Annotated in this window: 927 protein-coding genes, 1 tRNA gene, 1 other RNA gene, 6 pseudogenes, 4 riboswitches and 5 other annotated features (2 of these 944 only partly in view); of the genes and pseudogenes, 647 read left to right on the top strand and 288 right to left on the bottom strand. The window is 39.7% G+C overall.

Features of this window, described 5'->3' with window-relative positions; genetic code table 11:
• The 3 genes from FBF83_RS07185 to FBF83_RS07175 all read left to right on the top strand — a co-directional run.
• A protein-coding gene (locus FBF83_RS07185) for an MOSC domain-containing protein (protein ID WP_136946402.1) crosses the window boundary here: on the top strand, positions 1 to 73 show its 3' portion. The gene continues 650 nt to the left of window position 1, outside the view; the window shows 73 of its 723 coding nt (coding positions 651–723); its start codon lies beyond the left edge, outside the window; the stop codon is at positions 71 to 73.
• A gap of 32 nt (positions 74 to 105) precedes the next feature.
• Positions 106 to 1047 (top strand): DMT family transporter, encoded by a 942-nt coding sequence (locus FBF83_RS07180; protein WP_136946401.1) that lies wholly within the window; start codon positions 106 to 108, stop codon positions 1045 to 1047.
• A gap of 254 nt (positions 1048 to 1301) precedes the next feature.
• The gene (locus FBF83_RS07175) at positions 1302 to 2996 is read left to right on the top strand and encodes a M3 family oligoendopeptidase (protein WP_136946400.1); all 1695 of its coding nucleotides are present in this window, start codon (positions 1302 to 1304) and stop codon (positions 2994 to 2996) included.
• Between the two features lie 46 nt (positions 2997 to 3042).
• Here the strand turns inward: FBF83_RS07175 and FBF83_RS07170 are convergent, their stop codons facing one another.
• Positions 3043 to 3321, bottom strand: coding sequence for a hypothetical protein (locus tag FBF83_RS07170; protein WP_136946399.1), 279 nt, complete (start codon positions 3319 to 3321; stop codon positions 3043 to 3045).
• Positions 3322 to 3535: 214 nt separating this feature from the next.
• Between FBF83_RS07170 and FBF83_RS07165 the strand changes: the two genes are divergently transcribed.
• From FBF83_RS07165 to FBF83_RS07155, 3 genes are read left to right on the top strand one after another with little or no spacing between them, the layout of a single operon-like run.
• Positions 3536 to 4036, top strand: coding sequence for an NUDIX domain-containing protein (locus FBF83_RS07165; protein ID WP_420875121.1), 501 nt, complete (start codon positions 3536 to 3538; stop codon positions 4034 to 4036).
• A gap of 12 nt (positions 4037 to 4048) precedes the next feature.
• Positions 4049 to 4456, top strand: a complete 408-nt coding sequence (locus FBF83_RS07160; RefSeq protein WP_136946398.1) for a GNAT family N-acetyltransferase — start codon at positions 4049 to 4051, stop codon at positions 4454 to 4456.
• A gap of 15 nt (positions 4457 to 4471) precedes the next feature.
• Complete coding sequence (locus FBF83_RS07155) at positions 4472 to 4993, top strand: GNAT family N-acetyltransferase (RefSeq protein WP_136946397.1); 522 nt, start codon at positions 4472 to 4474, stop codon at positions 4991 to 4993.
• On the opposite strand, the gene FBF83_RS07150 is transcribed toward FBF83_RS07155, so the two are convergent.
• Positions 4990 to 5586: a DedA family protein gene (locus tag FBF83_RS07150; RefSeq protein WP_136946396.1), complete on the bottom strand. Its 597-nt coding sequence runs from the start codon at positions 5584 to 5586 to the stop codon at positions 4990 to 4992. The two genes, FBF83_RS07155 and FBF83_RS07150, sit on opposite strands and share 4 nt — an antisense overlap.
• A gap of 219 nt (positions 5587 to 5805) precedes the next feature.
• On the opposite strand from FBF83_RS07150, the gene FBF83_RS07145 reads away from it, so the two are divergent.
• The 3 genes from FBF83_RS07145 (at position 5806) to FBF83_RS20765 (ending at position 7423) form a co-directional block, all read left to right on the top strand.
• Positions 5806 to 6585, top strand: a complete 780-nt coding sequence (locus FBF83_RS07145; protein ID WP_136946395.1) for a hypothetical protein — start codon at positions 5806 to 5808, stop codon at positions 6583 to 6585.
• Positions 6586 to 6708: 123 nt separating this feature from the next.
• Positions 6709 to 7215, top strand: coding sequence for a GNAT family N-acetyltransferase (locus FBF83_RS07140; RefSeq protein ID WP_136946394.1), 507 nt, complete (start codon positions 6709 to 6711; stop codon positions 7213 to 7215).
• A gap of 52 nt (positions 7216 to 7267) precedes the next feature.
• Positions 7268 to 7423, top strand: coding sequence for a hypothetical protein (locus tag FBF83_RS20765; RefSeq protein ID WP_169525224.1), 156 nt, complete (start codon positions 7268 to 7270; stop codon positions 7421 to 7423).
• 25 nt (positions 7424 to 7448) lie between these two features.
• Here the strand turns inward: FBF83_RS20765 and FBF83_RS07135 are convergent, their stop codons facing one another.
• On the bottom strand, positions 7449 to 8084 hold the full coding sequence (locus FBF83_RS07135; protein ID WP_136946393.1) for an FMN-dependent NADH-azoreductase: 636 nt from the start codon (positions 8082 to 8084) through the stop codon (positions 7449 to 7451).
• 107 nt (positions 8085 to 8191) lie between these two features.
• Between FBF83_RS07135 and FBF83_RS07130 the strand changes: the two genes are divergently transcribed.
• The 4 genes from FBF83_RS07130 (at position 8192) to FBF83_RS07115 (ending at position 11046) form a co-directional block, all read left to right on the top strand.
• Positions 8192 to 8776: a DNA-3-methyladenine glycosylase I gene (locus FBF83_RS07130; protein WP_136946392.1), complete on the top strand. Its 585-nt coding sequence runs from the start codon at positions 8192 to 8194 to the stop codon at positions 8774 to 8776.
• Entirely contained in the window at positions 8766 to 9149 is a 384-nt protein-coding gene (locus FBF83_RS07125) for a YdbC family protein (protein WP_169525223.1), read from the top strand. The genes FBF83_RS07130 and FBF83_RS07125 overlap by 11 nt, the downstream gene beginning before the upstream one ends.
• A 1-nt stretch (position 9150) precedes the next feature.
• The gene (locus tag FBF83_RS07120; RefSeq protein ID WP_136946390.1) at positions 9151 to 9750 is read left to right on the top strand and encodes an SGNH/GDSL hydrolase family protein; all 600 of its coding nucleotides are present in this window, start codon (positions 9151 to 9153) and stop codon (positions 9748 to 9750) included.
• Between the two features lie 66 nt (positions 9751 to 9816).
• A complete protein-coding gene (locus FBF83_RS07115; protein ID WP_136946389.1) occupies positions 9817 to 11046 on the top strand; it encodes an MFS transporter in 1230 nt (409 codons plus the stop codon).
• Here FBF83_RS07115 and FBF83_RS21125 read toward each other — a convergent pair.
• The 3 genes from FBF83_RS21125 to FBF83_RS07100 all read right to left on the bottom strand — a co-directional run bounded on the left by FBF83_RS21125 (position 10990) and on the right by FBF83_RS07100 (position 12878).
• On the bottom strand, positions 10990 to 11784 hold the full coding sequence (locus FBF83_RS21125) for a helix-turn-helix transcriptional regulator (RefSeq protein ID WP_240688002.1): 795 nt from the start codon (positions 11782 to 11784) through the stop codon (positions 10990 to 10992). The two genes, FBF83_RS07115 and FBF83_RS21125, sit on opposite strands and share 57 nt — an antisense overlap.
• Before the next feature lie 25 nt (positions 11785 to 11809).
• Positions 11810 to 12427, bottom strand: coding sequence for an NUDIX hydrolase (locus tag FBF83_RS07105; protein WP_136946388.1), 618 nt, complete (start codon positions 12425 to 12427; stop codon positions 11810 to 11812).
• A 73-nt stretch (positions 12428 to 12500) separates the two neighbouring features.
• Positions 12501 to 12878 carry a thiol-disulfide oxidoreductase DCC family protein gene (locus FBF83_RS07100; RefSeq protein WP_136946387.1) on the bottom strand — a complete coding sequence of 126 codons (378 nt, stop codon included), beginning with the start codon at positions 12876 to 12878 and terminating at the stop codon, positions 12501 to 12503.
• A 150-nt stretch (positions 12879 to 13028) separates the two neighbouring features.
• Here FBF83_RS07100 and FBF83_RS07095 point away from each other — a divergent pair, with 150 nt between their 5' ends.
• From FBF83_RS07095 to FBF83_RS07085, 3 genes are all read left to right on the top strand, one after another.
• Complete coding sequence (locus FBF83_RS07095) at positions 13029 to 13790, top strand: SDR family oxidoreductase (protein ID WP_136946386.1); 762 nt, start codon at positions 13029 to 13031, stop codon at positions 13788 to 13790.
• 112 nt (positions 13791 to 13902) lie between these two features.
• Positions 13903 to 15624, top strand: coding sequence for a pyruvate oxidase (locus FBF83_RS07090; RefSeq protein ID WP_136946385.1), 1722 nt, complete (start codon positions 13903 to 13905; stop codon positions 15622 to 15624).
• Positions 15625 to 15710: 86 nt separating this feature from the next.
• Positions 15711 to 16097 carry a gamma-glutamylcyclotransferase family protein gene (locus tag FBF83_RS07085; RefSeq protein WP_169525222.1) on the top strand — a complete coding sequence of 129 codons (387 nt, stop codon included), beginning with the start codon at positions 15711 to 15713 and terminating at the stop codon, positions 16095 to 16097.
• 368 nt (positions 16098 to 16465) lie between these two features.
• On the opposite strand, the gene FBF83_RS07080 is transcribed toward FBF83_RS07085, so the two are convergent.
• On the bottom strand, positions 16466 to 17350 hold the full coding sequence (locus FBF83_RS07080; RefSeq protein WP_136946383.1) for a DMT family transporter: 885 nt from the start codon (positions 17348 to 17350) through the stop codon (positions 16466 to 16468).
• Between the two features lie 161 nt (positions 17351 to 17511).
• Here FBF83_RS07080 and FBF83_RS07075 point away from each other — a divergent pair, with 161 nt between their 5' ends.
• Together FBF83_RS07075 and FBF83_RS07070 are read left to right on the top strand one after the other, a co-directional pair.
• The gene (locus FBF83_RS07075) at positions 17512 to 17967 is read left to right on the top strand and encodes a GNAT family N-acetyltransferase (protein WP_136946382.1); all 456 of its coding nucleotides are present in this window, start codon (positions 17512 to 17514) and stop codon (positions 17965 to 17967) included.
• Positions 17968 to 18027: 60 nt separating this feature from the next.
• A complete protein-coding gene (locus FBF83_RS07070; RefSeq protein WP_136946381.1) occupies positions 18028 to 18861 on the top strand; it encodes a DUF368 domain-containing protein in 834 nt (277 codons plus the stop codon).
• 41 nt (positions 18862 to 18902) lie between these two features.
• On the opposite strand, the gene FBF83_RS07065 is transcribed toward FBF83_RS07070, so the two are convergent.
• From FBF83_RS07065 to FBF83_RS07055, 3 genes are read right to left on the bottom strand one after another with little or no spacing between them, the layout of a single operon-like run.
• Complete coding sequence (locus tag FBF83_RS07065) at positions 18903 to 19358, bottom strand: GtrA family protein (protein WP_136946380.1); 456 nt, start codon at positions 19356 to 19358, stop codon at positions 18903 to 18905.
• 16 nt (positions 19359 to 19374) lie between these two features.
• On the bottom strand, positions 19375 to 20517 hold the full coding sequence (locus tag FBF83_RS07060) for a glycosyltransferase family 4 protein (RefSeq protein ID WP_136946379.1): 1143 nt from the start codon (positions 20515 to 20517) through the stop codon (positions 19375 to 19377).
• Between the two features lie 30 nt (positions 20518 to 20547).
• Positions 20548 to 21696 (bottom strand): NAD-dependent epimerase/dehydratase family protein, encoded by a 1149-nt coding sequence (locus FBF83_RS07055; RefSeq protein ID WP_136946378.1) that lies wholly within the window; start codon positions 21694 to 21696, stop codon positions 20548 to 20550.
• A 456-nt stretch (positions 21697 to 22152) separates the two neighbouring features.
• Between FBF83_RS07055 and FBF83_RS07050 the strand changes: the two genes are divergently transcribed.
• On the top strand, positions 22153 to 23331 hold the full coding sequence (locus FBF83_RS07050; protein ID WP_169525221.1) for an MFS transporter: 1179 nt from the start codon (positions 22153 to 22155) through the stop codon (positions 23329 to 23331).
• A 51-nt stretch (positions 23332 to 23382) separates the two neighbouring features.
• Here the strand turns inward: FBF83_RS07050 and FBF83_RS07045 are convergent, their stop codons facing one another.
• Positions 23383 to 23589, bottom strand: a complete 207-nt coding sequence (locus FBF83_RS07045) for a hypothetical protein (protein ID WP_136946376.1) — start codon at positions 23587 to 23589, stop codon at positions 23383 to 23385.
• 181 nt (positions 23590 to 23770) lie between these two features.
• Between FBF83_RS07045 and FBF83_RS07040 the strand changes: the two genes are divergently transcribed.
• The 3 genes from FBF83_RS07040 to tyrS all read left to right on the top strand — a co-directional run bounded on the left by FBF83_RS07040 (position 23771) and on the right by tyrS (position 27085).
• A complete protein-coding gene (locus FBF83_RS07040) occupies positions 23771 to 24121 on the top strand; it encodes a hypothetical protein (RefSeq protein ID WP_136946375.1) in 351 nt (116 codons plus the stop codon).
• Positions 24122 to 24499: 378 nt separating this feature from the next.
• Positions 24500 to 25435: a ferrochelatase gene (hemH, locus tag FBF83_RS07035; RefSeq protein ID WP_136946374.1), complete on the top strand. Its 936-nt coding sequence runs from the start codon at positions 24500 to 24502 to the stop codon at positions 25433 to 25435.
• A 116-nt stretch (positions 25436 to 25551) separates the two neighbouring features.
• Positions 25552 to 25773, top strand: a binding site (T-box leader).
• A 64-nt stretch (positions 25774 to 25837) separates the two neighbouring features.
• The gene (gene tyrS, locus FBF83_RS07030) at positions 25838 to 27085 is read left to right on the top strand and encodes a tyrosine--tRNA ligase (protein ID WP_136946373.1); all 1248 of its coding nucleotides are present in this window, start codon (positions 25838 to 25840) and stop codon (positions 27083 to 27085) included.
• 40 nt (positions 27086 to 27125) lie between these two features.
• On the opposite strand, the gene FBF83_RS07025 is transcribed toward tyrS, so the two are convergent.
• A complete protein-coding gene (locus FBF83_RS07025; RefSeq protein ID WP_136946372.1) occupies positions 27126 to 27884 on the bottom strand; it encodes a FixH family protein in 759 nt (252 codons plus the stop codon).
• Positions 27885 to 28106: 222 nt separating this feature from the next.
• A complete protein-coding gene (locus tag FBF83_RS07020) occupies positions 28107 to 28913 on the bottom strand; it encodes a GNAT family N-acetyltransferase (protein ID WP_136946371.1) in 807 nt (268 codons plus the stop codon).
• A 176-nt stretch (positions 28914 to 29089) separates the two neighbouring features.
• Here FBF83_RS07020 and FBF83_RS07015 point away from each other — a divergent pair, with 176 nt between their 5' ends.
• Positions 29090 to 29773: an HAD family hydrolase gene (locus FBF83_RS07015; protein WP_136946370.1), complete on the top strand. Its 684-nt coding sequence runs from the start codon at positions 29090 to 29092 to the stop codon at positions 29771 to 29773.
• A 33-nt stretch (positions 29774 to 29806) separates the two neighbouring features.
• Here the strand turns inward: FBF83_RS07015 and FBF83_RS07010 are convergent, their stop codons facing one another.
• Positions 29807 to 30334, bottom strand: a complete 528-nt coding sequence (locus FBF83_RS07010) for a cysteine hydrolase family protein (protein ID WP_136946369.1) — start codon at positions 30332 to 30334, stop codon at positions 29807 to 29809.
• 180 nt (positions 30335 to 30514) lie between these two features.
• On the opposite strand from FBF83_RS07010, the gene FBF83_RS07005 reads away from it, so the two are divergent.
• On the top strand, positions 30515 to 30934 hold the full coding sequence (locus FBF83_RS07005) for an organic hydroperoxide resistance protein (protein ID WP_136946368.1): 420 nt from the start codon (positions 30515 to 30517) through the stop codon (positions 30932 to 30934).
• Between the two features lie 39 nt (positions 30935 to 30973).
• Here FBF83_RS07005 and FBF83_RS07000 read toward each other — a convergent pair whose 3' ends face one another.
• The gene (locus FBF83_RS07000; RefSeq protein WP_136946367.1) at positions 30974 to 31810 is read right to left on the bottom strand and encodes a transporter substrate-binding domain-containing protein; all 837 of its coding nucleotides are present in this window, start codon (positions 31808 to 31810) and stop codon (positions 30974 to 30976) included.
• A 238-nt stretch (positions 31811 to 32048) separates the two neighbouring features.
• Here FBF83_RS07000 and FBF83_RS06995 point away from each other — a divergent pair, with 238 nt between their 5' ends.
• The 3 genes from FBF83_RS06995 (at position 32049) to FBF83_RS06985 (ending at position 34612) form a co-directional block, all read left to right on the top strand.
• The gene (locus tag FBF83_RS06995) at positions 32049 to 32282 is read left to right on the top strand and encodes a hypothetical protein (RefSeq protein ID WP_136946366.1); all 234 of its coding nucleotides are present in this window, start codon (positions 32049 to 32051) and stop codon (positions 32280 to 32282) included.
• Positions 32283 to 32523: 241 nt separating this feature from the next.
• Complete coding sequence (locus FBF83_RS06990; protein ID WP_136946365.1) at positions 32524 to 34116, top strand: BCCT family transporter; 1593 nt, start codon at positions 32524 to 32526, stop codon at positions 34114 to 34116.
• A gap of 133 nt (positions 34117 to 34249) precedes the next feature.
• Entirely contained in the window at positions 34250 to 34612 is a 363-nt protein-coding gene (locus FBF83_RS06985) for a hypothetical protein (RefSeq protein WP_136946364.1), read from the top strand.
• A 158-nt stretch (positions 34613 to 34770) separates the two neighbouring features.
• Here FBF83_RS06985 and FBF83_RS06980 read toward each other — a convergent pair whose 3' ends face one another.
• Entirely contained in the window at positions 34771 to 35580 is an 810-nt protein-coding gene (locus FBF83_RS06980; protein ID WP_136946363.1) for a ZIP family metal transporter, read from the bottom strand.
• 188 nt (positions 35581 to 35768) lie between these two features.
• Positions 35769 to 36341, bottom strand: a complete 573-nt coding sequence (locus FBF83_RS06975; RefSeq protein ID WP_136946362.1) for a thioredoxin family protein — start codon at positions 36339 to 36341, stop codon at positions 35769 to 35771.
• A gap of 158 nt (positions 36342 to 36499) precedes the next feature.
• On the opposite strand from FBF83_RS06975, the gene FBF83_RS06970 reads away from it, so the two are divergent.
• The 16 genes from FBF83_RS06970 (at position 36500) to FBF83_RS06895 (ending at position 49676) form a co-directional block, all read left to right on the top strand.
• The gene (locus tag FBF83_RS06970) at positions 36500 to 37063 is read left to right on the top strand and encodes a tyrosine-type recombinase/integrase (RefSeq protein WP_169525220.1); all 564 of its coding nucleotides are present in this window, start codon (positions 36500 to 36502) and stop codon (positions 37061 to 37063) included.
• 14 nt (positions 37064 to 37077) lie between these two features.
• Entirely contained in the window at positions 37078 to 38550 is a 1473-nt protein-coding gene (locus tag FBF83_RS06965) for a potassium/proton antiporter (protein ID WP_136946360.1), read from the top strand.
• Between the two features lie 113 nt (positions 38551 to 38663).
• A complete protein-coding gene (nei, locus tag FBF83_RS06960) occupies positions 38664 to 39488 on the top strand; it encodes an endonuclease VIII (RefSeq protein ID WP_136946359.1) in 825 nt (274 codons plus the stop codon).
• Between the two features lie 75 nt (positions 39489 to 39563).
• On the top strand, positions 39564 to 40553 hold the full coding sequence (locus tag FBF83_RS06955) for a LacI family DNA-binding transcriptional regulator (protein ID WP_136946358.1): 990 nt from the start codon (positions 39564 to 39566) through the stop codon (positions 40551 to 40553).
• Complete coding sequence (rbsK, locus tag FBF83_RS06950; protein WP_136946357.1) at positions 40546 to 41433, top strand: ribokinase; 888 nt, start codon at positions 40546 to 40548, stop codon at positions 41431 to 41433. Before FBF83_RS06955 ends, rbsK begins: the two co-directional genes overlap by 8 nt.
• Complete coding sequence (rbsD, locus tag FBF83_RS06945) at positions 41430 to 41822, top strand: D-ribose pyranase (RefSeq protein WP_136946356.1); 393 nt, start codon at positions 41430 to 41432, stop codon at positions 41820 to 41822. Before rbsK ends, rbsD begins: the two co-directional genes overlap by 4 nt.
• Before the next feature lie 14 nt (positions 41823 to 41836).
• Positions 41837 to 43327: a sugar ABC transporter ATP-binding protein gene (locus FBF83_RS06940; RefSeq protein ID WP_136946355.1), complete on the top strand. Its 1491-nt coding sequence runs from the start codon at positions 41837 to 41839 to the stop codon at positions 43325 to 43327.
• Positions 43320 to 44270 carry a ribose ABC transporter permease RbsC gene (gene rbsC / locus FBF83_RS06935; RefSeq protein WP_136946354.1) on the top strand — a complete coding sequence of 317 codons (951 nt, stop codon included), beginning with the start codon at positions 43320 to 43322 and terminating at the stop codon, positions 44268 to 44270. The genes FBF83_RS06940 and rbsC overlap by 8 nt, the downstream gene beginning before the upstream one ends.
• Before the next feature lie 10 nt (positions 44271 to 44280).
• On the top strand, positions 44281 to 45204 hold the full coding sequence (rbsB, locus tag FBF83_RS06930; protein ID WP_136946353.1) for a ribose ABC transporter substrate-binding protein RbsB: 924 nt from the start codon (positions 44281 to 44283) through the stop codon (positions 45202 to 45204).
• A 101-nt stretch (positions 45205 to 45305) separates the two neighbouring features.
• Positions 45306 to 46328, top strand: coding sequence for a phosphotransferase enzyme family protein (locus FBF83_RS06925; protein ID WP_136946352.1), 1023 nt, complete (start codon positions 45306 to 45308; stop codon positions 46326 to 46328).
• A 229-nt stretch (positions 46329 to 46557) separates the two neighbouring features.
• Positions 46558 to 46749: a hypothetical protein gene (locus tag FBF83_RS06920; RefSeq protein ID WP_136946351.1), complete on the top strand. Its 192-nt coding sequence runs from the start codon at positions 46558 to 46560 to the stop codon at positions 46747 to 46749.
• 10 nt (positions 46750 to 46759) lie between these two features.
• Positions 46760 to 47191, top strand: coding sequence for an NUDIX hydrolase (locus FBF83_RS06915; RefSeq protein ID WP_240688023.1), 432 nt, complete (start codon positions 46760 to 46762; stop codon positions 47189 to 47191).
• Positions 47192 to 47341: 150 nt separating this feature from the next.
• Positions 47342 to 48031: a DUF2294 domain-containing protein gene (locus FBF83_RS06910; protein WP_136946349.1), complete on the top strand. Its 690-nt coding sequence runs from the start codon at positions 47342 to 47344 to the stop codon at positions 48029 to 48031.
• Positions 48032 to 48169: 138 nt separating this feature from the next.
• The gene (locus tag FBF83_RS06905) at positions 48170 to 48355 is read left to right on the top strand and encodes a hypothetical protein (RefSeq protein WP_136946348.1); all 186 of its coding nucleotides are present in this window, start codon (positions 48170 to 48172) and stop codon (positions 48353 to 48355) included.
• A 113-nt stretch (positions 48356 to 48468) separates the two neighbouring features.
• A complete protein-coding gene (locus FBF83_RS06900) occupies positions 48469 to 48885 on the top strand; it encodes an NUDIX hydrolase (protein ID WP_136946347.1) in 417 nt (138 codons plus the stop codon).
• Complete coding sequence (locus tag FBF83_RS06895) at positions 48882 to 49676, top strand: protein phosphatase 2C domain-containing protein (RefSeq protein WP_136946346.1); 795 nt, start codon at positions 48882 to 48884, stop codon at positions 49674 to 49676. Before FBF83_RS06900 ends, FBF83_RS06895 begins: the two co-directional genes overlap by 4 nt.
• Before the next feature lie 56 nt (positions 49677 to 49732).
• On the opposite strand, the gene chrA is transcribed toward FBF83_RS06895, so the two are convergent.
• A complete protein-coding gene (gene chrA, locus FBF83_RS06890; RefSeq protein ID WP_136946345.1) occupies positions 49733 to 50920 on the bottom strand; it encodes a chromate efflux transporter in 1188 nt (395 codons plus the stop codon).
• Between the two features lie 12 nt (positions 50921 to 50932).
• The gene (locus FBF83_RS06885) at positions 50933 to 51241 is read right to left on the bottom strand and encodes a PadR family transcriptional regulator (RefSeq protein WP_136946344.1); all 309 of its coding nucleotides are present in this window, start codon (positions 51239 to 51241) and stop codon (positions 50933 to 50935) included.
• A 318-nt stretch (positions 51242 to 51559) separates the two neighbouring features.
• On the opposite strand from FBF83_RS06885, the gene FBF83_RS06880 reads away from it, so the two are divergent.
• From FBF83_RS06880 to FBF83_RS21265, 5 genes are all read left to right on the top strand, one after another.
• Positions 51560 to 52984, top strand: coding sequence for an MDR family MFS transporter (locus FBF83_RS06880; RefSeq protein WP_420875120.1), 1425 nt, complete (start codon positions 51560 to 51562; stop codon positions 52982 to 52984).
• 627 nt (positions 52985 to 53611) lie between these two features.
• Positions 53612 to 55579, top strand: a complete 1968-nt coding sequence (locus tag FBF83_RS06875; protein WP_420875110.1) for an LTA synthase family protein — start codon at positions 53612 to 53614, stop codon at positions 55577 to 55579.
• 166 nt (positions 55580 to 55745) lie between these two features.
• Positions 55746 to 56570 (top strand): MBL fold metallo-hydrolase, encoded by an 825-nt coding sequence (locus FBF83_RS06870; RefSeq protein ID WP_136946341.1) that lies wholly within the window; start codon positions 55746 to 55748, stop codon positions 56568 to 56570.
• A 672-nt stretch (positions 56571 to 57242) separates the two neighbouring features.
• On the top strand, positions 57243 to 57608 hold the full coding sequence (locus tag FBF83_RS06865) for a cupin domain-containing protein (RefSeq protein ID WP_136946340.1): 366 nt from the start codon (positions 57243 to 57245) through the stop codon (positions 57606 to 57608).
• Positions 57609 to 57789: 181 nt separating this feature from the next.
• Entirely contained in the window at positions 57790 to 57915 is a 126-nt protein-coding gene (locus tag FBF83_RS21265; RefSeq protein WP_255435920.1) for a hypothetical protein, read from the top strand.
• A gap of 52 nt (positions 57916 to 57967) precedes the next feature.
• Here the strand turns inward: FBF83_RS21265 and FBF83_RS06860 are convergent, their stop codons facing one another.
• Complete coding sequence (locus tag FBF83_RS06860) at positions 57968 to 58168, bottom strand: cold-shock protein (protein WP_048310643.1); 201 nt, start codon at positions 58166 to 58168, stop codon at positions 57968 to 57970.
• Between the two features lie 369 nt (positions 58169 to 58537).
• Here FBF83_RS06860 and FBF83_RS06855 point away from each other — a divergent pair, with 369 nt between their 5' ends.
• The gene (locus tag FBF83_RS06855; RefSeq protein WP_240688000.1) at positions 58538 to 59350 is read left to right on the top strand and encodes an STAS domain-containing protein; all 813 of its coding nucleotides are present in this window, start codon (positions 58538 to 58540) and stop codon (positions 59348 to 59350) included.
• Between the two features lie 316 nt (positions 59351 to 59666).
• Positions 59667 to 60302 carry a YczE/YyaS/YitT family protein gene (locus FBF83_RS06850; protein WP_136946339.1) on the top strand — a complete coding sequence of 212 codons (636 nt, stop codon included), beginning with the start codon at positions 59667 to 59669 and terminating at the stop codon, positions 60300 to 60302.
• Between the two features lie 56 nt (positions 60303 to 60358).
• On the opposite strand, the gene FBF83_RS06845 is transcribed toward FBF83_RS06850, so the two are convergent.
• The 3 genes from FBF83_RS06845 to FBF83_RS06835 all read right to left on the bottom strand — a co-directional run bounded on the left by FBF83_RS06845 (position 60359) and on the right by FBF83_RS06835 (position 63767).
• Positions 60359 to 61459 carry a M24 family metallopeptidase gene (locus FBF83_RS06845; RefSeq protein WP_136946338.1) on the bottom strand — a complete coding sequence of 367 codons (1101 nt, stop codon included), beginning with the start codon at positions 61457 to 61459 and terminating at the stop codon, positions 60359 to 60361.
• 41 nt (positions 61460 to 61500) lie between these two features.
• Positions 61501 to 62895 (bottom strand): sodium:solute symporter family protein, encoded by a 1395-nt coding sequence (locus tag FBF83_RS06840; RefSeq protein ID WP_136946337.1) that lies wholly within the window; start codon positions 62893 to 62895, stop codon positions 61501 to 61503.
• 392 nt (positions 62896 to 63287) lie between these two features.
• Positions 63288 to 63767 carry a site-2 protease family protein gene (locus FBF83_RS06835; RefSeq protein ID WP_169525218.1) on the bottom strand — a complete coding sequence of 160 codons (480 nt, stop codon included), beginning with the start codon at positions 63765 to 63767 and terminating at the stop codon, positions 63288 to 63290.
• A 257-nt stretch (positions 63768 to 64024) separates the two neighbouring features.
• On the opposite strand from FBF83_RS06835, the gene FBF83_RS06830 reads away from it, so the two are divergent.
• From FBF83_RS06830 to lhgO, 4 genes are all read left to right on the top strand, one after another.
• Entirely contained in the window at positions 64025 to 65377 is a 1353-nt protein-coding gene (locus tag FBF83_RS06830) for a S8 family peptidase (protein WP_240687999.1), read from the top strand.
• Between the two features lie 232 nt (positions 65378 to 65609).
• Complete coding sequence (locus tag FBF83_RS06825) at positions 65610 to 67019, top strand: MBL fold metallo-hydrolase (protein ID WP_136946336.1); 1410 nt, start codon at positions 65610 to 65612, stop codon at positions 67017 to 67019.
• Between the two features lie 374 nt (positions 67020 to 67393).
• Positions 67394 to 68329, top strand: coding sequence for a glutarate dioxygenase GlaH (gene glaH, locus FBF83_RS06820; protein WP_136946335.1), 936 nt, complete (start codon positions 67394 to 67396; stop codon positions 68327 to 68329).
• A gap of 17 nt (positions 68330 to 68346) precedes the next feature.
• The gene (gene lhgO / locus FBF83_RS06815; protein ID WP_136946334.1) at positions 68347 to 69552 is read left to right on the top strand and encodes an L-2-hydroxyglutarate oxidase; all 1206 of its coding nucleotides are present in this window, start codon (positions 68347 to 68349) and stop codon (positions 69550 to 69552) included.
• Between the two features lie 33 nt (positions 69553 to 69585).
• Here the strand turns inward: lhgO and FBF83_RS06810 are convergent, their stop codons facing one another.
• Entirely contained in the window at positions 69586 to 69912 is a 327-nt protein-coding gene (locus FBF83_RS06810; protein WP_136946333.1) for a DUF3870 domain-containing protein, read from the bottom strand.
• A 12-nt stretch (positions 69913 to 69924) separates the two neighbouring features.
• Positions 69925 to 70983 carry a DctP family TRAP transporter solute-binding subunit gene (locus FBF83_RS06805; RefSeq protein ID WP_136946332.1) on the bottom strand — a complete coding sequence of 353 codons (1059 nt, stop codon included), beginning with the start codon at positions 70981 to 70983 and terminating at the stop codon, positions 69925 to 69927.
• Between the two features lie 111 nt (positions 70984 to 71094).
• Between FBF83_RS06805 and FBF83_RS06800 the strand changes: the two genes are divergently transcribed.
• The 9 genes from FBF83_RS06800 to pruA all read left to right on the top strand — a co-directional run bounded on the left by FBF83_RS06800 (position 71095) and on the right by pruA (position 83010).
• The gene (locus tag FBF83_RS06800; protein WP_136946331.1) at positions 71095 to 72717 is read left to right on the top strand and encodes an ATP-binding protein; all 1623 of its coding nucleotides are present in this window, start codon (positions 71095 to 71097) and stop codon (positions 72715 to 72717) included.
• Positions 72695 to 73393, top strand: coding sequence for a response regulator (locus FBF83_RS06795; RefSeq protein WP_136946521.1), 699 nt, complete (start codon positions 72695 to 72697; stop codon positions 73391 to 73393). Before FBF83_RS06800 ends, FBF83_RS06795 begins: the two co-directional genes overlap by 23 nt.
• Before the next feature lie 438 nt (positions 73394 to 73831).
• A complete protein-coding gene (locus FBF83_RS06785) occupies positions 73832 to 74824 on the top strand; it encodes a TAXI family TRAP transporter solute-binding subunit (RefSeq protein WP_136946329.1) in 993 nt (330 codons plus the stop codon).
• Positions 74817 to 75320, top strand: coding sequence for a DUF1850 domain-containing protein (locus tag FBF83_RS06780; RefSeq protein ID WP_205665308.1), 504 nt, complete (start codon positions 74817 to 74819; stop codon positions 75318 to 75320). Before FBF83_RS06785 ends, FBF83_RS06780 begins: the two co-directional genes overlap by 8 nt.
• 10 nt (positions 75321 to 75330) lie before the next feature.
• Positions 75331 to 77487 carry a TRAP transporter permease gene (locus tag FBF83_RS06775; protein WP_420875109.1) on the top strand — a complete coding sequence of 719 codons (2157 nt, stop codon included), beginning with the start codon at positions 75331 to 75333 and terminating at the stop codon, positions 77485 to 77487.
• A gap of 32 nt (positions 77488 to 77519) precedes the next feature.
• The gene (locus tag FBF83_RS06770) at positions 77520 to 78311 is read left to right on the top strand and encodes an SDR family oxidoreductase (RefSeq protein ID WP_136946327.1); all 792 of its coding nucleotides are present in this window, start codon (positions 77520 to 77522) and stop codon (positions 78309 to 78311) included.
• A 435-nt stretch (positions 78312 to 78746) separates the two neighbouring features.
• Positions 78747 to 80033, top strand: coding sequence for a PucR family transcriptional regulator (locus tag FBF83_RS06765; protein ID WP_240687997.1), 1287 nt, complete (start codon positions 78747 to 78749; stop codon positions 80031 to 80033).
• A 478-nt stretch (positions 80034 to 80511) separates the two neighbouring features.
• A complete protein-coding gene (locus tag FBF83_RS06760) occupies positions 80512 to 81429 on the top strand; it encodes a proline dehydrogenase family protein (RefSeq protein ID WP_136946326.1) in 918 nt (305 codons plus the stop codon).
• A 33-nt stretch (positions 81430 to 81462) separates the two neighbouring features.
• Entirely contained in the window at positions 81463 to 83010 is a 1548-nt protein-coding gene (gene pruA, locus FBF83_RS06755) for an L-glutamate gamma-semialdehyde dehydrogenase (RefSeq protein ID WP_136946325.1), read from the top strand.
• 102 nt (positions 83011 to 83112) lie between these two features.
• On the opposite strand, the gene FBF83_RS06750 is transcribed toward pruA, so the two are convergent.
• Positions 83113 to 84705, bottom strand: coding sequence for an ATP-binding protein (locus FBF83_RS06750; RefSeq protein ID WP_136946324.1), 1593 nt, complete (start codon positions 84703 to 84705; stop codon positions 83113 to 83115).
• A 227-nt stretch (positions 84706 to 84932) separates the two neighbouring features.
• On the opposite strand from FBF83_RS06750, the gene FBF83_RS06745 reads away from it, so the two are divergent.
• From FBF83_RS06745 to FBF83_RS06725, 5 genes are all read left to right on the top strand, one after another.
• Positions 84933 to 85253 carry a YnfA family protein gene (locus FBF83_RS06745; protein WP_136946323.1) on the top strand — a complete coding sequence of 107 codons (321 nt, stop codon included), beginning with the start codon at positions 84933 to 84935 and terminating at the stop codon, positions 85251 to 85253.
• A gap of 428 nt (positions 85254 to 85681) precedes the next feature.
• Complete coding sequence (locus FBF83_RS06740; RefSeq protein ID WP_136946322.1) at positions 85682 to 87532, top strand: GAF domain-containing sensor histidine kinase; 1851 nt, start codon at positions 85682 to 85684, stop codon at positions 87530 to 87532.
• Positions 87507 to 88145 (top strand): response regulator, encoded by a 639-nt coding sequence (locus tag FBF83_RS06735; RefSeq protein ID WP_136946321.1) that lies wholly within the window; start codon positions 87507 to 87509, stop codon positions 88143 to 88145. The genes FBF83_RS06740 and FBF83_RS06735 overlap by 26 nt, the downstream gene beginning before the upstream one ends.
• A 187-nt stretch (positions 88146 to 88332) precedes the next feature.
• Positions 88333 to 90789, top strand: coding sequence for a S8 family serine peptidase (locus FBF83_RS06730; RefSeq protein WP_136946320.1), 2457 nt, complete (start codon positions 88333 to 88335; stop codon positions 90787 to 90789).
• A gap of 349 nt (positions 90790 to 91138) precedes the next feature.
• Positions 91139 to 91510: a hypothetical protein gene (locus FBF83_RS06725; protein WP_136946319.1), complete on the top strand. Its 372-nt coding sequence runs from the start codon at positions 91139 to 91141 to the stop codon at positions 91508 to 91510.
• A 741-nt stretch (positions 91511 to 92251) separates the two neighbouring features.
• Here FBF83_RS06725 and FBF83_RS06720 read toward each other — a convergent pair.
• From FBF83_RS06720 to FBF83_RS06700, 5 genes are all read right to left on the bottom strand, one after another.
• Positions 92252 to 95467, bottom strand: a complete 3216-nt coding sequence (locus FBF83_RS06720; RefSeq protein WP_136946318.1) for a M36 family metallopeptidase — start codon at positions 95465 to 95467, stop codon at positions 92252 to 92254.
• A gap of 270 nt (positions 95468 to 95737) precedes the next feature.
• A complete protein-coding gene (locus FBF83_RS06715; protein WP_136946317.1) occupies positions 95738 to 96409 on the bottom strand; it encodes a DUF2642 domain-containing protein in 672 nt (223 codons plus the stop codon).
• A 251-nt stretch (positions 96410 to 96660) separates the two neighbouring features.
• Positions 96661 to 97125, bottom strand: coding sequence for a hypothetical protein (locus FBF83_RS06710; RefSeq protein ID WP_136946316.1), 465 nt, complete (start codon positions 97123 to 97125; stop codon positions 96661 to 96663).
• The gene (locus FBF83_RS06705) at positions 97112 to 97585 is read right to left on the bottom strand and encodes a spore coat protein (protein ID WP_136946315.1); all 474 of its coding nucleotides are present in this window, start codon (positions 97583 to 97585) and stop codon (positions 97112 to 97114) included. The genes FBF83_RS06710 and FBF83_RS06705 overlap by 14 nt, the downstream gene beginning before the upstream one ends.
• A gap of 2 nt (positions 97586 to 97587) precedes the next feature.
• On the bottom strand, positions 97588 to 98223 hold the full coding sequence (locus FBF83_RS06700) for a spore coat protein (RefSeq protein ID WP_136946314.1): 636 nt from the start codon (positions 98221 to 98223) through the stop codon (positions 97588 to 97590).
• A 429-nt stretch (positions 98224 to 98652) separates the two neighbouring features.
• On the opposite strand from FBF83_RS06700, the gene FBF83_RS06695 reads away from it, so the two are divergent.
• Entirely contained in the window at positions 98653 to 99384 is a 732-nt protein-coding gene (locus FBF83_RS06695; protein ID WP_136946313.1) for a class I SAM-dependent DNA methyltransferase, read from the top strand.
• Positions 99385 to 99898: 514 nt separating this feature from the next.
• Positions 99899 to 100696, top strand: a complete 798-nt coding sequence (locus FBF83_RS06690) for a TerC family protein (RefSeq protein WP_136946312.1) — start codon at positions 99899 to 99901, stop codon at positions 100694 to 100696.
• A gap of 117 nt (positions 100697 to 100813) precedes the next feature.
• On the opposite strand, the gene FBF83_RS06685 is transcribed toward FBF83_RS06690, so the two are convergent.
• The 5 genes from FBF83_RS06685 to spxA (FBF83_RS06665) all read right to left on the bottom strand — a co-directional run bounded on the left by FBF83_RS06685 (position 100814) and on the right by spxA (FBF83_RS06665) (position 105388).
• Positions 100814 to 102094, bottom strand: a complete 1281-nt coding sequence (locus tag FBF83_RS06685; RefSeq protein ID WP_136946311.1) for a histidine--tRNA ligase — start codon at positions 102092 to 102094, stop codon at positions 100814 to 100816.
• Positions 102095 to 102445: 351 nt separating this feature from the next.
• Positions 102446 to 103108: a DUF4396 domain-containing protein gene (locus FBF83_RS06680; RefSeq protein ID WP_136946310.1), complete on the bottom strand. Its 663-nt coding sequence runs from the start codon at positions 103106 to 103108 to the stop codon at positions 102446 to 102448.
• Between the two features lie 137 nt (positions 103109 to 103245).
• Positions 103246 to 104229 carry a zinc-binding dehydrogenase gene (locus tag FBF83_RS06675; protein WP_136946309.1) on the bottom strand — a complete coding sequence of 328 codons (984 nt, stop codon included), beginning with the start codon at positions 104227 to 104229 and terminating at the stop codon, positions 103246 to 103248.
• 197 nt (positions 104230 to 104426) lie between these two features.
• Positions 104427 to 104843 (bottom strand): universal stress protein, encoded by a 417-nt coding sequence (locus tag FBF83_RS06670; protein WP_136946308.1) that lies wholly within the window; start codon positions 104841 to 104843, stop codon positions 104427 to 104429.
• Positions 104844 to 104992: 149 nt separating this feature from the next.
• Complete coding sequence (gene spxA, locus FBF83_RS06665) at positions 104993 to 105388, bottom strand: transcriptional regulator SpxA (protein ID WP_136946307.1); 396 nt, start codon at positions 105386 to 105388, stop codon at positions 104993 to 104995.
• A 239-nt stretch (positions 105389 to 105627) separates the two neighbouring features.
• Here spxA (FBF83_RS06665) and FBF83_RS06660 point away from each other — a divergent pair, with 239 nt between their 5' ends.
• Both FBF83_RS06660 and FBF83_RS20755 read left to right on the top strand, forming a co-directional pair.
• Positions 105628 to 106830 carry an MFS transporter gene (locus tag FBF83_RS06660; protein ID WP_136946306.1) on the top strand — a complete coding sequence of 401 codons (1203 nt, stop codon included), beginning with the start codon at positions 105628 to 105630 and terminating at the stop codon, positions 106828 to 106830.
• Positions 106831 to 107086: 256 nt separating this feature from the next.
• Complete coding sequence (locus FBF83_RS20755) at positions 107087 to 107257, top strand: hypothetical protein (RefSeq protein WP_169525217.1); 171 nt, start codon at positions 107087 to 107089, stop codon at positions 107255 to 107257.
• 83 nt (positions 107258 to 107340) lie between these two features.
• On the opposite strand, the gene FBF83_RS06655 is transcribed toward FBF83_RS20755, so the two are convergent.
• Positions 107341 to 107640, bottom strand: coding sequence for an MTH1187 family thiamine-binding protein (locus FBF83_RS06655; RefSeq protein WP_136946305.1), 300 nt, complete (start codon positions 107638 to 107640; stop codon positions 107341 to 107343).
• Positions 107641 to 107796: 156 nt separating this feature from the next.
• Between FBF83_RS06655 and FBF83_RS06650 the strand changes: the two genes are divergently transcribed.
• A complete protein-coding gene (locus tag FBF83_RS06650; RefSeq protein WP_136946304.1) occupies positions 107797 to 108114 on the top strand; it encodes a hypothetical protein in 318 nt (105 codons plus the stop codon).
• A gap of 105 nt (positions 108115 to 108219) precedes the next feature.
• Complete coding sequence (locus FBF83_RS06645) at positions 108220 to 108507, top strand: putative quinol monooxygenase (protein WP_136946303.1); 288 nt, start codon at positions 108220 to 108222, stop codon at positions 108505 to 108507.
• Between the two features lie 215 nt (positions 108508 to 108722).
• Here FBF83_RS06645 and arsC read toward each other — a convergent pair whose 3' ends face one another.
• From arsC to FBF83_RS06630, 3 genes are read right to left on the bottom strand one after another with little or no spacing between them, the layout of a single operon-like run.
• Complete coding sequence (arsC, locus tag FBF83_RS06640) at positions 108723 to 109145, bottom strand: arsenate reductase (thioredoxin) (protein ID WP_136946302.1); 423 nt, start codon at positions 109143 to 109145, stop codon at positions 108723 to 108725.
• 23 nt (positions 109146 to 109168) lie between these two features.
• Positions 109169 to 110464 carry an arsenic transporter gene (locus tag FBF83_RS06635; RefSeq protein ID WP_136946301.1) on the bottom strand — a complete coding sequence of 432 codons (1296 nt, stop codon included), beginning with the start codon at positions 110462 to 110464 and terminating at the stop codon, positions 109169 to 109171.
• A gap of 13 nt (positions 110465 to 110477) precedes the next feature.
• Positions 110478 to 110822, bottom strand: a complete 345-nt coding sequence (locus FBF83_RS06630; RefSeq protein WP_136946300.1) for an ArsR/SmtB family transcription factor — start codon at positions 110820 to 110822, stop codon at positions 110478 to 110480.
• A gap of 194 nt (positions 110823 to 111016) precedes the next feature.
• Here FBF83_RS06630 and FBF83_RS06625 point away from each other — a divergent pair, with 194 nt between their 5' ends.
• Complete coding sequence (locus FBF83_RS06625) at positions 111017 to 111112, top strand: YjcZ family sporulation protein (RefSeq protein ID WP_136946299.1); 96 nt, start codon at positions 111017 to 111019, stop codon at positions 111110 to 111112.
• Between the two features lie 109 nt (positions 111113 to 111221).
• Here FBF83_RS06625 and FBF83_RS06620 read toward each other — a convergent pair whose 3' ends face one another.
• Positions 111222 to 112277, bottom strand: a complete 1056-nt coding sequence (locus FBF83_RS06620; protein WP_136946298.1) for a fatty acid desaturase family protein — start codon at positions 112275 to 112277, stop codon at positions 111222 to 111224.
• Positions 112278 to 112423: 146 nt separating this feature from the next.
• Positions 112424 to 112668: a binding site (T-box leader), on the top strand.
• Between the two features lie 44 nt (positions 112669 to 112712).
• Here FBF83_RS06620 and FBF83_RS06615 point away from each other — a divergent pair.
• The 3 genes from FBF83_RS06615 to FBF83_RS06605 all read left to right on the top strand — a co-directional run bounded on the left by FBF83_RS06615 (position 112713) and on the right by FBF83_RS06605 (position 116887).
• Positions 112713 to 113711 (top strand): tryptophan--tRNA ligase, encoded by a 999-nt coding sequence (locus FBF83_RS06615; protein WP_136946297.1) that lies wholly within the window; start codon positions 112713 to 112715, stop codon positions 113709 to 113711.
• Positions 113712 to 113796: 85 nt separating this feature from the next.
• Positions 113797 to 116223, top strand: a complete 2427-nt coding sequence (locus FBF83_RS06610) for an EAL domain-containing protein (RefSeq protein WP_136946296.1) — start codon at positions 113797 to 113799, stop codon at positions 116221 to 116223.
• Positions 116224 to 116449: 226 nt separating this feature from the next.
• Complete coding sequence (locus FBF83_RS06605) at positions 116450 to 116887, top strand: cell wall hydrolase (RefSeq protein ID WP_136946295.1); 438 nt, start codon at positions 116450 to 116452, stop codon at positions 116885 to 116887.
• A 236-nt stretch (positions 116888 to 117123) separates the two neighbouring features.
• Here the strand turns inward: FBF83_RS06605 and FBF83_RS06600 are convergent, their stop codons facing one another.
• Both FBF83_RS06600 and FBF83_RS06595 read right to left on the bottom strand, forming a co-directional pair.
• Positions 117124 to 117729: an STAS domain-containing protein gene (locus FBF83_RS06600; protein ID WP_255435937.1), complete on the bottom strand. Its 606-nt coding sequence runs from the start codon at positions 117727 to 117729 to the stop codon at positions 117124 to 117126.
• Between the two features lie 33 nt (positions 117730 to 117762).
• On the bottom strand, positions 117763 to 117966 hold the full coding sequence (locus tag FBF83_RS06595) for a hypothetical protein (RefSeq protein ID WP_240687996.1): 204 nt from the start codon (positions 117964 to 117966) through the stop codon (positions 117763 to 117765).
• A 356-nt stretch (positions 117967 to 118322) separates the two neighbouring features.
• Here FBF83_RS06595 and FBF83_RS06590 point away from each other — a divergent pair, with 356 nt between their 5' ends.
• Both FBF83_RS06590 and FBF83_RS06585 read left to right on the top strand, forming a co-directional pair.
• Positions 118323 to 119840, top strand: coding sequence for a BCCT family transporter (locus tag FBF83_RS06590; protein WP_136946292.1), 1518 nt, complete (start codon positions 118323 to 118325; stop codon positions 119838 to 119840).
• Between the two features lie 96 nt (positions 119841 to 119936).
• Positions 119937 to 120635, top strand: a complete 699-nt coding sequence (locus FBF83_RS06585; protein WP_136946291.1) for a peptidase E — start codon at positions 119937 to 119939, stop codon at positions 120633 to 120635.
• A 67-nt stretch (positions 120636 to 120702) separates the two neighbouring features.
• Here the strand turns inward: FBF83_RS06585 and FBF83_RS06580 are convergent, their stop codons facing one another.
• Positions 120703 to 121527: an STAS domain-containing protein gene (locus tag FBF83_RS06580; protein WP_136946290.1), complete on the bottom strand. Its 825-nt coding sequence runs from the start codon at positions 121525 to 121527 to the stop codon at positions 120703 to 120705.
• A gap of 113 nt (positions 121528 to 121640) precedes the next feature.
• Between FBF83_RS06580 and FBF83_RS06575 the strand changes: the two genes are divergently transcribed.
• Entirely contained in the window at positions 121641 to 121970 is a 330-nt protein-coding gene (locus tag FBF83_RS06575) for a winged helix-turn-helix transcriptional regulator (RefSeq protein WP_240687995.1), read from the top strand.
• Between the two features lie 45 nt (positions 121971 to 122015).
• Here the strand turns inward: FBF83_RS06575 and FBF83_RS06570 are convergent, their stop codons facing one another.
• Positions 122016 to 123590, bottom strand: coding sequence for a peptide chain release factor 3 (locus FBF83_RS06570; RefSeq protein WP_136946289.1), 1575 nt, complete (start codon positions 123588 to 123590; stop codon positions 122016 to 122018).
• A gap of 144 nt (positions 123591 to 123734) precedes the next feature.
• Here FBF83_RS06570 and FBF83_RS06565 point away from each other — a divergent pair, with 144 nt between their 5' ends.
• On the top strand, positions 123735 to 124163 hold the full coding sequence (locus tag FBF83_RS06565; protein WP_136946288.1) for a flavoprotein: 429 nt from the start codon (positions 123735 to 123737) through the stop codon (positions 124161 to 124163).
• A gap of 192 nt (positions 124164 to 124355) precedes the next feature.
• Here the strand turns inward: FBF83_RS06565 and FBF83_RS06560 are convergent, their stop codons facing one another.
• Both FBF83_RS06560 and FBF83_RS06555 read right to left on the bottom strand, forming a co-directional pair.
• The gene (locus FBF83_RS06560; RefSeq protein ID WP_136946287.1) at positions 124356 to 124637 is read right to left on the bottom strand and encodes a hypothetical protein; all 282 of its coding nucleotides are present in this window, start codon (positions 124635 to 124637) and stop codon (positions 124356 to 124358) included.
• A 290-nt stretch (positions 124638 to 124927) separates the two neighbouring features.
• On the bottom strand, positions 124928 to 125395 hold the full coding sequence (locus tag FBF83_RS06555) for a nucleoside deaminase (RefSeq protein ID WP_136946286.1): 468 nt from the start codon (positions 125393 to 125395) through the stop codon (positions 124928 to 124930).
• 188 nt (positions 125396 to 125583) lie between these two features.
• Here FBF83_RS06555 and FBF83_RS06550 point away from each other — a divergent pair, with 188 nt between their 5' ends.
• From FBF83_RS06550 to FBF83_RS06540, 3 genes and pseudogenes are all read left to right on the top strand, one after another.
• Positions 125584 to 125925 carry a potassium channel family protein gene (locus FBF83_RS06550; protein ID WP_136946285.1) on the top strand — a complete coding sequence of 114 codons (342 nt, stop codon included), beginning with the start codon at positions 125584 to 125586 and terminating at the stop codon, positions 125923 to 125925.
• Positions 125926 to 126371: 446 nt separating this feature from the next.
• Positions 126372 to 126467: pseudogene (locus FBF83_RS06545) on the top strand (30S ribosomal protein S14); the annotation flags it as partial.
• 18 nt (positions 126468 to 126485) lie between these two features.
• On the top strand, positions 126486 to 126824 hold the full coding sequence (locus FBF83_RS06540; RefSeq protein ID WP_136946283.1) for a hypothetical protein: 339 nt from the start codon (positions 126486 to 126488) through the stop codon (positions 126822 to 126824).
• Positions 126825 to 126881: 57 nt separating this feature from the next.
• Here the strand turns inward: FBF83_RS06540 and FBF83_RS06535 are convergent, their stop codons facing one another.
• A complete protein-coding gene (locus tag FBF83_RS06535; protein WP_136946282.1) occupies positions 126882 to 128234 on the bottom strand; it encodes a dipeptidase in 1353 nt (450 codons plus the stop codon).
• 287 nt (positions 128235 to 128521) lie between these two features.
• On the opposite strand from FBF83_RS06535, the gene FBF83_RS06530 reads away from it, so the two are divergent.
• From FBF83_RS06530 to FBF83_RS06505, 6 genes are all read left to right on the top strand, one after another.
• The gene (locus FBF83_RS06530) at positions 128522 to 130507 is read left to right on the top strand and encodes a hypothetical protein (RefSeq protein ID WP_136946281.1); all 1986 of its coding nucleotides are present in this window, start codon (positions 128522 to 128524) and stop codon (positions 130505 to 130507) included.
• 107 nt (positions 130508 to 130614) lie between these two features.
• Complete coding sequence (locus FBF83_RS06525) at positions 130615 to 131487, top strand: SMP-30/gluconolactonase/LRE family protein (protein WP_136946280.1); 873 nt, start codon at positions 130615 to 130617, stop codon at positions 131485 to 131487.
• 74 nt (positions 131488 to 131561) lie between these two features.
• The gene (locus tag FBF83_RS06520; protein WP_240687994.1) at positions 131562 to 133565 is read left to right on the top strand and encodes a penicillin-binding transpeptidase domain-containing protein; all 2004 of its coding nucleotides are present in this window, start codon (positions 131562 to 131564) and stop codon (positions 133563 to 133565) included.
• A gap of 253 nt (positions 133566 to 133818) precedes the next feature.
• A complete protein-coding gene (locus FBF83_RS06515; protein WP_136946278.1) occupies positions 133819 to 134346 on the top strand; it encodes a DinB family protein in 528 nt (175 codons plus the stop codon).
• Positions 134347 to 134387: 41 nt separating this feature from the next.
• The gene (locus FBF83_RS06510; RefSeq protein ID WP_136946277.1) at positions 134388 to 134948 is read left to right on the top strand and encodes a GNAT family N-acetyltransferase; all 561 of its coding nucleotides are present in this window, start codon (positions 134388 to 134390) and stop codon (positions 134946 to 134948) included.
• A complete protein-coding gene (locus FBF83_RS06505; RefSeq protein WP_136946276.1) occupies positions 134941 to 135813 on the top strand; it encodes an alpha/beta fold hydrolase in 873 nt (290 codons plus the stop codon). Before FBF83_RS06510 ends, FBF83_RS06505 begins: the two co-directional genes overlap by 8 nt.
• Before the next feature lie 14 nt (positions 135814 to 135827).
• Here the strand turns inward: FBF83_RS06505 and FBF83_RS06500 are convergent, their stop codons facing one another.
• A complete protein-coding gene (locus tag FBF83_RS06500; RefSeq protein ID WP_240687993.1) occupies positions 135828 to 135989 on the bottom strand; it encodes a Fur-regulated basic protein FbpA in 162 nt (53 codons plus the stop codon).
• Between the two features lie 138 nt (positions 135990 to 136127).
• On the opposite strand from FBF83_RS06500, the gene FBF83_RS06495 reads away from it, so the two are divergent.
• Together FBF83_RS06495 and FBF83_RS06490 are read left to right on the top strand one after the other, a co-directional pair.
• A complete protein-coding gene (locus FBF83_RS06495; RefSeq protein WP_136946275.1) occupies positions 136128 to 136868 on the top strand; it encodes an alpha/beta hydrolase in 741 nt (246 codons plus the stop codon).
• A 19-nt stretch (positions 136869 to 136887) separates the two neighbouring features.
• Positions 136888 to 137385, top strand: a complete 498-nt coding sequence (locus FBF83_RS06490; protein WP_136946274.1) for a GNAT family N-acetyltransferase — start codon at positions 136888 to 136890, stop codon at positions 137383 to 137385.
• Between the two features lie 11 nt (positions 137386 to 137396).
• Here the strand turns inward: FBF83_RS06490 and FBF83_RS06485 are convergent, their stop codons facing one another.
• Positions 137397 to 137723, bottom strand: coding sequence for a YciI family protein (locus tag FBF83_RS06485; protein WP_136946273.1), 327 nt, complete (start codon positions 137721 to 137723; stop codon positions 137397 to 137399).
• A 257-nt stretch (positions 137724 to 137980) separates the two neighbouring features.
• Between FBF83_RS06485 and FBF83_RS06480 the strand changes: the two genes are divergently transcribed.
• Both FBF83_RS06480 and FBF83_RS06475 read left to right on the top strand, forming a co-directional pair.
• Positions 137981 to 139570: a solute:sodium symporter family transporter gene (locus FBF83_RS06480; RefSeq protein ID WP_136946272.1), complete on the top strand. Its 1590-nt coding sequence runs from the start codon at positions 137981 to 137983 to the stop codon at positions 139568 to 139570.
• A 66-nt stretch (positions 139571 to 139636) separates the two neighbouring features.
• On the top strand, positions 139637 to 139888 hold the full coding sequence (locus FBF83_RS06475) for a hypothetical protein (RefSeq protein ID WP_136946271.1): 252 nt from the start codon (positions 139637 to 139639) through the stop codon (positions 139886 to 139888).
• 43 nt (positions 139889 to 139931) lie between these two features.
• Here the strand turns inward: FBF83_RS06475 and FBF83_RS06470 are convergent, their stop codons facing one another.
• Positions 139932 to 140807, bottom strand: a complete 876-nt coding sequence (locus FBF83_RS06470) for an AraC family transcriptional regulator (protein WP_136946270.1) — start codon at positions 140805 to 140807, stop codon at positions 139932 to 139934.
• Positions 140808 to 141038: 231 nt separating this feature from the next.
• Between FBF83_RS06470 and FBF83_RS06465 the strand changes: the two genes are divergently transcribed.
• The 15 genes from FBF83_RS06465 (at position 141039) to FBF83_RS06395 (ending at position 162482) form a co-directional block, all read left to right on the top strand.
• Complete coding sequence (locus FBF83_RS06465; RefSeq protein WP_136946269.1) at positions 141039 to 143294, top strand: alpha-galactosidase; 2256 nt, start codon at positions 141039 to 141041, stop codon at positions 143292 to 143294.
• Positions 143291 to 144451, top strand: coding sequence for a galactokinase (locus FBF83_RS06460; RefSeq protein WP_136946268.1), 1161 nt, complete (start codon positions 143291 to 143293; stop codon positions 144449 to 144451). The genes FBF83_RS06465 and FBF83_RS06460 overlap by 4 nt, the downstream gene beginning before the upstream one ends.
• A gap of 530 nt (positions 144452 to 144981) precedes the next feature.
• Positions 144982 to 146391 carry a sodium:solute symporter family protein gene (locus tag FBF83_RS06455; protein ID WP_169525216.1) on the top strand — a complete coding sequence of 470 codons (1410 nt, stop codon included), beginning with the start codon at positions 144982 to 144984 and terminating at the stop codon, positions 146389 to 146391.
• Complete coding sequence (locus FBF83_RS06450; RefSeq protein ID WP_136946266.1) at positions 146391 to 148073, top strand: sensor histidine kinase; 1683 nt, start codon at positions 146391 to 146393, stop codon at positions 148071 to 148073. Before FBF83_RS06455 ends, FBF83_RS06450 begins: the two co-directional genes overlap by 1 nt.
• A complete protein-coding gene (locus FBF83_RS06445) occupies positions 148074 to 149450 on the top strand; it encodes a sigma-54-dependent transcriptional regulator (RefSeq protein WP_136946265.1) in 1377 nt (458 codons plus the stop codon).
• A 138-nt stretch (positions 149451 to 149588) separates the two neighbouring features.
• Entirely contained in the window at positions 149589 to 150821 is a 1233-nt protein-coding gene (locus FBF83_RS06440; RefSeq protein ID WP_136946264.1) for an NRAMP family divalent metal transporter, read from the top strand.
• 112 nt (positions 150822 to 150933) lie between these two features.
• A complete protein-coding gene (gene pxpB, locus FBF83_RS06435; RefSeq protein ID WP_136946263.1) occupies positions 150934 to 151662 on the top strand; it encodes a 5-oxoprolinase subunit PxpB in 729 nt (242 codons plus the stop codon).
• 2 nt (positions 151663 to 151664) lie between these two features.
• Positions 151665 to 152438, top strand: coding sequence for a LamB/YcsF family protein (locus FBF83_RS06430; RefSeq protein ID WP_136946262.1), 774 nt, complete (start codon positions 151665 to 151667; stop codon positions 152436 to 152438).
• A complete protein-coding gene (locus FBF83_RS06425) occupies positions 152431 to 153384 on the top strand; it encodes a biotin-dependent carboxyltransferase family protein (protein ID WP_136946261.1) in 954 nt (317 codons plus the stop codon). Before FBF83_RS06430 ends, FBF83_RS06425 begins: the two co-directional genes overlap by 8 nt.
• A 16-nt stretch (positions 153385 to 153400) precedes the next feature.
• On the top strand, positions 153401 to 153874 hold the full coding sequence (gene accB, locus FBF83_RS06420) for an acetyl-CoA carboxylase biotin carboxyl carrier protein (protein ID WP_136946260.1): 474 nt from the start codon (positions 153401 to 153403) through the stop codon (positions 153872 to 153874).
• Positions 153875 to 153885: 11 nt separating this feature from the next.
• Entirely contained in the window at positions 153886 to 155229 is a 1344-nt protein-coding gene (gene accC / locus FBF83_RS06415) for an acetyl-CoA carboxylase biotin carboxylase subunit (RefSeq protein WP_136946259.1), read from the top strand.
• Between the two features lie 16 nt (positions 155230 to 155245).
• On the top strand, positions 155246 to 155998 hold the full coding sequence (locus tag FBF83_RS06410; protein WP_136946258.1) for a putative hydro-lyase: 753 nt from the start codon (positions 155246 to 155248) through the stop codon (positions 155996 to 155998).
• Between the two features lie 241 nt (positions 155999 to 156239).
• A complete protein-coding gene (locus FBF83_RS06405; protein ID WP_136946257.1) occupies positions 156240 to 159734 on the top strand; it encodes a beta strand repeat-containing protein in 3495 nt (1164 codons plus the stop codon).
• A 103-nt stretch (positions 159735 to 159837) separates the two neighbouring features.
• Entirely contained in the window at positions 159838 to 160938 is a 1101-nt protein-coding gene (locus tag FBF83_RS06400; protein ID WP_136946256.1) for a glycosyltransferase family 2 protein, read from the top strand.
• Positions 160935 to 162482, top strand: a complete 1548-nt coding sequence (locus FBF83_RS06395) for a glycosyltransferase family 2 protein (RefSeq protein ID WP_205665306.1) — start codon at positions 160935 to 160937, stop codon at positions 162480 to 162482. Before FBF83_RS06400 ends, FBF83_RS06395 begins: the two co-directional genes overlap by 4 nt.
• Before the next feature lie 98 nt (positions 162483 to 162580).
• Here FBF83_RS06395 and FBF83_RS06390 read toward each other — a convergent pair whose 3' ends face one another.
• The 6 genes from FBF83_RS06390 to guaC form a co-directional block, all read right to left on the bottom strand.
• Positions 162581 to 162826 (bottom strand): hypothetical protein, encoded by a 246-nt coding sequence (locus tag FBF83_RS06390; protein WP_136946255.1) that lies wholly within the window; start codon positions 162824 to 162826, stop codon positions 162581 to 162583.
• 28 nt (positions 162827 to 162854) lie between these two features.
• The gene (locus FBF83_RS06385) at positions 162855 to 163427 is read right to left on the bottom strand and encodes an HMA2 domain-containing protein (RefSeq protein ID WP_136946254.1); all 573 of its coding nucleotides are present in this window, start codon (positions 163425 to 163427) and stop codon (positions 162855 to 162857) included.
• Positions 163376 to 165505 (bottom strand): heavy metal translocating P-type ATPase, encoded by a 2130-nt coding sequence (locus FBF83_RS06380; RefSeq protein ID WP_136946253.1) that lies wholly within the window; start codon positions 165503 to 165505, stop codon positions 163376 to 163378. The genes FBF83_RS06385 and FBF83_RS06380 overlap by 52 nt, the downstream gene beginning before the upstream one ends.
• Positions 165502 to 166032, bottom strand: a complete 531-nt coding sequence (locus FBF83_RS06375) for an HMA2 domain-containing protein (protein ID WP_136946252.1) — start codon at positions 166030 to 166032, stop codon at positions 165502 to 165504. Before FBF83_RS06375 ends, FBF83_RS06380 begins: the two co-directional genes overlap by 4 nt.
• A complete protein-coding gene (locus FBF83_RS06370) occupies positions 166029 to 166358 on the bottom strand; it encodes an HMA2 domain-containing protein (protein ID WP_136946251.1) in 330 nt (109 codons plus the stop codon). Before FBF83_RS06370 ends, FBF83_RS06375 begins: the two co-directional genes overlap by 4 nt.
• Before the next feature lie 847 nt (positions 166359 to 167205).
• Entirely contained in the window at positions 167206 to 168189 is a 984-nt protein-coding gene (gene guaC / locus FBF83_RS06365) for a GMP reductase (protein WP_136946250.1), read from the bottom strand.
• 188 nt (positions 168190 to 168377) lie between these two features.
• Between guaC and FBF83_RS06360 the strand changes: the two genes are divergently transcribed.
• From FBF83_RS06360 to FBF83_RS06340, 5 genes are all read left to right on the top strand, one after another.
• Positions 168378 to 168803, top strand: coding sequence for a VOC family protein (locus tag FBF83_RS06360; RefSeq protein WP_136946249.1), 426 nt, complete (start codon positions 168378 to 168380; stop codon positions 168801 to 168803).
• Positions 168804 to 169066: 263 nt separating this feature from the next.
• A complete protein-coding gene (locus FBF83_RS06355) occupies positions 169067 to 169498 on the top strand; it encodes a VOC family protein (RefSeq protein WP_136946248.1) in 432 nt (143 codons plus the stop codon).
• A 46-nt stretch (positions 169499 to 169544) separates the two neighbouring features.
• On the top strand, positions 169545 to 169946 hold the full coding sequence (locus tag FBF83_RS06350) for a VOC family protein (protein WP_136946247.1): 402 nt from the start codon (positions 169545 to 169547) through the stop codon (positions 169944 to 169946).
• A gap of 145 nt (positions 169947 to 170091) precedes the next feature.
• Entirely contained in the window at positions 170092 to 170661 is a 570-nt protein-coding gene (locus FBF83_RS06345; protein ID WP_136946246.1) for a DUF4825 domain-containing protein, read from the top strand.
• A 57-nt stretch (positions 170662 to 170718) separates the two neighbouring features.
• On the top strand, positions 170719 to 171012 hold the full coding sequence (locus FBF83_RS06340; protein ID WP_136946245.1) for a TIGR04104 family putative zinc finger protein: 294 nt from the start codon (positions 170719 to 170721) through the stop codon (positions 171010 to 171012).
• Positions 171013 to 171584: 572 nt separating this feature from the next.
• Here FBF83_RS06340 and FBF83_RS06335 read toward each other — a convergent pair.
• Complete coding sequence (locus FBF83_RS06335) at positions 171585 to 172760, bottom strand: S8 family peptidase (protein ID WP_136946244.1); 1176 nt, start codon at positions 172758 to 172760, stop codon at positions 171585 to 171587.
• A 263-nt stretch (positions 172761 to 173023) separates the two neighbouring features.
• Positions 173024 to 173274: a binding site (T-box leader), on the top strand.
• A gap of 71 nt (positions 173275 to 173345) precedes the next feature.
• Between FBF83_RS06335 and FBF83_RS06330 the strand changes: the two genes are divergently transcribed.
• Positions 173346 to 174575, top strand: coding sequence for an MFS transporter (locus tag FBF83_RS06330; RefSeq protein ID WP_136946243.1), 1230 nt, complete (start codon positions 173346 to 173348; stop codon positions 174573 to 174575).
• A 46-nt stretch (positions 174576 to 174621) separates the two neighbouring features.
• Here FBF83_RS06330 and FBF83_RS06325 read toward each other — a convergent pair whose 3' ends face one another.
• Complete coding sequence (locus FBF83_RS06325) at positions 174622 to 176076, bottom strand: MDR family MFS transporter (RefSeq protein ID WP_240687992.1); 1455 nt, start codon at positions 176074 to 176076, stop codon at positions 174622 to 174624.
• Positions 176077 to 176504: 428 nt separating this feature from the next.
• On the opposite strand from FBF83_RS06325, the gene FBF83_RS06320 reads away from it, so the two are divergent.
• Positions 176505 to 177098, top strand: a complete 594-nt coding sequence (locus FBF83_RS06320; protein ID WP_338109120.1) for a GrpB family protein — start codon at positions 176505 to 176507, stop codon at positions 177096 to 177098.
• A 44-nt stretch (positions 177099 to 177142) separates the two neighbouring features.
• Here FBF83_RS06320 and FBF83_RS06315 read toward each other — a convergent pair whose 3' ends face one another.
• Complete coding sequence (locus tag FBF83_RS06315) at positions 177143 to 178654, bottom strand: esterase/lipase family protein (protein WP_136946242.1); 1512 nt, start codon at positions 178652 to 178654, stop codon at positions 177143 to 177145.
• A gap of 557 nt (positions 178655 to 179211) precedes the next feature.
• Here FBF83_RS06315 and FBF83_RS06310 point away from each other — a divergent pair.
• On the top strand, positions 179212 to 179634 hold the full coding sequence (locus tag FBF83_RS06310) for an SRPBCC family protein (protein WP_136946241.1): 423 nt from the start codon (positions 179212 to 179214) through the stop codon (positions 179632 to 179634).
• A gap of 95 nt (positions 179635 to 179729) precedes the next feature.
• Here FBF83_RS06310 and FBF83_RS06305 read toward each other — a convergent pair whose 3' ends face one another.
• Positions 179730 to 181532, bottom strand: a complete 1803-nt coding sequence (locus FBF83_RS06305; RefSeq protein WP_136946240.1) for an LTA synthase family protein — start codon at positions 181530 to 181532, stop codon at positions 179730 to 179732.
• A 180-nt stretch (positions 181533 to 181712) separates the two neighbouring features.
• On the opposite strand from FBF83_RS06305, the gene FBF83_RS06300 reads away from it, so the two are divergent.
• Both FBF83_RS06300 and FBF83_RS06295 read left to right on the top strand, forming a co-directional pair.
• Positions 181713 to 182159: a DUF4385 domain-containing protein gene (locus FBF83_RS06300; RefSeq protein ID WP_136946239.1), complete on the top strand. Its 447-nt coding sequence runs from the start codon at positions 181713 to 181715 to the stop codon at positions 182157 to 182159.
• Between the two features lie 101 nt (positions 182160 to 182260).
• Entirely contained in the window at positions 182261 to 182941 is a 681-nt protein-coding gene (locus tag FBF83_RS06295) for a RibD family protein (RefSeq protein ID WP_205665305.1), read from the top strand.
• 30 nt (positions 182942 to 182971) lie between these two features.
• On the opposite strand, the gene FBF83_RS06290 is transcribed toward FBF83_RS06295, so the two are convergent.
• A complete protein-coding gene (locus FBF83_RS06290) occupies positions 182972 to 183697 on the bottom strand; it encodes a Bax inhibitor-1/YccA family membrane protein (RefSeq protein WP_136946513.1) in 726 nt (241 codons plus the stop codon).
• A gap of 87 nt (positions 183698 to 183784) precedes the next feature.
• The gene (locus FBF83_RS06285) at positions 183785 to 184225 is read right to left on the bottom strand and encodes a GNAT family N-acetyltransferase (RefSeq protein ID WP_136946237.1); all 441 of its coding nucleotides are present in this window, start codon (positions 184223 to 184225) and stop codon (positions 183785 to 183787) included.
• 224 nt (positions 184226 to 184449) lie between these two features.
• On the opposite strand from FBF83_RS06285, the gene FBF83_RS06280 reads away from it, so the two are divergent.
• From FBF83_RS06280 to FBF83_RS06250, 7 genes are all read left to right on the top strand, one after another.
• Entirely contained in the window at positions 184450 to 184665 is a 216-nt protein-coding gene (locus FBF83_RS06280; protein ID WP_136946236.1) for a hypothetical protein, read from the top strand.
• Positions 184666 to 184806: 141 nt separating this feature from the next.
• A complete protein-coding gene (locus FBF83_RS06275) occupies positions 184807 to 185316 on the top strand; it encodes a GNAT family N-acetyltransferase (protein ID WP_136946235.1) in 510 nt (169 codons plus the stop codon).
• A gap of 227 nt (positions 185317 to 185543) precedes the next feature.
• On the top strand, positions 185544 to 186740 hold the full coding sequence (locus FBF83_RS06270) for an ATP-binding protein (protein ID WP_255435935.1): 1197 nt from the start codon (positions 185544 to 185546) through the stop codon (positions 186738 to 186740).
• Positions 186741 to 186821: 81 nt separating this feature from the next.
• On the top strand, positions 186822 to 187025 hold the full coding sequence (locus FBF83_RS06265; RefSeq protein WP_136946233.1) for a PspC domain-containing protein: 204 nt from the start codon (positions 186822 to 186824) through the stop codon (positions 187023 to 187025).
• Between the two features lie 600 nt (positions 187026 to 187625).
• A riboswitch (purine riboswitch) is annotated at positions 187626 to 187729 on the top strand.
• A 236-nt stretch (positions 187730 to 187965) separates the two neighbouring features.
• A complete protein-coding gene (locus FBF83_RS06260) occupies positions 187966 to 188805 on the top strand; it encodes a 5'-methylthioadenosine/S-adenosylhomocysteine nucleosidase (RefSeq protein WP_420875119.1) in 840 nt (279 codons plus the stop codon).
• Positions 188806 to 189176: 371 nt separating this feature from the next.
• Positions 189177 to 189593, top strand: a complete 417-nt coding sequence (locus FBF83_RS06255) for a VOC family protein (RefSeq protein ID WP_136946231.1) — start codon at positions 189177 to 189179, stop codon at positions 189591 to 189593.
• A gap of 154 nt (positions 189594 to 189747) precedes the next feature.
• Complete coding sequence (locus FBF83_RS06250; protein ID WP_136946230.1) at positions 189748 to 190167, top strand: carboxymuconolactone decarboxylase family protein; 420 nt, start codon at positions 189748 to 189750, stop codon at positions 190165 to 190167.
• Positions 190168 to 190344: 177 nt separating this feature from the next.
• On the opposite strand, the gene FBF83_RS06245 is transcribed toward FBF83_RS06250, so the two are convergent.
• Both FBF83_RS06245 and FBF83_RS06240 read right to left on the bottom strand, forming a co-directional pair.
• Positions 190345 to 191154, bottom strand: a complete 810-nt coding sequence (locus FBF83_RS06245; RefSeq protein ID WP_136946229.1) for an alpha/beta fold hydrolase — start codon at positions 191152 to 191154, stop codon at positions 190345 to 190347.
• Between the two features lie 183 nt (positions 191155 to 191337).
• Entirely contained in the window at positions 191338 to 192765 is a 1428-nt protein-coding gene (locus FBF83_RS06240; RefSeq protein ID WP_136946228.1) for an alanine/glycine:cation symporter family protein, read from the bottom strand.
• A 519-nt stretch (positions 192766 to 193284) separates the two neighbouring features.
• Between FBF83_RS06240 and FBF83_RS06235 the strand changes: the two genes are divergently transcribed.
• Positions 193285 to 193854 carry a nucleotidyltransferase family protein gene (locus tag FBF83_RS06235; protein WP_136946227.1) on the top strand — a complete coding sequence of 190 codons (570 nt, stop codon included), beginning with the start codon at positions 193285 to 193287 and terminating at the stop codon, positions 193852 to 193854.
• Between the two features lie 138 nt (positions 193855 to 193992).
• Here FBF83_RS06235 and FBF83_RS06230 read toward each other — a convergent pair whose 3' ends face one another.
• The 3 genes from FBF83_RS06230 to FBF83_RS06220 form a co-directional block, all read right to left on the bottom strand.
• Positions 193993 to 195792 carry a choice-of-anchor I family protein gene (locus tag FBF83_RS06230; RefSeq protein ID WP_136946226.1) on the bottom strand — a complete coding sequence of 600 codons (1800 nt, stop codon included), beginning with the start codon at positions 195790 to 195792 and terminating at the stop codon, positions 193993 to 193995.
• 239 nt (positions 195793 to 196031) lie between these two features.
• A complete protein-coding gene (locus FBF83_RS06225; protein WP_136946225.1) occupies positions 196032 to 196865 on the bottom strand; it encodes an STAS domain-containing protein in 834 nt (277 codons plus the stop codon).
• Positions 196866 to 197088: 223 nt separating this feature from the next.
• Positions 197089 to 197355 (bottom strand): hypothetical protein, encoded by a 267-nt coding sequence (locus FBF83_RS06220; protein WP_136946224.1) that lies wholly within the window; start codon positions 197353 to 197355, stop codon positions 197089 to 197091.
• Positions 197356 to 197760: 405 nt separating this feature from the next.
• Here FBF83_RS06220 and FBF83_RS06215 point away from each other — a divergent pair, with 405 nt between their 5' ends.
• On the top strand, positions 197761 to 198543 hold the full coding sequence (locus tag FBF83_RS06215) for an SDR family oxidoreductase (protein ID WP_136946223.1): 783 nt from the start codon (positions 197761 to 197763) through the stop codon (positions 198541 to 198543).
• A 57-nt stretch (positions 198544 to 198600) separates the two neighbouring features.
• Here FBF83_RS06215 and FBF83_RS06210 read toward each other — a convergent pair whose 3' ends face one another.
• On the bottom strand, positions 198601 to 199560 hold the full coding sequence (locus tag FBF83_RS06210; protein WP_136946222.1) for a sodium:calcium antiporter: 960 nt from the start codon (positions 199558 to 199560) through the stop codon (positions 198601 to 198603).
• Between the two features lie 371 nt (positions 199561 to 199931).
• A complete protein-coding gene (locus tag FBF83_RS06205) occupies positions 199932 to 200807 on the bottom strand; it encodes a LysR family transcriptional regulator (RefSeq protein ID WP_136946221.1) in 876 nt (291 codons plus the stop codon).
• A gap of 277 nt (positions 200808 to 201084) precedes the next feature.
• Between FBF83_RS06205 and FBF83_RS06200 the strand changes: the two genes are divergently transcribed.
• On the top strand, positions 201085 to 201633 hold the full coding sequence (locus tag FBF83_RS06200; protein WP_136946220.1) for a flavodoxin family protein: 549 nt from the start codon (positions 201085 to 201087) through the stop codon (positions 201631 to 201633).
• A 66-nt stretch (positions 201634 to 201699) separates the two neighbouring features.
• On the opposite strand, the gene FBF83_RS06195 is transcribed toward FBF83_RS06200, so the two are convergent.
• Both FBF83_RS06195 and FBF83_RS06190 read right to left on the bottom strand, forming a co-directional pair.
• Positions 201700 to 202080 (bottom strand): carbonic anhydrase, encoded by a 381-nt coding sequence (locus FBF83_RS06195; RefSeq protein WP_136946219.1) that lies wholly within the window; start codon positions 202078 to 202080, stop codon positions 201700 to 201702.
• 106 nt (positions 202081 to 202186) lie between these two features.
• Positions 202187 to 203479, bottom strand: coding sequence for an NCS2 family permease (locus FBF83_RS06190; RefSeq protein ID WP_136946218.1), 1293 nt, complete (start codon positions 203477 to 203479; stop codon positions 202187 to 202189).
• A 76-nt stretch (positions 203480 to 203555) separates the two neighbouring features.
• A riboswitch (purine riboswitch) is annotated at positions 203556 to 203656 on the bottom strand.
• Between the two features lie 436 nt (positions 203657 to 204092).
• Between FBF83_RS06190 and FBF83_RS06185 the strand changes: the two genes are divergently transcribed.
• Positions 204093 to 204275, top strand: coding sequence for an aspartyl-phosphate phosphatase Spo0E family protein (locus FBF83_RS06185; RefSeq protein WP_136946512.1), 183 nt, complete (start codon positions 204093 to 204095; stop codon positions 204273 to 204275).
• Between the two features lie 45 nt (positions 204276 to 204320).
• Here the strand turns inward: FBF83_RS06185 and glnA are convergent, their stop codons facing one another.
• Positions 204321 to 205643 (bottom strand): type I glutamate--ammonia ligase, encoded by a 1323-nt coding sequence (gene glnA, locus FBF83_RS06180; RefSeq protein ID WP_136946217.1) that lies wholly within the window; start codon positions 205641 to 205643, stop codon positions 204321 to 204323.
• Between the two features lie 327 nt (positions 205644 to 205970).
• Between glnA and FBF83_RS06175 the strand changes: the two genes are divergently transcribed.
• The 5 genes from FBF83_RS06175 (at position 205971) to FBF83_RS06155 (ending at position 209877) form a co-directional block, all read left to right on the top strand.
• A complete protein-coding gene (locus FBF83_RS06175) occupies positions 205971 to 206393 on the top strand; it encodes a GNAT family N-acetyltransferase (RefSeq protein ID WP_136946216.1) in 423 nt (140 codons plus the stop codon).
• 79 nt (positions 206394 to 206472) lie between these two features.
• On the top strand, positions 206473 to 207438 hold the full coding sequence (locus FBF83_RS06170; RefSeq protein ID WP_240687991.1) for an aldo/keto reductase: 966 nt from the start codon (positions 206473 to 206475) through the stop codon (positions 207436 to 207438).
• 113 nt (positions 207439 to 207551) lie between these two features.
• Complete coding sequence (locus FBF83_RS06165) at positions 207552 to 208049, top strand: DUF1648 domain-containing protein (RefSeq protein WP_169525213.1); 498 nt, start codon at positions 207552 to 207554, stop codon at positions 208047 to 208049.
• A 207-nt stretch (positions 208050 to 208256) separates the two neighbouring features.
• Positions 208257 to 209201 carry a ribose-phosphate diphosphokinase gene (locus FBF83_RS06160; protein WP_136946213.1) on the top strand — a complete coding sequence of 315 codons (945 nt, stop codon included), beginning with the start codon at positions 208257 to 208259 and terminating at the stop codon, positions 209199 to 209201.
• A 121-nt stretch (positions 209202 to 209322) separates the two neighbouring features.
• Positions 209323 to 209877, top strand: coding sequence for a FixH family protein (locus tag FBF83_RS06155; RefSeq protein ID WP_169525212.1), 555 nt, complete (start codon positions 209323 to 209325; stop codon positions 209875 to 209877).
• Positions 209878 to 210034: 157 nt separating this feature from the next.
• Here the strand turns inward: FBF83_RS06155 and FBF83_RS06150 are convergent, their stop codons facing one another.
• The 3 genes from FBF83_RS06150 to FBF83_RS06140 all read right to left on the bottom strand — a co-directional run bounded on the left by FBF83_RS06150 (position 210035) and on the right by FBF83_RS06140 (position 213943).
• Positions 210035 to 210793 (bottom strand): Cof-type HAD-IIB family hydrolase, encoded by a 759-nt coding sequence (locus FBF83_RS06150; protein ID WP_420875118.1) that lies wholly within the window; start codon positions 210791 to 210793, stop codon positions 210035 to 210037.
• Positions 210794 to 210957: 164 nt separating this feature from the next.
• Positions 210958 to 212721, bottom strand: a complete 1764-nt coding sequence (locus FBF83_RS06145) for a hypothetical protein (protein WP_136946210.1) — start codon at positions 212719 to 212721, stop codon at positions 210958 to 210960.
• Positions 212722 to 212902: 181 nt separating this feature from the next.
• Positions 212903 to 213943 carry a LacI family DNA-binding transcriptional regulator gene (locus FBF83_RS06140; RefSeq protein ID WP_136946209.1) on the bottom strand — a complete coding sequence of 347 codons (1041 nt, stop codon included), beginning with the start codon at positions 213941 to 213943 and terminating at the stop codon, positions 212903 to 212905.
• 364 nt (positions 213944 to 214307) lie between these two features.
• On the opposite strand from FBF83_RS06140, the gene FBF83_RS06135 reads away from it, so the two are divergent.
• The 7 genes from FBF83_RS06135 (at position 214308) to blaOXA (ending at position 221948) form a co-directional block, all read left to right on the top strand.
• Positions 214308 to 215372 carry a glycoside hydrolase family 130 protein gene (locus tag FBF83_RS06135; RefSeq protein ID WP_136946208.1) on the top strand — a complete coding sequence of 355 codons (1065 nt, stop codon included), beginning with the start codon at positions 214308 to 214310 and terminating at the stop codon, positions 215370 to 215372.
• A gap of 26 nt (positions 215373 to 215398) precedes the next feature.
• Positions 215399 to 216334 carry an MTP-1 family protein gene (locus FBF83_RS06130; RefSeq protein WP_136946207.1) on the top strand — a complete coding sequence of 312 codons (936 nt, stop codon included), beginning with the start codon at positions 215399 to 215401 and terminating at the stop codon, positions 216332 to 216334.
• Between the two features lie 15 nt (positions 216335 to 216349).
• Entirely contained in the window at positions 216350 to 217669 is a 1320-nt protein-coding gene (locus FBF83_RS06125) for an extracellular solute-binding protein (RefSeq protein ID WP_136946206.1), read from the top strand.
• Between the two features lies 1 nt (position 217670).
• Positions 217671 to 218549, top strand: a complete 879-nt coding sequence (locus tag FBF83_RS06120; RefSeq protein WP_136946205.1) for a carbohydrate ABC transporter permease — start codon at positions 217671 to 217673, stop codon at positions 218547 to 218549.
• A complete protein-coding gene (locus FBF83_RS06115; RefSeq protein ID WP_136946204.1) occupies positions 218536 to 219366 on the top strand; it encodes a carbohydrate ABC transporter permease in 831 nt (276 codons plus the stop codon). Before FBF83_RS06120 ends, FBF83_RS06115 begins: the two co-directional genes overlap by 14 nt.
• Before the next feature lie 196 nt (positions 219367 to 219562).
• The gene (locus tag FBF83_RS06110; RefSeq protein ID WP_136946203.1) at positions 219563 to 220987 is read left to right on the top strand and encodes a sodium/glutamate symporter; all 1425 of its coding nucleotides are present in this window, start codon (positions 219563 to 219565) and stop codon (positions 220985 to 220987) included.
• A gap of 151 nt (positions 220988 to 221138) precedes the next feature.
• Positions 221139 to 221948 (top strand): class D beta-lactamase, encoded by an 810-nt coding sequence (gene blaOXA, locus FBF83_RS06105; RefSeq protein ID WP_136946202.1) that lies wholly within the window; start codon positions 221139 to 221141, stop codon positions 221946 to 221948.
• 47 nt (positions 221949 to 221995) lie between these two features.
• Here blaOXA and FBF83_RS06100 read toward each other — a convergent pair whose 3' ends face one another.
• Positions 221996 to 222622 carry a class I SAM-dependent methyltransferase gene (locus tag FBF83_RS06100; RefSeq protein WP_136946201.1) on the bottom strand — a complete coding sequence of 209 codons (627 nt, stop codon included), beginning with the start codon at positions 222620 to 222622 and terminating at the stop codon, positions 221996 to 221998.
• Between the two features lie 56 nt (positions 222623 to 222678).
• Between FBF83_RS06100 and FBF83_RS06095 the strand changes: the two genes are divergently transcribed.
• Both FBF83_RS06095 and FBF83_RS06090 read left to right on the top strand, forming a co-directional pair.
• A complete protein-coding gene (locus FBF83_RS06095) occupies positions 222679 to 223650 on the top strand; it encodes a LysR family transcriptional regulator (RefSeq protein WP_169525211.1) in 972 nt (323 codons plus the stop codon).
• A 341-nt stretch (positions 223651 to 223991) separates the two neighbouring features.
• Positions 223992 to 224894, top strand: a complete 903-nt coding sequence (locus FBF83_RS06090) for a zinc-dependent metalloprotease (protein WP_136946199.1) — start codon at positions 223992 to 223994, stop codon at positions 224892 to 224894.
• Between the two features lie 54 nt (positions 224895 to 224948).
• Here FBF83_RS06090 and FBF83_RS06085 read toward each other — a convergent pair whose 3' ends face one another.
• Complete coding sequence (locus tag FBF83_RS06085; protein WP_240687990.1) at positions 224949 to 227384, bottom strand: EAL domain-containing protein; 2436 nt, start codon at positions 227382 to 227384, stop codon at positions 224949 to 224951.
• A gap of 326 nt (positions 227385 to 227710) precedes the next feature.
• Between FBF83_RS06085 and FBF83_RS06080 the strand changes: the two genes are divergently transcribed.
• Entirely contained in the window at positions 227711 to 227908 is a 198-nt protein-coding gene (locus tag FBF83_RS06080) for an IDEAL domain-containing protein (protein ID WP_169525210.1), read from the top strand.
• A 67-nt stretch (positions 227909 to 227975) separates the two neighbouring features.
• The gene (locus tag FBF83_RS20750; protein WP_169525209.1) at positions 227976 to 228137 is read left to right on the top strand and encodes a hypothetical protein; all 162 of its coding nucleotides are present in this window, start codon (positions 227976 to 227978) and stop codon (positions 228135 to 228137) included.
• A gap of 147 nt (positions 228138 to 228284) precedes the next feature.
• Here the strand turns inward: FBF83_RS20750 and FBF83_RS06075 are convergent, their stop codons facing one another.
• On the bottom strand, positions 228285 to 228980 hold the full coding sequence (locus tag FBF83_RS06075) for a DUF4352 domain-containing protein (protein WP_136946197.1): 696 nt from the start codon (positions 228978 to 228980) through the stop codon (positions 228285 to 228287).
• A 68-nt stretch (positions 228981 to 229048) separates the two neighbouring features.
• A complete protein-coding gene (locus FBF83_RS06070; protein WP_136946196.1) occupies positions 229049 to 230467 on the bottom strand; it encodes an alkaline phosphatase in 1419 nt (472 codons plus the stop codon).
• A 457-nt stretch (positions 230468 to 230924) separates the two neighbouring features.
• Between FBF83_RS06070 and FBF83_RS06065 the strand changes: the two genes are divergently transcribed.
• The 4 genes from FBF83_RS06065 to FBF83_RS06050 all read left to right on the top strand — a co-directional run bounded on the left by FBF83_RS06065 (position 230925) and on the right by FBF83_RS06050 (position 235205).
• Positions 230925 to 231821: an acetamidase/formamidase family protein gene (locus FBF83_RS06065; protein ID WP_136946195.1), complete on the top strand. Its 897-nt coding sequence runs from the start codon at positions 230925 to 230927 to the stop codon at positions 231819 to 231821.
• A 64-nt stretch (positions 231822 to 231885) separates the two neighbouring features.
• Entirely contained in the window at positions 231886 to 232473 is a 588-nt protein-coding gene (locus FBF83_RS06060; RefSeq protein WP_136946194.1) for a hypothetical protein, read from the top strand.
• Positions 232474 to 232754: 281 nt separating this feature from the next.
• Complete coding sequence (locus FBF83_RS06055; RefSeq protein WP_136946510.1) at positions 232755 to 233738, top strand: Gfo/Idh/MocA family protein; 984 nt, start codon at positions 232755 to 232757, stop codon at positions 233736 to 233738.
• Positions 233739 to 233825: 87 nt separating this feature from the next.
• Entirely contained in the window at positions 233826 to 235205 is a 1380-nt protein-coding gene (locus tag FBF83_RS06050) for a Glu/Leu/Phe/Val family dehydrogenase (RefSeq protein WP_240687989.1), read from the top strand.
• A gap of 55 nt (positions 235206 to 235260) precedes the next feature.
• On the opposite strand, the gene FBF83_RS06045 is transcribed toward FBF83_RS06050, so the two are convergent.
• The 4 genes from FBF83_RS06045 to FBF83_RS06030 form a co-directional block, all read right to left on the bottom strand.
• Positions 235261 to 235782, bottom strand: a complete 522-nt coding sequence (locus FBF83_RS06045) for a hypothetical protein (RefSeq protein ID WP_136946193.1) — start codon at positions 235780 to 235782, stop codon at positions 235261 to 235263.
• 91 nt (positions 235783 to 235873) lie between these two features.
• A complete protein-coding gene (locus FBF83_RS06040) occupies positions 235874 to 237268 on the bottom strand; it encodes an amino acid permease (RefSeq protein WP_136946192.1) in 1395 nt (464 codons plus the stop codon).
• Positions 237269 to 237394: 126 nt separating this feature from the next.
• Entirely contained in the window at positions 237395 to 237913 is a 519-nt protein-coding gene (locus FBF83_RS06035; RefSeq protein WP_136946191.1) for a hypothetical protein, read from the bottom strand.
• A 125-nt stretch (positions 237914 to 238038) separates the two neighbouring features.
• Positions 238039 to 238854: a glycerophosphodiester phosphodiesterase gene (locus FBF83_RS06030; protein ID WP_240687988.1), complete on the bottom strand. Its 816-nt coding sequence runs from the start codon at positions 238852 to 238854 to the stop codon at positions 238039 to 238041.
• A gap of 258 nt (positions 238855 to 239112) precedes the next feature.
• Here FBF83_RS06030 and FBF83_RS06025 point away from each other — a divergent pair, with 258 nt between their 5' ends.
• The 3 genes from FBF83_RS06025 (at position 239113) to FBF83_RS06015 (ending at position 241454) form a co-directional block, all read left to right on the top strand.
• On the top strand, positions 239113 to 239433 hold the full coding sequence (locus FBF83_RS06025) for a DUF4306 domain-containing protein (RefSeq protein ID WP_136946190.1): 321 nt from the start codon (positions 239113 to 239115) through the stop codon (positions 239431 to 239433).
• A 101-nt stretch (positions 239434 to 239534) separates the two neighbouring features.
• The gene (locus tag FBF83_RS06020) at positions 239535 to 239834 is read left to right on the top strand and encodes a hypothetical protein (protein WP_136946189.1); all 300 of its coding nucleotides are present in this window, start codon (positions 239535 to 239537) and stop codon (positions 239832 to 239834) included.
• Between the two features lie 330 nt (positions 239835 to 240164).
• The gene (locus tag FBF83_RS06015; RefSeq protein WP_169525208.1) at positions 240165 to 241454 is read left to right on the top strand and encodes a GntP family permease; all 1290 of its coding nucleotides are present in this window, start codon (positions 240165 to 240167) and stop codon (positions 241452 to 241454) included.
• 66 nt (positions 241455 to 241520) lie between these two features.
• On the opposite strand, the gene FBF83_RS06010 is transcribed toward FBF83_RS06015, so the two are convergent.
• The 4 genes and pseudogenes from FBF83_RS06010 to FBF83_RS21260 form a co-directional block, all read right to left on the bottom strand.
• The gene (locus FBF83_RS06010) at positions 241521 to 242297 is read right to left on the bottom strand and encodes a 3-hydroxybutyrate dehydrogenase (RefSeq protein ID WP_136946188.1); all 777 of its coding nucleotides are present in this window, start codon (positions 242295 to 242297) and stop codon (positions 241521 to 241523) included.
• 177 nt (positions 242298 to 242474) lie between these two features.
• Complete coding sequence (locus tag FBF83_RS06005) at positions 242475 to 244007, bottom strand: BCCT family transporter (RefSeq protein WP_136946187.1); 1533 nt, start codon at positions 244005 to 244007, stop codon at positions 242475 to 242477.
• Between the two features lie 276 nt (positions 244008 to 244283).
• Positions 244284 to 244730 (bottom strand): annotated as a pseudogene (locus FBF83_RS06000) (NUDIX hydrolase).
• Between the two features lie 33 nt (positions 244731 to 244763).
• Positions 244764 to 245003 (bottom strand): annotated as a pseudogene (locus tag FBF83_RS21260) (NIPSNAP family protein); the annotation flags it as partial.
• A 160-nt stretch (positions 245004 to 245163) separates the two neighbouring features.
• Between FBF83_RS21260 and FBF83_RS05990 the strand changes: the two are divergent.
• From FBF83_RS05990 to FBF83_RS05965, 6 genes are all read left to right on the top strand, one after another.
• Positions 245164 to 245910, top strand: coding sequence for an SDR family NAD(P)-dependent oxidoreductase (locus FBF83_RS05990; RefSeq protein ID WP_136946186.1), 747 nt, complete (start codon positions 245164 to 245166; stop codon positions 245908 to 245910).
• A 475-nt stretch (positions 245911 to 246385) separates the two neighbouring features.
• Positions 246386 to 246865, top strand: a complete 480-nt coding sequence (locus FBF83_RS05985) for a site-2 protease family protein (RefSeq protein ID WP_169525207.1) — start codon at positions 246386 to 246388, stop codon at positions 246863 to 246865.
• A 246-nt stretch (positions 246866 to 247111) separates the two neighbouring features.
• Positions 247112 to 248881 carry a sulfatase-like hydrolase/transferase gene (locus FBF83_RS05980; RefSeq protein WP_136946185.1) on the top strand — a complete coding sequence of 590 codons (1770 nt, stop codon included), beginning with the start codon at positions 247112 to 247114 and terminating at the stop codon, positions 248879 to 248881.
• 120 nt (positions 248882 to 249001) lie between these two features.
• Positions 249002 to 249220 carry a DUF1659 domain-containing protein gene (locus FBF83_RS05975; RefSeq protein WP_136946184.1) on the top strand — a complete coding sequence of 73 codons (219 nt, stop codon included), beginning with the start codon at positions 249002 to 249004 and terminating at the stop codon, positions 249218 to 249220.
• Positions 249221 to 249255: 35 nt separating this feature from the next.
• Entirely contained in the window at positions 249256 to 249474 is a 219-nt protein-coding gene (locus tag FBF83_RS05970) for a DUF2922 domain-containing protein (protein WP_136946183.1), read from the top strand.
• Positions 249475 to 249540: 66 nt separating this feature from the next.
• Positions 249541 to 249702, top strand: a complete 162-nt coding sequence (locus FBF83_RS05965; RefSeq protein ID WP_136946182.1) for a YvrJ family protein — start codon at positions 249541 to 249543, stop codon at positions 249700 to 249702.
• 861 nt (positions 249703 to 250563) lie between these two features.
• Here the strand turns inward: FBF83_RS05965 and FBF83_RS05960 are convergent.
• Complete coding sequence (locus FBF83_RS05960) at positions 250564 to 251124, bottom strand: potassium channel family protein (protein ID WP_338109119.1); 561 nt, start codon at positions 251122 to 251124, stop codon at positions 250564 to 250566.
• A gap of 146 nt (positions 251125 to 251270) precedes the next feature.
• On the opposite strand from FBF83_RS05960, the gene secD reads away from it, so the two are divergent.
• Entirely contained in the window at positions 251271 to 252521 is a 1251-nt protein-coding gene (secD, locus tag FBF83_RS05955; protein WP_136946181.1) for a protein translocase subunit SecD, read from the top strand.
• 75 nt (positions 252522 to 252596) lie between these two features.
• Here the strand turns inward: secD and FBF83_RS05950 are convergent, their stop codons facing one another.
• Positions 252597 to 253664, bottom strand: a complete 1068-nt coding sequence (locus tag FBF83_RS05950) for a phosphatidylglycerol lysyltransferase domain-containing protein (RefSeq protein WP_136946180.1) — start codon at positions 253662 to 253664, stop codon at positions 252597 to 252599.
• A 196-nt stretch (positions 253665 to 253860) separates the two neighbouring features.
• Between FBF83_RS05950 and FBF83_RS05945 the strand changes: the two genes are divergently transcribed.
• From FBF83_RS05945 to FBF83_RS05915, 7 genes are all read left to right on the top strand, one after another.
• Positions 253861 to 254451 (top strand): cysteine hydrolase family protein, encoded by a 591-nt coding sequence (locus FBF83_RS05945; protein WP_136946179.1) that lies wholly within the window; start codon positions 253861 to 253863, stop codon positions 254449 to 254451.
• A gap of 34 nt (positions 254452 to 254485) precedes the next feature.
• A complete protein-coding gene (locus tag FBF83_RS05940; protein WP_136946178.1) occupies positions 254486 to 254995 on the top strand; it encodes a DinB family protein in 510 nt (169 codons plus the stop codon).
• 140 nt (positions 254996 to 255135) lie between these two features.
• A complete protein-coding gene (locus FBF83_RS05935) occupies positions 255136 to 256227 on the top strand; it encodes an NADH:flavin oxidoreductase (RefSeq protein ID WP_136946177.1) in 1092 nt (363 codons plus the stop codon).
• A gap of 248 nt (positions 256228 to 256475) precedes the next feature.
• Positions 256476 to 257669, top strand: a complete 1194-nt coding sequence (locus FBF83_RS05930; protein ID WP_136946176.1) for a Bcr/CflA family efflux MFS transporter — start codon at positions 256476 to 256478, stop codon at positions 257667 to 257669.
• A 116-nt stretch (positions 257670 to 257785) separates the two neighbouring features.
• Positions 257786 to 258643 (top strand): ABC transporter permease subunit, encoded by an 858-nt coding sequence (locus tag FBF83_RS05925; protein WP_136946175.1) that lies wholly within the window; start codon positions 257786 to 257788, stop codon positions 258641 to 258643.
• Positions 258644 to 259672 (top strand): hypothetical protein, encoded by a 1029-nt coding sequence (locus FBF83_RS05920; RefSeq protein WP_136946174.1) that lies wholly within the window; start codon positions 258644 to 258646, stop codon positions 259670 to 259672. It begins immediately after the preceding gene.
• Between the two features lie 48 nt (positions 259673 to 259720).
• On the top strand, positions 259721 to 260086 hold the full coding sequence (locus FBF83_RS05915) for a cupin domain-containing protein (protein WP_136946173.1): 366 nt from the start codon (positions 259721 to 259723) through the stop codon (positions 260084 to 260086).
• Between the two features lie 45 nt (positions 260087 to 260131).
• On the opposite strand, the gene FBF83_RS05910 is transcribed toward FBF83_RS05915, so the two are convergent.
• Positions 260132 to 261472, bottom strand: coding sequence for an arsenic transporter (locus FBF83_RS05910; protein ID WP_136946172.1), 1341 nt, complete (start codon positions 261470 to 261472; stop codon positions 260132 to 260134).
• Between the two features lie 722 nt (positions 261473 to 262194).
• Here FBF83_RS05910 and FBF83_RS05905 point away from each other — a divergent pair.
• The 6 genes from FBF83_RS05905 to FBF83_RS05875 all read left to right on the top strand — a co-directional run bounded on the left by FBF83_RS05905 (position 262195) and on the right by FBF83_RS05875 (position 271571).
• On the top strand, positions 262195 to 264153 hold the full coding sequence (locus tag FBF83_RS05905; protein WP_136946171.1) for an IucA/IucC family protein: 1959 nt from the start codon (positions 262195 to 262197) through the stop codon (positions 264151 to 264153).
• A 3-nt stretch (positions 264154 to 264156) separates the two neighbouring features.
• Complete coding sequence (locus tag FBF83_RS05900; protein WP_240687987.1) at positions 264157 to 266181, top strand: IucA/IucC family protein; 2025 nt, start codon at positions 264157 to 264159, stop codon at positions 266179 to 266181.
• Positions 266174 to 267400, top strand: coding sequence for an MFS transporter (locus FBF83_RS05895; RefSeq protein WP_240687986.1), 1227 nt, complete (start codon positions 266174 to 266176; stop codon positions 267398 to 267400). Before FBF83_RS05900 ends, FBF83_RS05895 begins: the two co-directional genes overlap by 8 nt.
• A 15-nt stretch (positions 267401 to 267415) precedes the next feature.
• Positions 267416 to 268618, top strand: a complete 1203-nt coding sequence (locus FBF83_RS05890) for a type III PLP-dependent enzyme (protein ID WP_136946170.1) — start codon at positions 267416 to 267418, stop codon at positions 268616 to 268618.
• Positions 268619 to 269100: 482 nt separating this feature from the next.
• Positions 269101 to 271035 carry a fructose-1,6-bisphosphatase gene (gene fbp / locus FBF83_RS05880; protein WP_136946168.1) on the top strand — a complete coding sequence of 645 codons (1935 nt, stop codon included), beginning with the start codon at positions 269101 to 269103 and terminating at the stop codon, positions 271033 to 271035.
• 89 nt (positions 271036 to 271124) lie between these two features.
• On the top strand, positions 271125 to 271571 hold the full coding sequence (locus FBF83_RS05875; protein WP_136946167.1) for a hypothetical protein: 447 nt from the start codon (positions 271125 to 271127) through the stop codon (positions 271569 to 271571).
• Between the two features lie 118 nt (positions 271572 to 271689).
• Here the strand turns inward: FBF83_RS05875 and FBF83_RS05870 are convergent, their stop codons facing one another.
• Entirely contained in the window at positions 271690 to 272580 is an 891-nt protein-coding gene (locus FBF83_RS05870; protein ID WP_136946166.1) for a fructose bisphosphate aldolase, read from the bottom strand.
• Positions 272581 to 272773: 193 nt separating this feature from the next.
• Between FBF83_RS05870 and FBF83_RS05865 the strand changes: the two genes are divergently transcribed.
• The 9 genes from FBF83_RS05865 (at position 272774) to FBF83_RS05825 (ending at position 277861) form a co-directional block, all read left to right on the top strand.
• Positions 272774 to 273166 (top strand): DUF4030 domain-containing protein, encoded by a 393-nt coding sequence (locus FBF83_RS05865; RefSeq protein WP_136946165.1) that lies wholly within the window; start codon positions 272774 to 272776, stop codon positions 273164 to 273166.
• Between the two features lie 168 nt (positions 273167 to 273334).
• Positions 273335 to 273883 (top strand): sigma-70 family RNA polymerase sigma factor, encoded by a 549-nt coding sequence (locus FBF83_RS05860; protein ID WP_136946164.1) that lies wholly within the window; start codon positions 273335 to 273337, stop codon positions 273881 to 273883.
• Entirely contained in the window at positions 273873 to 274913 is a 1041-nt protein-coding gene (locus FBF83_RS05855) for a DUF4030 domain-containing protein (RefSeq protein WP_136946163.1), read from the top strand. The genes FBF83_RS05860 and FBF83_RS05855 overlap by 11 nt, the downstream gene beginning before the upstream one ends.
• A gap of 131 nt (positions 274914 to 275044) precedes the next feature.
• Entirely contained in the window at positions 275045 to 275560 is a 516-nt protein-coding gene (locus FBF83_RS05850) for a CBO0543 family protein (protein ID WP_136946162.1), read from the top strand.
• 121 nt (positions 275561 to 275681) lie between these two features.
• Positions 275682 to 276113, top strand: coding sequence for a hypothetical protein (locus FBF83_RS05845; protein ID WP_136946161.1), 432 nt, complete (start codon positions 275682 to 275684; stop codon positions 276111 to 276113).
• A gap of 520 nt (positions 276114 to 276633) precedes the next feature.
• Complete coding sequence (locus FBF83_RS05840; RefSeq protein ID WP_136946160.1) at positions 276634 to 276909, top strand: hypothetical protein; 276 nt, start codon at positions 276634 to 276636, stop codon at positions 276907 to 276909.
• Between the two features lie 27 nt (positions 276910 to 276936).
• Entirely contained in the window at positions 276937 to 277239 is a 303-nt protein-coding gene (locus FBF83_RS05835) for a hypothetical protein (RefSeq protein ID WP_136946159.1), read from the top strand.
• Between the two features lie 55 nt (positions 277240 to 277294).
• Positions 277295 to 277441: a DUF4083 family protein gene (locus tag FBF83_RS05830; RefSeq protein WP_136946502.1), complete on the top strand. Its 147-nt coding sequence runs from the start codon at positions 277295 to 277297 to the stop codon at positions 277439 to 277441.
• Positions 277442 to 277519: 78 nt separating this feature from the next.
• On the top strand, positions 277520 to 277861 hold the full coding sequence (locus FBF83_RS05825) for a hypothetical protein (protein WP_136946158.1): 342 nt from the start codon (positions 277520 to 277522) through the stop codon (positions 277859 to 277861).
• A gap of 86 nt (positions 277862 to 277947) precedes the next feature.
• Here FBF83_RS05825 and FBF83_RS05820 read toward each other — a convergent pair whose 3' ends face one another.
• The gene (locus FBF83_RS05820; RefSeq protein ID WP_136946157.1) at positions 277948 to 278508 is read right to left on the bottom strand and encodes an MEDS domain-containing protein; all 561 of its coding nucleotides are present in this window, start codon (positions 278506 to 278508) and stop codon (positions 277948 to 277950) included.
• Between the two features lie 105 nt (positions 278509 to 278613).
• Positions 278614 to 279078 carry a DinB family protein gene (locus tag FBF83_RS05815; RefSeq protein WP_136946156.1) on the bottom strand — a complete coding sequence of 155 codons (465 nt, stop codon included), beginning with the start codon at positions 279076 to 279078 and terminating at the stop codon, positions 278614 to 278616.
• A 160-nt stretch (positions 279079 to 279238) separates the two neighbouring features.
• Here FBF83_RS05815 and FBF83_RS05810 point away from each other — a divergent pair, with 160 nt between their 5' ends.
• From FBF83_RS05810 to FBF83_RS05760, 12 genes are all read left to right on the top strand, one after another.
• A complete protein-coding gene (locus FBF83_RS05810) occupies positions 279239 to 279652 on the top strand; it encodes a DoxX family protein (protein WP_136946155.1) in 414 nt (137 codons plus the stop codon).
• Positions 279653 to 280218: 566 nt separating this feature from the next.
• Entirely contained in the window at positions 280219 to 280434 is a 216-nt protein-coding gene (locus FBF83_RS05805; RefSeq protein WP_338109118.1) for a hypothetical protein, read from the top strand.
• A 181-nt stretch (positions 280435 to 280615) separates the two neighbouring features.
• Complete coding sequence (locus FBF83_RS05800; protein ID WP_136946153.1) at positions 280616 to 281068, top strand: hypothetical protein; 453 nt, start codon at positions 280616 to 280618, stop codon at positions 281066 to 281068.
• A gap of 374 nt (positions 281069 to 281442) precedes the next feature.
• The gene (locus FBF83_RS05795; protein ID WP_136946152.1) at positions 281443 to 281625 is read left to right on the top strand and encodes a hypothetical protein; all 183 of its coding nucleotides are present in this window, start codon (positions 281443 to 281445) and stop codon (positions 281623 to 281625) included.
• Between the two features lie 258 nt (positions 281626 to 281883).
• Positions 281884 to 282057 carry a hypothetical protein gene (locus tag FBF83_RS20745; RefSeq protein ID WP_169525206.1) on the top strand — a complete coding sequence of 58 codons (174 nt, stop codon included), beginning with the start codon at positions 281884 to 281886 and terminating at the stop codon, positions 282055 to 282057.
• 52 nt (positions 282058 to 282109) lie between these two features.
• Positions 282110 to 282649, top strand: a complete 540-nt coding sequence (locus FBF83_RS05790; RefSeq protein ID WP_240688020.1) for a GNAT family N-acetyltransferase — start codon at positions 282110 to 282112, stop codon at positions 282647 to 282649.
• Positions 282650 to 282735: 86 nt separating this feature from the next.
• Entirely contained in the window at positions 282736 to 283164 is a 429-nt protein-coding gene (locus tag FBF83_RS05785) for a bleomycin resistance protein (RefSeq protein ID WP_136946151.1), read from the top strand.
• Between the two features lie 216 nt (positions 283165 to 283380).
• Positions 283381 to 284643, top strand: a complete 1263-nt coding sequence (locus FBF83_RS05780; protein ID WP_169525205.1) for an MFS transporter — start codon at positions 283381 to 283383, stop codon at positions 284641 to 284643.
• Between the two features lie 26 nt (positions 284644 to 284669).
• Positions 284670 to 285119 (top strand): VOC family protein, encoded by a 450-nt coding sequence (locus FBF83_RS05775; RefSeq protein ID WP_136946500.1) that lies wholly within the window; start codon positions 284670 to 284672, stop codon positions 285117 to 285119.
• A gap of 19 nt (positions 285120 to 285138) precedes the next feature.
• A complete protein-coding gene (locus tag FBF83_RS05770; protein ID WP_136946149.1) occupies positions 285139 to 285861 on the top strand; it encodes a glyoxalase in 723 nt (240 codons plus the stop codon).
• A gap of 174 nt (positions 285862 to 286035) precedes the next feature.
• Positions 286036 to 287448 (top strand): LVIVD repeat-containing protein, encoded by a 1413-nt coding sequence (locus tag FBF83_RS05765; protein ID WP_136946148.1) that lies wholly within the window; start codon positions 286036 to 286038, stop codon positions 287446 to 287448.
• 407 nt (positions 287449 to 287855) lie between these two features.
• Positions 287856 to 288329, top strand: coding sequence for a DinB family protein (locus FBF83_RS05760; protein ID WP_136946147.1), 474 nt, complete (start codon positions 287856 to 287858; stop codon positions 288327 to 288329).
• Positions 288330 to 288371: 42 nt separating this feature from the next.
• On the opposite strand, the gene FBF83_RS05755 is transcribed toward FBF83_RS05760, so the two are convergent.
• The 3 genes from FBF83_RS05755 to FBF83_RS05745 form a co-directional block, all read right to left on the bottom strand.
• The gene (locus FBF83_RS05755; RefSeq protein ID WP_136946146.1) at positions 288372 to 288758 is read right to left on the bottom strand and encodes an SRPBCC domain-containing protein; all 387 of its coding nucleotides are present in this window, start codon (positions 288756 to 288758) and stop codon (positions 288372 to 288374) included.
• Positions 288759 to 288820: 62 nt separating this feature from the next.
• On the bottom strand, positions 288821 to 289399 hold the full coding sequence (locus FBF83_RS05750) for a DNA-3-methyladenine glycosylase (RefSeq protein ID WP_136946145.1): 579 nt from the start codon (positions 289397 to 289399) through the stop codon (positions 288821 to 288823).
• Between the two features lie 303 nt (positions 289400 to 289702).
• Entirely contained in the window at positions 289703 to 290767 is a 1065-nt protein-coding gene (locus FBF83_RS05745; RefSeq protein ID WP_169525204.1) for an AbrB family transcriptional regulator, read from the bottom strand.
• Positions 290768 to 290984: 217 nt separating this feature from the next.
• Here FBF83_RS05745 and FBF83_RS05740 point away from each other — a divergent pair, with 217 nt between their 5' ends.
• The 8 genes from FBF83_RS05740 (at position 290985) to FBF83_RS05705 (ending at position 298723) form a co-directional block, all read left to right on the top strand.
• The gene (locus tag FBF83_RS05740; RefSeq protein ID WP_136946143.1) at positions 290985 to 291974 is read left to right on the top strand and encodes a DUF6843 domain-containing protein; all 990 of its coding nucleotides are present in this window, start codon (positions 290985 to 290987) and stop codon (positions 291972 to 291974) included.
• A 79-nt stretch (positions 291975 to 292053) separates the two neighbouring features.
• The gene (locus tag FBF83_RS05735; protein WP_136946142.1) at positions 292054 to 292647 is read left to right on the top strand and encodes a superoxide dismutase family protein; all 594 of its coding nucleotides are present in this window, start codon (positions 292054 to 292056) and stop codon (positions 292645 to 292647) included.
• A 263-nt stretch (positions 292648 to 292910) separates the two neighbouring features.
• The gene (locus FBF83_RS05730) at positions 292911 to 293783 is read left to right on the top strand and encodes an ABC transporter permease subunit (protein WP_136946141.1); all 873 of its coding nucleotides are present in this window, start codon (positions 292911 to 292913) and stop codon (positions 293781 to 293783) included.
• Entirely contained in the window at positions 293783 to 294817 is a 1035-nt protein-coding gene (locus FBF83_RS05725; protein WP_136946140.1) for an ABC transporter permease subunit, read from the top strand. Before FBF83_RS05730 ends, FBF83_RS05725 begins: the two co-directional genes overlap by 1 nt.
• 236 nt (positions 294818 to 295053) lie before the next feature.
• The gene (locus FBF83_RS05720) at positions 295054 to 295506 is read left to right on the top strand and encodes a hypothetical protein (protein WP_136946139.1); all 453 of its coding nucleotides are present in this window, start codon (positions 295054 to 295056) and stop codon (positions 295504 to 295506) included.
• Positions 295507 to 295515: 9 nt separating this feature from the next.
• Positions 295516 to 297321, top strand: a complete 1806-nt coding sequence (locus tag FBF83_RS05715; RefSeq protein ID WP_136946138.1) for an ABC transporter ATP-binding protein — start codon at positions 295516 to 295518, stop codon at positions 297319 to 297321.
• Positions 297322 to 297885 (top strand): MauE/DoxX family redox-associated membrane protein, encoded by a 564-nt coding sequence (locus FBF83_RS05710; protein WP_136946137.1) that lies wholly within the window; start codon positions 297322 to 297324, stop codon positions 297883 to 297885.
• A 622-nt stretch (positions 297886 to 298507) separates the two neighbouring features.
• Positions 298508 to 298723 (top strand): hypothetical protein, encoded by a 216-nt coding sequence (locus FBF83_RS05705; RefSeq protein ID WP_136946136.1) that lies wholly within the window; start codon positions 298508 to 298510, stop codon positions 298721 to 298723.
• 350 nt (positions 298724 to 299073) lie between these two features.
• Here FBF83_RS05705 and FBF83_RS05700 read toward each other — a convergent pair whose 3' ends face one another.
• Positions 299074 to 300306 carry an SGNH/GDSL hydrolase family protein gene (locus FBF83_RS05700; protein ID WP_136946135.1) on the bottom strand — a complete coding sequence of 411 codons (1233 nt, stop codon included), beginning with the start codon at positions 300304 to 300306 and terminating at the stop codon, positions 299074 to 299076.
• A 740-nt stretch (positions 300307 to 301046) separates the two neighbouring features.
• Here FBF83_RS05700 and FBF83_RS05690 point away from each other — a divergent pair.
• The 14 genes from FBF83_RS05690 (at position 301047) to FBF83_RS05615 (ending at position 312141) form a co-directional block, all read left to right on the top strand.
• Positions 301047 to 301430 carry a VOC family protein gene (locus FBF83_RS05690; RefSeq protein ID WP_136946133.1) on the top strand — a complete coding sequence of 128 codons (384 nt, stop codon included), beginning with the start codon at positions 301047 to 301049 and terminating at the stop codon, positions 301428 to 301430.
• Positions 301431 to 301794: 364 nt separating this feature from the next.
• On the top strand, positions 301795 to 302454 hold the full coding sequence (locus FBF83_RS05685) for a hypothetical protein (protein WP_136946132.1): 660 nt from the start codon (positions 301795 to 301797) through the stop codon (positions 302452 to 302454).
• Entirely contained in the window at positions 302441 to 303199 is a 759-nt protein-coding gene (locus FBF83_RS05680) for a cytochrome c biogenesis CcdA family protein (RefSeq protein ID WP_136946131.1), read from the top strand. Before FBF83_RS05685 ends, FBF83_RS05680 begins: the two co-directional genes overlap by 14 nt.
• Before the next feature lie 13 nt (positions 303200 to 303212).
• Positions 303213 to 303803 (top strand): peroxiredoxin family protein, encoded by a 591-nt coding sequence (locus FBF83_RS05675; protein ID WP_136946130.1) that lies wholly within the window; start codon positions 303213 to 303215, stop codon positions 303801 to 303803.
• Positions 303804 to 303840: 37 nt separating this feature from the next.
• A complete protein-coding gene (locus tag FBF83_RS05670) occupies positions 303841 to 304524 on the top strand; it encodes a response regulator transcription factor (protein ID WP_136946129.1) in 684 nt (227 codons plus the stop codon).
• On the top strand, positions 304511 to 305602 hold the full coding sequence (locus FBF83_RS05665) for a sensor histidine kinase (RefSeq protein ID WP_136946128.1): 1092 nt from the start codon (positions 304511 to 304513) through the stop codon (positions 305600 to 305602). The genes FBF83_RS05670 and FBF83_RS05665 overlap by 14 nt, the downstream gene beginning before the upstream one ends.
• Positions 305603 to 306353: 751 nt before the next feature.
• Positions 306354 to 306653, top strand: coding sequence for a rhodanese-like domain-containing protein (locus tag FBF83_RS05660; RefSeq protein ID WP_136946127.1), 300 nt, complete (start codon positions 306354 to 306356; stop codon positions 306651 to 306653).
• Between the two features lie 13 nt (positions 306654 to 306666).
• Positions 306667 to 307239 (top strand): sulfurtransferase TusA family protein, encoded by a 573-nt coding sequence (locus FBF83_RS05655; protein ID WP_136946126.1) that lies wholly within the window; start codon positions 306667 to 306669, stop codon positions 307237 to 307239.
• Between the two features lie 23 nt (positions 307240 to 307262).
• Positions 307263 to 307661 (top strand): DsrE/DsrF/DrsH-like family protein, encoded by a 399-nt coding sequence (locus tag FBF83_RS05650; protein WP_136946125.1) that lies wholly within the window; start codon positions 307263 to 307265, stop codon positions 307659 to 307661.
• An 18-nt stretch (positions 307662 to 307679) separates the two neighbouring features.
• The gene (locus FBF83_RS05645) at positions 307680 to 308813 is read left to right on the top strand and encodes an MBL fold metallo-hydrolase (RefSeq protein ID WP_136946124.1); all 1134 of its coding nucleotides are present in this window, start codon (positions 307680 to 307682) and stop codon (positions 308811 to 308813) included.
• 14 nt (positions 308814 to 308827) lie between these two features.
• Positions 308828 to 309055 carry a sulfurtransferase TusA family protein gene (locus FBF83_RS05640; RefSeq protein WP_136946123.1) on the top strand — a complete coding sequence of 76 codons (228 nt, stop codon included), beginning with the start codon at positions 308828 to 308830 and terminating at the stop codon, positions 309053 to 309055.
• 57 nt (positions 309056 to 309112) lie between these two features.
• Positions 309113 to 309898 carry a sulfite exporter TauE/SafE family protein gene (locus FBF83_RS05635; protein WP_136946499.1) on the top strand — a complete coding sequence of 262 codons (786 nt, stop codon included), beginning with the start codon at positions 309113 to 309115 and terminating at the stop codon, positions 309896 to 309898.
• Between the two features lie 428 nt (positions 309899 to 310326).
• A complete protein-coding gene (locus FBF83_RS05625; RefSeq protein WP_136946121.1) occupies positions 310327 to 310677 on the top strand; it encodes a DUF2200 domain-containing protein in 351 nt (116 codons plus the stop codon).
• A gap of 672 nt (positions 310678 to 311349) precedes the next feature.
• Entirely contained in the window at positions 311350 to 312141 is a 792-nt protein-coding gene (locus FBF83_RS05615) for a phosphotransferase (RefSeq protein WP_136946119.1), read from the top strand.
• 150 nt (positions 312142 to 312291) lie between these two features.
• Here the strand turns inward: FBF83_RS05615 and FBF83_RS05610 are convergent, their stop codons facing one another.
• Positions 312292 to 313023 carry a hypothetical protein gene (locus tag FBF83_RS05610; RefSeq protein ID WP_136946118.1) on the bottom strand — a complete coding sequence of 244 codons (732 nt, stop codon included), beginning with the start codon at positions 313021 to 313023 and terminating at the stop codon, positions 312292 to 312294.
• A gap of 235 nt (positions 313024 to 313258) precedes the next feature.
• Here FBF83_RS05610 and FBF83_RS05605 point away from each other — a divergent pair, with 235 nt between their 5' ends.
• The 7 genes from FBF83_RS05605 (at position 313259) to FBF83_RS05575 (ending at position 319174) form a co-directional block, all read left to right on the top strand.
• Positions 313259 to 313603 (top strand): hypothetical protein, encoded by a 345-nt coding sequence (locus tag FBF83_RS05605; RefSeq protein ID WP_136946117.1) that lies wholly within the window; start codon positions 313259 to 313261, stop codon positions 313601 to 313603.
• Between the two features lie 117 nt (positions 313604 to 313720).
• Complete coding sequence (locus FBF83_RS05600; protein WP_136946116.1) at positions 313721 to 313963, top strand: hypothetical protein; 243 nt, start codon at positions 313721 to 313723, stop codon at positions 313961 to 313963.
• A gap of 161 nt (positions 313964 to 314124) precedes the next feature.
• Positions 314125 to 315321, top strand: a complete 1197-nt coding sequence (locus FBF83_RS05595) for an iron-containing alcohol dehydrogenase (RefSeq protein ID WP_136946115.1) — start codon at positions 314125 to 314127, stop codon at positions 315319 to 315321.
• A gap of 25 nt (positions 315322 to 315346) precedes the next feature.
• Entirely contained in the window at positions 315347 to 316804 is a 1458-nt protein-coding gene (locus tag FBF83_RS05590) for a CoA-acylating methylmalonate-semialdehyde dehydrogenase (protein ID WP_136946114.1), read from the top strand.
• 109 nt (positions 316805 to 316913) lie between these two features.
• A complete protein-coding gene (locus FBF83_RS05585; RefSeq protein ID WP_136946113.1) occupies positions 316914 to 317438 on the top strand; it encodes a DinB family protein in 525 nt (174 codons plus the stop codon).
• 318 nt (positions 317439 to 317756) lie between these two features.
• Positions 317757 to 318569 carry a cupin domain-containing protein gene (locus FBF83_RS05580; RefSeq protein ID WP_136946112.1) on the top strand — a complete coding sequence of 271 codons (813 nt, stop codon included), beginning with the start codon at positions 317757 to 317759 and terminating at the stop codon, positions 318567 to 318569.
• Between the two features lie 203 nt (positions 318570 to 318772).
• Positions 318773 to 319174, top strand: a complete 402-nt coding sequence (locus tag FBF83_RS05575; protein ID WP_136946111.1) for a hypothetical protein — start codon at positions 318773 to 318775, stop codon at positions 319172 to 319174.
• A gap of 27 nt (positions 319175 to 319201) precedes the next feature.
• Here the strand turns inward: FBF83_RS05575 and FBF83_RS05570 are convergent, their stop codons facing one another.
• The 6 genes from FBF83_RS05570 to FBF83_RS05545 form a co-directional block, all read right to left on the bottom strand.
• The gene (locus FBF83_RS05570) at positions 319202 to 320305 is read right to left on the bottom strand and encodes a GerAB/ArcD/ProY family transporter (RefSeq protein ID WP_136946110.1); all 1104 of its coding nucleotides are present in this window, start codon (positions 320303 to 320305) and stop codon (positions 319202 to 319204) included.
• An 18-nt stretch (positions 320306 to 320323) separates the two neighbouring features.
• Positions 320324 to 320563, bottom strand: coding sequence for a hypothetical protein (locus tag FBF83_RS05565; protein WP_136946109.1), 240 nt, complete (start codon positions 320561 to 320563; stop codon positions 320324 to 320326).
• An 11-nt stretch (positions 320564 to 320574) separates the two neighbouring features.
• Positions 320575 to 321729, bottom strand: coding sequence for a Ger(x)C family spore germination protein (locus FBF83_RS05560; protein ID WP_136946108.1), 1155 nt, complete (start codon positions 321727 to 321729; stop codon positions 320575 to 320577).
• A gap of 12 nt (positions 321730 to 321741) precedes the next feature.
• Entirely contained in the window at positions 321742 to 323265 is a 1524-nt protein-coding gene (locus tag FBF83_RS05555) for a spore germination protein (RefSeq protein WP_136946107.1), read from the bottom strand.
• 136 nt (positions 323266 to 323401) lie between these two features.
• Complete coding sequence (locus FBF83_RS05550) at positions 323402 to 323953, bottom strand: CBO0543 family protein (protein ID WP_136946106.1); 552 nt, start codon at positions 323951 to 323953, stop codon at positions 323402 to 323404.
• Between the two features lie 399 nt (positions 323954 to 324352).
• Positions 324353 to 324649 (bottom strand): hypothetical protein, encoded by a 297-nt coding sequence (locus FBF83_RS05545; protein WP_136946105.1) that lies wholly within the window; start codon positions 324647 to 324649, stop codon positions 324353 to 324355.
• Positions 324650 to 325171: 522 nt separating this feature from the next.
• Between FBF83_RS05545 and FBF83_RS05540 the strand changes: the two genes are divergently transcribed.
• From FBF83_RS05540 to FBF83_RS05520, 5 genes are all read left to right on the top strand, one after another.
• A complete protein-coding gene (locus FBF83_RS05540; protein ID WP_136946104.1) occupies positions 325172 to 326446 on the top strand; it encodes an ABC transporter substrate-binding protein in 1275 nt (424 codons plus the stop codon).
• Between the two features lie 123 nt (positions 326447 to 326569).
• On the top strand, positions 326570 to 327469 hold the full coding sequence (locus FBF83_RS05535) for a carbohydrate ABC transporter permease (RefSeq protein ID WP_169525236.1): 900 nt from the start codon (positions 326570 to 326572) through the stop codon (positions 327467 to 327469).
• Between the two features lie 3 nt (positions 327470 to 327472).
• Positions 327473 to 328312: a carbohydrate ABC transporter permease gene (locus tag FBF83_RS05530; protein ID WP_136946102.1), complete on the top strand. Its 840-nt coding sequence runs from the start codon at positions 327473 to 327475 to the stop codon at positions 328310 to 328312.
• A 75-nt stretch (positions 328313 to 328387) separates the two neighbouring features.
• Positions 328388 to 329401, top strand: coding sequence for a LacI family DNA-binding transcriptional regulator (locus FBF83_RS05525; protein WP_136946101.1), 1014 nt, complete (start codon positions 328388 to 328390; stop codon positions 329399 to 329401).
• 30 nt (positions 329402 to 329431) lie between these two features.
• Positions 329432 to 330775, top strand: coding sequence for a GH1 family beta-glucosidase (locus FBF83_RS05520; RefSeq protein ID WP_136946100.1), 1344 nt, complete (start codon positions 329432 to 329434; stop codon positions 330773 to 330775).
• A 203-nt stretch (positions 330776 to 330978) separates the two neighbouring features.
• Here the strand turns inward: FBF83_RS05520 and FBF83_RS05515 are convergent, their stop codons facing one another.
• Positions 330979 to 331575 carry a cupin domain-containing protein gene (locus tag FBF83_RS05515; RefSeq protein WP_136946099.1) on the bottom strand — a complete coding sequence of 199 codons (597 nt, stop codon included), beginning with the start codon at positions 331573 to 331575 and terminating at the stop codon, positions 330979 to 330981.
• Between the two features lie 209 nt (positions 331576 to 331784).
• On the opposite strand from FBF83_RS05515, the gene FBF83_RS05510 reads away from it, so the two are divergent.
• The 3 genes from FBF83_RS05510 to FBF83_RS05500 all read left to right on the top strand — a co-directional run bounded on the left by FBF83_RS05510 (position 331785) and on the right by FBF83_RS05500 (position 334712).
• Entirely contained in the window at positions 331785 to 333233 is a 1449-nt protein-coding gene (locus FBF83_RS05510; RefSeq protein ID WP_136946498.1) for a SulP family inorganic anion transporter, read from the top strand.
• A gap of 15 nt (positions 333234 to 333248) precedes the next feature.
• Positions 333249 to 333668, top strand: a complete 420-nt coding sequence (locus FBF83_RS05505; RefSeq protein WP_136946098.1) for a universal stress protein — start codon at positions 333249 to 333251, stop codon at positions 333666 to 333668.
• A 522-nt stretch (positions 333669 to 334190) separates the two neighbouring features.
• Positions 334191 to 334712, top strand: a complete 522-nt coding sequence (locus tag FBF83_RS05500; protein ID WP_136946097.1) for a GNAT family N-acetyltransferase — start codon at positions 334191 to 334193, stop codon at positions 334710 to 334712.
• 457 nt (positions 334713 to 335169) lie between these two features.
• On the opposite strand, the gene FBF83_RS05495 is transcribed toward FBF83_RS05500, so the two are convergent.
• Positions 335170 to 336162 (bottom strand): beta-propeller fold lactonase family protein, encoded by a 993-nt coding sequence (locus tag FBF83_RS05495; RefSeq protein ID WP_136946096.1) that lies wholly within the window; start codon positions 336160 to 336162, stop codon positions 335170 to 335172.
• Positions 336163 to 336721: 559 nt separating this feature from the next.
• Between FBF83_RS05495 and FBF83_RS05490 the strand changes: the two genes are divergently transcribed.
• Complete coding sequence (locus tag FBF83_RS05490; protein ID WP_240687984.1) at positions 336722 to 336952, top strand: YczI family protein; 231 nt, start codon at positions 336722 to 336724, stop codon at positions 336950 to 336952.
• Positions 336953 to 336999: 47 nt separating this feature from the next.
• Here the strand turns inward: FBF83_RS05490 and FBF83_RS05485 are convergent, their stop codons facing one another.
• On the bottom strand, positions 337000 to 337485 hold the full coding sequence (locus FBF83_RS05485; protein ID WP_136946095.1) for a GNAT family N-acetyltransferase: 486 nt from the start codon (positions 337483 to 337485) through the stop codon (positions 337000 to 337002).
• Positions 337486 to 337685: 200 nt separating this feature from the next.
• On the opposite strand from FBF83_RS05485, the gene FBF83_RS05480 reads away from it, so the two are divergent.
• The 3 genes from FBF83_RS05480 to FBF83_RS05470 all read left to right on the top strand — a co-directional run bounded on the left by FBF83_RS05480 (position 337686) and on the right by FBF83_RS05470 (position 339503).
• Positions 337686 to 338474 (top strand): hypothetical protein, encoded by a 789-nt coding sequence (locus tag FBF83_RS05480; RefSeq protein WP_136946094.1) that lies wholly within the window; start codon positions 337686 to 337688, stop codon positions 338472 to 338474.
• 2 nt (positions 338475 to 338476) lie between these two features.
• The gene (locus FBF83_RS05475; RefSeq protein WP_136946496.1) at positions 338477 to 338938 is read left to right on the top strand and encodes a hypothetical protein; all 462 of its coding nucleotides are present in this window, start codon (positions 338477 to 338479) and stop codon (positions 338936 to 338938) included.
• A gap of 334 nt (positions 338939 to 339272) precedes the next feature.
• A complete protein-coding gene (locus tag FBF83_RS05470) occupies positions 339273 to 339503 on the top strand; it encodes a YczI family protein (RefSeq protein WP_236690327.1) in 231 nt (76 codons plus the stop codon).
• Positions 339504 to 339555: 52 nt separating this feature from the next.
• On the opposite strand, the gene FBF83_RS05465 is transcribed toward FBF83_RS05470, so the two are convergent.
• Positions 339556 to 339969 (bottom strand): DUF3021 domain-containing protein, encoded by a 414-nt coding sequence (locus FBF83_RS05465; RefSeq protein WP_136946093.1) that lies wholly within the window; start codon positions 339967 to 339969, stop codon positions 339556 to 339558.
• Positions 339970 to 340428 carry a LytTR family DNA-binding domain-containing protein gene (locus FBF83_RS05460; RefSeq protein WP_136946092.1) on the bottom strand — a complete coding sequence of 153 codons (459 nt, stop codon included), beginning with the start codon at positions 340426 to 340428 and terminating at the stop codon, positions 339970 to 339972.
• Positions 340429 to 340594: 166 nt separating this feature from the next.
• Between FBF83_RS05460 and FBF83_RS05455 the strand changes: the two genes are divergently transcribed.
• A complete protein-coding gene (locus FBF83_RS05455; RefSeq protein WP_136946091.1) occupies positions 340595 to 340849 on the top strand; it encodes a hypothetical protein in 255 nt (84 codons plus the stop codon).
• Positions 340850 to 341018: 169 nt separating this feature from the next.
• On the opposite strand, the gene FBF83_RS05450 is transcribed toward FBF83_RS05455, so the two are convergent.
• On the bottom strand, positions 341019 to 341261 hold the full coding sequence (locus FBF83_RS05450; protein WP_136946090.1) for a hypothetical protein: 243 nt from the start codon (positions 341259 to 341261) through the stop codon (positions 341019 to 341021).
• Between the two features lie 341 nt (positions 341262 to 341602).
• On the opposite strand from FBF83_RS05450, the gene FBF83_RS05445 reads away from it, so the two are divergent.
• The gene (locus FBF83_RS05445) at positions 341603 to 341830 is read left to right on the top strand and encodes a hypothetical protein (RefSeq protein WP_136946089.1); all 228 of its coding nucleotides are present in this window, start codon (positions 341603 to 341605) and stop codon (positions 341828 to 341830) included.
• A 507-nt stretch (positions 341831 to 342337) separates the two neighbouring features.
• Here the strand turns inward: FBF83_RS05445 and FBF83_RS20740 are convergent.
• The 8 genes from FBF83_RS20740 to FBF83_RS05415 form a co-directional block, all read right to left on the bottom strand.
• A complete protein-coding gene (locus FBF83_RS20740; RefSeq protein WP_169525198.1) occupies positions 342338 to 342475 on the bottom strand; it encodes a hypothetical protein in 138 nt (45 codons plus the stop codon).
• 127 nt (positions 342476 to 342602) lie between these two features.
• Entirely contained in the window at positions 342603 to 342911 is a 309-nt protein-coding gene (locus tag FBF83_RS05440) for a hypothetical protein (protein WP_136946088.1), read from the bottom strand.
• 292 nt (positions 342912 to 343203) lie between these two features.
• Positions 343204 to 343533 (bottom strand): DUF1433 domain-containing protein, encoded by a 330-nt coding sequence (locus tag FBF83_RS05435; RefSeq protein ID WP_136946087.1) that lies wholly within the window; start codon positions 343531 to 343533, stop codon positions 343204 to 343206.
• A 109-nt stretch (positions 343534 to 343642) separates the two neighbouring features.
• Positions 343643 to 343813 (bottom strand): hypothetical protein, encoded by a 171-nt coding sequence (locus tag FBF83_RS20735; RefSeq protein WP_169525197.1) that lies wholly within the window; start codon positions 343811 to 343813, stop codon positions 343643 to 343645.
• Between the two features lie 144 nt (positions 343814 to 343957).
• A complete protein-coding gene (locus FBF83_RS05430) occupies positions 343958 to 344236 on the bottom strand; it encodes a hypothetical protein (RefSeq protein WP_136946086.1) in 279 nt (92 codons plus the stop codon).
• A 323-nt stretch (positions 344237 to 344559) separates the two neighbouring features.
• Positions 344560 to 344904 carry a DUF1433 domain-containing protein gene (locus tag FBF83_RS05425; protein WP_205665304.1) on the bottom strand — a complete coding sequence of 115 codons (345 nt, stop codon included), beginning with the start codon at positions 344902 to 344904 and terminating at the stop codon, positions 344560 to 344562.
• 72 nt (positions 344905 to 344976) lie between these two features.
• Entirely contained in the window at positions 344977 to 345258 is a 282-nt protein-coding gene (locus FBF83_RS05420) for a hypothetical protein (RefSeq protein ID WP_169525195.1), read from the bottom strand.
• A 320-nt stretch (positions 345259 to 345578) separates the two neighbouring features.
• Positions 345579 to 345860, bottom strand: coding sequence for a hypothetical protein (locus tag FBF83_RS05415; RefSeq protein WP_136946083.1), 282 nt, complete (start codon positions 345858 to 345860; stop codon positions 345579 to 345581).
• Positions 345861 to 345956: 96 nt separating this feature from the next.
• Here FBF83_RS05415 and FBF83_RS05410 point away from each other — a divergent pair, with 96 nt between their 5' ends.
• The 4 genes from FBF83_RS05410 to FBF83_RS05395 all read left to right on the top strand — a co-directional run bounded on the left by FBF83_RS05410 (position 345957) and on the right by FBF83_RS05395 (position 350269).
• Positions 345957 to 347363, top strand: a complete 1407-nt coding sequence (locus FBF83_RS05410) for an alpha/beta hydrolase (protein WP_136946082.1) — start codon at positions 345957 to 345959, stop codon at positions 347361 to 347363.
• A gap of 18 nt (positions 347364 to 347381) precedes the next feature.
• Positions 347382 to 347684 (top strand): hypothetical protein, encoded by a 303-nt coding sequence (locus FBF83_RS05405; protein WP_136946081.1) that lies wholly within the window; start codon positions 347382 to 347384, stop codon positions 347682 to 347684.
• Between the two features lie 161 nt (positions 347685 to 347845).
• A complete protein-coding gene (locus FBF83_RS05400; protein WP_136946080.1) occupies positions 347846 to 349027 on the top strand; it encodes a hypothetical protein in 1182 nt (393 codons plus the stop codon).
• Between the two features lie 138 nt (positions 349028 to 349165).
• Positions 349166 to 350269, top strand: coding sequence for a YheC/YheD family protein (locus FBF83_RS05395; protein WP_136946079.1), 1104 nt, complete (start codon positions 349166 to 349168; stop codon positions 350267 to 350269).
• Between the two features lie 60 nt (positions 350270 to 350329).
• On the opposite strand, the gene FBF83_RS05390 is transcribed toward FBF83_RS05395, so the two are convergent.
• A complete protein-coding gene (locus FBF83_RS05390; RefSeq protein WP_136946078.1) occupies positions 350330 to 351478 on the bottom strand; it encodes a S8 family peptidase in 1149 nt (382 codons plus the stop codon).
• Between the two features lie 848 nt (positions 351479 to 352326).
• On the opposite strand from FBF83_RS05390, the gene FBF83_RS05385 reads away from it, so the two are divergent.
• Complete coding sequence (locus FBF83_RS05385; protein WP_136946077.1) at positions 352327 to 352614, top strand: hypothetical protein; 288 nt, start codon at positions 352327 to 352329, stop codon at positions 352612 to 352614.
• A 269-nt stretch (positions 352615 to 352883) separates the two neighbouring features.
• Here the strand turns inward: FBF83_RS05385 and FBF83_RS05380 are convergent, their stop codons facing one another.
• The 3 genes from FBF83_RS05380 to FBF83_RS05370 all read right to left on the bottom strand — a co-directional run bounded on the left by FBF83_RS05380 (position 352884) and on the right by FBF83_RS05370 (position 355654).
• Positions 352884 to 353894, bottom strand: a complete 1011-nt coding sequence (locus FBF83_RS05380) for a DUF3231 family protein (RefSeq protein ID WP_136946076.1) — start codon at positions 353892 to 353894, stop codon at positions 352884 to 352886.
• A gap of 146 nt (positions 353895 to 354040) precedes the next feature.
• Positions 354041 to 355171: an ABC transporter substrate-binding protein gene (locus FBF83_RS05375; protein WP_136946075.1), complete on the bottom strand. Its 1131-nt coding sequence runs from the start codon at positions 355169 to 355171 to the stop codon at positions 354041 to 354043.
• A complete protein-coding gene (locus FBF83_RS05370) occupies positions 355172 to 355654 on the bottom strand; it encodes an ABC transporter substrate-binding protein (protein ID WP_240687983.1) in 483 nt (160 codons plus the stop codon).
• Between the two features lie 639 nt (positions 355655 to 356293).
• Between FBF83_RS05370 and FBF83_RS05365 the strand changes: the two genes are divergently transcribed.
• The 3 genes from FBF83_RS05365 to FBF83_RS05355 all read left to right on the top strand — a co-directional run bounded on the left by FBF83_RS05365 (position 356294) and on the right by FBF83_RS05355 (position 359438).
• Positions 356294 to 356842, top strand: coding sequence for a GNAT family N-acetyltransferase (locus FBF83_RS05365; protein ID WP_136946074.1), 549 nt, complete (start codon positions 356294 to 356296; stop codon positions 356840 to 356842).
• A 198-nt stretch (positions 356843 to 357040) separates the two neighbouring features.
• Positions 357041 to 357523 (top strand): VOC family protein, encoded by a 483-nt coding sequence (locus FBF83_RS05360; RefSeq protein WP_240687982.1) that lies wholly within the window; start codon positions 357041 to 357043, stop codon positions 357521 to 357523.
• A 997-nt stretch (positions 357524 to 358520) separates the two neighbouring features.
• Positions 358521 to 359438: a DMT family transporter gene (locus FBF83_RS05355; RefSeq protein ID WP_136946073.1), complete on the top strand. Its 918-nt coding sequence runs from the start codon at positions 358521 to 358523 to the stop codon at positions 359436 to 359438.
• Between the two features lie 296 nt (positions 359439 to 359734).
• Here the strand turns inward: FBF83_RS05355 and FBF83_RS05350 are convergent, their stop codons facing one another.
• On the bottom strand, positions 359735 to 361129 hold the full coding sequence (locus FBF83_RS05350) for a Mur ligase family protein (RefSeq protein WP_136946072.1): 1395 nt from the start codon (positions 361127 to 361129) through the stop codon (positions 359735 to 359737).
• A 194-nt stretch (positions 361130 to 361323) separates the two neighbouring features.
• Between FBF83_RS05350 and FBF83_RS05345 the strand changes: the two genes are divergently transcribed.
• The 4 genes from FBF83_RS05345 to FBF83_RS05330 all read left to right on the top strand — a co-directional run bounded on the left by FBF83_RS05345 (position 361324) and on the right by FBF83_RS05330 (position 368423).
• Complete coding sequence (locus FBF83_RS05345; RefSeq protein ID WP_136946071.1) at positions 361324 to 362661, top strand: YheC/YheD family protein; 1338 nt, start codon at positions 361324 to 361326, stop codon at positions 362659 to 362661.
• Between the two features lie 73 nt (positions 362662 to 362734).
• Positions 362735 to 363283 carry a CBO0543 family protein gene (locus tag FBF83_RS05340; protein ID WP_240687981.1) on the top strand — a complete coding sequence of 183 codons (549 nt, stop codon included), beginning with the start codon at positions 362735 to 362737 and terminating at the stop codon, positions 363281 to 363283.
• 433 nt (positions 363284 to 363716) lie between these two features.
• Entirely contained in the window at positions 363717 to 365543 is a 1827-nt protein-coding gene (locus FBF83_RS05335; RefSeq protein WP_136946070.1) for a solute:sodium symporter family transporter, read from the top strand.
• 975 nt (positions 365544 to 366518) lie between these two features.
• Positions 366519 to 368423, top strand: a complete 1905-nt coding sequence (locus tag FBF83_RS05330) for a 3'-5' exonuclease (protein ID WP_136946069.1) — start codon at positions 366519 to 366521, stop codon at positions 368421 to 368423.
• A 43-nt stretch (positions 368424 to 368466) separates the two neighbouring features.
• Here the strand turns inward: FBF83_RS05330 and FBF83_RS05325 are convergent, their stop codons facing one another.
• On the bottom strand, positions 368467 to 369378 hold the full coding sequence (locus FBF83_RS05325) for a DUF5655 domain-containing protein (protein WP_136946068.1): 912 nt from the start codon (positions 369376 to 369378) through the stop codon (positions 368467 to 368469).
• Between the two features lie 148 nt (positions 369379 to 369526).
• Here FBF83_RS05325 and FBF83_RS05320 point away from each other — a divergent pair, with 148 nt between their 5' ends.
• From FBF83_RS05320 to FBF83_RS05310, 3 genes are read left to right on the top strand one after another with little or no spacing between them, the layout of a single operon-like run.
• A complete protein-coding gene (locus FBF83_RS05320) occupies positions 369527 to 370405 on the top strand; it encodes a phosphorothioated DNA-binding restriction endonuclease (protein WP_136946067.1) in 879 nt (292 codons plus the stop codon).
• A 46-nt stretch (positions 370406 to 370451) separates the two neighbouring features.
• Entirely contained in the window at positions 370452 to 370769 is a 318-nt protein-coding gene (locus FBF83_RS05315) for a hypothetical protein (protein ID WP_136946066.1), read from the top strand.
• The gene (locus tag FBF83_RS05310) at positions 370766 to 371044 is read left to right on the top strand and encodes a hypothetical protein (RefSeq protein ID WP_136946065.1); all 279 of its coding nucleotides are present in this window, start codon (positions 370766 to 370768) and stop codon (positions 371042 to 371044) included. Before FBF83_RS05315 ends, FBF83_RS05310 begins: the two co-directional genes overlap by 4 nt.
• 74 nt (positions 371045 to 371118) lie before the next feature.
• Here FBF83_RS05310 and FBF83_RS05305 read toward each other — a convergent pair whose 3' ends face one another.
• Positions 371119 to 372960, bottom strand: coding sequence for a PD-(D/E)XK nuclease family protein (locus FBF83_RS05305; RefSeq protein ID WP_136946064.1), 1842 nt, complete (start codon positions 372958 to 372960; stop codon positions 371119 to 371121).
• A 287-nt stretch (positions 372961 to 373247) separates the two neighbouring features.
• Between FBF83_RS05305 and FBF83_RS05300 the strand changes: the two genes are divergently transcribed.
• From FBF83_RS05300 to FBF83_RS05275, 6 genes and pseudogenes are all read left to right on the top strand, one after another.
• The gene (locus tag FBF83_RS05300) at positions 373248 to 375344 is read left to right on the top strand and encodes an AAA family ATPase (RefSeq protein WP_136946063.1); all 2097 of its coding nucleotides are present in this window, start codon (positions 373248 to 373250) and stop codon (positions 375342 to 375344) included.
• Between the two features lie 5 nt (positions 375345 to 375349).
• Positions 375350 to 376411 carry a 5-methylcytosine-specific restriction endonuclease system specificity protein McrC gene (gene mcrC, locus FBF83_RS05295; RefSeq protein ID WP_136946062.1) on the top strand — a complete coding sequence of 354 codons (1062 nt, stop codon included), beginning with the start codon at positions 375350 to 375352 and terminating at the stop codon, positions 376409 to 376411.
• A gap of 91 nt (positions 376412 to 376502) precedes the next feature.
• The gene (locus FBF83_RS05290; RefSeq protein ID WP_136946491.1) at positions 376503 to 377294 is read left to right on the top strand and encodes an NERD domain-containing protein; all 792 of its coding nucleotides are present in this window, start codon (positions 376503 to 376505) and stop codon (positions 377292 to 377294) included.
• Positions 377295 to 377435: 141 nt separating this feature from the next.
• Entirely contained in the window at positions 377436 to 377987 is a 552-nt protein-coding gene (locus FBF83_RS05285) for a hypothetical protein (RefSeq protein ID WP_136946061.1), read from the top strand.
• A gap of 369 nt (positions 377988 to 378356) precedes the next feature.
• Positions 378357 to 378674: pseudogene (locus tag FBF83_RS05280) on the top strand (DUF4181 domain-containing protein); the annotation flags it as partial.
• Positions 378675 to 378732: 58 nt separating this feature from the next.
• The gene (locus FBF83_RS05275; protein ID WP_136946059.1) at positions 378733 to 379239 is read left to right on the top strand and encodes a hypothetical protein; all 507 of its coding nucleotides are present in this window, start codon (positions 378733 to 378735) and stop codon (positions 379237 to 379239) included.
• A 103-nt stretch (positions 379240 to 379342) separates the two neighbouring features.
• Here the strand turns inward: FBF83_RS05275 and FBF83_RS05270 are convergent, their stop codons facing one another.
• Positions 379343 to 381724 carry an immune inhibitor A domain-containing protein gene (locus FBF83_RS05270; RefSeq protein WP_136946058.1) on the bottom strand — a complete coding sequence of 794 codons (2382 nt, stop codon included), beginning with the start codon at positions 381722 to 381724 and terminating at the stop codon, positions 379343 to 379345.
• Between the two features lie 661 nt (positions 381725 to 382385).
• Between FBF83_RS05270 and FBF83_RS05265 the strand changes: the two genes are divergently transcribed.
• From FBF83_RS05265 to FBF83_RS05225, 9 genes are all read left to right on the top strand, one after another.
• A complete protein-coding gene (locus FBF83_RS05265; protein WP_169525192.1) occupies positions 382386 to 383192 on the top strand; it encodes a nicotianamine synthase family protein in 807 nt (268 codons plus the stop codon).
• Positions 383189 to 384433 (top strand): opine metallophore biosynthesis dehydrogenase, encoded by a 1245-nt coding sequence (locus tag FBF83_RS05260; protein WP_136946056.1) that lies wholly within the window; start codon positions 383189 to 383191, stop codon positions 384431 to 384433. Before FBF83_RS05265 ends, FBF83_RS05260 begins: the two co-directional genes overlap by 4 nt.
• Positions 384430 to 385308 (top strand): DMT family transporter, encoded by an 879-nt coding sequence (locus FBF83_RS05255; RefSeq protein WP_136946055.1) that lies wholly within the window; start codon positions 384430 to 384432, stop codon positions 385306 to 385308. The genes FBF83_RS05260 and FBF83_RS05255 overlap by 4 nt, the downstream gene beginning before the upstream one ends.
• Positions 385309 to 385527: 219 nt before the next feature.
• Positions 385528 to 387069 (top strand): nickel ABC transporter substrate-binding protein, encoded by a 1542-nt coding sequence (gene nikA, locus FBF83_RS05250; protein ID WP_136946054.1) that lies wholly within the window; start codon positions 385528 to 385530, stop codon positions 387067 to 387069.
• 66 nt (positions 387070 to 387135) lie between these two features.
• Positions 387136 to 388086: a nickel ABC transporter permease gene (nikB, locus tag FBF83_RS05245; RefSeq protein ID WP_136946053.1), complete on the top strand. Its 951-nt coding sequence runs from the start codon at positions 387136 to 387138 to the stop codon at positions 388084 to 388086.
• Positions 388086 to 388934 (top strand): nickel transporter permease, encoded by an 849-nt coding sequence (gene nikC, locus FBF83_RS05240; protein ID WP_136946052.1) that lies wholly within the window; start codon positions 388086 to 388088, stop codon positions 388932 to 388934. Before nikB ends, nikC begins: the two co-directional genes overlap by 1 nt.
• Positions 388931 to 389749, top strand: a complete 819-nt coding sequence (locus FBF83_RS05235) for an ABC transporter ATP-binding protein (RefSeq protein WP_240687980.1) — start codon at positions 388931 to 388933, stop codon at positions 389747 to 389749. Before nikC ends, FBF83_RS05235 begins: the two co-directional genes overlap by 4 nt.
• On the top strand, positions 389746 to 390516 hold the full coding sequence (locus FBF83_RS05230) for an ABC transporter ATP-binding protein (protein ID WP_136946051.1): 771 nt from the start codon (positions 389746 to 389748) through the stop codon (positions 390514 to 390516). Before FBF83_RS05235 ends, FBF83_RS05230 begins: the two co-directional genes overlap by 4 nt.
• Positions 390517 to 390714: 198 nt before the next feature.
• Positions 390715 to 391500 (top strand): SDR family oxidoreductase, encoded by a 786-nt coding sequence (locus tag FBF83_RS05225; protein WP_136946050.1) that lies wholly within the window; start codon positions 390715 to 390717, stop codon positions 391498 to 391500.
• 351 nt (positions 391501 to 391851) lie between these two features.
• Here the strand turns inward: FBF83_RS05225 and FBF83_RS05220 are convergent, their stop codons facing one another.
• Positions 391852 to 392601 (bottom strand): DeoR/GlpR family DNA-binding transcription regulator, encoded by a 750-nt coding sequence (locus tag FBF83_RS05220; protein WP_136946049.1) that lies wholly within the window; start codon positions 392599 to 392601, stop codon positions 391852 to 391854.
• A gap of 177 nt (positions 392602 to 392778) precedes the next feature.
• Between FBF83_RS05220 and FBF83_RS05215 the strand changes: the two genes are divergently transcribed.
• From FBF83_RS05215 to FBF83_RS05195, 5 genes are all read left to right on the top strand, one after another.
• Positions 392779 to 393489 (top strand): ribulose-phosphate 3-epimerase, encoded by a 711-nt coding sequence (locus FBF83_RS05215; RefSeq protein ID WP_136946048.1) that lies wholly within the window; start codon positions 392779 to 392781, stop codon positions 393487 to 393489.
• Positions 393482 to 394042, top strand: a complete 561-nt coding sequence (hxlB, locus tag FBF83_RS05210; protein WP_136946047.1) for a 6-phospho-3-hexuloisomerase — start codon at positions 393482 to 393484, stop codon at positions 394040 to 394042. The genes FBF83_RS05215 and hxlB overlap by 8 nt, the downstream gene beginning before the upstream one ends.
• Positions 394043 to 394262: 220 nt before the next feature.
• Positions 394263 to 395426, top strand: coding sequence for a mannitol-1-phosphate 5-dehydrogenase (locus FBF83_RS05205; RefSeq protein ID WP_136946046.1), 1164 nt, complete (start codon positions 394263 to 394265; stop codon positions 395424 to 395426).
• Between the two features lie 26 nt (positions 395427 to 395452).
• Complete coding sequence (locus tag FBF83_RS05200; protein WP_136946045.1) at positions 395453 to 395893, top strand: PTS sugar transporter subunit IIA; 441 nt, start codon at positions 395453 to 395455, stop codon at positions 395891 to 395893.
• A gap of 92 nt (positions 395894 to 395985) precedes the next feature.
• Positions 395986 to 397404: a PTS mannitol transporter subunit IICB gene (locus FBF83_RS05195; protein ID WP_169525235.1), complete on the top strand. Its 1419-nt coding sequence runs from the start codon at positions 395986 to 395988 to the stop codon at positions 397402 to 397404.
• A 116-nt stretch (positions 397405 to 397520) separates the two neighbouring features.
• Here FBF83_RS05195 and ppdK read toward each other — a convergent pair whose 3' ends face one another.
• Together ppdK and FBF83_RS05185 are read right to left on the bottom strand one after the other, a co-directional pair.
• Positions 397521 to 400196: a pyruvate, phosphate dikinase gene (gene ppdK / locus FBF83_RS05190; protein WP_136946043.1), complete on the bottom strand. Its 2676-nt coding sequence runs from the start codon at positions 400194 to 400196 to the stop codon at positions 397521 to 397523.
• On the bottom strand, positions 400196 to 401014 hold the full coding sequence (locus FBF83_RS05185; protein ID WP_136946042.1) for a pyruvate, water dikinase regulatory protein: 819 nt from the start codon (positions 401012 to 401014) through the stop codon (positions 400196 to 400198). The genes ppdK and FBF83_RS05185 overlap by 1 nt, the downstream gene beginning before the upstream one ends.
• A 612-nt stretch (positions 401015 to 401626) precedes the next feature.
• Here FBF83_RS05185 and FBF83_RS05180 point away from each other — a divergent pair.
• Both FBF83_RS05180 and FBF83_RS05175 read left to right on the top strand, forming a co-directional pair.
• Positions 401627 to 402259: an HNH endonuclease family protein gene (locus FBF83_RS05180; protein WP_136946041.1), complete on the top strand. Its 633-nt coding sequence runs from the start codon at positions 401627 to 401629 to the stop codon at positions 402257 to 402259.
• Between the two features lie 58 nt (positions 402260 to 402317).
• Positions 402318 to 402560 carry a hypothetical protein gene (locus FBF83_RS05175; protein WP_136946040.1) on the top strand — a complete coding sequence of 81 codons (243 nt, stop codon included), beginning with the start codon at positions 402318 to 402320 and terminating at the stop codon, positions 402558 to 402560.
• A gap of 189 nt (positions 402561 to 402749) precedes the next feature.
• On the opposite strand, the gene FBF83_RS05170 is transcribed toward FBF83_RS05175, so the two are convergent.
• Both FBF83_RS05170 and FBF83_RS05165 read right to left on the bottom strand, forming a co-directional pair.
• On the bottom strand, positions 402750 to 403277 hold the full coding sequence (locus FBF83_RS05170) for a GNAT family N-acetyltransferase (protein WP_136946039.1): 528 nt from the start codon (positions 403275 to 403277) through the stop codon (positions 402750 to 402752).
• Positions 403278 to 403473: 196 nt separating this feature from the next.
• Positions 403474 to 404205, bottom strand: a complete 732-nt coding sequence (locus FBF83_RS05165) for a potassium channel family protein (protein WP_136946038.1) — start codon at positions 404203 to 404205, stop codon at positions 403474 to 403476.
• A 308-nt stretch (positions 404206 to 404513) separates the two neighbouring features.
• Here FBF83_RS05165 and FBF83_RS05160 point away from each other — a divergent pair, with 308 nt between their 5' ends.
• The 4 genes from FBF83_RS05160 to FBF83_RS05145 all read left to right on the top strand — a co-directional run bounded on the left by FBF83_RS05160 (position 404514) and on the right by FBF83_RS05145 (position 407433).
• On the top strand, positions 404514 to 405206 hold the full coding sequence (locus tag FBF83_RS05160; protein WP_136946037.1) for a hypothetical protein: 693 nt from the start codon (positions 404514 to 404516) through the stop codon (positions 405204 to 405206).
• A 419-nt stretch (positions 405207 to 405625) separates the two neighbouring features.
• On the top strand, positions 405626 to 405892 hold the full coding sequence (locus FBF83_RS05155; RefSeq protein ID WP_136946036.1) for a hypothetical protein: 267 nt from the start codon (positions 405626 to 405628) through the stop codon (positions 405890 to 405892).
• A gap of 59 nt (positions 405893 to 405951) precedes the next feature.
• Positions 405952 to 406054: riboswitch (SAM riboswitch) on the top strand.
• A 99-nt stretch (positions 406055 to 406153) separates the two neighbouring features.
• Positions 406154 to 406414 carry a hypothetical protein gene (locus tag FBF83_RS05150; protein WP_136946035.1) on the top strand — a complete coding sequence of 87 codons (261 nt, stop codon included), beginning with the start codon at positions 406154 to 406156 and terminating at the stop codon, positions 406412 to 406414.
• A gap of 218 nt (positions 406415 to 406632) precedes the next feature.
• Positions 406633 to 407433, top strand: a complete 801-nt coding sequence (locus tag FBF83_RS05145) for a hypothetical protein (RefSeq protein WP_136946034.1) — start codon at positions 406633 to 406635, stop codon at positions 407431 to 407433.
• Positions 407434 to 407538: 105 nt separating this feature from the next.
• Here FBF83_RS05145 and FBF83_RS05140 read toward each other — a convergent pair whose 3' ends face one another.
• The 4 genes from FBF83_RS05140 to FBF83_RS05125 form a co-directional block, all read right to left on the bottom strand.
• Positions 407539 to 409485, bottom strand: a complete 1947-nt coding sequence (locus FBF83_RS05140; RefSeq protein ID WP_136946033.1) for an ABC transporter permease — start codon at positions 409483 to 409485, stop codon at positions 407539 to 407541.
• The gene (locus FBF83_RS05135; protein WP_136946032.1) at positions 409475 to 410236 is read right to left on the bottom strand and encodes an ABC transporter ATP-binding protein; all 762 of its coding nucleotides are present in this window, start codon (positions 410234 to 410236) and stop codon (positions 409475 to 409477) included. The genes FBF83_RS05140 and FBF83_RS05135 overlap by 11 nt, the downstream gene beginning before the upstream one ends.
• A gap of 102 nt (positions 410237 to 410338) precedes the next feature.
• A complete protein-coding gene (locus tag FBF83_RS05130; protein ID WP_136946031.1) occupies positions 410339 to 411343 on the bottom strand; it encodes a sensor histidine kinase in 1005 nt (334 codons plus the stop codon).
• Positions 411340 to 412023 (bottom strand): response regulator transcription factor, encoded by a 684-nt coding sequence (locus FBF83_RS05125; protein WP_136946030.1) that lies wholly within the window; start codon positions 412021 to 412023, stop codon positions 411340 to 411342. The genes FBF83_RS05130 and FBF83_RS05125 overlap by 4 nt, the downstream gene beginning before the upstream one ends.
• A gap of 800 nt (positions 412024 to 412823) precedes the next feature.
• Here FBF83_RS05125 and FBF83_RS05120 point away from each other — a divergent pair.
• Both FBF83_RS05120 and FBF83_RS05115 read left to right on the top strand, forming a co-directional pair.
• The gene (locus FBF83_RS05120) at positions 412824 to 413306 is read left to right on the top strand and encodes a competence protein ComK (RefSeq protein ID WP_169525191.1); all 483 of its coding nucleotides are present in this window, start codon (positions 412824 to 412826) and stop codon (positions 413304 to 413306) included.
• Positions 413307 to 413395: 89 nt separating this feature from the next.
• The gene (locus tag FBF83_RS05115) at positions 413396 to 414232 is read left to right on the top strand and encodes a DUF2785 domain-containing protein (protein ID WP_136946028.1); all 837 of its coding nucleotides are present in this window, start codon (positions 413396 to 413398) and stop codon (positions 414230 to 414232) included.
• 27 nt (positions 414233 to 414259) lie between these two features.
• Here FBF83_RS05115 and FBF83_RS05110 read toward each other — a convergent pair whose 3' ends face one another.
• From FBF83_RS05110 to FBF83_RS05100, 3 genes are all read right to left on the bottom strand, one after another.
• The gene (locus tag FBF83_RS05110) at positions 414260 to 414436 is read right to left on the bottom strand and encodes a DUF4021 domain-containing protein (RefSeq protein ID WP_236690322.1); all 177 of its coding nucleotides are present in this window, start codon (positions 414434 to 414436) and stop codon (positions 414260 to 414262) included.
• A 133-nt stretch (positions 414437 to 414569) separates the two neighbouring features.
• Positions 414570 to 415751 (bottom strand): NAD(P)/FAD-dependent oxidoreductase, encoded by a 1182-nt coding sequence (locus tag FBF83_RS05105; protein ID WP_136946027.1) that lies wholly within the window; start codon positions 415749 to 415751, stop codon positions 414570 to 414572.
• A 27-nt stretch (positions 415752 to 415778) separates the two neighbouring features.
• Positions 415779 to 416213 carry a DUF1641 domain-containing protein gene (locus tag FBF83_RS05100; protein ID WP_136946026.1) on the bottom strand — a complete coding sequence of 145 codons (435 nt, stop codon included), beginning with the start codon at positions 416211 to 416213 and terminating at the stop codon, positions 415779 to 415781.
• Between the two features lie 395 nt (positions 416214 to 416608).
• On the opposite strand from FBF83_RS05100, the gene FBF83_RS05095 reads away from it, so the two are divergent.
• The 3 genes from FBF83_RS05095 (at position 416609) to FBF83_RS05085 (ending at position 421615) form a co-directional block, all read left to right on the top strand.
• A complete protein-coding gene (locus FBF83_RS05095) occupies positions 416609 to 419008 on the top strand; it encodes a M14 family zinc carboxypeptidase (RefSeq protein WP_136946025.1) in 2400 nt (799 codons plus the stop codon).
• 190 nt (positions 419009 to 419198) lie between these two features.
• The gene (locus FBF83_RS05090; RefSeq protein WP_136946024.1) at positions 419199 to 419609 is read left to right on the top strand and encodes a DoxX family protein; all 411 of its coding nucleotides are present in this window, start codon (positions 419199 to 419201) and stop codon (positions 419607 to 419609) included.
• 131 nt (positions 419610 to 419740) lie between these two features.
• Positions 419741 to 421615 carry a prenyltransferase/squalene oxidase repeat-containing protein gene (locus tag FBF83_RS05085; protein WP_136946488.1) on the top strand — a complete coding sequence of 625 codons (1875 nt, stop codon included), beginning with the start codon at positions 419741 to 419743 and terminating at the stop codon, positions 421613 to 421615.
• 60 nt (positions 421616 to 421675) lie between these two features.
• Here the strand turns inward: FBF83_RS05085 and FBF83_RS05080 are convergent, their stop codons facing one another.
• On the bottom strand, positions 421676 to 422119 hold the full coding sequence (locus FBF83_RS05080) for an ASCH domain-containing protein (RefSeq protein WP_136946023.1): 444 nt from the start codon (positions 422117 to 422119) through the stop codon (positions 421676 to 421678).
• A gap of 305 nt (positions 422120 to 422424) precedes the next feature.
• On the opposite strand from FBF83_RS05080, the gene FBF83_RS05075 reads away from it, so the two are divergent.
• Both FBF83_RS05075 and FBF83_RS21255 read left to right on the top strand, forming a co-directional pair.
• Positions 422425 to 423198, top strand: a complete 774-nt coding sequence (locus tag FBF83_RS05075) for a PAS domain S-box protein (RefSeq protein ID WP_240687978.1) — start codon at positions 422425 to 422427, stop codon at positions 423196 to 423198.
• Between the two features lie 265 nt (positions 423199 to 423463).
• Positions 423464 to 423589 carry a hypothetical protein gene (locus tag FBF83_RS21255; protein WP_255435895.1) on the top strand — a complete coding sequence of 42 codons (126 nt, stop codon included), beginning with the start codon at positions 423464 to 423466 and terminating at the stop codon, positions 423587 to 423589.
• Between the two features lie 516 nt (positions 423590 to 424105).
• Here FBF83_RS21255 and FBF83_RS05070 read toward each other — a convergent pair.
• The 4 genes from FBF83_RS05070 to FBF83_RS05055 are packed head-to-tail and all read right to left on the bottom strand — an operon-like array spanning position 424106 to position 427144.
• On the bottom strand, positions 424106 to 424684 hold the full coding sequence (locus FBF83_RS05070) for a DUF3794 domain-containing protein (protein ID WP_169525190.1): 579 nt from the start codon (positions 424682 to 424684) through the stop codon (positions 424106 to 424108).
• On the bottom strand, positions 424684 to 425304 hold the full coding sequence (locus tag FBF83_RS05065; protein ID WP_169525189.1) for a DUF3794 domain-containing protein: 621 nt from the start codon (positions 425302 to 425304) through the stop codon (positions 424684 to 424686). Before FBF83_RS05065 ends, FBF83_RS05070 begins: the two co-directional genes overlap by 1 nt.
• Before the next feature lie 16 nt (positions 425305 to 425320).
• Positions 425321 to 425845 carry a DUF3794 domain-containing protein gene (locus tag FBF83_RS05060; protein ID WP_136946019.1) on the bottom strand — a complete coding sequence of 175 codons (525 nt, stop codon included), beginning with the start codon at positions 425843 to 425845 and terminating at the stop codon, positions 425321 to 425323.
• A gap of 18 nt (positions 425846 to 425863) precedes the next feature.
• Entirely contained in the window at positions 425864 to 427144 is a 1281-nt protein-coding gene (locus FBF83_RS05055; protein WP_136946018.1) for a collagen-like protein, read from the bottom strand.
• Positions 427145 to 427593: 449 nt separating this feature from the next.
• Here FBF83_RS05055 and FBF83_RS05050 point away from each other — a divergent pair, with 449 nt between their 5' ends.
• Complete coding sequence (locus tag FBF83_RS05050; RefSeq protein WP_136946017.1) at positions 427594 to 428502, top strand: DUF3794 domain-containing protein; 909 nt, start codon at positions 427594 to 427596, stop codon at positions 428500 to 428502.
• A gap of 352 nt (positions 428503 to 428854) precedes the next feature.
• Here the strand turns inward: FBF83_RS05050 and FBF83_RS05045 are convergent, their stop codons facing one another.
• A complete protein-coding gene (locus tag FBF83_RS05045; protein ID WP_136946487.1) occupies positions 428855 to 428941 on the bottom strand; it encodes a YjcZ family sporulation protein in 87 nt (28 codons plus the stop codon).
• A 282-nt stretch (positions 428942 to 429223) separates the two neighbouring features.
• On the opposite strand from FBF83_RS05045, the gene FBF83_RS05040 reads away from it, so the two are divergent.
• From FBF83_RS05040 to FBF83_RS05015, 6 genes are all read left to right on the top strand, one after another.
• Positions 429224 to 429790: a sigma-70 family RNA polymerase sigma factor gene (locus FBF83_RS05040; protein ID WP_136946016.1), complete on the top strand. Its 567-nt coding sequence runs from the start codon at positions 429224 to 429226 to the stop codon at positions 429788 to 429790.
• Entirely contained in the window at positions 429787 to 430215 is a 429-nt protein-coding gene (locus FBF83_RS05035) for a hypothetical protein (RefSeq protein ID WP_136946015.1), read from the top strand. Before FBF83_RS05040 ends, FBF83_RS05035 begins: the two co-directional genes overlap by 4 nt.
• A 15-nt stretch (positions 430216 to 430230) precedes the next feature.
• Entirely contained in the window at positions 430231 to 431295 is a 1065-nt protein-coding gene (locus FBF83_RS05030) for a DUF6677 family protein (RefSeq protein ID WP_136946014.1), read from the top strand.
• Between the two features lie 4 nt (positions 431296 to 431299).
• Positions 431300 to 432247, top strand: a complete 948-nt coding sequence (locus tag FBF83_RS05025; protein WP_136946013.1) for a LiaF transmembrane domain-containing protein — start codon at positions 431300 to 431302, stop codon at positions 432245 to 432247.
• Positions 432248 to 432536: 289 nt separating this feature from the next.
• On the top strand, positions 432537 to 433184 hold the full coding sequence (locus FBF83_RS05020) for a pentapeptide repeat-containing protein (RefSeq protein ID WP_136946012.1): 648 nt from the start codon (positions 432537 to 432539) through the stop codon (positions 433182 to 433184).
• 157 nt (positions 433185 to 433341) lie between these two features.
• Positions 433342 to 434376 carry a zinc-binding dehydrogenase gene (locus FBF83_RS05015; protein ID WP_136946486.1) on the top strand — a complete coding sequence of 345 codons (1035 nt, stop codon included), beginning with the start codon at positions 433342 to 433344 and terminating at the stop codon, positions 434374 to 434376.
• A gap of 131 nt (positions 434377 to 434507) precedes the next feature.
• Here FBF83_RS05015 and FBF83_RS05010 read toward each other — a convergent pair whose 3' ends face one another.
• Positions 434508 to 434855 (bottom strand): carboxymuconolactone decarboxylase family protein, encoded by a 348-nt coding sequence (locus tag FBF83_RS05010; RefSeq protein WP_169525187.1) that lies wholly within the window; start codon positions 434853 to 434855, stop codon positions 434508 to 434510.
• A gap of 298 nt (positions 434856 to 435153) precedes the next feature.
• Here FBF83_RS05010 and FBF83_RS05005 point away from each other — a divergent pair.
• The 4 genes and pseudogenes from FBF83_RS05005 (at position 435154) to FBF83_RS04985 (ending at position 438748) form a co-directional block, all read left to right on the top strand.
• Positions 435154 to 435627, top strand: a pseudogene (locus FBF83_RS05005) (GNAT family N-acetyltransferase).
• A 53-nt stretch (positions 435628 to 435680) separates the two neighbouring features.
• Positions 435681 to 436439 carry a phosphotransferase family protein gene (locus tag FBF83_RS05000; protein WP_136946010.1) on the top strand — a complete coding sequence of 253 codons (759 nt, stop codon included), beginning with the start codon at positions 435681 to 435683 and terminating at the stop codon, positions 436437 to 436439.
• 502 nt (positions 436440 to 436941) lie between these two features.
• On the top strand, positions 436942 to 437823 hold the full coding sequence (locus FBF83_RS04990; protein WP_136946009.1) for a vanadium-dependent haloperoxidase: 882 nt from the start codon (positions 436942 to 436944) through the stop codon (positions 437821 to 437823).
• Between the two features lie 148 nt (positions 437824 to 437971).
• Complete coding sequence (locus tag FBF83_RS04985; RefSeq protein WP_136946008.1) at positions 437972 to 438748, top strand: DUF2628 domain-containing protein; 777 nt, start codon at positions 437972 to 437974, stop codon at positions 438746 to 438748.
• A gap of 67 nt (positions 438749 to 438815) precedes the next feature.
• Here the strand turns inward: FBF83_RS04985 and FBF83_RS04980 are convergent, their stop codons facing one another.
• On the bottom strand, positions 438816 to 441875 hold the full coding sequence (locus tag FBF83_RS04980; RefSeq protein WP_136946007.1) for an efflux RND transporter permease subunit: 3060 nt from the start codon (positions 441873 to 441875) through the stop codon (positions 438816 to 438818).
• A 269-nt stretch (positions 441876 to 442144) separates the two neighbouring features.
• Between FBF83_RS04980 and FBF83_RS04975 the strand changes: the two genes are divergently transcribed.
• From FBF83_RS04975 to FBF83_RS04960, 4 genes are all read left to right on the top strand, one after another.
• The gene (locus FBF83_RS04975; protein WP_240687976.1) at positions 442145 to 443023 is read left to right on the top strand and encodes a TetR/AcrR family transcriptional regulator; all 879 of its coding nucleotides are present in this window, start codon (positions 442145 to 442147) and stop codon (positions 443021 to 443023) included.
• A gap of 95 nt (positions 443024 to 443118) precedes the next feature.
• Entirely contained in the window at positions 443119 to 443409 is a 291-nt protein-coding gene (locus tag FBF83_RS04970; RefSeq protein ID WP_136946005.1) for a hypothetical protein, read from the top strand.
• Positions 443410 to 443541: 132 nt separating this feature from the next.
• Positions 443542 to 443919: a hypothetical protein gene (locus FBF83_RS04965; protein WP_136946004.1), complete on the top strand. Its 378-nt coding sequence runs from the start codon at positions 443542 to 443544 to the stop codon at positions 443917 to 443919.
• Between the two features lie 268 nt (positions 443920 to 444187).
• Positions 444188 to 446575 carry an immune inhibitor A domain-containing protein gene (locus FBF83_RS04960; protein WP_240687975.1) on the top strand — a complete coding sequence of 796 codons (2388 nt, stop codon included), beginning with the start codon at positions 444188 to 444190 and terminating at the stop codon, positions 446573 to 446575.
• Positions 446576 to 446590: 15 nt separating this feature from the next.
• On the opposite strand, the gene mprF is transcribed toward FBF83_RS04960, so the two are convergent.
• Positions 446591 to 449179 (bottom strand): bifunctional lysylphosphatidylglycerol flippase/synthetase MprF, encoded by a 2589-nt coding sequence (gene mprF / locus FBF83_RS04955; protein ID WP_136946003.1) that lies wholly within the window; start codon positions 449177 to 449179, stop codon positions 446591 to 446593.
• 208 nt (positions 449180 to 449387) lie between these two features.
• Here mprF and FBF83_RS04950 point away from each other — a divergent pair, with 208 nt between their 5' ends.
• On the top strand, positions 449388 to 449732 hold the full coding sequence (locus tag FBF83_RS04950) for a hypothetical protein (RefSeq protein WP_136946002.1): 345 nt from the start codon (positions 449388 to 449390) through the stop codon (positions 449730 to 449732).
• A gap of 169 nt (positions 449733 to 449901) precedes the next feature.
• Positions 449902 to 450042 carry a hypothetical protein gene (locus FBF83_RS20720; protein ID WP_169525185.1) on the top strand — a complete coding sequence of 47 codons (141 nt, stop codon included), beginning with the start codon at positions 449902 to 449904 and terminating at the stop codon, positions 450040 to 450042.
• A gap of 114 nt (positions 450043 to 450156) precedes the next feature.
• Here the strand turns inward: FBF83_RS20720 and FBF83_RS04945 are convergent, their stop codons facing one another.
• Complete coding sequence (locus FBF83_RS04945) at positions 450157 to 451068, bottom strand: TetR/AcrR family transcriptional regulator (RefSeq protein WP_136946001.1); 912 nt, start codon at positions 451066 to 451068, stop codon at positions 450157 to 450159.
• Between the two features lie 199 nt (positions 451069 to 451267).
• On the opposite strand from FBF83_RS04945, the gene FBF83_RS04940 reads away from it, so the two are divergent.
• Together FBF83_RS04940 and FBF83_RS04935 are read left to right on the top strand one after the other, a co-directional pair.
• Positions 451268 to 452776 carry a DHA2 family efflux MFS transporter permease subunit gene (locus FBF83_RS04940; RefSeq protein ID WP_136946000.1) on the top strand — a complete coding sequence of 503 codons (1509 nt, stop codon included), beginning with the start codon at positions 451268 to 451270 and terminating at the stop codon, positions 452774 to 452776.
• A gap of 151 nt (positions 452777 to 452927) precedes the next feature.
• A complete protein-coding gene (locus FBF83_RS04935) occupies positions 452928 to 453713 on the top strand; it encodes a class I SAM-dependent methyltransferase (RefSeq protein ID WP_136945999.1) in 786 nt (261 codons plus the stop codon).
• Positions 453714 to 453755: 42 nt separating this feature from the next.
• Here FBF83_RS04935 and FBF83_RS04930 read toward each other — a convergent pair whose 3' ends face one another.
• Positions 453756 to 455489 (bottom strand): ABC transporter substrate-binding protein, encoded by a 1734-nt coding sequence (locus FBF83_RS04930; RefSeq protein ID WP_255435933.1) that lies wholly within the window; start codon positions 455487 to 455489, stop codon positions 453756 to 453758.
• Positions 455490 to 455583: 94 nt separating this feature from the next.
• On the opposite strand from FBF83_RS04930, the gene FBF83_RS04925 reads away from it, so the two are divergent.
• The 4 genes from FBF83_RS04925 (at position 455584) to FBF83_RS04910 (ending at position 459168) form a co-directional block, all read left to right on the top strand.
• A complete protein-coding gene (locus FBF83_RS04925) occupies positions 455584 to 456843 on the top strand; it encodes an MDR family MFS transporter (RefSeq protein WP_136945997.1) in 1260 nt (419 codons plus the stop codon).
• A gap of 57 nt (positions 456844 to 456900) precedes the next feature.
• Positions 456901 to 457455 (top strand): shikimate kinase, encoded by a 555-nt coding sequence (locus FBF83_RS04920; protein ID WP_136945996.1) that lies wholly within the window; start codon positions 456901 to 456903, stop codon positions 457453 to 457455.
• A 138-nt stretch (positions 457456 to 457593) separates the two neighbouring features.
• Positions 457594 to 458859, top strand: a complete 1266-nt coding sequence (locus FBF83_RS04915; RefSeq protein ID WP_136945995.1) for a S41 family peptidase — start codon at positions 457594 to 457596, stop codon at positions 458857 to 458859.
• A gap of 75 nt (positions 458860 to 458934) precedes the next feature.
• The gene (locus FBF83_RS04910) at positions 458935 to 459168 is read left to right on the top strand and encodes a hypothetical protein (protein WP_136945994.1); all 234 of its coding nucleotides are present in this window, start codon (positions 458935 to 458937) and stop codon (positions 459166 to 459168) included.
• A 297-nt stretch (positions 459169 to 459465) separates the two neighbouring features.
• On the opposite strand, the gene FBF83_RS04905 is transcribed toward FBF83_RS04910, so the two are convergent.
• The 5 genes from FBF83_RS04905 to FBF83_RS04885 form a co-directional block, all read right to left on the bottom strand.
• Positions 459466 to 460062 carry a hypothetical protein gene (locus FBF83_RS04905; RefSeq protein WP_136945993.1) on the bottom strand — a complete coding sequence of 199 codons (597 nt, stop codon included), beginning with the start codon at positions 460060 to 460062 and terminating at the stop codon, positions 459466 to 459468.
• Positions 460063 to 460230: 168 nt separating this feature from the next.
• The gene (locus FBF83_RS04900; RefSeq protein WP_136945992.1) at positions 460231 to 461379 is read right to left on the bottom strand and encodes a Ger(x)C family spore germination protein; all 1149 of its coding nucleotides are present in this window, start codon (positions 461377 to 461379) and stop codon (positions 460231 to 460233) included.
• The gene (locus FBF83_RS04895) at positions 461376 to 462464 is read right to left on the bottom strand and encodes a GerAB/ArcD/ProY family transporter (RefSeq protein WP_136945991.1); all 1089 of its coding nucleotides are present in this window, start codon (positions 462462 to 462464) and stop codon (positions 461376 to 461378) included. Before FBF83_RS04895 ends, FBF83_RS04900 begins: the two co-directional genes overlap by 4 nt.
• Entirely contained in the window at positions 462457 to 463905 is a 1449-nt protein-coding gene (locus tag FBF83_RS04890; protein ID WP_136945990.1) for a spore germination protein, read from the bottom strand. The genes FBF83_RS04895 and FBF83_RS04890 overlap by 8 nt, the downstream gene beginning before the upstream one ends.
• A 384-nt stretch (positions 463906 to 464289) precedes the next feature.
• A complete protein-coding gene (locus tag FBF83_RS04885; RefSeq protein ID WP_136945989.1) occupies positions 464290 to 464595 on the bottom strand; it encodes a DUF3243 domain-containing protein in 306 nt (101 codons plus the stop codon).
• Positions 464596 to 464829: 234 nt separating this feature from the next.
• On the opposite strand from FBF83_RS04885, the gene FBF83_RS04880 reads away from it, so the two are divergent.
• A complete protein-coding gene (locus FBF83_RS04880) occupies positions 464830 to 465579 on the top strand; it encodes a class I SAM-dependent methyltransferase (RefSeq protein WP_136945988.1) in 750 nt (249 codons plus the stop codon).
• A gap of 51 nt (positions 465580 to 465630) precedes the next feature.
• On the opposite strand, the gene FBF83_RS04875 is transcribed toward FBF83_RS04880, so the two are convergent.
• On the bottom strand, positions 465631 to 465972 hold the full coding sequence (locus tag FBF83_RS04875; RefSeq protein ID WP_136945987.1) for a DUF192 domain-containing protein: 342 nt from the start codon (positions 465970 to 465972) through the stop codon (positions 465631 to 465633).
• A gap of 431 nt (positions 465973 to 466403) precedes the next feature.
• Between FBF83_RS04875 and FBF83_RS04870 the strand changes: the two genes are divergently transcribed.
• The 12 genes from FBF83_RS04870 (at position 466404) to FBF83_RS04815 (ending at position 476373) form a co-directional block, all read left to right on the top strand.
• Complete coding sequence (locus FBF83_RS04870) at positions 466404 to 466565, top strand: Flp family type IVb pilin (protein ID WP_136945986.1); 162 nt, start codon at positions 466404 to 466406, stop codon at positions 466563 to 466565.
• Positions 466566 to 466640: 75 nt separating this feature from the next.
• Positions 466641 to 467135, top strand: a complete 495-nt coding sequence (locus FBF83_RS04865; RefSeq protein WP_136945985.1) for an A24 family peptidase — start codon at positions 466641 to 466643, stop codon at positions 467133 to 467135.
• On the top strand, positions 467132 to 467506 hold the full coding sequence (locus FBF83_RS04860; protein WP_169525183.1) for a TadE/TadG family type IV pilus assembly protein: 375 nt from the start codon (positions 467132 to 467134) through the stop codon (positions 467504 to 467506). Before FBF83_RS04865 ends, FBF83_RS04860 begins: the two co-directional genes overlap by 4 nt.
• Positions 467506 to 468405 (top strand): TadE/TadG family type IV pilus assembly protein, encoded by a 900-nt coding sequence (locus FBF83_RS04855; RefSeq protein ID WP_136945983.1) that lies wholly within the window; start codon positions 467506 to 467508, stop codon positions 468403 to 468405. The genes FBF83_RS04860 and FBF83_RS04855 overlap by 1 nt, the downstream gene beginning before the upstream one ends.
• Before the next feature lie 30 nt (positions 468406 to 468435).
• Positions 468436 to 469017, top strand: a complete 582-nt coding sequence (cpaB, locus tag FBF83_RS04850) for a Flp pilus assembly protein CpaB (protein ID WP_136945982.1) — start codon at positions 468436 to 468438, stop codon at positions 469015 to 469017.
• A 1-nt stretch (position 469018) separates the two neighbouring features.
• The gene (locus FBF83_RS04845; RefSeq protein WP_136945981.1) at positions 469019 to 470191 is read left to right on the top strand and encodes an AAA family ATPase; all 1173 of its coding nucleotides are present in this window, start codon (positions 469019 to 469021) and stop codon (positions 470189 to 470191) included.
• A gap of 13 nt (positions 470192 to 470204) precedes the next feature.
• Positions 470205 to 471539, top strand: coding sequence for a CpaF family protein (locus FBF83_RS04840; RefSeq protein WP_136945980.1), 1335 nt, complete (start codon positions 470205 to 470207; stop codon positions 471537 to 471539).
• Position 471540: 1 nt separating this feature from the next.
• Positions 471541 to 472500, top strand: coding sequence for a type II secretion system F family protein (locus tag FBF83_RS04835; RefSeq protein ID WP_169525182.1), 960 nt, complete (start codon positions 471541 to 471543; stop codon positions 472498 to 472500).
• A gap of 2 nt (positions 472501 to 472502) precedes the next feature.
• Complete coding sequence (locus FBF83_RS04830) at positions 472503 to 473426, top strand: type II secretion system F family protein (protein ID WP_136945978.1); 924 nt, start codon at positions 472503 to 472505, stop codon at positions 473424 to 473426.
• A 162-nt stretch (positions 473427 to 473588) separates the two neighbouring features.
• A complete protein-coding gene (locus FBF83_RS04825; protein ID WP_136945977.1) occupies positions 473589 to 474455 on the top strand; it encodes an MBL fold metallo-hydrolase in 867 nt (288 codons plus the stop codon).
• Positions 474456 to 474571: 116 nt separating this feature from the next.
• A complete protein-coding gene (locus FBF83_RS04820; RefSeq protein ID WP_136945976.1) occupies positions 474572 to 475798 on the top strand; it encodes a threonine synthase in 1227 nt (408 codons plus the stop codon).
• A 101-nt stretch (positions 475799 to 475899) separates the two neighbouring features.
• Complete coding sequence (locus tag FBF83_RS04815; RefSeq protein ID WP_136945975.1) at positions 475900 to 476373, top strand: divergent PAP2 family protein; 474 nt, start codon at positions 475900 to 475902, stop codon at positions 476371 to 476373.
• Between the two features lie 66 nt (positions 476374 to 476439).
• Here FBF83_RS04815 and FBF83_RS04810 read toward each other — a convergent pair whose 3' ends face one another.
• Positions 476440 to 476919, bottom strand: coding sequence for a site-2 protease family protein (locus FBF83_RS04810; RefSeq protein WP_136945974.1), 480 nt, complete (start codon positions 476917 to 476919; stop codon positions 476440 to 476442).
• 257 nt (positions 476920 to 477176) lie between these two features.
• On the opposite strand from FBF83_RS04810, the gene FBF83_RS04805 reads away from it, so the two are divergent.
• The 4 genes from FBF83_RS04805 (at position 477177) to FBF83_RS04790 (ending at position 482141) form a co-directional block, all read left to right on the top strand.
• Positions 477177 to 477614 carry a DUF1801 domain-containing protein gene (locus FBF83_RS04805; protein WP_136945973.1) on the top strand — a complete coding sequence of 146 codons (438 nt, stop codon included), beginning with the start codon at positions 477177 to 477179 and terminating at the stop codon, positions 477612 to 477614.
• Between the two features lie 94 nt (positions 477615 to 477708).
• Positions 477709 to 478410 carry a DUF421 domain-containing protein gene (locus tag FBF83_RS04800; RefSeq protein ID WP_136945972.1) on the top strand — a complete coding sequence of 234 codons (702 nt, stop codon included), beginning with the start codon at positions 477709 to 477711 and terminating at the stop codon, positions 478408 to 478410.
• A 189-nt stretch (positions 478411 to 478599) separates the two neighbouring features.
• The gene (locus FBF83_RS04795) at positions 478600 to 481677 is read left to right on the top strand and encodes a cell wall-binding repeat-containing protein (RefSeq protein WP_136945971.1); all 3078 of its coding nucleotides are present in this window, start codon (positions 478600 to 478602) and stop codon (positions 481675 to 481677) included.
• Between the two features lie 152 nt (positions 481678 to 481829).
• Positions 481830 to 482141 (top strand): hypothetical protein, encoded by a 312-nt coding sequence (locus FBF83_RS04790; RefSeq protein WP_240687974.1) that lies wholly within the window; start codon positions 481830 to 481832, stop codon positions 482139 to 482141.
• A gap of 159 nt (positions 482142 to 482300) precedes the next feature.
• Here FBF83_RS04790 and FBF83_RS04785 read toward each other — a convergent pair whose 3' ends face one another.
• Positions 482301 to 483560, bottom strand: a complete 1260-nt coding sequence (locus FBF83_RS04785) for a hypothetical protein (RefSeq protein ID WP_136945969.1) — start codon at positions 483558 to 483560, stop codon at positions 482301 to 482303.
• A 421-nt stretch (positions 483561 to 483981) separates the two neighbouring features.
• On the opposite strand from FBF83_RS04785, the gene FBF83_RS20710 reads away from it, so the two are divergent.
• The 4 genes from FBF83_RS20710 to FBF83_RS04770 all read left to right on the top strand — a co-directional run bounded on the left by FBF83_RS20710 (position 483982) and on the right by FBF83_RS04770 (position 486288).
• A complete protein-coding gene (locus tag FBF83_RS20710) occupies positions 483982 to 484176 on the top strand; it encodes a hypothetical protein (RefSeq protein ID WP_169525181.1) in 195 nt (64 codons plus the stop codon).
• On the top strand, positions 484134 to 484364 hold the full coding sequence (locus tag FBF83_RS04780; RefSeq protein ID WP_136945968.1) for an exonuclease V subunit gamma: 231 nt from the start codon (positions 484134 to 484136) through the stop codon (positions 484362 to 484364). Before FBF83_RS20710 ends, FBF83_RS04780 begins: the two co-directional genes overlap by 43 nt.
• Before the next feature lie 232 nt (positions 484365 to 484596).
• Positions 484597 to 484953: a DUF1878 domain-containing protein gene (locus FBF83_RS04775; RefSeq protein WP_136945967.1), complete on the top strand. Its 357-nt coding sequence runs from the start codon at positions 484597 to 484599 to the stop codon at positions 484951 to 484953.
• Between the two features lie 141 nt (positions 484954 to 485094).
• On the top strand, positions 485095 to 486288 hold the full coding sequence (locus FBF83_RS04770; protein WP_240687973.1) for an alanyl-tRNA editing protein: 1194 nt from the start codon (positions 485095 to 485097) through the stop codon (positions 486286 to 486288).
• 50 nt (positions 486289 to 486338) lie between these two features.
• On the opposite strand, the gene FBF83_RS04765 is transcribed toward FBF83_RS04770, so the two are convergent.
• Complete coding sequence (locus FBF83_RS04765; RefSeq protein ID WP_136945965.1) at positions 486339 to 487328, bottom strand: multidrug resistance efflux transporter family protein; 990 nt, start codon at positions 487326 to 487328, stop codon at positions 486339 to 486341.
• Positions 487329 to 487440: 112 nt separating this feature from the next.
• Here FBF83_RS04765 and FBF83_RS04760 point away from each other — a divergent pair, with 112 nt between their 5' ends.
• On the top strand, positions 487441 to 488025 hold the full coding sequence (locus tag FBF83_RS04760) for a helix-turn-helix domain-containing protein (RefSeq protein ID WP_136945964.1): 585 nt from the start codon (positions 487441 to 487443) through the stop codon (positions 488023 to 488025).
• A 292-nt stretch (positions 488026 to 488317) separates the two neighbouring features.
• Here FBF83_RS04760 and FBF83_RS04755 read toward each other — a convergent pair whose 3' ends face one another.
• On the bottom strand, positions 488318 to 489769 hold the full coding sequence (locus FBF83_RS04755; RefSeq protein ID WP_136945963.1) for a SulP family inorganic anion transporter: 1452 nt from the start codon (positions 489767 to 489769) through the stop codon (positions 488318 to 488320).
• Between the two features lie 355 nt (positions 489770 to 490124).
• On the opposite strand from FBF83_RS04755, the gene FBF83_RS04750 reads away from it, so the two are divergent.
• Entirely contained in the window at positions 490125 to 490316 is a 192-nt protein-coding gene (locus FBF83_RS04750; protein ID WP_136945962.1) for a helix-turn-helix domain-containing protein, read from the top strand.
• A 65-nt stretch (positions 490317 to 490381) separates the two neighbouring features.
• On the opposite strand, the gene FBF83_RS04745 is transcribed toward FBF83_RS04750, so the two are convergent.
• Entirely contained in the window at positions 490382 to 491722 is a 1341-nt protein-coding gene (locus tag FBF83_RS04745; RefSeq protein ID WP_136945961.1) for a sugar porter family MFS transporter, read from the bottom strand.
• Positions 491723 to 492153: 431 nt separating this feature from the next.
• Here FBF83_RS04745 and FBF83_RS04740 point away from each other — a divergent pair, with 431 nt between their 5' ends.
• From FBF83_RS04740 to FBF83_RS04725, 4 genes are all read left to right on the top strand, one after another.
• Entirely contained in the window at positions 492154 to 493056 is a 903-nt protein-coding gene (locus tag FBF83_RS04740; RefSeq protein WP_240687972.1) for an alpha/beta fold hydrolase, read from the top strand.
• Between the two features lie 175 nt (positions 493057 to 493231).
• Entirely contained in the window at positions 493232 to 493441 is a 210-nt protein-coding gene (locus tag FBF83_RS21410; RefSeq protein ID WP_420875117.1) for an RDD family protein, read from the top strand.
• A 369-nt stretch (positions 493442 to 493810) separates the two neighbouring features.
• A complete protein-coding gene (locus FBF83_RS04730) occupies positions 493811 to 494938 on the top strand; it encodes a sensor histidine kinase (RefSeq protein WP_136945959.1) in 1128 nt (375 codons plus the stop codon).
• 86 nt (positions 494939 to 495024) lie between these two features.
• Positions 495025 to 495225 carry a hypothetical protein gene (locus tag FBF83_RS04725; RefSeq protein WP_136945958.1) on the top strand — a complete coding sequence of 67 codons (201 nt, stop codon included), beginning with the start codon at positions 495025 to 495027 and terminating at the stop codon, positions 495223 to 495225.
• A 194-nt stretch (positions 495226 to 495419) separates the two neighbouring features.
• On the opposite strand, the gene FBF83_RS04720 is transcribed toward FBF83_RS04725, so the two are convergent.
• On the bottom strand, positions 495420 to 495602 hold the full coding sequence (locus tag FBF83_RS04720) for a hypothetical protein (RefSeq protein WP_136945957.1): 183 nt from the start codon (positions 495600 to 495602) through the stop codon (positions 495420 to 495422).
• Positions 495603 to 495854: 252 nt separating this feature from the next.
• Positions 495855 to 497186, bottom strand: coding sequence for a cytochrome P450 (locus FBF83_RS04715; protein ID WP_136945956.1), 1332 nt, complete (start codon positions 497184 to 497186; stop codon positions 495855 to 495857).
• Positions 497187 to 497347: 161 nt separating this feature from the next.
• Here FBF83_RS04715 and FBF83_RS21110 point away from each other — a divergent pair, with 161 nt between their 5' ends.
• From FBF83_RS21110 to asnB (FBF83_RS04700), 3 genes are all read left to right on the top strand, one after another.
• Complete coding sequence (locus FBF83_RS21110; RefSeq protein ID WP_136945955.1) at positions 497348 to 497953, top strand: peroxiredoxin; 606 nt, start codon at positions 497348 to 497350, stop codon at positions 497951 to 497953.
• A gap of 173 nt (positions 497954 to 498126) precedes the next feature.
• Positions 498127 to 498732 (top strand): class I SAM-dependent methyltransferase, encoded by a 606-nt coding sequence (locus FBF83_RS04705; RefSeq protein WP_136945954.1) that lies wholly within the window; start codon positions 498127 to 498129, stop codon positions 498730 to 498732.
• A 396-nt stretch (positions 498733 to 499128) separates the two neighbouring features.
• Positions 499129 to 501036, top strand: coding sequence for an asparagine synthase (glutamine-hydrolyzing) (gene asnB, locus FBF83_RS04700; protein ID WP_136945953.1), 1908 nt, complete (start codon positions 499129 to 499131; stop codon positions 501034 to 501036).
• A gap of 37 nt (positions 501037 to 501073) precedes the next feature.
• Here the strand turns inward: asnB (FBF83_RS04700) and FBF83_RS04695 are convergent, their stop codons facing one another.
• Positions 501074 to 502459, bottom strand: coding sequence for a DUF2254 domain-containing protein (locus FBF83_RS04695; RefSeq protein ID WP_136945952.1), 1386 nt, complete (start codon positions 502457 to 502459; stop codon positions 501074 to 501076).
• Between the two features lie 380 nt (positions 502460 to 502839).
• On the opposite strand from FBF83_RS04695, the gene FBF83_RS04690 reads away from it, so the two are divergent.
• The 5 genes from FBF83_RS04690 to ssrS all read left to right on the top strand — a co-directional run bounded on the left by FBF83_RS04690 (position 502840) and on the right by ssrS (position 505538).
• Positions 502840 to 503313, top strand: a complete 474-nt coding sequence (locus tag FBF83_RS04690; RefSeq protein ID WP_205665301.1) for a CBO0543 family protein — start codon at positions 502840 to 502842, stop codon at positions 503311 to 503313.
• Between the two features lie 68 nt (positions 503314 to 503381).
• Positions 503382 to 503708: a DUF3889 domain-containing protein gene (locus FBF83_RS04685; protein ID WP_169525178.1), complete on the top strand. Its 327-nt coding sequence runs from the start codon at positions 503382 to 503384 to the stop codon at positions 503706 to 503708.
• A gap of 143 nt (positions 503709 to 503851) precedes the next feature.
• Positions 503852 to 504148, top strand: coding sequence for a hypothetical protein (locus FBF83_RS04680; protein ID WP_136945950.1), 297 nt, complete (start codon positions 503852 to 503854; stop codon positions 504146 to 504148).
• Positions 504149 to 504325: 177 nt separating this feature from the next.
• Positions 504326 to 505240, top strand: a complete 915-nt coding sequence (locus FBF83_RS04675) for an AEC family transporter (protein ID WP_136945949.1) — start codon at positions 504326 to 504328, stop codon at positions 505238 to 505240.
• A gap of 114 nt (positions 505241 to 505354) precedes the next feature.
• Positions 505355 to 505538, top strand: a non-coding RNA gene (gene ssrS, locus FBF83_RS04670) — 6S RNA.
• 164 nt (positions 505539 to 505702) lie between these two features.
• Here ssrS and splB read toward each other — a convergent pair.
• The 5 genes from splB to FBF83_RS04645 all read right to left on the bottom strand — a co-directional run bounded on the left by splB (position 505703) and on the right by FBF83_RS04645 (position 510473).
• A complete protein-coding gene (gene splB / locus FBF83_RS04665; protein WP_136945948.1) occupies positions 505703 to 506731 on the bottom strand; it encodes a spore photoproduct lyase in 1029 nt (342 codons plus the stop codon).
• 12 nt (positions 506732 to 506743) lie between these two features.
• Positions 506744 to 507001 (bottom strand): transcriptional regulator SplA domain-containing protein, encoded by a 258-nt coding sequence (locus tag FBF83_RS04660; protein WP_136945947.1) that lies wholly within the window; start codon positions 506999 to 507001, stop codon positions 506744 to 506746.
• Positions 507002 to 507430: 429 nt separating this feature from the next.
• Complete coding sequence (locus tag FBF83_RS04655) at positions 507431 to 507664, bottom strand: hypothetical protein (protein ID WP_205665300.1); 234 nt, start codon at positions 507662 to 507664, stop codon at positions 507431 to 507433.
• 1 nt (position 507665) lies between these two features.
• Positions 507666 to 508856, bottom strand: a complete 1191-nt coding sequence (locus tag FBF83_RS04650; RefSeq protein ID WP_136945945.1) for a Ger(x)C family spore germination protein — start codon at positions 508854 to 508856, stop codon at positions 507666 to 507668.
• Between the two features lie 27 nt (positions 508857 to 508883).
• Positions 508884 to 510473: a spore germination protein gene (locus FBF83_RS04645; RefSeq protein WP_136945944.1), complete on the bottom strand. Its 1590-nt coding sequence runs from the start codon at positions 510471 to 510473 to the stop codon at positions 508884 to 508886.
• 188 nt (positions 510474 to 510661) lie between these two features.
• On the opposite strand from FBF83_RS04645, the gene FBF83_RS04640 reads away from it, so the two are divergent.
• The 7 genes from FBF83_RS04640 to FBF83_RS04610 all read left to right on the top strand — a co-directional run bounded on the left by FBF83_RS04640 (position 510662) and on the right by FBF83_RS04610 (position 517027).
• Entirely contained in the window at positions 510662 to 511663 is a 1002-nt protein-coding gene (locus FBF83_RS04640) for a DUF3231 family protein (RefSeq protein WP_136945943.1), read from the top strand.
• A gap of 67 nt (positions 511664 to 511730) precedes the next feature.
• Positions 511731 to 512228 (top strand): CBO0543 family protein, encoded by a 498-nt coding sequence (locus FBF83_RS04635; RefSeq protein WP_136945942.1) that lies wholly within the window; start codon positions 511731 to 511733, stop codon positions 512226 to 512228.
• Positions 512229 to 512284: 56 nt separating this feature from the next.
• Positions 512285 to 513370 carry a GerAB/ArcD/ProY family transporter gene (locus FBF83_RS04630; protein WP_169525177.1) on the top strand — a complete coding sequence of 362 codons (1086 nt, stop codon included), beginning with the start codon at positions 512285 to 512287 and terminating at the stop codon, positions 513368 to 513370.
• A 171-nt stretch (positions 513371 to 513541) separates the two neighbouring features.
• Entirely contained in the window at positions 513542 to 514105 is a 564-nt protein-coding gene (locus tag FBF83_RS04625) for an HD domain-containing protein (RefSeq protein WP_136945940.1), read from the top strand.
• Between the two features lie 252 nt (positions 514106 to 514357).
• Positions 514358 to 514603: a biotin/lipoyl-binding protein gene (locus FBF83_RS04620; RefSeq protein ID WP_136945939.1), complete on the top strand. Its 246-nt coding sequence runs from the start codon at positions 514358 to 514360 to the stop codon at positions 514601 to 514603.
• 225 nt (positions 514604 to 514828) lie between these two features.
• Complete coding sequence (locus tag FBF83_RS04615; protein WP_136945938.1) at positions 514829 to 516019, top strand: dicarboxylate/amino acid:cation symporter; 1191 nt, start codon at positions 514829 to 514831, stop codon at positions 516017 to 516019.
• A 255-nt stretch (positions 516020 to 516274) separates the two neighbouring features.
• Positions 516275 to 517027 (top strand): class I SAM-dependent methyltransferase, encoded by a 753-nt coding sequence (locus FBF83_RS04610; protein ID WP_136945937.1) that lies wholly within the window; start codon positions 516275 to 516277, stop codon positions 517025 to 517027.
• An 80-nt stretch (positions 517028 to 517107) separates the two neighbouring features.
• Here FBF83_RS04610 and FBF83_RS04605 read toward each other — a convergent pair whose 3' ends face one another.
• Positions 517108 to 517791: a bacteriorhodopsin gene (locus tag FBF83_RS04605; protein ID WP_169525176.1), complete on the bottom strand. Its 684-nt coding sequence runs from the start codon at positions 517789 to 517791 to the stop codon at positions 517108 to 517110.
• A 188-nt stretch (positions 517792 to 517979) separates the two neighbouring features.
• Between FBF83_RS04605 and FBF83_RS04600 the strand changes: the two genes are divergently transcribed.
• Both FBF83_RS04600 and FBF83_RS04595 read left to right on the top strand, forming a co-directional pair.
• The gene (locus FBF83_RS04600; protein WP_136945935.1) at positions 517980 to 519941 is read left to right on the top strand and encodes a phospholipase D-like domain-containing protein; all 1962 of its coding nucleotides are present in this window, start codon (positions 517980 to 517982) and stop codon (positions 519939 to 519941) included.
• A gap of 127 nt (positions 519942 to 520068) precedes the next feature.
• Positions 520069 to 520983 carry an exonuclease domain-containing protein gene (locus FBF83_RS04595; protein ID WP_136945934.1) on the top strand — a complete coding sequence of 305 codons (915 nt, stop codon included), beginning with the start codon at positions 520069 to 520071 and terminating at the stop codon, positions 520981 to 520983.
• A 105-nt stretch (positions 520984 to 521088) separates the two neighbouring features.
• Here the strand turns inward: FBF83_RS04595 and FBF83_RS04590 are convergent, their stop codons facing one another.
• Positions 521089 to 521718 carry a redox-sensing transcriptional repressor Rex gene (locus tag FBF83_RS04590; RefSeq protein WP_136945933.1) on the bottom strand — a complete coding sequence of 210 codons (630 nt, stop codon included), beginning with the start codon at positions 521716 to 521718 and terminating at the stop codon, positions 521089 to 521091.
• Positions 521719 to 522397: 679 nt separating this feature from the next.
• Between FBF83_RS04590 and FBF83_RS04585 the strand changes: the two genes are divergently transcribed.
• Together FBF83_RS04585 and FBF83_RS04580 are read left to right on the top strand one after the other, a co-directional pair.
• Positions 522398 to 522652 carry a hypothetical protein gene (locus FBF83_RS04585; RefSeq protein WP_136945932.1) on the top strand — a complete coding sequence of 85 codons (255 nt, stop codon included), beginning with the start codon at positions 522398 to 522400 and terminating at the stop codon, positions 522650 to 522652.
• Between the two features lie 345 nt (positions 522653 to 522997).
• Positions 522998 to 523213: a hypothetical protein gene (locus FBF83_RS04580; RefSeq protein ID WP_136945931.1), complete on the top strand. Its 216-nt coding sequence runs from the start codon at positions 522998 to 523000 to the stop codon at positions 523211 to 523213.
• A 54-nt stretch (positions 523214 to 523267) separates the two neighbouring features.
• On the opposite strand, the gene thiM is transcribed toward FBF83_RS04580, so the two are convergent.
• Complete coding sequence (thiM, locus tag FBF83_RS04575; RefSeq protein ID WP_136945930.1) at positions 523268 to 524062, bottom strand: hydroxyethylthiazole kinase; 795 nt, start codon at positions 524060 to 524062, stop codon at positions 523268 to 523270.
• Positions 524063 to 524287: 225 nt separating this feature from the next.
• Here thiM and FBF83_RS04570 point away from each other — a divergent pair, with 225 nt between their 5' ends.
• Positions 524288 to 525325: an STAS domain-containing protein gene (locus FBF83_RS04570; protein WP_136945929.1), complete on the top strand. Its 1038-nt coding sequence runs from the start codon at positions 524288 to 524290 to the stop codon at positions 525323 to 525325.
• A gap of 41 nt (positions 525326 to 525366) precedes the next feature.
• On the opposite strand, the gene FBF83_RS04565 is transcribed toward FBF83_RS04570, so the two are convergent.
• From FBF83_RS04565 to FBF83_RS04540, 6 genes are all read right to left on the bottom strand, one after another.
• A complete protein-coding gene (locus FBF83_RS04565; RefSeq protein ID WP_136945928.1) occupies positions 525367 to 525606 on the bottom strand; it encodes a hypothetical protein in 240 nt (79 codons plus the stop codon).
• Positions 525606 to 527246, bottom strand: a complete 1641-nt coding sequence (locus tag FBF83_RS04560) for an ABC1 kinase family protein (RefSeq protein ID WP_136945927.1) — start codon at positions 527244 to 527246, stop codon at positions 525606 to 525608. Before FBF83_RS04560 ends, FBF83_RS04565 begins: the two co-directional genes overlap by 1 nt.
• Before the next feature lie 152 nt (positions 527247 to 527398).
• A complete protein-coding gene (locus tag FBF83_RS04555) occupies positions 527399 to 529759 on the bottom strand; it encodes an FdhF/YdeP family oxidoreductase (RefSeq protein ID WP_136945926.1) in 2361 nt (786 codons plus the stop codon).
• A gap of 125 nt (positions 529760 to 529884) precedes the next feature.
• Positions 529885 to 530244 carry a DUF2294 domain-containing protein gene (locus FBF83_RS04550; RefSeq protein ID WP_136945925.1) on the bottom strand — a complete coding sequence of 120 codons (360 nt, stop codon included), beginning with the start codon at positions 530242 to 530244 and terminating at the stop codon, positions 529885 to 529887.
• Positions 530245 to 530313: 69 nt separating this feature from the next.
• On the bottom strand, positions 530314 to 531576 hold the full coding sequence (locus FBF83_RS04545) for an OFA family MFS transporter (protein WP_136945924.1): 1263 nt from the start codon (positions 531574 to 531576) through the stop codon (positions 530314 to 530316).
• A 328-nt stretch (positions 531577 to 531904) separates the two neighbouring features.
• Positions 531905 to 532132, bottom strand: coding sequence for a hypothetical protein (locus tag FBF83_RS04540; RefSeq protein ID WP_136945923.1), 228 nt, complete (start codon positions 532130 to 532132; stop codon positions 531905 to 531907).
• A 178-nt stretch (positions 532133 to 532310) separates the two neighbouring features.
• On the opposite strand from FBF83_RS04540, the gene FBF83_RS04535 reads away from it, so the two are divergent.
• The 4 genes from FBF83_RS04535 to FBF83_RS04520 all read left to right on the top strand — a co-directional run bounded on the left by FBF83_RS04535 (position 532311) and on the right by FBF83_RS04520 (position 536421).
• Positions 532311 to 533198, top strand: coding sequence for a diacylglycerol/lipid kinase family protein (locus tag FBF83_RS04535; protein ID WP_136945922.1), 888 nt, complete (start codon positions 532311 to 532313; stop codon positions 533196 to 533198).
• Between the two features lie 342 nt (positions 533199 to 533540).
• Positions 533541 to 534485 carry a nucleoside hydrolase gene (locus FBF83_RS04530; protein ID WP_136945921.1) on the top strand — a complete coding sequence of 315 codons (945 nt, stop codon included), beginning with the start codon at positions 533541 to 533543 and terminating at the stop codon, positions 534483 to 534485.
• A 222-nt stretch (positions 534486 to 534707) separates the two neighbouring features.
• Positions 534708 to 535316, top strand: a complete 609-nt coding sequence (locus FBF83_RS04525; protein WP_136945920.1) for a serine/threonine protein kinase — start codon at positions 534708 to 534710, stop codon at positions 535314 to 535316.
• 4 nt (positions 535317 to 535320) lie between these two features.
• Complete coding sequence (locus tag FBF83_RS04520; RefSeq protein WP_136945919.1) at positions 535321 to 536421, top strand: AI-2E family transporter; 1101 nt, start codon at positions 535321 to 535323, stop codon at positions 536419 to 536421.
• Positions 536422 to 536502: 81 nt separating this feature from the next.
• Here the strand turns inward: FBF83_RS04520 and FBF83_RS04515 are convergent, their stop codons facing one another.
• Positions 536503 to 537300: a peptidoglycan-binding protein gene (locus tag FBF83_RS04515; protein WP_136945918.1), complete on the bottom strand. Its 798-nt coding sequence runs from the start codon at positions 537298 to 537300 to the stop codon at positions 536503 to 536505.
• Between the two features lie 246 nt (positions 537301 to 537546).
• Between FBF83_RS04515 and FBF83_RS04510 the strand changes: the two genes are divergently transcribed.
• From FBF83_RS04510 to FBF83_RS04490, 5 genes are all read left to right on the top strand, one after another.
• Complete coding sequence (locus FBF83_RS04510; protein ID WP_136945917.1) at positions 537547 to 537810, top strand: hypothetical protein; 264 nt, start codon at positions 537547 to 537549, stop codon at positions 537808 to 537810.
• A 112-nt stretch (positions 537811 to 537922) separates the two neighbouring features.
• Positions 537923 to 538585 carry a type 1 glutamine amidotransferase domain-containing protein gene (locus FBF83_RS04505; RefSeq protein WP_169525174.1) on the top strand — a complete coding sequence of 221 codons (663 nt, stop codon included), beginning with the start codon at positions 537923 to 537925 and terminating at the stop codon, positions 538583 to 538585.
• Between the two features lie 115 nt (positions 538586 to 538700).
• Positions 538701 to 539654, top strand: coding sequence for an alpha/beta hydrolase (locus tag FBF83_RS04500; protein WP_136945916.1), 954 nt, complete (start codon positions 538701 to 538703; stop codon positions 539652 to 539654).
• A 626-nt stretch (positions 539655 to 540280) separates the two neighbouring features.
• Complete coding sequence (locus FBF83_RS04495; protein WP_136945915.1) at positions 540281 to 540562, top strand: hypothetical protein; 282 nt, start codon at positions 540281 to 540283, stop codon at positions 540560 to 540562.
• A gap of 47 nt (positions 540563 to 540609) precedes the next feature.
• Entirely contained in the window at positions 540610 to 541482 is an 873-nt protein-coding gene (locus tag FBF83_RS04490; RefSeq protein WP_420875116.1) for an aldo/keto reductase, read from the top strand.
• A gap of 32 nt (positions 541483 to 541514) precedes the next feature.
• Here the strand turns inward: FBF83_RS04490 and FBF83_RS04485 are convergent, their stop codons facing one another.
• Positions 541515 to 542021: a cupin domain-containing protein gene (locus FBF83_RS04485; RefSeq protein ID WP_136945913.1), complete on the bottom strand. Its 507-nt coding sequence runs from the start codon at positions 542019 to 542021 to the stop codon at positions 541515 to 541517.
• 253 nt (positions 542022 to 542274) lie between these two features.
• Here FBF83_RS04485 and FBF83_RS04480 point away from each other — a divergent pair, with 253 nt between their 5' ends.
• The 4 genes from FBF83_RS04480 to treR all read left to right on the top strand — a co-directional run bounded on the left by FBF83_RS04480 (position 542275) and on the right by treR (position 546998).
• Positions 542275 to 542772: a PTS sugar transporter subunit IIA gene (locus FBF83_RS04480; RefSeq protein WP_136945912.1), complete on the top strand. Its 498-nt coding sequence runs from the start codon at positions 542275 to 542277 to the stop codon at positions 542770 to 542772.
• Between the two features lie 85 nt (positions 542773 to 542857).
• Positions 542858 to 544261, top strand: coding sequence for a PTS system trehalose-specific EIIBC component (gene treP, locus FBF83_RS04475; RefSeq protein ID WP_136945911.1), 1404 nt, complete (start codon positions 542858 to 542860; stop codon positions 544259 to 544261).
• A gap of 321 nt (positions 544262 to 544582) precedes the next feature.
• The gene (gene treC, locus FBF83_RS04465; protein ID WP_136945910.1) at positions 544583 to 546274 is read left to right on the top strand and encodes an alpha,alpha-phosphotrehalase; all 1692 of its coding nucleotides are present in this window, start codon (positions 544583 to 544585) and stop codon (positions 546272 to 546274) included.
• A 4-nt stretch (positions 546275 to 546278) separates the two neighbouring features.
• The gene (gene treR / locus FBF83_RS04460) at positions 546279 to 546998 is read left to right on the top strand and encodes a trehalose operon repressor (RefSeq protein ID WP_136945909.1); all 720 of its coding nucleotides are present in this window, start codon (positions 546279 to 546281) and stop codon (positions 546996 to 546998) included.
• A gap of 55 nt (positions 546999 to 547053) precedes the next feature.
• Here the strand turns inward: treR and sinI are convergent, their stop codons facing one another.
• Positions 547054 to 547188, bottom strand: coding sequence for a DNA-binding anti-repressor SinI (gene sinI / locus FBF83_RS04455; protein ID WP_136945908.1), 135 nt, complete (start codon positions 547186 to 547188; stop codon positions 547054 to 547056).
• Between the two features lie 251 nt (positions 547189 to 547439).
• On the opposite strand from sinI, the gene FBF83_RS04450 reads away from it, so the two are divergent.
• Together FBF83_RS04450 and FBF83_RS04445 are read left to right on the top strand one after the other, a co-directional pair.
• Positions 547440 to 547958 (top strand): SRPBCC family protein, encoded by a 519-nt coding sequence (locus tag FBF83_RS04450; RefSeq protein WP_240687971.1) that lies wholly within the window; start codon positions 547440 to 547442, stop codon positions 547956 to 547958.
• A gap of 346 nt (positions 547959 to 548304) precedes the next feature.
• Positions 548305 to 549306, top strand: a complete 1002-nt coding sequence (locus FBF83_RS04445) for a zinc-dependent alcohol dehydrogenase family protein (protein ID WP_136945906.1) — start codon at positions 548305 to 548307, stop codon at positions 549304 to 549306.
• An 82-nt stretch (positions 549307 to 549388) separates the two neighbouring features.
• Here the strand turns inward: FBF83_RS04445 and FBF83_RS04440 are convergent, their stop codons facing one another.
• Entirely contained in the window at positions 549389 to 550252 is an 864-nt protein-coding gene (locus FBF83_RS04440) for a glycine betaine ABC transporter substrate-binding protein (protein ID WP_136945905.1), read from the bottom strand.
• A gap of 133 nt (positions 550253 to 550385) precedes the next feature.
• Between FBF83_RS04440 and FBF83_RS04435 the strand changes: the two genes are divergently transcribed.
• The gene (locus FBF83_RS04435) at positions 550386 to 550580 is read left to right on the top strand and encodes a hypothetical protein (protein WP_136945904.1); all 195 of its coding nucleotides are present in this window, start codon (positions 550386 to 550388) and stop codon (positions 550578 to 550580) included.
• Between the two features lie 52 nt (positions 550581 to 550632).
• On the opposite strand, the gene FBF83_RS04430 is transcribed toward FBF83_RS04435, so the two are convergent.
• Positions 550633 to 551271, bottom strand: a complete 639-nt coding sequence (locus tag FBF83_RS04430) for a LysE family translocator (protein ID WP_136945903.1) — start codon at positions 551269 to 551271, stop codon at positions 550633 to 550635.
• Between the two features lie 484 nt (positions 551272 to 551755).
• Here FBF83_RS04430 and FBF83_RS04425 point away from each other — a divergent pair, with 484 nt between their 5' ends.
• The 9 genes from FBF83_RS04425 to FBF83_RS04385 all read left to right on the top strand — a co-directional run bounded on the left by FBF83_RS04425 (position 551756) and on the right by FBF83_RS04385 (position 563913).
• Positions 551756 to 554995 (top strand): DEAD/DEAH box helicase, encoded by a 3240-nt coding sequence (locus FBF83_RS04425; protein ID WP_240687970.1) that lies wholly within the window; start codon positions 551756 to 551758, stop codon positions 554993 to 554995.
• 101 nt (positions 554996 to 555096) lie between these two features.
• Positions 555097 to 555384 carry an HNH endonuclease gene (locus FBF83_RS04420; RefSeq protein WP_136945902.1) on the top strand — a complete coding sequence of 96 codons (288 nt, stop codon included), beginning with the start codon at positions 555097 to 555099 and terminating at the stop codon, positions 555382 to 555384.
• A 229-nt stretch (positions 555385 to 555613) separates the two neighbouring features.
• Entirely contained in the window at positions 555614 to 557185 is a 1572-nt protein-coding gene (locus FBF83_RS04415; protein WP_136945901.1) for a glycine betaine uptake BCCT transporter, read from the top strand.
• A 190-nt stretch (positions 557186 to 557375) separates the two neighbouring features.
• Positions 557376 to 558089, top strand: coding sequence for an NAD-dependent deacylase (locus FBF83_RS04410; protein WP_136945900.1), 714 nt, complete (start codon positions 557376 to 557378; stop codon positions 558087 to 558089).
• A 146-nt stretch (positions 558090 to 558235) separates the two neighbouring features.
• Positions 558236 to 558712, top strand: a complete 477-nt coding sequence (locus tag FBF83_RS04405; protein ID WP_136945899.1) for a GNAT family N-acetyltransferase — start codon at positions 558236 to 558238, stop codon at positions 558710 to 558712.
• Positions 558713 to 558738: 26 nt separating this feature from the next.
• Positions 558739 to 559335 (top strand): TIGR00730 family Rossman fold protein, encoded by a 597-nt coding sequence (locus FBF83_RS04400; RefSeq protein ID WP_240687969.1) that lies wholly within the window; start codon positions 558739 to 558741, stop codon positions 559333 to 559335.
• Positions 559336 to 559613: 278 nt separating this feature from the next.
• Positions 559614 to 561170 (top strand): fatty acid--CoA ligase, encoded by a 1557-nt coding sequence (locus FBF83_RS04395; RefSeq protein ID WP_136945898.1) that lies wholly within the window; start codon positions 559614 to 559616, stop codon positions 561168 to 561170.
• Between the two features lie 163 nt (positions 561171 to 561333).
• Positions 561334 to 562578, top strand: a complete 1245-nt coding sequence (locus FBF83_RS04390; protein WP_136945897.1) for a DHH family phosphoesterase — start codon at positions 561334 to 561336, stop codon at positions 562576 to 562578.
• Between the two features lie 588 nt (positions 562579 to 563166).
• On the top strand, positions 563167 to 563913 hold the full coding sequence (locus FBF83_RS04385; protein ID WP_240688019.1) for a lipase family protein: 747 nt from the start codon (positions 563167 to 563169) through the stop codon (positions 563911 to 563913).
• 99 nt (positions 563914 to 564012) lie between these two features.
• Here the strand turns inward: FBF83_RS04385 and recQ are convergent, their stop codons facing one another.
• On the bottom strand, positions 564013 to 566106 hold the full coding sequence (recQ, locus tag FBF83_RS04380; protein ID WP_136945895.1) for a DNA helicase RecQ: 2094 nt from the start codon (positions 566104 to 566106) through the stop codon (positions 564013 to 564015).
• Positions 566107 to 566311: 205 nt separating this feature from the next.
• Between recQ and FBF83_RS04375 the strand changes: the two genes are divergently transcribed.
• The 3 genes from FBF83_RS04375 to FBF83_RS21405 all read left to right on the top strand — a co-directional run bounded on the left by FBF83_RS04375 (position 566312) and on the right by FBF83_RS21405 (position 567582).
• Positions 566312 to 567013, top strand: coding sequence for a DUF421 domain-containing protein (locus FBF83_RS04375; RefSeq protein ID WP_136945894.1), 702 nt, complete (start codon positions 566312 to 566314; stop codon positions 567011 to 567013).
• A 12-nt stretch (positions 567014 to 567025) separates the two neighbouring features.
• Positions 567026 to 567202 carry a Fur-regulated basic protein FbpA gene (fbpA, locus tag FBF83_RS04370; RefSeq protein WP_136945893.1) on the top strand — a complete coding sequence of 59 codons (177 nt, stop codon included), beginning with the start codon at positions 567026 to 567028 and terminating at the stop codon, positions 567200 to 567202.
• Between the two features lie 257 nt (positions 567203 to 567459).
• The gene (locus FBF83_RS21405) at positions 567460 to 567582 is read left to right on the top strand and encodes a Spo0E family sporulation regulatory protein-aspartic acid phosphatase (RefSeq protein ID WP_420875115.1); all 123 of its coding nucleotides are present in this window, start codon (positions 567460 to 567462) and stop codon (positions 567580 to 567582) included.
• Here the strand turns inward: FBF83_RS21405 and FBF83_RS20700 are convergent.
• Positions 567535 to 567702, bottom strand: coding sequence for a hypothetical protein (locus FBF83_RS20700; RefSeq protein WP_169525111.1), 168 nt, complete (start codon positions 567700 to 567702; stop codon positions 567535 to 567537). The two genes, FBF83_RS21405 and FBF83_RS20700, sit on opposite strands and share 48 nt — an antisense overlap.
• 336 nt (positions 567703 to 568038) lie before the next feature.
• On the opposite strand from FBF83_RS20700, the gene FBF83_RS04360 reads away from it, so the two are divergent.
• Entirely contained in the window at positions 568039 to 568281 is a 243-nt protein-coding gene (locus FBF83_RS04360; protein ID WP_048310190.1) for a type B 50S ribosomal protein L31, read from the top strand.
• Positions 568282 to 568396: 115 nt separating this feature from the next.
• Here the strand turns inward: FBF83_RS04360 and FBF83_RS04355 are convergent, their stop codons facing one another.
• Together FBF83_RS04355 and FBF83_RS04350 are read right to left on the bottom strand one after the other, a co-directional pair.
• Positions 568397 to 568873, bottom strand: a complete 477-nt coding sequence (locus FBF83_RS04355) for a sigma-70 family RNA polymerase sigma factor (protein ID WP_169525172.1) — start codon at positions 568871 to 568873, stop codon at positions 568397 to 568399.
• A 725-nt stretch (positions 568874 to 569598) separates the two neighbouring features.
• Positions 569599 to 570477: a TetR/AcrR family transcriptional regulator gene (locus tag FBF83_RS04350; protein ID WP_136945890.1), complete on the bottom strand. Its 879-nt coding sequence runs from the start codon at positions 570475 to 570477 to the stop codon at positions 569599 to 569601.
• Positions 570478 to 570703: 226 nt separating this feature from the next.
• On the opposite strand from FBF83_RS04350, the gene FBF83_RS04345 reads away from it, so the two are divergent.
• Together FBF83_RS04345 and FBF83_RS04340 are read left to right on the top strand one after the other, a co-directional pair.
• On the top strand, positions 570704 to 573862 hold the full coding sequence (locus tag FBF83_RS04345) for an efflux RND transporter permease subunit (protein ID WP_136945889.1): 3159 nt from the start codon (positions 570704 to 570706) through the stop codon (positions 573860 to 573862).
• 155 nt (positions 573863 to 574017) lie between these two features.
• Positions 574018 to 574851 (top strand): STAS domain-containing protein, encoded by an 834-nt coding sequence (locus tag FBF83_RS04340; protein WP_136945888.1) that lies wholly within the window; start codon positions 574018 to 574020, stop codon positions 574849 to 574851.
• Here FBF83_RS04340 and FBF83_RS04335 read toward each other — a convergent pair.
• Entirely contained in the window at positions 574846 to 575181 is a 336-nt protein-coding gene (locus tag FBF83_RS04335) for a hypothetical protein (protein ID WP_136945887.1), read from the bottom strand. The genes FBF83_RS04340 and FBF83_RS04335 overlap by 6 nt on opposite strands.
• Positions 575182 to 575421: 240 nt before the next feature.
• A complete protein-coding gene (locus tag FBF83_RS04330; protein WP_136945886.1) occupies positions 575422 to 576090 on the bottom strand; it encodes a haloacid dehalogenase type II in 669 nt (222 codons plus the stop codon).
• Between the two features lie 169 nt (positions 576091 to 576259).
• Here FBF83_RS04330 and lepB point away from each other — a divergent pair, with 169 nt between their 5' ends.
• Both lepB and FBF83_RS04320 read left to right on the top strand, forming a co-directional pair.
• Positions 576260 to 576814 carry a signal peptidase I gene (lepB, locus tag FBF83_RS04325; protein WP_136945885.1) on the top strand — a complete coding sequence of 185 codons (555 nt, stop codon included), beginning with the start codon at positions 576260 to 576262 and terminating at the stop codon, positions 576812 to 576814.
• A 306-nt stretch (positions 576815 to 577120) separates the two neighbouring features.
• Positions 577121 to 577906 (top strand): CAP domain-containing protein, encoded by a 786-nt coding sequence (locus FBF83_RS04320; RefSeq protein WP_136945884.1) that lies wholly within the window; start codon positions 577121 to 577123, stop codon positions 577904 to 577906.
• A 37-nt stretch (positions 577907 to 577943) separates the two neighbouring features.
• On the opposite strand, the gene FBF83_RS04315 is transcribed toward FBF83_RS04320, so the two are convergent.
• The 3 genes from FBF83_RS04315 to FBF83_RS04305 all read right to left on the bottom strand — a co-directional run bounded on the left by FBF83_RS04315 (position 577944) and on the right by FBF83_RS04305 (position 581732).
• The gene (locus tag FBF83_RS04315; RefSeq protein WP_136945883.1) at positions 577944 to 578612 is read right to left on the bottom strand and encodes a DNA alkylation repair protein; all 669 of its coding nucleotides are present in this window, start codon (positions 578610 to 578612) and stop codon (positions 577944 to 577946) included.
• A 306-nt stretch (positions 578613 to 578918) separates the two neighbouring features.
• Positions 578919 to 579956 carry a YecA family protein gene (locus FBF83_RS04310; RefSeq protein ID WP_169525171.1) on the bottom strand — a complete coding sequence of 346 codons (1038 nt, stop codon included), beginning with the start codon at positions 579954 to 579956 and terminating at the stop codon, positions 578919 to 578921.
• A 123-nt stretch (positions 579957 to 580079) separates the two neighbouring features.
• Positions 580080 to 581732: a PAS domain-containing sensor histidine kinase gene (locus FBF83_RS04305; RefSeq protein WP_136945881.1), complete on the bottom strand. Its 1653-nt coding sequence runs from the start codon at positions 581730 to 581732 to the stop codon at positions 580080 to 580082.
• Between the two features lie 261 nt (positions 581733 to 581993).
• Between FBF83_RS04305 and FBF83_RS04300 the strand changes: the two genes are divergently transcribed.
• Together FBF83_RS04300 and FBF83_RS04290 are read left to right on the top strand one after the other, a co-directional pair.
• A complete protein-coding gene (locus tag FBF83_RS04300; RefSeq protein ID WP_136945880.1) occupies positions 581994 to 583031 on the top strand; it encodes an LCP family protein in 1038 nt (345 codons plus the stop codon).
• Between the two features lie 336 nt (positions 583032 to 583367).
• The gene (locus tag FBF83_RS04290) at positions 583368 to 584216 is read left to right on the top strand and encodes a YihY/virulence factor BrkB family protein (RefSeq protein WP_420875108.1); all 849 of its coding nucleotides are present in this window, start codon (positions 583368 to 583370) and stop codon (positions 584214 to 584216) included.
• On the opposite strand, the gene FBF83_RS04285 is transcribed toward FBF83_RS04290, so the two are convergent.
• From FBF83_RS04285 to FBF83_RS04270, 5 genes are all read right to left on the bottom strand, one after another.
• Positions 584213 to 585019 (bottom strand): ATP-binding protein, encoded by an 807-nt coding sequence (locus FBF83_RS04285; RefSeq protein WP_136945877.1) that lies wholly within the window; start codon positions 585017 to 585019, stop codon positions 584213 to 584215. The two genes, FBF83_RS04290 and FBF83_RS04285, sit on opposite strands and share 4 nt — an antisense overlap.
• A 159-nt stretch (positions 585020 to 585178) precedes the next feature.
• Positions 585179 to 585385, bottom strand: a complete 207-nt coding sequence (locus tag FBF83_RS04280; RefSeq protein WP_136945876.1) for a heavy-metal-associated domain-containing protein — start codon at positions 585383 to 585385, stop codon at positions 585179 to 585181.
• Between the two features lie 67 nt (positions 585386 to 585452).
• The gene (locus FBF83_RS21105; RefSeq protein WP_240687968.1) at positions 585453 to 585578 is read right to left on the bottom strand and encodes a DUF6254 family protein; all 126 of its coding nucleotides are present in this window, start codon (positions 585576 to 585578) and stop codon (positions 585453 to 585455) included.
• Between the two features lie 58 nt (positions 585579 to 585636).
• Positions 585637 to 586479 (bottom strand): polysaccharide deacetylase family protein, encoded by an 843-nt coding sequence (locus FBF83_RS04275; protein ID WP_240687967.1) that lies wholly within the window; start codon positions 586477 to 586479, stop codon positions 585637 to 585639.
• A 454-nt stretch (positions 586480 to 586933) separates the two neighbouring features.
• Positions 586934 to 588208, bottom strand: a complete 1275-nt coding sequence (locus tag FBF83_RS04270) for an NCS2 family permease (RefSeq protein ID WP_136945874.1) — start codon at positions 588206 to 588208, stop codon at positions 586934 to 586936.
• Between the two features lie 187 nt (positions 588209 to 588395).
• Here FBF83_RS04270 and FBF83_RS04265 point away from each other — a divergent pair, with 187 nt between their 5' ends.
• Together FBF83_RS04265 and FBF83_RS04260 are read left to right on the top strand one after the other, a co-directional pair.
• Positions 588396 to 589694, top strand: a complete 1299-nt coding sequence (locus FBF83_RS04265; RefSeq protein ID WP_136945873.1) for a purine/pyrimidine permease — start codon at positions 588396 to 588398, stop codon at positions 589692 to 589694.
• A 66-nt stretch (positions 589695 to 589760) separates the two neighbouring features.
• Positions 589761 to 590195, top strand: coding sequence for a universal stress protein (locus FBF83_RS04260; protein WP_136945872.1), 435 nt, complete (start codon positions 589761 to 589763; stop codon positions 590193 to 590195).
• Between the two features lie 170 nt (positions 590196 to 590365).
• Here the strand turns inward: FBF83_RS04260 and rpiA are convergent, their stop codons facing one another.
• Positions 590366 to 591031, bottom strand: coding sequence for a ribose-5-phosphate isomerase RpiA (gene rpiA / locus FBF83_RS04255; protein WP_136945871.1), 666 nt, complete (start codon positions 591029 to 591031; stop codon positions 590366 to 590368).
• A 294-nt stretch (positions 591032 to 591325) separates the two neighbouring features.
• On the opposite strand from rpiA, the gene gndA reads away from it, so the two are divergent.
• Positions 591326 to 592738 (top strand): NADP-dependent phosphogluconate dehydrogenase, encoded by a 1413-nt coding sequence (gndA, locus tag FBF83_RS04250; RefSeq protein ID WP_136945870.1) that lies wholly within the window; start codon positions 591326 to 591328, stop codon positions 592736 to 592738.
• Positions 592739 to 592838: 100 nt separating this feature from the next.
• Here the strand turns inward: gndA and FBF83_RS04245 are convergent, their stop codons facing one another.
• Together FBF83_RS04245 and zwf are read right to left on the bottom strand one after the other, a co-directional pair.
• Positions 592839 to 593462, bottom strand: a complete 624-nt coding sequence (locus tag FBF83_RS04245; protein WP_136945869.1) for a cyclase family protein — start codon at positions 593460 to 593462, stop codon at positions 592839 to 592841.
• A gap of 90 nt (positions 593463 to 593552) precedes the next feature.
• Entirely contained in the window at positions 593553 to 595043 is a 1491-nt protein-coding gene (gene zwf / locus FBF83_RS04240) for a glucose-6-phosphate dehydrogenase (RefSeq protein WP_136945868.1), read from the bottom strand.
• A gap of 438 nt (positions 595044 to 595481) precedes the next feature.
• Between zwf and FBF83_RS04235 the strand changes: the two genes are divergently transcribed.
• From FBF83_RS04235 to FBF83_RS04210, 6 genes are all read left to right on the top strand, one after another.
• Positions 595482 to 596093 carry a hypothetical protein gene (locus tag FBF83_RS04235; protein ID WP_136945867.1) on the top strand — a complete coding sequence of 204 codons (612 nt, stop codon included), beginning with the start codon at positions 595482 to 595484 and terminating at the stop codon, positions 596091 to 596093.
• A gap of 125 nt (positions 596094 to 596218) precedes the next feature.
• A complete protein-coding gene (locus FBF83_RS04230) occupies positions 596219 to 596749 on the top strand; it encodes a DUF420 domain-containing protein (protein WP_136945866.1) in 531 nt (176 codons plus the stop codon).
• A gap of 455 nt (positions 596750 to 597204) precedes the next feature.
• Positions 597205 to 597915: a purine-nucleoside phosphorylase gene (gene deoD / locus FBF83_RS04225; protein ID WP_136945865.1), complete on the top strand. Its 711-nt coding sequence runs from the start codon at positions 597205 to 597207 to the stop codon at positions 597913 to 597915.
• A gap of 126 nt (positions 597916 to 598041) precedes the next feature.
• Positions 598042 to 599517 carry a spore germination protein gene (locus FBF83_RS04220; protein WP_136945864.1) on the top strand — a complete coding sequence of 492 codons (1476 nt, stop codon included), beginning with the start codon at positions 598042 to 598044 and terminating at the stop codon, positions 599515 to 599517.
• Positions 599518 to 599533: 16 nt separating this feature from the next.
• Positions 599534 to 600619, top strand: coding sequence for a GerAB/ArcD/ProY family transporter (locus FBF83_RS04215; protein ID WP_136945863.1), 1086 nt, complete (start codon positions 599534 to 599536; stop codon positions 600617 to 600619).
• Complete coding sequence (locus FBF83_RS04210; protein ID WP_169525169.1) at positions 600612 to 601718, top strand: Ger(x)C family spore germination protein; 1107 nt, start codon at positions 600612 to 600614, stop codon at positions 601716 to 601718. Before FBF83_RS04215 ends, FBF83_RS04210 begins: the two co-directional genes overlap by 8 nt.
• Here FBF83_RS04210 and FBF83_RS04205 read toward each other — a convergent pair whose 3' ends face one another.
• Positions 601719 to 602336 carry an NAD(P)-dependent oxidoreductase gene (locus FBF83_RS04205; RefSeq protein WP_136945861.1) on the bottom strand — a complete coding sequence of 206 codons (618 nt, stop codon included), beginning with the start codon at positions 602334 to 602336 and terminating at the stop codon, positions 601719 to 601721.
• Between the two features lie 238 nt (positions 602337 to 602574).
• Between FBF83_RS04205 and FBF83_RS04200 the strand changes: the two genes are divergently transcribed.
• Entirely contained in the window at positions 602575 to 603789 is a 1215-nt protein-coding gene (locus FBF83_RS04200) for an amidohydrolase (RefSeq protein ID WP_136945860.1), read from the top strand.
• Positions 603790 to 603810: 21 nt separating this feature from the next.
• A complete protein-coding gene (locus FBF83_RS04195) occupies positions 603811 to 605670 on the top strand; it encodes a helix-turn-helix domain-containing protein (protein ID WP_136945859.1) in 1860 nt (619 codons plus the stop codon).
• Here FBF83_RS04195 and FBF83_RS04190 read toward each other — a convergent pair whose 3' ends face one another.
• A complete protein-coding gene (locus tag FBF83_RS04190) occupies positions 605671 to 605955 on the bottom strand; it encodes a hypothetical protein (protein WP_136945858.1) in 285 nt (94 codons plus the stop codon). It lies immediately after the preceding gene.
• Between the two features lie 233 nt (positions 605956 to 606188).
• Between FBF83_RS04190 and FBF83_RS04185 the strand changes: the two genes are divergently transcribed.
• From FBF83_RS04185 to aceA, 10 genes are all read left to right on the top strand, one after another.
• Positions 606189 to 607979: an ATP-binding protein gene (locus FBF83_RS04185; protein WP_169525168.1), complete on the top strand. Its 1791-nt coding sequence runs from the start codon at positions 606189 to 606191 to the stop codon at positions 607977 to 607979.
• A 464-nt stretch (positions 607980 to 608443) separates the two neighbouring features.
• Positions 608444 to 609373 (top strand): metal ABC transporter solute-binding protein, Zn/Mn family, encoded by a 930-nt coding sequence (locus tag FBF83_RS04180; RefSeq protein ID WP_136945856.1) that lies wholly within the window; start codon positions 608444 to 608446, stop codon positions 609371 to 609373.
• A 19-nt stretch (positions 609374 to 609392) separates the two neighbouring features.
• Complete coding sequence (locus tag FBF83_RS04175; protein WP_136945855.1) at positions 609393 to 610148, top strand: metal ABC transporter ATP-binding protein; 756 nt, start codon at positions 609393 to 609395, stop codon at positions 610146 to 610148.
• Between the two features lie 12 nt (positions 610149 to 610160).
• Complete coding sequence (locus FBF83_RS04170; protein WP_136945854.1) at positions 610161 to 611528, top strand: metal ABC transporter permease; 1368 nt, start codon at positions 610161 to 610163, stop codon at positions 611526 to 611528.
• Positions 611525 to 612409, top strand: coding sequence for a metal ABC transporter permease (locus tag FBF83_RS04165; protein ID WP_136945853.1), 885 nt, complete (start codon positions 611525 to 611527; stop codon positions 612407 to 612409). The genes FBF83_RS04170 and FBF83_RS04165 overlap by 4 nt, the downstream gene beginning before the upstream one ends.
• Before the next feature lie 275 nt (positions 612410 to 612684).
• Positions 612685 to 613524, top strand: a complete 840-nt coding sequence (locus FBF83_RS04160; protein ID WP_136945852.1) for a DUF1206 domain-containing protein — start codon at positions 612685 to 612687, stop codon at positions 613522 to 613524.
• A 29-nt stretch (positions 613525 to 613553) separates the two neighbouring features.
• Positions 613554 to 613874 carry a thioredoxin family protein gene (locus FBF83_RS04155; RefSeq protein WP_240687966.1) on the top strand — a complete coding sequence of 107 codons (321 nt, stop codon included), beginning with the start codon at positions 613554 to 613556 and terminating at the stop codon, positions 613872 to 613874.
• Positions 613875 to 613983: 109 nt separating this feature from the next.
• Positions 613984 to 615366 carry a M48 family metallopeptidase gene (locus FBF83_RS04150; RefSeq protein WP_136945850.1) on the top strand — a complete coding sequence of 461 codons (1383 nt, stop codon included), beginning with the start codon at positions 613984 to 613986 and terminating at the stop codon, positions 615364 to 615366.
• A 399-nt stretch (positions 615367 to 615765) separates the two neighbouring features.
• Entirely contained in the window at positions 615766 to 616833 is a 1068-nt protein-coding gene (locus FBF83_RS04145) for a hypothetical protein (protein ID WP_136945849.1), read from the top strand.
• Between the two features lie 34 nt (positions 616834 to 616867).
• Positions 616868 to 618145, top strand: coding sequence for an isocitrate lyase (gene aceA, locus FBF83_RS04140; RefSeq protein WP_136945848.1), 1278 nt, complete (start codon positions 616868 to 616870; stop codon positions 618143 to 618145).
• Positions 618146 to 618874: 729 nt separating this feature from the next.
• Here aceA and FBF83_RS04135 read toward each other — a convergent pair.
• Entirely contained in the window at positions 618875 to 619063 is a 189-nt protein-coding gene (locus tag FBF83_RS04135; protein ID WP_136945847.1) for a hypothetical protein, read from the bottom strand.
• Between the two features lie 75 nt (positions 619064 to 619138).
• Positions 619139 to 619612 (bottom strand): glycine/sarcosine/betaine reductase selenoprotein B family protein, encoded by a 474-nt coding sequence (locus tag FBF83_RS04130; protein ID WP_136945846.1) that lies wholly within the window; start codon positions 619610 to 619612, stop codon positions 619139 to 619141.
• A 176-nt stretch (positions 619613 to 619788) separates the two neighbouring features.
• Between FBF83_RS04130 and FBF83_RS04125 the strand changes: the two genes are divergently transcribed.
• Positions 619789 to 619992 carry a hypothetical protein gene (locus tag FBF83_RS04125; protein WP_136945845.1) on the top strand — a complete coding sequence of 68 codons (204 nt, stop codon included), beginning with the start codon at positions 619789 to 619791 and terminating at the stop codon, positions 619990 to 619992.
• Positions 619993 to 620103: 111 nt separating this feature from the next.
• Complete coding sequence (locus FBF83_RS04120; protein WP_205665299.1) at positions 620104 to 620430, top strand: hypothetical protein; 327 nt, start codon at positions 620104 to 620106, stop codon at positions 620428 to 620430.
• A 63-nt stretch (positions 620431 to 620493) separates the two neighbouring features.
• Here the strand turns inward: FBF83_RS04120 and FBF83_RS04115 are convergent, their stop codons facing one another.
• Positions 620494 to 621339 carry a superoxide dismutase gene (locus FBF83_RS04115; protein ID WP_136945844.1) on the bottom strand — a complete coding sequence of 282 codons (846 nt, stop codon included), beginning with the start codon at positions 621337 to 621339 and terminating at the stop codon, positions 620494 to 620496.
• A 134-nt stretch (positions 621340 to 621473) separates the two neighbouring features.
• Here FBF83_RS04115 and FBF83_RS04110 point away from each other — a divergent pair, with 134 nt between their 5' ends.
• On the top strand, positions 621474 to 624278 hold the full coding sequence (locus tag FBF83_RS04110) for a PBP1A family penicillin-binding protein (protein WP_136945843.1): 2805 nt from the start codon (positions 621474 to 621476) through the stop codon (positions 624276 to 624278).
• Positions 624279 to 624353: 75 nt separating this feature from the next.
• On the opposite strand, the gene FBF83_RS04105 is transcribed toward FBF83_RS04110, so the two are convergent.
• From FBF83_RS04105 to FBF83_RS04080, 6 genes are all read right to left on the bottom strand, one after another.
• The gene (locus tag FBF83_RS04105) at positions 624354 to 624563 is read right to left on the bottom strand and encodes a spore germination protein GerPB (RefSeq protein ID WP_136945842.1); all 210 of its coding nucleotides are present in this window, start codon (positions 624561 to 624563) and stop codon (positions 624354 to 624356) included.
• A gap of 14 nt (positions 624564 to 624577) precedes the next feature.
• Positions 624578 to 624793, bottom strand: coding sequence for a spore germination protein (locus tag FBF83_RS04100; RefSeq protein ID WP_136945841.1), 216 nt, complete (start codon positions 624791 to 624793; stop codon positions 624578 to 624580).
• Between the two features lie 66 nt (positions 624794 to 624859).
• Positions 624860 to 625249, bottom strand: a complete 390-nt coding sequence (locus FBF83_RS04095; protein ID WP_136945840.1) for a spore germination protein GerPE — start codon at positions 625247 to 625249, stop codon at positions 624860 to 624862.
• 2 nt (positions 625250 to 625251) lie between these two features.
• A complete protein-coding gene (locus tag FBF83_RS04090; RefSeq protein ID WP_136945839.1) occupies positions 625252 to 625428 on the bottom strand; it encodes a spore gernimation protein GerPD in 177 nt (58 codons plus the stop codon).
• Complete coding sequence (gene gerPC, locus FBF83_RS04085) at positions 625425 to 626033, bottom strand: spore germination protein GerPC (protein WP_136945838.1); 609 nt, start codon at positions 626031 to 626033, stop codon at positions 625425 to 625427. Before gerPC ends, FBF83_RS04090 begins: the two co-directional genes overlap by 4 nt.
• A gap of 71 nt (positions 626034 to 626104) precedes the next feature.
• Complete coding sequence (locus FBF83_RS04080; RefSeq protein ID WP_136945837.1) at positions 626105 to 626326, bottom strand: spore germination protein; 222 nt, start codon at positions 626324 to 626326, stop codon at positions 626105 to 626107.
• Positions 626327 to 626490: 164 nt separating this feature from the next.
• Here FBF83_RS04080 and FBF83_RS04075 point away from each other — a divergent pair, with 164 nt between their 5' ends.
• The 20 genes from FBF83_RS04075 (at position 626491) to FBF83_RS20695 (ending at position 641532) form a co-directional block, all read left to right on the top strand.
• Entirely contained in the window at positions 626491 to 626688 is a 198-nt protein-coding gene (locus FBF83_RS04075; protein WP_136946479.1) for a DUF1871 family protein, read from the top strand.
• A gap of 126 nt (positions 626689 to 626814) precedes the next feature.
• Positions 626815 to 627483 carry a DUF4397 domain-containing protein gene (locus tag FBF83_RS04070; protein ID WP_136945836.1) on the top strand — a complete coding sequence of 223 codons (669 nt, stop codon included), beginning with the start codon at positions 626815 to 626817 and terminating at the stop codon, positions 627481 to 627483.
• Positions 627484 to 627565: 82 nt separating this feature from the next.
• Entirely contained in the window at positions 627566 to 627805 is a 240-nt protein-coding gene (locus FBF83_RS04065) for a hypothetical protein (RefSeq protein WP_136945835.1), read from the top strand.
• Between the two features lie 56 nt (positions 627806 to 627861).
• Positions 627862 to 628068 (top strand): DUF2188 domain-containing protein, encoded by a 207-nt coding sequence (locus FBF83_RS04060; protein ID WP_136945834.1) that lies wholly within the window; start codon positions 627862 to 627864, stop codon positions 628066 to 628068.
• 83 nt (positions 628069 to 628151) lie between these two features.
• Positions 628152 to 628634: a ribonuclease H-like YkuK family protein gene (locus FBF83_RS04055; protein WP_136945833.1), complete on the top strand. Its 483-nt coding sequence runs from the start codon at positions 628152 to 628154 to the stop codon at positions 628632 to 628634.
• A gap of 81 nt (positions 628635 to 628715) precedes the next feature.
• Positions 628716 to 629534, top strand: coding sequence for a DUF6612 family protein (locus FBF83_RS04050; protein ID WP_136945832.1), 819 nt, complete (start codon positions 628716 to 628718; stop codon positions 629532 to 629534).
• A 440-nt stretch (positions 629535 to 629974) separates the two neighbouring features.
• Positions 629975 to 630994: a GTP 3',8-cyclase MoaA gene (gene moaA, locus FBF83_RS04040; protein WP_136945831.1), complete on the top strand. Its 1020-nt coding sequence runs from the start codon at positions 629975 to 629977 to the stop codon at positions 630992 to 630994.
• Positions 630995 to 630996: 2 nt separating this feature from the next.
• Positions 630997 to 631794, top strand: a complete 798-nt coding sequence (fdhD, locus tag FBF83_RS04035) for a formate dehydrogenase accessory sulfurtransferase FdhD (RefSeq protein ID WP_136945830.1) — start codon at positions 630997 to 630999, stop codon at positions 631792 to 631794.
• A gap of 85 nt (positions 631795 to 631879) precedes the next feature.
• Positions 631880 to 632152, top strand: coding sequence for a hypothetical protein (locus FBF83_RS04030; RefSeq protein WP_136945829.1), 273 nt, complete (start codon positions 631880 to 631882; stop codon positions 632150 to 632152).
• Between the two features lie 140 nt (positions 632153 to 632292).
• Entirely contained in the window at positions 632293 to 634134 is a 1842-nt protein-coding gene (locus FBF83_RS04025; protein ID WP_136945828.1) for an LTA synthase family protein, read from the top strand.
• Positions 634135 to 634205: 71 nt separating this feature from the next.
• A complete protein-coding gene (locus FBF83_RS04020) occupies positions 634206 to 634451 on the top strand; it encodes a hypothetical protein (RefSeq protein ID WP_136945827.1) in 246 nt (81 codons plus the stop codon).
• 256 nt (positions 634452 to 634707) lie between these two features.
• Complete coding sequence (locus FBF83_RS04015; protein WP_420875107.1) at positions 634708 to 635568, top strand: transporter substrate-binding domain-containing protein; 861 nt, start codon at positions 634708 to 634710, stop codon at positions 635566 to 635568.
• Positions 635569 to 635573: 5 nt separating this feature from the next.
• Positions 635574 to 636251: an amino acid ABC transporter permease gene (locus tag FBF83_RS04010; protein WP_136945826.1), complete on the top strand. Its 678-nt coding sequence runs from the start codon at positions 635574 to 635576 to the stop codon at positions 636249 to 636251.
• A 399-nt stretch (positions 636252 to 636650) separates the two neighbouring features.
• Complete coding sequence (locus tag FBF83_RS04005) at positions 636651 to 637376, top strand: SurA N-terminal domain-containing protein (protein ID WP_136945825.1); 726 nt, start codon at positions 636651 to 636653, stop codon at positions 637374 to 637376.
• A 56-nt stretch (positions 637377 to 637432) separates the two neighbouring features.
• Complete coding sequence (locus FBF83_RS04000) at positions 637433 to 638068, top strand: HD domain-containing protein (protein ID WP_136945824.1); 636 nt, start codon at positions 637433 to 637435, stop codon at positions 638066 to 638068.
• A gap of 49 nt (positions 638069 to 638117) precedes the next feature.
• The gene (locus FBF83_RS03995) at positions 638118 to 638606 is read left to right on the top strand and encodes a GNAT family N-acetyltransferase (protein ID WP_240687965.1); all 489 of its coding nucleotides are present in this window, start codon (positions 638118 to 638120) and stop codon (positions 638604 to 638606) included.
• Positions 638607 to 638862: 256 nt separating this feature from the next.
• Complete coding sequence (locus FBF83_RS03990; RefSeq protein ID WP_136945823.1) at positions 638863 to 639018, top strand: aspartyl-phosphate phosphatase Spo0E family protein; 156 nt, start codon at positions 638863 to 638865, stop codon at positions 639016 to 639018.
• Positions 639019 to 639070: 52 nt separating this feature from the next.
• On the top strand, positions 639071 to 639310 hold the full coding sequence (locus FBF83_RS03985; protein ID WP_136945822.1) for a hypothetical protein: 240 nt from the start codon (positions 639071 to 639073) through the stop codon (positions 639308 to 639310).
• Between the two features lie 116 nt (positions 639311 to 639426).
• Positions 639427 to 641289 carry a PAS domain S-box protein gene (locus FBF83_RS03980; RefSeq protein ID WP_169525166.1) on the top strand — a complete coding sequence of 621 codons (1863 nt, stop codon included), beginning with the start codon at positions 639427 to 639429 and terminating at the stop codon, positions 641287 to 641289.
• A 102-nt stretch (positions 641290 to 641391) separates the two neighbouring features.
• Positions 641392 to 641532: a hypothetical protein gene (locus FBF83_RS20695; protein ID WP_169525165.1), complete on the top strand. Its 141-nt coding sequence runs from the start codon at positions 641392 to 641394 to the stop codon at positions 641530 to 641532.
• Positions 641533 to 641716: 184 nt separating this feature from the next.
• Here FBF83_RS20695 and FBF83_RS03975 read toward each other — a convergent pair whose 3' ends face one another.
• Complete coding sequence (locus FBF83_RS03975; protein WP_136946476.1) at positions 641717 to 643126, bottom strand: SulP family inorganic anion transporter; 1410 nt, start codon at positions 643124 to 643126, stop codon at positions 641717 to 641719.
• A gap of 321 nt (positions 643127 to 643447) precedes the next feature.
• Positions 643448 to 643900: a protease complex subunit PrcB family protein gene (locus FBF83_RS03970; RefSeq protein WP_136945820.1), complete on the bottom strand. Its 453-nt coding sequence runs from the start codon at positions 643898 to 643900 to the stop codon at positions 643448 to 643450.
• A gap of 167 nt (positions 643901 to 644067) precedes the next feature.
• Here FBF83_RS03970 and FBF83_RS03965 point away from each other — a divergent pair, with 167 nt between their 5' ends.
• From FBF83_RS03965 to FBF83_RS03950, 4 genes are all read left to right on the top strand, one after another.
• Positions 644068 to 644286 (top strand): FaeA/PapI family transcriptional regulator, encoded by a 219-nt coding sequence (locus FBF83_RS03965; protein ID WP_136945819.1) that lies wholly within the window; start codon positions 644068 to 644070, stop codon positions 644284 to 644286.
• A gap of 354 nt (positions 644287 to 644640) precedes the next feature.
• The gene (locus FBF83_RS03960; protein WP_136945818.1) at positions 644641 to 645156 is read left to right on the top strand and encodes a hypothetical protein; all 516 of its coding nucleotides are present in this window, start codon (positions 644641 to 644643) and stop codon (positions 645154 to 645156) included.
• 276 nt (positions 645157 to 645432) lie between these two features.
• On the top strand, positions 645433 to 645870 hold the full coding sequence (locus tag FBF83_RS03955) for a pyridoxamine 5'-phosphate oxidase family protein (protein ID WP_420875114.1): 438 nt from the start codon (positions 645433 to 645435) through the stop codon (positions 645868 to 645870).
• 102 nt (positions 645871 to 645972) lie between these two features.
• The gene (locus FBF83_RS03950) at positions 645973 to 646599 is read left to right on the top strand and encodes a TVP38/TMEM64 family protein (RefSeq protein WP_136945816.1); all 627 of its coding nucleotides are present in this window, start codon (positions 645973 to 645975) and stop codon (positions 646597 to 646599) included.
• Positions 646600 to 647325: 726 nt separating this feature from the next.
• Here the strand turns inward: FBF83_RS03950 and FBF83_RS03945 are convergent.
• From FBF83_RS03945 to FBF83_RS03930, 4 genes are all read right to left on the bottom strand, one after another.
• Complete coding sequence (locus FBF83_RS03945) at positions 647326 to 647895, bottom strand: manganese catalase family protein (protein WP_136945815.1); 570 nt, start codon at positions 647893 to 647895, stop codon at positions 647326 to 647328.
• A gap of 20 nt (positions 647896 to 647915) precedes the next feature.
• A complete protein-coding gene (locus tag FBF83_RS03940; RefSeq protein ID WP_136945814.1) occupies positions 647916 to 648182 on the bottom strand; it encodes a spore coat protein CotJB in 267 nt (88 codons plus the stop codon).
• Positions 648183 to 648184: 2 nt separating this feature from the next.
• Positions 648185 to 648394 carry a spore coat associated protein CotJA gene (locus FBF83_RS03935; protein ID WP_048310130.1) on the bottom strand — a complete coding sequence of 70 codons (210 nt, stop codon included), beginning with the start codon at positions 648392 to 648394 and terminating at the stop codon, positions 648185 to 648187.
• 129 nt (positions 648395 to 648523) lie between these two features.
• Entirely contained in the window at positions 648524 to 648718 is a 195-nt protein-coding gene (locus FBF83_RS03930) for a hypothetical protein (protein WP_136945813.1), read from the bottom strand.
• A 194-nt stretch (positions 648719 to 648912) separates the two neighbouring features.
• On the opposite strand from FBF83_RS03930, the gene addB reads away from it, so the two are divergent.
• From addB to FBF83_RS03890, 8 genes are all read left to right on the top strand, one after another.
• Complete coding sequence (addB, locus tag FBF83_RS03925) at positions 648913 to 652410, top strand: helicase-exonuclease AddAB subunit AddB (RefSeq protein WP_136945812.1); 3498 nt, start codon at positions 648913 to 648915, stop codon at positions 652408 to 652410.
• A complete protein-coding gene (gene addA / locus FBF83_RS03920; protein ID WP_136945811.1) occupies positions 652397 to 656119 on the top strand; it encodes a helicase-exonuclease AddAB subunit AddA in 3723 nt (1240 codons plus the stop codon). Before addB ends, addA begins: the two co-directional genes overlap by 14 nt.
• Before the next feature lie 86 nt (positions 656120 to 656205).
• Positions 656206 to 657357: an exonuclease SbcCD subunit D gene (locus FBF83_RS03915; protein ID WP_136945810.1), complete on the top strand. Its 1152-nt coding sequence runs from the start codon at positions 656206 to 656208 to the stop codon at positions 657355 to 657357.
• A gap of 18 nt (positions 657358 to 657375) precedes the next feature.
• The gene (locus tag FBF83_RS03910; protein ID WP_136945809.1) at positions 657376 to 660735 is read left to right on the top strand and encodes an AAA family ATPase; all 3360 of its coding nucleotides are present in this window, start codon (positions 657376 to 657378) and stop codon (positions 660733 to 660735) included.
• 121 nt (positions 660736 to 660856) lie between these two features.
• Complete coding sequence (locus FBF83_RS03905; protein WP_136945808.1) at positions 660857 to 661507, top strand: hypothetical protein; 651 nt, start codon at positions 660857 to 660859, stop codon at positions 661505 to 661507.
• A complete protein-coding gene (locus FBF83_RS03900) occupies positions 661507 to 662685 on the top strand; it encodes an efflux RND transporter periplasmic adaptor subunit (protein WP_136945807.1) in 1179 nt (392 codons plus the stop codon). Before FBF83_RS03905 ends, FBF83_RS03900 begins: the two co-directional genes overlap by 1 nt.
• 78 nt (positions 662686 to 662763) lie before the next feature.
• Complete coding sequence (locus FBF83_RS03895; protein WP_240687963.1) at positions 662764 to 663639, top strand: fumarylacetoacetate hydrolase family protein; 876 nt, start codon at positions 662764 to 662766, stop codon at positions 663637 to 663639.
• A 69-nt stretch (positions 663640 to 663708) separates the two neighbouring features.
• A complete protein-coding gene (locus FBF83_RS03890; RefSeq protein ID WP_136945806.1) occupies positions 663709 to 665133 on the top strand; it encodes an NAD-dependent succinate-semialdehyde dehydrogenase in 1425 nt (474 codons plus the stop codon).
• Between the two features lie 62 nt (positions 665134 to 665195).
• Here the strand turns inward: FBF83_RS03890 and FBF83_RS03885 are convergent, their stop codons facing one another.
• The gene (locus FBF83_RS03885; RefSeq protein ID WP_136945805.1) at positions 665196 to 666389 is read right to left on the bottom strand and encodes an ornithine--oxo-acid transaminase; all 1194 of its coding nucleotides are present in this window, start codon (positions 666387 to 666389) and stop codon (positions 665196 to 665198) included.
• Positions 666390 to 666562: 173 nt separating this feature from the next.
• Here FBF83_RS03885 and FBF83_RS03880 point away from each other — a divergent pair, with 173 nt between their 5' ends.
• From FBF83_RS03880 to asnB (FBF83_RS03860), 5 genes are all read left to right on the top strand, one after another.
• Positions 666563 to 666913: a DUF1516 family protein gene (locus FBF83_RS03880; protein WP_136945804.1), complete on the top strand. Its 351-nt coding sequence runs from the start codon at positions 666563 to 666565 to the stop codon at positions 666911 to 666913.
• Between the two features lie 187 nt (positions 666914 to 667100).
• Positions 667101 to 669953, top strand: a complete 2853-nt coding sequence (locus FBF83_RS03875; protein WP_136945803.1) for an EAL domain-containing protein — start codon at positions 667101 to 667103, stop codon at positions 669951 to 669953.
• Positions 669954 to 670157: 204 nt separating this feature from the next.
• Positions 670158 to 671489 carry an FAD-dependent oxidoreductase gene (locus tag FBF83_RS03870; protein ID WP_136945802.1) on the top strand — a complete coding sequence of 444 codons (1332 nt, stop codon included), beginning with the start codon at positions 670158 to 670160 and terminating at the stop codon, positions 671487 to 671489.
• 16 nt (positions 671490 to 671505) lie between these two features.
• Entirely contained in the window at positions 671506 to 672501 is a 996-nt protein-coding gene (locus tag FBF83_RS03865) for a class I SAM-dependent methyltransferase (protein WP_240687962.1), read from the top strand.
• Between the two features lie 124 nt (positions 672502 to 672625).
• Positions 672626 to 674467 carry an asparagine synthase (glutamine-hydrolyzing) gene (gene asnB, locus FBF83_RS03860; protein ID WP_136945800.1) on the top strand — a complete coding sequence of 614 codons (1842 nt, stop codon included), beginning with the start codon at positions 672626 to 672628 and terminating at the stop codon, positions 674465 to 674467.
• A gap of 768 nt (positions 674468 to 675235) precedes the next feature.
• On the opposite strand, the gene FBF83_RS03850 is transcribed toward asnB (FBF83_RS03860), so the two are convergent.
• From FBF83_RS03850 to FBF83_RS03840, 3 genes are all read right to left on the bottom strand, one after another.
• Positions 675236 to 676633 carry an ammonium transporter gene (locus tag FBF83_RS03850; RefSeq protein WP_136945799.1) on the bottom strand — a complete coding sequence of 466 codons (1398 nt, stop codon included), beginning with the start codon at positions 676631 to 676633 and terminating at the stop codon, positions 675236 to 675238.
• Between the two features lie 22 nt (positions 676634 to 676655).
• On the bottom strand, positions 676656 to 676997 hold the full coding sequence (locus tag FBF83_RS03845; RefSeq protein ID WP_136945798.1) for a P-II family nitrogen regulator: 342 nt from the start codon (positions 676995 to 676997) through the stop codon (positions 676656 to 676658).
• 247 nt (positions 676998 to 677244) lie between these two features.
• A complete protein-coding gene (locus FBF83_RS03840) occupies positions 677245 to 678978 on the bottom strand; it encodes an alpha-glycosidase (RefSeq protein WP_136946474.1) in 1734 nt (577 codons plus the stop codon).
• A 304-nt stretch (positions 678979 to 679282) separates the two neighbouring features.
• Between FBF83_RS03840 and FBF83_RS03835 the strand changes: the two genes are divergently transcribed.
• The 4 genes from FBF83_RS03835 (at position 679283) to FBF83_RS03820 (ending at position 684392) form a co-directional block, all read left to right on the top strand.
• The gene (locus FBF83_RS03835) at positions 679283 to 680566 is read left to right on the top strand and encodes an extracellular solute-binding protein (protein ID WP_136945797.1); all 1284 of its coding nucleotides are present in this window, start codon (positions 679283 to 679285) and stop codon (positions 680564 to 680566) included.
• 95 nt (positions 680567 to 680661) lie between these two features.
• Complete coding sequence (locus FBF83_RS03830) at positions 680662 to 681945, top strand: carbohydrate ABC transporter permease (RefSeq protein ID WP_136945796.1); 1284 nt, start codon at positions 680662 to 680664, stop codon at positions 681943 to 681945.
• A 1-nt stretch (position 681946) separates the two neighbouring features.
• Entirely contained in the window at positions 681947 to 682789 is an 843-nt protein-coding gene (locus FBF83_RS03825) for a sugar ABC transporter permease (RefSeq protein ID WP_136945795.1), read from the top strand.
• A gap of 556 nt (positions 682790 to 683345) precedes the next feature.
• Complete coding sequence (locus tag FBF83_RS03820; RefSeq protein ID WP_136945794.1) at positions 683346 to 684392, top strand: LacI family DNA-binding transcriptional regulator; 1047 nt, start codon at positions 683346 to 683348, stop codon at positions 684390 to 684392.
• Between the two features lie 24 nt (positions 684393 to 684416).
• Here the strand turns inward: FBF83_RS03820 and ligD are convergent, their stop codons facing one another.
• From ligD to FBF83_RS03800, 4 genes are all read right to left on the bottom strand, one after another.
• The gene (gene ligD, locus FBF83_RS03815) at positions 684417 to 685310 is read right to left on the bottom strand and encodes a non-homologous end-joining DNA ligase (RefSeq protein ID WP_169525164.1); all 894 of its coding nucleotides are present in this window, start codon (positions 685308 to 685310) and stop codon (positions 684417 to 684419) included.
• Positions 685277 to 686182: an RNA ligase family protein gene (locus tag FBF83_RS03810; protein ID WP_136945792.1), complete on the bottom strand. Its 906-nt coding sequence runs from the start codon at positions 686180 to 686182 to the stop codon at positions 685277 to 685279. The genes ligD and FBF83_RS03810 overlap by 34 nt, the downstream gene beginning before the upstream one ends.
• On the bottom strand, positions 686179 to 687006 hold the full coding sequence (locus FBF83_RS03805) for a Ku protein (RefSeq protein WP_136945791.1): 828 nt from the start codon (positions 687004 to 687006) through the stop codon (positions 686179 to 686181). Before FBF83_RS03805 ends, FBF83_RS03810 begins: the two co-directional genes overlap by 4 nt.
• 112 nt (positions 687007 to 687118) lie before the next feature.
• Positions 687119 to 687988 (bottom strand): SDR family oxidoreductase, encoded by an 870-nt coding sequence (locus FBF83_RS03800; RefSeq protein WP_136945790.1) that lies wholly within the window; start codon positions 687986 to 687988, stop codon positions 687119 to 687121.
• A 144-nt stretch (positions 687989 to 688132) separates the two neighbouring features.
• On the opposite strand from FBF83_RS03800, the gene FBF83_RS03795 reads away from it, so the two are divergent.
• The 5 genes from FBF83_RS03795 to FBF83_RS03775 all read left to right on the top strand — a co-directional run bounded on the left by FBF83_RS03795 (position 688133) and on the right by FBF83_RS03775 (position 693100).
• Positions 688133 to 689296, top strand: a complete 1164-nt coding sequence (locus FBF83_RS03795) for a histidine kinase N-terminal domain-containing protein (protein ID WP_136945789.1) — start codon at positions 688133 to 688135, stop codon at positions 689294 to 689296.
• A gap of 38 nt (positions 689297 to 689334) precedes the next feature.
• A riboswitch (TPP riboswitch) is annotated at positions 689335 to 689437 on the top strand.
• 160 nt (positions 689438 to 689597) lie between these two features.
• The gene (gene tenA / locus FBF83_RS03790) at positions 689598 to 690290 is read left to right on the top strand and encodes a thiaminase II (protein ID WP_136945788.1); all 693 of its coding nucleotides are present in this window, start codon (positions 689598 to 689600) and stop codon (positions 690288 to 690290) included.
• Positions 690287 to 690862 carry an ECF transporter S component gene (locus FBF83_RS03785; protein WP_136945787.1) on the top strand — a complete coding sequence of 192 codons (576 nt, stop codon included), beginning with the start codon at positions 690287 to 690289 and terminating at the stop codon, positions 690860 to 690862. The genes tenA and FBF83_RS03785 overlap by 4 nt, the downstream gene beginning before the upstream one ends.
• An 11-nt stretch (positions 690863 to 690873) precedes the next feature.
• Positions 690874 to 692319: an ABC transporter ATP-binding protein gene (locus tag FBF83_RS03780; protein WP_136945786.1), complete on the top strand. Its 1446-nt coding sequence runs from the start codon at positions 690874 to 690876 to the stop codon at positions 692317 to 692319.
• Positions 692303 to 693100: an energy-coupling factor transporter transmembrane component T family protein gene (locus tag FBF83_RS03775; protein ID WP_136945785.1), complete on the top strand. Its 798-nt coding sequence runs from the start codon at positions 692303 to 692305 to the stop codon at positions 693098 to 693100. The genes FBF83_RS03780 and FBF83_RS03775 overlap by 17 nt, the downstream gene beginning before the upstream one ends.
• A gap of 49 nt (positions 693101 to 693149) precedes the next feature.
• Here FBF83_RS03775 and FBF83_RS03770 read toward each other — a convergent pair whose 3' ends face one another.
• Together FBF83_RS03770 and FBF83_RS03765 are read right to left on the bottom strand one after the other, a co-directional pair.
• On the bottom strand, positions 693150 to 693281 hold the full coding sequence (locus FBF83_RS03770; RefSeq protein ID WP_136945784.1) for a DUF3941 domain-containing protein: 132 nt from the start codon (positions 693279 to 693281) through the stop codon (positions 693150 to 693152).
• A 73-nt stretch (positions 693282 to 693354) separates the two neighbouring features.
• On the bottom strand, positions 693355 to 694209 hold the full coding sequence (locus FBF83_RS03765) for a DegV family protein (RefSeq protein ID WP_136945783.1): 855 nt from the start codon (positions 694207 to 694209) through the stop codon (positions 693355 to 693357).
• Between the two features lie 272 nt (positions 694210 to 694481).
• Between FBF83_RS03765 and FBF83_RS03760 the strand changes: the two genes are divergently transcribed.
• Complete coding sequence (locus FBF83_RS03760) at positions 694482 to 695318, top strand: YitT family protein (RefSeq protein WP_420875106.1); 837 nt, start codon at positions 694482 to 694484, stop codon at positions 695316 to 695318.
• A gap of 75 nt (positions 695319 to 695393) precedes the next feature.
• On the opposite strand, the gene FBF83_RS03755 is transcribed toward FBF83_RS03760, so the two are convergent.
• On the bottom strand, positions 695394 to 695660 hold the full coding sequence (locus FBF83_RS03755) for a NifU N-terminal domain-containing protein (RefSeq protein ID WP_136945781.1): 267 nt from the start codon (positions 695658 to 695660) through the stop codon (positions 695394 to 695396).
• A gap of 65 nt (positions 695661 to 695725) precedes the next feature.
• The gene (locus FBF83_RS03750; protein WP_136945780.1) at positions 695726 to 696184 is read right to left on the bottom strand and encodes a GNAT family N-acetyltransferase; all 459 of its coding nucleotides are present in this window, start codon (positions 696182 to 696184) and stop codon (positions 695726 to 695728) included.
• Positions 696185 to 696330: 146 nt separating this feature from the next.
• Between FBF83_RS03750 and FBF83_RS03745 the strand changes: the two genes are divergently transcribed.
• Positions 696331 to 696990, top strand: a complete 660-nt coding sequence (locus tag FBF83_RS03745; protein ID WP_136945779.1) for a diphthine--ammonia ligase — start codon at positions 696331 to 696333, stop codon at positions 696988 to 696990.
• A gap of 41 nt (positions 696991 to 697031) precedes the next feature.
• Positions 697032 to 697613, top strand: coding sequence for an SGNH/GDSL hydrolase family protein (locus FBF83_RS03740; protein ID WP_136945778.1), 582 nt, complete (start codon positions 697032 to 697034; stop codon positions 697611 to 697613).
• A 43-nt stretch (positions 697614 to 697656) separates the two neighbouring features.
• Here the strand turns inward: FBF83_RS03740 and FBF83_RS03735 are convergent, their stop codons facing one another.
• The 3 genes from FBF83_RS03735 to FBF83_RS03730 form a co-directional block, all read right to left on the bottom strand.
• The gene (locus FBF83_RS03735; protein WP_136945777.1) at positions 697657 to 697875 is read right to left on the bottom strand and encodes a DUF3813 domain-containing protein; all 219 of its coding nucleotides are present in this window, start codon (positions 697873 to 697875) and stop codon (positions 697657 to 697659) included.
• 2 nt (positions 697876 to 697877) lie between these two features.
• Entirely contained in the window at positions 697878 to 698021 is a 144-nt protein-coding gene (locus FBF83_RS20690) for a hypothetical protein (RefSeq protein ID WP_169525163.1), read from the bottom strand.
• A 91-nt stretch (positions 698022 to 698112) separates the two neighbouring features.
• Complete coding sequence (locus FBF83_RS03730; RefSeq protein WP_136945776.1) at positions 698113 to 698952, bottom strand: Cof-type HAD-IIB family hydrolase; 840 nt, start codon at positions 698950 to 698952, stop codon at positions 698113 to 698115.
• A gap of 359 nt (positions 698953 to 699311) precedes the next feature.
• On the opposite strand from FBF83_RS03730, the gene FBF83_RS03725 reads away from it, so the two are divergent.
• The 3 genes from FBF83_RS03725 (at position 699312) to FBF83_RS03715 (ending at position 700929) form a co-directional block, all read left to right on the top strand.
• Positions 699312 to 699632, top strand: a complete 321-nt coding sequence (locus FBF83_RS03725; RefSeq protein ID WP_136945775.1) for a hypothetical protein — start codon at positions 699312 to 699314, stop codon at positions 699630 to 699632.
• A 126-nt stretch (positions 699633 to 699758) separates the two neighbouring features.
• Positions 699759 to 700526: a prolyl oligopeptidase family serine peptidase gene (locus FBF83_RS03720; protein WP_136945774.1), complete on the top strand. Its 768-nt coding sequence runs from the start codon at positions 699759 to 699761 to the stop codon at positions 700524 to 700526.
• An 82-nt stretch (positions 700527 to 700608) separates the two neighbouring features.
• Entirely contained in the window at positions 700609 to 700929 is a 321-nt protein-coding gene (locus FBF83_RS03715) for a metal-sulfur cluster assembly factor (RefSeq protein ID WP_048310083.1), read from the top strand.
• Between the two features lie 95 nt (positions 700930 to 701024).
• Here FBF83_RS03715 and FBF83_RS03710 read toward each other — a convergent pair whose 3' ends face one another.
• Positions 701025 to 702698 (bottom strand): LysM peptidoglycan-binding domain-containing protein, encoded by a 1674-nt coding sequence (locus tag FBF83_RS03710; protein WP_169525162.1) that lies wholly within the window; start codon positions 702696 to 702698, stop codon positions 701025 to 701027.
• A 132-nt stretch (positions 702699 to 702830) separates the two neighbouring features.
• Here FBF83_RS03710 and glp point away from each other — a divergent pair, with 132 nt between their 5' ends.
• Genes glp through FBF83_RS03690 form a run of 4 tightly spaced genes read left to right on the top strand, consistent with a single transcriptional unit; the run spans position 702831 to position 705280 of the window.
• Positions 702831 to 704090, top strand: coding sequence for a gephyrin-like molybdotransferase Glp (gene glp / locus FBF83_RS03705; RefSeq protein ID WP_136945772.1), 1260 nt, complete (start codon positions 702831 to 702833; stop codon positions 704088 to 704090).
• Entirely contained in the window at positions 704087 to 704602 is a 516-nt protein-coding gene (gene mobB, locus FBF83_RS03700; protein ID WP_136945771.1) for a molybdopterin-guanine dinucleotide biosynthesis protein B, read from the top strand. The genes glp and mobB overlap by 4 nt, the downstream gene beginning before the upstream one ends.
• Entirely contained in the window at positions 704589 to 705050 is a 462-nt protein-coding gene (locus FBF83_RS03695; RefSeq protein WP_136945770.1) for a molybdenum cofactor biosynthesis protein MoaE, read from the top strand. Before mobB ends, FBF83_RS03695 begins: the two co-directional genes overlap by 14 nt.
• Entirely contained in the window at positions 705047 to 705280 is a 234-nt protein-coding gene (locus tag FBF83_RS03690) for a MoaD/ThiS family protein (protein WP_136945769.1), read from the top strand. Before FBF83_RS03695 ends, FBF83_RS03690 begins: the two co-directional genes overlap by 4 nt.
• Before the next feature lie 46 nt (positions 705281 to 705326).
• Here FBF83_RS03690 and FBF83_RS03685 read toward each other — a convergent pair whose 3' ends face one another.
• The gene (locus tag FBF83_RS03685; protein WP_136945768.1) at positions 705327 to 706121 is read right to left on the bottom strand and encodes an undecaprenyl-diphosphate phosphatase; all 795 of its coding nucleotides are present in this window, start codon (positions 706119 to 706121) and stop codon (positions 705327 to 705329) included.
• 171 nt (positions 706122 to 706292) lie between these two features.
• Here FBF83_RS03685 and FBF83_RS03680 point away from each other — a divergent pair, with 171 nt between their 5' ends.
• A complete protein-coding gene (locus FBF83_RS03680) occupies positions 706293 to 706481 on the top strand; it encodes a YjzC family protein (RefSeq protein WP_136945767.1) in 189 nt (62 codons plus the stop codon).
• Between the two features lie 49 nt (positions 706482 to 706530).
• Here the strand turns inward: FBF83_RS03680 and FBF83_RS03675 are convergent, their stop codons facing one another.
• Positions 706531 to 706710, bottom strand: coding sequence for a YjzD family protein (locus FBF83_RS03675; RefSeq protein WP_136945766.1), 180 nt, complete (start codon positions 706708 to 706710; stop codon positions 706531 to 706533).
• Positions 706711 to 707010: 300 nt separating this feature from the next.
• Here FBF83_RS03675 and FBF83_RS03670 point away from each other — a divergent pair, with 300 nt between their 5' ends.
• On the top strand, positions 707011 to 707736 hold the full coding sequence (locus FBF83_RS03670; RefSeq protein WP_136945765.1) for a hypothetical protein: 726 nt from the start codon (positions 707011 to 707013) through the stop codon (positions 707734 to 707736).
• A 1-nt stretch (position 707737) separates the two neighbouring features.
• Here the strand turns inward: FBF83_RS03670 and FBF83_RS03665 are convergent, their stop codons facing one another.
• Positions 707738 to 708925: an NAD(P)/FAD-dependent oxidoreductase gene (locus tag FBF83_RS03665; RefSeq protein ID WP_136945764.1), complete on the bottom strand. Its 1188-nt coding sequence runs from the start codon at positions 708923 to 708925 to the stop codon at positions 707738 to 707740.
• An 81-nt stretch (positions 708926 to 709006) separates the two neighbouring features.
• Between FBF83_RS03665 and FBF83_RS03660 the strand changes: the two genes are divergently transcribed.
• From FBF83_RS03660 to FBF83_RS20685, 4 genes are read left to right on the top strand one after another with little or no spacing between them, the layout of a single operon-like run.
• Complete coding sequence (locus tag FBF83_RS03660) at positions 709007 to 709909, top strand: NAD-dependent epimerase/dehydratase family protein (protein ID WP_136945763.1); 903 nt, start codon at positions 709007 to 709009, stop codon at positions 709907 to 709909.
• A 5-nt stretch (positions 709910 to 709914) separates the two neighbouring features.
• A complete protein-coding gene (locus FBF83_RS03655) occupies positions 709915 to 710493 on the top strand; it encodes a DinB family protein (RefSeq protein ID WP_136945762.1) in 579 nt (192 codons plus the stop codon).
• A gap of 44 nt (positions 710494 to 710537) precedes the next feature.
• Positions 710538 to 710714, top strand: a complete 177-nt coding sequence (locus FBF83_RS03650; RefSeq protein ID WP_136945761.1) for a ComZ family protein — start codon at positions 710538 to 710540, stop codon at positions 710712 to 710714.
• 12 nt (positions 710715 to 710726) lie between these two features.
• Complete coding sequence (locus FBF83_RS20685) at positions 710727 to 710870, top strand: hypothetical protein (RefSeq protein ID WP_169525161.1); 144 nt, start codon at positions 710727 to 710729, stop codon at positions 710868 to 710870.
• A gap of 31 nt (positions 710871 to 710901) precedes the next feature.
• Here FBF83_RS20685 and FBF83_RS03645 read toward each other — a convergent pair whose 3' ends face one another.
• The gene (locus FBF83_RS03645; protein WP_136945760.1) at positions 710902 to 711246 is read right to left on the bottom strand and encodes a YppG family protein; all 345 of its coding nucleotides are present in this window, start codon (positions 711244 to 711246) and stop codon (positions 710902 to 710904) included.
• Between the two features lie 179 nt (positions 711247 to 711425).
• Between FBF83_RS03645 and FBF83_RS03640 the strand changes: the two genes are divergently transcribed.
• The 6 genes from FBF83_RS03640 (at position 711426) to FBF83_RS03615 (ending at position 716690) form a co-directional block, all read left to right on the top strand.
• On the top strand, positions 711426 to 712364 hold the full coding sequence (locus tag FBF83_RS03640; protein WP_136945759.1) for a beta-ketoacyl-ACP synthase III: 939 nt from the start codon (positions 711426 to 711428) through the stop codon (positions 712362 to 712364).
• 38 nt (positions 712365 to 712402) lie between these two features.
• A complete protein-coding gene (fabF, locus tag FBF83_RS03635) occupies positions 712403 to 713641 on the top strand; it encodes a beta-ketoacyl-ACP synthase II (RefSeq protein ID WP_136945758.1) in 1239 nt (412 codons plus the stop codon).
• A 91-nt stretch (positions 713642 to 713732) separates the two neighbouring features.
• Positions 713733 to 714029, top strand: a complete 297-nt coding sequence (locus tag FBF83_RS03630; RefSeq protein ID WP_136945757.1) for a transposase — start codon at positions 713733 to 713735, stop codon at positions 714027 to 714029.
• Between the two features lie 8 nt (positions 714030 to 714037).
• Entirely contained in the window at positions 714038 to 714673 is a 636-nt protein-coding gene (locus FBF83_RS03625; protein WP_136945756.1) for an IS3 family transposase, read from the top strand.
• A complete protein-coding gene (locus FBF83_RS21400; RefSeq protein ID WP_136945755.1) occupies positions 714627 to 714917 on the top strand; it encodes an IS3 family transposase in 291 nt (96 codons plus the stop codon). Before FBF83_RS03625 ends, FBF83_RS21400 begins: the two co-directional genes overlap by 47 nt.
• A 1026-nt stretch (positions 714918 to 715943) precedes the next feature.
• Positions 715944 to 716690: a YjbA family protein gene (locus FBF83_RS03615; protein ID WP_136945754.1), complete on the top strand. Its 747-nt coding sequence runs from the start codon at positions 715944 to 715946 to the stop codon at positions 716688 to 716690.
• A 37-nt stretch (positions 716691 to 716727) separates the two neighbouring features.
• On the opposite strand, the gene trpS is transcribed toward FBF83_RS03615, so the two are convergent.
• Positions 716728 to 717714 carry a tryptophan--tRNA ligase gene (gene trpS, locus FBF83_RS03610; RefSeq protein WP_136945753.1) on the bottom strand — a complete coding sequence of 329 codons (987 nt, stop codon included), beginning with the start codon at positions 717712 to 717714 and terminating at the stop codon, positions 716728 to 716730.
• A gap of 61 nt (positions 717715 to 717775) precedes the next feature.
• Positions 717776 to 718004, bottom strand: a binding site (T-box leader).
• 53 nt (positions 718005 to 718057) lie between these two features.
• Positions 718058 to 718429, bottom strand: a complete 372-nt coding sequence (locus tag FBF83_RS03605; protein WP_136945752.1) for a DUF3899 domain-containing protein — start codon at positions 718427 to 718429, stop codon at positions 718058 to 718060.
• Between the two features lie 449 nt (positions 718430 to 718878).
• Here FBF83_RS03605 and FBF83_RS03600 point away from each other — a divergent pair, with 449 nt between their 5' ends.
• From FBF83_RS03600 to FBF83_RS03575, 6 genes are all read left to right on the top strand, one after another.
• Entirely contained in the window at positions 718879 to 720570 is a 1692-nt protein-coding gene (locus FBF83_RS03600) for a peptide ABC transporter substrate-binding protein (RefSeq protein WP_136945751.1), read from the top strand.
• A gap of 176 nt (positions 720571 to 720746) precedes the next feature.
• The gene (opp3b, locus tag FBF83_RS03595; RefSeq protein WP_136945750.1) at positions 720747 to 721676 is read left to right on the top strand and encodes an oligopeptide ABC transporter permease; all 930 of its coding nucleotides are present in this window, start codon (positions 720747 to 720749) and stop codon (positions 721674 to 721676) included.
• 5 nt (positions 721677 to 721681) lie between these two features.
• Positions 721682 to 722701, top strand: a complete 1020-nt coding sequence (gene opp3C, locus FBF83_RS03590) for an oligopeptide ABC transporter permease (RefSeq protein ID WP_136946473.1) — start codon at positions 721682 to 721684, stop codon at positions 722699 to 722701.
• 12 nt (positions 722702 to 722713) lie between these two features.
• Entirely contained in the window at positions 722714 to 723784 is a 1071-nt protein-coding gene (locus tag FBF83_RS03585; protein WP_136945749.1) for an ABC transporter ATP-binding protein, read from the top strand.
• Complete coding sequence (locus FBF83_RS03580; RefSeq protein WP_136945748.1) at positions 723777 to 724709, top strand: ABC transporter ATP-binding protein; 933 nt, start codon at positions 723777 to 723779, stop codon at positions 724707 to 724709. The genes FBF83_RS03585 and FBF83_RS03580 overlap by 8 nt, the downstream gene beginning before the upstream one ends.
• Positions 724710 to 724961: 252 nt before the next feature.
• Positions 724962 to 725351 (top strand): hypothetical protein, encoded by a 390-nt coding sequence (locus tag FBF83_RS03575; RefSeq protein WP_136945747.1) that lies wholly within the window; start codon positions 724962 to 724964, stop codon positions 725349 to 725351.
• 2 nt (positions 725352 to 725353) lie between these two features.
• Here the strand turns inward: FBF83_RS03575 and FBF83_RS03570 are convergent, their stop codons facing one another.
• Complete coding sequence (locus FBF83_RS03570; RefSeq protein ID WP_136945746.1) at positions 725354 to 725890, bottom strand: HD domain-containing protein; 537 nt, start codon at positions 725888 to 725890, stop codon at positions 725354 to 725356.
• Positions 725891 to 726113: 223 nt separating this feature from the next.
• On the opposite strand from FBF83_RS03570, the gene FBF83_RS03565 reads away from it, so the two are divergent.
• The 3 genes from FBF83_RS03565 to FBF83_RS21250 all read left to right on the top strand — a co-directional run bounded on the left by FBF83_RS03565 (position 726114) and on the right by FBF83_RS21250 (position 728217).
• Positions 726114 to 727280 (top strand): putative glycoside hydrolase, encoded by a 1167-nt coding sequence (locus tag FBF83_RS03565; RefSeq protein WP_136946472.1) that lies wholly within the window; start codon positions 726114 to 726116, stop codon positions 727278 to 727280.
• A 211-nt stretch (positions 727281 to 727491) separates the two neighbouring features.
• Positions 727492 to 728055 (top strand): GNAT family N-acetyltransferase, encoded by a 564-nt coding sequence (locus FBF83_RS03560; protein ID WP_136945745.1) that lies wholly within the window; start codon positions 727492 to 727494, stop codon positions 728053 to 728055.
• Between the two features lie 33 nt (positions 728056 to 728088).
• On the top strand, positions 728089 to 728217 hold the full coding sequence (locus FBF83_RS21250; protein WP_255435862.1) for a hypothetical protein: 129 nt from the start codon (positions 728089 to 728091) through the stop codon (positions 728215 to 728217).
• Between the two features lie 30 nt (positions 728218 to 728247).
• On the opposite strand, the gene FBF83_RS03555 is transcribed toward FBF83_RS21250, so the two are convergent.
• Both FBF83_RS03555 and FBF83_RS03550 read right to left on the bottom strand, forming a co-directional pair.
• Positions 728248 to 731313 carry an efflux RND transporter permease subunit gene (locus tag FBF83_RS03555; RefSeq protein ID WP_136945744.1) on the bottom strand — a complete coding sequence of 1022 codons (3066 nt, stop codon included), beginning with the start codon at positions 731311 to 731313 and terminating at the stop codon, positions 728248 to 728250.
• 10 nt (positions 731314 to 731323) lie between these two features.
• The gene (locus FBF83_RS03550; RefSeq protein WP_136945743.1) at positions 731324 to 732526 is read right to left on the bottom strand and encodes an efflux RND transporter periplasmic adaptor subunit; all 1203 of its coding nucleotides are present in this window, start codon (positions 732524 to 732526) and stop codon (positions 731324 to 731326) included.
• 287 nt (positions 732527 to 732813) lie between these two features.
• Here FBF83_RS03550 and spxA (FBF83_RS03545) point away from each other — a divergent pair, with 287 nt between their 5' ends.
• Positions 732814 to 733209, top strand: a complete 396-nt coding sequence (spxA, locus tag FBF83_RS03545) for a transcriptional regulator SpxA (RefSeq protein WP_136945742.1) — start codon at positions 732814 to 732816, stop codon at positions 733207 to 733209.
• Positions 733210 to 733260: 51 nt separating this feature from the next.
• Here spxA (FBF83_RS03545) and FBF83_RS03540 read toward each other — a convergent pair whose 3' ends face one another.
• Positions 733261 to 733938 carry a TerC family protein gene (locus FBF83_RS03540; protein ID WP_136945741.1) on the bottom strand — a complete coding sequence of 226 codons (678 nt, stop codon included), beginning with the start codon at positions 733936 to 733938 and terminating at the stop codon, positions 733261 to 733263.
• Positions 733939 to 734206: 268 nt separating this feature from the next.
• Between FBF83_RS03540 and mecA the strand changes: the two genes are divergently transcribed.
• The 3 genes from mecA to pepF all read left to right on the top strand — a co-directional run bounded on the left by mecA (position 734207) and on the right by pepF (position 738260).
• Positions 734207 to 734890 carry an adaptor protein MecA gene (mecA, locus tag FBF83_RS03535; RefSeq protein WP_136945740.1) on the top strand — a complete coding sequence of 228 codons (684 nt, stop codon included), beginning with the start codon at positions 734207 to 734209 and terminating at the stop codon, positions 734888 to 734890.
• A 281-nt stretch (positions 734891 to 735171) separates the two neighbouring features.
• A complete protein-coding gene (locus tag FBF83_RS03530; protein ID WP_136945739.1) occupies positions 735172 to 736350 on the top strand; it encodes a competence protein CoiA in 1179 nt (392 codons plus the stop codon).
• Positions 736351 to 736445: 95 nt separating this feature from the next.
• Positions 736446 to 738260: an oligoendopeptidase F gene (pepF, locus tag FBF83_RS03525; RefSeq protein WP_136945738.1), complete on the top strand. Its 1815-nt coding sequence runs from the start codon at positions 736446 to 736448 to the stop codon at positions 738258 to 738260.
• Positions 738261 to 738298: 38 nt separating this feature from the next.
• On the opposite strand, the gene FBF83_RS03520 is transcribed toward pepF, so the two are convergent.
• The 4 genes from FBF83_RS03520 to FBF83_RS03505 form a co-directional block, all read right to left on the bottom strand.
• On the bottom strand, positions 738299 to 738478 hold the full coding sequence (locus FBF83_RS03520; protein WP_136945737.1) for a hypothetical protein: 180 nt from the start codon (positions 738476 to 738478) through the stop codon (positions 738299 to 738301).
• Positions 738479 to 738630: 152 nt separating this feature from the next.
• Positions 738631 to 739455, bottom strand: coding sequence for a ClpXP adapter SpxH family protein (locus FBF83_RS03515; protein WP_240688017.1), 825 nt, complete (start codon positions 739453 to 739455; stop codon positions 738631 to 738633).
• A gap of 92 nt (positions 739456 to 739547) precedes the next feature.
• Positions 739548 to 739946, bottom strand: coding sequence for a globin (locus FBF83_RS03510; protein ID WP_136945735.1), 399 nt, complete (start codon positions 739944 to 739946; stop codon positions 739548 to 739550).
• Between the two features lie 117 nt (positions 739947 to 740063).
• Positions 740064 to 740642, bottom strand: a complete 579-nt coding sequence (locus tag FBF83_RS03505; protein ID WP_136945734.1) for a CYTH domain-containing protein — start codon at positions 740640 to 740642, stop codon at positions 740064 to 740066.
• A 141-nt stretch (positions 740643 to 740783) separates the two neighbouring features.
• Between FBF83_RS03505 and FBF83_RS03500 the strand changes: the two genes are divergently transcribed.
• The 4 genes from FBF83_RS03500 (at position 740784) to FBF83_RS03485 (ending at position 743628) form a co-directional block, all read left to right on the top strand.
• Positions 740784 to 741164, top strand: coding sequence for a hypothetical protein (locus FBF83_RS03500; protein ID WP_136945733.1), 381 nt, complete (start codon positions 740784 to 740786; stop codon positions 741162 to 741164).
• 23 nt (positions 741165 to 741187) lie between these two features.
• Positions 741188 to 741832, top strand: a complete 645-nt coding sequence (locus FBF83_RS03495; RefSeq protein WP_136945732.1) for a GTP pyrophosphokinase — start codon at positions 741188 to 741190, stop codon at positions 741830 to 741832.
• A 19-nt stretch (positions 741833 to 741851) separates the two neighbouring features.
• On the top strand, positions 741852 to 742652 hold the full coding sequence (locus tag FBF83_RS03490) for an NAD kinase (protein ID WP_240687960.1): 801 nt from the start codon (positions 741852 to 741854) through the stop codon (positions 742650 to 742652).
• Positions 742653 to 742737: 85 nt separating this feature from the next.
• Positions 742738 to 743628, top strand: coding sequence for an RluA family pseudouridine synthase (locus tag FBF83_RS03485; RefSeq protein WP_136945730.1), 891 nt, complete (start codon positions 742738 to 742740; stop codon positions 743626 to 743628).
• Here the strand turns inward: FBF83_RS03485 and prpE are convergent.
• Entirely contained in the window at positions 743612 to 744370 is a 759-nt protein-coding gene (gene prpE, locus FBF83_RS03480; protein WP_136945729.1) for a bis(5'-nucleosyl)-tetraphosphatase PrpE, read from the bottom strand. The genes FBF83_RS03485 and prpE overlap by 17 nt on opposite strands.
• A gap of 102 nt (positions 744371 to 744472) precedes the next feature.
• Complete coding sequence (locus FBF83_RS03475; protein ID WP_136945728.1) at positions 744473 to 745657, bottom strand: FtsW/RodA/SpoVE family cell cycle protein; 1185 nt, start codon at positions 745655 to 745657, stop codon at positions 744473 to 744475.
• A 231-nt stretch (positions 745658 to 745888) separates the two neighbouring features.
• Between FBF83_RS03475 and mgtE the strand changes: the two genes are divergently transcribed.
• The 3 genes from mgtE to fabI all read left to right on the top strand — a co-directional run bounded on the left by mgtE (position 745889) and on the right by fabI (position 750315).
• Positions 745889 to 747289: a magnesium transporter gene (gene mgtE, locus FBF83_RS03470; RefSeq protein WP_136945727.1), complete on the top strand. Its 1401-nt coding sequence runs from the start codon at positions 745889 to 745891 to the stop codon at positions 747287 to 747289.
• 33 nt (positions 747290 to 747322) lie between these two features.
• Positions 747323 to 749170 (top strand): monovalent cation:proton antiporter family protein, encoded by a 1848-nt coding sequence (locus FBF83_RS03465; protein ID WP_136945726.1) that lies wholly within the window; start codon positions 747323 to 747325, stop codon positions 749168 to 749170.
• Positions 749171 to 749538: 368 nt separating this feature from the next.
• Positions 749539 to 750315, top strand: coding sequence for an enoyl-ACP reductase FabI (gene fabI, locus FBF83_RS03460; protein ID WP_136945725.1), 777 nt, complete (start codon positions 749539 to 749541; stop codon positions 750313 to 750315).
• Positions 750316 to 750606: 291 nt separating this feature from the next.
• Here fabI and FBF83_RS03455 read toward each other — a convergent pair whose 3' ends face one another.
• Positions 750607 to 751374, bottom strand: a complete 768-nt coding sequence (locus tag FBF83_RS03455; protein WP_136945724.1) for a sulfotransferase domain-containing protein — start codon at positions 751372 to 751374, stop codon at positions 750607 to 750609.
• A 112-nt stretch (positions 751375 to 751486) separates the two neighbouring features.
• On the bottom strand, positions 751487 to 751927 hold the full coding sequence (locus FBF83_RS03450; RefSeq protein ID WP_136945723.1) for a hypothetical protein: 441 nt from the start codon (positions 751925 to 751927) through the stop codon (positions 751487 to 751489).
• Positions 751928 to 752164: 237 nt separating this feature from the next.
• Between FBF83_RS03450 and FBF83_RS03445 the strand changes: the two genes are divergently transcribed.
• Positions 752165 to 752377, top strand: a complete 213-nt coding sequence (locus FBF83_RS03445) for a hypothetical protein (RefSeq protein WP_136945722.1) — start codon at positions 752165 to 752167, stop codon at positions 752375 to 752377.
• Between the two features lie 102 nt (positions 752378 to 752479).
• A complete protein-coding gene (locus tag FBF83_RS03440; protein WP_205665297.1) occupies positions 752480 to 753403 on the top strand; it encodes a glycosyltransferase in 924 nt (307 codons plus the stop codon).
• A 50-nt stretch (positions 753404 to 753453) separates the two neighbouring features.
• Here the strand turns inward: FBF83_RS03440 and FBF83_RS03435 are convergent, their stop codons facing one another.
• Positions 753454 to 753867: a hypothetical protein gene (locus FBF83_RS03435; protein WP_136945720.1), complete on the bottom strand. Its 414-nt coding sequence runs from the start codon at positions 753865 to 753867 to the stop codon at positions 753454 to 753456.
• Positions 753868 to 754047: 180 nt separating this feature from the next.
• Here FBF83_RS03435 and FBF83_RS03430 point away from each other — a divergent pair, with 180 nt between their 5' ends.
• The gene (locus tag FBF83_RS03430) at positions 754048 to 754845 is read left to right on the top strand and encodes a sulfotransferase domain-containing protein (RefSeq protein WP_169525157.1); all 798 of its coding nucleotides are present in this window, start codon (positions 754048 to 754050) and stop codon (positions 754843 to 754845) included.
• Between the two features lie 24 nt (positions 754846 to 754869).
• Here the strand turns inward: FBF83_RS03430 and FBF83_RS03425 are convergent, their stop codons facing one another.
• Positions 754870 to 755943, bottom strand: coding sequence for a glycosyltransferase family 4 protein (locus tag FBF83_RS03425; protein WP_136945718.1), 1074 nt, complete (start codon positions 755941 to 755943; stop codon positions 754870 to 754872).
• A gap of 179 nt (positions 755944 to 756122) precedes the next feature.
• Here FBF83_RS03425 and FBF83_RS03420 point away from each other — a divergent pair, with 179 nt between their 5' ends.
• The 8 genes from FBF83_RS03420 (at position 756123) to FBF83_RS03385 (ending at position 763394) form a co-directional block, all read left to right on the top strand.
• A complete protein-coding gene (locus FBF83_RS03420) occupies positions 756123 to 756902 on the top strand; it encodes a sulfotransferase domain-containing protein (RefSeq protein WP_136945717.1) in 780 nt (259 codons plus the stop codon).
• A gap of 19 nt (positions 756903 to 756921) precedes the next feature.
• Complete coding sequence (locus FBF83_RS03415) at positions 756922 to 757686, top strand: sulfotransferase domain-containing protein (RefSeq protein WP_240688016.1); 765 nt, start codon at positions 756922 to 756924, stop codon at positions 757684 to 757686.
• Between the two features lie 141 nt (positions 757687 to 757827).
• Complete coding sequence (gene wecB, locus FBF83_RS03410) at positions 757828 to 758925, top strand: non-hydrolyzing UDP-N-acetylglucosamine 2-epimerase (protein WP_136945715.1); 1098 nt, start codon at positions 757828 to 757830, stop codon at positions 758923 to 758925.
• A complete protein-coding gene (locus FBF83_RS03405; RefSeq protein WP_136945714.1) occupies positions 758912 to 759901 on the top strand; it encodes a polysaccharide biosynthesis protein in 990 nt (329 codons plus the stop codon). The genes wecB and FBF83_RS03405 overlap by 14 nt, the downstream gene beginning before the upstream one ends.
• Positions 759898 to 760725: a dTDP-4-dehydrorhamnose reductase family protein gene (locus FBF83_RS03400; RefSeq protein WP_136945713.1), complete on the top strand. Its 828-nt coding sequence runs from the start codon at positions 759898 to 759900 to the stop codon at positions 760723 to 760725. Before FBF83_RS03405 ends, FBF83_RS03400 begins: the two co-directional genes overlap by 4 nt.
• Positions 760722 to 761633: an NAD-dependent epimerase/dehydratase family protein gene (locus tag FBF83_RS03395; protein WP_136945712.1), complete on the top strand. Its 912-nt coding sequence runs from the start codon at positions 760722 to 760724 to the stop codon at positions 761631 to 761633. Before FBF83_RS03400 ends, FBF83_RS03395 begins: the two co-directional genes overlap by 4 nt.
• A 13-nt stretch (positions 761634 to 761646) precedes the next feature.
• Positions 761647 to 762360 (top strand): glycosyltransferase, encoded by a 714-nt coding sequence (locus FBF83_RS03390; protein WP_136945711.1) that lies wholly within the window; start codon positions 761647 to 761649, stop codon positions 762358 to 762360.
• Entirely contained in the window at positions 762357 to 763394 is a 1038-nt protein-coding gene (locus FBF83_RS03385) for a glycosyltransferase family 4 protein (RefSeq protein ID WP_136945710.1), read from the top strand. Before FBF83_RS03390 ends, FBF83_RS03385 begins: the two co-directional genes overlap by 4 nt.
• A 292-nt stretch (positions 763395 to 763686) precedes the next feature.
• On the opposite strand, the gene FBF83_RS03380 is transcribed toward FBF83_RS03385, so the two are convergent.
• Positions 763687 to 764499: a hypothetical protein gene (locus FBF83_RS03380; protein ID WP_136945709.1), complete on the bottom strand. Its 813-nt coding sequence runs from the start codon at positions 764497 to 764499 to the stop codon at positions 763687 to 763689.
• A 197-nt stretch (positions 764500 to 764696) separates the two neighbouring features.
• Here FBF83_RS03380 and FBF83_RS03375 point away from each other — a divergent pair, with 197 nt between their 5' ends.
• From FBF83_RS03375 to FBF83_RS03365, 3 genes are all read left to right on the top strand, one after another.
• A complete protein-coding gene (locus FBF83_RS03375) occupies positions 764697 to 765872 on the top strand; it encodes a hypothetical protein (RefSeq protein ID WP_136945708.1) in 1176 nt (391 codons plus the stop codon).
• Positions 765873 to 765980: 108 nt separating this feature from the next.
• Positions 765981 to 766898 carry a hypothetical protein gene (locus FBF83_RS03370; RefSeq protein WP_136945707.1) on the top strand — a complete coding sequence of 306 codons (918 nt, stop codon included), beginning with the start codon at positions 765981 to 765983 and terminating at the stop codon, positions 766896 to 766898.
• Positions 766899 to 767015: 117 nt separating this feature from the next.
• A complete protein-coding gene (locus tag FBF83_RS03365) occupies positions 767016 to 767267 on the top strand; it encodes a hypothetical protein (protein ID WP_136945706.1) in 252 nt (83 codons plus the stop codon).
• A gap of 34 nt (positions 767268 to 767301) precedes the next feature.
• Here the strand turns inward: FBF83_RS03365 and FBF83_RS03360 are convergent, their stop codons facing one another.
• The 4 genes from FBF83_RS03360 to FBF83_RS03345 form a co-directional block, all read right to left on the bottom strand.
• Positions 767302 to 767979: a DUF421 domain-containing protein gene (locus tag FBF83_RS03360; RefSeq protein WP_136945705.1), complete on the bottom strand. Its 678-nt coding sequence runs from the start codon at positions 767977 to 767979 to the stop codon at positions 767302 to 767304.
• 561 nt (positions 767980 to 768540) lie between these two features.
• Positions 768541 to 768963 (bottom strand): GNAT family N-acetyltransferase, encoded by a 423-nt coding sequence (locus FBF83_RS03355; protein ID WP_136945704.1) that lies wholly within the window; start codon positions 768961 to 768963, stop codon positions 768541 to 768543.
• Positions 768963 to 769478 (bottom strand): YjcG family protein, encoded by a 516-nt coding sequence (locus FBF83_RS03350; protein WP_136945703.1) that lies wholly within the window; start codon positions 769476 to 769478, stop codon positions 768963 to 768965. The genes FBF83_RS03355 and FBF83_RS03350 overlap by 1 nt, the downstream gene beginning before the upstream one ends.
• Before the next feature lie 109 nt (positions 769479 to 769587).
• Positions 769588 to 770310 (bottom strand): alpha/beta hydrolase, encoded by a 723-nt coding sequence (locus FBF83_RS03345; protein ID WP_136945702.1) that lies wholly within the window; start codon positions 770308 to 770310, stop codon positions 769588 to 769590.
• Between the two features lie 201 nt (positions 770311 to 770511).
• On the opposite strand from FBF83_RS03345, the gene FBF83_RS03340 reads away from it, so the two are divergent.
• From FBF83_RS03340 to FBF83_RS03315, 6 genes are all read left to right on the top strand, one after another.
• Positions 770512 to 771066, top strand: coding sequence for a phosphatidylglycerophosphatase A (locus FBF83_RS03340; RefSeq protein ID WP_136945701.1), 555 nt, complete (start codon positions 770512 to 770514; stop codon positions 771064 to 771066).
• 101 nt (positions 771067 to 771167) lie between these two features.
• A tRNA-Val gene (locus tag FBF83_RS03335) sits at positions 771168 to 771243 on the top strand.
• A gap of 208 nt (positions 771244 to 771451) precedes the next feature.
• Entirely contained in the window at positions 771452 to 771796 is a 345-nt protein-coding gene (locus tag FBF83_RS03330) for a DsrE family protein (protein ID WP_136945700.1), read from the top strand.
• A gap of 17 nt (positions 771797 to 771813) precedes the next feature.
• The gene (locus FBF83_RS03325; protein ID WP_169525154.1) at positions 771814 to 772578 is read left to right on the top strand and encodes an ABC transporter ATP-binding protein; all 765 of its coding nucleotides are present in this window, start codon (positions 771814 to 771816) and stop codon (positions 772576 to 772578) included.
• On the top strand, positions 772578 to 773567 hold the full coding sequence (locus tag FBF83_RS03320) for an ABC transporter substrate-binding protein (RefSeq protein ID WP_136945698.1): 990 nt from the start codon (positions 772578 to 772580) through the stop codon (positions 773565 to 773567). Before FBF83_RS03325 ends, FBF83_RS03320 begins: the two co-directional genes overlap by 1 nt.
• Positions 773560 to 774306: an ABC transporter permease gene (locus FBF83_RS03315; protein ID WP_136945697.1), complete on the top strand. Its 747-nt coding sequence runs from the start codon at positions 773560 to 773562 to the stop codon at positions 774304 to 774306. The genes FBF83_RS03320 and FBF83_RS03315 overlap by 8 nt, the downstream gene beginning before the upstream one ends.
• A gap of 95 nt (positions 774307 to 774401) precedes the next feature.
• On the opposite strand, the gene FBF83_RS03310 is transcribed toward FBF83_RS03315, so the two are convergent.
• Together FBF83_RS03310 and FBF83_RS03305 are read right to left on the bottom strand one after the other, a co-directional pair.
• On the bottom strand, positions 774402 to 774704 hold the full coding sequence (locus FBF83_RS03310; RefSeq protein WP_136945696.1) for a DUF3892 domain-containing protein: 303 nt from the start codon (positions 774702 to 774704) through the stop codon (positions 774402 to 774404).
• 12 nt (positions 774705 to 774716) lie between these two features.
• Positions 774717 to 775547 (bottom strand): hypothetical protein, encoded by an 831-nt coding sequence (locus FBF83_RS03305; RefSeq protein WP_136945695.1) that lies wholly within the window; start codon positions 775545 to 775547, stop codon positions 774717 to 774719.
• A gap of 175 nt (positions 775548 to 775722) precedes the next feature.
• Here FBF83_RS03305 and FBF83_RS03300 point away from each other — a divergent pair, with 175 nt between their 5' ends.
• On the top strand, positions 775723 to 777576 hold the full coding sequence (locus FBF83_RS03300; RefSeq protein ID WP_136945694.1) for a PAS domain-containing protein: 1854 nt from the start codon (positions 775723 to 775725) through the stop codon (positions 777574 to 777576).
• A gap of 7 nt (positions 777577 to 777583) precedes the next feature.
• Positions 777584 to 777958: a VOC family protein gene (locus FBF83_RS03295; protein ID WP_136946471.1), complete on the top strand. Its 375-nt coding sequence runs from the start codon at positions 777584 to 777586 to the stop codon at positions 777956 to 777958.
• A 45-nt stretch (positions 777959 to 778003) separates the two neighbouring features.
• On the opposite strand, the gene FBF83_RS20675 is transcribed toward FBF83_RS03295, so the two are convergent.
• A complete protein-coding gene (locus FBF83_RS20675) occupies positions 778004 to 778153 on the bottom strand; it encodes a hypothetical protein (RefSeq protein WP_169525153.1) in 150 nt (49 codons plus the stop codon).
• Positions 778154 to 778298: 145 nt separating this feature from the next.
• On the opposite strand from FBF83_RS20675, the gene FBF83_RS20670 reads away from it, so the two are divergent.
• From FBF83_RS20670 to FBF83_RS03275, 5 genes are all read left to right on the top strand, one after another.
• A complete protein-coding gene (locus tag FBF83_RS20670; protein WP_169525152.1) occupies positions 778299 to 778457 on the top strand; it encodes a hypothetical protein in 159 nt (52 codons plus the stop codon).
• Positions 778458 to 778849: 392 nt separating this feature from the next.
• Positions 778850 to 779923 (top strand): magnesium/cobalt transporter CorA, encoded by a 1074-nt coding sequence (gene corA / locus FBF83_RS03290; protein WP_136945693.1) that lies wholly within the window; start codon positions 778850 to 778852, stop codon positions 779921 to 779923.
• Between the two features lie 11 nt (positions 779924 to 779934).
• Entirely contained in the window at positions 779935 to 780666 is a 732-nt protein-coding gene (locus FBF83_RS03285) for an SDR family NAD(P)-dependent oxidoreductase (protein WP_136945692.1), read from the top strand.
• A gap of 102 nt (positions 780667 to 780768) precedes the next feature.
• Positions 780769 to 781224, top strand: coding sequence for a cyclic-di-AMP-binding protein CbpB (cbpB, locus tag FBF83_RS03280; RefSeq protein WP_240687958.1), 456 nt, complete (start codon positions 780769 to 780771; stop codon positions 781222 to 781224).
• Positions 781225 to 781276: 52 nt separating this feature from the next.
• Positions 781277 to 782803, top strand: a complete 1527-nt coding sequence (locus tag FBF83_RS03275; protein ID WP_136945691.1) for an MDR family MFS transporter — start codon at positions 781277 to 781279, stop codon at positions 782801 to 782803.
• A gap of 7 nt (positions 782804 to 782810) precedes the next feature.
• Here the strand turns inward: FBF83_RS03275 and FBF83_RS03270 are convergent, their stop codons facing one another.
• Complete coding sequence (locus FBF83_RS03270) at positions 782811 to 783179, bottom strand: VOC family protein (RefSeq protein ID WP_136945690.1); 369 nt, start codon at positions 783177 to 783179, stop codon at positions 782811 to 782813.
• Positions 783180 to 783191: 12 nt separating this feature from the next.
• Positions 783192 to 783932 carry a sulfite exporter TauE/SafE family protein gene (locus FBF83_RS03265; RefSeq protein WP_169525151.1) on the bottom strand — a complete coding sequence of 247 codons (741 nt, stop codon included), beginning with the start codon at positions 783930 to 783932 and terminating at the stop codon, positions 783192 to 783194.
• A gap of 131 nt (positions 783933 to 784063) precedes the next feature.
• Between FBF83_RS03265 and FBF83_RS03260 the strand changes: the two genes are divergently transcribed.
• The 4 genes from FBF83_RS03260 (at position 784064) to FBF83_RS03245 (ending at position 787431) form a co-directional block, all read left to right on the top strand.
• Entirely contained in the window at positions 784064 to 784921 is an 858-nt protein-coding gene (locus tag FBF83_RS03260) for a LysR family transcriptional regulator (protein WP_136945688.1), read from the top strand.
• A 104-nt stretch (positions 784922 to 785025) separates the two neighbouring features.
• Positions 785026 to 785745 carry a 2,3,4,5-tetrahydropyridine-2,6-dicarboxylate N-acetyltransferase gene (gene dapD, locus FBF83_RS03255; protein ID WP_136945687.1) on the top strand — a complete coding sequence of 240 codons (720 nt, stop codon included), beginning with the start codon at positions 785026 to 785028 and terminating at the stop codon, positions 785743 to 785745.
• Positions 785746 to 785750: 5 nt separating this feature from the next.
• The gene (locus tag FBF83_RS03250) at positions 785751 to 786866 is read left to right on the top strand and encodes an N-acetyldiaminopimelate deacetylase (protein WP_136945686.1); all 1116 of its coding nucleotides are present in this window, start codon (positions 785751 to 785753) and stop codon (positions 786864 to 786866) included.
• Positions 786867 to 787185: 319 nt separating this feature from the next.
• A complete protein-coding gene (locus tag FBF83_RS03245; protein WP_136945685.1) occupies positions 787186 to 787431 on the top strand; it encodes a YkuS family protein in 246 nt (81 codons plus the stop codon).
• Between the two features lie 42 nt (positions 787432 to 787473).
• On the opposite strand, the gene FBF83_RS03240 is transcribed toward FBF83_RS03245, so the two are convergent.
• Positions 787474 to 787677, bottom strand: a complete 204-nt coding sequence (locus FBF83_RS03240) for a ChaB family protein (RefSeq protein ID WP_136945684.1) — start codon at positions 787675 to 787677, stop codon at positions 787474 to 787476.
• Between the two features lie 63 nt (positions 787678 to 787740).
• On the bottom strand, positions 787741 to 788577 hold the full coding sequence (locus FBF83_RS03235) for a mechanosensitive ion channel family protein (protein WP_136945683.1): 837 nt from the start codon (positions 788575 to 788577) through the stop codon (positions 787741 to 787743).
• Positions 788578 to 788869: 292 nt separating this feature from the next.
• Between FBF83_RS03235 and FBF83_RS03230 the strand changes: the two genes are divergently transcribed.
• The 6 genes from FBF83_RS03230 to FBF83_RS03205 all read left to right on the top strand — a co-directional run bounded on the left by FBF83_RS03230 (position 788870) and on the right by FBF83_RS03205 (position 796944).
• Positions 788870 to 789415, top strand: coding sequence for a peroxiredoxin (locus tag FBF83_RS03230; protein WP_136945682.1), 546 nt, complete (start codon positions 788870 to 788872; stop codon positions 789413 to 789415).
• A 228-nt stretch (positions 789416 to 789643) separates the two neighbouring features.
• Positions 789644 to 791398 (top strand): ABC transporter ATP-binding protein, encoded by a 1755-nt coding sequence (locus FBF83_RS03225; protein WP_136945681.1) that lies wholly within the window; start codon positions 789644 to 789646, stop codon positions 791396 to 791398.
• Between the two features lie 14 nt (positions 791399 to 791412).
• A complete protein-coding gene (locus tag FBF83_RS03220; RefSeq protein WP_240687957.1) occupies positions 791413 to 793215 on the top strand; it encodes an ABC transporter ATP-binding protein in 1803 nt (600 codons plus the stop codon).
• Between the two features lie 577 nt (positions 793216 to 793792).
• Positions 793793 to 795127 carry a cytochrome ubiquinol oxidase subunit I gene (locus FBF83_RS03215; protein WP_169525234.1) on the top strand — a complete coding sequence of 445 codons (1335 nt, stop codon included), beginning with the start codon at positions 793793 to 793795 and terminating at the stop codon, positions 795125 to 795127.
• Between the two features lie 29 nt (positions 795128 to 795156).
• Positions 795157 to 796173: a cytochrome d ubiquinol oxidase subunit II gene (locus tag FBF83_RS03210; protein WP_136945679.1), complete on the top strand. Its 1017-nt coding sequence runs from the start codon at positions 795157 to 795159 to the stop codon at positions 796171 to 796173.
• Positions 796174 to 796278: 105 nt separating this feature from the next.
• On the top strand, positions 796279 to 796944 hold the full coding sequence (locus tag FBF83_RS03205; protein ID WP_048309976.1) for a potassium channel family protein: 666 nt from the start codon (positions 796279 to 796281) through the stop codon (positions 796942 to 796944).
• Positions 796945 to 797001: 57 nt separating this feature from the next.
• Here FBF83_RS03205 and rnjA read toward each other — a convergent pair whose 3' ends face one another.
• Positions 797002 to 798669 carry a ribonuclease J1 gene (rnjA, locus tag FBF83_RS03200; RefSeq protein ID WP_136945678.1) on the bottom strand — a complete coding sequence of 556 codons (1668 nt, stop codon included), beginning with the start codon at positions 798667 to 798669 and terminating at the stop codon, positions 797002 to 797004.
• 3 nt (positions 798670 to 798672) lie between these two features.
• The gene (locus FBF83_RS03195; protein ID WP_048309974.1) at positions 798673 to 798882 is read right to left on the bottom strand and encodes a DNA-dependent RNA polymerase subunit epsilon; all 210 of its coding nucleotides are present in this window, start codon (positions 798880 to 798882) and stop codon (positions 798673 to 798675) included.
• Between the two features lie 366 nt (positions 798883 to 799248).
• On the opposite strand from FBF83_RS03195, the gene FBF83_RS03190 reads away from it, so the two are divergent.
• Complete coding sequence (locus tag FBF83_RS03190; protein ID WP_136945677.1) at positions 799249 to 800154, top strand: DMT family transporter; 906 nt, start codon at positions 799249 to 799251, stop codon at positions 800152 to 800154.
• Positions 800155 to 800193: 39 nt separating this feature from the next.
• Positions 800194 to 800970: a Cof-type HAD-IIB family hydrolase gene (locus FBF83_RS03185; protein ID WP_136945676.1), complete on the top strand. Its 777-nt coding sequence runs from the start codon at positions 800194 to 800196 to the stop codon at positions 800968 to 800970.
• A 46-nt stretch (positions 800971 to 801016) separates the two neighbouring features.
• Here the strand turns inward: FBF83_RS03185 and def (FBF83_RS03180) are convergent, their stop codons facing one another.
• On the bottom strand, positions 801017 to 801559 hold the full coding sequence (def, locus tag FBF83_RS03180) for a peptide deformylase (RefSeq protein WP_136945675.1): 543 nt from the start codon (positions 801557 to 801559) through the stop codon (positions 801017 to 801019).
• A 514-nt stretch (positions 801560 to 802073) separates the two neighbouring features.
• Between def (FBF83_RS03180) and FBF83_RS03175 the strand changes: the two genes are divergently transcribed.
• From FBF83_RS03175 to FBF83_RS03150, 6 genes are all read left to right on the top strand, one after another.
• On the top strand, positions 802074 to 802775 hold the full coding sequence (locus tag FBF83_RS03175) for a YkyA family protein (protein WP_136945674.1): 702 nt from the start codon (positions 802074 to 802076) through the stop codon (positions 802773 to 802775).
• A gap of 467 nt (positions 802776 to 803242) precedes the next feature.
• Complete coding sequence (pdhA, locus tag FBF83_RS03170) at positions 803243 to 804325, top strand: pyruvate dehydrogenase (acetyl-transferring) E1 component subunit alpha (RefSeq protein ID WP_136945673.1); 1083 nt, start codon at positions 803243 to 803245, stop codon at positions 804323 to 804325.
• Between the two features lie 3 nt (positions 804326 to 804328).
• Positions 804329 to 805306, top strand: a complete 978-nt coding sequence (locus FBF83_RS03165) for an alpha-ketoacid dehydrogenase subunit beta (protein WP_136945672.1) — start codon at positions 804329 to 804331, stop codon at positions 805304 to 805306.
• A gap of 99 nt (positions 805307 to 805405) precedes the next feature.
• Positions 805406 to 806737: a dihydrolipoamide acetyltransferase family protein gene (locus FBF83_RS03160; protein WP_136945671.1), complete on the top strand. Its 1332-nt coding sequence runs from the start codon at positions 805406 to 805408 to the stop codon at positions 806735 to 806737.
• Positions 806738 to 806741: 4 nt separating this feature from the next.
• On the top strand, positions 806742 to 808151 hold the full coding sequence (gene lpdA / locus FBF83_RS03155; RefSeq protein WP_136945670.1) for a dihydrolipoyl dehydrogenase: 1410 nt from the start codon (positions 806742 to 806744) through the stop codon (positions 808149 to 808151).
• 342 nt (positions 808152 to 808493) lie between these two features.
• Positions 808494 to 808733 carry a hypothetical protein gene (locus FBF83_RS03150; RefSeq protein WP_136945669.1) on the top strand — a complete coding sequence of 80 codons (240 nt, stop codon included), beginning with the start codon at positions 808494 to 808496 and terminating at the stop codon, positions 808731 to 808733.
• A gap of 59 nt (positions 808734 to 808792) precedes the next feature.
• On the opposite strand, the gene FBF83_RS03145 is transcribed toward FBF83_RS03150, so the two are convergent.
• Positions 808793 to 810307: a glycine betaine uptake BCCT transporter gene (locus FBF83_RS03145; protein WP_136945668.1), complete on the bottom strand. Its 1515-nt coding sequence runs from the start codon at positions 810305 to 810307 to the stop codon at positions 808793 to 808795.
• 441 nt (positions 810308 to 810748) lie between these two features.
• Between FBF83_RS03145 and FBF83_RS03140 the strand changes: the two genes are divergently transcribed.
• On the top strand, positions 810749 to 811612 hold the full coding sequence (locus FBF83_RS03140) for a polysaccharide deacetylase family protein (RefSeq protein ID WP_136945667.1): 864 nt from the start codon (positions 810749 to 810751) through the stop codon (positions 811610 to 811612).
• A 17-nt stretch (positions 811613 to 811629) separates the two neighbouring features.
• Here the strand turns inward: FBF83_RS03140 and FBF83_RS03135 are convergent, their stop codons facing one another.
• Entirely contained in the window at positions 811630 to 812007 is a 378-nt protein-coding gene (locus tag FBF83_RS03135; RefSeq protein ID WP_136945666.1) for a DUF1885 family protein, read from the bottom strand.
• Between the two features lie 204 nt (positions 812008 to 812211).
• Here FBF83_RS03135 and FBF83_RS03130 point away from each other — a divergent pair, with 204 nt between their 5' ends.
• Positions 812212 to 812325, top strand: a complete 114-nt coding sequence (locus tag FBF83_RS03130; RefSeq protein WP_136945665.1) for a GapA-binding peptide SR1P — start codon at positions 812212 to 812214, stop codon at positions 812323 to 812325.
• Positions 812326 to 812359: 34 nt separating this feature from the next.
• Here the strand turns inward: FBF83_RS03130 and FBF83_RS03125 are convergent, their stop codons facing one another.
• Positions 812360 to 813835: an aminotransferase class I/II-fold pyridoxal phosphate-dependent enzyme gene (locus FBF83_RS03125; protein ID WP_136945664.1), complete on the bottom strand. Its 1476-nt coding sequence runs from the start codon at positions 813833 to 813835 to the stop codon at positions 812360 to 812362.
• Positions 813836 to 814097: 262 nt separating this feature from the next.
• On the opposite strand from FBF83_RS03125, the gene FBF83_RS03120 reads away from it, so the two are divergent.
• Together FBF83_RS03120 and FBF83_RS03115 are read left to right on the top strand one after the other, a co-directional pair.
• Positions 814098 to 815069, top strand: a complete 972-nt coding sequence (locus FBF83_RS03120) for an NAD(P)H-dependent flavin oxidoreductase (protein ID WP_136945663.1) — start codon at positions 814098 to 814100, stop codon at positions 815067 to 815069.
• 2 nt (positions 815070 to 815071) lie between these two features.
• Positions 815072 to 815344 carry a UPF0223 family protein gene (locus tag FBF83_RS03115; RefSeq protein ID WP_136945662.1) on the top strand — a complete coding sequence of 91 codons (273 nt, stop codon included), beginning with the start codon at positions 815072 to 815074 and terminating at the stop codon, positions 815342 to 815344.
• A 29-nt stretch (positions 815345 to 815373) separates the two neighbouring features.
• Here FBF83_RS03115 and FBF83_RS03110 read toward each other — a convergent pair whose 3' ends face one another.
• On the bottom strand, positions 815374 to 816003 hold the full coding sequence (locus FBF83_RS03110) for a YktB family protein (RefSeq protein ID WP_136945661.1): 630 nt from the start codon (positions 816001 to 816003) through the stop codon (positions 815374 to 815376).
• Positions 816004 to 816261: 258 nt separating this feature from the next.
• On the opposite strand from FBF83_RS03110, the gene FBF83_RS03105 reads away from it, so the two are divergent.
• The 3 genes from FBF83_RS03105 (at position 816262) to FBF83_RS03095 (ending at position 817838) form a co-directional block, all read left to right on the top strand.
• A complete protein-coding gene (locus tag FBF83_RS03105; protein WP_136945660.1) occupies positions 816262 to 816450 on the top strand; it encodes a hypothetical protein in 189 nt (62 codons plus the stop codon).
• Between the two features lie 90 nt (positions 816451 to 816540).
• The gene (locus FBF83_RS03100; protein WP_136945659.1) at positions 816541 to 817383 is read left to right on the top strand and encodes an inositol monophosphatase family protein; all 843 of its coding nucleotides are present in this window, start codon (positions 816541 to 816543) and stop codon (positions 817381 to 817383) included.
• The gene (locus tag FBF83_RS03095) at positions 817380 to 817838 is read left to right on the top strand and encodes a GNAT family N-acetyltransferase (protein WP_136945658.1); all 459 of its coding nucleotides are present in this window, start codon (positions 817380 to 817382) and stop codon (positions 817836 to 817838) included. The genes FBF83_RS03100 and FBF83_RS03095 overlap by 4 nt, the downstream gene beginning before the upstream one ends.
• Before the next feature lie 49 nt (positions 817839 to 817887).
• Here the strand turns inward: FBF83_RS03095 and FBF83_RS20665 are convergent, their stop codons facing one another.
• The gene (locus tag FBF83_RS20665) at positions 817888 to 818061 is read right to left on the bottom strand and encodes a DUF5325 family protein (protein WP_169525150.1); all 174 of its coding nucleotides are present in this window, start codon (positions 818059 to 818061) and stop codon (positions 817888 to 817890) included.
• A gap of 151 nt (positions 818062 to 818212) precedes the next feature.
• Between FBF83_RS20665 and typA the strand changes: the two genes are divergently transcribed.
• The 3 genes from typA (at position 818213) to FBF83_RS03080 (ending at position 820787) form a co-directional block, all read left to right on the top strand.
• Positions 818213 to 820045: a translational GTPase TypA gene (gene typA, locus FBF83_RS03090; RefSeq protein WP_136945657.1), complete on the top strand. Its 1833-nt coding sequence runs from the start codon at positions 818213 to 818215 to the stop codon at positions 820043 to 820045.
• Between the two features lie 197 nt (positions 820046 to 820242).
• Positions 820243 to 820491: a YlaH-like family protein gene (locus tag FBF83_RS03085; RefSeq protein ID WP_136946468.1), complete on the top strand. Its 249-nt coding sequence runs from the start codon at positions 820243 to 820245 to the stop codon at positions 820489 to 820491.
• Positions 820492 to 820514: 23 nt separating this feature from the next.
• Entirely contained in the window at positions 820515 to 820787 is a 273-nt protein-coding gene (locus FBF83_RS03080; protein WP_136945656.1) for a hypothetical protein, read from the top strand.
• A gap of 45 nt (positions 820788 to 820832) precedes the next feature.
• On the opposite strand, the gene FBF83_RS03075 is transcribed toward FBF83_RS03080, so the two are convergent.
• Positions 820833 to 821270: a hypothetical protein gene (locus tag FBF83_RS03075; protein WP_136945655.1), complete on the bottom strand. Its 438-nt coding sequence runs from the start codon at positions 821268 to 821270 to the stop codon at positions 820833 to 820835.
• Positions 821260 to 821460 carry a YlaI family protein gene (locus FBF83_RS03070; RefSeq protein ID WP_136945654.1) on the bottom strand — a complete coding sequence of 67 codons (201 nt, stop codon included), beginning with the start codon at positions 821458 to 821460 and terminating at the stop codon, positions 821260 to 821262. Before FBF83_RS03070 ends, FBF83_RS03075 begins: the two co-directional genes overlap by 11 nt.
• Before the next feature lie 100 nt (positions 821461 to 821560).
• Between FBF83_RS03070 and FBF83_RS03065 the strand changes: the two genes are divergently transcribed.
• The gene (locus FBF83_RS03065) at positions 821561 to 822028 is read left to right on the top strand and encodes a pyridoxamine 5'-phosphate oxidase family protein (RefSeq protein WP_136945653.1); all 468 of its coding nucleotides are present in this window, start codon (positions 821561 to 821563) and stop codon (positions 822026 to 822028) included.
• A gap of 27 nt (positions 822029 to 822055) precedes the next feature.
• Here FBF83_RS03065 and FBF83_RS03060 read toward each other — a convergent pair whose 3' ends face one another.
• Positions 822056 to 822649 carry a YhcN/YlaJ family sporulation lipoprotein gene (locus FBF83_RS03060; protein ID WP_169525149.1) on the bottom strand — a complete coding sequence of 198 codons (594 nt, stop codon included), beginning with the start codon at positions 822647 to 822649 and terminating at the stop codon, positions 822056 to 822058.
• Positions 822650 to 822822: 173 nt separating this feature from the next.
• On the opposite strand from FBF83_RS03060, the gene FBF83_RS03055 reads away from it, so the two are divergent.
• Positions 822823 to 824151 (top strand): PhoH family protein, encoded by a 1329-nt coding sequence (locus FBF83_RS03055; protein ID WP_136945652.1) that lies wholly within the window; start codon positions 822823 to 822825, stop codon positions 824149 to 824151.
• On the opposite strand, the gene FBF83_RS03050 is transcribed toward FBF83_RS03055, so the two are convergent.
• Positions 824148 to 824642, bottom strand: coding sequence for a peptidyl-prolyl cis-trans isomerase (locus FBF83_RS03050; RefSeq protein WP_136945651.1), 495 nt, complete (start codon positions 824640 to 824642; stop codon positions 824148 to 824150). The two genes, FBF83_RS03055 and FBF83_RS03050, sit on opposite strands and share 4 nt — an antisense overlap.
• Positions 824643 to 824759: 117 nt before the next feature.
• Between FBF83_RS03050 and glsA the strand changes: the two genes are divergently transcribed.
• From glsA to pyc, 5 genes are all read left to right on the top strand, one after another.
• Complete coding sequence (glsA, locus tag FBF83_RS03045) at positions 824760 to 825689, top strand: glutaminase A (RefSeq protein WP_136945650.1); 930 nt, start codon at positions 824760 to 824762, stop codon at positions 825687 to 825689.
• A 99-nt stretch (positions 825690 to 825788) separates the two neighbouring features.
• Entirely contained in the window at positions 825789 to 826058 is a 270-nt protein-coding gene (locus FBF83_RS03040) for a YlaN family protein (protein WP_369810606.1), read from the top strand.
• 125 nt (positions 826059 to 826183) lie between these two features.
• A complete protein-coding gene (locus FBF83_RS03035) occupies positions 826184 to 826618 on the top strand; it encodes a site-2 protease family protein (protein WP_136945648.1) in 435 nt (144 codons plus the stop codon).
• 393 nt (positions 826619 to 827011) lie between these two features.
• Positions 827012 to 828172: a putative lipid II flippase FtsW gene (gene ftsW / locus FBF83_RS03030; protein ID WP_136945647.1), complete on the top strand. Its 1161-nt coding sequence runs from the start codon at positions 827012 to 827014 to the stop codon at positions 828170 to 828172.
• Between the two features lie 22 nt (positions 828173 to 828194).
• The gene (gene pyc / locus FBF83_RS03025) at positions 828195 to 831635 is read left to right on the top strand and encodes a pyruvate carboxylase (RefSeq protein ID WP_136945646.1); all 3441 of its coding nucleotides are present in this window, start codon (positions 828195 to 828197) and stop codon (positions 831633 to 831635) included.
• A 30-nt stretch (positions 831636 to 831665) separates the two neighbouring features.
• Here the strand turns inward: pyc and FBF83_RS03020 are convergent, their stop codons facing one another.
• Positions 831666 to 832559, bottom strand: coding sequence for a heme A synthase (locus FBF83_RS03020; RefSeq protein ID WP_338109113.1), 894 nt, complete (start codon positions 832557 to 832559; stop codon positions 831666 to 831668).
• Positions 832560 to 832951: 392 nt separating this feature from the next.
• Here FBF83_RS03020 and cyoE point away from each other — a divergent pair, with 392 nt between their 5' ends.
• The 5 genes from cyoE to FBF83_RS02995 all read left to right on the top strand — a co-directional run bounded on the left by cyoE (position 832952) and on the right by FBF83_RS02995 (position 837850).
• Positions 832952 to 833893: a heme o synthase gene (gene cyoE / locus FBF83_RS03015; RefSeq protein ID WP_136945644.1), complete on the top strand. Its 942-nt coding sequence runs from the start codon at positions 832952 to 832954 to the stop codon at positions 833891 to 833893.
• A gap of 106 nt (positions 833894 to 833999) precedes the next feature.
• A complete protein-coding gene (gene coxB / locus FBF83_RS03010) occupies positions 834000 to 835025 on the top strand; it encodes a cytochrome c oxidase subunit II (protein ID WP_136946466.1) in 1026 nt (341 codons plus the stop codon).
• A gap of 26 nt (positions 835026 to 835051) precedes the next feature.
• Positions 835052 to 836890: a cytochrome c oxidase subunit I gene (gene ctaD / locus FBF83_RS03005; RefSeq protein ID WP_240687956.1), complete on the top strand. Its 1839-nt coding sequence runs from the start codon at positions 835052 to 835054 to the stop codon at positions 836888 to 836890.
• Positions 836887 to 837501, top strand: coding sequence for a cytochrome c oxidase subunit 3 (locus FBF83_RS03000; RefSeq protein ID WP_136945643.1), 615 nt, complete (start codon positions 836887 to 836889; stop codon positions 837499 to 837501). The genes ctaD and FBF83_RS03000 overlap by 4 nt, the downstream gene beginning before the upstream one ends.
• Positions 837502 to 837505: 4 nt before the next feature.
• Entirely contained in the window at positions 837506 to 837850 is a 345-nt protein-coding gene (locus FBF83_RS02995) for a cytochrome C oxidase subunit IV family protein (RefSeq protein ID WP_136945642.1), read from the top strand.
• Positions 837851 to 838062: 212 nt separating this feature from the next.
• Here FBF83_RS02995 and ytvI read toward each other — a convergent pair whose 3' ends face one another.
• Positions 838063 to 839121 carry a sporulation integral membrane protein YtvI gene (ytvI, locus tag FBF83_RS02990; RefSeq protein ID WP_136945641.1) on the bottom strand — a complete coding sequence of 353 codons (1059 nt, stop codon included), beginning with the start codon at positions 839119 to 839121 and terminating at the stop codon, positions 838063 to 838065.
• Positions 839122 to 839276: 155 nt separating this feature from the next.
• On the opposite strand from ytvI, the gene FBF83_RS02985 reads away from it, so the two are divergent.
• Positions 839277 to 839651 carry an Asp23/Gls24 family envelope stress response protein gene (locus FBF83_RS02985; protein WP_136945640.1) on the top strand — a complete coding sequence of 125 codons (375 nt, stop codon included), beginning with the start codon at positions 839277 to 839279 and terminating at the stop codon, positions 839649 to 839651.
• Between the two features lie 95 nt (positions 839652 to 839746).
• On the opposite strand, the gene safA is transcribed toward FBF83_RS02985, so the two are convergent.
• Positions 839747 to 840376 (bottom strand): SafA/ExsA family spore coat assembly protein, encoded by a 630-nt coding sequence (gene safA, locus FBF83_RS02980; RefSeq protein WP_136945639.1) that lies wholly within the window; start codon positions 840374 to 840376, stop codon positions 839747 to 839749.
• 210 nt (positions 840377 to 840586) lie between these two features.
• Here safA and FBF83_RS21100 point away from each other — a divergent pair.
• The 3 genes and pseudogenes from FBF83_RS21100 to FBF83_RS02970 all read left to right on the top strand — a co-directional run.
• Positions 840587 to 840928, top strand: a pseudogene (locus tag FBF83_RS21100) (YugN family protein); the annotation flags it as partial.
• Between the two features lie 21 nt (positions 840929 to 840949).
• Positions 840950 to 841321, top strand: coding sequence for a CBS domain-containing protein (locus FBF83_RS21095; protein ID WP_240688014.1), 372 nt, complete (start codon positions 840950 to 840952; stop codon positions 841319 to 841321).
• Between the two features lie 161 nt (positions 841322 to 841482).
• On the top strand, positions 841483 to 842553 hold the full coding sequence (locus FBF83_RS02970; RefSeq protein ID WP_136945637.1) for a CAP domain-containing protein: 1071 nt from the start codon (positions 841483 to 841485) through the stop codon (positions 842551 to 842553).
• Here the strand turns inward: FBF83_RS02970 and FBF83_RS02965 are convergent.
• Positions 842540 to 843034: a PaaI family thioesterase gene (locus FBF83_RS02965; protein WP_136945636.1), complete on the bottom strand. Its 495-nt coding sequence runs from the start codon at positions 843032 to 843034 to the stop codon at positions 842540 to 842542. The two genes, FBF83_RS02970 and FBF83_RS02965, sit on opposite strands and share 14 nt — an antisense overlap.
• Before the next feature lie 147 nt (positions 843035 to 843181).
• Between FBF83_RS02965 and ylbD the strand changes: the two genes are divergently transcribed.
• The 3 genes from ylbD (at position 843182) to FBF83_RS02950 (ending at position 844284) form a co-directional block, all read left to right on the top strand.
• Entirely contained in the window at positions 843182 to 843565 is a 384-nt protein-coding gene (gene ylbD, locus FBF83_RS02960; RefSeq protein WP_169525148.1) for a spore coat protein YlbD, read from the top strand.
• 11 nt (positions 843566 to 843576) lie between these two features.
• Complete coding sequence (locus FBF83_RS02955) at positions 843577 to 843810, top strand: YlbE-like family protein (RefSeq protein ID WP_136945634.1); 234 nt, start codon at positions 843577 to 843579, stop codon at positions 843808 to 843810.
• 69 nt (positions 843811 to 843879) lie between these two features.
• Positions 843880 to 844284: a hypothetical protein gene (locus FBF83_RS02950; protein ID WP_136945633.1), complete on the top strand. Its 405-nt coding sequence runs from the start codon at positions 843880 to 843882 to the stop codon at positions 844282 to 844284.
• Positions 844285 to 844307: 23 nt separating this feature from the next.
• Here FBF83_RS02950 and FBF83_RS02945 read toward each other — a convergent pair whose 3' ends face one another.
• The gene (locus FBF83_RS02945; protein ID WP_136945632.1) at positions 844308 to 845111 is read right to left on the bottom strand and encodes an ATP-grasp domain-containing protein; all 804 of its coding nucleotides are present in this window, start codon (positions 845109 to 845111) and stop codon (positions 844308 to 844310) included.
• A 167-nt stretch (positions 845112 to 845278) separates the two neighbouring features.
• Between FBF83_RS02945 and FBF83_RS02940 the strand changes: the two genes are divergently transcribed.
• Positions 845279 to 845719 carry a YlbF family regulator gene (locus tag FBF83_RS02940; protein WP_136945631.1) on the top strand — a complete coding sequence of 147 codons (441 nt, stop codon included), beginning with the start codon at positions 845279 to 845281 and terminating at the stop codon, positions 845717 to 845719.
• Positions 845720 to 845743: 24 nt separating this feature from the next.
• On the opposite strand, the gene FBF83_RS02935 is transcribed toward FBF83_RS02940, so the two are convergent.
• The gene (locus FBF83_RS02935; protein ID WP_136945630.1) at positions 845744 to 846064 is read right to left on the bottom strand and encodes a hypothetical protein; all 321 of its coding nucleotides are present in this window, start codon (positions 846062 to 846064) and stop codon (positions 845744 to 845746) included.
• Between the two features lie 146 nt (positions 846065 to 846210).
• Here FBF83_RS02935 and FBF83_RS02930 point away from each other — a divergent pair, with 146 nt between their 5' ends.
• On the top strand, positions 846211 to 846486 hold the full coding sequence (locus FBF83_RS02930; RefSeq protein WP_136945629.1) for a YlbG family protein: 276 nt from the start codon (positions 846211 to 846213) through the stop codon (positions 846484 to 846486).
• Between the two features lie 359 nt (positions 846487 to 846845).
• On the opposite strand, the gene FBF83_RS02925 is transcribed toward FBF83_RS02930, so the two are convergent.
• A complete protein-coding gene (locus tag FBF83_RS02925; RefSeq protein WP_136945628.1) occupies positions 846846 to 847232 on the bottom strand; it encodes a DUF7147 family protein in 387 nt (128 codons plus the stop codon).
• A gap of 113 nt (positions 847233 to 847345) precedes the next feature.
• On the opposite strand from FBF83_RS02925, the gene FBF83_RS02920 reads away from it, so the two are divergent.
• The 3 genes from FBF83_RS02920 (at position 847346) to coaD (ending at position 849171) form a co-directional block, all read left to right on the top strand.
• Positions 847346 to 847666 carry a hypothetical protein gene (locus FBF83_RS02920; RefSeq protein WP_136945627.1) on the top strand — a complete coding sequence of 107 codons (321 nt, stop codon included), beginning with the start codon at positions 847346 to 847348 and terminating at the stop codon, positions 847664 to 847666.
• 429 nt (positions 847667 to 848095) lie between these two features.
• Entirely contained in the window at positions 848096 to 848674 is a 579-nt protein-coding gene (gene rsmD, locus FBF83_RS02915; protein ID WP_136946464.1) for a 16S rRNA (guanine(966)-N(2))-methyltransferase RsmD, read from the top strand.
• Between the two features lie 2 nt (positions 848675 to 848676).
• The gene (coaD, locus tag FBF83_RS02910; RefSeq protein WP_136945626.1) at positions 848677 to 849171 is read left to right on the top strand and encodes a pantetheine-phosphate adenylyltransferase; all 495 of its coding nucleotides are present in this window, start codon (positions 848677 to 848679) and stop codon (positions 849169 to 849171) included.
• 26 nt (positions 849172 to 849197) lie between these two features.
• Here the strand turns inward: coaD and ylbJ are convergent, their stop codons facing one another.
• A complete protein-coding gene (gene ylbJ, locus FBF83_RS02905; RefSeq protein ID WP_136945625.1) occupies positions 849198 to 850409 on the bottom strand; it encodes a sporulation integral membrane protein YlbJ in 1212 nt (403 codons plus the stop codon).
• 120 nt (positions 850410 to 850529) lie between these two features.
• On the opposite strand from ylbJ, the gene FBF83_RS02900 reads away from it, so the two are divergent.
• Complete coding sequence (locus FBF83_RS02900) at positions 850530 to 851318, top strand: patatin-like phospholipase family protein (RefSeq protein WP_136945624.1); 789 nt, start codon at positions 850530 to 850532, stop codon at positions 851316 to 851318.
• Positions 851315 to 852343 (top strand): SepM family pheromone-processing serine protease, encoded by a 1029-nt coding sequence (locus tag FBF83_RS02895; protein WP_136945623.1) that lies wholly within the window; start codon positions 851315 to 851317, stop codon positions 852341 to 852343. Before FBF83_RS02900 ends, FBF83_RS02895 begins: the two co-directional genes overlap by 4 nt.
• Positions 852344 to 852455: 112 nt before the next feature.
• Here FBF83_RS02895 and FBF83_RS02890 read toward each other — a convergent pair whose 3' ends face one another.
• Positions 852456 to 853673 carry a nucleotidyltransferase gene (locus tag FBF83_RS02890; RefSeq protein WP_136945622.1) on the bottom strand — a complete coding sequence of 406 codons (1218 nt, stop codon included), beginning with the start codon at positions 853671 to 853673 and terminating at the stop codon, positions 852456 to 852458.
• Between the two features lie 227 nt (positions 853674 to 853900).
• On the opposite strand from FBF83_RS02890, the gene FBF83_RS02885 reads away from it, so the two are divergent.
• From FBF83_RS02885 to FBF83_RS02870, 4 genes are all read left to right on the top strand, one after another.
• Entirely contained in the window at positions 853901 to 854437 is a 537-nt protein-coding gene (locus FBF83_RS02885) for a YceD family protein (RefSeq protein ID WP_136945621.1), read from the top strand.
• Positions 854438 to 854490: 53 nt separating this feature from the next.
• Complete coding sequence (gene rpmF / locus FBF83_RS02880; RefSeq protein WP_048309912.1) at positions 854491 to 854664, top strand: 50S ribosomal protein L32; 174 nt, start codon at positions 854491 to 854493, stop codon at positions 854662 to 854664.
• Positions 854665 to 854728: 64 nt separating this feature from the next.
• Positions 854729 to 855502 carry an enoyl-CoA hydratase/isomerase family protein gene (locus tag FBF83_RS02875; RefSeq protein WP_136945620.1) on the top strand — a complete coding sequence of 258 codons (774 nt, stop codon included), beginning with the start codon at positions 854729 to 854731 and terminating at the stop codon, positions 855500 to 855502.
• Positions 855503 to 855589: 87 nt separating this feature from the next.
• The gene (locus FBF83_RS02870; protein WP_136945619.1) at positions 855590 to 856153 is read left to right on the top strand and encodes an RsfA family transcriptional regulator; all 564 of its coding nucleotides are present in this window, start codon (positions 855590 to 855592) and stop codon (positions 856151 to 856153) included.
• 37 nt (positions 856154 to 856190) lie between these two features.
• Here FBF83_RS02870 and FBF83_RS02865 read toward each other — a convergent pair whose 3' ends face one another.
• Positions 856191 to 856664 (bottom strand): N-acetyltransferase, encoded by a 474-nt coding sequence (locus tag FBF83_RS02865; RefSeq protein WP_136945618.1) that lies wholly within the window; start codon positions 856662 to 856664, stop codon positions 856191 to 856193.
• A gap of 220 nt (positions 856665 to 856884) precedes the next feature.
• On the opposite strand from FBF83_RS02865, the gene FBF83_RS02860 reads away from it, so the two are divergent.
• The 47 genes from FBF83_RS02860 to FBF83_RS02630 all read left to right on the top strand — a co-directional run bounded on the left by FBF83_RS02860 (position 856885) and on the right by FBF83_RS02630 (position 908463).
• Positions 856885 to 858225, top strand: coding sequence for an acetyl-CoA carboxylase biotin carboxylase subunit (locus FBF83_RS02860; protein ID WP_136945617.1), 1341 nt, complete (start codon positions 856885 to 856887; stop codon positions 858223 to 858225).
• A 22-nt stretch (positions 858226 to 858247) separates the two neighbouring features.
• Complete coding sequence (locus tag FBF83_RS02855; protein WP_136945616.1) at positions 858248 to 858460, top strand: biotin/lipoyl-binding carrier protein; 213 nt, start codon at positions 858248 to 858250, stop codon at positions 858458 to 858460.
• A 54-nt stretch (positions 858461 to 858514) separates the two neighbouring features.
• Positions 858515 to 860047: an acyl-CoA carboxylase subunit beta gene (locus tag FBF83_RS02850; RefSeq protein WP_136945615.1), complete on the top strand. Its 1533-nt coding sequence runs from the start codon at positions 858515 to 858517 to the stop codon at positions 860045 to 860047.
• 118 nt (positions 860048 to 860165) lie between these two features.
• Complete coding sequence (locus FBF83_RS02845) at positions 860166 to 861044, top strand: 2-dehydropantoate 2-reductase (RefSeq protein ID WP_169525147.1); 879 nt, start codon at positions 860166 to 860168, stop codon at positions 861042 to 861044.
• A gap of 18 nt (positions 861045 to 861062) precedes the next feature.
• Positions 861063 to 861446, top strand: coding sequence for a DUF3397 domain-containing protein (locus FBF83_RS02840; protein ID WP_136945613.1), 384 nt, complete (start codon positions 861063 to 861065; stop codon positions 861444 to 861446).
• Between the two features lie 101 nt (positions 861447 to 861547).
• Positions 861548 to 863170 (top strand): bacillithiol biosynthesis cysteine-adding enzyme BshC, encoded by a 1623-nt coding sequence (gene bshC, locus FBF83_RS02835; RefSeq protein ID WP_136945612.1) that lies wholly within the window; start codon positions 861548 to 861550, stop codon positions 863168 to 863170.
• A gap of 144 nt (positions 863171 to 863314) precedes the next feature.
• Positions 863315 to 863746 (top strand): division/cell wall cluster transcriptional repressor MraZ, encoded by a 432-nt coding sequence (mraZ, locus tag FBF83_RS02830; RefSeq protein WP_048309899.1) that lies wholly within the window; start codon positions 863315 to 863317, stop codon positions 863744 to 863746.
• A 34-nt stretch (positions 863747 to 863780) separates the two neighbouring features.
• On the top strand, positions 863781 to 864710 hold the full coding sequence (gene rsmH, locus FBF83_RS02825) for a 16S rRNA (cytosine(1402)-N(4))-methyltransferase RsmH (protein WP_136945611.1): 930 nt from the start codon (positions 863781 to 863783) through the stop codon (positions 864708 to 864710).
• Between the two features lie 35 nt (positions 864711 to 864745).
• Positions 864746 to 865114, top strand: coding sequence for a cell division protein FtsL (gene ftsL / locus FBF83_RS02820; protein ID WP_136945610.1), 369 nt, complete (start codon positions 864746 to 864748; stop codon positions 865112 to 865114).
• Between the two features lie 20 nt (positions 865115 to 865134).
• Complete coding sequence (locus FBF83_RS02815) at positions 865135 to 867333, top strand: penicillin-binding protein (protein WP_136945609.1); 2199 nt, start codon at positions 865135 to 865137, stop codon at positions 867331 to 867333.
• 62 nt (positions 867334 to 867395) lie between these two features.
• A complete protein-coding gene (locus tag FBF83_RS02810; RefSeq protein ID WP_136945608.1) occupies positions 867396 to 869315 on the top strand; it encodes a stage V sporulation protein D in 1920 nt (639 codons plus the stop codon).
• Positions 869316 to 869412: 97 nt separating this feature from the next.
• Positions 869413 to 870876 carry a UDP-N-acetylmuramoyl-L-alanyl-D-glutamate--2,6-diaminopimelate ligase gene (locus FBF83_RS02805; RefSeq protein WP_136945607.1) on the top strand — a complete coding sequence of 488 codons (1464 nt, stop codon included), beginning with the start codon at positions 869413 to 869415 and terminating at the stop codon, positions 870874 to 870876.
• Complete coding sequence (locus tag FBF83_RS02800; RefSeq protein WP_136945606.1) at positions 870873 to 872225, top strand: UDP-N-acetylmuramoyl-tripeptide--D-alanyl-D-alanine ligase; 1353 nt, start codon at positions 870873 to 870875, stop codon at positions 872223 to 872225. Before FBF83_RS02805 ends, FBF83_RS02800 begins: the two co-directional genes overlap by 4 nt.
• Before the next feature lie 18 nt (positions 872226 to 872243).
• Positions 872244 to 873218, top strand: a complete 975-nt coding sequence (mraY, locus tag FBF83_RS02795; protein ID WP_136945605.1) for a phospho-N-acetylmuramoyl-pentapeptide-transferase — start codon at positions 872244 to 872246, stop codon at positions 873216 to 873218.
• Complete coding sequence (gene murD, locus FBF83_RS02790) at positions 873218 to 874558, top strand: UDP-N-acetylmuramoyl-L-alanine--D-glutamate ligase (RefSeq protein ID WP_136945604.1); 1341 nt, start codon at positions 873218 to 873220, stop codon at positions 874556 to 874558. Before mraY ends, murD begins: the two co-directional genes overlap by 1 nt.
• A gap of 68 nt (positions 874559 to 874626) precedes the next feature.
• Complete coding sequence (spoVE, locus tag FBF83_RS02785; RefSeq protein ID WP_136945603.1) at positions 874627 to 875727, top strand: stage V sporulation protein E; 1101 nt, start codon at positions 874627 to 874629, stop codon at positions 875725 to 875727.
• A gap of 55 nt (positions 875728 to 875782) precedes the next feature.
• A complete protein-coding gene (gene murB, locus FBF83_RS02780; RefSeq protein WP_136945602.1) occupies positions 875783 to 876694 on the top strand; it encodes a UDP-N-acetylmuramate dehydrogenase in 912 nt (303 codons plus the stop codon).
• 541 nt (positions 876695 to 877235) lie between these two features.
• Complete coding sequence (locus FBF83_RS02775; RefSeq protein ID WP_136945601.1) at positions 877236 to 878012, top strand: cell division protein FtsQ/DivIB; 777 nt, start codon at positions 877236 to 877238, stop codon at positions 878010 to 878012.
• A gap of 471 nt (positions 878013 to 878483) precedes the next feature.
• On the top strand, positions 878484 to 879761 hold the full coding sequence (gene ftsA, locus FBF83_RS02770; protein WP_136945600.1) for a cell division protein FtsA: 1278 nt from the start codon (positions 878484 to 878486) through the stop codon (positions 879759 to 879761).
• Between the two features lie 30 nt (positions 879762 to 879791).
• Positions 879792 to 880934, top strand: a complete 1143-nt coding sequence (gene ftsZ, locus FBF83_RS02765; RefSeq protein ID WP_136945599.1) for a cell division protein FtsZ — start codon at positions 879792 to 879794, stop codon at positions 880932 to 880934.
• A gap of 317 nt (positions 880935 to 881251) precedes the next feature.
• Complete coding sequence (locus FBF83_RS02760; protein ID WP_136945598.1) at positions 881252 to 882544, top strand: homoserine dehydrogenase; 1293 nt, start codon at positions 881252 to 881254, stop codon at positions 882542 to 882544.
• Positions 882544 to 883602 carry a threonine synthase gene (gene thrC / locus FBF83_RS02755; protein ID WP_136945597.1) on the top strand — a complete coding sequence of 353 codons (1059 nt, stop codon included), beginning with the start codon at positions 882544 to 882546 and terminating at the stop codon, positions 883600 to 883602. The genes FBF83_RS02760 and thrC overlap by 1 nt, the downstream gene beginning before the upstream one ends.
• On the top strand, positions 883599 to 884516 hold the full coding sequence (gene thrB, locus FBF83_RS02750) for a homoserine kinase (protein ID WP_136945596.1): 918 nt from the start codon (positions 883599 to 883601) through the stop codon (positions 884514 to 884516). Before thrC ends, thrB begins: the two co-directional genes overlap by 4 nt.
• Positions 884517 to 884686: 170 nt before the next feature.
• Positions 884687 to 885604 (top strand): sigma-E processing peptidase SpoIIGA, encoded by a 918-nt coding sequence (gene spoIIGA / locus FBF83_RS02745; RefSeq protein WP_136945595.1) that lies wholly within the window; start codon positions 884687 to 884689, stop codon positions 885602 to 885604.
• A gap of 34 nt (positions 885605 to 885638) precedes the next feature.
• Entirely contained in the window at positions 885639 to 886358 is a 720-nt protein-coding gene (sigE, locus tag FBF83_RS02740) for an RNA polymerase sporulation sigma factor SigE (protein ID WP_136945594.1), read from the top strand.
• An 83-nt stretch (positions 886359 to 886441) separates the two neighbouring features.
• Positions 886442 to 887221, top strand: a complete 780-nt coding sequence (gene sigG / locus FBF83_RS02735) for an RNA polymerase sporulation sigma factor SigG (protein ID WP_048309880.1) — start codon at positions 886442 to 886444, stop codon at positions 887219 to 887221.
• A 70-nt stretch (positions 887222 to 887291) separates the two neighbouring features.
• Entirely contained in the window at positions 887292 to 887561 is a 270-nt protein-coding gene (locus tag FBF83_RS02730; protein ID WP_048309878.1) for a YlmC/YmxH family sporulation protein, read from the top strand.
• 92 nt (positions 887562 to 887653) lie between these two features.
• On the top strand, positions 887654 to 888484 hold the full coding sequence (gene pgeF, locus FBF83_RS02725; RefSeq protein WP_240687955.1) for a peptidoglycan editing factor PgeF: 831 nt from the start codon (positions 887654 to 887656) through the stop codon (positions 888482 to 888484).
• 1 nt (position 888485) lies between these two features.
• Positions 888486 to 889163, top strand: coding sequence for a YggS family pyridoxal phosphate-dependent enzyme (locus FBF83_RS02720; protein ID WP_136945593.1), 678 nt, complete (start codon positions 888486 to 888488; stop codon positions 889161 to 889163).
• A gap of 27 nt (positions 889164 to 889190) precedes the next feature.
• On the top strand, positions 889191 to 889625 hold the full coding sequence (locus FBF83_RS02715; protein ID WP_136945592.1) for a cell division protein SepF: 435 nt from the start codon (positions 889191 to 889193) through the stop codon (positions 889623 to 889625).
• Positions 889626 to 889634: 9 nt separating this feature from the next.
• Positions 889635 to 889910, top strand: a complete 276-nt coding sequence (locus tag FBF83_RS02710) for a YggT family protein (protein ID WP_136945591.1) — start codon at positions 889635 to 889637, stop codon at positions 889908 to 889910.
• Positions 889910 to 890683 carry an RNA-binding protein gene (locus tag FBF83_RS02705; protein WP_136945590.1) on the top strand — a complete coding sequence of 258 codons (774 nt, stop codon included), beginning with the start codon at positions 889910 to 889912 and terminating at the stop codon, positions 890681 to 890683. Before FBF83_RS02710 ends, FBF83_RS02705 begins: the two co-directional genes overlap by 1 nt.
• 88 nt (positions 890684 to 890771) lie before the next feature.
• Positions 890772 to 891284, top strand: coding sequence for a DivIVA domain-containing protein (locus tag FBF83_RS02700; protein ID WP_048309868.1), 513 nt, complete (start codon positions 890772 to 890774; stop codon positions 891282 to 891284).
• Between the two features lie 74 nt (positions 891285 to 891358).
• Positions 891359 to 891574: a binding site (T-box leader), on the top strand.
• Between the two features lie 78 nt (positions 891575 to 891652).
• A complete protein-coding gene (gene ileS / locus FBF83_RS02695) occupies positions 891653 to 894409 on the top strand; it encodes an isoleucine--tRNA ligase (protein ID WP_136945589.1) in 2757 nt (918 codons plus the stop codon).
• 167 nt (positions 894410 to 894576) lie between these two features.
• Positions 894577 to 895038, top strand: coding sequence for a signal peptidase II (lspA, locus tag FBF83_RS02690; protein ID WP_136945588.1), 462 nt, complete (start codon positions 894577 to 894579; stop codon positions 895036 to 895038).
• Complete coding sequence (locus FBF83_RS02685; RefSeq protein ID WP_136945587.1) at positions 895038 to 895952, top strand: RluA family pseudouridine synthase; 915 nt, start codon at positions 895038 to 895040, stop codon at positions 895950 to 895952. The genes lspA and FBF83_RS02685 overlap by 1 nt, the downstream gene beginning before the upstream one ends.
• A gap of 199 nt (positions 895953 to 896151) precedes the next feature.
• Positions 896152 to 896694: a bifunctional pyr operon transcriptional regulator/uracil phosphoribosyltransferase PyrR gene (gene pyrR / locus FBF83_RS02680; RefSeq protein ID WP_136945586.1), complete on the top strand. Its 543-nt coding sequence runs from the start codon at positions 896152 to 896154 to the stop codon at positions 896692 to 896694.
• Between the two features lie 103 nt (positions 896695 to 896797).
• Positions 896798 to 898147, top strand: coding sequence for a solute carrier family 23 protein (locus FBF83_RS02675; protein ID WP_420875105.1), 1350 nt, complete (start codon positions 896798 to 896800; stop codon positions 898145 to 898147).
• A gap of 148 nt (positions 898148 to 898295) precedes the next feature.
• Complete coding sequence (locus FBF83_RS02670) at positions 898296 to 899195, top strand: aspartate carbamoyltransferase catalytic subunit (protein ID WP_136945584.1); 900 nt, start codon at positions 898296 to 898298, stop codon at positions 899193 to 899195.
• Positions 899195 to 900475 carry a dihydroorotase gene (locus tag FBF83_RS02665; RefSeq protein ID WP_136945583.1) on the top strand — a complete coding sequence of 427 codons (1281 nt, stop codon included), beginning with the start codon at positions 899195 to 899197 and terminating at the stop codon, positions 900473 to 900475. The genes FBF83_RS02670 and FBF83_RS02665 overlap by 1 nt, the downstream gene beginning before the upstream one ends.
• Positions 900475 to 901563 carry a carbamoyl phosphate synthase small subunit gene (locus FBF83_RS02660; RefSeq protein ID WP_136945582.1) on the top strand — a complete coding sequence of 363 codons (1089 nt, stop codon included), beginning with the start codon at positions 900475 to 900477 and terminating at the stop codon, positions 901561 to 901563. The genes FBF83_RS02665 and FBF83_RS02660 overlap by 1 nt, the downstream gene beginning before the upstream one ends.
• Positions 901556 to 904765: a carbamoyl-phosphate synthase large subunit gene (gene carB / locus FBF83_RS02655; RefSeq protein WP_136945581.1), complete on the top strand. Its 3210-nt coding sequence runs from the start codon at positions 901556 to 901558 to the stop codon at positions 904763 to 904765. Before FBF83_RS02660 ends, carB begins: the two co-directional genes overlap by 8 nt.
• On the top strand, positions 904762 to 905529 hold the full coding sequence (locus FBF83_RS02650; protein ID WP_136945580.1) for a dihydroorotate dehydrogenase electron transfer subunit: 768 nt from the start codon (positions 904762 to 904764) through the stop codon (positions 905527 to 905529). Before carB ends, FBF83_RS02650 begins: the two co-directional genes overlap by 4 nt.
• A complete protein-coding gene (locus FBF83_RS02645) occupies positions 905526 to 906467 on the top strand; it encodes a dihydroorotate dehydrogenase (RefSeq protein WP_136945579.1) in 942 nt (313 codons plus the stop codon). Before FBF83_RS02650 ends, FBF83_RS02645 begins: the two co-directional genes overlap by 4 nt.
• On the top strand, positions 906440 to 907165 hold the full coding sequence (gene pyrF / locus FBF83_RS02640) for an orotidine-5'-phosphate decarboxylase (RefSeq protein WP_136945578.1): 726 nt from the start codon (positions 906440 to 906442) through the stop codon (positions 907163 to 907165). Before FBF83_RS02645 ends, pyrF begins: the two co-directional genes overlap by 28 nt.
• Positions 907149 to 907796: an orotate phosphoribosyltransferase gene (pyrE, locus tag FBF83_RS02635; protein WP_136945577.1), complete on the top strand. Its 648-nt coding sequence runs from the start codon at positions 907149 to 907151 to the stop codon at positions 907794 to 907796. Before pyrF ends, pyrE begins: the two co-directional genes overlap by 17 nt.
• Positions 907797 to 907806: 10 nt before the next feature.
• Complete coding sequence (locus FBF83_RS02630) at positions 907807 to 908463, top strand: class I SAM-dependent methyltransferase (RefSeq protein WP_136945576.1); 657 nt, start codon at positions 907807 to 907809, stop codon at positions 908461 to 908463.
• Positions 908464 to 908498: 35 nt separating this feature from the next.
• On the opposite strand, the gene FBF83_RS02625 is transcribed toward FBF83_RS02630, so the two are convergent.
• Entirely contained in the window at positions 908499 to 910199 is a 1701-nt protein-coding gene (locus FBF83_RS02625) for an Rqc2 family fibronectin-binding protein (RefSeq protein ID WP_136945575.1), read from the bottom strand.
• A 115-nt stretch (positions 910200 to 910314) separates the two neighbouring features.
• Here FBF83_RS02625 and FBF83_RS02620 point away from each other — a divergent pair, with 115 nt between their 5' ends.
• The 12 genes from FBF83_RS02620 to pknB form a co-directional block, all read left to right on the top strand.
• Positions 910315 to 913008, top strand: a complete 2694-nt coding sequence (locus tag FBF83_RS02620) for a calcium-translocating P-type ATPase, SERCA-type (RefSeq protein ID WP_136945574.1) — start codon at positions 910315 to 910317, stop codon at positions 913006 to 913008.
• 111 nt (positions 913009 to 913119) lie between these two features.
• Positions 913120 to 913998 (top strand): YicC/YloC family endoribonuclease, encoded by an 879-nt coding sequence (locus FBF83_RS02615; RefSeq protein ID WP_136945573.1) that lies wholly within the window; start codon positions 913120 to 913122, stop codon positions 913996 to 913998.
• Positions 913999 to 914067: 69 nt separating this feature from the next.
• The gene (gene remA, locus FBF83_RS02610) at positions 914068 to 914328 is read left to right on the top strand and encodes an extracellular matrix/biofilm regulator RemA (protein WP_048309851.1); all 261 of its coding nucleotides are present in this window, start codon (positions 914068 to 914070) and stop codon (positions 914326 to 914328) included.
• Positions 914329 to 914350: 22 nt separating this feature from the next.
• On the top strand, positions 914351 to 914962 hold the full coding sequence (gene gmk / locus FBF83_RS02605; RefSeq protein WP_136945572.1) for a guanylate kinase: 612 nt from the start codon (positions 914351 to 914353) through the stop codon (positions 914960 to 914962).
• 2 nt (positions 914963 to 914964) lie between these two features.
• Positions 914965 to 915171: a DNA-directed RNA polymerase subunit omega gene (gene rpoZ / locus FBF83_RS02600; protein ID WP_211201399.1), complete on the top strand. Its 207-nt coding sequence runs from the start codon at positions 914965 to 914967 to the stop codon at positions 915169 to 915171.
• Positions 915172 to 915338: 167 nt separating this feature from the next.
• The gene (gene coaBC / locus FBF83_RS02595; protein ID WP_136945571.1) at positions 915339 to 916547 is read left to right on the top strand and encodes a bifunctional phosphopantothenoylcysteine decarboxylase/phosphopantothenate--cysteine ligase CoaBC; all 1209 of its coding nucleotides are present in this window, start codon (positions 915339 to 915341) and stop codon (positions 916545 to 916547) included.
• Positions 916544 to 918943: a primosomal protein N' gene (gene priA, locus FBF83_RS02590; protein ID WP_136945570.1), complete on the top strand. Its 2400-nt coding sequence runs from the start codon at positions 916544 to 916546 to the stop codon at positions 918941 to 918943. The genes coaBC and priA overlap by 4 nt, the downstream gene beginning before the upstream one ends.
• Positions 918944 to 918967: 24 nt before the next feature.
• The gene (gene def, locus FBF83_RS02585; RefSeq protein WP_136945569.1) at positions 918968 to 919438 is read left to right on the top strand and encodes a peptide deformylase; all 471 of its coding nucleotides are present in this window, start codon (positions 918968 to 918970) and stop codon (positions 919436 to 919438) included.
• A 2-nt stretch (positions 919439 to 919440) separates the two neighbouring features.
• Complete coding sequence (gene fmt / locus FBF83_RS02580) at positions 919441 to 920379, top strand: methionyl-tRNA formyltransferase (protein ID WP_136945568.1); 939 nt, start codon at positions 919441 to 919443, stop codon at positions 920377 to 920379.
• Position 920380: 1 nt separating this feature from the next.
• Positions 920381 to 921715, top strand: a complete 1335-nt coding sequence (gene rsmB, locus FBF83_RS02575; RefSeq protein WP_136945567.1) for a 16S rRNA (cytosine(967)-C(5))-methyltransferase RsmB — start codon at positions 920381 to 920383, stop codon at positions 921713 to 921715.
• Between the two features lie 192 nt (positions 921716 to 921907).
• Positions 921908 to 922660, top strand: a complete 753-nt coding sequence (locus tag FBF83_RS02570; protein ID WP_136945566.1) for a Stp1/IreP family PP2C-type Ser/Thr phosphatase — start codon at positions 921908 to 921910, stop codon at positions 922658 to 922660.
• On the top strand, positions 922660 to 922746 hold the 5' portion of the coding sequence (gene pknB / locus FBF83_RS02565) for a Stk1 family PASTA domain-containing Ser/Thr kinase (RefSeq protein ID WP_136945565.1). The gene runs 1938 nt beyond the window's last position; only the first 87 of its 2025 coding nucleotides appear in the window; its start codon is at positions 922660 to 922662; its stop codon lies off the right edge, out of view. The genes FBF83_RS02570 and pknB overlap by 1 nt, the downstream gene beginning before the upstream one ends.

Below are 922746 nucleotides of genomic sequence, written 5' to 3'. Positions count from 1 at the left end.
TGGTATGTATGCACGAGTTAAACAAACTGGGGAAATCACTACGGGTGATCGTGTGTTTATTACGGAACAATGAGTATTTCGGAAGGAATGGAAAGAGGGACTCGGGTGAAGAAATTTGGACTTTATGGCGGACTATTTCTACTTATGGTGATTTGGGGATTTAATGTGATTGCAATTAAACTCCTTGTGACAGAATTTACACCGATTATGATCCAATCAATTCGTATCTTTTCAGCAAGTCTAGTTGTTTTTGCGGTGCTATTCATCGCTAAAGACCTTAGAAAACTAACACGTAAAGAAGCAACCTATACGATATTTGGTGCTGTAACAGGGGTGGTCGGCCATCACTCTTTTCTTGCGGTTGGCTTAACGAATACGTCTGCTTCAAATGCAGGTTTAATTCTGGGACTTGTTCCATTAATGACCGCTCTGTTTGCGGTTCTTTTCTTGAAAGATAAGATGACGCTATTAAAAGCGACTGGTATTCTTCTTGCACTAGTCGGAGTATCGTTCGTAGTATTAAGCGGAGGAGGGCGTTTGGGGTCTGCATCAAGTGGAGATATATTCGTTTTTTTATCTGTAATTGCACAAGCTGTAAGTTTCATATTCATTAAGAAGGGAACGGAAACGATGTCTTCCAGACTGATGACTGGCTGGATGCTTCTCGCGGGATCAAGTACTTTGTTTATTATTGGGCTTTTGATTGAGCCTCAAGGACCTGAAATACTTCGTGAGGGCGCGTTAGGCATATGGACAATTTTTGCCGTTTCTGCTGTATTCGCAACAGGACTTGGGCATATGTTCTACAACAAAGCAATCTACCGTATTGGACCTGGTGAGGCAGCGGTGTTTAATAATCTTACACCGTTTTTTGCTCTTCTAGGTGCTGCTATTTTTCTTGGAGAGCCAATAGGATGGAAGCAGTTAATTGGGTTTGTGCTCATTGTAGCTGGTGTCATGCTTGGGACTGGGACAGTTGACTATTTAATGAAGCGTAGAGAAAGGCGTTATGCTAGTCTTCAAAGCTATTCTCGCATGAAGGGATAATATTTCTAAATCGATTGTTAGAAATAAACGTTTATCGTTTCCCTTTTTTCGGGTACGAGCATGAATGAAGCCCCGTCTTTGGATGGGATGCTTCGTTTCCACACAGGAGGGGTCCCATCCACGGGGTGGGGTCCCATTTTTTATGCTGAAAAAGTGAATAGGCCCTTATTTGAACAAGCATATGCTGACAGAGCAATTGTGGTAAACTAATGTATAGTACATAACGCATCATAAGGAGAATAAGGGGGAAGCTGATGAGTACATTTTATGTGGAAAAGTTTGATTTTAAAAATCCAGGCAAATTAGAAGAAGAGTTTAAAACGCTCTTACATCAGTCGATCGAATCTACTGATGAACTCGAAAAATGGATAATGGATCTTTCTGATTTAATGGATGGTGTAGCTGAAGGACTTAACGGGCACTATATTGACTTTCAATGTCATAGCAGTAGTGAACAAGCGAAGAAAATGATTGAGCACGATCAGGAACATATTGAACCTATGGTTAAACGATATGAAGGACTTTTTGATAAGAAATTTCAAGAGTCACCTTATCGACTGCGACTTAACCAGGAGTACTATAAGCAATTTCTAATTAGAAAAGAAAATGCGATTGAGCTTTTCAATGAGAAGAATATTGAATTAGAAGTAGAAGAAGATCGGATTGTAAACAGCTACTTTGAACATACGGGTTCACTTTCGTTTAACTGGCAGGGAGAAGAAAAAACCCTCAGTGAAATGTTTCTATTGATGCAGGATGGTAACCGTGAGATCCGCAAAAGTGCCATGGAAGAAATTTTCACCACCCTTTTAACAAAGAAAGAAGATTTACAAACAATCATGGATCAGCTGATACAGCTTCGACAGCAGAAAGCTGAGAATGTTAATCTCGATAACTATAGAGATTATATGTTTAAAAAGTATGAGCGTTTTGATTACACGCCAGAGGATTGTAAGGCGCTTGCGGAAGCAGTCAGAAAGCATGTTGTTCCTCTCAAGGAAAAATTGCAGAAGAAACATCAGCAAGAGCTTGGTCTTTCAGACTATAAGCCATGGGACACGCGAGCAGTGCCTAAAGATAAGTTGCCGCTTCGACCTTTCAATCGTATAGAAGAACTGATCCAAGGAACGTCTGATATTTTCGATCAGCTTTCTCCTCGTTTCTCCTATCTTCTTAATGATATGAATGAGAAAGGCGCACTTGATCTTGAAAGCCGTAAAGGCAAAGCGCAGGGAGGGTTTTGTGAGTACCTACCTATTTCAGAGCTATCTTTTATTTTCATGAATAGCACGAAGTCACAAGATGATTTTATTACTCTTCTTCATGAAATGGGTCATTGCATCCATAACGATTTCAAGCGAAATCAACAATTGTCTGCGTATCAAGAAACTCCAATGGAATCTGCTGAGCTTGCGAGTATGACAATGGAACTTCTTACGATGGATTACTGGAACCTGATGTACAGTGATGAAAAGGAATTGTTACGGGCTAAGAAAGATCAGCTTGAAGGATTAATTCTCTTTCTTCCAAATGGCATTGTTGTTGATCAATTCCAGCACTGGATGTACGAAAATCCAAATCACACAAGTGAAGAGCGAAGCCAGAAATATATGGAGCTTTCTCGCACATATGACTCATCTTTTGTCGATTGGAACGGACAGGAAGAGTGGATTCAAAATAACTGGCAACTCATTCTCCACATTTTCGAAGTGCCGTTTTATTACATTGAATATGTTATCGCACAGCTTGGAGCAATTCAAATGTATCGCCAGTATAGAGAAAATCCAGAGCAAACGCTACAAAACTATAACCGCGCTCTTTCAATGGGTAGTTCTGTATCGCTAGCTGAAGTGTATGAAGCAGCAGGTATTCATTTTGACTTCTCTGAGACAATGATTAAAGGTTTAATGGATTTCATCTCACTAGAACTAGATGCTTTACCTGAATAATAAGAAAGGAAGCCCCTCTTAGAATTATAAGAGGGGCTTTTTTATGCTACTCATCGATCGTCCATATCTTACAGCTCGGACACTGGATAATTTCAAAGCGATCCTTCTTTAATTCATCCATCCAATCTTCCCATGAATTATGATCAGGCGTCACCTCGAGCGTTTTGACAGTTTTGAGCTCATCTCCATCGCTGTTGGTGCACGTGCATTCCACAATAGCGAGCTTCGTTTCGTTATAATCACTTTCCTTCGTTCGATCGACAGACCAGCTAACTAAACGCTGATCCATTGGTTTACGTTCTTTGTATTGAGAAGGATTAAGCATACTATATCACTCCTTTGTTAGTGGGTATTACTAGGAAAGGACGACATCCTTTACCTTGTTTCATTACATCCATTCATTCGTACTCACATCTGTTTAACCTCTGTTTCCTTCTCTAACGATGTTACCCGTTTTTAAACAAAAAAAATCCTCTTAACTCTATGGGTTCACTAGAAGTAATAGTATATACTGACAGCATACAAAACTATCAATCTCACTGGAGGAGAAAATGAAAACGATTAACGCGACACTACTATCGATGGTTATTCTACATAATGAAGAAACTGATGAGATTCTATTATTGAATCGGCCACCTGAAGCAGGGTTTCCAGGATACATTGGTCCAGGTGGAAAAATTGAGCTATCTGAAAGTTTTGCAGAAGGAGCGGCAAGGGAGCTTCGCGAAGAAACTGGGTTAACGGTAAATCCATCAGATCTTACGTTCAAAGGGGTGGATGAATTTATCATTCGTGATGAAATGTACCGTTATATTGTGTTCAATTACGTTGCCACTTCATTTTCCGGAGAGCTACTTTTAAATCCACCTGAAGGAAAATTATCGTGGGTGAAGCGTCATTCTGTTAATGAGCTTCCAATGCAAGACTGGTTTAAGCGAAGACTTCCGAAGTTCTTTGAAGAGGGGACTTTTGAAGTTTCTATTGAATATGAGAGAGGAAACGCCACTCCACTGAAAGAAACGACAAGGAAACTAGGTTGAGGAGGAATACATATGATTCAAAGACAGGATGAAGCGCGTGAGATGATTCGAAAGAAAGTTGTCGATTATAACGAAGAGCAACTTTCAGATCAGGTCAAAACACCACTTGAAAAAATTGCATATGTCATTCAAGAAGAGGGCGAATTAGTTGGAGGAGTCTCTGGAACAATGTTCTGGGAACACCTTCATCTAGATTTTCTTTGGGTAGCAGAAAGCAAGAGAGGCAATCAATATGGCAGGAAACTTCTTAAGCGGATCGAAAAGCTTGCAGAGGAGAAAGCATGTAGACTTATTCTTCTTGATTCATTTAGTTTCCAGGCGCCGGGCTTTTACTTACGTGAGGGGTATGAGATTTGTGGCAAAGTTGATAATCATCCAGAGGGGCACACCCAGTATTTCTTACAAAAGAGATTAAATTAAAGGAGCGTATGAGCGATGGAGAAAATACAACTGAGAGAAGTAAAAGAAGAAGACTGGAAATCTATTCATTCTTATGCTTCCATTGAGGAAGTTTGCAAGTACCAACCTTGGGGACCTAACACAGAGGATGAATCAAAAGCGTATGTAAACAACATTATCGAAGATGCTCTCGTTAAGCCACGTACTCGTTATGCGTACGCCATTGTTGAAGATGATTCCGTTATTGGAGTGTGCGAAGTAAACATACGAGACCGAGTAAATGAACAGGGGGAGCTTGCGTATATTCTTCATCCTGAGCGCTGGGGGCTCGGATACGCTTCAGAAGCAGCAAGAACACTTCTGACATTCTCATTCGTAGAGCTTGGTTTGCACAAAGTTAGTGCAACGTGTAACCCAGATAATATTGGATCAAAAAGAGTACTTGAAAGAATAGGAATGAAACAAGAAGGTGTATTACGCGACGACTTAAAGATGAGAGATGGCTGGCGCGATTCGCTGCTGTTCAGCATATTAGAAACAGAATGGAATAATCGTTAACGGGCTTTACGCTTCTTCATAAAGAGTAGCAGGCAATAACAAATGATGAAAAATCCGGCACCAATGCTTAAAGGTAGTGTATACATTCTTGCTACTGAATGAATGTGCTGCCAGTTATGACCGAGCTTAACACCGATATACAAAAAGAGGATCGACCAGGGAATCATAGCAAGCGCAGTATAGAAGGTAAATCGCACGAGCGACATTTTAGCAATGCCTGCGGGGAGTGATATAGCATGGCGAACAACTGGAATGAACCTAGCTGTAAAAATGATGCTTACACCATTTCGTTCGAACCATTCTTCAGCAAGGGTAAGGGATTTGTGTGATATGAGTATGTATTTGCCATATCGCTCCAAAAATGATCTTCCCCCATATCGACCAAGCCAATATAAAAAAAGCTGAGCAATTGTCCCACCGATTGTGCCTGCTATGACAGCTCCAGCGAAATGAATCGTTCCTTTTGAAACCATATAGCCACCATAAGCGAGAACAAGCTCGCTTGGAATAATTTCAACCATAAGTGCAAGAGAAATACCAGGATATCCTAGGCTTAGAAGCCAGTTCAAGCATTGCATAATAAAATGTTCCATATGACACGACTCCTTTCAAGGACAAACTTTTACGTGTTCTCATGTCTATTACAAAATGAGTTTCCTTAGACCTGAAAAAAAGAATGAGTGGTATACTCATAAAGTAACGTTTGTAATCGAAAAATATAGCACCCGGAATGTAAGTAATCCGGGTACTGTTCGTTCTCACTTGAGAATGGCATTAGATTAGAGAGGTGAAAGGTAAGGATGTTAACATCCATGAAGAAATTTCTAGCGACACTGGATCAACCCCTTCAAGCAAAATCGGGGAAAGAAAAAGCATTAACAGTTCTATCTGTCATTGGATTCATTCTATTATTATATCTTGTAGCTTTTTCGCCATTTATGTTCAGATTATTTATGACGTGCCTTGGTGTTGGTGTTTCGCTTTATGTGATTAAAAAAATTCAGGATTTTGATATATTGCTAAGGGGTGAGGAGATCAAGACGGATAGTTCTTCAAGAGTATCTAATGATGATCAATTATCGTTCTCACTCGCAAAGCCGATTGAAGAAGTAGAATCATCTGAAGAAGCTGAGAAGGAACGAGAACTTGAGCGAATCAATAGCGATAAAACGCTACTCTTTGAAGAACTCCTTTCCAAAGCGGATCTTGATGAATTAGAGAAAGAAACATACCGAAACCGAATGCAACAAAAGGAAACAGAAAGTAATCGCATTAAGCAGGACATTCTACAGTTTAAAAATAGAATTCAAAAAGCTGTTAGTGATAAGAAAAGCTTATTCATTAAAGAAACGCCAGACATGAAGCTTGTTGCTGAATTAATTGGGATTGAGTCTGTTGAATCAAGTTCATTTATTCAATTAAACGAAGAGCTCAAAATGGTTTACAATGATATTCCTGAAGCAAAGCGAGATACGCTACTCGAGTATGAAATGGTTAATGAAGATTTTGAATTAACTCGATTTGGCTATAAGGAGCTTATGAAAGAAGTAAGAAAGCTCGAGAAGAGAACGAAGCAAGTTGCAGAACAATAGTATATAACCCAAAACGTGTATGAGATCTCATACACGTTTTTCTTATGGAAATTCTTACTATTAGAAGTTTCACTTTGTGATAAACTAGCAAAAAACACTAGGATTAGAAATGAGGGGAAGCAAGTGGAACTGAGACATATAAACTCTGAGGATGCTGAAGCGTTTGTACAGTTGATAAAAGACGTTGAGAATGATGCACAATATATGCTGTATGAACCACAAGAACGGAAGCTGTTAGTAGAAGAACAGCGTGAACGGATTGATAAAATAGAACAAGATCAAGGGTCCACGATATTTGTAGCGGAGGATTCAGGTAGGCTCATTGGCTACTTGATTGCGATAGGTGGGCAAACAAAGCGAAACAGTCATTCTGCTTACATAATTGTAGGCATCAGGAAGGAACAGCGTGGTAAGGGAGTAGGAACAAAGCTATTTCAAGAATTAGAAGAATGGTCACTGATCAATGGAATTCACCGTTTAGAACTGACTGTTGTAACGCGGAATGAGGCTGGTTTGGCTCTATACAAAAAAGCCGGGTACGAAGTAGAAGGATTAAAGAGGCATTCCCTTCAGATTAATGATGAATTTGTGGATGAATACTATATGTCCAGGCTTTTAATAGATCGATAATCATATTTGCTGCCTCCTTCATCCATACTATTGATAGAAGGAGGCGAAATTGATGTTCGATCATACGAAACATATTCCGCTTGAAGGAATACCTGGAGAACTTAAGATAAGCAGTGATTTACCTGAAACTGAGGACAGAGCTGAAATGAGTTTTCCGTTCGACTACAGCATGATGATTCCTCTAGATCATGTTATAAAGGAAGAGTAAAAAAAGCGCAATTGCGCTTTTTTTGTTAGAAATCTAAGGCTACTTTATGTGCTTTGTCGATTGCCTTGCTTTTAATTTCTTCTGCTTTCTCTGGCATTTGAGCCATTCCCTCTGCGATTACAGATTCTACAGAAGGAATACCTAGAAAACCGAGAACAGCATGAAGGTATCGATCACCGAACTCCATTTCTTTAGCTGGCCCCTCCGAATAAACGCCACCTCTTGCCTGGATGTGAAGGGCTTTTTTGTCTGTTAACAACCCAACGGGGCCTTCCTCTGTGTACTTGAATGTTTTCCCTGCAATTGCGATCGTATCGATATACGCTTTTAGTTTAGGAGGAAAGCTGAAATTCCAGAAAGGTGTGACAAAGACATATTTATCAGCTTCAATAAATTGATCTGTCAGATCATTTATTTTACTAACTTTCATTTGTTCATCTGCAGATAAATGATGAAACTCATTGCCGTTTTGAAGTTTTCCCCATCCTTTGAAAACGTCCGTATCAATGTATGGAAGGTCAATGTTATAAAGATCTAGCTTCAGTATAGTATCGTTTGGATGCTCTTCTTGATACGTTTTCAGAAAGGCTTCTCCGATCGTCAGGCTAAAAGATTCATTCACAGGTTTAGGATTTACAGTAATATATAGTATTTTTGCCAACTTGATCATCTCCTTTTATGTCGCCACTTAGTATGGCTTGAGGAGATAAAACTATTCCAATAGAGAAAAGGCGCGTTAAAATAAAAGCAAAGACTAGGAGGAATAATGTGAAGCGATGTGCATGGGTAAACGATGAAGAGATTTTTAAGAATTATCATGATAACGAATGGGGAATCCCCGTTTATGATGATCAAAAACTATTTGAAATGTTAATTCTAGAAGGGGCTCAGGCAGGCTTGAGTTGGATCACGATTCTAAAGAGAAGAGAGAATTACCGTGAAGCTTTTGATGAATTTAACGTTGAGCAGGTTGCATCTTATGATGAAGATAAAATTCAGAAGCTGTTAAGTAATGAAGGTATTATTCGAAACAAACTTAAAGTGCGTGGAACAGTTAAAAATGCAAAAGCATTTATTGCTATTCGAAAAGAGTTTGGTAGTTTTTCGACTTACATATGGGCATTTACAGAAGGAAAACCGATCGTTAATCATTGGGAGTCGAGTGACGAAGTTCCAGCCGAGACAGACCTTAGCAAGAAAATTAGCAAAGATATGAAAAAAAGAAATTTCACATTCGTAGGTCCTGTTATTATTTATAGCTTTATGCAGGCGGTTGGTATGGTTAATGACCATACAACAGATTGCTTTCGACATCCTGAAATTCAAGGGGATTCAACAAGCGATGTTGATTAAGAATGTGATTTGTGAAGTTAAGGAAGGTCATGCTTCATCATTTTCGTCAGGTCAAGAACGATGGAAAGAGCTAAAGCATTGCAATGGATTTATTGCACAGTTTGGCGGGTGGTCTCAAAATAAGCGTACCGCAACCATTATTGGTTTCTGGCTAAATCGCTCATCCTATAACGAGTTTATGAAGAAGTACCATGATGTGATCTATGAAAAAACAGGACAAAGCGGAACTTTCGATTCGATCCACGTTGTGCTCGAAGAAAATGAAGTAGAGAAAATAAATAAGGTAACAAGCGAGTGGCTTCGTAACCAATTCAGTACTTTTTGCGAAAAGTGGACGATAACAAGGGATCAAAACGAAGGGAGAGTTCAATAGCATGAGTAAATGGTTATTCATTGGCGATAGTATTACAGACTCAGGCAGAAATCAGGATCCTGAGGGAATCGGTTCTGGGTATGTACGTATGATTAAGGATGAGTTAGAAAATGATGTTCAAGTTGTAAATAAAGGTGTAAGTGGTAATCGTATAACGGATCTAGAGAAGAGGTGGCAGAAGGATGTTATCGCAGACAAACCTGAAGTACTGTCTATTTCAATCGGAATAAATGATGTTTGGCGTCAGCTTGATCACCCTGAAATGAATCAGGTGTATCCAGAGAATTTCAAAGAAATATATGAGCGACTGCTTAATAAGACTAGAAATATCAATACGAAGCTAGTTTTAATGGAGCCTACAATTATAAATGAAGATGTACACTCTAAGGGGAATCAGATGCTTGTACCATACGTTGAGGTTGTTCGTCGTCTAGCATTGAACTATGATGCTGTTCTTGTTCCTACACATACTGCTTTTCTTAATGAGGTAAAACAAAGTGAGGTAAACCTGACAACAGATGGCGTACATATGACTGAAGCGGGTAATCGGTTAATGGCAAATACCTGGTTAAAAGCATGCGCTCCCCATTTGTTGCGCTAACATTCAACAAGATGTTAGAAGATCAATTACTTCTATCTTTTTACAATAGAGATAGAGGTGATTTTTGTGTATCGAATATTTTTTACAAATTCAACAATTCGCTATTATTTACTCGGTGGGGGTATTTCTAAGCTTGGGGATGTTCTATCGGGAATGGCATTTCTGTTTCTAGCTTATGAGCTAACAGGCTCGAAAATCATGACCACGGGAATGGCGATAACGCAAACAGTTCCATACCTCCTGTTTGGTTTATTAGGTGGCGTTGTTGCTGATTGGGTTCAGAAAAAAAGGCTTCTTATTTTACTTGATTTGATAAGAATACCACTTGTCGCTTCAATTGTTATTTTTTATTATGCGAATCAGTTGGAGTATGTGCACTTGGTAAGTGTTAGTTTACTCATTCAAACAATTGGGTGCTTTTTTAATCCTACCCATCGTGCAGTGTTACCACTAATTACAAATGAAGAAAGCAGGACAGTAGTCAATAGTTTGAATGATACGTTACAGAGAGGCGTGACGGTCGTTAGTCCGTTCATTTCAGTTTGGTTACTAACTACATATGGAGCCATTCATTTCTTTACTATTGATGCTTTCACGTACTTGATTAGTGCTTTATGTTTCTTGAAAGTGGATGTGACAGACAGCAGGTATACTGGAAAACGGTCTATTAAAGAAGCGTGGCTTTCAATTGTATCTTTTAGTAAGTGGGCGAATCAAAACGTAACGATACGAAATCTCTTCCTCTTCACATTCTTTATTGTTTTCCTTAATACATGGGTGTGGGAAGTGGGGTTGTTACTTGCTTTATCAGAGATGACAACAAAAAGTGAGGAAATGTATAGTTTCATTCAGGGGGTTTTTGGTGCGGTCGTTATTGGAACAAATCTAATCCTTCCTCTTGTTAAGAAAAGAATGAGTCTGGCTATTTATTTGGTTGGGGCGTTCATTTGGGGAGGAGGAGTTTTGTATTATGGATTGTGGTACGAACTGGAACACTTTTTCATAGGCACTGTATTTGTCGCCATTGGCATTCCTATAGCTGGTCTAGCAAGAGTTTATCTCTTGCAGACGCTTGTTCCGAATGATCAGCTTGGTAGAGGATTTAGTACGAATGCTGTTCTACTTTATCTTGCAAACACCCTTTCCCTTGCACTCTTCGGCCTTCTCTCATCGTTTATTAGCATTCAAACGCTTATGATTGTGAGCGGGGTTAGTATGACTACGGTGAGTGCAGGGTACTTAGTGATAACGAATACGAACTTGCGAAGGCGTCTTACCGTACAGTTTTTTAAATAAGTGGTTATATGAAGAAAGGTTTTTAAATCCAGATGAAAGAGCAATTGAGAGAATTGAATCATTGGTGTGAACAAGTTTCTCCTGACTTTTGATCATTCGGTACAATTGAAGAAAGGAGTATGGTGAGACTCCGAAAGATTCTTTAAAGGCATGAGCGAACTGATATTTTGATAGTCCAGTGAGAGCGGCGAGTTCATCAAGGGTCCAATCCTCTTGAAAGCTTTCCTTTATGGCATTAACAGCGAAGCTTAAAGGAGCTGATGTAGTAGGAATGGACAGCTCGCTTTGGTGAGAGCCAGGAGCGTGTTTCATCAGCAGTAAGACGAGTTGAGTCATGCTATGCTCAAGAAAAAATGAGCGCTCATTTGCATCCGTATGTATAATAAATTCTCTTACGAAAGAAGCCCATTGGATGAGCTGCGGATGACGGAAACTGATTGATGCGAAATCAGGCAACGTGTTTGAGATTCCAAGATCTACACAAACATTCTTCACGAGTGTTTCATTCAATTCTATTAAGAATTTCTCATCTGTCACATGAAGCTGACGATGAGGCTCACCAGGATTCATCATAAGGAACTTGCCCTCTTCAATTAAAATGTCACCTCGAGCCACCTCGTAAAGACCATTTCCTGTATGAGAAAATATAAATTTATAGCATTGGTCACTACGCCAGCTTCGTTCATGTAGGCGATCATTTCTCATAAGTAATAGTCCGTGCTTGTATGGTGTAATCATACGTTTAACTCCTTACTTTAACTCCTTAATCAAAAACGGTTGGTAATGATGGGTTATCATAGAGTGTGAAAAGCATAGTGATTTGTGATTCGGTTATTCGTCCATCAGAAAGTGGTGGAAGATTGTCTAAAGAGAAGAAACCACAATCACTAGTTTCGATACTATCTGTCGCGTTCCCACCTACTAGTTCACAACCGATGATCATTTTATAAATATGATAAGGGGATGGTGGATGAGGATGGTGTTTATGATCTAGAACAGCTAGTAAACGCTTTGCTTCTACAAGATAACCCGATTCCTCCTCTACTTCTTTAATAGCGACTTCTGACGGTGAGAAGCCAACATCCCCCCATCCTCCTGGAATCGACCATTTTCCATCAGCTTTTTCTTTAACAAGGAGGATTTTTCCATCCTTAATTACAGCGGCGCGAATATCCACTTTAGGTGTTTGATACCCTGTTTCATTCGTAAAGAGCTCTTGAATCGTTTTCATGTCATACTCGGTGTAAGTCTCTAGTATTTCTGCACTGAGCTGTCTAAGTTCTATGTATCGTTCATAATCGTAATCATCACGTGTATAGGTTAATCCTGCCTGGGCGATCGATTGGATTTGTTTTGCCCAGGCAAGCCACTTTTCTTCCATCATGAAGCATCCTTTCCAGTTCGTTCTCTATCATTATTATTCTAGAAAAGAATAGGAAAGCCTGCTTTTGCTTCTATTCAAATCTAGGTTCTGGATATCTTCCAAACCAGTCATAACGATTTTTAGAAAACCAAATATAGAATGGTGATCCAAGCTTATCGATAAAAGGTAAATAGAGCAGTAACGATAGCGGAATAGTGAGTGGAAGAGCCATTAGAAGTCTTCTTACCGAATAAAAGCCAGCGTGAAGATTTCCGGATTCCGTAAGCATATGAATCTCGTCATACATTCGTTTATGTCGAAATTGCATGTAAGGGTAATCATCCGGATTCTTCTCAACTTCTTGAACGGGTATCCAGTCTATCTTATTGAACCAGTCTAGTTTTCTTAAAGATTTTTTTACGTAAAAACAAAAAGGGCACTCAGCGTCATAGAATACAATGTGTTTCATAGTGTTAGCCTCCAATTCATATATATCATCTTTTTACCCTATTTCACTATTTTCTTTGAATTTAAACTAGGTGGTAATAGTTGACAGAAAATTTCAATATTATTATAGTCAAGTTATACTACAAAAGAAAACGATTACAGGAGTGATGAGATGAAGAGGCTGGATGGTAGAACAGCATACATAACCGGTGGTAGTAGAGGGATTGGTGCAAGTATTGCAGAGCGATTTGCTAGTGAAGGGGCAAGCGTTTATTTAGCTGATGTGAATGAAGAAGCACTTGAAAATACTAAGAAACAATTCGAAGAAAAAGGGTATTCTGTTATGACGGGTGTTGTTGATGTTACGAACCGAGCACAGGTTGAGCTTAGTATGAAAGAAGCTGCGAATGCTTTTGGTTCAATCGATATCTTAATTAATAATGCAGGTGTCATTCGTGATAATCTACTGTTTAAGATGACAGATGAGGATTGGATGACGGTTATGCAAGTCCACCTTACTGGCAGTTTCTATGCTTCAAGAGCAGCACAGAGCTACATGGTAGAGCAAGGATACGGAAGAATTATTAGTCTATCCTCAACTTCAGCACTCGGTAATCGTGGCCAAACGAATTATGCAGCGGCCAAAGCAGGAATTCAAGGTTTAACCAAAACGCTATCTCTCGAGCTAGGTAAATACGGAATTACCGCCAATGCTATTGCACCAGGATTTATTGAGTCGGATATGACAAAAGCAACAGCAGATCGATTAGGCGTCGAATTCGACCAATTTATTGATTACAATAAAAAACAGATTCCGGTTGGTAGAACTGGAAAGCCTGAAGACATTGCAAATGCTGCGCTCTTTTTTGCAGATGAGCAGTCATCTTTTGTGAGCGGACAAGTACTATATGTAGCAGGTGGTCCAAGAACATAATGAGCAATTCAAGCAGCCATTTGGCTGCTTGTTTATTTTGGCATACACGTTTCGTTGTACTTTTCTTAGGGTACTTTTTCTTTATGGAAAAGGACGCGAAGGAGGAGTCATGATGTTTGAAAAAAATGCTGGTGAAATATTGCTTGATACACTATCAGAATGGGGTGTAGACCATATTTATGGTTTACCTGGTGATTCGATTAATCACTTTGTCGAGAATTTACGAAATGCACAGGACCGTATGAAGTTTATTCAGGTTCGTCATGAGGAAGTTGGTGCTCTTGCAGCAGCATCGTATGCGAAGATTACTGGCAAAATCGGTGTGTGTCTATCAATTGCAGGACCAGGTGCTGTTCATTTATTAAATGGTCTATATGATGCAAAAGCGGATGGTGTACCAGTACTGGTCATTGCTGGACAGATTGCTAGTGACCAGCTTGGGACAGATCAGTTTCAGGAGGTTAACCTGGAGCGAATGTTCGATGATGTTTCTGTGTTTAATCGTAGAGTTGAAACGGCTGCTTCATTGCCAGATTTAACACATCAAGCCATTCGAACTGCTGTAGAGAAGAAGGGTGTGGCAATTCTAACTATTCCAGATGATCTTGCTGCTGAGAAAGTGAAACAAAAGGTCCAGAATACGTCACTTATCCATTCGAAAGCAGTTGTTCATCCTCATGACTCCAATTTAAATGAAGCAGTAGCTCTTTTAAATGAAGCGAAACGCCCTGTTATTCTTGCAGGTAAAGGGTCCAAGCATGCTAGGGAAGAACTTCTTGGATTTGCTGAAAAGGCAGGAGCTCCGGTTATTTTAAGTCTACCAGGTAAAGGTGCGATTCCGGATGTTCATCCATATAATCTGGGACAGCTTGGGCAGATTGGAACGAAACCAGCTTATGAAGCGATGGAGGAAACGGATCTACTGATTATGGTCGGGACATCTTTCCCTTATCGAGATTATTTACCTGATAAAGCGAAAGCCATTCAGATTGATATTGAACCAACGCAGATTGGAAAACGCTATCCCGTAACAGTGGGCCTAATTGGAGATGCGAAATGGACGCTTTCTTATTTAACTGATCATACAAGCTATCAAGAAGATCGAGAATTTGTTGAAAAGTGTCAGGAAAATATGAAGAACTGGTGGGCTCATCTTGAGAAAATCGAGTCAGAGGAGTCAACACCAATAAAACCACAGCAAATAATGCCACAGCTCCAAAAAGTAGTGGACGATAATGCGGTGCTTTCTGTTGATGTTGGTAATGTCACAGTTTGGGCGTCAAGGCATTTTCGGGTAACAAATCAGAAATTCATTATCTCCTCATGGATGGCGACAATGGGTTGCGGACTACCAGGTGCTATTGCTGGTAAAATCGCTCACCCTGATCGTCAGGCAGTTGCAATCTGTGGAGACGGCGGCTTTACAATGGTAATGCAGGATTTCTTAACAGCAGTAAAGTATAAGCTCCCAATGATGGTTGTTATTCTAAACAATGAGCGTCTCGGTATGATTAAATACGAACAGCAGGAAATTGGAAATATCGATTTTGAAACAGAATTAAAAGACTTTAATTTTGCTGCGTTTGCTGAAACGGCAGGCGGTGAAGGGTATCGTGTTGAGAAATACGAAGAACTATTGCCTGCTTTTGAGAGGGCAGCTAAATCTACAAAGCCTGCAATTGTTGATATCGTAATTGAAGAACAGCCGCCACTTCCTGGTAAAATTACGTACGAACAGGCTGCAAGTTATTCGAAGTATATGCTGAAAAAAGCATTTGAAGAGCAGGAAATTGATATGCCGCCATTGAAGAAGGCGTTAAAGCGAATTTTCTAATAAGAGTAGGAAGGCCCGCTTATAGCGGGCTTTTTTGTAGTTAAGATTGTCTGTTTCGTAATCTGTTGAGAGGTGGAGACATCAAGGTGAGACTTGTATTTTGTTATGGGACTTTAAGACATGGGGAGAGTAATCATTCAGTGATTAAGGGCGCAATCCTAAGAGAAACAACTAGTTGGACTAAAGGAACGCTCTACGATACTCGAAACGGCTATCCAGCATTAATTGAATCGGATGAAGGAAAGGTATATGGAGAAGTTTATGAAGTAAATGAGCAACATCTTGAACGAATTGATATCCTCGAAGGATTTCAAGAAGGACGTAATCATAATTTATATGATCGTATTGTACGAACGATTGAAAGCAAGAACGGAAACTACGAAGCGATTACGTATGTAATGCGAGAGCCTGAAGACCATTTTATTGAAATTGAAGGTGGGGATTGGGGCTTATATCGAAACAAATTATCTTAATTATTTGAAATTTAATGAAGTAGATTATGAGTTGAGTTAGAGTTTTAGATATATAATTAAAAAAAACGAGTGCTAAACTTAGTTAGAATTTAACACTCGTCTTTAGAGAAGGCTCTTTTTATTAAAGATTGTTGTATTTGAAAGAGATTATGAATAAAGAAATTCACACATCAAAGTTGATTGGAGCGGAAGGTGCTCGACTCCTGCGGGATTAGCGGGACAGGTGAGACCCCGCAGGCGCGCCTTAAGCGCGCCGAGGAGGCTCACCGCCCGCCCCGCGGAAAGCGAGCATCCTGAAGCGGGAATCAACCACTCCTCTTATAGCAACAATGTCTACGAAAACAGCCTTAAAGAACTCAGCAAATCATTTAATTAGATGGTTGTAGCTCTCTTTTCTCAATCTTTGCTTCACGGTTATTTCGCATAAACATATAAAATGATGCAGAGAAAATAATCACATATCCGAGAATGCTCCAAATATCTGGTATTTGTCCGAATAATACGATACTAATCAACGCTGAATACACAACGGTTGAATAGAAAAAGATTGAGATTTCGCGTGCCGGCGCAAATTTATAGGCAATCGTCAATCCGAATTGACCGAGGGTTGCGAATACACCTGCTAAGAGTAAGTAAATGAGCTGTCTCATTTCCATTGGCTCATAGAACATTATGACAAACGGTAAGAGAACAACAGTTGAGAAGAAAGAGAAATAGAAAACAACTGTATAGAACTTTTCGCGCTGTCCGAGTACTCTTAGAACTGTATAAGCACCAGCTGCAAAAATAGCGGATAGTAGTCCTGAAATATACGGAATCGTTTCTACTGAGAATTGCGGTTTAATAATTAATAATGTGCCTATAAATGCAATGATGATGGCGATTATTTGGAAGCGTTTGGCTTTTTCTTTTAAGAAAAGAGCAGAGAAAATAATCAATAAGAACGGACTGAGCTTGTTTAGCATATCGGCATCTGAGAGAACAAGATGGTCAATAGCGTAGAAATAGAAGATAATTCCTAGCGTACCAAGCGCAGACCGTAGGAGTAAGAACTTTTGATTTTCCTTTTTACCAAATAGCCGTTCTTTGTAATACATAACAAAACCGAACGAAATAATCGCTGATACGGCGTTTCGAAACATCGTTTTTTGAATGGTAGGCACATCACCCGAAAGTTTTACGAACGCTGCCATCATCGCGAAGCCGAAGGATGAAATTAGCAGCAGTATAATACCTTTATTACGATCACTCATTATATTCCTCCTGTAAACATAGACAAGTCACTTCTATCACTTTACTTTAAAGCTATCCTATATTTCAACTACATGGCTTAAAGTCCTAATCGTCACACATTGTTGCATTCGAGAAAAGGATGACGTTGTAGAAAGAAATATGAAGAAAAGAAGGTGCTCGCATGATTCAAACGTTACATCATCAAAACACAGAGACAGCTAAATTGATTTTAGATGTTCAACTTCCTGCTTACCGTAAAGAAGCAGAGATCATTAAATTTGATGGTATACCGCAGTTGAGCGATACGGTTGACTCAATTCAAATGAGTGAAGAAACATTTATAGGGTGTTATAGGGAAGGCGAAGTAGCGGGGGTTCTTTCCTTTAAGCAGACGAATGATAGCGTTAGAATCTGCAGACTAGTTGTACATCCAGATTATTTTCGGATGGGGGTCGCAAAAGAGATCATGGAATATCTACTTGCGGCAAGTGATAAGGAATTTGTTGTGAGTACAGGTGCTGATAACGTTCCTGCAGTGAAATTCTATGAGAGATTCGGATTTGAAGAGGTGGAGAGATCTGAACCAGTAGAAGGCATTTTTCTTACACACTTGAAGAAAGAAGCGAAGAGCGGTTAGTGACTTGCTTTGTTTGGGTAATGTATGTATTAGACACATAGGAAAAGGAGAAGTTCTTGCATGTTTGTGTGGCGAAATATATACAGAGGGTTATTAATGGGTGTTAGCGATTTAATTCCAGGCGTAAGCGGAGGCACGATTGCAATGGTCCTCGGGATTTACAGAAGATTAATAAGTGGAATTAATGGATTGATGAGCAAGAATTGGAAGAAAGAACTAGGTTTTTTCATTCCGCTTCTAATAGGTGTAGGGCTTGCTTTACTCCTTGTTAGTCAGTTAATGGAGAAGCTCCTAAAACATTATCCACAACCTACTTTCTTTTTCTTCATTGGTTTAATTGTTGGGGTTGTACCTTTTTTACTAAGAAAGGTAGAATACAAAAAGACGTTTGAACCTGTGCATTATGGATTGTTAATTCTAGCAGCGGTGCTTATTGCTTCAACCCTTTTCTTAAAAGGAGAAGGTACTGGAGAAATAATGAAATCGTTAAGCTTCACAGATTATGTTCTTCTTTTTCTTTCGGGATGGCTTGCAAGTACCGCTATGATTCTTCCAGGCGTAAGTGGATCATTTGTTTTGTTGCTTCTCGGATCTTATCATACAGTGATTCATGGTCTCTCGTCCTTCCAAATTCCTCTTCTCCTCACAGTTGGAGCGGGAATTATTATTGGCTTAAGTTTAACGGGTAAGCTAATCTCACTGCTATTAAAAAAGTATACGGTTTCTACCTATTCCGTTATGATCGGACTTGTCATCGGATCGGTTGTCGTACTGTATCCGGGGTTTAAGTCTGATATCACTCTTGCAGTAACAAGCATAGGAACGTTACTTCTTGGACTAGGAACAGCATTTATTCTAGGTAGAATCGAACATAAGCAAGGAATTACAGATTAACACACACGAAAAACCCCCAGTAATGTACTGGGGGTTTTTGGTTAGTTGGAATTCTGGTTCTTTTTAGTACGCGGAAAGACTAAATGTTTCATCATGAAAAAGCTTGAAGCAGAGGAGATTAGCATGGCGAGCCCCTTCGAAATGTTACGTTCGATGTAACGAGGGAATGTAATCCATTCAAAAATAAGAAGGGCACCATAGAAAACAAGGTTGCTAATACCTAGTGCGATAACAGCCTGAGCGAGGAACAGGAGGACCTGTTTTCGGTCATGGATTGCCTTTGAAGGAAACGTTAACTTTGCATTCCAAAAGTAGCTGTTCGTGATCGCGAGCGTATATGCAATTGTATTGTAGAAAATAAGCTGGATTCGATCATCGGTTGGAAACAAAAGCATGAGAAGATTCAATGCTCCGATGTCGACTAGTGCATTCATTACACCGATAGCACTGAAACTCATAACTTGTTTTGAACCCCTACCAATTCGCCATTGCTTCATATACTCAACCTTCTATCTATTGGATCGCCTGCTGTTCTTCATTTTGCTTCAGCTCAATGGCAGCCTCGTAGAACTCTAGAAGCTGTTGTGCTGGACCTCTCCATCCATAATCTTTTGAATGAACATAAGCTTCTTTCGACATTTTCTCTAACAATCCATCTTCATCTAGCCGATTAACCACTTCAGTTAGATTTCCATTAGGACCAGAGCGATAGAGAAGACCTGTCGATCCATCTTCGACTTGCTCGTTCGTAGGTCCAGACTCAGCAGCAATAACTGGAAGACCGCTTGCCATAGCTTCTAAAATAACGAGGCCTAATGTTTCAGTAGTTGATGGGAACATGAAAGCATCGGAGGAAGCGTAGGCTTGTGCTAATTCATCACCATGAAGAAAACCGGTAAACGTCACGTTCTCAAGATGAGCAAAATTCTTTTCGAGTTCTTCTCGGTAAGGACCATCTCCAACGATCGCAAGATGAGCATCTTGCTTTTGCTCAAGCATAGGGATTAGTGAATCGATTTCTTTCTCAAAGGCGAGCCTACCTACGAAAAGAAGCAGTGTTTTATCAGGATTCCTATTTGTAAGACGCTGGCGCATTTCTTCATCACCAAGATCGGGATTGAATCGCTCTGTATCAACGCCTCTTTTCCAAAGGTGCATGTTATAGAAGTTTTGTTCATTCAATTCTTCAAGAATAGCCTGAGATGTGCATAAATTAATATCCGCTTTGTTATGCATCCTTCTAAAATGCCACCAAAGTAAAGGCTCTGACCAAGAAGCGTTGTAATAATTTGCGTATTTGGGAGCGTGTGTATGATAAGAAGCAACCAATGGTACGCCGAGTCTTTTACCATATTTAATTCCTGAGTAGCCCATAAAAGCAGGATTAACGACGTGAACAAGATCTGGATCAAAATCTTCAAGGTACGTTTTAATTAAGCGTGTAGGCATACCAAATTTACGGTGTTTATATAAAAAGAAAGTACGAGGTTGTACGCCATCAAACCGAATATTCCGATAGCTACGCACTCCTAAATCTGGTGCAATCACTTGAATTTCGTGCCCTTGATCAAGTAAGTAATCGATCGAGGCTCGAAGGCGAGTAACGACACCATCAGTTGAAGGTAGGAATGTTTCTGTTACGATGGATATTTTCATACGAACACCTCTATTGGTTTTAGCGTCATTTTACTTCCACGTAACGTTTGGAAGGACATTTTCCTTAAGAACGCGGTCTTTATACTTCAATGCAGTATCAAGTGTTCTAGAGATATGATCGTCCGTCAATAAAGAAGGCTCTAGACCAAGATCGATTAAGCTTGTGTTAACTGCTTTGTAGTAATGTTCTTCCTTCTCAACACGTGGGTTTTCTATGTGATCAATCCCGATGTTAAGGCCTTTTGCTTTTGCTACTCGTTGAACTTTTTGGGCAAGTTCAAGTACTGAGAATTCCTCTGTAAACTGGTTAAAAACTCTAAATTCACCTTTGTCAGCAGGATTTTCAGCTGCGATCTCAACACATCGGATGGTATCTTTAATGTTCAGGAAGGCACGAGTTTGTTTACCAGATCCATAAACAGTAATATCGTGGCCAATTGCAGCCTGAATAATAAAGCGATTGAGGGCTGTCCCAAAGACACCGTCATAATCAAGACGGTTAATGAGACCTTCATCATATTCATCTTCTTCCGTATGCAGGCCGTATACAATTCCCTGATTTAAATCAGTTGCACGAATGCCCCAGATTTTACAAGCGAATTGAATGTTATGACTATCATGTACTTTAGATAAATGATAGAACGACCCCGGTTGTTTAGGGAAAGGAAGGACATCTTCGCGTCCTTTATGTTCTATTTTTATGTAACCTTCTTCGATATCTATGTTTGGTTGTCCATATTCACCCATTGTGCCCAATTTAATTAAGTGGCAGTCAGGTGTAACTTCTTTAATGGCATATAGTACGTTAAGGTTGCCTACAACGTTATTGGTTTGTGTGAAAACAGCGTGTTCACGATCAATCATAGAATAAGGAGCTGAGCGCTGTTCTGCAAAGTGAACGAATGCCTCAGGTTGGACTTGCTTGAAAATCTCTTTTAAGAAATCGTAATGCATCAGATCACAGTCATAGATGGCGATTTTTTTGCCTGTTTTCTCTTGCCATAACTTCACGCGCTCTTCAAGGGGTAAAATGGGCGTAAGGGAATTAGAGCGTAATTCATCATCCCATTTACGGCGAATCATATTATCAACGATCGTTACGTCATGGCCCTGTTTGGATAAATAGAGTGCGGTTGGCCACCCACAGAAACCATCTCCGCCTGCAACAATAATTCTCATAGATCTTACCTCCATCAAATGGTCGATTTAGTTGTGGAAATGCTTGCATTATCAAGTATTTACGATAGCATTCATCAAGATTTCATTCAACTTAGGACATTTAATTTACTAAATCTTTAAATGAATCTGTCTGCTTCATTCCCTAAATGAAATTTGTCTACACATTTAAGTTTGCCTGAAACTGGCGACAAAAACAATTTATAAATTTGGAAAATTCGAAATTAATCTCCGTTCAATATGTTAGACTGTATATGATTATTCGAAAAGAATACAGCTTGGTGAAAGTTTAAATAGATTTGGAACGTACTCTTCATAACTTCCCTTCCATTGAAAGTGATGATTACTAGAAACTGATGAAGAAAGTCTGTTGCGAAAAGAAGGAATAGGAGTGATTGACCATATGTAAAACGACTACCCTTTTACAAATGCAAGAATAAATAAAAAGGGGTAGTTATGATGAGGTTACGTTCGTTTCGTTTTCTGTGGATTGGTCAATCGTGTGCCAATACAGGGGACGTTCTTTATATTGTTGCGTTAATTGCTATACTTTATCAAACAACAGGATCCGCACTCTATTTATCACTGTTACCTTTCACGATCACCATAGCGCGATTTATAAGTGGAATGAGTGCACCGGTCATGTTGAGTTATTGTTCCTTAAAAGGAATATTGGTTTGGTCACAAGGGTGTAAAACGATCGTGTTAGGTATCCTTGGGTCTTTATTGGCTTATACACCAGGAATAGAAGTGGTATTAGGGCTTGCTTTTATCATTTCTTTTCTTGACGGATGGGCAGCGCCCGCTCGAAATGCCATGCTCCCAATGATTGTGCAAGATTCAGAACTTACACAAGCGAATAGTTTTGTATCGGTTGTTGATCAATCGATCCAATTTGGAGGCTGGGCTGCTGGAGGAATCATTGTTGCTTTCACTTCAGGCTCATTTGTTATCTGGCTTACCTTTGTTCTTTATTGTATTTCAACATTCATGATGGTAATGATTGAAAATGAGGGGAGTCAACGTAAAAACAAGTCTAGAATTCCGATTTCAAGCGGTTGGCAAACAATCTGGAAACATCCAATTTTACGAACGGTTCACGTGATGATTTTTCTGGAATCAATCGCAAATGTCGTCTGGATTGCTGCAATTCTTTATATCTTTGTGAATAACGTTCTTCAAAAATCAGAAGTTTGGTGGGGCTATTTAAATGCAAGTTTCTTTATTGGATTAATTGCTGGAGGACTCATTGTATCGAGGTATGCCCAACTGTTTGAGAAGCACATGAAGGCGATTCTACTTACCGCCTCATTCGTTGTAAGTGCAGTGACATTGTTATTCGGATATAATCAGATAGCAATACTTGCTGTGGTGCTAACTGTGGTCTCAGGTATAGTGGAGCAAGTGAAGTCTATTGCAATCGTGACGTTTATCCAAAAGTCCTGTCCTAAGGATGCTCTTCCGGAAGTATTTAGTGCGCAAAGTGCATTGATTTCAATAACATTCGGGTTTGGGTCGCTATTGTTTGGTTTCTTTGCAGAAGCTGTTAGTATTCAGTTTGTATTTTTAGTATCAGCGATTCTATTACTTGGTTCAGCTCTTTATATGTGGAAACAATTCCACCATTTTCATTTGTAATGCTAATTTACAAAAGCCCCAGCTATGCTTGAGGCTTTTGAATTTGTATACTTATCGGTCTCTGTCTTTATTCCCTGTTACATCAACGGCTGCCATATCATTTCCAAGATAGCTTGTAGGGGCAGAATCATTTTTTTGTTGCTTAGAATAGAAGGCGTCATTTACTTTTTCATCACTATTCTCATGTTCGTCCCCTTTGTAGAATTGATCATTGATGTTAAGATTTGCCTGTGTTCTTTCTTTACTTTTATAGTCCATATTTTCTCCTCCTTGAAATAGTAGTATTTGTATAGCATGTGCTCGGCGCTATCTTTTATAATTAAGACTTTCTAAGCTTGAAATGATCAATGACATAATACTAAATTTCTTAAGGATGATTAGAGTAAGACAGAATCGGGAAACCACTCTTTATGAAATCATCAAAAGGAGTTGGATTGAGATGAGTAAAACACTACAAGCTTATTTTACAACAGAGAACGATGCAGAAAGCGCAAAAGCTGATTTGCAGACTTACGAGGTAAGTCAATTGTCAGTTGAACATATTCCAGAAGATCAAAAACTTAGCCTGGATATTCCATATCCTGGTCAGGGTCCTGGAACACCTGCTGGAGCAAACAACGACCTGTTTTTCTCTAATGAAACGCCAACAGGTAAGCAGGAAGAAAACGCCGATCCTGCTGAACGAGCAGATAAAGAATTTCGCTATCTTCTAGCTTTTAAAACAGATAAAAGTGATGATACTGATCTACGAGAAATTGTCTCGAAGCATAACGGAGCAATGGAGAAATAAAACTCAAAGAAAACTGCGCAAACAGTGTTTGCGTAGTTTTTTTAGTGCAGTGGGGGTCAGGCTCGAGCCTGACCCCCACTGCACTACCTCATTACCATAAAACTGTATGAAAGCACTTATAGTAGGGGAGGATGAAACTGATCTAACATTGGAAGAAAGACATAACGATCATAGTTCGCTATACTGAGTAAGGAAGCGCATCAGAAGTGGCATTATACATAAAGATTTGGTTCAATAGGTGTGACACAAAACGTTGCGATTTTAAAGTCGGTTACCTTTGATTCCTTAGAGAAAAAAAGGTATACTGGCAACTAGATGATAATGATTATAAAAAGATATTCGATTTAATTTATTATGGTATGAGAGGGGAACACATTCATGGCTAAGAAAACTATGGGATTACTTGTGATGGCATATGGAACGCCTTATAAAGAAGAGGACATTGAACGTTATTATACACATATCCGTCGCGGTCGTAAGCCTTCAGAAGAGCAATTAACTGACCTTAAGGATCGTTACAAAGCGATCGGTGGCATTTCACCACTTGCGAAAATAACAGAGGATCAAGCAAAAGGTCTTGAAGCGCATCTTAATGAAGTGCAGGATGAAATTGAGTTTAAACTCTATATTGGATTAAAGCACATTGAGCCTTTCGTAGAAGATGCCGTTCAAGAAATGCACAATGATGGCATTGAGGAAGCGGTTAGCATTGTGCTAGCGCCTCATTTCTCTACGTTTAGTATTAAATCGTATAATGGCCGTGCAAAGCAAGAAGCTGAGAAAATTGGTGGACCAGTTATTCATTCTGTTGAAAGCTGGTATGATGAGCCGAAATTCATTTCATACTGGTCAAAACGCATCAAGGCAATTTTTGAAGGTATGTCTGATCAAGAACGTGAAAAAGCCGTTCTAATCGTTTCTGCACACAGCTTACCTGAGAAAATTATTGCGAACGGTGACCCATATCCAGATCAATTGAAGGAAACAGCCAATCTTATCGTTGAAGAATCTGGCGTTAAAAATGTTGCCATCGGTTGGCAAAGTGAAGGGAATACACCAGATCCATGGATCGGACCAGATGTTCAAGACCTAACAAGAGACCTCTATGAAAAGCATGGTTATACATCTTTTGTTTATGCGCCTGTTGGTTTCGTAGCCGATCATCTTGAAGTACTATTCGATAATGATTACGAGTGTAAAGTTGTAACTGATGAGATCGGTGCAAACTATTATCGTCCTGAAATGCCGAACGCACAGGATGAATTTATCGATGTTATCACTACAGTTGTTCTAAAAGAATTAAATATGCAGTAAGAGAAGGAGCAGCGGTCATTTATAATGACGGCTGCTTTTTACTTTGCAAGAAAAACAGATTGACATAGCGTGAAATTCAAGCTAAAGTTATTAGAAATTAAGGCAACGTAAATAATGTACAGGCAAAGAAGAGGATTCAGTAGCGCGTTATGGTGAGTAGTTTCAGAGAACCAGTGGCAGGTGAGAACTGGTACAGCCTAACCGTGAATTACCCCTCAGAGCCTTCCTGACGAACGTGATGAAGTAGTCAGGAACGGGAAAACCGTTAACGTATTCGAGCTGGAAGACGGAAGTGTCTTCAATCAGGGTGGTAACGCGTGTTAAGCCACGTCCCTACTAAAAAAGGGGACGTGGCTTTTTGTCGTTCATGAAAAAAACAAATTAAATGGGAGGTCGACAGGGATGAGTTCAATCATGGATCAATTATCAGATCAGCAAAGAAAGGAAATGGAAAGGCAATATGCTGTTTATACACACGGTACAAGTGAAGTCATTCCTGGAGACGAACTGAAGCATAAAATTGCAAAATCTCTTCTTACGAATGAACCACTAAAAGTTAAACTTGGACTCGATCCATCAGCACCTGACGTTCATATTGGGCACACTGTTGTTTTGAATAAGCTACGACAGTTCCAAGAGAATGGCCATATTATTCAGCTCATTATTGGAAACTTCACAGGTAAAATTGGTGACCCAACAGGTAAGTCTGCTGCAAGGGTTCAATTAACCGATGAGGAAGTAGAGCGTAATGCGAAGACATACCTTGAGCAGTTTGGGAAAGTTCTAGACCAAAGTAAAGTTGAACTACATTACAATGCCGAGTGGCTTTCTGAGTTAAGATTCGAAGATGTGATTCATCTAGCAGGAAAAATAACAGTTGCCCGTTTATTGGAACGAGACGATTTCGAGAAGCGAATGAATGCAAATAAACCGGTGTCACTTCACGAATTCTTTTACCCACTTATGCAAGGCTATGACTCGATTCACCTTGATAGTGATATCGAAATTGGAGGTAATGATCAATATTTTAATGTTCTCATGGGTAGACACCTTCAGGAGCAGTTCGGAAAGGAAAAGCAGGTGGTACTGATGATGCCATTGCTTGAAGGGGTAGACGGTGTTGAAAAAATGTCTAAATCAAAAGGGAACTACATCGGTATTACAGAAAAACCATCAGAGATGTACGGGAAAGTGATGTCGATTCCGGATGAATTAATCGTAAAGTACACAGAGCTCATAACTGATTTATCGCTAAATGAAAAGCGGACTGTTCGTCAAGAATTAGAAAGTGGAGTGACTCATCCGAGGACAGCGAAAATGCAACTGGCGAAAACGATTGTACGTATATTTCACGGACAAAAAATGGCTCAACAGGCAGAAGAACAATTTCAACAGGTGTTCCAACAAAACAAGATTCCGACTGATATCGATGAAGTAAACTGGGATGGAGCACGGAACATTACAGTTCCTAACCTTGTTACAACTTTGGGAATGATGCCATCTACAAGTGAAGCAAGGCGGATGATGAAAAATGGTGGTATCAAACTAAATCAAGTGAAAGTAACTGATATACACAAGGAAATAAAGATAGAAGATGGCCTAGTCGTTCAAGTAGGTAAGCGGAAATTCAAGAAACTAAAGCTAAATTAAAAACAAAATCCCCTATCTCATATGAGATAGGGGATTTTGTTTATTCGGTAACTGTTACACTTTCTTCTGTGTGCTCATGAAGTCCTTCGTCGTTCTCTACATGAATGGTCACTGTATAATCGCCAGCTTCTTTAAAAGAAGTGGTTCCTTCATATTCGCCATCCTTCATTTCTTCTGCATCAACCCATTCGGCGTTCTCTTCACCATCTTTGGAAATTTCGAAGCGAACGTTAGCGTTTGTTAACGCACCATCATTTTTCTGTAGGTGAGCCATTAAATCAACGTCAGCGCCAGCTTTTATTTCGTCAGGTATCATGAGATGAATCGAGACGTCACTTTCGTGTTTATGCTCATGGCCACTCTCTGATGTAGCTTTGTCTTCTGAACCGACGATTATTTCGTTTTTAGGCATCGTATGTAGGTCGCGTGCTGTAACATGGGATTGCACGAAATATTTGCCTTCATTTTTAATCGTTTTTTCTGCGGAGTATACCCCATTACCATCATCAGAAGCTTCGATCATCTCGCTATCGTCTTTAGCGCCTTCTTTCCACACTTCGAACATCACTTCATCTGCATCATCTACTTTTTCATCACCTTGAGTAACAGTTGCTGTAAAAGTTAGCGTTTCTCCAGCTTCAGCTTTTTTAGGTGTATCAAGTGCGACATCCAGTGTTTCAACTTGAGTTTCATCAGCAGTCGTTGCATGATTAGATTCGTTTGCGCTATCATCCTGACCGCAAGCAGCTAAAGCCATTGCTATGCTTACTATAGATATCCAAGATCCTATTTTTTTCATATTTCTCTTCCTTTCATTAGCGAAGCCTATTTCTAAGTTTACAGTATGGCCACTCGTTGTAACGGGCAAACATTATCTCATCTTAATAGTAGGAAAGTTATGTATCGATCTCAAGTGATAATTTCATTAACTTGTGACTACTTGTTGACAAACGATTACTAGAAAGGAACTTATATAAATGGTTAGAAACAAAAGAGGTCCTGGATTAGCAGGACCTCTCTGTTAAACTATGACTGATTGTGTTTCATAAGAAACCATCATCCACTTCTCGATATCACGAAATCCAATTCGCTTATAAATTGCACCTGCTTCTGGATTATCGTAGAACAAACAAAGGACTTTTCCTTCAGATAGAACGTCATAACAGAGCTTGCTGGTACATTGCGTCGCATAGCCCTTTCGTTTGTAGTCTGCAAGTGTGCATACACCTACGACCATAGCGGACTCTGAATTTTCTGCGGCGGTCGAAGCAGCTGATACGGGTTTGTCGTCCTGTTCAATGTAATAAGTTCTCGACACACCTTTTTCCTGATTGCGTCGTTTTTCTTCTACTGTTTCCCCGGATTCAAATTCATCAATTCCCTGATGGAGCGTATGAATCTTCTCAAGATCGTCTATGGTAGCGGTTTGAACTTTTTGTAGGTCATCGAGTGCGAGGGCTTCAACGCTGTCACATTTCGCATAAAACAATTCTCTGCTAGAACGAGATTGATGGGAAATGTATGGTTGGATTTGACTTGTTACTCGTTTGATTCCGGACATCATAAGGAATTCACTATCTTGCGAAATAACTTCAGCGAAGCCTTTAGCATTGAATTCACCGGGTGCATATGGAATATAGTTTTTTTCGTATTTAAGAAGAACTGCCCGCAATTCGCCATTCTCTCCGAAGTCACCCCATAGCTTTTGGAAAGGTTGATCATACCCGAAGGCTTCGATGTCACCTATGATAAATAAATTTTCTGCTGCATACGGCGTTAATAAAGAAAGGCACTCATTATGATCTTCTTCGGTCAATCTTCGTATCAACCTGATCTCCCCCTTCATGATTCTAAGAAACTATTTTACAGAAGCTATCTTAAAAGTAAATAGATTTAGAAAATTTATCCTAATTAAGATCGATAGACAATTAGAAGTCGACAACAGGAATTCACTGTATGAACAAGAAAAGTAAGAGATAGGGTTGGGCGAAAGGACTGAAGTTTATGATAAAAGCCGTACTATTTGATTTGGATGGGACGTTGTTAAACAGAAAAGCATCTGTGGAAAATTTCATACATGATCAGTATAAAAGGCTATTGAAGGAATTAGAAATGGTAGATGAATCTGATTATTGCGCTCGTTTTATTGAGCTAGATGACAATGGGTATAGATGGAAAGATGAGGTATATAAGCAACTTGTGGAAGAATACAAGTTAGCCATTACATCAGAGGAATTACTAGATGATTACCTTGAATTTTTCCAATTCCATTGTATTCCTTATGAAGGCTTGAGTGATCTTTTGTTTTCATTAAAAAATCTTAATTATTTAATGGGGCTTATTTCTAATGGAAGAACTGATTTTCAGTTGAGAAATTTCCAAGCTCTTGGAATCGAAGGTCATTTTGATTCAGTCCATATTTCAGAGGAAGAAGGTGTGAAGAAGCCGGATCCTCATATCTTTCGACAAGCTCTTAGGCGACTGAATGTTCAACCAGATGAAGCTGTCTATGTTGGGGATCATCATGAGAATGATATCATTGGCGCAAAGTCTGCAGGATTAAAAACAATCTGGAAAAAAGATGATCAGGTTAGTAAAGGGGAAGAGAATGCTTCTGTTCATTCTTTACTAGATATTCTTCTAGTTCTAGATGAGTGGACAACCGAAGGGAAAAAGATGCATTCGTAGAAACGAGATGCTAACATCATAAGTCAGCACTTATTACCTGGGTCTTTCTACAAATTCATCAGATGACAACGTGTTTGTAAGCCATTGTAGGGTGTTGTTATGATGTTGGATAACTTGTGTAGCTGTAAGCGTAGAAGTACTCCACGTACTATGTGCATCGAGAATGAGACTTATGGTATATCCTTTACTGAAGGCACTTCGGCACGTTGTATCAACGGATACTTCTGTTTGAACGCCTGAGATGACAAGATGCTGTATTTGTTTCGAGTGAAGCTTTTCTTCGAGATCGGTTTGATAAAACGAGTCAGGGGTTGTTTTATGAATCACCTCATCGTCTTTCTCAACATGAAAGAATGGATGGAGCTGCCACTCCGCGCTATGCCGATTCAGTTGTTTCCCTCTTGTTTCATGTTGTATATAGAAGATAGGCATACGCTCAGCTTTTGCAGAAGCAGTAATCTTTTTAAGGTTATAAAGCAGTTTGGCATCATTAAAGACCGATGATCCTCTTTGAAACATACCATTTTGCACATCGATAATAAGTAATGCAGAGCTAGTCATCAAATTCCCCCTCAACATGATAGAACAAACGTTCTCTTTTGTTCTATCATACGCTCTGCCTATAAGGAAATCAACCTTTTTATGGTATGAAAGAATAGATTTGTAAACATGCGATGTTTAAGTATAGATAAGGAACGGGTACAATTCAAATGTATGCAAATTAGAAGGAGATGGTATTCAATGAGTAACGTTTTATTTACTTCCCAGGCAACTGCAGAAGGCGGGCGTCAAGGTACAGTAAAATCTTCAGATGGTTTAATTGATTTCAATCTTGTAATGCCAACTGATAAAACTGATGAAACTGGTTCCAATCCCGAACAGTTATTTGCTGCAGCTTACTCCGCGTGCTATGATGGGGCATTAAATCTTGTGGCAAGTAAGAAGAAAAAAGATATCAACTCCAAAACAACTGCAGACGTTAGCTTGTTGAAAGACGAAGCAGACAATGGTTTCAAAATTGGTGTGACTCTTACAGTTGAAATAAACGGAGTTAGCCAGGAAGATGCCGAGATGCTTACTAAAGAAGCTCACCAAGTGTGCCCTTACTCAAAAGCGACTAGAGGGAACGTAGACGTAGAAATTAATGCAAAAGCTGTATAATGTCAGAAAGCCACACCTTAACAGGTGTGGCTTTACATATTATTGCTGAAATTCAATATCCTCGGGAAGCTCGGTTACATCAGCGCCGTTAAAGAATTCTTTAGATAGGTCACTGATTGTCCCGTCCTCAAGCATATTTTTAATTACTCCGTTTACTTTCTTAATTAATTGTTCATTCTCCTTATTCATCAGTAAACCACCTTCACTTGGCATGTACTGAATATCCGGATGAATTGTAAGGTTTAGTTCTGGAAAAGCAGCCAATGCTAATCGTTGCAAATACACATCATTTAAAATGACATCGGTGCGACCAGTTTCAACGTCTCTTAAATATTGCTCATTTGTAGCATTATCGTAAATAACTTCTTCTGCGCCTTTTTTCTTAGCAAGTTTCATAAAGTTAGTTGTTGCAGCACCAGCTGCTTTTTTTCCTTCTAAATCATTGATTGACTCAATGCCTGATAAATCATCTTTTCGAACAATTGCTGTACCATATGAGAATTTATAAGGTGTGGAAAGTGCGAATTTTTCTTTCCGTTCTTCTGTAATGCCAATATCGTTTGCAGCCATGTCGACTTTACCTGTTTGCACAGCTGTCAGCATGCCATCGAAGCCCATTTCAATGAAATCTACTTTAACGTCCAAACGCTTCGCTACTTCTTTTACAATCTCCACGTCAAAACCGGTTAGGTCATTTGTTTCTTGTTCATGGTAAGAAGTTGGGTACAGTGTACCAGAGGTGGCAACTTCAATTGTGCCTTCTTGTTGAATATTCCCCCAAGCTGTTGTTTTCTCTTCAGAGTTGTTTGAGTTACATGCTGCTAGTAATGTCATAACAGCTAGAATGAGTGCCATTCTTATTAAAGATTGTTTCATTTGAAATTTCCTCCTTTTTTCCGAACCTTACCATAGCAAGAAAAGTAGATAGGATGCAAATGATAGAAACTATATCATCTAAAGAGAATTCAATGTCTATTAGACCCATTCTAATGCACATTTCCCGTATGTTCCGACAGATTACCCAGTTTAGTTTATTGAAGAAGGGGAAACCAAACGGTAATCCTGTTAATTCGGACGAGTTCAGGTTAACCAATAGTGAAAGGGGAATGGAGCTGTGAAGCATTCCGTAGGATCTTTTACGCATCGTTACTCAGTGGTGCACTATCAAACACAATCGGCCGTACAGACGTCTAAACTTCTGTCTAAGAAAAAAGTAGACATCCGTCAAATTTCACAGATGACTGGATTTTCAGAAGAGCAAATTCTTGAATCGATGGAGTTTGGAGATCCAACTTTAAAATTGACTAGACCTACTCTTCCGAAACAAAACATTCATTTGGAAGTGTGATTGATAAGGGTTGTAAACTTTAATGATGCGAACAAATAGTGACTTTTAAAATCGGCTTAAGTAGTCGGTTTTTTTTTGCTTTAAAAGAGGTTTACACAATTTATAGATTAAAAATCACTTATAAAGGGAAAACCTGGTTAATTTAGAAAGAGGGAGGGTACTAGATATACGAATAAAATGTAGTAAGAAATGATCGAAATATGAATTTCATTCGTTATTTTCGATTGGAAAGGAGAGATTGATGAAAGAAAACAAAACTCAAAGTAGTAATCCTGTTTTCTGGATTTCAGCTATCATCATTTTGGTGCTTGTGATTTGGGGAGCTTTTGTTCCAAAATCGTTTGCATCTGTAGCAAATTCAGTATACACATTTACTACAAATGCTTTCGGATGGTTTTATTTATTAGCCGTTATCTTTTTTGTTCTTTTCTGTTTTTACCTTGCAGTTAGTAAGTACGGTAAAATACGCCTTGGTAAAGATGGAGAAAAGCCTGAATATCCATTTTTTACATGGATTGGTATGCTTTTTAGCGCAGGTTTCGGGGTAGGTCTTGTCTTCTGGGGTGTCGCAGAGCCGATGACACATTTCGCCAATCCACCTACTGGATTTGGCGTTGAAGGAGAAACAGAGCAGGCGGCTAAGCTTGCTATGCGTTATTCCTTTTTCCACTGGGGAGTTCATCAGTGGTCAGTCTTTACTGTTGTCGGTCTTGTGATGGCATATTTCCAATATCGGAAAGGTCGCAGAAGCTTGATCGGTGAAACTATTTCAACTAAAACAAACCAAAATAAAAGTGTTCCATGGAAAACAGTTATTAATATTCTAGCTGTTATTGCAACTGTAATGGGGGTTGCAACGTCTTTAGGTTTCGGAATACTTCAAATTAACGGTGGACTTGATTACATGTATGGACTACCACAGAATGCATGGGTTCAAATTGGCATTACGGCAATCTTATTTATTCTCTATATGTCATCATCAACGACTGGGTTAAATAAAGGAATTAAATACTTAAGTAATTTGAATTTAGCGCTGGCCCTTCTGTTAATGCTGTTTGTTCTCTTCCTTGGACCTACAGTATTTATTCTTGAGAGCTTTACATTAGCTATTGGTGGTTATATTCAAAAATTCATTGAGATGAGTTTCTATATGACGCCATATCAGGGCGGAACATGGGTTAAAGAATGGACGGTTTTCTATTGGGCATGGGTGATTGCGTGGTCACCATTTATAGGGGCATTCGTTGCCAGGGTGTCAAAAGGTCGCTCGATTCGGGAAATGATTTTTGGCGTTTTAATTGTTCCACCTTTTATTGCAATGGTATGGATTGCAGTATTCGGAGGGGCTGCCTTCCATCTTGACTTGTTTCAGGGAACAGCGATTGCAGACGCCGTGAATAATGATGTGACAAGCGCACTTTTCGTCACGTTGGAACAGTTTCCGTTAACAGGAATTCTTTCAACGCTATCGATTTTTCTTATCTGCGTCTTCCTCGTGACATCTGCTGATTCAGCTACATTTGTACTTGGAATGATGACGTCTGGTGGCGATTTAAACCCCTCACTTTTCTCAAAATTGGTATGGGGAACTCTTATTGCAGCGATTTCTGCTGTTCTTATCATTAGCAGTGGATTACAAGGACTTCAAACGGCATCGCTCGTTGCAGCTTTACCTTTCACTGTAATCTTACTTGTGATGTGTGTGAACCTTTTTAAATCCGTTCGTCAAGAAATGAAAGCTTATGAAGTGAAAAAGGAAAGAAAACTATTAAAGAAGTTAACCGATCCATCAAACAGACAGAAGGAAAGTTCTGATCAATCACATACCTCATAAACAAAGAGTGCATTTGTTGAGCTTGGTATATAGTGAATCATTGAGAAGTCATTCTCTTGTAAACTATTATATAGATGAATCGTTTTAGAAGATGTTAAGGTGTCGCTAATGAGATAAAGAAAGAGGATTGAGAATGTCTGATATCTTATGGATTGCGTATCTTGGCTTACTAGGTGCGCCGGCTATTGGTTTCTTATTAAAAGGTAAGTACAAAACAGTTGCGATGAAAATGGATTTCGTTGTTTCTATTATGACTTGGACTGGCTTGTTTGGATACGTAACTGGGATACCAATTGGAAGTGCCCTCGTCTGGAAGATTGTCTTTTTTGTAGGAATTCTGTGGGATTTAATTTTTGTTATGTTCATTGATCATAGCGACGAGAAAATTGAGGGGCTTAGTGAAAAAACGGTTAAAACTACGACGGTTGTTTTTTCGATCATTATGCTTATTCCGCTTTATTATGGGATTTATCGCTATGCGTTTCATATGATGTGATCGCCTTCTTATTTGAACGAACAGGATTAGGGAGCTCCTAGAGGATTTGGATTTCAGGACTCCTAATGGAAACAGGTTATGGGCAAAATAAATCATGAGTAGTGAATTTATCACATAAAAAGGCGTGAAAACCTAATTAGGTTTTCACGCCTTTTCATTTAACCAAGTGCCACATCGAGAAGCATCATAACAGAAAAACCAATCATTAGTGAGATAGCAGCAACCTGCACGTTCCCTTTTTCCTGTGAACCGGGAATGATCTCTTTCGCTACTACGAAAATCATAGCACCTGCTGCAAAGCTAAGCGCATATGGGAGCAATGGCTGAATATAAATGACGGCAAGTGCCCCAACAACTGCAGAAATCGGTTCGACGACTCCTGAAAGTTGTCCGTAAAAGAAACTTTTTCCTTTCGACATACCGTCTCCTCTTAGAGGTACGGATACAGCCGTTCCTTCAGGGATATTCTGAATACCAATACCAATGGCTAGTGCGATAGCACCTGCTAAAGTTGACGTTGAGAAATCTGCAGCAACTGCACCGAATGCAACGCCAATAGCAAGTCCTTCAGGAATATTATGCATCGTAATCGAGAATACAAGCATAGCAGTACGGTGCTTTGCTTTTTTATCTTTAATGTCTTTAAAATACAAATCTTCATTTATATGCGGAAGAATGCGATCCACAAGCAATAAGAAAAATCCTCCTAGTAGGAATCCTACGACTGCAGGTATATAACCTGGCACACCTTGCTGTTCAGCCATTTCGATACCAGGACTCAATAGTGACCAGAAGCTTGCTGCGATCATAACACCACCAGCGAAAGCGAGCATCCCATCAAATACTTTTTGGTTGACTGTCCTTGTGAAAAACACGAATGATGCCCCTAGAGCAGTCGCTCCCCATGTAAATAGTGTAAATATAAATGCCTGCCAAACAGGACTTAATCCTACGATCCAATCACCCACGGGTAACCTCTCCTTCTAATTATTAATCTATTATTTCCTACCATCATATTTTTTGCCTTAAGGAAAAATCTATACATTCAAGTGTAAATCGACTAGTTTCGACTGTCAAATCAGAGGTTCTTTAGGTGTAAAGGACAAAATAGGACATCAAAAAAAGCCCGGCAAATGCCGAGCTGAACAAGTACTATTTATTTTGTTACTGAGACTGATTGTTTCATCATCGTAATCATGTCTTCCTTAATGTGCGTCCACATGTCGATGTCTGTCGTAAATCGTTCCGTCGTGTTATTAATAAATGAAAGGAAAGCTTTTTTGAATTCTGGTTCACCTTTAGGTGGTAGTTCCTGTTTTGCTTTGTCAACGTATGACTGAACTTGAGGAGCTCTTGGTCCCCACTTACCAATTTCTGTTCCATTTTGATCAATTAGAATAATGATTGGAATCGATTTAGAAGTACCGTTTGTAAGGTAATGATTCATTAGCTCGAGGTTATCATCACGATTATAATACTTACTCTCGATCATTGCTTCATCAGCCATTCTCATAAAGATAGGAAGGTTCACCATAGCATCTCCGCACCAATCAGCAGTCAATACTAAGGCACGGATACGTTCTGATTGAAGAGAATGAAGAAATTCAAGATCGGATTCTTCGAGTTGAAAGTGATTGTAAATGGTTAATAAATCTTCTCGATGCTCATCCATTGTATGGACGTATTGATGCTTGGACAATCCCTGTTCAAACCAATCTGCTAGATTCATGAAGACCCCTCCTATTTTCGTTCGTTACTTATTATTATACTACGAAAGGGACGGAAAAACCTTTCTTGAATTGCGTCATTTCAGAAGACCGATCCACAATCTTAGTGACATATTCGTTGCTATGATACAATTGAGTCACATAAAGTGGAGGTGTAATTGTGAATTACGTTGGGCCAATACATAGTAAGACCAACATTTCTAAATTAAAAAAAGCGTTATTAAATAGGTCAGAGCGTGATTACTTGCTCATGGTAGTCAGTTTGAATACAGGACTGCGTCTGGCTTCCCTATTACGCCTTACTTATGCTGATGTAATGAAAGATGGACTTGTGAAAGATTATCTTGATTCCTCCATCACAGGAACGACAGGTATCTACCTAAACTCAAGCGTTAAGCGCGCATTGAAACTCTACATAAGTCATACATCTACATCTACTTCTACTAACTTCTTTATATTTCATACGAGAAAGAGTATCGAACGTCCAATAACTCGCCAGCAAGTGCATCGAATATTGTCTAGAGCTGCAAATGAAGCGCTACTTGATCAACCTATAAGTTATCATAGTTTGCGAAAAACGTTTGGATATCATGCGTATCAACAAGGAGTTGCGGTATCGTTAATACAGAAAATTTATGGCCATGCTACTCGTAATGAAACGCTTAAATATATAGGAATAAAATCGGAAGATATCCCAAAACTGAAGATTGATGTGAATTTATAGAAGGGGCAAGATAAATGGAGACAAATACAGTCATATTATTTAGTGCATTATTTTTAATTGGTGGCGTGATGATGGCGAAATTCTCTTCACGATTAGGGGTTCCTGCACTTGTTCTTTTTATTATCGTTGGTATGTTATTTGGCAGTGATGGGTTCGGGTTTATTTACTTCGATAATGCTTCGCTCACTCAATCGCTTGGTATCTTAGCACTGGTTCTTATTCTATTCGATGGTGGTTTACAAACGGAGTGGCGCAGGACGAAAGCTGTTCTTCCTATTTCATTATCGCTAGCAACTGTAGGGGTATTAATTACGGCAGGACTATTTGGCGTAGCAGCGAAACTGTTTCTTGATGTGACATGGAACGAAGCGCTTCTTGTCGGAGCTATCGTTGGTTCCACTGATGCTGCTGCCGTGTTTGCAGTGATGAAAGGTAAAAATATTAAGCGCAAACTGCAATCGACGCTTGAGGCAGAATCCGGATCAAATGATCCTATGGCGATGTTTTTAACGCTTTCTCTTCTTCAACTGGCTGTAGGAGAGGAAACCTTCGGAGCGTCAATCTTTCTATCCTTCTTTTGGCAAATGGGTGCAGGACTTCTCTTGGGGGTGCTTTTTGGCTTCGCTGCGTCCTGGGCAATGAAGAGTATTGACCTTGGTTCAAACGGTTTATATCCTGTTTTCTCAATTGGTATCGCTCTGTTCACATACAGCATGACAGATCTTGTTAATGCTAGCGGATTGCTTGCTGTTTATGCTGCAGCACTTGTGCTTGGGAATACGAAAAGTCTTCCATACGGTCAGACGATCTTTCGTTTTCATGATGGAATTGCTTGGATGATGCAGATCTTAATGTTCATCGTGCTAGGTCTTCTTGTATTTCCTTCAGAATTATTTTCTACATGGATTGTCTTAAAAGGGTTGGCCTTATCGTTTATTCTGATTTTCATCGCTCGACCAGTCGCTGTTTTGATTTCAAGTCTTCCATTTAAGTTTACGATGAAAGAAAAGGCGTTTCTATCATGGGCTGGTCTTAGGGGAGCGGTTCCGATTGTGCTTGCAACTTTTCCATTATTAGAGGGACTTGAAAATAGTCAGCTTTTCTTTAATTTAGTATTCTTTATCGTAATGACTTCTGCTTTATTTCAAGGTACTACTATTCCATATATAGCAAAACGCCTTGGCCTTACTGGTCCAGAAGTTCATATTCCATCTCATTCCCTCGAACTTGTTTCGTCAACGACGGTAAATGCAGAGATGATTCCGTACACAATAACATCTTCTTCAAAACTTATTGGAGAAGAACTGTCGGACATTTCTTTTCCTGACAAAGTTCTTGTGAGTGCCATAATTCGAAAAGATGAACTGATTGCACCATCAGGTGATACGAAAATCAAGGTAAACGATGTTCTTTACATTCTTGTGGAAAACCAGAAGAGATTAGAATTGGAAAAAGTGCTTGGTATTCGAAAAACAATTGGTGGCTAATTTTATAGGTGATGAGAAAAGGGGGCTCTGTAAAGAGCCCCCTTCGTTCGTTTAGCCTAAATGTCATTAGGGAAAGTGAAGTTATCATCTAAATGGAAAGAAGGTCATAAGCGATGCCAGAAGGTCCAGAAATTAGACGAGCAGCTGACCAGGTAGAAAAAGCGTTACAAAAAGGAAACGTGTTAGACGTGTATTTTGCATTTGATCAATTAAAAGGATATGAATCCATCCTAAAGGGAGCAAGTGTAATAAGGGTTGATACGAAAGGAAAAGCGATGTTAATTCGCTTTGACAATGGGTATACAATCTATTCTCATAACCAGCTTTACGGTAAGTGGTATGTTCGAAATGTGTATAATTACCCGAAAACCAACCGACAACTTCGTCTTGCTCTACATAATGAGAAGAAGTCTGCGCTTCTTTATAGTGCCTCTGATATTGAAGTGTTAAGAGATGAAGAAGTGCCGCTTCATCCTTTTATCGCTAAGGTAGGTCCTGATTTACTAAGTGAAGAAGTGACGGCAGAACAATTGAAGGAACGATTTCAATCAAAAGCATTTTCTAGAAAAAAATGGACTTCACTTTTACTTGATCAGTCTTTCATTGGTGGTATTGGCAACTATTTGCGAAGCGAAATTCTTTTCTTAGCTGGTATTCATCCAGATTTACGTCCGGTCGATTGCTCAGAAGAACAGTTGGATAGGGCAGCTGAGGCAACGGTAACTCTAGTGACACAATCTTATGAACATAATGGCATCACGAATGATTTGGATCTTGCTAATAAGCTTAAGAAGGAAGGACAAACTCGGCGTGAGTACAGACATTGGGTCTTTAATCGCGAAGCACAACCTTGTCGCATTGATGGAACTGAGATCGAGAAGGTTAAAGCAGGATCGAGGAGACTCTATTATTGTCCAACCTGTCAGGCGAAATTGTAATAAAACATTGCAAAATTATTTTGGTGTATGGTAGGCTTTGTGTAACCGGTTACATAAGAGGGAGGAGTGAACCTATTGGCTACTATAAGAGATGTAGCAAAAGAAGCAGGTGTATCAGTTGCTACTGTATCACGTGTTTTGAATGATAACGGGTACGTTGGAGTTGAAACGAGAAAACGTGTAACGGAAACTATTGAACGCTTGAATTACAGTCCAAATGAAGTAGCTCGTTCCCTCTATAAGCGAGAGTCCAGACTCATTGGCTTATTGCTACCTGATATTACAAATCCATTCTTTCCTCAGCTTGCACGAGGTGTAGAAGATGAAGTGCATCAGGCAGGCTTCCGGTTATTGCTCGGTAATAGTGATGAGGAAGCTAGCAAGGAGCTTGATTATATTCAAACATTTGTACAAAATCAAGTGGTCGGTATGATCTCCGCAACGAACAATACGGATCGTGAGAACTACGAAGATATTGATTTACCTGTCGTTTTCTTAGATCGGACCTCTAAGCATCATCCTTCTGTTTTTGCAGACGGAAGAGAAGGTGGGAGGCTGGCTGCTAGGGCGCTAATAGACAGGGGCTCAACGAAAATCACGCTTATTAAAGGCCCTGCACACGTTCAGCCTGCTCAGGACCGTTTTCAAGGAGCGCTTGCAGAACTAAGCAAAGCAGCTGTTGATTTCTCAGTACTCGGAACGACTTCTTATGCATTTGAAGAGGCGAAAACATGGGCAGAGGAGCTTTTCACTAAACATCCCGAAACAGATGGAGTCATTGCCAGTAATGATATCGTTGGTATTGCTATTCTACATGAAGCACTTCGACTCGGTAAAAGTATTCCAGACGAGCTTCAGATTATAGGTTTCGATGATATTCCACTTAGTAGTCTTTCTTATCCTTCGTTATCGACAATCAGGCAGCCTGCTTATGAGATGGGGAAAGAAGCCGCGAAGCTTCTTATCCGAATGATTAAGAAAGAACAAGAAATTGATCAAATGATTCAACTTCCTGTTTCATTAATTGAACGAAATACGACAAGAAAGGTTGATAAAGATGAGTAAAGCAAAAGTAGCAGTTATCGGTAGTTCATCAATGGATCTTGTGGTCACTTCCAAGAAACGTCCTAATGCAGGTGAAACCGTACTTGGTGAATCATTTAAAACCGTTCCAGGAGGCAAAGGAGCAAATCAAGCTGTTGCAGCAGCACGCCTTGGAGCAGATGTTTATATGATTGGCTGTGTAGGTGATGATGATTATGGGAAAGCGATCCTAGCAAATTTCACCGATAACGATGTAAATACCGATTATGTGGAACCGGTTACAGATATGAGCGGAACCGCTCATATTATTCTTGCCGAAGGTGACAACAGTATTGTGGTTGTCAAAGGAGCAAATGATCATGTAACGCCAACGTATATTGATAAAGCTTTAGAACTGATTAAAGAGTGTGAACTTGTCATGATTCAACAGGAAATTCCTGAAGAAACGGTCGAGTATGTAGCAGAGCTATGTAAGAAGATAAATGTACCACTTCTATTAAATCCGGCACCAGCTCGTGAAATTTCAAAAAAGGTTATAGAGAATGCTACGTACATTACCCCAAATGAGCATGAAGCAACTGTCCTTTTTCATGGTCAACCGATCAACCATGCATTAAGGGCATTCCCTGAGAAAGTATTTATTACAGAAGGGGCTGCGGGAGTTCGCTATTTTGATGGTGTGAAAGAAGTACTTGTTCCATCTTTTAAAGTAGAAGCTGTTGATACAACAGGAGCAGGAGATACGTTTAATGCAGCTTTTGGTACAGCCATTGCCGAAGGGAAAGGAATTGTGGAAAGCATAACATTTGGAAATCGTGCGGCTTCCCTTTCTGTAACCGGTTTTGGGGCACAAGGTGGTATGCCAACGCGTGAAGAGGTAGAAAGGGTGCTATCGGAATGAAAAGAAGAGGTATGCTCAATAGTCATATAGCAAAAGTCCTTGCAGATCTCGGTCATACAGATCAAATTGTGATAGCCGATGCAGGACTTCCAGTGCCAAATGGTGTCCCAAAAATAGATCTAGCGCTAAAGCCTGGCACACCATCATTCATTGAAGTGGTAACTGAACTTCTCAATGAAATGGTCGTTGAACAAGTCACGCTTGCTGAAGAAGTTGAAACAAATGTAGAGGTAAATAAAGAACTTAAGCATCGTCTCGGTAACGTTCATACAAGCTATCTTACACATGAAGCGTTTAAGGAACGCACAAAAGAAGCGAAGGTCGTCATTCGAACAGGAGAGACGACCCCATTTGCAAACTGCATTCTTCACGCAGGTGTAAACTTTTAAAAGAGGTGAATAACATGCAAATTAGCATGACCAATATTCATAAAGCATTTGGAAGTCATAAAGTGCTTGAAGGGGTTAACATTGAAATTCAAAATGGAGAGGTTCACGCTCTTATGGGTGAGAATGGAGCTGGCAAATCCACTTTGATGAATATTCTTACTGGTCTACACAAAAAAGACAGTGGAACAATCATAGTTGATGGGAAGGAAACGGTTTTTGATAATCCAAAGCAGGCAGAGAATAATGGTGTGGCATTTATTCATCAGGAACTGAATATCTGGCCTGACTTAACTGTTCTTGAAAACTTATTTATTAATAAGGAACCGGTTACACGTTTTGGTTTACTCAACACAAGAAAAATGAAAGCGGTTGCGAATGAGCAGTTTAAAAAGCTTGCTATATCCATCCCTCTTCACCAGGAAGCAGGTAAATGCTCTGTTGGACAGCAACAAATGATTGAAATCGCGAAAGCATTAATGACAGATGCCAAAGTGATTATTATGGATGAACCAACTGCAGCTCTAACTGAGAGAGAGATTCAAACGCTTTTTAAAGTAATCCAATCACTGAAAGAGCATGGCGTTTCAATTGTTTATATTTCTCACAGAATGGAAGAGATTTTTACAATCTGTGACAGCATTACGGTCATGCGAGATGGTAAAACCGTTGATACTAAACCAATACCAGATACAAGCTTTGATGAAGTGGTTCGGAAAATGGTAGGACGTGAATTAACAGACCGCTTTCCAGAACGATCCCCAAACCCTGGTGATACGATGCTTGAAGTTAAGGGACTTTCACGTAAAGGTGCCTTCGAAGATGTCAGCTTTTCGGTGCGATCAGGAGAAATCGTTGGTGTGTCAGGTTTAATGGGAGCTGGACGTACAGAAATCATGCGTACCATTTTTGGACTTGATGGAAGATACGGTGGGGAAATTCACCTTAATGGAAAACAAGTGACAATTAAAAGTCCACATCAAGCTGTATCACTGGGACTCGGTTTCATTACGGAAGACCGTAAAGAAGAAGGACTTGTACTAGATTTCTCGTTAAAAGACAACATTGCGCTCCCGAGTTTATATAGTTTTGCTCCTAAAGGACTAATCAATGAGAAAAGCGAGCAAGATTTCGTAGAATTATTGATTAAGAGACTGACGATCAAAACAGAATCTGCTAGAACGAGTGCCAAAAACCTATCAGGAGGCAATCAGCAAAAGGTAGTGATTGCGAAATGGATTGGAATTGGTCCTAAAGTCTTGATTCTCGATGAACCAACGCGCGGCGTCGATGTAGGCGCAAAACGTGAAATTTACCAGCTAATGAATGAGCTAACAGAACGTGGTGTCGCGATCATAATGGTGTCATCTGAGCTTCCTGAAGTTCTTGGAATGAGCGATCGTATCCTTGTTTTTCGTGAAGGCAAGCTGACGGGTGAAGTATCGAAAGAAGAAGCAACGCAAGAGAAAATAATGACACTGGCAACAGGAGGTCACGAAGATGAGTAAAATGAAAACAAATCACGTCGGGGATGTTATGCAAAAACTTGGACCACTACTAGGATTAATGGTTCTCGTTATTACCGTTTCAATTTTAAACCCTAGTTTCTTAGAACCCTTGAATCTACTTAACCTGCTTAGACAGGTGGCGATTAATGCCCTTATTGCATATGGTATGACTTTTGTAATTTTAACTGGTGGGATCGATCTATCAGTTGGATCGATTCTTGCCTTATCCAGTGCGCTAATGGCTGGCATGATGGTATCTGGTATTGATCCGATATTAGCTATACTAATTGGGTCACTCCTTGGTGCACTAATGGGAATGGTAAACGGATTATTGATTACAAAAGGTAAAATGGCGCCGTTCATTGCAACGCTCGCTACAATGACAATGTTTCGTGGACTAACTCTCGTATACACAGATGGAAATCCAATTACCGGTCTTGGTGAGAGTTACGCGTTTCAGCTTTTCGGTCGTGGTTATTTCCTTGGTATTCCAGTTCCAGCGATTACAATGCTTTTATCATTCGGTGTTCTGTGGGTCATCTTGCACAAAACCCCATTCGGTAGAAAAACGTACGCGATCGGTGGCAATGAGAAAGCAGCACTTATTTCAGGTATTAAAGTCTCACGTATTAAAGTAATGATCTATTCACTAGCAGGGTTGTTATCAGCGCTCGCAGGTGCAATCCTTACGTCACGCTTAAATTCAGCACAGCCAACAGCTGGTATATCCTATGAGCTTGATGCGATCGCAGCTGTTGTGCTGGGTGGAACAAGTCTTTCAGGTGGACGTGGATTAATTATTGGTACGTTAATTGGTGCACTCATTATTGGTACATTAAACAACGGTCTTAATTTACTCGGCGTATCTTCCTTCTTCCAGATGGTTGTGAAAGGTGTCGTTATCATCATTGCCGTACTAATTGATCGTAAAAAAGCAGCTTAGGAGGTTTACTATGAAAAAAATATTGCCATTACTGCTCAGTTTGTCACTGCTAATGCTAGGAGCTTGTTCGCTTCAGCCTCCTGAGTGGGCGAAGCCGAGTCAAGATACGAATCTAGAAGATATTAAAATTGGTTTATCTGTTTCTACATTAAATAATCCATTCTTCGTATCCATGAAAGACGGGGTAGAAGCAGAAGCGAAAGCAAATGGAATGGATGTCGTTGTTGTAGATGCACAGAATGATGCAGCCAAGCAAATTAACGACGTAGAAGATCTAATTCAGCAGGGGGTTGATGTATTACTGATTAACCCGACTGATTCTGCAGCAATTTCTACAGCTGTTCAATCTGCCAATAGCTTAGGGATTCCAGTTGTTACATTGGACCGTTCAGCTGAAAAAGGAGAAGTTGCAACGCTTGTCTCCTCAGATAATGAAAAAGGTGGAGAAATGGCTGCCAAGTATCTAGTCGATCAGCTTGGAGAAGGTGCAAAGATAGCTGAACTTGAAGGTGTGCCAGGTGCTTCTGCAACTCGCGAACGCGGTAAGGGGTTCCATAATATCGCAGATGAAAAGCTTGATGTTGTAGCAATGCAAACAGCAAACTTTGACCGAACAGAGGGTTTAAATACGATGGAGAACTTGCTTCAAGGTAATCCTGATATCAAAGCGGTTTTCGCTCATAATGATGAGATGGCGCTTGGTGCAATACAAGCAATTCAAAGCTCAGGCAAAGATGTCCTGGTAGTAGGATTTGACGGTAACGAAGATGCAATCAATAGTATCTATGATGGAAAGCTTTCAGCAACGGTTGCTCAGCAGCCTGAAGAAATCGGAGCACTTGCTGTACAAGCTGGTGTTGATGTTCTAAAAGGAAATGAAGTAAATGAAACGATTCCTGTTCCATTGAAGCTAGTGACGAAAGATACAGAATAACGATTAGCGTCCTCGACTATGGGGGCGTTTTTTCTTTAAAAAGGAAATTGATGAGAAAAGTCGAACTTTCTAGTTATTACAACAATTAGGGAGGTGCTGAGTTGGAAACGTGGATTGAGGCCTTATTCTCGGAGGCCATTCTTGAAGATGCAATCAAGCGGTTTGGTATACAGGCGGATGAGAAAAAAATGCTAGGTGATTTTGAAAACTATGTCTATGAAGTAAAGCAGGGTGAACAAGTTTGGATTCTACGACTAACACATAGCTCACATCGTTCGATGGAGGAAATACAAGCCGAACTAGACTGGGTTAATGAATTGCACAGGCAGGGTGTCAATGTCTCTCGCGCCGAGTCGGAACAAAGGATTGAGACGATTCCATTAGAAAAGGGTTCTTTCTATGCATGTCTATTTAACAAAGCACCAGGATACGTAGTGAAAACCGATGAACCCGACTTTGGTTCTGAATTGTTCGAAGCATGGGGCAGAGAAGTTGGAAAGATGCACAGAATTTCGATGAACTACCATCCCCCAAACGGGAGGAGTAGATGGGATCAGGGAGATTTACTGCGGTTTGATCACTATCTTACAAGTAGTGAGGACGAAAGTATTATCACTGCGGGGAATAGACTTGTTGAAGAAATTAAGTCCTTTCATGAAACGGGTAAAACATTTGGCCTTATTCACTCTGACGTTCATCAGGGTAACTTTTTATATGATAGTAAAGAAATTCATCTCTTTGATTTTGATGATAGTATATACCACTATTATATTAGTGATTTGGCAATTCCAATATACTATGCTGTTTGGGGTAAGTGTGGGGAGGAATCACTTCAGGTAAGATCTGCTTTTGCCACAGATTTTCTATATTCATTTTTGAAAGGTTATCGAAAAGAGGCGACGATATCGAACGAATGGCTTAGGACAATACCTTTTTTTCTCAGGTTAAGAGATTTTGAACTATATACGATTTTCCATAAGAAGTTTAACGTGGCATTAATGAAAAAGAAAGAGAAAAAGGCTTTGCAGGACATACGTCACCGTTTGATAAATAAGGAATTAATTGCCGACATTTCTTTCGACAATGTGATGATGAAGTTGGAAATGCATAACGATGTTTTCTAATTGGTTATTAGTGGTAATGTACTTTCTGAAGCGTCGAATAAAGATGAGATGAAGCCAGGGGAGAGCTCCTCTGGTTTTTAATGTTAATTTGTTCTATCCGCGAATTTCTGAGTATATCCGCGATTTTGAAGTTATATCCGCTAAAACAACAAGTTTATCCGCGAAATTTCAAATATATCCGCGAAAATGAAAGACCATCTTAGAATCACATATAGAAGGAGGCATCACTATGAAGAAAAATGTGCTATTTACGATAAGTTTATCAATTATCGTTATTGCAATTCTCTTGATCTTTCTTTTAGAAGAAGATCGGTCAGCACGTCCTGGAATGATTATGTCTCTAGGTGCTCTTATCGTAGTGATTCAGCGGGTTGCATGGTTATTTTTGAATAAAAAAGGGAAGCAAAAAAAGAGGAGGTAGTGAGTTGGGTGTGAAGGTGAAAGCACTGGGACTTCTAATAAGAGGAGATGACATCCTTGTGGAAGCTTACCATGGTCCTCATTCGAAGGGAATGGGCGATTACTATCGACCACTTGGTGGAACGATTGAAGTAGGTGAACGATCCCATGAAACCGTTGTGAGAGAATTTAAGGAAGAACTAGGGCTTGATATTACAATTGATACGTACATAACGTGTATAGAAAATATTTTTACAATCGATCACGAGCTAGGTCATGAGATTATTCAATTGTATGCTGTTTCATTCACAGACTCTTCCTTGTATAACAATGAAGAATATTATTTCATAGAAGGAATAGATGGTGTCGCAAAGTGGTTGCCGATCAAGGATGTGCTGTCTGGAGTAAGTACAGTCTATCCAGATGGTATAGAGTCAGTGTTGAAAACTTTTTTAGAGAAGTAAACAAGACTGTGAGAATCGTAAATCATTTCTTGTCATCTAATTGAAATATGAAATTCACGCTTTATCCTTTTAATAATAAGGAAAGACTACTATAATGACTACTGGATGGGGAATATAAAGTTCCCGTCTTAATATAAAGGGTGAACAACATTGGAGCCTAAATCAACAGAAGCAGAAATTGCGAGTTATGTTGGTAAATTGTTAAGAGATAATTTTGGGAAAGGTCCTTCGTCGGTTTATGTGTCGATTAAGGAGCCTTATATTTCAATATACTTCCGCGATTTTCTAGCGCCAATGGAGCGTGTACTCGTGGATCAAAAAGAAGATATGAGGGTGGAAGAGACCCGAGATCTCCTTATGCAGGGGTTGTTGCCAGAAATAAAAGCATCACTTCGTGTAATGGGAAATCTTGAAATAGAGTCGTTCTACCATGATTGGTCATTACAAAATCGTTCAGGAATGATCCTTGGCGTAATGAAAAATGGACAGAATGAAGAAGAAAATGGACTCTGTGAGTACCATGGGAAAGGTAGAGTTCACGAAGAAATCATACGGGTAAGTAAGCTTGCAGAGAAAGCACCTGAAAGCGTGGATTCATGTTTATTAAATGAACGAACGCTCGTTGTGCTTCGTGATGGTATACTTGTACGAATCGAAAAAGAGCTTATTCGTGGAGGCTTTGAAGAAGAGCTTAAACTAACGAAGAGGCGTCTTGAAAAAGGATTGCTTCATGAAAATCAATTCGAATCAATCCTATCGACTAAAGTACAGGATATTTTTGTAGATTGGGATTTCAATCTTGATAAAAGCTATATTACCATTATCATTAAACCAATTTAATATAAGGTGGAAATACACTGGGCGATAGAACCAGTTATAAGCCGAAGAAAACCTCTTATAGGTCTTCTTCGGCTTTTTTTTTATTTCCATATACTTCTTGCTTAAGGAGAGATAGAGAAAAAAATAAGGAGGAAGATCATGAAATATTTAATTGATCATTCAAAACGTGTTATTCATCGCACAACATTTGCTGGGGATTTATGTGAATTCCATACAACACCTGTTGATGAAAGGGAAGGCACACACGATAGCCTTTATCTTAAAAAGTTAGTAGATAAGGAATGTTATGAAGTATGTATTCATTGCAAAGGAAGCATAAAGTAATCGTTCGTTTTTAGTTATGATGGCTTTTTTCTTTTTTACGTTTAGTCACAAAGGATATGGATCACACGATTTCGAATCTAAGAAAGGGAGAGTGGAAGGAAGGGGTAAGATTCGTGGCTAGAAATCGAGCAGGTGTGGTTATTATAAAAGATAGAAATGTGGCCTTAATTAAACGAGTGAAAAACAATGAAACGTATTATGTACTACCTGGTGGCGGAATTGAGCATGGCGAAACATACGAACAAGCAGCTACAAGGGAAGCGTTTGAAGAGCTCGGAGTAACCGTGCAAGTAGGTCCTCTCTTTGCCACAATCGTAGACGGTGGGGAACAGTATTATTTTACTGCTAACATACTAAGTGGCGAGTTTGGCAGTGGAACTGGAGAAGAATTTGAAAACAGAAGTTCTGGAACCTATCAAGCAGTCTGGATTCCAATAACTGCTATAAATCAAGTAAACGTTTATCCTACTGCAATCGCTTCTCATCTTATTGAAAATGATAACTCAGAGAAGTCTAGGCGGGAACCATGAACAGTAGGATAAGCTGGGTTGGTAGTGACCGGTCATATGTTGATGAATTAAACTATTGCCAGGTTGGCAGAGTAGCTGTAGGAAGATTTGGTGGAAATTCATCAAGCGGTCAGGATAAGAATGAAGATGGCTGTCTAGTTTGGACAGATCATGATTGGGAACTTAGTATGGTGCTTGACGCTCACAAAACAGCAGAGAGTGCTGATCTTGTGATAAAGGAGATCAAGCAGCACCGCTCTATTCTTGAATGTATTCTTGAGAAACCCGTGGGTGAAGCGATTGGAGCATTGCAAGAAAGGATTCTATTCATTTTTCAACATGAAGACTTTAGACAGAGGTGCCAAGAGGTAACAGGCGAGACAGCCTGTTTAATCGTGGTACGCAAAGCGAAATATGTTTGGTGGTTCTCTGTAGGTGATTGTGTTCTTTATCTAATTCATCCAGATCTTGAAGTATTAGGCGAATACAAACAGAATCATCTTAGTTTCTATGAGTGGATTGGTAAAGTGAACACGTTTGATGCAGTCGTTCCATGCTATAGCACAGGGACGAAAGAGCTACGAAAAGGGAAAACGATTTTGCTCTTAACGACAGATGGTCTTATTGAATGTCCTAATACGAATTTTCATTCATCAGTTGAAGTTGCTAAGCGTATGAAGGGGAATACTGTTGGTGAAGGTGTCAGGCAGTTGTTAAGCGAAGTGAAAGAGAATGGAGTGAGAGATAGTACGACGATTCTGTCGTGGGAAATCGATATTGAAGAAAATGCGACGATGCCAAGCGATCGTTAACGTATTCTTTTCAACGACAAACAAAAACGAAGACACCTAGGTGTCTTCGTTTTTGTTTAACTAATCAATTGAATGAGGTATCCACCTATAACACCAATTCCAACAATCAACCATGCCGGTAACTTCCAGATAGAGAGAAGTGCGAATAGAATGGCGGCTAATGCGAAATCCTCTGGAGCGAGAATGGAGCTTTTAATAACAGGATCATAGAAAGCTGCTAACAGGAGTCCAACTACACTTGCGTTCACACCAATTAGTATTTTTTGAAAAGATGCACGTTCTCTTAGCTCATTTAGAAAAGGAAGGGCTGCGGTTATTAATAAGAAAGAAGGTAGAAAAATGGCGATTGTAACGACAATAGCTCCGGTAATGCCTTCTAACATGGTACCGATGTAGCTAGCAAACGTAAACAGTGGACCAGGGACGGCTTGAGCCATACCATAGCCAGCAAGAAATTGATCACCTGTTAGCATACCCTGAGGAACGATTTCACGTTCAATCATAGGGAGAACAACATGGCCACCACCGAATACGAGCGCACCAACTCGGAAGAACGTATCAAACAAATTGAGCAGGGCATGATCTGTGAAACGGTTGATAACTGGTAATATAATTAGAAGTGATCCTAAAATCAGGAGCGAAAAAACACCTGTCTTCTTTGATATAGATACGGGAAATGGTTTGACATTCGTTTCCGTTTTATTGCTAAACAGTCTTAATCCGAGCAGTCCAGCTCCAGCAATAATGATCAGCTGCATCCATGCAGAAGGGTATAGTAACATAATAAGTGCAGCTGAGAGTGCAATTGCTATCCTCGTTCTGTCAGGCGTTAATTTCTTCCCAAGTCCAATAATCGCATGAAGAACGACTGCAGCCGCAACGATTTTTAAACTATGTATAAACGTTCCATCTCCGAAAGAGAATGTTTGATACAGCATTGCGAAGATAACAAGAATTAGAATAGACGGCATCGTAAATCCGAACCAGGATACAATACCACCAAGCATACCTCCTCGCACCATCCCGATTGCAATGCCAACCTGGCTACTCGCTGGGCCAGGTAAGAACTGACACAAAGCAATAATATCGGCATACATTTTCTCATCAAGCCATTTTCTTCGATCGATGTATTCATCTTTAAAATAAGCAAGGTGTGCCACAGGTCCACCAAAGGATGTTAGACCTAGCCTAGAGGATACTAGGAAAATTTCTATTAACGTCTTTATGGAGTATTTACGAGACATTGGTTTTCTCCTTTAATTTGTTATTTCTTTAAAGAGCTCATAAGCCTTTGCTTTCGCTTCACTTAATACATGACTTCCTTTATCTGTCGTGCGATAGTACTTTCGTATTTTCCCGTTTACATTTGCTTCCTCTTTCGTAAGTAATTCATCCTTTTCCATCGTGTGTAGAATTGGATAAAGGGTACCTGCACTAATTTCATAACCATGCTCCATAAGTTCCTCAAGCATCCAAGCCCCGTAAATTGCTTCCTCCTTAGCATGGTGAAGAATATGGATTTGAATAAATCCTAGAAAAAGCTTGCGAAGTACTTTATTATCCAAATAACCATCCTCCTAATATCGGACATCAATATCGAATTCCGATATAATTGTAATGGGGTTTTAATTGCTGGTCAAGGAATGGCTAGGAAATTAACCAATCATTGAAATACATAGCCCATAAAGGTAAATTCTTTCAATAGGACATGATATATAGTAAGATACTTTTTGTTGTCTTGAGCATTAATAATTGTAAATCATAATATGCCCATCACTTCTAACGATTTAATCTATGAAAGGAAAAAGGGGCGCTTAAAGGTGGAAAATAAAAAGACATACGAATTTCTGGCAGAGGATCCGGAGTTTAATGTAAAGCCCGTAATGATTTCTCTTATTATAGGAGCGTTCTTTGCCATACTTAATGAGACGTTATTAAATATAGCTTTAACAACGTTAATGGAGAGATTCAGTGTTACACCTGCTACAGTGCAGTGGATGGCAACTGGATTTATGCTAGTGATGGGAATCTTAACACCAATCTCAGCACTATTACTTCAATCTTATACGACTCGACAAATGTTTCTAGGTACGATGACGATCTTTACGTTTGGAACGGTTATTTGTGCTATCGCTCCAACATTCAGCATTTTATTAGGTGGTAGACTGCTTCAAGCGGTTGGAACAGGGTTGCTGATTCCGATTATATTTAACACGTTTCTACTTGTATTCCCACCAGAACGACGCGGAACAGTAATGGGGACAATAGGACTTGTCATAATGTTTGCTCCTGCTATTGGTCCAACCCTTTCTGGCTTAATTGTGGAACATCTAGGATGGAGATACCTCTTTATTACCGTAATCCCTTTTGCGCTGTTCTCAATTGGATTTGGCTACAAGTTTCTTAAAAATGTGGGGGAGGTTACGAAACCAAAAGTAGATATTCCTTCCATTGTACTTTCTACACTCGGTTTTGGCGGAGTTGTACTTGGATTTAGTTTTGCAGGCGAGGGGGACGTCGGCTATCTCACTCCAAAAGTATTTTTACCACTGGTCATTGGGGTAATTGCACTTATCTATTTCGTGTTTAGACAGTTGAAATTAAAAGAACCATTACTTGATGTTCGGGTTTTCCAATACCCGATGTTCACGGTGGCTGCCGTCTTATTTATTATTATCATCATGGCGATGTTCTCATCTGAGATTATTTTGCCTATGTATATGCAGGGACCGCTTGGTTTAACCGCCGCAACAGCTGGGTTAATTCTATTGCCTGGAAGTCTATTGAACGGGCTAATGTCACCAGTGATGGGAAAGTTGTTCGATAAATTCGGTCCTCGTAAATTAATTATTCCCGCATCAGTTGTACTTACGGGAGTCATGTTCACGTTCAGTACAATTGGATTAACTACACCGATTTGGCTCATCATTGTCAGTTATGTTCTATTAATGGTGTCGATTTCAGCAATCATGATGCCTGCCCAGACGAATGGGTTAAATGGTCTGCCGAAACACCTGTATCCACATGGTACGGCGATCATGAACACGCTGCAGCCTGTTTCTGGTGCAATAGGTGTCTCCGTTTTCATCAGTATCATGACAAACCGGCAACAAGCTTATTTAGATCAAGCTAGTAATCCAACAAATGCTGAAACAATCAGTCAGTCTCTCGTTTCAGGTGTAGGCCTTGTCTACCTTGTTGCATTTGGGTTAACGATAGTTGGCTTAATAGTCGCACTGTTTATTCGTAAAGCTGTTCCAGAAGAAAGAAGGGACCAGAGCGAACAACCTGTGGTCAATGAATCATGAGAAAAGCGCCTTTAAATGAGGCGCTTTTTTTCATTGGGCTCTTTTCTAAAAGATTGTTGCTTTTGAAAAATTCTTATATAAAAGCCACACTTCGCTAATTGGAGCGGAAGGATGCTCGACTCCTGCGGGACAAGCGGGACAGGTGAGACCCCACAGGAGCGTTAGCGACGAGGAGGCTCACCGCCCGCCCCGCGGAAAGCGAGCATCCTGGAGCGGAAATTAACCCACGCTTATAGCATCAATGTATACGAAAAGAGCCTTTCATTAACATTGAAACGAATATTGTATTGGAACGTAAACGTAATATGCTTGTTAAATGAATGGATAACATTAACAACTTCCTTCAGTAACCTTGTGTTTTCACTCTGATTCTTCATAATAATGGCATCGTTTTTGTAAGTTATACGTTCCTTATTTTACTGTAGCGTTACATTCGTTGAAATTAACGTAATTGACGTTAAAATAACGTTTCCAACTTAAGTTATCATCAATTACATCCCTCGAGTGAAATTTGACATTAAACTAGATTGGGCGTATTATACTCGAGTATTAGCGTGTAAAAAAACAATAAATTTACATTTAATTAATAGATCACATATAAAGCGGGAATTTCCCGTAAGGAGGTTTATGACAGTCATGCGTGAACAATTAAAAGCTCAAATGAATAAGCCGTTGACATTGTTCTTTGGCGTCATTCTATTATTCTGGTTAAAAACCTACGCAGTCTATCAAACTGAATTTGAATTGGGTATTAAAAACGGTATTCAATCATTTCTACTTGTATTAAATCCAATTAGTTCGTTACTGTTATTCTTTGGTTTTGCTTTATTCTTTAAAGGACGTAAGCGAGCATGGGCAATCCTTATAATTGATTTCTTGCTATCATTTGTACTATATGCAAATATCGTTTACTATCGTTTCTTTAATGATTTTATTACCTTACCAACAGTTATGCACACAAATGATGCTGGAGAATTAAAAGACAGTGCATTTGCTTTAATGCATTTCACAGATGTTTTCTACTTTGTTGATACACTTCTTATTCTTGGATTGATTCTGTTTAAGGTTGTTAAACCGCAGGCACCAGTTAAAAGAAAGAAGATCGCGTTAATATTTGCTTCAGCAGCTGTCTTTTTTACAGTGAATCTTGGTCTTGCTGAGGCTGATCGTCCGGAACTTCTTACACGTGCATTTGATCGTACGTACCTTGTGAAATATCTTGGGCAATTTAACTATCAAATTTTCGATGCGATAACGACAATTAAATCGAATTCACAGAGTGCTTTTGCGAGCAGCGATGATCTTACAGATGTAAGAAACTTCGTTGAAGCAAATCGTACTGAACCAAACCCGGAGTATTTCGGTAAAGCGGAAGGAAAAAACGTGATTTATATTTCACTTGAATCATTCCAGACTTTTGTTATTGGGAAAGAAGTGAATGGTCAGGAAGTAACGCCTTTCTTAAATAGTCTTGTTGAAGACCAAAATACGTTCTATTTCGATAACATTTTTGGTCAAGTTGGACAGGGAAAAACGTCCGACGCTGAATTTATAATGGCAAACTCTTTGTACCCACTACCGAGTGGATCGGTGGCAATGGAAAAAGCACGTAACACGTATCAAGCTCAACCAGCGATCCTTGAACAAAAAGGATACACGACGTCATCTTTCCACGGAAATGGTAAGACATTCTGGAACCGTGATGAGATGTACAAATCATTTGGGATTCAGAAATTCTTTGATTCAAGCTACTATGATATGAACGAGGAAAATGTTCATAATTATGGTCTGAAAGATAAACCATTCTTTGAGGAATCCATGCCATATCTTGAAAGTCTTGAAGAACCGTTTCATGCGAAGATGCTAACGTTATCGAACCACTTCCCGTTTACTATGGATGAAGGTGATGTCGATTTCCCTACACCTGAAACAGAAGATTCAGTGGTAAATGGTTACTTCCAAACTGCAAAGTATATGGATGAATCGATTGAACAATTCTTTAATGATCTTAAAGAATCTGGTCTATATGAAGATACTGTGATCGTCATGTATGGTGATCATTATGGTATTTCAAACAACCACAACAAAGCCATGGAAAAAGTGATGGGGAAAGAAATGAACCCATATGAAAATGCTCAAATGCAGCGAATTCCAGTATTTATTACTGCACCTGGTGTAGAAGGAAAGCAAGTTCATAAATACGGTGGACAGATGGATATTAGAGATACAGTTCTTCATCTTCTAGGTGTTGAAACAGATAAGTTCATCTCATTTGGTTCAGATCTTCTCTCTGAGGATCATCGTGAGATTGTGCCATTCAGAAATGGAGACTTCGTAACACCTGAAGTAACATCGGTTAACGAAAAGTGTTATGCGAACCCGACTGGAGAAAAAGTTGATTCAGAAGCATGTGAAAATGCAGGTAAGTTCGTGAAAGAATCACTTGATCTATCTGATAAGGTTGTCTACGGTGATCTGCTTCGTTTCTATGAACCAGAAGGTTTTACACCTGTTAATCGAAATGATTACAACTATAATGTCAATCAAATTGACCCTGAACAAGAAGTACCTGAGCAACAAAAAGAACAAAAGTAAATTAAAAGCACCCTACCAATTTGGTAGGGTGCTTTTTCGAATTGAAAATCCTACGAAAGTTGTAGCTGAAAATAAGGCGATTGCTTGAGTCATGCAGAAGAAAATTAGGGTATAATTTCCATGAGGATTGAGTTGTTAAGTAATAAATGAAAAGGAGATGATACGCATGAAACGATCGATCTGTATCACCTGTGGTACGCAATATTCATTAATGGAGAATGAGCCAGAATCATGTCCAATCTGTAGCGAAGAGCGTCAATATGTTAATCCAGAGGGACAGGAATGGACAACGCTTGAGAAGATGCAAAAGGGAGAACAATTTCAGAATCAAGTAATTGAGGAGGAACAAGGACTATATAGTATTACGACTTCCCCTTCCTTTGCGATTGGTCAGACAGCTTACATTGTTCAACAAGGTAATTTTAATCTTTTATGGGATTGCATATCCTATCTTGATTCACAAACAATTAACCAGATCATCAAGCTTGGAGGAATAGATGCAATAGCTCTTTCGCATCCACACTATTATTCATCACAGGTAGAGTGGGCAGAGGCTTTCAATGTACCTATTTATATTCATGAAGACGATCGACAATGGGTAATGAGAGAAAGTGAGCATATACGTTTTTGGAGAGGTGAAGAGCTAGCGCTTGCATCTGGATTAACAATCTATCGTCTTGGAGGTCATTTCCAAGGTGGTGCAGTTCTTCATAATGAAACAGGAAATGAAGGTAAAGGTCTGCTTCTAACGGGCGACATTATTCAAGTCGTTGCCGATCAAGAATGGGTCAGTTTTATGTACAGCTACCCAAATCTAATTCCTCTCCCTGCTTTTAAAGTTAGAGAGATGGCAGACAAGATAAAGCCGCTCACTTTTAATAGGATCTATAATGCTTTCCATAAAATCGTTGAGAATGGAGCAGATCGTGCTGTACAGCATTCGGCAGACCGATATATCCAAGCACTAGAAGGTCAATTGTTTCATACATAAATTAAGCAGCCTCAAGAAGAGGCTGCTTTTTTGAGTCTACATACTATAAGTCCTATAGAGGTTGGCTTTTACTATAAATAGGAGGAATTGGATACAAAGAATGAGAATAGAGTACCTAGGTAGAAAGGATGGGTTTGTGGATAGTAGAACCCAAAGACAAATTTCACTTGAGTAGAGGATTGGCTTGATGAAGAACGTTATCTTGAAGCAAAAGCAATTGTAAAAGGAAACAACCTAAGAAGAGTTTTCGTTGATCAGGTATCGAATGGTTTGCAGGTTTTGGAAATTCAAAGTAGTGGAACGATACTATTGTAATTGCCTTTTTCAATGAAACACTCGCTTGTCATCGTCAAATCGTACTTCAATTCGGTAGTGAAACAATTAATGGAGAAAATAAACTCCCTCTATTAACAAGTACCAATTTATAGAACTAACAGCACTAACAGAAGAGATGTTCAGCTCTAATTTTCTCCGGAATGTTTTTAAAAAAAAGCTCTTTTCTAGAAGGTTATTGCTTTTGAAAGAATTTTTATATAAAAAACCACACTTAGCTAATTGGAGCGGAAATTAACCCACGCTTATAGATGTATATGAAAAGAGCCTTTTTAAAAAATCTTAGGTAATCCATTTTAATTGAACTAGTGTTTTAATGTGATCATAGGAGGTTTCAAGATGGAAATTTACAATTTTAAACGAACGACAGGGAAAGAGATTACGAAATTTGGGTCTCAATTTATCATGTCACGTATTACACAAACGGAATCAAGTGTACATATTGGAGCAATGTATTTAGATAAAGACAATATTATTGGCTATCACCAAGCTGTTACACCTCAGCTATTATTAATTCTGAGTGGAGAAGGATGGGTTAGGGGGGAAGAAGATGAACTAGTGAAAGTAAGTGCGGGCGATGCTGTGTTTTGGAATAAAGATGAATGGCATGAAACGACGACTGAAGAAGGGCTTACTGCTATTGCAATTGAAGGTGAACTAGATCCAGCTAAGTTCATGAGTATTAAAGAGGAGGTAACTTCGTAAGTTTTATTTAGAACTGAATTTCAGAAGAACAAATATAGAACGGATCATTCGGTTACAGTTGGATTTTGCCCACGTTTTGCTGCCTGTTTGGTTGATGTTGTTTTACCTGGTGTACCGTTGGAAAAAGGATAATAGGGGTGAGAATAGCTCACATGAATGGAGAGCCGCCGGAGGTCTAACGATGGGGCTCATGTTTGTGGTTGCTGCCATTGTCTATGCATTAACGCTAAGGATGCAGATCACCGTGCTCTTAATGAATTTGATTGCAGGCACATATGTAATTAAAGCATCGCCTGTACATGAATAGAAAACAAAATAAAAGGCTTTTCCCTTAAGGGAAAAGCCTTTTTATATGCTATTTACGCTTTAGTTACGTTAGTAGCTTGTGGTCCGCGGTTACCTTGTTCAGTGTCAAAAGTAACTGTTTGACCTTCTTCAAGAGTTTTGAAACCTTCGCCTTGGATAGCTGAGAAGTGAACGAATACGTCGTCTCCGCCTTCAACTTCGATGAAGCCAAAACCTTTTTCTGCGTTAAACCATTTTACTGTACCTTTATTCATGTGTGTATCCTCCAAGTGCATTTTGCACAAATATTACTATTACTGCTCTACATAATCATTTGAGATGTAAGTACTTTCTGAAGTAGCCTATTCTTTAATAATCAGTACCGAACAACAATAATTAACCTTAGTATAACACGTTCACCAAAAAAAGCAAACATCATCTGGAAAAAGGTTTGGAAAAGGAATGGAATATAACTTGGTAAAGTCAATTTTGAACGGGAGAGGTATTACGAAAATCTGGATAAAAGCTTTTATAACAAGGATTAAGCATATAAAAAAGAGAGGGGCGACGAAGTTTTTAATGTAAAATAAATTTCTTTCTTCTATAATGAATGAGAGATTCGATATAATATCGGAGGTTAGAGGATGAAAGCAAACCCTGTCATAGAAAAAGAAGTTCTAATGATTGGTAAGAAGATAGAGGAAAGTAAATTAGAAATAGCAAAAAATATTCTATCTAATGAGTTTGAATATGAGACTGAATTAAAGTTAAGTGAGGAAATAGTACAACTATGTGCTGATGCTATCCTCATTGGACAGATTGATGCGGAGAATCGCATAACCAAATGGGCACGTGAGACAGGGGAATATGCTGTTAACTATGGCTCAGAGCTAGATGTATTATTGAAGAACACATCACATTTTAGACAGGCTATATGGAATGTGATTGAAGAAGCTTCAATGGAGAACAATCTTTCCATAAAGACCGTATTTGAAGTTTCACGTATCATTGATCCTCTGATTGATCAGGCCGTGTATGCTTTTAGCACCGCCTATGTAGCCTCCTATAGAAGTTCACTTAGTCATGCACAGGAAGTTTTTCTAGAACTTTCTGTCCCAGTTGTTCCTATTCTTGAAGGTGTTGCTGTCTTACCAATAGTAGGAGATATCGACACACATCGAGCAAGTTTGTTGATGGAAACCGCTTTAAGGCAATCGACTGAGAAAAGTTTAACCCATTTGTATATTGACCTTTCTGGAGTAACGATTGTAGATACAATGGTAGCAAACAACATATTTAGTATCATTTATTCCCTTCAACTTCTTGGTGTTAAAGGCATTCTCTCAGGAATACGACCTGAAGTAGCCCAAACGATGATTCATCTAGGGATTGATTTTTCTTCTATCCAAACACACAGCACGCTAAAACAGGCGCTTGCAAAGCATATATTAAATTAATAAACAATCATGCTGTCCATTTGGGCAGCAGTTTTTCTATTCTAAAAAGAGTAGAACAGTTGAAAAAAATGGTATCTTTTTTTTGAGTAAAATCGATTGACGATTTTACCAATCGCTAATAAAATGAACTCGAAAAATCGTAGAAAGTATCCTCTCTTCCAAACGATGAGACAGGACCTCGGCTGACAGTAAAGCGTAATAAAAACGTCAAGTACAGCTAGGAAAGCCTCTAGTGTACTGATTGGTTAATCCAATCATAAGAGGGAGTTTCACTCTACCAGATTTTCTTTATTCTATAGGAAGGGAGGAGATCGTAATGCTTTATCGAGTTACGATTTACCTTCTAGGTATGTTTATTAATTTTTTCGGTGTAGCACTGATTATACATGCTACACTTGGCGCAGGTTTCTGGACGTCCTTTTTTATCGGGATTTCAGACTTAGTTGGTTTGACGGTTGGATTTTGGTATGGGGTGTTTCAGATCCTCGTAATTTTTATAAACAGTAGTCTTATGAAACAAAAGCCAGAATGGTTAGCTGTTTTGCCGATTGTACTTGAAAGTTTCATCCTTGATTTCTGGCTAGAAATTGTATTTGCATCTGTTAATTTAACTACTGCTCCAATAATGGCAAAAGTCTTTATCCTTATAGCGGGTATGGTGACCATTGGACTTGGAGTTGCAATCTATATTCTGCCACAGTTTCCACGAGCTCCATTTGATCAATTGTTCCTCGTTGTAAGCTCGCGTTTTAAACTTAGCTTGCAAATGGGACAAACGATCGTTGCTGTTATCATGGCAACACTTGCATTGATTATAGGTGGTCCAGTTGGAATAGGGACAGTTGCACTTGTGATTCTCCTAGGACCGATTATTCAGTTCTGGTATGAAAGGGCATATCCTATGTACTATATGTTATATCCAACACATGCACCGCATGAAGAATATTTATAATTAAAAACTACCCATAAAAAAAGGAACGACTCAATCCATGAGTCGTTCCTTTTTCATTATCTAATAATTTGCAGCTCTTTAGGATACTTGGTTAGCGTTTCATATCCTGAATGCGTAACAAGTACATCATCTTCAATTCGGACTCCACCAACCTCAGGAAGATAAATGCCAGGTTCAATTGTATAGGTCATACCTTCAACTAAGAGAGAGTCGTTATTTTCACTCATTGAAGGGTATTCATGGACATCAATTCCTATTCCGTGACCGATTCGGTGTGGGAAGTAGTCCCCGTAACCTGCTTCAGTAATAACTTCTCTAGCCGTTTTATCTAAATCGCCTAGTCTTGTTCCAGGTTTTGATATCTCAAGCGTTTGAAGCTGAGCGTTTAAGACAACATTATAAATTTCTTTTTGCTTTTCGTTAACTTCTTGGAAGGCAACGGTTCTTGTAATATCTGAGCAATAGCCGTCTAACACAACACCAAGATCGAATAGAACAAGGTCGCCTCTTTTTAGCTTACGATCTCCGGGATTACCATGTGGTTGTCCAGCTTTTTCACCAAAAAGCACCATTGTCGAAAAGGACATTTCTCGAATGCCTTTTTTCTTTAGTTCGTATTCAATCGTTGCAAGAACTTCCATTTCGGTACATCCCTCGCGAAGTGCTTTCACTCCTGTTTCAACGCCAAAATCAGCTAGTGCAGCAGCTTTCTTAAGAACCTCTAATTCTTTCGTATCTTTAATTAAGCGAAGCTCATTTAGTTTATCTTCAGCGCTTGTAAATGTAACGGAAGGATATCGATTCATCACTTCTTCAGCACGTCCATAAGAGAGAGTTTCTTTCTCGATAGCAACTTTAGTTGCTTCCATGATCCCTCTGTTCTTCAACGCTGTGTGAATCATGTCCCATGGATTATCTGCATCACCGTGACCGATGATTTCATGTTCCCAACCTGCGTCTCTAGCTTGATCTACTTCCATCCCAGGACAAACTAGAAACGGTTCATGATCAGGGAAAATAAATAGACCTAATAACCGTTCATGAGGTTCGCATTCGAAGTCGGAAAGATAGAATACATTAGAAGAAGAATGAACAAATGCAAATGTTTGTTCAGTTTCTTTTAGCCAGTTAGAGAATTTTTCTAATCGTTGATTCACGTTTATCCACAACCTATTCTATAGAAATTCTGATTAGTGTATTATGCAGTCTTTGTTTTGTTTGATGTCGCGAGCGTTACGATAATTAGTACAATAACAGCGACAGGTACAGCAAAGAGAACACTGTTTAAGTCAAATGGTTTTGATAGTGGAATTTCCCAAACAAGAGTTGTGACAACACCAGCAATCATAGATGAAATACCACCGTAAATGTTAACACGTTTCCAGAAGAAGACAGCTAGAACAGCTGGTGTGATTCCTGCTCCGTAAACGGTATAAGCATACATTTGAACAGAAAGAACAGTTGGGAAGAAACTAATGATAATGTAAGCAAGTACCCCCAGGATCACAATGAACCACTTTGTCATGACTAACAATTGTCTATCTGTTGCATCTTTATTGATGTATTTACCAAAAATATCGTATGTTACATTTGTTGCGGCGGATAGTAGGTAGGAGTTACCAGTTGTAATAATAAATGCAGTTGCTGCTGTTAAAAGAATACCTCCTACAAACGTTGGCATGACAACTGTTGTTGCCATTAAAGCCATTCCTGGATCAATGTTTGGAAAAAGTGACCGAGCTGCGAATGCAATTAAGCCGATTGTTGGTGAAATGAGTATCATGGCTACAAGCCAACCAATTTGTGCTTTCTTTGATGACTGATCGCCACTTGAAGACGCCAATCGTTGGTACATGTTTTGGTCAGCCAACAGTAGGAATAATGAAGGCAATAAATATCCTAGAAGTTGAATGTTTGATAATTGACCACTGAATGTTAAGTGATCTGCTGGCACATTCGCAACGATGTTATCCCACCCTCCAGCAATAACAAAGATTGTTGGTAAGGTGATGGCTAATCCTAGAACCATAAGGATAGCGCTGATTGCATCAGTAGGAGCAACTGAACGCAGACCTCCTATTGTTGCAAGGAAAATAATAAGAGCTGCCCCAATGATTGTTCCTGTTTCAACTGAAATACCGGTTGTCAGATTGAGTATGAATCCAAAACCCTTCATTTGATAAGAGACAATTCCAACATAAGCAAGAATGATGATAATACCGGCTAACATCCTCGCGAATGAACCATATTTTTCTTCTAGAATCGAAGAAACTGTATATTTACCGAAAGCTCGAATTCTAGGAGCTATAATATAAAGAACGAGTATCCCTATAATTGTCGGTATGGCCATAAGAAACGCTGGGATGATTCCGTAACTGTAAGCCATAGACGTTTCTCCACCGGAAATACTACCGCTTCCAGTCCATGTAGCTAGCAATGTTCCTGTCAATACAAGAGCACCGAGTCCCTTACCAGCAAGAATGAAGTCCTCACTATTTGAAACCTTCTTCGAGAAATAAATTCCCAGACCAACCATTAGAATGCCATATGCAATGACAAACCATAGAAGGTTTGGATTATGTGTAATTTCCATTATGCCACTTCCTTGTCTGTGTATTTTCTAAGGTGCGCACCGTAAAGTATGCTACCACATTACATTCATAAATAAAAAAAGCTTAAAATTTTACATTGGAATACTTTAGTAGTCAACCTTATTTTGCTCAAATTAAATCACTACTATTATCACCTATAGATGTATGATATTTCCTTTTATTAAGTTTTTTATACGCAGTAATAGTAATATAGTACTAATTTATAATTAAATCCCCGCTTTAAAAAAGCGCTATTATTTACAATTTTCTAGTAATTTAGACTCAGGATTCAAAAAGTAGGTAGTGAGCGACAGATATTCATTTGCTACTTCATAAAAAAAGGGTATCAGCAGCTTTCGCTCTGATACCCTTTTTTATGAAAGTTGGACCTTACTCAATCGATCGGATCTTCTGCTTTACCATAGCGTAGAACATCGAAGATCGCCATGCCATCGCTTGGTTTTCCAGCGTCATTTCGATAAGGCATGAGGGAGAAGAAAATAAAATAAATAGAGAAGTATGTGAATTGATAGAAGAACAAGTCGACTGGCAGAATATCAGCGTAGATTAGTGCGTTAATAATTAAAATCACGATGATATTAAATAGACTACCTGCTGCATATATCGCAACGTGTGCCCACGTTTTGTTGTAAGTTAGATCTTCGTACTGACACCATCCTTCCATGAAATACTTCTTTTTCACTTCGAGGGGGCCAATGTTAAAGATTGTTTTCCCTGTTCCTATACAGAATTTAATTTTACCGCCAAATATCCTTGCAATAAGAACGTGACCTGCTTCATGTATGAGTGTAATGATTGGTAATATAACAAAAAAGTTCACAAAGAACATTGGAATATCGCTTAACGTAAACATTAGAAAACCTCCGTCATCTGTCGTGTGATGTACACTATAAAGGAAGTTCCCGAATATCTCGTTTTATAACGATAATTTACTAATTTGATATGTTTTAGCGATTAGTAAATTTTAGGTTGTTGGGAAATGTACGATCATTTATTGCTAATAAGATGAAGAAATTAGCTTTCATTTCCCAATACAAAAAATTCTGAATGTTCTTTATACTGGAGAGGGACATGAGTACAACTCAATTATTCTAAAGACGGAGGGATTTAATGAAAATTCTAAGCAAACTTACATTAGTAGCAGTTCTAGTATTGGCTATGCTTATACCTGGTCATGCTAAAACAACTCAAGCGAGTAGCCTTGAGATTGACAGTACATTGAACAATATTCTTAACAAAGTAACGGGGTGGACAGAGGTTGAGGCAATTCTTACATATGATGCAAAACCTACTGTAGAGGAATTAGATCTTCTGAAATCGTTAGGTCTATCACTCAAAACATTTAGTGAGTTGCCGGTCGTTGGAATAACGGGAACAGCGTTAGAGATCGATTCTCTATTAAATAGTAATACAAATGCAGTATCTATTTATAAGAACAAGAAATTAGACTATTTCATGAAAGATAGCAGAAAATTAATCGGTGTGGAAAAAGTTTGGAATGATCTTGGCTATACTGGGAAGGATACTACGGTTGCCGTAATAGACAGTGGTATTGATGGAACACATCAAGACCTTCCATTTGGTTCTAAAGTTATTCAAAACGTAAAAATGCTAGTAGGCAGTAGTATCTTCGGTGGGCAGGACATTTATCTTGAGAATGTTCCAAACACAGATACAAGTTCAGGTCACGGTACACACGTTGCTGGGACTATTGCTGGACTTGGTGAAGCAAGCGAAGGCTTATACAAAGGTGTTGCACCTGACGCTAAATTAGTCGGTATTGGTGCTGGTGAAGGCCTAAATATTCTTTGGGCTCTTGAAGGTTTTAATTATCTAATTGAGCACCAAGAAGAGTACGGCATTGATATTATTAGTAATAGCTGGGGATCAAATGGAGAATATTCTCCGAATGACCCGATTAATGTGGCAAGCAAAATTGCCCATGATAAAGGGATGACAGTAACATTTGCTGCAGGAAATAGTGGACCAGATGATAACACGTTAAATCCATACTCTGCAGCACCATGGGTCATTTCAGTTGCTGCTGGAACAAAGGATAAACAGCTCGCTGACTTTTCTTCTAGAGGGGTAGCTGGTGATGAACTTCTTCACCCTGATATTACTGCACCTGGTGTTGATATTGTTGCAACGAAATCTTCTACTGGAGTTGTCATGAATACGTTGGGTACAACGAAAGATGTGAATTACATTGCACCTGAGTACCTTCCATATTACACAACTTCTAGTGGTACAAGCATGGCAACACCTCACATCTCTGGTGTCCTTGCTTTAATGGAAGAAGCTAACCCTAATCTACAACCTGATGCTGCTCTAAGTACGCTAGAGAATACGGCAGAAACAATGTCTGGTTATGAATATCACGAAGTTGGAGCTGGCTATGTAGATGCTTATAAGGCTGTACAGCAAGCTGGTCAAACTGCAGCTATTGCAGGTGTGAAATAATACGAGGCAACATAATTAACCCGAATAGTGATATCACTATTCGGGTTTTGCCATTACATAGTAGAAGAATTCATAGTTTAGAAAGGTTTCGGTTAGGTTATAAAGAATAAATAGAATGAACTACCTTATAGGGTATAAAAGCACAATGGTTGAAGAAAGCTCTAAAAGAGTTTATGATGGATTGAAATACCCCATAGGGTAACTAGTAATTTAAATTCAGGAGGCATAACGAATGTATTTACAAACGTTTTTTGACGAAAAGCTCGCACAATATTCTTATTTAATTGGATGTCAGCGAACAGGTGAAGCACTAGTTATCGATCCTGCTCGTGATGTTACACCATATTTAGAAGTAGCTAAAAAGGAAGGCTTTCATTTAGCTGCAGCAGCAGAAACGCACATTCATGCTGACTTTGTATCGGGTGCACGCCAGCTCGCAGAAAAGCACGATGTGAAATTATACTTGTCAGATGAAGGAGATCAAGATTCGAAATACGGGTATCTTGATGGATTGAATGTTGAGTTAGTGAATGATGGTTCAACGATCAATGTAGGTAACGTTGAACTTAGTGTTATGCATACCCCAGGGCATACCCCTGAAAGTATTTCATTCGTTCTAACTGATCGAGGCGGTGGTTCTGAAGTCCCAATGGGCATTTTCACAGGTGACTTTGTATTTGTAGGTGATATCGGTCGTCCAGACTTGCTTGAAAAAGCAGCTGGAGCAAAAGGAACGGCGGAAACAGGTGCAAAATCGATGTTCGGTTCCCTTCAAAAATTTAAGGAACTACCAGAATATCTCACAGTCTGGCCAGGTCATGGTGCAGGAAGTGCATGTGGTAAATCGTTAGGTGCAGTACCTCAATCTACCGTCGGTTACGAGCTCCGCAATAACTGGGCTTTAAAGGAAGAAAATGAAGGATCATTTGTAAAAGAACTTCTTAACGAACAGCCTGAAGCTCCAACTTATTTTGCCGTCATGAAGAAGGTAAATAAAGAAGGACCTAACGTATTAACTGGAGAAAAACTTGAAAAAATCACGAACATTGATGAGTTTAGTGCTCTTGCTTCAAAGGAAAATACAACTGTAGTTGATACGCGTCCTGCAACTGATTTTGCAGCTGGCCATATTGATGGTGCGATCAATCTTCCATTTAATAAAGCATTCACGAACTGGTCAGGTTGGGTACTTGATTATGACAATGACTTGCTTCTAATTGCAGAGGAAGACAAGAAAGATGAAATTGTTAAAGCATTGCATTCAATTGGAATTGATAACCTTAAAGCATTCGCAGGTCCTGAGCTACTTTCACAGTGGAATGATCTTGAAGGATATTCCTTTATTTCAGCAGAGGAGCTAAAGGATGTCTATGATAAAGACGACGTTTATGTTGTCGATATCAGAAAGCAAGATGAGTGGAACAACGGTCATATTCCTGGTGCGAATCACCATATGCTAGGGTATCTAGAAGATCAAGCCGAGGAAATTCCGGAAGACAAAACGGTTGTCGTTCACTGTCAGTCAGGTACACGTTCAGCCATCGGAACAAGCTTGCTTCAATCATTAGGATTTAAAGATATCTTAAACTTTAGCGGTGGTTTTGCTAAATGGGAAAAAGAATTTGATAAAATCGAGAAGTAATGAAGAGAGCGTAAAGCACATGTGCTTTACGCTCTTTTTAATATTTACTACAGACAAGCTTACTTAGATTAAACCGTAATTGGAAACGCAAATAACGATACAAATTATTGACAGAAAATTCTATTTATTGTAACCTTAATGTATCAGCTTAAGCGTTCATTTAGAAAGGTACTCCCTTTCAAATTCAGGACGACAGAGCCGAATGTCTAAACACAACAATTATATAAACTTACTGTTAAAGCTGTCGAAACTCTTCCAGGAGTAATCACGCAGTTTAAAGCCAGTATAATTCTTCCGCCGATGCGGGAGGAGTGTGCTGGCTTTTTATGTTGCTTCATCTACTTAAACTAAAAAATATAAAGGGAGAGAAGTGTATGTGTGCTATGTCTAGTACAGAACTAAATAACAGAGTTGTGACGTCAGGGAAAGGCTATCAAATTAAACCTAGTCCGCATCATGAGCGCCTATACGTAATTGAACTTGAAAAACAAGTGGTGGCAAGTTTCTTCGAAGACGTGGGTGAAATTAGTAGTCAGCAGTTGGAGTATATTCCGTACATGAGGTTTGTTATAACAGATAAACTTGCAAGTCTTTTAGACGAAGATTTTCAAAAGTCGGTTAGAGGGATAATCCATGATCGTAACACTGGTGGATTTACTGTTGGAGTGAACGAGCAAACGACTGATCCCGAAGACTACGTCAAATTCTCAACTGCATTCTCACACCTTGTAGGGATTCCAAATTTCGATGCGATGTCAGGAAACTATTATGCTCGTTTCTCTGTAAAGCACACGGATAATAGCGATTCTTATTTGCGTCAGGCTTATCGTCTCTTTACGCTCCATACAGATGGCACATATGTGGATGAAGCGACGGATTGGTTACTGATGATGAAATTTGATGAACAGAACGCGGTTGGTGGACGGTCTAGACTTCTTCATCTTGATGATTGGGATGAGTTAAATCGGTTTTATCATCATACAATGGCTTCGCAACGACTTGTCTATAAAGCACCACCTAGCAAAAATGTAGTAAAAGAAGTGTTTCGCACAACGTTCTATGAACAAAATAATGAACCGTGTATTTGTTTTATCGATCAATTCGTTCATCCAGAAAACATTGAACAGGCTAATTACTTGAAGGACTTATCTAGCTCCATGGAGAATGCTTCGGCAACTACAGGACTAGAGCTTCCAGCAGGAGAACTAATTATGTTAAACAATCATTTCTGGTTACATGGTAGGGAAGCATTTGAAGAGAATACAGGACTTCATCGTGAGCTTTTACGTCAGCGTGGCAGGTTTGCCTAATTAAGGAGAGTAGAGAAATGTATGATTATCTGATTATTGGTGGGGGCATTGTAGGTCTATCAACGGCTCTGTCTATTCATAAGCAATATCCGTATGCAAAGCTCGCTGTTGTAGAGAAAGAACAGAGCTGGGCGAGCCATCAAACAGGTCGTAATAGCGGAGTCATTCATTCTGGTATTTATTATAAACCTGGGAGTATGAAGGCAACTCTTGCCAAAAAGGGCAGTGAGTCTATGGTTCGTTTTTGCATGGAGAATAACATCGCTCATGACGTTTGTGGAAAAGTAATAGTAGCTGTAAATCAAAGTGAGAAGAACAATCTTAATCAGCTGTATGATCGTGGTCTTCAAAACGGTTTGGAAGTGGAAAGGCTTTCTAGAGAAGAGTTAATCGAAATTGAACCTCACGTGAACGGAGTAGAAGGAATCAGAGTTCCTTCAACAGGAATTGTTGATTATAAACAGGTAACAGAGAAGCTAGCAGAGCTTCTTTCAAAACGAGGCGTTAACCTCCTTTCAGGAACCAAGGTTAAAAATATTGAAGAGTATGCAGATGAAGCCATTGTGGATACCTCTCATGGTACCCTTAAAACACGCTTTCTAGTAAACTGTGCCGGTCTTCATAGTGACCGAATTGCAAGGTTAGCTGACATATATACAGATCTTAAAATAGTGCCATTCAGGGGTGAGTACTTTAAGTTAAAGGAAGAGAAAAGCTATCTTGTCCGGAACTTGATCTATCCAGTCCCTAATCCGGAGTTTCCTTTCCTTGGTGTCCACCTAACGCGAATGATGGATGGAACGATTCATGCTGGTCCAAATGCCGTTTTGAGTTTGAAGCGTGAAGGCTACAACAAACTTTCATTCAATGCCAAAGATGCTTTTGATGTCTTAACGTTTGATGGATTCTGGAAAATGGCGGGCAGTAATATGAAGGAAGGATTACTGGAAATTGTTCGTTCCTTTCACCGAAAGTCTTTTGTCAAAAGTCTTCAAAGGCTTGTTCCCCAGATTCAAGAAAAAGACGTTATTCCTACTCATTCTGGCGTGAGAGCTCAGGCGTTATTAAAAAATGGGCAATTAGTCGATGACTTTTTCGTCATTCCAGGTAAACGCTCAATCCATGTATGCAATGCACCGTCTCCTGCTGCGACGGCTTCGTTAGAAATTGGGAATGTCATTGCAGGGAAAGTACCGGATATTGCGAGTAAGATTAGCATATAAATGGAAAACCGCCTAATAAGGCGGTTTTCTTTTTTATTTCCGCATTTCACTTGGTTCTGGATGCATCTCATATTGTTTATGAGCATCCTTAAGTGCAGCAGCTAGAGCATTTCCTGCTTTGCCAAGATAGCCTTCCTTTAAGCGTTGAAGTGGCTCATCAAAGCCGTCTTTAAGACTAAATCCTTTCAGTAGCTGTCTGACGAATTGTTTACTATGCTCCGTAGCAAGTGTGCAGGAAGCATCGACGATAACACCGTATTTTTTATCCACTTCAAGCGTCAGGGTAAGGGTATCAGAAATGTTGTTTGCAGCTATTCCTGTTGGTAGTTTCGAGTGTCCTGCGACGAATAGAGTGTTCATATAGATGACCTCCTAATTATGGGATGAATAATGATTCTGAATCCGTTTCACTTCTCGTAAAAGTGATGGTGAAATGGATTTTTCTGCTTGTATGTATACTGGGAGAAACGCTTCTTTCCATTTCTTTCTTTGGGCATTTGTTAGGACATCAATCTGTATATCTGACGTTCGCTTTAATTCGCGAATTTGACTATCGTTGATTTCAATTGAATGCCGTCGAACCCAATCGGTTGTTTCCTCCATTGAAGAAACGATCGCTTCTTGATGTGATTTGGATAGCTTATTCCAGAATGATTTGTTCATGAGAATGGCATAGCCTAAATAAGCGTGGTTGCTGATCGTCATAAAGGACTGTTCTTTGTAAAACTTCTTCGAGTAAATGTTCGATACGGTGTTTTCCTGTCCATCAATAAAATCAACTTCTAAATTCCGATATGTTTTATTAAATGAAAGTTCACTGGTACTGGCATTAACTGCATCGAATTGCGCTGCTATAGTAGGCCCTGGCATTGTACGAAAATGAAGTTGATCCATATCTACTGGTTGAATAATAGGATGTTGATCATTGGTAAACTGTTTAAAACCGTTATACCAGAAACCAAGCCCTTTCGCGTTCGAACGCTTCAGATCGTTTAAAAGCTCCTCCCCAATCTTTCCTTCATACGCTTCTTGAACAGCTTGTTCCGTTTGAAATGCATATGGAAGGTCAAGTACTTGCCAGTCTGGAAATAGGGGCGATAACTTAGCCGTCGCAGGCGCAATCATCTCGACTTTGCCACTGGTCAGAGCCTCCCACTCATTTTGATCTTGATAGATTTCACCATTCGAGTAGATTTCAACAGTGACTTCATCATTTGTTTTCATTTGTACAGACTCTGCAAAGTAACGAGCTGCCAATCCTTTAGGTGTATTTTCAGCAGCTACGTGACTGAAACGAATAATCACCTGTTCACTAATTCCTTCCTGTTCGTCGTCGTAATCAATCGAGTTAGCTGTTTGATTGAAACCAAAGAAGAGAGCGGTGAGGACTCCTACTAGAATGAAAGCTGTAATTGTGATGAATGTTTTCATAGATTCACCTATTTCGAAAGCGTTTCCAATAGTTTATCATAGATCATAACTTGTAAAAGCAACCCAATTACAATTTGTTGGCAATCATACGTATGGAGGGATTTTCAAGCAATGACAGTAAGAATACCAATTAAAACAAAGATTATGATCCTATCATTTGGTGTGGTATTCTTTTCAATTATCATTGCTGGGATCATTGCTTCCGGTAAAATATATGAAGAAAATGAGAGTGATCTGGGAGATAGGGGCTTAATTACAGGGCGAATTGTTGCTAACTTGCCTGAAGTCCAACAGTATTTATTGGAAAGTGAAGGGTGGAATCGAATTAACCCCATTGTGAACCGAATTAGAACAATCAACGGAGCGGATTACATTGTTGTTCTTGATTTGAACCGGATTCGTTACTCTCATCCGGTGGAAGAGAAACTAGGTACTGTATCATCAGGTAAAGATGAAGGAGCGGCATTTGCAGAGCATAGCTATGTTTCAAAGGCACAGGGAGATATGGGTATGGCTATCAGATCTTTCGTTCCAATTATGAACGATCAACACGAACAAATTGGCGTTGTCCTTGTTGGTCATATGCTTCCGAGTTTGACGAGCGTCCTTCTAAGCATTGAATCTCAATTGATTTTGATTACTCTCCTTTCGCTTGGGTTTGGAATGATAGGTTCCTGGTTACTTGCTAGGCAAATCAAAAAAGAAACATTTCAACTTGAGCCTTATGAAATTTCAAGGTTGTTGGTTGAGAGAACAGCCACTTTCCAAGCGATGAATGAAGGGGTTATCGCAATTAATCTAAAAGGTGAAATCATGATTTTTAATGACAAAGCGAAATCCATTCTCGGTGTTGTTGATGATGCGGTCGGTCGGGCTATGCGTGATGTGTTAATTAGTCCTAAGTTACTATCGATTTTAACTTGCAAGGATGCGTTTGATCGAGAAGAAGTAACATCAGGAAACAAGGTTTTAGTCATTAGTAAAGTGCCTATATGTGTAGAAAATGAAACAGTAGGAGCTGTCGCTGTATTTCAAGATCGAACAGAGGTCGCCCGTATGGCAGAAGAATTAACGGGAGTTAAAAATTTCGTTGATGCTCTCAGAGTTCAAAATCATGAATCCATGAATCGACTGCATACGATTGCTGGGCTTATTCAGTTAGATGAGAAAGAGAAGGCATTGAACTACGTCTTCGATGTTTCTCAGAGAGATGAAGAGCTATCTGGATTTTTAAGTAAGCGCATTAAGGATTATCGTCTTTCCGGATTGCTAATTAGCAAAGTTAAAAGAGCGAAGGAATTGGGAATTAACCTTACAATTACTCAAAATAGTAGATTAGAAACTCTACCTTATTTTCTAGATAGCCATGATATCGTTCTAATTATTGGTAATTTAATCGAAAATGCGTTTCATTCTTTCGAGGAGATTGATCGTAATGAGAGAATAATTGAGGTTAGTTTACTACAGGATGACGATCTTTTTTTGATTACTGTCGAGGATAACGGATGTGGGGTACCTGAGAAGATGAAGGAAAAAATCATGACGAAAGGATTTACAACAAAAGGAGAAAAAGGAAGTGGGCTTGGGTTATACCTAGTAAAGCACACAATTGATAAAGGCAATGGGAAGATGAACTTTATTTCTCATGAAGGAGAAGGAACGAGTATCGAGTTAGACTTGCCAATGAAGAGGGAGGAGGCTGAGAGAAATGATGGTCGACGTTCTATTAATTGAAGACGATCCAATGGTTCAGGAAGTTAATCGTCAATTTATTGAGAGAGTTGATGGTTTTCGAGTAGTTGGAACGGCACATACAGGAGAAGAAGGAATGAAGTTTGCAAGAAAGTTACAGGCCGAATTAATTATACTCGATGTTTACATGCCAGCAAAAAATGGTGTTGAAACGTTAAAGATGCTAAGACAAGAAGGTATAAATGTAGAAGTGATCGCAGTGACAGCAGCCAATGATCGCCATACCATTCGCACGATGCTTCATCATGGGGCAAGGGATTATATTATTAAGCCGTTTAAATTCGAAAGGCTGCAACAAGCATTGAACAATTTTCTACTATACAAATCGAGCATAGATGGACAAGGGAAACTCACTCAGAAAGAGCTAGATCAATTGAAAGCTGTCCATATCCATAACGACAAAACAGTCGATGTAGATAGGATGCCAAAGGGTCTCAATTATCAAACGATGAAGCAAATCATTTCTTATCTGGGGGATCAACAGCAGCCACTCTCTGCTGAAGAAGCAGCAGATGGAATTGGTATCGCCAGGGTGACCGCAAGACGATATCTTGATTATCTACAGAAATCAGATAAAGTCCAACTTGATATTCAATATGGTGGCGTTGGTAGACCGCTCAATCGCTATTCACTTGTTAAGAGTTCTTCTAAATCATAGAAGAACTCTTTTTATTTAGGTTCATTTCTATAGGCTCTTTTCGTAGACAATGTTGCTCTAAAAGTAGGGGGGATTTCCGCTCCAGTATGCTCGCTTTCCGCGGGGCGGGCGGTGAGCCTCCTCGGCGCAAAAAACATTGCGCCTGTGGGGTCTCGCCTGTCCCGCTAATCCCGCAGGAGTAGAGCATCCTTCCGCTCCAATCAGCTAAGTGTGGTTCTTTATACAAAATTTCTTTCAAAAGCAACAATCTTTTAGAAAAGAGCCTTTCTATAACATTGTTGTTTTTGATAAAGTAGTTGAATCAAACACCACACTTCACGGAAATAACTTTTTATTTTGACCAAAAAGACCAAAACGTCCAATATGTTCTAAATATTCTAAAATAAATGTGTAAGCGTTACCATTAAACTAGGAAACGACGAAACGGAGGAATTGAAAATGAAGACAAAAGGACTTGCAGTACTTATGCTTGCGCTAGCTATAATCATTTCGGCATGTGGTGGCGGTAACTCAGCTGGCAGCGGTGAAGATTCGTCTGATTCATCGCAGTCACTCGTATTTGGAACTGGCGGAACCTCAGGAACTTATTATCCGATTGGCGGAGCACTGAAGCCGATCTTTGAACAAAGTGATTCAATAGGAAATATTACTGTTGAATCAACTGGTGCATCTGTAGCAAACATCCAGAATATCCAGGATGGGCTCAATCAGATGGCTGTTGTGATGAGTGATGTTGCTTATGATGCGATCGAAGGTAAGGGACAATTCGAAGGTAAGAAAGTTGATATTGAAGCCCTAGCAGGTATGTATCCTAATGTTGTGCAAATTGTAGCTACAAAAGATAGTGGAATTGAGTCGGTAGAAGATCTAAAAGGCAAGAAGGTAGGCGTTGGAAAAGTCGGTTCCGGTGTTGAACAAAGTGCCCAGAAAGTACTTGAGGCAGTTGGACTAACGTATGATGATCTTTCTAAAGTTACTCATACAGGCTATGCCGACAGTGTACAGGAAATGAAAAACGGAAACTTAGATGCAGCCTTCTTTACATCGGGTGTACCGAACAGCAATATTACAGATTTAATGCAACAGAATGAGATCGCGTTTGTTGAAATTAAAGGTGATACAGCTGAGGCCCTAAAGGAAAAGTATCCTTTCTATAAGGATTACAAAATTCCAGCAGGTGATGAAGCGAAATATAATCTCGAAAATGAAGTTGTGACTGTGGGGATTCAAAACATGATTGTTGTTTCTCCAGATTTAGATGAGGCCCTCGTTAAAGATTTAACGAAACGATATTATGACTACCTTGGATCAGATGAGGTAGCGGTCGGCGCTCTGAAGCAGCTTGACCGTGATGAAATTGCAAAAGGTTTAATTGTTCCATTACATCCGGGAGCAAAGGCATTTTATGAGGAGCAGGGAGTACTTGAATAGAAATAAACGGGGGCATCTAATCGGTGCTCTCTTTTTACGAAATTGGTTGATACTCATTTCACAATGCATTATTTTGTTCTTGTTTCCTTTACAGGTTCTCACACTAGAGGGAGAGGACAAAGTGGACGGCATCTACATAGGAGCTTCTGAAGTTTCACTACGGTGGCAGCATTCTGTTGAGAAAGAAGAATGGGAAGAGTTTTTTGTAATAGGTAATAGCGACATATTTCTCAAACAAACCAGGTTTAAAACATTTGGAGCAGGTGTCCCGAGTGATGCAGGAAAAGATACGTTTATTAAAGATGGCTGGGTGTATATGACGGGGATTAACCGTTCGATTGGTAATCATTTTTATTTTCGAACGGGGAAGACGACGGAACACCGAATAACGATAGATGGACAAAGCGACAAGCTTAAGGCAAACAGTTCCTACCATATGACTGTTAAGCAACTTAATCTAATACAAGCTTTGCTATATAAAATACGAGTCCTATGAGGTGATCAATTTGATTGAGAAGAAAAACATAGAAGCGACAGATTATGATCGGGAAAGTAACGTACGTTCACTCCACCTTTCTAAGATGAAATTCGTTGTAACACTTTTAGCTGCAGGACTTGCACTTTTCCACTTATATACTTCTTATGCAGGTTCACTTGTTGATATTCAGCAGCGAAGTATACATTTATACACGCTGATGGCGCTTGGATTCTTAATCTATCCTTTTATGAAAAAGAATGCTAGCAAACGAATCCCTATCTATGATTATATTCTATTCACACTTTCTCTAATTATCGGGATTTATATGCTTTTTACAGCTGAACGAATCATTCAGTCAGGCGGACAAATTAATTCCCTCGATTTTATCGTTGGGATTGTGATTGTTCTCTTATTGTTTGATATCACACGAAGAATCACAGGCTGGGGGCTAACCTTACTTGGAGCAGCTTTTCTCGTTTATGGATTCTATGTAAAGCTCTCTATTTATCCACAGTTAACGGAACCCGTTATTTTAAGTGTATCGAAACAAATCATATCACAGCTTGTCTTCATCACCGAAGGTATTCTAGGTACTGCAATTGGAGTATCTGCTAGTTATATCATTCTCTTCATTTTGTTTGGCGCATTTTTGAGCAGATCTGGAATGGGGCAGCTTTTTAATGATCTTGCACTTGCAGTTGCAGGCCATACAAAGGGAGGGCCAGCGAAAGTTGCGGTTATTGCAAGTGGTTTTCTAGGATCAATTAATGGTTCGGCTATCGCAAATGTGGTGACGACCGGTGCATTTACAATTCCTCTAATGAAGAAAATAGGTTATCACAAAAATTTCGCTGGTGCTGTAGAGTCCGCAGCTAGTGTAGGTGGACAAATTCTCCCACCGATTATGGGAGCAGCAGCCTTCATTATGGCAGAGAACTTGAATGTCCCTTATACGAAAATCATTCTAGCAGGGATTATTCCTGCCGTCTTATTTTATATAGGAATTCTTTTGCAGGTACATTTTCGAGCAGCAAAAAGAGGGTTGAAGGGGTTACCAAAGAGCGAACTACCTACAGTAAAGGCAGTACTTATCGAACGAGGACATCTGATTATTCCAATGTTGTTTCTTCTTTACCTTTTATTCTCAGGAAAAACGCCTTTCTTTGCAGCATTCTGGTCAATTATTGCTACGGTTATTATTTCAGCATCGAGAAAAATGCTTCCACTTATTATGCTATTAGGATTTTTCTTGATTTTCCAACCTCAAATTGTCTCTGTTCTATCCGGAAGTCCTTTACCTAACGTAAGAGGAGACTGGTGGGAACTTTTAATTATAGTGCTCCTTCCTTTCATCATTAATGTTTGGAGAAGAGTACTTAAACTTGAAGCAGAAGAAATTGGGGTAATGGACAGTATCCAGGCACTTGAAGAAGGCGCGAAAACAACGATTCCAGTTGCAATCGCATGTGGTGCAGTCGGTATAGTAGTAGGCATTGCTTCTCTAACAGGAGTAGCGCTTGAAATTGCGAATAGTATCGTAAGCATCGGTTCCATGGTGAATAGTCCATTGATTCAGTTGATCATTACACTCCTTCTAGCGATGATTACATCAATCATTCTTGGTATGGGGCTTCCAAGCATACCGACTTATATTATTACGAGTACGATGGCAGCGCCTATTTTGCTTCAGCTACCTTTATTCCGAGAGCTTGCAGGATCTCCGGAAACAGCGATCTTCGTAGCGCATATGTTTGTGTTCTATTTCGGTATTTTTGCGAATATCACCCCACCAGTCGCACTAGCAGCATTTGCAGGAGCAGGAATTAGCGGTGGTGATCCTAACAAAACAGGTTTTCAGGCAATGAAGCTTGCTATTGCAGGTTTTATCGTGCCATTTATGTTCGTTTTTTCTCACGAAATGCTAATGGTAGATGCAACGGTTATGAATGTCTTACTAATAGCAGTTACATCTCTAGTTGGCGTCTTTCTATTATCCGTTACGGCTGAAGGTTATTTCATTACGGCACTCCCAGTGTGGTTCAGACTACTAACCGGGATCGGTGCACTTCTATTAATCTATCCTGGTATCGTAACAGATATTATTGGAGGGCTGGTTTTTCTTCTCTTAATGGTTAGAAATTATCTAGTAAAAAGAAATGATAGTGAACAATCAATATCTACGTGATACTAACTTCATGAATCGAAAGGAATGACGAGATGGATCTGAATCTAAAAGGAAAATCAGTCGTTGTCACAGCAGCTAGCAAAGGACTTGGTAAAGCAACGGGACTTGCTTTCGCAGAAGAAGGAGCTTATGTTGTATTATCGAGTCGCAGTGCCGAAGAACTAAAGAAGTCATGTGAAGAAATCATTGAAGAAACTGGGAATACCCAGGTGACGTGGAAAGTTTGTGATGTAACGAACGGGGAGGAAATTAACGAGCTCATGATGTTCGCAGCAGATACGAATGGAACAGTTGACGTGCTTATCAATAATGCGGGAGGACCTCCAGCAGGTGGGTTTGAAAATTTCAGTGATGAAGAATGGCAGCATGCCTTTGAACTGAATTTATTAAGCTTCGTTCGTACTTCAAGAGCCGTTATTCCATATATGAGAAAACAGGGGAGCGGACGTATTGTAAATATCGCATCCTCATCTATTAAACAATCTTTAGATAACTTGATTCTATCAAATACTTTTCGTGCAGGGATTGTTGGCTTTGCGAAAAGCTTATCACAGGAATATGCAGAGCATAATATACTCGTTAATACGGTAGGACCTGGCCGAATTGCAACAGATCGTGTAGCGCAACTTGATCAAATAAGAGCAGATCAATTAGGGATGACGACGGATGAGTTAAAAAGTCAGGTTGAACAATCAATCCCTATTAAACGATATGGTGAGCCTGATGAATTTGCAAAGATGGTTGTATTTCTAGCTTCAGGTGCAAATACGTATGTGACAGGCCAGTCGCTCGTTGTAGACGGAGGACTTGTGAAGGCGCTTTAAGTACTGGGAAGGACGCAAAAGTTTAAGCGTCCTTTTTTGTTTATGAAAACGCCTTTATAAAAGGCTCTTTTCTAGAAGGTTGTTGCTTTTGAAAGTTTTTGTTTAAAGGACCACACTTCATCGATGATTGGAGCGGAAGGTGCTCGACTCCTGCGGGACTAGCGGGACAGGTGAGACCCCGCAGGAGCGTAAGCGACGAGGAGGCTCACCGCCCGCCCCGCGGAAAGCGAGCATCCTGTAGCGGAAATCAACCACTCCTCTTATAGCAACAAAGTTTACGAAAAGAGCCTTTTAAAATGATGTAAATGTTACCATAACGTTTTTCTTTTGTAGAGAAATCGCTATAATAAGAGTGGATGATCAAAGACGTAAACTAGTATTGTTAAACCCTTTAGTTTCAATGCTAATGGCGGTACAGGGATGGAGGGGTAGATATTGATAAATGCAAAAGAACAGATCTTAGAAGCGACTGATATTCATAAAGTAACAGAAGTAATCAGCATCGCTATAAACAAGCCGGTGATTATCGAAAACAAGAACTTCGAGCTCATCTCATATAGCACAGCATCTGAAAGTTTTGATCAAACACAACAGAAGACCATTCTATATAAAAAATGCCCTGTCTTTATTATTGACCGACTGAAAAAGGAAGGGATCGTACAACAGTTGGAGAGCAATGAAGCACCAATCAGAATTGCTCCAATTGAAGAGATCGGTTTTTATCAACGAATTGTTGTTAAAGCGATTTATGAAGAGCGGACAATGGGGTATGTGTGGGTTCAAGAAACAAATACGCTTCTATCGGATGAAGAGGTAACGTTTCTGACTGAAATCACTCCGCATATCGGGAAGCTTATTCATGAATCCTATCGTAAAGGTCAAGAACATGAAGGAAAGCAGGAAAAGCTTCTGTGGAATGTGCTTCTTCATGAATATGAAAGTGAAAATCAAATGCGGAGAAAGGCACAGGTAGCGAGTTTACCATTACCTGACCGTTTTTCTGTTCTCGTCATGTCGATTGCCGAGCCTGCTCAGGAGCCACTTCTTAATGAAGTCGTGGAACTTCTATCTAGATTTAAGCGCCATAAATTACAGGTGCTCAAAACGGATTTGCAAATTGTCGCTGTGATCTCAGGAAATAAAGAACGAAAAGGTTCCGCGATCGAAAATAGTCGTGAGCTCGTAGAATATGTGAAAAGCGCACTCACTCATGAAGAGTTCTATTCATTCTTGATTGGTATCGGAAAAGAGTATGTTGAGCTCATTGACATGAGAAAGAGTTTTCTAGAAGCACTTGAAGTGATCGAGACCGCTGACTTTATCGGACCAAGACCTGATGTGATGCCGCGCGAGTTCTCAAAACTTGGCGTATACAGGTATCTTGCAGCACTTTATGAGAAGAACAATACAGAACATTACTATAATCAGAACTTATTAAACCTAATGGAGAAAGATTCAGTGAGCCATTCGAGTTTGTTAAAAACACTTGAAGTGTATCTATCAAACAACGGAAAAGGTAAACATACGGCTGCAGAACTGTTTATCCATCCGAATACGTTAAATTATCGCATGAAGCAGATTCAGGATTTAACCGATATTGATTTTGAAGATTTTAATATGAAAAGTCACATTTATATTGAATTGTTGCTACTAAACAACATTCCATCTTACTACAATCGGTACCTGGCAGCTGTAGAGGAGCAAAAAGGCGCCTCGAAATAGGCGGGGGTCTGTAATATCGCTGGTTTATTGTCCGAAATTCGGATATATTGTCCAAACTCAAAATATATTGGCTAAAATCCATTTTTATTGTCCAAATCTCAAATATATTGTCCAAACTGAGAAGCTGCCGCTCGCAGCTTCTTTTTTTGTGGAGAGGCTCCAGTGCCTTTCGGGTCTAATCAGCCGCTTTCGCTTTTCTTGATCCAGCTACAGCGGCTAGTCCCTCGGTCACTTCACCATTAGTCCAGAACACAAAAAGCGTGTTCCGGTCTAATGGCTCCAGTAGCTGCCGGGTCTAATCAGCCGCTTTCGCTTTTCTATTGTGGTTAAACCACAAAAATCGGTGTGAACTATTGTGTTTCCAATACGTTGTCAGATGCACTATAAAATCGATATAATTTTCACAAGAAAGAAAATATTAATACGACTTACTGGTTGATGAATGATTGGAGATAAAGGTTAAAGGAGCGTGGTAGCGTTGGAAGCCCTCAACAAGAGTTTTTTCCTTTTTCTTGCCAGCAGGCCTTCACTCGATCGATTTGCAAAACGATGGGGTAGTAAATTTGGGGCTGATAAGATTGTTGGCGGGGAAACCTTTGAGCATGCGGTACCTCTAATTCAGAATTTGAATAGTCAGGGTTTACGTGTGACGGTTGACCATCTCGGGGAGTTTGTTGCTTCAGAAGCCGAGGCGAGAGAACGAACGCTCGAGTGTTTACAGTCGATTCGAATGATCAGCGCTCATGATTTGAATTCACAACTTTCTCTAAAAGTAACGTCACTTGGTCTGGATATTAATCCTGAGCTTGTATGGGAAAATATGATTCAGATTATGGATGAAGCCGTGAAGCATGATGTATTTGTGACAATTGATATGGAAGATTCGTCAAGGACGCAAGCAACGCTCGATCTCTACAAAGCATTAAAGAAGAAGTACAACAATATTGGAACTGTTATTCAATCTTATTTATATCGATCAGATCAGGACCTGGATGATTTAAACGAAGTAAAGCCGAATTTACGACTTGTTAAAGGGGCTTATAAGGAATCAGCGAAGGTTGCATTTCCTGACAAATCTGATGTTGATCATAACTTAAAACTACTAATTAAGAAGCATTTATTGAATGGGAATTACACTGCGATTGCAAGTCATGATGATGCAATAATTCAGTACACGAAAGAATTGGTTAGAGAACATGGCATTGCAAAAGATCAATTCGAATTCCAGATGCTGTATGGAATGCGCAGTGAAAGACAGCTAGAACTTTTAGCTGAAGGCTACACAGTGAGAGTCTATATGCCATACGGAAATGACTGGTATGGGTATTTCATGCGGCGGTTAGCGGAACGTCCTGCGAACATCGCCTTTGCATTAAATGGATTGTTTAAAAAATAACATTAATTTTAAATTCGAAAGGGGAATTTACTCATGGTAGTACCATACAAACACGAACCGTTTACTGATTTTACTGTTAAGGAAAACAAGAAGGCTTTCGAAGAAGCACTGAAACTAGTAAAAGAAGAGTTAGGAAAAGATCATGATTTGCTAATTAATGGTGAGCGTGTAAGTACAGAGGATAAAATTGTCTCCATAAATCCTGCAAACAAAGAGCAAGTTGTTGGACGCGTTTCGAAAGCGACGAAAGAGCATGCTGAGAGAGCGATTCAAGCTGCTGATGAAGCATTTGAAGGCTGGAGAAAATGGTCTGCACGCTCTCGTGCTGAACTTCTATTCCGCGCAGCTGCGATTGTTCGTCGCCGCAAGCACGAATTCTCTGCTTATCTTGTTTATGAAGCAGGAAAGCCATGGAAAGAAGCAGATGCTGATACTGCAGAAGCAATTGATTTCATGGAATATTATGCTCGTCAGATGATTGAGCTTGGTGAAGGAAAAGCAATCGAAAGTCGCCCAGGCGAACAAAACCGTTATGTTTACACTCCAAGTGGGGTAGCTCTTGTTATTCCACCGTGGAACTTTGCGTTTGCAATAATGGCTGGTACAGCAGTAGCACCGCTTGTTACTGGAAACACAGTACTTCTTAAGCCAGCAAGTGCAACACCGGTTGTAGCTGCGAAGTTCGTTGAAGTACTTGAAGAAGCTGGTCTTCCTAAAGGCGTATTGAACTTCGTACCAGGAAGTGGCGCAGAAGTAGGCGACTATCTTGTTGACCATCCGAAAACGTCTATCATTACGTTTACTGGATCACGTGAAGTTGGAACGCGCATCTACGAGCGTGCAGCGAAAGTACAGCCAGGTCAACAGCACCTTAAGCGTGTTATCGTTGAGATGGGTGGTAAAGATACAGTTGTTGTTGATAATGATGCAGACCTAGAGCTTGCTGCTCAGTCGATCGTTGTTTCGGCATTTGGCTTCTCTGGACAAAAATGTTCTGCAGGCTCACGTGCAGTTATTCATAAAGATGTGTACGATCAAGTACGTGACCGTGTCGTTGAACTGACAAATGAGCTGACAATGGGAGAAACAACAGGCCCAGAAGTATACATGGGTCCAGTTATTGATCAGGCTTCATTTGATAAAATCATGAGCTACATTGAAATTGGGAAAGAAGAAGGACGTCTTGTTGCTGGTGGAGAAGGAGATGATTCCAAAGGTTACTTCATCAAGCCAACAGTGTTTGCTGACCTTGCTCCGAAATCACGCATGCAGCAGGAAGAAATTTTCGGACCGGTTGTTTGCTTAACGAAAGCAGATAACTTCGATGAAGCAATTGAGATTGCAAATAATACAGAGTACGGCTTAACAGGTGCTGTTATCACGAATAACCGTGCACACATCGAACAAGCGAAAATGGACTTCCACGTAGGAAATCTATACTTCAACCGTAACTGTACAGGCGCAATTGTTGGGTACCATCCATTCGGTGGATTCAAAATGTCTGGAACAGATTCTAAAGCAGGTGGTCCGGATTACCTTGGACTTCACATGCAAGCGAAAACTGTTTCAGAAATGTTTTAAGTTGAATTGAAATGTGAACAATAACAAGCCTGCCACTTAAAGGATCTCCTCTAGGTGGCAGGCTTTAGTTCGTTTTAATCTAAGCATGAAAAAGAAGAGGTACTAAACCTCTCCTCTCTGATATGGTAGGGTAAGATGTACTTTTGTTCCTTTGCCTTCTTCTGATTCAACCGAAACTTTTCCTTCATGCGCCTTGATAATATCAAAACAAATTGAAAGTCCGATCCCAAGGCCACTTCTTTTAGAACTGAAGAAAGGCGTACCCAGTTGTTTAACTTCTTCCTTAGTCATACCCTGTCCGTTGTCTTCAACGGTAATAGTGACATTCTTGATGTTCTTTTGAAGACTAACCCAAATTTGTCCGCCCTCTAACATTGCTTCTATTGCATTTTTGATGAAATTGATTAGCACTTGCTTAATTTGTGAAGCATCCATACTTATGAATAAATCTTCCGCAGTATCGAAGTGGATTTCAACATTAAATAAATGGGCATTACTATTCATTAATTCGACCGTTTCTGATATAAGGGTCGTTAAATTACCTGTTCTACGTTGACTAATCGTTGGTTTACCCATCATGACAAATTGATTAACTAGGTTTTTCATTCGTTCTAATTCATCTTTAATAATATTCACATATTTAGTCTGCTGATCATCCACATCTAACATCTGTGTAAAACCGATAATTGCGGTGAGCGGGTTACGAATTTCATGAGCAAAGCCTGCTCCTAGCTTTCCAATAGCGGATAATTTCTCAGATTGAATCACCTGTTCCTGCAACTGATAATAAGGTGTCATATCTCTAAATTGTGCAAAAGCACCGATGAGTTGGTTGTTTGTGTCATCAAAAAGAGGCAAAATATCGAGGAAGCATTTTTTCTCTTCCAAAGCAGAGAGGGTTAACTCGATATTTTCAAGGCTCTTTTTTTTAGTGCATACGTGGTCGAAAAAAGGATCAAGTTCAGAAATAGCCGCGATAGTTTGTCCTATCATCTCTCGTTTATTTCTACCAGTGATCGTCTCGGCGCTCAAATTGTATTCACGGATTATTCCTTCTTGATCTGTGATGATAATCCCAAGTGGCGTGGCACTCATTAACATCTGATTATAGAGGTGCAGCTGATCATTCTGTTGATTCAATTTAATTTCTCGTTCAATCGTATCAATAGAAGATGAAAGCAATCCAAGGTGGAGCGGTGATGCATATTCTTTCGTTGTCATGAGAGAAATGGTTCCCATTAGTTGTCCATTCTCGTAAGTGTATGGAGCTGAGTAGCAGGCAACCTGTTCAAAGCAGTTGTGATAATGATCAAGACCAACTAAATGAACGGGTTCTTTATGCTCGAGTGCAAGCGAAATGGAATTCGTTCCTGCAGTAGATTCATCAAAGCGGACCCCCTTAGTGATTCCGAGTGAATCAGTCATGCTTTTAAAGCTATCATCACCATAAGAATCAAGTATGTATCCTTCATGATCTGTTGTGACAACAATAGTAGGAGTTTCGGTAAGGTAGCTCAGGAGCTTCTTCATGAATTTTCGTATGATAGATAGTGAGCTCTCATATTTTTGTAAACGTCGTTCTAATTCTTCTTCTGAGAGCAACACATGTAAAACAGGAATTGAGTTGGGATCCATTCCATAAACATGCTCGCAGGTGTTTTTTGATTTCTGTATGTATAAATCACGTTGCGTCATGGGTATCCTCTTCTCCTGAAATTAATAGTAGATGTCAGAGCGTTATGCGTTAAATAGAAGTCGTTCAATTTATTAAGCTATATATTGGTAATCATTTTTTAATAGAGTATCATACTTAGGTCATGATTAGGTAGATTTTTACTTAAAAAATGGATGCTGAGGGCACCTAGGTCGTTTAATATAATGAAAATACAATCATCTCAGCTTATAAAAGGAGTGAATTGGCAATGAAAGCTATTCTTCTATTCGTATTAGCAGGGCTAGCAGAAATTGGTGGAGGGTATCTCATATGGCTCTGGCTTCGAGAAGGCTATTCAGGTTTACTTGGACTAGCTGGTGGTATGGCATTAGTTCTATATGGCATCATTGCGACATGGCAAGTGTTTCCGTCATTCGGACGTGTGTATGCGGCGTACGGTGGTGTTTTTATTATCATGTCAGTTCTTTGGGGATGGGGGATTGATAAGAAAACGCCTGACTTATACGATGTTCTAGGTGCTGTTATTTGTTTAGTCGGAGTTACCATTATGTTAGTTCCAAGAAATTAAATATAATAAGCAATTGGAGGAGAGAGTCAGGAATAACAGATGGAAAATATTTGTTATACGACCAAAGTACTATAAATAGATATATCTTTAGGTGAATTGGTAAAAGGTAAGATGTTTGTCATAATGAAAGGTATCAAACCCTTACATCAAAGGGTTGGCCCCGGGATTGGTTAGTGGACCTCCATTTCGACTAGTTCCGGGTTTGTCTATAACTTCTCAAAGAATCCTCTTGTGCGAGGATTCTTTTTTTATAAAACTAACTTAGAATCGTGGATATAATTCTATTTTAGCGGATATATCGAAGAAATCGCGGATATATATTAATCTCAAAAACACTCGACAAATGATTTGTGTTCTTTATTAAAGATTAAAAGTCATGTAAACTAGTTGTAGAGGGAAAATTCAGATAATGTCGAACGGAGGCCGAAATGAAGGATAAAGCACCTATTCAGAAAAGAGAAAGACACGCAAAGTGGTTTTTAACGCTTGTATCCCTTATTGGTTGGTTATCTGTCGGTTGGATGTCTTTGCATATGCTACCACCAGAAAATTTTGGGGTATTCGTATTGTTAGTCGGTTTTTTATTTGTTACAGAATACTACCCCATTTCTGTTTGGAAAGGCTATACGTCACTAAGCTTTCCTTTGATTTATACGATTTACGCTGTCGAAGGGTTGCCACTAGCAATTGTGGCCTACGCATTAGTCGTACTGTTGGTGAATTTATTCCGAAGAAGGCCGCTTCGTATTGTACTATTTAATCCTTCTCAGCTCGTATTGAGCTTCATAGCTGCGGTATCAATTGCTCGTTTACTTGAACCATTTTATGGTCAATTAGAAAACAGTTCGCTTGTCTTCGTAATTCTATTAACATGCCTGTACTATATGATTAACAATCTATTGGTGGATCTTGTATTGATTATTCGACCACAGTCTTATCCCATGCACATCTGGAGAACAAAATTCATAACTGAGCTGATGAGTGCCGTAATTTCCATCATTTACATAGGAGTCATGTTCTACGTTTCCAATCAGAATAGAGGCGTTATTGATGTGTTCTCCTACTTTTTCTTCTTCTCTCCACTTGTTGGTTTTGCATTGCTCAGCGCCATTATTGTCAGGCTGCATACAGAACGGAATCGATTGAAAGCTTTGTTTGCGATCTCAACAGAATTAAATAGATGGTTACCTTCAAAAAATTGGGTAGACTCGATTGAAGCAAGTCTTAATGAATTCGTAGACGTTGATGCAAGTGTTCTGTGGGTTAAGGAAAATGAACGTTGGAGAGTCCGTTTCTCCCATGGTCAGGTCGTTAAAGAAGAATGTATGGCCCCACATGGAATAAAAGATTTTGATGATGTTACCGAGACTGCGGTTTATCAAGATCGAAAGAAAAATCCAGGGATTGTACCGTCATGCTTTGATAAAGCGTTAAAAGCATTTGTGTATGCACCAATTATTCTTGAAGGTAAATCCCTTGGTATGTTTGTTGTTGCGAGAAGCAGAACGCATAGTTTCAGACAGGAAGATATTCAATCTGTTGCAACGCTCGCAAATCAGCTAGCGGTGGTTATCAAAACAAGAATGTTAATTTCTGAGCAGGAGAAAAGAACTGTATTAGAAGAGCGTAATCGAATTGCAAGAGAGATCCATGATGGAGTGGCCCAGTCTCTTGCAGGAGCCGTACTAAAGCTTGAGACAGCTAACAGGAAGTTCTACCAAAAGCCTGCTGAAGCAAATGATATTCTTGTTGATAGCTTAAGCAAACTTAGGCATAGCTTGAAAGAGATAAGAGAGTCGATCTATGCTTTAAGACCGTATGAAACAGAACGCGTTGGTCTTAAACAAGCGATATTAAAAAGAATTGAAGTGATCAAGAAGGAATCTAAGCTGAATCTTTCATTCGAAGAACGCGGAAAGCCAATTGTGTTAAGTCCGATGGTAGAAAAAGTAATGTTTGATATCTTTCAGGAAAGTGTTCAAAATACGATCAAACATGCGAAGGCTACTAGTGTTACTATACTACTGAGCTACCAGAAAGAGCATGTTTTATTGAAAATGACAGATGATGGCGTTGGATTCTCATTGTTAGGGGCAATGGTGAAAGCCAAGAAAGATCCTCATTTTGGTATTTTAAGTATGAATGAACAAGCAGAGAAAATAGAGGCTACTCTACAAATTGATAGTAGAGAGGGCGAAGGTACAGAAATCAGTTTAGCGATACCAAAGCTTGGTCTTGAGGGGGGAATGGAACATGATCAACGTCATGCTAGTGGATGATCACGCTGTACTGCGTGATGGTCTAAAAAATATTCTAGAAATGGAAGATGACATTAAGGTAGTAGGAGAAGCCGTTAATGGAAATGAGGTTGTCAGTGTCGTCACAACGTGTCAACCTGATGTTGTTCTTATGGACATTAACATTCCAGATAAGAACGGAATTGAATTAACTGGGATGTTGAAAAGGGATTATCCTTCTGTAAAGGTACTAGTGTTAACGATGCACAGTCACGATGAATACTTCATGGCTGCAATCAGAGAAGGGGCTGACGGTTATCTACTTAAGGATCTTCCAACAGATCAGGTAGTGGAAGCGATTAGAACAGTTGCCAAAGGAGAGTCTATTATTGATCCGACTCTTACAAAAAGGTTACTAGGATTCTATAATCAGAAGCAGGAGGCGTCTAGTCCTTCAGAACTTACAGATCGTGAAAAGGAAGTCCTTATCTGTCTCGTTAGTGGGAAGAGTAACAAAGAGATTGGTGAAGAACTTTACATTAGCGATAAGACGGTAAAGATACATGTGAGCAAAATATACAAAAAACTGAATGTGAAAAGCCGTTCTCAAGCCATTATCTATGCGGTGCAACACCAGTTGGTACCATTACCTTAACCTTCAAACAAATTCGAGTCAGGAACCTTCATGTAAGGGACCTGGCTTTTTGTATCTACACCATTAGTACTAGTTGTTCTATAGTTCTTATAGCCCCAGATTTATATCTTAAGTGGAATAGCTAAGCCTGACTACATTAGGGATAATAAGTATAATAGTTAAAACATTCTGAACAGGGGGAGTAAGGATGAAATTAAAGTCTATTGTACTAGCACTTTTGTTAGTAGCAGCATCAGTTCTTAGTTCTTTACCACTACATAGTGTATCAGCTCAAAGTGGTGAGACAACGATCGGGGCTAAACTGCAGAATCTAATGAAATCACAAACGACAGGTTTAGAGGTAATTGTAACGTTCTATGGTGATGGCGCTCCAACCGCATCTCAACTAACGTTACTTGAAGACATTGGGATTACAAAAGGTCTTTCACTACAGAACCTTCCAATAACAGGTGTTATCGCAACTGCTGATCAAATTCAAGAGCTCGCTCAGCAGTCTGAAGTTCGATCGGTATATTACAACGACCAACTAGAATATGAGAATGCCGAATCTACTGCTTTAACGGGTGTAGATGCTGTTCGCGCAGACGATGAGATGAGAAAAGCAAATGGAGGACTACCGGTTTCAGGAAAAGGAATTGGTGTTGTTGTTAACGACAGCGGAGTAGATGGTACACATAGTGATATTAAATTCGGTGACCATCTTGTACAAAATGTTCTCGGTTCTACCAATCTTCATGCTCTAAATGAATTATTGCCAATTACGTATGTAGAGGATGTACCAAATACAGATAACAACTCAGGTCACGGTACACACGTTGCTGGTATTGTAGGTGCGAACGGTTCTAAATCTGCTGGAAAGCATGAAGGCGTAGCGCCTGGAGCAAACTTGATTGGTTATGGCTCTGGTGCAGGACTTGCTATTCTAGATACACTGGGTGGCTTTGATTACGCACTAACGCACCAGAATGATTACAATATCCGTGTCATCACGAACTCTTGGGGCGCGACAAGTGATGCAGGAACTGACTTTGACCCTGAAGATCCAATCAATATTGCTACTAAAAAGCTTTATGATCGTGGAATTGTAACAGTTTTCTCAGCGGGCAACTCAGGACCTGCAGAATCTACAATCTCAGGGAATTACAAAAAAGCGCCATGGGTTATTACTGTAGCAGCAGGGGACAAGCAAGGGAATCTCGCTGACTTTTCCTCAAGAGGTGTAAGTCAAAAAGGTGGCCAAGTTACTGTTGATGGAGAAACATTCGAGTGGATTGACCAACCGACGATTACGACGCCTGGTAAAGATATTGTTTCAACACGTGTTATTTCACCAACAACAGGTCTAAGTGCAGATAAAGATGTTGAATTAATTGAACCAGCTTATCTACCTTACTACACAACTATGAGTGGAACATCAATGGCAGCACCACATATGGCGGGTATTGTTGCTTTGATTCTAGATGCAAACCCTGAACTATCTCCACTAGAAGTGAAGCAAATTGTTCAGGATACTGCAACTAATATGCCAGGTTATGAAGCTTGGGAAGTCGGTGCAGGGTATGCTAATGCTTATGCTGCAGTTGATAAAGCGCTAGATATGGCGAAGAATTATGGCAAGACAGTGAACATGACAAATACGTTCAATTCTAATGTAGATATGCAAGTTAATCGCGAGGCTTTTACAATTGATTACAGTGCAGCAAATAATAATAAGAAGGAATTCCAAGTTGAAGAAGGTGTCACTGAGGTTGTTGCAAGGGTTAACGCAAAAGGATTGTTAGGTGAAACAGGAAATACGATTAATCTTGTTTTAACAGCACCTGATGGAAAGGAATACTCTTCAGGAATCTCCGTCCTATTCAGTTTATACACGAATCGTACTGTTCAAGTGTCTGCACCATTACCAGGAAAGTGGACAGTTGAACTAAGAGGACTAAACGGTTTAGCGCTTCCTGAAGCTATTAAAGGAGAACTGGCGTTTAAGAAAGCGAATGGCTTTAGTGGATTGAATGATATTGCTGGACATCCAGCAGAAGCAGCCATTCAAGCAGGTGTTTCTGAAAGATTGCTAGATAGCAAAAGTAATGGAGATTACCGTCCTAATGAATCACTCAAACGAATTGACCTAGCGAAGTTTCTAACGATGGGGTCAGGCGTGGTACAGTCGCTTCCGGATAACAAAACGTTCTCTGATGTTAATGCCACTGATCTTCCATATGTGGAAGCCGTTGTCGCGGAAGGCGCTGCATTAAAAGATATTGAACAGGATGACAATGGTGTAATGAAAGCAGTAAATGGTAAGTTCTCACCGAAGGGAAATGTTTCGAGAGCTGAATTAGCTTATTCTCTTGTACAGAGTCTTGGCTTGCAGGATGAAGCTGAAGCTATTAATGGAGAATTGACAGTTCAATATAAAGATGAGCGGATTAAGCTTTCAGATCGTGGTGAAGTTCCTGCAGAGCTTAAAGGATATGTTCAGCTTGCCCTCGATTTGAATATTCTTAATGCCTACTTTGATATTACACAAGGACCATATGATCTTGAGCCGAAAGTCACAGCACAGTTTAAGCCAACTGAAAAAGTAACAAGAGGAGATTTTGCAGTAGCGATTACACGTTACTATGCTACCTACCTTATGCCATAATAGAAACACGGTGCCATCTGATCGCTTTGAAAGAACTTACTGCTTCTTAACGATCAGGGAAAACCAATAAAGTGTATCATTTATAACACATAATTTCTCTTCAATGACTGCATCTTTGCAAAGATGCGGTTTTTTTTATTTCGGTAGGCACAATGAAATATACGGTAAAATACTTATAGACGATTGAAATTATTAAGGAGCTTAATATGAGAAGGAATAGAATCATCTTTACTATTACATTTGGAGTTATTCTTTTATTAACTGCATTTTCATTTAACCATACTTTTCCACGCACATATCATCACGTATTTACAAACACATCAGATTTAGCTCAGGAAACATCGATGGTGTGTTTCTAAATGAGGATTTTTATAGTGAAGAAATATCAAATAAGTATGAAAAGATGACAGAACAAAGTAGAGATGTATCAGATTATGCCTATTTTGAGTTAAAGAAAGGAATGGAAGTAGCGGTAAATAAAACAGGTGAGATGACGAGGTTAATTATTTACAACAGCAACCTGGAAACTGAAAAAGGAATAAAAATTGGTGATAAAAAGGAAGATGTTATAAATGCATATGGGAGTAATCAATATTTTCGCTCGGAACAAGGAGCAAATATTATTGGCTATGTAGATAAAAAGAGAGAGAAATCCATAGAATTCTGGTTAATTGATAACAAAGTAAATATGTATAGGTTTGACAATAAATCAATGAAGTAAAGCTAAGCAATTGTACTTAGCCTTACTTATAGGAGCCTTACTTGATGAAAAGGGTTATGCTCATAGACTGATAATTAAATAGGTCATCAATATAAAATCTTTCAGGAAAGATCCTTCTTTCAATACATTGTGAAAACCTTTTAACTTTATTATAAGCTCCTTTCTAAAGGTTCTTCTCTGAAAGATTGTTGCTTTTAAAAGATTATCTATAGAGATCACAACTTTATAGTTGATTGGAGCGGAAGGTGCTCGACTCCTGCGGGACTAGCGGGACAGGTGAGACCCCACAGGAGCGTTAGCGACGAGGAGGCTCACCGGCCCGCCCCGCGGAAAGCGAGCATCCTGGAGCGCAAATCAACCACTCCTCTTATAGCGCGACGATGTTTACGAAAATAGCCTTACTTACTAAAATAAGAGTTAGATAGTTTTAAAATGTGGTTCAGACAGGGTGATGTTTATTCCAAACAAATCCAAACATAAAGACACCATTCACAAGGAATCCTTTAATGATGCGGTTGATCATTTACCTAAAATTGAAGGATATCCAACCCAAAGAACTAGGTTTAATCAGCTGCCGAAGGGAATTCGCTATATAGGTTAATTTTTTATAGGGTATTTCGGATTAACATATTTTGCTGTTCTACTAAGTTGGCTAGTAAATTGAGCCATATAAGCAGAAATAAAACGACACAAAAGCGAGCTTGTCATGCAAGCTCGCTTTTGTGGTAGAGTCTACAATTATTAATATGGGCTGGTTGCTGTAAACGTAAACGGTACATTTGCTCCTGAGTACAATCCTACATACACATATTTTGTGCCTCCAGGAATGACTCCAGCTTCATTAGCACCAGCGGTTGCAACTCCACCAATTGGTTCAAAGTTCTTGTTGTAGAAATAAACATCGTAGTCGTATTCGGTATCGCTTAATCCTTCTAATGTGAAGTTATGGATGCCATCACCATATTGTGCAGGAAGAGTAACGACATAACCGTCAGCACCTTGAGAAGCTGGCTCTGGATTTTGAGTCGTTACGAATTCATTCTCCGTAACAGCGAGAGTGGCTGGCACGTCAGCAAGGTTTCCGATTCCAGTTCCGGCGTTTCCTGCTTGAACAGTACCCTCAGCGCTAAATGGCTCTTCTGGTTGGAGTGTAACTGGCTCAATTTGTGCTTTCTTAGATGTGAATGCCTGGACGTCTGCAACTTGAACGTATCCTTTAGAATTGTCTTGTGAATCGTGTGCAATAAATTTAAGGAATTTAGCTTTCACAGGCTGGTCTAAGTCAAATCCTTTGTAATGAAGATCTGCTACTGTCGGTCTAGGTTTTTGAGCAGAGAATTTTTCTCTTACGACAGTTGTCCAGTTCTTCCCGTCCATTGAAGTTTGTACGGTAAAGTTCTTAAGCGTTGCAAATCTAGCTTTTGAAATATCCTTCATTGCACTTACCTGGATGTGAGAGATATCGACTGCTTCGTCACCCGCTAAATCAACAACAAAGTCTGATCCTTTGAATCCATTTTCTTGCGTATCAGTAGCGTATACACTTGCTTCAGTATCATCAATCGCGAACTTTACTGGGTTGCTGTCAGATTCACCTGAAACATTCGCAATAGATGCACCGTTAAAGGATGAAGCAACGTTAGGTGATAGTTTAAATGAAAGGTTATTTTTCTTACCAGGTTTAATCGTAACGTCTTCAATTGTTCTAGAACCAAATCCTTTTGCTTGTATGGTGATGTTGTAAGTACCTTCCACCATATATGTTGCAAACTTTCCTTCTTCCGTTGTAACGGAGAGTGGACTTGTTCTAGCTTCAAATTCACCAATAATGATACGAGCATCTTTAATTGGCTTATTCGTTGCTGCATTAATAACAGTACCCGAAATCTGTCCATTGTGCTGTCCATCTGGATGGTTGAATGCTGGGATTGGATCTGTATCATTACCACCGTTAGAATAAGCATCAGAACCTAAGCCACGCTGTGCAAATGCTTTCCATAGGGCATCATAGTGCTCACCGCCATAACGCTCAAAGTCCGATGCGATAATCGCTGTTCTCATGTCTTCCATTGAAGGCTCAGGAACGGAAATCGGCATCGCATCCATAACAAGGTGTTCGGCAATGGATTCACCTTCTGTTTTACCGTATGTTTCAATTAATTCTTCCCTTACTTGCCATAGAATTGCTGCCCAGATATCACCATCAGAGTGAACTTCAGGCCCTCCTACATCATAACCAATATCTCCGTAGTTATATGGAGCGTCATCTAACGCATAGCTTCGAATCCCACTCTCCATATTTCCGGTTACATAGCCGCCAACGACTGGTTTATCTTGCAAGCCTTTTTTCAGCAGGTAGTGCATGCCGTACCAGTCACCCCAGCCTTCACCCATTGAACCAGATTGGTGACTTCCAAGTGCTTCGCCACCAGCTACTAGTCGAGTGGATAAGGCGTGTGAGTACTCATGATAGATGATTCCTGCGTCGAAGTCTCCATCTGCATAAGAGCCTTCAAATGCACCTGCAATAGGCTCCCATAAGAACATTCCGCTCCATGCCGGAATCCCATCTGGTAACGTCAGCATGTAGGCATTGTCACGGCCCGTGTAAGTTGGTGCGCCACCTGATGCTGCGCCTGCCTGTACAAGACCAAGAATTGCATCCCCATCCATACCGCCTTTGCCGAAGTTAGAAAGCTGTAAGTTACCAGCAGCTTCTACCCAACCAAGGTTATAGAAATAATCATGGAAAAGGTTATGGTGATAGAAAAGGTTTGTTGATGCACTATTTAGATCATCAGCGTAAGAAGGAGGAACTGTCTGTCCGTTTGTCTTTTTCCATGAATCTTTAAATGTAAAGCTGAATTCGCCAAGTGGTGCAACTGGCCTTACTGCTTGATCTGCAGGTGCGATAAAGTTGCTCCAGTTCGCAAACGTATTTGCATTGTTTCCGAATGTAGTAACACCAAGAGGAGTGCCGGGTAATAACCAGCCATTCGGTGATGCCTTAGGGTCACCATTAAATGACTTCACAGTTTGTGTTCCACCCTTTGGCGCACCAGGGAAGTTTTCAAAAATTAGTCCTTCTGGATCTGCTAGATAGTCAACAAGGGAGCGCTTGTACAATTGTTCGCCTGTAGCTGCATCGACCACAATCTCGTATCCTTCATTTAGCTTTTCAATGAATAAGACGCGGTAAGCAGGACGAACGCCGTCTTCCGTAATGAATGTTGCTTTTTTCACACGTTGCTTAGCAGGAAGAACGTCTGCACCGAATACGTCCCAGCCTTTTTCAGTATTGATTAGTTTAGGCGTGTAGGAAATCGAGGGGCTTTGTAGCTCAATTGCTTTGCTTAGCGCTTCAGTAGACGTAAGTTCGAAATTGTCTGCAAGAGAATTGGAGCGGCTCATGTTTCCTGTAACAGATAGTATTTTACCTTCTTTGTTAACAGCAACGATAACGCGTCCTCCATAAACCGATTCAATTCCATCAAACGTTTGTTGGAATGTAACAGGTTGAAGACCAGTACCCTTCATTGCATAGTTTCGAGTTACTTTTAAATTAGCAATCTCAGAAGCCTTCACTCCAAATAGTGCAGCGTTTTCTTCTAACCAGTTCCGCGCAATGGTTTCTGCATTTTTGTTTGAAGCTTCTGTAAGGTATCCCTGGTCTTTCATGATCATAGATGGTGTTCCGAAGAGGGAATTCCATTTGATTTTGACACCAGCGCCTGCCTGGCTAATTAGAGTATCGGCCGCATTTAACTGTGTTCCAGTTGGCAACACTTTATTTAGTACATTCCTCATATCCATCATTGCTGAATCAAGTTCAACGTGATCATGCAGACTTGTTTCAACAATTGGACCTGATACGTTAGCACTAGCTCCACCTGATACAAGTAATGAACCAGCGAGTAAACTTGCTCCTAAAGTCGAAAATAATTTTCCGTTTTTCATTATGGTTGAAGCCCCCTTAGATTTAGCATAAGTAGGGATTTCTTCAATGTATTTCGATCTCCTCTACAAAACACGTCAAATACTGACAACTACCTATCGGCTTTGTTTGTTAGAACTATAGTCGAATACAACTAAAGATATAGATAGGGTAGGTAATAGGGCAAAGAGGTGGAATGATAAGAGGGGAGTAGGTGAAAAAAGACAAAATGTCCGTTAGTGAATAACGGACGAACGTACCTATCGCAGAAGGATGGGGTAGATGATCGTAGGTTAAGGAAAGTGAACCGTTTTAATGTGATGGTAATTTAAGTAAACAGGCTGGTTTCGCGCTCTCGTTAACGTAATCTGATTACCTTGCATGCTCGTTAGTTTTCCTGCTTTATTGGGATTTTCATTAAGGTCAAAGATGACCACTTGATCAAGTAACTTTTTCAATTGTTCTTCTAATGTTCGAGCTAATGATAATCCGATCGGAACGACAGGGAATTCACTTTCTGTAAGCTCATAAGGTCGTACATTTTGAGGATAAGGTATCAGCCACTTCAAATGCTTGAGTGATATATACATGGTTTTATAGATAGGACTTTGAAAGACGATGTAATCATTCATGAGACTTGTTATATAACCGTGTATGCTTTGGTGACCAGAAACGAATACTTCAGTGAAAACTCCTCTAGATTCCTGTAAGGTTTTTCGAAATGAGATCGAGTTTAACGTCTCAGGTTCAGTAAATAAAGAACCTTTTGGTTTCGCGATTTTGTCACCTTCATTCGTGCAAACTTCGTAATAGTGGACATGGAATTGCGAGACATAGATAAATTTCTCACCATCATAAAGGACAAGTACATCGTTCCCTGAGTCGATGAGAACTCCTATCAAATCACTGTTTCCGTTAAGTTTCAATTTAATGGTTTCATCTATTAAGTCAGTTAAATTGCTCACGCTAGACCCCCTTTCTTTCAAACGTGTTTCCAAAAAATGATTCTAATAGTGAGGAGGAAAACGACTATCGTGAATATAATAGAAGTATGATGCAAGTCGATCCCTCTTCACGAAATGAATTAACTTTATCATAGCGATGGGCCCGATAATTGATCGCACAGCAAGTTTAATGAGTTGGTACATGAAATAGCCTGATGATGATATTGTTAGTGTTGCTATCATTGTTCTCCGCTCATCTCACAATATAATGATTATGCTCTGTTTAATTCTTCTTTCTCAGGTACTACTTTAATTTTGGTTTGAATTGTACTCAAACTCTTAATATGGAAAAATGATACACGAACTAGTTCACGGTCTTTTAATAGTACGAGGTGGTCACCTTCAGCAGAGGCAAGGACACCTTCCATATGCTCTGGTCCACCACGATTGATTGTAACCCATTTATGTTGCATAGCTTTAGCTACTTCTCCGAATGATTTCTCATTAATAGGATTTAGAAACATTTCTTCTGTTGTTTCAGAAGTTTCTGTTGTATCGATGGACACGCTCTTTACATGATTAAGATTGTAATAAACAATTTCATCTTCTGTTTGCAACATCAGGTGATCTTCCTCAGCATTAAGAAGTAACCCAGATTTTGCTTCTGGTCCTTTAAGATTGACCTGACATTGTTTTCCTTTCATATTAGCCATGTGCTCGCCGTTAAAATTTGTCATTATTCTTTCCTCCCGGTTCTTCGTTTTCTTCGATTTTTGGAGCCCCTAAAGTAACGTTACGAATGTGGAAAATCGGTACAGTAAGGAGTGTGTTCTGATGGATGAGTGTTAAGACATCGCCTTGAACGTTATCAATCACACCTTCCATTTTTGATGGACCTCCTCGGTTGATATTCACCCATTTGTGTCGCAACTCATTAAGAACATCCGTAAAAGTAATACTTTCTGATAACTCTTCCTCTAAGAGGACGTTAGTTAGTGCGAAACCGTCTTGAGTGTTCAACGAAATACTCTTTACATGAGCATGCTGGTAATAAAAAGTGGCTTCGTTTTCACCCTTTAGAATGAAGAAATCGTCTCGGTTAGCGAGTAATATTCCTGATTGGGACTCTGGTCCACCACGATCGACTTGAACAATACGGCCAATGCAATCATCTAAATATTTGAGGTTGCTTCCCATTGCTAGCACCCTTTCTTGCTTGAAGAAGACTTTCTTCTTTGTACTGGTTGCCAGTTGTTAGAGAAAAGGCTAGAGTTACGATTGTTGCTTGTTGTCCTCTTTTTTTGATTGCTTTTTTCTTTAGTGTCTTCATTATTGGACTGATTCTCATCCTTATTGTCATTGGAATCGTTGTTCTCGTTAGAATCTTCTTCCTGTTTGGTCGTAACCGGGTTGCTCACACTTTTAATATGGAACATGGAAATGTGCATTAACTCAGCATCGTTAGCAAGAATCACGTGATCTTCACTAATTGAAAGAAGTGCACCTTCTACTTTTTCTGGACCGCCGCGGTTAATTTGCACCCAGCTATATTGCAATGCCTGAAGAAGTTCATTGAAGCTATCAGCTTTAGCAAATGTGACTACCTTCTCTTCAGGGATAGGTGTCACTGTTACCTCAAGTTCCTCTTTCGTGTTAACTGTGACACTTTTTAAGTGGGCTGCGTGATAGTAGAATACAACATCGTTTTCCCCTTTAACCGTTAAGAAGTCCTTTTGAAGATCAAGCAGTTCACCAAATTGTTTTTCTGGACCTCCACGATTGATTTGTACATTGTGACCGATATAATCTTTCATATGAGAAAAGTTAGCCTGCAATTTAATACATCCTTTCAAGATTTTATATAAACACTTGTAATGGCATAGTACGTATCACGGAGGGACAAAGACACGTATATTTGTCCAATAAAGGTAAAATGTGTGTTTGTCCACGTGAATGATTGGAAGGAATTAGGATCGAAAATAGATAGGTTTTAAGTAGGGTCAGCATTAAAGATTTAAGTTAGTAGAGCAGGGCTGAATAACATAAAATAGAAAAGAGGAGAGAGGTAAACAGGGTACTGGAATGTCTATTAAAGTCTGTATTTTGGTAGTTCTTGTTTAAAAGATATAACTTAAAAAGGGAGCGCGGTAAGGATGGCTTGAGTTTTCGAGTCATCCTTACTTTTTTTTGAAAAAAATAAAAAGGAGATTGAGACCTACTATCGAATTGTATGCAGAATGCCCAGAATGAAGGAGGAAACAGATTTGGAATATAAAGGTTCGTCTGTTTATGACAATAAGGAATTCTACGATCACTATATGGTAAGAAGACATCGGGATGAGAGCCCGAACAAGCTAATTGAGAATCCAGCACTGTTCGACCTTCTAGGGGACATAACTGGCTTAAGCATTCTTGATCTTGGCTGTGGTGATGCCACGCTTGGTGAAGAGTTGTTGAAGCGTAACTGTTCGTCTTATCTAGGAATTGATGGATCTAAGAACATGTGCGAAAGAGCTGCTAGTAAGCTAGAGGGAACAAGTGGCCGCGTACAACATTCCTCATTAGAAGAATACGAGTATCCAGCGGACTCGTTTGACCGTGTGGTATCTCAATTAGTTCTACATTACATAGAAGATGTTGAGCAAGTTATGAAAAAGGTTTATCGCACATTGAAATCATGTGGGGAATTTGTTTTTAGTCTTCAACATCCTGTGGTAACAGCTTCGTTTAAAAGTATGCAAGGAGGAAAGCGTTCGAATTGGATTGTAGATGATTACTTTTCTTCTGGTAAAAGAATTGAACCCTGGATTGGTGAAGAAGTTGTGAAGTACCACCGATCGATCGAAGAGTATTTCCTTTCTTTGCAGCGTGCGGGTTTTGAAATTCAAGCGCTTCGCGAAGGTACGCCTCGAAGAGAAAACTTCGAAAGTGAAGAGGAGTATGAACGAAGAAAAAGAATCCCGTTGTTTTTACTTTTTTCTTGTAAGAAGCCTTAAATTAAAAGGCTGTTTTCGTAGACATTGTTGCTATAAGAGTAGAGGCAGATTTGCGCTTCAGGTGCTCGCTTTCCACGGGGCGGGCGGTGAACCTCTTCGTCGCTAACGCTGCGGCGTCTCACCTGTCCCGCTCCTCCCGCAGGAGTCGAGCATCCTTCCGCTACAATCAGCTAAGTGGAGTTCTCTATAAAAAATCTTTTAAAAGTAACAATCTTTTAGAAAAGAGCCTTTTAGAAAAAAGCCAATAAAAAAAGATCTTGACGGATAGCTAGTCCTTAATTTACTATAATCTTAACAATCTAATAATCGGACTCCTAAAGGGGAGTAGCTTTTACAACAAAGTCGTCATTCCAGAGTGTTCGCACTCTCGGCTTTGTTGGCAACTTAACTGTTGTTAGCAAGACCTTTACTTTTTGGTAAAGGTCTTTATTTTTTTAAACCTTTACCACTTGCGGGTAAAGGTTATTTTTGTGGTCAGAATTTCAACAAAAAGAAGAGAATAAGGGGGATGGAAATGGAGTTTTCTATATTGTTTGAGTACGGTTGGGTTCTACTGCTTCTAATTGGACTTGAGGGGCTACTAGCAGCAGACAATGCACTAGTATTAGCTATTATGGTTAAACATCTACCGGAGGAACAGCGCAAAAAAGCTTTATTTTACGGGTTAGCGGGTGCTTTTGTTTTTCGATTCGCATCACTTTTCGCCATTTCGTTTCTAGTGCATGTATGGCAGGTGCAAGCAATTGGAGCACTGTATCTGTTGTTTATTGCGATCAATCATATTGTTCGAAAAATCATTTTCAAAAAAGGCATAAAGCAAGATGTGGAAAATAAAGAAAAGAAAAAATCCAGCTTCTGGGGAACGGTCTTTAAAATTGAACTAGCAGACATTGCTTTTGCGGTTGATTCTATTCTTGCAGCAGTTGCATTAGCGGTGACACTCCCGAATACATCTCTTCCTCAAATTGGTGGTTTGGATGGAGGGAAATTCCTTGTTATTTTCGCTGGTGGGATTATTGGATTGATTATTATGCGATTTGCAGCTAATTACTTCGTTACATTACTGAAATCGAAGCCAGGTTTAGAGATTGCAGCGTTTATGATTGTAGGTTGGGTAGGTGTTAAATTATCAGTATATACATTGTCCCATCCTGAATTAAGCGTATTACCAGAAGCGTTTGCAAAATCTTTAGTATGGAAGGTGACGTTCTATACTGTACTGCTTCTCATTGCAGTTGGAGGTTGGTTCCTTTCAAAGGATAAAGAAAGTGATTCTTCACAAGTTGAAAAAACAAGTAACATGCCATTGTAATGAGATACTATTGAGATCCTAAAAATTAGATTAGTGTTTTTTCAAGGAAGTTATTTTGAAAGAGCGATAGATGCGGCTTACACTGTTATCTATCGCTCTTTTGTTAGAACTAGTGCATTAAAACTGAAATGAAAGTCGTTCCTCTGTTCCTTCATTCAATAATTTAAGTACGATTTCATTGCGTTCAACTTCCTGTTCTCCAACAAGTATGACTTGATTGATTCCTCTTTTATTGGCGCGGTCGAGTGACTTTCCAGTGCGTTTCCCACTCATATCAAGTTCTGTTCGATAGCCTTTATTTCGATAAGTGGAGGCTACAATAAGGGCCTCTCGTTTTGCCCCAATCGGGATAATAAGATAATCTGGTTTCTCGTCTTTAACAAGAGCGATTTCTTTACTTTTGATAGCTGTTAAGATTACATCAAGCCCAAATGAGATCCCTACAGTTGAGACGGGTTCATCTGTTCCAAGTAATCCACCAATCGCACTATCATAGCGTCCTCCGCTCCCGATGCTAGATGTAATGGATTGATCGGCTAAGAAAATTTCGTAGATAGTACCTGTGTAGATGTCGAGTCCTCTGGCTAGAAACGGGTTAAATTTACATCGGTTTTGCAAACCTAGTCCTTCAAGGTAGGAGGTTAGTTCTTCGAGTTCCAGTAAGCCTTTTTCAACTTTTTCGTTAACGGAAGAGAATTTCTTAAAGTAGCTAATGTCTTTGTCGATCCAATCCTGCGTTCCCTTTTCGACACGTCTTATTGATTGAGACGCTATCCCTTTTTTCTGGAGTTCTTTTTTTACACCCACCATCCCAATCTTCTCTAGCTTATCAAGCGTTAAGATAACGTCATTCAAGAGTGGATTTGGAATGGAAAGGGAGTCAAGCAATCCCGAGAGAAGTTTGCGATTGTTATATTGGATTGTAACGTCAAGATTAAGCTTGTCGAATATATCAAATGCCATCTCCATTAATTCAGCTTCCGCTAGTTGTGAGTCCACACCTGTAATATCAACATCACACTGTGTAAACTCTCTGAATCGGCCTGGTTTTACCGGCCCATCTCGAAAAACCTTACCGATTTCATATCGTTTAAAAGGCATTTGCAAATCTGGATTCATAGCAACCACTTTGGCAAACGGTATTGTTAAATCATACCGAAGAGCAAGCTCTCGTTCACCACGATCAGATAAGGAATACATTTCTTCTAAAATTTCTGCACCACCTGCATATTTAGACGCCATGAGCTCCTGTTTATTTAGGATAGGCGTTTCAAGTGGCAGACAGTTGTATTGAATGAATTTGTCTTCCAGTGTTCTTCTTATGTTTCGTCGTATCACTTCCTCCTCTGGTAAGTAGTCCATTGTTCCTTTGACGTTCTGATCCTTTAGCTTTTTCATTTAACTCATCCCTTCGTTTTGAATACAAAAAAACCGCATAGAATGAAGAATCATGCTCTTCAGGTTCATGCGGTTACGAGTAATAGCCTTCCTATACGCGATTTTTGAAGCAATCGGATAGCAAGGCTAACTGTGATGATGAAGTTGTACGACAAAATTCAAATTAACCATATCGTTCACCTCTTATTTCGAAATATCTTAGCATATCCGTTTAGTTGTGGCAATCTTTATTTTTTTTAGATATTTATGTAGAATTGTACTTTCGATACAAAGGTGGGGGAAGAGAATACTGGGAATTCAAAAAGGAAGTTCCTCTGTGATATAAAAAAAGCCGGGCTTAGACCCGACTTTCTACATTGCTTCTTTAATGCCTCTCTTCACTAGCCACCAATTCGCAGGGTAGCTTGTCGCAAAACCTAAGATCATCGCAATCTGCATCATAAACCAGTAGACGGCAGAATCAGGTTTGGGAGGTTCCGTGAACAGAACAAAATGAACAATAGCCATCCAACCGAACATACCGATTTCAAATGCGATAAGGGAGAGTGTATCAGCCTTCGCAGCTTCTTTAATGGCATTCCAGGCACCTTTCTCTTGGTTCATAGGATAAATGGCATAGAACTGAAATAGAATGCCAAAGCCGTATGCAAGAATGAACTCAACTAGATAATGCGTATAAAGGATGGAGCCCATAAGAGCAAAACCTGTTATAGCAACAATTGGTACACCAACTGCATCTCCTAGTGTACAACCAGCAGAGCAGTGACTAGTAGACATAAACACCTTGGCGGGGGTGCCGCGGTTATCATCATAGTCCAAATTCTTTGCTTTCAATCGGCCCCATTTATAATAAGACCAAATCGCAAATGGACCGAAAAACCAGCCATTTATTGGCCAGACGACGTTCATGATTGTCATCATTTGTGGATGACGAATGATATCGATCAAGATAATGAGCGACGAGAGAAGCCCAATCGAAAGAGCGATGATTGAAATTAGTTCTAGAGTAGTCATTGAAAGTCACCTCGTACAATGGAGTTATACATTCCATTACCCATTAGGTATATCTACAAAACGGAAGCAGTTAACAGAGTCTGTTTCATATACATAAAAAAATCGTCCTCATATTATGAGAACGATTAAGTATTCAGCTACTCCTTAACCCTTGCAACAATCTTTCCCGTTACATGACGTTCGGATAATTCAACTAGCGCCTGTGGAACATCTTCTAGGGAAACAATTTGCTGAATCATAGGATCTACATATCCACCAAGAAGAAGATTGATCATTTCATCCCCCATTGATGCAAGGTCCGCTTGTTCTGCAGTATTAGATGATTGATGAACGCCACCTAGTGCAATCTGATGAAAGGAAAGGGGACGAGCGAAAGATACCCCTTGAGTAAAGTCTGGAGCTCCAGCAATATAAGCAATTTGTCCGTTAAATGTTAACGTATCAAGTGACTTTGTCGCGTTATCTCCACTAACTGCATCGAGTACGGCGTTTACTCCAATACCATTCGTAATCTCAAGAACTCTTTCAACGAAATCCTCTTCTTTGTAATCAATCGCATAATCCGCACCCAGTTTTTTAACATAGTCGTGATTGCGTTTGGATGCAGTTGTGATAACAGTTAAGCCTAAGTATTTTGCCATCTGGATCGCAAATCCTCCAACGCCACCTGCTCCAGCGTGAATAAGGATCTTCTGACCTTTGTGAATATGAAGTTTGCGGAAGAGTGCTTGATAAGCTGTATAACCAGCAGTTGGTATGGCGGCTGCATCTTCAAACGAGATCGAATCGGGAAGAGCTGAGATCGTGTGGGCAGACGTAATCGCGTATTCAGCAAACGTTCCTTTCTTTGTTAGGTCTCCGTGATATACGACCCGATCACCAGGTTTCCATTCCGTTACATCTTCACCTACTTGTTCAATGATACCAGCACCATCTAATCCGAGAATGTGTGGGTACTCCCAAGTAGGGACGCCGTTTGTAGCTGTCTTATAATCAACGGGATTTAATCCTGCAGCGTGGATATTCACAAGAACCTCACCTGTTCTAGGTGTAGGTGTTTCAATTTCTTCAACTGCCATGTTATCCCATAACTCTTTATCTTTAAGTACTAGTGCTTTCATCGTATTTCCTCCTTTTATTAGAATGTCACTTCTGAATGGATATAGGCTCTATCATACTTGAGTATGTTTCTCCGGGTCACTCATTTGTAAACCTATTGTTCCGTTACATCTTTTGGTGGGCATAATCTTATCTTGATATATTAAACGAAAAGACTCCTTATTTCTAATAAGGAGTCTTTTCATATTCTAATCCCGGTTTATTTTACGATGAGAACCGGTGAATTTGATTTTTGGATGACCTGATGACTGACACTGCCGACTACCATTTCCTGTATTACGTTTAACCCTCTAGTCCCCATTACGATAAGGTCGGTATTTTTCTCTTCTGCATACTCAACAATTGTAGCTGAAGGATTGCCTCGTAGAATGGTGACATCATATGTTACGTTTGCTTCTACGGCTTTCTCTTCTGCAGCACGGAGTTTGTCCTTTCTTTCTTCATCCATACCGAGAGAGTCCACGTTTCGTAACACGTCATGCTTTGATGTTTCTCCGTCAACGACATAGACAATTTCTACTTTTGCATCTGTTAGCTTGGCTAATTTGAACGCTTGATCAGCTGCTTTGATTGAATCTGCTGAGCCGTCAGATGCGAGCATGATATTTTCATACATATCTAAAAACCTCCGAACTTTATAACTTAAAATAACTCTCCTTCTAGTTCTTACCCTGAAAACGTGTTACTCAATCAGAACCAATATTTAACCGAATAACAACGTTATATAAATAAAAAAAGCGAGAGAGACTCTCGCTTTTCTAATTTCTATTGTGCTTCCTGAAGAATTTGCTCGAGCTGAAATGCTCTTACTTTTCTTGGTAGAAAGCTTCTGATTTCATCTTCATGGAAACCAACCTGAAGACGTTTTGTATCAAGAAGGATAGGGCGTTTAAGAATGCCAGGATTTTCTTTAATTAAGCTGTAGAGCTCCTGTAACGTCAATTCATCAAGTTCTTTATCAAGAGCGTCAAAAGCTTTTGAACGAGTAGAGATAATTTCTTCTGTTCCTTTTTCGGTCATGCGAATAATTGCTTTGATTTCGTCTTCCGATAAGGGCTTTGAGAACATGTTACGTTGTTCGTAAGGAAGATTGTGTTCTTCAAGCCAGGCTTTTGCTTTTCTGCATGATGTGCAGCTCGGTGAAGTATAAAGTGTGATCATGTGTTTGACCTCCAAATGGAATGATACATGGCTCATCTCCATGTAGTATACAGTATGAGTTGACATTGTGACTGTAAGCTATGTTACACATTTTTGACGATTATCTATGTTTAAAGTTCATTTTGTGTAATGTTTTTTAGTGTAATTAAGTATAGAAATAGCCAGGTTTTACTAAGGTATACCCGAGAACAAGAGCAGGCAAACTACTTGAGAAGTGCAGTTTTTACTGGAGGAAGCTTATGGACGATAAAAAGAAGTGGGATCTTATTTCGCTTGCATCCATTCCACTTGTTATGACACTTGGTAATTCTATGCTTATACCTGTTCTACCGATTATTGAAAAGAAGCTTGGCATCACATCCTTTAAAGTATCGATGATCATTACGGTGTATTCAATTGCAGCCATTCTGTTGATTCCAGTTGCAGGCTATTTATCCGATCGGTTCGGTAGAAAGAAAATCATCATACCGAGTTTGTTTATTGCTGGAGTGGGTGGCCTTGTGACAGGGTGGGCAGCATGGTCTCTTGAAGATCCCTATGTCATGATTCTTGTAGGAAGAGTATTACAAGGAATTGGTTCTTCCGGTGCAGCACCGGTTGTGCTTCCTCTTGTTGGTGATTTGTTTAAAAGTGATAAAGATGTAAGTGCTGGTCTTGGTCTTATCGAAACTTCAAATACAGTTGGAAAAGTACTAAGTCCAATACTTGGTGCACTTCTTGCATCGTTTCTTTGGTACTTACCATTTTTATCAATTCCTGTTTTCTCACTTATTTCAATATTACTTGTGTTTTTCCTTGTTAAATCACCAGAAAAAAAAGAAGATCCCCAAACTTTTTCTTGCTTTCTAACCTGTTTAAAAGAAATCTTTCATAATGATGGCAAATGGCTTACGGCTATTTTTGCGATTGGTGGTATTATTATGTTCGTTCTTTTTGGAGTGCTTTTTTACCTTGCGGGCTTTCTTGAAAATGAATTCAAAATTATTGGGGTTAAGAAAGGTGCGATCATTGCTATTCCGCTTGTTGCATTGTCACTTACTTCTTTTATAACAGGTAAGCGAATTGGTGAAGAGAAAAAGACGATGAAGTGGTGTATATTTATCGGCTTATTACTCGTATCTGCATCTACGTTAATGGTTTCATTTACTGACAAGCTATGGTTAATGCTACTCATTCTATTTCTTGCTGGAATCGGGATTGGAGCGGCTCTCCCATGCCTTGATGCGCTCATAACAGAAGGTGTTAAAAAAGAAGAGAGAGGGACCATCACCTCACTTTATAGCTCAACACGATTCCTTGGCGTAGCAGCAGGTCCACCAGTTTATGCAATTCTTATGAATCAATCACATGAGTCAGTTTTCTATGTTTCAGCAGGAATAAGTGCCGTAGCAATGCTCCTCGCTTTCTTTGCGATTAAACCTGAAGCAGAGGGGGATGTTTAACTTTACTCCAGAAAGGGTAAATAATTATTCCCCCAAGATTTATAAAAGGGCTATTTTCTAAACGATTGTTGTTTTGTAAGAAGCTTTGTACAAAAAACACATATCATAGTTGATTGGAGCGGAAGGTGCTCGACTCCTGCGGGCTCGCCGCCCGCACCAAGAAAAGCGAGCATCCTGGACCGGAGATCAACCACTACACTAAAAGCAACAATGTTTACGAAAATAGCCATAAAAAAGAGAAAAGAGGTTATGTAGAATGTCATTTGATACGATATTACTATTTCTAATGTTAAGTATAGGGTTTATTGCAGTAGCTGCTTTATTTCTGAATTTCGATAAAAAACGTACGGAGAAGCGTTTGCAACTTGAACTTGCCGAATACGAACAAGGTCATCAATTAAATAATCATGATAATGAAGACAAATAGGATGGAAACTCTGGAGTGAGTTTTCATCTTTTTTTGTGCTCTAATTTTTGTGAAGAAAGAGGAGAATGGTTCTCCATCCTCCCTCATCCAATCGAACTTTTCACTTCATTCACTTGTCCATCAATCGTTAGTGCATTGTCCTCACGATCCTCAATTTTAATATTCGTTACAACACGATCTGACCCGTTCTTTAATGCTCCTGTGTGAATATCCCTTGCTAATTCGAATAACTCATCTACATCGCCTTCGAACACTGTTGAGGTTGGACCAATGTGATAAGTAAATCCTTCTTTCTCTGCCAATCTTATAGCATCCGTTACAAAATGATTCATGCTTGTTTGAGTTGTTCCGATAGGGGCCACGCTAATTTCTAGTAAAGCCATTATAATCTCCTCCTGTTTTAAGGTTCTAAATGTGTTATTTACCTTTTTGTAGAATTTAAAACACGGGACGAACATTCGGAATGTTCCATATAATTATAAATAGTTGAAACTATTTATAATTTTTGTTCGTATAACATAATAAAGGAGGTACAAAACATGTGGAGTGTTTTTATTGTAATTGGAGGTATCGTTCTTTCCTTAACCGGATTTAACTGGCTGATGGGATATCGTAAAAACCATATGCAAATTGATTTTGATGAGCGATATCTTGATTTTAATGAGTACATCCGTGCCATTAAAGCGGAGCTAGAGTCCCAGGGTAAGGAAGTTGAATACATAGGCCATCGTCGTTTTCTAATTGACGACAAACAGTATGCTTTTATTGAAAGGAACATATCCATGGGTGGGGTACCTCTTCAACGGACGATCTTAAAACCGATCTCAAAACAAAGTAGTAACCAGGAAAAGGAATAAGGAATTGCTATTCTCACTAGGTAGACTTAAGCACTTTTTTTGCTTTCATAAGTTGGACCTACTATGCTTATCCTAATCGTAAATGACAATTGGAGGTAAGGATCTATGGAACAACTTGCAGTAACAGCTATTTTGAAGCCAAAAGAAGGTCATGAAGATGACGTTAGGAAGGTACTTCAAGAAGTTCTCGATGGTTCGAGGAATGAAGAAGGATGCGTCCAATATGACGTTCATCAATCGATAGAAGATACAACGTTTGTGATTTATGAAGTATGGGAAAATCAAGGAGCAGTAGAGTCGCACATTAACTCAGCCCATTATGAGAAATATCGGAATGATATTGGAGACCTCATAATTAGCAGAGAAGTATATAAAATGAAAAAGCTCGATTAAATTGAAAAGAAGACTCTCCCACTAACGATGTGGAAGAGCCCTTTTTGAAGTCTGGCATTCAATATCGCGGATATATTTTCATTTCCGCGGAAATAACCAAAAAAACGCGGATAAAAATGATATTTCGCGGATATATCATAAATATCACGGGTATATTGAGTCATTACCAGTGAAAAGGCACTTCAACGTCCGTTGAAGTGCCTTTTTCTCTTATTTTATTTACCTTCTTTAGCAAAACGAGCGATACGTTCTTCAATTTCATCACGAACACGCTGGAAAAATGCCCATTTCTCTTCTTCTGATCCTTCTGCTTTTGCCGGATCGTCAAAACCCCAGTGCTCGCGTTTAACATTTGGCGGTGTTGTTGGACATTTGTCATTTGCATCTCCACATAGTGTAACAACTAGGTCAGCGTTGTTCAGAATTTCTTTATCAATCATATCAGAAGTCTGATTGGTGATATCAATCCCTGTTTCCTTCATCGCTTTCACAGCGTTTGGGTTTAACCCATGAGCTTCAATTCCAGCTGAATAAACGTTATAGTCATCGCTAAGGTGCTTCTTTCCAAATCCTTCAGCCATTTGGCTTCTGCAAGAGTTTCCAGTACATAGAAAGTAAATCGTTTTTTTGTTAGACATAATAATCTCCTTTTAAGTGCGATTTAGATGATAAGCAGCCAGAGGTATAGGCCGAATAATGTAATCAACAGCGTTGGAACCGTTAGGACGATCCCGATTTTAAAGTAGTAACCCCATGAAATCTTCACACCTTTTAACGATAGAACATGAAGCCATAAGAGCGTTGCGAGTGATCCGATTGGAGTAATTTTAGGTCCAAGATCTGATCCAATAATATTTGCATAGATTAAAGCTTCGCGTAATGTTCCGGATGTTGATGTTGCTTGGATTGCAAGGGCATCAATCATAACGGTTGGCATATTATTCATCACAGACGACAGAATTGCTGCGATAAAGCCCATTGATAATGTTGCAGCAAGTAAGCCCTGATCAGCAGTAGCTTGGATAACGCCTGCAAGCACATCTGTTAAGCCCTGATTTCTTAAACCATATACAACAACATACATCCCGATCGAGAAGAAGACAATAGCCCACGGAGCACCTTGAATCACCTTCTTTGTTTCAACAGCATTGCTTCGTCTTGCCATTTGCAGGAAGAAAATCGCAACAATACCAGCAATAATTGAAACCGGTACGCCAATGAACTCACTTGCGAAATACCCTACAAGAAGAACCGCGAGAACGAACCAGGATAGTTTGAACATCCTGTGGTCTTTAATGGCTTCATTCGGTAACCGTAGCTCATTCACATCATAATTTCCTGGAATATCTTTTCTAAAGAAAAGGTATAGCACAAGAATACTTGCACCGAGAGAAAAGAAGTTCGGTACAATCATACGAGATGCGTATTCGACGAATCCAATATTGAAAAAGTCAGCAGATACGATGTTCACAAGATTACTGACAACAAGAGGTAGGGACGTCGTATCCGCAATAAATCCACTCGCCATAATGAACGGCAGAATCATTTTTTCTTTGAAATTCAAGTTTCGAACCATCGCAAGAACGATAGGCGTTAGGATAAGTGCAGCTCCATCATTAGCAAAAAGTGCCGCAACAATTGCGCCAAGCAATGTAACATAAATGAACATGCGAAGCCCGTTCCCTTTAGCTGCACGAGCCATGTGTAGAGCAGCCCATTCGAAGAAGCCGATTTCATCAAGAATAAGTGAGATTAATATAATCGCAATAAATGCAAAGGTAGCATTCCAGACGATGCCCGTTACCGTTATAACATCTTGAAAATTAACAACTCCAACAAGCAGAGCGAGTATAGCGCCTCCACAGGCAGACCAGCCAATCCCAAGATTCTTGGGCTGCCAGATGACAAGCACGAGTGTAAGTACAAAAATTAGTATAGCTAGTAAGACAGAAGTCAATACAATTCCCCCATTAATCGCAGCAAATGCGTAATCCTTTATTCTCTAATTCTTTTAGCTTGTCCATTTGGTCAGGAATAAGCTCAAGTACGCTTTCTACAATTGAAAAAGCGTCATGTTCCTGATTCAATGAATAGAATATCCACTGGCCACGCCTTCTTTCCTTCACAAGACCAGTATCACGTAATTTCCTGAGGTGCTGGCTAACAGAGGGTTGACTCATTTGAAGAACTTCAACGAATTCACAAACACAACATTCGCCATCTTTAATTAAACCAATAATCGTTAAACGAGTTTTATCGCCGAGTACTTTAAGGACAGCAGCTGCTTTATCGATTTCAACCAATGTTTTCTCCATCCCTTCACCTCCGTTAATTAGTATATAAGTATATCCTTATATACACAATAGAAAAATGATCAACAGCGGAATAAGGAATATTGCTCCATCCATAGATCGAAAAAGTATAATTAAAAACTTGAGCGAACGCCCATCCATTACTTTGAGTCTTGCATAGTATGTAGTAATCCATGATGGAAAGGAGGTCATACTCCATGGGATACGGTTACGGCAATGGGTTTGCTCTAATTGTAGTGCTGTTTATTCTCCTTATCATCGTAGGTGCAGCTTTTGTTGGAGGAGGCTACTAATTCTCTGAAGATTGGCTGTATTAGGCAGAATATTTCTGTCGATAGAGCATGGGTTGAATAATAAACACGCAAGAAGGCTGATTTCATTTAATCAGCCTTTTCTTGTGCGCTATTTATCTGTCAGCTTTCTTGGAAGAATTGCTTTCGGGTTTAATTTGTTTCCTAGAGATCCATAAGCATTCTTGTTCATAGGATCGATTAGCTCATTGTGCTCGAAATAAACACGAGGTGTTTTCCATAATGCAATAAGAGCCTGCGACATAGGCATTTCGTGATACCGTTCTGGCCACATGTTTTTAATATGTTGCTTAACGAGTGGGTAATATTTTGGATTCATCCCAGGAAAAAGATGATGCTCCGTATGGTAGGAGAAATTGAAATGGATCGTATCCACCCACTTTGGAACTGTCACCGTCAAACTGTTGGCAAGTGGATCATTCACAGGGGTTAGTGGGTTAAGCCTGTGATTTGTTGATATATAAGCCATAACAATAAAGTTAGCGATCAGAAGTGGGATAAGAAAGGCAAATAGCCATTTTGTAAAGCCAATAATGAAAATAAGACCTAACCATGTCATCCAGGGAAGGATCGTTTGTAACCATACTTCCGGTTGCTTACGTGGTTTGAATTCCTTTACATACACTGTAAACATTTTGAGTGAATGAGCCGTAAATTGAACTGTAAGGGATGTAAAGGCGAAGAAAGCACGTACAAACAAAGGAAGTTGATAGATCCATCTAAATACTCTTAATTTCGAGATTCTCTCAAGGGTAGGCCAAGCATCTGGATCATTTTCATCGTGTTGTGTATGAACATGATGATTCAAGTTATGCCATTTTCTCCACAGCTGTGGTCCAGTACTTAGCGGCCAAAAGGCAATAGCCCCCAGAAGATCTCGAAGCCATGATTTCCGGACGACAGTCCCATGCAGAATTTCATGACCTAGAAAGCCAAGACCTGCAAAGCAAGCACCTATAATTAAGGAGAACATCAAGTTCACTAGTGGGTGTAATTCCAGTAGTCCTATCACAAGAAAACAGCTTATTGTTATTACTAAATATGTAAGTCCCCCAATTAATCTGCTCGGGACGGGTTTAAAAGCTTCTGTAGGCATGTGCTTCTTAATACGAGCAGCATACCAGCTGAATGAATGTAAGTCGTTCATTGTTGTCTCCTTTCATTTTGATATCCTGGTTTCATTTAGGATAGTCATATAATTCCATAATGTACGGAGGAGGTTTAAATTATTCAGTTATAAAATGGAAAAGTGTTGATCTTTTTTATGTGTAAAGTTAGAATAATAAAAAAAATAGTCTAGCAATGAAGAAGAAGAGTACTTTCGAATAGCACTTCAGAGAGCTGATGGTAGCTGAGAATCAGCGTGCGCGAAAAAGGAATGGGCTTCTGAGCTACCGAACTGAACACATAGTAGGCTTCGGCGGAGCGTCTTACCGATACAAAAGACACCTTATCGAAATGTCTTCGTTCCTGTAAGGTTAAGTGCGTTTACAAATGTAAGCGAATAAAGGTGGCACCACGGGTTTCTCGTCCTTTTTGGATGGGGAGCCCTTTTTGTGTTGTCTAAAATGGAGGAATAGAGATGAAGAAAACAGTTCTAACTGGGATTAAACCAACTGGTCAAGTTCATCTTGGTAATTATAGTGGGGCGATCAAGCCTGCCCTTAATCTTGCCAAGAATGAAGATCTTGAGCCGATTTATTTCGTTGCTGATTATCATGCATTAACGAGCGTACGAGACCCGAAACAGATGAAAGAATTTTCATATGGCATTGCAGCTACATGGCTTGCATTAGGACTTGATCCTGCGAAATCAATTTTCTATCGCCAATCTGATGTACCTGAAATTTTTGAACTATCCTGGATTCTTTCATGTTTTAGCTCAAAAGGTCTAATGAATAGGGCTCATGCCTACAAAGCGGCTGTTGAACGAAATAATGAAGCAGGACGAGAGCCAGATGATGGTGTAAACATAGGGTTATTCACTTATCCAATTTTAATGGCATCCGATATTCTTCTTTTCAAATCTAATCTTGTTCCAGTTGGAAAGGACCAGATTCAACATGTCGAGATTGCAAGTCGTCTTGCTGAAGGATTCAACAAGCAATTTGGTCAAACATTTTCAATACCGGACTATGTTGTGGAGGATTCAACTGCAATCATTCCAGGTCTAGATGGAAGGAAAATGAGTAAAAGCTATGATAACACTATTCCTTTATTTGAAGAATCTACAAAACTTCGTAAACTAATTAATCGTATTAAAACGGATTCTTCACTCCCAAATGAACCGAAAAATCCCGATGATTCAGTTGTATTTGCACTATATCAAGAGTTTGCGAGTGATAAGGATATAGAGGGAATGCGTGAACGATTTGAGCATGGAATTGGATGGGGCGATGCCAAAAGTGAACTTTTTCGAGCAATGGACTCTTTCCTTGAGGAACCTCGGAGAAAGTATAACTATTACATGTCGCATACAGACGAACTGGACTTAGTTCTTGAAGAAGGAGCAAGGAAAGCTAGAGAAAAGGCTCGTCCTTTTCTAAATGAGATTAAAAGAAAGCTTGGAATTCGTATGTAATGAAGTATTGTCTTAAGTTTTGTCAAATACTGTCCGATAAAAGATGAGAGTAGAACATCACAGATGATATCGGAGGAATAACTATATGATTCAAATGTCTGGACAGTATAATTTATGGATCATGATTCTTTCCATTTTCATAGCTATTATTGCATCTTATAGTGGACTTGATCTTGCAGGAAGAATAACCCATGCGAAAGGAATACGTAAGTGGACTTGGGTAATTGGAGGAGCAGGTGCAATGGGAATTGGCATCTGGTCTATGCATTTTATTGGCATGTTAGCATTTTCAATGTCAGTACCAGTAACGTATGATGTTTCATTGGTCTTCCTTTCCATTGGAGCATCTTTTATGGGGGCATTTATAGCTCTTCTGGCAGTAGGTAGTCAGAAACTGACGAATCGTAGACTTTTGATAGGTACTGTTTTTATGGCGAGTGCGATCATTGCAATGCACTATATCGGTATGGAAGCAATGGACATGGTAGTGATTACATACAATCGCTGGCTTCTATCTCTATCAATAATCATTGCAGTAGGAGCATCTTTTACAGCTCTTAAACTATCATTTGCGTTTTCGAAAGCTAATCCTACTAGACATGTGTTTTTGTGGAAAGTCATAAGCGCTAGCATTATGGGGCTTGCGATTGCAGGTATGCATTACGTAGGGCTTGAAGCTGCAACATTCGAGTTAACTTCAGAAGGAAATGATACGTACGGTGAAGGGCTAAACACAACGGCTCTTTCAATTGTTATTGCGATGTGTACGTTATGCATTCAAACCATTTTAATCTTTGGAATTGTGACAGAACGCAGATTTATTAAGCAGTCAATCGAGCTTAAAGGAAATGATTATCGCCTTCGCTCTCTCCTCTCCTATAGTATTGATGCGATTATGACCCTATCTGTTGAGGGCAGGATTCGCTCTCTCAATCCAGCGGGGGAGAAGTTATTTAGCGTTAAGAATGAACAATTGAGTAACATTAATCCGATGGATTTCTTTGAGAAAGATGATTATGAACAAATGCGTAATCATTTTCGTAAAGTGCATGAAACAAAGAAAGCAGTCAGCTTGAATACGAAAGTTTATACATTCCAAGGGGATGTGAATGAGTTAAATGTTACGTTTGTTCCAATCTATTTAAACAATAAGCTAGATCGTATTTATGCAATTACGAAAGACATCACGAATCAACGAAAAGCTGAGCGAGAAACGCAACAAATGGCCTATTACGATGCACTGACCCTTCTGCCAAACCGTCGATTCTTCGGTGAATATCTAGAGAAAGTCTTAACAGGAAAAGAAGACTGTTGTGACGTTGCTGTAATGATGCTTGATCTTGATCGGTTTAAGGTAATCAATGATGCACTCGGACATAACACGGGAGATGAGTTTCTTGTATCTGTTGCCGAGCGTCTCCAATCTTGCGTTGAACCCTATGGGTTTCTTTCGAGGCTTGGAGGAGATGAGTTTGTCGTCGTACTTAATGATTTTCAGAAGATATATCCTGACGAACTAGCCGATCAAATTGTAGCATGTTTTAAAGAACCTTTTCTTGTAGGTTCCCATGAGCTTTCAACATCAGTAAGCATTGGTATTGCGCTGACACCTGATGATGGAAAAAACGTGGAATCTCTAATGAAGCATGCTGATATCGCTATGTATTCAGCGAAAGGACGAAACAGACAAAAATACCAGTTCTACTCCACTTCAATGGGGAAAAAAAGCGAATTAAGATTAATCCAAGAAAGTTCGCTCAGGACAGCGTTGCAAGAGAAGGAGTTCGTTCTTCACTATCAGCCACAAGTTAAGTGTGAGGATGGTTCCCTATCTGGTGTCGAAGCGCTCGTTCGTTGGCAACCTAAGGAAGGGAAACTCAGATATCCGAATGATTTTATAACACTTGCTGAAGAGACTGGGTTAATCATTGAACTTGGAAGTCAGGTTCTTGATATGGCATGTGCGCAAGCAAAGAAATGGAGCGACATAGGAAATTCGATTCGCGTCTCAGTTAATTTATCAGCGAAACAGTTCCAGACAGAAGAGCTGATAACAACAGTGAAAGAAACGATTGAACGCTATCACCTTGATCCTTCCTTAATCGAGCTCGAAGTGACAGAGAGCATGACAATGGAGAATTCAACACGCTCGTCATGGATGATTACCTCATTACGAGATCTTGGTGTTAGCATCTCAATCGATGATTTTGGTACAGGTCATAGCTCGCTTAGCTATTTAAAAGACTTTTCCATTAATCAGGTAAAGATCGATAAATCATTTATCGATGAATTGACTCACAATGTGAAATCAGACCAAATTACAAGTGCGATCATTGCGATGAGTAAGCAATTAAAGCTTCACGTAATTGCTGAGGGTGTAGAGACGATAGAGCAAGCGCAATTTTTATCAGAAAAGGGTTGTGATAGCATACAGGGATATTTCTTTAGTAAGCCTGTTACGTCTGAAGAGATTGAATCAACCTACTTAACAATTGGTCAATCACTAACATAGTGAAATTTTGATAGTAGTTCAGCTTAAATGTCTGGAGTCTTTTATTGTTAGGCTCTTTTCGTATACTTTGTTGCTAGAAGAGTAGTAGTTGATTTGCTCTCCTGCCCGCTTTCCACGGAGTGATTTTACTGATCTGGAACCTCATGTAACTAAATTTAATGAAAAAGATGTAAAAGGAATGACATCAAAGTAGGCAACTTTCATACAATACTTTTGGGGTGAGAAAATGCCAAGAGTAAAATATACAAGTTCAGATGTTGATTTAATGGCAAGGATGATGAGAGCGGAAGCGGAAGGTGAAGGACAACAAGGGATGCTATATGTTGGAAATGTCATTGTTAATCGTGCTCAAGCTGATTGTTTAGACTTTGTAGATTTAAGGACAATTCCGCAAGTCATTTATCAAGTCCAAGGAGGAAATTATTCTTTTGAAGCTGTTCAAAAGGGTAATGTGTTTTACCATAGAGCGAGATCTGCTGAGAAAAGGTTAGCCAAAAGGAATTTGGATTATTGGAGACAGCAACCAGGGAAATATGCTCTTTGGTATTTCAATCCATATGCGCCATGTCCTCAAACATGGTACGGTCAACCTTTTGCCGGTCAATATAAAAATCATTGTTATTATGAACCAGCAGCTGGAACGTGCGCAAGTGTTTATAGATGAGCTTATTCTAATCGATTCACACATAATATCAAACACCTAGCCATTGCGCGCATAGCGCTGGTTGGGTGTTTATTTATTTCTGATTAGCTTAAGAAAATCTGACAGTTAAATCAACCTCTGAAGTAAAGAGATAGTAGAAGAAAAATTGGAATGGCATATGTGTGCTATAAAGAAAAAGGACTGCCGGTGGGGCAATCCCTTATTCATTCCTATAGTAATCGACAAACAGTCTTCATTTACTCTTTCACTAATTTGTAACCGATCCAATTTAAAGCTTGTTTAAGGTTTGATTCAACGATGATTTGATCAAAGTCACTATGTGATTGAACGGCTTTTAAAGCAAGGTCAGGCCGAATGCCTGTTACAATCATTTGCACACCGATTAGCTTTAGAGATTGACCAATTTTCAAAAGATTCATGGCACTGTTCGAATGAATGTTAACAAGACCTGATAAATCAAAGATAAGATAATCCAGGTTATTACTCGCACTTTCAGAAAGTGCGATTTCCATTATTCGTTCAGTCCTTCCTTCACTCACGTCACCTATAATTGGTAGAATGGCCACTTCATCCGAAATTGGTACGATCGGAACTGACAACGATTCGATTTCGCTGTTGGCTCTTTCTAACTCAAGCACATTTCCAAGTAGATTCGCCATTGCATTGAATAGATCCACATGATCCTCTGTGTACTTGAACGGCTTAAGATCAAGCCCACAAAGTGTGCCATAGTTGTCCCCATTTCGATAATAAATAGGGACACCGATTAATGAGCCGCCTCCAAGATTCTTTGTAACTTCCATGTCTTTCGTTGCTTCATGTGTATTGAGATCATTTATGATAAGGGGTTCACGACCGCCTTTAACGATGAATTGTCAGAAAGAATCACGATAAAGTGTTTCAAAATCAGAGTCAAGAATAACTTCATTCCGATTAAAAGACGAGACAATATCTACGTCCTTTTGATCATTTTTCGCTACAAAAAACGTATTTACCCCAACGAACTTACTGATCACTTCGAGAACATCACTTGAAGCTTCCTCAATCGATGCATAAGTAGGGAGAGTGGAATTGTTCAAATTGATCACCTCTTTCATAAGCTATTTCTTTTCTTAGTCTAACCCCATGTTAACGCATTACAGGACAGAATGAAAATGTAGTTAACTATCCTATATCATTCGCAAAGAGTATGAAGGGTAAAGATTGATACTCTTTGTCTTCTGTTTCTAATTCTTTGAAAATTAATTTCATATATATTGCAATTTAATGTCTTAAAACTTCTCGTTAAGGGTATGAGAAGAAAAGGAAAATGAGGACAATAATTTTTGGAGAACAACAAGTGGATTTAAACCCTTCACTCCGCGGGAAGAATCTGAAATTATCTTTCGAGAATTAAGCCTGTCCATTAAAGAAATTAGTACATAGAGGTGAGTTAATGAGAAATGCAACATCGGTTTTTTGGTATAGTTTTGTCATTTGTGCTCTTATTGTTTTATGGGGAGCTGTAGCACCAAGCCATTTACAGGAGGTTACAACTACTGTCACCACATTTATTTCTAGTCGCTTTGGGTGGTATTATTTACTGATTGTCATGGTGATTCTGGCTTTTTGTGTATACCTCATTTTTTCTAGGTTTAAAGATATTAAGCTTGGCAAAAAGGATGATCAGCCTGAGTTTAGTCTACCAACATGGTTTGCTATGCTGTTTAGTGCTGGAATGGGCATGGGACTAGTCTTTTGGACAACTGCAGAACCAATTTCACACGCTTTTAAAAATAGCCCAAGTGGGGAGCTTGGAACGCCTCGTGCCATTGAAGAAGCGCTTCAATACTCATTCTTTCATTGGGGAGTTCATGCATGGGCAGTATATGCACTTGTAGGTTTAGTACTAGCATATTTCAAATTCCATAAAGGGTATCCCGGATTAATAAGTGCTACACTCATTCCGTTGTTAGGTGAGAAAAGAATGCAGGGTCCACTAGGGTATTTAATTGATACGCTTGCAGTAGTGGCCACTGTAATTGGAGTAGCCGCCACACTTGGATTCGGCTCAGCTCAAATTAATGAAGGCCTCTCGTTTTTATTTAATACCCCAACAAACTTTAAAGTTCAACTCATTATTCTTGCAATATCTACATTCTTATTTATTGTGTCAGCATGGTCAGGACTTAATAAAGGTATTAAATATCTAAGCAATAGTAACATGATCTTAGGTTTCGTATTGATGATAATGCTATTAATTGTTGGGCCTACACTTTATATAATGAATATGTTCACTGGAACTCTAGGTGGATATATTGCGAATTTCTTTGATATGAGTTTCCATATTGAGCCTATGAATGCCGATAGCCGTTCTTGGGTTAATGGATGGACAATATTCTACTGGGCATGGTGGATCTCATGGTCACCATTTGTAGGTATCTTTATTGCTAGAATTTCTAGAGGACGTACAATCAAAGAATTTATGCTTGGTGTATTGTTTGTACCAGCGATTGTTTGCTTTATTTTCTTTGCAGTCTTTGGTGTTTCTGCACTTGATCTTCAACAGAGTGGAATTGCCACCATATCGGACTACTCAATTGAAACAGCTACATTTGCGGTCTTGCAAGAGTATCCACTTGGAACGCTTATGTCATTTATCACCATTATTGTTATTGCAATCTTTTTCATCACATCAGCTGATTCAGCGACATTTGTATTAGGGATGCTTACAACCTCAGGTTCATTAAATCCGGCAGCGCCAATCAAAATTGTATGGGGTTTATCATTATCTGGAATGGCTGCAGTCATTGTTTATTTTGGAGGAACACAGGGGCTGCAGAATATGCTAATTATCGCAGCATTTCCTTTTTCAATTGTCGTGCTAATGATGGGTTACTCATTCTATCGATCAGCAAGTAAAGAAGTAGTATCCAAAAGAAAAAGAGAGAGCGAACATCAAAAAGCTATGTAATAAAAAGAGGCTATTCAATTGAATAGCCTCTTTTTTGGCAGGAACAAACAGGGTACGAATGGAATGGTTTTTGAGTAATAAAAGGAGGAAGATGTGATGAAGCAAATTATTGCAATGGGTGGTGGGGGATTTTCAATGGAAGCTGATCACCCAGTATTAGATGAGTACATTTTAAAACAGTCTAAGAAATCATGTCCGAAAATATGTTTTATCCCAACTGCTAGCGGAGATGCTGAAGGATATATTGCAAGGTTTTATGCTTTTTTCGAGAAACAACAGTGTATCCCTACGCACTTATCTCTCTTCAAACCTCCAGTTCGAGACTTTGAGGCATTTCTATTAAATCAGGACATTATCTATGTCGGTGGAGGAAATACAAAGAATTTACTCGTCTTATGGAGAGAATGGGGACTTGATGTTGCTTTGAAAAAGGCTTGGGAAAAGGGGGTCATTCTAGCTGGAATAAGCGCCGGAGCGATTTGTTGGTTTGAAGAAGGGGTGACAGACTCTTATGGTGATGAACTTGAGTCGATCACTTGTCTAGGTTTTTTACATGGAAGTAGCTGCCCACACTATGATGGTGAAGTGGATCGAAAAAGAATGTACTTTCATCTAATGGAAACACAAAAGCTTCAAGGAGGTGTTGCATTGGATGATGGGGTGGCCATTCACTATGTGGGGCAGAACATAAAGAAGATCGTCAGTTCAAGACGTAATGCGTATGCATATAGTGTGAAAAATAAAGATGGGATAGAAGAGAAGAAGCTTGATACATATTTCCTGGGGGATGCTTGAGTGTTCAACCCTTATAGGGGAAAATAAAAAAGGACCATTTTGGTCCTTTTTGTCGTCGAAGAAATGATTACGAATCAATCATCCCGAGCTCCTGAAGAGCATCTGAAAGATTCTGTTTAATTGTTAATGCATTTAGATCAAGTCCAAGTGAGACGACTCCAATCGCTACTTCAGAGCTAACACCAGTCACAATAATTTCTACACCCATTAATTCAAGCGAATCAACAATCTTGAAAAGGTGCTGAGTCATCATTGTGTCGAGTGTTTCAATACCAGATAAGTCAAGGATGAGCGTGCGGATTTTCTTTGCACTAGACTCAGTTAGCGTACGTTCTAAGATCAGATTGCCGCGTCTTTCATCGATGTCACCAATAATAGGACAAATGGCTACGCGATTCGAAATTTTAATAATTGGTACAGATAGCTCATCAGATTGATAATACTCAGCTTGAAGACTTTGAGCTGCTTGCATCAAGTGATTCTCCGTATAGTAATGAAGATATTCATTAATAAGCGGGTCAATTAATTTAGTAATCGAAATAACTTCTGATACGGTTAAATCAATCTCTTTACTATATTCATCAATATAATTGAGAAGAGCTTGCTTGATGGAAGAGACACTCATTAGTATCGATTCAAGAAGGCCAGTCATTCTGCGTGCTTCTTCAAAGGAAGGCAAGTCATCATTCGTGTAAGACACTTCACCGGCTTCAATGGACTCTGCAAGAGAGGCAACGATATGGTCATAGAAGGTGTTTGGAACGACGTCTGGTAGCTTTTGTTCATTACTTGCAATTTCGCAGGTAGATCGGGCGTTTGCTGTAATTTGGTCCTTATGCTTTATAATAGACTGTCCTAGAATATGGACAGAGGTTGAGTAATGTACGGACATAGAAACTCCCTTCTAAATCAACGGTTAACTTGTGGTAATATAAACTTATCTTACTATATCTCACTTTTTTGTGAAGAAGTATATTGTTATATACCTGGAGGTGCTGAGACAATTTGAACAGCTCAGTAGAGAATATGAAGACAACCCTTGATGTTGTTTGTGGAAAATGGAAAGCTGTTATATTACTTGAATTAGTAAAGCAGCCTCTTCGATTTAGCGAGTTCAAAAGAGTAATTCCTCGTATTCCACATCAAACCTTAATAAAGCATCTGAAAGAACTTGAGGAAGATGGATTAGTCAATAAAGAAGTATCTGATGACATACCGCCCAAGGTGCAATACTCGCTGACCGAATATGGTCATTCTCTCAAAACACTCCTTCATACAATGGAAGAGTGGGGGAGAAATCACGGAGTTCGATGTGAAAAGTTGCTTACGAAATAAAACGAACGTGTACTCTCGAGTACACGTTCGTTTTGTTCTATCATATTACCTGGATTCTCTTAATGGAATATCAGGGTTTTTATCTTGGAACCAGCGAAGGGCAAAGTCGTTTTGGAATAGAAGAACAGGTCGCTTAAGCTGATCATAGACAAGCATGTTGCGGATGCTATCGACTTTATCTTCAGGGTTATCTGTTTCAATCCAACGTGCATGCTGGTGAGGCATTGTATCAAATTGAATATCGACATTGTATTCGCCTTTCATCCGGTATTCGAAGATCTCGAACTGTAGTCGACCTACAACACCGATTACGATTTCATCCCAATGCGCAGTTCGGTATACCTGAATGGCACCTTCTTCAGAAAGCTGCTGCACACCTTTATAGAAGTGCTTCTGTTTCATCGCCTTTTGCGCACGTACTTTAGCGAAATGCTCAGGTGGGAAAGTAGGTAGGGCACCGAAGGAATAAACATTCTTCGATCCAACGAGAGTGTCGCCTATTTGGTACGTGCCAGAATCGTAAAGACCTACGATATCACCAGGATAAGCTTTATCGACATTACCACGTGAAGAAGCGAAGAATAGCTGACCTTGAGATAACTTCATGCTTTTCCCTGTTCGCTCAAGCCATGCTTCCATCCCTTTTTCAAACGTACCGGAAACAATTCGTAAGAATGCTACACGGTCACGGTGAGCGGGGTTCATGTTCGCTTGGATTTTGAAGATAAAGCCTGAGAATGTTTCTTCATCCGGCTTTACTTCACCTTCAGAGCTTTCTCGAGGAGCTGGAGATGGTGCAAGGTCAAGGAAGTGATTCAGGAATGTAGGAACACCAAAGCTTGAGATGGCACTCCCGAAAAAGACAGGTGTTTGCTTACCAGATTGTAGCGCTTCTTCACTATAAGTCGCTCCTGCTTCATCAAGTAACATCACGTCTTCTTGTAGTTGATTAACGAGATCTTCTCCTGCTTTTTCTTTTAACACAGGATCTTCAAGATCTGAAATCTGCATCGCTTGCTTGTTGTCGCCTTCCGTATCATAGAATTCGACTGCTTTCTGATGACGATCATAAACTCCCTGGAAGGACTGCCCGATTCCAATTGGCCAGTTCATAGGGTATGATTCAATTCCAAGCACATCTTCAATTTCTTCAAGAAGCTCAAGTGGCTCACGACCCTGACGATCCATTTTGTTAATGAAAGTAAAGATTGGAATGCCGTGCTCACTTACAACTTTAAAAAGTTTCTTCGTTTGTGACTCGACCCCTTTAGCGGCATCAATAATCATTACAACACTGTCGACAGCAAGAAGTGTCCGGTACGTATCTTCACTGAAGTCTTCGTGTCCTGGTGTATCAAGAATGTTAATGGTATGTCCCTTGTAGTTAAAGTTCATTACACTGGACGTAACAGAGATTCCACGTTGTTTCTCAATTTCCATCCAGTCAGATGTTGCATACTTGGACGATTTCCTTGATTTAACGGTACCAGTTGAACGGATCTGTCCACCAAGGAATAGCAACTTTTCGGTTAATGTTGTTTTACCAGCATCGGGGTGAGAGATAATCGCAAATGTCCGTCTCTTCTTTATTTCTTCTTGTAATTCTTTATGGTTAGTCATTATGTCATTTAGTCCTTTCAATATCACTTCTTATGTAATATAACATATTCTTAAGGTTGTTCCTATTGCATGTAGGGAAGGGAAAGGATGAATGGATTGCGCCACTTCCTATAGAAATTAGTAATTGAAAGGGGATCGATTAAAATGAGTGGATTTCAAGAATTTCTTGATGAATTTCTATCAAGCTGGAGAAGATCATCCATTGACGAACTAAAGTCCTACATAAGTGAGAGTTATCAAGCTAGAGAAGTGACAAGTCAATCGGAGGTTTATGATTTTCATTATGAAGAATCGATTCAGGGCTGGGAGCAGGCATTCCATGCATTTGAAAAAGATGGGACTGTCTGGGTCCTCGAACAGGTTGCCGTTACGCCACTTCGTCGAAATGAGATGCTTGCGATCATTCATGCTTCGATTAAAGTGGATGGAGAACAAAGTGAGACGGGGAATGTGTTCTTCGATACATTTCGAAAAGGTGTACAAGGAAATTGGAAGCTTGTAAGAAGTTATATAGAAGCTGGTGTACCAATTAGGAATATGTCTCTGCTTCATAATAAGGCAGGAAATGACTAAGGTAGAAGCTACAATCTTATAAAAGCATTAATTCGGTACCCATATGGCGGTAAAGTGTGTATGGTAAAAGTTTCACATTATGAACGAGTACTAGCGATCTCTATGTAAGATGAAATTGAAGTAGGAATAGACCCTAATGAAAGCAAAGTGAAATAGCACCGGAGTTATTCCAGTGCTATTTCACTTTGTCCATTATTCTTTATCTTTCTTCTTTCCAAATAGTTTTTTAGAAGCTCCTTTAATTACATTTGATGCTGTATCAACTGATTTGCCGACCACTTTATTTCCTGTATTACTTACATTTTTTACGAAGTCTGTTGAGGCATCCGTGGCTTTGCCCACTAGACCGTCTTTTCCGCTAACAGATTTAACAATATCATTCGCTGTGTCAGCGGATTTATTTACAAGGTCACTTGCCTGTTTCGATGTCTTCTTGACGATATTTTCTTCTTTTGTTGCATCTTTCTTAGACATCATAATCCCTCCTTCGCGAATTTGATACATCACTATGCTTATGAAATGATTGCATGAAATATGAGTATATGAATTTAGGAGGTATAAATGAGAATGTAGGTTGATTTGAAGTGTTTTTGTCTCAGCGTATTAAGATAGAAATGATTTTTTTTGGAGGGATTGGGTGTTAAATAGGAGTGAAAAGAACTAACGATAATCCCGTATATCCAAATAGGGTTATCGTTAGTTGAAATTGAGGGTTTTGCGTGGAATGAGAATGTTTACCTCTCTCCACAGCAGTCCTTATGAGATTAATAATCGATTCTTCCCATCTGTTTTTGCCAATTCCTAAATGGTTCGTGCTTCTCCCTTATTTCTATATGGTGAAATGGAATCGTTCGTTGTGGCGGTTCTTTACCAATTTCTTGATAAATCATCGCATCATCAAAACCAGCATCAGCAGCTTCGTGTCTAGTTGCAGCGTAATAGACCCTCTCAAGTCGTGCCCAGTAAATCGCTCCAAGACACATTGGACAAGGTTCACAACTCGCGTATATGACACAGCCGTCAAGCTTATGTGTACCAAGTTTTTTACAAGCATTTCTAATTGCAACAACTTCAGCATGTGCGGTAGGATCATGCTTCTTCGTGACCTGATTCATCCCTTCACCAACCACGACACCATCTTTCATAACGATTGCACCAAAAGGTCCACCTTTCTTTTTTACACTTTTTGAAGCTAGTTGAATAGCAGCTTTCAGCCAATCTTGCTCATTCATCCTCACCACTCTCCAATCTTATAAGTAATTAGACATAACCCTCTGTATTCCCTACTTTAAGAAATAACTTTCAAGAATGGTAATGAATAAATGACCATGGCATTCTTCCTGTTATTGTTATGCTAAAATAACCTACTGTAGTTGTATAGGATTAAACTAGATTACATTATCTCTTAAAGGAGCCATTTATGATTTCATTTCTTCTCACATTAAAGAGAATGCTCACGGCGTTATGGAAAGCGATAAAAGATGAGGAATTCCAGGTTCTTTTCTTTTTAACGACAATTACGCTCATCTCAGGTACTATTTTCTATCACACAGTAGAGCATTGGTCGGTACTGAACTCACTCTATTTTAGTGTTGTTACGTTAACAACAGTAGGTTTTGGGGATTTTAGTCCACAAACTGATTTCGGTAAGATATTTACAATCATTTATTTGTTTACGGGAATTGGTCTTATTCTTGGGTTTATTAACAAACTCGCTTTACATATGGGGAGAAGTAGGACAAATAAAAAAGACAAAAGTTAATAAGAACAAACGTGAGCTCAATTGTCATCAGATCAGTTGAGCTCGTTTTATTAATAGGCTGATTTCGTAAACATTGTTGCTATAGCTGGTTAATTTCCGCTCCAGGATGCTCGCTTTCCGGGGCGGGCGGTGAGCCTCCTCGTCGCTTACGCTCCTGTGGGGTCTCACCTGTCCCGCTAGTCCCGCAGGAGTCGAGCATCCTTCCGCTCCAATCAGCTAAGTGTGGGTTTTATTCAATAATTGTTTCAAAAGCAACAATCTTTTAGAAAAGAGCCTATTAATAAAATGTATTGGAATAAAATAAGAGTTCAATCCTTTGCGTTATAGCGAATAGAGGATTATGATGCAAAACTAAACGTTTACGATTTATTATAATTTAAGGGTAACTTTTATTGTGGATAAGTTCCTAGTAGATGGCCAAAAGTGAAACATGTGGCATATATAATAAGGGATACTTAAGAGAATTTAGAATGTCTAGAATTGCGTTTCGTGAATATGCTCATAAGGGGCAGATCCCTGGAGTGAAGAAGTCAAGCTGGTAAAAGGGTAGGGGAAGATAGATGGATTGCAATGAACATTTAATGAAGATGCTCGTTCGTGAAATCGTGGCAAAGCTTCCTGAGAAGGAGAAAGCCCTCTATCAGTTCATAGATGAACTGGAAGTAAGGTTAATTGAATCAGCTGCTACACCAGATCAATACCTTAATCTTCTTAAGAAGTATTCTCCTTATCATGAAGCAGCGAATCGTTTTGATATCTCACCTTATAAAGCGAGAACAATGATGCATCGGATTGAATGGAAGATTGCCGCAAAATTAGAAGAAAAGCTTCAGCATCTCAAATGGTTGGAGCATCCTTCGAATGGAAAAAGAATAAAAAAAGGTTATCTCACATTCTAAACGAAGAGAGGAGGCTCGTCATCGAGCCTCCTCTCTTTTCTCTTTAGGAAGGAACTGTCATGACAGTGATTTGAAGTAAGTGCAAACTGTTTCAATCCCTTTTGTGAAATTCTCAATGTGAAAATGTTCATTTGGTGCATGTAAATTCTCTGAGGGTAATCCAAAGCCCATTAATACAACTGGTGCGTTAAGTACTCGTGCAAAGACTTCTACAATTGGAATTGATCCACCTTCTTTAGGGAAAAGGGCACGCACACCGTACACTTCTTCATAAGCGTCAGCAGCTTTTTGTATCATTGGATTTTGGGAGTCGAGGGAAACTGGCTTCGCCTTAATAAACTGTTTAACAGAAACGGATGCACCAGCAGGCTGTTGATCATGAAGGTGTTTTTCGATAAGTTCATAGATGTGCTGTGGATCCTGATGGCCTACAAGGCGACAGCTGATTTTGCCACTTGCTTCAGAAGGAATAATGGTTTTGATTCCATCCCCTTGATAGCCTCCTGAAATGCCGTTGATTTCAAGTGTTGGACGGATACCTGTTTGCTCCTTGAACGTGAAGCCTTTTTCGCCAAATAATGCTGTTAAACCAAGATGATTTTTCATTGCTTCTTCATCTGAAGGAATCTGAGCAATTTCTTCTCTTAGCTCATTCGTTACTTCAGGCACACCTTCATAAAACCCTTCAACAGCAATTGTGCCATCTTCATTATGAAGGCTATCAAGAATACGGAGAAGTGAGTGAACCGCATTCGGTACACCTCCACCGTAAACGCCCGAATGAAGATCTGTATTAGCCGTTTTCACGTTAACTTCCATTGCAAGTGCACCACGAAGAGATGTGCAGATAGCAGGTAGCCCCTCTTTAATAAAAGAAGTATCAGAAATAACAACTGCATCTGCAGCAAGTTTTTCTGTATGTTCCTGGATAAATGGAACAAGATGAGGGCTTGCGATTTCTTCTTCTCCTTCAATACAGAATTTCACGTTCACTGGAAGCTTACCGTTTTCTTTCATCAATAATTCTATTGCTTTGATATGGATGAACAGCTGCCCTTTATCGTCCGTAGCGCCTCTAGCATAAATTTTGTTGTCGCGGATGACAGGATCGAATGGCGGTGTTTCCCATAGATCAAGAGGATCAGCGGGTTGCACATCATAGTGTCCATAGATGAGAATAGTTGGTTGCCCTTCTGCATGAAGCCAGTCAGCATAAACGAGTGGGTGACCATCCGTTTCAATAACCTCTATATTCTCCATTCCAGTTTTCTCTAAAGCAGTTGCAACCCATTTAGATCCTTTATCAACATCAGATTTATGATCTGGTACAGCTGAGATGCTAGGAATTTGTAAGAATTCCTGAAGCTCTTCTAGAAATGATTCCTTATGTAATTCGATGCTCTCTTTCATTGGTATGCCCTCCTTATTTCTCGTTGTCCTTATTATAAGGGAGCGAGAGGACTTTGCCCATTATAAGACGTGAGCGAGAATGGTTCAGATTTAATGACATATCCGCGAATTCTTGAATATTTCCGCGAAAATATATTTTTATCCGCGAAAACGGTGATATCCGCGATAATCTCGATATATCCGCGATTTCCTCCATAATTGAAAATAAATAGGTCATTAGAATCGGTTTCTTTTCCTGGTATTGGGGTACAAATAGCTATCTTGAAAATATTGGGGGATGTATGGAAATGGAAACATCATTTTCAAATTCAGAACAGCAAAAGTTTGCGAGTACTCTTCAGTCATTTAAGGAAAATCGTCAAAATCCACTTGTGTTAGAAGAACTTTTATCAGACGCTGCCGTTCTCATTGATCAAAATAAATTAGAAGATCTTTACCAGTTGGCAGGGGAGTATGATCAAGCAGGGGTTTTTGAAGGTGGACCTTGGGAAAATCCGCGAAAACTACAGGCACCGCTTGTAGGTGGTTCATTCAAAGTTGAAGGAGATTATTCGATACTAGAAGTATTAAGCGAACTTCGTGTGCTTGCGATCGCTAAGGGTAATTACCAACACTCGAATCTTACGGCAGACGAAGCTCGAAGCTTTCTAAATAAAATTATGGCGCTTAATCTTAACATGATCTTTCCTCCAGAAACGGAGGAAGCACGAATTAATCAGACTCAGGAGCAAAAGAGGGGAATTCATCTTTTCCAATATCTAGCGGAACAATTGTCCCTTGGAGCTTTATCATCAACTTTAGTGAATGAAATTGATCGTTTGACAGCACAGCGTCCTATTATGGTGAAGCGGATTAAAGAAATGATTGGATTTGCGGAAAACCTTCTTTCCTCAGAGGATCTTGATCCACAGGGGCGTGAGAATATTCAACGCTATCTCGATAGCGTAACTACACCAACAGAATTAAGCAAAACTCATCCAGACTTTACACAATACAAAAATGAGTTTACTGTCTTATCCGACATGGAGAAGGAGCTAGAAGCGGAAAGGTTCGCTGATCTCATGCGAGACACAGGACTTGTAGCACCAATACACGCGAATCTTGTACGCTTCTTAGCCGAAGAAGATGCGAGCAATTTACTTGTTCTTACCCTTGGACTGACTGAAAAAGGGGAAGCAAACTTAAATGAGCACTTTACATTAGTGAAAGAGCTCATAACGTTAGCCATTTACCCTTCTACAGCTCAATCGCTCTATGGTCTGGCAAGAATGCTTGAGCGTGGTGTGCTATCATCACCACCTGTTATTCCAGGTCTTGAGAGGATTATCGAAATTGATATGTTACCTGAGGTAGAAAAAGATTTAATGGAGTCTCGAAATAATCCTGACGATTTGACGCCAGTTGGAATCCTGCTCTCAGGCATTCTTAGCGTTCTAGGCCAACCGCTCGGCATCGGTCAGGGAATGAATCCAACCTGTCAATCAGCAAGAGGAATTAGTCTTTGGTCTCAGCATGATCCAGGATTCCTTCTAGAACTAGTTGCGAGAGCGTGTCGTGATGGAGAAGTGGATATTTCGTTTGAAGGCGCAGAGATTAATTCTTCTCTAATCGCTGGTGGACTTGCGCCAGATCTTCATAAAGAGCTTGATGCGGTATCACTTATTCTCGTACCTCACCTTGATCGCGTTTATGATGAAATGATGAAGCGAAGTGCGTTCCGTGGGGAGGATGGCCATAAATTTGTTAACCCTGAATTCTATGGTCAGTGGATCTCGAAGGAATTTTCTTCGGTCATTAATCCGGTTACAGGAGGCGTTTCTGATTACGAGAATTTCGCCCGCTTGTTTTATGCAACGCATCATCCGGAATTCAATGAAGGTCACCAGCTGATCTATCCAAATCCGGTTGGAATATTTGTTACAACAGCTAACGCTGATCTACTTGGCTTACATGCGATCTCCATTCAGCGCATCGCACAAGATGCGTCTGGAGATGTTCGAGTTTATTTCTATAATCCGAACAATGATAGTGGCCAGGACTGGGGACAGGGCATTAAATCGACTGTTAGAAATAACGGTGAGGAGGAAGGGGAAGCATCGCTTCCGTTTGACCAATTCCTCTCGCGTGTTTATGCGTACCATTATAATCCGAATGAAATGGGAGATTTATCGGCTGTGCCGTCTGATGCGATTGAAAGAGTGACAACACTGGCAAAAGAGAGCTGGGGCCAAAAGTATCAGTGGACGAATCTAGCGAATCCTTTCCTAATTTAATGTCATAGTGGGTTCCCTTCTCGTACTGAGAAGGTGGACCCTTTTCTTATTAAAAGGTAAAGTATAGACAAACGAAGAGCACCTTACTGACTGAAGGAGGAATTAAAATGGAAGCGAAACTAGTAATTGATGCACGTGCAATACTCGGAGAGGGTCCATGTTGGGATGAGAACCGCCAGCTCCTCTATTGGGTTGATATTGAAGGGAAAAAGGTGCATGCCTATAACCCGATGACTGCAGGTAATATTGAGATGAAACAGGAGCAAATGGTAGGAACAATTGCACCTAGAGAGTCAGGTGGTTTAGTTATGGCAATGTCTGGCGGCTTCTATGCTATGAACCTCTCAACTGAACAAGTGGACGCAATCACAGATCCAGAAAGTCATTTGCCTGAGAATCGCTTCAATGATGGGAAGTGCGATCCAGCGGGCAGGTTTTGGGCAGGAACGACGCATTTAGAAGGTTTAAAAGAAAGAGGCGCTCTCTATTGTCTCGATGAAAACCTTAAAGTGACAAAGAAGGTTGATCATGTGAGTACATCGAATGGCATTGCCTGGTCACCAGACACACGTTATATGTATTTCATTGATACCCCTACTAAAAAAGTTGTTCGCTATGATTATGATTTCTCGACAGGGGATATACAAAATCCAGTAGAGGTGATTACAATTCCTGACGGAGAAGGAATGCCAGATGGAATGACAAGTGATGAAGAAGGGAATCTGTGGATTGCCCATTGGGGTGGTTCAAAGGTAACGAGGTGGAATCCTGATAATGGAGAACGTTTGCTTGAAGTGAGTGTACCTGCTGTAAATGTAACGTCTTGTACGTTCGGTGGGAAGGAGCGCAATGAACTTTATATTACAACGGCTAGAACAAATACGAGTGAAGATGAACTGAAGAAGTTCCCTTATGCAGGAGGCGTTTTTCGAGTGAAAACGGATGTGAAGGGAAGCCGCACTTACGCCTTCAAAGGGTAAGACTTAACTCTTTTTTCTCGTAGCAAGTTCTTTTATACTATAGGAAAATAAAGGAATAGAGGGGAATGCTCATTTTGAATTTTAGATCATTCTTAGTAACGGGGCTTTTCATCTTGCTTCTGGCTGGTTGTTCTAGTCCCCCATCAGCGATTGATGCGTTTGATACATATGTTAAGAACTGGAATAAACAGGAGTTTAGTAGTATGTATGATCAATTATCTCCTGCTACACAGAAGTCGATTTCGAAAGAAGAATTTGTTGAGCGGTACAAAACCATTTATAAAGATGTCGAGGCACGGGATTTAAAGGTAACGTTCAAGAAACCTGAAGAAGAGCCTGAACCAAATGAAGAAGGAGAAGTGAGTTTTCCATTCTCTGTATCTATGCAGACGCTAGCTGGAGAAGTCGCTTTTGAAAACGAGGCAACGCTTGTGCTTACTGAAGAAGAGGATTCAGAAACTTACGGTGTGAACTGGAATCCCTCTTTTATTTTTAAGGAATTAAAAGAAGGAGAAGAAGTGAGCATTAATTCTGCCGTTCCAACTCGTGGTGAGATAACGGATCGAAATAGTGCAGACCTCGCAGTTAATGGGGCTGTCAACGAGATCGGTGTGGTTCCAGAGAAAATCGAATCAGATAAGGACAAGATCCTTTCAGAGTTAAGTGAAGTACTGAAAGTTAGTGTCGAGGATTTGGAAAAAGATTTAAACCAGAGCTGGGTACAGACGGATCCTACACAATTTGTTCCCATTAAAAGTGTGATGAAATCAGAGAAAGAGCTTGTAAAGGAAGCAAAGAATATTACAGGCGTGATGGTTAGTGAAAAGACCGAGCGGATTTACCCATTCGGTGAGAGCGCCGCACACTTAACCGGCTATATTCGCAATCTACAGAAAGAGGATTTAGAAGAATATGCTGCAAAAGGGTACTCAAGTTACGAGAAAATTGGTGTAGCTGGGCTAGAACAAGTATACGAAGAGAAGCTACATGGGGAAACTGGCTGGACAATTGCAATAAAAGGAACAGATTCGGAATCAGATAAAGAGATTGCAAGTAAACCGAAAGTGGATGGCGAGAACATCCAGGTGACGATTGATTCGACCGTACAGGAGATGCTTTATAAACAACTTGACGGTGAACCTGGTACAGCTGTTGCTCTACATCCAACAACTGGTGAGACGCTTGCTTTAACAAGTTCTCCTTCTTATAACCCTAACGATTTTACTCTTGGATTTGATGAGGGGGAGTATGCAGCGCTCGCGGGTGATAAGAATCAACCTTTTGCTGCGAAGTTTAATAAGACGTATTCACCAGGTTCAACCGTTAAACCCCTAACGGCTGCAATTGCGCTGCAGGATGGCGATTTAGATCCGAAGGCGAAGGAAGAAATTGACGGGTTAAAATGGCAGAAGGACTCTAGCTGGGGCGGATATAGCGTTACACGAGTGAAGCCGGCTGATCCTGAAGTTACTCTTGAAGAAGCTCTGATTCACTCAGATAATATTTACTTTGCACGAAAAGCGCTTGATCTTGGTGCGGATAAGTTTCAAAAAGGACTTGAGTCATTTCTGATTGGTCAAGATGTTGACTTTCCATTCCCTACGGAGAACTCTTCAGTTTCGAACAAAGAGTTAGGTAGCGGAATTCTGTTAGCAGACTCTGGCTATGGTCAGGGACAGCTACAGATTTCTCCTTATCACCTGGCAATGACGTATACAACGTTTGCAAATGAAGGGAAAATGATTAAACCAACGCTCAAAATGGATGAAGATTCTCCTCAAACAGTGGAGGTAGTTTCTCCTGAGGTTGCATCAGTTGTGAATGATGCACTTTCAAAAGTAGTTTCGAGTCCTGAAGGAACCGCACATGACCCGGTTGTGAAAGGAATCTCGATTGCAGGGAAAACTGGAACTGCTGAGTTAAAAGGAGCGGGTGAAGAAACCGGACAGGAAAACGGTTTGTTCGTTGCGTATAACACGGATCGTAAAGACTTACTCATCGCAATGATGGTTGAAAACGCATCAAGTCACGATATTACAGGCAAAGTGAAGAAGGTTTTCAGAGATATGCAGCCATAAGCGGGTGTGATGAGCTTTGTTGTGGTGGTTATTGATGTGGAAATCAGGTTTATTGTCCAAAATGCGGATTTATTAGCCAAAAATCAATTATATTGTCCAAAATCGGATTTTATTGTCTAAATCCCGAGAAAGGTCCCTACTCATTCGTATTGACGATGTAGGGACCTTTTTTTGTAATCGAAGAGGAATTCATTAGTCAAAAAAAGAAAGTAGTAAAGGATGGATAAAAAAGGATAAGAAAGGCGGATGTTTCATGAAGAATGACCATAGCCTTTGTTTAATAGGTGAGAAAGAAGGATTCACACCTGAAATAGGCAGGCTAATTTCGATGATGGATTATGTGAGACATACAACAGAGGATGAGATAAAAGGATTAACGATTGAACAGCTTGATTTCAAACTTGACGACAAAGGTAATTCGATAGGGATGCTACTCCAGCATATGGCGGCAACTGAAAAGGCTTTTCAAATTATGACGTTCCAAGAGCGTGAGATGAACGATGCCGAATGGAACGAGCTTAGTGTTGGACTTAATCTTGATGAGAAGGCGAAGCGCGAAGTACATGGTCATGACCTCGATTATTATTGGAGTGAACTCAGTCTCGTTCGTGCTGAAACACGTGATGAATTTCGCAAGAAGGATGACGACTGGCTCGAAGGTGTTACGCCGTTTGGCTGGGATGAACGAGCAAATCATTATTTTAAATGGTTTCACGTGATGGAAGATGAAATTAGTCATCGAGGCCAAATTCGATTAATTAAAAGAAGGTTAACTACATAAGAAATTATTCAGTCATCAAAGGAAGAGAGAGGAACGGCCCCATGTTTAAATACCAAGTTAATGAAGATCTTTATTTACGAATGTACACAGTAGACGATGCAGCAGCACTCTATCATTTAATTGAAGAATCACGAGACCACTTGAAAGAGTGGCTAGCATGGGTGGATTACAATACGGACGTTGAAGCGTCCAAAGAATGGATTCAGGGCACATTTAAGGGTGTGGTCGAAACAGGTGGTTATCCAAAAACACTGGCGATCATTTATCAAGATGAGCTCGTAGGAACGGTCGGCTTTAATGAGGTGAATCGAACGCACAAGTATGCATCGATCGGATACTGGCTAAGTGAAAAAAATCAAAAAAAGGGAATCATAACAGAGGCTTGTCGGGCCATTGTTACGTATGGTTTTAGTGACATTGGGCTTAATCGAATAGAAATTCGTGCTGCATCTGGTAACAAAAAAAGCCGTGCTATCCCTGAGCGTCTAGGTTTTCATGAAGAAGGAATACTACGACAAATTGAGCTAGTAAATGAAGAGTTCTATGATCACGTTGTATACAGTATGCTTGCTGAGGATTGGAAAAGGAAGCACGATGGCTGAGGGAGAAATACTTCAATATGACTATTACGTTGAGCGAATAGGACAGGGAGATCCACTGATTTTTCTACCAGCTGGTGGTTTTCTAGGTAATGAGGGAATGAATATCGCACACCATTTAAAAGAAGACTATGAAACTCACATGCTTGACCTACCAGGTATGGGGAGAGGATCAGGTCTAGAAGAGCGAGTAACAGCGCTTGATATGGCAAATTGGGTTAAGGATTATCTTGATGCGAGAAAGATTAACCGAGCGGTAATGATAGGACATTCCCTTGGCGGTGCGATAGCTCTTAGTTTTGCAGCGCATTATCCCGATCGCGTAATTAAGTTAGTCCTTCTCGATCAAGGACATAAACCATTCCCTAGAGTTCCTCTATCTGAATTCGGACCGTTTGCATTTGCTTTTCCACTAATAAATGCAATGGCTCAGGCAATTGGGAAACCTTTTACTGAGAGAGTTGCGGGATTCTTTAGTATAAGTAAGAGAGGGCTTGAAGATAAGGTTGATGCGTTTTGTGGGGCAGTATCTATCGAGAAAACAGAGTATGTTCGGTTGGCAATAAGAGATCAGGTGAGCATGTCAGGCGATTCTCTTAATCTGATGTTCGGACTATATAATTTGAATCAGATGAAGCTATTGGAACAACTGAATGTACCAACCTATCTAGCCTATGCAACGTTTGAAGATATCGATCGTAAGGAAGAACGAAGAACTAGGAAGCATGTTCAAAAGTTAAAGAAAACAACCTTTCCTATCGCGTTCCGTTCTGTCGAGAGCGGTCACTATGTGCATTGGAGTGACCCTTTGCTTCTTGGTGACATCCAAACCTTCTTACTATCAAAAAAAACCCTCCAGAGGATGTAAGTCCTGTGGAGGTATTATTTCATATCGACTTGACCCATTAGTGCTTGTAGCTCTTCAATCGTGCATTCGTATAGCTGTTTGTCTTTTAATCTATAAATGCCACGGTCCAATAGACGGTGAATGAAAGATTGTTTCTGTTGGTTCGCCATTCTGTCAGTTGTTCTTAGATTTTCCATTGTAAAATTCCTCCTGTTAGTTATATCCAGGTAATATGTTCCACCGTTATGAGGGATGTAAACATCTATGAACACATTGGGTAAAAAAGGACTGTGTTGCTTTATATCTAATGTTATTTTGGGAATGGAGAGGTTTAGATGAGTAATCATATACATAAAGGCGCAGAACCGTTTCATATGGAGGGAAATCAGATTGGGGTACTAGTTCTTCATGGGTTTACTGGTTCAACACAGAGCATGCGGGGGCTTGGTGAGGAATTGGCATCTGAAGGATATACGGTGTGTGGACCTCGATTAAAAGGCCACGGTACGCATTATGAAGACATGGAACAAAGTACATACAAAGAATGGATTCAATCCGTGGAAGAAGGGTATCAGTGGCTAAATGAGCGATGTGAACAAATCTTTATCACTGGTCTTTCGATGGGGGGAACCCTGACGTTGTATTTAGCAGAGCAGCACCCTGAAGTGAAAGGAATTATGCCGATAAATGCTGCCATTGACTTGCCGGAGCTTGAACAAATGCGTGGGAAAGTAGAGCCTCGTTTTCTTGATGCGATTGGCTCAGATATAAAGGCAGAGGGTGTAGAGGAACTGGCTTACGAAAAAACGCCGATGAAATCAATCCAGGAAATCCTTCAGTTAATTGATTTAACTCAGAATGAACTCGGTTCAATTAAGATGCCAGCGTTACTTTTTAAATCACTAGAGGATCATGTTGTGCCACCAGAAAATACAGAGAGAATCTATGAAGGAATTTCATCTGAGGATAAAGAGATCATTGAACTGACTGATAGTTATCATGTGGCAACGCTTGATCATGATAAAGGAGAAATTGCTGAGAAGTGTAAAGCGTTTATAAAGAAATTAAGTAGATAGCGGAAAGAGGGAGAGAACGATGGAAATTAGACGACTGACTGCAGAGGATGCAGAAGCATATTATGAGCTAAGGTTAGAAGCATTAAAGAAGAATCCAGAAGCGTATGCAGCAAGCTACGAAGAGGCGATACAGAGGGATAATCCGGTTGAACAAACAGCTAGGAACATGAAGTCTGGATTCACGTTTGGTGCTTTTGTCGATAACACTCTCGTAGGAGTTGTGACGTTGGTAAGAGGGAGTGGCATGAAAGTTCGCCATAAAGCAGATCTTTTCGCTGTTTATGTAACGCCAGAGCAACGAGGTAAAGGGGTCGGACGTGATCTCCTATCTCACGTGCTAGATTATGCGAAAAGTTTGGATGGTTTATTGAAGTTGAGTGTGTCAGTTGTAACGACGAATGAACGAGCAAAATCGTTGTACAAAAGCTTCGGATTTAAAACGATTCTGATCGAAGAGAAATCATTATATGTTAAAGGGACATTTCTTGATGAAGAGCATATGGTGCAATTTTTTTAGTAAAGCAGACGTTATGACGTCTGCTTTACTGTGAAATCTTCGTTATAGAGGGCAACACGAAAAGGGAATAGCTCGGCTGTCATGATCCCATCACGTACGGCGGGGTCATTTCTCATGAGCTTTTGGGCTTCGTCTTCTGAAGATACCTGAATGACAACTATTCCAAAAGAAGACCGATCCTCATTCGTCGTTCTTCCCGCCATAATTAGGGTGTTGTTCTTTAACAGCTGCTGAAGTGAATGGAAATGCTCTGCAACAATGCTGTTTTCTTTCTCTGTCCAATTGCTTTCTTCCAAAAGCGCTGGTATTAATGATAGTTTATAAAGAAATTGTTTCATGAATAACCTCCAGAATATATGGGATATTACCTTTTTCTTGTTAACGCTTTGAATTCCTGCAATAAGCCGCTATTCCTCTAATGGGAAGCGGCTTTTTTGTTTTTCACAATAAAGAAAAGCAAAAAAGTGCAAGAATTCCTCATTTTTTTACCGTTGAAACGCTTACACATAGCGGTATAGAATGAAACACAGAAATAAAAACGCATACATAGCTTTGTACGAATCTTTGATTCCGCTTACAAAAAGGAGAGGCAGCGATGAATATATTTACAATCGGGTCATTTTTATTCTTTACAGGTATGGTGGCATTAATCTCCTATCTGTTTACGAGAAAAGAAAATTTAGAAACACAGGACGGTTATTTTCTTGGAGGAAGAAGTCTAGGTGCATGGGTCATTGCTGGTTCGCTGATGCTGACGAATCTATCAACAGAGCAGTTAGTTGGTTTAAATGCTCAAGGGTATTCCGATACGATCGCTGTTATGGGTTGGGAAGTTGGTTCAGCCATTTCGTTAGTAATTGTCGCTTTCTTCTTGCTTCCCCGTTATCTTAAGGGTGGAATTACAACGATTCCTGATTTTCTAGAAGAACGGTATGATTTTGGAACGAAGCAAATTGTTACCATTCTATTTCTTTTTGGGTACGTTTTCAACTTGCTTCCTCCAATTCTGTATTCTGGTGCGGTTGCCATGAATGGATTGTTCGATATCCCTGAAATGCTAGGGTTAGGTCGAATTGCTAGTTTGTATGTTACGGTGTTTGCAATTGGAATTATTGGAGCAATTTACGCGATTTTCGGTGGGCTGAAAGCTGTAGCCGTATCCGATACGATAAATGGAATTGGCTTGCTTATTGGTGGATTAATGATTCCGATTATCGGATTGTATGTTCTTGGTGATGGATCAATCTTCGGTGGATTCAATACGATCGTAGAAAACTCTCCTGAGAAGCTAAATTCGGTTGGAGATGAGAATAGCCCTGTGCCTTTTGGTACCATGTTCACAGGAATGCTTCTCGTTAACTTATTCTACTGGGGAACAGCGCAGCATATTATGCAGCGTGCTATTGCAGCTAAGAACTTAAAGGAAGGACAGAAGGGCGTACTGATTGCAGCGTTTTTGAAGTTGCTTGGACCAGTCTTCCTTATCCTGCCGGGGATTATCGCTTATAACATGTTTGGGCCGGGTCTTGAGCCAACAGATGCTTACCCAAGACTCGTGACGGAAGTATTGCCGAAGCCTCTTGTTGGGTTTTTCGCAGCAGTTCTGTTTGGTGCGATTCTTTCATCCTTTAATTCAGCGCTCAATTCATCTGTTACGTTGATTGCATTAAACATCTATAAGCCATATTTTAATCCGAAAGCACCTGATCGGGTGGTTGTTCGAAAAGGAAAGTTTGTAGGTATCATTCTTGCTCTATTCGCAATGTGTATCGCACCACTGATCGATAAGGTACCTCAAGGCTTCTTTCAATACTTGCAAATAGTAAATGGATTTTATAACGTTCCAATCTTTACAATTCTAATTGTTGGTTACTTAACAAAACGAGTTCCTTCAATTGCAGCGAAAATTGCGCTGTTTGTGTTTATCTCAACTTACGCTATGACACAGCTCGTTTGGGATACAGGGATCCACTTCCTACACATACTTGGAATCTTGTTTGTAGCCTGTACGATTCTGATGTTAGTGATTGGTAAAATTGCGCCTCGTGATACAGATTTTGTACTTGAACAAAATGCGAAGGTGGATATGTCACCATGGAAGCTCCTTTACCCAGTTGGAATAGCAGCTTCAGTAGCAATGATTGTTATTTATATCTTACTTTCACCAATTGGAATCATTTCGTAATGTCCCCTTGTACGTCCATTTGATATAATAGGAGCAATGTCAAATGGAATGAAGGAATGATGTGTGATGAGTAAGGCGAGTGAGCCAATCGAATCGCTATATCATAGCGTATACGAATCATTAGAAAAGCTACAGTCCCAAGTTAATGATCTAGACGAAAAGCTTGATCCAAAAGATCCAGCTGATATAGAGAAGCTTGAACGAACGCAGTTTGCACTTCAGCTTTCAAAAGACGTATTAGAGAACTTTGTAGCATCTGGGAAAAGCATGACAATCAATTATGATAAACGCACAATTACAATTGAAGTTTCCAAATGAAACAGGACCGCGAAAGCGGTCCTGTTTTGTTGTTCATAATGGGCTAGGTTGTATGGAGTGAAAGGTTTGTGCTTGATCGATATTTACCAGGTGACGTGCCGGTTACCTTTTTGAACACTTTGTTAAAATAATTCGCATTTTTATACCCAATCAGGGCTGCAATGTCTTCTGAGGAATATTTGGTATTTAACAAAAGCTCTTTAGCTTTTTTAATGCGAATATCCGTTAAATATTGAATTGGCGTCTGATTTGTATATTGCTTAAATTGTCTAGTGAAATGGTAGCGAGACATGCCGGATGAAGCCGCCATTTCATCAGGTCCAATTTCTTCTCCGTAATGGTTCATAGCAAACATAGACGCTTCAACAATAGCTTCTGGCCACTGCGAAAGTCTCTTCTCAAGATTTGAACAGTAATTGAAGAGCTTCATCGTAAACTGATACGCATAACCTGATGCCTGGTGAGCGTTCGCTATTTGCTGTGAAGCGGCCATTTCAATTAAATTTAATACGTATAGAACAGGCTCAGAATCAGGCTGGAAGTGAATAATATGTCCAATTTCCTCTTGAATGTCGTTCCAGTATTTCTTAACCACATCTCCGTATAAGGTGATGTAGATGAACTCCCAGCGTTCGCTATCATCTGGGAGATAGTAGCGGTAATCTCCTGGTATATTAACGATGAACCCCTGGCCTGGTGTGAGCTCATGCGTAAGGCCGTCGATTTCAATACAACCTTTTCCCGAAATCGTGTATTGAAAAATATACTTTCCGGTGTCTCTGCGATTTGTTCCATCCCAATCATAGAGAGAAGAAGTTTGCTCATCCCAACCGAGCGACCAGATTTGAGCAATGTTTTGAAGCATTGGATCTGAGAAACGATAGCCGTATGATCCGTATAATGTTGGCTTTTCTTCCATAGTAAATCTCCTTCATAAGCAAAATAGTGCAATTTATTCAAATAAATAAAGGACGAATATTACTTTCTTTTTACTAGTTTAGCTGATATGAACGCCTATGTCTAAGCAAGAAAAGGAAAAAATGCTATTTTTATTTACCATTGAATGAGTAGAACCGATTTTCTAAACTAAAGGTGGACAAGAAATCAATGAAATGGAAACGTTTTCGATTAAGATTCGGAGGTTATAACTATGCCAGTAATGATTAATGATGATCGTCTGCAGTTCCACCTGCATGGTCGGAATGTAAGCTATATTTTTCATGTTATGGAAAACGGACAACTCGGACAGCTTTATTTCGGAAAGAAGCTACGCAATCGAGCTGACTTTAGCCACTTATCGAAGAAAGAGGCACGTGTCGCATCCTCTTATATAGAAGACGACCCATCTTTTTCGCTCGATTTAATTAAGCAGGAATACCCTGGCTACGGAACCTCAGATTATCGAGAGCCTGCGTTTCAAATTGAGCAGCCAGATGGTAGTAGAATTTCGAATTTCACCTATCGTTCTTATGAACGAATGAAAGGTAAGCCAGAGCTTCCAGATCTTCCTGGAACGTACGTTGAGGACGAAGATGAGGCAGAGACGCTTGTAATTCATTTAGAAGATGCGTACACGAAATTATCACTAGCGCTAATGTATACGGTCTATCACGATCGCAATGTGATTGTTCGATCCGCTTATTTTAAGAATCACGGGGATTTAACTCAAGAGATCAAACGTGCGCATAGTACATCAGTCGATTTACCTGATGCTGATTATGAAATGCTCCAGCTATCTGGTTCGTGGTCACGTGAGAGGCATGTTCATGAGAGACGCCTTACGCCTGGGGTGCAAAGTATCCAGAGTACTCGAGGGACGAGTAGCAGTCAGCACAATCCGTTTCTTGCCCTGAAGAGACCGATGACAACAGAACATACAGGAGAAGTTTATGGATTTAGTCTCGTTTATAGCGGTAACTTCTCTGCGCAGGTAGAAGTGGATCATTATCATACGTCTCGAGTAACAATGGGAATTAACCCTTTTGATTTCTCGTGGAAACTAAACGGAGGAGAGCACTTCCAAACGCCTGAAGTTGTGATGGCGTATTCAAATGAAGGATTAAATGAATTAAGTAGAACCTATCACGAGCTTTATCGAAGTCGCTTAGCACGAGGCATGTGGCGAGATGCTGAACGTCCTGTACTAATCAATAACTGGGAAGCTACGTATTTTGATTTCGATGAAGAAAAGCTGTTGAACATAGCTGAGAAAGCAAAGGAAACAGGGGTAGAGCTGTTTGTTCTTGATGATGGCTGGTTTGGAAAGCGAAATGATGACAGAACGTCCTTAGGTGATTGGTTCGTTGATTCTGCAAAGCTTCCTAACGGATTGCCGAGTCTTGTCCGTCAGGTGAATGATCTAGGTATGATGTTCGGTCTCTGGTTCGAACCAGAGATGATTTCGAAAGAAAGTGAGTTATATCGAAAGCATCCAGAATGGGTGATTCAAGTGCCAGGACGTAGCCATTCTGTTGGAAGACATCAGCTTGTGCTAGATTTCTCTAATCCTGAAGTTGTGGATTATATTTATGAGCGTATGGCAGAGCTACTAAATGAATCGAACATTGAATATGTGAAATGGGATATGAATCGGTATATGACAGAAGTTGGTTCGCTTCAATTGAACTCTGAACAGCAGGCTGAAGTACCACACCGCTACATCCTTGGTGTTTACGACTTATATGAACGTCTGATTGCAGCGTTTCCACATGTTCTATTTGAATCGTGTGCAAGTGGAGGGGCTCGATTTGATCCAGGAATGCTTTACTATGCCCCTCAAGGTTGGACAAGTGATGACACAGATGCGATCGAGCGGCTAAGCATTCAATACGGAACGTCAATGGTGTATCCGTTAAGCAGTATGGGAGCGCACGTCTCGGCAGTACCAAACCATCAAGTGAAGCGTGTTACAACTCTTGATACACGAGCAAATGTCGCTTATTTCGGTGCATTTGGGTATGAGCTAGATGTAACAAAAATGAGCGATGAAGAATTACACCAAATGAAACAGCAAATTGACTGGTATAAAGAAAATCGTTCATTACTTCAATACGGAACATTCTACAGATTGCTCAGTCCTTTTCAAAATGGAGGGAATGAGACAAGCTGGATGGTTGTGTCAGAAGATCAAAAGAAAGCGATTGTCGGCTATTATCAGATTCTAGCTGAACCTAATCCAGGTTTTAAGCGACTTCTTTTACATGGACTGAATCCAGAGCAGGAGTACTGTGTGAGCGGTTATGAGGGAACTTATTTTGGGGATGAACTAATGAGTGCTGGTCTCCAGTTGTCTAGTGGTTACGATGGGTCACAAACTGGTGGATTAGAAGAATCAGGAGACTATTCTTCACAAGTATTTGTTCTAACAAAATCAGGTCAACTTACAGATAGAGGTGAAAAGTCATGAGAGAGCTTGAACAGACATATAGCGAACAATTCGGTTCAGATGGGAAGGCGACTTTCTTCGCACCGGGACGAGTTAATTTAATAGGAGAGCATACAGATTATAATGGCGGACATGTTTTTCCATGCGCATTAAGTGTTGGCACATATGCTGTTGCAAGAAAGAGGGAAGATGATGTGGTGCGGTTCTATTCAATGAATTTTCCAGAACAAGGCGTCATTGAGTCTTCTATTTCTAGCCTAGCGTATGTGGAGCAGCATGATTGGGCGAACTATCCGAAAGGTGTAATCGCAATGTTCCAACAAGCGGGTTACAACATCCCATCTGGCCTTGATGTCGCGTTCTATGGAAATATTCCGAACGGGGCAGGGCTATCTTCTTCAGCTTCGATCGAACTTGTAATGTCAGTTGTGTTAAAAGATCTCTTTGAACTCTCTATTGATATGGTTGAAATGGTTCAGCTTTCACAGAGAGCAGAGAATGAATTCGTTGGAGTAAACTGTGGCATCATGGATCAGTTCGCAATTGGAATGGGGAAGCGAGATCATGCACTTCTCCTTAATTGTGACACATTAGAATACAAGGAAACGCCGATTAAGTTAGCACATCAGTCCTTGATTATTGCAAATACAAATAAGCGACGTGGACTTGCGGATTCGAAATACAATGAGCGTAGAAATCAGTGTGAAGAAGCACTTATCGCATTACAGAAGAAACTCTCAATTGCATCACTCGGTGATTTGACGGAAAAAGAGTTTGAGGAGAATAAGCAGTTGATTCAGGACCCTCTGGCACTAAAGCGGGCTCGCCACGCTGTGTATGAGAATCGACGAACGATGAAAGCTGTTAACTATTTAAATGAAGGGGATATTGAAGCTTTCGGAAGACTAATGAATGAATCACATGTTTCATTAAGAGATGATTATGAAGTAACTGGACAAGAATTAGATGCAATGGTTGAAGCCGCATGGGAAGAAGGCGCCATCGGATCAAGGATGACAGGGGCTGGTTTTGGAGGATGTACAATCAGTATCGTGGATAATGAGAAAGTGGATAGATTTATCAAAAACGTGGGTGAAATATACAGAAACCAAACCAATCTTGAGGCGTCGTTTTATGTGGTAGAGATCGGTAATGGCGCAAGAAAATTGGGATGTTGATTATATTCGTAACGCGATGTATCATTTTTTTAATTAAAATGAAAAAGTCTTACCACCCCACAAGAGGAGCGACTTAATCGCGATGAAGCTGGACAAAAAGCATTTGGAAGGTTTCTTCACCAATTGTGGTAATTAGAAAGACTGCTATACAAACGTGTAGCGGTTTTTTTAGTGGCTTTTTCTAAAGCCTCTTTTCTGAAGGCTCTTTTCTAAAAGATTGTTGCTTTTGAAAGAATTTTTATTTTGAAAACCACACTTAGCTAATTGGAGCGGAAGGATCCTCGACTCCTGCGGGACAAGCGGGACAGGTGAGACCCCGCAGGAGCGTTAGCGACGAGGAGGCTCACCGCCCGCCCCGCGGAAAGCGAGGATCCTGGAGCGGAAATTAACCCACGCTAATAGCAACAATGTTTATGAAAACAGACCTTTTATCTAGCGTTCGCCATGCTTGTTCCGACCATACTTGGTGCAGGTCCATAGTTTTGTATATAATGAAACCTGAACTAATGAAGAGGGAAAGGAGGACGATTATGGATGAATTGCTGTATTTAGGTGTTTTTCTACTCTATACGATAGCGATCTTAATTCTTGGAAAACACGGATTTGATAAAACAGATGAGTTAAAAGGATACTTTCTTGCTGACCGAAACCTCTCGTTATTTCCTGGTATCGCCTCTTTTTGCGCAACGTGGTTTAGTGCTGCATCACTCCTTGGTTTACCAGGGTTAATCTACGCAGGAGGGGTGTCTGTTATTTGGACAACCGCTATTGCGTGGTTACTAGGGATTGTTGGTCTATTCTTTCTATCATCCAAACTATATACATATAACGTCGTTACCGTTCCCGAGTTTTTCCTAATTCGGTATGACTCCAAGCTACTTCAAGTGTGGATCGGCATTGTTCTTAGCGTAAGCTATCTTTTATATGTGGTCATTCAAATTCGTGGCTTCGGAATTGTTGTAAGCGAAATGTTAGAAGTGCCCTATACGGTTAGTGTGTTTTTAATTTATATTTTTGTCCTATACACAACATTTGGCGGTCTGCATTCGGTTGCTAGAACAGATATTTTTCATTTCTGTTTAATTCTATTTGGAACCATTCTTGGGGCTATTTTGATTGTAAATGAAATCGGTGGGGTATCAGATGTTGTCTCAAGTATTGCTTCATTTGGGAATAGAGGGACTGATGCTTATTTATCACTATTACCTGAAGGTCGTTTGCCGTTCTGGACCTTGTTAAGTGCTTTCTTCTCACTAGGACTAGGTGTAGCTGCTAATCCTCAGTATGCTGTACGTATTCTATCCTCTCGTTCGAAGAGTATTGCTTTGAAGATGATTGTTCTCAGTGCGTTCTTCCTCGTCTTAATCTATTTCTCGATCTTTGTAATTGGTATCGGATCAAGAATAATAGATCCGGACCTTCAATTTAATAGTACCGATGAAATTTATCCATACATTATTACATACTTACTTGAAACACCCTGGAAGGGAATTTTGTTAATAAGCGTTGTAGCTGCTGCGATTTCCACGGCTAACTCTCAGCTTTTGATCATGGCAAGTAGCTTTGTTTATGACATTACAATTCCACTACGTAAGCAACAAGTAGCGGATCACAAAATCATTTCTTGGACCCGTTGGGTGATTTTCGCTTTTGCTACATTTTCACTTCTTATCGCTTTTACACCTCCAAAAGGAATTGTACAGTTTAGTGGTCATGTATGGGGGATCATTGCTGTTTCATTGTTTTTTCCTTTATATGGGGGATTATTTACAAAGGCGTCTAGAAATAATGCTCTTCTTTCTACATTCGGTGGAAGTGTTACATACTTGCTCGCATTTCTCCTTATACCTGGGGAAATACAGCCTGTTTATCATCCAGTGTTACCTTCCATAGCTGTGGCTGGATTTCTCTTCTTAATGAAAGGAGGTCGTCCATCCTAATGCGTCATTCCATAGAACGTAAAATATTATTCCCCTTTCTTATTATTGTTCTGGTGCCAAGCTTTATTATCGGAGCTGTATCAATGTGGTCGAGTTACCAATCTGAGAAACAGCTAAAACAAGCAACGGCAAGTGAGCACCTTAAAAGCTTGGATCGGTATGCTGAGAATTTAGCTAGCCGAGTGCAAAACGGTACCATGAGTGAAGGAGATGCAAAAGCACTCATCAAGATGATGATTTATGAAACGAAAGGTTTATATGTAGAGGATGAGGAGAGGGAGCTTACTTCAAATGGCCAGGTTATAAGTTCTAGTGAACTGGATTGGTACAATGGTGAGGTTGAAAATAGCTGGTTTATTGAACGTAAAGTACTGACGGAACAGCTGGAGGACTGGAATTGGATGCTCTATTCTCCTATTGAGTTCTCTTTTTATTCTGGATCCCTTCCTGATATTCAGAAATATACGCTACTAATTAGTATTTTCACTGGTATCATTGCTGTTCAGTTCACGATCATTCTCTCTTATAATCTTTCAAAGCCAATTAAGAATCTAGCTGCTTTTTGTAGGCAGATTGCTCTAGGAGGTCAGGTTAAGGATCTTGACATAAAAGAAACGCGTAAAGATGAAATTGGCGTCCTATCAACCTCTTTAAAAGAAATGGTGCAAACACTTGATGAACGGAATATCCAAATTGAGAAAATCAAACAGCTAAATGAAACAATTCTAAATAGCGTGCATGTTGGCATGGTACTTATTACTGAAGGATTTGAATTCGTTTATAATGAAGCAGCTCATAAGATGATGAGTCAAGACTCGATTCTAAAAAGACGTGTAAAAGATTTCACGATTCATGAAACGAGCAAGAGAGAAGAAGTAATATGGGATCATAAGTTAAATGAAGAGAAAGTCTATTATGCGGTAAATTATATGGTAATAGGAGGATCTGGAAAGCGATCCATTATGACGTTCGAAGATATTACGCACCGTAGGAAACTGGAGCTACGTGTTGAGCGCATGTCTCGATTAGCTTCATTAGGCGAGATGGCTTCAGGTATAGCTCATGAAATACGCAATCCACTCGCGGGGATTAAAGCGACAACTGAACTACTCATTCGAAGGTTGAATTTAAGTAATGACCAGTTAACCTTAACGGAGAATATGCTGCTTGATATTGATCGATTAAATAAGATCATAACGAATACTCTTCAATTCTCTAGTCCAATGAATTCTAATCCAGCAGTCGTTAAAGTAGATGATACCGTTCGATCACTTGTGATAGTTATGGATAGAATGGCGAACGAGAAAAATGTTCGATTGCATCAGATTGAAAGCAATTATGAAGTAATGGTAGATCGTGATCATCTGCGTCAAATTCTCCTGAATTTAATGATAAACGGAATGAACGCGATGCCTGAAGGTGGAGATCTAACCATCGAGTGTCAAAGATCGGGGAATGATCGAACGATTACCGTATCAGACACCGGGATTGGTATGAGCGATGCTGTAATGGAGAAAATATTTGATCCATTCTATACAACTCGTGCTGAAGGTACTGGTCTTGGACTATCCATTGTTCACCAACTTGTCGTTCAGAATAACGGAGAAATTGATGTTAGAAGTACAGCAGGTAAAGGAACAACGTTCTTTATTACATTTCCATCAAGAAAGGAGGAGGAGTAAATGGCTGTAAGAGTAGGAATTGTTGATGATGAAACAACGTTACGTCTAACACTCCAAATGTTCTTAGAAGATGAAGGATACGACGTGCGGACGGGAGCTACACTTGAAGAAGGCTGGAAGTTAGTCGATGAATTCAGTCCACAGGTCCTCTTGTTAGATATTCGATTGCCAGACGGAAACGGTCTTGATTCGCTTCACGAATTGAAAGAACGGTATCCAGAAATGGCCGTCATGATGTTAACCGCCTTTGGTGATGCGAAAACGGCTGTAAGGGCGATTAAAGAAGGCGCGTTTGATTATTTAACAAAACCATTTGAGCTAGAAGAACTGAAAATTACACTTGAGAAGTGGATCAAGCAGCATCATCTTGAGAAAGAAGTTGAACGGTATAGAGAAGAAGAACGGCGGACAAAACTTGTTCAAATGATTGGTGAAAGCGTACAAATGAATGAATTAAAAGCGAAGATTTCACTCATAGCTGAAAGCAATGATACGACCGTCCTTGTTAGAGGCGAAACTGGGACAGGAAAAGAGCTTGTTGCAAGAAGTGTTCATCAACAAAGTAAACGGGCTGATGGACCGTTTGTAGCAGTAAACTGTGCAAGTATACCCTCAGACTTAATAGAGATTGAATTATTCGGTCGAGAGAAAAATGGAGTAACCGATCATTCGGATCCCAAGGTAGGCTTGATGGAGTGGGCAGATGGCGGCACGCTCTTTCTTGATGAAATTGGCGATCTATCGCTGGATATTCAAGTAAAGCTTCTGCGCTTTTTGGAAGATAAAAAGATTAAGCGCATTGGAAGTGTCCACGATATTGAAATGGATGTTCGTGTAATCGCTGCTACGAATCGTTCGCTTGAAGAAATGATTGAGAAGAAGGAATTTCGGTCAGATCTTTATTACCGGTTGAATGTTGTTCCGATTAGATTGTCTCCATTACGCGAAAGAGATCGTGATATCGTGATGCTAACGGAACATTTCCTTGATGAATTCTGTCAGCAGATGCGGAAAGAAACACCAATACTAAGAGCTGACGCGAAAAAGCGGTTATTAAATTACGGTTGGCCGGGAAACGTAAGAGAGCTGAAGAATACAATTGAACGAATTGCCATATTGCATCAGGAAAGTGAGTTAGCTGCTCATCACTTTGACTTTCTTAATCCTGTGGAGGGCAATGTTGAAGGGTCGAAGTCGATTGATGATGTTGTCTTTGACGAATCATTTTCTCTAGAAGATCATATCGAATCAATCGAAAAGAAGTATATTGAAAAAGCGATTCAAGAGTCAAAGTGGAACATCACACAGGCAGGGAAGCTGCTAGGAATTAGTCGGTATGCGTTACAACGCAGAATTGAAAAATATAATATAACGTGAGCGAAATCGCCCGATATGGGCGGTTTTTTTGTGCGGAATCTTGTATTATTTTCTGAAAATTACGTGATATCGTAGAGGTAAGAGATAGTTTGCATCGTTTCAGCTATAAGTTAAATGATAGTCATAAGGGGGTATTTGATGGGAATTGAAAATAAAAAACCAATTGAACCATTAGAGAACGGTCCAACGAAAAGTAAATGGGGTGTCATACTTGGCGCTGCATTCTTAATGGGATCATCTGCAATTGGTCCAGGATTTCTAACACAAACAGCTGTCTTTACAGAGCAGCTACTCGCAAGCTTTGGGTTTGTTATCTTAATGTCCATTATCCTGGACATTGGTGTACAAGCGAATATCTGGAGGATTATTGCGGTATCGAAAAAAAGAGGACAAGATATAGCGAACATGGTCGTACCTGGGCTTGGGTACTTCTTAGCATTTGCAGTAGCGCTCGGTGGTCTTGCTTTTAATATCGGTAACGTTGGTGGTGCTGGACTTGGTATGAACGTTTTGTTCGGCATTGATCCAAGAATTGGGGCAGCAATTACAGGCGTTATTACAATCGGAATTTTCCTATCGAAAGAAGCAGGCGTTGCGATGGATAAAATCGCTCGCATTCTTGGTGGGTTAATGATTCTACTCACACTTTATGTAGCATTCCAAAGTAATCCGCCAGTGGGTGACGCAATTGTTCATACATTCGCACCGGATAAAATCGATGTATTTGCCATTATTACGTTAGTTGGTGGTACAGTTGGCGGTTATATTACGTTTGCTGGAGGGCATCGATTGCTAGATGCTGGTATTTCAGGAAAAGAGAACCTTCATCAAGTAACAAAAAGCTCGGTATCAGGTATTTTAATTGCTTCTATTATGCGTGTCTTTCTATTTCTAGCAGTACTAGGTGTTGTGGCGACAGGATTCAAATTGGACCCGTCTAACCCACCTGCATCAGTTTTCCAACAGGCAGCAGGCGCAATTGGATATAAGATGTTTGGGATTGTGTTATGGGCAGCAGGAATAACATCAGTCGTTGGGGCAGCTTATACATCTGTATCTTTTCTACGTACATTATCGAAAAAGGTGGATCGCCATCATTCAGGCGTTACGATCGGATTTATCTTGGTATCGACAATTATCTTTGCCTTTATCGGTAAGCCAGTGCTATTACTGATTCTTGCAGGAGCGTTCAATGGATTAATTTTGCCGGTTGCGTTAGGAACACTCTTAATCGCTGCTTACAAGAAGTCAATTGTAGGTGACTATAAGCATCCGATGTGGTTAACGATTTTCGGTGGATTTGTCTTTATAATCACAGCTTATTTAGCGATTGTGACCCTAATTGACAAAGTACCAATGCTCTTTTCTTAAGGCTCTATTATGAAAAAATTGTTGTTTTTAAATGATTTTTATATAGAAAACCACACTTCTTATAGCAACAAACTATACAAAAAGCATTTCTTAAAGGTTAGGAGGAACATCTGTGAAACTTGATTATCATCCACTCGGAGATACAGGTATTCAACTTGTATTCGGATCCGAGATTTCAGAAGAAACAAATCAGAAGATAAGAATGTTTGCTGAAGATCTAAATAACCATCCTATTGACGGTGTTGTGGAATGGGTTCCAGCTTATACAACATTAACGATTTATTATCTTCCAAACAAAATATCGTACGGAGTATTACAAGAAAAGCTCGAAGCGATGAGTGAACAACAACATGGAAGAGAAGCAGCGTCTGCTTCTCTTGTTTATATCATCCCAACATATTATGGAGATGAAGGCTCAGATCTATCTTTTGTGGCCGAACACAACAGTATGAGTGAGGATGATGTGATTAACGTTCATGCTAATAAGGACTATCTTATCTATATGATGGGCTTTGTTCCTGGATTCCCTTATTTAGGAGGAATGCCAGAGGATATTGCAACTCCAAGACGCGTTGATCCCCGTGCGGAGATTCTTCCTGGATCAGTTGGAATTGCAGGTTCTCAAACAGGTATATATCCACTCGAATCTCCAGGTGGTTGGCAAATCATTGGTCGAACGCCAGTTAAACTATATGATCCATCAAGCGAAGAACCAATTCTATTGGAGTCAGGCCATTATTTACGATTTGTGTCGATTAACAAAGAGAAATATAAGGAAATTGAAGAAGCAATCAAACGTGGTGAATACGTTGTACAAACAGAGGAGAAAAAGGTGGGATAGAAATGAAGTCAGTTGATTTAAATAGTGATTTAGGAGAGAGCTTTGGCGCGTATACAATCGGTAACGATGAGAATGTACTTGAGTTTATTTCATCTGCTAATATCGCTTGCGGGTATCACGCAGGCGACCACAATGTCATGATGAACACAGTGAAGTTAGCACATTCACTTGGAGTAGGAATTGGTGCACATCCAGGATTTCCTGATCTCGGTGGCTTTGGTCGTCGTGATATGAACCTCTCTGCTGATGAGGTATTTAATCTAGTTGCTTATCAAGTTGGAGCTATTCAGGGTATCGCGAATGTTCACCAAGCACGTGTGCAACATGTAAAGCCACACGGTGCGCTTTACAATCGAGCAGCAAAAGACGCTACAATTGCAAAAGCGATTGCAAACGCTATCTATTCTGTGAATCCAGAACTTGTGTTATATGGTTTAGCTGGAAGTGAACTCGTTCGTGCAGGGAAAGAAATCGGCTTATCTGTTGCAGAAGAAGTATTCGCAGACCGTACATATCAGCCCGATGGTACGTTAACGCCTAGATCAGAACCGAATGCGATAATACATGATGCTGATACTGCAGTTGAACGGGTCATTCGAATGGTGAACGAACAGAAAGTAACGGCTGTTGATGGGCAGGATATCTCGATTCAGTCTGATACGATTTGTGTTCATGGAGACGAACCTGAAGCCCTTCGATTTGTGCAGCAGTTGAAGAACCGCTTAGAAGAAGAAGGAATTCAAATTCAACCTGTTGGAGTGAACGCCAATGTCTGATGCCATCTTCAAAGTCACTAAACCAGGACTTTTAACGACGATACAAGATCATGGACGAGTCGGATACCAGCAGTATGGCATTGTTGTTTCAGGTGCAATGGATTCTTTCGCCATGAACATTGCTAATTTTCTAGTAGGAAATAAGAGTAATGAAGCGGTTCTCGAAGTGACGGTAATGGGGCCAAAACTAGCAATTATGGGAAATGCCGTTATCGCGATTTGTGGAGGCAATCTCTCTCCAAAAGTGAACGGTGAGAAAGTGCAGATGTGGAAAAGCTTTGAAGTGAACGAGGGAGATACCCTTGAATTCGGACAGCCGCTTGAAGGCGCTCGCGCTTACATTAGCCTCGCAGGAGGATTCGATCTTCCATTTGTGATGGGAAGTAAATCTACCTATTTAAAAGCTGGTATAGGTGGATTAGAAGGACGTGCCCTTGAAAAAGGTGATGTTCTCTATGGTACAGGGACAATAAGCGGAAAGAGTGGACGAGCGTTACATCGAGACAAGGTTCCAACCTATTCGAAAGAAATGGAAATTCGTGTTGTGATGGGTCCACATCATCATACTTTCTCTGAAGAAGTCGTTCAGACGTTTCTATCATCAACTTATGAAGTAACACCTAAATCAGATCGAATGGGCTTTCGCGTAGAAGGACCAAAATTAGTACACGAAACGTCAGCTGATATTATTTCAGAAGCGATTCCGCTTGGTGGGATACAAGTTCCGGCAAATGGACAGCCGATTATTCTAATGGCTGATCGCCAGACGACGGGGGGATATACGAGAATCGCAACCGTTATTTCAGGAGACATTCCTTATCTTTCACAAGCGATGCCTGGTTGCAAAATTCGCTTCCGTGAAGTATCTGTGGAAGAAGCTCAAGAAAAATATGAAAACAACGATCGATTGATTCGCACATTAGAGAAGGTTTCTAGTCTTCGTTAGTAAAGGGGAATGTGAAGTGTTAAATTCAAAAGAAATTATTGAAATTATTACATATGTGAACGGATCTACAGTAGATGAAGTGCATTACGAGCATGAGAGTTTCGTAGTGAAAGTGAAAAATCAGAACCTTAATGGCGAGCGTAATAACCAAGACTCATCAACTGAACAGGTTCCAAGCATTGTGAAGGAGAGAGGGCAGGAGGACATTTCGCCTGAGCCTGTGAAAACAACACCAGATGAAGAAAGTAAGACCCATACGGTTACTTCACCAATGGTTGGTATGTTCTATGCTTCACCATCTCCTGATGATGCTGTATTCGTAAATGTTGGTGATCATGTGAGCGAAGAGACTGTTGTATGTGTTCTAGAAGCGATGAAAATGTTCAATGACGTTCAGGCAGATGTGAACGGAGAAATCATAGATATACTCGTTCAAAATGGAGATCTTGTTGAATTCGGTCAACCGCTATTCAAAGTGAAAGCAGAATAGGAGAGGGTCATATGGGAATCAATAGAGTGTTAGTCGCTAATCGTGGAGAAATAGCTGTTCGCATTATTCGCGCGTGCCATGAACTAGAGCTAGAGGCGGTTGCGATCTATTCAGAAGCCGATCGTGATGCTCTGCATGTGCAATTAGCGGATGAAAGCTATTGCGTTGGACCTACTTCTTCGAAAGACAGCTATTTAAACGTTTCAAATATAATGACAATAGCAGTTAATGCTAGTGTAGATGCGATTCATCCAGGGTACGGATTTCTTGCGGAAAATGCAGACTTTGCCGAGGTATGTGAAGACTCACAGATTATCTTCATTGGTCCAAGTAAGCATGCGATCAAACGAATGGGGATTAAGGATATTGCACGAAAGACGATGCAAGAAGCAGGCGTCCCAATTGTTCCCGGATCCAGTGGTATTATCGATAGCAAAGAAGAGGCTGTTGAACTTGCAAATGAGATGGGTTACCCAGTCATTATTAAAGCAACTGCTGGTGGCGGTGGTAAAGGGATACGAGTCGTCAAAGAGGAGCAGGAATTAATCAAAGCCATTAATGTTACTCAGCAGGAAGCAGCGAAAGCATTTGGCAATGCGGGAGTGTACATTGAGAAATTCATTGAGGATTTCCGACATATTGAAATTCAAATTTTAGCAGATCGCCACGGAAATGTGGTTCATTTAGGTGAACGGGACTGCTCTATCCAAAGAAGGATGCAAAAAATAGTTGAAGAGACTCCATCACCCGCGCTTAATGAATCTGTTCGCCTAGAAATGGGAGAAGCTGCCGTTCGAGCTGCAAAGGCAGTAAATTATACAGGTGCAGGAACTGTTGAGTTCATTTTTGACAAGGACGGGCATTTCTATTTTATGGAGATGAATACTCGTATTCAAGTTGAGCATCCTGTCACAGAGATGGTAACAGGTGTTGATTTAATTAAAGAGCAGATTACAGTAGCGGATAACAAACCACTATCTTTCTCACAAGGAGACGTAAACTTAACCGGGTGGGCGATGGAATGTCGTATTAACGCGGAAGATCCTGATAATGGATTCATGCCGTCTCCAGGAAAAGTAGAAAAGTATCTCCCTCCAGGAGGCTTCGGTGTTCGTGTGGATTCTGCAGTCTATCCAGGCTATGTGATCCCTCCATTTTATGATTCAATGGTAGCTAAGCTTATTACATATGGCGCGTCACGTGAAGAAGCTATGCTTCGTATGAAACGCTCACTCCGTGAATTCATGATTGAAGGAGTGAAAACAACGATTCCATTTCATCTGAAACTGTTAAATCATGAAAAGTTTGTTGAAGGTGTTTTTAATACAAAGTTCCTAGAGATTTACGAACTGTAAAAGAGGAGAGATGAGGATGCATCCTAAAGAACAGCGTCTTAAATACAGGGAAAACCTTGAGAATGGAACGACTTCAGGAATATGCGATGGTTATCTTCAAGCGAATATGATTTCACTCCCAGCAAAGTACGCATTTGAGTTTCTCTTATTTTGCCAGCGTAATCCGAAGCCTTGTCCAGTTGTTGATGTGCTTGAGGCAGGTCAAGTTGTCCCGAGGATTGCGGATGCAGATATTCGAACAGATCTCCCTAAATACCGAATTTACAAGTACGGAGATCTAGAGAGAGAAACGAATGATCTAAAAGACGTGTGGGAGAATGACTTTGTAACCTTTTTGCTAGGATGTAGCTTCACATTCGAGAAAGCATTAGCTGAAGCAGGGATTAGTTTACTTCATCAAGAGATGAAGAAAGTTGTTCCAATGTATCAAACATCTATATCGTGTGAGGAAGCTGGTAGCTTTAAAGGTGAAATGGTCGTGAGTATGCGAGCGATCAAGAAAGAGGAATTAGAAGATACCATTCGAATTACTTCGAAGTTTCCACATGCACATGGAGCACCAGTTCATATCGGCGATCCTACCGAAATTGGCATTCTTAACTTAGAACAACCAGACTACGGAGAATTCACACCTTTTGAAGAAGGTGAACGGATTCCTGTTTTCTGGGCATGCGGTGTAACGCCACAGTATGTAGGTTTGAATGCAAAGCCTGAAATCATGATTACGCATGCGCCGGGTCATATGTTGATAACGGATCAAGAAGAATAAAATAAGAGAAGTACTGGATGCAAAGAGGAGCCTACATCATATATATGATGTAGGCTTTTTTTATAGTTAATACGCGAATTAGTACGTAATTTAATATGTTAAACAGCTAAGCTGAATTAGCAGATGGAGAACTGCCAATTTCTAAGGTTCACAATGATTAATATATTTTATTATATAAGTATTCTATTATTTCACATTTTAAAAATTAAAGAATAAAAATAGATATAAAGAGGGTGAAATTATGCGATATAACGGTGGTAATAATTATACTTATTGTCCTTACTGTGGAAGCAACTGTTATAATCGCAAGCAAGTTAATTTTATCGATACGTCTTCCGGCGGTTGTTCATGTGGGTGTGGCAATTGTTATTTCCCTGTTGAACCAGGAGCAACAGGAGCAACAGGAGCAACAGGTGCAACAGGAGCAACAGGAGCAACAGGTGAAGGAGGAGCCGGATCAACCGGAGCAACAGGCGCAACCGGAGCAACCGGAGCAAGAGGGGCAGCGGGTGCAACAGGAGCGACAGGACCTACGGGGGCCACGGGAACTACTGGAGAAGCTGGAGCAAAAGGGAATACTGGTGCCACGGGAACGACAGGATCGACTGGAGAAAGAGGAGCACAAGGAGAAGCGGGACGAACAGGATCAACCGGTTCAACAGGAAGTACGGGAGAAACGGGAGCAACAGGTACTACCGGTGTAACAGGAGCGACGGGCTCAACGGGAGAAACCGGAGCAACAGGTGTTACGGGAGCCACGGGAGAAGTTGGAGCAAAAGGTACTACTGGTGTAACAGGAGCTACCGGAACAACCGGGGCAACTGGAGCCACTGGAACAAAAGGAGCAACGGGAACAGTCGGATCTACTGGGGCCACCGGGTCAACCGGAGTCACCGGAGAAACTGGAGCAACAGGTGTTACGGGAGCCACGGGAGAAGCTGGAGCAAAAGGTACTACCGGTGTAACAGGAGCGACGGGCTCAACGGGAGAAACCGGAGCAACAGGTGTTACGGGAGCCACGGGAGAAGTTGGAGCAAAAGGTACTACCGGTGTAACAGGAGCTACGGGCTCAACGGGAGAAACCGGAGCAACAGGTGTTACGGGAGCCACGGGAGAAACGGGAGCAAAAGGTACTACCGGTGTAGCAGGAGCCACGGGATCAACAGGAGTAGCAGGTTCGACTGGAGCTACAGGAACAACCGGAGTCACAGGAACAACTGGGCCAACTGGAGCAACAGGTGTTACGGGAGCCACAGGAGAAGTTGGAGCAACAGGTACTACCGGTGTAACAGGAGCGACGGGCTCAGCCGGAGCCACGGGATCAACGGGATCAGCGGGTTCGACCGGAGCAACTGGGCCAACCGGGCCAACCGGTTCAACAGGAAATACGGGAGCCACGGGAGAAGCTGGAGCAACAGGTACTACCGGTGTAACAGGAGCGACCGGCTCAACTGGAGCCACGGGATCAACAGGAGTAGCGGGTTCGACTGGAGCAACTGGAGCCACGGGATCAACAGGAGTAGCAGGTTCGACCGGAGCAACTGGGCCAACCGGTTCAACAGGAGTAGCAGGTTCGACTGGAGCAACTGGAGCTACAGGAACAACCGGAGTCACAGGAACAACTGGGCCAACCGGTTCAACAGGAAATACGGGAGCCACGGGAGAAGCTGGAGCAAAAGGTACTACCGGTGTAACAGGAGCGACCGGCTCAACGGGAGAAACCGGATCAACAGGAGTAGCAGGTTCGACAGGAGCCACGGGAGCTACAGGAACAACCGGAGTCACCGGAACAACTGGGCCAACCGGTTCAACAGGAAATACTGGAGCCACGGGAGAAGTTGGAGCAAAAGGTACTACCGGTGTAACAGGAGCTACGGGCTCAACCGGAGCCACGGGATCAACAGGAGTAGCAGGTTCGACTGGAGCCACGGGAGCTACAGGAACAACCGGAGTCACTGGAACAACTGGGCCAACCGGTTCAACAGGAAGTACGGGAGCCACGGGAGAAGCTGGAGCAAAAGGTACTACCGGTGTAACAGGAGCGACCGGCTCAACTGGAGCCACGGGATCAACAGGAGTAGCGGGTTCGACTGGAGCTACAGGAACAACCGGAGTCACCGGAACAACTGGGCCAACCGGAGCAACAGGTGTTACGGGAGCCACGGGAGAAGTTGGAGCAAAAGGTACTACTGGTGTAACAGGAGCCACCGGCTCAACCGGAGCCGCGGGATCAACGGGAGTAGCAGGTTCGACAGGAGCGACGGGATCAACAGGAGTAGCAGGTTCGACCGGAGCAACTGGAGCCACGGGATCAACAGGAGTAGCAGGTTCGACTGGAGCAACTGGAACTACAGGATCAACCGGGGCAACTGGAGCCACGGGATCAACAGGAGTAGCGGGTTCGACTGGAGCTACAGGAACAACCGGAGTCACAGGAACAACTGGGCCAACCGGAGCAACAGGTGTTACGGGAGCCACGGGAGAAGTTGGAGCAAAAGGTACTACTGGTGTAACAGGAGCCACCGGCTCAACCGGAGCCGCGGGATCAACGGGAGTAGCAGGTTCGACAGGAGCGACGGGATCAACAGGAGTAGCAGGTTCGACCGGAGCAACTGGAGCCACGGGATCAACAGGAGTAGCAGGTTCGACTGGAGCAACTGGAACTACAGGATCAACCGGGGCAACTGGATCCACTGGAACAAAAGGAGCAACGGGACCTACTGGAGCAACTGGATCTATCGGACCAACAGGAGCAACGGGAACAATCGGATCTACTGGGGCCACCGGCTCAACCGGAGCGACGGGATCAACAGGAGCAGCAGGTTCGACCGGGACAACCGGAGCAACCGGGGCAACTGGAGAGGGTAGAGCTGGAGCAACAGGACCTACCGGTTCTACGGGGGCAACCGGAGCAGCGGGAGTAACCGGACCGACAGGAGAAGCAGGATCAAAAGGGGCCACCGGTTCGACCGGAGCAACCGGGGCAACTGGAGAGGGTAGAGCTGGAGCAACAGGACCTACCGGTTCTACGGGGGCAACCGGAGCAGCGGGAGTAACCGGACCGACAGGAGAAGCAGGATCAAAAGGGGCCACCGGTTCGACCGGAGCAACCGGGGCAACTGGAGAGGGTAGAGCTGGAGCAACAGGACCTACCGGTTCTACGGGGGCAACCGGAGCAGCGGGAGCAACCGGAGCAACAGGAGCCACAGGCTCAACGGGAAGTACAGGAGGAATCGGACCAACCGGTTCAACGGGAGCAACAGGATCAGGGGCTACGGGAGCAACAGGTGCAACTGGAGCCACGGGAGCTTCTGGAGGTATATCCAACTTTTTATTCACGTATGAAACAAGTGATCAAACTGTAGCTTCAGGAAGTGCAGTGACATTTGGAACAAATGGTCCAATAAATGGAACTTCCATAACCCATGTTGCAGGGACGTCTTCCATTGTATTTACTGCAGCAGGAACTTATCGTGCAGTTTGGCGTCTTTCTGTTAAAGAAAGTAACCAATTCGAATTGCGTTTAAATGGAGTAGCTCTACCAGGTGGACGTTATGGAACATCCACTGGAAACGCTGTTAATACAGGGTCAACCGTCTTCACCGCTAGTACAGGAAATACACTAACCTTAGTAAATACTACTACAGGGGGATCGGGGACTGTTAACCTTGCAGCTAACCAAGGAGGGGCCACTGGTGCTAACTCAGCGGCTATGACGGTGATCAGGTTGATATAGATAAGCCGGTTGACTGTTGTCGATTGGCTTTTTTATTAGTAAGACATGTAGCTGTCTCATATACTTTTATGTGAACTTCATTTTCAGTGATGAGGTGAGTGAGTTGGTATCGATTAGCTTATGTATGATAGTAAGGAATGCGGAAGCGACATTAGGACGCTGTCTAAGTTCTATTTCGAACGTAGTTGATGAAATAAATATTATTGACACAGGTTCAATAGACGATACGATAAAAGTAGCTAGGCAGTACACAGATCGGATCTTTCATTTTAAATGGATTGATCATTTTGCGGAGGCTCGTAATTTTTCGTTTGAGAAAGCGACGAAGGATTATATTCTTTGGTTGGATGCAGATGATGTGATTATGGAAGAAGACCAGAAACAATTAATGGAACTTAAGAAGACACTGAGTTCAGAAGTAGATTCTGTATCAATGAATTATATTTTAGGATTCGATGACTATGGAAATGTGAGGTCAAGTATACGTCGAAACAGATTAGTGAAACGAGATAAACAATTCAAGTGGCATGGTGTTGTGCATGAATATTTAGCAGTATCAGGAGTCATCCTCAACAGCGATTTATCTGTTACGCATAAAAGTGAAAAGCGCGATGCGTCTCGCAATTTATTAATATATGAAAATCAATTGAGCCAAAATCATTCATTTATTCCCAGAGATTTATTCTACTTCGCAAATGAATTGAAGGACCATTACATGTATGAGCGAGCAATAAGCTATTATGAAGAATTTCTCTTAACAGGTGAAGGATGGATTGAGGACAATATTGCCTCATGCGGCAGATTGGCAGATTGTTATCACCACGTGGGAGAATCAGATAAAGAACTTGAATCTGTACTTCGTTCATTCAGGTATGATCAACCGAGACCAGAGTTCTGCTGTCGTCTTGGATTCTATTTTCTATCCAGAGAACAAATCAATTCGTCTATTTACTGGTATAAACAGGCACTTGAATATAAACAGGATGGACCTAATTGGGGATTTCAAGATCATGCTTTTACTACTTGGTTACCGCATCTTCAGCTGTGCGTTTGTTATGATCGTAAAGGAAATGATGGGTTGGCCTATCATCATAACGAGATCGCGTACCAATATCGACCTAAAGATTCAGCTGTTCTTCACAATAAGAAGTATCTAGAAGAAAAATTACTATCAATGAATCATGCAGAGGGTAAAAAGGAATGATGCAGAAGAAAAGAGTGTTAATTGGTTGTCCAGTCCATCAAAAACCACAGATTCTTAAATTATTTCTTGATTCTTTAAGAAGACTATCCACAGAAAACATAGAATTATCTTTTCTCTTCATAGATGATAATGTGGAGGTAGAATCAATTAACCAGTTATCCGAATTTAACCATCAAACTGGTGACGTTAGCATCATTTCATCTCATTCAAAGGATAACTACCATCGTAATGATATTACGCATCAATGGAGTGAACAGCTAGTTTGGAAAGTGGCAGATTTCAAGAATCAAATTATAGAAACTGCTAGGAAAGATAAATATGACTACTTATTTCTAATCGATTCAGATCTTTTAATACATCCTGAAACGATCCAAAATCTCGTTAAAGCAAATAAAAATATTATTTCTGAAGTTTTCTGGACAAAATGGCAACCTGAATCGTCTCCACAACCGCAAGTTTGGATGACAGATGAATACAACCAGTGGCATCAAGAACGTGGAGAAAACCTTTCTGATGAAGAAGTGCAGGAGCGCTATTCAGAGTTTATTAAGATGATGAAAGAACCTGGAATCTATCAAGTAGGTGGATTGGGTGCTTGTACGCTTATTAGCGCAGCCGCCCTTGAATCAGGAGTGAATTTCAATCCAATCTACAATCTTACCTTTTGGGGGGAAGATCGTCATTTCTGTATTCGGGCAGCTACTTTAGGATTCTCGCTTTATGTTGATACGCATACCCCAGCGTTTCATATCTATCGAGAATCGGACATAGAAGAAGGGATGAACTTTCTTCAAGAAACCAAACGTTCTCCAACAGTAGAGAAACAAGTTCAAATTGCAAAAAGGAATCTACCTTCGATTACGTTATCAATGATCGTTAGAAATGAAAGTGACAAATACCTTAGAAAAGTATTAAAGGAGCATTCCCATTATATCGATCAAGCAGTCATTATTGATGACGGAAGTACAGATGATACTGTACAGGTATGTCTTGATACGTTAAAAGATGTGAAGGTCCACATGATTGAGAACAAAACATCTAAGTTTCTTAATGAAATTGAGCTTCGTAAACAACAATGGAAAGAAACAATAAAAGTAGAACCTGATTGGATTTTAAACTTAGATGCGGATGAAATCTTCGAATCACGATTTAAGAATGAAATTCATAGTCTTTTAGAAAAAAATACTAGCGATGTCATCAGTTTTAGGCTATTTGATTTCTGGAATGAAACCCATTATCGTGAAGATTCCTATTGGAACGCCCACTTCACATACAGACCTTTCTTAATGAAATACCGTAAAGATATGAATGTAACCTGGAAAGAAACTGCGGTACACTGCGGCCGTTTCCCTGATAATATTTTCTCATTTCCTAATAGTATTTCAGACCTTAGGTTGAAGCATCTTGGATGGATGAAAGTCAAAGATCGAATCGAGAAATTCAATCGATACATGGAGCATGATCCGGAAGGAAAGTATGGATCTTTTGACCATTATTTATCTATTTTGGATGAACACCCTAATCTGGTGGAGTGGAAAGAATAGATGATGATGGTTAAGGAATCAAAAAAGGGTGCACTGCTTTGTAAGCAGTGCACCCTTTTTTGATAGAAAGATAGAAATTAGTACAAAGCCATAGGAGATTAATTATTGTTTACTTTCTTCTCAGCGATCATATCTTCAAGACGTTCTTTTTGTAGAATTAAATCCTCTACTGTAAGTTCTTGTTTTTGTGGAAAAGCCTGCTGTAGAGATTGCATTCCGTTCGAAACAGGGTTTTGAATTAATTGAGACAGTTGCCCCTGATTTTGTTCATAAATACGGTAACCCACAGCACCTACAACAGTACCTGATACAAAGCCCATAAGAAAATCTTTATTCATAACCATTTAAATTCCTCCTAGAAGTTATTATTTATTATAAAAGCGCTTTGCTTTTATTCATATCATTGAGTAATTCGATAATGTTCACTGCCCACGTTAATGTGGCAACGTGCAAGATGTTCCCTGTTCCTAGGGATAGCATGCTGACAATCCCAGTAATTACATCAGGGTGTCGTAGCTTATTCTGTCCATGAGAAAGTACGGTATAGGCGGTAGAGATGACGACAGCATAATCGAGAAATCCAGGTGTCGCAACGGACGATTTCCTTAAATAAGCTAGTAGCAATAGAAATCCTGTTACGAGAGACCGTAAAAAATTCTTTCTAAGTGCTGGAGTAATCGTCACCATGAAATCATCTAAGGGGTCAAACATCGTTTGTTTGAAGAACAGGCTAATAAAGCGCAGGATGATTTTCTTGTTCATGATACTCGTGTTGTATGAAATAACCATTGATTGTATTAGAGGTTCGATTCGTACCTCCTCAATTCCTTTGATCGAAGAAAACAATTGACTAATTTGCTCATGCTCTTGTTTATCAATTAATGCTGGGACAATTAGGCGGATTCGACCAGGGATGTCGTGGGCAATAGCGAAGGTTGCTTCCATTGCACTCGCTCCTCCTTCAACAATAATTTCGTGCTATTCAGTAGAACGCCTATGGTTGCTGCATTATGAATAGCAGCTCCAACAATAGGAGCAATCGCTCCAAATGCGCCTAGCATGATGGCGATACTATTAATGGCAATCGTAATCGTGAAATTCTGTTGAATCGTACTCATCGTCTTTTTAGAAAGCTGTACCATTTCTCCTAACAACAATGGATTGTCAGACGTGATAACCACGTCACTTGCTTCGACTGCAATGTCTGTTCGTTTACCGCCCATCGTGACACCAACGTCAGCATAAGCAAGTGCAGGAGCATCGTTAATGCCGTCTCCTACCATCATGACGGTATTACCAGCATTCTTGTAATCTCTTACATATCTTGCTTTTTCATGAGGCATAACTTCTGCATAGAATTGATCAAGTTGAAGTTCTTGATGAACTTCTTGTGCAACTTGATGTTTATCGCCAGTTATCATGACCACTTCATCTATGCCTTCACGTCGAAGTTGATTAATGGTTCTTTTCATTCCATCACGTATTGCATCTTCAATCACGATAATCCCAGCAACATGGCCATCAATGGCCACATAGACCGCATTGTTTCTATTTTCTAATTTACTAATGAACTTCAAACCAGCGGGCTCAACCTTTTCTTTTAATAGAAGTCGCCTGTTTCCAACTAGAATTTCTTTCTCAGCAATTACTGCTTTGACCCCGTGGCCAACAATTTGTTCAATTTGTTCGTGATTATGTTCAGGTAAATCGAGATTCCATTCTTTTGCTAAGTTAACCATAGCCTCTGCAATAGGATGAGAGGAATGTTCTTCTGCAGATGCTACATATCGAAGGATTTCACGTTCTGAGAAACCTGTGTATGGAATGATTTGTTTCACTACTGGCTTCCCTTTTGTAATCGTACCCGTTTTATCTAGAATAACGGTATCCAACTGAGCTAACTTCTCGACGAATTCGCCACCTTTAATTAAGGCGCCGGTTCTTGCTGCTTTCCCAATGGAAGCAGAAATTGCAGTTGCTGTAGATAATTTAATTCCACATACAAAGTCAATCACTAACATGTTTAAGACTCGATCCCAGCTTCTTGTGGTTAGAAAGATCGCGCTAGCAAGCAAAAAGGATAAGGGGACCAATCGTTCAGATAGCTGATCTGCATAAGATTGAATAGGGGCTTTTTTCTGCTGGGCGTCTTCAATCAATTTCACGATGCGAGATACGGCCGTTTGATTTCCAACGTGCTCAACAAGAATATGAAGATTACCTGATGTGACGATCGTTCCAGCGTATACCTCATGTTGCTGGTGGACATCTTTTGGAATGTATTCCCCAGTTATAGACGATTCGTCAACGCTTGCTGATCCCTTTGTAATCGTACCGTCCGCACAAATTTTCTCGCCTTCAAATACGACAATTTCATCACCAGGCTTAATTTCTTGTATGGAAACTTTCTTTTCAACCCCATTTCGATCGACTTTCCAAACAGTTGATATATCAAGATTCATTATATCTCTTACATAATTTTTCGTTTTGTTCGCGGTTAGCTCTGTAATCATTTCACTTAGTGTGGACATAAAAAGAATAACAAGCGCCGATCGTGGATTACCTTTCAGGAGAGAAGCGAGAATAGCTGCTGAGCTTAATGTATCAGCATTCGGTTTTTTAGCATGGAGAAGAGTTTCGGTTCCATTACGAAGAATGTTTCTAGATGCATAGAGACTTAGGATGGCACCGGGGCGTAGTAGCTGTTTAAAACCAAGTAAGTTTCGCGCAGGCAAGAGAAGGTCTACGACTAAAGCTGTCACACCAAAAAGTAATTCACGGTTGTAGCTGAAATCATTCGTTACTGGGGGACGAAATTGTTGAACATAACGTACGAGTTGTCTAGCATGAATTGAAGGTTCATGATGAATGAGTAATGAATTTGTTTCTGTGCTAAAGGTGGCAGAGAATACCCCTGGATAGGACCGAACGATAGATTCGATTGTACCTGGCTTCCATTCGTTCTTAAGATAAAGCCGGGTTCGACCTGGCAATTGGTGCCTTATCCTAATTAAGGTGCTCACGATCTGCCATCCTCCTTTGTCAGTAGCGTATATGCCCAATACAATAAACTACTTGCAAATGCAGGATTAGTAGCGAATCCAGTCGCCCCCTTATAAAGCAATCCAAGTACTAATAAGGATTCAATATCTGCATTTCCGCCTGTTTGTTTCTTTATCATCGTATCAACAGAATGGACGCCTTTTTTCATCGAATCCTTCATCTTAGAATCTATGTAGTGATAGCATTCAGTAGAAGTGGTAACAGCTAACTGAACAATTTCATCGAATTGTTCAGGAGTCAGGTGGTCGCTAGTGAACTCTAATAGTAGGCTGCCTGTAATTCCGGAGGCGCTTACATTTTTCACGAGTGGAATCGTTGAAAATTTGCTTTCGAGTGCACTTGCAATTTGTTCGTTTTTCCAATGATGACTTTGCAATCGAACGCGTCCTGGCATAGCATGAACAACTTGAACTTTCTGATCTTTTAACTTCTTCATTAGGCTCGGAGCGATTAGTGACGCACCTAAACCGATTAGTGTTTGCATCATAAATGAGTCACTTTTTTAGTGATTACGTTGTTATGGACTTTCTGAACGAGTTCGAACCATGCCTCTATTTGAGCTGATTGAACGTCGGGAGTGGCGTCATATTCCACTAAGAGCGTTCCCGTTTCTGGAGTATGTCGAACAGAAAGAATTTTATCTTCCATTTTGAGAATAGGCATTAATGTTTCGATGATCTTTGAGCTTCCTGTCCAGTAAGGTGAGGAAATTCTAATTCGACCTGGAATATAATGCATCACATTAATTTGATAGTTGGAAAGCATTTTCTCTAACCGTCTCATAAATATGGCCTGTTTCACTTTTGACAGCATAGGAGGCTCCTTTACAGAAAAAGTATAATAACTTAATAGTAAAACAATTCAGAATGAAATAACAAGTACATATTTTCCTGTTTTTGTTAAGGAACGTCGTTTTTATAAAAAGCTCTTTTCTTATACCCTGTTGCTATAAGTGTGGGATAATTTCCGCTCCAGGATGCTCGCTTTCCGCGGGGCGGGCGGTGAGCCTCCTCGGCGCACAAAAACGTTGCGCCTGTGGGGTCTCACCTGTCCCGCTAGTCCCGCAGGAGTCGAGCATCCTTCCGCTCCAATTAGCTAAGTGTGGCGAGTTTTTACTAAAATCCTTTCAAAAAACCTCTTCTAAAAAGACTCTTCTCGTCGACATTGTTGCTATAAGATTAGTGAATTAATTTCCGCTCCAGGATGCTCGCTTTCCGCGGGGCGGGCGGTGAGCCTCCTCGGCGCACAAAAACGTTGCGCCTGTGGGGTCTCACCTGTCCCGCTAGTCCCGCAGGAGTCGAGCATCCTTCCGCTCCAATTAGCTAAGTGTGGCGAGTTTTTACTAAAATCCTTTCAAAAAACCTCTTCTAAAAAGACTCTTCTCGTCGACATTGTTGCTATAAGATTAGTGAATTAATTTCCGCTCCAGGATGCTCGCTTACCGCGGGGCGGGACGTTTGAGCCTCCTCGGCGCACAAAAACGTTGCGCCTGTGGGGTCTCACCTGTCCCGCTAGTCCCGCAGGAGTCGAGCATCCTTCCGCTCCAATTAGCTAAGTGTGTTTTTTTATTACACATTTTTTTCAAAACAACAATCTTTTAGAAGAGAATCTATAAAAAAAGCAGTGCTACTATAGCAACTGCTTTTCTCGTTATAAAATTCTAGTAAACTTTATCGCCATTAAATATGGAATTCTTCACAACGACATAATCTACCGTTCGAATGGATTCTAATTTGTCTCCACCTGAGTAAGAGATTGCAGATTGAAGATCTTGTTCCATTTCAATCAATGTGTCTTTAAGGGAGCCTTTGTGCTCAACAAACATTTTCTTGCCTTCCACGTTCTTCTTTTCCCCTTTTTGGAATTCAGAAGCGGATCCGAAGTACTCTTTGAAAAGCTTGCCGTCCTTTTCAAACGTTTCACCTGGAGATTCTTCATGTCCTGCGAACAGGGAACCAATCATAACCATTGATGCACCAAATCGTACGGATTTAGCAATATCACCATGCGTACGAATGCCGCCATCCGCAATAATAGGCTTCGTTGCAGCCTTCGCACACCAGCGAAGTGCAGCAAGCTGCCATCCACCAGTTCCAAAGCCGGTTTTAATCTTCGTAATACAAACTTTACCTGGACCAATCCCTACTTTCGTAGCATCGGCACCAGCGTGTTCTAATTCTCTCACTGCTTCAGGAGTTCCAACATTTCCTGCGATCACAAAGCTCTCTGGTAAGTGCTCCTTAATGTGTCCGATCATGTCAATCACCGCATTCGAGTGCCCGTGAGCGATGTCAATTGTAATGTAGTCGGGTGTGAGATTCTGTTCAGCTAATTGTTCGATAAATGCGTATTCTTCCGATTTCACACCAACACTAATCGAGGTGATTAAGTTACGCGAGTTCATATCTCTCATAAAATCAATTCGTTTCTCTGGTTCAAAACGATGCATTACATAGAAATATCCGTTTTGGGCTAAAGAAACAGCGACTGTTTCATCAATGATGGTCTGCATATTAGCAGGAACAACTGGTAGATTAAATGTATGTTTGCCAAGCGTAACAGAAGTATCACATTCTGATCGACTGTTTACGACGCATTTCGCGGGAATTAATTGAATATCTTCATAATCAAATACGTTTTCCATGAGAATCACTCCTAAAAACGAATAATACGTTTTATTTTAATTTGAATGTTCGTCCATTTGATAATTTACAGTATTTTTCTTTAGATGTCAAAGCATTTCTAAACTCCTGTGTGATAGAGAGACATGGAAGGATTTTAGGTAATAAAGGTTGAACAGTAACAGAGGAATGAAATTCAGGAGGAGATGGAATAGTGGGTAAGCTACTTAGAATTGGTACGACTTATATCCCTGTATCAAATGTAGAGACTTCCTCTGAATGGTATATTACAAACTTAGAAGCTGAGATGAGCTATATGGACAGTAGTAAAGCGATTCTTAACATCGCTAATCAAAGTCTCTTTTTGGTGAAAGCAAAAGATGATCAAAGCTCTAATTTCTATGACAATGAAGGGAATGAATGCTTTTCAATGACGTTTGAGGTCGATGGGATACAGGCTCTAGAAAGCATTCGAAACGAGTTTATTAAGAAGAAGATAAGAGTAGGAGATATTGAGAATAGAGGACACATTGGGCGGAACTTTGTATTCTATGATCTTGATGGTAATAAGTTTGATGTATGGAGTGAAGTGAGTCCTGATTTTAAAGAGAAGTACTTAGCTCCGAATCTTAATTAAAGGCTCTTTTCGTATACTTTGTTGCTATAAGAGTGAGGCGGTGAGCCTCCTCGGCGCACAAAACATTGCGCCTGTGGGGTCTCACCTGTCCCGCTAGTCCCGCAGGAATCGAGCGCCGCTCCATTCAGCCAAATTTGATTTTTTATACAAAAATTCTTTCAAAAGCAACAATCTATGAGAAAAGAGCCTAATTAAATGGGAGTAACTTATTTTTCAAGGGCCTTATCAAATGTATCGTTAATTCATTTATGAGGAGAGTATATATGTTTCGAGTTGGAAGTGTTTTTATACCTGTAACGGATTTAGAGGAAGCAAGTTCATGGTATGAGAAAAATCTTGGTGTGAGAAAAATTCAAGAGTGGGGAGAGGGATCTGAGAAAGGAATTGGTTATTATTTCTCAGATGGTTCTACGCAGTTAGGTTTAGTACAGGTTGAGAAAGTAGCGTCTTCTGAGTTTAATGTTAATGAAAATAAAAGAAATGCGTACTTCAATTTCTTAGTAGACGATATCCACAGTGTATATACTCAATTTAATGAAAATGGCGTGAGGACCACAGCTCTTGAGGAATTTGGTGGGATGACGTGCTTTGATTTCTATGACCTTGATGGGAATCCATTTAGTGTCGTGAACGAAGTGAAAGATTCACCTTTTCATACAGACCAAGTGATGAAGCTTCAGCAGAGTAAGATTTGAGGCTTTTCGTATGTGAAAGTTTTCCATTTTGAGGAGGAGATTCAGAATGTTTTCTGGCCTATGGATTAACCTACCAGTGAAAGACCTTGAACAATCAAAAGCGTTTTTCACAGAGATTGGCTTTTCTGTTCAAGCTGTTGGCGATGGCGTACGGGTTGTAATCGGCGATAAGGAATCGACGGTCATGCTTTTTGAAGAAAGCAGGTTTCAGAGTTTTACTCATCATGAAGTGAGGGATGCTGAGAAAGCAACGGAAGTGCTTTTCTCGATTGGGGCTAAAAGTAAGGATGATGTTGATTCGTTAATTAACAAAGTGAAACAAGCTGGGGGTAAAATCTATGGTGAACCTGCTGAAAGTGAAGGCTGGCTTTATGGGGCTGGCTTCGTAGACTTAGATGGTCATCGGTGGAATATTTTATACATGGATATGGAACGTATGCCTCAATAGATGTAGCGCTAAGTTAGGTTAATAAGGTCGAAAAAGGTAACTCTCGTATTCACGGGAGTTACCTTTTCCTATGAGTATGAAACTTTATGGTTTCTTCCCTCGTAAATGAGATATACATACGATTTTAGTAAGGAGAGAGTTTCAAATGGTCACAGGACATAAAGGAGTCATCTATGTCATGCTAGCAATCCTACTTCTTTCAGGTTGTTCAGTTGCGTCTCAAGATAAGCCAGATATTAAAGCAATCGAAGACGTTAAGATCGATGCTATTCTAGCGTATAGCGGTACGTATGTTGGTGATAATTCAAATAACTCCGCTTTGCTTCGCGAGTTAGCAGGTGGTGAGACGGTAAACCACCTGGATTTAACAGGTGAGAAGATCAGTGTGACGTATGGAGTTGATGAAAGTATTTCGCAAGAATCGTTTGACTCTCATTGGTTTAACGGACAGAATTCCGAACGTAAGAACTTCTATTTTAATGCGATCTATTTAACGATTCTAGTACCGAATGCTAAAGAATATAGTTTCAGAATAGAAGGTTCAGATGTGAGCGTAACGAGAGAACGAATGGTAGAAGTGCTTTCAAAGAAGTTTAATAAATTCCCTGAAGAGGGCGAGATATGGGATGAAAAGGTAGTCGAGGAATTCGTAAAAAGCCATCAAGATGAAATAGAAGAGATGGGTAAAAATGATGAGAAATACTTTGTGGAATGAAATGAATTAATTCGTAAGTAACTGAGTAGAAGAGAAAAGGTTTTGGGAGGGAATAGCATGCCAGTATGCCAAAATTGTGGATACGAATGGCGGTGGAGTGAATCGCTGAAATTAACATTCAACTATAAGTCTACTTGCCCAAACTGCAATAAGAAACAATACTTAACGCCCAAAGCGAGGAAACGTTCAAGTCTAACATCGATGCTTGTCCTTATTCCTCTTGCCTGTTCAATAGTAATCAATATGTCGCTTTCTTTTTACCTTGTATTTAGCTTGGTAATTTTCAGTATTACAATCCTTTTATCACCTATTTACATTCAACTAAGCAACGAGGATGAACCACTCTGGTAGGTGATCTAAGCAAGTTATTTCTTTAAAGTAGTTGATTTGCGCTCCAGGATGCTCGCTTTCCTTGGTGCGGGCGGTGAGCATCCTTCCGCTTCAATCAGCTAAGTATGGTTTTTTCACAAAACTTCTTTCAAAGACAACAATGTATTAAAACCTTCTAAAAATAACAATGGAATTCTGAAAAGGGAAAAGTGGGATGTATTTCCTTCACATTTTAAAATTGAAGATGAAAAAATGAACTACAAAGTAATACAAGATAATAGCTTTGCTACTCATCGCTAATTTATTGAAGTAGAAGGTGATCATAAAAATGTTTAAATCAGAGTGTCTTAATAGCTCGCTAAGAATAATGAGTTTATGGTCCGTTTTTATATTTGTCGTGTATCAGAATAGAGATACTTCAATAGTATTTACCGCTGACGGAAAGCCTGCAAACATGCTCATCTTTATTATAATTTTTGTTCTAACTGTAACTATAATGGAAATAAAAAAAGGAATTAGAAACGAATAGGAGAGCAACTAAATTAGAAAGAGGATGCCGGTACTTCAGCATCCTCTTTTACTAGTTTATTTCCTTAATACTGAACAGCATTTGCTGCGTTCACACGCCCGTTTTGGAATAGTGTACCTGTTCCAGTAACGTTATCTGCCGTCTCTTCAAGAGCTGTGCGAATTTCTGAAGCACTTCGGCCTTGTGCAGCTAATAGTCCTGCAACACCTGCTACAACTGGTGATGCCATAGAAGTACCGGATAGGTTGTCATAGCTATTACCAGGCATAGTAGAGTAGACGCTTGAACCTGGTGCAGCAATATCAACCCATGTTCCGTAGTTCGAGTAGAAAGCGATTGTATCGTTCTGATCTGTAGCTGCTACTGCGATTGCATTAGAGTAGTAAGCTGGATAGCTTGGCTTTGGTGAGCTTTCGTTACCAGCTGCTGCGACAACAACTGATCCTTTGTTCCAAGCGTAGTTAACAGCATCCTTCAATGTCTGAGAACCAAGTATGCCACCAAGGCTTAAATTAATAACCTGTGCACCTTGATCTGCTGAATAACGAATGCCCTGTGCGACGTCATCCAATGAACCACTACCACTTTCATCGAGTACACGCACAGCTAGAATGGAAGCGTTCGGTGATAGACCAGCGATTCCAATTCCATTATTCGTTTTAGCTGCAGCAATACCGGATACGTGTGTACCGTGGTAATGTTCATCCATCGGATCGTTGTCATTGTCCGCGAAATCATAGCCTTTGATGACCTTACCAGCAAGATCAGGGTGATTGTAATCGACGCCAGTATCAATAACAGCAATTTTCACTGAGGAATTGCTCTGAGTTACGTCCCATGCTTGCTCAGCTTTTACTTTTTGCGGAGCATACTGCTTTGTTTTGTAGAAAGGATCGTTAGGAACATAGTTAACGTGGAACATTGAGTTCGGCTCTGCATATTCAACAAGGCTATTTCCTTCGAGACCTTTAATTGCTTCAGTAACGGAACCGTTAACTTTTACGACCATAAATTCGTCTGTGGTTTCAATTACGTTGCCGCCAACCTTAGCAACAAGTTCTTTAGCATATGTAGATTTGACTGAATCTTTAAAATGAACGATTAGTTCTTGTGGAGCAAGTTGTTGCTCACTGGAATAACTAGGCGCTTCATTTCCTTCCAAATTTGTAGCTGAAGCTGGTAGAGCCACTGACATAAGTAGAGTTGCAGATGTAGCAAATGCTGCGAGACGCTTAAACATTCTTTAATCACTCCTCTAGTATATTCCCGAACAGTGATTTCTCTTCGGGTTAAGGAGAGGATTCAACAACTTTCTACATTGTCCTTTTGCACATCCGACAAATACTCAAAAATAACTAGTGAATTCGCAAGTGGAATTAAAAGTTTGTAGTTCAAAGTAACTGTTACTAGTTCAAATGATCTAGCCTTTTTTTTGGTTAGGAAAACAATTGATTTCAGAAAAGTGTTTACATTCATTCTGTCATTCTGGTAATCTATAACAAATTAAATGCGATGAAGAGAAGAGTAAATATCGTGATTCTTTACAGAGAGCTCCGTTAGCTGAAAGGGGGCAAGAATGATGGGATTGAAACAAGCCTCTGAGCTGTACATTGGAACCGAATTTGGGGATGGTGTAACGGGTGCTCCCGTTATAGAGCTAAGGTATAAGCAGTTAATGCCGTACCTGATAAGAGCCATGTGGTGACACATGACTAAACTGGGGTGGCACCGCGATAAGTAATCTCGCCCCCAGGACTACACGTCCTGGGGGTGAGATTTTTTTAATTGGTTTCAAATTACTTATTGCGATTGGAGGGAGCTTTTTATGAAAACGGTATGGAGAAATCCTGTCATCCTTTTATTTGGAATTGGAATTTCGAATATAGGAGGCTGGATTTATCACATTGCACTTAATTTAATTATTCTTGATCGAACGGGATCGGCACTTGCGGTGATAGGACTGTACTTACTTAAACCTCTCGCCATTCTTTTTACGAATGGATGGTCAGGAACGTTAATTGATAGGATGAACAAAAGAAGATTAATGATTGGACTTACGATTTTTGAAGCAACTCTCATTACCTGTCTTCCTTTTATACAATCAATTTGGATTCTGTATGGTTTCGTATTCGTGATTAATATGGCGAGTTCGGTGTTCCATCCAACTTCAATGACGTATATCACGAAGCTAATTCCAGTAAACGAGCGTAAACGATTTAACTCAATAAGAAGTTTAGTTGATTCAGGCGCTTTTGTTATCGGGCCAGCAGTAGCGGGATTACTGTTTATGATCGGAACGCCTACCGACGCTATTTTCATCAATGCAGCTGCTGTTCTACTAGCAGGATTTCTATTTTTCTTGTTACCTGATGTAGAGAAAGAGTGGATAACAAGAGTGACTTCAACTCCACTTTCACTAGCAACACTTAAAGAAGATTGGCGCGTTGTGTATCACTTTAGCCGAAGATCAAGATATGTGATTCTCATCTATTCTCTTTTCAGCGCGGTTACTGTGATGACATGGGGAGTGGATTCACTTGAAGCAGCATTTGCGATAGAAGTGTTGTTGTTAACAAATACAGAATACGGCTTCCTAGTTAGTGTAGCGGGAGCGGGGATCCTGATTGGTGCCATCATCAATGCGTTAGTCGTAAAGAAGGTATCGGACTCCTGGCTAATTGGGATTGGAGCTACGATTCTTGCATGTGGTTATCTGGTGTTTACGTTCTCTTCTAGTTTCACGATAGCTTCAATTGGATGCTTCGTCCTTTCTTTTTCGCTTGCTTTTATGAATACAGGTTTTTACACATTCTATCAAAACAATATTCCAGTTGACGTTATGGGGAGAATTGGGAGTCTATATAGCTTTGTCGAAGCGCTGTTTACCATACTTGTGATGGTAGCATGCGGGGTACTTGCTGAGCTGATTTCCATAAGGTTTAGTGTCGTTTCAGGATCGGTGTTGATGCTCTTCTTTGCTATCGGCTTGCTGATATGTGCAAATTCACCTTTTAAAATGAAGGCAATTCAAATGGAAAGAGTGAAAGAATCTTAATTGAAAAAAACGCTCAGCGCATATTGGCTGAGCGTTTTTCTATAGGTTACATATTCACTGTCTTAGCAGAACCTTCTTCCTCGCCGTGTTGGATGTCGTTAGAAACATTTTCTTCACCAGGACCATTCTTTTTGATATAAAACGTAAGAATCAATCCGATAACTGTAAGGGCAAGGATGACAAGGAAAGCCACGTTCACTCCATAAATATTAGGGTTCGAAATAGAAGGTTCCTGCTGCGCCGTTTGTGCTGTTGTTGTCATCACAGTAACTAGAATTGCTGTACCAACAGATGCGGCAACCTGGCGCATTGTATTATTCATTGCTGCACCGTGCGGAATGAGGTGCCTTGGCATTTGATTCAAACCAGCTGTCGTAACAGGCATCATCACCATCGATAAGCCAAACATCCGAATCGCATACATGACTGTTAAGAACATAATCGTTGTTGTTGTATCAAGGAATAAGAAGCCAAATGTCGCTGCAGTTACAATCGTTAATCCAACGATCGCAAGCACGCGTGCTCCAAATTTATCAAATATGCGACCTGTTAGAGGAGACATGAAAGCAACAATGACAGCACCCGGTAATAGGACTAATCCTGATTCAAATGCAGTGAAATCCCTCATGTTCTGCATATAAAGTGGAATCAATGTCTCCGCACCAATTAATCCAAGAAACATAATCATACCGATGATCGTTGTGATCGTAAAAATCTTATCTTTGAATACCCTGAATTCGAGCATAGGGTGCGACATTTTAAGTTGTCTTAGTATAAAAATGGTTAGTGTAATCGTTCCGATAAGGAGAACAACGATGGTTCTCGCACTATCCCAACCATAATTCCCGGCGCTTGTGAACGCATAAAGCAGTCCGCCGAAGCCGATCGATGAAAGAATAATAGAGATAGGATCGACCTTCGGATACGTAAGCTCAGTGACATTTCTCATAACAAAGCGGGCAATGATGAGAATGAGTATGGCTAGCGGTAGAATTGCCCAGAAAAGCAATCGCCAGGAATAGTTCGCTGTGATCCAACCAGACAATGCAGGTCCGATCGCAGGCGCGAATGAGATAACAAGACCAATGTAACCCATTGCTGCGCCTCGTTTGTTTACTGGGAATATCATCAGAAACACCGTTTGCATCAGTGGTAGCATAACTCCAGCTCCAGCAGATTGAATGACTCTACCCATAAGCAAGACGCCAAAGTTAGGAGCAATGCCACCAACAATTGTTCCGACTGCAAAGATGCCCATCGCTGACATAAACAGCTGCCGAGATGTAAATCGTTCAAGTAAGAATGCACTAATCGGAATCATAATGCCATTAACGAGCATGAACACCGTTGTTAGCCACTGTGCCGTGTTGGCCGTAATATTCATTTCCTCCATAATAGGAGGAATCGCTGTAATCATAAGGGTTTGATTCAATATTGTAATAAAGGACCCTGCCAGCAATAACGCGGCAATGAGTACTTTATTATAAGGCTGAGTCGTCAACTCGCAACCTCCTCTCATTTTTTTCGATTGGATCATTTTATAGAAAGCTAAATTCATAGACATAAGTTTTAAAAAAGGGGTCATTTTTTTACAATCAATTATCAAATTATACTCCTAAACATCTCAGCTTACAAACCTCTTGTTTGGAGCGCGAAATAGTCAGACAACGGAGGAGAAGCTGTTGGTTCGTCAGTAATTAGACTAACTCTAGTTAGCTAATAAAATTGAATTTTGGCCAATATATTTCGAATTTGGACAATATAAGTCGATTTTGGCTAATAAAAAGAAAAAGTGGACAATAAAACGGCTGCAAGCTCTCATTTTGCCTTTTTGAAGAGGGTGACTAGGAGGTACAGGACTGTCAAATCTAGAAGTTTATCAGGAGCGGAGCCTGGAAGGTGGTCTAGGTTTCACGGTGGCACTAGGTGATGAGCAAGTATTTGGAGTGGCTGGTTTATAGACAGCGCTGTTCAGACTTCGAGATTAACTGTGAGGTGAAAGATATGAGGAAAGTCGAGGTTCACGACTATAAAGAAGTTTGGTTGGAAATGTTTCAACTTGAAGCACAGAAATTGGAGCGGATTCTAGGAGAGAATGTTATTGAGATTCACCATATCGGTAGTACAGCTGTAAGTGGAATGAAGGCAAAGCCGATCATCGATCTTATGCCAGTTGTAAAGGATCTAGCGCTTGTTGATTCGAAAAATGAGCAGATGAAAGAGATTGGATATGAATCGAGAGGTGAGAACGGAATAAAAGACCGTCGCTATTTTCAAAAAGGTGGCGATAATCGCTCGCATCACGTTCATGTATTCCAAACTGGGAATCCAGATATAGACCGTCATCTAGCGTTTCGAGATTACTTAAGCGAACACCCCGTAGATCACAAACGCTATAGTGAAAAGAAAGAGGAGCTTGCCAATATGTATCCTTTTGAAATGGAGTCATATATTGAAGGCAAAGATTTCTTAGTTAAAGAGATCGAAACGAAAGCGCTAGAGTGGTATCGAAAGAGGGAATAAAATAATAGAAATCCAGGCGTCTTGAGCCTGGATTTCTGTTTCATTTAAGGCTTATACATTTTTCCATTCTGATCGACGTACATCGTATAAAGGATGGTTCGCTCGAACTGTTCGCCTTTTTCTGTATCTCCCTTTACGTCCACCATAATGTGATACACGCCTTCTCCTGCATTTTTAATTGGAAATGATTCGAGAGAGTTGAATTTCTTTTCGGAAATCTTCTTTTGTTTTGTTTTTCCATTCTTGCTGTACTGAATGACAATGTCGCCGCTAATGGACTTACGATCAACTTTTGTTGGATCAACCTGAAGCTTAACCTCTTTCTTAGAGGTTGCTTCAAGAGTGAGATCATTATTTAGTTCACTTTCATAGGCTACCTGCATTAAGTAACTTTCTTTCTTAGGCTGGTTCACCGTTACTTTCCACGTTCCAGCATCAGGCGAAGGGACGCTCATTTGATGATGAGCAGCGCCTTGAAACATTCCTTTATCTTTTGTTTTTGCCATATTTGTATAGGTCTGATTGTTAGGTCCTTCAAGGGTAATGACGGAATCCATATTCTGACTCATCCAATCGAATGCAATGCTTTTCGTGTTCTCTTCCACTTCGAAAGTTTCCACCTTACTTCCAGTAAACTCGCCGCCACGGATAAGGACATTCGCTTCTTGATCGTCCTCTGGTGCAATGGCTTTAGGTTGAAGTGATGCAAATGCAGGAACGGCCTTTGTTAAATAAGGCTGGAATAAGTTGAAGGTAGTGCTTCCGTTTTTAATAGTAAAGTGATCCCATTTGCCGATGCGAATCTCATTTCCATAAGAAAGCCTAGAGCTAGTGACTGTCACAGCCCCATCGTTTGAGCCATATTGTCTAAGATATAGTCCACCCCAGTATAAAGAACCTCCGAAGCTACCCCAATCCGTTCCACCAAAAGTGTAATAAGGTGTAAGTGACGCTCTTGAATTGGAATCGGTAACTGAGCGAAAATAGCTCATATAACCGGTTTGAAGTGAGTAAGTTGCATCATTCCGATTGCCAATAATAGCCGCAAGCCACCCGGCCCAGTTGGTATAAGCTAAATCAGCTAGCTGTGAACCGTGGTGTGGAGTAGAAAGCGTAATAACTTTCTCCACATACTTCTCAGCATTGGAATGAACAATAGCAGCCTGGGTATCCACGCCTCCTTTACTATGGGTTACAAGGATCATTTTCTTTCCAAAGTACGCATACATTTCGGAAAGCTTATTAGCAAGGAGCTGTCCGTTATCCCACATGTTTTTCGTAGGATATAGGTCAATGAATGCTGTTTGATAGTTCTCGTTGTATGTGATCTCATCCATGTCGTTCTGATCAATCCAGATGTTTGAGGAACTGTTTAATCCATGAACAAATACAATTGGTAGTGAACCCGCTTTAACTGATACAGGTTGATCGCCGATATACCATTCTCCTGGCGTCCCAGTAGCATCCCCTTTGCCGAGAATTCCGGCGTGAGCTTCATTGAGCGACGGTGCAAATAAAAGAACCAAAACGAGCAAAGACATCAACCATTTTTTCATAAAACCCTCCCATAGTTTTGTTTAGTGTCTTGTCACCATAACTATAGGAATATTCTGACTTTTAAGCAAGGAACTATTTAGCTATATTTTCCATTTGGTAAATAGGTACATAGCATCGATTTAACTGTAGTTTCGACAGGATTCCAAGTTAGTAATGTTGAAAATAACGATAAAGTGAATAAGGACATGCTAGAAATGGTCTAGGACGACAAATGTGAATGGAAGAGAGGATGCAACGATGTTGGTTTTTTATTTCAAGAAGATCGTGTAGTGATTGTCGTTGGACTCGTGAAAACAGAAGACCCAATGGTGGGGTGGAATGAATTAGAGGAAACGTTGAAGGGAATTGGACAAACCTATATATTAAATGATATAAAAATCTGAATGTAATACGGTTACTGGAGGCACATTTCATAGTTGATTGGAGTGAATGGCACTCTACTTCTGCGGATTAGGACAGGTGAGACCCAACTGGAGTGGAGATCAACCACTGCTTTCACAGCAACAAGCTATACAAAAGAGCCTTCTATAAGAAGACGAAAGAGAGTTGAGTGCGTATGAATAACGTATCAAAAATGAAAATAACTAAGCCGGCTGATGAAATTTTTGAAGCCTTTGTTGATCCTGAAAAAATCGGTGGTTTTTGGTTCTCTTCTAGTTCTGAAAGATGGGAAGAAGGGAGAATTGTTACATTAAAATACGATGAATACAATGCTCAAGTAGATATTAAAATTAAAAAAATCGACGTAAATAAACGTATCGTCTACGCGTGGGGTGTGGATCATACTGTAACAATTACGTTATTAGAATCTGACCAAAACAGTACTATTGTTGAAGTGAACGAAGATGGATTTGAAGAAGATCATGACAATTTCATTAACGAATTAATTGATAACAAAGAAGGCTGGGTTTATATGTTAACGTGTTTAAAGGGATATATGGAACACGGTGTTGACCTAAGAGCGTCTTTAGTGAAATAACTTGGATTTCATATGTATTTCTAGCCAGATTATTACATGCTACTAATGAAAAAACGCATTGAACATTAAAGTCGTTCAATGCGTTTTATTTACGTTCATTCCTCTAAAGCATTTTTCTCAATTATTTGATCTGATAATCTAAGCTGGTCTCCGACTTCATCCACTTGCTTCTCACACTGTTCAATAGAAACTTCTTTTTCTGTGGAAACAGAATAGCATGTTCCTTCACCAATATCCTTCGTTAAATCAGGTTTATAATAAAGATCTTGATAGCGGAAGGATCCGTCACGAAAGACTGTAAGATTCGGTTTATCATTAAGTAATGAATCACCCATCATGTAAGGTGGTTTTATTTCTAAAATATCCAGAATCGTTGGGGCAATATCAATTTGACCGCCATTAGTATTGATAACTTTACCCCGCTCTGAATTGGGACGCTTAATAAAGAGAGGGACTTGTCGATCCAGTTCAAAATAGTCTACTGAACTTTCTGCGTTTGCTTTCTCTGCCATCTCTCTCCCGGGTTTCGTAAGTCCGCTGTCATGATCTCCGTAGAAAATGACAAGAGAATCGTCCCACATGTTTTTCTGTTTCAATTCGTCAATCATAACCCCTACGGATTGATCGACATAATGCACCGTTTGATAATAGCTTTTTAGTAGGGAATTATCATAGCCAGATAGATCTAATACTCGTTCATCTTCAGGTATTTCATATGGCGTGTGACTTGTAAGTGCGACCATGAATGCAAAGAACGGTTCGTTCATTTCTTCCATATGTTCTATGGACGAAGTGAAAAAACGCTCGTCATTCAATGCCATTCCTATTTTATTTCCATCGGGGTAGTCTTTATCACTGAAGAAGTGGTCGAAACCTATATTCTCGTAGACGCGATTTCTGTTCCAAAACTCTTCATGAAAGGCATGCATGGCTGCGGTTTCGTACCCAGCCTTCCCAAGTAGCTCAGGTAATGCTCCGAATTCATTCGTAGGGTACCGTGTATATACAGACCCTGATTTTAAAGGGTAGAGGGAAGTATTCGTTATGAATTCCGCGTCAGAAGTTCTTCCCTCATGAGTTTGATGATAAAACGATGAGAAGTAAAGCGACTCTTCCTTTAGTTTGTTCAAATTTGGTGTTAGCACTTGATCGTTAATTTTCTTTCCTATCACAGAATCTTGAAATGACTCAAGCTGAACAAGAATAATATTAGGTTTGTCAGAGCTTTCAATTCCAGGTTCTTGATTCAAAGGTTGATTGATTTGTGAATTCACCATAACGGTCTTGTCTTCATTAAAACTTCGATTAACGACTTTTAGAAGGTCAGCTCCATGATACCCCCAGAACCCTAGATGATAATACTCACGCATATTTGAAATAGATGGTTCTACTAACCATTTTTCTTTATCTAAATAGCTCATATACAAAGGAGTAACAAATAGAACAAGACCAGTAGCTAAAGTTATTCCTGCAAACCGTCGTTTTTTCTTTGAGGCTACCGTTCTTCCTTTCTTACGCATAAAGAAGATGATGAAACTAAAGATAACAAGATCCATGAAGAAGAGAAAATCTTTCGATTGGATCAACGTCATGAAACCACCTCCCACATCACTCATTTGAAGCATTTGAGAGAGTAATGAAAGGGATAACAAATCATTAAAATATCGGTAGTACCACAGATCAGATAAAAGCAAGGTGCTGTGTAGGAAGAGTAATGTGAACAGGATCCATGGTCTTTTTTTTACGTTAATTAATAAAGTCCAACTAGAAAGGACTAATATTCCGGCCAGGTTCAGGAAGATAAAACTAACGCCGAATGCAGTATTTGTATAGAAACTAAATAAGTAGATTTTCAAAATAGATAATAGAACGTAAATCCAATAATCAGTAGTAGGCATTATAAACCTCCATAAATCAATATATATATATAAATGCGATACCTTCTCCACTCTTTACCTCTGTAAAGAATGGAGAAAACCTATTGATGTGCTGTAGCTACTGAACAATCTAAGAGAGTTTATTGTGTGTTTACAAGTCTTGTCTGCTTGGGAATACTCCATGAAAAAGGAGTGTTCTAAATGGCTTTCAATTACGATCTTGATTTCGATAACATTAACTTCCGTGAACAACCTGAGAAATATCGTGTAGGCCGGGGTGAACAGGGTGTGTTAATGGTTGAGCCTTATAAAAGCGAGATCTTACCTCATTGGCGCTTTAAAACACCTGACATTGCAAAAGAATCTTCAGAGAAGATCTTCGAGATGTTCAAGGATTATCAGAAAAATGATGACTTCGTCGGAATGGATATGGCGAGAAAATTTATTCAAATGGGCTACACAAGAGCAAGGCGGTATGCGAACTATAAAGGTGGTAAAAAGTATGATAAAGATGGTGATGTAAACGAACGAGATATTGATGAGGAAAAGGCTGAATCTGCTAGGATTTTTGAGGAAAAGTGGAAAATCGTTCGAACAGATGAAGCGTATCTAGAGAAAAAGAAAGAGCATCAAAAGAAATACGGATAACAAAGGCGTAACTACGTCTTTTTTTTATTTTCCAAAAACACTGACATTCATTTTCTGGAAATTCTATAATGATAGGGAATCGAACAGAAAGGGTGATGAATGTGAAAAAAAGACCTGAAGTCGTACTCAATATTTTCTCATCAGTTGATGGACGAATAACCACTGCGCCAAATCATAATGTGATGGAATGGACAGAGAAGGAAGTAGATGGAGATGCAAATGATTTAACACACAGACTTTATGATGAATTGAATTGCGATAGCCTCGTATCCGGCAGTGAAAGTCTCATCGTCTGGAGTGGAGATTGGGTAGAATTAGAGAAGCCAATTACAGAACCCAAAAAGTCTAAGGCATACATTGTGTTTGATGGAAGAGGGCGTATGAATTGGGGACAAACGGAAGGTCTTGTAGTTGTAACGAGAGAGAATGTAGATACGAGATATATTGAGCAGTTAGAGAGTAAAAACATTACATATGTGCAGGCGGGTAGTGGGGAGCATATTAACCTAGGTAAGGCACTTGAAATGCTCTATGAATTTGGATTTAGGCGGCTTGGTCTTAGTGGTGGTGGTTCAATTAATGGTGCGTTTTTGCGAGAAGGACTCATTGATGAAGTGAGTATTGTTCTAGCTCCACTTGCAATTGGAGGAAAGAAAACGCCGACGGTTTTTGATTGTGAAGATCTATCTTCAATACTAGAAGCTACTAAACTCGAGTTAATTGAAACAAAACCACTAGGTGACAAAGGAGCCGTGTGGCTTTACTATCGCACTACAAAGTAAAGAAGAGGGCGCAAGTGTGCGCCCTCTTTGTTATCTCCGTATTTTCTGTAATAGATGGAGAATTTCAATATAAAGCCATACAAGGGTTACCATCAATCCGAAAGCGCCGTACCATTCGAGGTGTTTTGGTGCACCTCGGTTTGCACCGTTTTCGATAAAGTCAAAATCGAGTACAAGGTTAAGTGCTGCGATCGCTACGATAAAGAGACTAATGCCAATCCCTATTAAGCCATTCGAGTGAAGATACGGTACGTTCGCATTAAGAAAGAGGTTAAGACCAAGATCAATAATATAAACAACGAAAATCGCAAGCGTTGCAGATACAATCATGAGTCTGAAATTCTTCGTTACTTTAATAATTCTTGCCGCATACAGGAAGAGCAGTACGCCCATCACAGAGAAGGTGAGTGCAGCTGCTTGTATAACAATCCCAGGATAACGAGATTCAAGGATCGCGGATAGACCACCAATCGCAAACCCTTCAAGCGTTGCATAAATCGGACCAGTAATTGGTGCAGCACGATGGAAGAACACTGTAATTAAAGCGAAAATCAGTGCTCCAATTGCCCCGATGACCATCATCGTATAGATATCTTCACCTTGAGAATAACGGTACCAGGTGTAGATTGACGATCCAAGTAGAAAGAGGAACAGGAAGAACGTTTTGGCTACTGTTCCGCCAATCGTCATTGCCTCACCCTGATCGCGTGTTCGATTGAACGTATTATTTTTTAGAACGGGATTTCCGCTTCGCATCATGTCGTCTTCATCCTTTTCCTGAGTTAGAGTTTACTTAAATGGTGTTCCCATTATTCATACTCGTCTAACTTACGATTAATGTGTTCATTCGGTTTCAGGAAGTTTCTTCCTCATAAGCACGTGTGGAATACCATCTTCTATGAAAACTTCGGAATCAGTTCTATACCCAAGCTTTTGGTAGAATCCTTCTGCTTGTACTTGACCATGAAGCTTAACATGATCGATTCCTTTTAGAGCTGCGAGTTCTTCTAGTGTCCCTACAATCATGTTACCGATACCTAGCTTTCGATGGGAAGGTAGTATGCAAATACGCTCGAATTTTCCAATACCTTTAACGACACGCCATCTTGCTGTTCCGATAGCCTGATCCATGTCTAAAATAAGAATATGTTCAGCTGCGTCCAAAGAATCATAATGATCATATTCTTCTTCCTCAGGTGTACCCTGTTCTTCAATAAATACTTTTTTTCGAATATAAAACGCTTGTTTCAATTGTTCTTCTGTTTCAATCCTTACTACGTTCATGCTACTACGCCTCCTGTAGGTCCAGTGATTTAGACTTTAGTATAATCATAGATCCTTTGTCTGTAAATAAATGAAGGTTTGTTTAAAAGTGAGAAAATTCATATTAATTATTTATTAAATATCGTTATTTATATTGGAAGAAGAGAGGAATAATGATAGGTTTAAAGACAAGGGAGAGATGCTCCTCTCTTCTCATCTCCATGAGAGGAAGTGGCCGACGCTCAATGAGTCATCAGCTATTAAGCAAGTATACAAAGGTTTTGTATCAGGTAATGATAGCCATCCAATTCATTAAGCAGTACCAATCTAGGACGTGTGACATTAGACAAATCTCCATACTCACAGGCTTCTCAGAAGAAGCTATTTTGGAGGCGATTGAATTTGGTGAACATCGTCAGCAAGATCGGCACGAAGTAATTAACAGTAAACGATCGGAATGATGAAGAGATTGAGCGTCCCCCTTTTTACGAACAGAATGTTTTCACTGAAATGGTATATGCTAGATAGTAATGAAGCTAACGTCAGCATTTGATGTTAGCTTTTTCTAATGCCTTTAAAGCTATTATAAGGCGGGTCCCTCGATGACAAGAAGAGTAATAACAACAGATCGTCTGATAATACGTGAAATGGAAGAGAATGATTGTGAATGTCTTCTAGAAATCTTTAGCGACAGAGAAGCGATGAAGTATTATCCCTCGCTTAAGGACCGAAAAGAAACAATGAAATGGATTCAATGGACGATGGATCACTATATGAAGTATGGATTTGGTCTTTGGATCGTGGAAGAGAAAGAAAAAGAAAAATTTCTCGGGCAATGTGGACTCGTTCTACAGAAGATTCAAGGGTCTGTAGAAGTGGAAATTGGTTACCTTTTTGCACGGCAGCATTGGGGGATGGGATATGCTACGGAGGCTGCCAAAGCATGCAAAGCATATGGTTTTGAACATTTGGACCTGCCTAAGCTATTATCACTAATCGATCCATTAAATCAAGCTTCGATTAAGGTTGCCGAACGCATCGGAATGAAACGTGAAACACAGATCGTGAAGAGGGGAAAAGCGTTAGATGTCTATGCTTGTTATAGTGTTTAAAAATGGTTTTTTTATAGAATGAAATAGTTTGGTTACTGCTCAAAGAGTCGTGTTCGATGGTAAATCGGTCATGTTCTCTTTTTTCTTTTGCAATTAAATAGAGGAGTAAGACCTACAATAAAGAAGTTAATTGTATTACATAAAAAATAGAGGGGTGAAAATTAGTGCTTCTCACAGCAAAGTCTTTTCTTTTAAATCTTTTACTCGTATTCGCCCCTTTAAGTATTATGCAAATCCTCTACCTTCTAAAATATACGAACCTTTTGAAGAGATCTTCAGGATGGTTGCTGGCATTATTTCCATTGATATCGGTTATTCTCTGTATGATGTATCCAGTTGTCATTAACGATAACTTCATCCTGGATTTTAGAAGAATTCCTTTTATTTTAGGTGCTCTATATGGTGGGAAATGGGTTGGGTTAATTTACTTAATTGTTATGTTAAGCTATCGATTCTCACTCGGTGGTGATGGGTTTTATCCTACTCTTTTTTCGTTCTCTCTTGTGACGGTCGCAACCTCCATCGTTTCTGCTCATTTCCTTAATCTTGATTTAAAGAAAAAATTGCTTGTTGCTGCTGCGATGGATGGCTTAGTAGGGATAGTCTCAACATTTGTGTCTCTTACATTTTTTAATTCTCAAATCCCACTCTCAATGTGGATTTTGTTTAGTTGTATTAGTGTCATCGGTGTTGTTCTAGCCACTCTCATTTATGAAGTTTTTATCAACCAATTTAAGCTTCTTCATTCTGTCATGGAAGGACAGAAATTAAAGGTTGTTAGCCATCTTGCAGCTAGTATTTCTCATGAAGTAAGGAACCCATTAACGGTTAGTCGAGGATTTCTTCAATTAATTGATAGTGACCTTAAAGATAGGGAAAAAAAAGGGTACATGAAGCTTGCCATTAATGAACTTGATCGTGCCACTGAAATTATTAATGATTACTTAACCTTTGCAAAGCCTTACCCTGAAAGTGTCGATCGCATAGATATTATTAGTGAGATCAAACATAGCATTAGTGTGATTCAGCCACTTGCTTCAATGATGAATGTCTCTATTAACTCTAAGATAGACCTGCCTCCAACGTATATGCAATCTGAAAAACGGAAATTTCAGCAGTGTCTATTAAACATTTCTAAAAATGCGATAGAGGCTATGTCAGAAGGTGGCACGTTAACGATTCAAGTATCTAGAAATGAAAATGAATTAAGAATTAGCATTCAAGACACAGGAGTTGGAATGACTGAAGAGCAACTCTCGCGCATTGGTGAACCCTTTTTTACAACAAAAGAAAAAGGAACGGGACTAGGTATGATGGTTTCTCACAGTATTGTGAAGGCTATGGGTGGCGAACTGCTTTACGAAAGCAAATCCGGTCAGGGAACAACGGTACATCTTGCTTTTCAAGTCGAGGAAATGGGTTGAGTTGAAACTTTTATATGTTTGTAACGTACGAATAGAAGGAAACAATAGAAATAGAGATAAATATAGAAATGGAGGCAAACAATGAAGAAATTTTACAAATCAACTTCTAATAAAGTATTTTCTGGCGTACTAGGTGGTCTAAGTGAGGCGTTTAATATTAACTCTAGTCTCTTACGAATCATCTATGTTCTTTTGACTGTTTTTACATCTGGAGTATTTCTACTTGTCTATATTGCAGCAGCTTTCCTTCTGCCAAAAGATAGAGAAGTTAAAGTAGAGGACTAACATGAAGCGAAATGGATTTTATAGCTTAATATCGATGATAAGCTCTTTCTTTTTATTTTGCGCTGGCCTGATTTCCTTTTTCGGGTGGGTTGAGTTATTCTCTAGCACGATGTCTCTTATTCTCGCTATAACGGGCTTTGTAGGTGTAATTACTAATAGCTGGCAGTTAAAAAAGAGTATGGTGCGTGTTGAGAATAATTCTTCTCATTAGGCTATATTCTTAGGAATTTAAAAGAGTGTTGCTTTTGAAAAAGGTTTTGTATGGAAGTATTCACGCATCAAAGTTGATTGTAGCGGAAGGTGCTCGACTCCTGCGGGATTAGCGGGACAGGTGAGACCCCACAGGCGCGCCCAAAGCGCGCCGAGGAGGCTCACCGCCCGCCCCGCGGAAAGCGAGCATCCTGGAGCGGAAATCAACAACTACTCTTATAGCAACAGAAAAGAACCCATAAATGAAAAGGACCAGCTACCAACAGCTGGTCCTTTTCATTGTATCTAATTTGTAACAAAATGTTAAAAGCGAACATTTTTTATATTAATCAATTTAATATTCGTTTTTATGTTGATTCTATATAATGTGTTTGATATAGTGGCACAGTACTAATCATTAATAGAATCTCTCGTATATCCTCGGTAATATGGTCCGAGTGTCTCTACCTGGTTCCCATTATAAGAACTGGACTACGAGTTGAAGTATTCGGTTGTTCTTTAAGCTGCAACTTATTTTGATTGAGCAGAATCTTCTTTCAGTTTGATCATTCATACTTTAACTTTCGTAGGTCTAGAAGGTAGAAATCATACCTGTTCTAGTCCTTTTTCTTTTGGGGAAACTACGTGTAGAACAAGCAAGAAAAGAGAGGGAAGTAGAATTGATCAATTTCATTTTAAGGAGAGATGGTTTATGAAAAAGCAAGGATTAGTGAAATATAGTTCAATGGTGATGGGTATTTTCTTACTAATTGTCCTTGGTGCATGTCAATCGAATTCCCAGTCTTCAGCTGAGGCTGAAACTGCTCAAAGACCTATTATTGTTCAAGGTCCAATGCCGATTGAAGCTGAAGAATTCGCACAAAGGTTAGAGAATGTTGAGGAAGAAACATCAGGAACGTTCGTATTCTACAAAGGTACACTAGACGGTTATCCTGTTATTGTTACGAAAACAGGTAAAGGGATGGAAAATACTGCGGCTGCAACGGCTGTAGCAATTGAGAGGTATAATCCAATAGCCATTATCAATCAAGGGACTTCAGGTGGACATGATTCTAATTTAGACGTGTTTGATATTGTTCTAGGTAAACGCACTGTAAACATAGGCTCATTAAAAACCGCCAATAAGGGTGAAGGCGAAGGCATTGATCCAACAATATGGAAGCCAATGGATTTGATGGCTTCTGAAGGAAGTGCTGGAGAAGATCCTGAAGCTGAGAACATTCGCTACTATGATGGAGATCCAGAGTTACTCTCAAGCGCTAATGCGGTTAAAGATACTTATACAAAAGGGAAAGTAGTTGAGGGAACGATCGGATCTGCGGATGTTTGGAATAATGAAGTGGATCGGATTAACTGGTTCCATAAGAAATATGGGACTTCAGTAGAGGAAATGGAAGGCGCGGCTGGTGCTCAAATCGCTGCAGCCTATGATGTACCGTTCCTTGGAATTCGAGTACTTTCTAATAACAAAGTCAATGATGGTCAATATAACCCTGACACCGCAGCAGCTAATCAGGAATATGTGTATGAAGTGGTTAAGAACTATATTTCTTCAGATGCTGGTGAATGAGCAAGTTACCCAATAGATTCAGAAGAGCGCTTTAACTTAAAGCGCTCTTTTGGTGGTTTCTGATATTGAGTGAAACATTTTGATCTAGTTAACGTAAATATTAAGAGACTTGTATAGATCTGAGGGTGCTTTATGTCAGAAAGAAAATTTCTATTAATTAAATGATAGGAATCATTCGTTTCTTTTCTAAAATGGGGGTTGTATTATAAGCCACACTGAGCATCCTGGAGCGGAAATCAACCACTACTCATAAAGCAAAAGCAACAATGTTTACGAATACTACCTTTCAATTGTAACAAAAATAATGAAGGACTATTTCTCACTATAGAGAACCTTACTACTGTACAAAAAAATGGGCAAAGGGTGATAATATGGGTTTTCAATCAGATCAGCTGTTTGTTAATTTACCAGTTAAAAACCTGAAGGAAACTGTCGCTTTTTTTAATGAAATTGGGTTTGAATTTAATCCACAATTCACAGATGACAATGCCGCTTGTATGATTATTAACCAGAACACATTTGTGATGTTATTAGTTGAAGAGTATTTTAAAACATTTACGAAGAAAGAAATAACCGATGCTACAACGACTACTGAAGCGATTTTTGCTATATCAGCTACTAGCAGGGAACATGTCGATGAAATCGTGAAAAAAGCATTGGAAGCCGGGGGGAAAGAATCGAAAGAACCGGTTGATTATGGTTTCATGTATGGATGGAGCTTCCAGGATATCAATAATCATCTATGGGAAGTTATGTATATGGATGAAAATGAAGCTCAACAAGCTTGAATATTCCAGATAGATGATTTTTCTAACAAGCGCCTACCTCTCCAACGAGGGAGTGCGCTTTTTCTGTTTGATTGATCTTTAAGCTTATTGTTACATTTAGAAATATTTGGTAGAGTGATAGAAAGGTCCAAATAACGTATTGAAGGTGGAAACTATGACGATTATTAACCCATCAAATATTGGCGAAACGCCATTTCAAAAGCTACTAGGTCATAATCCAAAAGTGATGGAAGCCTGGTCATCATTAGGGAATGTACTAGAAGTAGATGATCTACTCTCTTCAGACCTCAAAGAACAAGTGAGAAGAGCATTGGCTCAAAGTAATGGATGTGAATATTGTAAAGCGAAAGGGAAACCTGACCCGAATGTATTTGATGAGAAGATATCTGTTGCTGTTGGATTTGCAGAAGTCTTCATAAAACAAAAAGGAAACATATCGCAATCGATCCTAGATGTAGTGAAGCATTCTTTTTCCGAAGCAGAGATGAGCGAACTTTTTGCATTTATTTGTTTTACTACGGCCCAACAGTATTTTGGCTCACTTATGAAACTAGAAGCGGTTGAAGAAAGGTAAATCAAATCAGATGAAAGGGGGGGGATAGGACAATGGGATTAATCATGGCAGTCTTAACGATTCTATCATCTGCTGGTTTTCTTTATTACATGGGGAAATCAGGTTATCGTTGGGATACGAAAAAACAAGACAATGAAAAATAGAGAAAGGGAACGTCCAGAGGACGTTCCCTTTCGATTACTTGGCGGCTGAGATTGGTATAACTGATGAACAGTTCTTTTGGATAAATTCGATGGAAGCATTGTTGAAATTCCTTGGCTTTTCAACGTTACATACGTGTCCACAGTTTTCTATAACAAGATGTTCTGCATTTTCATCGTTCTTTGTGTCTTTAAGTAATGGTTTAACAAACAGGTGATCTTCTTGCCCTGTTATATATAGTTTTGCGACATCAACGCTGTTCTTTTGAACGTTTTTATAAGTGGTTCTAACGTCGTGTGCAAGTTTATACCACGCAAGAAAATTACTTCTTTTCATTTTGGCTGCTTCTCGAATAAAGATTCTTCTTGAACCTGTATGATTGGATTTAGGCATCATAATATGAGCGAACAATTTATATAACCACATGTGTGGTACAAACCCCTTCATCATACTTCCTGTATGAAGTAAGAATAAGGAGAATGGCGTAAACCTAGTGATGCAACCACCTAGAACAGCGCTCTTCACACGCTCCGGTGCACGTTGTAACATGTGATGAAGCACAACGGACCCGAGGGAAATTCCTACAATATGAGCTTTTTCGATATTTAATTTGTTCATAGTCGTTAGAATTTCATTGACTACTAGATTAAAGCTAAACGGAGATTGGTAACTTGAGGTATCGGGTGACTTCCCGTGACCTGGTAAGTTGATTGCTAGGACATGAAAGTCCTTTTTGTAAGCTGCAATCTGTTTATTAAAGATACCGTAGTTGCCACCAAGCCCATGTAATAGAATAATGGGTTCTTTACAGCTCCCATTGCTTTGGTAATAATGGTAATCTAACATCTACTACTTCCTCTCAATAAAAAAACATAAGTTCATTATACGTCCTTTACGCATGAATGAAAGCCATTTCGTCGTTTTTCTTTAATTTGTCGTTTTGTTGTAACATGTCGATTTGTAGAACAGAACAAAAAGAGCCTGATTTAACAGACTCTTTACCGTATATAATAAACTTCTATTAACTTTTTAACCAGTTGCCTTTTCCTCATCTTCATCTTCATCATCCCATGCTTCAGTATCTTTAATACCAAGTTTAGAAGGATTGAAGACTGGATCTTTTCCTTCTTTACGTTGCTTCTCGTAGTCTCGTAAAACGCTCATTGCGATTTTACCTAATAATCCAATCGCAATTAAGTTAATGACAGTCATAAGTGCCATAAATAAATCTGCCATTTTCCATACAAGGCTTAAGCTTGAAATCGAACCAATTAAGACAAATGCCATTGTAGCAATTCGGAAGATAAACAATGCTAGTTTGCTTTCTTTAATGAACTCAATGTTCGTTTCACCATAGTAATAAGAACCAATAATGGAGCTAAATGCGAATAAGAAAATCGCGATTGAAATAAAGATACCAGCCCATCCACCAATATGAGCGTCAAGTGAGTTCTGAAGTAGTTCGATACCTGATACTTCACCTGTTTGAAATACAGGAGCAAGCAAGATGATAAACGCTGTTGCAGAACAAACTAAGATCGTGTCTACGAAGACCCCGAGTGATTGAATAAGACCCTGTTTCGCCGGATGTGAAGTTGTAGAAGTAGCTGCTGCGTTAGGCGCACTACCCATACCAGCTTCATTAGAGAAGAGTCCTCGTTTCACACCGTTCATAATCGCAGCACCAATTGCACCGCCAAATGCTTGTTCAAATCCAAACGCATGTCCAACAATTAATGCAATAACAGAAGGTAATTCTGTAATGTTCATCATTAATACAACAATCGCAATTAAGAGATATAGTGTTGCCATAACAGGTACAATAACGCTTGATAAGTTTGCGATACGTTGTACCCCACCAAAAATAACTAATCCAGTGATGGCTGTGATGACTAATCCCATTACGAGACGATTCATTCCAAATGCGTTTTCGAATGCTAAAGCAATTGTATTACTTTGAACAGAATTAAAGATTAATCCGAATGTCACAGCGATTAACACAGCAAAAATAATACCTAACCATCTAGCTTTAAGACCTTTCTGAATATAATAAGCAGGTCCGCCACGGAAGGAAGTTGTTCCTTTGATTTTGTAGACCTGTGCTAATGTACTTTCAATAAATGCAGTAGCTCCTCCAAGAAGTGCGACAATCCACATCCAGAATACTGCACCTGGACCACCTAATGTGATCGCTACGGCAACACCAGCTAGGTTACCAGTACCAATACGTGTTGCTGCACCAACACAAAAGGATTTAAACGGTGAAATATTCTTTGTACCATCTTTGAACTCTGGTTTTTCTGATAAGACTCGAATCATTTCACCAATAAAACGAAATTGTACAAAGCGTGAGGCGATGGTGAAGTAGATTCCAATTCCTAGTAGACCTGCAATTAAAACATATCCCCAAAGTATGCCGTTCCAGGTATCAATAACTCCTGATAGAAATGCTTCCATGTAAGCGACCCCTCTTTTTGTTTATTAAAATATTTCTGACTATTTATCAACAACTTTTATTATACAAGTATTCTGATTTTTTTCAACACATTTCGACAAATTACAACATTTATCCATTTTTGTGAAAATAATTATTGAAGGGAGGTCCTGGATAATTTTCTCTATCATTTAGGGTGTTTTCGTATTTGCTTTCGCTATAAGAGTCGTGGTTGATTTCCTCTCCAGGAGCTCGCTTTCCGCGGGGCGGGCGGTGAGCCTCCTCGGCGCGCTTGGGCGCGCCTGTGGGGTCTCACCTGTCCCGCTAATCCCGCAGGAGTCGAGCACCTTCCGCTACAATCAACATTGAAGTGTGGCTTTTTATACAAACCCCTTTTTAAAAACAACAAACTTTTAGAAAAGTGTATTCTTTTAAAAGCAAATCCTAAAAAAGCACAAAAATGTGTTACGATTCTTCAGAATGTAATTAAAATAGTTTGATGAAATATGGAGTGATAATTCTAAAGAGATGGGAGTGCTCTAATGATTCTGCATAATGAAGATGATATTGTGAAACTAATTTCTGAGGATAAGTGGATGATGGGAATTCTACTTGAGGTGAAACAGTTGCAACTACCTGATTGGTGGGTGTGTGCGGGATTTGTTCGCTCGAAGATCTGGGATACGCTTCATGAATTTGAACAGAGAACAACTATGGCGGATATAGACGTCATTTACCTTGATCGAAGCGTGATAAATGAATCTCATGAGAAAATCCTTGAGCAAAAGTTGATGAAACTATCACCTGGCATTCCATGGTCTGTTAAAAATCAAGCTAGGATGCATAGTATTAATGATTTAGAACCTTATGACTCTTGTATTGATGCGATGGCAAAGTTTCCAGAGACGGCAACTGCGCTCGGAGTGAAACTAGATTCGGAGAATAACATTATTTTAGCTGCACCTTGGGGAATAGAAGATGTTCTCCAAATGAAAGTGATGCCTACCCCGTTTTTTTCTCAGTCAGACAAGCTTTTGGAGATTTACAAAAAAAGAGTGAACGTAAAGAATTGGAGCGAAACTTGGGGGAAGGTAACTGTACTAGAGTACTAAATGAGAGGTATTATGTCCTTACCACAACAAAATCCCCTCCAATATTGAGAGGGGATTTGTTAAATGGCACCCTATTAATCTATACTTCTACTTATTAGTTTCTTCTACTTCATAACTCTCACCATAATTGCTGTTAAACTACTTAATTCCCAGTTTTTCATATACGTATTCAATCCATTCAGGTACGTTGTTTTCCCCTGCTTTAGAACTAACAGAAGTTGTTTCTTCTCGAACAGTACCTCCGAGTTTCTTTTCACCAGATAAGTTTTCAACCTCGTAAGCAGCAACCGTACCACTCACTTCATGAGCAGCAAGGAGCATCGCCTTACCCGTTGCACTGTCGTCTGCTGCTACGAATTTGAGTCCTTCGGGAGCACTATCTCCTTTTACAGATCCATCTTCAGATGAAAAGTCACGGCTAGTAAAATACGTCACGAACTGAGGCTCTTCTGGGTTATCGATATCATATACCATGATCCCACCCTGCCGTTCTAGTCCGATAAAGGCATACAGCTTTCCATTAATTTCGCCAACTTCAGCGGTCTCTGGCTCAGGTCCTTTGTCATCACTACGGTCTTTGAACGCATTATCATCATTACTTGAATTAAAGTTTTTCGGCAGTGCCTGAGTTGTAATTTGCTCAAACTCGTCACCGCTATCATAGAGCTGTTCGAAGTTCTCTGTTTCATAGACAGAGAAGGATCGACCTCCATAACTATAAAGAGCTTCGAATTCTCCATGTTCATTCAATCCATTTGCGGTTGTTACTTTCAAGCGCCCGAGCTGTTCTTCATTCCATAAGCCGTCTTTCACCATTTTATCAAGTTTTTCCTGAGTAAAGCCTTCATAATGATCTGCATCTAATTGAATGGCGTGACCTGTGTCAGCTTCGAGATCCGCTACGCGAGTTTCCTCAGAATAGCCAGTGTAATCTCTTGAATCGCCTTCGTTTGGCGTAATGATGTAATTTTTCCCCTCGACAGAATAAAGTACAATGCCATCTGGTTGATACATACCAAGTACAGGCATTTGCTTAATATCAACCTCATCTGATTTATTAGAAGCATCCAGTCCGTTCCCTACAATGGAATGATCCTTGAAGCCGAGGCTATTCACACTTGTGAAGGTTTGTGTTTCTAAATCAAGCTCTGCAATCGCATTATTTTCTTGCAGAGATATATAGGCTCTTTGATTGTCAGGGGTCACCTGTATGTATTCTGGTTCAAAATCCTGAGCAGGTGTAGCATCGGGACTGAACACACGAACATCCTCATCGATCATTTTTTCATCGAGAGAACTAAATCCGACTGTGTTCACATTAGCGTTCAGAGGCCCATTGCTTACGTCGATGATGGAAACACTCCCTTCAGGATCAACGGAGTAGTCATCTTTAGGTTCACCTTCGTTTGCAACAACAAGCTGTTTTCCATTAGGCGAAAACGTGACCATATCTGGTAATGAGCCTACTTCATATGCTTTAATGAAATCGCCATTTGCTTGGAATAGAGCGACCATTCCTTTATCTGATTTCTCTTCTGCAGGTATCGCAACAGCAACGTATTCTGATGTTGGATGGACAGCAACACTTGTCAAATCACCAGGGACAAACGAGCCTAAGTCAATGTCTTTTAGAAACACTTTCTTATAAAGCGGTATTTCGTTATTTCCAGTAGAAGAGGAAAGATCAAGAATATCTAAAGATTGATTAGCTCCGTTTACAACAAAAGCACGCTGATGCTTTTTATCGTAATCAACTATTTCTGCTCCACCTTCATCAAGAGCTGCTCCGCTTTTATATCTTCCAACGAGTGAGATGGCCAGTTCCTTTTGGTCTGAATAGGTATTTAGCTGTTCCTTCTCAGCGGATGAGGATGATGGATAACCTGTAACGAGTGATAGAGATACAATTGTTGCGAGTGCGAGTGGTGTTTTTTTCAATGTTCTTCCTCCCTGTCATTGTATATTTCATACAATGAAGGAAGATTGTTTAGAGAGTGATAGATTTTTCTTAACAAACTGTAAATTTTTATACAAAACTAATGGTATTCAAAACCTCGAACGCATTTGCTCTTGGTGAAGTTGGTATGTGGAGACTTATATAAGTGGATTTTAGAGAGGCAATGTATAAAAGTATCCGCTCTTCGGCGAAGAGCGGATACTGAATGTTTGTTGAACTATTAATTTGTTCCCATCGAAATTGCACTTGCGAGGTTTGAAGTAATGTTAATTTCTCCAAAATCGATGCCAAGCTGGACGGCAGTTTGGGCGATTTCTGGGCGAAGTCCTGAAAGTGTTGTGGTTACACCAATTAATTTTAGTCCAGTAATGAGCTGAAAGATTTGTTGTGCAACTCGTGTATCAACAAGATAAACACCAGATAGATCAATGAATAGATGATCAACACGCTTAGTTGTGCAGCCTTGTAACGTATTATCTAGAATGGCTGTTGCTCGATCAGAATCAATGTCCCCAACTAATGGTAGTAACGCTTTTCCTTCTGGAAGATCGATAAGCGGTGAGCTTAAATCATTGATCGTTTGCTGTTGCTCCTCAATGCGTTTGTTAAGGTGCTTGTTTTTCTCCTCAACCACGTTTGTCATGACAACATCAATTGCTTCAATAACAGCAAATTTCCAAATATCAATCAATTCTTGAGAGACAGGTGTTTTTAAAGAGTCAACAAAATCATTAATAAAGCCCAAATATTGTTCACGAACTCGCAAGAACTCTCTCATAATGAGATAGGTAGGTGTGTTCAGATGTTCTGGGTCTCTTCCGATCTCAATGACCCAATCATCAAACTCTTTAAAAAATGCTTCTTTTTCCATTATGAAAATTTTACATAAGTGTTGATGAAATTCAAAATTCTGAGCCTTAAGCTTACGGATGGCTTCGGGATCAGTTGAAGCGTATACGCCTGTGCCGCTTTTATCTAATGATTCATACCATTCTTCTGTAAGTTGTTCTGCTCTATTTAATAAGAATTTATGAAGTTCTTTGTTTCGTTGCATTCAAGAATATCCTCCTATTCAAAGCTTGTGCTGACGGCTCTATATGAATAAGTATACCATTTTTTACTGTTTCAAGTGTTGTCTAGAGAATATTTGCTTGAGGATGAACCAGTAAAATAAAGTTGTGATAATTCGGCTCGAACTCATCAGAAGGGGGCAGAGGGTGATCTTAAAGAGGCTAGCGAAATTCAACTGGTTCTGTTCGATAGAGTGTCTACCTCTTTCAACTAACACTAGTCAATTCTGCTTTTGTAAGAGTCAGACATAGTTTTGTAATGGCAACGGAGATGTGTTTCTCTTTGTTGAGGATCTCTGGGGATGACCAGATCGCAAGAAAAATTCGAGAGATTATTTTCTCATGATCTATAGGATCTAAGCCACTGTTTGAAATGATACGCTGAATGTGATGTATGTATTTGTCGTAAAGTTCATTCAAGCAATCTCTGTCTTTACAGACTAGTCGCTGAATGACTCCCTCCTTATTGTGCATAAAGTTATCTCCTCGAAGTAGAAGTAATACTAATGTAGTTCCACCGTAATGGTCGTTTCAAACTCATACTTCTCGAATTAAGAGTATTTAGTGGAGGAGAGTGTGCTTTGTGTAGGTAAACATGAATGTCTTGTTTCGATTGAAAGCGTTTGCTATAGTGGGTGGTGGAGATATATGGAAAGGGGATCATGAGTATGTGTGGACAAATCCTGTAATGGTGAATGAATTAGATAAATCTATACCTGCAAAGGGATAGGTCTGACGATTACTACCATGACAGGGAATGCCGCGTTCATGATTGATAAACGGTCAGGGCAGATACCTAATAGTGGTCTCTGCTCTTATTAGATAGTATCATCTCCTTTCATCGTGGTCAGCGAGTTCCTTCATTAGGAGGAAAAATAGATGAATAAATCAAGAAAGAATCTAATAGCAATCGTCACAGGGGCAAGTCGACCTAAAGGAATTGGAGCTGCGATCTGTCGTGAATTAGCTAACAATGGAATGAACATCTTTTTCACACATCTTTCTAGATATGATCAAGCAACTGGATATGAAGATGCAGATCAGAACTTTGCAGAGGACTTTAAACGTGAATTACGTAACCTTGGTGTTAGCGCTGCATCGGTGGAGCTTGATTTAAGTGATCAAGATGCGCCAAAGCGACTTCTAAACGAAGTGGCGAAGATGCCAGGAAAGCTGTCGGTCCTAGTAAATAATGCAACTTTTTGTGTTGAGGTTGGGCATGAAGAGGTAACAACTGAATTGTTTGATCGTCACTGTGCAGTTAATGTAAGGGGAACATGTATGTTAACAGTAGAATTTGCGAAACAGCTTAAGAAAGAACAATCTAGTGGTAGAATTGTTAATTTTGTATCGGGGCAGGACAAGAGTCCACAACCTGGAAACATTGCTTATATTACGACAAAAGGAGCAATCTCAGCTTTTACAAAGTCACTTGCTACTGAGCTTGCTTCGTCCCATATTACAGTGAATGCGATCGATCCTGGTCCAACTGACTCGGGGTGTATGGATAAGGAAACACAGGATTTCTTAAGACCGAAATTTCCAACCGGACGTATAGGCACTCCTGAAGATGCTGCTCGCCTTGTTGGCTTTCTCGTGAGCGATTCTGCGAGGTGGATAACAGGGCAAATCATTCATTCAGACGGCGGATTCGAGGATTGACTATTGAGGTATGAACGTAAAAAAGAAGCGTGCTGGCTAGCCAGCACGCTTCTTTTTTTAGAACAATACATATGAAGCAACAATGTACAACAAAGCCATCGCGAGAGACGGGGCAGCATAGCGCCACTGGTTGCGAATCACGGATGGTCGCAAAAGCAAATAGAGAATGACGATCGTCATCACAAGTCCTAGACTTGCAGTATAGATGTGTGACACACCCACGGCCTCAAAAATAGGACCTTTACGGTATAGCGCGTCTGTAAGAACTAGCAATTGAATGTTGAATAAGTTACTACCGAGAATAGAGCCAATTGCCATGTTATAGTTTGCTAGTTTAAAAGCAGCAAGTACTGTAACGAGCTCTGGTAGCGATGTGGAGGCCGCAATTAGAAAACTTCCAACGAAACTAGCATTCATACCTGTTGCTTCTGCAAGTCGATCACCTGATATCGATAAAATACTACCCGATACAAAGACAATTAGAGCAGCGACAACAAAACCGATGACAGCCGTACGAAGAGAGTAATCTTTGGTCGGAACATCTTCCGACTCACTGTCATCATTTGAAATGTATTTCATCGATAGTACATACAGTAGGACGATCACCATCATCTCAATGCCTACACCAAAAAGAGAGATCGTCCCTGGAATTAGAAGTGACACTATTAAGATGATGAGAAATAGAAAACCAACAAGTGCTGATGGAACATTTGCTTTCGTGTTGATCTTCTGAAATAATCTTCGCTTTCGATAGATTAAATCAATCACGGCTAGAATTAATAGGTTGAAAACGTTACTGCCAAGCATGTTTCCAACTGCAATATCAGGGTTATCGATATAAACAGCGGTTAGGCTTGTTGTTAATTCCGGCAGTGAAGTAGCACCTGCAATGAGGAAGGTACCAACAACAGCACCGCTTAAGGAAGATTTTTTGCTAATAACATCACCGAACTGATTAAGGTAAATAGCGGCACCTACAACAACGGCGGCTGCAAGTAGAAAGATAAGAATAATCATATGTTGCTCCTCTCCGCCAGCGCATACAAAAAGACCCTGGCACAATAAACTTGTACCAAGGTCTTGCGTACTAAAAACTTAGTCCAATGAACCAGGTATCGAAATACCGTATTGATGATTCATTAGCCGTTACCGGTCGCTACTCCCCTTGTTATGTTAACTATATATCGGTTCTGATATGTTGTCAAAGAAAAGGGCTAGGGTGAAATGTGAATCATAAAAGAGAAGGCAACCTGAACAGTCTCCTCCTATAGTAAGGTAAAATATTCTAGTGTAGCTATAGAGGTCAAAATTTAACGATATAGAGGGAGTGCTTTCGGTCTCCAGGTTAGTACTGGACACCATCTCTTCAATTAAAGAAATAATAGAGTCTATTCTTCCAATAGAGAAATGAATTGTTTTAAAGGTGGTGAAATCCATTTATTCTTTTGATACACAACCTGAGTATAGATCTTGATTTCATTTTGCTGAAAGGGGAGCGCAACAACCTTTCCACTTTGGACGTCTCGCTCAACAGCTATTCTTGGGAGAAGGGCGATACCGAGGTCATCAGCTACGCATTGTTTGATCGCTTCTAGACTGCTGAATGAAATGATGGATTTTGCTTGTACCTCTTCCTCTCGTAATAACTGTTCAAGGAGGACACGATAAGAGCAACCTTCTTCAGTTAAGATAAGCGTTTCTGTTTCAAGCTTTTTCAACGTGACTTCGTTAAGTTTTGTTAGCGGATGGTGGGGGGGGGCAATTAGCACCATTTCTTCCTGTCGTATCGGAATCGTCGTTAATCCAGGATGCTTTTGAAGACGATCAAGTAGAATAGCTATATCATAGGTACCATTCATTGTGCCTTCAATTAAGTTAGGACATAGCCCCGATTCAAATAGAATTCTCAATTCAGGATGCTTTTGCTTAAGCGATTTAATATAAGGTGTAATGAAATAAGCAGCTAAAGATTCAACTGTACCGATTCGAACAGTCCCCCTTAAATTCGAATCATTCCGTAGCTGTTCTTCAGCTTCGTCAGCTAGCTTAATGATGCCCTTAACATAGTCATAAAGCTGTTCTCCTGATTGTGTTAAACGCATATTCCTACCCACTCGCTCAAAGAGTTTAACCTGATAATGCTCTTCAAGTTTCTTGATTTGTGTTGTTACGCTCGATTGAGCATAGCCAAGCTCTTCTGCAGTTTGAGTGTAGCTCCCCGATCTAACCACTTCTTTAAATGTATAGAAATAATTTAAGTCCATTTCAATCCCCCCCCCATCAAAATTATTGATAGTATGTATCAGTAATTATAGATAACTCCAATGATACGTGCAATGGTATACTGCAAACAAACGAGAACATATATTGGAAGACACATTAACAAGATATGTATGGAGAAGTGCTTCTGTTAATTGTTACTAAAGGATAAAAAGTTACATGAACGGATTGCTAGAAAAAGCATTAAGATATATCGTACAGATGCCTTTTAGAACAAAAAACTGTTAAATCACTTGCAGGATTGTAAAGGAGAGATCATAGTTGAAAATCTTAGCACTATTAGGAAGTACACGACCAAACGGAAACTCCCAGTATCTAACTGAAAGGGTTCTAGAGGGAACGGACCACACGGTTGTGTCCCTATCTGATAAGCAAATAAATTCAATTATTGATGAAAGACATAATGAGGCTGGTTTCTCTCCAGTAGATGATGATTATGAAGAACTGCTTCACTTACTTTTGACACATGATACGCTTATTTTCGCGACACCTCTATACTGGTACGGGATGAGTGGTCCAATGAAGAATTTCTTTGATCGGTGGTCGCAATACTTACGAGATAAGAACCTTAACTTGAAAGAAGAGCTTACTAAGAAGAAAGCTTATGTTGTTGTAACAGGCGGAAGCAGTGCGAAAGTGAAGGGGCTCCCACTTATACAACAGTTTAACTACATTTTTGAGTTCGTGAATATGGAGTTTGTCGATTATATTATTGGAAGTGGAGTAAAGCCTGGTGAAGTGAAAGAAGATCTTATCGCGCTCGAGAAAGCAGAGCAATGGAGGAGAAATTTCGACTCCTTACAAAGATAAGCAATAGTTGAAAAGACAAGAGGGCTAAGTATAGCCCTCTCGTCAATTATTGATTTGGTAAAGCCGTTAAGAACAAATAACGTGTACAGTAGAGAATTCATCAACCCATAGACCTACAACTATAACAGGCAAGCACCATGTTCTTACCGTATGGACGGATGCTTCAATATCTCGAAAATGCTGACAGACACTTACTGGATTTGCAGCACAATCATGATGTCCTACAACCGCAATAACGTTTGAGTAATGAGCTTCTATCGAAATGATCGCATTCTTTCTTATTCTTTCGATTTCATAGCAAGGTCCGTGAGCTAACACCCGATCCATTCCAGGTTCTGTAATTAAATCTACATAATCCACGTTAAAATGTCTCTTTAACCATTTTGTGACTGGAATTTGCGTTCTACCATCAATGCAGTTTAAAGCTGTTCCAAATGTTTTTTTCATTAGGCACCTTCACTTGTTTTCAATTAAATTATGAAAGTGTATGGGTTTGAGTGAACACTTTTTTTGTATAACAAAGAAACAGCTCGCACAAGCGAGCTGTTTTCCTTTATAAATAGATGAAATAAAGAATAAAAAGAAAGCCAAGTGTGTACATAATCGGATGAACTTGTTTCCAATCCTTTTTTGCAATCATCGCGAACGGATAAAGAATGAAGCCAAGTGCAATTCCTGTCGCAACGCTAAACGTGAGTGGCATCATAATGATCGTCACAAATGCCGGAATGACGACTTCTAATCGGTTCCAGTTGATATGCTTCACTTCGGTAGCCATAAGGGCACCAACGATAATAAGCGCCGGTGCTGTAACTTCGGGTGTAATAACGCCAAGAATTGGTGAGAAGAAGAGAGCGATAAAGAAACAGATTGAAATCACTACGGAAGTGAAGCCCGTACGCCCACCAACTGCGACACCAGCTGATGATTCAACGAAAGAAGCAGTTGTCGATGTACCGAAAATAGCGCCAATGACACCTGAGGTAGAGTCAGCAAGGAGTGCTCGACCAGCATTCGGAATTTTATTGTCTTTCATTAGTCCAGCTTGACTGGCCACTGCAATGAGGGCACCAGCTGTATCGAAGAAAGCGACAAATAAAAAAGTGAAAATAACAGCAAGAATCTCAGGTGTGAAAATATCATCTAGGTGCTGAAATACAACACCGAACGTCGGCTCAAGACTCGGAACCTGGCCAACAATAGAAGTTGGGACCTGGACGAGTCCAATGATCATTCCAATTATCGTTGAAATGACAATCCCATAGAAGATTCCACCACGTATGCCTCTAATCAGCATCATTAATGTAATAATGAATCCTAAAGCGGAAAGAGCAGTGGTAGGAGTTGTTAGCTGTCCAATAGAAATGAATGTTGCTTCATTACTTACAACAATACCAGCATTTTTTAAACCAATGAATGCAATGAAAAAGCCGATCCCGCCTGCGATTGCATGCTTAAGATCCTGTGGAATGACATTGATTATTTTCTCGCGAATTTTGAGCAAACTAAGGATCATAAAAATGATACCTGCAATAAACACACCTGTTAACGCAACCTCCCAATCAATCCCCATACCAATGACAACTGAAAAGGTAAAGAATGAATTAAGTCCCATGCTCGGCGCAATGCCGACTGGGAAATTAGCGAGAAGTCCAATCAATAATGAACCAACGATGGCTGACAAGGCGGTGGCTGTAAAGAGCGCGCCCTTATCAATTCCTGCTTCACTCAGGATAATCGGATTGACGACTAGTATATAAGCCATAGAAAGAAACGTAGTAATACCGGCTAGTGTTTCTTTTCTATAGGTTGTTTCTCTCTCAGTAAACTGGAAGAAGTTCCTCATGTTGTGTACCCTCCTGATTTCAAACAAATAGAAAAAAGACTCTGGCTAGGAACCAGAGTCAAATCACAAGGAATATGAAGTATTCATGATTCCTTGTAGACAAGCCATTCTCGGTAGCTAGTAGAAACGTTCAGGCCATATTCCTGAACTTATACAAGGTGGAGCTTTTAGGATAAATTTATAACGAGAATCATAACAGTCAACAAAAAGATGGTCAATCATTTCAAATAATGTTCAAGTATTCAATGTTTTCAAATTTCCATTGGAAATGGATTGTATCTTTTTAAAGGCTCTTTTCTAAAAGATTGTTGCTTTTGAAACAATTGTTGAATAAAACCCTACAGCTCGCTGATTGGAGCGGAAGGATGCTCGACTGCTGCGGGACTAGCGGGACAGGTGAGACCCCACAGGAGCGTTAGCGACGAGGAGGCTCACCGCCCGCCCCGCGGAAAGCGAGCATCCTGTAGCGCAAATCAACCACAATTTTAATAGCAACAAAGCCCAAGAAAAGCTCCTTTCTAATGTAAAAAACTTTGTAAAATGTAAAAAAATGAAATTTGTTAGTGGGATTTATGTTACTCTAATGAAAAGACAGATAGTAAGGGAGAGCGCTATGTTATTGCAGCGGCTTGAACATGAAATCTATAATTTGCGAATGGTGCTTTATGATCTTGGGAAAGAAGTAGATGATTATTCAAGTGGGAAAATCCTTCTTCTAAGTAAACGATTAGATGAAAAGATCGTTCTTTATCAGAAGCTGAAAGATTGCAAACGAAAGCATCAAGCAACAATATAGAACAAAGAAACGAGCTGTCTCTCCATGAGACAGCTCGTTTTTTGATTACTTATTCATGTAGCGATCAACTTCCCATTGACTAACATTTAGGGAGTACTCGATCCATTCTTTTTCTTTCTCTTCAATGTAAACTTTTGAAGTGTGGTCGCCTAGTGCTTCCATCACAACTTTATCTTCGCGAAGAGCTTTAATTGCTTCTTTCAAGTTCGTTGGAAGTGTCGGAACATCGTCTGTTGCTACTTCATACAAGTTACGTGTTTCTGGAGCACCAGCATCAAGCTCATGACGAATTCCTTCAAGTCCTGCATGAATAACAGCAGCAAGTGTTAGGTAAGGGTTAGCTGTTGGATCCGGGTTACGGATTTCAAAGCGAGTGCCCATTCCGCGAGTTGTAGGAACGCGAATCATACAGCTACGGTTAGAGTGAGACCATGCTACGCTGACAGGTGCTTCATAACCTGGAACAAGACGCTTGTATGAGTTAATGTTCGGGTTCGTAATAGCAGCAAGTCCATTTGCATGAGAAAGGATACCAGCCATAAACTGTTTCATTGTAGTTGAAATGCCTTCTGGATCGTTTTCATCGAAAAATGCGCTTTTGCCATCTGTGAAGAGTGAAAGGTGACAGTGCATGCCTGATCCATTTTCTCCTGCGATTGGCTTCGGCATAAATGTTGCATGATAGTCGTGGTTAGTTGCAACATCTTTAACAACGTTTTTAAACGTCTGGATGTTATCAGCTGCTTTAATCACGCTGTCAAAACGGAAGTTAATTTCATGCTGTCCCTGTGCTACTTCGTGGTGGGAAGCTTCCATTTCAAATCCGAATTTCTTAAGTGTACGAACGATATCACGACGGACTTGATCACCTTTATCTTTTGGTGATGCGTCGAAATAACCAGCACGGTCATTCATTTTACGAATTGGGTATCCTTCTTTATCTAACTTAAACAGGAAGAATTCAGGTTCTGGACCGACGTTAACGGTATAGCCCATGTCTTCCGCTTCTTTCATTGCTCTCTTAAGAATGTAGCGTGGGTCACCTTCAAATGGCTCGCCATCGGGTGTATGAATGTCACAAACAAAGCGAGCGATACAATCCTGATCGACAGCATCTGGAAGAACTTTAAACGTTTCAAGATCAGGGAAAAGATACATGTCACTTTCCTGAATATCAGAGAAGCCTGCAATGGAAGAGCTGTCAAACATAGCTTCGTTGTTCATAACACTTTCCAATTCTTCAATTGGTAGTTCTACGTTTTTTGTTTCGCCAAGCATGTCAGTAAATTCAAGGCGAATAAATTCGACTTTCTTTTCTTTTGCTTCCTTCATGATGTCTTGTTGAATACTATTCTTCGTTAGAGTCATGGATTAAATAACCTCACCTTTAATTTTTTTGTTAGTGTTCATTTTAATGATATTTACAGATAATTGTGTTTTTATGTAAGGATACCTAACATAAAAGTTAATAAATATCGTATAAATGCGATCATGTCTTTAGTAATAACCTCTGTCGAATGAACGTAAACCACTTTTTATTTCCAACGCTATTTACAGTAATGAGGTAAGCGTTATCAATCTGGGCGTGGAAAGGATTTTTATTTAATTTGGAGAATTATTATGTTGAACGTTAGTTAGGTGAACAATCTAGCCTATAAACAAGATGATCATTGAAAAACCGCAGGAGGCAAATCAATGATTAAAGAAATGAAAACGGTGGATGACTGGCTTGAAGCTTTTCAAGTGATGAAAGAACTGAGACCTCATCTAGACGAAAAGAAGTTTCTAGAGCTAGTTAAAGAAGCTCGTGAAAAAGATATGTACCAGATCTATGCTCTTTATGAAGAGGAACGAATCGTTGCTGTAACAGGTTTTAAACCAATGATTACGTTATATAATGGACGATCTGTTTGGGTATGTGATCTTGTAACTAGTGAGAAGCATCGATCCAAAGGATACGGCAAGAAGCTTCTTTCCTTCATAGAAGAGTGGGCAAGTGATCGAGGGTATGAATCAGTTGCGCTTTCTTCAGGGCTTCAACGAAAAGATGCACATCGCTTCTATGAAGATAAGATGTCATATGAATGCGTTAGTTATTCCTTTAAAAAAGAGCTTTAGCATAAAGCTTAAAGATAGAAGGTAGACTTTATCGGGTGCTATACTTGGTTCAAGACAAACTAAAGGATGTGGCACGACTTTGAGAAAACTCGGTCAAACAGACTATTCAATATCACCAATTGGACTTGGTACCTGGCAATTTAGTCAGGGAAGTGGACTGATTGGAAGCTATTTCTCTACAATCTCTGAAAAGGACATGGACGCAATTGTCAAAATGAGTCTTGATGGTGGCATTAACTGGTTTGATACAGCGGAAGCATACGGAAAGGGAAAGTCTGAAGAAGCACTTGCTGGTGCACTAAATCGACTGAATATCCCTGAGGAGAAAGCGCTTATCGCAACCAAATGGTGGCCATTACTGAGAACAGCTTCTTCTATTACAGGAACGATTAAAACTAGGAAGAATGCATTAAAAGGAAGACGAATTGATCTTCATCAAGTGCATCAGCCTTTCTCGTTTTCTTCTCCTGAGAAAGAAATGAAAGAGATGGCATCACTTCTACATCAGGGGGAAATTGGTGCGATCGGCGTTAGTAATTTTAACCGTGATAAGATGGACCGCGCTATTAAAGAACTGAACAACCACGGCGCAAGTCTTGCTTCGAATCAAATGAAGTATAGCCTGTTGGATCGTCGAATTGAAACGAACGGCGTAATGGATCTTGCCAAGCAACATGGCGTTACCATTATTGCTTACTCTCCTCTTGAACAGGGGATTTTAACAGGGAAGTTCCACCAGAATCCTGACCTAATTGCGAATCTCTCGGGACCAAGGAAGCACATGTCTCAATTTAAGCCTCAAGGATTAGCAAAAACCCTACCACTTATTAATTTACTTAAGGAAATTGGTGCTTCTTATGGAGTTGGCCCAGGACAGATTGCACTTAACTGGCTTGTTCACTTCCACGGAGATACTGTTGTTGCGATTCCTGGCGCTTCAAAATTAAAGCATGCAGAAGATAATGTGAAAGTCTTAGGATTTAAGCTAACAGAAGAAGAAATGAAAAGAATCGATGAAGCTTCGCAGAAAGTTGCGAAGATGTGATGAGAAACCGCATCAATGAGGTGCGGTTTTTTTCGCGTTTTGGGATAGGGATATAAATGAAACATTTTATTATATTGGACGTATATATAATAACTAAAAAAGGAGTGAAGATAATGAGAAAGAGACTGAAGCTAGAGATTGAAAAAACTTTTCTACAGAAGTCATTTGATATAGCTGGCATTCTTTTTCTACTTTCTAGTTTTGTGTATGTCTTGTTGAAGTGGTCTATACTATCAGAACAAGTTCCTATTCACTTTGACACGTCAGGCAATCCAGATAATTGGGGACCAAAAATCATGCTTCTTGTACTCCCTTTTATCGGTACGTTCATATGGATCGGACTTTCGATTTTGGAGCGATATCCACAAGTGTATAACTATATAGTTGGAATTACGGAAGAAAACGCTGCAGTGCAGTATCGAAGTGCTGTCACTTTAATCCATTTTCTTAAGAATACGATTGCGATAATGTTTGCCTTTCTTACGAGAGAAAGTTTCCTGATTGGAAGTGGAGAACAGGAAGGTCTTTCGACTGGATTATTGCCATTGTTTCTAACCATCATTTTGGGCTCGGTTGTACTCTATATCATCCAATCGGTGCGGAGGAGATAGGTGGATTGATAATCTGATTGGGGATATAGAAACTAAAGCGCATACAGAAAAAGTACAAGACACAATTTGTAATGATTTGATCGAATTTGGGATAAATTCAGCAAGATCTGACCGTTTGTGTATGGTATAGTGGAGAGGAAGTTGAAACGAAATACATACGTATGAAACTCATACTAATCGATAAACGAACGATAAAGGAGCTACGCTATGCTACGCCATGAAGAAGATGTGAAAGTGTTCGCTTTGAATTCGAACCCAGAGTTGGCTCAGGAAATTGTTGAGGTACTTGGGATTAAAGCGGGGAATTGCTCCGTAAAACGTTTCAGTGACGGAGAAATCCACATGAACGTTGAGGAAAGCATCCGTGGTTGCGATACCTATCTTGTTCAGTCCATTGCGGGATCAGGGAACGACTACCTTATGGAACTGTTGATTATGATTGATGCGTTGAAACGAGCATCTGCTAAAACAATTAATGTTGTGTTACCGTATTATGGATACGCAAGACAAGATAGAAAAACTGGGCCGAGACAACCGATAACTGCTAAGCTTATTGCCAACATGCTTGAGCGTTCCGGTGCAACACGTGTTCTGACTGTCGATCTCCATGCGAATCAAATTGAAGGGTTTTTCAATATTCCAGTGGATCAAGTATCAGGTATTCCGATTCTTGCTGAATACTTCGAGAAAAAGAATCTAGAAGACATTATTGTTGTTGCACCAGATAACAGTAGTGCTCTACGTGCACGTAAACTTGGTTCTCTTCTTGATGTTCCGATTGCACTCATTGACCGTCGCTCATACGATACAGGGGAACCATCCACTGTTAATGTTATTGGTGATGTAAAAGGCAAAACGGCAATTATTATCGACGATATGATCGATACTAGCCGAAACGTAACCTTTACATCTCGTATATTAGAGGAGCATGGTGTTAAGGAAGTGTACGCAACATTCACGCATGCTGTTCTCTCGGGAAATGCTACAGAAGAAATAGCGGAATCTAACATCAAAGAAGTCGTTGTTACAAATACAATTGCCTTGCCAGAGTCAGATGATCTGGATAAAATTACAGTGTTATCCATTGCACCATTACTCGCTAAAGCGATTCAAGTTGTGCAAGAAAAGCTTTCAATTAGTAAAATTCGATAAGTTCGTTAGGAACCCCCTCTTATCTATAAGAGGGGGTTTTTTATCACTGATAAACTTTAATGATCCATTTTCAGACCTATTTCGTTAGCTAAGTATATAGAGAAAAGAGATGAGGGATAGGATGAAAAAAGTATCACTAATGATTGGGATTGTGTTTCTTCTAGCACTTGCTGCTTGTTCAGACACTGCCGAAAATTCATCAAGTAATGACACAATGGTCAATGAGACTAGTGGGGAACAGATGAATAATAATGCCAAGAACTCGACTGAGGCAGGTGATGCGATGGAAAGTAATGCTGAAGATGAAGAAACGTCTGAGCCCACATTAGATATCGCAATTACAGAAGATAGCTCAGATGATGAAGGGGATCATGGTGATCACCACGGAGCAGAGCTCGGAATCATGTTAGAAGCTGATGAGACGAGTTCGACACTTCTCACCACTACAATTACAGAAGGAGAGCAATCGCTCACAGAAGCTAACGTACGTTTTGAGTACTGGGGAGAAGGAGAAGAACAGCATACCTACACAGATGCGGAGGAGAAAGGTGAAGGTATGTATGAAGGAAAAGTAGAGATTTCTGAACCAGGAACGTACATGCTTAAAGTCCATGTGGAGAAAGGTGAAGAGCTTCATACTCACAAACCATTCCTCTTAAATGTGACAGAGCAATAAAAGAGAGAAGATTGGGGATCTAGGGAATATGGGGGCATCGATCGGTATAGAGAGAGCTCACTGGATAGTGAAAAGCATAAAAAAAAGCGACGCAGTGGAGAAACTCCATCGCGCCGCCTTTCGACATTTATCGAGCTTATTCGGGTGGTGCCAGGCACTACTTTTTCAATACACGATTAATTGCGTGGGCTACGCCGTGTTCTGTGTAGTCTTTTGTAATCCAGTTCGCTGCTTCTTTTACGCGCTCTTGAGCGTTACCCATCGCAACACCGAAGCCAGCTTCTCTAATCATGGCAATATCATTCATACTGTCACCAACAGCCATCACATTATCCATTGATAGATCGAGCCATTTACATACTTTCATCAACGCGGCAGCTTTGTTCACACCTGCCGGATTAATTTCAAGGTTCGTTGGACTAGAGTTCGTTACTTCTAGCGCTTCGTTTGCCATGACTTCATCAGTAATCACTTTCCGAACGTTATCGTCTTGAATATCAAAGCCGAATTTCAACCAGTTATAATCATCAATTTCTTTATCGAATGGTTTCTTCGTATTGAATACACCTTCTGTTGTGGACGACCAGAAGTACACATCATGCTTAACTTTAAGTTCCCAAAGTCGCTTCACTAGGTCATTTGTTAGGTGCGTGCTATCGACAAGGTTTAACTCCTTGTCAAAAATCTGCCCGCCATTCACTGTCACTAAGTAAGCCGAATGACCAAGCTGTTCAGCAATATCGCGGCAGAACGGCAGGGAGCGTCCTGTACTGAGTACCACATGGATCCCTTGCTCCTTCGCATGCTTAACTGCGTCTTCATTTTCTTTCGAAACATCCCCGTCATGATTGACGAGTGTTCCATCCATATCTAATGCAATTAGTTTAATTTCTTTATCCATTTCTACCACTCCTATTTTTCGCTCCCTCTATTCTAATACAAATAGATGAAAATCTGTAGTCGTAGAGTTTTATGAGACCTGGAGCAGTTAAGAAAAGGAGGTAATGACGATCGTTATACCTATTTTATTAAGAAATAGCCAAAGCCAACATAAAGGATCTTCAATTACTCATGTTGAGGTTAATATCTGTTCATTTCGATTGTTTCTTTTTGAAAATCTCGCTCCAAAATAATGGACTTGTTCTTTTTAACTGAGAATACCACTGACTCTTTTACAGGTTGTAGAACGATGTTGTCAATTACTGCTGTTTCACCCATCGCACTTAGCTTTAATGTATGTTTTCCCCTTTCAAGACTGGAGGTTTTTCCAACCTTAATGAGAGTGAGGTAATTATCGGCAGTGGAATTTGAAACGAGAACACGACCAACATTGACTCCATCAAGCTGTACGTTAAGAAAGCTTTCATGTTGGGGAGAATGCTTCTTTTCAATGGCCGCATATACAAGGTATTCGCCCTTCTCGAGACTAACTTCTTTCTTGATCGCTTCTTGGTCCTCTAATAGTACAATCTCATCACTATATAGAGCATCGCCAGTCCATGGACTAGTAGGTTTCATAATCTCAGGAGAACCTTTTGTCGTAGTAAAGGTTTCTGCTTCGATAATTGACTTTGTAAATCGATTGAGGGTACGAGCATTTAGGTATTTATTTGCTTTATTATTACTCGTTATGGCTTGCAACGCGAATAATGCTTCAATAGTAGATTCGGCACCAGAATTATAATTCACTTTGCCGGTGTCTCCGTTAATGCCGTCATAACCTCGACCTGTTTGAGGATCGTACATGGCATAATTAGCATCGTTATTCCCTGTAAACCAAGATGCTGCAAGTCCTGCATAGCGAGCGTATATGACGTCGTTAGTTGCTTTATAAGTTTCCATAAAACCTTGAACAATCATATTTACTCCGTAAGCGATTTGTTCATCTTTTGTTGGAGTAGGAGCCATTTCTTTTATCATACCTGTCACGAGAAGGTGTGTGAAAAGGTTGTCAGCCTCATTCTTTGCAGATTGAATCCATTCTGGCTTATTTAATACTTTTCCAGCCTTCGCAAGTGCAAAGGATTGGCTACTTCCCCATGCGTGCCATAGGGTAGGGGAACCGTCCCATCCTAGATGGGCGCTATATGGATATGTGTCAAAATCACCATACTGATACTCCGATAACCCTGTTCCTAGTTTAAGCATAGAGTCTTTTACATCTTCATTTGGCTTAGTCGAATAATATTCAGATAAACCGAGTAAAGCATTCGACATGGCATCAAAACCAGTAATCCACCTAGGTACTTGTACGCCATGAACCAAATCATACTCTCCGTAAGTATCGTTCATTTCATTTTGGAGTGCTTTGTTCCCCAATAAGAAATGATCTTCTAATTGTTGTGCGTAGTCGGAATCTACTTTCTCAAAGATCTTGTAGCCATAACCAAGAGCCCACATTCCTCTTGCTGCCCACCAGTCGAATGACTTCTTACTTGTAGAACCATTTTTGTTTATTGATAAATCTTCATATATAAAGTTATAAAACTCACCATCTTCAGCTTGCATGTACATGACGAAATTAAGTAGTTTTTTTGCTTTGTCTAGAGATGCTAGGTTTTTATTGTTTTCATAATCAGTTAAATAAACAATTGCAGCACGCGCAACATCATCTACAGCGGCAATTCCTTCACCTGAAGCATCTACCCAGTCATAATCGGGATACTCTGAATAAATGTGTGTAATTAGCATTTCAGTTCCATCAATTGTTATCTCTTCGTTCAAGGAATCAAGATGAGATAAATTAATCATCGATTCTTTTCCATTTGGCTGTTTAGCGAGAGTTGGAGCACTGTAACTAATCATAAGTACAAACGTTACTAATAGACTAATTGCCTGTTTCATGTAATCATTCCCTTCGTTATTTTGAATACGCTTTCAATATTAACATTACAGTATAGGATTAAAAAGAATTACTTACATTACAAAAGGTATATTGATATATTTACACAAAAAAACCATGCCACTTATGAGTGAGACATGGTTTTCTTTATTAACAAAGTTTTCTGTTCGTCATAATAATAGCTTAGTGTGGTTCGCTCTTACATTTGGTTTCTGGTGCTACGTTGGTTGAATCACCCTCAACAAGCTTAGCGGGTAATAGTGTTTCTTGGAATGGCTCATTCCTGTTTTCAGCTCTCCAAAACAATTTTTCGACAGCTTTTCTTCCAAACAACTTCAGATCAATATCCATCGACGTGATTCTCGGTGATGAGAGTTTTGACAACTGCCCGTTATCAAAGCTACAGATGGAAGCATCGGTAGGAACGTTTACCCCATATAACTTTAATCCCGAGTTTACTAAATACCCAAGACCATCATTCACACAAAACCATGCAGTAGGTTGGGCAGGAACTTGTCTAATAAAGTTGTTAATCACTTCATCTTCTTCGAGTGCATTTGTAAATAGATATTCTTCTTTTGGTTCTACTCCGTAATCTTTCAATGCTAGCAAGTAACCTTCAAGGCGTTCTTGGTAACTTGGGGAAAAGTGTATATTCCCTACGTATGCAATATTCTTATGGCCCAATTCTAATAAATGTTGGACAGCAGTATAAGCACCAAATCTGTTATTCGTTAGAATAGAATCTGCTTGAATAGTAGGATGGTGGTGGTCAATCAACACAGTTGGAATACCTGTGGAAAGAACTTTGTTAATGTAGTCATTGTTAAGGTGGGAGAGGATCAGAATGCCCTCAACCGACTTGTCTTCTATAAAAGAAGGCAAGATTAAATTTTCATTCGCATACTTGTTAACAGATTGGAGCAATAGGCTTTTATTTCGTTTTTGAACTTCTTCTTCGACAGATAGAAATATTTCTCCAAAAAAACTCTTCATAGAAAAGGCAAAATCTGAGGCGATTAAGGCTATATTGCCTGTTTTTATATCTGAGTGTCTTGCCTGGGATTTGGGTGTATAGCTGTAGCCCAACTCATCTGCTACCTTATAAACTTCCCTTCTTGTATGTTCACTAACACCAGGTTTCCCAGTTAGTGCTTGAGAGACCGAGTTCTTCGTAATGTTTAAGCGATCAGCTATGTCTTGCATAGTGACTCTTTTACCCATAAACAGTTCAACCTTTCATGTGTATATTCCGAATTGTAATTAAGTAACGTTACATATTAATATACGTTAATCCATAATATTTAGCAATGTTTAGAGGGGTTCTTACGATTAATTGCAATTTTTAATCAGTGTTGACATTACGAAATGTGAATGTATAATTAGTTGTAACGTTAATTACAAATTCTGATTATAATGAATTTTACAAGATTACTAAGATCAGTTTTTTGCAGTACCTCGATTTAAATACGTCGAGGATTATTTATTTTCAATTATGTAAAGGTTTTCATTTTGGTTGGGAAGCTAGAGTAGCAAGGAATGGTAAGGAACTAATCAAAAATAATGACTCGGGGGAGACAACAAACAAATGAATGTAAAACGTTTTGAAGAAAATCCACTCATTACACCAGAAGATGTGAAGCCATTTCACGATAACCATGAGGTCATAGGGGTGTTTAATGCTGGTGTAGCAGAGTATGACGGTGAAACACTATTACTCCTTAGGGTTGCTGAAAGACCGATTAGTGATGATCCAAAGATGGTGAAAGCCCCAGTAATTGAATTTACAAACGGAGAGGGTAAACTGCGATTGGTTGAGTTACATATAGAAGATTCTCAGTATGACTTCTCAGATCCTAGATCAGTACTTTACAGTTCAGACAATCGTGCAGCTTATCTGACATCCCTATCTTATATCCGTATCGCTCGAAGCAAGAATGGTCGTCAATTCACAATTGATGATGAACCATTCATCTATCCGGAAACTGAAAGGGAAGCATGGGGTGTTGAAGATCCGAGAGTGACGCAGATTCAAGATACTTACTATATACAATATAGTGCTGTTTCGCCTGAGGGCATAGGCGTGGGACTCATTTCAACCAAAGACTTTTCAACCTATGAACGTCATGGATTAATGCTCCATCCAGAGAACAAAGATGTTTCCATTTTTCCTGAGAAAATAAACGGCAAGTATTATACCCTTCATCGTCCAGTCCCAAAAGGGATCGGTCAACCAGAAATATGGCTCGCAGAATCTGACAATCTCTTATATTGGGGAAATCACCAATATCTTCTGGGATTGAGTCAAGATGGATGGGACAACGGACGGATTGGTGGGGGAGCTATTCCTTTTAGAACGGATAAAGGATGGCTTGAAATTTATCATGCAGCAGATAAAAACAATCGTTATTGTTTAGGAGCTGTTCTCTTAGATAGTGATAATCCTGCTAAAGTTTTGGCAAAGACGGAAGAGCCAATCTTATCACCAGAAGCTAAATATGAAGTGGACGGATTCTTTGGGAACGTAGTCTTTACTTGTGGAGTAACCGTACAGGGGGACAATGTTCGAGTTTATTACGGCGCTTCTGATACTTCAATGGCTGCCGCAGATCTTAGTCTTAAAGAAATTCTCTCAAAACTAACTTATCTATAATTTGTTCTTGAAAGGAGGGAGTCATCATGTTTACTGTTCAATCACTATTAGATGATTATCAAGAAAGCATGAAGCTAAAAGGTGCAGAGAAACTAATCTTTACTGGTATCGGCGACAGAGATGTCTATAACATTACTGTTCCTTTCGAAAATGAAGGTGAGTGGATCATTGCAGGGCGTGTGGAAGCAAGGGATACAGAGCATTCAGAAGTTGTGTTTTTTGTAGAAAAGAACAATGTCTGGACTCCAAAAGAAGACTTGAGAACATACCAGCTACAAGATCCATTTCTCTGCTTTATCCATGGACAACTGGTGTTTGGCGGAGTAGAAATTTTTCCACATCCTGAAAATGATAACGCTCTCTCATGGAGGACTGTCTTTTACAAAGGGGATAACTTGAGTAAGATGGAACGGTTTACTACAGGTCCTGATGGGATGAAGGATATTCGGTTAATTGAATTAACTAATGGAACGATCGGGGTGTTTACGCGTCCTCAGGGTGAAAAAGGCGGGCGTGGAAAAATTGGTTTCACAGCTATTGATAACCTAGACGAACTACAAAGTGAAACGATAGCAAATGCTTCACTAATTCAAGAACATTTTGTCGAGGATGAGTGGGGAGGAGCAAACGAAGTTCACCTCCTTGCCAATGGAGAAATCGGGATACTTGGTCATATTGCCCGTTTTGATCAAGAAGGCAGTCGTCACTACTATCCAATTACATGTCATTATGATCCTACATTAAATAGGATCACTAACATGGAGATTATTGCAACGCGTGACGATTTTCCGGAAGGCCCCGCTAAAAGGCCTGATTTACAGGACGTCCTCTTCAGCGGAGGGTTAATTCGTAAAGAGAATGGTCAAGCAGTCCTTTATGTAGGCGTTAGTGATGCTGAAGCCCATAGAGTGACACTTACTGATCCTTTTGCAAAATATGAAAAAGATAGCATGATCAATTAAAAGGGGGAAAAGGAAATGAAGAAGTTCTCGATGCGTTTAATTATGCTGATGGTAATTGTTTCTATTGTTGCTTCAGGGTGTCAATCAAGTAGTAGTGGTGGAGGTAGTGGAAGTGAAGATGGTATTGTAACCATCAATTTCTGGGCTGCTCCAAACCCCTCACAACAAGCTTTCTGGACTGATATGGCTGACAAGTATATGAAAGAAAACGATAAAGTGAAGATTGAAGTGTCACCAATGCCTGAGAGTCCTTCTTCAGAAGCAGGAATTCAGTCAGCCATTGCAGCAGGAAATGCTCCGACAATTTCAGAAAATATTTCACGTGGCTTTGCAGCTCAATTAGCAGCGAGTAGCGCAATTGTCCCATTAAATGAGATCGACGGATACGATGAATTAATTAAAAGTCGCGAAATGAAAGAGACAATCTCAACATGGAAGTTCTCTGATGATAATCAATATGTATTGCCAATCTATTCAAATGCGATGTTATTCGGGTGGAGAATCGATATTTTGAACGAACTAGGATTTGATGCACCACCAAAGACTTATAGTGAAGTACTTGAAGTTGGTAAGAAGTTGAAAGAACAAGATTCTGAGAAATTCTTGTGGGCAAGAGGAGATTTAGTTAAACCAACATGGTGGGCAAGATGGTTTGATTTCTTCATGGTATATAATGCTGCATCTGAAGGAAACAAGTTTGTAGAAGGTAGCGAATTTACCGCAGACGATAAAGCTGGAATTGAAACGCTGGAATTCTTTAAGAACCTTAGGGAAAATGATTTATTGCTAACTCGTGAGGCAACTGACCCATTTGAAACAGGACAAGCTATCATGAGTGATATTGGACCTTGGACATTTCCTTATTGGGCAGACAAATTTCCAGAAATGAAAATGGGTGAAAACTTCGAGCTTTCAATGCCACCAGTACCAGACGGTGTTGATCCTGCTAATGCTAAAACGTTCGCCGATACAAAAGGGCTTTCTATTTATGCGTCAGCATCAAAAGAACAACAGCAGGCTGCATTTGATTTTGTTAAATGGGTGTATAGTAATGCGGAAAACGACATGAAATGGTTTGAAGAGACGAATCTACCACCAGCAAGAGATGATTTATCAACAAACGATACTTTTAAAGCGTACTTTGATAAAAACCCACAGTTAGTTATTTATGCAGAAAACATCCCGAATGCTGTACCGCCAATCGACAATGAGAAAACAGTTGAAGTTCAAGAGTTGATTGGTAAAGAAGCTTTGATTCCTGTACTAAATGGAGAGAAAGAACCTAAAGCTGCATGGAGCGATATGAAAGAGGCTATTAATGGAGAGTTGAAGTAGTATGAATAAAAGTAATGCAAGGTTAGGCTGGCTTTTTGCCAGCCCCTACCTTATCTATTCACTGATCTTCTTCCTGTTTCCTTTATTGTGGGCGACATATCTAGCATTCACTAACTGGAATTTAATTGCTCCTGATTACGAGTTTGTCGGGATCCAGAACTTTATACAGGCATTCTTTACAGACACAGTTAGAGCCGCTTTCTTTGTAACATATAAATTCCTTGCGATGTTCGTTCCGATTGTTGTAGCGGGAGCTCTTTTTCTTGCAGTTCTTATTCATTCACTTCCTAAGTTCAAAGGGTTGTTTTCCGTTGCCTTCTTTCTTCCGTATCTTGCATCAGGAGTAGCGTCGGCAATTGTTGTCAACGGAATTCTCTCTTATAACAGCCCATTTAACATCTGGTTAAGGGGCACGTTTGGACTTGATATTAACTGGTTAGGATCTTCACTTCTGGCACCCTTAATTATTGCACTAATGATGGCGTGGAAATTTGCTGGTTACTATGCACTACTATTTGTAGCGGGTCTCGAGAGTATTCCGAAAGAAATCTATGAAGCTTCAGCAATCGATGGAGCAGTAGGCTGGAAGCGATTCTGGCATATAACGCTTCCAATGTTATATCCTTCATTTTATACAGTTACAATCCTTGCGGTAGGCTTAATGTTCGGGATCTTCACTGAGCCCTACGTTCTAACAGGCGGTGGTCCAGATCTTGCGACACATACGTGGCAACTTGAAATTTATAGCCAGGCGTTCGAAAGGTTGAATGCAGGCTTTGGTACAGCGATTGCTGTTATTAACTCAGTTGTAACGTTTGGATCGATCTTAGTGTTTCGGAAAATTTTAGAGAAATGGGGTGCCAAACATGGTTGGGAATAAACCGTTTAAAACAACATTGCTTTATATCCTAGCTTTTAGTGTCTTGATTGTCATGGTATCTCCCTATCTCTATATGGTACTCGGATCGCTTTCACCGTGGGATGAAGTAGATCGAAGGATCATACCAACCGAGCTCACGTTACGATCTTATGAATGGTTGTTCTTTGGAGGCGAGGGGGTTCTGGCAAGACCCTGGCTACGGGCCCTTTTTAACAGTCTTTTCGTGACGCTATCTTCAACAGTGCTAATGATGGCAACCGCAATTCTTGTAGGTTATTCACTTGCAAAATTGAAATTTAGAGGAAATCGACTAATCAATAATGTGATCTTGTTCCAGATGTTCTATCCAGCCGTTATTCTATTAATTCCTCTTTTTCTAATCATTCGTTACCTTGGGTTGTACGACACGTACTGGGCAATGATACTACCAAAAGCAGTAAACTTATGGGCAATCTTCATGTATACGAATTTCTTCCGTAGCTTACCGGATGAACTGCTGGAAGCAGCGAAAATGGACGGAGCAAGCCAACTGAAAATTGTTTGGAAAGTTGTACTGCCAATGTCCAAGTCGATCACTACGATCATCTTCTTATTCCTCTTCATGGAACGATGGGTGGAGTTACTGTGGGATATGCTCGTCGTGAATAGTGAGAATATGTTAACACTGAACGTATTATTGGCTCAAATGTTCGGCCCATATGGAGGATACCCTGGTCCGATGTATGCTGCATCTGTATTATTGACAATGCCGATTCTTGTACTATTTATCATTTTTAGTAAGAACTTCAAAAATGGAATGCAATTTGTTTTAAAATAAGATTTGAGGCGAAGGGGGGTCAGACAGGGGTCTGACCCCCCCTCTTAAATTTCAAAGAATTATCTGAATTTCTTTAAAGAAGTTTTATCTCTATTTATTCGTGGAACTCTCAAAAATGGACTGTTAACATCACCCCGTTTGGTGAGGCAGTTGCCTCAATATGAGGAAAACATATTAACCAAAGAGGTGAGAGTATATGAATCCGGAACAGATAGGATTCGCGTTATTGTATATAGGGGTGTTTCTTCTTATAGGGAAGATCATTCGATTGAAAGTTAAAGTATTACAAAATCTATTTCTGCCATCATCTATTATTGGCGGTTTCGTCGCATTATTATTAGGACCACAGGTGTTAGGGAAGATCATGACACAATTTGTGTCTGATGATCATTTTCTAGCAAGTGGTATTATGACAGGCACAATCATTGAAGTGTGGTCAGCATTACCTGGTTTAATGATTAACGTGGTATTCGCATCATTATTCTTAGGAGCAACGATGCCAAAACTTCGCGATATTTGGGAGTTCGGTGGACCTCAGCTCGCCTTAGGTTGGGCAATTGGCTGGGGCCAATACGTGATCGGCTTGCTTGTTGCAATCTTTATTCTTATGCCATTCTTCGATATTCCTGCAATGGCAGGCGCACTGATCGAAGTAGCGTTTGAAGGTGGCCATGGTACCGCTGCCGGTATGGCTAGCACTTTCGAAGAGCTTGGGTTCGAGGAAGCATTTGACCTTGCTATTGGACTAGCAACGGTCGGCGTTCTTTCTGGTGTCGTATTTGGTATTATCCTAATCAACTGGGGTGTTCGTAGAGGGAAAACGAAGATCATTAAAGATGTGAACGGCTTTTCCGAGCTTCGTAAGCAAGGGATTATGGAATACCAGAATCGAGAACCAGCTGGTAAAATGACAACCCGTCCTGAATCCATTGAACCACTTTCGTTTCATTTAGCAATCGTCATGCTGGCAATTCTAATAGGCTGGTTGATTCTTCAGGGGCTTATTGGTCTTGAAAGCATCACGATTACGAATTGGACAGGTTCAAGCTTCATGAAATACATTCCGCTATTCCCAATCGCTATGTTTGGCGGGATTATACTTCAAGTATTCTTTAGCAAAAAGGATAAATACAACCTGGTTGATCGCAGAATGATCAATCGTATTCAAGGTCTTGCGCTTGATATTCTAATCATTACGGCGATTGCTACGGTGTCGCTTGATGTAATCGGTGAATATCTCGTTCCATTCTTAATTCTTGCAGTAGCGGGGATTTCGTGGAACTTGTTTGGTTTCCTTAAACTTGCGCCGAAAATCATTCCAGACTACTGGTTTGAACGAGGAATTGGTGACTTTGGGCAATCAATGGGCGTAACCGCAACAGGATTACTTCTTATGCGTATCGTAGACCCTAATAACGAATCACCAGCATTTGAAGCGTTCGGCTATAAGCAGCTCGTTTATGAACCATTCTTAGGTGGTGGATTGGTCACGGCGCTTTCCGTACCGTTCATCGTACAGTTCGGAGCTGTAACAAGTTTGGTATTTGCCATCATCATGGTGATTATCGGTATCGTGTCCGGCCTCTTTTACTTTGGGAAAGGGAAGCACATGAAATCATAGCAAGGTAAACGAGTATACTGTCGACAGTATACTCGTTTTTTGTATGGAAAAGGTTATATTCTACTACTCGTAAAGAGGACTTTATTAGGATTTCAAGTCACCTTCAAAAGAATAAACTTAAGGTATTAAATCCAACATATGAGGTGACGTATTGAAGAAATATCTGTTCTTTGTTGCAATCCTTCTGGTCATTGCTAGTTCATCAAATGTAACGAGTCAAGCAAGTGCAACATCCTCTGCTTCAATGAAAATAGATCACCATAAGATCGATGTTCCATCATACTTCTCGGATCATGAAGGAACATTCATTTTACGCGATCTTAAGAAAGGTAAGACCTTTATTTATGACGAAAAAAAAGCAAATGAAAGGCAGACTCCAGAATCTACGTTCAAAGTGGCCAATGCGTTAATAGGCCTTCAAGTAGGAGCTGTTCGCGACGAATATGACGTTAAGCGCTGGGATGGTGTGAAGAGGGAGTTCGACATTTGGAATCAGGATCATACGCTTGGCTCCGGAATGCGCTATTCGGTTATTTGGTATTATCAGGATATGGCGCGTGATATTGGAGCCACTCGTATGGAAGAGTGGCTTGAGAAACTGTCGTATGGAAATAAAGATAGCAGCGGTGGTATTGATCATTTCTGGTTAGATAGCTCGCTCGAAATCAGTCCCCTCGAACAAGTGGATTTCATAGAAAAATTAGTGAAAGAAGAGCTTCCAATGGATCAAACAGTTATGAAAACTGTTAAACGAATGATGATTCAAGAGGAGACGGATGATTATACACTCTACGGAAAAACAGGTACTCGTTTATCGGATAGTGGTCTTGGTTGGTTCGTTGGGTTTATTGAGACAGGAGATCGTTCATATGTGTTTGCAACAAAGATAGATGGTTCAGGATCGGAAGCCAAAACGATCACAACGGATTTATTGAGAGAATACGGACTTATGTCAGAATAAAAATAGGAAAGAAACAGGGATCCATACTGGATCGCTGTTTCTTTCATTTACAGCTTTTCACCTGTGACCAAAACAGTTTGATACTGCCGAGATAGAGGACCTGTTACTAGTTTAACGTCTTGAAAGTTCGCATCATCCATCAATGGGATAAGCTTGTTGTGAATCATCGTATTTACACCTTCCCACACATCTCCGTTTTTTTCGTTGCAAAGTGTAATAGCAACCAATCCACCTGGTTTCAGCACTCTATGAATCTCTTTAACGGCTAGCGATAAGTCTTCCCAGAAGTAAATGGAATGGATACTGAACACGGTAGAGAACTTGTTATCTTCAAACGGTAGATTTTGGACATTTCCATGGACTAACTGAGCTCGTTCCTTTTTGATTTCTTTCTTGTTACGTATCGTTGCTGATTGAATGAGTGTTTTTGAATGATCTAGTCCTACGACTTTACAAACATCTAGGTTGTTTAAAAGAAGCTTCATAGCGTATCCTCCGCCGCATCCGAGCTCTAATACGTGTTCTTCTTTCTGAAGATGTAAATGTTTAATAGTCCAAAGCGTTTCAATTCGATGTTGTCTTACCATCTTCTCACCAATGAACCAGCCAAGCCATCCTTTAGGATTTCCGTATTGTTCATCAATGAAGCTCCGTGCTTTTGTAATAAACCTCATCTCGAACCTTCTTTCATCATTAATTTTAATGCGCTAGTAGAAGTGTAATGAGATTCTTGCAATTAAACAATATAATAAAAGATATAACTACTATTAGTAATTTTAATAGATGGGGTGTTTCTGTGGAAATCAATCAACTTAAAGCCTTTGATCATGTTGTTCGATTGGGATCATTCAGCAAAGCTGCTAGATACTTAGACGTTTCGCAGCCTACGATAAGCTTGCGAGTAAAAGAGCTTGAAAAAAGCATAGGGGGTTCTTTATTCGAACGAGTGGGGAAGCGAATGGAGCTTTCGGACCTTGGCAAGGGATTTCTTCCTTATGCTCGACAGGCTTTAGATGTTCTTGTCATAGGTGCGGAAAGGGCTCAAGCAATTAAGGAAGGGAAGAGCGGACAGATCACAATAGGTACTTTACCTACTTTTACAACAGGTTTGTTCTCATCAACGATTTCAAGCATGCATGAGACATATCCAGAGATCCAGCTTGTTATTCACACCGGACATAATCAACAAATTATCGAGATGCTTTATGATGGTTTTATTAAAATGGGCTTGATTACGTATCCTTTTTTCAATAGTGATCTAAAAAACCTTCATTTGATAAAGGAACCTCTTCTATTAGTCGCTCACAAAAATCATCCAATTAGTAAATGGAATGAAAGAAGCTATACCGTAGAAGAAGTGTTTACACATAGCAAACCTTACATTTTGACCGATTGGAGCGAAGAGAGTAAGCACTGGCAGAAAACACATCTTTCTTTTGGAATAGATTCAATTGAACTACCACCTGCAACTGCGTTAGATTTTGTTCGAAGGGGAAAGGGCGTTGCTTTACTTACAGAAGCGATCGTCCAAGATTTACTAGATCAAGAGGCGTTGGTTAAACTGCAACCGGTGAATTTTCCGGAAATTTATCGATGGGTGGCATTGGTTAGTTTAGAGCGTGAAGCTTCTTTGACGCCTGCAGCGCAGCGCTTATTAGAAACCATAAGATCCAATGATCAGAAAAGCTTTTTTTTAGAATAAACAGTGGTATTGAAGGATTTTCAAGGACTGATCTTGTAATCTATAACATTTACATTGTACAAATATACGACTAAATACCTATAATACACCGAAAAATAACGGAAAAGTCTATTTATGCCAGTTATTGTAGGACGTAGACCTTATTTACTAGGTGAGATGAAATTACTTATAAATAGAAGGTTTTGTAAATGGAATAGCGGTCATTATTAGAATTTTGTTAATAAATTAAGTCCTTTTTCCCTAGACATAATTCGACTAATTTCTACCTTTTGACCCCCGTAAACCTAGCGATCCTATGATAGATTAGGAGATGTGTTAAAAACAACTTAGGGGGAAAAGGAATGAACATTAAAGGATTCGCATCACTATCTCTTGCCCTATCACTTTTAATCACTCCAGGATTAAGTGACGCAAGTGCAACAACAACAACAACAACTTTGGATTCTCAAGGATCACAGGTTACAATTGACGGGATTCCAAAAGCAAAAACAGAGGGCAAAGAAAAGTTTGATAAGCCTGCTAAAGTTGAGCGTTCAACAGTAGTGGACGTATTGGACGAAAAAGGGAAGAAGCTTAGCGAAAAGAAAATCAATAAGAATGCAGATAAAGAAGAAAAGAAAGCAGCTAAAGAAAACAAAAAGAACGATAAAACAACAGAAGGCGAACTATGCCTATTCTGCGGTGGCGGTGGAACTGAACCCCCAGAAGAAGAGCCAGATGCTAGTACAGCGAAAGTTGTAACGGTATTAATCGCAGCTGATGAAGAATATCGTGCGGCACATAGTGATTGGCAAACATTGACGCAAAACATTGTTGAGAATGCAGATAACGGATTTACTCGTGACCACAACATTGACTTTGAAATCAAAGCACTTGGTCAGTGGAGCTCTCAAGGAGCAAACGCTTCTGAGATTCTTCAAGATATGGATCGCGACTGGAATGGCAATGGTTATGACTTTGTTGTAGGTTTCACCAAGGACCCTAACTTCAACTCTGGTGGTATTGCTTACGTATATCCAAGCTCACCTAACGGAAGTGCAGTTTCTGTAAACCTTGATCAAGGTGCAACAAACACATGGCACGCGGCACAACATGAATTCTCTCACAACTACGGTCTTGGCCACGATGCACAGGGAAGCGGCATCAAGTGCATTATGAACTACGATTATTCTTATAGCGTAGACTATTGGGATCAAGATCACGACGATGAAATTGAAGCTCACAAAAGCTGGTACGGTAACTAATAGTCGTTATAGAATTGGAAAGGGTATCTCCAAAAATTTAGGAGATACCCTTTTTTATATCTTATTGAAGAACTGATAGGTGTTTGACATAGCGTTAGTGGAAGATATCCTGTTAGTGAGCATTGTATGGAATTGTTCCTCAGGAAGTGGTTTGCTGTAGATGTAACCCTGTACTTCATCACAATGAAGTTCCTGTAAGGATAGAAGTTGATCCCTCGTCTCAACCCCTTCTGCAATGACAGTTAAACCAAGGCTATGCGCCATTGAAATCATAGAACCAACCAATTCTTTATCCATACGATTGCTACTAACACTATCAATGAATTCTTTAGCGATTTTGAGAGTATTAATAGGGAATTTCTTAAGATACATTAAAGATGAATAACCTGTACCGAAATCATCTATAGCTATACGTACATTCAAATCTCTTATTGCATGCATTTTCTTAATTGCTTTCTCAACATCATAAACAGCAAACCCCTCTGTGATTTCGATCTCCAAACAGTGAGGATTAATACCTGTTTCCTGAAGTACACTGGATATCTTTTTGACCAAGTTCTCGTCAAGAAATTGTAAGGGTGAGAGATTTACCGATAACTTCAAATGAGTATACCCTAAGTCATGCCATGTTTTAGCCTGTTTACAAGCTGAATAAAGAACCCATTCTCCTATAGGAATAATAAGTCTGTTTTCCTCGGCTAATGGAATAAATTCTCCAGGCGAAATGAGCTCACCCTCATCTGTAATCCATCGTATCAAAGCCTCCATGCCCAATACCTCTTGTGTTTTTAAATCTACTTGGGGCTGATAATGAAGAATAAATTCACCGTTGGTTATTGCCTTTCGCAACCCATTCTCAAGTCTCATTTTTCTTGAAACCATTTGATTCAAGTCACTTGTAAAGAATTGATAGTTGTTTCTTCCTTTCTGCTTCGCATGATACATCGCCATATCTGCTTGTTTCATTAGTTCTTCTGCGTTATCCCCATGGATGGGAGCCATAGCTACGCCTATACTCATTGAAACATGTAATTCTTGTTCCTTAATAACAACGGGTTTACTGACAACTGATTGGATTTTATGAATGAATGAAATCACTTCTTCTTCTGAGGAAATTTCGTTAAATAAAATAGCAAACTCGTCTCCACCCTGTCGTGAAATTGTATCTATTTCACGGACATTTTCTGACATTTGTTTTGCCATGTGCTTTAATAATAAATCACCAAACTCATGCCCAAAAGTATCGTTAATATTTTTGAAACGATCCAAGTCAATGAACAAGATAGCGAGTTGGTAGTTATTGCGTTTCGCTTCGTCCAAAGCTATTGTTACGTTATCTATGAATAACCGTCTGTTAGGTAACCCGCTTAACGCATCATGGTAAGCTAGGTGCCTCATCTTTTGAACGGCTTCTGTAAGTTGTTGGTTCTTCGAGCTAAGCTCTTCTGTTCGTTCGCCTATCTTTATCTCAAGATTTTCATTTAGAAGGTGATACTGCGATAATAATTTTTGATTTTCTAAAAGAGTGAAAATTTGTCTTAATATCACTAGAAGAATGGCGAGAGCCGAGCCAGCAAGTAAACCATTCATATTATGATTCTGTGAAATCATGACAATAAATAGAAAGATGACACTAACGTAAGGGAGTAACAAGCGGAAAGATACAAAGCTAGTAATAGAATTAGAATGTTCATCCACTTTTACTATTAGTTTATTCTCTTTCACTTCTGCTCCAGTAGTGAAGGTAGCTGCAATACCCATTAGCAAAAGAGCGATTGACCATAATGGATCAAATAGACTTCCGGAGTAGTATGAATTGTAAGCAGTTAGGTAGAGATAAGCAGTGTCAGCAAGGATTTGCACAAATAGACTACTAAAAATGAAAAATAACACTTTTTTAGGGAAGAAGTATTGTGATCCTAAATAAAAGCTAATAGCACCAAGTAGAAGTATGAGATCTCCAACCGGATATCCGACAGATACTACTAGATAAAGGATGGTTACCTCTTCTTCTGATATAATATTTTGAATAATAAAATGCCAACTAAAAGCAATTGCGACTGTCATCAATATGCAGGTATCAAATATGAATTTGATTACTTGAAGTCCTTTTCTTTTATACCAGATCTTCTGAAGAAAAGCAGCTAGGTAGAATGAAATTTGAAGCATAAAGAAGAGATCGGACCACCCAGGGAAAGGGACTTCGACTTGGAGAATGTTTTCATAGTATATCCAAATGATTTCCGCAACTGTATAACTAAAGCATCCTAAGGAAATCAGAAGCCAGAAATATTTCTCATTACTTTCTATTCTTCTATAAACGAGAAGTATACTAGTTCCGGCGATAATGGATGCTAATAATGTCAATGTATTACCACCAAGTGTTTTTAATTGGAAATTGTTATTCCAATAGTAAATACAGAAGAAATAACCAATAGTATGGAGTAATGTATAGTAAATTAATAGTTTCTGCAAACGTAATAGTTTCAAAAAGTTGCCACCTCGTATTCTTCCTTAACAGGACCTCTATTACTTGTTGTTAAAGAGAAATCTTTCATCATTATACCATTTTATTCCTTGATAGAGGGACCTTTATAGACCTGTCTGGTATCGCTGCTGCTTATCAGGATAGGTGTTATTTTTGGGATATCTCGATCGAATTTGAAGCCCAAATCTAGTAAAATAGTACAAATTTCGACTTTTCTTATTAGAATTTTCTAAACTATTGTTTAAAATCCCTAAAAATCGGATAGAATAAGATTAACAGCATAGCAAACGTAGCAACGTTTCTATCAATATGAATGGAGGATTGCGCGATGGAGAATCGAAAAGTATACCAGAATCAAATTTCAGAGAAGAGACAAGAAATGGTTGAACAACTTATCGAACACATCAATGCTTCCACTATAGAACAGCGAAAAGACCAGCTTAAGAAAGAGATCGACGAAGCTCTAGACCTTCATAACCAAGAATTGTTTATGGAACTAACCGACCGCCTTAATGCAATTGTATAAATAATAGGAATATATTTCAGACCGCTTGCTTATAATCTAGTAATCAAACACTCAGGAGGAGATGTTGATGCTAGATTTAGCAGCGGTTTTTCATTTGGTTTTGAATTGGATGGTTGAGAATAAAGGCTACAAACTTCAGTCCGTGTTTCTTTTCGGTGGTCTCGGTCTATCATTTGTTACTTATTTCCTCTGGTTTGTATCCAAAGGGTACAATTCTACGGCTGAATAAGGGAATACTTGAGTGTTAGTAGTGGATATCCGCGATATTTTCAATATATCCGCGGAATTGGAGATTTATCCGCGATAACTAGGGGGATATCCGCGAAAAATTAAATATATCCGCGAATTCACCAAAAAGACCCCCAATTGGGAGTCTTTAGAATGGAATAGAGATTGATTTGCCTTTAGTTAGTGATTCTTTCTTCTCATCGAATACATCGCTCGTATGCACCGTAATAGATTCTAGTTTTTCAACATCCGTCTTATTGAGAACAAAGCCAAGCTGACCGGTTTTCTCTTCACCTGGTGCGTAGTCTCCGTATAAGTTCTCAAGATAAAAGTCATCTTCAAACCCCTTTTTCTCGTTGCTTGTTTCTAGAACAGAGACTGGTGCGAAGTTAACTGCCTGATCAGACGTGTTTTTCACCGTGACTCGTAACTTCACATAGTTAAATTGAGTCTCGTTATCAGAATAGCCATGGAAGAAATCAACTAAATCTGGAGAAGGGGAGTAGTTCATCGCTTTCACATCTGAAACGGTTAACTCAATATCTCCGATGGTAGTGGTTTCATCGTAATTCGAAATAGCTTTCAATGTAATCGAACCATCTTGATCTTCAAATGTTTGACCGACTTCAGTCAAAGAGGTATCATCTGGAGCTTGTGGGCTGTCCATGATGCTGTTGTCAGTGGATTCCTTTTTTGCTGCTTCTGTGTTTTGATTCGTTTCGGATTGTTCGGCTGTTTTTGTTGAAGACTCATCCTGAGATCCCGCGTTCTGCTTTTCGTTATTTGCAGCACACCCACCAAGAAAAAGAGATGCCGATAAGAGAGTAACAAGTACATAATTCAACTAAATAACCTCCTTCATTGAGAAGAAAAGTCCCGCTGCCTATGTGAAGCAGCGGGACTTTTTACTTTTTAGTGCTTTTTATCGTGGTCTTTGTCATCATCATTGTCGTGATTTTTATCGTGCTTCGAATCCAAAAGATCCATAATCATTTGTCCTGTTTCAGTATTCTCGTGAAGCCCGATAAAGTCCTCAGATTCTGGACCATATGCATAGACGTTTACGTCAACGCCTGTGTGTCCGCCTGTTGTCCAGCCAGTACCAGAGCGTAGGTCGAAAATTCTCTCGATTGCGTCGTCGATTTCTACTGTCTTTTCAGTCTTTGCTGCTTCTTTTACAGATGCAATTTCTTCAGAAGTAAGTTCAAGGTCGATATATTTGTTCAATGTTTCTTCTACATTAGAACCTTCAGCAATTTGAGCTGCCATGAAGTCAGGTGTCTTTTTCGCTGCTTTAAGTGGAGCTGGATTCCATTGGTACTCACCGTCACGTCCCATTGTCATACCACCTGTAGAGTGGTCTGCTGTAGTGACAACAAGTGTATGCTTGTCTTTCTTCGCGAATTCAATTGCTTTCTCGTAAGCTTTCTCGAAGTCTTCCATTTCACTCATCGCTGCAACCGCATCGTTATCGTGACCAGCCCAGTCAATCTGGCTACCTTCAACCATTAGGAAGAAGCCGTCCTTGTCTTTTTCTAGTCGGTCTAGTGCAGCTTCAGTCATATCAGAAAGAGAAGGAGTTTCTTCATTACGATCAATCGCTTTATCCAAACCTTTAGGTGCGAAAAGACCTAGGATTTGTTCGTTCTTGTCCTTAGCAAGCTCTTCTTTAGATGTAACATAGCTATATCCGTCTTTCTTGAATTCTTCTGTTAGATTGCGATCGGAACGGTCAAAGTATGAAGTTCCTCCACCTAGAAGAACATCTACTTTATGTTCACCGTTAATCATTTCATCGTAGTAATCATCTGCAATATCGTTGTAGTTATTCCGAGACTCATCGTGTGCACCGAATGATGCTGGTGTCGCATGGTTAATTTGAGAAGTGGAAACAAGTCCAGTTGCTTTCTCGTTTTCTTTTGCTTCTTCAAGAACTGTTTTTACTTCTTCTTTATCAACGTCAACAGAAATAGCGCCATTGTACGTTTTAATACCAGCTGCCATTGCTGTTCCAGCTGCTGCAGAGTCCGTTACAGTTTCTTCAGGATCCCAAGAGTACGTTTGTTGAGCACCAACAAGATGCTGATCAAAAGCTGTCTCTTCCATATATGGTGTTGATTTATCATCATTATAAGAACGGTAAGCTGTCGTATAGGCTGGCCCCATACCGTCACCGATTAAGAAAATTACGTTCTCGATTTCGTTCTTATCTTTATGGTCTTTATCGGATTTTGCTTCAATACCCGGTGCATTTCCAGAAAATCCTGCAACCGCTAGTGACGAAATCACTGCGAAAGGAATAATTTTTTTTTTAGCGTTTTTGATAAACATATATGAATCCTCCCGAATTGTTTTTGTCTCACACCCCACAGTGTACGTGACCAAGATAAAGGCGATATTAATAGATTGTTAGGTTTGTGTTAAGAAAATAGGGACGAACGATGTGGTCGTAGAATCGGTGATGAGAACGAATATTTGGTCTTGTTGTCAAAATGTCTTTTTTAACCATCAGGTGCATTCCCAATCTGATCTTAATGAAAACGACTTCATGAATGCAAGAGTAAGAGCCTGAATTGGTATAAAAGATAGACTGTAAGAATGAAGAATCGTTGTAAATCCTTACTAAGTGTGTCTATTTTCATAGTAATATTTTCCCGAGTATCTATTAAATTAAGATTCCAAAATAGAACTGATACGAAACTAGCGGGGACGAAATGGTGTGAAAAAGAGGAAAATACTGATAAAATTGTCATAATAGTTAAAAAGAATCAAAGGGAGGATATATTTTATGGAATTGCTTTCAAATGAATCGGTCATTTATGACTTTAATAAAGACCACCAGCCTGTCAAAATAGTTCCATCTGGAGCAACGATTGAGATCGTAACTTATGATTGCTTTGAAAACCAGCTTCAATCAGAAGAAACGGAAATTACCGGGATTGATTGGAATCGTGTTAATCCTACTACTGGTCCTATCTATGTAAAAGATGCTTTGCCAGGTGACGTATTAAAGGTAACGATAGAGAAGGTTGAGATTGGTGATCAGGGTGTAATGGTCGTAGGACCGGATCTTGGTGTGATGGGGCATCGCTTGAAAGAGATGCAATCAAAAATCATCCCGATTAAAGATGGGAGAGCGCTATTCAATGATCTTGAAATTCCACTAAATCCGATGATCGGAGTAATAGGAGTAGCACCAGAAGGGGAAGGAGTCTCTTGCGGCACACCAGGTGCGCATGGTGGGAATATGGATAATAAGATGGTCACTGAGGGAGCAACGCTGTACTTTCCGGTTTTTGCAGAAGGTGCCCTATTTGGACTTGGTGATTTCCACGCTGCGATGGGAGACGGTGAAGTGAGCGTCTCAGGTATTGAGGTGCCAGGGAGAGCAACAGTGAAGCTTGAAGTGATTAAGGGAGAACCTATGTCTCAACCAATGCTAGAGAATGACAAGGTCGTTACTCAGATTGCATCAGCTGAAACCCTTGATGAAGCAGTTAAACAAGCAACAGAGATGATGATTGATCGTATTGCTGAAAGAACTGGGATGCCTATTGGTGAAGTTACAATGCTTATGAGTGCAATAGGTCAAGTAGAAGTATGCCAGGTCGTCGATCCGCTTATGACAGCAAGGTTCGTCGTGCCGAAATGGCTGGAAGAGAAACTAGGCGTGCGCTTGATCTAGATGTTCGACAACGTTTGACATAAACCGGGTGGTGCCTGTCACCCGCGAATTTGGGAGGACGTTAATGCGCAGCAAACTCAACATTACAACTCTTTTTGGAATCGGAATAGGAATTGGGATAATAGTTCTTCTCTATGTCGGTATAAGCTGGTTCTATCCGTACTCAGAACTTAGCTTTAATAAATCTCTCACATATCATGCAGACCCCTATCTTGTAGAGGATTACGTGCAGCAATTGAATGATCTTACCAACAACTATGAGTCTGTTTCGAATGATGACATGACATACGATCGGCTTCAATACATTCTCCAAATGTACGATCAGGAGTGGATGATGAGTGAAGAGCCTGTCGAAATAAATCAAGACGATATCAATCAGATTGCATTTGAAGTGAAAGAAGCACGCAATCTATTACTTAGTCTAGCGTTTGAGGAAACCTACTTACCTAATGCGAAAATGGAATTAAAACATGCTATTGAAAATTTCCTCGCAATCGAAGAGAGTGTATATGAGTTAAGAGACTCCGACTCGTATTCAAGGGACACATTACAAATTCAGTACCATAATCTTCATGTAATGTTTGAGAACAGCATGAGAATGTTAATAACTTTCTATGACCGGTATGAGGAAGAGAAAGTGAAGAGAGAGTAGGTTATTAAGGAAAGCACAAAAGCGATGTCTCAATTGAGATATCGCTTTTAAGCGTGGTTGTTCATTGTTTAGATCTTGAACGATTTCTTCCATAGCCCTTACAGTTGTGAACGCAAAGTACCTGTGTTCAAGGGCTATCTATTGATTCATCCAATAGAGAAGACTAAACTAAACCATAGAACAATAAGTGACAAAATCCGGGTGGTGCCTGTGAACACAGGACTTTCTCCCCATGGTGCCAGGCACTTGTCGAATTTGTTGAAATAGAGGAGGAAATAATGATGGTACGTTTTGGTGTGATCGGAACGAATAAAATTACTGAGATGTTTCTTGAAGGAGCAAGTGAGCTTAGTGAGTTTAAGCTTGCTGCAGTTTATTCTAGAACAGAGGAGAAAGCAAAGGCGTTTGCTTTGAAGCATGGCGCGGAAGCAACATTTACGAGTCTTAAGGAAATGGCGGATAGTGATGTGATTGACGCTGTTTATATTGCCAGTCCAAATTCACTTCATGCTGAGCAATCGCTTATTTTCATGAACGCTGGGAAGCACGTTCTTTGTGAAAAGCCGATGGCGTCAAACGAGAAGGAAGTGAAACAAATGATTGAAGCGGCAAAAGAAAATGGTGTCCTTCTCATGGAAGCGATGAAATCCACTGTGATGCCGAATATGCAGATGGTGCGTGAAAACCTACATAAGATCGGAAAGGTTCGTCGTTTCGTTGCGAATTATGGACAATATTCCTCTCGCTACGATGCATATAAAGAGGGAACCGTGCTGAATGCATTTAACCCTGAATTCTCGAACGGCTCTCTTATGGATATCGGAGTGTACGGTGTTTATCCCGTTGTCTCAATGCTCGGTAAGCCAAATTCAATTAAAGCAGAAGGGGTTATGCTCGACTCTGGTGTTGATGGTGAAGGGAGTATTTTACTTGGATACGATGATCAAGAAGCCGTTATCATGTTTTCGAAAATCACAGATTCCCACATGCCATCTGAAATTCAAGGAGAAAATGGTAGTATTCTGATTGATAAAATCGGCTCGCCAATGAACGTGACGATTCAGTATCGTGATGGATCTGTAGAAGACTTAAGTCAGCCTCAGCAGCACACGATGATGTATGAAGCAAAAGCGTTTATCGAATTGATTCAATCCGGTAAGACAGAATCACATATCAATTCTCATGAAAATTCTCTTCGCTCAATTGAAGTAATGGACGAAGCGCGAAAACAGATTGGCGTCGTTTTTCCAGCAGATCATAGATAAATAGTCGTAAGCCTTTTCATCCATTCCGTTTGAATGAGGTTCAAACGGGTACGATATTAATAGATGACAACTATTGGAGGGATGAAATTGGCTAGTAAATATGGAGAAGTCGTACAAGAATCATTAAATGCATTACTAGAAGATGAATCATTTTTACCTAATTTCAAAGATGAGGAAAGAAAGAAAGCGTTCACTTCGCTTGAATCGATTCTTTCTACACCTAATCAAATTCAGAAATCGTTTCTCCGTGTGCCGCTTGAGAACGGTAAAATCCTCAGAATTCCAGCCTTCCGTGTTCAGCATAATAACGCTGTTGGACCATATAAAGGCGGAATTCGTTTTCATGAGACCGTAAAAGAAGATGAAGTAATTAATCTTGCTACACTCATGACCTTGAAAAACACTCTGCACGATGTACCGTTTGGTGGTGGAAAAGGCGGCGTGGTGATTAACCCTCGTGAGTTCACCGAGAAAGAATTACATACAATATCGAAAAAGTACGTTCATAATTTCAGTGACATTCTTGGTCCTGATAAAGATATTCCAGCTCCAGATGTTGGAACAGGAGAGCGTGAAATGGACTGGATGATGGGTGAGTATAAAAGCATTCATCCCGGCCGTCCTTACCGTGGAAGTTTTACAGGGAAAAGTCAGGTGAACGGCGGATCGTTAGGACGAAGAGAAGCAACAGGTAAGGGCGTGTACTATACGCTACGTTATATGCTTCATAATTTTGTAAACGAGAACGAAGAATGGTTTAAGAAAAATGATAACCGTTTTGCCAAAACAGCACTAAATCACACGAAGCGTCAATTAACCATTGGAATCCAAGGCTTTGGTAATGTTGGTTCAGTCGCTGCTCTTGAATCGTATACGTGTAATTACCTCGATACGAAAGTTGTTGCCGTTAGCGATCGTAACGTAACCCTTTATAATGAAGAAGGGCTCAACATTAAAGCACTAATTGAGTTCACTTCACATCATGATGGTGACCTTCCAACTACAAATGAAGCACTGAGTCAGAATGACATTAAAGCGGAAATTCAAGATCGAGAAGACGTGCTCTATCTCGACACGGATGTATTAATACTAGCGGCGCTTGAAGATCAAATTCATGAAGATAATGTCGACAAAGTGAAAGCGCGCATGATTGTTGAAGGCGCAAATGGACCGATTACGCTCGATGCCGATCGCAAATTAAGTGACGATGGGGTACTAATTATACCTGATATCCTTGCAAATGCTGGTGGTGTTATAGTCTCGTATTTCGAATGGTTACAAGGCAGGGAGACGCAATTCTACAGCGAAGAAGAAGTCTTTACAATGCTGTTTAAGAAAATGAAGGAAACAATGGATACGATCTATCCACAATTCTTCAGCGATCCATTCCCATTAAGACAGAACTGCTATATTCACACGGTAATGAAGCTATCAAATATCCTCTATCGTCATGGTAAATTGTATTAAAAAGAAGAAAGCCCATTCCCTGATTAATGTAATCAGGGAATGGGCTTTCTAACGTTTAAGTAGCCATTTTTTCTTTAAATTCATTCAGTTTCTTCATCGTCTCATCAAGCAATTCATTCATTTTAGCAGAATCAGGCTCATCTTTCTTTGATTCATCAATGAGTGGATAAAGACTTTCTTCTATCGTTTTATAATCGTCTGGATAGTTCTCTTCGATTTGTGTTTCGATCTCGTCCCAACTTGAGTCGATCGACATGCCTAGTTCATTGATTTTACCATAATCATCGCTTGCATTTTCAAGCGTGCTCTTTAATTCTTCAAGGTTTGTAAGGACGGTATCGATCCCTTCATCCAAATTAACAGCCTTATTCTCTTTCGTTCCATTATCAGTGCTCGTGTCACCTGCACCTTCTCCACCAGCTGAATCCTCCGTTACACTGTTGTCCTCCATGCCTGTACTAGCAGAATTATCCTCCGATTGATTACTGTTTTCCTCAGCACCATTTGATCCACAGCCAGCAAGTAGCGTTCCGGCCATTAAGCAAGTTGCTAAGAGAATAGGGAATTTCTTTTCCAATATCATCCACTCCTTTTAAATTCAATTATCGGTTCTTGAGGTTTGTTTTATTCAAAGCATTATTAATAAATGGCTGTTGTGGAGGGGGATGTCATGCCTGCTTATTCCTAACAAAAAGGTAAGCTACGAAAATAGCTCCAATTACCGTTGCACTAATGAATAAACCAATCCGCTCACTTTCTTGAAAAGCAGCTCCTGCGATCGCCGTTGCAATGAGAACAATGCCCAGGTATGAGGTGAAAGGAGCTCCTATCATCTTGAAATATGTTTTTTTAGTTGGGGCTTCAGCATAGTGACGACGATTTTTAATTTGAGAGGCAAGGATCACAACCCAGTTCGTGATTAGCATAATACCTGCAGCGGTTGTTAAGTATTCGTATACTTGATCTGGAAGAATGTATGAGATGACAATCATGAAACTGAGCGCAACGGCATTGACTGCTAAAGCTCTTGTGGCAACGCCTCGATTCGTAGGGATTTCAAGTGCTTTTGGAGCATCACCAACACGACTTAGAGAAACGATTACTTTTGTAATGGAAAAGAGAGCGCCAACCATTGTGGAGAATGCGGCAGTAATTAGGATCACAGTGAAAATAGATCCGATAAAAGGGATATGGAATTGAGAGAGAGCGGTAACAAATGGACTTTCATCTTCTGTAATGACACTCCAGGAAACCATATACAGCACGAAGAAGATCGATAGAATGTAGAGAATAGTTAAGGTAACGACCGTGACGAGACCAGCTTTAGGTGTTTCGTCTTTATGTTTCAACTCGCTCGACATTAAACCAACAACTGCAATGCCTCCGAATGAAAAAAGCACGAATATCATCGCTGACCAAGTTCCCATGAAGCCGTTTGGAAATAGAGTGGTAAACTTCGCCGCCTCCGTTTGAATCAATAAAGAGGGAGAAACGATGTCGAATACAAACAGTGCACCAAATCCTATGAAACCAACAAGGGTAGCTAGTTTCACAACAGCGAAAAGAGATTCCGTTGTGCTGAAATTATTCACTCCCAGTAGGTTGATCCCAAGACCGAGAGCTGTATAGATGATCATTAACAACCATAGCGGTACAGCAGGAAACCAGTATTGCGTAAAAAGACCAAGAGCTGTGATTTCACTTGCCATTATCAATAGACCGGAAACCCAGTACATCCAACCACTAATGAATCCCATTGAATGACCGAATGCTGTTTGTGCGTATTTCCGAAAGGAGCCTTCTTCTGTATCATGAACAGACATCTCTGCAAGTGCGCTGAACACTAAGAAAGCAATAAACCCTGCGATCAAGTAAATAATGAGTACTGAAGGACCAGCGCGTTCAATGGAAAGACTTGTTCCAAGGAAAAAACCTGCCCCGATAATAGAACCAATTCCAATAAGCGTTAATTGCCACCAGTGAAGCTTATGATAAGATCCAGCTTTCACTTTCTGCTCCTGCGTCTTCTGAACAGCCTGCTGTACAACATGTTCATTCCTCATAAAAAAAGCCTTCCTTCTAAAAATGAAATGAGTGAACAACTCATTCCTTATCTTTAGAAGGAACGCATCATATTATCCATCGTATGACAAATTGTTACATATATCGGGTGGTGACAGGCACTCGCTTTACTGAACAGGTACCTCGTCTTTAAATTTCGTTACTGTCTCAACCGCTTCATCTAGTAACGTTTTTGTCTTCTCAATATCCACTTCATCTTTTGTGGACTCTTCAATAAGAGGAGTTATTTCCTCGTTAATCGCACTATAATCCTCAGGATATTCTTCTTTCAGTTTTTGATCGAATAAATCCCAATGTGATTGAAGTTGAGTTCCGAGTTCATTAATCTTTGAACTATCTTCGGAGGAATTCTCGAGTGCTGAATTCATACTATCAAGATCAGTAAGAACAGTATCAATACCGACATCAAGATTTACTTCACTTGAGTCTGATCCTTCAGCGCCGTCACTAGCACTATTATCTCCAGAGGTATTGTCTGACATGCTGTTATCTCCTGAGCTTTCATTCAATGTACTTTCTTCCGTCTGAGCGCCAGTATTTTCTTCAGCACCATCAGAACCGCACCCTGCTAGTAGTGTACCTGCTGTTAAGCCTGCTATTAACAGAATAGAACCTTTCTTTCTCACAATCAAAACTCCTTTCATTATCTTTCCTTTATAAATTAATCCTTCCCACAGGAGGCTACCATCAAACGCCTTCAGCACACATTGACACGCTTCGAGTTTATTCGGGTGACTTCGGGTGGTGCCTGTCACCTGCGGTTAACGTAATCAGGGTAGTCGGTTATAATACCGTCTACACCAGCTTCAAGCAGGGGATCTACTGAATCTATATCTCTTACTGTCCAGGCTTGCGCTTCCATTCCATTTTCGTGTATGCGATCTACAAAATCGGAGGTGATCAGCCACTTACCGGGATTCACATAATCAGAATAACGAGCAACTTCATTCAATTGTTCATCAGACATGGTATAGCTAACAAGTACTCCTGTCGGTACGGAAGGTAGAATAGAGTGGAGCGTTTCAACAGATTCATGATCAAAAGATTGCACGATGACTTTGTTGTTGTGTGGTTTATCCATATTTCGCTTAGCAAGTTCAGCGGCAACTTTTTCTTCGATTCCGGGATAAAGGGATGGAGATTTAAGCTCAATCAATATGCCAGATTTCCCTCGATATGCATCAAGTACTTCACCAAGGGTTGGTAGCTTCTCGCCAGCAAATTCTTCTCCAAACCAACTGCCAGCATCCAGATGTTTTAGCTCTTCAAGCGTCATATCTTTCACCTTCCCTGAACCATTTGTTGTGCGGTCGACGGATGTATCGTGAATAACGATAAGCTCTCCGTCTTTTGTTAGTTGAACATCGAGTTCAAAGTAATCGGCCTTCATTTCAACAGATTTTTCAAATGCAGCCATCGTATTTTCTGGCGCATAACCTGAAGCACCACGATGTGCGACTGTTTGGACACTCTTCGTATTCTGACTCGCCAAAACATCCCCATCCGCTACGAAAAACAAGCTCATAACTAGAATGGCGATCAAACCTGTAGATAGTATCTTTCTCAAAAAAATCTCTCCCTTCCTATTGGTCACTACCACTCTATCTCATCTCTATTAAGTGCCGGTGAAGGTGAAGTAATGGATTATGAAGGGTTCATGACAGAAAGTAAGTAAATGTACCCTGAGAGCTTTACACTGTTTTGTATGTTGGCCTAAAGCACCAGGAGAAAGGTACTTAGTAAACTTGCTGCAAGAACTTTTTCAAAAAAAAGGAATTCCTTCTCATTTCTCGAATAAGTATGGTACAAAAAAAGAGGTGATAGAGTGAAGAAAAGGGGTTTCTTCAAACTTGGCATGCTGTTGTCTCTATTCACTGTCTTCTGCTATTCGTATTGGGAGATGTCTTGGAAAGCTAGCCTATTGCCGGCCCATCCTGACTGGAAAAGTCATCTTATTTTCACACCGCGTTCGATTTCAGCTTCTAAAGATATTTATGAGATCGACATGTTTCTTTACGCGTTCAAAGTGGCACCGCTCATTACAAGCCTTTGCTTTTTAACGCTTTTTGCTATTATTCTTATTCTCATTCAATTCGTAAAGAAGCAGCTTGTCCATGTCGGTAAAAGCAATGTCACAAGTTCATAGAAGGTTGGAAGTGGGGCAGACTGCCTCACTTTTTTTCATGTCTCTATATCAAATGATTATGATATTGTTTTGGGGGAGACTTTTGAGAGAGGAAGAGAGGCTTGAAAAAAATAGCGATAGGTACAGGATTACTTTTTGTTGTGTTGTTTATGATGTTTGGCCCTTATAAAGTTATAAATGAGATGAACGAAAGAGGGGCTTTGAAAGAATTTATAAGCTCGCATGATACATTCAAGGGTGAAGAGATTATGGAAATTGACTATAGAGGCTCGGATACCTATTTTGTTCAAACAAATGACGGGGAGGAAGTTACAAATTACATCGTGATGAATTATAAATCGTCGATGATGAATGGGCATTGGAAGGTGTTTGAAGAGTCTGGTAGAGAGCACTATTACTAACATTTAAATAGAAAGAACCTGGATGTCTTGGACTCCAGGTTCTTTCGTTTATTCTATAACCAGCCGAGTGCCGTAATCACTTGAGCTAGACAAAAAGCGTGCTTATTGAAGAGTTCAAATATATTCGACAAATAACATCATAGTTCATATAAATTCGAGTGGTGACAGGCACCAGGTTTTAACTCAAAACTAACAGGGTATACCCATTCGGGTGCATTCGAGTAAATTCGGGTGGTGACAGGCACTCGCGAATCGGTTTTTGTCGATTTAGATTTGCCTGGATTGGACATAGTAAAACAGACATAAGATTTTTGAGGAGGCAAATCAGCTATGATTAGTATTATTATTGGACTGGCTCTCTTGATGCTACTTGCATACATGGGCTGGTCAATTATATGGATCGCCCCACTAGTATCCGGTATTGTTGCATTATTAAGCGGAATGGATATTCTAAATACATATACCGATACGTATATGGCAGGGTTTGTAGACTTTGCGAAAGCCTATTTCCCGATATTCTTATTCGGAGCGATTTTTGGAAAGTTAATGGAGGATACTGGGGCAGCACAATCTGTTGCTTACAAAATTTCAAGTGTAATAGGAGAGAAACGTGCGATTCTTGGTATGCTTCTTTCGGCAGCCATTCTGACTTACGGAGGCGTGAGTCTTTTCGTTGTAGTGTTCGCTGTTTACCCTCTTGCAGTTGCCATGTTCCGTCAGGCTAACGTTTCTCGTAAACTTATCCCGTCAACATTTGTACTCGGGGCTTTTACATTTACAATGACCGCTCTACCGGGGACTCCGCAGATTCAGAACATCATCCCAATTAACACGTTTAAAACGTCCACGATGGCAGCTCCAATTCTTGGAATTGTCGCTGGTTTAATAATGGCGGTTGGAGGATATTTCTATCTGAAATTCCGTGAGAAGCAGCTCTCGAAAAATGATGAGGCATTTACCGAACCAAAAGGATCTAATGAAGTGAAAAGCATTAATGAGGAGGAGCTACCTAACTGGATTCTTTCCGTTATCCCACTCATTGCAGTAGTTGTAACGCTGAATGCTTTCGAAAATCTAAGCATTCTAATCGCGCTTCTAATTGGTATTGTGCTCATCATGCTATTCAACTTCAAGAACTATAAACAATTTATTAAAGCGATTAATGGCGGTGCTTCCGGATCGGTAATGGCAACGATCAATACTAGTGCCGCTGTAGGTTTTGGTTCAGTCGTTACAGCATCACCTGGCTTTGAAGCAGTGAAGGATCTCATCTTCGCCATTCCGCTTAGCCCCTATTTCTCTGAAGCCTTTGCAGTTCAACTCCTCGCAATGATTACAGGGTCTGCTTCAGGTGGTATGGGGATTGCGCTTGAAGCACTTGGACAAGAGTATTACAACATTGCAGTTAATAATAATATGAGCCTTGAAGCATTCCACCGAATCACAGCCGTTGCTTCAGGTGCATCAATTCTCCCACATAACGGTGCATTGCTAACACTTTTCACAGTAACAGGATTAACACATAAAGATTCCTACAAAGATGTTTTTGTAGTCGGCCTAATCATTCCGATGATTGCTACGATCGCAATTATTTTCCTTGCTATGATGGGAATCAACTAAATGCACAAAAAGAAATCCCCGCTATTCTCGATTTGAGAACAGCGGGGATTTTCTTGTTTATGTTGTTTACTGAGCTGTATAACCGCCGTCAATAACTGCAGCTTGCCCCGTAATGCTCTTTGCTTTTTCGCTAACAAGAAAGATGGAATAATCGGCTACTTCCTGTACTTGTATTAAACGCTTTTGTGGTACGAGAGGATAAATAACTTGCTCTAGTGCTTTTTCTTTCTCAATGTTTCGAGTTTTCGCCAAATCCTCAAGCTGATTCTGAACAAGCGGAGTATCCACATATCCAGGACAAATCGCATTCACTGTAATCCCGTGATCTGCACCTTCAAGGGCAGTTACCTTTGTCAGACCAATGATCCCATGTTTTGCACTGTTGTAGCCTGCTTTTCCTGCAAATCCAATTAGTCCATTAATTGAAGCCATGTTGAGAATCCGACCATAGCCCTGCTCTTTCATAATTGGAAAAGCATGCTTAATGGCATAGAATGGGCCTTTCAACATGATGTCAAGGATAAGGCTAAACTTCTCACTCGGAAACTCTTCAACCGGTGCAACGTGTTGAATACCAGCATTGTTCACGAGAATATCAATCCGACCAAATTTCTTAACCGTTTCATCGATTGCATTCTTCACATCTTCTTCTTTCGCCACGTTAGCCACAACGCCTTCAACGGTGAATCCTTGTGACGTTAAGCTCTCAACCGATTCCTTCAACGTATCTTCGTTAATATCGTTCAACATTACCTTCGCGCCAGCCTTCGCAAACTCAGTAGCTATTTCTAAGCCGATCCCCTGACCAGAGCCAGTAATTAATGCACATTTACCTTCAAGCATCGTTGCATCCTCCTTAAATATGAATCATCAATTGTTAGGATACCCAAACGATCATCAAGATATTTCCCCTTTTTTCGACCAAAACCGGGTGGTGACAGGCACCCGCGAACCGGAACCCGTGCCGCTAACCGCCCATACAAAAAAGACGCACCCCAAAGGGTGCGTCTTCGAAATGTCTTATTTTTTCGTGATATTCTGATCCTTCGCCATTTCCCTCGCGACTTTAGGCGCTAGCCATATCATCGGTAAGAGAAGTAGTGATACCGGCACAGCTGTTACAACGATAAAGTTCTGTAACTGTGTAATACCACTGTCTCCTGTAATTAACAAGATCACAGCAACAGTACCCATTAGAATGGCCCAGAACACGCGAAGCCATCTTTGAGGATCACCTTCACCTGTAACGGCCATTGCGATGGTGTAGGACATAGAATCACTTGTTGTTACAACGAATAGAATCGTTAACAGTAAGAACAATGGTGAAATGATGCTTGCAAGCGGGAATTGCTCAGTAATTGCAAACATTGCTGCAGGGTTACCTGCTGCATTTAGTGCTTCTGAAATCGATCCAGAGTTCGTTAGTTCAAAGTATATTCCAGATCCACCAAGAACGGTAAACCAGAATGTCGAAATCACTGGTGCGAAAATCGATACTGCAATGATAATGTCTCGAATAGTGCGTCCTCTTGAAATACGACTCACAAGAATCGCCATCATTGGACCATATCCAATGAACCAGCCCCAGAAGAAGACTGTCCAGAAGGAGAGCCAGCCGGTATCTGCACGGAACGTACTCATCGTTACAAATTCATTAAGGTAAACGCCAAATCCTGAGAGAAAGTGGTCGAAAATAAAGCCACCAGGACCGAAGATCACAATAAAGACCATCAAACCGATTGCAAGACGGACATTAAAGCTACTTAAGTACTGAATTCCTTTATATAGACCCGTTATGGCTGAAATCGTTGAAACCACAACTACCGCTAGAATAATTGAAAACTGTGTACTGAATTGATTTGGTATACCGAATATTTCCTGGAGACCATAACTTGCCTGTAAACCTAGGAAACCAATTGGTCCAATTGTACCAGCTGCAACAGCGATAACAGAAAACGCATCAACTAGCGTTCCGAACCAACTATGGCGCAGCTTTTCACCGAAGATTGGATAGAGAAGTGTACGAGGTTTCATCGGCATACCTCTATGGTAATGACCGTACATCATGACTACAGCACTAATTGTTCCAAGAATTGCCCACGCGAGGAAACCCCAGTGCATGAAGCTTTGAGCAAGTGCTGTATCAACTGCACTCTGTGTACCTGCTTCAATTCCTTTCCCATCCTGAGAAGGAGGAACAGTTAAGAAGTGATACATTGGCTCAGCTGCTGCCCAGAACACGCCTCCGCCTGCAAGAAGTGTGGCCATAATGATGGATAACCACTTGTATAGGCTTAGCTCGGGCTTGTCAATGCCACCTAGTTTGATTTTTCCATATTTCGAGAAGGCTAAGCCAATCCCTACGAAGAACGTTGCTAGCATTAAGATCTGCCAGAAAGCCCCGAAATATTTCGCTGACCAGGCAAAGCTTGAGCTTACGAGGTTTTCAACTAATGATATATCGAAAAGTGCAAGAAAGACGAAGAGGACAAGAACCCCACCGCTTATTCCAAAGACGGGCCAATCGATTCGACCAGTTTCTTTATTTTTCATATACGACTCCTTTAATCTCTTTTTAAACACAATTACTTACTCTACCACTACCATTAGTATGGTGTAAAGTGAAGGGATTTAATCTGACAAGTCACTTAATTAAATGTAATAAAGGCTTTTCTATCAATATTTTCCATCACATCCTTTTTATGTAGAATATTAGTGAAAAAAGTCGAAAAAGGTAACGTATTTGAAGAATACCCACTATCATTAAAACAAAACAGGGAAGAAGCAGTTCTCTGCTTCTTCCCTGTCGTTTTGCAATATCTTTCATAGCTAGAACGCAACAAAAAATGGGTGTTTTTCTTCGTCTAAACAGTATTTTATCCGCCGTCTAAAGTTCTTCCAGGTGACCATGTCAAGCGCTACATCTATAGGGAAAAAGCCTACTTCGAGACTTTCCGGCGATGTGGTTAATTCGCCTCCGATCACTTTTGCTAGAAACAAGTTATTGGAGATGGAGGAGGCTACATTCTGAAAAACGCCACAGAACTATACGATTTCGATGTCCGCTCCGGATTCTTCTTTTGCTTCTCTTATTGCGGCATCAATCAAAGATTCGCCTTCTTCTACCTGACCTCCAGGAAATTCCCAACCTCGCCGTGGGCCTTTAATCAATAGAATTTCATTATCTTCATTAAAAATAACAGAAGCTGCTGAGACGATGTGCTTTGGTGGATGATACGAATAGGGTTCAGCAGTTGAAGTTAGAAAATCCTGCATACTTTCAAGGTATAGCTCTCCTAATTCCTTTTTTCGTTCTTGGGCTTTTTGATGCAAACCACTAGTTCTAATTTGTTGGTCAATGTTCTCGTATTGATCATCACTATCGTATTCCCAAATCGCTGTAATTTCATCACGATCTTCATTCACCCATCGTCCAATTAGTTTTGCTCCATGTTTCAGTTGATTAGCATACAAATAGGTATGGAAAAATTCGTTGAATTCGTCCAGTTTTTCAGGAATAATTTTGTATGTTTTTCTACTATAGATCAATTGGTTAATCCCTCGTTTCGGATAAAATGGGTTCGTTATATTTTTCCTGTATATGTAATTATTTCAAATGATAAAATAGTAATCAATATTATCGGGGAATATGGGCTATCTTCTCGTTATGATAGAGTAATTATACGATAAGTCATGAAGGAGAGATCGTATGCCTAATTTGAAAAATCAGGTCATTCTTATCACAGGAGGTAACCGTGGTCAGGGAAAAGCGATTGCTGAGCACCTTGCGTCATTGGGCGCACTAGTGGTGATTGGTGCGCGCAGCTATGAAAGTGCTAAAGAAGTAGTCGAATCGATTGGAAGAGATCAAGCTCATCCTGTGGAACTTGATGTTACCAAGGAATCACATTGGGATGCGGTAACGAAAGAGATAGAGAATGAATTCGGAAAAATTGATGGACTTATTAACAATGCTGGCATTTTAAAACGTAAAGCGTTTACGGAGTTAACTATCGAAGAATATCAAGAGCTAATTAACGTGAATCAGCTTGGTGTTTTCCTCGGAATGCAGGCCGTTCTTCCTTTAATGGAAGAGCAGCAGAAAGGGTCTATTGTGAACAATGTTTCCATTTCCGCATTTGCCCCGATTGGTCATTCAAGTGCTTATGCTGCAACTAAAGCGGCAGTTGTCGCCATGTCTAAAGCCGCCGCAATTGAACTTGGTCCAAAAGGTATTAGGGTTAACATGATCCACCCTGGTGGAGTCGAGACCAACATGGCAACACAAGGCGAAGGGGTCCCTGAATTCTATAGTTCCATTCCACTTGGACGTATCGGACAGCCTGTTGAAATTGCAAGAGCGGTCGCATTCCTTGTTTCAGATGAAAGCTCTTATTGCACTGGAACAGAAATAATCGTGGATGGAGGCATGACGTTGGGGTCTGCCGATGTTTAGGGAATAGCATAGGGCGGCAACCCTCCTCGGTTGATCTTTGGTGCCATTTGGCGTTAAAATGCTTTTGGGACTGGAATATTATGTTCGGTCTTAAAAAGCATTTCTTTCAATGAAAAAAGCTCCTTCTTGCTCACAGCATTTGAGGTATGTAGGGATGATAAGTAAGTAACAATTAACAAGAATAAAGTAATCTAAAATAGTTATGATTACTTTAAAATAATCCCTCGAAAAAATTGGGTTTGTGAAAATAAAAGACTAGGTAGCAATGATCTGAACAACTAGTGTCAGACATAAGCCGAAAAGGAGAACGATTCCTTTTCGGCTTTTTTAATGGCTAAAAAAAGTAGGGTGAGGAGGATATTGTGATTTTTCAAAGTGAAAAGTAGAAGTAAGTGACAATACTCAAAGCTCGTACTTTTGATATAGATGCTAGTTTAAAGAAATGAAACAAATCGAAAAGTTATGGAGGTTATCTATGTTTACATTTAGCGATATACCAATGTTTTTTGTGAACTTTTTTATCATCTTACCGGTAGTTACCTTTGTTCATGAAGCAGGACACGTTTTGGTTGCAAGACTTTTTGGAGGCAGGATTAAATTTAGTATCGGAACAGGTAAGAAAATATTTGATATCGGACCACTTGAAATACGGAAGAGATACTTCATGGAAGGTTGGTGTCAGTATGACAAGTTATCATACAACAAAACATGGGCGCATGTTTCCATCTATTTAGCCGGTAGCTTATTTAATTTAATACTAATTTTATTAATAAATTACCTCATTCTAACTGATGTTCTCCCTAAGTCCTTAATATTTAGACAGTTTGTTTATTTCTCTTTCTACTTCATTTTCTTTTCATTAATGCCTTATAAGAATGATGATGGTAAGCCTAGCGATGGCATGGCAATTTATGACGTCATTCGATACGGCAAGGCAGAAGATCCAATTGATTAAGCCCTTAAAAATTTCATTTGACAATATCCAACAAAAAGCGGGTGGTGCCTGTCACCACCCGCTTTTTCTTTGTCATGAACAGTGCTTTAGGCTGGAGCATATGGTGTAGGAGGATGAAAGCATGCGTAGAAGAGTGAACTTGCTTTTCGCCCTGATGTTGAAGGTTGTGGTAGGGCACTTTTACGAACGAAAGAGCTGGTCACCCTTCCAATGAATCAGGCTCGTTACTTAAGGGGGAATCCAACAATGGCGAAAGATAAAAAGCCAAACTTTCTTATACTTATGGTCGACCAAGAACGGTACCCATCCGTTTATGAAAGTAAAGAGTTGAGGGAGTGGAGAAGAAAGAACTTAATTACACAGGAGCTATTAAAAGAAAACGGCTTTGAATTTAAGAAGCATTACGCGGGTAGCACAGCCTGTTCACCGAGTAGAACAACGCTATACACAGGACAGTACCCATCGCTTCATGGTGTTACGCAAACAAGTGGTGCAGCTAAAACACCATTTGATCCTGACATCTTCTGGCTTGATCGAAATACCGTTCCGACGATGGGTGATTATTTACGCACCGCAGGATATCGAACCTACTGGAAAGGGAAATGGCACGCATCTGAAGAAGACATTCTCATCCCTGGAACGAATAATGCATTAGCAAGTTATACGTCTACAGGAGTACCTGATGAGGAGAATGTTCAGCAGTATCTTAATGCTAGTCGACTAGATGAATTTGGATTCGATGGATGGGTGGGACCAGAGCCACATGGTATAAATCCGCGAAACTCTGCTTCATCTGCAGCAGTTGGGATCAGCGGTCGAGATGTTATTTATGCCGCTGAAGTAGTTGAGTTAATTCAATCTCTTGAACAAGAGGAATCTGACACCTCCCCGTGGATGATTATGAGTTCATTCATTAACCCCCATGACATCGCCTTATATGGCGTATTTGCAGCCCAGAGTGGCTTATATGATTTTAAGGTCGATCCATCTGTTCCCAACATTCCGCCAGCCCCTACTTCTGGAGAATCGTTACGTACGAAGCCAACTGCGCAAAGTAGCTATCGCATAACCTATCCGAAAGCATTGCAACCGCTGAAAGACGACCTCTTCTATCGCCAATTGTATTATTCGCTACAAAAGCAAGCTGATGATGAAATGCATAAGGTGTTTACAGCACTGCAAAAATCCGCATTTTATGAAAATACCGTTGTGATCTTTCTTTCTGATCATGGTGAATTATTAGGCGCTCACGGACAACTGTATCAAAAATGGTACAACACGTATGAGGAGTCTATTCATGTTCCCATGATCATCCACAGCCCAAAACTTTTATCAGGAAGACAAAGCACAACGATGTTAACGAGTCATGTTGATGTCTTGCCAACAATGTTAGGGCTAGCTGGAATTAATCCAAGAAAAGCACAAGAAAAACTAAGGGTTGATCATACAGAAGTCCATCCCTTAGTTGGGCGAGACCTTACACCGCTTCTTAAAGGGAAAAGAAGGTTTGATCGTGCTAATGAACCGCTCTATTTTATGACAGATGATGACGTGACAAGAGGGTTAAACCAGGTCTCCGTCACTGGCCAGCCTTACGAATCCGTTGTTCAACCAAATCACATTGAAGCGGTTATCACCACACTTCCGACTGGTGTGGAAAAGAAACATGAGCTCTGGAAGTTTTCGCGCTATTACGATAACCCTCAATTCTGGAGTAATCCTGGTGTTCAGGATGTTGTTCTTCATGAGGACACTCCAGTGCCTCCCAATTCAGATGTGCAGTATTCCCATTGCGTAACAACAACAAAAACAACCCCGGTACCTGATGAATTTGAATTATATAACCTGTCCAGTGATCCTTTAGAAGAACGAAATTTAGCCGATCCCTCCTACCAGACGCCAGAGACAATTAAAATACAGGAGCGGTTAAGCTTGCTGCTTGAAGAACAGTGCCGCAAGAAAAGGTTATCTCCAAGTAGTGGCAATGTACCTGGAATGCCGTCCTGTGATTTCTAATTAAAAAGGCTCCCTATCAATGACGTGATGGGGAGCCTTTTTTTCGTTGGAAATTTTTTAATACAGATGCCCCTTTTTCTATTTTCATAACGATATATAGGGTGAAAGGAGGTGATCAACATGGCAACAGCATCTCTCATGAACACGCAGCTTCGCATGGTACTAGAAACCGGCGTTGACGAGAACGGCAAATCGATCTTCCGCAGTAAGAACTTCAACAACATCAAGCCGTCCGCATCACCAGATGCGCTTTTTGCAGTAGCACTAGCGCTTGCACCACTGCAGCAGCACAACTTATTCGCGGTTGAGCGCAATGATTCATCTGACCTACAAGCGTAAGATCACTCAATTAATAAGAATGGAGGGCACTCACTATGGCAAAAACACTCGATCTTCAATTCGATACACGAGATAACAAGCCATTCTCAATCACACTAAGCGATCCGGTTGAACCTGTAAATCCAGCTGCCATTGCTGCGGCAATGGATGCGATCATCGCTCAAAACTGCTTCACAACAAGCGGTGGCGATGTGACAGCTAAAAAAGGCGCGCGCCTCGTTGAACGTAACGAGAATGATATTGTGATCAGCTAATTGAAATGAGGAGGGGCATTGTCCTTCCTCTTTCTTGACGATGAAAACGAAAAGGGAGGAACAAAGATGGAATCCTGGATGTCACTCATCAGCGATGTTGGTTTTCCAATTGTGGTAACGCTATATCTACTGCACCGCATTGAAGGAAAGCTCGATACGCTGAATGAAACGATTCTTCAGTTACCAGATCACCTAACTTCACAACGTTTGAATAAGAAAGTGATGTAATCCAAAAACAGTAGCAGAGGTTCAGGGCAAGCGATGGACCTCGCTATCTTTTTATACATAATCGCAAGACCAATTTAATAGTGAACAACGGCTTCCAATCTTCTTTTTAAAAGAGACGATTGTGAGGTTTCTTAAAGTGTGCCGTTGTTCAGAACGTGGAAGGCCTACCACACGTTGTTAAACTAAACTTGTCAGGTGAGCTGAAGCCGATGCAGAAAATTCAGCGTTCTCAAGAGTACACATTTCCCGGTTTATGTGATGAGAAGCTATGGCGAGAACGGCCCTAACGGTTCGGTAAGGTAACCAGGCGTACTACGGTACGGGTAGCAGCGCAAAGACCACGCACATTGGACTGGTTTAATGTGTAGAAAGTGCGCTGATGAAGAAATTCGAGCGTTCAAATCGGGTGATACGGTGGAACCCTAAGACGGTCTCAGTATACTTCAGTATTAGTGGACGTCTGCTTTTACAGTGCTGATGCTTTCTTGTCAGCGCTGTAAAGGTAGTCATTCTCTGTCCAATGTTTCCTATCCTGTCTAGTGCCTTCAGTGGTTGAGGCGCATTAAGGGAAGAGAAGCATGGCAAGCTTAGAGAAATTGATCTAGTAAGAAGTAAGAGCGCAATAAAGCATTGGAGAGTAGATAAAGAAAAAGATAAGAAACAAGCGATAGCGTCCTGGTTGAAAAGAAGGGGGGAGCGGATCAGATTTGGAGGTTTGGGTTGAAGAAAAAAGCAACCTGCCACCTCATACATAATGCAGCAGGTTAAACGACATATTATGATACCAATCGGGTGGTGACAGGCACTCGTTAGAGAAATAAGAGTTTGGAGGGAGCTTTCTAATCTTTCCTGCCTCTGAACTTATTTGTGTTTTGATTGGTTGGATAAATCTATAGCTTTCATGAAATATGCCGTTGGTAAAAGAATCCCAATCATTGATTCGATAATCGCAAAGAAACGAGCGGGTCCTATTGGCAAAATATCTCCATAACCAACTGACAATAGAGTCTCACCACTAAAATAGAATAAATTTAATAAAGTAGGTTCAATAGGTTTACGTGAAGAAAGACTCTGGACTATTATTGTTTCTTTCATTGATAAAAGATAGTAAAGAAAAGTAAATCCAACTAACACTCCAAGTAGAACAAAGAACAATTTAAGAAAAAGTGCTGAACTGAAAGTGCTTTTTTTATATGTTTTATTTGAGAAAAAATAGAAAAGATTGATTGCAATAAATAAGATAGTGGCTCCGATTAAGAAATTTATCATTTTATTCACCTCCATCCTTTTATTATCTTTTTCGTTTAAGATTAAACGCATATTTATTGGATTTAATGATGGGGGAGATAAAATGGCCATGCTATCATTATCCCCCAACGAAAAAGGACCAGCCTCATTAACCTCAGGCAGGTCCTTTTTCAAAAGCTTCATCCAGTTTTCTAAAAAACATTCGGGCGGTGACAGGCACTCGCGAATTGGCGCTTGCAAACCTGAAAGCTAAACACCTGGTAATCTATCACAGGCTTTGACACAATGGAAATATCTATAAAATAAGGGTGTTTTTACATATGAAAAAAAGCTGGATCATTTCAACTTCAATTACTATTTCTTTACTCTTTCTCCTCTTTTTCACTACGTCAAAAAACATTGTAGACGAAATAAAGGTGGGATTGGATTTACAGGGCGGATTTGAAATTCTGTATGAAGTACAGGAGCCATATGAAGGGAGAGAGATTCCTGAAGAGAAGCTTGTTACCCAGATGGCTTCTTTAATCAGTGATCGAATCAACTTGCTTGGTATCAGTGAACCGGTTATTACGATTGAAGATGATGATCGAATTCGTGTGCAGGTACCTGGAGTGAAAGATCAGGAGGAGGCTAGAGAGTTTATTTCGATCGGGGGAAATATTACGTTTCGAGATACGGATGATCAACTTGTCCTTTCCTCTAGTGATTTTTCTGCTGTGAAAATAGAAAAGCCTTCTGAGGATAGTTCGCCTAACATATCAATAGATTTTACTGAATCCGTTGATATGGAGAGCATCACAAAAAAGTACGAAGGTAAGAAACTAGTGTTATGGCTTGATTATGTGAATGGTGACTCCTATAAAGAAGCGACATTAAAGATAGATTCAAAGATTATTTATGAAGGGATGGTTAAACAAACCTGGTCAAGCTCTGGAATGTCCTTAAGTAGCGATTTTTCAAAGAAAGAAGCAGAAATCGTAGCAAAAGCTCTAACCACTGGCGATCTTCCTGCTCCATTAATAGAAATATCCTCTCAATCCGTTAGTGCCAAACTTGGTGAGAAATCTTTAAATCAAACGTTGATTTCTGGCATTATAGCAATCTTCCTAGTTTTTTCTTATATGGTGTGGCGATATCGTTTCCTTGGACTTGTTTCTATCTTATGTATGCTCAGTTACCTCTATCTTACTATAGGACTATTTGTCTTCTTTGAAGGAGTACTAACCTTAACAGGATTAGCAGCTTTTATCTTAGGACTTGGCATAGCAGTAGATGCAACAATCATTACATTCGAACGCCTTAAAGAAGAAGTAAAACCAGGTAAGTCGTTCTTACAGACTGTGATGGATGCTTCTAATCGAACGTTTGTCACGATAGGAGATGCTCAACTCACAACGTTAATTACGGCAGCAGGTCTTTTTGTATTTGGTGTCGGAAGTGTGAAAGGTTTTGCCACTATGTTACTTATTAGCATCGTCTCAGGGTTTCTGACATGCTATGCACTTTTACGATTATTACTTTATATGATTGGCGAATCTCGTGTAGTGGAGTGGTATGAAAGTAGAAAGTAACTTGAAGAATTGTGTGTACTATTGAAAAATAACCAGTCTGGATATCCAGACTGGTCACTTGTAAATGTAATTTCTTCATCCTGTTTTCTTAAGAAAGAATCGTATCGGGTTAACAGATTTCGGTTGAGAGACTGGGGACCGATTAATCAAAAGCATTAATTGAAAAAGAGTGATGAAACACGTATTTTTATATACCAAGTATTTAGGTTCCCATTTGTCCGTAAACTTACTTTTGAAATCTCTTAGACCTTTAAAATTATAGAAAGAGTTTGCGTGATTGAAAGCTAGGCGCATCAGCTTTTCGCTCATGAACGCATCTTTATGATTTCCTACATTAGATAAGGGAGCCATCCCAAGGCTACATGACCGATAATCGTTTTCTTTCAACCATTTAAAGATGTGGATGAACAGTACATCCATTGTTCCATGTGGACTGTCACAACGCTTACGCATTAAGTCGATGCAAACACTGCTTTTATAATCCGTTGCTAGAGTAGCAAACGCAACGACCTCACCTTTGGGATCATACAATAAGGCGATAGGAAAACTCGACACGTATTCTTCATTAAATGAAACGACGGAAAACCCCTTTTCCTTCTGATCGCCAAGCCAAGAGTCAGAAACCTTCGACAAGGTTGAGAGAAGTTCGTTCGTATATGGCGGATGCACTACGCTAAACGAAAAGGAGTTACGAGCAAACTTATTGCATCTTGTTCGCAATTTTGCCCCTTTTTTACCTGCTAGCGAAAAGCCATCAAGATCCATCACACTTTCTTCTCCTAGTTTCAAGAATCGATAACCTAGTTCATGATAATAAGCCATATATCGGGGACTAACTTGATAGAAGACGGGTGTAAGGCCATTGTTTTCACCATACTCACAGAATTCTTTCATCGCTTCAAATACCAGGGATTCAACGCCAATGGGATCTCCCAATACAACCAATTTATTGGCAATCTGTTTGTAAGCAATTAAAACATTACCTTGCTGTGCCCAGTAAATTTCTTTGTCTTTCAATAGCATCAAATGTGATAAATGATGACCTCCATGTTCTTTTAAGAAAGCGGAGACTTGTTCGACATCGAACTCCGGCTCATATGATGGTGATCTGAAATCAGTTATCCATTTCTTTAAATAAATCATCTCTTCCCTCCTGAGAAAGATACATCTATCTTAAGATACCATAAACATGGTCGTTGTTAAGGAGGAAATTTCAACTAGTCTATGACGATTAGTAGCGAACACCTTTATAGGAAAGAACTATGTGCTGTGCAGGATTCTATCTTTAATCTTAGAATTATTTAAAATGGCAGATTTTTTGTACGAAGGAGGAAGTTTTATGCGCTCAAAAGCATTAGTCATTGTTGATGTCCAACAAGCATTTGAAGATAACAAATGGGGCAATCGAAATAACATTTTAGCAGAAGATAACATAAGAAAGATCCTCTCGCTCTGGCGTAACACTGAAAACCCCGTTATTTACATTCAACACCAGTCTGATGATCCGAATTCTCTTTTTCATCCGGAGAACAAGGGATTCGGGATCAAAGACATCGTTAGACCAAAAAAGGGTGAACCAATTTTTACTAAGAAAGTAAATAGTGGCTTTATCGGAACGAACCTAGAAGCGTACTTGCATGAAAAAAATATCACTGATGTTGTGATAACTGGGCTGACTACCGCTCACTGCGTATCTACAACAACTCGAATGAGTGGTAATTTAGGGTTTAACACTTTTCTCATTTCAGATGCAATTGCAACGTACGGATTAACCGATCAAAATGGAACTTATCATAACGCTGAACAAATCCACGAATTAACATTAGCCACGTTACATGACGAATTTGCCACGATTCTTTCGACAGAAGAGTTAATAAAAGAGTTTAAGCTCGAGAAAAGGTTTAGTGAGAACGTAACAAGGAATACATAACAAAGGATTTACGAACGCACAGGAGGAAAAAACAGTGAATCTACTCAAAGAACAGTATGACTGGATCATGCACACAAGAAAATTACTCTTTCATTTCTGTGAAAAGGTAAATCAAGAAGACTATACGAAAGAAATGGATGCGTTCAGTGGCAATTCGATGCGATCTCTCCACCAACACGTAGCAGAATGCTATCACTATTGGTTAGGAAAAGTTGGCTTGAAGGATCCCGACTTTTTCGACCGTCCTGAACAAATGAAGGACATCAATGAAATGCGGAAATTGTTTGATGAAGTGGATCACCTTGTTTATCGGTTCTTGGATCGATTCGAGGGACAAGAGGAAGAGAAGGTTACAAGAGGAGTTTCGGAAGACGATGAGGAGTTCTCTGTTCTATGGCTTTACACCCATACAACGACTCATGAATTTCATCATAAAGGACAATTGGTTTGGGTTTCTCGTCAACTAGGATACGAACCTCCCGATACAGATCTCATTACAGCGTCCGATATCAATCGATACTCAGCGTATCCAGAACAGAGATAATGGTTTGACATACTCCAACGAACCCTCCTATTAAGATCTGATAGGAGGGTTCGTTTTTTGTTAGTGTAAGCAGAATTTTTTTCTTTCTTGCTTGGATTTGCAATAATACGTGTGTGATTAAGAAAAGAGGAGGACTTCTCGTGGCATCTACTAAACCATTATTTCAATCATTTACTAGTGATAATTTAACACTATCAAACCGTACGGTGATGGCGCCAATGACGCGCGGCTTTTCACCAGATAATATACCGGGAGAAGATGTGGCAGCTTACTACCGCCGCAGAGCTGAAAATGAAGTAGGCTTAATCGTTACTGAAGGAACAGGAATTAACCATCCTGCATCTGTTTCAGGTGCAAGCATCCCCGTCTTTCATGGTGAAGCAGCACTAAATGGCTGGGCGAATGTTGTGAAGGAAGTTCACAGCGTTGGTGGGAAAATTGTACCTCAGCTCTGGCATGTCGGAATGACTCGTAGTAAAGGGGATCTTCCAAATGAAGACGCTTTGCCTGTTGGTCCATCAGGACTCAGTTTAGACGGTGAGAAAGTAAACGAACCATTGACTGAAGAAGAAGTTGGTCAACTGGTAGAAGCATATGCACAAGCAGCGGCTGATGCGAAACGCATTGGTTTCGATGGAATTGAGCTTCACGGAGCACACGGTTATTTAATCGATCAATTCTTCTGGGAACAAACGAATAAGCGTACCGATCGCTATGGTGGTGATCTTGTTGGTCGAACTCGCTTTGCTGTTGAAATCATTGAAGCATGCCGACGTGAAGTAGGGCCAGACTTCCCGATCATTTTCCGTTTCTCTCAATGGAAAATGAATGAATTCAAAGCCAAGCTTGCAACAACACCGGATGAGTTAGAGCGTTTCTTACAACCTCTCGTTGAAGCTGGAGTGGATATTTTCCACTGTTCGACTCGCCGTTTCTGGGAGCCGGAATTTGAAGGGTCTGATTTGAACTTGGCTGGTTGGACGAAGAAACTAACTGGTAAGCCAGTTATCTCTGTTGGATCCGTTGGACTCGATGGAGAATTCACTAGCTTCGCAGGTGCTGAAACCACGAGTCTTGATAGTCTTATCGAAAGGGTTGAGAATGAAGAGTTTGACCTTGTTGCCATTGGACGCTCACTGCTAATGGACCCAGAATGGGTGAAAAAAGTACACGACGGCAGAGAAAATGATCTGTTGGCGTTTGATAAAGAGTCACTTAAGAAATTAACTTAAGCTAGGTGTACTAAAGAGAGCTGCTTGGTGATATATTGGCTGAAATCTCGGTTTATTGGCCAGAATTTCATTTTATTGGCTAAATTTCAGGTATATTGTCCAAATCCTACTTTCAATGTCCAAACCACCTAAGAGAGCTGCTATTCTGGCAGCTCTCTTTTTATTAAACTAAACTATTGTCTTGAATAGACCTGTTTGCTAAAATCGGTAGAGTTATTTAGCTAAAATAAAGAAAGGTGTTACCATATATGATACAAAATCCAACAGGAAAAGAACGTCTGGGACTTGCTTTCCTGCTCGGTATGCTTGGAATATTAGGTCCACTTAATATTGATATGTATCTACCGAGTTTCCCAGGAATTGCAAGTGACTTAGGGGCGAGTGCATCGCTTGTCCAACTTAGTTTAACAACTTGTTTAGTCGGACTTGCAATAGGCCAAATAGTCGTCGGACCGTATAGTGATGGGCAGGGTAGACGCAAGCCATTATTAATATTTATTTTCTTATTCGCTGTGTCATCGATACTATGTGCGATTGCACCGAACATCACCACGCTTATCATTGCGCGCTTTCTCCAGGGATTCACCGCTTCAGCAGGTGTTGTACTCTCACGTGCGGTTGTACGAGATGTGTTCAGCGGGAGGGAACTTACGAAATTCTTCGCATTACTCATGGTCATCAATGCGACAGCACCAATGATTGCTCCGATGACAGGAGGAGCGATTCTGTTACTACCTTTCGCTACGTGGAATACCATTTTCTACTTTCTTGGTTTTCTAGGGCTTGTTATTGTTGCAGTCATTAAGTTCAAATTACCTGAAACACTGCCACCAGAGAAACGGATGCCAGGTACAATTAGTCAATCCATTCATACAATTGGAAGTCTTTTTAAAGATCGTTCCTTTATTGGTTATGCTTTAACGATTGGTTTTGTACATGGTGGAAGCTTTGCATATGTTTCAGGAACGCCATTCGTATACCAGGGCATATATAACGTTTCTCCACAGGTTTTCAGTATCCTATTTGGGATAAACGGTCTAGCTATTATTTCAGGAAGTTATATGATTGGACGACTGAGTGCTTTCTTCCATGAACGTAGCTTGCTCAGAACCGCTGTCATTACAGCTGTCAGTGCGACTCTTTTTCTACTAGTTATGACGATCATTGAAGGACCACTTGCAACGCTTGTTGTGCCAATCTTTATCTACATGACTGCGATGGGAATGGTGATTACAAGTACATTTACACTCGCAATGGAGAAACAGGGACATCGGGCTGGCAGTGCAAGCGCTGTGCTAGGCATGCTTCCTTTACTATTCGGTGCAATGGTTTCACCACTTGTTGGAATTGACGAATCCACAGCCGTACCAATGGGAACAATTCTATTTAGCACTTCCTTGATTGGTTCGATTATGTTCTTTACCTTAACAAGTAGAAAATAAGTAAAAAGGCGACTCCTATAATAGGAGTCGCCTTTTTACTTATTTTTGGAAACTATTCTTGCGCTATCTCGTCTTTAATAGTAAAAGGAAAAAGAGTGAGGAGTGTACGTTTAATAATGAAGGGTCTTATCCGTTTTTTTATCATTTTGTTAAGCATCGTATTAATCGTTAGTATTGCAGGTTTGTTCCAGAGCGGAATCCATTTCAGCTTGCCTTTATTATTTGATCAATTTGTAGCGAACGTGAAAGCATTCGCAAATCTATCAACGATTACCTATGAATCACCAGAAGGGAGTGGGATTGAGCGTTCTGTTTTTCCGCTTATCTATGAGTATTATGGCTATTCTATTTCAATCCTTCTACTTGGCTTTGTTCTTGCTTTAGCAACAGCGCTCATGTTAACAATGATAACTTTTTATCTCCCTAAAATGTTACGAGAACTCCTAAAGAGAACAATGGGGTTACTAGAAGCTGTCCCTGATATATTTATTATTGTTATTGTCCAACTCGCTTTTGTTAGTCTCTACAAAAAGACTGGTATTCTTCTGTTTGAAGTTGTAGGCGGATTTGACCGCCCTCTCTTTCTCCCACTTGTGACCTTTTCCATTCTGCCATCTATTTTTCTCTACAGAATCATGCTACTAATTTTTGAAGATGAATTATCGAGGCCATATGTGGAACTTGCGAGAGGGAAAGGTATTGCGAGATGGATAATCTTGCTCAAACACATTGCGAGAAATTCTCTGATTAGCGTAGTAAATCATTCTAAGTCGATTGTTACACTAATGTTGACGAATCTCGTCATGCTGGAGATCATTTTTAATCTACATGGTATAACCTGGTTTATTATTTCAAACGTTAGCGCCCATATTGTGATGCTTAGCATCATCATGATTTTTATACCAATTTACATAATAGAATTAGTTGCAAGGCGACTCATCACACATTTTACAGGTGAGGAGGTGCCAAACTAGATGATGATATTACTCTTGAAAAATAAACGCTTTATGCTTGGGAGTAGTTTTATCCTAATACTGATTACTTCAAGTTTGTTGTACAGCATCATTCAAAACAATGTTATTCCTAAAGCGGAGATCAAAGCAGACGTGAATGGAGATATCGTTGCTCGACCTCCTTATTCACCTTGGGACTATCCCCCTTTTGGAACGGACCAGATTTCACAAGATTTGTTCTTTGTCATTCTAATTGGTGCAAAATATACAATTGGAATCGCGCTAGTGATCGCCTTGATTCGGTTCTTATTATCCAGTCTATTAGGGATATTCATGCAACTCTACTGCCGTCCATTATTACAAAAAGTAAAACCGTTTTTTGAGGGATTTTATTATTTTCCGGCGTCCATTCTTGCTTATCTGTGCTTAAGTTGGGTACTGATGAAAGACGGATTCATAGACGGATTTACAACGACATTTACTGAAAGAGTTCTATTTGAGATGGTTGTGCTTATTCTAATTGGCGTACCGATTGTCTTAATTAATGTTTCGAAAGAAGTAAGCCTTATTCAGAATAAGGAATTCATCGAGAGTGTGAAGGTGTTGGGAGGAAGCAGATTACACCTTTTGCGTGTTCACCTTATGCCATATTTGCGACCGCAGCTGTTTTTATTATTTGTTAGAGAAGTAATTCAAGTATTGCTCTTACTAGCGCATTTGGGGATCTTGAACATTCTCTTTGGCGGCGCACTTCGAACGACAGACATGTTTGATAAAGCTGTCTTTGTATCCTTCTCAAGCGAATGGTCTGGATTAATCGGTAGTAACTTTCGCTTTCTGTTCACAGATTATTACTGGATTCCATTAGTGCCAATTGTCTGTTTTACAATCGCGATCCTTGCGTTCAAATTAACAATTGAAGGGTTTGAAGCAGTACTTGAAACTAGACAGATTCAATCGGCAAAAGGTATGGAAGTGCACAAAGAGAAGCGAAGGAAAGAAGTAGGTAACACTGTGAGGATAGAGAAGGATTCCTTTGATTATTTGTAAAACAGTGAGAAGGAAGTATTTATAATTATATATAAAGGAGAAAACGAAATGATGTATGAACCTATAAATTTTAGTGAAAAATTATCTAAATTTAACGAGCACTGGTCACCTAAAGTAGTTAGTGAAATGAATGATTATCAATTCAAACTAGTGAAAGTGAAAGGTGATTTCGTATGGCACGACCATCAAGAGACAGATGAAGTATTTATCGTAATTGAAGGTGAGATGACTATTGCATTTCGAGATGGAGAAGTTCAACTTTCTAGAGGGGAAATGTATGTCGTACCAAAAGGTGTTGAGCATAAACCATATGCAGAGAAGGAATGTCACATAATGCTAGTGGAACCTAAGGGTGTAGTGAATACAGGCGATAGTCACAGTGAATTAACTGCAGAGAATGATGTTTGGATATAAAAGATAAGGTCAGATCTCAAAAAGAGGCTGACCACAATTCTTTTATTAGAAGAATAACCATTCCAACCAGAAGTATAAAAGCGTCCAGGTGACCATAATGGTAGGTGGAATGACAATAAGAGTGACTTTGATATATTGCCACCATGTGACAACGATGCCTTTTTTCTTAAGAATGTGCATCCAGATCAGTGTTGCTAACGTTCCCATCGGAAGAATAAGTGAACCAATATCACTACCTACGATACTAGCCAGGTACATGCTTTCCATTACTGAATGTTCAATGGTCATTGCAGTTAGAGATATGGTACCAATCATTAAGGCAGGGTGGTTGTTAAATAAGTTAGAGAAGAGGGTTACCGCTAGTCCATTCATAACACTCGCTTGATAAAGTGATCCCTCAGCGAAAGGTTCTAAGTATTGAACAACTAGGTCGGTTAATCCGATATTTGATAGACCGAAGACTAAAACATACATACTAAAGGCGAATAAGAAAATAGACCACGGTGTTTTTTTAAGCATATCGAGAGGATTGACGCGCAAGTAGTACCATCGCCAACCTAATAGAGCAAGTGATCCAATTACCGCAACAACAGATACTGGAAAGTCTACGTAAGATGCAACGTACAATCCGATCCGAACAGTAAAAACAAATAGCAGAACTTTTTTCATGAAGCGAGCTATTTTTTTAGGGTCAAGATTGTCACTATGACCTCCAAAAATCCTGGAAGGAATTTGATCTTTTATTTCAAACTTTTTTGCTTCAAAAGTAGCTGGTAATTGCTTTAGGAATACGAGATACAGCAAAAGAACCATGAAGAATAAGCCAATAGAAGCCGGCACGAGCATCATAGCGGTATGTCGATACAAGGAGATATCAATAATATCAAGTGAAATGAGGTTCACAATGTTACTTACCCCAATAGGTGCACTTGATGCTGTGGCGACAAGCGCACCACTTATTAAATAAGGAATCTTCTCTTTCGTGGTAAACGTTAGATGATTTAAAAGTAAGACTAGAATTGGCGTAGTAATAAGAATACTGCCATCGTTATTAAAGAAAAGCGTCATGAGAAAGCAAAGCAAGTTCGTATAGAAAAAGAGTCGAATACCTGAACCTTTGGAACGGTCTACCAACTGTGAAGCGCACCAGTGAAAGAACCCAAAGCTTTCTAACACAATCGCCATAACGACCGTTGCGACAATTGTAATACCAGCTCCACTAACCTTTGACGAAATGGTAAGTAGGTCACTGTTGGAAACAACGCCGATTACTATAATGAAGGCAGCACCAATGGTTGCTGGAAGTGCAATGTTTATTCCCCACGGTCTAATGAAAATGAAAAACAATGTGGCAATAAACACAGCAATCGTTATCATTTCGATCATCTTGTATTTTCCTTCCTTTCTTAACCCTCACAGATAGGCTAATTCATGTCTGAGACATTTGTTCACCACTTTTTGTGGAGTCTTACGATATACTACGTCAATGGACAAACTTTGACTGAGCAAATGCCATGCTAGGCGACAAAAATGGCTCTTGTCCATCAGAGATATTTACCTAGTTAAGGTGTCAAATAAAGAGAAAAGCCCACATTCTACTGAGAAGAATGTGGGCTTTTCTCTTTATTGGAAAATTCATGGAAGTAGTCACGCATAAATAGAACAAGAACAGAATAGGAACAGTATTATGTTTGCACCGTTATTAGGCCATTGTACTGTTGGGATAGCTATTAAGAAAGATGGAGGTGCAGAATATAGTTGAATAACTAGGAAATAAGAGGTGTCTCAATTACGAAAGACTTCTTTTTTTAAACTCTACCGGATTCGACATAAATCGGGTGGTGACAGGCACCACCCAACAAAAGACTAACGAATACACATTCGTTAGTCTTTTTCATGAGTGCAATTAGTCGCTGTGTAGTAGACTAAAGAAATGAGAAAAAGTCCCCAGCTTATTGAATAGACCATCCAATATATGGACGTTACCTGTAGCGATGGTCCCGTTTTATCGATAAGGTTTGACAGTGATAATCGTTTTCAATTAGTATGAATGAGAAGTAATTGATAATCATTTTCAATGACCGCGCGGATATAGAGGAGGGTTTTGATTGAAAGCCAACATCAAAGAAGAGGATGGTACATACGACTATGCTTCAGAAGTCGTTACATACCTACAAAAAGAATATCCTCATTTCATAAAGCCATATAAAAATAATCTTAATGTAGCTGAGAAGGTCATTCTCAATCAACTTATTCAAGCGATTCTACGGGAACAACTAATGAAAGTTGAATGGTTAAACAAGAAGGACTCAGACTTGACCGCTATCATTAAGCTCAACGGCGAGGACGAACGAATAGAAATTCCAATCTCTAAGGTATATACCTTAAGTCACATTGATATCGCTGGTGATATCGTATATGCGAATAATTCAGATCACAAAAAGGTGATGTCGAACCCAAGTCAATTCCTATCGTTACTAACAGACAACGGTTTCGCCACGACCTTCGATCACATCGACCAATTCTTTAAAGAAATTACCAACAGCACGCATAACTATGCGCTTGCTTTAACAATAGCTGAAGATAGGAAAATGAACGTTCAGAAAGAAGCAAAGCAGCTTGAAGTGAATAATACGATGAATTACGTGCTTGAGAAAAGACGTCAAAATGCATCGTTTAGTCCACTCGTTTTCTTTGAGCAGTGGGTCATTCAGGGCCATACGATTCATCCATGTTCAAGAACTCGACTTGGTCTCTCACCAAGAGATGTAACGCAATATGCACCTGAGTGGTCAGGAGAGCCAAATGTCATTCCAGTTGCCGTTCATCAGAAATTCTGTCAGATGACGAAATTAGAAAATCGATCAGCTACCAACATTCTATTGGAAGAGTACCCTGAAGTTTCGAATCAATTAAAAACCGTAATGGATAATAAAAAATTGAATTTAAACGATTATGAGCTGATCCCGGTTCATCCATGGCAATTTGAAAATACAATCAAGTCATACTATAAAGATCACCTCGACAATAATTGGATTGTTCCTCTTGAAGGGAGCACAATAGAGACAGCAGCACTTGTTTCATTCCGTTCTTTGGCACCGCTCGGAGATCAGACAAAGCATCATATCAAAACGGCTATGAATGTCCAGATGACAAGTGCAATAAGAACTGTTTCAGCCGCATCAACTCGTAATGGGCCTAAAATATCATCTGTCCTTCAGACGATCACAGCAAATGATTCACTTATCAATAGTTCGTTACGTTTTATGAGTGAAGAAGCGGGAATTCATTTCGAACCTGATTCATCAGTTGGCGCAGAAGATCGTTATTTCCTACAGAAAAATTTAGCTTCAATTATAAGAGAGAATCCAGAAGCGTCTCTAACAAATGAGGAAATCGCGTTGCCCGCGGCTGCACTCATTAACGAGTCTCCAGTGAGCAATCATCTTCTAATGGAAGAATTAATCATGAATTATGCTAGAAATAATAAGTTCACCTCAATTTCAGAAGCAGCTGAAGATTATATTGGAAAATATGCGAGTGTACTGTTTCCAGGCGTTATTACATTAATCACTAAGTACGGAATAAGCATGGAAGTTCACCTGCAAAATTGTGTTTGCGTGTTTCAAGATGGTTTACCTGAACGAATGATTGTGCGAGATAACGGTGGAATTCGGATTATGAACGAACGGTTGAGTCATTTTATCGACCTGGAGGAGGTTGATGGAAGTACTAATCTTATGACAGAGAACGCTCAAGAGCTCCTTGATGTCTTTTACCATGCGCTTATTCATAATCATCTGGGTGAAGTTATCGTGGCATTATCTCGCAAGCTTCAGATCAATGAAGCGAAACTTTGGCAGTCGGTCAGAAACACGATTGAAGAAATATATGCTTCTTTAACCCGTGACAGCTCAATTCCTAGGGACAATCTTAAAGATAAAGAACTCATGATGTCCCCAGAGTCAAGCATGAAGGCATTAGTTAAAATGAGACTTACAGACAAATTTACAGAGAACGCTTATGTGGATATTGCGAATCCTTTAAGTTTAACGAACGAGGTGTAAGAAATGTCGATTCAATACAGTAAGAATCTAATGAACGATAGAAATGACAAAAATTTCATGTTAGAAGAGGAAATGAACTGTATGCATTTCGTCATGAAACAGCAGCCTTCTGACGCGTATCGGTATATGACGAACCTCGACAAAGGACGAAAGGGGATTCTTCATAAATTAGGATCATCGATTCTTAGAGAAAACATTAACAACTTTTATTCTGACGCTTTTAATCTGAAGAAAATGGGTTCAGTTTATATCGTGAATCGAGAAAAAGATAATAAACAGTGGAAAATCTTTTTTAAAAAAATTCAAGAGTATTCAATTCGTGAGGATCTTACTTATAAAGTGATTGAGCTTACTAATTCGTTCATCGTTTTTCCAATTCAGAATGAATATGCGTTCCAGCGCATTGAAACAACGGATGACATCTTATACATAGACGATAGTGGGATCACCGTGGTCAAGCTAGCATCGGACTTAATTAAGCTTTTGTTCGGCAATAACGATCAGGTGAATTTAGATCATTTTATGAAGGAGCTTAATAACGGGTCCGCTAACCTATCGTTAGCTTATATGTATGAAGAGTTATGGAATAAAGAGATTCAGAAAGACGCAAATCGACTAGGTGCTAATACAACGGGTGACTATCTTCTTAAGAAAAAGAAAGAAGATCCGACTTTTTCTCAAAGTTTATTCTTAGAACAACTTGTTCTTGATGGGCATCACCTACATCCTGGTGCCAAGACGAAAATGGGATTAAACCCTGAGGACGTTTTCCGATATGCTCCTGAATTTCATCAAACGTTCAGCGTTCGTTTCGTTGCTGTGGATCGGAAGCATGTCTTAACAACAGCCAAAGAAACACTGCACTTTCTTGAACCTTACTATCCAAATCAGTTGAAGAAGTGCCTCGGGGAGTTAACACAAAAAGGATTCTCGTCAGATGCGTACGAAATCATTCCAGTTCATGAATGGCAGTACCTACACTCCATTCCAAGTGTCTATGAGCAAGAGCTTAATGAAGGAATTATGATGATGATTGAAAGTGTCAAACTAGAAGCGGAGGCCACTTCTTCATTCCGAACCGTTTATCCGAAAAACAGTTCATCACCATCATTAAAGCTTGCGGTTAACAGTCAGATGACTTCTACGATAAGATCGATCTCAACTCAAACCGCTATGAATTCGACCTTGTTTACATCGATGATCAAAACGATTATGGAAAAAGAACCATTGTTAAAAAACTTTATTCCTTTAAACGAAATTGCAGGAGTTGCATTCAACTCAACGGACGAATTAAAAAGTAGAAATTTAACGATGTTGTTGCGTGAATCGATTGAAGATGAACTGAAAGAAGATGAATTAGCTGTTGCAGGACCTGCATTGTACGCACAATCTCCATTAAGTGAGCAAACGATTCTTGCAGAACTTGTTACGCACTATGCGAAAGCGAACAACTTAACGAAGAACAGTGCTGTTTTCCCATTTTTTGAAGACTACATTACAACGGTCATTCCAGGTTATTTAACATTAATGGTTAAATACGGGGTCGCTCTTGAAGGTCATCTCCAGAACAGTATTCCAGTGTTTAAAGAAGGACGGCTTTCTCGCTTCTTTTTCCGAGACTGGGGTGGCGCACGTATTTATAAAGATCGCCTTGATCAGCAAGGAATAGATGTGACTTTTACCAATGGATCTGTTTCCGTCACCGACCATCTATCCGAGATGCATAATAAGCTGTATTATACTGTTTTCCAAAACCATCTTGGTGAAATCGTCCGTCAGCTTGTTCAATACTCAGGAGTTGAGGAGAAGACGTTTTGGAAGCGAGTTAAGCACGTTTGTGACGAGACATTACAATCCCTTTCCATTCAAAAAGGGGTAGAAGAAAACGTAGTAAGCGATCGTGAATTCTTATTTCAGCCGAATGTTATGCATAAATCACTAACCAAAATGCGATTAACGAATGCTAAAGACTATTGCTATACAGAGGTCGCAAATCCTCTCCATCAAACGGATGAGGAAAGTGAGTAGAATAAAACGGCTAGCATTCAGTGATCATTCGGCTTTAACATCTCGTTCTTTCCGGTATTTTCTAGGTGGAAGTTTCTTTGTTCGCACGACAGATTGGATGGACCTTACGCTATTGAACTGGCTTGTATATCAATGGACAGGTTCTCCAGTCGCTCTTGCGATTCTAAACGCATGTAGGTTACTTCCAATCCTCCTCTTTGGCATACAGGCAGGAGTACTAGCCGATCGGTATAATCGCAAGGCCATACTCATGATAAGCTATATTGGCATAATGGTCAGCACTGCTATACTTGCTTATCTTGTGTTTGCTGAGGTTTCAGTTGTCTTACTTTATATAGCGGTAGTTGGAAGATCGCTCTTTATGACCATTGAAGTCCCGGTTCGAAATGCGTTCTTATCCGACCTGGTTGATGAAAGCCGTCTCCCAAGCGCGATCTCACTCCAAACGTTAGTGATCAACCTTGCGCGTATGATTGGACCAGCGCTTGCAGGCTGGCTCTTGCTTACCGTGAGTGCGCCGGTACTCTTTCTATTCATTGCATGTGGGACTCTAATCATGCTATTTTCGCTAGCTCCCATTCAAACACATTCGCCTGCTTGTTTAATTGATAAACAACGCGCAACCAACAAAGAGGACTTGAAAGAAACGTTCCATTATATGAAGGAAAACCGCCTGATTGTTACGATTTTATTATTCGCGATCGCACCAATGATTTTTGGCTTCCCATATACAACAATGCTTCCGCTGTTTGCTGAAGAGTTGATGGGGATGGGACCTGATGGTTTTGGTTTGTTACTATCCATTTCTTCCATTGGCGCAATCATCGCCACGTTAGTACTTTCTTTAAATCAACCGCGTTATCAAGGAAAAGTCTTAATACTTTCTGCCCTTGGGTTCGGATTGTTTCTTGGGTTATTTATTCTATTTAATGGAAGTTATTTATTATCACTTATGCTAATGCTAAGTGTAGGTTTTACGAGTCAATTGTATCGGACGACAAGCAGGATCACACTTCAGATGCAAGTCACACAGGCTTTACGTGGAAGAGTGTTAAGCATTGCTTTAATGGATCGCGCTTATATTCCGCTAGGAGCCCTTATAATTGGAGTAATTGCTGGTCATTTTGGTACACTCATAGCGGGTTTATTTATGGGTTTCGGCTGCTTTTTCACGACACTTCTTCTTGTTTGGAGACGTCCGGAACTATGGAATACATAAGGTGGAGGCAACGTCATGGAAACTATTGAAAAGAAAAGTGCTGTCGAAACATACATTCAACAAAGAAAAAGTGGCCAGGACTTAGAGCCAATCTGTGCTTATGTTTATGATCTTGAACGACTTAAGCAACATGCAGAATCGATTAAAAAAAGCTTACCGTCCTTTTGTCGTTTCTACTATGCGGTTAAAGCAAATCCAGCTGAGGAGCTGCTTAATACGCTTGATCCGATAGTTGATGGCTTTGAAGTAGCTTCCATTGGTGAAATCGGTAAAGTAAGCAACGTTTCAGATAAACCGATGTTGTTCGGAGGACCTGGTAAAAAAGATAGTGAAATCGAAAAAGCATTGGATCACAACGTAGACTATCTAAACGTAGAGAGCTTCCATGAATTAAATCGAATGAATTATATCGCGGAACAAAACGAGTTGATCCTACCTGTTCTTCTCAGAGTTAATTTAAGTGAGAATGTTTCAGAAAGCAATATCAGAATGTCTGGCGTACCCAGTCAGTTTGGCGTAGATGAACGGGATCTACCAGAACTCATTGAAAAAGCAATGGAGCTAGAGCATATTGATGTAAAAGGTTTTCATTTTCACGCTATGTCCAATAATTTAGATGCACAAGCACATGTGCGATTTGTAGAAATGTGCATCGAAAAATCACTAGCTTGGCGAGATGAGTACGAGTTGAATACGCCGATTATCGACATTGGTGGTGGGGTTGGAATCAACTACTGGAACCCTGATGAACCATTTGACTGGGATATGCTTGCTAATGGATTGGCAGCATGTGAGACCACCTATAAAGATGAGAATCTCACGTTATTTCTTGAGATCGGGCGATACTTAACCGCAGAATGTGGGTCTTATGTTGCGGAAGTATTGGATGTGAAAACGAATCATAGTGAACACTTCGCTATTATCCGTGGTGGATCCCATCATCTCCGCTTTCCTGCTGCATGGAAAATCAGTCAGCCGTTTCGAATTCATCCGATTGAAGAATGGGATTACCCGTTTGAGCGGCCAGAAATCCTTCATGCAGCTGTTACTGTTGCTGGGGAATTGTGTACTCCTAATGATGTTCTTGTACGCAAGGAGTTTATGAAGCAACTGAGAGCTGGGGATGTACTCATTTTTGAATACGCAGGCGCTTACGGATGGACCATTTCCCATCATGACTTCCTCAGCCATCCACATCCAGAACATGTCTATATTTAAAGGTTTAAAACCGCACTTACCTGTTAGAGGTAAGTGTTTTTTTATGAGGAATGATTAAGATAATAGTAATTTTTAGAAGTTAAATGTGTTGATTGTCTTATTAATAGGCTCCTTTCTAAAAGATTGTTGCTTTTGAAAGAAGTTTTGTATAAAGAACCACACTTAGCTAATTGGAGCGGAAGGATGCTCGACTCCTGCGGGACTAGCGGGACAGGTGAGACCCCACAGGCGCAATGTTTTGTGCGCCGAGGAGGCTCAGCGCCCGCCCCGCGGAAAGCGAACATACTGGAGCGGAAATCAATCGCTTTATAGCAACATTCTCTACTATACAAGTCTTTTTTATATATAGTACACGTACGAGAGTCAACTCTTATTTAAAAAAATGTGATACGATCATATGTAATAGAAAGTATCTTTACGAAAGCACTTATAACTTATTTTGCTCTTAAATAGTAATGGATTTTGAAAGGGGTTACATAATTTTGAATACAAAATACTTAGATTTACTAGCCCAAAAATATGATAGTGAAGAAAAAGTAGTCACTGAAATAATCAACCTTAAAGCCATTCTTAATCTACCAAAAGGAACAGAGCATTTTGTAAGTGATTTGCATGGGGAATATCAAGCTTTTCAACATGTGTTACGAAATGGTTCGGGGAAAGTGAAAGAGAAGATTACAGATCTATTTAAAGATGTATTATCTGATAAAGAAATTAATGAATTTGCGACATTGGTTTATTACCCAGAAGAAAAAATAACGTTAATTAAAAATGCTTTTGACAATGAGAAAGATTTATACCAGTGGTACAAACAAATCATTGAGCGGATGCTTAAGCTCGTTTCTTATGCTTCTTCCAAATATACACGCTCGAAATTACGTAAAGCTTTACCTACTCAGTTTGTTTATGTGATAGAAGAACTATTATACAAAACAGACGATGATCTTAAGAATAAGGAACCTTATTATAAAAAAATTCTCCAGCAAATTATTTCCCTCGGTCAAGCTGATAAGCTCATTACAGGTCTTGCTTATACGACTCAAAGATTGGTTGTTGATCATCTGCATGTAGTGGGAGATATTTATGATCGAGGACCTGAACCAGATAAAATTATGGAGACGCTCATCAATTACCACTCCGTTGATATTCAGTGGGGGAATCATGATGTCTTATGGATAGGAGCCTTTGCTGGATCAAAGGTTTGTCTCGCTAATATTATACGTATATGCGCAAGGTACAACAATTTGGAGATTATTGAAGATGTGTATGGAATCAATCTTAGACCACTTCTCAATCTTGCGGAGAAATACTATGATGACAATCCAGCATTTAGACCAAAATTACAATCAGACGAGAAACAATCGGATCATGAAATCGTACAAAGCACCAAAATTCATCAAGCCATTGCAATGATTCAATTCAAACTCGAAAGTCCGATTATTAAAAGACGCTCGTACTTTAATATGTCAGAAAGACTTTTGCTTGAAAAGATTGATTATGATGAAAACAGCATAACGATTCATGGTAAAACGTATCAACTTGAAGACACCTGCTTTGCAACGGTTAATCCTGAACAACCTGATCAGCTATTAGAGGAAGAAGAGGAAGTGATGGACAAACTGTTATTTTCTCTTCAACATTCAGAAAAGCTTGCGAGACATATGAATTTTCTCATGAGAAAAGGGAGCCTTTATTTAAAATACAACGGAAACTTATTAATTCATGGATGTATTCCTTTAGATGAAAAAGGAAAGATGGAAAAGATGATGATCGAAAATAAATCTTATGCAGGTCGTGATCTATTGGATGTTTTTGAACATTATTTAAGGCATGCATTTGCACATCCTGAAGAGACAGATGATCTTGCGACAGATATGGTTTGGTATTTATGGACAGGAGAGTATTCATCCTTATTCGGGAAAAGAGAGATGACAACCTTTGAGAGATATTTCATCAAAGATAAGGCAAGCCATAAAGAGAAAAAGAATCCTTACTACCACTTACGTGAAGATGAGGATACTTGTCGTAAAATCCTAACAGATTTTGATCTTAATCCAGATCAAGGTCATATTATTAATGGCCATACACCTGTTAAAGAAATTGACGGAGAAAATCCAATAAAGGCAAATGGGAAAATGATTGTCATCGATGGAGGATTTTCCAAAGCTTATCAATCAACAACGGGTATTGCTGGGTATACGCTATTATTTAACTCCTACGGCATGCAACTTGTTGCCCATAAACAGTTCAATTCAAAAGCAGAAGTTCTTCTAAATGGAGCTGATGTGTTATCAGTAAAAAGATTGGTCGATAAAGAATTAGAGAGAAAAAAGGTTCAGGAAACAAATGTAGGAGAAGAATTATTGCAGGAAGTCCACATTTTAAATAGTTTAATGGAATATCGCTATATCAATTAATTCTCGATGGGACCAATAAGAGTAATTTCCATTTTTTTAAATAAAATAGCATTGTTCATGGAAGAGTAAAGAGAAAAGGGGTTCACTTGATGGCTAATTTTCTTAGATTAACTCAACTTATTCTTCCATGGATTTCAATAGTTTTCTATCCGAAACGTTCTTTCATAAGATATTTGCCAGTGGCTATTTTGGCATCGATTCTTGTTGGTGGGATGAGTGCCTTAGCAGTTCCTTATAAATGGTGGAGGGTAGATGGCGGTTTGAAGACTAAGGTATTTAACGATATTAGCTTTATCATGGGTCCGTTTTTTATAGGAACATTATGGGTATTTCACTTTACTTTTGGTCATTTAAAACGTTTTATTATAATGAATTTAGTAATCGATGGATTTTTTGCTTTCGTTTTCAGTTATGTATTAGAAAAGGCAAAAATTTTTAAGTTAATTAATTTTAAACGTATCCATGTTTTTTTAGCATATTTTAGTTTTTCGTTTATCATTTATGGGTTTGAACTACTGATTAACAGAAGAAGATAAGTCACTCTTAATTTTTATAAGTAAATTAGTATTCAGCACTGTAACATAATTAAATATATAAACAAAGGGAGCTTATCCAAAGGTGGATAAGCTCTTTCTGTTGTTTAATTATATCAAATTATTTCTTATTAACAGAAGCATCATAAATGCTATCTACAGCACTCTTCAGTGCCTCGTTAAACTCTTGATCAGATTGATTAGCATTTAAGTCAGCAGCAAGTGCTCTTGAGAAGCTTGCAATAAGACCATAATTTTCTTTCAACTTCTCATTTGCTTCGTCGCGAGAGTAACCACCAGATAGTGCAACAACGCGTACAACGCGTGGATGCTCGATCAATTCTTTATAAGCATTTGCTTTCGTTGGAATTGACAGCTTCAGCATTACATTTTCATTTTCTGATAACTCATTCAGATGTTTAATGATTTCATCACGCAGAATTTCTTCGGATTGTTCTTTGTTTTTGCTGTTAATGTTAACTTCTGGTTCGATGATAGGCATCAAATCTGAATTCACAATGCGTTTTCCAACTTCAAATTGCTGATCTACTACAGCTTTGATTCCGCTTGTGTTTGGCTCATGAATGACAGAGCGCATCTTAGTACCAAAGATCTTTCGCTCGTTGGCACGGCGAAGCGTCTCATCCAGATCAGAAATTGGCTTCATAAGCTGCACACCATTTTCTTGTTCAGCTAATCCTTTGTCGACCTTTAAGAAAGGAACGATGCCTTTATCGGCAAGATAATCTGCTGTATATTTCCCTTCAATTTTGCGATCCATTGTTTGCTCGAATAGGATAGCGCCAAGAATCTGTTCTGCATTAAATGCAGGAGATGTAACGATTCTAGTACGCATTTGGTGTACACGATCAAACATCTCTTCTTCATTAGAATAGGCATCTTCAGGCACGCCATACTCTGATAGAGCTTTAGGTGTACTACCACCGCTTTGGTCTAGCGCTGCAATAAAACCTTTTCCATTCTTAATTTTGTCGAATTGACTATTGTTCATGTTATCCACTCCTTTTAATTCTAATGTACAAAATGACATCCACCTATACTGTTCCCATTATTCCTTGATAACTAACATCCGATTGTTTTTCTAAGCCGAAAGGGACGGTGAAGCATAGATTTTTCAAAAGGAGAAATAGATCGATAACATACCGGTACATCATGGACATACCTTCTAATAGGAGGTGTTTAAATTGAAAAAGGTAGTTATTGGCTTTATGATAATTTGTTGTGTAGCTATTGGTGTGTTCCTTGTTATAAATTATAATTCCGAAAAAGCAACTCTACCTGAGGGGCAGCACATGATGGACCGTGAAATGGTTAGTAGGGAAATGACGCTCATTACGATGAACGTTAAGGAGGCTCTTAAAGATAATGATGTAGTGGGAGATATTCATACTAATTATCAAGAATCAGTGACGATTCAAACTTCAATTAAAAGTTCTGACAAAAATGCTGAGGATTTAAAAAACGATATAGAAAAAACAGTAGCTGAAATAATGAAGTCGGATGAGCTTAAAACGTTATCTAATATTGATACGTATGAAATTTATGTTACTAATGAAGATGGTGAAATTATGAAATAAACAATTTATATATTGAAGATTGACTTCTAGTATCTACCTAAAAAGCCTCCATTTCAAAAGAGGTTTTTTTATTTTTGTATTGAAACGAATTAAAATAAATTCGATTTTTTACGGAACGGGAATGAGGTGTAATTCGTCTAACTGGATAGCAAAAAAGGGGGGGAGATTATGCATGTGGAACAAAAAGGACAAGAGAATCAATCACAGAGGGAGATCCTGGTGTATTTAATGGAAGAATACGGTGATATGGTGCTTCGAGTGGCATACACGTATGTAAAAGAACAGCACCTAGCAGAAGATATTTCACAAGAAGTGTTTATACGTTGTTATCATGCCTTACATACTTTTGAGAGACGTTCTTCTTATAAGACGTGGTTATATCGAATTACAGTTAATCAATGCAAAGATTACGTCAAAAGTTGGTCATTTCGAAAGCTCTTTCCAAAATCGATAATCGAGACAGAGAGTGATAAAGAAGTGAATTCCGTCTCGACTCATGTTCTTAAGAAAGAAGAGAATAATGAGCTTTTTGAAAAAGTGCTCCAACTTCCAGTGAAGCAGCGTGAAGTTATTATCTTCTATTACTACGAAGATTTGTCTATTGATGAGATTTCAGAGGTGATCAAAGCCAAGCCAAATACTATAAAAAGTAGGCTTCATCGAGCTCGAAATAGTTTAAAGGATCAAATCGGGGGAGGGATCATCCTTGAAGAATAATTGGAGCTATTCAGATAAAGTAAAGAAACTGGAGTTTACTGAGAGTCATCAGCACCAGGTTTTAGAACGTTTGAACACACTCAATCGCAAAAAGAGTTCACGAAAGATTTTAGTAACCGGGGTAACAATTGCTACCGTAGTTGCTATGCTTGCATTAAGCACAATTTTCTCTCCGGCTATGGTAAATGTATTAGCAAAGATTCCATACATTAGTCAGTTTGTTAAGGATGAGGAACATAAGATGGAACAATTTAATCAGATATTACAACAAATTAATATGATAGTTAAAAAAAACAACTTGAATCTAAGTGATATTAATATCAATCACGAAGATAAATCGGTCATTATCTACTTGGATGAATTACCTAAATCAACAGAAGACTTTGCTGAAAAGGTTCATACTCAACTAGAAAATGGTGGCTTTAAGGGCTATGAAGTAGAGGTAGTTGCTCATAAAGAAAGGAATCATCAATCCGAACAAACACAACAAGAGATCGAACAAGCAATACAAAAAGATAGAAATCTATCAAAGGAGTTAACGAAACGACTGCATGACGAAGAGTATGAGCTTATGTTTCCAGTAAATGTTTCAATTACACCAGAAAGAGTTGGAGTGACCGTAATTGTACCAGAATCGGAAGAACGCCTCGACCAGTTAAAGGAACTTATGGAGGATGTGGCAAAAGGCTTTGGTGAAACTTATGAATTAGACATTCGACAAGTTGAGAAAATCGCTCGTGAGCAAGAGAAACGCTGGGGGAAAACAGGAGCGATTGGTCATATTGGTCAAGCATTAATGGAGTCAGATGAGTTTCCTGTGACCGGCTACGCATACTCATTTCACCCATATCCACTTGAAATTATAATGAAAACGTCACTAGATCAGAATGATTCCGATGCAGAAAAGGTTGCACAAAATATTCGAAATGAGATTCATTTATATATTCAAAATGATGAAGAGACTAGTACCATTCGAAACGATGCATATGAGGTGAAGGTATTATCTAAAGATAGAAAGGAAATTCAGTGAAAAATTACGATTACGATCAAGGACAAAGAAAGCTTTCTTCAAGCACTGAAATCATTCTCTACATTAACCACTATTGAATACTTAATTTTAGAACATACTAGTAGGAACTATTAATGTAAGAGGCGATTAGTATGATTTCAATTATCGTTACGGTATTATTTATTCTCGCTGCCTGGCGGTATGCAGACTGGAGAAACTGGGAGAAGTACTATCCTACAATGCTGTATATGATTGTAAATGCGGTTCTATTTAATGTGGTTACATATGAATACCCTACGTGGGAATGGGATGATATGAGTGGTGTCTTCCCAAATCACACTCTTTTAGATATGTGGATTATTTTTACACAGTTTCCTGCAGTTGTTCTATTGTATCTATCCAACTTTCCAAAAACGGTAGTGGGAAAAATACTAAGGCTATTATTATGGGTCATCATTTTTACAGGTTTAGAAGTGGGCGTTCTATTCGTTGATTATATTAATTATGAAAATGACTGGTCGTTAAGGTGGTCGATTCTGTTTAACATTGTCACTTTTTCTATGATTGGATTACATTATCGGAAACCCTTGTTAACTTGGGCTCTTTCATTTTTGTTTATCATATTTCTGTGTATCGTATTCGGAGTTCCGCTGACGAAAATGAGATAGGAACTTATATAGAAAATCGGGAGCTTATCTTTCTTAAGGTAAGTTCCCATATTTATGTAAAAAAGTATTGCTCGTACTTTGATGTTTTGAAATAATTGGTGTTTGTATAGGGGGAAATAACTTGAAGTTACATCTTTTAGGAGACGACATGAAAATCGTAATTGAAGTAATGGGCAGGAGCCATCCTGATCGTACAGATTATTGGGATGGAAATTGGGTATTCTCAAACGTCACGCTTCAAATACCAGGGTATAAAGCAGATTTCTGCGCTGACTTAAGAACGGATGAGTTCTTGTCTTTTCAAAATCAGTTAAAAGATATGGATGAAAAAATGAAAGGAAAGGCTCTTCTAGATAGCATGGAAGGTGCTGTGAAGATTGAAGGGAAGATGAATTTGTTAGGTAAATTAATGTGGACTTGTGAAACTTGCCATCCAATAGGGACAGGTGCAGTTCTTCAATTTGAATTTGATTCAGATCAATCATACTTACCAAAGTTGATTAAAGAATTAGAAGGGATCCTCACTTCATATCTTGTAATAGGAAAGCCTTAGTTAGTTTTATTCTTGGCTCGTTTCTAAAAGATAATTGCTTTTAAAAGGTTTTTCTATAGAGAACCCCACTTAGCTGATTGGAGCGGAAGGGTGCTCGACTCCTGCGGGATAAGCGGGACAGGTGAGACCCCACAGGCGCAATGTTTTTATGCGCCGAGGAGGCTCAGCGCCCGCCCCGCGGAAAGCGGGTAGGAGCGGAAATCAATCACTCCTCTTATAGCAACAAAGTCTACGAAACAAGCTATATATGGAAACTTAATCCTTTTTCATCCGTATATGTAATAAAGCTGATTGAATTATTCTTAAATACTTTGAGGAAGTAGAGGTGACCTATTTGAAAACCTATACAATTTTATTTATCTTACTATTCATCATGCATACAACTACTCTAGTTAACGTGACCATATTTAATGGAGAGTGGAATGGGAATGTGCTTTTCCTTTCAACTACTCTATTCGTCACCGCTACGTTTTATTTTGCTATTGAACGTAGAGCGAATAAGAGATGAAGGGTGGGCATTATGTCAAAGGAATACATATTAAAGCTTTCTAAAGCAACGTTAGCTTTACAAGGTTTGTGGCTGCTTATGTTTCTAACAAACATTCTCGGAATGATTGGATCTTATAATGAAACCTTGCAAGATTTGATTTGGTTACTAATACCGACTTCAGCTTTACTAATTGGTGTTATCAGTTTATCTAAACAAGTTACCACAACGATTGCTTTATTAAATATTGTTTCTTCAGTCTTCATATTATTATCTTGGGTAGTAATTTCAGGTATCGATAAAATGTAAGAAGGGCTAGAAAGTGGGTGTGGGGTAATGGAAGGTGCTAATCCAAAAAGCAAAGGGTTCGGAAAAAGTGTAAGTATAGGACTTAACATACTTTGTGCCCTCATGATTCTTGGAGCTTTTCAGATGATCTTTGACAATAACCACTTAAATGATTATCTTGGTGGTTTATTTTTATTGCTTTTTTGGATGTTTCTATGCTTGAATCACATGATAAAGGACTTTTTGAAAGGTCATCAAAAGAGTGCGTACATAAATTTGCTGTTTGCAATAGCAGCAGCTGCCATCATAATATGGGGGTTTATCAATCACTCTTACAAAATACTAACGTAAAGGGGGGTATGATATTTTGGGACCGGGCAATACCGTTTTCGTGTTTGTCACTGTGATGATGGTAATTCTTATTTGCGTAGCATCTTTCACTTTATATATAAGAAGATTGCTTATTAATTCCAATGTGAAAAATAAAAGTAATAAATCAATCGATGAAAAGCTAGATCGGATTATACAGCTGTTAGAAGAAAAAAATAAATAATTGCAGCAACATTATGGAGGTTTTACTATCAAAATAACAACTCAACTTCTCCTTTTTACATTCCTGCTACTAGGAGTTATGGCCTGTACAAATCAAAGTGAAGAAGGAAGTAACATTCCACAAAAACAAGGTGATCACAAAGGCGTTACTGCAGAAGAAGATATTCGGAAAGTTGTTTGGGAGCAGTTACCGTCAGATCAAAAGGAGTTTATTAAAGGTACATGGAAAGATGGGGATGTCTCGAAAGTTAAGGTGACAGATCATAGAGTATCTAGCAATTTAACTGATATCAACTTAGATTTAATTAGAGAAGTGTATGCCATCACGTTTCCGACTAATAGTATTTCATCAACAAATAATCTGGTTGTCTACGCAGATATTGAAAGCAATCAATACATAGGAAACGGTCTAGTTGATTAGATATAAAGAAGGAAAATAGAATTAAGAGAGCTTTAACATAGAAAGACATGCTTATGATTTTTGCATCAGCATGTCTTTTATATTGATCAACTTGATTGGTATTGTTCGGAAGCGATGAAATCCTCTTCCATAAGGACATATGGGTGTGTTTCCATCAGAATCTTAACAAGATAGTCTGGCATTCTTTCTCCATCGTACGCACAAATTAATGGGAACGAGTATTGATTGACAGCTCCGTCTACAATTTTCTCGAAATCTTCTATTAGATGGAGTGGCTCCTCCATACTAGCCCATTCAACATGTGCCCAAGATCGAAAAGAGATATTGTTTTCCACATATGGCTGTACCACTTTATTAAAGTAAGCCTCAATTGCAGGTGGATGATAACTGCCACTTGAAAAATAGAAATCAAAGCTATTTACGCGGTGAACAAACTTCATTTGTTCTTCCGTTAACCGTTCGTTTAATCCTTTATAAATCATACGGTAAAGCGGTTCGTTTTCAATTAAAATAACATAATCTCCAGCAAGCACGCCTTCTTGTACATAACTCAATACCTGTTCCATGTATTTCTGCATGTCACTATAGGCATACAACACATGAACACTCTTCTGATCTACAAATAATTGATTCATTTTACTCTGCAAGTCATCACCCTTTCTTTTGATTATTCTTCTTATTCTACTAGAATATTGCCAAAGATGCTAAACAAGTGATTTCTAATTTTGGAAGGGTTTACTAATAGTTGCATTTCAAGCTTTTATACATTTTCTAATATCCAAGATTGCTTGAAGGTGCATTCCCTCATGGAAAGTTGTCCAGCGCAGCACTTGTTCAATTGTACTCATCTCCCACATTTCTGTAGGTGAAAAAACTTCCTCTAATCGTTCACCATAGGTTTTCTTAATATCAGATAGTTGACTCTTTAATAAAACCTTCAAATCTTCAAGTGATGGCGTTTCATCTGTAAAGTGTTCTGGGGAACTTCCCCATCCAAACCATTCGTTGAAATGCTGCGGTATTGAAGCCTTTTCCTTCGTTAACGTCTCAATCCACATATATAGTTCCACATAAACATGGCCGAGGTTCCATCGGATATTATTCTTAAAACCTTTCGGAACAAACTCTCCTTCTTCCTCACTCACATTTGCGACTTTCAACAGGTAACCTCTGAAGTCTTCTAATTGATTGAAAAGAATATCATGACGCTGCTCCATCCACTCGACCCTCCTTTTTGCATATATAAATCTTTTTCTACACAGAAGTAGGCTATTCCTTTAAGTGAAGTAGGTCTTCTACAAGACATAAAGACGTTGCTAAGGAAGTATGTATATAGAAAGTAAGGTCATACGTTACTCTGAAAGAGGGGGAACAAATATGGAAAACACCATGTCTAAAAGTAGGATTTGGGTTGCCAAACTGATGAGCGGTATTGTTATTCTGTTAATGATTCTTGATAGCATGTCCAAATTTTATAAGCCTACTTCGGTTGTAGAAGGTACATTAGCGCTCGGTTATTCTGAACATCATCTATTGGTGATTGGTATCCTTGGCTTCCTATCTGCGCTTCTTTATGCACTACCTCGATCTTCCATTCTAGGTGCAGTGTTATTAACCGGTTATTTCGGTGGTGCAATCGCAACGCATATTCGATTAGATAATCCATTGTTTACTCATACACTATTTCCAGTCTACTTAGCCATCTTAGCCTGGGGAGGAATTTGGCTAAGAGATGCAAAACTTCGTGAGGTTTTTCCATGTAAAGAGTGTGAAAGTGCAAAAGAGAAATAACAAAAGGAGCAGTAAAGCAGCTTTTAAATAGACAAAATGGGACACTTATCTAACCGGTAGGTGTCTTAATTTGTTTATTGAAATAGGAATATAATGATGGAAGGAAGGGACATATTCAATTGTTGTAGAAGAATGAGAAGGAAGCTAAAGGTATTTTGAGTAAGGAAATTTTCGCTACAATTGTTCAAGTGAATGGTTGTCTAATAAGCGATACAAATAACAAGAAAACCATACAAAGAATGGTTAGAGGCAGTAACCCCTAACCGTTTTTTTTATAAGCAGGTGTGTTCAATCAAAGCCCCGATTGTTTAAATATCCTTTTTATCTAATTTAGTATGCCAGGAAAGCTGTTTCTTTAACAGATGAAATGAGTGAAGGTGAGTTTCAGGAGTGGCTAATGGAAGTGGAGAAAAAGAGTAAGGGGAATGAATAGATTAATTAATTATGAAATTTTATAGTGAAACTAGTTATGTAATAAATCTAAATATCCAAGTAGTCCAAGCGCCTATACCCCTCTAAATGCAGCCACATACACTATGGTGAATGGATTAGAGGGGGAGATTTGTTTGCAAAGACAGTTTGGATACGGTTATCATCATGGTCATGGTGGCTATTATCCAGGATATGGATTTCACCATGGTCACACTAGTTACTATCCAGGGTATGGTTTTCATCACGGTCAAGGTAGTTATTACCCGGGCTATGGTTATCATCATAGTCACACAGGGTATTATCCAGGTTACGGATTTCACCACGGCCACAGCAGCTATCACAGATCATAAGATTACTAATAACGTCATTCATAGAATCAGAAGCCGCCTTTTTAAGAATGGTGGTTTTTTGTGTTTTCAACTCTAACTTTTTTTATGGAGAACCTCATTTGTATTTACCGTTAAATGGTATTATTGAAGTGTGAATGATCATCGTTTTACCTGTATATCATGATTTTGGAGGAAGAGTGTATTGAACAATTTAAACCCGGATTTTATTTATCTTAGACCTGTGCTGATCGTAATCATTTTTTTTCTAGTCACGCTCCTTGCTATGGTTTTGTTTCGTAGCAAAAAAAAATTACTGAACCGATTCTCGTTTTTTAGTATTCTTTTTATCTGCCTAGTTCTATCTTCACTCACGATTGTTTGTGAAGGATATATCGTGGATGCATATGGCCTTGGTGGGGACGTTGTTTCGACTTATTTGTGGATGGCAATTGTAGCATTGTCTTTCATTTGTACGATTGTTTACTTGAAACGATCTAATTCAAAACCACAGCTGGGAAAGAAACAAGAACCAGGTTACTTTAAAGAGCTTCTTCTTGAAATTAGAGAAAGTATAATCGTTGAAGTAGTCATTACGATTGTCATGGCTATACCAAGAATGGTCATTCGTTTTTTTAGAAGCGTATCTTCATGGTAATCGTTAGATAAAATACTAAAGTTTTGTTGAGCTTTTTCTCGAAGGCTGTTTTCGTAAACATTGTTGCTATAAGAATGAGAGGGATTTCCGCTCCTACCCGCTTTCCTTGGGGCGGGACGCTTGAGCCTCCTCGGCGCACAAAAACATTGCGCCTGTGGGGTCTCACCTGTCCCGCTAGTCCCGCAGCCCGCAGGAGTCGAGCATCCTTCCGCTCCAATTAGCTAAGTGTGGATCTTTATACAAAACTTCTTTCAAAAGCAACAATCTTTTAGAAAAGAACCTTTTCGAAATACCAGATCGTCTTGTCTTTATTTTCTGAACTCTTGAAACCTCAGCTGAGGTTTATACGTAAAGGTAAGAAAGGGGTGATGAAAATGTCAGCAATCATTTTAATTCCGATCGTTATTATCTTATTTGCCATTGGTGCATCAAAGACAAACAATCGTGGTCATTCTGGTGGAGGAGATCATGCTACTTTTCATTCAGGCGGGTATAGTAGTTCGCACAACTGTGATAGCTTTGGAGGAGATGGCGGAGGATGTGGAGGGGGCGAATAAGCCTCTTTTTTTAGTTAGAAGATTATTTCTCCAATGTGGAGGCAATTAAAATGATAGGTAGAGTTTACATAGAGGTGTAAAGAAAAGTGGAAAGGAAGTAATCTTTTGAAGAACAACTTTTTATTCTTCTTAGTGATGTGTCTTTTAGTAAGTCAGTTAGCTGCCTGTGCTGCTAACCAGTCCGATAGTGGGGGGAAAACCGTTAGCGATTAAGAGGCTGAAGAGAAAAATATACTTTCAAAAGATGATGCTGAAGTTTTGGTTTACAATGAGCTTAGCACGGAAGAAAAAGAACGGTATACCGTTGACTATTTGAAAGAGGAAGGTACCAAATACATCATCAGAACTTATGAAGCTGTAAATGGAGAAATAAAAGTTCAAGATTACTATACTGTTGATTTTAAAACGAAAGAAGTTGTAATGGTAAAGTAGCTTATTGAATGAAGAGGTGTAGGTATTGACGATTCATAATAAATTTAAGGGCGTGGAAAGCTCGCGGTTACGGTTAAGGCCATTTCATGCTTTGGATTTGGACAACTTTGTCCGATACAGAGCGAATCCTAACGTCGCAAGGTACCAATCATGGGAGAACTTCACGAGAGAACAGGGAATGAAGTTCATAGAAGAAATGTTGCAAGCGTCCTTCAATAATCCAGGTGAATATTATCAGATTGCGATTGAATTAAAGGATACAAATGAACTAATTGGTGACTGTGTGATGCATCCCTTAACCGATGATCCAGCGCAGGTAGAAATCGGTTTTACTTTGGAGCCTCGTTATCAGGGAAATGGATATGCGATTGAAGCAATAAATTGTTTCGTAGATTATTTATTTACTGCTCTTAAAAAGCATCGAGTTATTGCTATTACGGATGTTAGAAACAAACCGTCCGTAAAGTTGTTAGAGAGGCTTGGAATGAGAAGAGAAGGACATTTTCTAAAGAACATATGGTTCAAAGGGGAATGGGGAAGTGAATATCTTTATGCTATTTTAAGAGAGGAATGGACGAATAAGCACGATTAGGAAATCCAGGTAAATGCCAAATATCGGGCAATGCCTGGTTTTTTATTATTTCACTAATAACGAAATTAAAGATGGAGGAAGCAATGATGTATAACTTAAATGCATTAATACCTGAGCTGTCAGTTTCAAGTATTGAACGTAGTATAGAATTCTATCTAGACGTCCTTTTGTTTGAGATGAACTATCAGCGACCTGAGGACAAATTCGCACTCTTATCTCTAGAAGGGTGTCAGATCATGCTCGAAGAAGTGAATGGTTACTGGGAGACCGGTGAACTCACTTATCCATATGGAAGAGGGGTTAATTTTCAAATCATAGTTCATGATATTAATTCGATATACGATAGTCTCAAAAAGAATAGTTATCCGATTAAATTCGATGTTGAGGAGAATTGGTACAGAGCGGATACGAAAATGAAAGGACAAAAGGAATTTTTAGTTATGGATCCTGATGGGTATTTATTAAGGTTTGTAGAAAATTTAGGTGAGAAAGAGATTGAGAGAAATACATTGTGAAACAACCGAGAATCCATAGGCTATGTAAAGAAAAATTGAACAGTCACAGTCATGAAAAAGCTGAAGAGTGATGCAATCATCTTCAGCTTTTTCTATATATCAAATGCTCTACCTCATTCAAAAGTTGTAGATAAGGTCAGTAGAATAGCTGATTTAGATTCATATCACTTTCGATTATGATTGATGTATATTCTCTTTTAAGTAGAGGTGGCAGTTTTGGATGCATATATTAAGCTAGTAAAGAATCACGATTATAGAAATTTCTTACTAGCAGCAACCGTTCTTAATTTAGGAAGAAAGCTTTCATGGGTAGCACTTGGATGGTTTGTGTATCAAGTGACAGGTTCAGCTCTTTCAATTGGAATTGTTATTTCGGCAGCTACCATCGCTCCTTTAGTATCGAGTATTTTTGTTGGAGGAATCCTCGACGAATATGATAGAAGATTCGTCATGGTTGCTGAAAATGCTGTAAGAGGCATTCTGCTTTCACTTATCCCATTTCTATACTGGTTTGATATCCTCACATTATGGATGATTGTAGTTGTAGTTTTCTTAAATGGTCTTCTCTCCTCTTTTACGACAATTGGTACTTCTTCAATCCTTCCTGAGTTCTTAGAAAGTAATGAATTAGAAAGAGGAAATGCTTTATTTACGATGACCGGACAAGTCGGTTCACTCATTGGTCCAGCGTTAGGAGGATTCAGTACGGCGCTATTCGGTGCTCCTTTAACGCTCTTGATCAATGTCCTTTGTTTCTTCTCAGCTTCCCTCTTGTACATAAGAATTCCTAGATCAGCTTATCAGGGAGAAATACAAAGAAAAACGAATGACAAATTAGCTGATAAGGTAAGCCGTTTCAAAAAAGATACGGTAGAAGGATTCGCTTTTATTAAGCATTATAATGTTCTCATCATGATTGCGCTCGTTACGTTTTTCTTTAACTTTACTTACGCACCTCTTGAACCGATGCTACCTGTTTATGTTGATCTAATTCTAAATGAAAATGCGGATACGCTTGGCATAATGTGGTCTGTTTTTGCGGTAGGCTCATTTATAGGTGCCATCGCATGGGTAAGGTTAGGTAGGAATTTCCCTTATTCGTTTGCACTAGGAACGATTATTATTCTTTGGGGACTTGTTCCTCTTAGCTTTGCATTCACTACTAATTCCTATGTCGTATATACACTCATGTTTATAGGAGGAATTGTTTTTTCACCTTACAATATCGTAGCCCCAACGTTGAAGCAGAAATTAGTACCCAATCGACTGCGAGGAAGGGTCTTTGGAGTATATGGTTTAATTGCCGGTTTGGGGTTTCCAATCGGCGTTTATCTAGGCGGGTTACTTGCAGAATATATCGGTGTAACTTTAACGATTATGACTGGAGGAATCCTAACCATTCTGTTAGGTGCCGTTGTGACAATGCATCCGAGTTTAAGGTTTAAAGAAGTGGGGTCATTAGACTACTTTATTAAATAGAAAAAGATAGGAAGAAGTGAATGTCTATGATAAAAGGGCTTTATGAAGCACATTTACCAATAAGTGATGTAACTGAGTCAATAGAATTTTACAAAAAACTAGGATTAGAATTGGCTCATCAAGGCGATGAAGTAACCTTTTTTTGGATTGAAAAGGGAAAGAGCTGGCTTGGTTTATGGAAGACAGATAAGGTTAAGACGCCTTATCACCCTTCTTTAAGGCATATCGCTTTATATGTTGAGTTAGAAGGCTTACTGGATGCAAATGAATGGTTAAATGAAAGAGGGATTGAAGTTAGAACAGCGTTTAATTTTAAATCAGACCAACAACCAATTGTACTACCTAATTATCCCCAATCACACGCTGCTATCTATTTTGATGATCCAGATGGAAACTCTTTAGAATTAATAACACCATTAAAATTAGATGATGAGATAGATTTTGAGATGATGGAGCTGAGAGATTGGACCAAGTAAAGGTTTAGGAGGACATGCCTTGTATATTAACAAACTCACACTTTATAGTCATGTTGTAAATGATCTGAGAGATTTCTATGTTGAAAAGTTTGGTTTTAGATTAGTAAAAAGTGACAAAAGTGGTTTTGAAATTAAGGTTGGAAAAAGTGTATTAGCATTTAAACAAACTACAAATTCAACTACCCCATTCTATCACTTTGCTTTTACGATTCCTGTTAATAAATTTAAAGAAGCAAAGGCTTGGGCTAAAGAAAAAGTGACTTTAACAAAAGAAGAAAATAAAGATGAGATCTTCTTTATGCATATAAATGCGCAGTCTTTTTATTTTATTGATCCAGCGGGTAACATTGTAGAATTGATCTCTAGAAAATTGACGGCCCCTTGTAGTGAAACTCTAGGATTTTCAGTTGAGGAAATCCTGACTATAAGCGAGATTAATCTTACTACGACAAAGGTAGATTCAGTAGGGGAAGAATTATTGGCGTTTGGGATTCCTGTAAGAGATGACGAACCACTTCAGAATGATTCACTTAATTTCTTGGGAGAAGCGGAGGGCGGTTCATTTATCCTATTAGGACCTGCAAACAGACGCTGGATCTTCTCCAATCAGTATTCAGTACCTTATCCTCTTATTATTGAAGTTGATAATATAAAGCAAATTGAGTTAAATGGCAGAGGAGAAGTTCATTTGAGTTATAAAAAGAGGTCAGTCCCCCAGCGCTTTAACGCACTGGGGGACTGACCTCTTTTTAGTAGTTTTCTCACAAATTTAAAACAGAACACGCCACCTCTTTAGTCCTGTTTCCAATAATTAAGGTAGTTCTTTGGGGTTATTTTCCATAATAAACATTTAATATAAAATAAATCATGCTAGTATTTAAATTATTAAACTATTTTGACAATGGAGGTTGATGTATTGAAAAGTAGGTACATAGTAAAGACGGCGTTGACCGGTGTTCTAGCTTTTTCGATTGTTCTCCCTAGTCAGGCACTCGCACATGATGAAATTGGTGATGTAAATATTGAGAAAGGCGAGCGTGCGAATTATGAGGATGTTGCTGCACCAGTTATGGAAGGAAGTAAAAACCTTAAGTTCTTAAAAGAAGTGGCAGCTCCGGAGATGAATATAGTACGTAAAGACGGGAAGCAAAATTCATTTGCTGATGTATATGCTCACAAAGGATACGCTTACGTAGGGACACATGTCCAGAATAATGGAAATGGTGGAGTTCGTGTATTCGATATGAAGGATCCTGCAAACCCTGAAGAGATTGCTGTATTTGCGAATGACGATATTCCAGGAACTTGGCAAGAGAAAGTAATCGTTAAATCAATCAGCACGCCGGAATTTAAAGGTGATTTAGCAGTTGTTTCTGTACAGCAGCTAAATAAAAGCAATCCAGAATCAAAAGGTGGCTTTCTTCTATATGACGTTACAAATCCTGAAAGCCCTAAGAAACTTGGTTTCTGGGAAGTAACGAAGAAAACGAGAGGCACACACGAATTGTATTTAACTACACAGGGAAATCGAACGGTGGTTGTAGCTGCCAACCCTTATGCTGATTACTACAGTCATGGGGAAGAAAAAGACTTTCAAATTGTTGATGTGACAGATCCATCGAACCCTGAAACGCTTTGGCAGTTTGACCCAAGAACGCTTCCTGAAGTAGCGGATGATTTCAACGGCTATGCCTGGAAATCACCGGATGGGAAGACACGCCCACTTTTCAATCATAGTACAATGGTTGATGAAACTGGAAAGTACGCCTATGTTTCCATGTGGGATCTTGGAACCGTTATGTTCGATATTTCCAACCCTGAGAATCCTGAATACCTTGGAAGAACAGACTTTGCTTCTGATCAGCAGGGCTCGGCACACTCTGCAACACTTGCAAAAGGTGGTACGATTCTAATTGAAACGCGTGAAGTCTATAATCCTGTTAAAGAAGGATATGAGGAAGCTTATGGGTATACGCGAATTTTTGATATTAAAGATAAAACCAATCCGAAGCTCTTGAGCGAATTCAAAACAGAATTAACGTATGATATTCCTGAAGAAAACAATATAACATTTGCAAAAACAGTTCATGATCCTAAAGTACGTGGAAATACACTTTACCTTTCTCACTATGCTGGAGGAGTTGTAGCAGTAGACATTACGAATCCTTCTGATCCGACGGAAATTGCGCGATATACACCTGAGCAATCTGATATCTGGGGTGTCTTCGTTGACCGAAATTACATCCTAGCATCAGATATCGGAAGCGGATTAAAAGTGCTACAGACGAACGGAAACAAACAGAAAGATCAATCGGTTCCGCAGTCTTAAAGCGGATCCAGTAAAACGGGGTAGATAGATGTAGCGCTATGCTACGTTATCTATTCCTTTTTTTATCCTATTGATTAATCACTTAGAAAGATGAGGAAGGATGGAATTACTCTTTTACATGGGAATGTTAGATGAAGTAGAGGGTCCTGTGACAAATGTAGCTAGCAAGTTTATAAACGCAAAGTGTCGTTTAAGAGTTCATTTTTTGTACCACCCAGATATCAATAAACCACTTAAGATAGGATAAATAGCTAGGAAAGGTAATAAATCCAGCAAGCGAATTCTGCCTGAATATATCAGAACTTATGGTACAATTCAGTTGAGTTACATCAGTTTCCTTAAAAGAATTTGGTGTTAGAAAAGGTACATAGGGTTGATGATTAAAATAGGAAGAGGTGTTTGTAAGAATGGAAAACAATGTAATGAAACAATTCGAAATGACAAGAACATTCCTTTTAATGGGTGCAGAAAAGATTACAGAAGAGCATGCTGATCTTATTCCTGAAGGGTTTCCAAACTCGTTACGCTGGCAGCTTGGTCACGTATATGTAGCTTTAGAGCAACTCCTTTTTCTTCAAACAGGAGAAAAAGCGAACTTACCAGAAGGGTATGGTGAGATGTTCTCACGTGGGACCAGCCCGAAAGACTGGACAACGGAGCCACCAAAACTTGATGAGCTGAAGTCGAACTTATCTGCACAACTAGGACGATTGAAAGAAACGTTCCAGGGGCGTCTAGAAGATGAGATTCCACAACCATTCAAGGTAGGTCCATATGAATTGACTACAATCGGTGAAGTGCTACTGTTTGCTATATACCATGAAAGTGAACACAACGGATGTATGAAGGGATTAAAGAACAGCATCAAGGGAGCAAGCTAAACAGGGAAAGAGGCTGACCATTGCGGTCAGCCTCTTTTCTAGTTAACTGAAATACTTCTCTAGTCTAGACCAGTAATGCTCTTTCCATCCGCCTATCAAGTCATCTTCGTATTGTTCTGGGAAACCAATATGATCAAAAACGAGCAATGTTTGATCTCCATCAGCTTTCAGATCAAATTTCACAATCGAATAATCTCCAGCATCCCAGTTGTTCGCACGCCATGCCTGAACAATGCGTTCATTTGGTACAAGTTCAACTGTCATTCCTTCAATCTCACCCTCAAAAAGGGAGAAAACTCCACCTGCATTTGGCTCAATTCTGGCATGTGCTCCCGTAGCTTCGGAAAATTTCTCTGAATCCAGTAGTGTGTTATACAGATGTTCCGGCGTTGTTTTGTAAGTCAGTTCCTCATGAATGATATTAGACATGATGATTCCTCCAAAGAAGTAAGATTTACTATCTTTTAATGATTCCAACTATTGCATTATTCCTACCTCGACACATACTTATTCCCAGTTACCCAGAATCGGTATAGATAGTCCCTAGCTTCACCAGAATTATCAATGCCGATTCGTTTGCCTTCAGAGATTTGCTCAGGATGGTAGCCGCTCTGAATATAGAGGGGAGCTCGCATTAAGGCATGACCGTAATCACTAGGATCTATCCCAAGAGCTTTCGATAATTTACCAGGGCCATTGGTCCATTCCTTCTGCTTTCGACCAGCTCTTCGCTTCTCCATTAAATCTAAACCACCAACAGGTTCAACTGCACGAATTAAAACGGCTTCCGGATTTCCAATGTCACCACTCACAACATTAAATAAACAATGCGTGTGCATAACATACGTATAAGCATTCCCAGCAGGACCAAACATTATTTCTGTGCGCTTTGTTCGTTTGTTGTTAAAGCTATGAGCTGCTCGGTCTTCAGCTCCTAAATAGGCTTCGGTTTCAACAATATAACCGGAGGCTAGTCCTTCTTCAGTTTCTTTAACCAATTCACATCCCAGTAAAGCTTTTGCTAGATCTAACGTAGGTTGCTGATAGAATTCTCTTGATAAAATTGGCATGAGCAGCTCCTTTCTGGTCTTGTTAGTAAGAAATTAGTGTACTAATAACATTTAAGCATTAGTTTCCACAAGTTATTGATCAATAAACGAGCTAAGCACAGTGTTTATCGGCGATATTTTGGATATATCCGCGAAAACCGATTTTTATCCGCGAGTTTCTAAATATATCCGCGAAAACGAGAATATATCCGCGATTTCACATTTTCAACAAATTGAATGAAACTGCATTAGGTATTTAGTAGTGGCATCATGAAGATGTGTTTATGTTCATTTTTCATCCAACAACGACAAAGACATGCTTTTCTATATTCTGTTTTCGGACTCGTTACCTTCCTTCGATACGAGAAAAGGAACGAGCGCTGGGATAATAAGAATCAAAACGAGTAATCGAATAACCTGCATGGCAGCTACTACACTTCCGTCAAGCTCAAGTGAGGCGGCAACCGACGCCATCTGTGGTGCACCAGCTGGAACAATAGCCAGTAGACTTGTGATGAAATCAACTGGGGTCATCAAATAGAAGACGAACGTCACCACAAATGTGAGGAAGAAAAAAGCGAGTAGAATACCAACGCTTGTCCATCCAATATTTTTAATGTCAGAGAGCGAACGACGATCAAACCGCACTCCGATCATGACTCCAAGCATCGCCATTCCAATCCCAACGCCAAGGTTTGGCATCGAAGGTAATGGCTGAACGAAGGCATGAAAGAGAAAAGCAAGCAAGATTGAATAAAGAAAGGGAGCGATTGGGATTCGCCACTTTTTAGCTATAACTAGAGTTATCCCGATTAGAAGTAGGTAACAGAGTATAGCCAAGGGTAAAGGCAACGTATCCTGCGCAACTTTTCCTAGTCCGCTTGATTCCACTTCTTTTGTAGAAAGGAAAGATGTCATTAGTCCAGCGACAATTGGAATCGTTGCAACGAGCATCATAATTCGCACCGTTTGGAATGCTGCAACAATGCCAAGGTCCGCTTTATACTCTCGACTTAACGCCATCATGACAGAGGCTCCTGCTGGTAAACAGCAGAATAACGCCGTTTTCGCATCAAGATTCGAATAGCGACCAAGAATCTTTCCTAATATCCAGCTAGCTACTAACAGAATGATCATCGACACTGCAAGTGGAAGTAAATAGCTAGCGACTTCTTTAAACATCGAGATTTTGATGCTTATCCCGATACTCACCCCGATAACAGCGAGAGAAAGATCAAATAGAAGATTAGGATACGTTATATCGTTAATCATGAGGCGGTAGAAAACACCAACGATCATCGCCCCTAATAACCAGCCGGCAGGGATACCCATGAGATCGAATAGAAATCCTGTCCCAAATGCAATCAGTAGTAGTATAACTTTTATCATATGAACAGCACCTTTGTTTGTGTAAGCAGTTTTATCGCACGTGCAGCAACATGCTCCGTATTCAAGTAAGTTTAGCATAAAGGGTAGGAACAATTCACAGGAACCAGCTTAAGAAATTGGTAGAGAAGCGGGACGAATTAAACCTACTGTGGTAAACTTTATGTGAAAACAATCACAAACTATATGCTTATTACTTAAAAAGGGAAGGAGGGGTTTGATGGTATCAATTAAGAGGAAATTACTAGCTGCCCTTTGCTCTACATTATTAATGGGCTTGTTTTTCAGTTTGTCAATTGATGGTGAGTCTGATGGTGCGGTTGAATTTATCTTTGTTATTCTAATATTTAGTGGAATTGGAACTTTTACTTATGGTCTTCTGACATCGATGTTATCTGATATTCTATCTGAAAAAATAGCAAGAATACGATTTCTAGTGGCAGGTCTTATTCACCTTGCTTGTGGTGCGCTCACGTTTTTTATTATTGGTGGTTACGGGTTTTTCGCATTATGTGCAGCAGCTCTCTTTTTTATTTCAGATGAAGTGCTAAATTTCAGAATACGATCATGGAGTCCTAAAGGATTTGCCTTTCAGCTCACGATACTGATCATACTAGGAGTTGGTGCTTGGCAGCTCATGCAAATTGAAGATACAAACGAGAACGAAGCAGAAACAAACAATACATACTTAATTCCTGAAGGCTTTGAAGGAACAATACTTACACTGTACAATATTCCAGGCAAACCTCCTTTAATGAAACGTGATGGAAATACGCTGATTCCAGTTGCGAAAAAGCAGTTTCTTGATGGATTAGAATCTTTTGAGTACGGCATTACCTTAACATCAACAGAAGAGATAGAAACGGGGATAACCACCTACAACTACTTCTATGTAAGTGAAGAAGGGAAGCGGTCACATATTCCACAAGAATGCATTAACTTTGGAGGAGGAGGGAGCTTTACAAAAAATAGTGGTCAAGAAATGAGGTATGTTCGAATTCAAGTTACAAAAAGCGACTGTGGAGAGATGTTTTTGGTAAATGGAAGCAACCGATTTGATCGTCAAAGACAAGAGGTCTTTTCCTACTGGCAAGATCTTTTAGTAGATCTTGTCATCCCTTTTCACTATAACGCTCTTTCTTCGCATGTGCCTAAAGGCTCGATTCCAATGAATGCTCATAGGAAAATGGATGGAATCCCCAATTTTTGAGTTTCAAAACCAACCTATAAGGGTTAGGGTGTATATGAAGAAATGAAGAAATGAAGAAATGAAGAAAGGGGATAACAAGATGAAACGATGGACCGTTCTTTTCGCAATGTTAACTATTCTTCTTGTACTAACTGCTTGCAACACATCGAATGGCGAAAATTCGTCAGGTTCTGAGAACAACGGAACAATGGATAACGAAGAGCAACAAACTGAGGAAACGAAGGAAAGCATTACAGTGGACATGATGAATCAAGAAGGTGAAAAAGTCGGAACGGCTGAGCTGGAACAACAGGAAGATGGAACGTTGATTCAACTAGACGCTTCAAACCTACCTGAAGGAACGCACGGGTTTCATATTCATGAAACCGGGTCATGTGAAGCACCTGACTTTAAATCGGCTGGTGGACACTTTAATCCCGCAAATGCCGATCACGGAACAATGTCTGAAGATGGGCCACATGCTGGTGATATGGAGAATATTGAGGTAAGTGCTGACGGCACGATTCAAAAGGAAGTTGTGAATGAGAAAGTGACGCTCGAAGCTGGGAAAGACAATTCATTACTTAAAGAAGGCGGAACAGCACTTGTTATTCATGCTGGCGCAGATGACAACAGTTCACAGCCGTCTGGTGATGCTGGGGATCGGATTGCTTGTGGCGTGATTGTTGAATAGTAAAATGAAACGCTCTCCGTCATTACGGAGGCGTTTTTTTATGTGGAAAGTAAAACTGTCATCCAATCGCTCTGGATAGTGCAGGGCTTTGCATTTACAATATTGGGAAACATATGCACAAAAACACTACTTAATTATGGATTAAATGCGTATATTTCCCAATACAAATCATTGCAGTTCTTGTATATACTAATAATTGTAAGAAAATTCTATTAATAATAAATACATCAAAGGTGATTTAGTTATAGGACAGGAGCGGTTTTTTGGCTAAGAATGTTTTATATCAGCTCATAAAATTTTTTCTGGTAATCATAGGGATCATTATTGTTTCATCTTTTCTAGGAATGTTTATTAACGGATTTGCTTTTGGGTGGGGGAGTTTCCAAAGTAATCTTGTTCTAACAACTAAATCTCTACTAAACCCCAAAGAAATGATAGCTGAAACGATTTATGAACAAACAGAATTTCGTGTTTTCCCGACATTTTGGAACTACTATAATTATTCCATTACAATCTTATTGGCTGCATTTTTTGTAACGGTCTTTAGTGGGATTGGACTTTCGTACATAAGCTATATCCTTCCGAAAAAAATCACTAGACCATTTGCTAATTCGCTGTCTTTTTTGGAAGCGCTACCAGATATTTTTGTAATTTTTGTAGTGCAATACATAACAATTTTGATTTATAAGCATACGGACATCTTATTATTCTCAGTTGCAGGTTCTTACGAGAGGGTATATCTACTTCCAATTATTATTTTGGCGTTTCTTCCTTCATTGTTCTTTTGGAAAGTGTCTGTTTTAATGGTTCATCAAGAATTGGAAAAGCCATATGTAACCTTGGCTATAGGAAAAGGCATGGGGAAGACTGTCATTTTCGGTTATCACATAATGAGAAACGCTGCATTTGGATTAATGAACCACATAAAGCCGATCATTTGGATACTCTTATCTAACTTGATCATCTTGGAAAGATTATTTAATGTTTATGGAATTTCTCACTTTATTTTAGAATTTCCGAGTCCTCAAACTCTAGCACTAAGCTTAATTATGATTTATATCCCATTTTTTGTGATTTTAACCGTTTCTCAGATTTCAATCTCTAAACTATTTGGAAAGGAGGAGATTGGAACCTAATGGGGACGAATATAATTTCCAATCAGAAATTTTTGCTAGGTTCATCTGTCCTAATCATCTTGTTCTTTTCGAGCATGGGGTATTACTTCATTGCAGGGGATGCAATTCCAGAAGTAGATTTACTTTACAACGAAAAGCAGGAGTTACTATCTCCTCCTTATAGCCCAGTAGAGCACCCTCCATTCGGAACAGATAACTTTAGTCGAGACTTGTTTTTTGTGATTTTAACCGGGGCGAAATACACCTTAGGTGGAGCGTTAATCATTGCATTAGTGAGATTGTTAGTCTCTCTCTTAATCGGGCTTGTGATAAGAATTTATTTAGGTAAGTTAAAGAAAATCATTGTTTGGAGCGTTGAGGCCTTTAATTATTTTCCAGCCGTATTACTTAGTTATTTTCTATTAAGCTGGTTTTTGTTATTTGAATTTCATTTTACTCAGAGCTTTTCATTAACGTTTAATGAGCGAGTAATCATTAGCTTGGTTGTATTAATAATCGTTTCCCTACCAACTACCACAGTATTAATTATCAATGAAACGGATCGTATACTTACATTTGAATTTATTGAAGGAGTGAGAAGTCTTGGTGGCAGAAGATTTCATATTCTAATCAAGCATATTATTCCGCATTTAAAACCACAGCTATTCGTTGTTTTCATTAGAGAATATATACAAACACTATTATTAATGGCACATCTAGGTATATTAAATGTGTTTATCGGAGGCTCGGTACCCAAAGCCGATCACTTCCAAATTTCGCGGTTTGTATCGTTATCGAATGAATGGTCGGGATTGATTGGGAATTGGTGGCAATTTATTTGGACCGGTTACCCATGGATTACATTTCTACCTGTATTTTTTTTTACGGTCTCCATCCTGTCCGCTAAATTAGCTCTTAGAGGGGTGGAGGAGAATATGTTATCAGTGAAATCAAGTTCAGATTCAAAGAGGGACACCGATATTAAGTCTATAGAGAGTGGTAGTCCCTTTCATTTATTAAAACAAAATGAAAGTTCCGAAACTGAGGGGAGGTGAAAAGATGTTAAATGCATTTAGTAAGATGTTAGGGCTTGGCTCAATTGTGAAACCAAATAACCAATATGTTTGTGCTTCCGATTACTGTCCAGAAACTAGAAGATATTACACGATGTACGAAGTTTTCCCAAATGGGACTAAGTATAAAAGAGGTTGCTGTTAATTCTCTCATACTTAAATAGAAAGCTAAGAGTATATTACGCTCTTAGCTTTCATTTTGAATTGGAGGTCAAATTATGACATTATTAGCCATTTCTTGGGCTATATTGTTTGCGTTCTTGATGTATCAAACTTTGCTTCTTAAAAAGCAAATAAATTTATTGCCTGAAGTAGAGTTTCTTTCGTTTAATACTCATCCACTAAATCATTTGAACATGAGCCAATTCCTCAGATTGGAAACTCCTATTGATAGGAAAACAACTGTTATGTTGACCTCTCCGAGCTGTAAGGTATGTCATGAAGAATTAGATGCAATTGTGAGGAAAGAAAAGCATTTGAAACACGAAATGTTGTTTTTCGCTGACGCCATATTAGAAGAAGAGTTTACGCAATTTGCTAATACATATCAGCACCACTTTGAAATCAAACCATTATTTCTAGAGCAACTTGAGCAATTAGGAACGACTACATACCCTCTCTACATAGATCTAAATAAGGAAGGCGAAGTGCATAAAATCTATAGAAATTAGGGTGTTAAAATGAGAACAAGCAATATGATAAAGGGTTTGAAATTTGTTTGGAGAATGGGGAAGTACTGGATTTTACTATCACTAGGAGTAAGCATTATTACTGGCTTATTCCCAATTCTATCAATATACATTACCAAAGAACTTGTAAATAAAGTCTCGTTAATTATAACTGGTAATTCAGATGCCTATTCACTCGCTTTAATGTTACTAGGAGCACAATTCTTAATTATGTTACTTAGTTCTATAGTGAATCATGTTAAGGATTATTATGATCATAAGATTGGCATTCAGTTGGATCATGAACTTAAAAAAGAGATCTCAATTCGCGCAAACCAAGTTCCCTATTCTTATTACGATAATCCTGAATTCTATAATCATCTGGAAAGGATCGAAAGTAACTCTGGCTCGAAATTTTTATCTCCAATTATTAGTTCCTTTGGTATTCTTACTGCACTCATAACGTTGGTATCATTAATGACTTTCTTATTTCAGATACACTGGTCTCTATTGGTTATAAGTATCTTGATTTTTATCCCTTCGTTTATAGTGAAATCTTACTATGGGAATAAACAATTCATGCTAAATTTAATGTTAACCCCTCGGGCAAGAGAAGCAAGTTTCATGCGACGGTTGTTAACCGGGCGTGAAAATGCGAAGGAAATTAGGACGTTTCGTTTAGCAGATTATTTTGTGAATAAATGGTCAACTACATTTTTAACGAACGCGGAACAATCACTGGTTTTATTGAAGAAACAAAAAAGAGCAGAAATTCTATTAGATGGATTGACTGGCCTTTTCTATACTGGAGCAGCAGGTATTATTATTTGGCTAACAAAAACAGCTACGGTGAAAATTGGTGAGTTCGTAGCGATAGGTCAAGCTGTACATAATACACAGGATGCAGTTAATCAAATTTCCATGAATATGGCTCAATTTGTGGAAGATAGTTTATATATAAATGATTACTTCAGTTTCATGGAGTCACAAGATATGAAGATGCAAGGAAATCAACATGATTTGAAAGATTTTCCTGATATCGTTTCGAGTATTACGTTGGCGAATGTTTCATTTCGCTATCCTAATAGTGAGCATAGAATATTGAACAATATTTCACTTCGTATTAATGCTGGAGAGAAGATTGCAATTGTAGGACATAACGGCTCTGGGAAAACAACCTTAATCAAGTGTTTGCTTGGGTTGTATCAAGTAACTGAAGGCGACATTTACTTTAATGATACTGAGATTAATAACATTAAGAAGAAATCCTTATCTGATAACACGACAGTTATTTTCCAGGACTTCATTAAATATCCTTTTTCGATTAAAGAAAATATAGTAGTGAGCAATGTAAATGATCAAGACAACTACGAGAAAATGGAATCCGCTGCAAAGGATGCAGGTATTCATAACGATATTCTCGCATTCGAACACAATTATGACACCATACTTGGAAAGTTCTTAAAAGAAGGTGAAGATCTATCAGGAGGGCAATGGCAAAAAGTAGCTATGGCAAGAGCATTATTCAAAGATTCAAAGGTGATGATATTAGATGAACCAACCTCTGCACTTGATCCAATGTCTGAACTAGAAATGTTCCGGAATTTCAAGAAATTCACGTTTGATAAAACGGCTTTCTTTATCTCTCACCGTATGTCCGCTGCAATGGTCGCTGACAGAATAGTAGTAATGAAAAACGGTGAGATAGTAGAAGTAGGAACTCATAAACAACTAATAGAAATGGATGGGTGCTACAGGGAAATGTATAAAGCACAGGCTAATCTATTTACCGATTCTATGGAGGAGGTATATGTATAAATGGTTGAGCTAACTTTACTATTACAACTAGTTCTTGGCTTGATTTTTCTATCTTCTGCAATTGAAAAACTAGTGAACTTTACCAAACATGTTGTAGCAGTAAAGAGCTATGAGATTTTACCAGATCGTTTTGCGAGACCCTTCTCTCGAGTTGAAGTCGCAATCGAATTAGTATCTTCTTTACTACTAATCATTGGTATGTTTCCTTGGATTTCAATCACTTTCTTAGTGTTCTTACTTGTGTTGTATAGTTACGCAATGGTGTTCAATTTATTAAAAGGAAGGAAAGAATTCAATTGTGGATGTGGAGGTATCATGGGAGATCATCGTCTTAGCTGGTTATTAGTTCTAAGGAATTTAATAATGGTATTAATCCTAATGTATATATATAACTACTCAACTGCTCAAATGGTTACTTCAAACTTCACAGTAGCTGATATAATGCAATTCTTTCTGATTGCAGGATGTATTGTTCTAGTTATGGGAACTCTTCCTGTACTAAAGTCGATAAGAAAGCTTACAAATAACATTATCAAAGAAGGCTCAAAACTTAAAAGTAGTTAAGAAGAAGGGAGATTATGAATTGAATACTGAAATGATCTTGTGGATAATTGTTCTGATACAAACTATTTTTCTATTTGCTCTGGTTAAGTTAATAGTTGTCTTCTTAAATCGATTTCAAATTCAAGTTGCAAAGGTTGTAACAGATAATAATAACCAAGATAAGAAAGAGAGTCATAGTTGAGAATAGATAGAATGATTTGTGAGGAAGAAAAGGAGATCTAAATCAAAAGGTTTTAACGGTGGTTTGTTATACACTGTTAGAACCTTTTTTAATTATCTAAACTACTTCCATAATGACTTGACTCAATGGGTGTTAATTCGCTACGTTTCTATCTGTCATTCCAAACAGTCCGCCAATAACTACGACTGCAAGTGACTTTGAAAAAAGGCTGCCAGCTTCGGAATCGCATCACGAATAGTCCCGACCAAAAGCGTAATGACGATAAACAATCCCATCGCCGCTTTTCCCATTGCTACACCTGTCATTGTACGGACTCTGTGAGAAACCAGTTTCCATGGCGCCCGCCCCGCGGAAAGCGAGCATCCAGGAGCGGAAATCAATCACTCCTCTTATAGCAACAAAATGTCATACTCATTTTGTACAAAGATCGGGGTGGGTATTGTGAAAGAGTTCTTAGCCATTTTCATTACAATTATTGCTACTAATCGTATTACTGAGAAAGTATATGAAATGATGAAAGTAGATTATAGCTTATTTGAAGATCCCTTTATTCTAAAGTGGTTCTTAATGGATATTTGTCTATTCTTTATCATCGCTTTTCTTATCTACTCGTTACTAAAATTTCTAATAGAAAAAGCAAGTGCTCGATTTTCGTAACTGAAACGAAAGGAATAGAATATGGAATAAAGATTTACTATTTAAAAAGGCGGGGTTCTTTGAAGTTATTAGAAAAAGTGAATGTATTTTTGCCATCGGAGTCATATGCATAACATTCTATCATTTTTTTGTTGAGGATCTGTTTTTAGCAGTATTGTATTCGTGTTATGTTTTAATGTATCTATTATTCGGTATAGCAAATATTAAGAATAAAGATAGAGACAACAAACTTGGATTTATTTATTTGGCAGTATCAGCAATTTTTTTATATAGCGTAGTCACGATTTTAAATACATAAATAATAAAATGCTGATAATCCAGTATGGATCGTCAGCATTTTATTTTGGATGTTATTCAAAGTTTGATAAATCAACTGTCTCAGCCATCTTTTTGTACCCATCATCATTCGGGTGCAAGTGGTCACCTGAGTCATATTTTGAAAGAAATTTCTCAGGATCATCTGGATCTCTAAGCGCTTTGTCAAAATCGATAACAGCGTCGAAGGCTCCGCTCGTTCTAATCCATTCATTGACTTCCTGACGTGTTTTCTCGCCTTCTTCCGTATACATACCGGACTTTTTGAATGGTGTTAATGTGCCTCCGTATATTGTAAGGCCTTCTTTATGGGTTGCTTTAATAATTTGCTTCATTCGATCAATGATTTGTTCTGAATCGTATTCAGGATAGTGTCTAATATCGTTAATACCTTCATGGAGAATGACAGCTTTTACACCTTTCTGACTTAAAGCATCGCGCTTCAACCTTGCGAGTGCGTTCTCACCTTTTCCTGCTTCACTATTGATTAAATGATTGGCGGAAACACCGGCATTCAAGACAGACATTTTCACTTTAGCATCTTCTGCGTTCATGCGATTGGCAAGATAATCAGGCCATCGATGGTTTGCACTCATCGTCGAATTATTCCCATTCGCAATCGAGCTTCCCATCACAACAACGGCACCATTGACGGAATCATTAGGAACGACCTCCATTCTGTCGAGCCAGAACCAGGCCTCCTCTTTCGATGTGTATGCCGAATCCTCAGCATCTGCTGCATGATTCCCACTTTCAGACATGTAAACCGTTTGCGTTGAACGCTGATGCCACGTTGTTGGTCCTGTTTTTTTATCAACGTATAAGCTAACAGTCAAGTTTTGATCAGCATCCACAGGAAATTTAATCGAATCACTATACTGTTTTTCTCCTGCAGGAATGGTTACAGATTTTTCTCCATTGAACGTAATCACCTGATCTGTCTCACCATCTACGCTTGCCCCTTCCTTTGAAGCAGCTACTCGTACTTCTTTCATTGATAATGGCAATGAGCCGAATTCATTTGATAAACGAATGCGCATTTCATCCCCGTCGATGTGTGGTCGGAGAATTAAGCGAATGGTTTGATCCTCAAATCCATCGTGAGAATTTCCATCTTTAGCAGGCGCCTGCATGCTTGCCGTCCATGTACCAACCCACTTACTTTTGTTTGAACTATCTTTATTAGATGAAGCCCATTTATGAGCTCCCCCAAAACTTATTAAACTAATGATTAAAATCGCTAGTAGTCCCATTAGTATACGTGTCATTCTTCTATCGCCTCTCATGTTTGCTTTCTAAATAAATGCTTCGTGTCTGTTAACCGTTCTCAGGTGGTTACACCTTCTCTGTGTCCTATTCTTCATTAAATAGAATACCCCTATACCTGTAAATTGAAGCGAGGATTGGTCAAACGTAAAGGATTTGCAAACAGAATGACACATTTATAATCAGGTTATAACAACTCGAATTTCATTTTAAAAGGCTGTTTTCGTAAACATTGTTTCTATAAGAATGAGAGGGATTTCCGCTTCAGGATGCTCGCTTTCCGCGGGGCGGGCGCTGAGCCTCCTCGGCGCACAAAAACATTGCGCCTGTGGGGTCTCACCTGTCCCGCTAATCCCGCAGGAGTCGAGCACCCTTCCGCTACAATCAGCTAAGTGTGGCTTTTTATACAAATCCCTTTTCAAAACCAACAATCTTTTAAAAAAGAGCCAATAAAAAAGACAGAGAGATTATTGAGTAAAGATGGTTTAAAACGAAGTGGAGCATGGGGGGACTTATTAGCCTTGTCCTCAAAGGGGAAATGACTCTACTTATCAGGATAAGCTACCTTATACGATTACGGAGTGGCGAGAAGGGAGAATGCTTGAAGAAGGGGTGTTTAAGTAAGCTTTGAAAAGGGACGGATGAGTGAATTGTATAGATTTTGGAATTTTAGATTTAAAAGGTTTACTGATCGAAGTTGTAGAATTAACTAGGGACAACAAAACATTTAGGAGGGATATGAATGATTAATAAAGTTGGTCAAATCATGTTGTATGTTGATAATCAAGATGAGGCAGTAGATTTTTGGACGAAAAATGTAGGGTTTAGTGTAATTTCTGAAGAAACTAATGGTCAAGGTATGAGATGGATTGAGATCTCCCCTACAAAGGATTCGGAAACGAGTATCATTATTCATAATAAGGAAGTTGTTGCAAAAATGTCGCCTGGATTAAATCTTGGTACCCCTTCTTTAATGTTTTTCACAGAAAATCTCGATAAATTATATGAAGATTTATCAAATAAAAATATCAAAGTAGGAGAAATTGTTAATATGCCTACCGGTAAAGTATTTAATTTTGCAGATAATGAAGACAATTACTTTGCAGTCATGGAAAAGAGTGTATAAGTAACATTTTTTGAATTGACTAATGGTCGCTATACCTTATTAATCTGGAAAAAGGAACTTCAATTGAAGTTCCTTTTTCTAATGCCTAGCGTTAATCTAGAAAAGATTACGCTTTTTTTATGTAGTTGCTAGTTAGTATTAACCTGTTGATATATTTCAAATATTTGATTTCTATTGGGAGGGGTCTCACGCTAATTTTATATAAGGCTTTAATTCTTGCTACATAAAGGAGATACACAATAGAATCATTGTATGAACTGTGTTATTGACCAATCCGTTGGTTTAACCTGGTTATTTTCATCAAATTTTCATACTAGCTTTGTATGATAAGACTCTAAAGAGAGTGAAATGGAGGAAACGTCAAATGGTGAGTGCAAGTAAGTTAATACCAATTGGCATAATTGCTTTAAGTCTAATCATAGGACTTATTACCTTTTATATAATTAGTGATTTACCGAAGCAAAAAAGAAAAGAGCATGTTGAAGAAATAGTTTCACAACTTATTAATTTGATTATCTTTATTTGGATTGGAAAAATCATTGTGAATTTTTTTGTTTTTATCAAGGATCCACTGGCGATATTAGCATATCCGAGTAGCTCACATGCATTTTATATAGCTGTTGTCATCAGCATCATCGTCAATCTTATAAAGACTAATTCACGGCGTATTGTTGAGCCCCGCTTTATTGAATCTTTATTGTTGGTTTTTCTAGTAGCATCATTTATGTATGAATTTATTCAACTTGTTTGGAATAATAATTCGTTTGCATTCGGATACTTGGTTTTATCTAGTATTCTCCTGGTCTTATTCATTAGTAGTCGTGGACGGAGAGAAGTACATACTCTCATAGTTGTGATTGTAACGATGTGGTCTGGAGGAATGCTACTATTAAGTATTACTCAGCCGTTTGTAACTGTATTTGGTTATCTAATGGCTCCTTGGTTCGTATGTCTAATCTATTTAATTAGCATGTCAATAATCATAATAACTAAAAGAAAGAGGGATCGTGGTGGTAGGAATTGAATCAGATACAGCTCTAATTGTAGGGTTGTTCCTTGCAATCGGAGCTGGAGCTTTATCATTTTTGTCTCCCTGTGTGTTACCAATTTTCCCTGCATATATGTCCTATATAACTGGGATTAGTGTAAAGGAGTTGCAGAATAATAAGAATGCAAAAATTCGTAGTCAGTTATTGAGCCACTCCCTATTTTTCTTACTAGCAGTATCACTTGTTTTTATAAGTTTAGGTGCTAGTGCATCTTTCTTAGGGCAATGGGCTCAAAACCTACTGCTAGGTGACTCTGGGTTATTTATTCAGCGAATTGCTGGGATTTTTATTATCATTATGGGTATGTTTGTTGCAGGATGGATTACGATACCTGCATTAATGAAAGAAAGGCGTTTTCGTTATTCTAAAAAACCAGCTGGATACCTTGGGACATTTTTTGTAGGACTTGGTTTTGCAGCTGGCTGGACTCCTTGTATCGGTCCTATTTTTGGGTCGATTCTATTATTGGCTGCGAGTAATCCAGGGCATGGAATTTTTTATACTGTTATGTATGTAATTGGATTTTCTTTACCATTTCTTATCTTAACTTTCTTCCTTGGTTCTACAAGGTGGATTGTTAGGCATAGTCAGGTAATTATGAAAATCGGTGCTGTCATTATGATTATAATGGGACTGATTTTGTTTTTCGGGTTAATGCCTCGAATAACAGGATTTTTGCTTGATTTAGTACAAGAAACATGGTTATCAGAATTAGGTTAAGGAGGACAAAATAATGAAAAAAACAATTTTTATTATCGTGGTACTAGGTATGTTAGGTTGGGCTGTTTATGATTTTACCATTTCCACAGATGATACTAACGAAGCCAATAATAGCGGTACTTCACTAAACTCCCAACAGTCAATTCAATCTAGTAATGAAGAGGAAAATAAATCGAAAAGTGTCGGATTAAATGAAGGTCAAATTGCTCCTGACTTTACGTTACAGACACCAAATGGTGAAACCGTCCAATTGTCTGATTATAGAGGAGAGCGAGTAATCGTAAATTTTTGGGCTACATGGTGTCCCCCATGTAGAGCGGAGATTCCTGATTTTCAAAAGCTATATGAGGACAAAGATGTAGAAATATTAGCAGTAAACCTCACAGAAACAGAGGAGAGCGTTGATGAAGTTAAAAAGTTTATAAAAGAGTTCGAAATGACATTTCCAGTAGTTATGGATGATAGTTCTGAGGTTTCTGATACTTATCAAGTACGTGCTTATCCAACTTCATATATGATTGATTCAGAGGGTCGTATACAGTTCGTAGCAAGGGGTGCATTAAATTATGATCTCATGGTACAAGAATATGAGAAAATGAAGTAAACTTTGCATATAGCACAATAGCCAAGAGGTGAATTAGGTGAAGCAGACAATACTAGTGGTAGAAGATGATCAAATGATTCGCAGTCTTGTTACCATCTATTTAAAAGGTGCAGGTTACCGGGTTGTAGAAGCTGATGACGGAGAATCAGCAAAAGATGTTTTTCTAGAACATCATCCGTGCCTAGTCGTTCTTGATTTAATGCTTCCTAAATTATCTGGAGAGGAATTCTGTAAGTGGGTTCGGGAACAAGAACGTAATGAAGTTTCTATCATTATGCTATCAGCAAAAGCGCGAACAGATGATAAGATCAATGGATTAAAGATGGGAGCGGACGATTATTTGACGAAGCCGTTTGATCCAGAAGAACTTATCGCTCACGTTGAAGCCGTACTAAGACGTACAGGACAATTTTGTCAAAAGCTCACCTACAATGGGTTATGTATTAAACCTCGAAAAGGTGAAGTATTACTATATGACAGACAGTTAAACTTAACAAAACATGAATTCAATCTTCTGTATCATTTTATGGAAAATCCTAATGTGGTTATAACTAGAGAAGATCTAATTCAACAATTATATCCCTATGTAGATAAAACGGTAATGGATCGAACGATTGATGCCCATATTAAGAAATTACGAGCTAAAATTGAATCTAATCCTAGTATTCCTGAACGTATTCAAACAGTTCGAGGTATGGGGTATAAATTTGTTGTGGAATAAACTTACAAAGTCAGTCCTTCCAAGTCGATTTTTATGGCGTTTGACACTTATTAATGTTATTGTCGTGGGCACGTTTATTGTATTGAGTAGCTGGGCGATTTATAACACGGCTTGTTTTTTGGCGGATGGATTAGGGACCTGGAATGATCAGAAACAAAATCTGTTTAATTCAACCCTTTTTCAATATTTATGGATATTTAGTATTGCCGCGATCTTTATTGGTAGCTTCATTCATTATTACTTAGTAAAGAAAACAATACGTCCGTTAAAAGAGTTGATCGAATCTACTAAAAGAATGAAAGAAGGTCAATATCCCGTACCTATTCAAGTGGATACTAAGGATGAGATGGGACAGTTGATCGGTCATTTCAATGACCTTGTTAAACAATTAAAAGATACACAAAGACATAGGAAAGAATTGATTTCTGATTTATCTCATGAATTCCGTACACCATTAACCAATCTAAAGGGATATCTTGGTGCTTTGAAAGATGGTGTGGTTGAAGGGGATCAAAAGATGTATGAATCTCTTCATAGTGAATCAGAACGACTTATACACATGGTTGAACAGCTTGAACAATTGAAGGAATGGGATTATTTCAAAGAACAATCATACTCTGAGAAAGAACCTATGAATATGCAATTGCTAGTAGAGCAATCTGTTGAGATGTTTCGCTGGTCATTAAAAAATGCAGGAATTAAAGTGAAAACCGAGGTCGATACAGGAATAGTTAAGGTTTATAACGAGGGCATCCTACAAGTTATTAATAATTTACTTGATAATGCTATAAAGTACTATGAAGGAACTGGCCCAATTACGATAAAAGGAGAAATAGTAAAAGGAAGATATACGCTGTCTATCATAGGTCCCGGGCAAGCAATTCCATTAGAAGCAAAAGAAAAGATCTTTGAAAGATTATATCGTGTTGATCCTTCGCGGGAAAGAAATGATTCAGGCGGAACAGGACTTGGACTCGCAATATCTAAAGAAATCATTGAACACCATGACGGTAAAATTAGAGTTAAGTCAGAAGGGAACTGCCACACTTTCACGTTTTCATTACCTGTTTGTACATAAAATAATCGTGATATTTTAGACATGAGCATTCTTTATTAATATAAGATATATTTGCTATTATCAACAATTCGATCTTTTTTGGAGCTAAAAAAAGGGAACCCTATCAAAATGGGGTTCCCTTAATTATTTATTAATCACTTTCTGTAAATGTAAAGAAGGTTGTAGCAATCAAATTTCATTAGATAGGAGTTAATAAAATAAGCTGTACGATGCTGTTAGTCGCTATTAAAGCGGAACGGCTTTTTTTATTTAGCTCTTTTCTATACTTTATTGTTATAAAAGTAGGAGGTGATTTCCGCTCAATCATCTAATCGTGGTTCTTTATAACAAAATACTTTCAAAAGGTGACATCCCGCAGCGCCTAAAGCGTTTCAGGAAGCTCACAGCCTTGCGAAAAGCGAGGATCTTGAAACAGAATTCAACCGCTTTATAGCAACAATGTTTATGAAAACAGCCTTTCATTTAAACACCGTGTAGAATAAATCGTAAAAATATTACATGTTTAAGTCTACAAGCTAATTGGTAATAGTACTTAAGAAGAACAAATGAATTGTTGCAAAACGTCATAAGGAGGTTGATTGAATTTAGTGATCATCTGGGTTTGACAATATACCCATAGGGGTATAGAATGGCGACATATTAAACAAATAATAATTAATATTTTTTAACGTCCCTTATACCCGTTGGGGTACTGATGATTTTAAGTAATTAAGGGAATAAGTAATAACCTATACTCAAGGAGGTAAGAAACATGAAGGAAATTAAACCAGAAGAAGTAGCAAAGAAAGTAAAAAGTAACGAAGATGTAAGCATCATTGATGTGCGAGAGGACGAAGAAGTGGCTCAGGGTAAGATTTCTGGCGCAACTCATATTCCTTTGGGTGAATTACCAGATCGTCTTGATGAAATTGATCAATCAAAAGAACATATTATGGTTTGCCGTTCAGGTGGACGAAGCGGAAAGGCATACCAATTATTAGATGAGCAAGGCTACAACGTACGTAATATGACAGGCGGCATGCTTGAATGGAAAGACGAAGTAGAGAAATAAAGGAGGATTCAAGATGAGTCTTGTTGCAAATGAAACATTGGACGCAAAAGGTTTGGCTTGTCCGATGCCGATTGTAAAAACAAAAAAAGCAATAAAAAATTTGGATCCTGGTCTAGTGATTGAAGTTCAAGCAACTGATAAAGGATCAACAGCAGATATTAAAGCATGGTCCGAATCCACAGGACATCAATATTTAGGAACTGTGGAAGATGGCGAAGTATTGAAGCACTATATAAGAAAAGCAAGTGAAGGAGAAACGTCCGAAGAAAAGAAACATGAAAATGTTCTTGATTTAGATGGACTTCGCAGCAAGATAGATGGAGAAGAAAACATTTCGATCCTAGATGTTCGTGAACCTGCTGAATATGCATTCGGACATATCCCAGGTGCAGTCAATATACCCCTTGGGGAACTAGAAGAACGTTATGAAGAACTAAACAAAGATGATGATATTCACGTGATTTGCCGTACGGGTAACCGCAGTGATTTGGCTGCTCAAAAGTTAAGTGGAAAAGGCTATAAAAACGTGAAGAATATTGTTCCGGGGATGTCCGACTGGCAGGGACCAACAGAGAAAAACAACTAATTTATAAAGCGGAGGAATTTATTATGGCTAATACAAAAGTAGCAATTATCGCAGCGAACGGAAGTCTTTTTGACGCGTATAAAGTATTGAATGTGGCAACAGCAGCAGCAGCTTCTGATGCAGAAGTAGGTATCTTCTTTACATTTGAAGGTCTTAATTTAATTCATAAAGAAGGACACAAAAACTTACCGATTCCTGAAGGGAAAGAGCACTTCCAGGAAGGCTTTGAAAGAACAAACGTACCATCAATTGAAGAATTGGTCGGAATCGCGCAGGAGTTAGATATTAAATTAATCGCGTGTCAGATGACCATGGATCTTATGAATCTTGAAAAAGAAGATTTCATTGATGGAATTGAAGTAGGCGGCGCAGCCTCATATATTGACTATGCGAAGGATGCTAATATCTCATTAACATTCTAAACAAAGGAGGATTACAGTTTGTCTGTTAAGACGATTACAACTAACGAAATAGCAAAAAAAGTTGTCAATAACGAAGAAACAACGATCCTTGATGTTCGAAATACGGATGAATTTGATGATTGGAAAATTGAAGGCGGTAAAGTAGATGTGATCAATGAACCGTACTTTAATTTGCTAGATGGAATTGAAGATGTAGAAGATAAACTTGGTAAGGATCAGGAAATCATCGTCGTCTGTGCAAAGGGCGGTTCCTCACAAATGGTCGCAGAAATGTTCGATGAAGCTGGTTTTACAGATGTTTATTCGCTTGAAGGCGGAATGAAAGCATGGAGTGAACATTTAGAGCCGACGAAAATCGCAGATCTTACTAGTGGTGGAAGCCTTTATCAATTCGTACGTCTAGGAAAAGGTTGTCTATCGTACTTTATTGAATCTGATGGCGAAGCTGCAATTGTCGATGCCAACAGAATGATTGGTAACTATGAAAGGTTCGCTGAAGACAAGGGTGTGCAAATTAAGCATTTAATCGACACCCATCTTCATGCCGATCATATCTCAGGTGGACGCGGTTTAGCAGAAAAAGTTGGTGGAACGTACAATCTTCCTCCAAAGGATGCTACAGAAGTAACATTCGACTATATACCACTTGAAGAAGGTAACGATCTTGTTGTTGGCAATACGACTGTAAAAGTACAGCCACTGTATTCACCTGGTCACACGATTGGAAGTACGTCACTCATTATTGATAATCAGTATCTTCTAACAGGCGACATTCTATTTGTTAAGTCCATTGGACGACCTGATCTTGCAGGTAAAGCTGAAGACTGGGTAGGAGATCTTCGTAACACGTTATACAAACGTTACAAAGAGCTTTCGGATGATTTAATTGTATTACCCGCACACTTCTCTTTCTCTAGTGAGCTAGGTGAAGGTGGACAAGTGTCAGCACGTTTAGGAGATCTTTATGAGAAGAATTCAGGTCTTCAAGTTGAGGATGAAGAGAAGTTCAGAAGCATGGTCACGGATAACCTTCCTCCTCAGCCAAATGCTTACGAAGAAATTAGAAAAACGAACATGGGGAAAGTTACCCCGGATAACGAAGAACAAAGAGATATGGAAATTGGACCAAACCGCTGTGCGGTTCACGGATAATAAGGAGGATAACAATGGAATCAACTAAAGTATTAGACGCAAAAGGAATGGCATGCCCAATGCCGATCGTGAAGACAAAGAAATCAATTCAGGAATTAAACTCAGGAGAAGTACTAGAAGTTCATGCGACAGACAAAGGTGCAAAAAGTGATATTGCAGCATGGGTGAAATCTGGTGGCCATGAACTACTTCAAGATTCAGAAGAAGACGGCGTCCTAAAGTTCTGGATTAAAAAAGCATAATAAAATAATAAGGGCCCTACGGGGTCCTTATTTAAATAAGAAGGTGAAAACTTGGAAATGGATTATAGTATTTATTTCTTAACCGTCATCTTTCTAATCGGCTTCGTCGGTTCCTTCGTTTCAGGTATGGTCGGAATTGGTGGATCGATTATCAAATACCCAATGCTTCTTTATATTCCGGCATTCTTAGGACTTTCAGCTTTTACTGCTCATGAAGTGGCAGGTATTAGTGCAGTTCAAGTCCTATTCGCTACAATCGGTGGTGTTTGGGCGTATCGAAAAGGCGGTTATTTAAACAAAACTTTGATTATCTACATGGGGATCAGCATTTTGATCGGTAGTTTTATCGGTGGATTTGGCTCGAAATTCATGACAGATGGTGGTGTGAATCTCGTCTATGGGATACTTGCTACCATTGCTGCAATCATGATGTTCATTCCTAAGAAAGATATTGATGATATTCCGATGGATCAGGTAACCTTTAACAAATGGTTAGCAGCTACATTTGCGTTTCTAGTTGGTATTGGAGCAGGAATTGTTGGTGCAGCAGGTGCTTTTATTCTTGTACCAATTATGCTGTTAGTTCTAAAAATCCCAACTCGTATGACGATCGCATCATCACTTGCCATAACATTTATTTCTTCCATAGGTTCGACGGCAGGTAAGGTATTTACTGGACAGGTCCTATTCCTACCAGCCATTGTGATGATTGTAGCAAGCTTAATTGCTTCACCACTTGGAGCGAACTTCGGGAAGAAAGTAAATACGAAAATTCTCCAGATTATTTTAGCACTATTGATTCTGGGAACGGCAATCAAGATCTGGATAGAGCTTTTAGGATAATTCCTATTCAATTGCGTAAACCGCTACACTTAATAAAAGGTAGCGGTTTTTTTGTATAAAAGGTGAATCAAGGGATAGCAAACGAACAAAAGAGTAACGTTATAATAGAATCATTAATTAATAGTAGCATTCCAGCAAGAAGGGAAATGTTCTTTTTTATAGGATCTTTTCTAAAAGATTGTTGCTTTTGAAAAAAGTTTTGTATAAAGAACCACACTTATCTAATTGGAGCGGAAGGATGCTCGACTCCTGCGGGACTAGCGGGACAGGTGAGACCCCACAGGCGCAATGTTTTGTGCGCCGAGGAGGCTCAGCGCCCGCCCCGCGGAAAGCGAGCATCCTGGAGCGGAAATCCCTCTCACACTTATAGCAACAATGTTTACGAAAACAGCCTTTTTATAGAAGGATTCATTAAGGGAGGATGTATGATGACCAAACATAAAATCTATACAATGAGCTTTGCAAGTGTCTACCCCCATTATGTTACGAAGGCGGAGAAAAAGGGACGTACGAAAATAGAAGTGGATGAAATCATCCGTTGGTTGACTGGGTATAGTGAAGAAGAGTTAGAAGCGCAATTGGAAAAACAGACAGACTTTGAGACCTTCTTTGCGGAAGCTCCCCGTATGAACCCTTCGCGGGCCATGATCAAAGGTGTGGTCTGCGGTATACGAGTGGAAGACATCGAAGAACCAACGATGCAGGAAATTCGCTATTTAGATAAGCTGATCGATGAGTTAGCAAAGGGGAAAAAGATGGAGAAGATTTTGCGGAAATAATATGTAACAACGGATAAAAATTATTAGTCTACGCAGGATTAGGTTGTTCATTTAACAAGTGCGATTACTTAACAAAAGGCTCTTTCTATAAGATTGTTGCTTTTAAAAGACTTTTCTATAGAGAACCCCACTTCGCTGATTGGAGCGGAAGGTGCTCGACTCCTGCGGGACTAGCGGGACAGGTGAGACCCCACAGGATCAATGTTTTGTGCGCCGAGGAGGCTCAGCGCCCGCCCCGCGGAAAGCGAGCATCCTGGAGCGGAAGTCCTTCACTCTTATAGCAACAATGTTTACGAAAAGAGCCTTTTATAAAGAGGAAAAGGAGATAATTAGATAATCACTACCATAAATCATTATTTTTATTGATTATTGCAAAAATTAACTATACAATTATTAGTAGAGATGTAAATGGAAGGGGAATTTAACTCAACATGTGGACATCCTTGTAATGATTAATTAAACGAATAGAATACGAACCTGTAAAGACAACGGGTGAAGTATGTCTATTTTTAAATCATTAACAAGGGACGCTTGGTGTGTTAATTCTTAAGAAAACAAGTGGATACCTTTGTATCTGCTTTTTTTTTGTGTTTTAAAGAAATTTCACATCTCTAATAAACACATCTTAGTATCCCGAAATCTGGTTTTCTACTAATGGAAGGGGATTTTTAGATGTCAAACTACGAAAACGAAGAAATGCTTACAGGGGGGAATGTCTCGAACGTCTATCGTTCAGGAGATACTGTTCGACGAGAACGAAAGCCAGAGAGTACTGAAATCCACAAGCTTTTAAAGCATTTGGAAAACAAAGGGTACACTCATGCTCCTAAGTTTTTAGGTATAGATGAAAAAGGTAGAGAGGTCTTATCATACATTGAAGGAGAAGCTGGTCATTATCCTTTAAAAGAATACATGTGGTCTAATGATGCCTTAAAAGACATTGCGAAAATGCTGCGTCTTTATCATGATGCGGTGTGCGATTTTTCAATGCAAAACTTTCAACCAATCGATCACACCCCCAAACCATATGAGGTACTATGTCATAATGATTTTGCGGTATACAACATTATTTATAATCACAAAAAACCGGTTGGTATTATTGATTTTGATGTTGCTGGGCCTGGGCCGAGACTTTGGGATATCGTATATACGCTTTACACTTGCGTTCCTCTAAGTAAGCATTATCATACTGAAACTGGTGAGGCAGTTCATTATGACTCGTCACGTGATGCCAATCGTATCAAACAAAGAGTGAACTTGTTTTTTGAATCCTATGATATGGTGGGACTGGAAGAAGACTATTTAGAGATGGTATTGCTACGATTAGAAGGGTTATGTAAATACATGACAAGAAAAGCCAAACAAGGCGATCGTGCTTTTCAAAAAATGATCGACGAAGGGCATTATGAACATTATCAAAAGGAAATTAGATTTATTCGGGAACATGGAGAAGAGTGGTTGTAAGAAAAATTTTAATCCAACGGGCAATTATGAAAGGTGTTATAGCATATGTAAAGCGACATCTTTATTGATTAAGATGTCGCTTTTTTAATGCAAAACGGATCCCGATATGTGTAATCATACGTCCCTTTTATTATGGATTAGTATCATAAATCAACGCATAATGACCTGTGTTTCTGTTCGAAGAAAACCATCATATAGCTTTGAATGTTCTGCTGATGGCTCAAATGCATTTTCGATGGCTTCATGAAAACTCCAGTCTTCCTCATAAATCTGATGGTTAAACCCGCCAACTACTTCTAACGAGTTTGTATGTATACTCGGAATCTCTTCAATGATTCCGCTAAGACGTTGAAAAATACTCCGAACTTTATACTCACCCCAATCGTTCTTCAGGTTCTGGTACATGACGACTCCAAATGAAGAAGCTGAAAAATGTTCAGAATCTGCATTTGGTGTATTTATATACTCATATGTGAAGGTTTTCATTTCACCGGTATTTAGGTTCTCTGCAAGAACGTATTGTTGCCCTTCTAGTGTTTCATTATCTAGCGCGTAATTGTCGCCTGTACTCTGGATGTAGAACATGAGGAGGTCTCGTTCTCTCACATTAGGCATCCGTTTCCATTCATTGGTAACAGTTACTCTATACTTTCCATTTTCCAATGGTTGTAAGTGTGTGGAGACAAATTTCGATGGGGTTTCACTTATGTTAAATGGCATGCCCCCATAAGTCATTGTTGAAAGAAGAGCCGTGTTGGTGTCTTTATAATTTGGTTTCAAATCTCTATGGATGCTTTCCTTCTCATGAACGGCATAAGCAGATTCGAATGCGGTTAAACTCAATAAGAAGATGAAGCTAACCATGAGTAATCTCTTTTTCATAAACCCAACCTTTCCTTATTTCTCTTTATGTCATGCGTTGGCACAGTATTGAGTCTATCTAAAATTGGATAGAGAATCTAGATGTTAAAAGGGATAAATTACTAGAATCGAAAAGCATTTGAGTCCACCAACTCATTCATTTATAATGGATAGAAATAAAACGAGGTGATGGAATTGATCAAATCCTACGTGTTTGATCCTTAAGTGTATGAAGGGCCTACACATGATTGTGTAAATGATGCCCTGTGCACTAGGGATAATTGTGAAGTTAGAAGATGGACGATTGGTTTTCGATCCAATACGTTGTTTTGATTGCTATGCTGAAGTTGTGGCATGGGATGATGAACAACACGAAGCTGAAGCCTTACGTCAGTTCAAGGTTAAAAGTACCAAGCGTATGAAGAATCCTGGGCGAGAGCGTTTATTCAAAGCGCGTAATCGTGGTACCGGTCACTGGTACAAAAAAGAAGACCCAAAAGCTAAGAGAAGGGTTCAAAAACAATTTCGTAAAAAAATGAAAACAACCACACATCTCCCAGGCGCGAAGGAATACCATACGTATGGCTGGGAGACTTGGTAACCAAAGATACTGTAGGCAATTTGCCTGCAGTATCTTTGGTTTAAATGCTAGTTATTAACAGAATTTTCAAAACCAACATTATAAGGTATGATGAAATGAGAAAGGAAGGAGGGAGCTATGGATTATTCGAAAGTTATTATAGGTTCTGTGTGCTTGCTTATCTCTTCAATCTTACTATCTGCTCAATATATCACAGCAGCTATCATGGGAATAGGACGTAATAGATGGGGACCAAATGCCATTAACGAACTGTTTACGAGTGGGGGATACTTACTCATTACACTGAGTGTATTGTTTTTCATTGTTGGGATTTTCCTTTATCTCCTTCACTTCAATCCAGACAAGCTAAATGACAAATGAATATTGTAAAAGATTTACTACGATTAATCAATTGTGGTAGGAATGAGATACTTTAATCAAGAAGGAAGGTAATGGTGTAGCTTTCAGTTTCATAGACTCCAAGAATCACACACTTACTTCTTACCCTGCTTTAGCAATGGCATTAATAAAGGAGTGATCAATTGGAACATTTTGCGGTTTTTCGTACACCTCAAACGATTCTCTATGGAAGAGAGTCGTTTAAACAAATTGGCGCGGAAGCAGCTCTTCGCGGTCAGAAAGCCCTAATTGTTAGTGATCAGGTGATGACGAGTCTCGGTTATGTGAAAGAGTGTCAGAAATATCTGGAGCATGCGGGTGTCGAAAGTGAAATTTACACCGGTGTGGAATCCGAACCAAAGGACAGCTATGTGTCAGAGGGGCTTGTGCATTTTCAAAACACAAGTTGTGAGATTGTCATTTCATTAGGTGGGGGAAGTTGTATCGATACGGCTAAAGCCATTGCGGTTCTTGCCACGAATGGAGGTTACATAGGTGACTACCGTGCAAACAGAACAATTGCTGAGAAGGCGTCGATTCCGCATCTCGCCATTCCAACAACAGCGGGTACCGGTTCAGAAGCAACGGATGTGACCGTCATAACGAATACAACAACTGATGTGAAAATGATGATTAAACAGCCTTCCTTCATGCCAGCTGTTGCGATTGTTGATCCGTTACTTTCAATTTCATCTCCGCAGCAAGTTACGGCGGCGACAGGAATCGATGCCCTTAGTCACGCGATTGAAGCGTATCTATCAAAACGCGCTCATCCGATGACAGATACGTTTGCACTGTCCGCCATGAAGCTAATTATCGAAAACATTAAAAGCGCTTACATTGATGGAGAGAATCTCGATGCGAGAGAAGCGATGAGTTTGGGAGCTCTCCAGGCTGGCATGGCATTTACAAATGCTTCCGTCTGCCTTGTGCACGGCATGTCGCGGCCAATCGGTGCGCTCTTTCATGTGCCGCATGGTTTTTCAAACGCAATGCTGCTTCCGGCCGTTCTTGAATACAGCAAAGAATCCTGCACCGATCGCCTTGCTGATCTCGGACGCTTGTTCCAGCCGGGAAGTGTGCCATTATCTAATGAAGAAGCGGCAGACGTGGCGGTCGCTTCCGTGAAAAGCCTTTGCGCATCATTAGAGATTCCTAACTTGAAATCATGGGGAATTGACGAGACGGTATTCAAAAACGCAATCAGCAAAATGGCAGCCGATGCACTAGACAGCGGAAGCCCTGCATATAATCCACGTTTACCAACGCAAGCGGAATTAGAAGAACTGTATCAGCTCTGTTATAACTACCAGTTTACGAGTGAAGAAAGAGTTCGATAATACGTGTAACCGGAGGGGTATTAACATGACAACGACTGCAACGAATGTTCTACAAAACTACATTAATGGCAAATGGGTAGACGCTAAGACGGATCAGTTTCAATCTGTACCGAACCCAGCAACAGGGGAAGAGCTCGCACAGGTGCCGATTTCAACGAGAGAAGATCTCGATGAAGCGGTGAAAGTAGCGAAGGCTACCTTCAAAACATGGAGCAAAACACCTGTTCCAAGACGCGCTCGTATTCTTTTTAAATACCAGCAACTGCTTGTCGACAACTGGGACGAGCTAGCGAAACTGCTAACGCAGGAGAACGGTAAAAGTTTTAAAGAAGCACAAGGAGAAGTGCAACGCGGAATCGAATGCGTGGAGTTCGCAGCAGGTGCACCTTCGTTAATGATGGGCAAGCAGCTTCCGGATATCGCAACGAATTTAGAGTCAGGCATGTACCGTTATCCTGTCGGCGTTGTTGGTGGCATCACGCCATTTAACTTCCCGATGATGGTGCCATGCTGGATGTTCCCACTTGCGATCGCAATGGGTAACACGTTCGTTCTTAAACCATCCGAGCGTACGCCATTACTCGCAAACCGGTTAGCAGAACTTTTTAAAGAAGCAGGACTACCGGACGGCGTCCTTAATATCGTCCACGGTGCGCATGACGTCGTAAACGGTCTATTAGAACATAAAGACGTTCCAGCGATCTCTTTTGTCGGCTCACAACCAGTCGCAGAATACGTATATAAAACTGGCGCAGCGAACGGCAAGCGGGTGCAAGCACTTGCTGGTGCGAAAAACCATTCGATCGTAATGGCAGATGCTGATCTTGATGCAGCTGTTAAAGAAATCATCGGAGCTTCTTACGGATCTGCAGGCGAACGATGCATGGCCTGTTCTGTTGTTGTAGCAGTAGACGATGTCGTTGAACCGCTGCTTCAGAAGCTGAACGAAAAAGCAGATGAAATCAAAATCGGAAACGGTCTTGATGAAGATGTATTCCTAGGACCGGTTATTCGTAAAGAGCACAAAGAAAGAACGGAGAGCTACATTCGTAAAGGACAGGAAGAAGGCGCAACGCTCGTCCGTGACGGCCGTAATGACGAAGCGTACAACGATGAAGGGTACTTCATTGGACCAACCATCTTTGATCACGTGAACTCCTCCATGCAAATCTGGAAAGACGAGATCTTCGCTCCGGTATTATCGATTGTACGAGTGAAGAATCTAGAAGAAGCGATCGAGCTTACAAATGAATCCGACTTTGGAAACGGCGCTTGCCTGTTTACGCAAAGTGGCAGCAACGTTCGTTACTTTAGAGAGAACATTGAAGTTGGCATGCTTGGTGTGAACATTGGGGTGCCAGCACCGATGGCGTTCTTCCCATTCTCAGGATGGAAGAATTCGTTCTATGGCGATCTCCATGCGAATGGATCTGATGGGGTTGAATTCTATACAAGAAGGAAGATGTTGACGGCTAGGTGGTAGGAGAGTAAACGACGTTAAGAGTAAAAGGAAACGGGTGTAGAGGAGTGTGACTTCTCTACACCTTTTGTGTATATTGCATGTTGTACTATGACATAGAGGAGGACGGCATATGAACTTTAATCTGAATGAGGCCATCGAGGTACTTGAGCGGACGCCGAAAACATTAGAGGGGCTGCTAAATGGTTTATCTGACGGATGGTTACAAACGAATGAAGGAGAAGGAACGTGGAATGTATCTGAAGTTGTTGATCACCTTATTGAGGGTGAGAAAACCAACTGGATACCAAGGTTAGAAATGATACTAAGGGAAGGTGTAAATAAGCCTTTCCCCCCATTTGATCGGTATGCCCACTTAACGAACGTGGCTGAAAGCTCAATCGATCAAAAGCTAGCTGAGTTCAAAAAGGTTCGAGCAGAGAGTATTTCGAACTTACATGGACGACTCGAATTGGAATCTCAGTTTGAATTAACGGGCCTACACCCTGCATTCGGTGAAGTGAAGCTAAGTGAATTGCTTTCAACATGGGTCGTGCACGATTTAACGCATATTTCACAGATTGTGCGCGTGATGTCAGAGAGATATAGGACAGATGTTGGACCGTGGGAAGAGTATTTGGGAGTGTTGAAAAGGTGATTTAATGAGATCCGTTCCTACAATGATTGATTGGTTACATGTCAAATTTGTACTACAAATCGATAAAATCAGGGAGCTTTTCCATAACAGGAGAAGCTTCTTTTTATTAGAACGCTCTTTTCTTAAAAATTGTTGTTTTTAAAGAAGTTTGGTATAAAAAATTCACCCTTCAATGTTGGTTGGAGCGGAAATCAACCACTACTCTTATAGCAAGAATGTCTACGAAACAGCCTATTAGAATGAAGGAGTTTAATCTAGGCACATTCCCATAGCAGAGTGAATAACATACGTCTATATACTGTGAAGGGATTGAGAAATATGTCCTATGGACCTTATCTGTATCAAAATCCATATCATAATAATCACTCGATTTATAACAATGAAAGGCAGTCTTACTGGGCTCCTCAAGAGATTGAGCATGCAAACAGATACCATTCTCCAAGCCCCCCTAATGGTATTGGAAGGGTTCCCATTAAAGATTACGGACGACAACCATTTGTCTTTGACATTAATGAAGCAACAATACAAAACAATACGTATCGAACAGCGATATGGACTGGGGATCATTTACAGGTTACTTTAATGAGTATTGATGTTGGTGATGATATCGGGTTAGAAATGCATCCTAACCTCGATCAATTCTTACGTGTTGAACAAGGCCAGGGGATTGTTCGAATGGGTCAGAATAAAAATGATTTTACTTTTGAAGCAAATGTTTATGACGATTTTGCAATATTGATACCTGCTGGTACATGGCACAATATCATCAATACAGGAAATGTTCCGCTCAAAATGTATTCGATTTATGGACCTCCAAATCATCCTTTTGGTACTGTTCATCCTACGAAAGCAGATGCAATTTCTGCTGAAGAAGGCTACGGTCAAGGAAATGGAAATACAGTAGCTTTTGGCAAGACTCCAGATGAATGGGTACGGTATACGGAGTATTTGGTAAATGAGGGGTTAAATGATGTTAAAAAAGGAATAAATGCTACACACATTCTTCAGGAATTTATACTAATGGGAGTACTTGTAGGGAAAGGGTACTCTCCTGAAAAAGCATATGAAGTAGTAGAAGAATGGGAACGTTCGGGAGAATCTAAACTTCTTAAGCAAAGCAAGAAAATGTAAGAAATGAAGAAAAATGCGGTTCAATGAATTTGGGGGCTTTTCCATCTAACAGGGAAAGCTTTTTTTATTAGAATAAAGTACTAAGTAAAGTTGTTCGACTGAGTTAATTGGTATTCATAATGAAATTCTTAAAAGATTATATCAGGAATACGATTGATAATTACCCATATTTTGGATATTGTTAATTGTGGGAGGTGTTTTGCATGCAACAATATACAGGATTTTATATAACACTGGCTCTCATTTTTATATTAGTGTTTTTCAACAAGTATTTACTTTCGTGGGTAAAAGGCATAATTGTAACTTATTATATGGTAGTTTCCTATTTATTTATCACAATAAAGAACAATATTGATAGAAAATATAAAGATGTCCTTCCTGTTCCAGATGCATATTGGGATAAAAATACTGGTTGGGTTGACACAATATCTAATTTTCTCTTCTTGCCCTTAATTTTCATCATCCTTTTTGTATACATCAATTGGTTTATTGAGGCTCGAACTAAGATGGCAAAGACACTAATTATATTAAGTCTGATCCCATCAGCTATTCTCTTTATTCTAATTACCTTTTTGTTTTCCTTTGGTTATGGATACAGACCTTGAATTTAAGAATAGCTTGAGGCGTAATAATTAGTTGCGACCGCGATTCTCCTTCACAAAAAAACCTCTAATCGCAACGATGAGTAATGGTAGGAACGCTAAGAAAAAGGCAAGAATCGTCTCCATGATTAGACCACTTTCTCCGAGTTCTATTTCATTGTGATACATAGTGAGTGAGAGAAGGTAGACAAGTAAGGTATTAGGGAAGACCATTACCCTTTTGTCTTGTATGTCGAAAAGCTGAGTCACGACTTCATTTATGATAAAGAGCATCATTGTAATTTTCATAAACGAAGCAATGATCAAGGCCATTCCAAACACTGATTCAACACGTTGGATAATCTCTCCAATCTGTATAATTCTCGCTATTTGAAAAATTGGAAATTTCTCTGTTAGTACCATCGGACCGAGGATCATGATTGAGGCAACGATCGTGATGGCTAGAACAATACCATTAATGAACAAACCTAGATACATCCAGCGTTTGAACGGTTTATCCATATTGTGCTTTAGATAGGGAAGAATCATTGCGAAATACATAATATCCATATAGGGAAAACCAAAGCCTATATAAGCACCGTGCAGTATAGGTTTCCACCCCATCGGGAGAACGGGAAGTAAGTATTCAGGATGGAAGTGGGTAAGATTCAGAAGGATGATGAAGGATATAATGAAAAGAATCAAATAAAGGATTCCATGAAACATCCGTGCCATTACTTCTATTCCTGCTTTAACCGTGAGTGCTGCGACGAACAAAATGAGAAAATGAAAGATATAGAGTGGTGTTTGTTTCATCATAGAAGTTGAGAAGAATTGGCCCATCCCATGTGTAATATTGGCTGTGATCTGAAAAAGCAAAAGAGCAAGTGCAATCCCAAATAGATAGGCTCCACCTTTTCCAAGTAATAATTTGGTGTATTGAATATAAGATAGGTCAGGATATTTCTCATATAACCACAGCACAAGTGCAAGGATAAAAAACCCTATAGCATTAGCTAGTAAAAGGGAAATCCATGCCCCGTTTTCAGCAATGCCAATAAAAGGCCCCTGAATATTAATGATGGAGGAGCCTGTGATGAACGCTTGAAACAATAGAATCATTTGCCACGTACTAATCGTTTCTTTGTTCTTCATAATTGGAACCCCCTTTGTTTAAGGAGAAGTAAAATAAGCGAGTACTGCTCGCGCAGATGGTCCGAAAAGAAAATCGAAGAGATCATCTAAATTGAATGCAGTCGAATTCGTAATGAAAATGAAGCTTAAATAAAATGAGATGAGCACAAGGGTGGAATAAAGAATAGATTCTTTACGCTCACTTCTGGTATGTTGTATGAGCCTTGCATAACCAATTAGAAGATAAACCACGACCATTACAAGTATTTTTTCAATCATCACGGTTCTCCTTATTCAAAGAATGGTTTACCAAGATCAGAGCCTGTATTGTTAATATCCATTTTCACATCCACGGTAAAGGTGACCTCACTAAATGTCTCTGGCCAGTCTTTCTGCAGTTCTTTCCATACTTTCGGGTGTTTTCGATAGATGGCGTTGCCTAATCCGATGACATCGACTTCATCTTTTTGAAGGTGCTGTAGCGTTTCTTCAATATTGGTTTTCACGACATCCGCTACTTTTTGATTGAACTTATGCATGTCCTCACTTTTATCGATAACTGTACACTTTAATTCCCCTACGTCACCTTCCATATCGATCTTCACCATTGCGGAAATGTTTCCACTGACTACGCTCGCTTTCATATCTGTTTCGACCTTACTTACCTCAATTGTTTCTTTAATCGTTTCACCTTCAACTTCACAAGGCACTTCAATAATCCCGAATTGATAATCACCTAGAATAGTGAGAAGTGCTTCAGTTTGGAGAGGGGATATGGCCCCAGACATCTTGCCGTTATTGATTATAGCAAGCCCTGCTATGACCGCTTCGCCAGATTCTTCTAAATGGTAATACGGAATCTTAGCTGTTCGTGTCTGGCTTTTCAATTCTCTTCCAAATGTTAGAAGGTTCACTTCCATCGCTTTTGAACTGTATTTATGCGATGCTTCTTCTATTTCTTTCAATTGTTGACTAATCGTGTTCTCAATAAACGGTTTCTGATCTAAATAATCCTTCGCTTTCCCTTCCATAATTCCAAGTGTGATTAACATTCTCGGTTCATGATCACGATAGAAAAACTCTAGTATTTCGCCAATGTTTCTGCTTTTTGCGATATCTTCACTAATTAAGATGACTCTCGTATGGCTCCACTGTGCTTTTCGTCCTAGGTGAGTTGTAATGTCGCGGATTGCTTCAAAGATGGAATCTCCTGATGTTTCGATATTAACAAATGCATCCTCACCTGCTCCTCCAGCACTACCGATTTTGGGGGAGGGTTTAATAAATTGCGTTGTTAAGTCTATTTTCTCTTCACCTTCAGACAAATCAATCGCAACTGCTTGAACGAATCCGTAAGCTGGTAATTCATTATGATCCCAACATCCAGTTAATAAAAGGGAGGAATTAATTAATAGAATGGATAAGCAAATTTGCTTTAATTTCATACATTCATCACCTTATTTTCGATTGGGATTGAAGTTAGGTTGTTTATGTCTTTTAAGCTGAGATGGTAGTGGCGAACGAAAGATAAATTCATATAGTATACCCGATCGAATAGGTGCGAGTGGAGCGAAATATGGTTGCCCTAACGAACGTAAACTAGTGAGATGAAGGTAGATAAGGAGAAAACCAATCATTAAACCAAATCCCCCTAATACAGCGGAAGCGATCATTAATGGCAATCTTAGTATTCGTGAAGACGTACCAAAATCATATTGTGGTATTGAGAACGATGCAATTCCAGTTAATGCGACTACAACAACCATCATAGGTGATGCAATCCCAGCATTAATGGAGGCATCTCCAATAACCAACGCACCGACAATACTAACCGCAGAACCGATCGGGCGAGGAAGACGTAAGCTAGCTTCTTGTAGCAACTCGAAGAAAAAGATCATAATCAGTGCTTCAACAAGAGCGGGAAACGGCATACCTTCTCGTGTATCTAATATGGCCATTAGTAAAACAGTAGGGATTAACTCTGTATGAAAGGTGGAGAGGGCAATATAAATACTTGGTAATGACAAGCTTATGATATATCCTATAATGCGGATCACACGGATTAAAGAGGAAAACAATGTCCTCTGATAGTAATCAGATGGAGATTGAAAGAACTCAATAAACAAACCAGGACAAACAAGTATGGTAGGAGTTCCATCAACTAATGCAATGATTTTGCCGCTAAGTAGAGCAGATACAGCTACATCAGGCCTTTCCGTTGTTCGAAATTGAGGAAAGGGAGAGTAAGTAGAGTCTTCTAGCAACTCAGCAAAATAAGATGTTTCAAGGATTTCTTCTTCTTTTATTTGATTAAACCGTTTCTCAAATTCATTCAATGTGTCTTCGGGTACTGTTCCTTTTAAATAAGCATAAGCCACTTTCGATTTAGTATTATTTCCGAGTTGTTTGATTTTGAACTTTAATTTATCTGATTTTAATCTCGAGCGAATGAGGCCGATGTTCTTCGTTAGGTTTTCAATGGTTCCTTCACGTGGACCAATAACAGAAACCTCATTCTGCGGCTCGCCGACGGCACGTTTCTCAACAGAAAAGGCATCGTACGTAATAGCCTTATTCCAATTCTGAAACAGAAGGACAATATGACCTTCAAGCACCTTTGTCGTAACATCTTCTAGTGTTTCGACTACATTAACCGCTCTTGATGTCACCCCGTGCTTTGTGAAGAATTGTTTCACATCCATCATGTTCACTTCTTGAGCGTCACCAACGTCATGTGAAACAAGATCCTGCATAACTTCCTTTAGTAAATTAGCTTTTTCATCCTGAATAATTGTTTCACAGAAAAGGACGAGAGCCTTTTCCTTATATGCTTCACTGAATTGATAATTGTGATAAACAATATCCTGACAATCAGAGAAATTATTTCTAATCTGAGATTCATTTACTTCCAAACTGAGTGAAAGCTCAGTAGATTGAGGTTCCGTATCTTTCTTATGCTGCCGCTGTTTCCTACGTTTCATAGACAAAAAACCCCTTAAAACTGTCTTTTACCATTAGTTTCTCACGGAGGGAAATCATTATGCATTTGGAAGAGGAGGTTAGCTTTATTCATTCGACATATTTCGAGCAAAACCGGGTGGTGACAGGCACTCGCGTTTAATTCTTTGACATGTGAATAAAGATATCCGTAATTAGTTTTGCTATGTATATCACGAATAAATAACAAAGTAACAACACAAAGAAGTTAGTGTAGGGTTGAAAGACATTTAACCAAATGAGTAGTGGTTTAATGATAAAGGTAAAACCAAAAGCTGAAAGTGTACCGTATAACCAATGGTTCTTCTTTTTGTTCAAACACCATTGGTACAAAAAAATGAAATAGACCGGAATAATAGATGCATCAATACCAATACTCCCAGGGAGTTGAGGGGAGATGGCGTAAGGATAGTCCCACCAATTTTTCTTAATGCCAAAAGCGTCGACGTAAGCGGCAAAGATGTGTATAGAATAACCAAAAAAGCCTAATAAAAAGATTTTACTTCTATCGATTTTGAAATACAAAACAACAAGCGGAATAATGAACATCGCTAGTACCAACCAGAATTTCCATTCATTAATGTTCGAGAACTGTTGCCAATAATCAAGATAAGAGTTTTCAAGTTCTTTTCTTATTGTGTGAATATGTTCAAAGTGTTCCTGTTGCTTCATATGTTCGCACCACCTTTTATTAGGTAGTATTGATAAATGAAGCGGTACTTATTTATGTTTGACGAATAATTAGATAAGCTTTGTTTGGTGTTTAATTGGTGTGATTTTTCTTTATTGGGGATTGAGAGATATATGGAGAGATAGGAAGAGTAGGGGTAGGACCAATACATATCTGGACTATTTCTATGATCTTATTGTCATTTCAAACACTTCTGAGGGACTTTGTATTTTAGGTGGGGTCATTCTGATTATGATAGAATGTATCCCTTTATTAGTTACTAGTTGAAAGGACAAAACGCATACTATGATAAAGAACAAGAGGAGTCAGGCATGGGCCTGACTCCTCTTGTTTCTTGTTCGACATGATTCGAGCAAAAGCGGGTGGTGACAGGCACCGTCCTACGCTAATCGTATCCCAACCCATAGAAAGTATAAAACGATCGATACGTTAAACAACGTGAGTAGAAGGGCGATGCTTGCTAATCCTTTCTTCTCTTCACTTGTTCTAAATACGACGAAAGCTAACAAGGCAGAAAGAACACAGCCAGCAATAATAAAGATCATAATGAAGATGCCAACGGATTCGCCAGCATTAGTCGAAATCGGTTCAAGCAGAAACATGGCAAGTGTCGTTAAAAGGCTTAACACTATAAAGAGATATGTTCTCCAGGTTCTCATTTTCGTATGATAATACATCCTGGTCTCCTTTCTCATCCGTTCGATACTTAGTCTGTCCATCATTATAGAGGAGTTAAAAGAAGATAACAAACGGAGCTGGTCATGATAGTGGTGAATGAAAATTAATGGGTGGTAAGTGAAAGGGGAAATTTCCGTAATCATTGGAAAATCTTCATCACCCAACGGCATTTCTCTTTATTTAAACTTCACTATGAAAAAAACTCAGAATGGTATAAAACGTAGTATTAAAGCACAGTATGATGTCGCAGTAAGTCTTGTGGTCATAGGAATTGTAGCGAAGATAGTGGTTTTAAACGATGTACCAGTAGCTTTAGTTCGTTTAGGAAACCGGTTTCTTCTTCAAACCTGAAATTTAAGAAAATTAACGCATTAACTCTTGAAATCGGATACATTATGTGGTTAAATCGTATCTAACGAACCATTCCGGCAATTTTTTTTGCTGATTTACGAAACCGGTTTCCTTTAATCATCTGGGCGGGTTAGTGTATGGTGTCTATCATTTATATGGAGGGGATTTACATGAAAGTCAAAAAGAAGTTTCTTGGCCCATTGTTACTTAGTTCTGCGTTATTGCTTTCTGCTTGTGGCGGAGGCGGAGAAGAGTCATCTAAGGATGGTAAGGTAACATTGGATTTCTGGACGTTTGGAGCTACAAACTATGAATCACTAGCCGAAGAGTACGAGAAAGAAAATCCGGATGTAGAAATTAATGTGAAGACTTCTGAGTTAGGAGATCACCACAACAGTTTATTTACATCGATTTCTGCAGGTACTGGAGCTCCAGACCTTGCGATGATCGAAGTTGATCAGCTTGATCGTTACCGTGAAGCACAAGAACGCTTTGTGAACCTATATGACCTTGGAGCAGAAGACATTCAAGGAGATTACCTTGACTGGAAATGGAATATGGCTGAAAGCACAGACGGCGATTTCTTATTCGGTCTTCCAACGGATATCGGTCCGAAAGCCATGTATTACAACGTTGACGTTTTTGAAGAAGCGAACTTACCGACAGAACCTGAGAAGGTAAATGAAACCGTTTCATCACCGAAACAATTAGAAGACGCTGCGAAAAAAGTACTAGATGAAACTGGAAAGCCTATGGTTGATAGCATGGAAATGGCGTATCGTGCGAACATGGATGCTTTACAAGAAAGTTATTTCAATAAAGACAATGAATTGATTATTGGCGAAGAAGGAAACGAAGTTAAAAAAGCTTACGACTATGCTGTATCCCTCTATGAAAAGGGTTACGTGGGAAGCTATGAAATGTGGACACCAGAATGGGCGACTGCACTAAACAAAGGTGATTTCGCAGTAGAAATGGCTCCAGCATGGTTGAAAGGGTATATGATTGAAAATGCTCCAGAAGGTAAAGGTAACTGGCGCGTAGCAACACTACCAAGCGAATTCGCTGGTAACTGGGGTGGATCTTACGTAACAATTCCAGCAGAAACAGAGCATAGTGAAGAGGCTTATGAGTTTGCGCAATGGCTTGTTTCTCCTGAGAATCAGTTGAAATCATTTGAAGAAAGCGGTCTATTCCCATCTGCTCCATCCGTATATGAAATGGATGAATTCGTCAATAACTCAGATGACTATTTTGGTGGTCAAAATACAGCAGCTACATTCGCAGAAGCTGCGAAAGAAATTCCTGCTGTATACAAAGGACCTAAGTACGTAACCGTTAATAATGAAGTGTTGACTGCTCTACGGAACGTGCAGGAAGGCGGAGATCCTGAGAAAGAATGGAAAGAAGCTGTTAAGCGTATTGAAGGGTTAGTCAAACGATAATCAAGAAGTTGATTAAAGGCTGGCGGGGGACAACTCTTCCGGCCTTTAACTTTTGGGGAGGTTAATTCTTTGGAGGATGTGCAGAAGCAAACGAAAGCTCGTTCAAAAACCAAAGCTAGTAAAATGTCTGAAAAGACGAAAGATATGATTTCAGGCTATCTATATGTTGCACCATTCTTTATTGTGTTTGGGATCATTGGCTTATACCCAGCCGCATTCAGTATTGTTCTTGCTTTTCAAGAGTGGAACGGTCTTGGGGAAATGGAGTTTGTAGGTCTTAGTAATTTTACAGTCGTTCTACAAGATCCTTTATTCTGGAAGTCTTTATATAACACGATCATCATCGGTTTAATGGGCACGGCCCCACAATTAATTGTAGGGATTGTACTCGCCTACTTCCTTAATCTAGCCGTAATCCGTTTCACCAATTTCTTCAGAGTAACGATTTTCATGCCGTATATTACGTCAATGGTTGCCGTTGCCCTCGTGTTTGGAGTGTTCTTTAGTAGTAACGAAACCGCACTCGCGAACTATGTTATCGGCTTGTTCGGAGCGGATCCTGTTAGCTGGAAGACATCTGAATGGGGTGCGAAAATTGCAATTGCCCTGATGGTATTCTGGCGTTGGGTCGGTTATAACACGATTATCTATCTAGCTGGTTTGCAAAGTATTTCGAAAGACCTATATGAAGCTGCTACCATTGATGGAGCGAACAAAGTGGAGCAGTTCATCTACATCACAATTCCGTTATTGAAGCCATTCATTCTTTTAACTGTGTTTATGTCAACAGTCGGAGCACTTCAACTATTTGCGGAACCAACGGTGTTCTTAGGTTCGTCTGCATTTAGTCGCGATGAAGCGATGACAGTTGTCATGTACTTGTATCGTGATGCCTTCAACCTTGGCTCATTCGGAACAGCATCTGCTACAGCAGTACTGCTACTTATCATCATTATTGGTGCTGCAGCGATCAACACATGGTTAACATCAGGACTTGGTAGCAAGAAGAAGAGAGGAGTGTAAGTAATGAAACAAAAACGTAAGAATCAATCCAAAGCTGGTACGTTACCGATCTATCTTATATTAATATTTACTTCTCTCTTTTCTCTCTTCCCGTTCTACTGGATGTTTGTGATGGCTACGCAGCCGAGTGCTGCTTATAACTCCATTCCACCGACATTGCTACCGGGTGGAAAGCTAGTCGAGAACTTCCAAAAAGTGCTCGATACGATTCCGTTTTTCCAGGCGATGTGGAACACGATTCTACTATGTACCGTTGTGACCGCAGCCGTTTTGGTTATCAGTTCTTTAGCAGGATTTGCGTTCGCTAAATTTACGTTCCCTGGTAAAAACTTTTTATTCATTTTGATTCTGTTAACGATGGTTATTCCGCCGCAACTGGGATTGATTCCACAGTATTATCTCATTTCCCAACTTGGGTGGCTTGATACGTTGATGGGAGCGGGAGTCTTGTTCTTGCTCAATCCACTAGGTATTTTCCTGATGCGTCAATATATCAGTGAATCCGTTCCTGATGAATTGATTGAAGCCGCGAAGCTTGACGGTTGTTCGAACTTCAGAATCTATTGGAGCATCGTGCTTCCGATTATCAAGCCTGCTTTTGCAACGCTAGGAATTATTGTCTTCACATTAGTTTGGGGAGAATTCCTATGGCAGTTCACTGTTCTGCGTGATCCTTCTTCCTACACGCTACAGGTTGCTCTTGCTTCTCTAAACAATGCGTTCCGAGTTGATTTCGGAATGTTGCTATCAGGCGTATTCTGGGCGACGGTGCCATTGATTGTTATTTTCCTTATTTTCAACAAGTGGTTTATTTCAAGTATTACTGAAGGATCCGTTAAATAATCGCGTCTCTCCACACCGTGTTTTGATACAATTGAATGAGAACACGATAGCGGTTTTGCTAAGGAGATGAACGGAATGAATTTAACGATTAGAGATATCGCTAGAATGGCTGGGGTATCTCCAGCGACTGTATCTAAGATTATGAACAATTACGGTGGAATCAGTGAGGCCACTCGTCAAAAAGTATATAAAATCATTGAAGATACGAAATATCAGCCAACATTTTCAGCTAAGTCACTAGCAACTAAGAAATCTAACTTAATCGGATTGATCTATGCAGGTAAAATCAACGTTGATTTCAAGCACCCTTTCTTTAATGAAGTGGTGAACTCGTTTAAGAAAGCAGTAGGAGCTCTCGGTTATGATCTCCTACTCTTTTCAAACGAGAAGATCTACCAAGGTGAAAGCAAATACTTGGAACGATGCAAGCATTTCCATGTCGATGGATGCTTGATCGTTGCCGGTGATGAAATTGAAGAGGCTGTTTGTGAGATTGCAGAGAGTGAGATTCCTTGTATTGGAATCGATTTAAAGCTGGAAGGACCAAACTCCAGTTATATTATGACGGATAATGCCAAGATCGGCATGAAAGTCGTTGAGAATTTATATTTAAACAAAGTAAAAAAGGTCGCATACATTGGTGGAAAACAAGATTCGCTTATTTCTAGCATTCGAAACGAAGGGTTTATCGATGCGATGAAGCAGTTCGGTCTTCCTTTGAATGAGAAGTGGATTCACTACGGAGATTTTTTTGAAGAAAGCGGTTACCTTTCAATGAAGAAAATTCTTCAAGGTAATGAATGGCCAGAAGCCGTGTTCGCCGCTTCTGACATGATGGCGCTTGGTGCATTGAAAGCGATGAAAGAACATGGTGTCAGAGTTCCAGAAGACATTCAATTGATCGGCTGTGATGATATTGAGTCTTGTCGCTATAGCGATCCACCTCTTTCGACCGTTAAACAGGACAAACATAAGTTAGGAAAGCTCGCTGCCTACATGTTGGATGATTTAATACGAGGAAATGTTGAGATCCATCCAGTGAAAGTGGATCCTGAACTCGTTATTCGATCATCTAGTATTGAAAGGTAAGAGTCTTCTGAATACAGGAGGATACCAACCATGACAACGATTCAATTTCCAGAAACGCTCAAGTGGGGAGCTGCAACGGCTTCCTATCAAATAGAAGGAGCAGCGAATGAAGACGGGAGATCGCCTTCGATTTGGGATACGTTTTCCCATGCTCCTGGTAATGTAAAGAACGGAGACCATGGAGACGAAGCATGCAATAGCTATCACTTATATAAAGAAGACGTGAAGCACCTTAAGAACCTTGGTGTAGATCTCTATCGCTTCTCGATTTCTTGGCCTCGCGTTATGCCTGAGGGTAGAGGAGAGCTTAATCCTAAGGGAGTAGCATACTATCAAAATCTGATCGATGAGCTTATCGAGAATGGCATTGAACCGATGATCACCCTTTACCACTGGGATCTTCCTCAAGTGCTTCAGGATAAAGGCGGTTGGGAGAATCGTGAAACGATCGACGCCTTTAATGAATACGCTGTCGCGATGTTCAAAGAATTCGGCAACAAGGTTTCTAAGTGGATTACGATCAATGAACCATGGTGTGCTTCCTTCTTATCAAATTACTTAGGCATTCATGCACCAGGCAAAACAGATCTACAAGCGGGTGTAGATGTTGCCCATCATCTTATGGTTGCTCACGGAAAAGCGGTACAATCGTTCAGAGAGCTTCTGCCGGATGGTGAAATTGGATATGCACCGAATACGGGCTGGTTAGAGCCATTCAGTTCTGAACAAGAAGATATCGACGCATGTAAGAGAGGGATGATGTGGCAGAAAGAATGGTTTATGGATCCAGTCTTTAAAGGATCATATCCAGAAGAATTGATTGCTATTTTCGAAAATAATAATGCTAAGCTAAAACTCGAGGATGGCGATCTTGAACTGATTTCACAGCCAATCGATTTCATGGGAATCAACTATTACACAGGTAGCCTCGGACGACACAAAGAAGGCGAAGGTCTTTTTGATGTTGAAGAAATTCCGTTAGATTATCGTAAAACGGATATCGGCTGGCCAATTTATTCAGACGGCTTCTACAACATCTTAACTGATCTTCACAAAACCTATGGCGATGTGCCGATCTATATCACAGAGAACGGTGCTTGTTACAACCATGAAGTAGAAGATGGAAGAGTTCATGACAAGGAGCGCGTCGATTACTTGAAGCAACACCTGACAGCGTTACACCGTGCGATCAAATCCGGTGTACCAATTAAAGGCTACATCGTATGGTCCCTTCTAGATAACTTCGAGTGGGCATTTGGATTCGAAAAGCGCTTCGGAATCATCCATGTTAATTATCGGACATTTGAGCGTACACCAAAGGATAGCTATTATTGGTATAGACAGACGATTACGAACGGATGGTTTGAGGTTTGATTTTAGATTTACAAGATTGAAAAACCAGGCGGGCGCATACTTCATGTATGGTTTGCCTGGTTTTTTTGTAATGGCAAGTTAATCGTTAGAACATTGTGCTATACGTAATCATTGAGAACTGTACCACGATCTATGTTCCATCAAAATAACCTTAGGGAGACCAGGTGTTTTTCATTCACCTGTCTATCTAAGGTTTATTCTCGTTATCGTCTTTTTCTGTTTCTTTTCCTTGAAAGAGAAGGTGGTGGTCCGATAACGACCGCGCCTTGTCCTTCGATTGGTTCTAACGCTTTTTTCATTTTCTTTGGCTCAATGTTATAGGCTTGTTCATAAACCTCGAGTGGGGTTTGGGTAAGCATTTTAGAACCATCCTGTGTTTGAAATCGATCGTTATTAAAGAATAGAAGTAATTGGGTGTCGTCTGAATCTGCTGAAATCCAGTGTAAATAGCCCATTGGAATAAAGACTGTTTCACCGGCTTTTTTAAGTTTGTATTTTCTTACTTTATCGTTGTTCGGATCGAGAATCCCTACTGTCGCAGAGCCTGAAGCTAGGTAGACTAGCTCCCATGAATTTGTATGCCAATGAGGTTCGCGAATCGATCCTTTCGACATTCTCAAATCGCCTAGGGACCCACCGATCATCGCAGGCATTTGCTGTGATGATATGAGATAGAGGAGGTTTTCGGGATCTCTTTCAAATGCAAGGTTGTCCTCAATATTATAAAAAAGGTCTGGTGTACCATTTCGTCCTACTAAGTTTCGATTATCAGTAATATAGCCTGATACAGGACTTGTCATTTGTTTTCCTCTCTTCTTTATAGAATCTCTATCATCATATGAAAATGAATAGGGTTGGCATAGATACTTGTCCAATTTCTATTAAATAGGGCGAAATCGACATGATTCGAGCAAAACCGGGTGGTGACAGGCACCAGCACGCCAGGCATTGTATTAGCGCTGCCCATTTGCACATACTACCAAGAACTGTGAAGGGAGGGTTTTGTTTGATTCAATCCACCTATCGAGAATCGTGGTTTGGCAAAGTTAAAGGTGATCTATTATCTGGATTGGTGGTAGCGCTCGCCCTCATTCCTGAGGCTATTGCATTCTCGATCATTGCAGGAGTCGATCCAATGGTTGGGTTATATGCTTCTTTTACGATTGCGGTAACCATCTCATTTGTTGGTGGTAGACCAGGTATGATTTCCGCTGCGACAGGTGCTATGGCATTATTGTTTATTGACCTTGTAGCAAATTACGGTCTTCAGTATTTATTAGCGGCCACGATTCTTACTGGTATTATTCAAGTGATCTTCGGACTGTTTAAGTTAGCTCGCTACATGAAGTTCATTCCAAGATCTGTCATGGTAGGCTTTGTGAATGCTCTGGCTATCCTCATTTTCACATCTCAGCTTGAGCATTTTGTTGATGAGATATGGGTGATGTATGTCCTGGTTGTTGTCACGTTATCTATTATTTATTTGTTTCCGTATGTGACGAAAGCTGTCCCTTCTACGCTCGTTGCGATCGTTTTGGTGACGATTGTTACCATCATGATGGATTTTGATATTCGGGCAGTAGGGGATATGGGAACCATTTCACAAACGCTCCCGATCTTTCTAATTCCGAAGATCCCTCTTACCCTCGAGACGATGATGATTATTTTCCCGTATTCACTTGCACTAGCGATTGTCGGGTTATTGGAATCACTTCTAACGGCTTCGATCGTAGATGATTCGACCGAAACAAACAGCAACAAAAATACGGAAAGCAGAGGGCAAGGAATCGCAAATATTATCACGGGTTTCTTCGGTGGTATGGCAGGCTGCGCAATGATTGGTCAGTCAATAATTAATATCAAATCAGGGGGGAGAGGAAGACTTTCTTCGCTTGTCGCTGGTGTTTTCCTGATGTTTCTCATCGTTGTATTAGGTGATATCGTCGTTCAAATTCCGATGGCTGCATTAGCCGGAGTTATGATCATGGTCGCTGTTAGTACGTTCGATTGGAACTCCATTCGCACAATTCACCTTGTACCTAGAACGGATGCAGCAGTCATGATCATCACCGTTCTAACCGTGGTGTTAACACACAATTTAGCGATAGGAGTCTTTGCTGGAATTATTCTAAGTTCTGTTTTCTTTGTTTCAAAAATCTCTCGCGTTCGTATTCAGGAAGAGAGAAAAGATGGAAGAATCATCTATTCGATACACGGAGAGCTCTTCTTTGCTTCCGTCACAGAACTTCTCGATAAATTTCAGTATGATGATGCTGACGTTGAAGAAGTTGAAATCAACTTAAGTGGTTCACATATTTGGGACGATTCTGCGGTCGCTGCAGTCGATAAGATTGTCTCTAAATTTAAATCAAACGGAAAACAAGTGAATGTAACAGGTTTAAATGAGGATAGTACCGAATTAGTAGGGAAGTTAGCAAATAAGCTTGGATCTCATTGACAGGGGGCAACGACTATGTACCAAAAGATCTTACTAGCAACCGATGGCTCACAGCATTCGAAGCGGGCCGCAGAAAATGCAGTCAATATCGCGAAGTGTTCTGAAGGCTCTAAGCTCGAGGTTGTGTATGTTGTAGACGTCGATCGTGCAAAAAGTGACGTTCTTACCCATTGGCATGCAGTCGATGTAAATGATTCACGTAAAGATCAGGTGAGTGAAGTTGAGCGAATTGCTAAGGATGCAGGTGTATCATACGAACTTAAAGTATTACGTGGAGAACCAGGTCCAGTGATCGTGAAGTATGCAAACGATAACCAGTTTGATATCGTCATCATCGGAAGTCGCGGACTTAATGGATTACAGGAGTTTGTCTTAGGTAGTGTCAGTCACAAGGTAGCCAAACGAGCCAATTGTCCTGTATTGATTGTGAAATAGATAAGAGCATAGCAACACACTAAGCAGTTCAATTTTAGAGTACAAACTTTTGTGTTCTTAATTGAATTGCTTTTTTGTATTTAAAGTAGGACTCTTATTGCATAACATTCATTATATTAAATATAGACTAGGAGAGAGGAACATACTTACTACCTGTTTTAGTTGGTCACGGCTTCTTTAAAAAAGGCTCCTAAAAGACTGTTGCTTTTGAAAGATTTTTTTGTGTAAAGGACACACTTTGCTGATTGGAGCGGAAGGTGCTCGACTCCTGCGGGATTAGCGGGACAGGTGAGACCTCACTGGAGCGGAAATCAACCACTCCTCTTATAGCAACAATGTCTACGAAAAGAGCCTTAAAAAATGATTGCAAAAGAATTGAAAAGAAGTGTTTGGACAAGTAGAACAATAAGCACGAAACATTGGGTATGTTATACATTTTCATTTTATAATAGAAGTGACCTTAAGTAGTTTGTACAAAGAAACTCATGAAATCCACACACTGACCATTGAAAGGAGCATCACGTGACTATCAAATTTATTAAGTTAACGAAACCCACTTCTTTGTTTGTAGAAGTTCTGAACAGGTGGGAAAATGATACGGCGTTAATGCCATTGATTCGCCCTAACAAGAATAAAGAAGAATTAGAGAGAAGCGAGACAATCACGCTAGATGGCATTCAAGAGCGTCTTAAATACCAGGAACTATTCCAGATCTGTTTGGACGATCATTTGGTTGGAGAAATAAACTATATGATTGACCCACCTCATCTATTCAAGGAAGAGCCGGGAACCGCCTGGATCGGAATTACGATTGGTGAACCATCAGCTAGAGGGAAAGGAATAGGGCGTCAGGCGATTAATTTCATAGAAAAGCAGATCAAGCAACAAGGGCTTCATCGTATTGAACTGGGTGTATTTGAATTTAATACAAAGGCGTATGCGCTCTATCAGAAATTAGGCTATAAGGAAATAGCGAGGCTAGAAGAATTTACATACTATCAGGGGAAAATGTGGTCTGATATTCGGATGGAGAAGTATTTGTGATCGTTATGCTTTAATCGTAGGAGGCGGTTCTCATGATTCAGTCCTGCTCCTCAATAAGTACAAAAGACCAGGCGAGCCTTCCTATGGCTAAGTAGTTCAGTTTTTGAGTCCAAAATGTAGAAGTACAATAGAAAATGCCACTGAAATTGCAGAGTGATTTGGATGGCGTTTTTATTTGTCGTACCACCGTTTCTGCACGTTAAATATACTAAAATTGGTATGCAAAAACCTATTCAATTGCTTGTACAGAACAAGAGCAACTTCCCTGTAGGAAAATGCTCTTAGTGTCATTTAATTATTCCACAATTGCTCTCTTTAATTGAAGATTATATCATTGTAACTCCAACATATAAATACGCCACAAAAAGGATTCTAAAATAATATATCTTTTTACGCAGCTTGTTGAAGTTCAAAATAGTTAATAGTAGCTCTAAGCTATTAAGGTATATTTTTCCCATTAAGTTGTATTTGTAGAGACCGTCCCTATTGCAATTCCATAAGGTGCATTCCCAACAGAAACGGTATCGCACATAATATTCGTCACCGTATTAATCACGGACACTGTACCATCAAAATTGGTTACATACGCTCGGCTTCCATCTGGTGTTATCGCTACTAATCTTGGAGTATTCCCAACAGAAGTCGTAACCATCACCATATTTGTCACCGTGTCGATTACGGACACTGTACCATCAGTTTGATTTGTCACATATGCTCGGCTTCCATCAGGTTTTATCGCTACTCCATATGGGTTTGTCCCAACAGAAATCGTAGCACTCACAATATTCGTCCCCGTATCAATCACAGACACTGTACCATCACTTTCATTTGCCACATACGCTTGGCTTCCATCTGGCGTAATCGCTACTCCATATGGGTTTGTTCCAACAGAAACAGTAGCGCTCACCATATTTGTCATCGTATCAATTACGGACACTGTACCATCATCCCGATTGGTTACATACGCTCGGCTTCCATCTGGCGTAATCGCTACTCCAAATGGGGCATCCCCAACAGAAACAGTAGTGCTCACAATATTCGTCCCCGTATCGACCACGGACACTGTATCATCATTAAAATTGGTCACATACGCTCGACTTCCATCTGGTGTAATCGCTACTCCAATTGGGCCATCCCCAACAGAAACAGTAGTGCTCACCATATTCGTTACCGTATCAATCACGGACATTGTATTATCATCCCTATTTGTCCAATACACACAGCTTCCATCTGGCGTAATCGCTACTCCAAATGGGGCGTTCCCAACAGAAACAGTAGCGCTCACCAAATTCGCCCTAGTATCGATCACAGACACTGTACCATCACTTTCATTTGACACATACGCTCGAACAATATTTCGTGTGGGACAACAACAATTTAAATATGGAACTTTGTGACCTCTCGTGTGTACACGACCGTCTGGACCTATATATTGACTACTTTTTAACATTCATTGTCTTCCTTTCTAGTAACTAATCTAGTATAGGATATGCTAGGGAATTCGTTTTGAAACAGCTTGTACCTATCATCAACCTTGTAGAAGATTAATGAAAAGCCCCTCCATAAAGGAGTGGCTCACACTAAGGTCCTATTAAATTAACAGTTAATGCCGCACTAGAATATTGAGGATTTTCCTTGGTACAAAGGGTGGTACCAATGTTAAAGCACCTCCTGCTATCAACTCTTACCGAAACCAATTTTCAATTAAACCGTCCTTTAGCTCAATATCGCTACTCAAATATTAAAATAATTTTACCAACTATCCTCACAAATTCAGTTCCAGTATTCAATGAATTTACGTGCGAAAATCAACGCGCAATTATACTAAAAATAAGCAGTTCAATTTAGGGTGCAAATTGGGTTTTGTACTTCAAAACTGAACTAATTATCCTGGCCGCCTGGTCTTATGTCTAAGTAAGGCTTTCTAAAATAGAAGAAGCATGAAATACATATGGATTTACCGGAAGAGTTTTGAAATAATCGGTATGGGAATGAAAGGGAGGGTTTCATTGAAGGTTTTACGACTGGTTTTATCGATTATAACTTTTTCAATAAGTGTTTATGTACTGATCACAAAACATATTGACCTTATGCCTCTTATGATGTTTTTCTTAAGTATACTGATGCTGGTCATGGGAATAGAAGAATTTCAAAAAGAACGAAAAACGATGGGGTTGTTATTAGTTGGTGCTTTTTTATTTGCATTGTTTGTATCAATGGAAGGGGCATTATTAAATTAACACATCGAAAAAGGGGTCAGGTACATACCTGGCCCCCTTTTGTTATATTACAAAGTAACTTCCAACTGAATGTCACGCGGTTCCCGAAGGTAAATGTCTTCATTAATTTCTTCTGCTAAGACACATCCCATTCTAGAATAGAAGCGCTGCGCTTCTATTGAAGGATGAGCACCGATGTATAATTTCTCTGCTCCTAACAGCTTCGCAATGACCAGTGTCTTCTTAAAAAGCTCCTTACCAATACCATCTCCACGAACTTCTGATGAGACATGAATGTAAGACAGTTCACGATAGCGGAAGGTTTGTCCGAATTCTCCTGGCTCAATCACCGCAAATCCCACAACAAATGTTTCCCGTGTAACGATGATGACCGCTCCGCCGTGTTCCATCACATAGTTAAAGTGGTTGACGATTTCACGCTTTCGACTTAAGGACCAATCTTCTTCAAATCGATCTTCTTTTTCAATTAGCTTTCCTAATTCGTTAACTAGTACTTTATTCGTTACTTGATAACGATTGAAGGAATCGAGCATGTTGTCACTTATGTCAGTAGGGTGTAATTGCTTTAGATTAAACAGATCTTCACATCCTATTCTATTTAACGAGATAGTAGAGGTAGTCGTGTCTGAGTTAAATCAACTTATCGTTGTGGTCCTTTCGAAAGATGTTTAATAAATATGAAAATGTTTGGAAAAAATAGAAGCATCATTGAATTCATTGAGGATGGACTTTATTGGATAACTATAAGAACGATAATACGGCAAGAAGGTATAAGGCTTATGTTAGTATTCTTGGCACAACTTCAATTCATTTAAGAAATCCTTACGTGATCGCATGGTGGTCGGTAGCTTTCCCTGGGTTTGGTCACTTGTTGTTGTCTAAGTACATTAGAGGATTTCTCCTACTTGCATGGGAAGTTGTTATAAATTTAAGGGCGCATGTCAATCAAGCAATGATTTATTCTTTTCAGGGAAACATTCCCATGGCGAAAGAAATATTAGATACTCGTTGGCTACTTATTTATATACCCGTCTATATTTTCGCCATATGGGATAGTTACCGTACAACGGTTGATTTGAATAATGTTTATATTCTTTCTGAACGAGAAGATCATGAAATTAACTCGTTCAGTATAGGGGCTTTAGAAATCAATTACTTGGATAAAAGAAACCCTTTCTTAGCTGCTTTATGGTCATTGTTTATGCCGGGTTTAGGACAATTATACATTCATAGAATTATTTCTGCCTTTGTTGTTATTATTTGGAGTGTTGTTTTCTTTTATTACTCACACATGTTAGAAGGAGTATCCCTGCTCTTCTTAGGAGAGATCGATAAAGCGACTAATGTTCTGAAACCTGAATGGTTTCTTATGTTTCCTTCTGTATATGGTTTCGCTATATTCGATGCCTATATGAATACAGTAGAGAACAATAAGCTTTATGAAAAAGAACAAAGACGTTTCCTTAAGAAACATTATCAAGCAAGAACATTTCGCATACTGAAAGGAAAAAAGATGATATGAGTATGCAAATCTTTTCAACCTTTGAGAATCATGTCTTTCTAGAAATCGCCATTTCCAATCTAGAGAAAATTGGTATAAAAAGCGAAGACATATACGCAGTGCCACTTGATAATCGTGAAGAAAGCAGGAAGATCTTTGATACATTGCATCGGTCAGACGGAATATCACTGATTGATATCGCAATGCCGTTAGCAACAGTATTTGCTGTAGTCACTGCTAGCATTGGATTTAAACTAAGTTGGGGGCCAATCTATTGGGGGCTAATCGGTGCTGTAGGTGGATTTATGATTGGATTTCTAATTCGCTTGTTTATGGTCTTAAAGAACACAAAGAAAAAGCATAGACTAAAAGGGAAACAATCGGAAGTTATTCTTATTGTTGATTGTGATGAGGCAAAAGGCGAATCTGTAGAGAAAATACTGTGGGAGCATTTTGCATTAGGGTTAGCTAAGGTGATTAAATAAAGTGAAATAGATAGTAGAGCTTAGAGACATAGATGTCACTCTAAGCTCTAATTTGATTTGGAGTACCTATGTCAACCTCCAAAGCGATTCGACATGATTCGAGCAAAACCGGGTGGTGACAGGCACTCGCGAACTATTTTTGAATCCATCAATCACTTGATTACCTTCATCACGGGAACGATCCTGAGGTGATTCAGTTCAGCTTCTCAATAAGTAACAAAAGACCAGGTGGGCCATCCTATAGCCGCCTGGTCTTTTGTGAACCATGAAATACATATGGATTTACCGGAAGAGTTTTGAAATAATCGGTATGGGAATGAAAGGGAGGGTTTCATTGAAGATATTACGAATGGTTTTATCGATTACAACTTTTTCAATAAGTGTTTATGTACTAATTACAAAACATGTTGATCTTTTGCCTCTTATGATGTTTTTCTTAAGTATACTGATGCTGGTCATGGGAATAGAAGAATTTCAAAAAGAACGAAAAACGATGGGGTTGTTATTAGTTGGTGCTTTCCTATTTATATTGTTTGTATCAATGGAAGGTGTATTATTAAATTAGCGCATGGTAAAAGAGGGGTCAGGTACGTACCTGACTCCTTTGTGGTAGAGCCTTATTTAATATGCTGAAGGTCTTCGTTCATTTTTTTCGATTCATGTTTGAAGTACAAATAAAATGCAAACCAGATCACGGTGTAGGTGATCAGTGCTATAGCGACAAAAATCACACTATTCATTGCTTCCTGAGGAATCCAACCGATTCCAAAAGCGATTACTAAATACGCGACCATGACTGTGCAAAAGTGTAAGGCTGTTTGCTGAAGAAGATTGAGTGATCGTATTTCAAAGTAAAGCGGTGTTACAGAGAATAACCATCCACAAAAAATCGCGCCTAGAGAATTTTTTACAAAAAGAGTTGAATCTAGCGTTCCTTGATCTCCAAGAAAGATCGCTGAATACGTTAGTAAAACCGCAAAGAACCCTCCAAAAAAGACACCAACCATACTTCTAAATAGAAATGTTTTCATTTAGTTGTCCCTCCTATTCATTTTGAGAACCTCTTTCATTCTTCCAACATAATGTCTCGAAGCATACTCTTTGCCTCCAGATTTAAAGTGTACTGCGAGCGTCCCGTTAAAGGACGGTTCAAAGTAGCTGATCTCGTGAAGGTTGGCGATAACTGATTTCGATAGTCTAATAAACTTAGTAGATGGGAGCGTTTCTTCTAGCTCGTATAACTTCTCCTTCACCTTGAATGCTCCGTCAGAAGTGGTGGCGATCACTGTTTCTCCTTCTGTATGAAAGTAATGAACATGATTCGGTTTCAAGATGTGCTGCTGCTGCTCGCCATTTCTTCCTATAATAAATTCTGATTTTCTCTCATTTAGAAAAGCTAGGATGTCGTTTATTGAATCATCCATTTCGTTGCAGTGAATGGTGACGCTTGTTTCTTCGTGCTTACGGTCGACGTCGAGTGAGACTTTCACTTATCTTCCTCCTTTACTGTGTGGCTTTCTTAAGGTTAGTATAGAACTGGAAAAGCTGGATGTCATTAGAAGGAAGATAAGGCGTTGTTCTGAAACGGTAAGTTACATAAAAAAGGATCTATGTTGCATTGGAATGCGGCTTAATAAAGGAGAGGTTGAAGAAACAATGGCAGAAGTAATCAATAAAATATTCTCACCAAGCAAGAAATATAAAGCGCAGATCATCAAACGAAGAGATGGCTTATTTACCACAGAAGTTAGTTATTGGATGGAAGAATTAGGACATGAGTTTTGGAGCCCACAACATGATGGATTTACTTTAATTGATTCGGAGGAAAGTGCGTGTAAGATTGCGATCGAGCAATTACGGTCCCAATCTGGAGAAGTGATACATATGTGGTTTGTTAACGGTAAGGGATAGTAGTATGTATACACAAACGGTAAAAGGCCGATTCGCCTTCATGATGGAAAGAAACATGTAAGCTATCCTTTTCCATCTTAATTGAATCACTATCAATCAGTCTTTGATAAATAGAGTAGTAGATCAGAAAAGGATAGCTATATGATTGTTCTGTCTCTCTTGAAACTTTTCATTGGCAGTGCCTTTCCGCAAATTCAACGATAGGGTCTACGCGGAAATAAAGATGATTTAACTCCTTAAAAGAACATAAGACCTGATCGGACGATTCATCAAAGAAGACGATCGCATAATCATCATCACGTTCCGACAACACACGCTGCCCATAAGGTAACGAATCATCATGTTGAACAGTAACGTCTTTGGTATCAAATGTTGAGTGAATCCATTCTTGCACTCGTTCATGAGCATCCATATTGTAACCTCCTCAATTAATTACTATTGCTATTGTTACCCGAATTGAGTGAGGATTAAGCTTGTTTTGTGTGGGTTTGGAAATAGAGAGATGGTTGATTGCGTGAAAATAGTGCGTATAAGATAGGAGTCGAGCGATAGATTCATGCCAATTCTCCTATGAATTCATCGAGTTCAAGCTGGTTAATTATGTTAATGTTTGAGAGGAGACCACAAAGAGTATTTCACTAATAGGATAGTTAATATAGTTTTTTACATAATTTGAATTAAAAAGGATGAAACCGTATCGACTCTAAAAAAATCATGCATATATTAGGTTATACAATGCTAGGATCATGGCTTTTGCACTTTATTATTTATGCCATCATTAATGAAGACCCAGTGGTTTATGTAACAAAAGATATAGTCGGAGGAATTCTTTTTATTCTAGTCGTCACTCCAATCTATTTCGTTATTGTTCATCTATACTATAAGGAAAAAAGAAAGATCGTATTGGTGACATTGACCTCACTTGGATTCATATCCATCGTCTTTATTTTCATCAATTACTTTTTAGGCTCTTCTCACTGATGATTTTAGGAGGATCATAGGGACAGTTCTCATGATTATTTCAATCCACCATTATGACCATAAGAAAGACCAGTCGGCTATATACATCAGTATTTAGATCGCCTGGTTTTTTATTAAATAGAAGAGGATTTACCAAAACCGTCACCGATGATTCAACCTCCTCTAATAAGCACTACTCCTACTGTTACTCGATTTGAATGTGAATTAGCGATTTAGTGTTGTTAGAATTATTCTTGTTAGCCAATAAAATGAGGATTTGGACAATATATTTCGATTTTAGCCAATAAAAACGTAGATTGGACAATATATCTTGAAATTGGCTAATATATGGCGCTGGACTCACTAAATAAGTCGGGATGAGGCTTCTATAATGCGACAGAAGTTTATTTTTGTTCAATAATCACACGTTTTTTCTAACTTCACCTTATCCAATAATACCTACAGGGTAGTCATTTTCAATGCCAGCGGAAAAGTAAGCTTCCCCTTCATTGATCGTGCCGTCAACGTTTAGTCCACCCATTTCACTTTGATAACATTGGTGAATTCGACGGAATCGACATTCTCGTAATTGTTTACAATAAAACGTTCAACCGATGCTTTTGCTTTATTCTTTGTTTCTTGATCATAATTTTCACTCGATGTCATTCAGCTACAACCACCTAATAGGGGAAGTTGTGCGATAAAACATATTATTTGTATTCTCAAAATATCACCTCATGAAAGTATTGGAGGATCAGTTGCTACGAATTGAATATTATGCAACTTCCGCTAATTAATAATCACAAACCTTTTCTTCACACCCATCTTTTCTAGGTGGGAAATTCTTGGTTCGAATAGCTAACCCATCCACCGTGAAATCTTCATTAAGATGAATGGTGAATTTCTTATCTCCATTAACCGTTCCTTCAATTGCCATGCCGCCCATTTCCGTTTGATAAGTCTCTCCTAGAGCAATATCCTCAATTAAGAAGTTTTTGTTCATGTAACTGGTTGCCGTTGCACCCGCTTTTTGAGTAGTGGCTTTATCATATTGGTCTCCCTGACAGCCACCTAATAGAATCATAATGACAATGGAAAGCATTCAGACCGTCCGCAAATAAAATCACCTCAGTTCAAAAATAAAAGTGCGGTTTAACGACTCTAACCACCTTAACCGTGAATTCTTCATGCTATCAATACTCATAGTCACAAGTATATTCCATACAGGATTCCTTACGATCTCTAAACCCCGCATCTTTTCCAATGCTCCAACGGTTAAATCATCATTCACACCAATGTTAAAAGTCGCTCCATTATTGACCGTTTCTTCAAGAACGAGCCTACCCATGGAAGAAGAGCGAACTCGATAAGTCAAAGGAGATACGAACCTCTTGTTAGTAATCACAAACCTTTTCCCGGCATTCTTCTTTTACATTTGGAAAGCCTTCCGTTTCACCTACACTGTTTACAATAAACTGATTCGGCTCAACGCTTGCTGAAAATTCCGCTCCATTAACCGTCCCGTTTATCATTAAACCGCCCATAGGATCACTCGTATCTTCGATGAAAGAGACCTTTCCCACGTCCTCATAATTATGGCGAAAATAGCTCTCTACACGTTCTCTTGCTTTTTCAATCGTTTGATCATCATACACTTCAGTTGATGAATTCACATTGCATCCTATCAAGAATGCTAGAAGGCAGATGATTGCATTTTGTCTCAAAAAACCACCTCATTGGATTCCTATAAGTAAAGGTATACTTCAGTAAAGTATTAGGTAGAAGAAAGGTTGATTATGAAGGTGAGTGGGCTATCCAAATACATGTTAATAGTCACACGTTATTTCTCTGCGCCCATTGGATTATTTGGATGTCAACAAAGATTGCTTTATTCACATTTTGAAAATTATTCCGAAAATTGCTTTCTGCTTTTTCTTTCGCTTGTTTCATTGTTCCTTCTGCAGATCTCTCACCAATGGCAGTTCTAATTATATCTAGAATCATGGGGACGGTTCTCATGATTCTATCAATCTAACCCTATGACCATAAGAAAGATCAGGCAGCTATATACATCAGTATTTAAATAGAAGATGAATCACCAGAACCGTCCCTGATGATTCCTAACAGATACAGGTTATTACTAAAAAATTAATAATCACAAATTTTTTCTAGACATTCTTCTTTCTTTTTTGGAAAGTTTTCACTTAAGATTGCTACACCAGCAATCTTAAGTTCAGTGTCTAAGCTTACAGAAAAATCCTCTCCATTTGCTTTGCCTGCAATCGTCATAATTCCCATCTCAGCTTCATAGGGGTCGTTTACTGTAAGGTTCTCGATGTCAGCGTAATTGTTCTTTATATAACTGGTAACATTTATTTTTGCTTTTTTTACTGTTTCCTCATCATAATTTTCTTTATTAGAGTTCACATTGCAACCTCCTAATAATAAAATTGTTGCGATAGTAATCATTCCAATTATTCTCAAAAAAACACCTCATTCTAAAGAAATAGGGGGAAGCTTGTGAGTAAATCAATAATAGACAGAGCTGCATTGAATCGTGGGGACGGTTCTCATGATCTCTTTCAATCCATCCAAATGAGCATGAGAAAGAACGAGCCCCTAGAATAGCTTCTAAGGCTCGTTTAATATACGGCGAGGCATTTTAGTACCCCTTAAAAAGCTCATTTTAAGAAAGTGACTACTCTTTCACTGGTCTCGAACCGTCCCCGATGATTCCGATGATTCGTAATTTAATAGTCACATGTTTGTTCAATGCACTCTTTTTTTCGTTCAGGAAATTCTTCGCCTTTTCCAATGCTTCCTACATAGAAATTGTTTTCCACTTCTATGTCAATCGAAAAGTTTGCCTTCTCATTTCCGTTTACGATCCCAGAAACCATCACACCACCCATGGGGTTGCTTGAGTCTTCATCAAACTCGACCTGATGAATATCAGAGTAATTATGAATCAGGTAGCTTTCAGCCGTATCTTTTGCTTTCGAGATCGTTTCATCATCGTTCTCACCTGGTGAGTTTACGCCACACCCAACAAGTAGGATAAGTAATAAAGCCAAAGAGATTAACCATCTTCTCAATAGAATTCTTTCCTTTCTCAACACGTTTCTAGCAAACTTTCTTTTGACACTCATTTTTTTGATCAATACATATTAATATGCACATAATCGTTCTTTACACTCTTCTTTTATATCAGGAAATTCATCTCCTACACTTAAATTACCGATAGAAAAATCATTTCTAACTCCAGCTTTAAATTGAGCTCTCCCGTGATTAACAGTACCCTCAATATTTAGTCCGCCCATTTCACTTTGGTGAAGTTTGGTTATTTCAACAGTGTCAATATCCTTATAATTGCTAACTACGAAACTCTTAACTGCTTCTTTAGCTTTTTCCTTTTTTTCATCATCAAAGTTTTCACTTTGTGAGTTCACACTGCATCCTCCTAATAGTATAATCAATATTATGGGTAAAAATAGGAATTTGTAGATAGTATTACCTCCTTACTTTCGATTTTAAAAAGGGAGAGAATTATTATGAGAATCATAGGGACGGTTCTCATGATTCTTTCAATCCACCATTATGAGCATAAGAAAGACCAGTCGGCTATATACATCAGTATTTAGCTCGCCTGGTCTTTTATTAAATAGAAGATGAATCAGCAGAACCGTCCCCCATGATTGTGAACACTAACTATCAGAATGCATGACCTTTAGTATGTTATGAACATTGTAAATTCCGATGGGTTTTCACATTAATACTCACAAACTTTTTCTTCACAGCCTTTTTTTCTAGGGGGAAAGTTTTTGCTTCTTATTGCTAACCCATCAACTGTAAAATCTTCATTGATATTAATCGTAAACTTCTCATCATTATTAACGGTACCATCAATTGCCATTCCGCCCATTTCTGTTTGGTATGGTTCTCCTAGGGCAACATTTTCAACTGAGAAGTTGTTTATCATGTAACTTTTAGCAGTTGTAATAGCTTCTTCTGTGGTAGCTTTATCGTAAGTGGTGTCATTATTACCGTTCACATTACATCCTCCTAATAGTATAATAATTCCGATGGATATTATTACGAGTATTCTCAATGAAATTCACCTCAGTCTAGGAATTTAAGGGGGTTAGTTATGGGTACTACTATAATTGATAAAGCGGCTATGCGTATTTCTGAAGATACATATTCAAATGATTTAGAAGTAGTAGAAGTTAACATCAATGCAAATCGAATAGAATCATGGCATGTCATAGATAAAATTCAAAACGAAGAAACTGGTCTCTTTGGCTATGTACTACAAAACCCTATTTCCGACGAACTCGTCATCAGCTTTCGCGGCACAGAAATGCCAACTCCAGTAACAACCGAAGTTAAGACCAAATACGTCGGCTCACCTTCTCAAGACGCAATGTTAGCTTCAGGAACTGCGAGCATCAAAAATGGAAATCTCGTATATGAGAAAAATACAGTGAATAATACTGACATAGTTGAATCGGATAAAGATGTCACCGAAGACCTAGAAGGAATCGTCCTTGGCGATTCTAATTATACCAAAAACAGGTATGGGACAACAGCCTATTTAGGAACCCCTTCCCAGGATGCAAGACTAACAAGTGGTAAAGCTCAATTGGATACAAAAGCTGGCACCATTACATATACACACAAGAATCAGTTCACCGAAGCGAAAGAGAAAGTCGCTCACTATGTAAAAAAGTTCGGAGCGAAAAACATTACTTTTGTTGGTCATTCTCTTGGTGGTGGGTTAGCACAATATTTTGCAGTAACGAATGATTCAAATGCGGTTACTTTTGCAGCGGCAGACATCTATTCGCTATTAACACCTGAACAACAGCAAAGAGCCATTAATGGTGAATTCAAAGATAATGTGATCAGCTATACGTACCCTGATGACGCGGTTGGAACATTTTACGATAAGTCTGTGGGATCGGTTTATTATATGGGTGATCCTGCTGAGAGTAGTATGCCTTGGCTTGAAACTCACGGTATTAAAAACTATCGTTCTGGTAGTATGTATGACGAGGAAGGATATTTCCTACCACAATCTCTCTTCGACGAAAACATTCAAGGAAAGCTCACCCTATCTCCACTCGCTCTTAAAAACAGCGGTGTCTCTGACTTCCACATCCAAATTCAAGAAAGCTTAATGGAAATGTATGTGCAAGAAATGAAGCAAAGCGAGGAGCAAATTGAAGCAACGAAGCAAGCGTTGCTAGACTTCCTTGATGTGTACATGAACTCAATGCGTGATATCAAAAGCAAATACGTCAATGCGGTCGGCAGCGGTCGGTTTGATAAATTAAATACAGCCGATGTGGAAGGGTATTTTCATGAGTTCACCAAATCTCCGGTAGATGGTGTTCCGATGTTATTTGATATTGGAATGTTCGACAGCTTAATGGCATCTCTTGGTGATACGCATCAGGATACAGCGGATATTGCTTACAATATGGAACGAATGAGCGATGACTTGATGCGTGCTGATCAATTACTCGCGCAGTGGCTACGGTATGAATCATAAGATAAAGCAGGTGAAGAAATGGATTTTGACTTTGACTGGTGGAACGATTACTGGGAAAGACAGCGCCAAAAGGATGATCTGAGATCTCAGATCAAGAATGACTTAGAATCTGAGGCTAATCTCTTAACCTCTCATCTTGAACATTGCTATGCAGTAGGCTCTCTTAGTGAGCGACACAAAGCAATCGTTAATCAGATTGAGCATAACTTTGATGGTCAGGCGAATAAGGCGCTAGTGCAGCGGTTTGAGGAAAATCAAATGAAGTTGCTGAAGATGAAAATGATGTATGAAATGCTTCATGATAGCATTAAGGTTCGATAATGAGTAGGAGAGTCTCGTTTCAGGGGGACATCCTTTTTATTTTGCCGTAAAGCGTACACGAACAGTTTTAAAAAGAACTTTCTCCAACGAAAGTTCTTTTTTCTATTTTAATGAAACGGTAAAGAGTATTCATGAAAAAATTCAATTAGCAAGGAGGCAACATGAACAATTTTATAGGACTAGGCTTTTATACTTTAATAACAGTTACGATTATCACGCTATACCGTAAGTCAGAGGAATCAGAACCATACTTACTATTGAAACTTATCGGCTACGCTATTCTAGGTGGATTCACCTTTGATCTAGGTGATTGGAAGCTACCGCTTGGGTTCTTGGTTTTCTTATTGTTTTTCAGAAACATCAAGATCAATGCGAAGGTGAAGAAACGAGCGGCGTACCTCGGACTTGTTATTTATCTTTTATCCCTTATAATTCCTTTTATTCAAACAACCATTTTTGAATGGCCACGGGAAATCGAGCTACAGAATACGAATTTCTACAGCGGGAGTTTGGTCGAAGAATGGGAGAACGTACATAACGAGTTGAGCGACTTTGAACAAGGTGTGAGGATCACACACTTTAAAATGATGATGAATGAGAAAGGGAAGATGACAGATTTACAAATGGATATGAAGGAGAATGCGTTCTCCGAGGAGATTCATTACCGTATCAGGCTTTCAGAAGATGATGAAAAGCTTATCGTGAAAAGACGTAAGGTAGAAAGAGTGCGCGATCCATACGTTGAACCACCTTACACGGAAGCAGGTTTCTTTCTTGCCCAGATTGATCTCATTAAGAAATCAATGCTTGATCATCAAGGCGTCGATTCTTATACCTTACGTTCAGATGGCCAACGATCAGGATTTGGTATCACGGATGGGGTGAACTATCGGATTGATACCGCAGGGAAACACACGCTTGAGAAAAGCGAACTTCCAGTAGAAGCGATTGTTGTTGATGTTTGTAGCCCTAAGTGTAGCGTATACGAGCATTTCCTATTCGATATCATCAACAGGGAAGACGAGGTAACCGAATCAACCTTTCTGGATATTGCGCGTAAGGATTCTCCCGAAGTTGAACAGTGGTTTAAGAACCATACAGGAGACAAGATCGGTTATGAAGAAGATGGAGGATACGTCCTAATCAAGGATGGCGAGAAGGAAAAGGTAACAGATGAAGAATTCGATCGAGCTTTGAAGGAAACGCCTATTATCGACTACCAGCAGGATGGTGTTATGTGGAAAGTGACTGTTGAGAATCCATATGGCGATGCTCCACACGTAATGAGATTTACGTTAGATGGTAAGGCGAGAGAGGTTTTGGAGATTCATTTTGACGAGTAGTTTGGGTTGGTGGCCTACATCAATCGCATAGGAGCATGATTTTAGAAAAAATAAGGTAGAATGACAAGTCATGACTCATAGACCAGGCACACCTCTGCCCCTCTCCGTAATAGAGTAAAGGGAAAGGGGCAGATACTTGTGAGCGATCACTATCTAGGTATTATCCTTCCCAAAACGACTTATGAAGCAATGCCTCGATTACAGGGTGGGACGTTAGGGATGTTTATGATTTGGGAAAGTGCAGCGAGAGAAGTTGGTCTCATTCCGTGTTACTTCCGTTTCTTTGATGTTCAACCGGGAGTGTCTACCTTAAAAGCATACGTGTTTGAACATCAGGCGTTTGTTCTAAAAGAAGTTCCTGCGCCAAAAGTGATTTATACAAGGGTTCTCGATGTTCTGCCTGTTTATAGTTCCCATATTAAATCACTAATGAGCAAGGGACACATCGTTTATAATGTGCCGAACTACGATGTGGAGAAATACAAAGTCCACCAGATCCTTCTTAGGCATCCCGTTATTAAAAATCATTTGCCTCAAACTGAGCTGTTTACCGTCGAGAACTTAAATAAGATGGCTTCTACTCATAAAGAGCTTATACTGAAGAAAAGCTACGGAGAATTTGGCATGGGGGCGATGAAGCTAGAGCGTGTGAAAAGTGGATGGTGTCTTTCTTATAAAACAGATGGCGATAAAGAAGTGAAACAAGTGGTTTTCAAACAAGTGATACCTTCTCTACTAATTAACCGGCTTCGTTCAAATACGTATATGATTCAAGAGATGATTCCACTTGCAGACTACAAAGGCAATCCGTTTGATATGAGGGTGGCTGTACAAAAGAATGGAAGAGGGGAATTCCAGGTATCTGGCATCATGTGTAAAGTCGCTCAAGGAAAAGATTTTCTTACGAATGGGGCACAGGGTGGCACAACGTATACGTTTGAAGAAGTGGCAAGACTTTCACATCCTACGATTGCATACCAAACCCTTGTAAATAATATCTCTCAGTTTTCCATCCAAACAGCGAAAGCCCTTGATTACCACTTTCCTCTTCTTGCTGATCTAGGATTCGATATTGGCCTAACCAAACAGGGAAAGCCCTACTTTATTGAGTGTAATTTTATTTCGGACTATGTGAGCGGCTTATTTATAGATGGACAATTAATTCACCAACCGTGGGAAGCTGTCTTTCGTACACCGATCGAATACGGCAAGTATTTAATGAATGGTTTAAGTAACTCATGAAAAAGAGTAATCAAAAAAAAGCATGAATCGTATGAGATAACGATTCATGCTTCTTTATTATTATCTTGTCGCTTCGTACACATCAATTACGCCGTTACCATAATAGAAAGAATCTCCAAGCGGAATGGCTGTATCATTAAGCTTTTGACGAACATCTGCGTTTGATAAGCCAGAGTTGCCAGCAATGATAAGTGCAGCTGCTCCAGCTACGTGAGGAGAAGCCATAGATGTTCCATTGTAGCTAGAGTAGCTATTACCAGGAACAGAACTTAAAATGCTAACACCTGGAGCCATAACTTCTAGCTCAGATCCTACGCTTGAGAATGATGCACGGTTGTTACTAGAATCGACTGCACCAACTGCCATTACAGAAGCATATTTTGCCGGATAGCCAATTGTGTTCTGTTTCCCTCTTGTTCCTTCATTACCAGCTGCTGCAACAACTAGCACACCAGCGTTATAAGCGTTGTCATTCGCATCTTTAAGTGCAGTTGAACCAGAGCTGCCACCTAGACTCATGTTGATTACATCCATATTGTTGTCTACAGCCCATTCAATACCTTGAATGATACCGCTGTAAGTTCCGCTACCAGAACTGTCTAATACTTTTACAGCATAAAGACTAGCAGTGTGCGCCACACCAAGGACACCAACATTATTATTTAGTCCAGCAACTGTACCAGCAACGTGCGTACCGTGGCTATTGCCATCTGTGAAAGGATCTGGCTCACCAGAAACGAAGCTTGCACCGCCGCTCACGTTAAGATCTTCGTGACTAGCGTCAATTCCTGTATCTAGAACAGCAACTTTAACACCAGAGCCAGTGTTTCCAGTCGCATGAACTTGATCTGCTTTAATGTGAGGAATACCCCAAGGCGTTGTTTGTGCACTTGCATACGCCATTTGATCTTCTTCTACATACGAAACATTAGGGTTATTCTTAAGAGCTTCAGCTGCTTTGTCAGGCAATGAAACAAGCATTGTATCCATAAACTTGTACTGATGCTTAACCTGTCCACCTAAGTTCTTGATCTTGTTAATTTGATCTGTCTTGATTTCTGATTTAAAACCAACGAGGAAGTCTTTCGGTCCTTTGTCTACCGATGCGGCAGATGCAGACGGTGTAGAGAAATTTAGATTTCCAACCAATAAGGATAGAACGAGAACCATGCTAAATACAATGCTTAATGTTCTTAATGTAGCTTTCATTTCTTTTCCTCCAATCATGATTTTAGATCCTATAACAATCAAACTGTGTACTCGTGTTGCTTAGGTCCCGGGCCCAATTATGTATGTCAGAAAAGTTCGACTATTATTAATTTCATGTTAACATGATCTTTACAATAATAATATTGGGAAATGTAGCGTCACAAAGAGAGATTAAAAGGCTTTTAATAGAATTCGTTTCCCAATCTACAAACGATTAAAATAACGTTATACTAAAAGTTTTGAGTAAGCCTTGATGGAGCTTATCGTTCTAAGGTGACTTGATTAATAGGATAATAGAACTGTACTTTCTTCCACACTTTCGTAGCACTTGCTGAATCAATAGGTAAGCGCTCTATGCAAGTTTAGCGCAGTATTGCAGTAGAAGGAAGATTGAGGTGAAATAGTGAAATTTACTGATGGAAAATTTATAATAGGTTTAATTTTAATATTAGTATCTAGTAATGTGGTAATGTTTTTCATTATGTAAATGATGTAGGCTATTTGAATTGCTGTGCATAAACAAACGGAGCTAAAGACGAATAGAGTAAGGGGCTCTATACAAAGATTAGGAGGGAGGTTATTGGTTAATAGATTGAATAGAAAATATAAAAACAAGAAATAAACTAGAATCGTAATGTTACTTATTCAACAATCTCGAAGCATTTCTTGAGCAGAGTCATGTTTTCTTTTTATGAGTTAGTCAGCATAGTTGAAGGCTCACATTCGTGATAACTCAATGTGCTACTATTCAAATTAGGTAAGTTGAGAATCAATAAGAATAAGGAGTTGATTAAATGGTTTCTTTGCGGAAGGTTCAAGCGACTGAAGAGGCGATATGACATAACCTAATGCAATTTTACTTTTATGAATTTAGCAGATATATACCGGAAATAAGGTTAGAAAATAACGGATTTTACAAACCGTTTGATTTAGGAAAGTACTGGACTAACGATCATCATCAAGCTTATTTTATTTTGTTAGACGATGAATTAATTGGATTTGCGCTTGTAGAAAGTGATACTACTTTAACTTCTAATTCAATTCAGGAGTTCTTTATAATGACTAAGATGTTCCCAGGTGAATGGGAGATTACCCAAATAGAAAATAATAAACGTGCACATGCTTTTTGGAGTTGACTGATTGACGAAGTAAGTAGAGGCAATTTCATGGAACATTATAAGGACGGAGTTTATGTCAAGTCGTTTAATACATAGGATTAATTAGAATATACGGTTATCTCGATTTCAGTCTTCAAGTAGTTCGGAGTGGCGCTCCTATTGTGCTTATATCCCCAATAAGCTTTTGCGTAGCAAAAAGGTACACCCTGAATACAGTTTAGAACTCTGGATTTGGAAATAACTGAAGTGCACCTTATGGGTAATTTTACAATTATGGGTGAGTTTCATTACTTGTTTTTTGACAAGCCGCCATGATCAGTGGCTGTGGGTGGCTGTTCCATCCATCCATTATCTATTAAAATGTTCACTCCATCTTCAGCTATCACTCCTATTTCAGTTATCATTCTGAAATAAGCAGCAGATAAATCCCTTCGTTGGCACAATGCTAATGCTTCACCATAATAGGCAATCGCGGAAGAAAGCAAAGTTGTTACATGATACATCATTAGCTTATCTGAAAAAGGAGGAACTATTGAATCTGTTACCTCTGTCTCAAACGTTTTTGGAACATGTAAGTTATCTTCTTCTAACATCGTTGAGAGACGCTTAAAATGCTTATGACAAACCTGTCTACCTCTTTCCATATACTCGCGAACCTTTTTAGATTCAGCCACTTGACTGAAGCCTAATTCAAGAACCATTTTAGCCATCGTTTTTTGTAAGTTTAGGTAAGTACCACTAATTTCGACTGCATTAATTGGCCTCCGACTACCAAGCCAGCCAGTTAAGAAGGATTGTCGTTGTATAAAATCAACTTTTGGTTGATTATTAAGAGTTGGAGCTTTGGTAATGATCCCTTTTTCAAGCACGACCCTGCTCGATTGCGTATATAAATCCATTGTCTCATTCGTACAATCGATGAAATATTTAATATAATCAGCCCGTAAAGAACTGCCGACAGCCCCAGCATACCTAGTCATACCGTGAATTGACATAACTTGGACATACATGATTATATATGTATCAGTGAATAACGTAGGAGCGTCAACTGTAACATCATCATCTGTGAATCCGATAGGGATTGGATAGTTCTCTAGTGATAGAAATTGTTTGATTTTTTCAAGGTGAGCTTCAGATAGGGTAAGAGCATTTTGAACTACATCCTTTATTTGTTCATCTTCTATGTGGAATAGAAAATAACGAAGAATACATCGGGAAAGACTGTCATTAATATATTGAGACCATAGAATTCCAAGTTCAGAAGCGGTGCTTTTTGTTAGATGACGTTTCTTTTTCATTAGTAAACCTCCTTTAATTTACTTGAGTTAGTTTAACCATTTATTTTTATGTTACTCATAACTGCGTAACGAGAAATGTGAATGTTAGGGCTAACTATCTATTTCTGATAACGACAAAAAAGACGTTCACTTGAACGCCTTTAACATCATTTATTACCCTCTTGAAAACCTCTAGACCAATGGCTATCGGTTACGTTCGTATCTGCTAGTTCAAATGTTGTCCTATACGGTAAAAAGTTAACATGGCGATTGACGGCATATAAATCTTGAGGGCTGCATATAAAAAGTCCTAATGATTCTTTAAAAGCGTAGCGATCAATTTCTTTTGCGACAGAAATAAGTTTACTCTGATCTGTTTGGGCCACCATTTTGTTAAATAGCTGATCAAATTCTTCATTTTTGGGACCTACTCGTAATGCGCCGTCAGAACCAAAAAATTCTCTGTGGAAGAAGGCAGGAGTGCCCTCCAAGAAAAGAGCAGATGAACGAATAAGTAAAATGTCCCATGTAGGCACAAACTTCTTTTCTGCTAACATTCTTCTCAATTTTAAATTATCATGATAATTGTAGATGGTAACCTCTACACCAATTTGTAACGTATCTTGAATTTGAGAAGCTATGATCGTAGCTATATGCTGAAATTCAATTGTAGTCGCTACTTTTAGCTTTCTTCCTTGCCTCCAGCCTGAACTCTTAAGCAAATTACGAGCTCTATTTGCATGACACCCTCTAGCAGTTAAGCCTTCTGGAAAGTCTACAGCCCACTGAGGTGTTAAAGCAGGAACACTTTTTGCATAACCATAAAAACCCTTTTGAATAATCGTCTCTCTCTCAATTGCTAAATTAAAAGCCAATCTTAAGTTGTCATCTGAAAAGTCAACATCACGTTTAAACCGATTGAATAATCCTACGAATACTTTATTGCCATCTACATGAACGAGCTTTGCATATTCTGAGGTTCGAACTTTTTTTGCATTCTCCGGTTTAACTTGTGTAACAATATCAACTTGCCCTTCTGTTGTCATACATAAGCGTAGAGCATCTTCTTTTGAGAGATCATTTTTGAATACTACTCGACTTACCTTTGGTCCTCTAGAAGGGTCCCAATATTGTCTGTTAGCTTCAAGCACAACAAGAGGTGTACGTTCCTCTTGTTGTGTTATCCACGTAGAAGAGAAAGGGTCTTTGTTTATGATTGCCTGAATGTTTTGGATAGATGAATAACCTTGAGTAAGGTTAAATGGTCCAGTGCCCCACGGGCCTGGTGCGTCAAGCACTCACCAATGACCTTCCCCACTGCCTGTTTTAGCATATCCGAAACCGATCTGTTGCCAAAAAAGGTGATTAGCATTGTGATGAGCACGCATTTTTGCTACAGCTAAACCATCGGGCTTTGGAAAATGGAATCTAATCGTAAAATCGTCAATGATTTCTAATTCTGATCCATTCGGCAAATTAAGCCATGTTCCAGGTGGATGAGGGGCTATCCAACGTTTCGTTTGACGAAAATTCAGCTTAACAATATCTGCAGAGAAATTTTCCCCATTATGATAATGCACATCTCGTCTTAACACGAATTCCACAGTCTTCTGATCGATCCATCGGTAACTTTGAGCCAATGAAGGAACTATATTACCGAAGCGATCAGCTCTAATGACCTCTTCCATCGTGTTAAATAATATAGAAAGCCAATTAAGTGGTGAAGGATCTACTACAAAAATCGTACCACTATCGTTGTGTTTCGTTGGTTTATAGGTCACCTTATACACTCCTTATTTCATGATCATTGCTATAGCAAAGATTAGGTAGGTATCAAATAGACAACCTTTCTTAGACGGAATGGTATCCAAGTCTTTCATTATAGATAGAACAAGCATCGATGGGCGAATCTTTCTTGCTGTTAAACAACAGTGTTATAGTAAGAGAATGCCTTAAAAGACACATGGTTTATAAATTTGTATCTTTGACTATTTTGAATCGAGATTTCTAGAAAGATTATCATTCAATTAGCTCAACAAATGGTTTAAGCGATTAAAGGCATGTTCATACATATTTATGATTCATGAGAGATATTCTTCATCTCTTAGACTGAAAGAAAAAGAGCGGAAAAAATTGTTAAATTAAATTGTTGCAGAGTGCCCCATTTTGTCGGTAATCAAGGATTGAATCTTTCTTGTACTGGTTGCGCCAAAACCAAAAAAGATGAAGAATTTAAGTTGATCATTAAGTGGGATCGTACAGAAGATGCGTTTATACTAAAGAAATAAATTTAAGAGATGTGTCTTACGTTATTCCTGAATTCCGGAGCAAGAGCTGAAGATCGAAACATACATTCCGGAGCCTCTGTATATGTGAGAGCTATAATAGAAAATAGAAAAACGTTAAGGGAAGGAACATGAATGGAAAAGCACAATCCAATAATTGAAACAAATAGACTAATACTTAGAGAAGTAACCTCAGAAGATGCTTTGGATATGTATCACTATTTATCCGATGAAGAAGTCGTAAAACATATGGGTTTACCGCCTGCTCAAAGTGTTGAAGAAGTAATGGATGAAATCGAATGGTATCAATCAATAATAAAAGAAGGAACAGGTATTAGGTGGGGAGTTACTTTAAAAGACTCAGGTAAGGTTATAGGTAGTTGCGGGTATTTAAATATGCAGCACAAACATTATAGAGCTGAAGTTGAATTTGAATTAAATAGAAATTATTGGGGGAAAGGCATTGCCTTTGAAGCGCTAGAAGCTATTATTATATATGGATTTAATCACTATCAGTTAGAACGTATAGAGGCTTTGATAGAGCCTAGTAATAGTCAATTACAAAGATTGGTTAGCAAACTAGGTTTTACAAAAGAAGGTTTACTTAGGCACTATGAATATACTCTTGGTAAATTTGATGATTTATATATGTATTCAATTATTAAAAGAGATCTTATCAAGTAATAGAAGCGTAATGGTGTTAAGGAAGATATCTTGATACTGAATCTTGATTAATCTCGGAGCTTATCTGTAATAAGATACGCTCTCTTTTTTTTATGGAATAAAAGGTTGTGATATTCATAATATTTTGAAATAATTGGCAGTAAATAGTAGGGCAGTTATGATGTGTATGTCAAAATAATTAATAGGAAGGATGTAAAAATGAGTGAAATGATGCAAAAAATCACACCGCATCTGGCATTCAATGATCAGGCTGAAGAGGCCGTCAATTTTTATGTCTCAATTTTCAAAAATTCCAAGGTTGTGAATGTTACCCGCTATGGAGAAGGAGAACCTGGACCTGCGGGTACTGTCAGGACAGTTAGATTTCAGCTGGATGATCAAGAGCTCATGGCAGTAAATGGTGGACCTTCCTTCAAATTCAGTGCTGGTATATCGCTTTACGTGAGGTGTGAGACTCAGGAAGAAATAGATGAGCTGTGGGAAAAACTCTCCGAGGATGGTGAGAAAGAACCATGTGGTTGGGTAAAAGACAAATATGGCGTTTTTTGGCAAATTGCCCCATCGTTTGCATGGGAGATGGTTAATGACCCTGACCGTGAAAAGTCTCAAAGAGTAGTAAAAGCTACTTATAACATGGAAAAGCTTGATACTGAAACATTAAAGCGCGCTTATAAAGGGTAGGTGGTTGCCCCATTTTAATATATAAACAAATCAGCATACTCTAGTTACAAGGATCCTATAATAATGGAACGCTTGCAAACTGTTGTACGATTATGTTACCTAACGATCAGCAGTTCGAAAAACGTTGGTATAATAAATAAAAATGCCTCACAAATCTTCATTGTGTGCGGCATTTTCTTTTGAATCTTCTCTTTATAGTAAATTGCTAATCAGTCTTTCACTGATTTTGCTACTATGGTGGCTTTAATGCATACGATGACTCTTGTAAATACCACCATATTTAATGGTGAATGGAACGGAATTATTATGGCACTTTCAACTATATTGTTTATTGTTTCCCTTTTCTATTTTTCAACAGAATATAGAGCTAATAAATATAGAAGTTCTAATTCTAATACTTAGAATCAGTATTAACTAACAGAATTTAATATTGTAGGAATACGAAAACTAATTCGATTTGCACTTTGGTTGTCTTACCTGCTTCTTCAATTATTTGGAGCGCTTACTGAATAAATAGTAGGCGCTTTATTCAGGTTTAGGTTAAGATTGTGGAAGAATAAGTAGAGGTGAAGAGAATGAATGAACTACTTTTAGTTTCGTTTTTTGTGCTTGTATTTATGACTTATAAACAACTGCGAGCGTTAAGGAACAAAGGAATATCCAAAGGTAATAGAAGAATTGCTTGGTTGATATATACCTCTTCAGTAATAGGGTTAGTAGTAGTGAATATCTATTTTCCATAAGTCTCTTATTAAAGTAAAGGGAGTGATTTAGAAAAATGAGAGGGACAGGTTCCTTCTCCCGTCAATACGCTTAAAATGGATGACGTTTGTGAGTATGACTAACACACATGCCAGTCACTTTGATTTTATTTGCAAAAGAACTTTATCCGTGCACAATGGTTTATTAAATCATTGTGGGGACGGTCTACTTCAATGACCAGAGTATAGGCCTGTCCTGTGTTAGTATAAATGGATTATAGATAGGAGGGATGTTGATGGAAAGTAAATCAGCATGGCTACTGATTGCAATCGGAGCTTCACTATGGGGAGTAATAGGGATTTTCGTCACGTACCTTTATGAGATAGGATTTACGCCGCTAGAAGTCGTAGCAATGCGCGTGTTAACTGCTTCCATCTTCTTGGTCCTTTATGTTTTTATAAAGAATCGTCATCTGTTCAAAATAAAGGTGAGGGACTCCGGGTATTTCATAGGTACCGGTATTATTAGTATTGTTCTTTTCAATTGGTGTTTGTTCAGTTCTATGAAAGAGTCTTCTATTTCGATTGCATTCATCTTACTTTATACAGCACCGGCGTTTGTTACGATTCTATCTCGAATTCTCTTCAAAGAATCACTGACCGCTCGCAAAGTCACTGCCCTAATGATTACGTTGATAGGGTGTTCCCTTGTAATTGGGGTCTTTTCTGGATCCACCGCATCCATTTCGCTTTATGGATTAATCGTTGGACTAGGATCAGGATTTTTCTATGCCCTTTACAGCATATTCGGAAAAGCAGCACTTTCGAAATATGACTCATTAACCGTTACGGTGTACACGTTTCTTTTTGCTTCATTCGCAATTGTCCCTTTCAGTGGATTGGGTTCGAGAGTTTCTACTTTAACCGATTTAAAAGTCATAGGACTCGTAATCGGACTTGGCTTTCTTTCTACGATGCTTCCATTCATTTTCTACACGAAAGGTCTTCAATATGTGGAATCAAGCCGCGCCTCGATTATAGCAACGATTGAGCCAGTCGTCGCCTCTGTCATCGGGTTCTTCATTTTCAACGAAACCTTATCGACGTGGCAATATATCGGAATGATCATGGTGATCAGCTCTGTAATCATCGTGCAGGAATCAAAGAACCAAAAAACCAATCGCCCACAGCAATATAACCGGGCCGAAGCGTGAATCATTTTGGGGTACCATAAATAATAAATGCCCAAAATAATGAAGAAGTTTGTGTTTGCAATGGTCCTCCTTATTGTCTTTTATTCATAATAGGAATGCTGACTTCAAAAAGAGAATAGCCTCTTCTCTTATTTTGTATTTGCTTCGATTTCTGGAGTAACTAATTAATCTAAAGAACGATCAGTTCCAATCCAAGGCAAAAGACTCGTCAATTGACGAGTCTTTATCTTTTTTAGGAAGTACTTGCAAAGCCAAATGGATGTTACACTTCAAATCGGAACCCCTTAAAATGCTAATCACTCTATCTTTGATTTTGCCACTAACGCTTGTAACGTGTTACTAAACGATCTTCGCATCGATGTTTTTAAGAGAATTGATGTGTTAGGCGATGCGACTTGATTCAATAGCGCGAGTAACTCCGATTGGGTGGTGATTAAATGGATCGCTTGAGGATTCATCCCTAGCTTGGCCGCTTCACTACAAATCGGAAGGGCGTTTTTTCCAACAGCGATAAGAAGATCGACTCTCTTCTTGGCGACAAGTGAGCCAACTTTGCGGTGCTCTTGTTCCGCGTAAGAACCAAGCTCTTCGATTTCGCCTATCACCGCAACGGTCTTTCTTCCTTGAGCTGTTTCGACGAGAACTTCTAACGCCGCTTCGATGGAAGTTGGGTTTGTGTTCCAAGTGTCATCAATGAGTAAGCTACCTTTTCTTCCTTCATGGAATTGCAAATGACTTTTGATATGATGAAATGACTTAAGGCGACGTATCGCATCTTGTATCCTTACACCCACAAGAGACGCAGCAATAATGGCGGCTAGTGCATTTGAAACATTGTGCGTCCCAAAGCCCGGCACAAAACAAGCGTATTCTCCATCTCGACAAACGAACTTGAAATCCATCCCTTGTTTTTCAAGGTTAAAGGTGATGGAATGTGCACGAAAATGCGCAGACGAATCCTTGCCATAATAAATCACCTTACCGCTGAACGAACGTAAATCAAGGCTTCGAATCGTTTCATCATCTCGATTCAGAATAATCGTTCCGTTTTCTCCGACGGCTTTCAGCATATATGCTTTTTCCTTTATATAAGCATCCTGGCTTCTAAATCCTTCGATATGGTCTGTCCCAATTGCGGTGATGATCCCGATCTGAGGACGGAAATAATGAGCCGAATACAGTAATTGGTTCGGACCCGATACCCCCATTTCAAAGACAGCTCTGTCAGTTGTCTCATCGATCTCCAATAAATAATCGAGGTTTCTTGCTAAGCCATTATGACTTAATTTTGTACTCACAACGCTGTGTCTTTCCTTTAGAATCCACGTAATCATTTCTTTTGTGGTTGTTTTTCCACATGTCCCCGTTACGCCGATGACTGGAATCTGAAATAAGCTTCGATAATAGGAGACAAATCGATAATACGCCTTTTTCACATTTTCCACATAGAGTACCGTAACATCTTTTTTCACATTTTTAAGTGCTTTTGGGTTTGAGGTAACAACGGTTATATTGTTTACGCCTGATGGTAAAGGTAAGGCGGATTTTCTTTTAAGCATAAACACCAGCGAATGATCTGTAATGAGATGCTCTCCATATTTCGCAGCGTTTTTAATTGTTTTCGTTGTACTTCCAGAAATAACTCTTCCTTCTAGTAGAGGAATAATCTGATGTAATGGAAGGTTTTTCATTATTAACCTACTCTCTTAATTGACTTCTATGTATCCTATTCGGATTACTAGAAGTCTGTAAGGGCAAATTCATTATTTTTTCCTTCCGATCGATAGGCAGCACATTCCTATTTACTACCAAAAGCATATACTACTTCAGTAGCTAAACAGATACGGATTGTGGATCGTATTGTATTTGGGGCGGAGGTAGTGGAATGTATGTTATTAAACCATATCTTAAAACAGACAATAAGCTGATTGTATCGGAGTCAACTATGCTTGGTCGGTCAGGTCATTCAAAAGAGACCGTTCGCATTCAATTTGGGATCAAGTCTTTGGACGTAACCGTGCATGAATCTGACCTTGTAAATGAGAATGAAGTCTACCTATCTAGCAACGTTATGAAACAGCTTGGCATTCAGGTATCTTGTGCTTATGATTTAGTCGTGAATGACAACAAGATCATAATTGGACCTTTCATTGGAATCTTAAGCGAATTAACGAACAAAAAAGTAGCAGAAATGCTACCAACTTATAACAGCTTTGTGAAAGGATATCGCTATATTGGAGGAGCGATAGCTGTCTTTTCAATTGAAGGGATTAATAAAGAAAAAGGTACGATTCAAGGCTTTCTTTATCATCCAAAGAAAAAGACATGGCAATGGAAGACCTTTCCTTTTCCAGGCGTTGTCATTTCCATTGCAGAACCTAGCCTAACGTCATCCTGGAAAGCCTTCCATGAACAGATGAGGCATTTCGAATTATTGCTAGGCGGAAAAGTCTTTAACTATCCCCATTTCTCAAAATGGGAGATGTATCACATGCTTCTCCCACAGTTTAAGGATCAACTCCCAGAAACAACGCTGTACAAGGATGTCCATAACATCCACGAAATGCTTCAGAAGCATGGGAGCGTCTATATCAAACCATTAAACGGAAGATTAGGGAAACGAATCTACAATGTTGTAGCAGATGGACCGCATATTAGGACTAAATTCGATGTGAATCACAAAAGCCATGAGGAAGTTTTCACGAATGAAATGGATAGCTCTCGCTTCTTTGAAGAGCATCTTGTACCGGACGCCTTCCTCATCCAACAAACGATTCCACTTAAAACCCATGAACAAAGCGTCATCGACTTTCGCGTTATAGCCGCAAAGAACCAAAAAGGACAGTGGCGAAACTTAGGAATCTACTCACGTTACGGAGCTCGAGGTCAAATTGTAAGCAACATCACCGCTGGTGGCCATACCGAAATGGCAGGAAAAACGTTGAAAGAGGTATGGCATTTAAGAGAAAAAGAGGTTCAGAGACTAGAAAAAGAGATGGAGCGCGTTGTCTTAGCAGCCATTCAGACAATTGAAGGGAATGGCTACCATCTAGGCAACATCGGCGTCGACATTGGACTCGACGATCAGTGCAACATCTCTATCATCGAAATTAATCACCAAAACCCTGATCCCTATATCGCGATTATGGCAGAAGATCGCAAGGCTTTTTATAACTGTCGGTTTCAGAATATGAGGTATGCGAGGTATTTGGGTGGGTTTTAGGAGAGGGGTTTTTGGTATGGAGAAGCGCGGATCCCCATTTACTAGAGTATAAAAGATCCAATCGGTGGCAATGATGAAGCTACTTAATCCGATTGAGGTGAATCCTATGTATTTACTATTCGTGATGGTCGTTTGGATCTTTTTTGCTTATAAATTTATAGACTGGTCACAGTGGAGAAAGCAGTATCCTACGATTCTCTTTTTCATAGCGGCCAATCTTACATATAATTTCCTCTATTTCAATCACACACTGTGGGCGTTTAGAGGCGTTACGGCAGAATGGATCAATCATTCTATCATTAACATGGCCTTCACATTCTTTATCTGTCCCGTTGGTCTGATCATCTACCTGCAGCGCTTTCCGAAGAAAAGGATCAATCAAATCACTTACATCGCCATATGGGCAGGATTCTACACACTGCTTGAGACGCTCTTCGCCTATAAAGGATTGTACGTCTATGATAATGGCTGGAACGGTTGGTTAAACATTCCCTTAAATACGATCTTGTTCGTGATGATTTATATCCATTATCGAAGTCCGGTTAAAGCACTGATCATCTCCATTCCCATCGCCATCCTATTCTATTTATTCTTTCCCGTTCCATTGGAAAGTCTAAAATAATAAAGGAGTGGAGTGATCGTTATGGAGATTCGTGATGTTTTATCCGTACCTGTGTTTTTGATATTGGCGATGGTAACCTACGGTGTTATGTGGATTTATTTGGTTAGGAAGAAAGTGGATAAGGATGAAGAATGAAGAGGAGATTAAACTTTTGCAGGATGTCGAGAACGATTCGATGTCCTGTTTTTTGTTGGGATTTACTTCATCTGAATTTGAGGCTTTTCTTTAATAGTTACAGAGGGAAATCGTTTCGTGTATTCTTCCGGGTCTGTTTGTAGGTCAAACGACTTCCAAACTAAGCGTCTTTTTTACTAAATTTCCACTATTTTGCATCTGTATTTGAAAAAAATGTTTACTTCTATAATAAAAAGGTTATTTCTCCTACTACATTAAAACGAGAAATATTTTTTCTTGAGGTAGAGGGGGAGACAAGATGCAATCACTTTGGTTTACATTGCTATCGTGTATCGCATTCATGGTGCTTGTTGGATACATAGCTTATCGAAAGACGAGAGGGACCACCAGTGGTTCGGATGGTTACTTTCTAGCGGGAAGAGGACTGAGCGGTGGATTTATTGCCGGCTCGCTTTTGTTAACGAACCTATCGGCTGAGCAGCTGGTCGGCTTGAACGGTCAGGCGTTTCGAACGAACCTGTCAAACATGGCATGGGAGGTAACGGCAGGGGTAGCAGTCGTTCTGATGGGACTTTATTTGCTGCCTAAATACTTGAACATGTCGATCACCACACTTCCTGAATTTCTTAGTAAACGATTTGATGAAGGCGTAAGACGCTATACCGTTGTGCTGTTTATGGTTGGATACGTGCTGGTAACGATTCCATCTATGCTCTATTCAGGTGCACTCGCAGTATTGAAGCTTTTTGATGTACCGAATATATTAAACATTACATATACTCAGTCAATCTGGGTCGTGATCTGGGGAATAGGCATTATCGGCGCTGTTTATGCGATCTTCGGTGGTTTAAAAGCTGTAGCCGTTTCAGATACGATCAACGGCGTAGGGTTACTCATCATCGGTGCACTTGTTCCGATCCTCGGACTAATAGCACTTGGAAACGGCGCTTTTCTTGATGGTGTCAAAACGATCACCACAACAAATCCGGAAAAACTCAATGCAATCGGTGGTCCAGAAGATTCCGTTCCATTCGGTACCATCTTCACAGGCCTCATTATCGCCAACATGTTCTACTGGGCAACGAATCAGTACGTTATCCAGCGCACACTTGGCGCACAAAGTTTAAAAGAAGGCCAAAAAGGCGTTATTTTCTCAGGATTCTTTAAGCTTCTGATTCCGATTTTCATGATGGTACCTGGCGTTATCGCGTTTCACCTGTACGGTGGGGATCTAAAGTCCGTCGATCTGGCGTATCCTACCCTAGTGATGAACGTGCTACCATCCTACTTATCTGGCTTCTTCCTAGCTGTCTTGCTAGGAGCTGTTCTTAGTTCGTACAACTCGCTACTAAACAGTGCATCCACAATGTTTGCACTCGATATCTACAAACCGGCAATGAAGAAAGATGCGACAGATGAACAGCTCATCACCGCAAGTAAGTGGTTCGGTTCAATCATCGCGATTGTCACATTCTTCGTATCACCGATGCTCATGTATGCACCGAACGGACTATGGGACTTGATTCGTAAATTCACAGGCTTCTTCAACATTCCGATCGTTGCCGTTGTGCTCATCGGCATTCTATCGAAAAAGGTACCGGCATTAGCCGCAAAAGTGGCCATCATCTTCCATGTTGTTGCCTACTACTTCATGGTATGGGGAACGGAGCAGATCTTTGGGCTTCCGCTCAACATCCACTTCATCCATATCTACGGTATTCTATTCGTAGCTGAAGTCGCGATCATGTTTGGAATTGCTTATTACAAGCCACAAGAAAAAGCCTATATCTTCCCAGAAGCGTCAAAGGTTAACATGACACCGTGGAAGTACAGCGTGCCTGCAGGTATTCTACTCATCGCAAGCATTTGCGAAACGTATCTCATCTTCTCACCACTCGGCGTCGCCTATGCAGAAGGAATGATCTCGCCATCCTTCTTACCAGCAACAGGCGCACTCGCAGTCGTCACCCTAATTGCCTTCGCCGCTGCTACAAAAAGCTGGGAGCGTAAGTACGGTCATGCTGTTCGACGAGCGAAAGATGCGGTGAAAGAAAAAGGACGAGAGGTTGGAAGTCAGAGAGGGGCAAGGCCTCAGGTGAATTATTTTAGTGAGAAGGATGTTTAGGTTAGTCCCCTTTCTCATATTTCTTGGCACACTATAAAAATAGTTTTTTCTATTAGTTAAGAGCCTGCTCCATCATAAGTGATGGAGCAGGCTTTGAATTTGTTTTCAATGAAGCAATCTTTTTTTGAATGTCTAAGAGGCGGAGATACAAAAAACGTATTACATTAGAAATTGATGCAAAGCAAGCTTATGGTTCAATGGTAGATTACTAACTAAGTGAATACCCTCTCCATTTCCTAAAAGAAGGGGAGGGGGGATTTTTGTTTTGTTACTAAACATTAGCTCGAAGCCTTCCGATTATAAAAGTAATGGAAAGATAAGGGAAAAAACATTGTTATTATTTGAATACATAAGGAGTGTCGTTATTAGTTAGGAGGAGAACATCCTGGGGGCAAAAGAAATCGTTACTAAAGAGAAAGTTGTCGCAACAGTAAGTACTGAAATCACTGAGTTGGTTAAACGATATGAGAGTGAATTATCAGTTTTAAAAATACAAAATTCATTACTTCAAAATGAACTCACTGCAATGAAAGCCCAACTAGAAAAAATAAATAAGAAAAATATAGATCTATTAACAATGTCTCTTAATAGGAAATCACCAGCCACTTCCAAAGAAACGGATGACCTTATAACGCCCGCTGCCTATAAGGACAGTAAGATTGAAGAGACTATGACTGTAAGTCGGAATTTGACCTTTGTCATGAAGCTTCCAAAAGGTGAACTTATTGTAAAGAGCCACTTACGAGAGAGTTGATTAAGTTAGCCATCTATAACAATCCCACATTTAAAGGGCAGTACACTTATATCCAAGTCACCATCCTTTCAAATAGAAAGGGCGTTGGGAAGTCATTATTGAACGGAAAAAAGTAGGTGAGACACTCTCACCTACTTTTTTCCTATGGGAATAACCTCCTAAATACAAAAAGTGGTATAATACCATATTATACCTGTTGTTTATTAGAGGGGGAAAACGACTTGGCTATCACAGTACCAGAGGCCATTAGAACTACAGCAACTAGAGGCGAACGAGTGCTTTTTCACACATTGAAAGAATATTTAGATGATGACTATATTGTATATTATGAACCAGAGGTAAATGGAAAACGCCCAGACTTCTTGATTATCGGACCTTATTTAGGGCTACTTGTCTTAGAAGTAAAGGATTATACACTAAATACGCTGCATCGTCTCACTCATGATGAGTGGGTCCTCAATAGTTCTAATGATGGCATGGTTACAGTGAAATCCCCGCTTAAACAAGCAAGAGATTACATGTTTGCTATACAGAGTTTATTGAAAAAAGATAGTAATCTAACAAATCAAGAAGGAAGATATCTTGGAAATCTTAAGTTTCCATGTGGATACGGAACAGTATTTACTCGTCTAACGCAAAATCAATGCATTAAAACAGACCTTTATGAAGTAATTGACCCAACTTTTCTTTTAACTAGAGATGAAATTGACCCTGATCAGGAAGAGTTTTGTGAGGAACAATTAATTGAAAAGCTTCTTAACATGTTTACCATTCCATTTCGATTGAAGGAACCTCTTGCAGAGGAAGAAATAAAGGCTATTCGCTATCATCTGTTTCCAGAAGTGCGAATTAGTCGTGAATTTAAGCAGCCTGCACCATATAGAGATCAGCTATTATTATCATTACATAACTTAGAAACAATGGATCTTCATCAAGAAAAGCTAGCTAAACAAATAGGAGAAGGAAATCGATTGATTAGGGGAGTAGCAGGGAGTGGTAAAACACTTATTCTTGCAAGTCGAGCGAGACTAATTAAACAGAAGCATCCAGATTGGAAAATTTTAATACTCTGTTACAACATCTCACTATCTAGATCGATAGAGGCAATGGTAAGAGCCAAAATGGAAGAACCTACTGATTTATTTGAAGCCGCTATGGAACCAGAAAATCGGTTTGAAGGTATTTCGGTACGTAACTTTCATGAATGGTTGAAGAAGGATTTGAGAATTTCAGAGGCAAAATTGCCAGCAATTTTAGAAAAGCTTGAAAAGGGAGAAACAATTCTACCTACATATGATGCGATTCTTATAGATGAAGGACAGGATTTCGAGGCAGATTGGCTTAGGCTTGTGAGTTTGTTGTTGAAGGAAGAGACTTCTTCTATGTTATTAGTTGAAGACCGCGCTCAGACGATATACCAACGTGGGCGAAATTACTTACAACATACAGGACTCGATTTTAGAGGTAGATCCAAGATTTTACAAATCAACTATCGGAATACAGCGCAAATTATTCAATTTGCTTGGGGCTTTTATCAGGAACATACAGAAACAAAAAAAGTGGTCTCAGGGCAGATGGAGGGCCAGGAAATCATTCCTCCTCAAAGTACACGGAGAAAAGGACCGAAACCAGCACTTGTTCGTTTCTCTAATTGGCAAGATGAAGCAAGGTATGTCGCAAAAACGATAAGGAAACTGCATATTGAGAAAAAAGTCCCTTATGAAGAGATGCTAGTGTTATATAGGGTGAAACGTACTTATAAGGCTGGAATAGTAGATACATTAAAAAGAGCTTTTGAAGAGCAAGGCATTCCAGTTACATGGGTGACAGAAAACCAAGAGTCGAAGCGTGTTTATCAGAAGGATGATGGGACTGTAAAGTTGTCTACGTTCGATAGCAGTAAAGGTCTTGATTTCCAGGCAGTATTTATTGTGAATGCGGATAACATGCCGTTTGCCCTTGAAGAGGATAAGAATCGAGAGGCAGCACTAATGTATATAGGTATGACACGTGCAATTGAATATTTGATGATTTCTTATAGTGGAGAATCGGAGTATACAAAGTATTTTGAAAAACTTTTAGAAGAGAAGGAGAAGAGAACTAGACTGGAAGTAATAAATACGTAGATTTTGAAAAAAGAGCACTCCTTTAAAGGAGTGCTCTTTATCTTTAGCTAACATCATAGCTCATATGAATGTATCGTTTGGCTTTCTCAAAATCTTCGTCGTTATAGATGGACAGTTCAAGGTCACCAGTACCATAATGACCGATGTTACGAACATCTCTACTAAACTGATCTTCTAAAGTAATTGTATCTGGATCTATTTTCAGGAAAAGTACGATTTTACTGGTTTGTGGATGCACTTCAAGACATACAAAGTTTTTAATTCGTTTAAACGCTATGTAATATTTCAAAGTTTTCATCTGAACATCATCGCCTAAAGCCAACATGTAGGACTTGATCGCTTCAAAACGGTCTTGTAACTCAGTAGTGGATTGACCGAGATAATCACTGACGGTTTTGTAAGCTATTTGTTTGGTGCCATTTGTTGAGGATGTTGTCTCAGTTGTTTGCGCAGTTGTCGCATTAACAAGGTCCAATAAGATAAAACCATCATTGTAATGTTTGTATTGATAAAGCTCAATATTACGATTGATTTGCTGAACGGCATGTTCATCATATTTTGTAAAGCCACCGGCAATACAGAGAAGACGTGGACTACTCCAATCTATCGCATCTGCTAAGGTGTTTCCATACCTTCGCATGACCATCAATTCAAATTCCGCTTTGTGATCAAGCAGCCAGTCTAAATAAAACAGTCCCTGATTAATAACGTTCTCGTTGATTGATCGTTTGTATTCAATAATAACTGGTGCATTATTTTCATCAATGCCTAGAGTGTCAATTCTTCCAGCATGTTTCTTTCCTGTCGTGTACTCCGAAGCAAGGAAACGTACTCCTAGAAACGTCTCTAAGTGTTGTTCCATAATTTCTTGCAGTGATTTTTCTACAGAAACAGATTGACCCTCTAATTCAGTAACGGATTCACTTCCGAGTTTAAAGAGCTTAATATCTCCCAACGCTTTCACCCCCGCTAACATTATAACATTGGATCTTATCCAGAACTTCCCATAACCTTTTGTTTTTCTCAACGTATCGACATAAAATGGTATAATTTAATAATGGTAGATTCATCCATAATCATCTTACATAACTAGGAGTTTTATAATGAACGAGCATACTCTCAAGGAAGCGATGAAGACACTAAGCATCTGGAAAAAAGGAAATCAGCGTGCCCCGCATAAACCGCTCTTATTGCTTTATGCACTTGCTAGACTGCAAAGCGATCAGTCACAATTCATTCCATATAAAGAGGTAAAAGATAAACTAACGAGTCTATTAATCGAGTTTGGACCAAAGCGAAAGTCTTATCATCCGGAAGAGCCATTTGTTCGATTAAAGCACGATGGAATACGGGAGCTACGCTCAAAGTTAGAGCTCGACACCCGAAATCCCAGCAATCGAGTATTATTGGATCATCAAGTAAGAGGTGGATTTACAGATGAGGTCTATAACTTATTAAAAGACAATCACCAACTTTTATGTGAAGTGGCAGATATTCTACTACGGAACCATTTTCCTGAAACATTGCATGAAGACATTCTAGCTCATGTTGGACTTGATCTAGAGTACAAGGGTAAGCGTTCAAGAGATCCTTACTTCCGGGACAGAATACTGAAAGCCTATGAATATAGTTGTGCGGTTTGCGGGTTTAATGTGAGGTTAGGAGATAGACTCGTTGGCGTGGAAGCGGCACATATTAAATGGCATCAGGCGGGTGGACCGGATGTTGAAAATAATGGGATAGCGCTTTGTTCGATGCATCATAAGTTGTTTGATAGGGGAGTCTTTACGTTGTCTGAAGAGAATACGTTTCTCGTAGCTGAGCAGGCACATGGTACAAGCGGATTTCAGCAGTGGTTACTGCAATTTCATGGGAAGGATATTAGGAGACCGATCCATCCAGATTATTTGCCTGAGGATCGCTTTTTGAACTGGCATGTGAGAGAAGTGTTTAAGGGACCAGAGCGGTATTTATATATTTAGAATCTATTGCATGACCTATATAGTATAAATATGTCGGAGGGACAAAATGAATAAAAAAGAAGCTTTTTCTAAATGGCTATCTGAACATACTAATTTAGCTCAGAGTACTGTTGATAAATATTCAGGAGCGATAAATACAATTTCTAGTGAATTAGTTGAGCAGGGAAAATTATATGGTAGTTTGTATCAGATAAATAATTCAGTGACCATAGATAAGAAAAGTAAGATGTATTTATCGATTCCTCAATTCCAAGATAAAGACTTGAGAGGTAACAGAATGTATAGTAATGCTTTGAAATATTACAAGAAGTATGTTGAGTCAGATGGTAGAGAATTCACACATGTTCTGGAGGATGGGAAATGAATGCGTTATTAGATACTGGAAATTATAGAGTTGAATTTGATGGGGAAATTCTAAAGTCAACTAATTTAAATACTGGTAAGATCTTTGAGGAAGAATACTTTATGTCTATTCAACCAGAAGATGCACTTAATCATGATTTTAATTTGTTATTAAATACTTGGGATTTATTAGACAGAATAAGTCTTAAACATATGAAGAAAGAAACTAAAGAAAATATAAAGTTATTAGAAAAACACATTAGTCTTTTAGTTGATATACATATGGGAAGAGATTAGTCTGTTTAAAGCTAATAATGTTCAAATCATTGCAGAAAAAGGAACTCCTTTATACCATGAAGTTCCTTTTTTTATTAGATTACTAATTCATCCAGTATCCTCAATACCAACTGATTCTTTTCATGTTTATAAAGATGATCCATTAGATTATATACTTCGTTTTTATCAGTCCAATTATTAACTACTTTAGCAATCGAATATAACCTTGTGTATTTTGCGGAAGGAAGCTTAGAACGGCTAGCTACATTAATGCCCTTAGCTTCGATTTGCTCTAAAAATGAAATTCTTTTTTCGGGTTCTAACGGACCAAGTTCAAGAGTGATTTTTAAGCGGTCATCATTTAAACGCTCAAACCAGAACATAAGCATATGGTTAAGCCACCAATTTTCACGTGGTTTCCCGTATGTAGCTTCTAACTTTTCAAAAGTGTGAAGAACAAATGTACAATGTCGACTCGTATAGCGATATTTTAGAATTTGGTCGTTGTAGTGCTCGACAAATTGATTAAATGCTTGGCTGGGGATTAAGGAAGATTCAATATTAGATTCTCTTTTTAATTCAACGGTTTCTTGAACATCTAAAAGTAGTGATTCAACTGCTAACGCAATTGATTTTAATATTCTCCTCGTTTCATCACTATGATAAAGCTCGTCAATCCCTCGTAACACTTGCTCTTTATTAACCCAATCAGCGATTTCCACGGTTTGTGAATGAATCCTCGTAAACTTCTTTCCTTCCATTTTTGCAGTAGGTCTAATACGAATCCCATGCTGTTCTAGCGCATGTAAGAAAGGAAGTCTTTTCTCAAAAGGAAGTGGACCAACTTCGATCGTGAGCTTTAACCGTTCATCCCACGTTCTTTCATACCACACAACTAACCCATGACCGAGCCAATAAGAGAAGGTGGGCTCTCCTATAACTTCTTTAAATTCAACCCAATCAGGGAGAATAAAGGAAGGGAGTCGTGAATCTGCTTGATAGGCTTCTTCAGGAAAGTCTTCATTATTGGCAAAGGTTAAGAATGCCTGGCGGAGGACATTGCTGCCAATGCGGTATACGTAATCGATTGTTTGTTTTTGCTTTACGTATATACGTTTCAGCGCAGCACGTGTCTCGTCTTCAATTGAGTCTAACTGTCTAAATAACTCATTGTATCTATGATGCTTCCTTAATTCGTCATGATGCGTAGCGTAAAGGAGGTCAATGGCGTGCTGATTCGTCTTGTAGACATTAAGAGCTAACCCGATGGCTTCATTATCCTCCACTAATTCTTCCTTTATTATCGATACATAATAAGTTAAGAAATCATAGACTCTGTCTGCGATAGACTCGCGGTTAAGTGTAAGTTGAACTTGAATGATATCGAGTAGATCGCTGTAATCGAGCACCCAGTATTTTTCATTGGATGGTGCTACATTATTCAGAGTTAGGAAAATCGGAATGATAGTATAGCCTTTTTCTTCATAAAGCGTAGAAATATAGCTTATGTAATCTTCTAATTGCCCCTCTGATTCCCCAGCATGGAACTTGTTTTCAATAATAAAAACGGTTTTCTGATCATCTGATTTTGCGACAAGATCAATATAACGACCTGTTGTAGTGCGAACCTCACGCAATACTTCAAGATCGGAGTAAGAAGCGAAATGGTAATTTACATAGTCAATGGATTCATCTAAAATTCGTTCTTCATTCTCAGCACGAGTGAAAATGCGAGAGAGAACTTTTTTAACAAAGAAGTCACCAAGGTTATGATTTTCCGATGGGTCTAATAACCAGGCGAGTACATTAGAATGTCTGATTTCAAACTGTTCAATACGTAGAACTTTTAGAGGATTAAAGCTATTAAACTTGCTGTTTAATTGGGCAAAGGCTTTAGAATGATCGAGGTGTGCGATTGAATCTAAAGAATAGGTCATAGTTATCTCCTAAGCGATTATTTACTACTTCATATTCTAGTATAGTTTATGTTTTGAGAGATAAATACAAGAAACCCCATATTACTTCTGTTGAAATCTGAATTGTCAGGCCTGCAATGTAAATTATTGTTCTTCACGGGTCTATTATAGACATTGAGAATACCTCTAAATATGACTGTTGTTAACATCTTCCTATAGTGCTAGTTTAATACTAAGAACACATCGAAAATGGATAGAAAAGCATTGATTAATTATTTATATTAAAAAAGTCAGGGGTGATCGAACAAATGGAACAAGCATGGTTTGTCGGTGCAGTTGTTAAAGGTGATCAAACAGAACGATTTATTAATGAAGGCATTTGGATAAATGGTTACGATGATAGGTATATAGAACAAGTGAAATCAATAAAGATAGGAGACAAAATTGCGATCAAATCTGCCTATACCAGAAAGCACAATCTCCCTTTTGACAATCATGGGAATACTGTGTCCGTTATGGGAATAAAAGCGATTGGGACCGTTACGTATAACTACAATGATGGAAAGAAAGTAGACGTAGACTGGCAGCCTATAACACCTATAAAAGAATGGTATTTTTTCACTAGTAGAAGTACGATTTGGAAAGTGGAAGAAGGAAAGGGCTGGATGTACAAAAACTTAATTGATTTTACCTTTAATAATGAAGATCAATACATTGAACAGTTTATTCAAGACCCTTATTGGAATAGTAAATATGGGGACAATTCACACCAAGAATTTGAATGGACTTCTTTTTATGAAGCAATCGCAAAAGCGATGTTAAAGTTTCAACAAAATCGTGGTGAGCTATTAAGTGGTATACATACTATATTTGAAAGAATCAACATGAATAATCCTTTAACAGAGAAAAATGCTGAAGGTGATAAGGAACTGTTAAAGGATGTTTGTCCTTTCACGATATTTGGTCTTTTTAATAAAGGTATAACAGATCACAACAGGCGATTGATTATGAAAGAAATAGCGAACTTTTTAGATGTTAACGAAGAAGTACCTCAATCATTTAATGGTGTTCCAGTGTTAAATAACATGAATGCATGGTTCTTCGGAAATACAGAAAATAGAAACGATGACGATTTCGACAATCTATGGGAATTGTTCAGAATTGCGATTGAAATAACAGAGAATGATTCAGTAGAAGAAAGTCAAAACGCTTTTATCGAAATATACGATAAGGTGCGTAGACAATACGGGGGTTCGTGGAAGATTACGATCGGTTTGTATTGGATCAAGCCCTGGGAGTATCTGCCCTTAGATCAAAATACGAGAAAAATTCTGGCAAATAAGCATTTTGATATTCTGCCTCGCGTACCTAAAAAGTTATACTCTGGTAGGGAATATGTGGATCTTATTGATGAAATCAAGGAAAGATTTTCTGAAGAGAATTTTCCATTTCATTCATTTCCTGAGCTATCTTACAAAGCCTGGGATGGAAGTTTACTAGTGGAAGATGAAGAAGAGGAAGAGTTTCAAGAGAAGTTAACAAATCAAACAAAAGAAAATGAGAAATATACGAAGGAAGATTTTTTAAATAAAGTTTTTATAGAGGAAAGCCAATATGAAACGATCAAATCTTTATTAACTAGGAAGAAGAATCTCATTTTACAGGGGGCACCAGGAGTAGGGAAGACTTTTGCTGCTAAAAGACTTGCTTACTCTTTGATGGGAGAGCGAGATGACGCAAGGATCATGATGCTGCAATTTCATCAAAGCTATTCTTATGAAGATTTCATCATGGGCTATCGACCTAATGAATCTGGCTTTGAACTGAAAGAAGGTCCATTCTATAAATTTTGTCTAGAAGCATCAAGAAACCCCGATGAAAATTACTATTTAATCATTGATGAAATTAATCGTGGTAATTTAAGTAAGATATTCGGAGAGTTACTTATGCTTATTGAAAGTGATAAGCGCGGACAAAAGATAACACTTACCTATTCCGATAATCTTTTCTCTGTCCCTAAAAATTTATATATTATTGGCATGATGAATACTGCTGATAGAAGTCTAGCTATTATTGATTATGCATTAAGAAGAAGGTTCTGCTTCGTTGAATTGGAGCCAGCGTTTGAATCACCAAAATTCAAAGATCATCTTTTGGAGCAAGGCGTTAGTGAAGAATTAGTAAATAAAATACAGCGTAAGATTGGTAGTATCAACTCTGTTATAGCAAATGATGTGAATTTGGGTAAAGGCTTTAGAATAGGGCATAGTTACTTCACTCATTATAGCGATTCGGAAAATTGGTATGATGAAGTAATTAGGTATGAGATTGAACCACTTATTAACGAATACTGGTTCGATGAAGAAGATAAAGCTAAAAACTATGTTGAAGAGTTATTGAGTTAAATGTTATGAGTAATAGTACTATACCCATAAAAAACATCTACCACATGCTCTGCTATGCGTGGAATGTATTGGACCAATCAGATGAGAACTTAGTTGGTAGTGTGAAGTTTGATAACATCTATGACTTACTAGCTAGAATTTATATTAATGGGACAAATAGTTTAATAAAAAGAGGATTAAGTAGAAGCTACATTCAGGAGCGTAAAGAAGTATCAACGCTTAAGGGTAAAGTCGAAGTGGCGGATTCTATAAAAAAACAAACGTTTCGTAACGGCAGGATGGTTTGCCAATATGATAACTTCTCAGTAGACATTAAACTGAATCAAATCGTAAAAGCGACCATCAATTTATTATTAAAGGCCCCTATGCTAGATAAGACACTCAATAAGAAGTTACGAAAGCTTCGGTTGTATTTCTCAGACATTCAGGATATCCAAATGTCTAATGAAACATTTAGTTCATTACGATTTAATAGAAACAACTACCACTATAGAATGTTGATGAGTGTTAGTGAATTAATTTATCAGGGACTCATTACTAGGGAAGAGGGTAGTGATACGAAATTTCTATCTTTTATTAAAGATAGGCAAATGGCAAAGCTTTATGAAAAATTCGTTTTAAATTTCTACCGCCGTCATTTGGATAGCCGCATCTATCGTGTTTACTCTCCTAAAATTCACTGGAATTTAGATCAATCCGTTAGTGATGAAGAGTTATCCCTTCTACCAGAAATGCGAACGGATATCGTTGTAGAAAATAAACTTACAAATTCCCAGCTTATTATAGACACAAAGTATTATGGTGAAACACTGACGACTAGTAACTGGACAGATAAAGAAAAAGTTCGTACGGGGCATTTGTATCAAATATTTGCCTATGTAAATAGCAGTCATTTTTCTGGAACAGTTAAAGGTATGTTACTGTATCCAACGATCAATAAAGAAATAAATGCTAGCTATTCATTCGCAGGGAAAGGCATTTATATCAAAACGTTGAACCTTAATGCTGAATGGAATGAAATATCGGAACGGCTTATAACTTTAATAGCGAACTTTGATAATAATTAGTAGATCATAAGAAAAACCACTAAACTTCTCTCATACCCAACCCGATAGTAATATATGTAAAATATCAATCGGTGAGATAGGAGCAAGCATCATGGCATCATTCTTTTCTCTTTTAGTAATCGGTGGTTTTGCATATCTTTTCATCAAGTTACTCCTTAAGGCGAATTGGAATTTCGGTACGTCTAAGGGGCAGGTTGGGGAAGGAATTGTTCGAAGGTCTATTGAGAAGTTGGCTCAGTACGAAGAGTATCAGATTTCTGCTCTACATGATTTGTACATACCGAGAAGTGATGGATCAAGGAGCCAGATTGATCATGTGATGGTTACGAATAAAGGGATCTTTGTGATTGAAACGAAGAACTATGGTGGATGGATCTATGGAAGTGAGAAAGCGCCCTACTGGACGCAAACCTTTCAGAACCATAAGCAGAAATTCAAAAATCCTCTTCATCAAAACTATGGCCATATCGAATCCCTTAAATCGTTTCTTGGAGAGAAGTTCGCTGATATTCCTTATTATTCAGTCGTTGTTTTCACCAATCGTTCTGAGCTTAAATTTCGAGAACCATTTCGGAATAGCGATGTGATTCATCCAGAGGATTTGAAGCGGGTTGTCGATCAGTATCCGAGTGATGTTCTCCCGTTGTTTTCACAACAGGAAATTCGCGTGAGGCTGAAGGTTCTCGAAAGACGTGATCAAGAAAACATTAAGGAAGTGCAGCAGGCTCACATTGAGGGGATCCAGAAGAAGAGAGAGATCAACCAAATGAAGGTGAATGCGAATATTTGCCCGAAGTGTGGCGAGCGACTTGTGAAGCGAACGGGGAAAAGAGGAGAATTTATGGGTTGCTCCAGTTTTCCGAAGTGTCGGTTTGTTGCGTGAGTGGGATCAGAGAGGACGATGATTTAGCAAGTCTAGTGCTTCTATTAGTAACGTTTCACTTCATGATTCGGTCAGTGAAGTGAGATGTTCCTAATTGTAAACAATACAAAGAGAGGAGCCTCGTCCAAGGGGTTGATTATAATGAGACAACAACAGGATTTATCGAATTTCTATGAAAACCTGAAGTATGAACGAAGAAACCACAATGGGAAACCATATCAATGGGTCATTCTAGGTATTTACATTGCTTTAATGATGTTTAATAACCACTTTTGGTGTTATGTACTATGGTGGGCAATGACATTCATTGGACTTGTAGCAATCGGTTTTGTAGCGATTCTAAAGAAGAAACTATATCTAAAACAACCTTTCTATCATCTTAAAGCTTTTTTGGTAAGAGTGTCATTAGTAGGGGTGTCAGTAGGAGGGGTTGTATTATTTACTCAAATAGGTGTTCTTAATTACTTTCTAGATATTCCACATTACTTAAAAGAAAATCATGAAATTGTCAAAGGCAGAGCGGGGATACATACATCGTCAACTAGAGGATACATTTCTCAATACCTTACAATTCAGGGAGAGAGATTAGAGAATCGACAAATTCTTGATGATGAGGCATTTGAGGGAAAGGTATTAGAGGTTCACTATTTACCAGAATCAAAATATGTTGTTGAGATTTGGTATTGGGATTAGGCTATTTGTGGATGGAATAGGATAGGTATCATGTTAGAGATTTCTTTACATAGTCGCTTTGGGACGATTTACCTGTCTCTGTGTTCCTCTACTACTAGTTACAATTGAACTTATGAGAGTTTATCAGCAGTGTGATAAGCTCTTTTTATTTATTGAGTTGTTTTTAATATTTTGAAATAATTGGAAGAAGGGGGAGGTGTTAGTACGATCCTATTGATAACTCCCTTTGAACTAGTATGAAGGAGGGAGGAGCGGCTTTTGTATGGTATAGGTCCAGATTTTTGGCTAAAGCTAGTTTTATTAATGACCATTCTTATCGGTATAAACGTTATTTTCAGTGCTGTTATGAGAAGATGACTCAAGGTTGAGAAGAGGAAATTCTTCTCCTATAACCACGTGAATAAATTACATAGTAAGGTTGATTGGAGCATTAGAATTACGTTTATGGTAGCTATTATTATGGGTGCGATCTACAACGTAACGAGACTCCCGGCAGAATCACTTTGGTATTTGGAAGCATGGTTTGTCCTGTTTGTATTTCTGGTAGTTTCAGAAAGCGTTCAAGTTATTTTCGAATGGAAATATGCCATAAATCGAAGGGATTACATGTATACGCTTAGTCTATTGAGCTTCAATGTGATAGTAGTAATTGCAGTGTTTTCTACTGGTTTTCTCTGGTTGGGTTGAAGTTGATCATGGTAAGGTGAAAGTGGAATAGAGATGTTCAGTGGGAAGGTGAGGTTCAATGGGAGAAGGAAATTGGGATTTACAAGAAATGAAGCGATTAAAAAAGAAGCTATTAATACAAAACAATCTTGGGATGCTAGTGGTATTCGCCTTGTTGTGGTTCTTTGTAGAAGTTGCAACAGTTTCAGCTCCAATCATTTTGGGTGTGTTGTGTGCCATCTTATGGCTTATTGTAGTGAATCTGTTGTTCACACTACTAACAGGAAAGGTTATAGGTACAAGGGCTATGCAGCGTGTACAAACCTTCGAGATCGAGCGTCGTGGGAAGAAGCAGTGGAAGATAAAAGCGAGTATAGGGTTACTCTTACTTCTTGTGATAGCGATTGGTTTGACAGTGATGGTAGTCGTATCAGATATAGGCTCTGTACCCTTGGACTTTCCTAATGATAGTTTCGCATTTATTGGAGCATGGCTTGGGATGAATTTAGGACAAATTCGCCAAATAAGGAAACTTGGAAAAGAAATTTCACAAGGATCAAAAGGGAAAAACGAGATTGAACTTTAAGTATAGCCATAACAAGAACCGCCTCCCCTCATGATGTCATGAGGGGAGGCGGTTCTATTAATAGACAAATAGTGACATAAAACGGGTGGTGACAGGCACCAACTTATTTATAAATCACGATCGAACCAACAGATTTATCCTTCGACTGACCGTTAACTCGAACTTTAAGACCTAGCTTATCAATATCACGACCAGCATCAGGCATATAGTTGTTCAAGAATGAGTTGCTGTCATCGAACAAGGAGACCGCTTCCTGACTTCCAAGTTGAAGCGTCTTATCTGGGTAGGTAAGGTTAAGACCGGAAGTAGCGTTTAAGCCAAATGCCGCATCAGCAATGTGGTAACGTGTAGCTGCTTTATCTCCAGTGCTCCACTTAAGATCTGTTCCTTGGTGAGCATCAACGACGCCAAGGTAACCGTCACCAGGGTGAACGCCTGTCCAGTTATCGGTATAGCTATCATCCACATACCAGACGACTAGTCCGCCATCATAGGTCATGAGTGAGCTACCGCGTTTGATGTGTGAAAGGCCTTTATCAACGCCTTTATGGTTTCTCCATTCAAGTAGATAGTATTGATTCGTTAGTTTACTTCCGTCGAATCTTTCAAACCCATTAAGTGTAAAGGTTGATTGTTCAGCTTCAGCACCGTCATCCACAAGAGTTTGACCATCTGCAACGACTTTAATGTTGTCAGCGAAGAATCCAATGTAAGAAGCACCCCAGTCCGTTGCATAGCGAAGCTTCAGTTTAATTTGTTTGCCTGCATAGCCTGATAGATCAAAAGATTGTGCCTGCCATCCATCAGATGATCCTGTGAAACCTGGCATAGAATTAATAATTGTCGGATATCCGTTACTCACGACGTCTGAACTTGTATGATCGTTTCCAAGTGATTTCCAAGTTGCGCCATTATCGTCAGATACTTGAACAAATGCGAAATCCCACTGTGGTTCAATATCATACCAAGCATCGAACGTTAACGTAGCGGAAGATTTACCAGTAAGATCGATAGATTTTACCATATTTGTATCAATTTCATCTGCCTGTCCACCCCAATATTCATAGCTTCCGCTAGCTGGCGTGTTAACAGGTGTTTTCTTTTTCGGTAAATTGACGCGAACCGCCTGGTTGTTTTGACCAAGAGGTGAGTTTGCCTGATCAAGTAAGAACTGTGCACCTTTCGTTGAAACATCTTCCCACTCGACAATGGTAGGGTTTGTCCATTTACCTCCAAGTGTTGCCTGGAAGTATTGCTTAGCCCAAGGAGAAATACCAGTTGGTTCTGTACCAGGGATCTTTCCAGCCCAAGAGCCACTCGACATTAGAGACCAATACCCAACAGGCTCGCCTGTACCAGAGTATTGTGTGTCATATTCATCTGGAAGACCAAGATCATGGCCATATTCATGAGCGAATACGCCGGTAGCGCCGTCTTCAGGCATCATCGTATAATCATAGAATCCTGGTAAGCCTTTACCAAGGCCATCTTTATCAACAAATTTAGCTGAGCGATGTGACCAGATCGCATTGTCACCAAGTGATCCCCCGCCAGCTTCTTGACCCATTCCAGCGTGAATGATTTGAAGGTGATCAACTAGGCCATCTGGCTCCCAGAAGTTTCCGTCACCATCAAGATCATGTGGATCTTCAAGGTCAAAATCTTGTAGAGGGATGCCTGCTGCTAATGCTGCGTTATAGACATCTACTACTAATTGCTTTGAGCCACCAGGGTTTACGTTATCGTGGCCGCCGGTAGCTTTATCGCCACCGTAGTAAGCAGCTGTACCTGGCACTTTCAGCCATCCATAAGCATTTCCTTCAATCGTATACGTTCCACCGGATTGTTCTTCGTAATATTGCTTTTGAGAAATAAGATCTTCTCCGTTTGGTCCTTTAAATTCGCCTTTATCTCCGAAGATCATATTCTCGAAGTGTTCTTTATCGTAATCTGCGTAATAGTTATCTGTTTCAGACGGTTTAATCGAATTGTGCTGGAAATCAGAGTACTCTACCATAAGCGTTAGCAGCTTTCCTTTTTTCACAACGCCCGGTGAAGTGCCTTCTTTCACTGGATCAGGATTGCCCTTCAAGTGCCCTTTTTTCTCACCTTTTCCTTTTAGAAGGCCATTGTTAAAGTCTTTCATCTTCTTCTGTTTTGAAGATGCAGCTTCTTTTACCTTTGAAGCAAGAGGATCTTTCTCCTTCACACTCGATTCTTTTCCTTTCAATTCCAAGTAATTCTTAAGGAAAGATTGTTTCTCAGCTTGAGAAGCGTCTTTCGAAAGCATGCCCCTTTTAATGAAAGAATCGATTAGTTTCTCATCATTTACAATCGCCAAATCTAGTGAAGTTTGAATCGTAGATCCCGGCTTATGTAGGAAATCTCCTTCCTTGTTACTCGTAGCATTGGCGCCTGGTACGCCAGCTAATAGAGTACCAGCAATCATAACGGTTGATAAACTAGCTTTAATAAACTTCTGCAAACAAATTTCCCCCTTTTTACAAATAGGTAACGCATAATTACATAATATTTAGAAAATTAACAAAAAACAAGGAAATTCATTCAACAAAAACTGACAGTATGGATCGAATGATGGAGGGGAGGGGGATCAATGGTTCAAGTGAGTAGCAACTTCTTTTATATAAGTTGAACCCAGTAGACGCCTCGTGGAAATTCTTGTAATCGTTTGGATAGGTTAAGAAGAGGAGGGAATCTAGCATTGGCTAATCTACAAAACAAAGCGGCTATCCATATATCCTTTTCAAGGGTCTAGCCAAAGGAGCTCAAATGAGTTAACTCATTTGTCTTCCACCGTGGAAATGGTCTTTTTGTACATCATTTCGAAAAAGTTAGGGGGGTGCGGATGATTCAATTCATCAGCGCTCCTTTTAGGTAATTAGTCCAGGTCATCGCATTTTGCAATAGGGGTAAAAATGTTAGGAATCGTTACTAGATAAAGCATTTTATCGGTTTGAGTGCTCTTTACATAGTCGAAATGGATCCCGGCATCACAAAAGGGTCTATTGAATCATTTGTATGAAAGGAAGCAGAAACTGATTTACATAGTTAAAAGACTTGCTTATACTTTGGAATGTAAATCGAAATCATTTCGGTTTATAAAACTGAAAAGTGAGGTGACGACCTTGAAAGAAAAATATGAACTCCTTTGCTCGTTAAAAGTGATCGAGGTGGAGATTGCGGAACTCGCTCGATATGCAAAGGAATTCGATGGGTGCTATGATCTCTTGAAGAGCAAATTGGATGATTTATGTGCGTTCATCAATCGGAAAGAGAACATTGTGAAATGGGATCAGTGGAGTGGGTTAGAAGAAGTTCAGGAACTTTCACAGCAGCTTCGTGAAACATCCGTTAACGCTCTATGTGACGTGGAGAAATACCAGTCCATTCGAGCCCAGCAGGTTGGACTCCCAGTTGGACAATACGTGTCGTCTTTGGCACAGTCTGTTAGGGATGAATACGACAACTTCGGAATACATAGTGAATCAAACGTGCTGTTTATTGGATCGGGAGCCTTTCCAACAACAGCTTTAACGATTGCGAAAGAGACAGGTGCTGATGTGATTTGCTTGGACATCGATCAGGTAGCCATTGAGTTGTCAAGGGTAGTGGCGCGTAAATCTGGGCTTGAAAATCAGATTACGTTTCTGCATGGGGATATTAAAGCTCAACATGACTTTCAGACGATCACTCATGTTTTTATTGCTTCTCTTGTGAAAGATAAACACGAAGTGATCGAGGTTCTTAAGGAGAAGGTGTGGGATGGGACGAAGGTTATCGTCAGATTTGGGAACGGTTTGAAATCTATTTTTAATTATCCGTTCAATGACATGATCACAGGTAACTGGCTCCAGCATGCTGTCCCTCCTGAGAACAGTGACAGCATTTACGAAACACTCGTACTTGAGAAAGAGAGCAAGGTGTTGATATGAGGTTACAGCATACATTGATTGTCGGGGCAGGTCCCGCTGCGATACAAACAGCCGTTGCTGTAGCGAAGAGCTGGCAGAGCGAAGTGTCAATTGTAAATCGTAATGGCTCTCATTCGTGTGAAGTTCAAAATCAGCTTGAGAAATCTGGAAATGTGATTACGGCGATCGCACCTAATCGGCCTTCTCTTTCTGGCAAGGTGAAGATTTCGCATTTTTACGATGAGTTAGCAAGCGTTGAAGATCGATTTGACGCGATGATCGTATGCGTTCCAAGCTACAGCTACCATGACGTCCTTCAGGCTCTTTGTATAGAAAAATTAACACAACTTCAGACGATCATTTTATTGTCACCCGTAATTGGATCGAACGAATTAGTTAGTAAGTTGGTTCGCGAATCAGGTCGTAGCATTGAGGTGATTAGTCTTTCTACTTATTTTGCTGCTACTAAATTCGTCCCGGACGGTGACCTCGTTTCGTTCACAAAGGCGGTGAAAAAGCGGATCTACCTTGCTACAAACAAAGAAGGGGGTCTCCATCTCCAACATGTCGAGAGGTTCTTAGAAGAAGCTGGTATTGAGACAGTCGTAAAGGAAAATCCGATTGACGTGGAATGTAGGAACATCACGACGTACGTTCATCCTCCGTTTTTTATTAATCCATTCTCATTAAACGAAATCTTCTCTGAGAACAAATCCTTGAAATCCCTGTACAAGCTTTATCCGGAAGGACCCATTACGCAAGAAACCATCAGGGTTATGGTGAAGTTGTGGAAGGAGATATCCGCTCTCGTCGTGGAGGTTGGGGGAAATCCAATTAATTTACTTCAATTTCTTAATGACGATAACTACCCTGTACATGATGAGTCGCTGTCACGGTCTGATCTAGAGGGGTTCCATGAATTCGAACCTGTCAAGCAAGAGTACTTATTATATATTCGCTATGCTTCCATCTTGATCGATCCCTTTTCGAAACCTGATAGCAACGGGACATACTTTGATTTCTCGAAAGTACCTTATCAGCAGATTTCGAGAACAGCGTCCGGAGAATGGAGCGTACCTAGAATTCCATTCGAAGACTATAAGAATTTAGTGCAGATGCATTGCATGGGAGTCGAAAGAGGGATCAGCACGCCAGAAATCGTCCGATTGATTCAATTGTTCGAACGGAAAGTACACGAATGGCAGTGCTTGAAAGGTGAGCCGATCAGAGGATTGAGAAGTGAGAAAAGAGAGATATTATGAAAAATGGCGTCATACTAGCTATTCTATCATCATTGATTTTCAGTATTATGAACGTGCTCGTCAAAAGTATAAGTGACACTGTGCCAACTTCAGAGATCGTGTTTTTTAGAAGTTTCATAGGAACGGTCCTCATCTATTTCTTCATGAAGAGAAGCAAGGTTCGTTTCTCGAGGAAAGGGATTCCATTTTTGATGTTGCGGGGGATCTTTGGAGCGCTGTATTTACTAGCCTACTTCTATACCATTTCAAAAATCCCACTTGCGGATGCAAGCATTCTCGCACATTTGTCACCATTCTTTGCGGTGTTCTTTTCCTATCTGTTCTTAAAAGAACGAGTTTCAAAGCGAGTCATACTGATTCTGCCTCTGGTTCTCGTTGGAATTGTGTTGTTAACGAAGCCTGGAGCGTACTCAGCTTACTCACTTTTTGCTCTCGTTGGTGTGGCAAGTGCTCTTTTTGCAGGAGCTGCCGCTGTGAGCATTCGCTTTCTAAGTAAAGCGCATCATTCATTTGAGATCGTGTTTTATTTTTTGGCGACTGGTACTCTTATTACCATTCCCTTAATGTGGAACAATTTTGTGCTTCCTTCGCCTACAGAATTGGCTATTCTAGTCGGGATTGGGGTTGTATCCCTGCTCGGGCAGGTGTTCTTAACGAAGGCTTTTACACATGAAAGTGTGGTCGTCGTTGAAATCGCTCGTTATATAGGGATCGTGTTTAACATCCTGTGGGGCTTTCTTTTCTGGGCAGAGGTGCCTAGTCTACTCACTGTAACTGGAGGAATTCTTATCGTTACCTCATGCATCTTACTATCTCGAAAAAAACAGCCGGTAGAAAGAGCGAAAGTGTCCTTCATACCAGTATGGAAAAAGTAGTTTGTTTGAATAGAAGAGGATAATTAGTATTTGACGGGAGGACATGCTGTAAGTATAGTAGTTAATTTTAAATAGTAACGATTACGATTTGCGAGAGGGGATTGTTTATTAAAATTTCGGGGATTTTTTAATTTTAAATCGTAATGATTTTGTTTTAATCTGTTCACTGAATAGTGACGGGAGCTATATAAGAATCTAATATTGAAGGAGAAAACAATAATGAAAAACAAGAAAACCATAGCGGGCCTGCTACTGGCTCTGCTATTGATCATCACAGCTTGCAATAATGAGGCAGGGACAGAGGAAGAAGAGAAAGATCAATCAACCTCAGAAGATAAATCATTAACGATGTTATACAGCTTTGCCTCGAAAACAATCGATCCCCATCAAGATTGGATGGGAGTGCGTGCAGGGATAGCTGAAACGCTTGTCAAGATTGAAGAAAATCTTGAGATTCAGCCATGGCTTGCCGAATCGTGGGAGCAGAAGGACGAAACAACATGGGTATTCACTCTAAGAGATGATGTGACGTTTCATGATGGCTCCACAATGGACGGGGAAGCAGTCAAAGCTTCTTTTGAACGTGCTATTGAAGTGAATGAAGCTCTAGATTCCGCTTTGAAGATCGACAAGATGGAAGCGGATGGACAGCAAATTACCTTTAAGACAACAGAAGAGTATCCTGCTTTCTTATCAGAGCTCGTTCACACCAATGCATCGATCATTAAGACAGATGCTGAGAATATCGGTGAAAAGCCGATTGCAACGGGTGCCTTCCAAGTGGAGAGCTTTTCATCAGAAGAAGCTATTAAACTAAAGAAATATCCGAGGTATTGGGATGGAGAGGCCAACTTGGATCATGTAACCATCAAGTTCAACTCCGATGGAAATGTTCGTGCGCTAGCGCTTCAATCAGGCGAAGCGGATATCGCGTACCACTTGCCTCCAGAATCATTGAAACCAATCGAGAGTCATAACGACCTGCGCGTCGAATCGGTTGCTAGTTTAAGAGTCCATTTCTTCCTCTATAACTCCGCCAAACCTGAACTGCAGGATGTGAAAGTCCGGCAAGCCCTAGATCTGTTAGTGAACCGACCGGTCGCTGTTGAGGAAATCATGAACGGTCACGCTACAGCTGCCAGTGGACCATTTAACCCGGATTTCAAGTTTGCGAGCGAGAAAGAGCCTGCAGCCTATGATCCTGCGAAAGCTGAGATGCTGTTAAGAGAAGCAGGCTATGAGAAAAATGCCGATGGAAAACTAGAGAAGGATGGAAAGCAACTTGAATTGACTCTAGCAACATATGAAGGCAGACCAGAACTTCCAATGATGGCTCAATACTTTCAGTCGGAGGCTGCTAATCTTGGAATCAAGGTCAACGTCGTAACAGTTGAGAACATTGACAGTTACCTGTGGGAGCAGCAACAAGAATGGGATCTTGTTACTTATTCCAATTTAACGGCGCCTCGCGGAGACGGTGGCTATTTTCTCAATGTATCTTATTTGCCTGACGGTTCTTTAAATCCAGGTCAGATTAACATCCCAGAAGTGAATAACCTAACGAAGCAGCTTAACAAAGAAGCTGATCTTGAAAAACGGATTGATTTGCAGAAGCGAGCAGTTGAAATCGTTCAAGAAGAAGTATCGCAGTCCTTCATTCTTCATCCCCATATTATTGTCGGTGTGAACCAACGGGTGAAGAATTGGAAGCCGGGATCAGAAGAGTATTATTTGATTACAAATGAAATGGATGTTGAATAGAAGAGGAGTGAAAGTATCTTTTGATGCTTTCACTTTTCTCGTAGAACAGTTTAGAAGGTGAACAGTATGAAACAATTTCTACTCATTATCGGATCGAGAATGCTTCAATTAATTATTATGGTTCTTGTTCTCTCTTTTATTACCTTTCTATTAATGAAGATTACTCCGGGAGACCCGATCAGGACAATGTTGAACGTGGAAGACATGGCTGCAACGAAAGCAGATGAGGAACGGTTAATGAAAGAATACAAATTTGACCGGCCCATTCTTGAGCAGTATGGCGAGTGGGTCATTGGGGTTCTTCAACTGGATTTGGGTGAGTCCTTGATTTCTAAAAGACCGGTTTTGGACATGATTCTAGAAAAGCTGCCGGCAACTCTTTCTTTATCAATTGGCGGTTTGGTTGTGCTCTTTATTATAGCCGTTCCGATGGGTGTGTTGGGAGCTGTATATGAAGGACGCTGGCCGGATTACCTGAGCAGGTGGACCGCTTTGACGGGGGCTTCTATCCCTAGTTTTTGGCTTGGAATCATGTTGATTTACGTTTTCTCTGTGCAATTGAATCTGCTGCCTGTTATGGGAAAGGCGACACTCGCTCACTTCATTCTTCCTTCTGTCACACTTGGTGTCGCCATGGCTCCGCTTTATATTAGGCTTTTACGAGAGCGTTTAATCGCTACATTGCAAAGCTCGTACATTGAAGCCGCTAAAGCACGGGGATTAGGGAAGAAACGAATCCTTTTTTCTCATGCGTTAAGGGGGAGTCTCATCCCACTCGTTACGATGTTCGGGTTAAGCATTGGCGGTCTTCTTGGCGGTGTGACAGTTATTGAAATTCTCTTCTCGTGGCCTGGGATGGGGGAGTTGATCGTCAACGCAGTTATGTCGCGCGATTATCCTGTGATTCAGGGCTATATTCTGATCATTGGCTTTCTTGTTGTGGTATCCAACTTGGTCGTGGATATCATGTACGTGATTATCAACCCTCAACTATACAATGGAAAGGAGTCCATGTGATGAAAACAGCCGTTATCCGAACATCATTGTCTTTAGGAAACGTCAATCTCGTTCTCGGCCTTCTGCTCGCCGTGTTCATCACAAGTGTGACGCTGATTGGTGGGTCGCTTGTTCCTCATGATCCTTTTCAAGTGGATATGGGGAATAGACTGCAAAATTCTTCTTCCATCCATTGGCTTGGTACCGATCAACTTGGCAGAGATATACTTGCGAGACTTGTATATGGTGCGAAACTGACCATTGGACTAGGTACCGTTGCGATCGTTGTCGCCATTCTAATTGGCGTACCAGTTGGTCTCATCTCCGGGTATATTGGAGGTAAAGTCGATGCCATTCTTATGAGAATCGTAGATGGTATCTTATCGTTTCCTGATTTCATCTTGGCGATTGCAATTGCCGGTATCCTTGGACCAAATCTGACGAATCTTCTGATTGCGATCGTTCTTGTTAGATGGATTGTGTATGCGCGCGTCGTTCGCGGACTTGTCCTCACGGAAAAACAGAAGGAGTACGTTCTCGTTTCACAAACAGCGAATTCAAGTTCGTTGAAGACGATCCGCATGCACATCTTGCCACAGGTTATACCAGATATCATTGTCATGGCAGCGATTGATGTTGGAAAGGTGATTCTTCTCGTTTCTTCCTTTTCCTATATCGGTCTCGGTGCACAGCCACCGATTCCAGAATGGGGAGCAATGCTTAATGACGGCAGAAGTTACTTTCAGGTGAAGCCTTTGTTAATGGTTTATCCTGGGATAGCGATCATGCTAACAGTGCTTTGCTTTAACCTTTTAGGAGATGGTCTGAAAAGTCATTATGATATTCGTAGAGGGAGGGGCCGAATTTGAGTAACAGTTTACTGACGGTTAACAACTTAACCATTGAAAGCAGGAGCGGCGAACCCTTACTTAAAGGCATCAATATGGAAATTGGGAGGGGGGAAATGGCTGCTTTGATCGGGGAAAGTGGAAGCGGAAAAAGTTTGACCGCGAGAGCGATCCTCGGAATTCTACCTGACGAGATGAAAGTGAACGGGCAGATTTTGTATAAGGGACGAGACTTATTGAAGCTGAGTGAGAACGAGCATCGCCTACTACTTGGGAAAGAAATCGGCATCATCTTTCAGGACTACCGTGGAAGTTTCACCCCATACATCAAAATCGGACAGCAAATGATTGAAACGATTCGTACCCATCAACGCATCTCCAAAAAGGCAGCGAAAGAAGCAGCTCTTCTTGTTTTGAGAGAAACCGGTTTGGAAAGCGAACGGGTCTACAATAGCTATCCATTTCAATTGAGCGGGGGACAAGTGCAGCGTGCTGCCATTTCGATGACACTCGCTCTTAGGCCGAACATGCTCATTTGTGATGAAGTCACGACGGCATTAGATTTGATGAATGGTGAAAAGGTGCTGAAGTATATTGATAAAGCACGCAGAGAAACGGACTGTGCCGTAATGATGATCACGCATGATCTTGCACAAGCGTATAAGTGGTCTGACCGAATGCATGTGATGTACCAGGGAGCTATTGTGGAAGATGGACCAACAGAGCAAATCCGCTTCCACCATCAACACCCGTATACGAGAAAGCTTTGTTCTTCGTTATTGTCACTTCCCAAGGAACGAAAAGCATCGTCCGCGGAGGGGGTGTATTCCATATGAGCATTCTAGTAGTCGACAATCTATCAAAACAGTATTCCAAAAACCTGCAAGCTTTGAAACAGCTATCCTTTTCTTTGGAACAAGGTGAGTCTCTTGGGGTTGTCGGAGAGAGTGGAAGCGGGAAAAGTACATTAGCTAGAATCTTGATCGGTCTAGAGTCCTATCAGGAGGGAGCCATCACCTTTCAAGAAAGTCCGATTGCGCCTAAGAAACGTGCTCCCTTACGAGCGTACCGAAAGAATGTCCAGATGATTTTCCAGGACGCAGCTAGTGCCTTAAACCCAAAGCTTCCAATCTGGAAAAGCCTCCTAGAGCCACTGAAGAATTACAGTGAATTCACACCTTCTTTCATCGAGGTGGATGGTCTTTCTGATAAAGACATTGCAGAAAAACTTCTAGGGCTGGTTGGTCTCGATAGTAACCTAGCCGATCGTTACCCTGGCGAACTTAGCGGAGGTCAAAAGCAACGAGTAAATATCGCAAGGGCAATCAGCCTTGAACCCTCACTCCTCATTTGCGATGAACCAACAGCGAGTCTTGATGTGACGGTTCAAGTTCAGATTCTTACTCTCTTAAAAGAACTACAGCAACAATTGAACATAACGATCCTATTTATCTCGCATGATATTAGGGCGGTGACCTTTCTGTGTGAGAGAATCATCGTTCTGAAGGAAGGGTCGATGGTTGACCAGTTTGAGCTAGATGATCTTTATAAATCAAGAAGGAATTCGTATACCAAGGCTTTGCTAGACGCTGCATCGCTGTGAAGGGACAAAGGGACAGGTTTCTTGTCCCATCTCAAAATCTAAAAGTGGTGAGGCAAGTAGGTGTTACTGTCAGCTACTTTACTTCTGGGGGCGGATGAAATTACTATCTTATGTTGAACGCATTCAGTACCTTCACTTTGTTTTGAACAAGGAATGAGCGGGAAGACAGGAGTTAACGAATGAATTGGAGGAATCACGATGAGTAAAACAATTTTCATTACAGGTGCAGGGAGTGGCCTTGCGCGCGGTGCTTCACTTGGTCTAGCGAAGAAGGGACATAAGATAATTGCAACAACTGAATTAACGTCACAGAAAACGGACTTGCTGCGTGAAGCACGTGAGCAGGATCTTGATATCGACGTATTCAAGCTCGATATTACAAATGAGCGGGACCGCAAGCAGGTCGAAGAGTACGATTTTGATATTTTCGTAGCGAACGCAGCGATCAACGAAGGTGGTCCTCTCGGAGAGGTGCCAATGGATCGGTTCCGCGCATTGTTTGAGGTGAACGTGTTCGCAACGCTTGAGACTGCACAGATTGCTGCGCAAAAGTTTGTGAAAAAAGGTAGTGGAAAGATCGTGTTCATGAGCTCGATGGCTGGTATTTCAGCTACTCCGTTCGTAGGTCCATACACGGCTTCTAAGCACGCTCTCGAAGGTATTGCTCAGACGATGCATAATGAATTGAAAGAGTTCGGTGTACAGGTCGCGACCATTAATCCTGGTGCGTTCGATACAGGCTTCAACAAACGAAGCGCTGAAGAAATGTGGAAGTGGTACGATGAGGATAAGAACTTTACCCCAAGAGAAGAGATCGAGAAGCAGCAGGCTGCGTTAAATGATCTGTTCGATCCGAAAGATATGATCGACAAAATGATTGAAATCATTCCTGCAGACAACCATAAATTCCGCACGGTATATCCTCAGGAAACAGAAGATCAGTTGAAGAAAACGCAACAAGAGCGGTGGGAAATGGAGATTTAAGGACAGCTTATATAATATGTAAAGACCAGGTAGCTTCGAGTCGAGCTTCTGGTCTTTTTAGTGAGGTGATTTAAATGGAGCAGACTGTAGGAAATTGAATTCTCCATACTATGACAAAGTAGAGGATCATCCAAACTTCTCGTCTTATAGTAGGGACAGTAATACGAATATATTGATGAGGCACAAATGACTTTAAAAAATTTTGAAATCAAGTCTTCCGCGTCTCCGTAATTCAAACAACGCCTAACCTCATGACATCTCGAGGTTAGGCGTTGTTTATTAAAAGACAAAAAGCGACATAAAACGGGTGGTGACAGGCACTTGCGAACTTGCGAACTATCAAACCCCAAACTAATCATTAATAGCGATCCCCTGCTTCTCATACAAACGCTTAATATCTGGATTCACATTCTCTGTAATTAAGTACGTTAAGTGGTCGGTTGGACAGACGATATGATTTGAAATTGTATCTAACTTATCATTAGTAACCATGCCTAGCACTTCGTTTGAGATAGACGTCATTTTGCGTTTGATAAGTGCCTCGGATGAACTTGGGACGCTTATGCCGTTTTCAGGGTCTATGTTGTAGATCCCCATAATGTAAAGGTCTGCCCTCATTTCATTCAACGTTTCGTATGTGTGTATCCCCAGATTTACCATAGACTGCTTGAATAATGTTCCGCCGATCATAATGACCTCTATGTCAGTATGATTAGAAAAGGCCATCGCGATAGGTGGGCTGTTTGTAATGACGGTACCTTTTAACGACAATGGGAGCTGATGGACTAATTGGAGGTTCGTTGTTCCCCCATCGATCAATAATACCATCTCATCTTTTATATAATTTAGGGCTTTGTTAGCTAAATTCAACTTCGTTTCGTTATAAATTTCTTTTCTCGTTGAAAAGTCCTGCACTGGTGGGCCTTTTCGTAAAGCTCCGCTATGAACTCGTTTGATGATTCCCTGGCTATCCAATTCTTTCAAATCTCTTCTAATCGTATCTTCTGAGACAGATAACCGTTTGCTTAAGTCACTTGCGATTATTTTGTGCTCATCGTTTAGAATATCAATGATTTTCTGTTGACGTTCTTGTTTAAGCATAACGTAGTACCCCTTCTATTGTTTCTTTAAGTATATCATGCCTATCTTTACTTGAATCTCAAAACAGCAATAAGTTGCAAACAAACGCAAAAACACGCAAGTAAACGCTTTACATATTCTTGTTCATGCATTATTATAATTGAAAAGGCGCATAAAAACAAACAAGGGGGCACAAACATGCAGAAAAGCATTACCATTGCACCGTCCATTATGTGTGCAGATCTTTGCAACCTGGAGAAAAGTGTTCGAGAAATTGAAGAAGCGGGACTTGATACATTACATATCGATATCATCGATGGTGCATTTAGTCCAAGCATGCCTCTTGGAATCAATACGATTGAACAATTAAGAAAGATAACAGATATGAAGTTTGATGTTCATATTATGGCGAATACAAATGAGTTCTTTATACAAGAAATGTTGAAGATTGGGGTCGACCAAATTACGTTTCATCTTGAAACGAGTCTTCACACTGATCGATACATCAATTTAATCAAGAAGCACGACACGAAAGTGGGAGTAGCATTAAACCCATCGACTTCCCTTTCTGAATTAGATTATGTTCTTCCACAATGCGATACGGTGTTACTCATGTTGATCAACCCAGGATTCGCAACGGATAAAGGTGAAAAGCAAGTTTCTTATGCAGCGAAGAAAGTAGAAGACTTGTCGAAGCTCATCAAATCATTGGGACTCAATACGAAAATCGAAGTGGATGGTCGCGTTTCAATGGAAACGATTCCAACCCTTGTAAGAGCTGGAGCAGACATCCTTGTAGCTGGAAGTACTAGTTTGTTTGATAAAAGCAATAGTTTGAGCGATAACAAGAACATTATTGAAACCCTTATTCGTGAAGGATTACAAGAGGAGGCTACTATTAATGGTTAACTTTAAAGAAGCAACTGATGTTATTACACGTGAACTTACGTCTACGCTATCGAATGTGAACAATGATGAAATTGATAATCTGATCAATCACATTAATAAGGCAGAAAAAGTATTCTTTGTGGGCGTAGGAAGAGTGTTACTTTCTCTCCAGTCAATAGCGAAAAGGTTTGCACACCTCGGTGTACAAACCTATGTGGTTGGACAAGTAACAGAACCCGCGATGACCGATAATGATTTGTTGATTGTTGGTTCAGGTAGTGGCGAAACAGCTTTCCCACTCATCATCGCGAAGAAAGCGAAAGAACTGAACGCAACTGTCGCTCATATCGGTACGAATCCAACTAGTTCGATGAGTCACTATGCAGATGTGTTCGTTCGTCTTCCTATCAGTTCAAATCCAGAATCAGAGAAAGAAGTACAATCACATCAACCAATGAAGAGTCTATTCGAACAGAGTCTACTTCTACTCGGCGACACGATCGCATTGATGCTCGTGCGAAAAGAGAATATCGAATTGAATTCACTTTGGGAGTACCATGCGAACTTAGAATAGTAGATTCCTAGAAAGGTCTTTCACAAGTCCCTTCGATTTAGTGGTGAGAATCGAAGGGATCAGTGAGAGAGCGAATGCCACCTTTCTAGCAAATGATAGTAACGAAAAGGCGATTAATTTCTGTTTATCTATAGACGCTTGTTTCTGGGAATATTATACTAACTTCTAATGATTGAAAGAGAGAATTGCGAAAAGGGACAAGTATAAAGGGGGTTATAAAATGAAAGCGTTACATTTTGGTGCAGGTAATATTGGGAGAGGTTTGATCGGATACTTACTTAATCAAACAGGATATCATCTCTGCTTTGTGGATGCAGATCAGCACCTTATTGATCAAATCAATGAAAAAAAGCGGTATGTGATCGAATTATTGGATAAAAATCGTACACAAGAAACCGTTTACCCTGTTAGAGGGGTACATACAAGTGCTCATAACGAAATTATCGATGAAATTGTCGAAGCAGATTTTATCACGACATCTGTTGGGGTTCATAATCTCCCAAGAATTGCTCCTGTTCTATCGCAGGGTCTCCTTAAGAGAAAGCAACTGAACAAACCAACTATTGATGTAATGGCAAATGAAAATGCAATAAATGCTTCGTCTCAATTGAAAGAAGAAATAAGAAAGATTCTTTCTAAAGAAGAAGTGGAAGAACTGAGTTCGTACGTTGGCTTTCCAAACTCTGCGATCGATCGTCTTTCACTTTCAGGAGAAAGAAGTGAAGGGAATGTCGCTCTCGTAGAGCCATATTACGAATGGGTCATTAATCGGTCTGAACTGGTGAATGAGAAGCTACCTCAACTAACGGATGCAACTTACGTTGACACGTTGATGCCTTATATAGAACGGAAATTGTTCATCGTGAATATGGGACATGCGACGACAGCGTACATGGCTCACCTTAAAGGGTATCCAACTATTCAACGGGCATTTAAGGATGAGCGCCTGAAAGAATTCGTACGAAAAACCATGCATGAGGCTGCTGGTTACTTTACACACACTTATGAGATGGAAGAAGAGGAATTGGCTACATTTATTGAAAACACCATTCGCCGCTTTCAAAACGAGAATATGAACGATGATATTCAAAGAGTGGCACGGGCCCCGATCAGAAAACTAGGACCTGAAGAAAGGTTGGTTAAACCAACAGTAGCTCTTTCGAAAATGAATTTACCTATTGGAAATCTGACAACTGCAATAGCAGGAGCGTTTCTATTTAATAATCCAGAGGATGAAGAATCCGTTGCTCTTCAAGCGTATATCGAAGAGAACGGAATTGAACAGGCAATCACGCATTTCACTCAAATAAAAGAATCTAACATTCTATTAAAGATCAAAGAAACTTATCTTCAGTTAAAAAAAGAAGCAACACTCAAAAACTAATACGACTAAGGAAGGGTGCTTTACCTATGCTAAGCCAACATTTGAAAGGAAATGTACAATTTTTAAATTCTGTAAACTCATGGGAGGAAGCGATTAAAGAATCTGCTACTCCTCTAAGTAAAGGTGGAAACATTACTGAGAAGTACGTAGATGATATGATTCAAAACGTTCACGAAAATGGACCGTATATTGTTATTGTTCCAGGAATTGCGATGCCTCATGCTCAAAATAAAGATAACAGCGTCGTTAAAACAGGAGTATCACTTCTAAAGTTAGAAGAGCCTGTAGCATTTCCAGAAGGGAAAGAAGTTAATCTACTATTCACATTAGCTGCTGAAGATACGACTGGTCACTTAGACTTGATCTCTGACTTATCTTCGTTACTGATTGAAGATGATGTACAAGAAAAGCTTGAAAAATTAAACAGTGAAGAAGAAATTCTGGATTTGATTCAAACGGTTGAATAAGTTCAACCGTTTGTAAGGCTTAATACCATAAAGAGGGGGAGATACAGATGGGAAGTCCTGCAAAGGCAACGAATGAAAGCAACGTAGTAGAAATGAATCGCCCTACCACAAGAGCTAGAGTCCAGGCATTTGGTGGATTCTTAACGAATATGGTTCTGCCAAATATCGGCGCATTTATCGCCTGGGGTCTACTAACAGCTTTGTTTATACCTACAGGTTGGATTCCGAACGAAGACCTCGCTACAATTGTAGACCCAGCTATTACATACTTGCTTCCTTTGCTACTCGCAATAACGGGAGGCCGTATGGTCGGGGGTCAACGAGGAGCTGTTATGGGAGCGATCGGCGCAATCGGTTTGATCGTCGGATCAGATATTCCGATGTTCCTCGGCGCAATGGTGATCGGTCCATTAGGTGGGTTGATCATAAAGAAATTTGACCAGGCGATTGAAAATAAAGTCCCAGCTGGATTTGAAATGATCGTTAATAACTTCTCGCTTGGAATTCTAGGTTTCTTGTTAATGATCGTATCGTTCTATTTTATCGGTCCAGTGATCGAATCGGCGAATAACTTTGTAACCTCAACGATTGAGGCACTTGTTGCTACTGGATTGTTGCCATTACTTTCTCTTATAAATGAACCGGCGAAAGTTCTATTCCTAAATAACGTGATCGATCAGGGGATATACTATCCACTCGGCATGCAAGCGGCTGCTGAAACGGGGAAATCGATTTACTTTACTGTCGCTTCAAACCCTGGACCAGGTCTTGGTTTGCTAATAGCATTTACCTTCTTTGGTAAGAAGGCAGCTCGACGGACAGCTCCTGGCGCAATGATCATCCACTTCTTAGGTGGAATTCATGAACTATATTTCCCTTATGTACTAATGAAACCCCTTACAATCATAGGGATGATCCTTGGAGGAATGACAGGTATCGCGGTATTTAGTGTATTTGATGCGGGCCTCGTGGCAGGACCAAGTCCTGGTTCGATATTTGCTTATCTTGGCTTAACTCCTAAAGGAAGCTTTCTCGGCATCATTGCTGGAGTGCTGGCTTCTACTGTCGTAACCTTTATCGTTACTTCTCTTATTCTTAAAATGGAAAAGAATAAAGATGATGACGATGAAGAGCTTACCCAATCGGTCGAGAAATCAAAAGCTATGAAACAACAAGGAAAACAACTATCCAATGCATGTAGTGAAAATACTAAGAAGAATGAAGACATCAATACCGTTTCATTCGCTTGTGACGCAGGCGCAGGAAGTAGTGCGTTAGGTGCGACAACATTTAGAAAGAAATTGAAGAAAAAAGGGATAGAAGGGTTGGAAGTCAAGCATTACAGAATAGAAGATGCGCCAGACCATTCTGACATTATCGTTGTTCATAAAGATTTGAAAGACAGAGCAAAACACGCACATCCGAATAAAGAGGTCATTACGATTGAAAACTATATCAATGATCCAAACCTTGAAGAATTGCTAGATAGGTTGGAAGAGCAAAGAGCATGAGTTGAATGATGAGCGTGAATGACGTAAAGACCAGGCGATCTGTTGATCACCTGGTCTTTTGGTTGTGCTCTTCATTATTGTGTATTCCATTTTAAGCGTTATAGCTGTCAATCTTTTTAATGATACTGATGTTCTTTCCGTCGATTACTTTCCTCATAACGAATAGTAGCCTGCGCGGCTGCAAGTCTTGCGGAAGGAACGCGGAAAGGTGAGCAGCTTACATAATCGAGTCCGAGTTGGAAGCAGAAAGAGATCGATTCTTTCTCACCGCCATGCTCTCCACAAATGCCTGTTTTCAAGGTAGGTTTTGTTTCCTTGCCTAGTTTGACACCACTTTCTACTAGTTTACCAACACCTTCTTGATCCAATGAAACAAACGGATTTTTCGGTAGGATGTCGTTGTCCACATAATGTTGGAGAAACTTTCCTTCGGCGTCATCGCGGCTAAATCCATAGGTTGTTTGCGTGAGATCATTCGTTCCGAAAGAGAAAAAGTCAGCTTCTTCGGCAACTCTATCGGCTGTTAGTGCAGCACGAGGGGTTTCAATCATCGTTCCAATCAGGTAGTTGAAATCTTGACCTGTTTCTTCCTGAAGCTGATTCCCTATATTGAGAACCAACTGACGCATTTCTTTCAGTTCATTCACATGGCTGACCAATGGAATCATGATTTCAGGCTTCACACTGATTCCTTTTTTCATCACAGTAGACATCGCATTAAAGATGGCGATAACTTGCATTTCATAGATTTCAGGGTGAATCATTCCTAAACGACAACCACGATGCCCTAACATCGGATTTGATTCTTCTAATACCTTTACTTTTCGTAGAAGGTTTTGCTTTTCAAGTAATTCGGCTGAGTCTGGATCTGTCAGTTGAAGCTTCGTCACCGCAACAAGAAGTTCTTCTTTATCTGGTAAAAACTCATGTAGAGGTGGATCTAGTAACCGTACTGTGATGGGATGACCCTGCATCGTTTCAAAGATTCCCTCGAAATCCTCTTGCTGCATAGGAAGAAGTTTCTCAAGAGCTTCTTTTCGTTCTTCGATTGTTTCAGATAGAATCATACTTCTTACTGTAGGAATGCGCGTAGCATCCATAAACATATGCTCTGTACGACACAGTCCAATGCCTTTTGCTCCGAAATCTAGTGCTTTCTTTGCATCGACTGGGTTATCCGCATTGGCTCTAACTTGCATCGTTGCTTCTTCATCGGCCCAGCGAAGCAGTAAGAGGAAATCATCGGATAGCTCAGGTTCGATCATCGGAATGTCACCGAGGAAGATATGACCTGTTGAACCGTCGATCGTAATGGTATCCCCTTCATGGACAGTTGTTGATCCTACCATAAATTGTTTTGCCTCTAGGTTAATTTTCAATGAATCACACCCGCAAATACAGGCTTTTCCCATCCCTCTTGCTACAACCGCTGCATGACTCGTCATGCCTCCTCGGCTCGTAACGGTCGCCTCTGAAGCGACAATTCCATGAATATCATCAGGTGTTGTTTCAGGGCGAACGAGAATAACTTTTTCTTTATTCTTTGCTCGTACCTCGGCTTCATCCGCATCAAAAACGACGATTCCTGTCGCAGCGCCTGGGGAAGCAGGCAAGCCTGTTGTTAACTGGCTACTCTTATGGTTAGGATCGAGTCGGTGATGCAGAAGCTGACTGAGCTGATCAGGATCGACACGCAAGAGGGCCGTACGCTCGTCCATAATCTTTTCTTTGACCATTTCAACCGCGATTCGAATCGCTGCCTGGGCCGTTCGTTTCCCTGTGCGAGTTTGGAGGATAAACAGTTTCCCGTTTTCCACCGTAAACTCGATGTCTTGCATATCTTTGTAATGGTTCTCTAATAGATTACAAGTCTCGACAAATTGTTGAAACACATCAGGCATTTCATCTTGAAGAGTGGAAATCGGTTGTGGTGTACGGATGCCTGCAACGACGTCCTCGCCTTGCGCGTTGATTAAGTATTCTCCATAAAGCTTCGACTCTCCGGTGGATGGGTTGCGTGTAAACGCGACTCCTGTACCCGAATCTTCTCCCATATTTCCAAATACCATGCTTTGAATATTAACAGCCGTCCCAAGATGACCTGGTATATCGTGAAGGCGACGATAGAGGATGGCGCGCTGATTGTTCCATGAATTGAACACAGCATCGATTGTAAGGAAAAGCTGTTCCTTAGGATCCTGAGGGAAGGGTTGTTTCGATTCTTTACGCACGATGGATTTATATTCTTCTATGACTACCTTCCAATCTTCAGCTGATAGTTCAGTATCAGATTGGTACCCTTTACTTTCCCTGTAATCTTCTAAATGGTGTTCAAAATGGTAGTGAGCGACATCTAGCACAACACTGCTGAACATTTGAATAAATCTACGGTAGGAATCATATGCGAAACGAGGGTTATTCGTTAGTTCAGCCATACCTTTTACAGTATCATCGTTCATTCCAAGGTTAAGAACGGTGTCCATCATGCCTGGCATGGAATGAACAGCTCCTGAACGTACAGATACAAGAAGCGGGTTGATTGGATTTCCAAATTGTTTGTCCGTTTTGTTTTCAAGTTTCGTTAGTGCTTCTAATACTTGAGATTTAACTTCAGACGAGAGGGCCTTACCAGCATCGTAATACGCTTTACAAGCATCGGTCGTAATTGTAAATCCGTAGGGAACAGGCAGCCCAATGCGGGTCATTTCTGCTAAGTTCGCTCCTTTACCACCGAGTAGTTCCTTGCCACCATTTTTCGAATGATCAAATAGGAATACAAATTTGTTGTCCATTATATCAAGCTCTCCCTTTTTTGAATGATAGATAAGATAATATCAGCTGTCTCTTCAATCGCTTTATTTGAAACATCGATTACAGGACATCCGATGCGTTTCATAATGTTTTCAGCGCTTGTCATTTCATCAAAAATTCGTTCGAGTGAGGCATAATTGGCTGAGTTTGTTAACCCAAGACTTTTCAATCGTTCTTTTCGAATTTCATATAATTTCTCAGGTGATATCATCAACCCGATGCATTTTTTCCTGGGGACGTTAAAAAGTTCCGCAGGGGGTGGGACTTCTGGAATAAGCGGTATATTCGCTACCTTATATTGCTTGTTTGCTAGATACATCGAGAGAGGGGTCTTCGATGTCCGAGACACCCCAACGAGGACGATGTCTGCATTCTTTAGTCCCCAGACTTCCTGCCCGTCGTCGTATTTCACCGCAAACTCAATCGCTTCCACCCGTTTAAAATAGTTCTCATCTAGCTTGCGCATTTGACCTGGTTGACGATGAGGCTGCATATTAAATTTCTGAGTGAAGGCGTCCAACAAAGGCTGCATTAAATCAACAGCAATCACGTTTTCCTCGTGGGCTCTTCGGTCTAGCTCGAGTTTTAGCTCCTCTAAGACGATGGTGTAAGCAATGATGGAATGATTGTACTTCGCGACAGTAATCACATTGTTAATATCCTGTTTGTCCTCTACATAAGAAAAGTGCTTAATATCGACTTCTTGCCCGAAAAATTGGCTTGCTACAGCTTTTACTAGAAGCTCAGCTGTTTCTCCGACTGAATCTGATACGACATAGACCGTTTCTTTTTTCGTCACGATCAATCTCCTTTTCTTTTAAAATTCAACTCCTGGATGTGAACTTGGGTGTTATGTACAGGGGAAGTACTCAATATAAGAATTGTCTCTGCCTAAATGTAACACACTATTAATATCGTTTAACTTAATGTGACGTACTAATTAATTTATAGTATAACATTATTGGTTGTATTGTGAACCTAAAAAGCTGAAAAGTATTCAAGGAACATCAAGGTGGAGGAGGGTAGGGCGCTCATTGATGAACACGAAGTTGATTCAGGTTGCCAAATCATCCAAAGGTCACGATTTTTATTAAGCGTGTACAATTTGTAGGGAATTTCTACTTACAAATGATAGAAAGCTCACTAGCTCATATGAACCAACTTTGATTATATGTCTTTGAACTATAGAACATTGCTAGATAATTGTGCTAGATTTAAAGCGCAGTTCACAAATGGAAAGAAGAACCAACTGTATAAAAGGAACATAGTAATTACTTCGCTTGATAAAGAGGTCATCTCGTCTTGATCTGTCTCAATTCACTTGTTTGCCTTTAAGACTATTAGTATCTCCTTCACCTAAAGTGAACGGAGGTATTAGTACATAAAAAACAAAAAAATAGGAGGCATTACTGTGTTTAAGAAATCGATTCTAGTTGTTTTTACGTTGGTTCTGTTGTTTACTGGCTATCAATTTGGTCTGCCGTCGGCTCTCGCGATTCCTCCTGGAACACCGTCTAAGTCTGCCGCTCAATCTCAGTTGAATTCATTGAATGTACAGTCTGAAAACTCTATGTCAGGATACTCCCGTGATAAATTTCCACACTGGATCGGACAGGGGAATGGCTGTGACACGCGTCAGTTGGTGCTGCAGCGGGACGCTGATTATTACAGCGGTGACTGTCCTGTAACATCTGGTAAATGGTACAGCTACTTTGATGGTGTGACTGTGTATGATCCGTCCGATCTCGATATCGACCACATGGTGCCTTTGGCAGAGGCATGGCGTTCAGGAGCAAGTAGTTGGAGCACACAAAAGCGTGAGGATTTCGCGAATGACCTTGATGGTCCTCATCTCATTGCAGTGACGGCGAGCAGTAACCGCTCCAAGGGTGACCAGGATCCGTCTACTTGGAAGCCAACGCGTTACAGCGCTCACTGCGGTTATGCGAAGTGGTGGATTAATACGAAGTATGTCTATGACCTACACCTTCAGTCTTCAGAGAAATCTGCTCTACAGAGCATGCTGAATACGTGTAGTTATTAAGTTAGGGTTCGTTGATAGTGTTATAGTTTAATTATTGCTAGTCAGGAGGTGCACTCATATGGAACAGAAATCGTCGATTTTCACTGCATCTAATGGTGTTATGACCGAAGAAGTGGGTGTGATTAGCGGGGAACTTGAGCTGCGTACTTCCTGTGATGAGGAAGGCAATCTCTCGCTTCGCATCACATATGTAGGGGCAGAGGAATGGTATACGCTTCCTGGTAAAGAATATCGCTTACACGATGTACGTGATCATGAAGTCGTGCACCGTTTGCTCGTATCGGTGCTTGAGCGCTCTTAAAATTCGACAAGTGACAGGCACCAAGAAGAGCAAGAAAGAAGGATAGCCGAATGGGCTATCCTTCTTTTTGATTCTCCATCAATATTCTTATGTACAAATTCTCACTCTGGTGGAAGCGCGCCTTTTCTAAAAGACAAAAAGCGACATAAATCGGGTGGTGACAGGCACTGACCTTGACAGGCACTGGAATTAGTCATTCCTTAAAACAGTTATAAATCCATCCAAGATATCGTGACTGACTTTGAATCCTCTCCGTTTATAGAAATCAAGTGCATGATGGTTTCCGTTTGACACAAAAACAAAATAATCTTCTACATCTTCAAATTGCTTCATCCACTCCATTGACATGTTAAAAAGTGTCTTCCCAATCCCGTAATCTCTGTATCCTTCTCTAATATAAAATTGAGATAAACATCCTACATGAGTTCCTGCTACAGATGAGAGGTTGAAGAAAGTGGCAAACTCATTTGAATAGTTTTCTTTGGGAGAGATGTTGGAATAGACATAGGCAACGATTTTCTCACCATCTTTCACGATTACCGTATAGTTGGATGTCGCGCTTTTAATAGAAGGAATCATACGTGTGTCGAAATTCATGTTATCAAATAGTTCAGGTTTAATAGTGGAGATTGACTTTTGAAAGGCCATGAGTTCGTTGCATAAATCTCGACATAGTTCTATTTCTTCTTCAGGAATAACTTTATATGTTAACTCCATTTCTTCCTCCATTATTAATGACGTGTCTAAGTATACAAATTTTCTTACGATAGAATCATTTTACATGGTAATTAGAAGGGTTCTCAAGAAGGTGGTTACTGATCGGACTATACTGATTTATTTTGTAATTTTGAATTACGTTTATCAGATGGCACCTCTTAAATACGTTATATTAACAAAGAGGCTAATACGCTAATCATCGGTCTCGGTGATTCTCCATCTTCTCCAACTGATGCCTCATTTCCTCATAGTCGACCTCTGATAGGTTCGGATATTCATCAAGTTTGCTCTGAACAAACTCTAATTCAGGAGGCAGAACTTTTTTGCGTTTTGTAATGACTGAAGCGACTGTTCCGGTCACAATACCGATTAAAGAGATGCCTACAATCATATAGAAGATTGCGATGATCCTGCCGACTGCCGTTACAGGGTACAGGTCACCATAGCCAACGGTTGTGGTTGTCACGATTACCCACCAAAGGGCATCACCATAATGTTCAAAGGCAGGTTCTAACCAAACCATTGGTAATGAAGCAAGGAACATCGATGCGATAAGAAGGACAAGGTATCGGTCCAAATTGAATTTACTGAACAGGTCATGTAAGTACGATTTGCGTTTATTGATGATTGCTAATAATCGGACGACGCGAATGAGACGGATTAATCGTGCGGACTGAAAGATCTCTCCAAGCGGAATGATTGCAATGAATTCCAGTACATTACCTTTTACAAATACCTTTTTGTTCGGGCTTAATGAAAGACGTGTGACATAATCAATCACAAAAATTCCCCAGATGAACCAGTCTAAGTTGTAATTCGTATCAACCATAATGGAATAAATCACTAATGTTGCAAGAGTAATTTCGTAAACTGTATGTAATTTCAATGTTAAGGGTAAATGGAAGTAGCGTTTTAAGTAATTTAACAATAGAAGTTCACCTCATAGTCGTAACGCTGATAAGTTGATTGTAGGGTATTTGGATAGGTATGCCAATGAATTCATCAAAATTTAAAGTAGATGAGCTATTCATATTTTTGAATTAAGAAAGTTAAGAGGAGTAATATTTAGTCATTCCATTAGCGCTTCCTTTAATGATGAGATGTAAAAGAACGTTCCGGCTATTTGTATATAAATATATATCCCAAAAAGGAAAATATTACATATACAAAAGTTACCAAATAAAGTAATATAATAGACGATTTCCATATTAATCAATTTACTGGGGGGATATTTAAATGAGTAAGTTTTCAAAAGTGATTGTTGCTGGAGTAGTTTTTGGAGGTTTATTAGCAGGTTGTGGCTCTAATGAGCAAGTATCTGGTAATGATGAATCGGTGCAAGAACCTTCATCAGCTAATCAGAAAGATGTAAGTAATAAGAAAGAAGAAGTTAAGAAGGATGAAAATGGTCGAACTGTTCTAGAAGAAGCAGGTCAAACAATTGAAGATGAGAATGGAAAACTAGAATTACTTAAAATCAAAAAAGTGAATGAAACGATTGATCTTAGTCCTGTTAAAATGACAATTAAAGATATAAAGATATTTAAGCGCAGTGATATTCCTCAACAATTAGCGGATGAATTGAATTCAATGTATGATCAATCAATTGATCCTAAAGAAGGATTTGTTTATCTTCAAGTTGGTGGAGACGTTGAAAATACTGAAGATAAGAATGTTAGTTGGAATGGGCTTAATACGATAGTTACTGATAAAGGTCAGCAAATAGATGGGGTTTTTGATGATTTTATTTCTGATAACAACGAGCTACCAAGTAATATCATGGGAAAAGTAAATGGTATTATGTATGGAGGGTATGTACTTAAAGATGCTGATATTAATAATGTGAAATTAATCTTTGCTCCTGTTTATGATTATGAATCATATGAAGAGATTACCCCAGAACAACAAGTTGAATATAAGTTTGAATAAAAGAAAGAGGGACTACGCCTCTTTCTTATTTAATTTTACTTTTTCTTTTGCCGGTATCTCTTAATATCACGAGGTAAAAAGAAAACTACAGGGAAAAATGCTATTACGAATAATTTAGTATTATTATCTGGTAAAACCAAATAAATGGTAAGTAAACAGATTAGGAATATGAAGTAGGTAGTCCAATACTTTTTCACGGTGTCACCTCTTATGTAAAATTTAAAAAAACTACCATAGGGAAAGGTGGTTTATATTATAGCATTTTTACTTTGGATTCTAGGGAGCTAGTTTGAAGGGAAGAATGAAGTAGATTGGTGCCATTAGTCACAGCTTTGTCAGATTTACAGATGTGTTTTCCTGTTATAATTAGGATAGAAGTCATGAATGACAACTACTAGTTAATGGAAAGAAGGAACGTTATGAGTACTGAGTCTCAATCCAAAATCATTTTATCATTGAGTGTTGTTCAGGTGATCCTTTCGATTTCGATTCTTTTCATACCGATCATGTACCTCATGCATCCTGAGCAGGAGAGTCTCTTATTATACGGTTTGATTTCGTTTGGTATTGTGAATTTACTTGCAGGCCTTTCGAAAAGGATAAAAGGGGAAAACCGTTCTGGTTTGTTCTACTCCATAGCAGGCGTGGTTTTGTTTGCAATCGGCATTAGTCTATCATTCTTCTAAAAAACGGACTGTCTCTTGACAGCGATTTGATCATATCGTAAATGAAAGCTAATTAAATAAGGTTATCACGAGTGAACGAGAGCCCGGGCTCATTGACTTCACAGCAACCTGCCAGGCGGTAAGGTGCTACAACCTGCAAAGCATTGCTTTGAATGATAACGAACGAAAAGCCGAGGCTCTTTGTTGCATTCAATTGCGATAAAGGCCTTTTTCTCGTCCATTTTGCAGATACCTTTTTATCAAAATAAAGGAGTTGTTGATATGAATTGTAATGGATTTACTAGGGGCTTAATGGCTAAAAACTATAGTGGGGAAAAGTTTCTACTACATGTATGCGATGTGATTGAACGCCAGTTGAATGAATGGAGTGACGATTTTGAGGTTATGGTGATGAAGCTTGTTGACTATGAGTTGGTGGTCAAAAAGGAGAACAAGTATTATGAGATGACATTGTCTGAGAAAGATATTGAAACGCTTCAGAACAAATTCCCATTCTCACTAGATCGTCGTGGAAGGAGTTAGAGAGGCAGGGTGTAGAGATTGTGCGAGGGTATGGGAATTATATTGAGAGTGTGATGTGATTGAAAGGGGGTCAGGTACGTACCTGACCCCCTTTTTGGGCTTAGCTCTTTTGTTGGACAGTATTGACCTTTTACTAGTTTACTGAAAAAATAAGGAAATAAATGGTGTTATATTTTTCGATTAAATCAGTTGTTCAGTCAGCCCGAAGGAGGATTCACATGAATTATGCAGTATCTGTCACCGATACAACGAAGACAGAAGAAATTGAAGAGAGTGGTTTACAGCTTTTAGAGTTCCTTGATACATATAGCGCTTCTTTGGAAAGAATCACTTCAATTGAGGAGCCACCTAGAGGTATCGTGTTTCACGATTTAGAATCAGCAACAAAGCTATATTCCACGATCCCTTTGCCAGCGTATACATCGAGAGATCTTATTCATCTCACTCCACTTTTGGAGACGTGGAAAGAGATTTATTTATCAACGACAAATGGAGTGAAAGAAGCAGAGGATTATTACCAGAACCTTCAAATGGTAGATGTGGCGGAGCTAGTGGCGCATGAATTAACCCACCATGCTGACTTTTTCCATTCTGAATCTGACGATTGGGATGAGGAGAACGCGGACGACATGTGGTTTGAGGAAGGGATCTGCTTCTATTTACCTCGTAAACTCCTTATGTCAGAAGAACGATATGAGAAAGTGATGAAGGTGGAGCTGCTCTTAATTGAGGCTTACAAAGAAGAATATGGTGAATACGGGCTGGATGCATTCGGAGAAGCCGGTTACCGCGGTGGAGACAACTTCGCTTATTCGGCTGCATTTTACGATTACTGGAGAAGCACGAGGACGGTTGCCATATTAATTGAAGAATATTGCAATAGCGATATCAAGAAGCTGATCCGGTATTATCGCGAGTGGGTAGATGGCGGGGAAGAGGGCCGCCTGCAGGATTTCTTTATTGGTAGGTTTAACATATCAGAGGAAATGGCGAGAGGGCTTTGGTTAAAATCTTATTAACTAGTTGAGGTGAAAAGCTCATTGTATGTATCTTGGTTAATAACTTGGCAAACTTCCTCGACAAATTCCAACAAAAACCGGGCGGTGACAGGCACCGCCCGGTTTTTATAATGCTTCACGAATCACTTTCTTATAGTAGACGATTGATAGTCCGCCAAAGATGGAATAGAGAATAGTATAGATACCCATGACAATGAGCATAGGAGTATAGAACTCTGTTCCGAAGAAGAACCAGCCAGAACGAACGGCGAAGTAGCCGTGCAGTAGACCAACGATAAGAGGGATGCCGAAGTTCACAAGCTGCTTGCCTCGAACGCCGCGAGAAAGATCTGCTTCGGTGAAACCTAGCTTTCGAAGCACCGTATAATTGGGGCGTTCTTCTTCACTTTCATTCATTTGTTTGAAGTATAGGATACAGCCAGACGTAATGAGGAATGTCAGGCCAAGGAAACCTACTATAAACATAACTAGTCCCATGTTTTCTTTCTGCTGTAGAAATGCTTCGTACTGAGAGCTTCTACCTTCGTCATCATTATACGAGAGTGACTGAAACAGATCAGTTGCTTCAGATAAATTCGAAGGATCCTCAAGGTTAAATCCAAAATACGTTAAAGGTTCATCTTGTACTTCTTCATCAATATCTTCTTGAAGAGAGGCAAAGGTAGTTTGGTCAACTACAACCGTAGGCAGTCCACCATCTGAGTAAGAATATGGCAAGATATAGTCATTTTCGAGTCCTAGATAATCTTGGTCAATCACTTTTTCTTTACCTTCAATTTGAATGAGACCTTCTTTGTCAAAACTGATTACGGATGCAAGAACTTTGCTGTAACCGGTAAAAATGGCTTCATCAGGAGCAGCATTCATTTCGTTAAGCGCTTGATCACTAATAATGGGTAAGACCATTTCGGAAGGATCAAATGCCGCGCCAGATTGTTGTTTAACAAGAATCTCTTTTGTTACGACATTTGCCTGAAGAACTTTAAACTCCTTTTGATAGAAATCAAAACCACTTTCTTTAAGCTCCTGTTCAAACTGCTTGGCATTTTGCTCATCAGCTAGTGAAAAGTGATCCGGAATGTTTTGTTTAGAAGTTTTTTCAGCTGAGTAATACGAAATATAACTTAAGGAAGAAAGTCCAATCGCAAGTGCTGAAACAGTCGTAATAATGGTTAACAAAAGCGAATTTGATTTCATCCGAAACATGATAGAGGACAGGGACATAACGTCATTAATGTTTAAATAGCCTTTTTTTCGTTTTCGAAGCAGGTTGGCTACGAATCGAATCGATCCTTTGTAGAAAAGGTAAGTCCCAAGAATTACAGCGCCAAGGATAAAGGCCATTGCAAAGAGGAGTTCATTCATAACTGAAAAATCCCCATCGAATAGCTTGCTAGATACATAGTAGCCTGCAATGATTAGCACTAAACCAAGCAATCCCATAATGATTTCAAGGATCGATATGTTTCTGATTTGCCCCTCTGTCTTAGATGTAGCTCGGAAAAGGGATAAAATGCTTTGTCCTTTGATGAAGATCCAGTTCGTTAGCATGATGACTCCAAAGATTACGAAGAAGACAATAACTGTTTGCAGTAACGCAGCTGCTGAAAAGTTCAGGCTTGCAACCTCTGTTATCCCAGTTGTCTTAAAAAGGACCATTTGAATCAACTTCGAAAAAGAAAAGCCTACGAAAATACCAATTAGCATCGAGCTAATATATATTATAAGATTTTCAATCGTGAGTACGCGGAAGATACGCCCCTTTGTCATGCCGATCAATTGAAAAAGTCCGATTTCTTTACCTCGACGCTTAATGAAAATGCTGTTGGCATAGACAAGGAACACCGTTACGATCACCACAAGCATAATGGCAGCTGTTCGAATCGCTGCTGCCATCTTCGCTGACGTCTCTACATTATCTACTCCAGGATCATACTGGAGAGTGACAAAGGAAAAATAGAGACCGACACTGAAAACGAGAGCGAAGACATAAAGGTAGTAGTTCTTCAAATTCTTTCTCATGTTCCTTAGAATCATCTGATTAATGCTCATACTGAACACCACCAAGTACGCCTTGTGTTTTCATGATGTCTTTTAAAAACGATTGGCGTGACTCCGTTCCTTTATTAAGCTGAGTATAGATACGTCCATCTTTAATGAAAATAACACGGCCACTGTAACTCGCTGCAACGGGATCATGTGTGACCATAGCAATGGTGGCCTTACGTCTCGCATTCAAATCGCTTAGCTTGTTAAGGAGATTAGAAGCCGATTTTGAATCAAGCGCTCCTGTAGGCTCGTCTGCGAAAATGATGCTTGGATTATGAATAAATGCACGTGCTGCGGATGTTCGTTGTTTTTGTCCTCCAGAAATTTCGTTTGGATATTTGTTCTGGATCTCATCTATTCCGAGTTCTTCGGCGAGTGAGTCGAATGCCATGATGGCTTCTTCCTTTGATACTTTCGCAATCGAGAGTGGTAGTAGAATGTTTTCTTTCACGGTTAATGTATCAAGAAGGTTGTATTCTTGGAAAATGAAGCCGAGGTGCCGTTTTCGAAATTCGGCAAGCTGTTTTTCCCTCTTCTTTGTCATTTCCTGTCCATCAATTTTAATGGATCCGCCACTAACACGATCGATCGATGATAGTACGTTTAGTAACGTGGTCTTTCCGGATCCTGACGCACCCATGATGCTGATAAACTCGCCTCGTTCAATCGAAACATCGATTCCCATCAGGACATCTTGTTTCATGAATTTATTCCCATAGCTTTTTTGAATTTTACTTGCCTCAAGTACGTTCATACCGTTCCCTCCATTGTGTTGGTGATAGTTTCATTATAGAGAGGGCGTTCAGACGTTTCCTGCGATTCGCCGAACAATAAAGCGGAGCAAGTGACATTGTTGTCACATGCCCCGTATATGCTCAAAATCATTTAGTTCAGGAAAAGTTAATGTAAAGGTTGTACCGTTACCGGGCTCAGACTCTACATCAATCAAAACCATAAGATAGTTTGCCACTCTTTTTGTTAGATAGAGTCCCATTCCTGTTGCGACTGCATCAGTATGGTTAGCAGTAGACGTGAAGCCTTTCTCAAAAATTCGTGATAGATCCCGTTTTTCAATCCCTCGTCCCCAGTCTTGGATGGTGAGAAAAGGTTTATTTCCATTCAAACCGCTTGTGATCCGAATATCATTGTTTTCACTGTATTTAACAGCATTCGTCAGCAGTTGTCGTAGCATAAAAGAAAGCCACTTGGCGTCGCTTAGTATCTCAGTTACACCCAAATCAAGATCAAAACCGATCCTCCGCTGTTTGCACCAAGTGCGAAGCGGAGAGATTTCATTGAATAGAATTTCCTTAAGATCAACAAAATCAATGTAAAGGTCATTTTCAATGGCTGGCATGCGCTTTTGATGGAGCTGCTGATCAAGCAGAAAGTGAATGCGAAGCCATTCGTATGTAAGCTGCTCGTTTAACTCACGATCCTGAACGCGATCGATTAGCAAATGAAGTGCAGTAAGTGGCGTTTTCACTTCATGAATCCAGGATACGAGGTCGTCCTTTTCCACTTCAAGCTGTTGTCTCATTCGATTGGTTTCTTCTTTAAGCTGTTCCATTTGATCCGTTGTAACGTGCTCAACCACTTTTTCAAAAGGGCTTGTGCCATCCGGCATACTCGTGAAATCAAAGTTGTTTTCTCGATCTTCAAGACCTTTATAGAATTTTGTTTCTTTCACATAACGTAGTAAAAGAAACAGTACGAACAGAATTAGGGATAAAAATACAGCATACATGGCAGAGGGAAGAGGGATAGTCGGATCAACAAATGTTATTAAAAGAAAGATGAATTCCGTGACAAGCACAAATCCGATCCAGCTACGACGTTCTTTCAGGAACCTCCGGATCATAGTTTCTCCAAAGCCATATAGCCCTGACCAACTTTTGTTTGAATTGCCTCACCAAGTGCGATTTCAGCAAGCTTTTTCCGAAGACGGTTTACGTTCACTGTTAAGGTGTTATCGCTAACAAAACGCTGGTCGTCCCAGAGACGATTGATAAGTTCATCCCGGGTGACAACTTTATTTTTTCGTTCAATTAACATCCCAAGAATGATGATTTCATTCTTCGTAAGTTCAATTGCGCCTATCTCATTCGTAACCCGGTTCCTTTCTCTATCAATTGTTGCATCCAGCCATGTTTTCAGCTCACTTGCCTCTGAACTGTAATGATAGACACGGCGAAGAATCGCTTGGATTTTGGCAATTAGTACGTCAAAATGAAACGGTTTTTGCACAAAATCGTCCGCCCCAAGGTTCATCGACATGACCATGTCAGTAGGATGATCACGTGAGGAGAGGAAGACGATCGGGACGTTTGAATGATCGCGAATCATTCTGCACCAGTGAAAGCCATCAAACTTTGGGAGTTGAATATCAATAATTGTGAGATCAGGTTTAACTAAGGCAAATTCTTGCATCACCTGACTAAAATCGCTTATGCCATAGACTTTGTATGACCAATGCTCAAGTCGATCCTTGATTTCTTGAAAGAGCGATATATCATCTTCAATCAATAGAATTTTAAACACCACGTTCACCACATTTCATTTCATTTCATTTTCTGTGAAAATTATAGCAAATATTGGTAAGGTTATGTAGGTTAAGTAAAGTGCTTTTGAGTAAATATATTTCTCATGCAATAGAATGTTTTTTTGATATGGGTTATTTCTTTTTGGAATACCTTTCCTTCTATGGAAGGTTGAAATCAGCTCAGCATTCTTTTCACTGTATCGTAATGTTTCTTGATAAAAAGTATTTTGAATCGATTTAGATAAGAAAGCTGCAAGCACTGATAACGCTGAAAGACATAGCGTAAACCTTGTGGTTACAATCCAAGCACGGGTTTGATTTGCACTGCCTTTTCCTGTATGAAATAATTTTAATGGATAAAAAATACATTATATTATACAACTTTTATACCGAAAATCAATAGCTCCTAACCCCTTCAGAATAGGAAATGAAAAAGAAAAATAAAGTGAGAAAATCATACTAAAAAAGTATTTATAAATTTCAAATAATTAACTATAATCAGAAGTAGGATGGAAATTACTAGTAGGATCTAACTGGATTGTGGGAGAAGGGGAAAAGGCCACTAGGTCATCCAGACTAGCAGAAAAGGAAGTTAATTGAAGGATAGGGTGGTGAATCGTTATTGAACGGCATAACTAAAAACCCCAGAATGTCTAGTCGTGGCAGACTCATTCTGGGGTCGTTGTTGGCATGGAAACCAACTTTACACTTAGTATACCGTTTTACGTGTGAAAGGGAAACCTTAAGGAAGGTAATAAGTGACAATTCATCTAACATTAGAGCGGAAGGGATACTAAGGATGAGAGAATATAATACTGAGATAATGGAAGATTACGAGATCAGCAAAACAACGAAGGCGATTGAGCTTGCGAAAGAGATTGGCTATAGCTCTCGGATCTATGATCGTAATGGCATCTATTTATCGTCGAAAACGCCGGTTGAATTGATTCGGATTGCATGTCTTGAGGCAGGTATGACATATGAAGGTCGGAGAAAAGCTGTTATCTATCATTTACGGTATGAGCAGCAAACGCCGATTATTGTCTCGAATTGGGACTCGATTTCGGTTTTTCCAACAGAGTCCCCAGAGCGTTTGGATTGCTGTTGGATTTTCTATCAGCATGTGAAAGAGATGACGGCGCTTTCGAAGAGTTCATCGAAGATCCTTTTTCTAGATGGATTTGAATTGGTGGTTCCTGTGTCTCTAGGACGACTGCAGAAGCAGATGGAGCGGATGGGACGATGGATTAGTCACTATTCGAACAATCCGGTTTATTGTTGATGAGTTAGGGAAGGGGTCAGGCATGTGTCTGACCCCTTGCTTATTATTTGTTAAACTATGGAAGAGGTGCTTTTCGAGGAGGAGAGGTTATGGAACTTAAAACGGAATTGAAGCAGTTGAACTTTGAATACCCTGATCAAGTGAAACAAGTTGATTTGGATCTTCTGTTGGAGAGCATGCTGAATGAGATCGGGTCCACGGATCCAGAGCTCAGGGATGAACTTATTTTTGGAACGTTTGCAGAGCTTGTGATGAAGGATTATTTAACAGTGGAGCAGATGAATTTTGTTATGACGGCTTGTTTGGATAATCAACACGTATTCTATAGGATTGGTGAAAAGGGGACGGATGCTGTTTTCACGCGTTCATTCTCAATTCTGGTTGTTGCGCTTCTATTAGAGAAGGATCGAGAGGTTTCTTTTCTATCAGATGGTGAAGCAACCAAAGCCATTGATCGTTGTGTTCGGTATTTGCAGGAAGAGCAGGATATAAGAGGGTATGTAGAAGAGAAGGGCTGGGCGCATAGCATTGCACATGGTGCTGATGCGTTTGCTGAAGCAATTAAGCATAGGAATTTCGGTGAAGAGCGGGTTGCTCAGTGTTTAGAGACGATTCACCTTTGTTTGTTTAAAGAAGGTGTGTATGTCGATGATGAGGATGAGCGGCTTTTGTTAGCGTTGGAAGCGCTTCTTGACCGGGGTGTCAGTGATGCTGTTCTAGTATCGTGGATTGTTGGGATTGAGGACGAGCTTGAGTTGCTCTTTAATAACGAAGGGTATAGTGTGCCGTTCTTTCATACGAAAGGAAATGTCATGCATTTCTTGAAGAGCTGTTATTTCCGACTATTGTTTCGGGACTGCTGTGTGGAAACGAGAGGGACAGTCGAGAACGTGGTGAAGAAATGGACGAAGAAATTCTATGGATAAGGCATAGCTTGGTGCTATGCCTATTAATTATTGTTTCCGTTTAGGATTGGAATCGGGCAGTCGATCTTCCTGCTCCGTTTCTAACATCCCGTATTCACCATTCATAGCCTGTTCGTCTTGATCAACGCCGAGGTCGTATTCATTTACATACGATTTCTTCATCATCGTTGGTTGATTAGCGAACTTTTTCTTATTCAATTTCATATCAATCACCCCTACTCGTTATGGTGGCTCAAAGCGGGATTATTATACGCAATTGATGAAAGAGCGAAGATTCGACAAATAGCTACATAAAGCGGGTGGTGACAGGCACCACCCGCTTTTTCTGATTCAGCTCTTAATAAGCTAGAGCGAAGAGACCTTTAATATGAGAGAGGTAACGAACACTACTTGCTTCTTTCATAACGGAAGCTGGTAGCCCTTTAAGAGATGTTGCGTTCTCACCGATTGATGCCACAGCGTCTTTACGGCCAAGGCTTGCAAGTGTACCTGAGTTAACAGGAGTAAAGTCTTGATAGTCCTTGTTCTTAAGGTAAGCAAAGAGGTTATAACCAACTAGCTCACCCATCTGCCAAGCGATTTGAGCGGTTGGTGGTTGTGGACGCTCATCACCTGGTTTGAAGTAAACGGCGCTATCACCTACAACGAAGACATCTTCATGAGAAGTGGATTGAAGGTAGTTGTTCACTGTTGCACGGCCACGGTTCACTTCGATACCGGATTCAGCAACCAATGGATTACCTTGTACGCCACCTGTCCATACGAACGTGTTTGCTACGATTTTCTGGCCGTCTTTAAGCTCAATAACGTTGCCATCTACGTTTGTAACAGGAAGATCTGTTAAGAATGTTACGCCACGTTTCTCAAGGCTTGTCATTGCACGGTTAATCAATTCATCCGGAAGCATAGGAAGGATTTTCGGCATTGCTTCAACAAGCATTAACTTGATCTTATCGCGGTCAACGCCGTATTTGCGTGTCATCTTCGGTAGTTCATCAGCCAGTTCACCGACAAGTTCCGTACCTGTAAGACCGCCACCGCCGATTAGGATCGTTGCGTCTGCTTCGTCTCCTGTTTCAGCGAATCTCTTGATGCATTCTTCTACATGCGTACGGATTTTGTTTGCATCTTCAGCTGACTTCAATACCATGCTGTGCTCTTCAAGTCCAGGGATACCGAAGTAAGCTGTTTTACTACCTAGTGCAACAACAAGTGCATCGTAAGAAAGAGTTGAGCCGTCTCCGAGCTTCACTTCTTTGTTGTCAACAGAGAATGAATCAACGGTAGCGATTTTGAGGTTAATGTCATACCCTTTTAACAACTTTTCTAATGGAAGGGCAGCAGCTTCTTCTGTGATGTTTCCTGCTGCAAGACGATGCAGTTCTGTAATGATTTGGTGTGTTGGTGTTTTGTTAATCAATGTAACGTTTGCTTCTGATTCACCTAAGTATTGACGTACGGATAAAGCAGCAAGAAGCCCACCATAACCTCCGCCTAGGATAACGATTTGTTTTGACATGATGTTTCCTCCATTCTTAGCTGCTACTTATGATTTTTGGTCGTTGCGTTCGCCAGAAACTTTCAGGTAAGCATTCACAAATCTGAAAAGCTTCTGTGCTTGTGGGTCTTTGAGCATTTTCATAAGACCGAAAATACCGATAGTTTCTGAGCTTTTCTCAGCGATATCCTTCGCTTCGATGGCATTTGCTGCAACATCTTTAGCAGTAGATTTCACCGGATGAATAAGCTCTGAAAGGAATTCCGTTGTATCACTCATTAATACATCGTCTGTTGCGATTGAATGAACAGTGTCATATGACTTTGAAAGCATATTCACTAATTCTGTTACTTTCGGAAGTTCCGTCACAAGTGCGTTTAACGATTCCTGAACTTGTGGGTCTAAGAGCTGATCGAGTAACTCGCGCTGCTCTTGGGTTACTTCACGCTGTGCCCCTGTTTCTTTCGTTGTTGATTCTGACATAACCACTACTCCTTCTTGTAAGCAAATTCGCTTATTTATCGTGTTGATCGAATAACGATAGTAAGGTATTTTCATGCATAATGTGAGGGTAAAGAACTCACATCTCTATGCACAATCTAAGCTAAAAGCAAATCTGATTATTCACCTATTTTAGTGTCTACCATTGAGTAATCTTCAATACCTACACAATAGATTAAGTTATCCGAAAGGGAATTTCAATGTATTGTATTTGCTTAACCGCTTACATTGAAAAAAAGAAAAAGGAGGGGGTCAGACAGGGGTCTGACCCCCTCCAAAAGACCTACATCCAATCAGTATGAATGACATATACAAAATATTGAATAAGAGTTATAAAATAGAAGTTAGACTATTTAGTTAATTAGAGGAGGAATGGGATGAAGAAGCAGTTAATCGCTGGGCTTGTTACGCTCGGTCTCTTTGCGGCACCGATGGCAGGTTCTGCAGAGTCGAACTGGAAGAATGTGAATTGGAACGAAACATTACAGGAGGAAAGTGGAAGTCCTTTTAATAGTGAGAACTATAACTTTGTGAACTATTCAGAAGTGGACGAAAAGCTCAAGGAAATTGAGAAGAACAGCAATCGGATAACGGTGGAAACGCCTGCTCAATCATCCGATGGCCATGATCTTTATGTTGTCACAGTTTCTGATCCTGATGCAAAGGGGAAGTATGGGTATCAGAAAGCATTAAGAAAGAAGATGTTTAAGAATCCAGAGAAAGCAGAGAAATTCATTGAAAAGCACCCTGATTTCAAAGTGCCTGTGATGATTAATGGATCGATCCATGGGACTGAATTTGTCGGTTCTGATGCCGTACTTCAACTCATCGAACGCTTTGCTACAGCGGATGATGCCAAGACAAAGGAGCTACTTGAGAATCACATTCTTATTTTTAACGTTGTAGCAAACCCGGATGGTCGCATCGGTGCAACACGGTTTAACTCGAACGGACTTGATTTGAACCGCGATTTCATTACGCAGTCCCAGGTTGAAACAAAGCATACAGTAAACTTGATTAAAGAATGGAATCCAATGGTTTTTCTTGATTTACATGGATATGTAAAAGCGTACGGTGGTAAAGATCACCCTGGCTTAATCGAGCCATGTACGCCACCTCATAATCCGAACTATGAATACGATCTATACTCAAAGTGGGCAATGGATCAGGCTGAGTCAATGGAAGGAAATATTGTTGATCACCGAAATGAGTATGACAACACGAACACAGAAACATCAAAAGTCAACTATCAAACGATGACAGGTACATACATACCGCAGCGGGATGATGAAGCAGGCTGGGATGACTATCCACCGATTTTCACACCAATGTATGCCATGTACCACGGGGCATATGGGTACACCCTTGAAGCTCCAACAAATGATTGGGACGGAGTAAAGTGGCATTATGATGCTGTCATGGGTGCACTTGAATTCTCGAATGACAATAAAGAAGCGATGATTAAGGATCAGATCGAAGTGTTTAAGCGTGGCATCCAGTTCGATCACCCTCATCATACAGAAGGCTTTTTCCCGAAAGCCTACATACTACCTGTTGATGAAAAGGATCCTACTGCTACAGAAAAAGCCGTAGAGCACTTAATGTTCAATGATATCAAGGTGTCAGCAGCGAAAAAGGCATTCACGTTCGATGGTAAAACGTATCCAGAAGGTACTTACATCGTGGATATGAGTCAGGCGAAAGCAGGACTTGCTAACACGATGCTGTGGGACGGAGAAGATATAACAGACATTACTCCGGCCATGTACGATATTTCTGCGTGGAACCTTCCTGAACTTTGGGGCTTTGAAGCGATTGAAGTTGAAGCCGATCGTTCTTTTGATGTGAAAACAACTGATGTAAAAAAAGGTGCAACGGATGGTGAACTAGCAGGCGCTGGCCCTTACGTTATTCCAAATTCATCAGTTAAAGCGGTGAATCTGGTGAACACGCTAATCAAGAATGGATATGACGTACAGCGTGGAGAAGATGGGCAGTTTCAGGTTGATGCAGACGCTACTTCAGACTTGAAGAAGCTTGTAAAAGAATCAGGTATTGAGGTTGTTACAGGTTCTCTTGATGAAGGAAAGAAGCTTACTTCACAAAAAGTGACAATTCTAAAAGATGGTGGGATTTACAAAGCGCAATCGCACGCTGGTACACGCTTAGCACTTGAGCGATTAGGTTTCGATGTGAATGAGATTACACCTCGTGAGCTTGCGGAGAATGGACTTGGCGATACAGATGTTTTCTTCTATAGTGGAACGTCGCGTTTAATCTCTTATAAGAATATAGAAGCGAATGCGCCATTTGGTTTGGAGAATGAAAGCCAATATAATGCGTTCAAGCAACAGATTGCTTCTTATGTTGAAGATGGAGGAAAGTATGTAGCAATAGGTGCGGGCGCATCCGATGTTACGAAAAAGCTTGGGCTAACGGATGTGACGGTTAACAAAGGCTACTCTAACAGCAATGGAATTGTGAAAGTGGATTATGGCAATAACCTTTTAACATCAGGGTATGGAGCGAATGATTACGGCTTTGTATATCAGCCAGTCTGGTACGACAATGTTGAAGGGCTAGATGTACATGCTACTTTCGATAATGGAGATTTCTTTGTGGCTGGTCACTGGGAAAATCGCGATGCTGCAGAGGGTCAGCCTGTTATTGTGAAAGAGCGCGATCAGGATGTTACGTTAATCGGAATTGAAGCAGGATTCCGAGATCATACGGATTACTTGTTTAGACTGCTTTCGAATGCTGTTTTTGGTGACTAAAGAGAGTTGATGCTTAACAAGCAGGCTTGCACATTGTAAATCAATTTGCAGGTCTGCTTTATTGTTATAGGAGTAATGTGTACCCATTTCTTCTTCATGGACACTGTTTGTAATCTTCCTTACTTCTTAATTAGGTGTTTATTACTATAATTAATGCATACTCACAAAATAGAAAGGAGCTGTTGTTAAGATGAATCAGAAGGCAGTAGGTTATGGACTCCTTATTGCACGAGTTGTTCTTGGTATTATTATGCTTGCTCATGGTATTCAGAAATGGATGGGAATCGAAGGGGTAGTCGGAATGTTTCAGGACATGATTGGATTGCCTGGATTTCTTGCTTATATCATAGCGGCAATTGAACTTATTGGAGGACTTGCTTTAATTGTAGGTCTCAAAGTGAGGATCGCATCGATCCTTATTGGAATCATTATGATCGGCGCGATTGTAATTGTAAAAATTCCTATGGTTGGATTTTTCGGAAATGGTCAAATGGCTGGTTGGGAATATGATCTTTCTTTACTTGCTCTAGCCGTCCTGCTTAGTCTAAGTGGAAGTGATCTATTTTCAATTGATGGCATGAAAACGTCTGAAACGAACTAATAGGTTAGTTTTGAACCGAGCACAGCACATTGCTGAGCTCGGTTTATTTTTTTGTTAGTTGCCGTTATGGAGACCAGGTCCTGCAGCTCATGGTTTCTTCCTTTCTTGAATGGTTCCCATTACCTAAGAATATGTATAGAAATGAGGCATTCTATCGGAAAGGGTTGATTGAAGTGAGGGCAAAAGTGGAATCAGAAATCAACCAGATCGTGCGAACGTTAAAGAAGGATCAGTTACCTGGTGGGGACTGGGACTATCCATTTGAGACAGGAATTACAACGGATGCTTATATGATTATTTTATTAAGAATGATGAAAATCCACGATGAAGAGTTAATTCGTTCCCTTGTTGAACGAATTTTAAGTAAGCGAGATTCGGCTGGACTATGGAAGTTATTTCCTGATGAAGAGGAAGCGAATTTCAACGTGACGCTGGATGCATACTACGCCCTTCTTTCTTCGGGATATAAATCGAAAAATGATGCCGATATGAGGATCGTAAAGAGGTATATTCTTTCCAATGGAGGACTTGCAAACGCAGGAATGTTTTCGACGATATTGCTAGCGATTACCGGGCAAGTCCCCTGGCCTAGAGACTATCCTTTCACACTCGAACTCATAGTACAGCCTTTATCCACACCGCTGAACATGTATGATATTTCGGTGTTTGGTCGTTCAAATTTGATTCCGATCTTAATTCTGGCAGACAAAAAATTCAGTCTGAGGGACACAGGTGGACCTGATTTATCTGATCTTATTGTCGAACCAGTTTCAGATAGAACTGAAGATGAAAATGCGACAACCTACTCAGGACAGCCGAGGTATAACAAACTCTTTGCGTTAAAAAAGGCAGAGCAATACATGCTGGATCGAATTGAACCGGATGGAACGTTTCTAAGTTATTTTAGTTCAACCTTTCTAATGATTTTTGCACTAATGGCGCTTGGTTATTCGAAAAAGCATCCCGTCATTACAAAGGCAATTCAAGGGCTTCAATCGATGCAGGTTAAGATTGATGGACTAACACATATGCAATATACGACGGCTAATGTATGGAATACAACGCTTATTAGTTACGCGATGCAAGCAGCGGGGGTTCTTCCTTCAATTGAACCGATTCAAAAAGCGAATCACTACTTGCTTGAGAAGCAGCAGCTTTTATATGGAGACTGGGTGGTGCATAATCCGGATACACTTCCAGGTGGATGGGGATTCTCGAACATTAACACGATCAATCCAGATGTTGATGACACAACGGCTGCACTAAGAGCGATTAAGCATCTCGCGAAAAGGAATCCAGACTATCGGGGTGCATGGGATCGCGGGAGTACGTGGGTGATGTCGATGCAGAACAGTGACGGTGGGTGGCCGGCTTTTGAGAGAGGCATCGATAACAAACTATTGAGCGCACTTCCACTTCAAGGCGCAGAATATTTATTGCTCGATCCTTCAAGTGCGGATCTCACAGGGCGAACGCTTGAATTCTTCGGAACGTTTACGAAATTAAATAAGAACCACCCGAGTGTAAAAGCGGGAATTAACTGGTTAGTGAACAATCAGAAGGAGGATGGGTCCTGGTATGGACGCTGGGGCATTTGCTATATATATGGAACGTGGTCGGCGCTGACTGGGATGAGAGCTGTTCGATCGATGGAGCAGGCAACAATTCAGAAAGCAGTAAATTGGTTGAAAAGCATTCAAAACGATGACGGTGGATGGGGAGAGTCTTGCAAAAGTGACATCGAGCGAAAGTATGTGCCACTTGGCGCAAGTACCCTCACACACACGGCCTGGGCAGTCGATGCTCTCATTGCATGTGCGGATGAACGCCTACCAGAAATCGAACGAGGCATTGAATTTCTATTAGAAAACGGCGAAAGAGACGACTGGACGACTAACTATCCAAAAGGACAGGGGATGGCGGGGGGCTTCTACATCCATTACCACAGCTACCGGTATATTTGGCCGCTGCTTGCGTTGGGTCATTATCGAAGGAAGTTTGGTTGAGAGGAGGATGGGGAGGGGGTCAGGTACGTACCTGACCCCCTTTAGGGATAACATCACCCTTCATTTCACATCAATCAATTCAAACCGTTCACACACAACCAACAGATCATCCGAAAACTCCCGTCCAACTTCCTTTAATTCAGATGTGAAGAACGCTTCATGAACATTCCACCAGTACTCATAACTGCGATCGCCTTCGCCTTCAGCCGCTGCGAATTCCTCTGTTACTTCATTCATTGGGAGAATGGATATTTCGACTGTTTTAATGATCGCTACCGGCTCGTTCTGGCTGTTTAGGATAACGCTATAATCTTGAGTTGTAGGTAACGGTTCTGATTCTAACTCGTAAAAAATGTACGCTGAGCACGTAGCTGTTTTGATTCCATTCCTTACTAGGTTAGCGAGCTGATCTGGGGCATCACCGAATTGCCAGGCTGTGACAGATTGGGGTTTTTCTCTTTCCCTCCAGTAGTGATCCCAGTAGTTTTGTGCTGCTTCAATCATCTCAAAAACCTCCGTTTGTAAAGTTAATCAATTCCATTAATCAAGCATCCTACCAATTATTTCAAACGAATAGTGATACTTCAATTCTTTTCTTTGTTTAGTGGTTTAAAGCGGTGGGGGTCAGGTACGTACCTGACCCCCCTACGAAAGATTGATAGTAAAAAGGAATTAACCATTTTTTGTAGAATTTTAAGGTAATGTAGCTTGTTCTGGTAAATAAGTCTGAGTTTATACAAATTTTTCCTTATGGCCGGTGAGAGGTACTCTATCAATTATAACTAACGATGAGAAGGGTGAGTGGTGGAGTGGAACAGCTTAAGGGTGATGAGCAAATATCCGTGATTCAAAAAGAAGCTATGTATCAGCAGATTGTTGAATATTCATTTGAGACGACCGTTATTCATTCCAAACAGAAGGTCCTGTATATAAACCAGGCGGGTGCGGATTTTTTAAGAGCAACGAAAGAGAACATTATTGGAGCCAATATCGTTGATCTTTTTACTGATGAATACAAGGATTTTATCGTGGAACGGATAAGAAAGAACGAGGAAGAAAATATTGTCGGTGAGCTCATTGAAACGACGATCTATCGGATGGATGGAACACTTGTCGAGGTAGAGCTGTATTGTCATCCTGTTTATTTCGGTGAAACAAAAGCGATACAGTCAATTGTTCGGGATATTACGCCTCGAAAAGAAGCGCAGCGTAAGTTAAGACAGGTCATTGATGAAGTATCCATTCCACTTGTACCCGTTTTAGATGGCATAGCGGTTCTCCCGCTCGTTGGGGTGATGGATCAATGCCGAAGCGATCAAGTGCTTGATCGTCTACCAAAGAAAATTCAGGGGCGCGGTTTAACTCATTTGATTATAGATCTTTCAGGTATCTTCAATTTCGATGAAGTGGTCGCTCAGTTCCTCTTCAAAATTAACGCGATTGTGAGCTTGCTTGGAATTACGTTAATTTATACAGGATTCAGACCTGAATTAGCTCAAAAGGCTGTTCAGACAGGCATTGAAATTTCGTCGGTAAAGACGATGACGAATGTGAAAATGGCGTTACAGATGTTAATGGAATAGGGTTTAGGTAGTGGGGTTAAGTTCGTACCTACCCCACTATTTTACGTAAATAGATTTTTAATAAGGAGAGAGAAGAGGGGTCTGGCGCATGCCAGACCCCTCTTACTATTTACTAGATATTATCATTAATTTGCCATAATACGGCTGTTCATCCACACCGTTTAATTCAATATTCATAAACTATTGAAAAGGGAGGTGGTTGATTTGTGTAGCAAGTGCAAGAAGAGTTCTTATAACCATAAGAAATATTCAAAGTGTTATAAGCATGAACACGATTACGATTACGATCATTCTTATGATAAAGACAAGCATCATTGTTATTCTCATTGTTGTTGCAAGAAATATGTTTGCAAGCCAGTTTACAAGGTCGAGTATTGTTGCTGTGAGGTAAAGAAATATAAATGTTGTAGGGATTATTAGAGCTTAGCTCTTAGGACCGTTTCCTGAAAGCAACATGGAAATATCTTTAAAATAGTATGTTTGTGGGAATGCATCTGTGTTGCGTTTTTGTATTTTAAAATGTGACAAGCTATTCTCTCTTAAAGGTCTACAAATGTAGGCCTTTTATATTTTTCTTTTGGCACTTTTCTAAGAGATTGTTGCTTTTAGGAGAATTTTTATATAAAAAACCACACTTAGCTAATTGGAGTGGAAGGAGGCTCATCGCCCGCCCAGCGGAAAGCGAGCATCCTGGAGCGGAAATTAACCCACGCTTATAGCAACAAGATATACGAAAAGAGCCTTCTCTTTAATGAAATGGGAGAAACTTCTTTAAGCAATGGATGTAGAAACTATGTAATAGAGAAAAATAAGTGAGTGGGGTCAGGTACGTACCTGACCCCACTCTATGTGACCCCACTCTATGTAAAAAGAAACACGACGTGTAAGCGTGTTTCTTCTTTGTGAATTATGGTGTTGGTGGCGGTGGTACTGGCGGGCAAAACGGTGGTTCTTTTGTCGCTTTTAGGAATAGTGTAACGTTCTTGAAGATTTCTCGGTCGTTAATCGCTTTAACAAAAACGTCTTCAACACAAGTCTCTACACAGAAACGATCTTCTTCAGTAGTATCTCCTGGTAGGATGATAAAAGCTGAGAAAGGTACAGTAAAGTGTGCGGAGTGAACAGACTGAACAGCATTCCAAGCTGTATAAACGACTTTCTGTTTAACTACGCCTTCAATTACAAGCTTCCAACCTGTTAGTTTTGTTCCTTCTGCATTCTCTTCAGTACTTATTGGAGTTCGAATGACGCGTTTCGAAAGAATTTTTACCTGAACAAAGACTTTGTCAATTGTTTCGATGTCTGGTTTTTGAGGTGGGATGTGAAGTACTTCAGGTATTGAGACTTCAGTCCAGTTACGATCATCTGTATCTAGTCCTTCAAATGTAATTGTTGATGGATCACACAATCCTACAATTTGAATGGCACTCGGGCAGCCGTTTGGCTGGCAGGAACAGCGTGTATGGTTATTGCAACCGCAGCTCATTATTGACCTCCTCCTTGTGGTGGACATACAAGTGGTGTCGCTTTAATAAAGAGTGTAACGTTTTTAAAGATTTGTCGCTCCGTGGTACGGCTAATGAAGATATCTTCAATACACGTATCAATTTTATATTGGGTTGTGAGCGGGGTGCCAACAGGCAGAATAATGAATGCAGAGAATGGAACGTCGAAGTGAGCGCTATGGACAGATTGATCTTCTGTGCATGCTGTGTAGATCACTTTTTGACGAAGAATTCCTTCTACGACTAGTTTGCGTCCTGTTAAATATGTTCCCTCTTCGTTTTCGATAGGTACGACAGTTGTAGGATCTCCAGGAGTTGTTTCATAATAAGGCGTACGAATAACCCGCTGAGAAATGATTTTAACACGTGCATTTACGGACATTAGTTCTTCAATGTCTGGTTTTTGAGACGGTACACACAATACTTCAGGAACGAAAATTTGCGTCCACGTGTCATTTCCATCTGCCAAAAGTGCTGCTTTTTTGGCGCTTGAGCATTCTCCAGTTGTAATGATTAATGGCTGATCATCACAAGAAGAGTGTGGCGATTCTACATAATTTCCAGTAACTGTACAATTTACTTGACCTAAGTTGGCTTTCATCATTTCACTCTCCTAATCAATGTTGGTCTTCCGGGCATCCAACTGCCGGAGCTTCTACTGCTTGAAGCAGTACGGTTACATTTTTGAAAATAGTACGATTTGTGAAATCCTCTACAAAAACGTCTTCTACACAACTGTTAACTTGAAAGTTTTGTGTTAAAGGTGTATCTTCCCCGATAACAATAAACGCTGAGAAAGGTACAGCAAATTGAGCTGAGTGAACAGATTGCTCATCAACATCAGCAGTATAAGAAATCGTCTGGCATAGTTCGCCTTCCACGATTAATTTTCTACCTGTTACAAGTTTGCCTTCCTGATTCGGTGTCCCATCTGAGTTAGGTGTTTCAATCACCTTTTGGCGTACAATCCTTACTGCAATATTTATAGAATTTAACTGTTCAATATCAAATTTTTGTTCTGGTAGAATGAGTGTTTCCTGGACAGATAGCTGTGTCCAGTATTTCCCTGGGCCAGTTAAATCGAATGCGTCTACATCACATAGACCACTTACCATAATGTCTTCTTGTTCAAAATAACTCACTTTTTAACCTCCTTTTTTTTATGCGAAAATAACATCGTCGATATACCAAACTCCGCCGATTGTTGCAGCAGGTGATGGGTTTGTTTCTTCAGCAACAAAAACGATCGTTGCTTGTGTTGTGCCATCAGGTACTGGGGAATCACAGCTCTGGACTGTACGGTAGGATTCAAAATCGTAATTTTGAACCTGTTCTTCGTCTGTTACTGGAGGGTCTGGATTTACAATAATTTGATTAGGTACCCCTGGTGGGTTACATATTTTCATTGCCGCACCACTTAGGTCCATTCCACAAATATCCTGGACATCCGCTGTTCTATCTCCCCAGAAAACATATGCAGTCGTGGTTAAACTAGGTGGGGTAACATTGCCGTTAAGGCGATCGAATCTAGCTCCCCAGAAGTTTAATTCATAGAAGCAATCAGGATCTACAGTTACTACTTGTGCAAGTACAGCCTTCTCCCATTCAATTCCATTAAAAGTAGGTCTTAGGCAAGCTGAGTTTTTACCACTGTGTGCCATGTAAAAAAGGTTACTGGCAGGATCAAACTCAGTAGTATCTTTAGAGTCTGAAACTAGACACTGAACCGTCCAATCACTTGAAATTTTAGGTTCAAAACCGCCATTTTTAATTAAGTCACAGCGAGGACAGCTAATTCCTCGAGGTCCTTGTGGTCCCGTGGGTCCTGTAGGTCCTTCTGGCCCCGCAGGTCCTGGAGGCCCCGGAGGTCCTGGAACTGGACAGCAACAATCGTTACATCCTCCTGAGTCTTTACATTCGCAACACCCTGGAGGTCCTGGAGGTCCCGGAATTCCTTGAGGTCCGGCTGGTCCAGCTGGTCCAGCACACCCCGCAGGTCCCTGGTCACCTTTATCCCCTTTAGGTCCTACTGGTCCTTGAAGCCCCTGTGGTCCTGGAGGGCCCATACATCCACTGTCACCTTTTGGCCCTTGTGGTCCGCTTGGTCCTAGAGGTCCTTGATCCCCTTTAGGTCCTTGAACACCCATTGGCCCTGAATGCCCCTGCGGGCCAGGGTATCCTGGATATCCAACTGGTCCTGATGGCCCCATTGATCCTCCGTCACCTTTAGGTCCCTGAGCTCCTGCGTCACCTCTCGGTCCTGGATAACCAGGATATCCAGGTGCTCCAGGAGGTCCGTAGCATCCACTATCGCCTCTTGGACCTGGATCCCCTTTAGGACCCTGAGAGGCATAATAGGAAGACTGTTGACTATTGTGAGATTCTTCATATATTGATCGCTTTTTACGAGGACGATCGTTAAAATTCTTATAGCCTGTCATGATTTACCTCCTTTTCTTACAATAGACTATGGAAATAGAGATAAGTGTGAATAGACAAATGAACTAGTTTATTGAAAATGCTTTAGATGTCCACACTTCCCATTTCAAGTATTCATATTCTAATCCAAAGGGAGGTGTTCTTTATGTGTAGTAGATGTCACAAGTCGAAATCGTGCTTCTCCTATAAGGAAAAATGCTGTACCAAATACTATAAGCGGGATTATTGTTGCCACGATAGGTATTACGAGAAGAAGTGTTGTCATCGCTCCTGCTGTAGATGCGAATGCGTTCGCGTATGTAAAGTGAAATGTTGTTGCTACGACTATGAGCCATGTCACTATACGAAGTGCAAATATGAGCGAACCTTATTGTAATCACTGCAAATCAATCTCTGCATACAGTGTAACTAGCATAATAGATAAATGGTTAGCTAGAGGGGGGATAAAAGAATGAATGATTGGTTTTACAATATTCACGGGGTAACGCCAAATCATATGTACCCAGAAGTAACATCGAGGTGTGACGTAGTAACGATTTGCGAAACAGATCTATTGACGATCCCTTGTGCTAAGCCAGACTTAGAAGAGGTACTGGACATCTTTGTAACGATCCATAAAAAGGATATTAAATTAATAAAAAAGCGATCGGGATGCAAATGGGTCATCCATGCAATAAAAAACATTAAAATCATGTATGAAGCAAATACACCTTGTCAATCGGTTCACACAGCTCATTTTTCTATTCCGTTTTGCATAGTGGTAGAGGCGGAAACTGATTGTGCGGACTTTTTTATAGCAGTAGAGGATATTCATCTAACGGAGCATAGTTGCAGATCGTTCTACGTTTCTGTGGTGATTTGCGCAATTGAGTTTCCAGGAAAATTCCACATTGAAAAACATGAAGAGCATTTCCATTCGCGTCGTAAAAAATATGAAGATTACGGTCACCATTATGAAGAATATCGCCATCGGAAACATGATGATGAATGTGAGTGTGATTCTCATGATGATCATCATGAGAATCACAAGAGACACAAGCATGAACGTGAATGTGGCTGCGATGATCATGAGAAGCACAAGCATGAAAGGGAATGTGGTTGTGATCATAATGAAGAACACAAGAATGAACTTGAATTTAAATTTGATTATGATGATCATGAAGAGTGCGATCAATACTCAGGTGGTAAAGATAAATTCATTCGCTATTCTGCACGGGACAAAAAATCAAAGCCTTGCAAAAGTCTTTTTGAGATAGATGACCATTCGAGACATTACAAGCAGAACTATTCTTCTTGGGTGGAGAATGAAATCAGGGATGCAAAGCGAAGAAGAAGGAAGAGATACTCACGGTTAGGATAGAAACAAGTAGAAGGAGAGTTCTCTATGAACCTCTTAACTGGTTTCTAGAAGTGGTTATTGTATAGTATGAAGGGACACTGGTTTCCATTGCGTTTCACTTGAATCCAAATCGGTTTCATCTATGTATCATTGTCCCTTTCAATTAGGTGAACAGTTCAGGCTTTTGCACTTTGTGTCGAATGCGTGTAAATGTTTCACCAAACTTAGAATGTGGGCAAGCCCTGAGTTAGATCATAAAAGCGGAAAATACTTAAAGAGCACACCTCTTATATTGAAGAGGTGCTTTTTTTGTTTATAGGTCTTTTGAAGGGGGTCAGGTACGAACCTGACCCCCTTGCTTTGGTCATTGATATTAGCAGTTTACAAAAGCAACGCCAACAATGATCAATAGAATAAACAACACAACAATTAGAGCGAAGCTGTTATTGTATCCAGACATAGTTATCACTCCTGTTTTTCAAGTTAAGAGGTAATCTATCACTCTCTTTAATAGAATATGCAATAGAATAAAAGGGGTGAGGACAAGTAGTGAAAATGGTCTTTAGTGGTTTAATGTATTGGGGGTCAGGTACGTACCTGACCCCTCTTTTGACCCCTCTTTTTGTGTAAAATAGAAATGGTAGATTAATGGTTATTTTAGAAGTCGATCAAAAAAATACATTTATTTTGAGAAAAAGTGTAGGGGTTTCTTTGTTTTGTTCGTCTATATAGGTAACGTCGCATGAAAGGGGGGGAGAGGTTGGAAGAGTCATTGATTCATCGAGCGAAGAATGGCAATGAACAGGCGTTTCGGCTGCTGATTGAAACGTATAAAGAATTTGTGTTTAAGAGCGTTTACGGAGTACTTCGTAACCAGAAGGATGCGGAGGATGCCTCCCAGGAAGTCTGGATTAAGATCTATACCTCTCTCCCTAGCTATGAAGGACAGGGATTCAAAACGTGGATCTCACGAATTGCCGTTCGACACGCGATTGATTGTAAAAGGAAGAAAGCGAGACGAAGTGAGGAGCTAGTTGATGAGTTTGCGATCAGCATAGACACCGACACTCCAAAGAATTATCTCGTGGAACGAAGCGTACTTCAAAAGGAGCAAAAGCAGCTCGTTTTAAAGAGTCTTGAACAGGCACCGGCTGCCTACCGTGATGTCATCGAAGGTTACTACATAAAAGAAAAAACGTATCAACAGTTAGCAGAAGAACATAACGTTCAGGTGAAAACGATTGAAATGAAGCTGTACCGAGCGCGATTGTGGATTAGAAAGCATTGGAAGGAGGAGGATTTTCAATGAATCATTACACGTTGGAAGAGTGGATGCGATATGCACGAGATGAGCTGGATGTTGAAGAACAAACAGAATACGAGAACCATCTCGATCATTGTGAGCACTGCCTTACTCTCTATATGAATGCGATTGAGTGTATAGAAGAAGAGCTACCTGAGATTGAAAATCCTTCACTCTATACCGATGAACTTATGAAACAAATTCCGTTTGAACCTGTCGAAGCTATTCCAGTTAAAAAGAAATGGTATGAGAATCGAGCATTTCACTATGTACTAGCTGCTGCGATGACATTCCTTCTTATGACGACAGGTGTCTTCTCGCAGCTGACAACAGTACCGAAAGAATTCGAACAGAATCAGCGTTCTTCTTTTACGGAAGACGTATTAAATAAAACGACGAGCTTGATTGATCGTGTGGAAGAACAGAAATAGAGGAGGTACAAGAACATGGTAAAAAATAAAAACCCGATTATCGCATTTTTGCTAGCGTTTCTGCCGGGAGTTGGATTGATGTATTTAGGTAAGGTTGGAAGAGGAGTGTTGTTCTCTCTTACGATTATTGGGTCCATTCCCTTTGGATATGTATTAAACCGCGCGTTATGGATGCCAGAAGCTTTTGTTCTGTCAATTGGTGCTGGATTTTTACTCTATGTGGTAAGCATTATCCACACAGCGTTGACCGCATCCAAAAGTGTACAACAGAGCGAGGAGCAGACCGCGCCGTTAAGCTCAGAACGCTTCTATACAATTATTCTATCGATGGTGCCAGGACTCGGTCATTTCCAACTTGGATTAATGAACCGAGGCGTGACATTTCTAGCATCATTTCTTGGTGTCGCAGCGATGATTCTGTTCGTCACCTTCATCACAGGAACCGGCGGATTTGTTGTGTTTCTTATTATTCTTCCGGTGATTTGGGTATACAATTTCTTTGATACGATGCAGTTGTTGAACAAGAAAGAGGCGGGAGAAGACTTGAAAGATCGCTCGATTCTTGAAGATTTTGAAGATCATCATCAAGGTGGTAAAAAAAGTGTTGTGCTTGCAACGCTGTTATCAATGTTCCCGGGCGCTGGGCATCTCTATCTCGGGTACCAGCGCAGAGGCGTGCAATTAATGGCGGCGTTTCTCTTCTCAATCTATATATTGGACGCCCTTCGTCTTGGCATCTTTCTTTTTCTAGTTCCGATCATCTGGTTCTTTAGCTTCTTCGATGGCTTGCAGCGCGCAACCCGTCATAACAAAGAACCAATGGAAGATGAACCGATTGTCTCCTATTTCGTCAATCACCAGAAGTGGATTGGGATTGCACTTATCTTCATCGGGATCTATTACCCGATTACGAATATTGTCTTACCGGCATTAGCGCCATATGTGAATGATTATTTTCAGGTCAATCTATATAACCTCGGTCAGTACATGCAAACGGGAATTGTTTGTGCCCTACTAATTATCGGAGGCGTTAAGCTTCTTGGTGGAAGCAAAAAGAAAGCGAATATGGGGGAGGAATAGCGTCATGAGAACATGGAGAGTAGGAACGATTTCAATGGGAGCAAGTCTCCTGTTTCTAGGTGTGATGTTATTGCTTTCACAAGTTTTTAAGTGGGACACCGCTTACGTGTTCATTAGCTGGTGGCCGGTGTTGCTAATTGTTTTGGGTGTCGAAACGCTTCTTTACTTCGTGCAATCTCGTACGGAAAAGCCTTATTTAAAATTCGATTTCCTTAGTATTATCTTTGTTGGAATCATTGGAACGGTTGGAATCGGTTTTACGGTCTTTCAAGCAAGCGGTTTACTTGATCATGTAGGTTCATATCTAGATGGCGAAGTGAAAACAACAAGTCTTCCAGCGTATAACCAGGCTGTTGGGGACGATATTAAAAGAATCCTTGTTAATACAGGGAATCAGCCAGTCACGATTGAAAGTTCTTCTGATAAAGAAGTAAGTGTGTTTGGAACGTATCGAGCTCAGGAGATAAACGATGAGTCTCTTCTCGCAAATTTTGAAGAGTACCTTTTTACAAAGGTGAAGGGTGATACACTTTATGTCACCTTTCAGGATCTCCCTGAACGACAAGGCTTGGTGACGCGCCAAAGCACGATGCAGGCTACACTCGTTGTGCCATCAACCACTGAACTTGAAGTTATTAGTTCTTACGGCGGGTTAACGCTTAAACCAAGAACGCTTGTGAGCTCATGGGACGTCTCGAATGCTTCAGAAGTCTCGATCAATCTCTCGAGAGACGAAAACCTGACCGTTAATTTAGAACATGTGGAGTATATTAACGGTGAAGAATCTGAATGGGATTATTCGGAAAATGCTTCTGGGGAAATTCCAAAGAGCAGTGGCGATGAAGTAATGGGGCTTGAGCCAAATCAGTCTGCCACGTTATCTGTTGGAGATGGAGATCACCTCGTCTCGATTTCGAATGCGTCTTCTGTTAATGCTTCGATTAAAGAATAGGAAACTTGGAAAACCACGCTCTTAAGGGAAGAGAGCGTGGTTTTTTGTTTTCTCGCGGATATAATGAAGATTTCGCGGATAAAAGAAGTGAAATCGCGGATAAAACAAAAATATCGCGGATATATCAGGATTTTCGCGGATATCCATTCGGGAGCATGCGTTTTGCTTAATTAAGCAATAGGTTCTTTTTGAAAGGTACACATTTGATTGAGAAAAAACAGTCTTACTCAATAAACTTCAATATGGTATCTTTCTTAGTATCAAAATGAATGTTATGAAAGGTGTTTGTATGGCGACAAAAATAAAGCTAGAGCAACCAAAAATCCCGTCGGTTCTAGAAGAGGGATCGTTTCGTGATATTTATCGTGATGAGGATCTACAGTTAATGAATTGCATGATTACCGGTGAACGGCTAGATAACGAGGAGCTTGACCAAATTATTTTATCAAAAGTCGTCTTTAAAAATGTGACATTTACGAATGCTGCGTTTCCTCGGATTGATATGGTGGACGTGATCTTCGATAATTGCAATCTCTCCAATGTGAGTTTTCAGGAAGGACTTATTCACCGGGTGGCATTTAAAGATTGCAAATTAATGGGCGCTGACTTCTCGGAAGCGAATTTAGGGAATGTATCATTCATTAGTTGCATGGGGAATTTAAGTAGCTTTACTGATGCGCGTTTTAAGCAAGTGCAATTTGATCACACATCGTTACATGGAGCGAATTATCATAATAGCAAGTTCACGAAAGTCATCTTTTCCGATTGTGATCTTAATGATGTTCATTTCGTTCAAACGTCACTAAATGGTGTAGACATCAGCACATGTACTTTTGAACGCCTTCATGTTGATTTCGAGTGCCTAGAAGGGTGTAGCGTTTCTCCTGATCAGGCGATTGGATTTGCGAAGTTGTTAGGATTAAAGGTAGTAGAATAGGAAAACAGGGGAGTAGAGATGGGGCTACCCTGTTTTCTTATTTTCGGGAAGAGGCAACATTCTTTATATATTTCCCATTAAACCTCTTAGATTCGGGAATAATCCCTAAGAGGTGCAAGATAGTTTTGATGATAAAAAGACAAGGTGGTCATAAATGATGAAAGCAGTTCAAGTGTCAGGATATGGTGGTTTGGAACAATTAGAGGTAGTCGAGAGGGATATACCGATACCGAAAGCAAACGAAGTACTCATTAATGTGAAGGCGTGTGCAATCAATAATACAGAAATTTGGATGCGAGAAGGAGCGTATGGAACCGAGGGTAAATCTGGATGGAGACCAGAAGGAGTACAGTTTCCTAGAATACCTGGTTCAGATATTACTGGAGAAATCGTAGACGTTGGAGCGGATGTTGACGCGAAGCGTAAGGGAGAAGACGTAGTGCTGTTTCCTTTTACATCAAGCGGTGAACCAGGTAGCGAACATATTTCTGAAGACATGTCGTTTATCGGATCAGAGTACGATGGGGGTTATGCGGAATACGTTGTTTGGCCAGCTGAACTATGTCTTCCGATGGCTCTTCCTAATTATGAAGAGAGTGCTGTGTTCTCAGTGAGCGGGATGACTGCGTGGCATATGGTTGAACAGTCTAGCATCAAGCCTGGTGAAACCGTGATGGTTACAGGTGCAAATGGAGGCGTAGGTTCACTCAATGTGCAGATCGCTCGGAACGTGTTTGGTGCAAAGGTTACCGCTATCGTGGGTGATTTGTCACTTGAAGGGAAGATGAAGGAACTCGGTGCAACGCACGTTCTATCATATAAATCAGATAACTTGGCAGAGGAGATAATCGAAGCGAACGGTGGTCCAATTGATGCTGTATTGGACGTCGTTGGAGATGCCTTGTTCCATACATCTCTTGAAGTTCTACGGAAAGGCGGGCGCTTCTGCACGTCTGGATCTGCAGGAGGGCAGAAAACGGAGCTCGATTTCAGAACAATGTACTTAAAGCACATTACACTGATCGGTTCTGTCCTTGGAACAAGAGACGAATTTGAACGCCTTATGAAGGCTGTAACAGAAGGCAAAATCAAACCGATCATTGATCGAACTTTCCCACTTGAAGAAGCAAGGGAAGCACAAAGCTATTTCAAGAAGTCAGGGAAGCTTGGGAAGATTGTTTTGTTAACATAATGGGGGTCAGGTGCGGGTCTGTCCCCCGCTTCGTTAAAGCGCTAAAATCCATGTGGTTTTCTTCAATGTAAGTGAAGACAGTAAAAAAGAGAAGGGGGGGCAGGCACATATCTGCCCCCCTCTCTTTTTTTCTATCGATTACGCAGTTGATTTAGAATCTCTAGCCCTGCTGTCACTCCCTGGCTCATAGCGGAACCTCCGCCATAACCAGCAGCGACGACCATTGTTTCGTAGATTTGTTGGTCGGTGCATTCCATTGCTACACATTGGTCCATATGGTACGTGATGCTCGCTTCGTCACCGTCTTTAATGCTAATAGCTAGAGCCATTAAATGCTTGTGCGGACGATCAATTTCTCCAGCTTCAAATGATTCACCTGTGAAACGATTGTACTCGTTGATTGCATCAGGTAGATATTCGCTTAACTGTTCTATTCCTTTACGATAGTTTTCAAGATTTTTTTCAGCGTTAATTTTCATGTTCTCACTCTCCATTTCTTTATCATTAGTGAACCATTCCTTTTTTGATTTAGAAGGTAAACATTGGGATGTGCTTTAATGTATTAGTGAAGTGGGGGTCAGGTACGTACCTGACCCCCCACTTATAAAAAAGAGGAGTTTAAACATCTACGTTGTATCTAGATAGATGGGTGAAAATGTATATGGCTATTTATTCTATGGAAAAACGAGAATGGCCAGGTATTTAAGTGAAAGATTAATCGACGACTAATTAGTCCTAACCTTTGAAATTACATATAAGCAGATAAGCGAGGTGCCTATGCAAATTCGAAACGTGAAACAGTCCGATTATTACGTTGTATCTCCCTTAATCAACGACTGGTGGAGTGGGAGACAAATGGAAGACATGTTGCCTAAATTGTTCTTTGATCATTTTACGTCGACGAGCTTTGTGGTAGAAGAGGAAGGCGAGATCATCGGATTCCTTATTGGTTTCTTATCCTAGACTCACCTTCACGAAGGATATATCCACTTTGTTGGTGTTCATCCAGATTATCGAGGCCGGAACATCGGGAAGCAGTTGTATCACGAGTTTTTCAAAACGATTAAGCTCTATGGTCGTAGTATTGTGCGGTGCGTGACCTCTCCAGTGAATAAAACATCGATCGCCTATCACATCAGAATGGGGTTTGAGATTGAAGGTGGAAATCGCGTTGTGAATGGGATTGCGGTTCACTCGAATTACGACGGACCGGACCGAGAGCGAGTTGTTTTTGTGAAAAAGCTCTATTGAGGAGATTAGAGCTTGTCATAAGATGAAGAAATGTTCCTTGAAAGCAGGTGCTAATGTTGCATGAGGATAAGGTACTTGGAGTTGGACAGACAGCTCAAGTGGTTGGACTGGAAGATGGAAAAGTAGCCAAGCTTTACTATGATCACATTTCATCAGTATCCATAGAAAAAGAGCGCCTAAAGAGTTCCGAAATAAGCCTTACTGATCTTCTTGTTCCAGAAGTGTACGGAGAGACGGTAATCCAAGGGAAACGTGCATTAATATATGAACACATTAAGGGCCTTCCACTAACAGCGATGATGAATAATCCTTTCTCTCTAGTTAACGGATTGAGAACCATGGCCACTTTACATACGAAGATTCACAGTCAAGCAGATCTGTCTCTACCATTGCTAACAGATTTTCTTGAAACGAAAATTCAAAGTGTAAAGGAGTTATCAAAGGAAGAGAAATTGATGGTGTTACGAGAATTAACCAACTTACCAGATGAAAAAGCACTCTGTCACGGTGATTTTCATCCTGATAATGTTTTGATTACACCAAAAGGTCCCGTCACAATTGACTGGTTAGATGCAACAGTTGGAAACCCTGTTGCTGATGTTGCGAGAACGACGCTTTTATTAAAATATGGTGGGTTTTCCCCGGAAATTTCACCGATCGCTTATAAAATTCAAATCGTTTTTCGCAAATTTCTAAGCAGTCTTTATGTTTCTTTATATCGAAAACGTATGCCACTCAATCAAAAAACAGCTAGAAGCATGGTTACTTCCTGTGGCGGTTGCCAGGTTATCAGAATCATTACCTGCCCATGAAAAAAAGCAGTTGCTTAGAATTGCACTTACTCGATTGCGGTTGGTAAAAAAAGAAGATAGACCGTTAAAAGAAGGGAGATAGTAAGGGGAAATAGGTGAGGGGTGAAGGTATGATGTTACTTATTAAAATCCGATTTACTTGATTACCATTGTGATAATGAGATAATGGAGGAATCTACAATCATCCAGATGACACCATATGATTTATTGGCTATCATTATTGTAGAAACTGTAGCATCAGAGCCTTTATTTAGTGCAAGGATAGTTGATAAAGAGCATTATCTTTTAAAAAAGCTAAACTTCTTTTTACATTCTATTTCAATCTAATAGAATTTTAAGTGTGAAAATTGAAAGTAAGACGTCTTCCATAATAGGAGACGTCTTTTTTGTTAGCTTGCTATTCTTTTATATTAAAAGTAAACAAATGTACACGCCATTTTCATTCAAATACATACTATATATAAGCTACTGCTAGAACAATAATCTAAAAATAGGTGATAATATGAGTAGATATTTAAAATGGTCAGAGGTGCCATACGGCGGAGAAACAAAGCCACCGAATGATCCCGTCAATCCCCTTGCTGGATCATGGCCCACTACCTTTATTAAACGAAGGGGAAGTCGATTTTATAGTCCCAATGGTCCTATTCGTTTTAGAATTCCACATCCAAATGATATAGACTGGGAAGCAGAATTGAAAGTTGTACAAGAAACATTAGATAACATTACGCCTAGACAAATCCAAATTGCTAAGTACTGGGGGACAGGAGTTGCAACGAAACAGTGGACGCCAATCATCGATAGATTAATTGATACGTATGGCGTAACCCCGCCTTATGCTGCACGAATTTTAGAGGCAGTACAAGCAGGAATTAACGACACATTCGTTGTTGGCTGGTATTACAAATACTTGTGGGACGTGGCTCGTCCAATCCAGTATGATCAGAAACTTGAACCGATTTTGTGTACGCCGCGATTCCCGACTTATATATCTGGTCATTCTGCAATTGCGGGTTGCGCTGAAGTGATTTTAAGCTACTTTTTCCCAGGAGAGGCAAAAAGACTCCACCAACTCGCTGAAGAAGCTGCTGTGTCTAGACTCTATGCAGGAGTTCATTTCAAAGTGGATAACGATGCTGCACTAGTAATGGGGAGACAAATAGGAGATATTGCTGTCGCGCAATTAAGTCGTCAACGTAACTCTAGTGGTAAGAAGATTGATACGCCATACTTTAAGGATTTACACGCTAGGTTACAGCCGCCTCCATATAAACAAGCCATTCCATATCCTTTTAACGATACATGCACTTCTAATACAAAAAGCTCACGATGTTCTGATAGTAATCCAAAGCTGTTTATTCCAGATAAAAGTAAAAAGTGCTAACTAATAGAGACTCTATTGCTCATTGTGGCGAGAGAGTCTATCTGTTTTGCCCATTTTAATGACGAGTTCTATTTTACCAAATAAGGTTGTCTCTCTTTAGCTGCTCCCGTATTCTTAAAAGGATGAAAATAGGAATTGGGGGAGTACAATGGGTTGGTTTAATCGAAATAAGAGAGAAATTAAGTTCACTGAGCTAGATGAAGAAACACAAGAAGAGATGTTGGCGTTCACAGGTAAAAGGGAAAAGGTTTATAAAAAGAAGTGGGAGAAGTTATCTACAAAGAAATCACCTATTTCATGGAATTGGGCGTCTTTTTTCTTAAGTTTATTCTGGTTTACATACCGTAAAATGAACGTCTATGCATACGTGTTTCTGAGTATAATTGTCGTTGTGGATGTTCTGTCGATTGTATTCTTTAAGAAAGCACTACCAGGATCAACAATGGGACCTGCTTATATTGTTTTGGCATTGTTTGCGAATAAACTTTATTTTGATTTTGCGCTAAGTAAAGTAAAGAAGTTGAAGGACCTTTATCCAGACCGAGATGAACGTCTTGAAGTGATTAAAAAGCGTGGGGGCGTTAGCTGGGGACATGCTCTTCTCTTTGTTCTAGTTATGGTGATTTACGGATTTGGTAGTGCGACTTTTGAAGAGGAAGTATATTACTCATATATGACACCGAAGTTCTCAGAAGCTGCTGAACTTCAGGATGCAGGTAATATCGATGAAGCATTGGCCGTTTACAATGACATCGAGAATGAAAACGTGCCTGTTCCATCGATTCATTTTAATAAATCGCTCATATATGAAGAGCAACAAAAATACGATAAAGCCTTAAATCAGATGAATACATACCTTGAGTTAGCACCTGATGATGAAGAAGCAATAGAGATCAAAGAAGAGATTATGGAGAAGATGAAGTAGGAATAGATGCACTATACATTAAGCAAAAGAGCCTGGGGATTTCCCCGGGCTCTTTCAATGTTTTAATCTACATTTCTTCCTGAGCCATTTTCTTTCTTCTAAAACGATAGAAGACAAGATATAGCATAGGTACCATAATAAGCGTAAGAATCGCTGAGAATAGGATACCTGAAATGATTGTAACAGCAAGCGGTGTGAAGAGTGCATCGCCACTTACGGCAACTGGAATTAAGGCAACAATTGATGTGATGGCTGTTAGAAGAATCGGGCGTAAACGTACGCGTCCAGATTCGATGACAGCTTCTTTCACATCCATGCCTTTTTTCAATGCTTGTTCAATGAATTCAATTAACACAACCGAGTTCCTGACGACGATACCTGTGAGGGATACCATTCCCATTACACCGAGGAAGCTGATCGGCGTTTGGGTAACGAATAGTCCGAGTATCGCTCCTGCAATTGCGAGATATACTGCAACGAGAACAAGGAACGGTAGTGATAGTGAGTTGAATTGAAGAGCGATTAACAGGTACACAAGGAAAAGTACTATGGTGAAGAGGACAGTAATTTCTGCGAAGAAATCACTTTGTGCTTCATTTTCACCACCAAGTGTAATGTTGTAATCAGCTCCAAGCTGATCGCGCTGTTTCTCAACAATTTCTGTTACGTTTGCTTTGTAATTCTCTTCATTTTCTGGGAAAGCACGAAGCGTAATCGCGCGTTCACCATCAATGTGAGGAATGGTTTGAAGCTTTTCGTTTCGTTCTGTTGTAACGAGTTCATCAAATGAGATCAGTTCAGGTGGACCACCGGTTGATAAGGCAGGAAGCTCTAGGCTTGATAAATCCACTTTCTCGTCGCTACCTTCTAGCACGATGTTCATATCCCGTTTCACGACACCATTATCGAATGCTTTTAATGGAATACCTGCAGTCGCAAGTCGGATTTGTTGGCTAACCTGGTTAACGGTAATGCCGTTTTCTTCAAGAGCATCACGGTTTGGAACGTAGTCGAGTGATGGTGCGAAATCCCCTACGTTGTCAACAACAAGATCGGTTTCTAGGTCTTCAATCTCAGATGTTAATTCATCTCTTAGGTCAATTAATTTGTCAATTTCAGGACCAGAAATAGTTACAGTTACAGGTGCGCCAACTGGTGGACCTTGTTGGATCGTTTCCATGAAAATTTCAGCTTCAGGGTACTCATTACGAAGCTTATCTGTCCAGTCGTCAATAAGTCCCTGGGTTGTCTGGTTTTCACGATCGACCCTAGCAACGATCTGACCGGTGTTTTCTCCAGTACTTGTTAGTGAACTATTAAATAGTCCAGGTGTACCTGTGCCAGTGAAGACGCTCGTTTCATAGACGCCATCATCTGACTGTAATCTGTCCTCAATGTTCTGTAGTGTTTCATGTGTCTCTTCAATCGGTGTTCCAATTGGCAGTGTAATGTCGACCGTTACTTCTTCTTTATCAGCTGCCGGGAAGAATTCGAATGGTGTTAAGACAACTAATCCGAAGATGGCGGTTGTGAACACGAGACCAATAATGGAAACGAGAATCGGTTTTTTGGAGAATTTCTTGAGTAATTTATCCGCATAAACGTCTGCAAGCTTGTTTAATGGCTTACCGAGAAGACCAGGTGCATCTGACATTGGTTTCTTCGATCTGCGGCTCAAGAAGTATCTTAAAATTGGTACGAAAATGAGCGCAACAAGTGTTGATGCGATAATGGTAGTAATAAGTACAGTCGGCAATGCCCTAATAAAAGCACCGTTACCGCCTGATAGGAAAATGAGCGGTAGAAAAGTAAAGACGATTGCGAGAGAAGAGGTAACGATCGATACCCAGATCTCTTTCACGCCATTCACTGCTCCCATTAATCCTTTATCCCCAAGCTTGTATCTGCGCTGAATGTTGTCATTAATAACGATCGAGTCATCCACGATAATTCCGAGTGCGATGATCAACCCAATAACTGAAATCTGGTTAAGATCAACATCAGCGAACGGGAGGGGGATGAATCCCATTAACACAGAGATCGGAACAGCAAGAGCTACAACAAGTGCACCAGATCCCGAAAGTCCTAATGACGTTGCAACGATTACCGCAAGAACGGAGATAGCAAGTGATAGGAATAGCCCATCGAAAATATCATTTACGATCGATGCTTGTGAGTAATAGGATTCTAATTCAATATCAGAAGGTAATCCTTCAGCAAGCTCGTCCACTTTTTCGCTAACTCGTTCATCAACCGTTGGAATGTCTTCACCAGGTTTCACGTACGCTGTGAACGAGATGGAAGGTTTCCCTTCGAATGTGATAATGTCTGTTAGCTCTTTCGGACTCACCTCTACGCTCGCGATGTCTTTAAGATAGACGGAATCGCCATCAGGGTTTTTACCGACGAAAAGCTCTTCCATTTGATCAAGTGAATCATAGTTCTCAACAGAGAGTTGGACAAGTTCATCGTCCATTTCCTGTTTACCAAGAGGAGTTGGGTAGTACTCGTTATTGATGGCGTTCTGAACATCGATGACATTCAGTCCGGACTCCTTCAATTCATCTTGCTTTAATTCAATTAAAATTTGTTCTTCAGGTAATCCTTTAATGGTAACGCCTGAAACACCTGAAAGTTCTTCCACTTCATCTTTCCAACGATTTAATTCTTCTTGCATGGAAAGCAGATTTTCTCGATTTTCACTAGTTAAGTGATAGGAAACGATCGGCATTTTGGCCGTTGATTCGTTCACTTCTGGTTCAAAAGCGTCATCCGGAAAGGATGCTGAAGCATCTGAAACAGCCTGGCGGACGTCACTAAATACTTCTTTCTTACTTTCACCATCGGCGACTTCTATAACAATAGTAGAAAATCCGGATGCAGATGAAGAAGTCACTTCTGCAATACCATCAATTGAACTAAGCGAAGATTCAATTGGGTTTGTAATCGAGCGCTCGACTGTATCAACAGTAGCACCTGGATAGACTGTGTTAACCGTTCCGATATTAACGGTTGTTTCAGGAATTTCGCGCTGTGGGAGTTGGATGAATGTAAAGACTCCAACGATGACGAATAATAGAATGAATATGATAAACAGCTTGGATCGTTGTAGAATCCACTTGAGCATATAAGGGCCCCCTCTAATAGTTTACGACTGGTTGGTCAGTGTGTATTCGTTTATACCCTTTATAGGTTGAAATATAAACTTATAATCTTCTTGACTCATTAGTCATTTTACCTATATAAGAGTGCATGTCAAGAAAAGAGTGTGTTTCTGAGTTTGACTTTAAATGGAACACGGAATGAACATAGTAATCGTAAGTTGGAAATTCGCTCTTTCTGCAAAGAAGAGGTATGATTTGATTAAGAGTCATGGTTTAGGATGAGAACATCGAGGTGAATACATTGGATAAAAGAAAAGCAATTCTTGAAGCTGCCGTTGAGCTAATAGGAGAGAAGGGCTATACACATACATCAATGCAACAAATCGCAGATAGCGTTGGGATATCGAAAGGATCACTTTATTCATTTTTCCCTTCAAAGGAAGATTTGATTATATCGATCTATGAACATTATCAACAGCTTGTGTTTGAGCGCGCATTTGTAGTTGGATTGGACGGAAACCTTCCACCTTATGAACGATTCGCTAAACAATTTCAAGTCCAGTTCGAAGGGATTCTTGAATATAAATCGTATATGAAAATGCAAATGCGAGGGGAAACGGCCCAAAGTAGTGAAAAACTAGAGAAAATGGGTCATCGTATGAGGGGAAGGTTGTTCAGCTGGCTTGAGCGGAACCTAATCGAGCTATATGGAGAGGAGATCTCTCCGTATAAGTGGGATTTAATGTGGATGACGCAGTCGGTCTATACGTCGTATACAGGACTAATGATTTCTTCAGAAAGCGAGCTTGATCCGAAGGAACTTGGGAGACATCTCGTACGGCAGATTGATATTCTTGCGAACGATTTCCTCGCTGGGGAAAGCAAGCCATTGCTTGATGACGAGATGATGCGTCCCTTCTCAGTTGGGATGGATCGGGAAGGGGCATTTACTTCTTTCGAGAAGAGAGAGAAAGCTTGGAAAGCGGTATATAAACAAATCCATACACTTGATCAAGAGCACTATTTTCTAGAAGTGACAAATCGCATCTCAGAAGAGTCAAGAAAGTCAAAGCCTGATGAGCTTGTTATAAGAGGGTTGTTTCATTTATTGAAAGAAGAAGAGAAATTGAAGGCAGAAGCGATCACTTTAGAGGAACAGCTTCTTTCTTAATCAACCCATTGATTTGATTATGTTTGCGTCATTTAGGGTAATTAAGGTTTAGAGCTATAGAGAGCTATAGAGCGTAAACCAAAGGAGAGAACAACATGACAAAAACATCATCATCAATCAATGGCAGTAGTACCTTTATTTCAATTGTATCAATCGCTGCAGCAGGACTTGCAGCTATTATAGCTGGTAGCTTCTTATCAGGAATGATTGAAATTGAGCCAATAAATAAACAGTTCTTCCCGGTTATATTACCTATACTAATATGTGCAGTGGGAATCATACTAGGCCTCACTGCATATCGTTTATCCAAACGTAAAATAGCGATAACAGGGATTATTCTAAATGCAGTCGTTGTGTTCATTCCTGTTACCTATTTGGTTATGTGATTATAGGAAGAAGAATAATATGAGAGGGGTCAGGCGCGTGCCTGACCCCTCTCTTTGTGTAGATGTAACTTTCTCCGTCCCAATAACGTCTAATGAGATAAATGGTGTACGAAATAGAATGGAGGTCATTCTATGAAACTACGAAATGTTGGATTAGTGTTGCTTGGAAGTATACTTCTAGTAGGAATAATGGGTTGTACAGCAAACGACGAGAAACAGTCAAATGGTGCTACAGAACCAAAAGCAAACGTTGAAAAAGATAGAACTGATGAAAAAGACGTTCGATCTAATCTGGTAGAGATGATAGCGAACGATGAGAAAATTATTGGTATGTTGAAGTCTTCAGGGGTTATTAAAGAGAATGCAACGCAAGAAGAAATTAGAGAAGCAGTAGAAGATTATCTTCAGACGAAAGCTGAACAGAACCAAATGAGAGAGAAGTTAAATAAGAAGAAGATTGAGGAGTTAAAGAAAGAGATTCAAAAGGACCTTCAAGAAGAAGGTTCATGATTTGGGAGACTCGGTTGCTGAGTCTCCTTTTTTTGTGGAGTTAGCGGGTTGAAGCGTTATTGCAAGAAAATAAATGTGTTGTCGTATAGCAGTTCTTTTGGCTCGTGTCTTAAGTAGGATAATTGTATTTTTATTAGAAAAAATAGATATTTGTGCAGGAAAATGGCAGTTTTTGAGACTTTTGAATCATTCATATTTTTCAGAAAACATATTATAGTGAGTCTATTGTAAAGGTTTTGTAAAAACATTTTTTGGGGGGCTTGAGCATTTGAAAGGGAAAAATGTATTGTCGATGGCAATGATTGCCGCTTTAACACTAGGGTCACTAGCAACGGGGACAAGCAGTACAGTTCATGCGGATTCAACTTCAGTAAAGCAAGAAGTGAAGAAAGAAGCCGTACATAAGCAAGGGCCGTTTGATTTAGCGGTAGCGAATGAAGAGAAACTGATTGAAATGTTGAAAGAAAACGGAAAGATTCCAAAGGATGCTTCGGCTGAAGAAGCGGAGAAAGAGCTAAATCAATTTCTGAAAGAGAAGTCGGATGCCCTTAAAGATATGGAGTCTAAGGGAGAATTAAATGACGAAAAGCTTGAACTTGAGAAAGAGATCAAGGATAAGCTGAAGAATGATAACGATCAGAAAGCAAAGGATAATGGACGTAAAGGCGGAAAGAAGCTGGGCACAGTTGTTGAGGAAGACTACCACGGTGATGTTCGCTCAGATAACGTTCTAGTTCTTTTAGTTGAATTCCCTGATTTCCCACATAACAGTATTCAACCAGAAGAATCAGATATGTACTATGAGGATTATGTGAAAGAACACTATCAAAATATGATTTTTGGTGAGAACGGGTACGAGGGGCCGAACGGCGAAAACCTAGTATCTATGAAGCAATTCTATGAGCAACAAACGGATGGAGCTTACACGGTGAATGGAACAGTTGCCGGTTGGTATATGGCTTCAAAGAATGCAGCGGCATATGGAGGCAAGAGTCCTTCTGGTGGAAACGATGTGAATGCTCGCGGTCTTGTTAAAGAAGCGCTTACTGCAGCAGGTGCAGATCCAAGCGTGAACCTAGCAGACTATGACCAAGAAGATCGTTACGATCTTGATGGCGATGGTAACTTCAGAGAAGCGGATGGACTGATTGATCACTTGATGGTTGTTCATTCGGCTGTTGGTGAAGAAGCAGGTGGAGGTCAGCTTGGTGAAGATGCGATTTGGTCTCACCGTTGGAACCTCGGAAGCATTTTCCCGATCGCAGGATCTCCAGAGCCAGAAGTTGATTACTGGGGCGAAGGTTCTATGTACGCGTATGACTATACAATTGAACCTGCTGACGGCGCAGCTGGCGTATTTGCACATGAATATGGTCATGATTTAGGCCTTCCTGATGAATATGATACGCAATATACAGGTGCTGGTGAAGCTGTCTCGTATTGGTCAATCATGGCAGGCGGTAGCTGGGCTGGTAAAATACCAGGAACAGAGCCAACTGGATTTAGTGCATGGTCGAAAGAATTTCTTCAAGCTGCACATGGTGGAAACTGGTTAAAGTACGATGAAGTCGATCTAGAAGAGATTGATAAGAAAGGTTTTGAAGTATATCTGGATCAAGCAAATACGAAAGGGACGAATCTTGATGCCCTTCGAATCAATCTTCCTGACAAAGAAACTGAAATCAACAAACCTTTTAGTGGAGAATTTGAATATTTCAGTGGAAGTGCAGATGACTTAAATAACTCAGCAGTATTTAATGTTGATCTTACAAATGTTTCAAACGGAGAGTTGTCGTTCAAAACATGGTATGACATTGAGACAGACTGGGATTATGGTTCTGTACAAGTAAGTGAAGATGGAGAAAGCTGGACAGCTATTCCAGGTAATATTACAACAGATACGGATCCTTACGAAGCTAACCCTGGACATGGAATTACTGGAAGCTCAGATGGTTGGGTTGATGGAACATTCGATCTAAGTGAATATGCTGGTAAAGAAGTATTTGTTAAGTTCAACTATTTAACAGATGGTGCAGTATCAAATCCAGGTTTCTTTATTGATGATATTCGTGTAACAGCTGAAGGAAACGAACTGTTCTTTGATGATGCAGAAGGTACTCCGAAAGTTGAATTACAAGGATTTACGAAAGACAACGGTGTGAAGGTTTCTGAACATTACTACTTGCTAGAATGGAGAAACCACCAGGGTGTGGATAAAGGGTTAGGTCACATCCGCCGTGGTGCAAGCCTTATGTCATTTGAGCCAGGCCTTGTTGTTTGGTATGCAGATAACAAGTACTCCGATAACTGGACAGGCGCTCATCCAGGTGAAGGTTTCCTTGGCGTAGTGGATGCTGACCAGCACGAATTGTTCTGGAGTGACGGTACACCTGCTCAAACACGTTATCAGATCCATGATGCTGCCTTCAGTCTTCGTAAAGATGATAAAATGTTTATTGACTATTCTGGTATCAATGGACTAACAATGACAGATAAGAAAAATCAATTTGTGAAACAATTTGACGATAGCAAGAGCTATCTAAATGAAGCGATTCCGGATGCAGGACGTAATGTAACGGAATATGGATTGAATTTCAAGGTAACAGGCGAAGCAACTGATCGCTCTGTTGGCCGCGTTTCAATCACAAGAAAATAAGTAGAGAAGGAGCGCTTAGTGATAAGCGCTCTTTGTTTTTTTTGCATGAATAGCGGGTGGGGTCAGAGAGGGGTCTGACCCCATTTTCCATTTCCCGCTAATCAGCATTGAAACATGCGTCATTGTGATCGGGAGAGAGGATTTTTTACGGTAAGCTAAATATTTACCTTCCCATTCGTTGGCGTATTTTCCTTTAAACTTTCGTAAGCCCTGAAAATGATAGAAAATATGCCCATGTAGGAAGATTTGCGAAGCGACTTTCTCGCTTAAGAAAGAGAATTTCGATAGCCCGACGTTAGAAAGAGGGGCCATCCCTAAATTGAACTTCTGATAGCCTTCATCTTTTGCCCATTCGAATAAAGAAAGGAAAACATAATCCATTGTTCCGGATGGTGCAGATCGTTTAAATCTCATTAAATCCACAGATATTGTCTGATCATTATCGTAAACAGGCATAAGGTTTGTAAATGCGATGATCTTATTATCTCTATCTCTAACAAGCGCGATTTCTGACTGATTGAGGTAATGTTCATCGAAAAAGCCTAGCGAAAAGCCTTTTTCATTTCTGCCTCGGAGCCACTCGTCAGATACCTCTTCTAATTTCGTCATCAGCTCGTTACTGAAAGGTGGTTTCGCTAGTTCAACTCTAAAGTTCTCTCGTTCAAACTTATTTTTAACTGCTCTTGCGGTTTTCATTTTCTTGCCAACTAGAGAGAAGAGCTGTAGGTTGACATATGCCTCCTCGCCAAGTTTGAAGAAGTCAAAGCCACTTTCATGAAGATAAGAAAGCATTTCTTTGCTTACCTGGTAGAAGACAGGTGAATAGCCATAAAGATCTGATAGCTTCTGAAACTCCTCTATTGCGTTCCGAAATTCTGATTTCTCACCAATTGGATCACCAAGAATAACAAGCTTATCTGCTGATTTTTGATAAAAAAACAGGACGTTGTTCTTTGTATTCCAGAACATATATTTATCATGAAGAAAAAATAAATGCGTTAAGGTGCTTCCTTCATAGTTTCTAAGATGCTCTTGGATTCGATCTTCCTCCCCTCTCGTTGTTTCCATGACCCATTCATGTGGTTTAATGACGAAATAGCCAATCGTAAAAAAGAGAAATGCAATCAATAAACCAATCCAGGCACTATCAATTAGATTGTGAGGATTTGTCATGATGAAAGGGGCTAGTTTGTTTGGAACCGTTTCTCTAAACGGTAATGTGACGTACCCAACTGTGATGTAGATTGACGTAATAAAGACAATGGACGTACTGTCGAAAAGGATTCTGCTCCACGTTAACACGTAGCTCTCACGATAAAAGCGAGATTTAGATAATCGAAGCAGTAAGGCAACCATCAATATGAAAATGGCTTCTTCGTAGTCAAACCCTTTTGAAAATGTGAAGATAGCAGCACAAAACAATACAGCAAGGGTTACATAATACGCCCATTTCACTTTGTATTGAATGCCTCTTGATAGCCCAATCAGTACGAAACCAGTCGCAACCGAAAGTTGATGTGAGACAGTGACGAGAAAAGGCAGTGAGAAGAGCTCCTCAATAATGGCTAACCGACCAATAATCCCCGGTAAAGCTGCAGAAAGAAGGAGAATGAACCCCGATAGAAAAACCAATGTGGTGATAAGAACATGACTGATGCGCTGGATGACGATAAGTGGCAATTGATTCCACGAAGCATTCCACTTATCCCAGTACTCTTTAATAAATAGAATGACGGCAAGTAAGAAAGGAAGAAGGAAATAACCAAGTCGATACAAGATTAAGAGGAAGAGGACTTTCTCATCCTGTATGCCTAATAATTGTGTTCCCCATATAAAGACAAGGTCAAAGGAACCTAGACCACCCGGAATCATACTCATAACTCCTGCACAAGAAGCAACAATGAAGATGGGGAACAGTTGTCCAACAGACAGGTTTAAATCGATTGCGCTTGATAGTACCCAGACTGCCAGGAATGCAGAGGTCCATTCAACTAGAGAGACACCGATAAGTTGATACTTGATTTTTAAGTCAAAAGGTCGATTTGTTGTTTTATCCTTTCGAATAAGGAACATGATTAGAAGGAAAGGGAGATACATTCCAATTGCAATGACAGCAAGGTAGAGCCACTTCGTATTTGTTAGAAGAGGGCTCTGTCTGTAAGCTGCGAGTACAAGCCAGGATAAAAGTGAGATTCCAGTTAGATAGAACAAAGATACGCTTGTTATTGTCTTTATTAATTTGCCTCTGTCACTTTCGTAAGCTTGGAAGAAATAAGTCCGTAGCATTCCACCGACCAAACCCCCAAATCCAAGCAGGTTTGAAAATGAATTCGCGATAACGGACTGCTTGATTAGTTTTCTTAAGGGAGGCGTTTTCTGCATGAACTTTACGATTAAGGCATCATAGAAAATCATCGGACTAACAGCTCCCATTGTTAGAAGAAGGACGAAGAGGAGCATAACGAGATTAAACTGACTAACTTCATGACGAAGTAATTTCATATCGATATTGCTCGTAAACTGACTGATTTCAACAGCAGCAAGCGCGAAAAGTAAAAGCGGAAACAACACTTTCAATACTTGGAGGGCTGTTTGTTTGTTCATTTATAAGGTTATCCTCTCTGTTAGGGGGTCAGACAGGGGTCTGACCCCCTTCTTTAGACCTATGTTTAGTAACAAAATAAAAGTATGATAGGCTATCAAATTGAGGAGTGGTCAAAATGATAAGAGCTGATGTTATAGCATTTATTCGGAGAGAACCATCCCTATTCCTTTATTTTGATCATGTAGATCGATGTGGAGGGACATGTTAATGAACAAATGGTCATTCTACTCAATTGCTATTATTGTGGCGGCTATCGCCAGTTTCTATTTGTACATCGATGCCAGAACGTTGGATGTTAAGAAGTCAGAGCTACCTGTTGATCAAGATACCGCAATTCAGATATCACAGCGGTATCTTGCGGGAGGCTGGAAAGATCCAGTTGATCTTCATTTAACACCGTACTCGATGAAAAGTACTACTGAAACTAAGGAAACGTTTGTGGTCGATATTATGGATGAAAGCGATCCAGGTGCTTGCACAGGCTATGAGGTTGTTGTGGAGAAGCAGACAGGCAACGTGATTGAGAAACAACGGCTAAATTACTGTGATTAGAGAAATTAGATGTGCGAGATTAAAAACGAATGAGAGGGGACAGGTACATATCTGACTCCTCTCATATGTTATTAAAGGTGAAAACGACGTAAACGTAGAATTATTCATATGGGATTAAGTTCACAATTGTACAATTGAATCGTTTAGATAAAAGAGGAGGTTACAGAGTATGTATGAATACTTCTGTCCTGATTGCAATATCTCTGAATTCTCATTTGAAGTTGAACCTTTAAAGCAATGTCCGGAATGTCATCTAATGATGGACCATATCGAAACCGAGGGAATTGAGAGTGAGTACAGATCATTGTGAACTGAAAATGTGTAGCTTTTCCTAAGAACGTTTCAGTACCTAAATTGGATTAAAATGAGCAATGACACCTCCAGCATAACAAAACCCCTGCTACTAGTAGCAGGGGTTTTGTTATTAGTCCTTATTATCCTCGCAAGCTTCTGCAACTCGCTCAAAATAACTTTCCACTGAACTATTCAGTGTATTAACCAGTTTCTGATCAAGTTTTTCCTCCTCTTTAATAGAGAGTAGTACACTTTCAATCAGAAATTTCCGAGGTTTTTTGGAGTGAAGTAATTCGTCCTGTACAAAATCCAATAGTTGGACTGATTTCGGATGATTTTCTTTAGATACAAGGTTTTCTTTTAACTCAGATATCGTTTGGTAAAGCGTATCTTGAAAATCCTGTTCCGATCTCATCGCATCGGGTAACCAGCTATTCATTTGCTCAGGCATATTTAATTGATCGCCTGACTCTGCAGCGCCATCAACGACGTTTACAATACGGTTCACAGTATAACGTACAACAGGATAGATATCTGCACTTGCTCCATTCGCAATCGAATAATACTTCACATTGTGATGTAGCATCCCTAGGAACATAATCGAACTATCGAGTAGATAGGGACGTTTCTCCTCACCAAATAGTTCAATAAACCGATTGAATACCCATCGTAGCATCCTCATCTGGCCAACTTTCAGAAAATCTTTTAATTCTTCATCAGTTGAAACGAAAACTTCTTCAAATAAGGTGATCAATTTATTCTTTTTATTCGTGTTCATCTGGAATTCAATTTGTTTGACGAAGATTTCTAGGTCAGACGGATCTTGTCCGATGAGGAGTTCATTTCTACTTGTTTCCATTGTTTCATAAAGAGCCTTGAAAAGAGCGATTAACAGCTCATTTTTGGATGAAAAGTAATTGTAGAATGTGCCTTTCGATATACCGCTATATTCTAGAATATCCTGGATCGAAGTTGCTTGAAATCCTCGTTCTATAAAAAGCTGATGAGCCATTTGTATAACATGTTGTTTTCGATCGTTCATCGTATCACCTTTGGTTTTATAATAAATTTCAAATTGTACTATCTGTATAAAATTGATCATACATTACTTTTTCTTCTAATACAAATGCCTTTAAACGGGGGATATTTATTGATTGCAATTAATGTACTCGTGGTATATGATGTGAAGAGTTGGAACAATAGTATAAATTATTGAACTAAAGGTATATGGGGGATTAACGATGAGTAAAACAATGACTGAAACGCCTCGTCCAAAGTACGGTATTCTAGCTGTCTTAATTATTGGTGCTTTCATTGCATTTCTAAATAATACATTACTAAACATTGCGTTACCTTCAATTATGGCTGATTTGAAAATTGAGACAGCTACGGTCCAGTGGTTAACAACAGGATTTATGCTAGTGAATGGTATTCTGATTCCAACGACAGCTTTTCTAATTGAAAAGTATACAGTTAGACGTTTATTTCTAACGGCTATGGGCTTATTTACATTAGGGACTGTTGTAGCTGGAGTGGCAGATGTGTTTCCTGTTCTTTTAGGAGGACGTATGCTACAGGCTTCAGGGTCTGCGATACTAATGCCACTCTTAATGAACGTCATGCTGGTTAGCTTCCCGATCGAGAAAAGGGGAGCGGCAATGGGTGTGTTTGGTTTAATTCTTATGGCTGCACCAGCAATTGGACCTACGTTATCAGGGTGGATCATTGAACACTACGACTGGCGAATGTTGTTCCATTTCGTAACGCCGATTGCGATTACCGTATTCTTGCTTGGTTTCTTCCTATTAAAAGACAAAAAGGGAAAAGTGAATATCCGACTTGATGTTACTTCGTTGATTTTATCAAGCGCTGGTTTTGGCGGGATTCTATACGGATTTAGTTCCGCAGGAAATAAAGGCTGGGATAGTCCGCACGTTTATTTAACGATTGGAATTGGTGTTCTATCACTCGTAACGTTTATCGTTCGTCAATCTAAATTAGATCGACCAATGCTTAATTTCAAAGTGTTTAAATACCCAATGTTCGCTTTATCTTCCTCTATTTCGATGGTGCTGAACATGGCAATGTTCTCGGCCATGTTGCTTCTTCCAATCTACGTACAAACGATTAGAGGAATCTCGCCGTTTGATGCAGGATTAATGATGCTACCAGGTGCACTTGTGATGGCATTCATGTCACCAATTACGGGTCGTCTGTTTGATAAGTTTGGTGGGCGAGTTCTTGCGATTACGGGTCTATCCATTACAGTCGTAACAACCTATCTTTTCAGTACGTTGTCGATGGATACGACGTACAATTCGATTATGGCGCTTCATGCTGTAAGGATGTTCGGAATCTCAATGGTTATGATGCCGGTATCAACGAACGGATTGAATCAATTACCTGCTCGTTTCTATCCGCACGGTACAGCAATGAACAACACGCTTAATCAAGTAGCTGGTGCGATTGGAACTGCTTTACTTGTAACGATTATGTCAAATCGTACGGAATCTGTAGCAACGGATTTAATGGCATCGAGTGCAGGTACACAAGCGGATCCGGCAGCGCTTGCCACCTTGCAACAGCAGGTTGCCATGCAAGCCATGCTTGAAGGAATTAACTATGCATTCTTTATCGCAACGTTTATTGCGGGTCTTGCCCTTTTCCTATCATTCTTTATTAAACGGGCAGGTTTCGAGGAGAAAACTAATGATCAAGACGTAAAACCGGGTGAGTTAGTTACCAATTAAATCAAGGGTAAAGCAGCTGTTCATTGACAGCTGCTTTTTCTATTTGAATATGTTGAAAATAGTGATGTCCTCCAGATCAAACCCCATTTATGATATTCTTTATTAGGAAAGTTTTTCCTGATAGACCAATGACGAATAGGGGGATTTCTTCATGGACTCAACTCAACAAAACAGTCATGCATGGGATCAGAAGGTAGACGAAGGGGCGAGATACACGCAAGCTGTTAGTAAAGAAACAATAGAGGAAAGCAAAAAGGGCAACTGGTCAATTTCAGTTACAACTGAAAAGCCTGTGCCAAGAGAATGGTTTCCAGCATCATTGGAAGGCGTTAAGGTGCTTTGCTTAGCATCTGGAGGTGGCCAGCAGGGACCAGTTCTCGCAGCGGCAGGCGCTGATGTTACAGTAATGGACATTTCAAAGAAACAATTAGAGCAAGATGAATTTGTTTCAAAACGTGATGGGTTACAGCTCAAAACTGTGCAAGGAGATATGACAGACCTTAGCGATTTTGGTGACGAATCTTTTGATCTTGTTGTTAATCCGGTATCCAATGTATTCGTACAAGATGTTGCAGCAGTTTGGAAAGAAGCGTCAAGAGTTTTGAAGAACAATGGTGTACTCATATCTGGTTCTACGAATCCGCTTCTTTTTATTTTCGATGATAGTGAGGAACAAAAAGGTGTTCTTAATGTGAAACATGCTGTGCCTTCTTCAACATTAGATTACTTAACGGAAGAAGAAATAGATGAACATCTGAAAGCTAATCAAACGATTGAATATGCTCATACGTTGGAGGAGCTTATTCAAGGACAAATGAATGCCGGTTTCTTGATCTCAGGCTTCTACGAAGATGATTTTGGTGGGTCAAGAATTCTTGATCAATATATCAAAACCTTTATTGCAACGAGGGCGATTAAGATGAGTCCAAAGGTATAAAGAAATAAAGCGCGAAGGGATGTTGCTCTCTCCGCGCTTTTTCTAATGTGGAATCCATAATTTTTTTAAATCAATATGTCCAAATGACTGAAATTGAACGTCTTTAATGAGTGGATGAAACGTTCTTGTCTTAAGCGGATGATGCTGGAAGATTAATAGATTCTCACCTCGGATTTTTTCTTCAATCCCTTTCATTAGAGTTTCTCTATCTTCTGAGATCGGGCTTGCCTTCACTAGCTCTAGTTGATGATCAATCCACTGGATTGCGTGATCAGGAAACATGCGACGGAACAGCAGCTTCTCGTTATAGAAAGCACCCAAAAAGGAAAGGTGAGGGTCGAGGGAAGAGACTTCTCCCATGAAAATCAGGTCTGCCTCACTATCCATTTTACGTTCAACGAACTCGTCTAACGTAAAGGACGTGGACTTAATTCGTATTCCATACGTCTTAGCTCTTTCGACAAACCAGTCTGCTTCTTGTTTTGCTTTAGTGAAATCAAGGTGATAGAGTTGTAACGTTTCTTCTTCGTAAGATGATTCATGGAGTAAAGGTTTAATTTTTTGTGCATTTTTAGGTTGGTGAGAAGATCTTGAATAGTGAAAGCTACTCGCTTCAATCCATTTCTCCCAATTTAGTTCTCTTGCCATCACCTCCATATCAAGAAGGTGATAAATAGCCTTCCGAAAGGCAGGATTACACACAACGTTCTTCTTCTTATCATTAAAGATTAAATACCGAAACCCTGATTCAATTTCTTGCTTCTGTAGCGGCTTTGTAAGTCCGTCATCATCCGATTCAACTGTATAATTGACGAGATCTGCTATTTCTTGTGATACAACATAGAAATGAATTTCATCCAAAAGCGGTCGGTCTCTAAAGTAGCGATCATACGCTGCAAGGACTAATTTATTTTCCTTTCTCTCTTTGAGGTAAAAAGGACCTGTCCCAATCCAATCGTCTTCATGAAATGGAATGTCTGCTGGCAGAATGCAAAGGTTTGGCGATGCCATGTATCTTAAGAAAAAGGGGTTGGGATGGTCTAGCGTTAAAGTGATTTTATAACGATTAACACACTCAATCTGTTCGATCCCCTTTGTTAACCATGAGAAGGATGCAGGTCCTTCTTTTACACGATTAAGGGTTGCTTCTACATCTTTGCTTGTTAGTTCTTTACCGTGATGAAATTGAACGCCTTTTCTTAAGTAAAAGATCCACTTATGCCCTTTTTCCATCGTCTCATAGTGATGAGCAAGGTGTGGGGTAACGGTGTCTGTTGTAGGATCAAATTTCACTAGTGAATCCCCTAGCTGTTCGATGAGGTGCGCTTCGAATGCAATGGCTACCTTAAGCGGATCGAGTGTTGTCACAGGTCTTGAAATAAAAGAACGTAGTACGTCGCTAGAAGACGCGTCTTCCTGGTAACCGAAAAGCCTGCGAATATCTTGAGATGACTTAGCAATCCAGGACTGCGGGATTGGCAGTCTTAAAATATGTGCGGCTAAATCCAATTGCTCATTATGAAGGCACTCTTTCACATAGGATTCAACTTCAGTCTGGAAAGAAGTAGGGAAGGTAATCATGGAAAGATTCCCTCTTCCTTTGCCAGGTATGTAGGTTAGCCAATTCTTCTCTACGAGGCTGTTCAAAATTCGTTTCGCATTTTTAACGGATGTATACCAGAGATCTGCTACCTCAGTTAATTTAAAGGAGATCGTACAGGCTTTTTCTCGTTTATACATATAAGCTCTTAGCGTAAAATAACGTTCTGTTTGGATAGAAGCACCTCCTAAAAGGGGACAAGATTTCTTAGATTGTACCCTTTTTTACCCCTTTTGCAAAGATGATAATAAAGGGGAAGGAGGGATGATGATGTTCCGCACACTACATCCAAATATTAAAATCCGCATTTATACCTCATTTCTAAGTCGTATTGTGGGTTCAGCTATTTTCCCGTTTATGGCGATTTATTTCACAACAAGAATGAACGCTTCGATTGCAGGAGTACTTGTTGTAAGTCAAGTTTTCATTCAATTTATAACAGGGCTATATGGTGGTCATTTAGCCGACCTCGTTGGAAGAAAACAATTAATGGTAGCAGGTGAAGTCATTAAAGTAGGCGCTTTTATTGGGATGCTGCTGGTTAACTCTCCGTGGCTTGAATCCGCTTGGCTTACATATGTGATGATGCTTCTCGTTGGCGTTTCTGGTGGGCTTGTAAACCCAGCAGCAGAGGCGATGTTGATCGACGTTAGTACGAAAGAAACAAGATCCTTTATGTACGCCGTCAATTACTGGGCGGTTAACTTCTCCATTATGATTGGATTAAGCATTGGAGGATGGTTTTTCGAAGATTATTTATTTGAACTGCTTATTGTTCTTATGGTACTCAGCCTTCTGACGCTTTGGATGACGGTAACGTTTATTATTGATACCTATGTAGTGACTTCTGAAAAATCTAGTGGCCAATACGGCCTAAAGCCTCTGCTCAAGAGTTATGGATTAGTTTGTAAAGATCTTTCATTTCTAGCATTCACACTTGGAGGCGTTGCGATCTTAGCAATTGAATTTCAGCGTAATAACTATATTTCCGTTCGTCTTGAGCGAGACATACAGCCAATGATGGTCGATCTAGTAAACATCTATTCCTTTCAAATTGATGGTATTAAGTTGTTAAGTCTTCTTACGATTACAAACACGTTAATCATCGTATTATTTACAGCCATCGTATCAAAGTGGATTAAAGGAAGAGATGAACAGTCGCTGATGTATGCTGGATTTATCCTTTTTGGTGCTGGATATGCATTTATGGCATTTAGTACGCACCTTCCCGGACTTTTTCTAGCCGTTGTCGTCCTATCGATCGGAGAACTTCTCTATGTTCCAACAAGGCAAGCGATGCTAGCAGAAGTCGTTGACGATAGTCGAAGGGGAGCATATATGGCCTTTAACGGTCTCGTTTTTCAATTAGGTAAAATGCTTGGTGGACTTGGATTAATTATAGGAAACATTATCGGAGGGGTTGGTATGAGTGTACTTTATCTCCTTCTCGTCTGCGCAGGTATTTTCTTTACGAAACTGGCCCTTCATCGACATAAAATTCATGCAACGAATACTGTGGAAGTTCATTAGAACCATACCAAGTACAGAAAAACAAATTACAAGATGAACAATCAGGAGGAATCTTACATGAAATTCGTACTTTTATTTGGACCACAAGCAGTTGGGAAAATGACTGTGGGACAAGAATTAACAAAAATAACAGATCTTAAGCTGTTTCATAATCATATGACGATTGATTTCCTTGAACCTTTCTTTGGCTTTAGTCCTGAACTGTGGAGGCTGTCTACTCTTTTTAGAGAGGAAGTCTTTACCTCATTCTCAAAAACCGATCAGTACGGCATGATCTTTACGTTTGTCTGGGCATTTGATCAAAAGGAAGATTGGGCATTCGTCGAAAAGATTTGCGAGATCTTTAGCGACGCTGATCTTTATTTCGTTGAATTAGAAGCGGGTGTAGATGAAAGGCTAAAGCGTAATACCACGCCCAATAGGCTCGAACATAAGCCAACCAAACGAAATATTGAGCATTCAGAAGAAAATTTGCTTTCAACAATGAAAGAGTTTCGAGTAAACTCTGAGGTAGGAGAAGTTGACAAAGAGCATTATTTGAGAATTAATAATGAGAATCTTAGTGCAGAAGAAGTGGCGCAAATGATAAAAGACAAGTTTGGATTAAAGTGAACGAGAAAGGCGCTTTTTAACAGAAGCGTCTTTTTTGGTGAAGTGAAAGAAGAATAGTATTGAGTTTGTGAACTGATTTTGAAATAATTGGTAGAAAGAGTAGGGGCTGCAAAAAATAAACAGTAAATAGGTGATAAGATGTATTTAACTATTTTTGAGGAAATCGTTCAAACCTTGCATCACGATTACGCCGGCTGTATAGATAAGAAAGGCTGGGATTCTCCTAATTTTTATCGGAATAAGATAAGTAGAATTCAAGAACAGGGTAATATGACTGATCACACCTTCGTAGAAATTGTAGAAGACTATTTGCTGGATTTTAAAGACTTACATATGAGTTTTAGAAAGAGTGGTCAAGATCAATCTATTAATTATGTTGGGTTCAACGTGAGGAGATATGAGGATTCTCTATTTGTTGTATCTAATACGAAAGAAAAAAGAGTACAACCTGGTGAGTACATAACAGCATTAGATGGGATAAGTATTCCACAACTTGTAGAAACTCACAAAAGACGCTTGATGGAAACACAGGCAGAACGAGAAAACTGGAGTTCAATCCTCACACGATACGAGACAGCACTAGTAACAGATCAGGTAGGACAAACTTTCACGATCGATCTTAGAAACTATGAGAAAGAGCGGTATCAAGCTGAGTATTCTTTAAATGAATTAAGCCCAGATACATTATTGTTTAAGTTAACAGACTTTATGGATCATCACGCTATATCATCATTACTAGATGAAAAGAGTCATCTGCTTAAAAGTTGTGATCACTTAGTCATTGATGTTCGTTTGAACAAAGGTGGAAATGATCTAGTATATTTTAAATTACTTCCCTATCTGTTTGAAGGAGAAGAAATTGATTTAAATGATTTTAATTCTGATAGAATGCTAACAAATTGTACAGAGCGTAACGTGGAGTTGCGAGTTGAGTTTCTTAAGAATTTACAACCCTCTATAAAAGATGAGAACACATTGAATCAACTAAACGCTCTTATTAGAAAGTTAGAAGAAAACAAAGGGAAGGGCTTTGTGGAATTGGACTTAGCAGGCATGGAAGAAAGTCTTCTTATCAAAACGAAAGAAGGTCCAAAGAACATTATTATTTTAACGGATGTTTATTGTGGAAGTTCTGGCGACTCATTTGTTGAGATTTGCAAAAACTCCTCCAAGGTTACTGTGATCGGAAGACCAACAATGGGATTAAATGATTATTCCAACCTAGCTGTTAGGAATTGGGGTGATCAATTTGAACTTTGGTATCCTACTTCTAAATTATCTAGAGTAGATAAAGGGGAGGGAATGAGTGGCTTAGGTATTCAACCTGATCATTATATTCCATGGTCTAAAGAACACATAAAAGAAGATATCGACTTAAAGAAGGCGATTGACATGATTACGTGACGAGATCTTCTTCTTATCCAAAAGAAGCATATAGTAAATACATCGCTGAATTCAAATCGAATGGAATGAGGTTTTATGATATCAAAGACAGTCATCATTGCGTTTTTATCGTATCTTGTAGTAAGTAGTATTCTTTTGATCGTAGGTCACACGTTTCACATAAAGGTATTGATGTTTCAATTCTATGAAGAAACGACAACTGGATTTGTAGCAGGAGGATCGGTCGTTCCTTTTATTATTGCTGCATTGGTTAGTTACCTTGTTGGAAGATGGTACGAGAAAAGAAGAAGAGTAGTTAGTGAGAAATAACAATATCAAAAAATCCCCTTAAGCATAAAGAGATATACTTAAGGGGGATGATTGAATTTCATTTTCTTAAAAGCTCTTTTCTAAAAGATTATTGCTTTTGAAAGAAGTTTTGTTTAAAGAACCACAATTAGCTGATTGGAGCGGAAGGTGCTCGACTCCTGCGGGACTAGCGGGATAGGTGAGACCCCATAGGCGCAATGTTTTTGTGCGCCGAGGAGGCTCAGCGCCCGCACCAAGGAAAGCGAGCATCCTGGAGCGGAAATCTTTAAAGCATACGAGCGAAGCTTTAATGAACTACTATTTAGCTGGAGGTAGAACTTTATAGTCAATCGGGATATGAAGCGTCGTTTCGTAAAATGCTTCCGTGTTGAATTTGTCTGATATGGTTTTTTCAATTAACTTATATGTAAGGTAAGGCTTTTCTATCGGTTCTTTTGCGATCGTCGTTTCAATAAGTTCAGCTTTTTCTATGGTAGTTTGATCTACAACTGTTAACTCAAGCAAAATTGGTTTTGTTTCCTTATTTAGATAATATGACTGGATTCGATTATCTTTCTCTTGAATCACTTGAGAGAAATCCTCAACCTCTAGCTTTTGCTCAGGCAGTGATTGAATGTAAGGTTTAAAATAGTTCTCACGCCAATGGTTTTCGTCCATTGCAAAATTATAAGCGTTCAAAGTTAAAGTTAAATAGCTTACAATTGCCAGGATTACAACAAAGAAGATTCCTCTATATATAAACCCGGAACGAGAAAATAACTTTCGATCTTTCACAATATGAATTATGAAAATAAGGCCAACAAAAATCCATAATACTTCTGAAATAACGGTTAATGGTGCATCCGATAGCTGCAGTAATTCATGATGACTTTGTATTACTTTTTCAATGTTCATCGATCTTCCTCCTGATTCATGAAAATCCCCCTTAAGAATAACAACAGATTCTTAAGGGGGATTGTTATTGTTAAATTGTAACAGTAGTGTGGTTCTATAATCCATAGTTAGAATAATGATTAAATTTTCATTTTCTTTAACAAGGAGAAAAGAGAAAGAAAGACCTAATCAATTAATATCCTGTGTACCATATCCTGTTAGCGTAAAATCGACGTTTACAATTACTGGAACTTTGCTGAACTCTGAATTCCATTCTTTTTCGTGTTTCTTCCAATATTCTGGTTGCTTAATTCGGACCCATGTTGAGAACTCCAGAAAGTCTAATCCAAATTCTTCTTGTGCGAGTGATACGACATTCTCAATCGATTCTTTGACAATTTCTTCTCCGTTTTTCTTTAGTTCTTTATCCCAGCCTGGTTTAAACACATTTCTTTCAATATTCCAGTCCTCTCCAAGTCGAAGTGAGGCATTAACAGACAAAATAATAGATAATTGATCACCCTTCAGAACAGGCTCAATCTTGGTTTGAGATTTGTTGATTTCAAGTACAATTTGGTCTTCAGATGACTGTTCGGGATCAATCGTTACGAGTCCGCCTCGAACGGTATCCTTAATCCATTTTAATCCTCCTACTTCCTCAGGTGTTAACCAGCCTGCTATTTTATTATCTTTATTCGAAATAATACCTGCCCCTGCCAGGTGGATTCGATCTTGATTAATTGAAATTTCAGGTATTACGAAGCTTGAACGATCGGAAAGATGTTTCGATAAATCCCCGAAATTGAGGTTATCCTGGACGTTAAGACTTCGGTCGATGTTCTGAGTTAATTCCTTAATTTGTACAGCTGGAAACATCTCTTTGGTAGGTTTCACACTAAGAATGGTAGCAACGTTTTCTTTTGTGATAAATACCGGAACCGTTCGTCTAAACTCATGATCCCGCAAAAAGAAGCTTATGATTTTATTAATCGGTTCATGCTCAATTAGCTTTTCAGATACAACCATTGATTTGAGATGAGTGTAATTAGGGGGGCGATCGGATTCTAACGAATTTTTTCGGATGATTTCAAAAAAGTTATTTCCATCCAAGGTGAGATTCTGAAAGGGACTCCCCTGGTTTCCTCCCCCCTGTGTACTTGGTATATTGTTCGGTACAACGTATTGATTGGTCATTGAATAGCGAGCAGATTGTTCGTCTACATAGTCAAGGCCGATTGCCATAATGATTCCAAGGTCTTCGATTTCGTCACTATCCCAGCATGCAGAAAGAATTAGAAGTAGGGAGGATAGAAGAATTAGAAGTATTGGTCGTTTCATTGGAATTTCTCCTTTGTAACCGACACTACAAGTAGGATGAAAGGAACCCCAATGAGTGCTGCATACGATAAGTTATTTAAATAGGTAGAGGAAGAGAACAGCTCTGTTATACCTGTTGGGACAAGAGAAAGTGAGAGAATAAGTGCACCGACAAAGATGTTGACGAAAATATTTCTTTTGCAATTAATGGTCTTACATATTCCAAGAAGAGCTGAATAGTAGTACGCGGTCAATGTTGTGAAAATGGTTATGATCCAACCGAATAGAAATAAAAGTTCAAAACGTTCAAAGAAAAAGCCTTGATACTCAATCGTTTTCGCCATTTCTATTGTTGGGAATGTAATTACTTTTAACTCTCCAATGCTTAATATTCCAATGTTCAGGATAAAAAAGAGGACATAAATGATGCAAACAGCTCCGAGGCTTATGCCAAGTATCTTTGTCATCGATCGCCATTTTGTAAAAGACTGATATCCTGAGAGCACCATAATAAGCTCATACCCAACAAAAGAAAAAAAAGTTGTGTTTGTACCTTTTAGTAGTGCGAATCCATCGTTTACAAAAATAGGACGTAAATTGGTCGGTTCAATGCTCTTGATACTCAAAATAGTGAGTAAAAAGAACATCGCTAGAATGATGGGAAAATAAAGCTGAAAGAACATCACAATGTTTGTTAAACCACACGATACAAGATACATACATGACAGAATAAGTACCGCTAGGACGACAACTTTCGGTGTTCTATCTAAAAGGTAGTAATTTACGATTTCAGACATGGTTCGGATTATAAATGCAGATATGGAGATAGCGTATGCCACAAAGACCAAACTAAATAACTTTCCAATCCACTTCCCAATTACCTCTGGAGCAAAATCAAATAACGTCTGTTTTGGGTACCTCTTAATGAGCATGAAAATTAAGAGTGCGTTTAGGAAAGCAATAATTGCCCCAAATATGACGCTTACCCACATATTAGGCTGTCCAACGATTAAGGCGGTTTGTCTTGGTAACGTGACAATTCCAACACCGATAATTGTTGAGATTAGAAAAATAATGATTGGGAGGGAAGACTGTTTTTCATTCATTTGCTTTATCCTCCTTAGCTCCTGCCCTAAAGTACAAACGGACAAAACTATCTTTCCATTGCTTCAAGTTGATAGGTGCAAATGGTTCAAGAAATGGAGTGGAAAAACTTCTTAATTTAACAAGATGGGTAGTAACGATGAAAATCGCTATCAACATCCCATAGATCCCAAGCATTGCTGCTGAAAAAAGAATAAAAAAGCGAATAGTTCGTAATGCAAGACTTAGTTGATAGTTCGGAATCGCAAAAGAACAGATCGCAGTAAAAGAGATGACCATCACCATCATTGGACTCACAATGCCAGAGCTAACCGCTGTTTCTCCAATTACAATAGCTCCTACGATGCTAACAGTAGAGCCTATTGGCTTAGGAAGTCGTACACCAGCTTCACGTAAAATTTCGATTGTAAATTCCATTAGAAATGCCTCTATCACAGATGGGAAAGGCACGCCCTCCCGCGTTTTTGAGAGAGAGACGGCAAGACTCGTTGGTATGAGACCGTGTTGAAAGGAGACTAGTGAAATATACGTGGCAGGAAGCAATACCGAAATAAGTGCTGTAATGTAACTGAGAAGTCTGATGAGTGAAGCCGGAATCCACTTGAAATAATAATCATCAGGTGTTTGTAAGAGCATATTGAGAGTCGTTGGTGCAATTAAAGTAGTTGGAGAACCATCTGTTAAGATTGATACTCTTCCTTCTAAGAGAGCGTTGGCTACTTTTGTAGGATGCTGCGTCGCTGTTAATTCAGGAAAGACAGAGAATTTATTGCGTTCAAGAAGTTGCTCAAGAATTCCACCATCCGTTACATAATCCACTTTCACTGAACTGATGCGATCTCTTACTTCTTGTACTAATGTCTCTTTCGTTCTTCCTTTTAGGTAGGCAACGTAGATATATGTAATAACATCTGTTCCAATGGTGAACTTCTCAAAGATTAGATCCTTTGATTTCAGATGCATGCGAAGTAGAGCTTTATTGTCCTGAATACATTCAATGAAGCCATCTCTCGAACCACTAATCGTCGGTTCATTTACTGGTTCATCAGGCGTACGCTTGATGAACTTCGTAGTATCAACAACATAAGCGTTCTGTATATGACCATGCTTCACGATGATGATCGTAAAACCGTCCATTAAATGAGCTGTGATGAGATTGAAATCCGTTACTTCTTCAATCGATGCAATGGGGAGGAGTTCTGGAATTCCATCTATTTGAACCGGACCTCCTCCTTCTGACGCTGATAGCAGGGGGGAGATGATGGCTTTCTGAATGGTCATAGGATCAGAGATATCTTTAAGAAAGACAAGTGTAATGTCGAGCGAAGCGACTTTTAGCTTTTTGAATTGAAGATCAATGCTGTCGTGAAATGCTAGTTTGATTTGATCCTCTACTGCCGATTGAGGATTAGGTTTGTTGCTATTACTTCGACGAATTCTCATTTGATAATCACCCCGAACGTTATCTACCGATTAGTGTTTGCAATGAAAATCGTTCTATCCCTATAGGGAGCAATTCATTTTATTATGTGCAACGGTAGAGGACTAATGAAATAAGCTAAATCTCATGGGGGGAATTTAGTAAGGATATCTCACTTGAATTTTCAATCATGGTACGATTTCTTTTAGGGGTAGAAAATAGAAAGAGGGAAAAGATTATTGTTCTTGGGCAAAGGAGGCGACAGTCGGACCAATTCTCATTGCAGCTAAATCACGTATGGGAGTGATGGTGATGGAAGGGACGAGGTACTTTAAAAAACGATATGAAAAGAAAAACCGCTGATATCCTATGTGCCAGGATAACAGCGGTTTTAAATGATGTTTCATTTAGTTTGTTTCAGATGCTAACTTTACAAGTACGTGAGCCATATGCTCGCGCTCTTCCTTATTTGCAACGTTCCATAGCTCGTTTAGAACTTTTTCTTCACGGTTACGTGGCTCTTCGTGATCTGCTAGGTAATCAGCTACGCGCTTAGCACCCTTAGAAAGACCTTCTTCACCAAGACCAAGCTTCTCACCTTTATGGACTTGATCGCCAAGATAATCTTTAAATGATTGGAAATTCTGCATGATATCGTCTTTCTTGTCCTCGCTCATTTTTGCTACTGCTTGCTTTGCATCCTTCTCTGCCATTTTACTTCATCTCCTTTATTTTTGTGTACAGTTGGTATGTATCCGAAAATGGCAGGTGTTAAACCCAATAACTACCTAATTAGCCTATTGAGGTGTAAAAGATACTACTTTGTAAAATATGAGATGAATCTGACGTTGTAATGTATTATTCCCAATAATGGAAATTATAGGTTCGTGAGAATGGGATTAATGGTATGTTATGTGTAGTGAAAAGATTGGGAAGGATGAACTCAGATGAGTCAAATCGATTACGAAACCTTTTATAATAAAGTAGGAAAAGAGAACGGTTGGGATTTCAGTTCTTTACAGCTCATGTCAGAAGGAGTTAAGTGGGAGTTCTATGATGAAGTTACGAAAAGAGTGAAGAAGACTGATCTATTATTAGATATTGGAACGGGAGGTGGAGAAAATCTCTTGAAAATTGCCTCCTCCTTACAACTACTAATAGGGATTGATCTCTCAAAAGGCATGATGGAAACGGCCGAAAAGAATCTACATAACTCAAATGTAAGCAATGTGCGTTTTGCTCAGATGTCATCGAATTCTTTGCAATTCCCAGAGGGCTTTTTCGATGTTGTTTCTTGCAACCATGCTCCTTTTGATTCAAGGGAAGTTTCGAGGGTGCTAAAGAGTGAAGGATTATTTTTAACCCAGCAAGTAAGTGAAGCGGATAAGATTAATATTAAAGAGGCATTTGGAAGAGGGCAATCCTTTGGAGAAGAGGATGGCTCACTTAAGGAAAAATATATCCGTGAATTAGAAGAAGCGGGATTTTCAGACATTCAATCTTTTGATTACGATGCAACAAACTATTTTCAAAAACCAGAAGATTTGATTTTTCTTCTTACCCATACGCCGATCATTCCTTATTTTGGAGAAGAGAAAACAGACTTCGATAAGTTGAATCGGTTCATTGGAGAAAATCAAACGAATGATGGAATTCGAACGAATTCGAAAAGATTTATGATACTAGCGAAGAAATGATTAAATTCAAAAGCGACAACGCCCTTATGAGGGGTGTTGTCGCTTTTCTAATTAAACCTTGATAAATTCTCCAACTTTTATTGAAGAGTCTTTAATCGATCCAGCAGGTAATTCAAGAACCGCATGAGCTCCTTTAATAGGGGATACAAAATGCCAGGGCTTTAGATTTTCTACTACTTTAATGATTTCATGATTCTTTGTCAGGAAAACGACATCAATGGAGAAAAACATAAAACACATATGAATAGAGTTGCATGGAACAATTAACAGCCCTTCATCTTTTAGGGGTATTCGACGAAACATTAATCCTTTGAATCTGGTTAGAAAGGTATCCGCTCTTAGAATTGTATATGGGACTGTTCGATATAGTGTGTTCTCTTCTTCTCTTAACATGACAATTCTCCTAACTTATGACGTTGTCTTTACTATAATTGAAGTCCGTATAATACTCAATAACGAATATATGACTAGTTTATTTGTGAAAAAAAGAAAAAAATTGAAAAAAAGGTATTTACAAATTCGCTATAACGAACTATTATTAATTCAAGAGATGTTCTATAAAAAGAACAAAGTAATCGAAAGTGAACACTATATTGAACAATCACTTATGCTAGAGGTTACTTTGGAACACCTTTGAAAGGGGGAACGGATGGGGAGAAAATCAAATGCTTTCTCAGAGAGAATAGAGGTTAAGTTAGGGTTGAAATTGTTGTCTCCATGATCCTTATCTTGTTCCAACTAGAAATACTTCACTTCAGGTAGTAATGCTTCATTCATACATTTTTCAAAAAACAAAAACCACAAAATATGAGGAGGAAACAATTATGTTAGAAAAAATGGCGCGTTTGGCAAGAGAAGAAGAAGGACAGGGTATGGCGGAGTATGGGTTGATTCTTGCAGGGGTAGCAGTAGTAGCAGCAGGAATCTTTGTATCGCTTGGTGGGAAAATAGAAGGTCTAATTCAATCAGTCATGAGCAAACTATAAGAAAAATTTTAAAACGATTTATCCTAGCCCCACTTACCCAAGTGGGGCTAAATTTAAAAACAAAGAGGTACTAAGATGACATACAGTATCCTAGGCATTACCTTACTTATTTCGTTTATAACTGACATTCGAAACAGGCGTATTCTAAATATCGTCACGTTCCCAGCGATGGCAATTGGGTTACTCTACTACACCGTTACACTCGGTTTTCAGGGCTTCCTTTATAGCGGTGCAGGACTTCTTATTGGATTCTCTCTTCTTCTTATTCCTTACTTACTTGGCGGAATGGGAGCAGGCGATGTCAAGCTCCTTGCGGCTGTAGGTGCACTTACAGGCACCTCATTCGTTCTCCATTCTTTTTTCTATACGGCACTAATTGGGGGAGTGATTGGTCTTATCTTACTTATGAAAAGAAGCGGGATTTGGAAAGTGTTTAAATCTCCTACTTATACATTTTACTCGCTGATGAATGTAAAAGGGATCAGCAAAAACAGTGGAGTAACGTACCCTTACGGAGTAGCGATTACACTTGGAACAGTATGTGCTGCACTTCTAGGAGGGATAGGATGAAATCTGAAAAGGGACAATCGATGGTAGAGTTCGCTCTTGTCCTTCCGGTTCTCGTGATGCTGTTGTTTGGAATCGTAGATTTCGGCCGCATCTTTCATGCTTACATTACAATTGATCATGCGAGTAGAGAGGCAGCTCGAGTAGCAAGTATTGGTGAAAGTGATTCAAAGATTGTGTCAACTGCGGTTAGTAGTGGTTCAAGTATACATCTTACCTCTGGTCAGGTGTCCGTTTCTCCTGGAGGAACGAAAACGGCTGGTAGCGACGTTAGGGTAACGATCACCTATCCAGTTACCTTTCTTACACCGGTCATTTCTTCTATAAGTGGTCCGATTACTTTATCAAGCTCGGCAGCGATGAGGGTTGAGTAATGAAGAAAATTCGATCGTTACTTAAAAGCGAACGTGGCAATGTGGCAGTTATGTTTGCGATTAGCATGACTGTTTTGTTAGGGGCAACCGCAATGGTGGTCGACATTGGTAGACTTTATCACGAGAAAAGGATTCTCCAGAATGCCATGGATGCGTCCGCACTAGCTGGGGCCCAAGGGTTACTAACAAGTCAAGCGAGTGCTTCGACACTTGCGAAAGAGTATGCGAATAAGAACAAATTTCCAATTGGTAGTGGAGATATAACGATTACGAGTAAGTCGATTAAGGTAGCGAAGGAATCAACCGTACCAATGACATTCGCTCGCATATTCGGTATCCAGCAAGCGTCAGTCAGTGCCTCTGCAAAAGCGGAAGTTGGATTATTAAAATCTGTGAAACGAATAACTCCGATCGCCATAGAGTATACCGCGATTCCACATGAAACTGAACTTAAGTGTGAAAATACAGGCATAAACCATGGGAACTGTGGATATCTCGATATCAATAGCAATGGAGCGAGCGGGTTAGCTGCGAATATCGTAAACGGTGTAGAGCTGGCACCGGGTACGAAATTTGTACAAACAGAGCCAGGACAAAAGTGGGGACCAGTGAAGAGTGCATTTCAAACATTGATTAACAATGATGCTTCGAAACCACATTGTCAGAGTGCTGCTACAGCAGATAAATCTTGTGATCGTATTATCATTATTCCCCTTATTAAAACGTGGGCTGGTGTGAATGGGAAGTCGATAGTTGAAATCGTAGGATTTGCCTCTTACTGGCTTGATCGACTTGATGAGCCTAAGAGGGTTGTAGGTAAATTCAAAGAAACGGTCTCTTCTGGAGAAATCGGGGGATCCGGTCCTGGGAATGTATACGGTGTAAAGCTTGTTGAATGATTCTAATGGAAAGTATCAGGGGGTGGGCACATGAAAACCAAACGAATTTGGATGTGGTCGCTTATTTTTGGGGTATTCGCTACATTGATTGTTTATGTAGGCTTATTCACAAATTTAACGGCTGTAACAACGAATTCAGAGTCAGACGTGAAAGAAGCAGAGAAAACCGAAGTGCTAACGGAAGCAGAGGAAACAATTGCAGGGCGTGAGATAGCAAACCCTATTGCAAAGGTAAGCGAAGGGAAACGTGCTATCTCGATTAACGTCGATCTTGCTGGTGGGGTTTCAGGATATATTGAACCTAATTCATATGTAGATGTCGTTGCTTATGAACAAGAGATTGATGAAGAGAAAGAGAAAGAATATAAAGCAGCAGTACTTGTGCTTCAGAATATTAAGGTACTTACTTCAGGTAAAGCGCCAGATAGTGCAGACGAAGCGCTACACTATGAAACAGTCACGCTTGAAGTGACGCCAGAAGAAGGGGTAATGCTTAGTCTTGCCGCAAAAGATGAGAGTGGATTCTACTTAATGCTACGAAATAAAGAGGATGATGGCGTAAGTAAGAAAGCATTGAAGGAAAAACGTCAGGTTTATAAGGAGAGTAATTAAAATGACCTTACACTGGTATTTTTATTCAGATACAAATGCCCGAGCTGATGAAATTGAAACCATCTTGACAGACAAGAATCAAACGTTAACGAGCTTTTATCGTTTAGAAGATCTCCTTAAACAGCTTGAAAGCACTCCAAATGCCGTTCTTTTTCTAAAAGCACATGCAACTTACAACGTCTATGAGCTTTGCCAAGAAATTTCCTTTAAATATCCTCATATATACTTGATTGTGATCTCTCCAGAGAATCTAGAGAATACGAAGAAAGCGATGCAAGTTGGTGCATCTGATATGCTCACTTTCTCTTCAACAGATGATGAAATTACAGAAGTTGTTTTTCAAGCACAGGCGTATATGAAGCAACGGATCAGTCGAGAACCTTCCCTTCAATTAATGAAAGAGAATAGTCGTGTTATAGCGGTTTGTAGCTCTAAGGGTGGAACAGGAAAAACGTTATTGACCGTGAATTTAGCTGCAGAGTTAGCCAGGGATGGGAAGGAAGTTGCTATTGTTGATGCCAACTTTCAATTCGGTGATGTTGCAATGTATGTTGACATTAAGCCGAAAAACTCGATTTATGAGTGGGTGAAAGAAGGCGTTGAACGAGGAGAATATGGGATTGAATCGTACTTATCTCATCACAAAAGCGGTGTCTCCATTCTAGCAACGCCTCCTCGACCAGAATTCTTTGAAATCATGACAGAAGATCATTTAGAGATTGCTATGACAGAACTACGGAAAAGTTATGATGTGATCCTTATCGATGCACCGACATATATCTCGGAGATACATTTAAAGAGTCTTGCTTTAGCAGACGAGATCCTCCTTCTAACAACAAGTGAGTTGCCTGACCTTCGGAATAGTAAACTCTACCTCGATATGATGGAAACTCTCCATTTCGATGAGAAGGTCAAAGTCGTCTTAAATCGAGATTCCAAGTATCGAACCGTTGAAGAAAAACGAATGGAAGTTATTCTACAGAAGCCAATATTTGCAGTATTACCTGATCAAAAGCAGCTTGCCGTTACCTCAATTAATGAAGGAATGCCACTTGTCATCAAGTCTGCGAGAAGTCCATTTGCTAAAGGAGTCCAAACGCTTGCAACGAAATTGATGCCACCAGTTGAGCAACCGGTGAAAAAGTTGAAGCGCCTTGCTTTACTAAGTAGATGAAGGAGGGATTCGGTTGTCACTGTTTAAACGCTATGTTGAAGAAGACACGCACTTACAAGTAGTTGAACGAAAAGAATTGAAGGTTGTTAAAACCGTTGATTACAGTAAATTAGAAGAGAGCTTACAAAACTATTTACTAGATGAATTAAAGAAGAAACAATTTAACAAGGAAGAAGAAACCCAGAAAATAAGAGAATGGGGCAAGGGGTTTCTAGATAAGGAAGGTGAGCGTTTTACGTTTGAGGAGAAGAAATCGTTACTGGAGACAGTAGAGTACGAATTACTTGGATATGGGCCGATTTCTCCCTTATTAGAAGATCCGACAGTATCTGAGGTTATGGTTAATGGACCAAAAGATATTTACTATGAGCAATACGGTAAATTGAAAAGAAGTGAATCAACGTTTCGTGATGATTCTCATGTAAGCCGGGTCATTGAGAGAATTGTAGCTCCGCTTGGAAGGCGCATTGATGAAAGCTCTCCAATGGTAGATGCCAGATTACCTGATGGCTCTCGAGTCAACGCTATTATTCCCCCGCTCTCATTGAAAGGACCATCGCTCACGATACGTAAATTCTCTGAAACGCCATTTCAAATGCAGGACCTAGTGAGGTACCACACATTAAGTAATGAGATGGCAGAGTTTCTTGAGATGTCAGTCAAATCCAGACTTAATATTTTCATTAGCGGAGGTACTGGTTCCGGAAAAACATCTTCACTTAATGTCCTTTCGTCTTTCATTCCAAATGATGAACGGATTGTGACAATTGAGGATGCAGCTGAGATCAACCTTTCACAGGACCATATCGTTTCCCTCGAATCACGTCCTCCTAATATAGAAGGTAAGGGTGAAATTAATATTCGCGAACTTGTCCGAAATGCACTTCGAATGCGTCCCGATCGGATTGTTGTAGGAGAGGTTCGTGGTGCTGAAGCGCTCGATATGCTTCAGGCAATGAACACTGGTCACGATGGGAGTCTAAGTACTGGTCACGCCAATTCTCCAAGAGATATGCTATCGAGACTTGAGACAATGGTTCTAATGGCAGGTTTTGACTTACCGCTACGCGCGATTCGGGAACAAATTGCGAATGCGCTTGATCTTATCGTGCAACAAGTGAGAATGAAAGATGGGTCAAGGAAAATCACACGCATTACTGAAGTGCTTGGAATGGAAGAGAACATTATCGTTCTTCAAGATTTATTCGTCTTTAAAGAAACAGGAAGAAGCCCGGATGGCAAAATACTAGGGGAATTTCAGTCGACTGGCGTTCGACCGAATGTATCAGAATTCCTTGAGCAAAACGGCTATGAAATTCCATCATCCTGGTTTAAAGAGGTGTGGTAAGATGAATGATCTCGTGGTAATTGTTACGCTATTGCTCATTTTTACAATCATTTTCTATTTCGTTTCGAATCGTCTTGTTAGAAACAGGCAGACGAAAAAGCGAATTGATACATTTATCCCCCTTTCTGCCTCAACTGAAGAGGTCGAACAAGTACAAAATAATAAATTGCTAAAACGATTCGTTTCTTCTGTATCTCGCTTTTTTGAAGGAATGAAGCTTAGTTCCAAAACAAAGCAGATGTTGGAGCAAGCTGGAAGTTCTATGAAAGAGGAAGAGTTCCTGGTTGTTCGACTATTTAGTGCATTGGGTGCTAGTGTCAGTCTTTTCCTAATAGGTATTCCGTGGTATGGAGCTATACCGGCAGCATTCATTGGCTTTGTCATCCCAAGTAGTTATATGAAAAGCAAAAGGAGAAAGCGAGTAAAACTCCTTTCCTATCAGCTTGTTGAAGCGCTTGGAACGATGTCTAATTCAATGAGAGCAGGGTTTAGCTTCCTGCAAACGATGCAGTTAATAGGGAAAGAAATGCCCGATCCGATCGGTCCAGAATTTGATCGCGCTGTTCGAGAAATTGGTATGGGTATTCCAATGGAAGATGTTTTCACTAGTCTACTAGCCCGCTTGCCAAATAAAGAGCTTGAAGTAGTCGTACAGGCTATTCTCGCTCAGCGTAAAAGTGGAGGCAATTTAGCACAGCTCATGGATACGATGGAGGAGACGATCCGAGGGAGGATTCGTGTGCTAGAAGAGCTGAAAACCCTGACAGCACAGGGGAAGCTATCTTCTATCATTATTACGGCATTACCATTGTTGATGGCACTTTATTTATATGTCGTTAGTCCTACTTATTTTGAACCAATGCTTACGAGTCCATTGGGGATGTTTCTGCTTGTATCAGGGTCAATTTCACTTCTGATTGGTTGGGTTCTTATTCAAAAGATTGTTCGAATTGAGGTGTAAAAATGATTCCCTTCTTATTTATGGTTTGTGCCTTTCTATTCTTCGTGCTACTGTTTTCCGCTGTTCTTAATACAATCTATCGAAAAGAAATAGCCGTAGAATTTCGTTTCGAACAATACTTTGGAAAAAGAGAAGAAACTAGTTCAAAAACTAGAAAAAAAGCGAGGCTGTTATCAAGTCCACTATTGCAGAAATATTGGGAGGTTGGTGTACAACAAGTCAGTAAAACCTTCGCAAAGAAAAACCAGAAAAAGTTAGGAATTCTTCTTCATGAAGCTGGATACGGAAGCCGATCTCCGGTTGAGTTTCGACTGATTCAAGTTCTGATTAGTATAACGGGTGGTTTCCTAACATTTCTACTGATGCCTTTCTCAGAAGGTAACAGTTCCTTTACGCTTTTATTAGTATTTGCAGTTGTTTTCTTATGTTACCGCTATCCACTATTCTATCTTGCTAAGAAAAAAACGAAGCGAATTAAGGTGATCGATAAGGAGATGTCCGACTTCTTCGATATGGTTAGCTTGCTTCTCGAAGCAGGGGTAGGACTTGAGGGAGCAATCTCAAATGTTTGCTCAAGAAAGCCAGGCCCTTTGGCAGATGAATTCAAACAGGCACTTGATGAAATGAGACGAGGTAAGTCACGACGTGAAGCTTTCTACAGTTTGAAGAAACGAGTTCCTTCAGAACGTTTTCAAGGTGTTATGATGTCCATCATTCAGGCTGACCATCTTGGAATTGGGATGGCGAAGGTTATCAAAAACTTAACGAACCGTATTCGAGAACAAAGACGTGAGGCAGCTCGTGAACTCGCAATGAAAGCACCGGTGAAAATGCTCATTCCTATGATTCTCTTTATTTTCCCACCACTTTTCATCGTTATTATTGGCCCTATGGTGGTGAAAATTATTGTGGATGGTTTAGGGTGAATGGGTACGTATAGATTATTTACTGAACATAATCGAAGCAAATGGAAGACACCTTCAAAAGGAGGTGTCTTTTAACATTGACTACTAATTTTGAGACCTAATCAGTGATAAGATGAAAAGAAAAGAATAGATGACAATAGAGTCTATTTAGGAGGATATGATATGCAAGTGATTAAAAAAATTGGTGAACGATTCTGGTATCAAACGCCTGTTTCTGAAACGGATCGTCCGATTCTTGGAATGGTTGTTGGTGATAAGCAATCCCTTATGATTGATGCTGGAAATTCAGAAGCACATGCTAATTATTTTCTGGAAGAGCTTAAGAACAGAGAAGTTCCTAAGCCGAGACTACTTGCCCTAACACACTGGCACTGGGATCATATTTTCGGTTTATCTGCTTTAGATGTTGTTTCAATTTCATCTAAAGAAACAAAGCAAGAAATGGAGAAGCTAGTTCATCTCGATTGGTCAGATCGTGCGTTAGATGAGCGGGTAAAAGAAGGGACAGAAATTGAATTCTGTTCAGCCGCTATTAAGAAAGAATTCGCGGATCATCGCGATATTACGATCTCACTACCTGACATGACGTTCGAAGGCCAAATGGAAATCGATCTTGGTGGCGTTACCTGTCTATTGCAACAAGTTGGTGGGGATCATGCTTCAGATTCAACGGTTATTTATATAAAAGAAGAAAAAATCCTGTTCCTTGGTGACTGCTTCTATCCAGATATTTTCTCACCCAAAACGAATTACACTGTGAGTACCATACTCACATTATTAGATAAGCTAGAGGCGTTCGATGCAGAATGGTATATCCTTTCACATGGAACCGCGATTTCGAAAGAAGAATTCATGAAAGAGGTCGCTTTGCTAAGAACAATGGCTTCTTTAACGAAAGAGTGCAATGGAGATTGTTCTTGTATGAAAGAAGTGTATAGGACTCAAATTGAAAGAGATTTGACAGAAGATGAAACGGATTTGATTCAGGAATTTGTGAATGGGATGGAGATTGAGAACGAAGTAAAATAGTTAACGTTTCAAAAGAAAAGCCTCTCTTATTGGTAAAGTGGAGGACTGGACAAGGTGTGTCACGAAATGATTAATAGACTACTACTTTGTTGTGGTTCTAATATGGAGGTGCTCTAATGACATATAGTATGATTTCTCATCTCACGTGTCCAAAATGCAAAGAAACGTATTCATCAGATTCGATTCAACAACTATGCGCGTGTGGATCGCCATTACTCGTTGAGTACCAGCTAGATGAAGTAAGGAAAAGTTTAACGAAAGAAGCATTAATCGGCCGTCCGTCGTCTCTTTGGCGCTATCATGAACTGCTTCCTGTAAAGAAAGAAGGAAACGTGATTAGTTTCGAAGAAGGCATGACTCCTTTATCGAAACTGCCAGTCCTGGGTAAACAAATGGGGATTTCAAATCTGTACATAAAAGACGAGGGAATGGTGCCAACCGGTTCCTTTAAAGCAAGGGGAGCTTCAGTTGGAATTTCAAAGGCAAAAGAACTAGGCGTGAAGCACCTGGCTATGCCGACAAATGGAAATGCCGGAGCTGCATGGTCCCTATACGCTGCAAAAGCCAAAATCGAAGCCTACATTGTCATGCCAGAAGACGCGCCAGAAATAACGAGAAAAGAAGTGAGTATTTCAGGGGCAAATCTATTTCTTGTAAATGGATTGATCAGTGATGCAGGTAAAATTGTAGCTGACTTAGTGAAGGAGCAGGGCTTTTATGATGCTTCAACCCTGAAGGAACCGTATCGAATTGAAGGAAAGAAAACGATGGGGTATGAAATAGCCGAACAATTGAATTGGGAATTACCTGATGTCATTCTTTACCCTACAGGTGGAGGAGTTGGGTTAATCGGGATATATAAAGCTTTTCTAGAACTTAAGGAACTCGGTTGGATTGATGGGCAAAAGTTCCCTCGTTTAGTAGCAGTTCAATCAGAAGGCTGCGCGCCAATTGTGAAAGCCTACCAGGAAGGGAAAACAGAGTCAGAGTTCTGGAAGAATTCCGAGACGCATGCGTTCGGAATCAATGTGCCAAAAGCAATTGGTGATTTTCTAGTCCTTGATGCCATCTATCAAACTGGTGGATGTGCGGTTGCTGTTTCAGAAGATGAAATTAGAGAATCACAAGGTGAGGTAGCGAGGGAAGAAGGACAGTTTATTTGTCCGGAGGGAGCTGCAACGTTTGCAGCAGCAAGACGCTTAAGGGAAACGAATTGGATCAATGAAAATGATCAAGTCGTTTGTTTAAATACAGGGCTTGGTATTAAGTATCCAGATGCATTTGATGTGGAAGCTCCCTTATTACAACCTTATGACAGACTTTCTTTTTCGGAAAAGAGATAAGAAGTACTAGAAAATTGGTGAAATGTCCTATCCATCTGAATAAATTCCTCCACTTAGGGTAATGGAATAACAGAAGTATTTTGAAGTGGAGGATGAAACAAATGCAGAAAATGAACAGAGGAATTTTAACTGCGATCTCATCGATTGCAATTGCTCAAGGGTTAAAAATTCTAACACATAAAAAAGTGACAGGAGAGTGGGATGTTAAACAGGTTGCGACAACAGGTGGAATGCCAAGTTCCCATTCGGCAGGCGTGTCAGCACTTGCTACATATATAGCCTCAAATAAAGGATCCCGACATACTGAGACAGCACTTGCAGCGATATTTGGTGTTATTGTTATGTATGATGCGCAGGGCATTCGTCGTCATACTGGTGAAATAGCACGTCTCGTAAATGATTTAGAAGATAGTTTTGCTTCTCTATCAGGAGATTTTCCAAGTTTTGAATTTGTAGAAAGAGAGAAAGAGTTGAACGAGATTCTAGGACATCAACCGATTGAGGTTCTTGGTGGAGCTATTCTGGGTGCTGTACTAGGGTTTGTTTCTGCTAAGGTTGAGAATAGAGAAGGTTGAGCACTTAGCTATAGACATGAGAAGGTGTCGAGGAATGAAGATTCCTCGACACCTTCTTTTGTTATTCTAATCGATCGGATCAGCAGATTTCCCGTACCGTAGAACATCGAATACAGCCATACCATCACTTGGACGACCATCGTCGTTTCGGAAAGGCAAAAGAGAAAAGAAAATAAAATAGATTGAGAAATACGTAAACTGATAGAAAAACAATGTGACGGGCATCATTTGAGAGATAATTAAATAGTTAATGACTAGAATGACGATGAGATTAAATAGACTTCCGCCTAAATAAATCGCGATATGAGCCCATGTTTTGTTGTATTTTAATTCCTCGTACTGGCACCAGCCTTCCATAAAGTACTTTCTTCTAACTTCTAACGGGCCTATGTGAAACAGGGTGCGCCCTGTACCTATACAAAATTTAACTTTCCCGCCGAAAATTCTCGCAATTAACACGTGACCAGCTTCATGAACTAGCGTTACAATCGGTAAAATAATAAAAAAGTTCACGAGAAACATTGGGATATCATTTAAGGTAAACATGATTAAACCTCCGAGATGTTATGATCTTATTGTTGATGATGACTCTTGAACAAAACGTTCCCGATTTGGTTTGATAAAAACTCATTTGGAGCAAGAAACATGAAACCGTAATAAAAGAAATAAACTAGATACATTTTTAGTGCTTTTTTTTACAATTGTGGTAAGAGCATTTTGTGCTTCTCTATTTAAAGGAATTGAGTTGTTAACGTGGTAGTGTAAAGTAATAAGGTAGAAAAAATGAAAGGGGATAATAGTCCATGTATGAACTGAAAACAAAGGAAACAGATAATAGTGTCATTGAATTCATTGAGAATGTGGATTCTCCTAAGAAGCGTGAAGATGCGTATCGCTTATTGGATCTTTTTGCTGAAACGACGGGGCATGAAGCAAAGATGTGGGGACCTAGTATCATAGGGTTTGGATCTTATCATTATAAATATGATTCCGGTCATGAAGGGGACGCGCCACTTGTAGGATTCTCACCACGTAAAGCAAAGATTAGTTTGTACTTTGCAACTGGAGATGCGGATCGAACTCATCTATTGGAGAAATTAGGAAAGCACAAAGCTGGTAAAGCTTGCGTGTATATTAATAAAGTAGCTGATGTTGATGAAGAGGTATTGAAACAGTTAATAAATCAGTCTGTTACCTTTCTAAACCGTACCTATCCTAATCAAGAAAAACAGGATGAATAAGTTGCTATAAGCTAGACAAGAATATTGTTTAAAAGGATTGATCTGCGACCACTGGTGAACAGGGTAAGATCTTCCTTCAATTGAAGGTGAAGCAATGAATTTATCAGAACTATGCATACGACTCACGTTGACATTTATAACGCTATTTATTCTCACTAGAATTACCGGGAGGAAAGAAATTAGCCAGATGACTTTCTTTAACTGGGTATCTGGCGTAGCCATTGGGTCTTTAGCTGCCAATATTGCAGTAAATAAGAATCTAAGTATTACTCTTGGCCTTATTGCACTCATTGGTTGGACATTGCTGACTCTTATAGTTGAGTTTCTTGATATTAAAATTAAGAAAACTCGACAGTTAATCATTGGTGATCCAATGGTAGTAATTAAGGAAGGTAAATTAATGGAGGATATCCTTAAGAAAGCGCGATTAGATATCGACACGTTAAGAGCTCTTTTACGAGAAAAAAATGTGTTTCAGTTATCTGATGTTGATTATGCCATTTTTGAGACTAATGGAAAGCTTTCAGTGATAAAAAATGCCGATAAGCAAATGGTAACGAAAGAGGATATGAATCTGTTTAGTAAACCTAAACCGTTTCCTTTAGCTACTGAAGTCATTTCAGATGGCACAGTTCATACTAAAAATTTGGAAATGATCAATCGAGATGAGAGTTGGTTAGTTCAACAACTACAACAAGCAAATGTAGCATCAGTGTCGGATGTTTTTTATGCAGAAATTCAACAAGATGGCAGTCTCTATATTGATCAGAAAAGGGATCAATCAATAAAGACTTAATAAAGAAAGGAGCGGTCAAATCGCTTCTTTTTTTTAGTATCAGACTACAACTAATTCATTCATTAGTCATAATCGGAATTAAGTTCCAATATACTTTTTGTTCCATTTTGTAGAAATATTTTCCACCTTTTTCACTTCTTTTGTGATTTAATAGATTTGTATATTGAATCTATTAAATGGAGGTTAGGAATGAAGAAGGTTAGTAGCGTCTTAGTTGTCGTTATGATTTTCACATTGCTTTTCAGTCAGTTACCAATGAAAGAAATACAGGCTGCAGCTGGAAATGTACCAGAGAATGAGGTCAAATTAACAAGTACTTCTCCTATTGAAGGAAATTTTGACGACAGTGAGCAAGTTCACTGGTACAAAGTCCAACCTTCAGAATCTGAAATTAGGGATTATACTCATTTAAGAATAAAGCTTCAGTCCGAACAGGAGTTAAACGTTACAGTTTACTCAAGCCTTGAAAATGCTGTAGACAATCGTGCGTTTGATCGTTACATGGGATTTTCTTATGAAAATGAACCTGCGATAATTGACTTCCCATTAGCATGGATCGGCCCTTATTACATAAAGGTTGAACACTACGGCGAAGAAAGATATCCAGAAGAAGAGTATGAGGAAATAGATAGTGAAGAAAGGGCGTCATACACGATTTCTTATGACGGTGTTTCGCTTGCTCCATCCGACTATGTGATGACAGAAGAGTGTCCAGCAGAGCTAAGTACGAAAGAACGTGAGAATGGCAAGCTAATTCTGAAAGATCTCCGGTCAATTCGTGAAAACGTACTAGCCAAAACCGACAAAGGTAAGAATCTTTCAGAGCTTTATTATAAGAGTGCGCCATTTATTAGTGCGAAAATGGTTTTTAGTCAATCGATGGAAGAAAGTGTTTATCAAGACTTAATTCAATTAAAGGATTTATTTGCTGATGTAGCAGAGAATGGAAGTGCAAGTAGCTATAAAGTAACTCAGCAAGATCAAAAAGCAATTGATCGATTATATGAAACAGCGTATGACTCTGTACCTGCTTTCCTTCAAAAGCAAATCGAAACAACAGGGAAGAGCGTTGGCATCTCTAATCTTACTCAATCAACTATCTCTTCTATCCTCACGAAAGCTGGTTTTGCAGCACCAAAGGCTGGCAATCGTGTAATTGTTAAATTGAAAGACAATCAGAAGGTTTCAAGTATTACCTCTAAAGCACAGTCATATGGTGTTAAAGCAATTGATCCGCTCAAAGCGAATGGGGCAGGCTTTGCTAACATGTATGTGATGGAAGTAGGAGTGAGCGCAAAGGATTATCAAGCATCGGCAAAAACGCTTGAATCCGCATCTAATAACATTGCAAAGCTTCCAGAAGTAGACTTTGTTGAACCGGTTCAACAGTATACCGTCTTTACGGAAGATACTCACTATCCTTATCAATGGTCACTTAATAACAATGGGGATGACGGTGGAACAGCTGGAGTTGACATTCAATTCGAAGAGCTTCAAAAATGGACGAATGGAAAGAAGTTAAAGGAAACCGTCATTGCTGTTGTTGACACAGGAGTAGACAACACGTTAGCTGATTTAAGTAAATCTGTTGATACTAGCAGTGCTTATAATTATATCGACCGTAACTCCAATGCGTTGGATGACAATGGGCACGGTACTCACGTTTCGGGCATTATAGCAGCTGAGGCAAATAACCATTATTCCATGGCAGGTCTTAGTTCACATGCTACGATTATGCCGGTGAAGGTGCTTGATGCTTCAGGGTATGGAGATACAGAACAAATCGCTTATGGTATTAAATATGCAGTAGACCACGGTGCACAAATCATTAACCTTAGCCTTGGTGGCTCGTATAGTCGTGTGATTGAATATGCCCTTAAGTATGCAAATGATCACGGTGTAACGATTATCGCAGCAAGCGGTAACGATGGATTCGAGGAGATTTCCTATCCTGCATCTTCAAAGTATACGATATCAGTAGGTGCCACTAATCGACTTGATATTGTCTCGGACTACTCTAACTTTGGTGAAGGCCTGGACCTTGTTGCACCTGGGACAGATATCCCATCTATCATGCCTGATGGTAATGTTTCTTACATGACCGGAACATCTATGGCAACCCCACACGTATCAGCCGTTGCAGGAATATTGCTTTCACAAAACCCTGAATTAACACCGGCTCAAATACATGGGATATTAACTAAAACAGCGATCGACGTTGTATTTGATGAACAAGATAATCCATACAGTGATTATGAAGACTACTACTATGAAGAGGAAGAGCCTTATCCGATTGAGGAGCCAGTTCCTGGATACGATCTTGTTTCCGGATGGGGAAGATTGGACGCATATGGCGCTGTTCGTGCTCTTGATGGAACAAATGCGACAATGGAACGAATTTCAGGGGCCAACCGATATGAAACAGCGGTGAATGTTTCAAAGAAAGGCTGGAAAAAGTCAGACGTTGCCATTATTGCAACAGGACGGAATTATCCAGATGCACTTAGCGCCACACCGCTTGCTCATCAAAATAAAGCACCACTTCTCTTAACAGATACGAATACATTACCGGATGATGTATTGAATGAACTTGATCGACTTGACGTGAAGCAAGTTATTCTAGTAGGTGGTAAATCTGCTATTACGACAAATGTAGAAAAACAGCTAAAAAGCCTAAACATTTCGTTTAAGCGAATTAGTGGAAGTGATCGTTATGAAACTTCTGTTAATGTTGCTAAGCAGCTAGCGAAATCAGAGCAGGCAGTCGTTACAACAGGAGAAGGTTTTGCAGATGCGCTTTCGATTGCTCCTATTGCAGCATCACTTAACATGCCGATTCTATTAACAAAGAAAAGTTCGCTTCCACAATCGGTCGAAAGGTATGTGAAAACAACAACGATGAAGGAGTTCTTCGTAATTGGTGGAACTTCAGCAATTCCGAACACTGTTGCAAAAACCCTAGGCAAATACGAGAGAATCAGTGGAAATGATCGCTATGAAACAAATAGTAACGTCATTCACTACTTTGCAAATAAGCTGAACATGTCTACACCTCTTATTGCTACAGGCAGTAATTATCCAGACGCACTTTCAGGATCTGCTTTAGCTGCTTCCAAAGGAACTCCAGTGCTTTTAACACATGCTAAACAAGCTCAGGTGACAACAAAGAAAACGATTTCGAAGTATGGTGCTTTCGCTAACAAATACTACATTGTGGGTGGAAAGAGTGCCCTATCTGATGAGCTAGTTCAATCGTTATTTGAGTAATTCAAACGAGAGTCCTGATTATCCAGGGCTCTTTTTATATGAATTGAATTTTTATTATGGAGATAACTATCTGTTATTTGTTTTAAATATTCTAAAAAATGAAACTTTCTTCCATTTAATAACGTAGAAATAATTATCGTAGGAGGGATATTTTGAAAAAAGTCATTGGTAGGTCATTGTTATCAACGCTCATACTAGGTTTAATAGTATGGGCTGCAAGCACACTCTTTTCTTTTTCCTATCTTGAATGGAGTTTTCTAATTGGTCTCGCGATATCTGTGGTGTTATATTTTTTCAATAGTAGTGGAGGCTTGCTATCAAAAGGAACAAATTTTGAAGCCAGTCAAGCGGGGTGGAAAGTTCAAAGCGACAACGAACTGAAAGTGAATGTAGGTGCCGTGTTCTATGGTGCCGTGCTATATACCATTATTAGTTTGGTTTTGACTATTATTACTTACTATTGAACTGTTGATAGACATTAGGATGTGCTTGCTTAACAAATTGTAAGTCCTCTTTGCAGGATTAGATTAAGAATGATATTCTTCATTTCCGTTCCCAAACCCAAAATAACAACGGCGCAATCCTTATTGCGCCGTTGTTATTTATTATCCACTTATTAATGTTTAGTGCGCTAATTTACTTTGTTGTGATTCAAGCTGCACAGCCTTAATGCCTCCTTCTTTCGTATCTGAAACGAAGGAAAGCTTGTTTTCTCCAGCGTTATATACATGGAGGTATTCGTTATCAAGTTCATTGAAAACGACTTCATCTGGTTCACCGAACTGACAAACGAGATCGTTATAAGGAACGGCTTCTCCTTCTGACAAAGCATTGTAACGAAGGTTGAATACCTCCTGATTGACTGTTAAGTACGTATACTTAGTGTCAGAGAAACCTGGCAGCCCTTCGTAAAGGTCTTTCTCGTAAGACATTGATGGTTTCTCTTGTTTAAGCGCTTCTTCTGTCATCCCAAGGAAAATAGAAGCATCTTTCAAATGACCTTGTTCTGCAAATTTCAAAAGCTCGGTATGAAATGGAGAGGCAGTGCAGGACGCATCGGGCTTTGTTGATGTTAAGGGTTTCTGGTCAGTCATTGTAAAGCTACCACTAAAATCTACTCCTGCATCGCTTAGACAGGAATCTCCTTTAAAGGTAATGACGTTATTTTCAAGTGCAAATGTTCCTTTACAAGCTGGATCATCGGTGTCTTGAAATGTTGCTTCATTGCCAGTGATGTTGGCCGTACCTGTTAGTTCTCCATCGTAACCATCACTGCTTATATCGAAATCGAATTGAAAGGAATTAGGGGAAACGTTAGAAATGCTCAGATTTCCTTGTTCAAATTTTGGATCGATGTAGAGTGCTTCCTGCCAATCGGATTCTTTGCTTTCCGTAGTTTCCTCAGATGGATTTGAAGCTTCCTGGTTACCAACTGGAATGAATGTATATATGCCTGTGAAAGATACGGCACTCTCTTCAGTTTGGCAGGCCTCACTCGTATCAATTGTGATTTGGTCTTGTTGCCAGCCAAACGTTGCTTTACACTTCTCGTTATTTGGGTCAGTGAACGTAGCTGTTTCTCCATCTACTTCTGCTGTTCCTGAAAGCTCTCCAACATTTTGGCCATCGTATGCCTGAAGCATGAAAGAAAATGAGTCATCAAGAGGTTCAGTAATATCCATAGCTCCTAAAATGATGTCATTCTCTTCCCATTTGTACGTTCCTTCTTGAAACATGCTCACCTGATTGGATGGTTCTGATTGCTTGTCCCCTGTTTCTTTCTTTGCATCAACTTCTTCAGACGAATTTGATGAAGTTAGAAAATTGCACGACGTTACGAGAAGTAACGTGGAGAATAAGAAGATCAGACGAAGAGCTTTCATACAATTCCTCCCACTGTAGATAGATTATAAAATGATTATACACAAGCTTGTCTAAAAGAAAGGACTATTGGTGTCGACGATCAAAAATTTGCCTTGTCTAGTTTAAGAGAATGACTCTGTAAATTGTTAGACGATTTCCGGGGAAATGATTGGAAGAAGTCGAATGACCAGAATCTTCCACAAATTCAAGTTGAGAAAGATCGAATTTCATTTAAAGCAATCTCAGAGGGGATTGTGTTATCCTTTCATTATTGATGTTATTTCATATAATGAAAGGTAGATGTGCTAGAATGGAAATTATAAAAGATAATGTCGTGCTAATCGGAGTTTTCTTACTTATATTTGCGCTATTATTAGCAAAATTCACGAAGAAAAAATAGGTTTGTTTCTAAAAGCTAGTTGATTTTGGAAGAGGTTTTGTATGAAAAATTCACACTTTGCTGAAGAGCGTAAGGTGCTCACCGCCCGCCCTGCTGAAAGCCAGCAACCTGGAGCAGAAATCAACTGTTTTATAGCAACAATTTCTACGAATATATTCAAAATAATTAATATTGAAGAAAGGGGATTAACGTCATGGGGAAATGTACAATTGATCACTCCTATGGGGACGTTTTAGCGAAACTTGAAGATCAGTCAGACTTCATGCCTGATCCACTTGTTCAGAATGTATATAAGTTTCTTCAACAAACGCTTTCTCAGGAAACATTGAATGAGTTGTTTCATCTTTTGAAAAAGTATGATTTAGCTTCTAAGCCTGAAAGAGAAAAGCGAAATCATGAAATTGAGAACATGACAAATAAATAAGAAATGATAAAGCGGTTGATTCTACTAGAATTAACCGTTTTATTTAAGTCGTTTGACGAAGGTTTCATTTATGTATCATTATATTGATTAATCTAGTATTGTAAGCGGTTACCTATTATAATAAAAGAGAAAATGGTCTGTCATAATACAAATTATTCAGTGAAGCGTATCGATTGATGACTGTTGTTGTAACCCCATTCGATGAGGAATCAAGATAATGGAGGGATATGAGATGAAGCAAGGTGCAATGGAAAAACGAATTGCTGAGCTTGAAGAAACGGTCGACTATCTTTTATTCAGGCAAGAGCTCCTTTTCTCAAACACGTCAATAGATCGAGTGCTTTATGAATACGGAATAAAGAGAGACCAGTATGATCGCATTATCACATTGATGACGGATTATGAAGAAAGCATTGTTGAGAGGAAACCAGTCAATCATTATGCATTTGAACAATCCATTTATCACATTATTCCTGAGCAAGCAGGTAACCATCAGTTTGCAGAATACTTAACAAGGGTTTTTTGGGAAAATGATTGCTGTCAAAATGTCTTTAAAGAGCTTTATGCGATGGAACTCTATTCATTGTAAAAATATATTGTGGTTCTAAATAAAGCGTAAGGCAGTTGAACTTCTCGACTGCCTTTTAGCATGTCTTAATGATAATTTTGTAGAAGAAACATGATAGGATAGGGGATATGAACAAGTACTAATAGAAAGTAGTGATCTATTGTGACTCAGAAATTATTCTATCAAGATTCATACATAACAACCTTTTCAGCGCAAACTGTAAAACAAGCGACAGATCAAGCGGAGCGCCTTTATGTTGTTCTAGATCAAACAGCTTTTTACCCGACTGGTGGTGGCCAACCTTTTGACACAGGGACTTTAAACGGTGTAGCTGTTACGGACGTAGAGGAAGTGAACGGTGAGGTTCGCCACTTTGTTGAAAAAGAAGTGGAAGAAGAGGTACATGGGGAAATTAATTGGGCAAGACGCTTCGACCATATGCAGCAGCATGCTGGGCAACACATACTATCTGCTGCATTTGAGGACCAATTTGGCTACAAAACGGTTAGCTTTCATCTAGGGCAGGAAGTTTGTACGATTGATCTTGATATCTCATCTTTGGAGGAATCAAAAGCAAGAAGAGCAGAAGCATACGCCAATTCAATTCTTCAAAGGAATCATTCAATTGAGACGAAGTGGGTGAAGAAAGAAGAATTAGTCCAATTTAATCTTCGTAAAGAAGTATCGGTTTCTGATGATATCCGTCTTGTTATCATTCCTGATGTTGATTATAGTGGCTGCGGCGGCACGCACCCTTCTTCAACAGCGGAGGTTGGTGCGATCAGTATTCTAAAATGGGAAAAGCAGAAAAAACAAATGCGTGTTCATTTTGTTTGTGGCAATCGAGTGATGGAGCAGCTTCATCAAAAACAGAAGGTTGCGCAAGGGCTTACCAATGTACTCAATGTGCCACAAGTAGACCTTGTTGATGCAGCTAATCGTCTCGTCATGCAGACAAAAGATCACGAGAAAACGATAGATGAATTGAACAATCGTATTCTTTCATACGAGGCGAAAGAGCTGCTGCAATCTGCTGGGACGATCCATGACCAAAAGGTAGTGCAGATGATTTCCCGCGAGTATGGCATGAAAGAGATTCAAAAGCTTGCCAAAACGATTTTGAATGAGGATTCCTCTGTGGTTGTTTTCTTAATTAGTGAAATTGAGGATAAACTACAGATTGTGTGCGGCAGAGGAGAAGATCTTTATTTGGATATGAACCACGCTTTGAAAGAAGTGCTTCCACTAATTAATGGAAAGGGTGGAGGAAAGAAAGACTTTGCTCAAGGTGGTGGAGATGCAATCAGGTCTGCAGAAGAAATATTGATTGAGCTTGTGAAGGTGAGTCTACAATAGGAAGAAGGCGCGGAGGGTATCAACCTAACGCGCTTTTTTCATAGAATTGCCTATACATTTTGCTCAATCTTTCTATTCTCAATCTCTTTCTTATTCTTTACGCCTATTTTCTTCACACTAAAACTGTGTAGAATAATACCTAATATGATAAGACTAATACCAGTCCACGCAATGCTTCCTGGCAGTGGGCTTGATAGAAGTAAAGATTCGAAAGCTACGACGAACAACACCTGTGTAGACTGGGTTGCTTCAACTGCAGCGAGCTTTGATTGGTTAAGTCTAACGCGATCAGTTGCGATGAAGAAAAGAGTTGTCGCAATGACACCTGAACAAACGGCGACAATTAAAGATTGAAATAGCTGATCAGTAGTAGGTGGACCTACATGTTGAATTGCAATAAGACTAATGATAATCCAGAACGGTAGTGATGCTAGTGTCATTCCTAGTACACGTTGGAACGTATCGAGTCTATCTTCACAAAGCTCCATCATTTTGCGGTTTCCAAGGGGATATGCGATGGCTGCAAGAAGGACGGGGAGGATCCCCACCGTAACTTCCAATAATGTAAGATCTTTGGCTTTTTGGAGCTGAATGAGCATCACACCGATTAGAATGATGATTGAGATGTAAAGCGCTTTTGTTTGTATAGGATGTCGTTTCTTCATAACACCTTGATCGGTTTGAATAGTATGGAAGAAGAGAGGAGCAACGAAAATTCCTCCAACAATCGTGATTTGCCATGTTCCAGCTACGAGCCAACCAGATCCGTACGCAGCGGCATAGGTTAAAGGAGCATAGAACAACACAAATCCTACGAAGCTCCACCATAACCATAAAAAAGGATGTCTTCTCATTTCAACTATAACTTGTTTCAAATTATGTCTACCTAGTACAATGAGAAATAGAAACGGGACCATGAATAGAAATCGCAAAGACGAGCTCCACATCCAGCTTCCTCCTGCAAGCTCCATTGATCGATTTAGAATGAATGTAATAGAGAAAAACATAGAAGCGAGAATTCCAATAGCAAGTTCCTTCATACATAAACACATCCTTAGAATTAGGTATACCTTGATTAACTTAAGATATATTATAATATACTAAATTATTAAGCAGAGAAGTACAATAGAAAATGACTGAGAGGATCATCAAATGAGTAATAAAGAATTGAAAGAAGCAGAAAAACTGGCAAGGCAAGTAGGGATAACCTTAAGAGGAATCAGAAAAGAACGGAGTATTAGTTTGCAGGAATTGGCTGAGTTAACAGAGGTAAGTAAATTAACGCTAGGTAAAATTGAAAGAGGAGAAGCGAATCCTTCCTTAACAATTATATGGAAAATCGCAAATGGCCTTGCCATTCCTATATCAACGTTACTTGCTGAAACGCAAGAAGTTGTTATTTCTAGAAAAAGTGAAGGAAATAAAGTTTTGAGTGCAAATGAAGCACTTACACTAGAACCAATGTTTACGAATAGTGGCTATGGTTCAATAGAAACACATAGGGCATTTCTAAAAGCGGGCGGGGAATACGTTGCTGATGCGCACCAAGATGGTGTAATTGAATATGTAACTGTGATGGAGGGAAGTGTGAAGGTACAGGTACAAGATCAATTGTATGAGTTAGAAACATTTGACTCAATTAAATTTAATGCTAACCAGAAGCATGGTTATCTCAACTACGGTTCAACACCAGCAACCCTACACTTTGTTATGATTTATACAAAGGCAACATATTAACCCTATTCACAAGTGCCTCTTCTAAAAGATTTTTGATTTTCAAATGATTTTTGTATAAAAACCAAACATAGCTGAGTGGAGCGGAAGGGTGCTCGACTCCTGCTGGACTAGCGGGACAGGTGAGACCTCACAGCCGCAATGTTTTTGTGCGCCGAGGAGGCTCAAGTGTCCCGCCCCGCGGAAAGCGAGCATCCTGTAGCGGAAATCATCACTACTCTTATAGCACCAATGTTTAGGAAGACAGCCTATAAAAAAGCAAGCCACAGCTATCTGTGGCTTGCTTTTTTTGATCTTATTTATTATAAACCGCTAATCGGTCTATTAATTGAGAACTTTCCTGGTTCACACCGGTTATTTCGACTTCAATATTATTTTGCCTGAACTTCGAAACAATCTTATCAACTGCTCCTACACCTGAATCATCCCAGACGTGAGCATTCGATAGATCAATTTCTACGCGTTCAACAGTGTCATCCTTATAATCAAAGCTATTGACTAAGTCAGTTACGGATGCGAAGAACAATTGACCATGAACATGATAAATCTTCTTTTCTGTATACTCATCTAGCTTGTCTTCAATACGTACTTTTGAAATCTTCGATGCGAAGAAGAGAGCACTTAAGATAACACCTGCAAGGACACCTTTTGATAAATCGTGTGTTGTTACAACTGTCACGACGGTGACAACCATAACTGCAGCATCAGAGCGCGGCATTTTATGAAGATTTTTGACGGATGACCAATCGAATGTACCAATTGAAACCATAATCATAACGCCGACAAGCGCAGCCATTGGAATCTTAACGAGAAGATCGTTCAGTACGAGAATAAGGAACATTAGAAATACACCTGCAACAAGCGTGGATAAACGACCACGCCCACCAGACTTTACGTTAATAACAGACTGTCCAATCATTGCACAGCCGGCCATTCCGCCGAAAAATCCAGCAACAACGTTTGCCGTACCCTGTCCTTTTGCTTCTCTGTTTTTGTCACTATCGGTATCTGTTAAATCATCTACAATCTGAGCTGTTAAGAATGTCTCTAGTAGTCCAACGATTGCTAAAGCCATTGAATAAGGGAAAATAATCGCAAGCGTTTCAAAGTTCAATGGAATGCTTGGAATTAGGAACAATGGAAGAGCCTGTGTTAATTCACCCATATCTCCAACTGTTCTTACGCCACTACCTGTCATAATTGCAATAATGGTAATAACAACGATTGCGATCAAAGGTGATGGCAATGCTTTTGTAAATCTTGGAACAATGTAAATAATAGCAAGCGCACCTGCAACCATTGCGAACATCGGCCATGATTCACCAGCAAAGTGAGGCAGCTGAGATGTGAAAATAAGAATACCAAGTGCATTCACGAATCCAACCATAACTGAGCGTGGAATAAATTTCATGAAACGCGCTAATTTAAATACGCCAAGTAGGAATTGAATGATTCCGGTTAGAATCGTAGCAGCAAGTAAATACTGTAGGCCATGATCGGCGACAAGTGTAACCATTAAGAGAGCCATCGCTCCGGTAGCAGCCGATATCATACCTGGTCTACCACCTACAAAGGCGATGACGACAGCGATACAAAAGCTTGCATACAAACCGACCATTGGATCGACACCTGCAATAATGGAAAATGCTATCGCTTCTGGAATTAGGGCAAGTGCTACAACGATTCCGGCGAGCGTATCGTTTTTCACATTCCCAAACCAGTTTTCTTTAATTGAAGTTAAATTCAATGTGGCACCTCTTTCTAAATCTAGTATAGTAATGACTTCTAACTCTCATAGAAGTCGGGTCCGTTTACAACAAGATGAATTCTAGCATATAAATTATGAAAATAAAAGTGGTTATGTAAGCCTTTGTCACTACTTGTTTTCTTCAATATGCTTTAAACATCTGCTTTATACTCCTATTTTCAAGATAATAAATTTGCTTGATCTAAATTAAATATAATGTTTTTTAGTATTTTTCAACCTATTTTACTATCATTTGATATAACCTGTTATAATGAGTTATCTTATTTATAGAGTTTCCTTCACGATGAATTAATTTTTGATAGACTTATAAGGTAGATTGATAAGGAGCGATACAATGGATAGTGAACACCATGATATAATGACGATTTCTCAAGTAGCCAAATACTTTCAAATAAGTGAAATGACCACATATAAACTCGTTCAGGAAGGTAAAATACCAGCTTTCAAAATTGGTAGTCACTGGCGAATTCAGAAATCAGATCTAACAGAATTGATTCAACAACTAAAAAATGGCGAGCGGATCTGATTAGAAGTAGAAGAGACGCAAAAAGCCCCCGATCGTTTGCACGATCGGGGGCTTTAATGGTTTTATTAAGCTGAGGCATTGCCTCTTAGGTCGTTTTCAATGTCTTCAAGGCTTCTTCCTTTCGTTTCAGGAACGAACTTCAGTACAAAGAAGAATGCGATAACGCCAATAATAGCGAAGAGTACGAAGACCCATGCCGTGCCAATAGCGCCGAGTAAGACTGGGAAAAATAACGATACAATGAGGTTAGCTGCGGATAACAAGAGTGTTGTAAATCCTGTCGCCGCTCCCCTTGCTTTCATTGGGAAAAGTTCTGGAAGCATTACCCATACAACTGGCCCCCATGTTGCAGAGAAAAAGACGATGAATAGTCCAAGAAAAACAACTGTTAGCCATGCAACGGTTGTTGTTAATTCTGCCGTGAATAGTATGGTTGCCAATACAGCCAGGCTTAGTACCATTCCAACGTTACCGAGAAGAAGGAGTTTCTTTCTTCCTAATTTATCGATGGTTGCAATCGCGACAAGAGTCATTAATACATTTACAATTCCAATCCCGACTGTCCCTAGGATAGAAGCAGAACTACCTAGACCAGCTTTAGAGAAAATAGTCGGGGCATAGTAGATAACCGAGTTAATACCGATAAGTTGCTGAAAGATAGCAATACCACTACCTACAAGAAGCATTGGGCGAATCCATTTTGACTTCAACACGTCCCACGTACTTTCTTCAACTTCTTCTATTTTCTTCATTTGCTTCATTTCATCATCGATTTCACTTTGTTCTCGAGTTAATGCCATAATGCGACGTGCCTCGTCTTCCCTATTCCGTTTAATCAACCAGCGTGGGCTTTCTGGCATAAATAGAACACCAATCATTAGAATGACCGCGGGTACTGAAGCGAGTCCTAGCATCCAGCGCCAGCCTTCCATTGGAGCAAAGGCATAATTAACGAGATAGGCGATAACAATCCCAATCGTAATCATTAGTTGATTCAGTGATGCGAGGGCTCCGCGTGATCGAGTCGGGGCCATTTCAGATAAGTATACAGGTACAATCGCTGTAGAACCCCCAACGGCTAGTCCAAGTACAATTCGTCCGATAATAAGGATTGTTGCATTTGGAGAGAGTGCTAGGACGAGTGAGCCGATTAAGTAAATCAATGCTATGGCAAAGACAACACGCCTTCTACCAAACCTATCAGATACATATCCACTCATTCCGGCACCAACTATTGCCCCACCGAGTAAGGAACTAACAACAACGCCCTCTAGAAAATCAGAGAGCGGAATATCTTGATCAATAAATAATAAGGCGCCTGAAATGACGCCTGTATCATATCCGTAGAGCAATCCTCCTAAAGCTCCAAAGAAGAAAATCCACCCTTTGCTAATGTTTTTGTTCATACCCAAGACCACCTTTTCACAACAGTTATATCCTCAAGAATGTTTCCACAAATGAAGGAGAAGCAAACATTAAAGCTCTCGCTTCCGTTTTTTGGGTTTTACGATAGGTCGTTCTTTATTAAAAAGTCTCAAGGAGAAAAGTTAGAACTGAACAAGTTGCGGGACAGGTGAAACCCCACATGCTCGCCCCCGCCAAATTGAAAGCGAGCATCATGAACTGGAAATCAACCCTCTTATAGCAGCAATGGCTACGAATAGCCTTTTGAAAAGAAAGAAGCTTGAAAAATGATTTCCTTTAAAAGGTGATGTTATTATTTAGGAAACTATTTTGGTTCACATTCGTATTAAGTAGGAGAGATATCGCACTAGTGATTTCATAAATTGTCATAGACATGATGGCGGGTACAAACAAGTATTTAAAGGAGGGTAATATGCAAGAAAAGTCGATGACGTTACAAGATGGACGGAAGCTAGGTTATTGGACTTATGGTGATCCGACAGGAATACCGGTCCTGCTTTTTCATGGAACGCCAGGATCGCGTGTATGGTTTCGAAATGATGATGCTCTAGCAAAATCTATGGGGATCTATTTAATCACAACAGATCGACCGGGTTATGGTTTATCTGAATTTCAGAAAAACCGAACCATCCTAGACTGGGCAGTAGATATCGAAGAGCTGACGTCTTACCTTGGATTAGTAAGCTTTTCTATTCTAGGTGTTTCAGGTGGGGGAGCATTTGCCGCAGCCTGTGCCTATGCGATGCCTGATCGTGTTCAAAATACAGCACTTGTCTCGTCAGCAGCGCCATTCCCAGAAGGAAAAGCGCCAAAAGACATGTCAAAAGAAAATAGAAGAGCCTTTTTTCTTACAAAGTACTTTCCCTGGCTTATGAAACGAGCGAATCTTGCTCAGAAGAAGGTGCTTGAGAAAAATCCCGATCAGTATATGAAATCTATACTAAAAGGGGACCATCGTCACCTTTCAGAATGGGATCAAGCGCTTCTGAAAGATGAAGGCATTGTCGAGCTAAGTCTCTATCATGCGAAGGAAGCTTACCGTCAGGGAGTAGAAGGCGTATTATATGAAACAAATCTGTTAGCAAAAGAGTGGGGATTTGATGTCAAAGAGATAAGTGGTCCTGTGCGAATTTGGCACGGTGAAAAAGATACGCTTTCTCCAGTTAGTGAAATGACTAAATTAGCTCAACAGGTTCCAAGTTGTGAGGTTTCTTTAATTCCAGAAGGAGGACACTTTCTAACGGAGAATGAAGAGTTGTGGGCTGAAATGTTAGCTTATTTAAAGGATTGGAAATCAAGTGCGGTGGTGACATAGGTTTACGTTTAAGGAGGCGTTCAGAAAATGAAGTGCCAAACGAGACCTCTGCAGGTATGCTGTCGAGGTTTTTTGGCAATTTATTGGATGGTTTGCTTTTTGTTATTGTCGGTTAGCTTCTTGGGCTTGTTGTATCTCAATATAACACCGGCATAATGGACGGCGTTAGTTCGTAATTTGGACGGGATACACTGTGGGGAAAAAGATGGTAGGTGTTCAGATCCAACGGATAGATGGAAAGAGGATCTCAATCTGGACAATGATTAAACGTCATCTTATATCTGCTTTTGTGTACCTAACCCCACTTCTTATTGGGGCAATCATACTAACATTCTTGAATGATGGCCCTTTGAGGGCGATCATGACTTTTAATGAAATCAATTAATTAAAAGTCTTGGAACAAAGTAGTGGGAAAATGGATCTCGTCATAACACTAGCTGCTGTCTTAACGCTACTTATTCTCGTATGTCAGTTTTTCATAGTGCTCGCTAGAAAAGATCATCGTGGAATTCATGATTTTATTGCAGGGACTTAGGTTCGATATGTTAAATAATTCTATGAAATCACTTAGATCTTGCTTGCTAGATAATAATTGTATCAATCAGGCATATAGAACTAGTAGCCAAAGGAGAGTTTCCAAGATTTATAGTTTTATGTAACTATTAACCCAATTTGATTTCCTGTTATACTTGTGAAAGATAGTAAAAAATCTCACATACTTTTTTTCAATACCTGTGAAAGGGGTGAACGATTTATGGCTTTACGGGAACAATTACTTGAATACTTGGATGAAAACCTCAATCGGTATTTGCAAAATTGGAAGTCTAAAATTCGAATATCAGATTCTGATGTTCATCAGGATAAAGTAGAAGCGAACGGGATCATGATGTATCGCCTTGTTCAAAAAAATATAGAAGCCCCGATTAGCATGGATAGAATCATCGCTCTTGCTGAGAAAGTAGCACTCGAGCGGGTAGAAGCAAACGTCAACATAGGAGACTTTATCTTTAACGTGAACGCAGGGAGAAGCGTGATGATGAAGCACATGACGTATGCAGGGATAGAAATAAGCGAATTACAAAGTGTATTGGATTCCATTAATGAATTGTTTGACCAATTCTCATACCATGCTGTTTCTGAATACACGAGAATGAAAAATAATGAACTTCAAGAGAAAATCTCCTTTATTGATGAAACGCATCAGGAGAAACTATCGATTCTAGGCCAAATGTCTTCAAGCTTTGTTCACGAATTCAGGAATCCGCTGACCGCTATTATGGGTTTTGTGAAGCTATTACAGAAAGACTATCCAAATTTAGAGTATATTGATGTCATTGATCATGAGTTACAGCAACTAAATTTTCGAATTGCCCAATTTCTACATGTGTCTAAAAAGGAAATAGATGTCGGAAGCGAAGAATGGTTGGAAGTAAAAACTATTCTGGCAGGGATTGTTGAATTTATCTATCCAAGCATCGTAGATTGTGATGTTGCAATACAAAACAATATCCCAGCTGAATTATTTATCTTTGGGCAACAGGATAAATTGAGGCAGGTTTTCTTGAATATTATGATGAACTCGCTTGATGCTCTTAAGGAAACCACTGGTCCAAGACGAATCGAGCTTCATTGCGATCAAGATGAGGATATGATTCACTTGCATATTTCAAACAACGGTCCTAAAATTCCAAGTGAAACGTTGAAAACGATATTTGAGCCTTTTTATACGACGAAAGAACTTGGAACAGGGATAGGTCTATACGTATGTAGAAAGATCATTCAGAATCATAAAGGTACGATAAGCTGTCATTCGGTGGACGAGAAAACGACATTCACAGTGAGCCTACCGCTAGCGGATAAGGATTCGCTTGCGTCATCATAACCCCTTCAGATTTGCAACACTTAAAGAAACCCTATTATAATGGGCGTACTTAATTTATATGTGGATAAGAGAGTGGAGGGGAAGTTATGGTTACAAAAAACGGTAGTAAACTCAGCAAAAGATATTTCAAATCTTATATGCAGCTAGTGATGAGTTCGAGAGAATTCTCTTTAGATGAAGCAAGAGATTATGCATTTGAAGAAATTTTTCAAAATGATGAAACGACGAACGGTGAATTTTCATTCGAGCAATTCGAACATGCTTATAAGGAAATGAAGGCTGAATAGGCTTAGAACTAAGTGAAGTGTAAGGTAGAAATGAGACTTTGATCGTCTCTTTTTTATTTGTAGCGGAAGGTGCTCCACTTCAGAGGCCTATTTGGACAGTCACAGGGGCGCGCGTTTATGGGGTAGTGTGAATGGTGGTTAAGAAAATAGAAGAGCATATGAGAAAAGGACAGGTAAGTACCTGTCCTTTTGTGTTAAAGCATTTTATATTCTTCGTGTCTGACAACCACACGCTTTTCTTCGTCTTCTGAGTATTCTTCCCATTCAGCAACAATCGTGTTGTTTAATAGGCTAACGACTTTTGCTCTGCGATTATCGATTTCAACGACACTACCGATTTCAGGGAGAATGATTTCCTGTTCCTGTTCTTCCTCCATGTAAATCCCTCTTTTCTCTTTAAACTGATTTATATAATAACATAATTTATTTTGGTTTCCTAACAATCTGAGGCATTCTCCTTATATTTTAATGATTATTTGGAGTCATAATGAAGCGCTTACGAACATAACGTGAACTATAGCCTATTCTCTCCCCCCTCTTCTTGAGGGGATTTTTGTTGTTAAGACCGTTTACAAGGAGTGTTTTGGAATATATTAACAAAAAAGGTTAACTCGTAATGAGTTAACCTTTCATTTTTTCGTTCGGTCTTTAACACGCATTAAAAGTCCGTTTCTTGGACGAAGTGTTATGAGTGGATAAGGCTCGATAGAACTCTGTTCTTCCAGTAAGTCAAACGTGAATTTCTGGCTAATGGTAGCGATGAGAAGAACCGCTTCCATCATAGCGAAGTGATTTCCAATACAAACTCGCGCTCCACCTCCAAAAGGGATATAAGTATATGAAGGGATTTTCTTAAGGAATCCCTCTTCAAATCGTTCAGGCTTAAACAAATGAGGTGAGGTGAAATATTCAGCATTCCGATGCATAACATAAGGGCTAATTAAAAGTCTGTCACCTTTCCGTAGTGTGAGTGCATCAAGTGTGGCCGCTTTTGTTACATCTCTTCCAAAGAGCCAGGCAGGTGGATAAAGGCGAAGGGCTTCTCGAATGACATTCGTCGTGTATGGCAAAAGTTCAACGTCTTTCGAGCAAGGGAGACGATTGCCTAGAACAGTCTCCAACTCCTCTAGCATTTTCTTTCTTTTAAGAGGGTGTTTCGCCAATAAATAGAAGGACCATGAAAGAGCATTTGCTGTTGTTTCATGACCAGCTAGAAAAATAGTCATGCATTCATCTCTTAGTTGCTGATCGGACATGGTACCATCTTCGTTCGTTGCTTTCATTAAAACACTGAGTAAATCATTAGAAGCTATGTTTCTTCTGGAGTTAATCATGTGATAGATCACTCGGTCCAACGTTTGGACTGAATGATTGAATTGCTTATTGTCTTTCGTTGGGATTGATAACGGGATTTTCAATAGGGAACGAATACGCTTGGTTACGATTTCAAGTGCTAAATCAATCGGTTTACCTACTGTTTCATGTGTTTCGAATAGCTCCATACTGAACATTGTTTTGGAAATAACAGCAAGCGTTATGTTCATCATATCTCTTGTAATTAATCTTGTTTCTCCATCTTTGAAACTTCTACAATACGTATCAGTAAGTGAGACCATCTCTTCTCCATACCTCTGAACTTCATCAGCTCGAAATAGCGGTTGAATGAGTTGACGCTGTTTACGGTGAAGTTCCCCTTCACTCGTAAGAAGTCCTTTACCAACAAAAGGTTCTAGTTGACGGAAGTTCTTTGATTTTGCGAATGCGTACTCTTTATTTAACATAATTTGCTTAACCGTAGCGGGATTTGTAAGGAGGTAAACCTTTTGTGGCCCGAATCTGAAATGCGCCACATCCCCTTGAAGCTCACTATTACTCATTAGAAAGTGAAGAGGATCTTGTCTAAATTCTTTTAGTTGGCCCCTAAGCCGTGACTTGGATGAGACCTTGGATTGTACTTTCATTGCAAAAACCTCCAATCTATCCTTCTTTAGATGACTATTTAAACTGACTCTATTAAATCCTCTTTTTTACAAATAGATAGAGAATATCACTCAACAAAAGAAGGAAATAGGCAATAAGCTCATTCATTGCTCATATACTGCTCTTGAAAAGAGGTGAAACAGTGGAGAGCGAACATAAAGGACCATGCAATCTTCCTAATTGCGCACAAACAACCGATCTGGCCCCTTCCTTCCGAGCTCAGGCTTTTGATCCGAAAGATAAAGAAATCAAGGAAGTCAGTCTTGAGGATTATCGAGGTAAATGGGTGATTCTCTTTTTCTATTCAAGTGACTTCACGTTTGTTTGACCAACGGAACTTGCAGCGGTCGCTGCTATTTATCCTCAGTTGAAGAGTATGAATACAGAAGTACTTGGGATTAGCACAGATAGTGTCTATGCTCATAAAGTGTTTACAGAAGTTTCCCCAGCTGCTTCTAAGGTGAACTATCCACTTGTGAGTGATCGGAATCATATGATCAGCAAAGCCTATCGTATTCTTAATGAAGACGCAGGAGCTACTTATCGAGGTACAGTTATTGTCGATCCTGAGGGAGTAATCGTGACGAAGATGGTCTATCCGGTTGAAGTAGGACGGAATGCGTATGAGATTCTTAGATTAATGCAGGGATTACAATATAACGAAATAACGGGTCAGGGTGTTCCGGCTAATTGGGTACCAGGACAGCCAGGTATTGTTCGTAACACGATGTATATAGGAAGAATTTGAAGGACAGCTGCGGAGTAGTACATCCGCAGCTGTTTTTAAGTTGGTAGAGCATGAACAGAAACAATCCCTGAACTGCTGCACATTAATGATGTTATAGTAGAATTGAAGAGTGTGTATTACCTTCCACTTTTGAAAAGAAAACACAATAATGAACATAGGATAGGAAGTGAACGATGAACCCAACAAAACAAGCGAAAATATTCGATAAACATGCAAAATTATATGAAAAGCGGAGAAACAAGATAACGATTGATACAAAGCTCCGTAAGAAGTTACTCGCAAATGCAAGTGGCAATATTCTGGAAGTGTCTGCTGGAACAGGGACGAACTTTCCACTATATCGTAACGTAACGTCATTAACGGCCGTCGATTTTAGTCCTGAAATGGTGCGCTATGCGAAAGGAGCAGCACAAGAAGTTTCGTACGATTGCACTGTTATTCAAGAAGATGTAGAGGAACTCATGTTTCAAGAGAATCAGTTTGATACCATCGTATCGACGCTTTCCATGTGTTCTTATCCCAATCCAGATTTTGTACTTGGCCAAATGTCAAGATGGTGCAAACCAGGTGGACAAATCCTCTTATTCGAACACGGTATTAGTTCGAATAAAGTAGCTGCTCGCTTGCAAGAAAAACTCGATCCTTTGTTGTCTGAACGGATTGGATGTCATCTTGATCGAGATATTATTAAATTAGTAAACAACAAATTGAAAGTTACTAAAGTCGAAAGTCACTTGATGGGAACGTTTCACCTGATTTGGGCAACTCCTTACAAATAGATTAGAAAAACCATTTCTTAAGCGGAATGGTTTTTTAATCCTCTTAAAGAAAGTGTTGAGCAATGATTAATGTCTGATTGAGTCGAATTGTGTCTTTTTTCTGAAAATTGTTACGAGCATAGGGGATAATATGATTTAATAGAAGTGATTGATGGTAAATAGGGAGAAGATCGGTCCTTACATAGCATATTTAAACTTTAATTATCGGAATTTACAAAATGGATAAGTCGTAGTGTTCTCAAATTAGATAGCTAAATGAAATAGTTTTACACTAAAATTAACCTGGACTGAAAAAGCCATCAATTGCAATAAAAGCTTTGTAACCATTATGTTACATTAGTGTTACAAAAATGTTACAATAGACTTATTATTTCAAAAGAAAGTGTGGCTAATATTATGTGTGGTTTTGTTGGGGTGTTACGTACAGAACCAGGGAAATCCGATCATCAAGATCGTTCTGATTTCGTACGAAGAAATCAAGTTATTACACATAGAGGTCCTGATGATGAAGGGTATTATACAGATGCATCTATATCTCTAGGATTTCGAAGGTTAAGTATTATTGATCTAGAAAGTGGTCATCAGCCCTATCATTATGAGAATGAGCGTTACTGGATGGTTTTTAATGGCGAAGTATACAATTACGTTGAACTTCGCGAGCAGTTAAGGAAAGAGGGTTTTACGTTTCAGACGGAATCTGACACGGAAGTCGTTCTTAGTCTTTTTGTCTACAAAGGCGAGAAAGCGTTTGCTGATTTACGCGGTATGTTTTCGATTCTTATCTGGGACAAGCATGAGAAAAAGCTGGTTGGAGCTCGTGATCCGTTTGGAATTAAGCCGCTTTATTACAAACAAGATGAGGAAGAAATTATTTTTGCCTCTGAGAAAAAGAGTATTACTCTCTTTGAAGAATTCGAGAAGGTTAATCCAGCTGCATTGCAGCACTATTTAAGCTTTCAATATGTACCTGAGCCGTTAACTATGACCGAAGGAATTAAGAAGGTTGAACCCGGTTATTATTTTGTTAAGAAACATAACGAACCGTTGGTGTTTAAACGCTATTTTCATGCAACATTTAAACCAATTACAACTGAACGTAACTGGATAAAATCCATTCAGGACGTTCTATATGATTCTGTAGGCATTCATATGCGAAGTGACGTACCGGTAGGATCTTTCTTATCAGGGGGAATTGATTCTTCCATTATTGTATCAATGGCAAAAAAGGTTAATCCACAAATCAAAACTTTCTCTGTTGGATTTGAGCATGAAGGTTATTCAGAAGTTGATGTAGCGAAAGAAACAGCTGAGAAGTTAGGCGTACCGAATTATGCTTATATGATTTCAGCGAAAGAGTATGTGCAAAAGCTTCCTAAGATCATGTGGCATATGGATGATCCGCTTGCAGACCCTGCATGTGTTCCCCTTTATTTCGTTGCAAGAGAAGCGCGAAAGCATGTAACGGTTGTTCTTTCAGGAGAAGGAGCAGATGAACTCTTCGGTGGTTATAACATCTACCGTGAGCCGAGTTCACTCCGTCTCTTTAAACCAATGCCGACAATCATGAAACGGATGGTAAATCAAGTAGCAAGCGTACTTCCAGAGGGTATGAGAGGAAAGAGCTTCCTTGAGCGTGGATCTACGCCACTATCCGAGCGGTACATTGGAAATGCAAAAATGTTTGAAGAGGAAGAAAAGGAAAAGCTACTCACAACTTACTTTGAGAATGAACATTATCAGAAAATCACGAAGCCATTCTATCAAAATGTAAAGCGTGAGAATCCTGTTAATCAGATGCAGTATGTTGACATTCAAACGTGGCTTCGAGGAGATATCTTATTAAAAGCTGATAAGATGACGATGGCGAATGCTCTCGAGCTTCGTGTACCATTCCTAGATAAAGAAGTATTTCGTGTTGCGCGAGAAATTCCAATAGATGAGAAGATCGCTGATGGCACAACAAAGTCAATTCTTCGCAAAGCAGTTCGAGGAATTGTTCCCAATCACGTTCTCGATCGTAAGAAACTTGGCTTCCCTGTACCGATTCGTCTTTGGTTGAAAAACGAGTTGTATGAATGGGCAAATCAGTTAATACATGTAAGTGAAACAGATTACTTAATCAATAAGTCATATGTGAAGGACTTGTTGGATGCGCATGCATCTGGAAAAGGTGATTATTCTCGTAAAATTTGGACCGTGCTTATTTTTATGCTATGGCATCAAATTTACGTAGAACAAATTTATTCGTCTGAAGAATTGCGTTTAGAGGATGAAATTGTGAGTAAAGTAGCTGCATATCGGTAAAAAAAGGTGACCAATGTGGTCACCTTTTCGTGTTGAATTAAGAGTGATGATCTTCAATGGTAAGGAGTCTCTTCTCGATTGGATAGTAGTCCTCTTGGTGGTTCGTAAAGACTGCGAGGTTATAAAGCTTTTGTAAAAGGTAATCACGATCAAGGTTGTAAATGAACTGTTTAGGAATATGATCCATCGAGTTTTTTGCAAAATCCCACACGATATCTAGTTTATCCTTACTAATCGATTGTGCAACCATACTAAGTGCAATAATAATCTCCGTAATGATGGGATAGTTATCTCCTGCATAGTGTCTTAAGTAGCCAAAGCCTCTATATAGGTAGTAACCGAAGTCCTCTGCATCCATAATGACTCGAACTTGTTTGTTTTGGTCGGCGAGATATGGCGTAAAGGTGATATCTCGTTCAACTTCAAGAAGGAGATCAGCCATCTGATGAATAACGGTGATTGTGGTCTGTGGATCATTATTTCCAAGCGACTTCACACCGATTTCAGATAGTTTTGTCATACCCATTTTGATATCTTGAATCTCTGTTTCTTTATATCCAACTTCGATATATGCAACGTATTTCTCAGGGTTAACACGTTCTGACCCTGGTCCCCAATATGAAAAGAAGCGATTATCTTTTAGAACATAATCTCCAACCTTGCTATGAAGCCCGACGATCACTTGATCTTTTTCTGCTTGATCTATCATGGCTTTAAAATCAATAAGTTGAATATAGCCAGATTTATGTGCTGTGATCAGTGTCTCATTATTTTGTTCCTTTTCCATAAGGTCGTTTGGCTCTTCACAACGAAACTGTTCAAGATCATTGCGGAGTGTTTTTCTGACTATGGAAATCGATTCTTCTTTCATATGTGTTGCGATATTATGCACTTGCATCCAGCTTGTTGCATGGTTCATAAAGAAAATGAATGTTATGACCGTTACAAAAGCAAGAAATACGGTCATGCCTGGGATAGCTACGAAATATTCGTTTTCTTCACTCGTGATAAATAAGAATATAACGAGGACATATACAAAACTAAAATGAAAGATTCCAATAAAATGCTGGGTCGTTCTGTCTGCTACGAAATTCATTAACATTCGAGGTGAGAACTGGCCACTAAACGTTGTGAGGACAACGAGTAAGGAGTTGAGTGTAAAGGCGCTGAGTGTTAAGATACCGCCAATTAGAGCGCTAATTAACAGGCGAGTTGGCTGTGCTGACGTACGTAACATTTCAGGAACGTAATTTGAAAGTTCAAACACAGTATCGACATAGAGTGTGATGGCTACGAAAATAAAAGAACCTAAAATGTATAACCCTGGCATATACCACAGTGTTGACTGAAGTTCATGCTTACGAATACGCTTTGGCATTTCAAAATACTTTCGTAGCTGCCACGGTAGTAATTTCTTAAACATGGCAGGGGCTCCCTTCTGAGTCTCTTTAACACTTTAGAATTACCCTTGTTGATTTGAATTAAACCGTGGATGAATAATTTTTTATATTAACTGGTGTTTTTATAAGTCTGTTTCTGAAAGTGATACTGTATAAAAAAACAGGCTCTTTTTGTAAGGCTCTTTTCTAAAAGGTTGTTGCTTTTTAAAGATTTTTCTATAAAGAATATCACTTAGCTGATTGTAGCGGAAGGGTGCTCGACTCCTGCGGGACTAGAGGGCCAGGTTATACCCCAAAGGAGTGCAATTTGCATTTTTATATTCGTTTTGATTGAAATAAATAATTGTGACAAATACTAAAAGAGAATGAAGAAATAAACAGTCAGTTTATGTAGGTGATGATAATGATAGATCAAAAAACTGTGTTATGGATGTTAGCTGCAGTTGGAATATTTTTACTCCTATTTAATTTAAGAAAGCGTCCGTTTAAGGATCGGTTGATCGTCTTTCTCATAACGAGTTATTATTCGTCCATTCTTGGTATTTTGGTAGTAGGTGAAGGGATGCTGTCTTATCCTGTTAACTTATTTAATAATCATTTCAGATCTAGCCTGACGTATGAGTACATCCTCTTTCCACTACTTAGTATTTATTATTATCAGACCACTTTACATTCAAATTGGAAAGGAATAGTAGGGCAGACAGCTCTTTATTCAGTTGGAATCACAGTAATTGAATTAGTACTCGAGAAGTATACGGGATTTATTCAATATGAGTCATGGACATCGACATATACATTTGTAAGCACATTTATCTTCCTTATTATTGTTCGGTACCTAATGAAATTTATTACATTCGAAGATCAGCAGCAACAATAAGGGACATGTATGTTTTGCACCTATTCAATAAATACTATCTTCAGATATTCGATAAGGAGGTAGTAGCTTTGAAGAGAACGATTATAATTGGCTTGTTTATGTTATTGTGCTTGCTTGTACCAGTTTCTTTCGCCTCAGCACAGATTCCGTCCTACGCAAAATGGGGAAAGACAGCGATTGAAGAAACCACCAAAAAGTATCCAGAGCAAGATGTAACAGACTATCGCTATGATGGAAAAGTTTTCATTTCTGATGTGCGTGAGCAGTATGACTTTGAATTCACATTAAAAAAAGAAGATGGTCAAACAAGAGAGATAAGAGTGTATGTTCTTGTGAACCCCAAAGCCGATAAGGTCATTGATGTTAAATATGATGAGATTGAGGAATTTCAATAAGCGTTTTTAACTAGAAGGTTGGCAAGTATGCTGACCTTCTTTTCTATGTAGGGTAGGAAAGAAGGATTTTAACGTGTTAAATCGAACCTAGTATCTATAGAGAGAAGCGAGACCTAATTGGCAAGAGGGAGAGGAGAACCATAATGATTATTAAACGAAAACGAGATGCGGAAGAATTGCTCTCGAATTTTGACCACGTTGCAGATTATGACAAAGCGGGAAACAAACATTACATTGTTTTTGAAGATTTTGTGAGAAATGGACATTGCACGATTATGAAATATGATGATACTTCTTTTTCAATACATGGTAAGGGTGACAGCTATTGTGATGAGAATGAACAGTTCATATCTAAAGATGAACTAGCTTCTTTTTTATGGAAACACCGAAAAGCAGTCAACCACTTACTTAAAAGTGTACAGAAAGAGAGTGTATCTTAGAGCGAAATAATCATTACATTAAAAGAACAGCGGAGTTCACTATGAGCTTCAGCTGTATTTTTTATGATGTAATATGTGTAATAGTGAACACAAAACAAGCGTATTGCCTGAACAGATGTTTTATTTCATGTAGACTAGTAGAGGTAAAGATACTCAGTAATGATTTGAGGGACGCTTGTGATCGGTGTATTTGTAGATATTATTGTGCCTGTTTTTATCCTTATAGGCATTGGAGTTGTGCTTCATCGTGTGTTTCATTTTGATCTCTACACACTAGCAAAGGTAAATATTTATTTTGTAGTACCGGGGTTTATTTTTCTTAAGCTGTACGAAACAGCCTTCTCACTATCGCTTTTTCTATCAGTGCTGTCATTTTTCTCAATTCTTATTATCGTTCTTTATCTTATTTCTACAGCAATTAGTCGTTTGTTCGGCTATAGCAAGAGCGTGCGCGCATCTTTTACTAACAGCATCTTATTCTATAACTCTGGAAACTATGGTGTACCTGTAAATGATCTTGTTTTTAAACATGATCCATATGCGATGTCGATTCAAGTAATCATTCTTACGTTTCAGAATATCCTAACGTTTTCATGGGGGATATTTGCGCTTAAGACAGTGGAGGGAAATAAATTAAGTGCAGTGCTTGGATATTTTAAGATGCCTGTGCTTTATGCGATGGTTTTAGGAATTGGCTTGAACCTACTGAACGTTGAAGTGCCTGAATTCGTCCTCATTCCAGCGAACTACATTGCAGATGCGATGGTGGCGTTAGCTCTTGTGACGCTTGGAGCTCAAGTCGCTCAGCTTCGCTTTGCGAAGAATCTTTCTGTTGTTTATGTTAGTCTCATTCTGAGATTGGTTATGGGGCCTGCCATTGCATTTGCTATTATTTACATTCTTAGTCTTAATGGTGTCATAGCTCAAGCATTACTCATATCTTCCGCTATGCCAACAGCTGTGAATAGTGCAATCATAGCGCAGGAATATGAAAACGAACCAGAATTAGCTGCGCAAATTGTGCTGGCTTCAACTGTGTTTAGTATGGTAACGGTGACTGTTGTGATTGCTGTTAGCAGAGTGTTGTTCTAAGTATTGGAAGTAGGGGAGGCAGGGTACTATTTAGAAGCGTTAAGAGTAAAATTGGTAACTAGAACCATTGATTTTCTGAAGGAAAAGATGTAAAGTATGTTCATAAGCAATACCCATTTCCTGCAACGCACGTTTACAACGGTTGTCTCAAACCGATGCTAGTTTTCCGGGAACTCTATATCCAACTGCTGATAACAAGCCGGCCTTCTGAGCGGGACGTTAAAGGTAGCTGTGCGGGTACCCACCTGCTTTTACGCGGGCTTTGAGACACTTATAGTGACGACGGAGCGGGTATGGGTTATATTTGTTTATTGGATTGTTAAAGAATGTAATCGAGTTATATATAAATAGCGAACGTGAGAAAAGCATGAGGGCATGTAAATGCCCTCATGCTTTTTTGCATTTCTATAAAAATTCGACATAAATCGAGCTAAAGCGGGTGGTGACAGGCACCCGCACTTTTTACGTGAAGTACTCAAGCTTTGCGTCTGGAAAGAATTTATCAATGTAACCACCTAGGGTGTCTTTCATATCCTGTTGTTGGTCTTTTTGGTAGACGTACTTTCCGATACCGTATTTTCCCCATTTGTACATCCGGTCTTCTTCTTCCATTTCTAGTTTGGACATTGGATAGTTCTTTTGAATAACGCGCTTAGCTGGTTTGGTGAAGCGGTGTTGAATTAGCTCAAAGGTTAGATCCTTTGTTGCGCTTTTCGGAAGTTTGTCTTCAAGCTTCTCAAATAGTTCAAGATATCCTTGTTTCCAGTCATCGTATAAGTAAATGGGTGCTACGATGAATCCGAGCGGATATCCAGCTGCAGCGACCTTTGCTGCCGCTTCAATTCGTTCATCAAGTCTTGAAGTACCTGGCTCAAGGAATTTAATGACGTAATCGGCGTTCATACTAAACCTGAATCTAGTTCTACCCTGATGGTCTGCGTCAAGAAGGTGGTCGACATGGGCGAACTTCGTTACAAAGCGTAGTCTACCGAAGTCAGATTTACCGAAATACTCAATAGCACGCTTGAGCGTGTGGGTTAAGTGGTCTATTCCGACGATGTCTGATGTACAGGATGCTTCAAATCGAGTTGGTTCTGGTGCTCGTTCTTGCATGTACTTCTCAGCTGCATCAAAAATATCTTCTGTGTTTACATACGTTCGTATGTAAGGCTTGCTTCCCATGGTTGTTTGCAAGTAACAATAGTGGCAGTGCCCCATACACCCTGTTGCGAAGGGAATGGCATATTCAGCAGATGGTTTTGACGTATCAAATTTGAGTGTTTTTCGAACACCAACAACGAGCGTCGATTTCGCTACGCGGTACTGCTGAAAGTGATTGTCACCAGGAAGATTGCGAACTTGGTTATGTGAGGTCGTTTCTCGAATTTCAATACCCATTTTAGTGAACTTATCATGAAGCTCTTTTCCTAATGGATACTCTAACGCACGGGGCTCCATATAAACCAGCTGTGGAACAAATGGCTTAACCAATTGAAATACCCCCTATTCAGCAGAGCCGAAGTATGTGGCGTATGCCTGTTCAGCTTCTGCTTCTGAATGGTAGATCGCAATATCTGAATCAAGCGGATAGTACGTTTCATATAGAAATAGAGCGAGTTGCCCAGGGTGGTCTGGATCATTAACCACTGCTGCTTCTTGAATATTCGCCACATTATATGTGTGTGGATTTCGATACATCACGTACACAACATCTCCAGCTTGATAACTTTGTGGGTGTTGAGAAGAATCATAAATATCCATTCATTATCACTCCTTTATTCGCTTCTTCCTCATTGTTCCACAATAGGCACAAATCCTTGCTGGTAATTTACGCCTGTTTTCATCATATCGAGTGCATTGCTGCATATGATGTTCTGTTGACTCAAAATTAAGGAGGTGCGTGAAGGCGTGCTGAAGTATCTTATGAAACTCTTGCCTTCACTGAGCTTTTGCGACAGAACTTTTTCACGTTTCAAGGTTTATAGGAAGATGAGAGGTGGCGTCTGGTATAAGGTGTCAGACCGTGTTATGCCGAAACGTAGTATATGGGTGAGGGAGATCATAAATCCTGAAGCTTATTATGTGTGGAAACGAGAGGTTCACTAAAGCAATAGCCAAAAGCACAGTAGCATTTCTGCTTCTGTGCTTTTTCTGTGACATAGTTCGACATAAAGCGGGTGGTGACAGGCACTAACTTAGTACTGCGAAGAGAAATTGACTCATTGGGTGATACACAAATGTGATCAGGTCCAAGGGATTTGGGATTGGGACATTCATGATTTGAGCAACTAATAAAGGGTACCCAATAAGAAGGAGAATGGAGTAAGTCCATAGCTCTTTCTTTTTCTTGTTTTTCCTTAGTTTCGGAATCTCAACGATACTAAAAGCGAGAATGATTATTCCAATTAATAAGGCGAACTGCACACTAGTCATCCCCTTTTCTTTGGAAGGATTCTGTAATGGTTCCAAGACGCGGAATGGTTGCGTGTACTTCATAATTTACTTCAACATCTTGGAAATCATCGTCCCAGCTTTTTTTCATTACTTTCCACTCATTTGGATTGCTTCGGTAAAGTAAAGTTCCAAAGCCAAATATATCGCTATTTAACTCTTTAGCTGCTTTAACTGACTTTTCCATTTTGTCTTTTACATCATTCTCAACTTTGTTTTCTAGGTCTTCGAGGTTCTTAGGGTTTGTAAAATCGGTGCTACACTCAACATCTCCTACGTTACCTTCAATTCGAACAGTAGCTGTAATGGTAGGGATGTGGTTTCTCAACTGGACTTTTAATTTAGTGTTTGTGTTAACCACTTCAACAGATGCTGAGTTTTCAGAGCAGGGAACATTGATGATGGTACTTTCCACATTATCTTGTAGATAATTAAATCCTTTGCTTTCATCTTCGTTTAGCCAACCTACAAGCTTATCACCTTTAAATACGCCGATATTTCCAATTTGGATCGTCGTTGGTGGGTCTACTTTTTCTACGTTTTTCATATCTATTCCGATTTCAGGATCTCCCTTAAGATTAATTCCCGTGAGAACTGCCTCAACCCCATCTCCTACAAGTGTATTAATTAATTCATCCAACTTGACGGTATGAGTCGGCGCCCAGTTTTTCTCAGACATCTCAAGGGATGAGACCATTTTACTCGCTGGGATTTTATCCATTGGTGTAAGGATTTTAAGAAGTTCATCTGCTTTCGTGTCTTTCGCAATAACTAGTAAGAAATCTGTTCGCATTTCATGGTCTCTTGAGAGAAAGTCGAGCGTTTTTAAGATACCACTTTCTGCTAACTCTTCACCGAACACCACTTTTTGGACGTGTGAGAAATATACTTTACGTGGCGCTTCAACTGTTAACCTGCGAAATGCTTCAAATAATGTACCACCTGTCGTTCGATACGTAGTGACAGCTGCACGGCTCGTTGGATTTTGTGAAACAATTTCGCCTGGATTTAAAACTTGGACAGAAAGAAGATATCCGTCGTCGCTTTTATCAATACCTATAGCAGTTGCAATTGCAACTTGGTTAAGTTCTTTGCTGCTCCAGCAGCTTGTAAGTGTAATCAAGCAGATAACAAGCGGGAGGAGGCGACATACAATAAATTTCATGTTCTTATCCACCTTCTTATCAATTGTTCACTTGGAATCGGGTTTGGGAGATGGTGTTTGATTTCGCGTTTTATTTTCACTCATAAATGCAGGTCGTGAAGATAAGGACCATAGAGGAGCACGAATAATAGCATCTTTTTGATCATTCATTATAAGTGGAGCCATAGGTGACATGTAAGGTGCACCAAAAGAACGAAGACCACAAAGGTGGAGCACCATTGCGATAAGGCCGAGAATGATGCCAAATAAGCCGAAAGTTGCTGCAAGAATCATAAACGGAAATCGAAGGATACGAACGGAAATAGCCATGTTAAAGGCAGGCATAACAAAACTACTAATGGCAGTAATGGAGACGACGATAACCATAGCATTTGAGACAATTCCGGCTTCTACTGCTGCCTGCCCGAGTACAAGAGCTCCAACGATAGATATGGCAGAGCCAACAGCTCTAGGCATTCGAACTCCTGCTTCACGTAGAATTTCGAAGGTAAGTTCCATTAGAATTGCTTCAATTAAGGCAGGGAAAGGAATCCCTTCTCGTTGGGCTGCAAGACTTATGAGAAGTGGTGTTGGAAGCATTTCTTGGTGAAAAGTTGTGACAGCAATATAAGCCGATGGTGTGAGTAGCGCTAGAAAGAATGAAATATAGCGAAGTAATCGAATGAGTACCCCTTGATCAAAACGCTGGTAATAGTCCTCACTTGATTGAAAGAATTGGACAAATAGTGCAGGAACGAGTAGCACAAAAGGTGTTCCATCGATAACGATTGCAATCCGTCCTTCAAGAATACCCGCAGCAACTGTATCAGGTCTTTCAGAGTTGAAAATTGTCGGGAATGGAGAATACGTCTCATCTTGAATATGTTCTTCGATATTGGCGCTCTCAAGAATTCCATCTATAGTAATACGACTAAGGCGCTCACGCACTTCATCGACAAGCTCCGGTTCAACAACACCGTTCAAATAAATTAGAGCCACGTCTGTATGTGTCTTTGCTCCAATTGTTTTTGTTTCAATCCAGAGGTTAGGGTCTTTAATTTTACGACGTATGAGGGCTGTATTCGTTCGAAGTGTTTCTGTAAAGCCATCTTTCGGACCGCGAATAACGGTTTGGGATGTTGGTTCATTAACACCGCGATCTTCCCATCCTCTTGAACCAATTGCAACTCCTTCTGCATCTCCATCTATAAGAATAGCCGTATCACCTGATAACACATGTTGAAAGAATATATCAAAATCTTTTATTGGAACCATATCTCCTGAAGCGATTGAAAAGGTTTTTAAGATATCGAGATGACTTTTGTTTTGAAAGGCGTCACTTGTAAGATCTGATTGACGGATATCAAACATTAACGGTTCAATAATAAAATCCTGAACCATAGCTTTGTCTGCTAGACCGTCTGTATAGAACACTGCAAGATGCATTGATCCATCAACACCTGCTTTAAATTCTCTAATGACAATGTCCGAGCTTTCGCCAAGTGTTTTTTGGATGTGTTCGATGTTTTTTTTAAGACTGAAGTGGAAAGAGGATACGTTATGTGAAGAAGGCGGCGTTTGTTCATTTACATTAGATCTTTTTCTTCTTCTTTCACCCAATTTACGGATACGTTTCATAGCAAAACTCCTCAGGCATAATCTACTATGTATCTTGTCACCTTGAGTCTTTTTTATCCCTGTCTTTCGCGGAATAACCATTCAAAGACATATCACAGAGGTCAATGTATAAATGATTTAGAGAGTCACATACTACCTTCTGAGTAAATAAGAGGACGATAAGGCAAATGGAGGAGGAATATGTTCGAATGGCAAACAAACCGAAAATGAGTTCAACAGAGATCGGTGCATTGTGGATGACTTACCAAAAGAAAACAGTGATCCTGAGGATGCTGGAGTACTTTATTGAGAAATCAGATGATAAGAAAGCCAAACATTTAATGGAAGGATTATGGAAGAAACTGAACCCGAAAGTGAAGCAAATAGAAGTGATCTTTCAAAATGAAGGAGCTGCAGTACCTATAGGATTCACAAGTGATGATGTGTTTATAAATGCTTCAAAGCTATATGACCATGGCTTTGATATTATGTTCATGCGTGTATTAAAACAAATTAGCATGGCGATGTATACATTACACTTGAGCATGGCGTATAGAGAAGACATCGTTAAGTTGTACATGGACCTAACCGCTCTCACACAAACCTATTATAATGAGTTTACTCAATATCTCCTTACAATTGGTATTCTTCCGCGCCCAACATATATATCCGCACCAGAGTCAGTTGAATTTATTACTGACAAGAAATACATGAAGAGTTCTAGTCTTTTTGGCTCTAAACGAGCGCTTAGTACAATTGAATTTGCTTACCTCTACCATAGTATTGAAACAAATATTACAGGAGTGCAAATGATAACTGGATTTGCTCAAACTGCCCACGATGAGAAAGTGAGAAAGTATTTTCTAAAGGGAAAAGAACTTTCGAAAGAGATCATTATCGAAACAGGTAAAATTCTTCAGCAAGAAGATATTCAAATACCAGCTACGCCTGGAGGCAATGTGACAACATCACAAGAGGCGCCTTTTTCAGATAAATTAATGATGTATTGTACTTACCTGTTGAGTAACTTTGGTGTAGGTGGACAAAGCTTTGGTGCTGCGTTTGGATTGCGTAATGATTTGATTTTGAAATCAGGAGTGTTTGCTAAAGATGTCTATGAATACGCGCGTGAGGGTGTTGAATTAATGATTGCGAATAATTGGATGGAGGAACCTCCGCAAATGGATCATCATGATGACCTTATTACATAGACATTTCCATTGATTTAAACACTCCATGCCCCTCTTAATGGTAACAGGGTAGAAAGAGGAGAAAAAAATGAACTTATTCCTTGGATTATTCGTCATCTTCCTTTCAATTTGGAAAGGGGATTGGCGTAATTGGGAAAAATATTATCCTAGTATGCTTTATATAGCTCTAGCGACGTTTGTATATGAATATATTTCGCATGAACATTTTCTATTGTGGGAACTTCAAGAAGACTCCTTTATTAATAGGACAAACACTCATTTTGTTCATAACTTAATTATTAACCCACTATCGGCCTTTGTTTATTTATCTAACTTTCCCTCTAAAGGCATAGGCAGAATGATTATCTATAACGGTAAATGGATCGTTATCTTTTGGCTGGTCGAATGTGTCGCATCATGGATGAATATAATCACCTACCATAATGGATGGAATTTAGGGTGGTCTTTATTATTTTTAACAGTGATGTTTCCAATGGTGCATCTTCATCATGTGAATAAACGCCTCGCTCTTCCTCTGTCAGTCTTTTTTACAGTGTTGCTTCTCTATCTTTTTGATTACATTTAAGCCTAAAGCATGGAGTGGAAGGACCAAACATTAGAGCGAAAAGGGAGGTGGAAAGCTTGAAGCGAGAGATACTCAGTTCGCGTCAATTCACCTGGTTGGTCTCACTTTATATCATAGGAAGTTCTATATTAATCATCCCTTCTTCACTTGCCGGTGAAGCGAAGCAAGATGCGTGGATGGCGGCTACCCTAGCCGGGGTAATAGGGATTCTCCTTGTTGTTTTCTATAGCTTGTTCATTAAGAACTTTCCAGATCTTACATTTGTTCAAGCAAATGAGAGAATTCTAGGAAAGTGGATGGGTAAGATTGTCTCACTGTCATTTTTCAGTTTCACTTTTCTACTAGCGGCGCTTGTCCTTCGTAACATAGGTGATTTCTTTACAACACAAATTCTAATTGAAACTCCTTTAGAAGTCATTTTTGCTGTTTTTTTAGTAGTGATTATAATGGGAGCTAGATTAGGGATTGAAACCATAGCACGCGCTTGTGAAATTTTCTTTCCTTGGGTTTTCGGTTTGTTATTTATACTCGTGGTTCTTCTTCTACCGGAAATTAAGGTCGAAAATATCCAACCTGTGTTCGATGGAGGATTTAAACCTATTCTAAGAGCTACGCTACCTTTTATCGGTCTACCATTCTTAGAGCTAATCATTTTCTTAATGATTCATCCATCTGTTAATGCTACCAAAAGCATTAGAAGAGATTTTCTAAAAGGCACTATAGTTGGGGGACTAATGCTGTTTGTCGTAATAGTCTTATGCCTTCTTGTACTGGGAGTAGATTTCACAGCAAGGAATGCCTATCCCACCTATGTTCTTGCGAAAAAAGTTAACATTGGACAATTTATTCAGCGGATTGAGGTAATAGTTGCAATTATATGGATGCTATCCATTTATTTTAAATTAGTCCTCTTGTACTATGTTTCTGCGCTAGGGTTATCTCAAGTGATTGAAATGGAAGATTATCGCCCGCTCCTATTTCCATTAGGGATTATTACTATTGTATTAGCGCAAATTAGTTATCCTGATATTGTTTATGTGCAAGAGTTCATCTCCAAAACCTGGATTTTCTACGCTTCAACGTATGGATTTTTACTTCCTGTATTTCTACTGTTAATTGCGAGAATAAGAAAAATAATATAAAAAGAAAGCAATCGACAAAAAACGAGTTAAATCGGGTGGTGCCTGTGAAACTACTCGATTTTTTATTTATTTCAGTCTAGTCATTTACATATAAAGCACCAAAGAAAGGGGCAGAACTATGTTCTTTAACATATATAGAACATAAACACCTTTTGAAGAGGAGTGTCGATTATGGATGTAGTGGAAATAATTACTTTCATCAAAGAACTCGAAAGATTAAAAGATACGACACGAACAGCTTATATGAAAAGTGGAAGACGAGAAAGTGTAGCAGAGCATTCTTGGAGGCTCGCGATGTTTGCACTTGCCCTTAATGATCAGTTTCCTGAACTTAACATGCCTCGGGTAATCTATATGTGTCTTGTACACGATTTAGGAGAGGCGTACGATGGAGATATTTCAGCGACAATCAAAGTCGATCAACAAGAAAAAATAAGAAAAGAAGAAGAAGCAGTGAAAAAGCTCACATCATCTCTGCCACGTCCTAAAAGCAATTCAATTCTCGCACTTTGCAAAGAATATAATCGCGGTATAACGAATGAAGCTAAATTCGTAAAAGCACTAGATAAAATCGAAACAATTATTCAACATACACAGGGTACAAATCCACCTGGGTTTGATTACGCATTTAACCTTACTTACGGCAGTGAATATGCCGATCACCATGATATTCTAAAATTATTACGAGACGAAATTGACAAAGACACTAAGAAGAAAATGGATGAGAATGCCTGAATTCTGACCGATCAGGCTTCTTTTCTCATTCACAAATTAGGTGAAGCGTTTTCTTTTAGGACAAGGTCTTTCTCTTTTGAATATGAACGGAAAATAGGGGTTGTCAAATCCAAAAAAGCAGGTAAAATGGACGCAAGGTTTAGATTTCAATTGTTTCGCATCATAGAAATGTAAGTGAGACATATCATGAGTGTATATAGAAATCTATTGTTCCATGAGGAACCATTACAAGCACGAAAGGGGAAACAATTCATGAATCGTTCAGTGGTCTGTCCATGTGAGGGAGTAATCGAAAAGGTATTCGTAAATCATGCATCTCGTGTATACGAATGGGAGCCAATGTTTGTCATTCGCAACGGGCAGGGCAATACAGAGAAAATTACGCTAGGTGTCAGCGGAGAAATTTCTGAACTTCATGTGAAAGAGAATGACCGTGTAACGGGTGGCTTTGTTCTCGCATCAATGAAAGAAGATGATTTTGTAACAGGAAGTGACTGATCTTTCAAGTCTCTTAGTCTGATTAAATAAAGAATGGCGCAAGCGCTTAGCGGGAGACCGTGTGCTTGCGCTTTTGTTATGTTGGTTGGCTCATTTTGGTAAAAGTTTTGGAATAAAACTTTTTTGTATCTTTTTAAACAAATGCCTTGCTAGAATGCTGTGTTTTTAGTAAAGTACACATATATTACATCTGAGAAGGACAAATGTTTTTGTATGGAGGACACTATGAAGAAAATTGGACTATTACCACGTATTCTTATTGCCATTACACTCGGAATTGTGATTGGAGCATACTTTCCGGACTGGATCGTCCGAGTGTTTGCGACGTTCAACGGAATTTTCGGTAACTTCCTTGGATTCGCGATTCCGCTTATTATTATAGGCTTCATTGCACCTGGAATTGGTGAGATTGGAAAGGGAGCAGGTAAGTTAATTGGTATTACGACTTCTGTTGCTTATCTTTCTACTTTTCTTGCGGGCTTGCTTGCGTTCTTCGCCGCTAGAAACCTTTATCCATTATTCCTTAAAACAGGGGGCGTTGCCTCTGAAATGGCGAATCCTGAAGAATCGTTACTTAAACCATTCTTCGAAGTCGATATTCCACCTATGATGGGGGTCATGACGGCGCTTGTGCTAGCATTTACGCTTGGACTTGGGATGGCTGCTATGAAAGGGAATCAGTTGAAAGGTGTTATGGTTGAATTTCGAACCATTATCGAGAAAGTGATTAGCTTTGTTATTATTCCGCTTCTTCCTCTTCACATTTTGGGGATTTTTGCGAACATGACAAGCGCGGGACAAGTTCAAACGATTCTTAGTGTATTTGCGAAAGTATTCGTTATGATTATTTTACTTCACATGACAATGCTCTTAATTCAATATAGCGTGACGGGGGCAGCAACATCACGTAATCCGTTTAAACTTCTAAAAGTTATGATGCCTGCTTACTTTACAGCACTTGGTACTCAGTCATCAGCTTCAACTATTCCTGTTACGCTTAGACAAACAAAGAAGAACGGTGTTCGTGAAAAAATTGCTGATTTCAGCGTACCTTTACTCGCAACCATTCATCTCTCAGGAAGTACGATAACAATCGTTTCCTGTACAATGGCGGTCATGCTGCTAAATGGACAGGACCCAACCTTTGCATCCATTATTCCATTCGTCCTGATGCTTGGAATTACAATGATTGCGGCCCCTGGTGTTCCTGGTGGCGCAGTAATGGCAGCGATTGGTTTGCTTGAAAGCATGCTTGGGTTCGATTCAACGATGGTGTCTCTTATGATTGCACTTTACCTTGCACAAGACAGCTTCGGAACAGCATGTAACGTAACAGGTGATGGTGCACTTTCAGGACTAGTTGATCGTCTAACGTCCAAAAAGAAATCCGTCGAAGACGTAGCAAAAGTAGGATAACGTTAGAAGAGAACAGGATGACCTGTTCTCTTTTTTTATGGCTCATTTCTAAAAGTTTGTTGTTTTTGGAATGGGTTTTGTATATAAAAGAGCGGACTTAGCTGATTGGAACGGAAGGTGCTCGACTCCTGCGGAAAGCGGGTAGGAGCTGAAATTAACCACTATTTTTCAGAAGTGAACATTTATTTGCCTAAAGAAAAATGAAGGTGCTTTCTAATTCGACCTCGAACTAGAAGTTTGGAGGGAGAGATCGTAATGAAAAAAGAAGTTCTTACGCAAAACAAAGAAAGCTGGAATACAGTTGCGCACCATTTCAATGGAGTCGATGCATTACCAAGCTATGGACCATTTTCACAGACAGAGGACGAGCTTAACTTGTTTGGAGATGTAACCAATAAGAAGGTTCTTGAAATCGGCTATGGTAGCGGCCATTCGTTAAGGTATATGGCGAACGCTGGAGCGAGTGAGTTGTGGGGTGTTGATCTGTCTCTGAATCAGAAACGAACTGCTGAACAAACGCTAGCTGATCTTAAAACTCATCTTTATTGTGCACCGATGGAAGAGGAGATTGGCTTGCCAGCTAATTATTTTGACGTTGTATATTCCATTTTTGCAATCGGGTGGACGACTGATTTAGAAGCAACTTTCAAGTTGATCTATTCGTATTTAAAAAAAGGTGGAAGTTTCATTTTCAGTTGGGATCATCCGCTATACGTTCATTTAAAAAGCAATAACGGCCAGATTACTCTTACAGGTTCTTATCAGGAAGAAGGTCCTCATACGTTTCTGAATTTCAAAGGTGAGGATGCGGCAATGGTTATCCAGAAACGAAAAATGAGTACATACATAAATCAACTTATTACAGCTGGATTTACTATCCAAGAAGTGATCGAAAGTGATGTTTCCGAGAATGATAAAAAAGGAGAAGTCGCCATTTCTGATCGGTATTATTCTCTCTACAAAGCGAGGAAGTTCCCGGCGACGATGATTATTAAAGCTGTAAAATAATCGGAACGTAGGACTGGAAAGAGTTTGACTCGAAGTTCTAAAAAGCACCTGAACGATAATCGTTCAGGTGCTTTTCGCGTTTAGTTTGTTTTAAGTTTACGTAACCCGTGTAGATCTAGTAAACCGAAGCCAATTTTTGAGAAGATTGGCAAGATAACAAAAGCTAATGTATCGATGATTCCTTGAGTCATTCCAATACCAGAGGCACCGAGTATCCATGCAGTTGGATAGAGTAACCAGAAAATAGTGAGATAGAGGGCAACTCGTTTGTAGTGCTTGGACAGCTGTTCGTGACGGTCTGCGATTCTTTTTAACGGTATCCATGTGATCAAAAGAATAATAAAGAGGGCAATCACACCAAGAGAATACCAGATGTATTTAAGTGAATCGGGAGAAAAATCAGCGATTAAACCTGTTAGAATCATAAAAACATCTGTTGCCATAATCGATGCTATAAGAACTTTGTTTTTCTTCGTTTCATAGAACATTGCGGTCAAGGCAAGAGACAGAACGAGGAGCGGTGTAGAGACAACCCAATCCAGGTATCTTGCAAAATAGATTGTTTTCTCTGGCCGCTCTATGAACCCCTGTCCAAGCGCGATGGATAAGTACGCAACTCCTGACCATGCAGTGATCATCATCGCAACAACGTACTCATATAGCGGAACGCCTTTGGGTTTTCGACTCAAAATAAAAAAGTATATAGCAGCGCTTATCATTACAACAAAATAGAAATAGTATAGGAAAATTTCAAATGAATTCATGGTCCACCCCTGTCTCATAAACTGTTATCCATTATTGTCAATAGTTAGAAAAGTATTCAAAAATAAGGAGTAGGTCTGTTTGTAAATTTGAAATTTACAAACTATTTTAACGAAAACTATATGAAAATTTCGTCGAATTATGTAAGATAAAACGCGTACGCATTTTATTTCCTGGGGAGGATCACAACATGAAGAAAATGGTGAAACTACTTGCAAGTGCAAGTCTAGCTTTAACGATTGCTGCACCTGCAATTCCAGCTCCGAGTGCTGAGGCGGCAAGTTCTGGTGAAGTCGTCATTAATGAAATTGCATGGATGGGGACAACGGCGAACTACAATGATGAGTGGGTTGAGCTCTACAACAATACGAGCTCTGCTGTTTCTCTAGATGGTTGGAATTTAGCTTCTACAGATGGTACTCCATCTATTCCATTAACCGGGACCATTCCTGCAAATGGGTATTATCTACTTGAAAGAACGGATGATAGTACAGTTTCAGAAGTTTCTGCTAATGAGATTTATAGTGGTGCAATGGGAAATACAGGAGAAGTGCTAGAGTTAAGAGATTCAGGTGGCGCGTTGATCGATAACGTTGATGCTTGGCATAGTGGCGATAATGACACGAAAGCAACGATGGAACGCATTGATTCAAATGGCAGTGGCACCGATGCATCAAACTGGGGTACTTCAACAGGTAGTTATACTGAAGGAATTGGTACCCCTGGAGTCACTAATTCACAAGGATCAGCTCCTGCAAGCGCATGTACAGATACAACTGAACATTTGAATCAGGTTTCAAACGCACCAGATGCAATCAATGTGTATTTTAACAAATGTGCGCTCGACCAATACGCATCTCCAGGAAATGAAGCGAATTATAATGTGAACCTTGAAAATCGTTTACTAAATCGCATTAACGGTGCGACATCAAGTATCGATTTTGCTACATATGAAATTAATCTCCCAAAAGTAGTAGATGCTTTGATTACTAAAGCAGCTGAAGGCGTTGATGTACGGGTTATTGCGGATGCAAAGGATGCGACAGACCCTCATTATATCGAACGTTTTGAGTTAATGAGACTATACGTTGAAGAAATGGTAAGAGGGAAAGACATGGTGATCGGAACTGCTGATGACATTACAATCCTTTCTGATTCACCAATGCTTGCAGTTGAAGATCAAGCGAAACGAGCAGATCACGGACTTCCATCTTCACCTGACGATTTTCCACAGAAAACAATTATGGTTGGTAATACAGAGATGACTGGTTATTTATTTGTCGATGCAGAACAGCAAAGCGATGGAACATACTACTCACCAGGCACGCAAATGCATAATAAATTTGCAGTTATCGATGATAAGTGGGTGTTTACTGGTAGCTGGAACTTTACGGTGACAGGTCTTTATGGATCAGATGAGAATATGCAGAATGGCGTATTGGATGGAAACCAGCAGCATGTTGTGGAAGTGAATTCTTCTGAGCTTGCTGGCATTTATGAAACAGAGTTCAATGAAATGTGGGGAAGCAATACGTTAACTCCTAATATCCAGAATGCTGATTTTAGCTCACGTAAAACGGACAACACTGTCCATGAACTAACAATTGGTGGAAAGCAAATGGAAGTTTATTTCTCACCTGGCGACAATGCAGTTGACCATATGGCTGAGCTTGTGAAATTGGAAGCTGATCTTAACACGTATTTCACTATTTTCGCATGGAGTGATCAGGCTCTCGTTGATGAGTTGAAGAATAAATGGGAAGGATCATACACGGACCAGCAAGGAACGCTAACTGGTTTTGATGTTAAAGGTGTCTTTGACAGTAGCTTCTGGAACCAGTGGTGGTCTGCAAGTATTGAGATGACGGGTCAAACAGTAACAGGAAGCACGAACAATCCGAATACACGATGGGCAAATGCAGCACCTGTTTATAAAGATGCAGAATCTCGTAAACTTCATAGTAAAACGATGATTATCGATGCTGATACGAACAGTGATCCAACTGTCATTGTTGGGTCAACGAACTGGAGTACAAATGGTAATGATATTAATGATGAGAATATGCTTATTATTCACGATACAAACATTACTAACCAATTCGTGCAGGAGTTTAATGCACGTTATACGCAAGCTGGAGGCACAGTCCAGTAAATCTCACTATAGTTCTACCTAAGGAGTAGCTGATGTCAGCTACTCCTTTTGTCGGACAAACAAAAAGATGGACGAATAAATCAGAACCTTTTAAGATAGATTTATAGATGTAAAAAGGAGTTAAGCGATGGATTTTGTAGCGCTAGATTTTGAAACGGCCAATTCTTCTAGAGGTAGTGTTTGTTCAATTGGACTTGTTGAATATGAAAAGGGAAAGTTGAAAAAAGAATATTATCGGTTAGTTAAACCGAAGCAAAATTATTTTGCTGGTATTAATGTAAGTATTCACGGTATTACAAAAGACGATGTTGCCGATGAGCCAGAGTTTGATGTTCTTTGGGAGAGTGAAATTCGTGAGCTACTCGAAGGGAAGTTTCTTGTAGCACACAATGCTCAGTTCGATATGAGTGTATTGCGAGCAGTTCTTGATCAATATAATCTTCCATATCCTATGCTTGCCTACAATTGTACAGTGAACATTTCGAAGAAAACGTGGGCGTTGCCTCGTTATAAATTAAATGTAGTGTCTGATTATCTAGGAATCGAACTAGATCATCACCATGCATTAGATGATGCACGAGCGTCTGCGCAAATTCTATTAAAGGCTGCACAAGAATTACGTGCAAACAATGTGAAAGAGCTTGTTGATAAAACGAACACGACGAACGGAATGATGTTTGACACAAGCTATGAACCTGCTAAATTAAACAAACGACGCCAAGCTAAGAAGCAGGCAGAATCATTTGTAGCTGCTACTTCTGAACATGATACCACTCATCTTTTTTATAATACTTCCATTGTGTTTACAGGCAAATTGGATGTGATGAAAAGGGAGGAAGCGATTCAACGTATTGTTGATTTAGGAGGGAAGTGGCAGCGCAATGTAGAAGCTTCGACGAACTATCTAATTGTCGGAAATGCTACATTTCGTGATTATACGAATGGGAAAAGAAACAGCCAGTTAGAACGAGCTGAAACGTTACTTGCTCAAGGACATTCAGTCGAGATTATTTCTGAATCGGATTTTCTGAAGTACTTGTAGCGCTCATCCTAAGGATGGGCGTATTTCTATGTAATAAATGACGATATCGAATACTACATACAGGGGTAATGTGATATACCCCTGTTTTTATAGGTTGTTAAATTTTTATAAGAAATGAATTAGAAAAGCTAGAGTATCAAGTTCTTTCGCTAAATCAATCTGCTGAAGATGGATATTAGATGGTAGTTTAAGATAAGCAGATGAGAAGTTCATGATTCCCATGATACCAGACTCTGTTAATGTTTCAGAAATGATTTGAGCGGATGCGGCAGGAATAGCGAGAATGGCAACGGTTATCCCAGGCGTCATACGCTGAGAAATTTCATCAATATGATAAACAGGCACGCCTGCAATGGTTTTTCCGACAACTTTTGGGTTGTTGTCAAAAACCATTTTTATTTTAGGGGATGATTTCCTAAGATGATTGTAATGAAGTAGCGCTGTTCCTAGACGTCCGGCACCAATGAGGGCAGCTTCAGGTTCTGCGTTCTCATTAACGATGTGGTGAAGGTGATTGACGAGCTTCTTCACTTCGTAGCCAGTTCCTTTACGTCCAGGTGCTTTGATTTTGGAGAAGTCTCTTCTCACAAGATCAGATTTCAGATTAAGGGCACTCCCAAGCTCAACAGAAGAAATAGCTTTCTGTCCAGATTTCTTTACGCTTTTTAAATATGAGAGGTAGAGTGGGAGACGTTTAATCGTCGCATTTGGAAGTTTATTCTCTTCCTTTTTCATAATATGACCTCCGTCTAACTAGTACGCTTTCCTCTCTATTATAATCCTAATCTAGCAAAGTGCAATTTGCAAAATACTCCAAAATTATTAGCGTTTAATTACGATAGAACTGGAGTCTTGATTAAAACTTTTTACCTGCTGTTAATCCATATGAAAGTCTGTTTTCATCGAGGACTGTAAGTGTATAAAGAATACATAATCTAGCTGATTTAATTGGGCTTAGTCTGTTGGATCGAAAAAATCTAATTCTTTTCATTTCCTTCTTTTCTAAAAGGTTTTGTTTTTAAGATTGGATATAAACTACACTTCGTTGTTGATTGTAGCGGAAGGTGCTCGACTCCTGCGGGATTAGCGGGACAGGTGAGACCCCACAGGCGCGCCTTAAGCGCGCCGAGGAGGCTCACCGCCCGCCCCGCGGAAAGCGAGCATCCTGGAGCGGAAATCAACCGCTCCTCTTATAGTCTAACTCGCCATGTAAACTATCGATAAAACCTAGAAGAAAGATGAGTCGTCGAAAGTCAGGATCCTATCGAGTTGCATAAACTAAAAAATGGTGAAAGAGTCACTCTTTATGAATACTCCTTAGACCCCTTAGCATTTTATAGCAGATAAACTGTACAGACCTAGTTTAATGCCACATTCGTTAGGGAATCATTTTGAAGAGAAGCGAGGTGAGCATATGGATCCGTCATTTGGTTTTATTATTAATGTTGCTATTGCCATTTATTTATTTGTAGATGCAAGAAAACGTGATAAGAGTGCGTTTATCTGGGCGATTGTTGGTTTAATTATTGGACCGATCGTTCTAGGTGTTTACTTTATTCAAACAGGACGTAAAACAATCGGTTGGGTAATTGTCATACTTGCGATTATCTGGTACATTATCGCAATTGTATTTGGCATTCTTGCCGCAATTTTTGGGCTCTTACTATAAGGAAAACCTGAAGCGAATGCTTCGGGTTTTTTAATTATATTTTGCATTACTAGGTAAATACTGACAAATAGTTAGGCTGATTATCGAGGAGAAAAGCAGAAGATAAGTTTAGAAGACTGAATTGGCAGTACTTTTATGTACAAATAGGATGATTTTATCGATAATATTGAGTTATTTTGTTCTGGTTCTGGTAGGGCTTTATGGGGACTGGGGTTTGAGGAACCTCCTAAAGAGGAAAGCAATAATACATAATATAAAATCGTGTTCGAGAGCTATGGCCAAAAGAAGTTCAACTTGTAGAAGGAAGAGTTTGAACTCACCAGATAGAGGCTCAAGGGGGAAGTAATGGATGAAGAAACAAAAGTGATGGAGTGGATCACTTCCGAATTAGAACCTGAATCATGCACTTTGCAAGATTATCCTGTTTATCAAGCAGGGAAACGCATCATTGATCGGAGCGGAGATTATCTGATCGTCTACTTTCATCCGTTACTTGAAAAAGTTGTCTATACGTTTAAAGGGATAGAGGATCATTATTTTATTGCTTATAATTTATGTTAATTCAATTGGTACTGAAAGTGAGCGCAGTTATAAACTGCGCTCACTTTCGTTGTTTCATCGAATACTTTCCTCAATTTGTGCTGTAGATATACGAGCAAGTTGGTTTAGCAGTTCAATTTGAAAGCTGCCAGGGTGATCGCCACCTGTCTGTTCTGCTGCTATTTCGCTCGCTACACCATAGAATGCAAGTGCCCCATAAGCTGCAAGAAGCGGATCGGGTTCAATGGCTGCAAATGCACCAAGTATAGAGGAAAGTAAGCAGCCTGTTCCAGTTACTTTCGTTAGAATATAATGACCGTTCGACTGGCGAATCGTTGTTGTTCCATCTGAAATCGTATCAATTTCTCCAGTGACTACAACGGTACAGCCGAACATCGTAGCTGCTTTTGATGCAAGGGCATCGCGATTTCTAGGCCCTTCACTAGCGTCTACACCTTTTATTGCCCATTTCTTACCTGCGATGTTTGCGATTTCAGCTGCATTTCCTCGAATAAACTGGACATCAATTTCTTTCAAAATACGTCTTGCCGTTTCTGTTCGATATGGAGTGGCACCTGCTCCAACTGGATCGAGGATCACGGGAACTTCCATCTCGTTTGCAGCTTTACCAGCAAGGAGCATCGCTTCGACTACTTCCTTTGTAAGTGTACCGATGTTTAGTACAAGTGCTCCAGCTATACTTGCCATATCAGCTACTTCTTCACGTGCATATGCCATCACAGGACTTGCCCCCGCTGCAAGAAGGCCATTCGCAGTGAAGTTCGTAACGACAGTGTTTGTAATATTATGGACGAGTGGTGAAACCTCTCGAACTTTTTTGATGAGTGCAGCTGCTTGCGCTTTGTCCATAGCTAACTTCCTTTCCTATCGTTTGGATATTAAGTAACAATCTTTTCTTAATTGTATCAATAAGTTTAGAGGGTTTAAATTGAAAAGGGGGTCAGACACGTGTCTGACCCCCTTTTCAATTTATGCTGACAATTGTAAAATTATCTGAGACAATAGCACGTAGAAGGAAAGATTTGTAATTGAAATGATAGGCTTTGAAAGATATCACTATGGTGGAGGTCTATGATGAATAATGAAATAGCTACTGGACGCTATACTAGAGATGTAAATGGGTCACAGTTTGAATGGGATCTGAATGAAGGAACGTTTACGTATGAAGGTGACGGCGTTATATTATTTTGGATCAATACAGCTTTTAAAGTATTTATGGATTCAATCGAAGAAATAGCAGGGAACGAGGAAGCTCGTCTTGTTCTTGAAACTGCCGGGTACCGAACAGGAGAAAATGTAAGTGGCTTTTATCATGAATCAATGGGAAACGTAGAGCAGATTGTTTCGACTCTCCCTAACATTTATTTAACTGCTGGCTGGGGTGTTACAACTATTGAAAAGGTATCAAAAGAAGAAAAAACTGCCGTTGTTAGAGTGAGAAATAGCTGGGAATACAAGTTAAATATTGTACAGGAGAAAACAATCGAAGGAACGTTTATTCCTGGGCATTGGGCAGGCGTCTTTAGTGGTCTTTTTGGAGAGAGTGTCTGGTATCGCGTGGTAAAGAGTCAGATTGAGGGTGACGACTATTCAGAATATGTTTTCTCACCATCATCCATTACGCCTAAAGAGAATATTCTTTCTATGATTAAGGAGAAGAATCGTGAAGAAATCGCCATTCTTGAGAGAAAAGTTAACGAGCGAACAGAAGAGCTTCAAAATCTGATTACGGAACTATCCTCGCCTATTATCCCGGTACTGGATAACATTGTTGTCATTCCACTAATTGGGCGTTTTAACGATGAGAGATCAGAAGAGTTAATGACAAAAACCCTTAACCAACTACCAGACTATCAGGCGCACACGTTAATTCTTGATTTGACCGGTATTTATGGAGTAGATGAATATACGATTGATTTAATGCACAACCTTGTAAGAGCATGTCGTTTGTTAGGTGTTGATACCATTTTTGTAGGTGTGTCTCCGAAGCTTAGTATGCTAATGGTTCAATCGAGAGCGGACCTTGAGGGAATGGTTTGTTTAAGCACTCTTCAGCATGGAATCCACTATGCTCTTGCACAAGATGGATTACACATTATAGGAAAAAAATGAATAGAAAGAGGGAGACCAATGGTCTCCCTCTTTCGTATATCTTAAGGCCTTGAATACCGATTCCAGAACCGCAGTATCCATGAGAAAGGAAAGGGTAGTCGATAGCCCGCTTTTTCTAGTTGTTTCAACAGGTTAATAAAGGCACCACCCACTCGCCTTTTTTGCTTCAGTTCTTCCTCATTTCCTTTTACTGTAATGCGATAACCATCGTTTAAACCTTCTATTTTCACAACAGACCGACCAACTTGTTCGGTTGTTTCTTTCATAACGTTGTCATCCATTATTTTGACCTCTCCTTTTTGTGCCAAACTCTTTTTTCAAAAGTGCTAGTTACAATGATAAATAGTAAACTAATCCCCCCAGTTATCGATGTTGCAAGTATCAGGTCAGGAAGCTTAAGGGAGAGGCTGATAAAGAAACCGATCACACTAATAAATAGAAAAGAGAAGCTGTAATGTTTATTCCAGAGCATGCTTCTTGAGCGGGATTCTTTTCTTTTAACGGTTTCTTCCCATTGGCGGTGCTCTTCGAGTTCATTTGAAAGTCGATCTAGAGGATTCTCAATTGATGTAATTCGAGCATATAGCTGCCTAAGAACTTTCGTTGGATCATATCGCTTATCATCTGATTCCTCACGATTGATCCATTCTTGTACAATTGGTTTACCCTCTTCAATTAAATTAATCTCAGGATCAAGAGTATAGAGTATACCAACGATGGTTGATATTGCTCGTCCAAGGAAAGCGAATTCACTGGGAAGTTGAATCGGTTGTTTATTAACGAGCGTCTGTACTTCTCTTAACACTTGCTCAGCCGTATCTTCATCCATCATCGTTAAATCTTGTTCTACAAATAGTGTTACAAGGGTTTGAATCGCTTTTTCAATCTGACGTTTATCTGAATCAGGAAGAAGGAAGCGGAGTTCTTCTAGCGCGTCTGTCACATCGCGGTATTGACTGAGCACTACACCTGTTATCAACTTTCGAATCGAGAAGGCATCTCGTGCTTCAATATGTCCAACCATCCCGAAGTCAATGAACACAATAGTGCCGTCTTCTTGAATAAGAATATTTCCAGAATGGGGATCCGCATGGAATTGACCTTCTTGTAAAAGTTGCTCTAGAAATCCTCTTAAAAGTTTACGAGCTAAGTCACTTCGGTTTATTCCTTTATCCTCTATATAGGAGGTGTTTGTAATGCGAGCGCCTTCCATCCATTCCATAACGAGCACTTTCTTTGTTGACCATTCAGAAATGTAACCTGGTATACGGTAACCTGGGTTGTCTTTGTAACGCTCTTGAAAATGAAGACCATTTTTCAATTCTTTTTTGAAATCGAGCTCATCTTCAATGACGTTACGAACTTCTTCATACAATCTTGCTAAATCGAGCTGATTACCGTAAGATGTGAACTTGTCCATTAACCAGAAAACAATGCGAAGTGCTTTGAAATCTGCCCTAATAATCTTACGAATAGCTGGGCGTCGAATCTTAATCGCCACATCCTCGCCGGTTATTAAGTTTGCACGATATACTTGGCCGATTGAAGCCGAAGCAACGGGACGTTCTGAAATATTTCTGATCACGTCCTGGTAATCAGACGACCATTCATCTTCAAGGATTCGCTTTGCTTTATTCCATGAGAATGAGGGGACGCGATCGACGAGATCTTCAATTTCCTCTAAGAAGACTTTTGGAAGAATGTCAGCTCTCGTTGAGAGAAACTGACCGAGCTTAACGAGTAATCCTTCAAGGCGAATCGCTTTTTCTTTATACTCTTTTGCTTGTTTCTTTAATAGCTTCTGCCAGCGTTCTTGATCCCATGAATGTTTGCTTTTCCTTCGAAAGCTTTCAAGCTGGATGAAGAACTTGATCGACATCCAAACGATAATCGTAATGCGATACAGAGAATTGAATTTCATTCTTTTCACCTGATTCTTTTAGAGTACGTTTAATGGTTAACATAGCCTATTTCGCTTTATTAGAAACAACTTTTACAACTATGTTGCACATTCGCTTAAAAATAAAATGCCTCGGCTCAATGTAGCCGGGGCATTAGGATTATTGGAAAGTTTTAAACGGGTGCATCCACTTCAAGATCTTCAATTACTTTCTCTTGATACTGTACATCTTTTCGTGCATTAAATCGATCAGCTTTTTCAACAGTCACAGTAATATTGTAATCAGGAATACCTGCGTATTTCTCATAACGTCCTCGTGGTAATAAAAAGTTTCCTTCAGGGAAGTGGACTTCCAAATTACCTGGTGCAATGTCTACGAACTTTGCTCGACCCTGGAATACGCCAAATCCGTTGTAAACGACAATGCCTTCTCCTTCTGCGATGCTTAATTTTCCAGCATCATCTGCATTCATTAAAACATCATAGCGTTCAGCACTATTGAATGGATCTTTCTCTTTATAAACCATCGAGTTGAATTGCTTACCTCGTCGTGACGTAACAATAAATTGTCCTTCTTTTTTACCGAGGTCTGGAATTTCAACCGGAATGAGGTTTCCTTTTCCATCAGGTGTTGGACAAATGCCGCCTTCGCATAACCATGCGCCGCCCCACTGGAACACATCCCCTTTTTTCGTTAACTGTTGAACGCCATCGTAGTCTTTGTTGGCAATTGCAATTTCATTTCGGATGTCCTGACCAGATTTGAAATCAACAAAGTGCGCTGTGTCTGGTTTTACACGTTTCGCAAGGTCGATGTAGATCTTCCACTCAGAGCGCGCTTCGGCAACTTGGTTATTGTTGCCTTCAATTTCAGGAGAGAAGTAAACCATACGTTCTGTTGATGTAGAGGTACCGCCGCCTTCCTGCTCATACCTTGTTCTAGCGGGCAGGACGATAACAGCTTCTTTCGCATCAACAAGGGTAGAGGTGTTTAGAATAATATCCTGATGGACACGGATTTCGAGTTCTGATAATGCCTTTTCAATGAAGTCTGGATCTGGCATTGTTTCAAGGAAGTTCCCGCCTGATAAATAGTAGAGTTTAATCTTGCGTTCGTGATCTTCTGGAAGAACGATGTTTTCAAGCGTTACGCCAACAATGTCCCCCTGCCATTTAGGAAGCTCAAATCCCCATATCTGTTCCATACGAGAAATATTTGCAGGATCGAAACCACTTCCAGGAAGAACGAATGGATCTGCACCCATTTCACCAGAACCTTGGACGGATGAGTGACCGCGGAATGGCATGAGCCCATTGTTTTTACTTCCAAGAAATCCTCGTAAAAGGGCAAGGTTTGCTACTTGAGAGATATTATCTGTTGCAAACGAATGCATCGTTAATCCTAGCGCCCAAGCGAATACTGCACTTTTACTTCGTGCAAGCAGTTCAGCTAGTTCAATAATTCGTTCTTTTGAAATTCCAGATGATGAAATAATATCATTCCAACTTTGATTCTGAACGTTTGCTTTAAGTTCTTCATAGCCATTTACGTGCTCCTCAACGAATGCGTTGTTAATGGCAGAACCGTGTTCTTTTTCTTCCATTTCAAACCAGTGCTTCATAATTCCGTGCATGAATGCTATGTCGCCACCTACGTTTACTTGATAGAAGTCATCTGCTACTTTTGTTCCGAAGAGGGCAGATTCAGCATTTGAAGGAATCCAGTATTTATCCATAGCAGGCTCTTTATAAGGGTTAACCATAATGATTTTTGTGCCTCTTTTTTTCGCTTCTAGCATGTATTTCGTTGAAACGGGAGAACTATTTGACGCTACGCTACCCCAGAACATGAGGACGTCTGTGCCGAACCAATCCTGATAGTTTACTGTTGAAGCGCCGACTCCAATTGAACGTTTAAGCGCTGTTTTACTCGGAGAATGACAGATACGTGAAGCATTGTCTACGTTATTCGTTCCAAGAAAACGCGCCACTTTTCCTGCTACATAGTAAGATTCGTTTGTTATGCCTCGTGAAGTAAGATAGAAGGCATATTGCTTAGGATCTAATTGTTTCATTTTATCTGCAATCATATCCATAGCATCATCCCAAGTAAGACGAGAAAAGTTTCTCTCTCCTTTACGTCGAATTAAAGGATAGGGGATACGCCCTAATTTACGTAATTCAGTACTGCTGTATTGACGAAGCTCATCGATGTCAGAATGAAGGATGTCTTCATCAATAGCAGGCATGGTATTAAGCCGAAGAACATTTAACCGTGTTGTGCAGACGTGAGGTCCTTTCAGTGTTTGGTCATATAGTCCAGAAACACCAAGTGCACAGCCATCACAAACTCCCTGTGTGAGAATTTTGGTTGCGTAGCCGATATTGTCTTTGTTTTCCCATGCAATTTTCATCGTATCTCGGAAATGTTGTGGTTTCACTTTACCTAATCCAAATGGTATCGGACTTACCCAGTGTTTTGGTTGAGGCTTCTTCGTTGCTTTAATTGGTCCCTGGTGTTTTGTGTCACCCATTGCTCTCACTCCTAAGTTAGTGGTTATTAACAAATAAAAAACCACCGTTTGTCCACGGCATTTCGGAAAATGAGTGAACAACACGGTGGTTGAGTCTTTAGCAGGATCGCTGCCAAGTGCCTAACCTATTTAGAATATTTTTCTTGAATATTGTCATCAAAGACAAAGATTGACATGCCGAAATCGCGGTCAATGTCGATGTCTACGAAAAGGTCTACGAACTTACTCCCGAGGAACTCTTCCATTTGTACGGGAGGATTGTTTCTGTACATTTCTTTTACCATTTCAGTTCTTGCAGCTCGAAGCATTTGCTTGCCCTCATTTGCGCTAGCAATGAACTTCTCAACAGGTGAAAGATTGCCTTCCATTTCGCAAATGGCCCAATTCTTACAAAACGTTGTTGTAATCTTACTTGGCCCTTTGCCCATGTGCTTTTTTCGAAAAGAACGAACAAGGTTGCTGAATTCTGCTTCATACTTATTCATTGCGTCCTACTTTCTTATCTTGATGATCTTATCCATACTTTACCACAGGATCATCACTTTAAAAAGATCTTACGTATTCATATTTGTAGCAGGTTGAAGGGCATTTTCTTTACGCAACCGACGAATATCTTTCCTAATCACAATCGAGATAATGAGCGCAATGACGAACATCCCAGCAAAAAATGTCAAACTAGCAGCGTAGCTTCCTGTTGTATCTTTCATCCATGCAGCAAACATAGGGCCGACTAATCCTGCGGCTGCCCAAGCAGTTAGGATATAGCCATGAATTGCACCGAGTTGTTTCGTGCCGAACATATCTCCAATGAAAGCTGGAATGGACGCAAAGCCGCCACCGTAGCACGTATAGACGATTGCGAGCATGATTTGGAACAGAATTGCCGTCGTCGTATGTGGAAGAAGAGCGAATAGCCCAATCTGTAGAACAAAGAATGTCGTGTACGTATTTGGTCGACCGATGTAATCGGATATGGAAGCCCAACCGATTCGTCCAAGTCCATTAAAAATACCCAGCACGCCAACTAGTGCTGCTGCTTCTGCAGTAGATAGCCCGATACTTTCCTGTGCAAGAGGTTTTGCAGCAGACAGGATCGCAATACCACATGTAACATTAATAAAGAGCATTAGCCATAAGAAGTAGAATCGTGCTGTTTTAATGGCCTCATTTGCTGTTAATTGAGCAAGGTCACCCTTCGTTTTTGATTTCTTCTGCTTTTCTTCAAAACCTTCAGGCATCCAGCCTTCAGGTGGCTTCTCTAAATAGAGGGAAGAGGCAACCATAATGATGAAATAACTTGCGCCTAGAATATAAAACGTATTAGCCGTTCCCATTGATTTAATTAATATGTCCATGACTGGACTTGCGATTGCTGCAGCAAATCCAAAGCCCATAATTGCAAGCCCTGTTGCTAAGCCGCGACGGTCAGGGAACCACTTAACAAGTGTCGATACAGGAGCGATATACCCAACCCCAAGCCCTATTCCTCCTAGTGCTCCATAGAAAATATAGAGTAGTGGTAATGAACCCATATTTACGGCGAGGCCAGATCCAAAGATCCCAATACCGAAGAAGCTTGCTGCTAGAAGTCCTGATTTCCTAGGTCCATATTTTTCTACAAAATGTCCCATAAAAGCTGCTGATAATCCAAGAAAAAGGATAGCTAGACTAAATGTGAATTGAACTTGCTTTGCAGACCAGCCAAACTCGTTAATTAATGGATCGGTAAAATTACTCCATGCATAAACGGAACCAATTGAAATATGTATTCCTACTGCAGATGCTGCGATTAGCCATCTGTTTTTCACCTTGCTCATCCACTTCATCCCCTTTAGTTCTTTACCATGCTAACAATGCTAATAAAATAAAAAACTGTCTATCTACCAATAGAGAGAATAGAAATTCTCTAATAGGAGATCGACAGTTAGTTGTTAGCAGGTTACGCTACTATACAAACCAACAGTTAATCGCTTTCAAAATAGTGTAGCCCTTTGGACCGACGACAGGTTCGCTATCTCGTGTCGAAAAATGTTACACAATTATGAACTTTTCTAAATAATAGCATGAACTGTAATTTTTTATCAATAGAGAAACTCTTTTGAAAATTATTTTATTGAAAATTCATTAAAGAAGTATGGTAATAGATTATTTAGAAATTCTTTTCATCATCCATCTCTGAATAAAGTAAGCTAGACTAGCAGAGATTGCGATCACGATGATAGTAGTAAGGACAGAGTTCTCAGCAGTAGTATAGTCACCAACACGCGAATAGGACTCTTTATTAAAGAACAATGTGGAAGAGAGTCCTGATATAAATTGTAAGAAGAAAAATAGAATGATAAAACTTATAGAGAAATAGAGTTGTTTTTTCAAGTTTTCTAATCCTTTCTGTTTAAATCGACTGTTCATTACCACTTAATTTCTTCGTATTCGTCCTTCATTTCTCGGGTGGAAAGCTTAGTAAAACGGTCAAAACTGTTTCGAGAAATGGAAAGAAGGGAATGAATGAAGCGGAATACATAATGATTATTGTCTTAAGGAGGGCTTTTCATTGAAGCGAGCGATGCTGATTATTAACCCATCTTCGGGTAAAGAAAAAGCTAAAGATTTTGAAGATGATGCTGTAGCCATTCTAGAACAGAATCATATTGATGTGACTGTGAAGTATACAGAAAAAGAAGGGGACGCTGTTCGGTTTGCAAGAGCTGCTTGTGAAAATCATTTTAATACACTTGTAGCAATGGGAGGTGACGGCACTATTAACGAAGCCGTCAACGGCCTTGCAATGGAATCAGAACGGCCAGATTTTGGATTTATTCCACTTGGGACTGTTAACGACTTCGCAAGGGCACTAGGCATTCCTATGCAACCCCAAAAAGCGCTCCAAGTTCTCAGCCAGCAGCATACAAAGCCGGTTGACATTGGTCAAATTAATAATCGCTATTTTATGAATGTTCTTGCAGTTGGTGCTATAGCGGAAGCTGTGTATGACGTTAGTCCGGAACAGAAATCAAGGTTCGGACCACTTGCTTATTTAATTGAAGGTGCAAAAGCTTTAAAAGATAAAACACCTTTTAATCTCAACATATCTTATGATGGAAAGGTGTGGGAAGGAAAAGCTTATATCATGCTTGTGGCGTTAACAAATTCTGTTGGAGGAATTGAATCTTTCGCTGAGCATGCAGAAGTAAATGATGGTTATTTCCATGTGTTTATTTTAAGAGAGTTATCACTCCCGCAAGTGTTTAAAATTATACCGGATCTATTGAGTGGTAAATTGCAGAACAATGGACAGGTTGAATATTTCGCAGCATCTAATCTAAAAGTCGAATCTGAAGAAGATCTTGTTGTGAATATCGATGGTGATGAGGGGGTTCATCTACCCTTTGAGGCGAAGGTCTTGCATAACGAACTAAATATATTTGTTCCAGAAGAGTAGGGAATTTGTACTCTTCTTTTCTTTAGGCTGTTTTCGTAAACATTGTTGCTATAAGAGTGAGGGTGATTTCCGCTCCTGCCCGCTTTCCTTGGTGCGGGCGGTAAGCCTCCTCGGCAACTGTCCCGCTAGTCCCGCAAGCGTCGAGCGCCGCTCCAATCAGCCAGGTTTGATTCTTTATACAAAGACTCTGTCAAAAGCAACAATCTTTGAGGAAAGAGCCTTTCTTTATGTCATTGTATTTATCTTTTCTATAACTAACGCTTCATCGAGATCAATCTTCTAAACTTAGAATGAATGAATATGCTAATCAGTATAGAAATGATGAGGAATGAGGTGTAAAGGTTGGGAAGGAAGGTGCTTTTTTTTGGAGATGTAGGAATTGATGACACGGTTGCTCTGATTTATGCCTACTTATCCAACGATATTGATGTTATTGGAATTGTGGCTTGCTATGGTAATGTTTCAAAAAAACAGACAACACGAAATGTGCGATACTTATTAGAGAAAATAGGAAGAACGGATATTCCAGTCATGGGTGGAGCTGAGAAGCCGATGACAGGAGAGGTTCCTGTTTTCTACCCGGATGTTCATGGACCACAGGGGTTAGGACCTATTTCACCACCGCCTGCCAATGCTCTTGCATTGGAGAATTTCTTCGAGGTTATAGGTATAATTGAAAAATATTCAGATCTTGTGATTGTAAATGTTGGAAGAATGACTTCACTCGCCACACTGTTTCTACTCTATCCTGATACAATGAAGTCGATTAACTCCTTTTACATCATGGGTGGAGCTTTTAACGTTCCAGGTAATGTGACGCCTAGTGCTGAAGCCAATTTCTATGCTGACCCTGTTGCTGCTAACATTGTAATGAGGTATGCAGAAAATGTTTTTCTTTATCCGTTGAATGTGACGCAGAACGCAATCGTTACGCCAGGGATGGTGAATTATATTAATAGAAAAGACAGAACTCATTTGTTGAAGCCGCTACTTGATTATTATTATGAGGAATTCTATAAGAAAAAGGTGCCTGGCATTGAAGGCGCTCCTGTTCATGATGCCCTAACGTTGATGGGAGTAAGAGAGGGAAAGATGTGTGAGTTCTATCGTACGGCTGTAGCTGTGGAGATTTCGGGTGAAGCGCGTGGACTAAGCATCGGAGATTTTCGAAAAACGTTTGATCCTCATGATTTCGATGGAAGACCAATCCATTCTGTAGCAATCTCGCTAGATTATTTATCGTTTTACAAATCGTTTATGGGGACAATGAGTGGAGATGAATTCTAATGAAGTGAAACATCTTATTACTCTTCTTCGTATAGTTCTATATGAAACTTCTTCCATGGTCGAATAACAGGTTTGCTATTCGACCTAATTTATTCTTATATGAAATAGAAGGACAGGCTTTTGCCAAATCTTTGGACCTTTCCTATCGTTGAAGGAGTAAAGTATACTTAATTTTATGAAATAGTGAACTGGTATGATTGTTTATGAAGAGGGTGCTCGGATGTGAATGATATAGCTAACGTGGTTACGCGTATTATCATTAAAGGAGAAACAGTTGTTACGAAACCAGATGAGCTTGTTATTGTAGGAAGAGGGAGAAGTGCGGTCGTATTTAAGCTACCTGGTGAAAAAAAGGTACTGAAGGTTTTCTATCCAGAGTATGTTCATCTAGCAGCGCAGGAAGCGTCCATCTATCATGAACTTGATAATGCTAATTATTACCCGATACTTTATGAAGAAGGAGCGGGTTACCTCGTTCTTGAATATCTAGAAGGTATGACACTCTATGAATGTTTAAGACAAGGAATAGTGATCACGGAAGAGATAATTAAGAAGGTGGATCAAGCACTGGACTATGCTCGTCAGAAAGACTTAAATCCATCTGATACACACCTACAAAATGTGATGCTTCTTTCAAGCGGGGAAGTTAGGGTCATTGATGTCGTTCGCTTTCGTCAATCTACCATATGTACGCATTGGGATGATCTGAAATCTGTCTATTATGCCTATTATCAACACAGTTATTTTCCAAAAAAGTATCCAAAATGGGTGATAGAGACAATCATCAAACTCTATCGTCATGGTTATATACGAATCAAAAAAAGGATGTGATTTCATGCAGCAATCTCGATTATTTCGCTTTTTCGTCTGGCTGCTTCTCATCTTCACAGTCATCTGGGTGGGTAGTAGGATTGACTTCATATTTCGACCGCTTGTTATTTTAGTAACGACACTTGCGTTTCCTATCATTGCAGCTGGTGTTTTCTACTATATTCTAAGACCAGTTATTGCACTACTAGAAAAATGGAAAATACCTCGTCCGCTTGGGATACTAATCGTTTACTTGGCGCTTGCTGGTGGCGTAACAGGTCTTGTAATTAGTATTGGTCCTGTTCTTATTGATCAATTTAATAGCCTTGTCAAAGGAGCACCGACTCTAATCTCAGATCTACAGAAAGCGATTAGCGATTGGGAAAGGAACCCTTACATAGCTAGATTTCTTCAAAGTGATATGGTTGACGTTAATGGTTTAACTGACCGAATTTCTGGTTCAATAGGTGAAATCAGCTCGTCATTTGGAAATTATATTTTCTCAATTCTCAATGTCGTAACAAATGTACTGATCGGAATTGCTCTACTTCCTTTTATCCTTTTTTTCATGTTGAAAGATGGAAAGAAGTTGATGCCGTCCTTATTACGGGTAGTGCCAAGAGAGCATAGAAAAGAAGGTGCGAAAATACTAGAAGATATGGATGATGCACTTAGTGGATTTATTCAAGGGCAACTGATAGTAAGTTTGTTTATTGGAACGTTCGTCTACATCTGGTACGTGATTATCGATTTGGATTATGCTTTAATTCTGGCATTAATCGCGTTGTTTCTTAATGTTGTACCGTTTATTGGTCCAATTATTGGAACTGCCCCGGGGGTAATAGTCGGTCTTATTCAATCACCACTTACTGCACTTTGGGTTGTACTCGGAGTCATTGTTATTCAACAGATTGAAAGTAATCTTGTTTCACCACTCGTAATGGGAAAGAAACTGGATATCCACCCTTTAACTATCATTTTATTGCTACTAGTTGCTAGTAGTCTTGCTGGCTTCCTTGGATTGATCCTTGCGATACCAACATATGCGGTATTAAAAGTGATTTTCACTCACACGTATCGATTAATTAAATTGCAACAGCACGGGAAGCATTCCACGCGTAGCTAGAGTGATAAAAGAAGGACAGGCTCCTCAGTAAAGAGAACCTGTCCTTTTGTTATTCAGCTTTTTTAAGACCATATTGTATTACTACTCAATTACTTTAATTGATACGTCTTTTCTTCCCCAATTCATTGCATCATCTTGATCGGAAACAAACACATCAATTCGATCTCCATCAATAGCACCACCGATGTCTGCAGCTATGGCAACACCGTATCCTTCTACTTCAACAATCGAGCCAAGTGGAATAACGTTAGGATCCACGGCAATAACTTTTGCATCTGGATAGGTCTTTAAATCAAGTCCCATCTTTGTTACGCCTGAGCACCCATCACAATCAGCAGTATATGCGGTGCTTTCAACAGTTAATTCTTTCCCAGCTGCTGACTTATGTGAAGCTTTGCGGTCTAATGCTCTACGCGTACCTGGACCCGCAATGCCGTCAACTTCCAGGTTGTTGTTGCGCTGAAATTGCTCAACTGCCTCAACTGTACCAGATCCATAAATACCGTCCATCGATACGTTATAATTCGTTTGTTCTAACTGGCTCTGGATATGTATAACTTGCTTACCAATATCACCTTGACGTAAAACTTTAATCTTTTGATTCGTTTCAGATCCAGCAATCCCGTCTTCTTTAAGATTTCTTGAGCGCTGGAAGTCTTTAACGGCTTTCTCTGTAATATCTCCATAATAGCCAGTAGCTGTATGATATGGAAAAACACCTTTTGTCATTAGGTAATCCTGTAATTCAGAAACATCTGAGCCCTGATCACCTTCCTGTAGTGTTCGATCTCCCAATTCAGCTGATGCAAATGTTGGTGTAGCAACAAAAATTACGCTTGCTAACAGGAGCATTGCCATCGTTCTTATGTTTCGTATCATGTTAATTCCTCCCCGTTTTAATGCTTTACACACGTGAAAGCTTTCGGGAAGGAATCACACTATTCGTCGTCAAAGCTAAAAATCACTACGAAATGTTCATGATCTGTCCAAATAATGGGAGAGAGAGTGACTTATTTCCCTCCTTTCTAGACAAACGATAAAAAGAAGATTGACTCTTGATCAAGTGAATCAGAGAATAGAAGGTGGTTCCAGAAACGTGAATTGTAGGGAAAGGAGTTTCTATAGATGAAACAGTTAGATCGTAAATGGATTCATATTATCAACGTCATCTTGGGCGTTATTATTGTTCCATACTCAATTCTAGAGCTTATAGGGGTTTTTCTGCTAAGTGATAACACGATGTATGCTCTCGTTCCGGTCGGATTATTACTACTGTGGTTAATAATGTACATCCTGCAATTGAAGACTCAGAAAACGCTTCTTGTTATGAGTGCAGTGTTTTTAAACATATTCTATCTCTTTTTTATCATTCCGAAATTGTTATACTGAAACAATTTTTCTCCGATGTAGAATTTGATGCATACTTTTTTGTGCATCGGGTATTGTACTAAAGTGGTCATGATGAACTACAGTATAATGAAGATAAAGGAGAGGAATTCCATTGACTAAAGTATTAATGGTTCTAACAAATCATACAGAAATCGATTCAGAGCATAAGACAGGTCTCTGGCTAGAAGAGTTCGCTGTTCCTTATAACATCTTCAAGGAAAAAGGTTACGATATTAAAGTCACTTCAATCCAAGGTGGAGAAGTGGAACTTGATCCAAATAGTATTCCAGAAGAAGATCCAAAAGAGTGGGAAGATGCTCAGAACCAACTTAAGAATACAACGAAGGTAACAAAAGAAGATGCAAACAACTTTGATGTTGTATTCCTACCAGGTGGTCACGGCACGATGTTTGACTTCCCTGATAGCGAAGTATTACAACACATCCTTCAAGAGCAGGCAGAAGCTGAGAAAATTATCGGATCTGTATGTCACGGTCCAGCAGGACTTGTTAACGTAACGTACAAAGATGGTACGCCACTAGTAAAAGGTAAGAAAGTAAGTGCATTTACAGACTCTGAAGAACGCGAAATGGGTCTAGTAGAACAAATGCCATTCCTACTAGAAACGAAGCTTCGTGAAAAAGGCGCAAACTTCGAATTAGCTGATAACTGGTCAGTATTTTCCGTTCGTGACGGTAACTTGATTACAGGACAAAACCCTCAATCAAGTGAAAGTGCTGCTAACAAAATCATCGAAGCAATCGAAGGAAAGTAAGAAAAAGCAGCAGACCCTAAGCGGTCTGCTTTTTTTCTATCTAATGATCTAACAAGGAACTTGGATACCAGGTGTAGAAAGAAAGAAGAGTATTAGAGTAGAAGGAGGTTCATGAATGCCAGTATACGAATCGATTCAATGGCTTTTACACTCACAACAAAATAAGCCACCTCTCTATAACCTAGCTCTAGATGAAGCGCGAAAGAAATTTAATGATAGTGCGTCTATAATGGCGGGCCGAGGAGAACCTGTAGCTAAGGTCGTCGATCGAATTATTCATCTCGAGAAGAATAAATTAAACGTCAGATGCTATTATCCTGCTACTGATACTCAAGACGAGACCCTACCTGCCTTCGTTTTCTATCATGGAGGTGGCTTTGTCTACGGTAATCTTGAAACGCATGATGTGTTTTGCAGATTGCTATCGAATCGCTCAAAATGCGTTGTCATTTCAGTTGATTATCGTCTTGCACCTGAGCACAAATTCCCGAAAGCTACAGAAGATGCTTATCAAGCTTTCCTTTGGACACATGAACATGCAGAAGAATTAGGAATTAATCATACACGTATAGCCGTTGGCGGTGATAGTGCAGGTGGAAACCTTGCAGCTGTTACAGCAATTAAGGCTTTGGAGCAGGGAGGTCCATCGATCGCTTATCAACTGTTGATTTATCCAGTAGTGGATAGTGCGAAAACGTATCCTTCATATAAGGAAAACAGTGACGGGTACTTTTTAACAGCATTAGAAATGGAATGGTTCCACAAACAATATGTAGATGAGACCATTGATCCGTTTGATCCTCATTTGTCACCCCTTCATTCAAATCATCTAGGTAATCTTCCACCTACTCATATTGTTACGGCTCTATACGATCCTCTACGTGATGAGGGGGAGGCCTATGCTGAACAAATCAGTCAAGCTGGGGGTACGGTAACTGTTAAACGATATGATAGAATGGTACACGGATTTATCAGTATGACAGGTATTGTCCCAGAAGCTTATGCAGCAGTGGAAGAGCTTGGTGAAGAATTGAGAAGGGTGTTATATGAGGGCTCGGTGGTGAAGTAGGTTGGGGTAACCGTCCAGCTACAGTGGGCAGGTCATCGAGTCGCTTCAGGATTTCATTAGAACACAAAGAACGTGTTCAAATGAAATGCTTCCAGCGCTTGTCGGACCTAAACGGCCACTTCCGCTTTTGACATCTAGCTGCGCGGGCCAAATCCTCCGGCTGTTTCGCCCAATCGAATGAGACAAAAAACGTCTCAGTCTCATGGGCTCCAACATCCTGCGGATTTAAACCGGCCCGCTCCGCTTTTGAGACATCTAGCTACGACTCGCAGAAACTACGATATTTCACTCTTTCACCGGAACACAAAGAACGTGTTCCAGTTCAAGAGTTCCAATATCTCCGTTTCTAAACGCTCGTCTACGCTTTTGACATCTAGCTGCAGTGGGCAGACCCTCTGTCACTTCACCCTATAACTCGAACACAAAGAACGTGTTCAATTTATAGGGTTCCAGTGCCTGACGGGTCTAAACGCCCACTTCCGCTTTTGACATCTAGCTACGACTCGCAGAAACTACGATATTTCACTCTTTCACCGGAACACAAAAAAACGTGTTCCAGTTCAAGAGTTCCAATATCTCCGTTTCTAAACGCTCGTCTACGCTTTTGAGAAAGGAATTGTGATTGTTTGGATATTATTTTTACTCAGCCGTTTGTTGTTGTTGAACGTAGGATGGAACGTACTGGGCAAAGGACGATTGAGGAGGAGCATGCGATAGAGTTATATGAGGATCGGATTCGAGCGGGGCAGGAGGATTTTGCACTTAAGGATGTTTTTGATGTGTCTTATCGTTTTACTTCTGCACTTTACGGGTTTTTGTATCTTCATACGAATCGCGGTGTTGTTTCTTATATTATAAAGAAGGATCCAAGTCTGTTCGTTGAGGAATATAAGAAGTTGGTTCATTAGTCGTATTTTGGTAAAGAGGGGTCGATTGCAAACCTAAAGGAGGCTAGATCATGGGCATTGATAAGCGTGTAACTCTTTCGAATGGTGTGAAAATGCCATATCTCGGTTTTGGTGTTTTTAAGCTTGGAGATGGTGAGGAAACGAAGAATGCTGTGAAAATTGCGCTTGAAACGGGTTATCGAGGAATTGATACAGCCTCTTATTATGGAAATGAAGAATCTGTCGGTCGTGCGATTAAAGAATCAGGTATTCAAAGAGACAATCTCTTTATTACATCGAAAGTATGGAATGATGAACAAGGCTACAATGCGACGCTTAGGGCCTTCGAACGGTCATTAGAACGACTTGGAACCGACTATCTTGATTTGTATTTAATTCACTGGCCTGTTCCAGGGATGTATCCTGAAACGTGGCAGGCGCTAGAAAAGCTCTATCATGAAGGGAAGGTATGTGCGGTTGGAGTTAGTAACTTTGAACCACACCATCTTGAAGCGATTTCTAAAATTTCAAGTGTCAAACCAGTGATTAACCAGATTGAGTTTCATCCTGAGTTGCTTCAAGGAGAAGTTCGTGATTATTGCCTATCGAAGGGTATCCAAGTAGAAGCTTGGTCTCCGCTGAAGCGGGGACAAGTGCTTAATGATCCCGTTATTCGAGCCATTGGTAAGCAATACGGCAAGACACCAGCCCAAGTAGTACTTCGTTGGTGCCTTCAACATGAGATTGTTCTTAATGTGAAATCAGCTCATGAAGAACGCATTAAAGAGAATGCCGATTTGTTTGATTTTGAATTAACGAAAGAAGACATGGTTTCGATTGATTCTTTGCATGCTGATAATCGCATTGCACATCACCCAGATAACCTGGATTTCTATGAAAAGACAGTCCCAGGGTTTAAGAAATCCCAATACTCCTCATGAAAAAGACGCCACTGGGCGTCTTTTTTTGTGATTTAATCTATATTCGACCATTGTTCAATTAAGTAACCATTACGACCTTGAAGAGGATCAGTGGAAGGTAGAGGCACATTTTGAATGTTTTCCAGCACTTCAGGTCTCTCTTCCACTTTTCCTGTTTTTAGATCGTGTGGCATTCCATTAGGGTAGGCTCCGACTACTTTGAAATCTGTTGACCCTTGTTCTTTCTTATGACCAACTCCAGCAGGAATGACAACGACATCTCCTTTTTCCACTTCAACGGTTTCTCCATTTACACCTCCGAACGTTATAGAAGCAGTTCCACTAATGACTCCAAGAACTTCGTGTGTATTGCTGTGATAATGATGGTAATTGAATACCCCGTTTTCCCAAGAGTTTGTCCAATTGTTTTGTTTAAATAATTCTGCGCAAGAATCTATTCGATCCTCAAGGATTCTTCGATAGAGAACTAGAGGTAGAGTATTATTCGGTATGCGACCGTTATCTGAGAAATAGAACGTCTCGACATTTTGATTGTTCATTAGTAAATTCCTCCCTTTGTTTTTCATTAGTAGACGTTATGGAAGTTTATTAAACCTTATTTAGTTTATCGAAAGCGAATACGGGAAAACCTTTATTGTCTGTCAAAGCCTACCTTCCCCCATAGAAATATTCTATTTAAAGGTAAGCTTTTCAGTTGACTATCTTGTCTATACAAGATAAACTGCATTTGTAAGCAGAACTTGTCTATACAAGATAGATATAAATGAAAGCGGTTGAAAGGAGAATGTTCACATGCTAAAAAAACTATTTGGTAAAAAAGAAAAGTCTCTAGATGAGGTTATTTATGCCCCTCTAAACGGTGAAGTTGTAGAGCTTGAAACAGTACCTGATCCAACATTTTCTCAGAAAATGATGGGAGATGGTGTTGCAATTGAACCAACTGACGGTAAAGTTGTTTCACCTGTAAACGGGAAGATCATTCAATTCTTCCATACAAAGCATGCTGTCGGCATTGAATCTGAATCAGGTCTTGAAATCCTCATCCACGTTGGTCTTGAAACAGTAGGCATGGGTGGCGAAGGCTTTGAAGGTCATGTGAAAGAAGGAGACAAGGTCAAAATAGGCGATCCATTAATTACAGTTGATCTTGATCTTGTAAAAGAAAAAGCTTCTAGTACTATTACGCCTGTTATCATTACGAACGCTGACGTTCTAGAAACAGTGGACAAAAAGTATTCAAAGGGCGCTACGAATGAAACAGAAATTATGACTACAAAAGTAAAGAGCTAAACCATTTTTTAAACCAGATAAACCTTGCATATCGCAAGGTTTATCCGGTTGAACAATTACATTTCTTTCTAAGGGGGAAGGAAACATGGCGATTAATCGGCAATCGGTCGAGGAAATTGTAGAAGCAATCGGCGGTAAAGAAAATATATCTACCGCAACGCACTGTGTCACTCGTTTACGTCTTGTTTTACATGATGAAAGTAAAGTTGATACAAAAGCTCTAGAAGATAATGAGCTGGTAAAAGGTTCCTTCTCTGCGAATGGCCAGTTTCAAGTGGTCATTGGGCAAGGGACAGTTGATAAAGTATATAAAATCTTTGCTGAGATTACAGGAATTGAAAACGCGTCCAAACAGGATGTAAAGGACGCTGCTGCAAGTAAACAGAATTTCTTGCAACGTGGTGTTAAAACGTTAGCAGATATCTTTATACCAATTCTTCCTGCTATCGTAACGGCTGGTTTGCTGCTCGGGATTAATAATATTCTCACAGGGCCAGATATTTTCTTTAACGACCCACTCGTAGAAGTGTATCCACAGTGGGCAGATCTTGCGAGTATTATTAACCTGATCGCAAATACAGCATTCGTGTTCCTGCCTGGTTTAATCGGTTGGTCAGCTGCCAAACAGTTTGGTGGAAGTCCTTTGCTCGGTATTGTTCTTGGTCTTATCCTTGTACACCCTGATCTACTAAATGCGTGGACATACGGACAAGCGGATGAAATTCCAACATGGAATTTGTTTGGACTTGAAATTGAGAAGATAGGGTACCAGGGTCAAGTATTACCAGTACTTGTTTCAGCATATATTCTGGCCAAGATTGAAACGTTCCTCAATAAACGAATACCGGATTCAATTCAAATGCTGATTGTGGCACCAGTTGCCCTTCTTGTCACAGGGTTCCTTGCTTTTACGTTAATTGGACCTGTTACATTCTGGATTGCGAATCTATTAACAGATGGATTAATTGGATTGTTTGATTTTGCACCTGCAATTGGTGGTCTTGTTTATGGTGCACTATATGCACCCCTTGTTATTACAGGAATGCACCATACGTTCCTTGCAGTCGACCTACAGTTAATTGGTAGTACAGGTAGCACATTCTTATGGCCAATGCTTGCACTATCGAATATTGCACAAGGTGCTGCTGCACTTGCGATGATCCTAATTACACGTAATGAGAAAACGAAAGGTCTTGCTGGAACGTCAGCTGTATCTGCTTTTCTAGGTGTTACAGAGCCTGCATTGTTCGGTGTTAACTTGCGGTTTAAGTTTCCATTCTTTGCAGCGATCATTGGTTCTGCTATTGCTGGCCTTGTAATTACAGTAAGTGGAGTTGAAGCTGCTTCAATCGGTGTTGGCGGAATCCCTGGCTTCCTTTCTATTTTCAAAGAGTACTGGGGTGCCTTCTTTACAGGTATGGCGATTGTTCTTGTCGTTCCATTTGTATTAACATTCCTGTATGGGAAAGTTAGAAAAGTAAGCGAGTAATGAAAACTAGCGATATCATCAGGAACTCTACCACTCGGTGATTCCGATGGTATCGCCTTTGTTTTGTATTAAAAGGCCCTTTTCTAATAGATTGTCGCTTTTGAAAGAATTTTGTATAAAGTACACACTTAGCTGATTGGAGTGGAATGTGCTCGACTCCTGCGGGACTAGCGGGACAGGTGAGACCCCACAGGCGCGCCTTAGCGCTCCGAGGAGGCTCACCGCCCGCCCCGCGGAAAGCGAGCACCTGCAGCGGAAATCAATCACAACATTAGCAAGAAAACAGCTTATAAATACGTAGTGAATGAGGAGTTGAATAGGATGCAACAACCATGGTGGAAAAAATCAGTTGTTTACCAAATCTATCCCAAGAGTTTTAATGATACAACCGGGAATGGAACAGGTGATATTCAAGGGATTATTGAGAAACTTGATTACTTAAAGGATCTTGGAGTAGACGTTGTTTGGTTAACGCCAATCTATGATTCACCACAGAATGATAATGGCTATGATATACGGGACTACTTCAGTATATATGAGGAATATGGAACAATGGCTGATTTTGATCGCTTGTTGATAGAAGCTCATTCACGAGGCATTAAAATCATTATGGATATCGTTGTGAACCATACTTCAACAGAGCATCAATGGTTTGTAGAATCTCGTAAGTCGAAAGATAACCCTTATCGTGATTACTACATTTGGAAAGACTGTGTGAACGGAGAGGAGCCAACGAACTGGCAGTCTAAGTTTGGTGGTAACGCATGGCAGTTTGACAAACAAACTGGCCAATACTATCTCCATTTATTTGATGTAACACAGGCTGATTTAAACTGGGAGAATGAGAAGGTACGAGACGAAGTCTATGAGATGATGAAATTCTGGTTTGATAAAGGAGTAGATGGTTTTAGACTCGATGTTATTAATCTTATTTCAAAAAATCAGGATTTCCCAAATGATGATGGATCGGTTGCACCCGGCGATGGGCGAAAGTTCTATACTGATGGCCCACGTGTGCATGAATACATGAACGAAATGAATCGCAATGTGTTTATGAAGTACAATAGTATGACAGTGGGTGAGATGTCTTCTACAACAATTGAAGATTGTATTAAATACTCTAATCCTGAGCGTAATGAGCTTAGCATGACGTTTAACTTTCATCATTTAAAGGTTGATTACCCAAATGGAGAGAAATGGTCCGTTGCTGACTTTGATTTCCTTAAGCTGAAGGAAATTCTATCTACATGGCAGAAAGAAATGTATGAAGGTGGGGGCTGGAATGCTTTATTCTGGTGTAACCATGATCAGCCCAGAATTGTCTCTCGCTATGGAAATGATGGGGACTATAGACGAGAGTCAGCCAAAATGCTTGCCACAACGATGCATATGATGCAAGGAACTCCTTACATTTATCAGGGTGAGGAAATTGGAATGACAAATCCGAAATTTGATGCTATTTCTTCTTACCGTGATGTTGAGTCTCTTAACATTTTCTCGATTTTGAAAGAAGAGAAAGGTTATAATGAAGAAGAAGTTCTTGAGATTCTTCGCCATAAGTCACGAGATAATTCAAGAACTCCTGTCCAATGGAGTTCAGGAGATCAAGCTGGCTTTACGTCAGGTGAGCCATGGATTCCAGTAGCCAAGAATTACGAACAGATTAATGTTGAAGATACGCTGAAAGAGAAGCATTCAGTGTTTGAGCATTATCAGAATTTAATCTCACTTAGGAAAAATATTGATCTCATTACGTATGGTGATTATGAGCTTCTTCTTCCTGAAGATCGTCAGCTTTTCACTTATCTTCGTAATGGAAAGAATGAGAAGCTTCTAGTCGTTAATAATTTTTATGAGCAAGAAGCAACGTTTGAACTTCCGTCTCATATTGATGTAGATGGCTTTCATAGTAAGATTCTTCTTTCAAATTATGAAGATAGCGAAAAATTCTTTAAGCGTATTACATTACGTCCATATGAGTCCATCGTTTATCATCTAACACAGGCAAGGTGATTCTATGAAACAAACAAAGTATCAGCAAATATACAATGAGCTCTCATCTAGCATTCGAGATGGTACGTATAAGCCCAATAGCAAGCTACCGTCTGAGCATGAGCTCGCTGATGCGTTCGGTACCTCCCGGGAGACGATACGAAAAGCTCTCAATTTGCTATCTCAGAATGGCATGATTCAAAAAATTAAAGCTCGAGGGTCTGTCGTGCTCGATCTTAACCGATATGAGTTTCCTGTTTCAGGTCTTGTGAGCTTTAAAGAACTTTCTGAGAAGATGAATCGTTCTTCCCGTACGATTGTCCATGACCTGGATAAAAAGATTCCATCAAAATGGGTAAGGGAGCAACTTGATCTATCTGACGATGCGCTTGTCTGGCACGTTTTACGTGCACGTGAAATCGATGGTGAGAAAATCATTCTTGATCGCGATTATTTTCCGGTTGACTACGTTCCAGAACTAACCAGGTCAATTTGTGAGAACTCCATTTATGACTATCTCGAAAATGACATGGGGTTAACGGTTAGCTATGCAAAGAAGGAAATCGTCGTGGAAGAGGCGGATGAAGATGATATCCTCTATCTTGATTTAAATGAGTACAAACATGTCGTTGTTGTACGGAATTACGTGTACTTAAATGATACAACGCTAATCGAGTATACTGAATCTCGCCATCGCTTGGATAAATTCAGGTTTGTTGATTTTGCAAGACGTGAGAAGCAGTAGGCAGTAATAGAATGAGCCACTCAGCAAGAATACCTGCTGTGTGGCTCATTTTTGTTTAAGCGCTAGTAATCCCTTTTTGTTGTCCTACTTCTATTAAGAAAGCCTTGAATTCTTCTTTCGTAATGGTTGACTCCATAGCTTCCTCAACCAGACGTCTCCATTCCTCGGGTAAGCTTTTCTCGCTATTCACATAACATTTCCCCTTTTTTCTGAATGTTTGACCTTGACTGTTAACCACCTAGATTAGGTGGTTAACAGTATCATATACAAAGTTATGACAAACTTCAACAAATTTTCTCATTTTTCTTTCTCTTCTCTAGTAGCTATGCGAAATGTATTTTGAACATAGTGCTCGTAAGTAAAGGAAATCCACCACTTTTGCAGAATTCTTGATAGATACAACTATTGCAACGAATGATTGGTTTATAAAGGAGGATGAAGGTGGGAATCAAGTCGGAATTTCAAAAAGAACATACGGAGTTAGTTATCAAACGAACCTTTGATGTGCCTCGGGAACTTCTGTATGCAGCATGGACAAGTAGAGAACATTTAGAGCAGTGGTGGGGACCAAAAGGGTTTGAAATGCACGTTATCCGATACGACCTTCGCTCTGATGGTATCTTTCTTTACAAGCAACGGTCACCTGAAGGGATGGAGATGTGGGGAAAGTTTCAGTTCCAGGAAATTGATGCGCCTAAGAAGCTAGTGTTTGTAAGTTCATTTTCCAATTCAGTAGGGCAAACGGTCCGTGCACCGTTTAGTGCGTCATGGCCATTAGAAATTCAGAATACCCTAACGTTCTTAGAACAAGACAGTACAACGAATCTAATTATTAGGGGAACTCCTCTTAATGGAACAGAAGAAGAAAATCAAACATTTGAAACTGCTAAGGAACAGATTAAACAAGGATTTAATGGAACGTTAGATCAACTAGAAAGCTATTTAGATGACATTCTCTAAAAGAAATAGAGAAAAATGAAGGTTTTTTCTAAGAGATTGTTGTTTTGTTTGTATAACCTCATAGATGATTGGAGCGAAAATCCACCGCTTAGAAACAATGTCTAAGAAATAGCCAAAATGAAAAAGCCCCTCTCATTAGCTGAGAAGGGCTTTCGCAATGACTTGCCATGGTACAGCCGGTCACCTGACAGCATCTTTTTAATGAAAAGATAATGACCGGCTGTATCAAGAAGTGTTGTCATAAAAATGAAATGCAATACCTGTTTGTTCGAAAAGATATGAGGGAAGATTTATGAGGAGGCAAATAAAAGCTTAAACGTAAATAATAGAAGGAGGAAATATCTTTATGAAAGCAGCAGTTATTCGAGAATTTGGATCAGCTAGCCAATTTAGTATTGAAGATATTAAATTAAGAGAGTTAAAATCAGGCGAAATTAAAATAAGTGTGAAAGCAACGAGTGTGAACCCTGTGGATCTCAAAATCCGATCTGGGGTAGCAGAAGCCTTTGCTCCAGAATTTCCTGCTGTGCTACATGGAGATGTAGCTGGGATTGTAGAGGAAGTGTATGAAGGGAGTGATTTTGCAGTAGGTGATGAGGTTTATGCATGTGCAGGTGGAGTGCAAGGGCTAAGTGGTGCGCTCTGTGAACATATGATTGTTGATCAAAAGCTAGTAGCCAAAAAGCCACAGAATCTTTCAATGCAGGAAGCAGCTGCAATGCCACTCGTATCCATTACAGCATGGGAAGCTCTCGTTGATCGGGTCAATGTCCAGCCTGGACAGAACGTTCTAATTCACGGTGCAACAGGTGGAGTTGGACATATTGCGATTCAACTTGCAAAATCACTCGGTGCGATCGTATACACAACAGCATCGACACTTGAGAAAATGGAGATTGGAAAAGATCTTGGAGCAGATTATGCTATTAACTATAAGGAAACGTCTGTTGAAGAGTATGTTAATCAATACACAAATGGAAAAGGATTCGATGTTGTCTTTGATACAGTAGGTGGAGAAAACATGGAGAAATCGTTTCAAGCAGTTAAAAACGGTGGACAGGTTGCTTGTATTGTAGGTAGTGGAGAACACGATATCACACCACTTTACGTGAAAAGCGCAACTTATCATGGTGTATTGATGCTCATTCCAATGCTAACAAACGAAGGCAGAGAGCATCATGGAGAAATTCTATCACGAGTCGCCCATATGGTTGATCATGGAGCCATTAAACCAATATTAGATGAAGAAAGATTCAAATTTACGACAATTGGTGATGCTCACGCTCGCTTAGAATCTGGCAAAACGATCGGTAAAGTTGTTGCTGAAAATGATTTACCTAATCTATAAGACGCAATGAAAAAGGAACCCTCGATTCAATGGAGGGTTCCTTTCAGGCGTTAAATTAAAAAATCCGAAGAGGACGGTAGACTTACTCTGTCCACTCTGAAACTAACTTTTGATTCTCTTCAACCCACTGCTTCGCACCAGATTCTGCATCGTCAGCTTCCTTAATCGTTGCCATCAGGCTACCAAGAGAATCATCATCCATCTTCCAATTGTTCATCCATTCTACGATCTCAGGATGGTCATCACCGAAATCAGTTCTTGTCATGTAGTAGATATCGTCTGCCTCACCATAAACTTTCTTAGGATCTTCTAGGTACTTTAAGTCATACTCAGCAAAAGCCCAGTGTGGATTCCACAGAGTTACGATAATTGGTTCTTCTTTTTCATACGCTTTTTTCAATTCACTCATCATAGCAGGCCCAGAGCTGTCAACAAGATCGTAATTAAGACCGTACTCATCAAGTGCAGTACGACTCATTTCCATTAAGCTTGCGCCGGGATCAATCCCTACGATTTGTTCTAAGCCGAGTTCGTCTTGTTTTTGATTGAGTTCTTCAATATTATTAATATCCATGTAAGAAGGTACAACTAGACCTAGCCCTGTTCCTTCATACCAAGTTTTATGTAGCTTAAGATCATCTTTATATTCTTCATAAAGTGGCTTGTCAGTAGCTGGTAACCAAACCTCTGCAGCAACATCCAGATCGCCTTGTGAAATACCAGCCCAAACAGGAGCTTTCTCCATTGATTTTAATTCAATGTCATATCCTTTTTCTTCAAGGATGACTTTCCACATATTTGATACAGCAATATTTTCAGCCCAGTTGTTCAAACCAAACGTCACCGTTCCCTTTGATTTTTCATCATCTGCGCTATCTCCAGCCCCACCACAGGCAGCTAGAATCGATAGTGCTGCGATAACCAGTAATAAAATTCCTCTCTTCATAGAAACACTCCTCTTTCTCTTTTTTGAGGTGCAAAAACGCACATGTTTACTAGCATAACAAATGTTCCACGTTTTTGCAGGTTCCTTCCAAATTGAAGACAGTGTATGATGAAGATAGAGGAGGGGGAGGAAAATGATAAAGATCGCAACGATTCTCATTATTCTTTTTCTTGTTATGATTATGATTGGCACATTAATGGTGGCGGGTAAAAGTGATCCAGGCTATGGGAAGAAAGCTAAAAATACAACCGTGACGATATCTGCAATTTATCTATTTGTTGGCATACTTGCTGTTGCAGGAATTGCCGCATATGTTTATTTAAGTTAAGAGCATCCGCGAGTTCGTGGAGGCTCTTTCGATTTTAAGTGGAATAAACAAATTATTTAGAAGCAACAAAAATCATTTCAGCAGCAAGGTACCCAAACCTTAACCCAAAGAAAAGCAACACAAGACTAGCGGTTACACTAATGGCGCGGAGGATTCGGGGTTTTAAGAGTGATTTCCCGAAATGGACGGTCATACATAAGTTTACATTCCATAGGCCAATGCCGATAAAGACAAGAGCAGACAAGAAGAATGCCTGCCATTTGTCGGGCTGTTGCAGAGAAACGCTGAGCACAGACCCATAGATGCCGAGCCAGAACAGCAAATTCATAGGGTTAAATGCAGCAATCATAAATCCAGTAGCATAGGAAGAAAAAAGACCAGACTGTTCCTTATCTTTTTCTTCATCAAGACTTACCTCGGATATACATCCTTGAATACCAGACAGTGTTAAAATGATTGCACCTAGAATTAATAGGGAAACCTGTACATAAGAAACTTTAACAAAAGCAGCCAATCCGAAGAACATTAAATACATAAGCAAGAGATCAGCGCTCATTCCGCCAGCACCTACAAAGAGAGAAGACCAGAAGCCCTTATGGATGCCGCGTTTCATAATCTCTATATTGATTGGACCAAGTGGGGCAGCAATTGATAAACCAAGTACAATGTGTGCGATCGCTATTTCGAACATAAAGAGCATTCTCCTTTTCAGCCCATCTGCTTTATTCAAATATGGAGAAGAACTTTTCATTGGCACTCTTCGTAGACATTGTTGTTATAAAAATAGAGGGTGGTGATTTCCGCTCCAGGAGTCGAGCATCCTTCCGCTCCAATCTGCTAAATGTGGTTTTTAATTCAATGATTGATTCAAAAGCAACAATCTTTTAGAAAAGAGCTTTTCCATTAAAAGAAGCTACATTCTAAATACATGTCCATTCTCTAAAAATTAGAAGTCGAATTTATAAAAAGACTCTATACTTGAGTTTTTATAGGATAAGAAAGTCATACTTAGCTGATCTGGAGCGGGAATTCACCGTTTTGTACCAAAGGAACAAAGTTTAAGAAAAGCTTTAAATCGGCTAATCTGCATCTTGGATTGCTTCATATTTTGAAGAAGATGTGGAAAATTGTATAATGAAGGTTACTACTACCATTGGAATTGATGTGATGTGGATATGAACCATTTTTCGATGTTTACAAAAAGCGAAATTAAAGAACGTTTTCCCGTAAGTTTTTATCAAAGAGGACTTACTTATTATCAGAACGGGAGAGTATCTGAGCTTACATATGATGAAAACGATCAGTCGTACCGGGCATACGTTAGCGGAAGTTCAGACTACAGCGTGTTAATTGAGTTGCTAGGTGATAATTGGTTTGGCTCATGTGAATGCGCCGCCTTCGAAACGTATGGCACTTGTAAACACCTGGCAGCAGTACTGATCGCCATTAGTGAGAATGGTCCCCCTGAAGAGAAAGTAAGCGATAAGCCGATCGCAAAGCCGATACGTAGCTATCACGAAACGAATCAACTGATACAAGTTCTAGGGGATTACCAACCTGAAGTCAATCGTTCTAGAATGAGATCTGATGAACTGAAAGTAGAATTTACACTTAAAGCAAGTTCTTACCCTTCTCTTAGAAAGTCTCGCGGTGACTCTCCGTGGACGATTGAGTTAAAAGTAGGTGTTAATCGCTTATATGTCGTAAAAGATATCCGATCTTTTCTTGATGCTATCCTTGATGAGGAATCGTATTTGTTCACGAAGAAATTCAGCTATGAGCCCGATGAACACCAATTTCACGAGCTTGATGCACCTCTTCTCCAAATGCTCTTATCAATTAGAAGGAATGAAAAGGTCTATTTAGATCTACCTGACAACTGGGGGCGTTTTACAGAGAATCGCGAGTTGATTCTACCTCCTCTTACAGCCAACGAGTTTCTAAATGAGCTACTTAAGCAAGAAAGAACGATCCGATTTGAATATAATCGCACGCTCTACGAAGAAACCGGGATACATGAAGGGAAATTGCCGTTCTCATTTCAGATAGAAGAGCGAGAGGACGACTACGTTTTGGACTTAAATGGCTTCCAAACAGCTGCTTACTTTCCAACATATGGTTGGCTGTTCCATGAAGAGAATTTATATAAACTAAGCAAACAGCAGCAAGCTCTTCTTAAAGATCTTTCCAATTTCCGAAACGCAGCTAGAAAGAGCGATCTTTCGATATCTCAACATCAAATTGAACCATTTCTTTCACAAGTTGTTCCAGGCTTAAAGAAGCTTGGGGATGTGACCATTTCAGAGCAGCTTCATGAGAAAATTGTTAACCCTGATTTGCGAGCGAAAGTCTATGTCAATGCAGAAGGGATACGTCTTCTCGTTACAGTTGAGTACGAATATGGTGATAACCTTATCAATCCGTTTAAAGATGATACTAGAATGGTTAGCGAGCAAGATGGAATCATACTTCGGGATAGTGAAAAAGAACAGCAGATCATGTCTCTTATTGAGCAGGCGTCACTTAAATTCAATGGACGTGAGCTTTATGTTGAGGATGAAGCCTTAATTTTTGATTTCCTATACTGGACGATTCCAGAGCTTAACGACCTGGCAGATGTATTCCTAACTGAATCTGCACGGGAATGGCTTTTAGACGAAGCGTCTTCTCCTGTTACTTCGGTAGATATGGACAATAGCGGGAACTTTCTTGATGTGAGCTTTGATATGAAGGGATTAGATCAGAGTGAGATTTCCAACATTCTGAAAGCTGTGATTGAGAAGGATCGGTACTATCGCCTTTCGAATGGCGCATTTGTTTCAATGGAGAACGATGATTTTCAGCAAGTTAGTCAATTGCTAGATGATCTGAATATTAAAGAAACAGATATTGATCAAGGGGAGCTACATCTTCCGTTATATAGAGGTCTACAGCTTGATGAACGAATTAGTGGTGGAAAGCACGCCTCAAGATACAGCAAAGCATTCCGAGAACTTGTCTCTCGCTTAAAGCATCCTGAGGATCTTCACTTTGACTTACCAGACGGGTTAGAGGCAGACCTACGAACTTATCAAATGACGGGGTTTCAATGGTTGAAAGCTCTCGCTTATTATCAGCTTGGAGGCATTCTTGCAGATGATATGGGGCTCGGAAAGACCATTCAAAGCATCGCCTATTTGCTATCCGAAAAGAATGAGAATCCGGATGCAACAGCACTCGTAATCGCGCCAGCATCACTCATTTATAACTGGAAGAAGGAATTTGAGAAATTTGCTCCTGAGCTACAGATTGAAGTGAATACAGGTACTCCTAATGAGCGGAAAGAATTGTTGAATCAGGGATTACAACCTGATGTTTGGATTACTTCCTATCCAACACTCAGGCAGGATATTGCCCATTATGAAACAATTCAATTTGATTCCCTCATTCTTGATGAAGCACAAGCAATTAAGAATCCTGCAACAAAAACATCTCAGGCTGTACGTCAGATTCGTGCTAAGAAACGCTTTGCACTGAGCGGTACGCCTATTGAAAACTCTCTTGATGAATTATGGGCTCTTTTCCATTCCATCATGCCAGGCTTTTTTCCTGATCAATCAACGTTCAGGAACTTACCACATGAGCGAATTTCAAGAATGGTTCGTCCGTTTATTCTAAGACGTGTGAAAAAAGACGTTTTGAAAGAGCTTCCTGATAAGATTGAAACGGTTCAAGTGTCTGAATTAACGAAACAACAGAAAGAACTGTATATTGGATATCTTCACCGTATACAACAAGAAACGAAAGAAAACCTTGCTGGAGAAGGTTTTCAGAAGAACCGCATGAAGATATTAGCCGGCCTAACACGTTTACGACAGCTTTGCTGTCATCCATCGCTTTTCGTAGAGAATTATGAAGGTCAATCAGGGAAACTTGAACAGTTACTAGATATTGTAACGACATCGATCGAAAATCAAAAACGACTCCTAATCTTCTCTCAGTTCTCTAGTATGTTGAAGATCATTCACCTGAAGTTAACTGATCTCGGCTACTCTGTCTTTTATTTAGATGGGCAAACTCCTTCGAAAGAACGAGTGGAGATGACAGAACGATTTAATGGAGGAGAGAAAGAAATTTTCCTGATTTCACTAAAGGCTGGAGGAACAGGGCTAAATTTAACTGGTGCAGATACTGTCATCCTCTACGATCTTTGGTGGAATCCAGCAGTTGAAGAACAAGCTGCTGGTCGAGCACACCGCATTGGGCAGAAGAAAGTCGTTCAAGTGATGAGACTTATTACCCAGGGCACAATTGAAGAGAAAATTTATGAGCTTCAGCAAAAGAAAAAAGAATTAATTGAGAAGGTTATTCAGCCTGGGGAAACGATGATATCAAGCTTATCAGAAGATGAAATCAAGGATATTTTAAGCATATAAACAGAAAGCCTTCCTTTGATGGAAGGCTTTCTCCTTTTCACTAAGATATTGCATACTAGAAGAAGAAGAAACAAACAATAGAGCACAGGAGGAGAGAATGAATGAATGTGTGTGAGCTCTGTGGCAGAAGTGATGTTAAATGCACCATTCATCACTTGACCCCAAAGGAAGAGGGCGGTACTTTCAAACCGACGGCACTTCTTTGTGTGCCATGTCATAAGCAAATCCATGCGCTATATACGAATCAAGAACTTGCCATTAGATTGAATACGATTAGCAAATTAAAAGAAGATGACAAAATTCGTCGTTATTTAAAATGGATTAAGAAGCAGCCGGGAACGAAAAGTGTTAAGACAAAGAAATCAAATGAACGAAAACGGAAAAAATAATCAGGGCGAGATGGTAATGTAGGATGGATTTAACAATAAGTAGCAAAATTTTTTTATGCTAAATCTCCTGATTTTATAGTGTTTCCCCTTTTTAAAACTAGTTCAATCGACTTAGAATTTAAAATCGGCGTTTCGACATTTTTTATAGTGGTATAAGTAGATAGAGGTAAAAAAGAACTATTTTGTACTGTATTCGATTACAGAAATAATTTAAGTTGAGGTGAGGTTAATGACAGAGAAGGTATCTTCTGTGTTCTGGAGCACGTTAGTTATTAGTTTGATTATGGTGGTCTGGGGTGCTACATCTCCAGGGACTTTAGAAGCAATGACTGCCAGTGCCCAAACGTTTATTTCCAATAAGTTAGGGTGGTATTATTTAATTCTTGTTACATTACTGGTGATTTTCTGCATATTTATTATTTTCACGCCTTATGGGAAAATCAAGCTCGGTAAGGCGGATGAAAAGCCGGAATTTACGCGTCTTAGCTGGTTCGCGATGTTATTTAGCGCCGGAATGGGAATTGGACTTGTATTCTGGGGTACAGCAGAACCAATGTCCCATTATGCAGGTAATGCACCAACAGCAGAAACTGGTACACCAGCTGCGATTAAAGAAGCGATGCAATATTCCTATTTCCATTGGGGTATTCACGCTTGGGCTATTTATGCAATCGTTGCGCTTGTTCTAGCATACTTTAAATTTAGACATGACCGTCCAGGGCTGATTAGTGCTACGCTTTATCCAATCTTTGGTGAGCGTGTTAATGGACTCTTTGGTAAAGTCATTGATACGCTAGCTGTATTTGCTACAATTGTTGGTGTTGCAACCACACTCGGATTTGGGGCAGTACAAATTAATGGTGGCCTTTCGTTTTTAACAGACATACCGAATAGTTTCAGCTCACAACTCGCGATTATTGGAGTTGTCACTGTTCTATTTATGATTTCTGCCTGGTCTGGAATCGGGAAAGGAATTAAGTACTTAAGTAACGCAAATATTGGACTAGCAGGAATTCTTTTTCTTGCTATGTTTATTCTTGGACCTACTATTTACATTCTAAATATCTTTACTGATACACTTGGAGCTTACCTTGCGAACCTTGTTGCGATGAGCTTCCGTATTGCTCCATTGAATCCAGAAAACCGTGAGTGGATCAACAACTGGACGATCTTCTATTGGGCTTGGTGGATCTCGTGGTCTCCATTCGTAGGTATTTTCATTGCACGTGTTTCAAGAGGAAGAACGATTAGAGAATTTCTTGTAGGTGTACTTCTAGTACCTTCAATCGTTGGTTTCCTATGGTTCTCAACTTTTGGAATATCTGCAATCAATATTCAGCAACAGGGCATTGCAGACATTGCCTCACTAGCAACTGAAGAGTCATTGTTTGGTACATTCCAGAACTATCCACTTGGTATTGTTCTCTCGATCGTAGCAATCACATTGATTGGAACATTCTTTATTACATCGGCTGACTCAGCTACATTTGTACTCGGAATGCAGACAACATACGGATCATTAAATCCCGGAACGAGCGTAAAGCTTACGTGGGGAGTTACACAGTCAGCTATGGCTGCAGTTCTCCTTTATACAGGTGGACTTCAGGCGTTACAGAACGTATTAATTCTCGCCGCACTGCCGTTCTCGATCATCATGATCTTAATGACCGTTTCCTTCTACAAGGCACTAAAGAAAGAGAAGTATTTAGTGACAAAGGATCCGAAGACTAAGAAAGAGAAACGAAAAGAAAAAAAAGGTGGTATTGATCCAGACGATCAGACAGCACCAGCTACGAAATAACAGAAAAGACAATGGGGGAGTTCCCTCATTGTCTTTTCTTATGTCATTTTGCTATGAGAACTATGTCAAAAAGATGACGAGTAGGTAACCATATATAAATTGAATTAACAGAAAATAGGGAATAAGGTTTAGAAACCTAGAAATATGTGAATTGTTAAGTATTCGTACAGATGAAAGCTGGTGAATTTATATGCTTACGGAAATGTTTCGAGAAGCCAAACATACCGTTGTTCTTACTGGCGCGGGAATGAGTACAGAAAGTGGCTTACCTGATTTTCGATCTGCCATTGATGGTATGTGGAATGATGTCGATCCACTTCAGTTTGCAAGCAGAGATGCCATGCAATTCGAACGAGATTTATTTGTTCGTTTTTATAAACAACGAATTCAGAAGTTGAAAGGTGCCCGTCCTCATTCTGGGTATTATCATTTAGCGGAATGGGAGCGGACTGGTGATATTGGGTGCATCCTTACACAAAATGTTGATGGCTTTCATCAACAAGCTGGGAGTCGTAATGTAGCTGAGATGCATGGAACATTGTGTGATATATATTGCGATGAATGTGGTGAAAAAGCTTCTAGTGATGGTTATTTAACCGATGAAATCACATGTGCTTGTGGGGGCTTTAAAAGGCCAGGAGTAGTCCTATTTGGTGAGCCTCTCCCGTTAAATGCCATACATCAGGCGAAAATGGAAACGAAAAAGGCAGATCTGTTTATTGTTTTAGGTTCGTCGTTACAAGTTTCGCCTGCCAACGTGTTTCCAATGGAAGCAAAAAGGAATGGTGCAAAATTGGTGATTGTTAACCAGGAAGCCACAGAGTATGATTCATATGCAGATTTGGTTATTAACGATAAAATTGGCAAAGTTCTTGATGATCTTGTTAAATCTAACACTCACTAGATAAATAGTAGCAAAAGTCCTGTCACTAATAAGAAGTAACAAAAAATACCGATAATCATCGGTATTTTTGTTTTGGGTGAATTTGCCCTATTTTTCTAACATAGTTAATAGTAAGATGACGTTAAAGAGTGTAGGGAGGGAACGAGATGATCTTTTTGAAACCGATGAGCGATTTTGATTTTTCTCAGTTTATGGACTCCTCAATAGATAGCTATGCAGAGGAAAAAGTTAAAGCGGGAAATTGGAAAGAAAATGAAGCACTTGAAAAGTCTAAACAAGAATTTGATAAACTTTTACCAAAAGGACATCATACGGCAGATCATCTGCTTTTTTCAATTGTGGATGCTGAAAACAATAGTAAGGTCGGAAGCCTTTGGGTGCATTGTAAAGTAGAAGCGATGGAAGCTTTCATCTATGAGTTTGCTGTTGATGAAGATCAACAAGGGAAAGGTTATGGAACGAGAGCAATCCGAGAACTTGAACAGATACTACAAGAACAAGGAATTGAAGGACTTTCACTACATGTATTTGGTCATAATAAGAAAGCGATCAGGCTATATGAACGACTGGGATTCGAAACGACTAACATGAATATGAAGAAAACACTAAGTACTCTTGGTTAGTCACTTGAGATAAAGGGGGGAACCATTTGAACAAGCTTAAAAAGATGACGGTTTTTTGTGGCTCTAGTGAAGCTGTTGACACGGAATACTTTACAGCTGTTGAACAACTTGGGCGTGCGCTCGCGGAAAAAGACATTGAAGTCATATATGGCGGAGGAAATGTCGGTTTGATGGGTGCACTCGCAAGATCGGTGCTTCACCACGGTGGAAAAGTAACCGGTATTATTCCTCGAAAGATATACGAAAATGTAGCACATATTGAGTTATCAGAGCTAATAATAGTTGATACAATGCATGAGCGTAAAGCAAAAATGTATGAATCTGGAGATGCCTTCATTGCTCTTCCAGGTGGAATTGGTACACTTGAGGAGCTAACTGAAATTTTCACATGGTATCAACTCGAATATCACAATAAGCCTATTGGTCTTTTGAACACAAAGAATTACTATGCTCCTTTCTATACGATGCTTGAGCACATGGTTAGCGAATCGTTTCTACATAAGCGTTACTTGGAGCCATTATTAAAAGAGGACAACCCGAGTAAGCTTGTTGAGCGAATTCAAACACACACAGTTCCATTAATGAATAAATGGAAGCAAAATGATATAGGAGATCGTATTTAAGTACCGGAATGAACCGGTACTTTTTTATTTAATGTTTTTTCGTAGACATAGTTGCTATAAAATAGTGGTTGATTTCCACTCCAGTCCGCCCCGCGGAAAGCGAGCATCCTGGAGTGGAAGTCAACCACTGCTTATATAGCAACAATCTTTTAGAAAAGAACATTTTAATAGAGAACTTAAATTACAATCTAAATATTCTGAAAAAAGAAGGGTTTTAGTATATGTAAATGGAACTATACATACGCAACCCAAATCGAATAACAGATGGAGGGGTATGGATGTATGTAACAATTGGTTCTTTATTTCTACAAACAGTCAAAAAGTATGGTAAGGAGGAGGCGTTAGTTGACTCGGAACGAAACATAAGGTGGACATATGAGCAATGGAATCATGAAGTGAATCGATTAGCTAACGCTTTATTAGATGCAGGTGTTAAAAAAGGAGATCGGGTTTCAACGTTTCTTTTTAATACAGTTGAATTAGGGACTTTATTTTTCTCATGTGCTAAGATTGGTGCCGTCTTAAATCCAATTAATTTTAGACTGAAATCAAATGAAATCGCTTACATAATTGAGGATGCAAAGCCGTCCATTTTTGTTTTCGAGAAAATGCTAGAGCCGGTTGTATCTGCCATCCAAGAGAATTATCCAGAAGTATCGTTCTGGTCAATTGATGAAGGTGCACCCGCTTATGCTGAAAGCTATACTCAGCATCTTCGTTTGTCCAGCGATCGTGAACCGGCAGTAGACGTTGATGAAAATGACTTGTATGCAATTATGTACACAAGTGGTACAACTGGCAGACCAAAAGGTGTGATGCATAGGCATAGAAGCATGGTTGAACAAAGCTTAATGTGTGGTGCATCACTTCATCTAAAGCAAAAAGATAGGGGACTGGTAGTTGCTCCAATGTTTCACTGCGCAGAACTTCATTGTAGCTTTCTACCTAGAGTTCATTTTGGTGCAACGAATGTTATTCTTCATCATTTTGAGCCTAAAAAAGTTCTTGAAACGATTCAGAATGAGAAGATATCATTGTTCTTCGCTGCACCAACGATGTGGAATATGATTCTTCAAGAGGATTACTCTCGATATGATCGAAGCAGTTTACGTGTTGGGTTATACGGTGCTGCACCAATGGCACCCTCTCTAGTTACCGCTGTGAAAAATCAATTAGGAATTAACTTAATTCAAGCGTATGGCATGACCGAGATGGGTCCTGCAGTCACCTTTCTTGATGAGCACGAACAACTAGCTAAAGTAGGCTCGGCGGGTCGTGCGGCTATTAATCATGAGGTGAGAGTTGTGCGTCCGAATGAACATGGGCCTTCTGAACCTGAAGATGTTCTTCCTAGCGGTGAAGTGGGAGAAATTATCGTGAAAGGCCCTTCTATGATGATGGGGTATTACAATAGACCTGATGCATCAGAGACCGCTATGTATAAAGGATGGTATCACTCCGGCGATCTAGGTTATATGGACGAAGAGAACTATTTATTCGTATCAGATCGAGTGGACGATATGATTATTTCAGGAGGGGAAAACGTCTATCCAAGAGAAGTAGAAGATGCGATTCACGGACACAATGCTGTCCTGGATGTTGCTGTTCTTGGTCAACCTGATGAGAAATGGGGAGAGGTCGTTACAGCAGTTATTGTAAAGAAATCATCGATCACTGCTGAAGAGCTTGATCGTTATTGCAAGGAAAGTCCGAATCTCGCTGACTACAAACGTCCTCGGAAATACCTTTTTGTAGATGAGCTACCGAGAAATGCAAGCGGTAAAATACAAAAGTTTCGCCTTCGAGAACAGTTCCAGGTAAAATCGAACACGTAAATTCCGACCGTCTATTGTAAGTTGGACAGTTGTTGTCATAAACTTGTATAATAGAAAAATTGCAGGGTAAAAAGCGGGCTTTAGCTCGCTTTTTTCTATGGTTACATGAATTCATGAATTTTAATCTGTCGTACATACTAACATGGAATAGGAGGAAGAGCTGATGATTAAGTTGTTTACTGATAGCGACCTTGATGGAACTGCGTGTGCTCTTATTGCGGAAATAGCTTTTGAGGGTGAAGCAAACATCACACATTGTACATACCGAAATTTAGATGACAGAGTAGAAGCTTTTCTTGAGCAGAATACTAGTGATCCTGTTTTCATTACCGATTTATCTGTAAATAGTGACGTTGAGCACCAGCTCGAATCGCGTTATCAAACAGGAAGTCACGTTCAAATGATTGACCATCATGCATCAGCGATGCATTTCAATGATTATGAATGGGGATTTGTAGATCCAGGGAATGAGCAAAAGACGTGTGCTGCTACTTTGTTTTATCAATTTCTACTAGAAAAAGAAAAGATAGAGCGAATGGAAGCTCTTGAACAATTTCTCGAACTTGTTAGATTATATGATACTTGGGATTGGGAAGAGGAAAATGAAGTTGATGCGAAACGTCTGAACGACTTGTTTTCAATAATGGGCAGAGAAACATTTAAGTCAGAAATGCTTCGTAGGTTAACACGTGAGCCAGATACTTTTGCTTTCCATGAATCAGAGGAAATGATTCTTGATCTTGAAGAACGTAAAATTGAGCGCTATATACATCAAAAGAATCGCCAACTTGTTCAAACGTTTATTGATGAATATTGTGTTGGTCTTGTCCATGCTGAATCCTATCATTCGGAATTAGGTAATGAGTTGAATAAGCGAAATCCTCATCTTGACTTCATAACGATTATAAACGATGGTAGCAGGAGACTTGGGTTCCGGACCATCCATGATGAAGCTGATGTATCAGAGTTTGCATCCCGTTTCGGTGGTGGGGGACATCCAAAAGCTGCGGGTTGTGAGCTGAATGAAGAGACCTTTCCGGTGTTTGTGGAAGCTTCGTTTGAACTAAAACCGCTCAGAACTGATGCAGAGCGTAATCGGTTGAATCAGCGTAACTCTGAGAGTGGCTCTTTCTATGAAAATCATGACGGAAAAATTATCTATATTCGTCCAAGCAGAGGAAATGAATGGGAAGTCATGTGTCGAGGAGAGATTGAAGACATTGTTTTCCATCGTTTTGAAGATGCAGAACGTCACGTGAAGAGGAACCATCAGGCTTGGTTACGATCAGACCGAGCAGTAATTGATGACTTTGTAAGTGTGCTTCCTCTTACAAAGGATCAGGTAATCGAACGGTACCACACGATGATTAAAGCAATGCTTCACCAAAAAGAAGATGCTCTCAGCTGAGGGCATCTTTTTATGTACTTACTAGCAATGACTGTTTTTTAATTCAATAACATGGGTAAAGAATAAAGCATGCCCATGGTCGCAACCATTGCGTTGTAAGCTTGTAATTTGGGTGTGAAAGGAGAGTACAGTGAAACGAATGCTTGGTAACAATCGTTACTCACAAGTCCTTTACCAGACACAGAAAGCCAGGGCACGATGCATGATTTTGGAGAAAGAACCGTACATCAGGACCATCGCGACACTAACTGGGTTCTCAGAAGAAGAGATATTGGAATCTCTTGAATTTGGTGATGTCGATTACATCATGAAGCTGCGATTGCACTATAGTTAGAAACAACGTTTTGTGTTGTAGGGCTTAAGGGCATGCCTCTCTATGAATCCTAATGAAGAGTGCAGCTAGTCGCATTTAAACCGACTATTTCGAGATGAAGTAGTCGGTTCTTTTTGTTCGTTTTAATGAAAATAGCGTTTCATAAAGTAGAAATACTCACTTGAGTCTGTCCGAGTTTGGCGATCTATACATGATCTAAAAGCATTTTACATATGAATGTTTTATACTCAAGGAGGTGTATTATATTGCCAAGCATGCCAAAATACAACAAGAAACTGGCGCTAAGACTATTATATATCTCCCAATTAACATCCTATCAATATATCCACGATGGAAAGGTGCCTTCTGCTCTTCTTCCAAAAGGGTTTCGTTGGGTAAAAGGCTTTAAAGCAAACCCATTAAAGAATGATAAACAGAAAGAGTGTTTTGGATTTATTCTTCAGTCGGATAATTCAGTTGTCATTTCCTTTCGAGGAACGAAAAGCTGTGCAGATTGGATGGCGGATTCGGAGGTTGCCCAGCTTCCTTTTCACGGTGGTTATGTGCACAGAGGGTTTCTAGACATTTACAATAGCTGTAGTACTGAAATTTTTAAAGAATACGATAAACTTACATCACCTAATAAAACGTTATATGTAACGGGGCATAGTCTCGGTGCTGGTCTTGCAACGTTGCATGCAGTGGATGCCGAAATACAGAAATCGTTCGAAAATATCGTATTGTACAACTATGCGAGCCCTAGAGTTGGTGATATGCAATTTGCCTCAATTTATAAGTCACACATTAAGAACAGTATGCGATTTGTAAATAAACATGATGAAATACCAAAACTACCAGGTAAGAATACGCATAGACCACCTCATACATGGGAATATGAACATGTCGAACCACATATCACATTTAAATTAAGAAACCATCATTACGATCTCTCCTTTAACCATTCATTTCTTGCATACCGCAGGGGGATCAAGAATTTGCCGTTTACTTTTGTGCAGGATTAATAACTGCGAAACTTTAATAAACTGGACTTTAAAGTACAAAAAGGAAGCTAATCAGATCACGGATCTGATTAGCTTCCTTTGCTTATAAGGTGAACTTTACTAAGAACTAACGCTCGATTGTTTCCTGTGCTTCGAAAGAACGGCTTTAATCTGAAAATAAGTTATCTCCTCAGGAAGTTCTTCTTTCAAAGGTTTTAATTTGTCATACCCAATCGCTTCTGCTTGATCAAGTATGGCCTGCTCTATTTCTTGAGACATGAATGCCTGCACGTCAGTTATTAAGCCTTCTTCAACAGCTTTCAGAAGATGTCCCTCAACGGTTGATGGACTCAATCCCCTTGTAGCAGCAATAATTGAAATATCCTTTCCCTCTTCAAATAGCTTAAATGAAGCTTTGTGACTTGCTTCGTCAGAGGTTTCTGGCTTCGCGTTTGCAGCTGAAAGTAGTTCAAGAAAATCTTCCCCATATTTTTCATATTTCATATCGCCGATACCTTTAATCTCGAGCATTTCTTCTCGGGAAGAAGGTGTTTTAGCACTCATTTCCCGAAGTGTGCTATCTGCAAATACAACATATGGAGGGACGTTATCCTTGTCCGCAATTTGCTTTCGAAGTGTGCGAAGCTGAGTGAACAGGTGATCATTTTCTTCAATAGCAACAGGTTTTCTTGCAACCTTCTTATAAATAGTATCCTGTCCCTTTAGAACAGGCAAAGTCTTTTCCTGTAATACAAGGGTAGGATACTTACTTTCTGTTAGTACAATGTACTGTTCAGCTGTAAGGAAATCAATCATATCCACGATTTCCTGCTGTGTGAAGTGTTTTAATAAACCAAATGTTGATACGTGATCAAGTCTAAGCTCATTAATTCGTTTCGATTTAGAGCCTTTTAGAATTTGAGCAATAATCGTTTTACCGAATCGTTCGTTCACTCGTTTAATGGTTGAGAAAATCATCTGCGCTTCACGTGTGATCTCAACTGCTTCTCGCTCGTCAATGCAATTGCTACATTTCCCACATTTGTATCCAGGGCGATCATCACCAAAGTAATGAAGGATCGTCCCTTGGAGGCATTTCTCTGTATGACAGTAGTCAACCATAGCCTTCAATTTTGTGAGCTCAGCTGATTTTCTAGAAGAATCATGCTGGTTTTGATCAATAAGAAATTTCTGCACATGAATATCGCCAGGTGAAAAGAGGAGGAAGCAATCACTCGGTTCTCCATCTCTTCCAGCTCTTCCAGCTTCCTGATAATAGGATTCCATGTTCTTCGGAAGATTATTGTGAATGACGAATCGCACATTTGATTTATCAATCCCCATTCCGAAAGCATTTGTAGCCACCATTACTGAGATGTTATCGAATAGAAATTCTTCCTGAGCACGTTTACGCTGTAATTCTGTCATGCCGGCATGATATTTACCTACGCTAATACCTTGTTTCTGTAATGAAGAATAAAGCTGATCCGCTTCTTTTCTGGTCGCTGTGTAAATAATTCCTGATTCTGAAGGGTTCTGACTAATATATTTGTCGATAAAAGACTTTTTCTTTTCTCCTTTTACGACAGAGAAATGAAGATTCTCACGTGCGAATCCTGAAATAAATGTTTGTTCTGTTGAGATGTTTAGAATGCGTTGGATATCGCCTATTACTTCAGGTGTTGCGGTAGCTGTTAAAGCAATAACTGGCGTTTGTTCACGGAAATGATTTAGCATACTACTAATTTTCATATAGCTTGGTCTAAAGTCATGGCCCCATTGCGATATACAGTGTGCTTCGTCAACAGCTATTAGAGAGATGGGCGTACGCTCTAGTAATCGCTGGAAAGTTGGTGCTTCTAGTCTTTCAGGAGCAATATAGAGAAGCTTGACTTCACCATTCTCAGCTTCTTGCATCTGTTCTCTAATTTCAGTATCGGTCAATGAGCTATTAATATAAGCTGCATCAATTCCATAGCTCCGAAGCGCATCCACCTGATCCTTCATTAAGGAGATAAGAGGTGATATCACGATGGTTAGTCCATCTGATAGTAAAGCTGGAATTTGATAACAGATTGACTTACCTCCACCGGTTGGCATAATGCCAAGTGTATTATGGTTGGTTAGAATACTAGTGATAATGTCTTCCTGACCACCTCTAAAGTGGTCATATCCGAAATAATGTTTAAGTTGATCTCTTGCTACTTGAAGCATCGTATCTTCCTTTCTATCTCGCAAGAAGTTCGTTTGCTTTTCTCATCTTACCGTATTGATTGATGTGTGTATAGAGAACGTATTTGAAGTTTTTAAACCGTTTGGAGTGGCCACTTAAATTGGATAATTCTAATTGATAATGGACAAAATAAGGAAATATGGAGAGAAAATAGGTTTTTAATTTCATTTAAAGGGGAATTAGACGATGGGTGATTGGATTGAAATTGTCCTAAGGTCACTGTTAATCCTTGCAGGTTTATTTATCATTACAAAGCTATTAGGTAAAAAGCAACTATCCAAGCTTTCTTACTTTGAATATATTGTGGGAATTATTATAGGTGATATTGCAGGTAGCTTATCGATGGATGCGGAAGCAAATTTAATAAACGGAGTAACAAGTATTTTAGTCTGGACGCTCATTTCAATCTTTCTTAGCTATATTTCTCTAAAGAATAAGAAAGTAAGGGATATTGTAGAAGGCAAAGCAAGGGTATTTATTAAAGATGGCAATATTCTTGAAGGTAATCTGAAGAAGGAACGTTTTACTTCAGATGAACTGCTAGAAATGCTGCGTAAAAAAAATGTTTTCTCTGTTCGGGAGGTAGAATTTGCACTTCTTGAAGCTGACGGTGAGTTAAGTGTGCTACTTAAACGAGATTATAGAGCTGTAAAACCATCTGAATTATGGCTTCAACTACCCGAAGACAAAGAACCAAAAACAATCATAATGGATGGTCAAATAATGGAAGACATGGTCAAAAAAGTGGGCAGAAGCACAGAGTGGCTTCAAGGCATACTTGCAGATAAACATGTTAAAGTGGAAGATGTCTTTCTTGCCCAACTTCATTCTGATGGTAAGCTATCATTGGATTATTATCAGGACGGGGTTCAGCAGGATGAAGATTAATGGAGGATAGTTATGGAGAGAGTTTCATCTCATACAAAAGAAGAATTGATTGTACACCTACTAGAGAAAGGAATCTATAAAGTTCAGCATAAACAGCTATATGAATGTTCAAGGACGGAGTTATTCTATTATTATTTGTCTATTACAAGAGACTCCCTTCAAGTTCTTTCTACAAAAATTAGTTCCTAACAGCTTCAATTCCTGAAGCTGTTATTTTTATTAAAAGAATGGACTTATATTGAGAACTGATACGAATAGTTTAACGAACAACTTAACAGCACAAACAGAGAGTTTTTGTCTAGTTTTGGCGAAAGCCTTCACAAAGTATAGGAAAATTTGGATAATAGTTTTGTACGTAAGAGAAGGAGGGGTGACGAACCTTGTTATATATTAAACAGGATACAAAAGAAGAGTTGCTTCACTGGATAAAGCGTAAGCAAGAAGAGATGATTGAAATTGGTACAGAGAAGGGTATTTCTCACGAAGAAACATTGCAATGTAGTCAGGAGCTAGATGATCTCCTAACTTCCTATCAACGTTTGGCCTCCGTCAACCAACTTAGAAGTTAACCTCTGAATAGAATGAAAAATCGCTTCCTTTACAACTGGAGGGTAATCATTTTGAAATTCCTTAATACAATCACGAATTTGTTGAATAAGTACTAATTCCTCACGAACTGCATCATTCATTTCAACAGCCTCCTCGTTCTTTAGTCTATACACTTATCATGACAAATCAGACACATGATCGTCAATCATTTTTGCAAAATTCGTTCAATAGATACGTAAATATTCTTTATTTTCTGTTAAATAAGTACTTTTGAACCACGTGTTGAACATAACATACATAGCGTAACTGAAATTTCTTTAAAAACTTGCATTCAATGTTTGAACATATGGAATAAAAATTATATACTAGAAAGGACGGGTTTTGGTGCCCAATGGAATTTGGGTCCAAACCTCTGTTTATTTCTATACCATTCATTTAACGTAAATGATGATTTGATTGATAAAGGAGGTCTAGCAATGAAGGAAGGAATCCATCCAAAATACCAGCAAGTTGTATTTTTAGACGTTAGTACTGGTTTTAAGTTTCTAACTGGTTCTACTATGGGATCTAACGAAACAATTGAGTGGGAAGACGGTAGCGAATATCCACTAATCAAAGTTGATATCAGTTCTGAATCACACCCATTCTACACTGGTCAGCAACGCTTTAACGATGCTGGTGGTCGTGTTGAGAAGTTCAAAAAGAAATACAACCGCTAGTAGAAATAGAAAACACTCCGTTTACGGAGTGTTTTTTTATTTCTTTACAGTTCTGCAGCATTGCCTATTAATAATCAAACACTACTACTATAGAAACAATCTCTCTGAAAACAGTCTATTTAAATTGCTTTCTTAGTTTTGATAACGCGCTTTTTCTCCATGATTTCACTGCCTCAATACTTACTCCTTCTGTGAACGCAATATCCTTCAACGATTTTTCCTGTTCTATTGCTTGTTGCAGCCATTTATTTTGTTTGTCGGTCAAGCCATTTTTGTACCTTTCTAAATCAGAATTGTAGTGAGGTACAGAGTAAGAGTCTGCATGGTCTTCCCACACGTATTGTGTTTGAAGCTGCTTATAGACTCGAATCTCTTTTCTACAGGCATCTAAGAGCTTGCCGCGTACTTTTACATAAGCAAAAGCTGAGAAGCTTCCTTTTGTTTCATCGTAGTTCTTTGAACATTCCCATAGAGCGATAAGAGCATCTTGTTTATATTTTTCGTACTCATGTGTTAAGTTCATTTTTTTGATTTGGTTTTTAATTAGAGGGGTAAAACGAATGGCTAAATCTTCAAATTCTGTATCTTTCAACTTATTTCTCCAGAGAGGGTGCACCCATCCAGTATTCCGTCGGTAAGTAGAAGATAAGCGATCAGAGTACAAGTGTCATTTGAGGAAACAGATAATAAAAGGAGTATAGTAAGAGGTAAACAGCAAACGATTAATGGAGGGACTGGTTATTTGAATCCTTGAGTATAGCTATAATTACCAATTCGGTAGTTTTAAAACAAATCTCTTTTCTAAAGGCTCTTTTCGTATACTATGTTGCTATAGAGAGCGATTGATTTCCGCTCCAGGATGCTCGCTTTCCGCGGGGCGGGCGGTGAGCCTCCTCGTCGCTAACGCTCCTGTGGGGTCTCACCTGTCCCGCTAGTCCCGCAGGAGTCGAGCATCCTTCCGCTCCAAACAACTAAGTGGTGTTCTCTATAGGTAAATCTTTTAAAAGCTACAATCTTTTAGAAAAGAGCCTTTCTAAAAGATTGTTGGATTTGTATAGAAAAATTCAAACTTCAAAATTGAGAGGAGCCGAAAGTCCTCGACTGGAACTCAACTACTACTCTTAAAGTAACAGGCCGAAACAGCCTCAAACAAAAAAACGATCTGTCGTCAGATCGTTTGGGGAGAGAAGCTAAGCTTTTCGATAGCAAAGCTGGGCATTAATTCCTTTTAATTGAAGTTCGCGAACAATGCGTCTTAACTCTTCTTTTGTCAGGAGCGGCTCTTTCACAATCTTCCACCTCCACGATTTTGTCATACTATTCAAGGTCTAGTGCATCAACAAGGTCAGTTGTATATGAATCGAGTTCAGAAACTCCTTCAAACTGGTGAAGCATCCCTCTAAAAATGAAACGGCGCGGTCTTTCGTTCTCAAGTTCTTTCATAAGAAATCGAACGGTTTCGATTAACTCATTTTTTCTGCTATCCTTAATCGTTAACTGATTAATCGCTGTTTCCATTTCACTTAATAGAATTATTGGGGACTTTTGTTCGCATGCGCCTGACTGAGTTTCTTGATAGATGGAATAGGCTTGATCGAGAGAAAGGAAAGGTTTTGTGTGGTTCCTTAACATTCCTTCTACTACGTCATGCATTCTACTCATAATAAAGGTTGGTAGCTCTTCTACATTTAATTCGATGTCTTGTAAAACGATTAACTTCATGTAAGAAGAGAACATCCCATCGAGTAGGAGGACACAGTCAGGGAGAATGGGGGTAATTCTTTCTCCATATAAGTCTTTAAGACCGCTTGCTAACGTTTGAAGAGAGTCAATTCTAATCTTCATAATTAACTCATCAATTTCTTTGTTCATCGCAATAGCTTGTTCCCTAAATTGCATAATAATAAACTCTTTATGATGTAAAATCTCTTGCGCTTGTGCTTGAAGAAGCTTCTGTAGACGTTCTTCTGGTGTATAAGAATCTAGTTTTGCTTCAGATATCTTTTGTTGTAGTTTTTCGTAATAATAAGAAAAAATGGAGTATAGTACATCATCTTTTGATTGGAAGTGCAGGTAAACGGCTCCTTTAGATATTCCACTTTCATTGGCAATTTCCTGTATAGAAGTTGAGTGGAATCCTTTTTTTGCGAATAGCTGCATAGCCGTTTCAAGAATCAATTTCTTTTTTTCATTCATGTCACACCTCAGTTCGACAACTTAAAATATTGTCAGGCTACTTGTGACCAATTGGTCAATAATAGTATATCATTGTTGCTGAAGTATTACTAATTCGTTCATTTTCTATAATAATATAAATTCAATCGGTAGGAGTTATCTCTTGAAATAGTTCCTTTTATTCCGTATAGTAATCCTATAATGACCGGTCAGTCATAATTGTTAGTTGAGAAGGAGTGAACGTAGTTTGAAGAAACTGATTCAGTTTTCATTGAATAATAAATTCGCAGTCTGGTTGTTAACAATTATTGTTACAGTTGCGGGTTTGTATTCAGGATTCAATATGAAAATGGAGACGATCCCGAATATTAATACGCCTTTAGTCTCTGTTACGACAGTTTATCCAGGTGCACCTCCAGAGGAAGTATCAGATAAGGTGTCAGAACCTATTGAGAATAAGGTGGAAAGTCTTTCGGGAGTAAAGGTTGTTAGTTCTTCCTCATTTGAAAATGCATCGAACATTCAAATAGAATACAACTTTAGCAAGAACATGGATGAAGCAGAAGATGAAGTGAGGGAAACCCTTCAAAGTCTTCAGCTACCTGATGAAGTACAGGATCCAGACGTATCCCGTCTGAGCTTTAATGCGTTTCCTGTTATGTCTTTAAGTGTTTCTGAAAAGGATAGTTCATTAACAGAATTAACACAAAGAGTAGAAGAAGATGTTCTTCCTGCCATTGAAGCAGTCGAGGGAGTTTCTTCCGTCTCTATCGCGGGTCAAGAGATTGAGAAAGTATCTATTTCTTTCAAAGACGAACAGTTGGAAGAGTCAGGTCTTGACGAGGAAACGGTTAAGAACATTATCAAGGGGTCCGTTGTAACGATGCCACTTGGCCTTTACGAATTTCAGGAATATAAGAAAGCAGTTGTAGTGGATGGTAATGTTTCTACACTTGACGATCTTAAGAATTTAGAAATTCCAGTTATTCCATCACAAGAAAGTAAGAGTGGAAATCAAGTGCCGGAAGCTGGCACAAATGAAGGGTCTTCTGGCAGTGGTATGAAGCAAGATCCAGAAAGTACTAAAACAGCTTCAACCCCTTCCGTTTCTACAGTTAAGCTAAAGGAACTGGCGAATATAGAATTAGTAGGTGAAGCAGAATCGATTTCACGTACAAACGGTAAAGAATCTATTGGAATCCAGGTTACGAAAACGGCTGATGCCAATACGGTTGACGTTGTAAACGGTGTGAAGGATAAAATTGCTTCACTTGAAGATAGAAACAACGATGTAAACATTGTGACCATATTTGATCAGGGTGAACCAATCGAAGAGTCAGTAAGTACCATGCTGAATAAAGCTATCATTGGGGCGATATTCGCAGTTCTTATTATTTTGCTATTCTTACGTAACATTCGTTCAACCATTATCTCAGTCATTTCAATACCATTAAGTCTATTAATAGCCCTTCTAGTATTGAATCAGCTTGACATCACGTTAAATATTATGACGCTAGGGGCTATGACAGTAGCGATTGGCCGAGTGGTGGATGATTCCATTGTGGTAATCGAGAACATCTATAGAAGAATGGCGATTAAAGGTGAAGAACTGAAAGGAAAAGAACTAATTACTGCAGCAACTAAGGAAATGTTCATTCCTATAATGTCTTCAACAATTGTAACAATTGCAGTGTTTCTGCCGCTTGGGTTAGTTCAGGGGCCGGTAGGAGAACTTTTCTTACCTTTCGCACTTACCATTGTGTTCGCACTGCTTGCTTCGCTACTTGTAGCCATTACGATTGTTCCTGCTTTGGCACACTCCCTGTTTAAGAAGGGATTAGTGAAAAAAGGATCAGAAAATGAACAGAAGGAAGAGGGCAATAGTCGTCTAGCAAATGTCTATAAGAACATATTGAATTGGACGCTAAATCATAAGCTCATTACATTCGGAGCAAGTATCCTATTATTAGTTGGAAGCCTTTTTCTTGCGCCAATTGTAGGAGTAAGCTTCCTGCCATCTGATCAGCAGAAAATGATTGTTGCGACATATAATCCTGAGCCAGGACAAACAACGGAAGAGATTAACGATCTCGCTCTTGAGGCGGAAGATTACTTCCTTAAAAAGAAAGATGTTACTACAATTCAATACTCGGTTGGAGGAGAAAATCCTATGAATCCGGGCGCTAGTAACCAGGTTCTTTTCTTTGTTAGTTATGATGAAGATTCTGAGGAATTTGAAGAAGAACGAAAAGATGTACTTGAGGATTTGAAAGCGATGAATAAGACTGGGGAATGGGGCTATCAGGATGTTTCAGCTTCAGGCGGCAGCAACCAGATCACCCTTGTAGTGAATGGAGAGACAATGAGCGATCTTGGTCCAGTTGTTGATGATGTCACAGCAGTTCTTGAGAAAGAAGAAGATCTCACTAATATCAGCTCTAGCATTTCCGAATCCTATGATCAGTTCACAGTTGTAGCTGACCAAGAAAAGCTAAGCAAACTCGGCTTAACGGCAGGTCAAATTGGAATGGAGCTTCGCAACACAGGTGAGGCACCAGTTCTGACAACTGTCGAGAAGGAAGAAGAGGAAATCAACGTAGTCCTTGAAGTGGATAAGAAGACTTTTGAAGATAAAGCTGATCTCGAAGATACGTCACTCTCATCACCTCTTGGGTTAGATGTGTCACTAAGTGATGTGACGACAATTGAAGAAGGGAAATCAGCGAATACAATCACGCGTCGGGCCGGTAAGGTATATGCCAATGTAACGGCTGAAGTGCTTGATGATAACGTAGGTAAAGTATCAGCAGATGTTCAAGAAGCGATTAATAAAATGGATTTACCAGATTCATCTGAAGTTACGCTTGGTGGAGTCACTCAAGATATTAATGAGTCATTTACACAGCTTGGACTTGCGATGGCTGCTGCTATTGCCATTGTTTATTTAGTACTTGTTATTACATTTGGAGGCGGCCTTGCTCCTCTTGCGATCCTGTTCTCTCTTCCATTTACCATTATCGGTGGTCTTGTTGGATTATTAGTAGCAGGAGAAACAATCAGCATATCTTCTCTCATTGGAATGCTCATGTTGATTGGTATTGTTGTTACTAATGCCATAGTATTAATCGACAGAGTTATTCATAAGGAAAAAGAAGGGCTATCAACTAGAGAAGCGCTGCTTGAAGCTGGTGGAACTCGTCTTCGTCCAATACTCATGACAGCTCTTGCAACGATTGGTGCATTAGCACCACTTGCGTTTGGGTTGGAAGGTGGAGCACTAATCTCAAAAGGTCTTGGTGTAACGGTTATTGGAGGGTTAACAAGTTCGACCCTACTTACGTTAATCATCGTTCCTCTTGTGTATGAATTCTTCATGAAGTTTAGCAGGAATAAAAGAAGCAAATAGAGAATAAAAAGCGAGGTCTCATCTTTTGAGATCTCGCTTTTGTTAGATTTTATATTTAGAAATATGCAATCCTGACAATAATTCCAATCTCGAAGTGTACAAATTGTTGGTTTCGGGAAACAATAAATTATCAATCTTAAATAGGAGACGTGACAATGGATAAAGTAGAAAGTATGTATGTTGATTATTTTCATGAACGTCTTGAAGAAATCGGCGAAAAATGGACAAAACGATTACAAAAACTTGTTGATGAGAAGGAAGCGACAGATACTGCTGTTCTTCAAGTACCTGAATTAAAAAAAGAAATCCAAGCGTTTTGCTCAGATTTCGTGAAGCAAATGATTTTTCTTGAATCCAATAGTCGTGATGTGCAGGAATGGGCAGGGAGAATTGTCGAAATCTTTGCTTATCATACGTTTTCCCTTCAACAATCAGTTGCGAGTTTAACGTATTTAAGACAAATTCTCTGGGATGTGATGGTAGAATTTAGCGCACAAGAAGATCAGCTTATTGAAGCAAGTCGACTTGCTGAGTGGGGAAGTTATATGAATAAATCATTCGATCTTCTTCTTCATAAGGTTACAGTTTATACGAATCAGTTAAACGAAGAACAAATATCAGCTCAGAAAACCAAAATATCTGAATTAAGTGTTCCTATTATTCCTGTTTCAAAAGAAATTGGAGTTTTGCCATTAATCGGTACAGTTGATACGCACAGAGCAGCGCTCATACAGAGTAAGGGAATCGAGCAAAGTTCTGCACTGCAGCTATCTTATCTCGTAATTGATTTATCTGGTGTGCCGGTAATGGATACAATGGTAGCCAACGAAATATTTCAGTTGATTAAAATGCTTGAACTCTCAGGAATTGAATCCATTCTTACGGGAATTCGTCCTGAAATAGCACAGACTGCTGTTAATTTAGGTATCGACTTCACGAATGTACACACCTACGCTCACCTACACCAAGCCCTTAAAGCCATTCTATAGAATATGATTGAGGTGTTTATGAAGCAATTGATAATCACCATGCTTGAGAAGAAAGAGAGCTAGAATATAATTGCTATGTCGTTTAAGAATACTTACTCGAAAAAGAAATTGTTTAGCGAGTTTCCGATATGGGAGCTTCTTTACTTTAAACACGTGATCCACAAGTGACTGAGTTTCCGCTAATTTCAATGCAACATCTCTACACCAGGCTCTTGTAACATTGTCTGTTGGCATGTTTGTTGGGAGATGCTGGATCGAAATTCGGAAAAGGTGAAGCTGTTCCTGATAACGAATAATTTCTTTTTGAATCGGAATATTTACCTTCATCATAGTTCGAATACCTGGCTACTTTCTATCAGATTTTAGTATATAAACGCTGTAATGTGTTGATTATACGGCTAACGAATCAGATGGTCAATGGGTACAAAATGGGAAGTTAATAGAATAAGGGTAGGAAGAAAGTAGTGTTCTTGGTGAAGAACGATAATGGGATTACATGTATTTGTTAGATACAAAAGCCTGAACGAAAATTCGTTCAGGCTTTTTATATCGTGGCATGTAGGATATCTCTTACGCCCAGCTATTAATACCGGTTAAGTCGGAGTAAATTGAATCTGGTTCGAGAGCCAATTTCTCAACAGGCTTTTCATTTCGATTAATCCATGCGGTGTGAAATCCGAAGTTCTTAGCTCCTGATATGTCCCAACCATTTGAAGACATGAAGAGAATGTTTTCTCGATTAAGTTCAAGTGAGTCGAGAGCATGAGTGTAGGAAGCTGGTGTTGGTTTATATTGATGAATGTCATCAGCACTAATAATGTGATCAAGATAATCGGCAAGAGGTGACTGTTTCACTAATGGGTCTAGCATGTCATGTGACCCATTAGAAAAAATAGCTAGGGTCATTCCTTTTTCTTTTAATTCTTTAAGTACTTGTGGAACCTCTTTATAAACCGTTAGCTCTTTGTAAGCATCCAAGAGCGTCTCTTCATTTTCTTGACTTAACTCTGCACCAGCATCAGCTACCGCATAGCGAAGTGCATCGCGAGTCACAGTCGAAAATGGACGATATTTCCCCATCATTTGTCTAAGGTAGCTATATTCTAATTGTTTTTGACGCCATGTTTGGCTAATCTGGTCACCTTTACTTGGGAATAGTTCTTCGCATTTTTTTGTAACTGAGAATACGTCAAATAAAGTTCCATATGCATCAAATACAAAAGCCTTTACGTTATTCATCTGATTCCTCCTTATAAAATGTGAACTGAACTAAGTGTTCCATAAATAAGGAAGCGGATAAACTTTTTTGCTCAAAATGGGCAGATTGTCGGTGGTACATTCGCTGGTGAATATAGGAAAATGATGCTAGAATAAATGTTAATACTGGATAGAACTTGAGGGGGATAACATGAAAACTGAATCACAATCGAATTGGCTAAAAGAATGGGGAACTCCTCTACTATTTGCAATAATTCTCGCATTCGTCATCAAAATGTTTTTTGTTGCTCCATATATCGTCGAAGGTGCTTCGATGGATCCAACTTTGCATGATGGTGATCGTCTGTTAGTTAATAAATTTATCTCATATGTACAAGATGAACCTGCGCGTGGAGATATTATCATTATTAAAGATGTAGAAGCTGAAAAGCATTATGTTAAACGAGTGATAGGATTGCCTGGTGATACGGTTGAAATGAAACAAGACAAATTACTAGTAAATGGCGAGGAACTTAATGAACCTTACCTTTCTAGTAATCGTAGTGATGCAGAGACGATGGGAATGCATTTAACGGAAGACTTTGGTCCAGTGAATGTACCCGAGGATCAATTATTTGTTATGGGAGATAATCGCTTAAGAAGTATGGATAGCCGAAATGGTCTTGGTAAAATAGAACTTGATGAAGTCGTTGGTAAAGCGGAAGTGGTGTGGTTTCCGTTCAAAGATGTTCGATCAACGAAATAAGCTATGACAAGGAGAGTGTTACACTCTTCTTTTTTGTTACCGTTTTGAAACAGTTGAAATGGAACGTTAATCGTCTTTTTTCACCTATAATATGGAAGTGTTTCCATCTAAGAAGCTATTGTTTTTGGTTAAGGACATGACTATATAGCCTAGTCTAGTAAGGGTTAGTGAGAAATATAATCGTATTTTTATTAAGGAGAAGATTGGAATGGATTTCCGCTACAGGAAGTTATTACGGTCTTTTAAACTAGTATTCCTGTGATAATCTCGTGTTGTAAGAAATTTCACCAACTAGGAGGAATCACATTGAAAAAATCAATTATTCTAGGTGTCACAGCGGCAACGGCCCTGTTGGCAGCAAATCCAACTACAAGTTCTGCGAGCACAGGTGACAATCAGTTTCACGCAGAAGTGAAGGCTCATACGTTTGAGGTTAAGAACATCAGCGAATTCCAATCGATTATTGAACGATTTGAGAAACAATACAATATTTCTATTCAAGGTTTGGATCAGCTTCAGCAACAGCAGCTACAAGCTGAACAGCCACAGCAGAAGCAAGCTCCTGCTAAAGAACAAGCACAGCCAGAGCAAAAGGAGCAAGCAACACCATCAAAACAAGCACAGCCAGAGCAAAAAGAGCAAGCAGCTCCATCAAAACAAGCTCAGCCAGAAGTACAAGAGCCTAATAAAGAACAATCAAAGCAGGAATCTTCTCTATCTGAATTTGAACAACAAGTTGTTAATCTTACAAATCAAGAACGTGAAAAAGCAGGACTTCCTGCACTAGAAGTAGATTCTGAATTGAGTAAAGTAGCGCAGGCAAAATCTGAAGACATGAGAGATAATAATTATTTTGCACACAATAGCCCAACTTACGGATCACCTTTTGATATGATGAATCAGTTTGGTGTTGAGTATCAAACAGCAGGTGAAAACATTGCTAAAGGGCAACAAACACCTGAAGAAGTAGTCAATGCATGGATGAATAGTGAAGGTCACCGCAAAAATATTATGAACGGTAGTTTTACTCATATTGGTGTAGGCTATGTTGAAGAAGGTAACATCTGGACACAACAATTTATCGGTAAATAATAGATTACTTTCCCCATCCAAATAGGATGGGTTTTTTCTAATGTTTGTTGATTCTTTTAAGTCCTTCACGCTTGCTGAGTGGTGCTAGTTCTTCTTGTTTGATAAACTTTTCAACCGCTGCAGGTTCAGTCTTAGAGTATTCTCTTAGAGCCCACCCGATCGCTTTCTGGTGGAAAAATTCTTTGGACTGAGAATGGAGACGGATATAGCGTTTAAGTAGCTCGAAATCAGTATCAGACTTGTAAGAGATTTGAAAGATAATTGCGCTTCGGTTTAACCAGAGGTTAGGGCTCGTAATCCATTTCTCGGTTATCGCTTTTATTTTGTTAGGGTACTGTCTAAAATAGGTGCCTGCACTTTGAACTGCGAGACTATCGACAGTGTCCCACCAAGATTTAGTGGTGATCAGGTCTTCAATTATTTCAATATACCCTTCAGGGAACTCTTTTACATAACCTAGCAAATCGAGAGCGGCGTTATGATATTCTCGTTCATCTAAACTCCAAAGGTTGTAGAGTAAAACTTGTAAGTTATGATGATCAGGAAATCCATGTTTTCTAATTGCTTGTTTTACAGCTTTTCTCCTTTCAGGTGTTTTGATGCCAAGAAAGGGGAACTGATTTCGCATGTACTTTTCCATTTTTTTAGCCTGAATTGGGTTTTTAAATGAAAGAAGTTCGGTTTGTATAGTTGTCGTGTTTATCATCCATTTTCACCTCCATCCATTATTTTACACTAGAAGTAGATGAAGTTGTGTTAAAAAGACATAGAAAGAGGCGCGTCAATAGACGCACCTCTTTCGCTACTAGAATAAGGAGGTTTCCCGGGGGAGGGAAGGGATGTACTGCTTTATCAATTGTTGGAATACCAGTGTGCTTTCCGGGTTGAGAGAAAGCTTGTCTGGATTGACTACAGTATAGCAGGATTTAGGTTTCAATCGGCTATTATGAGTTTTTTTTGATAAGCATTACATAAAACCACTTCATTGTTACAATTCGTTACATTCGAGTGATCATACAGTTGATTTTACAGACGGGACAAACCGTTCATGAAATGCCTTATATTTACTTGAAATACTGGATGCCGAAGTGCCATATTTCTTGGCAAGTGCACTTTGACTCGCAGATAAACCATAGACTTTAGCACCTAAGTATTCGAGTGATGCAGCAAAGATTGATGCTTTTCGAACAACTGGTTTTTCTTCTTTGCTATATTGCTTCCAGAATGTAAGCACCTCATTAATTTGATCATGAGAAAATTCGTCACTAACGTTTTCAGTCAACAATTTGGCAATCTCAGCATCTTCTTTTCTTGACCATATCATGTCAATTGATTCATCAGATTCGTCTGAGCCATTTCCATGCTTCACGATTTCGCTTAAGATTTCTGGGAAGTCGCTCTGCATCATTGTACGCACGCCATTTGTTGAAGTTTGTTTCTCGAGCTTTTCTTCAACCATTCTCATAGCGTCAGGGTCAATTTTAAGAAGCTCGATAAATGGCATTGCTCCATTTTTGACAGGGAGCAGTATGCCTGCTAAGCTTTCTCCTCTAGAAACAATCATTTCTTCATGCAAGAGGATACTAATTGGCTGATCAGAACTAAATTCTTTTACGACTGCAGTGTGTCCTGATACTTCTTCCACCGTATAAATCGACATATACGCTTCTCGCCAGTTGTTAACTGTTTCTTTAACATTGTCGGATGAGAAGGAATGTGAGAAGAGCTGAATGTATTCTTTCACAATTGTTTTATTCCACTGGTTTACTGCCTGGTGGAAGATTGCCCAAGGGAAGATACCGTGCATATAGGCTTCTTCGAGATTTTCTGGGATGTCATACCGGTTGAACAAATCATTTGCGAGTGACACCATCTTTTGGTCGTGCTCACTCATAGCATATTCAACTAGCTGTGCTTGAATGGTGTATAGCTCCTGTGTGTAGAGCTGTTCTACTAATTGATCCTGTGCATTTTCAGATGTCATACAGCATTTTTTATATTTTTTGCCGCTGCCACATGGACAGGGATCATTTCGCTTTGTTTTTTGCAATGTTGCTTCCTCCTTCAGGTCAACCTTATTCGAGAATAAGAGACGAATGATATTTTAGCATATAAATGGAGGGAAGCACAAAAAATGTTCCCAAACCAGGCTTTCATTTCAAGAAGTACTGGTCTATTGTTCCTCTTTTGTAACGGGAAATTGAACGGTTACAGTGGTTCCAATACCTACTGTACTATCGAACTTGATTGACCCATTATGATTTTCAATAATCTTGAAACTAGATAAGAGGCCAAGCCCTGTACCTTCCTCTTTTGTTGTATAAAAAGGTTCACCTAGTGTTTTAATTTTGTGCTGTGGAATGCCAACACCTTCGTCTTCAATCTTTACGATGATTACATCTTCTTCCTTTGATAATCTCAAAGTAACATTTCCGCCTAGTGGCATTGATTCTATTGCGTTCTTAATTAGATTAATAAATACTTGTTTAAGTTGGTTTTCTTCACCGAATAATTGGTAATCTTCATTTGAAAAGTCCTTTATGAAAAATACATTATAGAGAGATGCCTGTGTACTGAGCAATTGCACAACATACGAAAGAAGGGTGTCAATTCTAAAAGATGATAACCGCTCTGCCTGCGGTTTTGCAAGAATGAGAAGATCTTTAATAATTGAATCCATTCGATCAATTTCAGATAACATAATTGAGATGAAAGGTGCTTTATCGGAAACAGATTCATCTTGCTCCAGTAGCTGGATAAACCCTTTTACGGATGTAAGTGGGTTGCGGATTTCATGTGCTACGCTAGCAGCAAGTTGGCCAACTGCTGAGAGTTTCTCTGTTTTCAAAAGAGCTTCTTCTGTTTGTTTTTTATCAGTAATGTCCATAAATGCTGCCATAATCCCATTAATCTTACCGTCTTTATCCTGTATAGGGGCGGTCGACAAAGCTGTATAAACAAGTGAACCATCTTTCCGTTTTCTTCTCACTTCTTTATTAACAATATGACCATGTTCAATGATTTCGGGAATCGTAATGTCTTTCTCCCCCTCAGGAACGATCTGGCTCTTTTTACCTATAATTTCGTCACTACGCCAACCAAATATTTTCTCAGCAGCTGGATTCCAAAGACGTATGTTAGCCTCCATGTCGAGTGCAAGGGTAGCGATTGGTGAGGCGCTTATAATAGCTTGGATTAGTTGCTTGGCTTCCCACAGCTCCTTGACAGCTCTCTTTCTTTCCGTGATGTCACTTGTCTGGATAATGGTTGCAGCCTCATCTTTAAATATAATAGGAATAAACGTTGATTCCACATCAATAATTTGATCATTTGAACGAACTAATTGATATTCTACAGTTTGTGGCTCACTGCTTGGATCTGCTTCCATTTGTTGGAGTATCGCTCTAATCCGCTTCGTATCCTCTGGATTTACTACAAGCGATAGTTGTTTTTTGTGAAGGTCTTCGAGTGTAGGAATGCCAATGATATCAAGACCGGTTTGGTTCGTGTAGTTAACTTTACCTTTCTGCATAAGGGATATTCCGTAAGGCGAGGATTCCACAAGTCTTCTATAACGTTCCTCACTCTCAATTAACTGCTTTTCCATCTCCTGGTTCTTTGATAGTAGGTGTTTCAGGAGAAAATAAAGAAAACCACAGGTTAGAAGAATGAAAAACCATCCTTTAAAAATGCCTATTTGTCTATTTGATAAGAAATCATGTGATAAATTATAAAGTAATGTATCAGAAAGTAAGATCCACAAGGAACCGAAAAGAAAATAGTTCCCAATAATAATCCACGGTATTGATCTTGTTTGAATTTGCAAGACGTTTTGTCCTCTCTATTTAGCCTCTCTCCCTATTCTACAGTTGTCGTATTGGATTTACAAAATGACATGAGACGTATGGAAAAAAATTTAGGTAGAAAGTAGCGAAAAAAGGTGGTACATTTATAGCTAGGACTATTAACACACTTAATTTTCCTTACTTTTCTTATGAATATTGACCGTCTATCTTCCTACCTGCACTACGAATGGTTTATGAATGTGGTGGAAGAAGGAGAGACTACTTGAAGGAGATAATAGTTTATGAGTGAAGAAATTACGTCGAACCGTCAAAGTCGATATAAACCAAAGAAGAAACGAAGCTTATTGCGAATAACGTTATTTATTCTATTATTTACGATCGTAGGTATTGCTGGCTACGGTGGTTATCTTTACTATAAAGTGTCGAGCGTTTCCGATCAATCTATGATGCAGCCTACTCGTGGAAATCAATCAGATCTAAGAAATAGCGCTGTTGACATGGGGAAAGATCACTTTTCAGTGCTATTGTTAGGTGTTGATGATACAAAAGATTCATCAAATGGACGAAGTGACGCGATTATGGTTGCCACGTTTAATCAGGATGATAAATCGATGAAACTTCTAAGCATTCCTAGAGATTCATATGTAGAAATTCCTGGAAGGGGCATGGACAAGATTACACATGCTCATGCATATGGTGGTATTGATTTAACACTCAAAACAGTAGAAGGATTGCTGGGGATTCCAATTGATCAGGTCGTTCGAGTGAATTTCAAAGCATTTAAAACGGTTATTGACGAACTCGGTGGAATCGATATAACGATTAAAGAACAATTGATTGCTGATCAACTCTACAAAGAGTCAAAAGGAAAAATCGACCTTGAAGTAGGGGAACAAACGTTGAATGGGAAAGAGGCCTTAGCATTTGCTAGGACAAGAAAAGCGGATTCTGATTTAAAACGAGGTCAACGACAAATGGAAGTCATTACAGCAGCTATTGATAAAGTAAGCTCACTTTCATCTGTTCCTAAATACGGTGATGTTGTTGATCGAATTGGTGAAAACCTTACAATGAGCTTTACTTTTAGAGAAGCGCTTGGTTTATACCCATTCATTTCTAAATTAGATTCAATTGAACAGCTTCAGTTAACAGGGTATGATTATCAGCCAGGTTCAACCTATTATTTTCAATTAGACAATCAGTCATTAACGACAGCTAAAACAGAGTTGCAAAGTCATTTGAATTTAACTGATCAGATGGTTGAACAAAACGATCAAATGAATGCGATGGACGATCAAGAAACTGAAACAACACCATAGGATGAAAAAGCAGACTCTTGAGAGTCTGCTTTTTTGCTGTTTTCTTAGACCATGTTTCTTTAAGTGTTGATTGATTTCCGCTCCAGGATGCTCGCTTTCCGCGGGGCGGGCGGTGAGCCTCCTCGGCGCGCTTAAGGCGCGCCTGTGGGGTCTCACCTGTCCCGCTAATCCCGCAGGAGTCGAGTACCTTCCGCTCCAATCAGCTAAATGTGGTTTTTTAATCCAAAACCTCTTTCAAAAAACAACAACTTTCTAGGAAAGACCTTTCTTTTTCACGATTACCTAAAAGCTATTAGGGGAAGGGAATAAGAGAACTAAGAAAGGAGAATAATGCTAATGACTGGAATTTCATTTGCAAAGAAGTTAGGGAAAGAGATTGGAGAGGATCGTGTTACGAGTCTTGCTGCTGAGCTTGCTTACTATTTCATGCTCTCTATCTTTCCTCTATTAATATTAGTGTTATCGATTCTTCCATACCTGTCGATTGACAAGCAACAAGCTATCGATTTTCTTACTAAATATGCACCAGGAGAAATCGGAAGCATTTTGCAGGATAACGTAATATCGATTATTAGCGAACCTCAGGGAGGTCTATTAACGGTAGGTATTCTTGGAACGCTGTGGTCTGCTTCAAATGGTATGATGGCTCTTATGAGAGCTCTTAATCTGGCATACGATGTTGATGAAACAAGATCTTTCATTAAGGCTCGTCTGTTATCAATTCTTCTTACAATTGGATTTATACTTGTATTTATTGTAACTCTTGTCCTACCAGTATTTGGTGATGTCATTATTAACGAGATGACAACAGCACTAAATTTACCTGAATCAACTGAGATACTTTTCAGAGTACTTCGTTGGGTGCTAGCTGTTGCTATTATGGCAAGCATACTAGCGGCGCTCTACCATTTTGCTCCAAATAAGAATTTTCCATTTAAGGAGGTTTTTGTTGGTGCGATTGTCGCTACAATTGGTTGGCAGATTATTTCCTTGGCATTTTCTTTCTATGTAAGCAACTTCGGAAATTATTCAGCAACATATGGTAGCCTTGGTGGAGTGATTATTCTTATGTTATGGTTCTATTTAACCGGCATCATTCTTCTTGTTGGTGGAGAAGTTAATGCTCTTCTTCATAAAAGAAGAAATGGTGTAACAACGGAAGAAAGTAATCAAATCGGGTTTTAATCTGCTGAAACTATAGGAAGCTGGATTAAAAAAGTAGTTCCGAGCATGGGACTGCTTTTTACCTTTATTGTACCTCGATGATTTTGAATAATTTGCTTGCAAAGGAATAGGCCTAGACCTGTTCCTTTCTTCTTTGTTGTAAAAAAAGGTTGAAATAGCTTGGACTTAGTCGTGTCATCCATTCCGCTACCATTGTCACGAATATGGATATCAATAGTATGCAATCGTCTAAAAACTGATAACGAAATTGCGCCATTCTCTTGATCTGCACATCGTATCGCTTCTATACTGTTTTTGATCATATTGAGAATCACTTGTTTCAACTGTCCAGGATCAATCATGACAAAGAAGGGCTGAGAAAGATTGTTTAGGTTAGTAGATAACGTACATTGGTTTAATGTAGCTTCACTTTGATATAAGAGCAAGATGTTCCTTAAGAAGGGGACAATACTAATTTTTTCTAACGTCTGCTCCTTTGGGCGTGCTACATTCAGAAACTCTTCAATTAACCCATTTGTTCGATGGATTTCTGAGAGAAGGAGATCAGCGATATCACTTTTTTGCAATCGATCTAAATCAGGTTTTATCAGTTGGAGAAAACCTTTCATGATGGTTAATGGATTTCGAATTTCATGTGCTAAGCCCGCTACGAGTTGATTCACCATTGTGAGTTTTTTATTCTCATAAGAAAGTGTTGCAAGTTCTTTGAGTACGTCTTCATACTCATCTATAGAAAACGATTTCGAATTGTTATTTGGAGTAATGAATAAGGTTTCACCAATTTTAAATTGGGATTGATCCACTTACTGCACCCCTTTCATCTACATATCCTTATAGCTATACCTTACCATCCTCAAAACGCGAAGATTGAATGTTTATGGAAAATTTTCAATGTTTTTTTGTAGAAAAAAGTGTGATTGTGGAACAGAAAAAAAGAGCCTGCAACTGCAGGCTCAAATGCTCTATACTGGTTGATAGCCAGCCTCTTCAATTGTTTGCATGATTGCAGAAACCTCAACAGCTTCTTCATCATACACAATCGTTACCAATTCTTCTTTCAAATCTGCGAGTGCCCGTTCTATTCCGTTTAAGGAGAGAAGAGCAGACTCAATTCGTTGTATACAATCTTCACTCTTCATTCCAGAGACAGATACTGTCATTTCATTCATTAAATTAAACTCCCTTCAACCTTACTAAAAAACACTTTACCCTTAAAAAGGGGAGTTTAATCTTAAGCTATTCCGTTTTGTTTGGAGGTGTCTCATTAGAAAGTTGCTCTAATGATTTAATTTTACCGTGAGGATTTTGTGCTTCTTTCCGTTTACGGAATTGTCTTTCACGCTGTCCTTTGGATTGGCTCATCGTTTATCACCCCTTTAAATGAATCATTATTAAGGTGACCATTTCAGCTTGAGCTTAATCACTGCAAATTTTGGTTATGGAGTTGCACAAAAGAGTAACCTTTTTTTTGAAGAATTGGGACTGCTTGTTGCAGCCCATCTGCTGTTCCACTATCAGGTTGATTCATGTGTAGAAGGGCTATATCACCAGGTTTCGCTTTAATGAGAGCTTGTTTAACCTCATCACTGGTAAAAGTAGCACCTGCATCTCCTAAGATAGTATAGTTTACAATCTGAATACCGAGTTCATTAGCAATTTCAACAGCAATATCATCATAATATGCCGTGCCTGACCGGAATAGAGTTGGTTTAGTACCTGTATACTCTGCGATTTTATTCTCATTTTTCTTCATTTCAGCGACAACTTCCTCAACTGATGTAGTACCAGTAATGCCCCATGCTGATTGACCATTTACTGATAAAGGTAAATGGTGTGTACCATGGTTTTGAATTTCAAATAAAGGGTTATCTGCAAGCTTTTTAAAAAGTGTTGTATTCTCATCAATCCAACGTCCGTTCACAAAAAGGGTTGATGAAATTTTCTCGTTTATTAAATAAGTAATGAGTTCATCGTCTACTGAACTTCCGTGTGGACCGCCACACGCATCAAAAGTTAATGCGATTTCTTTTTTTGATGTTTCAAAGCTATTCAGCACACCTGTTACGCGCTCGCCCCATTCTGAAGGCTTGCGGTTGTCATAGGAGGCCATGATCTCTGCTATTTGTGTTTTAGAATAAGGAATGTCAGAGGGAATCTTCCTAATAATGGGTTTATTTGTTGAAGGACTATGTAACATAACTGATTTATACTGGCACCCTGATAATATAAGTATAGAGAGTATTAAAGCTGTTATTTTATACATTTGCATCACCAGTGAAATCATATCATACAAGATATGGGCTTAGAGACAGAGATGAAAAAACCTCCACAAATTTTGTGGAGGTTTTATATAGAGATGTTTAATTGACGCTTGTCGTGGCTAATCGGCGCCTTCCTTCAATCCGAACACAAAGACCGTGTTCAAATTGAATAGCTCCAGCGCTTGTCAGACCTAAACGCCCACTTTCGCTTTTCGTTAGATCCAGCTGCAGTGGCCAGACCCTCTGTCACTTCACCCTTCAATCCGAACACAAAGACCGTGTTCAAATTGAAGGGTTCCAGTGCCTGACGGGTCTAATCGGCCACTTCCGCTTTTCGTGAGATCCAGCTGCGACTCGCAGAAACTGCGATATTTCACTCTTTCACCGGAACACAAAGAACGTGTTCCAGTTCAAGAGCTCCAATATCTACGTTTCTAAACGCTCGTCTCCGCTTTTCTAGATCCCATGTAAAAAGAAATTTACGAAGAATAGGCTTGCTATGATGTACATAGGGACTGGGACTTCTTTTGCTTTTCCTAGTGCGATTTTGAGGAATGGATAGGCGATGAAGCCGAATGCGATGCCGTCTACGATGCTGTAAGTTAGGGGGATCATGACGATGATTAAGAACGCAGGAAATCCTTCGGAGAAATCCTGTAGTGAGATGTTCTGAATCGATGTAATCATTAATCCGCCTATTATGATGAGTACAGGCGCGATGGCTGAGTCTGGAATAATCTTAAAAACCGGAATGAAGAATAGGGACGTTAAGAACAATAATCCTGTTGTGATGGATGTTAGTCCTGTTCGACCTCCAGCTGAAATACCAGATGCGCTTTCGACTGTTGAGACAGTAGGGCTTGTGCCGAACAGACCAGATGATATAGCAGAGATGGCATTCGCTTTGTATGATTTATCAAACTTGGATTGATCTGGGAGCAGTCCATGAAGGAGTCCCATGTTCTCGAACACTAGGATCATGGCCATTGAGAATGTGGCGATCCAGAATGGAACGAGAAGAATATCGTCGAATGACATCGCGCCAAAGACTGATCCGTATGAAGAGAAAGAGAAGCTCTCTTGTTTCCCTGTTTCAATTAGTCCAAGTGACCATGCTAAAGCTGTGCCTGCAAGCATGCTAATCAAAAAGTGTCCTTTGACATTTCTAATAAACAGAATAGCTGCTAATGCCAGTGTCACAAGCGCTGCAATAACATGAGCGGAACCTAAGTTTCCCATTTCAACGAACGTTGATTCACTTGAAACAACGATGCCACCTTTTTGTAGTCCAATAAAGGTAAGAAATAACCCAATGCCAACTGTTATCGCTTCTTTAAGCGAACGTGGTATTGCCTTCGACAGGACACCTGCAAGAGGTGTAAAAGCTGTAATCGCAAAGAGCACTCCAGCTACGAAAACAGAAGCGAGCGCAACCTGCCAGCTCAGTCCCATCGATTTAACCATAGTATACGTAAAGAATGCATTCACGCCCATACCTGGAACTAGGATTATGGGGGCATTTGCATAAAAGCCAATTAACAGGCAGCCGACCACTGACGTCAGGACAGTTGCAATCATTCCTGCTTCGAAAGGAATTCCTGCATCAGCAAGGATTGACGCGTTTACTGCTGCGATATAAACAATTGTAAAAAATGATGTAATGCCTGCAAGAATTTCTTTCTTCAGTGAAGTATCGTGAGCCTGAAAATCAAAATCAATTTTCTTTTTCACTTTATTCCCTTCTTACTTGTGTTTCCCTCTCCCACCCGTGTATTTGATCGAAATCAAATCACCAATAAATTAGTATATCAGAGCAATGTGTTTTTTTATAGTGGAAAAAAACGTAATGACCGCTTTACGTCCCTTTGTTAAAATTAAGAAAGGTACATAATTTGTATGGATGAAAGAAGGCTTTTCTATGCGTAATACGTTATCGGCTCTTCAATGGGCAGTTTTTATGATTGCAGGATCAATTGTAGCACCGGTTGCCATCGCAAGCTTATTCCAGTTGGATCCAGCAATGGCGGCAGGCTTTGTGCAAAGAACGATGTTTGTACTTGGGGTAGCAGCTATTCTTCAAGCAACGCTTGGACACCGCTTACCAATTAACGAAGGACCTGCGGGACTATGGTGGGGAGTGTTTGTCCTTTATGCAGGGTTAAGTTCAGCACTGTTTGGTTCGAAAATGGAGACGTTACAAGCCCTTGAGCTTGCTATGATTGCAAGTGGACTGATTTTTATTCTATTAAGCGCATTGGGAATGGTGGAGAGACTGTCTCGATTGTTCACGCCAGTTGTAACAGGAATTTATCTTCTCTTACTTGTTGCACAGCTGAGCGGATCCTTTCTAAATGGCATGATGGGAGTAGGTTATTTAAAAGAGGGAATTGATCTTAGAATAGCAGGGTTGTCCCTATTTCTTGTTCTCGTATCGATCTGGTTCTCACGTTCGATGCCAGCGATTATCCAGCAATATTCGATTTTAATTATATTAATAATAGGATGGATTCTTTTTGCAATTCTAGGTTTAGCGAAGCCTGTTACGGTTCCTGAAGGAGGATTTGTTCAGCTTCCAGAAATTTTTGCGTTCGGTTTTCCTGAATGGAATTCTGGGATGATTGTTACAGCTGCACTTGTGACACTATTGCTATTAACGAATATGATCGCAAGCATTCGAGTTGTTGAAGAAGTTCTAGCTAGACTTTCGAACACGAAGCCAATGGGCAGATATCGCCAAGCTGGCTTTGTATCTGGTATTAATCAGCTACTCGGAGGTGTTTTTTCTGCAGTTGGAAGTGTTCCGATCTCTGGAGCAGCAGGTTTCATTATGACTACAGGATTAAAGCGGAGGCTTCCGTTTATAGTCGGAAGTGGTTTTATAATTATCATAAGCCTGTTTCCGGCACTGATGGCATTTTTTGCAGCATTACCTGAACCTGTTGGTTATGCCGTTATCTTTATCGTATTTGTGAATATGGTTGGAATTGCGTTCAATGAGTTTAAGAAAGATCATTCTGAAGGTAAATCATTTGTCATAGGTATTTCCTTCATGGTCGGAATAGGAACAATGTTTATTCCTCCTGAAGCCTTTCAGAATGCACCACCCCTTACAGCATCGCTTTTAAATAATGGATTAATTCTAGGCTCGATTACAGCGATTGTTACGGAGCAAATCATGAATAGAAAGAAGCGGGAAGAAAAGTCTATCAGTGATTAGCACTACAATGTCTTATCCTCTAATCGTGTTATAATGAAAGTATAATAGGGAAGGGGGAGTGTTGTAATGAGAAAGTACACTAACGTCCTAGTTGCATTTGATGGATCTGACTTGAGTATGAAGGCCCTCAATGAAGCAGTTGCAATGGCAAAGGAAAACCCCACTCTTCAAATTGATGTGGTTACAGCATTAAATCCTACAGCCCAAATCAGCTCAGCTGTTGTTTATGCGAGCATTTTAAATGAATTAAGAAAAGAAGCGGTCGACTTGTTGAAAGAAATAAGTGAGGAGCTTCATGAACAGCTCCCAAATCATGTCGTACGGACAATGGTACTGGAAGGAAATCCAGGCAACGAAATTGTGAAGTATGCCGATGAACATGAGCGTGACCTTATTATTATGGGTAGCAGGGGTTTAAACGGTTTAAGAGAGTGGTTTCTCGGAAGCGTAAGTCATGCAGTACTTCAACGTTCTCATTGTCCCGTTCTAATTATTAAATAAAACCTCACGTCCAAAGGCTCTTTTCTAAAAGATTGTTGCTTTTGAAACAATTATTGAATAAAAAACCACACTTAGCTAATTGGAGCGGAAATTAACTCGCTATAACAACAATGTCTACGAAAAAGCCAAATAAAAAGATGAAAGCCCGGCATTTATACGCCGGGCTTTTCCTATTTCTCTAAATAGGTAATAGTGCTTCCTTTACCTATGATCGCTTTCTCTGCATATCCAATAAATAAACCATTATCAACAACGCCAGGAATCTGATTGATTCGATCGTGTAAGGTGGAGGGATAAGGTATACTCTCAAATGCGCAATCTACGATATAATTTCCGTTATCGGTTAAGTATACCGAATTGTTTTGCTTACGTAATAAAGGTTGACAGCCCATTTCACGTAAAACTTCCAGGGTTTTTTGATGACTGAATGGTACAACCTCTACAGGTAAAGGGAACCTTCCGAGTTCTGACACAACCTTGCTTGAATCTGCCACAACAATCATATGTGTAGAGTGGTAGGCAATAATTTTCTCGCGCAACAATGCACCGCCTCCACCTTTAATTAATGTGAGCTCATCGTTCAATTCGTCAGCGCCGTCAATTGTTAAATCAATTGATGTAACTTCTTCTAAGGGAATTAGCGAAATGCCATGCTCTTGCGCAAGTTTTTCAGTTTCTTTGGAAGTAGGAACTCCTTTTATGGATAAGCCATTCTGAACCATCTCAGCAATTTTGAGTATCGTCCAATAGACCGTACTGCCTGTCCCAAGCCCAACAACCATTCCATCCTGAATATAACTCGCAGCTTTTTCGCCTGCTAATTGTTTTTCATTCATTATTCAACTCTCCTTTAATCAAGCTATCAGCATAGATTGGATTGAATTTATTTCATCTCTTTCCACCATATATAAAAACTGGACAAATTGAAAGTCGAAATGATACCCCTTAGTTGCTAATCTTTGCACGGTGCTCTAGAAAGACGTATAATGCATACTGTTAGGCTGTTCACATGTGAGTAACCTGATTAAGGGTGTGCATACTATTAGAAGCGTATGTTTCTCATTATGGTATACTTTTTCAGTGGCAGTCGTGGTTTAGAGAATTAAAGTACAAGAGCTGGAGGGAATAAGATGTCAAAACAACAAATAGGTGTGATTGGATTAGCCGTTATGGGGAAAAACCTTGCGATGAATATCGAGAGTCGCGGCTATTCAGTCTCCGTCTATAACCGTTCTGAAGAAAAAACTAAAGAAATGATGTCTGAAGTTGAAGGACGAAACTTTCAGGATACATATAGCATTGAGGAGTTCGTTCAATCACTTGAAACACCAAGAAAGATTTTGCTAATGGTTAAAGCAGGCATGCCGACTGATGCAACAATCGATCAGTTATTGCCACACCTTGATAAGGATGACATTATCATTGATGGTGGTAATGCATTCTTTAGAGACACACAAAAACGGAGCGATGATTTGAAAGAAAAAGGTATTCGCTTTATCGGTACTGGCGTGTCTGGTGGGGAAGAAGGCGCACTTAACGGTCCTTCTATTATGCCTGGCGGACAGCCAGATGCCTTCAGTGAAGTAGAAGATATCTTTAAAGCTATTGCAGCAAAAGTAGACGGAGATCCATGTACAACTTATATTGGTCCAGACGGTGCTGGGCACTATGTGAAAATGGTGCATAACGGTATTGAATATGGCGATATGCAGCTAATCGGTGAAGCTTATTACATGATGAAGAATGTATTAGGTCTTTCAACTGACGAGCTTCATGAAGTATTTAAGGAATGGAATAAAGGGGAGCTTGATAGCTACCTTATTGAAATTACAGCTGATATCTTTACGAAGAAGGATCCTGAAACAGGTAAAGCACTTGTTGATGTTATCCTTGATACAGCTGGTCAAAAAGGTACTGGTAAATGGACGAGCCAGAGTGCGCTCGATCTAGGTGTACCTCTTTCAATTATCACAGAGTCTGTTTTCTCACGCTTCATTTCAGCAATGAAAGAAGAACGTGTGAAAGCAAGTAAGCTTCTTGCGGGACCTGATGTACCAGCATTTGATGGTAACAAAGATGAATTAATCGAGAAAATCCGTAAAGCTCTTTACTTGAGCAAGATTTGCTCTTATGCTCAAGGCTTCGCACAAATGCGTTCTGCTTCTGATGAGTATGATTGGAATCTTGATTACGGCTCAATCGCGATGATTTTCCGCGGAGGTTGCATTATCCGTGCAGGCTTCCTTCAAAATATTAAAGAAGCATATGACCGCGAGCCTGGCTTAACAAACCTTCTTCTAGATCCTTACTTCAAGGAAATCGTTGAATCTTATCAAAGTGCTGCTCGTGATATCGTATCCCTTGCTGTACAGCGCGGAATTCCTGTTCCTGGTCTTGCTAGCGCAATTGCTTACTATGATAGCTATCGTAGCGAAACACTTCCTGCAAACCTTCTACAAGCGCAACGTGACTATTTCGGTGCTCATACGTATCAGCGTATTGACCGCGAAGGTGTCTTCCACACAGAATGGCTTGAAGATTAATTAATCTAGAAACCGCCCACTTCTCAACCTTAACTGGTGAAGAGGTGGGCGGTTTTGGGTATATAAAAATAAAAAGCCGGGGTAATCCCCCGGCTTTTTACTATGCTTCTTTTAATCCATCAAATAGAAGTACGCGAGCAGGCGATGCATCTGTTCCCTGCAGCTTCAATGGTGCAGCCACCATGAAATATTGACCAGCAGCTACATCCTCTAAACGAAGGCCTTCCATAATAATGACGTCTTTCTCGAAAAGAGAGCGGTGGGTAGGGTGCTCTGGCTGACTACGTTCAATACCAAGACCATCGACACCAACTCCACGGATGTTTCGTTCGGCAAGATAACGTGCTGCATCTTCTCCAACGAATACGAAATCGAAATTAAACTCTTCTTCAAATGAGTTTTGGGATTTGAAAAGAATGAAATCTCCTTCTTGGATATCCTCAGACTCAATGTCTTTGTCAGAAATAGCACCTTTTACGTTCGTTACATCAATTACTTTAGCCTGTCCGACAAGGTCTTCCATGTTAATGGTTTCAAACGTTGCACCATCATTCATCATGTGAAGCGGAGCGTCAACATGTGTACCTGTATGGACATCAAGTGAAAGACGAGACTCTGTTACATGTCCATTTGTCTTTGTAGTGATTTCAGGTTGTTTCTCTTCTTTGTTTTTGTATACAGCCATTCCGTTATAAATGGGTGCGCTAACATCATACATTTTCATTTTTATGCACTTCCTTTCAAATGGAATAAAGATGATAAAGAAAGATACGTGTTTCACGTATCTTTCTTTAATTGTTATACATTGATTGTTTTACTCTTTCGAAGACCACCAGTGTAGGTTGTCTTTCTCTAGAAGCTTATCAGCTGCTTCAGGCCCCATAGATCCAGCAGGATAGTTAGGGAAGTCTTGCTCTTTTTCATTTGCCCATGCGACTGAAATTGGGTCGATGAACTGCCATGAGAGAGCTACTTCATCCCAGCGCGCAAAGTTTGTAGCGTCACCTTTCATAACGTCATGAAGAAGACGTTCATAGGCTTCAGGAGAGTTCATATTGTTTTTCTGTTTGTTGTTAAAATTCAACTCAATTGGTGTTGTTTTACGCATATCGCCAGTGTCCTTAACATTCAGGTGTAGTGTAATTCCCTCTTCAGGTTGAATGTGAACCTCAAGAATATTTGGTCCAAGCTTGCCACTTTCATTTTTGTAAAGATTCATTGGCATGTCTTTGAACTCAATTAGAATATTAGTGGTTTTGTTAGTCATTCTTTTACCGGTTCTAATATAGAATGGAACGCCTGCCCAGCGGAAGTTATCAATCATTAGCTTCGCTGCAACAAAGGTTTCCGTATTCGAGGCTTCATCTACATTATCTTCTTCTCGGTAACCAGGAAGTGTTTCACCATTCCCTTCGCCCTGTTTGTACTGACCGCGAACGAAGTAATCATTTACTTCTGCTGTGCTAACTGCACGAAGAGCGCGTAGTACTTTTACTTTCTCACCACGAATTTCTTCTGTAGTAAGGCTACCAGGTGGTTCCATAGCAAGTAGCGAAACCATTTGTAACATATGGTTTTGAACCATATCCCTTAGTGCGCCAGACTTTTCATAGTATCCGCCTCTTGTTTCTACACCAACTGTTTCACTTGAGGTAATCTGGATATTTGATATATAACGGTTATTCCAGAGTGGCTCAAATAGTGAATTAGCAAAACGGATAGCCTCGATATTTTGCACCATTTCTTTACCAAGATAATGGTCAATACGATAGATTTCCTCTTCAGAAAACACCTGACGAATTTCATCATTAAGCTTCTGAGCAGATGGGAAATCGTGTCCGAATGGTTTCTCAATAACTAGTCGGTTGAAACCATTACCTTCAAGCAATCCTTCAGAATCAAGATTAAGTGCAATTGTTCCAAAGAATTCAGGAGCCATTGCCATGTAGAAAATGCGATTTCCAGGAATATCAAATTGCTCATCAAGAGATTCAGTTAATCCCTTAAGGTCTTGATAAGACTCCTTCTTCGTAACATCAAAAGGCTGATAGAAGAAGTGACTACTAAATTCTTTGTGCTTGTCATCTTTATCCATGCACGCTGTGTGAACAACAGCATCATGAACATTAGAACGGAATTCTTCATTAGAAAGCTGTCTGCGAGCTACGCCAACAACAGCGAAATCTTCTGCTAACACACCTTTACAATAGAGGTTATATAGCGATGGGAAAAGCTTGCGTTTTGCAAGATCTCCTGTAGCTCCAAATATAACGATAACAGAAGCCTGTTTTGATGGTTGATTCATCTTTGTGACCTCACTTTTTCTTTATTGCTGCTCCATAGGGAACGTGTTGGGCGGAACAGTAAAATTCCCTGTCGTTCTTCATGCTTACAAAGCAAATATGTAACCAAATCAAAGCATGATAGATCCTAGCATATGTTGCTAGGATGGTCTGAACCTTGTTTAGACCAATAATAATAAACGTTGATCCTGCAACAATTCTGTTAACAGGTTCCCAAGTAAAAATTTTATAGCTTTTTGGCACTAAAATCAAATTGTGAGATTGAGAAACGAAGAGCAATTTGACTTTTCGTGATATTAATTCATATCTGTAAGCGATACCACTACTGTAGCTTCGGGATCAAAGTAGTTTTCATATTATTAATTCAAAACGAATGGTTAATGAATAAAACGACGAATATACTAGGTGTGTAGGTAATAAACGACTGAGAGGTGAGGAGATTGATTCATCGAAAAGTGGTTATTTACTTGTTCCTTGGATTGTTAATAGGTTGTGGCCAAGCAGAAGATCAACCTATAACTGATCCTAATCCACCTCGTGTGACATTTGATGAAGAAATTCTCGTCATGGAGAAAGCATATGACGTAATGAGAGCTATACAAAATAGAAAAATGACTGATCTTGCACAATTTGTTCATCCGCAAAAGGGTGTTTTGTTCTCTCCCTATGCGACAGTTGATAGTAAGCGAGCGCAAGTGTTCATGCCTGTTCAGGTGAAGGGTCTTTTAACTAACAAAAAGCAGATAGAATGGGGAACAGAAGCAGGTAAGGGTGATCCTATCCGTTTATCACCAGATGATTACTTCAAAACGTATGTATATGATGTTGATTTCATTGAAACTGACTTTGTAACTTATAATGGATACTATAAGGAAACCAATAGTATTCAAAACATAACAGAAGCATTCCCTGAAAGTAATTATATTGAGTTTTTTGTGCCAGGCTCAGAAGAGTACGAAGGGATGGACTGGAAGAGTTTAAAACTTGTTTTTACAGATTATGAAGGTGAACCATACTTGGCTGGAGTTGTGCATGATCAATGGACACCATAGCTAACCTGTGAACAAAACGTGTCACATATGAGAATTTTAATAAACGGATGTGTCTCATTGGTTGCTCAATTAGAGAATCTTTCTTATTCTTAATAGGTAGATTATTGTATAAGGAGAAGAATGTCATGACTGATGTGAAACAACGAAATTATACACCTTGGATTGTCGGCCTTTCCATTGCCGTTAACGTACTAGTAGTAATCTTATTCTTTCTACCTGAGTATAGTGGGGACGTAGGTTTTGACATAACGTTACTTCCGCTGCTTAATGCTGTATTTAATAGCTTTACGTTTGTTTTTCTTGTAGCCGCTCTTATTTTTATTAAACAGAAAAATATTAAGTTGCATAAGCGATTTATTTTTGCCGCATTTACAACTACCGCATTATTCCTAGTTTCTTACGTGACATACCATGGTCTCTCAGAATCAACTTCATTTGGAGGAGATGGAATAATTCGATCGATTTATTTCTTTATCCTTATCTCCCATATAATCTTGGCTGCTGCTATTGTGCCACTAGCTCTCATTACTGTTACACGCGGGCTTAACATGCAAGTAGCAAAGCACCGTAAGATTGCAAGATGGACGATGCCTATCTGGCTGTATGTAAGCTTAACTGGCGTAGTAGTATATTTAATGATTTCTCCTTACTATTAGAACTATTTATTGTGAAAGAGGCTGGGACATAAGTAAATAACCATGAGAAAGACCCGAACAATTCATTTGAATCAGTTCGGGTCTTTCGTAATTTACAGATAGGAAACAACCGCTTCGCCAACATACTTCGCTTTCCGCGGGCACGGCCTCAGTCTCCTCAGAAAGCAAAAAACGCTTTCCTGCGGGGTCTTCGGACTCGTGCTGTTCCCGCAGGAGTCTACGTATGTTGGCTACGCTAAGGTCTTACTCTTAACATTCAAAATTCGCGATTTCCTTCATGTATTTTAGTTTTGTCCCAGACTCTTTTTTTGTATCTTAAAAGCAGATACTCCTATTGTATCCAGGTATAATGAAAAATTTTTTAGGAAAAGTAACGTTGAGAGGCATTGCTTGTGGAATATGAAAGCATCTTATGCTACTTTTGATAGTGAACGCATTATATAGGAGGTAACAAAATGAGTGTACATATTGGAGCAAAACAAGGCGATATTGCCGAAACAATTCTACTACCGGGAGATCCGCTACGTGCGAAGTTTATTGCTGAGACGTTTCTAGAAGACGTTGTTTGCTATAACGAAGTAAGAGGGATGCTCGGCTATACAGGTACATACAAAGGTGAAAGAATTTCAGTACAAGGAACTGGTATGGGTGTTCCATCAATCTCTATTTATGTAAATGAGTTGATCCAAAGTTACGGAGTTAAGAATTTAATCCGAGTTGGAACTTGCGGAGCATTAAAGAAGGAAGTAAAAGTAAGAGACGTTATTCTTGCAATGAGCGCAACATCTGATTCGGGTGTTAATCGTCTTCAATTTAATGGCATGGACTTCGCTCCAACAGCAGATTTCAATTTGCTTAAGAGCGCGTACGATGTTGCAACAGAGAAAGAAATGAACGTCCACGTAGGGAATGTCTTTACGAGTGATTCATTCTACCGTGACAATCCAGAAATATTCCAGCAGTTAGCTGACTATCAGGTGCTTGGAGTCGAAATGGAAACTTCAGCTCTATACACAATCGCTGCTAAGTATGGTGTGAATGCGTTAACTGTTCTTACAGTGAGTGACCACATTGTGACTGGTGAGGAAACAACTTCTGAAGAGCGTCAGTCTACATTTAAAGAAATGATGGTCATTGCTCTTGAAGCAGCGCTTAAACAGAATTAATTTGCCTTAGGCTCAAAAAAAGGAAACAGGTGTTTTTTACCTGTTTCCTTTTTTTGTTTGCCTGATGGAATAAATGAACACTATCCTTCAAAAGCTAACCTTATCAGAACGTTGGAGGCTGCTGTTATGATAAGGCGAAAACCAAAAAAGTTAATCAAGAAACTAAAGGAATTAAATGATCAACAGCAAAGTGAGCCATCGTTAGATTTATCATTGTATGAACAAGTTGTTAACGAATTAGAAGGTTGCTCTGATAGTGAGGACGTTTTTTTTCCGGAACATCACGTCCACTTCGTTTTCTTTAATCATTTAGTGGATACAGATCGCTTTAAGGCGGAAATACTGGATCCTTTTTATCATGTGCATAAAGAAGAGTTGGACTCTTTATTAAATCGATCTTTCTATAAGCCAGTAACCGAATTGAAAAAAATAATAGAAGGCGTTCTAGATGGTCAGGTTGCCATTTTTAATCAAGAACGAGTTTTTCTTGTGAATGTAGCTGGTCCAGAGAAACGTAATATTCAACCTTCCGAAACAGAAACGACTATTACAGGTCCTCATGAAGGGTTTATAGAGAGTGGGGAAACGAATCTTTCAATGATTCGAAGGAGAGTGAAAACCAGTCGACTTAAGGTAAATAAGCTCCCTGTTGGAGAAGTAACAAAGACGAATGCGTACTTACTGTACATTAAAGGAATTGCGAATGAGGAACTTGTATCAGAATTAACAGATCGTATTGAAAGAATTGAAATTGATGCAGTTTACGATGCTCATATGCTCTCTCAGCTTATCGAAGATCAACCAAATTCCTTATTTCCCCAATTCATTGCCAGAGAAAGGCCAGATTCGATTGCAGCAGGACTTGTTGAAGGTAAAATTATTATCTTACTCGAAGGAAGTCCTGCCGTTATTATCGCTCCTTCTAGTTTCTTTGATTTCTTTGAGACTGGAGACGATTATTATCAAAGATGGCTTACAGGGACAGCTACCAGATTACTGCGGTTTGGGGCTTTTATAATCACGATTGCTTTTACAGCATTGTATGTTTCAGTGACTAGTTATCATTACGAGATGATACCTGAATCACTTCTCACAACTCTTGCAGTATCGAGGGGTAAAGTACCCTTTGATCCTATATATGAAGCGTTGTTAATGGAGATCACGATTGAATTTCTTAGGGAAGCTGGTGCGAGACTACCAACGAAGGTTGGACAAACGATCGGTATTGTTGGTGGTATCGTTATTGGTCAAGCTGCTGTACAAGCGGGGATTACGAGCAATGTGTTAATTATTGTTGTTGCGATCTCTGCTATCGCCTCTTTCGTTGTTCCGAGCTATATTATGAGTGCAAGTATTAGACTAGCGAGATTTGGTCTTATATTGCTTGCGGGATTGCTCGGTAATTTAGGAATTGTTATTGGTCTTACAATCATTGTGATTCATTTAAGTAGCTTAACAAGCGTAGGGGCTCCTTATCTGGCACCGTTATCACCATTTTTTCCTTCAGATTGGAAAGACTTCCTGTTAAGGGCACCTTACAAAATGATGAAGTCGAGACCGACAATTTCAAGAAGTCCGAAAAAAAGAAAGCTAAAGGAATGACTATGGGGGTATTCTGATGTTTGAGAAAATTGCACCTTTTCACCTTGCTATCCTCATATATATGATTCAATCAGGCGTTACATTTTTTAAATTACCAAGAATGTTAGCCGTTAACTTTGGGACGAACGGTTGGTTAATGGTTGTTATCGTCTCTTTCATTGTAATGATTAATCTTCTACTCATTTCGCTCGTTATACGATTTAGAGTAGGGGAGAACGTTTTTGAGATAATGGAAGGATTAATTTCAGTAAAATGGATGGCGCCGTTTTATTTGCTTCTAGCATTAACTTGGTCCTTACTTTCAATCCTCGTTGGAAAGGATTTCATTTCAATAACTCAGGTCCTAAGCTTTCAAAATACAAATTCAACATCGCTATTCGTTATTCTTATGGTATTAGTTTTTTATCTTGGAATGAAAGATATCTACACCATTTCTAAGGCAACGAATATCTTCTTTATCTTAACCATAGGGATTTTCTTTCTGATTATTTATCATATTCCATACACATCCTTAGAGAGGTTAACTCCTTTTATTTTTAAAGAAGGGAAAAATACGATTGAAGGTATAGTCCAATTGTATACGGCGTTCTTAGGTTTTGAAATCGTGTTATTTCTTTTTCCGTACGTTGATCAATCAAAGCCGAAATGGTTTCGCAGTGTGTATTATGGCCACTTTTTAACTACGGTTGTGTATTCGGTAACATGCTTTGTATCCTACCTTTTCTTTTCGCTGAATCAATTGAAGATCACTAGTTATCCAGTACTAAATTTAATTGCATATATTGAAATTGAGCTTATTGAGCGAATTGAGACCTTTGTTTTTAATCTGTTTCTAATAAAAATACTTGTGACCTTAGTGCTGTATTTGTGGGCATCTAGTCTTTTGCTTGAAAGAGTCATACCTGCACTATCAAGAAAGCAATCAGTTGCCATATTGATTATTACTAGCATGCTAATCACACTAAACGTTGATGTAATGTCTGAAATAGCGGACTGGCTTCTTGTGGTTGGATTTGTGGCAGCAGCCCTTGCTATTGGATTGCCCATCATTTTACTTATTGTTATAGGAATTCGAACTTATAGGGGAGATCACCGTGCGTAATTTAAAACTTTTAGTTATTGTATTTTCTTTAATCTTTCTACTCCTAGGGTGCAATGATCAAAAAATTATAGAAAACTTGGGATTCATGAGCGTGATGTGTTTCGATAAAGCGTCTGATTCAGATGAAGAGAAAATGCTTGTCACTTCAACATTTCCTAGTTTTTCGGACGAGTCAACTAGTACAGAAATTAAACTTGATACAGTTGCTTATTCTAAGAAAGAAGCAGAAAAACAATTATCTGCTAAAACGGAGCAGCAAATTGTTAATGGTCAAATACGTTCACTGATTTTTGGGGAAGAGTTTGCTTCTGACGGAATTAATCGTATTATACAATCAGTTGAGCGAGATCGAGAGATTGGCTCTCAAGTAAAAGTAGTGGTCGCTGAAGGAGAAGCAAGTGCTATTCTTGAAAGTATTCCAATTGAAAGTACAGGTAACTATGTAGATAAAATGTTGAAAAAAGATACGGACAAATTTACGATTCCCTATGCAGATATTCACCATTTTTCTAGGGACTTACTAGACGATGGTATCGATCCAGTAGTTCCATTAATCGGTGTAGAAGGTAAAGACGTTGTTGTAAAGGGATCAGCGCTTTTTCGTGGTGATCAGTATGTTGGAAATTTAACGATTCCAGAATCTAAAATTTTGTTGTTACTTATTGGTAAAGTGAAAAGTAGTGATCTTGTTGTGAAGATTCCTCAAGAATCTGGCTATCGTAATTTTTTCTTTTCATACAATCATAGCAAGCCAAAAGTAAACGTTAAAAAAAATGGAGCCGGTATTAAAGAGATTCGTATCCATGTCACAATGGAAGGAGCCCTATTAGAGGATACAGGGTCACATATAAAAGGTGATTCTCCAACTAATTATAAGGAAGTAGAAAAATTAATAGATCGTCATTTAACTAATGAGGCAGCTAAATTAATTGAAATACTGAAAGAAAAACAGGCAGACAGCCTCGGCGTTAGTCGTATTGTTCGGAATTCAGTAAGTTATGGGCAATGGAAGAGCATGAAAGAAGAGGACCTTCTTGAGAAGGTCCCAGTTAATATTAGCTTTAATGTAGTCGTTCGTGATAATGGAATGCTTCAATAATTAGTACGAAATACCAACTCGCTTATTTATGTGACTATTGCTCAGTAGTGTTTGGTAAACAAACTCAGCCGTGTCTCCTACTGAAATTTCACGTCCGTCCTCAGGAAGAACATCCTCACTTATCCTATATTCTCCTTTAGGAGCGCCGTCTGGTAAATAGGTTGGGCAAATAATGGTCCAATCTAGTTCGCTTGCAGCGAGATTTTTATAAACTGACAAGTGCTCTTCTGCGGCACGTGTTGTTTTTCTTTTTGATTCTGACGACTCGAATCTATACAAATCTGGTTCAGTACGACTATTTAATATCCCTGCAGTGCCAACCGTTATAATCCGTTTAACCTGATGTTTCTCCATAGCATGAATGAGCATAGGTGTGCTTTCAGATAATGTGGTCGTTTTATCAGTACTAAGAGCGCTAACAATAACATCAACACCTTGAACGGCTTTATCTAGATTGCTCTCATTGAGCACGTCCCCTTCAATAACTGTTACATTTTCGCTTACTTCGAGCTGTTCTGGTGATCTCACCAGAACCTTCACATCATGCTGATCTGCAACTGCGAGTTTGAGAATGTCACTTCCCACTCTCCCAGTCGCTCCTAAAAGTAAAATACGCATGTGTCATTCCTCCTTTATCGTCCAAATTCATTTTAGAAAATAGGGCGCTTTTATGCAACTAACTGTACTCTATTAAAAGAATAGGTTAGCTTTCTACAACCCAAATTCACAATTTTTCACAATTGATTTGTTATAATCTACATATTAAAGTCAGAATTTTTGTTAAAATACACATAGCGTATTAGAGTCAGACTAGTATAATTATTCTTAAAACAGAAAGAGGAGAGGAGAATAAGAGATGAAATCAGCACTTTATAATAGGTTAGATGAGCTATATCCTGACATGGTTGACCTTAGGAGGGACTTACATAGAAATCCCGAACTATCCTTTGAAGAAGTTCGTACACCCCAGTTGATTGCAGATTTCTATGATGAACTTGGTATGAAGGTTAGAACAGAAGTAGGAGGAAGAGGAGTTGTAGCCGTTCTTGAAGGAGCGCTTCCTGGTAAAACAGTCGCTTTACGCGCTGACTTCGATGCACTACCAATTAATGATAAGAAAGACGTATCTTATAAATCTACAGTTCCAGGTGTAATGCACGCTTGTGGACATGACGGGCATACATCAACGTTATTGTTTCTAGCAAAGGCTTTGCATGAACAGAAAGAGAAAATTTCTGGGAAAGTCGTTTTCATTCATCAGTTTGCTGAAGAGATTACGCCTGGTGGAGCAAAGCCAATGATCGAAGACGGATGCCTTGACGGCGTTGACGTACTGTTTGGAACGCATCTATGGTCAGGCTTTCCGACAGGAACGATTGCTTATAAAACTGGTAGGTTTATGGCAGCAGCTGATTCCTTTGAAATTGTTATTAAAGGCAAGGGAGGTCATGGAGGGATTCCACACGAGGCAATTGATTCGATAGTTATCGCAAGCGGGCTAGTTACGAACCTTCAACAAATCGTAAGTCGCTTTGTGAATCCATCTAGAACAGCAGTCGTTTCAATTGGTTCGTTTCATGCAGGATCTGCTTTTAACGTTCTATCAGAAACAGCCACATTAAAAGGTACAGTTCGAACGTTTGATATGGAAGTGCGCGAAAAGATCATTACACTAATGGAACAAATGATTAAAGGAGCTTGCGTATCTGCTGGGGCGGACTATTCTTTCAACTATCAAAGAGGCTATCCTCCAGTAGTAAATCATGAGAAAGAAACGATGATGCTAAAAGATGCTGCTAAAAAAGTAGAATGTGTAAAAGATGTAGTCGAGACAGAAGCTTTAATGGTCGGTGAAGATGTTGCTTATTATCTGCAAAAAGTTCCAGGCACTTTCTTCCTAACGGGATCTGGAAACGAGAAAAGACAATCTACCTATCCTCATCATCACCAAATGTTTGATATCGATGAAGAAGCGATGTTAATTGCAGCAAAAACACTTGGAGAAGCTACATTGTCCTATTTAGAGCAATCCAGTCAATCACTGTCAGAAGCAGAAGAAGTTAATCGATAATAGCGAGAAGGAGCGAAATAAATGGCGAAAGGTTTACTGGAGAATGAAGCAGAACTAAGCAAGCGGCAGCTACACCTGCTAATGCAAGTTTCGACTATATTTAACTCTTCGTTAGACTTTTATTCTGTGATTCAATCAGTGATTGAAGAAGCTGTTTCGGCGATTGATGCTGCAGATGGAGGAGTGCTCTTTCTATATGACCCTAAAAGTAAAGGACTTAAAGTAGCGGCTTCCACGGGCTTTCGCAAAAAATCCGTTATCGAAGTGATGCTAAAGTCAGGTGAGTCCATGACAGGGATGGCTTATGAACAAGAAAAAACAATCCATTTTCGAACAAGCGAAGAAGTAGCTAATGCGATGAGTACAATGAGTGATCAGAATGCTGTGTTGTATCAACAATCTGCTAAGGAACGGCCGATGAGCACGATATGTATTCCAATTATCCAGGACTCCACTTGTACAGGAGTAATCGTGCTTGATCGTTTTAAACAAGAAAAACCATTTACAGAGGATGATATCCGGCTAGTAGAGGCGATATCTTCCCAGGCAGCTATTGCCCTCGAGAATGCCGATTTATATCGAAACAAAGAGATTTCTCTTGAAAAAGTGCAGCGGTTTAATCAAACGATTATTCATCAGAATGAGGGTTTATCTAAATCTGTAGAAACACATCAAGCCTTATCTGACATAGGGATGGATGAGAGTTCTTTTCAGGAAATATGCTCCTACTTAGCGAATGCTATTGGTAAAGCAGTCGTGGTATTTGATCCATTTGGTGATGTGAAGGCTTCGAGTACAGAAGAGTTGGAGAACAGGAAACTACTCAAGCATACTATTACTAATCATATTTATTCAAAGCATGGTAAGGGAAATGAGAATGAGAAGGAACAGGCTATTGTAGGGTTAGAAGGGGAGTTTCTGCTATTCCCGTTAGGAAGATTAACATTCCCACTCGGTTATCTTGCCATTATAACGGATAAGCTTTCTCTTACTAGATTTGAACATTCTGCAGTGTATCATGCTTGTACTGTAGCAGGTCTCCAATTAATGAAGAAGGAATCTGAGCACAAGGAACAGCAGCGTTTAACAAGTGAGTTACTTATTAATGTTTTATCAGAACAAGAGGATGATTCAGATTTAAGCTATGTTTCGAATCGCTTGCATACAAGTATGGATGGTTATTTCACAGCTGCTGTTCTTGATGTGCCGCAGGAATATAGTGAAGAGCAAGAAGAATGGTTACGCAGATGTATTCACTCTGCTATAAGCCACTTACTAACGAATAATGGTGACATAAAGGTGCTTGTAACAGAATGGGGGAGGCAAGTAGTCTTACTCTTCCATAATAGCTACAGGGATGGGATTGAATCATCCATTATCACGGTTAACCGTTTAATGAATGATTTCAATCATTTAATCGAGGGAATATCTGAAGAGAAAGTTTGTCGGATCGGTATCGGAAAACCAGTTAAAGGTATACGTGCGCTACATCAATCTTTTGAAGAAGCGAAGAAAACGATAAAATTTCTGAAACGTTTTACCTTTGCAGGATCCACATCATGGTATGAAGAACTTGGTGCGTTGCGCTTACTATTAAATAACAAAGAAGACGAGCTTGCTAATTATGCGTTTGAATACCTTTCTCCTCTCCTTGCTTATGAGAAGAGACGTAAAGGTGAATTATTCCAAACGCTATTCGTCTATTTATCGACAGGTCAGGATTTGAAAAATGCTTCTGAACAACTACACGTTCATGTGAACACAATGAACTATCGGATCCAACGCATTCAGGAAATCATGAATATGGATTTTAATGACCCTACGGATCTACTGAATATACAGGTTGCTTGTAACATCTATCGCTATTTATATGAGGCCTAGTTATTCATCATCAGTTTGCAGATACGGGCGTAATTTACGAACGTATCTTCGAATATCAAATAGAAGTTTTGTCTGCATCTTCTTATCAGGCACAAATTTTTGAATGTGTGATATCGAAGGGAATGAGCCGTGTTCATTAAATTGAACCGGTAATGTACCTTGTTGAATAAGTTCACCTGATTCACGATTAATGATTTCCACTTCTACTTCTGCTTCATATGTATCAGGTATGTGGTGGTTGTATAGACGATGGACTTGTTGAACTTTGAATAGAATTTGTGGCATGTGTACTCCTCCTTCACTCTTTAATACCCAGATTAGCGGAAAGTTAGCCTTTCTAATTGTTTAATGTAGCCTGTTATGAACAGGCTGCTTGTTATTATCTGTTGCTTCACAAGAAAATTTAAAGTGTTTGTAAAATGTGGAAGGAATAAGCTGTAGACTGTCAAATAGTATTAGGGATATGAATAATCATATTTTTACATCGAAATACGAGAAAAAGAGTGGGGTTTAGCATGATGGAATTTACATATACATTTCATTTTTTTCTAGTTGTCATTTCGATTTTAATGGTAGTGAGTTATGCATATACAGCATTTGATTTTCATGAAAAGGCCTTAAATATGGTGCTTTCATATAGAAAGATTTGGATAATAGGTAGTGCTCTTGCATTTGGAGCTGGAATTTGGATTCTACAATACATTGTTATATTGGGATTGTCGTCGGCATCATCAGCTCACTATCAGCCATGGTTTGTTGCTACTTCACTACTAATTCCTGTATGTGGTTCATTTCTTTCATTTCTCATTCTTACATACAAAAGACATTTAAGGGCTATTTTCTTTGCTAGTATATCAATTGCGCTCTCATTATTTATTTTACAGGTGCTTACTTCTACCTATTTGTTAAACGTTACATACAAGCTTAGTGACTGGTGGAGATTAGCTCTCCCAGGGTCTATTGCTTTTTTTACAACAATTAGTAGTTTATGGCTTGTTTATGGTGTATCGAACGAAAAGGTCTCCTCTTGGGGGAAAATGTTTGGCGCTATTGTACTTGGTATTGGCTCTTCATGTATCTATTATTTGACGATGTCAACGTCTTTAGCAAAACCGCGTTTAAACGTTGAGAATTACAGTGATAACACACTATTACAATATATCGTTTTGACAGGTATCTTTATTATAGCCGTGTTAATTCTAATTAGTGTTGTTCGGGATCGTAAGCTTGAGAAACAGGCCAATCAACTAGAGGAAAGCGAGCACAGATATCACTCACTGGTAGAAAACAGTCCGGACGGTGTGATGCTCTTAAACCTAAACGGTCAAATTCTCAATATCAACCCTTCTTTAGAGAAAATAAGTGGTTATTCCTCTAATGAGGCAAGATTTAAGACTAGCTTTGAGATTGTTGAACAGCGTTTCCTAAAGCGAACAATGGTTTGTTTTGAAGAAACGAAAAAAGGTAGTCCGCAGAAATGTGAATCCGCGATCGTACATAAGCTTGGTCATACCGTTAAAGTTAAAATTGTATCAATTCCTCATATAGTAGGGGGGAAAGTGCAAGGTGTGATCGCTTTCGTAGAGGATATTACAGAGTTAAAAGAAACGGAAGAACTTCTAAGGCGTTCAGAAAAGCTAACTGCAGTTGGAGAATTAGCTGCGGGAGTTGCACATGAAATTAGAAACCCGTTAACTTCTTTAAAGGGTTTTGCGAATATATTACATAGCACTGCAAAGGATGAAAAATCACAAGAGTTTTTGCAAATTATGCTCTCAGAGATTGATCGTATTAATTTCATTGTGAGTGAGTTTATGCTGCTTGCAAGACCGCAAGAAAAAGAATTCGCTGAAAGTGATCTTATCTCTCTACTAAGGCATGTTGTTTCGCTTCTCAAAACGCAAGCAATTTTGAAGGATATTGTGATAAGAACAGACTACGAATTCGACCAATTCATTCTTGTTTGTGAAGAAAACCAGATCAAACAGGTTTTTGTGAATGTGCTGAAAAATGCTATCGAAGCCATGCCCTCAGGGGGAATGATTACATTAAAAGCAACGAAAAATGAAGACGGAGATGCCGTTATTTCAATTAAAGATCAAGGGGTGGGCATTCCAGATCATCAGCTATCAAGAATTGGAGAACCATTCTATACCCTTAAAGAAAATGGTACTGGCCTCGGTTTAATGGTGAGTTTTAACATTATCGAAAATCATAATGGACGCATGACGCTTTCAAGTATCGAAGGTGAGGGGACGCAGGTTGAAGTATGTTTACCTGTGCAAAAAAAGTTAATTTCAGTTAATTAAAACGTGCTGGCATATCGCTAGCGCGTTTTAGTTTATGAAAGCTTCAAATGAAATATAAAAAACCTCACACAGCAAGGTAGTAGTAGCTGAAACGGATTATTTTTATAGTGGAAAAGGTAATGGGAAGGAAATGTGGAATAGAACAGGAATAGGTATTTCTATTCTAAAATTTTAGATGTGGAATAAAATAAAGTTGACAGATATGCGTTTACGCGATACTTTTGTACTAGGGAAACATTTATAGTTGTGTGCATGAAATGTAAAACGAGTTGAGAATTCTCAGCTCTGTTTTTTTAGACGAGTTTTGCCTTCGGGAAACATTTGTTTGTTAGGTGAAAAATTATGAAGATCAGTAATTGTTTTTAACTATTGAAATTGGATAGGCACAGCTCACGAATAAAGCCCATACCTTAGCTTAGAGCTATAGGTATAGGGTGGAAATATAGAAGGAGAGGTAAATTAATATGAAAAAATGGATAGGGGTTCTTTTCACTGCTTTACTATTTCTTATGGTTCTTGCGGGGTGTAGTAGTACTGATGCAGGTAAGGATAGCGAAGGAAAGATTAAAATCACAACTACAATTGGTCAGATTGGGGACATTGCTAAAAACATAGGTAAAGAACACGTCAAAGTTGATTCACTTATGGGTCCTGGAATTGATCCGCATTTGTACAAAGCATCTCAAGGTGATATCAACAAGTTATCGAACGCAGATATTATTTTCTATAATGGTTTACACCTTGAAGGGAAAATGGGAGATATCTTTGCAAAAATGAAAGATGAAAAACCGACTTACCCAGTTGCTGAAGCTATTCCTGAAGATATGCTATTAGTGGATCAAGCAAATTCGTCGGCTGTAGATCCTCACGTTTGGTTTGACATTGAATTATGGAAGTATGCAGTTAAAGAAGTTCGAGATGGTTTAATTGAATTCGACCCAGAACATAAAGCTGATTATGAGCAAAACACAGAAGCGTATCTTGAAGAATTAACTGCTCTTCAAAAAGAAGCGCAGGAAAGAATAAATGAGATCCCTGAAGAGAGTCGTGTACTTGTAACTGCGCATGATGCATTTCAATACTTCGGTCAGGCATATGGTATGGAAGTAAAAGGATTACAGGGCTTAAGTACTGATTCAGAATACGGTTTACGTGACGTTCAAAATTTGGTTAACGTTCTAGCTGATCGAAACATTAAAGCTGTCTTTATAGAAAGTAGTATTTCAGAACGGTCCATTAATGCAGTAGTAGAAGGCTCACGAGAAAAAGGGCATGACGTTGTCATTGGTGGAGAATTATTCTCTGACGCAATGGGAGAAGAAGGTACAGCTGAAGGAACTTACACGGGTATGTACAGACATAACATTGAAACGATAACAGAATCACTGAAATAGTGTAAGAAAGGAGTAAGAGATGAATCCAGTAAATGTATCAAACGTTACAGTTGCATATGATCGGAAGCCAGTTCTACAAGAAATTACATTTGATATGCCAGAAGGGAAGTTAATTGGGGTTGTTGGACCCAATGGAGCAGGAAAGTCGACCCTAATCAAGGCCATATTAGGACTGATCCCAACAGCTTCAGGCAATGTAGAAATTTATGGTAAATCATACAAATCTCAGAGAAAACTAGTTGGGTATGTTCCTCAGCGCGGTTCTGTTGATTGGGACTTCCCAACTAATGCATTAGACGTTGTTTTAATGGGACGGTATGGACATATTGGGTGGTTTAGACGTCCTGGCAAGAAGGACACCGCTATTGCTTTACAAGCGCTTGATAAAGTAGGCATGAAAGAATATGCGAATAGGCAAATAAGCCAGCTTTCAGGTGGACAGCAACAGCGCGTTTTTCTTGCAAGGGCACTTGCACAGGATGCTACTGTTTATTTCATGGATGAACCTTTCGTTGGGGTTGACGCAGCTACTGAAAAAGCGATCATTTCCTTGTTAAATGAATTAAAAGCCCAGGGGAAAACGGTACTCGTTGTTCACCATGACCTTCAAACGGTAAAGGAATATTTTGATTGGACGCTTCTATTAAATAAACGAAAAATCGCCCTCGGACCAACAGAAGAAGTGTTTACAATAGATAATCTGCAAAAAACATATGGTGGTCGGCTTTCGTTTCTTGATACTCAAGTTGACGCATCGCATGTTGTGCAGTCATAAGGAGGGCTTGAAATGTGGAATGAGCTTCTCTCAACTTTGCAGGATGCAAATACACAATGGGTCCTCTTTGGATCCATTCTACTCGGAATTGCGAGTGGGGTGCTTGGTAGCTTTGCTCTCCTTCGAAAGCAGAGCTTGATTGGGGATGCAATGGCTCACGCTGCATTACCAGGTATTTGCCTTGCATTTTTACTTTATGGAACCAAATCTATTGGATGGTTTCTTGTAGGTGCTGCACTATCCGGTTTACTTGCAACCTATTTCATTCAAGTAATCATCAATCACTCAAGAATTAAAGAAGATACTGCAATAGGTTTAGTTCTTTCAGTGTTTTTTGGTTTTGGAATCGTCCTTCTTACTAAAATCGCACAATCTAAGAACGGAAACCAGAGCGGACTTGACGACTTCATATTCGGTCAGGCAGCTTCGCTTGTTGGTAGTGATGTGAAAGTCATATCAGGCGTGGCGATTGTGCTTCTAATCATTACATTTCTCTTATTCAAAGAATTGAAGTTGTTTACATTTGATCGTCAGTTTGCAAAAGGAATTGGACTTCCAACTGGTTTTATAAATGCTTTATTAATGACGCTCATTGTAAGTGCAGTTGTTATCGGTTTACAAGCAGTGGGAGTTATTTTAATGGCTGCCATGCTTATAACCCCCGCTATAGCTGCAAGATACTGGACAAATCGACTTGATCGGATGGTAATTGTAGCAGGGACAATAGGTGCCCTTTCAGGTATTCTAGGTACAATTCTAAGTTCAATGGCGAGTAACTTACCAACTGGACCAGTGATTGTTGTAGCTGCAACGCTCATTTTTGTGATATCACTTGTTTTTGCTCCGAATCGTGGTCTAGTTTCAAAAGGGTTGAGACTATACAGGATTCGTAAACGTGTTGCAAGAGAGACAGTACTCCAAACGATGTATGACCTTGCTGAAGAAGCGAGTCTCTCTAATCAGAGCATGTTATTCTCACGTGAGCAGTTGATTACTAGAAGAAGAATGGCGAATCGAATGCTCAATAAAAATCTTCGGCTACTTAATAGAGAAGGACTATTGAACCAATCAGGTGGAGAATGGGGATTAACGGAAACAGGTGCTAAGGAAGCCTATGAGGTTACATTCAATAATCGCTTGTTTGAAATTTACACAATGTATGAAATGAGATTTGCTTATCTTCAATTAGCAGCAAATGATGCATGGGAGTATGACGAAATTCCTTCAGATACTTTAAAAGAGTTAATGGAATTAATGGCGACACATGAGCATACACCACAGCTCGATCCTGCGCATTTTGCTAAAGGTGAGAAATACTACTTTGCTAACATGGAATCAAAAGGTATTAATAAACGAAAAAGAGAGGTGAAATCATCATGAGCTACGGAGCATGGATCATGTTAACAGGGTCTTTAGTGGGAGTGACATGCGGTATAGTAGGCTGCTTTCTTATTCTAAGAAAAATGGCCATGCTAGCAGATGCAATTAGCCATACCGTACTACTTGGTATAGTGCTTGCGTACCTCGTGAGTCACTCTCTTGAAGGAATATATATGCTCATTGGAGCAGGAATCATCGGTTTGCTAACAGCTTTTCTAGTGCAGGTTCTCGACTCAAGTGGAGTGCAATCAGATGCTGCAATAGGCGTTGTGTTTACTTCGCTATTCGCATTTGGAGTTATTCTTCTTTCAGCCTTTGCAGGTAAAGTCCATCTTGATGTTAATCATGCGCTTATGGGCGAAATTACATTCATTCCTTGGAATACGTTAACGATTGGAGGAATGGATCTAGGACCATCCGCTGTATGGATGCTAGGTAGTGTTCTATTAATCAACTTAATTTTAATATTCTTATTCTATAAAGAGATTAAAATAAGTTCTTTTGATCCTGCATTGGCTTCAGCAATCGGAATACCAGTCATGTTTATTCATTATCTACTCATGTCAATGGTGTCCATTACAACAGTTGCGTCATTTGATAGCGTTGGGGCTATTCTGGTCGTAGCGATGCTTATTGTGCCTGGGGCAACAGCCTATTTACTAACAGATAAACTTCTGGTCATGTTGGTCATAAGTGCAGCGATCGGTGTTATAGCAGCAATCGGTGGTTATTATGCTGCACTAGTTTGGAACATTTCCATTTCAGGATCAATGGCATCTATAGCTGGGCTAATATTTGCAATGACGTTCATCCTTTCACCGAAACATGGATTAATGTCAAAAATCATAGCGAAAAGAAGTATTGTTGCTGAACAGTCTTAGTATTTTAACGCGATGAATTACAAAAGAAATGATTCTAAACTATATGAAAATTATGTGATCTATAGTATAGTAAGAAAATGCGATAGCTTGTTCCCACAAGTCTATCTCCTCAATTAGCAGCCCTGAAAACGAATGCTGGATTCGTTTTCAGTGCTATTTTTAGTTCTCACTTGAAAACTATATATTTTCTCTGCAACATTTTTGGGTTGAAAGTAATGGTTTATGGGAATAGAACTAACGGACTAATTATTAGATAAATCGGAAGGAGATATTACATGGAAACAGGTAACGCTGCAAAAGCGAAAGCACGTCAGGCAACAAATGACGTTAAGCCTTGGATCAGAGGTTTTGCTAGAATGGGTTACATTGCAAAAGGGATAGTTTACCTTGTAATCGGAATACTAGCTGCTCAAGCAGCTCTTGGACCAGGTGGGAAAACAACAGATTCCAAAGGGGCTTTTACAACAATAGCAAGTAAACCCTTTGGCGAGGCACTACTCTGGTTATTGGCTATTGGTTTGATAGGATATGCTTCGTGGAAGATTATTCAGGCTTTTAAAGATCCGGATAATAAAGGAACAGGCATGAGGGCTTTAGGAAGCCGAATCGGTTATTTCAGTAGTGGAATTATACACCTATTCCTCGCTTACAGTGCTGTTTCCATCATTATGCGAGCTGGAAGTTCATCATCTGGTGGTAAGCAATCATGGTCCTCCAAATTATTAGGACAGCCATTTGGTCAATGGGTACTTGGGTTTGTTGGCCTTTGTTTTGTCGTATTTGGAATCTATCAAGCAGTTCGAGCATATAAGAAATCCTTTATGAAGCATCTCAAGCAACATGAAATGCACAATCAAGAAGAATGGTGGGGAAAACGTGTTGGCCAATTTGGGTTTACTGCACGTGGAGTTGTTTTCGGTCTCATCGGTGTTTTTATTATCCAAACGGCTATTACAGCTGATCCGGATAAAACAAAAGGACTTGATGGCGCTTTATCAGAACTTGCAAAGCAGTCCCATGGAGCGATTCTTCTTGGAGTCGTTGCATTTGGATTAATAGCATACGGGATATTTATGTTCGTCATTGCCAAAAATAGAAGAATGAATATATCATAATAGATTAACGAATGAAGTAGGTGTTAAAGGTGGAAGATGTAACATTAGAAGAAGCTAAGCGGAATCTTATTCATGAATCTCTTTATTTTCTATATCTTTATGGAACGAATTGTTCCGTTTGTCACGCCTTATTACCTCAAGTAGAGGAAGTACTGAAAGACTTTACACAAATAAAGAGTGGCAAGCTTAACGTACATGAGATTCCTGAAGCAGCTGGAGAGTTCTCTGTATTTACAATTCCTGTTCTATTGCTATACGTTGAAGGAAAAGAGTCAATTAGGGAAGCACGATTTGTGAATATAGAATCATTCCGTTCTTCTATTAATCGGATCATTACAATGATGACCTAAAAGCGCCCAATATGGGTGCTTTTTTGGTATAAAAAGAAACTTACCAGGGTACGAGAATAAAAGTATAATTAATCTATCCCCCTTAGGAAAGGAACATTGTGACTTAAAAATGAACGACTCCAAGAAACTTATTTCTTCTTCAGAGCAATCTTTATTTATTGTTTTACTCGTATTTAGTATCGTCATGTATCTGTTATTATTTTTCTCTATTTTAGGTGTAGCTATAGCTATTGCTTTATGGCTTGTATCTATCTTTGCTCATGGAATTAAAATCGGTCAAATCCGAAGTAATGGTGTAAAGATAAGCCCACTTCAATACCCAAAGGTTTATGAGAGAGTGATTGATTTATCGACAAGAATGGAGATTGGAAAAGTACCAGATGTATATGTTGTTGAATCATCAGGAATACTGAATGCTTTTGCAACAAGACTACTAGGTCGCAATATGGTTGTCCTGTATTCGGATATCTTTGAATTAATAGAAGAAGAAGCTGAGGAAGAAGTAACCTTTATTATTGCTCATGAACTTGCTCACATAAAACGAAATCATATACTTAAACAGATGCTCCTTTTGCCCGGAAATATTATTCCTTTTTTGGGAGCGGCGTACTCAAGAGCGTGTGAGTATACGTGTGATCGAATGGCAGCTAACATGATCAATAGTGGTGAACGAGCGAGTAATGCCTTAACAATTCTAGCTGTTGGAAAACGTTTGTATCATAATGTTAACCAAGATGCTTACATTGAACAGTTACAATCAGAGAAGAGTTTCTTTGTATGGCTAAGTGAGAAGCTTTCAACACATCCAGCTCTACCTAAACGAATTGCTGCAGTAGAGCATCTTATGGAAATGAGACAGAAAGAAGATTTTCCTGCACCTCGTAGGAAACTCGCTATTCTTTCAATCGTCCTTTTCGTTGTTGTAGGAGGTAGTGCTGGAGCTGTTGTACTCACTTCACAGTATATTGTACCGGTCTTTTCTGCCGCTTTTTCAGATGAGATACTTTATGGAGGTGCTGAAGCAACCCCATTAATGGAATCTATAATGGCAGATGATTACGATACGTTTCATGCTCTACTAACTGAAGAGGACCTTAATGAAACAGATGTGGATGGTTGGAATGCTCTCCATTATGCAGCTAGGTATGGCGAAGATGAAAGAATACTTCAGGAACTCCTTGATCATGGTCTGTCCCCTGATGAGCGTGATGATTTTGGTATTAGTGCTCTAGTCATTGCAATAGAAGAAGGTTCCATCACGAAAGTTGACCGTCTTCTTGAATCAGGAGCAGACCCGAATCTTAAGGATATAGACGGATGGACTCCCCTTTTCTATTCTGTTTATAGTGAGCAACCAGACAACCTCAAAATATCTGAACAATTACTTGACTACGGTGCTGACTCTTCCGCACAAGATGATCAGGGAATGACTGCTATTGATCTTGCGGGAGATATGGAAGATACAGAACATTTGAAACTTCTATCACAGTAAGATTAGGTGGCTAATAGAATTTTTGATAAAAACTGTTTGATACAGTTGCGCGTGCTGAGCACGCGCTTTTTTTGTTTCTTTTAGGTAATTTTAAACAAAATAAGTAAATGTTTGAGCTGTGTTTTGTATAATTCACAGTTTTTTTATTTTTTAGAAAAATAGGTTGAACCTTTTTTGAATGTTGTTATATAATACTAACAAATAAAACAAATTGTATTATAACAGATAGGAGGAAGTAAAAATGGATTGTTATACATGTTATGGAAATGGTGAGTTGGAATGTCCGCATTGTAATGGGAAGGAAAGAAAAACAGAAGGGTGTCATCACTGTGAGGGTGAAGGTTGCGTAGGGTGTCATCGCTGTAATAGTAGCGGTCGCTTAGAATAGGAGGGGAAGCGATGATTGAGGAGAAATGTGAAAGCGTTAACTCTAACGGAAGAAGCCTTTTGACACAGGAAGCGATGGAGTTTCTTCTGAAACTTCATCGTCAATTTGAAACAGAAATGAGAGATCTTCACGAGCTTGTAAAGCAAAGCGAGGAAGAGCAAAAAGGATTTCTTCCAAATACGAAATCCGTTCGTGAAACTAACTGGACTGTTAAGCCTGTTAGAGCAGACCTTCAAGATCGTCGCGTAATGGTTAGACATTCTGCTTTAGATCAAGAGCGACTTCGAAGCTCATTAAAGATGGGTGCAAGACTTTTTGCTGCTGATTTTATGAGCGACCAGTTTTCACCTTATAATCAACGAATGAATTCACACGCAAATGTAAATGAAGAAATTAAACAATATAGCAACAATGTGAACGTATATCCTACTTCATTCATGATGATCCCACGACAGTGGAACATGAAAGAAGAGAACGTAATCGTGGATGGAACAGCAATGTCAGCTGGACTATTTGATTTTGGATTATACCTGTTTCATAACACGGTTCCATTGTTGGAAAAAAGATCTGCACCCTATTTCGGATTAACAGGATTTACGTCTTACTATGAAGCAAGATTTTGGAACAGAGTTTTCTCTTTCGCTGAAAGAGAGATGAAACTTTTAGAAGGAACAGTTAAAGCTTCTGTACTACTAGGAAGTAATAGTATATATCAAGCGGAAGAAATGCTTTATGAATTAAGGGATCACTGTGCCGGGCTCCATTATGAAACAGATAAAATGGAAAACATCACCGATGCCGCTCGATACTTAATAAAAGTTGGTCACAAACGAAGCACGCATGTCATTTGTGATAATTCTATTAAAGGTTGTGATAAAACTACGAATACGTTAGAACAATTTGAATTGGAAACAGTTGGAGTAGTTGAAGGGTTTGATGGAACCTGTGTATCTGATATCAATACGATTGACATGGTGAACGCCATTTATAACCACTATATGCCTGAACCTAACCAGATCTGGAAGAAGCGAAATGACTGTATTACATTAATGGAAACAGCGAATGAGTTGACCGTATAATCTAAATTTTACTCATAACTAGGAGGAAACCATAATGACGAATGAAAAAACAGCATCTATTCAAGAGAACTGGAAACAGGAAAGATTTAAAGGTATTGAACGACCATATTCACCTGAAGATGTACTTAAGCTTCAAGGTTCGATTCAAATCGAATATACTCTTGCTAAAAGAGGAGCTGAACGTCTCTGGAAACTTGTGAACGAAGAGGATTTCGTAAATGCTCTTGGTGCACTAACAGGTAACCAGGCGGTTCAACAGGTGAAAGCTGGCTTGAAAGCCATATACTTAAGCGGATGGCAAGTCGCCGCAGATGCTAACCTCTCTGGACAGATGTACCCTGATCAAAGTTTGTATCCTGTTAACAGTGTGCCGCAAGTTGTGAAGCGCATTAATCAAGCTCTTCAAAGAGCCGACCAAATTGAGCATTCTGAAGGGATTCATGAAAGAGAATGGTTTGCTCCGATCGTTGCTGATGCAGAAGCTGGTTTTGGTGGTACATTGAATGTATTTGAGCTAATGAAATCGATGATTGAAGCAGGTGCTGCAGGAGTACATTTCGAAGATCAACTATCGTCCGAGAAGAAGTGTGGCCATCTTGGAGGTAAAGTCCTCCTTCCAACACAGCAGGCGGTGAAGAACTTAATTTCAGCGCGTCTTGCAGCAGATGTTATGGGAGTACCAACGCTAATTATTGCAAGAACAGATGCTAATGCGGCTAATCTTATTACAAGTGACGTAGATAAGTATGACCATGAATTTCTAACAGGCGAGAGGACTCCTGAAGGATTCTTCTATACAAAACCTGGTCTTGACCAAGCGATTGCACGAGGACTTGCATATGCACCATATGCAGATCTCATCTGGTGTGAGACGTCAGAGCCTAATCTTGAAGAAGCGCAAAAGTTTGCAAATGCTATTCACGAAAGATTCCCTGGAAAACTTCTCGCGTATAACTGCTCTCCATCGTTTAACTGGAAGAAAAAGCTTGATGATGAAACAATTGCTAAATTCCAGCGTGAACTAGGAAAAATGGGTTATAAGTTCCAGTTCGTTACGCTTGCAGGATTCCATGCGCTTAACCACAGTATGTTTGAATTGGCAAGAGACTATAAAGATCACGGTATGGCTGCTTACTCAAGACTGCAACAGGCAGAGTTCGCTAGTGAAGTGGATGGTTATTCCGCAACTAGACACCAACGTGAAGTTGGAACGGGTTATTTTGATACAGTGTCACAAGTTATTACAGGTGGAACTTCTTCTACAACTGCACTTAAGGGTTCAACAGAAGAAGAGCAATTTACATCGAAATAATATGAAAAACCGGCTGAATTTCAGCCGGTTTTTTGGTTGAGATAGCCTGGTAATTAAGAGTTATGCTCCAACCTTAGTAATATTAGCCATATGCAAAACAGAATCAAGCAGATATCCGCGAAATTCATGATATATCCGCGAAAAACGAAATATATCCGCGATATTTTCGATATATCCGCGAAAATCAAATTATATCCGCGAAACTGGGTTTGGGAATGGCGGGGTGTAGCCAGTTTCGCTTTTGAGATCTAGCTGCAGTGGCCAGACCCTCGGTCACTTCACCATCCAACTCGAACACAAAGAACGTGTTCAAGTTGGATGGTTCCAGTGCCTGCCGGGTCTAACCGGCCACTTCCGCTTTTCGTTAGATCCAGCTACAGCCCCCAGCCTCTCGATCGCTTCACCTACCAAAATGAACACAAAGAACGTGCTCTTTTTGGTAGGCTCCAGCGCTTGTCGAGGCTAAACGGGGGCTTGCGCTTTTCATGAGATCTAGCTGCAACTCGCAGAAACTACGATATTTCACTCTTTCACCAGAACACAAAGGGCGTGTTCTAGTTCAAGAGCTCCAATATCTTCGTTTCTAAACGCTCGTTTCCGCTTTTCGTTAGATCTAGCTGCAGTGGCCAGACCCTCGGTCACTTCACCATCCAACTCGAACACAAAGAACGTGTTCAAGTTGGATGGTTCCAGTACCTGCCGGGTCTAACCGGCCACTTCCGCTTTTCGTTATTTAAATTTAATTCCTGATTCTTCTACTTTGCCGCTTTCTGTTGCTTCGACTAGTGTGTCGAGGGCTTTATTTAGGACTTGTTTGTGTTGTTCTTTGTTGCCTGGTTGTCCTACTGCGCTGCCGAATGGGAAGCGATTGTAGAGAGAGCGAGGGATGTTAACGTGTTCGCTGATTTCTTTTGACATTGTAAGGGCAACTGTTGCAATGCCGTGTTCTTCAAGTACGCGCGCGACCAGACCGGCCGACTGTTGGCAGACTGGTCATGAAGGGACCAATAGGGCAAAGTCTACGTTTTCTTGAAGAAGTTTTTTTGCCACCTCTTTAGCTGTTACGTTTTTTAGGGGATGAGGCGTTGGGATATAACCCATAAAGCTGTAGTGCGTATTGGCGAGTTCGCCAATGCGACCTTCTGATTGGAGCTCTTTCATTACATCCAGTGGGAAAAGAACGTTTGGATCTTGTCTTACATTTGTTTGGTCGTAATGTTCATGTGAGAAAGAAACGTCTTTAAGGTCAGTATCAACTGGAATTTCGCGATAAGATGGATCACCTAATCCATAATTATCATTGAAAGGTGTTTGACCTTTTACGTATACTCCGCCAGTTGTAATGACGACGCCTTTTGCGTTGTTAAGGTCTTTAGTGAAGGGTGTAAATGGTGCTGTTTCATTCTTTTCATAACGAAAAGACGGTACCCAGTTTTGTTGAACGGCTTGTTCTACTTTTTCAATCATGCTTACTCCTCCTTCCAATACAATGTAGTTTACCTTTTGGTTTTAGCACGTATGTAAAAAAAACGAAAGTAAAACGGTTTGACGAGCATAATTACGCCTTTTCCTAAATACGATGAGTAGTAAACGAGTGAGGAGGGACAGGCCGGTATGAAACAAAGAAGAACTGCCTATAGGATATGATCGTGCGCTTCTTCATTTTTCTCGTCGGTTTTGGACTCTCTGTTGCAGGTGGTGTTACGTTAATTCTTGAACTTAATTTAATTATTATTGGACATAGTCTCATTGACTATTTCGTCTATATCTCACAAACACCAGAGTTATATTTATTTGCTTCAGGGATCCTAGTGGTTTGGTTTAGCGTGTATTGGCCACGTTTCTAAATTAATAAGAATTGTGGTTTCTCCGCTAATGTCCCTTCCCGAAATAGCAAATGACCATACCTTATACTGTAGGCAATTATCATGATGCCCATCAGGAAAGGGAGGACACATATGAATAATTACATTCCCATGCAAGGGATTTATCATAGTGCTTATCCGGATACCAGAATATCTCATGAAATGAGACAGTACGCTTATCAACGACCATTTCCGATAATTGGAGCTGCTTTTGCGGGTGGTCTTGCAGGCGGTCTATTGGGAGCTCTTGTAATACCAGGGATATATGGCGGCTACGGCTATCCAGGAGGTGGGTATGGTTATCCTCCTGGATATGGTGGTGGATACCAGGGCTATGGGCAACCGGGATATGGAGGCTACGGTGGGTATCCAGCATATTATGGTGGTCGACCGCCATACGGGTATGGTCCATATCGTTAATTGAATGGTGAATGAAAAAATGCAAAAAGCAAAGGCTTAATCACCTTTGCTTTTTGCATTGTGTTAAAACGGTTCCCATGCAATCGTTCTGGCTTTCTCGAAACGTTTGTTGACTTCTTCCCAGTTCACAACTTTCCACCAATTGTTGATATACTGCTTTCGGTTATTCTCATATTGAAGATAATAGGCATGTTCCCAAACATCAAGGGCTAGCAATGGAACAACGTCCCATTGACTTAAATTCTGATGTTTTTCTGCTTGAAGAATTTCAAGTCTTCTCGAAACAGGTGACCATACGAGAATAGCCCAACCTGAACCTTCTACTTTATTAGCGGCATTTGTAAACTGTTGTTTAAATTGATTGAAGCTGCCAAAACTTTTATTAATCTCTTTTACAATAGACCCTTTTGGTGTCCCCCCATTTGGACTCATGATCCTCCAAAAAAGCGTGTGGAGATAATGACCTGCACCGTTAAAAGCTAATTCACGTTCCCAGTGTTTAATTAAGTCGAACTTTTCATTTTTTCTTGCTTCTTGTAAAGCTAATTCTGCTTTATTTAAGCCATCTACATAGCTTTGGTGATGGATATCATGGTGTAGTCTCATAATCCGTTCAGAGATAGAAGGTTCTAGACCATTGTAAGCATAAGGGAGAGGAGGAAGTGTGTGACCACCTATTGGAACAGTTCGTTGTACTCTTGAAGCTGCTTGAAATTCATCATATAATCTTTGGGCTTTTTCATAAACATTTTTATCAATTACTCCTGTTCGAAGTTCTAACTCCTGAAGCCATTCTTCCGTATTAGAAATTAATATATTTTTTATTTCGTTTTGAATGAAACTGGAAGTAAGGTGGTTTCGAAATGTGTAACCCCATGACAGCAACACTTGTGTACTATTCGTATCCAATTACAATCCCCCTTATTAGACGTTACTACTATATGAAAGTTGTTAAGAAAATGTTTCTATCTCGTACTTGATGTTTTTAATTTGAAACATTTGGGTATCAACCCTTTATGGTATTTGAAATAAGGGGGATCATTATGGGGAAAAAAATAAATGATAACAGCCGTGAGCAAGGTCAAACGAAAGGGAAGAAAAAGAAGCATTTTGCACGCAACGTTCTACTATTAGTTGCTTTCTTAATGGTTTTCGTTCTGTCGTTCGGTAGTTATCAAACATATGCTTATATAGATGAAGCGCCAGCGCTTGAAGAAAATAAATTGAATTTACCGCAATCATCTACACTTTATGATGCAGAAGGAAATAAAATTAAAGATATAGTAGGAAAGGAACACCGAAAAATAGTCGCATTTGATGAGATTCCTGATGGTGTGGTCAATGCGTTTATAGCGGTGGAGGACGTTAGGTTCTTCGAGCATAATGGTGTCGACATTAAACGTATAGGCGGAGCCGTAGTTGCTAACGTTAAAGACGGGTTTGGAGCTGAAGGTGCAAGTACAATTACTCAACAAGTAGTGAAAAATATGCTTCTTGAACCTGAAAAAACTATGAAGCGTAAAGTGCAGGAAGCTTACTTAGCCGTACAGTTAGAGAAAAAATATTCAAAACAAGAAATTCTCAGCATGTATCTAAATAAAATTTATTTTGGGCAGGGTGCTTATGGGGTTGCAACTGCTGCTGATGTTTATTTCAATAAATCACTAGATGAATTAACGACAGGGGAAGCTGCTCTTCTTGCAGGATTACCTCAGAGGCCTTCAGGATACGACCCTTATAAACACCCAGAACTTGCAAACGATCGACGCGCAACTGTTTTAAGTTTGATGGAGCAACATGGCTTTATTTCTGAAAATGAAAGAAAAGAAGCAGCTTCTACCTCTGTAAAGGATATGATTGTTGAACAGAAAAAACAGCCGACAACAAACGATGCTTTTATTGATCAAGTCATTACCGATTTAGAGAAAGCTGGAATTTCAGAAGAAGCGCTTTACTCAGGTGGGTTAGAAATTTACACAACTTTAGATCAGGGCGCACAAGAGATTGTTGACAATGCCTTGACAACTGATAGTGCAGTGTCTTATCCAGATGATGATTTCAGAGCGGGTATTTCTCTTTTAGATACACAAACAGGAGCAATTAGAGCTATAGGTGGAAACCGTCAAACTGGTGAAGATGATGTCCAAAAAGGGTTTAACTATGCTACACAATTACAGCGATCACCAGGGTCAACGATTAAACCTATCCTTGATTATGCACCTGGAATAGAAAAACAAAAGTGGTCAACAAATAAGCAATTTGTTGATGAAAAGCTAGAGCTTAATGGGAAAGAATTTAGCAATTGGAACGATGAATTTCAGGGAAGCGTCTCAATTCGTGAAGCATTGCAGTGGTCTTACAACATTCCAGCCATAAAAGCATTTATGGAAGTTGGTGAAGAAGAGGCACAGGCTTTTGCTAAGAATTTAGGAATTACAATTGACCAAACATATCCTGCATATGCAATCGGAGGGTTCGCAAAAGGTATCTCTCCCCTACAACTTTCGGGTGCATATGCTGCATTCGGATCAGGCGGTGCTTTTCATGAACCGTATAGTGTAGAGAAAGTAGTCTATCCAAATGGAAAAGAACTAGCTCTAACTTCAGAATCTAAACGAGTGATGAACAAAGGTACAGCCTACATGATAACGGATATGCTTCGGACGGTTGTTCAAGACGGAACTGGTATGCAAGCAGCGGTAAAAGGACTCGACATTGCTGGTAAAACTGGAACAACCAATTTACCTGAAGAAATAAATGGAGATGGTACCTCTGATGCATGGTTCTCTGGCTATACAACGAACTACACTGCAGCTGTTTGGACAGGCTATGATGAAACAACGCAAGAGAGCTATATTCATAAGAAAGATGATGATATTGCCAAGCTCCTTTTCCAACATATTATGAGCAAGGTTTCAGAAGGAAAACAAACGAAACCTTTTGAAAAACCTGAATCAGTCGTCGAATTAAAAATCGATAAGAATACTGGATTACGTGCGAATAAGAAAACACCTTCTAGCGAGATCATTAAAGAATTGTATTTCAAAGGTGAAGAACCGAAAAAAGCCGTTATCCCAGAACCGAAGAGGCAGGATTCAGTGAAGAAAGAGAAAGAAAATAACTCTAGCGATTCAAAATCCAATAAGAAGCAATCTTCTGATCAACCAACAGAAGAACAAGAACCGGATAAAAAAGAATCGACTAAAGAAGATACTAAGGTAAATCAACCTGAAGGAAAACCTGACAAGAAAGAACCTGAAAAAGAAAAGAAGAAAGATCCTGCTACGGAAGAAGCTAATAAAGAACAAGAGCCTGTAGAAGAAGAACCTCAATCGACAGAGGGTTCAGAGCAGGAAAGCGAACAGGAAACTCAAGAAGATAACACTAATAGCTCAGACGAAACTAGTACAGGTGACACCGATGCAGATAACAATGGCGATGGCGGCGGCACTGGTGAAACCGATGAAGAGTCTGATACTGGTAGTAGCAATGACCAAAGTGGAAGTTCCAATAACGGTGAAGACGAGAGTAGCGAAACGAACGAAAACAGCGGTAGCAATGAAAGTGGAGGAAATAACGACGAAAGTGGAAGCACTTCTGGAGATAGCCAGAGCGATAGCAGCGGAAGTAGCGATAGTAATGATAGCAATCAAAGCAATGATAAGGAAAGTAGCAATGAAGGCAACGGAAAGACTCAAGGTAGTGGAGCTAAAGATGAGACTAGTAATCCATCTAATGATTCTTCCGAGGATAGCGTGAAACAATCTTCTAATAATGAAGATTCGTCACAGTCTGAGACTGGTGATGCGGAAACTAGTCAAAAGGAAAAAAGCAACACTAAAGAGTGATTCATTAAAGTGCAAATTAAGCTTTCCATCAAAATTATTAGAAACATAGAAATAGCCGCCCTTTGGCGGCTATTTCTATGTTGGTGGTGCTAATGGTACATAAGGTGTTGTGTCACCTTGCGTAGCTTCAAGTTCAGGAGCTGGTTCAGTGTATGTGCCAGTGTTATATAAGTTCGAAAGTGGCTTAATAATACCTGCGCTACCGATTTGCAGGACTGAAGAGTTCGAAATTCCTTCGACTCTTAGCTGATGAATAACGATGTTTTGATTCACAAAGAAATTCACGAATCTTCAGCTCCCTAGTTGTTTGCGGTGATGTCTTGATCGGCGATGTCAGGATCAAGTGAGTTGGTTAAACTAAATCCGTTGTTTACTACATGAAAATCGCCTGTATTAAATGCACCCGAACCAGCGTATGTTTTTGAAGTTGATTTAGGTGTCGTATTAAAACTATCTCCAAAGTTAACGACGCCGCCTGCACTATTAATTTTGACTGGTCCTACGATTGAAGGCATGATTGAACATCCTTTGCAATGATCGTGATACCGTATTGTATGTGTAGTTTAATGGATGCGTTCTTGTTATTCATTACCCTCGTTGGGATCAGTAAAGAACTGTCGAATATTTTTAACCCTCGATTCTGCTTGGATCGTTCTAGTTGATCCCACATGAATAACGCCTGAAGCTGCAACCCCAAGTACTTGAATACTGTTTACTTTAATAACGGGATTTTCGTGAACTGTCACATGGTTAATGGCTTCAGTTAGTAGTGGAATTGGCAGAGGCTGGCTATAAATAGAAAAAGAAGAGAGGTCCTCATATTCATTTCCTTTAAAAATCGGTTGTTCTCTTTGTATAGCAAAAATTTTGGTTTCTGGAGTAATTTGATTACTGTCACCAATTTGCACTGTCCCAGAACTATCCACGGATAAAATGTTCATCCAGTTAACTAAAGAAGATCGACTATGCATACTTAAGATGATAATGGTACGAAAGGTCTTGTAACAATTAAGGATTCTGGAGGAGTGTCGAAAATGGATGAGCAAGCAATCGATTCTGTATCACCTACAAGTAATATTGAGGAGCTTGCTACAGCTGTTACCGTGATATTTCCAACGGAAAGGCCCCTGTTAATGACAGTGTAGTTCATGATGAATCAGTCCTTTTTGGTAAATTTTTTATAAATGCTTCCATTCCATTCACAATATCTCGTTTTAATTTGTTCTCTATTTCTTCTGATAATTCTTGTGGAGAGGCATTAGGAGAACGGTCTGTTTGCTGATTAATGTAATAATTAATGCGCTGATCAAGCTGCTTTTGAATATCATTTAAAATAAAGTGTCGATATGGATCGTCAAGAGGGTAATTGTATTTTTGTTCAAGCTCACCAAGTTGTTTTAATGCGCCATTCTGCATATATGAATTAATATTCTGTTGAATGGATTGAATCGTTTCGGGCGCTATAGAAGGAGGATTCATTCCATTTGTTCCATTCACTGTGAAATCCTGAAGCATATCAGCACCATCGTTAGGGTTGAGTCCAATATTAAGCGTCCCGTCAAGGCGTTCTATTTTTAATTGATCGAATTTGTATTCAATTTTTTCAATGTTTGTTTTTGGTGCTTTCGATAATTGTTCATAACCGTCCTTTAAATTATCTACCATATTTTCAAGCATTTTGATCCGATGGTTTTGTTGTTCAATGTGTTGTTGCATCCGTTGCAGGATCCCGTATATATTATCGTTTGGATACATTGACCATCAACTCCCGTATCAAAATGTATATGGTACTATATGCGAGAGAACAAAAGTAGGTGAATGCCCTGTTAGATGTTTGCGACCACATTTTGATCAGCGACATCACTATCGTTAACGCTTGTTACACTATATGAACTGCTCACATTAAGACCATTACCAGTATTAAACGAACCTGCACCTGCAAATGTCCGGATAGCGCTTGTAGGAGATACAATAAACACATCACCGACGTGAAAGACGCCACTGCTTCCGATTGCATTTACCTTGATTGCTCCAACTAGTGCCGGCATGTTTTCACATCCTTTTTAACTGCATTCTTGTAATAATGTATGCGGAACATTAGCGTATGTTCGAGCGTTGAGGTTATGATAAACTATCGATGTAAGGTAGGTGGTATGAATGAAAAACGTAAGCCAATTGAATATTGAACTCGTTGTAATGAGATCCTCTTGGAATAGGTGCAGATGATTATGATACTGAAGCTTGCGATGTTGTACAACTCGTTCATCAGCTAGATGATACAGAACAGTTAACAAGAGAAATTCAAGAGATTTATCAGTTTTCATATGAAGAAACAATTCCAACTTCGAAGTGCCGGGAGATCGCAAGTGCGCTTCTGGTTCTCAAAAATAATTCATCTTGCGAGCTATAAGAATTATTCCTGAACAGATCTTAAAAAGATCTGTTTTTTTTTATTGAAATGAGAATTTATGAATAATTACTTTCTATCAGTAAAAAAATAGGCAGGTCTTTCAATAATTAAAAAGGTAGTGATGAAATGAAATGGATTCTTTCTGCCCTAATGATAGCAGTGCTTTTCGTAACTGCATCACCTCAAAGTCTGGCAGCTGAGAACAACAATGTTGCTAACGTTCGAGTGATTCATGCCTCACCTGATGCCCCATCTGTGGATGTTTATGTTGATGGGAAGCCAGCCTTTAAAGGAGCATCTTACAAAGATGTAACCAATTATGCAGCATTAGCACCAGGAGAGAAAACGGTTCAAATCTTCGCTTCATCTGCAAATGGTAAAGGAAAGCCAGTACTTGAGCAAAAATTAACTGTTGCTGCAGGAAAAGACTATTCAGTTGCAGCTATTGGGAAACTAGATAATCTATCGGTACTTGCCCTTGAAGATCAAAAAGGATCAGGTGATAAAGCTGGAGTTAGAGCAATACACGCTTCTCCTGATGCGCCTCCTGTTGATATTGCGGTTAAGGATGGCGATGTGTTAATTAAAAACCTTGCTTTCGGACAGAATTCAGATTATCAAACTGTAAGTCCAGATTCATACAACCTTGAAGTTCGCGCAACAGGAAGTGATACATCTGTTCTCGATCTTCCTAATGTCCCTGTTGAAGCTGGTGTAAATTACACGGCTATCGCAATCGGTTTCCTTGATGGTGACCCTGCACTTAACGTTATTCTATTAAAAGACGGCAAGTAAAAAGCTCCGCAGCGTAAATCGCTGCGGATGTTTTTGTCTTCGCTTGTTAATACTGTAAGCATTTCTAAAAGGAGTGAGTCAAGTGCACACGAAACATACTGTTCGATATATCTGTGAGCGCTACCCAAGTGGCAATCATTATTATTACAAACAGGAATTGATCACGCATGATTCCTGGCAAAATCCGCTATCCATTCAATGGTCTGCAAGAAGACCCATCTCAAGCCGAACCTTCTACTCGAAAGAAAAAGAAGGATATAAAACGATTCATACATTTATTCAGAAACAGCCTGCTGATATTCTAATGTTTTCCAAAGCTTAGTTACTGGTTTCAGTGACTAAGCTTAAAGGAATTATTAGTATGAGGAGGGAATTAGTATGAAAACAGTTTATCATGTACAAAGCGGAAAAAATGGTAAATGGGAGCTCAAGAAAGAAGGGGCTGAACAAGCAACGAAAACCTTTGAAATAAAGGAAGAAGCCTATCAATACGGAAGAAAAATTTGTGATGGAAAACGTCCATCTGAATTAATTGTTCACCAGTTAAACGGAGAAATAGAAGACAAAAGTCTTTACAATAAGTAGAGTTTTCGGTTCTGACGTACATATTTTTCATCTTTTGAATAAATATAGTACTAACTACTATCCTGACGAAGGAAGGGAACCGTATGGATTTTATTAGTCCTACAGCTGGAAAAGTAACAATAGATCAAGTCACTCAGCTTATTGAAAGGTATACAGAAGAAGATCCGAAAGGCACATATAGGATTGTGATTGGGACAGATTCTCAAACTAGCCGAAAAACGACCCAGTTCGTAACAGCGCTCATCATTCACCGTGTTGGTAAGGGAGCAAGGATATTCTATCGTAAAGTGAAGCATAAACCGATACATGAGCTCAGGCATCGTATCTACAAAGAGACTGAAATGAGTCTTGAACTTATGGAGCTGCTAAAGGAAGAGGGATTTTCAGCTTTACTTGAGAAATGGCCGATTGAGATTCATCTTGATGTAGGCAAGCAGGGTGAAACTCGTAAAGTGATACAGGAAGTTGTGGGGTGGGTAACGTCGGTTGGTTATATTGCAAGAATTAAACCAGATTCATATGGGGCAAGCAGCGTTGCGGATCGCTATACAAAATCAATAAGCTGAACTGGCTGAAAAAGCCAGTTTTTTTGTGTTAGATGAAACCTTAACCAAACTCTTTCGTATTATATACAGAGGAGTGATGAGATGAAATTAAAGGTGTATTCATTGATCGTAACGCTATTCGTTGTTCTAGCAGCTTGTAGTGGAACAACCGATTCCGGAGGAGAAGTTAGTGTAGGTAAGGGAATTAATGCACAAGAGGTGTTCGAAAAATCAATTGCTGCTCAGGAAGATGTCACTAGCTTTAAAATGATGGCAAACATGAACCAAACCATTGGTTCTGGTGAAGAAGAGATGGAGGTTACAAGTCAGATAGAATCTGATATGGTGATGGATCCAATGGCATTTCACCAGATGATTGATATGAAAGCAAATGGTGAAGTTATGCAAATGGAATCGTATTTTACAAAAGCAGGTTTTTTCATGAAGCAGGGAGAAGAATGGATGATATTTCCTGATGAAATGACGGATACACTGCTCACCATGCAGCAAACTCAAGCAGATCCTTCTGAACAAATGAACATGCTTAAAGAGTATGTTGACGAATTTAAGCTAACAGAAAATGAAGATACATATGTCATGACAATGAAGGCATCTGGAGATAAGTTCCAGGAACTGTTAGACAAAACAGTTGAGGAAATGGGTGCACAAAGTGAGATGCTTAAGGGAGCTACTGAGCAAATGAAAGTAAATAAAGTAGAGTATACTCTCACAATTGGAAAAGATGATTTCCTAACAAAGGAATTCCAGATGAAAATGGATAGTGAAATGACAATGGAAGATGAAACGATTTCTATGCTAATGGAAATGGATTCGCGTTTTGAGAACTACAATGAAATAGAAGAAATAACAGTACCAGAAGAAGTACTTCAACAAGCAAAAGAGATGCCAGGTATCTTATAATGAAATGAGTGGAAGAGTACTGCTCGTTTCGTAAAGATTGTTGCTATAAAGGTAGTGGTTGATTTGCGCTCCAGGATGCTCACTTTTCGCGGGGCGGGACGCTTGAGCCTCCTCGGCGCGCAAGAACATCGCGCCTGTGGGGTCACACCTGTCCCGCTAATCCCGCAGGAGTCGAGCATCCTTCCGCTCCAATCAGCTATAATATGGGGTTCTCTATAGAAAAATCATTGAAAAGCAACAATCTTTTAGAAGAGAGCCTTTCTAAAAGATTAATTGCTTTTGAAATAATTCTTTTTTTAATGAACTACCAAACTTAGCAATTGGAGCGGAAATTAACCCATCATAAACTAACAATGACTACTTTGCGCTTTTATACTGGAAAAAAGTGTTCATAAACGTTAACATTAGCCTTAATCATTGATTTGAAAGGAGCATGGCTGATGTCTACAGAATCACTCGTATACGATCAACTTAACCGCCCTCTAAGGGACCTACGCATATCTGTAACAGATCGATGTAACTTTCGCTGCCGTTACTGTATGCCCGAGGAGACATTCGGCCCCGATTATGAATTTCTTCCAAAAACAAGTCTCCTTCAATTTGAAGAAATAACTAGACTTGCACGCATGTTCGTTCAGATGGGTGTTGAGAAGATTCGTCTAACTGGTGGCGAACCACTTCTTAGAAAAGATCTATCTGTCCTAGTAGACATGTTGTCTGATATAGATGGGCTTGAAGATATAGCGCTTACGACAAATGCTTCATTATTAAAAAAACATGCCGTGCAATTAAAGCAAGCAGGATTAACACGTGTTAACGTAAGTCTTGATGCTATACATGATGATACGTTTGGAAAAATGAACGGTAGAGGTACGAAGATCAAACCTGTATTAGAAGGCATTCAAGCAGCGTCTGATGCAGGCCTCAAAGTAAAAATTAATATGGTCGTTCAAAAAGGAATTAATGATCATGAAGTTGTTCCAATGGCAGAGTATTTTCGCCACAGTGGCCATATTGTTAGATTTATTGAATACATGGATGTTGGGAATTCTAACGGTTGGAAGTTCGATCATGTAATGAGTAAAAAGGATATTATTGAGTCCATTTCACAAGTATATCCACTTGAGCCAATTGAAGCGGCATATTTTGGAGAAGTAGCTAGTCGTTATCAATTCAGTGATGGTGCTGGTGAGATTGGCGTTATTTCTTCCGTAAGTGATTCGTTTTGTTCAAGCTGTACGAGAGCAAGGCTATCGGCTGATGGAGCGTTATACACTTGTCTGTTTGCTTCAAGAGGGACAAGTCTTCGTAATCCAATGCGTAATGGGGCGTCAGATGAGGAGATGCGAACGATGCTTACGGATTTATGGAATGGGCGCCACGATCGATATTCAGATGAACGTACTGAAGAAGGCGTAGCGAATCGTGAGAAAATTGAAATGTCATTCATTGGTGGATAATGATGAAGAAGGAAATGAACAGACACACAACAGAACGCAACGTTATTCGTTATGAGAACGGACAATTTATCGATAAAGAAGATACCATTGCATTAGAAAAACCGCTCACGATTCGGATTAATCAGGTTGAATTTGCGACAGTCGTTTGCACGCCCGACCATCTAGAAGATATGGTGATTGGCTTCCTCGCTTCAGAGGGAGTGATTCGATCTTATCGCGATGTGGAAGAGATGCTGTTCAATGAGAGTCAAGGCGTCGTAAATGTAAAGGCTTCCGTCACTATGTCTCTTACATCTGAGACATATACAAAGCGCGTCATTAGCTCATGTTGTGGTAAAAGCAGACACTTTTACTTGGAGAGCGACTCTCGAACTGCTAGGACGATTATGCGTGCACCTACTTTGACTGCCAAGGAATGTCTCGCTAATATGAAGAAACTTCAAGAACAATCAACAACTTTTAAATCAACTGGTGGCGTTCATAATGCGGCTATTTTTAAAGGTGATGAAATGATCGCTTCTCGCACTGATATTGGTCGACACAATGCGCTTGATAAATTGTACGGTTTTGCGCTTCGCCACCATATTCATCCCTCTGAGCTTAGTGTGGCTTTCAGCGGGAGAATATCTTCAGAAGTTGTCATAAAGCTTTCCAAAATGGGAATTGGCATACTTCTATCCAAATCTGCCCCTACTGATCTTGCCCTTCAATTAGCTGAAGATCTTGAGATTACAACAGTAGGCTTTATACGAAAAGGCGGATTTAACATTTATACAAAGCCTGAGAGAATTATTATTTGAAACACCTTCAGCTTGGAGGTGTTTTTTTTGGGTAAGTCGTTCATACTACAGTACAAACATGCTTTAATTGAAAGGCGGGTTTATGATGGGTTGGACGATAGCGTTAATTTTTTGGGTGGCGGGGGTAGTAATTGTAGGAAGTCCTCGATTTTTATTTCATCGTTTAGAGGCAATGAAGTCAGAAACAGCTGACCATTCCAGAGCATCTGAAGCTTCAAATAAGAGAGAGAGTATTTTTTTCTTTATCGAAACAAAAGCGCTTGATTCAATTCCGTGGTGGATTGTAACAGTAACTTGTGTAACAGTGGGACTCTTTTTGATTGCGTTTGGTGTTATTGCCCTTGTTTTTTCTTATTGATTTGAAACTTTAAGGCTTATTTAGTCGTATTAATTAGTAAGATGAAACAACGAGTTGCAGTTTGGTTATCGATGATTAGTGGTAAAGAGAGAAAGAACCACATAAGTAAGAGTTAGGGAGATATAAGGGGTGGAGAAATTATGGATTTGGGAGAAAGACAAGCAACCTCAGTCTGGCGTTTTTATTTACTATTAGTAGCGCTGCTAGTGCTGAAAACTTACTTTGTTTATCGATTTGAATTTTCATTTACACTAAGAGGTGCAGGAGAAGAAGTTTTTCTTTTAATTAATTCAATAGGATCGATTGTATTACTGCTAGGTATAGGGCTATTTAGAAAGCAATCTAAACCAGGCCTGATGCTTGCAGTTTATTTTATTTTGTCTGCTATTCTTTATGGAAATATTCTTTATTATCGCTTTTACATAGACTTTATTACTGTACCAGTTCTTTTTCAATTTGGAAATGTTGGGGGACTAAGTCAGAGTACAGTTGAATTATTTAATATCTATGACCCAATTCTTATACTTGATTCAGTCATCTTATTCTGGGTTCTTAAAAGACAGAAGCTTAGTTCAAGTGCACTTTCCACAAAACTTAAAAAGCGAACGGCTGTTACTGGTGTATCAATCTTATTAGGAACTACTGTTATAGCTCTCATAATGAATCCGTTACTATTCGAAAAATCCTATGATCGCGAGCTTTTTGTTAAATCACTTGGATCGTATACTTATCATGCATATGATATCGTATTTAATTCATTTACTTCTATTACAAGTGTTTTTGCTGATGATACGGATATTTCTGAAATACAACATTATGTAGATAACAAGGAAATTAAAGCTTCTTCTTATGAAGGAGTTGCAAAAGGGAAGAATTTAATACTCATTTCACTTGAATCGACACAGGCTTTTATGCTTGATGAGAGCATGGAAGGCAAACAAGCAACGCCATTCCTTAACAAGTTGAAGGAAGATAGCTATTTCTTTCCTAACTTTTATCATCAAACAGCTCAGGGTAAGACATCTGATGCTGAATTTATGATTGATACAAGCTTGTACCCTCTTTCTGGTGGATCTGTGTTCGTAAGGAAGCCTGAGAACGAATTCTTCTCTCTACCAGAGGCGTTGAACTCAGCTGGTTATTCAACGAATTCTTTTCATGGTAATGATCGAGAGTTCTGGAATCGAGAAGAGATGTATAAGACGCTTGGATACAATCGGTTTTATTCCAAAAGAGACTTTGAAGTCACTGATGAGAATTCAATTAATTATGGACTAAAAGATATTCCGTTTTTTGAACAGACTATCCCTTATCTTAAAGATTTGAAAGAGCCTTATTCAGCAAAGTTCTTAACCCTTACGAACCACTTTCCGTATTTATTAGAAGAGGAAGATCGAATGATTTCGATTCCCGAAACGCAGGAAGAAGTAGTGAATCGTTATTTTGCAACTATTCGTTATGAAGATGAAGCCATTAAGCGATTTTTCGAAGAAATGAAGGCTGCGGGATTTTATGAGGATTCAATCTTCGTTCTTTATGGTGATCATTATGGGCTGTCCGAAACGTATAACGAAGCACTTGGCGATTACTTTGGAGAACGAATTGGTCCAGTCGAACACGTTCAACTTCAGAAAGTGCCACTCATTATCCATATTCCTGGAGAGGAAGGAAAAGTGTTTGAAACAGTAGGTGGTCAAGTTGACTTAAAACCAACTATTCTTGAGTTGCTTGGTGTGAAAGAGAATACAAGCCTGAATTTTGGTAATAGCTTATTGTCGTCGGAAAGGAAAGACTTTGTAATCTTCCGAGATGGAAGCTTTGTAACAAAAGGTCTAATTTATACAAAGAATACTTGTTATAACAAGGAAACAGGAGCCAAAACAAATCGTAACAAATGCAGTAAATATTTCGGAAAAGTTCAAAACGAACTTGATTATTCAGATAAAGTTATATATGGTGACTTGCTTCGGTTTGTTAAATAGCTTTAGTGTTCATTCTTTAATTTTCATGGTACGCTTGAAAATGAACTCTTGATAAAAAGGGATGAGCGAAGATGGATTTACAAAGACTACAAATTCTAACAGAAGTTGTACGTGAATACAAAACAGCAATTCATATGGATGAAAAGAAGGAAGAGGTTGGAAGGGAAGTACTCGATATCATCATGAATTCGCAAGATCTTGTTTTATATGGTCACGTGAAGCGAGCAAAAGATATTGATAAATTTCCAGGTGAAGCGATTAAATACCTTGATCAGGCAACCGCTTATCTTCATCAGAAAATCGACGAACAGTTTTAGCACTCCTTACAATGGGAGTGTTTTTTTTTTTTTGAAAAGGCTCTATTCTTAAAGATTGTTGCTTTTAAAAGAAATTTTGTATAAAGAATTAAACTTGGCTGATTGGAGCGGAAGGTGATCGACTCCTGCGGGACTAGCGAATGTTTGGAAAAATGGGAATAGTGTGTCTTTGTTTCGATATGCTGTAATGGTTGCAATAGACTGTAACATAGTGATATGTTTTTACTGTTTACTAGATTAAAGGAGAGTGAAATAATTGACTAATTTAATTAAGCGATTAGCTCCTGTCTTGTTGATGGGACTCGTTGTTTTCGTTATAAGCGCTTGTTCAAACGGTAGTAATGATGGTGATCAAACAGCTGATAAAGAGCCAACTGCCTGGGAACAGATTCAGGAAGAAGGTAAGCTTGTTGTTGCAACATCTGGAACGCTATATCCTACTTCTTATTACGAAGAGGATTCTGATCAGGTAACTGGTTATGAAGTAGAAGTCGTAAAAGAGATGGCAAAACGTCTTGATCTTGAAATCGAATTTGAGGAAATGGGCTTTGATGGAATGTTAACTAGTATTAACTCCGGTAAAGTTGATCTTGCTGCGAATGATATTACGATTACTGATGAAAGAAAAGAGAAGTTTACGTTCTCTGAACCAATTAAATATTCATATGGCACAGCTATTGTCAGAAAAGATGATCTATCTGGTATTAAGTCACTAGATGATCTCGAAGGCAAAAAGGCAGCGGGTGCATCGACAACCATTTATATGGAAGTTGCTCGTGAGAATGGTGCAGAAGAAGTGATTTACGATAATGCGACAAATGAGCAATATTTACGAGATGTATCCAATGGTCGTACAGACATTATCTTGAATGATTATTACCTTCAAACCCTGGCACTTGCTGCATTTTCTGATTTGAATATAACAATTCACCCTGACATTCAGTATTATCCAAATGATCAAGCGATAGTAATGAAGAAAGACAGCGGTGAGCTAGAAAGCAAAGTGAACGAAACGCTGAAAGAAATGAAGGATGACGGAACTCTTAAAGAATTATCGGAGAAGTTCTTTAATGGAGCTAATGTTTCTGTTAAACCAGATCTTGATATTGAGGAATAAATCAAGTGTTTGATATACAATGGGAATACTTATTTGATGCGGGTCTTGCGATAAAGTCGTTTCCTTATGTTGTTCAAGGACTTGGCCTAACGCTTTTAATTTCATTAGTAGGAATGATCATTGGTCTAGTAATGGGGCTGTTTCTTGCGCTCGGAAGAATGTCAAAATGGAAAGCACTTCGCTATCCTGCTCGACTATATATTTCCTTTATGAGAGGAACCCCTATTCTAGTCTTTCTTTATATTCTTTATTTTGGACTTCCTGTAGTGGGGATTGAATTCTCCGCTCTGACTTCAGCATTGATTGGCTTTAGCTTAAACAGTGCTGCCTATATAGCAGAGATTCAGCGTTCTGCCCTTTCATCAGTAGAAAAAGGACAGTGGGAAGCATCTACTGCACTCGGTATGTCTTACTGGACAACGATGCGACAAGTGGTCCTTCCACAGGCAACGCGGATTGCGATTCCTCCTCTTTCAAATGTGATGTTAGATCTAATCAAAGCTTCTTCACTTGCAGCGGTTATTACCGTCCCTGAATTGCTTCATCATGCAAAGATTGTAGGCGGGAGAGAGTTCGACTTTATGACAATGTACATTTTGGTCGCACTTATCTATTGGGCAGTTTGTGTTTGTGTGTCATTTATACAGGACCTATTAGAAAAAAGATATCATTATGTACATTAAACCCCTGAGAAATCCAGGGGTTTTTCTTAATTAATGGCTCTTTTCTAAAAGATTATTGCTTTTAAAAGATTATTGCTTTTAAAAGATTTTCTATAGAGAACCCCACTTAGCTGATTGGAGCGGAAGGTGCTCGACTCCTGCGGGACTAGCGGACAGGTGAGATCGCGCAGGCGCGATGTTCTTGCGCGTCGAGGAGGCTCAAGCGTCCCGCCCCGCGGAAAGCGAGCATCCTGGAGCGGAAATCAAACACTACTCTTGAAGCAACGATGTCTTCGAAAACTCCCTAACAAAAAAACAAAAATATCCCATATTCTTCTTAAAGCATTTTTATGAATGTTATAATAACGAATATAAACAACTCAGACGATTCGTCATAAAGGAAGGGAGTCTATCATCTTCATGAAAAAACAGTTTAGCTTATTAATGCTTGTGGCCATTCTTCTCCTTGCTGCATGTTCTAACAACAGCGGTGAGAAAGATACTGAAGCAACTACCTCTGAAGAGTCTGCATCTATGGACCAAACGAAGAAAGAATTAGAAGCTATGAAGGTCGAAGAGGATAAAGTAGTCGCGACGGTGGACGGTAAGGAGATTAAAGGGAAAGATTATAACTCCATGCTGGTACAAACCCAGCTTCGCTATACAATGAGTGGAAAAGATCCATCCGATGACAAGGTGGCTAAATCGATAGAAGAAGAAGTAATGGATAACTTAATTGGACAAGAACTTCTGCTTCAGAAAGCGAAGGACGAAGGTTTTTCAGCTTCTGAAGAAGAAGTGCAAACAGAGTTAGAACAAATTAAAGCGCAGTTTTCGACTGAGAAAGAATTAAACGCAGCGCTGAAAGCACAGGGAATGACATTAGAGAAATTGGAAAGTCAATATGCTGACATTGTTGTAGTTGATAAATTCGTTAATGATAAAATCGGTAAGCCTGAGGTGACTGAGGAAGAAATGAAGTCATTCTATGACGAACAATTTACAAAAGATGCTGAGAATCCTCCATCCTTTGATGAAATGAAAGATCGGATAAAAGATTATTTAATTGAAACAAAAACACAGGAAAAAGTTCAAGAGATTAAAGATGAGTTGAAGGAGAAAGCTAAAATCGAAAAAATGTTATAGGTCAGCACAATAGCTGGCCTTTTTCTTTGGATAATCGAAAAGAGGAGTAGAAAAAAATGAACCAAATATTGAACGACATAAGGTACTATGTAAAACAGAAATTAGAAAATGAAGGAAGTGGCCACGATTGGCATCATATTGAAAGGGTAGTCCAACATTCTGAAGTTATTGCTAAGGCAGAAGGTGCAAATCATTTTGTTTGTATAGCGGCAGCTCTCGTTCACGATCTCGCTGACGATAAAATAGCTTCATCAGAAGCTGAAGGCATAAAGGAAGTAGTAAATTTACTTGGCGATGTGAACGAAGAAGACCGTAACCATATCATTGAAATTATATCCTCTATCTCGTTTAAGGGGGGCAATCGTCCACCTGTTACAACGCTTGAAGCACAAGTAGTTCAAGATGCAGATCGATTAGATGCGATTGGAGCGATTGGAATCGCCAGAACGTTTGTTTATGCGGGATCTAAAGGGGATTTGATTTATGATCCCAGTATAGAACCAAGAAACAAAATGACGCCTGAGACGTATCGCAATGGACAATCAACTGCTATAAATCATTTCTATGAAAAGTTACTGAATTTAAAAGAGTTAATGAACACTCAAAAAGGAATAGAGTTAGCAAAACAGCGACATGAATTTATGGAAGAATTCCTTAGTCAATTTCACGATGAGTGGGCTGGTATTAAATAAATTCTCTTTCTACTTCACAATAACTTATTAAAGAGGGGAGCCTAAAAACATGTATCATATTCAACCGATGACTCTAGAATCGGCCAGAGAAATTCAAACTTGGACGTACCCAGAGCCTTATTCGCTTTATACTTTCTCTAAAAACCATGAAGTGCTTGAAGAATTAATGGATGGATCCTATGTATCAGTGTGGAATGGGGAGAAACTGTTCGGATACTTTTGTTTTGGTAAATCTGCGCGTGTACCAGCAGGTCATGAAGTTGGTGTTTATGAAGAAGATCTCCTTGATATCGGTCTTGGTATCGATCCAGTAGAGACAGGGAAGGGTAATGGGAAGCTCTTTCTTCGAGCGGGTCTTCACTATGCAACAGCTCAGCTTGGGGAAAAGGATTTTCGTCTCACAGTTGCTTCATTTAATGAAAGAGCAAGAAAGGTATATGAAAGAGAGGGATTTAAATTCAATCAAACTTTCGTTAACAGGACAAAAATCAGCGAAGTTCCTTTTGATGTAATGATAAAAAAAGAGTGGAAAAGGTAACGTGTGGCTTGCCTTTGATGAAACTGTGGATTAAACCATGAGAAAACGGGAATAAGAGAAGTATACAAGCACGTAAGGAATAAGAGAACGGTTTCCTAGCGCCTGAACTCGTATCATACCAGCATAACTCAAATAGTAAAAAATATGTCTACTTATTGCTACTTCTGCCATAGAATAAGAAGTTTCGTCGAAAACGTTTTGAATTCTTCTGGAAATGGGCATAATGGTTATGTATTGGCATGAGGAGGAATGAGAGATGTATGATGCAATTGAAAAGAAGCGTAGAGAAATGTTTGATATGGCAGGACGTTACGGATTTGCATCAGAGAAAACCATTCGTTGTAGTCAGGAGCTAGACCGGTTACTAAATGCCTTAATGCAAACAAAGCACCATAATGAAAGAGTACTATGAAACTGGATTCTGTTTTTTTCTTCCTGTGTTGTGAAGTAAAGGAGGAAACCCAATGAAAATTGATCTTAAAGCAATTCTCACAAAAGAGTTGTTTGATTGGATAGAAGAACATCCTAAACGAAATCAGCTTATTGAGTCTATTCAAGGCGAGATCTTTCAATCAGTTGTTCATTTTAGAGAATGGAATGATTCTAACTATAATGGCAATGAGGACTGGCTCCAGTTTGCGATTCGGAATGAAGAGGCATGGAGAAATGGGTCTGATCAAATGGATCAGTATAAGAGCCGTTAAGGACGGCTTTTTTTGTTGGATTTCGTAACTTTATGGAGAACAAAGAAGGAATAGAGAACATTAAAGTCGAAAAGTTACATGATATGGAATTTTCATGCTCGGGGGAGGGAATAATGGTGAGTCATTCAGATAGTATTGTAATCGATAAAAGCGAATTCTATCAACTTTACAAAGATTTTCAAAAATTCGAATCGCTATTTGTCCATTATCCTGGCGTGATGTATTCACTTGATTTGAACGGACATGTAACAGACCTCAATGAGTTTGGTCATAAGCTTTCTCGGCAGGATAGAGAAGATATTATTAATAAGCATTATACCAGGTTTATTCTCCAGACAGATCATGAGCGGGTAACCAAGTCGTTTCGACTGACATTAGAAGGACATGTTACACACCTTCAAACAACTTTTCTCAACAATGAAGGAGTTCCATTTGATGTGGAATTAGTCAATATTCCATTCTATATCGAGAATTCTGTTGATGGTGTTTTTACGATTGTAAGGGATATTACAGATGAGAGAGAAAATGCTCTAGCTCTTCGAGATAGCCAAGAAAAATATAGATTAATCGCTGAACATACATCTGAGTTAATAAGTCTAGTTAACTTAGAGAGAGATCTCGTTACTTATGCATCGCCTTCTCATCAGAATATTCTTGGGTACCCGCCTGACTATTATACTGGAAGTTCAATTAAGTTGGATGTACATCCTGATGACCAGAATATTGTTGCGGATTTATTGCAAAATACTAGTAGATATCCGCAAGTAGTTGAATTTAGAAGGAAACATGCAAATGGTTCCTGGATTACTCTTGAAGATCGAGCTACTCTTATCCCGTTTGGTATACATGAGGAGCGAATTCTCGTTGTTGTATCAAGAGATATTACAGAAAAAAAACGAGCAGAGAGAGAATTACAGAATACCTTGAAACAATTAAAAGATTTGAAGTATGCACTTGATGAGAGTGCGTTAGTTTCTGTCACGGATGAGGAAGGCAAAATTACTTCTGTAAATGATAAATTTTGCGAGATTACAGGGTATAAAGAAGATGAGCTACTTGGGAAAGATCATCTTCTTCTTGACTCAGGCTACCACCCGCCCTCTTTTTTTGATGATTTGCGAAGCACGATTCAATCTGGTGCAGTTTGGAAGGGGGAAATTAATAACATAACAAAAGAGGGAAAAGATTTTTGGGTTGATACGACGATTGTACCATTTTTAAATGATGGAGGAGTTCCATATCAATATGTTTACATACGGAAAGACATTACTGATAGGAAACAGGCAGAGGAACTACTTCGAACATCAGATAAATTATCAGTTATAGGAGAGTTAGCTGCTGGTGTTGCGCATGAAATACGAAACCCATTAACCTCACTAAAAGGATTTACGCAAATATTGAAGTCAAGACGTAAAGATGAGAATGATCAAGAATTTATTGAGATTATGTTATCTGAGCTTGATCGGATTAATATGATCGTAAATGAATTTATGGTACTAGCTAGACCCCAAGCTGTAACGTATGAAGTAACAAATATTCAGGATCTTATTGCAAATGTTTGTACCCTTATTGAAACACAGGCTATTTTAAACAATGTTCAAATTTACACAAGAGTAATCCATGATCTTCGAGAAATCTCTTGTAGTGAAAATCAAATTAAACAGGTTCTAATCAATGTTATAAAGAATGGAATTGAAGCGATGCCGAATGGTGGTGTTATTACCATCTCTTTATACTCAACAAATGATGAAGTGATGATTGAAATACGTGATAATGGTCCCGGTATCCCTGAACACCAACTGTCGCATTTAGGTGAGCCTTTCTATACAACAAAGAAAAAAGGAAACGGACTTGGGCTGATGATTTGCCGTCGAATTGTTCAGAATCATCAAGGCACATTCTTTATTGATAGCAAGGAAGGAAAAGGAACCGTCGTTACAATAACTTTACCAAATGAGAGAAATATTCGAGAGCGCTAATGTAGCGCTTTTTTTATGGGGAATTCCTTTACACAGTTTCAGAAAGCGCTTACAATATTAGAAAGGAATAGTTAGAATAATCTAACAAAGGAAGTGTTGAGGATGAAAAGCGAGACGAACTATCGGATGCTTGCCTTTGAAAAATTCAACGCTGAAACGAATTGGTCTGAGAACAATCGCCTTTTTAATTATTCGATCGCTAGCCTCGGAGCTCTTATTTATTTATTATCTCTTTTCATTTGACTCTTGTGACTTACATGAACGATATAAAAAAGGAACTTCTCACAGTAGAGAAGTTCCTTTTTTCATAGGATTATTGTGAAAGAATGTGTTCTGAAGTAGGTATTGTTTAAAATTCACATATCAAATTGATTGGAGCATCAATTACTATTCTTATTGCGACGACGTTTATTAAAACCGCCTAATATTAAGAGGCGATGTTATTTGATTTATTCTCAGACAATTTGTCCATTAACGTTGAACTAGCTTCGTTAAGTCCAATAAATTTAACAGAAATCCCATTTTGGACAAATTTGGAGTAAATCTTATCAATCGCTCCAACAGCTGAATCGTCCCATAGGTGAGCGTCCGTTAGCGAGATTTCTACGCGGCTAATGTTTTCTTTATAATCGAATTCTTTTAGTAGATCCGTAACAGATGCGAAAAAGATTTGTCCAGATACTTCATAAATACGTCGATTATTTGCATCATCTAGTGTGCTGCTTACATGAACTTTAGAAATTTTAGCGGCAAAGAACAAAGCACTTAGTACAATTCCAGCAAGAACGCCACTAGCAAGGTTGTGGGTAAATAGAACCGTTAGAACGGTGACAACCATGACGAGTGCATCCGACTTCGGAAGACGGTGAAGATTCATAAGTGAAGACCAATCAAATGTTCCAATTGATACCATAATCATGACACCAACAAGCGCTGCAAGTGGTATTCTACTCACTATGTCGCCCATTACAAGAATTAAAAACATTAGAAAAGAACCTGCCACAAGTGTAGAAAGGCGTCCTCTTCCACCGGATTTAACGTTAATAACAGATTGGCCAATCATCGCACAACCAGCCATTCCACCAAAGAATCCACTAACTATGTTTGCAACACCCTGTCCTTTTGCTTCACGATTCTTATCACTTTCAGTATCTGTCATGTCATCAACAATGGATGCAGTTAAGAAGGATTCTAGTAATCCCACAAGTGATAAAGCAAGTGAATAAGGGAAGATGATCATTAGTGTTTCAATATTAAATGGAATGGTTGGAATCAAGAAAAGAGGAAAGGCTTGAGTAAGCTCGCCCATGTCTCCTACCGTTCTAACGCCACTCCCACTCATAATCGCAATGATTGTAATGACAATGATCGCAATTAGTGGAGAAGGCACAGCTTTAGATACGCGAGGGAGGAGGTAGATGATTGCAAGAGCCCCAGCTACCATTAGATACATTGGCCATGACTCACCTACAAAATGAGGTAGCTGTGAACTGAATATTAGTATCGCAAGAGCATTTACAAATCCTATCATGACCGAGCGTGGAATGAATTTCATGAATTTCCCGAGCTTTAATACGCCCATTAGTATTTGCAATACACCGGTTAGAATTGTAGCAGCGAGTAAATATTGCAAACCGTGCTCAGCTACAAGTGTAACCATCAGGACAGCCATTGCACCTGTAGCGGCTGAGATCATTCCCGGTCTCCCACCAGTAAATGAAATAACAACTGCGATACAGAAGGAGGCGTATAACCCTACCATCGGATCGACACCTGCCATTATAGAAAAGGCGATAGCCTCTGGAATAAGGGCCAGGGCGACGACTAGACCCGCCATAACGTCTCCACGGACGTTCGAAAACCATTCATTTTTAAGTTGCTGTGTTGACAAATAGTACACTTCCTTTTATCTGCGTATTCCTTTCCACCTCAGAAAGGTAAACCGTTCAAAACAAAATGAATTATACGCAGGAATAAGAAATATGACGATTCGCTATTTGAACAGTGTAAGCGCAAACATTATGCTTTTACACTATTATTCAGCTGATCTCTTTATTTTTCGTTTCATTTCATTTATGAGAAGGACAACGATTTACTATTAAAAAAATCAAATGGTAGGGTTAGCCCATTTAAAATAGGTTACAAAAAAAGCTTATCCTTATTCAGGAGAGCTTTTTTGAATTTCTTTAAAATTAACTCGAGCATTTGTTAAATCAATACGTGTAATGACGATTGGCTTCGTGATGGCTTGTGTTACCATGGCATCTTTTTTAGGGTCTGTGTAGTAATAGGAGACAGTGAGTTGGCCTTCTTCTTCCACGATACTGTCGACTTGAACAGAATAGCCGCCAGTCGGCATTTCACCTCTCGTAATAACAATATAAAGATCATCTCCAGATGGTACAGTAAAAGTTGATTTCTCAAGCCATTTTTGTTGAACGGTAGCTTGAATATCTTTTGGAGCATTTTGCATGGTGACTGTTTCAAAGGATAGTTCTTTTTTCATTTGTTCCCCTCCGTTTGATTCAGTTGATGATGATTCTGGAGAATTGTTTCCGCAGCCTGCAAGGACAACGAAAAGAATGGATAGTAATAATAAGTTTCCGCGCACTCTGTGTTACCCCTTCCTTAATTCACTTTACTAAGTCTTATCCTACTATTAAGTTTAGCGAATTTTATTAAAGTTGGGAAGACCGTGATATTCTTCACGATTACAATCTGTGTCGGAGGGTAATGAATAAATGTAGACAATTAACCATGGCTGAAAGGAGAATTCACATGCAGAATGAAATTCTAACTTTTTTAAGAAATATTGAGGAACCGGTTACAACAAGAGAAATCATGGAGTATTTATCGGAAAAAGGATACAATCCTGATGAAGAAGAACTTGTTCGTATGATTAAGGACATGCCAAAGGGCACGGTGAAACAAGAATATGACGCATCAGTCATTGATCCTGCTCCATCAGTTGTATACAAAGCTGGTCCGAATGCATAAGTTATTTTTTTCGAAAAAGATCAACAAAGTACAAACCAATTAGCATTAGAAACACAATACCGACACCGTAAAGGATATCCATAATAAAAGACATCGGTTAACATCCTTTCCTTGTTTCTTTTTAATAGGCTCATTTCTAAAAAGTTGTTGTTTTTGAAAGTGGTTTAGTATAAAAATCACACTTCAATGGTGATTGGAGTGGAAATCAACCACTACTCTTATAGCGACAATATCTATGAAAACAGCCTTTTAATTAGTGTATCAAACGTCAACGAATGATTGGGAAATATCTATTTCATCAAGATGTGGAAATGATATAATGTTGGCATTGAGTCAATTGGGAAGGATGTAACCATGAAGAAAATAAAGTTTAACAGCTCAAAATTCATTATTCTATTTTTTGTTGCTTTCATTATCGTAGGTGCTGCAAATGTTCTATTTAGTGACCGGAAAATGAATACGAGCGAGTATTTACTTAGCGAAAATCAAAAAGATGTTGTTTCTAGATCTGAAACACAGCCAAAAGTTCCATTTGGAGCTCTTGTGAACAGCAAACTGAAGGATAACGAGACCATTAGCTTAGCTGCTAAGATTAAGTATCAAGGAGAAGAAAAGGAAGAAATTGAGGTTGTTGATGATGGTCTACTAGATTATCAAATTACCAATCAAGAGAACGACCAAATTGTAATTCCCTATTCTTCACAAGTTCCTTCAACTAAAAGAATCGTATCAAAAGATGAGATTATTGAAGGGAAGACCTTAACAACTGAACAGTTGGAATCAGGGGTATATCAAATTGAAGTGAAAGTACCAATAATAGTAAATGGTAAAGAAGAAGTTTTTATGTTCCGTATACCTGTTGAATTGTAACGCTACATTAGATAAAAAATTAATCAAATTAATTGTAATTTGTAGTTTTGTTTTTTTGATGATCGGGAATAGTTACTATCAAACCCCCTAAGTAAGTTTGAAAGTGATTTTCCCCCTATGGACCGTGCTCAAGGAGTGCGGTTTTTTTATGTCTAACACCTTATTATCTATTGAGCCATGATGAAGCGTTTCCATTATGCGGTATTCATGGTAGTCTTTTAGGAAAGAGTAGAGAATAGGTTCGAAAGGATGAGACGTTTGGCTAAAAAAGACAATATGACACAATTAACTGATGAGTTAGTTACATTTTTGGAGGGCGAAAAGCTTGTGATGCTCTCTACGATCGATTATGAGAATGAAACCCCTAATGTTTCTGCGATATCTTGGGTGAAAAGTGTTGATAAAGGGAATATTCGCTTCTCAGTTACGACTAACTCTAGAACAGTTCAAAACGTAAAACATCATGCTGGTGTCGTTTTAACTGTCATTGGGCTTGAGACAGTTTATTCTATTCAAGGTAAGGCAACAATCTTAGAAGAAGCAATGGCTGGTGTATCTTTAAAATTAGCCAAAATTAATGTTGAAATTGATCAGGTTATGGAAACGATGTTCTGGGGAGCAAAAATTACGACTGAACCTAAGTACGAGAAGACTTATAACAAAAAGAAAGCTGAAGAGCTTGATGAGGAAGTTTATAAAGCACTTATGAATTAATTAGAAGCTTTCTTAACGAATTCTTTTATGATTTAATAATAGCAATAAGCATCTTGTGCTGTCATTCTGACTTAGGCACCATGAAACGAGGTTGAATCCCATATGGAATGGGAAATGATCAAAGATTTCTTGAATGAAGAAACAATAAGAGCATGGCTTAGCCAGTACAGAGCGCTTGGTCCATTACCCGGTATTTTGCTTCCTATGTTAGAAGCTGTTATTCCTATTTTACCTTTGTTTCTTTTTGTAGCTGGAAATGCAGCTGCGTACGGATTCTGGTATGGATCGCTATTGTCCTGGATCGGTGCGTCTCTTGGCGCATTAATCGTTTTTGTGGTAGTTAGAAGATTGGCTAGACAACGATTTATGCGTGTTGTTACAAGACATCCCAAAATTGAGAAAACACTGCGATGGATTGAACGCCATGGTTTTGGCATGGTTTTCCTTCTTCTTTGCTTTCCGTTTACTCCTTCTGCCTTAATTAATGTGGTAGCGGGGTTATCGAATATGAGCATACGAAGTTTTGTGTTGGCTGTACTGCTTGGAAAAATGGTGATGATCGCAATCGTGTCATTTATAGGACATGATGTGTTTGCTTTAATTCACCGACCACTAGAAATGGTCTTAATATTGCTTGCGATCTTCATTCTTTGGGGAGCGGGGAAAATGATTGAATATAAACTGAACCAACGACCGAGGAAGCATCAAACCGAGGATCAGGCGAGGTAATGGAGAAAACCATGCAGAATGCATGGTTTTTGTGTTTAGTATGGTTCTACTATAAAAAACGTGTTCCAGTCCAAGAGTACCAATATCTTCGTTTCTAAACGCTCGTTTCCGCTTTTCGTAGATCCAGCTGCAGAGCCCAGCCCCTCGATCGCTTCGCCTTCCGACCTGAACACAAAAAACGTGTTCATTTCGTAAGGCTCCAGCGCTTGTCGGGTCTATACGGGCTCTTCCTTTTTTCATTAGATCTAGCTGCAACTCGCAGAAACTACGATATTTCACTCTTTCACCGGAACACAAAAAACGTGTTCCAGTTCAAGAGTTCCAATATCTCCGTTTCTAAACGCTCGTTTCCGCATTTCGTAGATCCAGCTGCAGAGCCCAGCCCCTCGATCGCTTCGCCTTCCGCGATCTGAACACAAAAAACGAGTTCATTTCGTAAGGCTCCAGCGCTTGTCGGGTCTATACGGGCTCTTCCGCTTTTCGTAGATCCAGCTGCAGTGGCCAGACCCTCGGTCACTTCACCATCCAACTCGAACACAAAGAACGTGTTCAATTTGGATGCTTCCAGTGCCTGCCGGGTCTAAACGGCCACTTCCGCTTTTCGTAGATCCAGCTGCAACTCGCAGAAACTACGATATTTCACTCTTTCACCGGAACACAAAGAGCGTGTTCCAGTTCAAGAGTTCCAATATCTTCGTTTCTAAACGCTCGTTTCCGCTTTTCCAACTAAAAGATCTTCTTTTTATCTTTTTCTTCTTTCAATATTTCAACAGCTTCTCTAAAGCGTTGGGAATGGATAATTTCTCTTTCTCTTAGGAAGGCGAGAGAGTCGTTAAGGTCAGGGTCGTCTGATAGGTCGATGATCCATTGGTAGGTTGCGCGGGCTTTTTCTTCAGCTGCGATATCTTCGTATAGATCTGCGATAGGGTCGCCTTTAGCTGCGATATAACTTGCTGACCATGGGACACCAGCTGCATTGGAGTAGAAAAGGGCGCTGTCGTGATTCGCATAATGTGCTCCAAGACCTGCTTCTTTCATTTGATCAGCGGTAGCATCTTTTGTTAGTTTATAAATCATTGTTGCAATCATTTCCAGATGAGCGAATTCTTCTGTACCAATATCCGTTAACAAACCAACGACTTTATCAGGTATGGTGTAGCGCTGATTTAAATATCTTAGAGCGGCGGCAAGTTCCCCATCTGCTCCACCGTACTGTTCAATTAGAAATTTAGCGAGCATAGGATTACATGTTCTTACTTTCACTGGATATTGTAATTTCTTCTCATAAACCCAAATGGTACCTCATCCTTTCGTGCCTAGACTTGCCATGGCCATGGTGTATCGTCCCAATTCCATGGATAACTTGAGTAGCTGTTCCCATATTGTTGCAACGGACCGTTTTCTTTTTCATAACGCTTCTTCAGCTGTTTTCTCATTTTGGCATATTCATTGAATTGCGCAATAGCATCGTAATCACTTGGATGGGTGTCAAGGTATAGGGTTAATTCGACGAGAACAAAATCACATGCTTGTAGTTCTTCAAGAAGCTCGTAATATGCTTTAGGAAGCTGTTTGCGAGACATTGCTACTCCTCCCGTTTTGAACGATATGGATCACAAAGTGCTTTCCAGAGTGTACCTCGATAGAGTGCTTCTCGGGCAGAATATTGTTCAAGACCTGGAGGCTGAAAGCCCATATAAAGGTTAGGTGGAGTTGAGTATGACTTCACTCGAATGGGGGGACAGGGATCAAAAGGACCAACATAAGGTTCGTAGTATTTCCTGTTTGTATACATGATCGACCTCCTTCAATACAACCTTCATTCTTTAGATGTATGAGTCCCAAAAAGAAAACATGTATAAACTTAACAAGCTGCAATCATATAAATAAAAGAGCACCTCCGCTTTCGGAAGTGCTCTTTTGCTTACATTTTATTAACTGTGTCGTTCCATTTCGCAACCATGTTTTTTAAGTCGTGAAGATCTGAGGTGAATGGATAATTATTTGATACACTTCTTTTTTGCCCATCATCAAGCTTTTCATAGCTCTGGACAAATTCTGACATATCGCGTGTAAGGCGATTCAATTCCCATTTAAACGTTTCAAATTCTTTCTCCATAATCAAAACTCCCTTATAAATATGTTCTTACATATGGTATACCCTTGCTTCAATAGCTAAAAACCTCATGTCTGGTTTTTACAATATTTAAGCATCAAAATGCGAACGTGTTTTCCTATCAATCCTATTCAATTTCATGTAAACATGAGATAATAGTGATAGAAAATAGGGTTTAGTGACTAGGAGGCAAAAAAATGACGGTTCAGTTTGTCATTGGCAGGTCCGGGAGCGGTAAAACAGACCATTGCTTATCAGAAATTCAGAATGAATTGACCGATCGACCAATCGGTCAGGACATGATTTACTTAGTACCAGAACAGATGACATTTCAATCAGAATACGAGTTAGTACATAACCGTGGCTTAAAGGGCATGATCCGAGCGCAGGTATTCAGTTTTACGAGACTTGCCTGGAAAGTCCTTCAGGAAACAGGTGGTATGGCACGACCTCACCTGACAAGTGTTGGTACAAGCATGATGCTTCGTCATATCATTGAGGAGAATAAGCAGAAACTTAGGATATATCAACGTTCATCTGAGAAAACAGGCTATATTGAACAGCTGAATGATATGGTAACGGAGTTCAAACGCTATTGTCTTGAACCGGATGATATTAGAAGCTATGCAGACGATTTATATACCGAGGATGAACGTAGTTTACTAAAAGATAAACTATTTGACCTTCATCTTGTTTATGATGCATTTCAAAAGGCAATGATTGGTCACTATCTTGATTCGGAAGACTATCTTGCGCTTCTTGCTGAGAAAATAGAGGAATCAAGCTACCTCGATGGCGCTACGATTTTGATTGATGGTTTTCATAGCTTTACACCTCAGGAACTACTAGTGATTCAGGCGCTAATTAAAAAGGGGACGAATCTCTCGTTCACAATTACAATGGATCCAGAAATGAACCTTTCTGCTATTCATGAACTTGATCTGTTTCATGAACCTGCGAAAACGTATCAGACTCTTTTAGGAATGGCGAATGAAGAAGGGGTTGAGGTTAAGCAGCCACTTGTTCTTACTTCTCAAAAACGATATCGAAATAGTGAACTTGCTCATTTAGAGGCGAATTATGGAGAAAGACCACCTATACTTTATAGCGGTCAACTGAATCAAATTCAATTGCATCATGCCGTTAATATTCGTTCAGAGGTAGAAGCTGCCGCTAGAGAAACACTCAGACTTGTTCGGGATGAGGGCTACCGATTCCGTGATATTTCGGTCATGGTTAGAAACATGGCGTCCTATTATGAACTTGTTGAAACGATTTTTGGTGACCATAACATCCCAATTTTTTCAGATCAGAAAAGAACAATGCTTCATCACCCCCTAATTGAACTTCTTCGGTCGAGTTTGGATATTATTCAATACAATTGGCGTTATGAAGCTGTTTTCCGCTGTGTGAAAACAGAACTATTATTCCCGGATGACACTGGTGAGACCGTAGAGGGTATCCGAGAGCGAATGGATGAGCTCGAGAATTACGTCATAGCTAGGGGAATTAAAGGATACCGTTGGAAGACAGGTGAGCGGTGGAAGTCTAACATTTATCGGCAGCTTGAAGACAAAGAGACGATCACTTCGGATGAGCTTGAGAAAATGGAAGATCGCCTAAATGAGACGAAAGAGTGGGTATCCACACCTCTTGAAAAGTTTGAAAGAAGAATGAAGAAAGCAAATACCGTGAGAGATATGTGTGAAGCTCTTTATTACCTTCTTGAGAACAGTAGTGCAGCTGAAAAAGTAGATCGTTTGAAAGAGAAAGCTGAGCAAGCGGGCCAGCTTACCAAAGCAAGAGAACACGATCAGGTTTGGGATGCAGTCGTATCACTCCTAGATGAAACGGTAGAACTAATTGGGGATCAGAAGCTAACGGTCGAGCAGTTTACGAAACTACTTGAAGCAGGAATTGAAAGCATGAAATTCGCCCTCGTTCCAGCATCACTCGATCAAGTGGTAATCGGGAGTATTGACCGAACTAGATTCACGAATGTAAAGTGTGGTTTTCTTCTAGGCGTGAATGATGGTGTCTTACCAGCGAGAATTCAAGAAGATGGTCTGCTTAGTGAACAGGACCGTGAGAAGCTAGAAGAGCAGGGCATACAGCTTGCTCCGGGTCTGAAACGTCGACTTTTAGACGAAGAATTTCTCATTTACCACTCTCTTTCTACTCCATCGGATGCGTTGTGGGTTAGTTGTCCGCTAGCAGATGAAGAAGGAAAGGGGCTCCAACCATCGATTGTGATGAATCGGTTGCAGGAAATGTTTCCAGAACTTGAGGTTGGATTAAAGTTTGCCGAGCCTGGCGAGGAAGCAATAGACGAGCTTTCATTTATTACGAATCCTTCTAAAACAATAGGAAGGCTAACAGGTCAGCTCCGTCAATGGAATCGAGGTTATCCAATAGATCCAATCTGGTGGGACACATACAACTGGTTTGTCAGGAACCCTTCCGAAGAAGATAAGTTACGGTTAATTGACAGCTTATTTTATCGAAATAAAGCTCGGGATTTATCTGAGGAAACTAGTAGGAAACTCTATGGTTCAAATATTCAAGCGAGTGTATCACGAATGGAACGTTACAAATCCTGTGCATTCTCTCAATTTGCTTCCCATGGATTAAAATTGAAGGAGCGATCAACGTTCAAACTTGAAGCTCCAGATATAGGTCAGCTCTTCCATGCTGCACTTAATATGATGGCTGAAACGATTAAGCAACGTCACTGGGATTGGGGAAAGATTTCTTCCAATCAATACTATGAACTATCAGGAGAAATAGTAGAACAGATAGCTCCAAAACTTCAGAATGAGATTCTATTAAGTTCAAACCGTTACCATTACATTATGAGGAAGTTAACTCAAGTAGTGGGGCGAGCATCTTCTGTACTCGGTCAGCAAGCACAAAAAAGCGGTTTTCAACCAGCTGGTCTTGAACTAGGATTTGGACCAAATCAGGAATTACCACCGATCGAGTTTACGCTGAAAAATGGAGTGAAGCTGCAACTAATTGGGCGAGTGGATCGTGTCGATCAAGCGTTTAATGGCGATGAACTTCTGCTTCGTATCATTGATTATAAATCGAGCGGTACATCACTCGATTTATCAGAAGTGTATTTTGGCCTTGCGCTTCAAATGCTGACGTATCTTGATGTGGTTATTACGAATGCAAACATCTGGCTTGGTCGTGACGCCACAGCTGCAGGCATGCTGTATTTCCATGTTCACAATCCCATGCTACAAACATCAGCTCCAGGCCAAGCAGCGATTCAACAAGAGTTGTTTAAGAAGTTTAAGATGAAAGGGCTTCTTCTTGCTGATAAGGATGTTGTGAGTCTAATGGATAGTGATATTGAATTGAAGAAATCAGATATCATTCCGGCTGCGCTTAAGAAAGATGGTAGCTTTTATAAAAATTCATCTGTGCTTTCATCTGATGACTTTCAATCTCTAAGGTCATTCACACGAAATACGATTCAAGAAATTGGTGCAGATATTTCCGATGGACGAATTGATATTGATCCTTACAAAATGAAAGACAGAATACCGTGTACATTCTGCTCATACCGTTCATTTTGTCAATTTGATCAGGCAATGGAAGACAATGTTTATAAGCAAATACCGGTTGAAGATGATGAAACAATTCTAAGACGGATGAGAGAGGGGGAACACAAGAATGAATCCAATTAATAAACCAGAGGAATCTAGATGGACAGATGAACAATGGGATGCGATTGCTGCTCGCAATCAGGACGTACTTGTTGCTGCTGCAGCTGGATCAGGAAAAACAGCGGTGCTCGTTGAGCGGATCATTCGGAGACTTGCAGATGAGAACGACCCTGCTGAAGTTGATCGCATCCTTGTCGTTACGTTTACTAACGCTGCTGCAGCGGAAATGCGTCATCGAATAGGTGAGGCACTTGAAGAAAGGTTAAAGGAAGATCCTTCTTCTCTCTATCTAAGAAGACAGCTTTCGATGCTGAATAGAGCTTCAATTTCAACGTTGCACTCCTTTTGTATGGAAGTACTTCGCAGATATTATTATGAAATTGATCTTGATCCAGCGTTCCGTGTTGCGGATCAAACAGAGGCGGCCCTTCTTAGGGAGGAAGCGATGGAAGAGTTGTTTGAAGAACATTACAGCAAGCAGGAAAACGAGGCTTTCTTCGATCTTGTTGACCGGTATAGTAGTGATCGCAGTGATGTAGATCTCCAGCTTCTTGTTGAACGACTTTATCATTTTTCATCAAGCCATCCTTGGCCAGAACAATGGTTAGCTGATAGCGTCAGGCTGTATGAAGAAGTGACCAAGGAAGAATTTAATCAACTCGTTTGGGTGAAAGAGCTAATGAAAGACGTTGTTCTTCAGCTTGAGGGTATGAAAGAGGTCCAGGAAAAAGCGATTAATCTAGCATCATCACCAGGGGGGCCTGAGCCATACCTTGAAGCACTTGAGCCAGAAAGGGAAATGGTAGCAGGACTACTACAAGCAGCTTCTGAGTCATGGGAATCGTTAAAAGAAGCCTTCGAAAAAATATCGTTTGGACGATTAAAACCGTGTAAAGGCGATCAATTCGATGCCGTTATGATTGATACTGTAAAAGCGATGCGAGACCGAGTTAAAAAAACGATTCAAAGTCTTAAGGATGATCTTTTCCAAAGGGGTCCAGAGGAGTATGTAGAGGACATTGTTAAACTAGCTCCTGTATTAAGCACTCTTTCCTCGCTTGTGAATGAATTTCGAGAGCGCTATTCCTTATTGAAAAGAGAAAAAGGATTAGTCGATTATAGTGATCTTGAGCATTACTGCCTTTCAATCTTATTAGATAATGCCTCAACCCCTGAGAATCCGATCCCTTCAAGCGCGGCTCGTGAATATCAAACGCAATTTGCGGAAGTGTTAATTGATGAATATCAGGATACAAACTCCGTTCAGGAAACCATTCTTAATGCCATCAGCAGAAGCGGTGAGTCAGGCGGGAATCGCTTCATGGTTGGCGATGTGAAACAAAGCATCTACCGTTTCCGACTTGCCGAACCGGGTCTTTTCCTTTCTAAATACAAAACGTTTGGGCGATCTTCTAACGATCCATCAAAGCGAATTGATCTAGCACGAAACTTTCGAAGCAGAGAAGAAGTATTGAACGGAACAAATTATATATTCAAACAAATTATGGACGAACGCGTTGGTGAAATCGAATACGATGAAGCAGCTGAATTAATTCCTGGAGCAAGCTACCCACATTCTGATACGGTTGTTCCTGAAGTGCATGTTATTGATCAAAGTTCAGAAACTGAGGAAGACGGAGAAGATGTTGAGAAAGTTCAGCTAGAAGCGCGTCTTATTGCTTCAAATATCAAATCAATGATGGGGAAAAGTGAGTCAGAGCGGCTAAAGGTTTATGATCGTAAAGAAGAACGTATGAGACCAATTCAGTACCGTGATATGGTGATCTTATTGCGGGCAACAGCGAGCTGGGCACCGGTTATCCTAGAAGAGTTGAAGCAAGCGGGAATTCCTTCTTATTCAGATCTTGCCTCTGGTTATTTTGAAGCGACTGAAGTGGCTGTGATGATGAGTCTCTTAAACGTGATTGATAATCCGTACCAAGATATTCCTCTTGCTTCTGTACTCCGTTCACCGATCATCGGGTTATCTGAGGAAGAACTTGCACTTATACGAATTAATGAGAAACATTCAAGTTATTTCACAGCTTTACAGAGTTATTGTGAAATAGAGAGTAATCGATTGTCAGAAACCCTAGGAACATTCCTTGCTAACTTGAATCGCTGGAGAGAGCAGGCACGCCAAACATCGCTAAGCGAATTAATTTGGCAACTTTATAGAGAGACCAACTATTTCGAGTTTGTTGGTGGTATGCCTGCAGGCTTGCAACGTCAAGCTAATTTACGTGCACTGTATGATCGCGCGAGACAATATGAAGCAACATCATTTCGAGGGCTATTCCGCTTCCTTCGCTTTATTGACCGAATGAAAGAACGCGGTGGCGACCTTGGTACAGCTCGAGCTCTTGGTGAACAAGAAGATGTAGTGCGGGTTATGACCATTCACAAAAGTAAGGGACTCGAGTTCCCTGTCGTCTTTATTGCTGGGATTGCGAAGCAATTTAACATGAGAGATATGGCCAATCAAATGCTTGTACACAAAGAATTTGGGCTTGCTACAAAGTTTATTGATCCTCATGATCGGATCAGCTATCCAACTCTTCCTTACTTTACGCTTCAAAAGCGGATGAAGCTTGAATTGTTAGCAGAAGAAATGCGCGTCCTATATGTTGCGTTAACACGTGCGAAAGAAAAGGTTATTCTCGTTGGTACAGTAAATGATTGGGAAAAAGAAATCTTATCATGGACAGGAGCAGCGAGCGAAGAGTGGCTTTTATCAGACTATGAGCGGTCAAAAGGAAAATCTTATTTAAGTTGGATTGGTCCATCTATTATTAGACATCGGGATCTTTCTTCTATAATGGAAGGGAGAGCGAGTTTGCCTTTTCATGAAGAGGTCCATCAGCATCCATCTAGATGGTCGCTAACTGTTCATGAAGCAGCGAGTTTTGCTGAAGTAGAAACAGAAGAAGTGCAGAAACACCAGGAGTATGAAACGCTTCTTCAACAGAGGAAGCTGATTCCGGAAGAAAGTGTTCATAAGGACCAGGTTGAGAAAAGGTTAAACTGGACATATGAGCATAAGGCTGCGACTGAAACTAGATCGAAACAGTCAGTTACAGAAGTGAAACGACAGCGAGAAATCTTTCAAGACGAGCGAAGCGATAATCAGCTTGTTAAGGGATTTAGTCAATCGTTGAAAGAACGACCTCGTTTTCTTCAAAGCAAACAGCTCACCCCTGCTGAACGAGGAACGGCTATGCATATCGTCATGCAGCATCTCGATTTGAAAGAACAGCATGATGAATCATCTATCCGAAATCTAATTGCAAAGCTTGAAGGTAAAGAGTTGTTAACAACTGAACAGGCTATGGCAATTGACGTTCATCAGATTCATAGGTTAGTCGAATCAGATCTTGGTGAGAAAATGAGGAATGCTTCTGAAATTTACAAAGAAGTGCCATTTAGCCTTGGTGTCGATTCGAAATGGATCTATGCAGATTTCGAAGGCGAGCAGGAAACGGTCGTTCTTCAGGGTGTAATTGACTGTATTCTTCGTGATGTAGATGGAGCATTAACGTTAGTGGATTACAAAACGGATGTTATACATGACCGTTTTTCTACGGAGGAACAGGCTATGGAAACGATGAAGCGCAGGTATACAACTCAGCTTCAACTATATGAGAAGGCGATCAATGAGATTTGGAAGGTGCCGTGCAAAGAAAAAGTGCTTTACTTTTTTGATGGCGGTCGTACTCTAGCGATCGACTAACTAGCTGGCCGGGCTCTTGTCCGGCTAGTCTTCTTTTAGGAGAATTTTGTTTTACTTAAGAGTTTTTAGATAAAGGAGTGACATATATGAGATTACTTCATACGGCAGATTGGCACCTCGGGAAAACATTAGAAGGTAGAAGTCGTTTACCTGAACAGAAAGAGTTTCTAGATGAACTAAACTCAATAGCTGATGCTGAAAATGTTGATGCCATTTTGATGGCAGGGGACGTGTTTGATACGGTTAATCCACCTGCAGCAGCTGAAACACTCTTCTATGACGCTGCAGTGAAGTTGACGAGTAATGGAGAGCGCCCGTTAATTATTATTTCAGGAAATCATGATAATCCAGAACGCCTATCTGCATCACGACCACTTGCAAATATGAATGGCATTACAATCATAGGTTTTCCAACAACTGAAGCAGTGGAAGTAAGAGTCCGTAATGGTCAAAAACTCTCAATCGCAGCACTTCCTTACCCATCTGAATCAAGATTGAATGAATGTTTAACAGAAAGCCAGGAAGAAGGAACTTTACAGTTAGCTTATGATGATCGGGTGAAAAAGCTCTTTAGTGATCTTTCTACCGGTGATGAAGAGTCTGTTCAAATTGCGATGAGCCATATTTATGTGGCAGGCAGTAGGGAGAGTGACTCTGAAAGACCAATACAAGTTGGTGGGGCCTATACCGTATCAGCGAATTCATTGCCTGAACAGGCACAGTATGTGGCTCTAGGTCACCTTCATCGTCCTCAAACGATAACGAAAGGTTCGTCACTTGCTCGTTATTCAGGCTCACCGTTAGCGTATAGCTTTTCAGAGGCGAATCAGACTAAATCAGTTACTATTATTGATGTTGAACCAAATGGGCTAGCACATTTGAACGAGGTTCCGCTTCAGTCAGGTAAGCCACTCGTTCGATGGATTGCAGATAAAGGAATTGAACAAGTCTATACATGGTTAGAAGAAGGTAGAGACGCCGATGCATGGGTCGATCTTGAAATACATTTAAATGATACACTCTCAATTGAAGAAATTCATCGACTTAGAAGTCAGCATGATGGGTTTATACATATTAGACCAGTGTTTGAGAAGAAAGAGCAGCAAAAGGAAGCGTCTTACTCCAGTTTACCGATTGAAGAGCTGTTTAAGCGATTTTACGAGCAGCAAACGGATGGAGCAGAACCGGATGATGAGCTCATTCAGCTCTTCCTAGAGCTATCAGAAAATGATGAGTAAGGAAGGAGGAAGAAAGGAATGAAACCGATCCGTCTATCCGTATCAGGATTGCATAGTTTTAGAGAAAAGCAAGAGATTGATTTTGAAACACTTTGTCAGGGCGGTATCTTCGGCATTTTCGGTCCAACTGGAAGTGGGAAGTCGTCACTGCTTGATGCTATGACGTTAGCTCTTTATGGAAAAGTAGAACGTGCAACTAATAATACACAGGGGATTATGAATCATGCAGAGGATACGTTATCTGTTTCATTTACATTTGAGCTAGGTAGTGACTTAACGTATCGCGTCGAGCGAAGTTATAAGCGCTCAGGTGATATTTCTATCCGATCAGCAAATTCACGCCTAATAGAGATAGGCGAAGAGAACACTGTTCTGGCAGATAAAGATCGAGATGTTTCTCAGAAAATCCAGGAAATTCTAGGGTTAACGATTGATGATTTTACACGTGCAGTTGTTCTTCCACAGGGAAAATTTGCTGAATTTCTCTCCTTGAAAGGAACAGAGAGAAGGCAAATGTTACAACGGTTATTTCAGCTTGAAAAATACGGTGATCAATTCAACCGCCGCTTACGCGCAAGAGTAGATGAAAAAAGAAATCACTTAAATGAAATTACAGCAGAGCAAACGGGGCTTGGTGACGCATCTAAACAACACCTTAAAGAGGCGAAAGAGTCTCTTACCTTAGCAGAAAAAGCTGCAGAAGAAGCAAGGCTGAACCTCGTGCAAGCAGAGAAACAAAAAGAAGACGTTAATGAAACGTGGTCTTTACAACAGCAGCTTGCACAAGTCAAACAGAAGCGAGATTCTTTAGTGGAGAAAAGCGAAGAGATGAAAGAGCTTCAAACGAAACTGAACGAAGCCCAGGCTGCCTTACAGGTCAAACCTTATCTTGATGCTGTTGAAGCAACAGAGCAAGAAGCAAAGGAAGCGCACAATCGTTATCAAGAGGCGAAGAAAAACCTTGACGAAGCAAGTCAGACATATCGCTCTAGAAAGCAGACTTACGAAAATTATCGATCAAGACAACAGGAGCAAGAGCCAATTCTCATGAAACACCTCAATGAGCTTGAACGTGGAATTGCGCTTGAAAAAGAGTTAGCAAGGCTCAAGGAGCAATCCTCTAATCTTGAAGCACAGCGTACATCTCTACAGAAAGATGTGACGCTAGCGGATGAACAGAAGGAGAAAGCACAGAAGGACTTAAGCAAAGCGCTTAAACTTCAATCTGATCTTAATGAGGAGCTTAATAACCTACAAGTCTCTCCGGAAGATCGAAAGCGAATCTCAAGAGCTCAAAGCTTAAAACAAGAATTGAATTCCATCACTATGCAACTTAATGACGTGACTAAGGAAGAGAAGCAACAACTAACAGAGCGTGATCGTATCTACCCTCTGCAACAAGAAATGACCAAGCAACTTGATAAGACGAAAGAAACCTATCATGGCTATTTTGGTACGCTCCTATCCGTTTACAACCAGGTTTCGTCATGTAAGCTATTGCTTGAAAGGCATACCGCAAAACTTCAAGAAAGAGTACAGGATGCTCATCATAAGCTTGAAGAAAGTCGTACGCACGCTATTGCCATTAGGCTTGCTTCAGAGCTTAAAGAAGGAGAATCGTGCCCAGTTTGTGGTTCAAAAGAGCACATACACCTTGCTGAAGGTGATGATGATACTTCTAAATGGCAGGATCAAATACAAAGAGACGAACAGAAGCGTGAAACGTTAAAAGATCAGGTCCAAAATGTCAATCAGCTTCAGTATAAGCTGGAACAGCTTTCAGATTTAATGACTGAGCAAGAAGATTTAAGCGGCGTTCAGCAAAATCAAGGTTCTGCAAATGAAATAAAGTCCGATTTAACCGACGATGAGGTTATAACAGAAGTTAAATCTCTCGCCCAGGACGTTCAGGAGCTTGAGGAGAAAATAAAAAAAACAAGTAGGTGGCTTCAAGAACATCAATCGAAAGCATCTGAGTTTGCTTATCAACTCAAGCAAGTGAAAGAGAATCTTGCTTCACGTGTTGAGAAGCGAAAGCAATTAACCACTCAGACGGAAGAAATTGAGAAGACTCTACAGAATGAATTTAACTTGAAGGTAGAACAGGTTGAATCTGAGTTGAAAAAGATGGAGGATATGGACGAGAATGCGAATGTCGTTCGCGATCGCCTAACCAAAAGTGTCCCTTATATTGAAGATCAAGAAAAACGTCTCCTTGACTTACAAGAAAAGGTTCAGCAGCATTCCGTTCGAAATGCCGAGCTAACGAGCTCTTTAGAACAGCTTTCCGATCAGGTGAAAAGAGCAGAAGCAGAGTATAATGGGATTGTAGGGGAATTAACAGCTCAAGAAGGATACAACCAAGTTAACAGGCAGTTAGAATCACTTCGAAACGATGAAAAAGTGGCTGGAAACAAATTAAAAGAAGCTGAGGAACGTTATCTGCAGACTGAAAGACAAGCTGCTGCTGCCAAAAACTACGATCAAGATGTTCAACAACGGTTAAAGAAAGCGGAAATAGCTTATGAAGAAGCTGAAAAAACTTCGATTTTCTCTGATCGGAAATTTGTAAGATCGGCTGAAGTGCCGTTAGACCAAAGAAGCGACTGGGAAAAGCAGGTCGAAGAATACAGGAAAGAATGGAACCAAACGGAACATAACTTGAATGAGGTTGAATCGAAGCTTTCTGGACGAAAAGTTTCAGAGGATGAATATAAGGAATCTAATCAAAAGGCAGAGCTAGCAAAAGAGGCTAGAGAGGAAGCTCTTTCTCACTTTGCTGCAAGACGACACCATCTTGAAGATGTTTCAAGAAGGCATGAACGGTTCAAAGAGCTTGAAGAAATTCGGAAAACATCGAGCGCTGAGTTGGAAAAGCTCGGGAAGCTTCAAACAGTTTTCCGAGGAAATAGTTTTGTAGAGTTCATTGCTTCAGAACAGCTTGAACAGGTAAGCCTTGATGCATCTCAGAAACTTGGTGATTTAACGTCGCAACGGTATGCCATTGAGGTCGATTCTAGCGGTGGGTTCTTAATACGAGATGATGCAAACGGTGGGGTTAGACGACCAGTATCAACTCTTTCAGGTGGAGAAACTTTTCTCACTTCACTCGCACTAGCTCTTGCGCTTTCCGGTCAGATTCAACTTAGAGGTGCACATCCACTTCAATTCTTCTTCTTGGATGAAGGGTTTGGTACGTTAGATGAATCTCTGCTCGATACAGTTATAACATCGCTTGAGAAGTTACAGAATGAAAGCTTGGCTGTTGGTGTTATCAGTCACGTACCAGAGCTAAGAGCGAGATTACCACGTAAAGTCATTGTCTCACCATCAGAGCCATCTGGGCGTGGAAGTCGAATTGAGATGGAAACATTGTAAGGGAGGATAACATATCCGCAAGGGTATGTTTCCTTTTTTTTTGAAAGATACTGTCAAAATACGAGAGTTTATGTAAAAATATGAATAGTAGATGAGGTTATTTTACATAGGAGGAACATGGATGTCGCACTCTATGAGACTAGTATTGGGAAGTATTAAGCCGTTAACACATTTTCGACCGCTTCGATCGGCTTATCAATTAAAAGGAACTTGGTGGCGGTTAATTTTACTTGGCGTTCTTGCGTTCATCGTCGTAGGATTAACGTCGTTTATGAACATTAAATATGCTGGAGAAGTCCCTGAATATGCAGGATTAGCTTCGAATGATCGACTGCTTTTTCTGATGAGCGAAGTCATTACAGATGGGGTGCTTGGCGTGTTGACGTTCGTCATCATTGTCTTAGTTGGCTCACTTCTTTTCTGGTCATTCTTTCAGGAAGTAGGATATAAAAGGCTTACATATATACACTGCTATGTGGTGTTTATTCTTTTGCTTGGGATGCTGCTTCAATTGCCATTTATTCCATTTCTTCAAGAACCATCGCTTATTTCACCTTATAGCCTTGGTGTATACGTGGATTTACTAACGAATAACACGTTCTGGCTCTATTTTTGCTATAGTCTTTCGGTCTTTCTAGCATGGGGGACATTTGTTCAGTATGCAGCCATTAAGCAAAGTACCACATTGTCGAAAGGGTATATTGTGTTCTGGATTGTCACATTGAATTTACTTATTGTAGCGTTTATAGCTTACATAAGGACGGCATTTTAATGAAAAAGTTGGAGGGTCACACTGTGAATCGTAAGTCACTCTGGATTAGCGTAAGTGCCGGTCTATTTCTCCTCCTCTTCATAACGGTTAATACGCTCCTGATTCAGCGCGTTTTAGCAGATGAGAAGAAAGTAGAAACGGTTACGGTAAAGGGAAAAACGTATCAAGAGCTTGAGTCGTTCGAGGGTGTTCTTATACCTGAATTAGAAGAATCGTATTATTATCAATCATCACGTGGTGAGATTTCAGATGTGTTAGTTAAGGAAGGAGTCGAAGTATTTTCTGGAACGACACTATTTGAGTATAAAGAAGAAGAAACTGTTAATGTTTCTGAGTTAGAAGCCCAGCTAAATAAAGCAGAAACAGCTGTTTCAGTTCTTGATGATCAGCTTAATGACCTTTCCTTGCAAGCATCTCGTATTGAATCTAATACAGATCTAGAAGACGAACAGAAACTACAGTTACAGCTTGATATGGAAGAACAGGTGAGAGATACAGAATATAAGAAAAGACTTGCTGAGCTTGACGTGAAAGAACTTGAACGTCAAATAGAAGAAGCAGGAGATGAAGAAGTTGATACTACAGTCGACTCAAGCCTTGATGGCGTGGTCAAAGAGATCAATCGTACACCTGAAGATGGGGATCCTGTTGTAACGGTTTTATCAAACAAGCTAGCGGTACAGGGGTCAGTTTCTGAATTAGACTATCCAACGCTTTCAGCTGATCAAGAAGTTACTGTTCATGCTGCGGCGTATCCTGGTCAACCTGTATCAGGTACAATTACAATGGTAGAAAATCGGCCATATCAAGTTGATGAAGAATCAGGGCTTAGCCTCTATCATTTTAGTGTAGTGATAGAAGGCGAAGTTGAGATGGCTTCTGGCACCCATGTAACAATTGATGCACCAATTCATCAAAACAAAAATGCTCCGTCTGTCCCAGAAGAGAGCATTATTCATAAAGGTTCCATTAGTTATGTAGTCGTTCTCGATGACACGAAGCTATACTTGAGAGTAGTCGAATTGGGACGCATAGAGGATGGCGAGGTAGAAATTCTATCAGGACTTAAGCTGAAGGAGAAAGTTCTAACTAAGCCAAAAGAAGCGTTCACTGAACTAATATCTGAGAAAAAAGAGAAACAAGACAAAAATAAGAAAGAACCAGAAAGTAAAGGGTGAGGGTCTGCAGAAATGCAGATCTTTTTTAAGACGAACATTAACTGAATATTCATTATTCTAAGAAGGAGTGTGTGAACTGTGAGGTTTATTTCGTTTACAGTGGAACAAGAAGAGCGCTTTGGTGTCTGGTATGAAGAAGAGAGTATCGTAGTCGATTTATACTCCTATTATCGTGATAAAGGAGTGGAATTGCCATCGCTTCTTTCCTTTATTCAGGAAGAGGACATTAACATAGCAGAGGTGAGGGGAGTATCTGAAGCTTATCATTTACCGATGCAAGATGTTGACTTGCAAGCACCTATTCCAAGACCTCTGAAAAATATTTTTTGTGTAGGTAAGAATTATCGAGATCATGCAATTGAAATGGGTAGTGAAAAGGACATCCCCGAGCATCCCATGATCTTCACGAAAGCTCCGACAGCGGTAAGTGCACCGGAAGATGTACTATCTTTTTCAAAAGATGTTTCCGAAGCGCTTGACTATGAGGGGGAACTTGCTGTTGTAATTGGGAAAAGAGGTAAGCGTATTTCGAGAGAGCAAGCAATGAACTATGTATTCGGGTATACGATCATAAATGATATTACAGCTCGAGATCTTCAAAAAAAACACGGTCAATTTTTCTTAGGTAAGAGCCTAGACGGTTCATGTCCAATGGGTCCTGCTATCTTACATGCTTCTAAAGTCAGCAAGCCAAATGATTTTAATCTTGTAACACTTGTTAACGGAGAGGTTAGACAGAATGGTCATATATCTGATTTAATTTTTAATATTCCAGCACTTATTCATGTTCTTTCTATGGGAATGACGCTTGAGCCGGGGGATATTATTGCAACAGGAACGCCATCAGGTGTAGGCAAAGGCTTCAAGCCTCCAAAATATCTTTTGAATGGTGATAATGTTGAAGTTCGAATAGAAGGAATTGGTGCATTACGAAATGAAATTAGTATAAGATAGCGTTTCCACGTTTAGCTCGTTGTTAGAAAAGGAATTGTTATCCAGAGAACCTACTAGGAGGGTTAGCAAATGGAGAAGTTTCATTATATTAATGGTGAGTGGACAGGACAGAATCTAGAAAAACTTGAAGTGAACAATCCAGCAACTGGTGAATTAGTCGGTACAGTACCGGTTGGTGGAAAGTCTGAAACGAAGAAGGCTATTGACGCAGCGCATAAAGCGTTCCCTGAATGGTCAAGCCTCACCGCATATGAGCGGTCATCATACTTAAAGAAACTCCATAGTCTTATGCTCGAGCATGAGGACGAGCTTGCAGAACTTATGACAAAGGAAATGGGTAAGCCCCTTCATGAATCAAAAGGAGAAGTTGCTTATTCTGCATCATTCGTTGAGTGGTTTGCAGAAGAAGGGAAGCGTGTATATGGTCGCACGATTCCTCCACATAAAGAAAAGCGAATGATGGAAGTGCGCAAACAACCAGTTGGTGTTGTTGGAGCGATTACACCATGGAACTTTCCAGCTGCCATGATTGCTAGAAAGCTCGCGCCAGCGCTCGCTGCAGGGTGTACTTTTGTCGTTAAGCCGCCTTCCGCAACGCCGCTAACAGCGGTAAGATTTGTTGAATTATGTGAAGAAGCTGGGATACCAAAAGGTGTTGTGAATCTCGTAACGGGTAAATCATCTGAAGTAGCAGGTGAGCTAATGAGTAACCCACATGTTCGTAAAATAACATTTACTGGATCGACAGAAGTAGGAAAGAAACTAATGGAACAGTCTGCCGAAACGGTAAAGAACATCTCGCTAGAGCTAGGTGGCCATGCTCCCATTATTGTTCTTGATGATGCTGACATCGATAAAGCTGTGGATGGAGTAATCGCCTCTAAGTTTAGGAATGGCGGACAAACATGTATTTGTGGAAACCGGGTGTATGTGCAAGAGAAAATCTATGACGAATTTATTTCCAAATTTGTTGACAAGGCAAAAGAACTTCAAGTAGGTAACGGCCTTGAAGAGGGAACCGATATTGGCCCAATGATTGATAAAGATGGATACGATAAAGTAGAGAAGCACGTACAAAATGCCTTGAGTCAGGGAGCGGAATGTGCTTTAGGTGGAGAAGGTTATGAAGAGAATGGCTGTTACTTCTATCGTCCAACGATTCTTAAGGATGTTAAACCAGGCATGTTAATTATGAATGAGGAAACGTTTGGACCCGTTGCACCAATTCAAAAGGTTTCAACTGATGATGAAGCGATTAAGTTTGCTAATCAGACACCATTTGGCCTTGCCGCTTATGTCTTTAGTGAGAGCGTACGTAGAGGAAATCATGTTGTGAACGGACTTGATTACGGAATCGTCGGCTGGAATGACGGCGTACCTTCCGCTGCACAGGCACCATTTGGTGGGATGAAACAAAGCGGTATTGGTCGTGAAGGTGGACATGAAGGAATCGAAGCATATCTTGAAACCAAGTATGTGTCTATAGGATTGTAATCAAAAAGAAGAACCTCGCCGGGTTATCCCCAGTGAGGTTCTTTCAATGCTGTACGATTCTTTTATACTGATAATACATCCGTAATTTGCTCAATCGCCCAGTTTAAGTCGTCTTCACTTATAATAAGTGGAGGAGCAAAACGAATGACTGTTTCGTGGGTTTCTTTACATAGAAGTCCTTTTTCTTTCAATTTCTCACAATATGGTCGAGCTGCTTCATGAAGTTCAACGCCAATGAAAAGACCGCGACCGCGAACTTCTTTAATTAGTGGGTTATTGATTTCTTTTAACTTATCCTGGAAGTAGTTTCCTAGTTCAAGAGATCGATCTGCTAGCTTCTCATCTTCAAGAACTTCAAGGGATGCTACCGATACTGCACAAGCAAGTGGATTTCCTCCAAAAGTAGAGCCGTGTGACCCTGGAGTAAATACACCTAGTACTTCTTCATTCGCAGCAACGCATGAAATTGGGAATACCCCGCCTCCGAGCGCTTTACCAAGAATGTACATATCTGGTTCAACATTGTCCCAGTCACAAGCAAAGCGCTTTCCAGATCTACAAAGCCCAGCTTGAATTTCATCCGCAACGAACAGCACTTTCTGCTCTTTACAATAGTCATAGGCTTCTTTAAGGAAACCTTCTGGTGGAATATTAATTCCAGCTTCACCTTGAATCGGCTCAAATAAGAAGCCAGCTGTGTTTGGTGTGATGGCTTTTTTCAAAGCTTCAATATCTCCATAAGGGATCAGCTTAATACCAGGAAGCATTGGACCAAATCCACGCTGGTATTCCTGTTCAGAGGAGAGGGAAACGGCAGTCATCGTACGACCGTGGAAGTTTCCTTCACAAGCAATAATCTCCGCTTGGTCTTTTTGAACGCCTTTCACTTCATAAGCCCATCGGCGCATAGCTTTAACAGCCGTTTCCACTGCTTCAGCACCAGTATTCATTGGAAGAATCATATCTTTGTTTGTAAATTCTGAAACTTTACGATAAAAAGGGCCAAGTTGGTCATTGTGAAAAGCCCGTGAAGTTAATGTCACACGATCCGCTTGATCTTTTAGTGCTTGAATGATTTTGGGATGTCTGTGTCCCTGATTGACTGCTGAGTATGCACTAAGCATATCCATATAGCGGTTACCTTCAGGATCCTTAACCCAAACACCTTCCGCTTCTGCAATAACGATTGGTAGTGGATGATAGTTGGGTGCACCATACTGCTCTGTCATCTGAATGATATCTTGTGTTTGTACCATGTTACCTGTCACTCCCATCTTTTTGTTAATGCCACTATATCATTATAACAATGAAATCGCTTGCTTCCTACGATTTGTGAGAAAATGGCACAAAAGATTCTGATAATGTCGAATTAATTGTTTCGTGATATGATATTTAGTAGTTTGTATATAGATAGAAGGAGAGACTGCGAATGCTTCATGCACATTATACAGCCTGGGGATTGACTCTTATACTTTTTATGAGTAGTTACTTTTTAATGAGAGCAGGCAAGGGAAAAGGACAAACCATCACACATATGGTTCTACGTATTTTCTACATCTTAACTGTTGCATCAGGAATGTTCCTTGTTGTAGGCTACAATTTCTGGGGTCCATCGCTAGTGAAAGCTGTTGTAGCTTTATGGTTAATTTTCTCAATGGAAATGATTCTCGTGAGAGGTGTCAAAGGGAAAACAATCTGGGCATTTTGGTTACAATTTCTATTTGCTTTTATGCTTGTCTTTTTTTATGGGTATTACGTACTGCACCTCTATCAGTTATAAGTCCCAAAACCACCGCTATTTAGGTGGTTTTTTTGTATTAAAAGGTGGAACGTCATCTGCCGATATAATGAGTAGGGTAGAATGGCATATTTATGGAATAGCTGTATTCCTATTCTCTACTTTTTGATATCATGGATATAATAGAAAGTTGCGATTTAAAGGTTTTAAGGAATGAGGTGTGTTGAGCTTGAAAACATTTTCAGTCATGATTCATCAAGATAGTCATTTGAGCGAGTGTGTAAACAATCATCCGGAACTGTTTCAGGCGAATGCCGTGCTCATTCAATTATTTTCATTATCCAAAGAAATGGACCAAGCGGCAGAGGTGTCTTTAGGTTTAGAGAAATTGCTTCCTGATGCTGTCATTATTGGTTCAACAGCTGCCGAGGCTTACTTTAAAGGATCAAGTGTAACAGAAGGGATTTTACTTTCCTTTACGCTATTTCAACATACGAAGATTAAACCTTTTGTGATGGATAATCATGTGACTAATTTGAATAACTTCATTACTGAGGAAGATGGAATCGTTTTGCTATTTAACTCAGGCGCTATGGATGAAGATGCTCTTTTAAGTGGATTAACTTCACTAGTAATGGGAGGAAGAGCATTTGGAAACGATCAATCCTTCGTTCTATCAGGAAGTCAAATTCTATCAAATGGCATTGTAGGTGTCCATCTGACTGGGCATAAGTTAAATATTACCCCTTATTATGAAACTTTTTGGAAGTCTGCTAGCCGACCATATGAAATTACTAAATCCCTTGGTCAACGTGTATTTGAAATCGAGGGGATGAGCGTTCTTCGCTTTTATGAGAAGTACCTCGGTCAAGAAGTTGCGAATAAGCTTCCGGAAGCCGCATCACATGGTCCGTTGCTTCATGTAGTGAACGGACAATTAAAACCGTTCTCGGTTATCGAATCGCATCGAGATGGTTCAGTTACAGTTGACTCTTTTCTTCCAAAAGGCACTTTGGTAAACTTCTCTTATTTTGATGCTATTACGTTCCAGTCTTTCTTGCAACGGCTGAATGATCAGGCGACCTTGTTTGCAGTAGAAGGAGTCTTCTCGTACTCGTCAGTACCTGCTAAAGATCTTTTTTCAAATGGGATGAGCCTGAATTCCAGTCACTTGTCTAGTGTTATCACATCAGTATGCTTAGCTTCAGAATACTTCTCTGACGGAATGAGTTGTCAGCATTCAAATAACAGTACAATTATGGCAATGCTTAGCGAAACGGATGCTGAACATGAGAAGGTTCAGCCCCAACCATTACACAATCAGGAGATGAAGGACTTGGATGGTTTAATGGCACTATCACATTTAATTAAAGCTTCTACGGAAGAATTGGAAACGTTGAATGTAAGTTTACAGCAGTCTGAACAGCGTTTTAAGTCTCTGTTTGAGCAAAATCCGAACCTTGTTTATTCTGTTGATAACTATGGGAAAATTACAAGCGTAAATCCTGCTCTTAAGTCATTATTAGGCTATTCATCAGAAGAGGTGATGAGTAAGCATTCTCTTCAATTCGTAGCTTCAGAAGATGCTCAAATGACGAGGGATAAGTTCTATCAAACGTTTCAGGGTGTGGCTCAAACGTATGATGCTCATCTAGTTGACAAGTCAGGAGCAAAGGTATTATTTACGATCACGAACATCCCGATTATTGTGAATGGTGAAATTATAGGAGCATATGGAATTGGCAAAAGCATCATGAACCAACGAAAAGCAGAAGAGAAAATTGCGCATCTGGCTTACTATGACGTGTTAACTGAACTGCCAAACCGTTTGCTGTTTGAAAATTTGCTGAATGAATCTCTTAAAAACACAAATGAAAAGCTTGCTGTTATGTTTATTGATCTTGATCGATTTAAGCTAATAAACGATAGCTTAGGACATCAACGAGGTGACCACATTTTAAAGCAGGTAACGAATCGCATTAAAGAAGCAATTCAAGACGATGCTGTACTTGCGAGATTTGGTGGAGATGAATTCACAGTCCTTTTACCTGGTATGAAAGATGAGAAAGAAGCACTTATGCTTGCGAAACGAGTAATTGATCAATTGAAGGCTCCTATAGTCTTTCATAATGTAGAATATTTTATGACTGTTGGAATCGGCATTAGTATATTCCCGCATGATGGCATGGACCTTGATACGTTAATGAGAAATTCTTATATTGCGCTTGATCGAGCAAAGCAGCAGGGTGCAAGTTATATTGAATTCTATACAGATGAAATGACAGATCAAGCGTTTGAGCGTCTTGAACTTGAAAGTTATTTAAGAAGAGCAATTGAGAAAGAAGAGTTAACGTTGTATTATCAACCACAAGTAAATCTGGATGAACGGAAAATATATGCATGCGAAGCCTTAATTCGCTGGAATCATCCGAAGCTTGGTCTCGTCTCGCCCGCGCAATTTATCCCTCTTGCTGAAGAAACAGGATTAATTGAAGAGATTGGAATATGGGTTCTAAATGAAGCTTGTATGCAAACTCGTAAATGGCAGGAATTAGGATATGATGATTTGTCTATAAGCGTAAACGTATCAGGAAGACAGTTCCAGAGTGTGAATTTCGTAGAAACAGTTCGACAGGCACTTGGTGCATCAGGACTTTCACCGGAATCCCTTCATCTTGAAGTGACAGAAAGTACGACGCTTGTTAACACAGACTATAGCATCTCAATGCTTAATGAGCTTAGAGGGATGGGTATGAAGGTGTCTATTGATGACTTTGGAACAGGATATTCTTCGCTTAGTTATCTGAAAGACTTCCCGCTCGATATATTAAAAATTGATCAGTCATTTATCAGGAATCTTCAAGAAAATAACGCAGATGCAGCGATAGTAAAAGCTGTAATTACAATGTGTGAAGGATTGAATCTGTCTATCGTAGCGGAAGGAATTGAAACGAAGGAGCAGGGTGAAATTATTAGAAGTTTCGGCTGCAACTTTGCACAAGGTTTTTTCTACAGTAAGCCACTGAATAAAGATCGTTTCGAGAAGCTGCTTTTGTCAAAGCAATTCCCGTTAGCAACTTAGACCAGCCATTAATGGTTGGTCTTTTTTTGATGGATTTTCCGTTCCAATCAGCTAAGTAGTCCTCTACAGAATGAACTTTTAAAAACAACAATCTTATAGAAATACGTTTTGATAAATAAGGATGGTTAACACATACAGGATGGTTGTTCTGTTTTAACGGGTGGTTGGAAGGGAATAGGAAGATATCGAATGAGGTGATGGAAGATGGATTATGATGTCATGATTATAGGGGGAGGCATATCTGGCCTTACACTCGCTGTTAAGCTAGGACAAAATAATGTAAAGACGCTTTTAGTAGAAAAAGATAAAAAGAGCGGGCTAATCTACAAAGGTGAGTTGCTTCAACCAAAGAGTCTCGAAATTCTGGATCGAATAAATATGCTTGAACAAGTGAAGGTAAATGGATTTAGCTTACCATCTATTCAATTCTATGAATACGATCAAAAGGCTGATCAGACCATGACTCAGCTCAGCGCTAACGAATTTCGATATGATCTTATTGATTCGCCATATAATACGTCGCTTATGATTCCACATGAAAAATTGAAAGAGCTTTTATTCATTGAAGCGTCCAAATACGAATCAGTTGATTATATTCAGCCAGCTAAATTTACGGGCTTCACAGATGATGAACCTCAAAATAAAAAAGCGATTATTCAAACGAAAGAAGGCGAGCAGCATATTCATGCCTCTTTCTATATTGGAGCTGAAGGGAGAGCATCTCCTACAAGAACAGCGATGCAAGTAGAAATGAAAAACACAAAGTATAATCATCACTTTTTGACCGTTTCATTTCCGCGACCTGATTCACTTAATCAGTCTACGATTATAACAACACAGAACAAATTTGTTGGATTATTTCCTCTTCCTAATAATGAAGTTCGGAGTGTGTTATTGATTAAACCTGGAGAGTTTAAGACGATGCGTGAAGAGGGGCTAGAGTCATTCTATCGAGCGTATTGTGAACTTATGCCTGAGCTTGAAGGGTATGTTCATCAAATAGATACGTGGAAGAAAATTCAGCTCATGATCCCGGTAAGACATAATGTATCTAGCTATGTGAAAGACAACATGATTCTAACCGGTGATGCTGCTCATAGTGTGCATCCTATGGCGGGTGAGGGGATGAATCTAGCTATCCAGGATTCGGATGTTCTGGGTGAGCTTCTATGTTGGATGTTCAAGACGAATCAAACAGAATGGTCGCAGTTAGAATGGTACGAAAAAGTAAGAAAGCCGAGAGCAGAATATGTATCAAGGCTTAGTCATCAGGCTGCGTTGCTATATTCTTTCCCTTATCGTGCATGGCAGAAGCTAAGGATTAAGGGAGTAAAGCAAACGGAACATTCACCTAGCCTGCATTATAAGCAAATGTTGAATACATCAGGCCTTGGTATTTGGAAGTTCAATCTAGTGGATCGTATGAAACAGGCTGGCATTCTACCTGTGAAAGTTGGTCGAGCAAAAATCACTGAAAAGCAGAAAAAAAAGGTTATGTTTTCAACGAACGATGATTATCCATGGTATCGCAAATGAGACGGGAGGAAATAAAATGAAAGAATTGAAAAAGATTTGGCGTGCAAGGAAATGGATGAAAAGCAATGAACCTTTTCTTTATGCCTGGCATGCACATGTTGGCTATGTTCACGATTTATTTGATGAATTTGAGGAAGGAACGACCGTCTCTGCTGTTGCGAAGAAACGCGATATGAATGAACTCCTTTTAACGAGATGGGCAGACGTAGGTATAGCAATCGATCATCTGAAAATCGATAAAAATGGTGAAATCCGTTCAAAAAAACATATGGTTGAATCTATCTCCAAGAACAGTGACCAGTCTGTGGGTATTCTGTTAAAAGAAATGATGGAGCTACATATTCCGATTCTCCTATCCTATCCAGATTTATTGAACAGTGAAGATCACGCTTCATATCAGGATGAAGATTATGGTGGAACGGTTGCTGCAACGTCAAGCTTCATTGAAAGGTTTGCTTACCCTAAAATTCATAAGTGTATTAAGAAAACGAATGCAAAATCTGTTATTGATTTTGGAGCAGGCTATGCAGGATACCTTTCACGTATTGGGGCGAAGTTCGAAGATATGAAGCTAGTAGGAATTGAGAAAAATAAATCGGTTTGTCTTGAGGCAGAGGAAAACATTCACTTTCCATTAAAATCGTCAATTTCGCTTTATCCAGACGATATGATGACGTGGAAGTGGGATGGAGATCTTTTCGATGTTGCCATGATGAATAACCTACTCTACTACTTTGCGCCTGAGGATCGCTATCGTTTATTCGAAAAAGCGCATGAAGTAACGGGAGAAAATGGGAATCTTATCGTCATTACACCCTTGCATGAGTCGAAGCATGGACTTGCTTTTTCAGCAGCATTTAATAGTTTCATGAGTGCTCATGATAACCTGTTTCCGTTACCTAACCATGCTGAGATGGTTAATCTTGCATCGGAAACAGGATTTAAATTAAAAGAAATGAAGCCGATTGTGAAAGAAGGAGCATGGTATTTCATGCGATTTCAAAAAGCTTGAAACCCTCAATAAGGGTTTCTTTTTTTATATAAGCAGATTGTGAATGGAGATAGAGATAAAATAATGCACAAAAAGTGGGCGGAAGCATAAAGTGAACAGAGAGCATTGATTGGGGGGAGAGCTTTTGTGTGGCATAACAGGATGGGTTGATTGGAAACAGGATTTGACAGGGGAAAAGAAAGTTCTCCAAAAGATGGCCAATAAGTTATCAAAACGCGGTCCGGATGCCTCTAATTGCTGGGTTCAAGGGCATTGTGGGTTTGGGCATACGCGTTTAATTGTGGTTGATCCAGCTGGTGGTGGTCAACCGATGACTCGAAAACATCGTGAGAAAAGCTATACCATTTGTTATAACGGAGAGTTGTACAATACAGAAGATTTAAGAAAGGTTTTGCTTGGCAAAGGATATACGTTCCAATCACACTCAGATACAGAAGTTCTATTAACGTCATATGTTGAGTGGGGAGAGGCTTGTGTAGATCACTTAAACGGTATATTTGCATTTGCGATCTGGGACGAGAAACGGTTGTTTCTAGCACGAGATCGCCTCGGGGTTAAACCATTATTCTATCGAAGTAGCGGCAGCTCTCTCCAATTTGGTTCTGAGCTTAAAGCTATTCTTACTCATCCTGACGTGAAAACTGAAATTGATCGAGAAGGATTACAGGAAATATTCGGGCTAGGACCTTCAAGGACACCAGGTCATGGCGTTTTCCGTGGTATACAAGAGCTGCGTCCAGGGTTTGCAATGAAATTTGATCGTAATGGTCTAAAGAAATGGCGCTATTGGAACGTGAAAAGCGAAGAGCACACTGATAATTTAGATACAACAGTTGACACAGTTGGAGAGCTATTAAAAGATGCGATTAAAAGGCAGCTAGTGGCTGATGTTCCTGTTTGTACATTTTTATCTGGAGGAGTGGATTCGAGCGCGATCACATCTGTTGCCCAAACCGCATTTCAGAATGAGGGAAAAGGAACACTGCGCTCGTTTTCAGTAGATTATGTTGATAATGATAAGTTTTTTGAAAGCAGTGAATTTCAACCAAATGCTGACGCGCCATGGATTAAAAAAGTATCCGCAGAACTTGCTACAGATCATACGAACTGTGTAATTGATACGGATCAGCTCGTACATCATTTAAAAGAAGCGATACAATGTCGCGATCTTCCCGGTATGGCAGATGTGGATTCTTCGCTACTATGGTTCTCAAAGGAAATTAAAAAGCATGCTACCGTTGCACTTTCTGGTGAGTGTGCAGATGAAATATTTGGCGGCTACCCATGGTTCCATAAACCAGAACTCCTTGATCAAGAACAGTTCCCGTGGATGCGTTCAACCCTCGAACGCCAGGCCATGTTAAAGGAAGATGTTCGGAATAAGTTAAAGCTTGAACAATATGTAACAGATAGGTATCGAGAGTCTATTAATGAAACGCCTCGTCTTGACGGGGAAAGTGAAATAGAAGCTAAAAGACGAGCGCTCTTTTATTTGAATTTAAACTGGTTTATGACAACGTTACTTGAACGGAAAGACAGAATGAGCATGGGAGCAAGTCTTGAGGTCAGGGTTCCTTTTTCAGACCATCGGATTATTGAATACGTTTGGAATGTGCCATGGGATATGAAAATGCTAGATGGAAGGGAGAAAGGCTTGCTGCGGAGAGCGATGACAGGAACGCTATCACATGATGTGCTTTACCGAAAGAAAAGTCCTTATCCAAAAACCTATCATCCTGCATATACGAAGGCTGTATCAAGTTGGCTTCAGCAAACTCTTGCTAATAAACAAGCGCCTCTTCATGACCTCATTGATCGGCAAGTTGTTCAGGATATTATTGATTCCGAAGGGAAGGCCTTTAAAGTACCGTGGTTTGGTCAGCTAATGGCAGGGCCACAGCTAATTGCGCATCTTGCTCAAATTAATTATTGGATGGAGCAGAAGGGTGTAAATATTGTTGATTAATTGAGGGGTGTTTTCGTAGGCGATGCTTTAAGAGTAAGGGTTGATTTACGGTCCAATCAGCTTAGTGTGGTATTAAAAACCTTTTATAAAACTAATTAAAGAACCGAAGCTATGATTCTCGCTTCGGTTCTTTTGGTATGAATGATTTATTCGAAAGGCTCTTTTCGTATACATTGTTGATATAAGAGTGGTGTAATTTCCGCTCCAGGATGCTCGCTTTCCGCGGGGCGGGCGGTGAGCCTCCTCGTCGCTAACGCTCCTGTGGGGTCTCACCTGTCCCGCTAGTCCCGCAGGAGTCGAGCATCCTTCCGCTCCAACCAGCGAAGTGTGGTTTTTTATCTAAAGATTATTTACATTAGCAAAAACCTTTAGATAAGAGCCTTTTTTAATAATGATCTGGTGTTTCAAGGGAAGAGTCAAACAGTTTATTTCCAGATGCAGTGGGCAGCTTCTCGATCGCTTCACCTCTCAAAATGAACACAAAGAGCGTGTTCTTTTTGAGAGGCTCCAGCGCTTGTCGAGGGGCTAACCGCCCACTTCCGCTTTTCGTTAGATCCAGCTGCAACTCGCAGAAACTCCGATATTTCACTCTTTCATAGGATCACAAAGAACGTGTTCCTATGAAAGAGTTCCAATATTTCCGTTTCTAAACGCTCGTTTCCGCTTTTCGTTAGATCCAGCTGCAGTGGGCAGACCCTCGGTCACTTCACCGTTCAATCTGAACACAAAGGGCGTGTTCATTTTGAACGGCTCCAGTGCCTGCCGGGTCTAACCGCCCACTTCCGCTTTTCTATCATCAACTTTTGGTTTTTCTAGTCCGTTGAGACGTTCTACTAATCCGTGACCGAAGATGGTGCCTGATGAGGGGCTTTCGTTGTTGTTTAGGATGCCACCCCTTAGTTCGTAGGCTGTTGAGCCGTGCTCTGCGAAGTCGAGACCTTGAATTTCTTCTTCACGCGAAACGCGGATGGAAGAAAGGCGTGTGTAGATGAAGAGGAAACTGCCAAGAGTACCGGCGGTCCAGGCGATAACAGCAAGAATGCCTATTGCTTGAACTAGTACGAGTGATGCACCGCCTCCATAGAATAGACCGCCTTCAACTGAGAAGAGTCCGACAGCTAATGTTCCCCATACACCACATACACCGTGAACAGCGATTGCGCCAACAGGATCATCAAGTTTTACGCGACGGTCAATTAATTGAACGGCTTCAATCAGAATAACACCTGATATTAAACCAATGAAGATTGCGCCTACTGGTGATACATTTGCTGTACCAGCAGTGATCCCAACAAGTCCTGCAAGAGCACCGTTAAGTGTTAATGAAGCATCGATTTGTTTATAACGGATGTAAGAATATAATGCACTTCCAATTACACCACTTGAAGCAGAGAGAAGGGTTGTAGCTACGATAATAGGAATAAGATCATCGCTAGCTGAGAGCGTACTACCTGCATTAAATCCAAACCAGCCAAACCATAGGATGAATACACCTAATGCACCGAGTGGAATATTGTGACCCTGAATAACGTTTACTTTGCCATTTGAATATTTACCAATACGTCCACCGAGAAATGCGACAGCTACGACAGCGCCAATTGCGCCAGTTAAATGAACAACAGTTGATCCAGCAAAGTCAGTAAAGCCTAGCTCTGAAAGCCAGCCGCCACCCCAAATCCAGTGTCCTACAACGGGATAGACGAATCCGACCATTGCAATCGTTACGGCGATATAACTGATGAGCTTCATTCGTTCAGCTACAGCACCTGAGATAATTGTGGCACATGTGGCAGCGAAAACGGCTTGGAAAACAAAAAATCCAATGTTTTCAGATTGTCCTAAAAGGAAAAAACCATTTGTTCCAATAAATCCGCCTGATGATGAACCAAACATAAGTCCGTATCCGATGACGAAATACAAAACGGCACCTATTGACATTGTAAGTAAGTTCTTCATTAAAATATTGAGCGCGTTTTTTGATCGAGTAAATCCGGTTTCTACCATTGCAAATCCAGCATGCATGAAGAATACAAGAAATGCAGCAATCATAACCCAAACAGTGTCCATTGACTGACTTAATGTTGCTACAGCTGCATCTTCAGCTGCAAATGCTTGACCTCCAGAAAGAAGAAAGAGTGCTATAAATAAGCCTGATATCTTTTTCATTGTTTGAATCATCCTTTTCGAATTATTTAAATGCTGTAAGGCCGTGTTCACCAGAGCGTATGCGAATAACATCTTCTACAGGATAGACGAAGATTTTTCCATCTCCGATCTCACCTGTTGCGCATACATCTCGTATATTCTTAACAACGTGGTCGAGCAGGTGATCATCAAATACGAGCTCTACCTTGATCTTAGGCTGGAGAGAGACTTCGAAATGACTTCCCCTGAACACGCCAGTTTGTTTTTTCTGTAATCCGCATCCTGCTACTTCAGACACTGTCATTCCAGTAATACCTTCATCCCTTAATCGATCCCGCAAATCCTGGAAAGCTTCAGGACGAATAATCGCTTCTACTTTTTTCATTTTGGACCCTCCATGTCAGTTTTTCTAACATAATCTATTTTCTATATTCTAATATTATGCTGACAATACGGTAAATTCAAGGTTATTTTTAGAAAATTTAAAAAACTATGTTAGGAAATATAACATTAATGGATTGGCAGATTTAGATGAGCATAGATGGGGAGAGGGGGGTTGCGCTTTCAGTCCATCTACTTGATTTTAGACAAATAAATAAGCTCCTGGAAGGTTTCCAGGAGCTTTATCATTTTCAAAGAGATATAATGTCATATCCAAATGGTTCAAGAGTAAGGGTACTGCTTATTTTAATCGTGTTTCCGAATAGACTTGTTGCATCACAAGAAAGGTGAGGGATATCAATTGTGACGCTTTTTTCTGAACTGTTTATAAGGAATAACAATGTTTCGGTATTTGTTTCCTTCTTATACTGAATAACATCATCTTTTGCTGAAATAAAATGAAACGAACCGCTATTTCCAAATGCTGAGTGAGATTGACGGAGTGATATAAGTTTTTTTAGAAAATTGAACAGTTCAGTGTCCTGTTTCTCTTTATCCCAGGTCATGCATTCACGACATCCGGGATCTGCGCCACCCTTCATTCCGATTTCGTCACCGTAATAAATGCAAGGTGTTCCAGGGAATGAGAATTGTAGCATGTACATAAGTTTTACTAGCTCTTTCCGATCATTAGTAAGCGTGAGCATACGAGGTGTGTCATGACTACCTAACAAATTGAAGGCAACTTCATTCACGTTATCAGGATAGGAATGGAGAAGAGATGTTAGGCGATTGGCCATTGTTTCAACTGTAATCGTTCCATGTGCGTAATGATCCAACAGCGCTGATGTCATCGGATAGTTCATGACTGCATCGAACTGATCACCAAGTAGCCAGGGCATAGAGTCATGCCAGATTTCACCTAAAATATATAGTTCTGGTTTAATTTGTTTCACTTCTCTTCTGAAGTCTCTCCAAAATTGGTGATCGATCTCATTAGCTACATCAAGACGCCATCCATCAATATCAAATTCTTCGACCCAATACTTTCCGATTGAAAGTAAATACTCTTTCACTTCAGGGTTTTCGGTATTTAATTTAGGCATTGAAGGTTCAAAAGCAAATGTATCATAGGAAGGTAACGGCTTCGTTTCGATCGGGAATGAACGAACATGGAACCAATCTTTGTACCGGGATGCCTCTCCATTTTTCATTAGGTCTTGGAAGGGTTCGAAATAGTACCCACAATGATTAAAGACTGCATCAAGCATAACTTTGATTCCTCTTTCATGGCACGCTTGAATTAATAGTTTAAAAGTTTCTTTATTACCGAACTGAGGATCAATTTCCAAGTAATCAATCGTATCATATTTATGGTTTGATTTTGCTTTAAAGATTGGTGTGAAATAAATGCCGTTTACTCCGAGTTCAGTGAGGTGATCGAGGTGTTCAATAACGCCTTGAAAATCACCACCGAAGAAGTTATCTCGCGCTGGTGGAAACTCACCCCAAGGTAGAACGCCTTTAGGGTCTATTGTTGGATCACCATTCGCGAATCGTTCTGGGAAAATTTGATACCAGACCGTGTCTTTCACCCATTCAGGAGCTTTAAAAACATCAACTTCGTTTAGGAAAGGGAAACTAAAGTAATCATTTGTTTCTAATGGCTGCTCATTGAAAAACCCTTTTTCAGTATAGACGATTGATTCACGTTGATCTTCTATATAGAAGCCATATCTCATACGTCGGTATGGGGGTTTTACAGAGGTTGTCCAATAATCAAAAAGGTTATCTGATCCAGTTAGTGTCATCTCTTTCTTTTGATATTCCCACGCACTTTCTTTCCAGTCATACGGATCACCATAAATAAGGGAGACGTTAATGATGTCGTCTTTTTTTGTTTTTAAGCGTAAGTGAAGGGTTTTGGCATCGTAGGCATAAGCATAATTATTCTTTGGACGGTGGTAGATCGCTTCTTTTTGCATCATTCGTAACCTCCAAATGCAATCGCTTGCATTTTAGTTTAAAAATTTCCTGTTTATATTCTCTTTCATCAAATAAAACGTTTCTGCAACTTCTTTCTATATAAATGTAGAAGATAATAGAGTGGTAGTCAAATTAAAAAAAGCACTCGAAAATTAATATGTTAAAAAATTAAAAAATTTTGTGCAAACGGTTGCTAAAATTTACGGCGCATGTATAATAGGTTATAGAAAGCTAGTGCAATCGTTTTCACTAACGGAATGAAAGCGCTTGTATCGCTATCGTAAATTAAGAGGGGGTTAACACATGAAACGTTTTTTCGCCTTATTTCTAACACTGGTTCTTGCGATCGGCGTCCTTGCAGCATGCGGACCGCAAAATAACCAAAGTTCTTCTAACAGCAACGAAGGTAGTAGCTCTGAAGGTGATGATGCAAACAAACCTGAGAAGCTAGTTGTCTGGGAAGATACTGATAAAGGAATTGCACTTGAACCTGCAATTGCGAGTTTTGAAGAAGAATATGGTATTAAAGTAGAATTTAAAGAACTTGGCATGGCCGATAAAATTAGAGAACAAATTCGTCTTGATGGTCCAGCCGGTACTGGTCCTGACGTTATTACACTTCCACACGATCAGATTGGACAAGCTGCAGTTGAAGGTCTTATTTCTCCAATTGAAGTAGAACAATCTGTCGTTGATACATTCACTGAATCTTCTATTCAAGCACAAAACTATGAAGGAAAACTTTACGGTCTTCCAAAGGCTACTGAAACACCTGTTTTCGTTTATAACAAAGAGTTAATGGATAAAGCACCTGAAACTATGGATGAAGTCTATGATTTCTCTAAAGAATATACGAAAGACAAGAACTACGGATTCCTTGCACTATGGGACAACTTTTATTTTGCAAACTCTGTACTAGCTGGTTATGGTGGTTATGTGTTTGAGCGTACGGATGAAGGTCTTGATCCACAAAACCTTGGTTTAAACAACGAAGGCGCTGTAGAAGGTACACAGTACATCCAGAAATGGTATGAAGAAGATCTATTCCCTAAAGGGCTTATCGGTGAGAACGGTGGTTCTACAATGGATGGTCTGTTTAACGAAGGAAAAGCGGCATCTGTAATGACCGGTCCATGGTCATTCCAGGGCTATAAAGATGCTGGAATTGATATTGGTGTAGCTCCAATGCCTAAGCTTCCGAACGGTGAGAATTTCCAAACATTCATCGGTGTTAAAGGCTGGCACGTAAGTAATTTCTCAGAGAACAAAGAATGGGCTACAAAGCTAGTAGAATGGATTTCAAATGCTGAAAATGCAAAAATCCGCTATGAAAAGACAGGAGAAATTCCTCCGGTTAAGTCTCTTATTGAAGATCCAATTATTGCTGACAATGAAGCTGCAAACGCTGTAGCAGTTCAGTCATCATACGGTGTTCCAATGCCAAACATTCCTGAAATGGCAGAAGTTTGGGAGCCTGCAGCATCAGCACTTCAACTTGTAGCAACTGGTAAGCAAGAGCCGAAAGCAGCTCTTGATGAAGCTACTAAAACAATTAAGTCTCAGATTGAACAGAACCACAGCAACTAGATTCTTGAAAAATCAAAGCGGTACTCCGGAAACGGGGTACTGCTTCTCACTTTAACGGTAGAAAAGTGAGGGGGAGAAAGGGGATTGCCATCACGATGGAGGCAACTGAACGTCAAACAAAGCATAGAAAAACAGCACTCGCTTTATCATTGATACCAGGATTCGGTCAGTTCTACAACAAGCAACTACTTAAAGGGTTTATGTTCCTTATTCTAACAGTATCCTTTGCAGTTGCTTTTGCTGACTTAATCAATATCGGATTATGGGGCATTGTAACGCTCGGAGAAAAACTCCCGAGAGACCATTCCATCTTCCTTTTAACACAGGGTATTATCGCCGTCCTAGTTATCCTGATTGGGCTTTTGATTTATTTCTTAAATCTTAGGGATGCGTACCTGAACGGAAGAAATCGTGATCTTGGCATTCCTCTTAATTCTGTAAGAGAGCAATACCGTAATGTAACCGAACAAGGTTTCCCATACTTAATGTTAACACCTGGCTTCTTCCTTTTAATCTTTGTTGTTATTTTTCCAATTTTGTTTGTTATCTTACTATCGTTTACGAACTACGATCTTTATCACTCGCCTCCAGCAAACTTAGTTGACTGGATTGGCATCCAAAACTATATCGATATATTTAAACTTGATATCTGGCGTAATACATTTATTGATGTATTCTCATGGACAATCGTATGGACATTTGTCGCAACAACTGGTCAAATTGCCATCGGTATTTTCCTAGCTGTTTTAATGAACCAGAAAGACCTTAAATTCAAAGGCATTTTTAGAACAATCTTTATCCTGCCATGGGCCGTACCTGCATTCGTTTCAATTCTTGTATTCGCTGGAATGTTTAATGAAACGTTTGGTGCGATTAATAATGACATCTTAGCTGCTTTCGGTATTGACGCCATTCCGTGGCTAACAGAGCCATTCTGGACGAAAGTTGCTTTAATACTCATACAGTTCTGGCTTGGCTTCCCGTTCATTTTCGCAATGGTAACGGGTGTGCTTCAATCTATTCCAGAAGAGCTATACGAAGCTGCAACAGTTGATGGTGCAAATATATGGCAGAAGTTCAGAGGGATTACGCTTCCAATGGTCTTATTTGCAATTGCACCAATTTTAATTACTCAGTATACGTTTAACTTTAATAACTTTAACGTAATTTACTTGTTTAATGGAGGTGGGCCTGCTGTATCGGGTCAAACTGCAGGTTCTACCGATATTTTGATTTCATGGATATACAAACTTACCTTTACATCCGCACAATATGGTAAAGCAGCTGCTATTACAATGATTCTTTCCGCCATCGTAATCGGTGTTGCATTATGGCAGTTTAGAAGAACGAAATCATTCCAAGAAGAGGATATGATGTAATATGAGTCCAAAAATGCAGAAAATAGTCCGTTTAACCTTGTCCTATGTGGCGATTGCGATCGCATGTGTCATTATTTTATACCCTGTCTTATGGATTATCGGCTCATCATTTAATCCAGGAGATAGTTTATCAGGTTCATCGATTATTCCAAAAGATGCAACGCTTGATCACTATAAATCACTATTTAATACAGCGGAAAGTGACTACCTTCTCTGGTATTGGAACACGCTTAAGATATGCATTATTACAATGGTGATTGCAGTAGCCATGATCTCTTGTATGGCTTATGCTTTCTCACGATACCGTTTCGTTGGTCGTAAAAATGGATTAATGACATTTCTTATCCTTCAAATGATTCCTAACTTTGCAGCACTTATTGCTATTTATGTGCTTGCCTATGTTACTAAGTTATTAGATACACACTTCGCTTTAATTCTTGTGTATGCTGGTGGCTTACTGCCGATGAATACATGGCTTGCGAAAGGGTATTTTGATACGATTCCGAAAGAGCTTGATGAATCAGCTCGAATTGATGGAGCGGGACATTTCCGTATCTTCTGGCAAATTATCTTGCCGCTTGCAAAACCAATACTTGCAGTAGTGGCATTATTTAGCTTTATCACACCATTTACTGACTTCATTCTTGCACAAGTTATTTTAAGAAGTGAAGAGAAATTCACACTTGCTGTAGGTTTGTATAAAATGATTTCTGATCAGTTCGGTAATGAATTTACAACGTTTGCTGCGGGATCCGTTCTTATCGCAATACCAATTTCTATTCTTTTCTTATCGCTACAGCGCTTCTTTATTTCTGGCTTAACTGCTGGAGGAACGAAGGGATAAAATTTTGATGAATGGAGAAAGAAGATAAAGAGGGAAGCAACTCTTGTTACTTCTTTCTCCTTTTTATATGTTATATCATTCTGAAATGAGATCGTTTACAATTAAACATTGTGGCTCATTATAGGGAAAGAGGCGCTCAGACTTATGTTAGAAAGCTTCTTTTCTAAAAGATTGTTGTTTTGAAAGAATTTTCTTAAAAGAACCTGACTTCGCTAATTGTAGCGGAAGAATGCTCGACTCCTGCGGGACTAGCGGGACAGGTGAGACCCCGCAGGAGCGTTAGCGACGAGGAGGCTCACCGCCCGCCCCGCGGAAAGCGAGCATTCTGGAGCGGAAATTGACCTACTCTTTCAGCCACTATGTATACGAAAAGAGCCTTTTTAAAAGATTGTTGCTTTTGAAGATTTTTGTATAGAAAACCACACTTCTCTAATTGGAGAGGAAATTAACCACTTATCTAAGTGCAACAATGCCTACGAAAAAAGACTTTAGAAATTATGACTTAAGGCTGTTAATATGTTAGAGCATTAGAAAGTGTAAGATAGGAGGGGTCCAAATGGCGGTAACGATTAAAGACGTGGCAAAACTCGCAAATGTTGCACCCTCAACAGTATCCCGTGTTATTGCGAACAATCCACGTATTAGTGAACAAACAAAGAGACGGGTCAGAGAAGCGATGGAGTATCTCGGTTATCACCCGAACTATAATGCACGGAGTTTAGCAAATAAGAGCACACAAACAATTGGGCTTGTGATGCCTAGTTCGGCCGATAAAGTTTTTCAAAATCCATTCTTTCCAGAGGTGCTTCGTGGAATTAGCACGAAAGCGCATGAGAAAGAATTTACCATCTATATGTCAACGGGATCGAAGGAAGAGGACATATTAGAAGGTGTTATGGGGATGGTACATGGTAGAAGGGTTGATGGGATTGTAATGCTTTACTCTCGAATCGACGATAAAATTATGAAGTTTCTTCAAGAGCAAAATTTCCCTTTCACAGTGATTGGTAAGCCGTTCGCTCTTCCGGATACGATTACCCATGTAGATAATGACAATTACAGAGCGGCGAAAGATGTAACGGAGCATTTTATCAGTAAAGGTCACGAGTGTATTGCATTCGTTGGTGGTAATTTGGATCTTGTTGTTACCGTAGACCGTTTGAGTGGGTATGAGAAAGCACTTCGTGAAGCGGGAATCCCTCATAATGATGATTATGTTGTGCATGAGGAGTTTCTTAAAGAAGGGGGTCAAGAAGCTGTAATGGAATTGTTTTCTCTTCCAAAGCCTCCGACAGCTCTTGTCGTAGTGGATGATTTAATGGCGCTTGGCATTATGAGTAAGCTTGATGAGATGGGGCTTTCAGTACCTGAAGATGTTTCAATCATTAGCTTCAATAATGTGATGTTAGCAGAATACGCAAGCCCACCTTTAACGTCTGTTGACATTAACATCTTTCAGCTTGGTTATGAGGCAGTCAATTGTTTACTTGAGAAAATTGCAGATCCTGATGCAGAAAATAAACGGGTTTGTGTTCCTCATAACGTAGTTGAACGCTGGACTGTGAGAACACTTACTGAAAATGGAATAGAGAATGTTAAATAGCCATCCTTCGGGGTGGCTATTTGTTTACTCTGTTTTATTTGTAGTTAGCCAATCAAGAATTGGTTTAAAGGGTTGTTTGTGACGTACTACATCGAATTCTGAAAAGGGATTTATCGTACGTTTACTTACGTCTTTCATCGTATAATCTTTTGGTGTTAGAGTTGAGGTGAGCTCATCCCATTCGATTGGTGCTGCTATCAGGCCTTCTGTGTTACCTCGTGCTGAAAATGGGGCAATGATCGTTTTTCCTGCTGCATGCTGCACATAATCTATATAAAGACGTCCTTTCCTTTTTTCTTTCAGTCGCTCTGTTGTAAAGGAGTCTGGATCTACTTCAGTTAAGTAATTCGCAATAAAACGAGTGAAACGTTTTGTTTGATCATAGGAATAGGTTTTGTATGGAAGCGGGATATGAATTTGAATGCCCTTATTCCCTGAAAGCTTAATAAACCCAATCAATTGAAGCTGATCTAGAATCGTTTTTATTTGCTGAGCGGCTTTAATGGCCAAATGAAAATCATGTTTCGAAGGTGGATCGAGATCAAAAACAATTTCGGATGGCTTTTCAGTGTCATATGTGGAAAACGGCACATGGAACTCAATGGCTGCTTGGTTGCCGAGCCAGAGAAGCGTTTGAAGATCAGAACATACAATTTGATTGTGGTCCTCATATTGAACAGTTTGAATATAATCGGGCGCATAGTCAGGACAATTCCGCTGATAGAATGCTTCTCCATCTACGCCGTCAGGAAAACGAATGACAGTTAACGGTTTATTGTGCAATCCAGGCAGCATTAGTGGTGCAATAGTCGATAGATAGGTAAGATACTCTGCTTTTGTAATAGAAGGCCAGAGCATTTTATCTGGATTGGTTATTCCTACCTCTATGTCATTAACGATGATTGTATGGTGTCCCACGTACATACCTCCCAGGAAGTTTGGAAACAGAATTGCTTAAAGCGAGGTTGTCTTAATTTCTCGTTGTAGAGATCCAAATATTCCAGTTCCAACACAATCCTCGGTTGAACATATATAAATCCATTCGTTTCTTTCGTTTTATTCCGTTTTATCACTTCAAGTAATGCTTCTCTTTCTTCAGAAGAAAGACCATGTGAGAAATGACCAATCTCATAAATTTCTCCTTCGCGTTTAACTCCTGTATAGAAATAGCCATTGGCTTTTTCGTAAGCGTAAAGGAAGACAAAGGCGATTTTCCAATTTTTTACTTTAAGCCAGTTACGCGTTCTTTTTCCTACTCTATATAAGCTATCTGTCTTTTTGCAAACGACACCTTCGCCATTATGATTACTAACTAGTTCAAAGAGGTATTGTGCAGTGGGAGAAAAGGCGATCTCAATTAGGACATTTTGATCAGAGACGTTTTCTAAGAGATGACGTAGCTCTTTCTTCCTGGCTAGTAAAGGAGAGGATGTTAGGAGCGCTTCACCTTTTTTTAGGAGATCGAAACCTATGAATGATATGTTTTTTTCTTTCCGTTTATGAAGTGATTCAAAATCAGCTCTGTAGTTATTAGTAAGAATACAAATTTCTCCGTCTATGATACATGGATTAATCTCCTGATTCATAAGGATGGAGGATAAATTGTCATGTAATGTAGGGAACCGACTGTTTAAATTATGACCGTTACGACTCGTTAGGCATAGAGCTTGTCCATCCCATGCTAGAATGGCACGATATCCATCATATTTCACTTCATATATCCAATTATCCTCGTTAGTTGGAAACGAGTGGGAAAGCGTAGGAATCATAGGAAGCATTTGGTTGCTCATTTTGCGACTTTCTTCTTTTTAGACGTTGCCTTTTTCTTTTTCTTTGGAGCTGATTTAGGTGGGGAGGAATCGAGACTTGCTTGAAGAGCATCCATTAGATCAGCAACATTCTTCTTCGGCTTTTCTTCAACAACTTTAATTTCGTCTCCCGATATTTTACTTTCAATTAAAGCAAGCATAGCTTCTCGTCGCTCATCTTTGTAGTTGGACGGTTCAAATTCTGTGGTTAGCTGTTCAATTAATTGTCTCGCTAATTTCTTCTCCTTCTCGCTCACTTCAAGTTCTTCTGGTAAATCAGGAACATTGTCAATCGTCCTTACTTCATCTGGAAAATACATTGTTTCTAACATGAGACCTTTACCATAGACACGAACAGCGGCTAAATGCTGTTTAGAACGAATCGTAATTTTTGCAATGCCAATCCTTCCTGACTCTTCCATCGCTTGTTTAAGAAGCATATAAGGTTTACTGCCATTATCATTTGGACCAATAAAATAGGACCTGTTAAAGTAAACAGGATCAACATCGGCTAATTCAATAAAATCTACAATTTCAACAGACTTGCTTTTTTCGTGAGCCAGAGCTTCAATTTCATCTTTTTCCATAATGACATATTTACCTTCTTCGTATTCATACCCACGAACAATTTCCTCAGATTCAATTTCGCGATCACAATTAGGACATTGTTTCTCATACTTAATTGGTGTATGACAGTCTTGATGAAGATAACGCATCTTAATATCCTTATCCTCAGTTGCTGCATAGAGCTTAACGGGAATATTAACTAGCCCAAAACTAATCGCTCCCTTCCACATTGTATGCATTGTCATCATCCTTTCTTTTTGTTTAGTTTCTCACTAAATTTGGATTCAATAACTGTAAGTCTCTTCCTAAGAAGGGTGTGTAACAAAGAAAAAACCTCCTAGAAAGGAGGTTTTAGGTTGATAAAAATTGTCCGCCATTGATATGAATGGTTTGGCCTGTCATGTAAGAAGAATCATCTGAACCTAGAAGTACATAAGCTGCAGCCAATTCTACGGGCTGACCAGGTCTTGCCATCGGTGTATTTGTTCCAAAGTTCTTCACTTTATCTGCAGAAAAAGTCGATGGAATAAGTGGAGTCCAGATTGGTCCAGGTGCTACGCTGTTCACTCTAATCCCTTTTCCAACAAGTGATTTCGCAAGACTTCTAGTGAAGGCTGTAATCGCTCCTTTTGTGCTCGAGTAATCAATTAACTGCTCATTTCCCTCATAAGCTGTGACAGAAGATGTGTTAATAATCGCACTTCCTTTTTTAAGGTGTGGAAGAGCGGCCTTCGTTAAATGGAACATAGAAAAGACATTTGTCCGAAAGGTTCTTTCTAACTGTTCGGCAGTAATATCCTCTAGACTTTGCTTTGGGTGTTGCTCGGCAGCATTGTTAATTAGAATATCAAGCTGTCCATAATGCTCGATGACTTGATTAATGACGCTTATACAAAATTCTTCGTTACCAATATCACCTGACAGAAGAAGGCATTCTCCGCCTTCAGTTTCAATTTGTTTTTTTGTATTTGTCGCATCTTCATGTTCGTCAAGATAAACGATCGCTAATTTCGCACCTTCTTTGGCATAAGCAATTGCTGCTGCTTTACCAATACCACTGTCACCTCCAGTGATGAGTGCTACTTTGTTCGTTAACTTGCCTGAACCTTTATAATCGCTGTTCTCCGTGATTGGATGAGGGGTCATTTCCTGCTCGGAACCTGGTTGGTGGTTCTGATGTTGAGCTGGTTGACCATCTGTTTGTCTGTAATCTGGACGCATAAGATTGCTCCTTTCAATTAGCTATATATGAAAGGATTTACCAATTCACACCTGTTTCAAACATAAATTTTATGAAGTTAATGATGACAAGTTTGTTACATGATAAAATAAAGCAATCCCAATGTAGTTTGTGAGGCGAATGTCATGAGTAGTGATCGAGTTGATTGTCAATTTGAAGAACAGCTTGCAGGATTTCTTGAATCAAGTCAGCCTATTATTGTAGAGAAATGGTTAGCGATTGCAAGGATGTCTACTGACGATCCGTATTTTAAAGAAGTTATAAAAAATGGAAAGCGAACGGTTGAACTCATTTCACATTACATTCGCAATCCTGACGAGAACTGGATCAAAAAATTGACAAAGAAAATCGCAAATGAACGAATTCAAGCGAACGTTAATATCGGTGAATTTGTCGCAAATATTAACTCAGGTCGGTCGGTAGTCATTTCTGTTCTAAATGAATCTTCGTTTGACCGTAATGAACTTTCGAGGGCACTTGAAATAATTAATAATTATTTTAATGCGTACTTGTATCATTCGATTACAGAGTACACAAACTTAAAAGATAGCATTATTCAAGATAAGAACAAATTTATTCAGGAAATGCACAGTGATCGACTGACAATCCTTGGGCAATTAGGTGCGAGTTTTGCCCATGAATTTCGTAATCCTTTAACCTCTATCAAAGGTTTTCTAAGGCTTCTTCAAGATGATTATGAAGAAAGTAATCAAGTCAGAAAGCATTACTTTGAAATTCTTAATGGAGAAATGAAGAGTCTTGAAGAAAAGGTTAGTCAGTTTCTTTTCCTTTCGAAAATGCGAGCAATTGATGATAAGCCACTGTCTATCAATTTAAGCGGTCTATTGGAGTACACCATTGAGATAGTTTATCCACGTCTGCTTGAATCCAAGATTGAAGTAGAAACCTCGATTGAGCCAGATATTCCTCTATTCGGAGTTGAAGAACAAATCAAACAGGTTATTCTCAATATTATGATTAACTCGATAGAAGAGCTGAGTGAAAGTAGATCAAAGAATAGAAAAATTAAAATGAAAGCGAAAGAAAATCCAGGTAGAATCGTAATTGAAGTAACGAATAATGGACGACAAATTCCATCTCACCTTGTTGAAAGCATCTTCCAACCGTTCATTAGTACAAAGAAGCTAGGAACGGGTCTTGGTCTATCTGTATGTAAACAAATCATTGAAAAGCATGAAGGCTTGATCTCAGTTAGAACCAACAGGAAAGAAACAACCTTTGTGATCGAACTTCCAATAATGGTTGACAAAGGTGTGAAAGAAGCGTAGCTTAATATGTATAATTAAGAATTTTAAAAATGCTTTTATATATCCACTAGGGGAGTCATTCACGTGACTGAGACAGGATTGCCTGGACCCTTTGAACCTGATCTGGTTAGCGCCAGCGGAGGAAAGTGGAGACGGGTGCACTTGTAGCCGCTCCATTTTTGGAGCGGCTTTTTATATGTTATGTAACGTATGGAAAGAAGAGATGTTAATCGCATCTTCCGTCTCCAGAAATGGTTGACATACAGCATCTTGGCTCCTTTCCTCTTCATCAGATGGATGAAAAGCGGAGAGGAGTTTTTTTATGTTATTTACAGAGGAGTTACGTGAGGAAGCAGCACCAATTTTCGAAGCTATTTATGATCATCCATTTGTGAGAGGTCTTGCGAATGGGAAGTTAGAGAAGGAACAGCTTGTGCATTATGTAAAACAGGATTTTGAGTATCTAAATACATTTGTAAGAGTTTATGGAGTAGCTATTTCGAAGTGTGAAACAAGAGAAGAGATGGCGCTATTCAATGAACAGATTTCATTTGTACTTCACAGTGAGATTCATCCTCACAATAATTTATGTCGAGCAGCGGGAGTTTCTTATGACGAGTTGCAAGGTTATCCACTTGCACCTACTGCTCATCACTATACAAGGCATATGTTAGATGCAGCTCATACTGGGACACTTGGTGAAATTATTGCAGCTCTGTTGCCATGTCCTTGGACGTATCTTGAAATTGGTCAGCGATTAATGAAAGAAGTGGATCCGAGTGAAGATCACCCTTTTTACGATTGGATTAATTTCTATGGACAGAAGTCGATGGAACCAGTAACAAATCAACTTCGCAGCATTCTTGATGAGTGGGCCAAAACAGCACCTGAGAAAGAACTGAAGCGCATAAAAGATTATTTTATTTTAAGCTGTCAATTGGAATTCGGTTTCTGGGAAATGGCTTACCAGGTTGAAGAGTGGCCGGTTGCATTACAGAATGGGGAAAGAGTATGAAGTTAAAACTTTCAGATATTTTAATTACCATCGTAATTGCTCTCGTTTTTGGAATCATTTATAAGCTTTGGGGACCAGTATATAGCTTATTTAAGCCATTTGGCCTTCACATAGGAGATGTTATTTACGGCATGTGGTTTATTGCTGGGACAGTAGCTATGCTCCTTCTCCGTAAACCTGGAGTTGCTTTACTAGCAGAGACCGCTGCAGCTTCTGGAGAATTTCTTGTTGGATCAGAATATGGTCTTTCCGTCCTGTTGTATGGCGTTGTCCAGGGGTTAGGTACTGAATTAATGTTTGCATTATTTGGCTATAAGCGATACACCGCATTTGTTGCATCACTAGGTGGTATTGCTGCAGCAGTAGGGTCACTTGTCATGGATGCTGCTTACGGATATGTGATGGATCTTGCATTATGGAACTTATTGCTCCTAGTTGGAGCTCGGTTGATTGGAGGCTTCCTGATAGCCGGACTTCTAGCTTATTTTCTTGTTCAAGCACTTGATAGAACAGGGGTTACAAGTCTCGTTAGACCGGCAAGTGACGAAGACTACAAAGCACTGGATCGATGAGGAGGAATTGTATGAAAGTAGGGGTGTCAAACCTTCGATTGAAATTTGCGGGCGCTCCTTCATTGCTATTTGAAGATTTGTCTCTCCATATTGAGGAAGGGGAAAAAGTACTTTTTTTGGGGCCGAGTGGTTGTGGGAAATCGACGTTACTACAAGTGCTAGCTGGATTGATTCCTAATGCGGTTCCTGTACCAATGAAGGCAGACGAAACAGTTATTTGTGAATCGACTGGCGTTGTATTTCAGGATCCTGATGCACAGTTTTGTATGCCTTATGTTGACGAAGAAATTGCGTTTGTATTAGAAAATCGAGCCGTTCTCCAAGAGGAAATGAAAGGACTGATCCAGTTCTATTTAAAGAAGGTGGGACTATCTTTTCAAAATCCTCATATTGAAATCAGTACACTTTCACAAGGAATGAAACAGCGACTTGCTATTGCTTCTATGATAGCACTTGAACCAGAGGTGATTATGTTAGATGAACCTACTGCTCTGTTAGATCCTGAAGGCACATCAGAGGTATGGTCTACCATTAAAAAAATTGAAGCAAAACAGACGATGATTATTGTTGAGCATAAAATTGATGAAATAATCGACTTTGTTGACCGTATCGTATTATTTAATTCTGAAGGCGCGATTATAGCTGATACCGATCCTAGTACCATGTTTTCATTCTATAAACATAAACTAAAGGAATATGGTATTTGGTATCCTGAAGTGTGGGAAGAGCATATGAAGGAAATTGCTTCTCTACAGGGAACAAGGCGAGGTAAAGAGGTTCTGTCAGTAACTAATTTAAAAGGATATAGGGGAAAGAATCCAAAGATTGAAGTACCAAGCATCACAGTTTGTGAAGGTGAATGGGTAGCCATTACCGGTGAAAATGGTGCAGGCAAAAGCTCTCTGCTGTTAAGTTTGATGAATGTAATGAAAACCTCTGGCGAAAAAAAGGTTTCAAACAATGTATTAAAAACAGTCCATGACTCTCGTAATCAATTGGCTTTTGTATTTCAAAATCCAGAATTACAATTCATAACGAATTCTGTATATGAAGAGTTAGCTTATTCTTTAAAGATGATGAATGATTCAAATGTAGATGAAAAAGTAACTGCATGGCTTACTTCTTATCAACTTGAGCATGTTAAATCACTTCACCCTTATCAGCTTTCAACTGGACAAAAGCGGCGATTAAGCGTAGGGACTGCGTTGTTTGGCAGTCAGCCAGTATTGCTTTTAGATGAACCCACATTTGGTCAAGACGCTCAAAATACGTTTCAGTTGCTTCAACTATTTGAGGAATTAAGGGCAAAAGGAATGATCATTATAATGGTGACACATGATGAAAAGATCGTGAAACACTATGCAACAAGGCAGTGGGTCATTGAAGAAGGGCTACTCGTTTCAGATCGTAACTTGGAGCGAGTCGTAGAAGGAAATGCGCATGCAATGGACTCTTAACTATGAAGAAACATGGCTTCATCGCTTAAATCCCGCTTTCAAGTTGATTTTCTTTCTTGTATTGTTTCTATTGCTCCTATTTATTCATAATCCTAATATGATTACGAATGTAACGGTAGTGCCGCTTTTACTTTTGTTATTTTCAACAGGACATCAAAAAAAGGTACTTCTGATTTTAATTCTGCCGTTTCTTCTCTTATTCTTTTCCAGTGCTTCTAGCATGATGTTCTTTGGACAGGGCTCGACCACGTGGTGGAAGTGGGGATTGATTCATATTACTGAGGAGAGTTTTTACAGAGGTTTGCATATTGGTTTTCGTGCGCTGAATTTTGCTCTTCTTGGGTTATTGTTTGCATTAACAACAAGGCCTGTCTATCTTTTTTATTCTCTTATACAGCAACTTAAAGTACCACCTCGTTTTGCATATAGTTTCATGGCTGCCGTTCGAATCCTTCCAGTAATGGTAGAAGAATTTCAACAGCTAAGAGCGGCGTTACTTATAAGAGGAGTGAAAAAGAAGAAGGGCATTGGTCGTATCACACAGACGGTTACCCTGTACGCAGTCCCGCTCTTATCTCAGAGCATTAGAAGAGCGCATCGAATTGCGGTAGCAATGGAGGCAAAGCGATTTAACAATAAAGAACGGACCTATTACTACAAGCCATCTTTCTCGAAATTCGATTTGATATTCCTGCTTTACATTGCAATTGGTTTTGGACTTGCTTTTTGGATGAGCGGAGCCTTTCCTTATTTTGATATAACGGATGTAAGACAGAAATAAACCGGCTCTCTAGAGAGCCGGTTTATTTCTTCGATTAGGAAAGATATTCTTACAAGTGATCTGTATCTTTTGAATATTGATGCTTTCCGCCTTCGCGATTATCTTCTTTCAACCTGTTTTTCATCATACGTTTAGCATTCCCATCAACAGGCTTTTTGTTGTTATCTTTCGTTGCTGACATCGATAGGCCTCCCTTGACGATATAATCGTAACGCACACTTAGGTTTTACGATTATGTGAGATCCTATGTAGGGCTATTTATTTAGAAAGAATAAGGCAAGTGTGCCAGGCCCTGAATGAGAACCAATCGTTGCTCCCACTTCATGAATAACAAAGTGTTCACTTCCAAAAGCTTCTTGAATAGCACTCTTCAGCTTCTCAGCACTTTCAAGATCATCACCATGCGAAATGCCGATAAGCTGAGACTGTAGGTTAACGCCGCGCTCCTTCATAATGTCGACCATCCGTTTTACTACTTTGTTTTTACCACGGATCTTTTCAATTGGCACAAGTTTGCCGTCTTCAACATGAAGAACGGGTTTAATTTTAAGCATTCCTCCAACGAATGCGGAGGCTCTACTAACCCTTCCGCCACGTTGAAGAAATTCTAGGTCATCAACAGTAAAAATATGTTCCATATGCGTCAAGTAAGTAGTAGTTAGATGCTGTTTAATTTCGTCAAATGTTTTACCATTTGAAGCAAGCTCAGCTGCAGAAATAGCCATTAGACCATAGCCAAGAGAAGCTGCCTTTGAATCAATGATTTCCATTTGAGCGTCAGGGAATTCATCCTGAACTTCATTCTTAATGATAGCTGCTGATTGATAAGTGCCTGATATCCCTGATGATAGGGCAATATAAATAAAAGGTTGCCCTTTTTCAGCATATCTAACGAATGTTTCTTTCATTCTTGCAGGAGGAATTTGGGATGTTTTTGCCATAGCTCCTTCTCGTAGTGCTTTATATAATTCTTTCGCTTGAATGTCTTCACGGTCATAATACTCTTCATTTCCCATTATCACCATGAGAGGCATAATCTCAAGATCATACTTTGTTATAAGCTCATCGGGTAGGTCTGACGCGCTATCAGTAATTATTTTCACATTCACGGACAATCGTCCTTTCATTGTGGTTTATGTACTTATGTAGAAAGCTTATGTTACCTTAAAGTTTATCCCGTACTTGAAGTAAAATCAATCCTATCGATAGGTTTAGCTAGAAAACAGTTGACGTGGGAGCTTTAGTTTGTTTAGATAAACATGGTTTAGTAGAGCATTTCTGTTCGACATCGTATGCATCAATTACTGACACATATGTATGTATTTGAACTTATACTTAGTAAACGAGTTTAAGCTCCGTTTCGTAAAAGAGGGTGTTACTAGTGGAAGAAGTTAAAAAAATTATTGTTATTCTCCTAGGTGCTATACTTGGAGCTGTTTCTCTTAATTTATTCTTAATCCCTGCAAATGTCTATGCAAGCGGGTTTACTGGAATCGCACAGCTACTATCGAGCGTATTAGGAGACTACACACCAATTAATATTTCAACAGGTATTTTGTTATTTCTACTCAATATCCCTGTTGCCGTACTCGGTTGGAAGAAAGTTGGTAAGGCCTTTACATTATATAGTGTTATCAGTGTTGCAGCCACAACATTCTTCCTTGAAATCATTCCGATTCAAGCTTTGTCAGAAGACATCCTTCTTAACGCTGTTTTCGGTGGTGTAATCGCAGCGATTGGAATTGGATTTACACTAAAGTGGGGTGCTTCTACTGGAGGAATGGACATTGTCGCAATGATCCTCTCTAGAATGAAAGACCGTCCAATTGGTACGTATTTCTTTAGTTTAAATGCTTTGATCATTCTAACCGCCGGTATGCTTTACGGTTGGGAAAAAGCGCTTTATACCCTTGTGACGCTTTACGTTTCATCCCGAGTCATCGACGTTATCCATACTCGTCACGAAAAGCTTACAGCTATGATCGTCACAGCTAAAGGGGACGAACTTCAAAAAGCCATTCATGATCGTCTTGTCCGTGGTATCACAAAGCTCCCTGCCAAAGGAGCTTACCGCGGTGAAGATAAAGAAATGCTCATGATCGTCGTCACGCGCTATGAGCTATACGACCTTGAACACATCATCCAAGACATCGACCCAACAGCCTTCACAAACATCGTAAACACAACAGGAATCTTCGGGTTCTTCAGAACTGAATAGGTGAAAGACACATAATCAACCTCATAAACACATAAAAAAAGTTCCCAACTGGGAACTTTTTTTATGTGTTAACCTTTATGCATTGTTTGAGATTGTTTCTTTCACTTCAGGAAGCAAGCTATCCCAATCTGCCTCAGGCATTTTGTTAATTGTAATAAAGTCCTGGTAACCAAAAACGTTATCAACTCCATCTAATTTTAGAAGAGCTGCAGCCATTTGGTGTTCAGGATTATCATTCTTTTTAAAAGAATGACTAGAAGAACCTTCAAACAACTGCTGATCAGCAGTGATCTTGATTGCATTTGGGTTTGGTGTACGATCTACTCGTAGTGCAATTGCCATGTGTTAAACGCCTCCTTTCTCTACCTTTCTTAGTGTATCAGAAACATCTTATACAGAAAATGAAATTAAGAAGAGAAGGTGAAACCGTATCGCTTTGAGACAATATCATGGAAGCCTAGTGAATTGTATAAATGCTTCGTTACAGCGTTATTAATACCTGTCTCTAGTTCAATTCCTTTAATACCTTCGTTTTCAGCCCAATAAATGACGTGAAGTAATAGCTTCCGACCTATTCCTCTATTACGAGCATCTGGATCGACATACAATTCATTTAGCCATATGTATGGTCCACCACTTGTAAGGCTAACGCCAATGTTAAAGAATGCTACTCCAAGTACTTCATTATCAGATTCTGCAACGACGACGCGAGAAGCTGATTCTTCATCAAGAGCAAGCGTAATACCCTTGACAAGTTTTTCGTAGCTACCATCGTGTTCAGAACGAGTAATCTGCTTCATCAATAACTTCGATACATCCGCAATCATATCTTCGCTTGTTTGGCTTGATAGCTGGTAAACATTCATTACCGTTCCACCTCCGTCATACTGTTTCGACTTAATCGCTAACAATACCTGTTAGTACTCTCGAATAATAAAATTAAATAATTTCTAGATATTTGAAACATTCAGCTATTTCCAATCGTCTATAAGAGTAGGAAGGAGCTGATAGAATGAATCTTCTCTTTTCATGGAGTACAGGAAAAGATAGTGCACTTGCCTTATACGATTGTCTAAAATCCTCAAGTGATCAGGTGAAAGGACTATGGACAACTGTTAATGGTGATCGTGAATACATTTCATTTCACGGTGTAAGTAAGGCTTTGCTTAAAAAACAGGCAGCTTCGATAGGACTCCCACTTTCGATAACAAATTTACCAGATAACTGTACGAATAAGCAATACGAAGCACTTATCAAAGATGTATATGATTCTTTTATAGAAAACAAAGTTGAGGCTATAGCTTTTGCTGACTTGTACTTAGAAGATATTAGGCAATATAGAGAAAAACAGCTAAATGCGAGTGGACTAGAGGGTGTATTTCCTTTATGGAGGAAATCAACCTCACATACAGCAGAGCGATTTATTTCAACAGGTTTTAAAGCCGTCATCACAACTGTGGATCAAACAAAAATTCATCCCAGATGGATCGGGAAAGAATTCGACCAGGAATTCCTTACGAATCTTCCTCATGACGTTGATCCATGTGGGGAGAATGGAGAATTTCATACCTTCGTATTTAACGGACCAATCTTTCACTATCAAGTGGATTATGTAGTTAAGGATAAAGTTGAACATGGGCCTTACATAACTGCATTACTAACACATATTTAAAATAGCTTTCAGCAGTAACGGAATGAAGGGGAGGACAATGGATGCCGGTTTTAGTTTGTTTTGGGGATTGTTTAACTGCACGCGAAGTAGATGATAACGGAAATGAACGATTAACATCACGGATTCGTGGTGCACTTGATGAATGGATTGTCATTAATGCTGGATCATCACCAACTTCAAGAGACGGGGTTTCTAGGTTTCAATCAGATGTTCTTAGCTATCAACCTGATTATGTAACCATCTTCTTTGGAACGCAGGAGGCATGTCTTGATTATGGTTCTGATCTCAGTGAATTTGAAAGGAATATTGGTTATATGGTGAATAATCTTCCTCCAGAACGAGTCATTCTTATTTCTCCATCACCAGTAATGAATGAGGATAATACCAAATTAACCAATCGAAAGATCGAAGGCTATGCGGAAAGAATTAAGCATGTTGCGGAGAAGTTTGGAACCCGTCATATTGATTTATGGCAACTCATTCATGAACACCGAAGAAACAATTCGCTTTATGAGAAGGATGGTGTTCAACTTAGCGGGAAGGGTTATAAACTCATCACTAAAGAAGTTCTTCAGTCTCTGGGACGAAAAAGGAGATTTAAACCAAATATTAAGTTGTTCTAATAAAGGAACCCGGGTAATACCCGGGTTCCTTTATTATGAAAATTTAAAAGGGTTTGTTTGACGATTCATGGCTCAGTTCTTCAACGGTTTGTTGGTAAGAAGTGAGTTGCTCTTTCTCAGCACTTGTCGATTGATGAAATGCTGCCGAGAGATTGTTCGTAGCTATTTCAATTTGATTTTGTAGCCCCTGTTGTCCACTAGCAGCCATTTGCTCTGCTTTTTCCACAGCTTCTCTAGCAAGTTGAAAATGTCGGTTAGCCATTCCTATTCACCACCAGACAAGTTTTCTTGTTGTTGTTGTTTACGCTGCTGACTACTCATGCTTGTAAGATCGTGCTGATCCATATTTCGGACAGCTCGATCTGCGCCTTCTTTAACCATTCGCTTTGTTTTATTATTCTTTGCCATGATAGTTCCCTCCCTTTCAAGAATAGGATGAGTTCATGGTACTGATATTATTCTGAAGGTAAGAAAGTTTGTTACATAGAAAAAAGACAGCTTATGAGAGCCGTCTTTCATCCGATATTGCAAGGTTCAGCCTGTGTTCAAGGAATGTGGCAACCCCATCTTCTTCATTTGTAACCGTTGTTTCATTAGCGATATTCTTTAATTGATCGATTCCATTGCCCATTGCAACGCCTGTGCCGGCATACTCAATCATTTCAAGGTCATTATCTTCATCGCCGAACGCGATAATTCGCTCTTGAGGCACATTGAAGTGCTCCGCTAATCGTTTTAGACCGACCGCTTTGTTTAAGCCAGCCCTTACAATCTCGATAATGTTTAATGGTGCAGCCCAAACGCGGTGCTCAATCATTTCCGCATGCTGTTCTTTTAACATGGATCGTAGTGTAGCCAGTTGTTCTTCTCCAGGGTGGATCAAAAGGGATGTTGGATGATCTTTTAAATTCGTATGGATTTCTCCCGTATAAATAGAGGAGTCTTCCATTATCATATTCTGCATTATGAATTCGTCATGCTGATGCAAGTACACATCGTCAAGTACTTCAGCTATCATATTTTTCACATTAATTTCATTACAGGAAGCAATAATGGCTTTTGCTGTTTCTAATTCCATTGGAGAATGATACGTACCAAAGGATTGATCAAGAGGATGATGCACGAATGCACCATTGAAATTCACAATCGGTGTAGTAAGCGCTAGTTCGTTATAATAGCGAACGCTCGCACGGTAAGGACGACCAGTTGCAATAGCAACATGATGCCCCTGTTTTTTTGCTTCAAAGATTACAGCTTTTGTTCGCTCTGTAATATTCTTTTCACCGTTTAACAACGTTCCATCAAGATCAAGTGCGATTAGATGCGGTTTAGTTGTCATAGAAGCTCCTTTGAAAAGTGTCATTAGTGGCTTTTTATAAGGCTCTTTTCTAAAAGATTGTTGTTTTGAATGAGGTATTTCTAAAAAAATACACTTCAAAGTTGATTGGAGCGGAAGGTGCTCGACTCCCATGGGAAGCGAGCGTCCTAGAGCGGAAATCAACCGCATTATAGCAACAATGTCTACGAAAACAACCTTTTATCAAGCCTATATCCTTATTGTACATGTGACAAGAAATTGTGTCTATTTTGTATCTATTAAGAAAATGACAAGAATGTTAAAAGGATACAATATCCGTTTGAGGAATTAATAACAAGGGTACATTTTAAATATCATTCCATTGGAGGTGGCAGTCGATTATGACGAAAAAACAAACATTGCTTTTATCAAGTATTGCAGCTGCTGGTACAATCGGCATTTCATCCTACTTGCTTAAGGATGAGGAGAAGAGAGAGAAGCTTAAAACAAAAGCAAACGATTTACGTCAACAAGTAACGAGAAAGTTCGGTGACGGATTACCAATCGAGAAAGCTGGGAATCCAACTACTCCAGATCAATCTCAAGATAGCGGCGATAGCAAAATGGTATATGAAGGTTCACAATTCCCAACGCAGTATTATAATAAGCTAGAAAACATGAAGTCCGTTGAGAAAAGTCATGAAGAGCAAGTTAAGAATTAATGGAGTTAACATGCAAGCATAGCTTGCATGTTTTTTGTTTCAATTCGATACCTCAACAGTTTCAAGTGATTCACTACAGTGGTAGGATAGATAGGTATACTTGTCACTAGAGAAAGGAGCATTTTAATGATTACTATTGAGAATCAAACAATCCAACATATCCCTGTTCTACATGTTGTTGATGCCAATCTTGCAGATCAGAAACTTCCTCTCGTTATGTTTCAGCATGGTTTTACAAGTGCTAAAGAACATAACCTACATATCGCCTATCTTCTTGCTGAGGAAGGTTATCGTGTGCTACTACCAGATGCAGTTCATCACGGCGAAAGAGAGAATGATCTTTCAGGCCAGAAACGTCAGTACGTTTTTTGGGAAATCGTAATTCAAAGTTTAATGGAGCTTGATCAAATAAGACAGCACTTCGTAGATCAAAATTTAGTCCAGCAAGATCGAATCGGTATGTCGGGTACTTCTATGGGCGGTATTCTAACGTTTGGAGCACTTACGCAATATCCGTGGATTAAAACTGCAGTCTCTTTAATGGGCTCTCCATCCTATTTTAAGCTTGCAAATGCCCAAATTCGTTACTTAAAAGAAGAAGGTTTTAGCCTCCCGATTTCAGAAGAAGAAATGAAAAAGCAAATCGAAGGATTACAGTCCTATGATCTATCACTTCAAGAAGAAAAACTCGATGGACGACCGCTTTTGATGTGGCATAGTACAGTAGATAAAGTCGTTCCCTATACGCTTACATATGACTTCTATAACCAAATTAAACCTTCTTATGAAGGGCGCGAAGAGAACCTCAAATTCATTAAAGATGAGACATCAGGTCATAAAGTTTCAAGGGAAGCAGTTCTTGCTCTTGTCGAGTGGTTCAAAACTCATTTATAAAATTGAAGCCTTTTCGGTTTAAGTTAAAACTCAGTTTGTTATAATGGTAGATGGATGTACATGCAAGAAAGGAGAGAATGAAATGTCAGATCAAACAGATCAAGAAATGAGAGATAAATTGTTCGAAGCTCTTGAGAATGTCATTGACCCTGAGCTAGGCATTGATATTGTTAATCTCGGACTAGTATACGAAGCTGACCTCAACGATGAAGGTGTTGCACAAGTTGTTATGACGTTAACCGCAATGGGTTGTCCTCTTGCAGGCACTATCGTCAACGACGTGAAACGTTGTCTGTCAGATGTAGAAGAAGTTAAGGACGCTGATGTTAACATCGTCTGGAATCCACCATGGTCAAAAGATAACATGTCTCGTTATGCAAAGATTGCACTTGGTATTACGTGATAATGAATGAAAAGGAAGAGGGAGAACCTCTTCCTTTTTTATTATTATATGGGATCAATAGTAGTCGGTATATAAGAGCAAAGAAGAGTTCCCAGCTATTGCGTTCTATCTATCACTATTTTCTCATTCAACATGCCCCAAATGGCTGGATCTTCCATGCCAAGTCGCCATAACGCGACCCCCTGCACGCCAAGTTCATCTGCTAGACGGGTTTTTGCTTCAATGCTTTCTTTATTTTCAAACCATACTTGATGTTTATTTCCTTCTTCATCTTCATAATCGAAGAAAGGGGTTTTCCGTTCTTCGTTAAACTGAACTTCTGCATTATATTTCTTCTTTAGTTTCATAGCCATATCATACGTCACGTAAGTGCTTTTATCTTTATCAAGATTGAAATCAAATCCAAAAACGGAGATTGCAGATACTAACTTTTCTGGTGGTATCCTAGTTTTGGCATAAGTCATTACTTTCTCCATCCAACCTGCTGTTACCGCTGGACCAGCCGGGCTTCCTGGCCATCCAAACTCGTTATACAGCATCACGATAAATTGATCGACTGACTTTCCGATTTCAGCATAATCAAATGGATCTGAGAAAGGATTTACAGGCTCATCAGAAGCTCTAGACGGGACGCTTGCTGAGAAAAAGTACCCTTTCTTATGCAATTCTTCACCAATGGTTTTGTAAAGCAGGGATAGCTTTGCAGAGTCCTCGATATACACATCTTCTATATCGATATCCACACCATCAAAATTGTACTTCTCAATTAGTTTTACCAAATTTAGAGCAAAGGCTCGTCGGTTCTCTTCACTTGAAACGAGTGTTTGAACAACTTTCTTGCTTGGTTCGGTGTCGCCTTTCTTATAGAGAAGGTTGTGAACGACTGGCATGACTTTAATGTTTTGATCATGCGCAAGTTGAACGAGCTTTTCTATTTCACGATCACTGAACTTCCCGAACTTCTCAATCGTAGTTGGGTTCGACTGACTAATGCGAAACAAGAATAAAGCGAGCTGAGATAATTCTGAACGGTTAGATACAAAGGATTTATAAGAAGAAGGAAGGGATGGACCTTCTTCAAGTGTGTAATAGCCTATGATTCTAGAGACAGGTTTATCGTCACCATATGCATTAAATGTAACAACGCTGTCTGAAATCCATCCATTTGTACCGTCATATAATTTAACCTTAAACCAGTTCCCTCGAATACCTTCTACGAAAAACTTTGCGCCTGCCTTCACTTGAGTAATGACATTATACCCTTTGCCTGGACCAGTCCTGACATTTGCGCGATCGGATTTCACAACTAATTCTGTATAAACAGGAATTTTGAGTGTTTGGCCAATAGCTAGTGCATCAGATGAAAGGTTGTTTAAGGTCATGATGCTTTTAGCAGTAGTTTTATAATTGTTCGCAATCTGATAAAGACTATCTCCTGGTTTCACCGTATAGTTGATTCGCATCATTCGATTACGGGTAGAAGGAATATCTAGGTGCTGTCCTACATATATGAGATTTGATTGTAAATCATTCAATTCTTTTACTTCATCAACAGGAGTTTGAAAACGATCAGAAATCGTTAGCAGTGTGTCTCCCTGTTGAACAGTATAAGTAGATGTGGAAGTAGGGATACGCAGCATCTGACCTACATAAATGATATTGGAATTAAGCTCATTAAGTTGTTTGATCTGTTGGACCGATCGATTGTGCGATTCAGCTATGTTAAGCAAAGTATCTCCAGGTTTAACAAAATAGTGGCTTTGAGGCATAATCATCACTCCTTTCTATATAAGATGCATCACTAACAATCTATTCAGAGTACTGTTTAATCATTACTTTTTATATGTCAGTAACATCTTTGATACAATGAAAAGGAAATTCATAACAATGGAGTTGAGGTCATGGTGGAGAGAAGGAAACCAATACCAGTTCAAGAAGCAATTGATAAGGTAATGACACTTTCGTATGAAGGAGCAACAGAAATAATCCCACTATCAGAATGTGATGGTCGTCATCTAAGTGTGGATGTAAGAGCGGATCATGATGTACCGCCGTTTGATCGTTCGCCATATGATGGCTTTGCCATTCGGGCTGAGGATACATATAAAGCAGGACAGGATTCACCAGTTACCTTAGAAGTGATTGAGGAAATTGGAGCAGGAACCGTAGCAACGAAATTTCCTCAAGCAAACCAAGCAATCCGAATCATGACAGGAGCCCCTATACCCGAAGGAACCAATGCTGTAATTATGCTTGAACTCGTTCAGGAATTTAAAGAAGAAGCAAAAGACTTCATCAAGATTAAACGGAAAATAACGAAAGGCGATAACCTTTCTTTACAGGGGGAAGATACAAAAAAAGGGACCAATTTAATTGAAAAAGGATCAATCGTCACACCGGGGGTAAAGGCGCTGTTAGCTACGTTCGGATATGCACAGGTTCCTGTAGCGGTAAAGCCAGAGGTTGGCATTTTTGCAACAGGTACCGAACTCTTGGATCCAGAAGAAGCTCTCGAACCAGGGAAAATAAGAAACAGCAACTCACCAATGATTGAAGGACAAGTCAAAGATGCAGGAGCTAACCCTTTATATTTTGGCAAATTAGACGATGATTTTGAAACCTGTTTTTCTTCCGTAAAAAAGGCGCTTGAGAAAGTTGATTTTCTCATTACGACTGGTGGCGTGTCTGTTGGAGACTATGACTATCTACCTGCGATCTATGAGAAGCTTGGAGCAACTGTGTTGTTCAACAAAGTTGGGATGAGACCAGGCAGTGTAACGACTGTTGCAGAATGGAACGGCAAGCTCTTATTTGGATTATCTGGGAATCCTTCAGCCTGCTTCGTTGGGTTTGAACTATTTGCAAGGCCGATCCTTAAACGAGCGCTGTTCTCTCAATTTCCTTATCGAGCGAAAAGTATGGGAACGCTTCTAACGGACTTTCCTAAGCCGAATCCGTTTACGCGATTTGTGCGTTGCAGAACCGAAGAACGGGAAGGTAGAATCTTTGTTAAGCCGACTGGGCTTGATAAGTCAGGAAGTGTGACTTCACTTGCAGAAGCGAATGCCTTCGCTGTTCTGCCTGGAGGGACACGTGGTTTCAAAGCAGGCGACCTTGTTGATCTCTTACATCTTCGCGATGCTGGATCTGAGTACTTGTGAGTACACCAATACTTCAAGTCATTGGTTATCAGGATAGTGGAAAGACGCTTTTTCTAGAAAGGTTTATTAAGGAAGCAGCGGTAGGCGGGTTTCGAATTGGTGTTATCAAGCACCATGGTCACGGTCAACCAGATCTTTATGATGAAAAGAAAGACACAGGACGTCACAGAAACGCAGGTGCTGTAGTAACTGGCGTTAGTGGAGGCGGAGTTATTTCCATTCAAGCAAAACAAGAGGATGATTGGCAGCTTGAGCGCCTATTGGATTTATATGATTCATTTCAACTTGATCTCATCCTAGTAGAAGGGTATAAAGAAAAACCACTTCCGAAAGTTGTGATGATCAGAAGTAAAGCGGATCTCACACTACTTACAATGAAAAACATCCGTGCCATCATAACGAAAGAGTATATCGATACAGAATTGATTCCAACTTATTCATTTCACAATATGGGCACTTGTATAAGGGATTTATTGAAAAACTTGAAGGGGGAACGAGATGGAGATCTATAAGATTACAGCAGATGAAATTGATGTGAATGCTGTGATTAACAGCGTTATACATCCGGAAGCAGGAGCGATTAATACATTTATAGGAACTGTACGAGAATTTACGAAAGGGAAGCAAACGGTGTCCCTCCAATATGAAGCGTATCCTTCCATGGCAGAGAAACAGCTAAAGCGAATTGGTCATGAAATAAGCGAGAAGTGGCCGGGTGTGCAATCCTCCATTGTCCATCGAATAGGCAAATTAGCTATTAGTGATATAGCAGTGGTTATTGCCGTGGCTTCTCCACACCGTGCAGAAAGTTATGAAGCAAGTCGTTATGCCATTGAACGGATTAAACAAATAGTACCAATATGGAAAAAAGAATACTGGGTCAACGGTCAAGAGTGGATTGGCGATCAGCTTGAAAAAACGGCTTACCCAAACGGTAAACCTGAGGAGGATAGCAAATGATTACGGTGCTTTTTTTTGCAGGACAACAAGAACTAATCGGAGAAGACAAGCTAAAACGAAATGAGTCTCAAATGAAAATATCAGATCTTAAAACAAAATTGATGGAAGAATACCCCAAGCTTTCCCTTCAAAATACAATGACGGCTATTAATGAAGAGTACGCGGAGGATGACCGAATTGTAGAAGACAATGATATCGTTGCATTTATTCCACCTGTTAGTGGAGGATAAGATCAAAAAAACACCCATAACGGGTGTTTTTTTGATTTATATTCAATTAGAAAATGAGAATAAGTGCACCTACGATAAAGCAGTAGATCGCAAAATAAATTAAATTACCGCGTGCCATAATATTCATAAACCATTTTAAAGAAAAATAAGAAGCCATTAAGGACAAAAGGAAGGCAACTATATAAGGTATGAGTAGGTCACCAAACTGGAGGTCGCTGATACCAAAAACCATTGTTCCAACACTAACTGGAATAAAGAGTAGGAATGAAAAGCGAAGAGCCGTTTCTTGCTTCATACCAATTCCCATTGCAGCAACGATTGTTGCACCAGAACGGCTAATTCCTGGAATTAATGCAACAGCCTGAGCTAGACCTACAATAATGGCATCTCTTAGATTAAGTTCCGAATCACCTTTTGAGCCTCTAAGGTTACGGATTAACCATAGTGCGATACCTGTAATAATTAAGGTCGCTCCTACAATTTTAAGTCCTTTTAAGTTATCGCCAATGAAGTCTTCAAATGTAAGGCCGAGCACTGCAGCAGGGATCGTCGCAATAACGAGATAGACGATGAACATAAAATCACTTTTGGAGCTCTCATCTCTAGAAACGATATAATTAACCCCGTTTGCAGTGAGGCGAATGAGATCGTTACGGTAAACAAGTAAGACAGCGAGTAGTGAAGCGAAGTTCATGAGAATCTCAAAACTTAACCCCTCAATATCTAAGTTGAATAACTTTTGTGCGATGACAAGGTGGCCACTTGATGAAATCGGGATTGGTTCTGTAAATCCTTGAAGTAGCCCGAGAAAAGCGAACTTTAGTAATTCAAGCAGTTCCATAATGATTGTTCCTCCAATAATAGATGCAAAGTAAATTGACACATGTAACCATTAAACACCAATGCTTCCAATTTTGTAAAGACAAATTTCCAGTGCTGTTTACATAAAACAGTATTCGATGATGAATGCTGATAAAGGGGGCGAAGTAGAAGAGAGGAAGGAGGCAGACGAATGGGCGGAGAAAATCGTCAGTACACACCAGGGCAGAAAGCACCTAATAATGGTGTATATATAGAAATCGGTGAAACCAATTCAATGGTCAAGGATCCTCAGCAGATCGAACTTCGAGCAGGAGAGGAATTTCCACAGTGTTCGAATCAGAACCGTAAATGGTCACGTAAGCCTAAGCCTCATCACTAAAATAAGGTCAAACAAAAAAACAAGCGCCCTCAATCGAAGGCGCTTGTTTCTATTGTTCAGCTGGATCAGAGATAAGACTTTCTCCAAGAAACATTGCTGCTGCAGATAGGATGATTCCGAAAAGAGATGCGGAAGCAAAGTGGTAATGACCGCCTTGCATAGAAGCAAGTACATAGAAAATCATATTGCTTAGTAGAAAGCCCCAAATAATAGCCCAAAGATAACGCACTAAATTCACCTCATTTGTAAACGTATTCTAACGGTATCATACCATAAAACTGTGGAAAACGGCATCTATGAATTCAATATTCAAACGATAAAATAGAAGTCCCACTCGACTAAGTCATTTAAGGGCTACAAGTAAATCATCATATTAATGAGGTAAGTAGCATATTGTCATAGAAGGGGGCTGTTCGACATTTGTAAAGGATCGTGCCATGAAATTCCCTTGAAATGGGCACTTCACCCTTTCTTCCATATGCAACTTGCATAGTTTATACAGAACGCGATAAAAGGGCGAGGGGAGAGTATGTGTATTCGTAAACGAGCCTATCAATTAGACGGGGAGTGGACGATCGTTCTTGTCCCTGAACGGCCTAACGGGTTTGGCGTCTTCATCATTGGTGGATTAACCCACTTTGTAGATTCTGAAACAAGTTTCTGGCTACAAAATCACACAAGGTCAGGGATGATTGTTGAACTTCTTGAAGCTGGATACACGATTTATACAAGTAACTTATATGGAAGGCATTGGGGATCACTAAAAGCAGCTAAACTAACCGAGCGTATTTATAATCTTGTGCATAAACAAGAGATTTTGAACCCTAGAATTCATATCCTTGCAGAAGGAATGGGGGTTCTTGCTGCAAATGCATTTCTCAAAAACAAGACGAGTCAGGTAAGGTCTGCTGCATGGCTAAACCCATGTTTTGATGTAAAAAATCTTGTTCTTCAAGAGCAGCAAAATCGTCTCTTCTATAAAAGGTTAGTTCGAGAAATTGCAAAAGCTTATGAGATCGAGAGTGAAAGTGTTATAGATGAATTGGATAAAAAGGAAATACAAGTAGCGAATTCGCCTATTAAAGTATGGCACCATTCAATCAAAAGCCCATATTCTTTAGAACAAATAAGACGTTATGAACGTCTTCAAGAGGAAATTAATTGTCCAATTGAGCTTGCTTTATTAAGTGACAGCTATCAATCATTAGGAAAGAAAATGATTCGATTTTTCCAACTTCATGAGAGCGACCTATAGGCTATCGACCAAGTCGCGTAATATCCATTGCAGGATGATAGCCATAAAGAATGAGATCTTTCAGGATTTCAGCTCCTAGCATACTATATACCGTGCCGTTACCACCATATCCAAGCATAAAATAAACATCCTTATATTTAGGGTGCTCGCCAATAAATGGGAGACCATCTTTGGTGGAACCAAATACCGCACTCCATTCGAACGCAATGGATGGCGTTAAATGGGGAAAGAGTGTCTTCAGTTTATGTAACAGCTGTTGCCCTTTGGTTTCTAGGTCATGCTCTTTCGTTAATTTATCGTCTAATCCACCTATTAAGATACGATTATCTCGTGTTGCTCTTAAATAATGATACGGGCGTGCCGTTTCCCATATAAGTGAACGGTTATGCCATCCAATAAATTGATCGATTGGTTCTGTTGCGATTGTAAAGGTGCGCTCAAGTAGAGCGCCCTTTGTTTTTGCAAATTCTTGGGTGCCATACCCTGTTGCATAAATAACCTTTTTTGCTTGAATGTCACCTTTTTCCGTTTCGAAAAATAATCCATCTTTCGTAAATTGGTGAGAAAGAATTTCGGTATTTTCATAAATTTGGACACCTAAACGATCGGAATCTTTAGCTAGTTCAAGCGAGAATTTGTATGGATTTACTTCAGCTTCTGCTTTTGTGTAAATGCCTCCTGGGGCTTCGAAGTCATATAGGCTTCTAATTGCGTGTTTGTCCAGATAGTCAGCATGGAAGCCATATTGTATTAATGCATCAAATTCATTCTTTAATTTTTTATGTTCGTGATCGTTACTAGCGTAATAAAGGCTTTCAGCTCGTCTGAAGTCGGTAGGCCCTGATAAATATGCGTTGTACTTATCAAGTTCATCAATTGCTTTTAAGCATAGTTTATAGAAGTAAACTGCTTTTTCTTTCCCAAACCGAGCGATTAAATCGACAAGCATTGCATCGTTAGAGAATTGAAGAAGACCAGTATTCGCTGACGTACTGCCTGTTCCAATTTGATTTTTCTCAATTAACACCGTATTAATATCATAGTCTGCAAGTACCCTAGCCATAATTGTTCCAGACATACCGCCACCAATAATCAGAACGTCACAATTAATGGAAGAAGTTAGAGCCGGAAATGATGGAGGATCTGTCACAGTCGATGGCCAATAAAGGTTTCCCTGATGAAGTTCCATATGAATGTTTCCTTCCGTTAAGTAATAGTCATCTATTAGAATGATCTGGCAGAAGAGAAAGTATTCGAGGTGGGGGTATAAATGAAGAAGGTTATGATAACTGGTGCGCTAGGATTTATTGGGTTTCACTTAACGGAGTTGCTTCTAAATCAAGGTATTAAAGTGGTTGCGATCGATGGGCGTGTTGATCCAGCTAGAACATCCGAGTATAAGCTGAAAGAGATGTCCTTTTTAAGGAATAGCAATTATAAGCAAGTTGACAGTCTTTTGCAGGATGCTTCATTAGAAACTGAAGTCGAAGGGTGTGACACAGTCTTTCATTTAGCCTCACCATACGGACAAAAGCGTGCCTCCCTGATGATTCAGGAAGGCATCTCGAATATAAAGAAAGTGTTGGAAGTGTGTGAAGGGAAAGTTCTTGTTTACTTATCTAGTATCGAAGTTTTTGGAAAACGGTACGGAAGTATAACGGAAAGAACGCCAATCAACCCTGTTACTAGTGATGGTAGGGTTAAAGCCGAAGAAGAAGCCATACTTTCAACGACCAATCGAAATACAACTGTTAAAACGATACGTGTGCCCCTTGTCTATGGCCCCTGGCAGCCGGTTAATTGCGTGTTTCAAGACTTTTTCATCAATGAGACGCTGATGAGAGCTTATGAAGCTGAAGGGGAAAAATATCATTTTGATTCATTGTATGTTGAAGACGTTTGTCAGGCAATGTATCAAACAGCTATGAGAAAAGAAGGATTTGAAACGATTAATCTATCGAGCGGTAGAGAAGGAGAATGGCAGAACGGGGTCGAATGGTGTATAGGTGAGCAGCTGGATCGAAAGAAAAATCTACGATGTGCAATCTCAAACAAGGATTGTGTCAGCAAGCTTAGTTTTACTAATCTTACTCCCATTCATAAAGGTCTTGAGCGGCAACGAGACCACGTGGAGAAGATGAGGTTAATCGATCCTGCCATTTATCTGGGATGATCTGAATGAAACGGAAGGGAAGATTGTTTATGATGGAAAAGACGCTTGGCAACTATGATGTACATGACTCCTCGCATGGACTTCAGGCTCTTAAAGAAACGAGGGAAAAGCTCCTTTCGATGGTAAGCGGTGTTGAGTTTCAGGAGCTTCACTATGGATATTCCAGTTTCCCTACTGTAGGAGCTTATCTGCTTCATATCGCCCAAATAGAGTTATGGTGGGTCAAGAATGCTCTAATGGGAGAAAGTGTAACGGAAGAAGAAAAGAAGAACTTCTTTTTTCAGGAAAAGCAAATCATATCTGCTCCAGATGACAAAGAGCTTTCCTGGTTTCTAGCAAGACTTGCTGAAGCGAGAGACTTGATTAGAGACTACTTTAACCGTCTTTCTGATGTTGAGTACCGTAAACCAGGACCCGAAGTTATCGTGAATGGAGAGCGGCATTCCTATTCCCCGGAATGGGTTATTAGCCACCTAATTGATCATGAGGCATATCATAGAGGACAGGCAGGGATGGTATTAAAAATGGTTTCTGGTCAACGTGAAGACTGGGAGCATTTCAATACACCCTATTTGTCGTTATAATAGAAGAGAGCCAAAAAGGCGAATGTGTAATAGGAGTGAGTGAGATGGAACAGAACATGAAGTTTATGCAAATTGCAATGAAGTATTTACCTGAAGCAAAACAATCTCTCGGCGAGCAGGAGATCGAACTTGATCTTGAGAAGATGCAGCCGCTTTTACAGCTGTTTCTTAAAGCAATGGAAGATGCTTATGAGCTTGGAAAGCAGGACGCACAGGAATAAGGAGAGAAATATATGGCCCCTAAACTATTCTGGATTTGGTTTATCCCACTTGGTGGCCTGTTAATCGGGATACTAATTGGGAGTTTAAGCTTAATTGTAATATCCGGAATTTTATTGTTTATTAGTGCCGGTAGCATGTTATTTCCTTCTGATTAAGATAAAAAGACGTGGTCTCACGTCTTTTTATCTATTTAATAAATAAATTAAGCAAAGAGCCCATCTGCTTCACCATAGGACCAACCTGTTTAACCGTATTCATCATTTGATTAGCAGAATTCATCATTTTAGGCATATCATAATTGCCGTTTTGTTTTTTGAATTGGTTCAAAAACGGTGGACCACCCGGGTACCCTTGATAGTGATTGTAAGGTTGCTGGTGGTAGGGATGCTGATGGTATGGTTGTTGGTAGTAGTATGGTTGCTGCGGGTGCTGTTGATATGGATATTGTTGATAAGGGTTATAATTGTGGTAGTTAGGTGGATAACTGGGCTGTTGATAGTAGTAGGTCGGCTGTTGATTGTACGGATACATCCATAGATCCTCCTTTATCGTTTGTTAATTTACATCTAGTTTATGAATTAAAAGATCGTATGGTGTGGGTCACCTTGAGTTTGAAAGGTAGACAAACAATATAACTTGGATTAAAATTAGTACCAGATACTAAAGATTGGTTTTAAGATAGAAAATATTCCATAAAGGGGAAATTCATGATGAACGCAGGTTTACTAGGTGTTGGCCATTATGTCCCAGAACGCGTATTAACGAATAAAGATTTAGAGAAAATGGTTGATACATCGGATGAATGGATTCGCACTAGAACAGGTATTGAAGAACGTCGAATTGCAGATGATGATATGAATACATCTGATATGGCTTATTTAGCTTCAAAGAATGCCTTGGAAAATGCTAATATAAAAGCAGAAGATCTTGATCTTATTCTCGTCGCGACTGTAACACCAGACTATCCATTTCCATCTGTTGGTTGCTTGCTTCAAGAAAAGCTTGGTGCAACAAATGCAGCGGCAATGGATGTTAGTGCTGCCTGTGCAGGGTTTATGTATGGAATGATTACAGCAGGTCAGTTTATTAATAATGATACTTATAAAAACATTCTTGTCGTTGGTGTAGAGAAGCTTTCGAAAATCACTAACTGGGAAGATCGAAATACAGCAGTGTTATTCGGTGATGGAGCAGGAGCAGCTGTCGTTGGTCCCGTAACAGAAGGAAGAGGAATTCTATCCTTTGAGCTTGGTTCAGACGGATCCGGCTCCAAACACCTATACCAGGAACCACAAGGATTCATGGAAATGAACGGTAGAGAAGTATTTAAATTCGCTGTAAGACAAATGGGGCAGTCTGCTATTAATGTAATTGATAAAGCAGGCTTAACGAAGGAAGACGTAGATTTCCTTATCCCACACCAAGCGAATATTCGAATCATGGAAGCTTCAAGACAACGTCTTGAGTTACCAATTGAAAAAATGGCAACAACAGTTAAGAAATATGGAAATACATCTTCATCTACGATTCCAATTGCACTCTCAGAAGCAATGGAAGAAGGTCGTGTTAAAGAAGATGATGTGGTTGTGCTTGTTGGTTTTGGTGGCGGTTTAACATGGGGAGCAGTTGCCCTTAAAATTGGACGTTAAGAAATAGGATCTAGTTTCGAAAAGGAGAGCTGGTTGTAATGAAAAGAAGAGTCGTTATTACAGGGCTGGGGACGGTTTCCCCGCTCGGAAATTCCGTATCAGAAACGTGGACAAATATTGTAAATGGTGTTTCTGGGATTAACCCATTAACAAGACTAGATAAAGAGCAATTTGCTGCAAAGGTTTCAGGAGAAGCGCTCGAATTTAATCCAGAGCAATATATGGATCGTAAAGAAGTTCGTAAAATGGATCGCTTTACGCAATTTGCAGTCGCAGCTTCTCAAATGGCTGTAGAAGACGCAGGCCTTAAAATTACAGAAGAGAATGCAGAAAGAGTCGGCGTTTGGATTGGTTCTGGAATTGGAGGAATGGAAACATATGAATCTCAATTCCGTACATTTATTGATAAAGGAGCAAGAAGAGTTAGTCCTTTCTTTGTTCCAATGATGATCCCTGATATGGCTTCAGGACAAGTATCGATTATGCTTGGTGCAAAAGGAATTAACTCTTGTACTGTGACTGCGTGCGCATCCGGTACAAATTCCATCGGAGATTCCTTTAAAGTCATTCAGCGTGGTGATGCTGACGTTATGATTACAGGTGGGTCAGAAGCGCCTATTACAAGTATGAGCGTTGCTGGATTCGGTTCGATGAAAGCTCTATCGACTAATCCAGATCCAGCTACAGCTAGCCGCCCATTCGATGCAAACCGCGATGGGTTTGTCATTGGTGAAGGCGCTGGAATTCTGGTAATTGAAAGCCTTGAATCTGCTGAAAAGCGTGGAGCAAAAATCTATGGAGAAATTGTAGGATACGGTTCTACTGGAGATGCATATCACGTTACAGCACCTGCTCCAGAAGGTGAAGGCGGCGCTCGTGCAATGAAGCAAGCAATTGATGATGCAGGCCTCACTCCATCTGACATTGGGTATATTAACGCGCATGGGACAAGCACGGATTATAACGATAAATTCGAAACGGCTGCAATTAAATCAGTATTTGGTGAGCATGCTTATAAGTTAGCAGTGAGCTCAACAAAATCAATGACTGGTCATTTACTTGGTGCTGCAGGAGCTGTTGAAGGTGTCTTCTGTGCGAAAGTACTTGAGGAAGGCATTCTGCCTCCAACGATCAACTATGAAACAGCTGATCCGGACTGTGATCTTGATTATGTTCCAAACAAATCGCGTAAAGCTGAAGTGAATGCAGTGATGAATAATTCACTAGGCTTCGGTGGTCACAACGCTACACTAGTATTCAAGAAATTTGTGAAGTAAGGAGACATCCCCCTGGAGATGATATGATCCCCACATAGTAGACAGAGAAAAGAAAGCACATTAAGCTGTCTACTATGGAGGGGATTTTTCTATGGGGAAAATTAGGAAAACATATGATGTGCCATTTAAGAAAAAAGCTGTAGATATGTATCTGAAAGAGGGAATGGGTTACAAAACAGTAGGAAGAGAATTAGAAATTGACCATAAAATTGTTCGCCGGTGGGTTCAACACTTCGAGGCAGAAGGAATAAAGGGTCTTGAGGAGAAGCGTGGGAAAGCTAAAGGGTCTGGAATAGGAAGACCAAAGACTCGTCCTGAGGATCCAGAAGAAAAAATCAAACGATTAGAAGCTGAGAATGAAATATTAAAAAAGCTCTTAGGAAAGTAAAAGGGGGAATGGAAGCCGTAACTACCAGTAAAAAGTATGAGGTTATTAAAGAGATGTCTAAGAAATACACCGTCCAACTTCTATGCAAGCTTACAGGTGTATCAAGGGCTGGATATTACAAGTGGTTAAAACGCCTAGAATCCCCTTCTCTTAAACAGGTAGAAGATCATAAAATCAAGAAATTGATTGTGAAGTGTCATACCAAACTCAAAGGGATTTATGGTTATCGAAGGGTACATATTTGGCTTAAGTCGATGCATAATCTACATATTAATCACAAACGAGTTCAACGCTTAATGGGAGAATTAGGTATTAAAGCCATCATCAGAAGGAAACGTCCTTACTACGGTAAGAAGGAAGCTTATGTTATCTCAGGTAACCATTTGAACCGGGACTTTCAAGCTTCAGAACCAAATAAAAAATGGGTAACCGACATTACCTATTTAATTTTTAATGGGCAAAAATTGTATCTATCTGCCATTAAGGACTTGTATAACAACGAAATAATAGCTTATAAAATCGGAAGAAGAAATGACCTTAAATTAGTAATGGATACAGTAAAGAAGGCTAGAAAAAAAACGAAGTGTAAAAGGCATAATGCTTCACAGCGATCAAGGATTCCAATATACATCAAAACAATATAACAAACTGCTTAATAAGTACAAGATGAAATCAAGTATGTCCAGGAAGGGAAACTGTTGGGACAATGCTTGTATGGAGAATTTTTTCAGTCACTTTAAAGCAGAATGTTTTCACTTAACCTCTTTCCGAACTTCTGAAGAGGTTAAAAATGCAGTCCACAAATACATACGTTTTTACAATCACCAGAGATTTCAAAAGAAACTAAACAACCTGAGTCCCTATAAATATAGAGCTCAGGCTGCATAAGAATGCTTTTTAATTTCCGTCTACTTGACGGGGGTCACTTCAAGACAGGGGGTGTTTTTTGTTTTTATTATTAAGACTCTTTTCGTAAACATTGTTGCTATATGAGTGGGTTAATTTCCGCTCCAGGATGCTCGCTTTCCGCGGGGCGGGCGGTGAGCCTCCTCGTCGCTAACGCTCCTGCGGGGTCTCACCTGTCCCGCTCGTCCCGCAGGAGTCGAGCATCCTTCCGCTCCAATTACTAAGTGTGGTCTTTTCAATATTTGTTTCAAATGCAACAATCTTTTAGAAAAGAGCCTATTATTAAGACTATTTTCCTATACTTTGTTGCAATAAGAGTAGCGATTGATTTGCGCTCCTGCCAGCTTTCCGCAGGCGGGCGGTGAGCCTCTTCGTCGCTAACGCTCCTAATTGTTCGTCTTCACTTTTCATGAGATAAGATCCAGCTGCAGTGGGCAGGTCCTCGAGTCGCTTCAGGATTTTATTTGAACACAAAGAGCGTGTTCAAATGAAATCCTTCCAGCGCTTGTCGGACCTAAACGCCCGCTTCCGCTTTTCGTGAGATCCAGCTGCAGTGGGCAGACACTCTGTCACTTCACCTTTTAATATGAACACAAAAAGCGTGTTCATATTAAAAGGCTGCAGTGCCTGCCATGTCTAAACGCCCACTTCCGCTTTTCTTGTGATCCAGCTGCAGCGGCCAGCCCCTCGGTCACTTCACCTTTCAAAATGAACACAAAGAGCGTGTTCATTTTGAAAGGCTCCAGTGCCTGTCGGGTCTTAACGGCCGCTTGCGCTTTTCATAGATCTAGCTGCAACTCGCAGAAACTGCGATATTTCACTCTTTCACAGGAACACAAAGAGCGTGTTCCTATTCAAGAGTTCCAATATCTCCGTTTCTAAACGCTCGTCTCCGCTTTTCATGTTCTATTAATCTTTTCCAACGAATATGCTTATCATGGAATATTTTGACTTGGTCCTGACTATACTGTTTTTACAAACAACAGTAGCGAAGTGAGGGGTAGCCAAATGTTGTATTTGCGGGATGTTTGGGTGAATTGGTTTGAAGGTGAGGAAAACGGATATAACGTTTGTGATTTTCATGAATGGAGAAAAGATGATTTTATTGAGCTGTTGGATCAGGTGCCTGTGATCAAGGTGGAATCTCTTTTGTATCACTATATTGAGAATGATTTATCTGAGCTTCCAGAGAGTTTACTTAGCGATGTTTTTCAACAAAGTTACATTCGTAAAAACAATGAACGATCACCTTTGGAGTATTGCTTCCTTGCAACGGATGGTAGAGGTGTGATGGTGATTGATACACTTGGATATAAAATTCCGATTCGCAAAAGCAGGGTGATTCCAAGACAGGAAAAAGCTGTTTATGAGATGGTTGCTGATGTAGAGGCTACAATTTATCCTTTCGAGGAGAATCAACCTGTTAAGGAGCATCACATTTTATCTCCTGGACCTGATATTATGATGGGTTTGACGAGAAAGGAAAGGCAATTAAAACAGTTATTGTTCATGGCACTTGATCACCTTTATTCAAGTGGCAACTCAGCAGAAATTAGATACTGGTTTACGGAATGCCAGCCAAAGAAATACATTCAAATCCAGAGCATGGAAATGGACGAGGCATGGGAAGGGCTATACCGGGAAGTAAAAGCAGGCTGGTCTATGAAGCATGAACAAATATGCGAACGAATTATTAAAGGCCAACCATACTTCGAGAAAATATGGGAACTTGAAAAAGGTACACATGTCAATTAAGACGTAAAGAAGGCTGCCAGATGGCAGCCTTCTTTTATTATCTTCTTTTTCTTTCTAGTCCCATTGCACGCTCTGCTTTTGCAAGCATTTTAGAAGCTTTTCGGTTTGCTTTTTCTGCGCCAAGATCAAGAATGTCGTCTAGTTCAGACGAAGTAATAAGTTCATTATATCGTTCTTGAATCGGTCTTAACGTTTCCGCGATCACTTCGCCGAGTTCTGCTTTGAAATCACCATATCCACGACCTTCATACATCGCTTCAATTTCTTCAACGCTTTTACCAGAACAAAGAGAGTAAATCGTTAAGAGGTTTGATATGGCAGGTTTATTCTCTTTATCAAACCGCACAACACCATCTGAGTCAGTTACAGCACGTTTTACTTTTTTAATAATTGTGTTTGGCTCATCAAGCATCGAAATAAATGCATTTTGATTGGAATCAGATTTGCTCATTTTTCTTGTTGGATCTTGTAGTGACATGATGCGAGCCCCTACTTTAGGGATACGAGCATCTGGCATGACGAAAATATCGTTGAATTTTCGGTTAAATCGCTCTGCCAGATTACGCGTAAGTTCAATATGCTGTTTCTGATCATCTCCTACAGGTACAACCTCTGTGCCATAGAGAAGGATATCAGCTGCCATTAGAGGAGGGTAAGTAAGAAGACCAGCACTTACAGCATCTTTGCCAGTAGACTTATCTTTAAATTGGGTCATGCGTTCAAGCTCACCAATGTAGGAGACGCATTGTAACATCCATCCAAGCTGCGCATGGGCAGGAACTTCGGATTGTATGAATAGAGTAGATTTCTCTGGATCAATTCCAGACGCAAGATAAAGCGCAGCAAGGCTTTTAGAGTTCTGTTTTAGTGCCTGTTTCTCTTGTGGAACTGTAATCGCATGCTGATTTACAACACAGAAATAGCACTCATTGTCATCCTGAAGATTTGTAAAGTGCTTCATTGCTCCTAGATAGTTCCCAATCGTCAGAGTACCGCTAGGCTGTATACCTGAAAAAATAATCATATTTCTTTTCCCCTTTCAAAATCAATGCAATAGAATACAAAAAGGCCCATTCATCCCTATTGCTAGGGACGAATGGACCGTGGTGCCACCCTGCTTATCCAGTTAGACTGGATCACTTATGGTTTCTAACAAAACCGCTAGTGATAACGTGAATGCTCACGCCTTTACCTACTGACTGTTCAGCAAAGGGGCTCAAAAGTCCATTCCAATAAGTGTGATACCTGTTTTCACCAACCACAGGCTCTCTATTCATCACAACGGATTGTACTACTCTTTATCATAGCCGATCTGTATCCTATATCCATACTTAGTATAGCTTATTTAAAACGAGGCATGCAAGAAGTTAAGTACTTACAATCACAATTGAAATAATTATCGTAAGTATCGTCCAAAATGCCCCTGAAATTAATACCGGGTATGTGATAGGATTGTCATAATTTAACTGATAGCTCAATTCACTTTTATCCTCTTCGATCATTTGATGCTTTGTGCTACTTTTGAAGTAGCGCTTAAAAGAATAAACGATTCCATCAAAAAAGCCAGTTTGCACAACGTGAAGTGCAGCACCAATAAGAAGCATAGCAAGTCCAATCATAAAGAGAAGATCAGTTACGGCTTGAACACCAAAACCTTCATCAGATGTTATTGAAATAATGATTGATGAAACAAGTACGAGTATAATAAGAAGTGATGATTTTAACATGAGTGATTTCATAAATGCCCCCAATTTTTCTTTCTCTTATTCAGTATAAAAAAAGAACTGAGCAAGAACAATAGAAACCATGGAATAATACGCAAGAGCATTTACAATTGGTAATTTTTTCAGAAAATTCGGGGTTATGCATACGATATACAGAGAAATATACTACATACTTTCAGGTAAGGGGTCTAGATAGATTTTCATACATTTCCTTGTAAGAATTTAAAATTACCCAAAAAACAGAGAATTAATACTAGGACTAAATGACTATTTTCTGTTATCCAAACGTAATCCTGACGCGGTTTTTGTAAATTTGCGTTAAAAAAGCATATGCAAAATAGTTAGAAAACTTGTATAATACGAATTGTGGCGAAGGAGTCAAATGAATTGTTAGATAATTTGATGAATTTTGTTCCACGTACATTAGCTTTTATAGCTACATATTTTAAGGGAGGTCACACAGCATGAAGAAATCAAGATGGACTCTTGTCCTATCTCTTGTGCTTGTATTGAGTGTATTCCTGTCGGCTTGCGGCGGCGGCTCAAACAACGGGGGGAACAATGGTGGCGGAGAAGGCGACGGAGACTCTGCTTCTGAACAAGTAATGAATTTATACGCAACTGCTGAAATTCCATCAATGGATACAACGCAGGCAACTGATGCAACATCGTTTAACGCTATGAACCAGGTTTTCGAAGGTCTTTATCGCCTTGACGAAAACAACGAGCCAACACTAGGTGTTGCTGCTGAAGAACCTAAAGAAGAAGAAAAAGACGGCGAAACTGTCTATACTTTCACAATTCGCGACGATGCGAAATGGTCTGACGGTTCTGCTGTAACTGCAGAAGATTTCATCTATGCTTGGCATAAAGCACTAAATCCTGAAACAATCTCTCCTTACGCTTCTATGTTTGGTACTGCAGGAATCAAGAATGGTAATGCTATCATTACTGAAGGCGATCCTCTTTACGGTAAAGTAGAAGAGCTTGGAGCTAAAGCAGTAGACGAAAAGACTTTAGAAGTCACTGTTGATACTAAAGTTCCTTACTTTAAGTCACTACTTACTTTTGCAACATTCTATCCACAGCCTAAAGCATTTGCTGAAGAAAAGGGTAAAGATTTCGCTCTTGAAGCAGATACTATGCTTTACAACGGACCATTCGTTTTCTCTGAGTGGAATCACGGTGAAGGCTGGAACTACAAAAAGAATCCTGAATATTGGGATGCTGAAGTTGTAAACCTTGAAGAAATCACAGTTAAAATTGTTAAAGACACTGCTACAAGTGTTAACCTATATGATACTGGAAAAGTTGACCGTGCTACTCTTGATGCTGACTTCGTTGATCAGTTTAAAGGTGGAGAAGATTTCTCAACTATTCTTGAACCAACAATGTTCTTCCTTCGTCTAAACCAAGGAAAGAATGAAGCACTAGCAAATAAAGATATTCGTAAAGCACTATACCTTGCATATGATCGTGAAGGGCTTGTAAATGTTCTTCTAAACAACGGTTCAGTTGCGGCGAAGTACTTTGTACCAAAAGATTTTGTTAAAGGCCCTAATGGTGATGACTTCCGTGAATTTGCTAAAGATGGTTTCTTCGCTGATCAAGGTGAAGCAGAAGCTAAAGAAGCATGGGAAGCAGGGCTTAAAGCTCTTGGAACTGACTCTGTAGAATTTGAATTCCTAACAACTGATACGGAACTTTCTTCTACAATTGCTGAATATGCGAAAGAGCAGTTTGAATCAAAGCTTGATGGCTTGAAAATCACAATTAACAAGCAACCTTGGAAGCAATTCCTTGACCTTGAAGATTCAGGTGATTTTGATATTTCAACTGGTGGTTGGGGACCTGACTATCCAGATCCAATGACATTCCTTTATATGTTTGAAACTGATGGAGCATACAACCGCATGGGTTACTCAAGCGAAAAGTATGACCAGCTCGTTTCAGATGCTAAGAAAGAAACAGATCTTGAGAAGCGTTGGGACATGATGCAACAAGCTGAGAAAGTACTAATGGAAGAAGATATTGCGATCGTTCCAACTTATCAGCGTGGACTTGCTATCATTCAAAAGCCTTACATCAAGAACTACTATGTACACACATTTGGTGCAGATGCATCTTACAAGTGGGTTAAGATCGAAGGTAAATAATTTTAGATTTTCAGGAGAGTATATGTCATCCTGACATATGCTCTCTTTTTTACCTGTAATAAGAAATATGTCGAAATGAAACTAGAAAATGAAATAAATAGAAAATTTTTTCTAGTGATATTGCAAAATTCGACTTATACTATATAAGCAGGTATCTATTGAGGAGGTTGGTTGTAGTGGGACGTTATATTGGCGGAAGAGTAGTATCAATGATTATTACCTTCCTAATTATTGCTTCGCTAACGTTTTTTCTAATGAAGCTTCTCCCTGGTACACCGTTTAATAACCAGGAAAAGCTAACAGATACACAAATTGTTCAATTAAATGAAAAGTATGGGTTAAATGATCCAGTTGCTGTTCAATACTTCAATTATATGAAGAACTTATTCGTTGGTGATCTTGGGGTATCCTTCCAGCAGGATGGTCGTGAAGTATCAACGATTATTGGTGAACGGATTGGGGCTTCAGCCTATTTAGGATTTCAGTCGATAGTACTTGGAACGATAATTGGATTATTCCTTGGTATTATCGCAGCACTTAGACATAATTCATTCCTTGATTACGGGACAATGGTCATCGCTGTACTTGGTATCTCTATACCAAACTTTGTTATTGCTGGCCTAATGCAGTACTGGCTTGGTGTTAAGTGGGGGCTACTACCAGTTGCATACTGGGATGGTTTCGCTTATACGATCATGCCGACGATTGCAATTGCTTCGATTGTTGTAGCTACCATTGCTCGTTTTATGAGAACGGAAATGCTAGAGGTTCTTGGACAGGACTATATTACAACAGCGAAAGCGAAAGGCTTAAGTAGCACAGCGGTTGTTATTAGACATACAATCCGTAATGCTTCTATACCTATCATTACTATTATGGGACCACTGGTTGTAGCTCTAATGACAGGTACTCTTGTAATTGAGCAGATTTTCGTTATTCCAGGACTTGGAGAAAAGTTTGTTAATTCAATTATGACGAACGATTTCCCAATTATTATGGGCACGACGCTTTTCTATAGTTTATTATTTATCGTAGTTATCTTACTGGTAGATGTCATGTATGGTATTATCGATCCTCGAATTCGTTTAGCGGGAGGTAAAGATTAATGAGTATGAAACAAGAGAAACTAGATGAACTTTCAGACCACATGTTTCAACCCGCTAATACCGATGTTCTAGAGAACGAACAGATTGCCGGTGAAAGTACTGGTTTTTGGAAAGATGCATGGAGACGATTAAAGAAAAATCCGGGTGCTATTACAGGACTGATTATTATCTTAATTATCATTCTGATGTCAATCATTGGGCCTGGAATGAATGAATACTCATATTCTCAACAGGACTTATCAAGAGCGAAACTTCCTGCTAAAGTACCTGTACTTGAGAACATTGAGTTCCTAGGATTAAATGGTGTTGATATTCGAGGTACGGATCAGTATGAAGCAAAGGGTGTTGATGAGTACTTTTGGTTTGGAACTGACGGATTCGGTCGTGACCAATGGACGCGTGTGTGGCAAGGTACTCGTATCTCTTTATTCATTGCAGCAGCTGCCGCATTCATTGATTTTGTAATCGGAGTAGCTTACGGTGGAATTTCAGCCTACTATGGCGGTCGTGTTGATAATATTTTACAACGTATTATTGAAGTTTTGGTTGGTATACCTAACTTAATTCTCATTATCCTCTTTATTTTAATCTTTGAGCCCGGGATATTCTCGATTATCCTAGCCCTTTCCGTCACTGGTTGGGTTGGTATGTCGCGTATTGTTCGTGGACAAGTATTGAAGCTTAAAACGCAAGAATTTGTACTAGCATCTCGTACACTTGGTGCGACAAGTGGCCGTGTTATTGGAAAACACTTAATTCCAAACGTACTTGGACAAATCATTATTACAACGATGTTTACAATTCCAAGTGCAATCTTCTTTGAAGCATTTCTTAGCTTTATCGGGCTTGGTATTCGCCCACCTGAAGCATCACTTGGTTCGATTATTAACGATGGTTTCAAAAGCTTACAAATTTATCCACACCTTGTATTATGGCCGTCAATCATCATTTCACTTATTATGATTGCATTTAACCTACTTGGTGATGGACTTCGAGATGCATTTGATCCAAAGCTACGTAAATAGGGGGGAATTAGAATGGAAAAGATTCTAGAAGTGAACGATTTGCACGTCTCCTTTGATACGTTTGCTGGAGAAGTCAAAGCAGTTCGCGGAGTAAACTTCCATTTAAATAAAGGTGAAACATTAGCAATTGTAGGAGAATCTGGATCAGGTAAATCCGTAACATCTAAAGCCGTTATGGGCTTGATTCCAAATCCTCCTGGACGCATTAAGCAAGGTGAAATTAAGTTTGGCGATCGTGATCTTGCTCAATTGCCTGAAAAGGAAATGCAAAAAATTCGTGGTTCAGAAATCTCAATGATCTTCCAAGATCCGATGACATCTCTTAACCCAACGATGACAATTGGAAAGCAAATCATGGAAGGTCTTATTAAGCACCAGAACATGAGTAATTCAGAAGCAAAAGAACGAGCTATCGAGCTATTGAAACTAGTTGGCATTCCGAATGCTGAGGGAAGAGTGACTGAATATCCTCACCAATTCTCGGGTGGTATGAGACAGCGTGTTGTTATTGCGATTGCACTTGCATGTAATCCGCGTGTACTCATTGCTGATGAACCAACAACAGCACTTGATGTAACAATTCAAGCTCAAATTCTTGAACTTTTGAATGATCTACAGGAAAAAATGGGAACTTCGATTATCTTTATTACACACGATCTAGGTGTTGTAGCAAATATTGCTGATCGAGTTGCGGTAATGTACGCTGGTAAAATTGTTGAAACAGGAACTGTTGATGAGATTTTCTATAACCCACAGCATCCTTACACGTGGGGACTTCTCGGATCAATGCCAAGCCTTGATTCAACAGATGAAGAGCTAATTGCTATTCCTGGGTCACCTCCGGATCTACTTGATCCTCCAAAAGGTGATGCATTCGCACCGCGTAACCCATATGCAATGCAAATTGATACTGAAATGGAGCCTCCTCTGTTCAAGGTATCAGATACTCACTATGCAGCAACATGGCTCTTGCATGAAAAGGCGCCTAAGGTAGAACCACCTGCAGCGATTAAGAAACGAATGCAAGGTATGGCTCCGGATGAGCCGATTATTGGCGCGAAAGATGGTGGTAAACATGTCTAATCAAGAAAAACTTCTCGAAATTAAAAATCTGAAACAGCATTTCAAGGTCGGTAAAGGAACTGTGAAAGCTGTTGATGGATTAACGTTTGATATTTATAAAGGTGAAACATTCGGATTAGTTGGAGAGTCTGGTTGTGGGAAATCGACAACAGGACGTACAATTATTCGTCTTTACAATGCGACAGACGGAGAAGTTATTTTTAACGGGGAAGATGTTCATGGTAAGAAATCTGCTAAAGAATTGAAGAAATTCAATCGTAAAATGCAGATGATCTTCCAGGATCCATATGCATCACTTAATCCTCGTATGACGGTTTCTGATATCATCGCTGAAGGTATTGATATTCATGGCCTTGCTAGCTCTAAGCAAGCTCGTATGGATAAAGTTCATGAGCTTCTTGAGACGGTTGGTCTTAACAAAGAGCATGCGAATCGCTATCCCCACGAATTCAGTGGTGGACAACGACAGCGTATTGGAATTGCTCGTGCACTTGCAGTAGATCCAGAGTTCATCATTGCCGATGAGCCAATTTCTGCACTTGATGTTTCGATTCAGGCACAAGTTGTTAACCTGATGAAGAAGCTTCAACGTGAAAAGGGATTAACTTATCTATTCATCGCGCATGATTTATCAATGGTTAAATATATCAGCGATCGAATTGGTGTTATGTATCGTGGTGAGATTGTGGAGCTTGCAGAAAGTGAAGAGTTGTATCGCAATCCACTTCACCCATATACACAGTCATTGCTTTCAGCAATTCCACTTCCAGATCCTGAATATGAACGTTCCAGAAGACGTAAAATCTATGATCCTGAAAAACACCTTACTGAAAACGGTGAAAAACGCGTTCTTCGTGAAGTAACGGAAGGTCATTGGATTGCATGTACAGAAGAAGAGTTTAATCAGCTTAAAGTAACCGTATAATTAACAAAGGACAGCATTTTTTAGAAATGCTGTCCTTTTTATTGTTTTTTGTTTTTAATTCTTAAAGCTAAATAGGGTACGTATAGTAAGATTGCAAAAAAGAGGGTGACTTTCACATAAAGGGATAAGTCTATTGGCAGCGAATAGTCTATTAAAACGAGTACGCTGAGGACAATTGTTACTAGAAATATACCGATTCTTAATTTAGTCATATTTGGCTCCTTAACTAGATTGATAAAAAGGGGGAATACGATGATTTTTTACGTGTATAATCCTGAATTCGATAAAGAAGTATTTCACTCCTTACGATTGGAAAAGTACTCAGATGATGTTCTTCTTTCTGCTAATTCAATTGTTTATTTATTTGAAGAGAAAGAGGAAACGATCGGCTATATGTGGATGGAAGTGAAAGGGGATCATGTTATGTTAATTGATTTCTTTTTCAAGGGGTCTGAGGATAAAAAAAGAGGGCTGTATGATTTTATAGTGAAGCTTGCAAAGAATCAATCCAAACCACTTTTGCTGATGAAGATGCCTGTAAACATGCATGAAGAAGTGATGAAGAAATGGGGTGGGAAGATAAGGGAAAGGGATGGAAAGGATATACTTATTGAGATCCCTTTCCTAAAAGACAGAGTCTAAAATCATACACTCTTCTGCCACTCTTCCTGTGCAGATAAGCTATGTTCAACTAACTGATCCAAGTCAGATAGAGCAGATACCGCTTCTTGCTCTGAAATAACCTTATAGTGGTGATTGCCACCTGGCTCTTCATCAGCTTCATCCGCCATTGCTACGACTTCTTGAAGGGCATTACGATTAACTGTACCCAAGAAATAAGAATCAGTATGAAATAGAATGGCAACGGCAATTTCTTTAGCAGAGACTGGATCTTCGCCTAGTCGAATGAGCATTTTGTGAGCTCGCTCAGCCCCTTTTATTGCATGAATATCATTTTGTTTATATAAATTGTAATCCCATTTTCCATTCCGATACCAGGTGTAATGGCCAATATCGTGAAGTAATGCGGCTTTTGTTGCAAGATCAGGATTTACTGAGTTTTCATTTGCAAAGTAGTAGGCGTTCCTTGCGACTGTAATCGCATGAGCCAGTCCAGCCCGTTTTAAATATTTACGTGCGAATGGTAGTTGGTAGATGTCTGTTAATGTTACATGTCTCATGGTTTACGTCCTCCTTACTATCCGAAAATTGTTTTCTAAAAATCATACCATGATACCGCAAATAAATCAATTCAATAAGTTCACGAAAAAGACTTATTCAATTTTACTGGAAGTTCTTTCAAAGAATGGCTATTCATCTTATAATAGAGGAGGCAAACTAATAAAGGAGAGAGAAATTGTGCGTAAGTTTAATGTAGGATTAAAGAGTGTAATCGCTACGGTAATGCTATTTTCTGTGTTCGGACAACCTGCATTAGCAGAAGGTGAGGCATTATCAGCAGCAAATCTTAAGGGTGTAGAAACTGCGAGTAAAGAACTAACACTTCCTGACCGTCTACCGAGGTTCGTTTATGATTCAGGACTCGATTTTGAATACCCAGATGCTGTAAGAGGAATTTATGTAACGGGAAACTCAGCTGGTGGTAGTAGATTTAGCAAGCTTACAGATTTCCTTGATTCAACTGAGCTGAATGCAATGGTCATTGATTTTAAAGATGATTTTGGTAATCTTACATACGAACCCAAAAAAGATTCCCCTTTAGCAGAATATGAGATTGGTAAACCCTATATGAAAGACCCTCGTAAGGTCTTAGAAGAGCTTGAGAAGCATGAAATTTACCCAATTGCTAGAGTAGTAGTGTTTAAGGACACAGTACTTGCTGAATCAAGACCTGAGCTTTCTTATAAAGAAGGCGGGGCGGTATGGAAGAATGGACGCGGAGAAGCATTTGTTAATCCATTTAAAGAAGAAGTATGGGATTATAACGTTCAAATTGCAATTGAAGCTGCAAAAATGGGCTTTAAAGAAATCCAATTTGATTATGTGCGATTCCCTGAAGGATTCGAAACACGTGATGACAAGCTAGAATATACGATGGGCAAGTACAAAGATATGGATATGGATAACGTTCAGAAACGTGTACAAGCCGTTACAGACTTTGTTGCATATGCAAATTCAAAGCTTGAGCAATATGATGTTGACGTATCTGTCGATATTTTTGGTTATTCAGCAACCATTCCAGAAGCACCAGGAATTGGCCAAAACTTCTCCAAAATTTCGAGTAATGTCGATGTGATCTCATCTATGATCTACCCTAGTCACTGGGGATCATATTTTGGTATTTCAAAACCTGACTTAGAGCCTTATAAATTGGTGAACGAATATGCTAAAGTTGAGAATAAAGTATTAGGTGACCTTGAAAATGCTCCAACAAGTAGACCTTGGATTCAAGATTTTACAGCAAGTTACCTTGGTAGTGGGAACTATTTAAACTACGGTAAAGCTGAAGTTGAGGCACAAATTAAAGCATTGAATGAAAATGGAATTAATGAATTCTTGTTGTGGGATGCAAGTAACAATTACACAAGAAATGTTGATTATACTCCTTAATAGTTCGAGTAGGCCGTCTCTATATGAGGCGGTTTTTTCTGGCCTATTATAACTATTGTTCACCATCTATTTTAGTATTTTATACAATTTGTTGAATGTTTACTTAGGTGAAAAGAGGGGAAATTAACAAAGAACGCTGTAGGATAGCACTTTTTTACTGGATAAATGTGTTATAATAATGATGATGAATACATTTAAAAGGAGTAGATCAATGAACTGGTATGAGAAGCTGAATCAATATTTCCCCATTCAAGAAATGAAATCTAAAGAGCATATGGACTTGCTATTGAGTGAGAAGGGTCATATTTACAATAAGGACGAAGGTCCCAATCATGTTTTGATGTACGCCGATTTGCCTGATTTCATATTTGTGGATTATATTTTCGTTTCCAGTGATGCCAGAGGACAAGGGCTAGGAAAGAAATTGATTGAGAAATTGAAAGAAAAGAATAAGCCAATCATCCTTGAAGTAGAACCTGTTGATTATGACGAAACTGATACTGAAAAAAGACAGCGCTTTTATTTAAGAGAAGGTTTTAAGCATGCGAAGTCAATTGGTTATCGCAGACGGTCTCTTGCAACGAATGAAATCAATGAAATGGAGATTCTATATTGGTCACCTAGCGAAGCTGGTGAAAAAGAGGTCTACGAGGCTATGAAGCATACGTATCAAGAGATTCATGCATACAAGGACAAGCAGCTGTATGGTGAATCTTATCAGCCTGTAGAAGAAGTGCTCAGTCTTAAAGAAACTCACGAATTAGTAGAAGATTAAGATTTCTGTTTTCTAACAGGAGGGAAGCTTCTTATGAAAAACCGTGATAAGCAAAAGAAAAAGAAGCGTGAATGGTTAAAGGATTTGTTTAAGAAACGCTGGAAAACCTGGAAACCGCAGTCTTCAAAAGAGCCCGCCTCGAATACGAAAACATCAGCATGAAAAAAAAGAAAGCCCGATGGCTTTCTTTTTTTATGCTTCTATGTCTCTTTTCTTATCTTGTCGTTTCTGACGACGTAAATCAATTAAATAATAAACGACTGGGATAAACACAAGCGTTATAAATGTTGCCACACTTAGTCCAAATACAATCACAATCGCCATTGGTTGTTGAATTTCTGTTCCTTCTCCGAATCCAAGTGAGAGTGGTACTAACCCGAGAATAGTCGTTAATGCGGTCATTAAAATAGGTCTTAGTCTGACAGGGCCAGCTTCTAAAATGGCTGATCGAGTATCCATTCCTGTTTCTCGGAGCTTATTAATGTAATCAACGAGAACAATGGCATTGTTTACAACAATCCCTGTTAATATGAGCATCCCAATTAAGGATCCAACACCTAGGGGTTGGAAGGAGATCAGTAAACCAAAGATAATTCCAATAGCCGTTAATGGGACAGAGAACATGATAATGAACGGATAAAGAAACGATTCAAATTGGCCTGCCATCACCATGTACACAAGAACGATCGCAAGTGCGAGGGCACCTGAAAGTTTAAAGAAAGCATCGTTCATTTGTTCATCCTGACCGCCAAATGTAATTTTGTATGCATTACTAGGTAAAGGAACGTCCTTTACAAGCTTGGCTCTAATTTCATCTGTAACAGTGCCCAAATCTCGATTTAGAAGGCTTGCTGTTACTTCCACTTGTCTTAAACGATCTGTCCGAGTAATTTCAGATGGTCCTAATCCCCGCTTAATTTCAGCAACTGCAGAAAGAGGAATCTTCTGTCCAGTCTGTGTTTCTACAAGGAGATTTTCGAGTGAATCGAGGGAATCCGTGTACTTATCATCCACCGTTAAACGAATATCAAGCTGATTCCCATCACGTGCAAGGTTACTAGCAACTAGACCTCTCGTCGCATTTGAAATGGCGGTCGAGATTTGTGAACTTCCAATTCCATAACTCGAAGCTTTTTCACGGTCAATTAGGATTTGAACCTCTGGATTATTCGATTCAATACTAGAAACTGGTTCACGAACCCCTTTAACCTCAGATATGCTCTCCATCACGTCATCCGACATTTCTTTCAACACATCAAGGTCAGGTCCAATAATATTAATTGCAATCGGATCGGCACTAAAGCCGGAGTCGCTTGCAGATACTGAAATATCAGCGTTAGGAATGTTTTTAACTTTATTCCGAATTGCTTCAGCTACTTCAAGATCGGATTTCTCTCGTTCATCAATTGGCACGAGTAGAACACTATAGGTTGCCCGGTTTGTCTGACTACCAGCTCCTACACTAAAGTTATCTGTTCCACCAGCAGTGAGATAAGAAAGTTCAACTTCTGTTACGTTATCAAGTATTTTGTTAATTTCCTCTGTTACATTTTCAGTAGCGTCAAGTGAGCTTCCTGCTGGCAGGTTTGCTGAGATATTAACAAAACTCTGGTCCTGAGCAGGAAGAAACTCTGTTCCAATAAAGGGAGTGCCTGCAGCAGATAAGGCGAGTAACAAAACAGTAAACCCGACAGTTTTCTTAGGATGTTTTAACGATTTTTCTAGAACACGTCTGTACCAGTTATTAATTCGGTCAAACCGAACTTGGAAGATCGATTTTGATTCGTTCCGATTCATCAGAAGAGATGATAAGAGTGGAACGATAATTAAGGCTGTAAAAAGCGAAGCTAGTAAGGAATATGTAACAGCTAGTGCTAATGGTTTGAAAAGCTGTGCTGCAAGACCTGTTACAAATACAATCGGTAAGAAAACAACAACGGTTGTTAGTGTGGAGGCAATGATGGCACTTCCTACTTCTTTCGTACCTTCAACAGCTGCATCTTTAAGTGATTTTCCTTCTTGTCTTAATCTATATATATTCTCGAGAATAACGATGGAATTGTCGACCATCATCCCAACGCCTAATGCCAATCCTCCGAGAGTGAGTAGGTTAATCGTTTGTCCAGAGAAATACATCAAGATAAACGCGCCTACGATGGAGATCGGAATGGATAGGCCAATAATTAGGGTGCTTCTTATGTTTCTTAAGAAGAGATAAAGAACAGCAGCAGCAAGTATGCTTCCAATAATGATATTCCAAACAACAGCTCTGATTGATTGGTTAATGAATTTCGCTTGATCAAAAACCGTTTTAATTTCCATATCGTTAGGAAGAGAAGGCTGGATCTCTTCAAGCTTTTCGTTAATGTCTTTTACAACTTTAACTGTATTTGAACCAGATTGTTTTTGAATGGAAAATCCGATGGCTGGTTCACCATTCAAATAGCTTTCCTGAATGGCAGGTTTCATTGTTTCATTTATATCAACAAGTTGATTCAGTTTTACCGTACCACTCTCAGTAGGCACTGAAAGATTTTTCAAATCTTCAACCGATTCAAATTCTCCTGTCACACGGAGCGGGAGGTTTTTGTTCTCGGTTTCAATTGATCCACTCGGGATATTAAGGTTCTCAGAACCTATTAACTGTTGCAAATTCGTTAACGTAACTCCATATTGACTGAGTTTATCTGGGTCTGCTGTTAGTCTAATTTCTTTCTCCAGTTGCCCTTCAATTGTAACTGCAGCGACACCAGGAACGGAGTCAAGGGAAGGTTTAATTTGATCCTCAATAATTTTCTTCACTTCTGTTAAATCTTCTTCTGACCCCGCTACACCAAGTTGCATGATGGGGATGTCACTTGGATTAAACCTTAAGACCTTTGGAATAGGAACTTCAGAAGGTAAAGAATCTCTAACCGCATCGATTTGTTCCCTCATATTTAAGGTGGCAAAATCCATGTCTGTTCCCCATTCAAACGAAACAAGAATTAACGCACCGCCATTTCGAGAAACAGAAGAAATGCTCTCTACATTAGGGAGTGTGCCCATCACATTTTCGAGCGGAGAGGCGAGCAGGTTCTCGACTTCTTCAGGACCAGCGCCGTCATATGTAACGGTAACAGCCGCTACGGGGAACGTTAGGTCAGGAAATAAATCAACGGGCATATTTCGAAGAGATACCGTTCCGATAATGAGAATGAAGATAATAACCATCCCCATTGCAATTGGGCGAAAAACGGAAAGCTTAGCTATATTCATTCAATTCAACTCACTTCTTTACCTGGATTTCGGATGTATCATTTAAGCGATCTTTTCCTTGTGTGATTACTTTATCACCTTTAGAAAGACCACTTGTGATCTGGATGTTATCTTCTGATTCAGCTCCAAGCTCAACTTCCACTTTCTTAACTTTTTTACCCTGTGGAACGTAGACATACGTCTCTTTATCACCATAGATAACAGATTCTTTTGGAATGACAATAGCGTTATCTATTTCATTTGTCTTTATGGTAGCGGTAGCTTTCATCCCGCCCTTAATTTTTCCATCCTTGTTCTCAATCGGAATCTCAATTAAAAACGATCCTGTTTGCTCGTTTGCTGTAGGAGGAATAGCATTTAACTTTCCGTCAAATGATCCATCAACGCCATCAAACGCAACCTTAACTTCTTGTTCTTTTTCTAATTGTGAGATCTGAAAGCTATTGACTTGAAAGGCAGCATGTATAGGTGTGAGATTAACGACAACAGCAATTGGTGTACTTGGAACTGCAGTTGCGTTTTCCTCTGTATTTATTTGCGATACAATTCCGTTGATTGGGGATTCGATTGTAGTAGCATTTAAAACATCTCGTGCTTGGTTCAAACTAGCTTTTGTCTCTGACAGCTGTGTTTCTAACTGAGTAACGTTTCCTGCAGACATCGAGGGTACTTGAGCAGCGGCTTGTGACAATTGAGCTTGCTTAATTGTTACCTCCAGACTCTCTTTCAGAACATCTGCAACGGTAACCTCTTCTGAGTCAAGTTCGTTAAGAAGCTTCTTTGATCGATCAAGGGAAGCGTTCAGGTCTGTTTGGAGATTTTTCAATTCCTTCGCGCTTTTTTCAGCTTGCTGTGAAAGTTCCTTTGCCTGATTAACAGCATTTTGGAGTTCGTTCACAGCATTCGTAAGTTGGGCTACATTTTCCCTTGCTGCTGTATCATCAAGTGAAATAAGCAGATCGCCTTTTTCGACGGTACTACCAACTTTTACATTAATCTCCCTAACTTCTAGTGGAGAAGGCGTGACAAGTGGGATCGTTACACCTGGTGTAGCTTGTCCTGTTAATTCGAGTTCATCAGATAAATTAAGTTGTTTAACCGTAGTCGTTTCAACGGGTATGGCTTCGTTAGCAGTTTCTTCATTAGTAATTTCTTGTGTCGTACAAGCGCTTGCAAAGACGAGCATGCCTGCAAGCAAGATGGTTTGTCTCATTTCTTTCACCTCAGATTTAGTGTCTCTCTTACGAATCGTATCATGTGGAGCAATCTTAAAAAGCACTTAAAATCAAACATTTTTAAACAATATAGGTTTGGATGGAGAAGCAAGGGGTATATAAGAGGTAGACATACGAATAAGATTTGTATAACCATTGTATAGCTTTTATGTAAATTTTGTCATCCCCTATTTATTTTATAGGAATTGTAGTATAATACAAATTGTGTAAAGATAATTTTTCTAATGTAAGAATGACGTTTATTTATAGAAAGGAGCAATTCCTTATGGTAACACTCTATACATCTCCAAGTTGCACATCTTGCCGTAAAGCGAAAGCATGGTTGCAGGAGCACGACATTCCATTTACAGAGCGCAATATATTTTCAGAACCTCTTACAATTGAAGAAGTTAAAGAAATTCTTCGAATGACTGAGGATGGAACAGATGAAATTATATCAACTCGCTCGAAAACATTCCAGGAATTGAACTTAAATCTAGATTCAGTATCTCTTCAAGAATTGTTTGAGCTTATTAGTGAGCACCCTGGATTGCTTCGTCGTCCGATCATTTTGGATGAAAAACGACTACAGGTTGGGTACAATGAAGATGAAATTCGTCGTTTCCTACCACGTAAAGTTCGTACATTTCAACTTCAAGAGGCTCAGCGTCTCGTTAATTAATTAAAAACTTCTACAGGAGTTCCTGTAGAAGTTTTTTGTTTCATACTGATATTATTGGATATAAATGATATTGCCTTTCAACTTCCTAACAAGAAAGCCCCCAACAATGACGATTATTAAGAATGTGAACTGAATGAGCCATTCCATTGAAGGGTAAATATAGAAAAATGGTTTTAATTCAGCAGCGCTAGTTAACATTCTGCCAGACGTTAATGCGAGAATACCTGCACCGATGTAAATTAAAACAGGAAAATGATCCAGAGCATGCATGATCATTCTACTACCCCATACGATAATAGGGATAGAGATCAATAATCCAAAGACTACAAGTGGTAGTCTTCCTTCTGAAGCTCCGGCAATAGCGAGTACATTATCAAGCCCCATTATGAGGTCTGCAATAACGATTGTTCGAATAGCTCCCCAGAAAGAAAATTTCGAATGGATGGTTTCGCTGCTTTCACTATCGATTACAAGTTTAAATGAAATGTACAACAGGAATAGACTACCTACAATCAATAAGAAAGGAAGCATTAATAAATAGACAGCTACAATTGTTAGTGCTATTCTAAGTCCAACAGCGAGGGCTGTTCCAATCATAATCGCTTTACCGCGATGTGATTCGGGGAGGTTCCGGCAAGCGAGGGCAATGACAACTGCATTGTCTCCACCAAGCACAATGTCAATGCCGATAATGAAAAGGATCGATGTGAAGGTTTCTACATTAAACAAGGAATCCACTCCCGGTTAGCGAATTTTTAATCTCATGACAGGAGCACTTTGGGGCAAGCTATACACATAAATAAATATATCGTGTATATGGTTTAATATGAGTGAAAAAATCAAACGATTTTTTATTTCCATTCTCAGAAGGTTTATCATAGAATGGTATTACAAGAGAAAAGCGATTAACGACAGTCGCTTAAGGGAAAGAGAAAAATTAGGAGTATCCCAGAGGGAATAGCCTTCCGGTTACACAAACAGGAGGGAGAGAGTACACATGGAAATCGAACGCGTCAACGCGAATACTTTAAAATTCTTCATTACGTATAGAGATATTGAAAATAGAGGATTCGATCGTGAAGAGATTTGGTACGACAGAGAAAGAGGCGAAGAATTATTCTGGGAGATGATGGATGAAGCACATCAAAGAGAACAATTTTCACTTGAAGGTCCTCTCTGGATACAAGTTCAAGCCCTTGAAAAGGGACTTGAAATTATTGTGACTCGTGCTCAAATGTCAAACGATGGATCTAAACTAGAACTGCCAATCTCAGAAGAAAAGCAGCTAGACCTTCCTCTTGATGAGAATATGGATAAGATTCTTGATGAAAAGTTTGCACTTCAAAATAGCTATGATCCTGAAGACGAGCCTGAACCGCTTGAGGGAGAAGAGCTTTCCTTTATGATTGGATTTAGGGACTTTGAAGATGTGATTTCATTATCACACGGATTTGATTCGACTGGTGTTGAGAATGGCTTGTACCATTTTGAGGACCGTTATTATCTCCACGTTGTCTTTGATGAAACATTAATAGAAGAAGAGCAGGACAACCGATTGAGTCAGCTGTTGGAATTTGGGTATGAAACAGACCTGACACTTCACCGCATACAAGAATACGGTAAGGAGATTCTCTCTGAACAAGCTCTCGAACAACTCCGCGGGCACTTTCCACTCTTATAAGCCTGAGCCGATTTCATTTGAAATCGGCTTTTTTTATTTGATTGCTATAAGAATAGGGGTGGTATCCGCTCCTACCCGCGAGGTGGGCGGGGAGCCTCTTCGACGTGCTAAGGCGCACCTGTGGGATCTCACCTGTCCCGCAAATCCCGTTGGAGTCGAGCACCTACTGCTTCAATCAACTACGAAAGGCAACACTCTTTTAGAAAAGAGGGTTCTTAAAAAAGGATTTAAGAATAAGATGGAGAATGTCATTTAGGGACAATTGAAAGAGAGGTGTTGTGATGCTTACTGCATTATTGAAAGATGGAACACTTTTTAATCTCGCAGATTCTACTCATGTTCTAAAGGATCTTCGTAAGTTGAGAAGTCTGGATTATTTTTGCCCAGTTTGTAAAGAAAGAGTAATCATGAAACTTGGTGAAAAAAGAGTATGGCATTTTGCCCATTACGTAAGTGGTATATGTCTTAGTCATTGGGAGCCAGAATCAAATTATCATCTATCTGGAAAAAGACAGCTTTATGAATGGTTAAAGAAAGACGACCCTGAAGTGAAATTAGAATACTACTTGAATTCTTCGAAACAGCGCCCCGATCTTCTAATACCTTCACGACGAATAGCAATTGAATACCAATGTTCATCCATTGATGATCGGCTTCTTAGACAAAGAACAACTGATTATGGGTCATTAGGATACGATGTTCGTTGGATTTTCGGTGCCAGGCGATTTAAAAGCACTTACCGTTACATCCATTCAATTAGTGCGATGGAATGGACCGCTATTCACTATACTAAGCACTCTCCAGTACTCATCTATTATTGTCCCGACCAAAAGAGATTTTGCTTCGTAACAATCTTCTATACCTTAACCCCTACGAAAACCGTTTGCTCCACTTCCTATTATTCAACATCCAACCTTTCACTCGCACAACTACTGCACTTTCGTCCTACACCAGTAACTGCGATCGACCACACCACTATTTGGCTGAAACAAAAACAAATTTGGCGTCAAAATCCTCACGGTGAAAAATCATTCGCTTATTTCTATCTTCGGAAGTTATTTTATTCTAAAGGCCACACAATCCGCATGTTTCCCAGTGAAGCAGGTATCCCTTCACCATACAACTACATTCTTGAGACTCCACCTTACCTATGGCAAACCTGGATTCTTGTTTGTTTCTTGCCAACGATCCCTCAGGGAAATCAATTCACCTTCGATAATGTCTTCCGCTCTTTTCAACAAATTATATCAATTAACCTAATAAAAGTAAGAAAATCATTGGGAGAAGAATCATCAAATGTGGCATTAGCACTCAAAGGCTACCTTAACCAATTAATCCGATTAAAAGTATTAAAAGAATGGGATAATGAACGATATGAAAAGCTTTATCAGCCGCAAATTATTAGAGAAATTGAACGCAGTCATCATTTGGATTCAGCTATCTTAAAAAGACTCCAATGAATTGCAAGGATTGTCGAGCGAAATTGTAAGAATAATATGTAGAATATGGTACGATAACTAATGTGACGTTACTATTTGATGGAGGTGTCTTACCGATGGAAGAGAAAAAAGTAAACGCTTTGCCTAAACGTGAGGATATTCCAGTAGAAGATACTTGGGATTTAGAGGCCATTTATGAAAGTGATGACAAGTGGGACGAAGAGTTTAAAGAAATAAAAGCACTATTACCTGAAATGGAGCAATATAAAGGAAAAGTTGGAGAATCAGCAGACACTTTATACAATGCACTACAAAAGCAGGATGAAATCACAATTAAGCTAGGAAAACTTTATACATATGCGCACATGCGCTACGATCAAGATACAACAAATTCCCACTATCAGGGTTTGAATGATCGGGCAGCAAATTTAGCAACACAGGTGAGTAGTGCACTTGCTTTTGTTGTACCTGAAATTCTAAGTGTACCTGAAGAAAACATACAGGAATATTTGAAGGAAAAGAAAGAATTAGCACTTTATGCTCATTCTCTCGATGAAATTAACCGCCAACGTCCTCATGTTCTTTCAAAGGAAGAAGAGGCAATTCTTGCAGGTGTGAGTGATGTAACAAATAGTTCTAGCAACACGTTTGGTATGCTTAACAATGCTGATATGAAGTTCCCAACGATTAAGGATGAAAATGGAGAAGAAGTTGAAGTGACCCACGGGCGATATATCCGTTTTCTTGAAAGCAGTGACCGACGAGTTCGTAAAGATGCATTTAAAGCTGTTTATGGAACATACGACAAATTTAAGAATACGTTTGCGAGCACATTGAGTGGAACAGTGAAACGCGATAACTATAATGCCGATGTGAGGCATTATGATTCTGCAAGACAGGCAGCGCTTGATAACAACAATATTCCTGAGGATGTTTACGACAATCTTGTTGAAACCGTTAATAGCCGTTTAGATTTGCTTCATCGCTATGTTAACTTGCGTAAAAAAGCACTTGGGCTAGATGAGATCCATATGTATGACTTGTATACCCCACTTGTACCTGAAGTGAAAATGGAAGTTTCCTATGAGGAAGCGAAGAACTATATTCTTAAGGGATTAACGCCTCTTGGTAAAGAGTATCAAGAAATTCTTGAAGAAGGTTTCTCGAATCGTTGGGTAGATATTCATGAGAATGTAGGAAAGCGAAGCGGCGCCTATTCCTCTGGTACATTTGGCACACGCCCTTATATTCTAATGAACTGGCAGGATAACGTGAACAATTTATTTACACTAGCACACGAGTTCGGCCATTCTGTGCACAGCTATTATACAAGAGAGAACCAGCCGTATCCTTATGCCAATTACTCAATCTTTGTAGCTGAAGTGGCATCTACGACGAATGAGTCACTTCTTAACCACTATTTACTTGAGAATACAAGTGATAAAAAAGAAAAGCTATATTTGTTAAATCATTATCTTGAAGGATTCCGTGGTACGGTATTTAGACAGACGATGTTTGCAGAGTTTGAGCATGCTATTCATAAAAAAGCACAAAATGGAGAACCTTTAACTCCAGATCTTCTATCATCTATTTATTATGATTTGAATAAAAAGTATTTCGGAGAAGATCTTGTGATTGATGAGGAGATTGGCATTGAGTGGGCACGGATCCCTCATTTCTATTACAACTACTATGTTTTCCAATATGCAACTGGGTTTAGTGCAGCTGCCTCTCTATCCAATCAGATTCTTGATGAGGGAGACGAAGCAGTGAAACGCTATATTGACTTCTTGAAAGCTGGAAGCTCAGATTATCCAATTGAAGTGTTGAAGAAAGCCGGAGTGGATATGACATCATCCAAGCCAGTTAGCGATGCGCTTGATGTGTTTGAGTCCATTCTTGATGAGATGGAAAGTCTTCTATTTGAATAAAGAAACAAAAGCCTTCTCCAGTAATGGAGAAGGCTTTCCTATTGATCAAACCCACGAAATTGATTTCTTGTGTTAAATAGACTAACAGTAAACAGAATGGAAATAAACAATAGAGCCGCCCCAACGATTGTAGGGATAAATTTAAGAAGACTCATTATGAAGAGAATGAAACTAACAGCAACAAAGGCAACACCTAACAATAATAAGAAGCGTGGCATATTTTTACCTCCTCATCTTAAACGTATGACTATTTTTTGGCGAGTAGACCGTTAGAGGAATGACTATCGGTACATACAGAAAGGGGAACGGAATAAGAAATTCCGTTCCCCTTTCTGTCATATATTACGTTAAACAAACGTACTTTTCGTATTTATCCATTAATCGTGCGCCAGAAACATCCGTGTTTAACAGGTACTTTTTCTACCTTCTGTTTGAGGGCAAGCTTTTTCATCTCTGCATCAGCTTCCTCACAAGATAAATCATATACAACAGCAACTTCTTTCGTTGCAACGAAGTGATAGAGATTCATGAACTCCTCGAGTGAAGGGAGTGGTTTAGGTTCTGGCTTTGTTTTCAGCATTTCGGTAAGAATTCGAACATACACTTCATAATCATAAACTCCCGTAATTTTAAGCCCTTCTTCTTCAATATTTTCGTTAAAGAAGACGAGTGTAGGAAGTTCTTGAACTTCCATCTCAGTGGAGATTTTTAAATCACATTGTAATGCTTTGACAGCAGCTTGTGAATGAAGGTCCTTTTTGAATTCATCTACATCAAGACCCGTTTCTCTTGCAGCTTGAATAAGGTTTTCTTCTTTTGTCATGTTTTGTTTTTGGATAAAGAGAAGCTCTCGCATTTTTCTAAGATAATGAAACCCTGGAAGCTTCCCCTGAAGCTCAGCAGCCTTAATAGCGATCGATGCAATATAAGGGGTGTCCATAGGGTCTTCATACCATAAATCACCGTCACAGGACATTCCTGAGCGACTGGCAGTACGTTCCCAACGCTCGGCAACGTCTGCGTGAGTCTTAATTCCCTCATTCTTTCTTTTGAACGAATTAAAGGTTTGAATATTACCACCAGCTAAGTGCCTTAAGCGGAAAGTGTGGCCATATTCTAGATGTAATTTCTTTATAATGGGTTCGAGCCCCCAGCAGTCAGGACAGAGCGGATCAATAAATGAATAAATTTCGATAGGCTTGCCCTTTTGAGATGGAGCCGAACAGGCTGAATCGGTTTGTCCATTTGGATTGTAAGAATCGCAATAGGAACCAACTACATTCGGTGTCAATTCGATTCTCCTTTCTCTTCCCGATCACTAGTGTTGACCATGTGATGGGCAGTGAACGTCAATCTTGTTAAAAGATGTTCTTTTAAATCTTTCTCTAATTCCACCTCATCCATTGCTTCTTGCATGCACGTAAGCCAAGCAGTTGCTCTACTAGGCGTAATTTCGAATGGAAGATGTCTCGCTCTTAACATAGGATGCCCATGTTCTTCAGAATATAGAGGAGGTCCTCCAAGAAATTGGGTTAGGAATTGAGTTTGTTTTCTTGCCGTTTCAGTTAAATCATCTGGAAAAATTGTTTTCAATTCGGGATGTTGTGAAACGCGATTATAAAAAGCAGTCACGAGTTGTTCTAACTTCTGTGATCCGCCTAGATGATCATACATGTTTTGCTTCATAGTACTTTTCCCCTTTGGAAAGTAAAACCTTATTTCATGTTCATTTTAGCAACCTCCCTACATAACAGCAAATAATCCGATTTGAAATGATTGGTAAACAAAAAGAACAGAGCTGATTTAGCCCTGTTCTTGTGATGCGAGAAAGAAACGAAGAATTTTGTTTTTAGCGTTACGTTCTTTAATATGATGTTGCTTTAGTAGGGTCTGGAAGGCGCGCTTTCCTTCTTCATATTTCGTTACTTCGAACTCAAGCTCGAAATCTTCTCTACCTAAGTACTCACTGCGATCAAGAACAAGAAGTCCTGATTCGATGGTTCGTTCAGCGCGATGTGTTGTTAAACTGCCAAGGTGTAATAGTTCAGTATGAACACCAAGATTGTGAAGCTGTTCTTGAACTTCTCCTTCAGGCAGTTGTCCTTTTGACTTAATGAAATCGAAGGTATCTTGTGTAATGGATTGGTGTGTTTCGAGTAACCCTTCACTTGCTGGTTCTTTAAGCGTGAGAAAGAGCGTATTGTTTTTACTTCTGACTCTGAGTGCAGCTCCTTTTTCACGGAGAAGAAAGTCTTTCGTATCGAAATAGTCATTCGTTTGCGTTTTGATATCCTCTTTGCTTAGTTCATAAGCGGATAATAGTGCAACGTATTCGTCTTTCGTTAGCATGTTTTTAAATTCGATTTCAACTTCTTGTGACATCTCTAAATCCTCCATTCGCGTAATCATAAGAGAATTATGGCATATGTCCGTATCCAGGACAACAACGATGAAATCACCCCATGCAGTGTGATAAACTAGTATGTGATACATAGAGGATATAAAGAGAGAGGAGAGGTCATTGTGTCAGAACAATACTACATCATATCAGGGGAATTAACAGATCAAACGCTAACCTTTAGTCTGAATGAGGAAGTCGATTTGACTGCATATACAGCAACAGGAAATATGTTGGTGGATTCAGATTCATTATCATTCGTTTATTTACTTGACGGAGGAGAAGGGTATTCGTATATCCGTTTTCAGGAAGAAGTTTGGCCAATGCTCAACAATATTCTTATCAATGATCTGAACGTAATTGCCACTTCAGAAGGTGGGGATTATCTGGAACTTATTGAAATGAAAGAGGAACTATCCTATTTAGTTGAGAATATTAAAGATAACTCCAATTATGGAGAAGAGATGAATCAAGCTGTTGAGAAAGCATTTCTAACAGCCTCATAATAGATATTGTCGGTGGTGGTTGGATGAGAAAAAATTGGGAAGAATTTTTAGCACCCTATAAGCAGGCTGTAAATGAGTTGAAAGTGAAACTGAAAGGGATTCGTGAACAGTTTGAAAAAGCGGATGATCATTCGCCAGTCGAATTCGTTACAGGACGAGTAAAACCAATTCCAAGCATTCTTGATAAGGCAAAAAGGAAACAGATTGCCATGGACAGACTACAAGAAGAAATGCATGATATTGCAGGCGTACGGGTGATGTGCCAGTTTGTTGAAGACATTAATAAAGTTATTCATCACCTTCGTGGACGAAAAGATTTCGATATTGTTGAAGAACGGGATTATGTGACAAATCAGAAGGTAAGTGGATACCGTTCCTATCATGTAGTGGTTCAATATCCTGTCCAAACCATTCAGGGTGAACAAATGCTTCTTGTTGAAATTCAAATAAGAACGCTTGCCATGAATTTCTGGGCAACGATTGAGCATTCTCTTAACTACAAGTACAACAAAAACATTCCTGAAGAGGTTCAAAAGCGACTTCAGCGAGCGGCGATTGCTGCCTCCAAACTTGATGATGAGATGTCCGAAATTCGTGTTGAAATTAAGGAAGCTCAGAAGGTTTTTATGCAAAAGAAGGAAAATGAAAAAAAGAAAGCTGAAAACTAAAATAGACGAGGTGCCTAAATTGAAATTTGCAGTTAAGTCAAAAGGGGATCAAACTTCCAATCAGCTTCAGCAACGTATTAAAAATTACCTACGTGATTTCGATCTGGAATATGATGAAGCAGAGCCGGATATTGTGATTTCAGTAGGTGGAGATGGTACCCTTCTTCACGCATTCCATCATTATCAGGATCGACTTGCTGAAACAGCATTTGTTGGTGTACATACTGGGCATCTTGGTTTCTATGCGGACTGGACACCAGAAGAAGTAGAGAAGCTTGTTATTCACATTGCTAGAACACCATTTCAAATTGTTGAGTATCCATTATTAGAAGTGACGGTTCGCTATCTGAATAGCGCAAAAGAGAATCGGTATCTTGCATTAAATGAATGCACAGTGAAAAGTGTAGAAGGCTCTCTCGTGATGAATGTGGAAATTAAAGGTGATTTGTTTGAAACGTTCAGAGGAGATGGCCTTTGTATCTCCACTCCATCTGGAAGTACTGCTTACAACAAAGCGCTTGGGGGAGCAATTATTCATCCAGCTCTTCCATCCATTCAGCTTTCTGAAATGGCATCGATTAATAACCGTGTTTTTCGAACTGTCGGATCACCGCTCGTTTTACCACAGCATCATACGTGCTTACTTCGACCAGTGAATGATGTGGACTTTCAAATTACAATCGACCACTTATTCTTGTTGCAAAAGGATGTAAAATCCATTCAATACAGAGTAGCAGAAGAGAAAGTGAGATTCGCTCGTTTTCGACCGTTTCCATTCTGGAAGAGAGTAAAAGAGTCGTTTGTCGATGATGAATATTAATTTTAAGCAGTACTGTTCACTGGATGAACTGTACTGTTTTTTGTTTAAGATTAGCTATAATTAGGAATCGAAAGGACGGAGTGGGATGTCATCTTTAATGATGAAATGGATCGTAAGACAAGAAGAAGAGGGGATGCTTGTAAGAGAGTTTCTTTTGCAAGGAAAATCGCTTTCTAGAAGTATGCTGACGGATATTAAATTCAAAGGCGGACGAATTTGCGTGAATGGGGTAAGTTGTAACGTGCGTACCATTTTACACAATGGAGATGACGTTGAAATTACGTTTCCTGAGGAAGAAATAAGTGAAAGCATGACTCCTATGGATCTTCCGCTTCACATCATTTATGAAGATGAGCATTTCCTATTAGTGAATAAGGAAGCGAACCTGCCAACAATTCCTTCAAGGCATTCTGATGGTTCGCTTGCACAGGCCGTTCTCTACCACTATAAGAAAATAGAGTTAAATCGTACAATACATGCTGTAAATCGTCTCGATCGAGATACTTCAGGTTTAGTGTTATTTGCGAAGCATCGATTTGCTCACGATCTACTATCAAAGCAGCAGCGTAGTAAAGAAATGAAGCGTATGTATCTTGCCTTTGTTCATGGTGCAGTACATGGGAATGGTGAAGTGAATGCACCAATTGGGAGACGTGAAGGGAGCATTATTGAGCGAACAGTTCGACCAGATGGTCAACATGCTGTTACGAAGTACAATGTGATCGAACATCACGATTCTTATTCATTACTACAGTTAGCATTACAAACGGGCAGAACGCATCAAATCCGAGTCCATATGGCTTCAATTGGTCATCCACTTCTAGGTGATGATTTGTACGGAGGAACAAACGAGCTCATTTTAAGACAGGCTTTACATAGTGCGAAGCTTGAATTTTATCATCCATTTCTTGAACAAACACTCAAGTTTGAAGCAGATCTACCAGAAGACATGAAAAAACTTATTCAAAAGAAGTGAATTTTTCTTTCACAAAAGGCATGGATGAAGAAATTGAAATAGTCTTTAGCTCAGGATATCTGATGCCGGTAAGCTTACCACCGAATACACAGCCTGTATCAATATTAACAGTGTGGTTAACCCATCTTGGCTCTAGAACTGGGGTGTGGCCGTAAACAATCATTGAGGCACCGTTATAGTTAAAAGCCCAATCTTTTCGAACAGGCATGCCATTTGGGTGAGATTCACCTGTAATATCTCCATACAAAACAAACGTTTTAACTTTTTTACCAGTATCACCTATATAGTGTTCTGGAATGCCTGCATGAGCTACGATTAGGTTTCCATCATCAAGGGACAAATAAAGTGGCGCGCTTTCATAAAGGGAAATAAAGCTCTTATAAATGGCATCTCTTTCAGTATGAGTAAGCCTAGTTAATTCAGCTACTGTTGTCTCAAGGCCATGCTTTTGTTGCACGTTCCTGCCAAGCATATACCTGTACAATTTATTACAATGGTTTCCTGGGCAGTAATAAGCCTGCTCGGTTTTCACAAGTTCGAATACAACTTTCAGAACGGAGATAGAGTCTGGTCCGCGATCCGTTAAATCACCTAAAAAGACAAGCTTTCTTCCTAATGGATGAACAGGTATCCCACTGGTCCAGTCGTAGTCAAGACGCTCTGTTAGAGAGACCATTTCATCAAAACAACCGTGAATATCCCCAATAATATCAAACAATGGAATGTCCTCCTTTATCTTCATGCACTGTTCGACTATCCATATTCTTTATCTCTTCCCTAATCGAGTAGAAAGTATCATCGGTATTTCTAGTACAAGATAAATAAATAACCTGCCATAGGCAGGTTATTCGAACATATATGTTTTGGTGCGTGAACGGACGTTTAATACGAGTCCGACAGCAATCATATAGGTTAGGAGAGCACTTCCTCCGTAGCTTACGAATGGAAGTGGTATTCCAGTAATCGGCAGGATTCGTATCGTCATACCGATGTTCTGAAACACTTGGAACGTTAGCATCCCAATTACACCTGCACAAAGGTAGCTTCCAAAAGACTCATTGCTTTCAAGGGCAGTATGAATCATTCGGTATACTAGTAGGAAGAAGATCGATATCGTAACACTTGCGCCAATAAATCCGAATTCTTCTCCAATAACGGCAAAAATAAAATCGGTGTGGGCTTCAGGGAAATATACTGTTCCATCAGAGTATCCTTTTCCTTCAAGTTTGCCTGATCCTATAGCGAGAATTGCTTTAGTTGCCTGATAACCTGCATCTGCATATTCTTCAGGTGCAAGCCACCCGTAGAAGCGGGCAAGCTGATAGTCATCGAGAAGATGTTCTTTAAAGAAAGCAGGAAACTTGAAAAAGATAAAGACGAATGCGGATATCCCTGCAACTCCCAATAAGCTTAGGAGTGAGAGCAACCGCCAACGAACACCTGAAACGAGAGTGATACTAATCACAATTGCCGTAAATACCATTGCTGTTCCAAGGTCAGGTTGAGCCATTACAATGAGCAGCGGTAGAGAGGCAATTCCAAAGATTTTTGCTAGTAAAATCAAATCCGTTTGGATCGTTTTGGTTTGGTGTTTTTCATGATGATTCACACTGGTCGAAGCAATAGTGATAATCAAGAAAATTTTCATAAATTCTGAAGGTTGAACGCTTCCTAGACCTGGAAGAACGAACCAGCTTTTTGCACCGTTTGTAACAGGAGCGATTTGGTAGCTCCCTATGTATTCGGGCATTATGGCAAGTAGGATAAGAAGAGATACACCAAATCCGTATAAGTACCATGATAACTGTTTAAAGCGATCGAAATCGATAACGAGCGTAAGAGAAAGAACAAATGCCCCAATGAAATACCAGGTTAATTGTCTTCCTGCGAAATTAAAGTTTTTTAAATCTCCTGGAAGTGAAGCTTGGGCACTATAGATTGCGACTGTGCTGATACACATCAGGAGAAATACAAAGAACAAAAGAGTGAAATCTATTTGTTGCCATGGTGTTTGATTGTCATTGTTCATGATATAATCCTTTCTAAAGAAAAGCGTTACTACCCATCACATTCCCTATCTTATCTGAAATCCTTCCGTTTGCAAATCGGTTACTGTATTTATTTTTGACAAAATAACTACACACCGACTAAGATAGGAAGGTAATTTTACTTTATTGACTCATTAAAGAACGGATTGGAACATCTTAAGGGAAGTTTATCGAACTATTAAGAGAAATGAAATAGCCATATTTGAGCATTTATGATCACTTTGTTAAAAAACATCAGGGAGGTGTGCAGAGTGGCTTACCAGGAGCAAGAAACTCAAGCTTTGTACGATGCATTAATCCATCACTTAGAGCAGGAAAGAATTGATTCATTTCGTGAGTTATTTCTCGATATCCATCCATATGAACAATCACAATTCTTCTTAACTGTATCTGAAGAAATCAGGCTGCTTGTGTACACCTATTTGTCACCAAGAGAAATGGCTGAGATTTTCCAGAACTTCGACATTGAGGAGCAGGAAGAATATATCTCAGAAATGGAACCTACTTATGCAGCCAAGATGCTTGCTGAAATGTACGCGGATGATGCCGTTGACGTCTTAAATGAATTAAATCCCGAGCAAATTGCAAGCTACCTCACGATTATGGATGATGATGCAGCAGATGAAATTAAAGAACTGCTTCATTATGAGGAAAAAACAGCCGGAAGTATTATGACTACCGAATTTGTAGCCATCAGAGCCCACCAGACAGTGAAGCGCGCGATGCAAATTCTAAGGCAGGAAGCTCCGGAAGCTGAGACCATCTATTATATATTCGTACTTGATTCGCAAAAAAGGCTCGTCGGTGTCATATCTCTTAGAGATTTAATCATTGCAGAAGAAGATACATTGATTGAAGATATCATGAACGAGCGTGTTGTGTCCGTCTCTGTGGGAGAAGATCAGGAAGAAGCCGCAAGAATAATGAGAGACTACGATTTTCTTGCATTACCAGTTCTTGATTTCCAGAATCACTTGTTAGGTATCATTACACATGATGATATCGTAGATGTAATTGAAGAAGAGGCATCTGAAGATTACTCTAAACTAGCGGCCATCTCAGACGATGGAACGCTTGATCGTAACCCATTTTCATCTGCAAGAAAAAGACTACCTTGGCTCATCATTCTGTTATTCCTTGGTATGATGACAGCGAGCTTGATTGGTCAATTTGAAGCAACCCTTGATAAAGTGGCTTTATTAGCCGTTTTTATTCCGTTAATTGCAGGTATGGCTGGAAATACTGGGACTCAAGCGTTAGCCGTAGTTGTAAGAGGAATTGCAACGGGTGACTATGAGGAAAATAGCAAGTGGGCATTAATTCTAAGAGAGGCTGGCACTGGATTAATAACCGGTGCAACGTGTGGTGTTCTCGTTACAATTATTATCTTTTTGTGGAAGGGAACCTTTTTCCTTGGCATGCTTGTTGGATTTTCGTTATTATGTACACTGATTGTCGCAACTCTCGCAGGTGCTCTAGTACCACTCTTAATGCATAAGTTAAATATAGACCCTGCAGTAGCTTCAGGTCCGTTTATAACCACGATTAACGATATTATAAGTATACTTATTTATTTTGGAATGGCGACAGCATTTATGAGCCACCTCGTATAGGTAGCAATGCAGTCGTTTTGAAGGAGGAAAGACATGGAACACGGTGCATCCGTATCATCATTAGTAATCGTAGTTGTTATCGCATTTCTCATACCGTTCATTTTACACCGTTTTAAGCTGAACTTCCTACCAGTAGTAGTCGCAGAAATCATCGCTGGTATTTTTATTGGACAGAGTGGTTTAAATCTTGTTCAAGGAGATACCTGGCTCGATACGCTGTCGACACTTGGATTTATCTTCCTCATGTTTTTGAGTGGACTTGAAATTGACTTTACTGTTTTTGCGAGTAAAAAGAAAAAAGTAAAGCTTCCAAGCGGTAAGATAGAACCAAACCGTGTTTTTGTTTCGTTCATTGTTTTTCTACTTGTATTTATTGTGTCCTATGCATTATCGCTCCTCTTTGTTGTACTAGGTTACACTGATAATGCCTTCTTCATGACGTTGATTATTTCAACCATTTCATTAGGTGTCGTAGTACCAACGCTAAAAGATGCAAGTATAATGAAAACGAGTATCGGTCAAACGATTCTTCTAATTGCCGTTATCGCTGACCTTGCAACAATGATCCTACTTGCGATTTTCGTCTCATTAAATTCAGGCGGAGAAGGCAATATGTGGCTGCTCCTTATTCTATTTGGAGCAGGGATTTTACTGTATTTTCTTGGTGCTTATTTCAGACACCTTTCATTCATCGAAACGATGTCAAAAGGTACCATCCAAATTGGCACAAGAGCTGTATTTACATTAATTATCGTCCTTGTCGGAATATCTGAGACTGTTGGGGCTGAGAATATATTAGGTGCCTTCCTTGCTGGTGCACTGGTATCCCTTCTTTCTCCGAATACAGAGCTCGTTCAAAAGCTTGATTCATTTGGATATGGATTTTTGATACCAATTTTCTTTGTAATGGTAGGTGTCGAACTTGATATATGGTCCCTATTCAAGGAACCAAAAGTGCTAGTTCTCATTCCGATGCTATTAATCGCCCTTTTTGTATCAAAACTTGTACCTGTTGTGGTTCTAAGGAAATGGTATGATACAAAAACGGTACTAGGTTCAGGCTTGTTGCTTACGTCAACTTTATCGCTAGTTATTGCAGCAGCTGAAATTGGTGAACGAATTGATATTATTGATGATCAGTTCTCATCAGCACTCATTCTAGTTGCCATTATTAGTTGTATTCTTGGACCTATTTTATTTAAGAAAATCATGCCGAAGCCAGAAGAACGTTCGCATGCGAAGAAACTTGCCATTATTGGGGCGAACCAAATTACGCTTCCAATTTCGCTTGAACTTAATCCTGCAAATTATGAAACGTCAATTTACCATACGAAACAAGAAAAAGTTGAATCTGATAAACAGAGTAGCCATTTTAGCGTTACTGAGTTATCAGATTACAGCATTGATACGCTCAAGAAGAGCGAAGTGTTTGATGCAGATATTCTCCTTATTTCATCAGGAGACGATGAGACAAATTCCGATATCGCGGTATTTGCAAAAGAGTACGGTACTGAACGAGTAATTGCGAGGATAGAATTAACTGAAATTGCCGATCAGCTTCGTGAGCTTAACATTGATGTCTTCTCAGTGTTCTTCTCCACGAAAGCTCTGTTAAAAGCACTTATTGAGTCACCTGGTGTTGTTAATATCTTTACAAGAGAAGAAAATGCCCTTTACCAAATCAATATGAACAATGTTGAATATAACGGTGTACCTTTAAGGAGCTTTCCTTACCTTGGGGATACGATCATTGTCCGCATTTTCCGTGGCAAAGATTCAATCGTTCCCCATGGTGATACTGAGCTTCGTATTGGTGACAGATTGATTGTGACAGGTAGTAGTGAAAGCGTTGAAGAAGTTCGTACGCTTCTGAGCTACTAGCGAAAGAGACCTCCCTTACAAATTAAGTAAGGGAGGTCTTTGTTATTTACAGGATTGAACACCTCTAAATGAATAATGAGAGGGATGAAGGTGATACTTCATATCATAAGAGAAGAGAGGAAGTGTGCGGATGATTAACGAAACACCACAAGTCATTTGTCCAGAATGCCATAAACAATTTACTTTGGAAGAGACGATTACAGCCCAGTCGAATCAAAATGTCATATTTGAATGTCCATCCTGCGGACATGAGAAACGTAATATTCAAACAAGTAAGGGATAATGAATTCCACATACGGTACGTAAAGCATGTTATAATTAGCACGTGGTGCTAATAACTAATAATAAATTCGAGGAGGAGCATGGATATGAACCTGTCTCTAGAAAACCGTACATATGTTGTAATGGGCGTTGCCAATAAACGAAGCATTGCCTGGGGAATTGCACAGGCGCTTAGCAGTGCTGGTGCACGATTAATCTTTACTTACGCAGGGGAGCGTCTTGAGAAGAATGTTCGAGACCTTGCAGCGACACTCGATCGTGATGATTCGGTAATTTTGCCGTGTGACATTACAAACGACGAAGAGATCGATGCAACATTTGCTCAGATTAAAGAAGAAGTTGGTGTGATTCATGGGCTAGCTCACTGTATCGCATTCGCTAAAACAGAAGAACTTAAAGGTGAGTATCTGGAAACAACACGTGAAGGGTTCATGCTTGCGCACAATATCAGCTCTTATTCTCTAACAGCTGTTTCCAAAGCTGCACGTCCACTTATGTCTGAAGGAGGAAGCATTCTTACAATGACTTACCTCGGTGGCGAGCGCGTCGTGAATAACTATAACGTGATGGGCGTAGCGAAAGCTTCTCTTGACGCAAGTGTTAAATACCTTGCTAACGATTTAGGTAAAGATAACATCCGCGTTAACGCAATTTCTGCAGGGCCAATCAGAACGCTTGCAGCAAAAGGAATTGGTGATTTTAACTCTGTTATTAAAGAGATTGAAGAAAAGTCTCCAATGCGTCGTACTGTGACGAAAGAGGATGTAGGAAATACAGCGTTATTCTTAATGAGTGATCTTTCTGGAGGAATTACTGGTGAGATGATTCATGTGGATAGTGGATACAATATTATTGCAACGTAACACGAAAGACCACGGTTCTTCATGAACCGTGGTCTTTTTCGTTGGCTCTTTTCTAAAAGATTGTTGCTTTTAAAAGAAGTTTTGTATAAAGAACCAAATTTAGCTAATTGGAGCGGAAGGATGCTCGACTCCTGCGGACAGGTGAGACCCCACAGGAGCAATTTTTTTTGTGCGCCGAGGAGGCTCTGCGCCCGCATCAAGGAAAGCGAGCATCCTGGAGCAAAAATCCCTCACTCTTATAGCAACAAAGTATACGACAAGAGCCTTTTCGTTTTATCACACGATTGGTAGTTACCAGTTGGATGTTGATTCATACCCAAATGTAAGTAATAAGTGATTAGCTTCTTCTTTGAACGCATGCTTTATTTCGTTGTCAAATTCTTTCCTCCATCCACCAATTTTTCCTGAGCGGAATGTATTGGAACTAGAAGGATTAAGGTTAGAAAGGATTTTGGAATACATCTCACTTTTAGAAGTGGGTGGGGTTAAATCCTTCCAAAGAAACTGGATAATCTTCTTTATTGCTTTTTCTCTAGATTCCTCGTTAATCATTAGTTCTTCATATGAAACATGATGTGTCTCCTCATGAAGCAACCATTTATAATAGAGAAAGAAGTATTTATCAAAACTTGGCCACTTTCCTGAAACACCGTTAATGATAGCAAGATGTCGCTCTTTGTCCGATTGATAGGTTATATTGAAATCATTATGGAGTGGATGCGTTTTCCACTTCTCTTTAATGTAATAGGACAAAGAGATACAAACATCTCTAGGATCGCGGTGAATGAAGATATGCTTCATTTGAAGATGTTGAAGTAATTGTACATATTCTTGACTATAGCGAATATGACCTAAACCGAATTCGTTAGGAGAAAGGAGGGTTAGTCTATTTTTATGATCAGCTAAGTAATCTTCAGGCACTAAGGAATTTGTGAAAAAACGCTTGAAACTAGTCCGGTCAGAAGAGATTTCAGGCATACCAGTTAAAATTTGATAGAGTAAATAAGTGCCGCTTTTCGGAACGGACGTCATTAAAAAAGGGGGGAGCTGATTATGCATCGACCTCACCTTTCATTCACATTTTGTCATATTCTATGCTATTAATAACTGAGATTGATTAAGATTAAAACAAAAAAACCGGTTTGTTTTGGCACCAAACCAGTTATATAAATTATTTACCTGAGTACTTGTCTTTTACCATTCTTATAGCTTGAATTTGTTTGCAATCGACAATAAATGTGTCGGTGCAATCAATAAATGTAGCGCAACATGTTTTTGAGTCTACATTAATAAACTTCATATTAGAAAAGTAATCTATGCCATTGATAATTAGATCTACAAATGCACCTGAAGGTAGTTTCTTAAGTTGATCACAGATACATGTATCGCACGATTTTTTCGATTTCTCTTTTTTGTGGCAATCTTCCTCACATTTATCTTTCGACTTCTTGTCATGCTCACAATCGTCATAACATTTATGCTCTGACTTCTTGTCATGCTCACACTCGTCATAGTATCTATGCTTTGACTTTTCGTAGAAACAATCCCACTCATCGTGGCATTTATACAATTTCTTCTTGCAACAATCCCAATCATGATTGAAAAGGCTCACAGTCATCCTCCTTAAATGAAGATTTACCCGTATTACAATAAGGGTTTATACACTATATTGAAGCTTGACTGATTCTGTATAGATAGGAACCTATTCTACAATAAAATGGTTAGTCGCTCATGGGGTTTAATAATTAATTTTGGAAAACTAGTACGATTGTCCATTCATATAAAGAATACATACATAGTTATGTAATACGTCATGTTTTATTATCTTAAGGTAGAAAGGAGCGATAGCATGGCAAGTAAACTATACGTCAAACTTCGTGAATACATTGGTGACACATTTTCTGAGATACATTTAATAAGCAGTGGACCTGATGATTTAATATTAATGAATGTAACGATCCTAGAAGTAAGTAGTAATTTTATGCTTGTTAGCCAGCCAGGATCTGGTGGTTCTGGTGAGATCATGGTTCCTTTAAGCAATGTGGTTGCGATTATGGAATAGCTAGTAAAGACTCCAATTCTATTGGGGTTTTTTCTTTTTGATAATTTAAGAAAAAGCGAGGGTTTCCTCATTCTAATTAGAAAGATGAAAGGATATTTTACATTGTCCAGATTAAAGCTTTTGTTTATTACAAAGGATCATACTTTTCATATTGATAAGAGTAGTGTGTATTTAATAGATGAATTGAAGAAGATCTGCGATTTAAATGTATGGACTACAAATGGGAATATAAATGAAATAATTAATCAAATCGGGGAAAGACCAGACTTTATTCTCCTAAACGATCATAAACCAGACTACTGTCCTGATATTTCTGGGCTTAAAAATATGAAAATACCATTTGGACTCATCATGCATGATTTGCAGTATAAAATGTATAAGAAAAAAAGATTTATTAGACAAGAAAATGTCCAGCATCTATTTGTTAACTATCGAGATGCCTTTAAAAGATGGTATCCAACATACATTGATCGAATGATTTGGTTCCCACACCATGTTCCATTAAAGGTGTTTAAAGATTATCAGGTAAGTAAAGATTATGATTATCTTATGATGGGCGCTATTTATAAGGAACTATATCCGCTAAGGGTTGCCATTATGAAGTGGTATAGAAACAATCCTGCTTTCACTTATGTTCCTCATCCAGGTTATAAGACAATGGACCATATTGGTAAGGGATATAAGGTAGGTATAGACTACGCTCGAGAATTAAACAAAGCCAAAATCTTCTTCACTTGTGATTCAAATTATCATTTTCCATTGCTAAAGTATTATGAAGCTTTAGCCTGTGGAACACTACTACTTGGTACAGGATCAGAAGAATTAAGAGATCTTGGTTTTATCGATGGGAAAACTTATGTAGAGATTAACCAAAGTAATTTCAATGAAAAGGCAAAGTATTATCTGAAGAATGAGGCAGAGAGACTTTCAATTGCTAAGCGTGGAGAAGAGCTCATTCAACAAAGGCATTCAACAGAAATAAGAGCGAGGGAACTAGTTGTTCAAATTAGTAAGTTAATCGATTAGTAAAATAAGAAGGCGTACCATGTCTTAAAATACATGATACGCCTTTTGTATTATCCGATTGAATAACCGCTGAATGTGATTGGTCCTATTACTTCTGCTTGATCTAATAGAAGAGATGAGTCAAGTTCCACTCTAACTGAATAAGAGTGGTAACCCCCAGGAGCGTTTGTCTCAATTGCTTGGAATGAAATGGTTTGGAAGTCACCGACATCTTCATCAAGAGTGATTCGTGTTGTAAATATGACTGCTGAGTTTCTAAAAATAGTAAACAGAGCCGTAGGTGTTAAAGCCGTAGCCTTTACACCAACTGTAGCATTAAGAAGGACGTTATTAGATTGATTCGGTACAAAAAGTCCGAAAGCTGCAAGTTTAATGGATTGTGGTGTCATAGGGATAGTTCGATTCAGCGATTCGCTTGCAGAAGTTGGGACACTAGAGCCAAATCCGAAAATTTGTTTTGCCAAGAAAATCCTCCTTTCTTTATTTGAATACTGTAGGATATGAAATTTGAATAGATTTGTATAGACAAGCCTCTCTAAAAAGGAATTTAGATTGAAAAATGATGAATACGCATAGTAGCTCGTCCAGTACGATAAAGAAAATCTAATCATATGATAGTGAAAAGAGCGTTTGGAGGACTTTTTATGCCTGAACAAGATAGCTTAACTTCATTACCACCCTTTTTTATGTCGTCAGTACCTAAAAGCGGCACTCATTTGCTGCATCAACTATTAAATGGGATACCTAACGTTTCCATGAATATCAACGATTCGATAAAGAAGTTTTTTCTTGGCGCAGTTCTTGCTTCTGATGCTTACTATGAAGCCTTATATCAAGATCATCGCTCTAGACTTAATCTGTTAAAAGAAAACGAGTTTGGGTTGGGACATGTTCGTTATTCTAGTAAATACGAAGATATGCTTAAAGAAGCGAATAAGAAGCATGTGTTTCTTTACAGAGACCCAAGAGATGTACTTGTTTCATTGGCTTATTTCATTGGTGAGAAATGGTTATTTCACCCTCTACATCATCAGTTTCAAACCACAACAGATGTTAAAGATCGACTACGGATGCTCATTCAGGGAGTGCCAGGACTATGGCCAGACTTCAACACATATATTTCGAGCTTTTATGGCTGGGTGGATGTGGAAGATGTTCACAAGATTCGTTTTGAACAACTTGTTGAATCCTCTAAGTCAAGGAGAGTAGCATTAGGAAAGCTACTTGACTTTTTGTATGATCATGCTTTACGAGATCAATTAAAGGAGCAGATTGTTAATGATATGATAGCCAATATTGATACGAGCAAATCGTTTACCTTCCGTTCAGGCAAGATCAGCGGTTGGAAGAGGGAATTTGATGAGGAACTTAAGGAGCTATTTAAGTCCCAGTCAAACTTACTATTAACGAATCTCGGTTATGAGACAGATGATAATTGGTAACAAAAAAAACACCTTTGCAAGGTGTTATTTTTGTACTCCAAGATCATTCATCATTTTTACGAAATTTGTGGAGTAGACGAGTGGACTTAAGTGCTCTTGTATATAAGAGAGTCCTGCAGAGCGTATTCGATCTCTAAGCACTTTATTGTTCATAAGATCAAAAGCTTGATTCACGGCTTTATTTAATTGATTTTCATCATAAAAAAGGCCAGTTTGCTCGTGGACGATGAAACTTCTTACACCATCTGAGTCCGTGGTGAGTACCGGACAACGGCAGCTAATTGCTTCAACAATAGCGTAACCGAATCCTTCTACTTTTGATGTTGAGCATAGGAAACCACCGGAGTCTCCAATTTTAGAATAATAACTTGCCATTTGGGAGTGGGGTACGTTTGAACGAATCGTTATTTTATTTGTTAATCCATAGCTTGCTATAAGAAGCTTGAAATCACTGCGTTCTTTCGGTGAAGCGAGTGCCGCATCTTCAAATATCCAGAACTGAATCGAAGGATTTCGCTTAGATATCAGGTTTGCAAGTTCAACAAACCCACGCCAATTCTTATTAGGTTCAAGCCGACCAACCCAGCCAATAATAGGTGCACCTTCCTTCTTAGTATCTACGTAAGTAAAGTTCTTGGTGTCAAAGCAATTATGGAAACAGTATTTCGGTTTGTTGGGAAAATAGTTTGTGCAAAGCTCCTTGAGATGCGATGTTTGTGGAAATAACAAAGCGTCAGCATTTGAAGTAATAATATTCTGTGCATTTCTCAACCAGTTATTTGCTTCAACCTTACTTCCTAGTCCCTGAACTTCGTAAATGATTCTTCCAGAATAACCAAGTTTTCTAAGTCGGGGGAGAAAAGAGTGATTTGAACAAACAATCACAGCATCGAACTGACCATGCTCTAGAATGGATTTGATTTCAAGATCTTTATTTGTTATATGGATAGGGATATTGACATTATTCTTCTTTCCTTCCCCGTCTTGAAGGTAAAGTAATTCACAATATATTCCTTGCTGTTGGAGTGCGAAGCAACGCTGCCGGTTTAACGTTTCAACTCCACCGCTTGGCACATAAAAAACAAACAATAATTTCATATCTAAGCTCCTTTTTGTTCGTTAGTTGTAGCTTATGTCGTGAGATTAGAAAAGTAGATTGATATTCGCCCGGGGTATCAAAAAATGAAAAAAAGCTGTTGATATGGTTATAAAGACCAGTCAGGTACAGAAGGACAACATATACTATCTTAACTTGTGTAGAAAGGAGACGGTTTTGATTGCCTGTTTTTAATCATGAAAAAAGTAAAATCCCTGGGTTCCTCTTAAACTCAGTTCCTAAAAGCGGTACACATCTTCTAAAACAAATATTGCTAGGTATTCCAGATACGTTTCACATTCCAGGAAACGTGATCTATGAAGGACTAGAGAAAGATCATAATAAGCATCTACAGACAATGAAAACACTTAGAGACAATGAAATTATAATGGGACATATTTATTATTCTGAACGATGGGCTAAATTGTTGTCGGATTATCAAATTAAGCAGGTCTTTATTATTAGAGATCTTCGTGACGTTGTCGTTTCGTTAACTTACTTTATTAAAAGTAAGCTTCCAGATCATCCTCTTTATCCTCTATTTACTCAACCTGGTACAACTCAGAAAGATTGCTATTTATCTCTCATAAATGGTGTGAAGACGAAAGACATAAAGTACGGTAATATTGCTGAATTTTTTCGTGATTTTAGTGGTTGGGTCAATCAAGGTGAAGTGTTGACTGTGACGTATGAAGAACTTATGGAGTCGACTCAATCGCGCCGTAAGAGTCTTCAACATATTGCACAATACTTAACAAAAGAACTAAATTATCCACTATCCATAAATGAAATGGTTCATCATATGGAAGCAAATATACTTCCGTCTCAGTCTCCAACTTTCCGTAAAGGTGGCATAGGCAGTTGGAAAGAAGAATTTGATGATGAAGTAAAAGAAGCTTTCAAAAAGGTTGCTGGAGATTTACTCATTCAACTTGGTTATGAAAAAAATCATGTTTGGTAAGAAGGGACGTTTAGTGAAAATGTTGCACAGTAATGATCAACTTCCTGCGTTTCTAATGACATCCATGCCAAAAAGCGGAACACACTTAATGAAACAGCTATTATTAGGTATACCTGGGGTATCTCACGATTTAAAAGATCGCTTTTATCCTGAGAAGACAATCATATTGATGGAGAAGCTGAAGAAGATTAATTCAAATCATTTTGGACAAGGGCACCTTTTCTATTCAAAGGAATTGTCGAACTCTCTTTCGGATGCATCGATTAAACATATCTTTATTAGTCGTGATCTCCGTGATGTCGTTGTCTCGTTTGCCTATTTTATAGAGAGCAAATATCCAGCTCATCCTCTTCATTCATATTTTACAGACCCAACAACTACACAAAAAGATAAGTACTTGGCATTGATAGAAGGGTTAGAGAAAGATGGTTTATCTTATCCGAACATTGCCAGCTGGGCAAGTTCCTATGAAGGATGGCTGTCTGACGAAAATACGCTTACAGTAACTTTTGAAGATTTAATGAGTTCGACTGAATCAATGGAGCGTCAGTTAATACGGATTGTTACGTATTTGTGGGAAGAGGCAATTTCTTCTTCTTACCATTCTGAATTGATTCAGTTAATGAAAACAAATCTTGATCCATCTGCATCTCCAACTTTTCGTAACGGACATATCGGAAACTGGAAAGAAGAATTTGATCATGAAGTGAAAAGTGCATTCAATCAAGTGGCAGGGGATTGGTTAATTCGGAACGGATATGAAAAAAATCAAGACTGGCTATGAATGACCAGCAATAACAAAGTGACATTCTATCGGGTGAATGTCACTTTGTTCCATATTTGGACAGTAAACCATATCATGCTTGAATTCACTTACATAATCTATCAGTAAGCTGTCCAAGAAGATTCGTGAAAGGAGAGAAAGATGAAGATTGTAACTGTACTCGGTACAAGACCGGAGATCATTCGCTTAAGTTTAATCATTAAGAAACTGGATCAATTAGCGGATCATCATGTTCTTGTGCATACCGGTCAAAATTTCACTCAAACCTTGAGTAATGTATTTTTTGAAGAACTAGATGTGAGGAAGCCAGATTATATCCTACACAATCAACAACAATCGTTAGGCGAACAATTAGCAACGATGTATAAAGAACTTGAAAAAATCTTCTTGAAAGAAAAGCCGGATAAAGTGCTTGTTCTTGGCGACACAAATAGTGCACTTAGCGCTATCCTTGCTGAGAGAATGGGAATTCCTGTAGTTCACATGGAAGCTGGAAACCGCTGTTTCGACTGGTCCGTTCCAGAAGAGAAAAATAGAAGAGTAATTGACGCAATTTCAACATTCAACCTCCCATATACACCACAAAGCAGAGAGAACTTACTGAAAGAAGGAATGGCAAGTAATCGCATTTATGTGTCAGGTAATCCGATCTACGAGGTCTTGAAACACCACGATAAAAAAATTGAGGCAAGCGCAATTTTGGATGAATTACAGCTAACAAAAGAATCCTATTTTCTTGTAACTGCACACAGAGCAGAAAATGTAGATAATGAGCACCATTTAACAGAAATACTCAAAGCACTTAATCTTGTTGCAGAAACTTACTCCATGCCGGTAATTTGTAGTATTCATCCTAGAACGCAAGCGAGGCTTAAACAGAGAGCTGATCTAACGATGCACTCTCTTGTAGAATTTCATGAACCATTTGGATTCTTTGATTTCGTTAAGCTTGAGAAACATGCTAGGTGTGTATTGACTGATAGCGGGACTGTACAAGAAGAGTGTTGCTTATTTCATGTACCAACTGTGACCATTCGAAGAACGACTGAAAGGCCAGAAACTATCGCGTGTGGCAGCAATATTGTTACAGGATTAAATGCAAAACACATTTTGCAATCTGTCAACGTTATGGTGAGTCAATCACCACAGTGGTTATTTCCAATCGGTTACACAGATGAAGATGTATCAGATAAAGTAGTTAAATTTCTAATGGGAGGGTTAACGATTGTTCCACAATAAAACAATATTAGTTACCGGAGGTACCGGTTCTTGGGGACATGAACTTGTGAAGCAGCTAGTAGACAAGCAGCCTAAAGAGATTCGCGTCTTCTCAAGGAACGAGTCAAGTCAGGTAGCGATGAAAAGAGAGTTTGACCAATATAAAACGCTAAAGTTCATCATAGGTGATATTAAGGAAAAAGATGCACTGATAGAAGCAACCAAAAACGTCGATTTTGTTTTTCATCTTGCTGCTCTAAAACATGTACCAGTTTGTGAGGATCAGCCGCTCGAGGCAATGAAAACAAATGTGATAGGAACGCAAAATGTCATCGATGCAGCCATTTTAAATGATGTTGAAAAAGTTATCTATATTTCAACTGATAAAGCAGCGAATCCCTCTAATTTCTACGGATTTACAAAGGCGATGGGTGAACGACTTATCATTCATGCAAATGTATTGAAATCCAACACGACGTTTGTTTGTGTAAGAGGCGGAAATGTTTTAGGGACGAATGGAAGTGTTATTCATGTGTTTAAAAACCATATTGAAGAGAAGGGCAAGATTGGAATAACGGATATGCGCATGACTCGCTTCTTTTTGACAATACAAGATGCGATTAAGTTGTTATTTAAAGCAACTTATGAAAGCAAAGGAGGCGAAATTTTCGTAATGAAAATGCCTACTTGTAAAATCGTAGATCTTGCTAAAGTTCTAATTGAAGATTCAGGTAAAGAAAATGTAGATATCGAAGTCCTTGGTATTCGTCCGGGTGAAAAACTGCATGAGCTACTATTCTCTGATTACGAAAGCCAAAGCACAGTGTATTTTGATCATGAGTATTTCGTCATTCTTCCAGCGATAACCGTTGACGGCCTCCAAGAATATTATGCCTCCTTTAAACCCGTAGACCTAGAAAACTATAATTCTGGTGAAAACTTAATGTCTCGTCAAGAGCTAAAAACGTTGTTACAAAAGGGTGGGTTTATCTCATGAAAATGCTCGTCCTAGGAGGCAAAGGGATGGCCGGGCATGTAATCGTTAAATATTTCAAGGAGAAAAAGGAATGGGATGTTGCTTATACGTCACGAGATCGAAGCGATCTTGACAGTCTGTATTTGGACGTGTTTATGCAATCCAAATTAGAAGAGCTAATTGATGACCTTAGACCAGATGTCGTTATTAATGCAATTGGGCTTTTAAATGATAAAGCAAATCGGAATAAAGCAGCAGCTTTTAAGGTAAACAGTCTCCTTCCTCATCAGATTTCTAAGCTAACTGAACGTTATGGTGGGAAGTTAGTTCACATTAGTACGGATTGCGTTTTTTCAGGAGCAAAGGGAGATTACACAGAGACTGATATGAGAGACGGCACCTCCATCTACGCGAAATCAAAGGCAGTTGGAGAGGTAATTAGTGATCGTCACCTTACCATTCGGACATCAATTATTGGCCCTGAATTAAAAGAAGATGGGATAGGCTTGTTTAAATGGTTCATGGACCAAACTGGTGAGATCAAAGGCTATCAAAAGATGCTTTGGAACGGGGTAACAACTCTTGAGCTTGCGAAGGCAATTGACGTTTTGCTGCAAGAACAAATCGTTGGCTTATACCATCTTGGGGCAGATAAGAAAATATCAAAGCATGATCTCTTAATTACAATTCAGAACGTCTTTCAGAAAGACGATGTTGTGATTGTTCCTGATGACGAGATCGTACTTGATCGCACGATAAAGAATACAAGAACGGATATTCACTATCATGTTCCTCCTTATAAAGAGATGCTAATTGAGCTGAGAAACTGGCTTGATCATGAATGAAGAATAAACCTACTATTCTTATAACCGGGGCATCAGGTTTCACAGGACAGCATGCGTGTCAGCATTTCGTGCAACTCGGCTGGCACGTAATTGCTGTCGTGCGAAAACATCACTTTGATCTTACAAGGGTTAAAGTCTGTAAATGTAATGTTACAGATAAATATGAGGTTACTGCCTTAATTAGTAAGGAGCAACCTGATTTTGTCCTCCACCTTGCAGGTTTAAATTCAGTTGCAGCATCCTGGGAAGATCCTGATCAATCGATTGAAGCAAATGTTCTATCCACGCTCTATCTTCTTGAAGCCGTACGTACAGAATCTCCAAGAACACGAGTGGTTGTTGTTGGCTCCGCTTTACAACACGATTTCATTAAAGATGGCCCTCCACCACACCCTTATAGCCTTAGCAAATCGATGCAGATGGTTATAGCAGAAAGTTGGGCTAGTTTATATAAGGTAAATGTCATACTCGCAAAACCTTCCAATTTAATCGGCCCTGGTAATTCAAATGGTGTTTGCTCTGTAATCGCTAGAAAAATCGTTCAAATGGAAGAAAAACAGCAAGTAGACGGCAAGCTATACTTGAACGATTTATCCATTCAACGAGATTTTCTAGATGTTAGAGATGTTATCACAGCATATGATTTATTATTGCAGTCTGGAGAAATTGGGAAAGTATATGAAATTGGATCAGGCAAAAGTCATGCACTTGAAGAAATTGTTCTCCATATGAAAAGGTTAACCAAAATAAATATCACTATTGAAGCAAAGGAAAACAGAAATAACGAACCTAAAGTTAAGATGACAATGAAAGATATCAATGCTCTTGGTTGGACTCCAACGCGTTCACTACATTCATCACTTAGCGACACGTTGAACTATTATAGAAATAGTACACCTGAGCAATAAGGAGGGGAAAGCTGTGGAGAAAGTATCAATTATCATTCCTTTTTATAATTGTGCTTACGTGGACCGCGCAATTAAATGTGCCCTTGCGCAAACGTATGAAAATATTGAAGTAATTGTCGTTAATGACGGATCTAAAGTAAATGAGGAGAAGTTGACACCTTTTTTAAACAAAGTTCGGTACATCAAGAAAGGAAATGGAGGTACTGGGAGTGCTTTAAATACTGGAATTCGAGCAGCAACAGGTAAGTATTTTAGTTGGTTAAGTTCAGATGATTTGTATAGACCAGATAAAGTAGAGAAACAATTGAACTTTATGAAACAACATCAAGCTTCTGTTAGCTATTCGAATTACGTCCTAATTGATGAGAATGATAAACCTAAAAGCGGAAATGTAGGTGTTTCGTTCCCAAATCGACTTCAGTTCTACAAAACATTAAAGGCTGGATGCCCTATTAATGGCTGTACAGTCATGATGAAGATGGATATATTTCAAGAGGTTGGCTTGTTTGATGAATCTCTTTCTTACGCACAGGATTATGATTTATGGCTTAGAGTCGTGCAAAAGTACGATTTTCATTACGTTGAGGAGCCTCTTGTGTTTTACAGGGTTCATGGAGAGATGGGCACAAAAAAACATGCCACTGATATTCCGAGAGAAATTCAGCTTGTGAGAAATCGATACAGAAAATCAATATTGGATCTAATCTTAAGGGAGACTACACCATGAAATTCACATTTCCAATTTTGACACTTTGTAAAGGTGGCGCACAGCGTATGCTTGCTGAAGTAACAAACGGACTTGTTGAACAGGGACATGAGGTTATCATTCTCATGCCACCACAAGGCGATGTGGAGTTTGATATTAAAGCGAAGCTCATTAGAACAAAGTCCCCAATGATTGTAGAAACAGATTATCCCAATAGTGATGTGATTGTTTCAAACTATTATTTAACTGTTCCGCAAGCCCAGCAGGCCAGCAAAAATGGAAAAGGAGTTCACGTTCGTTTTAGCCTTTGCTATGAGCCTGCTTTCTTGCCAGATAATCACATTACGTTCCCTACGTACCATGTAACACCGCGCATAATCGTTTTATCCAAATGGCACCGTGATTTAATCAAATTAAACCACGGAATATCAGGTGAAATTGTACCAGTAGGTGTTAGCTCTTCGTTTAAGAATCTCAACATAAGGAAACCGGATGATCAACTAGAAGTATCTGCTGTTATCCGTAAGGTTGAAGGAGGTTTTTCGTGGCATAGGGAGCAGACTTACTTAATTCAACAGCTTGAGATGGTTAAAAACCGCTATAACCATATTAAAATCAATTTCTTTTGTCCACCTGCCGAATTAGCTAGCTCATCTGATCTTCAAAAGCTGAAGAAAAACGGGAAATTCAGGTTCTATACACCTGCAGACGATACGGAGTTGTGCTATCACTACAATCAATCAGATATCTTTGTAAATTCGTCAACATACGACACAGCTTCACTTCCAGGTCTTGAAGCTATGAGGTGCGGAGCTGCTCTCGCAACAACATACGCAGGTGGAAACGCAGACTATTGTAGGCATGAGGAAAACTGTCTTATTTCATACAGATATGAAAATAAGCTCTCAGAGGATATCTTTCGACTCATTCATAACCCAAGGTTGCGTGAAAAATTAGCTAAACAGGGAGAACAGGATGCTGCTGCCTGGACTTGGACGAGAAGCGTTAATCTTTTCGAACAGGCAATCACTAAATTGGTTGCGATAAGTAGATGATACTGAAATGAAAATAGAAGCAGAACAATCACCTTTCAATACGAAAGGTGATATTTTTTGTTAATAAATAATAACCGTTGAAATGGATTAATCCTGAGTAGAGGGCTTCCAAGTTACTTTTCCACAGGATTTGCAACCGGATTTTTGTACTTGTTTTGCGGATTGCCCTCTCGGACGCCTCTTGGCTTGTTTATAAAGAGCTTGAATGTCCTTTTTCTTCACTAGAATCCTCCTTGTCAAAGAGTGTATTGACATAACATAGTTTATTCAACAAGAAGGAGTAGAGTGTACATTATGATTGTTTTTTATAATGAAACGGTTTGATAATCGATGTTTGTTTAGAGTTGTTCTGAAACTTGAAAGGGTTAAATTTCTCTTTATGGTTGTTATCGTTTGATTTAAATGGATTAAAAGGTTCTTCACTATGATCATCTTTTATCAAACTATTGCTCTTTGAAGAAGGAGTTAAATCAGAAGGTGGTTCGGGCCAATCTTCCTTGATTTGTTTATTATTTTCTAACTGAAATTGAGCAAATTCAGGGTTGATTCTAGAAAGTACAGTTGATACCAGTTCTCTATAATCTGAAATCAAAATTTCTGATACCGATTGAAATGACGAACGTAAGAAAGATTGAATAGTGATATAGCACAGCCACTCGGCTATATGTTGCTGCTCTAATGGATGAACTTCAAATTCATAAGTTGTGCTTGCAACAGGTAGCCAAATTCTCTTATGGATCGCTTTCTGTAGATCAGCCGATTGTGAAAGTAAAGGTTTCAAATAATAGGTCATGTTCATGAGCGTAAAAGTGATTTGAGCAGGAGGAATTTCTTTAAAAGAGACAGTGAGATGCAGACTGGAATATTGCTGTTCTTCTACTCCAGAAAAGGAGATGCCTGTATGTTGAAGAGCGATCGATACTTCTCTAAGCAACTGTTGATCTAATCCCTGAATGACAACATGACAATTCGCTAAACCAGGAAGTATTTCATTTGTTTCTCCATCCAGTAATAGCCCCCAATAGGGCAATATCAGACTCAGATCATCTCTCCTTTCCTCAGGCAAAGATATTATTCTTTTCCTTTTCCAATATATCGGTATCATGAATCATCCACTCCTTAATGATGGAAGTTGAATTAAATAAGCGTTTTAGGCATGCAAGACTCTTATAAATGAATCGTTCAAAAGAAGGTATAAATAGACTTTTAGAAAATTTGGGCAGCCTATACAGTTGCAAATCTTAGCTATCTCCATAATATGTAGTGAATCAACCTATAATGTGAAAGAAAGGAAGGAACGATATGGGTCACAAACCACATAAGAAACGCACCGTAGCTACAGCTGCTAATAGCTTGCAGGACGAGTGCATTCGCGTTCAAAAAGTATACGACTGGGTGACCGATCAGCTTTCTGTAAAGAAGACGATTGAATTTACAGATAAGCAGCTAAGAGAGATCGAATGCGCCATGGAAGATCCCAGCCGACGTCCGCTTCGTATTGTGTGTAATACACCAGAAGCGCCTCCGTTGTTCCCATTAACAGGAAGCGAGCACACTGGAGATGATTTCTTCTGTGAACAAATTGGAGAGAAAAGAGATGTTAGCGTACCTATTCCTGGAGGAGGGTTCGCAGATGCTCAGCTAGTTGATCTCCTCTTTACGACAGATGTGAAAGTTAAAGTAGTCGATCGTCATGGGAAGCTAGTTACACATTTAGATTGTAATGCATCTGTACTCGAATCATTTGTCCTTTGTTTTCCAAGTGGGACTCACCTTTACTGCAGAATTACGAAGATTGTTTGTCGAATTCCTTCAGGAACTGTGCTATTAAACTGTCCTGCTCCAGAATCATTTGATCTCGAGGTTATCTTCTGTGTAGATATTCAAGTTGAAGCTGAAGTTAAGCTAGAAGTGCTTGCTAAATTCTGTTCACCTCGTGATAACGACTTGTTAGCACCTGACTTAATCGATGAGTGTCCTACAATTGAATTCCCAGAGCAATGTCCTGATATCTTCCCGCGTCCAAACTGTGATTGCTCATTAAGTGGGGAAGCAAGTGGTGAAACTGACTCTGATGAAGAATCAGGTAACGTTACATTAAAAGTTAATATATGTGATGATTGTAGCCTGAATGGTAGCTCAATGAAGCTCAACTTCCATGATACAGACTCAAGTGATGGAAAGCGTGACTTTACTTTCACAGCTACTAGCTTCGATCAAGATACGCTTGAGTGTCAAGAGTGTGGCGAAGGATTGAAGTTCATCATTGAAGGATCTGGAGAGACCGATCGCGGTCGCGAGCTTGATTTTAAATTAGCTGTTGTAGACTCTGAAGAAGATCAGTGGTTCGAAGTGCATTTATTGAATCGTCGAGGCAAAGTTGTATTTAATACAGGAACAGTTGAAGTTGAAGAAGGCGAACTAGCGGTTGACGATTGCATCAGTTTTGAAGACCTAAAGTACAAAAGGCAACCATAAATGAAAAGTGCAGGAGAACGTATCCTGCACTTTTTTGTTATGAAAAGAGACATTCCTTTCATACATATATAATAGCAGGTGAGCTTCGGGTAGGGAGGGGGAGGAACAATGCAGGGAGAAAAGCTTAGCTACTCTCGTCTCATCACACGTACAAAATACTTTCAAGAAAAGTCATTGGAGCTTGAGAAAGAGCTCATTTTTGCTAATGATCAAATTGCTTCACTAGAGAAGCAAATTGAGTCAAGCAAGGAAAATGAGGATATTATTGTTCAGTTAAAAGAAGAATTAATTATGCTAAAGAAGGAGCTTGAGAAACAGTCAAATGAGCAGTCAATTTTGAAAACTGAATTAGAAGGAAAACAAAAGACTGTTTTTGAAGATAGCGGAAGCGAATCTCTAGCGAAAATCAAAAGTTATGAAGACCTTCTTGCGACAATGCAAGTTGAAATTAATGATAAAGATAAACGGCTTCAGCATTATCAGGGAAAGATTAAGAATCTTGAGAAACGCGCTCAGTACCAGGAGAACCATACTATAAATGAAGATGAAGAACAAAGTGAAGCGGTAGATGAATTGTATGCAATTAGTTATTTTAATACTTCACTTATACTCGATAAAAAACACTCCGTCATTATACGGGGAGATTTACAAATTGAGAACTGTGGAACGAAGAATTTACGAAATCCACTAGTATGTTTTCGTTTTCGACCAACTGAAACGGCGGTATTAAAAGGGAAAATTTATCCGATTGAACAAGCTGAGACGCGCTCACTTGACTCAAAGGAAGGTGTTCAATGGGTATTTCCTGATCATGACTGGTTAGAAAAAGCAAAGGATAAAGGTGAAATTTGGGTCTCACCACTTCATCCCGTCACACTGAAGCCAGGAGAGCAGATTGGTATAGAAAGTTTTCAAATTCCGATAAGGTCTGAATTTAAAGAACCGGTTATCATTGAAGGATTTGTGTATTTCCAAAAAGAAAACTATCGAATAAAAGTTTCGAATCAAATTGTCATTAGTTATTAAAGGTTCTTTTCGATTCGGAAAAGAGCTTTATTAAAAGAAAAAAATGTGCCCATACCCAGTTCCACCACTCTGCATAGGATACAGTGTATGAGGAGTATAATTTTGGGAGGGGACAGCATGTCTGAGAAGAAAAGAAAGCCAAAGGTTATTCATGTAGATAAAGTTATTATTAAAGCAAATGAAGTTATTATTCAAAATGATAACGATGATCACCGAGGAAGAGATGAGAGAGGTCAACGTCAAGACCCATGGTGGTATTTCGGCGTTAATGATGTAGATAGTGAGGACGATCATCACAAAGAATATAAAGATGAGGTCGAAGCTGATAGAGAAGATAAAGAAGACAAAGATGGTTTTTCCTGGTTTTAAGAGCAGAGTAATCTGCTCTTTTTTCCATTTTTATCTAGTCCAATTTCTGCAGAAAGATACCTTCATCTTGTTTCCACTCAAGAAGCAACACTTCTTCAGGATGATCAATATGATGTTCCCTTAACGTTTTATATAGCCATTCTTCATCTAAACCAGCTTCTTTAAGATTTCCATAGTCCACTTTTCCATCGGAAATGATAGACACAGATAAATAACCTCGCGTCGCTTTAAGGTCAAAGTCCTGCTTAGTAGCTTGTTGATAATCCGATTTCTTTAAGACACTTATGCTTCCGTTCGTTTCAAGTACAGCAAATTCAACTTCTTGGATGGAAAATACGTCTTTTTGTCTTAGAAGGTTTTGAAGTTGATTAATATCCAGTTTATTTTTTTTGAGCTGATCTCGTTTGATTTTCCCGTTATGAATTACAATAGAAGGGCTTCCTTCGAGGAATCCTCTTGTTCCACGAAATTTCTGAGTTATCCACTCTACAAAGTAAATAAGAATGCCCCAAAGAAAAACCGAATACATAATTGAGAAGATATTAACGTGTTTATCATAAATGGCATTTCCTACAAGTTCCCCAAGGACAAGGGAAGAAATGAAGTCGAAAGGTGTGATCTGAGTAATCTGCGTTTTGCCGAGAGACTTTGTTAATATGAGTAATGCAAGGAAACCAACGATCAGCTCCAGTGTTATCGATCCAATATTCAAAGGATCACCTTCTCCGTTTCAATTTGCTTTCTTAGCATGTGCGAAAGGAAGGTGAAATAATTATGATACATTTCATTTTTTTGAAGAGATATGCAATAAATTTAAAAGATAACAGAACATTTTCTTCTCAGTTTCATAGCACATAGTAGGGTGTACATAGCAAATAATTAAAACTTCCTAAAATCTTTCGCACCGAAATAACCATTCCTAATGTTGCGACCACTCCATTTGTGAGGAACATTTTCTCAATGAGTAAAAAATCCTGATATTCAATTAGATCATGATATAGAGGGTTATTATAATGGAGCTAAAGAAGGAGAAGGAGGGTTCCGAGTCTCGTTAACGTGGCTCAGCAAGCATGAGAACGCACCAATAAATTTCAGGGTGTAGTTAGCTTAAAAGAGTCACCATTCACAGAAGAAAATATGAATGGTAATTCAATTATTAAACTAAGGAATTAAATCGTATCAAAGAGTACTTCTTCTAAAAAAGTTCATTTTTATAGGGATTGAAAGGAGTGCTAAAAAGTGGGAAAAAAAAAGACACTGGCAATTACCAGTGTCATAGCTCTTTTATCATTGTAACGTGAGGAATTCCTGCGTCCATAAATTCTTCAGAAACTGTTTCATAGCCAAGCTTCTTGTAGAACCCAACCGCAGTCAATTGTGCGTTAAGCTTCGTTTTTGTAAGCTCCAATTTCTTTGCATGTTTTTCTATTGTAATCATTAGCTCTTGGCCAAGGCCCGTTTTTCTGTAAGAACTAAGCACGCATATTCTCTCGACTTTAGCCTTTTGATCCAATACTCTAAAGCGACCAGCAGCCACAGGAGTATGTTCATCATAAGCTACAAAATGAATTGCGTCTTTTTCGTTTTCATCGATTTCAAGCTCAGCCGGAACTTTTTGTTCTTCTACAAAAACGGTATATCTTACTTTAAAGGCATCATCTAACTCACTTTTCGATTCTACAACCTTTATGACCATTAGCGCACTTTGCCGAGGTGGAACGTTTCAAATACTGTCCACATTCCATTCTCAAGCTGGTATAAAAGCTGGAATCGATCAATCAATTCCTCATGATTTACTTCTTTCATTTTCATGCTACCATATACGTCAGAATGCTCATCATCAGAAAGGTTCTGAGCAATTGTAATATGAGGGACAAAGTTATAGTCTCTTTCTGACAACGCTTCTTCAGGATTCAACTGTCGATGTAAGTCATCTAGTATTTCGTTTTCTTTCACTTTAAGGTAAATGACATTATTAACAGGATTAAAAGATCCAACTTTATAAACATGCAAAGAAAAAGGTTTCGATTCATCAGAAATTTTGTGTAGAACAGGTGTTAGTTTCTGAATCTCTTCTTCTGTTGCTTCAAAGCCTTCCCTGAGCGTCAAGTGTGGTGGAATGAGCGCATAGTGCGGATCATAACGTTTACGGTATGAGTTAGCAACGTCTTGTAGTTTTTTCGATGGGAAAATTGCAATGCCGTATTTCATATTCCATTCCCTCCTGGTTGATGTACTCGATTGTCAAAGATGGACGAGTCATATAATGTTCCATTTATAATTATACCAAAAATTCAAAAATAAGAAATGGTAGAGGCACTTACAGTTTAAACATGTGCAAAAGCGCCCGCTTCATGTCCGGCTGCCAATGCTTCCAAAGATGGCCACCCTCAAATTCATCATAGAAATAATCAAAACCCTTATCCTTAATGATTTGATTTAACTCACGGTTTGGCTCAATAAAATTCTTCGTTTTACCATCGGTCGTCGGAACTTCCGTTTCTTCGGTTCCTATAACGTGATAAAGGTCTATTAGCTCTGGCTCAGGGAAATTCTTCACTTTGTCCATCATTTCTTCATTTACGAATGGAGAATGAAGAATGGCTTTGCCAAATGTACGCGGATAATCAAGTGCAGCTCGAAGTGCCACTGTAGCTGCAAGCGAATCACCAATTAATCCTCTGCCATAACCAAGATGGTAGGTTGCATATTCCTTATCTAAATACGGAACAAGTTCATTCGCAAGAAAACGTAAGTAATCATCGCTCTGCTCACCATCGGGATGATACTTTCTCCAGCGATCTTCCACACTCTTATAGGGAATACCTACAATGATTAGTTCTTCAATCTCATCATTTTCTATAAGCTCATCAGCCGTGCGACCAAGTCTGCCTAATTTAAAGTAATCGCTACCATCATTTGCGATTAGAAACGAATATTTATAAAGAGGTGAATAATTGTAAGGTAAGTAAACCTGAAATGGAATTTCTTCTTTTAGATAATCACTGTAAATTGTTTCATCTTTGTATGTACCTCTGTTCATGTCAGTGCCTCCTGTATCGTTGTTGAAAATTTGACGCGAATTTTAATCTCATTAGATAAGTAAATCAAGTTGGATAAGTGAAGATTAACTGGCTAACTTGGTTAGTTTGAAATTTTCACTTTATTTGACAATGCAATTTTCAAAAGTGATATAATGATTTTAACATAGATGTATTATGTGTTTACAGAGAGGGGTTTTATCATGAAGAAACGTGTGCATAGTAGAGAAACAGAGGCAGCAGCAAAAGCCCTAATTAAAGAGCGCGGTGTAACGATTGAGGATATTGCAGAAATTGTTTTCGAAATGCAATCCCCTTATGTTGATGATTTATCAATGGCTGACTGCATAGAAAGTGTGGAGGCTGTTCTTACGAAAAGAGAAATTCAGCATGCGGTGCTTGTAGGAATTGAACTGGACAAGCTCGCAGAACAAGGAAAGCTTTCAGAACCGCTTCAGTCAATTGTTGAAACGGATGAAGGCTTATTCGGCGTAGATGAAACGATTGCACTTGGTGCCGTATTTGGCTATGGTAGCATTGCCGTTACAACTTTTGGCCACCTTGATAAACAGAAGTTTGGTATCATCGAAAAGCTTGATACGAAAGAAGGCAATGGCGTTCATACTTTCCTAGATGACCTAATTGCTAGTATCGCAGCGAATGCTTCAAGTCGCCTTGCTCATAGATTAAGAGATCGTGAAGAAGCACTTGATAAAGAAGAGCGCGAGAAGAGAGATAAAGAAGAAAGAATAGGTTAATAGAGAGGGAGCACAATACTGTGCTCCCTGTATCATACTGTTTTATAAGAAAGTATTGACAGGAATTCAGTCTCTCGGGTATATTAATATATGTCTTAATTGATCCGTTAGCTCAGTTGGGAGAGCGCTACCTTGACAGGGTAGAGGTCGTTGGTTCGAGCCCAATACGGATCACCATACATAACTATTTCAAGCGGTATCTCGAATATTTCGAGATGCCGCTTTTTTATGCGTTGAGAAAGATTATTTGTTCTATAAAAATGGGTGGAAAATCTCTTAAATCTCTTACCTAATTAAGTTCCAATACTTTGCAATTTCTACCGTTTGTTTTATAATCCTAGTATCCGACTAAGAATAATAAGAAATAGATAGGAGGCATAGGTTTATGGCAAAAGTAGTTATCCAAGTAAATGAGACTGGTGATCTTTATTTTAGGAGAATTACTCAAAATATCATTAATCTGAAAAACAAACTCGGAGATAAATTAGTAGATTGTGAAGTTGTGGTATTTGGTGAGGGGTTAGGCCTTTTATTATCAAAAGATGAATTAGTTAATCAACGAATTCAATCTATTATTGAGTTGGATATTACGTTTATTGCATGTAGTAATACGCTTGAGAAAAAAAGTTTAAGTGTGCAGGACCTTGTTTGTAGTGTAGGTTCTGCTGGCTCAGGAATTGCTCATCTTGTTATGAGACAAACAGAAGGATGGGCTTATTTATCACTATAGAGAGAGGAGAGTGCAAGATGGCTTCAGTTGTTCAACTCGAAAACGTTTCATTTGGTTATAGAGACCATTCTTCTATTCTGCAAGATATAGATTTCTCTATAAATGAAAACTCATTTGTTTCTATTCTAGGCCCAAGTGGATGTGGTAAATCAACACTATTAAATTTAATTGCTGGTTTTCTTCCTAATTATTCAGGCTCAATCCAAATCGAGGGTAAACCAGTGAAAAAACCATCGAAAGATCAGGGCTTTGTCTTTCAAGATCTAGCTCTATTTCCATGGCTTACTGTATTCAAAAACGTAGAATTCGGATTGAGAATGCAGAACATCCCCAAAGGGACAAGAGAAGTGAAAGTACGGGATATGATTGAATTAGTAGGTCTTACTGCTTATTCTAGTTTTCCTATTTCATCTTTGTCTGGTGGTATGAAACAACGCGTCGCTCTTGCAAGAACCCTTGTAACTGAACCAGGTCTTCTTCTTTTGGATGAGCCCTTTAGTGCTTTAGACGCTCAAACAAGAGATGTTCTTCAGGAAGAGCTACTCACCTTACATAATAATGTAAAGACGACTACGATTCTCGTGACTCATAGTATTGATGAAGCAATCTACCTCTCAGATCAAATTGTGCTTCTCTCAAAGAACGGATCCGTTAAAGAGATCGTAAACATTGATTTAGAAAAGCCTAGAGACAGATCGTCTTCTCACTATAATGAATACCAAAGAAAGCTCTACGAATTTTTAAGGAACGAACGACAATCATTGAATGAAGGAGTAATCTAATGAAGAACTATTTATATGTTTTAGCGCTTGCTACCATGATGCTTCTATCTGCTTGCGGAGGGAATAGTACAAGTTCGAAGTCAAGTAACGAATCATCCGATAAACCAGAATTGAACATTGGATATGTATCGATTCTCGCGAATGCGCCAGGAATTGTAGCAGACAAGGAAGGTTTTTTTGATGAAAAACTACAGGCGGAGACGTATGGATTTAATTCGGGTCCAGAACTTTACCAAGCACTAGCTTCTGGTGATTTGGATATCGCTTATGCAGGTGTTCCTGCCCTTGTTAATTGGTCATCACGTGGGCTTCCAGTGAAAGTAATAGCTAAAGTCAACGAAGGAAAGGTTGGGGTGGTAGTAAACAGTAATTCAGACATTACATCTGTAAGTCAGCTTAAAAATGAAGTTATTGCGGGTGTTAAGAGCGGAAGTGGAGTAGACATTATTACAAAAGGACTTATTTTACCTGAAGCAGGACTCACACATGAAGATGTTACGATTCAGGAATTTAAGCAAACGAACATTGAAGCTGCGATCGATTCAGAGCAAGCAAAAGCGGGGATATTGAATGAACCTTTTCTTACTTATTCATTATTACGTGGTAAAGAACAGATTGCAGAAGCAAATGACCCCGCTCTTGTGATTGTTGTTACAGAAGATGCACTAAAAAATAAGCCAAAAGCTGTTAGTGAATTCATGAACGTTCACCAATCCACAATTGAATACTTAAATGAAGATCAAGAGAAAGCAAATAAAGTCCTTGTCGACGTCTTTAATATTGCACAAGTTGAAGATGTACCACCAGAAGAAGTAATTGCAAAAGCAAAGGAAAAAATGGTCTTTGAGTGGCAGTTTAACAAGGAGGATTTTCAGTACTATCAGCAACTTGCAGACGCAGCTTATGAACTTGGTTACGTAAATAAGAAAGTTGATGTGCAGGAATTGTTGGATCTCACTTTTGTTGAAGGAGTCGTAAAGGATGAGTAAGTGGAAGATGAGCTGGCTAGCCATTCCGTTTGTTCTCATCATTTGGTCAGCGGTATCTGCTCAATACCCTTCCTATCTATTTCCTGGACCTATTGATGTATTGAACGAAGCCGTTAGTCAGTGGCAAAAAGGAGAGCTTACTAACCACATAATCGTAAGTCTAAAGCGATTAATCATTGGATTTGTTCTATCTGCAATTATGGCATTTATAGTGGGGATATTTGCAGGAGCATCACGGCATTTTCGAGAGTTTCTAACGCCACTCGTTACGTATTTTCAAGCAACGCCTCCAATGGCATGGGCACCGTTGCTTATCATTTTACTTGGTCTAGGAGACGCTCCTATGATCGCTGTAATTATTATTGCTTCGTTTTTTCCAATTCTAATTAATGTTATTCAAGGAATGAATCACATTCCTGCTTCGCATATACGTGCAGCGCAATCGCTAGGAGCAAAAAGCTGGAAGCTTGCAATTTATGTATATCTTCCAGAGATTATTCCTGCTGCAATTAGTGGCATTTATGTTGGTTTTGCCATTTCGTGGCGCTCATTAGTAGCTGCCGAAATGATTGGCGGTAATTCAGGTATTGGTTATTTCATTGCCTTTAATGGGCAAATCGGAAATGCTTCTTCCGTCTTATTAGGCATTCTATTAATTGGTTTCCTTGCCTTGTTTATGGATTACCTCTTATTAAAGCCTCTTCATAAACGTTTTGCTAGTTGGGCGGTTAGAAGTTAGAGCTAATGTAGTATTATATGGACTACGTATAAGAGGAGTATCTCAAAAAATATTGAGATACTCCTCTTAATTTAGACCTAACCATCTAGACAAAGTTAAAACTCAGGTAGATGATCCAGGTTATTTTCTTTTGTGCTATCAGGCTCGCTTCTAATAATGTCTCGCCCATATTTTTGAAACACGTCAACTCCAGCTAGCGTTCCATTGTTCGCTGCTTCTAATGCTTGCAAATAATCAAGCTCTTCCCCTGTATTTGTTTGAAACGCAATTAGGTCACCATCATCATTTTTCCGAACTGCTGTAATTCTCATGCCATCTGTATTCTCTAAAGGTTTTATCTCTCGAGAAGGTTGTCCATTATTTAGATAATCTTGATAAGCTTTGTCAAAGCGATCCATCTTTTCATCTCCTTATGATTGATTAGCGATTCGAAGCAATGCTGAGATATCAACTCGCCAACGACTAGATAGTGGATCCCGTTTAGCAGGAAGGTTTATAACAGTCGTAATCGTCCCACTTTCTTCAATGTAGATTTCGACTTTTGCTTCAACTTCATTGAGAAAGAGATTCTTCTTCGATCGTTTATTTTTTATAACCTTCCAATTTGTTATGTGAATTCCAGAAAGAGCTTGTAAATCCACCTGCTCATGTGGAACGATTTTACGTAAGACAGTGGTATCAGTATTGTTAATAGCAATCATAAGTGAATCGACTAATTCTGAAGGGTTTTGTTTACTTAAATACTCATCTATTTTTCCTGCTGCTTTTAAAACCATTAAGTTGTGTGCAGGGTCAGGACTAGGTGATCCATGAGTGGTACTGTTTAGGAAGTGTAGACAAAAGTGTCCATTGAATCCATTGTCCAATGCACCTGCTCCATGTGGCATACCATTCATGGATGCAGCAATCATCTGGCCATCAACGACTGCAATGGCAGCTCTCCGTTTCCAACTCCATTCGGGATAGATTTCTTTCATTACTTTAGTATCCTTATTAGTTAACGGTTGAATATCAGCATGGCGACTGCCTGCTCTTCTTTGGACTTGAAAAGACTTGCCGCTTTCGACATCAACGATTGTGAAAATCGCTTTGCGAGGAATCATTTCACTCACTTTCTCCCAATTAATTAGTTTTACTTCTTCATCCAAAGGGAGCACCTGATTAACGTTGTCATTAGAAGAAACTTGTACAGGAAGCGTTATAAGTAAGAGCACAAATAGGGCTGTAGCAAGTCGGTTCATTTTCTTCACCCTTTAGCTATTGGAATCATTCATTATTTTGTACAAGCATTCATTCAATATACTTGATAAAGGTCTTGGGAGATATCGAAAATATTCTTAATACTACAGGTAATTTTTTAGGTTTTGGACAAAGAGATGATATAATTACGCCAACGACACCAAAAGGAGACCGCCTATGGAATATAAAAAGGAAGAAAAAGGGGCTTTTTCCTTAATTGAAGACGGCTCTAAGGAAACAAGTGAACTACGTAGCGAGCTAACTGAGAAAAATCGCAAGCTTCAACATATTTTTAATCATTCGCGAGATGGGATGACTTTATCTAATCAGAAAGGAACGCTTATCGAAGTAAATCAGGCCTGTTGTGAGATATTTGAACTGGATAAAGAAACGATAAAGACTAAAATCATTGGATATCATGTAGCACCAGAAGGAAGAGAAGCATTTAAGCAAATGAGAATCGATTTACAAAAAAAAGGTTATGTTGTTGAGAAACTGCCAATCATTCTGATGAATGGAAAACGAAAGGTGGTTGAACTCTCTATTACCTATCAAGCTTATAGAGACTTGAATTTATCCATCATTAGAGATGTTACTTCTGAAACCGATCTCTTTAATAAAATGATGGATAACAAAGAGAAATTAACAAGTGTTTTTGAGTGTGCTCTTGATGGTATTCTCCTATGGAAAGAGGATCGTTCCATAGTTGATGCAAATCCTGCAGCTTGTGAACTATTTAATGTAAGTCGTGAGGAGATTAAATCTTATAATTTATTTGATTTCCTCGAAGGTACAAACATTTCAATTGGAAAATCGTTTCAAAAGCAATTAGAAGAACGAGGAGAAATTCGCGGCGATATTCAATTTACAATGGCAGGCGGCAATAAAAAGGATCTCGAATTCACTTCAAAGAAAAGTATTTACGGAAATTTATATATGACAATTTATCGTGACATTACCGAGACGAAGAATATGATCGTTGAACTAAAAGAAAGCGAAGAACGTTTTCGCAGATTATTTGAAGGCGCACTGGATGGCATGGCCATTTTAAGTGAAGAAGGAAGGTTTGTTAATATTAATCGTGCGTGCTGTCGAATGTTTAATATTGACTATAAATCTGTCATTCATTCTCATTATTCCGAAGTTGAGGACAACTGTGAGATTATCTGGAACAACTCATCGGAATACGGGAGAAGCGGGGAAGGGAAGAGGGTTAATCCTGTTACGAATCAAACTCAAGTGTTTAGTTTCACTTTAAGCTATCATATTTATCCCGGACATCATCTTGTTATTATTCGAGATGTAACCGAAATTAAAAACGCTGAAGAAAACCTTCGTAGGACAGAAACAAGTCATGTACTAGGTGACCTAGCCGCAGGCGTCGCTCACGAAATAAGAAATCCACTATCAACGATTAAAGGTTTTTTACAACTTCTAAATGGGAACGATTCCGTTAATCAAGAACTTTTAAAAGTAGTTGGCGTTGAAATGGAGCAAGTGGAGGAAATTGTGAATGAGTTTCTTCTTCTCTCAAAGAGGGAATTTTCATCATTTGAGTCAGTGGATATGAACACCCTTCTTAAAGAAGTCATTGAGCGTTTATCTACGAGGGCTGTAGATGCCGGTATTACTATTCTAGAGTTATATGATGATGTAGATGTCTCTTGTGTTTGCATTCGATCACATATTAAGCAAGTTCTTTCAAATATTATTGAGAATGGTATCGAATCGATGTCTAGAGGTGGAACATTACGAGTTAAACTGAGTGAAAAGGTAAGCGAAGTCAAGATCGAAGTCGAAGATGAAGGAAACGGTATTCCAGCTCATCTTATTGATCGACTTGGCGAACCATACTATCAAACCTCAGAAAAGGGAACTGGTCTTGGTTTAATGGTAAGTTATAAAGTAGTAAAAGAGCACGGTGGGCATATTGGTGTCTCTAGTAAAGAGGGTTTAGGAACCATCTTCCAAATTACATTGCCTTCTCATATAGATCAGAACAAAAATAGTATAGAAATGAGGAGAGATTAAATTGGTTATGATTGAATATCTTCATCATGTAAGTCTTGCTGTAACTGACCTTGACAGAGCGAAATCATTTTATAGAAACGTTCTTTGCTTAAATGAAATTGAAAGACCTGACTTTGATTTTCCTGGTGCCTGGTATCAAGTTGGCAGTCAGCAACTGCATCTTATCGTTTATCCTGAAGCCTCAACACTACGAGGTACAGGAGAACTTACATCGAAAGAAGGTCACTTTGCATTTCGTGTCAAGAGCTACGAAGAAACATTAGAATGGTTAAAATCAACCGGAGTCGAAATACAAGAAAATTACTACAGTAAAAGTGGTTTCGCTCAGATATTTGTCTCTGATCCTGATGGGAACTTAATTGAATTAAATATCGAACGATAAGTAAAAAAGATGTCCCTCATCTATGATATGGGACATCTTTTTTAATCACTCATTTGAAGGGAATTCATTGTGTTCACGCTGGGGATTCGCATTCTTCTTAGCCTCTTTCACTACCTTTCTAGCTTTCTCTGCTCGGTGCTGATCTTTTTTCGCCTTTTCCTCTATCTGTTTAACATCCTCTCGAGAATAGTCCAACTTTTTCACCTCCTATGCTTATTAGTATCTTCATAACCAACCATACCCAACACTTTAAAAAGAATAACCTAATTTGCTGTTTATTCAGACATTTCTCACTTCGGACAATCATACCTTGATAGAAAAGAGTTTAAGGGGGTAGGTTATGGCGTTAGTCATGCTCATATTACTCGTTATGTTTTTAGGACTGGCCTTATTTATGAATGTAATGTGGAATGGCATAAAAACGGATTCCGCTGCGTATGATCGGGAGTTTTTATGGAGGGATTATGAGGAAATCATTAAAAAGGAGGATATTTTCTAACCCGCAATGCGGGTTTTTTTATTGCCTGTTGTTGCAGAGATTGGTGCTAAAATACGGTTGATTCCCTCTCCTACCCACTTTCCACTTCAAGCAGCTATGTGTGTATCTTTTACAAAGGCTCTTATCTAAAAGATTGTTGCTTTTGAAAGAATTTTTATATAAAAAACCACACTTAGCTAATTGGAGTGGAAGGAGGCTCACCGCCCGCACCAAGGAAAGCGAGCATCCTGGAGCGGAAATTAACCCACGCTTATAGCAACAATTTATACGAAAAGACCCTTGTGCTAAATGTAAGATAAGTGGTATCTAATCCACCCCTAGTGCGAAGTGTGTTTAAGGTTTTTAAATGATGATAATAGGGTATTTTAGAAATGAATTGAGGTGAAATAGTGATGGGGATTCGTAAAAGACTTAGAAAAAATCGTACACAGAAGAAAGGCATGCCCCCAGGCTCTCTTGTTTACATAGGTGACGAGAAAACAGAGAAAGTAACAGTTACAGCTTTTGAGTTTGATGATCAAGAAATTAACGAATATCAAGACATTTCAATGGAAAAATTGAGAGAAGTGTTTCACTCAGAGAAAGTGACCTGGATTAACGTGGATGGTGTACATAACGTTCAATTAGTAGATGAAATTAGTAAGATGATTGGTTTACATCCATTAACGACAGAAGATATTTTAAATACGGAACATAGACCAAAGATCGATTTTTTTGAAGATCACTTGCTTGCCATCGTGAAAATGCTTGATTTAGCACCAGATAGCACTGAGCTCGACATTGAACAGGTAGGCTTTATCCTAACAGAGAACACTGTCATTACCTTTCAAGAAAAACATGGAGATTTATTCGATCCTGTTAGACTTCAGTTAAAGGAAAGTAAAGGGAGAATAAGGAAGGCAGGAGCGGACTTTCTCTTTTATTCTTTGATGGATGTGATTTTTGATCAGTATCTCATCATTATGGATGAGATGGATGATCGAATTGCTGAACTTGAAGGAATGATTATGGAAAATCCGGATAATCACTCATTGCAGGATATTAATGAGTACAAAAATACAATTTTACAACTTAAGAAAACGGTTTGGCCCGTTCGTGAAGTAGTAAATAAATTGATTAATCGTAAAGTATCGTATATAAAAGAAGACATTTCGTTCTATTTACAGGATATCCACGACCATATTGTTCAAGCAAACGACATGGTTGAAACTTCAAGAGGTCAACTTTATGGTTTACTAGATGTATATTACTCCAGCTTAAGCATGAAAATGAATGAAATTATGAAAGTTCTCACAATTGTATCAACGATTTTTATCCCTTTAACATTTATTGCAGGTATTTATGGAATGAACTTTACGAACATGCCAGAATTGGACTGGAAGTGGAGCTATCCAACGGTTTGGATTGTAATGATTATTATTACAGGAATGATGCTTGTTTACTTCAAACGTAAAAACTGGTTTTAGGAGGCTCATATATGAAGGAAGTTGTGATCGTAACAGGAGCAGGGCACGGAATTGGTAGAGGGGTAGCCATTGCTTATTCTGAAAGAGGTAGTCAAGTAATTCTAGCCGATGTAAATGAAGAAGGGTGTAAAGAAACTGCTCGTTTAATGAAGGATGATTCTTCTGATGTTATCGTGACAGATGTTAGTAATCCTGAACACATTCAACAATTAATTAACCATGTAGAGGAGAAATACGGTCGTCTTGATGTCCTTATTAACAATGCTGGTTTATCAGCTTTTAAACAAATGGATGAATTATCAGTTGAGGAATGGGATCACGTCATAAATACGAACTTACGAAGTGTGTTTCTAGGCTCTCGTGCTGCTGCAGGTCTCATGAGAAAGAGTGGAGGCGGATCTATTATTAATATAGCTTCGACTAGAGCTTCAATGTCTGAACCGAATAGTGAAGCATATGCTGCTACAAAAGGTGGTATTGTTGCTTTATCACATGCTCTGGCAATCTCTCTTTCAAAAGATAACATTACTGTTAATTCCATTAGTCCAGGATGGATTGAAGTAGAAAATTATGCGTCTTTACGAGATATTGATCACGAACAGCACCCATCTGGAAGAGTTGGCAAACCATCAGATATTGGAAGAGCTTGTCTCTTTTTATCCAATCCAGATAATGATTTTGTAACAGGAGAGAACCTGGTAGTTGATGGAGGCATGACTCGAAAAATGATTTATGAGCATTAAGCGAGTAACAGTTAACGGACAATCCCCTTTCGTGTTACTATAATAAAAGACCTTCATTACAGAAATAATACAAGGCGAATCATGCTTGAGGGGACGTTTTAAATGGCTAAACATATGGATTTACCTAATTTGTATGAAACAGGAATTGATGAACTCGTCATTTCCGCAGAAAAAGTCGCGCATGTTCAACTAACCAACCCATTGGAACACGCCATGCTTATTTTAATTAAATCTGGCTATTCTTCTATACCTGTTCTTGATACTCAGTATCGGCTAAAAGGATTAATAAGTCAGCCGCTCATTCTAGATTCTATTCTAGGGATTGAGCGAATTGAATTTGAGAAATTAAGTGAATTTGTAGTCGAAGATGTTATGAATACAGAAATTCCTTGTATTAATGAGAATGAGGGCTTTTTTAAAGGATTAAAGCTTTCAATTGATCATCCTTTTTTATGTGTTGTTGATGATGAGAATATATTCAAAGGAATTTTAACGAGAAGAGCGCTCTTGAAATTTGTGAATCGTTATTTGCACGAATCTTCTGTTAGAGGATCTTAGTAAGTTAACCCGGTAGTTACACCGGGTTTTTTACATATACGGAGTTGAAAAGATGAAACCGTTAACAAATCAAATTGTACAAAGTTATAAGAGGAAAGAAACTAACCGACCACTTGTTCTTGTAGCGATTATAATTGGCATGTTTATGGCAGCAATTGAAGGAACAATTGTTTCCACAGCGATGCCAGGAATTGTCGGTGATCTTGGGGGATTTTCAAAGTTCAGTTGGGTCTTTTCGGCTTATCTTCTTATGTCAGCTATAACTGTTTTGTTGTTTGGTAAACTTTCAGATCTTTTCGGTCGTAAACCTATTTATACAATTGGTATTGTCGTTTTCCTGATCGGTTCATTATTGTGCGGATTTGCAGAATCGATGGAAGCACTCGTTATTTACCGTTTAATTCAAGGTGTTGGTGCAGGTGCTGTTCAACCTATCGCGCTTACAATCGTTGGAGATATGTATTCAATGGAAGAAAGGGCGAAGATTCAAGGTTATTTAGCAAGTGTGTGGGGAATTTCTGCTATAGCTGGGCCAGCCCTTGGTGGTCTTTTCGTTCAGTATATCGATTGGTCATGGGTTTTTTGGATGAATATCCCACTTGGTATTCTATCACTTATTGGCATTCTGCTTTTGTTGCATGAAACAATCGATAAAGAAAAGAAATCAATTGACTATGCAGGAGCAGGGTTATTACTCGTTTCGGTTAGTGCTTTAATGATTGTATTAATAGAAGGCGGTGTACACTGGGAGTGGACTTCGTTACCAATTTTAGGTCTAATTATTTTATCTGCAGCTGGAATCTCACTGTTTTTTCATGTTGAAAGGAAAGCGAAAGAACCTATAATGCCGCTTGGTATTTGGAGCAGTCCGGTTATTGCAATTTCAAATTCTGTCACATTTACAACAGGGATTATTTTAATTGGTGTCTCAAGCTTTTTACCTACCTTTGTTCAGGGAGTGATGGAGCAATCACCAATTGTGGCAGGTTTCACGTTAACAACAATGTCTATTGGGTGGCCGATTGCTTCAACAGCTGCTGGAAATCTAGTTATCAAAATTGGTTTCAGAACAACATCGGTACTCGGTGGCATTTCTCTTATAGTCGGTTCTAGCATTTATCTAGTTATGACACCTGAGTTAGGTCCTATTTTTGCAGGGGTGGGCTCGTTTTTCATAGGAGTTGGAATGGGATTAACATCCACAACGTTTATTGTAGCAATTCAAGGCTCAGTATCATGGCAACAGCGAGGAATTGCGACGGCTACAAATATGTTTATGAGAACATTAGGCAGTGCAGTCGGTGCAGCTCTCCTTGGTGGTATACTAAATAGCAGACTTCAACACTACTTAACGGAAAGAGCGGCTAATAAAGACATATCAATTAATTCTGCTAATCAACTACTCGATGAAACGAAAAGGGAGACTCTTGATCCTTCGCTACTTGACCTATTACAAAACGGTTTAACCATTTCACTTAAATGGGTATACGGTGGTGTAATGGTGCTTGCACTTATAAGCTTTGTTTTGGTGCTTTTTATTCCAAAACCATCTAAGAAAGGAAACCCGGCTCGCTCGTGAGCTGGGTTCAAATGGTTCGTGATAAGAATTCAATTCGGTTTTGGAAAGGATCAAAAAATGAGAACCGTTCATATCCATCAATTTGGGTATCCTCTTGAATGGGAACGTTATTCTTTACAAGATGCTTCCTTGCTTCCTCGATATCCACTACTTCAAAAGCAGGGTGCCTTTTCCCTGGTACGCCCATTTTTTCTACGCCAATGTGTACTTCAATGTTTGCTACCTTTAACCAGAATCCGCCGTTATTTCTTAACTGTTCAGGTTTGTTTATTTCTTGAAAACCAAGTGTGTTTAAATAGAAATCTCTAGCAATGTCCTCTTGCTGAGGTGGGATGCAGATTTGAATATGGTGGAGGCGTTTATACTGTATGGACATGGCACATCACTCCTAGAATTGTTTTGTGAAAATGTTATAACACACCTGTAAAATCAGTAGGATCGTCATTGAACGTAGTAACCAGTTAACTTGACCTAGCGTAAGTTTGTCGGCTATCCTTATCGAAAGTTGAGCTCCCGTAATTGAACCTACAGCAAGTGGAATAGCAATCATCATATTTAAATGTCCACTGAAGAAATAGACAACAACTGCTCCTGTGCAACTTAAAAAGGTATTGAATCTTGTTAACCCAATTGAAGTAAGGTAGGAGATGCCAACTTGACGGAATAAATGCATTTGGAGTGTTGCTTGACCTGGTCCAAATGTGCCATCATACCACCCGATTACACCAACAAAAGGAAGTGCTTTTGTAGGAACATTTCTAGACAAATGGTTGGATTCTTTCTTCCTTATAAATGATAAACCAAGTGCTAGAATGAGCATTCCGCCTGCGAAGAGTTGAAGCGCTTGTTGGGAGAGAGAAGAAGCGAATAATCCCCCTAGTATACCGCCGGCAAGTGCAATTGGGCCCGTCTTCATTGCTGCTGTCATCGACAATTCTTTTCGTCTTAGCAATACATAAAAGCTTGAAAAAGAACTAAGCATGTTTGAGAATTTGTTCGCTGATATGATGGAATGAATAGGGAGACCAAGTAACATCATAGCAGGAACATTAATCAGACCACCGCTTCCAGATAACGTTCCTATGAAAGTTGCAATAACACCAATTCCGAATAGCCATAACCACTCCATTAACATCACCCTTTTGTGGTTCTTCCTACAGTATATTATCCTTCCAACCATAACGAAATTAGATTATAATGATGATTTGTGATAAGAATAACTTATAGAGGAACCGTAGATAAAGGGGGGAGTGATTGCTTATGAGTTCAGAATATCAAGTTCTTTCCATTCTGGCAGAAGAAAAAAATATGCGAAGAGCCGCTGAGCGATTGTATGTGTCACAACCAGCACTTAGTCAGAGGCTTCAGTCAATTGAGAAAGCATGGGGTGTTTCGATTTTTCTCAGGTCTCAGAAAGGTCTTACGATTACGCCGGCTGGCGAACGGATTATTTCATTTGCAAATGACACATTGCGTAGAGAAGAGAAGGTGTATGAAGCGTTAACGGCACTTAGCTCTGAAGTTCATGGAACGCTAAAGCTTGCAGTAGCCTCTATTATTGGCCAATATTGGCTTCCTGCAGTCCTAAAGAAATTCGTTGAGCATTATCCAAGTGTGAAAATATCACTTGTAACAGGGTGGAGCAGTGACATATTACGATACTTATACGAAGATGATATACATGTAGGAATTATTCGGGGCAAACCAGATTGGAGAGGAAGGAGTCAGTACTTACTGTCAGATGAACTATACCTCGTTGATACTAAGATAAAGTCCATTGATGAATTGCAGGAAACTGAAAAGCCTTTTATTCAATTTAAAAGCGATTCGACTTACTTTCAAGAAATTCAGGCCTGGTGGCAAACTCAGTCTTTTGCTCCACCGAAAAAGACGATTGTGGTCGATCAAATTGAAACTTGTAAGCAAATGGCATTAAATGGTATAGGCTATGCTATCTTGCCTTCGATTAGCATTACAGAGGATGATAAAGAGTTTTTCCGCATTCCTCTTTCAGACCGAGAAGGGGCTCCACTGAAAAGAGACACATGGTTATTAACAAATGACACAGCGATGCAGCTTAAGCAAGTACAGAAATTTATGGAATTGTTAAATGACTAGCCTTTAAGATTAGACTTCACGATTTCGATCATGTACGATAAAATGAGTAACATGCTGATGCGAAAGAATAGCACATGCATGATGATTAAAGGAGGAAATACACCATGAAAATGATGGATGCAAACGAAATTATTAGCTTTATTCAAAACAGTGAGAAATCAACTCCTGTAAAAGTACATATTAAAGGGAACCTTGAAGGGATTGACTTTGGTAGCAATACGAAGTCTTTCATTACTGGTAATACTGGTGTTCTTTTTGGTGAGTGGAAAGAGATTAAGAAAGCACTTGAATCTGAAGCTTCTCAGATTGAAGATTATGTAGTTGAAAACGATCGTCGTAATTCAGCCATTCCTATGCTTGACCTTAAAGGAATCCAAGCTCGCATTGAGCCGGGTGCTGTGATTCGTGATCAGGTTGAAATCGGCAATAATGCTGTCATCATGATGGGTGCGATGATTAATATCGGTTCTGTCGTTGGTGAAGGCACAATGATCGACATGAACGTTGTCCTTGGTGGACGTGCTACTGTAGGGAAAAACTGTCACATCGGTGCAGGTTCTGTTCTTGCAGGCGTAATCGAGCCACCTTCCGCAAGCCCAGTTATCATTGAAGATGATGTTGTTGTTGGTGCTAACGCTGTTGTTCTTGAAGGTGTAAAAGTTGGTAAAGGTTCGGTTGTAGCAGCTGGAGCAATTGTAACAGAAGACGTTCCAGAATATACACTTGTAGCTGGAACACCTGCACGTGTTTTGAAGAAGATTGATGATCAAACACGTTCTAAGACAGAGATCAAAAAAGAGCTTCGTCAGCTTCAAAACGATTAATTCTGATGGATAAGACTTCTGTACGAAGAGATTTACACAGGATTCCTGAGATCGGATTTAAGGAATTCAAGACGCAGCGATATCTTCTTCAATTTATTGAAAACCTTCCTCAAGAACGTCTTGAAGTGAAGACTTGGAAGACTGGGATCCTAGTTAAGGTTTGTGGACAAAACCCAACCAAAACGATTGGTTACAGAACAGATATTGATGGTCTTCCTATTGGAGAAGAGACAGGATATACTTTTCAGTCAGAACATGAAGGATACATGCACGCATGTGGGCATGATTTTCACATGACAATTGCTCTTTCTCTTCTGGAGTATTATTCAACCCATGAAGTGATGGACAACTTATTATTTATTTTTCAGCCTGCTGAAGAGGGTCCTGGTGGAGCTCTACCTATGCTCGAAAGTGAAGAGTTTAAAGCGTGGAAACCAGACCAAATTGTTGCGCTTCACATTGCACCTGAGTATCCAGTTGGTACAATTGCAACAAAACCTGGACTGCTGTTTGCGAATACGTCTGAACTATTCATTGATCTAAAAGGGAAGGGTGGCCATGCGGCTTACCCTCACCATACACGTGATATGGTCGTTGCAGCCAGTCACCTTGTGACACAATTCCAAACTATTATTGCGAGGAATATTGACCCCCTTGATTCAGCTGTCGTGACGGTTGGTAAAATTGAGGGCGGTACAAAACAAAACATTATTGCTGAAACAGCAAGAGTAGAAGGCACAATGCGAAGTCTCTCAGCGGAATCGATGACTCTTGTAAAGCAACGCATTGAAGCCATCGTTAAAGGGATTGAAGCTTCCTTTGAATGCAGTGCATCAATTGACTATGGGTCAAACTACTTCCAGGTTAACAATGACGCAACCCTTGTAGGAGAGTTTATGGAGCAAGCTGATAAGCTTTCGGATGTTTCTGTAATTGAATGCCGAGAAGCAATGACGGGCGAAGATTTTGGCTATTTCCTTAAAGAAATTCCAGGATTTATGTTCTGGCTTGGTGTTAACTCGGATTCTGGTTTACATTCTTCTTCTTTAATGCCAGATGAAGCTGCGATGGATACCGCATTTCAAGTGCTGACAGATTACTTTAATCGTATTGCAAATTAACGGTAATAACCCCCTGAGCAAACGCTCAGGGGGTTATTACTATTTTAAATGGCTCTTTACTAAAAAATTGTTGCTTTTAAAACAATTATTGAAAAAAACACACTTAGTGATTGGAGCAGAAGGATGCTCGACTCCTGCGGGAATAGAGGGACAGGTGAGGCCCCGCTGGAGCGGAAATTAACTCACACATATAGCAACAATGTATACGAATAAAGCCTTTTAAATAAATGAGATCGTTATCCATTGTATACATATTTTTCATTTTTGTGGAGAAAATAATCTTGTTGGTCAAGATACATAGTTGAAAGGAGTGAAGAGTATGAACAAGAGAATTGCTGTTGAAGATACGCTTTCTGACGTGGCACAGGCGCTACAGGCTAAGGGTTATGAAGTTGTGTCATTGAAACAGGAAAGTGATGCGAATGGCTGTGACTGCTGTGTTGTTTCAGGACAAGATCAAAATGTAATGGGGATGCAAACTGCATCGACGCAAGGTTCTGTTATAAACGCAGATGGAATGACAGCTGATCAGGTTTGTCAGCAGGTGGATAGTCGTTACCAGTAATAAGATACAAAAAAATGAACCCCTCATTGAGGGGTTCATTTTTTAATTATCTTTCTTTACCCAGTTTCCATTGTCGTTCTTTTCATACTTTTCCTCGACCGCGCTCCAGGCTACTTTAAATGCGGTTTTTTCTTGATCATACTGCTCAGATGCGGAATTAAAAGCTTCTTTAAAGATATCCTGTGCGTGAGGAGGCAAGTTGTTCTTCACTTGATCTGGTAGATCGTTTCGAGAATTGTAAGGCAAGGTAATCACTCTCCTTTGAAAGGTCTGTGATTACCTTACCCATGATGTACATTCTATAAACGATTACTGTTCTTTCTTCTCTACATAAACTTGATGAGGGAACGGAATTTCAATGCCGTTTGCATCAAGTGCTTCTTTAATTTCTTTACGTAACTGTCTCTCAACGCCCCACTGTTCCATATTTTGAGTTCTGCAAAGGACGCGTAGAACAACGTCTGACGATCCAAGGTTTTGTACGCCAAGTACATCTGGACCTTCGATAACAGCTTCGTTTGTAGCTGCTACGTTATCACAAACACCTTGAATCACTTTAATAGCATCATCAATATTATCATCATATGAAATCCCGATATCAACAAGCGCACGCATGTTTCCTCTTGAGTGGTTACTTAATGCACTAATTTCTCGGTTTGGTACATAGTTAAGTGTTCCGTCGAATGAACGAATGTGTGTGGTTCGTAATCCTACCTCTTCAACGATGCCTCCAAATCCACCTGCAGTAACATAGTCTCCAACATCCATTTGTTTCTCAAGAAGAATGAAAAACCCGGTAACGACATCACTTACAAGACCTTGAGCACCAAATCCTACAGCAAGCCCAATTATTCCGGCTCCGGCGATGAGAGCTTTAATATCAAATCCAAACGTTTCAAATATTATTGCTGCTGCCATAAATATCAGTACGTAAGAAAAGATGCTTTTCGCTAAATTCATTAGCGTATTCGCTCTTCCCTCACTCATATTCTGCTTTTCTGATACTTTTCCAAAGGTTCTTTCAATAAAGCGATTTCCTATGGCTTTTACGATCGCATAAACAATAAGAATTGCAATTAGCTTCAATAAGATCAGACCTGTATCAACTAGAAGACCAGCCCAATCAATGTTTTCAAAAAGTTCCAATTAACTTCCTCCTTCAAATATCCTTTACTTATGTACAGTTAACACACGACAAAGTATATCGAAAATTGTCGTGAGAATTCAAGTAAAGTAATGAAACAAGACTAATATTAAGATTTTCGTTATACTTAAGTTACCCTGTTTATTTGCCAATAAACGTGGGTACGATAGAGAAGTCGAAGGTTATTCCTTAGATTAAATTAATTATTAGTTAACATTGACTAAAAATAACTCATGTACTATAATGGCATTTGTGGGCGAAAGCCGCAGGATATTTTCTAGGAGGGATTTACACATGGTAGAACGCATGGTAGGTAAACAAGCACCCCGCTTCGAAATGGAAGCAGTTATGACAAACAAAGAATTCGGTAAAGTAAGTCTTGAAGAAAACATGAAAAACGATAAATGGACAGTACTTTTCTTCTATCCAATGGACTTTACTTTTGTGTGCCCAACTGAAATTACAGCACTTAGCGATCGTTTCGAAGAATTCGATGATCTTGATGCAGAAGTAATTGGTGTATCAACAGATACAATCCATACTCACCTAGCATGGATCAACACTGATCGTAACGAAAATGGTCTTGGTGACCTTAACTACGCACTTGCTGCAGATACAAATCATAAAGTTTCTAAAGAATATGGCGTATTTATTGAAGATGAAGGTGTTGCACTTCGCGGACTATTCATCATCAACCCTGAAGGTGAACTTCAGTACTCTGTTGTTAACCACAATAACATTGGCCGTGACGTAGATGAAACACTACGTGTATTACAAGCACTTCAAACTGGTGGACTTTGCCCAGCTAACTGGAAGCCAGGTCAAGAAACACTTAAATAAATTAACAAACCAAGCTCCAAGGAGGACAACCTCCTTGGAGCTTTTTTAGTTCCAAAAATAAAAATATGTTATAAAGATGAAGAAAAATTTTAATCAAAGAAGTGACGGCATTTCATTTAAATAATTCCGAATTTTAGGTCTAATAGGTGGTTATTTATTTCGAAATCCGATATATTATGTATATTGTCACTTGATTTTAATTCTTTATTGTCAGAGGGTGGTGCAAGGATGGAAACATTTAAAAGGTTGAAAGAATTCTATTGGCCATACAAAAAGCTTTTCCTTTGGTCAGTTTTCTCACTGGTTTTTGTTACGGGAATCACAGTGCTTTACCCGATGCTCTTACAGTTTACAATTGATGATGTCATTTTGAAACAGGAGTACAAATGGGTACCGTATCTTGCGTTTGGATTTATCGGCATCATGTTAGTAAAGGGAGTAGCGACGTTCTTTCAGCAGTATCTCGGGGATTTATTCGGTGTTACTGCAGTCTATCGTTTGAGGGAAGAACTCTACAAAAAGCTTCAATACCTACCTTTCCGTTATTACGATAATGCTAAGACGGGAGATTTAATGTCCAGGTTGACGGCGGATGTGGAAGGGTTTCGTTTTTTCCTTTCATTCGGTTTCGCTCAGGTAATCAACTTCATTCTACTAGTTAGCTTTAGCCTTGTTGTTATGTTCAGTTATTCTGTTCCGCTTGCTTTTGTAACGCTAGGAATGCTTCCATTTCTTGGGGTTGCAGTTTATATGTTCGATAAACGTGTTCACCCGGCTTTTAGAGGGATACGGAAATCGATGGCAAGACTGAATACGAAAGTACAGGAAAACATCAGCGGAATTAATACGGTGAAATCCTTATCGAGAGAGGATTTTGAGATTAATAAGTTTGTTGATAGCAATACAGATTACAGAGATAATTACTTAACAACTTCATACATATGGGCAAAATTCTTCCCATTGATGGAGTTTATCGGCAATCTGTGCGTTGTATTTCTTCTATCTTATGGAGGGTATCTTGTTTTTCAAAACCAGCTACAACCTGGTGAACTCGTGGCGTTCTTTAGTCTTGTCTGGTATATCATATGGCCAATTATGAACCTTGGGTTTGTAATCAATACGTTTTCTCAATCTAAAGCGTCTGGTGAACGATTGCTAGAAATACTTGATGAACCAGAAGATATTTATGATCGAGAAGGTGCGCTAGACGTAGAACGTATGGAGGGTCATGTTTCCTTTAAACAAGTAACACACAAATATGCTTCAGAGGATGACGAAGCATTAAAAGATATTTCATTTGAGGCGCCGAAAGGAACGACGATTGGTCTTCTTGGAGCCACAGGCGCGGGTAAAACAACTATTACTCAATTAATTGCACGTTTTTATGAGCCTACGAGTGGAGAGGTACTTATTGATGGACGAAGCATCAATGAATACACTGTAAAATCTCTTCGTAGAAACATTGGTGTTGTATTACAGGAGACGTTCTTATTTTCATCCACCATTCGAGATAACATTGCTTATGGTGATCCGGACGTATCCTTTGAAACAATACAGGACGCTGCGAAACGAGCGCAGGCTCATGACTTTATTATGGAAATGCCTGACGGCTATGACACAGTTCTTGGTGAACGTGGAATGGGTCTTTCTGGTGGGCAGAAGCAGAGGATTGCTATAGCAAGAGCGATTCTAACTGACCCAAGCATATTAATTCTCGATGATGCGACAAGCGCGGTCGATATGCAGACTGAAGGGAAGATCCAGAAAGCATTTCAGGAAGTGATGAAGGGAAGAACGACATTTATTATTGCGCACAGGATTTCTTCATTAAAACACGCTGATGAAATTCTCGTATTGAATGAAGGGAAAGTTGTCGAGCGTGGTAGACATAGGGATCTTATTGAAGATGATGGCTACTATCGTAGCATCTATAACATTCAATATCAGGATCGGGAGGAAATCATGGCAAGGCAAACAGGTTGAAATGGGGTGAAGAGTTGAAACAAAATCGAAGAGCGAGGTTCCATTACTCGCAAGATACAGCAATAGAAAAACAATTTAATTGGAAGCAAATGACGCGTTTACTTGGTTACATGGATCCTTATAAAAAGAACTTGCTGCCAAAAGCGATTATCTCGATGCTTTTATCAACAGCAGTAAGGTTGATAGTTCCTATTTTTATTGGTGTACTACTATTTGATCATGCGATTAAAAATCAGAATCAAACGCTGTTAGTTCAATTAATTTTCGGAATCGCTACCCTATACTTACTTTCATGGGTTGCTAACACCTATCGAATAAAATGGACCAATCAGCTTGGCCAGTATATTATCTATGACATTAGACAGGGGCTCTTTAAACATATTCAACGCCTGTCACATGGTTTTTTTGATAAGCGATCCGCAGGCTCAATTCTAGTAAGGATTATTAATGATGTGAATTCCATGCAGGAGCTATTTACAAGTGGTGTTATTAATCTATTGATGGATATTGTTCTTCTGTTTGGAATCATTGTCATCATGTTTGTACTTAGTCCTCAGCTTACGCTAGCTATTATGATTATCTTGCCGTTAATGTTTTTTATATCAACAAGCTTGAGAAAAAGAATTCGCCGATCATGGCAGCAAGTTCGAATTAAACAGGCTAAACTTAATTCTCATTTAAACGAGAGCATACAAGGAATTCGTGTTACGCAATCCTATACGCAAGAGCAAGGTAACATGGAATTCTTTGAAGGTGTGAATCATGAGAATTACGCTAGCTGGAAAGATGCAACACAAAAAAGTGCATTCTTTAGACCTTTCGTTGAAATGTCCAATGCGATTGGTACTGCAATCTTAATTTGGTTTGGTGTCTATCTGATTCAAAACGGAATGGACTATGGTGTATTTGTTACATTTGCTTTCTACCTTGGTATGTTTTGGGAACCTATTTCACGTCTAGGTCAAGTTTACAACCAACTGCTCGTTGCAATGGCTTCCTCGGAACGAATTTTTGAATTTCTAGATGAACAACCGAACGTACCTGAGAAGAAAGACGCAATTGAGCTTAAGGAAATGAAGGGCGAAATTACGTTTGAGAATGTTGAATTCTCATATGACGAAAGCCGTAAAGCTCTTCATGAAATGAGTCTTAGAATGAAAGCAGGGGAGACGGTTGCGCTTGTTGGGCATACAGGTTCAGGGAAGTCCACAATCGCCAATTTAATCAGTCGCTTCTACGATCCTACGAAGGGGACCGTACGAATTGATGGAAACGATCTAAAAGATGTTAAACTTGATAGCCTGAGAGAAAAGGTTAGCGTTGTCCTCCAGGATACATTCATTTTCTCAGGAACAATCATGGAAAATATTCGTTTCGGCCGACCGGATGCAACCAATGAGGAAGTGATTGAAGCGGCTAAAGCTGTTGGAGCTGATCAATTTATTAAACGATTAAGCAATGGTTATGAAACGGAAGTGGAAGAGCGTGGCAATGTTTTATCAGTAGGTGAACGTCAGTTGTTATCTTTTGCCCGCGCTCTTCTAGCTGACCCAAGAATTCTTATTCTGGATGAAGCAACCGCTAGTATTGACACAGAAACAGAGTTGAAAATCCAAAAAGCTCTTAACGTAGTGTTAAAAGGTAGAACTGCTATTATGATTGCTCACCGCCTTTCTACAATTCGTGAAGCAGATAATATTATCGTGTTAGATCATGGGCGAATATTAGAACAAGGTAATCATAGCGAATTAATGCGTAGTGGTGGCACGTATTATGAACTTGTTAAATCTCAATTTAATATGATGGATGCAGGATAAAGAAGCCGGTAGCGGCTTCTTTTTTTGCTTATGTTAATAAACAGTGTTGATTTTCGGCTCATTCGAGTGAAACTGAGGTTTCACTCGAATGAGCCGAAAATCGAGCAATATGAGCTAACATGGCCAATAAAAAAGGATCGCGCAATCATTGCGCGATCCTTTTTTAATAGGCTCTTTTCTAAAAAATTGTTGCTTTTGAAAGAATTTCTTATATAAAAAGCCACACTTCGCTAATTTGAGCGGAAGGATGCTCGACTCCTGCGGGACTAGCGGGACAGGTGAGACCCCGCAGGAGCGTCAGCGACGAGGAGGCTCACCGCCCGCCCCGCGGAAAGCGAGCATCCTGCAGCGGAAATTAACACGCTATAGCAACATTGTCTAAGAAAAGAGGCTTTCAAAAACAAAAATCTTCAAGAAAAGAGTCTAAATTATATACTTTGTGATACTTGTCACAAAGTTAGAGATAGGTCATAATAAGGTTATTAACAAGCATAATATTTCAATCGTTTCTATTGATAATAATGAGGGAAACAGAATAAGAGATAACTAGAAAACGGATTAAAAGGGGATGGACGAGTTGGAATTGGATTCAGCGATGCTAAGTCGTATGTTAACAAGCTTAACGCTCGGATTTCATATTATATTTGCAACACTTGGTGTTGGTGTTCCATTATTAATTAGCTTGGCGGAATTTATCGGCATTAAAAGAAATGATCCTTACTATACATTACTTGCTCGTCGATGGACGAGGGGATTTGTAGTAACCGTGGCTGTTGGCGTAGTAACTGGGACAGCAATAGGTCTTCAATTATCGCTATTATGGCCGAATTTCATGCAGCTTGCAGGACAGGTTATTAGTTTACCGTTATTCCTTGAAACATTTGCTTTCTTCTTTGAAGCAATCTTTCTAGGAATCTATCTTTATACTTGGGATCGGTTTAAGAAGCCTATTTATCATTGGATCATTTCAATACCTGTTATTATCGGGTCAACACTTTCAGCAGTGTTTATTTCAACAGTGAACGCATTTATGAATGCTCCACAAGGTTTTACAATGGTCGGTGGTGTTCTGACAGATATCGAGCCTCTCGTAGCCATGTTCAACCCAGCTACACCTACAAAAGTAGGTCATGTTGTTATGTCTGCTTACTTAACGTCTGCTATGGTCCTTGCCGCGATTACGGCATTTAGTATGCTTAAAGGTAAGAGGAGCATCTATTATAAAAAAGCTTTGAAACTTACAATGACCGCAGGATTTATTTTTGCCATTGGTACAGCAGTTATCGGAGACTTCTCTGGTAAGTTTCTCGCAGAATATCAGCCTGAGAAATTAGCAGCTGCAGAGTGGCATTTTGAAACGAAGGAAAATGCTGACCTTGTAGTTGGAGGATTTCTAGATCGGGAAACTGAAGAAGTTAAGTATGGTCTTGTTCTACCTAATTTCTTAAGTATTCTTGCACATGGTAATCCTAATTCAGAGGTGATGGGTCTTGATCAAGTTTCTGAAGACGAAATTCCGCCACTATTTATTCACTACCTTTTTGATGGAATGGTAGGTATAGGAATGTTCCTGGCAGCACTAACGTTTTTCTACATGATTGCCCTTCGAACAAAGCGATTTAACGTAGAAAATAATTGGCTTCTTCGCTTAATTGTTCTTGCTGGACCACTTTCTGTGCTTGCTATCGAATTTGGCTGGATTTTCTCTGAAGTTGGTCGTCAGCCATGGATCTTGTGGGATATACTCAGAACAGGACATGCTGCAACGACCTCTGATAGCGTTGGATTAATGTTTATTCTTTTCTTACTGCTATATATTGTGTTAGGTACACTCTGTGTAACTGTTCTACGCAAAATGTTTAAAACAAATCCAGCTGAGAACGAGCTAGAGGAAATTACCCGAACGAAATAAGATGAGGTCAGATCGAGAGGTGTGAAGTTATGGACATTCAATTAGTAGGTATAACGGTACTTTGGGTTTTCCTTTACGGGTATTTAATTACAGCATCCATCGATTTTGGAGCAGGTTTCTTTGCTTACTACGGGGAGCTCACTGGACGTGAGCACATTATTAATAAAATTATTAGTCGTTACTTATCACCGGTTTGGGAAGTAACGAACGTATTTTTTGTATTCTTTTTTGTTGGACTAGTCGGTTTTTTCCCTGATACAGCATATTATTATGGTACAGCTTTACTCGTACCTGGTAGCATAGCAATTGTTCTTATAGCGATTCGTGGATCGTTCTATGCTTTTGGTAATTATGGAGCGAAGAAAAGTAGGGTGTACACGTTTCTATATGGTGTAACAGGGTTATTAATACCAGCATCTCTTTCAACAGCCTTAACGTTATCTGAAGGAGGGTTCATTGAGGAAGTAAACGGAGAGGTGATATTTCTAGCAGGTGAACTATTTTCAAGCTTCTATTCCTGGTCAGTTGTTCTACTAGCGATTGTTTCTGTGCTCTTTATTAGTGCAGCCTTCCTTACGTACTATGCAAGCAGGGCGAATGACGAGCCGGCGCTAGAGTTGCTAAGAAAGTACGCGCTTTTCTGGAGTGTACCAACGATTCTGTCGAGTATACTCGTTTTTGTTGCCCTTCAGCAGCATAACCCAGTTCATTTCGAAGAGACACTAGACTACGCTTGGTTTTTTATTGCTTCCTTATTTTGTTTTTTAATTGCAACATACTTTATATTTAATAAAAAGCGTTATGGAACGGCATTTCTTTTCGTAATGTTACAGTTTTTCTTCGCCTTCTTTGGATACGGTATTTCACATTTACCATGGATTTTATATGATTACATTACAATTTACTCCGGGTATACGAATGAAACTACCGGTGTTTATCTTATTGTAGCCTTTATTGCTGGCCTCTGCCTCCTAGTTCCGTCGCTTATTCTGTTAATGAGGTTATTCCTTTTCGATGCAGAATATGTAAAGGGTAATAAGTCATAATGAAGACGTATTGACACTGTTAATCAAAGTGGTAGGATAGAATGGATGGTGCACCGGCTTTCGTGCCGGTGCTGTTTCTTTCTGGATAAGTAGGAGGAGTGTACGTTGAAAAAGCAATTTGCTGTAATTGGACTCGGCCGTTTTGGAGGCAGTATATGTAAATCATTAAGTCAACAGGGAATGGAAGTTCTTGCGATTGATATGGATGAGGATAAAGTTAATGAATTCTCTTCTGTGGCAACACATGCTGTAATCGCTGACTCAACAGACGAAAGTGTCCTGAAGAATCTTGGTATTCGAAACTTTGATCATGTTATTGTTGCGATTGGAGATAACATTCAATCAAGTATTTTAACAACACTAATTCTAAAGGAACTAGGAGTTAGTAAAATTACTGTGAAAGCACAGAATGATTACCATGAAAAAGTGTTAAATAAAATTGGTGCAGATAAAATTGTACACCCGGAACGTGATATGGGTGTTAGAATTGCGCACAACATCGTTTCAAATAGCGTATTAGATTATTTAGAGCTTTCGGATGAGCATAGTATCGTCGAGCTTATTGCTAACTCTAGAATGGATAATAAATCGATTATAGAACTGGATATACGTGCTAAGTATGGGGCGAATATCGTAGCTATTAAAAATGGTGACGAAATTATTGTATCACCACAAGCCGATCAGAAAATTTATAAAGGTGATATTCTAATCGTTATCGGGTCTGATCAGGATATTAATCGTTTGGAACGCCAATTATTGAATCGTGATTAAAATTAGTTAAACGTAGAAAACAGCCTGTCATTTCGACAGGCTGTTTTTTTTGATTTATTAAATTTCCATAATGATCGGTAAGATCATCGGACGACGCTTTGTTTTTTCATATAAGAAAGGTGCAAGTGTATCTGTGATCTCGTTTTTAATTTCTGACCACTGACTTGTTCGTTTTTCCATTACCCCGTTTAAATGCTTTGATAAGAGTTCTTGAGCGTCATTAATAAGGTCACCAGATTCTCTCATATAGACAAATCCTCTTGAGATAATATCTGGACCAGAAAGAATTTTGAACTCCTTCATGTTAATGGAAACAACAACGATAACGAGTCCTTCTTCAGAAAGGATTTTACGATCGCGTAGAACGATATTTCCGATATCGCCAATTCCTTTACCGTCTACATAAACAGATCCGGATGGAATTTTACCACTAATGGATGCTTCGTTTTCGCTAAGTGCAAGTACTTCACCATTATCCATGATAAAGGAGTGGTCTTGCGGAATGCCACAATCTTGAGCGAGTTTCGTATGCATTTTAAGCATGCGGTACTCACCGTGGATCGGCATGAAGAACTTAGGTTTGATCAGACGAAGCATAAGTTTCTGTTCATCCTGACCACCGTGTCCAGAAGTGTGAATATCGCTAAGCTTATGGTGAATAACGTCTGCACCAGCACGAGAAAGTTGGTTGATAATTCTTGAAACACTAACCTGGTTACCAGGGATAGGAGAAGAAGAGAATACAACCGTATCTCCAGGGATGATCTGAATTTGACGATGTGTTGCATTAGCAATTCTAGAAAGTGCAGCCATCGGTTCACCCTGACTACCTGTACAAAGGATCGTAACTTTGTTCTCAGGAAGACGATTGATTTGGTGTGCGTCGATAAATGTATCCTTAGGAGCGCGAATATAACCAAGCTCCTGACCAATCGTTATGTTTGCTTCCATGCTACGTCCGAATACAGCGACTTTACGGCCGTTTTCTACTGCTGCTTCAACAACTTGCTGTAGACGGTGAATGTTAGATGCAAATGTTGCGAAAATAACTCGTCCATCAACTTTTCTGAAGATGTCCTGAATGGTTTCACCCACACGTCGTTCTGACATGGTGAAGCCAGGAACTTCACTATTCGTACTATCTGAAAGAAGAGCAAGAACGCCTTCTTTACCGATTTCTGCCATCTTTGTTAAATTAGCTGGTTCTCCAACAGGAGTAAAGTCAAACTTAAAGTCACCAGTGTGAACGATGTTACCTGGTGGTGTCTTTACTACAACTCCGTAAGAATCTGGAATACTATGAGTTGTTCTAAAGAACATGACAGATGTTTTTCTGAATTTAATAATGTCTTCTTCTGTAATTTCATTTAACGAAGCACCACGTAGAAGGCCATGCTCTTCAAGTTTATTTCGAATAAACCCTAGGGCTAGCTTCCCACCATAGATAGGTACATTGATTTCACGAAGCAAGTAAGGGATGCCGCCTATATGGTCTTCGTGACCGTGGGTAATGAATAACCCTTTAATCTTGTCTTGATTTTTTACAAGGTAAGAGTAATCAGGAATAACATAGTCAATTCCTAATAACTCTTCTTCAGGAAATTTGATCCCTGCGTCCACAAGGATAATTTCATCCTGAAATTGAATACCGTACATGTTTTTACCGATTTCTCCGAGTCCGCCTAATGCGAAAACGGCTGTTTGATGATTTTTAACAAATTTCATAGTCTATACATTCTCCAATTCAAAGTGCTCTGATTTTTGCTCAAACTCTAGAAACTCATCTTCTACAGTTTGAATAAATTCGATATTATGGTTGCGTTCCTTTAATTTGTAACGAACTTCCCGTTCAGAATTAGCCTCAACGTACAGGCTCTTTGTTCGTTCTCTTACAGGAACCTCCTCTTTGGTGTCCTGATAAAAAACTTTATAAATCATTCTTAATCTCTCCTTAACTCAGACAATTTGTGTGCATCTCCGTTCATTATATAGGAAATTGGTTTCTTTTTCATGTTTCTAGTGATATTTCCATGATAAATAGGAGAATTCGCATGAATTTTTATGAAAAAATCGTTATTCAATGGAGTGTTTAGGTTGTGGAAATAGCATATTTCTCCACGTTTGCTTTAACTTTCGCTTCATTTTTCGATACATGATTCTCATCCTTTCTATTTTATTGGCTATTGTTATTATTTATCAGTACTCATTGAATTAGTTTGGGAAAAGATGGGAAGGTGTACCGAGAGACAGGAGTTTTCATTTCTTGTAAAATATATGAAGATGATTGTGTAAAGGAGTGAAGGCTTGAGACTTTTTGCAGCACTAGTTTCATTAAGTTTAATTTGGGGCATGTCTTTCATGTTCATTAAATTAATTGTACCCGTGGTCGGCCCGTGGGGAGTTGTATTCTATCGATGTCTACTTGGTGCTAGTGCAATCCTCATTTATCTTCTTGTAAGAGGAAGGTTTAAAGAATTAAAGAAACAGTTACCGTGGGGAAGTCTTGTATTTGTAGGGGTAATGAATGCTCTCATTCCCTGGGGAATGATTGCTTTAAGTGAAGAACGCATATCAAGCAGTCTTGCTGCAACATTGAATGCCACAACTCCGCTTTTTACAACAGTTCTTGGTGCTATTTTCTTTGGACGAATTTTATTTAGGAAACAATGGTCAGGGGTTATTGTCGGTTTTATTGGAATTCTCTTTCTGATTGATCTCGATTTAACCACCTTATTTGAAGAAGATTGGCGCGGTATTGTTCCTATGTTGATTGCTACAGCCTGCTATGGTTTTGCTTCTCAATATACGAAGAAGAAACTTAAGGTTGTCCCTGTAGATGTTCTCGCACTTGTTACACTATCGGTTGGAGCACTTGGAGGATTCGTGATTATGTATTTAATGGGAGAAGGGGCCAGCCAGTTTACGTTACTACTTCAACGTGATATTCTAATATCGCTATTTGGTCTAGGTGTACTTGGCTCCGGCATAGCATATTTGCTGTTCTTCTATATGATCCAAAAGGGAAGCGCTGAATTTGCGACGCTTGTAACATACCTTGTACCTGTTACGGCCTTAATTTGGGGAAATGTCTATTTAGATGAAACCATTACAATGCCAATGATTATAGGATTGATTTGCGTTTTTGCTGGGGTTTACATGTCTAGTCGACCAGCGAAGGTTGAACGGAAATCGTATAGGAAATCTGCCTAATTAAGAAGTATAATAAAATAAAGATAGGTGAAGAGAGATATGAACAATGAGAAAATTGTATTCTTTGATATAGATGGAACACTTTTAGATCATGATAAACGAATTCCAGCATCTACAAGAGAATCACTACAAAAACTTACTGAAAAGGGAGTTCATGTAGCGATTGCAACAGGTAGAGCACCTTTCATGTTCGCAAATCTTCGTGAAGACCTTGGAATCGATACATTTATTAGTTTTAATGGGCAATATGTAAAGCATAAGGAGAATGTTGTGCTTACAAATCCTCTTAGCAAAGAAGAAATTACATCGTTAGAAGAAGCTGCTAAAGAGAATGGTCATCCAATGGTTTTCCTTGATCATGAAGCGATGATGAGCAACCATGATCAGCATCCGCATATTATGAAAAGTATGGATGATCTTAAAATGCACTATCCTGGTTATGATCCTTCTTACTACCACTCAAGAGAAATATATCAAGCTTTGTTATTCTGCGAAAGTAAAGAAGAGCCTAATTACCGTGACACTTATGGCAACCTTGATTTTATTCGCTGGCATGATTTTTCAATGGATGTGATTCCTCCTGGTGGTTCGAAAGCAAGAGGAATCGAAGCTATGATTGAACATCTTGGATTTAAACGTGAGAATACGTACGCTTTTGGAGATGCGTTGAACGATATTGAAATGCTAAAGTTCGCTGGAACAGGTATTGCGATGGGAAATGCATACGAAGAAGTGAAGCAGGTAGCGGATGTAATCACAGACCCGGTTGATCAAAATGGAATTAGAAGTGGGCTAGAGAAAGTTGGCTTGCTTTAATAGAAAAGGATCGCGCAACTGCGCGATCCTTTTTACAATATGAACACTATCGATTGAGAGGAGATAATTCACTTGCTTCTTCATTATTAATACGATCATAAAACATAATTCCGTCAAGGTGATCAATCTCATGTTGAACAACGATTGATGGTAGACCCTTTAATCTAACTTTTACAGCTTCACCCTCAGCGTCTATGCCTTTCACTGTAATTCTTGCAAACCTTGGTACGGCTCCTGGTACTTCACGATCAACCGATAGACAGCCTTCTCCTCCATCTAGAAAGGTTTTTTCAACTGAATGACTGATAATTTTGGGATTCATTAATCCATAGCTATATAATGTTCCTTTTTGGTCTGTTACATGAACAGCAATCATTCGTTTACCAACACCAATTTGTGGTGCTGCAATACCAATTCCTGAACGTAGCTCATATTTTATTGCAGTTTCTGGATCCTGACTATTAATTAGAAATTGCTGCATGTCTCGAAGAATTTGTTTCTCCTCTTCTGTGGCAGGCAACTCAATCTCCTTAGCCTGCTCAGTTAAGATTGGATCGCCTTCTCTGCGAATATCTTTCATTGTTAACATGTACTGGTTCACTCCTATTCAAAACGGTCTTCCTACCATATTAGTATATTCAACTTTATTTAAGGAATAAAGGATAAAGTAATAAGCTAACCTGAATAGCCCTAGTTTAGCATATCATTAAGGGGCATAAAATCTCTTGTGATTATAAGAGTGTTGCCATAGATCTCCGCTTCAGGATGCTCGCTTTCCTTGGTGCGGGACGCTTGAGCCTCCTCGGCGCACAAAAGCATTGCCCCTGTGGGGTCTCACCTGTCCCGCTAGTCCCGCAGGAGTCGAGCATCCTTCCGCTCCAATCAGCCAAACTTGATTCTTTATACAAAAATTCTTTCGAAAGCAATAATCTTTGAGAAATGAGCCTTTAGAAAAGAGGCATTTATAAAGATTCTAAGCACCTTATTTATTTGAATATGTCAGATTGATGTTTTTGTGAAGGCGAATTAATTCAATATAATATGAAAAATGGACTGTTCTATTGGGTTCTGTATTATGGTATAGTAATCAAGGTATAATTCTATTGGAATCAATTGGATATGTGGGGGGACTTCTTTTGTTGCGTAAATATCGTTTAGGAATTATTTCTCTATTTTTCTGTTTTCTCATGGTTGGTTTAGCCGGTTGTCAATTTGGTAGTAGTACAGAAGAAAAAATGTACGACCACCTGGAGGAGACGGTTGCTCTTGAAGATCAGTTTAGAGAACAGCAAAAGCCATTGGCTAAAGCAGAAAAGAAAGAACAAGATATTTATAATGAAATTGTGGCATTAAGTATGGATGAGTTTGATAAAATCGAGAAGCTTTCTAAAGAAGCTGAAGAATACACCGATAAAAGACTTGAGTACTTAAAGAAAGAAAAAGAAAGCATAGATGAAGCTTATAAAGAATTCGAGGAAATTAAAGACTTAGAAGACGACCTCGAAGGTAAGGTGAAGGAAGATGCAAATACGCTAATCGACAAAATGGATAAGCGCTATAATGCATATAAAAAGTTACATAGTGAATATAAAGCTGGTGTAAAGGAAGATAAAGAGTTGTATAGCTCACTTCAAGATAAAGAGCTTACTTTAGAACAACTTCAAAATCAAATTAAAGCAATCAACGAACAGTACAGCAAAGTTGCTGAACAAAAAGACGCCTTTAATAAGTATACATCGGAATTTAATGATGCTAAAAAAGCTTTTTATAAATCAGCTGAATTAGATGTTAACTACGGTGAATAATAAAAAACCACTCAATTTGAGTGGTTTTTTATTATTTCATAGGCTTTTCGTAGACATTATTGCTATTGGTCTTTCCTGTTATTTACACTAATACAGTTTCATTAGTTAGAATGTAACAGATAATATTTGTGAAGTAATATGTAAATAAGAAATCAATCAATTGACTTGAAACTTACTGTATTGTAAACTTAAAAACGAACTTACTCATGAAGAGAAGCACTCCCTTATTCTTACTGATACAGACTATTAAACGCAGTAATACATAGCACTAGGGATTATTTCTTCAGAAATAAGGGTATGACATTGAGTGATGTCTTAAAGTAAAGCAATTTAATGAATGCAATATGTCATTTAATAACGTTGAAATGGACATGCTAGATATGTCTGTAAACTGAACGACCCACTCACAATTGCTAATGCAATTAAATAATCTATCTCTTTATGAATGAAAGGATGAGGTGAAAGGTATGGGAACAAAAACCATCGAAAACATCGAAGGCCAATTTGAAATGTTCCAGATTCTAAATGAAAATGGCGAAATCGTTAACAAAGAAGCGATGCCTGAACTATCAGACGAGCAGCTTCAAGAATTGATGCACCGCATGGTGTACACACGAATTCTTGATCAGCGTTCAATCTCGTTGAACCGTCAGGGACGTCTTGGTTTCTACGCGCCTACTGCTGGACAGGAAGCTTCACAACTAGGAAGTCAATATGCACTTGATAAGGAAGACTGGATTCTTCCAGGTTACCGTGATGTTCCACAGATCATCTGGCACGGTCTTCCGTTATATAAAGCATTCTTATTCTCACGTGGCCACTATGTAGGAAACCAGGCTGACGGCCTAAACGTATTGAGCCCACAAATCATCATTGGTGCTCAAATCACGCAAACTGCTGGTGTTGCACTTGGACTTAAGAAAAAAGGAAAGAAAAACGTAGCAATTACTTACACAGGTGACGGTGGTGCTTCTCAAGGTGATTTCTATGAAGGAATGAACTTTGCAGGTGCTTATGCTGCACCAGCAATCTTCGTTGTTCAAAACAACCGTTTTGCAATTTCTGTTCCAGTTGAAAAGCAATCTGCAGCGAAAACAATCGCTCAAAAAGCTGTTGCTGCAGGTATTCAGGGAGTACAGGTAGACGGTATGGACGTTCTTGCTGTTTATAAAGCAGTAACGGATGCTCGCGAGCGTGCAATTAACGGTGAAGGTCCAACTCTAATTGAGACAATGACATACCGTTATGGTCCACATACAATGGCTGGTGATGATCCAACTCGTTACCGTTCTGAAGATCTAGATAGCGAATGGGAAAAGAAAGATCCAATCGTTCGCTTCCGCAAGTATCTTGAAAGCAAAGACCTTTGGAATGAAGAAAAAGAAAACGAAGTTGTAGATAAAGCGAAAGCAGAAATTAAAGCTGCAATTAAGCAAGCTGATGAAACTCCGAAGCAGAAAGTAACGGATCTCATTTCTCATATGTATGAAGAGCTTCCTTACAACCTTCGTGAGCAATACGAACAATATAGTGCAAAGGAGTCGAAGTAAGCTATGGCGCAAATGACAATGATTCAAGCAATCACTGATGCGATGCGTACGGAGTTGAAAAATGACGAGAACGTACTCGTATTTGGTGAAGACGTAGGTCAAAACGGCGGCGTATTCCGTGCGACAGAAGGACTTCAAAAGGAATTTGGTGAAGATCGCGTATTCGATACTCCACTTGCTGAATCAGGTATCGGTGGTATGGCTATCGGTCTTGCACTAACTGGATTCCGTCCAGTACCAGAAGTTCAGTTCTTTGGATTTGTATATGAAGTAATGGATGCTATCTCTGGTCAAATGGCACGTCTTCGTTATCGTTCAGGCGGGTCTTTCCACGCGCCGATTACTGTGCGTTCACCATTTGGTGGTGGCGTTAAGACGCCAGAACTTCACGCTGACAGCCTTGAAGGGCTAATGGCTCAACAGCCAGGACTTAAAGTAGTTATCCCTTCAAACCCATATGATGCAAAAGGTCTTCTTATTTCTGCGATTCGTGATAACGATCCAGTTATTTTCCTTGAGCACATGAAGCTTTATCGTTCTTTCCGTCAGGAAGTTCCTGAAGAAGAATACACAATTGAAATTGGAAAAGCTGAAGTGAAGCGAGAAGGTTCTGACATCACAATCGTTACTTACGGTGCAATGGTACAAGCATCACTTAAAGCTGCAGAAGAGCTAGAGAAGGATGGCATTAGTGCTGAAGTAATCGACCTTCGTACGGTTAGCCCGCTCGATATCGATACAATCATTGCGTCTGTTGAGAAAACAAATCGCGCAATCGTTGTTCAGGAAGCTCAGAAACAAGCAGGTATTGCTGCTAACGTCGTTGCAGAAATTAACGACCGCGCAATTCTTAGCCTAGAAGCTCCAGTGCTTCGCGTAACGGCTCCTGATACAGTATTCGCATTCTCTGCTGCAGAAGATGTTTGGCTTCCAGATCACACTGATATCATTGAAAAAGCAACACAAGTTGTTAAGTTTTAATTAAACGTTAATAAAAAAACATGAAGTGAAGCTGCGATCCGCGCTTCGCTTCAGAATTTATATAAGCTAAATTTTTCTACAATTAGGAGGCGAAGTCCCGTGGCATTTCAATTCAAGATGCCGGATATCGGTGAAGGTATCCATGAAGGCGAAATCGTAAAATGGTTTGTTAAATCAGGAGACGAAGTTAAAGAAGACGACATTCTTGCAGAAGTGCAAAATGACAAAGCAGTAGTTGAAATTCCTTCTCCAGTAGACGGAACTGTTAAAGAAGTACACGCTGAAGAAGGCGCAACTGTTATCGTTGGCGATGTAGTTATTACCTTTGACGCTGAAGGATATGAAGATGCTGAAGAAGAGCCTACAGCTGAACAGCCTCAAGCAGAAGAAGAAGCACCTAAAGCTGAAGCTAAAACAGAAGCTAAAACAGAAGCTAAAGAAGATAGTGCTGGATCTAAACCACTTCCTGAAGATGATGAAGAAACAGATCCAACAAAACGCGTTATAGCAATGCCTGCAGTACGTAAGTATGCTCGCGAAAACGGTGTAAGCATTTCTAAAGTTTCTGGTTCAGGTAAAAATGGACGAGTTGTTAAAGAAGATATTGATAACCACGTTAATGGCGGCGGAGAAGCAGCACCTGAAGCAACTGAAGCTCCTGCAGCTTCAGAAGAGAAAGCTGAGACAGCTACTCAAGAAACGAAACAGCAGCCTGCAACAGCATCTGCTCAGCCTGAAACACGTGAGAAGATGAAAGGTATGCGTAAAGCAATTGCAAAAGCAATGGTTAACTCTAAGCATACTGCTCCTCACGTAACACACATGGATGAAGTAGTTGTAACAGATCTTGTTGCTCACCGTAAGAAGTTCAAGCAATATGCTGCTGACAAAGATGTGAAGCTAACTTATCTTCCATATGTTGTTAAGGCACTTGTTTCTGCACTTCGCGAATTCCCTATGCTTAATGCTTCTATTGATGATTCAACTGACGAGATCGTTCACAAGCATTACTACAATATCGGTATTGCTGCTAACACTGACGCAGGACTTGTAGTACCTGTCGTGAAGGAAGCAGACCGTAAGCCACTTCTTAATGTTTCTTCTGAAATTAATGAGTTGGCTAAAAAAGCTCGTGATGGTAAACTATCAGGGGACGATATGAAAGGCAGCACTTGCACAATTTCTAACCTGGGCTCTGCAGGCGGACAATGGTTTACGCCTATTATTAATAACCCAGATGCTGCTATTCTTGGTATTGGTCGTATTGAGGAGAAACCAGTTGTAATCGACGGCGAAATCGTTGCTGCACCTGTACTTGCTCTATCGATCAGCTACGACCACAGACTTATTGATGGTGTAACAGCACAACTTGCACTTAACCACATCAAGCGTCTGTTGAACGATCCACAACTCTTAATGATGGAGGCGTAATAATATGGTAGTAGGAGATTTTCCAATCGAATTAGACACACTTGTAGTAGGAGCTGGACCAGGCGGATACGTAGCTGCAATTCGTGCAGCACAGCTTGGACAAAAAGTTGCAATTGCTGACAAAGGTACTCTAGGTGGTGTTTGCTTAAACGTCGGCTGTATTCCTTCAAAAGCATTGATCAACGCATCTCATAAATACGAATCTGCAAAACATTCTGATGATATCGGAATTACTGCAGAGAACGTTAACGTCGACATGAAGAAAGTCCAAGAATGGAAATCTTCTGTAGTCGATAAACTTACTGGCGGTGTAGCTGGACTTATGAAATCAAACAAAGTCGATGTTGTTAGCGGCGAAGTTTATTTCGTAGATAAGAACACTGTTCGTATTATGGATGATAAGAACTCTCAAACATATACGTTTAACAATTGTATTATTGCAACAGGATCACGCCCAATTGAGCTTCCAAGCTTTAAGTGGAGCAAGCGCGTTCTTTCTTCAACAGGTGCACTTGCACTTGATGAAGTACCTAAGAAAATGGTTGTTATCGGTGGCGGTTATATCGGAATTGAGCTAGGTTCTGTTTATGCTAACTTTGGCACTGAAGTAACAATTCTCGAAGGTACTAAACAAATCCTTCCTGGATTTGAAAAGCAAATGAGCTCACTTGTTTCTCGTCGTTTGAAGAAGAAAGGTAATGTTGAAATCATTACTGAAGCTCTTGCTCAAGGCGTTGAAGAAACAGAAGATGGCGTAACTGTAACAGCAGAAATCAAAGGCGAAACCAAAACATTCGACGCTGATTATGTACTAGTTACAGTTGGTCGTAAACCAAACACTAATGAAATTGGTCTTGAAGAGCTTGGTATCGAAATGACAGACAAAGGTCTTGTTAAGATCGACAAGCAGTGTCGTACGAACTTCGATAATATCTATGCAATTGGAGATATCGTTGAAGGCCCAGCACTTGCGCACAAAGCTTCTTATGAAGGTAAAATCGCTGCTGAAGCAATTAGCGGTGAGAATTCCGTAATCGATTATCTTGCGATTCCTGCTGTTGTATTCTCTGAGCCTGAATTGGCATCAGTTGGTTACTCTGAACAGGAAGCGAAAGATGCAGGATTCGATGCAAAAGCATCTAAGTTCCCATTCGGCGCTAATGGACGTGCTCTTTCTCTAAACGATAGTGAAGGCTTCATGAAGCTAATCACACGTAAAGAAGATGGACTTGTTATTGGTGCACAAATTGCGGGACCAAATGCTTCTGACATGATTGCTGAGCTTGGACTTGCAATTGAAGCTGGTATGACAGCTGAAGATATTGCACTTACAATTCACGCACATCCAACACTTGGAGAAATTACTATGGAAGCTGCAGAAGTAGCTCTAGGTACTCCAATTCATATTGGTTAATGAGTATACGAAGACCCGGTGAGTAATTCACCGGGTCTTTTTTTTATGTACTTATATAGAAGTACTTCTATATAAGATTTTTGTTATTGAAAAAGGTTTTGAATATAACCACACCTGATATTTGACTGGAGCGTAATGTGCTCGACCCCTGCGGGATTAGTGCGCCAAGAAGATTCACCACCCGCCACGCGGAAAGATAGCATCACTGAAGTGGAAACAACCGTTTTAAAGCAATAATCTATTCGAAAACCATTTTTCCTATCTTTAAATTGCTGTTAATAGTAAAAAGGAACATACAGAAGAGTATTGCTGCATATATGTTCAGCGTAAGGAGGGAATAGCTTGCTAAGACATGGTGGAGTTTTTTTCATTCATCTATGTATTTGGTTCTCATTTTTTCTTGTTATACACCAATCTGGACACGATCATATAACATATAAAGTGATGCTGTTCTTCGTATTTCTTTATCTTATATGCACATTAACAGTTAAGCTTATTTCTAAGAACAAAGTGATTCTCATTCTGATGAGTCTTTCGACTACACTTTATCTCATTACTGAACTATTATTAATCATTAGTTAGGCGTTCCTTCATCATACATAAAAAGCCACCACCGAATGTTCGGTGATGGCTACTTGTCATTACTTAGAATTGTTTTCATCTTTTTTAGGACGTGGTGGTACTTTCTCTTCTTTAAAGGCTTTGATAAGTGAAACAATCATCCCGATAATAATAATTGCAAATGGGAAAGCTGCTATTATTGAAGCTGTCTGAAGCGCTTTGAGTCCACCAGACCAAAGTAATACTGCTGCTGCGGAAGACTGAATAACTCCCCAAGTTAATTTTACTTTCGTGGAAGGATTCATGCTACCGTTTGTTGTTTGCATGCCAAGTACAAATGTTGCAGAGTCAGCAGAAGTGATAAAGAATGTGCTAATTAACAATATCGCAAGAATGGACATAACCGTTCCTAATGGATATTGCTCTAACACTGCGAAGAGCGCTACTTCCATACCCTGATTGCTAATGATGTCATAAATACCCGTACCAGCCATATCAAGCGAAATGGCTGATCCACCGAATACTGAGAACCACAAACCACCAAAGATGGTAGGGACTAATAGAACACCTAGAACAAACTCACGTATTGTTCTTCCTTTAGATACACGTGCAATAAATGTACCAACAAATGGTGCCCATGCAATCCACCAAGCCCAGTAGAAGATTGTCCAGCTTTGTATCCAAGATGACCCCTCGAAAGGTCTCATGCGGAGACTCATGCTAGGCAAATTCTGAACGTACGAGCCTAGTGTAGAAGTGAAGAGATCCATAATAAAGTTTGTTGGACCAGCAAAGAGTAAGAAGAACATAAGCAATATCGCAAGGACGATATTTGTATTACTTAAATATTTGATGCCTTTTGAAATTCCTGTTGATGCGGAAATCATATAAAGCACTGTTACAACTAATATAATGATCAATTGTGTGTTAAATGAATTCTCAACGCCTGTTAAGTAAGAGATTCCTCCACCTATTTGAGAAGCACCGAACCCGAGGGAAGTGGCAACACCAAACACGGTTGCGATAACAGCGATAACATCAATAGTTTTACCGATCGGTCCATTTATTCGATCTCCTAGAATTGGATAGAAGATGGAACTAATAAGACCAGGTGCACCTTTTCTGAATTTGAAGAAAGCAAGAGCTAGAGCAACTACAGTATAGATACCCCATGGGTGAAGTCCCCAATGGAAGAAACTGTACTGAAAGGACAGGCGAGCTGCTTCATCAGATTGTGCAGCTGCTCCTGCTGGTGGATCATAATAGTGGAACATAGGCTCTGCTACGCCCCAGAATACTAATCCAATCCCCATACCAGCTGAGAAGAGCATAGCAAACCATGTAATCAGGTTATACTCTGGTACATCTGTATCCTTTCCAAGACGAAGTCTGCCGTATTTAGAGAAAATGAGATAAATGGCAAAAATCAGAAATCCTGATGCTGCTAATAAATAGAACCAACCAAACTTCACCTGTAGAAAGCTTTGAAGTGAGGAAGTCGTAGAATCTAATGATTCTGGAGAAATTGTTCCCCATGAAATAAAGAGGATAGACAATACGACAGAAATAATAAAGACTGCAGTAAGTTTATTCATATTACATCATTACCTTTCTAGATATTCTTTTTTTCTTTGGCTGTTTTCATAAAGATTGTTGCGGTAAATGTGGTTTTTTATAGACAAAACCCTTTTAAAAACAACAATCTTTTAGAAAGACCCTTTTCTTTAGACGGCGCATTAAGTAGAGAGGAGGATTAATAAAGTATGATGTTCTAAATGTTGCCCGCTATTGCCAAAACTATGCAATCCAACATTGCATTTCCAGCGTTTTACAGGGAACTTATCATATTACGAGAAAAGGCACGTTTTCTAGTATATTTGTTGTAAACATTGATGTAAAGGAAAAACACATGGCAGGAGCTTAGTCAGAATAATAGTTCAATTGTACATATTAGATGGTTAATTGTGACATTCTTCTCTTTATCCTACTCACCACTTGGTATATGATGGGGAGAGACTATAGAGGGAGAGAGAGATATGAGGAATTTACTGAAATGGGTAACACTAGCCACTCTGCTTTTCGTAGCAGCTTGTTCAACAAATGCCGGTTCAGAAGCGAACGAAAACGGCGAACAACAAACAAATAACAAGAAAGAAACAAATGAGGTAACGGATAATCAAGATAGTGAGGAAACGACTGACGAAACTTCTAAGGAACCCAAGAAGAATGAGGAAGAAGAAGTCGTAACGGAAGAAGCTGTTACGACTGAATACCGATTAAATGAAGCGTTTTGGGGTTTTGAACCAATTAATGACGCGCCAGCTGAAGCTGTACTTCTCACAATCGATGATGCCCCAGATAAGAATGCAGTAGAAATGGCAAAAACACTGAAGGAACTTGATGCTCCAGCGATCTTTTTTGTTAACGGTCATTTTCTTGATACAGAAGAAGAAAAAGCAAGTTTGAAAGAAATTCATAATATGGGATTTGCAATCGGAAATCACACGATGACTCACTCAGATCTTAAAACATTATCTGAAGAAGAGCAAAAAGAAGAAATTGTGAAGTTGAATGACTTAATAGAAGAAATAATAGGGGAAAGACCTGAGTTTTTCCGAGCACCGTTTGGTTCTAATACAGATTACTCTAAATCCCTTGCAGAAGAAGAAGGTATGCTTCTCATGAATTGGACCTATGGGTATGACTGGGAAAAACAATATCAGGAAAAGAATGCTATTGCAGACATTATGGTGAACACACCACTTCTTCAAAATGGTGCAAACCTCTTAATGCATGATCGCGATTGGACTGCGGCTGCACTAGAAGATATTGTATCTGGATTAAGAGAAAAAGACTTTGACTTAATTAAGCCTGAGGAAATTGAACCGCTACAAAAATAAACAGCCCATTGGGCTGTTTATTTTTGTGAGTGTTGAATAACTCGTCCATTAAAAAGTGTCAAATTTGCTTTCAAGTTAGTAGCAAGAAATTTACACAATTCATTTGCCTTCGCTTTGTCCCCATGAGTTGATTGATCTGGTAGAACAACCTGAATACGTTTGTCGGATATTCCAATAATAATCATTCTGTAATCTTCATTTTTTCCTTTTAAGTAAAACCATGGATCTTCGGGCTTTTCAATGAGGTCGTATGGGTAGGCAGAGTCTCCATATGACCATGATAGTTGCTCGCCCGTTTTATTCATTAGCTCTTTGTAATAGATGAGAAGATCTTTGATTTTGTTAAGATTGATGTCTTCTACTTCCCTGGGAGCGAGATAAGCACTTTGAGGCATAGAATTCCCCCTTCTTCATAGGTATAGTTTACATCCAAAATTGTTTTCTGACAATTAACTAATTTCGAAACAAGGGAACACATAATGACGATGAAAAGAATATAATGTGATATACAATATAGTGTTGACAAAACAATTGTGACACACTATTATGGAATTAAGCGAAACGGAAGCGTTTTCAAAATTACTTAAGGGGTGTTGAGAATGGGTATTATTATTTGTTCTACTTGTGAGAAAACAATTGATCATGTACATGAAGAGAAAGTAAGCACACTTTATAGCAGATGTCCGGAATGCAACAAGAAAGATAGGAAATAAGATAAATAATAAGAGGCGGCCAACTGGCCGCCTCTTATTTAATCGCCTTATATTCTTTAATGACACGTATCATTTTTAATTCATCATCTTCAGGCCCCTGTACAGGAAGGCCTGCTTCAATGTTTTCATCTATATATTGAAGGTTTTCTGCTGTAATCACTTCACCTGGGATGAAGATAGGGATTCCTGGTGGATAAACCATAACGAATTCCGCAATGACTCTACCTGCAGATTCTTTAAACGGAATGACTTCTGTTTCTGAGTAGAAAGCATCGCGAGGTGAAACCGCAAGTATTGGAATGTCTGGGGCATGAACATCAAATTTCTTCGCTGTGCCTCCTCCTGATTCCCTAAATGCTTCCACCATATCTTTTAACGCATAAACAAGCGCATTTGTTGTTTCCTCAGTATCTCCTGGAGTGACAATGCAAAGAAGGTTATATAAATCAGAAAGCTCAACTTCAAGATTCGCTTCTTTACGTAACCATACTTCTGCTTCGTATCCTGTAATGCCAAGGTCATGGACTGAAATAATGAGTTTCGTAGGGTCGTAATCATACGTAGCATCTGTCCCTAGAATTTCTTTCCCGACACAATACAGTGGGGAGATTGCATTGATTTGATCACGTGCTTTTTCTGCGAGTTGAATGGACTGTTCCACAAGCTCATAACCTTCCATCACAAGTCTTTTTCTCGCTACGTCAAGCGAAGCGAGGAGAAGATAAGAAGTAGAGGTAGTGGTTAACATGCTAATAATGGTTTGTACGCGCTTTGCGGATACAAGACCTTCCTTAACATTTAGCACGGAGCTTTGAGTCATCGACCCACCGAGTTTATGAACACTTGTAGCTGCCATATCAGCACCAGCTTGCATAGCTGAAAGAGGAAGACGATCATGGAAATGAATATGAACACCATGAGCTTCATCAACTAATACTGGAACATCATAGTCGTGCGAAATAGAAACAATTTCTTCAAGGTTCGCTGATATGCCAAAATAAGTTGGGTTGATTACAAGAACACCTTTAGCATCTGGATGCTGTTCTAGTGCTTTCTTAACTGCATTTGGTGTAATTCCGTGTGATATGCCAAGCTTTGAATCAATTTCGGGATGAATAAAAACTGGAGTTGCACCCGAAAAGATAATGGCAGACATAACGGACTTATGAACGTTCCTTGGAACGATGATTTTATCTCCTGGCGAGCAAACAGTCATAACCATTGTCATGATGGCTCCGCTTGTCCCTTGTACTGAAAAGAACGTTGCATCTGCTCCAAATGCTTCTGCAGCAAGATCCTGCGCTTTTTTAATCATGCCATGAGGATGATGAAGATCATCAAGAGGTTGTATATTGATTAAATCAATAGAAAGGGCGTTATCCCCAATAAAAGAACGAAAATCAGGATCCATTCCTTTTCCTTTTTTGTGTCCTGGTATATGAAATTGAATCGGATTTTTAGTAGCGTGGTTCATTAAACCAGTAAATAGTGGTGTTTCGTTTTGTTGCAAATCCAGCACCTCTTTATTTATACTTTAATAGATAAAGCTCTCCACAATATGAAGTGGAAAGCCAGGTTGTTATGGCATTAGATTTCATGTAATTTATCTTCATGCTATAGTGGCATTCTTGCCTACGTATTCCTTAAACAAACTGAGTATAATCACCTGGAACACAATTTGCAAGTTTTATTTTCTTTGTGTATGCGATAACTACTACATAAAGGACTTTTTATTCGATTCTCGAATTGTCTAAAGCAAGGAGAGGATATGAATGAAGTGGAATACTCGTCTAACTAACTTGTTCGGTATTGAACGACCAATAATCCAGGGGGGCCTCGCATATCTTGCTTACCATGAGCTTGCTTCTGCCGTAAGCAATGCAGGTGGTCTTGGACAATTAACTGCTATGTCTATGAACTCAGAAGAACAACTACGGAAAGAAATTACACTTACAAAAAGAAATACAACCAAGCCATTTGCAGTGAACTTTGCAATTGGGCAACATGGAAGACCTTTTGAACATATGATTGAAGCAGCTTTGGACGAAGGGGTAGGAATTATTTCAGTTACAGGAGGAAATCCAAAACCGGTTTTTGATCTTGTAAAAGGAACTGATGTTAAGGTTCTCGTTTTAACAGCAGGCAAGCGGCAGGCTCTGAAAGCTGAGCAATTAGGTGCCGCTGCAGTCATGGTAGTTGGTCAAGAAGGTGGTGGGCACCTTGGGAAAGAAGATACTGGCACAATGGTTCTTGTTCCTCAAGTAGTGGATGCTCTTTCTATTCCTGTCATTGCATCAGGGGGAATTGCTAACGGTCGAGGGTTGATGGCTTCTCTTGCACTTGGAGCAGAAGGAGTTGAAATGGGGACAAGGTTTATTGCAACAAAGGAATGTACACACGCTCATGCAAACTATAAGGAAAGAATTCTAGCGAGCAACGAAACAGATACCGCTATTATAAAAAGAAGTATAGGGGCCCCAGCAAGGGTCATTCGAAATTCGTTTACAGATCGAATCAATAATATTGAAAATCACAATGGTGACTATGAAAGTCTTAAACCATACATAAGTGGCGAAGCAAACAGGAAATTTATTTATGAAGGAAGAGAAGAAGAAGGATTTGCTTGGGCAGGTCAAATAATTGGCGCAATTCAGGATGTCCCTTCAGTTGAAGAATTATTTAATCGTATTGATTTTGAAGCAGAACAAATAATGTCAAAATGGACCTTATCGAGAGGAGAATGAAAATGGAAGTGCAATACCCTATTTCGATCGATTGGAGCAAAGAAGAAGTTATTAAGGTAGTTACTTTCTTCCAACTAATTGAGAAAGCATATGACACCGGCGTTAATAAAGGTGAATTAGTCAGTGCTTATCATGAATTTAAAGACGTTGTACCGTCGAAGTCCGAAGAGAAACAGATGTTTAAACAATTTGACAGGGAAACAGGCTATTCAACTTATCATGCAGTAAAAGAAGCAAGAGAAACGGAACGTGACAAGGTTATAATGAATAAATAAATAAAACCAGGAGGCATTGCCTCCTGGTTTTATTTATCGTCTGTTAAAGAAAGTTTATAAATTGGCATAACCGTTTCGAATGTTTCTTTAACGGCTGCTATAAATTTTTCTCCATCTTTTAGAATAGGGTCATTACTAGCTATGTGACGCCCAACTAAAAATTCACCTTTTTTAACATCTCTAAAACGTGTGAGAACCTTTTCGAGATTTGCGTCTTTAACTGCTTCACTTGCACCCTTCTTAGTATGATCAGTAGAAATCATGTAGGATGAAGGAATTTGTTTGTGAAGTTCTTCAAGGTTGTTTAGGAACAATGTGGCCATTTCTTGTTTTCCAGGCAACTCGTAAATATAGGCTAACCAGATAAACACATGGTCATCAAACAACCCAATTTGGAAATGTGGAAGCATTTTATATCCACGGTTGTTATGGGAAAACGCCATCCACGTATCAACAGGGGGATTCTTCGTACGGCGTAAATGCTTGGCTATGTGTAGGTGCATTTCATTCCCTGTAAGTATTTCTAAATCACTTTGAACTTCTTTACTAATTTCAGTGAATTTCGGTTGAATTCGATTCTGAATGGCTTCCATTCGGGATTCTAGACCTTCAATCTGAAATGTTTCAAAATCGGTATGTGTAAAACCATTAAATGACATAATAACCTCCAATTAGACAATATATGATGAGGCTAGTTTACCATATAAAATGGTTCCGTATGAAAGTTGACGATTTATGTACATTGCGAGGTTTGAAAAATACGCAAAAGAGGAAAAATACTAACAAATAAAGAGGTTGCATAGTTGGAAGGGAAGGCATAAGATATAGTAATCAAAGCAGAAATATCAGAATATTCAGTCTTGTATTCTGGTATGAAATATACTGCTTAAATGAAAAGAAGAGGGGTGTAGGTTACCATGAAACAAGTGATTCAGTCATTGCAGAGAAATGAGGCAGAAAAACGGATTCCGGTGCTGAGAATGGAAATTGACTATGAACTGGCAACACTACACGATGCAATGACGGCTAGTGATAAAGATGAGATGAAGAAATGTAAAGTAAAGCTTGAACTGTTAAGGCAGGAAATGATTCGACTAGAGGCATAATCAACGAACCTTGCAAAAAGGTTCGTTTTTTCTGTCTTTCCTGTCATAATAATAAATAGAATGAATTTTATGGTTAAAGGAGATCGAATCATGACACTAGAGACTAACTGGAATCAGGTATATGAAGATGCAAAAGGGTGGATTCGGGAAGCAGGTAAAGAAATCATTGCCTCCTTCACAACCTCCTTTGCTATTGATACAAAAAGTAACCCGAATGACCTTGTAACGGATATTGATAAGGAAACAGAGAAATTCTTTATAGAGCGTATAAAGAAAACGTATCCAAGCCACCGGATAATGGGAGAAGAGGGATTCGGAGATAAAGTAGAAGATTTGACTGGAGTAATTTGGTTTCTCGATCCAATCGATGGAACGATGAATTTCGTCCATCAGCAAACAAATTTTGCTATTTCTATTGGGATTTATGAAGATGGGGTAGGGAAAGTGGCTTTTATTTATGATGTAACAAAGGATGAGTTGTACCATTGTTCAAAAGGAACAGGCCTATATTTAAATAATGAGAAATTGAAGCCGCTTGAACCAGTAAAGCTTTCTGAATCTCTTCTTGCTATTAATGCAACGTGGGTAACAGAGAATCACCGCATCGATCCGAGAACATTTTCACCACTACTTAAAAAGATCAGAGGAACGAGATCTTACGGAAGTGCTGCCATTGAAATGGCTTATGTTGCTGCAGGAAGGCTGGACGGATATGTTTCGTTGCGGCTTGCACCTTGGGATTTTGCTGCTGGCAAGTTATTAATTGAAGAAGCTGGCGGTGTGTGCACAACAGTTGATAATAAGTCCATTGATCTCCTCGATAAAAATACAATTTTTGTAGGTAATCAAATATTCCACACTCAAGTGCAAAAAGATTACATACAACCTGCACTTGACCAGAATTACTATCTAAAGACACCTTCAACGAAATGATTGGAGTTAATCGCAAGCTGTTTGAAGGAAGTGTTGTTGATTATTTATATGATTGGACAAGATCTGATCACAAATGGTTGTTAGAGGAATTAGGCAGATTACCAAACGAAGAAGATTTGATATCCTATATCCAGATGTATGAAGGGATGGGATGTGTTTTTCAAGTATGGCTTAAGAATAATGAACCAGTAGCGATAACAAGCGTACTTAACAAAGCACCATCTAATCATAAACCATGGATTGGCATGATCGTCGTTCGTCCTGAAATTAGGAGAAAGGGGATTGGTCGAGAAGTCATGCGAGAAGTAACAAAGAAATTTGATGGTGTCGTTTTTGCTGGCGTACCATATGATATGAATAACTGGAGTCTTTTTCTAGGTCAATGTGGATTTGAACAATACGAAATTGAGAAAGAAGAAAAAGGTAACTATTTAATTTTTGTACATCCTGGTTAGGTAAACAATAATTAAAAAGAGCTGTTGCAAAAACAGCTCTTTTTATTGCTTATTGTTCTGCTTTTCGTTTAATTCGAAAGCCCATTCCCATAAAAAAACCTACTCCGATAAAAGAAAGAAGTCCGCCCATCCAGCTTTGTTCAGCTATAGATACCCCGATTGCGCACATGCTCGCAACCGCTAGAATGGCCATTAAGAGTAAAAGGAAATTATGTTTGTTCATGCGGAAAGCCCCCTTTATAATACTAGTGTACAATAACCAGGTTCAGGGTGAAAGAAGAGAAATTTCGCGTAACGCAATATATGTGTTATAATGGTCTAGTTATTGAGTTTATCGTCAGATATAAGACGAGAATACGAGGAGAGAATAATTAATGGCAATAAGAGAAGATATTCGTAACATCGCAATCATTGCCCACGTTGACCACGGTAAAACGACGCTGGTAGACCAAATGTTACATCAGTCCGGAACGTTCCGAGACAACGAGCAAGTAAGCGAACGTGCGATGGATTCGAATGACCTTGAAAGAGAACGCGGGATTACAATCCTTGCTAAAAATACGGCAATTAACTATGAAGACAAACGAATCAACATTATGGATACACCTGGACACGCTGACTTCGGTGGTGAAGTTGAACGTATCATGAAAATGGTAGATGGCGTTCTTCTAGTTGTGGACGCTTATGAAGGCTGTATGCCACAAACGCGTTTTGTACTAAAGAAAGCTCTAGAACAGAAGCTGACTCCAATTGTTGTTCTTAACAAAATTGATCGTCCAGCAGCACGTCCTGCAGAAGTTGTTGATGAAGTCATTGATCTATTCATTGATCTTGGAGCAGATGAAGATCAGCTTGACTTCCCTGTAGTCTATGCTTCTGCAATCAACGGTACGGCTAGCCTTGATCCTGAAGTACAGGATGACAATATGAAAGTTCTTATGAACACGATTATTGATAACATTCCTGCACCTCTTGATAACAGTGACGAACCACTTCAATTCCAGATTACACTTCTTGACTACAACGATTACCTTGGAAGAATTGGAATCGGTCGTGTATTTAGAGGAACAATGAAGGTTGGTCAACAGGTTGCATTGATGAAGGTTGATGGAACTGTGAAGCAATTCAGAGTTACTAAGCTCTTTGGTTTCATTGGATTGAAGCGTACTGAGATCGAAGAAGCCAAAGCTGGAGACCTTGTCGCGGTTTCTGGAATGGAAGAAATCAACGTAGGTGAAACAGTTTGTCCTTACGATCATCAGGAAGCACTTCCAATTCTTCGTATTGATGAGCCTACACTTCAGATGACGTTCCTTGTAAACAATAGTCCTTTTGCTGGTAAAGAAGGTAAATACATTACAAGTCGTAAAATTGAAGAGCGTCTTAGAGCACAGCTTGAAACTGACGTAAGTCTTCGCGTTGAAAATACAGATTCTCCAGATGCATGGGTTGTATCAGGACGTGGTGAGCTTCACCTTTCAATCCTGATTGAGAACATGCGTCGTGAAGGATTTGAGCTTCAAGTTTCAAAACCTGAAGTTATCGTTCGAGAAGTAAACGGCGTTGCAAGTGAGCCTGTTGAACGTGTTCAAATTGATGTACCTGAAGACTACACTGGTTCTGTTATGGAATCTCTTGGTGAGCGTAAGGGTGAAATGGTCAACATGGTAAACAACGGTTCTGGACAGGTTCGCCTTGAGTTTATGGTTCCTGCTCGTGGATTGATTGGGTACTCTACAGAATTCCTAACACAAACTCGTGGTTATGGTATTATTAACCATACGTTCGAAACTTACATGCCTCTTATCAGTGGTCGTGTTGGTGGACGTCGTGCTGGTGTTCTTGTTTCCATGGAAAAAGGAAAAGCATCAGAATACGGCATTATGGGCGTTGAAGATCGCGGTACAATCTTCGTAGCTCCGGGTACTGAAGTTTACGAAGGTATGATTGTTGGTGAGCACACTCGCGAAAATGACATTACTGTTAATATCGTTAAAGTGAAGCAAATGACTAACATGCGTTCTGCAAACAAAGACCAAACGGTTTCAATGAAGAAGCCACGCGTTCTAACGCTTGAAGAAGCACTAGAGTATTTGAACGATGATGAGTACTGCGAAGTAACGCCGGATTCTATCCGTCTTCGTAAGAAAATCCTTGATAAGAACGAACGTGAAAAGAACGCTAAAAAGAAAAAAACAGCCCAGTAAGGGTGTCTAAGGCGATTCAAAAGGGGCATCCTTTTGAATCGCCTTTTTATTAAAATGTAAACAGTAGTAAGGTACATACATCAAATAAGCTGTGAAAAAGTAGATATTAATCCGGGGGTGTCAAAGTGAATACTGAACCTGAAATAGCATCCAATAACCTTTCCTTCTTTGCGAAGTTAGTAGGAATAGAAGACAATATGACGCTAGGCTTTTATTTACTCTATGCAATTATCGTTGTACTTTGTATAGTCGTTTATCGTCTTGGTTTCGCTAAGAAACTACCAGTATTGAAAAACGCGATTGTCTACGCTGTACTTGTGATTGGCTGCTTCCCTTTAACCTTTTTTGGAATAGGTTTACCGGTAGCTGAAGGATTAGTTGCCTCTGCTGTCGTATTAATTATTTATAAGGTTAGATTACACCAGTCCAAGAATAAAGAAGCTTAACGTCAAATACCCGGAGGGAACGTTTGAATCTTCAGGATGCGATGTACAATTGGCTTAGTATTAAAGTAGTTGCAGATGAGAGGAAGACAGATCAAGCAGCACAGGATACGAGTAGCTTTTTCGAAGAGATCTTAACAGAAGATCATGGGGTAACTAATATTGCAATAGAAGTAACGCCTGATTATTATGTAGTGACATACCGACAGAATGACCAAGAGGAGTCTAAAAAATTTCCGATTGAACTGATTGATGCGCTGTTACTATCTATCCAAAATGAACCGAAATACAACCAATGAATGTAAAGAAAGACGTGCAGAGTGCACGTCTTTCTTAAAAACAAATTATTTTTCATTCATTGTGTACACGGCAAATAAGATCACTGCATAAATTGCATGTCCAAGAGTCCAATACCCGATTGCACTGAGATCCATCAAGTCCGGAGTTGGTTTAATAGCAAGGTAGGTTAATGGGAAATAAAGAAAGACAGTCGGTAATGTGAGCACATATGCAAAAACTGCTTGAGCTTTCTTTCTTCGTGGGAAGTATTGCTCGCAACCTATACTATAAACAACACCTATAATTAGTGAAATAATAAGATGGAATCCAAATTCAATGATTTCTGGCCAGTTAATGCTACCCATAATCGGTATAAAGTCGATATTGAGGAGAAGTGTGTACACTAGGTCACCTGTTAAAGCCTGAATTCCTTTTAAGACAAGGCCAAGTACAATGCCAGATATTGTTCCAGCTACAAGCCCAAGCCTTACCTTACCATTCATCGTTTGACTCATCACGATGATACAGCTTGAAATCACCTGTATCTTTGCGCTCTTTAGTTCGAGTTTCGATTCGTTCATTACAGGAATCACACATATAGGTGTGGATCGGTCTGTTGCGAAGCTTCTTTGCAAGCGGGCTACCACTATCAATATTTTCAATTTTATCACATAGGACACATTTTACTCGCATCGTAAACACCTCTCATTCCTTGTTGTTAGTATAGCATGAATAAATAGGGGATTTGCAGTGTAATGCGCCAGAAAGCATATTTAATCATGGAGGGATGATCATGCCAAATAAAGTGGATACATCACTTTCGAGTGAACTTTTAACTCTTTTGAAAAGGGAACAGTATGTTTTGCTTTCTACAATCGATCATGAAACAACAGGACCAAATGTAAGTGCAATTTCATGGTTATATGCGGTAAATGACCGTTCCATCGTTTTTGCGGTTGATAGTAAGTCAAGAATTGTTAAGAACATTAGTGCAAATGAAGAGATTACGATTACCTTAATCGGTAATGAGAGTACTTATTCAATTGGCGGTAAAGCAGTCCTTGTTGAAGAAAGGATGGAGGGTGTTCCTCTTAAGCTTACGAAGTTTATGCTTCAAATTAAAGAAGTAAGAGATGTGATGTTTTATGGTGCTAAAATGTCCGTAGAACCAGCATATGAGAAAACATACGATCCTGAAGCTGCAGCTAAACTTGATCGATCTGTCATGTCTGAACTTAAAAAATCAAATGCACTAACATAGAAAAAAACGGCCAATTTGGCCGTTTTTCTATTGTTCTAGATCTTGTTTCTCTTGCTGCTCTTTCAATTGTTTCTCATTTTTGCCAGGTAGTTGTTTATCATTCGAACGAACCGGCTCGGGTTCTGATTTATTCGATTTACTTGGAACCTCTGGCATAAGTCGTCCAACAATGTCAGCTAGTTCTTCCATCACACCCCCTACAGGATGGCCTCTTTTAATCTGAGTGGCTATTTCTTTAAGGCGATAGGTTGTATCAGCGTCTGCTGTAATGACGGCATTAGCACCGTAAGGATCTTTTTGTAGCGCTTCTGCAACTGTGTATTTAATTGTACTAACGCGGGAACGATCTAGTTTTTGATTCACATCGATGCCTACTACAGCATATTTACCTGTCACTACCGCAGTTGCATCATTTACATTAGGAACTTGTTTTGCAATTGTTACGAGGTGCTCAGCTATTTCGGTAGCAGAGCGGTTCTCATCTACCGGCGTCCGTACAGACTGCTTAACGTATTGCACTCGGTCTGTTTGTTCCTTTTTCTCAGCAACAGGTTCATCATTAGCTTGACAGGCTGAGAGAAGACATATGATACCGAGCACACTAAATCCAATTTTCTTCATATCGATTACCTCCATAATAGGTTTGTCGTCATCAAATTAATTCATTTTGCTAATTATTTTCTGAATAACCGTCTAACTTTATACACCTGCTCATAGATTATAAAAAACGTAGATAGTCCCAACTGTCATTCGTACTTGTGATAACAACTTAAATCTTGTCAGGAGGCGAAGTGTTGGATAAGGTTTACGTCCTAGACACTAACGTGTTACTACAGGATCCAAATGCAATTTATTCATTTGAAACCAATGAGATTGTCATTCCGGCTGTGGTTCTAGAAGAAGTGGATTCGAAGAAAAGATATATGGATGAAATAGGTAGAAACGCAAGGCAAGTGTCACGAATGATTGATGGGTTTCGTGAACGTGGTAAACTTCACGAATCGATTCCACTTGAAAATGGAGGCACACTCCGAATCGAGTTGAATCACCGATCTTTTCAATATTTACAAGACAAATTTGTGGAGAAAACAAATGATAATCGAATTCTAGCGGTTGCGTTGAATTTGTTCTTAGAAGAAGGGAAATTAAAGTCTGGTAGAACAGTGATTCTAGTTAGTAAGGATGCCCTTGTACGTGTAAAAGCGGATGCAATGGGGATTCAAGCCGAAGATTTCTTGAGTGATCGAGTTGTAGAATTCAACCAGATATACACAGGCTACGAAGAGCGCTACGTGGACGCTGAGTTATTAAAAAGCTTTTTTGAACATCATTTTATTGAACAAAAGCAATTGAAGGGCAGACCACTTTACCCAAATCAATATGTTATTTTAAAAGATCCCCTTCAAGCTTCTTCATCAGGAATTGGTAAAGTTGATATGAATGGAAAGCGTATCGAAAAAACGGCAATGGAAACAGAATACATGTGGGGAATCGGACCGAGGAATGTTCAGCAGCGAATGGCGCTTGATCTTCTTGTAAGGAAGGACATTCCGCTTGTTACGCTTGTAGGAAAAGCAGGAACGGGTAAAACGCTTCTTGCTATGGCGGCTGGATTAATGCAAACCGAAGATTTAAACCAATATAAAAAGTTGTTTATCGCAAGACCTATTGTACCTGTAGGAAAAGATATAGGCTTTCTACCAGGGGAGAAGGAAGAAAAACTTCGACCGTGGATGCAGCCCATTTTCGATAATCTAGAATACTTATTTAACGTGAAGAAGACTGGAGAACTTGAAAAGATTCTATCGGGAATCGGTTCCATTCAGGTAGAAGCTCTAACGTATATTAGAGGAAGAAGTTTACCGGATCAGTTTATTATAATTGACGAAGCGCAGAATTTAACAAAGCATGAAGTTAAAACGATTTTAACGAGGGTTGGTGAAGGAAGTAAAATTGTTCTTCTCGGTGATCCTCAACAAATCGATCATCCGTATCTTGATGAATATACGAACGGGCTGACGTATGTGGTCGAGAAATTTAAAGAACAGCCGCTAAGCGGACATGTTAAGCTTGAGAAAGGTGAACGCTCTCTGCTTGCCCGAATTGCGGCTGACCTTCTTTAAATAATTGTAATGCTTGAAATATGTTTATATGGATCTTGCGCATTGGATCCATCTCCATAATAAAAATGAACCGGTCCATCCTCTCTGAGCGGCTTTCCGTCCTTCGAAAAGCCAAGAAAGCCGTTCATTGCTTCTTCCATCGTTAGAATGTATTCATCACCATTCTCGCTAACTAGCTTGACGTTAAGCCCAGTTTCAATCGGATCAGCATTGGATAAGAAAGGTGCAAGTGGAATTACGAAGCTTCCGTTTAATACGCGTTCTTTCTCAAACCGTTTAATACTCTTATTAACAGGAGGTTTAATTCCTGTACGCTCTCTTTCCCATCTTTCAGCTTGAGCTTTGATGTAATCGTTCTCATTCTTCTCTAAAGAATCGTCGAATTTTAAGAATTCCTCTAGTTCAATTTTTCTATCGTCAAAAATCCACACGCTCGCGTCTAATGTAATGGAATAATTGACTTTCCCCTTAATGGGTATAATCGTTTCCATCTTGTACACCCCACAATCAAAATCTTTTGCAAAACAAGTATACCCGTTATGCTTGCATTTGTCACATTTGGGGAACAGTATGGTGAGAGTCAATTCGTTAGAGCGGGAGGATTCAAAATGAGATGTCGTACAGAAGAAGAATTAGTTAAACTAGTGAGACGGAATAAGGCTTATACGAAAGATGGTAAGGTAGCGGATTATATCCCAGCACTAGCAAAGGCAGATCCAGATAAATTAGCAATTGCAATATATTCAAAGGAAGAAGGCTGTTTGTCAGCAGGTGATGTAGGTGAAATGTTTACACTCCAGAGTATTTCAAAAGTGCTTACGCTTGCGCTTGCAATTATGGATGTTGGAGAAGAACAAGTCTTCTCAAGAGTAGGAATGGAGCCGACAGGAGATCCGTTTAATTCCATTGCGAAGCTTGAGACGATGGTTCCATCGAAACCATTAAACCCTATGATTAATGCTGGCGCACTCGTAGTCACTAACATGATACATGGAAGTTCAGTTCAAGAAAAAGTTGGACGAATTTTGCAACTTATCCACGATATGACGAATAATTCAAGCATTGGAATTAATAACGAAGTTGCTGATTCAGAATACGAGTCTGCAAACCTCAATCGAGCGTTAAGCTACTTTATGAAACAGCATGGTATCATTGACAATAATGTTGAAATGCTGCTTGAAGCCTATACGAAACAATGTGCCATTGAAGTGAATTGCAAAGACCTTGCAAGAATTGGAATGGTTCTTGCGAATGAAGGAAGAGATCCTGAGACGGAAAGACCGATTATACCAAGATACATTGCAAGGATTGTGAAAACGTTTATGGTCACGTGTGGAATGTATAATGCGTCAGGAGAATTTGCTATTAATGTAGCAATTCCTGCAAAAAGTGGCGTGTCTGGTGGTATTTTGAGCCTTGTACCTAATGAGATGGGGATAGGCGTATATAGCCCACCTCTTGATCAAAAAGGAAATAGTATAGCTGGAAATAAGCTTCTCGAGAATTTATCTGCACAATATGAATTAAGTATTTTCTAATTACACTTACCCTGCTTTTTCTTGCAATTTTTTTGCATTCCTTTTATGATAATAGAAGGAATGGGAAAGGGAACGGAGGGATCAGATTTGTCAACTGGTATGGCAACAGGACATCGTGAAAAAGCATACGAGCTGTTAAAGGCCGATGCGCATAAGATCCTAAAACTCATCGAAGTACAAATGGAGAATTTGACTATGCCTCAGTGTCCTCTGTATGAAGAGGTTCTTGATACACAAATGTTTGGTTTATCTCGCGAAATAGATTTCGCTGTTCGTCTTGGCCTTGTAAATGAAGAGGATGGGAAGGAACTGCTTGAGTCACTTGAACGGCAGCTTTCAGCTCTGCATGAAGCTAGTATAGGGAAATAACAGATGCTCAAACTATCCTGGATAGTTTGAGCTTTTTTTGTTGCCACTTACGAACCTATACATAAAATATGATAGAATACGAGTAGGTCTTAATAGAATTCAGAAGATTTTAGGAGTAGATATGAATGAATGATTTGCTCATGGTGATCCTTGTCATTTCTCCACTCAGTCTTTTACTTCATGAGACAGGTCATACGCTAGCTGCGAATTTCTTTACTACTGCTGGTGTAAAACTTCACCTGGGCGTTGGTCCAAGATTATTTACCTGGAAACATGCTCGAGGAGAAGTAGCAGTTAACGCCATTTATTTCGCCGGTGGAATGACGATCAGTCCACAACCCGAGAAGGCTTACAGCAAGGTTGTGATTGCACTAGCTGGTCCTTTCGTAAATCTTTTTGTAGCTGCCCTTTCGCCGTTTCTTCCACTCGATCCATCGATCATTACTTGGATTCTATTCTTTAATCTCTGGCTTGGTATAACAAACCTTATTCCGTTTAAATTCTTTGGAAAACAATCAGACGGCTGGACCGTAATGAAAGTTATCTTCCATAAATCCTAATTTAAACCGGACAGGCAGGTTTAACCCAAAAACCATCGAATCCTATACATACTTCGAAAAGCGGAAGTGGGCGTTTAGATACGGCAGGCACTGGAGCCTTTCAAAATGAACACGGTTTTTGTGTTCAGATTGAAAGGCGAAGTGACCGAGTATCTGCCCACTGCAACTGGACTTCGAAAAGTGGAAGTGGGCGTTTAAATACGGCAGGCACTGGAGCCTTTCAAAATGAACATGTTTTTTATGTTCAGGTTGAAAGGTGAAGTGACCGAGTATCTGCCCACTGCAACTGGACAATCGAAAAGCTGATGGTGGTGCAGTAATACAACAATGATGGAGTTAATCATGTGCTGGTACAAACTTCTCACGAGAAAATAAACAGGTAGGATGACGTTTATGATTAAAAAACTATTTAAGCATTATGATTATTCATTAATCATTAGTGTTTTACTCCTTTGCGGGTTTGGACTCGTAATGGTGTACAGTGCAAGTATGGTATGGGCAGTAATGAGACATGAAACGAACAGTGCTTTTTTCTTTAATAGGCAAATTATATGGCTTATCGTTTCCCTCGTTATGTTCTTAACTGCAATGCTTTTTCCTTATAAAGCATACCGGAAATTTATTGTACCAATTCTCGGTGTTTCAATATTTTTATTAATTCTTGTAAGGTTTGTGGGATCAACCACAAATAATGCTCGAAGCTGGATCGAGCTTGGCCCGTTTAGTTTTCAACCTTCTGAATTCGTTAAGCTTGGTTTAATTATCTATTTGGCAGCAATCTACTCTAAGAAGCAGGCTTATATTTCTAACTTTGTAAGGGGGGCACTTCCTCCCTTAATGGTTATCGGATTGATTTTCGCATTAGTAGCATCTCAACCTGATCTTGGTACAGCTATGATTATTGCGTTAACGTCTGGAATTGTAATTATTTGTTCAGGTATGAAATGGAAGCATATTTTTGGACTTGTTATTATTGGTGCGATTTTATTTGCAGGTGCATGGATGTCGCTTTCTCCTGAGCAGGCGTCAAGATTTACGGGTGCCTATAATCCATTCTCAGACCCAGAAGATAGTGGTTTTCACTTGATTAACTCTTATATTGCGATAGCATCGGGAGGAATTACTGGCCAGGGATTTGGTCAGAGCATTCAGAAATACGGTTTTCTTCCTGAACCACATACGGATTTCATTATGGCGATTATTGCAGAAGAACTAGGATTGCTTGGCGTTGTCTTTGTAATAGGCGTGCTCGGTTATATTGTTTTTAAAGGCTTTGTTATCGGGATTAGGTGCAAAGATACGTTTGGAAGCCTTCTTGCCATTGGTATCTCAGGTATGATCGGTGTTCAGACAGTTGTTAACCTTGGTGCTATTACAGGCTGGCTTCCCGTTACAGGTGTGCCGCTTCCCTTCATAAGTTACGGAGGGTCTTCATTAATCTTGCTTATGATGTCTGTTGGTATTCTAATAAATATTTCGGCTTTTGTGAACATAAGAAAAGAACAGAAAACAAGCTACATTAAGAAGGATCATGCAGTTCAAATGGAACTCTGACTTAATTCAAGGAGGAATTTACATGACAGCTATTTCTAAAATACTTGTTGCCAATAGAGGCGAAATTGCTATTCGTATCTTTCGTGCATGTACCGAATTAAATATTCGTACTGTAGCGATCTATTCTAAAGAAGACAGTGGATCTTATCACCGATATAAAGCTGATGAAGCCTATCTTGTAGGAGAAGGTAAAAAGCCGATTGATGCTTATCTCGATATCGAAGGCATAATCGAAATAGCCAAAGCCAATCATATCGATGCCATTCACCCTGGATACGGTTTCCTTTCTGAGAATCTCCAATTTGCTAAACGATGTCACGAAGAAGGCATTATCTTTATTGGACCTGAACTTGAACACCTTCGTATGTTTGGTGATAAAGTGGAAGCTCGTAAACAAGCCATTTTGGCAGGATTACCCGTTATACCTGGTACAGATGGTCCAGTAGATGGACTTGATGAGGTAAGGGATTTTGCGAATGAAAATGGATATCCTCTAATGATTAAAGCGGCTCTTGGCGGCGGCGGAAGAGGAATGAGAATTGTTAGAAGCGAAGAAGCTCTTGCAGATGCATATGACCGAGCAAAATCTGAGGCTAAAGCTGCTTTCGGACGAGATGAAATATACGTTGAGAAATTTGTAGAGAATCCTAAACATATTGAGGTACAAATCCTTGGCGATAAACACGGGAATACCTTGCACTTATATGAAAGAGATTGCTCCGTCCAACGTCGACATCAAAAAGTAGTGGAAGTTGCGCCGAGCGTATCTCTTAGTGAACAGGCTCGTAAAGACATTTGTGAAGCTGCTGTTCAGTTAATGGAAAATGTTCAGTATGTAAATGCGGGGACTGTTGAGTTCCTTGTGAATCAGGCTGGGGAATTTTACTTTATTGAAGTTAATCCACGAGTGCAGGTAGAGCACACAATTACAGAAATGATTACTGGTATTGATATTGTGCAATCTCAAATTATGATTGCTGAAGGTGAACATCTGCATGGAGAGCGACTTGGTATTCCAGCACAGGAAAAAATTGACTGTCATGGTGTTGCTATACAGTGTCGAGTGACAACAGAAGATCCAGAGAACAATTTCATGCCTGATACTGGTAAACTTATGGCATATCGATCAGGCGGTGGGTTTGGAGTGCGTCTTGATGCTGGAAATGCTTATCAAGGTGCGGTAATTACTTCACACTATGATTCACTGTTAGTTAAGCTTTCAACGTGGGCGCTTAGCTTTGATCATGCTTCTTCCAAAATGGTGAGGAACCTAAAAGAGTTTAGAATTAGAGGAATTAAGACGAATATTGCATTCCTTGAAAACGTGATGAAGCATGAGAATTTCCGTTCAGGTGTTTACGATACTTCCTTTATTGACTCTTCACCAGAACTTTTTGTATTTCCAAAGCGAAAAGACCGTGGAACGAAGATGCTTTCTTATATCGGAAACATCACAGTCAATGGATTTCCAGGCCTTGACCGGAAGAAAAAGCCTGCATTTTCAAAAAGAAGAATTCCACACCTAAAGTATAGTGAAGAAATTCCTAAAGGTACGAAACAAATTCTTGATGAACAAGGCGCTGAAGGACTTGTTAACTGGGTAAAGGATCAGAAGAAGACGTTGCTAACAGATACAACATTCCGTGATGGACATCAATCGCTTCTTGCAACGAGAGTTCGTACAACTGATTTAATTCACATTGCAGAGCCAACATCTCGCATGCTGCCAGAACTGTTTTCGATGGAAATGTGGGGCGGAGCTACGTTCGATGTTTCATTGCGGTACTTGAAGGAAGACCCGTGGGATCGATTAATTAAACTGAGAAAGAAAGTTCCTAATGTGATGTTCCAAATGCTACTAAGATCATCAAACGCTGTTGGCTATAAAAATTATCCAGATAACTTGATTCGAGAATTTGTAGAAAAATCAGCTGATGCAGGAATTGACGTTTTCCGCATTTTCGACAGTCTAAACTGGGTTGAAGGTATGACCAAAGCCATTGAAGCCGTTCGTGAAACAGGAAAAGTAGCAGAAGCTTCAATCTGTTATACAGGTGATATTTCCGACTCATCCAAAACGAAATATGATCTAGCTTACTATCAAAGACTTGCAAAAGAGCTTGAACTTGCTGGTGCACATATTCTCGGTATTAAAGATATGGCAGGATTGTTGAAGCCACAGGCTGCATTTGAACTGATTTCTACCCTAAAAGAGACAGTAGACATTCCCATTCACCTTCATACGCATGATACAAGTGGTAACGGCATCTATACATATGCGAAAGCCATAGAAGCAGGCGTTGATATCGTAGATGTAGCGGTAAGCTCAATGGCTGGATTAACTTCTCAGCCAAGTGCCAATTCACTTTACTATGCGTTAGATGGATCTGAAAGACAACCAGACATTAACATCAAGGCTCTTGAAGAGCTTTCTCACTACTGGGAAGATACTCGTAAATATTACAGTGGATTTGAAAGTGGGATGACAGCTCCTCATACAGAGGTTTATGAACATGAAATGCCTGGTGGTCAATATAGTAACCTTCAACAACAAGCAAAAGGCGTCGGTCTTGGTGAGCGTTGGGATGAAGTAAAACGCATGTACCGCCGAGTAAACGAGATGTTCGGCGATCTTGTGAAAGTAACTCCTTCTTCTAAGGTTGTAGGGGATATGGCTCTTTATATGGTGCAAAACAACTTAACAGAAGATGATGTGTATGAACGAGGCGAGACACTCGATTTCCCTGATTCTGTTGTTGAACTGTTTCAAGGATACCTTGGACAACCTTATGAAGGTTTCCCAAAAGAACTGCAGCAAATTATTCTCAAAGGCAGAGAACCGATCACAACAAGACCAGGAGAGCTTTTGGAGCCTGTTAATTTCACTGACTTGAAAGAGACGCTTTATCATAAATTAAATCGTCAGGTTACGAGTCATGATCTTATTTCATATGCGCTCTATCCAAAAGTTTACCTAGAGTATGAAGACGTAAGAGACATGTTCGGAGACGTTTCAGTTCTTGATACACCGACGTTCTTGTATGGAATGCGTCTTGGTGAAGAAGTGGAAGTAGAGATTGAACAAGGTAAAACACTAATTGTTAAACTTGTATCTATTGGTGAACCGAATCTTGAAGGTAAGCGTACACTTTATTTTGAATTGAATGGTCAGCCTCGCGAAGTTGTGATTAAAGATGAAAATATTAAAACTGCGGTTGCCGCTAAGCCAAAAGCAGATCGAACGAATGCTAATCACATTGGAGCAACTATGCCAGGGACAGTCATCAAAGTTCTTGTTGAAAGGGGCGAGAGAGTTAACAAAGGTGATCATTTAATGATTACAGAAGCAATGAAAATGGAAACAACTGTTCAAGCACCTCGAAGTGGTGTTATTGAACATATACATGTTTCTAATGGAGAAGGTATTGAAACAGGAGATTTATTACTCGAATTAAATGAATAGAAAAAAAGCTGCGCAGCTGCGCAGCTTTTTCTATTGTCTTCTACTTCGAAGAGAGAGCATAACGAGATACAGCAATACTGTAAATAATCCTGAGATAAAAAGGCCATGGAAGAGAGCAAGGAAAAGATTAAGGTTTGATACAACTACGAGAATTCCGCTAAGGGCCTGTAGGCAGACAAATGTAAATGCAATAGTGATTCCACGTCGCATCGTAACTTCGTTTTTAAGCTCCTTCATTCCGATAATTAAGATATAAAGCAACCATACGAAGATAAGAACAGCAGCTGCTCGATGGAGCATTTGAATACCTTGTTGACCAGTAAAAGCGAATAGTTGTCCGTCCGTACAAAATGGCACATTGTCGCATGCCATGCTAGCACCTGTATGTCTCACAAGGGCACCGGTATAAACAACGATGTAAGAGTAAATGGTGACTCCGTAAAGATTGAAACGAATGCGTTTCGGAACATTAGGCTTTTTCTGAGCACCAGATGCCTCGAATACAAGAATCGTTAAAAGCACAACACTTGCAAAACTTGCTAGAGAGAATCCGAAATGAGAAGCAAGAATTATATCAGATTGTCCCCATACAACCGCTGCAGCTCCTAACAGACCCTGAAATACAATTAAGAATACTGAGACAATTGCTAGGAATTTAGTCTCACGAATATGTCCAATTCTTCTCCAAGTCCAAATCGCGAGGATGATAACCAATAAACCGAGGGAAGCTGATACAACGCGATGACTTAGCTCAATAATCGTTTCAATCTCTGGAGCTTCAGGTAATACTTTTCCATAACAAAGCGGCCAAGAATTCCCGCAGCCATCACCAGATCCCGTCTTTGTAACAACAGCTCCCATCAATAGAACTAGAAGCATACCAAGGGAAGTAATTATCCCGAACAATTTCAACAATTTATTCACAAATAACACCTTCTTATCATATTGTCGCTGATTCATAGTACAATGAATGTGTGATGAAGCAGACGATATTTACATCTTTCTACAAAAGAAAACACGAATCCTCACATTTAAACAACGTATACAAAACAATTAGATTCGTTTATAATGGATAAGGATTGCGGATACTGCTTCCTTTCACAAAACCAACATTATCTTACCATAGCTGTAACACATATTTAATAGAAAGATGTGAAGATTGAATTACATTTTCTAGACAGCTAGTAAGAAACCTGGAGGGGTAATCGTGATAACTAATAATAAACAGGGCTTATACAGTCTTCTTATAAGATTGTCTAACATGAACAGCGGACAGACTGAACTTCTTCAGTCAAATGAAAAAGGAGGTGTATAGATTGAGTAAAACTAGAACGGCTTACGAAGCCTCAAATCGAGTAATGGAGCCAGGCCCACTTTCAGAAGCTAATCCGACAGGTACCTGGAAAGATTTCCTTACACTAACAAAGCTTGGTATTGTCTTTGACAATTTAATTACGGCATTCACAGGTTTGTGGGTTGCTTCCGTAGCTGCAGGGTTTGATCTATTCGCTAATCCGATGGTGCTCATTTTAACGATGTTGGGGACAGCGTTTGTTGTTGCCGGGGGAACATCTTTAAATAATTACATTGACCGTGACATTGATCAGGTTATGGCAAGAACTAACACAAGGCCTTCTGTAACAGGTAAGATTCCTGCAAACCAGGTGCTCTTTGTAGGTCTTGGTTTATCTATAGCCGGTACCGTTATGCTCTTAATAGTTGAACCTATGGCAGCACTATTGGGTCTTCTAGGTCTTGTCATTTACGTTGTGCTTTACACAATGTGGACAAAGCGTACAACTTCATTGAACACGGTTGTTGGATCATTTTCAGGCGCACTACCACCATTAATTGGTTGGGCTGCCATTGATCCTAATTTAAGTCCAGTAGCATGGGGAATGTTTCTAATCATGTTTATCTGGCAACCTCCACATTTCCTTGCACTTGCAATGAAACGAGTGGATGATTACCGAGATGCGGGAATTCCAATGCTTCCTGTTGTGGCTGGATTTCCGATGACGAAGCGTCAAATTGTACTTTATACTGCAGCGCTTGTACCAGTTTCACTACTGTTGTACAGCTTCGGTCCAGTTTATATTACAGTAGCTGCAATCCTAGGATTTGGATGGCTCGCAATTGGAATAGCTGGTTTCTTCATGAAGGATGATATTAAGTGGGCACGAATTATGTTTGTGTACTCACTGAACTATATTACAATTCTGTTTATTGTTATGATTGCAGTAAATATTAATCCTTAAGAACAATGTACTAAGTATGGTCAGTCAATGCGGGTATAAGCTCGCATTGACTTCCTATAACTCAATATGAGTAAAAGCTACTAAGAAAGTGAGGTTTAAGGTGCAAATGAAACGTTGGAGAAATGCTTGGCGTTTTTTACCACTGTTATCGGTAATTGCGTTAACACTTACGGGTTGCGGTAACGAACAGCTAACGACTTTGCTCCCTAAAGGGGAAGGGTCTGAGATGCAATTTAATCTCATGATGTTAAGCCTTTACATCATGATTGGAGTTTTCGTTGTAGTAGCACTTATTTATACGATTGTGCTTATTCGCTTCAGACGACGAGGTGAAAGCGACAATGAAATTCCAGAACAAACGGAAGGAAATGTAGTGCTTGAGATTCTATGGACAGTAGTCCCTATTATTCTTCTTTTAATCCTTGCCGTTCCGACAGTAATGGCGACGTTTGCATTAGACGAAGGAACTGAAAAAGTACCTGAAGGTGCAACCGTAGTCAAAGTAACAGCACACCAATACTGGTGGGAGTTTGAATATCCAGATCTAGGCGTCAAAACGTCTCAAGATTTGTATATTCCAACAGGGGAAAGAGTTTATTTCGAACTCACTTCCAAAGACGTACTTCATTCTTTTTGGGTTCCGACTCTAGGCGGAAAGATGGATACGAATACAGCTACAGTTAATAAAATGTGGCTAAATGCTCAAGAACCAGGTACATATTATGGTAAATGTGCTGAGCTTTGTGGACCTTCCCATGCGTTGATGGACTTTAAAGTAATTGCTCAAGAGAAGGAAGAATTCGACGCCTGGGCAAAAAGCATGAAGGAAGCAGGTTCCAAAGCAGCTACCGATCAAGCAGCACAGGGTGAAGAAATTTTTGCGAACAGCTGTATCGGCTGTCACGCCGTTGGTGCTGATGGTGGAAATACAGGTCCAAACTTAACAAACTTTGGTGACCGAGAGAAAGTGGCGGGCATTCTTGATCACACAGATGAGAACATCAAAGCTTGGATCAGTAACCCATCTGATTATAAACCTGGTAACAACATGCCAGCGTTCCAAGACCAATTAAACGATGAGGAGCTTAATGCTCTTGTTGCTTATCTGAATGGTCTAAAGGTTGAAGAATAGTCATCGGAAATAAGGAGGTTTAATTCGTGTCAGCACATGCTTATAAAAAGAAAAATCCTATTTGGGATTGGCTTACAACCGTTGACCACAAGAAGATCGGGATTCTTTATCTCGCTTCCGGTGCTTTCTTCTTTCTAATTGGCGGTTTGGAAGCAATCTTACTACGGGTGCAATTGCTTTACCCAGAATTTAATTTTGTTGGCGCTGAAACATTTAATCAGTTGCTTACTATGCACGGAACGACTATGATCTTCCTCGCAGCCATGCCACTCATATTTGGGTTCATGAATGCGATTATACCACTCCAAATCGGAGCTCGAGACGTAGCATTTCCATTCTTAAACTCCCTCGGCTTCTGGCTATTTTCTGCAGGTGGTATTCTATTGAACCTTGGTTGGTTTATGGGAGGAGCTGCAGATGCAGGGTGGACTGGATATGCACCACTCTCGACAACAAGTCCTGGAAATGGCGTTGATTTCTACGTACTAGGACTTCAGGTATCCGGTATTGGTACATTAATTGGGGGAATTAACTTCCTCGTAACGATTATTAACATGCGTGCACCAGGCATGACATTCATGCGTATGCCGCTATTTACTTGGTCTAGTTTTATAACATCTGGTCTTATTCTTTTTGCATTCCCTGCACTTACAATTGGTCTTGCACTTCTTATGTTTGACCGTTTGTTCGGAACTCAGTTCTTTGCGGCTGAAGCGGGTGGTAATCCGATTATTTATGAACATCTCTTCTGGATCTTTGGGCACCCAGAAGTTTACATTCTTGTGCTTCCAGCATTCGGAATGTTCTCTGAAATCATTGCGACATTCGCTCGTAAGCGTCTGTTCGGTTATTCAGCAATGGTATTCGCTACGGCACTTATTGGTTTCTTAGGATTCATGGTTTGGGTTCACCACATGTTTACTGTTGGACTTGGACCAATTGCAAACTCAATCTTCGCAGTTGCAACAATGTTAATCGCTGTACCTACAGGTGTTAAGATCTTTAACTGGCTCTTTACAATGTGGGGAGGAAAAGTAAGTTTCCCAACAGCAAACCTGTTTGCGGTTGGATTTATTCCATCGTTTGTACTCGGTGGTATGACAGGCGTTATGCTTAGTGTTCCGCCTGCTGACTATCAGTATCATGACAGCTACTTTGTTGTTGCCCATTTCCACTACGTTATCGTTGGTGGTGTAGTATTTGGTCTATTTGCTGGTATGTACTACTGGTGGCCAAAGATCTTTGGAACAATGTTAAACGAAGTTCTAGGAAAGCTTCATTTCTGGCTCTTCTTTATTGGATTCCACTTAACATTCTTCCCGATGCACTTCCTAGGTTTAATGGGAATGCCTCGTCGTGTATATACTTATCTATCTGGACAGAGTCTTGATGAGGCAAACTTTGCCGCGACGATCGGAGCATTCTTAATGGGACTTGCTACTATTATCATGGTTTGGAATATTATCCAAACTGCTGTGAAAGGTAAAAAAGCTGGTAATGACCCATGGGATGGTAGAACGCTTGAGTGGGCGATTTCTTCTCCAGCACCAGAATACAACTTTGCACAAACACCACTTGTACGTGGACTTGATGCATGGTGGCTTGAAAAACGGGCAAGCAATAAAGCAATGGTTCCTGCTGAACCACTTGATGATATTCATATGCCTGATGCGTCTATTCTTCCATTCTTATTGTCACTTGGCTTTTTCATCGCGTCGTTAGCAGCAATATTTGCTAACTGGACAATCGCAATTGGAGGCCTTGGGGTTGTCGCATTAGCGATGATTCTACGTTCTGTTATTGATTATCATGGATATCATATCCATAAAGAAGACCTGCCTGATGAAGGGGGGGAAGACAAATGAAACCTGAAGCAATGAACAAATTACCTGCCAATCCAGAACGGGCTACTTTAGATGGAAAAAACAAATTCCTTGGTTTCTGGTTCTTCCTTGGAGGCGAAACCGTGCTTTTCGCCTCGCTTTTTGGGGTATACTTAGGACTAAGGAATGCAACAAATGGTGGAGTGACTGCAAATGAATTGTTTGAACTTCCACTCGTATTTATTGCAACAATGCTCCTTTTAACAAGTAGTTTAACGTCTGTATTTGCAACGATGGCACTTAAAACAAATCAGTTTAAGCGAATGATTGGATGGTTTGTTGTCACAGGACTTCTCGGACTTGCGTTCCTTGGTCTTGAAATTTACGAATTCACTCATTATGTACATGAATATGAACATACCATTCGTAGTAGTGCATGGGGTTCTGCGTTCTACACGCTAGTAGGAACTCACGGTGCCCACGTATTCGTAGGGATTTCCTGGATTACACTTCTTATTATTCGTAATTTAAAACGTGGGATGGATCTCTACACAGCACCTAAATTCTACCTGTTTGCCCTTTACTGGCACTTTATCGATGTTGTATGGATCTTTATCTTTACTGTTGTTTATTTAATGGGAAAGGTGGGTTAATTAAATGGCACATCATGAAGGCACAGAAACATTATCTGAGCACGATCAGAGTCACCTTGACATTCATCACAAGATCGCACATGAGAAGGAATTCAAACAGCAAATTGTATCCTTTGCCATGATGATTTTCCTAACTATGATTGCTTTCGTTGCAGTGGCGAGTGACGCCATATCCGATGCATTCACAGTTGTTTTCATTATGATCCTAGCAGGGATTCAACTGGTTTTCCAACTTTATATGTTCATGCATTTAAGCCACAAAGGTCATCAATATCCTGCATGGGGGATCTTTTTTGGAGTCTTCGTTGCAGCGACTGCGGTAATCGCATTAATGGGAATGATTTGGTAATAATGTGCAAAGAAAAGAAGCTGCTCATATTGAGCAGCTTTTTTTTGTATATGAGAATAAAAGGCTCTGTTCTCAAAGATTGTTGCTTTTTGAAAGAATTTTTGTATAAAGAGCCAGACTTAGCTGATTGAAGCGGAAATCCCTGTCACTCTTATAGCAACAATGTTTACGAAAAGAGGCAAATAAAAAAGCGTGGCAAATGCCACGCTTTTTTAAAGTTTAAAGTTAATCCGAATCAATCCTGCTTCTCTGGCTGAGTTAAATGCAATTAGTAAGATTGGTCCGATAATAAAGCCCATAATTCCAAGAAGCTGTAACCCTATATACATAGAAATTAATGTAGATAGAGGAGATAGACCGATGTGGCGTCCCATCACTTTTGGTTCTACCGTTCGACGGATAATAAGGAGAACGACAGCTAGGATCGCCATTTGGCTACCTGTAGCAATATCGCCTATGATTAAGTAATAAAGTGCCCATGGACCTAGAATGACGATTGAACCAATAATTGGAATGAAATCAATCACCCATATAATAAACGCCATAAGAAGAGCGACTTTAGGTGTAATCATTAGTAGTCCAATTAAACTGACTACAAATATTATAATACTAACGAGGAATTGTGCTTTAAAAAATCCGAATATGACGTAAGATAAGCGACCTGTCATAAACTGTACTTTTTCAGCAGTTTGTTCGGATAAGTACGAATAAGATTTTTGCTTTAATTTAGGTAGTTCCATCAAAAATAAGAATAGTGCAATTAAATACACCACAATACTTACAAGATAATTTGGAATGCCCGTTACAATGATGGTGATGATTTTTAAATAGTCGATGCTACTAATTGTATTCTTCGTATTCTCAAGGAATCGGTCAACTTGATTAGTAAATTCCTCAACGAACTCTTTAGGAAAACTTTTTGAAACTGCTTCCATATTTGATTCCATGCTGTCCCACATTTGGGTAATGTTTTGAATGTATACAGGGGAGTTCTCAACAAGTGCTATACCTTCGGTGATTACTTTGGTTATAAGAAAGTAGCCTAGGAGTGCAATAAGAATAACAAATAGGGTGAAGACAATAATAACTGGAAAATACCTCTTTAGCTTTGTATTCTTTTGAATCAGTTTAACAGCTGGATCAAGAGCAAGTGCGCTGAAAAACGCAAGAATAAGAGGAATAGAAACTGGTAAAATCCAGAACGCCAAAACGGCTAAAAAAGCGATGACCAATATAATGAGCAAAAAGCGTTTTGAGAGGATCTTTGGCAATCTTGTTCTCCTTTCTAAGTCAAACCATCTATCTTTATTATAGTACGGACTATGGCGCTTTACCAGTAGGGAGAAACGAATTATAAAACGCATAATTCTTTTTCGTCTTCTCATATAGTAGGTATAGGGAAGGTTAAAAGGGGGAACATCACATCATGAGAAAAGAAAACAATCAGGGAACCCTTGTTATTTCTGAGAGCGTAATTGACTTTATCCTGGATGTTGCTGTAAAAGAAACAGAAGGGGTTGAACTTATTGTTTCACCTGTAAAGCACACCCTTAGAAGAATTGTGGGTATCAGAAAAAGAAATAAATCTCAGTATGAAGAAGGCCTAGAAGAGACGGGATTGTCCTTACGTGTAGAAGTAGCGATTGGATTTGGAGAAATCATTCCATTTACGTGCTACATGCTTCAAGAGCGGATTAAAAATGATGTTGAGAGAATGACTGGGCTTAGTGTCGAAGAAGTTAATGTCATTGTCTCTAGATTGATCCTACCTGTGGAACAAGATGAGATAGAAAGCGAATAACATATTGAAAGATCCCCTATCGATTGAGAGGGGATCTTTCGAATTTATATCACCCTTATGGGGGGAGTAAAACCCCCAGTGATGGATGTTTCTTTTTATTTTGAGATAAACATTTGTGTCCAATAATGACCATAAGAGCCACCTGATACGTATCCAACACCAATCTGAGTGTAGCCTGCGTTAAGAATATTCTTACGGTGTCCTTCACTATTCATCCATGCTCTTACGACCTCTTCTGGGGAAGACTGGCCTGCAGCAATGTTTTCACCGGCACTTCGGTAGGAAACACCAAAATCCCTTAACATAGTAAATGGTGATCCGTAAGTTGGTGATTGATGCGAGAAGTAGTTTTTATCTCTCATATCAGCTGATTTGTACCTTGCCACCCTTGCAACCTGCCAATTCCATGTTAATGGAGATAGACCATTTTTCGCTCTTTCCTGATTCGTTAAATCCATTACTTGCTGTCCAATATCTTTTGATTTGTTGATGGATGGATTACCGGTTGGAACATTCACTCGATCTCCAGGATAAATTAAGTCTGGATTATTAAACTGAGGATTGGCGTTAATAATTTCCGTGAGCCCAATTCGATACCGCTTGGAAATCTTCCACAGTGTGTCACCAGATTTTACAGTGTATGTAGTCTGTCCATATGCAGTTTCGGGTGAAAATAGGCTAGCTGCAAGAAGAAATACAACCAATAATGGGATATACTTTTTCATCACTTCATCTCCTTTCAATCGTAGTTTGACCAAAAGTGGTGATATTACCCCACTTTTATAAAAAAATTATTTTTTAAAGATAACTACTGAAAACCATAATATAGAAGCTGTTATCGCGCATAATGGTAAGTAAACATTGCAACTATAGTGCCCCTTATACTATTATTAGAGGGTGGACTTGTTGTGAAATACAAAGGAGGCAAACGAATAATGAAATTTGAAAACACTGGTCTGGAATCAACGATTGTTCAGTTTTCCATTTTAGACCATATCATGCATGAAAACGGTTTAGTCCTTGCGGGGCAATGGGATTATGAGCGAGTTACATATGATTATAAATTTGAAGATATGACAAATGGCGACGTTTATTATCTTCGAGTACCAGGCGTAGCAATTGAGGGAATGGTGGAGTCAGCTCACGCTGTAATTAAACTAGGAAAGCCTTATGTTGGAAAACATTATTACCCACACGGTGTGGAGTATGATGAAGAATTTCCAGAAACCATTATTAGCACATGTAATAAAAAACTAGAAATTGTCCGAGATCAATTAGGATCTGCATTGCAGCGAAGCATGGTATCAGTAGGTGAACTTGCCAAGCATGTCACACCTTGTAAACCGTCTGATAACGTTTCCGTCGCTGCAGCTGTAATGAAAAATGAGAACGTTACAATTGTTCCTGTTTGTGATGAGAACGAGCATCTAATGGGCATTGTAACGGACCGTGCTATTGCAGTTGGTGGGTTTGCGGATAATGAAGCTGGTACTACCAAGGTTGAAGAGCTAGTGGAAAAGCCTCAAATCACTTTGTCTCCAGATATGAAGCCTGAACAGGCTGCAGAGTTAATGAACGAATCTCGTCTAACGGAAGTGATTGTTTTAGACGGTGAACGTTTCGTTGGGATTGTTTCCTATTTCCTACTTAAAGAAAAAATTAATGCTTAAAAAAAGAAGAGCCTGCGTGCTCTTCTTTTTTTATTGTTTTTTTTGGATTTTGTCACACAGGTAAGAAATATAGCTACAAGATATGTGGGTTGTAATGTGAAACCGTTGCGATAGTTACGATAGTTGAGGCATAATAGATACAATGAAATGGAGGCGATCCGATGATTAGAAACATGCTTCGCTTCGTGATGCTAATCGTTTTGATAGTTATCGGAATGACTGTATATGAACGAATAGATTGGAATAAGGTTGTTCCTGAAGTTGAACGTATCATAACAGAAGAAAAGGCAGTACTTGAGGAGACAACAAAGGATGCACCTGAAGTAACTAGTAAACCTTTACCTGCACTTACAGGTATTGAAAAGTGGATTGGAAATAGTTCTGAAGGAATTACTAAAGAGCTGGGAGAGCCGGATCGAGTAGATCCCTCCGCGTATGGGTATGACTGGTGGATTTATGAGCAATCAAGTTCAGAATATCTTCAAGTTGGAATCGAAGATGGAAAAGTAGTAACCATTTTCTTCATGGGTAACGTAGATGCTGGCGAGAACTATCCTATGGGAGAGCAAGCTGAAAACGTTTTTAATGAAACTAGCCCACAAAAAGAAGTTCCACTTAAAGTGAACGGTTATGACTATCGGTTTCAACTTTCCAACGAAGAAGTACAACAGAAACCTCTAGTAAAGATTCATGAAGAACTATTTGCACAATATTATTTCGATAAATTCAACGGAAGCTTAAGAGCTGTAAGACTTGCTGAGCCGCACGTGCTTGTAAAGCAACGGCCCTATGCAGTCTCTTATCGTGGTGAGTTAATTGAAGCTGCCTCTCTTAGTAAGACACAGTGGGAAGAAGTTCAAACGGCAATGGAGAAGCAAATTTTCGCTATGACGAATGTTCTTAGAAATCTTTCAGATAAGAAACCTCTTTCATATAATCAAGAAGTATCCAAAGTGGCTTTTGGCCATAGTAAAGATATGGGTATCAACAATTACTTTTCACATACTTCTCCTTCAGAAGGAGAGTTATCTGACCGATTGAAGAGTGGTGATGTGCTATACAGCTATGCTGGAGAGAATATCGCAGCTAGGTACCCAGATGCAGGAGCATCCATGATTGGATGGTTGAATAGTAAAGGACATCGTGAAGCGCTGCTAAATGAAGAGTTCACTGAAATAGGAGTTGGCGTTTATCGTGAATATTACACTCAGAATTTCATTAAACCTTTCTAGGAATAATCATGAAATTTCCTGTTGCGGTTGCAATGATGGTATCATCGTCACGCAAAACGTCTGCTTTCACAACCCACCTAGTCTCACTTTTGAATAACACATGTGAGCGGCATCTTAAATCTTTTCCACTGCCTTTAGCGAGGTAGTGAATGTTCATCTCTGATGTTACAGCTGCTTTATTTGGAGGGAGAGACTGATGAACAAGTGACCCCATTGCAATATCGATTAGAGAAGCTGTCACCCCTCCATGGACAACATGAAGAGGATTATGTATGAGCTCTCGATTTGGAATGATGCTTTCGTATGTATTCTCGTCAAGGAGCTTACTCTTAATCCCCATGTACCCTGCTAAATAAGTTTTATAGTGGTTATTTTGCTTTTTCTCTATTCCTTCTAGCAAGGAGTAGAGATTTTTTCTTTCTTCATTCGTAGCCTTTTCAAGCATTTCTGATAAGAGTGCATGTATGTTTTCGTTTTCCATATGATAATCCTTTCCTAAGCAAGTTTACTACTTATCCATTTTACCAGTAATGGTCGTATGCACCAATAAATAGGCGCACAATTGTCAAAAGTCTAATTATTATGTAGTAAGACCATTTATGGTTAGCAAGAAATGGAGGTGGCGAATATGCCTGAAACGCAAGCAAGTCAAAAAGTTCAGGAATTTAAAACATTCGTCAAAGCGAATCCTTATGTTCTTAAAATGGTGAAGAGTGGTGAAAAAACTCTTCAGGAGCTTTTTGAGGAGTGGATGCTTTTCGGTGAGGACGATCAAACCTGGTTTGACGATGAGGATGATAAAGAAGAATTATCTGCTGATAAGAGTACAAAGGCAGGAGGAATGCTTTCTGCTATTAAACAAATGAATTTTGATGAATTACAAAAAGGAATAGAACAATTTAGTGGAGCTGTCTATTCGATACAAGAGGTTCTCTCGCAATTCCGTAGCAAACCAAAGCAACAAGCACCTTATGTTCACTCCCATTCCCCATTTCCATTTCGTCATGATTAGGAGGGGATTTAATGCGTGAAGAAGTGCAGGCTTTTTTATCTTCACGACAGGATTTGGTCTATTTCTTAAGAAATCAACCTGTTTGGTATCGACGCTTAAGCAGAGAGCCATATGCACTGAAAGAATTCGAAGAAGCCTCAAAAGTTTTTTACGGCCAAACGTTCCCACAGCGCGTCGATCGATTTCAAAACCAATTAAACATGGTGAATATGATGCTAGCATTAGTGACCCAATTGAAAAATTAGGGTCTTTTTTGTACCTCATTTTCCATTTATTAATTTATTTGGTTTGGGCACACTGAAGAGCAAAGGAGTGTGGACAAAATGAAAGTGAGCAGGCGTGGTTGGAAACAAGTGCTTGTCATCTTATTGATGGTTATGTGTTGTGTTCCGGTGGTTGGATTCAGTCAATCATTAGAGGAAAAAGTAACTGCAAGGACGAAGGCAGATCCTGTTGTCGTTAATCATCGCATAAAAAATAAAAATTTGTTTGTTGAATGCGTTATTCCCAATTTTTCATTTGATCAAGATAATGAAAAAAAAGACTACCATGGGTATATTGAGGTATTCCTTGATGGTAAAAAGCACCAAACCGTCAAACAAGCGGCCTTTATTGTCCATAACCTTCCTGAGGGAAAACACTTAATAAGGTTGGATATAATGCGAAAAGACGGTGGAAGGTACTTATCCCTTAAAGAAATTGAAGTGGAAATAAAATAAGTCTCTATTAAGAGACTTATTGTTTATGAAATATGTCGATAAGGTGTCGTTGGAGGAACGAGTGGTGGAAATTGATCTTGCAAATAGTTGAAAATCATTTTTTCAATTTGAATGCCTTGTTGAACAAGCGCCTGGTTACCGAACAAACAGTTGAATTCTAAGAAATAATACTTCCCGTTAGCGAAGACTACGTCAAAACCTGCGTGGTCGATTCCTAGTGTTTTAGCTGTTCTGTCTACGAGTTGAAGGGCCTCATCAGGAATACTGTGAAAAGAGAGTTTTCCACCCTGTGCTACGTTATTAAGGAAGGATTCTCCACCAATTCGCCAGTAGGCAGATACTACATTATTACCAACGTAAACAACACGAAGATCTTTTTCGATCGGTAAATACTCTTGGACATACAGAACGTCATTTTGTTCAGCGTAAGCAAGGAAATCTTCTCGTGATCGAATTAGGAAGACACCATTTCCCATTGAACTGCGAACTTCCTTTGCGACAAATGGGAAAGGAAATGTATCTAGAACACGTTCTATCGTTTCTTTTGAACTTCCAGCTATTTCAGTATATGGCATAAGATCAGGGCTAATTGACCAGAATGCTCTTGTCATTTCAACTTTATCAAACCCGAGTTGAATTGATTGAATGGAAGGGAAAATCTTTTTATTTAAGCCGTAAACAAGTGAGTTCACTTGCCATTTTTCAGGAAAGAGGAGCACATCTGATGCGCGAATATCGTCAATTTTCTTAAACATATGATCTGGTTTAACGTAAGAAATACCTGGCATACCTAGTGTTCGAAATGGATTAAAGGTAAGAAGTTTCACAGTTTAATTTGTCTTCCTTTCTAAGATGAAAACACATAAATCTAGAAAATTATAGATCTGAATACATAATAAGTCAATAACCAAATCGTGGGGATTGACTTCTGTTTGCTTTAGAGGACTGGTCAGCGCCTTGCTTGAAGTGGTAAGATAAGGGTGGAGGTGTAAGTATGATTGCTACTCTCGATAGTGTTATGATTTTAGACCAGGCTGAGGAGCTTGGGTTTATGATAAAAGATTCAGAAGTTGCTCATGACTACCATGAGGCAAGAAAGAAATTAGCGAAGAATAAGGAAGCGCAGGGACTGATCAAACGTTTCGCTGAATTAAAGGAACTTTATGATGAAGTTCAGCGATTTGGAAGATACCATCCTGACTTCATGACGATTACTGTGAAGATGCGTGAAGCTAAGCGTGATATGGACCTTCATGATGCTGTAGCGGAATTTAAGAAGGCGGAAACCGATCTTGAATCCCTACTTGTAGAAGTATGTTCCCTTCTCGCTGGAGAAGTTTCACCTTCTATCAAAGTTCCATCAGGAAATCCTTTCTTTGATAATCAATCTTGTGGAGGCGGCTGCGGCTCAGGCGGTAGCTGTGGATGTGGTTAACCAGAGCAACTTGCTCTGGTTTTTTTATTCTCGGAAGCGAATGCAATCAGGACAAAGATTACCACAGCAAAACATTTTTTCTTGTGGAACAAGAAAGCGTACGCGATAGACCATTAGTGATTGGTCTTCACGGACAAAAGAATACTCCATTCGTAACCGCTTACCTTTCATAACTTTAGCTGCCTCTACTTTTATAAGGGTTTCTATTCTTTCTTTTCCTATGTTTTTATTTACTGTAAAATATAGAAAGGGTATACCGGTGATTTTCTTTTTGGAAACGGAGCTAACAGCATCTGATTTCGCTAGTTCGTTTAGGAATGGCGTCCATATATCATCAAGGTTCATTGTATTGCATCCTTTCTCATACACAGTCTACTGTTATCCTAACCGAAACATATTCAAATGACCATCACTCTGTTCATTCTTGCGATCGATCATCTTTCGTGCTACGTTTGAACGAGAAGATTACAATAGCAAAGGGGAAGCGCGTCATGTTTGTAGAACGAGTTGGCTTAGCAGTCTATATTCAGTCACTAAAGCATGCCAAACAATTAAGAAGGTTTGGAAATGTACACTATGTTTCCTCGAAACAGAAGTATGTTGTTATTTATATTAATCTAGATCAGCTAGAGGTGACGAAAGAACGATTGAACTCCCTTCATTTTGTGAAGCGAGTGGAACCTTCTAAGCGTCCAGAGGTGCAAACTGAATACCAGAATGCAAAGCCTGATAAAGCGAAACAATACGATTATAAAATGGGTCTATAGAAAGCCGTTCCTTTTAGTGGATGGCTTTTTTGTTTTGCTTCTATACAGGAATGCAGGTTCTATAAAAAAGGTTACAGGGGGGGGATCAGAACCTCTAGGTAAATTGTTTTGGCTTTTTACAAAAGTTTGTTGTTTATATGAGGTTTTGTATAAAAAGACCACACTTCGCTGATTGTAAGGGAAGGTGCTCGGGTCCTGCGGGACTAGCCAGGTAAGACACCACACCACAGGAGCGGAAATCAACCACTATGCTTAAGTAAAATAAGATGAGTATGATAGTTAGTATGATTATGGATACACGAAAGAAGCAGGAGCCTGGGCTCCTGCTTCTTTCATACAGTTAGAGTTATGTATGGTCGCTAACTTAGAGGAGGAATTAGGTTATTTAGTCTAAGAATGCCGATAATATAGTTGTAGTAAAGCTCTTTTTCATTAAAATCAATCGAAGGCTTTACTTCAATTGGAATGATTGGTATCTCTAACGTCTCGCTAATCTCTTCAAATAGCTGCAATCTCTTAACAGAAGGATCCTTTGCAGGAATGCCTTCTCTACAAATATAAAGTGGCTGAAGGTTTCCCTCACCAGCTGCATTTAATACAACAACAGGTGAAACGACTTCGCGGTTTTTGCTAATTGTTTTGAGTAATAATAGACGATGAACACGATTAGAATTGGTTCTCGCAAGTTCGACTAGTTCATAAATATCAGAATAGCCCTCTCCAAGTTCGATAAAACGTTGAATCATGATAGTGTACTCCTTTCAGTCTGTTCAGAAATCCCCTCATAATGTAGCACGAATTCTTTATGATGGAAAGGATAAAGCGTTTGCATTAAAATGATAAGAAAGGAGGTTCTTCTATGGGCTCGATTCTGCTTCTAGTTACGTTAGTAGGAGGTTTACTCTATTTGTACTGGAAAGGAAGAAATGCTAAAGAGGAAACCATTGACAAAAAACTAATTCAAGGACTTATCATTGCTGACATTCTTGCTGTACTTGTTCTCCATGGCGTTATTACGGCTGCTGAGGCAGAGTTACTCTCAGATCAATCTTTGTCAGATGTTGAAGATTATCTGTTTAACCATACAACAATAACTGAGGATGAGCTAGGTGATTGGATCCATCATGATTGGAATGGTATTCAAGTAGCTGATCTACCATTTGATCTTGATCCAGGTTGATCTTCTTTTCTAAATGCTCTTTTCGTGACTTAGTTGCTGGGTTAATTTCCGCTCCAATCAGTTAAATGTAGTTTTTATCGAAAGACTCTTTTAAAAACAACAATTAATAAGAACAGAACATGTCTAAAAGGTTGTTGTGAAGATGCTCGATTCTTACTTATATGAACTATATTTACGAAAAAAATACCCGCAGGAAATACTTCCTGCGGGTGCCTTAAGCCGTTAAGCTAAGGCAATGGGAGAGGAGAAACCGGAGGAAGAACTTATGGGGAAACGTAAGTCTTCTCCGTGGTTGCAGCACCATTAATCTGAAACGATGCTGCTACGTTTAGTATCACCATCAACCTTTGGTTTATACATTGATTTTAGCTTTCCCTTTTTTTGTGGTAGGATAAGTAGGAATATGGAATGGATAAGGTTGTGAGAGAGATGCGTATCATTGCAGGAGAGTGTAAAGGAAGGCATATTAAGCCTGTTCCTGGTATGTCGACAAGACCTACAACAGATAAAGTAAGAGAGTCCATCTATAATATGATAGGCCCTTTTTTCGATGGAGGACAAGCTCTTGATCTCTATGGTGGAAGTGGTGCACTTGGCATTGAAGCTTTAAGTAGAGGTATGGAAAAGTGTATTTTTGTAGATCGTGATAGCAAAGCGATTGAAACCATTAAATGGAATCTTGACCAGACGAAATTCACCGATTCTGCAGAAGTATTTCGTAACGATTCAAAACGTGCATTAAAAGCACTGAACAAACGAGAAATGGCTTTCTCGCTTGTTTTACTCGATCCTCCTTATCATAAGGAACAAATCCTTCATGATCTTGAAAAGCTATGTACTTATGAGCTTCTAGAGGATAATGCAACCATTGTAGTTGAACACAAAAAGGAAGTCACTCTTCCTGAAACGATTGCCGGGTTGATAATGACCCGCCAAGAGACCTATAGTGGTAAAACAACGATATCAATTTATACATATGAACAGCCGGCTGTTGAGAAGGAGGAATAGTCATGGGTAAGATTGCGGTCTGTCCAGGAAGTTTTGATCCAGTAACCTTTGGTCATCTAGATATTATTAAACGAGGCGCGAGAGTATTTGATGATATTAAAGTTGTTGTCCTTAACAACCAAAGTAAGTCCACCCTTTTTTCAGTAGATGAACGAGTAGAGTTATTAAAAGAAGCAACGAAAGATATTGGTAACGTAACGGTTGATTCGCATCGAGGATTATTAATCGAGTATGCTAAAGAAGTAGGAGCTTCTACGATTCTTCGTGGGTTGCGTGCCGTTTCGGATTTCGAGTATGAGATGAAAATTGCATCGATTAATAGAAAGCTTGAAGATGAAATCGAAACGTTCTTTATGATGACGAACAACCAGTATTCATTTCTAAGTTCTAGCATTGTTAAAGAAATAGCAAAATACCACGCTCCAGTTTCTGATCTTGTACCAGAAATTGTTGAAAATGCACTAAGACAAAAGTATGCTGAATCCCCGTTAGACTAACGGGGGTCTTTTTCTACCTAAAATACTTAATTTGTGCGATTTCTCTTAATCGTTATTCCAATAAAGATGATTAAGAAAAAACATGTGATCCATGGCCCTGTTTGTTGTAAAAAGAAGTAAAGTGTTTCGGACACTGTAAGCGGATCATTCCTATTGTAGACTGGAAGGGTCACTTTACCTGAAGACAAGAGGTTAATGTATAATGGTTTCCAAAGTGCTAATGTGAGAATAGCAGCAAACCCTCCATGGAGCAGTCGTGCAAAGAAGAAAGGCTTAAAACGGATATCAGTATCTGCCAGTATACTTGCTACTTGGGCTTGAACAGAGAATCCATTGAAAGCAAGAATGAAGCTTGTAATCATAGCCTGCGCGAGGAGCGGTGCTGAGCTCTCGCTCGAAAGTCTACTCCCAAGTGTAATCTCGAATAGTCCTGATAGAAGTGGGATATCTAACTCCGCAGGAAGCTGTAAAAGTAGTAGGACAGTCCTTATAATACCTGCTAGAAACGCTGCTACTCCAATAACGCCAATTAACTCATTTAGTACAGAAAATAGTATAATAAATCCTCCAACCATAAGAAGGGTTTTGATTGATGAGTGGACAGCATCGCCCATCATTTTACCGAAAGGACGATTTTCGGAAACTCTTGTTTCATGAAGTGCTACAAACGCTTGAGTGAATCTAGATTGGTTAGAGCGTTTCATATCCCTGTATTCTCTTTCTTCAGGGTGATGAAAACGCATGACGAGACCTACGAGAATATTGCCAGTATAATGGGCGGCAGCAAGGATTACACCAAGTGCAGGATTATGGAAAAAGCCTACAGCAACTGCAGCAAAAATAAAAAGGGGATTTGAACAGTTTGTAAATGATACGAGTCTTTCTCCTTCTATTGCTGTGATGTCTTTATTAAGCCGAAGGTGGGCAGTGTATTTAGCTCCTGCAGGAAAGCCTGAGGCGATTCCCATAGCTAGTACAAATGCTCCCGCACCAGGGACACGAAAAAGCGGTCTCATTAATGGTTCTAATAATATCCCAATAAAGCGAACCACTCCTATACTTATGAGAAGTTCAGAAATGATAAAAAAGGGTAATAAAGAAGGAAAAACAATATTCCACCACATTGAAAGGCCACTATTTGAAGCCTCAAGTGTATGTTCTGGAAATAATATGACGGCGAGAGCAACGACCGTTACAGACGTTGCAAGCAATAATGTTTTTACCACTTGAACGTTCACAGAGGCATTCCTCCCAAAGGCGTAATTCCATTAATAAACCTGTCCGATAATTAAAATATACGTATGTGTGGAACAATTAGACCATATGATTAAGCAGGGATAGACAGGGAGGCATTCATGATGAATCGTCCTAAAATCGGGTTAGCACTTGGTTCTGGTGGTGCGAGAGGATTCGCCCATCTTGGTGTATTAAAAGTATTGATTCAGGAAAATATCCCCATCGACTATATTGCTGGAAGCAGCATGGGTTCACTTGTAGGTGCTATTTACGGTGTGGGTCATGACGTAGATTCGATGGTTAAAATGGCATCCCTTTTCAAACGAAAATATTACTTGGACTTTACAGTTCCAAAGATGGGATTCATTGCAGGCAATAAAGTGAGAAGTTTAATTGAAACTCTAACACATGGAAAGCAAATAGAGGATCTATCGCCTCCCCTTGCAATTGTTGCTACGGACATTATTAAAGGAGAAAAGGTCGTTTTCCGATCAGGACCAGTTGCGCAGGCCGTTCGAGCGAGTATTGCAATACCTGGCATATTAGTTCCAGAACGGATTGGTGACCGACTTCTTGTAGATGGTGGCGTCATTGACCGTGTACCGGTTTCAGTCGTTAGAGAGATGGGTGCAGATCTTGTAATAGCTGTTGACGTATCAGATGTGAAAAAGGAACCTGATGTTACGTCGATTATTGACGTTATCATGCAGAGTATTGATATCATGCAAAATGAAATGGTTCGTCTTCATGAGATTAATGCAGATGTCATGATCAAACCTAGACTAGAATCATTTCAATCGCGAGCATTTACGAATGTGGTTGATATTATCAAAATAGGAGAGGAAGCAGCCTACCGCCACCTTGATGAAATACATAAGGCGGTGGAGAATTGGAAGGAGCAGAATAAATGAACAGAGGCACCAAGAAATTTACTTTTATTTGGGTCATGATTATTGTAGTAGTTGCAGCATTTACATTTATTGACCTTCCATATTATGTGACTACCCCGGGTGAGGCTAGAGAATTAGATGAAGTAATTAAGGTAGAGGGTGGCTCAGAAGATAAAGGCGAGTTTATGCTAACCACCGTTCGAGTCGGACAAGCGAATCTCATGCAGTATGTTTGGGCCCAGTTTAATGAATACCATGAATTAATTCCAGAGGAATTAATTAAACGTGAAGGTGAGACGGATGAACAGTATCATCAAAGACAGTTAGATGTAATGGCTAACTCTCAAACAAGTGCGACAATCGTTGCTTATAAAGCGGCAGGAGAAGCAATAGAGATTACTAATAACGGTGTTCTCGTGACTGGTATTATTGAAGGAATGCCTGCGGATGGCAAATTGAAAATTGGTGATCTTATCACAATGGTAGACGATAAGAAAATTGAAACAACAGAGGCACTTCTCGACAAGCTTGGAACGTACAGTAAATCAGAAAAAGTAAATCTTACAATTGACCGTGAAGGTACTAAAAAAGAGATAGAAGTTGGTTTCTCTACATTTCCAGAGCCATATAACACGGAAAAAGGAAAAGTCGGTGTAGGTATTACAGGTCCAGTAACCTCCACATCGATTGAAACAGATCCATCAATTGATATAAAAACAGATCAAATCGGGGGTCCTTCAGCTGGACTGATGTTCTCATTAGAAATTTATAATCAATTAACAAAAGAGGACTGGACAAAAGGGTATGAGATTGCTGGAACTGGAACGATTAATGAAAAGGGCAAGGTAGGTCCAATCGGTGGCATTAAACAAAAAATTGTTGCGGCTGATTCGTCAGGAGCAGAAATATTCTTGGCACCTGTTGCCCATTCCAATTATGATGATGCAATGGAAGCGGCGAAAGACATAAGAACTGAAATGAAAATTGTGCCGGTAGAAACCTTTCAGGATGCGATTGATTATTTAAAACAACTTAAAGCTGAATAAAAACAAAACGCCTAACAAGATAAGCTTGCTAGGCGTTTTGCTTTGAGAAGGCTCACCTGCCCCGCAGAAATAACCGCTACTCTAAAAGCAACAATGTCTACAAAAACAGCTTTTACAAAATGATTGGAGACGTTTTATGTTCTTTCATTAAAAATTCTTCTTGATGCTCACCTGTAAAGCCAAGTGCATAGACCTGACTCGCACGCCTTTCAATCGTTAGAAATGGGTGATCGAATTGGTTGATATTAGCAACAAGTGGTACAGTAAGGGAACTTTTTATCTCATTTAAATAAGCCCTTCCAGAGCCAGACATACCAAGTAGTCTTAAATATGGGGCTTTAGCGTCTTCTAATGCTGGCCTCATCTCGTCTTTCGTTGTATCTGTTAAGATGTGAAGTGCAAAACGTTGGATTCGTGTCCATGTATACCTCTTCGTTTTGACAGCTTCCATAAACACTTGAAAGGTTGGAGCACTTTTTGCAATTGTGATAAGACGATTTTCAAGCCCTTCTTCAGCTTCATAAATTGAAGCTAGTTTCGCTTGAGAGGTTGTTAGTAATTTGTATCTTAGTAGGTGATACAGTTTGTGCCATCCTTGAAAGGAGGGGTATGTATTCATGTAAAGCTGTAATTCTTTGTATGTAGGTTCTGGTACATAAGGTTGAATGCTTTGAAGTGGACTACCTTTCGTAAGTAACTCGTGACGTATCCCAGTCGCACTTGCAATCTTTGTATCGGTCAGTTGCTGATCATGATAGCCCGCTTTTGTACGAAGAATTGTTGATGGTTTCATAGGAGATCTTTGAGAATGAATCGCTCTTACATACTGAAATCCAAGGATGTTATTCGGTTGAGATAAATCAAGAACTTCTTCATGTCCATCCAAACTTTGAAAAGCAAGAGAGGATGCTTTCGGGTAGCTATTCCCTTCACTCATGAAAAATTTAATACGCTCGTTGTATTCTTTCTCATGCGAGTCAATAAAAGAGACTGTGCTAAGAAATTCGCTTATAGAACCTGATTCACTCCCAAAGCAAAGTTGGCCTACTCCCATCGAGGTAAGTAGAGAAACGGCCCCTTTTGCAAAGATTTCAGCTTTCTGGGTAGCATACACATAGGGAAGTTCAATCACGACATCGACACCATTTTGTAATGCCATGCGTGTTCTTGACCACTTATCAACAAGTGCAGGTTCTCCACGTTGGAGAAAAGAACCACTCATCACAGCAACAACAACGTCTGCATTAGTTGCCTGTTTTGTTTCATTTAAATGATAGAGATGGCCGTTATGAAACGGATTGTATTCAACAATGACACCAGCAGCTTTCATATAAATACCCCTTTCTGACAAATAGTAGAGGACGATATAGGCAATTAACGATCAGTTTATCCTCTATGACATCACGTTCATTTTAATTAGTTGAATTCAGTGTTTTTACTCTGGTATGATTAAGACTATACCAATAAGCCTTCCATAACAACTGGTGTAAAGAAAAAATATTGACATTTACGTATTTTGTAGCTATAATACTTTTGTTGCCTTGAGGTGATATACAGATGAAATGGTCAATTGAACAATTGAAGTCCTTTAAACTGAAAGGTCTTACAATTGACGAAGAAGTGAATGTAGAGGAACTGAAGGAACGTAATACGGATATCCGTGAGATTACGCCAGTTCATGTTACCGGTGAAACGTCGTTTCACGGTAATAAGGTTACCTTTCATCTAACAGTGAAAGGCAAAATGGTTCTTCCATGTGCCAATACACTTGAAGATGTAGATTTTCCGTTCGTAATTCGCCCAATGGAGACATTTGTGCTTGAAGCAAACACAAATGGCGTTGATTTTGAGGTAGAAGATGAAGAAATTCATCAAGTTTCGGGAAATACGGTTGACTTAGTTCCGTATATTAAGGAAAATATACTTTTGGAGATTCCGATTCGAGTAGTGAAATATAGCTCTGAATCAGAAGAAATGCCAAAAAAATCCGGTAATGGATGGGAAGTTATTACACGCGAGCAACCGAAAGAAAAGGTTGATCCTCGTATGGCCGGTTTAGCTGACTTTTTCAATAAGGAAAATGAAGATAAATAATCGGTAGACATAACTTCTTTGTAATTAGTTAACTTTTTAAGGAGGTGGAAACAATGGCAGTACCAGCTAGAAGAACTTCTAAAACGCGTAAAAATAAGCGTCGTACTCATTATAAATTAGAAGTACCAGGAATGGTAAAATGCCCTAATTGCGGCGAATTCAAACTTTCTCACCGTGTTTGTAAAGAGTGTGGAAATTACAAAGGTGAGAACGTAGTAAGCAAGTAATTTAGTGAAACAGAGAGAGAAATCTCTCTGTTTTTTTTATACCTAATTTTAGTAGGAGGCCAATATGTCCAGTCTATTAGTGGGAAGAAGAGGTGGTGCTGCTGTTCTTACAATCAACCGTTTAGAGCAGAGAAATGCCATTAACTATGATGTGATGGATGAAATGTTAGAAGCTATCAGTAGAGCTGAGGATGATCCATCTGTAAGCTATATCGTTGTGACTGGAAGTGGAGAGCAGGCTTTTTGTAGTGGAGGAGATGTTCGTGACTTTCACGATTTGAGAACAGAGGAAGAAGCCTATCCGATGCTCAGGAAGATGGGAACCGTGCTAGAACGCCTGTTTTTTTGTAAAAAACCGACAGTCGCGCTTCTTAATGGTCATGCTGTAGGTGGAGGTTCAGAGCTTGCTATCGCTTGTGATTATCGTATTTCAAGAAGTGATATACAAGTCGGGTTTATACAAGGCTCAATAGGGTTAACCACCGGTTGGGGTGGAACAGTATATGCTCTAGAACGAATGAGTTCCGATCATGCACTTCAGATGTTAATGAGCGCGGATCGCTATTCAGCTGAAGAAGCATTGAAAAAAGGCTACATTACATACATAACAACAACAGCTAACTGGCAGTTAGAAGCCTATGATTATCTAGGTAATCTATTCAAGAGGTCTTCACCGATTCTCTCTTCTTATAAAATGTACTGGTTGAATCGTCTAGATGAAGGTAAGATCCGTGAAAGAATTGAGCAGGAGATTAGGAATTGTGCAAAACTCTGGGCAAAAGATGAGCACCATACAGCGGTTGAAGCATTCCTGAATAAAAAGAACAAACAATCGTAATTAAATAACTATTTTTGAAATCTGAAAGTCTACTATATCTATCAAATGCATAAGATGACTGTAAAACGGTTATTGGGGGGATTGCGATTGGTACCAATTCGCCAGGATGCATGGTCTAAAGATGAAGATGTTTTACTTGCAGAGGTCGTATTACGTCATATTAGAGAAGCCAGTACACAACTTGCTGCCTTTGAAGAAGTGGGAAAAAAATTATCACGAACTCCTGCTGCATGTGGATTTAGATGGAATTCATTGATTCGAAAGCAATATGAAGCAGCGATTTCACTCGCTAAAAAACAGCGGAAAGAGCAAAAGAAAAGCCAGCCAGAGAATAAACAAGAAACAGCATGTGAAGATCAAAGCATGGATTTAATTGATGAAGCCATTGCTATACTCATTAAGTCTAAATCATATCTATCTGAAGTAGCGAGGAATGAGACATCATTACAGGAGACTCTTGCAGAAAATCTACAGCTTAAACAGCATCTTCATCAGCTAGAGAAAGAGTATATGACTGTTCAGGAAGATTACCAATCGTTATTAGAGATTATGGAGAAGGCGAGAAAGATGGTCATTTTCCAGGAGGAAGATCAGGGGAGTATGCGTTTTCAGATGGATGCTAATGGGAATTTAGAGAAAGTGAAAAAATAGGAGCTGCCCGACGTGGGCGGCTCCTATTTTTCTGTAGTTACTCTTGTTCTGAAACACCTTCAGGGTACCACACATATGGATTTTCCCCGCGATCACGTTCAGGATGATACGTAACGGCTTCAAACCCCATCTTCTCCCAGAACTCTCCAGAGCCCTGTCTAGCATTTGTTTTCACTGGAACATTAAATGTTTTAGCGAAATTAACAAGTGTGGAACCGTAAGAACGGTTGTGATATTGCGGAAGCACTTCAAGTTTCCATAGTTCAAGGTAATCCTGTGGAGGATCGAAATAGCGATCGTATTTCCCATCAATGCGATATAGGCTCATTCTAGCCACGAGCGTCTCTCCAAAATAAATGCCATAGAATGGAGATTCACTGTCATTTTCAATTATATTGTCCTGTAAATCTTCCATCATGGAAAGCTCTTGAATACCAAACTCTTTAAATTTCTTAAACTCTTCTAGAGTTTTGTAATTGATTACAAGTGGACGAACTGTCAAGTCTACCATAGCGGCCCCCTCCAAAAATTGCTTAGTGTCTGTGGTGAAATAAATAGAATCTTCACTATTCTATTATACCTGAAAACGCTAAACTTTTCTTCATTTCAAAAAACAAAGTCAAAAAGGAATAATTTGAATATTTGTTGAAACGTGATGCTCATTTAATGATATGATAAATGTAAGGGTTTTCAACCCATTAATTTGCTAGTGTTATGAGAGGAGCGAAAACGTGAAAAAAATCCTAATTGCAAACCGTGGCGAAATCGTAGAACGAATTATAAGAACATGCAGCAGACTTGGTATTGAGACAATTGCTGTTTATTCGAGTGCAGACAAAGAACTACCATATGTAAAACACGCAACGAAAGCATATGAAATCGGTGATCCACCTGCAGCGAAATCATACTTAAACCAGGATGTGATTTTGAAAATCGCTCAAGATGAGAAAGTTGATGCCATTCATCCAGGATACGGATTTCTTTCAGAGAATGCATCCTTTGTAAGGAAAGTAGAGGATCTAGGTATTGCGTTTATTGGCCCATCAGCAGACGTTGTTGAATCAATGGGGGATAAGATAACCGCAAGAAAAACAATGATAGAAGCGGGTGTTCCTGTTGTGCCAGGCAGTGCTGAGATTGAAGATGTTACAGCGGCTATATCGTATGCAAATGAAATAGGCTATCCAGTTATGTTAAAAGCAGCAGCTGGCGGAGGCGGTATCGGTATGCAACGCTGTGAGAATGACCAGCAACTTGAAAAAGCATTCGCATCCAGTCAAAACAGAGCGAAGGCTTATTTTGGTAATGGTGCTATGTTTGTTGAGAAGTTTATCGACCAAGCTCGGCATATTGAAGTTCAAATTGTTGGAGATAAACAAGGTAATATTGTTCATCTTTATGAGAGAAACTGCTCAATTCAACGAAGAAACCAGAAGGTTCTTGAGGAAACACCGTCCCCATTAATATCGAGTGAAACAAGGGCTAAAATAGGTGAAGCTGCTAAAGCAGCAGCAGAGCATGTAAATTATACAAATGCAGGAACCGTAGAGTTTGTTATGGATCAGAACGAGAATTTCTATTTCCTAGAAATGAACACGAGGTTACAGGTCGAACATCCAATCACTGAAGAAACAATTGGTGTCGATTTAGTAGAATGGCAGCTTCTTGTAGCAGAAGGGCGATCACTTCCGTTAAAGCAGGAAGACATTTTGCCAACAGGCCACAGTATTGAATTCAGATTATATGCAGAAGACCCATCAACGTTTATGCCATCACCAGGAAAGATTGAAACGCTTCATTTTAAAGATATGGAGAATGTTCGTATCGATTCAGGTTATGAGAGTGGATCAAGTGTCTCCCCATTCTATGATCCGATGATTGCAAAAATTATCGTCAAGGGAGAAACGCGAGATGAGGCAATCAAAACAGGTCAGGCATTTTTTGAAGGCTTTTCATTAACGGGGATTAAACACAACGGTCCTCTTTTTGCACAACTATTAAGAGAAGAGAAGTTCATGCAAGGAGATTATTCAACGGCTTACTTAGCTGAGAATCTTACAGTCAAAAAATAAACCTAGAAAAGGAATGATAGATATGCAAGAAGTAAAAGCATCGATGGCAGGAACAGTATTAAACGTAATGGTAGCAGAAGGAGATTCAATTACATCCGGACAAGAACTCGTTATGCTTGAATCAATGAAAATGGAGATTCCTATTGAAGGAGTAGAAGAAGGAACAGTAGCGGAAGTGAAGGTTTCGATCGGGGATTTTGTTAACGAAGGTGATGTACTCGTCAAAATTAAGTAGGAATTTAGGCTGAACGAGCGCTCGATCTAAATGGAATTTGAAGGAGGATGCTTAATGAATCATCTTGAAGAAATGTTGCAAACAAAAGCGAACGAGATTGAATCTGGTGGTGCAGATAAATACCATCAGAAGCTTAAAGAAACGAATAAACTTTTTGTACGTGATCGCCTGAACCTCTTATTTGATAATGGACAGTATACAGAAGATGGTAAATTTGCAAATAACCATGCAAGTGATCTTCCTGCTGACGGTGTTGTGACTGCGATCGGTAAGGTGAATGGCGAAAAGGTTTGTGTCATGGCAAATGACTCAACTGTAAAGGCTGGTTCATGGGGGGCTAGAACTGTAGAAAAAATCATTCGCATTCAAGAAACAGCTATGAACCTTAAGGTTCCGCTTCTTTACCTTGTAGATTCAGCGGGCGCACGTATTACAGATCAGCTTGAAATGTTTCCGAATCGACGTGGTGCAGGTAGAATCTTTCATAATCAGGTGAAAATGTCTGGAATGGTTCCTCAAATTTGTCTTCTATTTGGCCCATCTGCAGCAGGGGGTGCGTACATACCAGCTTTCTGTGACATTGTGATCATGGTTGATAAAAATGCTTCCATGTATCTTGGGTCACCGCGAATGGCTGAAAAGGTAATTGGTGAGAAAGTGACGCTTGAGCAAATGGGTGGTGCTAGAATGCACTGCAGTACAAGTGGATGCGGTGATGTTCTTGCTGAAAATGAAGAGCATGCAATTGAATTGGGAAGAACCTATCTAGGTTATTTTCCGGGCAATTTCCACAAAAGAACGCCTCGTTTAGAAGGGAAGCTACCTTCACTAGAGAAGTCAATTACTGACATCGTACCTGAGAATCAAAATGCGCCTTTCAATATGTATGATTTAATTGATGCGCTCGTTGACGGAGAAAGTTTTTTTGAAATGAAGAAGCTTTTTGCTCCTGAATTGATAACAGGGTTCGCTAGAATAGATGGACGTGTTGTTGGTCTCATTGCGAATCAGCCTAAGGTAAAAGGTGGCGTTCTGTTCGTCGATTCTGCTGATAAAGGGGCAAAGTTTATTCAGCTCTGTGATGCGTATCATATTCCACTGGTCTTTCTAGCTGATGTACCAGGGTTTATGATTGGGACAAAAGTCGAGACGGCAGGAATTATTAGACACGGTGCAAAATTAATTGCCGCTATGAGCTCTGCAACAGTTCCGAAAATCTCTGTTGTAGTTAGAAAAGCTTACGGTGCAGGGTTATATGCTATGGCTGGGCCAGCATTTGAACCAGACTGCTGCATCGCGCTACCTACTGCACAAATTGCAGTAATGGGGCCAGAGGCTGCAGTGAATGCAGTTTATGCTAATAAAATTAATGCCATTGAAGATCCCAAAGAACGGATGGAATATGTGAAAGGTAAACATCGAGAATATAAAGAGCATATTGATATTTATAAACTTGCTTCAGAGCTTATTGTTGATGACATTGTACCTGGCAGTGAACTTCGTGAAGTGCTTGTGGATCGCTTATCGTATTATGAGGCAAAAGATGTACCTGCTCCTGATAAAAAGCATCCAGTTTATCCTGTATAAAAACAGAGCAAATCCCTTAACTTAACTGTTAAGGGATTTTTTTATAATAAAGATGAAATACATATGCTAAACTTTAAGAAATGCAAGTTTCATTCGACCTACAAAGGTGGGGAATTGTTTGAGAATAACGATTATAGGAGCTGGATCGATTGGATTGCTTTTAGCTGCAAAGTTTGCAATGGCGAACCATATTGTGACTCTTGTTTGCCATGAGGTGCAACAAGCAAATAAATTAAAAGCAGAAGGCATTCAGTATAGAGGGACAAAGGTGTCTCAAGTTACTGTCCAATCAACATCTGTTCTTGAAGATGACAAAGTCGATTTATTAATTGTAGCTGTGAAATCACAACAGGTTCCATCAGTTGTTGAGAGTATCAATAAGGTTTTTGGAGAAGAAATTCCGGATATGCTTTTCATTCAGAATGGGATGGCGCATATTCAGCATCTTGAGTCCATATCCCACAATATCTTAGTTGGGATTATTAATCATGGAGCAAAAAAGCTTGATGATGTGACAGTTCTACATAAAGGAGTTGGCACTATTGAAGTAAGTACTTATCGAGGCGTACCGAGATCAATACATAATCTTTCAAGTGAAGACTTTCCAATTTACTATGTAAAAGACTGGTATCATATGCTAGCTAGAAAGCTCGTAGTGAACTGTGCGATTAATCCATTAACCGGAATCTTTGGCATAGAAAATGGAGAATTGCTCACGAATGCAAGGTTTTACACGATATTAAGAGAATTAGTTAGAGAATCCTCACAAGTTCTCGAACTAGACTATGAAGAGGCTCTCTGCAATGTTCAAGCTGTATGCAGGCAAACAGCGAGGAATACGTCTTCTATGCTCGCTGATTTAAAGGGTGGACGCCAAACTGAAATTGATGCCATTACCGGAGTTATTCTTAAGCAAGCAGAATTAAAGGGGCTAGACGTTCCGTATTCAAGATTTGTATATGACAGTATCAAAGGGCTTGAGAAGATAAGAAACTAAAGAAGGGAGTGTACTTAAATGGAAAACGTTCTGGCGTGGATCGTGGCTACTGCAGTAACCTTACCACTTCTCGCCTGGTACCTTGTGTACATTGTGACTGTTAAAATGACGCGGAAGAAAAAATTTTCCTTTCGTCTTGCTGTGGATATCTCGACAATTTTTTTCATCCTAAGCGTGCATTTCATCATCGTAGAATTATTTGGTCACTCCTTTTTATGGGTGATCTTACTTCTAATGGTAGGTGCAGCTGTAGGATTTACGGTTCTTCACTGGAAAACAAAAGAAGATATTCATATTCATAAGGTTATTAAAGGAGCGTGGCGTTTTAATTTTTTATTGTTTTCCACCTCTTATATCCTCCTATTGCTTATTGGGTTAGTACACCGTATCTTAACGGTCTAACTCATAAGCTTTTTTTTTGGTAGGCGTCAGGAAGTTTGATATACTAACTAAGGATTAAAAAGGCGGAGTTCCGCATTTGTGTCAAGAAAGGAAGAAATTTTATGAAACTCACTGAAACATTCCTTCCAGGATCAAATGTAATTGCAACAGATTACATCGCTGAGAAGAAAAACATCTCGGCTTTTTTTGACTATACATATCAGGATTCAACATCATACGAAGACAGATATAATGAGCTTATGGAACGCGATTACGATCGTACTTCCTTAACGGCTCATCTGAAAACATTCAATGTAAAGTACGATGCTAATGAGCGTGCAATGAAAAACATTGAACGATTGAACCAAAGTGACGCAGTCACTGTCGTAGCAGGACAGCAGGCGGGTGTTTTGACTGGACCTCTTTATACAATTAATAAAGCTTTATCAGTGATTAAACTCGCTGAAGAGAAAGAGGAAGCGCTTGGAGTGCCAGTTATACCTATATTCTGGGTTGCTGGAGAGGATCATGATTATCATGAAGTGAATCATATCTTTACGTATGATAAGAACCGAGAGAAGAAAGAGGCTGTTCCTCAAAAGCAATTTACGAAGCAAGCGTTATCTGACATAGCACTTGATAAAGAAAAGCTTAACGGCTGGACAAAGGAGATGCTTCAACACTTTGGTGAAACGTCTTATACAAAGGATCTTCAGGAATGGCTTGAAGACGTTACCGACAAGTCGGATACATTTGTTGATCATTTCTGTTTCATGATGGCAGAGCTTTTCTCTAAGCACGGACTTGTACTTGTTGATTCTGGAAATACCGAGTTTCGTGAACTTCAGGTTGATGCTTTTAAGAAGATGATTGATAACAATGAGGCGATTAATGAGGCAGTCATTAAGCAGGCGGATCAGCTTAAAGAACAAGGCTATCCAATTGGGGTGGAACTAGACGAACGTCAGGCAAATTTGTTTGCGCAAGTCAAAGGAGAGCGTATTCTTCTAGAACGAAATGGAGATGGGTTTGAAGGGAAAGCTATTGCAGCGACTTTCACTAGAGATGACCTGCTCAACATTGCTCATCACCACCCAGAAGAATTAAGTAATAACGTTGTAACTCGACCGATTATGCAGGATGTGATGTTTCCTGTGCTCGCGTTTGTAGCGGGTCCAGGAGAGCTAGCTTATTGGGCACTACTTAAACCAGCCTTCCGAATATTTGATTTTAAAATGCCTGTTATCGTTCCTCGATTAACATTTACTTTTGTTGAACGTCATATCCAAAAGCATCTTACGGATTTGTCGCTATCTATGGAAGAGGTATTGCGGTCAGGAATTAGTCCTTTCAAAGACAACTATGTTAGTGACCTTGATGATGTGGGGATCGGTGGTACGTTTAAAGAAGCGAAAGTAAAAGTAGAAAACATTCATCAGGAACTACTAAATCTAACGAAGATAGTGGACAGTGGACTTGAGAGATATGCAGAGAAAAATGGCCGCTTTCTTCAAAGGCAGCTCGACCTTCTTCAAAATAAACTATACAGCTCAATTGAATACAAACATGAGAATGATCTTTCTAAATTCGATGAGATTGGACTTTCATTAAAACCAAATGGCGCACCACAGGAACGGAAATGGAACGCAGTCTACTTCTTAAACTGGCATGGACCGGATTTTGTTGACCGCTTAATGGAGCTTGATTTTACCTTTAACGAAAAACATAAAGTCGTTATTTTATAAAATATAAAATAAATGAATAGTTTTAAATAAAAATCCTGCTGAACAGCAGGATTTTTGTGTTGTGGTACGAATTAATTTTTTAGTGGTGAAAAGTGGGGAGTTGTGGTAACTTAGAGGTAGAAAGTGGGAGAGGTGGAGAAAGCCATGTTTATGGGGGAATATCAGCATACTGTTGATGAAAAAGGCAGAATGATTATTCCCGCTAAGTTTCGTGAAGAACTTGGTGAAACCTTCGTCTTAACCCGCGGGCTAGATAAATGTATTTTTGGCTATCCAATGAACGAATGGGAAGTCCTCGAAGAGAAGATGAAGACACTTCCTTTTACAAAGAAAGATGCTCGTGCTTTTACCCGATTCTTTTTCTCTGGTGCTACTGAATGCCAATTGGATAAACAGGGCAGGGTAAACATTGCAGGTACTTTACGTCAATATGCCGGTCTTGAAAAAGAATGCGTTGTTATCGGTGTATCGAACAGGCTTGAAATTTGGAATAAGTCAGTTTGGGAAGAGTATTTCAATGCCTCAGAAGAATCGTTCTCTGAGATCGCGGAAAGCATGATGGATTTCGATTTGTAGAAGATCAATATGGAATGAAGGTTAAGGTGTAGCTATGTTTGAACACATTACAGTACTTAAAGAAGAAGCAGTAGAAGCATTAAATATTAAAGAGGATGGCATTTATGTCGATTGTACGCTTGGTGGCGGTGGCCATTCAAAAGCGATACTGGACAAGCTCACTACAGGACACCTGTATGCATTTGACCAGGACCAGTGGGCCATTGACAATGCCAAAACAACACTAGCAGGGTTTGAAAGCAAGCTTACCGTTATTGAGCGGAATTTCAGCTTTATTAAAGAAGCGCTTTCTGACCTTGGTATTGAAGGTGTTGATGGTATCTTGTTTGATCTCGGTGTTTCCTCTCCGCAGCTTGATAAAGGCGAACGGGGGTTTAGTTATCAGCATGACGCACAGCTTGATATGAGGATGGATCAATCTTCCAGTTTATCAGCTTATGAAGTAGTGAATGAGTGGGAGTACGAACGTCTCGTCTCGATTTTTTTCAAATTTGGTGAAGAAAAGTTTTCAAAACAAATCGCTCGCAAAATTGAAAAAGCAAGAGACCTAAAACCGATCGAAACCACATTCGAGCTTGTTGATATCATTAAGGATGCAATCCCAGCTCCTGCGAGAAGGAAAGGGGGACACCCGGCTAAACGGATTTTTCAAGCAATTCGAATTGCAGTAAATGATGAGCTTAAAGTATTTGAGCAAGCACTCATTGATGGCATGTCTATCTTGAATCCCGGCGGTCGAATTAGTGTCATAACGTTCCACTCTCTAGAAGATCGAATTTGTAAGACAACAATGAAGGAAGCAGCTTCTGGACCAGAACTTCCACCAGGAATGCCGATTATTCCGGATGCGTATCAGCCTGAAATGAAGTTGATCACAAGAAAGCCCATTCTACCATCTGAAGAAGAGCAAGAAGTAAATCGACGCGCAAGATCAGCCAAACTTCGCGTTGCAGAGAAAGCGTAAAGAGAAAAATAAGAGAAGGTGTAAGGGGGAAAACAATGAGTAACCTGGCGTATAAGTATCAACAGCAGCAAACACAGAAAAAGCAAGCAGAGGTAAAGCAAAAAGCGGTATATATTGAACGTGGACGTATAACTAAAGGAGAGAAATTGCTCTGGATGATGCTTGTACTTGCGTTTGTGACAGCGTCTATTTTTATGGTTTCGAATTATGCATCCATCTACAATTTGAATACGAGCATTCAACAGGTGGAGTCTGAGCAGCGCGCTCAATTGAAACAGAATGAAGAGTTGCAGGTGAAAGTAACAGAGTTAAGTGCACCAGATCGAATTATGGATATTGCCCAGAATGAATTAGGCATGAAGCTGAATGATCAAAATGTAGAAGTAGTTAACAAGGGATCATAATTTCGGAGGTTTGCACTGAAATGAGAGAAACAAATAAGAACCCACATATTAATGTTGGAGCAGCGATTTTAATGTCACTATTTGTCCTGCTCTTTTTTGCTTTTATTGGACGTTTTTTCTATATTGAATGGACCCATGCGGTATCAGGAGTAGATGGAGAAAAAGTAGATTTAATGGAACTTGGTCAAGAAAAATGGACGAGGAGCAAAATACTCGAAGCTGATCGAGGGACAATCTACGACCGAACAGGAGAAAATGAATTAGCAACAGATATTCCCTCATTTACACTTAGGGCGATTTTAGATCAGAATTATGATGAATACGTAAAAGACATTGACGAAACAGCGTCAAAACTTGCGCCAATCATTGAAATGAAAGAGTCAGATATTAAAGAAATTCTATCTAGAGAAGAAGTGTTTCAGGTCGAGTTCGGATCTGCTGGAAAGAATTTAAGCCTAACTAAAAAAGAGAAGATCGAAGAACTCGATTTACCTGGGGTTGGATTTATTCCTACCAAGACGAGACTTTATCCAAATGAAGAGTTTGCATCACACCTTCTTGGATTTACAAATGAGAACGAAAAAGGTGTCCAAGAAGGACTTCTCGGCCTAGAGAAGCAATTGAACAAGTACCTAGTTCCACAGCCTGGTAAAGAAACGTATCAGAGTGATCGGCAGGGCTTTAGACTTCCTTACGGGAATGAGAACATTACACCTTCTAAAAGCGGAAATGATGTTTATTTAACCATTGATGAGAAAATTCAACTGTTCATGGAAAGAGCCATGAACGAAGCGCAGGAGAAGTATAACCCTGAGCGAATGACAGCGATTGTTGCTGATCCAGATACAGGTAAAATTCTTGCGATGGGCAATCGTCCGACGTTTGATCCGAATTTAAGAGATATTTCGAATTATACGAACATGGCCATTTCGTCATTTGAGCCAGGGTCAACGATGAAAATATTCACACTCGCTGCAGCAATTGAAGAAGGTGTATATAGCGGTGATGAATTGTATCAATCAGGTAGATATAAAGTACCTGGTGGAAGTGTACCCGATCACAACAATGGAGAAGGTTGGGGAGTGATTAGTTTCGATGAAGGAATTCGAAACTCTTCCAATGTAGCAGCATCCATTCTTGTGAAAGAAAAGCTCGGATTCGATCGTTACAAAGATTATTTGTCTAAGTTCGGATTTGAAAAGAAAACTGGGATTGATTTACCTGGAGAAGGAACGTCACAAATTACTTACAGTGGAGAGCTTGAGCGAATTTCTACTGGATTTGGTCAGGGGTCGACAATCACTCCAATTCAGCAGGTTCAAGCAGCGACCTCGATAGCAAACGGTGGAAAGATGATGAAGCCTTATGTGATTGAGAAAATCGTTGATCCTGATTCGAATAAAGTGAAGCTTAATCATGAACCAAAAGTAGTAGGAGAACCAATATCGAAGGAGACTGCTGCTCACACTCGAGAAATCCTTCGATCCGTTGTTACAGATGGGACAGGAACCCCTTATAACATAGAGGGATATACGATTGCAGGTAAAACGGGAACCGCCCAGATTTCACAAGGGGCAAAAGGTTATATGAGCGGATATGGAAACAATGTGTTTTCATTCATTGGCATGGCTCCAGCTGAGGATCCAGAATTAATAGTATACGTGGCTGTTGATCGTCCACAGTTAGAATACCCGGAACTTGGAAGTGATCCAGTATCCCTAATCTTTAATACAATCATGAAGAACAGTCTTCAATATTTAAATATAGATCCAATTGAAAAGAAAGAAACGAATAGTAAAAAACAGGTTGATGAAAATGGCTCCGTTTTAAAAGATGTTACTGGTATGGATGTTAAACAAGCTAAAAAAGAGCTTGGGGGAGATTTGGAGGTTCTTGCACTTGGTAAGGGGGAAGTCGTAAGTCAATCACCTCATGCCGGTTCAAAAATCCTCGATGGTGAACGAATTATTTTACAAACCAAAGACAAGGTAACAATGCCAAATATCACAGGTTGGTCTCTTGCGGATGTTATGAAGTTAGTCGAATTGATGGATTTAAAACCAAACATGATGGGTTCTGGTTATGTAACCAAACAGGGGATTAAACCTGGTAGTGTTGTAAAAAAAGGTGATTATTTGGTAGCAGAATTGAAAACTCCTTCAGCAGAAGAAAAGCCGGCTGAAAAATCGGATGAAGCGACAGAAGCAATAACGGACTAGCAGGTATATCACAAGCATAGTGGACATATAGTGGAACGAGCATAATCAGGGAGGATGAGTTTATGCGCGTTTCCAATGTCACTGTCCGAAGGAGACTCGTTCTTGTACTTGTTGTAGGGTTATTTGTTTTTGGTGTTGTGGTAGTTAGACTCGGTTACGTGCAGCTTGTTATGGGAAACTGGTTGAGTGAAAAGGCGAAAGATTCGTGGAGTAGAAACATACCTTTTGAACCTAATCGCGGCGAGATTCTCGATCGAAATGATGTCCCTCTTGCTACGAACATTAGTGCTCCATCTGTCCTGATCGTTCCAAGGCAGGTGCAAAATCCAGCAGCTACAGCAGAAGCTCTTGCTGCATCTTTGAACACAAGCAAGGAAAAAGTGTACAAAACCATAACCAAATCGGAATCAATGGTGTGGATTCGACCAGAAGGAAAGAAAATGACGAATGAAAAGGCAAATGAAATTCGCAAGCTGAACTTAACGGGCGTTTACATTGCAGAAGATAATAAACGCCATTATCCTTATGGTGCTTATTTATCACACGTGTTAGGGTTTAGCGGTATTGATAATCAGGGTCTTACTGGTATTGAATCATACTATGATGAAGAGTTGAGTGGGGAAAAGGGTCAAGTTGAATACTATGCTGATGCGAAAGGAAAACGTATGCCTGCGCTCGCAGATGATTATACCGAACCTGTCGATGGACTTGATCTTCGCTTAACAGTAGACTCTAGAATTGAAACAATTATTGAGCGTGAGCTTGATATTGCTGAAGCTACTTATCATCCAGATGGCGCAGCAGCTATTGCAATGGACCCGAAAACAGGTGAAATACTAGGTATGTCTTCTCGACCTAATTTTAATCCTGAAGAGTTTCAAGATGTATCCCCTGATGTGTGGAATCAGAACAAGCCTGTATGGAGTACTTATGAACCAGGTTCTACTTTCAAAATCATTACCCTTGCTGCTGCTTTAGAAGAGGGGAAAGTTGATCTTGAGAATGATCACTTCCATGACCCAGGAAGCATTGAAGTCGCAGGCACAAAGTTAAGATGCTGGAAAGCAGGCGGACACGGAAGCCAGAGTTTCTTAGAAGGGGTCCAAAATTCATGCAACCCTGGTTTTGTTATGCTAGGTGAGCGTCTTGGAAAAGAAAAGCTATTCTCATATATTCATAAATTTGGATTTGGAGAAAAAACAGGTATCGATCTCCAAGGAGAAGCGAGCGGAATCTTATTTGATGTTGATAACGTAGGACCACTTGAGCTTGCGACTACCGCATTTGGTCAGGGGGTTTCAGTGACACCAATACAGCAGGTAACAGCTGTCTCTGCTGCAGTTAACGGTGGTACCCTATATGAACCCTATATTGCTAAAGAGTGGTTAGATCCTGAAACAGGAGCCGTTATAAGTAAGAATACGCCAAAAGTAAAACGACAGGTTATTTCAAAAGAAACATCTAAAGAGGTCAGACATTCACTCGAAACAGTCGTAGCTTTAGGAACAGGTAAAAATGCATATGTGGATGGCTATCGAGTAGGCGGGAAAACAGGAACAGCACAAAAAGCTAAAGATGGTGCGTATTTAAAAAATAACCACATCGTATCATTTATTGGTTTTGCTCCTGCGGATGATCCCCAAATTGTTGTTTATGTTGCAATTGATAACCCTAAAGATACACTGCAGTTTGGTGGTATTGTAGCTGCACCAATTGTAGGTAATATTATCCATGATAGTTTGACGGTTATGGGTGTTGAGAAAAGGGAAGACCAAATTGAGAAAGAAAAGACTTGGCTTGACGAAGAAATGATTGAAATGCCTGATTTAGTTGGCATGTCAACTAAAGAGATTAGTCAAGCGATGTACAATTTGAAGATAGATTCAAGCGGTGAAGGAAATACAGTTGTGGCACAAGCACCAGATCCTGGAGTGAAATTACCTGCAGGTTCAGAAATTCGGCTTTATATGGGTGACAAATAGGCATCCTGTGAGTACAATAAGTATTGAACAAGCCAAGGCATATGCTCTTGGCTTGTTTTCTGAAAATAAGTCAGCAAACTAGAAAGGTTTGAAAGAGATGAAACTAAACGATCTACTTCATGCATTATTTACATATACGCAAAAAGGTGAAGGAAACCCAGATATTCTTTCAATTGAAAGTGATAGCAGAGCAGTGAAGGATGGTAGTCTATTTGTTTGTATTCCAGGCTATACAGTTGATGGGCACGATTTTGCTGAGCAGGCTGTTCAACAAGGTGCTGTTGCGCTCGTTTCTGAGAAAGAGCTGAATGTGTCTGTTCCAGTTATCGTCGTTCGTGATGCTCATCGTGCTCTCGCTGAACTAGCGAATCTTTATTATCAACATCCAACCAAGTCGTTCTCCCTTATTGGCGTAACGGGCACGAATGGGAAGACGACTGTTTCACATTTGATTGAACGCATTCATCGAAATGAATCTCAAAAAACCGGCTTAATTGGCACAATTAATATGAAAATTGGTGACGAAGAATTTGAGACAAAAAATACAACTCCTGAACCGCTGTTACTTCAAAAGCAGTTTGCGAGAATGCGTGATCAGCATGTCGATACAGCCGTAATGGAAGTATCATCTCATGCGTTAACGCTTGGCCGTGTTAGAGGTTGTGACTACGATATTGCAGTGTTTACCAACCTTACGCAGGATCATCTTGATTACCATGGGACAATGGAAGAATATCGCCTTGCAAAAGGTCTTCTTTTTTCACAATTAGGTAATACATATGATACAGGAAGAAAAAAGGTAGCGATCTTAAATGTTGATGATGAGGCTTCTAGTACTTATGAGAAGATGACCTCTGCACATATATTGAGGTATGGCATTGACAGAGAAGCAGACATTCAAGCCCATGATATTTCCTTTTCAGCTAATGGGACAAGATTCCGCTTGACTACTCCTGATCAGGAGCGTGAAGTGAAATTAAAGCTGACTGGTAAATTTAGCGTCTATAATGCACTTGCTGCTATTTCTGCAAGTCTTGCAAATGGGTTGGCACTTGATCGCATCCTAGAAAACCTTGAAGCCATTGAGGGTGTTCCAGGTCGATTCGAGCTGGTTGATGAAGGGCAAAATTATCCTGTTATTGTTGATTACGCGCATACGCCAGATAGCCTAGAAAATGTGCTTGTCACCGTTAAAGATATGGCCGTAGGTAAAGTCTTTGCAGTTGTAGGTTGCGGTGGAGATCGTGACCGCACGAAAAGACCACTTATGGCGAAAATTGCTTCCAAACTAGCTGATACTGCTGTTCTTACTTCTGATAATCCAAGAAGTGAAGATCCAGATCGCATACTTGATGATATGGTTGAAGGCGTTGAAGGAGAGTATGTGCGGATTACAGATCGCTCCGAAGCGATACATTATGCGATCGCACATGCAAATAAGGGTGATATCGTCTTAATTGCTGGTAAAGGTCATGAAACATACCAAATTATTGGAGATCAGGTGCTGGATTTTGATGATCGCACAACAGCACGACAAGCTATAAAGGAGCGTAAATCATGAACTTTAAAGCATCGTTAGTAAACGAATTCAGTCAGGGACCAGTTGATCATGAACTGGTCTTTGAAGGTGTGGCAACAGATACAAGAAAGGATTGTACGAATAAATTATTTGTTCCAATCGTTGGTGAAGTGTTTGATGGGCATCGTTTTATTGACCGTGCCATTGAGAACGGAGCAACAGGAACGCTGTGGGAGAAAAGTAAACCATTTCCACAGGATCTTGAAGGAAGAATTCAAGTTTATATGGTGGAAGATACAACAGTTGGTTTGCAGGAACTTGCTAAGCAGATCCTGAAAGAGCAGAAACCATATGTCATTGGCGTCACGGGGAGCAATGGAAAAACAACAGTGAAAGATATGCTAGAAGCTGTCTTGAGCCCTAAGTATCAAACATACAAAACGCAAGGCAATTTAAATAACCATTGGGGGCTTCCAATGACTGTTCTTGCTATGCCAGAAGGGACTGACGTTCTTATTCTCGAAATGGGAATGAGTTCTGCTGGAGAGATTTCACTTCTTACATCAATTGCAAATCCAGATATTGCGGTTATTACAAATATCGGTGAATCTCATTTACTTCAACTCGGAAGTAGAGAAAACATTGCGAAAGCCAAAATGGAGATTGCTGAAGGACTTAAATCAGACGGTTTGCTTGTTATTGATGGTGATGAGCCATTGTTAGCACCTGTTTATGATCACGCGTTATCCTGTGGGTATAGTGAAACCAACGATCTCCAAATTGATAAAGTTGAAAAAAGAGAGAACGGTTATACGTTCACATTGAAAAATGAGGATTCTCCGTTCGAGATCAACTTATTAGGCAAACATAATATTAAAAATGCGATCTACAGTATTGCAGCTGCGAGAAGGCTTGGCCTTTCTGAAGGTGAAATTCATAAAGCTTTATCTAGCTTGACTCTTACAGGTATGAGGTTAGAGCAATACCGTTTACCTTCTGGTGCTTTGATTATTAATGACGCATATAATGCAAGTCCAACTTCCATGAAAGCGGCTGTGGAAACGTTAGTAGAGCTAGAAGGGTTTGATCAAAGAATAGCTGTACTAGGTGACATGTATGAGCTTGGTAACGAGGAAGAAGCTCTTCACCGCGATATCGCTTCTTCTATAAGAGAGCCAATAACTGAAGTCATTACCGTTGGCGAAAAAGCAAAGTGGATTTATGATGGGTTGACAGAAGATAAAGCGCAAAGAGTGCCAGCTGTTTCCTTTGTAAGCAAAGAAGATGCCGCATCATATTTAAAAGGCAAGCTTGACGATAGGACGGCTGTCTTATTAAAAGCGTCAAGAGGGCTTGGCCTTGAAACCATACTAAAGGCACTAGGGAATTAATTTTAAGGAGGCAGTACATTGATTGAACGTTTATTGATTTTTAGTTTATTAACATCATTTATTATAGCGGTGCTTGTTTCACCGGTATTTATCCCGTTTTTAAGAAGACTTAAATTCGGCCAAAGCATAAGGGAAGAAGGACCTAAATCCCATCAAAAGAAATCCGGTACACCTACAATGGGTGGACTCATTATTTTGCTTTCAATCATTCTAGGGACAATAATCATTGCTCTTAAGTATGATGAGATATCAATGCAAATCTGGTTGCTATTGTTTGTAACAGTTGGATATGGACTTATTGGATTTTTAGACGACTTCATCAAAGTTGTTAAGAAACGAAACCTTGGACTAACATCCAAACAAAAGTTACTCGGTCAGGTTCTGATTGCAATACTTGTTTATTTTGGTTTAAGAACAGTTGGTTTCGATACAGCGATTCGTGTTCCTGGCACAGAGTGGAGCTTTGATATTGGAATCGGGTATATTATTTTGCTATTTGTTATGTTGGTTGGGGCATCGAATGCTGTTAACTTAACAGACGGTTTAGACGGCTTAGTTGCAGGTACAGCAGCCATTGCATTTGGTGCTTTTGCTATCCTAGCTGCAACGGCATATATGTATGATATAGCCATCTTCTCAGTAAGTGTTGTAGGTGCAGTACTTGGATTTCTTGTCTTTAATGCTCATCCTGCAAAAGTGTTTATGGGAGATACAGGATCGCTTGCTCTAGGTGGCGCACTTGCTGCTGTAGCGATCATGACGAAGTTAGAACTTCTTCTTGTTATTATAGGTGGAGTATTCGTCATTGAAACGCTTTCTGTTATTATTCAGGTTGCATCTTTTAAATCTACAGGTAAACGCGTATTTAAGATGAGCCCTCTTCATCACCACTATGAATTATCGGGATGGACAGAATGGCGAGTTGTCGCTACATTTTGGACAGTAGGTTTGCTATGTGCAACATTTGGAATTTATCTTGAGGTGTGGATGTAATGAAAAAAGTAAATTATCTTAATAAATCTGTACTAGTGATGGGCATCGCGAAAAGTGGCTTTGCAGCAGCAAAGTTACTCAAGTCTATGGGAGCGAATGTAACGGTTAATGATCGTGAAGAAGTAAATAACAATCCTAAAGCGATTGAATTGCAAGAAGTAGGTTTTACGGTTGTGGGTGGAGGACATCCTCTTGAATTATTAGATGGAATCGATTTAATCGTTAAAAATCCTGGTATTCCATATCATAATGCGCTACTAGTTGAAGCTGAGAAACGTAGCATTCCGATCGTAACGGAAGTAGAAATTGCAGGAGAAATCTCCGAAGCTCCTTTTATTGCGATTACAGGTTCAAACGGTAAAACAACAACAACAACTCTAATTGGTGAGTTGTTAAGTGAAACGCCGTTAAATCCAATTGTAGCGGGTAATATTGGTACTGTTGTGTGCGAAGTGGCAGCAGAGGCAACACCTAACCAAACCCTCGTTACAGAGCTTTCAAGCTTTCAGTTACAGGGGACAGTTCATTTTCATCCTCATATTTCTGTTCTTCTAAATATTTATGAAGCACATCTTGATTATCATGGATCCAAAGATGCGTATGCTGCTGCGAAAGCACGGATATTCGCTAATCAGACTTCAAATGACTATGCTGTTTACAATGCGGATGATTCCTTAGTTTCTTCGTTTGCAGAAGCATCGGAAGCTACACTTATTCCATTCTCTACAACAAAAAAGCTAGATAATGGGGTAGGTGTTGTCGATGGTTGGGTTGTATTCCAAGAAGAGAACGTCATTAAAGTAGAAGATCTTTCTATGAAACAAAATATTGAGAACACGCTTGCGGCAGTTGCAGTTGCTAAATTGTCTGGTGTTTCTAATGAGAAAATACACAGCGAACTGACGAATTTTCATGGTGTGAAACATCGCCTTCAATTCGCAGGTGAAGTAAGCGGTCGTAAATTCTTTAATGATTCAAAAGCAACCAATTCGATAGCTACGAAAAAAGCGTTAGATTCTTTTGAAAAGCCTGTTATTTTGCTTGCGGGTGGACTAGATCGTGGCAATGGATTTGATGATCTTATTCCATATTTCCAAACAAAGGTTAAACACTTAATTACTTTTGGACAAACTGCTCAGAAATTAAAGGATACAGCCTCAACGGCAGGACTGAATTCAGTCACAGTTGTCGATAATGTAGAAAAAGCTGTTGCAACAGCTTACGATCTTTCCGAAACCGGAGATGTAATCCTACTTTCTCCAGCGTGTGCTAGCTGGGATCAGTTTAAGACGTTTGAAGAGCGTGGAGACATCTTTATTGAGGCAATGCATAGACTCTAATGAGAGGTTGTCTTGCTTACCCGGTTCTATCGGTTAGGTAAAATCGACGATAACGGAGTGTGGGGCTATTGCCGAAAACAAAATCAACGCCAGACCTCGTTTTTTTAACTGCAACGCTTGTTCTGTTAGCGATTGGACTAGTCATGGTATACAGTGCCAGCGCTGTATGGGCATCTTATAAATTTGACGATGCCTTTTTCTTCGCAAAAAGGCAGCTTCTTTTTGCTGGTATCGGCATTGTAGCCATGTTCTTCGTCATGAACGTAGAATATTGGACGTGGAGAACCTGGTCAAAAGTAGGCGTCCTCATCTGTTTTATCCTACTGGTTCTTGTACTTATTCCAGGAATCGGACTAGTTAGAGGAGGAGCAAGAAGCTGGCTTGGTGTTGGTGCGTTTTCGATTCAACCTTCTGAATTCACTAAACTTGCAATGATTGCGTTCCTTGCAAAATACCTTTCAGAAAACCAAAAGCGAATTACTTCTTTCAAGAAAGGTCTTGTTCCCTCTCTTGGGATTGTGTTCGTTGCTTTTGCAATGATTATGCTTCAGCCAGACCTTGGAACGGGCGCAGTAATGGTCGGTACATGTGTGGTGATGATTTTCATATCTGGTGCTAGGATTTCTCATTTTGTATGGCTTGGCATGGTTGGCCTTGCTGGATTTGCTGGGTTGATTTTATCAGCTCCCTATCGAATTGCTAGAATAACATCGTATTTAGATCCTTGGAGTGATCCACTTGGAAGTGGATTTCAAATCATTCAATCTCTCTATGCTATTGGGCCGGGAGGATTAATGGGACTTGGACTAGGTCAAAGTCGACAGAAATTCTACTATCTACCTGAACCACAAACTGATTTTATCTTTGCGATTTTATCAGAAGAACTAGGATTTATTGGCGGAACATTTGTGATTCTATTATTTTCTCTTCTTCTATGGAGGGGGATCAGGATTGCCCTTAGAGCACCTGATTTATTTGGAAGTCTCCTAGCAGTAGGAATCATCGGTATGCTTGCCATCCAAGTTATGATTAATATTGGGGTTGTCACAGGACTTATGCCTGTAACAGGAATTACGCTCCCTTTCCTTAGTTATGGCGGTTCGTCATTAACACTTATGCTCATCGCGATGGGTGTGCTACTTAATATCAGTCGGTATGCCAAGTTTTAAAGTGCATTCTGAAATCATGGGCTAGATTAAATTGTTCGGATGCCAGGAGGTAACGATGAGTAAGTTAACACGGTTAGAAGAAGCGTTACGAAAAGAGGATGTCGGAAGAATTCGTATGAATGAACCGATGTCCAAACACACGACCATTCGAATCGGTGGACCTGCTGATTTACTGATTGAACCGAAAAATAAGGAATCACTAAAGAAAATAATGAATGCCATTCACCAATATGATGTGAAATGGCGTGCGATTGGACGCGGCTCTAATTTGCTGGTAAGTGATAAAGGTATAGATGGGGTGGTCATTAAGCTAGGAAAAGGGATGGATGATATAGAGCTTAATGGAACTGAACTGCGTGTTGCGGGAGGTTATTCTCTCATTAAGCTTGTCACAATCATTAGTAATAAAGGTTTGTCTGGTCTTGAATTTGCAGGAGGAATTCCAGGTTCAGTTGGCGGTGCTGTCTACATGAATGCTGGCGCTCATGGAGCTGATGTTTCAGATATTTTAAAAAGAGCACTAGTGTTATTTAAAGATGGAAGTTTGGAATGGTTAACGAATGAAGAAATGGAATTCTCATATCGGACATCCGTACTTCAGCATAGATCTGGAATTGTTGTAGAAGCGATCTTTAGATTGAATAAAGGGGACAAAGATACAATCGTCTCAGAAATGAACAAGAATAAAGAATACCGTTCAGATACACAGCCATGGAAAGAACCATGCTGTGGTAGCGTGTTTCGAAATCCTCTTCCGAATCATGCGGGCCAACTAATTGAACATTCGGGTTTGAAAGGCCACCAAATCGGAGGAGCACAAATTTCTAACTTGCATGGTAATTTCATCATTAATGTTGGTGAAGCAAAAGCAGACGATGTTCTTAACTTAATTAGCTTGATCAAACATACTGTAAAAGATCAATTTGGAATTGATCTTCAAACAGAAGTAGAAATTGTATATGAATAAAAAAAGAGCGCTATGGATCCATAGCGCTCTTTTTTTTTGTTTTTTTCTAAAGGCTCTTTTCTAAATGATGTTGCTTTTGAAAGAATTTTTGTATAAAGGACCACAATTAGCTGATTGGAGAGGAAGGTGCTCGACTCCTGTGAGACTAGCGGGACAGGTGAGGCCCCGTTGGCGTAATGTTATTGTGCCGAGAGGAGGCTCAAGCGTCCCGTCCAAGCAACCACTACTTTAAAGCACAATGTCTACGAAAACAGCCTTTCTTTTTGACTTATAGCCAATATGAATGTGACAATAATTTGGTGATTCTGAATAAGAATGTATCACCTATTGCAGGAAGTCGCACTCAAGGTTTTTATCATGAAATAGCGGAGCGATAAATCTATGGTATGAATTTCTTTCGTTTGGATAATAAGTCCCGCAATTGTGCTATAATAGGTGAAATGACTATTATGAGGTTTATCATGCCGTTCGGTTGCCATGATGAGCATAATTTGCACTTGAAACATTCAGAAGTTTACTAACCGGAGACGGAGGCAAGACGATGGAAGATCGCAAAGTTGTCACAATTGAAGATCGAATCCCAACATTAAAGGCACAGCGTAAGCAGCGTGCGAATAGAAGACTAATTGTCTATCTATCAATCTTTTTCTTTCTCATTTTGCTGATCATCTATTTCCAATCTTCCCTGAGTCATATTCGGAATGTAGAAGTGTTAGATAATAATTATGTTTCACAGAAAGAGATCCAGAAGTTGAGTGGTGTGGATGAAAGCATAAGTTTCTGGAACATTAACACGAAGAAAATTGAAGAGAGCGTCGAGAAATCCAAAGAAATTTCGGAAGCGACTGTTACGAGGAAATTTCCTGCCACTGTTCTTATAGAAGTTATAGAGAATGAAAGAGTAGCTTATTTGAAAAAGGGAAGCAAATACTTCCCGATTTTACAGACAGGTTCAATTCTTAAGGCACTACCAAAAGGTGACACCCCGGTAAGTGCACCAATTCTTATGCAATGGAATGAAAGTACCGAGCTTTCAGATATGGCAGGGGAGCTTCGAAAAGTCAAGATGAGTGTTATTAATCGGATCTCTGAGATTCACTATACACCAGATGACAATAAGGCATTTAACCTGACGCTGTATATGACCGATGGATATGAAGTGAGGACAAGTATTAACACTTTTGCCGAAAAGGTAAACAGTTACCCGCTCATCGTGAACAAACTAAAAGATAAACCAAAAGGAATACTCTACCTGAACGAAGGTAGCTGGCTTGAACCTTATGAAGAAGTTAAAGTAGACGAAAAGCCAGAATCATAAGGAATATTTCTATAGTCTATTGGTTAATGGACATGGAATGTACTTCTTTAGCGAACGCTTATAAGCAGGGCATTTCATCGAATACAGTACAGAAGTTCATAAAAAACAGCCAAAATAGAGAAAAACTATCCGATTATTGAAACAGTGACTTTTCTACTGCATTGACATGGTGTAGACTGTTATTTACGTGCTTCTTTTTAATTTTGGTTGAACTAGATTGAAAGATTGAAATGATTTTAAGGTTTGGCAGTAAAAATTAAGAAAATCTTGTACAAAAGAAGGGAAATAAGCGCATTTGTGGAATAGAGTCCTTATATCACATTCTTCCCGGGAGTTATATAAACCAACCTTGAGGAAGTTTAATTCTGTTGGTTGTTGTGTATATAAAGGTGTTGGACATTTTTTCAACGCTAATATAGAGAAATTACAAATACCTGAATATGGTAGTATTTTGAAGGAGGTGCCAGGAGAATGAACAGCAATGAGATATATGTGAGTCTAGACATCGGTACATCCAATGTGAAAGTAATCATTGGCCAGATGACAAACGATTCATTGAATATACTAGGAGTCGGCAGTGCGCCTTCTGATGGAATTCGCAAAGGATCGATTGTTGATATAGATGAAACTGTTCGTTCAATTAAACAGGCAGTAGAAAACGCAGAAAGAATGGTAGGTTTATCAGTTCGCTCTGTTATTGTAGGAATTAACGGCAATCACGTTCAGCTTCAACCTTGTCATGGGGTAGTCGCTGTATCGAGTGAGGATCGAGAAATCCACGATGAAGATATTGCTAGGGTAATTGACGCAGCACAAGTTGTTTCTATCCCTCCTGAGCGAGAAATTATTGACGTAATTCCGGGACAGTTCGTTGTCGATGGCTTAGATGACATAACAGATCCACGTGGCATGATTGGAGTCCGCCTTGAAATGGAAGGAACAATCATTACAGGTTCCAAAACGGTATTACATAATCTGTTAAGATGCGTTGAAAAAGCGGGCCTTGAGATTGCAGATATTTGTCTTCAACCGCTTGCATGTGGTGCAATGGCCCTTTCCAAAGATGAACGTAATCTTGGTGTGGCTCTTGTTAACATGGGAGCTGGTTCTACAACCATTTCAATCTTTGAAGAAGGCTCATTAAAAGCTACATCAGTTCTACAAATTGGTGGCGACCATGTAACAAAAGATATATCGATTGGTCTAAGAACAACGACTGAAGAAGCTGAGCGAATTAAGATTAAGCACGGCAATGCCTTCGTTGATCTTGCTTCAGAAGAGGAAGCTTTTACAGTATCGACTATAGGGAGTTCGGCTGAACAAGAATTTAATCAGTACGAATTAGCTCATATTATAGAACCTCGGCTTGAAGAGATGTTAGAATTGATAGAAGACGAAATCAAGCGAATGGGGATTCGTGAACTGCCAGGCGGTTTTGTTCTAACAGGAGGTATGGTTGGAATGGACGGTGTACTAGAGCTTGCACGTGATATTCTACAGCATAATGTACGAGTTGCTGTCCCTGACTATATCGGCGTACGCGAACCGCAATACACAACAGGCATTGGTCTTATCCAATTCACGTATAAAAATGTGAAAATTCAGGGGAAAGAAGTAGCAGCATCGCTTAACCCTGAAGATGAAGTGAAGCCCAAGCGTAGAACAAAAGCCGAACCTCAACCAGGTGAAAAATCTTCACCAGGTATGAAAGAGAAAGTGAAGAATTTCTTTAATCTATTTGTTGAATAAAGGGCTATTACAAGATTAGGAGGACCTAAGATGTTAGAGTTTGATATGAATATGGAACAATTAGCGCAAATAAAAGTAATCGGTGTTGGCGGTGGCGGAAGCAACGCCGTTAATCGAATGATTGAGAATGGTGTACAAGGTGTTGAATTTATCGCTGTTAACACGGATGCACAAGCTTTAAACTTAGCTAAAGCTGAAGTGAAAATGCAAATTGGTGGTAAATTAACAAGAGGTCTAGGAGCTGGAGCTAATCCGGAGATTGGTAAGAAAGCAGCTGAGGAAAGCAAAGAGCAGATTCAAGAAGCACTAAGCGGTGCAGATATGGTCTTTGTAACAGCAGGTATGGGAGGCGGAACAGGAACTGGAGCAGCTCCTGTTATTGCTGAAATTGCTAAAGAACTTGGTGCACTTACAGTTGGCGTAGTAACACGTCCATTTACATTTGAAGGTAAAAAGCGTTCAACGCAAGCTGTAACTGGTATTGCTATGCTTAAAGAAAAAGTGGATACGTTGATTGTTATTCCTAACGATCGCTTGCTTGAAATTGTTGATAAAAACACACCTATGCTTGAAGCGTTCCGCGAAGCGGATAACGTTCTTCGTCAAGGTGTCCAGGGAATCTCAGATTTAATTGCAGTACCAGGGTTAATTAACCTTGACTTTGCCGATGTGAAAACCATTATGACTGAGCGCGGTTCAGCACTTATGGGTATCGGTATTGCAACAGGAGAAAATCGTGCATCTGAGGCAGCTAAAAAGGCGATCTCAAGTCCGTTACTCGAGACTTCAATCGATGGCGCTAAAGGTGTTCTTATGAACATTACTGGAGGTTCTAACCTCAGTCTTTATGAAGTGAATGAAGCAGCAGACATCGTTTCATCTGCTTCTGATGAAAATGTTAACATGATCTTCGGTTCTGTTATCAATGAAGATTTGAAAGATGAAATTCTTGTCACTGTTATTGCTACAGGGTTCGATGAAAGTGAAAATAAAAAGAAAACTGCACCTCGTCCTTCATCTCAATCGAAGCAAAGTGCTCCGATTCAGCAAACAAAGCATGAAGAGGAAGAAGCGCAGCCAGAACCATCTAAATTCGGTTCACGTGTAGACGAATCCAATGACACATTGGATATTCCTACATTCCTTCGCAATCGAAAACGCAATAGAAGATAAAGTAGTAAACCAGCTCTTTTTAGAGCTGGTTTTTTTATTTGTGTTTGTAATAGACTCTTTTCTAAAATAGTGTTGCTTTTCAAAGGTTTTTCGATAGAGAACCGCATATCGTAGTTGATTGGAGCGGAAGGTGCTCGACTCCTGCGGGACTAGCGGGACAGGTGAGACAGCAACAAAGTTTACGTAAAGAATCTTGAAAAAGAAAATAAATTTCTTTTTTTCTGAAAACGGTGTTGTGTTCTTTGCCTATCACACGTATAATGTCCATTATATAAAAACAAGTGTCCTCACCAGAAGGACAAAGGAGTGGAGAATATATGAAGGATTGCGTATCAGTTGGATTGTTAGGACTAGGAACAGTTGGAAGCGGTGTGGTACATATGATTGATTCTCACCAGAAAGAATTGCAGCAACGAGTTGGGTGTCAGGTTAAAGTGGCAAAAGTACTTGTAAGAGATATGGATAAAGATCGCAGCGTCGATCTAGATGATAGTGTTCTTACTCAAAATCCTGATGATGTTATTAACAATCCAGATGTGGATGTTGTCATTGAGGTTATTGGTGGAATTGATCAGGCAAAGGAATTTATTCTTGCTTCACTAAATAACCATAAACATGTCGTAACTGCTAATAAAGATTTAATGGCAATTCACGGAAGAGAGTTGTTAACAGCGGCTGTTGAGAATGAGAGTGATCTATTCTATGAAGCTAGTGTTGCCGGAGGAATTCCGATTCTTAGAAGTTTAGTAGAAGGTTTATCTTCTGATCGGATTACGAAGCTCATGGGCATCGTAAACGGAACAACAAATTATATCCTCACTAAGATGACGAAAAACAATGTACCTTATGAAAGTGTATTGAAAGAAGCGCAGGATCTTGGCTTCGCGGAAGCAGATCCAACAGCAGACGTAGAGGGACTAGATGCAGCTAGAAAAATGGTTATTCTTGGCACACTAGGTTTTTCAATGAAAGTTGGGCTTGATGATGTAAAAGTAGAAGGCATTACACGCGTTGATGAAGATGATATTGCCTACAGTAAAAAGCTAGGATATACAATTAAGCTTCTAGGGATTGCGAGCTCTACGAATGGATCTATTGAACTATCAGTTCAACCAACATTACTTCCATCACGACATCCTTTAGCTTCCGTTAATGATGAATATAATGCAGTCTATGTTTACGGTGAGGCGGTCGGTGAGACGATGTTTTACGGTCCAGGTGCAGGACAGCTACCAACAGCTACTGCTGTTGTATCGGATCTTGTAGCTGTAATCAAGAATATGAGACTTGGAGTAAACGGAAAAAGTGTAATCCTGCCTCAACATGAACGTAGGTTGAAAGAAGATAAAGACATCAAGAGCAAACATTTCATTAGATTAATTGTTAAAGATGAACCAGGTGCTTTTTCAAAGATTTCTCATCTATTTCAAGATCGTGGGTTAAGTTTAGAGAAACTTATTCAGGAACCTGTTGTGAACAATGGAACAGCTGAGTTAGTCATCATCACACATGAAACGAATCAAAAAGATTTTGAGGACGTTCATAATCGATTGAGGGATCTTGATGTTGTTGTTGAAGTGAAAAGTCGCTACCGTGTGGAGGGAATGTAATGAATAGCTGGAACGGGCTTCTGAAGCAATACAAGGATTTTTTACCAATAAGTGAAGACACACCAACTCTAAGTTTAAATGAGGGGAATACACCTCTCTTGAAACTAGATCAACTCTCTCATGAGCTCGAAATTTCATTATACGTGAAGATTGAAGGAGCAAATCCAACAGGTTCTTTTAAAGATAGAGGTATGGTCATGGCTGTAGCAAAGGCGAAAGAAAATGGAAGTGATGCAATCATCTGTGCCTCAACAGGAAACACAGCTGCAGCAGCGGCGGCTTATGGGGCAAGAGCAGGCCTGCGTTGTATCATAGTCATTCCAAAGGGCAAAGTAGCGCTAGGAAAGCTTGCTCAAGCAATGATATACGGTGCAGAAATCTTTGAAATTGACGGAAACTTTGATGAAGCACTCAGAATGGTTCGAGATATTGCCGAAACTGAACCAATCGCACTTGTGAATTCTGTAAATCCTTATCGTCTTGAAGGACAGAAGACAGGAGCATTTGAAGTGTGCGACCAACTTGGAAAGGCACCGGATGTGCTAGCCATACCAGTCGGAAATGCTGGGAATATATCTGCATACTGGAAAGGTTTTAAAGAGTATCTAAAAGAAGGAAAAAGGCCACAAATGCGTGGTTTCGAAGCAGAAGGATCTGCCGCAATTGTACAAAAGAGAATTATCCCTAATCCCGAGACAATTGCAACTGCAATACGAATTGGTAATCCTGCAAGTTGGCATCTAGCTGAAGAAGCTGTGCTGGAGTCCCAGGGAAAAATGGATAGTGTGACAGATGAGGAAATTCTAGTTGCTTATCAAGAGCTCGCCAAAAAAGAAGGTGTTTTTGCTGAACCAGCTTCATGTGCTTCAGTAGCTGGTGTGATGAAACAAGTGGCTTCAGGGGAAATTGCAAAAGGAAGCAGCGTTGTTGCTGTCTTAACTGGCAATGGATTAAAAGATCCATCAACAGCGATGGATAACGTCTTGGTGAAACCACGCGTTGTAGAAGCAGACAAAGAGAAATTTATGGAAGAGTTAAAGGGATGTGTTAGCCATTGAGTCAAGAAGAACGAATCCATCTAAAAATTCCGGGAAGCACCTCAAATCTTGGCCCGGGATTTGATTCAATAGGTCTCGCTATAAATCGATATCTCCATGTTAAACTTGAACGTTCAACAGATTGGTCGTTCCATTACATTGGCTTTGATGAATCCTTTCCATCTGGCAAAGAGAATATGGTTTATCAAGCGATCGAGTATATTGAACAAAAGTATGGCAGTGGAATTAATGCAAAACCACATACCGTAACAATGGAAAGTGAGCTACCTCTTGAGAGAGGTCTTGGAAGCAGTGCAGCAGCGATTGTAGCGGCGGTTGAAATTGCAGACTATACGATGGATCTAGGTTTAAGCCTTGATGAAAAGGTCCATATCGCAACAGAGTTCGAAGGTCACGCGGATAACGTTGCTGCTTCGCTTTATGGAGGACTTGTTATTGCTTCAGGACTAAGAGAATTAGGAACCATTTCGAATCAAGTTAAGGACTTAGAGATGGTTGCGCTCATTCCGACACATAAGTTAAAAACTACAGATTCTCGCTCTGTGCTTCCAGATCAGCTGCGATATCAAGAAGCCGTTGAAGCGAGTAGCGTTGCGAATGTTTTCGTTGCAGCCGCTTTACAGAACAATTGGGAAATTGCGGGTAAATTAATGAAATATGATCGATTTCATGAACCGTATCGAAAACATCTCGTTCCTGATTTAGCTTATGTAAGGAACTACGCAACAAAATATGGAGCATTTGGGGTAGCATTGAGTGGTGCAGGTCCCACTTTGATTGTGTTTACTGGAGTAGGAACATCGAAGGAGCTTCGTCTAAAATTGGAAGAAGCATTCCCTATGTACCGTTGTGAAATTTTATTACCCGCTGTTGGCGGGGTAGAACGATCCAATTGTGCTTTTCAAAATCAATAGTCAAGAAGCCGTCCAAACTTGGGCGGCTTTTGTTTGCTTTAAAAAATGACGCATGACAAAACTAGTGATATTTATCCAAAATAACCTCGGTCTAAGCAGCACAATCTGACAGTTTTTCAATGCAATGTAGTCTATACTAATAATCAAAATCGCGAGGGGGGAGGCAACCGGTGGCTGTATATTTGGATGTGATCTGGCTGTTGAATTTTTGCTTTGATTACATGCTACTCGCACTAACCGCTTTACTCCTGAAGCGACAAGTTAAGAAACGACGACTTGCGATCGGTGCTCTTATTGCTTCCTTTTATGTGGTTTTTCTTTTTATTCCAGGACTCTCTTTCATGGTAAATCCTATCATTAAATTGTTGTATTCTCTCGTGATTGTAAGTGTAACATTTGGTTTCAACAGATTTCGTAGTTTTTTTCAATGCTGGCTATTGTTCTATTTTGTAACGTTTATGATTGGTGGAGGAATGATGGGTGCCCATTATTTTCTGCAACAAGAAGTAACGGTCTATAACGGTGCTGTCGCAACTCAAGGGACTGGGTTTGGGGATCCAGTCAGCTGGCTTTTTGTATTAGTTGGGTTTCCATCGATTTGGTGGTTCTCAAAAAAGAGAGTTGATAATCTTGAAGCGACAAAGATTCATTATGATCAACTAGCAAATGTGGTCATTCATATTGATGACCAGACAATTACAGCGGTTGCACTCATTGATAGTGGAAACCAACTACAAGATCCTTTAAGCGGTTCACCTGTAATGATCCTAGATATGACAGTCCACGCCGAACATTTTCCTACAACTTTTATTGAAAAAGCTAAGAATGTAACCGACTTTCAAGAAGAAGGAGAGGTGGATAAATGGGAACATAGACTTAGAATTGTCCCGTTCCGTGCTGTCGGACAAGATCATCAATTCTTATGTGCCATAAAACCTGATGAAGTGATTATTTCCATGGATGATCGGGCCATTACTGTAAAGAAGGTTCTTGTTGGTTTAAGCTTTCACACCATTTCTGGCGAAAAAGAGTATAGCTGTATCCTTCATCCGAAAATGTTGACAGGACATAAAGCCACTGCGTCTTAGGAGTGAAAAAAAGACAATCAGGGAGGAATTCTGGATGGGGAAAATAAGAATTAAACTTGTGCTTTTGTGGCAACGATTATTAATGAAACTTGGAATTAAGCCAGACGAAATTTATTACATAGGAGGAAGCGAAGCGCTTCCTCCTCCTCTCTCGAAAGATGAGGAGGCGCATTTATTAATTCAACTTCCAAAAGGCGACAAGGCTGCAAGATCAATCTTAATTGAACGAAACCTACGTCTTGTTGTTTACATTGCTAGAAAATTTGAAAATACAGGGATTAATATCGAGGATTTGATTAGCATTGGTACGATCGGTTTAATTAAAGCCGTTAACACCTTCAATCCAGAAAAAAAGATTAAACTTGCAACTTATGCTTCTCGCTGTATAGAGAATGAGATTCTTATGTTTCTTCGGAGGAATAATAAAATTCGATCAGAAGTTTCATTTGATGAACCACTTAATGTTGATTGGGATGGCAATGAGCTATTGTTATCTGATGTACTTGGAACAGATGAAGATATTATTACAAGAGGGATTGAAGCTCGTGTGGATCGACGGCTCCTTGTCAAAGCACTTGAAACGCTGAATGCTAGAGAAAAGCAAATTATGGAACTAAGGTTCGGGCTAGCAGGCGAAGAAGAGAAGACCCAAAAAGATGTTGCTGACTTACTAGGAATTTCCCAATCATATATTTCAAGGCTTGAAAAGCGCATTATAAAACGGCTTCAAAAGGAATTCAACAAAATGGTGTAAGCATTCTAACATGACATATGCATAAAATTCCCACCCGCGGAGATACTTTACTTTGACAGCATCTCCGATGAGGAGGGAATGAGTTGACACGAAACAAAGTTGAGATTTGTGGAGTAGATACATCCAAACTTCCAGTTCTAAAAAATGAGAAAATGAGAATTCTTTTTAGACAAATGCAGGAAGGGGATATCTCTGCACGTGAAGAACTTGTGAATGGCAATTTACGCCTTGTTCTAAGCGTCATTCAGCGGTTTAACAATCGAGGAGAATATGTGGATGACCTTTTTCAGGTTGGTTGTATCGGCCTGATGAAATCCATAGATAACTTTGATTTAGGGCAAAACGTGAAATTCTCTACTTATGCGGTGCCGATGATTATCGGTGAAATCAGACGATATTTGCGTGATAATAATCCGATTAGAGTATCTCGATCATTACGCGATATCGCTTATAAGTCTCTCCAGATCAGAGATAAATTGATGACGAAGAATTCAAGAGAACCAAACCCAACTGAGATTGCAAAAGAGTTGGGTGTAACAAAAGAAGAAGTTGTATTTGCACTCGATGCTATTCAGGATCCAGTTTCACTATTTGAACCTATATACAATGACGGAGGCGACCCTATCTTCGTAATGGATCAAATCAGTGATGATAAACAAAAAGATATTCAATGGCTGGAGGATATTGCCCTAAAAGAAGCAATGACGCGATTGAATCAACGAGAAAATATGATACTTCAAATGAGATTCTTCCAAGGGAAAACGCAGATGGAGGTAGCAGATGAGATTGGAATTTCGCAAGCTCAAGTGTCCCGTCTCGAAAAAGCGGCTATCCATCAAATGAACAAAAACATTCAAAGTTAGAATGAGACCTGTGAAACAGGTCTTTTCTTTTGCCTACTTTTCATATAATGAGGTGAAAGGTGGGTGCGTGATGATAAAAATTTCTGAGTTTCAAGTAAAAGATGTTGTAAATGTTTCGAATGGGAGAAAACTTGGACACATCGCTGATTTAGAAATTAACTTAACGACTGGAAAAATAGAAGCGATTGTGATTCCTGGACCAGGTAAAATGATGGGCTTATTCGCAAGGGAAAGTGACGTTGTTATTCCATGGCGTAACATCGTGAAAATTGGATCAGATGTTATTTTGGTCAGACATCAGGATACGTCCGATGGTGAACCGTACCAAAAAGAATCATAAGAGAGGAAAGATCTAGCAATCTATACCCTTTGCTTCAACAAATTATGATAAAATAAGGTATAAACTTGTTCAGGCAATAAAGGGGTGTAATTGTGGCAAAAGAACCGTTTCAACAGACAACTGCTATAACATCACTGGCACTTGAATTTTCAGATCAAGCTGAGCGGGGAAGCAGGTTAACAGCAGGTTTTTCCACCCGTAGAAACGGAGTTAGCCTAGCTCCGTTTTCTAGCTTGAATCTAGGTTTCCATGTACCAGATCACGCAGTAGACGTACTAGCAAACCGAAATAAGCTTGCGGATGATGTAGGAATACCTCCCGAAAAATGGGTAGTTGGTGAACAAATTCATGGTGCCGCACTAGCAAAAGTGACTTCGAACGAAAAAGGCCGGGGTACCAAAAATCATGAAAGTGCGATCAGCGGTGTGGATGGAATATATACGGATGAAAAAGACATTCTCTTAACAGCACTATATGCAGACTGTGTACCACTATACTTTTATGCACCAGAAGCGGGAAGAGTTGGAATAGCCCACGCAGGGTGGAAAGGTACGACGAAGAATATTGCAGGAGAGATGATTAGTGCCTGGAATAAGGATGGAATTAAGAATGAGAATATTCAAGTTGCAATTGGTCCTTCAATAGGGAAATGCTGTTATGAAGTAGATGAAGGTGTGATCAATGAGGTCAAGAGGGTTACCAACTCAAAGGGACTTTTTGATGAGAAAGAAAACGGTAAATATCAGCTTGATTTAAAAGAGGTAAATAAAGAACTTCTTCTCAAGTCTGGAATAAAGGAAAATCACATAGTCGTTAGTCATTACTGTACAAGCTGTAGCAATTTGTTTTTCTCACACCGTAGTGAGAATGGCAAAACTGGTAGAATGATGGGGTACATAGGACTTGAGGAGGTAAAGCATTAACGTGAATGTAAGAGCAAATTTAGAAACGATTACTCGTAACATTAGCGAAGCTTGCGAACGTTCATCACGTGAATCAAAAGATGTGAAGGTTATTGCAGTAACAAAATACGTGAGCGTTAACCGAACAAAGGAAGCGCTGGATGCTGGAGTCACAAACTTTGGAGAGAGTCGTGACGAAGGGCTTTTAGAGAAAGTAAATGCATTAGGAACGGACCCTTCATGGCATTTCATAGGTACTCTGCAATCTCGTAAAGTGAAGGAAATTATTGAGCATGTTGATTACATTCATTCACTTGACCGCCGTTCACTTGCGAAGGAATTACAGAAAAGAACAGGTCGAGAAGTAAATTGTTTCGTACAGGTCAACGTTTCAGGTGAAGAGTCAAAGCATGGATTGTCACCTGATGAAACGATTCCGTTTATAGAATCTTTGAAGGATTTCCCTATGATTAAGGTTGTTGGTTTAATGGCTATGGCTCCAAACACGGAAAATAGAGAGGAAATTCGTGATGTTTTCAAGACACTTCGTACACTTAGTGAAACTGTACAAGACCTCTCGATTGCACATGCCCCGTGTAGAGAACTTTCAATGGGAATGTCTAACGACTATGAGATCGCTGTTGAAGAAGGCGCAACGTTTGTTCGAATAGGATCATCACTAGTTGGTAATGAAAAATAAAATAAGCTTGCCAGGAGGTGCAGGGAATTGGGAATCAAAACGAAATTCAAACAGTTCTTTGAACTTGACGATGAAACCATAGATTTAGGTGAGCAGTATGAGCAAGATGAATATATTGAAGAAGAGGAGCCTGCTGAATTAAGCAGGACTAACCGCAAGCAGAGCAAGCAAAATGTTGTTAGCCTTCAAAGCGTTCAAAAGAACTCAAGAGTTGTACTGGTCGAACCAAGAGTGTATGCTGAAGCTCAGGATATTGCCGATCACGTCAAAAATCGAAAGTCTGTGGTCATGAACCTTCAACGCATTCCTCACGATCAAGCTAGAAGAATAGTGGATTTTCTAAGTGGTACCGTTTATGCTGTCGGTGGAGATATACAGAAACTTGGCCCTGATACGTTTTTATGTACACCGGATAACGTCGAGATCTCTGGTAATATTACAGATGAAATTTATGAAGATTAGTCAATAAGGATGGTGAACGATTTGAATATTGCTTCAATTTTAGTATCAGCAGTACAAATTTACACATGGATTCTCATCATTTATATATTCATGTCTTGGATTCCTAATGCTAGAGAATCTACAATCGGTCAGATGATCGCATCTATTGCAGAACCATATTTGGCACCGTTTCGAAAGTTTATCCCGCCAATTGGTGGCATGTTGGACATTTCTCCAATCGTCGCGATTTTTGCTCTGCAATTCGTTCAATATGGTATTTACGCTCTCTTTAGTATGATAGGTTAATGTCCATATATGATCATTTTCGTCCGGAAGAACGGACGTTCGTTGACCGTGTGTTGCAATGGCAAGATGAAGTCGAGGAAAGATATGCACCGAAGCTGACGGATTTTCTCGATCCACGAGAGCAGGATATGATCAAACAAATTATAGGGAATCATCCTGACGTTGGTGTATCTTTCTCAGGAGGGGTGGAAGGAACAGAGCGGAAGCGTGCCTTGCTCGTTCCACCATACATAGAAGTTTCGCCTGGTGATTTTGAGTTGACTGCTTTTGAAATTACATATCCAGCTAAATTTGTATCCCTATCACACCCTGATTTACTGGGTGCTATGATGGGACTTGGTTTAAAACGTGATAAATTTGGCGATATTATCGTTCAAGATAAAAGTGCTCAATTAATTGTTGCGAAAGAGATAGCGGATTATGTGAAAATGAATTTAACTCAGGCAGGAAAAGCATCTATTTCACCTGAAGAAATAGAATTATCTCAGTTGCGTGTTTTTGAAGCGGAATGGGAAGAGCAAAATGGAACAGTATCTAGTCTTCGATTGGATACTGTTCTAGCGGAAGTGTACAACCTTTCTAGAACAAAAGTGTCTACCATGATTGAACATGATCGAGCTAAACTGAATTGGAAAGTCATTAGCCAGCCTTCTTCAGAAGTTGCTGCTGGAGACTATCTATCTCTTAGAAGCTTTGGAAGAAGTAAAATTATTTCAATTGATGGTAAAACAAAGCGAGATAAATGGCGAATAACTTATCATATACGAAAATAATCTGTCATAATTAAAAGGAATTTCCAACTGATTGTCGAAATACGTTTAAGCTGGACATATGAATGAGAGTAAATCGGAGGTGGCTGAATTGCCTTTAACACCATTAGATATTCATAACAAAGAGTTTACTCGCGGATTCCGCGGTTATGATGAAGATGAAGTTAATGAATTTTTAGATCAGGTAATTAAAGATTACGAGACTGTTATTAGAGAAAAGAAAGAGCTTAATGAGAGAGTGAAGCTTCTCGAAGAAAGGCTTGGTCATTTTTCTAATCTTGAAGAAACGTTAAATAAGTCGATTCTTGTAGCACAGGAAACTGCTGAAGAAGTAAGACAAAATGCGAAGAAAGAATCACGATTGATTGTAAAAGAAGCGGAAAAGAACGCTGATCGAATTATCAACGATTCACTTGCGAAGGCAAGAAAAATCTCCATGGATAATGAAGAGCTCAAGAAGCAAGCTGCTGTTTATCGCACTCGTTTTCGTATGCTTGTTGAGGCGCAGCTTGAAATGCTAAATAATGAAGATTGGGATGGGCTAGTTGCTCGTTTTGATGAAGAAGAAGAGCAACAGCAGGAACAAATCGAAGAAAAAGCATAAGGCAATTATAATTTATTTGTCATTTCCTTGACTTCTTAATTTTATTTACACTATACTTTTATTAATAGCAATAACGATCGACTAAGAAGGGAAGAGTATCTGATTCTTACTTAACAAAGCGAGCTGGGGATGGTGTGAGCCTGGTGTTAAGCAATCAGAGAAGATCGCCCCTGAGTCCCGTGCTGAACGATAAGTAAGCTTCGGCGAATCATTCACGTTACGAATGCAAAGTGAGCGCAACATGCGCTTAAGTTGGGTGGTACCACGGGAAAAACCTTCTCGTCCCTTTTTTAGGGATGAGAAGGTTTTTTTGGTTTTTATAATCTTATCGTTTAGTCACATCGTTATAATTTGAAGGAGGAAACCCCATGAGCTTTAAAGAAACGCTCTTAATGCCAAAAACGAAATTCCCAATGAGAGGGAATTTGCCTAATAAAGAACCCGATATGCAGAAAGAATGGGAAAGCATCAACCTTTATGGAAAGGTACAGGACAGAACGAAGGATCGCCCTCTTTTCGTCCTACACGATGGCCCTCCATATGCTAACGGCGATATTCACATGGGACATGCGGAGAATAAAGTTCTAAAAGACATGATTGTTCGTTATAAGTCAATGAACGGCTTCAATGCACCTTACGTACCAGGATGGGATACGCATGGTCTCCCTATTGAACAGGCATTAACAAAAAAGGGCGTTGATCGCAAAAAATTAACAGTTGCTGAATTCAGAAAGAAATGTGAAGAATATGCGCTCAAACAAGTTGATCGTCAGCGTGAGCAATTCAAGCGTCTAGGTGTAAGAGGAGATTGGGATAATCCATACATTACGCTTGATAAAGGTTATGAAGCACAACAAATTAAAGTGTTTGGTGAGATGGCTAAACGAGGATACATCTACAAAGATAAGAAAACCGTTTACTGGTCTCCTACTTCAGAATCTGCTTTAGCAGAAGCAGAGATCGAATATCAGGATAAGCGCTCTCCTTCCATCTATGTTGCATTTGACGTAAAAGACGGTAAGGATGTACTTGAAGGTGATGAGAAATTTATCATCTGGACAACCACACCATGGACAATTCCATCAAACCTTGCTATTGCCCTTAACGAGAAGTTTGAATACAGCGTTGTTGAAGCAGATGGTCATAAGTATATTGTTGCAACAGAGCTTGTTGATCAGTTGAAGGAAGAGTTTGAGTGGAGCAATGTTAATGAGCTTAAGCGTGTTAAAGGTAGCGAGCTTGAGTATGTAACAGCTCAGCATCCAATTTATGATCGCGAATCTCTTGTGATTCTCGGTGACCACGTAACGCTTGACGCAGGTACTGGTTGCGTTCATACAGCGCCAGGACATGGTGAAGATGACTACATGATCGGAAGAAAGTATAAGCTTGATATCCTTTGCCCTGTAGATGAGAAGGGTGTATTTACTGAGGAAGCACCAGGCTTTGAAGGCATGTTCTACGATAAAGCGAACAAGCCAATTACAGAGAAACTTGAAGAAGTTGGCGCGCTCGTTAAGCTCACGTTCTTTACACACTCATATCCACATGACTGGCGTACGAAAAAGCCAATTATTTTCCGTGCAACAGAGCAGTGGTTCGCTTCTATTAAAGAATTCCGTCCTGAACTTCTTCAAGCTGTTGCGGATGTGAAGTGGTTCCCTACGTGGGGTGAAATTCGTCTTCACAATATGGTGAAGGATCGCGAAGACTGGTGTATTTCACGTCAGCGAGCATGGGGTGTTCCGATCCCAGTGTTCTACGAAGAAAACAATGAACCAATTATTACAGATGAAACAATTGCTCATGTATCTGAACTGTTCCGTAAGCATGGTTCTAACATCTGGTTTGAATGGGATGCAAAAGATCTCCTCCCAGAAGGATTTACTTCTGAGCACAGTCCAAATGGAGAGTTCCGTAAAGAAATGGACATTATGGATGTTTGGTTCGATTCAGGTTCATCTCACCAGGCTGTTCTTGAGGAGCGAGAAGATCTAGCTCGTCCAGCTGATTTATATCTTGAAGGTTCCGATCAGTATCGTGGATGGTTTAACTCGTCTCTTTCAACAGCTGTTGCAGTAACAGGTAAAGCTCCATACAAAGCTGTTTTAAGTCACGGATTTATCCTTGACGGTGAAGGTAAAAAGATGAGTAAGTCGCTTGGTAACACGATGGTGCCAAACGATGTAATGAAGCAGCTTGGCGCTGACATTCTTCGTCTGTGGGTATCATCAGCTGACTATCAAGCTGACGTTCGCGTGTCGGATGACATCTTGAAACAGGTTGCGGAAGTATACCGTAAAATTCGTAACACGTTCCGCTTTATGCTTGGTAATCTAGAAGGGTTTGACCCAGCTCAGCATCAAGTTGCATATGAGGAGCTAGGTGAACTTGATCAATATATGCTTGTGAAGCTAAATAACTTAATTGCTAAAGTGAAGAAAGCGTATGATGAGTATCAATTCTTAACAGTATACAATACCATTCATAACTTCTTTACAACAGAAATGAGTTCGTTCTATCTCGATATCGCGAAGGACACGCTTTATATCGAACACGAAGATCATCCTAAGCGTCGAGCGATCCAGACTGTTCTTTATCAAACGGCTGTTGCCCTTACAAAGCTTCTTTCTCCAATCATTCCTCATACGGCAGAGGAAGTATGGCAGTTTGTTCCTGGTGAGAAGGAAGAATATGTTCAGCTTTCTGATATGCCTGAAGTTAGAAACTTTGAAGGAACATCAGAGCTTGAGCAGAAATGGGATCATGTGATGGAACTTCGTGATGAGGTTCTTAAAGCACTTGAAGAAGCTCGTAATGAGAAGAAAATCGGTAAGTCTCTTACTGCACAACTTCACATCTATGCTGATCAAGGCACGAAAGAGTTGCTTGAAGGCATTGCTAATTTAGAGAAGCTGTTTATTGTTTCAGCAGCATCCGTAGCTGGAACTAAGGCAGATGCTCCAGAAGAAGCGAAAACCTATGATGAGCTAGCGATCTTTGTTTCCCCTGCTGAAGGTGAAACATGTGAACGTTGCTGGCAAGTGAAGAAGGACGTTGGAGAAGATTCTGACTACCCAACTCTTTGTGCGAGCTGTGCTGAAACGGTGAAAAATCATTATTAAGTAGAAGAAGAGACGCTTTGCTTGGCAAAGCGTCTTTTTGCTGCTTCATGCTGAAGGAGAATCTTCATTTTCCAACAGTTTGATGAAGAAGATTGAGTTTGGATTGTCTGCTGAGGTAAGCTGTGCTAAACTTTCATAGGAAGTAACATTTGATCGGAGGAGCGCACGTGTGGAAATATCTTATAGCCATTGGCATCATTTTTCTTGATCAGGTGACAAAATGGCTAGTTGTAAAGTATATGGAATATGGGGAAAGCATTACGCTAATTAACGACTTTCTTTATCTGACCTCACATCGAAACAGAGGCGCAGCCTTTGGAATCCTTCAAGGACAGATGATTTTCTTTTATATCATTACGATTTTTGTTATTGGTGCGGTTATTTATTATATGCAACAGTACAAACATAGCCGTTTCGTGAGTGTAACGCTCGCACTTATACTAGGAGGCGCAATTGGGAACTTTATAGATCGAGTACTAAGAGGAGAAGTGGTTGACTTTGTAAATACATTTATCTTCTCATATGACTTCCCGATCTTTAACGTTGCGGATGCATCTCTAGTGGTCGGAGTTATTCTCATTTTTATTGGTACAATATTTGAAAGTAAGCAGGCTAAAGGGGAAAACTAATGGAAAAATTTACATTTAAAGTATCGGAAGAAGAAAAAGGAGAGCGAATTGATAAGCTCATCACCTCCTACGAAAACGACTGGTCACGTAGCCAGGTCCAAACATGGATTAAGGACGAGAACATTCAAGTAAACGGTGAAGCCGTAAAGGGGAATTATAAAGCTTCTGAAGGTGACGAAATTGAGGTTACCGTTCCAGAACCTGAAGAACTCGAAATCGTTGCTGAAGATTTGAACCTTGAAATCGTTTATGAGGATGCTGATGTTCTCGTTGTAAATAAGCCGAGGGGGATGGTTGTCCATCCAGCGCCAGGTCATGCTAGTGGCACGCTTGTTAACGGTTTAATGCATCAAGTAAATGATTTAAGTGGAATCAACGGTGTTGTGCGTCCTGGAATCGTTCACCGTATCGATAAAGACACATCAGGCCTATTGATGGTAGCAAAGAACGATAAAGCGCATGAATCGCTCGTAAAGCAGCTTCAAGCTAAAACAGTTAATCGACGCTACACGGCGATTGTCCATGGCAATATCCAACACGATGTTGGTACAATTGATGCACCAATCGGACGAGATAAGCAAGATCGCCAAAAGATGACCGTAACAGACGAGAATAGCCGTAATGCTGTAACGCATTTCAGAGTGCTTGAACGTTACCAGCAATATACGTATGTAGAGTGCCAACTTGAAACGGGGAGAACGCATCAAATTCGTGTGCACATGAAGTATATTGATCATCCTGTTGCAGGTGATCCAAAGTACGGACCAAGAAGAAAATCATTGCCAATTGACGGACAGGCACTTCATGCTGGCGTATTAGGATTTAGACATCCTGTAACAGATGAATGGCTCGAATTCTCTAGTCCAATTCCTGAAGATATCGAAAGACTGCTTAAACGGCTTAGACAAGATTAAGGTTGACTTAACCTTCGATCTCTGCCATACTTCTGTTAGACAATAGCATACTCTTTAACGACAGTCCCGTGAGGCTGCAAAGGAAAAATGGCTATGTACACTCTGTACATTTGTATGCCCAAAACCCTTTTGCCCTCATGGCAAAAGGGTTTTTTTAACGAAAAAAGTAGTGATGCATAAAGAGAGAGGAGTAACCGTCATGGATAACAAACGAATTCTACTCGATGATCAAGCGATTCGAAGAGCGCTTACCCGCATTGCACATGAAATTCTAGAACGCAACAAGGGAATTGAAAATACGATGCTTGTTGGCATTAAAACAAGAGGTATATATTTAGCAGAACGCTTGGCTGAACGAATTGAACAGATAGAAGGATCGGCTATACCTGTTGGAGAGGTAGACATCACGATGTATCGAGATGATCTTACCCACAAAAATAAGGATCAAGATCCCCATATTAAAGGAACGAGCATTTCGAAAGATGTAACTAATCAGAAAGTGATTCTCGTTGATGACGTACTCTACACAGGTAGGACGGTACGCGCAGCAATGGATGCGCTTATGGATCTCGGTCGTCCATCACAGATTCAACTTGCGGTGCTTGTTGATCGCGGGCACAGGGAATTGCCAATTCGCCCCGATTATGTAGGTAAAAACTTACCAACATCTAGTGAGGAAATTATTGAAGTTGCCCTGACAGAGGTTGATGACTTTGATCAGGTAAGCATTACACAATCGTAAATCGTGCTCCCTTTAAAATCGTCCAGAGAGACGGCCAAGGGAGGAGACGCGTTCCACTTAGGATACGCGTGTACCTCCTTGCGGCCATGCAAGGAGTTTTTTTATGGCCGGGAAGCACATCCAAGGAGGAAACAACATGAAAGAAGTATTAGGTATTAGAGACGTTCCAAAAGCATCCAGCTGGCTAACGCTAAGCTTACAGCACTTATTCGCCATGTTTGGCGCTACGATATTAGTTCCATTTCTAGTAGGACTCGATCCAGCAGTAGCCCTTGTCTCAAGCGGACTTGGAACACTAGCTTATCTACTAATAACAAAAGGAAGAATCCCAGCGTACCTTGGTTCTTCATTCGCCTTTATCGCACCGATTATTTCGGCTGTATCCCTGCACGGTCCTGAAGGGGCAATGATTGGAAGCTTTTTTGCAGGAATTGTTTACGGACTTGTAGCGATTGGAATTCGTGCACTAGGATTGAACTGGTTATTGAAACTTCTACCGCCAATCGTCGTTGGGCCGGTTATTATGGTCATTGGACTTGGACTTGCAGGAACTGCCATTGACATGGCAATGAACAATCCAGCAACGCAAGCCTATAGTGGAACACATTTTACAGTAGCACTTGTGACGCTTGGAGTAACGATTCTTGCTTCGATGTTTCTAAGGGGATTTTTCAGCCTAATTCCAATTTTGATCGGAATCGTTTCAGGTTACACATTCGCCTACTTCATGGGAATCGTTGATCTAACGCCAATTCGTGAAGCAGCGGTGTTCCAAATGCCAGACTTCATTATCCCATTCAAAGATTATAACCCTGCAAGTGTGTTCTCGTGGGAAATTCTCTTTATCATGGTACCAATTGCAGTTGTAACAATTGCTGAACATATTGGAGATCAAATGGTTCTAAGTAAAGTAGCAGGAAAGAATTTCTTGAAAACCCCTGGTCTCCACCGCTCGATCCTTGGTGACGGTGTTGCAACGATTATTGCTTCTTGCCTTGGAGGACCACCAAACACAACTTACGGTGAGAACATTGGGGTACTTGCGATTACGAGAGTTTTCAGTGTGTTCGTTATCGGTGGAGCTGCAGTGCTTGCACTTATCTTTGGATTTATTGGAAAAGTAACAGCAGTTATCTCGACAATCCCAACAGCCGTCATGGGCGGAGTTTCGATTCTCCTTTTTGGAATTATCGCTTCTTCAGGACTACGTATGCTGATTGATAACAAAATCGATCTTGGTGAAAAACGGAATCTGATCATTTCTTCAGTCATCCTTGTGATTGGAGTTGGAGGAGCGTTTATACAAGTAAGTGATAACCTTCAAATAGCTGGTATGGCACTTGCAACAGTCATAGGAATTGTTCTTAACTTGATTCTACCTGGTGGCGCTACTCAGCAGTCAGTGGAAAAAATGTTTGAAGAAGATCTTGATAATACAGATACAGCTGCATAAGATCATCCTTTAAAAAGGTACAGAGAGACCTTTAAGGGTGGGAAAAGAGGCGCACTACACGTCTACCTTTCTGCACCCTGAGACTCTCTCAGGGTGCTTTTTTTATGAAAATTTGAGCTTATAAACTAATAACTGGGGAGTGAGTGACTTGAAGCATTTACTTGATATGACTTCTCTAGAAATTGATGAGATATACAAAATTCTTCAACAGGCTGAGCATCTCCGAAATGGGAAAGTGATACACGATTCTGAAATGAAGTTCGTCGCAAACCTATTCTTTGAACCTTCAACGAGAACACGATTTAGCTTTGAAGTGGCAGAGAAAAGGTTGGGATATGAGGTTATGAATTTTGAAACTTCCTCTTCTAGTCTGCAAAAAGGTGAGAGTCTCTACGATACGATAAAGACTCTTGAAGCAATTGGAGCAAATGCTGTCGTTATTAGGCATAAAGATGAACGGTATTTTGAATCCCTTCTTAATCACACTTCACTTTCTATTATTAATGCCGGAGATGGATGTGGTCACCACCCAACTCAATCGCTTCTCGACCTGTTCACAATTCAACAGGAATTCAACAAATTCGAAGGTCTCGAAGTTGTCATAGCTGGGGACATAAGGCACAGCAGAGTAGCGCGATCAAATGCGAGTGTATTGAAGAGATTAGGTGCGCACGTCACATTTTCTGGTCCACGAGAATGGCAGGATGAGAGAATGTCAGAATTTCCATATATCACAATGGATGAAGCTGTAGAACAGGCAGATGTACTGATGTTGTTACGGATCCAAAATGAGCGACACAGTACGAAAAGCAACACATCCTCAACTTATTTAGAATCTTACGGATTAACAATTGAGCGAGAAAAGCGAATGCAACAACACAGCATCATCATGCACCCAGCTCCTGTTAATAGAGGAGTAGAGATTGATACAACACTAGTTGAATGCGAACGGTCGCGAATTTTTAAACAAATGGAAAATGGCGTTTATGTTCGTATGGCTTGTCTAAATCTACTCTTACAAAACACTCAGAAAGGAATGGTCGTGTGATGCTAATACAAAATGCAAAACTCATTAATGAAACTGGAGATTTGGTAAAGCAGGACGTGCTTATTTCGAAAGAAGGAACAATTGAGAAGATTGCAAGCGAGATTGATCCTGCAGGTCACAGTGCATTTGACGCAAAAGGAAATTTGCTTGTACCAGGACTTGTCGATTTACACGTTCATTTAAGAGAGCCTGGCGGCGAGCACAAAGAAACGATTGAAACGGGATCAAAAGCAGCTGCAAAAGGCGGGTTTACAACCATTGCAGCCATGCCTAATACGAGGCCTGTGCCTGATAGTGTAGAAACAATGCAACAGTTAGTTAAGAAAATAGAAGATACTGCACACGTTCGTGTTCTTCCATATGGCGCAATAACAACAAGACAACTTGGAGAAGAGCTTACTAATTTTGAAGGTTTGAAAGAGAGCGGAGCATTCGCACTGACGGATGACGGTGTAGGTGTACAGAGTGCTGGTATGATGCTAGAAGCAATGAAACGCGCAGCGACTAGCAATCTATCAATTGTTGCACATTGTGAAGAAAACACGCTCATCAACGGTGGGAGTGTCCATGAAGGACGATTTTCAAAAATGAACGAACTAAATGGCATCCCATCAGTGTGTGAATCGGTACATATTGCTAGAGATGTTCTACTAGCGGAAGCAGCGGGTGTTCATTACCATGTCTGCCACATTAGTACGAAAGAGTCTGTCCGAACGGTGCGTGATGCAAAAAGAGCAGGTATTAACGTTACAGCTGAAGTAACGCCGCATCACTTGCTTCTTTCAGAGGATGATATCCCAGGGCTTGATACGAATTACAAAATGAATCCTCCTCTTCGGTCGAAAGAAGATAGAGAATCTCTTATTGAAGGACTTTTGGATGGAACAATTGATTTTATTGCAACAGATCATGCGCCACATTCTGCTGAAGAGAAATCAAATTCGATGGAAAAGGCACCGTTTGGCATCGTAGGACTTGAAACCGCCTTTCCACTTTTGTATACGAACTTTGTTGAAAATGGAACATTTACATTAAAGCAGCTTGTTGACTGGTTAACAATTAAACCGGCCACTGCATTTGGACTTGAATATGGAACTTTAAAAAATGGTGTGAAGGCAGACATTACGATCATTGAATTATCACACGAGGAAGAAATCAATCCTGAAACATTTCTCTCAAAAGGCAGAAACACCCCCTTTGCCGGATGGACTTGCAAAGGGTGGCCAGTAAATACATTTGTAAGCGGGAAAATGGTATACGCGAAAGGGAGCGATCAATGATGAAGAGACAATTAATTCTAGAAGATGGATCTATTTTTGTAGGAAAAGCATTTGGTAGCGATATGGAGAAAAGTGGAGAGGTAGTTTTCAATACAGGAATGACCGGCTATCAAGAAATCTTATCTGATCCATCCTACTGTGCCCAGATTGTAACGTTAACGTATCCCCTTATCGGTAACTATGGCATTAATCGGGATGATTTCGAATCAATTAACCCCTCTGTTCATGGTTTGATCGTAAAAGAAGCAACAGAGGTACCAAGCTACTGGAGAAACGAAATGACGCTCGATGAGCTTCTTAGAGTAAAAGGGATTCCAGGGTTGCAGGGTATTGATACTAGAAAATTAACGAAGCTTATTCGTGCAAACGGCACGCTAAAAGGAAAAATGTGTAGCATGGACGTTGATCCTGAGAAAATTGTTCGTGACTTATGTGAGACACCCCTTAAACGCAATCAGGTGGAACAGGTATCAATAAAAGCCCCATACGCGAGTCCTGGTCGCGGATATCGTATAGTCTTAGTTGATTTCGGAATGAAGCACGGCATTCTTCGTGAACTAACGAAAAGAAAGTGCGATGTCGTTGTCGTTCCTTATCATACATCAGCAGAAGAAATTCTTCGTTTGAACCCTGATGGTGTGATGTTAAGTAACGGACCTGGAGATCCAAAAGATGTGCCAGAAGCAATTGAGATGATTCAAGGTATTCTAGGTAAAATCCCACTGTTTGGAATTTGCCTCGGACACCAGTTGTTCGCGTTAGCATGCGGAGCTGACTCAGAGAAAATGAAGTTTGGGCATAGGGGTTCTAATCACCCAGTCATGGACATTAGAACCGGTCGCGTTGCAATTACTTCACAAAACCATGGATACACAGTGGAAGCGAAGTCACTTGAAGCCACAGATCTTGAAATTACACATATTGCAGTTAATGACGAAACAATAGAAGGTGTTAAGCACATTATGCATGCCGCATTCAGTGTTCAATATCATCCAGAAGCGTCTCCAGGACCTGAAGATTCGAATGCGCTGTTCGATGATTTCATCACATTGATTACAACTTTCAAGGGGGAAAAAACATATGCCTAAACGCACAGATATTCAGAAGATACTTGTCATCGGATCAGGACCGATTGTGATTGGTCAGGCTGCAGAGTTTGATTATGCAGGTACTCAAGCTTGCCAGGCTCTTAAGGAAGAGGGTTACGAAGTTATTCTAGTTAATTCTAATCCAGCTACAATTATGACTGATACAACCATTGCAGATGAAGTATACATTGAACCTCTAACCCTTGATTTTGTTAGTAGAATTATTCGTAAAGAGCGACCAGATGCTCTTCTTGCAACGCTTGGAGGACAAACCGGACTTAACCTTGCTATGGAGCTATCACAAGCAGGCGTTCTTCGTGACTATAAGGTTGAACTTCTTGGCACAAGCCTTGAAGCGATTCAGCAGGCAGAAGACCGAGATCAATTTAGAACATTGATGCATGAGTTAAATGAACCAGTTCCTGAAAGCGACATTATTCATAACCTTGATGAAGCCTATATGTTTGTAAAGAGAATTGGTTATCCCGTCATTGTTAGACCAGCCTACACATTAGGTGGAACTGGTGGAGGTATCGTTAACAACGACGAAGAGTTAGAAGAGATCGTGAGTAGCGGTTTAAAGTATAGCCCAGTTACACAATGTCTACTAGAAAAAAGTATCGCAGGATTTAAGGAAATTGAATACGAAGTAATGCGTGATGGACAGGATCAGGCAATCGTTGTTTGTAATATGGAAAACATTGATCCAGTCGGCATTCATACAGGTGATTCGATTGTTGTAGCTCCAAGTCAGACCTTATCAGATCGCGATTACCAGATGCTTCGTAACGTTGCACTTAAAGTCATTCGCGCCTTGAAAATTGAAGGAGGATGTAATATTCAGTTAGCGCTTGATCCTTACAGCTTTCAGTATTACATCATTGAAGTGAATCCCCGAGTTAGTCGATCTTCGGCACTAGCTTCAAAAGCAACCGGATATCCGATTGCCAAACTTGCAGCGAAAATAGCCGTTGGATTGTCACTAGCAGAAATGAAAAATCCTGTAACAGGTAAAACATACGCAAGCTTTGAACCAGCTCTTGATTACGTTGTTTCTAAAATCCCACGCTGGCCATTTGATAAATTTGAAAGTGCAAATCGTAAATTAGGCACTCAGATGAAAGCGACGGGAGAAGTAATGGCCATCGGTCGCACATTAGAAGAATCACTCCTAAAAGCGGTTCGCTCTCTTGAATCGAATGTGAGTCATCTAGCCATCCCTTCTTTAGGAGGGGTTGATGATGAGACAATTGAAGCACGAATTCGAGTAGCGGATGATGAGCGGATTTTTGTTGTAGCTGAAGCATTTAGACGCGGAGTAACAATTAAAGAGGTTCATGATTGGAGTGCAATTGACTATTACTTCCTAGTAAAAATACAGGGAATCATCGCACTCGAAGAGAAGTTAAAAGAGAACAAAGGAAATCTAGATCTTTTACTTAAAGCGAAACAAAAAGGGTTCTCAGATGAAATCATCTCAAAACTATGGAATCAAACCGAGCTTGAAATCTATGAACTCCGTATGAGAGAAGCTATTCAGCCTGTATATAAAATGGTAGACACATGTGCTGGAGAATTTGAATCTGAAACACCTTACTATTACTCGACTTATGAAGAAGAAAACGAATCATATAAAACAAACAAAGAGAGTGTTCTTGTTCTTGGTTCAGGTCCTATCCGGATCGGTCAGGGAATTGAGTTTGATTATGCAACTGTTCATAGTGTGTGGGCTATTCGTGAAGCAGGATATGAAGCAATTATCATTAATAACAATCCTGAAACTGTGTCAACGGATTTTAGTATCTCAGATAAGCTATATTTCGAGCCACTAACAGTAGAAGATGTGATGCATGTAATCGAGCTAGAGAAGCCAAAAGGTGTGATCGTACAGTTCGGTGGGCAAACGGCTATTAATCTAGCAGATGAGCTGGCAGCCCGCGGCGTGAATATCCTTGGAACTTCGCTTGAAGATATGGACCGAGCAGAAGATCGTGATAAATTTGAAATGGCGATGGCTGAACTTAACATCCCTCAACCGGAAGGGAAAACAGCAACATCGATTGACCAGGCGATCACTATTGCAACAAGAATTGGCTATCCAGTTCTTGTACGTCCATCCTATGTACTTGGTGGAAGAGCGATGGAAATTGTTTATAAAGAGAGCGAGCTTCTTCACTACATGGAGAATGCTGTTAAGGTGAATCCCCAGCATCCTGTTTTGATCGACCGCTACTTAATGGGGAAAGAGATCGAGGTTGATGCCATTTCAGATGGTGAGACAGTCTTTATCCCAGGAATAATGGAGCACATTGAACGAGCTGGCATCCACTCAGGCGATTCAATCGCAGTGTATCCACCTCAGAGCTTATCAAAAGAAGTGAAAGCTACGTTAATTGAGGAGACGATTACACTTGCAAGAGGGTTGAGAATTAAGGGGCTTCTAAATATCCAGTTTGTAATCCAGAATGAGCAGGTTTATGTGCTTGAAGTTAATCCGAGATCAAGCCGGACGGTTCCGTTTTTAAGTAAAATTACAGGGGTACCAATGGCAAACCTAGCAACAAAAGTAATCCTTGGAAAGACGTTAAACGAACTTGGATACAGAACAGGCTACGGAGAAGAAAGAGCAGATGTGTATGTAAAGGTTCCTGTTTTCTCCTTCGCGAAACTGCGCCGTGTTGACATTACGCTCGGACCAGAGATGAAATCAACAGGAGAAGTAATGGGTCGTGACTGTACGCTTGAAAAGGCTCTTTACAAAGGACTAGTCGCATCTGGGATGAAGATTCCAACACACGGGTCTGTCTTGTTCACGATTGCTGATAAAGACAAAGAAGAAGCAACAGATATTGTGAAGCGATTCCATGCAATTGGCTATCATATTCTTGCAACAGAAGGTACGGCGCAGCTCATTCGTGACATGAACATCCCTGTTACGGTTGTAAATAAAATTGGAGCGGAGAAGCCTAACTTACTTCATGTGATTCGAGAAGGACAGGCGCAGTTTGTTATCAATACCCTAACAAGAGGGAAGCAGCCAGCAAGAGATGGATTCCGAATCCGAAGAGAATCGGTTGAAAATGGTGTCGTATGCTTTACATCACTCGATACTGCGAAAGCATTGTTGCGCGTGATTGAAACGATGACGTTCACAAGCACCAGTATGCCAAAATTTCATGAAAATGAAGTGGTTCATTCATGAGACAAATAAAAGCTGAGCTTGTCTCCCAAACAAAAATCGCTTCTTCCATTTTTGAAGCAATTGTTTACCACGAAGCGATCGATGACCATTTTCAACCTGGCCAATTTGTTCATGTGAAAGCGGGAATGGGATCTAATCCATTATTAAGAAGGCCGATTAGTATTTGTCACGTTGATCCTGAGAAACATTTATTGACGATGATTTATCGCGCTGAAGGAAAAGGTACGCGATTGCTATCTGAGATGGTCCCGGGGGGCGAAATTGACCTTCTCGGGCCACTTGGTCAGGGCTTTCCAGTTGGAAACTTAGGAGCGGGAGACACGGCGTGGCTAGTTGGCGGTGGCATTGGTGTTCCACCCCTTTATTACCTATCACAGGAGCTTACGAAACGTGGAGTCACGGTCAAGCATGTTCACGGCTTTCAGACAGAAGCAGTTGTTTTCTATGAAGAGAAATTCAAGGCATTTGGTCCTGTTACAATTACAACTGCAGATGGAAGCTACGGCGAAGAAGGGTTTGTAACGAATCAGCTTAATCACGATGTTGATTACTTATTTGCATGCGGACCCACTCCAATGCTTCGTGCACTCGAAAGCTTTCCAGCTAAGAAAGGCGTATACTTATCCCTTGAACAGCGAATGGGTTGTGGCATAGGAGCATGCCTCGCCTGCGTTTGTCATGTACAAGGAGATGAAACAGGACTCGCCTATCGAAAAGTGTGCAGTGATGGACCAGTATTCCAGGCTGGGGAGGTTGTTCTATGAGTCGATTACACATTGAGCTTCCAGGTCTTCAGTTGAAAAACCCCATCATGCCTGCTTCTGGTTGCTTTGGGTTCGGTCGTGAATATAGTCAGTTCTATGAGTTGGATCAGCTTGGCGCCATTATGGTAAAGGCAACTACCGAGAAACCTCGTTTTGGCAATCCTACGCCTCGTGTAGCAGAGACAACATCAGGTATGTTGAATGCTATCGGTCTTCAGAACCCTGGGCTTGAAAAAGTGATGAATGAAGAACTTCCCTGGCTATCTCAGTATGATGTACCGATCATTGCAAACGTTGCAGGGTCAACGATTGACGATTATGTTGCAGTTGCTAAACGAATATCAACTGCATCGAACGTTCATGCACTTGAATTAAATATTTCCTGCCCAAATGTGAAAGAGGGAGGGCTAGCGTTTGGGACTGTCCCAGAAACAGCTTATGAAGTGACAAAAGCGGTAAAAGATGTTTCAGATGTTCCGGTTTATGTGAAGCTTTCACCAAATGTGACGGATATCGTCCAAATAGCAAAGGTTGTAGAGAGTGCAGGTGCAGATGGGCTTACGATGATCAATACCCTTCTCGGAATGCGGATTGATTTGAAAACAGGAAAGCCAATTCTTGCTAATGGAGCTGGAGGGTTATCAGGTCCAGCCATTAAACCTGTTGCTATTCGAATGATTCATCAGGTCAGTCAGCAAGTTAGTATACCAATTATAGGCATGGGTGGGGTTCAGACGGCTGAAGATGTTATAGAATATTTCCTTGCTGGAGCAAGTGCTGTCGCAGTTGGAACTGCAAACTTCGTAGACCCATTCACTTGTCCAACAATTATTGAATCACTACCTGTACTTCTTGATGAGTTAGGTGTTAATCATATTTCGGAGCTAACAGGAAGGAGCTGGAAAAAAGAATGGAACCTTCAATCATCCTCGCATTAGATTTCTCAAAGAAACAGGACTTAGATGAATTTCTAACAGTAGTTAAAGAAGAGCACCTTTTTGTAAAAGTAGGAATGGAGGCGTTCTATCAGTACGGACCGAAGTTAGTTGATGAGTTGAAGCAACGTGGTCATAGCGTTTTTCTTGATTTGAAGTTACACGATATCCCAAATACCGTTAACAAGGCAATGAAAGGTCTAGCAGGACTTGGTGTGGATCTTATAAATGTCCATGCAAGCGGCGGCTCGCGTATGATGTGCGCAGCGATGGAAGGTTTGGAAGCAGGAACAAGAGCAGGAGAGAAACGCCCGATGTGTATAGGTGTAACACAACTTACGAGTACATCCGAAGAAATGCTACGTAAAGAATTACAAATCACGTTGAATATGAAGAATAGTGTTGTCACACTAGCAAGTTTAGCGAAAGAGAGTGGCCTTGATGGTGTGGTGAGTTCTGCGCTTGAAGTCCCGATGATTAAAGAAGTTTGTGGAGACGAATTCTTAACTGTTACACCTGGAATCAGGCTCGAAGGCGATCTAGCAGGAGATCAGAATCGTGTATGTTCACCAACTAAGGCACGTGCATTAGGTAGTGATTACATTGTGGTTGGCCGTAGCATTACCGCTTCACCTGATCCATTAGCAGCCTACGTTAAACTAAAATCTGAATGGGGGATTACTCATGAAGTCCATCGCTAAAGCATTACTTGAGATCGAAGCCGTTAGCCTTCAGCCATGGCAACCATTTACGTGGTCATCAGGCCTCCTATCACCTATTTATTGTGATAATCGATTAACGCTTTCCTATCCGAAAGTAAGGAAAGAAATTGCTGAGGGTTTAGTTGCGATTATTAGAAATCATTTTCCTGAAGCAGAAGTAATTGCTGGAACAGCCACAGCTGGTATTCCACATGCTGCATGGGTTAGCGATAGCTTGGAGTTACCTATGGCATACGTGAGAGGTAGTGCTAAAGGGCATGGTAAAGGAAATGTAATTGAAGGAATAGTGTCAAAAGGACAGAAAGTCGTTGTTATTGAAGATCTAATATCAACAGGTGGAAGTGCGATCGAGGCTGTTAAGCAATTACAATCTGCTGGTGCGGAAGTGCTTGGTGTCGCTGCAATCTTTACATATGGTATGGAAAAGGGAAGAGAGCAGTTTGCAGCAGAACAAATTGCGTGGCAAACGCTCACCAATTTCGATGAGCTGTTAACAAGTGCAGTTGAAACGGGTATGATTGAGAAAAGAGAGGTTCAATCACTGCTTGACTGGCGTGACAATCCAAGTTCGAAAGACTGGCTTGAGCAGTTGAAAAATCTCTCCGTTTAGGAGGGGTAAGATGAGAAAAATGCAGGGAGAAGAGTTTGATTCGCTCGTATCCTTTTTTGATGATATGGCAAGAACAAAGTGGCTAGGTGGAATACACGATGAATTAAAAAAAGCCTCCGGGTCCTGGAAAGACTTATCCGTTCTCGATGTGGGATGTGGAACTGGAAGACTGTTGCTTCGAGGTGTAGAGGAAGCTTCAATGCTTTCTGGCGTTGATTTATCTTCTGAAATGGTGAAAGCGAGCAAACAGAATTTTTTCTTTATTAATCGATCAAACAAAAGCCATTTTTCAGAGGGGGATGCCTGTAATCTTTCTTTCGAAGACAATACGTTCGATCTGTCATTGTCTACTTGTGTCATGTTTCTTTTACCTGAGCCAGAGGCAGGGATGAAGGAAATGATCAGAGTGACAAAAGAAGGTGGGAAGATTGTCATGTTAAACCCTTCTCTACAAATGGATCAAATGGCTGCCTTTCAATATGCAAAGGAGCAAGGGATGAGTGGGTTTGAACAAACTTCACTTTTGAAATGGTCGAATGTGTCGACTAGAAGGCATCGCTATTCTCCGAAAGACCTAAGTGAAAAGCTGAAGCGTTTAGGAGCAAAAGAGACACGACACGTTGAAGTATTAAATGGTCTAGCAATCATAACCGTTGCAGATCTATAAAAAAAGTCACGCAAATTGCGTGACTTTTTTTGATGTTATTTTTTCATCTTGAAAATAAGATCTTGATCAGGTGTTACATAAAGCGTATTTTGCTGGTCATACGTAACAAACCCTGGCTTTGCTCCATTAGGCTTTTTAACGTGACGAACTTCTGTGTAATCTACAGGTACAGATCCGGACTCACGTGCCTTACTGAAATAAGCTGCTAAGTTGGCTGCCTCCAAAAGCGTTTGTTCAGAGTATTCTTTGCTTCGAATGACAACGTGAGAACCAGGTATATCCTTCGTATGAAGCCACGTTTCACTTCTTGCAGCAAGTTTGTTAGTTAAATACTCATTCTGCTTATTGTTTTTCCCAACAAGTATTTCAGTTCCATCTGTTGATTCATAAACATCAAGCTGTGGTTTCGTTGGTTTAGGTTTTTTCTTTTTGCGCGAGCGTTTCTTAATATATCCTTCCTCTTCAAGCTCTTCACGAATTTCTTCAATATCACGTGGAGAAGCAGCGGTTAGCTGTTGAATGAGCTGATCAAGGTAAGCAATCTCCTGATGAGCCATTTCAATTTGCTCTTCAAGTACAGAAATGGAATTCTTCGCTTTGTTGTACTTTTTAAAATAAGCTTGAGCATTTTCAGATGGTGACTTTTGAGGATTTAACTCAATCTCAACCATTCCACCATCTTCATCATAATAGTTCTGTACGGAAACCTTCTTATCACCGCGTTTTACCATGTGCATGTTCGCTGTTAGAAGCTCACCAAGCAGTTGGAATGTATCTGCTTCCTGTGCCTGTTTAATTGTGCGTGAAAGCTTTTCGATTTTCTTCTCGTTCTTTTTTAATTCATTCGAAAGAAATCGTTCAAGATCATTCGACTGCTGTTTTACACGATCTCGGTCAGCTTTGCCGTAATAAAAGCGGTCGAGAAGTTCACTGGTTGAATCAAATGTTCTTGATTCCCCGCTTAAATGAGTTAACGGCACAACTGAGAAGTATTCTTTAGACGCGGTGACCATATGTGGTGTGTAGTGGTGATCACCTAGCTGATTGAAAACATCAAAAAAGGCTTCGGGTAGCGTAGAGCGATTTGCAAGACCGGCTCGATGCACAACTTCGTTCGCGATAAGTGGAGACACCCCTCCGAACGCTTGAACAAGTTGCTTACTAAGTTTCCCGGCATTAAAATCAATCTGTCTTAGAAAGTCATCTGTACTTAATCCGAATGGCGATACTTTATTCTGAGCTGGTGGAGCTACATAATCCTGTCCAGGAAGCACCGTCCGATACCGGTTAACAGATGGAGAAAGGTGCTTAATGCTATCAAGTATCATGTTTGATTCATTTAATAGAATAACGTTACTATGACGACCCATAATTTCAGCGATTAATGTCCTTGTCGTTAAATCGCCTAAATCATTGCGAGCTTTGAACGTTACATGGATAATTCGTTCGTTATCGATTTGTTTAATTTCCTCGATAATGCTTCCTTCAAGATGTTTCCTAAGGAGCATGCAGAACATTGGTGGTTCCTTTGGATTTGCATACGATTCCTTTGTTATTTGTATTCTTGCATAAGATGGATTTGCTGAAAGAAGCAGTTGATGGTTCTTGCCCCCAGAGCGAACAACAAGCAATAAATCAGTCGCATAAGGCTGATAGATCTTTGTTACTCGTCCACCTTTTAACAATTCATTTGTTTCGTGCGCAACGGCTCTCATAACCATTCCGTCAAAAGACATATTGTTCACCTACATTCCTATCAATAGACATCGCTCTTAGTATAGCATTTTTTTAAGCTTGTCTGAATATAGATGAACTAAAAGCGAGATAACGTGCAGGATCGGGGTGTAATTCATGAACTGGTATAACATGACGACAAAAGAAGTAGCAGAAGAATTAGAAACAGATCGTGAGACTGGCATTCGTTCAGACGATGCGGTACAAAGAAGGAAACTCTTCGGACCAAATCAATTGGACGAGGCAGAACGGCCGTCGATGATCCTAATGTTTCTAGCTCAGTTTAAAGATTTTATGGTAGTTGTATTGCTTGCCGCGACACTTATTTCAGGTTTACTTGGGGAATATCTTGATGCGATTGCGATCATTCTCATTATTCTTGTTAACGGAGTGCTTGGATTCGTACAAGAAAGAAAAGCTGAAAAGTCGCTACAAGCGCTAAAACAATTATCCTCACCCAAAATGAAAGTATTGCGAAATGCCCAGTGGATCACAATACCCGCAAAAGAAGCTGTTATTGGTGATGTTGTTCGAATTGAAAGCGGCGACCGCATTGGAGCAGACGTTCGATTCCTTTCCTGTCAAGATCTATTAATAGAAGAATCAGCTCTAACAGGGGAGTCCTTGCCAGTAAATAAACACCCGGATCCGATAGCAGATGAATATCCGGGACCAGGTGATCAACATAACATGGGATTTATGGGGACCCTTGTTACTAAGGGAAAAGGAACTGCCATTGTAACTGCAACCGGTATGAAAACAGAAATGGGGAAGATTGCCCATTTAATTCAATCAGCAGATACGATGGAGACACCGTTACAGCATCGCCTTGAACAACTTGGTAAAATTCTAATAGCTGCGGCATTGTTATTAACTGCTTTAGTGGTAGTGCTTGGAATTATCCAGGGGCGCGATGTGTATAGCATGTTCTTAGCAGGAGTATCACTCGCTGTTGCAGCAATTCCTGAAGGGCTTCCTGCAATTGTAACGATTGCTCTTGCGATCGGAATGCAGAAGATGAGTAAACGGAAAGCGATTGTAAGGAAGCTTCCATCAGTTGAAACGCTTGGCTGTGCGACTGTTATTTGTTCAGATAAAACCGGTACGCTAACACAGAACAAAATGATGGTAACGAAGCTATGGGCAGGTGGCGAGACTTGGGACGTTACAGGATCAGGGTATGAGCCATACGGTGACTTTTTCAAGGGAAATACGCGTGTCTACTCAGATGAAGAACGCTCCTTAAAGCAGCTTCTTACATTTGGCCTTCTATGTAGCAACGCTAGAGTGATTGAACAGAAAGGCGAATTTGTACTAGACGGTGATCCAACGGAAGGGGCTCTCGTTGCAGCAGCAATGAAGGCTGGTTTGACAGATGAATTAAGAGAGGAAGAATTTAAGATCATTCAGGAGTTCCCATTTGACTCCAATCGTAAGATGATGAGTATGATTGTGGAAGACACACTTGGCAAAAGATATGTAATTGCCAAAGGGGCTCCAGATATCGTTCTAAAACAATGTGAATCTCTTCTTTGGAACGAGAAGAAGGCGCCACTTCGTAAAAGTTACGAGCGGCAAATACAAGAACAACTTACTAACTTTGGTGAATCGGCTCTTAGAACCATTGCAGTTGCATTTAAACCTATTCAGAATGAAGAGAAGATGCTTCACAGCGTACAAGCTGAATCGAGGCTAACATTTGTCGGACTAGAAGGGATGATTGATCCTCCGAGAGAAGAAGTGAAGCAAGCTGTAGCTGACTGTAAAGAAGCTGGGATTAAAACCATTATGATTACAGGTGATCACGTTACAACAGCTACTGCGATCGCTCGTAATCTAGGTATTCTACCTGAGCGTGGAAGAGTGATAGAAGGAAATAAACTTTCCTCCCTTACTGTTGAGGAGCTTGAGAGTCAGGTTGAAGACATCTATGTATTTGCTAGAGTCTCACCAGAACATAAATTAAAAATTGTAAAAGCTCTCCAAAATAGAGGACATATTGTTGCGATGACTGGTGATGGTGTAAATGATGCGCCAGCCATTAAAGCTTCTAATATTGGAATTTCGATGGGACAATCTGGAACGGATGTATCAAAAGAAGCATCCTCTCTGATTCTTAGTGATGATAATTTTGCTACAATTCGAGCTGCGGTTGAAGAGGGCCGAAACATTTATGAGAATATACGAAAATTTATTCGCTATTTGCTCGCTTCAAATGTAGGTGAGATTCTTGTGATGCTGTTTGCTATTCTCTTAATGCTCCCACTCCCACTTGTACCAATCCAAATACTCTGGGTGAACCTTGTGACTGATGGCCTCCCTGCTATGGCGCTCGGGCTTGATCCTGCAGAAGGTAATGTCATGAAAAGAGATCCGCGTAAACCAAAAGAAGGTGTTTTCGCTAGGGGTCTTGGATGGAAAATTATTTCACGAGGCATTATGATTGGTGTGTGTACACTTGCTGCGTTTATGATATGTTATGGCGAGAATCCAGATGATTTAGTAAAAGCACAAACTGTTGCATTTTCAACACTTGTGCTTGCACAGTTAATTCACGTCTTTGACTGTAGAAGTGAACGGTCTGTATTTCATCGAAATCCTTTCGAAAACAAAGCGCTCGTTTTAGCCGTGCTATCTTCTGTTGGACTATTGCTCGCAGTTATTTATTATGAGCCACTTCAACCGATCTTCCATACCACTTACCTTTCAATGAGAGAATGGATGTTAATTATTGTCTTCTCGTGTATCCCAACCTTTCTTCTCGCAGGATCAGCATTATTTAAGAGAAAACATCGTTTGAGCAGAGGATGAAACAGATCCTCTGTTTTTTCTACTTTACCAGTTAGCATAAAGAGAGATATCTCTTTGTTTCGGTTTGATGAAGTGGTACAATTGGTTAGAATAGCAATTGGATGTGATAAAATGATTAAGAGCATGACTGGATATGGAAGGGCATCGTGTGAACAAAACGATGTTCAACTAACTGTCGAAATTAAATCCGTGAATCATCGATACTTCGATGGCTCATTTCGCATGCCTAAAGCGCTACTTTCTCTAGAAGGAGATATAAAAAGAGCAGTCCAAAGCTACCTATTACGTGGGAAAGTTGACTTGTATGTGACGATAGAAGGCACAGGGTTTAACTCAAAAAATGTGACGGTAGATTGGGAGTTGTTTGATCAGTACATAACATTAGTAAAGCAGGCTAAGGCTCGATATAACTTAACCGATGACTTTGCTACCTCACAATTTCTTCATCTACAGGATGTTTTTCAAGTGCAGGTGACAGAAAATAATGTGGAACAATTTGAAGACGTGATCTTTAGAACACTCGATCAAGCCATCCAGGCTCTTGTTGAAATGAGATGTAAAGAAGGCGAAGCTCTCGACCGAGATATTCGAGAGAAGTTATCGCGAATGCAAGATGGGATCTTATCAATCTCAGAACTTTCACATGAAGTAACTGAATCCTTTGAGAAGAGAATTCGCAGTCGGCTAGAAGGATTTAAAGAGCTCGAATCAGTTGATGAAGGTCGTATTTTGACTGAAGTTGCTCTTCTTGCAGATAAAGCAAGTGTAGATGAAGAAATCACGAGGCTTCGTAGTCATCTAGCACAATTCCATGATATTCTTACTAGTGATGGTGTCGTAGGAAGGAAGCTTGATTTCTTAGTGCAGGAAATTAACCGGGAGCTGAATACGATCGGTTCCAAGTCTTCACACCATAAGATTAGCCAGCACGTTGTTGATCTTAAGAGCGAAGTGGAAAAGATTCGTGAGCAGGTTCAAAATATTGAATAGCCTGTGCGACTTGTTTAAAATCACCTTACTGGTGTAAAAATAGAATCGAGATTCCCGGGAGGAAAGACCATGAGTATTAAATTAATTAATATCGGATTTGGGAACATTGTTAATGCAAATCGAATTGTCTCTATTGTTAGTCCAGAGTCGGCGCCAATCAAACGAATCATTACAGTTGCGAGAGATCGCAATATGCTTGTAGATGCAACGTATGGACGAAGAACACGCGCTGTTATTATCTCTGACAGTGATCATGTTATTCTTTCAGCTGTTCAGCCTGAAACAGTAGCTCAACGTCTTGGTACTAAAGATGAGCTATCAGACGAGTAAGATCGATAAAGTGGAGGTTAGTATGGAAAAAGAACGTGGATTATTAATTGTTCTTTCTGGCCCTTCAGGAGTTGGAAAAGGAACGGTAAGAAAAGCTTTTATGCAGAACGCGGAGGAAGTACAGTATTCAATCTCTGTCACAACCCGTAAACCTCGTGAAGGTGAAGTTAATGGAGTAGATTACTTTTTTAAATCACATGAAGAATTTGAAAATATGATTGAAAACAATAAACTACTTGAATACGCTCATTATGTAGGAAACTACTATGGTACCCCGGTTGATTATGTGGAAGAAACACTGCAATCAGGAAGAGATGTTCTCCTTGAAATTGAAGTACAGGGAGCAAAGCAAGTAAGAAAGCATTTTCCTGAAGGAGCATTTATTTTCTTAATGCCTCCAAGTCTTTCTGAACTTCGAAATCGCATCGTAAATCGCGGAACAGAATCAACTGATTTGATTGATAACCGCATGGGTGTTGCGAAAGAAGAAATTGAATTAATTGATCAATATGATTATATCGTTGAAAATGATCAAGTTGAGTTAGCGTGCGAGCGAATTCATGCTATTATTACAGCAGAACACCTAAGACGTGATCGCCTTGCACATAAATATAAGAATGTAACGGAGGTTTAATTATGATTTTATATCCATCGATTGATTCACTAATGGACAGAATTGATTCTAAATACACACTTGCAACGCTCTCGGCAAAAAGAGCACGCGTGATCCAACAGACTGGTAACGTCTATGTGGACCGTCCTAAGTCGGTTAAAGCTGTTGGTAAAGCACTCGAAGAAGTAATGGATGGCAAATTGCTTGCTGACGGAATGATAGAAGATTGATGTTGAAGTAACAACCTATGAGAATAGGTTGTTATTTTTTTCTTGCTTTGTGCCATGTGTATTTTTGAGCGTAAATAGAGCGGAAGATTTATTATTTAATGAAGCCTAAGAAAAAGAGATAACCATAACCACATTATGTTAACTATTGAGATGGAAGGTGATGTTTGATGAGTCTCAAGGGGAAGAAGATATTGCTTTGTGTAAGTGGGGGTATTGCTGTATTTAAGGCAGCTGCGCTTACTAGTAAATTGTATCAAACTGGTGCTGAGGTTAAGGTGTTAATGACAAATTCTGCGACTGAATTTGTAACGCCGCTTACTTTTCAAACACTATCACGAAATGATGTGTACCGGGACACATTTGAAGAGAAAGACCCATCGTCAGTTGCACATATCGATATTGCAGACTGGGCTGATCTCGTTCTTATTGCACCTGCAACAGCCAATATGATAGGTAAGCTAGCGAATGGGATAGCCGATGATATGATGTCGACAACCTTACTTGCGACAGAGGCACCAGTGTGGGTTGCTCCTGCAATGAATGTACATATGTATGACCATCCCGCTGTAATGAAGAACATGGATACGTTAAGGTCATTTGGATGCCATTTTCTTGAACCTGGAGAAGGTTTACTTGCGTGTGGATACGTTGGTAAAGGGCGCATGGCAGAGCCTGAAGATATTCTTTCAACGCTTGAGACGTACTTTAACGGCGTAATGAAGGATTTAGAAGGAAAGCAAATCGTTATAACGGCTGGTCCTACACGAGAAGCTGTAGATCCAGTGCGCTATTTTACTAATTACTCATCTGGGAAAATGGGATTTGCTCTAGCTGAACAGGCAGCTAAACGAGGAGCGGAAGTTACGCTGATCGCAGGGCCTGTGTCACTTCCAACTCCAGAGAACGTAAAGCGAATTGACGTTGTCACAGCCGATGATATGTTTCAGGCAGTTATTAAAGCAGCGGACTTAGCAGATGTAGTTATTAAAGCAGCCGCGGTAGCTGATTATCGCCCTGCGCTTGTCTCTTCTGAGAAAGTGAAAAAGTCTGACGATGCGATTGCGATCGAAATGGAACGAACTAAAGACATTTTGTGGACGCTTGGACAGATGAAGACAAATCAAATTCTAGTTGGGTTTGCTGCTGAATCTGAGCGATTAGATGAGTACGCCCAGAAAAAACTCAAGAAAAAGAACCTGGATCTCATTTGTGCAAACAACATTAAAGCAGAAGGGGCCGGGTTTGATAAAGATACGAATGTAATGACGCTTATGAGAAAAGACGGTGAGCGTGTTGAACTTCCGCTTCAGTCTAAGCATGAAGCGGCTAATCGAATATTAGACGAAGTGAAACGATTGGACGTGGACCATACATGATTGCAAAAGTCATAGTCGACGTACCGGCGAATCAGACCGATCGCCTGTTTGATTATGCAATTCCAGAAGCGTGGGAAGAAATGATAGAACCTGGTATGCGTGTTGTTGTGCCGTTTGGACCAAGGAAAATCCAGGGATTTGTTATTTCCGTCGTTAATGAATCAGAACACGCTAAATTAAAAGAGATTAGTGAAGTAAAAGATGTTACACCTGTTCTGACGAAAGAATTATTGGATCTCGGATTCTGGTTAACAGAAAAAACGCTATGTTATGCAGTTTCAGCTCTTCAGGCAATGCTTCCCGCGGCAATGAAAGCGAATGTTACAAAAACGGTTGTACTTGGAAATAAAGCTAACAAAGAAGCAGCTTGGTTTAGGATGATTGAAACTGGCGGGGTGAAATGGGATGAGTTTCTCTCCCATTTCAGTCATAAAGAATTAAATCGAGCCATCAAGAATGATGAGCTTGAAGTGCGTTATGATGTTAAAGAGAAAACAGCGCCTAAAACCATCCTATCGGTTTCATCAACTCTTACGAGTGATGAATTACGAAACGAGAAAGAGAAGATGGGCAATCGTGCAATGAAACAGCAGGATATTATTAGTTATTTCATCGATCACGGTGGAGCTGTTTCATACAAAGAGCTAATGGATGTGTTGGATACAACACGTTCTACAATAAAATCACTCGTTTCTAAAGCTATTCTGAAAGAAGAAGAAGTTGAGCTGTATCGAGATCCTTATAAAGGACGGAGCTTTAAGCCTTCTAAGGCGCTCGAGCTGACAGATCTTCAACAAAATGCGATTTCTCCTATTCTAGAAAGCATTGAGAATCGTAACCATGGAACATTTCTTATTCATGGTGTAACTGGAAGTGGAAAGACAGAAATTTATTTACAGTCGATTCATCGCGTTCTAGAGCAAGGAAAGGAAGCGATTGTTCTTGTTCCAGAAATCTCATTAACACCTCAAATGGTGACCAGGTTTAAAAGTAGGTTTGGATCAGAAGTTGCAGTACTACACAGTGGACTTTCACGAGGTGAAAAGTACGATGAGTGGCGTAAGATTCATCGTAAAGAAGTAAAGGTGGTAGTTGGTGCGCGCTCTGCTGTTTTTGCTCCGTTTACAAATCTTGGAATCATTATTATTGACGAAGAACATGAAAGTAGTTATAAGCAAGAGGAGAACCCTCGGTACCATGCAAGGGACGTTGCCATCAAGAGGGGTGAGCATTACAAGTGTCCGGTCGTCTTAGGTAGTGCAACCCCGTCACTAGAGTCGTATGCAAGAGCATCTAAAGGGGTCTACACACTTATTGAACTACTTGAGCGTGTCAACAAACAGGCGATGCCGGAAGTATCGATTGTAGATATGAGAGAAGAGCTCCGGTCAGGAAATCGATCAATGTTTTCAAATGACCTCTTCGATAAACTGAAGGAACGACTCGAAAAGAAAGAACAAACGGTACTCTTTCTAAATAGGCGTGGTTATTCAACGTTTGTTATGTGCCGGGATTGTGGTTTTGTAGTTGAATGTCCTCACTGTGATATTAGTTTGACTTACCATAAGATGAACGGAACAATGCGCTGTCATTATTGTGGGCATGAAGAACGATTTCCTAGTAACTGCCCTGAATGTGAAAGTGAGCATATTCGTTTCTTCGGCACTGGAACACAGCGTGTTGAAGAGGAGTTAACAAAGATTTTGCCAGAAGCTCGTGTTGTTCGAATGGACGTGGATACAACAAGACGCAAAGGATCCCATGAGAAGCTTTTAAATCAGTTTGGAGAAGGAAAGGCCGATATTCTACTTGGTACACAGATGATTGCCAAAGGTCTAGATTTTCCTAACGTTACGCTCGTTGGAGTTCTTGCAGGGGATGCGATGCTTCACTTGCCTGACTTTAGAGCTTCAGAGAAAACGTTTCAGCTCCTCACTCAGGTAAGCGGTCGAGCTGGGCGCCATTTACTTCCTGGTGAAGTAATCGTTCAGTCTTATACCCCAGAGCATTACAGCATTGAGATGGCAGCTGATCACGATTTCCAGTCGTTTTATAAACGAGAGATGGTAACGAGAAAGCAATTTGGTTACCCTCCTTTTTACTTTCTTGCGATGGTAAACGTGTCACATGAGGAGTTAACAAAAACGGTAGACGTAACAGAGAAGATCACAAGCTTTTTGAAGAGTAAGCTATCAAATGCTAGTGTTGTGCTAGGTCCTGTAGCATCTCCAATTCCTAGGATCAAAGATAGATATCGCTATCAATGCATGATAAAATACAAAACTGAACCAAAATTAAATGATCATTTAAAAGAAATCCAAAAGCATTTTTCAAAAGACATTAGCCGTGGAGGATTGCAGCTGACAATCGATACACAGCCTTATATGATGATGTAGATAAGTGGGAAAGGGAGAATAACGTTGGCCATTAGAAAAATAGTACTGCACCCAAATGAGGTGCTTGAAGTAGAGTGTAAGCCAGTTGACACGTTTGACAAAGCGCTACATGAACTGCTTGATGATATGTTCGAAACGATGTATGACGCAGAAGGAGTAGGACTTGCCGCCCCTCAAATTGGTATAGATCAACAAATTGCTGTCGTGGATACACGCGAAGAAGAAGCACTAGAACTAATTAACCCTGAGGTAATAAAGTCGTCAGGTAAAGAAGTTGATCTAGAGGGTTGTCTTAGTTTTCCTGGGTTATTTGGTGAGGTAGAGCGTCCGTATCGCATCACACTGAAAGCTCAGAATCGCTTTGGTAAAGAGTTTAAGTTAAAAGCAGAAGGTTTCTTCGCAAGAGCGATTCAACATGAAATCGATCACTTGCATGGCATTCTTTTTACTGAGAAAGTCATTCGTTACATCGATCCAGAGGGAGATGAAGAATAAGTATGACGAAAATTGTATTTATGGGAACGCCTGATTTCTCTGTTCCTGTGCTTGATATGTTAGTTGATGAAGGATATGTGATTGTCGGAGTTGTTACTCAGCCGGATCGACCAAAAGGCAGAAAAAGAGTTATGACACCTCCTCCAGTTAAAGTTGCAGCAGAAAGACACGGCCTTCCAGTTTTGCAGCCGGAGAAAGTAAAAGACCCAGAACAGCTTCAGCCTATCCTTGATTTAAAGCCTGATTTAATCGTTACGGCAGCTTTTGGACAAATTCTTCCGAAACAGCTGCTCGATGCGCCTAAATATGGATGTATTAATGTTCATGCTTCGCTGCTACCTGAACTTCGAGGGGGCGCGCCGATTCATTACTCCATTCTCCAAGGAAAGAAAGAAACAGGCATTACAATTATGTATATGGTTGAGAAGTTAGATGCTGGTGATATTTTAACGCAATCTGTCGTTCCGATTGAGGAGCATGACCACACGGGTAGTCTTCATGATAAGTTAAGTATATCAGGCTCACAGTTATTAAAAGATACACTTCCTAAACTATTGAAGGGTGAACTCACCCCTGTGAAGCAAGATGATGCTAAAGCAACTTTCGCACCGAATATTAAGCGTGAGCAAGAGAAGATTGACTGGACAAAGTCTGGCGAAGAAATCTACAACCATATTCGTGGGTTACACCCATGGCCAGTGGCGTTTACTCAGTACGAAGGTAAGGTAATGAAGATCTGGTGGGGTGAAAAGATCGAAAGCACATCAAATGCAGATCCAGGAACTGTTCTATACACAGATTCAGATGGTCCTGTTGTTGCAACCGGAAACGGAACCGCGATTAAACTGACTGATATCCAACCAGCTGGAAAGAAACGCATGACATCCGCTCAGTACTTACAAGGGCGTACATTCGAGAAAAATGAAAGATTTGGTGAATAACATGACAAATGTAAGAGAAGCAGCACTTGATGTAATTGAAAAAATCAATAAAAATCAAGCTTATAGTAACCTTTTATTAAATGAAACGATTAAGAAGCACAAGCTCAGCCGTAAAGACACTGGATTATTAACTGAAATCGTGTACGGTACGATACAACGTAAGCAGACACTTGATTTCTACTTAGATGATTTCCTAACAAATCGCAAAAGAATTCAAACATGGGTGATTTCTCTCCTACAACTCTCCCTTTACCAAATGATCTACCTAGATCGTGTACCTGATCGTGCAATTATCCATGAAGCTGTCGAAATCGCTAAAAAGCGTGGTCACAAAGGCATAAGTGGAATGGTGAATGGCGTTCTTCGCAACACCCAACGAAAAGGACTAAGGGATCCTGAGGAAATCGAAGACGTTGCAGAGCAAATCTCTATCGCGAAAAGTCATCCGCTTTGGCTTGTGAAACGCTGGATTGATCAGCTCGGTGTCGAAGCAACAGAAGCGATGTGTGAAGAAAACTTACTTGCTCCATATGTGACAGCACGTGTAAATGTATCAAAAACATCTATCGATCAAGTCATTAAGGATCTTGAAAAAGAAGGTGTACAAGCTGTTCCAGGAAGTCTTTCAGTGGATGCGATTAAGGTCCTTGAAGGGAAACTTCTTGAGACGAGCGTGTATAAGCGCGGTGATCTAACTATTCAAGATGAAAGTTCGATGCTTGTGGCGAGAGCGCTTGGAATCGAGCCAGGTCAGAAAGTTCTCGATGCTTGTGCTGCTCCTGGGGGGAAGTCAACTCATATTGCAGAGCGATTAAACGGATCTGGACATGTGAATTCACTTGATCTCCATGCGCATAAAGTTAAATTAATAAAGAAGCAAGCACAGCGTCTAAATCTGCGTGCAATTGAAGCCGAAACGCTCGACAGCAGAAATGTAGGGGACCGGTTTAAAGCAAACTCTTTTGATCGTATTCTTGTTGATGCACCGTGTACAGGATTCGGTGTTCTTCGCAGAAAACCTGATATTAAATGGTCGAAGCAGGAGGAAGATATTAATCGCATCACGAGTGTACAAAAAGGAATTCTTGATGCTCAGGCAAGTCTTTTAAAACCAGGTGGAAAATTGGTTTATAGTACGTGTACAATAGAAGAGACGGAAAACCAGGAAGTGGTAAAACAATTCCTGACAGACCACCCTGAATTTAAACTAGATGAGACGCTTATGAACAGGTTACCTGATAAGGTATCTGAGTATTGTGATGGTGGACAACTTCAACTTCTGCCACATTACTTTGGAACAGATGGCTTTTATATCGCGTGCTTAGTTAAAAAATAAGGCTTTTACGTAGAGGTTGTTGGTAGGAGTTGATTTCCGCTCCAATCATCGAAGTGTGGTTTTAATACAAAGTCCCTTCCAAAAACAACAAACCTTTTAAAAAAGCCAAGTATAAAAAAACGGCGCTGGCGGGTTGCTTCATAGGAAGCGACCTTCGCCGCGTCCTTATTGTAGAGGAGACGGGGTGACCACATGCAAGCTGTAACATTGACAGACCAGGGACAAGTAAGGGCATACAATGAAGACAGTACGAATGCAGTGCAGAATAGCCTAGGAGAATATTTAGTTGTTGTAGCAGATGGGATGGGTGGCCATCAAGCTGGTGATGTCGCAAGTGCGCTAGCTGTTGAATCGCTTCAACTCAGTTGGGAAGAAGAGGAAGCTGGCTTTCGCCCGGGAAGAGCGGAAGCATGGCTTCTACATACCATTCAACAAGCAAATGAGACAATTCTAACTTTGTCTAAAGAAAAACCACAGTATGCTGGAATGGGAACAACACTTGTTGCAGCAGTATGTACGAGTGAGTTTATTACGATTGCACATGTCGGTGATAGCCGTGCATACTTAATCGGGAATAATGCTCTTTCTCAAAAAACAAGCGATCATTCGCTTGTGAATGAGCTAGTCAAAAATGGCCAGCTTTCAGAAGAAGAAGCGGAAGATCATCCAAGAAAAAATGTGTTGCTTCGCGCACTCGGAACGGATTTGAATGTGAAGGTAGATGTTCATACGTTTGAATGGGATGAAGAAGAAGCAGCTCTCTTTTGTTCAGATGGGTTAACGAATAAATTATCAGATGCACAACTTGAAGTCGTGATGAATTCAGATCAGTTGCTTGAGGAAAAAGCGGCTGAACTTATTCGTTTAGCAAATGAAGCAGGCGGAGAAGATAATATCACAGTGGCTATTATTGAAAACTCATCTTCTTCTGGAAGTGAAGTCTAATGATAGGAAAGCACATAAATGGGCGTTATAAACTGCTTGAAATCATCGGTGACGGCGGTATGGCGATTGTGTATAAAGCTACTGAT

Origin of the sequence: Guptibacillus hwajinpoensis (assembly GCF_005144865.1) — a bacterium.
Taxonomy (GTDB): Bacteria; Bacillota; Bacilli; order Bacillales; family Guptibacillaceae; genus Guptibacillus; species Guptibacillus hwajinpoensis_A.
The sequence above is the reverse complement of the archived record's forward strand: the minus strand, read 5'-3'. Positions and strand labels throughout refer to the sequence as shown.

What these genes read in the sequence shown, in the direction of transcription:
- FBF83_RS03785 (WP_136945787.1), top strand. Translation starts at nt 690,287, where the DNA reads ATGAAGTTAAAACTTTCAGATATTTTAATTACCATCGTAATTGCTCTC.
- FBF83_RS20750 (WP_169525209.1), top strand. Translation starts at nt 227,976, where the DNA reads ATGCTAGATTTAGCAGCGGTTTTTCATTTGGTTTTGAATTGGATGGTT.
- FBF83_RS06210 (WP_136946222.1), bottom strand. Translation starts at nt 199,560, where the DNA reads ATGATTATTCTTATCTTTCTACTTGCAGCCGCCGTTGTTGTAGGTGCC.
- FBF83_RS02665 (WP_136945583.1), top strand. Translation starts at nt 899,195, where the DNA reads ATGCTAATACAAAATGCAAAACTCATTAATGAAACTGGAGATTTGGTA.
- FBF83_RS06465 (WP_136946269.1), top strand. Translation starts at nt 141,039, where the DNA reads ATGCCAGTAATGATTAATGATGATCGTCTGCAGTTCCACCTGCATGGT.
- FBF83_RS06215 (WP_136946223.1), top strand. Translation starts at nt 197,761, where the DNA reads ATGAATAAATCAAGAAAGAATCTAATAGCAATCGTCACAGGGGCAAGT.
- FBF83_RS06565 (WP_136946288.1), top strand. Translation starts at nt 123,735, where the DNA reads ATGAGTGGATTTCAAGAATTTCTTGATGAATTTCTATCAAGCTGGAGA.
- fmt (WP_136945568.1), top strand. Translation starts at nt 919,441, where the DNA reads ATGACGAAAATTGTATTTATGGGAACGCCTGATTTCTCTGTTCCTGTG.
- FBF83_RS04600 (WP_136945935.1), top strand. Translation starts at nt 517,980, where the DNA reads ATGAAGAAAATGGTGAAACTACTTGCAAGTGCAAGTCTAGCTTTAACG.
- FBF83_RS04985 (WP_136946008.1), top strand. Translation starts at nt 437,972, where the DNA reads ATGGGTTGGTTTAATCGAAATAAGAGAGAAATTAAGTTCACTGAGCTA.
- FBF83_RS03570 (WP_136945746.1), bottom strand. Translation starts at nt 725,890, where the DNA reads ATGAGACATGTAACATTAACAGACATCTACCAACTACCATTCGCACGT.
- FBF83_RS06330 (WP_136946243.1), top strand. Translation starts at nt 173,346, where the DNA reads ATGAAAACGGTATGGAGAAATCCTGTCATCCTTTTATTTGGAATTGGA.
- FBF83_RS04300 (WP_136945880.1), top strand. Translation starts at nt 581,994, where the DNA reads ATGAGTGAAGAAATTACGTCGAACCGTCAAAGTCGATATAAACCAAAG.
- FBF83_RS05495 (WP_136946096.1), bottom strand. Translation starts at nt 336,162, where the DNA reads ATGTTAAAAAGTAGTCAATATATAGGTCCAGACGGTCGTGTACACACG.
- FBF83_RS06485 (WP_136946273.1), bottom strand. Translation starts at nt 137,723, where the DNA reads ATGAAACAATTTCTTTATAAACTATCATTAATACCAGCGCTTTTGGAA.
- FBF83_RS05560 (WP_136946108.1), bottom strand. Translation starts at nt 321,729, where the DNA reads ATGAAATTAAAGCAAATTTGCTTATCCATTCTATTAATTAATTCCTCC.
- FBF83_RS04625 (WP_136945940.1), top strand. Translation starts at nt 513,542, where the DNA reads ATGGATGTAGTGGAAATAATTACTTTCATCAAAGAACTCGAAAGATTA.
- FBF83_RS04245 (WP_136945869.1), bottom strand. Translation starts at nt 593,462, where the DNA reads ATGAAAATGTATGATGTTAGCGCACCCATTTATAACGGAATGGCTGTA.
- FBF83_RS05290 (WP_136946491.1), top strand. Translation starts at nt 376,503, where the DNA reads ATGGCATCATTCTTTTCTCTTTTAGTAATCGGTGGTTTTGCATATCTT.
- FBF83_RS04965 (WP_136946004.1), top strand. Translation starts at nt 443,542, where the DNA reads ATGAAACTACGAAATGTTGGATTAGTGTTGCTTGGAAGTATACTTCTA.
- FBF83_RS21255 (WP_255435895.1), top strand. Translation starts at nt 423,464, where the DNA reads ATGAACACGATTACGATTACGATCATTCTTATGATAAAGACAAGCATC.
- FBF83_RS02645 (WP_136945579.1), top strand. Translation starts at nt 905,526, where the DNA reads ATGAGTCGATTACACATTGAGCTTCCAGGTCTTCAGTTGAAAAACCCC.
- ftsW (WP_136945647.1), top strand. Translation starts at nt 827,012, where the DNA reads ATGATTAAAAAACTATTTAAGCATTATGATTATTCATTAATCATTAGT.
- ftsZ (WP_136945599.1), top strand. Translation starts at nt 879,792, where the DNA reads ATGTTAGAGTTTGATATGAATATGGAACAATTAGCGCAAATAAAAGTA.
- FBF83_RS05610 (WP_136946118.1), bottom strand. Translation starts at nt 313,023, where the DNA reads ATGAAAAAGAGATTACTCATGGTTAGCTTCATCTTCTTATTGAGTTTA.
- FBF83_RS05360 (WP_240687982.1), top strand. Translation starts at nt 357,041, where the DNA reads ATGAGTGAAATGATGCAAAAAATCACACCGCATCTGGCATTCAATGAT.
- FBF83_RS04135 (WP_136945847.1), bottom strand. Translation starts at nt 619,063, where the DNA reads ATGTCAAAAGAAATCAGCGAACACGTTAACATCCCTCGCTCTCTCTAC.
- FBF83_RS06135 (WP_136946208.1), top strand. Translation starts at nt 214,308, where the DNA reads ATGAATGTAAAACGTTTTGAAGAAAATCCACTCATTACACCAGAAGAT.
- FBF83_RS04410 (WP_136945900.1), top strand. Translation starts at nt 557,376, where the DNA reads ATGCTTACGGAAATGTTTCGAGAAGCCAAACATACCGTTGTTCTTACT.
- ileS (WP_136945589.1), top strand. Translation starts at nt 891,653, where the DNA reads ATGAGCTTTAAAGAAACGCTCTTAATGCCAAAAACGAAATTCCCAATG.
- FBF83_RS05120 (WP_169525191.1), top strand. Translation starts at nt 412,824, where the DNA reads ATGAGAGAATATAATACTGAGATAATGGAAGATTACGAGATCAGCAAA.
- FBF83_RS06225 (WP_136946225.1), bottom strand. Translation starts at nt 196,865, where the DNA reads ATGCAACGAAACAAAGAACTTCATAAATTCTTATTAAATAGAGCAGAA.
- FBF83_RS04830 (WP_136945978.1), top strand. Translation starts at nt 472,503, where the DNA reads ATGATTCCCTTCTTATTTATGGTTTGTGCCTTTCTATTCTTCGTGCTA.
- FBF83_RS21125 (WP_240688002.1), bottom strand. Translation starts at nt 11,784, where the DNA reads ATGATTACACCATACAAGCACGGACTATTACTTATGAGAAATGATCGC.
- rpiA (WP_136945871.1), bottom strand. Translation starts at nt 591,031, where the DNA reads ATGAATGAAAAACAATTAGCAGGCGAAAAAGCTGCGAGTTATATTCAG.
- cpaB (WP_136945982.1), top strand. Translation starts at nt 468,436, where the DNA reads ATGAAAACCAAACGAATTTGGATGTGGTCGCTTATTTTTGGGGTATTC.
- FBF83_RS06055 (WP_136946510.1), top strand. Translation starts at nt 232,755, where the DNA reads ATGGTACGTTTTGGTGTGATCGGAACGAATAAAATTACTGAGATGTTT.
- rbsD (WP_136946356.1), top strand. Translation starts at nt 41,430, where the DNA reads ATGAAAAGAAGAGGTATGCTCAATAGTCATATAGCAAAAGTCCTTGCA.
- FBF83_RS05320 (WP_136946067.1), top strand. Translation starts at nt 369,527, where the DNA reads ATGAACGAGCATACTCTCAAGGAAGCGATGAAGACACTAAGCATCTGG.
- FBF83_RS04130 (WP_136945846.1), bottom strand. Translation starts at nt 619,612, where the DNA reads ATGATTGAAAAAGTAGAACAAGCCGTTCAACAAAACTGGGTACCGTCT.
- aceA (WP_136945848.1), top strand. Translation starts at nt 616,868, where the DNA reads ATGACGAATGAAAAAACAGCATCTATTCAAGAGAACTGGAAACAGGAA.
- FBF83_RS04595 (WP_136945934.1), top strand. Translation starts at nt 520,069, where the DNA reads ATGGATTTTGTAGCGCTAGATTTTGAAACGGCCAATTCTTCTAGAGGT.
- gmk (WP_136945572.1), top strand. Translation starts at nt 914,351, where the DNA reads ATGGAAAAAGAACGTGGATTATTAATTGTTCTTTCTGGCCCTTCAGGA.
- secD (WP_136946181.1), top strand. Translation starts at nt 251,271, where the DNA reads ATGAAAAAAAGCTGGATCATTTCAACTTCAATTACTATTTCTTTACTC.
- FBF83_RS03975 (WP_136946476.1), bottom strand. Translation starts at nt 643,126, where the DNA reads ATGGCGGGTCTAGTCGTCGCCCTGGCCCTTATTCCAGAGGCTATCGCC.
- FBF83_RS02970 (WP_136945637.1), top strand. Translation starts at nt 841,483, where the DNA reads ATGATTAGAAACATGCTTCGCTTCGTGATGCTAATCGTTTTGATAGTT.
- FBF83_RS04260 (WP_136945872.1), top strand. Translation starts at nt 589,761, where the DNA reads ATGAGAAAGTACACTAACGTCCTAGTTGCATTTGATGGATCTGACTTG.
- FBF83_RS06880 (WP_420875120.1), top strand. Translation starts at nt 51,560, where the DNA reads ATGATTTCTCTTATTATAGGAGCGTTCTTTGCCATACTTAATGAGACG.
- ftsA (WP_136945600.1), top strand. Translation starts at nt 878,484, where the DNA reads ATGAACAGCAATGAGATATATGTGAGTCTAGACATCGGTACATCCAAT.
- FBF83_RS07095 (WP_136946386.1), top strand. Translation starts at nt 13,029, where the DNA reads ATGAAGAGGCTGGATGGTAGAACAGCATACATAACCGGTGGTAGTAGA.
- FBF83_RS04935 (WP_136945999.1), top strand. Translation starts at nt 452,928, where the DNA reads ATGGACTCAACTCAACAAAACAGTCATGCATGGGATCAGAAGGTAGAC.
- FBF83_RS05505 (WP_136946098.1), top strand. Translation starts at nt 333,249, where the DNA reads ATGTACCAAAAGATCTTACTAGCAACCGATGGCTCACAGCATTCGAAG.
- FBF83_RS06090 (WP_136946199.1), top strand. Translation starts at nt 223,992, where the DNA reads ATGAACATTAAAGGATTCGCATCACTATCTCTTGCCCTATCACTTTTA.
- FBF83_RS04555 (WP_136945926.1), bottom strand. Translation starts at nt 529,759, where the DNA reads ATGGGTGACACAAAACACCAGGGACCAATTAAAGCAACGAAGAAGCCT.
- bshC (WP_136945612.1), top strand. Translation starts at nt 861,548, where the DNA reads ATGAAACTCACTGAAACATTCCTTCCAGGATCAAATGTAATTGCAACA.
- FBF83_RS03585 (WP_136945749.1), top strand. Translation starts at nt 722,714, where the DNA reads ATGGAAAAGATTCTAGAAGTGAACGATTTGCACGTCTCCTTTGATACG.
- FBF83_RS03735 (WP_136945777.1), bottom strand. Translation starts at nt 697,875, where the DNA reads ATGGCTAACCGACATTTTCAACTTGCTAGAGAAGCTGTGGAAAAAGCA.
- FBF83_RS04705 (WP_136945954.1), top strand. Translation starts at nt 498,127, where the DNA reads ATGAACCCAACAAAACAAGCGAAAATATTCGATAAACATGCAAAATTA.
- FBF83_RS06555 (WP_136946286.1), bottom strand. Translation starts at nt 125,395, where the DNA reads ATGAATGAGCAAGATTGGCTGAAAGCTGCTATTCAACTAGCTTCAAAA.
- FBF83_RS05890 (WP_136946170.1), top strand. Translation starts at nt 267,416, where the DNA reads ATGGAAACTATTGAAAAGAAAAGTGCTGTCGAAACATACATTCAACAA.
- FBF83_RS02685 (WP_136945587.1), top strand. Translation starts at nt 895,038, where the DNA reads ATGGAAAAATTTACATTTAAAGTATCGGAAGAAGAAAAAGGAGAGCGA.
- FBF83_RS06320 (WP_338109120.1), top strand. Translation starts at nt 176,505, where the DNA reads ATGAGCAAGTATTTGGAGTGGCTGGTTTATAGACAGCGCTGTTCAGAC.
- FBF83_RS04145 (WP_136945849.1), top strand. Translation starts at nt 615,766, where the DNA reads ATGATTGAGGAGAAATGTGAAAGCGTTAACTCTAACGGAAGAAGCCTT.
- FBF83_RS06940 (WP_136946355.1), top strand. Translation starts at nt 41,837, where the DNA reads ATGCAAATTAGCATGACCAATATTCATAAAGCATTTGGAAGTCATAAA.
- FBF83_RS05685 (WP_136946132.1), top strand. Translation starts at nt 301,795, where the DNA reads ATGGTGAGTGCAAGTAAGTTAATACCAATTGGCATAATTGCTTTAAGT.
- FBF83_RS03100 (WP_136945659.1), top strand. Translation starts at nt 816,541, where the DNA reads ATGACACTAGAGACTAACTGGAATCAGGTATATGAAGATGCAAAAGGG.
- FBF83_RS05195 (WP_169525235.1), top strand. Translation starts at nt 395,986, where the DNA reads ATGAATCGCCCTACCACAAGAGCTAGAGTCCAGGCATTTGGTGGATTC.
- FBF83_RS04415 (WP_136945901.1), top strand. Translation starts at nt 555,614, where the DNA reads ATGACAGAGAAGGTATCTTCTGTGTTCTGGAGCACGTTAGTTATTAGT.
- FBF83_RS03990 (WP_136945823.1), top strand. Translation starts at nt 638,863, where the DNA reads ATGTATGATGCAATTGAAAAGAAGCGTAGAGAAATGTTTGATATGGCA.
- rbsC (WP_136946354.1), top strand. Translation starts at nt 43,320, where the DNA reads ATGAGTAAAATGAAAACAAATCACGTCGGGGATGTTATGCAAAAACTT.
- FBF83_RS05600 (WP_136946116.1), top strand. Translation starts at nt 313,721, where the DNA reads ATGGATTATTCGAAAGTTATTATAGGTTCTGTGTGCTTGCTTATCTCT.
- FBF83_RS06870 (WP_136946341.1), top strand. Translation starts at nt 55,746, where the DNA reads ATGAAACGATCGATCTGTATCACCTGTGGTACGCAATATTCATTAATG.
- FBF83_RS05900 (WP_240687987.1), top strand. Translation starts at nt 264,157, where the DNA reads ATGTCGATTCAATACAGTAAGAATCTAATGAACGATAGAAATGACAAA.
- FBF83_RS06495 (WP_136946275.1), top strand. Translation starts at nt 136,128, where the DNA reads ATGAGTAATCATATACATAAAGGCGCAGAACCGTTTCATATGGAGGGA.
- FBF83_RS03730 (WP_136945776.1), bottom strand. Translation starts at nt 698,952, where the DNA reads ATGACAACTAAACCGCATCTAATCGCACTTGATCTTGATGGAACGTTG.
- FBF83_RS06455 (WP_169525216.1), top strand. Translation starts at nt 144,982, where the DNA reads ATGGATGAATTGCTGTATTTAGGTGTTTTTCTACTCTATACGATAGCG.
- FBF83_RS05870 (WP_136946166.1), bottom strand. Translation starts at nt 272,580, where the DNA reads ATGAACAATAGTCAATTCGACAAAATTAAGAATGGAAAAGGTTTTATT.
- FBF83_RS03710 (WP_169525162.1), bottom strand. Translation starts at nt 702,698, where the DNA reads ATGCCTCAAAGCCACTATTTTGTTAAACCTGGAGATACTTTGCTTAAC.
- FBF83_RS05130 (WP_136946031.1), bottom strand. Translation starts at nt 411,343, where the DNA reads ATGATCCGGAGGTTCCTGAAAGAACGTCGTAGCTGGATCGGATTTGTG.
- FBF83_RS06160 (WP_136946213.1), top strand. Translation starts at nt 208,257, where the DNA reads ATGCTACGCCATGAAGAAGATGTGAAAGTGTTCGCTTTGAATTCGAAC.
- FBF83_RS04780 (WP_136945968.1), top strand. Translation starts at nt 484,134, where the DNA reads ATGGGGAAATGTACAATTGATCACTCCTATGGGGACGTTTTAGCGAAA.
- FBF83_RS05575 (WP_136946111.1), top strand. Translation starts at nt 318,773, where the DNA reads ATGCAACAATATACAGGATTTTATATAACACTGGCTCTCATTTTTATA.
- FBF83_RS03665 (WP_136945764.1), bottom strand. Translation starts at nt 708,925, where the DNA reads ATGGAACTTCATCAGGGAAACCTTTATTGGCCATCGACTGTGACAGAT.
- FBF83_RS06390 (WP_136946255.1), bottom strand. Translation starts at nt 162,826, where the DNA reads ATGGTTATGAATAAAGATTTTCTTATGGGCTTTGTATCAGGTACTGTT.
- FBF83_RS06590 (WP_136946292.1), top strand. Translation starts at nt 118,323, where the DNA reads ATGAGAAATGCAACATCGGTTTTTTGGTATAGTTTTGTCATTTGTGCT.
- mprF (WP_136946003.1), bottom strand. Translation starts at nt 449,179, where the DNA reads ATGAACAAACAAACAGCCCTCCAAGTATTGAAAGTGTTGTTTCCGCTT.
- FBF83_RS06610 (WP_136946296.1), top strand. Translation starts at nt 113,797, where the DNA reads ATGATTCAAATGTCTGGACAGTATAATTTATGGATCATGATTCTTTCC.
- addA (WP_136945811.1), top strand. Translation starts at nt 652,397, where the DNA reads ATGAATCCAATTAATAAACCAGAGGAATCTAGATGGACAGATGAACAA.
- FBF83_RS05565 (WP_136946109.1), bottom strand. Translation starts at nt 320,563, where the DNA reads ATGATTGAAAAAATACTTGTAATGGTCGTGGTTTATCTTCTAATTGGT.
- FBF83_RS06510 (WP_136946277.1), top strand. Translation starts at nt 134,388, where the DNA reads ATGTTTAAATACCAAGTTAATGAAGATCTTTATTTACGAATGTACACA.
- dapD (WP_136945687.1), top strand. Translation starts at nt 785,026, where the DNA reads ATGAAAATGATGGATGCAAACGAAATTATTAGCTTTATTCAAAACAGT.
- rpmF (WP_048309912.1), top strand. Translation starts at nt 854,491, where the DNA reads ATGGCAGTACCAGCTAGAAGAACTTCTAAAACGCGTAAAAATAAGCGT.
- FBF83_RS05135 (WP_136946032.1), bottom strand. Translation starts at nt 410,236, where the DNA reads ATGAACGTACTTGAGGCAAGTAAAATTCAAAAAAGCTATGGGAATAAA.
- FBF83_RS05140 (WP_136946033.1), bottom strand. Translation starts at nt 409,485, where the DNA reads ATGAGCATTAATCAGATGATTCTAAGGAACATGAGAAAGAATTTGAAG.
- FBF83_RS04990 (WP_136946009.1), top strand. Translation starts at nt 436,942, where the DNA reads ATGAGTAGATATTTAAAATGGTCAGAGGTGCCATACGGCGGAGAAACA.
- FBF83_RS03660 (WP_136945763.1), top strand. Translation starts at nt 709,007, where the DNA reads ATGAAGAAGGTTATGATAACTGGTGCGCTAGGATTTATTGGGTTTCAC.
- FBF83_RS04335 (WP_136945887.1), bottom strand. Translation starts at nt 575,181, where the DNA reads ATGATGAAGGTAAATATTCCGATTCAAAAAGAAATTATTCGTTATCAG.
- FBF83_RS04560 (WP_136945927.1), bottom strand. Translation starts at nt 527,246, where the DNA reads ATGAAATTCAATTCTCTGTATCGCATTACGATTATCGTTTGGATGTCG.
- FBF83_RS04860 (WP_169525183.1), top strand. Translation starts at nt 467,132, where the DNA reads ATGAAATCTGAAAAGGGACAATCGATGGTAGAGTTCGCTCTTGTCCTT.
- FBF83_RS05545 (WP_136946105.1), bottom strand. Translation starts at nt 324,649, where the DNA reads ATGTATTATCATACGAAAATGAGAACCTGGAGAACATATCTCTTTATA.
- glsA (WP_136945650.1), top strand. Translation starts at nt 824,760, where the DNA reads ATGAGATGTCGTACAGAAGAAGAATTAGTTAAACTAGTGAGACGGAAT.
- FBF83_RS05850 (WP_136946162.1), top strand. Translation starts at nt 275,045, where the DNA reads ATGATTTCAATTATCGTTACGGTATTATTTATTCTCGCTGCCTGGCGG.
- FBF83_RS03955 (WP_420875114.1), top strand. Translation starts at nt 645,433, where the DNA reads ATGACACAATTAACTGATGAGTTAGTTACATTTTTGGAGGGCGAAAAG.
- FBF83_RS04020 (WP_136945827.1), top strand. Translation starts at nt 634,206, where the DNA reads ATGGATTTACAAAGACTACAAATTCTAACAGAAGTTGTACGTGAATAC.
- FBF83_RS06425 (WP_136946261.1), top strand. Translation starts at nt 152,431, where the DNA reads ATGTCTGATGCCATCTTCAAAGTCACTAAACCAGGACTTTTAACGACG.
- FBF83_RS03485 (WP_136945730.1), top strand. Translation starts at nt 742,738, where the DNA reads ATGTCATCTTTAATGATGAAATGGATCGTAAGACAAGAAGAAGAGGGG.
- FBF83_RS05455 (WP_136946091.1), top strand. Translation starts at nt 340,595, where the DNA reads ATGGCAGAAGTAATCAATAAAATATTCTCACCAAGCAAGAAATATAAA.
- spxA (WP_136945742.1), top strand. Translation starts at nt 732,814, where the DNA reads ATGGTAACACTCTATACATCTCCAAGTTGCACATCTTGCCGTAAAGCG.
- fabF (WP_136945758.1), top strand. Translation starts at nt 712,403, where the DNA reads ATGAAAAGAAGAGTCGTTATTACAGGGCTGGGGACGGTTTCCCCGCTC.
- pruA (WP_136946325.1), top strand. Translation starts at nt 81,463, where the DNA reads ATGGTAGTACCATACAAACACGAACCGTTTACTGATTTTACTGTTAAG.
- FBF83_RS03695 (WP_136945770.1), top strand. Translation starts at nt 704,589, where the DNA reads ATGGAGATCTATAAGATTACAGCAGATGAAATTGATGTGAATGCTGTG.
- FBF83_RS04805 (WP_136945973.1), top strand. Translation starts at nt 477,177, where the DNA reads ATGTATGAACTGAAAACAAAGGAAACAGATAATAGTGTCATTGAATTC.
- FBF83_RS04420 (WP_136945902.1), top strand. Translation starts at nt 555,097, where the DNA reads ATGAATGTGTGTGAGCTCTGTGGCAGAAGTGATGTTAAATGCACCATT.
- FBF83_RS05170 (WP_136946039.1), bottom strand. Translation starts at nt 403,277, where the DNA reads ATGGAGTTAACATATAAAGTTATTCCTGAAGAAGAAATAGAACTATGT.
- FBF83_RS03940 (WP_136945814.1), bottom strand. Translation starts at nt 648,182, where the DNA reads ATGTCTCGCAAACAGCTTCCTAAAGCATATTACGAGCTTCTTGAAGAA.
- rbsB (WP_136946353.1), top strand. Translation starts at nt 44,281, where the DNA reads ATGAAAAAAATATTGCCATTACTGCTCAGTTTGTCACTGCTAATGCTA.
- FBF83_RS20695 (WP_169525165.1), top strand. Translation starts at nt 641,392, where the DNA reads ATGAAAAGCGAGACGAACTATCGGATGCTTGCCTTTGAAAAATTCAAC.
- remA (WP_048309851.1), top strand. Translation starts at nt 914,068, where the DNA reads ATGAGTATTAAATTAATTAATATCGGATTTGGGAACATTGTTAATGCA.
- FBF83_RS06315 (WP_136946242.1), bottom strand. Translation starts at nt 178,654, where the DNA reads ATGAAAAAATGGTTGATGTCTTTGCTCGTTTTGGTTCTTTTATTTGCA.
- ppdK (WP_136946043.1), bottom strand. Translation starts at nt 400,196, where the DNA reads ATGGACAACAAATTTGTATTCCTATTTGATCATTCGAAAAATGGTGGC.
- FBF83_RS06550 (WP_136946285.1), top strand. Translation starts at nt 125,584, where the DNA reads ATGATTTCATTTCTTCTCACATTAAAGAGAATGCTCACGGCGTTATGG.
- FBF83_RS03395 (WP_136945712.1), top strand. Translation starts at nt 760,722, where the DNA reads ATGAAGAATAAACCTACTATTCTTATAACCGGGGCATCAGGTTTCACA.
- FBF83_RS03600 (WP_136945751.1), top strand. Translation starts at nt 718,879, where the DNA reads ATGAAGAAATCAAGATGGACTCTTGTCCTATCTCTTGTGCTTGTATTG.
- FBF83_RS06395 (WP_205665306.1), top strand. Translation starts at nt 160,935, where the DNA reads ATGATGCAGAAGAAAAGAGTGTTAATTGGTTGTCCAGTCCATCAAAAA.
- FBF83_RS06285 (WP_136946237.1), bottom strand. Translation starts at nt 184,225, where the DNA reads ATGAACGTAGTAAGGATTGAAACAGAAGAACAATTGAAACAAGCGTTT.
- FBF83_RS06720 (WP_136946318.1), bottom strand. Translation starts at nt 95,467, where the DNA reads ATGAAAAACGGAAAATTATTTTCGACTTTAGGAGCAAGTTTACTCGCT.
- FBF83_RS02570 (WP_136945566.1), top strand. Translation starts at nt 921,908, where the DNA reads ATGCAAGCTGTAACATTGACAGACCAGGGACAAGTAAGGGCATACAAT.
- FBF83_RS06750 (WP_136946324.1), bottom strand. Translation starts at nt 84,705, where the DNA reads ATGACGCAACGTGATTTATACATACAGAAATCAAAAAACACCTGCGAG.
- FBF83_RS06500 (WP_240687993.1), bottom strand. Translation starts at nt 135,989, where the DNA reads ATGGAAAATCTAAGAACAACTGACAGAATGGCGAACCAACAGAAACAA.
- FBF83_RS04160 (WP_136945852.1), top strand. Translation starts at nt 612,685, where the DNA reads ATGGAAACAGGTAACGCTGCAAAAGCGAAAGCACGTCAGGCAACAAAT.
- FBF83_RS03560 (WP_136945745.1), top strand. Translation starts at nt 727,492, where the DNA reads ATGAACTGGTATGAGAAGCTGAATCAATATTTCCCCATTCAAGAAATG.
- FBF83_RS06475 (WP_136946271.1), top strand. Translation starts at nt 139,637, where the DNA reads ATGAGTAAGGCGAGTGAGCCAATCGAATCGCTATATCATAGCGTATAC.
- FBF83_RS02650 (WP_136945580.1), top strand. Translation starts at nt 904,762, where the DNA reads ATGAGACAAATAAAAGCTGAGCTTGTCTCCCAAACAAAAATCGCTTCT.
- FBF83_RS04200 (WP_136945860.1), top strand. Translation starts at nt 602,575, where the DNA reads ATGAAATCAGCACTTTATAATAGGTTAGATGAGCTATATCCTGACATG.
- FBF83_RS03380 (WP_136945709.1), bottom strand. Translation starts at nt 764,499, where the DNA reads ATGATACCGATATATTGGAAAAGGAAAAGAATAATATCTTTGCCTGAG.
- FBF83_RS06245 (WP_136946229.1), bottom strand. Translation starts at nt 191,154, where the DNA reads ATGTTAGATTACCATTATTACCAAAGCAATGGGAGCTGTAAAGAACCC.
- ftsL (WP_136945610.1), top strand. Translation starts at nt 864,746, where the DNA reads ATGAGTAACCTGGCGTATAAGTATCAACAGCAGCAAACACAGAAAAAG.
- FBF83_RS03775 (WP_136945785.1), top strand. Translation starts at nt 692,303, where the DNA reads ATGCAATGGACTCTTAACTATGAAGAAACATGGCTTCATCGCTTAAAT.
- FBF83_RS05760 (WP_136946147.1), top strand. Translation starts at nt 287,856, where the DNA reads ATGGAAAACAATGTAATGAAACAATTCGAAATGACAAGAACATTCCTT.
- FBF83_RS05040 (WP_136946016.1), top strand. Translation starts at nt 429,224, where the DNA reads ATGAAAGGGGGGGAGAGGTTGGAAGAGTCATTGATTCATCGAGCGAAG.
- mcrC (WP_136946062.1), top strand. Translation starts at nt 375,350, where the DNA reads ATGAGTAATAGTACTATACCCATAAAAAACATCTACCACATGCTCTGC.
- FBF83_RS03120 (WP_136945663.1), top strand. Translation starts at nt 814,098, where the DNA reads ATGAAGTGGAATACTCGTCTAACTAACTTGTTCGGTATTGAACGACCA.
- FBF83_RS06440 (WP_136946264.1), top strand. Translation starts at nt 149,589, where the DNA reads ATGGGAATTGAAAATAAAAAACCAATTGAACCATTAGAGAACGGTCCA.
- FBF83_RS05020 (WP_136946012.1), top strand. Translation starts at nt 432,537, where the DNA reads ATGGCGACAAAAATAAAGCTAGAGCAACCAAAAATCCCGTCGGTTCTA.
- mecA (WP_136945740.1), top strand. Translation starts at nt 734,207, where the DNA reads ATGGAAATCGAACGCGTCAACGCGAATACTTTAAAATTCTTCATTACG.
- FBF83_RS05660 (WP_136946127.1), top strand. Translation starts at nt 306,354, where the DNA reads ATGAAGGAAATTAAACCAGAAGAAGTAGCAAAGAAAGTAAAAAGTAAC.
- FBF83_RS20710 (WP_169525181.1), top strand. Translation starts at nt 483,982, where the DNA reads ATGAAAAATTCACACTTTGCTGAAGAGCGTAAGGTGCTCACCGCCCGC.
- guaC (WP_136946250.1), bottom strand. Translation starts at nt 168,189, where the DNA reads ATGGAAAACGTATTTGATTATGAAGATATTCAATTAATTCCCGCGAAA.
- FBF83_RS02985 (WP_136945640.1), top strand. Translation starts at nt 839,277, where the DNA reads ATGAGAAAAGAAAACAATCAGGGAACCCTTGTTATTTCTGAGAGCGTA.
- FBF83_RS05910 (WP_136946172.1), bottom strand. Translation starts at nt 261,472, where the DNA reads ATGATCGAAATGATAACGATTGCTGTGTTTATTGCCACATTGTTTTTC.
- FBF83_RS03935 (WP_048310130.1), bottom strand. Translation starts at nt 648,394, where the DNA reads ATGTATACAAACAGGAAATACTACGAACCTTATGTTGGTCCTTTTGAT.
- FBF83_RS06785 (WP_136946329.1), top strand. Translation starts at nt 73,832, where the DNA reads ATGAAGACAAAAGGACTTGCAGTACTTATGCTTGCGCTAGCTATAATC.
- FBF83_RS06830 (WP_240687999.1), top strand. Translation starts at nt 64,025, where the DNA reads ATGAAAATTCTAAGCAAACTTACATTAGTAGCAGTTCTAGTATTGGCT.
- FBF83_RS03365 (WP_136945706.1), top strand. Translation starts at nt 767,016, where the DNA reads ATGTCTGAGAAGAAAAGAAAGCCAAAGGTTATTCATGTAGATAAAGTT.
- FBF83_RS04800 (WP_136945972.1), top strand. Translation starts at nt 477,709, where the DNA reads ATGAATTTATCAGAACTATGCATACGACTCACGTTGACATTTATAACG.
- FBF83_RS05655 (WP_136946126.1), top strand. Translation starts at nt 306,667, where the DNA reads ATGAGTCTTGTTGCAAATGAAACATTGGACGCAAAAGGTTTGGCTTGT.
- FBF83_RS05145 (WP_136946034.1), top strand. Translation starts at nt 406,633, where the DNA reads ATGAATTATGCAGTATCTGTCACCGATACAACGAAGACAGAAGAAATT.
- FBF83_RS06070 (WP_136946196.1), bottom strand. Translation starts at nt 230,467, where the DNA reads ATGTTTATCAAAAACGCTAAAAAAAAAATTATTCCTTTCGCAGTGATT.
- FBF83_RS03185 (WP_136945676.1), top strand. Translation starts at nt 800,194, where the DNA reads ATGAACAATGAGAAAATTGTATTCTTTGATATAGATGGAACACTTTTA.
- treC (WP_136945910.1), top strand. Translation starts at nt 544,583, where the DNA reads ATGCAACAACCATGGTGGAAAAAATCAGTTGTTTACCAAATCTATCCC.
- FBF83_RS02705 (WP_136945590.1), top strand. Translation starts at nt 889,910, where the DNA reads ATGTCCATATATGATCATTTTCGTCCGGAAGAACGGACGTTCGTTGAC.
- FBF83_RS06450 (WP_136946266.1), top strand. Translation starts at nt 146,391, where the DNA reads ATGCGTCATTCCATAGAACGTAAAATATTATTCCCCTTTCTTATTATT.
- glaH (WP_136946335.1), top strand. Translation starts at nt 67,394, where the DNA reads ATGTGTGCTATGTCTAGTACAGAACTAAATAACAGAGTTGTGACGTCA.
- FBF83_RS04430 (WP_136945903.1), bottom strand. Translation starts at nt 551,271, where the DNA reads ATGTTCGAAATAGCGATCGCACACATTGTACTTGGTTTATCAATTGCT.
- FBF83_RS05985 (WP_169525207.1), top strand. Translation starts at nt 246,386, where the DNA reads ATGTTTACATTTAGCGATATACCAATGTTTTTTGTGAACTTTTTTATC.
- FBF83_RS05990 (WP_136946186.1), top strand. Translation starts at nt 245,164, where the DNA reads ATGCCTAATTTGAAAAATCAGGTCATTCTTATCACAGGAGGTAACCGT.
- FBF83_RS04610 (WP_136945937.1), top strand. Translation starts at nt 516,275, where the DNA reads ATGAAAAAAGAAGTTCTTACGCAAAACAAAGAAAGCTGGAATACAGTT.
- FBF83_RS06250 (WP_136946230.1), top strand. Translation starts at nt 189,748, where the DNA reads ATGACGATTATTAACCCATCAAATATTGGCGAAACGCCATTTCAAAAG.
- FBF83_RS03845 (WP_136945798.1), bottom strand. Translation starts at nt 676,997, where the DNA reads ATGAAAAAAGTAGAAGCGATTATTCGTCCTGAAGCTTTCCAGGATTTG.
- FBF83_RS04350 (WP_136945890.1), bottom strand. Translation starts at nt 570,477, where the DNA reads ATGAATGAAAAAAAGAAATTGATTCTTGAAACGGCTATGCAGCTATTC.
- FBF83_RS20740 (WP_169525198.1), bottom strand. Translation starts at nt 342,475, where the DNA reads ATGACATCGAGTGAAAATTATGATCAAGAAACAAAGAATAAAGCAAAA.
- FBF83_RS02855 (WP_136945616.1), top strand. Translation starts at nt 858,248, where the DNA reads ATGCAAGAAGTAAAAGCATCGATGGCAGGAACAGTATTAAACGTAATG.
- FBF83_RS03130 (WP_136945665.1), top strand. Translation starts at nt 812,212, where the DNA reads ATGGGTATTATTATTTGTTCTACTTGTGAGAAAACAATTGATCATGTA.
- FBF83_RS04980 (WP_136946007.1), bottom strand. Translation starts at nt 441,875, where the DNA reads ATGCTCAAGTGGATTCTACAACGATCCAAGCTGTTTATCATATTCATT.
- FBF83_RS03950 (WP_136945816.1), top strand. Translation starts at nt 645,973, where the DNA reads ATGGAATGGGAAATGATCAAAGATTTCTTGAATGAAGAAACAATAAGA.
- FBF83_RS05255 (WP_136946055.1), top strand. Translation starts at nt 384,430, where the DNA reads ATGAAAAATGGCGTCATACTAGCTATTCTATCATCATTGATTTTCAGT.
- FBF83_RS06805 (WP_136946332.1), bottom strand. Translation starts at nt 70,983, where the DNA reads ATGAAAACATTCATCACAATTACAGCTTTCATTCTAGTAGGAGTCCTC.
- FBF83_RS03065 (WP_136945653.1), top strand. Translation starts at nt 821,561, where the DNA reads ATGCCAAATAAAGTGGATACATCACTTTCGAGTGAACTTTTAACTCTT.
- FBF83_RS02865 (WP_136945618.1), bottom strand. Translation starts at nt 856,664, where the DNA reads ATGGTAGACTTGACAGTTCGTCCACTTGTAATCAATTACAAAACTCTA.
- FBF83_RS06655 (WP_136946305.1), bottom strand. Translation starts at nt 107,640, where the DNA reads ATGGCTTTACTAGAAATTAGCGTGGCCCCTATCGGAACAACTCAAACA.
- FBF83_RS02620 (WP_136945574.1), top strand. Translation starts at nt 910,315, where the DNA reads ATGAACTGGTATAACATGACGACAAAAGAAGTAGCAGAAGAATTAGAA.
- FBF83_RS06130 (WP_136946207.1), top strand. Translation starts at nt 215,399, where the DNA reads ATGTTTACTGTTCAATCACTATTAGATGATTATCAAGAAAGCATGAAG.
- FBF83_RS03960 (WP_136945818.1), top strand. Translation starts at nt 644,641, where the DNA reads ATGAAGAAAATAAAGTTTAACAGCTCAAAATTCATTATTCTATTTTTT.
- FBF83_RS03115 (WP_136945662.1), top strand. Translation starts at nt 815,072, where the DNA reads ATGGAAGTGCAATACCCTATTTCGATCGATTGGAGCAAAGAAGAAGTT.
- FBF83_RS06990 (WP_136946365.1), top strand. Translation starts at nt 32,524, where the DNA reads ATGAAAGAAAACAAAACTCAAAGTAGTAATCCTGTTTTCTGGATTTCA.
- ylbD (WP_169525148.1), top strand. Translation starts at nt 843,182, where the DNA reads ATGCCTGAAACGCAAGCAAGTCAAAAAGTTCAGGAATTTAAAACATTC.
- FBF83_RS03685 (WP_136945768.1), bottom strand. Translation starts at nt 706,121, where the DNA reads ATGGAACTGCTTGAATTACTAAAGTTCGCTTTTCTCGGGCTACTTCAA.
- FBF83_RS06290 (WP_136946513.1), bottom strand. Translation starts at nt 183,697, where the DNA reads ATGCGAAGCGGAAATCCCGTTCTAAAAAATAATACGTTCAATCGAACA.
- FBF83_RS04180 (WP_136945856.1), top strand. Translation starts at nt 608,444, where the DNA reads ATGAAAAAATGGATAGGGGTTCTTTTCACTGCTTTACTATTTCTTATG.
- FBF83_RS03900 (WP_136945807.1), top strand. Translation starts at nt 661,507, where the DNA reads ATGAAAAAGTTGGAGGGTCACACTGTGAATCGTAAGTCACTCTGGATT.
- FBF83_RS05350 (WP_136946072.1), bottom strand. Translation starts at nt 361,129, where the DNA reads ATGAAAAACCTTCCATTACATCAGATTATTCCTCTACTAGAAGGAAGA.
- treP (WP_136945911.1), top strand. Translation starts at nt 542,858, where the DNA reads ATGGCGATTAATCGGCAATCGGTCGAGGAAATTGTAGAAGCAATCGGC.
- FBF83_RS04165 (WP_136945853.1), top strand. Translation starts at nt 611,525, where the DNA reads ATGAGCTACGGAGCATGGATCATGTTAACAGGGTCTTTAGTGGGAGTG.
- FBF83_RS06370 (WP_136946251.1), bottom strand. Translation starts at nt 166,358, where the DNA reads ATGCTGTCAAAAGTGAAACAGGCCATATTTATGAGACGGTTAGAGAAA.
- FBF83_RS06905 (WP_136946348.1), top strand. Translation starts at nt 48,170, where the DNA reads ATGAAATATTTAATTGATCATTCAAAACGTGTTATTCATCGCACAACA.
- FBF83_RS03885 (WP_136945805.1), bottom strand. Translation starts at nt 666,389, where the DNA reads ATGGTACAAACACAAGATATCATTCAGATGACAGAGCAGTATGGTGCA.
- FBF83_RS02965 (WP_136945636.1), bottom strand. Translation starts at nt 843,034, where the DNA reads ATGGAAAACGAAAACATACATGCACTCTTATCAGAAATGCTTGAAAAG.
- FBF83_RS04810 (WP_136945974.1), bottom strand. Translation starts at nt 476,919, where the DNA reads ATGTTTACCTTAAATGATATCCCAATGTTTCTCGTGAACTTTTTTATT.
- FBF83_RS06375 (WP_136946252.1), bottom strand. Translation starts at nt 166,032, where the DNA reads ATGATGCAAACACTAATCGGTTTAGGTGCGTCACTAATCGCTCCGAGC.
- FBF83_RS03670 (WP_136945765.1), top strand. Translation starts at nt 707,011, where the DNA reads ATGTGTATTCGTAAACGAGCCTATCAATTAGACGGGGAGTGGACGATC.
- FBF83_RS05345 (WP_136946071.1), top strand. Translation starts at nt 361,324, where the DNA reads ATGTATGTTATTAAACCATATCTTAAAACAGACAATAAGCTGATTGTA.
- FBF83_RS03400 (WP_136945713.1), top strand. Translation starts at nt 759,898, where the DNA reads ATGAAAATGCTCGTCCTAGGAGGCAAAGGGATGGCCGGGCATGTAATC.
- FBF83_RS03320 (WP_136945698.1), top strand. Translation starts at nt 772,578, where the DNA reads ATGAAGAACTATTTATATGTTTTAGCGCTTGCTACCATGATGCTTCTA.
- FBF83_RS07065 (WP_136946380.1), bottom strand. Translation starts at nt 19,358, where the DNA reads ATGAAGCAATGGCGAATTGGTAGGGGTTCAAAACAAGTTATGAGTTTC.
- FBF83_RS05155 (WP_136946036.1), top strand. Translation starts at nt 405,626, where the DNA reads ATGAGTACTGAGTCTCAATCCAAAATCATTTTATCATTGAGTGTTGTT.
- FBF83_RS03275 (WP_136945691.1), top strand. Translation starts at nt 781,277, where the DNA reads ATGAAACCGTTAACAAATCAAATTGTACAAAGTTATAAGAGGAAAGAA.
- FBF83_RS02895 (WP_136945623.1), top strand. Translation starts at nt 851,315, where the DNA reads ATGAACAGAGGCACCAAGAAATTTACTTTTATTTGGGTCATGATTATT.
- FBF83_RS05605 (WP_136946117.1), top strand. Translation starts at nt 313,259, where the DNA reads ATGATGCCCTGTGCACTAGGGATAATTGTGAAGTTAGAAGATGGACGA.
- FBF83_RS03930 (WP_136945813.1), bottom strand. Translation starts at nt 648,718, where the DNA reads ATGGAGAAAGAATTTGAAACGTTTAAATGGGAATTGAATCGCCTTACA.
- FBF83_RS03810 (WP_136945792.1), bottom strand. Translation starts at nt 686,182, where the DNA reads ATGAGCAACCAAATGCTTCCTATGATTCCTACGCTTTCCCACTCGTTT.
- FBF83_RS03520 (WP_136945737.1), bottom strand. Translation starts at nt 738,478, where the DNA reads ATGCCACGCTTCTTATTATTGTTAGGTGTTGCCTTTGTTGCTGTTAGT.
- FBF83_RS06690 (WP_136946312.1), top strand. Translation starts at nt 99,899, where the DNA reads ATGGAGTTTTCTATATTGTTTGAGTACGGTTGGGTTCTACTGCTTCTA.
- FBF83_RS03510 (WP_136945735.1), bottom strand. Translation starts at nt 739,946, where the DNA reads ATGAAGCAAAACATGTATGATCATCTAGGCGGATCACAGAAGTTAGAA.
- FBF83_RS04510 (WP_136945917.1), top strand. Translation starts at nt 537,547, where the DNA reads ATGAAACAGTTAGATCGTAAATGGATTCATATTATCAACGTCATCTTG.
- FBF83_RS04385 (WP_240688019.1), top strand. Translation starts at nt 563,167, where the DNA reads ATGCCAAAATACAACAAGAAACTGGCGCTAAGACTATTATATATCTCC.
- FBF83_RS07050 (WP_169525221.1), top strand. Translation starts at nt 22,153, where the DNA reads ATGAGGTTACGTTCGTTTCGTTTTCTGTGGATTGGTCAATCGTGTGCC.
- FBF83_RS06660 (WP_136946306.1), top strand. Translation starts at nt 105,628, where the DNA reads ATGGACGATAAAAAGAAGTGGGATCTTATTTCGCTTGCATCCATTCCA.
- FBF83_RS06385 (WP_136946254.1), bottom strand. Translation starts at nt 163,427, where the DNA reads ATGGAAGCAACCTTCGCTATTGCCCACGACATCCCTGGTCGAATCCGC.
- FBF83_RS05065 (WP_169525189.1), bottom strand. Translation starts at nt 425,304, where the DNA reads ATGAAAGCCAACTTAGGTCAAGTAAATTGTACAGTTACTGGAAATTAT.
- FBF83_RS06745 (WP_136946323.1), top strand. Translation starts at nt 84,933, where the DNA reads ATGAAAGCTATTCTTCTATTCGTATTAGCAGGGCTAGCAGAAATTGGT.
- FBF83_RS03890 (WP_136945806.1), top strand. Translation starts at nt 663,709, where the DNA reads ATGGAGAAGTTTCATTATATTAATGGTGAGTGGACAGGACAGAATCTA.
- FBF83_RS06630 (WP_136946300.1), bottom strand. Translation starts at nt 110,822, where the DNA reads ATGGAGAAAACATTGGTTGAAATCGATAAAGCAGCTGCTGTCCTTAAA.
- FBF83_RS03555 (WP_136945744.1), bottom strand. Translation starts at nt 731,313, where the DNA reads ATGAATATAGCTAAGCTTTCCGTTTTTCGCCCAATTGCAATGGGGATG.
- pdhA (WP_136945673.1), top strand. Translation starts at nt 803,243, where the DNA reads ATGGGAACAAAAACCATCGAAAACATCGAAGGCCAATTTGAAATGTTC.
- FBF83_RS03475 (WP_136945728.1), bottom strand. Translation starts at nt 745,657, where the DNA reads ATGAACAATGACAATCAAACACCATGGCAACAAATAGATTTCACTCTT.
- FBF83_RS03430 (WP_169525157.1), top strand. Translation starts at nt 754,048, where the DNA reads ATGCCTGAACAAGATAGCTTAACTTCATTACCACCCTTTTTTATGTCG.
- FBF83_RS06875 (WP_420875110.1), top strand. Translation starts at nt 53,612, where the DNA reads ATGACAGTCATGCGTGAACAATTAAAAGCTCAAATGAATAAGCCGTTG.
- FBF83_RS05220 (WP_136946049.1), bottom strand. Translation starts at nt 392,601, where the DNA reads ATGCTTAAACAAGAACGTCAACAGAAAATCATTGATATTCTAAACGAT.
- deoD (WP_136945865.1), top strand. Translation starts at nt 597,205, where the DNA reads ATGAGTGTACATATTGGAGCAAAACAAGGCGATATTGCCGAAACAATT.
- FBF83_RS20670 (WP_169525152.1), top strand. Translation starts at nt 778,299, where the DNA reads ATGGCGTTAGTCATGCTCATATTACTCGTTATGTTTTTAGGACTGGCC.
- FBF83_RS06040 (WP_136946192.1), bottom strand. Translation starts at nt 237,268, where the DNA reads ATGAGGAATGAACATGTTGTACAGCAGGCTGTTCAGAAGACGCAGGAG.
- FBF83_RS06585 (WP_136946291.1), top strand. Translation starts at nt 119,937, where the DNA reads ATGAAGCAAATTATTGCAATGGGTGGTGGGGGATTTTCAATGGAAGCT.
- rbsK (WP_136946357.1), top strand. Translation starts at nt 40,546, where the DNA reads ATGAGTAAAGCAAAAGTAGCAGTTATCGGTAGTTCATCAATGGATCTT.
- FBF83_RS04855 (WP_136945983.1), top strand. Translation starts at nt 467,506, where the DNA reads ATGAAGAAAATTCGATCGTTACTTAAAAGCGAACGTGGCAATGTGGCA.
- carB (WP_136945581.1), top strand. Translation starts at nt 901,556, where the DNA reads ATGCCTAAACGCACAGATATTCAGAAGATACTTGTCATCGGATCAGGA.
- FBF83_RS03830 (WP_136945796.1), top strand. Translation starts at nt 680,662, where the DNA reads ATGGAGGCAACTGAACGTCAAACAAAGCATAGAAAAACAGCACTCGCT.
- coaD (WP_136945626.1), top strand. Translation starts at nt 848,677, where the DNA reads ATGGGTAAGATTGCGGTCTGTCCAGGAAGTTTTGATCCAGTAACCTTT.
- corA (WP_136945693.1), top strand. Translation starts at nt 778,850, where the DNA reads ATGGGGATTCGTAAAAGACTTAGAAAAAATCGTACACAGAAGAAAGGC.
- FBF83_RS04265 (WP_136945873.1), top strand. Translation starts at nt 588,396, where the DNA reads ATGCGTAATACGTTATCGGCTCTTCAATGGGCAGTTTTTATGATTGCA.
- FBF83_RS03780 (WP_136945786.1), top strand. Translation starts at nt 690,874, where the DNA reads ATGAAAGTAGGGGTGTCAAACCTTCGATTGAAATTTGCGGGCGCTCCT.
- FBF83_RS06505 (WP_136946276.1), top strand. Translation starts at nt 134,941, where the DNA reads ATGGCTGAGGGAGAAATACTTCAATATGACTATTACGTTGAGCGAATA.
- FBF83_RS05035 (WP_136946015.1), top strand. Translation starts at nt 429,787, where the DNA reads ATGAATCATTACACGTTGGAAGAGTGGATGCGATATGCACGAGATGAG.
- FBF83_RS06175 (WP_136946216.1), top strand. Translation starts at nt 205,971, where the DNA reads ATGATTAAAGAAATGAAAACGGTGGATGACTGGCTTGAAGCTTTTCAA.
- prpE (WP_136945729.1), bottom strand. Translation starts at nt 744,370, where the DNA reads ATGAAGATAAAGGAGGACATTCCATTGTTTGATATTATTGGGGATATT.
- FBF83_RS05095 (WP_136946025.1), top strand. Translation starts at nt 416,609, where the DNA reads ATGAAGAAGCAGTTAATCGCTGGGCTTGTTACGCTCGGTCTCTTTGCG.
- FBF83_RS05750 (WP_136946145.1), bottom strand. Translation starts at nt 289,399, where the DNA reads ATGCCAATTTTATCAAGAGAATTCTATCAGCAACCTACGTTAGATCTA.
- typA (WP_136945657.1), top strand. Translation starts at nt 818,213, where the DNA reads ATGGCAATAAGAGAAGATATTCGTAACATCGCAATCATTGCCCACGTT.
- pyrR (WP_136945586.1), top strand. Translation starts at nt 896,152, where the DNA reads ATGGATAACAAACGAATTCTACTCGATGATCAAGCGATTCGAAGAGCG.
- FBF83_RS04435 (WP_136945904.1), top strand. Translation starts at nt 550,386, where the DNA reads ATGATAAAGATCGCAACGATTCTCATTATTCTTTTTCTTGTTATGATT.
- FBF83_RS05080 (WP_136946023.1), bottom strand. Translation starts at nt 422,119, where the DNA reads ATGATTGAAGCAGCACAAAACTACTGGGATCACTACTGGAGGGAAAGA.
- FBF83_RS03265 (WP_169525151.1), bottom strand. Translation starts at nt 783,932, where the DNA reads ATGGAGTGGTTATGGCTATTCGGAATTGGTGTTATTGCAACTTTCATA.
- FBF83_RS05635 (WP_136946499.1), top strand. Translation starts at nt 309,113, where the DNA reads ATGGATTATAGTATTTATTTCTTAACCGTCATCTTTCTAATCGGCTTC.
- FBF83_RS03105 (WP_136945660.1), top strand. Translation starts at nt 816,262, where the DNA reads ATGAAACAAGTGATTCAGTCATTGCAGAGAAATGAGGCAGAAAAACGG.
- FBF83_RS03795 (WP_136945789.1), top strand. Translation starts at nt 688,133, where the DNA reads ATGAGTAGTGATCGAGTTGATTGTCAATTTGAAGAACAGCTTGCAGGA.
- FBF83_RS05585 (WP_136946113.1), top strand. Translation starts at nt 316,914, where the DNA reads ATGAACTTTAATCTGAATGAGGCCATCGAGGTACTTGAGCGGACGCCG.
- FBF83_RS04760 (WP_136945964.1), top strand. Translation starts at nt 487,441, where the DNA reads ATGAGTAATAAAGAATTGAAAGAAGCAGAAAAACTGGCAAGGCAAGTA.
- nikB (WP_136946053.1), top strand. Translation starts at nt 387,136, where the DNA reads ATGAAACAATTTCTACTCATTATCGGATCGAGAATGCTTCAATTAATT.
- FBF83_RS06305 (WP_136946240.1), bottom strand. Translation starts at nt 181,532, where the DNA reads ATGCCTACTACTGATTATTGGATTTACGTTCTATTATCTATTTTGAAA.
- FBF83_RS05945 (WP_136946179.1), top strand. Translation starts at nt 253,861, where the DNA reads ATGCGCTCAAAAGCATTAGTCATTGTTGATGTCCAACAAGCATTTGAA.
- FBF83_RS03565 (WP_136946472.1), top strand. Translation starts at nt 726,114, where the DNA reads ATGCTATTTTCTGTGTTCGGACAACCTGCATTAGCAGAAGGTGAGGCA.
- FBF83_RS06260 (WP_420875119.1), top strand. Translation starts at nt 187,966, where the DNA reads ATGGGTATTTTCTTACTAATTGTCCTTGGTGCATGTCAATCGAATTCC.
- FBF83_RS06405 (WP_136946257.1), top strand. Translation starts at nt 156,240, where the DNA reads ATGCGATATAACGGTGGTAATAATTATACTTATTGTCCTTACTGTGGA.
- FBF83_RS07155 (WP_136946397.1), top strand. Translation starts at nt 4,472, where the DNA reads ATGGAGAAAATACAACTGAGAGAAGTAAAAGAAGAAGACTGGAAATCT.
- FBF83_RS04205 (WP_136945861.1), bottom strand. Translation starts at nt 602,336, where the DNA reads ATGCGTATTTTACTTTTAGGAGCGACTGGGAGAGTGGGAAGTGACATT.
- FBF83_RS04890 (WP_136945990.1), bottom strand. Translation starts at nt 463,905, where the DNA reads ATGAGAATTCGTCGAAGTAATAGCAACAAACCTAATCCTCAATCGGCA.
- FBF83_RS03870 (WP_136945802.1), top strand. Translation starts at nt 670,158, where the DNA reads ATGGATTATGATGTCATGATTATAGGGGGAGGCATATCTGGCCTTACA.
- FBF83_RS05540 (WP_136946104.1), top strand. Translation starts at nt 325,172, where the DNA reads ATGAAAGTCAAAAAGAAGTTTCTTGGCCCATTGTTACTTAGTTCTGCG.
- cbpB (WP_240687958.1), top strand. Translation starts at nt 780,769, where the DNA reads ATGGCTAAACATATGGATTTACCTAATTTGTATGAAACAGGAATTGAT.
- FBF83_RS06060 (WP_136946194.1), top strand. Translation starts at nt 231,886, where the DNA reads ATGCGCAGCAAACTCAACATTACAACTCTTTTTGGAATCGGAATAGGA.
- FBF83_RS06800 (WP_136946331.1), top strand. Translation starts at nt 71,095, where the DNA reads ATGACAGTAAGAATACCAATTAAAACAAAGATTATGATCCTATCATTT.
- FBF83_RS04055 (WP_136945833.1), top strand. Translation starts at nt 628,152, where the DNA reads ATGGATTTTATTAGTCCTACAGCTGGAAAAGTAACAATAGATCAAGTC.
- FBF83_RS06895 (WP_136946346.1), top strand. Translation starts at nt 48,882, where the DNA reads ATGAACAGTAGGATAAGCTGGGTTGGTAGTGACCGGTCATATGTTGAT.
- FBF83_RS07000 (WP_136946367.1), bottom strand. Translation starts at nt 31,810, where the DNA reads ATGAAACAATCTTTAATAAGAATGGCACTCATTCTAGCTGTTATGACA.
- FBF83_RS20665 (WP_169525150.1), bottom strand. Translation starts at nt 818,061, where the DNA reads ATGAACAAACATAATTTCCTTTTACTCTTAATGGCCATTCTAGCGGTT.
- FBF83_RS06300 (WP_136946239.1), top strand. Translation starts at nt 181,713, where the DNA reads ATGGCTTTCAATTACGATCTTGATTTCGATAACATTAACTTCCGTGAA.
- FBF83_RS05650 (WP_136946125.1), top strand. Translation starts at nt 307,263, where the DNA reads ATGGCTAATACAAAAGTAGCAATTATCGCAGCGAACGGAAGTCTTTTT.
- FBF83_RS02885 (WP_136945621.1), top strand. Translation starts at nt 853,901, where the DNA reads ATGAAATGGTCAATTGAACAATTGAAGTCCTTTAAACTGAAAGGTCTT.
- FBF83_RS04570 (WP_136945929.1), top strand. Translation starts at nt 524,288, where the DNA reads ATGAATAATGAAATAGCTACTGGACGCTATACTAGAGATGTAAATGGG.
- FBF83_RS05305 (WP_136946064.1), bottom strand. Translation starts at nt 372,960, where the DNA reads ATGACCTATTCTTTAGATTCAATCGCACACCTCGATCATTCTAAAGCC.
- FBF83_RS06010 (WP_136946188.1), bottom strand. Translation starts at nt 242,297, where the DNA reads ATGCTTGAAGGTAAATGTGCATTAATTACTGGCTCTGGTCAGGGGATC.
- FBF83_RS06730 (WP_136946320.1), top strand. Translation starts at nt 88,333, where the DNA reads ATGAAATTAAAGTCTATTGTACTAGCACTTTTGTTAGTAGCAGCATCA.
- FBF83_RS04170 (WP_136945854.1), top strand. Translation starts at nt 610,161, where the DNA reads ATGTGGAATGAGCTTCTCTCAACTTTGCAGGATGCAAATACACAATGG.
- FBF83_RS04550 (WP_136945925.1), bottom strand. Translation starts at nt 530,244, where the DNA reads ATGAATAAGTATGAAGCAGAATTCAGCAACCTTGTTCGTTCTTTTCGA.
- FBF83_RS04775 (WP_136945967.1), top strand. Translation starts at nt 484,597, where the DNA reads ATGAAGCAAGGTGCAATGGAAAAACGAATTGCTGAGCTTGAAGAAACG.
- FBF83_RS05335 (WP_136946070.1), top strand. Translation starts at nt 363,717, where the DNA reads ATGCAATCACTTTGGTTTACATTGCTATCGTGTATCGCATTCATGGTG.
- FBF83_RS05030 (WP_136946014.1), top strand. Translation starts at nt 430,231, where the DNA reads ATGGTAAAAAATAAAAACCCGATTATCGCATTTTTGCTAGCGTTTCTG.
- FBF83_RS06570 (WP_136946289.1), bottom strand. Translation starts at nt 123,590, where the DNA reads ATGACTAACCATAAAGAATTACAAGAAGAAATAAAGAAGAGACGGACA.
- FBF83_RS07055 (WP_136946378.1), bottom strand. Translation starts at nt 21,696, where the DNA reads ATGAGAATTATTGTTGCAGGCGGAGATGGTTTCTGTGGGTGGCCAACC.
- nikC (WP_136946052.1), top strand. Translation starts at nt 388,086, where the DNA reads ATGAAAACAGCCGTTATCCGAACATCATTGTCTTTAGGAAACGTCAAT.
- FBF83_RS03295 (WP_136946471.1), top strand. Translation starts at nt 777,584, where the DNA reads ATGATTGAATATCTTCATCATGTAAGTCTTGCTGTAACTGACCTTGAC.
- FBF83_RS05260 (WP_136946056.1), top strand. Translation starts at nt 383,189, where the DNA reads ATGAGGTTACAGCATACATTGATTGTCGGGGCAGGTCCCGCTGCGATA.
- lpdA (WP_136945670.1), top strand. Translation starts at nt 806,742, where the DNA reads ATGGTAGTAGGAGATTTTCCAATCGAATTAGACACACTTGTAGTAGGA.
- FBF83_RS04290 (WP_420875108.1), top strand. Translation starts at nt 583,368, where the DNA reads ATGACTGGAATTTCATTTGCAAAGAAGTTAGGGAAAGAGATTGGAGAG.
- FBF83_RS04845 (WP_136945981.1), top strand. Translation starts at nt 469,019, where the DNA reads ATGACCTTACACTGGTATTTTTATTCAGATACAAATGCCCGAGCTGAT.
- FBF83_RS05115 (WP_136946028.1), top strand. Translation starts at nt 413,396, where the DNA reads ATGGAACTTAAAACGGAATTGAAGCAGTTGAACTTTGAATACCCTGAT.
- FBF83_RS03850 (WP_136945799.1), bottom strand. Translation starts at nt 676,633, where the DNA reads ATGAAAAAGATATCAGGCTTATTTATAGCACTCTTTCTTCTTTCTGGA.
- FBF83_RS05525 (WP_136946101.1), top strand. Translation starts at nt 328,388, where the DNA reads ATGAATTTAACGATTAGAGATATCGCTAGAATGGCTGGGGTATCTCCA.
- FBF83_RS02850 (WP_136945615.1), top strand. Translation starts at nt 858,515, where the DNA reads ATGAATCATCTTGAAGAAATGTTGCAAACAAAAGCGAACGAGATTGAA.
- FBF83_RS04025 (WP_136945828.1), top strand. Translation starts at nt 632,293, where the DNA reads ATGGATTTGGGAGAAAGACAAGCAACCTCAGTCTGGCGTTTTTATTTA.
- FBF83_RS07005 (WP_136946368.1), top strand. Translation starts at nt 30,515, where the DNA reads ATGAGTAACGTTTTATTTACTTCCCAGGCAACTGCAGAAGGCGGGCGT.
- FBF83_RS04275 (WP_240687967.1), bottom strand. Translation starts at nt 586,479, where the DNA reads ATGTATAAAATAACAGCTTTAATACTCTCTATACTTATATTATCAGGG.
- FBF83_RS06340 (WP_136946245.1), top strand. Translation starts at nt 170,719, where the DNA reads ATGCCAGTATGCCAAAATTGTGGATACGAATGGCGGTGGAGTGAATCG.
- FBF83_RS02840 (WP_136945613.1), top strand. Translation starts at nt 861,063, where the DNA reads ATGGAAAACGTTCTGGCGTGGATCGTGGCTACTGCAGTAACCTTACCA.
- FBF83_RS06270 (WP_255435935.1), top strand. Translation starts at nt 185,544, where the DNA reads ATGCAAATCCTCTACCTTCTAAAATATACGAACCTTTTGAAGAGATCT.
- FBF83_RS05045 (WP_136946487.1), bottom strand. Translation starts at nt 428,941, where the DNA reads ATGTCTGGATACAATAACAGCTTCGCTCTAATTGTTGTGTTGTTTATT.
- treR (WP_136945909.1), top strand. Translation starts at nt 546,279, where the DNA reads ATGAAACAAACAAAGTATCAGCAAATATACAATGAGCTCTCATCTAGC.
- FBF83_RS03305 (WP_136945695.1), bottom strand. Translation starts at nt 775,547, where the DNA reads ATGAACCGACTTGCTACAGCCCTATTTGTGCTCTTACTTATAACGCTT.
- FBF83_RS04585 (WP_136945932.1), top strand. Translation starts at nt 522,398, where the DNA reads ATGGATCCGTCATTTGGTTTTATTATTAATGTTGCTATTGCCATTTAT.
- FBF83_RS07015 (WP_136946370.1), top strand. Translation starts at nt 29,090, where the DNA reads ATGATAAAAGCCGTACTATTTGATTTGGATGGGACGTTGTTAAACAGA.
- FBF83_RS06165 (WP_169525213.1), top strand. Translation starts at nt 207,552, where the DNA reads ATGAGAAAGAGACTGAAGCTAGAGATTGAAAAAACTTTTCTACAGAAG.
- FBF83_RS06540 (WP_136946283.1), top strand. Translation starts at nt 126,486, where the DNA reads ATGGATTGCAATGAACATTTAATGAAGATGCTCGTTCGTGAAATCGTG.
- FBF83_RS06560 (WP_136946287.1), bottom strand. Translation starts at nt 124,637, where the DNA reads ATGTCTAAGAAAGATGCAACAAAAGAAGAAAATATCGTCAAGAAGACA.
- mraZ (WP_048309899.1), top strand. Translation starts at nt 863,315, where the DNA reads ATGTTTATGGGGGAATATCAGCATACTGTTGATGAAAAAGGCAGAATG.
- FBF83_RS04565 (WP_136945928.1), bottom strand. Translation starts at nt 525,606, where the DNA reads ATGGATGACAACGTTATGAAAGAAACAACCGAACAAGTTGGTCGGTCT.
- sigE (WP_136945594.1), top strand. Translation starts at nt 885,639, where the DNA reads ATGGGGAAAATAAGAATTAAACTTGTGCTTTTGTGGCAACGATTATTA.
- FBF83_RS07025 (WP_136946372.1), bottom strand. Translation starts at nt 27,884, where the DNA reads ATGAAAAAAATAGGATCTTGGATATCTATAGTAAGCATAGCAATGGCT.
- FBF83_RS05785 (WP_136946151.1), top strand. Translation starts at nt 282,736, where the DNA reads ATGTATAACTTAAATGCATTAATACCTGAGCTGTCAGTTTCAAGTATT.
- FBF83_RS04715 (WP_136945956.1), bottom strand. Translation starts at nt 497,186, where the DNA reads ATGAAAGTACAATCCAAGGTCTCATCCAAGTCACGGCTTAGGGGCCAA.
- FBF83_RS03750 (WP_136945780.1), bottom strand. Translation starts at nt 696,184, where the DNA reads ATGAATGTTTACCAGCTATCAAGCCAAACAAGCGAAGATATGATTGCG.
- FBF83_RS04175 (WP_136945855.1), top strand. Translation starts at nt 609,393, where the DNA reads ATGAATCCAGTAAATGTATCAAACGTTACAGTTGCATATGATCGGAAG.
- FBF83_RS03230 (WP_136945682.1), top strand. Translation starts at nt 788,870, where the DNA reads ATGGTAGAACGCATGGTAGGTAAACAAGCACCCCGCTTCGAAATGGAA.
- FBF83_RS03805 (WP_136945791.1), bottom strand. Translation starts at nt 687,006, where the DNA reads ATGCATACAATGTGGAAGGGAGCGATTAGTTTTGGGCTAGTTAATATT.
- FBF83_RS05085 (WP_136946488.1), top strand. Translation starts at nt 419,741, where the DNA reads ATGTATAGAAATGAGGCATTCTATCGGAAAGGGTTGATTGAAGTGAGG.
- FBF83_RS06685 (WP_136946311.1), bottom strand. Translation starts at nt 102,094, where the DNA reads ATGAAAAAGCTAAAGGATCAGAACGTCAAAGGAACAATGGACTACTTA.
- FBF83_RS04915 (WP_136945995.1), top strand. Translation starts at nt 457,594, where the DNA reads ATGTATTTAACTATTTTTGAGGAAATCGTTCAAACCTTGCATCACGAT.
- FBF83_RS06535 (WP_136946282.1), bottom strand. Translation starts at nt 128,234, where the DNA reads ATGAAAGAGAGCATCGAATTACATAAGGAATCATTTCTAGAAGAGCTT.
- FBF83_RS05815 (WP_136946156.1), bottom strand. Translation starts at nt 279,078, where the DNA reads ATGGAGCAGCGTCATGATATTCTTTTCAATCAATTAGAAGACTTCAGA.
- FBF83_RS04815 (WP_136945975.1), top strand. Translation starts at nt 475,900, where the DNA reads ATGCAGAAAATGAACAGAGGAATTTTAACTGCGATCTCATCGATTGCA.
- FBF83_RS05740 (WP_136946143.1), top strand. Translation starts at nt 290,985, where the DNA reads ATGGTATCAATTAAGAGGAAATTACTAGCTGCCCTTTGCTCTACATTA.
- FBF83_RS06355 (WP_136946248.1), top strand. Translation starts at nt 169,067, where the DNA reads ATGTTTCGAGTTGGAAGTGTTTTTATACCTGTAACGGATTTAGAGGAA.
- FBF83_RS04110 (WP_136945843.1), top strand. Translation starts at nt 621,474, where the DNA reads ATGGGGAAAAAAATAAATGATAACAGCCGTGAGCAAGGTCAAACGAAA.
- FBF83_RS05915 (WP_136946173.1), top strand. Translation starts at nt 259,721, where the DNA reads ATGATGTATGAACCTATAAATTTTAGTGAAAAATTATCTAAATTTAAC.
- FBF83_RS06350 (WP_136946247.1), top strand. Translation starts at nt 169,545, where the DNA reads ATGTTTTCTGGCCTATGGATTAACCTACCAGTGAAAGACCTTGAACAA.
- FBF83_RS03530 (WP_136945739.1), top strand. Translation starts at nt 735,172, where the DNA reads ATGCTTACTGCATTATTGAAAGATGGAACACTTTTTAATCTCGCAGAT.
- FBF83_RS05930 (WP_136946176.1), top strand. Translation starts at nt 256,476, where the DNA reads ATGATACAAAATCCAACAGGAAAAGAACGTCTGGGACTTGCTTTCCTG.
- FBF83_RS21405 (WP_420875115.1), top strand. Translation starts at nt 567,460, where the DNA reads ATGATTGAAATTGGTACAGAGAAGGGTATTTCTCACGAAGAAACATTG.
- FBF83_RS03310 (WP_136945696.1), bottom strand. Translation starts at nt 774,704, where the DNA reads ATGGATCGCTTTGACAAAGCTTATCAAGATTATCTAAATAATGGACAA.
- FBF83_RS21265 (WP_255435920.1), top strand. Translation starts at nt 57,790, where the DNA reads ATGGGGCTCATGTTTGTGGTTGCTGCCATTGTCTATGCATTAACGCTA.
- thiM (WP_136945930.1), bottom strand. Translation starts at nt 524,062, where the DNA reads ATGGACAAAGCGCAAGCAGCTGCACTCATCAAAAAAGTTCGAGAGGTT.
- FBF83_RS03580 (WP_136945748.1), top strand. Translation starts at nt 723,777, where the DNA reads ATGTCTAATCAAGAAAAACTTCTCGAAATTAAAAATCTGAAACAGCAT.
- FBF83_RS02900 (WP_136945624.1), top strand. Translation starts at nt 850,530, where the DNA reads ATGAATCGTCCTAAAATCGGGTTAGCACTTGGTTCTGGTGGTGCGAGA.
- FBF83_RS03325 (WP_169525154.1), top strand. Translation starts at nt 771,814, where the DNA reads ATGGCTTCAGTTGTTCAACTCGAAAACGTTTCATTTGGTTATAGAGAC.
- glnA (WP_136946217.1), bottom strand. Translation starts at nt 205,643, where the DNA reads ATGACTCTAACGAAGAATAGTATTCAACAAGACATCATGAAGGAAGCA.
- FBF83_RS04875 (WP_136945987.1), bottom strand. Translation starts at nt 465,972, where the DNA reads ATGTTAAGAGAAGAAGAGAACACACTATATCGAACAGTCCCATATACA.
- FBF83_RS03415 (WP_240688016.1), top strand. Translation starts at nt 756,922, where the DNA reads ATGTTGCACAGTAATGATCAACTTCCTGCGTTTCTAATGACATCCATG.
- FBF83_RS03375 (WP_136945708.1), top strand. Translation starts at nt 764,697, where the DNA reads ATGGGTCACAAACCACATAAGAAACGCACCGTAGCTACAGCTGCTAAT.
- FBF83_RS20720 (WP_169525185.1), top strand. Translation starts at nt 449,902, where the DNA reads ATGTATGAATACTTCTGTCCTGATTGCAATATCTCTGAATTCTCATTT.
- FBF83_RS06835 (WP_169525218.1), bottom strand. Translation starts at nt 63,767, where the DNA reads ATGTTTACGTTAAGCGATATTCCAATGTTCTTTGTGAACTTTTTTGTT.
- FBF83_RS03655 (WP_136945762.1), top strand. Translation starts at nt 709,915, where the DNA reads ATGAAACGGAAGGGAAGATTGTTTATGATGGAAAAGACGCTTGGCAAC.
- FBF83_RS05410 (WP_136946082.1), top strand. Translation starts at nt 345,957, where the DNA reads ATGGGTACTACTATAATTGATAAAGCGGCTATGCGTATTTCTGAAGAT.
- FBF83_RS06015 (WP_169525208.1), top strand. Translation starts at nt 240,165, where the DNA reads ATGATTAGTATTATTATTGGACTGGCTCTCTTGATGCTACTTGCATAC.
- FBF83_RS05025 (WP_136946013.1), top strand. Translation starts at nt 431,300, where the DNA reads ATGAGAACATGGAGAGTAGGAACGATTTCAATGGGAGCAAGTCTCCTG.
- FBF83_RS06240 (WP_136946228.1), bottom strand. Translation starts at nt 192,765, where the DNA reads ATGGAAGCATTTCTATCAGGAGTTATTGATACCTGGAACGGCATACTT.
- FBF83_RS05615 (WP_136946119.1), top strand. Translation starts at nt 311,350, where the DNA reads ATGTCAAACTACGAAAACGAAGAAATGCTTACAGGGGGGAATGTCTCG.
- FBF83_RS03800 (WP_136945790.1), bottom strand. Translation starts at nt 687,988, where the DNA reads ATGCGTCCAGATTACAGACAAACAGATGGTCAACCAGCTCAACATCAG.
- FBF83_RS05110 (WP_236690322.1), bottom strand. Translation starts at nt 414,436, where the DNA reads ATGAAATTGAATAAGAAAAAGTTCGCTAATCAACCAACGATGATGAAG.
- opp3C (WP_136946473.1), top strand. Translation starts at nt 721,682, where the DNA reads ATGAAACAAGAGAAACTAGATGAACTTTCAGACCACATGTTTCAACCC.
- FBF83_RS05315 (WP_136946066.1), top strand. Translation starts at nt 370,452, where the DNA reads ATGAATAAAAAAGAAGCTTTTTCTAAATGGCTATCTGAACATACTAAT.
- FBF83_RS04865 (WP_136945985.1), top strand. Translation starts at nt 466,641, where the DNA reads ATGACATACAGTATCCTAGGCATTACCTTACTTATTTCGTTTATAACT.
- FBF83_RS05580 (WP_136946112.1), top strand. Translation starts at nt 317,757, where the DNA reads ATGTCCTATGGACCTTATCTGTATCAAAATCCATATCATAATAATCAC.
- FBF83_RS07170 (WP_136946399.1), bottom strand. Translation starts at nt 3,321, where the DNA reads ATGCTTAATCCTTCTCAATACAAAGAACGTAAACCAATGGATCAGCGT.
- FBF83_RS05405 (WP_136946081.1), top strand. Translation starts at nt 347,382, where the DNA reads ATGGATTTTGACTTTGACTGGTGGAACGATTACTGGGAAAGACAGCGC.
- accC (WP_136946259.1), top strand. Translation starts at nt 153,886, where the DNA reads ATGGGAATCAATAGAGTGTTAGTCGCTAATCGTGGAGAAATAGCTGTT.
- FBF83_RS03680 (WP_136945767.1), top strand. Translation starts at nt 706,293, where the DNA reads ATGGGCGGAGAAAATCGTCAGTACACACCAGGGCAGAAAGCACCTAAT.
- safA (WP_136945639.1), bottom strand. Translation starts at nt 840,376, where the DNA reads ATGAAAAAGTATATCCCATTATTGGTTGTATTTCTTCTTGCAGCTAGC.
- FBF83_RS05860 (WP_136946164.1), top strand. Translation starts at nt 273,335, where the DNA reads ATGCATGTGGAACAAAAAGGACAAGAGAATCAATCACAGAGGGAGATC.
- FBF83_RS03330 (WP_136945700.1), top strand. Translation starts at nt 771,452, where the DNA reads ATGGCAAAAGTAGTTATCCAAGTAAATGAGACTGGTGATCTTTATTTT.
- FBF83_RS02875 (WP_136945620.1), top strand. Translation starts at nt 854,729, where the DNA reads ATGTCCAGTCTATTAGTGGGAAGAAGAGGTGGTGCTGCTGTTCTTACA.
- FBF83_RS03345 (WP_136945702.1), bottom strand. Translation starts at nt 770,310, where the DNA reads ATGAACAGAGGTACATACAAAGATGAAACAATTTACAGTGATTATCTA.
- FBF83_RS04515 (WP_136945918.1), bottom strand. Translation starts at nt 537,300, where the DNA reads ATGATACGAAACATAAGAACGATGGCAATGCTCCTGTTAGCAAGCGTA.
- gerPC (WP_136945838.1), bottom strand. Translation starts at nt 626,033, where the DNA reads ATGTATCCAAACGATAATATATACGGGATCCTGCAACGGATGCAACAA.
- FBF83_RS03095 (WP_136945658.1), top strand. Translation starts at nt 817,380, where the DNA reads ATGATTGGAGTTAATCGCAAGCTGTTTGAAGGAAGTGTTGTTGATTAT.
- FBF83_RS04070 (WP_136945836.1), top strand. Translation starts at nt 626,815, where the DNA reads ATGAAATGGATTCTTTCTGCCCTAATGATAGCAGTGCTTTTCGTAACT.
- FBF83_RS04315 (WP_136945883.1), bottom strand. Translation starts at nt 578,612, where the DNA reads ATGATAAACACGACAACTATACAAACCGAACTTCTTTCATTTAAAAAC.
- FBF83_RS04820 (WP_136945976.1), top strand. Translation starts at nt 474,572, where the DNA reads ATGACATATAGTATGATTTCTCATCTCACGTGTCCAAAATGCAAAGAA.
- FBF83_RS06920 (WP_136946351.1), top strand. Translation starts at nt 46,558, where the DNA reads ATGAAGAAAAATGTGCTATTTACGATAAGTTTATCAATTATCGTTATT.
- FBF83_RS06460 (WP_136946268.1), top strand. Translation starts at nt 143,291, where the DNA reads ATGAGAGAGCTTGAACAGACATATAGCGAACAATTCGGTTCAGATGGG.
- FBF83_RS03755 (WP_136945781.1), bottom strand. Translation starts at nt 695,660, where the DNA reads ATGGCAATTGCACTACGAGTAGATCGTACACCAAACCCAAATGCAATC.
- FBF83_RS03630 (WP_136945757.1), top strand. Translation starts at nt 713,733, where the DNA reads ATGGGGAAAATTAGGAAAACATATGATGTGCCATTTAAGAAAAAAGCT.
- FBF83_RS06515 (WP_136946278.1), top strand. Translation starts at nt 133,819, where the DNA reads ATGAAGAATGACCATAGCCTTTGTTTAATAGGTGAGAAAGAAGGATTC.
- FBF83_RS06615 (WP_136946297.1), top strand. Translation starts at nt 112,713, where the DNA reads ATGAAGAAAACAGTTCTAACTGGGATTAAACCAACTGGTCAAGTTCAT.
- FBF83_RS05720 (WP_136946139.1), top strand. Translation starts at nt 295,054, where the DNA reads ATGACATTATTAGCCATTTCTTGGGCTATATTGTTTGCGTTCTTGATG.
- FBF83_RS05100 (WP_136946026.1), bottom strand. Translation starts at nt 416,213, where the DNA reads ATGTCAGAATCAACAACGAAAGAAACAGGGGCACAGCGTGAAGTAACC.
- FBF83_RS06740 (WP_136946322.1), top strand. Translation starts at nt 85,682, where the DNA reads ATGAAGGATAAAGCACCTATTCAGAAAAGAGAAAGACACGCAAAGTGG.
- FBF83_RS04095 (WP_136945840.1), bottom strand. Translation starts at nt 625,249, where the DNA reads ATGCATAGTCGATCTTCTTTAGTTAACTGGATGAACATTTTATCCGTG.
- FBF83_RS03550 (WP_136945743.1), bottom strand. Translation starts at nt 732,526, where the DNA reads ATGAGACAAACCATCTTGCTTGCAGGCATGCTCGTCTTTGCAAGCGCT.
- FBF83_RS03985 (WP_136945822.1), top strand. Translation starts at nt 639,071, where the DNA reads ATGAAAATTGATCTTAAAGCAATTCTCACAAAAGAGTTGTTTGATTGG.
- FBF83_RS07145 (WP_136946395.1), top strand. Translation starts at nt 5,806, where the DNA reads ATGAAGAAATTTCTAGCGACACTGGATCAACCCCTTCAAGCAAAATCG.
- rsmD (WP_136946464.1), top strand. Translation starts at nt 848,096, where the DNA reads ATGCGTATCATTGCAGGAGAGTGTAAAGGAAGGCATATTAAGCCTGTT.
- FBF83_RS02675 (WP_420875105.1), top strand. Translation starts at nt 896,798, where the DNA reads ATGGCCGGGAAGCACATCCAAGGAGGAAACAACATGAAAGAAGTATTA.
- FBF83_RS04425 (WP_240687970.1), top strand. Translation starts at nt 551,756, where the DNA reads ATGAACCATTTTTCGATGTTTACAAAAAGCGAAATTAAAGAACGTTTT.
- FBF83_RS06080 (WP_169525210.1), top strand. Translation starts at nt 227,711, where the DNA reads ATGGAGAATCGAAAAGTATACCAGAATCAAATTTCAGAGAAGAGACAA.
- FBF83_RS03715 (WP_048310083.1), top strand. Translation starts at nt 700,609, where the DNA reads ATGTCAGATCAAACAGATCAAGAAATGAGAGATAAATTGTTCGAAGCT.
- FBF83_RS02810 (WP_136945608.1), top strand. Translation starts at nt 867,396, where the DNA reads ATGCGCGTTTCCAATGTCACTGTCCGAAGGAGACTCGTTCTTGTACTT.
- FBF83_RS04405 (WP_136945899.1), top strand. Translation starts at nt 558,236, where the DNA reads ATGATCTTTTTGAAACCGATGAGCGATTTTGATTTTTCTCAGTTTATG.
- FBF83_RS06470 (WP_136946270.1), bottom strand. Translation starts at nt 140,807, where the DNA reads ATGGAAGAAAAGCCAACATTATACGGATCATACGGCTATCGTTTCTCA.
- FBF83_RS03250 (WP_136945686.1), top strand. Translation starts at nt 785,751, where the DNA reads ATGGATAAGACTTCTGTACGAAGAGATTTACACAGGATTCCTGAGATC.
- FBF83_RS03260 (WP_136945688.1), top strand. Translation starts at nt 784,064, where the DNA reads ATGAGTTCAGAATATCAAGTTCTTTCCATTCTGGCAGAAGAAAAAAAT.
- glp (WP_136945772.1), top strand. Translation starts at nt 702,831, where the DNA reads ATGGTGGAGAGAAGGAAACCAATACCAGTTCAAGAAGCAATTGATAAG.
- FBF83_RS04445 (WP_136945906.1), top strand. Translation starts at nt 548,305, where the DNA reads ATGAAAGCAGCAGTTATTCGAGAATTTGGATCAGCTAGCCAATTTAGT.
- FBF83_RS06430 (WP_136946262.1), top strand. Translation starts at nt 151,665, where the DNA reads ATGAAGTCAGTTGATTTAAATAGTGATTTAGGAGAGAGCTTTGGCGCG.
- FBF83_RS04125 (WP_136945845.1), top strand. Translation starts at nt 619,789, where the DNA reads ATGATCGTGCGCTTCTTCATTTTTCTCGTCGGTTTTGGACTCTCTGTT.
- FBF83_RS03270 (WP_136945690.1), bottom strand. Translation starts at nt 783,179, where the DNA reads ATGTCCATACAGTATAAACGCCTCCACCATATTCAAATCTGCATCCCA.
- FBF83_RS05310 (WP_136946065.1), top strand. Translation starts at nt 370,766, where the DNA reads ATGAATGCGTTATTAGATACTGGAAATTATAGAGTTGAATTTGATGGG.
- FBF83_RS05105 (WP_136946027.1), bottom strand. Translation starts at nt 415,751, where the DNA reads ATGTCAAAACAAATCGTTATCCTAGGCGGAGGTTATGGTGGGCTTCTT.
- FBF83_RS04230 (WP_136945866.1), top strand. Translation starts at nt 596,219, where the DNA reads ATGACTGATGTGAAACAACGAAATTATACACCTTGGATTGTCGGCCTT.
- zwf (WP_136945868.1), bottom strand. Translation starts at nt 595,043, where the DNA reads ATGAATCAACCATCAAAACAGGCTTCTGTTATCGTTATATTTGGAGCT.
- FBF83_RS04060 (WP_136945834.1), top strand. Translation starts at nt 627,862, where the DNA reads ATGAAAACAGTTTATCATGTACAAAGCGGAAAAAATGGTAAATGGGAG.
- FBF83_RS06155 (WP_169525212.1), top strand. Translation starts at nt 209,323, where the DNA reads ATGAAAAAAGTATCACTAATGATTGGGATTGTGTTTCTTCTAGCACTT.
- FBF83_RS03445 (WP_136945722.1), top strand. Translation starts at nt 752,165, where the DNA reads ATGGCAAGTAAACTATACGTCAAACTTCGTGAATACATTGGTGACACA.
- FBF83_RS03135 (WP_136945666.1), bottom strand. Translation starts at nt 812,007, where the DNA reads ATGCCTCAAAGTGCTTATCTCGCTCCCAGGGAAGTAGAAGACATCAAT.
- FBF83_RS04615 (WP_136945938.1), top strand. Translation starts at nt 514,829, where the DNA reads ATGAAGAAAATTGGACTATTACCACGTATTCTTATTGCCATTACACTC.
- FBF83_RS05380 (WP_136946076.1), bottom strand. Translation starts at nt 353,894, where the DNA reads ATGAAAAAGAAACGTCATCTAACAAAAAGCACCGCTTCTGAACTTGGA.
- FBF83_RS04390 (WP_136945897.1), top strand. Translation starts at nt 561,334, where the DNA reads ATGATTAAGTTGTTTACTGATAGCGACCTTGATGGAACTGCGTGTGCT.
- chrA (WP_136946345.1), bottom strand. Translation starts at nt 50,920, where the DNA reads ATGTCTCGTAAATACTCCATAAAGACGTTAATAGAAATTTTCCTAGTA.
- FBF83_RS04360 (WP_048310190.1), top strand. Translation starts at nt 568,039, where the DNA reads ATGAAGGAAGGAATCCATCCAAAATACCAGCAAGTTGTATTTTTAGAC.
- FBF83_RS06100 (WP_136946201.1), bottom strand. Translation starts at nt 222,622, where the DNA reads ATGAGGTTTATTACAAAAGCACGGAGCTTCATTGATGAACAATACGGA.
- FBF83_RS07060 (WP_136946379.1), bottom strand. Translation starts at nt 20,517, where the DNA reads ATGAAAATATCCATCGTAACAGAAACATTCCTACCTTCAACTGATGGT.
- FBF83_RS05440 (WP_136946088.1), bottom strand. Translation starts at nt 342,911, where the DNA reads ATGCTTTCCATTGTCATTATGATTCTATTAGGTGGCTGTCAGGGAGAC.
- FBF83_RS04835 (WP_169525182.1), top strand. Translation starts at nt 471,541, where the DNA reads ATGAATGATCTCGTGGTAATTGTTACGCTATTGCTCATTTTTACAATC.
- FBF83_RS02660 (WP_136945582.1), top strand. Translation starts at nt 900,475, where the DNA reads ATGAAGAGACAATTAATTCTAGAAGATGGATCTATTTTTGTAGGAAAA.
- FBF83_RS05000 (WP_136946010.1), top strand. Translation starts at nt 435,681, where the DNA reads ATGTTGCATGAGGATAAGGTACTTGGAGTTGGACAGACAGCTCAAGTG.
- FBF83_RS07160 (WP_136946398.1), top strand. Translation starts at nt 4,049, where the DNA reads ATGATTCAAAGACAGGATGAAGCGCGTGAGATGATTCGAAAGAAAGTT.
- FBF83_RS05450 (WP_136946090.1), bottom strand. Translation starts at nt 341,261, where the DNA reads ATGGATGCTCATGAACGAGTGCAAGAATGGATTCACTCAACATTTGAT.
- FBF83_RS02625 (WP_136945575.1), bottom strand. Translation starts at nt 910,199, where the DNA reads ATGTCTTTTGACGGAATGGTTATGAGAGCCGTTGCGCACGAAACAAAT.
- FBF83_RS03910 (WP_136945809.1), top strand. Translation starts at nt 657,376, where the DNA reads ATGAAACCGATCCGTCTATCCGTATCAGGATTGCATAGTTTTAGAGAA.
- FBF83_RS04785 (WP_136945969.1), bottom strand. Translation starts at nt 483,560, where the DNA reads ATGAAAGCTCTTCGTCTGATCTTCTTATTCTCCACGTTACTTCTCGTA.
- FBF83_RS05975 (WP_136946184.1), top strand. Translation starts at nt 249,002, where the DNA reads ATGGCAACAGCATCTCTCATGAACACGCAGCTTCGCATGGTACTAGAA.
- FBF83_RS05520 (WP_136946100.1), top strand. Translation starts at nt 329,432, where the DNA reads ATGACAACGATTCAATTTCCAGAAACGCTCAAGTGGGGAGCTGCAACG.
- FBF83_RS04660 (WP_136945947.1), bottom strand. Translation starts at nt 507,001, where the DNA reads ATGGATATTTATGATTCTTCTCAACACCCACAAAGTTATCAAGCTGGA.
- rpoZ (WP_211201399.1), top strand. Translation starts at nt 914,965, where the DNA reads ATGATTTTATATCCATCGATTGATTCACTAATGGACAGAATTGATTCT.
- FBF83_RS03615 (WP_136945754.1), top strand. Translation starts at nt 715,944, where the DNA reads ATGTTGTATTTGCGGGATGTTTGGGTGAATTGGTTTGAAGGTGAGGAA.
- FBF83_RS03035 (WP_136945648.1), top strand. Translation starts at nt 826,184, where the DNA reads ATGAATGATTTGCTCATGGTGATCCTTGTCATTTCTCCACTCAGTCTT.
- FBF83_RS03050 (WP_136945651.1), bottom strand. Translation starts at nt 824,642, where the DNA reads ATGGAAACGATTATACCCATTAAGGGGAAAGTCAATTATTCCATTACA.
- FBF83_RS04195 (WP_136945859.1), top strand. Translation starts at nt 603,811, where the DNA reads ATGGCGAAAGGTTTACTGGAGAATGAAGCAGAACTAAGCAAGCGGCAG.
- FBF83_RS05475 (WP_136946496.1), top strand. Translation starts at nt 338,477, where the DNA reads ATGCAAATCTTTTCAACCTTTGAGAATCATGTCTTTCTAGAAATCGCC.
- nei (WP_136946359.1), top strand. Translation starts at nt 38,664, where the DNA reads ATGCCAGAAGGTCCAGAAATTAGACGAGCAGCTGACCAGGTAGAAAAA.
- FBF83_RS05625 (WP_136946121.1), top strand. Translation starts at nt 310,327, where the DNA reads ATGACCAAACATAAAATCTATACAATGAGCTTTGCAAGTGTCTACCCC.
- murD (WP_136945604.1), top strand. Translation starts at nt 873,218, where the DNA reads ATGAAAAAAGTAAATTATCTTAATAAATCTGTACTAGTGATGGGCATC.
- FBF83_RS05970 (WP_136946183.1), top strand. Translation starts at nt 249,256, where the DNA reads ATGGCAAAAACACTCGATCTTCAATTCGATACACGAGATAACAAGCCA.
- FBF83_RS06650 (WP_136946304.1), top strand. Translation starts at nt 107,797, where the DNA reads ATGTGGAGTGTTTTTATTGTAATTGGAGGTATCGTTCTTTCCTTAACC.
- FBF83_RS05925 (WP_136946175.1), top strand. Translation starts at nt 257,786, where the DNA reads ATGAAGGGTCTTATCCGTTTTTTTATCATTTTGTTAAGCATCGTATTA.
- pyc (WP_136945646.1), top strand. Translation starts at nt 828,195, where the DNA reads ATGACAGCTATTTCTAAAATACTTGTTGCCAATAGAGGCGAAATTGCT.
- FBF83_RS03225 (WP_136945681.1), top strand. Translation starts at nt 789,644, where the DNA reads ATGGAAACATTTAAAAGGTTGAAAGAATTCTATTGGCCATACAAAAAG.
- FBF83_RS06205 (WP_136946221.1), bottom strand. Translation starts at nt 200,807, where the DNA reads ATGGACTTAAATTATTTCTATACATTTAAAGAAGTGGTTAGATCGGGG.
- FBF83_RS05365 (WP_136946074.1), top strand. Translation starts at nt 356,294, where the DNA reads ATGGAAAAGCACAATCCAATAATTGAAACAAATAGACTAATACTTAGA.
- nikA (WP_136946054.1), top strand. Translation starts at nt 385,528, where the DNA reads ATGAAAAACAAGAAAACCATAGCGGGCCTGCTACTGGCTCTGCTATTG.
- FBF83_RS05205 (WP_136946046.1), top strand. Translation starts at nt 394,263, where the DNA reads ATGAAAGCGTTACATTTTGGTGCAGGTAATATTGGGAGAGGTTTGATC.
- FBF83_RS03245 (WP_136945685.1), top strand. Translation starts at nt 787,186, where the DNA reads ATGAACAAGAGAATTGCTGTTGAAGATACGCTTTCTGACGTGGCACAG.
- FBF83_RS03085 (WP_136946468.1), top strand. Translation starts at nt 820,243, where the DNA reads ATGACGCTAGGCTTTTATTTACTCTATGCAATTATCGTTGTACTTTGT.
- FBF83_RS04605 (WP_169525176.1), bottom strand. Translation starts at nt 517,791, where the DNA reads ATGAATTCATTTGAAATTTTCCTATACTATTTCTATTTTGTTGTAATG.
- FBF83_RS06275 (WP_136946235.1), top strand. Translation starts at nt 184,807, where the DNA reads ATGACAAGAAGAGTAATAACAACAGATCGTCTGATAATACGTGAAATG.
- FBF83_RS03165 (WP_136945672.1), top strand. Translation starts at nt 804,329, where the DNA reads ATGGCGCAAATGACAATGATTCAAGCAATCACTGATGCGATGCGTACG.
- priA (WP_136945570.1), top strand. Translation starts at nt 916,544, where the DNA reads ATGATTGCAAAAGTCATAGTCGACGTACCGGCGAATCAGACCGATCGC.
- FBF83_RS05010 (WP_169525187.1), bottom strand. Translation starts at nt 434,855, where the DNA reads ATGAAAATTAACGCTGAAAAAAATCTTGAAAACTATCGTAAAGGAATA.
- FBF83_RS06525 (WP_136946280.1), top strand. Translation starts at nt 130,615, where the DNA reads ATGGAAGCGAAACTAGTAATTGATGCACGTGCAATACTCGGAGAGGGT.
- FBF83_RS04640 (WP_136945943.1), top strand. Translation starts at nt 510,662, where the DNA reads ATGGCAAACAAACCGAAAATGAGTTCAACAGAGATCGGTGCATTGTGG.
- FBF83_RS03720 (WP_136945774.1), top strand. Translation starts at nt 699,759, where the DNA reads ATGATTACTATTGAGAATCAAACAATCCAACATATCCCTGTTCTACAT.
- FBF83_RS03285 (WP_136945692.1), top strand. Translation starts at nt 779,935, where the DNA reads ATGAAGGAAGTTGTGATCGTAACAGGAGCAGGGCACGGAATTGGTAGA.
- FBF83_RS04150 (WP_136945850.1), top strand. Translation starts at nt 613,984, where the DNA reads ATGAACGACTCCAAGAAACTTATTTCTTCTTCAGAGCAATCTTTATTT.
- FBF83_RS05055 (WP_136946018.1), bottom strand. Translation starts at nt 427,144, where the DNA reads ATGACAGGCTATAAGAATTTTAACGATCGTCCTCGTAAAAAGCGATCA.
- lhgO (WP_136946334.1), top strand. Translation starts at nt 68,347, where the DNA reads ATGTATGATTATCTGATTATTGGTGGGGGCATTGTAGGTCTATCAACG.
- moaA (WP_136945831.1), top strand. Translation starts at nt 629,975, where the DNA reads ATGTCTACAGAATCACTCGTATACGATCAACTTAACCGCCCTCTAAGG.
- FBF83_RS03575 (WP_136945747.1), top strand. Translation starts at nt 724,962, where the DNA reads ATGATTTTTTACGTGTATAATCCTGAATTCGATAAAGAAGTATTTCAC.
- FBF83_RS05275 (WP_136946059.1), top strand. Translation starts at nt 378,733, where the DNA reads ATGGGAGAAGGAAATTGGGATTTACAAGAAATGAAGCGATTAAAAAAG.
- FBF83_RS20690 (WP_169525163.1), bottom strand. Translation starts at nt 698,021, where the DNA reads ATGGCAAAGAATAATAAAACAAAGCGAATGGTTAAAGAAGGCGCAGAT.
- FBF83_RS06965 (WP_136946360.1), top strand. Translation starts at nt 37,078, where the DNA reads ATGGAGACAAATACAGTCATATTATTTAGTGCATTATTTTTAATTGGT.
- FBF83_RS06855 (WP_240688000.1), top strand. Translation starts at nt 58,538, where the DNA reads ATGAAAGCAAACCCTGTCATAGAAAAAGAAGTTCTAATGATTGGTAAG.
- FBF83_RS04580 (WP_136945931.1), top strand. Translation starts at nt 522,998, where the DNA reads ATGGATGAAGAAACAAAAGTGATGGAGTGGATCACTTCCGAATTAGAA.
- FBF83_RS02940 (WP_136945631.1), top strand. Translation starts at nt 845,279, where the DNA reads ATGATTGCTACTCTCGATAGTGTTATGATTTTAGACCAGGCTGAGGAG.
- FBF83_RS05555 (WP_136946107.1), bottom strand. Translation starts at nt 323,265, where the DNA reads ATGAAACGTAGGAAACAGCGGCAGCATAAGAAAGATACGGAACCTCAA.
- FBF83_RS04485 (WP_136945913.1), bottom strand. Translation starts at nt 542,021, where the DNA reads ATGAACAATCAAAATGTCGAGACGTTCTATTTCTCAGATAACGGTCGC.
- FBF83_RS07040 (WP_136946375.1), top strand. Translation starts at nt 23,771, where the DNA reads ATGAGTAAAACACTACAAGCTTATTTTACAACAGAGAACGATGCAGAA.
- FBF83_RS04395 (WP_136945898.1), top strand. Translation starts at nt 559,614, where the DNA reads ATGTATGTAACAATTGGTTCTTTATTTCTACAAACAGTCAAAAAGTAT.
- FBF83_RS05485 (WP_136946095.1), bottom strand. Translation starts at nt 337,485, where the DNA reads ATGCTCGATTCCTTCAATCGTTATCAAGTAACGAATAAAGTACTAGTT.
- FBF83_RS03425 (WP_136945718.1), bottom strand. Translation starts at nt 755,943, where the DNA reads ATGAAATTATTGTTTGTTTTTTATGTGCCAAGCGGTGGAGTTGAAACG.
- FBF83_RS03725 (WP_136945775.1), top strand. Translation starts at nt 699,312, where the DNA reads ATGACGAAAAAACAAACATTGCTTTTATCAAGTATTGCAGCTGCTGGT.
- FBF83_RS03995 (WP_240687965.1), top strand. Translation starts at nt 638,118, where the DNA reads ATGTATCATATTCAACCGATGACTCTAGAATCGGCCAGAGAAATTCAA.
- FBF83_RS04215 (WP_136945863.1), top strand. Translation starts at nt 599,534, where the DNA reads ATGTTTGAGAAAATTGCACCTTTTCACCTTGCTATCCTCATATATATG.
- FBF83_RS06710 (WP_136946316.1), bottom strand. Translation starts at nt 97,125, where the DNA reads ATGACAAATTTTAACGGCGAGCACATGGCTAATATGAAAGGAAAACAA.
- FBF83_RS04635 (WP_136945942.1), top strand. Translation starts at nt 511,731, where the DNA reads ATGAACTTATTCCTTGGATTATTCGTCATCTTCCTTTCAATTTGGAAA.
- FBF83_RS03195 (WP_048309974.1), bottom strand. Translation starts at nt 798,882, where the DNA reads ATGATTTATAAAGTTTTTTATCAGGACACCAAAGAGGAGGTTCCTGTA.
- tyrS (WP_136946373.1), top strand. Translation starts at nt 25,838, where the DNA reads ATGAGTTCAATCATGGATCAATTATCAGATCAGCAAAGAAAGGAAATG.
- FBF83_RS04910 (WP_136945994.1), top strand. Translation starts at nt 458,935, where the DNA reads ATGATATCAAAGACAGTCATCATTGCGTTTTTATCGTATCTTGTAGTA.
- FBF83_RS05675 (WP_136946130.1), top strand. Translation starts at nt 303,213, where the DNA reads ATGAAAAAAACAATTTTTATTATCGTGGTACTAGGTATGTTAGGTTGG.
- FBF83_RS02730 (WP_048309878.1), top strand. Translation starts at nt 887,292, where the DNA reads ATGATAAAAATTTCTGAGTTTCAAGTAAAAGATGTTGTAAATGTTTCG.
- FBF83_RS05515 (WP_136946099.1), bottom strand. Translation starts at nt 331,575, where the DNA reads ATGACAAGTCCTGTATCAGGCTATATTACTGATAATCGAAACTTAGTA.
- FBF83_RS03965 (WP_136945819.1), top strand. Translation starts at nt 644,068, where the DNA reads ATGCAGAATGAAATTCTAACTTTTTTAAGAAATATTGAGGAACCGGTT.
- FBF83_RS04190 (WP_136945858.1), bottom strand. Translation starts at nt 605,955, where the DNA reads ATGCCACAAATTCTATTCAAAGTTCAACAAGTCCATCGTCTATACAAC.
- FBF83_RS04090 (WP_136945839.1), bottom strand. Translation starts at nt 625,428, where the DNA reads ATGAACTACACTGTCATTAACAGGGGCCTTTCCGTTGGAAATATCACG.
- FBF83_RS06480 (WP_136946272.1), top strand. Translation starts at nt 137,981, where the DNA reads ATGAATATATTTACAATCGGGTCATTTTTATTCTTTACAGGTATGGTG.
- FBF83_RS05810 (WP_136946155.1), top strand. Translation starts at nt 279,239, where the DNA reads ATGGAAAACACCATGTCTAAAAGTAGGATTTGGGTTGCCAAACTGATG.
- pyrE (WP_136945577.1), top strand. Translation starts at nt 907,149, where the DNA reads ATGAAGTCCATCGCTAAAGCATTACTTGAGATCGAAGCCGTTAGCCTT.
- FBF83_RS21105 (WP_240687968.1), bottom strand. Translation starts at nt 585,578, where the DNA reads ATGAGCCAATCCAAAGGACAGCGTGAAAGACAATTCCGTAAACGGAAA.
- fabI (WP_136945725.1), top strand. Translation starts at nt 749,539, where the DNA reads ATGAACCTGTCTCTAGAAAACCGTACATATGTTGTAATGGGCGTTGCC.
- FBF83_RS04185 (WP_169525168.1), top strand. Translation starts at nt 606,189, where the DNA reads ATGGAATTTACATATACATTTCATTTTTTTCTAGTTGTCATTTCGATT.
- FBF83_RS03145 (WP_136945668.1), bottom strand. Translation starts at nt 810,307, where the DNA reads ATGAATAAACTTACTGCAGTCTTTATTATTTCTGTCGTATTGTCTATC.
- FBF83_RS05755 (WP_136946146.1), bottom strand. Translation starts at nt 288,758, where the DNA reads ATGTCTAATATCATTCATGAGGAACTGACTTACAAAACAACGCCGGAA.
- hemH (WP_136946374.1), top strand. Translation starts at nt 24,500, where the DNA reads ATGGCTAAGAAAACTATGGGATTACTTGTGATGGCATATGGAACGCCT.
- pyrF (WP_136945578.1), top strand. Translation starts at nt 906,440, where the DNA reads ATGGAACCTTCAATCATCCTCGCATTAGATTTCTCAAAGAAACAGGAC.
- FBF83_RS06140 (WP_136946209.1), bottom strand. Translation starts at nt 213,943, where the DNA reads ATGGGTAAAAGAGTCACTATGCAAGACATAGCTGATCGCTTAAACATT.
- FBF83_RS02920 (WP_136945627.1), top strand. Translation starts at nt 847,346, where the DNA reads ATGGGCTCGATTCTGCTTCTAGTTACGTTAGTAGGAGGTTTACTCTAT.
- FBF83_RS04905 (WP_136945993.1), bottom strand. Translation starts at nt 460,062, where the DNA reads ATGAACATTGAAAAAGTAATACAAAGTCATCATGAATTACTGCAGCTA.
- FBF83_RS05390 (WP_136946078.1), bottom strand. Translation starts at nt 351,478, where the DNA reads ATGAAAGCTACATTAAGAACATTAAGCATTGTATTTAGCATGGTTCTC.
- FBF83_RS03825 (WP_136945795.1), top strand. Translation starts at nt 681,947, where the DNA reads ATGAGTCCAAAAATGCAGAAAATAGTCCGTTTAACCTTGTCCTATGTG.
- FBF83_RS05150 (WP_136946035.1), top strand. Translation starts at nt 406,154, where the DNA reads ATGAATTGTAATGGATTTACTAGGGGCTTAATGGCTAAAAACTATAGT.
- FBF83_RS04440 (WP_136945905.1), bottom strand. Translation starts at nt 550,252, where the DNA reads ATGAAGAGAGGAATTTTATTACTGGTTATCGCAGCACTATCGATTCTA.
- FBF83_RS04725 (WP_136945958.1), top strand. Translation starts at nt 495,025, where the DNA reads ATGGTTACAAAAAACGGTAGTAAACTCAGCAAAAGATATTTCAAATCT.
- FBF83_RS03505 (WP_136945734.1), bottom strand. Translation starts at nt 740,642, where the DNA reads ATGTCACAAGAAGTTGAAATCGAATTTAAAAACATGCTAACGAAAGAC.
- FBF83_RS04000 (WP_136945824.1), top strand. Translation starts at nt 637,433, where the DNA reads ATGAACCAAATATTGAACGACATAAGGTACTATGTAAAACAGAAATTA.
- FBF83_RS05795 (WP_136946152.1), top strand. Translation starts at nt 281,443, where the DNA reads ATGTCAGCAATCATTTTAATTCCGATCGTTATTATCTTATTTGCCATT.
- FBF83_RS02925 (WP_136945628.1), bottom strand. Translation starts at nt 847,232, where the DNA reads ATGATTCAACGTTTTATCGAACTTGGAGAGGGCTATTCTGATATTTAT.
- FBF83_RS06675 (WP_136946309.1), bottom strand. Translation starts at nt 104,229, where the DNA reads ATGAAAGCACTAGTACTTAAAGATAAAGAGTTATGGGATAACATGGCA.
- FBF83_RS05285 (WP_136946061.1), top strand. Translation starts at nt 377,436, where the DNA reads ATGAGACAACAACAGGATTTATCGAATTTCTATGAAAACCTGAAGTAT.
- FBF83_RS06645 (WP_136946303.1), top strand. Translation starts at nt 108,220, where the DNA reads ATGGAACAACTTGCAGTAACAGCTATTTTGAAGCCAAAAGAAGGTCAT.
- FBF83_RS06705 (WP_136946315.1), bottom strand. Translation starts at nt 97,585, where the DNA reads ATGGGAAGCAACCTCAAATATTTAGATGATTGCATTGGCCGTATTGTT.
- FBF83_RS05710 (WP_136946137.1), top strand. Translation starts at nt 297,322, where the DNA reads ATGGTTGAGCTAACTTTACTATTACAACTAGTTCTTGGCTTGATTTTT.
- FBF83_RS05840 (WP_136946160.1), top strand. Translation starts at nt 276,634, where the DNA reads ATGTCAAAGGAATACATATTAAAGCTTTCTAAAGCAACGTTAGCTTTA.
- FBF83_RS04885 (WP_136945989.1), bottom strand. Translation starts at nt 464,595, where the DNA reads ATGGCAGAGAAGGATGCAAAGCAAGCAGTAGCAAAAATGAGCGAGGAC.
- FBF83_RS05230 (WP_136946051.1), top strand. Translation starts at nt 389,746, where the DNA reads ATGAGCATTCTAGTAGTCGACAATCTATCAAAACAGTATTCCAAAAAC.
- FBF83_RS02710 (WP_136945591.1), top strand. Translation starts at nt 889,635, where the DNA reads ATGGTGAACGATTTGAATATTGCTTCAATTTTAGTATCAGCAGTACAA.
- FBF83_RS03840 (WP_136946474.1), bottom strand. Translation starts at nt 678,978, where the DNA reads ATGCAAAAAGAAGCGATCTACCACCGTCCAAAGAATAATTATGCTTAT.
- arsC (WP_136946302.1), bottom strand. Translation starts at nt 109,145, where the DNA reads ATGTCTAACAAAAAAACGATTTACTTTCTATGTACTGGAAACTCTTGC.
- FBF83_RS20735 (WP_169525197.1), bottom strand. Translation starts at nt 343,813, where the DNA reads ATGATTCTAGATATAATTAGAACTGCCATTGGTGAGAGATCTGCAGAA.
- FBF83_RS03075 (WP_136945655.1), bottom strand. Translation starts at nt 821,270, where the DNA reads ATGAATGGTAAGGTAAGGCTTGGGCTTGTAGCTGGAACAATATCTGGC.
- FBF83_RS05920 (WP_136946174.1), top strand. Translation starts at nt 258,644, where the DNA reads ATGATGATATTACTCTTGAAAAATAAACGCTTTATGCTTGGGAGTAGT.
- FBF83_RS04765 (WP_136945965.1), bottom strand. Translation starts at nt 487,328, where the DNA reads ATGAAGGAACTTGCTATTGGAATTCTCGCTTCTATGTTTTTCTCTATT.
- FBF83_RS02890 (WP_136945622.1), bottom strand. Translation starts at nt 853,673, where the DNA reads ATGAAAGCTGCTGGTGTCATTGTTGAATACAATCCGTTTCATAACGGC.
- FBF83_RS04740 (WP_240687972.1), top strand. Translation starts at nt 492,154, where the DNA reads ATGCAAGAAAAGTCGATGACGTTACAAGATGGACGGAAGCTAGGTTAT.
- FBF83_RS04695 (WP_136945952.1), bottom strand. Translation starts at nt 502,459, where the DNA reads ATGTTTAAGAAATTACTACCGTGGCAGCTACGAAAGTATTTTGAAATG.
- FBF83_RS04120 (WP_205665299.1), top strand. Translation starts at nt 620,104, where the DNA reads ATGAATAATTACATTCCCATGCAAGGGATTTATCATAGTGCTTATCCG.
- FBF83_RS03385 (WP_136945710.1), top strand. Translation starts at nt 762,357, where the DNA reads ATGAAATTCACATTTCCAATTTTGACACTTTGTAAAGGTGGCGCACAG.
- FBF83_RS06255 (WP_136946231.1), top strand. Translation starts at nt 189,177, where the DNA reads ATGGGTTTTCAATCAGATCAGCTGTTTGTTAATTTACCAGTTAAAAAC.
- FBF83_RS05070 (WP_169525190.1), bottom strand. Translation starts at nt 424,684, where the DNA reads ATGAGCTGCGGTTGCAATAACCATACACGCTGTTCCTGCCAGCCAAAC.
- mgtE (WP_136945727.1), top strand. Translation starts at nt 745,889, where the DNA reads ATGATCACTTTGTTAAAAAACATCAGGGAGGTGTGCAGAGTGGCTTAC.
- FBF83_RS06810 (WP_136946333.1), bottom strand. Translation starts at nt 69,912, where the DNA reads ATGAACACTCTATTCGTCGCAGGACACTCGAAACTACCAACAGGAATA.
- FBF83_RS04050 (WP_136945832.1), top strand. Translation starts at nt 628,716, where the DNA reads ATGAAATTAAAGGTGTATTCATTGATCGTAACGCTATTCGTTGTTCTA.
- FBF83_RS06310 (WP_136946241.1), top strand. Translation starts at nt 179,212, where the DNA reads ATGAATAACGTATCAAAAATGAAAATAACTAAGCCGGCTGATGAAATT.
- FBF83_RS03300 (WP_136945694.1), top strand. Translation starts at nt 775,723, where the DNA reads ATGGAATATAAAAAGGAAGAAAAAGGGGCTTTTTCCTTAATTGAAGAC.
- FBF83_RS07090 (WP_136946385.1), top strand. Translation starts at nt 13,903, where the DNA reads ATGTTTGAAAAAAATGCTGGTGAAATATTGCTTGATACACTATCAGAA.
- FBF83_RS03350 (WP_136945703.1), bottom strand. Translation starts at nt 769,478, where the DNA reads ATGAAATACGGCATTGCAATTTTCCCATCGAAAAAACTACAAGACGTT.
- FBF83_RS04900 (WP_136945992.1), bottom strand. Translation starts at nt 461,379, where the DNA reads ATGAAACGACCAATACTTCTAATTCTTCTATCCTCCCTACTTCTAATT.
- spxA (WP_136946307.1), bottom strand. Translation starts at nt 105,388, where the DNA reads ATGATCACACTTTATACTTCACCGAGCTGCACATCATGCAGAAAAGCA.
- gndA (WP_136945870.1), top strand. Translation starts at nt 591,326, where the DNA reads ATGTCAAAACAACAAATAGGTGTGATTGGATTAGCCGTTATGGGGAAA.
- FBF83_RS05570 (WP_136946110.1), bottom strand. Translation starts at nt 320,305, where the DNA reads ATGAAGAACAAAGAAACGATTAGTACGTGGCAAATGATTCTATTGTTT.
- FBF83_RS03640 (WP_136945759.1), top strand. Translation starts at nt 711,426, where the DNA reads ATGAACGCAGGTTTACTAGGTGTTGGCCATTATGTCCCAGAACGCGTA.
- FBF83_RS02930 (WP_136945629.1), top strand. Translation starts at nt 846,211, where the DNA reads ATGTTTGTAGAACGAGTTGGCTTAGCAGTCTATATTCAGTCACTAAAG.
- FBF83_RS04620 (WP_136945939.1), top strand. Translation starts at nt 514,358, where the DNA reads ATGAATCGTTCAGTGGTCTGTCCATGTGAGGGAGTAATCGAAAAGGTA.
- FBF83_RS04945 (WP_136946001.1), bottom strand. Translation starts at nt 451,068, where the DNA reads ATGAACGATCGAAAACAACATGTTATACAAATGGCTCATCAGCTTTTT.
- FBF83_RS03210 (WP_136945679.1), top strand. Translation starts at nt 795,157, where the DNA reads ATGGACATTCAATTAGTAGGTATAACGGTACTTTGGGTTTTCCTTTAC.
- FBF83_RS04520 (WP_136945919.1), top strand. Translation starts at nt 535,321, where the DNA reads ATGCAGCAATCTCGATTATTTCGCTTTTTCGTCTGGCTGCTTCTCATC.
- FBF83_RS06795 (WP_136946521.1), top strand. Translation starts at nt 72,695, where the DNA reads ATGGTCGACGTTCTATTAATTGAAGACGATCCAATGGTTCAGGAAGTT.
- FBF83_RS03645 (WP_136945760.1), bottom strand. Translation starts at nt 711,246, where the DNA reads ATGTATCCGTACAATCAACAGCCGACCTACTACTATCAACAGCCCAGT.
- FBF83_RS07105 (WP_136946388.1), bottom strand. Translation starts at nt 12,427, where the DNA reads ATGGAAGAAAAGTGGCTTGCCTGGGCAAAACAAATCCAATCGATCGCC.
- FBF83_RS05735 (WP_136946142.1), top strand. Translation starts at nt 292,054, where the DNA reads ATGAAACGATGGACCGTTCTTTTCGCAATGTTAACTATTCTTCTTGTA.
- FBF83_RS04650 (WP_136945945.1), bottom strand. Translation starts at nt 508,856, where the DNA reads ATGAAATTTATTGTATGTCGCCTCCTCCCGCTTGTTATCTGCTTGATT.
- FBF83_RS06145 (WP_136946210.1), bottom strand. Translation starts at nt 212,721, where the DNA reads ATGAAACAGGCAATTAGTCTATTAGTAACGTTTGTACTTATGATTAGT.
- FBF83_RS04720 (WP_136945957.1), bottom strand. Translation starts at nt 495,602, where the DNA reads ATGGAGGAAGAACAGGAACAGGAAATCATTCTCCCTGAAATCGGTAGT.
- FBF83_RS06410 (WP_136946258.1), top strand. Translation starts at nt 155,246, where the DNA reads ATGCATCCTAAAGAACAGCGTCTTAAATACAGGGAAAACCTTGAGAAT.
- FBF83_RS02775 (WP_136945601.1), top strand. Translation starts at nt 877,236, where the DNA reads ATGGAAGATCGCAAAGTTGTCACAATTGAAGATCGAATCCCAACATTA.
- FBF83_RS05465 (WP_136946093.1), bottom strand. Translation starts at nt 339,969, where the DNA reads ATGAAAACATTTCTATTTAGAAGTATGGTTGGTGTCTTTTTTGGAGGG.
- hxlB (WP_136946047.1), top strand. Translation starts at nt 393,482, where the DNA reads ATGGTTAACTTTAAAGAAGCAACTGATGTTATTACACGTGAACTTACG.
- FBF83_RS06770 (WP_136946327.1), top strand. Translation starts at nt 77,520, where the DNA reads ATGGATCTGAATCTAAAAGGAAAATCAGTCGTTGTCACAGCAGCTAGC.
- FBF83_RS05715 (WP_136946138.1), top strand. Translation starts at nt 295,516, where the DNA reads ATGAGAACAAGCAATATGATAAAGGGTTTGAAATTTGTTTGGAGAATG.
- FBF83_RS05225 (WP_136946050.1), top strand. Translation starts at nt 390,715, where the DNA reads ATGAGTAAAACAATTTTCATTACAGGTGCAGGGAGTGGCCTTGCGCGC.
- FBF83_RS04970 (WP_136946005.1), top strand. Translation starts at nt 443,119, where the DNA reads ATGACAAAAACATCATCATCAATCAATGGCAGTAGTACCTTTATTTCA.
- FBF83_RS04940 (WP_136946000.1), top strand. Translation starts at nt 451,268, where the DNA reads ATGAGTAAAACAATGACTGAAACGCCTCGTCCAAAGTACGGTATTCTA.
- FBF83_RS05725 (WP_136946140.1), top strand. Translation starts at nt 293,783, where the DNA reads ATGGGGACGAATATAATTTCCAATCAGAAATTTTTGCTAGGTTCATCT.
- FBF83_RS04825 (WP_136945977.1), top strand. Translation starts at nt 473,589, where the DNA reads ATGCAAGTGATTAAAAAAATTGGTGAACGATTCTGGTATCAAACGCCT.
- wecB (WP_136945715.1), top strand. Translation starts at nt 757,828, where the DNA reads ATGAAGATTGTAACTGTACTCGGTACAAGACCGGAGATCATTCGCTTA.
- FBF83_RS21095 (WP_240688014.1), top strand. Translation starts at nt 840,950, where the DNA reads ATGGTATCAGTAGGTGAACTTGCCAAGCATGTCACACCTTGTAAACCG.
- FBF83_RS07100 (WP_136946387.1), bottom strand. Translation starts at nt 12,878, where the DNA reads ATGAAACACATTGTATTCTATGACGCTGAGTGCCCTTTTTGTTTTTAC.
- FBF83_RS03865 (WP_240687962.1), top strand. Translation starts at nt 671,506, where the DNA reads ATGAAAGAATTGAAAAAGATTTGGCGTGCAAGGAAATGGATGAAAAGC.
- FBF83_RS04880 (WP_136945988.1), top strand. Translation starts at nt 464,830, where the DNA reads ATGAGTCAAATCGATTACGAAACCTTTTATAATAAAGTAGGAAAAGAG.
- FBF83_RS02615 (WP_136945573.1), top strand. Translation starts at nt 913,120, where the DNA reads ATGATTAAGAGCATGACTGGATATGGAAGGGCATCGTGTGAACAAAAC.
- FBF83_RS04745 (WP_136945961.1), bottom strand. Translation starts at nt 491,722, where the DNA reads ATGAACAAAAACATTAGCAAAGGGTGGATTTTCTTCTTTGGAGCTTTA.
- FBF83_RS06335 (WP_136946244.1), bottom strand. Translation starts at nt 172,760, where the DNA reads ATGTTTAAGCGTCTCGCAGCATTTGCTACATCTGCAACTCTACTTATG.
- FBF83_RS04730 (WP_136945959.1), top strand. Translation starts at nt 493,811, where the DNA reads ATGGCTTTACGGGAACAATTACTTGAATACTTGGATGAAAACCTCAAT.
- asnB (WP_136945953.1), top strand. Translation starts at nt 499,129, where the DNA reads ATGTGTGGTTTTGTTGGGGTGTTACGTACAGAACCAGGGAAATCCGAT.
- FBF83_RS04030 (WP_136945829.1), top strand. Translation starts at nt 631,880, where the DNA reads ATGGGTTGGACGATAGCGTTAATTTTTTGGGTGGCGGGGGTAGTAATT.
- FBF83_RS06190 (WP_136946218.1), bottom strand. Translation starts at nt 203,479, where the DNA reads ATGAGGAACTTCTTCCAGTTTACTGAGAGAGAAACAACCTATAGAAAA.
- tenA (WP_136945788.1), top strand. Translation starts at nt 689,598, where the DNA reads ATGTTATTTACAGAGGAGTTACGTGAGGAAGCAGCACCAATTTTCGAA.
- FBF83_RS05400 (WP_136946080.1), top strand. Translation starts at nt 347,846, where the DNA reads ATGAACAATTTTATAGGACTAGGCTTTTATACTTTAATAACAGTTACG.
- FBF83_RS03880 (WP_136945804.1), top strand. Translation starts at nt 666,563, where the DNA reads ATGCTTCATGCACATTATACAGCCTGGGGATTGACTCTTATACTTTTT.
- coaBC (WP_136945571.1), top strand. Translation starts at nt 915,339, where the DNA reads ATGAGTCTCAAGGGGAAGAAGATATTGCTTTGTGTAAGTGGGGGTATT.
- recQ (WP_136945895.1), bottom strand. Translation starts at nt 566,106, where the DNA reads ATGCTTCAAGTAGCAAGAGATCAACTTAAACATTATTTCGGATATGAC.
- FBF83_RS06865 (WP_136946340.1), top strand. Translation starts at nt 57,243, where the DNA reads ATGGAAATTTACAATTTTAAACGAACGACAGGGAAAGAGATTACGAAA.
- pepF (WP_136945738.1), top strand. Translation starts at nt 736,446, where the DNA reads ATGGAAGAGAAAAAAGTAAACGCTTTGCCTAAACGTGAGGATATTCCA.
- FBF83_RS05215 (WP_136946048.1), top strand. Translation starts at nt 392,779, where the DNA reads ATGCAGAAAAGCATTACCATTGCACCGTCCATTATGTGTGCAGATCTT.
- FBF83_RS04340 (WP_136945888.1), top strand. Translation starts at nt 574,018, where the DNA reads ATGGATAAAGTAGAAAGTATGTATGTTGATTATTTTCATGAACGTCTT.
- FBF83_RS07120 (WP_136946390.1), top strand. Translation starts at nt 9,151, where the DNA reads ATGAGTAAATGGTTATTCATTGGCGATAGTATTACAGACTCAGGCAGA.
- FBF83_RS04795 (WP_136945971.1), top strand. Translation starts at nt 478,600, where the DNA reads ATGAAGAAGGTTAGTAGCGTCTTAGTTGTCGTTATGATTTTCACATTG.
- addB (WP_136945812.1), top strand. Translation starts at nt 648,913, where the DNA reads ATGACGGTTCAGTTTGTCATTGGCAGGTCCGGGAGCGGTAAAACAGAC.
- FBF83_RS05950 (WP_136946180.1), bottom strand. Translation starts at nt 253,664, where the DNA reads ATGATTTATTTAAAGAAATGGATAACTGATTTCAGATCACCATCATAT.
- FBF83_RS05965 (WP_136946182.1), top strand. Translation starts at nt 249,541, where the DNA reads ATGGAATCCTGGATGTCACTCATCAGCGATGTTGGTTTTCCAATTGTG.
- FBF83_RS05090 (WP_136946024.1), top strand. Translation starts at nt 419,199, where the DNA reads ATGAATCAGAAGGCAGTAGGTTATGGACTCCTTATTGCACGAGTTGTT.
- FBF83_RS06110 (WP_136946203.1), top strand. Translation starts at nt 219,563, where the DNA reads ATGAATCCGGAACAGATAGGATTCGCGTTATTGTATATAGGGGTGTTT.
- FBF83_RS03740 (WP_136945778.1), top strand. Translation starts at nt 697,032, where the DNA reads ATGCCGGTTTTAGTTTGTTTTGGGGATTGTTTAACTGCACGCGAAGTA.
- FBF83_RS04870 (WP_136945986.1), top strand. Translation starts at nt 466,404, where the DNA reads ATGTTAGAAAAAATGGCGCGTTTGGCAAGAGAAGAAGAAGGACAGGGT.
- FBF83_RS03070 (WP_136945654.1), bottom strand. Translation starts at nt 821,460, where the DNA reads ATGCGAGTAAAATGTGTCCTATGTGATAAAATTGAAAATATTGATAGT.
- FBF83_RS04590 (WP_136945933.1), bottom strand. Translation starts at nt 521,718, where the DNA reads ATGAAAAAGGAAGAGAATAAACTTCCAAATGCGACGATTAAACGTCTC.
- def (WP_136945675.1), bottom strand. Translation starts at nt 801,559, where the DNA reads ATGTTAACAATGAAAGATATTCGCAGAGAAGGCGATCCAATCTTAACT.
- FBF83_RS06125 (WP_136946206.1), top strand. Translation starts at nt 216,350, where the DNA reads ATGAAGAAGTTCTCGATGCGTTTAATTATGCTGATGGTAATTGTTTCT.
- FBF83_RS03000 (WP_136945643.1), top strand. Translation starts at nt 836,887, where the DNA reads ATGAAACCTGAAGCAATGAACAAATTACCTGCCAATCCAGAACGGGCT.
- FBF83_RS02935 (WP_136945630.1), bottom strand. Translation starts at nt 846,064, where the DNA reads ATGAACCTTGATGATATATGGACGCCATTCCTAAACGAACTAGCGAAA.
- FBF83_RS04645 (WP_136945944.1), bottom strand. Translation starts at nt 510,473, where the DNA reads ATGAAACGTATCCGTAAATTGGGTGAAAGAAGAAGAAAAAGATCTAAT.
- FBF83_RS06860 (WP_048310643.1), bottom strand. Translation starts at nt 58,168, where the DNA reads ATGAATAAAGGTACAGTAAAATGGTTTAACGCAGAAAAAGGTTTTGGC.
- FBF83_RS20685 (WP_169525161.1), top strand. Translation starts at nt 710,727, where the DNA reads ATGGCCCCTAAACTATTCTGGATTTGGTTTATCCCACTTGGTGGCCTG.
- FBF83_RS06065 (WP_136946195.1), top strand. Translation starts at nt 230,925, where the DNA reads ATGGAATTGCTTTCAAATGAATCGGTCATTTATGACTTTAATAAAGAC.
- FBF83_RS04545 (WP_136945924.1), bottom strand. Translation starts at nt 531,576, where the DNA reads ATGAGCAAGGTGAAAAACAGATGGCTAATCGCAGCATCTGCAGTAGGA.
- FBF83_RS03110 (WP_136945661.1), bottom strand. Translation starts at nt 816,003, where the DNA reads ATGTCATTTAATGGTTTTACACATACCGATTTTGAAACATTTCAGATT.
- FBF83_RS06490 (WP_136946274.1), top strand. Translation starts at nt 136,888, where the DNA reads ATGGAAATTAGACGACTGACTGCAGAGGATGCAGAAGCATATTATGAG.
- FBF83_RS02630 (WP_136945576.1), top strand. Translation starts at nt 907,807, where the DNA reads ATGAGAAAAATGCAGGGAGAAGAGTTTGATTCGCTCGTATCCTTTTTT.
- FBF83_RS05835 (WP_136946159.1), top strand. Translation starts at nt 276,937, where the DNA reads ATGGAAGGTGCTAATCCAAAAAGCAAAGGGTTCGGAAAAAGTGTAAGT.
- FBF83_RS05775 (WP_136946500.1), top strand. Translation starts at nt 284,670, where the DNA reads ATGATAAAAGGGCTTTATGAAGCACATTTACCAATAAGTGATGTAACT.
- FBF83_RS04330 (WP_136945886.1), bottom strand. Translation starts at nt 576,090, where the DNA reads ATGAATAACGTAAAGGCTTTTGTATTTGATGCATATGGAACTTTATTT.
- FBF83_RS06235 (WP_136946227.1), top strand. Translation starts at nt 193,285, where the DNA reads ATGATTCTGCATAATGAAGATGATATTGTGAAACTAATTTCTGAGGAT.
- FBF83_RS07125 (WP_169525223.1), top strand. Translation starts at nt 8,766, where the DNA reads ATGTTGATTAAGAATGTGATTTGTGAAGTTAAGGAAGGTCATGCTTCA.
- FBF83_RS07075 (WP_136946382.1), top strand. Translation starts at nt 17,512, where the DNA reads ATGATTCAAACGTTACATCATCAAAACACAGAGACAGCTAAATTGATT.
- FBF83_RS05300 (WP_136946063.1), top strand. Translation starts at nt 373,248, where the DNA reads ATGGAACAAGCATGGTTTGTCGGTGCAGTTGTTAAAGGTGATCAAACA.
- FBF83_RS03060 (WP_169525149.1), bottom strand. Translation starts at nt 822,649, where the DNA reads ATGAAGAAAATTGGATTTAGTGTGCTCGGTATCATATGTCTTCTCTCA.
- FBF83_RS03905 (WP_136945808.1), top strand. Translation starts at nt 660,857, where the DNA reads ATGTCGCACTCTATGAGACTAGTATTGGGAAGTATTAAGCCGTTAACA.
- FBF83_RS04080 (WP_136945837.1), bottom strand. Translation starts at nt 626,326, where the DNA reads ATGCCGGCACTAGTTGGAGCAATCAAGGTAAATGCAATCGGAAGCAGT.
- murB (WP_136945602.1), top strand. Translation starts at nt 875,783, where the DNA reads ATGAGTAAGTTAACACGGTTAGAAGAAGCGTTACGAAAAGAGGATGTC.
- FBF83_RS05200 (WP_136946045.1), top strand. Translation starts at nt 395,453, where the DNA reads ATGCTAAGCCAACATTTGAAAGGAAATGTACAATTTTTAAATTCTGTA.
- FBF83_RS04100 (WP_136945841.1), bottom strand. Translation starts at nt 624,793, where the DNA reads ATGCCTTCAATCGTAGGACCAGTCAAAATTAATAGTGCAGGCGGCGTC.
- FBF83_RS05535 (WP_169525236.1), top strand. Translation starts at nt 326,570, where the DNA reads ATGTCTGAAAAGACGAAAGATATGATTTCAGGCTATCTATATGTTGCA.
- FBF83_RS21400 (WP_136945755.1), top strand. Translation starts at nt 714,627, where the DNA reads ATGCTTCACAGCGATCAAGGATTCCAATATACATCAAAACAATATAAC.
- fbpA (WP_136945893.1), top strand. Translation starts at nt 567,026, where the DNA reads ATGGAGAGAGTTTCATCTCATACAAAAGAAGAATTGATTGTACACCTA.
- fdhD (WP_136945830.1), top strand. Translation starts at nt 630,997, where the DNA reads ATGAAGAAGGAAATGAACAGACACACAACAGAACGCAACGTTATTCGT.
- FBF83_RS06265 (WP_136946233.1), top strand. Translation starts at nt 186,822, where the DNA reads ATGAAGAAATTTTACAAATCAACTTCTAATAAAGTATTTTCTGGCGTA.
- thrC (WP_136945597.1), top strand. Translation starts at nt 882,544, where the DNA reads ATGAATAGCTGGAACGGGCTTCTGAAGCAATACAAGGATTTTTTACCA.
- FBF83_RS03690 (WP_136945769.1), top strand. Translation starts at nt 705,047, where the DNA reads ATGATTACGGTGCTTTTTTTTGCAGGACAACAAGAACTAATCGGAGAA.
- FBF83_RS03835 (WP_136945797.1), top strand. Translation starts at nt 679,283, where the DNA reads ATGAAACGTTTTTTCGCCTTATTTCTAACACTGGTTCTTGCGATCGGC.
- FBF83_RS03370 (WP_136945707.1), top strand. Translation starts at nt 765,981, where the DNA reads ATGCAGGGAGAAAAGCTTAGCTACTCTCGTCTCATCACACGTACAAAA.
- FBF83_RS06850 (WP_136946339.1), top strand. Translation starts at nt 59,667, where the DNA reads ATGCTTTATCGAGTTACGATTTACCTTCTAGGTATGTTTATTAATTTT.
- FBF83_RS04500 (WP_136945916.1), top strand. Translation starts at nt 538,701, where the DNA reads ATGCCAGTATACGAATCGATTCAATGGCTTTTACACTCACAACAAAAT.
- FBF83_RS05160 (WP_136946037.1), top strand. Translation starts at nt 404,514, where the DNA reads ATGAGTAAGTTTTCAAAAGTGATTGTTGCTGGAGTAGTTTTTGGAGGT.
- FBF83_RS04480 (WP_136945912.1), top strand. Translation starts at nt 542,275, where the DNA reads ATGCTAAAAAAACTATTTGGTAAAAAAGAAAAGTCTCTAGATGAGGTT.
- FBF83_RS03140 (WP_136945667.1), top strand. Translation starts at nt 810,749, where the DNA reads ATGAGGAATTTACTGAAATGGGTAACACTAGCCACTCTGCTTTTCGTA.
- FBF83_RS04375 (WP_136945894.1), top strand. Translation starts at nt 566,312, where the DNA reads ATGGGTGATTGGATTGAAATTGTCCTAAGGTCACTGTTAATCCTTGCA.
- FBF83_RS02955 (WP_136945634.1), top strand. Translation starts at nt 843,577, where the DNA reads ATGCGTGAAGAAGTGCAGGCTTTTTTATCTTCACGACAGGATTTGGTC.
- FBF83_RS03355 (WP_136945704.1), bottom strand. Translation starts at nt 768,963, where the DNA reads ATGGTCATAAAGGTTGTAGAATCGAAAAGTGAGTTAGATGATGCCTTT.
- FBF83_RS04680 (WP_136945950.1), top strand. Translation starts at nt 503,852, where the DNA reads ATGATTATTAAACGAAAACGAGATGCGGAAGAATTGCTCTCGAATTTT.
- FBF83_RS03465 (WP_136945726.1), top strand. Translation starts at nt 747,323, where the DNA reads ATGGAACACGGTGCATCCGTATCATCATTAGTAATCGTAGTTGTTATC.
- FBF83_RS06605 (WP_136946295.1), top strand. Translation starts at nt 116,450, where the DNA reads ATGCCAAGAGTAAAATATACAAGTTCAGATGTTGATTTAATGGCAAGG.
- FBF83_RS02995 (WP_136945642.1), top strand. Translation starts at nt 837,506, where the DNA reads ATGGCACATCATGAAGGCACAGAAACATTATCTGAGCACGATCAGAGT.
- FBF83_RS04690 (WP_205665301.1), top strand. Translation starts at nt 502,840, where the DNA reads ATGATAGATCAAAAAACTGTGTTATGGATGTTAGCTGCAGTTGGAATA.
- FBF83_RS07070 (WP_136946381.1), top strand. Translation starts at nt 18,028, where the DNA reads ATGTTTGTGTGGCGAAATATATACAGAGGGTTATTAATGGGTGTTAGC.
- FBF83_RS05355 (WP_136946073.1), top strand. Translation starts at nt 358,521, where the DNA reads ATGGAAAGTAAATCAGCATGGCTACTGATTGCAATCGGAGCTTCACTA.
- lepB (WP_136945885.1), top strand. Translation starts at nt 576,260, where the DNA reads ATGAAAACTGAATCACAATCGAATTGGCTAAAAGAATGGGGAACTCCT.
- FBF83_RS04280 (WP_136945876.1), bottom strand. Translation starts at nt 585,385, where the DNA reads ATGAATGAAATGACAGTATCTGTCTCTGGAATGAAGAGTGAAGATTGT.
- FBF83_RS03625 (WP_136945756.1), top strand. Translation starts at nt 714,038, where the DNA reads ATGGAAGCCGTAACTACCAGTAAAAAGTATGAGGTTATTAAAGAGATG.
- FBF83_RS06220 (WP_136946224.1), bottom strand. Translation starts at nt 197,355, where the DNA reads ATGCACAATAAGGAGGGAGTCATTCAGCGACTAGTCTGTAAAGACAGA.
- FBF83_RS03040 (WP_369810606.1), top strand. Translation starts at nt 825,789, where the DNA reads ATGGCAACAGGACATCGTGAAAAAGCATACGAGCTGTTAAAGGCCGAT.
- FBF83_RS03745 (WP_136945779.1), top strand. Translation starts at nt 696,331, where the DNA reads ATGAATCTTCTCTTTTCATGGAGTACAGGAAAAGATAGTGCACTTGCC.
- FBF83_RS06195 (WP_136946219.1), bottom strand. Translation starts at nt 202,080, where the DNA reads ATGAAAAAAACATTTGGAACAGCTTTAAACTGCATTGATGGTAGAACG.
- FBF83_RS06530 (WP_136946281.1), top strand. Translation starts at nt 128,522, where the DNA reads ATGGAAACATCATTTTCAAATTCAGAACAGCAAAAGTTTGCGAGTACT.
- FBF83_RS03455 (WP_136945724.1), bottom strand. Translation starts at nt 751,374, where the DNA reads ATGCATAATCAGCTCCCCCCTTTTTTAATGACGTCCGTTCCGAAAAGC.
- FBF83_RS20765 (WP_169525224.1), top strand. Translation starts at nt 7,268, where the DNA reads ATGTTCGATCATACGAAACATATTCCGCTTGAAGGAATACCTGGAGAA.
- FBF83_RS03315 (WP_136945697.1), top strand. Translation starts at nt 773,560, where the DNA reads ATGAGTAAGTGGAAGATGAGCTGGCTAGCCATTCCGTTTGTTCTCATC.
- FBF83_RS05640 (WP_136946123.1), top strand. Translation starts at nt 308,828, where the DNA reads ATGGAATCAACTAAAGTATTAGACGCAAAAGGAATGGCATGCCCAATG.
- FBF83_RS06735 (WP_136946321.1), top strand. Translation starts at nt 87,507, where the DNA reads ATGATCAACGTCATGCTAGTGGATGATCACGCTGTACTGCGTGATGGT.
- FBF83_RS06680 (WP_136946310.1), bottom strand. Translation starts at nt 103,108, where the DNA reads ATGACTACTCTAGAACTAATTTCAATCATCGCTCTTTCGATTGGGCTT.
- FBF83_RS02805 (WP_136945607.1), top strand. Translation starts at nt 869,413, where the DNA reads ATGAAACTAAACGATCTACTTCATGCATTATTTACATATACGCAAAAA.
- rsmH (WP_136945611.1), top strand. Translation starts at nt 863,781, where the DNA reads ATGTTTGAACACATTACAGTACTTAAAGAAGAAGCAGTAGAAGCATTA.
- FBF83_RS02760 (WP_136945598.1), top strand. Translation starts at nt 881,252, where the DNA reads ATGAAGGATTGCGTATCAGTTGGATTGTTAGGACTAGGAACAGTTGGA.
- FBF83_RS03915 (WP_136945810.1), top strand. Translation starts at nt 656,206, where the DNA reads ATGAGATTACTTCATACGGCAGATTGGCACCTCGGGAAAACATTAGAA.
- FBF83_RS02800 (WP_136945606.1), top strand. Translation starts at nt 870,873, where the DNA reads ATGAACTTTAAAGCATCGTTAGTAAACGAATTCAGTCAGGGACCAGTT.
- FBF83_RS04220 (WP_136945864.1), top strand. Translation starts at nt 598,042, where the DNA reads ATGATAAGGCGAAAACCAAAAAAGTTAATCAAGAAACTAAAGGAATTA.
- FBF83_RS03340 (WP_136945701.1), top strand. Translation starts at nt 770,512, where the DNA reads ATGAAGAAACGTGTGCATAGTAGAGAAACAGAGGCAGCAGCAAAAGCC.
- FBF83_RS06345 (WP_136946246.1), top strand. Translation starts at nt 170,092, where the DNA reads ATGGTCACAGGACATAAAGGAGTCATCTATGTCATGCTAGCAATCCTA.
- FBF83_RS05700 (WP_136946135.1), bottom strand. Translation starts at nt 300,306, where the DNA reads ATGACACGTATACTAATGGGACTACTAGCGATTTTAATCATTAGTTTA.
- FBF83_RS06005 (WP_136946187.1), bottom strand. Translation starts at nt 244,007, where the DNA reads ATGAAAAATAAAGAAACTGGTCGAATCGATTGGCCCGTCTTTGGAATA.
- FBF83_RS05690 (WP_136946133.1), top strand. Translation starts at nt 301,047, where the DNA reads ATGATTAATAAAGTTGGTCAAATCATGTTGTATGTTGATAATCAAGAT.
- FBF83_RS05830 (WP_136946502.1), top strand. Translation starts at nt 277,295, where the DNA reads ATGATGGTAATTCTTATTTGCGTAGCATCTTTCACTTTATATATAAGA.
- FBF83_RS06115 (WP_136946204.1), top strand. Translation starts at nt 218,536, where the DNA reads ATGGTTGGGAATAAACCGTTTAAAACAACATTGCTTTATATCCTAGCT.
- FBF83_RS06840 (WP_136946337.1), bottom strand. Translation starts at nt 62,895, where the DNA reads ATGGAAATTACACATAATCCAAACCTTCTATGGTTTGTCATTGCATAT.
- FBF83_RS05530 (WP_136946102.1), top strand. Translation starts at nt 327,473, where the DNA reads ATGAAACAAAAACGTAAGAATCAATCCAAAGCTGGTACGTTACCGATC.
- FBF83_RS05015 (WP_136946486.1), top strand. Translation starts at nt 433,342, where the DNA reads ATGAAAGCAGTTCAAGTGTCAGGATATGGTGGTTTGGAACAATTAGAG.
- FBF83_RS05340 (WP_240687981.1), top strand. Translation starts at nt 362,735, where the DNA reads ATGAAGCTACTTAATCCGATTGAGGTGAATCCTATGTATTTACTATTC.
- FBF83_RS06975 (WP_136946362.1), bottom strand. Translation starts at nt 36,341, where the DNA reads ATGAATCTAGCAGATTGGTTTGAACAGGGATTGTCCAAGCATCAATAC.
- FBF83_RS06185 (WP_136946512.1), top strand. Translation starts at nt 204,093, where the DNA reads ATGTTATTGCAGCGGCTTGAACATGAAATCTATAATTTGCGAATGGTG.
- FBF83_RS02815 (WP_136945609.1), top strand. Translation starts at nt 865,135, where the DNA reads ATGAGAGAAACAAATAAGAACCCACATATTAATGTTGGAGCAGCGATT.
- FBF83_RS07045 (WP_136946376.1), bottom strand. Translation starts at nt 23,589, where the DNA reads ATGGACTATAAAAGTAAAGAAAGAACACAGGCAAATCTTAACATCAAT.
- FBF83_RS03495 (WP_136945732.1), top strand. Translation starts at nt 741,188, where the DNA reads ATGAGAAAAAATTGGGAAGAATTTTTAGCACCCTATAAGCAGGCTGTA.
- trpS (WP_136945753.1), bottom strand. Translation starts at nt 717,714, where the DNA reads ATGATTATTTTTTCAGGTATACAGCCTAGCGGTACTCTGACGATTGGG.
- rsmB (WP_136945567.1), top strand. Translation starts at nt 920,381, where the DNA reads ATGACAAATGTAAGAGAAGCAGCACTTGATGTAATTGAAAAAATCAAT.
- FBF83_RS05745 (WP_169525204.1), bottom strand. Translation starts at nt 290,767, where the DNA reads ATGATAAAAGTTATACTACTACTGATTGCATTTGGGACAGGATTTCTA.
- FBF83_RS06120 (WP_136946205.1), top strand. Translation starts at nt 217,671, where the DNA reads ATGAATAAAAGTAATGCAAGGTTAGGCTGGCTTTTTGCCAGCCCCTAC.
- FBF83_RS05550 (WP_136946106.1), bottom strand. Translation starts at nt 323,953, where the DNA reads ATGAAGCAACAGGAACACTTTGAACATATTCACACAATAAGAAAAGAA.
- FBF83_RS06825 (WP_136946336.1), top strand. Translation starts at nt 65,610, where the DNA reads ATGTATTTACAAACGTTTTTTGACGAAAAGCTCGCACAATATTCTTAT.
- FBF83_RS03605 (WP_136945752.1), bottom strand. Translation starts at nt 718,429, where the DNA reads ATGAAATCACTCATGTTAAAATCATCACTTCTTATTATACTCGTACTT.
- FBF83_RS20755 (WP_169525217.1), top strand. Translation starts at nt 107,087, where the DNA reads ATGTCATTTGATACGATATTACTATTTCTAATGTTAAGTATAGGGTTT.
- FBF83_RS05825 (WP_136946158.1), top strand. Translation starts at nt 277,520, where the DNA reads ATGGCCTGTACAAATCAAAGTGAAGAAGGAAGTAACATTCCACAAAAA.
- FBF83_RS04920 (WP_136945996.1), top strand. Translation starts at nt 456,901, where the DNA reads ATGAAATTCGTACTTTTATTTGGACCACAAGCAGTTGGGAAAATGACT.
- FBF83_RS05385 (WP_136946077.1), top strand. Translation starts at nt 352,327, where the DNA reads ATGCAATTTTACTTTTATGAATTTAGCAGATATATACCGGAAATAAGG.
- FBF83_RS07175 (WP_136946400.1), top strand. Translation starts at nt 1,302, where the DNA reads ATGAGTACATTTTATGTGGAAAAGTTTGATTTTAAAAATCCAGGCAAA.
- FBF83_RS04005 (WP_136945825.1), top strand. Translation starts at nt 636,651, where the DNA reads ATGAAAAAACAGTTTAGCTTATTAATGCTTGTGGCCATTCTTCTCCTT.
- FBF83_RS03770 (WP_136945784.1), bottom strand. Translation starts at nt 693,281, where the DNA reads ATGTCAGCAACGAAAGATAACAACAAAAAGCCTGTTGATGGGAATGCT.
- FBF83_RS04925 (WP_136945997.1), top strand. Translation starts at nt 455,584, where the DNA reads ATGTTCCGCACACTACATCCAAATATTAAAATCCGCATTTATACCTCA.
- FBF83_RS06620 (WP_136946298.1), bottom strand. Translation starts at nt 112,277, where the DNA reads ATGAACGACTTACATTCATTCAGCTGGTATGCTGCTCGTATTAAGAAG.
- FBF83_RS04750 (WP_136945962.1), top strand. Translation starts at nt 490,125, where the DNA reads ATGGATAGTGAACACCATGATATAATGACGATTTCTCAAGTAGCCAAA.
- FBF83_RS05590 (WP_136946114.1), top strand. Translation starts at nt 315,347, where the DNA reads ATGACAACGACTGCAACGAATGTTCTACAAAACTACATTAATGGCAAA.
- rnjA (WP_136945678.1), bottom strand. Translation starts at nt 798,669, where the DNA reads ATGAAATTTGTTAAAAATCATCAAACAGCCGTTTTCGCATTAGGCGGA.
- FBF83_RS07010 (WP_136946369.1), bottom strand. Translation starts at nt 30,334, where the DNA reads ATGACTAGCTCTGCATTACTTATTATCGATGTGCAAAATGGTATGTTT.
- FBF83_RS06580 (WP_136946290.1), bottom strand. Translation starts at nt 121,527, where the DNA reads ATGTCCGTACATTACTCAACCTCTGTCCATATTCTAGGACAGTCTATT.
- FBF83_RS20700 (WP_169525111.1), bottom strand. Translation starts at nt 567,702, where the DNA reads ATGAATGATGCAGTTCGTGAGGAATTAGTACTTATTCAACAAATTCGT.
- FBF83_RS04895 (WP_136945991.1), bottom strand. Translation starts at nt 462,464, where the DNA reads ATGAATGAAAAACAGTCTTCCCTCCCAATCATTATTTTTCTAATCTCA.
- FBF83_RS04950 (WP_136946002.1), top strand. Translation starts at nt 449,388, where the DNA reads ATGAACAAATGGTCATTCTACTCAATTGCTATTATTGTGGCGGCTATC.
- FBF83_RS06445 (WP_136946265.1), top strand. Translation starts at nt 148,074, where the DNA reads ATGGCTGTAAGAGTAGGAATTGTTGATGATGAAACAACGTTACGTCTA.
- FBF83_RS21250 (WP_255435862.1), top strand. Translation starts at nt 728,089, where the DNA reads ATGAAAAACCGTGATAAGCAAAAGAAAAAGAAGCGTGAATGGTTAAAG.
- FBF83_RS07150 (WP_136946396.1), bottom strand. Translation starts at nt 5,586, where the DNA reads ATGGAACATTTTATTATGCAATGCTTGAACTGGCTTCTAAGCCTAGGA.
- FBF83_RS06670 (WP_136946308.1), bottom strand. Translation starts at nt 104,843, where the DNA reads ATGTATGAAAATATCATGCTCGCATCTGACGGCTCAGCAGATTCAATC.
- FBF83_RS05050 (WP_136946017.1), top strand. Translation starts at nt 427,594, where the DNA reads ATGAATGATTGGTTTTACAATATTCACGGGGTAACGCCAAATCATATG.
- FBF83_RS03650 (WP_136945761.1), top strand. Translation starts at nt 710,538, where the DNA reads ATGGAACAGAACATGAAGTTTATGCAAATTGCAATGAAGTATTTACCT.
- FBF83_RS06280 (WP_136946236.1), top strand. Translation starts at nt 184,450, where the DNA reads ATGAGTCATCAGCTATTAAGCAAGTATACAAAGGTTTTGTATCAGGTA.
- FBF83_RS05980 (WP_136946185.1), top strand. Translation starts at nt 247,112, where the DNA reads ATGGCGAAAGATAAAAAGCCAAACTTTCTTATACTTATGGTCGACCAA.
- FBF83_RS05875 (WP_136946167.1), top strand. Translation starts at nt 271,125, where the DNA reads ATGGCTAATTTTCTTAGATTAACTCAACTTATTCTTCCATGGATTTCA.
- FBF83_RS05175 (WP_136946040.1), top strand. Translation starts at nt 402,318, where the DNA reads ATGGAACAGAAATCGTCGATTTTCACTGCATCTAATGGTGTTATGACC.
- FBF83_RS03820 (WP_136945794.1), top strand. Translation starts at nt 683,346, where the DNA reads ATGGCGGTAACGATTAAAGACGTGGCAAAACTCGCAAATGTTGCACCC.
- FBF83_RS06985 (WP_136946364.1), top strand. Translation starts at nt 34,250, where the DNA reads ATGTCTGATATCTTATGGATTGCGTATCTTGGCTTACTAGGTGCGCCG.
- FBF83_RS07080 (WP_136946383.1), bottom strand. Translation starts at nt 17,350, where the DNA reads ATGAGTGATCGTAATAAAGGTATTATACTGCTGCTAATTTCATCCTTC.
- FBF83_RS06625 (WP_136946299.1), top strand. Translation starts at nt 111,017, where the DNA reads ATGGGATACGGTTACGGCAATGGGTTTGCTCTAATTGTAGTGCTGTTT.
- coxB (WP_136946466.1), top strand. Translation starts at nt 834,000, where the DNA reads ATGAAACGTTGGAGAAATGCTTGGCGTTTTTTACCACTGTTATCGGTA.